This is a genomic window from Streptomyces sp. NPDC014764, from assembly GCF_043082785.1.
GTDB classification, from domain to species: Bacteria; Actinomycetota; Actinomycetes; order Streptomycetales; family Streptomycetaceae; genus Streptomyces; species Streptomyces althioticus.
Window position 1 is genome coordinate 115,035 of the sequence record NZ_JBIBXY010000002.1, and the last position, 721,296, is coordinate 836,330.

615 protein-coding genes, 11 pseudogenes and 2 riboswitches (1 of these 628 cut by a window edge) are annotated in these 721,296 nt (G+C 72.8%); of the genes and pseudogenes, 297 read left to right on the forward strand and 329 right to left on the reverse strand.

Annotated elements, in window-relative coordinates; translation table 11 throughout:
* The 4 genes in view from ACF1AG_RS05605 to fdhD are tightly spaced (at most 17 nt apart) and all read left to right on the forward strand, a layout consistent with a single transcriptional unit that may run on beyond the window.
* A protein-coding gene (locus ACF1AG_RS05605) for a molybdopterin-dependent oxidoreductase (RefSeq protein WP_359602555.1) crosses the window boundary here: on the forward strand, positions 1 to 189 show its 3' portion. Its footprint begins 1,737 nt before the window's first position; the window shows 189 of its 1,926 coding nt (coding positions 1,738-1,926); its start codon lies off the left edge, out of view; its stop codon occupies positions 187 to 189.
* Positions 190 to 195: 6 nt separating this feature from the next.
* Positions 196 to 2,049 carry an NAD(P)H-dependent oxidoreductase subunit E gene (locus ACF1AG_RS05610; RefSeq protein ID WP_359602554.1) on the forward strand — a complete coding sequence of 618 codons (1,854 nt, stop codon included), beginning with the start codon at positions 196 to 198 and terminating at the stop codon, positions 2,047 to 2,049.
* On the forward strand, positions 2,046 to 2,906 hold the full coding sequence (locus tag ACF1AG_RS05615; protein WP_163089556.1) for a 2Fe-2S iron-sulfur cluster-binding protein: 861 nt from the start codon (positions 2,046 to 2,048) through the stop codon (positions 2,904 to 2,906). The genes ACF1AG_RS05610 and ACF1AG_RS05615 overlap by 4 nt, the downstream gene beginning before the upstream one ends.
* 17 nt (positions 2,907 to 2,923) lie before the next feature.
* Positions 2,924 to 3,772 carry a formate dehydrogenase accessory sulfurtransferase FdhD gene (gene fdhD / locus ACF1AG_RS05620; protein WP_391809357.1) on the forward strand — a complete coding sequence of 283 codons (849 nt, stop codon included), beginning with the start codon at positions 2,924 to 2,926 and terminating at the stop codon, positions 3,770 to 3,772.
* A gap of 275 nt (positions 3,773 to 4,047) precedes the next feature.
* Here the strand turns inward: fdhD and ACF1AG_RS05625 are convergent, their stop codons facing one another.
* Positions 4,048 to 5,088 carry a bile acid:sodium symporter family protein gene (locus ACF1AG_RS05625; protein WP_387797349.1) on the reverse strand — a complete coding sequence of 347 codons (1,041 nt, stop codon included), beginning with the start codon at positions 5,086 to 5,088 and terminating at the stop codon, positions 4,048 to 4,050.
* Between the two features lie 178 nt (positions 5,089 to 5,266).
* On the opposite strand from ACF1AG_RS05625, the gene ACF1AG_RS05630 reads away from it, so the two are divergent.
* The 3 genes from ACF1AG_RS05630 to ACF1AG_RS05640 all read left to right on the forward strand — a co-directional run bounded on the left by ACF1AG_RS05630 (position 5,267) and on the right by ACF1AG_RS05640 (position 9,211).
* Complete coding sequence (locus ACF1AG_RS05630) at positions 5,267 to 6,148, forward strand: LysR family transcriptional regulator (protein ID WP_019521725.1); 882 nt, start codon at positions 5,267 to 5,269, stop codon at positions 6,146 to 6,148.
* A gap of 319 nt (positions 6,149 to 6,467) precedes the next feature.
* Entirely contained in the window at positions 6,468 to 8,294 is a 1,827-nt protein-coding gene (locus ACF1AG_RS05635; RefSeq protein ID WP_359602550.1) for an AMP-dependent synthetase/ligase, read from the forward strand.
* A 125-nt stretch (positions 8,295 to 8,419) separates the two neighbouring features.
* The gene (locus tag ACF1AG_RS05640; protein WP_391809521.1) at positions 8,420 to 9,211 is read left to right on the forward strand and encodes an aldo/keto reductase; all 792 of its coding nucleotides are present in this window, start codon (positions 8,420 to 8,422) and stop codon (positions 9,209 to 9,211) included.
* A 66-nt stretch (positions 9,212 to 9,277) separates the two neighbouring features.
* On the opposite strand, the gene ACF1AG_RS05645 is transcribed toward ACF1AG_RS05640, so the two are convergent.
* The 3 genes from ACF1AG_RS05645 to ACF1AG_RS05655 all read right to left on the reverse strand — a co-directional run bounded on the left by ACF1AG_RS05645 (position 9,278) and on the right by ACF1AG_RS05655 (position 12,846).
* Positions 9,278 to 9,982: an SDR family oxidoreductase gene (locus ACF1AG_RS05645; RefSeq protein WP_391809358.1), complete on the reverse strand. Its 705-nt coding sequence runs from the start codon at positions 9,980 to 9,982 to the stop codon at positions 9,278 to 9,280.
* 69 nt (positions 9,983 to 10,051) lie between these two features.
* Positions 10,052 to 10,963 carry a class I SAM-dependent methyltransferase gene (locus ACF1AG_RS05650; protein ID WP_391809359.1) on the reverse strand — a complete coding sequence of 304 codons (912 nt, stop codon included), beginning with the start codon at positions 10,961 to 10,963 and terminating at the stop codon, positions 10,052 to 10,054.
* 146 nt (positions 10,964 to 11,109) lie between these two features.
* Entirely contained in the window at positions 11,110 to 12,846 is a 1,737-nt protein-coding gene (locus ACF1AG_RS05655) for a glycoside hydrolase family 6 protein (RefSeq protein ID WP_391809360.1), read from the reverse strand.
* A 492-nt stretch (positions 12,847 to 13,338) separates the two neighbouring features.
* Between ACF1AG_RS05655 and ACF1AG_RS05660 the strand changes: the two genes are divergently transcribed.
* The 4 genes and pseudogenes from ACF1AG_RS05660 to ACF1AG_RS05675 all read left to right on the forward strand — a co-directional run.
* Positions 13,339 to 16,254: a glycoside hydrolase family 48 protein gene (locus tag ACF1AG_RS05660; protein ID WP_391809361.1), complete on the forward strand. Its 2,916-nt coding sequence runs from the start codon at positions 13,339 to 13,341 to the stop codon at positions 16,252 to 16,254.
* Positions 16,255 to 16,395: 141 nt separating this feature from the next.
* Entirely contained in the window at positions 16,396 to 19,050 is a 2,655-nt protein-coding gene (locus tag ACF1AG_RS05665) for a cellulose binding domain-containing protein (protein ID WP_391809362.1), read from the forward strand.
* A 61-nt stretch (positions 19,051 to 19,111) separates the two neighbouring features.
* Positions 19,112 to 19,669 carry a chloramphenicol phosphotransferase CPT family protein gene (locus ACF1AG_RS05670; RefSeq protein WP_391809363.1) on the forward strand — a complete coding sequence of 186 codons (558 nt, stop codon included), beginning with the start codon at positions 19,112 to 19,114 and terminating at the stop codon, positions 19,667 to 19,669.
* Positions 19,576 to 19,791, forward strand: a pseudogene (locus tag ACF1AG_RS05675) (peptidase E); the annotation flags it as partial. The gene ACF1AG_RS05670 and the pseudogene ACF1AG_RS05675, both read left to right, overlap by 94 nt.
* Positions 19,792 to 19,841: 50 nt before the next feature.
* Here the strand turns inward: ACF1AG_RS05675 and ACF1AG_RS05680 are convergent.
* Complete coding sequence (locus tag ACF1AG_RS05680; protein WP_391809364.1) at positions 19,842 to 20,585, reverse strand: class I SAM-dependent methyltransferase; 744 nt, start codon at positions 20,583 to 20,585, stop codon at positions 19,842 to 19,844.
* Between the two features lie 5 nt (positions 20,586 to 20,590).
* Positions 20,591 to 20,896 (reverse strand): 4a-hydroxytetrahydrobiopterin dehydratase, encoded by a 306-nt coding sequence (locus ACF1AG_RS05685; protein WP_137209192.1) that lies wholly within the window; start codon positions 20,894 to 20,896, stop codon positions 20,591 to 20,593.
* Between the two features lie 126 nt (positions 20,897 to 21,022).
* Here ACF1AG_RS05685 and ACF1AG_RS05690 point away from each other — a divergent pair, with 126 nt between their 5' ends.
* Positions 21,023 to 21,841 (forward strand): helix-turn-helix domain-containing protein, encoded by an 819-nt coding sequence (locus ACF1AG_RS05690; protein WP_391809365.1) that lies wholly within the window; start codon positions 21,023 to 21,025, stop codon positions 21,839 to 21,841.
* On the opposite strand, the gene ACF1AG_RS05695 is transcribed toward ACF1AG_RS05690, so the two are convergent.
* Positions 21,823 to 22,239: a hypothetical protein gene (locus tag ACF1AG_RS05695; RefSeq protein ID WP_359600687.1), complete on the reverse strand. Its 417-nt coding sequence runs from the start codon at positions 22,237 to 22,239 to the stop codon at positions 21,823 to 21,825. The two genes, ACF1AG_RS05690 and ACF1AG_RS05695, sit on opposite strands and share 19 nt — an antisense overlap.
* 192 nt (positions 22,240 to 22,431) lie before the next feature.
* On the opposite strand from ACF1AG_RS05695, the gene ACF1AG_RS05700 reads away from it, so the two are divergent.
* Positions 22,432 to 23,295 carry a helix-turn-helix transcriptional regulator gene (locus tag ACF1AG_RS05700; protein WP_359600688.1) on the forward strand — a complete coding sequence of 288 codons (864 nt, stop codon included), beginning with the start codon at positions 22,432 to 22,434 and terminating at the stop codon, positions 23,293 to 23,295.
* 13 nt (positions 23,296 to 23,308) lie between these two features.
* Here the strand turns inward: ACF1AG_RS05700 and dnaK are convergent, their stop codons facing one another.
* The 7 genes from dnaK to ACF1AG_RS05735 all read right to left on the reverse strand — a co-directional run bounded on the left by dnaK (position 23,309) and on the right by ACF1AG_RS05735 (position 32,260).
* A complete protein-coding gene (gene dnaK, locus ACF1AG_RS05705) occupies positions 23,309 to 25,207 on the reverse strand; it encodes a molecular chaperone DnaK (RefSeq protein WP_359600689.1) in 1,899 nt (632 codons plus the stop codon).
* Between the two features lie 97 nt (positions 25,208 to 25,304).
* Entirely contained in the window at positions 25,305 to 26,051 is a 747-nt protein-coding gene (locus tag ACF1AG_RS05710; RefSeq protein ID WP_359752012.1) for a glycerophosphodiester phosphodiesterase family protein, read from the reverse strand.
* 83 nt (positions 26,052 to 26,134) lie between these two features.
* Entirely contained in the window at positions 26,135 to 26,563 is a 429-nt protein-coding gene (locus tag ACF1AG_RS05715) for an OsmC family protein (protein WP_033273722.1), read from the reverse strand.
* 99 nt (positions 26,564 to 26,662) lie between these two features.
* The gene (locus tag ACF1AG_RS05720) at positions 26,663 to 28,483 is read right to left on the reverse strand and encodes a hypothetical protein (RefSeq protein ID WP_391809366.1); all 1,821 of its coding nucleotides are present in this window, start codon (positions 28,481 to 28,483) and stop codon (positions 26,663 to 26,665) included.
* Positions 28,480 to 29,541, reverse strand: a complete 1,062-nt coding sequence (locus ACF1AG_RS05725) for an ATP-binding protein (RefSeq protein WP_193455768.1) — start codon at positions 29,539 to 29,541, stop codon at positions 28,480 to 28,482. Before ACF1AG_RS05725 ends, ACF1AG_RS05720 begins: the two co-directional genes overlap by 4 nt.
* 129 nt (positions 29,542 to 29,670) lie before the next feature.
* Positions 29,671 to 31,689 (reverse strand): phage holin family protein, encoded by a 2,019-nt coding sequence (locus ACF1AG_RS05730; RefSeq protein WP_387797534.1) that lies wholly within the window; start codon positions 31,687 to 31,689, stop codon positions 29,671 to 29,673.
* 169 nt (positions 31,690 to 31,858) lie between these two features.
* A complete protein-coding gene (locus ACF1AG_RS05735) occupies positions 31,859 to 32,260 on the reverse strand; it encodes a hypothetical protein (RefSeq protein ID WP_359752020.1) in 402 nt (133 codons plus the stop codon).
* A 95-nt stretch (positions 32,261 to 32,355) separates the two neighbouring features.
* On the opposite strand from ACF1AG_RS05735, the gene ACF1AG_RS05740 reads away from it, so the two are divergent.
* Both ACF1AG_RS05740 and ACF1AG_RS05745 read left to right on the forward strand, forming a co-directional pair.
* A complete protein-coding gene (locus ACF1AG_RS05740) occupies positions 32,356 to 33,129 on the forward strand; it encodes an MBL fold metallo-hydrolase (protein WP_359752022.1) in 774 nt (257 codons plus the stop codon).
* Between the two features lie 17 nt (positions 33,130 to 33,146).
* Positions 33,147 to 33,779: a VTT domain-containing protein gene (locus tag ACF1AG_RS05745; RefSeq protein ID WP_359600727.1), complete on the forward strand. Its 633-nt coding sequence runs from the start codon at positions 33,147 to 33,149 to the stop codon at positions 33,777 to 33,779.
* 6 nt (positions 33,780 to 33,785) lie between these two features.
* Here ACF1AG_RS05745 and ACF1AG_RS05750 read toward each other — a convergent pair whose 3' ends face one another.
* From ACF1AG_RS05750 to ACF1AG_RS05770, 5 genes are all read right to left on the reverse strand, one after another.
* Positions 33,786 to 34,826: an MBL fold metallo-hydrolase gene (locus tag ACF1AG_RS05750; RefSeq protein WP_359600696.1), complete on the reverse strand. Its 1,041-nt coding sequence runs from the start codon at positions 34,824 to 34,826 to the stop codon at positions 33,786 to 33,788.
* The gene (locus ACF1AG_RS05755) at positions 34,823 to 36,067 is read right to left on the reverse strand and encodes an aminotransferase class I/II-fold pyridoxal phosphate-dependent enzyme (RefSeq protein ID WP_359600697.1); all 1,245 of its coding nucleotides are present in this window, start codon (positions 36,065 to 36,067) and stop codon (positions 34,823 to 34,825) included. The genes ACF1AG_RS05750 and ACF1AG_RS05755 overlap by 4 nt, the downstream gene beginning before the upstream one ends.
* A gap of 152 nt (positions 36,068 to 36,219) precedes the next feature.
* Positions 36,220 to 37,095, reverse strand: coding sequence for a hypothetical protein (locus ACF1AG_RS05760; RefSeq protein WP_391809367.1), 876 nt, complete (start codon positions 37,093 to 37,095; stop codon positions 36,220 to 36,222).
* Between the two features lie 153 nt (positions 37,096 to 37,248).
* Positions 37,249 to 38,049: an RNA polymerase sigma factor SigF gene (locus ACF1AG_RS05765; RefSeq protein ID WP_391809368.1), complete on the reverse strand. Its 801-nt coding sequence runs from the start codon at positions 38,047 to 38,049 to the stop codon at positions 37,249 to 37,251.
* Between the two features lie 148 nt (positions 38,050 to 38,197).
* Positions 38,198 to 38,338, reverse strand: coding sequence for a hypothetical protein (locus tag ACF1AG_RS05770; protein WP_359600700.1), 141 nt, complete (start codon positions 38,336 to 38,338; stop codon positions 38,198 to 38,200).
* Positions 38,339 to 38,518: 180 nt separating this feature from the next.
* On the opposite strand from ACF1AG_RS05770, the gene ACF1AG_RS05775 reads away from it, so the two are divergent.
* From ACF1AG_RS05775 to ACF1AG_RS05785, 3 genes are all read left to right on the forward strand, one after another.
* Positions 38,519 to 38,911, forward strand: a complete 393-nt coding sequence (locus tag ACF1AG_RS05775; RefSeq protein ID WP_359600701.1) for a DUF2795 domain-containing protein — start codon at positions 38,519 to 38,521, stop codon at positions 38,909 to 38,911.
* A 21-nt stretch (positions 38,912 to 38,932) separates the two neighbouring features.
* Positions 38,933 to 39,358: a CBS domain-containing protein gene (locus ACF1AG_RS05780; protein ID WP_359600702.1), complete on the forward strand. Its 426-nt coding sequence runs from the start codon at positions 38,933 to 38,935 to the stop codon at positions 39,356 to 39,358.
* Between the two features lie 136 nt (positions 39,359 to 39,494).
* Positions 39,495 to 40,040 (forward strand): type 1 glutamine amidotransferase domain-containing protein, encoded by a 546-nt coding sequence (locus ACF1AG_RS05785; RefSeq protein ID WP_359600703.1) that lies wholly within the window; start codon positions 39,495 to 39,497, stop codon positions 40,038 to 40,040.
* Between the two features lie 54 nt (positions 40,041 to 40,094).
* Here the strand turns inward: ACF1AG_RS05785 and ACF1AG_RS05790 are convergent, their stop codons facing one another.
* Positions 40,095 to 40,382, reverse strand: a complete 288-nt coding sequence (locus tag ACF1AG_RS05790; protein ID WP_359600704.1) for a DUF6158 family protein — start codon at positions 40,380 to 40,382, stop codon at positions 40,095 to 40,097.
* A 39-nt stretch (positions 40,383 to 40,421) separates the two neighbouring features.
* Positions 40,422 to 42,074 (reverse strand): ABC-F family ATP-binding cassette domain-containing protein, encoded by a 1,653-nt coding sequence (locus ACF1AG_RS05795; protein ID WP_391809369.1) that lies wholly within the window; start codon positions 42,072 to 42,074, stop codon positions 40,422 to 40,424.
* A gap of 170 nt (positions 42,075 to 42,244) precedes the next feature.
* Here ACF1AG_RS05795 and ACF1AG_RS05800 point away from each other — a divergent pair, with 170 nt between their 5' ends.
* Positions 42,245 to 43,066: a methyltransferase domain-containing protein gene (locus ACF1AG_RS05800; RefSeq protein WP_391809370.1), complete on the forward strand. Its 822-nt coding sequence runs from the start codon at positions 42,245 to 42,247 to the stop codon at positions 43,064 to 43,066.
* 44 nt (positions 43,067 to 43,110) lie between these two features.
* Here the strand turns inward: ACF1AG_RS05800 and ACF1AG_RS05805 are convergent, their stop codons facing one another.
* From ACF1AG_RS05805 to ACF1AG_RS05870, 14 genes are all read right to left on the reverse strand, one after another.
* Complete coding sequence (locus ACF1AG_RS05805; protein ID WP_026243351.1) at positions 43,111 to 43,368, reverse strand: gas vesicle protein K; 258 nt, start codon at positions 43,366 to 43,368, stop codon at positions 43,111 to 43,113.
* Positions 43,369 to 43,538: 170 nt separating this feature from the next.
* Positions 43,539 to 43,727 (reverse strand): gas vesicle protein, encoded by a 189-nt coding sequence (locus tag ACF1AG_RS05810; protein ID WP_033273737.1) that lies wholly within the window; start codon positions 43,725 to 43,727, stop codon positions 43,539 to 43,541.
* Positions 43,724 to 44,566, reverse strand: coding sequence for a GvpL/GvpF family gas vesicle protein (locus ACF1AG_RS05815; RefSeq protein ID WP_359600708.1), 843 nt, complete (start codon positions 44,564 to 44,566; stop codon positions 43,724 to 43,726). Before ACF1AG_RS05815 ends, ACF1AG_RS05810 begins: the two co-directional genes overlap by 4 nt.
* Entirely contained in the window at positions 44,563 to 44,898 is a 336-nt protein-coding gene (locus ACF1AG_RS05820; protein ID WP_033273739.1) for a gas vesicle protein, read from the reverse strand. Before ACF1AG_RS05820 ends, ACF1AG_RS05815 begins: the two co-directional genes overlap by 4 nt.
* Complete coding sequence (locus ACF1AG_RS05825; RefSeq protein WP_359600709.1) at positions 44,895 to 46,199, reverse strand: SRPBCC family protein; 1,305 nt, start codon at positions 46,197 to 46,199, stop codon at positions 44,895 to 44,897. The genes ACF1AG_RS05820 and ACF1AG_RS05825 overlap by 4 nt, the downstream gene beginning before the upstream one ends.
* Entirely contained in the window at positions 46,199 to 46,867 is a 669-nt protein-coding gene (locus ACF1AG_RS05830; RefSeq protein WP_359600710.1) for a DNA primase, read from the reverse strand. The genes ACF1AG_RS05825 and ACF1AG_RS05830 overlap by 1 nt, the downstream gene beginning before the upstream one ends.
* The gene (locus ACF1AG_RS05835) at positions 46,864 to 47,130 is read right to left on the reverse strand and encodes a gas vesicle protein GvpG (protein WP_359600711.1); all 267 of its coding nucleotides are present in this window, start codon (positions 47,128 to 47,130) and stop codon (positions 46,864 to 46,866) included. The genes ACF1AG_RS05830 and ACF1AG_RS05835 overlap by 4 nt, the downstream gene beginning before the upstream one ends.
* Positions 47,131 to 47,134: 4 nt before the next feature.
* Positions 47,135 to 47,908, reverse strand: coding sequence for a GvpL/GvpF family gas vesicle protein (locus tag ACF1AG_RS05840; protein WP_359600712.1), 774 nt, complete (start codon positions 47,906 to 47,908; stop codon positions 47,135 to 47,137).
* The gene (locus ACF1AG_RS05845) at positions 47,905 to 48,324 is read right to left on the reverse strand and encodes a gas vesicle structural protein GvpA (protein ID WP_033273744.1); all 420 of its coding nucleotides are present in this window, start codon (positions 48,322 to 48,324) and stop codon (positions 47,905 to 47,907) included. Before ACF1AG_RS05845 ends, ACF1AG_RS05840 begins: the two co-directional genes overlap by 4 nt.
* 64 nt (positions 48,325 to 48,388) lie before the next feature.
* Complete coding sequence (locus ACF1AG_RS05850) at positions 48,389 to 48,832, reverse strand: gas vesicle protein (RefSeq protein WP_359600713.1); 444 nt, start codon at positions 48,830 to 48,832, stop codon at positions 48,389 to 48,391.
* A gap of 121 nt (positions 48,833 to 48,953) precedes the next feature.
* The gene (ligD, locus tag ACF1AG_RS05855) at positions 48,954 to 49,880 is read right to left on the reverse strand and encodes a non-homologous end-joining DNA ligase (RefSeq protein ID WP_359600714.1); all 927 of its coding nucleotides are present in this window, start codon (positions 49,878 to 49,880) and stop codon (positions 48,954 to 48,956) included.
* On the reverse strand, positions 49,877 to 51,724 hold the full coding sequence (locus ACF1AG_RS05860) for a transketolase (RefSeq protein ID WP_359600715.1): 1,848 nt from the start codon (positions 51,722 to 51,724) through the stop codon (positions 49,877 to 49,879). Before ACF1AG_RS05860 ends, ligD begins: the two co-directional genes overlap by 4 nt.
* Positions 51,721 to 53,172 carry an NAD(P)/FAD-dependent oxidoreductase gene (locus ACF1AG_RS05865; protein WP_359600716.1) on the reverse strand — a complete coding sequence of 484 codons (1,452 nt, stop codon included), beginning with the start codon at positions 53,170 to 53,172 and terminating at the stop codon, positions 51,721 to 51,723. The genes ACF1AG_RS05860 and ACF1AG_RS05865 overlap by 4 nt, the downstream gene beginning before the upstream one ends.
* A gap of 144 nt (positions 53,173 to 53,316) precedes the next feature.
* Positions 53,317 to 53,721 (reverse strand): phage holin family protein, encoded by a 405-nt coding sequence (locus tag ACF1AG_RS05870; protein WP_359600717.1) that lies wholly within the window; start codon positions 53,719 to 53,721, stop codon positions 53,317 to 53,319.
* A gap of 182 nt (positions 53,722 to 53,903) precedes the next feature.
* On the opposite strand from ACF1AG_RS05870, the gene ACF1AG_RS05875 reads away from it, so the two are divergent.
* Positions 53,904 to 54,254, forward strand: coding sequence for a VOC family protein (locus ACF1AG_RS05875; protein ID WP_359600718.1), 351 nt, complete (start codon positions 53,904 to 53,906; stop codon positions 54,252 to 54,254).
* A 143-nt stretch (positions 54,255 to 54,397) separates the two neighbouring features.
* On the opposite strand, the gene ACF1AG_RS05880 is transcribed toward ACF1AG_RS05875, so the two are convergent.
* From ACF1AG_RS05880 to ACF1AG_RS05890, 3 genes are all read right to left on the reverse strand, one after another.
* Entirely contained in the window at positions 54,398 to 55,018 is a 621-nt protein-coding gene (locus ACF1AG_RS05880) for a helix-turn-helix domain-containing protein (RefSeq protein WP_359600719.1), read from the reverse strand.
* A 351-nt stretch (positions 55,019 to 55,369) separates the two neighbouring features.
* The gene (locus ACF1AG_RS05885) at positions 55,370 to 56,071 is read right to left on the reverse strand and encodes a TetR/AcrR family transcriptional regulator (protein WP_359600720.1); all 702 of its coding nucleotides are present in this window, start codon (positions 56,069 to 56,071) and stop codon (positions 55,370 to 55,372) included.
* A gap of 470 nt (positions 56,072 to 56,541) precedes the next feature.
* Complete coding sequence (locus tag ACF1AG_RS05890) at positions 56,542 to 57,303, reverse strand: SDR family oxidoreductase (protein ID WP_359600721.1); 762 nt, start codon at positions 57,301 to 57,303, stop codon at positions 56,542 to 56,544.
* Between the two features lie 562 nt (positions 57,304 to 57,865).
* Between ACF1AG_RS05890 and ACF1AG_RS05895 the strand changes: the two genes are divergently transcribed.
* From ACF1AG_RS05895 to ACF1AG_RS05905, 3 genes are all read left to right on the forward strand, one after another.
* Positions 57,866 to 58,276: an ester cyclase gene (locus tag ACF1AG_RS05895; protein WP_359600722.1), complete on the forward strand. Its 411-nt coding sequence runs from the start codon at positions 57,866 to 57,868 to the stop codon at positions 58,274 to 58,276.
* 234 nt (positions 58,277 to 58,510) lie between these two features.
* Positions 58,511 to 61,429, forward strand: coding sequence for a BTAD domain-containing putative transcriptional regulator (locus ACF1AG_RS05900; RefSeq protein WP_391809371.1), 2,919 nt, complete (start codon positions 58,511 to 58,513; stop codon positions 61,427 to 61,429).
* Positions 61,430 to 61,582: 153 nt separating this feature from the next.
* The gene (locus ACF1AG_RS05905) at positions 61,583 to 62,116 is read left to right on the forward strand and encodes a sigma-70 family RNA polymerase sigma factor (protein ID WP_359600724.1); all 534 of its coding nucleotides are present in this window, start codon (positions 61,583 to 61,585) and stop codon (positions 62,114 to 62,116) included.
* 24 nt (positions 62,117 to 62,140) lie between these two features.
* Here the strand turns inward: ACF1AG_RS05905 and ACF1AG_RS05910 are convergent, their stop codons facing one another.
* The gene (locus ACF1AG_RS05910) at positions 62,141 to 63,532 is read right to left on the reverse strand and encodes a hypothetical protein (RefSeq protein WP_391809372.1); all 1,392 of its coding nucleotides are present in this window, start codon (positions 63,530 to 63,532) and stop codon (positions 62,141 to 62,143) included.
* 258 nt (positions 63,533 to 63,790) lie between these two features.
* Here ACF1AG_RS05910 and ACF1AG_RS05915 point away from each other — a divergent pair, with 258 nt between their 5' ends.
* Positions 63,791 to 68,194, forward strand: coding sequence for an FtsK/SpoIIIE domain-containing protein (locus ACF1AG_RS05915; RefSeq protein WP_391809522.1), 4,404 nt, complete (start codon positions 63,791 to 63,793; stop codon positions 68,192 to 68,194).
* Between the two features lie 128 nt (positions 68,195 to 68,322).
* Here ACF1AG_RS05915 and ACF1AG_RS05920 read toward each other — a convergent pair whose 3' ends face one another.
* Together ACF1AG_RS05920 and ACF1AG_RS05925 are read right to left on the reverse strand one after the other, a co-directional pair.
* Complete coding sequence (locus tag ACF1AG_RS05920; protein WP_359607437.1) at positions 68,323 to 68,622, reverse strand: contact-dependent growth inhibition system immunity protein; 300 nt, start codon at positions 68,620 to 68,622, stop codon at positions 68,323 to 68,325.
* Entirely contained in the window at positions 68,619 to 70,763 is a 2,145-nt protein-coding gene (locus tag ACF1AG_RS05925) for an RNase A-like domain-containing protein (RefSeq protein WP_391809373.1), read from the reverse strand. Before ACF1AG_RS05925 ends, ACF1AG_RS05920 begins: the two co-directional genes overlap by 4 nt.
* Between ACF1AG_RS05925 and ACF1AG_RS05930 the strand changes: the two genes are divergently transcribed.
* Together ACF1AG_RS05930 and ACF1AG_RS05935 are read left to right on the forward strand one after the other, a co-directional pair.
* A complete protein-coding gene (locus ACF1AG_RS05930; RefSeq protein WP_391809374.1) occupies positions 70,746 to 70,988 on the forward strand; it encodes a hypothetical protein in 243 nt (80 codons plus the stop codon). The genes ACF1AG_RS05925 and ACF1AG_RS05930 overlap by 18 nt on opposite strands.
* Positions 70,985 to 71,614, forward strand: coding sequence for a hypothetical protein (locus ACF1AG_RS05935; RefSeq protein ID WP_359607432.1), 630 nt, complete (start codon positions 70,985 to 70,987; stop codon positions 71,612 to 71,614). The genes ACF1AG_RS05930 and ACF1AG_RS05935 overlap by 4 nt, the downstream gene beginning before the upstream one ends.
* Positions 71,615 to 71,684: 70 nt before the next feature.
* Here the strand turns inward: ACF1AG_RS05935 and ACF1AG_RS05940 are convergent, their stop codons facing one another.
* A complete protein-coding gene (locus ACF1AG_RS05940; RefSeq protein WP_359607430.1) occupies positions 71,685 to 71,978 on the reverse strand; it encodes a WXG100 family type VII secretion target in 294 nt (97 codons plus the stop codon).
* 293 nt (positions 71,979 to 72,271) lie between these two features.
* On the opposite strand from ACF1AG_RS05940, the gene ACF1AG_RS05945 reads away from it, so the two are divergent.
* A complete protein-coding gene (locus ACF1AG_RS05945) occupies positions 72,272 to 72,949 on the forward strand; it encodes a hypothetical protein (protein ID WP_359607429.1) in 678 nt (225 codons plus the stop codon).
* A gap of 160 nt (positions 72,950 to 73,109) precedes the next feature.
* Here ACF1AG_RS05945 and ACF1AG_RS05950 read toward each other — a convergent pair whose 3' ends face one another.
* From ACF1AG_RS05950 to ACF1AG_RS05970, 5 genes are all read right to left on the reverse strand, one after another.
* On the reverse strand, positions 73,110 to 73,664 hold the full coding sequence (locus ACF1AG_RS05950; RefSeq protein ID WP_391809375.1) for a GNAT family N-acetyltransferase: 555 nt from the start codon (positions 73,662 to 73,664) through the stop codon (positions 73,110 to 73,112).
* 66 nt (positions 73,665 to 73,730) lie between these two features.
* Positions 73,731 to 74,654, reverse strand: a complete 924-nt coding sequence (locus tag ACF1AG_RS05955; protein WP_391809523.1) for an LD-carboxypeptidase — start codon at positions 74,652 to 74,654, stop codon at positions 73,731 to 73,733.
* Between the two features lie 14 nt (positions 74,655 to 74,668).
* A complete protein-coding gene (locus tag ACF1AG_RS05960) occupies positions 74,669 to 76,621 on the reverse strand; it encodes an LpqB family beta-propeller domain-containing protein (RefSeq protein WP_391809376.1) in 1,953 nt (650 codons plus the stop codon).
* A gap of 17 nt (positions 76,622 to 76,638) precedes the next feature.
* Entirely contained in the window at positions 76,639 to 77,943 is a 1,305-nt protein-coding gene (locus ACF1AG_RS05965) for a M20/M25/M40 family metallo-hydrolase (RefSeq protein ID WP_359606101.1), read from the reverse strand.
* Entirely contained in the window at positions 77,936 to 78,769 is an 834-nt protein-coding gene (locus ACF1AG_RS05970; protein ID WP_391809377.1) for a M55 family metallopeptidase, read from the reverse strand. Before ACF1AG_RS05970 ends, ACF1AG_RS05965 begins: the two co-directional genes overlap by 8 nt.
* A 174-nt stretch (positions 78,770 to 78,943) precedes the next feature.
* On the opposite strand from ACF1AG_RS05970, the gene ACF1AG_RS05975 reads away from it, so the two are divergent.
* The 7 genes from ACF1AG_RS05975 to ACF1AG_RS06005 all read left to right on the forward strand — a co-directional run bounded on the left by ACF1AG_RS05975 (position 78,944) and on the right by ACF1AG_RS06005 (position 85,588).
* Complete coding sequence (locus tag ACF1AG_RS05975; RefSeq protein WP_359752754.1) at positions 78,944 to 79,837, forward strand: SDR family oxidoreductase; 894 nt, start codon at positions 78,944 to 78,946, stop codon at positions 79,835 to 79,837.
* A 209-nt stretch (positions 79,838 to 80,046) separates the two neighbouring features.
* Positions 80,047 to 81,231: a substrate-binding domain-containing protein gene (locus tag ACF1AG_RS05980; RefSeq protein ID WP_387797311.1), complete on the forward strand. Its 1,185-nt coding sequence runs from the start codon at positions 80,047 to 80,049 to the stop codon at positions 81,229 to 81,231.
* Between the two features lie 2 nt (positions 81,232 to 81,233).
* Complete coding sequence (locus ACF1AG_RS05985) at positions 81,234 to 81,974, forward strand: ABC transporter ATP-binding protein (RefSeq protein ID WP_359606108.1); 741 nt, start codon at positions 81,234 to 81,236, stop codon at positions 81,972 to 81,974.
* Positions 81,971 to 82,711 (forward strand): ABC transporter ATP-binding protein, encoded by a 741-nt coding sequence (locus ACF1AG_RS05990; protein ID WP_391809378.1) that lies wholly within the window; start codon positions 81,971 to 81,973, stop codon positions 82,709 to 82,711. Before ACF1AG_RS05985 ends, ACF1AG_RS05990 begins: the two co-directional genes overlap by 4 nt.
* Positions 82,711 to 83,637, forward strand: a complete 927-nt coding sequence (locus tag ACF1AG_RS05995; RefSeq protein WP_359752762.1) for a branched-chain amino acid ABC transporter permease — start codon at positions 82,711 to 82,713, stop codon at positions 83,635 to 83,637. Before ACF1AG_RS05990 ends, ACF1AG_RS05995 begins: the two co-directional genes overlap by 1 nt.
* A complete protein-coding gene (locus ACF1AG_RS06000) occupies positions 83,634 to 84,701 on the forward strand; it encodes a branched-chain amino acid ABC transporter permease (protein ID WP_391809379.1) in 1,068 nt (355 codons plus the stop codon). The genes ACF1AG_RS05995 and ACF1AG_RS06000 overlap by 4 nt, the downstream gene beginning before the upstream one ends.
* Positions 84,698 to 85,588: an alpha/beta hydrolase gene (locus ACF1AG_RS06005; protein WP_359606116.1), complete on the forward strand. Its 891-nt coding sequence runs from the start codon at positions 84,698 to 84,700 to the stop codon at positions 85,586 to 85,588. The genes ACF1AG_RS06000 and ACF1AG_RS06005 overlap by 4 nt, the downstream gene beginning before the upstream one ends.
* Positions 85,589 to 85,645: 57 nt before the next feature.
* Here ACF1AG_RS06005 and ACF1AG_RS06010 read toward each other — a convergent pair whose 3' ends face one another.
* Entirely contained in the window at positions 85,646 to 88,078 is a 2,433-nt protein-coding gene (locus ACF1AG_RS06010; protein WP_391809380.1) for an MFS transporter, read from the reverse strand.
* Between the two features lie 173 nt (positions 88,079 to 88,251).
* Positions 88,252 to 88,698, reverse strand: coding sequence for an SRPBCC family protein (locus ACF1AG_RS06015; RefSeq protein WP_359606120.1), 447 nt, complete (start codon positions 88,696 to 88,698; stop codon positions 88,252 to 88,254).
* 159 nt (positions 88,699 to 88,857) lie between these two features.
* On the opposite strand from ACF1AG_RS06015, the gene ACF1AG_RS06020 reads away from it, so the two are divergent.
* The 3 genes from ACF1AG_RS06020 (at position 88,858) to ACF1AG_RS06030 (ending at position 92,222) form a co-directional block, all read left to right on the forward strand.
* On the forward strand, positions 88,858 to 89,895 hold the full coding sequence (locus ACF1AG_RS06020) for an Rv2578c family radical SAM protein (RefSeq protein ID WP_387797302.1): 1,038 nt from the start codon (positions 88,858 to 88,860) through the stop codon (positions 89,893 to 89,895).
* Between the two features lie 132 nt (positions 89,896 to 90,027).
* The gene (locus tag ACF1AG_RS06025; protein ID WP_387797300.1) at positions 90,028 to 91,614 is read left to right on the forward strand and encodes an alpha/beta hydrolase; all 1,587 of its coding nucleotides are present in this window, start codon (positions 90,028 to 90,030) and stop codon (positions 91,612 to 91,614) included.
* 53 nt (positions 91,615 to 91,667) lie between these two features.
* Complete coding sequence (locus ACF1AG_RS06030; protein ID WP_387797299.1) at positions 91,668 to 92,222, forward strand: GNAT family N-acetyltransferase; 555 nt, start codon at positions 91,668 to 91,670, stop codon at positions 92,220 to 92,222.
* A gap of 157 nt (positions 92,223 to 92,379) precedes the next feature.
* Here ACF1AG_RS06030 and ACF1AG_RS06035 read toward each other — a convergent pair whose 3' ends face one another.
* On the reverse strand, positions 92,380 to 92,985 hold the full coding sequence (locus ACF1AG_RS06035) for an adenylosuccinate lyase (protein WP_359606698.1): 606 nt from the start codon (positions 92,983 to 92,985) through the stop codon (positions 92,380 to 92,382).
* Between the two features lie 352 nt (positions 92,986 to 93,337).
* Here ACF1AG_RS06035 and ACF1AG_RS06040 point away from each other — a divergent pair, with 352 nt between their 5' ends.
* The 9 genes from ACF1AG_RS06040 (at position 93,338) to pssA (ending at position 104,256) form a co-directional block, all read left to right on the forward strand.
* Positions 93,338 to 95,143: a 3-hydroxybutyryl-CoA dehydrogenase gene (locus ACF1AG_RS06040; protein WP_359606696.1), complete on the forward strand. Its 1,806-nt coding sequence runs from the start codon at positions 93,338 to 93,340 to the stop codon at positions 95,141 to 95,143.
* Positions 95,144 to 95,306: 163 nt separating this feature from the next.
* On the forward strand, positions 95,307 to 96,122 hold the full coding sequence (locus tag ACF1AG_RS06045; protein ID WP_033274134.1) for a TetR family transcriptional regulator: 816 nt from the start codon (positions 95,307 to 95,309) through the stop codon (positions 96,120 to 96,122).
* A 379-nt stretch (positions 96,123 to 96,501) separates the two neighbouring features.
* Entirely contained in the window at positions 96,502 to 97,845 is a 1,344-nt protein-coding gene (ccrA, locus tag ACF1AG_RS06050) for a crotonyl-CoA carboxylase/reductase (protein ID WP_359606694.1), read from the forward strand.
* A 14-nt stretch (positions 97,846 to 97,859) separates the two neighbouring features.
* Positions 97,860 to 99,887: a protein meaA gene (locus ACF1AG_RS06055; RefSeq protein WP_359752782.1), complete on the forward strand. Its 2,028-nt coding sequence runs from the start codon at positions 97,860 to 97,862 to the stop codon at positions 99,885 to 99,887.
* Positions 99,884 to 100,846 carry a CoA ester lyase gene (locus ACF1AG_RS06060; RefSeq protein WP_359606690.1) on the forward strand — a complete coding sequence of 321 codons (963 nt, stop codon included), beginning with the start codon at positions 99,884 to 99,886 and terminating at the stop codon, positions 100,844 to 100,846. Before ACF1AG_RS06055 ends, ACF1AG_RS06060 begins: the two co-directional genes overlap by 4 nt.
* Positions 100,847 to 100,851: 5 nt before the next feature.
* Positions 100,852 to 101,364 carry a MaoC family dehydratase gene (locus ACF1AG_RS06065; protein ID WP_387797295.1) on the forward strand — a complete coding sequence of 171 codons (513 nt, stop codon included), beginning with the start codon at positions 100,852 to 100,854 and terminating at the stop codon, positions 101,362 to 101,364.
* A gap of 2 nt (positions 101,365 to 101,366) precedes the next feature.
* Positions 101,367 to 102,581 carry an acyl-CoA dehydrogenase family protein gene (locus ACF1AG_RS06070; RefSeq protein ID WP_391809381.1) on the forward strand — a complete coding sequence of 405 codons (1,215 nt, stop codon included), beginning with the start codon at positions 101,367 to 101,369 and terminating at the stop codon, positions 102,579 to 102,581.
* Between the two features lie 180 nt (positions 102,582 to 102,761).
* Positions 102,762 to 103,418 carry a phosphatidylserine decarboxylase gene (locus tag ACF1AG_RS06075; RefSeq protein WP_026243357.1) on the forward strand — a complete coding sequence of 219 codons (657 nt, stop codon included), beginning with the start codon at positions 102,762 to 102,764 and terminating at the stop codon, positions 103,416 to 103,418.
* Between the two features lie 22 nt (positions 103,419 to 103,440).
* A complete protein-coding gene (gene pssA, locus ACF1AG_RS06080; protein WP_033273773.1) occupies positions 103,441 to 104,256 on the forward strand; it encodes a CDP-diacylglycerol--serine O-phosphatidyltransferase in 816 nt (271 codons plus the stop codon).
* 234 nt (positions 104,257 to 104,490) lie between these two features.
* On the opposite strand, the gene ACF1AG_RS06085 is transcribed toward pssA, so the two are convergent.
* Entirely contained in the window at positions 104,491 to 105,591 is a 1,101-nt protein-coding gene (locus ACF1AG_RS06085; protein WP_359604383.1) for a glycerate kinase, read from the reverse strand.
* Positions 105,592 to 105,788: 197 nt separating this feature from the next.
* Here ACF1AG_RS06085 and ACF1AG_RS06090 point away from each other — a divergent pair, with 197 nt between their 5' ends.
* From ACF1AG_RS06090 to ACF1AG_RS06100, 3 genes are all read left to right on the forward strand, one after another.
* Complete coding sequence (locus ACF1AG_RS06090; RefSeq protein ID WP_359604379.1) at positions 105,789 to 106,871, forward strand: ADP-ribosylglycohydrolase family protein; 1,083 nt, start codon at positions 105,789 to 105,791, stop codon at positions 106,869 to 106,871.
* A gap of 136 nt (positions 106,872 to 107,007) precedes the next feature.
* Complete coding sequence (locus tag ACF1AG_RS06095; protein ID WP_359604377.1) at positions 107,008 to 107,511, forward strand: NUDIX hydrolase; 504 nt, start codon at positions 107,008 to 107,010, stop codon at positions 107,509 to 107,511.
* A 52-nt stretch (positions 107,512 to 107,563) separates the two neighbouring features.
* Entirely contained in the window at positions 107,564 to 108,289 is a 726-nt protein-coding gene (locus ACF1AG_RS06100; protein WP_359604375.1) for an NAD-dependent deacylase, read from the forward strand.
* Positions 108,290 to 108,356: 67 nt separating this feature from the next.
* Here the strand turns inward: ACF1AG_RS06100 and ACF1AG_RS06105 are convergent, their stop codons facing one another.
* The 5 genes from ACF1AG_RS06105 to ACF1AG_RS06125 all read right to left on the reverse strand — a co-directional run bounded on the left by ACF1AG_RS06105 (position 108,357) and on the right by ACF1AG_RS06125 (position 117,079).
* On the reverse strand, positions 108,357 to 108,845 hold the full coding sequence (locus ACF1AG_RS06105; RefSeq protein ID WP_359604373.1) for a methylated-DNA--[protein]-cysteine S-methyltransferase: 489 nt from the start codon (positions 108,843 to 108,845) through the stop codon (positions 108,357 to 108,359).
* A gap of 18 nt (positions 108,846 to 108,863) precedes the next feature.
* On the reverse strand, positions 108,864 to 110,333 hold the full coding sequence (locus ACF1AG_RS06110; RefSeq protein WP_359604381.1) for an AlkA N-terminal domain-containing protein: 1,470 nt from the start codon (positions 110,331 to 110,333) through the stop codon (positions 108,864 to 108,866).
* Positions 110,334 to 110,489: 156 nt separating this feature from the next.
* Entirely contained in the window at positions 110,490 to 111,362 is an 873-nt protein-coding gene (locus tag ACF1AG_RS06115; RefSeq protein ID WP_391809382.1) for a DUF72 domain-containing protein, read from the reverse strand.
* Positions 111,363 to 111,401: 39 nt separating this feature from the next.
* The gene (locus ACF1AG_RS06120) at positions 111,402 to 115,313 is read right to left on the reverse strand and encodes a glycoside hydrolase family 2 TIM barrel-domain containing protein (RefSeq protein ID WP_391809383.1); all 3,912 of its coding nucleotides are present in this window, start codon (positions 115,311 to 115,313) and stop codon (positions 111,402 to 111,404) included.
* Positions 115,314 to 115,555: 242 nt separating this feature from the next.
* Positions 115,556 to 117,079 carry a potassium/proton antiporter gene (locus ACF1AG_RS06125; protein ID WP_359604367.1) on the reverse strand — a complete coding sequence of 508 codons (1,524 nt, stop codon included), beginning with the start codon at positions 117,077 to 117,079 and terminating at the stop codon, positions 115,556 to 115,558.
* 363 nt (positions 117,080 to 117,442) lie between these two features.
* Between ACF1AG_RS06125 and ACF1AG_RS06130 the strand changes: the two genes are divergently transcribed.
* Positions 117,443 to 117,874 (forward strand): NfeD family protein, encoded by a 432-nt coding sequence (locus ACF1AG_RS06130; protein WP_359604365.1) that lies wholly within the window; start codon positions 117,443 to 117,445, stop codon positions 117,872 to 117,874.
* Between the two features lie 4 nt (positions 117,875 to 117,878).
* A complete protein-coding gene (locus ACF1AG_RS06135; RefSeq protein ID WP_359604363.1) occupies positions 117,879 to 118,901 on the forward strand; it encodes an SPFH domain-containing protein in 1,023 nt (340 codons plus the stop codon).
* A 213-nt stretch (positions 118,902 to 119,114) separates the two neighbouring features.
* On the opposite strand, the gene ACF1AG_RS06140 is transcribed toward ACF1AG_RS06135, so the two are convergent.
* Positions 119,115 to 120,158 carry a saccharopine dehydrogenase family protein gene (locus ACF1AG_RS06140; protein WP_391809384.1) on the reverse strand — a complete coding sequence of 348 codons (1,044 nt, stop codon included), beginning with the start codon at positions 120,156 to 120,158 and terminating at the stop codon, positions 119,115 to 119,117.
* Positions 120,159 to 120,285: 127 nt separating this feature from the next.
* Between ACF1AG_RS06140 and ACF1AG_RS06145 the strand changes: the two genes are divergently transcribed.
* Positions 120,286 to 121,221: a helix-turn-helix domain-containing protein gene (locus ACF1AG_RS06145; protein ID WP_359604359.1), complete on the forward strand. Its 936-nt coding sequence runs from the start codon at positions 120,286 to 120,288 to the stop codon at positions 121,219 to 121,221.
* Between the two features lie 104 nt (positions 121,222 to 121,325).
* On the opposite strand, the gene ACF1AG_RS06150 is transcribed toward ACF1AG_RS06145, so the two are convergent.
* The 4 genes from ACF1AG_RS06150 to ACF1AG_RS06165 form a co-directional block, all read right to left on the reverse strand.
* Positions 121,326 to 121,841, reverse strand: a complete 516-nt coding sequence (locus ACF1AG_RS06150) for an O-acetyl-ADP-ribose deacetylase (protein ID WP_359604357.1) — start codon at positions 121,839 to 121,841, stop codon at positions 121,326 to 121,328.
* Positions 121,838 to 123,247 carry an NAD(P)/FAD-dependent oxidoreductase gene (locus ACF1AG_RS06155; protein ID WP_359604355.1) on the reverse strand — a complete coding sequence of 470 codons (1,410 nt, stop codon included), beginning with the start codon at positions 123,245 to 123,247 and terminating at the stop codon, positions 121,838 to 121,840. Before ACF1AG_RS06155 ends, ACF1AG_RS06150 begins: the two co-directional genes overlap by 4 nt.
* Before the next feature lie 121 nt (positions 123,248 to 123,368).
* The gene (locus tag ACF1AG_RS06160) at positions 123,369 to 124,214 is read right to left on the reverse strand and encodes an inositol monophosphatase family protein (protein WP_359604354.1); all 846 of its coding nucleotides are present in this window, start codon (positions 124,212 to 124,214) and stop codon (positions 123,369 to 123,371) included.
* A 102-nt stretch (positions 124,215 to 124,316) separates the two neighbouring features.
* On the reverse strand, positions 124,317 to 126,146 hold the full coding sequence (locus tag ACF1AG_RS06165) for a gamma-glutamyltransferase (protein WP_359604352.1): 1,830 nt from the start codon (positions 126,144 to 126,146) through the stop codon (positions 124,317 to 124,319).
* Between the two features lie 284 nt (positions 126,147 to 126,430).
* On the opposite strand from ACF1AG_RS06165, the pseudogene ACF1AG_RS06170 reads away from it, so the two are divergent.
* Positions 126,431 to 128,377, forward strand: a pseudogene (locus ACF1AG_RS06170) (beta-N-acetylglucosaminidase domain-containing protein); the annotation flags it as partial.
* A gap of 66 nt (positions 128,378 to 128,443) precedes the next feature.
* The gene (locus tag ACF1AG_RS06175) at positions 128,444 to 128,809 is read left to right on the forward strand and encodes a discoidin domain-containing protein (protein WP_387797530.1); all 366 of its coding nucleotides are present in this window, start codon (positions 128,444 to 128,446) and stop codon (positions 128,807 to 128,809) included.
* A gap of 65 nt (positions 128,810 to 128,874) precedes the next feature.
* On the opposite strand, the gene ACF1AG_RS06180 is transcribed toward ACF1AG_RS06175, so the two are convergent.
* The 6 genes from ACF1AG_RS06180 to ACF1AG_RS06205 all read right to left on the reverse strand — a co-directional run bounded on the left by ACF1AG_RS06180 (position 128,875) and on the right by ACF1AG_RS06205 (position 135,095).
* Positions 128,875 to 129,552 carry a putative N-acetylmannosamine-6-phosphate 2-epimerase gene (locus ACF1AG_RS06180; RefSeq protein WP_359607806.1) on the reverse strand — a complete coding sequence of 226 codons (678 nt, stop codon included), beginning with the start codon at positions 129,550 to 129,552 and terminating at the stop codon, positions 128,875 to 128,877.
* Positions 129,549 to 130,514, reverse strand: a complete 966-nt coding sequence (locus tag ACF1AG_RS06185) for an ROK family protein (RefSeq protein ID WP_359607808.1) — start codon at positions 130,512 to 130,514, stop codon at positions 129,549 to 129,551. The genes ACF1AG_RS06180 and ACF1AG_RS06185 overlap by 4 nt, the downstream gene beginning before the upstream one ends.
* Entirely contained in the window at positions 130,511 to 131,470 is a 960-nt protein-coding gene (locus ACF1AG_RS06190; RefSeq protein ID WP_359607810.1) for a dihydrodipicolinate synthase family protein, read from the reverse strand. Before ACF1AG_RS06190 ends, ACF1AG_RS06185 begins: the two co-directional genes overlap by 4 nt.
* 89 nt (positions 131,471 to 131,559) lie before the next feature.
* A complete protein-coding gene (locus ACF1AG_RS06195; RefSeq protein WP_391809385.1) occupies positions 131,560 to 133,044 on the reverse strand; it encodes an exo-alpha-sialidase in 1,485 nt (494 codons plus the stop codon).
* Between the two features lie 25 nt (positions 133,045 to 133,069).
* The gene (locus ACF1AG_RS06200; RefSeq protein ID WP_359607814.1) at positions 133,070 to 134,092 is read right to left on the reverse strand and encodes an acetylxylan esterase; all 1,023 of its coding nucleotides are present in this window, start codon (positions 134,090 to 134,092) and stop codon (positions 133,070 to 133,072) included.
* A 250-nt stretch (positions 134,093 to 134,342) separates the two neighbouring features.
* The gene (locus ACF1AG_RS06205; RefSeq protein ID WP_387797275.1) at positions 134,343 to 135,095 is read right to left on the reverse strand and encodes a FadR/GntR family transcriptional regulator; all 753 of its coding nucleotides are present in this window, start codon (positions 135,093 to 135,095) and stop codon (positions 134,343 to 134,345) included.
* A 201-nt stretch (positions 135,096 to 135,296) separates the two neighbouring features.
* On the opposite strand from ACF1AG_RS06205, the gene ACF1AG_RS06210 reads away from it, so the two are divergent.
* The 7 genes from ACF1AG_RS06210 (at position 135,297) to ACF1AG_RS06240 (ending at position 144,343) form a co-directional block, all read left to right on the forward strand.
* Positions 135,297 to 136,850: an ABC transporter substrate-binding protein gene (locus ACF1AG_RS06210; protein WP_391809524.1), complete on the forward strand. Its 1,554-nt coding sequence runs from the start codon at positions 135,297 to 135,299 to the stop codon at positions 136,848 to 136,850.
* A 75-nt stretch (positions 136,851 to 136,925) separates the two neighbouring features.
* The gene (locus ACF1AG_RS06215) at positions 136,926 to 137,876 is read left to right on the forward strand and encodes an ABC transporter permease (protein ID WP_359607713.1); all 951 of its coding nucleotides are present in this window, start codon (positions 136,926 to 136,928) and stop codon (positions 137,874 to 137,876) included.
* Positions 137,876 to 139,849 carry a dipeptide/oligopeptide/nickel ABC transporter permease/ATP-binding protein gene (locus ACF1AG_RS06220; RefSeq protein WP_359607715.1) on the forward strand — a complete coding sequence of 658 codons (1,974 nt, stop codon included), beginning with the start codon at positions 137,876 to 137,878 and terminating at the stop codon, positions 139,847 to 139,849. Before ACF1AG_RS06215 ends, ACF1AG_RS06220 begins: the two co-directional genes overlap by 1 nt.
* Positions 139,846 to 140,871 carry an oligopeptide/dipeptide ABC transporter ATP-binding protein gene (locus tag ACF1AG_RS06225; protein ID WP_387797271.1) on the forward strand — a complete coding sequence of 342 codons (1,026 nt, stop codon included), beginning with the start codon at positions 139,846 to 139,848 and terminating at the stop codon, positions 140,869 to 140,871. The genes ACF1AG_RS06220 and ACF1AG_RS06225 overlap by 4 nt, the downstream gene beginning before the upstream one ends.
* Positions 140,872 to 141,204: 333 nt before the next feature.
* Positions 141,205 to 142,269, forward strand: a complete 1,065-nt coding sequence (locus ACF1AG_RS06230; protein ID WP_391809386.1) for a biotin/lipoate A/B protein ligase family protein — start codon at positions 141,205 to 141,207, stop codon at positions 142,267 to 142,269.
* Positions 142,270 to 142,448: 179 nt separating this feature from the next.
* A complete protein-coding gene (locus ACF1AG_RS06235) occupies positions 142,449 to 143,117 on the forward strand; it encodes a hypothetical protein (RefSeq protein ID WP_359752650.1) in 669 nt (222 codons plus the stop codon).
* Between the two features lie 371 nt (positions 143,118 to 143,488).
* The gene (locus ACF1AG_RS06240) at positions 143,489 to 144,343 is read left to right on the forward strand and encodes a CAP domain-containing protein (RefSeq protein ID WP_359599652.1); all 855 of its coding nucleotides are present in this window, start codon (positions 143,489 to 143,491) and stop codon (positions 144,341 to 144,343) included.
* Between the two features lie 39 nt (positions 144,344 to 144,382).
* On the opposite strand, the gene ACF1AG_RS06245 is transcribed toward ACF1AG_RS06240, so the two are convergent.
* From ACF1AG_RS06245 to ACF1AG_RS06290, 10 genes are all read right to left on the reverse strand, one after another.
* Entirely contained in the window at positions 144,383 to 145,906 is a 1,524-nt protein-coding gene (locus ACF1AG_RS06245) for an NCS1 family nucleobase:cation symporter-1 (protein WP_359599651.1), read from the reverse strand.
* A gap of 27 nt (positions 145,907 to 145,933) precedes the next feature.
* Complete coding sequence (locus tag ACF1AG_RS06250; protein WP_359599650.1) at positions 145,934 to 146,935, reverse strand: TIGR03842 family LLM class F420-dependent oxidoreductase; 1,002 nt, start codon at positions 146,933 to 146,935, stop codon at positions 145,934 to 145,936.
* 11 nt (positions 146,936 to 146,946) lie between these two features.
* Complete coding sequence (gene hydA / locus ACF1AG_RS06255) at positions 146,947 to 148,350, reverse strand: dihydropyrimidinase (RefSeq protein ID WP_359599649.1); 1,404 nt, start codon at positions 148,348 to 148,350, stop codon at positions 146,947 to 146,949.
* 88 nt (positions 148,351 to 148,438) lie between these two features.
* Positions 148,439 to 149,281, reverse strand: a complete 843-nt coding sequence (locus ACF1AG_RS06260) for a nitrilase-related carbon-nitrogen hydrolase (protein WP_359599647.1) — start codon at positions 149,279 to 149,281, stop codon at positions 148,439 to 148,441.
* A gap of 155 nt (positions 149,282 to 149,436) precedes the next feature.
* Positions 149,437 to 150,996, reverse strand: a complete 1,560-nt coding sequence (locus tag ACF1AG_RS06265; protein ID WP_359599646.1) for a PucR family transcriptional regulator — start codon at positions 150,994 to 150,996, stop codon at positions 149,437 to 149,439.
* Positions 150,997 to 151,022: 26 nt separating this feature from the next.
* Positions 151,023 to 152,309, reverse strand: a complete 1,287-nt coding sequence (locus ACF1AG_RS06270) for an aspartate aminotransferase family protein (protein WP_359599644.1) — start codon at positions 152,307 to 152,309, stop codon at positions 151,023 to 151,025.
* Positions 152,306 to 153,148, reverse strand: a complete 843-nt coding sequence (locus ACF1AG_RS06275) for a nitrilase-related carbon-nitrogen hydrolase (protein ID WP_359599643.1) — start codon at positions 153,146 to 153,148, stop codon at positions 152,306 to 152,308. Before ACF1AG_RS06275 ends, ACF1AG_RS06270 begins: the two co-directional genes overlap by 4 nt.
* Positions 153,149 to 153,320: 172 nt before the next feature.
* A complete protein-coding gene (locus tag ACF1AG_RS06280) occupies positions 153,321 to 153,824 on the reverse strand; it encodes a hypothetical protein (RefSeq protein WP_391809387.1) in 504 nt (167 codons plus the stop codon).
* Complete coding sequence (locus ACF1AG_RS06285; protein WP_391809388.1) at positions 153,812 to 154,975, reverse strand: hypothetical protein; 1,164 nt, start codon at positions 154,973 to 154,975, stop codon at positions 153,812 to 153,814. Before ACF1AG_RS06285 ends, ACF1AG_RS06280 begins: the two co-directional genes overlap by 13 nt.
* Before the next feature lie 121 nt (positions 154,976 to 155,096).
* Positions 155,097 to 155,384 (reverse strand): helix-turn-helix transcriptional regulator, encoded by a 288-nt coding sequence (locus ACF1AG_RS06290; RefSeq protein ID WP_359599641.1) that lies wholly within the window; start codon positions 155,382 to 155,384, stop codon positions 155,097 to 155,099.
* A gap of 33 nt (positions 155,385 to 155,417) precedes the next feature.
* Here ACF1AG_RS06290 and map point away from each other — a divergent pair, with 33 nt between their 5' ends.
* Both map and ACF1AG_RS06300 read left to right on the forward strand, forming a co-directional pair.
* Positions 155,418 to 156,188, forward strand: coding sequence for a type I methionyl aminopeptidase (map, locus tag ACF1AG_RS06295; RefSeq protein ID WP_359599640.1), 771 nt, complete (start codon positions 155,418 to 155,420; stop codon positions 156,186 to 156,188).
* Between the two features lie 140 nt (positions 156,189 to 156,328).
* Positions 156,329 to 158,869, forward strand: coding sequence for an ATP-dependent Clp protease ATP-binding subunit (locus ACF1AG_RS06300; protein WP_359599639.1), 2,541 nt, complete (start codon positions 156,329 to 156,331; stop codon positions 158,867 to 158,869).
* Between the two features lie 67 nt (positions 158,870 to 158,936).
* Here the strand turns inward: ACF1AG_RS06300 and ggt are convergent, their stop codons facing one another.
* Entirely contained in the window at positions 158,937 to 160,754 is a 1,818-nt protein-coding gene (ggt, locus tag ACF1AG_RS06305; RefSeq protein WP_359599637.1) for a gamma-glutamyltransferase, read from the reverse strand.
* Between the two features lie 154 nt (positions 160,755 to 160,908).
* Between ggt and ACF1AG_RS06310 the strand changes: the two genes are divergently transcribed.
* A complete protein-coding gene (locus ACF1AG_RS06310; RefSeq protein WP_359599635.1) occupies positions 160,909 to 161,685 on the forward strand; it encodes a hypothetical protein in 777 nt (258 codons plus the stop codon).
* 495 nt (positions 161,686 to 162,180) lie between these two features.
* Here the strand turns inward: ACF1AG_RS06310 and ACF1AG_RS06315 are convergent, their stop codons facing one another.
* The 4 genes from ACF1AG_RS06315 to pcaC form a co-directional block, all read right to left on the reverse strand.
* Entirely contained in the window at positions 162,181 to 162,588 is a 408-nt protein-coding gene (locus ACF1AG_RS06315; RefSeq protein WP_359599633.1) for a DUF6278 family protein, read from the reverse strand.
* Between the two features lie 74 nt (positions 162,589 to 162,662).
* Positions 162,663 to 163,442, reverse strand: coding sequence for an exodeoxyribonuclease III (locus tag ACF1AG_RS06320; RefSeq protein WP_359599631.1), 780 nt, complete (start codon positions 163,440 to 163,442; stop codon positions 162,663 to 162,665).
* 85 nt (positions 163,443 to 163,527) lie between these two features.
* Positions 163,528 to 164,163 carry an MBL fold metallo-hydrolase gene (locus ACF1AG_RS06325; RefSeq protein ID WP_359599630.1) on the reverse strand — a complete coding sequence of 212 codons (636 nt, stop codon included), beginning with the start codon at positions 164,161 to 164,163 and terminating at the stop codon, positions 163,528 to 163,530.
* Positions 164,164 to 164,196: 33 nt separating this feature from the next.
* Positions 164,197 to 165,501 (reverse strand): 4-carboxymuconolactone decarboxylase, encoded by a 1,305-nt coding sequence (gene pcaC, locus ACF1AG_RS06330; protein ID WP_359599629.1) that lies wholly within the window; start codon positions 165,499 to 165,501, stop codon positions 164,197 to 164,199.
* Between the two features lie 512 nt (positions 165,502 to 166,013).
* Between pcaC and ACF1AG_RS06335 the strand changes: the two genes are divergently transcribed.
* Complete coding sequence (locus ACF1AG_RS06335) at positions 166,014 to 166,640, forward strand: hypothetical protein (RefSeq protein WP_359599628.1); 627 nt, start codon at positions 166,014 to 166,016, stop codon at positions 166,638 to 166,640.
* Positions 166,641 to 166,642: 2 nt separating this feature from the next.
* Here ACF1AG_RS06335 and ACF1AG_RS06340 read toward each other — a convergent pair whose 3' ends face one another.
* Positions 166,643 to 166,855 (reverse strand): hypothetical protein, encoded by a 213-nt coding sequence (locus ACF1AG_RS06340; RefSeq protein WP_387795316.1) that lies wholly within the window; start codon positions 166,853 to 166,855, stop codon positions 166,643 to 166,645.
* A gap of 163 nt (positions 166,856 to 167,018) precedes the next feature.
* Entirely contained in the window at positions 167,019 to 168,611 is a 1,593-nt protein-coding gene (locus tag ACF1AG_RS06345) for a glycoside hydrolase family 27 protein (RefSeq protein ID WP_387795698.1), read from the reverse strand.
* 344 nt (positions 168,612 to 168,955) lie between these two features.
* On the opposite strand from ACF1AG_RS06345, the gene ACF1AG_RS06350 reads away from it, so the two are divergent.
* Positions 168,956 to 169,921 (forward strand): glycoside hydrolase family 6 protein, encoded by a 966-nt coding sequence (locus ACF1AG_RS06350; RefSeq protein WP_359599626.1) that lies wholly within the window; start codon positions 168,956 to 168,958, stop codon positions 169,919 to 169,921.
* 48 nt (positions 169,922 to 169,969) lie between these two features.
* Here the strand turns inward: ACF1AG_RS06350 and ACF1AG_RS06355 are convergent, their stop codons facing one another.
* Positions 169,970 to 170,962, reverse strand: a complete 993-nt coding sequence (locus ACF1AG_RS06355) for a MerR family transcriptional regulator (protein ID WP_359599625.1) — start codon at positions 170,960 to 170,962, stop codon at positions 169,970 to 169,972.
* Between the two features lie 118 nt (positions 170,963 to 171,080).
* Between ACF1AG_RS06355 and ACF1AG_RS06360 the strand changes: the two genes are divergently transcribed.
* The 4 genes from ACF1AG_RS06360 to ACF1AG_RS06375 all read left to right on the forward strand — a co-directional run bounded on the left by ACF1AG_RS06360 (position 171,081) and on the right by ACF1AG_RS06375 (position 173,760).
* On the forward strand, positions 171,081 to 171,917 hold the full coding sequence (locus tag ACF1AG_RS06360; RefSeq protein ID WP_387795318.1) for a DUF4397 domain-containing protein: 837 nt from the start codon (positions 171,081 to 171,083) through the stop codon (positions 171,915 to 171,917).
* Positions 171,910 to 172,593 (forward strand): class F sortase, encoded by a 684-nt coding sequence (locus ACF1AG_RS06365; protein ID WP_359599623.1) that lies wholly within the window; start codon positions 171,910 to 171,912, stop codon positions 172,591 to 172,593. The genes ACF1AG_RS06360 and ACF1AG_RS06365 overlap by 8 nt, the downstream gene beginning before the upstream one ends.
* Positions 172,594 to 172,816: 223 nt before the next feature.
* Positions 172,817 to 173,191, forward strand: a complete 375-nt coding sequence (locus tag ACF1AG_RS06370) for a hypothetical protein (protein ID WP_359599622.1) — start codon at positions 172,817 to 172,819, stop codon at positions 173,189 to 173,191.
* Positions 173,192 to 173,394: 203 nt separating this feature from the next.
* A complete protein-coding gene (locus ACF1AG_RS06375) occupies positions 173,395 to 173,760 on the forward strand; it encodes a helix-turn-helix transcriptional regulator (RefSeq protein ID WP_033273823.1) in 366 nt (121 codons plus the stop codon).
* 29 nt (positions 173,761 to 173,789) lie between these two features.
* On the opposite strand, the gene ACF1AG_RS06380 is transcribed toward ACF1AG_RS06375, so the two are convergent.
* Positions 173,790 to 174,209 carry an isomerase gene (locus ACF1AG_RS06380; protein ID WP_359599621.1) on the reverse strand — a complete coding sequence of 140 codons (420 nt, stop codon included), beginning with the start codon at positions 174,207 to 174,209 and terminating at the stop codon, positions 173,790 to 173,792.
* Positions 174,210 to 174,346: 137 nt separating this feature from the next.
* Between ACF1AG_RS06380 and ACF1AG_RS06385 the strand changes: the two genes are divergently transcribed.
* Entirely contained in the window at positions 174,347 to 175,138 is a 792-nt protein-coding gene (locus ACF1AG_RS06385; protein ID WP_359599620.1) for a helix-turn-helix transcriptional regulator, read from the forward strand.
* A 42-nt stretch (positions 175,139 to 175,180) separates the two neighbouring features.
* Here the strand turns inward: ACF1AG_RS06385 and ACF1AG_RS06390 are convergent, their stop codons facing one another.
* The 5 genes from ACF1AG_RS06390 to ACF1AG_RS06410 form a co-directional block, all read right to left on the reverse strand.
* The gene (locus ACF1AG_RS06390) at positions 175,181 to 177,181 is read right to left on the reverse strand and encodes an SWIM zinc finger family protein (protein WP_391809525.1); all 2,001 of its coding nucleotides are present in this window, start codon (positions 177,179 to 177,181) and stop codon (positions 175,181 to 175,183) included.
* 761 nt (positions 177,182 to 177,942) lie between these two features.
* Positions 177,943 to 180,801 (reverse strand): DEAD/DEAH box helicase, encoded by a 2,859-nt coding sequence (locus ACF1AG_RS06395; protein WP_359599616.1) that lies wholly within the window; start codon positions 180,799 to 180,801, stop codon positions 177,943 to 177,945.
* Positions 180,802 to 180,899: 98 nt separating this feature from the next.
* A complete protein-coding gene (locus tag ACF1AG_RS06400) occupies positions 180,900 to 181,496 on the reverse strand; it encodes a sugar kinase (RefSeq protein ID WP_359599615.1) in 597 nt (198 codons plus the stop codon).
* On the reverse strand, positions 181,493 to 182,641 hold the full coding sequence (locus ACF1AG_RS06405) for an ROK family glucokinase (RefSeq protein ID WP_359599613.1): 1,149 nt from the start codon (positions 182,639 to 182,641) through the stop codon (positions 181,493 to 181,495). Before ACF1AG_RS06405 ends, ACF1AG_RS06400 begins: the two co-directional genes overlap by 4 nt.
* Positions 182,642 to 182,853: 212 nt before the next feature.
* The gene (locus tag ACF1AG_RS06410) at positions 182,854 to 183,591 is read right to left on the reverse strand and encodes a GntR family transcriptional regulator (protein WP_359599661.1); all 738 of its coding nucleotides are present in this window, start codon (positions 183,589 to 183,591) and stop codon (positions 182,854 to 182,856) included.
* Between the two features lie 128 nt (positions 183,592 to 183,719).
* Here ACF1AG_RS06410 and ACF1AG_RS06415 point away from each other — a divergent pair, with 128 nt between their 5' ends.
* Complete coding sequence (locus ACF1AG_RS06415; protein ID WP_359599612.1) at positions 183,720 to 184,742, forward strand: Gfo/Idh/MocA family oxidoreductase; 1,023 nt, start codon at positions 183,720 to 183,722, stop codon at positions 184,740 to 184,742.
* Positions 184,743 to 184,780: 38 nt separating this feature from the next.
* Here the strand turns inward: ACF1AG_RS06415 and ACF1AG_RS06420 are convergent, their stop codons facing one another.
* The 3 genes from ACF1AG_RS06420 to ACF1AG_RS06430 all read right to left on the reverse strand — a co-directional run bounded on the left by ACF1AG_RS06420 (position 184,781) and on the right by ACF1AG_RS06430 (position 187,573).
* A complete protein-coding gene (locus ACF1AG_RS06420) occupies positions 184,781 to 185,239 on the reverse strand; it encodes a PaaI family thioesterase (RefSeq protein WP_391809389.1) in 459 nt (152 codons plus the stop codon).
* Positions 185,236 to 185,916: a response regulator transcription factor gene (locus ACF1AG_RS06425; RefSeq protein ID WP_359599609.1), complete on the reverse strand. Its 681-nt coding sequence runs from the start codon at positions 185,914 to 185,916 to the stop codon at positions 185,236 to 185,238. The genes ACF1AG_RS06420 and ACF1AG_RS06425 overlap by 4 nt, the downstream gene beginning before the upstream one ends.
* A 409-nt stretch (positions 185,917 to 186,325) precedes the next feature.
* The gene (locus ACF1AG_RS06430) at positions 186,326 to 187,573 is read right to left on the reverse strand and encodes a histidine kinase (RefSeq protein ID WP_359599607.1); all 1,248 of its coding nucleotides are present in this window, start codon (positions 187,571 to 187,573) and stop codon (positions 186,326 to 186,328) included.
* A gap of 179 nt (positions 187,574 to 187,752) precedes the next feature.
* On the opposite strand from ACF1AG_RS06430, the gene ACF1AG_RS06435 reads away from it, so the two are divergent.
* A complete protein-coding gene (locus ACF1AG_RS06435; RefSeq protein ID WP_359599605.1) occupies positions 187,753 to 187,956 on the forward strand; it encodes a hypothetical protein in 204 nt (67 codons plus the stop codon).
* A 66-nt stretch (positions 187,957 to 188,022) separates the two neighbouring features.
* On the opposite strand, the gene ACF1AG_RS06440 is transcribed toward ACF1AG_RS06435, so the two are convergent.
* On the reverse strand, positions 188,023 to 188,460 hold the full coding sequence (locus ACF1AG_RS06440; protein WP_359599603.1) for a ribonuclease domain-containing protein: 438 nt from the start codon (positions 188,458 to 188,460) through the stop codon (positions 188,023 to 188,025).
* 175 nt (positions 188,461 to 188,635) lie between these two features.
* Between ACF1AG_RS06440 and ACF1AG_RS06445 the strand changes: the two genes are divergently transcribed.
* Complete coding sequence (locus tag ACF1AG_RS06445) at positions 188,636 to 189,388, forward strand: SDR family oxidoreductase (protein ID WP_359599602.1); 753 nt, start codon at positions 188,636 to 188,638, stop codon at positions 189,386 to 189,388.
* 72 nt (positions 189,389 to 189,460) lie between these two features.
* Here the strand turns inward: ACF1AG_RS06445 and alc are convergent, their stop codons facing one another.
* Together alc and allB are read right to left on the reverse strand one after the other, a co-directional pair.
* Complete coding sequence (gene alc, locus ACF1AG_RS06450; protein WP_359599601.1) at positions 189,461 to 190,576, reverse strand: allantoicase; 1,116 nt, start codon at positions 190,574 to 190,576, stop codon at positions 189,461 to 189,463.
* A gap of 30 nt (positions 190,577 to 190,606) precedes the next feature.
* Positions 190,607 to 191,944 carry an allantoinase AllB gene (gene allB, locus ACF1AG_RS06455; protein WP_359599600.1) on the reverse strand — a complete coding sequence of 446 codons (1,338 nt, stop codon included), beginning with the start codon at positions 191,942 to 191,944 and terminating at the stop codon, positions 190,607 to 190,609.
* A 237-nt stretch (positions 191,945 to 192,181) separates the two neighbouring features.
* Here allB and ACF1AG_RS06460 point away from each other — a divergent pair, with 237 nt between their 5' ends.
* The gene (locus ACF1AG_RS06460) at positions 192,182 to 192,985 is read left to right on the forward strand and encodes an IclR family transcriptional regulator (RefSeq protein ID WP_359599599.1); all 804 of its coding nucleotides are present in this window, start codon (positions 192,182 to 192,184) and stop codon (positions 192,983 to 192,985) included.
* A 185-nt stretch (positions 192,986 to 193,170) separates the two neighbouring features.
* Here ACF1AG_RS06460 and ACF1AG_RS06465 read toward each other — a convergent pair whose 3' ends face one another.
* The gene (locus ACF1AG_RS06465) at positions 193,171 to 193,431 is read right to left on the reverse strand and encodes a DUF5955 family protein (RefSeq protein ID WP_387795324.1); all 261 of its coding nucleotides are present in this window, start codon (positions 193,429 to 193,431) and stop codon (positions 193,171 to 193,173) included.
* 260 nt (positions 193,432 to 193,691) lie between these two features.
* On the opposite strand from ACF1AG_RS06465, the gene ACF1AG_RS06470 reads away from it, so the two are divergent.
* Both ACF1AG_RS06470 and aceB read left to right on the forward strand, forming a co-directional pair.
* Positions 193,692 to 194,291, forward strand: coding sequence for a nucleotidyltransferase family protein (locus ACF1AG_RS06470; RefSeq protein WP_359599595.1), 600 nt, complete (start codon positions 193,692 to 193,694; stop codon positions 194,289 to 194,291).
* A gap of 153 nt (positions 194,292 to 194,444) precedes the next feature.
* Positions 194,445 to 196,070, forward strand: coding sequence for a malate synthase A (aceB, locus tag ACF1AG_RS06475; RefSeq protein ID WP_359599593.1), 1,626 nt, complete (start codon positions 194,445 to 194,447; stop codon positions 196,068 to 196,070).
* 25 nt (positions 196,071 to 196,095) lie between these two features.
* Here aceB and ACF1AG_RS06480 read toward each other — a convergent pair.
* The 5 genes and pseudogenes from ACF1AG_RS06480 to ACF1AG_RS06500 all read right to left on the reverse strand — a co-directional run.
* Positions 196,096 to 196,356 (reverse strand): annotated as a pseudogene (locus ACF1AG_RS06480) (SelT/SelW/SelH family protein); the annotation flags it as partial.
* Complete coding sequence (locus tag ACF1AG_RS06485) at positions 196,353 to 197,267, reverse strand: HipA family kinase (protein ID WP_359599592.1); 915 nt, start codon at positions 197,265 to 197,267, stop codon at positions 196,353 to 196,355. The pseudogene ACF1AG_RS06480 and the gene ACF1AG_RS06485, both read right to left, overlap by 4 nt.
* A gap of 76 nt (positions 197,268 to 197,343) precedes the next feature.
* Complete coding sequence (locus tag ACF1AG_RS06490; protein WP_359599591.1) at positions 197,344 to 197,601, reverse strand: hypothetical protein; 258 nt, start codon at positions 197,599 to 197,601, stop codon at positions 197,344 to 197,346.
* A gap of 20 nt (positions 197,602 to 197,621) precedes the next feature.
* Positions 197,622 to 198,575, reverse strand: a complete 954-nt coding sequence (locus tag ACF1AG_RS06495; RefSeq protein ID WP_359599590.1) for a TerC family protein — start codon at positions 198,573 to 198,575, stop codon at positions 197,622 to 197,624.
* Between the two features lie 230 nt (positions 198,576 to 198,805).
* Positions 198,806 to 200,365: an IucA/IucC family protein gene (locus tag ACF1AG_RS06500; protein ID WP_359599659.1), complete on the reverse strand. Its 1,560-nt coding sequence runs from the start codon at positions 200,363 to 200,365 to the stop codon at positions 198,806 to 198,808.
* 108 nt (positions 200,366 to 200,473) lie between these two features.
* Here ACF1AG_RS06500 and ACF1AG_RS06505 point away from each other — a divergent pair, with 108 nt between their 5' ends.
* From ACF1AG_RS06505 to ACF1AG_RS06515, 3 genes are read left to right on the forward strand one after another with little or no spacing between them, the layout of a single operon-like run.
* Entirely contained in the window at positions 200,474 to 202,036 is a 1,563-nt protein-coding gene (locus ACF1AG_RS06505; protein ID WP_359599588.1) for an IucA/IucC family siderophore biosynthesis protein, read from the forward strand.
* Positions 202,037 to 202,081: 45 nt separating this feature from the next.
* Complete coding sequence (locus ACF1AG_RS06510; RefSeq protein WP_359599586.1) at positions 202,082 to 203,356, forward strand: VWA domain-containing protein; 1,275 nt, start codon at positions 202,082 to 202,084, stop codon at positions 203,354 to 203,356.
* Positions 203,356 to 204,156: a hypothetical protein gene (locus ACF1AG_RS06515; protein ID WP_359599584.1), complete on the forward strand. Its 801-nt coding sequence runs from the start codon at positions 203,356 to 203,358 to the stop codon at positions 204,154 to 204,156. The genes ACF1AG_RS06510 and ACF1AG_RS06515 overlap by 1 nt, the downstream gene beginning before the upstream one ends.
* A gap of 136 nt (positions 204,157 to 204,292) precedes the next feature.
* Here the strand turns inward: ACF1AG_RS06515 and ACF1AG_RS06520 are convergent, their stop codons facing one another.
* The gene (locus ACF1AG_RS06520; protein WP_359599582.1) at positions 204,293 to 204,919 is read right to left on the reverse strand and encodes a winged helix-turn-helix transcriptional regulator; all 627 of its coding nucleotides are present in this window, start codon (positions 204,917 to 204,919) and stop codon (positions 204,293 to 204,295) included.
* A gap of 81 nt (positions 204,920 to 205,000) precedes the next feature.
* On the opposite strand from ACF1AG_RS06520, the gene ACF1AG_RS06525 reads away from it, so the two are divergent.
* Together ACF1AG_RS06525 and ACF1AG_RS06530 are read left to right on the forward strand one after the other, a co-directional pair.
* On the forward strand, positions 205,001 to 206,209 hold the full coding sequence (locus tag ACF1AG_RS06525) for a pyridoxal phosphate-dependent aminotransferase (RefSeq protein WP_359599580.1): 1,209 nt from the start codon (positions 205,001 to 205,003) through the stop codon (positions 206,207 to 206,209).
* Between the two features lie 86 nt (positions 206,210 to 206,295).
* On the forward strand, positions 206,296 to 206,622 hold the full coding sequence (locus ACF1AG_RS06530; protein ID WP_359599579.1) for a hypothetical protein: 327 nt from the start codon (positions 206,296 to 206,298) through the stop codon (positions 206,620 to 206,622).
* A 22-nt stretch (positions 206,623 to 206,644) separates the two neighbouring features.
* Here the strand turns inward: ACF1AG_RS06530 and ACF1AG_RS06535 are convergent, their stop codons facing one another.
* The 3 genes from ACF1AG_RS06535 to ACF1AG_RS06545 form a co-directional block, all read right to left on the reverse strand.
* Complete coding sequence (locus ACF1AG_RS06535) at positions 206,645 to 207,445, reverse strand: GNAT family N-acetyltransferase (RefSeq protein WP_359599578.1); 801 nt, start codon at positions 207,443 to 207,445, stop codon at positions 206,645 to 206,647.
* Between the two features lie 277 nt (positions 207,446 to 207,722).
* Positions 207,723 to 208,631 carry a GNAT family N-acetyltransferase gene (locus tag ACF1AG_RS06540; protein ID WP_359599577.1) on the reverse strand — a complete coding sequence of 303 codons (909 nt, stop codon included), beginning with the start codon at positions 208,629 to 208,631 and terminating at the stop codon, positions 207,723 to 207,725.
* A 145-nt stretch (positions 208,632 to 208,776) separates the two neighbouring features.
* A complete protein-coding gene (locus ACF1AG_RS06545; protein ID WP_359599576.1) occupies positions 208,777 to 209,676 on the reverse strand; it encodes a helix-turn-helix transcriptional regulator in 900 nt (299 codons plus the stop codon).
* Between the two features lie 168 nt (positions 209,677 to 209,844).
* Here ACF1AG_RS06545 and ACF1AG_RS06550 point away from each other — a divergent pair, with 168 nt between their 5' ends.
* The gene (locus ACF1AG_RS06550) at positions 209,845 to 210,777 is read left to right on the forward strand and encodes an MBL fold metallo-hydrolase (protein ID WP_359599575.1); all 933 of its coding nucleotides are present in this window, start codon (positions 209,845 to 209,847) and stop codon (positions 210,775 to 210,777) included.
* Between the two features lie 28 nt (positions 210,778 to 210,805).
* On the opposite strand, the gene ACF1AG_RS06555 is transcribed toward ACF1AG_RS06550, so the two are convergent.
* Both ACF1AG_RS06555 and ACF1AG_RS06560 read right to left on the reverse strand, forming a co-directional pair.
* On the reverse strand, positions 210,806 to 211,537 hold the full coding sequence (locus ACF1AG_RS06555) for a hypothetical protein (RefSeq protein ID WP_359599574.1): 732 nt from the start codon (positions 211,535 to 211,537) through the stop codon (positions 210,806 to 210,808).
* A gap of 31 nt (positions 211,538 to 211,568) precedes the next feature.
* Positions 211,569 to 216,245: an RHS repeat-associated core domain-containing protein gene (locus ACF1AG_RS06560; protein ID WP_359599573.1), complete on the reverse strand. Its 4,677-nt coding sequence runs from the start codon at positions 216,243 to 216,245 to the stop codon at positions 211,569 to 211,571.
* 144 nt (positions 216,246 to 216,389) lie between these two features.
* On the opposite strand from ACF1AG_RS06560, the gene ACF1AG_RS06565 reads away from it, so the two are divergent.
* On the forward strand, positions 216,390 to 216,731 hold the full coding sequence (locus ACF1AG_RS06565; protein ID WP_359599572.1) for a hypothetical protein: 342 nt from the start codon (positions 216,390 to 216,392) through the stop codon (positions 216,729 to 216,731).
* Here ACF1AG_RS06565 and ACF1AG_RS06570 read toward each other — a convergent pair.
* The gene (locus tag ACF1AG_RS06570; RefSeq protein WP_359599570.1) at positions 216,690 to 217,424 is read right to left on the reverse strand and encodes an inositol monophosphatase family protein; all 735 of its coding nucleotides are present in this window, start codon (positions 217,422 to 217,424) and stop codon (positions 216,690 to 216,692) included. The genes ACF1AG_RS06565 and ACF1AG_RS06570 overlap by 42 nt on opposite strands.
* Positions 217,425 to 217,668: 244 nt before the next feature.
* Between ACF1AG_RS06570 and ACF1AG_RS06575 the strand changes: the two genes are divergently transcribed.
* The 4 genes from ACF1AG_RS06575 (at position 217,669) to ACF1AG_RS06590 (ending at position 221,117) form a co-directional block, all read left to right on the forward strand.
* On the forward strand, positions 217,669 to 218,634 hold the full coding sequence (locus ACF1AG_RS06575; RefSeq protein ID WP_359599569.1) for an ABC transporter substrate-binding protein: 966 nt from the start codon (positions 217,669 to 217,671) through the stop codon (positions 218,632 to 218,634).
* 65 nt (positions 218,635 to 218,699) lie between these two features.
* A complete protein-coding gene (locus ACF1AG_RS06580; protein WP_359599657.1) occupies positions 218,700 to 219,455 on the forward strand; it encodes an ABC transporter permease in 756 nt (251 codons plus the stop codon).
* Positions 219,456 to 219,481: 26 nt separating this feature from the next.
* Complete coding sequence (locus ACF1AG_RS06585) at positions 219,482 to 220,258, forward strand: ABC transporter permease subunit (RefSeq protein WP_359599656.1); 777 nt, start codon at positions 219,482 to 219,484, stop codon at positions 220,256 to 220,258.
* Positions 220,259 to 220,295: 37 nt separating this feature from the next.
* On the forward strand, positions 220,296 to 221,117 hold the full coding sequence (locus ACF1AG_RS06590; protein WP_391809390.1) for an ABC transporter ATP-binding protein: 822 nt from the start codon (positions 220,296 to 220,298) through the stop codon (positions 221,115 to 221,117).
* Between the two features lie 11 nt (positions 221,118 to 221,128).
* Here ACF1AG_RS06590 and ACF1AG_RS06595 read toward each other — a convergent pair whose 3' ends face one another.
* From ACF1AG_RS06595 to ACF1AG_RS06605, 3 genes are all read right to left on the reverse strand, one after another.
* The gene (locus ACF1AG_RS06595; RefSeq protein ID WP_359599565.1) at positions 221,129 to 221,500 is read right to left on the reverse strand and encodes a MazG-like family protein; all 372 of its coding nucleotides are present in this window, start codon (positions 221,498 to 221,500) and stop codon (positions 221,129 to 221,131) included.
* A gap of 171 nt (positions 221,501 to 221,671) precedes the next feature.
* Positions 221,672 to 221,872, reverse strand: a complete 201-nt coding sequence (locus tag ACF1AG_RS06600; protein ID WP_387795340.1) for a hypothetical protein — start codon at positions 221,870 to 221,872, stop codon at positions 221,672 to 221,674.
* Positions 221,873 to 222,154: 282 nt separating this feature from the next.
* Positions 222,155 to 222,619: an ATP-binding protein gene (locus tag ACF1AG_RS06605; protein WP_391809391.1), complete on the reverse strand. Its 465-nt coding sequence runs from the start codon at positions 222,617 to 222,619 to the stop codon at positions 222,155 to 222,157.
* Positions 222,620 to 222,768: 149 nt separating this feature from the next.
* On the opposite strand from ACF1AG_RS06605, the gene ACF1AG_RS06610 reads away from it, so the two are divergent.
* The 6 genes from ACF1AG_RS06610 to ACF1AG_RS06635 all read left to right on the forward strand — a co-directional run bounded on the left by ACF1AG_RS06610 (position 222,769) and on the right by ACF1AG_RS06635 (position 226,837).
* A complete protein-coding gene (locus ACF1AG_RS06610; protein WP_391809392.1) occupies positions 222,769 to 223,596 on the forward strand; it encodes a helix-turn-helix domain-containing protein in 828 nt (275 codons plus the stop codon).
* On the forward strand, positions 223,593 to 223,790 hold the full coding sequence (locus ACF1AG_RS06615; protein ID WP_391809393.1) for a DUF397 domain-containing protein: 198 nt from the start codon (positions 223,593 to 223,595) through the stop codon (positions 223,788 to 223,790). The genes ACF1AG_RS06610 and ACF1AG_RS06615 overlap by 4 nt, the downstream gene beginning before the upstream one ends.
* Positions 223,787 to 224,425, forward strand: a complete 639-nt coding sequence (locus ACF1AG_RS06620) for a hypothetical protein (RefSeq protein WP_359599560.1) — start codon at positions 223,787 to 223,789, stop codon at positions 224,423 to 224,425. The genes ACF1AG_RS06615 and ACF1AG_RS06620 overlap by 4 nt, the downstream gene beginning before the upstream one ends.
* 58 nt (positions 224,426 to 224,483) lie before the next feature.
* Positions 224,484 to 224,906 carry an acyl-CoA thioesterase gene (locus ACF1AG_RS06625; protein WP_359599559.1) on the forward strand — a complete coding sequence of 141 codons (423 nt, stop codon included), beginning with the start codon at positions 224,484 to 224,486 and terminating at the stop codon, positions 224,904 to 224,906.
* A gap of 286 nt (positions 224,907 to 225,192) precedes the next feature.
* Positions 225,193 to 226,077 carry a lysozyme gene (locus ACF1AG_RS06630; protein ID WP_391809394.1) on the forward strand — a complete coding sequence of 295 codons (885 nt, stop codon included), beginning with the start codon at positions 225,193 to 225,195 and terminating at the stop codon, positions 226,075 to 226,077.
* Between the two features lie 106 nt (positions 226,078 to 226,183).
* Positions 226,184 to 226,837, forward strand: a complete 654-nt coding sequence (locus ACF1AG_RS06635) for a peptidoglycan recognition family protein (RefSeq protein WP_359599557.1) — start codon at positions 226,184 to 226,186, stop codon at positions 226,835 to 226,837.
* A gap of 16 nt (positions 226,838 to 226,853) precedes the next feature.
* On the opposite strand, the gene ACF1AG_RS06640 is transcribed toward ACF1AG_RS06635, so the two are convergent.
* The 7 genes from ACF1AG_RS06640 to ACF1AG_RS06670 form a co-directional block, all read right to left on the reverse strand.
* The gene (locus tag ACF1AG_RS06640) at positions 226,854 to 228,245 is read right to left on the reverse strand and encodes a nucleobase:cation symporter-2 family protein (RefSeq protein ID WP_359599556.1); all 1,392 of its coding nucleotides are present in this window, start codon (positions 228,243 to 228,245) and stop codon (positions 226,854 to 226,856) included.
* A gap of 249 nt (positions 228,246 to 228,494) precedes the next feature.
* On the reverse strand, positions 228,495 to 229,874 hold the full coding sequence (locus tag ACF1AG_RS06645) for an 8-oxoguanine deaminase (protein ID WP_387795349.1): 1,380 nt from the start codon (positions 229,872 to 229,874) through the stop codon (positions 228,495 to 228,497).
* A gap of 118 nt (positions 229,875 to 229,992) precedes the next feature.
* On the reverse strand, positions 229,993 to 230,898 hold the full coding sequence (gene pucL, locus ACF1AG_RS06650; RefSeq protein WP_387795351.1) for a factor-independent urate hydroxylase: 906 nt from the start codon (positions 230,896 to 230,898) through the stop codon (positions 229,993 to 229,995).
* A 5-nt stretch (positions 230,899 to 230,903) separates the two neighbouring features.
* Positions 230,904 to 231,293: a hydroxyisourate hydrolase gene (uraH, locus tag ACF1AG_RS06655; protein ID WP_359607792.1), complete on the reverse strand. Its 390-nt coding sequence runs from the start codon at positions 231,291 to 231,293 to the stop codon at positions 230,904 to 230,906.
* Between the two features lie 6 nt (positions 231,294 to 231,299).
* Positions 231,300 to 231,809, reverse strand: a complete 510-nt coding sequence (gene uraD / locus ACF1AG_RS06660) for a 2-oxo-4-hydroxy-4-carboxy-5-ureidoimidazoline decarboxylase (protein ID WP_359607790.1) — start codon at positions 231,807 to 231,809, stop codon at positions 231,300 to 231,302.
* A gap of 150 nt (positions 231,810 to 231,959) precedes the next feature.
* Positions 231,960 to 232,328 carry a helix-turn-helix domain-containing protein gene (locus ACF1AG_RS06665; RefSeq protein ID WP_359607788.1) on the reverse strand — a complete coding sequence of 123 codons (369 nt, stop codon included), beginning with the start codon at positions 232,326 to 232,328 and terminating at the stop codon, positions 231,960 to 231,962.
* Entirely contained in the window at positions 232,325 to 232,576 is a 252-nt protein-coding gene (locus tag ACF1AG_RS06670; RefSeq protein WP_359607786.1) for a thiamine-binding protein, read from the reverse strand. The genes ACF1AG_RS06665 and ACF1AG_RS06670 overlap by 4 nt, the downstream gene beginning before the upstream one ends.
* Positions 232,577 to 232,689: 113 nt before the next feature.
* Here ACF1AG_RS06670 and ACF1AG_RS06675 point away from each other — a divergent pair, with 113 nt between their 5' ends.
* The 4 genes from ACF1AG_RS06675 to ACF1AG_RS06690 all read left to right on the forward strand — a co-directional run bounded on the left by ACF1AG_RS06675 (position 232,690) and on the right by ACF1AG_RS06690 (position 235,920).
* Positions 232,690 to 233,520 carry a TIM barrel protein gene (locus ACF1AG_RS06675; protein ID WP_391809395.1) on the forward strand — a complete coding sequence of 277 codons (831 nt, stop codon included), beginning with the start codon at positions 232,690 to 232,692 and terminating at the stop codon, positions 233,518 to 233,520.
* A 47-nt stretch (positions 233,521 to 233,567) separates the two neighbouring features.
* Positions 233,568 to 234,458: a 2-hydroxy-3-oxopropionate reductase gene (locus ACF1AG_RS06680; protein ID WP_391809396.1), complete on the forward strand. Its 891-nt coding sequence runs from the start codon at positions 233,568 to 233,570 to the stop codon at positions 234,456 to 234,458.
* 319 nt (positions 234,459 to 234,777) lie between these two features.
* On the forward strand, positions 234,778 to 235,014 hold the full coding sequence (locus ACF1AG_RS06685) for a hypothetical protein (protein WP_163077696.1): 237 nt from the start codon (positions 234,778 to 234,780) through the stop codon (positions 235,012 to 235,014).
* A 192-nt stretch (positions 235,015 to 235,206) separates the two neighbouring features.
* Complete coding sequence (locus tag ACF1AG_RS06690; protein ID WP_391809397.1) at positions 235,207 to 235,920, forward strand: TIGR04222 domain-containing membrane protein; 714 nt, start codon at positions 235,207 to 235,209, stop codon at positions 235,918 to 235,920.
* Between the two features lie 169 nt (positions 235,921 to 236,089).
* Here the strand turns inward: ACF1AG_RS06690 and gcl are convergent, their stop codons facing one another.
* Complete coding sequence (gcl, locus tag ACF1AG_RS06695) at positions 236,090 to 237,874, reverse strand: glyoxylate carboligase (protein WP_391809398.1); 1,785 nt, start codon at positions 237,872 to 237,874, stop codon at positions 236,090 to 236,092.
* A 211-nt stretch (positions 237,875 to 238,085) separates the two neighbouring features.
* Here gcl and ACF1AG_RS06700 point away from each other — a divergent pair, with 211 nt between their 5' ends.
* From ACF1AG_RS06700 to ACF1AG_RS06710, 3 genes are read left to right on the forward strand one after another with little or no spacing between them, the layout of a single operon-like run.
* The gene (locus tag ACF1AG_RS06700) at positions 238,086 to 238,760 is read left to right on the forward strand and encodes a hypothetical protein (protein WP_391809399.1); all 675 of its coding nucleotides are present in this window, start codon (positions 238,086 to 238,088) and stop codon (positions 238,758 to 238,760) included.
* 43 nt (positions 238,761 to 238,803) lie between these two features.
* The gene (locus ACF1AG_RS06705; protein ID WP_387795358.1) at positions 238,804 to 239,349 is read left to right on the forward strand and encodes a GNAT family N-acetyltransferase; all 546 of its coding nucleotides are present in this window, start codon (positions 238,804 to 238,806) and stop codon (positions 239,347 to 239,349) included.
* Positions 239,346 to 239,813 (forward strand): GNAT family N-acetyltransferase, encoded by a 468-nt coding sequence (locus ACF1AG_RS06710; RefSeq protein ID WP_387795359.1) that lies wholly within the window; start codon positions 239,346 to 239,348, stop codon positions 239,811 to 239,813. The genes ACF1AG_RS06705 and ACF1AG_RS06710 overlap by 4 nt, the downstream gene beginning before the upstream one ends.
* A gap of 51 nt (positions 239,814 to 239,864) precedes the next feature.
* Here the strand turns inward: ACF1AG_RS06710 and ACF1AG_RS06715 are convergent, their stop codons facing one another.
* The 4 genes from ACF1AG_RS06715 to ACF1AG_RS06730 form a co-directional block, all read right to left on the reverse strand.
* Entirely contained in the window at positions 239,865 to 240,587 is a 723-nt protein-coding gene (locus ACF1AG_RS06715) for an SDR family oxidoreductase (protein WP_359602365.1), read from the reverse strand.
* A gap of 4 nt (positions 240,588 to 240,591) precedes the next feature.
* On the reverse strand, positions 240,592 to 241,509 hold the full coding sequence (locus ACF1AG_RS06720; RefSeq protein WP_391809400.1) for a LysR family transcriptional regulator: 918 nt from the start codon (positions 241,507 to 241,509) through the stop codon (positions 240,592 to 240,594).
* 103 nt (positions 241,510 to 241,612) lie between these two features.
* Complete coding sequence (locus ACF1AG_RS06725; protein ID WP_391809401.1) at positions 241,613 to 243,205, reverse strand: AMP-binding protein; 1,593 nt, start codon at positions 243,203 to 243,205, stop codon at positions 241,613 to 241,615.
* Positions 243,202 to 244,875 carry an AMP-binding protein gene (locus tag ACF1AG_RS06730; protein WP_387795365.1) on the reverse strand — a complete coding sequence of 558 codons (1,674 nt, stop codon included), beginning with the start codon at positions 244,873 to 244,875 and terminating at the stop codon, positions 243,202 to 243,204. Before ACF1AG_RS06730 ends, ACF1AG_RS06725 begins: the two co-directional genes overlap by 4 nt.
* Positions 244,876 to 244,999: 124 nt before the next feature.
* On the opposite strand from ACF1AG_RS06730, the gene ACF1AG_RS06735 reads away from it, so the two are divergent.
* Together ACF1AG_RS06735 and ACF1AG_RS06740 are read left to right on the forward strand one after the other, a co-directional pair.
* A complete protein-coding gene (locus tag ACF1AG_RS06735) occupies positions 245,000 to 245,863 on the forward strand; it encodes a LuxR C-terminal-related transcriptional regulator (RefSeq protein ID WP_387795367.1) in 864 nt (287 codons plus the stop codon).
* Positions 245,864 to 246,016: 153 nt separating this feature from the next.
* Positions 246,017 to 248,827 carry an AAA family ATPase gene (locus ACF1AG_RS06740; protein ID WP_359602357.1) on the forward strand — a complete coding sequence of 937 codons (2,811 nt, stop codon included), beginning with the start codon at positions 246,017 to 246,019 and terminating at the stop codon, positions 248,825 to 248,827.
* A gap of 559 nt (positions 248,828 to 249,386) precedes the next feature.
* Here ACF1AG_RS06740 and ACF1AG_RS06745 read toward each other — a convergent pair.
* Complete coding sequence (locus ACF1AG_RS06745) at positions 249,387 to 250,511, reverse strand: winged helix DNA-binding domain-containing protein (protein WP_359602355.1); 1,125 nt, start codon at positions 250,509 to 250,511, stop codon at positions 249,387 to 249,389.
* A 176-nt stretch (positions 250,512 to 250,687) separates the two neighbouring features.
* Here ACF1AG_RS06745 and ACF1AG_RS06750 point away from each other — a divergent pair, with 176 nt between their 5' ends.
* From ACF1AG_RS06750 to ACF1AG_RS06760, 3 genes are all read left to right on the forward strand, one after another.
* Positions 250,688 to 251,317, forward strand: a complete 630-nt coding sequence (locus tag ACF1AG_RS06750) for a hypothetical protein (RefSeq protein ID WP_391809402.1) — start codon at positions 250,688 to 250,690, stop codon at positions 251,315 to 251,317.
* A 63-nt stretch (positions 251,318 to 251,380) separates the two neighbouring features.
* Positions 251,381 to 252,310 carry a polysaccharide pyruvyl transferase family protein gene (locus tag ACF1AG_RS06755; protein WP_359602351.1) on the forward strand — a complete coding sequence of 310 codons (930 nt, stop codon included), beginning with the start codon at positions 251,381 to 251,383 and terminating at the stop codon, positions 252,308 to 252,310.
* 61 nt (positions 252,311 to 252,371) lie between these two features.
* Positions 252,372 to 252,713 (forward strand): DUF3040 domain-containing protein, encoded by a 342-nt coding sequence (locus ACF1AG_RS06760; RefSeq protein ID WP_359602349.1) that lies wholly within the window; start codon positions 252,372 to 252,374, stop codon positions 252,711 to 252,713.
* A gap of 87 nt (positions 252,714 to 252,800) precedes the next feature.
* Here the strand turns inward: ACF1AG_RS06760 and ACF1AG_RS06765 are convergent, their stop codons facing one another.
* The 7 genes from ACF1AG_RS06765 to ACF1AG_RS06795 are packed head-to-tail and all read right to left on the reverse strand — an operon-like array spanning position 252,801 to position 259,115.
* Positions 252,801 to 253,697, reverse strand: coding sequence for a glycosyltransferase (locus ACF1AG_RS06765; RefSeq protein WP_359602347.1), 897 nt, complete (start codon positions 253,695 to 253,697; stop codon positions 252,801 to 252,803).
* A complete protein-coding gene (locus tag ACF1AG_RS06770; protein WP_359602345.1) occupies positions 253,694 to 254,569 on the reverse strand; it encodes a glycosyltransferase in 876 nt (291 codons plus the stop codon). The genes ACF1AG_RS06765 and ACF1AG_RS06770 overlap by 4 nt, the downstream gene beginning before the upstream one ends.
* Complete coding sequence (locus tag ACF1AG_RS06775; RefSeq protein ID WP_359602343.1) at positions 254,566 to 255,525, reverse strand: glycosyltransferase family 9 protein; 960 nt, start codon at positions 255,523 to 255,525, stop codon at positions 254,566 to 254,568. The genes ACF1AG_RS06770 and ACF1AG_RS06775 overlap by 4 nt, the downstream gene beginning before the upstream one ends.
* Positions 255,522 to 256,472, reverse strand: a complete 951-nt coding sequence (locus tag ACF1AG_RS06780) for a glycosyltransferase (RefSeq protein WP_359602341.1) — start codon at positions 256,470 to 256,472, stop codon at positions 255,522 to 255,524. Before ACF1AG_RS06780 ends, ACF1AG_RS06775 begins: the two co-directional genes overlap by 4 nt.
* Positions 256,469 to 257,458 (reverse strand): glycosyltransferase family 9 protein, encoded by a 990-nt coding sequence (locus tag ACF1AG_RS06785; RefSeq protein ID WP_359602339.1) that lies wholly within the window; start codon positions 257,456 to 257,458, stop codon positions 256,469 to 256,471. Before ACF1AG_RS06785 ends, ACF1AG_RS06780 begins: the two co-directional genes overlap by 4 nt.
* The gene (locus ACF1AG_RS06790) at positions 257,455 to 258,111 is read right to left on the reverse strand and encodes a D-glycero-alpha-D-manno-heptose-1,7-bisphosphate 7-phosphatase (protein WP_391809403.1); all 657 of its coding nucleotides are present in this window, start codon (positions 258,109 to 258,111) and stop codon (positions 257,455 to 257,457) included. The genes ACF1AG_RS06785 and ACF1AG_RS06790 overlap by 4 nt, the downstream gene beginning before the upstream one ends.
* Positions 258,108 to 259,115, reverse strand: a complete 1,008-nt coding sequence (locus tag ACF1AG_RS06795) for a glycosyltransferase (RefSeq protein WP_359602335.1) — start codon at positions 259,113 to 259,115, stop codon at positions 258,108 to 258,110. The genes ACF1AG_RS06790 and ACF1AG_RS06795 overlap by 4 nt, the downstream gene beginning before the upstream one ends.
* Positions 259,116 to 259,786: 671 nt before the next feature.
* Between ACF1AG_RS06795 and ACF1AG_RS06800 the strand changes: the two genes are divergently transcribed.
* Positions 259,787 to 260,227 (forward strand): SRPBCC family protein, encoded by a 441-nt coding sequence (locus tag ACF1AG_RS06800; protein WP_359602333.1) that lies wholly within the window; start codon positions 259,787 to 259,789, stop codon positions 260,225 to 260,227.
* Positions 260,228 to 260,343: 116 nt separating this feature from the next.
* The gene (locus ACF1AG_RS06805) at positions 260,344 to 261,066 is read left to right on the forward strand and encodes a DinB family protein (RefSeq protein ID WP_359602331.1); all 723 of its coding nucleotides are present in this window, start codon (positions 260,344 to 260,346) and stop codon (positions 261,064 to 261,066) included.
* A 453-nt stretch (positions 261,067 to 261,519) separates the two neighbouring features.
* On the opposite strand, the gene ACF1AG_RS06810 is transcribed toward ACF1AG_RS06805, so the two are convergent.
* From ACF1AG_RS06810 to ACF1AG_RS06830, 5 genes are all read right to left on the reverse strand, one after another.
* Positions 261,520 to 262,668, reverse strand: coding sequence for an XdhC family protein (locus ACF1AG_RS06810; protein ID WP_391809404.1), 1,149 nt, complete (start codon positions 262,666 to 262,668; stop codon positions 261,520 to 261,522).
* Positions 262,669 to 262,715: 47 nt separating this feature from the next.
* Positions 262,716 to 264,173: an NCS2 family permease gene (locus ACF1AG_RS06815; RefSeq protein WP_359602328.1), complete on the reverse strand. Its 1,458-nt coding sequence runs from the start codon at positions 264,171 to 264,173 to the stop codon at positions 262,716 to 262,718.
* A gap of 371 nt (positions 264,174 to 264,544) precedes the next feature.
* Positions 264,545 to 266,929: a xanthine dehydrogenase family protein molybdopterin-binding subunit gene (locus ACF1AG_RS06820; RefSeq protein ID WP_391809405.1), complete on the reverse strand. Its 2,385-nt coding sequence runs from the start codon at positions 266,927 to 266,929 to the stop codon at positions 264,545 to 264,547.
* A 2-nt stretch (positions 266,930 to 266,931) separates the two neighbouring features.
* A complete protein-coding gene (locus tag ACF1AG_RS06825; protein ID WP_391809406.1) occupies positions 266,932 to 267,516 on the reverse strand; it encodes a (2Fe-2S)-binding protein in 585 nt (194 codons plus the stop codon).
* On the reverse strand, positions 267,516 to 268,406 hold the full coding sequence (locus ACF1AG_RS06830; RefSeq protein ID WP_359749478.1) for a xanthine dehydrogenase family protein subunit M: 891 nt from the start codon (positions 268,404 to 268,406) through the stop codon (positions 267,516 to 267,518). Before ACF1AG_RS06830 ends, ACF1AG_RS06825 begins: the two co-directional genes overlap by 1 nt.
* A gap of 341 nt (positions 268,407 to 268,747) precedes the next feature.
* Between ACF1AG_RS06830 and ACF1AG_RS06835 the strand changes: the two genes are divergently transcribed.
* A complete protein-coding gene (locus tag ACF1AG_RS06835) occupies positions 268,748 to 270,442 on the forward strand; it encodes a PucR family transcriptional regulator ligand-binding domain-containing protein (RefSeq protein WP_359602321.1) in 1,695 nt (564 codons plus the stop codon).
* A 273-nt stretch (positions 270,443 to 270,715) separates the two neighbouring features.
* Entirely contained in the window at positions 270,716 to 271,483 is a 768-nt protein-coding gene (locus ACF1AG_RS06840) for a hypothetical protein (RefSeq protein WP_359602375.1), read from the forward strand.
* Positions 271,484 to 271,935: 452 nt separating this feature from the next.
* Here the strand turns inward: ACF1AG_RS06840 and ACF1AG_RS06845 are convergent, their stop codons facing one another.
* On the reverse strand, positions 271,936 to 272,772 hold the full coding sequence (locus ACF1AG_RS06845; protein ID WP_391809407.1) for a GntR family transcriptional regulator: 837 nt from the start codon (positions 272,770 to 272,772) through the stop codon (positions 271,936 to 271,938).
* Between the two features lie 167 nt (positions 272,773 to 272,939).
* Here ACF1AG_RS06845 and ACF1AG_RS06850 point away from each other — a divergent pair, with 167 nt between their 5' ends.
* Together ACF1AG_RS06850 and ACF1AG_RS06855 are read left to right on the forward strand one after the other, a co-directional pair.
* On the forward strand, positions 272,940 to 273,812 hold the full coding sequence (locus ACF1AG_RS06850) for a (2Fe-2S)-binding protein (protein WP_391809408.1): 873 nt from the start codon (positions 272,940 to 272,942) through the stop codon (positions 273,810 to 273,812).
* Between the two features lie 337 nt (positions 273,813 to 274,149).
* A complete protein-coding gene (locus tag ACF1AG_RS06855) occupies positions 274,150 to 275,193 on the forward strand; it encodes a DUF2637 domain-containing protein (protein WP_359749471.1) in 1,044 nt (347 codons plus the stop codon).
* A 72-nt stretch (positions 275,194 to 275,265) separates the two neighbouring features.
* Here ACF1AG_RS06855 and ACF1AG_RS06860 read toward each other — a convergent pair whose 3' ends face one another.
* Together ACF1AG_RS06860 and ACF1AG_RS06865 are read right to left on the reverse strand one after the other, a co-directional pair.
* Complete coding sequence (locus ACF1AG_RS06860) at positions 275,266 to 275,691, reverse strand: ATP-binding protein (RefSeq protein WP_391809409.1); 426 nt, start codon at positions 275,689 to 275,691, stop codon at positions 275,266 to 275,268.
* A gap of 218 nt (positions 275,692 to 275,909) precedes the next feature.
* Positions 275,910 to 276,575 carry a hypothetical protein gene (locus ACF1AG_RS06865; RefSeq protein WP_359607394.1) on the reverse strand — a complete coding sequence of 222 codons (666 nt, stop codon included), beginning with the start codon at positions 276,573 to 276,575 and terminating at the stop codon, positions 275,910 to 275,912.
* Between the two features lie 258 nt (positions 276,576 to 276,833).
* Here ACF1AG_RS06865 and ACF1AG_RS06870 point away from each other — a divergent pair, with 258 nt between their 5' ends.
* Entirely contained in the window at positions 276,834 to 278,747 is a 1,914-nt protein-coding gene (locus tag ACF1AG_RS06870) for a helix-turn-helix domain-containing protein (RefSeq protein ID WP_391809410.1), read from the forward strand.
* Between the two features lie 6 nt (positions 278,748 to 278,753).
* Here the strand turns inward: ACF1AG_RS06870 and ACF1AG_RS06875 are convergent, their stop codons facing one another.
* Complete coding sequence (locus ACF1AG_RS06875) at positions 278,754 to 280,499, reverse strand: pyruvate dehydrogenase (RefSeq protein ID WP_359607391.1); 1,746 nt, start codon at positions 280,497 to 280,499, stop codon at positions 278,754 to 278,756.
* Between the two features lie 66 nt (positions 280,500 to 280,565).
* Positions 280,566 to 281,564: a protein phosphatase 2C domain-containing protein gene (locus ACF1AG_RS06880; RefSeq protein ID WP_387795386.1), complete on the reverse strand. Its 999-nt coding sequence runs from the start codon at positions 281,562 to 281,564 to the stop codon at positions 280,566 to 280,568.
* Positions 281,565 to 282,624: 1,060 nt separating this feature from the next.
* On the opposite strand from ACF1AG_RS06880, the gene ACF1AG_RS06885 reads away from it, so the two are divergent.
* Positions 282,625 to 283,107, forward strand: coding sequence for a DUF456 domain-containing protein (locus tag ACF1AG_RS06885; RefSeq protein WP_175446692.1), 483 nt, complete (start codon positions 282,625 to 282,627; stop codon positions 283,105 to 283,107).
* A gap of 19 nt (positions 283,108 to 283,126) precedes the next feature.
* Here ACF1AG_RS06885 and ACF1AG_RS06890 read toward each other — a convergent pair whose 3' ends face one another.
* Together ACF1AG_RS06890 and ACF1AG_RS06895 are read right to left on the reverse strand one after the other, a co-directional pair.
* Positions 283,127 to 283,621, reverse strand: coding sequence for a methylated-DNA--[protein]-cysteine S-methyltransferase (locus tag ACF1AG_RS06890; RefSeq protein ID WP_391809411.1), 495 nt, complete (start codon positions 283,619 to 283,621; stop codon positions 283,127 to 283,129).
* A 5-nt stretch (positions 283,622 to 283,626) separates the two neighbouring features.
* The gene (locus ACF1AG_RS06895) at positions 283,627 to 285,012 is read right to left on the reverse strand and encodes a bifunctional transcriptional activator/DNA repair enzyme AdaA (RefSeq protein WP_391809412.1); all 1,386 of its coding nucleotides are present in this window, start codon (positions 285,010 to 285,012) and stop codon (positions 283,627 to 283,629) included.
* A gap of 134 nt (positions 285,013 to 285,146) precedes the next feature.
* Between ACF1AG_RS06895 and ACF1AG_RS06900 the strand changes: the two genes are divergently transcribed.
* Positions 285,147 to 285,827 carry a HEAT repeat domain-containing protein gene (locus tag ACF1AG_RS06900; protein WP_359608053.1) on the forward strand — a complete coding sequence of 227 codons (681 nt, stop codon included), beginning with the start codon at positions 285,147 to 285,149 and terminating at the stop codon, positions 285,825 to 285,827.
* Positions 285,828 to 285,834: 7 nt separating this feature from the next.
* Positions 285,835 to 286,839: a HEAT repeat domain-containing protein gene (locus ACF1AG_RS06905; RefSeq protein WP_359749457.1), complete on the forward strand. Its 1,005-nt coding sequence runs from the start codon at positions 285,835 to 285,837 to the stop codon at positions 286,837 to 286,839.
* Positions 286,840 to 286,907: 68 nt separating this feature from the next.
* Here ACF1AG_RS06905 and rsgA read toward each other — a convergent pair whose 3' ends face one another.
* Positions 286,908 to 287,909 carry a ribosome small subunit-dependent GTPase A gene (rsgA, locus tag ACF1AG_RS06910; protein WP_391809526.1) on the reverse strand — a complete coding sequence of 334 codons (1,002 nt, stop codon included), beginning with the start codon at positions 287,907 to 287,909 and terminating at the stop codon, positions 286,908 to 286,910.
* A gap of 767 nt (positions 287,910 to 288,676) precedes the next feature.
* Here rsgA and ACF1AG_RS06915 point away from each other — a divergent pair.
* Genes ACF1AG_RS06915 through ACF1AG_RS06925 form a run of 3 tightly spaced genes read left to right on the forward strand, consistent with a single transcriptional unit; the run spans position 288,677 to position 290,420 of the window.
* Entirely contained in the window at positions 288,677 to 288,811 is a 135-nt protein-coding gene (locus ACF1AG_RS06915; protein WP_359601359.1) for a hypothetical protein, read from the forward strand.
* Positions 288,808 to 289,482, forward strand: a complete 675-nt coding sequence (locus tag ACF1AG_RS06920) for a restriction endonuclease (RefSeq protein ID WP_391809413.1) — start codon at positions 288,808 to 288,810, stop codon at positions 289,480 to 289,482. The genes ACF1AG_RS06915 and ACF1AG_RS06920 overlap by 4 nt, the downstream gene beginning before the upstream one ends.
* Positions 289,482 to 290,420: an NUDIX domain-containing protein gene (locus ACF1AG_RS06925; RefSeq protein WP_391809414.1), complete on the forward strand. Its 939-nt coding sequence runs from the start codon at positions 289,482 to 289,484 to the stop codon at positions 290,418 to 290,420. Before ACF1AG_RS06920 ends, ACF1AG_RS06925 begins: the two co-directional genes overlap by 1 nt.
* Before the next feature lie 42 nt (positions 290,421 to 290,462).
* Here the strand turns inward: ACF1AG_RS06925 and ACF1AG_RS06930 are convergent, their stop codons facing one another.
* Positions 290,463 to 290,609 (reverse strand): hypothetical protein, encoded by a 147-nt coding sequence (locus ACF1AG_RS06930; RefSeq protein ID WP_391809415.1) that lies wholly within the window; start codon positions 290,607 to 290,609, stop codon positions 290,463 to 290,465.
* A 7-nt stretch (positions 290,610 to 290,616) separates the two neighbouring features.
* Complete coding sequence (locus ACF1AG_RS06935; protein WP_359601355.1) at positions 290,617 to 291,069, reverse strand: DUF1772 domain-containing protein; 453 nt, start codon at positions 291,067 to 291,069, stop codon at positions 290,617 to 290,619.
* An 88-nt stretch (positions 291,070 to 291,157) separates the two neighbouring features.
* On the opposite strand from ACF1AG_RS06935, the gene ACF1AG_RS06940 reads away from it, so the two are divergent.
* A complete protein-coding gene (locus tag ACF1AG_RS06940; protein ID WP_391809416.1) occupies positions 291,158 to 291,736 on the forward strand; it encodes a TetR/AcrR family transcriptional regulator in 579 nt (192 codons plus the stop codon).
* A 226-nt stretch (positions 291,737 to 291,962) separates the two neighbouring features.
* On the opposite strand, the gene ACF1AG_RS06945 is transcribed toward ACF1AG_RS06940, so the two are convergent.
* Both ACF1AG_RS06945 and ACF1AG_RS06950 read right to left on the reverse strand, forming a co-directional pair.
* Positions 291,963 to 293,474: a cellulose binding domain-containing protein gene (locus ACF1AG_RS06945; protein WP_391809417.1), complete on the reverse strand. Its 1,512-nt coding sequence runs from the start codon at positions 293,472 to 293,474 to the stop codon at positions 291,963 to 291,965.
* A gap of 239 nt (positions 293,475 to 293,713) precedes the next feature.
* On the reverse strand, positions 293,714 to 295,036 hold the full coding sequence (locus ACF1AG_RS06950) for a radical SAM protein (RefSeq protein ID WP_359601352.1): 1,323 nt from the start codon (positions 295,034 to 295,036) through the stop codon (positions 293,714 to 293,716).
* Positions 295,037 to 295,191: 155 nt separating this feature from the next.
* Between ACF1AG_RS06950 and ACF1AG_RS06955 the strand changes: the two genes are divergently transcribed.
* Positions 295,192 to 296,496: an FAD-binding protein gene (locus tag ACF1AG_RS06955; protein WP_359601351.1), complete on the forward strand. Its 1,305-nt coding sequence runs from the start codon at positions 295,192 to 295,194 to the stop codon at positions 296,494 to 296,496.
* A gap of 58 nt (positions 296,497 to 296,554) precedes the next feature.
* Here the strand turns inward: ACF1AG_RS06955 and ACF1AG_RS06960 are convergent, their stop codons facing one another.
* The gene (locus ACF1AG_RS06960; RefSeq protein ID WP_391809418.1) at positions 296,555 to 298,285 is read right to left on the reverse strand and encodes a PHP domain-containing protein; all 1,731 of its coding nucleotides are present in this window, start codon (positions 298,283 to 298,285) and stop codon (positions 296,555 to 296,557) included.
* Between the two features lie 264 nt (positions 298,286 to 298,549).
* Here ACF1AG_RS06960 and ACF1AG_RS06965 point away from each other — a divergent pair, with 264 nt between their 5' ends.
* Positions 298,550 to 299,128 carry a TetR/AcrR family transcriptional regulator gene (locus ACF1AG_RS06965; protein WP_391809527.1) on the forward strand — a complete coding sequence of 193 codons (579 nt, stop codon included), beginning with the start codon at positions 298,550 to 298,552 and terminating at the stop codon, positions 299,126 to 299,128.
* A gap of 14 nt (positions 299,129 to 299,142) precedes the next feature.
* Here ACF1AG_RS06965 and ACF1AG_RS06970 read toward each other — a convergent pair whose 3' ends face one another.
* The 4 genes from ACF1AG_RS06970 to ACF1AG_RS06985 all read right to left on the reverse strand — a co-directional run bounded on the left by ACF1AG_RS06970 (position 299,143) and on the right by ACF1AG_RS06985 (position 301,884).
* Positions 299,143 to 299,925, reverse strand: coding sequence for an isocitrate lyase/phosphoenolpyruvate mutase family protein (locus ACF1AG_RS06970; RefSeq protein WP_391809419.1), 783 nt, complete (start codon positions 299,923 to 299,925; stop codon positions 299,143 to 299,145).
* 53 nt (positions 299,926 to 299,978) lie between these two features.
* Complete coding sequence (locus tag ACF1AG_RS06975) at positions 299,979 to 300,806, reverse strand: class II glutamine amidotransferase (RefSeq protein ID WP_359601348.1); 828 nt, start codon at positions 300,804 to 300,806, stop codon at positions 299,979 to 299,981.
* A gap of 130 nt (positions 300,807 to 300,936) precedes the next feature.
* Positions 300,937 to 301,359 carry a hypothetical protein gene (locus ACF1AG_RS06980; protein ID WP_359601347.1) on the reverse strand — a complete coding sequence of 141 codons (423 nt, stop codon included), beginning with the start codon at positions 301,357 to 301,359 and terminating at the stop codon, positions 300,937 to 300,939.
* Positions 301,360 to 301,446: 87 nt separating this feature from the next.
* Entirely contained in the window at positions 301,447 to 301,884 is a 438-nt protein-coding gene (locus tag ACF1AG_RS06985) for an SHOCT domain-containing protein (RefSeq protein ID WP_359601346.1), read from the reverse strand.
* Between the two features lie 179 nt (positions 301,885 to 302,063).
* Here ACF1AG_RS06985 and ACF1AG_RS06990 point away from each other — a divergent pair, with 179 nt between their 5' ends.
* Positions 302,064 to 303,476, forward strand: coding sequence for a DUF2252 domain-containing protein (locus ACF1AG_RS06990; RefSeq protein ID WP_359601345.1), 1,413 nt, complete (start codon positions 302,064 to 302,066; stop codon positions 303,474 to 303,476).
* Positions 303,477 to 303,498: 22 nt separating this feature from the next.
* Here the strand turns inward: ACF1AG_RS06990 and ACF1AG_RS06995 are convergent, their stop codons facing one another.
* The 3 genes from ACF1AG_RS06995 to ACF1AG_RS07005 all read right to left on the reverse strand — a co-directional run bounded on the left by ACF1AG_RS06995 (position 303,499) and on the right by ACF1AG_RS07005 (position 307,074).
* Positions 303,499 to 303,696, reverse strand: coding sequence for a hypothetical protein (locus ACF1AG_RS06995; protein WP_391809420.1), 198 nt, complete (start codon positions 303,694 to 303,696; stop codon positions 303,499 to 303,501).
* Positions 303,697 to 303,817: 121 nt separating this feature from the next.
* A complete protein-coding gene (locus ACF1AG_RS07000; protein WP_359601344.1) occupies positions 303,818 to 304,249 on the reverse strand; it encodes a hypothetical protein in 432 nt (143 codons plus the stop codon).
* 134 nt (positions 304,250 to 304,383) lie between these two features.
* Complete coding sequence (locus tag ACF1AG_RS07005; protein ID WP_391809421.1) at positions 304,384 to 307,074, reverse strand: LuxR C-terminal-related transcriptional regulator; 2,691 nt, start codon at positions 307,072 to 307,074, stop codon at positions 304,384 to 304,386.
* Between the two features lie 133 nt (positions 307,075 to 307,207).
* Here ACF1AG_RS07005 and mmuM point away from each other — a divergent pair, with 133 nt between their 5' ends.
* Complete coding sequence (gene mmuM / locus ACF1AG_RS07010; RefSeq protein WP_359601343.1) at positions 307,208 to 308,122, forward strand: homocysteine S-methyltransferase; 915 nt, start codon at positions 307,208 to 307,210, stop codon at positions 308,120 to 308,122.
* Positions 308,123 to 308,423: 301 nt separating this feature from the next.
* A complete protein-coding gene (gene rho, locus ACF1AG_RS07015; RefSeq protein ID WP_391809422.1) occupies positions 308,424 to 309,581 on the forward strand; it encodes a transcription termination factor Rho in 1,158 nt (385 codons plus the stop codon).
* Positions 309,582 to 309,596: 15 nt separating this feature from the next.
* Here rho and ACF1AG_RS07020 read toward each other — a convergent pair whose 3' ends face one another.
* Together ACF1AG_RS07020 and ACF1AG_RS07025 are read right to left on the reverse strand one after the other, a co-directional pair.
* Positions 309,597 to 310,127, reverse strand: coding sequence for a hypothetical protein (locus ACF1AG_RS07020; RefSeq protein WP_391809423.1), 531 nt, complete (start codon positions 310,125 to 310,127; stop codon positions 309,597 to 309,599).
* A gap of 229 nt (positions 310,128 to 310,356) precedes the next feature.
* A complete protein-coding gene (locus tag ACF1AG_RS07025) occupies positions 310,357 to 310,890 on the reverse strand; it encodes a 2'-5' RNA ligase family protein (RefSeq protein WP_359601340.1) in 534 nt (177 codons plus the stop codon).
* Positions 310,891 to 310,998: 108 nt separating this feature from the next.
* On the opposite strand from ACF1AG_RS07025, the gene ACF1AG_RS07030 reads away from it, so the two are divergent.
* Both ACF1AG_RS07030 and ACF1AG_RS07035 read left to right on the forward strand, forming a co-directional pair.
* Positions 310,999 to 311,490, forward strand: a complete 492-nt coding sequence (locus ACF1AG_RS07030; protein ID WP_359601339.1) for a hypothetical protein — start codon at positions 310,999 to 311,001, stop codon at positions 311,488 to 311,490.
* A 229-nt stretch (positions 311,491 to 311,719) separates the two neighbouring features.
* Positions 311,720 to 313,141, forward strand: coding sequence for a PP2C family protein-serine/threonine phosphatase (locus tag ACF1AG_RS07035; protein ID WP_387795393.1), 1,422 nt, complete (start codon positions 311,720 to 311,722; stop codon positions 313,139 to 313,141).
* 13 nt (positions 313,142 to 313,154) lie between these two features.
* Here ACF1AG_RS07035 and ACF1AG_RS07040 read toward each other — a convergent pair whose 3' ends face one another.
* Together ACF1AG_RS07040 and ACF1AG_RS07045 are read right to left on the reverse strand one after the other, a co-directional pair.
* On the reverse strand, positions 313,155 to 314,711 hold the full coding sequence (locus ACF1AG_RS07040; RefSeq protein WP_391809424.1) for a carboxylesterase/lipase family protein: 1,557 nt from the start codon (positions 314,709 to 314,711) through the stop codon (positions 313,155 to 313,157).
* Positions 314,712 to 315,041: 330 nt separating this feature from the next.
* Positions 315,042 to 315,689 carry a ThuA domain-containing protein gene (locus ACF1AG_RS07045; protein WP_391809425.1) on the reverse strand — a complete coding sequence of 216 codons (648 nt, stop codon included), beginning with the start codon at positions 315,687 to 315,689 and terminating at the stop codon, positions 315,042 to 315,044.
* Positions 315,690 to 315,985: 296 nt separating this feature from the next.
* On the opposite strand from ACF1AG_RS07045, the gene ACF1AG_RS07050 reads away from it, so the two are divergent.
* On the forward strand, positions 315,986 to 316,387 hold the full coding sequence (locus ACF1AG_RS07050) for a VOC family protein (RefSeq protein WP_391809426.1): 402 nt from the start codon (positions 315,986 to 315,988) through the stop codon (positions 316,385 to 316,387).
* A gap of 13 nt (positions 316,388 to 316,400) precedes the next feature.
* On the opposite strand, the gene ACF1AG_RS07055 is transcribed toward ACF1AG_RS07050, so the two are convergent.
* On the reverse strand, positions 316,401 to 317,102 hold the full coding sequence (locus ACF1AG_RS07055; protein ID WP_359601336.1) for a helix-turn-helix transcriptional regulator: 702 nt from the start codon (positions 317,100 to 317,102) through the stop codon (positions 316,401 to 316,403).
* Between the two features lie 9 nt (positions 317,103 to 317,111).
* Positions 317,112 to 318,050 (reverse strand): AraC family transcriptional regulator, encoded by a 939-nt coding sequence (locus ACF1AG_RS07060; protein WP_359749418.1) that lies wholly within the window; start codon positions 318,048 to 318,050, stop codon positions 317,112 to 317,114.
* An 81-nt stretch (positions 318,051 to 318,131) separates the two neighbouring features.
* On the opposite strand from ACF1AG_RS07060, the gene ACF1AG_RS07065 reads away from it, so the two are divergent.
* On the forward strand, positions 318,132 to 318,971 hold the full coding sequence (locus tag ACF1AG_RS07065) for an NAD(P)H-binding protein (RefSeq protein ID WP_359601334.1): 840 nt from the start codon (positions 318,132 to 318,134) through the stop codon (positions 318,969 to 318,971).
* A gap of 21 nt (positions 318,972 to 318,992) precedes the next feature.
* Here ACF1AG_RS07065 and ACF1AG_RS07070 read toward each other — a convergent pair whose 3' ends face one another.
* The gene (locus tag ACF1AG_RS07070; RefSeq protein WP_359601333.1) at positions 318,993 to 320,141 is read right to left on the reverse strand and encodes a YihY/virulence factor BrkB family protein; all 1,149 of its coding nucleotides are present in this window, start codon (positions 320,139 to 320,141) and stop codon (positions 318,993 to 318,995) included.
* An 89-nt stretch (positions 320,142 to 320,230) separates the two neighbouring features.
* Here ACF1AG_RS07070 and ACF1AG_RS07075 point away from each other — a divergent pair, with 89 nt between their 5' ends.
* The 15 genes from ACF1AG_RS07075 (at position 320,231) to ACF1AG_RS07145 (ending at position 335,411) form a co-directional block, all read left to right on the forward strand.
* Complete coding sequence (locus tag ACF1AG_RS07075) at positions 320,231 to 321,865, forward strand: acyl-CoA dehydrogenase family protein (protein ID WP_391809427.1); 1,635 nt, start codon at positions 320,231 to 320,233, stop codon at positions 321,863 to 321,865.
* Between the two features lie 562 nt (positions 321,866 to 322,427).
* Positions 322,428 to 323,702: a GAF domain-containing protein gene (locus tag ACF1AG_RS07080; RefSeq protein ID WP_391809428.1), complete on the forward strand. Its 1,275-nt coding sequence runs from the start codon at positions 322,428 to 322,430 to the stop codon at positions 323,700 to 323,702.
* A gap of 199 nt (positions 323,703 to 323,901) precedes the next feature.
* Positions 323,902 to 325,176, forward strand: a complete 1,275-nt coding sequence (locus ACF1AG_RS07085) for a hypothetical protein (protein WP_387795401.1) — start codon at positions 323,902 to 323,904, stop codon at positions 325,174 to 325,176.
* A 71-nt stretch (positions 325,177 to 325,247) separates the two neighbouring features.
* Complete coding sequence (locus tag ACF1AG_RS07090) at positions 325,248 to 325,820, forward strand: GNAT family N-acetyltransferase (RefSeq protein ID WP_391809429.1); 573 nt, start codon at positions 325,248 to 325,250, stop codon at positions 325,818 to 325,820.
* Positions 325,821 to 325,947: 127 nt separating this feature from the next.
* Complete coding sequence (locus ACF1AG_RS07095) at positions 325,948 to 326,031, forward strand: putative leader peptide (RefSeq protein ID WP_310887545.1); 84 nt, start codon at positions 325,948 to 325,950, stop codon at positions 326,029 to 326,031.
* A gap of 159 nt (positions 326,032 to 326,190) precedes the next feature.
* Positions 326,191 to 327,906, forward strand: coding sequence for a nitrite/sulfite reductase (locus tag ACF1AG_RS07100; protein WP_391809430.1), 1,716 nt, complete (start codon positions 326,191 to 326,193; stop codon positions 327,904 to 327,906).
* Positions 327,903 to 328,082 (forward strand): hypothetical protein, encoded by a 180-nt coding sequence (locus ACF1AG_RS07105; protein WP_359601328.1) that lies wholly within the window; start codon positions 327,903 to 327,905, stop codon positions 328,080 to 328,082. The genes ACF1AG_RS07100 and ACF1AG_RS07105 overlap by 4 nt, the downstream gene beginning before the upstream one ends.
* Positions 328,079 to 328,789, forward strand: a complete 711-nt coding sequence (locus tag ACF1AG_RS07110; RefSeq protein ID WP_391809431.1) for a phosphoadenylyl-sulfate reductase — start codon at positions 328,079 to 328,081, stop codon at positions 328,787 to 328,789. The genes ACF1AG_RS07105 and ACF1AG_RS07110 overlap by 4 nt, the downstream gene beginning before the upstream one ends.
* Before the next feature lie 5 nt (positions 328,790 to 328,794).
* Positions 328,795 to 329,364: an adenylyl-sulfate kinase gene (gene cysC / locus ACF1AG_RS07115; protein WP_387795405.1), complete on the forward strand. Its 570-nt coding sequence runs from the start codon at positions 328,795 to 328,797 to the stop codon at positions 329,362 to 329,364.
* Positions 329,365 to 329,482: 118 nt separating this feature from the next.
* On the forward strand, positions 329,483 to 330,418 hold the full coding sequence (gene cysD / locus ACF1AG_RS07120) for a sulfate adenylyltransferase subunit CysD (RefSeq protein ID WP_359601325.1): 936 nt from the start codon (positions 329,483 to 329,485) through the stop codon (positions 330,416 to 330,418).
* A gap of 2 nt (positions 330,419 to 330,420) precedes the next feature.
* Positions 330,421 to 331,755: a GTP-binding protein gene (locus ACF1AG_RS07125; RefSeq protein WP_359601324.1), complete on the forward strand. Its 1,335-nt coding sequence runs from the start codon at positions 330,421 to 330,423 to the stop codon at positions 331,753 to 331,755.
* A 106-nt stretch (positions 331,756 to 331,861) separates the two neighbouring features.
* The gene (locus ACF1AG_RS07130) at positions 331,862 to 332,962 is read left to right on the forward strand and encodes an ABC transporter substrate-binding protein (RefSeq protein ID WP_387795408.1); all 1,101 of its coding nucleotides are present in this window, start codon (positions 331,862 to 331,864) and stop codon (positions 332,960 to 332,962) included.
* Between the two features lie 35 nt (positions 332,963 to 332,997).
* Positions 332,998 to 333,786, forward strand: a complete 789-nt coding sequence (locus ACF1AG_RS07135) for an ABC transporter ATP-binding protein (protein ID WP_359601322.1) — start codon at positions 332,998 to 333,000, stop codon at positions 333,784 to 333,786.
* Positions 333,773 to 334,663, forward strand: a complete 891-nt coding sequence (locus tag ACF1AG_RS07140) for an ABC transporter permease (RefSeq protein ID WP_359601321.1) — start codon at positions 333,773 to 333,775, stop codon at positions 334,661 to 334,663. The genes ACF1AG_RS07135 and ACF1AG_RS07140 overlap by 14 nt, the downstream gene beginning before the upstream one ends.
* A gap of 10 nt (positions 334,664 to 334,673) precedes the next feature.
* Complete coding sequence (locus ACF1AG_RS07145) at positions 334,674 to 335,411, forward strand: sirohydrochlorin chelatase (RefSeq protein WP_391809432.1); 738 nt, start codon at positions 334,674 to 334,676, stop codon at positions 335,409 to 335,411.
* A 3-nt stretch (positions 335,412 to 335,414) separates the two neighbouring features.
* Here ACF1AG_RS07145 and ACF1AG_RS07150 read toward each other — a convergent pair whose 3' ends face one another.
* On the reverse strand, positions 335,415 to 335,963 hold the full coding sequence (locus ACF1AG_RS07150; RefSeq protein ID WP_391809433.1) for a DUF1697 domain-containing protein: 549 nt from the start codon (positions 335,961 to 335,963) through the stop codon (positions 335,415 to 335,417).
* 383 nt (positions 335,964 to 336,346) lie between these two features.
* Here ACF1AG_RS07150 and ACF1AG_RS07155 point away from each other — a divergent pair, with 383 nt between their 5' ends.
* Positions 336,347 to 338,590 (forward strand): MMPL family transporter, encoded by a 2,244-nt coding sequence (locus tag ACF1AG_RS07155; protein WP_391809434.1) that lies wholly within the window; start codon positions 336,347 to 336,349, stop codon positions 338,588 to 338,590.
* A 254-nt stretch (positions 338,591 to 338,844) separates the two neighbouring features.
* Here the strand turns inward: ACF1AG_RS07155 and mgt are convergent, their stop codons facing one another.
* Genes mgt through ACF1AG_RS07175 form a run of 4 tightly spaced genes read right to left on the reverse strand, consistent with a single transcriptional unit; the run spans position 338,845 to position 343,161 of the window.
* On the reverse strand, positions 338,845 to 340,044 hold the full coding sequence (gene mgt, locus ACF1AG_RS07160; protein ID WP_359604317.1) for a macrolide-inactivating glycosyltransferase: 1,200 nt from the start codon (positions 340,042 to 340,044) through the stop codon (positions 338,845 to 338,847).
* 56 nt (positions 340,045 to 340,100) lie between these two features.
* Positions 340,101 to 341,384: an ABC transporter substrate-binding protein gene (locus ACF1AG_RS07165; RefSeq protein ID WP_391809435.1), complete on the reverse strand. Its 1,284-nt coding sequence runs from the start codon at positions 341,382 to 341,384 to the stop codon at positions 340,101 to 340,103.
* Between the two features lie 8 nt (positions 341,385 to 341,392).
* Positions 341,393 to 342,226 carry a carbohydrate ABC transporter permease gene (locus ACF1AG_RS07170; protein ID WP_387795416.1) on the reverse strand — a complete coding sequence of 278 codons (834 nt, stop codon included), beginning with the start codon at positions 342,224 to 342,226 and terminating at the stop codon, positions 341,393 to 341,395.
* Entirely contained in the window at positions 342,223 to 343,161 is a 939-nt protein-coding gene (locus tag ACF1AG_RS07175) for a carbohydrate ABC transporter permease (RefSeq protein WP_387795418.1), read from the reverse strand. The genes ACF1AG_RS07170 and ACF1AG_RS07175 overlap by 4 nt, the downstream gene beginning before the upstream one ends.
* Positions 343,162 to 343,331: 170 nt before the next feature.
* Here ACF1AG_RS07175 and ACF1AG_RS07180 point away from each other — a divergent pair, with 170 nt between their 5' ends.
* Entirely contained in the window at positions 343,332 to 344,195 is an 864-nt protein-coding gene (locus tag ACF1AG_RS07180; RefSeq protein ID WP_359604325.1) for an aminoglycoside phosphotransferase family protein, read from the forward strand.
* 325 nt (positions 344,196 to 344,520) lie between these two features.
* Here ACF1AG_RS07180 and ACF1AG_RS07185 read toward each other — a convergent pair whose 3' ends face one another.
* Both ACF1AG_RS07185 and ACF1AG_RS07190 read right to left on the reverse strand, forming a co-directional pair.
* Positions 344,521 to 345,243, reverse strand: a complete 723-nt coding sequence (locus ACF1AG_RS07185) for a 3'-5' exonuclease (protein ID WP_359604327.1) — start codon at positions 345,241 to 345,243, stop codon at positions 344,521 to 344,523.
* A gap of 132 nt (positions 345,244 to 345,375) precedes the next feature.
* Positions 345,376 to 346,617 (reverse strand): SAV2148 family HEPN domain-containing protein, encoded by a 1,242-nt coding sequence (locus ACF1AG_RS07190; protein ID WP_369159475.1) that lies wholly within the window; start codon positions 346,615 to 346,617, stop codon positions 345,376 to 345,378.
* A 311-nt stretch (positions 346,618 to 346,928) separates the two neighbouring features.
* Here ACF1AG_RS07190 and glgX point away from each other — a divergent pair, with 311 nt between their 5' ends.
* The 3 genes from glgX to ACF1AG_RS07205 all read left to right on the forward strand — a co-directional run bounded on the left by glgX (position 346,929) and on the right by ACF1AG_RS07205 (position 353,073).
* On the forward strand, positions 346,929 to 349,100 hold the full coding sequence (glgX, locus tag ACF1AG_RS07195; RefSeq protein ID WP_391809436.1) for a glycogen debranching protein GlgX: 2,172 nt from the start codon (positions 346,929 to 346,931) through the stop codon (positions 349,098 to 349,100).
* Between the two features lie 139 nt (positions 349,101 to 349,239).
* A complete protein-coding gene (gene treY, locus ACF1AG_RS07200; protein WP_391809437.1) occupies positions 349,240 to 351,597 on the forward strand; it encodes a malto-oligosyltrehalose synthase in 2,358 nt (785 codons plus the stop codon).
* 219 nt (positions 351,598 to 351,816) lie between these two features.
* A complete protein-coding gene (locus ACF1AG_RS07205; RefSeq protein ID WP_359604333.1) occupies positions 351,817 to 353,073 on the forward strand; it encodes a M14 family zinc carboxypeptidase in 1,257 nt (418 codons plus the stop codon).
* A 679-nt stretch (positions 353,074 to 353,752) separates the two neighbouring features.
* Here the strand turns inward: ACF1AG_RS07205 and ACF1AG_RS07210 are convergent.
* The 3 genes from ACF1AG_RS07210 to ACF1AG_RS07220 all read right to left on the reverse strand — a co-directional run bounded on the left by ACF1AG_RS07210 (position 353,753) and on the right by ACF1AG_RS07220 (position 356,243).
* Complete coding sequence (locus tag ACF1AG_RS07210; protein WP_391809528.1) at positions 353,753 to 354,163, reverse strand: SSI family serine proteinase inhibitor; 411 nt, start codon at positions 354,161 to 354,163, stop codon at positions 353,753 to 353,755.
* An 11-nt stretch (positions 354,164 to 354,174) separates the two neighbouring features.
* Positions 354,175 to 355,560 carry a M14 family zinc carboxypeptidase gene (locus tag ACF1AG_RS07215; protein WP_391809438.1) on the reverse strand — a complete coding sequence of 462 codons (1,386 nt, stop codon included), beginning with the start codon at positions 355,558 to 355,560 and terminating at the stop codon, positions 354,175 to 354,177.
* A gap of 131 nt (positions 355,561 to 355,691) precedes the next feature.
* The gene (locus ACF1AG_RS07220; RefSeq protein ID WP_359604337.1) at positions 355,692 to 356,243 is read right to left on the reverse strand and encodes a DUF1707 and FHA domain-containing protein; all 552 of its coding nucleotides are present in this window, start codon (positions 356,241 to 356,243) and stop codon (positions 355,692 to 355,694) included.
* 220 nt (positions 356,244 to 356,463) lie between these two features.
* On the opposite strand from ACF1AG_RS07220, the gene treZ reads away from it, so the two are divergent.
* On the forward strand, positions 356,464 to 358,209 hold the full coding sequence (gene treZ, locus ACF1AG_RS07225) for a malto-oligosyltrehalose trehalohydrolase (protein WP_391809439.1): 1,746 nt from the start codon (positions 356,464 to 356,466) through the stop codon (positions 358,207 to 358,209).
* Positions 358,210 to 358,267: 58 nt separating this feature from the next.
* Here the strand turns inward: treZ and ACF1AG_RS07230 are convergent, their stop codons facing one another.
* From ACF1AG_RS07230 to ACF1AG_RS07255, 6 genes are all read right to left on the reverse strand, one after another.
* Positions 358,268 to 359,218: an aminoglycoside phosphotransferase family protein gene (locus ACF1AG_RS07230; protein WP_359604340.1), complete on the reverse strand. Its 951-nt coding sequence runs from the start codon at positions 359,216 to 359,218 to the stop codon at positions 358,268 to 358,270.
* Between the two features lie 64 nt (positions 359,219 to 359,282).
* Positions 359,283 to 360,410, reverse strand: coding sequence for an aminopeptidase P family protein (locus ACF1AG_RS07235; RefSeq protein WP_387795426.1), 1,128 nt, complete (start codon positions 360,408 to 360,410; stop codon positions 359,283 to 359,285).
* Positions 360,411 to 360,606: 196 nt separating this feature from the next.
* Positions 360,607 to 361,053 carry a PDZ domain-containing protein gene (locus tag ACF1AG_RS07240; protein ID WP_387795427.1) on the reverse strand — a complete coding sequence of 149 codons (447 nt, stop codon included), beginning with the start codon at positions 361,051 to 361,053 and terminating at the stop codon, positions 360,607 to 360,609.
* Positions 361,054 to 361,095: 42 nt separating this feature from the next.
* A complete protein-coding gene (gene cyc2 / locus ACF1AG_RS07245; protein WP_391809440.1) occupies positions 361,096 to 363,252 on the reverse strand; it encodes a germacradienol/geosmin synthase Cyc2 in 2,157 nt (718 codons plus the stop codon).
* Positions 363,253 to 363,347: 95 nt separating this feature from the next.
* On the reverse strand, positions 363,348 to 364,526 hold the full coding sequence (locus tag ACF1AG_RS07250) for a damage-control phosphatase ARMT1 family protein (protein WP_391809441.1): 1,179 nt from the start codon (positions 364,524 to 364,526) through the stop codon (positions 363,348 to 363,350).
* Positions 364,527 to 364,566: 40 nt separating this feature from the next.
* Entirely contained in the window at positions 364,567 to 365,214 is a 648-nt protein-coding gene (locus ACF1AG_RS07255) for a ScbR family autoregulator-binding transcription factor (RefSeq protein ID WP_391809442.1), read from the reverse strand.
* Between the two features lie 415 nt (positions 365,215 to 365,629).
* Between ACF1AG_RS07255 and ACF1AG_RS07260 the strand changes: the two genes are divergently transcribed.
* The 5 genes from ACF1AG_RS07260 to ACF1AG_RS07280 are packed head-to-tail and all read left to right on the forward strand — an operon-like array spanning position 365,630 to position 370,726.
* On the forward strand, positions 365,630 to 366,634 hold the full coding sequence (locus ACF1AG_RS07260; protein ID WP_391809443.1) for a substrate-binding domain-containing protein: 1,005 nt from the start codon (positions 365,630 to 365,632) through the stop codon (positions 366,632 to 366,634).
* A gap of 48 nt (positions 366,635 to 366,682) precedes the next feature.
* Positions 366,683 to 369,331: a nitrate- and nitrite sensing domain-containing protein gene (locus tag ACF1AG_RS07265; protein WP_391809444.1), complete on the forward strand. Its 2,649-nt coding sequence runs from the start codon at positions 366,683 to 366,685 to the stop codon at positions 369,329 to 369,331.
* A gap of 22 nt (positions 369,332 to 369,353) precedes the next feature.
* Entirely contained in the window at positions 369,354 to 369,785 is a 432-nt protein-coding gene (locus ACF1AG_RS07270) for a roadblock/LC7 domain-containing protein (RefSeq protein ID WP_359605917.1), read from the forward strand.
* Position 369,786: 1 nt separating this feature from the next.
* On the forward strand, positions 369,787 to 370,140 hold the full coding sequence (locus tag ACF1AG_RS07275; protein ID WP_359605915.1) for a DUF742 domain-containing protein: 354 nt from the start codon (positions 369,787 to 369,789) through the stop codon (positions 370,138 to 370,140).
* Entirely contained in the window at positions 370,127 to 370,726 is a 600-nt protein-coding gene (locus ACF1AG_RS07280) for an ATP/GTP-binding protein (RefSeq protein ID WP_359605913.1), read from the forward strand. Before ACF1AG_RS07275 ends, ACF1AG_RS07280 begins: the two co-directional genes overlap by 14 nt.
* A gap of 46 nt (positions 370,727 to 370,772) precedes the next feature.
* On the opposite strand, the gene ACF1AG_RS07285 is transcribed toward ACF1AG_RS07280, so the two are convergent.
* From ACF1AG_RS07285 to ACF1AG_RS07300, 4 genes are all read right to left on the reverse strand, one after another.
* The gene (locus tag ACF1AG_RS07285; RefSeq protein WP_359605911.1) at positions 370,773 to 371,729 is read right to left on the reverse strand and encodes an ABC transporter substrate-binding protein; all 957 of its coding nucleotides are present in this window, start codon (positions 371,727 to 371,729) and stop codon (positions 370,773 to 370,775) included.
* Positions 371,730 to 371,804: 75 nt separating this feature from the next.
* Positions 371,805 to 372,470 carry an ABC transporter permease gene (locus ACF1AG_RS07290; protein ID WP_387795434.1) on the reverse strand — a complete coding sequence of 222 codons (666 nt, stop codon included), beginning with the start codon at positions 372,468 to 372,470 and terminating at the stop codon, positions 371,805 to 371,807.
* A complete protein-coding gene (locus ACF1AG_RS07295; RefSeq protein ID WP_391809445.1) occupies positions 372,467 to 373,165 on the reverse strand; it encodes an ABC transporter permease in 699 nt (232 codons plus the stop codon). Before ACF1AG_RS07295 ends, ACF1AG_RS07290 begins: the two co-directional genes overlap by 4 nt.
* Positions 373,162 to 374,295 (reverse strand): ABC transporter ATP-binding protein, encoded by a 1,134-nt coding sequence (locus tag ACF1AG_RS07300; RefSeq protein ID WP_391809446.1) that lies wholly within the window; start codon positions 374,293 to 374,295, stop codon positions 373,162 to 373,164. Before ACF1AG_RS07300 ends, ACF1AG_RS07295 begins: the two co-directional genes overlap by 4 nt.
* A 293-nt stretch (positions 374,296 to 374,588) precedes the next feature.
* On the opposite strand from ACF1AG_RS07300, the gene ACF1AG_RS07305 reads away from it, so the two are divergent.
* The 3 genes from ACF1AG_RS07305 to ACF1AG_RS07315 are packed head-to-tail and all read left to right on the forward strand — an operon-like array spanning position 374,589 to position 377,771.
* Positions 374,589 to 375,278: a response regulator transcription factor gene (locus tag ACF1AG_RS07305; RefSeq protein ID WP_359605903.1), complete on the forward strand. Its 690-nt coding sequence runs from the start codon at positions 374,589 to 374,591 to the stop codon at positions 375,276 to 375,278.
* 38 nt (positions 375,279 to 375,316) lie between these two features.
* On the forward strand, positions 375,317 to 376,729 hold the full coding sequence (locus ACF1AG_RS07310) for a HAMP domain-containing sensor histidine kinase (RefSeq protein ID WP_359605929.1): 1,413 nt from the start codon (positions 375,317 to 375,319) through the stop codon (positions 376,727 to 376,729).
* Positions 376,730 to 376,781: 52 nt separating this feature from the next.
* A complete protein-coding gene (locus ACF1AG_RS07315; protein ID WP_359605901.1) occupies positions 376,782 to 377,771 on the forward strand; it encodes an NAD-dependent epimerase/dehydratase family protein in 990 nt (329 codons plus the stop codon).
* 150 nt (positions 377,772 to 377,921) lie between these two features.
* On the opposite strand, the gene ACF1AG_RS07320 is transcribed toward ACF1AG_RS07315, so the two are convergent.
* Together ACF1AG_RS07320 and ACF1AG_RS07325 are read right to left on the reverse strand one after the other, a co-directional pair.
* A complete protein-coding gene (locus tag ACF1AG_RS07320) occupies positions 377,922 to 379,031 on the reverse strand; it encodes a sensor histidine kinase (RefSeq protein ID WP_391809447.1) in 1,110 nt (369 codons plus the stop codon).
* Positions 379,032 to 379,038: 7 nt separating this feature from the next.
* Positions 379,039 to 379,779, reverse strand: a complete 741-nt coding sequence (locus ACF1AG_RS07325; protein WP_359751322.1) for a response regulator transcription factor — start codon at positions 379,777 to 379,779, stop codon at positions 379,039 to 379,041.
* 105 nt (positions 379,780 to 379,884) lie between these two features.
* Here ACF1AG_RS07325 and ACF1AG_RS07330 point away from each other — a divergent pair, with 105 nt between their 5' ends.
* The 3 genes from ACF1AG_RS07330 to ACF1AG_RS07340 are packed head-to-tail and all read left to right on the forward strand — an operon-like array spanning position 379,885 to position 381,964.
* Positions 379,885 to 380,619 carry a glycosyltransferase family 2 protein gene (locus ACF1AG_RS07330; RefSeq protein WP_391809448.1) on the forward strand — a complete coding sequence of 245 codons (735 nt, stop codon included), beginning with the start codon at positions 379,885 to 379,887 and terminating at the stop codon, positions 380,617 to 380,619.
* Positions 380,616 to 381,236: a DUF2064 domain-containing protein gene (locus tag ACF1AG_RS07335; protein ID WP_359607956.1), complete on the forward strand. Its 621-nt coding sequence runs from the start codon at positions 380,616 to 380,618 to the stop codon at positions 381,234 to 381,236. Before ACF1AG_RS07330 ends, ACF1AG_RS07335 begins: the two co-directional genes overlap by 4 nt.
* Entirely contained in the window at positions 381,233 to 381,964 is a 732-nt protein-coding gene (locus tag ACF1AG_RS07340; RefSeq protein WP_391809449.1) for a class I SAM-dependent methyltransferase, read from the forward strand. The genes ACF1AG_RS07335 and ACF1AG_RS07340 overlap by 4 nt, the downstream gene beginning before the upstream one ends.
* Positions 381,965 to 382,161: 197 nt before the next feature.
* Here the strand turns inward: ACF1AG_RS07340 and ACF1AG_RS07345 are convergent, their stop codons facing one another.
* Together ACF1AG_RS07345 and ACF1AG_RS07350 are read right to left on the reverse strand one after the other, a co-directional pair.
* Positions 382,162 to 382,614 (reverse strand): hypothetical protein, encoded by a 453-nt coding sequence (locus ACF1AG_RS07345; RefSeq protein WP_359606899.1) that lies wholly within the window; start codon positions 382,612 to 382,614, stop codon positions 382,162 to 382,164.
* 11 nt (positions 382,615 to 382,625) lie between these two features.
* The gene (locus tag ACF1AG_RS07350; protein ID WP_387795443.1) at positions 382,626 to 383,888 is read right to left on the reverse strand and encodes a molybdopterin-dependent oxidoreductase; all 1,263 of its coding nucleotides are present in this window, start codon (positions 383,886 to 383,888) and stop codon (positions 382,626 to 382,628) included.
* A 115-nt stretch (positions 383,889 to 384,003) separates the two neighbouring features.
* Here ACF1AG_RS07350 and ACF1AG_RS07355 point away from each other — a divergent pair, with 115 nt between their 5' ends.
* Positions 384,004 to 385,380, forward strand: coding sequence for a hypothetical protein (locus ACF1AG_RS07355; protein WP_391809450.1), 1,377 nt, complete (start codon positions 384,004 to 384,006; stop codon positions 385,378 to 385,380).
* Between the two features lie 21 nt (positions 385,381 to 385,401).
* On the opposite strand, the gene msrB is transcribed toward ACF1AG_RS07355, so the two are convergent.
* The 4 genes from msrB to ACF1AG_RS07375 all read right to left on the reverse strand — a co-directional run bounded on the left by msrB (position 385,402) and on the right by ACF1AG_RS07375 (position 388,792).
* Positions 385,402 to 385,809: a peptide-methionine (R)-S-oxide reductase MsrB gene (gene msrB / locus ACF1AG_RS07360; RefSeq protein ID WP_359606905.1), complete on the reverse strand. Its 408-nt coding sequence runs from the start codon at positions 385,807 to 385,809 to the stop codon at positions 385,402 to 385,404.
* Between the two features lie 14 nt (positions 385,810 to 385,823).
* Positions 385,824 to 387,212, reverse strand: a complete 1,389-nt coding sequence (gene murC / locus ACF1AG_RS07365; RefSeq protein WP_359751311.1) for a UDP-N-acetylmuramate--L-alanine ligase — start codon at positions 387,210 to 387,212, stop codon at positions 385,824 to 385,826.
* 81 nt (positions 387,213 to 387,293) lie between these two features.
* A complete protein-coding gene (locus tag ACF1AG_RS07370; RefSeq protein WP_048455565.1) occupies positions 387,294 to 387,749 on the reverse strand; it encodes a hypothetical protein in 456 nt (151 codons plus the stop codon).
* Positions 387,750 to 387,997: 248 nt separating this feature from the next.
* The gene (locus tag ACF1AG_RS07375; RefSeq protein WP_391809451.1) at positions 387,998 to 388,792 is read right to left on the reverse strand and encodes a pyrimidine reductase family protein; all 795 of its coding nucleotides are present in this window, start codon (positions 388,790 to 388,792) and stop codon (positions 387,998 to 388,000) included.
* Between ACF1AG_RS07375 and zapE the strand changes: the two genes are divergently transcribed.
* The 6 genes from zapE to ACF1AG_RS07405 all read left to right on the forward strand — a co-directional run bounded on the left by zapE (position 388,791) and on the right by ACF1AG_RS07405 (position 396,368).
* Positions 388,791 to 389,930, forward strand: a complete 1,140-nt coding sequence (gene zapE, locus ACF1AG_RS07380) for a cell division protein ZapE (RefSeq protein WP_391809452.1) — start codon at positions 388,791 to 388,793, stop codon at positions 389,928 to 389,930. The genes ACF1AG_RS07375 and zapE overlap by 2 nt on opposite strands.
* 572 nt (positions 389,931 to 390,502) lie before the next feature.
* Positions 390,503 to 391,957, forward strand: coding sequence for a SulP family inorganic anion transporter (locus tag ACF1AG_RS07385; protein ID WP_391809453.1), 1,455 nt, complete (start codon positions 390,503 to 390,505; stop codon positions 391,955 to 391,957).
* 189 nt (positions 391,958 to 392,146) lie between these two features.
* Positions 392,147 to 393,544 (forward strand): PhoX family protein, encoded by a 1,398-nt coding sequence (locus ACF1AG_RS07390; protein ID WP_391809454.1) that lies wholly within the window; start codon positions 392,147 to 392,149, stop codon positions 393,542 to 393,544.
* Between the two features lie 105 nt (positions 393,545 to 393,649).
* Positions 393,650 to 395,176 carry an FAD-dependent oxidoreductase gene (locus tag ACF1AG_RS07395; protein ID WP_391809455.1) on the forward strand — a complete coding sequence of 509 codons (1,527 nt, stop codon included), beginning with the start codon at positions 393,650 to 393,652 and terminating at the stop codon, positions 395,174 to 395,176.
* 139 nt (positions 395,177 to 395,315) lie between these two features.
* Entirely contained in the window at positions 395,316 to 396,158 is an 843-nt protein-coding gene (locus ACF1AG_RS07400) for a polysaccharide deacetylase family protein (RefSeq protein ID WP_387795452.1), read from the forward strand.
* Positions 396,159 to 396,176: 18 nt separating this feature from the next.
* On the forward strand, positions 396,177 to 396,368 hold the full coding sequence (locus ACF1AG_RS07405) for a hypothetical protein (protein WP_387795454.1): 192 nt from the start codon (positions 396,177 to 396,179) through the stop codon (positions 396,366 to 396,368).
* Positions 396,369 to 396,442: 74 nt separating this feature from the next.
* On the opposite strand, the gene gvpJ is transcribed toward ACF1AG_RS07405, so the two are convergent.
* Positions 396,443 to 396,808, reverse strand: a complete 366-nt coding sequence (gvpJ, locus tag ACF1AG_RS07410; RefSeq protein WP_359606495.1) for a gas vesicle protein GvpJ — start codon at positions 396,806 to 396,808, stop codon at positions 396,443 to 396,445.
* A gap of 101 nt (positions 396,809 to 396,909) precedes the next feature.
* On the opposite strand from gvpJ, the gene ACF1AG_RS07415 reads away from it, so the two are divergent.
* The 6 genes from ACF1AG_RS07415 (at position 396,910) to ACF1AG_RS07440 (ending at position 405,688) form a co-directional block, all read left to right on the forward strand.
* Entirely contained in the window at positions 396,910 to 397,629 is a 720-nt protein-coding gene (locus ACF1AG_RS07415) for a peptidyl-tRNA hydrolase (RefSeq protein WP_387795456.1), read from the forward strand.
* A gap of 67 nt (positions 397,630 to 397,696) precedes the next feature.
* Entirely contained in the window at positions 397,697 to 399,292 is a 1,596-nt protein-coding gene (locus tag ACF1AG_RS07420; protein WP_387795458.1) for an alpha/beta hydrolase, read from the forward strand.
* 185 nt (positions 399,293 to 399,477) lie between these two features.
* Positions 399,478 to 401,541: a neutral/alkaline ceramidase gene (locus ACF1AG_RS07425; protein ID WP_391809456.1), complete on the forward strand. Its 2,064-nt coding sequence runs from the start codon at positions 399,478 to 399,480 to the stop codon at positions 401,539 to 401,541.
* Positions 401,542 to 401,782: 241 nt separating this feature from the next.
* The gene (locus tag ACF1AG_RS07430) at positions 401,783 to 403,093 is read left to right on the forward strand and encodes a DUF692 domain-containing protein (RefSeq protein WP_359606487.1); all 1,311 of its coding nucleotides are present in this window, start codon (positions 401,783 to 401,785) and stop codon (positions 403,091 to 403,093) included.
* Between the two features lie 124 nt (positions 403,094 to 403,217).
* Complete coding sequence (locus ACF1AG_RS07435) at positions 403,218 to 404,000, forward strand: TIGR04222 domain-containing membrane protein (RefSeq protein WP_391809457.1); 783 nt, start codon at positions 403,218 to 403,220, stop codon at positions 403,998 to 404,000.
* Positions 404,001 to 404,110: 110 nt separating this feature from the next.
* Positions 404,111 to 405,688, forward strand: coding sequence for an alpha/beta hydrolase (locus ACF1AG_RS07440; RefSeq protein ID WP_391809458.1), 1,578 nt, complete (start codon positions 404,111 to 404,113; stop codon positions 405,686 to 405,688).
* Between the two features lie 4 nt (positions 405,689 to 405,692).
* Here the strand turns inward: ACF1AG_RS07440 and hemQ are convergent, their stop codons facing one another.
* The gene (gene hemQ / locus ACF1AG_RS07445) at positions 405,693 to 406,424 is read right to left on the reverse strand and encodes a hydrogen peroxide-dependent heme synthase (RefSeq protein ID WP_163091563.1); all 732 of its coding nucleotides are present in this window, start codon (positions 406,422 to 406,424) and stop codon (positions 405,693 to 405,695) included.
* Between the two features lie 5 nt (positions 406,425 to 406,429).
* Positions 406,430 to 407,887, reverse strand: a complete 1,458-nt coding sequence (gene hemG / locus ACF1AG_RS07450; protein ID WP_391809459.1) for a protoporphyrinogen oxidase — start codon at positions 407,885 to 407,887, stop codon at positions 406,430 to 406,432.
* Positions 407,888 to 408,044: 157 nt separating this feature from the next.
* Between hemG and ACF1AG_RS07455 the strand changes: the two genes are divergently transcribed.
* Both ACF1AG_RS07455 and ACF1AG_RS07460 read left to right on the forward strand, forming a co-directional pair.
* Complete coding sequence (locus ACF1AG_RS07455; RefSeq protein ID WP_359608156.1) at positions 408,045 to 409,043, forward strand: DUF4349 domain-containing protein; 999 nt, start codon at positions 408,045 to 408,047, stop codon at positions 409,041 to 409,043.
* Between the two features lie 37 nt (positions 409,044 to 409,080).
* The gene (locus tag ACF1AG_RS07460; RefSeq protein WP_391809460.1) at positions 409,081 to 410,478 is read left to right on the forward strand and encodes an FAD-dependent oxidoreductase; all 1,398 of its coding nucleotides are present in this window, start codon (positions 409,081 to 409,083) and stop codon (positions 410,476 to 410,478) included.
* Between the two features lie 30 nt (positions 410,479 to 410,508).
* On the opposite strand, the gene ACF1AG_RS07465 is transcribed toward ACF1AG_RS07460, so the two are convergent.
* Positions 410,509 to 410,859 (reverse strand): hypothetical protein, encoded by a 351-nt coding sequence (locus ACF1AG_RS07465; protein WP_359601395.1) that lies wholly within the window; start codon positions 410,857 to 410,859, stop codon positions 410,509 to 410,511.
* 132 nt (positions 410,860 to 410,991) lie between these two features.
* Here ACF1AG_RS07465 and ACF1AG_RS07470 point away from each other — a divergent pair, with 132 nt between their 5' ends.
* The 3 genes from ACF1AG_RS07470 (at position 410,992) to ACF1AG_RS07480 (ending at position 414,517) form a co-directional block, all read left to right on the forward strand.
* A complete protein-coding gene (locus ACF1AG_RS07470) occupies positions 410,992 to 411,816 on the forward strand; it encodes a rhomboid family intramembrane serine protease (RefSeq protein WP_359601394.1) in 825 nt (274 codons plus the stop codon).
* A 69-nt stretch (positions 411,817 to 411,885) separates the two neighbouring features.
* A complete protein-coding gene (locus ACF1AG_RS07475) occupies positions 411,886 to 413,421 on the forward strand; it encodes a glycoside hydrolase family 43 protein (protein ID WP_359601393.1) in 1,536 nt (511 codons plus the stop codon).
* Positions 413,422 to 413,473: 52 nt separating this feature from the next.
* Complete coding sequence (locus ACF1AG_RS07480; RefSeq protein WP_359601392.1) at positions 413,474 to 414,517, forward strand: LacI family DNA-binding transcriptional regulator; 1,044 nt, start codon at positions 413,474 to 413,476, stop codon at positions 414,515 to 414,517.
* Here the strand turns inward: ACF1AG_RS07480 and ACF1AG_RS07485 are convergent.
* The 5 genes from ACF1AG_RS07485 to hemE form a co-directional block, all read right to left on the reverse strand.
* A complete protein-coding gene (locus tag ACF1AG_RS07485) occupies positions 414,506 to 416,242 on the reverse strand; it encodes a CocE/NonD family hydrolase (protein WP_359601391.1) in 1,737 nt (578 codons plus the stop codon). The two genes, ACF1AG_RS07480 and ACF1AG_RS07485, sit on opposite strands and share 12 nt — an antisense overlap.
* Before the next feature lie 16 nt (positions 416,243 to 416,258).
* Positions 416,259 to 417,110: a carbohydrate ABC transporter permease gene (locus ACF1AG_RS07490; protein ID WP_359601390.1), complete on the reverse strand. Its 852-nt coding sequence runs from the start codon at positions 417,108 to 417,110 to the stop codon at positions 416,259 to 416,261.
* Positions 417,110 to 418,051, reverse strand: coding sequence for a sugar ABC transporter permease (locus ACF1AG_RS07495; RefSeq protein ID WP_359601389.1), 942 nt, complete (start codon positions 418,049 to 418,051; stop codon positions 417,110 to 417,112). The genes ACF1AG_RS07490 and ACF1AG_RS07495 overlap by 1 nt, the downstream gene beginning before the upstream one ends.
* Positions 418,052 to 418,061: 10 nt before the next feature.
* Entirely contained in the window at positions 418,062 to 419,351 is a 1,290-nt protein-coding gene (locus ACF1AG_RS07500; protein WP_359601388.1) for an extracellular solute-binding protein, read from the reverse strand.
* Between the two features lie 304 nt (positions 419,352 to 419,655).
* A complete protein-coding gene (gene hemE / locus ACF1AG_RS07505) occupies positions 419,656 to 420,723 on the reverse strand; it encodes a uroporphyrinogen decarboxylase (RefSeq protein ID WP_359601387.1) in 1,068 nt (355 codons plus the stop codon).
* Positions 420,724 to 420,884: 161 nt separating this feature from the next.
* On the opposite strand from hemE, the gene ACF1AG_RS07510 reads away from it, so the two are divergent.
* The 8 genes from ACF1AG_RS07510 (at position 420,885) to ACF1AG_RS07545 (ending at position 432,840) form a co-directional block, all read left to right on the forward strand.
* A complete protein-coding gene (locus ACF1AG_RS07510; RefSeq protein ID WP_359601386.1) occupies positions 420,885 to 421,559 on the forward strand; it encodes a DUF3000 domain-containing protein in 675 nt (224 codons plus the stop codon).
* A 314-nt stretch (positions 421,560 to 421,873) separates the two neighbouring features.
* The gene (locus ACF1AG_RS07515) at positions 421,874 to 422,536 is read left to right on the forward strand and encodes a response regulator transcription factor (protein WP_006130493.1); all 663 of its coding nucleotides are present in this window, start codon (positions 421,874 to 421,876) and stop codon (positions 422,534 to 422,536) included.
* Between the two features lie 227 nt (positions 422,537 to 422,763).
* A complete protein-coding gene (locus ACF1AG_RS07520) occupies positions 422,764 to 424,044 on the forward strand; it encodes a ribonuclease D (RefSeq protein ID WP_359601385.1) in 1,281 nt (426 codons plus the stop codon).
* Positions 424,045 to 424,342: 298 nt separating this feature from the next.
* Complete coding sequence (gene trkA, locus ACF1AG_RS07525) at positions 424,343 to 425,656, forward strand: Trk system potassium transporter TrkA (protein ID WP_391809461.1); 1,314 nt, start codon at positions 424,343 to 424,345, stop codon at positions 425,654 to 425,656.
* Positions 425,657 to 425,670: 14 nt separating this feature from the next.
* Positions 425,671 to 427,200 carry a TrkH family potassium uptake protein gene (locus ACF1AG_RS07530; RefSeq protein ID WP_359601383.1) on the forward strand — a complete coding sequence of 510 codons (1,530 nt, stop codon included), beginning with the start codon at positions 425,671 to 425,673 and terminating at the stop codon, positions 427,198 to 427,200.
* 284 nt (positions 427,201 to 427,484) lie between these two features.
* Positions 427,485 to 429,308 (forward strand): hypothetical protein, encoded by a 1,824-nt coding sequence (locus ACF1AG_RS07535; RefSeq protein ID WP_391809462.1) that lies wholly within the window; start codon positions 427,485 to 427,487, stop codon positions 429,306 to 429,308.
* A gap of 155 nt (positions 429,309 to 429,463) precedes the next feature.
* On the forward strand, positions 429,464 to 430,681 hold the full coding sequence (locus tag ACF1AG_RS07540; RefSeq protein WP_359601381.1) for an acetyl-CoA C-acyltransferase: 1,218 nt from the start codon (positions 429,464 to 429,466) through the stop codon (positions 430,679 to 430,681).
* On the forward strand, positions 430,678 to 432,840 hold the full coding sequence (locus ACF1AG_RS07545; RefSeq protein ID WP_359601380.1) for a 3-hydroxyacyl-CoA dehydrogenase NAD-binding domain-containing protein: 2,163 nt from the start codon (positions 430,678 to 430,680) through the stop codon (positions 432,838 to 432,840). Before ACF1AG_RS07540 ends, ACF1AG_RS07545 begins: the two co-directional genes overlap by 4 nt.
* 62 nt (positions 432,841 to 432,902) lie before the next feature.
* On the opposite strand, the gene ACF1AG_RS07550 is transcribed toward ACF1AG_RS07545, so the two are convergent.
* Together ACF1AG_RS07550 and ACF1AG_RS07555 are read right to left on the reverse strand one after the other, a co-directional pair.
* Positions 432,903 to 433,271, reverse strand: coding sequence for a hypothetical protein (locus tag ACF1AG_RS07550; protein WP_391809463.1), 369 nt, complete (start codon positions 433,269 to 433,271; stop codon positions 432,903 to 432,905).
* 120 nt (positions 433,272 to 433,391) lie between these two features.
* Positions 433,392 to 434,411 carry a hypothetical protein gene (locus ACF1AG_RS07555; RefSeq protein ID WP_391809464.1) on the reverse strand — a complete coding sequence of 340 codons (1,020 nt, stop codon included), beginning with the start codon at positions 434,409 to 434,411 and terminating at the stop codon, positions 433,392 to 433,394.
* Between the two features lie 102 nt (positions 434,412 to 434,513).
* Between ACF1AG_RS07555 and ACF1AG_RS07560 the strand changes: the two genes are divergently transcribed.
* Complete coding sequence (locus tag ACF1AG_RS07560) at positions 434,514 to 434,885, forward strand: NTP pyrophosphohydrolase (protein WP_359601377.1); 372 nt, start codon at positions 434,514 to 434,516, stop codon at positions 434,883 to 434,885.
* A 59-nt stretch (positions 434,886 to 434,944) separates the two neighbouring features.
* On the opposite strand, the gene ACF1AG_RS07565 is transcribed toward ACF1AG_RS07560, so the two are convergent.
* A complete protein-coding gene (locus ACF1AG_RS07565; protein ID WP_391809465.1) occupies positions 434,945 to 442,357 on the reverse strand; it encodes an SDR family NAD(P)-dependent oxidoreductase in 7,413 nt (2,470 codons plus the stop codon).
* A gap of 151 nt (positions 442,358 to 442,508) precedes the next feature.
* On the opposite strand from ACF1AG_RS07565, the gene ACF1AG_RS07570 reads away from it, so the two are divergent.
* From ACF1AG_RS07570 to ACF1AG_RS07595, 6 genes are read left to right on the forward strand one after another with little or no spacing between them, the layout of a single operon-like run.
* Positions 442,509 to 443,531 (forward strand): 3-oxoacyl-[acyl-carrier-protein] synthase III C-terminal domain-containing protein, encoded by a 1,023-nt coding sequence (locus tag ACF1AG_RS07570; protein WP_359601375.1) that lies wholly within the window; start codon positions 442,509 to 442,511, stop codon positions 443,529 to 443,531.
* Positions 443,528 to 444,463, forward strand: a complete 936-nt coding sequence (locus ACF1AG_RS07575) for an alpha/beta fold hydrolase (RefSeq protein WP_359601374.1) — start codon at positions 443,528 to 443,530, stop codon at positions 444,461 to 444,463. Before ACF1AG_RS07570 ends, ACF1AG_RS07575 begins: the two co-directional genes overlap by 4 nt.
* Positions 444,460 to 446,058, forward strand: coding sequence for an AMP-binding protein (locus tag ACF1AG_RS07580; protein WP_359601373.1), 1,599 nt, complete (start codon positions 444,460 to 444,462; stop codon positions 446,056 to 446,058). Before ACF1AG_RS07575 ends, ACF1AG_RS07580 begins: the two co-directional genes overlap by 4 nt.
* Positions 446,055 to 447,092 carry an NAD-dependent epimerase/dehydratase family protein gene (locus ACF1AG_RS07585; RefSeq protein ID WP_387795489.1) on the forward strand — a complete coding sequence of 346 codons (1,038 nt, stop codon included), beginning with the start codon at positions 446,055 to 446,057 and terminating at the stop codon, positions 447,090 to 447,092. The genes ACF1AG_RS07580 and ACF1AG_RS07585 overlap by 4 nt, the downstream gene beginning before the upstream one ends.
* Positions 447,056 to 447,316: an acyl carrier protein gene (locus ACF1AG_RS07590; RefSeq protein WP_359601371.1), complete on the forward strand. Its 261-nt coding sequence runs from the start codon at positions 447,056 to 447,058 to the stop codon at positions 447,314 to 447,316. The genes ACF1AG_RS07585 and ACF1AG_RS07590 overlap by 37 nt, the downstream gene beginning before the upstream one ends.
* A complete protein-coding gene (locus ACF1AG_RS07595) occupies positions 447,313 to 448,527 on the forward strand; it encodes a beta-ketoacyl-[acyl-carrier-protein] synthase family protein (RefSeq protein ID WP_391809466.1) in 1,215 nt (404 codons plus the stop codon). Before ACF1AG_RS07590 ends, ACF1AG_RS07595 begins: the two co-directional genes overlap by 4 nt.
* Positions 448,528 to 449,170: 643 nt before the next feature.
* Here ACF1AG_RS07595 and ACF1AG_RS07600 read toward each other — a convergent pair.
* The 9 genes from ACF1AG_RS07600 to ngcE form a co-directional block, all read right to left on the reverse strand.
* Positions 449,171 to 450,679, reverse strand: a complete 1,509-nt coding sequence (locus ACF1AG_RS07600; RefSeq protein WP_359601369.1) for an amino acid permease — start codon at positions 450,677 to 450,679, stop codon at positions 449,171 to 449,173.
* Positions 450,680 to 450,859: 180 nt separating this feature from the next.
* The gene (dxs, locus tag ACF1AG_RS07605; RefSeq protein WP_359601368.1) at positions 450,860 to 452,830 is read right to left on the reverse strand and encodes a 1-deoxy-D-xylulose-5-phosphate synthase; all 1,971 of its coding nucleotides are present in this window, start codon (positions 452,828 to 452,830) and stop codon (positions 450,860 to 450,862) included.
* A 267-nt stretch (positions 452,831 to 453,097) separates the two neighbouring features.
* Entirely contained in the window at positions 453,098 to 454,393 is a 1,296-nt protein-coding gene (locus ACF1AG_RS07610; RefSeq protein ID WP_359601367.1) for a sugar ABC transporter permease, read from the reverse strand.
* On the reverse strand, positions 454,390 to 455,181 hold the full coding sequence (locus ACF1AG_RS07615) for an ATP-binding cassette domain-containing protein (protein WP_359601366.1): 792 nt from the start codon (positions 455,179 to 455,181) through the stop codon (positions 454,390 to 454,392). The genes ACF1AG_RS07610 and ACF1AG_RS07615 overlap by 4 nt, the downstream gene beginning before the upstream one ends.
* A 176-nt stretch (positions 455,182 to 455,357) precedes the next feature.
* Complete coding sequence (locus tag ACF1AG_RS07620) at positions 455,358 to 456,458, reverse strand: sugar ABC transporter substrate-binding protein (protein WP_359601396.1); 1,101 nt, start codon at positions 456,456 to 456,458, stop codon at positions 455,358 to 455,360.
* Positions 456,459 to 456,592: 134 nt separating this feature from the next.
* Complete coding sequence (locus tag ACF1AG_RS07625) at positions 456,593 to 457,804, reverse strand: ROK family transcriptional regulator (protein WP_359601365.1); 1,212 nt, start codon at positions 457,802 to 457,804, stop codon at positions 456,593 to 456,595.
* 227 nt (positions 457,805 to 458,031) lie between these two features.
* The gene (locus ACF1AG_RS07630) at positions 458,032 to 458,940 is read right to left on the reverse strand and encodes a carbohydrate ABC transporter permease (protein ID WP_359605680.1); all 909 of its coding nucleotides are present in this window, start codon (positions 458,938 to 458,940) and stop codon (positions 458,032 to 458,034) included.
* On the reverse strand, positions 458,937 to 459,998 hold the full coding sequence (locus tag ACF1AG_RS07635; RefSeq protein WP_391809467.1) for a carbohydrate ABC transporter permease: 1,062 nt from the start codon (positions 459,996 to 459,998) through the stop codon (positions 458,937 to 458,939). Before ACF1AG_RS07635 ends, ACF1AG_RS07630 begins: the two co-directional genes overlap by 4 nt.
* Before the next feature lie 7 nt (positions 459,999 to 460,005).
* Positions 460,006 to 461,349: an N-acetylglucosamine/diacetylchitobiose ABC transporter substrate-binding protein gene (gene ngcE / locus ACF1AG_RS07640; protein WP_359605682.1), complete on the reverse strand. Its 1,344-nt coding sequence runs from the start codon at positions 461,347 to 461,349 to the stop codon at positions 460,006 to 460,008.
* Positions 461,350 to 462,024: 675 nt separating this feature from the next.
* Between ngcE and ACF1AG_RS07645 the strand changes: the two genes are divergently transcribed.
* Together ACF1AG_RS07645 and ACF1AG_RS07650 are read left to right on the forward strand one after the other, a co-directional pair.
* Positions 462,025 to 465,831, forward strand: coding sequence for a GH92 family glycosyl hydrolase (locus ACF1AG_RS07645; RefSeq protein ID WP_391809468.1), 3,807 nt, complete (start codon positions 462,025 to 462,027; stop codon positions 465,829 to 465,831).
* Between the two features lie 119 nt (positions 465,832 to 465,950).
* Positions 465,951 to 467,909 (forward strand): alpha-glucuronidase, encoded by a 1,959-nt coding sequence (locus ACF1AG_RS07650; protein WP_391809469.1) that lies wholly within the window; start codon positions 465,951 to 465,953, stop codon positions 467,907 to 467,909.
* Positions 467,910 to 467,923: 14 nt separating this feature from the next.
* Here the strand turns inward: ACF1AG_RS07650 and ACF1AG_RS07655 are convergent, their stop codons facing one another.
* From ACF1AG_RS07655 to ACF1AG_RS07675, 5 genes are read right to left on the reverse strand one after another with little or no spacing between them, the layout of a single operon-like run.
* A complete protein-coding gene (locus ACF1AG_RS07655; RefSeq protein ID WP_391809470.1) occupies positions 467,924 to 468,607 on the reverse strand; it encodes a hypothetical protein in 684 nt (227 codons plus the stop codon).
* Positions 468,604 to 470,121, reverse strand: a complete 1,518-nt coding sequence (locus ACF1AG_RS07660) for a xylan 1,4-beta-xylosidase (protein ID WP_387795499.1) — start codon at positions 470,119 to 470,121, stop codon at positions 468,604 to 468,606. The genes ACF1AG_RS07655 and ACF1AG_RS07660 overlap by 4 nt, the downstream gene beginning before the upstream one ends.
* On the reverse strand, positions 470,118 to 471,773 hold the full coding sequence (locus ACF1AG_RS07665; RefSeq protein WP_359605670.1) for an extracellular solute-binding protein: 1,656 nt from the start codon (positions 471,771 to 471,773) through the stop codon (positions 470,118 to 470,120). Before ACF1AG_RS07665 ends, ACF1AG_RS07660 begins: the two co-directional genes overlap by 4 nt.
* A gap of 52 nt (positions 471,774 to 471,825) precedes the next feature.
* A complete protein-coding gene (locus ACF1AG_RS07670) occupies positions 471,826 to 472,707 on the reverse strand; it encodes a carbohydrate ABC transporter permease (protein WP_359605669.1) in 882 nt (293 codons plus the stop codon).
* Positions 472,701 to 473,693 (reverse strand): ABC transporter permease subunit, encoded by a 993-nt coding sequence (locus ACF1AG_RS07675; RefSeq protein WP_359605667.1) that lies wholly within the window; start codon positions 473,691 to 473,693, stop codon positions 472,701 to 472,703. The genes ACF1AG_RS07670 and ACF1AG_RS07675 overlap by 7 nt, the downstream gene beginning before the upstream one ends.
* A gap of 253 nt (positions 473,694 to 473,946) precedes the next feature.
* Here ACF1AG_RS07675 and ACF1AG_RS07680 point away from each other — a divergent pair, with 253 nt between their 5' ends.
* Positions 473,947 to 474,939 carry an acetylxylan esterase gene (locus ACF1AG_RS07680; RefSeq protein ID WP_359605665.1) on the forward strand — a complete coding sequence of 331 codons (993 nt, stop codon included), beginning with the start codon at positions 473,947 to 473,949 and terminating at the stop codon, positions 474,937 to 474,939.
* Between the two features lie 35 nt (positions 474,940 to 474,974).
* Here the strand turns inward: ACF1AG_RS07680 and ACF1AG_RS07685 are convergent, their stop codons facing one another.
* Both ACF1AG_RS07685 and acnA read right to left on the reverse strand, forming a co-directional pair.
* A complete protein-coding gene (locus ACF1AG_RS07685) occupies positions 474,975 to 475,304 on the reverse strand; it encodes a hypothetical protein (RefSeq protein WP_391809471.1) in 330 nt (109 codons plus the stop codon).
* Positions 475,305 to 475,557: 253 nt separating this feature from the next.
* Complete coding sequence (acnA, locus tag ACF1AG_RS07690; RefSeq protein ID WP_359600396.1) at positions 475,558 to 478,281, reverse strand: aconitate hydratase AcnA; 2,724 nt, start codon at positions 478,279 to 478,281, stop codon at positions 475,558 to 475,560.
* Positions 478,282 to 478,676: 395 nt separating this feature from the next.
* Here acnA and ACF1AG_RS07695 point away from each other — a divergent pair, with 395 nt between their 5' ends.
* Together ACF1AG_RS07695 and ACF1AG_RS07700 are read left to right on the forward strand one after the other, a co-directional pair.
* Positions 478,677 to 478,880, forward strand: a complete 204-nt coding sequence (locus ACF1AG_RS07695; protein ID WP_387795502.1) for a DUF4236 domain-containing protein — start codon at positions 478,677 to 478,679, stop codon at positions 478,878 to 478,880.
* Between the two features lie 89 nt (positions 478,881 to 478,969).
* Positions 478,970 to 480,499, forward strand: coding sequence for a UDP-N-acetylglucosamine 1-carboxyvinyltransferase (locus ACF1AG_RS07700; RefSeq protein ID WP_033274070.1), 1,530 nt, complete (start codon positions 478,970 to 478,972; stop codon positions 480,497 to 480,499).
* Positions 480,500 to 480,777: 278 nt separating this feature from the next.
* Here the strand turns inward: ACF1AG_RS07700 and ACF1AG_RS07705 are convergent, their stop codons facing one another.
* The gene (locus ACF1AG_RS07705; protein ID WP_359600399.1) at positions 480,778 to 481,632 is read right to left on the reverse strand and encodes a helix-turn-helix transcriptional regulator; all 855 of its coding nucleotides are present in this window, start codon (positions 481,630 to 481,632) and stop codon (positions 480,778 to 480,780) included.
* Positions 481,633 to 481,805: 173 nt separating this feature from the next.
* Between ACF1AG_RS07705 and ACF1AG_RS07710 the strand changes: the two genes are divergently transcribed.
* The 6 genes and pseudogenes from ACF1AG_RS07710 to ACF1AG_RS07735 all read left to right on the forward strand — a co-directional run bounded on the left by ACF1AG_RS07710 (position 481,806) and on the right by ACF1AG_RS07735 (position 489,224).
* Positions 481,806 to 482,750, forward strand: coding sequence for an NmrA family NAD(P)-binding protein (locus ACF1AG_RS07710; RefSeq protein WP_359746227.1), 945 nt, complete (start codon positions 481,806 to 481,808; stop codon positions 482,748 to 482,750).
* 296 nt (positions 482,751 to 483,046) lie between these two features.
* Entirely contained in the window at positions 483,047 to 483,943 is an 897-nt protein-coding gene (locus ACF1AG_RS07715; RefSeq protein ID WP_391809472.1) for an MBL fold metallo-hydrolase, read from the forward strand.
* Positions 483,944 to 484,176: 233 nt separating this feature from the next.
* Positions 484,177 to 484,716, forward strand: a pseudogene (locus ACF1AG_RS07720) (ATP-binding protein); the annotation flags it as partial.
* 1,294 nt (positions 484,717 to 486,010) lie between these two features.
* The gene (locus tag ACF1AG_RS07725) at positions 486,011 to 486,844 is read left to right on the forward strand and encodes a S8 family serine peptidase (RefSeq protein WP_391809473.1); all 834 of its coding nucleotides are present in this window, start codon (positions 486,011 to 486,013) and stop codon (positions 486,842 to 486,844) included.
* Between the two features lie 2 nt (positions 486,845 to 486,846).
* A complete protein-coding gene (locus ACF1AG_RS07730) occupies positions 486,847 to 488,583 on the forward strand; it encodes a PA domain-containing protein (protein WP_391809529.1) in 1,737 nt (578 codons plus the stop codon).
* Positions 488,583 to 489,224 carry a hypothetical protein gene (locus tag ACF1AG_RS07735; protein ID WP_391809474.1) on the forward strand — a complete coding sequence of 214 codons (642 nt, stop codon included), beginning with the start codon at positions 488,583 to 488,585 and terminating at the stop codon, positions 489,222 to 489,224. Before ACF1AG_RS07730 ends, ACF1AG_RS07735 begins: the two co-directional genes overlap by 1 nt.
* A gap of 255 nt (positions 489,225 to 489,479) precedes the next feature.
* Here ACF1AG_RS07735 and ACF1AG_RS07740 read toward each other — a convergent pair.
* Positions 489,480 to 490,160: pseudogene (locus tag ACF1AG_RS07740) on the reverse strand (LysR substrate-binding domain-containing protein); the annotation flags it as partial.
* 50 nt (positions 490,161 to 490,210) lie between these two features.
* On the opposite strand from ACF1AG_RS07740, the pseudogene ACF1AG_RS07745 reads away from it, so the two are divergent.
* A pseudogene (locus ACF1AG_RS07745) lies at positions 490,211 to 491,422 on the forward strand (MFS transporter); the annotation flags it as partial.
* Positions 491,423 to 491,551: 129 nt separating this feature from the next.
* Here ACF1AG_RS07745 and ACF1AG_RS07750 read toward each other — a convergent pair.
* Positions 491,552 to 492,328: a polysaccharide lyase family 7 protein gene (locus ACF1AG_RS07750; RefSeq protein ID WP_387795509.1), complete on the reverse strand. Its 777-nt coding sequence runs from the start codon at positions 492,326 to 492,328 to the stop codon at positions 491,552 to 491,554.
* A 492-nt stretch (positions 492,329 to 492,820) separates the two neighbouring features.
* Between ACF1AG_RS07750 and ACF1AG_RS07755 the strand changes: the two genes are divergently transcribed.
* The 3 genes from ACF1AG_RS07755 to ACF1AG_RS07765 all read left to right on the forward strand — a co-directional run bounded on the left by ACF1AG_RS07755 (position 492,821) and on the right by ACF1AG_RS07765 (position 496,892).
* Positions 492,821 to 494,350, forward strand: a complete 1,530-nt coding sequence (locus ACF1AG_RS07755) for a GMC family oxidoreductase (RefSeq protein ID WP_391809475.1) — start codon at positions 492,821 to 492,823, stop codon at positions 494,348 to 494,350.
* A 148-nt stretch (positions 494,351 to 494,498) separates the two neighbouring features.
* Positions 494,499 to 495,779, forward strand: coding sequence for an alginate lyase family protein (locus tag ACF1AG_RS07760; protein WP_391809530.1), 1,281 nt, complete (start codon positions 494,499 to 494,501; stop codon positions 495,777 to 495,779).
* A 177-nt stretch (positions 495,780 to 495,956) separates the two neighbouring features.
* Complete coding sequence (locus tag ACF1AG_RS07765; protein WP_391809476.1) at positions 495,957 to 496,892, forward strand: LysR family transcriptional regulator; 936 nt, start codon at positions 495,957 to 495,959, stop codon at positions 496,890 to 496,892.
* Positions 496,893 to 497,098: 206 nt separating this feature from the next.
* On the opposite strand, the gene ACF1AG_RS07770 is transcribed toward ACF1AG_RS07765, so the two are convergent.
* The 4 genes and pseudogenes from ACF1AG_RS07770 to ACF1AG_RS07785 all read right to left on the reverse strand — a co-directional run bounded on the left by ACF1AG_RS07770 (position 497,099) and on the right by ACF1AG_RS07785 (position 500,990).
* Entirely contained in the window at positions 497,099 to 497,356 is a 258-nt protein-coding gene (locus ACF1AG_RS07770; RefSeq protein WP_359600411.1) for a hypothetical protein, read from the reverse strand.
* Between the two features lie 64 nt (positions 497,357 to 497,420).
* Positions 497,421 to 498,393, reverse strand: a pseudogene (locus tag ACF1AG_RS07775) (2-hydroxyacid dehydrogenase).
* A gap of 577 nt (positions 498,394 to 498,970) precedes the next feature.
* Positions 498,971 to 499,600: a TetR/AcrR family transcriptional regulator C-terminal ligand-binding domain-containing protein gene (locus tag ACF1AG_RS07780; protein WP_359600414.1), complete on the reverse strand. Its 630-nt coding sequence runs from the start codon at positions 499,598 to 499,600 to the stop codon at positions 498,971 to 498,973.
* 88 nt (positions 499,601 to 499,688) lie between these two features.
* Entirely contained in the window at positions 499,689 to 500,990 is a 1,302-nt protein-coding gene (locus tag ACF1AG_RS07785; RefSeq protein ID WP_391809477.1) for an MFS transporter, read from the reverse strand.
* Positions 500,991 to 501,063: 73 nt separating this feature from the next.
* On the opposite strand from ACF1AG_RS07785, the gene ACF1AG_RS07790 reads away from it, so the two are divergent.
* The 6 genes and pseudogenes from ACF1AG_RS07790 to ACF1AG_RS07815 all read left to right on the forward strand — a co-directional run bounded on the left by ACF1AG_RS07790 (position 501,064) and on the right by ACF1AG_RS07815 (position 506,134).
* Complete coding sequence (locus tag ACF1AG_RS07790) at positions 501,064 to 501,558, forward strand: helix-turn-helix domain-containing protein (RefSeq protein WP_359600417.1); 495 nt, start codon at positions 501,064 to 501,066, stop codon at positions 501,556 to 501,558.
* A 362-nt stretch (positions 501,559 to 501,920) separates the two neighbouring features.
* Complete coding sequence (locus tag ACF1AG_RS07795) at positions 501,921 to 503,114, forward strand: Ig-like domain-containing protein (RefSeq protein WP_359600465.1); 1,194 nt, start codon at positions 501,921 to 501,923, stop codon at positions 503,112 to 503,114.
* A 122-nt stretch (positions 503,115 to 503,236) separates the two neighbouring features.
* Positions 503,237 to 503,785: a tellurite resistance TerB family protein gene (locus ACF1AG_RS07800; protein ID WP_391809478.1), complete on the forward strand. Its 549-nt coding sequence runs from the start codon at positions 503,237 to 503,239 to the stop codon at positions 503,783 to 503,785.
* 146 nt (positions 503,786 to 503,931) lie between these two features.
* A pseudogene (locus ACF1AG_RS07805) lies at positions 503,932 to 504,594 on the forward strand (hypothetical protein); the annotation flags it as partial.
* Positions 504,594 to 504,788 (forward strand): annotated as a pseudogene (locus ACF1AG_RS07810) (transposase); the annotation flags it as partial. The pseudogenes ACF1AG_RS07805 and ACF1AG_RS07810, both read left to right, overlap by 1 nt.
* Positions 504,789 to 505,021: 233 nt before the next feature.
* The gene (locus ACF1AG_RS07815) at positions 505,022 to 506,134 is read left to right on the forward strand and encodes an ABC transporter substrate-binding protein (protein WP_359600422.1); all 1,113 of its coding nucleotides are present in this window, start codon (positions 505,022 to 505,024) and stop codon (positions 506,132 to 506,134) included.
* Positions 506,135 to 506,346: 212 nt separating this feature from the next.
* Here the strand turns inward: ACF1AG_RS07815 and ACF1AG_RS07820 are convergent, their stop codons facing one another.
* Together ACF1AG_RS07820 and ACF1AG_RS07825 are read right to left on the reverse strand one after the other, a co-directional pair.
* Positions 506,347 to 507,201: an NAD(P)H-binding protein gene (locus ACF1AG_RS07820; protein WP_359600423.1), complete on the reverse strand. Its 855-nt coding sequence runs from the start codon at positions 507,199 to 507,201 to the stop codon at positions 506,347 to 506,349.
* Positions 507,202 to 507,480: 279 nt separating this feature from the next.
* Positions 507,481 to 507,897, reverse strand: coding sequence for a nuclear transport factor 2 family protein (locus tag ACF1AG_RS07825; protein ID WP_359600425.1), 417 nt, complete (start codon positions 507,895 to 507,897; stop codon positions 507,481 to 507,483).
* 403 nt (positions 507,898 to 508,300) lie between these two features.
* On the opposite strand from ACF1AG_RS07825, the gene ACF1AG_RS07830 reads away from it, so the two are divergent.
* From ACF1AG_RS07830 to ACF1AG_RS07850, 5 genes are all read left to right on the forward strand, one after another.
* Positions 508,301 to 508,789: a helix-turn-helix domain-containing protein gene (locus ACF1AG_RS07830; protein ID WP_359600426.1), complete on the forward strand. Its 489-nt coding sequence runs from the start codon at positions 508,301 to 508,303 to the stop codon at positions 508,787 to 508,789.
* A 161-nt stretch (positions 508,790 to 508,950) separates the two neighbouring features.
* Positions 508,951 to 510,090, forward strand: coding sequence for an XdhC family protein (locus ACF1AG_RS07835; RefSeq protein ID WP_391809479.1), 1,140 nt, complete (start codon positions 508,951 to 508,953; stop codon positions 510,088 to 510,090).
* A gap of 386 nt (positions 510,091 to 510,476) precedes the next feature.
* On the forward strand, positions 510,477 to 510,761 hold the full coding sequence (locus ACF1AG_RS07840) for a hypothetical protein (RefSeq protein ID WP_359600428.1): 285 nt from the start codon (positions 510,477 to 510,479) through the stop codon (positions 510,759 to 510,761).
* Entirely contained in the window at positions 510,758 to 512,341 is a 1,584-nt protein-coding gene (locus ACF1AG_RS07845) for a transporter (protein WP_391809480.1), read from the forward strand. Before ACF1AG_RS07840 ends, ACF1AG_RS07845 begins: the two co-directional genes overlap by 4 nt.
* Positions 512,342 to 512,399: 58 nt before the next feature.
* On the forward strand, positions 512,400 to 513,008 hold the full coding sequence (locus ACF1AG_RS07850) for a dihydrofolate reductase family protein (protein ID WP_391809481.1): 609 nt from the start codon (positions 512,400 to 512,402) through the stop codon (positions 513,006 to 513,008).
* 22 nt (positions 513,009 to 513,030) lie between these two features.
* On the opposite strand, the gene ACF1AG_RS07855 is transcribed toward ACF1AG_RS07850, so the two are convergent.
* Both ACF1AG_RS07855 and ACF1AG_RS07860 read right to left on the reverse strand, forming a co-directional pair.
* Positions 513,031 to 513,171, reverse strand: coding sequence for a hypothetical protein (locus ACF1AG_RS07855; RefSeq protein ID WP_391809482.1), 141 nt, complete (start codon positions 513,169 to 513,171; stop codon positions 513,031 to 513,033).
* Between the two features lie 61 nt (positions 513,172 to 513,232).
* Positions 513,233 to 513,682 carry a DUF418 domain-containing protein gene (locus ACF1AG_RS07860; protein ID WP_391809483.1) on the reverse strand — a complete coding sequence of 150 codons (450 nt, stop codon included), beginning with the start codon at positions 513,680 to 513,682 and terminating at the stop codon, positions 513,233 to 513,235.
* Between the two features lie 139 nt (positions 513,683 to 513,821).
* Here ACF1AG_RS07860 and ACF1AG_RS07865 point away from each other — a divergent pair, with 139 nt between their 5' ends.
* Positions 513,822 to 515,738, forward strand: a complete 1,917-nt coding sequence (locus ACF1AG_RS07865; protein WP_391809484.1) for an SMI1/KNR4 family protein — start codon at positions 513,822 to 513,824, stop codon at positions 515,736 to 515,738.
* A gap of 43 nt (positions 515,739 to 515,781) precedes the next feature.
* Here the strand turns inward: ACF1AG_RS07865 and ACF1AG_RS07870 are convergent, their stop codons facing one another.
* Positions 515,782 to 516,291 carry a hypothetical protein gene (locus tag ACF1AG_RS07870; protein WP_359600438.1) on the reverse strand — a complete coding sequence of 170 codons (510 nt, stop codon included), beginning with the start codon at positions 516,289 to 516,291 and terminating at the stop codon, positions 515,782 to 515,784.
* 200 nt (positions 516,292 to 516,491) lie between these two features.
* Between ACF1AG_RS07870 and ACF1AG_RS07875 the strand changes: the two genes are divergently transcribed.
* Positions 516,492 to 517,556, forward strand: a complete 1,065-nt coding sequence (locus ACF1AG_RS07875) for a hypothetical protein (RefSeq protein WP_391809531.1) — start codon at positions 516,492 to 516,494, stop codon at positions 517,554 to 517,556.
* 37 nt (positions 517,557 to 517,593) lie between these two features.
* Here ACF1AG_RS07875 and ACF1AG_RS07880 read toward each other — a convergent pair whose 3' ends face one another.
* From ACF1AG_RS07880 to ACF1AG_RS07900, 5 genes are read right to left on the reverse strand one after another with little or no spacing between them, the layout of a single operon-like run.
* On the reverse strand, positions 517,594 to 518,253 hold the full coding sequence (locus ACF1AG_RS07880) for an ATP-binding cassette domain-containing protein (protein WP_359600439.1): 660 nt from the start codon (positions 518,251 to 518,253) through the stop codon (positions 517,594 to 517,596).
* Complete coding sequence (locus tag ACF1AG_RS07885; RefSeq protein ID WP_359600440.1) at positions 518,246 to 519,238, reverse strand: ABC transporter ATP-binding protein; 993 nt, start codon at positions 519,236 to 519,238, stop codon at positions 518,246 to 518,248. The genes ACF1AG_RS07880 and ACF1AG_RS07885 overlap by 8 nt, the downstream gene beginning before the upstream one ends.
* Positions 519,235 to 520,125 (reverse strand): ABC transporter permease, encoded by an 891-nt coding sequence (locus ACF1AG_RS07890; RefSeq protein ID WP_359600442.1) that lies wholly within the window; start codon positions 520,123 to 520,125, stop codon positions 519,235 to 519,237. The genes ACF1AG_RS07885 and ACF1AG_RS07890 overlap by 4 nt, the downstream gene beginning before the upstream one ends.
* Positions 520,122 to 521,090: an ABC transporter permease gene (locus ACF1AG_RS07895; RefSeq protein WP_359600444.1), complete on the reverse strand. Its 969-nt coding sequence runs from the start codon at positions 521,088 to 521,090 to the stop codon at positions 520,122 to 520,124. Before ACF1AG_RS07895 ends, ACF1AG_RS07890 begins: the two co-directional genes overlap by 4 nt.
* A gap of 44 nt (positions 521,091 to 521,134) precedes the next feature.
* On the reverse strand, positions 521,135 to 522,727 hold the full coding sequence (locus ACF1AG_RS07900; RefSeq protein WP_359600446.1) for an ABC transporter substrate-binding protein: 1,593 nt from the start codon (positions 522,725 to 522,727) through the stop codon (positions 521,135 to 521,137).
* A gap of 191 nt (positions 522,728 to 522,918) precedes the next feature.
* Positions 522,919 to 523,102, forward strand: a riboswitch (cobalamin riboswitch).
* Positions 523,103 to 523,131: 29 nt separating this feature from the next.
* Here ACF1AG_RS07900 and ACF1AG_RS07905 point away from each other — a divergent pair.
* The 5 genes from ACF1AG_RS07905 to ACF1AG_RS07925 all read left to right on the forward strand — a co-directional run bounded on the left by ACF1AG_RS07905 (position 523,132) and on the right by ACF1AG_RS07925 (position 527,157).
* On the forward strand, positions 523,132 to 523,842 hold the full coding sequence (locus ACF1AG_RS07905) for an energy-coupling factor ABC transporter permease (RefSeq protein WP_359600448.1): 711 nt from the start codon (positions 523,132 to 523,134) through the stop codon (positions 523,840 to 523,842).
* The gene (locus ACF1AG_RS07910; protein ID WP_359600449.1) at positions 523,839 to 524,210 is read left to right on the forward strand and encodes an energy-coupling factor ABC transporter substrate-binding protein; all 372 of its coding nucleotides are present in this window, start codon (positions 523,839 to 523,841) and stop codon (positions 524,208 to 524,210) included. Before ACF1AG_RS07905 ends, ACF1AG_RS07910 begins: the two co-directional genes overlap by 4 nt.
* A 6-nt stretch (positions 524,211 to 524,216) precedes the next feature.
* Positions 524,217 to 524,966, forward strand: coding sequence for a cobalt ECF transporter T component CbiQ (cbiQ, locus tag ACF1AG_RS07915; protein ID WP_359600451.1), 750 nt, complete (start codon positions 524,217 to 524,219; stop codon positions 524,964 to 524,966).
* Positions 524,963 to 525,823 (forward strand): ATP-binding cassette domain-containing protein, encoded by an 861-nt coding sequence (locus ACF1AG_RS07920; RefSeq protein ID WP_359600452.1) that lies wholly within the window; start codon positions 524,963 to 524,965, stop codon positions 525,821 to 525,823. The genes cbiQ and ACF1AG_RS07920 overlap by 4 nt, the downstream gene beginning before the upstream one ends.
* A 107-nt stretch (positions 525,824 to 525,930) precedes the next feature.
* Positions 525,931 to 527,157, forward strand: coding sequence for an MFS transporter (locus ACF1AG_RS07925; protein ID WP_391809485.1), 1,227 nt, complete (start codon positions 525,931 to 525,933; stop codon positions 527,155 to 527,157).
* 102 nt (positions 527,158 to 527,259) lie between these two features.
* On the opposite strand, the gene ACF1AG_RS07930 is transcribed toward ACF1AG_RS07925, so the two are convergent.
* The 4 genes from ACF1AG_RS07930 to ACF1AG_RS07945 all read right to left on the reverse strand — a co-directional run bounded on the left by ACF1AG_RS07930 (position 527,260) and on the right by ACF1AG_RS07945 (position 536,057).
* Entirely contained in the window at positions 527,260 to 527,775 is a 516-nt protein-coding gene (locus ACF1AG_RS07930) for a hypothetical protein (RefSeq protein WP_359600456.1), read from the reverse strand.
* A gap of 142 nt (positions 527,776 to 527,917) precedes the next feature.
* Positions 527,918 to 528,718 (reverse strand): SGNH/GDSL hydrolase family protein, encoded by an 801-nt coding sequence (locus tag ACF1AG_RS07935; protein WP_387795585.1) that lies wholly within the window; start codon positions 528,716 to 528,718, stop codon positions 527,918 to 527,920.
* A 258-nt stretch (positions 528,719 to 528,976) separates the two neighbouring features.
* A complete protein-coding gene (locus ACF1AG_RS07940) occupies positions 528,977 to 533,941 on the reverse strand; it encodes a DNA repair ATPase (RefSeq protein WP_359600458.1) in 4,965 nt (1,654 codons plus the stop codon).
* Positions 533,942 to 534,011: 70 nt separating this feature from the next.
* The gene (locus ACF1AG_RS07945) at positions 534,012 to 536,057 is read right to left on the reverse strand and encodes an SPFH domain-containing protein (RefSeq protein WP_359608136.1); all 2,046 of its coding nucleotides are present in this window, start codon (positions 536,055 to 536,057) and stop codon (positions 534,012 to 534,014) included.
* Positions 536,058 to 536,637: 580 nt separating this feature from the next.
* Between ACF1AG_RS07945 and ACF1AG_RS07950 the strand changes: the two genes are divergently transcribed.
* Entirely contained in the window at positions 536,638 to 537,702 is a 1,065-nt protein-coding gene (locus ACF1AG_RS07950; protein ID WP_359606184.1) for a helix-turn-helix domain-containing protein, read from the forward strand.
* A gap of 29 nt (positions 537,703 to 537,731) precedes the next feature.
* Here the strand turns inward: ACF1AG_RS07950 and ACF1AG_RS07955 are convergent, their stop codons facing one another.
* From ACF1AG_RS07955 to ACF1AG_RS07975, 5 genes are all read right to left on the reverse strand, one after another.
* Positions 537,732 to 538,601: a hypothetical protein gene (locus ACF1AG_RS07955; protein ID WP_387795589.1), complete on the reverse strand. Its 870-nt coding sequence runs from the start codon at positions 538,599 to 538,601 to the stop codon at positions 537,732 to 537,734.
* A 98-nt stretch (positions 538,602 to 538,699) separates the two neighbouring features.
* Entirely contained in the window at positions 538,700 to 539,131 is a 432-nt protein-coding gene (locus ACF1AG_RS07960; protein WP_359606188.1) for a DUF6299 family protein, read from the reverse strand.
* Between the two features lie 246 nt (positions 539,132 to 539,377).
* Positions 539,378 to 540,202 (reverse strand): alpha/beta hydrolase, encoded by an 825-nt coding sequence (locus ACF1AG_RS07965; RefSeq protein WP_359606190.1) that lies wholly within the window; start codon positions 540,200 to 540,202, stop codon positions 539,378 to 539,380.
* Positions 540,203 to 540,243: 41 nt separating this feature from the next.
* A complete protein-coding gene (locus tag ACF1AG_RS07970; protein ID WP_048456080.1) occupies positions 540,244 to 540,642 on the reverse strand; it encodes a RidA family protein in 399 nt (132 codons plus the stop codon).
* Complete coding sequence (locus ACF1AG_RS07975; protein WP_359606192.1) at positions 540,639 to 541,766, reverse strand: acyl-CoA dehydrogenase family protein; 1,128 nt, start codon at positions 541,764 to 541,766, stop codon at positions 540,639 to 540,641. The genes ACF1AG_RS07970 and ACF1AG_RS07975 overlap by 4 nt, the downstream gene beginning before the upstream one ends.
* A gap of 117 nt (positions 541,767 to 541,883) precedes the next feature.
* Here ACF1AG_RS07975 and ACF1AG_RS07980 point away from each other — a divergent pair, with 117 nt between their 5' ends.
* On the forward strand, positions 541,884 to 543,488 hold the full coding sequence (locus tag ACF1AG_RS07980) for an AMP-binding protein (RefSeq protein WP_359606194.1): 1,605 nt from the start codon (positions 541,884 to 541,886) through the stop codon (positions 543,486 to 543,488).
* A gap of 34 nt (positions 543,489 to 543,522) precedes the next feature.
* Positions 543,523 to 544,356: a PaaX family transcriptional regulator C-terminal domain-containing protein gene (locus ACF1AG_RS07985; protein ID WP_359606195.1), complete on the forward strand. Its 834-nt coding sequence runs from the start codon at positions 543,523 to 543,525 to the stop codon at positions 544,354 to 544,356.
* Between the two features lie 16 nt (positions 544,357 to 544,372).
* On the opposite strand, the gene ACF1AG_RS07990 is transcribed toward ACF1AG_RS07985, so the two are convergent.
* Together ACF1AG_RS07990 and ACF1AG_RS07995 are read right to left on the reverse strand one after the other, a co-directional pair.
* A complete protein-coding gene (locus tag ACF1AG_RS07990; RefSeq protein ID WP_391809486.1) occupies positions 544,373 to 546,751 on the reverse strand; it encodes a bifunctional salicylyl-CoA 5-hydroxylase/oxidoreductase in 2,379 nt (792 codons plus the stop codon).
* Between the two features lie 5 nt (positions 546,752 to 546,756).
* The gene (locus ACF1AG_RS07995) at positions 546,757 to 547,584 is read right to left on the reverse strand and encodes an enoyl-CoA hydratase family protein (protein ID WP_391809487.1); all 828 of its coding nucleotides are present in this window, start codon (positions 547,582 to 547,584) and stop codon (positions 546,757 to 546,759) included.
* A gap of 318 nt (positions 547,585 to 547,902) precedes the next feature.
* Here ACF1AG_RS07995 and ACF1AG_RS08000 point away from each other — a divergent pair, with 318 nt between their 5' ends.
* A complete protein-coding gene (locus tag ACF1AG_RS08000) occupies positions 547,903 to 548,346 on the forward strand; it encodes an ATP-binding protein (protein ID WP_359606201.1) in 444 nt (147 codons plus the stop codon).
* 31 nt (positions 548,347 to 548,377) lie between these two features.
* On the opposite strand, the gene argF is transcribed toward ACF1AG_RS08000, so the two are convergent.
* The 5 genes from argF to ACF1AG_RS08025 all read right to left on the reverse strand — a co-directional run bounded on the left by argF (position 548,378) and on the right by ACF1AG_RS08025 (position 555,906).
* Positions 548,378 to 549,385: an ornithine carbamoyltransferase gene (gene argF / locus ACF1AG_RS08005; protein ID WP_391809488.1), complete on the reverse strand. Its 1,008-nt coding sequence runs from the start codon at positions 549,383 to 549,385 to the stop codon at positions 548,378 to 548,380.
* A gap of 86 nt (positions 549,386 to 549,471) precedes the next feature.
* Complete coding sequence (locus ACF1AG_RS08010; protein WP_359606204.1) at positions 549,472 to 550,695, reverse strand: arginine deiminase; 1,224 nt, start codon at positions 550,693 to 550,695, stop codon at positions 549,472 to 549,474.
* A 112-nt stretch (positions 550,696 to 550,807) separates the two neighbouring features.
* Entirely contained in the window at positions 550,808 to 553,366 is a 2,559-nt protein-coding gene (locus ACF1AG_RS08015) for a polynucleotide kinase-phosphatase (RefSeq protein ID WP_391809489.1), read from the reverse strand.
* Entirely contained in the window at positions 553,363 to 554,826 is a 1,464-nt protein-coding gene (locus ACF1AG_RS08020; protein ID WP_391809490.1) for a 3' terminal RNA ribose 2'-O-methyltransferase Hen1, read from the reverse strand. Before ACF1AG_RS08020 ends, ACF1AG_RS08015 begins: the two co-directional genes overlap by 4 nt.
* Before the next feature lie 156 nt (positions 554,827 to 554,982).
* Complete coding sequence (locus ACF1AG_RS08025; RefSeq protein ID WP_391809491.1) at positions 554,983 to 555,906, reverse strand: LLM class F420-dependent oxidoreductase; 924 nt, start codon at positions 555,904 to 555,906, stop codon at positions 554,983 to 554,985.
* A 211-nt stretch (positions 555,907 to 556,117) separates the two neighbouring features.
* Here ACF1AG_RS08025 and ACF1AG_RS08030 point away from each other — a divergent pair, with 211 nt between their 5' ends.
* Together ACF1AG_RS08030 and ACF1AG_RS08035 are read left to right on the forward strand one after the other, a co-directional pair.
* Positions 556,118 to 556,360: a hypothetical protein gene (locus ACF1AG_RS08030; RefSeq protein WP_391809492.1), complete on the forward strand. Its 243-nt coding sequence runs from the start codon at positions 556,118 to 556,120 to the stop codon at positions 556,358 to 556,360.
* Between the two features lie 993 nt (positions 556,361 to 557,353).
* Entirely contained in the window at positions 557,354 to 557,548 is a 195-nt protein-coding gene (locus tag ACF1AG_RS08035; protein WP_359607875.1) for a hypothetical protein, read from the forward strand.
* 36 nt (positions 557,549 to 557,584) lie between these two features.
* On the opposite strand, the gene ACF1AG_RS08040 is transcribed toward ACF1AG_RS08035, so the two are convergent.
* The 4 genes from ACF1AG_RS08040 to ACF1AG_RS08055 form a co-directional block, all read right to left on the reverse strand.
* Positions 557,585 to 558,055, reverse strand: a complete 471-nt coding sequence (locus tag ACF1AG_RS08040) for a DUF6099 family protein (protein WP_359607877.1) — start codon at positions 558,053 to 558,055, stop codon at positions 557,585 to 557,587.
* A 180-nt stretch (positions 558,056 to 558,235) separates the two neighbouring features.
* Positions 558,236 to 558,616, reverse strand: a complete 381-nt coding sequence (locus ACF1AG_RS08045; protein ID WP_391809493.1) for a nucleotide pyrophosphohydrolase — start codon at positions 558,614 to 558,616, stop codon at positions 558,236 to 558,238.
* Positions 558,609 to 559,853, reverse strand: coding sequence for an ATP-binding protein (locus ACF1AG_RS08050; protein ID WP_359607880.1), 1,245 nt, complete (start codon positions 559,851 to 559,853; stop codon positions 558,609 to 558,611). The genes ACF1AG_RS08045 and ACF1AG_RS08050 overlap by 8 nt, the downstream gene beginning before the upstream one ends.
* 104 nt (positions 559,854 to 559,957) lie before the next feature.
* Positions 559,958 to 560,353, reverse strand: a complete 396-nt coding sequence (locus tag ACF1AG_RS08055; protein WP_359607882.1) for a cell division protein SepF — start codon at positions 560,351 to 560,353, stop codon at positions 559,958 to 559,960.
* A 158-nt stretch (positions 560,354 to 560,511) separates the two neighbouring features.
* On the opposite strand from ACF1AG_RS08055, the gene ACF1AG_RS08060 reads away from it, so the two are divergent.
* Positions 560,512 to 561,105, forward strand: coding sequence for a YdeI/OmpD-associated family protein (locus ACF1AG_RS08060; RefSeq protein ID WP_359607884.1), 594 nt, complete (start codon positions 560,512 to 560,514; stop codon positions 561,103 to 561,105).
* 107 nt (positions 561,106 to 561,212) lie between these two features.
* Here ACF1AG_RS08060 and ACF1AG_RS08065 read toward each other — a convergent pair whose 3' ends face one another.
* The 4 genes from ACF1AG_RS08065 to ACF1AG_RS08080 all read right to left on the reverse strand — a co-directional run bounded on the left by ACF1AG_RS08065 (position 561,213) and on the right by ACF1AG_RS08080 (position 565,895).
* Entirely contained in the window at positions 561,213 to 562,703 is a 1,491-nt protein-coding gene (locus tag ACF1AG_RS08065; RefSeq protein WP_387795605.1) for a glycoside hydrolase family 3 protein, read from the reverse strand.
* Positions 562,704 to 562,712: 9 nt separating this feature from the next.
* The gene (locus tag ACF1AG_RS08070) at positions 562,713 to 563,546 is read right to left on the reverse strand and encodes a carbohydrate ABC transporter permease (RefSeq protein ID WP_359599320.1); all 834 of its coding nucleotides are present in this window, start codon (positions 563,544 to 563,546) and stop codon (positions 562,713 to 562,715) included.
* Complete coding sequence (locus ACF1AG_RS08075; protein WP_033274113.1) at positions 563,543 to 564,529, reverse strand: carbohydrate ABC transporter permease; 987 nt, start codon at positions 564,527 to 564,529, stop codon at positions 563,543 to 563,545. The genes ACF1AG_RS08070 and ACF1AG_RS08075 overlap by 4 nt, the downstream gene beginning before the upstream one ends.
* 88 nt (positions 564,530 to 564,617) lie before the next feature.
* Positions 564,618 to 565,895 (reverse strand): extracellular solute-binding protein, encoded by a 1,278-nt coding sequence (locus ACF1AG_RS08080; protein WP_359599321.1) that lies wholly within the window; start codon positions 565,893 to 565,895, stop codon positions 564,618 to 564,620.
* 374 nt (positions 565,896 to 566,269) lie between these two features.
* Between ACF1AG_RS08080 and ACF1AG_RS08085 the strand changes: the two genes are divergently transcribed.
* Positions 566,270 to 567,034, forward strand: a complete 765-nt coding sequence (locus ACF1AG_RS08085; protein ID WP_359599323.1) for a GntR family transcriptional regulator — start codon at positions 566,270 to 566,272, stop codon at positions 567,032 to 567,034.
* Here the strand turns inward: ACF1AG_RS08085 and ACF1AG_RS08090 are convergent.
* Both ACF1AG_RS08090 and ACF1AG_RS08095 read right to left on the reverse strand, forming a co-directional pair.
* Positions 567,003 to 567,899 (reverse strand): annotated as a pseudogene (locus ACF1AG_RS08090) (DUF6183 family protein). The gene ACF1AG_RS08085 and the pseudogene ACF1AG_RS08090 overlap by 32 nt on opposite strands.
* Before the next feature lie 17 nt (positions 567,900 to 567,916).
* Positions 567,917 to 568,411, reverse strand: a complete 495-nt coding sequence (locus ACF1AG_RS08095; RefSeq protein ID WP_359599324.1) for a cupin domain-containing protein — start codon at positions 568,409 to 568,411, stop codon at positions 567,917 to 567,919.
* 138 nt (positions 568,412 to 568,549) lie between these two features.
* Between ACF1AG_RS08095 and ACF1AG_RS08100 the strand changes: the two genes are divergently transcribed.
* The 31 genes from ACF1AG_RS08100 to ACF1AG_RS08250 all read left to right on the forward strand — a co-directional run bounded on the left by ACF1AG_RS08100 (position 568,550) and on the right by ACF1AG_RS08250 (position 606,933).
* Positions 568,550 to 568,984 (forward strand): Rrf2 family transcriptional regulator, encoded by a 435-nt coding sequence (locus ACF1AG_RS08100; RefSeq protein ID WP_359599325.1) that lies wholly within the window; start codon positions 568,550 to 568,552, stop codon positions 568,982 to 568,984.
* On the forward strand, positions 568,981 to 569,904 hold the full coding sequence (locus ACF1AG_RS08105; RefSeq protein WP_359599326.1) for a DsbA family protein: 924 nt from the start codon (positions 568,981 to 568,983) through the stop codon (positions 569,902 to 569,904). Before ACF1AG_RS08100 ends, ACF1AG_RS08105 begins: the two co-directional genes overlap by 4 nt.
* 476 nt (positions 569,905 to 570,380) lie before the next feature.
* Positions 570,381 to 571,937 carry an ABC transporter substrate-binding protein gene (locus ACF1AG_RS08110; RefSeq protein ID WP_359599328.1) on the forward strand — a complete coding sequence of 519 codons (1,557 nt, stop codon included), beginning with the start codon at positions 570,381 to 570,383 and terminating at the stop codon, positions 571,935 to 571,937.
* Positions 571,938 to 571,980: 43 nt separating this feature from the next.
* A complete protein-coding gene (locus tag ACF1AG_RS08115) occupies positions 571,981 to 573,009 on the forward strand; it encodes an ABC transporter permease (RefSeq protein ID WP_359599329.1) in 1,029 nt (342 codons plus the stop codon).
* Between the two features lie 3 nt (positions 573,010 to 573,012).
* Positions 573,013 to 573,903, forward strand: coding sequence for an ABC transporter permease (locus ACF1AG_RS08120; RefSeq protein ID WP_359599330.1), 891 nt, complete (start codon positions 573,013 to 573,015; stop codon positions 573,901 to 573,903).
* A complete protein-coding gene (locus tag ACF1AG_RS08125) occupies positions 573,900 to 574,841 on the forward strand; it encodes an ABC transporter ATP-binding protein (protein ID WP_391809494.1) in 942 nt (313 codons plus the stop codon). The genes ACF1AG_RS08120 and ACF1AG_RS08125 overlap by 4 nt, the downstream gene beginning before the upstream one ends.
* The gene (locus ACF1AG_RS08130; protein ID WP_391809495.1) at positions 574,838 to 575,692 is read left to right on the forward strand and encodes an ABC transporter ATP-binding protein; all 855 of its coding nucleotides are present in this window, start codon (positions 574,838 to 574,840) and stop codon (positions 575,690 to 575,692) included. Before ACF1AG_RS08125 ends, ACF1AG_RS08130 begins: the two co-directional genes overlap by 4 nt.
* 55 nt (positions 575,693 to 575,747) lie before the next feature.
* Positions 575,748 to 577,082, forward strand: a complete 1,335-nt coding sequence (locus ACF1AG_RS08135; RefSeq protein WP_387795615.1) for an LLM class flavin-dependent oxidoreductase — start codon at positions 575,748 to 575,750, stop codon at positions 577,080 to 577,082.
* A 76-nt stretch (positions 577,083 to 577,158) separates the two neighbouring features.
* Positions 577,159 to 577,968: an alpha/beta hydrolase gene (locus ACF1AG_RS08140; RefSeq protein WP_387795617.1), complete on the forward strand. Its 810-nt coding sequence runs from the start codon at positions 577,159 to 577,161 to the stop codon at positions 577,966 to 577,968.
* A gap of 49 nt (positions 577,969 to 578,017) precedes the next feature.
* Entirely contained in the window at positions 578,018 to 578,575 is a 558-nt protein-coding gene (ssuE, locus tag ACF1AG_RS08145; RefSeq protein WP_359599337.1) for an NADPH-dependent FMN reductase, read from the forward strand.
* A gap of 809 nt (positions 578,576 to 579,384) precedes the next feature.
* The gene (locus ACF1AG_RS08150; protein WP_359599338.1) at positions 579,385 to 580,863 is read left to right on the forward strand and encodes a sugar transferase; all 1,479 of its coding nucleotides are present in this window, start codon (positions 579,385 to 579,387) and stop codon (positions 580,861 to 580,863) included.
* A gap of 73 nt (positions 580,864 to 580,936) precedes the next feature.
* Positions 580,937 to 582,253, forward strand: coding sequence for a nucleotide sugar dehydrogenase (locus ACF1AG_RS08155; RefSeq protein ID WP_387795622.1), 1,317 nt, complete (start codon positions 580,937 to 580,939; stop codon positions 582,251 to 582,253).
* The gene (locus ACF1AG_RS08160) at positions 582,243 to 583,499 is read left to right on the forward strand and encodes a glycosyltransferase family 4 protein (RefSeq protein WP_359599341.1); all 1,257 of its coding nucleotides are present in this window, start codon (positions 582,243 to 582,245) and stop codon (positions 583,497 to 583,499) included. Before ACF1AG_RS08155 ends, ACF1AG_RS08160 begins: the two co-directional genes overlap by 11 nt.
* Positions 583,489 to 584,856 carry a polysaccharide biosynthesis protein gene (locus ACF1AG_RS08165; RefSeq protein ID WP_359599343.1) on the forward strand — a complete coding sequence of 456 codons (1,368 nt, stop codon included), beginning with the start codon at positions 583,489 to 583,491 and terminating at the stop codon, positions 584,854 to 584,856. The genes ACF1AG_RS08160 and ACF1AG_RS08165 overlap by 11 nt, the downstream gene beginning before the upstream one ends.
* A complete protein-coding gene (locus tag ACF1AG_RS08170; protein WP_359599344.1) occupies positions 584,853 to 586,412 on the forward strand; it encodes a Wzz/FepE/Etk N-terminal domain-containing protein in 1,560 nt (519 codons plus the stop codon). The genes ACF1AG_RS08165 and ACF1AG_RS08170 overlap by 4 nt, the downstream gene beginning before the upstream one ends.
* 3 nt (positions 586,413 to 586,415) lie before the next feature.
* Positions 586,416 to 588,353, forward strand: a complete 1,938-nt coding sequence (gene asnB / locus ACF1AG_RS08175; RefSeq protein ID WP_359599345.1) for an asparagine synthase (glutamine-hydrolyzing) — start codon at positions 586,416 to 586,418, stop codon at positions 588,351 to 588,353.
* A gap of 16 nt (positions 588,354 to 588,369) precedes the next feature.
* Entirely contained in the window at positions 588,370 to 590,568 is a 2,199-nt protein-coding gene (locus ACF1AG_RS08180; protein WP_359599346.1) for a bi-domain-containing oxidoreductase, read from the forward strand.
* Positions 590,565 to 592,508, forward strand: a complete 1,944-nt coding sequence (locus ACF1AG_RS08185; RefSeq protein WP_359599347.1) for an alginate lyase family protein — start codon at positions 590,565 to 590,567, stop codon at positions 592,506 to 592,508. Before ACF1AG_RS08180 ends, ACF1AG_RS08185 begins: the two co-directional genes overlap by 4 nt.
* 9 nt (positions 592,509 to 592,517) lie before the next feature.
* Positions 592,518 to 594,098: a right-handed parallel beta-helix repeat-containing protein gene (locus ACF1AG_RS08190; protein ID WP_359599348.1), complete on the forward strand. Its 1,581-nt coding sequence runs from the start codon at positions 592,518 to 592,520 to the stop codon at positions 594,096 to 594,098.
* Positions 594,091 to 595,344: an O-antigen ligase domain-containing protein gene (locus ACF1AG_RS08195; RefSeq protein WP_387795632.1), complete on the forward strand. Its 1,254-nt coding sequence runs from the start codon at positions 594,091 to 594,093 to the stop codon at positions 595,342 to 595,344. Before ACF1AG_RS08190 ends, ACF1AG_RS08195 begins: the two co-directional genes overlap by 8 nt.
* Positions 595,345 to 596,610, forward strand: coding sequence for a glycosyltransferase (locus ACF1AG_RS08200; protein ID WP_359599350.1), 1,266 nt, complete (start codon positions 595,345 to 595,347; stop codon positions 596,608 to 596,610).
* Positions 596,607 to 597,842: a class I SAM-dependent methyltransferase gene (locus tag ACF1AG_RS08205; RefSeq protein ID WP_359599351.1), complete on the forward strand. Its 1,236-nt coding sequence runs from the start codon at positions 596,607 to 596,609 to the stop codon at positions 597,840 to 597,842. The genes ACF1AG_RS08200 and ACF1AG_RS08205 overlap by 4 nt, the downstream gene beginning before the upstream one ends.
* Positions 597,839 to 598,639 carry a glucose-1-phosphate cytidylyltransferase gene (locus ACF1AG_RS08210; RefSeq protein WP_359599352.1) on the forward strand — a complete coding sequence of 267 codons (801 nt, stop codon included), beginning with the start codon at positions 597,839 to 597,841 and terminating at the stop codon, positions 598,637 to 598,639. The genes ACF1AG_RS08205 and ACF1AG_RS08210 overlap by 4 nt, the downstream gene beginning before the upstream one ends.
* Complete coding sequence (locus ACF1AG_RS08215) at positions 598,636 to 599,283, forward strand: PIG-L deacetylase family protein (protein WP_391809496.1); 648 nt, start codon at positions 598,636 to 598,638, stop codon at positions 599,281 to 599,283. The genes ACF1AG_RS08210 and ACF1AG_RS08215 overlap by 4 nt, the downstream gene beginning before the upstream one ends.
* A 4-nt stretch (positions 599,284 to 599,287) precedes the next feature.
* Positions 599,288 to 600,313 carry an NAD-dependent epimerase/dehydratase family protein gene (locus ACF1AG_RS08220; protein WP_391809497.1) on the forward strand — a complete coding sequence of 342 codons (1,026 nt, stop codon included), beginning with the start codon at positions 599,288 to 599,290 and terminating at the stop codon, positions 600,311 to 600,313.
* Complete coding sequence (locus ACF1AG_RS08225; RefSeq protein WP_391809498.1) at positions 600,301 to 601,584, forward strand: DUF4910 domain-containing protein; 1,284 nt, start codon at positions 600,301 to 600,303, stop codon at positions 601,582 to 601,584. Before ACF1AG_RS08220 ends, ACF1AG_RS08225 begins: the two co-directional genes overlap by 13 nt.
* Before the next feature lie 5 nt (positions 601,585 to 601,589).
* On the forward strand, positions 601,590 to 602,882 hold the full coding sequence (locus tag ACF1AG_RS08230) for a hypothetical protein (RefSeq protein WP_391809499.1): 1,293 nt from the start codon (positions 601,590 to 601,592) through the stop codon (positions 602,880 to 602,882).
* 7 nt (positions 602,883 to 602,889) lie between these two features.
* Positions 602,890 to 603,837 carry a glycosyltransferase family 2 protein gene (locus tag ACF1AG_RS08235; RefSeq protein WP_391809500.1) on the forward strand — a complete coding sequence of 316 codons (948 nt, stop codon included), beginning with the start codon at positions 602,890 to 602,892 and terminating at the stop codon, positions 603,835 to 603,837.
* An 11-nt stretch (positions 603,838 to 603,848) separates the two neighbouring features.
* Positions 603,849 to 605,054 carry a polysaccharide pyruvyl transferase family protein gene (locus ACF1AG_RS08240; protein WP_391809532.1) on the forward strand — a complete coding sequence of 402 codons (1,206 nt, stop codon included), beginning with the start codon at positions 603,849 to 603,851 and terminating at the stop codon, positions 605,052 to 605,054.
* Positions 605,051 to 605,611, forward strand: coding sequence for a dTDP-4-dehydrorhamnose 3,5-epimerase (rfbC, locus tag ACF1AG_RS08245; protein ID WP_359599362.1), 561 nt, complete (start codon positions 605,051 to 605,053; stop codon positions 605,609 to 605,611). Before ACF1AG_RS08240 ends, rfbC begins: the two co-directional genes overlap by 4 nt.
* Complete coding sequence (locus tag ACF1AG_RS08250) at positions 605,608 to 606,933, forward strand: glutamate-1-semialdehyde 2,1-aminomutase (protein WP_359599364.1); 1,326 nt, start codon at positions 605,608 to 605,610, stop codon at positions 606,931 to 606,933. Before rfbC ends, ACF1AG_RS08250 begins: the two co-directional genes overlap by 4 nt.
* 24 nt (positions 606,934 to 606,957) lie before the next feature.
* Here ACF1AG_RS08250 and ACF1AG_RS08255 read toward each other — a convergent pair whose 3' ends face one another.
* The 5 genes from ACF1AG_RS08255 to ACF1AG_RS08275 form a co-directional block, all read right to left on the reverse strand.
* Entirely contained in the window at positions 606,958 to 607,629 is a 672-nt protein-coding gene (locus tag ACF1AG_RS08255; RefSeq protein WP_359599365.1) for a phosphatase PAP2 family protein, read from the reverse strand.
* A 78-nt stretch (positions 607,630 to 607,707) separates the two neighbouring features.
* Positions 607,708 to 608,511 (reverse strand): GNAT family N-acetyltransferase, encoded by an 804-nt coding sequence (locus tag ACF1AG_RS08260; RefSeq protein ID WP_391809501.1) that lies wholly within the window; start codon positions 608,509 to 608,511, stop codon positions 607,708 to 607,710.
* Positions 608,512 to 608,534: 23 nt separating this feature from the next.
* On the reverse strand, positions 608,535 to 609,374 hold the full coding sequence (locus ACF1AG_RS08265) for a GNAT family N-acetyltransferase (RefSeq protein WP_359599367.1): 840 nt from the start codon (positions 609,372 to 609,374) through the stop codon (positions 608,535 to 608,537).
* 255 nt (positions 609,375 to 609,629) lie between these two features.
* The gene (locus ACF1AG_RS08270; RefSeq protein WP_006133547.1) at positions 609,630 to 609,824 is read right to left on the reverse strand and encodes a hypothetical protein; all 195 of its coding nucleotides are present in this window, start codon (positions 609,822 to 609,824) and stop codon (positions 609,630 to 609,632) included.
* Positions 609,825 to 609,915: 91 nt separating this feature from the next.
* Entirely contained in the window at positions 609,916 to 610,716 is an 801-nt protein-coding gene (locus ACF1AG_RS08275; RefSeq protein WP_391809502.1) for an SDR family NAD(P)-dependent oxidoreductase, read from the reverse strand.
* A 136-nt stretch (positions 610,717 to 610,852) separates the two neighbouring features.
* Here ACF1AG_RS08275 and ACF1AG_RS08280 point away from each other — a divergent pair, with 136 nt between their 5' ends.
* Complete coding sequence (locus tag ACF1AG_RS08280; RefSeq protein ID WP_391809503.1) at positions 610,853 to 612,229, forward strand: cryptochrome/photolyase family protein; 1,377 nt, start codon at positions 610,853 to 610,855, stop codon at positions 612,227 to 612,229.
* Positions 612,230 to 612,319: 90 nt separating this feature from the next.
* Complete coding sequence (locus ACF1AG_RS08285) at positions 612,320 to 612,838, forward strand: TspO/MBR family protein (RefSeq protein WP_359599373.1); 519 nt, start codon at positions 612,320 to 612,322, stop codon at positions 612,836 to 612,838.
* Between the two features lie 4 nt (positions 612,839 to 612,842).
* On the opposite strand, the gene urtE is transcribed toward ACF1AG_RS08285, so the two are convergent.
* The 5 genes from urtE to urtA all read right to left on the reverse strand — a co-directional run bounded on the left by urtE (position 612,843) and on the right by urtA (position 617,669).
* Positions 612,843 to 613,535 carry an urea ABC transporter ATP-binding subunit UrtE gene (gene urtE, locus ACF1AG_RS08290; RefSeq protein ID WP_391809504.1) on the reverse strand — a complete coding sequence of 231 codons (693 nt, stop codon included), beginning with the start codon at positions 613,533 to 613,535 and terminating at the stop codon, positions 612,843 to 612,845.
* A 5-nt stretch (positions 613,536 to 613,540) separates the two neighbouring features.
* On the reverse strand, positions 613,541 to 614,314 hold the full coding sequence (gene urtD / locus ACF1AG_RS08295) for an urea ABC transporter ATP-binding protein UrtD (RefSeq protein ID WP_359599376.1): 774 nt from the start codon (positions 614,312 to 614,314) through the stop codon (positions 613,541 to 613,543).
* Positions 614,311 to 615,447: an urea ABC transporter permease subunit UrtC gene (gene urtC / locus ACF1AG_RS08300; RefSeq protein WP_391809505.1), complete on the reverse strand. Its 1,137-nt coding sequence runs from the start codon at positions 615,445 to 615,447 to the stop codon at positions 614,311 to 614,313. Before urtC ends, urtD begins: the two co-directional genes overlap by 4 nt.
* Positions 615,444 to 616,328: an urea ABC transporter permease subunit UrtB gene (urtB, locus tag ACF1AG_RS08305; RefSeq protein WP_391809506.1), complete on the reverse strand. Its 885-nt coding sequence runs from the start codon at positions 616,326 to 616,328 to the stop codon at positions 615,444 to 615,446. The genes urtC and urtB overlap by 4 nt, the downstream gene beginning before the upstream one ends.
* 87 nt (positions 616,329 to 616,415) lie before the next feature.
* The gene (gene urtA / locus ACF1AG_RS08310; protein ID WP_359746074.1) at positions 616,416 to 617,669 is read right to left on the reverse strand and encodes an urea ABC transporter substrate-binding protein; all 1,254 of its coding nucleotides are present in this window, start codon (positions 617,667 to 617,669) and stop codon (positions 616,416 to 616,418) included.
* A gap of 285 nt (positions 617,670 to 617,954) precedes the next feature.
* Here urtA and ACF1AG_RS08315 point away from each other — a divergent pair, with 285 nt between their 5' ends.
* Positions 617,955 to 618,440 carry a MarR family winged helix-turn-helix transcriptional regulator gene (locus tag ACF1AG_RS08315; protein ID WP_387795642.1) on the forward strand — a complete coding sequence of 162 codons (486 nt, stop codon included), beginning with the start codon at positions 617,955 to 617,957 and terminating at the stop codon, positions 618,438 to 618,440.
* Here ACF1AG_RS08315 and ACF1AG_RS08320 read toward each other — a convergent pair.
* Positions 618,397 to 619,515 (reverse strand): substrate-binding domain-containing protein, encoded by a 1,119-nt coding sequence (locus ACF1AG_RS08320; RefSeq protein WP_391809507.1) that lies wholly within the window; start codon positions 619,513 to 619,515, stop codon positions 618,397 to 618,399. The two genes, ACF1AG_RS08315 and ACF1AG_RS08320, sit on opposite strands and share 44 nt — an antisense overlap.
* Positions 619,516 to 619,603: 88 nt before the next feature.
* A complete protein-coding gene (locus ACF1AG_RS08325) occupies positions 619,604 to 620,332 on the reverse strand; it encodes a glycoside hydrolase family 11 protein (RefSeq protein WP_359599385.1) in 729 nt (242 codons plus the stop codon).
* A gap of 758 nt (positions 620,333 to 621,090) precedes the next feature.
* Here ACF1AG_RS08325 and ACF1AG_RS08330 point away from each other — a divergent pair.
* A complete protein-coding gene (locus ACF1AG_RS08330) occupies positions 621,091 to 621,474 on the forward strand; it encodes an ALF repeat-containing protein (protein WP_391809508.1) in 384 nt (127 codons plus the stop codon).
* 196 nt (positions 621,475 to 621,670) lie between these two features.
* Here ACF1AG_RS08330 and ACF1AG_RS08335 read toward each other — a convergent pair whose 3' ends face one another.
* Both ACF1AG_RS08335 and ACF1AG_RS08340 read right to left on the reverse strand, forming a co-directional pair.
* The gene (locus tag ACF1AG_RS08335; RefSeq protein WP_391809533.1) at positions 621,671 to 622,954 is read right to left on the reverse strand and encodes a PP2C family protein-serine/threonine phosphatase; all 1,284 of its coding nucleotides are present in this window, start codon (positions 622,952 to 622,954) and stop codon (positions 621,671 to 621,673) included.
* A complete protein-coding gene (locus ACF1AG_RS08340) occupies positions 622,888 to 624,531 on the reverse strand; it encodes a DUF3556 domain-containing protein (RefSeq protein ID WP_391809509.1) in 1,644 nt (547 codons plus the stop codon). Before ACF1AG_RS08340 ends, ACF1AG_RS08335 begins: the two co-directional genes overlap by 67 nt.
* 267 nt (positions 624,532 to 624,798) lie before the next feature.
* Here ACF1AG_RS08340 and ACF1AG_RS08345 point away from each other — a divergent pair, with 267 nt between their 5' ends.
* Both ACF1AG_RS08345 and ACF1AG_RS08350 read left to right on the forward strand, forming a co-directional pair.
* Positions 624,799 to 626,085, forward strand: coding sequence for a helix-turn-helix domain-containing protein (locus ACF1AG_RS08345; protein ID WP_359599397.1), 1,287 nt, complete (start codon positions 624,799 to 624,801; stop codon positions 626,083 to 626,085).
* A gap of 346 nt (positions 626,086 to 626,431) precedes the next feature.
* The gene (locus ACF1AG_RS08350) at positions 626,432 to 627,373 is read left to right on the forward strand and encodes an alpha/beta hydrolase (protein WP_387795651.1); all 942 of its coding nucleotides are present in this window, start codon (positions 626,432 to 626,434) and stop codon (positions 627,371 to 627,373) included.
* Between the two features lie 326 nt (positions 627,374 to 627,699).
* Here ACF1AG_RS08350 and ACF1AG_RS08355 read toward each other — a convergent pair whose 3' ends face one another.
* Together ACF1AG_RS08355 and ACF1AG_RS08360 are read right to left on the reverse strand one after the other, a co-directional pair.
* Positions 627,700 to 629,028 carry a class I SAM-dependent RNA methyltransferase gene (locus ACF1AG_RS08355; RefSeq protein WP_359599400.1) on the reverse strand — a complete coding sequence of 443 codons (1,329 nt, stop codon included), beginning with the start codon at positions 629,026 to 629,028 and terminating at the stop codon, positions 627,700 to 627,702.
* A gap of 69 nt (positions 629,029 to 629,097) precedes the next feature.
* Entirely contained in the window at positions 629,098 to 631,143 is a 2,046-nt protein-coding gene (locus ACF1AG_RS08360; RefSeq protein ID WP_359599402.1) for an APC family permease, read from the reverse strand.
* A gap of 604 nt (positions 631,144 to 631,747) precedes the next feature.
* On the opposite strand from ACF1AG_RS08360, the gene ACF1AG_RS08365 reads away from it, so the two are divergent.
* On the forward strand, positions 631,748 to 632,419 hold the full coding sequence (locus ACF1AG_RS08365; RefSeq protein WP_359599404.1) for a TrkA family potassium uptake protein: 672 nt from the start codon (positions 631,748 to 631,750) through the stop codon (positions 632,417 to 632,419).
* Positions 632,419 to 633,087, forward strand: a complete 669-nt coding sequence (locus tag ACF1AG_RS08370) for a TrkA family potassium uptake protein (RefSeq protein ID WP_033278031.1) — start codon at positions 632,419 to 632,421, stop codon at positions 633,085 to 633,087. Before ACF1AG_RS08365 ends, ACF1AG_RS08370 begins: the two co-directional genes overlap by 1 nt.
* 60 nt (positions 633,088 to 633,147) lie before the next feature.
* Here the strand turns inward: ACF1AG_RS08370 and ACF1AG_RS08375 are convergent, their stop codons facing one another.
* The 9 genes from ACF1AG_RS08375 to ACF1AG_RS08415 form a co-directional block, all read right to left on the reverse strand.
* Positions 633,148 to 633,921 carry a DUF3159 domain-containing protein gene (locus ACF1AG_RS08375; RefSeq protein ID WP_359599406.1) on the reverse strand — a complete coding sequence of 258 codons (774 nt, stop codon included), beginning with the start codon at positions 633,919 to 633,921 and terminating at the stop codon, positions 633,148 to 633,150.
* A gap of 3 nt (positions 633,922 to 633,924) precedes the next feature.
* Positions 633,925 to 634,323: an OB-fold nucleic acid binding domain-containing protein gene (locus tag ACF1AG_RS08380; protein ID WP_086703654.1), complete on the reverse strand. Its 399-nt coding sequence runs from the start codon at positions 634,321 to 634,323 to the stop codon at positions 633,925 to 633,927.
* A 68-nt stretch (positions 634,324 to 634,391) separates the two neighbouring features.
* Complete coding sequence (locus tag ACF1AG_RS08385; protein ID WP_163089301.1) at positions 634,392 to 635,069, reverse strand: response regulator; 678 nt, start codon at positions 635,067 to 635,069, stop codon at positions 634,392 to 634,394.
* Positions 635,066 to 637,627 carry an ATP-binding protein gene (locus ACF1AG_RS08390; protein WP_359599408.1) on the reverse strand — a complete coding sequence of 854 codons (2,562 nt, stop codon included), beginning with the start codon at positions 637,625 to 637,627 and terminating at the stop codon, positions 635,066 to 635,068. The genes ACF1AG_RS08385 and ACF1AG_RS08390 overlap by 4 nt, the downstream gene beginning before the upstream one ends.
* A 129-nt stretch (positions 637,628 to 637,756) precedes the next feature.
* Positions 637,757 to 638,449 (reverse strand): ABC transporter ATP-binding protein, encoded by a 693-nt coding sequence (locus ACF1AG_RS08395; protein WP_359599409.1) that lies wholly within the window; start codon positions 638,447 to 638,449, stop codon positions 637,757 to 637,759.
* A 66-nt stretch (positions 638,450 to 638,515) separates the two neighbouring features.
* Entirely contained in the window at positions 638,516 to 639,733 is a 1,218-nt protein-coding gene (locus ACF1AG_RS08400; protein WP_359599411.1) for an alginate lyase family protein, read from the reverse strand.
* 199 nt (positions 639,734 to 639,932) lie between these two features.
* Positions 639,933 to 640,685 (reverse strand): DUF3710 domain-containing protein, encoded by a 753-nt coding sequence (locus tag ACF1AG_RS08405; RefSeq protein WP_359599413.1) that lies wholly within the window; start codon positions 640,683 to 640,685, stop codon positions 639,933 to 639,935.
* 1 nt (position 640,686) lies between these two features.
* The gene (gene dut / locus ACF1AG_RS08410; protein WP_359599415.1) at positions 640,687 to 641,244 is read right to left on the reverse strand and encodes a dUTP diphosphatase; all 558 of its coding nucleotides are present in this window, start codon (positions 641,242 to 641,244) and stop codon (positions 640,687 to 640,689) included.
* Positions 641,241 to 641,825 (reverse strand): PaaI family thioesterase, encoded by a 585-nt coding sequence (locus ACF1AG_RS08415; protein ID WP_359599417.1) that lies wholly within the window; start codon positions 641,823 to 641,825, stop codon positions 641,241 to 641,243. The genes dut and ACF1AG_RS08415 overlap by 4 nt, the downstream gene beginning before the upstream one ends.
* A gap of 92 nt (positions 641,826 to 641,917) precedes the next feature.
* On the opposite strand from ACF1AG_RS08415, the gene ACF1AG_RS08420 reads away from it, so the two are divergent.
* Complete coding sequence (locus ACF1AG_RS08420; RefSeq protein WP_359599418.1) at positions 641,918 to 642,388, forward strand: DUF3093 domain-containing protein; 471 nt, start codon at positions 641,918 to 641,920, stop codon at positions 642,386 to 642,388.
* A 27-nt stretch (positions 642,389 to 642,415) separates the two neighbouring features.
* Here the strand turns inward: ACF1AG_RS08420 and ACF1AG_RS08425 are convergent, their stop codons facing one another.
* The 4 genes from ACF1AG_RS08425 to ACF1AG_RS08440 all read right to left on the reverse strand — a co-directional run bounded on the left by ACF1AG_RS08425 (position 642,416) and on the right by ACF1AG_RS08440 (position 645,970).
* Complete coding sequence (locus ACF1AG_RS08425; RefSeq protein WP_359599419.1) at positions 642,416 to 643,360, reverse strand: hypothetical protein; 945 nt, start codon at positions 643,358 to 643,360, stop codon at positions 642,416 to 642,418.
* 13 nt (positions 643,361 to 643,373) lie between these two features.
* Entirely contained in the window at positions 643,374 to 643,670 is a 297-nt protein-coding gene (locus ACF1AG_RS08430; RefSeq protein ID WP_003993510.1) for a DUF4193 domain-containing protein, read from the reverse strand.
* A gap of 392 nt (positions 643,671 to 644,062) precedes the next feature.
* Positions 644,063 to 645,307: a HAMP domain-containing sensor histidine kinase gene (locus ACF1AG_RS08435; RefSeq protein WP_033278020.1), complete on the reverse strand. Its 1,245-nt coding sequence runs from the start codon at positions 645,305 to 645,307 to the stop codon at positions 644,063 to 644,065.
* 9 nt (positions 645,308 to 645,316) lie between these two features.
* Positions 645,317 to 645,970 carry a response regulator transcription factor gene (locus ACF1AG_RS08440; protein WP_003993508.1) on the reverse strand — a complete coding sequence of 218 codons (654 nt, stop codon included), beginning with the start codon at positions 645,968 to 645,970 and terminating at the stop codon, positions 645,317 to 645,319.
* 439 nt (positions 645,971 to 646,409) lie between these two features.
* Here ACF1AG_RS08440 and ACF1AG_RS08445 point away from each other — a divergent pair, with 439 nt between their 5' ends.
* Positions 646,410 to 646,583 (forward strand): hypothetical protein, encoded by a 174-nt coding sequence (locus tag ACF1AG_RS08445; RefSeq protein WP_199785258.1) that lies wholly within the window; start codon positions 646,410 to 646,412, stop codon positions 646,581 to 646,583.
* Positions 646,584 to 647,374: 791 nt separating this feature from the next.
* Here the strand turns inward: ACF1AG_RS08445 and ACF1AG_RS08450 are convergent.
* The gene (locus ACF1AG_RS08450) at positions 647,375 to 648,184 is read right to left on the reverse strand and encodes an inositol monophosphatase family protein (protein ID WP_359604189.1); all 810 of its coding nucleotides are present in this window, start codon (positions 648,182 to 648,184) and stop codon (positions 647,375 to 647,377) included.
* Positions 648,185 to 648,192: 8 nt separating this feature from the next.
* The gene (locus ACF1AG_RS08455; protein ID WP_359604187.1) at positions 648,193 to 649,320 is read right to left on the reverse strand and encodes a ferrochelatase; all 1,128 of its coding nucleotides are present in this window, start codon (positions 649,318 to 649,320) and stop codon (positions 648,193 to 648,195) included.
* Between the two features lie 151 nt (positions 649,321 to 649,471).
* Here ACF1AG_RS08455 and ACF1AG_RS08460 point away from each other — a divergent pair, with 151 nt between their 5' ends.
* The 3 genes from ACF1AG_RS08460 (at position 649,472) to sepH (ending at position 653,492) form a co-directional block, all read left to right on the forward strand.
* Positions 649,472 to 650,710, forward strand: a complete 1,239-nt coding sequence (locus ACF1AG_RS08460; protein ID WP_359604185.1) for an MFS transporter — start codon at positions 649,472 to 649,474, stop codon at positions 650,708 to 650,710.
* The gene (locus ACF1AG_RS08465; RefSeq protein WP_387795661.1) at positions 650,670 to 651,989 is read left to right on the forward strand and encodes a D-arabinono-1,4-lactone oxidase; all 1,320 of its coding nucleotides are present in this window, start codon (positions 650,670 to 650,672) and stop codon (positions 651,987 to 651,989) included. Before ACF1AG_RS08460 ends, ACF1AG_RS08465 begins: the two co-directional genes overlap by 41 nt.
* Before the next feature lie 456 nt (positions 651,990 to 652,445).
* The gene (gene sepH / locus ACF1AG_RS08470; RefSeq protein ID WP_387795662.1) at positions 652,446 to 653,492 is read left to right on the forward strand and encodes a septation protein SepH; all 1,047 of its coding nucleotides are present in this window, start codon (positions 652,446 to 652,448) and stop codon (positions 653,490 to 653,492) included.
* Between the two features lie 316 nt (positions 653,493 to 653,808).
* Here sepH and ACF1AG_RS08475 read toward each other — a convergent pair whose 3' ends face one another.
* Positions 653,809 to 654,657, reverse strand: coding sequence for a sulfurtransferase (locus tag ACF1AG_RS08475; protein WP_391809510.1), 849 nt, complete (start codon positions 654,655 to 654,657; stop codon positions 653,809 to 653,811).
* Between the two features lie 209 nt (positions 654,658 to 654,866).
* Here ACF1AG_RS08475 and ACF1AG_RS08480 point away from each other — a divergent pair, with 209 nt between their 5' ends.
* Entirely contained in the window at positions 654,867 to 655,670 is an 804-nt protein-coding gene (locus ACF1AG_RS08480; protein ID WP_359604177.1) for a VOC family protein, read from the forward strand.
* A gap of 81 nt (positions 655,671 to 655,751) precedes the next feature.
* On the opposite strand, the gene ACF1AG_RS08485 is transcribed toward ACF1AG_RS08480, so the two are convergent.
* Positions 655,752 to 657,176 (reverse strand): MFS transporter, encoded by a 1,425-nt coding sequence (locus ACF1AG_RS08485; RefSeq protein WP_359604175.1) that lies wholly within the window; start codon positions 657,174 to 657,176, stop codon positions 655,752 to 655,754.
* A gap of 55 nt (positions 657,177 to 657,231) precedes the next feature.
* On the opposite strand from ACF1AG_RS08485, the gene ACF1AG_RS08490 reads away from it, so the two are divergent.
* Together ACF1AG_RS08490 and ACF1AG_RS08495 are read left to right on the forward strand one after the other, a co-directional pair.
* On the forward strand, positions 657,232 to 657,984 hold the full coding sequence (locus ACF1AG_RS08490) for a TetR/AcrR family transcriptional regulator (RefSeq protein WP_359604173.1): 753 nt from the start codon (positions 657,232 to 657,234) through the stop codon (positions 657,982 to 657,984).
* A 92-nt stretch (positions 657,985 to 658,076) separates the two neighbouring features.
* The gene (locus ACF1AG_RS08495) at positions 658,077 to 660,209 is read left to right on the forward strand and encodes an SDR family NAD(P)-dependent oxidoreductase (protein WP_359604171.1); all 2,133 of its coding nucleotides are present in this window, start codon (positions 658,077 to 658,079) and stop codon (positions 660,207 to 660,209) included.
* Positions 660,210 to 660,349: 140 nt separating this feature from the next.
* On the opposite strand, the gene ACF1AG_RS08500 is transcribed toward ACF1AG_RS08495, so the two are convergent.
* From ACF1AG_RS08500 to ACF1AG_RS08540, 9 genes and pseudogenes are all read right to left on the reverse strand, one after another.
* The gene (locus tag ACF1AG_RS08500; RefSeq protein ID WP_359604169.1) at positions 660,350 to 661,543 is read right to left on the reverse strand and encodes a VWA-like domain-containing protein; all 1,194 of its coding nucleotides are present in this window, start codon (positions 661,541 to 661,543) and stop codon (positions 660,350 to 660,352) included.
* A gap of 11 nt (positions 661,544 to 661,554) precedes the next feature.
* Complete coding sequence (locus tag ACF1AG_RS08505) at positions 661,555 to 662,748, reverse strand: AAA family ATPase (protein ID WP_359604167.1); 1,194 nt, start codon at positions 662,746 to 662,748, stop codon at positions 661,555 to 661,557.
* Positions 662,749 to 662,835: 87 nt separating this feature from the next.
* Complete coding sequence (locus ACF1AG_RS08510; protein ID WP_359604165.1) at positions 662,836 to 664,605, reverse strand: ankyrin repeat domain-containing protein; 1,770 nt, start codon at positions 664,603 to 664,605, stop codon at positions 662,836 to 662,838.
* Positions 664,602 to 665,738, reverse strand: a complete 1,137-nt coding sequence (locus ACF1AG_RS08515; RefSeq protein ID WP_359604163.1) for a gala protein — start codon at positions 665,736 to 665,738, stop codon at positions 664,602 to 664,604. The genes ACF1AG_RS08510 and ACF1AG_RS08515 overlap by 4 nt, the downstream gene beginning before the upstream one ends.
* 108 nt (positions 665,739 to 665,846) lie before the next feature.
* A pseudogene (locus tag ACF1AG_RS08520) lies at positions 665,847 to 665,919 on the reverse strand.
* Positions 665,920 to 666,006: 87 nt separating this feature from the next.
* Entirely contained in the window at positions 666,007 to 666,657 is a 651-nt protein-coding gene (locus ACF1AG_RS08525; protein WP_359604161.1) for a thymidine kinase, read from the reverse strand.
* A gap of 46 nt (positions 666,658 to 666,703) precedes the next feature.
* Complete coding sequence (locus tag ACF1AG_RS08530; protein ID WP_359604159.1) at positions 666,704 to 667,933, reverse strand: nucleotide pyrophosphatase/phosphodiesterase family protein; 1,230 nt, start codon at positions 667,931 to 667,933, stop codon at positions 666,704 to 666,706.
* Complete coding sequence (locus tag ACF1AG_RS08535; protein WP_359604157.1) at positions 667,933 to 668,517, reverse strand: DUF5998 family protein; 585 nt, start codon at positions 668,515 to 668,517, stop codon at positions 667,933 to 667,935. The genes ACF1AG_RS08530 and ACF1AG_RS08535 overlap by 1 nt, the downstream gene beginning before the upstream one ends.
* 51 nt (positions 668,518 to 668,568) lie before the next feature.
* Complete coding sequence (locus ACF1AG_RS08540) at positions 668,569 to 671,454, reverse strand: GNAT family N-acetyltransferase (RefSeq protein ID WP_359604155.1); 2,886 nt, start codon at positions 671,452 to 671,454, stop codon at positions 668,569 to 668,571.
* A 176-nt stretch (positions 671,455 to 671,630) separates the two neighbouring features.
* Between ACF1AG_RS08540 and ACF1AG_RS08545 the strand changes: the two genes are divergently transcribed.
* Positions 671,631 to 671,912: an HPr family phosphocarrier protein gene (locus tag ACF1AG_RS08545; RefSeq protein WP_006136411.1), complete on the forward strand. Its 282-nt coding sequence runs from the start codon at positions 671,631 to 671,633 to the stop codon at positions 671,910 to 671,912.
* Positions 671,913 to 672,048: 136 nt separating this feature from the next.
* On the opposite strand, the gene ACF1AG_RS08550 is transcribed toward ACF1AG_RS08545, so the two are convergent.
* The 4 genes from ACF1AG_RS08550 to ACF1AG_RS08565 form a co-directional block, all read right to left on the reverse strand.
* Positions 672,049 to 672,753, reverse strand: a complete 705-nt coding sequence (locus tag ACF1AG_RS08550) for a GntR family transcriptional regulator (protein ID WP_359604849.1) — start codon at positions 672,751 to 672,753, stop codon at positions 672,049 to 672,051.
* A 200-nt stretch (positions 672,754 to 672,953) separates the two neighbouring features.
* Positions 672,954 to 673,727 carry a M23 family metallopeptidase gene (locus ACF1AG_RS08555; protein ID WP_359604847.1) on the reverse strand — a complete coding sequence of 258 codons (774 nt, stop codon included), beginning with the start codon at positions 673,725 to 673,727 and terminating at the stop codon, positions 672,954 to 672,956.
* Positions 673,728 to 673,739: 12 nt separating this feature from the next.
* A riboswitch (cyclic di-AMP (ydaO/yuaA leader) is annotated at positions 673,740 to 673,905 on the reverse strand.
* Between the two features lie 201 nt (positions 673,906 to 674,106).
* Positions 674,107 to 675,495, reverse strand: coding sequence for a pitrilysin family protein (locus ACF1AG_RS08560; protein ID WP_359604845.1), 1,389 nt, complete (start codon positions 675,493 to 675,495; stop codon positions 674,107 to 674,109).
* Entirely contained in the window at positions 675,492 to 676,874 is a 1,383-nt protein-coding gene (locus ACF1AG_RS08565; protein WP_359604850.1) for a pitrilysin family protein, read from the reverse strand. The genes ACF1AG_RS08560 and ACF1AG_RS08565 overlap by 4 nt, the downstream gene beginning before the upstream one ends.
* A 555-nt stretch (positions 676,875 to 677,429) precedes the next feature.
* Between ACF1AG_RS08565 and ACF1AG_RS08570 the strand changes: the two genes are divergently transcribed.
* Positions 677,430 to 679,883: a DNA topoisomerase IV subunit A gene (locus tag ACF1AG_RS08570; RefSeq protein ID WP_359604844.1), complete on the forward strand. Its 2,454-nt coding sequence runs from the start codon at positions 677,430 to 677,432 to the stop codon at positions 679,881 to 679,883.
* Here ACF1AG_RS08570 and ACF1AG_RS08575 read toward each other — a convergent pair.
* On the reverse strand, positions 679,880 to 680,947 hold the full coding sequence (locus ACF1AG_RS08575; protein ID WP_391809511.1) for a CobW family GTP-binding protein: 1,068 nt from the start codon (positions 680,945 to 680,947) through the stop codon (positions 679,880 to 679,882). The genes ACF1AG_RS08570 and ACF1AG_RS08575 overlap by 4 nt on opposite strands.
* Before the next feature lie 319 nt (positions 680,948 to 681,266).
* Between ACF1AG_RS08575 and ACF1AG_RS08580 the strand changes: the two genes are divergently transcribed.
* From ACF1AG_RS08580 to ACF1AG_RS08600, 5 genes are all read left to right on the forward strand, one after another.
* Positions 681,267 to 681,782, forward strand: coding sequence for a DUF6082 family protein (locus ACF1AG_RS08580; RefSeq protein WP_387795672.1), 516 nt, complete (start codon positions 681,267 to 681,269; stop codon positions 681,780 to 681,782).
* A 259-nt stretch (positions 681,783 to 682,041) separates the two neighbouring features.
* Positions 682,042 to 682,278, forward strand: coding sequence for a hypothetical protein (locus ACF1AG_RS08585; protein WP_387795673.1), 237 nt, complete (start codon positions 682,042 to 682,044; stop codon positions 682,276 to 682,278).
* Positions 682,279 to 682,487: 209 nt separating this feature from the next.
* On the forward strand, positions 682,488 to 683,429 hold the full coding sequence (locus ACF1AG_RS08590) for a sucrase ferredoxin (RefSeq protein WP_391809512.1): 942 nt from the start codon (positions 682,488 to 682,490) through the stop codon (positions 683,427 to 683,429).
* Between the two features lie 63 nt (positions 683,430 to 683,492).
* On the forward strand, positions 683,493 to 685,166 hold the full coding sequence (locus ACF1AG_RS08595; protein WP_391809513.1) for an ATP-binding protein: 1,674 nt from the start codon (positions 683,493 to 683,495) through the stop codon (positions 685,164 to 685,166).
* Complete coding sequence (locus tag ACF1AG_RS08600; protein ID WP_359604833.1) at positions 685,163 to 685,843, forward strand: response regulator; 681 nt, start codon at positions 685,163 to 685,165, stop codon at positions 685,841 to 685,843. The genes ACF1AG_RS08595 and ACF1AG_RS08600 overlap by 4 nt, the downstream gene beginning before the upstream one ends.
* An 85-nt stretch (positions 685,844 to 685,928) precedes the next feature.
* On the opposite strand, the gene ACF1AG_RS08605 is transcribed toward ACF1AG_RS08600, so the two are convergent.
* The 3 genes from ACF1AG_RS08605 to ACF1AG_RS08615 all read right to left on the reverse strand — a co-directional run bounded on the left by ACF1AG_RS08605 (position 685,929) and on the right by ACF1AG_RS08615 (position 690,254).
* The gene (locus tag ACF1AG_RS08605) at positions 685,929 to 687,521 is read right to left on the reverse strand and encodes a cation acetate symporter (RefSeq protein WP_359604832.1); all 1,593 of its coding nucleotides are present in this window, start codon (positions 687,519 to 687,521) and stop codon (positions 685,929 to 685,931) included.
* Positions 687,518 to 687,982, reverse strand: coding sequence for a DUF485 domain-containing protein (locus ACF1AG_RS08610; protein WP_387795675.1), 465 nt, complete (start codon positions 687,980 to 687,982; stop codon positions 687,518 to 687,520). The genes ACF1AG_RS08605 and ACF1AG_RS08610 overlap by 4 nt, the downstream gene beginning before the upstream one ends.
* Before the next feature lie 145 nt (positions 687,983 to 688,127).
* The gene (locus ACF1AG_RS08615; RefSeq protein WP_359604828.1) at positions 688,128 to 690,254 is read right to left on the reverse strand and encodes a DNA topoisomerase IV subunit B; all 2,127 of its coding nucleotides are present in this window, start codon (positions 690,252 to 690,254) and stop codon (positions 688,128 to 688,130) included.
* 439 nt (positions 690,255 to 690,693) lie between these two features.
* On the opposite strand from ACF1AG_RS08615, the gene ACF1AG_RS08620 reads away from it, so the two are divergent.
* Positions 690,694 to 690,921, forward strand: a complete 228-nt coding sequence (locus ACF1AG_RS08620; RefSeq protein ID WP_048456232.1) for a hypothetical protein — start codon at positions 690,694 to 690,696, stop codon at positions 690,919 to 690,921.
* A 606-nt stretch (positions 690,922 to 691,527) separates the two neighbouring features.
* On the opposite strand, the gene ACF1AG_RS08625 is transcribed toward ACF1AG_RS08620, so the two are convergent.
* The 6 genes from ACF1AG_RS08625 to ACF1AG_RS08650 all read right to left on the reverse strand — a co-directional run bounded on the left by ACF1AG_RS08625 (position 691,528) and on the right by ACF1AG_RS08650 (position 700,098).
* Positions 691,528 to 692,370, reverse strand: a complete 843-nt coding sequence (locus ACF1AG_RS08625) for a serine protease (protein ID WP_359604826.1) — start codon at positions 692,368 to 692,370, stop codon at positions 691,528 to 691,530.
* A gap of 158 nt (positions 692,371 to 692,528) precedes the next feature.
* Positions 692,529 to 694,058 carry an RNA polymerase sigma factor gene (locus ACF1AG_RS08630; RefSeq protein ID WP_359604824.1) on the reverse strand — a complete coding sequence of 510 codons (1,530 nt, stop codon included), beginning with the start codon at positions 694,056 to 694,058 and terminating at the stop codon, positions 692,529 to 692,531.
* A 427-nt stretch (positions 694,059 to 694,485) separates the two neighbouring features.
* Complete coding sequence (locus ACF1AG_RS08635; protein WP_359606571.1) at positions 694,486 to 695,367, reverse strand: FadR/GntR family transcriptional regulator; 882 nt, start codon at positions 695,365 to 695,367, stop codon at positions 694,486 to 694,488.
* A 183-nt stretch (positions 695,368 to 695,550) separates the two neighbouring features.
* Positions 695,551 to 697,494 (reverse strand): ATP-binding cassette domain-containing protein, encoded by a 1,944-nt coding sequence (locus ACF1AG_RS08640; RefSeq protein ID WP_391809514.1) that lies wholly within the window; start codon positions 697,492 to 697,494, stop codon positions 695,551 to 695,553.
* 105 nt (positions 697,495 to 697,599) lie between these two features.
* Positions 697,600 to 698,358 carry an NUDIX domain-containing protein gene (locus ACF1AG_RS08645; protein WP_387795681.1) on the reverse strand — a complete coding sequence of 253 codons (759 nt, stop codon included), beginning with the start codon at positions 698,356 to 698,358 and terminating at the stop codon, positions 697,600 to 697,602.
* Between the two features lie 111 nt (positions 698,359 to 698,469).
* Complete coding sequence (locus ACF1AG_RS08650; protein ID WP_391809515.1) at positions 698,470 to 700,098, reverse strand: DUF4192 domain-containing protein; 1,629 nt, start codon at positions 700,096 to 700,098, stop codon at positions 698,470 to 698,472.
* A gap of 141 nt (positions 700,099 to 700,239) precedes the next feature.
* Here ACF1AG_RS08650 and ACF1AG_RS08655 point away from each other — a divergent pair, with 141 nt between their 5' ends.
* Together ACF1AG_RS08655 and ACF1AG_RS08660 are read left to right on the forward strand one after the other, a co-directional pair.
* On the forward strand, positions 700,240 to 702,405 hold the full coding sequence (locus ACF1AG_RS08655; RefSeq protein WP_391809516.1) for a RecQ family ATP-dependent DNA helicase: 2,166 nt from the start codon (positions 700,240 to 700,242) through the stop codon (positions 702,403 to 702,405).
* A 213-nt stretch (positions 702,406 to 702,618) separates the two neighbouring features.
* On the forward strand, positions 702,619 to 703,233 hold the full coding sequence (locus ACF1AG_RS08660; protein ID WP_391809517.1) for a hypothetical protein: 615 nt from the start codon (positions 702,619 to 702,621) through the stop codon (positions 703,231 to 703,233).
* A 449-nt stretch (positions 703,234 to 703,682) separates the two neighbouring features.
* Here the strand turns inward: ACF1AG_RS08660 and ACF1AG_RS08665 are convergent, their stop codons facing one another.
* From ACF1AG_RS08665 to ACF1AG_RS08675, 3 genes are all read right to left on the reverse strand, one after another.
* Entirely contained in the window at positions 703,683 to 704,309 is a 627-nt protein-coding gene (locus tag ACF1AG_RS08665) for a hypothetical protein (RefSeq protein WP_387795687.1), read from the reverse strand.
* A 13-nt stretch (positions 704,310 to 704,322) separates the two neighbouring features.
* Positions 704,323 to 705,078, reverse strand: a complete 756-nt coding sequence (locus ACF1AG_RS08670) for a ribonuclease HII (RefSeq protein ID WP_359606557.1) — start codon at positions 705,076 to 705,078, stop codon at positions 704,323 to 704,325.
* A gap of 81 nt (positions 705,079 to 705,159) precedes the next feature.
* A complete protein-coding gene (locus tag ACF1AG_RS08675) occupies positions 705,160 to 705,783 on the reverse strand; it encodes a TetR/AcrR family transcriptional regulator (protein WP_387795689.1) in 624 nt (207 codons plus the stop codon).
* Between the two features lie 185 nt (positions 705,784 to 705,968).
* Between ACF1AG_RS08675 and ACF1AG_RS08680 the strand changes: the two genes are divergently transcribed.
* Positions 705,969 to 707,516, forward strand: coding sequence for an MFS transporter (locus ACF1AG_RS08680; protein ID WP_387795691.1), 1,548 nt, complete (start codon positions 705,969 to 705,971; stop codon positions 707,514 to 707,516).
* Positions 707,517 to 707,846: 330 nt separating this feature from the next.
* On the opposite strand, the gene ACF1AG_RS08685 is transcribed toward ACF1AG_RS08680, so the two are convergent.
* From ACF1AG_RS08685 to ACF1AG_RS08695, 3 genes are all read right to left on the reverse strand, one after another.
* Positions 707,847 to 708,761, reverse strand: a complete 915-nt coding sequence (locus ACF1AG_RS08685) for an ADP-ribosylglycohydrolase family protein (protein WP_359608016.1) — start codon at positions 708,759 to 708,761, stop codon at positions 707,847 to 707,849.
* Positions 708,762 to 708,810: 49 nt separating this feature from the next.
* On the reverse strand, positions 708,811 to 709,470 hold the full coding sequence (locus ACF1AG_RS08690) for a histidine phosphatase family protein (protein ID WP_359608018.1): 660 nt from the start codon (positions 709,468 to 709,470) through the stop codon (positions 708,811 to 708,813).
* 99 nt (positions 709,471 to 709,569) lie between these two features.
* On the reverse strand, positions 709,570 to 710,175 hold the full coding sequence (locus ACF1AG_RS08695) for a YdbC family protein (RefSeq protein ID WP_359608019.1): 606 nt from the start codon (positions 710,173 to 710,175) through the stop codon (positions 709,570 to 709,572).
* A gap of 157 nt (positions 710,176 to 710,332) precedes the next feature.
* On the opposite strand from ACF1AG_RS08695, the gene ACF1AG_RS08700 reads away from it, so the two are divergent.
* Positions 710,333 to 710,866 (forward strand): TerD family protein, encoded by a 534-nt coding sequence (locus tag ACF1AG_RS08700; protein ID WP_359608021.1) that lies wholly within the window; start codon positions 710,333 to 710,335, stop codon positions 710,864 to 710,866.
* 114 nt (positions 710,867 to 710,980) lie between these two features.
* On the opposite strand, the gene ACF1AG_RS08705 is transcribed toward ACF1AG_RS08700, so the two are convergent.
* Both ACF1AG_RS08705 and nrdR read right to left on the reverse strand, forming a co-directional pair.
* Positions 710,981 to 713,875: a vitamin B12-dependent ribonucleotide reductase gene (locus ACF1AG_RS08705; RefSeq protein ID WP_391809518.1), complete on the reverse strand. Its 2,895-nt coding sequence runs from the start codon at positions 713,873 to 713,875 to the stop codon at positions 710,981 to 710,983.
* A 165-nt stretch (positions 713,876 to 714,040) separates the two neighbouring features.
* Complete coding sequence (gene nrdR / locus ACF1AG_RS08710; RefSeq protein WP_391809519.1) at positions 714,041 to 714,598, reverse strand: transcriptional regulator NrdR; 558 nt, start codon at positions 714,596 to 714,598, stop codon at positions 714,041 to 714,043.
* 588 nt (positions 714,599 to 715,186) lie between these two features.
* Between nrdR and lexA the strand changes: the two genes are divergently transcribed.
* The gene (gene lexA, locus ACF1AG_RS08715; RefSeq protein ID WP_024885652.1) at positions 715,187 to 715,966 is read left to right on the forward strand and encodes a transcriptional repressor LexA; all 780 of its coding nucleotides are present in this window, start codon (positions 715,187 to 715,189) and stop codon (positions 715,964 to 715,966) included.
* Between the two features lie 316 nt (positions 715,967 to 716,282).
* Here the strand turns inward: lexA and ACF1AG_RS08720 are convergent, their stop codons facing one another.
* Positions 716,283 to 718,277 carry an ATP-dependent DNA helicase gene (locus ACF1AG_RS08720; RefSeq protein ID WP_359607359.1) on the reverse strand — a complete coding sequence of 665 codons (1,995 nt, stop codon included), beginning with the start codon at positions 718,275 to 718,277 and terminating at the stop codon, positions 716,283 to 716,285.
* A 352-nt stretch (positions 718,278 to 718,629) separates the two neighbouring features.
* Here ACF1AG_RS08720 and ACF1AG_RS08725 point away from each other — a divergent pair, with 352 nt between their 5' ends.
* Together ACF1AG_RS08725 and ACF1AG_RS08730 are read left to right on the forward strand one after the other, a co-directional pair.
* Positions 718,630 to 719,853, forward strand: coding sequence for a hypothetical protein (locus tag ACF1AG_RS08725; RefSeq protein ID WP_359607357.1), 1,224 nt, complete (start codon positions 718,630 to 718,632; stop codon positions 719,851 to 719,853).
* Between the two features lie 101 nt (positions 719,854 to 719,954).
* Positions 719,955 to 721,163, forward strand: a complete 1,209-nt coding sequence (locus tag ACF1AG_RS08730) for a hypothetical protein (RefSeq protein WP_359608186.1) — start codon at positions 719,955 to 719,957, stop codon at positions 721,161 to 721,163.
* Positions 721,164 to 721,296: the final 133 nt, after the last annotated feature.

A 721,296-nucleotide genomic window follows, 5' to 3' on the forward strand; every position in this document is an offset into this window, starting at 1 on the left:
GTGCGGGCGCCGGTGTGGGTGGACCCCGCGCTGCGGCCGGGGCTCGCGTTCATGACGTTCCACTTTCCCGACGAGGTGGACACCAACCAGCTGACGATCGAGGCGAACTGCCCGATCGCGGGGACGGCGGAGTTCAAGGCGTCGGCGATCCGGATCGAGAAGCTCCCGGCCCCGACACACGTGAGGTGAGCAAGCGTGGACCTGCGTTTCGGCGACAGCAAACCGACGGACGAGGAGCGTGCCGCCGTCGACGCCCTGCTCGGGCCGCCCGAGTCGTCCTGGGAGGGCGCCGACCGCTCCGACGCGGACCTGAGGTGGGCGCGCGGCGGACGGGCCGCGCGTGACCGCCGCGACCTGCTGCTGCCGGGGCTGCACGCGCTCAACGACCGGGTCGGCTGGATCAGCGAGGGCGGCCTGGACTACCTGTGCCGCCGGCTGACGGTCCCGCCGTCCGAGGCGTACGGGGTGGCGACGTTCTACGCCATGTTCTCGGTCCGTCCGCGCCCGGCCACCGTGCTGCACGTGTGCACGGACCTGGCCTGCGCGGCGGCGGGCGCGCCGAAGCTGTGCGAGGCGGTGCAGGCGCGCCTGGGGCCGGAGTCGGGGGTGAGGGTGGAGCGCAGTCCGTGTCTGGGGCTGTGCGAGCGGGCCCCGGCGGCGCTGGTGGTGCGGGCCGGGGAGGACGCGGACGGTGCGACGGCCGGCGGGGTGGCACGGGCGTCCGCGGTGTCCGCCCCCGCCACCCCCGACACCGTGGTCCACGCGGCGCTCACCCCGGAGAACGCCCCCGAGGAGCCCCCGGCCGCCCTCGCGGTTCCCCAGGCGCCCGGCCCCGGGCTGCTCCTGCTGGGCCGCGTCGGCACGGTGGACCCCGCCGATCTGGACGACTACCGGGCGCACGGCGGGTACACGGCGCTGCGCCGGGCCTTCGCGCTCGGGCCCGCCGGGGTGATCCGGGAGGTGACCGACTCCGGACTGCTGGGCCGTGGCGGCGCGGCCTTCCCCACCGGCCGCAAGTGGCAGGCCACCGCCTCCCAGCCGGACCACCCGCACTACCTGGTGTGCAACGCCGACGAGTCCGAGCCGGGCACGTTCAAGGACCGCGTGCTGATGGAGGGCGACCCGTACGCGCTGGTCGAGGCCATGACGATCGCCGCGTACGCGACCGGCGCCCGGCACGGGTACCTGTATCTGCGCGGCGAGTACCCGCGCGCTCTGGTCCGCATGGAGCACGCGATCGGACAGGCCCGCGCCCGTGGTCTGCTCGGCGACGACATCCTGGGCCAGGGGTTCTCCTTCGACATCGAGATACGGCGCGGCGCGGGCGCCTACATCTGCGGTGAGGAGACGGCCCTGTTCAACTCGATCGAGGGGTTCCGGGGCGAGCCGCGTTCCAAGCCGCCGTTCCCGGTGGAGAAGGGCCTCTTCGGCAAGCCGACCGTCGCGAACAACGTGGAGACGCTGGTCAACGTCCTGCCCGTCCTCACGCTGGGCGCGCAGGCGTACGCGGCGATCGGCACCGGCGCGTCCACCGGCCCCAAGCTGTTCTGCGTCTCGGGGAGTGTCGACCGCCCGGGCATCTACGAGCTGCCGTTCGGCGCCACGCTCGGCGAGCTGCTCACGCTCGCCGGCGTACGGGACGGTCTGCGGGCGGTGCTGCTGGGCGGGGCCGCCGGCGGATTCGTACGCCCCGACGAGCTGGACATCCCGCTCACCTTCGAAGGCACCCGGGAAGCCGGCACCACCCTGGGCTCCGGAGTCGTCATGGCCTTCGACGACACCGTTCCGCTCCCCCGCCTGCTGCTGCGCATCGCCGAGTTCTTCCGTGACGAGTCCTGCGGGCAGTGCGTGCCCTGCCGGGTCGGCACGGTCCGCCAGGAGGAGGCGCTGCACCGGATCGCGGAGCGGACCGGCGCGGACGCCGCCGCCGACATCACCCTGCTGCGCGAGGTCGGGCGCGCGATGCGGGACGCCTCGATCTGCGGTCTCGGCCAGACCGCGTGGAACGCCGTGGAATCCGCCATCGACCGTCTGGGGGCGTACGAATGACCGTGACACCGCTGGGGATCCCCCGCCGTCTGCTGGAGTTCACCCTGGACGGGGAGCCGGTGCGGGCGCCCGAGGGGTCGACGATCCTCGACGCCTGCCGGGCCGCGGGGAAGGACATCCCGACGCTGTGCGAGGGCGACACGCTCACACCGAAGAACGCCTGCCGCGTCTGCGTGGTGGAGGTCGAGGGCGCGCGTACGCTGGTCCCGGCCTGCTCGCGGAAGGCCGAGGCGGGCATGGAGGTGCGCACCGGCACCGAACGGGCCCGGCACAGCCGCAAGGTCGTCCTGGAGCTCCTCGCCTCCTCGGTCGACCTGTCGACGACGCCCCGGGTCGCCGAATGGCTGAAGGAGTACGAGGCGAAACCGGACCGCTTCGGCCCGGACGCGGCCCGGGTGAACGAGGAGCCGCGCGTCGACAACGACCTCTACGTGCGCGACTACGGCAAATGCATCCTCTGCTACAAGTGCGTCGACGCCTGCGGCGACCAGTGGCAGAACACCTTCGCGATCTCCGTCGCCGGGCGCGGCTTCGACGCCCGTATCGCGGTCGAGCACGACGCCCCGCTGACCGACTCGGCCTGCGTGTACTGCGGCAACTGCATCGAGGTCTGCCCGACGGGGGCGCTGTCGTTCAAGTCGGAGTTCGACATGCGGGAGGCGGGTACGTGGGACGAGTCGCGGCAGACGCGCACGACGACCGTGTGCGCCTACTGCGGCGTGGGCTGCAACCTGACGCTCCATGTGCAGGACAATGAGATCGTGAAGGTCACGTCGCCGCACGACAACCCGGTGACCCACGGCAACCTGTGCATCAAGGGCCGGTTCGGCTACCAGCACGTGCAGAACCGGGACTGAACGGAACGGACAGGGACATGGGACGAGTCACGGAACGACGCAAGGTGATCCGCATCCGGGACGGGGCGGTGTCCACCCGCCCGGACACGCTCGTCGCCGAGGAGCCCCTGGAGATCCGGCTGAACGGCAGGCCCCTGGCCATCACCATGCGCACCCCGGGGGACGACTTCGCGCTGGCGGTGGGCTTCCTGGTCAGCGAGGGCGTGCTGGCGACCGCGTCGGACCTGCGGAACATCGTCTACTGCGCCGGGGCCACCGCCGACGGGTCGAACACCTACAACGTCGTCGACGTGACGACCGCGCCCGGGGTGGAGATCCCGGACATCACGCTGGAGCGGAACGTCTACACCACGTCCTCCTGCGGTCTGTGCGGCAAGGCCAGCCTGGACGCGGTGCGCACCACGACCCGTCACCCGATCGCGGACACCCCGCCGCTGCGGGTGACGCCGGAGCTGCTGTCCGAGCTGCCGGACCGGCTGCGGGCGGCCCAGCGGGTCTTCGACCGCACCGGCGGGCTGCACGCGGCGGCGCTGTTCGACGAGCACGGCGAGCTGCTGGACGTACGGGAGGACGTGGGCAGGCACAACGCGGTCGACAAGCTGGTCGGCCGCGCCCTGCAGAGCGGGGACCTGCCGCTGTCGCGGACGGTCCTCATGGTGTCCGGGCGGGCCTCGTTCGAGCTGGCGCAGAAGGCGGTCATGGCCGGCATCCCAGTGCTGGCGGCGGTCTCGGCGCCGTCCTCGCTGGCCGTCGACCTGGCGGCGGAGACCGGCATGACCCTGGTGGGCTTCCTGCGGGGCAGTTCCATGAACGTGTACGCGGGTGAGGAGCGGATCGCCCTGCGGGCCGCGGGCGTCAGGGCCTGACCGCACCCCCTCGCTGCACGGCGGCGGGGCCCCACCGGCGGGGAGCGCCCCCTGCGCCGCGGGGCCCCGCCTCGGTCGAGGCCCCGTGGACCGGCGCGCCCGCTGACATCACCCGGCGTGCCCGGCGACACGCGAGGACGGCGACGGATCGGTCCCGGGCGCGCCCGGCACCCCCGCCTGCCACCCGCAGGCGTACCCCGGGCCGAGCCGGGACGGGCGACCGGTGCCGAGCCACGACGTGAACTGGCTGGAGACGTCCGCGACGGCGGCGGTGGTCAGCCGGAACGTGTCGCCGTACCGGCCTCGGTCCGTGACGGTGCGGCTCGGTCCTCCGCAGTGACCTCCGGGACGGGGTCCTTGGAACGGCGCTTGGCGATGACCGCGCACACCATGAGCTGCATCTGGTGGAACAGCATGAGCGGCAGGACGGCCAGCGAGGCGTGCGCCCCGAACAGCACGCTCGCCATGGGCAGTCCGGCGGCCAGCGACTTCTTCGACCCGGCGAACTGGATGGCGATGCGGTCCTCCCGGCCGAAGCCGAGGCCCTTGGCGCCGTACCAGGTGAGCGCCAGCATCACGGCGAGCAGGACGGCCTCGACGACGAGCAGTCCGCCGAGCCGGCCGGGGCTGACCTGGCTCCAGACGCCCTGCACCATGCCCTCGCTGAACGCGGTGTAGACGACGAGCAGGATGGAGCCGCGGTCCACGAGCCCCAGCACCTTGCGGTGACGGGCGACGAAGCCGCCGATCCAGCGGCGGGTGAACTGCCCGGCGAGGAACGGCACCAGCAGCTGGAGCACGATCTTCACCACCGAGTCGCCGGAGAAGCCGCCCGCGCCGCCGCCGAGCAGCGCCGCGGCGAGCAGCGGGGTGACGACGATGCCGGCCAGCGAGGAGAAGGAGCCGGCGCAGATCGCGGCGGGTACGTTGCCGCGGGCGATCGAGGTGAACGCGATCGACGACTGGATGGTGGACGGGACCAGGGTGCAGAACAGCAGCCCCTGGTACAGCGGGTCGTCGAGGAACACCGGGACGAGTCCGCGGGAGGCCAGGCCCAGCAGCGGGAAGACGACGAACGTGCAGGCCAGGACGGTGACGTGGAGCCGCCAGTGCTTGAGGCCGTCGAGCGCCTCACGGGTGGAGAGGCGGGCGCCGTAGAGGAAGAAGAGGAACGCGATCGCGGCGGTGGAGGCGCCGGAGGCGACGTCCGCGCCGGCGCCCCGGGCGGGCAGGAGCGCGGCCACACCCACCGTGCCGAGCAGGAGCGTGATGTACGGGTCTATCGGCATCCAACGCGGCCAGTGCAGGCGTTTCACGGTGCTCCACGTGCTCGGGTGTGTGTGCTCGGCGGTGCGGTTCCCCGGAGCGGGTGCCCCGGGCGGCCGGGGACAAGGGGTCCCCGCTCCATCCTGCTCCTCCGTCCCGTGATCGGGAATCCCGTACACCGCTCTCACTGTGATCGCTCCGCGTGATGACCGGGGTAGGCTGCCGGGCATGTACGAGCCGACCCACCTGCGGACCTTCCTTTCCGTGGCGCAGACGCTGAGCTTCACTCAGGCGGCGCGGCGGCTGGGCCTGCGCCAGTCCACGGTGAGCCAGCACGTGCGGCGGCTGGAGGAGGCCACCGGGCGGCAGCTGTTCACCCGGGACACCCACTCCGTGGAGCTGACCGAGGACGGCGAGGCGATGCTCGGTTTCGCGCGCCGCATCCTCGACGTGCACGAGCAGGCGGCGCAGTTCTTCACCGGCACCCGGCTGCGCGGACGGCTGCGGTTCGGGGCGTCCGAGGACTTCGTGCTGACCCGGCTGCCGGAGATCCTCGAACGGTTCCGGCACGAGCACCCTGAGGTCGACCTGGAGCTGACGGTGGAGCTGTCGGGCACCCTGCACGAGCAGCTCGCGGCGGGCAGGCTGGACCTGGTGCTGGCCAAGCGGCGGCCGGAGGACCCGCGTCCGGACCCGCACCGGCTGGTGTGGCAGGACGAGCTGGTGTGGATCGGCGCGCCGGGCCTGCGGCTCGACCCGCACCGCCCGGTCCCGCTGATCGTCTACCCGCCGCCAGGGATCACCCGGGACCTGGCGCTGCGGGCGCTGGAGCGGGAAGGCCGGCAGTGGCGGATCGTGTGCAGCAGCGGCAGCCTCAACGGGCTGCTCGCGGCGGCGCGGGCGGGGCTCGGTGTGATGGTGCACGCGCGCGGGCTGATCCCGCCGGGGCTGGTGCGGATGCCGGAGCGGGCGGGACTGCCGGAGCCGGGCTCGGTGGACTTCGTGGTGGTGCACGGCCGACGGCGGCCCTCGGCGCAGGGCGCGGCGGACGCGCTCGCGGCGGCGATCCTTGCGGGAGGCGACCGGCTGCACCGCGGCGGGCAGGGGTGACAGTGACGTCCGCGGAAGGGTGACGGTCCGGGCGGCCCGTGCGCTGAGCTGGGTGGAGGCCGTCACGCCGCCCATGGGCCGGTCATGGGGACGTACAGATTCCGTGGAGATTGCGGCACCGAAACTTACTCCGCCGTCAGGAATGTGCCCGGACCCTACCCGCTTGCGAGGTTTCTCCTTCACCGGTCGGCGGTGTCGCGCCCTATACGCGGTTTTCGACCCCCTCCCGCCCCCGGAACCCGTGGGGTAGCTTTCACCGCGCTGTGCGGGACGACGGTGTTGCCGCACCGGTCCGAGCGCCAGGAAGCGGGGAGCGGGATTGCGCGAGTTCACCAACCCTCCGTTGTCACAGGCGCCCGCGGTGGGCGGTCTGGCCGACGTGGTGTTCCAGTACGCCGAGGAGGAGCCGCTGAGGGCGGCGCTCGGCCGCAAGGACGACGACGGCCACTGGCGCGACGTGACCTCCGCCGAGTTCCGTGACGAGGTGCTCGCCCTGGCGAAGGGCCTGCTGGCGAGCGGGATCCGGTTCGGCGACCGCGTCGCGATCATGTCCCGTACCCGGTACGAGTGGACCCTCTTCGACTTCGCGCTGTGGTCGGTCGGCGCGCAGGTCGTCCCCGTCTACCCGACGTCGTCGGCCGAGCAGTGCTCGTGGATGCTGCACGACGCGGAGGTGTCGGCGGCGATCGTGGAGCACGAGGACCACGCGATGACCATCGCCACGGTCATCGACCGGCTGCCGCGGATGCGCCGGCTGTGGCAGCTCGACGCGGGCGCGGTGCAGGAGCTGTACGACGCGGGCGCGCACATCGAGGACGACGTGGTGCACCGCCACCGCAGGGCGGTCACCCCCGAGTCGGTGGCGACGATCATCTACACCTCGGGCACCACCGGCCGCCCCAAGGGCTGCGTCCTCTCGCACGGCAACTTCATGTACGAGGCGGACACCGTCATCGAGCGCTGGGAGCCGGTGTTCCACTCCAGGCGGGGCGACGAGGCGTCGACGCTGCTGTTCCTGCCGCTGGCGCACGTCTTCGGGCGGATGGTGGAGGTCGCGGCGATCCGCGGCAAGGTGAAGTTCGGCCACCAGCCGCAGCTCAACGCGGCCGCGCTGATGCCCGACCTGGCCGCGTTCCGGCCGACGTTCATCCTGGCCGTGCCGTACATCTTCGAGAAGGTGTTCAACGCGGCGCGGCGCAAGGCCGAGCGGGAGGGGCGCGCGGGCCCGTTCGAGAAGGCGGTCGACGTGGCCGTCCGGTACGCCGACGCGATGGAGGCGAGAGCCTGGGGCACCGGTCCCGGCCCGTCCGCGGGACTGCGGATGCAGCACCAGCTGTTCGACAAGCTGGTGTACTCCAAGATCCGTACCGCGATGGGCGGCAGGATCCGGCACGCCATGTCGGGCGGCTCGGCGATGGACCGGCGCCTCGGCCTGTTCTTCGCGGGCGCCGGCGTGCACATCTACGAGGGGTACGGGCTGACGGAGTCGACCGCCGCGGCCACCGCCAACCCGCCGGAACGCACCCGCTACGGCACGGTCGGGCAGCCGATCCCCGGTGTGAGCGTGCACATCGCGGACGACGGCGAGATCTGGCTGCACGGCGAGAACGTCTTCCAGGGGTACCTCAACAACCCGAAGGCCACCGACGAGACGCTGCACGACGGCTGGCTCGCCACCGGCGACCTGGGCTCCGTGGACGAGGACGGTTATCTGACCATCACCGGGCGCAAGAAGGAGATCCTGGTGACGTCCGGCGGCAAGAGCGTCTCACCGGGCGTGCTGGAGGAGCGGGTGCGCGACCATCCGCTGGTCAACCAGTGCCTCCTCGTCGGCAACGACCGTCCGTACGTCGCCGCGCTGGTCACCCTGGACCAGGAGGCGGTGGACCACTGGCTGGCCATGCGCGGCAAGCCGCGGCTCTCCCCGGCCGAACTGGTGCGCGACCCGGATCTGGAGACGGAGGTGCGGCGCGCGGTGGTGGCGGCCAACACCCTGGTCTCGCAGGCCGAGTCGATCCGCACCTTCCGCATCCTGGCGCAGCCGTTCACCGAGGAGCACGGGCTGCTCACCCCGTCGCTGAAGCTGAAGCGCAAGGCCATCGAGAAGGCGTACACCGAAGAGGTCGAGGCGCTGTACCGGGCGTGAATTCCGCGGTCAGGAATGCGGCGCGGACCGTGATCGTTGACGATGGGGGTATCACCTGACCACAACCTAAGGATCGAGAGCTCGTGAGCAAGGTCCCCCCGATCACCCTGAACAACGGCGTCGAGATGCCCCAGCTCGGGTTCGGCGTCTGGCAGGTAGCGGACGCGGAGGCCGAGACGGCCGTGGCGACGGCGCTGGAGGCCGGCTACCGCAGCATCGACACGGCCGCGATCTACGGCAACGAGGAGGGCACCGGCAAGGCCGTCGCGCGGTCGGGCGTCCCCCGTGAGGACATCTTCGTCACCACCAAGGTGTGGAACAGCGACCACGGGTACGACTCCACCCTGAAGGCCTTCGACACCTCGCTGTCGAAGCTCGGCCTCGACTACGTCGACCTGTACCTCATCCACTGGCCCACCCCGGCCCGCGACCTGTACGTCGACACCTACAAGGCGTTCGAGAAGCTGCTGTCGGACGGACGGGTGCGCGCGATCGGCGTGTCCAACTTCCTGCCGGAGCACCTGGAGCGGCTGATCGGGGAGACGTCGGTCGTCCCGGCGGTCAACCAGATCGAGCTGCACCCGCACCTCCAGCAGGCCGCCTCCCGGGAGTACCACGCGGAGCAGGGCATCGCCACCGAGGCCTGGTCCCCGCTCGGCTCCGGCAAGGGCATCCTGGAGATCCCGGCTCTCGTGGCCATCGCGCAGAAGCACGGCCGCACGCCCGCCCAGGTGGTGCTGCGCTGGCACCTCCAGCTGGGCAACGTCGTCATCCCCAAGTCGGTGACGCCGTCCCGTATCAAGGAGAACATCGACGTCTTCGGGTTCACCCTGGACGACGAGGACCTGGCGGCGATCAGCGCGCTGAACGAGGACCGGCGGACCGGTCTGCACCCCGCCGAGTTCAACCAGGCCTGACGGCCCGCACGCCGGTGGCCGGCCCCCGCGGTGACGGGTGGCCGGCCACCGGCGTTCGTGCACCGGTCAGTTGGGCTGCCCCAGAGGCCGGACGACCACGGTGTTCACGTCCACCCCTGCCGGCTGGCCGAGCGCCCACACCACCGACCCGGCGATCTGGTCGGCGGTGAGCATGCGCCCCAGTGACGTCACGTCCTGCTCGGCCCAGAACGGCGTCTCCACCCGGCCCGGCGCGACCAGCGTCACCCCGATCCCCCAGTCGGTGACCTGTCGCCGCGTGTTCTCGGCGAGCCCGGTCACCGCGTACTTGGTGGCGCCGTACAGATTGCCGGGCGTGGGCACGAACCCGGCGACGCTGCCCACCAGCACGATCCGCCCGCCGCTGCGCCGGAGCGCGTCGACGGAGGCCCGGATCAGCAGGGCGGGGCCCAGCACGTTGGTGAGCACCATGTCGGTCCACCCGGCGGGGTCGCCGTCGGCGACGGTGTCGTGCGTGGCGTACCCGGCGTTGGCGACGACGGCGTCCAGCCGCCCGAACCGTGCCAGCACGGTGTCGACGGCGCCGCTCACGTCGGCGTAGTCGGCCGCGTTCCCGGGGAGCGTCAACAGCCGCTCGGGCTCCCCGAGTTCCTTGGCGAACGCGTGCAGCCGCTCCTCCCGCCGGCCGGTGACGGCGACCGCCTCCCCCGCCTCCAGCAGCCGCCGCGCCACGGCGGCGCCGATGCCGGTGCCGCCTCCGGTGACGAGCGTGACCCGCGTGTCCTCGGTCATGGGAACTCCCCTGTCGTCTCGTGGTGTGCCGGGGAGTCCATCACTTGGAGCGCTGTCGAGGTCAAGGGGTCACACCGGCCGTACCCCCGAATGGACCGTGTGGGCCGCCAGGACGAAGACGTCCGGGCGGTGGTGGACGCTCGCCGGGTCGTCCGGGTCGACGAGGCGGTCCAGGGTGGCGCGGTCGTCGGCTTCCAGGTACTCGCCGAGCAGGTCGCGGGTGCGGGTGAGGGAGTCGACGACGTAGGCGCGGGCGCGGTCCGGAACGGGGGCCGGGAGGTCGAGGAGGAAGGTGCGCGAGCGGGTGTGGTGCAGGCCGGCCGCGGTGAGCAGGGCGGGCCAGTCCTCCGCCTGGGCCACCGAGCCGGGCAGGTCCTCCCGCATACGGCTGAACCGGTCCTCCTCCACGGCGTCGATGCGGGCCTGGAGGCCGGGGCGGCCGAAGCCGATGTCGCGGGGCAGGAAGCGGGAGGGCAGTCCGCCCTCCATCACGGCGAGCGTGCCGCCGGGCGCGAGCCGCTCGACACAGGCCGCGAGCGCGGCGCCCTGGTCGCCGAGGTGGTGGATGCTGCGGCTGGCCCACAGCAGGTCGGCCGGGTAGTCCAGCTCGGCCAGCACGCCCGGCATGTCGCCGGTCAGGGTGGCGAAGCGGTCGCCGGCGCCGAGGCGTTCGGCCCGTGCGCGGGCCCGGTCCAGCAGCGGTTCGGAGCCGTCGACGGCCACGATCCGGGCGCCCGGGAACGTCTCGGCGAACAGGCCGGAGATCACGCCGGGTCCGCTGCCGGCGTCCACGATCAGCCCCGGTTCGGTGACTTCCTTGGCCAGCCAGGCCAGGGCGTGCTCGTACAGCGGGGTGAACAGTTCCGCCTGGTTCTCCAGCAGGGGCGCCAGTTCGGCCCAGTCGAGGTGCTCGTGGTCGTGCCCGTGCGTGTTCTCGGGCCGGTGCTCGTCGTGCGCGGGTGCGTGGTGGTGGTGCGCCATGGTGGTCAGCCTCTCCGCTCGGATGCGGTCAGCGTGCGACGACGCACCGGGAAGGGGCAAACCATGTTGCCGGTACAGCAAAACAGCGGTGGTCCGCCGGACCCGGGCCCCGTGAGGTCCGGGTCCGGCGGACGCGGGTCAGCCGGTCACGACACCGGCGGGTAGGCGTTCTTCAGCAGCTCCTGGAACTGGGCGGAGAACCAGTGCCCGGAGACCGGGGCGTCCGGAAGGGCGCCCGACATGTTGTTGTCGTTGCGCGGGTTGCCCTGGTAGGTGGGATCGCACATCCGGTCGAAGCCCTTGCCCTCGTCGTTGTCGATCTCCTCGCTCGCACCGTCGGACTCACCCGGGGGCTTCATCCAGACGTAGGCGTCGATACCGGGTGCCGGGGACGCCTGGGGCCGCTCGCCCAGACCGGCTCCGGCCTGGTTGCACCAGTTGCCCGTGTTGTACCGGCGGTCGTAGCGACCGCCGTCGACATAGGTGTCCACGTCGGTGGTGGCGCCGGGACCGGTGGGCCGGTTCGCGCCGCCCCAGCCGTTGCGGGACGTGTCGATCAGCATGCCGATGTTCGAGTCGAAGCCGAGCGAGACCAGCTCCTGGCGCAGCGCCTGGGCGTACGACAGCTCGTCGACGTAGCGGTTCCAGCTCACCCACTTCGACTCGCGCACGGACTTGCCGCCCACGGTGTCGCCGATGGAGAAGTTGTCCTCCTCCAGAGCGCTGTAGTTGGCCGTGTTGGCGATGAAGCCGTGCACGTCGGCCACGGTCGCGCCCTCGGCGGTCGCGGCCTGCTTGAACAACTCGGCGGAGGGGCCGAAGTTGTCGTCCCAGCCCAGCCAGCCGTGGTGGCCGGCGTCCACGTAGTTGTAGACGTTGGGCGCGTCGCCCAGCTTGTTCAGGGCGTAGCCGACGCCCTTGACGTAGTTGCCGTTGGCCTTCATCGTGTCGCAGTTCTCGGTGGCGGTGGCCCGCGGCGACACGTTGGTGACCAGGTTGGGCAGCGAGTCGATCTCGACCGTGGTGACGATCCGCAGCGAGGCGTACTTCGGGTCGGAGAGGATCTCCGCGATCGGGTCGATGTACTCGGTCTTGTAGCGGTCGATCTCCGTCGGGCCCAGTTCGCCGTTGGAGGCGAGGGCGGCGCAGTCACGGCCCGGAAGGTTGTAGATGACCACCTGGAAGACGAGCTCGTCGGAGCCCTGCTGGCGCAGCGCCTCGTCGAGGTGCTCGCGCAGGCCCATCTTGCCGTTCGCCCCGTCGATGGCGGCGATGCGGTCCATCCAGACACCGGTCGGCTGGTCGGCGATGGCGTCGCCGCCCGGCTCGGCGGCGGCGTTCGCGGACCACTGCGGGTTCACGTACACCTTGGCGCCGTCGTACGGGTTGTCCACCCGGTCGCCCTGGGTGGGCGGGTCCTCCGGGTCGGTCGGGTCCGTCGGGTCCGTCGGGTCCGTCCCGCCGTCGTCGACGTTGCAGGTCACGCCGTCGAGGGTGAAGGTGCTGGGCACGGCGTTGGTGCCGGTGTAGCTGCCCTGGAAGCCGAACGTGGCGGAGCCTCCGCTGGCGAGCGTGGCGTTGTACGACTCGTTGGCCGCCGTGACGTTCGCGCCGGACTGGGTGACCCTGGCGTTCCAGCCGCTGGTCACCCTCTGGTTCCCGGCGTACGTCCAGTTCACGGCCCACGACGACTTCGCGGCGCCGTGGTTGGTGACCGTCACGGACGCGGTGAAGCCGGTGTCCCACTGGTTCTGCACGGTGTAGTCCACGGTGCAGGGGACTGCGGCCGCGCCGGCGTCGCCCGGGACGGCAGCGATCGCCGACCCGGTGGCGCCGGCGACCAGCGCCATGGCGGCGAGGAGCGCGGTTCTGGTGCGACTCATTGTGCGGGTTTCCTTATCCGTAGGGGGCGTTCCTTGCGGGCGCGCGCAGGCGTTCGCGCGGCCTGGTGCCTTACGGGGTGGGGGATGCCGTCCCGGAACCGCACGGGCGGGTCCGTGTTGCCGGCCGGACGTCTCCGGGCAGCACGACGGCACAGGGATCCCACGGTGACGAGCGCCCCCGCGTCAGGTGCTCCACACGTGCACGGGGGTGGCTAAAAGTACTGAACGCGGGGGGTGGCTCATCGAGCGACTCCTTGCAGCTCGGACGCGCCGTGACCGACGCGTCGACTGATGGAACCGCTCCCACTGGTGCACATGAAGCTAGCGCCAAGTGACGATGAAAACAGAGGGTGTGCGGACTTTGGCTTTTCTCGGCGCGTCGAATGTTTTCGATTCGCACCAAGGGTTGACCGGTCTCCACCCCGTCCCCACTATGGGAGCGCTCCCACTGGTTCAAGCCTTGACATGTCGAGTCGCAGGAAGGACCAGCACATGCATCCCCCACCTCGCAGACGCGGTGGCGTGCGCCGTCTCTTAGCGGTCGCCGTGACCGCTCTCGCACTGCCGCTGACGATGCTGTCGACGGGTACCACCCCCGCCCGGGCGGCGGCCGTCCAGTGCAGCGTGGACTACAGGACGAACGACTGGGGGTCGGGCTTCACCGCCGACCTGACCGTCACCAACCGCGGTTCGGACCTCATCGACGGCTGGACCCTGACGTACGACTACGCGGGCAACCAGCGCCTGGTGAACGGCTGGAACGGCAGCTGGTCGCAGTCCGGCTCCACCGTCACCGTGAAGAACGCCGGGCACAACGGCCGGATCGCCGCCGGCGCCGCCGTCACCACCGGCGCCCAGTTCTCCTACAGCGGCACCAACACCGCGCCCACCTCCTTCTCGGTCAACGGCACCGCCTGCGTGGGCGCCCACCAGCCGCCCATCGCCGTGCTGACCAGCCCGGAGGCCGGCTCGGTCTACTCGCAGGGCGAGACCGTGCCGCTCGAGGCCACGGCCGCCGCGGCCGACCGGGCCACCATCACCAAGGTGGAGTTCTACGACGACACCGAACTGCTCGGGACGGACACCTCCGCGCCGTTCACGCTGTCGGTCGGCGGCCTCGCCGTCGGCGCCCACTCGCTGGTCGCGAAGGCGTACGACAGCCTGGGCGCCTCCGCCTCCTCCACCCCGGTCGGCATCACGGTCGCCTCGGGTCCCGCCGTGGTCGCGAGCCCGTCCCAACTGGGCGTCCGTCAGGGTGAGTCGGGCACGTTCGAGGTGAAGCTGTCCAAGCAGCCGAGCGAGAACGTCACCGTCACGACGGCGCGGGCGAGCGGCAACACGGGTCTGTCGGTGTCCTCCGGCGCCACCCTCACCTTCACGCCGTCCGACTGGAGCACCGCGCAGCAGGTGACCGTGGCCGCCGACGGCTCCGGCACCGGCTCGGCGGTCTTCGAGTCCACGGCGCCCGGCCACGCCAAGGCCGCGGTGACCGTGACCCAGCTGGGCGCGACCAAGTCGTACGAGGCCCGCTTCCTGGAGCTGTACGACAAGATCACCGACCCGGCGAACGGCTACTTCTCCCCCGAGGGCATCCCGTACCACTCGGTCGAGACGCTGATCGTCGAGGCGCCCGACCACGGTCACGAGACCACCTCGGAGGCGTACAGCTACCTGCTGTGGCTGCAGGCCATGTACGGCAGGATCACCGGGGACTGGACGCGGTTCAACGACGCCTGGGAGACGATGGAGCAGTACGCCATCCCGACCGCCGCGGACCAGCCGACCACCTCCTTCTACGACCCCTCGAAGCCGGCGACGTACGCGCCCGAGCACGACACCCCGGACGAGTACCCCTCGCAGCTCGACTCGAATGTCTCCGTCGGCCGTGACCCGATCGCGGCGGAGCTGAAGTCGGCGTACGGCACCGACAACGTGTACGGCATGCACTGGATCCAGGACGTGGACAACGTCTACGGCTACGGCAACTCGCCCGGGAAGTGCGAGGCCGGACCGTCCGACACCGGCCCGTCCTACATCAACACCTTCCAGCGCGGACCGCAGGAGTCGGTGTGGGAGACCGTCACGCAGCCCACCTGTGACGCCTTCAAGTACGGCGGCACCAACGGCTACCTGGACCTGTTCACCAAGGACGCGTCCTACGCCAAGCAGTGGAAGTTCACCAACGCCCCCGACGCCGACGCGCGCGCGGTACAGGCGGCGTACTGGGCCGACCTGTGGGCGAAGGAGCAGGGCAAGGGCGGCGAGGTCGCCGGGACCGTCGCCAAGGCCGCCAAGATGGGCGACTACCTGCGCTACGCGATGTACGACAAGTACTTCAAGAAGGTCGGCAACTGCACCAGCACGTCCTGCCCGGCCGGCACCGGCAAGGACGCCTCGCACTACCTGCTCTCCTGGTACTACGCCTGGGGCGGCGCCACCGACACCTCGGCGGGCTGGTCCTGGCGCATCGGTTCCAGCCACGCGCACGGCGGGTACCAGAACCCGCTCGCCGCGTACGCGCTGGCCAACCACGCGCCGCTGAAGCCGAAGTCGGCGACGGGCGCGGAGGACTGGGCCAAGTCCTTCCAGCGCCAGCTGGAGTTCTACCGCTGGCTGCAGTCCGACGAGGGCGGTATCGCGGGCGGCGCGACCAACAGCTGGGCGGGCCGTTACACCACCCCGCCGTCCGGCACACCGACCTTCTACGGCATGTGGTACGACGAGAAGCCGGTGTACCACGACCCGCCGTCGAACCAGTGGTTCGGCTTCCAGGCGTGGTCGCTGGAGCGGGTGGCCGAGGTGTACCACCAGACGGGCAACGCGCTCGCCAAGTCGGTCCTCGACAAGTGGGTCGACTGGGCGCTGTCCGAGACCACGGTCAACCCGGACGGGTCGTTCCTCTTCCCGTCCACTCTGAAGTGGTCCGGAAAGCCCGACACCTGGAACGCGTCCTCGCCGGGCGCCAACAGCGGGCTGCACGTCGAGGTCGTCGACTACACCAACGACGTCGGTGTGGCCGGCGCCTACGCCAAGATCCTGACGTACTACGCCGCCCGCTCCGGTGACACCGAGGCGGCGGACACGGCGAAGGCGCTGCTGGACGGCATGTGGGAGAACCACCAGGACGACCTCGGCATCGCCGTCCCGGAGACCCGCACCGACTACGAGCGCTTCGACGACCCGGTGTACGTCCCGTCCGGCTGGACCGGCACCATGCCGAACGGCGACCGGATCGACTCCTCGTCGACGTTCCTCTCGATCCGCTCCTTCTACAAGGACGACCCGGCCTGGTCGAAGATCGAGAGCTATCTGGAGGGCGGCGCCGCGCCGGTCTTCACGTACCACCGGTTCTGGGCCCAGGCGGACATCGCCACGGCCATGGGCGCGTACGCGGAGCTTCTCGAATAGTCCCCGCCGACGCTCCGTGTACCGGCCCCGGCACCTGACGCCGGGGCCCCGCGGGCCGGGCGGTCCCCTCGCGCACGGGGGGCCGCCCGGTCCTCGCACGCTCCCGTTTCTTCTCCCCCCACGAGGAAGGACACCCCCACCGTGCGAAGAACCCGCGTCCTGACGGCCGTGCTCGCCCTGGCGGCCGGACTGCTCGCCGGCGGGCCGCCCGCCCTGGCCGCCGACGCACCCTCCCCGGCCCCCGCCTCCGTCTCGCAGGCCGCCGGCACCTACACCTGGCGCAACGCGCGCATCGACGGCGGCGGTTTCGTCCCGGGCATCGTCTTCAACCGCGGCGAAGCCGACCTGGCGTACGCCCGCACCGACATCGGGGGCGCCTACCGCTGGCAGGACTCGACCGGGAGCTGGATCCCGCTGCTGGACTCGGTCGGCTGGGACGACTGGGGCCACACGGGCGTGGTCAGCATCGCCTCGGACGCCGTCGACCCCGACCGGGTGTACGCGGCGGTCGGCACGTACACCAACGACTGGGACCCCGGGAACGGCGCGGTGATGCGCTCCGCCGACCGGGGCGCGAGCTGGCGGAAGACCGCGCTGCCGTTCAAGCTCGGCGGCAACATGCCCGGCCGGGGCATGGGCGAACGGCTGGCGGTCGACCCGCACGACAACGACGTGCTGTACCTGGGCGCGCCCAGCGGCCACGGCCTCTGGCGGTCGACGGACGCGGGCGTCACCTGGGCGGAGGTGACGTCCTTCCCCAACCCCGGGAACTACGCGGAGGATCCGGACGACGAGAGCGGGTACGCCTCGGACAACCAGGGTGTCGTCTGGGTGACGTTCGACGAGTCGACGGGAACTCCGGGCTCACCGACGCGGACCGTGTACGTCGGGGTCGCCGACAAGGAGAACGCCGTGTACCGCTCGGCGGACGCGGGCGCGACCTGGGAACGGCTGGCCGGCCAGCCCACGGGGTACCTCGCGCACAAGGGTGTCCTCGACGCGGAGAACGGCCGTCTCTACCTCGCCTACAGCGACACGGGCGGTCCTTACGACGGCGGCGGCGGGCGGCTGTACCGGTACGCCACGGCGACCGGAACCTGGACGGACATCAGCCCGGCGGCGGAGGCGGACACCTACTTCGGCTTCAGCGGGCTGACGGTGGACCGGCAGAACCCGGGCACGGTGATGGCGACCGCGTACAGCTCCTGGTGGCCCGACACGCAGATCTTCCGGTCCACGGACAGCGGCGCGACCTGGACCCAGGCGTGGCGCTACACCGCGTACCCGGAGCGCGAGAACCGGTACGTCATGGACGTCTCCTCGTCGCCGTGGCTGACCTGGGGCGCGAACCCGGCGCCGCCCGAGCAGACGCCGAAGCTGGGGTGGATGACGGAGGCGCTGGAGATCGACCCGTTCGACCCGGACCGGATGATGTACGGCACGGGCGCGACGATCTACGGCACGGAGGAGCTGACGAACTGGGACGACGACGCCTCGTTCACCATCAGGCCGATGGTGCGCGGCCTGGAGGAGACGGCGGTCCTGGACCTGGCCTCTCCCCCGTCGGGAGCTCCGCTGCTCAGCGCGCTCGGCGACGTCGGCGGGTTCCGGCACACGAATCTGGACGAGGTGCCGTCGATGATGTTCACCGGACCGAACTTCACGTCGACGACGAGCCTGGACTTCGCTGAGTCGGATCCGGACACGGTGGTCCGCGTGGGCCATGTCGACTCCGGTCCGCACGTGGCGTTCTCCACCGACAACGGCGACGACTGGAGCGCGGGGACGGACCCTGCGGGGGTCAGCGGCGGCGGGACGGTCGCCGCGTCGGCGGACGGCGGCCGCTTCGTGTGGAGCCCGGAGGGCGCGGGCGTACACCACACCACCGGGCCGGGCGCCTCGTGGTCGGCGTCGGAGGGCATTCCGGCCGGGGCGGTCGTGGAGTCGGACCGGGAGGACCCGGGGGCCTTCTACGGCTTCAAGTCCGGGCGTTTCTACGTCAGCAGGGACGGCGGGGCGACGTTCGAGGCGTCGCCGGCGACCGGGCTGCCGGCCGGTGACAGCGTGCGGTTCAAGGCGCTGCCGGGCACGGCGGGCGAGATCTGGCTGGCGGGCGGGGCGGCCGACGGACCGTACGGGCTGTGGCACTCCACCGACTTCGGGGAGACGTTCACCAAGGTGCCGGGCGTCGACGAGGCGGACACCGTCGGCTTCGGCAAGGCGGCGCCGGGCTCCTCGTACCGGACGCTGTTCACCAGCGCGCGGATCGACGGGGTGCGCGGCATCTACCGCTCCACGGACGCGGGTGCGAGCTGGGTGCGCGTCAACGACGACGCGCACCAGTGGGGTTGGACGGGCGCAGCCATCACCGGCGACCCGCGGGTCTTCGGCCGGGTGTACGTGGCGACGAACGGCCGGGGCGTGATCTACGGCGACCCGGCGGACCCGGGCGGCGGCACCGGTCCGGACCCGTCGGGAGCGTGCGAGGTGACGTACCGGACGGCCAACGCCTGGGGCGACGGCTTCCAGGCGGAGGTCCGCCTGACCAACACGGGCACGACGGCGTGGGACGGCTGGTCGCTGACCTGGACCTTCCCGGACGGCCGGCGGATCACGCACCTGTGGAACGGTACGCACACGCAGTCCGGGACGTCGGTGACGGTCCGCGACGCCGGCTGGAACGGCGCGGTGGCGCCCGGCGCGTCGGTAGCCCTCGGCTTCACGGCGAGCGGCCCGGCCGCGGAGGCGACGCCGTCGGCGTTCGCCCGGGACGGGAGGACATGTACGGTGCGCTGAAGATCGCCGGCGGGCATGATGGCCTCGCCCCGCCCGCCGGCGACCTGAAGGAGCCGCCTCGATGCACGGACGGATCATCTTCCTCAACGGCACGTCCAGTTCGGGCAAGTCCAGTATCGCCCGGGAGCTGCTGGGCGTGCTGGAGGAGCCGTACTTCCACATGCCGGTGGACGCCTTTCACCGGATGCGGACGAGCCGGGAGGTCGGGGCCGGCCGGCTGCCCGACGTGCTGCACCGGACGTGGCGCGGGTACCACCGCGCGGTCGCGGGGATGGCCGCTGCGGGGAACAACGTGGTGGTCGACCATGTGCTGAGCGAGGAATGGCGGCTGGCCGACTGTCTCGAGCTGTTCGACCCGCGGGAGGTCGTCCTGGTGGGCGTGCGGTGCTCGCTGGAGGAGACCGAGCGGCGTGAGCGGGAGCGGGGCGACCGCCCGGCGGGCCTCGCCGCCCGGCAGTACGCGCAGGTGCACGCGCACGGCGTGTACGACGTCGAGTGCGACACGACCACGACGAGCCCGGCGGACTGTGCCCGCGCCATCGTCGCCTTCCTGCCCGACCGCCCCTCCCCCACCGCCTTCGAACGGCTCCGCGCCACGGCGGGGGTGAGCGGACGGTGAGCCGGATCGCGCTGCTCGGGGGCGGGTTCTCCACGGACGAGGACGGGGTGCTCGACGACTGGGTGCTGCGGCATGCGCGTGCCTCACGGCCCAAGGTGTGCTTCGTGCCCACGGACGGCGGGGCGGGGACCGTCGAGGAGGCGGTGCCCTGTCGTCCGCTGGGCGGGTGACCCTACGCCGTCCTGCGGAACGCCCTCAGCGTGAAGACCGGGTCCGGGCGGGGGCGGTCCTGGTCGGGGAGGGCCGAGAGGCGGGCGGCGAACTCGTCGACGAGAGGGTGACCGGGCGGGAGGGTCACGAACCAGCCGCGGCGCAGGTCGTCCACCGTGCGGCGGGGGCTGCGGCCCTGGCCGTGGCCCCGGAAGCGGGCCTCCCCCGCCGGGACCAGTCCGTGCCCGGCCGCGCAGGCCGCGACCGTCGCGGGGTCGTCGGGCACGGGGCTCGGCGGGCGCTCGGCGAGCACGGCGTCGATGTCGCTGCCCACGTTGTGCGACAGCCCCTTGTGCACCGTGGTGACGTACACCCCGCCGGGCCGCAGCACCCGCGCGCACTCGGCGACGACGGCGCGCACGTCGGCGGGGTCGGTCAGCAGGTGCAGCAGCCACACGCTGACCACCGCGTCGAAGCTCGCGTCCCGGAAGGGCAGCCGGCGGCTGTCGGCGCGCACCACGGCTCCCGGGAGACGTGCGGCGGCGCGTCGCGTCATCGACGTCGACAGGTCCACCCCGGTGACCCGCGGTCCGGGGCCGGACGCGGGGAACAGCCGGGTCACGATGCCGGTGCCGCAGGCCACGTCCAGCAGGCGTCGCGCCCGGCGCGGGACGAGGCTCATGACGGCCTCGGCGGCGGCCGCCGCGCGGGGTTCACCGCCGCGCAGGGCGTCGTAGCGCTCCGCTTCCTCGTCGTAGTCCAGCACGCGCCTCAGTGTGCCCCGTGGGCGGGCGCCAGGTCCTCCACCCTGCGGGCGAGCTCGAGGTCCTTCCCGGTGACGGCGCCGCCCGCGCTGTGGGTGTGCACGGACAGGGACACCGTGTTGTAGCCGAGGGTGAGGTCCGAGTGGTGGTCCAGCTCGTCCTGCACCCGGGCGACGTGCACGACCATGGCCGCCGCCGCGATGTGCGAGTCCAGCCGGTAGGCGCGGGTGAGACGGTCGCCGTCGAGCGTCCAGCCCGGCAGCTCGGCGAGCCGGGACTCGATCTCCGTCCGGGACAGCGGTTCGACGGGCATGCGCGGTGCTCCTTCGCCGGGTCGGCTCTCGTGGCGCGTCCAGGCTGCCACAGAAGCTCCCCTCGTGCCTTGGGGCGGGCGGCGGCCGGCTCCCCCGCGCGGCCGCTCCTCGGCTACCGTCCTGCCATGACCGCTGCCCCCTCCGAAACCGTCTCCCGCACCGAGGGCGTGGGTCCGCTGCTGCGCGCCTGGAGGCAGCGGCGGCGGGTCAGCCAGCTCGAGCTGGCCCTGCGCGCCGACTCCTCCGCCCGGCACATCAGCTTCGTCGAGACGGGCCGGTCCCGGCCCAGCGAGGAGATGGTGCTGCGGCTGGCCGAGCACCTGGACGTGCCGATGCGGGAGCGCAACGCGCTTCTCCTGGCGGCCGGTTACGCGCCGCGGTACCCGGAGACCCCGCTGGACGACCCGGCGCTGGAGGTCGTCCGCACCGGCATCGATCGGCTGATCGGCGGGTTCGAGCCGTACCCGGCGCTGGTGGTGGACGCGGCGTACGACGTGGTGGCGGCCAACCGTGGGGTGCTCGCACTGTTCGAGGGCGTCCCGGAGAGCCTGCTGACGCCGCCGCTGAACGCGGTGCGGCTCACCCTGCACCCGCGGGGGCTGGCGCCGCGGATCCGGAACCTGCGGGAGTGGCGCGGGCACCTGCTGGAGCAGATGCGGCGGAACATCGCCCTGCGACGCTCGGACCGGCTGCGGGCGCTGTACGACGAGGTGGCGGCGTACCCGGCGCCGGTCGCCGCCGGACACGCGGAGGAGCCGGCGGAGCCGGTGGCGTACTTCGCGCTGCCGATGGTGATCGAGCACCGGGGGCGGACGCTGTCGTTCGTGTCGTCCATCGCCACGTTCAACACCCCGATGGACGTGACCGTCGCCGAGCTGGCCGTGGAGACGCTGCTCCCGGCGGACCCGGCGACGGCCGCGTACCTTCAGACCTGGCTGGACTGACGTGCTTTCAGCGCCTGGTGCTGCACCAGGGCGAGGCCGCCCACGACGAGCGCCTGGAGCACGACCCACACCGCGCCCGCGGTGGTGGGCGAGAGCCACAGCACCAGTGCGAGGAAACTCGCCGCCGTCCAGGCCAGGTTGACCTCGACGACACCGCGCACCCCGGCCGTCGGCGGATGCGGCCGGGCGGCCAGCAGGCCCACGCCTGCCGCGTACAGGGCGAGGAACGCGCCCAGCGCGAGCAGCAGCCCGGAGCCGATGCCGAGGAACCGGCCGAGCGGTCCGGACAGGGCGAGGTAGGCGAGGGCGTTGGCGCCGGTCACCAGGGCGTCGAGGGCCAGCAGGCGGCGCAGGGGGGCTTCGGTCAGGGCGGGCACGGTCGGCGGGGTCGTGGACATGGGGTGTCATCCTCCGTCGGGAGCGGTGCGGGACTCGGTGCGTCCACGATCCCGTGCGTCCGCGGCCGGGTCGATTACGTCCGGAGTAATGCGGCGGGCGGCGGGAGAAGGGCGTTCACCTGCGGCTCGTGAGAGTCTCGGAGGGACATGACAGGATGAGCGCATGCCCGAGCACGTTGGGGAGGCGTGGCGTTGAGTGAGCGGCGGGCCGCACCCACGGTGGGCCAGGTGGTCCTGGGACGGCGGCTGTACGAGTTGCGGGAGGCCGCGGGCCTCTCACGGGAGGAAGCGGCCCGCATACTGCGGGTGGCGCCGGCCACCGTCCGCCGGATGGAGACCGCCGAGGTCGCCCTGAAGATCCCGTACGTCCAGATGCTGCTGACCGCCTACGGGGTGCCCGACGGTGAGGCGGACACGTTCGTCACGCTCGCCGAGGACGCCAACCGGCCCGGCTGGTGGCAGCGGTACCACGACGTGCTGCCCGAGTGGTTCAGTTTGTACGTCAGCCTGGAGGGCGCCGCCGGCATCATCCGCTCCTACGAGCCGCACTTCGTCCCCGGACTGCTCCAGACGGAGGACTACGCGCGCGCCGTGCTGGAGGCCGGCACGATCGGCACGGCGGGCCCGGAGACGGTCGAGCGGCACGTGGCGCTGCGCATGGAGCGGCAGAAGCTGCTGGAGCGTCCCGACCCGCCGCACCTGTGGGTGCTGATGGAGGAGACGGTGCTGCGGCGCCCGGTGAGCGGGGACAGCCGGGTGATGCGCGACCAGCTCGACAAGCTGCTGGAGTACGCGGAGCGGGACCGGATCACCCTGCAGATCGCCGAGTTCGCCGACGGGCCGCACCCGGGGACGTACGCGCCGTTCTCGCTGTTCCGGTTCGCCGAGCCGGAGCTGCCGGACATGGTGTTCACGGAGTACCTGACCGGCGCGCTGTACCTGGACTCCCGCAAGGAGGTCTCGGTGCACCTGGAGGTGCTGGACCACATGACGGCCCGTGCGGCCTCGGCCCGGCGCACCGAGAAGCTGCTGCGGGAGTGCCGCGAGCGCCTGTGAGGCGCCCGCGGGCTCAGGCCGCGCCCTCCTGGCGTCCGCCGGTGTCCTTGTCGTCGTCGACGATCTCCGCGTCCACCACGTCGTCGTCCCCCTGGGAACCCTGGGACGTCCCGCCGCCGTCCGCGGGGCCGGGCCCGGCCGCTGCGCCGCTGGCGGCGCCGGTCTGCTCGTACATCGCCTGGCCCATGCGCTGGCTGACCGTGGCGACCTTCTCCACGGCGGTGCGCAGCTCGGCGGTGTCGGGCGACTCCTGCTCCAGCAGCCGTTTGACGTCGGCGACGGCGGACTCCACCTCCGACCTGGTGTCGCCGGGCACCTTGTCGCCGTTCTCGGTGAGGAACCTCTCGGTCTGGTAGACGAGTTGCTCGGCCTGGTTGCGGGTCTCGGCGGCCTCCCGGCGCCTGCGGTCCTCCTCGGCGTACTGCTCTGCCTCCCGCATCATGCGGTCGATGTCGTCCTTCGGGAGGGCCGAGCCGCCGGTGACGGTCATCTTCTGTTCCTTGCCGGTGCCCAGGTCCTTCGCGGAGACGTGCATGATGCCGTTGGCGTCGATGTCGAACGCCACCTCGATCTGCGGCACCCCGCGCGGCGCCGGCGGCAGGCCGGTCAGGTCGAACGTGCCGAGTTTCTTGTTGTACGCGGCGATCTCGCGTTCGCCCTGGTAGACCTGGATGCCGACCGAGGGCTGGTTGTCGGCGGCGGTGGTGAAGATCTCCGAACGCCGGGTGGGAATGGTGGTGTTGCGCTCGATCAGCTTGGTCATGATGCCGCCCTTGGTCTCGATGCCGAGGGACAGCGGGGTGACGTCGAGCAGCAGCACGTCCTTGACGTCGCCGCGGATGACACCGGCCTGGAGGGCGGCGCCGAGGGCGACCACCTCGTCGGGGTTGACGCCCTTGTGCGGTTCCTTGCCGGTGAGTTCGCGGACCAGGTCGGTCACGGCGGGCATCCGGGTGGAGCCGCCGACGAGGATGACGTGGTCGATGTCGGACAGCCGCACCCCGGCGTCCTCGACCGCCTGGTGGAAGGGCTTCTTGCAGCGGTCGAGCAGGTCCTCGGTGAGCTCCTGGAACTGGGCCCGGGTGAGCTTCTCGTCCAGGTGCAGCGGGCCCTCCGAGGAGGCGGTGATGTACGGCAGGTTGATGGTGGTCTCGCTGGACGACGACAGCTCGATCTTCGCCTTCTCGGCGGCCTCGCGCAGCCGCTGGACGGCCATCTTGTCCTGCGCCAGGTCGACGCCGTACTGGCCCTTGAAACGCTTCGCGAGCCAGTCCACGATCCTCTGGTCCCAGTCGTCGCCGCCGAGGCGGGTGTCGCCGTTGGTGGCCTTCACCTCGATGACGCCCTCGCCCATCTCCAGCAGCGAAACGTCGAAGGTACCGCCACCGAGGTCGAACACCAGCACGGTCTGGTCGTTCTCCTTGTCCAGCCCGTAGGCGAGCGCCGCGGCCGTGGGCTCGTTGATGATGCGCAGCACGTTGAGCCCGGCGATCTCGCCGGCCTCCTTGGTGGCCTGCCGCTGGGTGTCGTCGAAGTACGCCGGCACGGTGACGACGGCGTCGGTGACGTCCTCGCCGAGGTAGGACTCGGCGTCCCGGCGCAGTTTCTGCAGCACGCGGGAGGAGAGTTCCTGCGCCCGGTAGCGGGTGCCGTCGACGGAGCCCTGCTCGGGGAACCGCCACTGGGCGTCGCCCATGTGCCGTTTGACCGAGCGGGCGGTGCGGTCGACGTTGGTGACGGCCTGCCGCTTGGCGACCTCCCCGACGAGCACCTCGCCGTTCTTGGCGAAGGCCACGACCGAGGGGGTGGTGCGGGCGCCTTCCGCGTTGGCGATGACGGTGGGTTCACCGCCTTCGAGCACGGCGACCACGGAGTTCGTGGTTCCCAGATCGATTCCGACGGCACGTCCCATCGTTGTCATCCCTTCCGTCAGGGCTGCGCTCCGGTCTTCCCACACTTCCAGCACAAAACTTGAGCGGCCCCTTGTCAAGCGTGCGGGCGGAGAGGGGTCAGCGGGCGTCGCCGCCGTCGGGGTGGTCCCGCAGTGTCACCGCGCGGCGGGGACGGTCGGTGACCAGGACGTCCACGCGCGGGTCGTCGAGGAAGGCGCGCAGAGCGGTGTCGTCGTTGACCGTCCACACCATCGTGAACAGTCCGCCGCGGGCGGCCTCGCGCAGCACGGTGGCGCGGGCCAGCCGCTGGTGCACGGCGACGCCGTGGGCGCCGCAGGCGCGGACGCGGCGCAGCGGCAGCAGTTCGCTGATCCGGGTGCGCACCAGGCGACGCCTTCCCAGGTCCCGGCCGTCGCGGCCCAGGGAGAGCAGGGTGCGCACGCGCGGGCGGGCGGCGGTGAGGGCGGCGACGGAGCGGTCCTCCAGGGTGGTGGCGACGAAGCCGTCCTCGCCGAGCAGGGCGACCGCCCGGTCCAGCAGCTCCCGCTCGTAGCCGGTCTCCTTCAGGTCCAGATGGGCGACGAGCTTCCCCGCGATCAGCTGCATCACGTCCTCGACGACCGGCACCGGGTGTCCGGCGCGGGCGTCCAGCTCGGCGCGGGTGAGCGTGGACAGCAGGGGCCCGGTGCCGCCCACGCGGGCGTCGTGGTGGACGACGAGGACGCCGTCCGCGGTGCGCCGCACGTCGAACTCGACGTACTCGGCGCCGGAGGCGAGCGCGTCCTGGTACGCCTCCCAGGTGGCAGGGGCGGCGCGCTCGGCGCCTCCACGGTGGGCGGACACGGCGGGGCGGTGCGAGGTCATGGCGGTGGCTTCCGTCGGCGGACGCGGCGCAGGCCGCCCCGGCGACGGGGGCGGCCTGCGATGGCCCTGCGGGGACGGACGGTTCAGGCGAGCTTCGCCGTCAGGGTGATCTCGGTGCCCTTGAGCGCCTGGCTGACCGGGCAGTTCACCTTGGCGTCCTCGGCGGCGGCGACGAAACCGGCCTCGTCCAGGCCGGGGACCGTGCCCTCGACCGTGAGGTGGATGCCGGTGATGCCCTGGCCCGGCACGAAGGTGACCTCGGCGTTGGTGGTCAGCCTGGTGGGCGGGGTGCCCGCCTTGTCGAGGCCGTTGGACAGGGCCATCGAGAAGCAGCTGGAGTGCGCGGCGGCGATCAGCTCCTCGGGGCTGGTCTTCCCGTTCGCGTCCTCGGCGCGCGAGGCCCAGGTGACCGGCTGCTCGGGGATGGCGCCCGAGGAGTCGAAGGCGACGACCCCGCTGCCCTTGAAGAGGCTGCCTTCCCAGACGGTGTGTGCGGCGCGCGTGGTTGCCATGACGCAGTCCTTTCGAGAAAAGTCCGGCCGGGTGTCCGGCGGTGCTCGGTCCGGACGCCCGGAGCGCGGGCGTCCTGTCCCATCCGATCACATCACGGCTCAACTCACCCGGAAGACGGGCCCTCTCGGGGTGAAGGGGAGGGTCCCGCCCTGCGGGATCAGGTAGGCGTGCTCGCGCCGCACCCGCAGCACGTCGCACCAGCCGTCGGTGATGACCAGCACCGGCGCACCGCGCGGGAAGTCGTCGGCGCGCTCCAGCAGGTCGACGCCCGGCTGGAGGACGGTGCCGCCCCGGCCGCGCACCCGCACCCTCCCGGCGATCTCGGTGACCGGCAGGTAACCCGCGTCGTGCGGGGCCGCGTCGCAGAACACCACGCGCGCGGCCGGCACGTCACGCGACCCGGCGTAGGAGGCGATGGCGCCGAGGGCCTTGCCGAGCAGGATCCGGTTCATGGAGCCGGAGGTGTCGAGGACGACGCCGAAGGTGCAGCGGGCCACCTCCTCGGGCGGGTACCAGCGGCCCGCGCGAGGGATGTCCGGGGTGGACGCCTGACGCCGGGAGGGCCGGGCGAACGACCGCAGCGGCTCGGGGCGGGGTACGAACTCGTCGAACCAGCGGGCGAGCCGGGCGTCCCAGGGCAGCGGCGGATGACTGAGGGCGCGGATCTCCTCGACCAGGCCGGCCGGGAGCAGACCGCGCTCCTGACGGTCGTGCAGGTCGAGGCCCTGGGCGAGGCCCCGGCGGTAGAAGCCGTCGAGGTCGACGCAGTCGCGGGGCGGGCCGAGCGGGGCGCCGAGGACGTCCCCCAGGCCCTTGCCGCGCGGGGTCGCCAGGCGGCGGGAGCGGCGCTCGCCGGCGACGCGGTCGTAGACCTCCTCGGCGGACAGTCCGGCGAAATCCTTGTCGTACAGCAGGCCCGCGGGCATCGTGCCGATCTCCATCTCGACGAGCCAGCCGTTGATGACGAAGTCGCAGGCGACGTTGAACAGGAACGGGTCGCGGGGGCCGCAGCGGTCACCGTGGCGCAGGGCGGCGTGCAGCATCTCGTGCGCCAGCACGAACCGCCACTCCTCGTCCTCCAGGACCCGCAGCGGGTTGACGTAGATCTCGCCGGCCTCGGCGTTGACGGCGGCGACGGAGATGCCGTGGGCGCGGGCCAGTTCGGCGTCGGCGACCAGGGTCATGCCGGAGGCGATGCCGCCGAGCAGCGGGTAGGAGGAGACGAACCAGCTCAGCGCCTTGTGCCAGGGGCGGCGCGGGGCGGGAGCGCCGTCCAGGCTGTCCCGGCGGCCGCCCGCGACGTCCATCGCGGCGGCCACGGTGCGGGTGAGGGCGGAGGCGAACGCCAGCTGGTGGTCGGGCGGCTGCCCGTACCAACCGTCCCAGCCGGTCAGGTGCAGGTCGGGTTCGCCGCCCGCCGTGCCGCAGCGCCGGTAGGGCTCGGGGACGCCGGTGCGCCGCCAGGCGGCGGCGAGGCGCTCCTCGTCGCCGTCGGGGTAGGCGGCGGGCAGCTCCGCGGGCGGCCGCCCGACGGGCGAGCCGAGCAGGAAGCGGTCGACGACGACGCAGCGGGCGGCCAGCTCGCACGCGTCCGGCTGGGTGCGGGGCCCCGAGGCGGCGGGGACGTGGCCGAAGCCGAGGTGCAGGACGGCGTGCGCGAGGGCCCACGCCCAGGTCTCCGGGTCGGCCGTGCGGTCGGGGTGGACGTGCAGCACGGCGTCCGAGTCGACGCGCACCAGACCGTCGCGGGGCGACAGTTCGCAGTCCTCGCGGCGGCACACGTCGGCCTCCACGGCGGCCAGCGCGGGGTTGGCCTTCATGATCCGCAGTCCCGCGGTGAACGCCTCCTCCGCGAGGTCGCGCTTGCGGCGCTGCTTGTCGCCCTGGGCGTGCGGGCCCTTGCCGCGGGGACGGCTCACCGGCGCGCCTCCACCAGCCGGGGCATGTCACGGGCCGCCTCGACGAGGAACCACGACGGCAGCACCGGGTTGCCGTCGGCGTCCGGGGCGATGACCGTCTGCGCGACCTCGACGGAAATCTCCGCGAGCTGCACCAGCAGCGACTTGGCGCGGTACGCGATCTGCCGGCCGGCCGCGGACATGTGCTCCTTGGACGCGGGCAGCTCCTTGACCAGCCGGCCGCGGAAGGACTCGGCGAGGTAGTAGAGCAGGTCGCGGTCCTCGGGGCGGTGCGGCCAGCGGGCGTCGCCCTTGAGCACGGCGTCGATGCCGAAACGGCTGCGCACGATCTTGACGTAGCCGCAGAAGGCGGAGGCGTGCGCGGGGGTGAGCGTGCCGTGGGCGAGGACCTTCAGGGTGTCCTCGTCGAGGTCGCGGCCGAAGGAGTGCAGCGCGTCGGAGAGCATGTGCCAGGAGCGGGGGGTGGAGAACGGCTCCTCGGTCTTGGGCGGCTTGGACCACAGGTGGCCGGGGCGGTCGGTGAGGTGGTCGGTGATCCACGGGTGGATGCCGTTGTCCGCCGCCCACACCAGCCAGTCCTTCGGGGACGCCTCCAGGTGGACGTGGGCGAGGCGGTTGACCAGCGCGGAGGCGAGCGGACGGGCGAGCGCGTTGTCGGTGGCGCGGTTGCCGGCGCCGATGACGACGGAGCCCTTGGGCAGCTCGTAGTCGCCGATGCGGCGGTCCAGGATCAGCGAGTAGAACGCCTTCTGCACGTCCGGGGTGGCCGCGTTCAGCTCGTCGAGGAACAGGCAGTACGGCTCGTCCCGGGCGATCGACGCGGGCGGGCAGAACACCGAGCGGCCGTCCCGGATCTGCGGCACGCCGATCAGGTCCTCGGGGGCGAGCTGGGTGCCCAGCAGACTCACGCACTCCAGCCCGAGGCTCTCGGCGAACTCACGGACCAGGGAGGACTTCCCGATGCCGGGCGCTCCCCAGAGGAACACGGGCCGCACGGTCGCCAGCCCGAGCAGCAGCTCCGGAACACGGGCGGGGGTGACGGTGACGGCTGCCTGCACGCGGAAGCTCCCTCTCCGCGCCTCGGCGGGCGCGGGCGACACGGGGGTGGACGACTCGCGGTCGAGGTTCTCAACCGGAGGGCGTGTCCGTCACGCGAATATCCGCCCGCGACGCCCCCGTTGCCGCGTTCAGGCCGCGCGCTCGCGGTGGTCCGGGAGGGGGCGGGTGCCTGACTCGTCGGCCTCGGTGAGCCAACGGCGCAGGACGTGGTGGACCTGTTCGGCGCCGGCCAGCTCCGTGCCCTCGGGGACCGGCGCGGACAGGACGAGCGGGGAGAGCAGGAAGGGCCTGGACTGGGCGCCGCCGAGGCCCCCGTGGGAGCCGATCTGCTCCTCGAAGGCGAGGACCTCGCCGTCCGCCGGGTCGTGGAAGGAGTTGACCATGATGTCGGCGGTGTGCGGGAAGGTGTGGGTGCGGCGCACGACGTCCGCGGCGCCCGGTCCGAACGGGGCCAGCGGGCCCGGGTTGTCGTCGAGGTCGTCCAGCGGGATCTCCGCGCCGTACGCGCCGAGGACGACCCCGCCGTGGCGTTCGCTGCGGACCAGCAGGAAGCCGATGCCGGGGTGGTTGGCGAGGGTCGGCAGCAGCGCGGGGTGCCGGGCGTCGATCTCCTCCTTGGTCATGCGGTGCGGCACGTCCGGGAAGGACACCAGGCCGAGGTTGCCGGAGGCGAGCACGACCGGCTCGGAGCCGCGGGTGGGCCGGTAGTGCTCGGCGCCCTCCTCGACGGGCCGGCGCAGCGCGGCGCGCACCGCCGCGCGGGCCTCGGCGCCGCTGTGGGTGCGGCGGGCGCGGCGCGGGACGGGCAGCCCGCAGCCGGCCCGCACCAGGTCGGCGAGGGTGAGTCCGTAGCGGGAGCGGAACGTCTCGCCGGGGCTCTGCCCGTGGTCGGACAGCACGACGATCCGGTACGGACGGGGCGCGTGCTCGGCGACGTTCTCGATGAGGGCGAGGGCGCGGTCGAGGCGGCGCAGCACCTGCTCGGTGTCGCGGCTCGTCGGACCGGAGTGGTGGGCGACCTCGTCGTAGGCGACCAGGTCGGCGTAGACGGCGCTGCGCCCGGCCAGCACGTCGCCCATCACGGCGGCCGTGACGACGTCCCGCTCGACGACGGTGGCGAAGGCGCGGACCAGCGGGTACAGCCCGCCGCGGGAGACGCGGGGGCGCTGTGCGCGTATCCGGGCGCGCACGGACTGGCCGATCTCCCGGCCCACCTCGGCGCCGAAGGACAGGGCGGTGCGCACGGCGTTGGCCGGGTCGGAGAAGTACGCGAAGTAGCCGGCGCGGGAGCGGGCGGCCGGGCCCCTGCGGCGGGCGGCGATGGACAGCACCAGCGCCTGCTCGTCGGCGCCGCCGCCGAAGAGGTTGCCCCGGCTGGCGCCGTCCTTGGCGAGCAGTCCCGCGTGGCCGGAGTGCTCGATGGCGCGGGCCTGGAGTTCGGCGGCGCTGGTGGGCCGGTTGCAGACCATCACCTCGCGGCGGGCCTTCTCGTACCAGCGGAAGGCGGGGACGTCGAAGTTGCTGCCGTGCAGGATGCCGAGCTGGCTGGCGCCGGTCTGGCTGGACCAGTCGGTGCGCCAGGGGGTGAGGCGATGCGTGGGGCGGTCGCCGCCGGTGCCGAGCCAGCGGGCGACGGTGGGCATGAGGCCCTTGTCGACGGCGGCCAGCAGGATGTCGTGGCCGACGCCGTCGAGCTGGACGAAGACCGTGCCGGGGGTGGCCGGGCAGGGCGGGTCGGAGCGGCGTCTTCGGTCCGCGAGCCGGTACAACCGCCTCCGGTAGGCGTCGTCGTCTCGGACGGCGAGGGCCCCTCCGGTGGCGGAGGCGACGGCGGACATCACGGCGGCGACCACCACGGCCGTCTCGGGGGCCGCCGAGCCGCGCTCGACGGGGTTGAGGCGCAGCGCCACCCACAGCAGGGCGCCGTTGAGGAAGAAGACCAGCACGCCGAGGACGAGCGCCGGGACGAGCAGCAGGAGCCGCACCAGGAGCGGCCAGACCAGGGCGGACAGCAGGCCGAAGGCGCCCGCGCCGAGGGCGGCGGTGACCGCGATGTCGGTGGCGCTGCTGCCGTCGGCCGACCGCAGCCGGAAGTCGGGCAGGATGCCCGCGAGGACCAGCATGGTGAGCGTGGAGACCGCCCACACGGTGACACTCCGCCCGATCTGACTGGCGACCTTCCGCCATCGCCCGTCACCCACGCCGCGCCCACCTCACGTCCGTCTCCGACCCGCCTCCACCCTGTCACAACGTCCTGACGAGCCTTTTCGTCCCCCCTGGTCCGCCGCCTCGTCCCCGCTGGTCCGCCGGGGGCGCTCAGCGGCCGTCGTAGCCGGCGGTCGGCATGGACAGCCTGCGGTGCACCCGTGCCTTCATCGCCGCGTCGTACGCCGGCTCCGCGTGGCCCACCGTCTCCACCCGCACCCCGCGCCGCGCGCACTCCGCGGTGAACTCGGCCACGGACGAAAGGGCCCGCTCCAGCACCCTCCGGCTGGGCGCGACGAACAGGTCGGCGCCGGGGCGCACCCCGTCCCAGAGCAGCGCGTGGTCGGGACGCAGCCCGCGCACCAGCAGTTCACGGGCCACCACGTACCCGTGCTCGGCGGCCCAGCGCGCGCACATCGCGTGCTGGCCTCGGGAGTCCACCAGGAACGGATCGGCGTCCAGCTCCTCCAGCGGCGTCAGGCTCGCGATCGTCGTCACCCGCACCGGCGCCATGGCGTCCCCCTCACCTCGGGCCCACCTCGGGTTTTCGCCGACGACCCTACTCCTGCGCGTAGGCTTCGGGGAGTCGCGCGAAGGAGGCGAAGAAGGTGCCGGTGGAGGTCACGTGGTGGGGGCACGCCACCTGCACGCTGGAGGACTCGCACACGCGCGTCCTCACCGACCCCCTGTTCGCACGACGGCTGGCGCATCTGCGGCGCAGGCGTGGCGAGGTGCCGCCGCCGGAGGCGCTGCGCGCGGACGTCGCGGTGGTCTCCCATCTGCACGCCGACCACCTCCATCTGCCGTCGCTGGCCCGGCTCGCCCCGGGCACCCGGCTCCTCGTGCCGTGCGGCGCGCTGCGCGCCGTGCCGGGCCTGCGCAAGCTGACCGGGCTCGACGTCACGGAGATGGCGCCCGGTGACGTGACGTCCGTCGGCGCCCTCGCGGTGCGGGCGGTGCCCGCGCTGCACGACGGGCGGCGGCTGCCCGTCGGCCGGCGCCACGCGCCCGCCCTCGGCTACGTGGTGGAGGGCGAGGCGCGCACCTACTTCGCCGGGGACACCGGCCTGTTCGAGGACATGGCCAAGGAGGTCGGCCCGGTCGACACGGCGCTGCTGCCGGTGGGCGGCTGGGGACCGTACCTGGGCGACGGGCACCTGGACGCGGGGCGCGCGGCGCAGGCGCTGGCGCTGCTGGGCGCGGCGAGCGCGGTGCCGGTGCACTACGGCACGTACTGGCCGATCGGGATGGACGCCGTGCGCCCCCACGAGTTCCACGCGCCGGGGCACGAGTTCGAGCGGCTGGCGGCACGGCACGCTCCGGAGGCGGTGGTGCACCGGCTCGACCACGGCGGAAGCGTGCGCCTGGGGGGCGCGCGGTGATATCCCCCGCCGCCCTCGTGCAGGCGTCCGGCGGTCTGGTGCCGCCGGCGGCCGTGGCGCCCGACTCCACCCAGCAGGCCATCGGGTACCCGTCGCTGTTCCTGCTGGTGCTGATCGGGGCGCTCGTGCCGGTGGTGCCGACCGGCGCGCTGGTCAGCGCGGCGGCCGTGGTCGCCTTCCACCGAACCGCGCCGTTCTCGATGGTCCTGGTGTTCGCGACGGCGTCGCTGGCCGCCTTCCTGGGTGACGTGGCGCTGTACTGGCTGGGGCGGCGCGGGATGGCGTCGAAGAACGGCTCGCGCTGGCTGGAGGCGATCCGGCAGCGCGCCCCCGAGGAGCGGCTGGCGCAGGCCCAGGAGAAGCTCACCGACCACGGGGTGGCGGTGCTGGTGCTGTCCCGGCTGATCCCGGCCGGCCGGCTCCCGGTGATGCTGGCCTGCCTGGTCGCGAAGTGGCCGCTGCGGCGCTTCGTCCGCGGCAACCTGCCGGCCTGTCTGGCCTGGGCGGCCACCTACCAGCTCATCGGTGTCCTCGGCGGCTCGCTGTTCCCCGAGCCGTGGGAGGGCGTGCTCGCGGCGATCGTGCTGACCGTGCTGATCAGCGTGGCGCCCGGCCTGTGGCGGCGGGTGCGCCGCACGCCCGCCGGCTGACGCCGGTCACGCGAGCACCCGCGACCCGCCGACCGGCAGGTCCCACAGCCGGTCCCGGGGCAGCCCCGCCGCCTCCCAGGCGGCGCGCACCCGGGTGAGCGGCTCGAGGACCGGCTCCGCGGACAGCACGAACGTGCCCCAGTGCATCGGCGCCATGTGCCGCGCCCCCAGGTCCTGGGCGGCGCGCACCGCCTCCTCCGGGTCGCAGTGCACGTCGGCCAGCCACCAGCGCGGGTCGTACGCGCCGATCGGCATCAGCGTGAGGTCGATGCCCGGGTAGCGGCGGCCGATGCGGGAGAACCAGTGGCCGTAACCCGTGTCGCCGGCGAAGTGAACGCGGTGGCCGTCGGGCGCGGTGAGCACCCAGCCGCCCCACAGCGAGCGGCAGGTGTCGGTCAGGGTGCGCTTGGACCAGTGGTGGGACGGCACGAAGTCGAAGCGGACGCCGTCCAGTTCGGCCGCCTCCCACCAGTCCAGCTCGGTGACCCGGGTGAACCGGCGGCGGTGGAACCAGCGGCCCAGGCCGGCCGGCACGAACATCGGTGTGTCGCGCGGCAGCCGCCGCAGGGTGGGGGCGTCCAGATGGTCGTAGTGGTTGTGGCTGATGACGACCGCGTCCACGCGGGGCAGCGCCTCCCAGGCCACGCCGACGGGCGTGACGCGCGCGGGCGTGCCGAGGATGCGCCGGGACCACACCGGGTCGGTGAGCACGGTGAGTCCACCGATCCGCACCACCCAGCTGGCGTGGCCCGCCCAGGTCACGGCGAGCGTGCGGGCATCGACGTCGGGCACGGGACCCGGCGCGTACGGCAGGCGGGGGACGTCGGCGAGGCCCTCGGGACCGGGCCGCACCGCGCCCTCGCGAGCGAAGCGCGCGAAGGCCTTGAGGCCGGGCAACGGGGCGGTCAGACGGTCGTGGAAGGCGCGGGGCCACACCCGGCGCTCGGCGAGCGGACGCGGTTCGGCGAGCGGGGGGTGGGGGCGGTCGTCGGGGCCGGCGTGCGGTGCCGTGGCCGTCCTTCTGGTCGACTCGTGCCGCTGCGTCATCGAGAGGACTCCCATCGCCGAGCGTCGTCACGGAGGTCGTCGAAGACCGATGTCACATGGTTCAACGCGCGTCCCACCCGTGGCAGTTCCGCCGGTTCGTCCGCATCCAGGCAGGCGGCGCGCTCCTCGGGCGTCTCCCCCAGCAGGGGCGCGGTGCACAGCCGTACGCGCGGGGTCTCCAGTCCGTCGCCGAACCGGTGGCCGCCCGCCGCGGGCATGCCCAGCCGGCCGGTGAGGAAGTCCTCCAGCTCCTGGGCGTCGCCGACGCCGTGCGCGGCCAGTGCGGGCGCCAGCGGGGTGAGGTCCACGTACAGGTGCCGCCCGCACTGCGGGGGCCGTGCCAGGGCGCCCGCCGCGACGACGGCCCGGTGCGCGGCGGCGGCCACCCGCGCGTGCGTCCGCACGGACGCTGCGAGGCGGGCGGTGACCGGCTCCGGTTCGGCCAGCGCGTACCCGGCGGCAGCGGCGACGGGGGCCGCCACGCGCGCGTCGAGTGCGGTGAGTACGTCGAGGACTCGCGCGTGCAGCGCGGAGCCCTCCTCGCCCGCCGGGAAGCGGGCGACGGCGGCGGGCCAGCCGGGCGGGAGCAGGGAGCCGGCGAGGTCGGTGACGACGGTGACCCGGTCGGGCAGCATCTCGGCGGGGCTGAGCAGCACCGTGCCGTGCGGGTCGTGCAGCGTGTCACGCCACGTCTCGTCGCTGACCAGGTGCAGGCCCTCCCCGGCCGCGGCCTCCAGCGTCTCGTGCAGCAGTTCGGGCGCGGCGACCGTCGCGGTGGGGTCGTCGGCCACGGACAGCACCAGCAGCCGCGGGTCGCGGCCCTCGGCGCGCATCCGGCGCACGGTCTCCAGCAGGGCGTACGGGTCCGGGACACCGCCGCTCTCGGCGGGTGTCGGGACGTGGAAGACGGGCCTGCCGAGCAGCCGCGCGTACGGCGCCCACCAGGCGGCGCACGGCCTCGGCACCAGGACGTCGCCGTCGATGGCGGCGGTCAGGGCGGTGAGCAGGGCGGGCGCGCCGGGGCCGAGGATCGTGCGGTCGGGGGCGGCGGGCAGTCCGCGCCGCTCGCCGTGGCCGCAGGCCACGTCGATCAGGGCGGGGCTCCCGCCGACCGGTTCGGGGCCGGCGCGCGAGGCGGCCGCCGCGAGCATCCCGGCCAGCTCGGGCAGCACCGGCAGCCCGTCCTCGGGGAGCGGCGGCCCGAAGCGGACCGGGCCGTGGCCTTCCGGATACGTCCGCATCGCCACCTCCGCGCAGTTGCCAGTGCCCGTCGCCGTGTCCCGGCGTCCGTCGTGCCGCCCTCGGCGAAGTCAGTACCCCGAGACCGGCCCGTCATGAGCACGGTGCCGGATCGGGTGCGCCGCCGCACCGGCACGCCCGTCCGGCGGGAGCGTCAGAGGCGCGTCCGGCCGGTGCGGCGGCGGAGCAGCCGGTGCGCGCCGGCGCCGAGCGCTCCCGCCATCAGCAGACCGCCCGCCACCTGGGCGGGCACGGAGTCGGTGAAGGCGCCGCCGCCGCCCGCCTGGACGCCCTGGTGCACGCTCGGCGAGGGGCAGGGCGTCGACGTCGGCCTGTGGGTGGGGGTCGGCTTGTGCGTGGGGGTGTGGGAGCCGGTCGGCGAGGTCGTGGGCGTGGGCGGGGCGCTCCAGAGCGGGGCTGCCTCGGGGCCGCCCGCCCCTGGTTCGCTCGCGGGGCCGGTGCCGGGGTCGGCCGCCGTGCGGGGCGGGGCCTTGTCGTCCACGGCCCCGGGGTCCGCGGCGTACGGGTCGGCGGCGTAGGGGTCGGCCGCACCGGGGTCCGTGCCGTACGGGTCGGCCGGTCCGGGGGCCTGCGCCGTGCCCTCCGGGCCCGGGACCCCGGCGCGCTCCTCGGCGCCCGCGTCGGGGATCAGCTCCTCGAGCCCCGCGGGCGGCTCCTCCGCCAGGTCGGGCGCGAGCGGGTCGGTCTCCGCCGGTTCCTCGGGAGCGAGGCCCTCGGCGGTGCCGAGGGACGTGGCGCCGTAGAGGTCGGCCTCGGTGAACTCCTCCACCAGCGTCTCCGACGTGTACTCCTCGGCCTCGTGCGCCCCCGGCGCCGCCGGGGTCGGCGTCGCGCTTCGGGAGGTGTGCCCCTGCCACCCGTGTCCGGCGGTCGGGGACGGGCACGGGGAGGGGGACGCCCATGCGCCGACGCCGGCGGGGGCCGTCCAGGCGGACGCGGCGGGTGCGAGCGCGCCGAGGACGGTGCCGGCGACGGCGGCGACGGACAGGGCACGGGCGGTGCGGCGCATGGTGCGGGCTCCTTCGCGACGGCTGGGGCGCGGCGGTCGCCCCGGTGCCATCACAGCCCGCCCGTCCCGGCCTCGCGCGCGGCCGGACACCATTCGCGGGACCGGACGCACCCGTGCGGGTGAGAAGCCCTCTACTCGCGCCGGTGTCGTCCGTCACTCGCCGTCGGTGTCGCCCATCACCTGCTCGCGGACCCGCCCGCAACTGCGGCTGATCAGCCGGGAGACGTGCATCTGCGACAGGCCCAGCTCCTGAGCGATGCTGTTCTGCGTCATGTCGTCGAAGAAGCGCATGTAGAGGATGGCCCGCTCGCGCTCGGGCAGCTCGGCCAGCCGGTCCTTGACCGCCTCGCGGTCGACCACGGTGTCCAGCGCCGGATCGGGGCCGCCCAGGGCGTCGCCCAGGGACCAGCCGTCGCCGCTGCCGGGCATCTCGGCGTCCAGCGACAGCGCACTGAAGCTCTCCGCCGCCGACTGGCCGGTGCGCACCTCGTCCTCGGTCAGTCCGGCGCACTCGGCGATCTCGGCGACGGTGGGGCTGCGGCCCTGGACGGTCGGGGAAAGGTCCTGGGAGGCGCGCCGGACGCGGTTGCGCAGTTCCTGGACCCGGCGCGGGACGTGCAGGGTCCACATGTGGTCACGGAAGTGCCGCTTGATCTCGCCGGTGACCGTCGGCACGGCGTAGCTCTCGAAGGCGCTGCCGAGGTCCGGGTCGTACCGGTCCACGGCCTTGACCAGCCCAAGGGCGGCGACCTGGCACAGGTCGTCGTAGCTCTCGCCCCGGCTGCGGAACCGTCCGGCGAGGCGGTGGGCCATGGGGAGCCAGACCCGTACGAGTTCGTCGCGCAGCGCGTCCCGCTCTGGTCCTTCGGGCAGGGCGGCGAGCCTGCGGAAGGCCTCCGCGGTGTCGGGTGCGTCGTGATGGGGATGCGTCTTGGCGCCTGTTCTGCTCGGCATGGTGCGTCGCAACTCCCTAGGAGGTGCTCGGGGACGGACGGTCACCGTGGCGGACGCACCCGCCGGGGACAGGGACGCCCGGGGGCGGTCGACCGCCGCCACGGACGTGCCTCCTGTCCGAAGCACTTCCCGACCGCGTTCCCCGGTGTCAGCCGCGCAAACCTTCAACGGACCGGTCACCCGGTTCCGGTTCCGCCTCTCGGGGTGGCAGGACGTAGTCCTCGTAGCGGCCCAGCATCAGGATCACGCCGAGCATGAGGAACGGGACGAACAGGGCGAGCACCGCCATGGCCGGTCCTTCCGGAAGCCGCGTGGGGGGCGTGCGGTCCGGGTCTCCCCCGGTCCCGGGGTCAAACCACGGCGGCATGGACACGCCCTCCGGATGCGTCCGGATCGCCGCGCGTGAGCCGGTGTCGGCCCGCGCTCCTCGGGTACGCGGCACGCACCCCCGAACGACCTGGAGGGAGACATGCAGCGAGGCAGCGACCGGCTCAGCGTCCACCGTGACGACGAAATGAAGCACGAACTGCAGGGCCTGCTGCGGTCCGGACACCCCACCCGCACCGAGGAGTGGCACGACCCGGAGCCGTTCGCCGACGACGACCCCGAGGTGGCCCACGGACCGGTGACGCCGGGCCGGGACCCGTCGTCGCTGGAGACGGTACGACTGGAACTGGCCCGGACCCTGGGCCGCGGGGACTTTCCCGCGGGCCCCCGTGAACTCATGCGTGCCCTGGACCGGCGGCACGCCCCCGACGCGCTCGTGGAGGCGCTGGAGCGGCTGCCTCGCAAGGACCGCTACCACAGCCTGCAGGAGCTGGCCCGGGCGCTGGCCGGGGTCCGGGAGACGAGGACGGCTTGACCGAAGGGAGGCCCGCCGGCCATGGCCGAGTTCGTGAAGGACGTCATGACCCCCGGCGTGGTCGCGGTCCGTCCGGACGCCTCCGTCGTCGAGGCCGCGCGGCTGATGCGCGGCCAGAACATCGGCGACGTGGTGGTGGCGGACGGACAGCACGTCGTGGGGGTGGTCACCGACCGGGACATCACCGTGCGGGCGGTGGCCGAGGGCCGCGACCCGTACGCGGTGAGCGTCGGGTCGGTGTGCACGCCCGACCCGCTGACGCTGGCCCCGGACGACCCGGTGGATTCGGCCGTCGCCCTGATGCGGGAGCGCGCGGTACGGCGCATCCCCGTGGTGGAGGGCGGGCTGCCCGTCGGTCTGGTGACTCTCGGCGACCTGGCCGAGGCCCGGGACCCGGGGTCGGCCCTCGCCGACATCAGCCGCGCGGACCCCGACGACACAGGCTGACGCGGAGGGGCACGACGGACCGACAACGGTGACGGACCGACGCGACGACGGACCGGCACGAGACCGGCACGACGACGGACCGAAGCAGACGACACATCGACGAATCGACGAATCAATGAAGGGACGTAGCGCCATCATGCGCATCGCATTTCTGACCGCACCCGAGGGCGTCGAGCAGGTGGAGCTGACCGAGCCCTGGAAGGCGGCCGAGCAGGCGGGCCACGAGCCCGTGCTGGTGTCCACGCAGTCCGGTGAGGTCCAGGGGTTCAACCACCTCGACAAGGCGGACACCTTCCCCGTGCAGGAGGTCGTCGGGGACACCTCGGCGGACTCCTTCGACGGGCTGGTACTGCCCGGCGGGGTCGCCAATCCGGACTTCCTGCGGATGGACGACAAGGCCGTCGCGTTCGTCCGGGACTTCTTCGAGCAGGGCCGGCCGGTGGCCGCGATCTGTCACGCGCCGTGGACCCTGGTCGAGGCGGACGTCGTGCGCGGCCGGGTCCTGACCAGCTGGCCGAGCCTGCGGACGGACCTGCGCAACGCGGGGGCCGAGTGGGTGGACGAGCAGGTCAAGGTCTGCGACCACGGCTCGAACAAGCTGGTCACCAGCCGTAAGCCGGACGACCTCAAGGCGTTCTGCGAGACCTTCCTGGAGGTGTTCGCGGCGGAGCGCGCCTCATGACCACGCGGACGTGACGGACGGGAGTCCCGCTGAAGCGGGGCTCCCGTCCGTCGTTCACGTGCCCGAGGCGGTCGGCGTCGCGGAGTCCGAGGCGGTCCGCTCCCGGGCGCCCTCTCGGGTGCGGCCGGGCGCGACGGGACGGCGCGGGTTGCGCCGCAGGTACTCGCCCTCCAGCTGCGCCATGCGCTCGTTGTGGGCCCGCAGCGCGTCGTCGGACCCGTACAGCAGCGTGTCGTGGCGCGTGCGGTGGATGGTCTCCAGCTCCTTCATGAGCTGCTGGTCGTCCAGGCGGTTCGGGTCGACTCCGGTCATCGTGGTGCCCCGCTCGTCGTGTGCGTTCATGCGTCCCGGGTACCCGCGCCGCGCCCGGGCCACCACGGGTCAGCGGGCGCGTTCCACCCGGCGCTCGTCCCAGACCGGCTCCGGGGTCTCACGGACCCGTCCGTCGCCGCCGAAGACCAGGAACCGGTCGAAGGAGCGGGCGAACCAGCGGTCGTGCGTGACGGCGAGGACGGTGCCCTCGAAGCTCTCCAGCCCTTCCTGGAGGGCCTCCGCCGATTCCAGGTCGAGGTTGTCGGTGGGCTCGTCCAGCAGCAGGGCCGTGACGCCCTGGAGCTCCAGCAGCAGGATCTGGAAGCGGGCCTGCTGCCCGCCGGAGAGCCGGTCGAAGGTCCGCTCCGCCTGCTGGGTCAGCTCGTAGCGGCGCAGCCGGGACATGGCGGCGCCCCGGTCCTGGGCGTGTTCGGTCCACAGGATGTCGAGCAGGGTGCGGCCGATCAGCTCGGGGTGGGCGTGGGTCTGCGCGAAGTGTCCCGGCACCACGCGCGCGCCGAGCCGCCAGGCACCGGCGTGCGCGACGTCCTCGCCTGCGAGGAGCCGCAGGAAGTGCGACTTCCCGGAGCCGTTGGAGCCGAGCACCGCGACCCGCTCGCCGTAGAACACCTCCAGGTCGAAGGGCTTCATCAGGCCGGTCAGCTCGAGCTGCTCGCAGGTGACGGCGCGGACGCCGGTCCGGCCGCCCTTGAGGCGCATCCGGATGTCCTGCTCACGCGGCGGCTCGGGCGGGGGCCCCGCCTCCTCGAACTTGCGCAGCCTGGTCTGGGCGGCACGGTAGCGGGACGCCATGTCGGGGCTGTTCTCGGCGGCCTGCCGCAGGGTCAGCACCAGCTTCTTCAGCTGGGCGTGCTTCTCGTCCCAGCGGCGGCGCAGCTCCTCGAAGCGGGCGAAGCGCTCGCGCCGGGCCTCGTGGAAGGTGCGGAACCCGCCGCCGTGCACCCAGGCGTCGGCGCCCGCCGGGCCGGGTTCGAGCGAGACGATCTTCTCGGCGGCGCGGGCGAGGAGTTCCCGGTCGTGGGAGACGAACAGGACCGTCTTGCGGGTCTCCGCGAGGCGCTCCTCCAGCCAGCGTTTGCCGGGCACGTCCAGGTAGTTGTCGGGCTCGTCGAGCAGCAGCACCTCGTCGGGGCCGCGCAGCAGCGCCTCCAGCACCAGCCGTTTCTGCTCGCCGCCGGAGAGGGTGCTCACCTGCCGCCACTGGGCCTTCTCGTAGGGGACGCCCATCGCGGCCGTGGTGCAGATGTCCCACAGCGTCTCGGCCTCGTAGCCCTGTGCCTCGGCCCAGTCGGAGAGGGCCTGCGCGTAGCGCATCTGGGCGGCCTCGTCGGATGGGGGTACCTCCCAGGCCCTTGAGGCACTGGGGGAGGTCATGATGGCGTGCTCGGCGGCGTCCACCGCGCGGGCGGCCTCCCGGACACGGGGCGGCGCCACGGACACCAGCAGGTCGCGCACGGTGGTGTCGTCCCGTACGGAGCCGACGAACTGGCGCATCACGCCGAGGCCGCCGGTGACGGCGACGCTTCCGCCGTGCGGGGCGAGCTCGCCGGAGAGGATGCGCAGGAGGGTCGTCTTGCCGGCGCCGTTGGGTCCCACGAGGGCCATGACGGCCCCCTCCCTCACCCGGAACGACACGTCTCCCAGGAGTGTCCTCCCGTCGGGGACGTGGTACTCGAGGTGCGCGGCTTCCAGATGTCCCATGGGCGCGATTGTGCGGGGCGCCGGGAATGCCTGGCAAACGGGTTTTCCGGCGCCCGTTCCGCGCGGCGGCGGTCGACAGCGTTCCCACGATGTGAAACAGGGATCTCATCAAGCGGACGTCGCGAGTAACGTGGCCGCTCCGACGACGAGTTGAAAGGGGTGGCCCCGCCATGCCGCACGCACGGGAGACCGCCGTCTACACGCACGGGCACCACGAGTCGGTGCTGCGGTCGCACACCTGGCGCACCGCGGAGAACTCGGCCGCGTACCTGCTGGGGACGCTGAGGCCCCACATGCGAGTCCTGGACATCGGCTGCGGGCCCGGCACCATCACCGCCGACCTGGCCGCCCTGGTGCCGGACGGACACGTCACGGGCCTCGACCGGGAGCCGGGCATCCTGGAGCGGGCGCGCGCGGTGGCCGAGGAGCGGGGTCTGACGAACGCGGACTTCGTGACCGGGGACGTGCACGCGCTGGACTTCCCCGACGACACCTTCTGCGTGGTCCACGCCCACCAGGTGCTCCAGCACGTGGGCGACCCGGTGGCCGCGCTGCGCGAGATGCGGCGGGTGACGAGGCCGGGAGGGTACGTCGCCGTCCGGGACGCGGACTACGCGGCGATGACCTGGCATCCGCGGTCGGCGGGCCTCGACGACTGGCTGGACCTGTACCGTCGCGTGGCGCGGGCCAACGGGGGTGAGCCTGACGCGGGACGGCGGCTGAAGGCCTGGGCCCTGGAGGCGGGGTTCACCGACGTCACCGCCACGACCGGCACGTGGACCTACTCGACGGCCGAGGAACGCTCCTGGTGGAGCGGGCTGTGGGCGGACCGCACGGTGGCGTCGGCGTACGCGGAGCGAGCCGTGGCCGGCGGGCACGCCACCCGCGCCGGGCTGGAGGCCGTGGCCGGGGCGTGGCGGGAATGGGGCGCCCGGGAGGACGGCTGGTTCGCCGTGCTGCACGGCGAGATCCTCTGCCGCGAGGACGCCTGAGGGACGCCCGACGGACGGCTGGAGGGGGCCGGCGCCCCGGGATCTCAGTCCCGGGGCAGCAGCGGCCCGAGCGGGCCGAGGTCCAGGTTGAGGTCCTCGGGGCGCAGCCCGTAGCGGTTGCGCAGTTCGGCCATGCGGTCCTCCAGCAGCATGAGCGTCAACCCGACCCGCTCCTCCTGCTCCTCGGTGAGGTCGCCCTCGTCGAAGCGGCGCACCGCCTGGCGCTCCATGAGCTGGCGGAGCAGTTCCACGACGGTCAGCACCAGCTTCACCAGGTCGCGTTCGACCGTGTCCGGCTCCAGGTCGAGGCGCCTGCGGGGCTTGGGGCGAGGCTCGGCGGGGCGGACGGCGGTCTCCGGGCGGGCGTCGTCGGACGCCTCCGGATCCAGGGGCGACCGGCCCTCGAAGAGGTCGACGTCGGTCACCGTGATGGGTTCCGGCGCATCGGGCGCGCGGTCCCGCGGGTCGTTCGTCACGGGGACTCCTCGAAGGGGGAGGGAACGTTCCGGTTCACGGAGCTGATCAGCGCGTTGAGGTCGATGCGGACCAGGTCGACATCGGCGATGCGCAGGGTGAGGTCGCCCGTGATCACCACACCGCCGGCCAGCAGCCGGTCGAGCAGGTCCACCAGGGCGATCTCACGCCGTTCGACGACGGTCACGTGCTCCCCTCCCCGGCGGTCCTCCCACCGGCGGGCCCCTCGCCCGCGGTCTCCTCGCCCACGCTCTCCTCGCCGGCCGCCTCCTCGCCCGCGAACGAGTAGGCCGCCCAGGGCCCGGTGAGCTCCACCCGCAGCCCCGGGGAGTCGTCCTTCGTCCTCTCCACCTGCTCCACGAACGCCTCCGACCGGCTTCGCGGCACCAGATAGGCCGCGTTGAGCACGTTGCGGCCGCGGTGGCCGGACAGGGTGGGGTTCTGCGGCGCGTGCAGCCGGGAGTCCTCGGCGAGACCGACGAGGGTCTCGTGCAACCGGGTCGCGAAGGTCTCGGCCCGCTGCCACTGGTCCTCCCGCGACCGCGTCTGCTCCCGGCGGCGGCGCAGATAGTCCCGTCCGGACATCGCCGCGGGCTGCGGCGCCGGCTGTTCGGGGGCCTGCTCCGGCTCGGACTCCAGGAACACCTTGACGCCCCACTCGACCCGGCCCTCCAGCCGGTCCAGCCGGCGCAGGAAGTTCTCCTCGCGTGCCTCGATCATCGACCGTACACCGCTGTCGTCGCGGAAGACGGTGCCGAGGCGCAGCGGCAGCGGGGTCGTGACGGTGGTGAGCGCGTCGATCACCCCCTGGTGGGCCCGCGCGACCGCGGTCAGCCAGTCCAGGTCCTCCAGATGTGCCCGCAGCGACTCCTCCGCGAAGTCCGCCTCGGGCACATGACTGACCACGGCCACCAGGTCGCCGTGCGGCACCAGCCGCGGCGGGTCGCCGCCCACCCCCGTCAGCTGGGCCTGGAGCGGTGTGCCGAAGGGACGGCAGACCGCGTAGACGTAGCGCAGTCCCGTCACGGGGTCTCCTCCTCGGCGCGGCGCGGCTCCAGCTCCTCGAGCCGGGCCAGTCGCTCGCGCAACTCGGCGTTCTCTCGGGCAAGTTCGTCACGCCGGGCGCGTGAGGACAGCGCCGGGTCGGACTCCCACCAGTCGATCCCCATCTCCTTGGCCTTGTCCACGGAGGCGACGACGAGGCGCAGCTTGATGGTGAGCAGCTCGATGTCCAGCAGGTTGATCTTGATGTCACCCGCGATCACCACGCCCTTGTCCAGCACCCTTTCCAGGATGTCGGCGAGGTTGGCGCTGCTGCCCTGCCCGTACGGATCAGGGAGTCGGCTGGGGGTGGTCATCGGCGGCTCCGGCCCTCGGATTCCTCAGGAGCGGCCTCGTCGGCCGGCTCGTCGTCCTCGTCGTCGGCGGCTTCCTCGTCGTCCTCGTACTCCTCCTCCGGAGGGACGCCCTCCTCGTACTCGTCGTCGTCCTCGTCGTCGGCGGCTTCCTCGTCCTCGTCCTCGTACGGGTCGTCGGGCTCGGCGCCTCCGGCCTCGTCCTCGTGCGCGTCCTCCGGACCGGCGCCTTCCTCGTCCTCGTACTCCTCGTCCTCGTACTCCTCGTCCTCGTCGTACGCGTCATCGGGGCCGTCGTCGGTCTCGCCCTCGGCGGCTTCCTCGTCGTACTCCTCGTCCTCGGAGCCTTCGTCCTCGGAGCCCTCCGGGCCCTCGGCGTCCTCGTTCTCTCCCTCGGGGCCGCCTTGCTGCTCCTCTTCCTCCTCCACGGCGTCCTCGTGGCTCTTGACGACCTCGCCCTCGCGGATCTCGCCGCGCCAGCTGTCCTCGGCCTCGCCCTTGATCGTGATGAAGCGGGCGAAGTTCTTCAGGTCGAGCCGGGCACGGCGGCCCTGGGCGCGCCAGATGTTGCCGGTCTTCTCGAAGAAGCCCGAGGGGTAGTACTCGATCACCATCAGGACCCTGGTCAGGTTCTCGGCGATCTTGTGGAAGGAGACGACGCCCTTCATCGTGCCCTTGGCGCCCTCCGTCGACCACGCGATGCGATCGTCGGGGATCTGCTCGTTGGTCGTCGCCTTCCAGCTGCGGTTGGACCACCAGATCTTCGCCTGCCAGTCCGACGTGGTGTCGTCGGACTTGTTGGCGCTCTTCACGCCCTTGGCGAAGGTGCTGAAGTCCTGGTACTGCGTCCACTGGTCGTACGCCGTGCGCAGCGGCACACCGACGTCGATGTACTCCATGATGACGGTCGGCTTGTTGCCCGAGGACTTCTTGCGCTTGCCGCCGCCACCGCCGCCGAGGTTCTTCAGGGCGCCCTTGACGTTGTCCTTGGCGCGCGTGGCGCCGAGCTCCACGGCGGTGCGCAGGGGGCCCTTGCCCTCGGCGAGCTTCTTGCCGCCGTCGGTGGCGAGCTTGGCGAAGCCGGGGCTGTTGCCCTCGGCGATGTCGTTGAGCTTGCCCGTGGTCTCGCCCAGCTTCTGGCCGACGCCGGTCAGCAGCCGGGTGGCCTGGGCGGCGAGGTAGTCCTGCAGTTCGGTCTTGAGCCGGTCGGCGGCCTCGCTGTGGGCGAGGTCGGACAGCGGGTTCTTGGCGCCGTCAGCGCCGTCACGTGCGGCGGACGTGGCCCGCCCGACGGTCTCGGTCATCACTCACCGCCTCCCTTCGAGGGACGGGAGCGGGCGCCGCGCGAGGCGGACGCGGTCTTCTTCGCGGCCGTCTTCTTGGCGGCCGTCTTCTTCGCCGGGCCGCCGGCGGCGCGCTTGGCCGGGGCGGCCTTCTTCGCCGCGGCGCCCTTCTTGGCCGGGGCCTTCTTGGCGGCCTTCTTCGCCGTCCGGCCGGCGTCGGGCCCGCTCCCGCGCCCGCCGTCGTCCCGGTCCTCATCGGCGCCGTCCGACTCGCGGTCGTCCGACTCGCGGTCGTCCGACTCGCGGTCGTCCGTCTCCTCGTCGTACGGCTCCTCACCGGCGGACTCGTCCGTCCCGTCCCGGTCCTCGCCGCCGCCGTCCAGCCGGCCGCGCACCTCCGCGGTGCGGCCGTGCAGCCGGTCGGCGAGCGAGCTGATCTGCCGCTCGACCAGTGCCCCGGAGGCGGCCTTCCCGGCGCCCCGCAGATCACCGCGGAGCTGGTCGCCCAGCTCCTTGAACTGCGGGTTGTCGCGAAGCTGCTGCGACACCAGGTCGGCCACGGCCCGCGGGCTGAGGTTGAGCTTCTTGCCCGCGACCAGTCCGCCGACGGCCAGCGCCATCTTCAGCTTCTTGGTCCGCCCGAGGAGATATCCGGCCCCTATGGCGAGGCCCAGTCCCGTTCGATTCATCGTTGTGCCGTCCCGTCCCCTTGACCCGCGCCCGTGCGCGTCGCTATCTCCAACCGGTCCAGGAGTGCGTCCTCCTGTTCGTCGAACTCCTCCTCGGTGATCTCCCCTGCCTCCAGCAGCTCCTCCAGCCGGGCCAGCTCGGCACGGATGGTCGCGGGGTCGTAGTAGATGCGTTCCGCTTCCTGAAGGACCTGCCGGACGGCCCAGGCGCCGCCGCGCGCCGGGGCGAGCGGCAGCAGCAGCACTTCCGAGATCAGGCCCATGTCGTCACTCCGTTCCGGTGTCCGCCCCCGCGGCCGTGATGCCCGCCGGCTCGGCGGGGCCGGGCTCGACGAAGCTGTACGGCGGCAGCGGGCCGTTCAGTCGTATCTCGAGGTGGGGCATGTCCGTGCGGGCCTGCTCCACCGCGGCCAGGAACTCCTCCGCCGTCGCGCGCTTCACCAGGTACGAGACGTTGGCGAGCCAGCCGGTGGACTCGGGGCCCACGCTCTCGGCGTCGGCGATGCCGCGCAGCGTGTTCTCCAGCGCGGCGCCGTCCTCGGCCTCCCGGGCCTTGACGGCCTCGGCGACCATCTCGCCGAGGCGGATCTTGTCGTCGTAACTGCCGCCGCCGGACTGGCGGTTGGCCTCCGCCAGGGCGCGGATCTCCGGGTTGAGGGCCATCACGTGGTGCAGGACGGCCTCTTCCACGTGATTGGCCTTGACGTTGTACTCGACGCGGGCGTCGAGGGCGCGCAGCCGCTCCAGGTAGTGGTCGGCGCGCTCGGCGAGGACGGAGGTGACCGCGTCGTCGTCGGGGGCGACGCTGCCGAACCGCATGGGCAGGACGCAGCCGCCCGCGCCGATCTCGCTGAGCACGTTCTGGTGGGCGAGCAGCTCACGCCGCTTGGGGCGCAGGCCCTCGGGGGCGTCGCTGACGACGGCCGCCAGGTCCCCCTGGGTCAGCACGCGCAGCGGGCGCGCCGGGTCGCCGACGCCTCCCATGCCCTCGGGCAGGGACGGGTGCGAGGCGGCCGTGATGCCGTAGACGTACGTGCTCACTCCTGCTCCTCCTTACGCCGCGACGTGCTCTTACGGGCCCGGGGGCGCGACTCGGTCTCGCCCTCGCGCCCCTGCTTGAAGGCGTCCGAGATGGTCTCGGCGGCGCCGGAGAGGGCTCCCTTGGACTTGCCGCGGGCGCCGGACTCGGTCACCTCGCCGACGATCTCGGGGAGGCCGGGGCTCTTCTTCGGCCCGGACTCGAGGTCGAGCCGGTTGCACGCCTCCGCGAAGCGGAGGTAGGTGTCGACGCTCGCGACGACGACACGGACGTCGATCTTGAGGATCTCGATGCCGACCAGGGACACGCGCACGAATGCGTCGATGACGAGCCCCCTGTCCAGAACAAGCTCAAGCACGTCGTAGAGGCCGCTGCTGCCGCCTCCACCGCCGGACTGCTGTGCCGGTACTACTGTCATGCCGGCCCTTCCTCCTTGTTGTCGGTGGGTGTGGTCTCTGTACGTGTGATCGCGCGAGGGCGGCCTAGCCGCCGGACCTGCGCGTGTCGGCGCGTCCGCGCTCGTAGCGGCGGACCCTCCGGTACCCGGTGAGGTCCCCGTCGGGGTCCAGCTCCACCTGGTAGCTCGCCATCAGGCTCATCGTGTCGGGCACCCGCTCCAGCTCCAGGACCTCGACCTCCAGCGCCCAGCCCTCCGAGGTCTGCTCGAAGGACGACACGGACTCGGCCTCCATGCCGGTGAGCTCGGCGAGCTGCTCGCGCGCCTGGCGCAGCACCTGCATGGGCTTCGGCTTCTTCCGTTCCGTGGTGCTCTCGGTCGTGTCGCTGTCGTTCTCGGGCCGCTTGCGGGGTGCGGTTCGTTTACGGGGTGTGCGTGAGGTCCGGGCCCGCTCGGAGTCCTGGCCCTCACGGGAGTCCTGAGATCCCTGTGAATCTTGTGACTCTTCGGTGTTCTTCGTGTTCGACATGGCCACCTCCCCCTCCGTGTGGCCGCAAGTGTGTTCGCCAAACCTCCGAGGACTCACCCGTTCGCCACGTCCGGCTGTCGCCGCTGGTCGCAGGGGGGTACGCGGCGACGGCTGCAACGATCTAGCCGCGCAGCGCGGCCAGCCTCCGTCGGGCCGGGGCGAGGGAACGGCCCTTGCGGGACGCGCCCGCCCACGGGTTCGTGGCGGCCTGCTCGACGGCGTTCTCCACCGTCCAGCGGCGGGCGTGCAGCTCCGGATCGTCGAGCTGGTCCCAGGTGATCGGGGTGGCGACGGGCGCTCCCGGCAGGGCGCGGACCGTCCAGGGGGCGACCGCGGTCTGTGCGTACGCGTTGCGTCCCACGTCGAGGTAGAGCCGGTCGCCGCGGTCCTTTTTGCGGGCCGCGGTGGTGAGCCGGTCCGGGTGGGCTTCGGCCAGCGTCTCGGCGACCTCGCGGGCGAACTCCCTCACCGTGTCGAAGTCCTGGGCGCCGTCGAGCGGCACGATCACGTGCAGCCCTCGCGATCCGGTGGTCATCAGGGCCGAAGGCAGCGTCAGTTCGTCCAGCAGCTCCCGGAGCCACCGGGCGGCCTCCCGCACCGCCTCGAAGTCTTCGCCGGACGGGTCCAGGTCGAAGACCAGCCGGTCCGGGCGGTCCGCGTCGTCGGCACGGGACAGCCAGCGGTGCAGAGTGATGCTCGCCTGGTCGACCAGGTACAGGAGGGTCGCGGTGTCGTCGCACACGGTGTGCGTGACCGTGCCGCCCTCCTTGCCGACCTCCACCCGGGTGATCCAGTCCGGGTAGCTGTCGGGGGTGTTCTTCTGCATGAAGGCCGGGCCGTCGAGGCCGTCGGGCCGCCGGTCCAGCATCAGCGGCCGGCCCCGCAGATGCGGCAGCATCCGGCGGGCGACGGCCCGGTGATAGTCGACGAGGTCGCCCTTGGTGTACTCCCGGGCGGCGTCGCCGCCCGGGAGGAGCACCTTGTCCGGGCGGCGGATCTCCACCCGGCGGCGGCCGGCCCGTACGGTGCGCGAGCCGCCGTCGCTCACGACACGATCGCCTCCCCCACCAGCAGCCTGCCGGCCGCGGCGATCGACTCGGCGTCGATCCCGGCGGCGTGCAGCTGTTCCTCGGGGGCGGCCGAACCCGGCATGTTCCGCACGGCGAGCCGCACCAGCCGAGGGACGGGACGACCGTCGCCGAACGCCTCGGCCACCGCGTCGCCGAGCCCGCCCTCGGGGTGGTGGTCCTCGACCGTCATCAGACAGCCGGTCTCCTCGGCGGCCGTGCGCAGCGTCTCCACGTCGACGGGCTTCACCGAGTACAGGTCGACGACCCGCACGGCGATGCCCTCCTCGGCCAGAGCGTCGGCCGCGGCCAGCGCCTCGGGCACGGTGACCCCCGCGGCGACCAGGGTGAGCCGGTCCCGGCCGGAGGAGCGCAGCACCTTGCTGCCACCGACGGGAAACTCCTCGTCGGGGCCGTAGATCACGGAGCTCTTGCCGCGGGAGGTGCGCAGGTAGCGGATGCCCTCCAGGCCGGCCATGGCGGCGACCAGGCGGGCGGTCTGGTTGGCGTCGCACGGGTACAGCACGGTGGAGCCGTGCACCGCCCGCATCATCGCCAGGTCCTCAAGACCCATCTGGCTGGGGCCGTCCTGGCCGATGGCGACGCCCGCGTGCGATCCGACGAGGTTCAGGCCCGAGCCGCTGATCGCGGCCATCCGGACGAAGTCGTGGGCGCGGGTGAGGAACGCCGCGAAGGTGGAGGCGAACGGCATCCAGCCGCGTGCGGCGACGCCCACGGCGTCGGCGACCATCTGCTGCTCGGCGATGTAGCACTCGACGTAGCGCTCGGGGTGCACCTTGGCGAAGTACTCCAGGCGGGTGGAGTCGCCGACCTCGCCGTCCAGGGCGACGACGTCGGCGCGCGCGGAGCCGAGAGCGGCCAGCGCCTCGCCGAAGGCGTCGCGGGTGGCCATGTCCTCGCCGAGGTCCCAGCGGGGCAGCTCGGGCGTGGTGATCCGCCGGGCGGGAGCCTCGCCGCCGGCGGGCGGCGCCTGGACGGTGATGCGCAGGTCGCGGGGCCCGCCCAGTTCGGCGATCGCGTCCTCCGCCTCGGGCAGCGGCTTGCCGTGCAGCCCTTCCCGGTCCTGCACGGACTCCACTCCCTTGCCCTTCAGGGTGCGGGAGATGATCGCGGTCGGCTGACCGTGGGTGGACAGCGCCTCGCCGTAGGCGCGGTCCACCGCGTCCACGTCATGACCGTCCACCTCGACGGTGTGCCAGCCGAACGCCTGGAAGCGGCGGGCGTAGGCGTCGAGGTCGTGACCGTGCCGGGTGGGGCCGCGCTGGCCCAGCCGGTTGACGTCCACGATCGCGGTCAGGTTGTCCAGGTTCTCGTACGCGGCCTGCTCGGCCGCCTCCCACACCGAGCCCTCGGCCAGCTCGCTGTCGCCGCACAGCACCCACACGCGGTGGTCGGTGCGGTCCAGCCGCTTCCCGGCGAGCGCGAGTCCGACGCCGACGGGCAGGCCCTGCCCGAGGGAGCCGGTCGCGGTCTCCACCCAGGGGAGCTTGCGCGGCGTGGGGTGGCCCTCCAGACGGCTGCCGTTCGCCCGGAAGGTGAGCAGTTCCTCGTCGCCGATGACGCCGGCCGCCTTGTAGGTGGCGTACATCAGCGGGGAGGCGTGGCCCTTGGAGAGGACGAAGCGGTCGTTGGCGGGGTGGTCGGGGCGCTCGAAGTCGTAGCGCAGGTGGTTCGCGAAGAGGACGGCCATCAGGTCCGCCGCGGACATCGACGAGGTGGGGTGTCCGGAGCCGGCGGCGGCCGCCGCCCGGACACTGTCCACCCGCAGCTGTTGTCCGAGCTCGACGAGTTCACCGGTGTTCATGCGTCTCCTTCGCTGGGTCGGTCGGTACGGCGGACGGGGCCGGGCGCCACGTCCGGGCCGGGCTCCGGCCTGCCGGACGGCGGAGCGACGTCGGTGGCGGGCGGGGTGTCGCCGCCGGGCCCGGCCCCCCGGCCGTCGCGGGGGCTCCCGGGGACGCGCGCGACCTCGGGGGACGCGGTGTCCAGCGGCACGGACCAGGACCGTACGAGGCCCAACTGGACGGCCTGGCGCGGCAGTACGGCGTCCAGCAGCCAGTCGGCGGCCACCCGCACCCGGTTGCCGGGCATCGCGGCGAGGTGGTAACCACGGGTCACCGCGCCGGCCGCCACCCCGGAGAGGTTGACGCCGAGCGGGTTGGCGGCGGCCTTGACACCGCCGAGATCCACCACGAAGCCCAGGTCCTTGTGGCGGTACGCCTGCCGCTCGCCGTCGCCGAAGGACGCGGCGATGTTGCGCGCGCAGACCTTGCCCTGCCGCCAGGCGTGCTGGGCGGTCATCGGGGTGTACGAGCCGGGGTTCTCCAGGTCCGGCACGGCCGCCGCGTCACCGCAGGCGAATACCTCGGGACGGCCCGGCACCTGCAGGTGCGGGTCGACCAGCAGCCGGCCGCGTTCCATGGGCAGCCCGAGGGACTCGGCGAGCGGGTCGGGGCGCACGCCGACACACCACACGAGGGTGCGTGTGTCGACGAACTCCCCGTCGGTGAGCAGCACGCCGTCGGAGGTGGCCTCCTTCACGGAGGTGCCCATCCGCACGTCCACACCTCGCTCCCGCAGCACCGTGTCGGCGGTGCGGGAGAGCCGTTCGTCCAGCTCGGGCAGGACCCGGTCGGCGATGTCCAGCAGGATCCAGCGGGGCCGCATGCCGGTGCGCAGCGGCTGCTTGGCCACCTGCGCGTCGGTGAAGAGCTGGCCGTGCGCGGCGACCTCGGTGCCGGTGTAGCCGGCTCCCACGACGACGAAGGTGCACCGGGTGGAACAGCGCTTCGGGTCGTCCGTGGCGGCGGCCAGCTCCACCTGGCGGGTGACGTGGTCGCGCAGGTACAGCGCCTCGGGCAGGCCGCGGAAGCCGTGCGCGTGCTCGGCGACGCCGGGGATGGGCAGCAGTTTGTTGACGCTGCCGGCGGCGAGCACGAGACGGTCGTAGGTGAGGGTGCCGCCCTCGCCCTCAGGGCCGGTGTAGTGCACCTGGCGTCCGTCGAGGTCGATCCGGTCGGCCTCGCCCAGCACCAGTCTGGCCTCCGGGAGCGTCCCGGAGAGGGACACGGTGACCCGGCGGGGTTCGAGGATCCCGGCCGCGACCTGGGGCAGCAGGGGCAGGTACAGGAAGTAGTCGGTCGGGTTGAGCAGGACGATCTCGGCCCGGCCCCTGGCCGTGCGGGACAGGATCTGGGCCGTGCGGTAACCGGCGAAGCCGGCTCCGACGATCACAATGCGGGGTCGACTCACGGTTCGCCTCCGGCGCGGTCGCGTACGTCGGGAGACTTCCGCGTCCCCCTGTGCGGGACCGCCAAACGTCCGGCCGGCTCCCGGCGGGGCGTCGGGTGCGGCTGCGTCCTTTCAGCTGTGCCGCACGAAGGTGCCGCCTCGGCCTCAGCCGTTGCCCGGTGCGCGGTCGGCGCCGACCGTGGGCGGCGTGGACGGCACCGGGGGCACGGAGGCGGAGCCCGCCGCCCGCGTCCCGGCGGCCGCGGCGGAGCCCGGTGCGGCCGGGCGGGCCGCCGTGCGCAAGGCGTAGGCCGTTGCGGCCAGGATCACCGCCGTGATCAGTGCCGCCGCCCAGCCCGGGAGGACCAGGTCGAGGGCGAGGCCCACGGCGAGTGCGACCGCCGCGCCCGCGTACAGCGCGGCGGCGCCGGATCCGGCGTAGAGGGCCGCCTTCCGGCGCTGCCCCCGCGTCTGCTCCCGCAGTTCGGCCCGCACGGACTCCCGGGCCACGTGGGCCAGTTCGTCCACCAGGTGCTTGTCGAGGTGCTGCATGTGCTCCAAGCGCTGCATGGCACCCGGGTACCCGTGCCCGGGGCCCGGTAACTCGGACGCGCCCGGGCCCGGTGACTCGGACGTGCCCGGGGCCGCCAACTCGGCGCGGCCGTACCGCGGGTGAGGACCGTGTGGAGATCGCCGTGTGGAGATCGTCCGCGCCCGCCCGCCGCCCGGACCGGCCAACTAGGCTCGGACGCATGGAGATTCTGGGTGCCACACTGCGCGTCTGCGTCGACGACATCGAGACCGCCATCCCCTTCTACGAGCGGCTGGCGGGCGGGACCGCCATGCGGTTCGAACGGGAGGGCGTCCAGGTCGCCGCCGTGGGCTGCTTCCTGCTGATGAGCGGTCCCGAGGCCCAACTGGACGTGCTGCGCAAGGTCGCCGCGACCATCGCGGTCAAGGACGTCGACGAGACCCGCCAGGTGCTCGAGGAGATGGGCGCGGCCGTCCTCGCGGGGCCGCTGCCCACTCCGGTCGGCCGCAACCTGATCGCGCGGCACCCGGACGGGGCGGTATACGAGTACGCGGACCGCCGCCGCACCTGACCTGCCGGCGACGGCACGGCCTTCGCCGGCCATTCGGGAGTTCGGGTGCGGGTGGTCCGGTCCCGCCCGACGAGCCCTCACCCGGCCGTCGGCGGGCTCGAGGCCCACGTCACGAAAGCCGCTGTCGCCGCCGCTGTCGTGCGTCACGCCGTCCACGCTTTCAGGTCGGCGCGTATCGTGGCGGCCACCCGCTCCAACGGCCGTTTGAGCGACTCCAGTTCATCCTCCTTCGGCCGCGCGAGGGACAGCACGGCGATGCCTCCCCCGGAGACGGGGAAGGGCACCGCGATGCAGTTGCACTCGGGCCGGACCTCGCCGTACTCGGCCGAGAGCCGCCCGCTTCCCAGCGCCCGCCAGAGGGCGGAAGCCGGGTGCCTCGCGGCCATGTCCTGCTCGCCGGCCGTCACGTGGTGCGTCACCCGCACTCCGGAAGCGTGGCACACCGTCTCCAGTGTCCGGCGGGAGTAGCGGTGCAGGAACAGAGTCGCGCCGGTGGCCTTGGAGAGGGCCTCGAGCCGGTGCCGCGCCGCGGCGCCGAGCCCTGCGGACGGGGCGCCGGACAGGCCGCGGCGTGCCAGGTCGTACACGCCCGGACCGAGCCGCCACTTGCGGTCGCGCCGCTCCACGACGCCTTCGGCCGCCATCTGCTCCAGCAGGCAGTGCGCCGTCGTCTTGGGTATCCCTACCGCGGACGCCAGCGCCGTGACGCCGAGAGGTTCAGGGGCCTGCCCGAGAGCGCGGAGCAGTGCGAAGGCGCCGGCCACGACTCCCACGGGTTCGGACCGCGGTCGCGACTGCGGGGGCAAGGGCTTCGGGGCACCGGGAGGCATCGTCCCGGCCTGGAGCCTTATGTCCGCCTCGAGTTGCTCTGTCATCGGGTACCTCTCAGGGCTGTCGTGCCGGCCGGATCAGGATCCGGGTGCGGGTGCGGGTGCGGGTGCGGACGTCGGGCGCACCGCGTGTGCCGGGTGACCGGTCACCGGTCGGTGCACCGTTCGTTCTCCGACGCGGCCCGTGGAGTCCGCCCCGCACCGGGGCGACGAGTCCGGCGAGGTGGGCGGAACGGGCCTGGGCCGCCTCACGGTGAAAGGATCGGGTGACGACCGGAGGCACCATCAGGACGAGGCCTCCTGGGCGAGTTTCGTGAGCCACTCGGCCAGCAGCGCCTGCTCGGCGTCGGTGAACGAGGGCGAGGGCGCCGCACGGAGCAGGGCCGCCAGCGTGGTGGCCGCGCGTGCCGTGGTCACCGTCTCGCCCGGAGACGGGTCGCCGTCGTCGCGCGTCAGTACCCCGGCGAGCACGATCTCCCGCATGTGGTCGGACAGTTCGGTGTCAGGGTCGGCCTCGGACCGGGCAAGCAGCGTGAGAGCGACGCCGGTGTTGGCGGACATCACGATTTCGGCGGCACGTTCCGGTGTGATTGCCAGCCGGCCCGCCTGGGCGACGCGTTCGAGGACGGCGCGCAGGAGCCTGCGCATCTCCCCGAGGGCCTGCGGCGCGGAGTGGATGCCCGGCCCCGCCATGAGCCGGTAGACGTTGGGATGCTCCAGAGCGAACTGGGTGTGCTGGTCCCAGCCACGCTTCAGGTCGGCGACGGGGTCACCGGTGGCTTCCATGGCACGCTTGGCCGCCAGGTACTGGCCCAGTCCGTGGTCCACGACGGCCGCCAGCAAACTGTCCTTGTCACCGAAGATCCGGTAGATCACCGGCTGTTGGACGCCGGCCCGCTCCGCGACGCTCCGAGTGGAGACATCCGCGTTGGCCGAGGCTTCCAGCAGCTCCGTAGCGGCCTGAAGAATACGTGATCTATTATCCATGTTATCAACGATACTCCCGTGGGTGGACGTGCTCCTGACTGCCGCCACCGTGAGCGGGTGGTGCGCGCTCCCCCGCACTCACGGGCGCTGCCTGCCCACCAGGTCCCTGTGTCACCGACGTCCCGGGACAGCACGCCTGGCGCCTCACGGCGAGGAAATCGCCGAGGCCGGCCCGGCCGAGAACTCGCGGCGGATGCATCGCGGCCCTGGCACGTCGGAGGCCACGCGTCCAGTTCGATCGGCCGGAGGCCCACACCGCCGCCCCGCGCGTACTCGGCGGCCTCCCGCGCGCGGGGCGTTGCGTCCCGTCGCCTCACACCTGCCGGCGTAGACCGTGTGACCCGCGCCGGCCAGGGCCCGCGCCGTCGGAGCGCCAAAACCGCTGGACGCTGCGGCGATGACGACGTTGCCCTTCTCCCTGCGGGCCTCCTGGAGGCCCGGTGCCGTGAGGCCGCCGGGACGGGTGACGGTCAGGCGAGTCCGCCGTTGGTGTAGAGCACCTGACCGTTGACCCAGCGGGCGGGGCCGGCGAGGAAGGCGACCGATTCGGCGACGTCCTCGGGGCGGCCCAGTCGCTCGAGCGGGGGGACCTTGGCGAAGTTGGCGATCGTCGCCTCGTCCTTGCCCTCGAGGAACAGTGACGTGGCAACGGGGCCGGGTGCGACGGTGTTGACGGTGATGTCCCGGCCGCGCAGTTCCCGGGCGAGGATGAGCGTGATGCTCTCCACGGCGGCCTTGCTGGCGACGTAGGCGCCGTAGGTGGGCAGCTGGGTGCGGGTGACGGAGGTGGAGACGTTGATCAGGGCGCCTCCGTTCCGCAGCCGCCGGGCGGCCTGCTGGGACACGACGAAGGTGCCGCGGATGTTGATGCGGTGCATCCGGTCCAGATCGTCCAGGTCCAGTTCGGAGACCGGGGAGAGGATCATGATCCCGGCGGTGTTGACGACGACGTCGATCCCGCCGAACGCGGCCTCCACGGCATCGAACACGGCCTGCATGTCGTTCTCGTCGGCCACGTCGCCGCCCACGGCGATGGCGGTGGCCCCGCGAGCGGTGAGCTCGGCGACGAAGGCCTCGGCCTTCTCCTTGTTGCCGGCGTAGTGGACGGCGACGGTGAACCCGTCGGCCACCAGGCGGTCGACGACCACGTGGCCGATGCCGCCGGTACCGCCGGTGACGAGCGCGACCCGCCGGGTGGCGGGACGGGACTGGGGGGAGGTCTGGGAAGGCATGGTGGTCTTCCTTCTGTGGTCGAGCGGGAACAGGACGGTGATCGGGGACGAGGAGGACGACCCGGCGTTTCACTGAATCGCTCCTCGCTGAATCAACGATAACAAGGATGCGAATCGATGGCAACACTCTCGTGTTTTCGTCGATTCAAACCTCGGGTCCCACCCCAGCGCGCGCCTCTCGGTCCACGGCACGCAGGGAGGCCTGCCGAGCGCGAAGATCGCCGGCCGGAGCAGTCGCGCGAGCCCTGAGCGACGCTGCCCGCCCGGTCGGAGTTCCGGTGAGCGGAACGGCCGAGCCGCCTCGTCTTGCGGCCCCCTGCCACGGCCCACGCTCGTTCACATGGGAAAAGTGGAGGACGCTCCTCGTACCGGCACCGCGTTCCCCCTGTTCCGAGGCCTCCGGCGCCCTCCCGCTGACCTACGCTGCCGCACGACCACATCCCGGCGGAGCCGCTTCGGTCCCGCGAGACACCAGGTCTCGGACGGACCGAGCGTCCGCCGTTCCGCCGCCCACCGCACCGGCCGGCCCGAGCGGCAGCCCACTCCACAGCAAGGAACCATCATGAACACTGCCCTGGATCCCGGCGCCCTCGCCGGTGCCGTCCTCGAGGTGTACGAGAGCGGCGACCTCTCCCGCGTGGACGAGCTCATCTCCCCCGACCTGGTCGACCACAACCAGCCGGCCGGCACGGAGTCCGGCATCGACGCCGTCCGGGTGCTCGTCAGAGCGGTGAAGGAGGGATTCAGCGAAACTCGCATCGAGGAGATCTTCCGGAGCCTCACGACGGACGGCTGGGTGGTCAGCCAGTGGCGGATGACCGGCGTTCACACCGGCGACTGGTTCGGCACTCCCGCGACGGGGAGGCGGGTGAGCTTCACCGGCATCGATCTGTGGCGTGCCGAGCACGGCAGGATGGTCGAAGTACGTCACGCGGAGGACCTGTTCCAGCTCCAGGCGCAGCTCACCGCCTGATCCCCCGCCCGGCTCGGCCGGCACCGGGCACTGCCACGCGGCGGCACCCGGTGTCGGCGGCCGGCCGCCGCGTGCCTCCGACCGCGACGCCACGGTGTGCGTCCGGTCCGCCGCGTCCCATCGCGCGGGGCTCCGTCCGGCCGTGGGTCAGGAAGGGTTCCTCGGCCTTCTCACCAGCCCCGCAGGCCTCCCAGCGGCCCCGTGGATCAGCGCGGGGTCGGTACGATATGTGGCGTGTGCATATATTTCTCCGTACTGGGGCCGGTCAGGGCATGGCGTGGTGACCACGAGGTCGAACTCGGATCACCCAAGCAGCGCGCGCTCTTCGCCCTCCTCCTGGTCCGGGCGGGAGAGCCGGTCACCACACACGAGATCGTCGACGTCCTGTGGGGGCAGGACCCTCCGGCCAGCGCCGTCAACGTGGTGCAACGCCACATCGGCGCCCTGCGGCGCGTACTCGAACCCGGCCTCCCGGTTCGTGGCGTTTCCCAGCGGCTGGCGCTCCACGCGGGCGGTTACCGCCTGGACGCGGACGCCGGGACCCTCGACCTGCTGCGTTTCCGGGAGTTGCGCCAGGAAGCGGAACAGCTCTCCGGGCGCGGCGACGCAGTCGGGGCAACCGAACTGCTCCTGCGGGCCCTGGCCCTGTGGCGGGGGCCCGTCGGGTCCGGGATCACCCCCTCGATCCGGGCCCATCCCGTCTTCGGGGCCGTGGACAACGAATACCTGGCCACGGTGAGGGAAGCGGCCGAGCAGTCGCTCGCGGCGGGTCCCGCCTGGGGCGCCCGGATCCTGGTCGTGCTGCGGCGGGCCGCCGCCCAGCACCCGCTGGACGAAACCCTCCAAGCCGCGTTGATGCTGGTGCTTGCGGCCGCCGGCCACCAGGCGGAGGCCCTGGACGTCTACCGAAGTGTGCACAGACGTCTCACGGAAGAGCTGGGGGTCGATCCCGGCGCAGAGATGCGCGCCGCACATCAGCGCGTGCTGGAGCAGGCCCTGCCCGGCGGCACGGCCTTCCCCGGTCCCTTGCCCCTGGAAGCCGGCGCCGACGGCACCGACGGCGTGGCGGCACACGTGCCCGCGGACAGCCGGGGCGGAAGCGTCGCGGACGCACCCGTCCGGCCGGCGCAGCTTCCCCCCGGTCTCCCCGTCTTCACCGGCCGCCAAGCGGAACTGGAAGGGCTCGACGCGCTGTCGGCGGACAGCGGGGACCGGACGGCCGTGGTGGTGATCGGCGGTATGGCGGGGGTGGGCAAGACCACACTGGCCGTGCACTGGGCCCACCGCGTCGCTCACCGGTTCACCGACGGACAGCTCTATGTGGACCTCCGGGGCTTCCACCCCAGCGGCTCCTCGATGAGTGCGGCCGAAGCCGTGCGCTTCTTCCTCGAAGCCCTGGGCGTTCCCGCCCAGCAACTGCCCGCCGGAGTGGATGCACAAGCCGCGCTGTACCGCAGTCTGCTCGCCGGCCGACGGATGCTGGTCTTCCTGGACAACGCCCACAGCACCGAACAGGTCCGGCCTCTGCTGCCGGCGGCACCCGGTTGTCTGGTGATCATCACCAGCCGCAACCGGCTGTACGGTCTGGTCTCCGGCGAGGGTGCGCACGCCGTCACGCTGGGCGTGATGCGGGAGGAGGACTCCCTGGACCTGCTGCGCCGACGGCTCGGCGACGACCGTGTCGCACAGGAGCCCGCGGCGGTCGCGGACATCGTCGCGGCGTGCGGTCACCTGCCCCTGGCCCTGGCCGTCGTCAGCGCGCGGAGCGCCATGAACCCGGCCTTCCCGCTGGCATCCGTCGCGGTGGAGCTGAATGAGAGCCGGGGCAGTCTCGACGCGTTCGACGTGGAACCTCCCGTCGCGGACGCGAGAAGCGCGTTCTCGTGGTCGTACCGCCTCCTGTCGGCGGAGGCCGCGCGCACGTTCCGGTTGCTGGCCCTGTACCCCGGGCCCGACTGTTCCGTGGAAGCCGTGGCGAGCCTGACCGGGCTGCCGCCCTCCCAGATCCGTCCGCTCCTCGCGGAACTGGTGCGCACCCACCTGCTCTTCGAATCCACACCGGGCCGGTACCGTGCGCACGAGTTGCTGCGCGCCTATGCTGCGGAGCTCGTCCACGCCTCGGACGACACCGACGGGGCCCGGCGCAGGCTCTTCGATCACTATCTGCACGGCGCGCACGCTGCGGAGTCGGTGCTCGCGCCGGTACGGGACCGGCCTCAGCCCCCTCCGCCGGCGGCCGGAGTGGCAGTGCCGCCTCTCGCCGACCAGTCGCACGCCGCGCGTTGGCTGGACACCAACCGCTCCGTGCTGCTGGCCGCGATCGAGCACAGCGCCGGGCAGGGCTACGACGGGCACAGCTGGCGCCTGGCCGTGGCCGTCGAGCGGTACCTGGACCGAGGCGGACGGTGGCAGGAACAGATCGCGGTGCAGTCCACGGCGGCTGCGGCCGCACGGCGCCTGAACGACCTCACCGGGCAGGCATACGCCTACCGGGCGCTGGGTTTCGCCCACGGACGGCTGGGCCGATGGGCCACGGCCGCGAGGCATCTGTCGTACGCGCTGGAACTGTTCGACACGCTCGACGCCCCGGTCGGGCAGGCAAGGGTGCACCGTTACGCCGCCTTTCTGGCCAACTCGCGGGAGCGTTACGAGGAGGCGCTCGACCGGTACGGACGGGCGCGCGACCTGTACGCCCGGGCCGGCTGCCTCGCCGGGGCGGCGAGCGTCGCCAACGAGATCGGCTGGACGTACATCCTCAAGGGGGAGCACCACAGGGCCGTGGAGGAGTGCGGCCGGGCCCTCGCACTGCACCAGGGGGTGGGTGACCGCAACGGTGAGGCCGCTGCGTGGGACAGCCTGGGTTACGCCCACCACCACATGGGCAACCACGACGAGGCACTGATCTGCTACGAGCAGGCCCTGAACCTGTACCGGGCGGTCCGCGACCGGTACCTGGAGGCCGACACGCTCATACACATCGGCGACACCCATCACGCGGCCTCCCGGGAGGCCGCGGCCACATCGGCCTGGCGGCAGGGCCTCGGCATCCTCGACACGATCGGGCATCCGGACGCCGAATCCGTACGGAGGAAGCTGGCGGAGCTGCTGGGCGTGGAGGTGCCGCCGGCCGCCGCTGCCTGCCCAGCTCGTTGAGTGCCCCGCTGTCCTCGTGACCACGTCAGTGGATTGCCAGTCGTCCGGAAGTGCGCGCTGCCTACCCTCACCGCGCGTGCTCCCGACCGGGCCCCGCTGTGCGGTGACACCCGTCGAGGTCCACGGCACGCATCTGCCCTCCAGGACTGGAAGATGGACACCGCACTCACCACACCCATGCCCCATGGCCCGCTCCCCGGACAGCCGCTGCACCAGCTGATGACCGACCACGGCAAGGCCCTCCTCGCCTACGCCGAGAAGCTCCTGAACGACCACCACCTGGCGCAGGACATCGTCCAGGAGACCTGGATCCGCGCATGGCCGCACACGGACCGGCTCTTCCGCACGGAGGGTTCCGTACGGGGCTGGCTCCTGACCGTCACCCGCAACCTGATCATCGACCGGCAGCGCACGTCCGCCGCGCGCCGCGAAACGGTGGGCACCGACGACCGCGACCTGCCGCTCGTCGACCACTCCGACGCCGTCCTCACCTCGGTGGAGACGGCGACCCTGCTGCGCCGGCTCTCCCCGGAGCACCGGGAGGTGCTGCTGCACACCTACCTGTACGACCGGACCGTGGAGCAGACGGCCCGTATCCTCGGCATACCGGCGGGAACCGTCAAATCCCGTCGCCACTACGCCCTCGCCGGTCTGCGGACGCTGGCCGCGGCCGGCCGCCGCGAGTGAGGTCCGGCGCCGGCCTCGTGCCCTTCATGCCGGAACGGTGAGCCGGAGGCCCAACAGCGGGACATCCACCCGCCCTTCGGCGTCGGCGTACCACCGCCAGTGCGCCGCGGCCACCTCGCCGCACACCAGTCCGGTCCAGCCGGCCCCACCGGTTCCGCACAGCGCGGCGAGCTGCGCGGCCTCGTGGTCGGTGGGCGGCGTGGCCAGCACGACCAGTCCCTGAACGGGGCGCCGGGCCGCGGCGATTCTCCTGGTCCCGGACGGGAGCGGCGGCGCCACCGGCGCAGGAGTGAGGGGCGGGACCTCCCGCAGTCCCGGCGGCACGACGGGCACGAGCGGCCCGGTCCTGTCACCCAGCACGGTCACCGGCGTGCCGGGCCTGCCGCGGGCCACTTCCTCCAGCACGTTCCGCACCGCGTCCCGCGCCGTGGCGGCGTCGCCGACGACGCTCAGCACTCCGTCGAGGCGGCTCAGGTCGACGAAGACCGCCACGCCCTCGGTGTCGGTCCCTGCGCGTACCGGGCAGGCCGCCTCGTCCGCGACCGGTTCGCCGTCCGCCCGCCGGTCTTCCGTCGCGGACAGGCTCCATCGCGTGGAGTCGATCCGCTTCCAGGGTTCCGGGGCTGCGGAGGTGGACGGCAGCCATACGGTGGCACCGACGGCGTCGATGCGCACGGCGTGCACCGGCGCCCCGGACGCTCCCTCGGCGGCGCGGAACCGGTTCAGCACGAGACGGGCCCGCCGCGGGGCGTCGGTGTCGGCGGCGAATCGGCGGCCCAGCGCACGCCGTGCGGCAAGGCGCCGACGCGCTCTGAAGGGCTCTCCCAGCCGGCGGAGCAGGCGTACGAGTGCGGACCATGCCGTTCGCAGTCTGCGGCGGGCGACGATGCCCGCCGTCACCGGCGCCATCACGACGGCGCCGAGCACCGCGACGACCGTCCCCAGGGGCACGGCGAACACGGTGGTCGTGCCGGTACCCGCCGCGGGGCCGGGGGAAGGCTCCTGTCCGCCGTTGTCCCGGGCCAGCTGGACGCCGTCTCCGGTGGCGTCCTGCGGGAGGCGCAGGATCCAGCCGGGGTGCAGCTGCTCGTCCGGGCTGGTCAGCGCGGTTCCGTCGGGTTGGGTCAGTTCCCGGTTGAGGTCGAAGATCTCCGGGGAACGCGACGCGTCCCCCAAGGTGCCGGCGGCGACGTCCGGGAGAGTCACGGTCCTCCCGCCCGACGCCGACGGATCCGGTACCACGAAGACCTTGACCAGGTCGTCCCCGTCCGCGGCGTCCGCCGGCTCCGCGGCGCCGGACCAGACGAGGCAGGCCAGCAGCAGAGCCATAAGGGCCCGGCGAAGGTGACGTCCCGCGCCGCGTGCGGTGACGTGCCGCGCCCCGTGTCCGGGTGCGGCACCGGGTGCTTCGTTCATCTGGGGTCTCCCCATGTCCTCTGGCGTGTCCTACGGATCGTCGGACGCGGTCGGGGCCGCCGGAAGGCGGGGCCTTCCCGGCGCGCTCCCCCCGTACACGGGGACGCCCGGCGTAAACGTTCGACGTCCGCTGAACCCCGTACGGCCCGGTCCCCGTGTGTATGGCGTCGGGGCAGACGGCCGCGACTCCCGCCGGACACGAAGTGCACGCCGGGCCCCGCCCGCGTCCGCTCCAGAGAAAGACGATGCATCGTGCGACTGACCGTCAGTGTTCGCGATCCACGGACCGGTGACGCCCCGGCCACCGTCGTCGTCGAGACCGAACCCACCGTGCGGGTCGGCCGTCTCGCGGCGGAGCTGGCCCGCGCCGTGGGCGCAGCGGCCCCCGGCCCCCAAGACGCCGAGGAGGGCGCGGAACCCGCGCTCTACCTCGGCAGTGACCCCGCCGACCCGCAGCAGACCCTGCGGGCGGCGGGTGTCCGGGACGGCATGGACGTCTCGCTCGGCGCTCCCCTGCGGAAGGCACCCGAGCAGCGGGGCACCACCGAAGTCAGGGTGGTGTCGGGACCGGGTGCCGGCACGGTCTTCCATCTGGTGCCGGGTGACTACGACATCGGCAGCGACCCCGGCTGCCGCATCCGGCTGTCGGAGAGTGCCCCGCCGCTGGCCGCCCGCGTCCGGGTGAAACTCGACGGCAGCGCCGAGCTGCTGGTGATGAACGAGGCGCTGCTCGACGGCAACGAGGCGGACGCTCCCTCGGCGTGGCTGCCGGGCAGCCAGCTGGCGGTGCGGGACACGCTGCTGGAACTGACCTCGGAGCGGACCGCCCGCGCGCCGCTGACCCCCTCGGCGGACGGGCTGGGACTGGAGTTCAACCGGCCGCCCCGGTTCGTCCCGCCGCGGGTGCGGGCGAAGTTCCGGCTGCCGGCGCCGCCCGTACGGCCCGACAAGCGGCCCATCCCCCTGCTTCCGATCCTGCTGCTTCCTGCGGGCAGTGCCGCCATCGCCATCTTCGTCACCCACAACTGGGTGTTCGTCTTCATCGCGGTGCTCTCACCGATCGCGGCGCTCATCACCCAGTTCGGCGGGCGCAAGCAGGGCATGCTCAAGTACCTGGAGAAGAAGAAGGAATACGAGCAGACCCTGGCCCGGGTCCGTGCCGACGTGGACGCCGCCGTACTGGAGGAGCAGCGCAACCTGCGGCTGTCGCTGCCCGATCCCGCCGCGTTGTCACAGATGGCCGCCCAGCCCTCGGAGCGGCTGTGGGAGCGGCGCTACGAGGACGCGGACTTCCTGACCGTCCGGGTCGGCGCGACCGACCTGCCCTCCTCACTGACCGTCGACGACCCCACGCAGGACGAGCACCGTCGCAACACCGTGCCCCGGCTCGACCAGGTGCCCGTCGCGCTGTCCCTGCGCAAGGCCGGCGTCGCAGGTGTCGCGGGTCCCCGTGCGGCGAGCCTGGCCCGCTGGATGACGGCCCAGGCAGCCGCCCTGCAGAGCCCGGCCGACCTGTCCGTCGTCGTTCTCGGCGGACCCGACGGCGGCCCGGACTGGGCGTGGACGCGCTGGCTGCCGCACACGCAGGCACAAGGCGAGGACGCCTACAACCTGGTGGGCAGCACCGTCGACTCACTGGCCCGGCGCATCGGGGAACTGGGGCGGACCATCGCCGCCCGGATCGCGGCGGGCCCCGACCGGCCCCGGGGCGGCGCCATGGGGAGCCCCGACATCCTGGTCGTCCTCGCCGAAGCACGCCGGGCCCGTTCGCTTCCCGGCGTCATCACCCTGCTGCGGGACGGGCCGGCCGTCGGCGTCCACACCATCTGCGTGGAGCGGGAGGAGCGGCTGCTGCCGGAGGAGTGCGGTGCCGTGGTCGTCACGGGTTCCGCGCCCTCCACCACTTCGACGGTACGGGTCGGCGGCGAGGCCGCGCTGGAGGACGTACGGACCGACTTCCCCGAGCCGGACTGGTACGAGGACTTCGCACGGGCGCTGGCCCCCCTGCGGGCCGTGGGTGACGGCGACGACTCCACGCTGCCCGGCTCCGTACGTCTGCTGGACGTGCTGGACCTCGAGCCCCCGACGGCCGAGGCGGTACGGGCCGGCTGGGCGCTGGGCGGCCGCAGCACCAAGGCGGTGCTCGGCTCCGGCTACAACGGGGAGTTCGCCGTCGACCTGGTGCGGGACGGCCCGCACGCCCTCATCGCCGGCACCACGGGCTCGGGCAAGTCCGAACTGCTCCAGACCCTGGTGGCCACGCTGGCGGTCGTCAACCGGCCCGACGAGATGACGTTCGTGCTCGTCGACTACAAGGGCGGCAGCGCCTTCGCCGAGTGTGCCGACCTGCCGCACACGGTGGGCCTGGTCACCGACCTCGACACCCAGCTCGTCGAACGGGCACTGGTGAGCCTGGGCGCCGAACTGCGGCGCAGGGAAACCCAGCTGGCGGAGGCCGGGGCCAAGGACATCGAGGACTACCTCGACAAGCGGTCCCGTGGCGGGGACCGTCTTCCGCCGCTGCCCCGGCTGCTGCTGGTCGTCGACGAGTTCGCGTCCATGGTGCGCGAACTGCCGGACTTCATCTCCGGCCTGGTCAACATCGCCCAGCGAGGCCGGTCGCTGGGCATCCACATGGTGCTCGCGACGCAGCGCCCCGGAGGCGCGGTCACGCCCGACATCCGGGCCAACACCAACCTGCGGATAGCCCTCCGCACGACGGACACGACCGAGAGCCGGGACATCATCGACGCCCCCGACGCGGGTGAGCTCTCCCCCGTCACCCCCGGCCGTGCCTTCGCCCGGCTCGGCCCCTCGGCCCTGCTCCCGTTCCAGTCGGGACGGGTCGGTGGCCGACGCCCCGGCGGCCGTCCCGGCGACGGGGCCGAGCCCTCCGTCCGGGCCGAGACAGTGGCCTGGCAGGACCTCGGCGGTCCGTTGCCCGGCCGACCGGGCGGGGCGTCCACCGTCGGCACGACCGAGGCGGTCACCGACCTCGCGGTGCTCACCGCCTCCGTCGCCGAGGCCGCGGAGCTGGAAGGCATACGGCGCCGGCCCAGTCCGTGGCTGCCGCCGCTGCCCGCCTCCCTCACCTGGACGGCGCCGCCCGCGCCCCGGCCGTCGGCCGAACGTGATGCCGCTCTGCCCGCCGTCGAGTTCGGCGTCGTCGACCTGCCCGCGCAGCAGAGCCGGGTCCCCCTGCTCTTCGATCTGGACCGTTCCGGTCACCTGCACATCATCGGTTCACCCCGCGCCGGGCGTTCGCAGGCGCTGCGCACCCTGGCCGCGGCGCTCTGTCAGGCACACGGTGCCGACGACGTCCACCTCTACGGCCTCGACTGCGGCAACGGAGCGCTCAACGCGCTGACGGCACTGCCCCATTGCGGCGCGGTCGTCGACCGCGGTCAGACCGAGCGCCTCGGCCGCCTGCTCGACCGTCTCAACGCCGAACTCACCGTGCGGCAAGCGGCCCTCGGTGCTCGTGGCACCGCCGACCTCGCCGAACTGCGCGCCGCCCAGGCACCCGGTGAACGCCTCCCGCACATCGTGCTCATGGTGGACCGGTTCGAGGCCTTCGACCGGGAGTTCACCTCGTACGACAACGGCAGCTACATGGAGCGCATGCTCCGGCTCCTGCGGGACGGTGCCGGGGTCGGTATCCACCTCGTCCTGGCGGGCGACCGGGTACTGGGCGGCGGCCGGTTCTCCGGTACCACCGAGGACAAGATCGTTCTGAGGCTCAACGACCGGCAGGACTACTCCGGTGTCGGTGTCCCGACCCGGTCCGCGCCCTCCGATCCGCCCCCCGGCCGTGGTATCCGCACCCAGGATCTGAGTGAGGTGCAGATCGCGGTACTCACCGAGGACCTGGTGGGCGCCGCACAGGCGCAGGCGCTGATCCGGCTCGGCGGCGAACTCACGGCCCGCGAGTCGGCGGTCCCCGCCGAGCGGCGGGCCCCCGGGCTGGTCGTCCTCCCGGACCGGATCACCTATGCCGACGCACTCCCACTGCACGGCGCGGCCGGGCCCATGCGTCCGCTGGTGTCGGTGGGCGGTGACGTCCTCACCTCTCTCGGCCCCGACCTGTCGGACGTTCCGACCTTCGTCGTCGCCGGACCGCCGCGCACCGGCCGCAGCACCGCCCTGCTCACCGCGGCGCACTCGCTGCTCGCGGCCGGGACCGGACTGGTCGTCCTCGCCCCGCGCCGCTCGCCCCTGCGCGGGCTGGCGGAACGGCCCGGCGTCGCCGCCGTCATCGACGATCCCGAGGTGTCCGTGCAGGAGTTCCGGCAGATCCTGGGCGACATCCCCGAGGAGAACGCCGTGATCGTCGTCGACGACGCGGAGCTGCTCATGGGAGCCGAGATCGACTCCGATCTCGCCCTGCTCGCCCGGGGTGGAGCAGGACCGGGCTGGGGCCTGCTGGTGGCGGGCAACGCCGAGTCCCTGTCGCTCAGCCTGGCCGGCTGGATGGGACAGGTGAAGCGCAACAGGACCGGCATGCTGCTGTCTCCCCAGAGCCTGGGCGACGGTGAGGTCATCGGGGTGAAGCTCACCCGGGGCGTGGTGGGCCGGGCTCCCCAGCCCGGCCGGGGTCTGCTGCACCTGGGTGACGGAACGCTCCGGTCGGTGCAGGTGCCGTTCGGCGAACCGGAGCTGTGAGACCAAGGGCGCCTCGACCCCCCGGCGAGGGCGCCCCTTCCCCGCGTGGGGCCGGCCGTCCGGCCGGCCCCACGCCCGCTTCTTTTCCGAGGTGACGGCCGGTTCCTGCCGGCCGTCACCGACGTGCTTCAGCCGGCGCCCAGTTCCGCGGCGACCTGCCGCAGCCACTCCCGTGGCGTGACGCCGTCGAGGCGGGGATCGTAGAACGCGCCGGCCTGCTCCAGCCAGACCTGCGCGACATCGCCGTCGTCTGCGACGGTGAACAGGAGCGAGGCGATCTCGTCCCGCAGTTCTCCTGCCTTCTCCGGGCCGACGGCGCGGCGGAAGAGGGCGACGACCTCGAGCGGGGTGTCGGCCTCCAGATCGTAGTCCTGGTGGAAGTACGCCTGCGCGAGCTCACGCAACGTCGGGTACCTGTTCATCATCATGCCTCCGGGAAATGGGTGATGATCTTGAATCCGAACTTGTTGCCCGGGCTCACGTCCCGCTCGATCACGGTCTTGGCCTGGGTGACCGGCCGCTCGACCAACTCCCCCTTTCTGTTACGGACGAAGACGGTGCCCTCGTCCGAGGAGATGGGAGCGTCCAGAGTCTCCCGTGAGCCGCCCGGCCGCTTGAGGAGATCGAGGATCTTGCCCTGGTTGCCCTTGAGAGTCTTCGCTGCCGCCCTCTCGGCCGCTGCCTGGTCCTTGAACGTGGAGGCCGCGGTGAGGTGCGGGTTATCGGTCAGCCGGCCTCTGAGTTCGTCGTCCGTCTTGCCGTTGTGCCGGGCAAGCCCGTGAGAGCCGGGCATCTTCTCGAAGCGCGAGAGGTCAAGGCTGCTCTTGTCTCTGTTCAGCGCGTCCTCGAGCGCCGCGAACCTCTGTTTTGTGGCGGCTGAGGCATTCCCGGGCTTGAAGACGTTGTTGCCGCCGCCCGGCCGGAACACCGGAGGCTGCACCGTCTTGGCGGGAGGTTTCGACCCCTTGGCCTTCTTCTTGGCCCCGGCGGCGGCTGCCCCAGTGACGGCTGCCCCAGTGACGGCCGGGGCGTTGTCCGGACCTGTGGAGGCGGGGACCTGCTCGGGAGTGTCCGGATTCCGTGTCGCCGGCGCCGCGTCCGGGGTGGCGGACGTCGTGGCCGTGGGGGCGGACCCCGGCGCCGGGGAGGAATCACCGGGAGCGTCCGGGGCCGATCGGGTGGCGGTACCGCCCGTGGAGCTGGTGCCCGAGCCCGCCCCCTTACGGGGAAAGGGGAGGTTTCTCGCCGCCACGCCGAAGGCGGTGCCCGCCGCACCTGCCGCACCCGCGCCCAGGATGGCACCGGCGTCGAATCCTTCTCCCTCGACGGCCTGGTCCACCGCCTCCGAACCGGCGTCGTGCGCGAAGTCACGTCCGATCTCCTTCACCGCCTCGCCGCGCGGGCCGTTCAGGAACCCGCCGACCGGCTTGGTGTGGTTGACGGAGGCCGCCACCGAGTCGATCGGGCCGTGAACCGCTCTGCTGCCCCTCACGGCGGAGCCGGCCGAGGCCGTGACGCCCCTGACTCCGGCGCCCGCCGCCCTGAGCAGGCTGCCGCCCGGAACCAGCGCGATCAGCCCGAGGGCGAAGTCGCCCAGACTGAAATGGTCGGTGGCTATCGCGGTGATCGTCTCCAGGGCGAACAACGCGCCGCCCAACAGGGCTCCCGCCACAGGGAAGAACACCGCGACGATCGCGAGCAGCGCACCCAGAAGAATCTTGACGAACGGGAAATCCCTGAAGAAGTCCGCGATGCGCTGGAAGATGTTGCGTTCGGGGATCGCCTCGCTCGCGGCACGGTCCAGCACCTCCTCGAATCCGCGCTGCGCGCTTTCCCTCATCTCCCGCGCCTGCTGGGCCAGACTCTTCGCCGCGTTCAGCGACTCCTGCCCGGCGGCGACGGCGTCCTTCTGCTTGTTCACCTCCGCCTTCTCCTCGTCCGAGGGGTCCTCGCCCAGTGCAGGCACTGTCTGGTTCGCCTGGGGCGCGGCGGTCGCTGCCTGGTCCACGGCACGGTCGAGGGTCTCCTGGGCCTCACGGAGCCGGGGTGCGTAGTCCGCGTAGGCCTGCGCGGCGTCGTGGTACGAGGTGGCGGTCTTCCGCAGTTTGTCCGGTAGATCGTCTCCGATCTTCTTCTGAAGAGCCGCGATCGTCTCTCCCCGTCCCCGGGAGATGCTGCCGTCGCGCTTCAGGATGTTCAGTGCTTTCTCCGCGGCGTCGCCGATGTCCCGGTAACGCGTGGTGATCTCCAGAATCAGGTCGGGATCCCCCGGGGTCGGATCGGAGCTCATTCCGACGAGCTGGAAATCCTGTGGAGTGCTGTGCCGACGTGCCATGCGGTGCCTTTCAACGTCGTTGACTCTGGGCACACGAAGCCGGAACCTGCGGGGTTCACCCTGCGCATCCGCGGCTGTGACGGCCTGCCGAGCAGTTGAACGTTCCGGTCTCGTGGACCCGTGTCCGAGGTGAGGTCCGGTGTCGCACAGCAGGAGGAGATGCGCATGGCGCAGGACATAGTGATTCCGGGGGACGAACTGCGGGAGGCGCAGAACATGCTGGGCTTCGTCCACGACTTCATCGACATCGACCGCAACCGGTTCGACTTCGACGCGGCGCTCGGACGGGACCTCTCCAGGGGCCCGGGCAACCATTTCGAGAAAAAGTGGAACGACGGCAGGAAGCAGTTGAAGAAGCAGGTGAAGGAGATCCAGGACGCCATCACCAGCATCCTCGACTCCTTCGAGAAGACGGATCAGGACGCTGTGGCACACCTGGACGCGGGGGACGCACGGTGAGCGCCGCCGCACAGCGTTTCCTGCTGGACGTACCCGACCTGTGGGACACCTTCGACCTGAACGGGGAGGATCTCGCCCGCAGTCGTACCAAGGCGCTTGCCGGCACCGACGACCCCCGTCGGAAGGCCCGCATCAACGACTGGTTCCGGCAGGGCCGGGAGGTGTTCCGGTCCGCCCGTCGCAGTGGGGCCCTGCTCGCCACCGGCACCGCCACGTCCTACGACGACGGCCTGTTCATGGCCTACTGCATGGTGTTCGCCGTCAACACGCCCGAGGGCTCCGAGCTGACTCTGCCGGTCCTCTCCCGGTCCCTGGGTGTCGCCTCGCCCGGTGCGGCGGCGTCCAACGACCGGGTGATCAGCTCCGTGCGGATACCGCACGTCGGCGCGGCCGCACGCGTCACCGGCACCGAGGTCACCCGGCTCACCGGGGACATCGACGTCAAGCTGCTGGTGATGCACACGATGATGCCGGTGCCGGGCACGGAGCGCGACTACCTCGTCGTCACTCTCGCCAGCCCCAACCTGCCGTTGAAGGACGAGGTGTACGACCTCTTCGACGCCATCACCGGCACCTTCCGCTTCCTGGCCGAGGACGGCACACCGCTCGACGCGGCGGCGGACTGACGGAACCCTCCCCCGGCCATGAGCCCGCCCCCAGGATCCGCGTCGGGTCCTGGGGGCGGGCGCTTGTGTGTCAGCCCAGGTTGGAGCCGAGCTGGTCATCGGTCTGGGTGAAGGCGTCACCGACGGACTTCACATACTGGCCGATGCCCTGCAGACCCTGGTTCACCTGGTCGAAGCCCTTCGCGAACTCGTCGAAGAACGGAGAGAACTTCTGCTGCGCCGCAGGGGTGCTGTAGCCGTTCGCGAGCAGGTTGGAGATCTTGCCCTTGACCTCGCTCAGCTTGTCCTGAAGCTGGGAGAAGTCGCTGAGCAGCGCCTGCGAGGTGGAGGCGGTCTCGTCGGAGTTGACCTTGTAATCGGGCATGTCTGTGCTCTTTTCGCCGGTACGTGGTGGATGACATGAACTGCGCGGCTGGACGGAATCGTCCACAGTCACGCACCAGGTACACGGGCCGTCGGGCGGGATGCGTTCACCCCAGCCGGCCGGGATCGTTCAGCCGAGCCGGCCGGGCTGCGGTGCGTTCGGCCAAGCCGGCCGGGATGCGTCAGCCAGGCCGACCGGAACGCCTGACACCCACGCCGGGAGGGTCCGGGCCCGGCCGCTCCCGCCGGACACGCCCGCTGAACCATTACCGCCGCGGAGCTCGTGTGCCCGGCATGATCTCCCTTCTCAACGGCCGTTCCTCCTCGTCCTCCGCCGCACGCCGTGGACGTCGTGCCCTCGTCGCCTCCGCCGTCGTCCTGTGCGGTGCGGCCGGACTGTCGGGCTGCGGCAAGACCATCCAGATCGGTGACGACCCCGCGTCACCGCCTTCGTCCGCCGCCCCGCAGACTCCCCAGGCTTCCGCGCCGGCTCCGGGGCCGGGGAACTCGGCACTGCAGGTGGTCGATTCCACCGCACAGGACGCGGGTCTCAGCGGCAACGGCGGCACCGTGATCGGAGCAGCCGTGCAGGAGGCACCCCCGAAGTGGGTGCAGCTGTCGGCCGTGAACTCGCCGTCGCTCGCCTCCCCCAACCTGATCAACATCAATCAGGCAGCGCTCTACCGCTTCGACAAGGACACGGCAGACCCGTCGAAGTCCAACTGCAACGACGCGTGCGCCGCCAAGTGGCCCCCCGTCACCATCCAGGAGGGCGGCAACGTCTACCTCGCCGGTGTGGACCCGCAGCAGATCGGCGCCATCCGGCGTGACGACGGGCAGGTCCAGGTCACCGTGGGCGGCTGGCCCGTGTACCGCTTCGCCGGCGACACCCGGCCCGGTGACCTCAACGGGCAGGGCGTGGACGGCGTCTGGTTCGCGGTGGGCCCCGACGGCGCGAAGGCCGCCCAGTAGCCGAGCCCACGGTCCCCCACCCGGTCCCGCGCGGCAGATCAGGCCCGCGGGACACCGGGGTGCGGGGCAGGGGCAGGGCAGTGCGGCAGGGCAGTGCGGCAAGCGCCCGAAGGGCGGCTCACCGCGCGCAGATGTCCCTTCCCTGCTGAGGGCTCGCCGTTCAGCGAACGGCGAGCATCTCGCTGGTGAGCGCCCAGCGTTCGTGGTCACGCCAGGCGCCGTCGATGTACAGCATCTTCGGGGAGAAGCCCTCCTTGCGGAAGCGGCAGGTGCGGGCGAGGGCGATGGAGGCGGCGTTGCCCGGCTGCACGTTGATCTCCAGCCGGTGCAGCCGCATCGGCCCGAAGGCGTACCGCACGACGAGGTCCAGCGCCTCGCGCATCATCCCGCGTCCGGCCGCGTGGGCGAAGGCGCCGTAGCCGAGGGCGCCGCAGAGGAAGCCGCCCTCGACGATGTTGTTGATATTGACGAAGCCGGCGAGGGCGCCGTCCGCCTCCTTCTCGCAGACCAGGAAACCCGCCTTGGCGGGGTCCTCGATCAGCCGCTGCGCGTAGGCGGCGTAGGCGGACGGGGTGTCCGGCGGGAACAGCCAGGGGTGGTGCAGGTCCTTGCTCTCCCGGGCCCGTGCGGTGAATTCGGCGCCGTCCTCGTAGGTGAAGTGGCGCAGGCCGACGCGGCGGCCTTCGGTGAGGTAACGGGAAGCGGTGTGCGGCACCTTGTCACCCTACGACGCCTGCGCGCACCGGGGAGGACGCCCCGGCCCTGCCCAGAACCGCGGTTCTCAGCTCAGCGCCGGTTCCCCCAGCGTCAGCGTCCCGGCGTCCGCGTCCAGTTCGGCCGCGACCCCGAACGGCAGCGTGAGCGCGTCGTCGCAGTGCCCGAACCCGAACTGCTCGGCCACCGGCACCCCGAGCCCGCCGAGCCGGTCCACGAGCAGCGTCCTGACGCTCTCGTACGGGTCGCACTCCGCCCAGGAGCCCAGCAGCAGCCCGGCGACGCCGTCGAGCATCCCGGCGCGCAGCAGCTGGGTGAGGTAGCGGTCGAGACGGTAGGTCTCCTCCCCCACGTCCTCCAGGCACAGCAGTCCGCCGCGCGCGGAGTCGCGGGTGTGCGGGGTGCCGATGCCGCCGGCGATCAGGGAGAGGCAGCCGCCGAGCGTGACCCCGCGGGCGCGTCCCGGGACCAGCGCGGTGCCGTCGGAGCGGATCGTGCGCACCGACTCGGGGTCGAACAGGGTGGCCCGCAGGTGCTCCTGGGCCCGCGCGCTCTTGACGAAGTCCACGCCCGCGGCCATCGGCCCGTGCAGGGTGACCAGGCCGAGCCGCACCGCGAACGCCTCGTGCAGCGTGGTGATGTCGCTGAACCCGACGAACGCCTTCGGCCCCGCCGCCCGCATCGCCTCCCAGTCGAGGGCATCGACCATGCGCTGCGCGCCGTAGCCGCCGCGGGCGCAGATCACCGCGTCGACGGCCGGGTCGCACCAGGCGTTCTGCAGATCGGCGGCACGGTCGGCGTCGCTTCCGGCGAGGTAGCCCAGTGCGCCGTCCCGGTCGAGGACGTGCGGGGCGGCCACGGGGTCGAGGCCCCAGCCGCGCAGCACGTCGAACCCGGCGGCGAGACGCTCCTCGGGAATGGGGCCGCTGGGCGCGACCACGGCCACCCGGGCGCCGGGGGCGAGGCGGGGCGGGCGCCGCAGCGGCGTCAGCGAGGTCGGCGTGCTCACGGCGTCAGCTCCAGGGCGGGGATGCCGGTCGCCTTCAGCCCGAACACCTGCGCGTACAGGGACAGTTCGGCCTCCAGGGCGCGCACCATGGTGTCCGCGCGCCGGAAGCCGTGGCCCTCGCCCTCGAAGGTGATGTAGGCGTGCGGGACGCCCCGGCCGGCCAGCCGGGCGAGGAACCGCTCGCACTGCACGGGCGGGCAGATCACGTCGTCCAGCCCTTGGAGCAGGAGGAACGGCGCGCTCAGCCGGTCGGCGTGGGTGACGGGCGAGCGCTCCTCGTACCGCTCGGGCACCTCGGCGCGCGGCCCGATCAGCGTCTCCAGGTACTGCGATTCAAAGTCGTGCGTCTCCCCGGTGCCCCAGCCGGTGAGGTCGAGCACCGGGTAGATGATCGTGCCGCAGGCGTAGACGTCGGTGGTGGTGAGGGAGGCGGCGGTGGTCCAGCCGCCGGCGCTGCCGCCGCGGACGGCCAGCCGCGCCGGGTCGGCGAGGCCCTCCTCGGCGAGGGCCCGGGCGACGGCCGCGCAGTCCTCGACGTCGACAACGCCCCACTCGCCGCGCAGCCGGTTGCGGTACTCGCGGCCGTACCCGGTGGAGCCGCCGTAGTTGACCTCTGCGACGCCGATGCCGCGCGAGGTGAAGTAGGCGATCTCCAGGTCGAGGACCAGCGGGAAGCGGCCGGTGGGGCCGCCGTGCGCCCAGATCACGTACGGGGGCAGCTCGCCGTCAGGACCGGTGCGGTCGGGGTTGCGCGGCGGGTACACCTGGGCGTGGATCTCCCGGCCGTCGGGGCCGGTGAAGGTGCGGACCTCGGGCTCGGGGCAGTAGGCGGGGTCCACGGCGTCGCCGTGGGCGGCGCCGATCACGCGGGCCCGGCCGGTGCGGGTGTCCAGCTCCACGACCTCATAGGAGCTGTGCGGGCTCGCCCCGACGGCGACGACCCGCTCGCCGAGCGCGGCGAGGGTGGGGCCGAACTCGCTCCACGGCCCCGCGGCGTCGACGAGCTCGCAGGTCTCCGGGTCGAGCACGGCGAGCCGCTGGGCGCCCTTGCCGTGCAGGACGGCGATCAGTCCGCCGTCCAGCGGGGCGAACCAGCGCTGGCCGAGCTTCCACAGCGGCCCGGCGAACTCCTCGGGGCGCGGGCAGACGGGCTCGCCGTCCCGGTAGAGGTTCCACCAGCCGGTGCGGTCGCTGGCGTACAGCAGGCGGTTGTCGTGGGTCCAGTCGGCCTGCGGGACGGACTCCTCGGGCCCGCCGGCGACGGTGCGGGCGCCGGTCAGGGTGCCGTCCGCGGCGACGTCGGCGACGATCAGCTCGGTGCCGTCCCACGGCATGCGGGGGTGGTCCCAGCCGATCCAGGCGGTGCGCGTCCCGTCGGGCGAGAGCCGCGGTCCGGTGACGAACCGGTGCCGCTCCCCGGTCAGCTCCCGGACGGCGTCCCGGTCCTCGGCGGCGGACCCGTCGAGGGGGACGGCGGCGAGCACCCGGCGCACGTCGCTCGGGCCGTCGCCGGTGAACTCCTCCAGGACGCACCACACCTCGCCGCGCTCCGGGAGCACGACGGGCTCGGCCCAGCGCAGCCCGAGACCGACCGGTGACACCGGGGTGAGCGGGGCCGGCTCGGCGCCCGGCTCCCAGCGGTAGAGGCGCTGGTCGGGGAAGTGCGCGAAGACCACGAGCGGCGCGCCGTCGTGCACGGCGCCGGCCCAGGGGTGGCCGCCGTACTCGATGACGCGGCTGCGGACGTTCCACGGCGCGGGCAGGACGGACTCCTCGGTGCCGTCCGCGTGCCGCCGCACGAGGGTGCGGCGGCCCGCCTCGGCGGGCCGGGGCTCGGTCCACCACACCTCGTCCCCGACGAAGCCCACGTACTCGGGGCTGCCGTCGTGTGCCGCGGCCGTGGCCGCGTCGACGGGCGAGGGCCACTCGCCGTACGCCTGGGTCTGCACTGTCTCCCTCACTCGCTTCACGCCGACCGCAGGAACCGGTCGAGCACCTGGACACCGAACTGGAGCGCCTCGACCGGCACGCGCTCGTCGACGCCGTGGAAAAGGGCCTGGTAGTCGAAGCCCTCGGGCAGCTTCAGCGGCGCGAAGCCGTACCCGGTGATGCCGAGCCGGGCGAACTGCTTGGCGTCCGTACCGCCGGACATGCAGTACGGCACGGTGTACGCCTCGGGCGCGAACGCCTGGACGGCCTCCCGCATGCGGGCGAACGTCGGCGAGTCCACCGGCGCCTGGAGGGCTATCTCGTGGTGGGAGAACGTCCAGTCGACGTCGGGGCCGGTGAGCCGGTCCATGGTGGCCCGGAACTCCTCCTCGGTGTCGGGGAGGAACCGCCCGTCGACGTGCGCCACGGCCTCGCCGGGGATGACGTTGACCTTGTAGCCGGCGTCGAGCATCGTCGGGTTGCTGCTGTTGCGGACGGTGGCCTCGACCAGCTTCGCCGCCCCGCCGAGCTTCTCCAGCAGGGCGTCCACGTCGGACAGGTCGGTCTCGATGCCGTACGCGGCGGCGATCTCGGTCAGCGCGGCGCGCACCGTCGGGGTGAGCCGCAGCGGCCACTCGTGCTCGCCGATGCGGGTGAGGGCGGCGGCGAGGCGGGTGACCGCGTTCTCCCGGTTGACCTTGGAGCCGTGGCCGGCGCGGCCGCGGGCGGTGAGGCGCATCCAGCCGGTGCCGCGCTCGCCGGCCCCGATCGGGTAGAACTGCCGGCCCAGCCCGTCGTGGAAGGTGTACGCGCCGGACTCGCTGACGCCCTCGGTGCAGCCCTCGAAGAGGTGCGGGTGCCGGTCGGCGAGGAAGCCCGCTCCGTCCGCGGCGCTGTCCTCCTCGTCCGCGGTGAACGCGATGACGACGTCCCGGCGTGGCCGCACGCCCTCGCGCGCCCACGAGCGCACCACGGACAGGATCATCGCGTCCATGTTCTTCATGTCGACCGCGCCGCGTCCCCAGACGACGCCGTCGCGGATCTCCCCGGAGAAGGGGTGCACGCTCCAGTCGGCGGGCTCCGCCGGGACGACGTCCAGGTGGCCGTGGACCAGCAGCGCGTCGGCCGACGGGTCGGTGCCCTCCAGCCGCGCCACGACGTTGGTCCGGCCCGGGGTGCGCTCCAGCATGACCGGCTCCAGGCCGGCCTCGGCGAGCCGCGCCGCCGCGTACTCGGCGGCGGGGCGCTCCTGGCAGTCGCCCCCGCCCCGGTTCGTCGTGTCCATCCTGATGAGGTCGGACGTGAAGGTCACGACCTCGTCCAGGGCGAGCTGGTCAGCCATACTGCTCCTCCACCGCGGCCGAGGCGATCGTGGTGACCGCCTTGAAGGTGCGGATTGCGTTGTACATGGTCTCGCTGGTGTAGACCACCTTGCGCTCGCCGCCCCGGGTCACGCCCGGCACGACGGTGACGGCGCCGGCCAGGTGCTCGGCGTCGAACTCCACCGCCACGGTGAAGGGCCCGCCGCGGACCGGCTCTTGGCGCACCGCGAGGGCGGCCGCCTCCTTGGCCGCCGCCCGGATGTCCGCGGCCGTCCGGGACGGCGTGCGGCACACCGCGGCGTACCGCGACACGTGGTCCTTCACCGCGACCTTCCGCGCCTCGGGCGCGTAGCCCAGGGCGTCCTCGCAGGCCACGTCGTCGCCGGTGACGAGGATCACCGGGACTCCGTACTCGGCGGCCACGTGGGCGTTGAGCAGGCCCTCGCTGGCGCGCACGTCGTTGAGCCACACGCCCGTGACGGAGTTGGCGAGGAAGGTGTGCGCGAGGACGCCCTCCATGCCGGCGCCCGCGTGGTACCCGACGAAGGCGATGCCGTCGACGTCGCCCCGCTGCACGCCCTCCACCATGGACAGGTCCTTGTGCCGGCCGGTGAGCATCTCGGCGCGCTCGTCGAGCCGCTCCAGCAGCAGGTTGCGCATGGTCCAGTGGGCCTCGTTGATCAGCACCTCGTCGGCGCCGCCGTCGAAGAAGCCGCGCACGGCGGCGTCCACGTCGGAGGTGAACATGGACCGGCACCGCTCCCACTGGGGCGTCCCCGGCAGGACGTCGGCCGGCCAGGTGACACCGGTGGCGCCCTCCATGTCGGCGCTGATGAGGATCTTCATGGCGCACACGCTACGTCGTCCTGCATCGCTCGGGCCACCCTGTGGATAACTCTCATCGGTCCAGACCATTGGCGCCTACATGCGTCTCGGCCCGCACTGCCCGACCTGCGCGGATGCCCGGCCGGACCTACGGTGAACGGAACGAGCGCCCGCCAAGGAGCACAGGAGCGTCGCATGCCGCGGACCCGGAACCCGCTGGACGGAAGGACCGCCGTCGTCACCGGCGCGGCCCGCGGCCTGGGCGCGGCCATGGCCCGCGAGCTGTCCTCGCGCGGCATGAAGGTCGCGCTGCTCGGGCGGGAGGAGCGGACGCTGCGGCAGGTGCACGACGAGCTGCCCGGCGAGGGCGGCTGCTGGGAGGTCGACGTCACGGACGACGAAGGCCTCGCGGAGACCGCCGCGGACATCCGGGCGCGCCTCGGGCCGCCGTCGGTCGTGGTCGCCAACGCGGGGGTCGCCGAGGGCGGGCCGTTCGCCGAGTCCGACCCGGCGGTGTGGCGCCGGGTGATCGAGGTGAACCTGATCGGCAGTGCGGCCACCGCCCGTACGTTCATCGGTGATCTCACCGCCACCGGCGGCTGCTTCCTCCAGGTGGCGTCGCTGGCGTCGATCGGCTCGGCGCCGATGATGAGCGCGTACTGCGCGTCGAAGGCGGGCGTCGAGTCGTTCGCGCACTCCCTGCGGGCGGAGATGGCGCACCGTCATGTGGCCGTGTCCATCGCGTACATCAACTGGACGGACACCGACATGATCCGCGGTGTGGACGAGCACGCGGTGCTGCGCGAGCTGCGCGGTCACATGCCGGCGCCCGCGCGGAAGGTGTACCCGGTGGAGCATGTGGCGCGGCGGCTGGCGGACGCGGTGGAGCGGCGCCGTCCGTCGGTGTACGTGCCCGGTTGGCTGCGCGCGACGCAGCTGGTGCGGGGGGCGATGCCGCCGGTGGTGACGGCGCTGTCCCGGCGTGAACTGCCCCGGCTGGCGGCCGCCGAGCCGTTCGAGGCGACCGGTCTGCTGGGCGCCGGCGGTCTCGCGGACCAGGCCGCCGCCCGGAGCCGTCGGACCTCCTGACCGTCTCGCGTCTCCGCGCCCTTTCTCCTCCTCGCACCGCAACGACGTGTGTAGACACCACGGTTGACCGATGTCACGTGTGTGCGGGCCACATTGTGGCTGGATCTGAGCGGGATCAAACTGCCGGGTACCGCTCAGCGCACAGTGATCACCCGTGACGGATCGTGCCGCTGGCGTCGTCCGCCGTCGCACCGAGGAGCCGTTCGGTCATGCGTAGACCCCTTTTCCTTTCCGCCGCCGTGGCCCTGCTCGCCACCGCCTTCACCGCCGGCTGCTCCAGCCCCGGCAGCAGCACCGCCTCCGGCGCCGAGGAGGTGAAGGTCGCCCTCATCACCTCCACCAGCGGGCCGCTGGCCTCGTACGGCGAGCAGTACCTGCGCGGTTTCGAGGCCGGCCTCGACCACGCGACCGACGGCACCGGCGCCGTCGACGGCGTGAAGATCGCCGTGCTCAAGGACGACGACGGCGGCGACCCGGCCAAGGGCGTCTCCCTGGCCAAGAAGCGCATCGGACAGGGCGTGCCGATCATCGCGGGCTCCGCCGTCTCCGGCGTGGCCACGCAGATCGCGCCCGTCGCGGCGCAGAACAAGACCCTCTACATCAGCGGGCCCGCCGCCACCGACGCGCTGACCGGCGTCAACCGCTACACCTTCCGGTCCGGCCGCCAGACCTACCAGGACGTGCTGACCGCGAAGAGCATCCTGGGCGGCTCGAAGGGCAAGAAGGTCGTGGTGCTGGCCCAGGACAACGCCTTCGGCCAGGCCAACGCCGCCGCGGTGAAGTCCGTGCTCGGCACCGGCGGCACCACGGTGAGCGAGGTGCTGGCGCCGCCCGCCGCCACCGATCTGACCCCGGTGGCGAGCAAGGTGAAGGCGGCCCGGCCGGACATGGTGTTCGTCGCCTGGGCCGGGGACACCGCCCAGTCGATGTGGTCCACGCTCGACCAGCAGGGCGTCCTCGACGCCGCCACCGTCGTCACCGGGCTGGACAGCAGGGCGAGTTACCCGGTCTTCGGAAAGGCGCGGGAGAAGGTCACGCTGCTCGCGCATTACGTGCCGGACGCCGCGGACACCCCGGAGGCGCAGGCGATGCGGACGTACTTCAAGGCGAAGAAGTGGGAGGAGGACCTGTTCACCCCGGACGGGTTCAACGCGGCGCAGATGGTCGTCGAGGCGGTCCGCGCGGGCGGCGCGAAGGGCGACACGGACGCCATGGTGAAGGCGCTGGAGGGCTTCTCGTTCTCCGGTGTGAAGGGGCCGAACACCGTGCGGGCCGCCGACCACGCGCTGCTCCAGCCCACGTTCCAGGCGCAGTTCACCGGCGAGGGAACGCCGCGGGTGGCGCGGACCTTCCCCGCCGAGCAGGTCGCCCCCGCCGAGACGAGGATCGGCTGAGCATGACGTCCGTACTGCAACTGGACCGGCTGTGCTGGTCGGTCGGGGGCGCCGACATCATCGACGGGGTGTCGCTCGCCGTGCGCGAGGGCGAACTCCTCGCCGTGATCGGGCCCAACGGGGCGGGCAAGACCTCCCTGTTCAACCTGATCACCGGACTGACCCGGCCGACCGGCGGCGCCGTCCTGCTCGACGGCCACGACATCACCGCGCTGCCCCCGCACCGCCGGGTGCGCCGGGGCATCGGGCGGACCTTCCAGTCGTCCTCGGTGTTCCCGACGATGACGGTCGCCGAGCACGTCGACCTGGCCGCCCGGTCCGCCGGGGTGCGCCGGGTCGGCGCGGCGGACGTCACCGGGGTGCTGGAGCGGGTGCGGCTGGCGCACCGCGCGGGCGATCTCGCGGCAGGCCTCTCGCACGGCGACAAGCGCAAGCTGGAGCTGGCGATGCTGCTCGCGCCCACCCTCGGCGCGGGCACGGCCGGGGCCCGGCTGATGCTGCTGGACGAGCCGATGGCCGGGGTGGCCTCGGAGGAGACCGCCGAACTCACCGACCTGATCAGGTCGTTGCACCGTGACGAGGGCCGCACGGTGCTGCTGGTCGAACACCACATGGACGTGGTACTCGGCCTCGCCGACCGGGTCGCCGTCATGCACCACGGGCGGCTGCTCGCCGCCGCGAGCCCCGCCGAGGTGATGGCGGACGCCACCGTCCAGCAGGCCTATCTGGGAGACGAGCTGTGAACGCGCCACCGATCCTGCGCGTCGAGGGCCTCGACGTGGACATCACCGGGTCCCGCATCCTCACCGGCGTCACCTTCGAGGTGCCCGCCTCCGGTGTGACCGCGCTGCTGGGCCGCAACGGCGTCGGCAAGACCACGACCATCCGCGCGGTGCTGGGGCTGCTGCCGGACGGCGGCCGGATCACCGCGGGCCGCGTCACCTTCGGCGGCGAGGACATCACCCACGAGCCCACCCACCGCACCGTGCGCCGCGGCATCGGCTACGCGCCGGAGGACCGCGGGGTGTTCGCCGGGCTCACCGTCGCCGAGAACCTCGCTCTGGCCGAACGGCCGGGCCACGAGCACCGCTACGACCTGGTGCACGACCTGTTCCCGGAGCTGGCCGCCCGCCGCGACCAGTGCGCCGGCACCCTCTCCGGCGGCCAGCAGCAGATGGTCGCCCTCGCCCGGACCCTGCTCAACGACAACACGCTCGTCGTCGCTGACGAACCCACCAAGGGCCTCGCGCCCCGGGTGGTCACCGAGGCCGCCGAGGTGCTCGAACGGGCCGCCGAGCGCGTGCCGTTGCTGCTGGTCGAGCAGAACCTCGCCGTGGTGCGCCGGCTGGCCCGCAGCGCGGTGGTGCTGGACGCCGGCCGCGTCGTGCACACCGGCGACGCCCGCGACCTGCTCGCCGACACCGCCCGTACGACCGCGCTGCTGGGTGTCGGCAGCCGCCCCGACCACGGAGCCGCCTGATGGACACCCTCGTCCTGCTCACCCTGACCGGACTGGGCCTGGGAGCCCTGTACTTCCTCATCGCCTCCGGACTGGCTCTGATCTTCGGGCTGATGGACGTGCTGAACTTCGCGCACGGCGCGTTCCTCACCGTCTCCGTCTACACCGCCTGGCGCACGGCCGAGACGGTCGGCGGGATGCCGGGGCTGCTGCTCGCCGCCGTGGTGGGCACCCTCACCGGGCTGCTGCTGGCGGCCGTGGTCGAACTGGTCCTGATCCGGCGGCTGTACGGCCGGGTCAAGGAGCAGATCCTGGTGACCGTCGGCCTGTCGCTCGCCGTCCCCGCGCTGGTGCAGACCGTGTGGGGCGCCGACGCCCGGCCGTTCCCGGTGCCCGACGCGCTGTCCGGCACGGTCGGGATCCTCGGGGCGCGCGTGCCGGTGAACCGGTTCCTGCTGATCGCTGTGGCCCTGCTGGTCCTCGCCGGCATCCACCTGTTCCTGTCCCGCACCCGCTACGGGCTGATCGTCCGCGCCGGGGTGGAGGACCGCGCGATGGTCACGGCGCTCGGCATCGACGTCACCCGCGCCTTCACCCTGGTCTTCGCGCTCGGCGGCGCCCTCGCGGGCCTCGCCGGCGTGCTCGGCGGCCTCTACTTCGGCTCGCTCTCCCCGCACCAGGGGACGTCGCTGCTGGTGTTCGCGTTCGTCGTGGTGATCATCGGCGGTCTCGTCTCGATCACCAGCGTCGCGCTGTCCGCGCTCACCGTGGGCCTGGTGCAGCAGTACGCCAACTACTACGCGGGCGGCTACGGCGACCTGGCCGTCGTGGTGCTGCTGGCCGCGGTGGTGCTGTCCCGGCCGGCCGCCGGGACCGGATCACCCCTGACGCGGCTGCGCCGCGCCCTCACCGCACCCCGTACCCGATCCGCAGGAGGCACGGCATGACCGCCACCCGCACCCCGCGGGCCACTCCCGCCGCCCCGGCGCCGGCCGTGAAGGACACGGCGGGCGCCCAGGACGGGCTGCTGCGGCGGCTGCGTCCGGCGACCGTCCCGGTGGCGGTGCTGCTGGTCCTCGCGCTGCTGCCGTACTCGGCGCTGGACATCCCCGTGCTGCTCGACGGACCGGTCAACTCCCCCGGCTCGCTGCAGCTGTTCGCGCTGTGCCTGGTCTTCGGCGCGCTCGCGCTCGGCTACGACCTGATGTTCGGCCGAACCGGGCTGCTGTCCTTCGGACACGCCCTCTACATCGCGGGAGGCAGCTACGGCACCCAGCTCGCCATGACCGAGCTGGGCCTGGGCCTGCTGCCGGCCACGCTGCTCACCCTGGTGCTCGGGGCGCTGGCCGCCCTCGTCCTGGGCGCGGTGTCGCTGCGCACCCTGGCCCTCGGCAGCGTCGGCTTCGCGATGGTCACCCTGGCCTTCGCGCAGGCGGGCTCCATCTACGTGGAGCGCAACCCGGGCGGCCTCACCGGCGGCGAGGAGGGCCTGCCGCTGTACGTCGACGGGGTGCCGGACGCCCTGGTCGGGGTGCAGAACACCGCCAACGTGTACTGGCTGGCGCTCGCCTATCTGGTCCTGGTGGCGGGCGTGGTGTGGACGGTGACCGCGCGTCCGGCCGGCCGGGTCTGGCAGGCGATCCGGGACAACGAGCAGCGGGTGGCGGTGCTCGGCCGCAGCCCCTTCACGCACAAGCTGGGCGCGTTCGTGCTGGCGTCGTCCCTCGCCGTGCTCGGCGGGGTGCTGCACCTCCTGGTCACCGCGGGCGCCACCCCGCACACCTCCACGCCCGAGTTCACCCTCACCCTGCTGGTGATGGTGGTCCTCGGCGGCAGCGGCACGCGCTGGGGACCGGTCGTGGGCGGGGTGCTGTTCACCTATCTCGACCAGCGGCTCGGCGGCTGGGACCTGGGGGTGGAACCGATGCTCGTCCTGGGCAGTCTCTTCGTCCTGGCCGTCTATCTGGCCCCCGGCGGCATCACCGCCCTCGGCCGAAGGAGAAGCCCATGACCACGTCCGGGTCCGCCCTCGCGCGGGACCTCACCGCCCCCGTCCGGGGCGGCCGGCTCGCCGTCACCCACTGGCCGGGCGAAGGACCGCCCGTCGTCGCCCTGCACGGCATCACCGCAAACTCCCTCGCCTTCGCCGCCCTGGCCGACGCCCTGCCCGGCGTCGACCTCTACGCCCCCGACCTGCGGGGCCGCGCCGGGAGCGCGGAGCTGCCGGGACCGTACGGACTGGGCGCGCACGTCGACGACACGGTGGCGCTGCTCGACCATCTGGGGGTGGAAAGAGCGGTGCTGGCGGGCCACTCGATGGGGGCGTTCGTCGCCGCGCTGGCCGCGGCCCGGCACCCGGACCGCTTCCCTCACGTGGTGCTGGTCGACGGCGGGCTGGGCTTCCCGCCGCCCGAGGGCACGGACATCGACGCGCTGCTGAAGGCGGTGATCGGCCCGGCGATGGACCGGCTGTCGATGACGTTCGCGAGCGCGGAGGACTATCTGGCGTTCTTCCGCGCCCACCCGGCGCTCGGCCCGCACTGGGGCCCGCATGTGGCCGGCTATGTGACACGCGACCTGACGGGCCGGGCGCCCGGGCTGCGCAGCAGCTGCGTGCTGGACGCGGTGCGGACGGACGGCGCGGACGTGCTGGGTGACGCGGAGACGCTGGCCGCGGTGCACCAGCCGGAGGTGCGCGGCGAACTGCTGTGGGCGGAGCGGGGGTTGCTCGACGAGCCGCAGGCGTTGTACGACGCCGGCCGGGTCGCCGCGGCGGCCCTGGACCCGGCGCGGATGCCGGCCCGGCGGATCGACGGCACCAACCACTACTCGATCCTGTTCCCGCCGGCCGTGGAGGAGGTGGCCGCCGCAGTACGGGGCGCCCTGGCCGGGGGGTGACCGGGGCGGTGGCCGGAGCCGCGGAGGGGAGCGGCTCCGGCCACCGGTCGGGGGCGGTCAGTCCTCGTGCCCGAGCTGGAGGTCGCGTTCGGTGCGGCCCCCGCCGGCCACCTGGAGCACGGTGGCGACCGGCGGGTAGCCGGCGGCGATGACGGTGTACTCGCCGGAGGACAGGTCGACGAACCGGAAGGTGCCGTCGGGGCCGGTGGTGAGGGTGTCGACGACGTTGCCCGCCGCGTCGAGCAGCGTGACCCGCGCGTCCTCCACCGGCCGTCCGCCGCCGGCCCGCACGGTGCCGCGGAGCACGGCGCCGCCCGCCAGCTCGACGTCCTGGCGCGTCTCGCGCGCGGCCTGCACGGTGACCGGCAGGGCCGCGGGGCGGAACGCGGGGGCGCTGGCGGCGAGGGTGTACTCGCCCGCGACGAGTTCGGTGATGACGTAGCCGCCCTCGCGGCCGCTGCGGGTGCCGGCGACGACCTCGCCGTGGACGTTGGTGAGGGTGACGGCGGCGTCCCGTACGGGCGTGCCGTCGGCGGTGACGACGCTGCCCGCGAGCCGGCCCGCGCCGCCGAGGACGACGTCGAGCTCGACGGGCCGCTCGCCGACGGTCACGGAGACCGCCTGCGGCTGGTGGCCGCCCGCGGCGGCGATCAGCACGTACGAGCCCGGTCCGGGGGTGGCCAGTGCGTACCGCCCGTCGGCGCCGCTCGCGCCGCGTCCGGTCTGCTGCCCCTGGACGTCGATGAGGGTGAGCGCCGCGCGCGGTACGGCCGTGCCGTCGGGGTGCTGGACGGTGCCGCAGACGGGGATGCCGCCGCTCTGCGCACCGCGCGCCTGGGGCACGCGCGCCTCGAAGTGCGGTGCTTCCCGGGCCGGGTCGGCGGTGGGGGTGTGGTGGGACACCAGTGGTTTCTCCTTGAGGAAGAAGGCGATGAGCAGGCCGAGGACGAGCACCGGCACGAGGTAGAGGAAGATGCGCGGCATGGCGTCCGCGTAGGCCTGGACGTAGGCGTCGCGCAGCTCGGGCGGCAGGGCGTGCACGAGTTCGGGGGTGATCGACTCGGCGTCGGCAGGCGCGCCGGCGGTGCCGGCGGGGAGCCGCTCGGCGAGCGCGTCGGTGAGCCGGCCGGCGAACAGGGTGCCGAAGACGGCGGCGCCGACGCTGCCGCCGATCTGCCGGAAGTAGTTGTTGGCGCTGGTGGCGGTGCCGAGGTCCTCGGGGCGCACGGAGTTCTGCACGGCGAGGATGAGAACCGGCATCACCATGCCGATGCCGGCGCCGAGGACGAACATCCAGACGCTGTAGTGCAGCCGGGGCGTGCCGGTCTCCAGGCGGGACAGCAGCCACATGCCGACGACGGACAGGGCGGCGCCGACGACGGGGTGGCTGCGGTAGCGGCCGGTGCGGCTGATCATCTGCCCGGAGACGATGGACGTGCCGACGATGCCGCCCATCATGGGCAGCATCAGCAGCCCGGACTCGGTCGCGGAGGCCCCGTCGACCATCTGGAGGTAGGTGGGGAGATAGCTGGCGGCGCCGAACAGGGCGACGCCGATGACGAGGCCCACCAGGCCGGTGACGTTGAAGACGGAGTCGCGGAACAGCCGCAGCGGGATGAGCGGTTCGACGGCGAACCGCTCGACGACCAGGAAGGCGGCGGTGGCCGCCAGGGCGCCCGCCCCGAGGCCGAGCACGACCCGGGAGTCCCAGGCGTACTCGGTGCCGCCCCAGCTGGTGAGCAGGACCAGGCAGGTGGAGGCGGCGGTCAGCAGCAGCGTGCCGAGGACGTCGAAGCGGCGCCTGGCCGTCGGCCTGGGCAGCTTCAGCACCAGGGCGACGACGACCATGGTGGCCAGGCCGAAGGGCACGTTGATGTAGAAGCACCAGCGCCAGGTCAGATGGTCGGTGAAGTAGCCGCCGAGCAGCGGTCCGGCGACCGACGCGAGTCCGAAGGCGGCGCCGATCAGGCCCATGAAGCGGCCGCGCTGCCGGGGCGGCACGATGTCCGCGATGATCGCCTGCACGCCGATCATCAGGCCGCCCGCGCCGACGCCCTGGACCGCGCGGTAGGCGATGAGCTGGTCCATCGTCGTGGCGCGGCCGGCCAGCGCGGAGCCGACGACGAAGACGAGGATGGCGAACTGGAAGACGCCCTTGCGGCCGAGCTGGTCGCCGAGCTTTCCGTACACCGGCAGTCCGACGGTGGCGGTGAGCAGGTAGGCGGTGATCGCCCAGGACATCTTGTCCAGGCCGTGCAGCTCGCCGACGATCCTCGGCAGCGCCGTGGCGACGATCATCTGCTCGAGCGCGGCGAGCAGCAGTGCCAGCATGAGCGCGAGGAAGACGAGCCGGACCCGGGCGGGGCTCAGGGCGGGCCCGCTCTCCGGGACCGGGGACGGAGGGTCCCCGGCCGGTGGCACGGGGGGCGGCGGCCCCCCGGCCGATCGAGCCGTGACCGGCTCGTCCTGCGTCAGAGTGATCCCGCCCACGTGCCGCTCCCCTCGTCGCACTGCCGGACAATTCCCGCGTAAAAGCGACAACTACGAGCAAGCGCGACGAGTTACGGCACGGAGTCGGTCCGCCGAGTAATCACCCGAACCGGTGACGGAAGCGCCAACTCCATTTCAGGCGAACGGAGTTGTACGACGACAAGCGGTCGGGACTACTGCTTCCCGACCTCGGCGTCCAGCCGGGCCAGCACGGCGTCGTGGATACGGGCGAGGCCCTTGGGGGCGAAGGTGCGCTCGAAGAAGCCGCCGATGCCGCCCGCGCCGTTCCACACGGAGGTCACGACGACCCGGGCGCGGCCCTCGCCGGCGGGGGTGACCCGCCAGGTGGTGACCATGGAGGAGTTGCGGTCCTTCTCGACCAGCTCGCCGTCGGTGGGCTCGGTGACCTCCAGGAGGCAGTCGCGCACCCGCTTGCTGGTCGCCTGGAGCTTCCAGTGCACGAGGGTGCCCTCGCCGTCGCCGCCTTCGCGGACCTCGTACTCGCTGAACTGCTCGGGCAGCAGCTTGGCGCGGGTGCCGCTGTAGTCGGCGAGGGCGTCGAACACCGTGTCCGCGTCCGCCGCGACGATCCGCTCCGTAGTGGCCTCGACCTGCGCCATCGCATTCCTCCAGGGCTGGGTTCTCCAGGGTCGGGGCACAGCCAACCACCCTCGCGCCCGCCGCCCAAATCGAGGTTCCGGAACTGACCGAAGATGTCGCTCGCACGATCAAGGGAACATGTGTTCTATTCTGTGCGGCAGCGACACCGAGGAGGCGTCATGCGCTGGGAGAACCTCTCACCGGACTCCGAACACAGCCGTGCCGACACCGCGCTGTTCGGCGCGGAGGCGGTCACGACCCGCACCTTCGACACGCCCGAATTCCGCGGGATCACCTTCCACGAGATCCGGGCCCGCTCCATCGTCAACCGGGTGCCGGGCGCCTCCCGCATGCCGTTCGAATGGACGGTGAACCCCTACCGGGGCTGCTCCCACGCCTGCGTCTACTGCTTCGCCCGCAAGACCCACAGCTACCTCGACCTCGACACCGGGCTGGGCTTCGACAGCCAGATCGTGGTCAAGGTGAACGCGCCCGAGCTGCTGCGCCACCGGCTCGCCTCCCGCTCCTGGCACGGCGAGCACATAGCCATGGGCACCAACGTCGACTGCTACCAGCGCGCGGAAGGCCGCTACCGGCTGATGCCCGGCATCATCGAGGCGCTCCGGGACCACGCGAACCCCTTCTCGATCCTGACCAAGGGCACGCTGATCCTGCGCGACCTGCCCCTGCTGCGGCAGGCCGCCGAGGTGGCCGACGTCGGCGTCTCGGTCTCGGTGGGCTTCACCGACGAGGAGCTCTGGCGCACGGTCGAGCCGGGCACACCGGCGCCCGAACGGCGGCTGGACGTGGCGCGCGCCTTCACCGACGCCGGGATCGGCTGCGGGGTGCTGATGGCGCCGGTGATCCCGTTCCTGGGCGACCGGCCCGAGCAGCTGCGGGCGACGGTGCGGGCCATCGCCGCCTCGGGCGCCACCTCGGTCACCCCGCTGGTGCTGCATCTACGGCCCGGCGCCCGCGAGTGGTTCATGTCCTGGCTGGCCGAGCACCACCCGCACCTGGTCCCCCGCTACCGGCGGCTGTACGCGGAGGGCGCCTACGCGCCCCGCTGGTACCAGCGCCGGATCACGCGTCAGGTGCACGACCTGGCCCGGGAGTACGGCATCGGCCCGGCGCGTGCGGGTACCCCGCGCCGCATCCCTGCCCCGGCGCCGGACGAGCCGGAGGCGGGGCTGCCGACCCAGCTGACGCTGCTCTGAAGGCATCCGGGCGCATCAGGCGGCCCGATTGGGTCAAGAACTGACGGAACACGTTCAGGTGGGGCGCCACATCGGGACGATGCCGCGTGAGCCGTGAGTGTCGCGGTCCGCAGCACCTCGCCTGGGAGAACCATGAGAAAACGCGCAGCCGTGCTGTGCGGCGCCGCCGCCGTCGTCGTCGCCTCGGGCCTCACGGCCGTGCCCGCCGAGGCCGGCGCCCCGCACGCCCCGGACACGTTCCGCGCCGCCGCCCCGGCCTGGAAGAAGTGCGCCACCGACGACTACCCGACGCTGCAGTGCGCGTCCGTCGAGGTGCCGCTGGACCACGCCGACCCCTCCGGGCGCACGATCACGCTGGCGCTGTCACGCGTCCCGCACACCGCGAAGAAGTACCAGGGCCCCCTGCTGGTGAACCCGGGCGGTCCGGGCGGCAGCGGACTGACGCTCGCCGGGTTCGTCGCCGCGTCCCTGCCGAAGAAGGTCGCCGCCGAGTACGACGTCGTCGGGTTCGACCCACGCGGCGTGGGCGAGAGCCGCCCTGCCCTGGACTGCGTGCCGGGCCACTTCGACGCCGTGCGCCCCGACTCGGTGCCCACCTCTCCCGAAGTGGAGCAGGCCAACCTGGACCGCGCGAAGGGCTTCGCCGAGGCGTGCGGGCGCAAGTACGGCGACCTGCTGCCGCACATGACCACGACGGCCGCCGCGCGCGACCTGGACGTGATCCGGCAGGCGCTGGGCGCGGAGCGCGTCAACTACTTCGGCTACTCCTACGGCACCTATCTCGGCACCGTGTACGCCAAGCTGTACCCGCAGCGCGTGCGGCGACTGGTGCTGGACTCCGTGGTCGACCCGACGGGCGTCTGGTACGACTCCAACCTCGACCAGAACCAGGCGTTCAACGCCCGCCACCGCGCCTTCATGGACTGGGTCGCCAAGCACGACGCGACGTACCGCCTCGGCACCGACGCGGAGAAGATCGAGGCCGCCTGGTACGCGATGCGGTCCGCGCTCAAGGAGGACCCGGCCGGCGGGAAGGTCGGCCCGGCGGAGGTTGAGGACACCTACCTCCCGGGCGGCTACTACAACGGCTACTGGCCCTACCTGGCCGAGGCGTTCGCCGCCTACGTCAACGAGAAGGACGGCGGGCCGCTGGTCGAGGCGTACGAGAACTTCGGCGCGACCGACGTCGCCGGGGACAACGGCTACAGCGTCTACACGGCGGTGGAGTGCCGGGACGCGGTCTGGCCGCGGGACTGGGCGCAGTGGCGCAAGGACAACTGGGAGATGTACGAACGGGCTCCCTTCATGTCCTGGAACAACGCCTGGTACAACGCGCCGTGCGCGTACTGGCCGGTCGAGTCGGCGCGGCCGGAGCGGATCAACACCACGAGCCAGGTGCCGCCCGCGCTGCTGTTCCAGGCCACGGACGACGCGGCCACCCCGTACCAGGGCGCCGTCACGGTGCACCGCCGGCTGGAGCGGTCGAGCCTCGTGGTCGAGTCGGGCGGCGGCAACCACGGCATCACGCTCAGCGGGAACGCCTGTCTTGACCGGCACCTGGCCGCCTATCTGGCCGACGGCACGCTGCCGCGCGGCAGCCACGGGGACGCCGACGCGGTGTGCGCGGCCCTGCCCGACCCCAAGCCGCTGACGTCGAAGGCGGCCCCCGGCACGGCCCGCGGCTCGGTCCTCCACGGTCTCCTCGGCTCCCGCATCTGACCCGGCGGAAACTCGGGGGCGGACGCGCGACGCGGTGGGTCATGATGGCGCTCATGACCCACCTGGCCCGCGCGTCCGCCCCCGCCCTCGTCCGTATCCGCCCCATGACCGCCGACGACAGCGACGAGGTCGCCGCGGTGCGGGTGCGGGGGTGGCGGCACGCGTACCGCGGGATGATCCCGCAGGCGTATCTGGACGCGATGGACGTCGCGGCGGAGGCCGGGAAGCAGCGTGAGCGGCTCGAGGCCGGGGACGGCAGTGTGGTGAACCTGGTCGCCGAGGCGGCGGACGGCACGCTCGCCGGCTGGGCCGCGTACGGGCCGTACCGGGACGGCGGGGTGCGCACCGGCGACGGCGAGCTGTACGCGCTGTACCTGCCGCCCGAGCGGATCGGACAGGCGGTGGGACGCGCCCTGCTGACCGAGGTGACCGACCGCTGCGCCGCGGCCGGCCTTCCACGGGTGTTCCTGTGGGTCCTGGAACGGAACGCGCGCGCCCGCCGCTTCTACGAGGCGGCCGGCTTCACGGCGGACGGCGCGCAGGAGCCGTTCGAAGTGGCAGGCGTCGAGGTCCCGGAGGTCCGTTACGTGCGGGACCTCACCGGCTGACGCCTGCGGTCCTTCGAACCTGGTCACCGGACAGGCGCCCCGCCCGCCCGGCGACCGGTTCGGTCGGCGGCGGGCGACGGGAGCTGCCGGCGGGCTGGGCCGGCGACGGATACGGCCGACGGCGTGTTCGGTCGGCCGGGTGACGGACCGTCGCCTCTCAGCGTTGGCCCGGGATCCGCCCCCGGGCGCTCCCCTGGTGCGGAATGCGGGCCAGGGCGTGCACCGCTGCCTCCGCCAGGCCCGGGTGCGCGAGCGCCTCGTTCAGCACGGACTCCGCGCGCGGGTCGGCGAGTTCGCCCAGCCCCTCCACGCAGGCGAGCGCGACCCGGCGGTAGGGGTCGTGCGGGCTCAGCCGGCGACGGAGGGTGGTGATCAGGGCCGGGACCGCCTCGGGGGCGCGCAGCTCGGCGAGGAGGCGGACGGGGTGCAGGGCGTAGGCGACGCGGAGTTCGTTGGTGGCGAGGGCCGCGGCGGCGCGGGCGGTGCGCGGGTCACCGAGGCGGGCCAGGGCGTGCGCGGCTGCGGCGCAGCGGGGCGGGTCGCGGTGGTTGAGGAGGAGCACCAGCGCCTCGAAGGCACGCCGGTCGCCGGCCGTCCCGAGCCGGAACGCGGCCAGTTCACGCGCCCACAGCGGCTGCCCGGGGGCGGTGAGGACGCCGGCCAGGAGGTCGTGGTCGCCCGTGGCGGCCAGCCGTTCGAACGCGGCCGTGCCGCCGGACTCGGCCCGTAAGCGCTCCGTGAGCGTTCGCAACTCTTCGTCCATGGCGACGAGGTTAGGCGGATCACACCCGGCGCGGGACCCACCTCACAAATCCGGGGGCTGGCGCGCTCGTTACCGGCGAGTTAATCTCAGACGAGCGAGTTACCCACTCGCACCCTCCTCACGGCGGTCTGGTGACGCGGCCGCAGTGAGTCGCAGTCGGTTCGGTACCCCGTGTACCGCAGTACGGCTCGGCCCCGGGACAGGGCCGGTCGGATCCACCGCCGGGTTTCCGGCGGCCCGGGCGTGTGCGCTCGCAGCCCGGCCAACACCCGCATTCACGCACGCACCCGGTGCGCCTTCAGGCGCACCCGGGCGCTGCTTCCGTCGTCACCCTCATTCCTGGAGTCCCGCGATGGCCACTCCCCAGTCCGACACCCCTCTGTCCCCGCTCCGGACCGTCGCCGTGGTCGGCCTCGGCACGATGGGCACCGGCATCGCCGAGGTCCTGGCCGCCGCCGGCCGCGACGTGATCGGCATCGACGTCAGTGAGGCCCAGGCCGCGAAGTGCGTCGCCGCCCTGGAGGCCTCCACCGCCCGCGCCGTCGAGCGCGGCCGGCTGACCGCTCAGCAGCGCGCGGAGCTCCTCGCCCGCGTCACCACCGGCACCGACCTCTCGGCCGCCGGCGGCGCCGACCTGGTGATCGAGGTCGCCCCGGAGTCGTACGAGATCAAGCAGCAGATCTTCCGGGAGCTGGACGGCATCGTGCGGCCGGAGACCGTGCTGGCGACCGGCACCAACGCGCTGTCGGTCACCCGGCTCGCCGCCGACTCCGCCCACCCGGAGCGCGTGCTGGGCATGCACTTCTTCAACCCGGCGCCCGCGATGAAGCTGGTCGAGGTGGTCTCCAGCGTGCTGACCGCGCCCGCCGCCGTCACCGCCGTCACCGACCTCGCCCTGGACCTGGGCAAGGAGCCGGTGGCGGTCGGCGACCGGCCCGGGTTCGTCGCCGACGGGCTGCTGTTCGGGTACCTCAACCAGGCCGCCGCGATGTACGAGGCCCGCTACGCCTCCCGTGAGGACATCGACGCCGCGATGCGGCTGGGCTGCGGCCTGCCGATGGGCCCGCTGGCGCTGCTCGACCTGATCGGCATCGACACCGCCCGCACGGTCCTGGACGCCATGTACGCGGCCTCCCGCGACCGGCTGCACGCCCCCGCGCCCATCCTGAAGCAGCTCAGCGAGGCGGGCCTGACCGGCCGCAAGGCGGGCCGGGGCTTCTACTCGTACGAGGCGCCCGGCAGCGGCACGGTCGTGGAGGACGCCCTCACCCCGCGCGAGGACGGCCCGTCGGCCGCCGGCCGCCCGGTGCGCTCGGTGGGCGTGGCCGGTTCGGGCACGATGGCGTCCGGCATCGCCGAGGTCTTCGCCAAGGCGGGGTTCGAGGTCGTGCTGGCCGCCCGCAGCGAGGAGAAGGCGCAGGCGGCGAAGGCTCGTATCGGCAAGTCGCTGTCCCGGTCGGTCGACAAGGGCCGGATGACCGCCGAGGCCGCCGCGAGCACCCTGGACCTGATCCGCGCGACGGGCACCTACGACGACTTCGCCGACGTGGACCTCGCGGTCGAGGCGGTCGCCGAGGACCTGGAGGTCAAGCGGCAGCTGTTCGCGACGCTGGACAAGGTCTGCAAGCCGGGCGCGGTGCTCGCCACCACCACCTCCTCCCTCCCGGTCGTCGCCTGCGCCCGCGCCACCTCGCGCCCGCAGGACGTGATCGGCATGCACTTCTTCAACCCGGCGCCGGCGATGAAGCTGGTCGAGGTGGTGCGCACGGTCCTGACCGGTGACGACGTCCACGCCACCGTGCGCGAGGTGTGCGCGAGGATCCGCAAGCACGCCGTGGACTGCGGGGACCGGGCCGGGTTCATCGTGAACGCACTGCTGTTCCCGTACCTCAACAACGCGATCAAGATGGTGCAGGAGCACTACGCCACCCTCGACGACATCGACGCCGCGATGAAGCTGGGCGGCGGCTACCCGATGGGGCCGTTCGAACTGCTGGACGTCGTGGGGCTGGACGTGTCGCTGGCCATCGAGAAGGTGCTGCACCGCGAGTTCCGCGACCCGGGTCTGGCCCCGGCGCCGCTGCTGGAGCATCTGGTGGCCGCGGGCTGCCTCGGCCGCAAGACCGGCCGTGGCTTCCGCGAATATGCCAAGCGCTGAGCGGTACCCCGGCGAGCCGCTCCCGGGCGGCGCCGAGTGGGGCGGGCTGCTGGATCCCGACCGGTTCCCGCCGCCCGCCCGCACCGCCCCTTCCCCGCCCGCCGAGGGCGGGGGAAGCCCCGGTCACGCGCACCGTGCCGCGCGCATGCAGTACGTTCAGGGCATGTCCCAGCCCGCCAAGTCCGTACGTACGCCAGCCACGACCGAGCCGCCGGAGTCCACCGCCGGCTCGCGTGCCGCCGCCCAGCGGCTGAAAATGCGCCGGGAGCTCGCGGCCGCCGCGATGGAGCTGTTCGCGACCAAGGGGTACGAGGCGACCACCGTCGACGAGATCGCGGCCGCCGCCGGGGTGGCCCGCCGCACGTTCTTCCGTCACTTCCGTTCCAAGGAAGAGGCGATCTTCCCCGACCACGACGACACCCTGGTGCGCGCCGAGGCGGTGCTCAACGCCGCCCCCGCGCACGAGCACCCGCTCGACACGGTGTGCCGGGGCATCAAAGAGGTCATGAAGATGTACGCGGCGCGGCCGGACATCTCGGTGGCCCGCTACAAGCTGACCCGCGAGGTCCCCACGCTGCGGGAGGCGGAGATCGCCTCGGTGGCCCGTTACGAGCGGCTGTTCACCCGCTATCTGCTGGGCCACTTCGACGAGCACGCGCACGACGACGACGCCAACGACGACCCGCTGCTGGCGGAGGTCGCCGCGTCCGCGGTCGTCACGGCGCACAACCACGTGCTGCGGCGCTGGCTGCGGGCGGGCGGCCAGGGGGACGTGGAGGCGCAGCTGGACCACGCCTTCGCGATCGTGCGGAAGACGTTCGGCACGGGGATCATGGCGGGCCGGCGCACGGCCGCCCCGCAGCGGCCACCGGCGGCCACGGCCTCCGCGCACGGCGAGGTGCTGGTGACGGTCGCCCGCACCGACGCCCCGCTGGAGGAGGTCATGGAGGCCATCGAGCGGGCCCTCAAGGAGCGCTGACCCGCCTTCCGACGTTGTGATGACGGCCACCCTTCGGGGTGGCCGTTTTGGCATGTCAGGAGCGCTTTTCGCCCGCGTTTCCGAGGCGCTTCGATCGATCATCGCTCATCTGAGGCGAAAAGATTTCACCTGAGAGCAAGTTCTGGCACGCAGTGCCTTGCCGACTGACACGGCGTGCCATACGTTGAAGAAGTCCGGGCGAGTCCCGGCGGGTCCACCACCCGCACGTCCGGCGCCTGCGTCACAGGCAACCTCCCGCGCAACCACGCGCTGCCGAAGCACCACCCGCCGAACCGACGGCACCCCTCGACCCTCAGCAGCACACCGACGTAACCCTCAGCGCCCCTCCCTCAGGGCGCCCATCGCCGGAGGCAACACCGTGACCGTCAAGGACATCCTGGCCGCGATCCAGTCGCCCGACTCCACGTCGGAGGACTTCGCCGCCCTGCCGCTTCCCGAGTCGTACCGCGCGATCACCGTGCACAAGGACGAGACGGAGATGTTCGCGGGCCTCGCCACCCGCGACAAGGACCCCCGCAAGTCGATCCACCTGGACGACGTGCCGCTGCCCGAGCTGGGCCCCGGCGAGGCCCTGGTCGCCGTGATGGCCTCCTCGGTCAACTACAACTCGGTGTGGACCTCGATCTTCGAGCCGCTGTCCACCTTCGGCTTCCTCGAGCGCTACGGCCGCACCAGCGAGCTGGCCAGGCGACACGACCTGCCGTACCACATCATCGGCTCCGACCTCGCGGGCGTCGTGCTGCGCACCGGTCCCGGCGTGAACTCCTGGAAGCCCGGCGACGAGGTCGTCGCGCACTGTCTGTCCGTCGAGCTGGAGTCCTCCGACGGCCACAACGACACGATGCTCGACCCCGAGCAGCGCATCTGGGGCTTCGAGACCAACTTCGGCGGCCTCGCCGAGATCGCGCTGGTGAAGTCCAACCAGCTGATGCCCAAGCCGGACCACCTCAGCTGGGAGGAGGCCGCCGCCCCCGGCCTGGTCAACTCCACCGCCTACCGCCAGCTGGTCTCCCGCAACGGCGCCGGCATGAAGCAGGGCGACAACGTGCTCATCTGGGGCGCGAGCGGCGGCCTCGGCTCGTACGCCACCCAGTTCGCGCTGGCCGGCGGCGCCAACCCGATCTGCGTCGTCTCCAGCGACCAGAAGGCGGAGATCTGCCGGAAGATGGGCGCCGAGGCGATCATCGACCGCAACGCCGAGGGCTACAGGTTCTGGAAGGACGAGAACACCCAGGACCCCAAGGAGTGGAAGCGCTTCGGCAAGCGCATCCGCGAGCTCACCGGCGGCGAGGACATCGACATCGTCTTCGAGCACCCCGGCCGCGAGACCTTCGGCGCCTCGGTCTTCGTCACCCGCAAGGGCGGCACCATCACCACCTGCGCCTCGACCTCGGGCTACATGCACCAGTACGACAACCGCTACCTGTGGATGTCCCTGAAGCGCATCATCGGCTCCCACTTCGCCAACTACCGCGAGGCCTGGGAGGCCAACCGCCTCATCGCCAAGGGCAAGATCCACCCCACGCTCTCGAAGACGTACTCCCTGGAGGACACCGGCCAGGCCGCGTACGACGTGCACCGCAACCTGCACCAGGGCAAGGTCGGCGTGCTGTGCCTGGCGCCCGAGGAGGGTCTCGGCGTGCGCGACCACGAGAAGCGCGCGAAGCACATCGACGCCATCAACCGCTTCCGCAACGTCTGAGGGCGGGAAGGACCATGACAGAGCGTCAGAAGGACCGGCCGTGGCTCATGCGGACGTACGCCGGCCACTCGACCGCCGAGGCGTCCAACGAGCTGTACCGGCGCAACCTCGCCAAGGGGCAGACGGGGCTGTCGGTAGCCTTCGACCTGCCGACCCAGACCGGCTACGACTCCGACCACGTCCTCGCCCGCGGCGAGGTCGGCCGGGTCGGCGTGCCGGTCGCGCACCTCGGTGACATGCGCCGGCTGTTCCAGGACATCCCCCTGGAGCAGATGAACACCTCGATGACGATCAACGCCACCGCCATGTGGCTGCTGGCGCTCTACCAGGTCGTCGCCGAGGAGCAGGGCGCGGACGTCACCAAGCTCCAGGGCACGACCCAGAACGACATCGTCAAGGAGTACCTGTCCCGCGGCACCCATGTGTTCCCGCCGGGGCCGTCGCTCCGCCTGACGACCGACATGATCGCGTACACGGTCTCCCACATCCCCAAGTGGAACCCGATCAACATCTGCAGCTACCACCTGCAGGAGGCCGGGGCCACACCGGTGCAGGAGATCGCGTACGCGATGTCCACCGCGATCGCCGTGCTCGACGCGGTGCGTGACAGCGGCCAGGTGCCGCAGGAGCGCATGGGCGACGTGGTCGGCCGTATCTCCTTCTTCGTGAACGCGGGCGTCCGCTTCGTCGAGGAGATGTGCAAGATGCGCGCCTTCGGCCGCATCTGGGACACCGTCACCCGCGAGCGGTACGGCATCGAGAACCCCAAGCACCGGCGCTTCCGCTACGGCGTCCAGGTCAACTCCCTCGGACTGACCGAGGCGCAGCCGGAGAACAACGTCCAGCGCATCGTGCTGGAGATGCTGGCCGTCACCCTCTCCAAGGACGCACGCGCGCGTGCCGTGCAGCTGCCCGCCTGGAACGAGGCCCTCGGCCTGCCCCGCCCCTGGGACCAGCAGTGGTCCCTGCGCATCCAGCAGGTCCTCGCCTACGAGAGCGACCTGCTGGAGTACGACGACATCTTCGAGGGCTCGAAGGTGATCGAGGCGAAGGTCGAGGAGCTGGTCACCGAGGCGACCGCGGAGATCGGGCGGATCCAGGAGATGGGCGGCGCGATGGCCGCCGTGGAGTCGGGCTACCTCAAGTCCCAGCTCGTCTCCTCGCACGCCGCGCGCCGCGCCCGGATCGAGTCCGGCGAGGAGAAGATCATCGGGGTCAACGCCTTCGAGTCCACCGAGCCCAACCCGCTCACCGCCGACCTGGACACCGCCATCCAGACCGTCGACCCCGCGGTGGAGGCGCGGGTGATCGCCTCGCTGCAGCACTGGCGCGACACCCGCTACCAGCCGCCCTTCAACCACCCGCGCCCCTGCAAGGCGCTGGAGAAGCTGAAGGAGGCCGCGCGCGGCACCGACAACCTGATGGAAGCCACCCTGGAGTGCGCCCGGGCCGGCGTGACCACCGGCGAGTGGGCCGGCGCGCTGCGCGAGGTGTTCGGCGAGTTCCGGGCGCCGACCGGGGTCTCCTCGGCCCCCGTCGCGGTCACCGCCGAGGAGGGCTCCGCCCTGTCGGAGGTCCGCCGGAAGGTGGAACTCACGGCGAAGGACCTGGGCGTGGGAAAGCTGCGCTTCCTGGTCGGCAAGCCGGGGCTCGACGGCCACTCCAACGGCGCCGAGCAGATCGCCGTGCGGGCCCGCGACGCCGGGTTCGAGGTGGTCTACCAGGGCATCCGGCTCACCCCGGAGCAGATCGTGGACGCCGCGCTGGCGGAGGACGTCCACGCGGTCGGCCTGTCGATCCTGTCCGGATCGCACGCCCAGCTGGTGCCGGACGTGCTCGAACGGCTCCGTGTGGCCGGCGCCACGGACATTCCCGTGATCGCCGGTGGCATCATCCCCAGCGGTGACGCCGAACAGCTGCGGGCCGCGGGAGTCGCCGCGGTCTTCACCCCGAAGGACTTCGACATCACCGGGATCATCGGCCGCATCGTCGACGAGATCCGCACCGCGAACAAGCTCGACCCCCTGGAGGTCCCCGCATGACCACGGTCAACCGCCTTCGCCCTCGGCGTTCCTGCCTGGCGGTACCCGGCTCGAACCCGCGCTTCCTGGAGAAGGCCCAGGGCCTCCCGGCGGACCAGGTCTTCCTGGACCTCGAGGACGCCTGCGCCCCGCTCGCCAAGCCCGAGGCGCGCCACACCATCGTCAAGTTCCTCAACGAGGGCGACTGGACGGGCAAGACCCGCGTCGTGCGCGTCAACGACTGGACGACGGAGTGGACGTACCGGGACGTCGTGACGGTCGTCGAGGGCGCGGGCCCGAACCTCGACTGCATCATGCTGCCGAAGGTCCAGGACGCCCAGCAGATCGTCGCCCTGGACCTGCTGCTCACGCAGATCGAGAAGACCATGGGCTTCGAGGTCGGCCGGATCGGCATCGAGGCGCAGATCGAGAACGCGCAGGGCCTGAACAACGTCAACGAGATCGCGCAGGCCTCCCCGCGCATCGAGACCATCATCTTCGGCCCGGCCGACTTCATGGCGTCCATCAACATGAAGTCGCTGGTCGTGGGCGAGCAGCCGCCCGGCTACCCGGCGGACGCCTACCACTACATCCTGATGAAGATCCTGATGGCCGCCCGTGCCAACGACCTCCAGGCGATCGACGGCCCCTACCTGCAGATCCGCAACGTCGACGGCTTCCGCGAGGTGGCCGACCGCGCCGCCGCGCTCGGCTTCGACGGCAAGTGGGTGCTGCACCCCGGCCAGGTCGACGCCGCCAACGAGGTCTTCTCCCCCTCGCAGGAGGACTACGACCACGCCGAGCTGATCCTGGACGCGTACGACTACTACACGTCCGAGGCGGGCGGCAAGAAGGGCTCCGCGATGCTCGGCGACGAGATGATCGACGAGGCCAGCCGCAAGATGGCCCTGGTCATCTCGGGCAAGGGCCGCGCCGCCGGCATGCAGCGCACGTCGAAGTTCGAGATCCCGGAGGCCTGACCGTCATGCAGTTCGGACGCACCTACGAGGAGTTCGAGGTCGGGGCGACGTACAAGCACTGGCCGGGCAAGACGGTCACCGAGTACGACGACCACCTGTTCTGTCTCCTCACCATGAACCACCACCCGCTCCACATGGACGTGAACTATGCGGAGAAGACGACGGACTTCGGCAGGAACGTCGTGGTCGGCAACTACATCTACTCGCTGCTGCTCGGCATGAGCGTGCCGGACATCTCCGGCAAGGCGATCGCCAACCTGGAGATCGAGTCGCTCAAGCACGTGGCGCCGACCTTCCACGGCGACACTGTCTACGGGCAGACGACCGTCCTGGACAAGTGGCCGTCGAAGTCGAAGAACGACCGCGGCATCGTGTACGTCGAGACCAGGGGCTACAAGCAGGACGGCACGCTGGTCTGCGTGTTCCGCCGCAAGGTGATGGTGCCCACCGAGACGTACATCAAGGAGCGCGGCGGCGAGCAGCCGGGCCGCCCGGAACTGAAGCAGCAGGAGAAGTAGCCATGGCGCGACTCGCCCAGACCGCCGGTCTGACCGACGTCCAGCAGGAGATCCTGTCCACCGTCCGGGACTTCGTGGACAAGGAGATCATCCCGGTAGCCACCGAGCTGGAGCACCGCGACGAGTATCCGCAGCAGATCGTCGACGGGCTGAAGGAACTGGGTCTCTTCGGCCTGATGATCCCCGAGGAGTACGGCGGCCTGGGCGAGTCCCTCCTCACGTACGCGCTGTGCGTGGAGGAGATCGCCCGCGGCTGGATGTCGGTGTCCGGCATCATCAACACGCACTTCATCGTGGCGTACATGCTCAAGCAGCACGGCACGCCGGAACAGAAGGAGCACTTCCTTCCGCGGATGGCGGCCGGCGACATCCGCGGCGCCTTCTCGATGTCGGAGCCGGGCCTCGGCTCGGACGTGTCGGCCATCACGTCGAAGGCGGTCAAGGACGGCGACGAGTACGTCCTCAACGGCCAGAAGATGTGGCTGACGAACGGTGGAACGTCGTCGCTGGTGGCCGTTCTGGTGCGAAGTGACGAAGGACACTCCTCTGAAGAGGCAGCCGCCAAGCCGCACAAGTCGATGACCACCTTCCTGGTGGAGAAGGAGCCGGGCTTCGGCGAGGTCCGTCCGGGCCTGACCATCCCCGGCAAGATCGACAAGATGGGCTACAAGGGCGTCGACACGACCGAGCTCATCATGGACGGCCTGCGCGTTCCCGCCGATCGGGTGCTCGGCGGCGTCACCGGCCGAGGTTTTTACCAAATGATGGACGGCGTCGAGGTCGGCCGTGTGAACGTCGCGGCGCGTGGCTGCGGCGTCGCGCAGCGTGCCTTCGAGCTGGGCGTCCAGTACGCCCAGCAGCGTCACACTTTCGGTAAGCCGATCGCCCAGCACCAGGCCATCCAGTTCAAGCTGGCCGAGATGGCTACCAAGGTGGAGGCCGCGCATGCCATGATGGTCAACGCAGCGCGCAAAAAGGACTCCGGGGAGCGAAACGACCTCGAGGCAGGGATGGCGAAGTACCTCGCCTCCGAGTACTGCAAAGAGGTCGTGGAGGACGCCTTCCGGATCCACGGCGGCTACGGCTTCTCGAAGGAGTACGAGATCGAGCGCCTCTACCGGGAGGCCCCGATGCTGCTGATCGGTGAGGGCACCGCCGAGATCCAGAAAATGATCATCGGCCGTCGACTGCTCGAAGAGTATCGATTCCAGGGCTGAGCAGGGTCAGATGTCTGGATACGGGGTGTTTTCTTGAGGAAGAGGATCACACCCCGTATGCGTTCTTCGGCCGCCGACTTGGTTGCCTGGCTTACCCAGTTGCGGCCGGGAGCCGCTACGATCGCCGGAAAGCCGCCGTCCCCCGCAGTTGCGCGGCATCATCCGCTACGAAGGTCATCCATGCCCCACAGCCAAACCTCTGCACACCGCGACAGCCTCGCCGGCGTACGCCTCGCGCGCGGAGCATCGCCGTGGCTTCTGCCGACCGTCGCCACCGCAGCCGTGAGTCTGCTCCGTGCCCGCCGCTCGGGTGCCGCCAAGGCCGTCGCCGTCCCCGCCACCGCTCTGGCGGCGGGGATGCTGTGGTTCTTCCGCGACCCCGAGCGCGAGATCGCCCAGGGCCGGGTCATCTCGCCCGCCGACGGTGTGGTGCAGAGCATCATGCCCTGGAAGGACGGACGCACCCGCGTCGCGATCTTCATGAGCCCGCTCAACGTCCACGTGAACCGCGCCCCCCTGGCCGGCACCGTGACGTCGGTCGAGCACATCCCCGGTGGCTTCGTTCCCGCCTTCAACAAGGAGAGCGAGAACAACGAGCGCGTGGTGTGGCACTTCGACACCGAGCTCGGTGACATCGAGATGGTCCAGATCGCCGGCGCGGTGGCCCGTCGCATCGTCCCCTACGTGCCCCAGGGCACCAAGGTCGAGCAGGGCGAGCGCATCGGCCTCATCCGCTTCGGCTCGCGCGTCGACATCTACCTGCCCGAGGGTGTTGAGGTCGATGTCGAAGTCGGCCAGAAGACCGTGGCTGGGGTGACTCGCATTGACCGTGGTTGATCCAGAGACCCAGGCCGGCTGGGTGCCGGAGGCCGACGAGGACGACGACGAGGAGATGCCTCTGTCGCTGCGCCTGTCGATAGCGGACACCCTCACGCTGGGCAACGCCACGTGCGGCTTCATGGCGGTGTACTTCACCACCACCGGCATCCTGATCCCGCACCTGCAGGGCAGCCAGGAGACCGGCATGGCCCGCCACAGCGCGGCCACGGCGGTCATCCTGATGCTGTGCGCGGCGGTCTTCGACCTGTTCGACGGCCTGGTGGCGCGCAAGCTGCGCTCCTCGCCGATGGGCGCCGAGCTGGACAACCTCTCGGACCTGATCAGCTTCGGCCTGGCACCGGCGTACTTCGTCCTCGTCTACGGCATGGTCGCGGACGACGCGCACCAGAGGGTGGCCGCGGTCGGGGCGATCGTGGTGCTGCTGGCGGTGGTGCTGAGACTGGCGCGGTTCTCCTGCGTCACGGTGAAGGACGGCACCTTCCAGGGCATGCCGTCGCCCTTCGGGGCCCTGACGGTCGTGTCGATCGTGCTGCTGGAGCTGCCGTTCGTGGCGACGCTGCTGGCGATCATCGGGACGGCGTGGCTGATGGTGAGCCGTGTCGAGTACCCGAAGCCGCGGGGGCGCCTCGCCGTGGCGATGCTGTCGTGGATCGTGCTGTCGATGGGGCTGCTGGCGGCATGGGCCTTCGACGCGCCGAGCGGTCAGCTGCTGCTGCAGACGGGGTGTGCGCTGCAGCTGGTGATGGGGGCGGTGATTCCGCTGTTCGCCACGGCGCGGCGGGTGAACAACTTCCGCGACAACCGTCGCGAGGCGCGGGCGGCGCAAGTGCCGTAGCGCACGGCGCGCGTGTTTTTCCGGGGTCCGGACCCAGCTGTGGGTCCGGACCCCGGTTCTTTTTTGCCCACCCGCCCACCCGACTCGGGTGTCCCCAGGCACCGCCCGTTACGGGTGCCACATCCAGCCCGTCCGGCGTTTGAGGACGAGGCCCGTCAGGGCCGACAAGGGGGTCTGGGGCACAGCCCCGGGGTCGGGACGGGAAGGGGCGGCGGGGGCGAAGAACCCCGTCGGTCAGGACAGGTAGTCCTGGGCGATCCGCTCCGCCGTCCGTTCCAGGATCGGCCCCGCATCGGCGATGCACTTCGCCACGTCCGGCTCCACGTCCGTCAGGGCGTACGCCCGCCGAATACCGGCCCGCCCCAGCACCTCCGGCGCCAGCGCCAGCCGCCCGCACACCGCGATCACGTCCTTCCCTGCCGCCCGAGCCGCCGCGGCGACCCCCGCAGGGGCCTTCCCGTGCAGCGTCTGCTGGTCCAGCGACCCCTCCCCCGTGATCACCAGATCCGCCCGCTCCAGCGCGGGGGCGAAGCCCAGGACGTCCAGCATCACCTCGATACCGGGACGGAACCGCGCCCCCACGAGCAGCGCCCCGAACCCGATACCGCCCGCGGCCCCCGCCCCCGGCGACGCCGCCACCGTCCCGGCGTCCAGCACCTTCGCGAAGTGCCCCAGCGCCGCGTCCAGCCGCTCGACCTCCTCCGACGAGGCGCCCTTCTGCGGCCCGTACACGGCGGCGGCGCCCTTCGGCCCGGTCAGCGGGTTGTCGACGTCGCTGGCGAGCACGAACTCCACCGACCGCAGACGCGGGTCGAGACCGGAAAGGTCCGCGGTCGCCACCTCGGCCAGCGCGGCGCCGCCCGGCCCGGCCGGCTCGCCCGACGCCGTCAGGAACCGCGCGCCCAGCGCGGCGAGCATCCCCGCCCCGCCGTCGGTCGTCGCGCTGCCTCCGACGCCGAACACGATGCTCCGCGCGCCCGCGTCCAGCGCGGCCCGCAGCAGCTCCCCGGAACCGTAGGTGGACGCCGTGAGCGGCGCGAAGACGCCCTCCGGCAGCCGCTGCAACCCGCTGGCCTCCGCCATCTCCACGACGGCGGTGCCGTCCCGCAGCGCGTACGCGGCGGTCACCGGGTCACCGAGCGGTCCGGAGACCCGTACCTCGTGCCGTTCGAACCCGGCCGCGACGGCCGCCGCGACGGTGCCGTCGCCGCCGTCGGCCACCGGCAGCGCCTCGACCTCGACGTCCGCCCGGACCCTTCGCAGCCCCGCCGTCACCCGCTCGGCGACCTCCACGGCCGTCAGCGACCCCTTGAACTTGTCCGCGGCGACCAGCACCCGCTGTGCCGACGGCGTCCTACGCGTACCGCTTCCTGCAGCGTCCGCCACTTGCCTTCCCCTCGCTCATCGGGCCCCGCGCGCGTGCCGGGGCCTGTCGCGCCGCTGCGACCCTAACCGCCGGGCCGCGGTCCCGTCATGCGCCGACCGGCACGTGGACGGGTACGGAACCGCCGGGAAACGGGTAGACCGGTCCCATGACCGCCACGACCGCAGTGACCACCGTGACCGGGCTCGCCGACCGTGTCCTCGGCGGCTGGCTGGGCCGGATCGCCGGCAACATGCTCGGCAAGCCGGTGGAGCAGGGCGAGGTGTGGACGCGGGACCGCATCGACCGCTACCTGCGGGCGGCGGACGCGCTGCCGCTGACCGACTACCTGCCGGAACCTCCGACGGCGGAGGAGGAGCGGGCGCTGCGCCCGGAGTGGCGGTACTGCGTCCGGGGCAGGGTGCACGGCAGCTGCCGGGACGACGACGTCGACTACGCGATCCTCGGCCTGCACCTGCTGGAGACGCACGGCTTCGGCTTCAGCACCGAGCAGGTGGGCGACCTGTGGCTGCTGCGGCTGCCGTACCTCCAGACGTTCACCGCCGAGCGGGCGGCGTACCGGAACCTCGCGAACGGCCTGCGGCCGCCGCTGACGGCGACGTTCGACAACCCTTACCAGGAGTGGATCGGCGCGCTGATCCGCGCCGACGTGCACGGCTGGGTCTCGCCGGGCGCCCCGCGCCGGGCCGCCACGCTGGCCCGCAAGGACGCGGTGCTGTCGCACACGGGCAACGGGGTGTACGGCGCGATGTGGGCGGCGGCGCTGGTCGCTGCGGCGTTCACGGCGGCGACGGCGCGGGAGGCGGTGGACGAGGCGCTGACGGTGGTCCCGGCGAGCAGCAGACTGGCGCGGACCGTGCGGCGGGTGACGTCGCTGCACGAGAGCGGGCTGTCCTGGGAGGACACACTCACCACGCTGGAGGAGGAGACGGCGGGCCTCGGCTGGATCCACACGGTCCCGAACGCCGCCGTCATCACCGCCGGTCTGCTGTACGGCGACGGCGACTTCTCCCGGACCGTGGCGCTGACGGTGCGGGGCGGTCTGGACACCGACTCCAACGGCGCGACGGCCGGTTCGGTGGCCGGCGTGATGTGCGGCGCGGCGGCCGTGCCGGAGCGGTGGAAGGAGCCGCTGGAGGACACCGTGCGCAGCGCGGTGTTCGGGTTCGACGGGGTGCGGATCAGCGAGCTGGCGGAGCGGACGCTGCGGCTGGCGCAGGCGGAGGTCTGACCGCGCGGCCCCGTCGGCCGTGCTCCGGCGTGTGCGCCCGCCGTGTCGATCATGGGACGGCGTGTGCTGCCGTGCGCCTGGCGGGCGGGGTCGCGACGGCCCCGGCGGGGCGCCCGGCCGCCGTTACCCTTCCCGCATGACCACCACGCAGGAGACTCAGGACTTCGCCGGCTACATCGCCTCCCTCCCCCGTGTCCTCGCCGGGGCCGCCGCCCTCTTCCGGGACGCGGCGGGACGGGTGCTGCTCGTCGAGCCGAACTACCGGGAGGGGTGGGCGCTGCCCGGCGGCACGATCGAGTCGGACGACGGGGAGAGCCCGCGGGACGGGGCGCGGCGGGAGACGGCCGAGGAGATCGGCCTGGACCGGCCGCTGGGCCGGCTCCTCGCGGTGGACTGGGTGCGGACGCCCGGCGTGCCGCCGCTGGTGGCGTACCTGTACGACGGCGGGGTGCTCGGTGACGACGAGCTGGGGGCGATCCGGCTCCAGGAGGAGGAGCTGCTGTCGTGGCGGCTGGTGGAGCGCGAGGAGATCACCGCGCATCTGCCGGGCTCCCTGGGCCGCCGGGTGCTGGCCGCGCTGGACGTGCTGGCGGACGGCTCGGGCACGGCGGAGCTGGAGGACGGCCGCCGGGTGCACTGACCGGCGCGATATCCGCTCGCCGGGCGGACCCCGCCCGCCCTACCCTCGCCGCATGAGCAAGCCCCTCGTCGCCCTGCTGACCGGCGCCGGCGTCAGCACGGACTCCGGCATCCCCGACTACCGCGGGCCCGCCGGGCTGTGGCGTCGCGACCCGGACGCCGAGAAGCTCGTGACGTACGAGTACTACATGGCCGACCCCGAGATCCGGCGCCGGTCGTGGCGGATGCGGCAGGAGACCTTCGCCGCCCTGCCCGAGCCGAACGCCGCCCACCGCGCGGTGGCCGAGCTGGAGCGGTCCGGGACGGCGGTGCGGGTGATCACGCAGAACGTGGACGGTCTGCACCAGCTCGGCGGCATGCCGGACCGCAAGGTGCTGGAGCTCCACGGCACGGCACGCACGGTCGTGTGCGCGAAGTGCCACGCGCGGACCCCGATGGAGGACGCCCTGGCCCGTCTGACGGCCGGCGAGGACGACCCGCCCTGCGTCGCCTGCGGCGGCATCCTCAAGCCGGCGACGGTGATGTTCGGCGAGGCGCTGGACCCGACGGTGCTCGGTGAGGCGGTGGCGATCACGAAGGCGTGCACGCTCTTCATAGCCGCCGGCACCAGCCTCCAGGTCCACCCCGCGGCGGGCCTCGCCCAGGTCGCCGCCGACCACGGCGCCCGCCTGGTCGTCGTCAACGCGGAACCGACGCCGTACGACGACCTGGCGGACGAGGTCGTCCGCGAACCGATCGGCACGTCGCTGCCGGCGCTGCTGCGGCGGATCACCGCCTAGCCAGGGTCTTCCGTTTCGATCAGGCCGGACCCCGCAAGCCCGGCGTGATCCGGACGAGAGGCCCTGGTCACGCCTGGAAGAGGGCCGCTCCGCGTTCGAAGTCCAGCAGGCGCTGCTTGCGGGGCAGGCCGCCGCCGTAGCCGGTGAGGCTGCCGGTGGAGCCGATGACGCGGTGGCAGGGGACGATGACGCCGACCGGGTTGCGGCCGTTGGCGAGTCCGACGGCGCGGGACGCCTTGGGGTTGCCCAGGAGATCGGCGAGCTGCCCGTAGGTGCGGGTCTCGCCGTAGGGGATGCGCCGGAGCTGGTCCCACACGCGGAGCTGGAACGGGGTGCCGTGCAGGCGCAGGGGAACGGTGAACTCCGTCAGGTCGCCGGCGAAGTAGGCGGCCAGTTGTTCCTTCGTCTCCGTGAACGGGCCGTCGTCGGGGGCGCCGAAGGTCTCCTGCGGCGGGCGGTGGCGCTGACCCTCCATGTAGAGGCCGCAGAGGACGCCGTCGTCGGCGACGAGGGTCAGGGGGCCGTAGGGGCTGTCGGTCACGGTGTGCTGTCTCATCGGGTCCTCCGCTGCCGGTCAGGACGGCAGGACGTTGATCGGGTGGCTGTCGGTCGCCCAGAGGTACTGCACGGCGTAGGCGCGCCATGGGCGCCAGGCGGCGGCCCGGGTGGTGAGGGCGGAGGGGGTGGAGGGGAGGCCCATGGCCCGGGCGGCGCGGCGGACGCCGAGGTCGGTGGGGAGGAAAGCGTCGGGGTCGCCGAGCGCGCGCATGGCGATGACGTCGGCGGTCCAGGGACCGAAGCCGGGGAGGGCGAGGAGCGCGGCGCGGGTCTCCGGCCAGTCGCTGTCGGCGCCCAGACGGAGGTCGCCGTCCGCGAGCCTGCGGACCAGGGTGGTCAGGGTGGTGCGGCGCGTGCGCGGCATGGCGAGGGCGTCCGGGTCGAGTGCGGCCAGGTGTTCCGGTGTCGGGAAGAGGTGGGTGAGACCGCCTTCGGGGTCGTCGACGGGGGTGCCGTGCGCGGTGACCAGGCGGGCCGCGTGGGTGCGGGCGGCGGCCGTGGACACCTGCTGTCCGAGGACCGCGCGGACGGCGAACTCCGCCTCGTCGACCGTGCGCGGCACCCGGCGGCCGGGCGCCTTGTCGACCAGCGGCGCGAGCGCGACGTCCGAGCGCAGTTGCTCGTCCACCGCGACCGGGTCCGCGTCGAGGTCGAGCAGGCGGCGGCAGCGGCTGATGGCGACGGTCAGGTCCCGCGGGTCGCTCAGGGCGAGCCGGCAGGCGATGTGGTCGGGGCGCGGCACCAGGGCGACGATTCCGTGGCCGTACGGGAGGCGGAGGGTGCGGCGGTAGGCGCCGTCCCTCCACTCCTCCACTCCGGGCACGGCGGTGGCGGCAAGGTGGCCGAAGAGGTTGTCGGGGTGGAGCGGGGCGCGGAACGGCAGGCGCAGCGTGATCACGCCGGGTGTGGCGGCGGCCGCGTGCTCCGGTGCCCGGGTGCGCAGCTCGCTCGGGGAGAGCGCGAACACCTCGCGCACGGTGTCGTTGAAGGTGCGCACGGAGGAGAAGCCGGCCGCGAAGGCGACGTCCGCCATCGGCAGGCCGGTCGTCTCGACGAGCAGCCGCGCCGTCTGCGCCCGCTGGGCGCGGGCCAGGGCGAGGGGGCCCGCGCCCAGCTCGGCGAGCAGCTGGCGTTCGATCTGCCGGGTGCTGTAGCCGAGGCGGTCGGCGAGCCCGGTGACGCCCTCTCGGTCCACCACGCCGTCGGCGATGAGCCGCACGGCGCGGGCGACGAGGTCGGCGCGCGCGTTCCATTCGGGGGAGCCGGGGCTGGTGTCGGGGCGGCAGCGCTTGCACGCCCGGAACCCGGCCTGCTGGCAGGCGGCGGCGCTCGGGTGGAACACCATGTGCGCCGGCTTGGGCGGAACCGCCGGACAGCTGGGCCGGCAGTAGATGCCGGTGGTGAGGACGGCGGTGTAGAACCAGCCGTCGAACCGCGCGTCCTTCGACTGCACGGCGCGCACGCAGCGCTCGGTGTCGGTGTGCATCCCCTGGTGCATGTCTCAAGGATCCGGCACGGGGGCGGCCGGGTCTGGCGGGAATCCGACATCCACGTCCGGTGTCCTGCGGTTCCGCGGATCACCGCCTCCGGCCGGGGCGGTTCCACGGATCACCCGCCTCTCCGGCCGGGCCGGTTCCGCGGATCACCGTCTCTCCGGCCGGGCCAGCAGGTCGCGCATCGTCTCCGCCGCCCGTACCGCCGCGTCGCCGCAGCAGTTGTTGAACAGGACGTGCAGCTCGTCCGCCTGCCGTGCCGCCCGGCGCAGGCGGGGCGCCCACGCGGCGAGCTCGGTGACGTCGTAGTCGTGGCGGAAGCGGTCCTCCTTGCTGCCCCTCCCCCACGCCGCGTTGCGGCCGTGGAACCGTACGACGGCCAGGGCGGGCCGTGTCACGGGGACCAGGGGCGGCAGGGAGGCGGTGAGGCCCTGCGCCATGTCGGTGCCGACCGCCGTCACGTCCAGGGAGGTCAGCAACTCGCGTGTCTCGTCGACGCGTTCGGCGTCCCACCAGGCCGGGTGACGGAACTCCACGGCGAGCGGCCAGCCCTTGGTGCGTTCCGCGCACTCCTCCAGGAAGCGTTCGGCCGGGGCGCCGGGGGCGAACCACGGCGGGAACTGGAACAGCACGGTGCCCAGCCGCCCGGCCGCGCTCAGGGGGTCGACGGCCTCCGCGAAGCGGCCCCACACCTCGTCGAGCAGGGCCGGGCCGGCGGGAGGGCGCGCGGGCACCCGGTCGCGCAGATCGGCCGGAAGCGCCTCGGGGCGGGTGGGGTGACCCGTGAGCAGGGAGAACGCCTTGACGTCGAAGCGGAAGCCGTCCGGGGTGCGTTCCACCCACAGCTCGCTGTTGCGGCGGCGCGGCAACGCGTAGTAGCCGGAGTCCGCTTCGACGACCGGCAGCCGCTCCGCGTAGTGCCGCAGCCGTCCTTCCGCGTCGCGCCGCCCGCGCGGATACCAGCCGCCGGCCACGAGTTGGCGGTCCGTCCAGGAGCAGGCGCCGACCAGGATGTCACCCATGGGAGCCCGGTTACCCCGGGCTCCCTTGAGTGTGCCGCGCTATTCGACGGCGGTCGGCCGGCGGGACAGGGCGTGTGCCCGGTCCGGAGCGGTGAGCGGGCGCAGCCGGTAGGTGTAGGCGTAGTCGCGGTCCGCGAAGAGCTTGAACTCGTCGTGGGTGTGCGCGCCCCAGCTGTCGTCGCCGCCCACGCCCGTCTGCCGGTGGTTGACGCGCAGGACGACCGCGTCGCGCGGGGTGAGCTGGTAGTCGTGCCGGACGCCCGCGGACAGGTCCTCCGGGGTGAAGTGCGAGGCGTTGATCTCGACGAGGGGTTCGCCCGTCACCAGCAGCCCCCGCCCCGTCCGGTCGGTGAGCGCGGCCCAGCGGACGTCGGTCTTGTTGCCGTTCTCCTGCGGGCGGATGTACGGCGTCCACTGCTCGGCCACGGTCGAGGACCAACGGCCCACATCCGTGCCGGTGTTGCGGTCCCAGTGGTTCTCCTCGGGGCCGCGCCCGTACCAGTGCAGCCGGTCCAGGCGGCGGGGCAGGAACAGCAGGGAGCCGACCTCGGGGAGGTACGGCAGGTTGGCGGCGCCCGGGTGGAGGGTGTGGTCCACCTTGATCTCGCCGTTGCCGAAGACCGTGTACGTCGTGGAGTAGGCGGACTCGACCGTGGTGGGGAGGGTGCCGGTGACGCGGACCTCGACGGCGCGGTCGCCGAGTGGCCGTACGGTGACGTCGGTGACCGTGCGGCGGGCGCCCGCGTCGCGCCAGGTCTGGTTGCGGAGGTGCTGGCCGTTGCCGCGGTCGTTGTCCGTGGGCGCCCGCCAGAAGTTGGGCGCCGGCCCGGAGGTGAGGAGGCGGGTGCCGTCGGCCTCGTAGTCGGTGAGGAGGCCGGTGCGGCGGTCGACGGTGACCGAGAAGCCCTTGCCGGTGATGCGGACGTCCTGGTCACGGGTCTCGTGCCGCAGCGCCGGGACACGGGACAGGGGCACGGGCACGACCGCCGGGGCGTCCGCGCCGAGCGGGAGCTGGTGCCGGGCCACCTCGAAGCCGGGCTCGGCCCAGGGGGTGTGCTCCCGCGTGGTGAAGGACAGCTGGAGGAAGAACTCGGTGCCCGGGGCCGGGTCACGGGGCAGGCGCACAGGCAGGTCGACGCGCTTCTCGGACAGCGGCGCCAGGTCGAGCTGGTCCCGGGTGAGGCGTCCGCGGCCGATCACCTCGCCGTCCGCGGAGAGCTCCCAACGTCCGTCGAAGTCGCGGAGGTTGGTGAAGAGGTACTCGTTGGTGAGGGTGACCGCGCCCGGTCCGCCGCCCGGGGTGCGAACGGCGCCGACGGCCTGATGGACGCGTTTGATCTCGGCCGCCTTGCCGCCGAGCGAGCGGTCGGCGGTGACGATGCCGTCCGCGACGAACGCGCCGTCGTTGGGGTTGTCGCCCCAGTCCCCGCCGTACGCGAGGAAGGTCTTGGCCTCGGGGCGTTTCCGCTCCGTCCGCACGGTGGCGGCGTCGAACCAGAAGCGCACGCCGTCGTCGCCGGGCGCCCGGTCGTCGGAGCCCAGTTCTGCGGTGGTGAGGGCGCGGGCGTAGACGCGGGCGCGGCGGATCGTGCCGTCGAGCTCCCGGGTCTGGTTGTCGGCGTCGGAGGCGAGGGACAGCGGGGCGGTGTTGCTGGTGGGCCGGCGGTCGGTGGTGCGGGTGGCTCGGACCGCGCCGTCGACGTACAGGCCGAGGACGCCGGTGTCGGCGTCGAAGACGCCCGCGACATGGTGTTCCTTGCCGCTCCAGTCGTCCGGCACCGTCCAGTTGACGGCGATCCACTGGCCGTCGGAGTGGATGAAGAACTCCATCCTGCGGTCGGTCTGTTTGAGCGCGTACTGGGTGTCGCCCTTGGCGATGACCGGCTGGTGGTAGCCGGGCACGCTCGGGGTGAACCATGCCTCCAGGGTGAGGGAGCCGGTGAGGTCGAGGCTGTCGTGCCGTTCGAAGAGGGTGATGCCGGACAGTCCCTCGTCCCGGTCGAGGCGGCCTCGGGTGGCGAGGATCTCGCCGCGCAGCGCGGCCGGCCCCGACTCGGTGAGCAGGACCCGTTCGGGGACCGGTGTGCGGAGGGACTGGTCGGCGAAGTCCCAGATCCAGCCGCCCTGGAGCACGTCGTGCCGGCGCACGACGTCCCAGTACTTCTTGAAGTTGCCGTTGGAGTTCCCCATCGCGTGGGAGTACTCGATCATCACGTACGGCCGGGTGTCGGCGGTGTCGAGGGCGCGCTGCTCGACGCGGGCGGGGCTCTCGTACATGCGGGAGCGGATGTCGCTGATGCCGGGCCGGTCGTCGCCCTCGTACTGGATGACACGCGTGGTGTCGTAGGAGCGGATCCAGTCGTGCATGGCGGTGAAGGTGGAGCCGCCGCCGGCCTCGTTGCCGAGCGACCAGACGACCACCGAGGGGTGGTTCTTGTCGCGGTGGACCATGTTCTGCGCGCGGGCGACGCAGGCGGCGGTCCAGTCGGGGTGGTCGCCTGGGTAGCGGTCGCGGATGCCGTGGGTCTCGAGGTTGGTCTCGTCCACGAGGTAGAGGCCGTACTCGTCGGCCAGTTCGTACCAGAGCGGATTGTCCGGGTAGTGCGAGGTGCGGACGGAGTTCATGTTGAGCCGTTTGACGATCGTGATGTCCCGGACCATGTCCTCGCGGGTGAGGGCGGTGCCGCGGGCCGGGTGCATCTCGTGGCGGTTGGTGCCGCGGAAGGAGACGGGGCGGCCGTTGATCCGCATCAGCCCGTCCTTCAGCGCGAACTCGCGGATGCCGACGCGGTGGGAGAGGGTCTCCACGACCGTGCCGGACGGGTCGCGGAGCCGGAGGACGGCCGTGTAGAGGTACGGGTCCTCCGCCGACCACAGCCGCGGCTCGGGCACCGCCCGTGACGCCCGTACGGTGACGTCCCGGCCGGCCTGCACGGAACCCGGGTCGGCGGTCTGCCGCAGCGGCCGGGACCACACGGCGTGCCCGCGCGCGTCGTAGAGCTGCGTCTCGACGGTGTACCGGCCGCCGCCCGCGCCGTCGCCGTACGCCCGCACATGCGCGGTGACGTCCAGCTCGGCGGCGGTGTACGTGTCGTTCAGCGGCGTCTCCAGCTTGAAGTCGCGCAGGCGCACGGGCGGGGTGGAGTACAGGAAGACCGAGCGGAAGATGCCGCTCAGCCGGATCATGTCCTGGTCCTCCAGCCAGTCGCCGTCGGAGTAGCGGTAGACCTCGACCGCGATCTGGTTGGTGCCTGGGCGGAGGTGGTCGGTGACGTCGTACTCGGACGGTGTGTAGGAGTCCTCGTCGTAGCCGACGAGTTCTCCGTTGATCCACACGTAGTGCGCGGACTTGACGCCCTCGAAGTGCAGGAAGACGCGGCGGTCGCGCCAGTCGCGCGGGACGGTGAAGGTGCGGCGGTACTGGCCCACCGGGTTGTAGCGGATGGGCGCGGCGGGCGGCTGGGGTTCCTCGCCGCGGCCGTTGGGGCCCCAGTAGGGGTAGGTGATGTTCAGGTAGATCGGGAAGTCGTGGCCGTGCAGCTGCCACACCGACGGGACCGGGATCGTGTCCCAGCCGCTGTCGTCGGTGTCGGTGCGGTGGAAGTCGGGGTCGCGGTCCTCGGGCCGGTCCGCGTAGGCGAACCTCCAGACGCCGTCGAGGTCCAGCCGGTACGGCGAGCGGGTGCGGTCGGCGGCCACCGCCTGCGGCACGTCGGCGTACGGCATGAGCGTGGTGTGCGGGGGTTCGGTGCCCAGGCGGAAGACGCCGAGGTCGTTCCACTCCGGTGGGGCGTCGTCGGCCCGTGGGCGCGGACCGGCCGCGTGCGCGGCGCCGGAGGGGGCGGCGAGCGCGAGGGCGCCGAGCACGGCGGCGCCGGACTCCAGGAGACGGCGGCGGCTGACGACGGGGCGGGCGGGACCTGCGGCGGGAGACACGTGCGGGTGCGGCATGACCGTGGCCTTCCTCGGTGCGACAGGGCACTGCACGGACTGAGGGCACGCCGGATCCCCCGGCGGCGCGGCGTCACGGCGACGACGTCACGCCGGAGGAGAACCACGACGGGTGGTGACGGTGCGACTACTGAGCCCGCCACACACTAGGACTCGCACACAAACGAAGCAATGATGCCGTCGGACTCTGTGCGGTCGTGGTGGTTCCGCGCTCTTCTCCCTGCATCACGGCGGTCGGCCGGTCAGCCGCTCGTGACGGAGCCTTCCGGGTCCGGCGTGCCGTGTTCGCCGAGCCAGCGGGCGAGCTTGCCGCGCCGGCCGATGGCCCGCAGCCGGCGTTCGGTGTCCTCGCGGGTCTCCGGGGTGGCGATGAGCAGGAGCTCGTCCCCGGCGCGCAGCACGGTCTCGCGGTCCGGCACCAGCGTGGTGTCCTCACGGACGATCAGGGTGACGACGGTCGGGTGCGGCAGCCGCAGCTCGAAGACGGCGACCCCGTGCAGCTGGGAGCCCTGCGGGATGGACACGGTGAGCAGGTCGGCGTCCAGGACGTCGAGGGGCGCGGCCTCCACCTGGATCTCGCGCAGCGCGTCCGTGCGCACCAGGCCGAGGCGGCGGGCGACGGCGGGCAGCGTGGGCCCCTGGAGCAGGGTGAACAGGGCCACCAGCACGAACACGATGTTGAGGATCTCGCGGGCGTGCGGCACGTCCTCCACCACGGGGAAGGTGGTGAGCACGATGGGGACCGCGCCGCGCAGCCCTGCCCAGGAGATGAACGCCTGCTGACGGAGCGGGATGCGGAACGGCAGCAGGCACAGCAGCACCGAGACGGGCCGCGCGACGAGCAGCAGCACCAGGCCGACGACGAGGGCAGGCAGGACCGCCTGGGACAGCTCGCTGGGATCGACGAGCAGGCCGAGCATCACGAACAGGCCGATCTGGGCGAGCCATCCGGCGCCCTCGGCGAAGGACCGGGTCGCGGCGCGGTGCGGCAGTTTGGAGTTGCCGAGGACCAGCCCCGACAGATAGGCGGCGATGATGCCGCTCGCGCCTACCGCGCCGGCGGCGGCGAAGGCGGTGATGCCGAAGCCGACCGTGGCCAGCGGGTAGAGGCCGGTGGCGGGCAGCGCGATGTGGCGCAGGGCGACGGCGCCCAGGAGACCGATCAGCACGCCGAGCGTGCCGCCGGCCGCCAGCTGGAACAGCAGGTTGCCGAAGAGGGGGCCGATCGCCGGGAGGTCGGAGGTGGCGGTGGAGAAGACCAGGACGAGGATGATGGTGGGGGCGTCGTTGAAGCCGGACTCCGCCTCCACGAGTCCGGTCAGCTTCCGGGGCAGGGGCAGCGCCCGCAGCACGGAGAAGACGGCGGCCGAGTCCGTCGAGGAGACGATCGCGCCGAGCAGCAGCGCCACGTTCCAGTCGAGCCCCAGCAGGAAGTGGGCGCCCGAGGCGGTGACCAGCACGGACAGGAACACGCCCACGGTGGCCAGCACGCCCGCGGGCGCCACCAGTCTGCGGACGTCGCTCCACTGGGTGGTCAGACCACCTTCCACGAGGATCACGGCCAGGGCCGCGGTGCCGAGCGCCTGCGCGAGCTGGACGTCGTCGAAGGCCAGGCCGAGCCCGTCCTCGCCGGCCACGATCCCCACCGCGAGGAACAGCAGCAGACTGGGCAGACCCACCCGGTGCGCGGTGCGGGCGGCGGCGATGCTGGCCAGCAGCACCGTCCCCGCGATGAGCAGCGTCACGTACAGCTCGGGCAGGGTCATCAATCAGTTCCTCGTACCGTCCTCGGCCGTCCGTCGGTCGCCGGCATCCCGGTCCCGTCCACGACGCTGTGCATCACGATCACACCGGGCAGGGCGAGACAGGCGCACATACACGCCCGGCGGGCACCGGCGTCGAAGGGATCAAGGGGGCCGTTCGAACCCTCACCCGAGAAGGTGGGTCAGCGCCATAAGGGTCATCACCCAATTGGAGGCGTGCCGGACATGTACGGCGGGAATGCTGGGTGCACGGACCTCGGCACCCGGGCCGCGACTGGGTAAAGTGGTGGCAAAGGTGCCGGCTCCCCCTCGCGTGCCGGCCGGCGCCGGCCGAAGCCCTCCACCCCGGGTGAGAAGAGGCGCGACATGGACCCTTGGCTGATCTGGCTGATCGTCGCGGCCGTCCTGGCCGTGGCGGAGATCTTCACCCTCACCGCCGCCCTCGGCATGCTGAGCGCGGCCGCGCTGGTCACGGCGGGTGTCGCGGCGGTGGGTCTGCCGCTGTGGGTCCAGCTGGTCGCGTACGCCGCCCTCGCCGCGGTCACGCTGCTGTTCGTCCGGCCGCTCGCCCTCGGGCACCTCCGGCGCCCGCCGCGTACGCGCTTCGGTGTGGACGCGCTCGTGGGCAAGCCCGCGCAGGTGCTGACGGCCGTGTCGGGCACCGACGGCAGGGTCCGCATCGACGGCGAGGAGTGGACGGCCCGCAGTTACGACGAAACGCTGGTGATCTCGCCCGGCACTACCGTCGACGTCATCGAGATCAGTGGCGCCACCGCGATCGTCTACCCACGGGACTGAAGCCATGGACATCTCCGCCCCCCTCGTCGCCGGGCTGCTGGTGGCGCTGCTCGCGATCTTCACGGTGATCCGGGCGGTGCGCATCGTGCCCCAGGCGCGCGCCCGCAACGTGGAGCGGCTGGGCCGCTACCACAAGACCCTGACCCCCGGCCTCAACCTCGTCATCCCGTACATCGACCGGGTGCACCCGCAGATCGACCTGCGCGAGCAGGTCGTCTCCTTCAAGCCGCAGCCGGTCATCACCGAGGACAACCTGGTCGTCGAGATCGACACCGTGCTGTACTTCCAGGTCACCGACCCGCGCGCGGCCTTCTACGAGATCGCGAGCTTCCTCCAGGCGGTGGAGCAGCTGACCGTCACCACCCTGCGCAACGTGGTCGGCTCCATGGACCTCGAGAAGACGCTCACCTCGCGGGACACCATCAACAGCCAGCTGCGCGGGGTGCTCGACGAGGCGACCGGCAAGTGGGGGCTTCGGGTCAACCGCGTGGAGATCAAGGCCATCGACCCGCCGCAGTCCATCAAGGAGGCCATGCAGAAGCAGATGCGGGCCGAGCGGGACAAGCGGGCGGCGATCCTGGGCGCCGAGGGCCAGCGCCAGTCGCAGATCCTCACGGCGGAGGGCGACAAGCAGGCGGCCGTGCTGCGCGCGGAGGGCAACCGGACCGCCGCGATCCTGGAGGCCGAGGGCCAGTCGCGCGCCATCGACGAGGTCTTCCAGGCGATCCACCGCAACGACCCCGACCCGAAACTGCTCGCCTACCAGTACCTCCAGGCGCTCCCCCAGCTCGCGCAGGGACAGGGCAACAACTTCTGGGTGATCCCCAGCGAGATCACGACGGCGCTGCAGGGCGTGTCGAAGGCGTTCAGCGAGTCGCTGCCGCCGTCACCGGCGACCCGGGCGAAGCCCGCCGCGGACGACGAGGCCGCGGCCAGGGCAGCCGACGACACGGCGGAGGCGGCACAGGCCGCCGCCGAGGCGGTGGCGGACGCGGCGGAGGCGGACCGCCGCCCGCCGCGGGCCTGAACGCACGCGGCGGGCACCGGGGGCCCGGCCGTACGCGGCCGTGCGGCCCACCGTGCAGGGGCCGTGGCCGCCACGCGGGGACGTCCCGGCCGGCCCCGGAAGCCCCGTCGGCCCTACGCCGCGTACGCAGCCGCGCCGCGCGTGTGCGGAACGGCCGCCCGGGAGCGTGAGGCTCAGTACGGACTCACGTCGGGTAAGGCGGTCGGGCTCGGGTCAGGCGTTCTGCTTCTGCGGGTGCAGGTCGAGCGTGATGTGCGGGTCGAGCGCCTGCAGGAAGTCGGGGGCGTCGAAGATCTCTCCGGCGGAGGCGACGCCGACGGTCTTGGTGCGGCCGGTCAGGACGCGCGCGAGAGCCTCGGTGACGAGGGGCGCGGTGACGGCGTAGATGTCCTGGCCACCGGCCGTGGCCCGGCGTTCGGCTCCGCCGGAGCGGACGACCACGTCGACGAGGAAGGTCTGGTTCGAGCGCCCGCGCTCGTCGATGGCGGTGGGGGCCGGCGTGTGAGGGGCGGCGACGTCTCGGGCCGCCTCGGCGCTCATGTAGGTGGTCACCTCGGGGATGCAGAGGTGCTGGGGGACGGTGACGACGTCCGCCATCGTGAACTCCCCGATCACCGGCCGGGGTCCCATCGGTTCCGGGAAGGTCCACTCCAGGGTGGGCGCGGCGTCGGTGCGGCGCTCCCACTGTCCGCCGGTCCAGCGCAGGCGGTGGGCGCCGCGCCGCTCGCGGGAGACCGCGCCCGAGAGCCGGGTGCCGGCGGTGGGGTGCCAGTCGCTGAGGGCGTAGGCGATGTGCGCCTCGTCGGCCTCGGTCCAGTCGCCCATCGCCGTGGTGGTCAGCAGGTCGCCGAGGCCGCCGAAGAAGGCCATGGCCGGGACGATCACCGCTCCCGCGTCCCGGGCCCGCTCCCGGTAGCGGGCGAAGGTGTCGAGGTTGGCCTCGAGCTCTGCGGCCACGTCCAGGTAGGGGATCCCCGCCCGGAGCGCGGCCTCGACGACAGGGCCGGTGGTCGATGCGAAGGGGCCGGCGCAGTTGATGACCGCCGCCGTGCCGGCCAAGGCCCGATCCAGCGAGGCCGGGTCCTCGGCCGACGCCACCCGGGCCTCCTGCCCGTGCTCGCGGGCCATCTCCTCCAGGGTCCGCACGTTGCGCCCGGACAGCACCGGGACGAACCCGCGGGCGGCCAGCTCCGCGACCACGAACCGCCCGGTGTGACCGTAGGCGCCGAACACCGTCACCAGCTGACCTGACCCCATGGAACTCTCCCGTGTGCTCGAACGCCCGCTGCGAGGTCGATCCGCTGCGGCCTGACACCCCCATCCTGTCCCTCCGGCAGCACCCCGCAGGAGCGTCGGAAACGACATGTCACGTACAGTTCCGGACATGCCCGCCGTCGCGCTGGCCGTCACCGACGGCATGCTCCACTACGAACTGTCCGTGGCTCTGGAGGTCTTCGGGACCGACCTGACCCACGTCGTGGACCCCTGGTACGACTTCTCCCTCTGCGGGAGCGGTCCGGTGTCCGTGGACCGCTTCCGACTGGAACCCGACCGAGGACTCGACCACCTCGCGGACGTGGACACAGTGATCGTCCCCGGCTGGGCCGACACCGACCGCGACCCGCCCGCCGAACTGGTCGAGGCGGTACGCGCGGCGCACACGGCGGGTGCCCGCGTGGCCTCACTGTGCACGGGCGCCTTCATCCTGGGCGCGGCCGGACTGCTCGACGGCAGGCGCGCCACCACGCACTGGGCCCACACGCGGGAACTGGCCCGGCGCCACCCGGCGGTCACCGTCGACCCGGACGTCCTCTACGTCGACAACGGCGACGTCCTCACCTCCGCGGGCAAATCCGCCGCCATGGACCTGTGCCTGCACCTGGTCCGCCTCGACCACGGCGCGGCCAACGCCAACAGGATCGCCCGACGCCTGGTCACCCCGCCCCACCGGGACGGCGGCCAGGCCCAGTTCATCACCACCCCCCTCCCCGCCGTGGCGAACCACCCCCTGGGCGAGCTCTTCCCCTGGGCGCTGGAGCGGCTGGACCAGCCGCTGACCGTGGAGGACCTGGCCCGTCAGGCCGGCATGAGCTCACGTCACCTCGGCCGCCACTTCAGGCGGCTCACCGGGACCACGCCACTGCAATGGCTCCACGCCCAGCGCATTCGCCACGCCCAGGAGCTGCTGGAGACCACCGACGCCACCGTGGACAGCATCGCCGCGGCCACCGGCATGGGGACCGCCACCACCCTGCGCCGCCACTTCCACCGCAGCGTCGGCGTCCCGCCCGACGCCTACCGGCGCACCTTCCGTCCGTGAGGAGGGCCAGGGCCTTCCGTCCGTGAGGAGGGCCAGGCCCTGACGGCGGGGACGACAGTCACCGGACAGGTGCCGGAACCGCGGGACGGGCTCGGGCGCGTCGGTCAGGTCGTACGGGCGGTGAAGGCCTGGTGGGCCCGGTCGTCGAAGAGGACGAAGGTCACTTCCTCGACGGCCGTGTCCGTCGCGCGGACCGTCTCCACGGCGATGCGGGCCGCGTCGTCCAGCGGCCAGCGGTAGACGCCCGTGGAGATCGCGGGGAAGGCGACCGTGCGGGCGCCCAGTTCGTCGGCGACGCGCAGGGACTCGCGGTAGCAGGAGGCGAGGAGCCCGGAGCGGTCCTCCGTCGCGCTGTGCACCGGGCCGACCGTGTGGATCACCCAGCGCGCGTCCAGCCGGCCCGCGGTGGTGGCCACCGCCTGCCCCGTCGGGAGCCCTCTGCCGTAGTGGGAGGCGCGCAGGGCGCGGCACTCGGCGAGGATCTCCGGGCCGCCACGCCGGTGGATCGCGCCGTCGACACCGCCTCCGCCGAGCAGGGACGAGTTGGCCGCGTTGACGATCGCGTCGGCGCTCTGCCGGGTGATGTCGCCCTGGACCAGGGCGATCCTGGGGGCCGTCATGTCTGGCGGAGCCTCCTCCACACCGCCTTGGCGGCGTTGTGCCCGGGCATGCCGTGCACGCCGGGACCCGGCGGGGTGGCCTGCGAGCAGATGAACACGGCCGGGTGCGGTGTCGTGTACGGGGACAGGGACAGCTTGGGGCGCAGCAGCGTCTGGAGCCCGGAGACGGCCCCGGTGGCGATGTCACCGCCGACGTAGTTGGCGTTGCGTGCGGCCAGTTGGGGCGGGCCTGCGGTGGCGCGGGCCAGGACGCGGTCGCGGAAGCCGGGGGCGAACCGCTCCAGCTGGCGTTCGATCGCGTCGGTGAGGTCGCCGTCCCAGCCGTGCGGGACGTGCCCGTAGGCCCAGAAGACGTGCTTGCCGTCCGGGGCGCGGGTGGGGTCGACGACGGAGGGCTGCACGGTGATGAGGAACGGCGCGTCGGGGGTCCGCCTCTCCCGGGAGGCGGCGCGCAGGGCGGCGCCGATCTCCGCGCTGTCCGCGCCGATCTGCACGGTCCCGGCCCTGCGTGCCTCGGGGGCGGTCCACGGGACGGGCCCGTCCAGCGCGTAGTCGATCTTGAAGACGCCGGGGCCGTAGCGGTAGCGGGCGTAGTGGTCGCCGAAGCCGGCGATACGGGCCAGCGCGGTGGGCGAGGTGTCGAAGACGTACGCCCGTGCCGGGGGCAGGTCGTCGAGCCGCTTGACCTCGTAGTCGGTGTGCACGCTGCCGCCCAGTTCGCGCAGGTACCCGGCGAGGGCGTCGGAGATGGCCTGGGAGCCGCCGCGGGCGACGGGCCAGCCACGGGTGTGGGCGGCGAGGGCGAAGACCAGGCCTATGGCCGAGGTGGCGAAGCCGCTGAGCGGGGCCATCACGTGGGCGACGAGGCCGGCGAAGAGGGTGCGGGCGCGCTCGTCGCGGAAGCGGCGGGCCAGCCAGGTCGACGGGGGCAGGCCGACGAGGCCGAACCGGGCGAGGGTGACCGGGTCGCGGGGCAGCGCGGTGAGCGGCAGCGACATGAAGTCGCGTACCAGGGTGTCCCAGCGGTGCAGGAAGGGCGTCACGAGCCGCCGGTACGCGCCGGCGTCGCGCGGCCCGAAGGAGGCGGCCGTCTCGCCGACCGAGCGGGACAGCACGGCCGCGGTGCCGTCCGGGAACGGGTGGGCCATGGGCAGCTCGGGATGCAGCCACTCCAGCCCGTACCGCTCCAGCGGCAGGCCGCGGAAGGCGGGCGAGCTGACGGCGAGGGGGTGGGCGGCGGAGCAGGGGTCGTGCCGGAAGCCGGGGAGGGTCAGCTCCTCGGTGCGGGCGCCGCCGCCGACGGTCCCCTTGGCCTCGAAGAGGGCCACCGAGAAGCCGCGCCTGGCCAGTTCCACGGCGGCGGTCAGCCCGTTCGGCCCCGCCCCCACCACGACCGCATCGAGCATCGACGGCACCTTCGGACTCCTTCGTCAGCCGACGGCCACAGAGGATCAGGATATGCCCGGCGGCGCGCGGGACCGGACGGCGTCCGGTCACCCGCACCGCGCCGCCCGGCCTCCCGCACGGTCAGACGGCCGCGGACAGCAGCTCCACCGTCCGTCGCGCGGTGGCCTCGTCCCGCGCCGCGGTGAACGGCAGCGTGTTGCCGCCGCGGATGTCGAAGGGCCTGCCCGCGCGGGTGAGGTGGGTACCGCCCGCCTCCTCCACCAGCAGCAGGCCGGCCGCGTGGTCCCAGGCCAGCTCCCAGCTGAACGCGGTGGCGTCAAGCTCGCCCCGGGCCACCGCCAGGTACTCGAGACCGGCCGAGCCGCAGGGGCGCGGGGTCACGCCGTCGGTGCGCAGGCCGAGGAGGGCGCGCTTCTGCTCGGCGGTGGTGAAGTCCGGGTGGGAGGTGGCGACGCGGAGGTCCCGGCCGGGCTCCGGGGAGCCGGTGCGCAGCGGCTCGCCGTCGAGGCGGGCACCCTGTCCGCGCACGGCGGTGGCCAGCAGGCCGAGGGCCGGGGCGTACGTCCAGGAGGCCTGCACCACGCCGTGCAGGGCGAGGGCGACCAGCGTGCAGTAGCCGGTCTCGCCGCGCACGAACTGGCGCGTGCCGTCGACGGGGTCGACGATCCACACCGGCGCGTCCCCGCGTATCGCCTCGTACGACGACGGGTCGGCGTGCACCCCCTCCTCGCCGACCACCACGGAGCCGGGCAGCAGGCGGGGCAGCTCCGCCGTGAGGCGCCGCTCGGCCTCGCGGTCGGCGTCGGTCACCACGTCGTGCGGCCCGCTCTTGTGGTCCACCTCGTGGGCGGCGAGACGGCGCCAGCGCGGCACGATCTCCCGCGCGGCGGCATCACGGACCGCGGCCTCCACGTCCTGGGTGTGCCGGGTGAGGAACTGGTCGATGGTCGCGTGGGTCTCGATCACCCGTCCATGAGAGCACGCCGCACCGACAGCCCCGGCCCGCCCGGGGACGATCTCGGGTGCGGGCGGCGCGGAAATGGGCTGCCCGCACCCGGTGGCATGGGCTCAGCGGCCCACCGCGTACCCCTGCTGCCCGCGCGGGTTGGCGGCCGCCGAGAGGACACCGGTGTCCGGGTCGCGGGCCACCGCGCACAGCCGGCCCTCGGACCAGGCGTCGCCGACGGTGACGTCGTGGCCGCGGCGGCGCAGCTCCTCGACGGCCTCCGGGTCGGTGCGGGACTCCACGGTGACGCTGCCGGGCCGCATGCCGCGAGGGTAGAACGAGCCGGGGAAGCTGTCGTTGTGCCAGTTCGGGGCGTCGACGGCGCCCTGGAGGTCGAGTCCGCCGCGCACCTTCGCGCGCAGGGCGACGGCGAGGAAGAAGTGCAGCTGCCACTGGTCCTGCTGGTCGCCGCCGGGCGTGCCGAACGCCATGACCGGCACGCCGTCGCGCAGGGCGAGGGACGGGGTGAGCGTGGTGCGGGGACGGCGGCCCGGGGTGAGGCTGTTGGGCAGGCCCTCCTCCAGCCAGGTCATCTGGAGCCGGGTGCCGAGCGGGAAGCCCAGCTCGGGCACGACGGGGTTGGACTGGAGCCAGCCGCCGCTGGGTGTGGCGGAGATCATGTTGCCCCAGCGGTCGACGATGTCGAGGTGGCAGGTGTCCCCGCGGGTGGCGCCGTCGGCGGAGACCTCCGGTTCGCCGGGCACGGGCGAGGTGGGGCTCTTGGCGACTGTCGGCTCGCCGACGCCCATGGGGACGGAGCCGGGATCGTCGGTGGCGACGACGCGCGCGTGGGCGGCGAGCCGGGGCGTGCGGCCGCCGGGGCTGCCGGGGCGCAGCTCGTGAGAGGCGCGCGGGCCGACCAGGGTGCGCCGCTCGGCGTTGTACGCGGCGGACAGCAGGTCGTCGAGCGGCACGTCTGCGGCGTCGCCGTACCAGGCCTCGCGGTCGGCCATGGCGAGCTTGCAGTTCTCGATCAGGAGGTGCATGTAGGCCGCTGAGCCGTGGGGCGGCAACTCGTCGGGGAGCAGGGCGAGTTGCTGGAGGAGTGCCGGGCCCTGGCTCCAGGGGCCCGCCTTGCACACGGTCCAGCCGTCGAAGTCGTACGTGACCGGGTCCTCGTAGCCGGCCGACCAGGCGGCGAGGTCGTCGGCGGTGAGGGTGCCGGTGTGGCGCTTCCCGCTGGTGTCGAGGGTGGGCCGGGCGGCCTGCCGGACCAGGGCCTCGGCGACGAAGCCGGTGCGCCACACGTCGCGGGCGGCCTCGATCTGCGCCTCCCGGTCGCCCGCTCCCGCGACCTCGGCGAGGAGCCGCTTCCAGGTGGCGGCGAGGGCGGGGTTGCGGAAGAGCTCGCCGGGGCGCGGCGGGCGCCCGCCGGGCAGGTAGACCTCGGCGGAGGTGGTCCACTCCGTCTCGAACAGCTCGCGCACGGTCTCCAAGGTCTCGCCGACCCGCTCCACGGGCGGGTGGCCGTCCTCGGCGTAGCCGACGGCGTACTTGAGGACGTCGGCGAGGGACTTGGTGCCGTGGTCGCGCAGCAGGAGCATCCAGGCGTCGAAGGCGCCGGGCACGGCGGCGGCGAGGGGTCCGGTGCCGGGGACGAGGTCGAGACCGAGCCCCTTGTAGTGGGCGACGGTCGCGCCGGCCGGGGCGACGCCCTGCCCGCACAGCACCCGTACGTCCCCGCCGGCCGGGGCGAGGATCATCGGCACCTCGCCGGCCGGGCCGTTGAGGTGGGGTTCGACGACGTGCAGCACGAAGGCGCCGGCGACGGCGGCGTCGTAGGCGTTGCCGCCGTCCTCGAGGACGGCCATGGCGGACTGGGAGGCCAGCCAGTGGGTGGAGGACACCATGCCGAAGGTGCCCTGGAGGGTCGGTCGGGTGGTGAACTGCATCCCCTGCCCCAGGTGTTCGCGTCGTCCGGCCCTCGCACCACCCGCTCCGGGCCGGTGGCCTCAGCCATTGCCGCACGCAGGGTAAGCGCGTGCTGCCTGGGTACGCCACCCCCGGGGCCGTACGGGCCGTCGCGTTGGCCGGAGTGAAGCCGGGCAGGGAAGAGGTCTAGACCCCATACGTCTTACGTCCTACCGTCGGTGGGCGGCAACATCCTCGCGCACAAGCCGATTTCCCGGTCCGTACCAATGCTGGAGGTCTCGTGGAAAAACGCACGACAACACTGATGGTGCTCGGCGCGTGCTTCGCGCTCGCAAGCACCCTGACGGCCGGGGCTCCCTCGGCCGGAGCCGCGCCGCCGGCGGGTCCGCGCGCGGCCGCCCCGCTGCCGCCGGTCACCCCCGTCCCGCAGTCGATGTCCCGCGCCGGTGACGACGTCCCCGTCACCGGACGCGTGATCGTCGTCGCGGACGCGGACACCGACGTCGCCGCCCGCACCCGTCTCGTCGCGGAGCTGAAGCGGCACGGCGCCGACCGGGTCGACGTCGTCCCGCCCGGGGAGGTCCCCCGCGCCGCGGCCGGTCTGCTGACCGTGCGGCTCGGCCCGGCGGCCCGCCCCGACCTGGCGGAGGAACTCGGCGACACGGCCGTACCCGAGCAGGCGGAGGGCTACGCCGTGCGCGTCGCACGGTCCGGGCGGGGCGCGGAGGTCACCCTGGGCGGCGCGGACGAGGCCGGCCAGTACTACGCCGTGCAGACGCTGCGTCAGCTCCTCGTCCGCTCCGGGAGCGGCTGGAAGGTGGCCGGCGCCCAGGTGGCCGACCACCCGTCGATGCCGCTGCGCGGCACGATCGAGGGGTTCTACGGGCATCCCTGGACCCACGCCGAGCGCCTCGACCAGATGGACTTCTACGGCGACGTCAAGGCCAACACCTACATCTACGCGCCCAAGGACGACCCGTACCACCGCGACAAGTGGCGCGATCCCTACCCGGCGGAGAAGCTGGCGGAGCTGGGCGAGCTGGTGGACCGGGCCACGGCGAACCACGTGCGCTTCACCTTCGCGGTCTCGCCGGGCGGGTCGATCTGCTACTCCGACCCGGCCGACCGCAAGGCGCTCAAGGCCAAGCTCCAGGCGCTGTACGAGCTGGGCACCCGCGCCTTCTCCGTCCCCCTCGACGACATCGACCACAGCCGCTGGAACTGCGAGGCCGACCGGGCCGCGTACGGCGAACCGGGCACCGGGGCGGCCGGGAAGGCGCAGGCCGATCTGCTGAACGACGTGCAGCGGGACTTCGTGGCCACCCACGACGGCGTGTGGCCGCTCCAAATGGTGCCGACGGAGTACTACAACCACACGGAGTCCGCGTACAAGCGGGCCCTGCGCGAGACCCTCGACCCCGAGGTCGAGGTGATGTGGACCGGGGTGGGCGTGGTGCCCGACGGGATCACGAACGAGGACGCCGAACAGGCCGCGAAGGTCTTCGGCCGCAAGGTGTTCGTCTGGGACAACTATCCGGTCAACGACTTCGGCAACACGAGCGGACGGCTGCTGCTCGCCCCCTACGACAAGCGCGAGGCGGGCCTCTCCGACCACCTCTCCGGCGTCGTCGCCAACCCCATGAACCAGCCGTACGCCAGCAAGGTCGCCGTCTTCGGCACCGCGGACTTCGCCTGGAACGACCGCGCGTACGACGCGGACCGCAACTGGCGGCAGGCCCTGTCCTACCTGGCAGGCGGCGATCCGGAGGCCACCGAGGCCCTGCTGGTCTTCGCCGACCTGGAGCACCTGGCCCCGACCTTCGGCGACACCCCCTGGCAGCCTCAGGCCCCCGGACTCGCCCAGCGCGTCGGTGCGTTCTGGACGGAGTGGGACGACGGCGACCGTGCCGGCGCGGTCCGGGCGCTGCGCCCGTACGCGGCCGCGGTCGAACGCGCCCCGGCCACCATCCGCTCCGGCGCCGTGCAGGAGGGCTTCACCGTCGACGCGGCGCCCTGGCTGGACGCCACCGAGCTGTGGGGCCGGGCCGCGGTCCGGATGATCGACGCGCTCGCGGCGCGGCAGGAGGGCGACGAGGAGGCGTCCGACCGGCTGCTGGCCGAGTCCGCCGCCCTGCAGGAGCAGGCGCGCGCCGTACGGACGGACCCGCCGCGCAACGCGTGGGGCGCGGTGCAGCCCAAGGTCGGCGACGGCGTGCTCGACGCCTTCCTCACCCAGGCCGAACTGCGGCTGCGGCTCTGGGACTCCGCGGGCGGCGCGCGGAACCTCGCTCCCGAGGGGACGGCGTCCGCGTCCGGTGTGGAGCAGGACCTCGACCGTCTGGCCGCCCGGCACGTCAACGACGGGCGGCTGGACACCCGTTGGGCCTCCGGGTACGCGGACGACGCGTGGGTGCAGGTGGAACTGGCCGAACCGACGAAGGTCGCCGCGGTGACCCTGGCCTGGGAGAACGCCTGCGCGACGGAGTACGCCGTGCAGACCTCGGTGGACGGGACGACATGGCGGACCGTGTCCACGCAGCGTCCGCAGTCGTGCGCCACCGACGTCGTCCGGCTCCCCGGCGACGAGGCGGTGCGGTACGTCCGGATGCAGGGCGTGGAGCGCCGGACCACATGGGGCTACTCGCTGTACGAGCTGGGCGTGTACGGAACGCCCGCCGCCTGATCCCGTGACAGAGGGCTGCCGCCCGGAGGTGTCTCCGGGCGGCAGCCCTCTTCACCTGCCCACGTTCACCCGGCCGTGAGCCCGGCCGCGAACGCCGCCGTCAGCGCGGTCGGCGCGGTGATGGCGGTGCCGACGACGACGCTGTGCGCGCCCGCCGCCAGCGCCTCGGCGGCCTGGGCGGGGGTGGCGATGCGGCCCTCGGCGATCACCGGGACGCTGAGCGCGGCGGCCAGGCCGGCGACGAGGGCCAGGTCCGGCGCGGTCTGCACGGGCGAGCCGGGCACGTAGCCCGAAAGGGTCGTCCCGACGAGGTCGGCGCCCTGTCCGGCGGCCTCACGGCCCTCGTCGAAGGTGGACACGTCGGCCATGACCAGGGCGCCCGCCTCGTGGACGGCCTCCACGAGGTCGGCGAACGTGCTGCCGTCGGGGCGGGGCCGGGCGGTGGCGTCCGCGGCGACGACGGCGGCGCCGGCGTCCACCAGCGCGAGCGCGTGCCGCACGGTCGGCGTGATGAAGACGCCGCTGTCGCCGTCCTTCCACAGGCCGATCACCGGGATGTCGACCGCCGCGACGGTGGCGGCGACGACCTCCGGGTCGTTGACGCGTACGGCCGCGGCTCCGCCGGCCCGGGCGGCGAGTGTCATCCGGACGAGCGTGTCGGTGTGCCGCATGGGGTCGCCGGGCGGGGCCTGGCAGGAGACGATCAGACGGCCCTTGAGGGCGTCGGCGAGGGGCAGGGTCATCGCGGTGCTCCGGTGGCGGTACGGGAGGTACGGGGGTGGTGGAGGGGCAGGGCGCGGGTCAGTGCGGCCGCGCCGAGGACCGCGGCGTCGGGGCCGCCGCGCGGCGGTACGGGACGCAAGCCTCGCAGCGGGGCCATGAGTTCGGCGGCGAACGCCGCGTTGAGGGCGTCCAGGTACAGAGCGCCGATCCGGGGCACTCCGCCGCCCACGACCACGCGGTCGGCGCCCAGCGCGTTGGCGAGCCCGCCCAGCGCGCGGCCGGTGGCCCGGGCGCCGAGCACGACGGCCCCGACGGCGTGCGGATCGCCCTCGGCCGCCCGGACGGCGACCCTCTCCAGGCGGTCGGCGGGAAGGCCGCTCGTCCTCGTGTACTGGGCGGTGATCGCGGGGCCCGAGGCGATCGCCTCGAGGTGCCCGGTCGTGCCGCACGTGCAGGGCAGGCCCTCCGCCTCGGGGCTGGGGATGTGCCCGAGATGCCCTGCGACACCGGCCGCCCCGTGCAGCATGCGGCCGTCCACGGCGACGGCGCCGCCGACGCCGGTGCCGACGGCGGCGTAGATCATCGTGGTGCCCTGCTCGGAGGAGCCGGACAGTTCCGTCGCCGCTGCCGCGCGCACGTCGTTGTCGCAGGCGACCGGCAGGCCGGTGCGGGCGGCGAGACCGGCGGCCAGGGCGGTGCCGGCCCAGCCGTGGATCGTGTCGGTCGCGCTGGTGACGGTCCCGGACCCGGGGTCGATGACTCCGGCTGCGGCGACGCCGATCGCCGACACTCCCGGCGCCCACACCGCACGGACCTCCTTGGCCAGCGCGTCGAGCACCGCCTCCGCGCCGAGGGTCGCCGGTGTGGGCAGGGTGTGCCGGGCCAGGACGCTTCCGTCGGCCGCGACCAGGGCGGCCGCGATCTTCGTGCCGCCCAGGTCGAGTCCGATGACCGGGACGCCGCCCGTACGTCGTGCCGTCATCGGACCGGGTACAGGCCGGCGCCGCGCAGCCGCTCCTCGACGAAGGCGACCGACGCGTCGCCCAGTTGCACCTGCGGGGCGGCGGTGGTTCCCTCGGCGAACACCCCGAGCAGGCGCAGGGCGTGCTTGAAGGCGCCGATCGCGGAGGAGTTGCGGCCCATCTCGCTCTCGGGGCCCGCGTCGACCATGCCGAACAGCTCGACGAGCCGCTCCTGCTCCTTCACGGCGCCGTCGAAGTCACCGGCGCGCACCGCGTCGTAGAGGCGTACGTAACCGGCGGGGTCCACGTTACCCAGGCCCGGCACGACGCCGTCGGCGCCGGCCAGCAGGGCGGCGTCCACGGTGAGTTCGGAGCCGGTGAGGATGCTGAAGCCGGGCGCGGCGCCGTCGGCGCGGCCGTGGCGTCCGCCGAGCGCGACGAGCAGTCGGCGCAGGCCGCCCTCGTCGCCGCTGCTGTCCTTGAGACCGGCCAGGGTGCCGTCCTCGGCGAGCTCGCGGACCAGGGCGACGGAGAGCTTGCTGTGCACGGAGACCGGGAGGTCGTAGGCGTACAGCGGCAGGTCGACGCGGGAGCGCAGGGTGCGGAAGTGGTCCGCGATCTCGACGGGGTGGGTGCGTGCGTAGAAGGGCGCGGTCGCCACCAGGGCGTCGGCGCCGGCCTCGCGGGCGGCCTCCGCGTGGACGAGGACGCGGGGGGTGGTCATGTCGATGACACCGGCGAGCACGGGGACGCGTCCGGCGACGGCCTCGACGACCGTGCGCAGGACCGTCTCCCGCTGCCGGTCGGTGAGGAAGGCGACCTCGCTGCTGGAGCCCAGGGCGAACAGCCCGTGCACTCCCCCGCTCACGAGGTGCTCCACGTGACGGGTGAGGGAGGCGGTGTCGATCTCGCCCGACGCGTCCAGGGGGGTGCAGACGGGCGGTACGACGCCGCGGAGGGGCTGGGACGGGGACATGAGTGTTCTCCTGGGCTTGCTGGTGGTGGAACGGTGGTGACGGGCCGCCGGGCGCCGGGGTGTCCGGCGCCGGGCGGCCCGTGGCCGTGTTACGGCGCGGTGACGGTGAACGTCGTGTCGCCGTAGGAGTGCTGCCGGTCGCGGACGGTGTACTTGGCGGTGGCCTTCACACTGCCGGCGGTGGCGCCGGCGGGAACGGTGACGGGAATCTGCATGTTGGCGCCCTGGCCCGGGTTGAGGGCGGGCACGGGGACCTCGGGGGCGCTCCAGCCGGCCGGGAGGGTCAGGGAGACCTTTCCGCCGGGGAGGGTGACGTCGTTCTGGCTGACGACGCGCACGGTGACGGTCGTGGTACGCCCGGCGGGCAGGGAGGCGGGCGGGGTGACGGTGACCGGGGCGCAGACGCCGCCGAGCCACTGGAGGTCGAAGGACGAGTAGGTGATGTGCTGGTAGTTGGCTCGCTCCCAGAGCATGCCGACCCGGGGGTTGGCGGAGGTGCCGTCGCTGAGCGGGGTGAGCGTGGAGTAGGCGGCCGAGCCGGCCTCGGCGGTCTTGCGCACCGGCCAGGTCCGGCCGTCGTCGCAGGAGAGGCGGACGGTGAGGTTGCTGCGGCTGTTGGTGGTCGCCGTGTTGCTGAACATCAGCCACTTCGCCCGCGGGTGGGAGGCGCTCACGCCCGGTGCGAAGCGCGCGACGGAGCCGTTGTTGGCGGGGTCGGGAAGCTCGGTGTCCTGCTGGAAGGGGGTGTAGGTGACGCCGCCGTCGCTGGAGTAGGCCACCTTGCGGTAGGGCGCGGAGCGGCTGTTGAGCATGACGCGGCCGTCGGAGAGCTCGACGGTCTTGTTCTCGTCGGCGCCGGGTCCGAGGAGTTGGCCCGCCTTCCAGGTGGCGCCGTGGTCGTCGCTGTAGACGCTGAGGGCGTAGTTGCCGCCGTTGTACCGGACGGCGTACTGCTGGATGAGGCGGCCGGCGTACTGTCCGTGGCGGAGCTGGATGCCCTCGCCGGAGGCCGCGAACATGCCGGCCCAGGCCGGGTTCTTGATCTCGGCGGTGATCCGCTCGTGCTTCCAGGTCAGACCGTCGTCGTCGGAGTAGCTGTAGTCGGCCTGCTGGACGTTGGGGTCGTTCTCGTCGTTGCCGGTCGCCGAGCCGAAGTAGCCCTGGTTCACGGTCGAGGAGTAGAAGGCGAAGATCCGCCCGGTCTCCCGGTCGACGAGGAGGCTGGGGTCGCCGTTGCCCTTGGGCGCGGCCTCCTTGCGCACGACCTGCTGGGCCTGCCAGGTGGCGCCGTTGTCGGTGCTGCGCCGGATCACGACGCCGATATTGCTGGGCAGGTCACCGAGGGTGGGGCGGGCGTCGTAGGCCGCGATCAGGGTGCCCTTGGTGGTCCGGGTCAGGGCGGGGATGCGGTAGTAGGGGGAGCCGGTGCCTGCGGTGGCGATGTCCTGCGAGGCGAGGGTGCCGGGAGTGTGGGCGGCCTGCTGGTCGGCGGTGTGCGCGGCGGGCGTGCCGGCGGCCAGGAGGGCCAGGGCGGCGGTCGTGGTGGCGGCGGCCAGGGTGACTCTACGCTGCATGGACGGACCTCTTCTCGGGGCGGGGTCAGGCGAGTTGGGGATCGTGCAGGGTGGAGAGGGCTGGGTCGCCGAGGGCGTGCGGAGGGGTGAGCAGGTCCCGGACCCAGGCGAGCTGCTCGCGGCGGTGGTGGCCGCCGCCGCCCTCGTGGCCGTTGAACTCGTAGACCCGCAGGTCCTTGGCGCCGCCGTAGCGGTGGTACGCGGCGAAGCACGTGGAGGGCGGGCAGATGTCGTCCATCATCGCGATGGAGAACAGCGTCGGGGCGGTGGCGCGGGAGGCCAGCACGGCCGCGTCGACGTAGGACAGCGTGGTGAAGACGGTCGCGGTGCGGTCGCGGTGGAGCCCGAGGTATTCCGCGATCTCGGTGTAGGGCGGTGCGCCGGCGACCGACGCGCCCCTGCGGATGTCGCACAGGAACGGGGTGTCGGGCATGACGCCCGCCAGGCCCGGGACGAGTGCCGCGACGGCGAGGGAGACGCCGCCGCCCTGGCTGTGGCCGGTCACGACCACCCGGTCCGGGTCGACGGCGGGGTGGGCGCGGGCGGCCTCGGTGAAGAGGACGGCGTCGGTGTACACGCGCCGGTAGTAGTGGTTGTCCGGGCTGTCCACGCCGCGGGTGAGGAATCCGGGCACGTCGCCGTGGGAGGAGACCGTGTCGGGGGTGTCGCCGCCGGCGGTGGACCAGCCCTGGCCGCGGGTGTCCATGATGAAGTGCGCGTAACCGGCGGTCGCCCAGAGGACCTGCTCGTGCGCCAGGCCGCGGCCGCGTCCGTAGCCGAGGAACTCCACCACGCAGCCGAGCGGACCGTCCGCCCCGGCGGGCAGGTGCAGCCAACCGCGCACGGGTTCGCCCGCGAAGCCGGGCACGGCCACGTCGTACGTCGTGACCTGGGTGAGGCCGGTGTCGACGGGCGTGAAGCTCGGGGTGCCACCGGCCTCGCGGGCCGTCCGAAGGGTCCGGTCCCAGAACGCGTCGAGGTCGGCGGGCTCGTCGAGGTCGGGGCGGAGTGCGAGGCACTCGGCAAGGGTCAGGTCCGTGAGTGGCATGGAGGGGGCCCCGGTGGGTGAGGCGTGCGCGCGGCGCAGCGCGGTGACGAGAACTAAGAGCAGACGTCTGATGTCTGTTGTCCTGGGACCCTAAAGACCGCGGCGGGCGACCGTCAAGTACCCCGCCCGGCGGGCCCGCTCCTCGCCCGGGCGGCCCGCGGCCCGGCATCACGTGACGGACGCACTCCCGGTACGACGTGGCGGAGGCAGCCCCGTCGGCGGGGCTGCCTCCGCCACGGAAGGACCGGGGTCAGCGACGCGCCCGGGCCTCCGCGATGCGCTGCCGGACCGGCTCGTAGTGCTCGCTCAGGGCCGCCGCGAACTCGGCGGGGTCGCGGTCGCGCACCGCGTCCACGATCCGCTGGTGGTTGGCGATGGTGGCCGCCTCGTGTTCGTGCGTGAAGACGTCCAGGTGCGGCGCGACGATGACGTAGACGTCCCAGAACGCCGTGGACAGCTGCCCGATGAGGGCGTTCCCGAGGGGAGCCAGGAGCAGCGTGTGGAAGGCGCGGTCCGCCTCGACGAAGCCGTGCCCCTCGCCGGCGCCGGCCCGGCGCATCTCGTCGACGAGCCCTTCCAGGCGGTCGATCTGTTCCTCGCTGAGCGCCTCGACGAGCTGTTCCGCCATCCCCCGCTCGAACAGCTCGCGGACCTCGATGAGATCGCTCATCACCTGGAAGTCGTCGTCAGGGCTGAGCAGACCGCGGAAGGTGAGGCTCTCCACCAGGGCGGACAGGCTCAGCCGGCCCACATAGGTGCCGTGACCGTGCCGCACCTCGACGATGTCGAGGGCGGTGAGGATCCTGATGGCCTCCCGCACGCTGGAACGGCTGGCGCCGAGGGCCTCGCACAGGGCGGGCTCGGTCGGCAGGGGGTCACCCGGGCGCAGCTCGTTGCGCAGAATGTACGCCTTGATGCCGTCCACCACCTCCTGCCGCAATGGTTGTCGTGCCGCTTTGGGCTCCGGATCGGTCTTCCGAATCACCCTTTGTCCCACCGCCACCTCTTGACCCCTTCCCTTTGCCCGGCTACGTTCCCACGCTATCAAGCATCGGACATCAGACGTCTGATGCTCACGCGACAGGGTGGGTAGAAACCGGCCCGTCGTGCAAAATCAGCCATTCCGCTTCTCCCACCGTGACTCCCCCGCCAGGAGGGTTCCTTGTCCCCGCGCAGCTCAGCCGGCGTCGACCGCCGCACGTTCATGAGATACACCGGCGCCATCGGTGTGGCGACCGCGATCACCGCAGGTCTCTCCGCCTGCGGTGGGCCTGGCAGCACCGGTGACGAGTCCGGCGGCTCGGGCGGCAGCACCGACACCATCGAGGCAGGTCTGTCGTACCCCCTGTCCACGGGTTTCGACCCGATGATCACCTCCGGCGCCACGCCGTACGCGGCCAACATGCACATCTTCGAGGGTCTCGTGGACCTCGACCCGGTCACCCTGGTCGCCCGTCCGACGCTGGCCACCCAGATGCCGCAGAAGATCAACGCGACCACCTACCGGGCGACCCTCCGCAAGGGCGCCACGTTCCACGACGGCTCGCCGGTCACCGCCGAGGACGTGGTCTTCAGCTTCGAGCGGGTCCTGGACCCCGAGAACGCCTCACTCATGGCGCAGTTCGTGCCCTTCATCGACCAGGTGACCGCGGTCGACACGGCGACGGTCGAGTTCAAGCTGAAGTACGCCTTCGCGCTCTTCCCCTCTCGCATATCCGTGGTACGGATCGTGCCGAAGAAGATCGCCGGCGCCGACGCCAAGGCCTTCGACGCCAAGCCGGTCGGCTCGGGCCCCTACCGCTTCGTGTCGGCGGTCCGCGAGGACAAGATCGTCATGGAGGCGTACGACAAGTACAACGGCCCGCACCCCGCCAAGGCCAAGAAGATGGTCTGGCACCTGATCGCCGACCCGTCGGCCCGCGTCAGCGCGCTCAAGTCCGGGCGCGTGCAGGCGATCGAGGACGTGCCCTACATCGACATCACGGGCATCAGCGGCAAGGACAAGGCCGAGTCCGTCCAGTCGTTCGGCCTGATGTTCCTGATGTTCAACACCAAGGACAAGCGCTTCGCCGACAAGCGGGTGCGCCAGGCGCTGCACTACGCCCTCGACACGGAGAAGATCATCTCCACGGCCCTGCTGGGCAACGCCGAGGCCGCATCCGGGTACGTGCCGGCTACGCACCCCGACTACCACAAGGCCGCAACCGTCTACAGCCACGACCCGGCCAAGGCCAAGAAGCTGCTCGCCGAGGCGGGCGTGGGCAAGCTCTCCTTCACACTGCTGCTCACCGACAACGGCTGGATCAAGGACATCGCGCCGCTGATCAAGGAGAGCTGGGCCGCCGTCGGCGTCGACGCCAAGCTCGACATCCAGCAGTCGGCCGCGCAGTACGCCAAGATCGACCAGGGCAGCTTCGACGCCCTGGCCGCCCCCGGCGACCCGTCCGTCTTCGGCAACGACGCCGACCTGCTGCTGCGCTGGTTCTACTACGGATTCTGGCCGGAGAACCGTTACGGCTGGACGGGCAGCGACGCCTACAGGAAGGTCAAGTCGCTGCTGGACAAGGCCGCGGCGGAGCCGGACGAGGCCAAGCGCAAGGACCTGTGGGGCCAGGTCACCGACACGGTCGCCGACGAGGCCGCCCTGTACCCGGTGCTGCACCGCAAGCTGCCCACCGCCTGGCGTGAGGGCGCGCTCACCGGGTTCAAGCCGCTTCCCACCACCGGGCTGTCCTTCATCGACGTCGGCCGCGCCTGACCCGCACGACCACGACGACGGGCCGCCGCGCCGTGACGGGCGGCGGCCCCCGCCCCAATCGCTAGGAAACCCACGATGGTTGCTTTTCTCCGGCTCGCGCTGCGCCGCGTCGCGATGATGCCGGTGATGATCCTCGGCATCGCCGCGCTGGTCTTCGTCGTCCTGCAGTTCTCGCCGGCCGACCCCGCGTACAACGCCCTCGGCGACAGCGCGAGTCCCGAGGCCCGTGCCGCGTTCGCCGAGGCGAACGGCCTGAACGACCCGCTGCCCGTCCGGTACTTCGCCTTCCTCGGTGATCTGGTCCAAGGTGACCTCGGCGTCACCATGGCCCCCAGCCAGCCCGTCACCGACCGGATCGCCACCGCGTTCCCGCTCACCCTCCAGCTGACGCTTCTCGGCCTCACGCTGGCCATCGTGCTGGCCCTGGTCTTCGGCGTCCTCAGCGCCGTCTACCGCGACCGCTGGCCCGACCAGGTCTTCCGGGTGCTGTCGATGGTCGGCATCGCGCTGCCCTCGTTCTGGCTCGGTGTCCTGCTCATCCAGCAGTTCGCGCTGAACATCCCCGTCTTCCCGACCGGCGGTTACGTCAATCCGGCCGACTCCTTCTCCGGCTGGCTGGAGAGCCTCGCGCTGCCCGCCCTGGCCCTCGCCCTGCCGGTCGCCTCCTCGCTGGCCCGGCTGATCCGCACCTCTATGGTCGCCGAGCTCGACCGGGACTACGTGCGCACCGCCCGCGGCAGCGGTCTGCCGCCGTTCATGATCATCCGGTCGGTGCTGCGCAACTCCCTCATCACCCCGCTGACCGTGCTCGGCGTCAAGGTCGGCTACATGCTCAGCGGCGCCGTCGTCATCGAGGCCATCTTCGACCTGCCCGGCATGGGCAAGCTGATTCTCGAAGGCGTCAACGGAGGCGACGTCGGACTGGTCCAGGGCACCGTCCTCACGATCGCGATCGCCTTCCTCGTGGTCAACGTCGTCGTCGACCTGCTCTACCTGCTCGTCAACCCGCGTATCAGGACGGTGTGATGTTCGCCCCACGCTCTCTCGCCGAGCGGCTCCGGCCCGGTACCCGCCTGCGCCGGCTGCCCCTCCCCTCGCGCATCGCGTTCGGCGTCCTGCTGGTGGTCGTCCTCGGCGCGCTCTTCGCGCCCGTGCTCACCCAGGACCCGCTCGCCACGGGCGTCCCGGCCCAGCCGCCGGGCGCCGACCACTGGTTCGGCACCGACCGGGCCGGCCGCGACGTGTTCGCCCGCGTGGTGCACGGCGCCCGCTACTCCCTCGTCATCGGCTTCGGCGCGACCCTCCTCGCGCTGGCCATCGGCTCGGTGCTGGGTGCCCTGGCGGCCACCTCGCGCAAGTTCGCCGACGAGTCGGTGATGCGCACGCTGGACGTCGTCATGTCCTTCCCGCCGATCGCCCTGGCCGCCGTGCTGGTCGCCGTGTTCGGCCCCAGTCTCCCGGTCATCATCTTCACCATCGCCTTCGTCTACTCGCCCTCGCTGGCACGCGTCGTCCGGGCCAACGTGCTGGAGCAGTACGGCGAGGACTACGTCGCCGCGGAGCAGGTCATCGGCGCCCGCCGCCACTACATCGTGGCCCGGCACGTCGCCGTCAACTGCGCCGCGCCGGTGCTGGTGTTCGCGACCGTCATGGTGGCCGACTCGATCATCTTCGAGGCGAGCCTGTCCTTCATCGGCGCCGGTGTGCAGGACCCCGACCCCAGCTGGGGCAGCGTGCTGGCCTACGGCCGGCAGATCCTGCTGTCCGGCGGCTGGTGGGCCACCCTGTTCCCGGGCCTGTGCCTGCTGATCACGGTGCTCGCGCTGAACGTCCTGTCCGAGGGCATGACGGACGCCGCCGCCTCCCCGGACAAGGCCCGCGCCGACGGCGGCGACACCGTCGAGAAGATCGCCGCCGCAGAGCCGGCCGCCGGCCGAGCCGCCGCCGACGCCGCCCTCGCCGAGCTCGCCACCCGGATCGAGGCCACCGAGCCCGCCGTCCGGCCGCTGCCCGACGACGCCCCCGACCTGCTCGTCGTACGCGACCTGTCGATCCGCTTCCCGGACCGCTACGGCGACATCCGCGTCGTCGACGGCATCTCGTTCACCGTCCGCGAGGGCGAGACCATGGGACTCGTCGGCGAGTCGGGCTGCGGCAAGTCGATCACCAGTCTGGCCGTCATGGGCCTGCTGGCCCGCAACGCCGAGGCGTCGGGCGAGATCCTCTACCGGGGCCGCGACCTGCTGAAGCTGTCGCCGAAGGAGCGCCGGGCGCTGATGGGCCCGGAGATCGCGATGGTCTACCAGGACGCCATGTCGTCGCTGAACCCGTCGGTGCTGATCGGCACCCAGCTCAAGCGGCTCACCTCCCGGGGCGGCACCCGCACCCCGGCCGAACTGCTCGAACTGGTCGGCCTGTCCCCCGAACGCACCCTGCGCAGCTACCCGCACGAGCTCTCCGGCGGCCAGCGGCAGCGCGTGCTCATCGCGATGGCGCTCTCCCGCAGCCCGCGGCTGCTGATCGCCGACGAGCCGACCACCGCGCTCGACGTGACCGTGCAGGCCCAGGTGGTCGAACTGCTGGTGAGGCTGCGCGACGAGCTCGGCTTCGCCATGGTGCTCGTCTCGCACGACCTGGCCCTGGTCGGCGACCTCGCACACCGGGTCGCGGTCATGTACGCCGGACAGGTCGCCGAGGCCGGCGACACCCGCGCCCTGCTGACCGACCCGGCGCACCACTACAGCAGGGGCCTGCTGGGCTCCGTCGTCTCGCTGGAGGCGGGCGCCGACCGGCTGCACCAGATCCGCGGTGTGGTGCCCGCGCCCAAGTCCTTCGGGGCCGGCTGCCGCTTCGCCTCGCGCTGCGCCGCCGCCACCGAGTTGTGCGCCACCACCCCGCCGCCCGCCGCCGACCGCGGCGACGGCCCCGACCACCTGTTCGCCTGCCACCACCCGGCGCCCGTGCGCCCGTCGGCCAAGTCGCTGGAGGGTGCCCGATGACCGCCCCCGAGGAAACCATGACGGACCCGCTGGTGCGGCTCGACGGCATCCACGTCCGCCACAGGGCGCGCAGCGGCGGCATCCTGCGCCGGGACGCCGTGCACGCCCTGACCGACGCCTCGCTGGAGGTGCGGCGCGGTGAGATCCTCGGCCTGGTCGGCGAGTCCGGCTGCGGCAAGTCCACCCTGGCCCGGGTGGTCACCGGGCTCCAGCGCCCGACCGAGGGCACGGTGCACTTCAAGGGCCAGGACCTGTGGCAGATGCCGGCCGCGGAGCGCCGCAGCCGCTTCGGGGCGAGCGTCGGCGTGGTCTTCCAGGACCCGTCCACCGCCCTGAACCCGCGCCTGCCCGTGCGCCGGATCCTGCGCGACCCGCTGGACGTGCACGCCCGGGGCACCCGCGCCGAGCGCGAGACACGCGTCGAGGAGCTGCTGGACCTGGTGGGCCTGCCCGGACACACGCTGGAGGCCCTGCCCGGGCAGCTGTCCGGCGGGCAGCGCCAGCGCGTGGCGATCGCCCGCGCCCTGGCGCTGGAACCGGAGCTGATCGTCGCCGACGAGCCGACCAGCGCGCTGGACGTGTCGGTACGCGCGCAGATCCTCAACCTCCTGGTGGACCTGCGTGCCCGGCTCGGCCTGGCGATGGTCTTCATCTCCCACGACGTGCAGACCGTGCGCTACCTGGCCGACCGGATCGCGGTGCTGTACCTCGGCCGGGTGGTGGAGGAGGGCCGGTCGGGGCAGGTCACGGGCGACTCCCGGCACCCGTACACCGAGGCGCTGCTGTCGGCCACGCCCAGTCTGCTGGAGCGTCCCGAGCGGATCGTGCTGCACGGCCCGGTGCCGTCGGCGACCAACCCGCCGTCCGGCTGCCCGTTCCGCACCCGCTGCTGGAAGGCGGACGACGCCTGCGCCGCCGCGTTCCCGGCCGCCTCCACGGCCCCTGACGGCCACCGCTGGCACTGCGTGCACCCGCAGCCGGCCGCCGAGGGGACCGCAATTCCGGCTGCCGGCGCCGTCTGACGCGCTCGGCCGGCGGGGGACGGCTTGCGTCCGTCCCCCGCCGGCCGCGCACCCGCCGCACCCCTGTGCCGGCACACCCGCCGCACCCCTGTGCCGGCACGGGTCCGCCGGTGTGCCGGCACACCGCGTGGAGGCTCCCCCCGGCCCAGGCCGCGCGCGGGCTCCGGCCCGAAGGCGGGGGCCGCTCCCTGCCCGGCGCGACCGTCCCGAACCCGCACGGCTCCCTCCCGCTCCGCCTCTCCCGGTCCGGAAAGCGTGCCCGGCGCGGCCGGGCACGGGAACATTCCGGACAGCCCCGTTGTTGGCAGTCGCGGTCGGACGAAAGGCGGAGTCGTGCACGGTGAGTACAAGGTTCCCGGCGGCAAGCTCGTCGTGGTGGACGTGGACGTGAAGGACGGGGTGCTGCGGCACGCGCGCGTGGCGGGCGACTTCTTCCTGGAACCGGACGAGGCGCTGGACGCCGTGAACGCCGCCCTGGAGGGCGCCCCGGCCGACACCGACGCCGCCGGTCTCGCCGCGCGGATCGAGGCCGCCCTGCCGGCGGGGACCGTGATGTACGGGCTCACGGCGGAAGGCGTCGGCATCGCAGTGCGCCGCGCGCTGGCGCACGCCACGGACTGGACCGACTACGACTGGCAGCTGGTGCACGAGGGCCCGCAGCCGCCCGCGCTGCACATGGCGCTGGACGAGGTGCTGACCGCCGAGGTGGCCGCCGGGCGGCGCCCGCCGACGCTGCGGGTGTGGGAGTGGGCCTCCCCCGCCGTGATCATCGGCAGTTTCCAGTCGCTGAGCAACGAGGTGGACCCCGAGGGCGCCCGCCGGCACGGTGTCGACGTGGTGCGCCGAATCTCCGGCGGCGGCGCGATGTTCGTGGAGCCGGGCAACACCATCACGTACTCGCTGTCGGTGCCGGAGGCGCTGGTGCAGGGCCTGTCCTTCCAGGACAGCTACGCCTACCTCGACGACTGGGTGCTCGGCGCGCTCGGCGACATGGGGATCCGCGCCTGGTACCAGCCGCTGAACGACATCGCCACCGACCAGGGCAAGATCGCGGGCGCGGCGCAGAAGCGGATCGTGGGCCCGGACGGCGCGCCCGGCGCGGTGCTGCACCACGTGACGATGGCGTACGACATCGACGCGGACAAGATGCTCGAGGTGCTGCGCATCGGCAAGGAGAAGCTGTCGGACAAGGGCACGAAGAGCGCGAAGAAGCGGGTGGACCCGCTGCGCCGGCAGACGGGGCTGCCGCGCGAGGCGGTCATCGGGCGGATGGTCGACTCCTTCCGCGCCCGCTACGGACTGACGCAGGGCAAGGTGACGGACGCGGAACTGGCGCGCGCTCAGGAACTGGCGCGGACGAAGTTCACCGCGCCGGAATGGGTCGCGCGGGTGCCCTGACGCTCAAATCCCCCTATTCGCAGAGGAACTGCGGCAAGCGGCCGCTGATGCGGAACCGCGCCGTCACTGCGTGCCTACGGAGCGAGTTGAGCTCTTCCGCACCTTGACGAAGCGTGTGACACTGGCGTCCCGTCCGCAGTGCGGACCCTCTCCGCACCGTCCCCCACGAGAAGTGCGCCGTGCGTTCCTTTCCTCTGCCGATCGCCCTGACCGCCCGTCTGTCGCCGGTGGTCGTCCTCGCCGCGGCCGGATGGGCGCTGTCCTCCGGCCCGCTGGCCACGCCCGAGGCCTCCGAAGAGAAGCCGACCGGGAAGACCGCCTCGGAGCAGTCGCCCACCGCCCCGTCCGAGACGCAGGCGGTGAAGACGTACGCCGCGGCGCCCGAGCCGTGCGCCGCGCTGTCCGCGAAGACGGTCAAGTCCCTCGTGCCGGGCGCGAAGACGGCCGGCAAGGAGATACCGTCCACGGACTCCGACCTGCGCCGCACCTGCTCGTGGAACGCGCTCAAGGGGTACGACTACCGCTGGCTCGACGTGTCCTTCGAGGTGCTGGCCTCCGACGAGGCCGCGGAGAAGTCGTACGACGGGCGGCTGGCGGAGAAGAGCGGCGGGGGTGCCGTCCCGGGGGTCGGGGACGCGGCGTACTCGGTCGTGAACATCACCACCGAGGACAAGCAGGACACGCGTGAGGGTGTCGTGGTGGCGCGGGCCGCCAACGCGCTGGTGATCGTCACGTACAACGGCAGCGACTTCGAGTCGAAGAAGGCGCCGAGCACGGAAGAGATCAACAAGGGCGCGATCAAGGCCGCCAAGGAAGCGGTGGCCGCCCTGCAGAAGACGCAGGGCTGACCCGGAAGCCGATCCGGAACCAATGGTTCCGTGACATCAGTCACAGCCCGTTCCCGATCTGACCGGGTCGCTTAGTAGACGGGGCCACGGCGACATGGGGGACTTGTCCGTCTTGACGGGAACGCGGACCGGGCCCGCACAGGTGGCGGGCCGGCCGGTATCCGGATGCCCGTGCTTCGTCGCCGCACGGCACTTTCTGACGTGACGGCAGACGCTCCCGGCACCCTCCCGGCGGCCGGTCGGCATGCTCTCCCGCCCGTCGCAAGGGTCCGGACGGCCTACGAAGCCGAGTAGTACGTCAGCCCTTTGCGCCCCGCGCCGGGCCGTCCGAAGAATGACCAGCCTCCGCACACCCAGGGGTGAGGTCACGCATGGGAATCCATCGCCAGCAGAAGAAGTACCGGCGGACGGTCGTCACCGCGGTCGCCGTCGGCGTCATCGGCATACCCTCGGTCGCCATGGCCTGTACCGACTGGCCGGGCGGCGGACAGCGGGAGGACCGTGCCACCTCGGTGCCGTCCGTCGGGGAGGACCGCTGGGACGGTCCCGGCTGGTACAGCCGCTGGCGCAGCCAGCACGAGGGCGACCCGTCGCCGGTGGCCTCGGGCTCCCCCGGCGCCTCCGCGAGCCCTTCCGAGGAGGCCCGCAAGCACCACGGCGGCAAGCCCTCGCAGAAGCCGAAGAGGAAGGCCACCAAGCCGGCCTCCGCGGCCCCCTCCACCACCACGGCGGCCCCGAAGCCCACCACCGCGGCTCCCGAGCCCTCCACGGCCGCTCCGGCGCCTTCCACCACCGCGCCGAAGCCGACGACCGCGGCCCCGGAACCGACCGCCTCCGCTCCGAAGCCGACCGCCTCTGGCGCCGTCGCCCAGGTCGTCGAGCTGGTCAACCAGGAGCGCGCCGAGGCCGGCTGTGCCCCGGTGACCGCGAACTCCACGCTGAACACGGCCGCCCAGCGGCACAGCGAGGACATGGCGTCGACCGGCACCATGTCCCACACCGGCTCCGACGGTTCCGACCCCGGTGAGCGCATCACCCGCGCCGGATACGCCTGGAGCACCTACGGCGAGAACGTCGCCTACGGCTACTCCACGCCCGAGCAGGTGATGCAGGGCTGGATGACCAGCCCCGGCCACAAGGCGAACATCCTCAACTGCTCGTTCGAGGAGATCGGCGTCGGCCTGTCCGGCACCTACTGGACGCAGGACTTCGGCACGGCCCGCTGAGGGGGCGCCGAGGGACCGCGGGGACGCGGCGCCGGGTCCTCACACCCGCCGCCGGGTCCCCGCCATCAGCGCGACGTACACGACGAGCGAGGCCGCGAGGCCGACCGCCCAGCCGTAGTCCGCGAGGGGCTTCAGGAACGGGATCAGCCCGTCCTCGGGGAAGGGCCCCTTGCCGGGCGCCGAGTGGGAGCCGCCCACCGCCAGCACCCCGCCGGTCACGAAGGCGAGGACGGCGTGGACGTTCCAGCCGGACGTGTACCAGTAGCGTCCGCCCGGGGTGTACAGGTCGGTCAGGTCCAGCCGGGTGCGGCGCACGATCCAGTAGTCGGCGATGAGGATGCCGGCGACCGTGCCGAGCAGCCCGCCGACCAGCCCGAGCCAGGTGAAGATGTACAGCTCCGGCGTCTCGGTCAGCTTCCACGGCATGATGACCACGCCGACCACCCCGGTGATCAGCGCCCCCGTGCGGAAGGTGATGAACTTCGGCGCCAGGTTGGCCAGGTCGTACGCCGGTGACACCACGTTCGCCGCGATGTTCACGGAGATGGTCGCGACGAGCACGGTGATCAGCGCGAAGAGCAGCCCGAAGACGTTGTCGGTCTTGGCGGCCAGCTCCACCGGGTCCCAGATAGCCGCCCCGTAGACGGCCTGCGACCCGGAGGTGACGAACACCGACAGCAGCGCGAACAGGGTCATGGTGGTGGGCAGTCCGAGCGTCTGCCCCCACACCTGGGCGCGCTGTCCCGCGCCGAAGCGCGTGAAGTCGGGGATGTTGAGGCTGAGCGTCGACCAGAAGGCGATCATGGCCATCAGGGACGGGAAGAACACGGGCCAGAAGTCGGCGCCCCAGCCCAGCTTCGAGGGCTGGTCCAGCAGCGGACCGAGACCGCCCGCCTTGTTCGCGACCCACGCCAGCAGCACCAGCGCGCCGACGATGACGAACGGCGCCGCCCAGTTCTCGAACCGGCGCAGCGCCTCCATCCCCCGGTAGATGATGGCCAGTTCTAGCGCCCAGAAGAGCACGAAGCAGACCCACAGGGTCCACGGCTGGCCACCCACCTCGGACGCCTCGGCCCAGCCGCCGAACAGCTTGCCCAGCAGCACGAAGATGCCCTGGCCGCCGATCCAGGTCTGGATGCCGAACCAGGCGCAGGCGACCGCGGCGCGGATCATGGCGGGCAGGTTGGCGCCGCGCAGCCCGAAGGAGGCACGGGCCAGCACCGGGAACGGGATGCCGTACTTGGGACCGGCGTGCCCGGTCAGCAGCATCGGCGCGAGCACGATGACGTTGGCGAGCGCGATGGTGAAGACGGCCTGCTTCCAGTCCATGCCGAGCGCGACCAGTCCGGACGCGAGCAGCCAGGAGGGGATGTTGTGCGCCATCCCCACCCACAGGGCGGTGAAGTTGTACGTGGTCCAGCGGCGGCGGGCCAGCGGGACCGGCAGCAGGTCGTCGTTGACGAAGCGGGCGTCGTCGAGGACGGCGCCCGGCGGGAGCTCGACGCGTCCCGCCGGGTCGGGTATCGGGTTCTCTGAAGGCGCGGGCGGGACGGTCGCGGTCATGGGCGTGCCTTTCGCAGTGGTACCGGTTCAGTCGCCGAGTGCCGGGATGATCTCCGCGCCGTACGCGTCGATCGTCGTTTCCTGCGCGTCGTGCATGTCGTACACCGCGAACTGGTCGACCCCGAGGTCGCGCAGCGCGCGGAGCTTCTCGATGTGCGCCTCGGGCGGGCCGAGCAGGCAGAAGCGGTCCACGATCTCGTCGGGCACGAAGTCCGTGGACGGGTTGCCGGCGCGTCCGTGGTGGCTGTAGTCGTAGCCCTCGCGGCCCTTGATGTACTCGGTGAGCGCCTCGGGGACCATGCCGGAGTGCTCGCCGTAGCGGGAGACCAGGTCGGCGACGTGGTTGCCGACCATGCCGCCGAACCAGCGGCACTGCTCGCGGGCGTGCGCCAGGTCGTCACCGACGTAGGCGGGAGCGGCGACGCAGATGGTGACGGAGTCCGGGTCACGGCCGGCCTCGGCGGCGGCGGCCCGCACGGCCTTCACCATCCACTCGGTGAGGAAGGGGTCGGCCAGCTGGAGGATGAAGCCGTCGGCCTTCCGGCCGGTGAGGGCGAGTGCCTTGGGGCCGTAGGCGGCCATCCAGACCGGCAGTTCCCCGTCCCGCACCCACGGCAGCCGCAACGGCTTTCCGTCCACCTCGGCCTCGCGTCCCTCGGCGAGGTCGCGGATCACCTCGATCGCCTCGCCGAGCCGGGCGAGGGTGTTGGGTCTGCGTCCGGCGACGCGCATCGCCGAGTCGCCGCGGCCGATGCCGCACACGGTGCGGTTGCCGAACATGTCGTTGAGGGTGGCGAAGGTGGAGGCGGTCACCTCCCAGGTGCGGGTGCCCGGGTTGGTGACCATCGGGCCGACCTTGAGGCTCGTGGTGTTCGCCAGGATCTGGCTGTAGATGACGAAGGGTTCCTGCCACAGCACGGCCGAGTCGAAGGTCCACCCGTGGGTGAAGCCGTTGCGCTCGGCGCGTTTCATCAGACTGATCACCCGCGACGCCGGCGGGTCGGTCTGCAGGACGAGGCCGAAGTCCATGCGCTCCGCTCCTAGTTGAGGTACTGACAGGTGGACCGCGGGGTGTAGACGCCGTGTCCGGCGTGCCCGGTGTACTCCCGGTCGGTGACGACCGGGACCCCGCGCGAGAACACGGTCTCGACGCGGCCGGTGACCCGCTTGCCCTCGTACGCCGAGTAGTCGACGTTCATGTGGTGGGTGTCGGCGGAGACGACCTGCTCGGCCGCCGGGTCGTAGATGACGACGTCGGCGTCGGCGCCCGGCGCGATGGTGCCCTTCTTCGGGTACAGGCCGAACATCCGCGCCGGGGTGGCGCAGGCGATCTCGATCCAGCGGCGGCGGCTGATGTGTCCGTCGAGGACGGCCTGGTGGAGGAGGTCCATACGGTTCTCCACGCCCGGCAGCCCGTTGGGGATCTTGGAGAAGTCGCCGCGGCCGAGTTCCTTCTGGCCGCTGAAGCAGAAGGGGCAGTGGTCGGTGGAGACCACCTGGAGGTCGTTGGTGCGCAGCCCCCGCCAGAGCGCCGACTGGTGCTCCTTGGGGCGCAGGGGCGTGCTGCACACGTACTTGGCGCCCTCGAAGTCCGGCTCGGCGAGGTTGTCGGTGGACAGGAACAGATACTGGGGGCAGGTCTCGCCGAAGACGGGCAGCCCGTCGTCACGGGCGCGGGCGAGTTCGGCGACCGCCTCGGTGGCGGAGACGTGCACGACGTACAGCGGGGCGCCCGCGACCTGGGCGAGCCGGATGGCGCGGTGGGTGGCCTCCGCCTCCAGCAGGGCCTTGCGGACCTCGCCGTGGAAGCGGGGGTTGGTCTCGCCGCGGGCGAGGGCCTGCTCGACGAGGACGTCGATGGCGATGCCGTTCTCGGCGTGCATCATGATCAGGCCGCCGTTGTCGGCGGAGCGTTGCATGGCGCGGAGGATCTGTCCGTCGTCGGAGTAGAAGACGCCTGGGTACGCCATGAACTGCTTGAAGGAGGTGACACCCTCTTCCACGAGGAGGTCCATCTCCTTCAGGGTCTCCTGGTTCACGTCCGAGACGATCATGTGGAACGCGTAGTCGATCGCGCAGTTGCCCTCCGCCTTCGCGTGCCAGGCGTCCAGGCCCTCGCGCAGGGTGTGCCCGACGCTCTGCACGGCGAAGTCGACGATCGTGGTGGTGCCGCCCCAGGCGGCGGCCCGGGTGCCTGTCTCGAAGGTGTCGGAGGCGAAGGTGCCGCCGAAGGGCAGCTCCATGTGGGTGTGCGCGTCGACCCCGCCCGGGATGACGTACCTGCCGGTGGCGTCGACGGTCCGCTCGGCGGTGAGGGCCTCGGCGGCGGGGGTGCCGGAGGCTGCCAAGGCCGCGATGCGGCCGTCCTCCATGAGGACGTCCGCGTGTACTTCGTCGGAGGCGGTGATGACCAGGCCGCCGCGGATGAGTGTGCGGGTGCTCATGTCCGGTCTCTCCTCGATCTGGGTCCGGTGCGGGTTGTCTGTGGCTGATCGCGCAGTTCCCCGCGCCCCTGAAGGGTCGTCCTGAACCTCAGGGAGTTGTCAGGGGGCCGTAGGCTCCGGGGTTCCTGTCGCGGTAGAACTGCCAGCGGTCCCGGACCTCTCGGAGTTTCGCCAGGTCCAGGTCGCGGACGACCAGTTCCGTCTCCTTGTCGCTCCCGACCTCGCCGACGAAGCGGGCCTCCGGGTCGACGAAGTAGCTCGTGCCGTAGAAGTCGTTGTCGCCGTACTCCTCGACGCCCACCCGGTTGATGGCGCCCACGAAGTACTCGTTGGCGACGGCCGCCGCCGGCTGTTCCAGCTGCCAGAGGTAGCCGGACAGGCCGCGTGAGGTGGCCGACGGGTTGAACACGACCTCCGCGCCGGCCAGTCCGAGCGCGCGCCAGCCCTCGGGGAAGTGGCGGTCGTAGCAGATGTAGACGCCGATCCGGCCGGCCTGTGTGTCGAAGACGGGCCAGCCGCTGTTGCCCGGGCGGAAGTAGAACTTCTCCCAGAACCCCTTGACCTGCGGGATGTGCGTCTTGCGGTACTTGCCGAGGTAGCTGCCGTCCGCGTCGATCACGGCGGCCGTGTTGTAGAGGACGCCGGGCTGCTCCTCCTCGTACATCGGCAGCACCAGGACGAGGTTCAGCTCCCGGGCGAGGCGCTGGAACCGCTCGACGACCGGGCCGTCCGGGATGCGTTCGGCGTACTCGTAGAAGGCGGGGTCCTGCACCTGGCAGAAGTACGGTCCGTAGAACAGCTCCTGGAAGCACAGCACGTGAGCGCCCTGCGCGGCCGCGTCGCGGGCGGCCTGCTCGTGGACCTGGATCATCGATTCCTTGTCGCCCGTCCAGGCGGTCTGGAAGACGGCGGCTCGGATCACTCGGCTCATCGGGACCTCCGGTCGCTCGGTGTGCAGTGAGCCTAGGAAGCGGACGAGCGCGCTTTGAGTGGCAGCGTGTCACGTCTGACGGGGTGCGGCGTGTCACCGTGTCATCCGCGGACGGTCCCATGTGTCACCGCCGTTGCCGCAGGTGGTCGCTCGTTTCAGTGGTGTTGCGCGTCGTGCGCGAGGAGTGCGATGTGCAGGGAGGCGGCCTGTTCGAAGTCGTCCAGGTCCACCCCCAGCCGTATCTGTATCGCCTCCAGGCGGCGGTACAGCGCGGGCCGGGAGACGTGGTGCAGCTGCGCGGTACGGGACTTGTTGCGGCCGGTCGCCAGGTACGTGCGCAGCACCGGCAGGAGGTCCTCGCCGGGGTCGCACAGCAGTCCCGCCAGCTCCCGCTCGGCGAACGACTGCACCTGCGGCTCGTCCCGCAACAGACGGATCAGGCCCCGCAGATGGACGTCGCGCAGCCGCACCACGGGCGGCAGGTCCAGGGCGGCCGCGTCGTCCGCGACGGCGTCGGCGACGTGCCGGGCCTCGCGCAGCCCGGCGGGCACGTCGTCGAAGGAGGTGCGGGCGGCGGCTGCCGCCACCACGACGTGCTCGTCGGCCGGTTCGGCGCGCAGCCGGGCCGCGAAGTGCGCGGTCAGCGCCTCGGCGTCCTGGTCACGGGCGAGGCTGAGCAGCACGGCGGTCGCGGTGGCGGACGTCTCGCCCGCGATGCCGGGCAGGCCGAGCAGCCGCAGCGTCCGGTCCAGCGGGGCGGCCCGGCGTCCGCGCACCACGAGCGGCACGAAGGTGCGCCGGTTGACGGGGAGTCCGGCGGCGCGGGCGCGGGGCAGCAGGTGGCGGGCCGGTACGGCGCCGCCGACCAGGTCGGTGAGCAGGCTGCGTGCGGACTGCTCCTCCCAGGAGCAGCCGGCGCCGCCGAGCATGCGGTGCAGGACGAGCGCCTCGGCGGCCCGGTCGGCGATCAGACGCCCGGTCTCGGTGTCGCCCCGGTAGCCGCACAGCACCAGCCGGCCCCAGGGCTCGCCCCGCCCGCCCAGTTCCGCGCGGATCCAGCCGTCGCCGTCGCTGCGGCCGGCCTGCCGGGCGATGCGTTCCCAGTCCCGCAGCACGTCGTCGACGGCGGACCGCTCCCCCGCGGTGCCGAGGACGCGGTGGGCGAGGTTGGTGACGACGACGGGGCAGCCGCTGTGCCGGGCGATCTCGTCGAGCAGCCGTTGCAGCGGGGCGCCGCCGGTGATCAGTGCGGTGAGTTCGGTGCGGACCGCCTCGGAGAGGCTGACGGCGGCGAACTTCCGCCGCACCAGCCGGGACTGCACCTCCTCGGTCAACTGGGCGAAGGGGAAGGGGCGGTGGAGCACGACGAGGGGCAGCTGGCAGCGCTCCGCCGCGCGCCGCATGGCCTCCGGCGGCGACGGGAACGCCCGGCCGAGGCCGAGGACCACGGCGGACGCCTCGGCGCGGTGCAGGGAGCGGACGTACTCGGTCTGCTTGTGCTCGTCACCGGTGAGCAGCACACCGGTGGTGAGCACCATCTCGCCGCCGCTGAGCATGACGCCGACGTCGGCCGCCTCGGCGACGTGCACCCAGCGCACCGGCCGGTCCAGCCGGCCGGCGCCGGCCACCACCTCGGGCTCCCCGGCGAGGACCCGCTCCAGGGCGAGGACCTGCCGGACCGAGAGGGCCGGCACCTGTGGCTCCCAGGTGGTCATGGCGGCGTCCTCCGGTGGGTGTCGGGCTACTGGATGCTCCTCAGGGCGTCCTCGAGGATCGCGGCGCCCTCCTCTGCCTCGGCGACGTTGAGGGAGAGCGGCGGCGCGACGCGCAGGGCGCTGGTGTCGTGGCCGCCGCCCTTGCCGATGAGCAGACCGCCGGCGCGGGCGGCCTCCAGGACGGCGGACGCGGCGGCGGGGTCGGCCTCGTCGGTGCCGGGCTTCGTCAGTTCGATGCCGATCATCAGGCCGCGTCCGCGTACCTCCCGTACGGCGGGGACGTGGGCGGCGGCGGCCCGCAGCCGTTCGATGAGCAGACCGCCGACGCGGCGCGCGTTGCCCTGGAGGTCGTGCTCCAGCAGGTAGTTGAGGTTGGCGAGGCCCGCCGCCATGGTGATCTGGGTGCCGCCGAACGTGGAGATGCTGTTGGCGTCCAGGCAGTTCATGATCTCGGCGCGGGCGACGACGCCGCCGATGGACATGCCGTTGCCGATGCCCTTGGCGAAGGTCAGCATGTCGGGCGGGCCGCTGCGGGCGTGCGCCTGCCAGCCCCAGAAGTGCTCGCCGGTGCGGCCCCAGCCGGTCTGCACCTCGTCGGAGATCCACAGCACGCCCCGCTCGTGCAGCACCTCGCGGAACGCGGCGTAGAGGCCGTCGGGCGGTGAGGTGAAGCCGCCGACGCCCTGGATCGGCTCGGCGATCAGCGCGGCGGGCGGGCGGGTGTGCCCGAGGAGGTCCTTCAGGTCGTCGACGCAGGCGGCGACGTAGTCGTAGTCGTCGAGGCCGGCGAACGGGCCCCGGCCGCGGACCCCGCCGTGCACGTACAGCGTCTGCAGCGGGGAGAGCGAGGTCGGGGACCAGCCGCGGTTGCCGGTGACGCCGACGGCGCTGAAGGAGCGGCCGTGATAGCTGTTGCGCATCGCCATGACCGTGTTGCTGCGCCGGTAGGTGGTGGCGAGCAGCAGGGCGGTGTCGTTGGCCTCCGTGCCGGAGGTGGTGAAGAAGACGCGGGCGTCGGGGATGCCGCTGAGCTGGGCGATCCGTTCGGCGAGGTCCACCATCGGCCGGTTGAGGTAGAGGGTGGAGGAGTGGATGATCCGCCCGGCCTGCTCGGTGACCGCCTTGGTGACCTCGGGCAGCGCGTGGGCGGTCGTGGTGGTGAGGATGCCGCCGAAGAAGTCCAGGTAGCGGTTGCCCCGGGAGTCCCAGACGTGGCGTCCCTCGCCGTGGGTGATCTCGAGGGGCTCGTCGTAGTAGAGGGCCAGCCAGTCGGGGAGGACGGCGCGGTGGCGGCCGAGCAGGTCGTCGTTCACGGGCGCACCAGCCCTTCGTAGGCCTCGGGGCGGCGGTCGCGGTAGAAGGCCCACTGCTGCCGCACCTCGTCGACGAGGTCGAAGTCCAGGTCCCGCACCACCAGTTCCTCCTTGCTGTCGCTGGCGAGGCCGCCGACGAACTGACCGCGCGGGTCGACGAAGTAGCTCGTGCCGTAGAAGTCGTTGTCCCCGTACTCCTCCACGCCCACGCGGTTGATGGCGGCGACGAAGTACTCGTTGGCCACGGCGGCCGCGGGCTGTTCCAGCTGCCACAAGTGGGCCGACAGACCGCGGTGCGTGGCTGACGGGTTGTAGACCAGCTGGGCGCCGTTGATGCCGAGTTGCCGCCACCCCTCGGGGAAGTGGCGGTCGTAGCAGATGTAGACGCCGACCTTGCCGACGGCCGTGTCGAAGACGGGCCAGCCGAGGTTGCCCGGGCGGAAGTAGAACTTCTCCCAGAAGCCCTTCACCTGCGGGATGTGGTGCTTGCGGTACTTGCCGAGGTAGGTGCCGTCGGCGTCGATCACGGCGGCGGTGTTGTAGTAGTGGCCGGACTGCTCGATCTCGAAGACGGGGGCGACGGTCACCATGCCGGTCTCGCGGGCCAGCTCCCGCATCCGGCGCACGGTGGGGCCGTCGGGGACCTCCTCGGCCCAGCGGTAGTGCTCGGCCTCCTGGACCTGGCAGAAGTAGGGGGCGTTGAACACCTCCTGGAACCCGATGACCTTCGCGCCCCGCCGGGCCGCCTCGCGGGCGTGCTCCTCGTGTTTCGCCAGCATGGACTCGGTGTCGCCGGTCCAGGTGGCCTGGACCAGGGCGGCGGTTACGACGTTGGGCATGAGCTGCTGCTCCTTCGACGCGACGTCAGCGCCTCTACGCCCGTAGAGACGGTCGTAGAGGGACGAACGTAAGCCTCTCGGACGGCCTTGCCAAGACCATCGTCGTGCGGCCGGTGGAGTCGATCGTGATTGACACCCCTGTGGGTGAGTGGGCCCGCGCCGCGGCCCCCGGTCAGGCGGCCAGTCCCGCGACGCGCAGGGCGTGCAGGACGTCCCAGTGCCGTTCCTCGGACACGCCGCGGGCGGCCGACAGCAGCAGCGGCACCAGCCGGCCCGGGTCCGGCGCGGCCGTGCGGGCGGCGTCCTGCGGGGTGCGCATCCGGACGCAGGCGTCGAGCAGGGCGCGCAGCTCGCGGTGGCGGGTGCCCTCGGCGAGGGCGAGGGCGGCGTGCCCGATCTCGGCGGCCGGGCGGACGACGCCCTGCCGCAGGATCTGCTCGCCGTCCTCGGCACGGCCCCCCGCGGTGAGCGCGTCGGCTGCGGCGACGAGACGCTCGGCGGGCAGGGTCGCCGCCGCCTCCCAGAGTAAGGTCGCCCAGTCGGCGGCGAGCCCGGCCCGCTCCATCTCGCCCGCGAGCAGCGGGAACCGTACGGCGGGCCAGTACGCGGCCTCGTTCAGCAGGACGTGCGCGTCGCCGCTGCGGCCCTCGCGGCGCAGGCGGGTCAGGGTCCGCACGAGGTGGGCGACCTCGTGGAGGTCCTCCGCGTCGGTCCGCCCCTCCTGGGGCCGCTCCTCGGTCTCCGTCTCCGCGGCGGCCCCCGCGAACCGCGCGCCGCGGGCGGCGGTGGCGGCGGGAAGCTCGGGCACGGCGGCGGGCGGAGCGACGACGGCTGCCACCCCGTCGTCCTCCACCCCGGCGAACCGGGCGCCACCGCGACGCCGCTTGCGGGGCGGTGCGGGGCGTGCCCCCTCGGCGGGCGCGGGCGGGGGTACGTGCTGCTGCGCCGCGCGCAGTTCGGGCGGGACGGGGTCGGCGGGTGCGGGGTGTCCGTGGTGCCGGGGGGTGGGTCCCTGCCGGGGGCGTGCGGGGAGGGCTGCGCCTCGGCAGGCGCGGTCGTGCGGTGGTCGGCGGCCTGCGGAGCGGGGCGGGGGCGCGGTGAGCCGTGGGCCGGGGCGGACGGCGACGGGCCCAGGCCGCCGTCGGCCAGGGCGGGGCCTTGAGCGGGGGCGGACGGCGACGGGTTCCGGCTCGGACGGGCCGACGGACGGCCCAGGTCGGCCGGGGTCGGCCGGGCGCCCCAGAGCTTGGGAGACCCGGCGTCCGGTGTCCGGCGGGTGGCGAAGCGGCCCTGGGTGTGGGCCGGGCTCGCTGCCCGCGCCTGGTCGTCGAGGGCGGTCGTCCGGGCCGTGAGCTCCGCGCAGCGGGCCGTCGCACGGCGGTGGTCGTCCTCGGCCCAGGCGAGGTCGTTGCCGAGGGCCTCCGCCTCCTCGCGGTTCGCCGCGGCGGCGAGCCGGCGCGTCAGGTCCGCGCGGCGGTCCGCCGCGTACCGCTGTTCGCGCAGCATCACGTCGAGGCGGTCGCTCAGCGTCTGCCGGGCGCCCGGCCGCGCGTCGAACGCGGCCGTCGCCTGGGCGTGCAGTGAACGGGCCCGCGGCAGCTCGGCCTCGGCGGCCTCGGGGCCGTGCACGACGGCGAGGTCCTGGAGCAGTGACTCCACCACGTCCCACGGCGGCGGTTCCCGCCCTTCGAGGCACGCCCGCATGCCCTCGGGGTCACGCTGCCAGAACACCAGGCACCAGCCCGCGTACCGGTCCAGACGCGCCAGCAGACCCCGTAGGTGGTCCGTGAACTCCCGGACACCGTCCGGGAGTTGCTCCGCAGCCATAGCCAACTCCCGCCATTCCCGGAGTACTCGACTCCGTAGATAACACCCGGCGTGTTACGCCGAGGCTACGGAGAGTTTTCCGACGGGGTGCGGGAGCCGCGCGCGGCGCGGTGCCGTCGCCCTAGGCGGCGATCGGCGCGTCCGGGGTGCCCGGCACGTCCGGCGTCCCGGGCGCGCAGCGTCCGATCAGCTCGTCCATGGACAGGCCCAGCGCCCCGGCCAGCGCGGCCACGGTGAAGAACGCGGGGGTCGGCGCCCGCCCCGTCTCGATCTTGCGGAGGGTCTCCGCGGAGATGCCGGCGCTCGCGGCGACGTCGGTCATGCTGCGGGCTCCGCGCGCCTCGCGCAGCAGCCTGCCGAGCCGCTCGCCGCGTTCGCGCTCTTCGGGGGTCAAGGGGGTGCGCACCATGGCGCCCATTCTAATACCGGTATAGTAATTGGCATGGTGGAGCTGAAGACCGACGCATCGATCGATGCCATGTACGAGACGGGCCAGGTCGTGGCCCAGGCGCTGACGGCCGTGCGGAAGGCCGCCGACGTGGGCGTCTCCCTGCTGGAGCTGGACGAGGTGGCGAGGGAGGTGCTGGAGACGGCCGGCGCGACGTCGCCGTTCCTGGGGTACCGGCCCACCTTCGCGCCGACCCCGTTCCCGGCCGTGATCTGCGCGTCGGTGAACGACGCGATCGTGCACGGCATCCCGTCCCGGTACCGGCTGCGCGACGGCGACCTCGTGTCCGTCGACTGCGGCGCACAGCGGGGCGGCTGGGCGGGCGACTCGGCGATCAGCTTCGTCGTGGGCTCGGCACGCCCGGCGGACACACGGCTGGTCGAGACGGCCGAGCGGGCGCTCGCGGCGGGCATCGAGGCGGCCGTGGTCGGCAACCGCATGGGCGACATCGCGCACGCCATCGGCACGGTCTGCCGCGGGGCGGGCTACGGGATCATGGAGGACTACGGGGGCCACGGCATCGGCCGCCGCATGCACGAGGACCCGCCGGTGCCGAACGAGGGCCGTCCGGGACGGGGGATGCCGCTGCGGCACGGCATGGTCCTGGCGATCGAGCCGATGCTGATCGCCGGCGGCGGGGACGCCTACCGCACCGACCCGGACGGCTGGACCCTGCGCACCTCGGACGGCTCCCGCGCGGCCCACACGGAACACACGGTCGCCATCACCGAGGCGGGGCCGCGGGTGCTGACGGCGCGGGACTGAGCAGCGGCGTGGGCGGGCACGCCCCGGTGTCGCGAACCTGGACATGCCCGCCCAGACCGAACGTGTCATCGTGGGCATGAGCGCGCCTCGACCGGGTTACCCGGGCCCGGCACGTCGACCCAGCGAAGGAACGGATGACGATGACGAATGGTTTCGTCGGCCCGGAGGGTGACCCGTTCGCAGAATTCCTCGCCCGCTTCTTCGGCGGGCAGCGCCCCCGCCAGATCGACATCGGCAGGCTTCTGAGCCAGCCCGCCCGTGAACTCGTGCGCGGCGCCGCCCAGTACGCGGCCGAGCACGGCAGCCGTGACCTGGACACCCAGCACCTGCTGCGTGCCGCGCTGTCCGCCGAGCCGACCCGGAGCCTGCTCACCCGCGCGGGCGCGGACCCGGACTCGCTGGCGTCGCAGATCGACGACCGGTCGGGGCCCGTGCAGCACCCGCCGGGCGAGGTGCCCCCGCCGACGTCGCTGTCCCTGACGCCCGCCGTGAAACGGGCGCTGCTGGACGCGCACGAGATGGCCCGGGCGAGCGGCGCCGGCTACATCGGCCCGGAGCACGTGCTCAGCGCCCTCGCCGCGAACCCGGACTCGGCGGCGGGGCACATCCTGAACGCGGCGAGGTTCGCCCCGTCCGGCCCGTCCGAGGCCCCGGAGGCCCAGCAGCCGCGCCAGGAGCGTCCCCGGCCGTCGACGGGCACCCCCACCCTGGACAAGTACGGCCGTGATCTGACCGCGCTGGCCCGCGAGGGCCGGATCGACCCGGTGATCGGGCGGGACACGGAGATCGAGCAGACCGTCGAGGTGCTGTCCCGCCGCGGCAAGAACAACCCCGTGCTGATCGGCGACGCGGGCGTCGGCAAGACCGCCGTGGTGGAGGGGCTGGCGCAGCGGATCGCCGAGGGCGACGTGCCCGACATCCTGCTCGGCCGCCGCGTGGTCGCCCTGGACCTGACCGGCGTCGTCGCGGGCACCCGCTACCGGGGTGACTTCGAGGAGCGGATGAACAACCTCGTCGACGAGATCCGCGCCCACTCCGACCAGCTGATCGTGTTCATCGACGAGCTGCACACGGTCGTCGGCGCGGGAGGCGGCGGCGAGGGCGGCTCCATGGACGCGGGCAACATCCTCAAGCCGGCCCTGGCGCGCGGCGAGCTGAACATCGTCGGCGCGACGACCCTGGAGGAGTACCGGCGGATCGAGAAGGACGCGGCGCTGGCCCGCCGCTTCCAGCCGATCATGGTGCCGGAGCCGACCCCCGCGGACGCGATCGAGATCCTGCGCGGTCTGCGTGACCGCTACGAGGCGCACCACCAGGTCCGCTACACCGACGAGGCGCTCGTGGCGGCCGTGGAGCTGTCCGACCGCTACCTGAGCGACCGCAGGCTGCCGGACAAGGCGATCGACCTGATCGACCAGGCGGGCGCCCGGGTGCGGCTGCGGGCGCGCACCAAGGGCACCGACGTCCGCGCGATGGAGCGCGAGGTGGAGCAGCTGACCTGCGACAAGGACCAGGCGGTCGCGGACGAGCAGTACGAGCAGGCCATGCAGCTGCGCGACCGCATCCAGGAGCTGAAGGAACGCATCGCGCGGGCCGGCGGCGAGGGCGAGGTCGACGAGGGCCAGAGCCTGTGGGTGGACGGCGAGGCGATCGCCGAGGTGGTGGCCCGGCAGACGGGCATCCCGGTCAGCCGGCTCACCGAGGAGGAGAAGGACCGCCTGCTGGGCCTGGAGCAGCATCTGCACCAGCGGGTGGTGGGCCAGGAGGAGGCCGTCCGCGTCGTGTCGGACGCCGTGCTGCGCTCCCGCGCGGGCCTCTCCAGTCCTGACCGGCCGATCGGCAGCTTCCTGTTCCTCGGTCCGACGGGCGTCGGCAAGACGGAGCTGGCGCGGGCGCTCGCCGAGGCGCTGTTCGGCAGCGAGGACCGGATGGTGCGCCTCGACATGAGCGAGTACCAGGAACGGCACACGGTGAGCCGTCTGGTGGGCGCCCCGCCCGGCTACGTGGGCCACGAGGAGGCCGGGCAGCTGACCGAGGTGGTGCGCCGGCACCCGTACTCGCTGCTGCTGCTCGACGAGGTGGAGAAGGCCCACCCGGACGTCTTCAACATCCTGCTGCAGGTGCTGGACGACGGCCGGCTGACCGACTCGCAGGGCCGCACGGTGGACTTCACCAACAGCGTGATCGTGATGACCAGCAACCTCGGTTCCGACGTCATCAACCGGCGCGGCGCGACACTGGGCTTCGCCACGGGCGGCGCGGAGGCCGACGAGGAGGCGCGGCGGGAGCAGATCCTGCGGCCGCTGCGGGAGCACTTCCGGCCCGAGTTCCTCAACCGGATCGACGAGATCGTGGTGTTCCGCCAGCTCACCCCCGAGGAGCTGCGGCAGATCACCGACCTGCTGCTGGAGAGCACCCGTCGCCGGCTGAAGGGGCAGGGCATCACCGCCGACGTCACCGACGCGGCCGTGGACTGGCTCGCCGAGCGGGGCTACGAACCGGAGTACGGCGCGCGGCCGTTGCGCCGCACCATCCAGCGGGAGGTCGACAACCAGCTGTCCCGGCTGCTGCTGGACGGCCGCGTGCGGGAGGGCGGCCGGGTGACGGTGGACGCGCAGGACGGCCGCCTGGTCTTCCGTACGCAGGAGACGCCCGCGCCGGAGTCGCCGCCGGAACAGTGACGTCCCGTACGGCGGTCGGCCCGGCATCCCCTCGCGGGGGACGCCGGGCCGACGGCTGTGAGGGGTGCTATCGCCTCGGGTGGACGACCATCGCCGAGCCGCCGCCCCGGCGGACCTTCTCGGCCGCCGCGAGCCAGGCGCCGCCCGGCAGCCGCTGCACGGCGGTGGTCGCGCCGATCTCCGGGTTCTCCCGGAAGGAGTGTCCGATCGCCTCGAGCCGCTGCCTCAGCCCGCTGTCGTACAGGCCGGGTTCGAGTTCGGTCTGCGCGGCGTTGCGCTGGCTGGCGCGGGGTGCGGCGATCGCGTCGACGAGGGGCAGGCCGCGGTCGAGGAAGTTGGTCAGGGTCTGCAGCACGGTGGTGATGATGGTCGCGCCGCCGGGCGAGCCGAGTGCCACGACCGGGCGGTCGTGCCGGTCGAGCACGATCGTCGGCGCCATGGACGAGCGGGGCCGCTTGCCGGGACCGGGCAGGTTCGGGTCGTGGACGGCCGGGGCGGCCGGGGCGAAGGAGAAGTCCGTCAGCTCGTTGTTGAGCAGGAAGCCGCGTCCGGGCACGGTGATGCCGCTGCCGCCGGTCTGCTCGATGGTGAGCGTGTAGGAGACGACGTTGCCCCACCGGTCTGCGGTGGTGAGATGCGTGGTGCTCTCACCCTCGTACGTCGTCGGCGCGGCCGTGCCGCCCGTGGCGCACGGCGCCGGACGGCGAGGGTCGCCGGGGGCGAGGGGGCTGGTGAGGACGGCGTCGTCCTTGATCAGGCAGGCGCGGGAGTCCGCGAACCGCTGTGACAGCAGCTCCTTCGTCGGTACGTCCTCGAAGGCGGGGTCGCCGACCCAGCGGCCCCGGTCGGCGAACGCGATCCGGCTCGCCTCGATGAAGCGGTGCAGATGACGCATGTCGGTCGCCTTCGACAAGTCGGTGCGCTCCAGGATGTTGAGAGCCTCCCCGACCGTCGTGCCGCCGGAGGACGAGGGCGCCATGGAGTAGACGTCGAGACCGCGGTAGGAGGCCTTCGACGGCGCCTGGAGCTTCGTGCGGTAGGTCGCGAGGTCGCGCCGGGTCAGGTCGCCGGGGCGCGCGTTCCAGCCGGACGCCGGGTCCACGGGCGGCCTGTTCACCGTGTTCACGATGTCGCGGGCGATGTCACCCCGGTAGAGGGCGTCGACGCCCTTGCGGCTCAGCTCGCGGTAGGTGCGGGCCAGGTCGGGGTTCTTGAAGGTGGAGCCGACGGCGGGGAGTTCTCCGCCCGGCAGGAACAGCTCGGCGGTGTCGGGGAAGTACCGGAAGCGGGTCTCGTTGGCGGCGGTCTGCGCGCGGAAGGTCTCGTCGACGGTGAAGCCGTCGCGGGCGAGGCGTTCGGCGGGCTGCAGGACCGTGCCCAGGCTCTTCTTGCCCCACTTGTCGAGTGCGCGCTGCCAGGTGGCGGGGGTGCCGGGCGTGCCGACGGACAGTCCGCTGCTGACCGCCTCGGCGAAGGGGATCGGCGCGCCGTTCTCGAGGAAGAGGCCTGAGTCGGCGGCGAGCGGTGCGGTCTCGCGGCCGTCGAGGGTGTGCACGGTGCGGGACCGGGCGTCGTAGTGGACGAAGTAACCGCCTCCGCCGATTCCGGCCGAGTAGGGCTCGGTGACGCCGAGCGCGGCGGCGGTGGCCACGGCGGCGTCGACGGCGTTGCCGCCCTTGCGCAGCACCTCGATGCCGGCGGCGCTGGCGTCGGGGTCGACGCTGGAGACGGCTCCGCCGTGGCCGGCGGCCACCGGTGTCTTGGGCGCCGGGCGGGTGTGGGGGGCTTTCTCGCCGTGGGGGGCGGGTGGCGCGGCCGCTCCCACCGAGACGACGGCGGTGGTGACCGCGAGGACCGCGAATTTCCGTGCGACGGGGCGACGCATCCGCACCTCCAGTAAAGGGCCGTCCGGGCAGCTTAGTTCGTCGCCATGCCCGCGTCAGGGAGGCAGTACCGGGCGTGCCGTGCCGAGCCGTCCGGGGTGTTACGCACCCGGACGTCGAACACGGGTTTGCTCGGGACCGCTAGCATGCGCGCCCATGAATGAGGACGTGCGCAACATCGTGCTGGGCCTGGTGGCGGCGGGCATCGGCGCCAGCCTGGGCTGGATCGCCCGTACTTACCTCTGGAAGCGCAAGCTCCGGCGCAAGCAGGCCTTCTTCGGACTTCCCGACAACTCCGAGTCGTTGCTCGTGGTCAACCGCGACCCGGCGACGGCGGAACCGGCGGTGCACCGCTTCGACGTGTTCGCGCTGCTCGAACTGTCCGCGCTGGTCAAGGACTGCGGGGCGCACGTCCAGGTGGTCACTCAGGACGCGGCGCACCAGGGATTCGGCGAGCGGACCGAGTTCTGCGTGGGCGGACCGGGGTCGAACCGGCGGATGGTCGCCCACATGGCGGCCATGCTGCCCGGCGTGCGGGTCAACATCGACCCGGAACCGGGTCCGGACCGCGGCGCCTTCCGCATAGGCGCCGACCTGTACCGCATGGAGCCGGGCATCACCGAGTACGTACTGCTGGCACGGCTGACGGCGGGCGAACGGCGGGAGACCCGGCCGGTGTTCCTGTTCTGCGGACAGCGGGCGATCACCAACCAGGCGGCGACGCGTTACCTCGCCCGCAACCATGAGCGGCTGGCCCGCAAGTACGGGTCGGGATCGTTCGTACTGCTGCTGAAGGTCGTCAACTCACAGGCGTACGGCCCGGACGTGGTGGAACTGGTCGCGGATGTCACCAAGCCGGCCCAGAGCCCGCTGCCCACACCGTCGGAGCCGACGCCGCCGAAGACGCAGAAGAAGTCGCACCGGGCGGACTGAGGCGGTTCGGGAGCTGCCCCGCAGGCGGGCTGACAGCCCGTGGGCGGATGCGGTCCGGCACCCGAGGAGCTCACGTCTGCGTATCCGCACACGCGCCTCCGGAACAGGAGCGCCTCCCGCAGGGAGTAAGGCGGCACCACCCGTCCGGCGCGCAGCTGACCTTCTCCTCACCTGCGGGCGACCGTGGCTCGGTCGCTGCCGCCGGGAGCAGTGATCTCCGGCTGCCGCCGGACGGGACCGGCCTGTGTGATCCGCCGCCCCGGCTGGGCGGGCGGTCCCCTCCCGGCGGCGGCGTCCCCGCTTACGCCGCGAAGTCTCCTCCCCCACCGGGACGGAGGAGACATCGTAGTCGAGGTCCGGGCGGACGGGTTTCCGTACGTCATGGTGACCGCCGCAACGTATCCGGGCAAGATCGCCAGGACGACGCGACACGCACTTTCCGGGCATAAGCCGTATTTACGGCGGGTGATGGGGCGCGCCGGGGGGGCGCGTACGTCACCCTTCCGCGACCTCGGCGTACCACTGCGACAGTTCGGGCGCCCCGTCGGCCGCCCACCGGTGTCCCGCGTCGACGACGTCGAACTCCCGTCCCCCGGCGAGCCGTACGACAGGCTGTCCGTCGGGACGGAGGCCCCAGGCTGCGCCCTCCACGGTGCGGACGATCACGGTGCCCAGGTACAACCCGGCGTCGTTCCCCAGCCATTCGGAGGTGTCCTCGTCGTCCCGCCAGCGCGGAACGAGCTGGTCGAGGGCCTCCAGCGAGGCCGGTCCGTCGTCCAGCCGGACCCCTTCCCGCGCCGCCTGGGAGCGCAACAGCGCGCACTCGGCGAGGAGTTCCGCTAGCCCTTCCGGGCCGGGGAGTTCGTCCTTCCGGCGCCGCTTGCCCAGGAACGGGATCCTCATACTGCCAGCCTGTCATTCGAACCGCCCCGCGCACCACAGGCGCGCGGGGTCCGCCGACGCCGGGCCGGCCCCTGTCACACGTCCAGGTCGACGACGACCGGGGCGTGGTCCGAGGCGCCCTTGCCCTTGCGCTCCTCACGGTCGACGTAGGAGTCGGTGACGGCCTTGGCGAACGGCTCGTTGCCGTAGACCAGGTCGATGCGCATGCCGCGGTTCTTGGGGAAGCCGAGCTGACGGTAGTCCCAGTACGTGAACGGGTGGTCGTACTTGAGGGGGCGCGGGACCACGTCGGTCAGGCCGGTCTCGCGCAGGGAGGCGAGGGCGGCGCGCTCGGCCGGGGTGACGTGCGTGGAGCCCTCGAAGACGGCGCGGTCCCACACGTCGTCGTCGGTCGGCGCGATGTTGTAGTCGCCGAGGACGGCGAACGGGCGGTCACCCGCCGCGTCGCCCGCGACGGCCGCCTTCAGGGCCTCCAGCCACTGGAGCTTGTACGCGTAGTGCGGGTGCTCCACCTCGCGGCCGTTCGGCACGTAGACCGACCAGACGCGCACCGGGCCGCAGGTCGCGGAGACCGCGCGGGGCTCCTCGGAGCCCTCGTACCCCGGGTCGCCCGGGAGGCCCTTGACGACGTCCTCCAGGCCGACGCGGGAGAGCACCGCCACGCCGTTCCACCGGCCGGTGGCGTGGACCGCCGCCTCGTAGCCCAGCTCACGCAGCTGCTCCACCGGGAACTGCGCCTCGGCGACCTTGGCCTCCTGGAGGCACAGCACGTCCGTGCCGCTGCTCTCCAGCCAGGCAAGGAGCCTCGGCAGGCGGGCGGTGATCGAGTTCACGTTCCAGGTCGCGATGCGCATGCCTCACAACCTACCCGCCGCCTGTGACAACGCACGGCCTGCGCCCGTGGCCCGCGGACGGGCGCCTGCTGCCGCCGCCCGCGGCTCAGAGCCGGACCGCTTCCCCGGGGGCGAGACGCAGGTGCTCGGAGCCGCCGAGGGCGCCGATCTGACGGTCGTAGACCGGGCGGGCGAGGTCGGTGAGCAGGGCGTCATGAACGTCGTAGGCGCGCTGCGGGCGGACCTCACGGACGTAGTCGATCACTTCGGAGATCTTGTTCCAGGGCGCCATGACGGGCAGCATCAGCGTCTCGACCGGCTGGTCGGGGACGGTGAGCGCGTCGCCCGGGTGGAACAGCTTGCCGCCGTCGACGAGGTAGCCGACGTTGGTGATGCGGGGGATGTCCGGGTGGATCACCGCGTGCAGCTCGCCGTGCGCCTGGACGTCGAAGCCTGCGGCGGTGAAGGTGTCGCCGTGGCCGACGGTGTGCACGCGGCCCGGGAACGCGGCGGAGATCTGGTCGGCGACCGCCTTCAGCGTCCAGATCTCGGTGCCCGGGCCGGCCTCCATGGCGGTGCGCAGCCGGCCCTCGTCGAAGTGGTCCGGGTGCTCGTGGGTGATCAGCACGGCGTCCGCGCCGACGGCGGCGCCCTCCTCGCTGAACCCTCCGGGGTCGACGACGAGGACGCGTCCGTCCTTCTCCAGCCGGACGCAGGAGTGCGACATCTTGGTCAGCTTCATGGCTCCATCCTGCATCCGGGGTGCGGGGCGGGCTCACTCAGGCGGGGTGGTCTCCTCGCGGATGACCTGCTGCGCCACGCGGAAGGCGCCGCTGGCGGCGGGGACGCCGCAGTAGACGGCCGCCTGGAGCAGCACCTCCTTGATCTCGTCCGGGGTGAGCCCGTTGCGCAGGGCGGCCCGGGTGTGCACGGCGAGTTCGTCGAGGTGGCCGCCCGCGACGAGGGCGGTGAGGGTGACGCAGCTGCGGGTGCGGCGGTCGAGGCCGGGGCGGTCCCAGACCTCGCCCCAGGCGTACCGGGTGACGAGCTGCTGGAAGTCCTCCGAGAAGGCGTCGGTCCGCTCCAGGATCCGGTCGACGTGCGCGTCGCCCAGCACCTCCCGGCGCACTTTGATGCCGGTGTCGTACGTGTCCGGGGCGCCCTGCACCTCCGGGGGCACGGCGGCCGGGGCGATCTCGGCGACGGGCGCGGGCTGCGGCGGGGCGACGGCCGCCGCCAGCGGCGGCCGGGGCGCGGCGGCGGGCAGCACGACGTGGCCGGTGGTGGTCTCGGGGATGGGCTGCCAGGCCGTGGAGAAGTGCCGGACCAGCAGGTCGGTGACGGCAGCGGGCTGCTCCACCGGCACGAGGTGGCTGGCGCCGGGCACGACGGCGAGGCGGGCGTCGGGGATGCCCGCGACCAGGGTGCGGGCCTCGGCGGGCCCGGTGACCTGGTCCTCGGAACCGACGAGCACGAGGGTGGGCACGCCGACGCTGCCGAGGCCCGCCCGGACGTCGAAGGAGGCGAGGGCCTCGCAGGCGGCGATGTAGCAGCCGGGGTCGGTGGTGCGCACCATCTGCACGGCCCACTCGGTGATCGCGGGCTGGGCGGCGGCGAAACCGCCGGTGAACCAGCGTTCGGGCGCCGAGCGGGCGATGGGGTCGAGGCCGTTGGTGCGCACGATCACGCCGCGCTGGCGGAACTCGTCGGCGGTGCCGAAGCGGGGCGAGGCGGCGATCAGCGCGAGGGACGCGAGGCGCTCGGGGTGGCGCAGCGCCAGCTCGATGCCGACGGCGCCGCCGAGCGCGCAGCCGGCGTACCCGAAGCGGTGGACGCCGAGGCCTTCGAGGGTGGCGAGCAGCCGCGTGGCGAGGTCGCCGACGGAGGCCGCGGGGTGGGCGGGGGCGCCGCCGTGACCCGGGAGGTCGAAGCGGAACACCCGCCACTGCTTCGTCAGCTCGGGGATCTGCCGGTCCCACATGTGCCAAGTGGTGCCGAGGGACGGTCCGAGGATCAGAACCGGAGCGTCTTCCGGCCCGTCGAAGCGGTATTGCAGGGTGTTCGGTGGTGTCTCGCTCACCCGTCAGTCCCTCTCACGTCGTACGAAATCTCCGAGGCCGGGGGAAGAGCCGAGGGCCCCCACCTGCACGCAACACCACGTCCGGCACTGCGGAACCCTAATGGATCCGGGCGGGGCGCACCCGGCGCACGCTTCATCCCGCGGCTACCGATACGACCGAAACACGTGTGTTCGACACGCGTTTCGGCGCGTTGAACCCGGTGTGCGGTCATCACACATTCACGGAGCCTGCACGATCCGCCCTCACCGGGCGGCGGTCCCATGACGTCGACGCCTTCAGCAGAGGCCAGGAGCGCTTCGGCCGGTTCAAGCCCACTGCACGCTCAACGCGACGGGGTCATGGCGAACCCTGGGCAACCCCCAAGCGGGTGCCGACGTTCACCAGGACCCCGGTCCTCGACGCCCGCGCCGCCGGCCGGCGGCGGCACCGGCCTCGCGGAGAGCGGGAGGCCGGGCCACCAACCGCTCGCCCACCGCCCGCCGGTGGAGGGCGTGGCACTAGGATCTTCGGCATGGCCAAGGGCAAGGTGCGGCGGCGGGCACGGAAGATCCTGGGTGAGGAACCCGTGGCCTTCGTCTGGTGCGAGATCCACAAACCCATCCCCGCACCGCCCAAGGACGTTCACCGTGCCGCAGGCAAGGGACGTCTCACGTCGCGTCACCACTGGCTGGTGTACGCCGGGGCCGTGGTGTTCTTCTTCGTGGTCGTACCGGTGATCGTGATCGGCAGTCTCGGCCGTAAGGACACACCGCGTTCCGGCCGTGGCCGCTCTCGCGAGAGGGATCGCGGGCAGAACCCGGTCGACGGGGTCTTCGACGGGGACTGGAACCTGACCGCGGGCCAGCTGCTGCTGCGTTGGTACGGACACTCACCCAGCCCCAAGCGCCTGGTCATGCTGACCCGCGACCGCATCTGCGTGGCGGCGTCCCCTCGCCGTCGGCTGTCGCCGACCAGGGCCGACGATTTCCGGACCGTCACGGAGTTCACCCTCGACGAAGCCCGGATCGAGGGCGAGGCGGGCCAGCCACGCGGGTACGCCACCTTCCGGCTCGCGTTCGCCGACGGTTCCTGGCTGGAGATGGGCCGACTGGGCGAGCCGGAGGACGCCGATCACTTTCTGCGCACGGTCAGCCGCTGAGGTCAGCTGGTGACGTACCGCTCGCGGTACTCCGCCGTGGGGGCGATGGCGGCCCGCGGGAACCGTCGGTGGCTGTGGTCGAGGAGGGCGAGCTCGCACCCGGGATCTCCCGGCCGGCGCGGGCTGACGTACCGATGGGCCTCGAACGTCGCCTCGAACCCGAGCAGCCGGGTGCAGAAGTCGCGGGACTCCCGCAGCTGCGCCGTGCCGGTCACGGCACCACCGCCCCGCCGCGGCCTCGGCGGGCCGGTGCCATCACCTCGTCGAGCGCGATGACTCACGAAGATCGGGGCGACGCGACCAGGGGCCGCCCTTCGTCGCGAGCTTCGCCCGTGCGTTCGTCGGCCCCGCTTCGCGCCGGACGCGGGGCCGTGTCGCTCACACGCGGGACCACTTCTGGTTGGCCTGGCCGTTGCAGGTCCACAGCACCAGCGGGGTCCCGTTGGCGGTGCCGGCTCCGCTGGCGTCGAGGCACAGTCCGGAGCGGGCGTTGCGGATCGAACCGTCGGAGCCGACCGTCCACTTCTGGTTGTCCTGGCCGTTGCAGGGCCAGGTGATGACACGGGTGCCGTTGGCGGTGCCCTGCTCGTAGGCGTCCAGGCACTTGTCGCCGTAGACACGGATCTCGCCGCCCGCCCATGCGGTCCACAGCTGGTTGGCGGCCGTGTGGCAGTCCCACAGCAGAGTCGCCGCACCGGCGGCCGTGGAGGCGTTGTCCACGTCCACGCAGCGGCCGGAGCCGTCGCCGCGCAGGCGTGAGGTGGTGGACGCGAGCGGGCTGCCGCCGCTCACCCGGTACACGGCGACACCGTGCGCGGGGACGGTGGCCGAGATCTGCCCGGACGTGCTCGACGTGCCGCCGGTCCACAGGTCGGTCAGGGTGAACGGTCCTCCGGTCAGGCCGGTCCGGGCGGCCGTCGTCGTGACCGTCGTGGCGCTTCCGCCCCGGTTGAACAGCGCCACCGCGACCGATCCGTCCGCCAGGGGCTTGGCGAACACCTCGGTGTTCCCGTCGTCGCGCACCCTGCGTCCGCCCGCACCGAGGGGGTCCTGGTTCACCGCCAGCAGGCGCGGGTTGCGCAGGATCGCGCTGACGTCGGCGGACATCGTCCGGATGTCGTTGCCGGCCATCAGCGGGGCGCTCATCAGGGCCCACAGGGCGAAGTGGGAGCGGGACTCGGTCAGCGACAGGCCGGGGCGGCCGACGACCAGCATGTCGGGGTCGTTCCAGTGTCCCGGGCCGGACTGCGCGGCCAGCGGCGCGTTGACGTCCAGGACGTTGCCGACGCCCATCGGGTAGCTGTTGGTGTTGCCGTTCTGCCAGATGTCCAGCAGGTCCTCGGTCGTCCGCCACAGGTCGGCGACCTCGCCCCAGTTGTAGGTGGACCCGGTGATGGCGTGGAAGCTGTTGGGGTTGATGCTGTAGACGATCGGCCGGCCGGTCGCGCGCAGGGCGTCCCGCATCAGCGTGAACCGCGCGACCTGCTCGTCGCGGGTGCCGCTCGAGGAACACCAGTCGTACTTCAGGTAGTCGACCCCCCACGAGGCGAACGTGGCGGCGTCCTGGGCCTCGTGGCCCCTGCTGCCCGTGGCGCCCGGGTACGTGCCCACGGTCTGCGCGCAGGTGCGCTCGCCGGGTACCTGGTAGATGCCGAACTTGAGGCCCTTGCTGTGGATGTAGTCCCCCAGGGCCTTCATCCCGCTCGGGAACTTCGTCGGGTTGGCCCGCAGGTTGCCCTGCGCATCACGCTGCGGGTCGAACCAGCAGTCGTCGACCACCACGTAGCGGTACCCGGCGTCCCGCATGCCCGAGGACACCATCGCGTCGGCGGCCTGACGGACCTGGGTCTCGGTGACCCCGCACCCGAAGCTGTTCCAGCTGTTCCACCCCAGCGGCGGGGTGAGTGCCGGACTGCCCGGCGCGGCCGTGGCGGCGGTCTGCGTCGAGGCCGTCACGGACGCGGTCACCATCAGTGCGGCGGCCGCGAGGAAGCGGAGCAGTCGTCCGCCTGAGCGTCTGGGCACCGGGAACTCCTTCGGCTGGGATGCAGAGAAGAGAGGAGCGTGTTCGATATTTCGATCGACGTTCGGTGACGCAGGGTGCCCAACGGATACTAGAGTCGGGAGCGGACATGTCAACACCTCGCAGGCCCGCCGCGGCGAAGGCCGTCCGGACCGTGAATCCGGCCGCATCCACTGTGAACACCCCCTGTCGCACCGGCTATTGACACCCCGTCCACCACACCTCGACGATGGAAACCGCTTCCAGTGGGAGCGCTCCCAAAGCACACCTCCTCCGAGACCGAGGTACTGTTTTGAGCCGCAGACTCCGCACCTTGATGGCAGCACTCTGTGCTCTGCCGCTGGCGTTCGCCGCCGCGCCCCCGGCCCAGGCGGCCGACCCCACCACCATGACCAACGGCTTCTACGTGGACCCCGACTCGAGCGCGAAACGCTGGGCGGCCGACAACCCCGGCGACGGCCGAGCCGCCGCGATCAACGCCTCCATCGCCAACACGCCGATGGCCCGCTGGTTCGGCTCCTGGAGCGGCACCATCGGCACCGCGACGGGTGCCTACGTCGGAGCGGCGGACCGACAGGACAAGCTGCCCATCCTCGTCGCCTACAACATCTACAACCGCGACTACTGCGGCGGGCACTCCGCGGGCGGAGCCTCCTCGCCGTCCGCGTACGCCAACTGGATCGCCCAGTTCGCCGGAGGCATCGCGGCCCGCCCGGCCGTCGTCATCCTCGAACCGGACTCCCTCGGGGACTACGGCTGCATGACGCAGGCCCAGATCGACGAGCGTGAGGCCATGCTCAGCGGCGCACTCACCGAGTTCAGCCGCCAGGCTCCCAACACCTGGGTCTACATGGACGCCGGCAACCCGCGCTGGGCCGACGCGGCGACCATGGCCCGGCGCCTCCACGAAGCCGGCGTCCGACAGGCCCACGGCTTCTCGCTCAACGTGTCCAACTACATCACCACCGCCGAGAACACCGCCTACGGCAACGCCGTCAACAACGAACTGGCCAGCCGCTACGGCTACACCAAGCCGTTCGTCGTCGACACCAGCCGGAACGGCAACGGCTCCAACGGCGAGTGGTGCAACCCTGCCGGACGCCGCATCGGCACGCCCACCCGGACGGGCGGAGGCGCCGAGATGCTCCTGTGGATCAAGACCCCGGGCGAGTCCGACGGCAACTGCGGCGTCGGGAACGGCTCCACGGCCGGCCAGTTCCTCCCCGAGGCCGCCTACAAGATGATCTACGGCTACTGAGCCGGACACCCGGCACCCGCTCGTCGGCGCGGCCGATCCCGCCGGTGGTCAGCGGGACGCCAGGCCCTCCAGGGCCCGCACCGTGTCCGCCAGGCCGTACGGTCGGGCCGCCCCCGGGACGGGGCGGCCCGACCAGCCGGGGCCGAGGGTGAGGACCAGAGGGCTGCGGCGGGCGCCTCGGACGCCCCATTCCATCGCCGCCACGTGCTGGGCCAGGGGGCGGCTCGCCGTCGTGCGGGACTGGGCCCACAGGGCGACCGCCGCGGGACCCGTTCTGCGGACCGCCGCGATCAGGGACTCCACCGGGAGCGCGCCGCCGAACATCCGCACGGGGATGCCGCGTTCGGCCAGTGCAGCGGCCAGCACCTCCAGGGCGAGCGTGTGGTTCTCCCCCGGCACGCAGGCCAGGACCGTCGTCGCGCCCGGGCGGTCGGGGACCGTGTCCGGCGCGGCACGGCGGAGCGCTCCGGAGACGTGCCAGGACAGGAAGTGCTCCACCTCGACGTACCGCTCCCCCGACGACTCCCACTTGCGTCCCACGGCCTGCAGCGTCGGCACGATCACCTCCGCCCACGCGGCGACCAGGCCGTGTTCCCGTATCGCGTCGAGCAGCAGGCGGTCGAGGGCGGCCGCGTCGAGGCGGAGGGCGGCGCGGGCGATGCCCTTGCACTCCTGGCGGGCGTCTTCCAGACGGAGTCCGCTGCCCGCGCGGGAGGCGGGCGCGGCCTCCGGAGCGGGTGTGCGGCGCGGCGCGGCGGACGGCGCCGGGTCGGCCGCGGGTGCGGGAGCCGGCGCCTCGCGGGCCAGCCGTGCCGCCTCCGCCGGGGGGAGCCCCGTCGCCGTCAGCGCGCACATCCGCTCCAGGCGTGCCACGTCCGCCGGGGTCCAGCGGCGGTGCCGGCCGCCGGTGTGGCGGTCGGGGCCGAGCCCGTAGCGGTGGTCCCAGGTGCGGACCGTGGTGGGGGCGACGCCCAGGCGGCGCGCCACCTCACCGGTGGTGAGCCCACCCTCGGGCCCGGCGGATTCCGTGGTGTCGCTCATTCCCCCACCGTACGTCTTGCGACGCACAAACGACGCATGTTGTCTGCGTCGATTTGCCGGACCAACACTGGGGTCCAGTTCCGCAGTGAGCGGTACTCCTTCGAAAGGGATGGTCCCCATGCGCTCCCGTTTCCCCGTCGTCATCGCCGCCTCCACCGGCGCCTGCGCCCTCGCGCTCGGTGTCACCGCACCCGCCATGGCCGCCCCCTCCGCCGAGCAGGACACGGCGATGGTCTCCGTCGTGCACGGCATCCCCGACCTGACGGTCGACGTCTACGCCAACGGCGACGAACTGCTCTCCGGCTTCGAGCCCGGCACGGTGACCGAGCCGCAGTCCCTCCCGGCCGGCAGCTACGACATCCAGATCTTCGAGGCGGGCCAGGGCCCCGACGGCAAGCCCGCCCTGGAGAAGAAGGTCGAGGTCGGCGAGGGTGACACCGCCACGATCGCCGCCCATCTCGGCGCCGACGGCACGCCGCAGCTGACCGCGTTCGCCGATGACGTCTCCAAGGTCGACGCGGGCAAGGGCCGGCTGACCGTGCGCCACATCGCGGCCGCTCCCGCCGTGGACGTGCGCGCCGGCGGCGAACCCGTCTTCACCGATCTGACGAACCCGAACGAGGACTCCGCCGTGGTCGACGCGGGCACAGTCGACGCCGACGTGGTCCTCGCCGGCACCGACACCGTGGCCGTCGGTCCTGCCGAGGTGAACGTGGCCGAGGGTGCCGGCACCGTCGTCTACGCCTGGGGCAGCGCCGAGGACAAGAACCTCGCCCTGGCCACCCAGAAGTTCAGCGGTATGGACTCCATGCCGCAGGCCGTGCACGCGGGCGGCGACGGCACCGCCGTGTCCGCCAACTCCACCGACTGGACGCCGGGCTGGGCCGCCGCCGGCGGTGTGGTCGCCGTGGCCGGTGTGCTGGGCGCCCGCCGCTTCGCGGGCAAGCGTGACTGACACCTCGCGGCGGCGCGGGACCCTGGCCGTGGCGGTCGCGGTACTGGCGGCCGTCACGGCGGTGGTCCTCTGTGTGCTGTGGTCGGCGCAGGGGCGCCAGCAGGCCGGCCCGCCCGCCGGCTTCGGCGCCGCACCGACGGCGGCCGCCGGTGACACCGACAGGCCGTCCGGCGCCGCGCCGCCGCCGTCCGTGGCCGAGCCGGCGGCCGTACGGCAGGCCCCGCCCGAACGCGTTCTCGTACCCGCTGTCGGGCTCGACGCCCGGATCGAGGACGTCGGCGTGACACCGCGCGGGGACATGACCGTGCCGGACGACCCGGCCGTGGCCGGCTGGTACCGCTACGGACCCGGGCCCGGCAGCGCCGAGGGGTCGGCCGTGCTGGTGGGGCACCTCGACAGCGAGACGGGTGACCTGGGCGAGTTCGCCGCCCTGAGGGACGTACGGGCCGGGGACACCGTGGAGGTGCGGCGGGCGGGGGCCGAACCCGTCGCCTATCGCGTCACCGCGCGTGCCACCGTCCCGAAGGACGAGCTGCCGCCGTCCGCCTTCCGCCGCTCCGGGCCGCCGGTCCTCACGCTCATCACCTGCGCACCGCCGTTCGAGCCGGAGCACGGCGGTTACACCGCCAACCTCGTCGTGACGGCGGAGCCGGTGGACGCCCGGCAGGACCCCTGACTCACCTGATCGTGTCTGTCGTTGTCCGTTCGTTCGGCGTCGTTTCGAACCGACCGCGACCAAACAGACGTTCTCTGGCGCAAGCATTCGATCATCACAGATCATCCACGAAAACCCCCACACTCCGACACGTTCCGCCCGCCTACCGTTCCAGCGCGGCCAGGGCGGCAGGACTGCCCCTGCAACCGCCGCGACCACTCAACGACCGGAGAGGGAGACACCCGTGGCAAGTGTGGAAGTGTCGCTGAAGGACATCATGACCAGCGTCGAGGGGGCACTGGGCGCGGCCGTCGTCGACTACTCGAGCGGCATGGCGCTGGGCACGCTGGGCGGGGGGAAGGACCTGGACCTGACCGTCGCGGCGGCCGGCAACACCGACGTGATCCGCGCCAAGGTGCGCACGATGGAACTGCTGGGTCTCTCCGGGCAGATCGAGGACATCCTCATCACCCTCGAGTCCCAGAACCACCTGATCCGGCTGGTCACCGGCCGCAGCGGCAACGGGCTGTTCCTGTACCTCGTGCTGGACAAGTCCCGCTCGAACCTGGCGATGGCCCGCCACCAGCTCAAGCGGGTCGAGGAACAGCTGGAAGTGTGATCCGCCCCGGGGCACGGCCGACGCGCGCCCACGATGTGAAGACTTCTTCAAGTCTCCACATGAACATGGCCCCAAGCCGTGGGCGCGTGTCATGCCGAGCCAGAAGGATCGGCGGCGAAGGACGGCACATCGTGCGGCGGCGCCCCCTCGGGGCGCCGCCGCGTACCGGAGAACATCCCCGACGCGGCAGGGAGCGCGCACCCATGCAAGTCCCCCTCTACCAGGCCAAGGCAGAGTTCTTCCGGATGCTGGGCCACCCGGTGCGCATCCGGGTGCTGGAGCTGCTGCAGCACGGGCCGGTGCCGGTGCGGGACCTGCTGGCCGACATCGACATCGAACCGTCCAGCCTCTCCCAGCAGTTAGCGGTGCTGCGCCGGTCCGGCATCGTCGTCTCCGTACGGGAGGGCTCCACCGTGACGTACGCCCTCGCCGGCGGCGACGTCGCCGAACTGCTCCGCGCGGCCCGGCGGATCCTCACGGAACTGCTGGCCGGGCAGAGCGAACTCCTCGCCGAGCTGCGGCAGGTGGACGTACCGGTGCCGTCGGCGCCCGGGGGCGGGGAGGAGTAGGGGCGCGAAGGTTCGGCCGGCGGGCCCTGTCAGTCGTGTGCCGTGGGGTCGAAGCCCTCCGGCGCCCGGTCGAGGAAGGCTGCGACCGCGCTGATACGGCCGTCCTCGGCGAACTCGATCACATCGGTGCCGGTGGCGAAGGACGTCCCGTCGGCGGTGACGATCTCCCAGCGCAGGCGGGCCCTCCCGTGGTGGACCTCGGGCTCCTCACGGCGGCGGACCGTCGCGGGGCCCGCGTGGGACACGAACTGGTCCCGGAAGTCCGCGAGGGCCGCCGCGCCGCGGAGGAGGCCGACGAGGGCGCGGTACTCGACCCCGTCGGTGAAGACCGTGGCGGCCAGGCGGTCCCGGTCGCCGTCGGGCCCGGTGTTCCAGAAGCGGGTGTAGCGCTCCAGCTGGGCGAGCGGGGGTGTCGTCCCGGTCATGGAGTCGGTCATGGAGTCGGTCATGGCAGGTTCCTTTCCCTTCGCGCGGCGCCGTGCGGCGGGCCGCGCTCCTGTCCCCGACTGTGCGCGGGCGAGGGGCGCGGAGTCGATGACCTGCGAGGTCATTGCCGTCGCGCACCCCGCGCGGCAGCCTGGGCCTCATGACAACGACCACCGCACCACCGGTCGGAGTGCTGCTGCGGCGATGGCGTGAGCGCCGCCGCCGCTCCCAGCTCGACGTGGCGCTCGCGGCCGAGCTGTCCACCCGCCACCTGAGCTGCGTCGAGACCGGACGCGCCAATCCCAGCCGAGACCTCGTCCGGCGGCTGTGCGACGAGCTGGACGTGCCGCTGCGGGAGCGCAACCCGATCTACCTCGCCGCGGGCTTCGCCCCCGTGCACCGGGAGCGTCCCTTCGACGACCTGGGAGCGGCGCGGGCCGCCGTGGAGGCGGTGCTGACCGGGCACGAGCCGAACCCGGCCCTCGCGGTGAATGTGCGCTGGGAACTGCTGGCTGCGAACCGTGCCATGGAGCTGTTCCTCGGCGACGTGCGGCGGGGGCCGTCGGACCCGCCGTTCAACGTGCTGAAGGCGACGCTGGGGCCCGACGGCATGGCGGGGCGTGTCCTCAATCACGCGCAGTGGCGCGCGCACGTCCTGCGCCGGGTCCGCCGTCAGCTGGAACGGACGGCCGACGCCGGTCTCGCGGAGCTGCTCGCCGAGCTGGAGAGCTACCCGGTGCCGGAGGGGGCGGACGCGCCCGGCCCGGGCGGGGAGGCGCAGGACCTGGTGGTTCCGCTGCGCCTGGCGTCCGAGTACGGGGAACTGTCGCTGCTGTACACGACGACCGTCTTCGGATCACCGCGGGACGTCACGCTCGACGAGATCGCCATCGAGACGTTCTTCCCGGCGGACGGGCGCACGGCGGAACTGGTGCGGGGGCTGGCCGGCTGAGGCCGGGGTACGCCCTGTCCGGATGGGACCGCGTGCCTCGTGTCAGGCGTCGCCGAGGGTGTCCAGGCCGGTGAGGGCTCCGACCGGGTCGGGGTCGGGGGTGCCGCGCGGCCACCAGTCGTCCTGGTCCGGCTCCGACTCGTACGCGTACCAGAGGTGGTCCCGGCCCAGGCGGAGCTGGACGTGGCCCCGGGGGTGGGTGAGACGGTTGCGCCACGGCCGGAAGGCGGGGAGGTCCGCCGCGAGCAGCAGCGGGCGGGCGCGGTCGAAGCGGCCTGCCGGCGGGTCCCACGACTCCTCCAGTACGGCCAGTCCGGTCGGGCCGCCCTGCCGCCACGCGGCGACCGCGCGCGCCAGGTCGCCGGGCGTACGGCCGGCCGCGCGCGCCAGTGACGCGTACAGCGCGCGGGTGCCCGCGGTCAGCCCCGAGCCGGGGCGGGCTGCGGCCAGACGCACCGCGTCGTGCCACAGGGACAGCGGGCCGACCGGGTCACGGCCGGTGGAGAGCAGAGCGTGGGCGCGGGCCGCCGCGTCGGTGGCGAGCTGGTCCAGCGCGAACGGGTCCGGGCCGCCCGGGGACGCCGGGTAGACGGGCGGCTGCTCCGGGTGCGACGGCGTCGGCAACGGCGCCGGCAGTGGCGGGAGTTCGGGGCCTCGGCGGGACACGGCGTCGGTGGCGCGCATGCCCGGCAGCGGCTCCGGCTCCCGTCCCTGGGCCGCCCGCGCGGCGCGGGCCGCGCTGAGGCGGGACAGCGCGTCGATCACCTCGCGCTCGCCGCGCCCGCGCAGCAGGAGCAGCACGAACGGGTCGGCGTCCAGGAGACGGGCGGTCTGGTAGCAGAGGGCGGCCGCGTGCTTGCACGGGTGACCCGAGTCGGGGCAGCTGCAGTGGGGGGCGAGGTCGCCCTGGCCGGGCAGCAGGGGGACACCGCAGTCCGCCAGGGACTGCGGCATCTCCTTGTCCAGCAGGGCCGCGATGTGACCCGGGCGGTCGGCCGCGGCGTCCAGGAAGCGGTCCCACGCGGCTTCGTCGAACGTCCGCAGGCGTACCTGTACGCGGTACGGGCGCGGACGGCTGCCCTGCACGTACGCCAGGACCAGTCCCGGCGTGACGGTGATGGCGTCCACGTGTCCCTGCTCGGCGTAGCCGCGTCCGCGGGCGAGGCGGGCGCGGTCCAGCGCGCCGTCCTCCAGCGCCGTCACCCATGCCCTCCCCCACCAGGTCGCGGCGAAGGGTTCGCCATCACCGGAGGAGCGGGGAGGGAACGGCGGGAAGGTACGGCGGTGGTCACCGTCGCGGGCGGGGGCGGCCATGGAACGGGGGGTGGCCGGGTTCGCCGGCGGGGTGGCGGTCGTGGGGCGGGCGGGGGCGTCCCGGCGGTCGCGGGGGACGGGGGCCGATGCCGGTGCCCGGTGGTCGGGGGCGGAGGCCGCTCCTCGGCCGTGTGCGGCAGCCGGTCCCTCACCCGGGACACCGGCCGGTCCGGCAGCGGGGTCGGGTGCGGGACCCCGGCCGTGGTCGGGACCGGGCCCCTCTTCGGAGGTACGGGCCGGCCTCGCGCCCGGGTCGGCACCCACGCCCTGACCGGTGGGGAGATCCCGTGTCGTGTCAGGAGCGGAAGCCGATGCGGCGGAAGTGAGGGTGTCCGGCGGCTCAGCGGCGGGATCACGCCTCGAGCCGTCCGCGGCGGCGGAATGCGCCTCGACGCCGGGCGCCGGGTCGTCGGCCATGTCGGGCATGCGGAACGCGTCGGCGAAGGTCTCGCGGATCTCGCGCACGCGGCGGTCGGCGGCGCGGTCACCTCGCGTGGTGCGGGGGACGCGCGGCGCGGGATCACGACGGGGTCGCTTCGCCTCGTCCACCTGCTCGCGGGCCAGGGCTCGCGCCCGTTCCTCACGGGCGGCGCGCAGCGCCTCCCGGGCGATGTCGCCGGGGCGAGACGCGTCATGCGCGTACCCGCCTTGCCCGGCGGAGTCGGGCGCGGCGGCTCCGCCGGGGGCGGCCGCGTCCTCACCGTCACGAGTGGCACCCTCCGTGCGGATGGGGTCCTCCCCCGCGCGCGGACGTGCCGTACCGGGCGCATCTCCCGCGGCGGCCGGGGGTGCCGCGTCACCTTCCGCGTCCTGGGAAGACACCTCCCCCGCCTGTGCCGCCCCGACCGACGGCGCACGTTCCGCGTGCGACGCGGCGCCCGCTTCCGAGGCTCCGCGCGCATCACCGGCCGACGCTCCGCGCCGCGCCCGCCGGGCGCGGTGCAACGCCTCCCGCGCCGCATCGGACGGGCGGGGCGCCCGATCGGCCGACGACGACCCACCGCCCTGCGCGGGTCCCTCCGCCGAAGCCGCCGCACGGCGCAAGGCCTCCCGCGCCTCGTCAGCGGGGCGGGACTCCCGGCCGGGCGGGACCGACGGGACGACCTGTCCGGACTCCCCGGCCGAGACCGCCGCACGGCCCCACACCTCCCGCACCCCGTCAGCCGGGCGCGACTCCTGGTCAGCCGGGACCGACGGGTCACCCGAGACGGACCCCTCCCCCACAACGGCCGCACCGCGCAACGCCTCCCGCACCCCGTCAGCCGGGCGCGACTCCCGGCCGATCGGGCCGGACGCGTCGCCCTCCACGGGCTCCTCCCCCGGAGCCGGCGCAGGGTGCGGCGGCTTCTCCGCCTGGGGCTCCGAGCCGATCGGCGCGGCCCCCTCGACCGGAGAGGTCGGCTCCTCCGCAGAGCTCGCGTCACCGGACCCGGCACCCCTTTCGCGCGCCGCGCGCAGCGCCTCCCTCGCCCTGTCCGACGGTCGCGGCGTCATGTCGTCCTCCGCAGGGACACCAGGTCGGACAGCTCACGGTCGGAGAGCTCCGTCAGGGCGGACTCGCCCGAGCCGAGGATCGCGTCGGCGAGGGCGCGCTTGGACTGGAGCATCTCGGCGATGCGGTCCTCCACCGTGCCCTCGGTGACGAGCCGGTGGACCTGGACGGGCTGGGTCTGGCCGATGCGGTACGCGCGGTCGGTGGCCTGTTCCTCCACCGCCGGGTTCCACCAGCGGTCGAAGTGGACGACGTGTCCCGCGCGGGTCAGGTTCAGTCCCGTGCCCGCCGCTTTCAGGGACAGGACGAGCACCGGGACCGCGCCGCTCTGGAAGCGGTCGACCATCCGCTCCCGCTCGGGCACCGGCGTCCCGCCGTGCAGCAGGTCGACGGGGACGGCGCGCTCGGCGAGGTGGCGGGTGATCAGGCGGGCCATGCCGACGTACTGGGTGAAGACGAGGGCGGAGCCGTCCTCCGCGAGCACCGTGTCCAGCAGTTCGTCGAGCAGGGCGAGTTTGCCGGAGCGGGCGGCGAGGCGGTCGCCGGCCGGGGCGTGTTCCTCCTTGAGGTACAGCGCGGGGTGGTCGCAGATCTGCTTGAGCGAGGTCAGCAGCTTCAGCACCAGTCCGCGCCGCCCGATCCCCTGCGCGGTCTCGATGGCGATCATCGACTCCCGCACCACCGCCTCGTACAGCGCGGCCTGTTCGCGGGTGAGCGGCACCGGGTGGTCCGTTTCCGTCTTGGGCGGCAGCTCGGGGACGATGCCCGGGTCGGACTTCTTGCGCCGCAGCAGGAAGGGGCGGACCAGGCGGGCCAGCCGCTCGACCGCCTGCTCGTCCTCGCCGGTCTCCACCGCGCGCGCGTGCCGGGCGCGGAAGGACTTGAGCGGGCCGAGGAGGCCGGGGGTGGTCCAGTCCAGGAGGGCCCACAGCTCGGAGAGGTTGTTCTCCACGGGCGTGCCGGTGAGGGCCACCCGGGCGGGTGCCGGGATCGTGCGCAGGGCCTTGGCGGTCGCCGAGTGCGGGTTCTTGACGTGCTGTGCCTCGTCGGCGACGACCATGCCCCACCGCTGTTCCGCGAGGGTGGGGGCGGCGGAGCGCATGGTGCCGTAGGTGGTCAGGACGAAGCCGCCGTCGAGGTCGTCGAGGGTGCGGTCGGGGCCGTGGAAGCGGCGTACGGGCACTCCGGGCGCGAACCGGGTGATCTCCCGCTGCCAGTTGCCGAGGAGGGACGCCGGGCACACCACGAGGGTGGGTTCCGAGCGGGCCCGCTTCAGGTGCAGGGCGATGAGGGTGACGGTCTTGCCGAGACCCATGTCGTCGGCGAGGCAGCCGCCCAGGCCGAGGGAGGTCATGAGGTCCAGCCAGGCCAGGCCGCGGAGCTGGTAGTCGCGGAGGGTGGCGTCGAGGCCGGGCGGGGGTTCGGCGGGCCGCACGCCCGCGGTCAGGCGGTCGCGGAGGGCGGCCAGCGTCCCGGCGGGCACCGCTTCCACCGTCTCGCCGTCGACCTCCGCCTCGCCGGTGAGGGCGACGGACAGCGCGTCGACGGGGTCGAGCAGCCCCAGGTCACGTTTGCGGGCCTTGCGGACGAGGGCGGGGTCGACCAGCACCCACTGGTCGCGGAGCCGGACGACCGGACGGTGCGCCTCGGCCAGGGCGTCCATCTCGGCCTCGCTGAGCGGGTCGCCGCCCAGGGCGATCTGCCAGCCGAAGCGCAGCAGGTCCTCGCTCTCGAAGAAGCCGGTGCCGTCGGTCGCGGAGCCGGGCGCGGAGCGGACGACGGCCGTGGCCGTGAGGTCCTGGGCCAGATCTCGCGGCCAGTGCACGGCGACCCCGGCCGCCGCGAGCCGGGTGGCCGCCACGCCGAGCAGGTCGCTCAACTCGTCCTCGGACAGGGCGAGGACGTCCGGCACGTCCTGGTCGGTGAGCCGGTCCAGCGGGGGCCAGACGCGGGCCGCGCGGCGCACCGCGAGGGCGGCGTCCACGCGCGCGCGGGGGCCGAAGCCGTGGTCGGCCTCGCCGGACCAGAGCGCCGCCGCGTCGGCCACCAGCGTCGGGTCGGAGAGGCTGTGCACCTGCACGATCGCCGCTCCCGCGCCGCGCGCGCCGTTGCCGCCCGCGGTTCCGTTGGCGTCGAAGAGGTCGTGCGCGGACAGGTCCAGGCGGAGCGAGATCCGTACGCCCGCGTCCATGCCGGCGGCGACCTCCGCGGCCCAGTCCCGGGCGTCGGGCAGCCGCTGGGGCCGCCGCGCGGCGAACGGCGGTCCGGAGGCGTAGGGGGCGGCGGGCGTGCGGGGCAGGACGTCGGCGACGGCGTCGAGGAAGGCGCGGACCAGCGCCTCCGGCCGGGGCAGGCGCAGAGGGCCCGGGCCGGGCAGGGGCACCGCGTGGCCCTCGTAGGGGAGGGCGGCGGCGACGGCGCGCAGGTGGGTCACGTCGTCCGGTTCGAGCGGGCCGGCGCGCCAGGCGTCGTACCCGTCGGCGGTGAGGCCGGGCAGCAGGCGGCCCCGGGCGGTGAGGCGCAGGGCGTGCAGGGCGGCGGCGCCCCAGCAGACGGTGGCCGGGTGGGCCGCCGGATCGTGCCGGGCGCGGACCAGCAGAGGCAGGGCCTCGTCCACGGGCAGGGCCAGCGCGGGGACGGTACGGCGGCGCACACTCGAGCCGTGCGGGCGTACGACGGTGAGGTCGGTGCGCCGGGCGTCCCCGGCCTCCGGGGGCAGGTCCGCGCCCTCGGGGTCGTAGAAGGCGATCCGTCCGTCACGCGGGAGGGGCGCGGGCAGGAACACGGCCGGCAGCGACGACGCGCCGAGCCCGTCGGCCGTCACGACGCCTTGGGCCGTCACCGTCGCCTCGTCCATACGCCTTGTCACCTCCCCGCCCGTCCGTCGGACCAGTCGTCTTCGACTCTACGGGCGGGGTCCGACAATCGGCTCCGGCGGCCGGGCCGGGCGACGGGTTACGGCACGGTGCGCGCCACGACGTACACGCGCGGGTAGCCGGGTTTGTCGTGGTTGACGACGACGTCGTGCGTGGGCGCGGGGTTCTTCTGCTTGTGCACCAGCCCGGACCAGGTGCCGGGGCCGTCGAAGGTCCAGCCGGTGACGTTGCGGTCGCGCTCACCGATGGGGAGGTGGTCCTTCTCCAGGTCCTTCTCCGACATGCCCATGCTGGTGAGGAACGCGGTCAGACCCACGTCGCTGGTCTCGAACTCGACGTAGAGGCGGCTGGTCTTCCAGTTGTTCGTCTCGTACGAGGCGACCCACCAGGCCGGGTGCGGCACGGGCACCTGGTAGATGCGGCGCTGGAGCTTGGACGGCCAGCCCTCGGTGAGGCCGGTCGCGGAGTACTTCGCCTCCTTGTCCTTGCCGCTGGCCCGGCTCTGGTTGGCGGAGATCACCAGGTAGCCGGCCGGGACGCCGATGAGCAGGACGATGATCAGCAGGGTGAGGGCGCGGCGCCGGATCATGTGCCGCCGGTCCTCACCCGGGTGGGCCCCGCCCTGTCCCTCGGGGCGGCCGGGGTCGTTCGCCGGCGGAGGGATCACGCCCGTCACAGCGACTCCGAGGTGGTACGGCGGGCCTCGGCGAACTTCTCGTAGCGCTCGTAGCGCTCGACCCGGCGGCGCTTGGCGCGGCGGAAGCGGCGGGCGACCAGACGGGCCAGGTCGGCGGCGCCGACCATGCCGGCCTCGGGGCCGAGCTGGGCGCGCACGACGCGGGCCTCGGGGCGGTAGCCGCGCCCGGTGAGGTGCCGCTTGAAGGCGTCCCGGGCGGGGCCGATGAGCAAGTCGTCGGCCGCGGAGACGCCGCCGCCGATGACGAAGCAGGACGGGTCGAGGGCGGCGGCCAGGTTGGCGATGCCGACGCCGAGCCACTGGCCGATGTCCTGGAGCAGCTCGATGCACATGGCGTCGCCCTCGCGGGCCAGCTCGGTGATCATCGGGCCGCTGATGTCGCCGATGTTGCCCTTGACGTGCTCGATGATGCCGTAGGCGACCGGGGAGTCGGCGGCGGCCAGCTCGCGCGCCTCGCGCACCAGGGCGTTGCCGGAGCTGTACTGCTCCCAGCAGCCTCGGTTGCCGCAGGGGCAGCGGTGTCCGCCGGGGACCACCTGCATGTGGCCGAACTCGCCGGCGACGCCGTACTTGCCGCGCTTGACCTTGCCGTCCTCGAGGATGGCGCCGCCGATGCCGGTGCCGAGGGTGATCATGACGAGGTTGTCCTCGCCGCGTCCGGCGCCGAAGCGCCACTCGGCCCAGGCGGCGGAGTTCGCGTCGTTGTCGACGAGGACCGGGACGGCGAGGCGGCCCGCGAGGCGGTCGCGCAGTGGTTCGTTGCGCCAGGACAGGTGGGGGGCGAAGAGCACCCGGTTGCGGTCGGCGTCGACCCAGCCGGCCGCGCCGATGCCGACGGCGTGCACGTCGTGCCGGTCGGAGAGGTCCAGGACGAGCTCCACGATGGTGTCCTCGACGACCTTCGGGCTCTTGGACTTGTCGGGGGTCTCGGTGCGGAGCTTCTCCAGGATGTTGCCGTCGGCGTCCACGACGCCCGCCATCACTTTGGTGCCGCCGATGTCGATGCCCACGGTGGGCACCCGGGGCGCCGACAGGTGCGAGCGGCGCTCCCGCGTACCGACCGTTCTCAGGACGGTGGCGCGCCGGGAGCCGATGGGGGCCGTGAAGTCGCGGTAGGTGCTCATCGGGTGCGATTGTGCCGCACGGGGGCCCCGATCGCGGTACCGGGCAGGTGACGGGGTCCGTCGGATCCGGCACCGGAAGCGGGTGGGGACGGGGTGGAGGCGGGCCCTCCGCCGTTCGCGTCCGCACCGGTCGGCGCGCTCCCGCCGTACGCCTGTGGATCGCGTCACATTGTCCGGACAATGCGACGACCGGGGCCGCCCGGAGGCCCGGCTCAGTTCCGTACGAGCAGCTGGAACTCGAAGGAGTACCGCGAGGGCCGGTAGGTGTGCGTGCCGTACTCCACCGCGCGTCCGGTGTCGTCGAAGGTGACCCGCTGCATGGTGAGCAGCGGGGCGCCGGGCTGTTCGCGCAGCCGCTCGGCCTCGACGGCGGTGGCGGCCCGCGCGCCGATGGTCTGGCGGGCGCTGTGCAGGGTGATCCCCGCGGCCCGCATCAGCCGGTACAGACCGGTGGCCTCGAGCTGGCCGGTGTCCAGGTCGAGCAGGCCCGTCGGAAGGTAGTTGCACAGGTGCGCGATGGGCTCGCCGTGCGCGGAGCGCAGCCGCTCGACGCGGTGCACCTCGCCGCCCTCGGTGACCCCGAGCGCGGCGGCGACCTCGGCGTCCGCGGCGACCATGGTGTTGACCAGCACCGTGGTGGTGGGACGCTGCCCCGCCGACTCCAGGTCGTCGTAGAGGCTGCTCAGCTCCAGCGGGCGTCTCACCTTGCTGTGCACGACCTGGGTGCCGACGCCGCGGCGGCGCACCAGCAGGCCCTTGTCGACGAGCGACTGGATGGCCTGGCGGACGGTGGGCCGGGACAGGCCGAGGCGCGCGGCCAGCTCGATCTCGTTGCCCAGCAGGGTGCCGGGGGTGAGGGTGCCGTGCTCGATGGCGGACTCCAACTGCTGGGCCAGCTGGAAGTACAACGGCACGGGGGAGCCGCGGTCCACGCTCAGCTCCAGCTGCACGGTCGGGTCCACTTCTGGTTTCGGCACGGAGCGAGCGTATCGGCGTGGGCTGTTGACGGGAAGTCGTGTAGTTCGGTTGTCCGGACATACGCATTGACAGGGAGCGGCGCGAGCCCCACTTTGTTTCCATGCGCATCGGGGTCATCGGTACGGGCCGTATCGGCACCATTCACGCCCACACACTCAGCAGGCACCGCGAGGTCGGGTCCCTCATTCTCACGGACGTCGATCCAGCGCGGGCCCAGGCCCTCGCCCACCGGCTCGGTGAGACGGCGGCGCCGGGGGTGGACGAGATCTACACCTGGGGGGTCGACGCCGTGGTGATCACCACGGCCACCTCCGCCCACGCGGACCTGATCGCGCGGGCGGCGCGCGCGGGTCTGCCGGTCTTCTGCGAGAAGCCCATCGCCCTGGACATCGCGGGCACGTTACAGGCGATCACGGAGGTGGAGACCGCCGGGACGGTGCTCCAGATGGGCTTCCAGCGGCGATTCGACCGCGGGTACACGGGCGCCCGCGAGGCGGTACGGACGGGCAGGCTGGGGCGGCTGCACACGGTACGCGCGATGACCAGTGACGCCGAGCCCCCGGCCCCCTCCCACCTGGCGCAGTCGGGAGGGCTGTACCGGGACACGCTCATCCACGACTTCGACATGCTGCGCTGGGTGACCGGCCGGGAGGTCGTCGACGTGTACGCCACCGGGTCGGACGCGGGGCCGCAGGCGTTCCGCGAGGCGGGCGACGTCGACACCGGCGCGGTGCTGCTCACCCTCGACGACGGCGCCCTCGCCACGGTCACCGGGACCCGGATGAACGGCGCCGGCTACGACGTGCGCATGGAGCTCGCCGGGGAGCGCGACCAGATCGTCGTCGGCCTCGACGACCGTACGCCCATCGCGTCCACCGAGCCGACGGGACCGCCCGCCGCGGACAAGCCGTGGACCGGCTTCCTGGAGCGGTTCGGACCCGCCTACGAGGCCGAACTGGTCGCGTTCGTCGAGGTGGTGCGGGGCGAGCGGCCCAACCCGTGCGACGGCCGCGAGGCCCTGCGGGCGCTGCTGATCGCGGAGGCGTGCGAGCGGTCGCGGCGGGAGCGCAGACCGGTGCGGCCGGCCGAGCTGTTGAGCAGCGCGCAGGAGGCGCTGACGTGAGACGTGGGGGTGTCGGTGACACCCCCTTCTTCATTGCTTCATGACGAGCGGGTCGTCACCGGGAGGACGGTCCCCTGCGCCACCGCGCACAGGGTCTCCTCGTCGTCCTCCGTCACCGTGAGGAGGTCGCAGCGGGTGACCGCCTGGCGTCTGCCCGCGTGGACGACGGTGGCGCGGGCGCGGAGGGTGCGGCCGGTGGCGGGACGCAGGTACTGGACGGAGAAGCCCCCGGTCAGCACGGACGGGCCGAGGACCGCGCCGGCGGCGAAGGTGAGCGCGTTGTCGGCGGCGTAGGCGAGGACGCCGCCGTGCAGGAAGCCGTTCTGCTGGTGCAGGTCCTCCCGGATGTCGATCTCCAGGGTGGCCCCGCCGTCGCCGAAGGCGGTGACACGGGCGCCGAGGAGCCTGCTGAACGGCTGGGCCTCCAGCAGCCGTTGCGCGGCGGCGAGATCGAGTTCGGGCCTGGGCCCGGGCTGCGGGGTCGTGGTGGGCGTCACGGGGTGTCGGTTTCCTCCAGCAGGCCCGCGTCGTGGGCGAGCAGCGCGATCTGGACACGGTTGTTCAGGCCGAGCTTGGCCAGGATGCGCGAGACGTGCGTCTTGACGGTGGCCACGCTCATGTACAGCTCGGCGGCGATCTCCGCGTTGGCGAGGCCCCGGCCGACGGCCACGGCGACCTCCCGTTCGCGGTCGTTGAGGGCGGCGACGCGGTCGCGGGAGCGGGAGCGCCGGGTGTCGCCCGGTCCCGGGTCGCCGGCGGCGTGGGCCATCAGCTGCCGGGTGACCGCGGGCGACAGCACCGGGTCGCCGGCCGCGACGCGGCGTACCGCGGCGACGATCTCGGCGGGCGGGGTGTCCTTCAGCACGAAGCCGGCCGCGCCCGCGCGGAGCGCGCGCAGGACCTGGTCGTCGGCGTGGAAGGTGGTGAGCACGACGACCTGCGGGGCGTCGTCGCGGGCGCGCAGCGTCTCGGTGGCGGTGAGGCCGTCGACGGAGGGCATGCGGATGTCCATGAGGACGACGTCCGGGCGGGTGCGGTCGACGAGTGCGGTGACCTCCGCGCCGTCGGCGGCCTCCCCGACGATCTCGATGTCGTCGGCGCCGCCCAGCATGAAGGAGAGGCCGGCGCGGACGAGGGGGTCGTCGTCCACGAGGAGCACTTTGATGGCGGTCATGGACCGTACGTAATCATGGTGGCGGGGTGGAGGAGGACACGCGGTGGGGGTGCCGTACGGCCCGCAGTTCGCAACGGCATTGGTGCGGGCCGGGGGGTGTCCGCGCTGCTCGGCGCTCGCGAGGTGCCGCCGCGCCCACCCGTGCCGCCCCTGGCGGCACGACTGCCCGCGGTCGGTGAGCGCCGGGCCGCCGCGCCCGCACCCCCGAGAAAGCCGCGCGTGCCCGCGGTAGGCGAGGGCTGGGCCGCCGCGCCCCGACTGCCGGGGCGGCCGCGCGTGCCCGCGGTAGGCGAGAGCTGGGCCGCCGCGCCCGCACCCCCGAGGAAGCCGCGCGTGCCCGCGGTAGGCGAGGGCTGGGCCGCCGCGCCCGGACTGCCGGGGCGGCCGCGCGTGCCCGCGGCTCTGGTTGCTAGCGCCATGGCAGGCACGCCTGCACTTCGAAGCCGCCGTCCGGCGTCGGGCCGTGTTTCAAGGTGCCGCCTGCCAGCGTCGCTCGCTCCGTCAGGCCGATCAGGCCCTGGCCCGCGCCGGGGACGGGCGGGACCTCGCCTTCCGGGGCGGGGTTGTGGACCGTGACCGTGAGGTCCTCGCCCGGGCCGCCGGCCACGGAGACGGTGACCTCCGTGCCGGGGGCGTGTTTGCGGGCGTTGGTCAGGCCCTCCTGGGCGATGCGGTAGGCGGTGCGGCCGACGGAGGCCGGGACGGAGGCGGCGTCGGTGACACGCTGGTCCAGGGTGACCTTCATGCCCGCCTGACGCGACTCGGCGACAAGGGTGTCCAGCGCCGCCAGCGTCGGCTGCGGACGCCCCGCGTCCTCGCTGTCGCCGGTCCGCAGCACCCCGATGATCTCCCGTAGATCCTGGAGTGCCTCGTGGGCGCTCTCCCGGATCACGCCGGCCGCCCGCGCGACCTCGTCGCGCGGGGCGTCGGGCCGGAACTCCAGAGCGCCCGCGTGCACGCTGAGCAGCGTCAGCCGGTGCGCCAGCACGTCGTGCATCTCCCGCGCAATGGCCTCGCGGGCGAGCCGCTGCGCCTGTTCGGCCCGCAGCCGCGCCTCCCTCTCGGCACGCCGGGCCCGGTCCCGCAGGCTGAGCATGAGCTGCCGCTTGGACCGGACGAACATGCCCCAGCCGACGACGGCGACCGTCAGCACGACGAAGAGGACGACCACGGCGGCGTACGGCAGGTCGGGGTCGGGGCGCCACCAGAAGTACAGCGGCACCAGTGCCAACTGCGCTCCGGCCACCCAGGCCACGTACCGGAAGGGCCGGTGCACGGCGAGGGTGAACAGGGCGATGACCGCGACCCCGCCGGAGGTCTCGGAGACGAAGCTGACCGGCACCATGGCGGCGGCCAGGGCGAACGGCCACCGGCGGCGCAGCCAGAGCGCGGCGCAGGACAGCGCGCCGAGCATCTGGTCGGCGGCGCTCAGCGCCCGCGGGAGATCGGCATTCTGCAGCGTCTCGGCGCCGAGCAGTCCGATCAGCACGGCGAGCAGGAAGCAGGCGAAGTCGACGACCCAGTCGCGGGCGGTGCGCCTTGGGCGGCGGCCGGAGCGGCTCGCGTCGGGGTCCAGCTCGTGGATGAGTGCGGACGGGAAGAACCACCTGGGCCCCGTGTACACGGGTGCGGTCCTCGCCGCCTTGTCATCGGTCACGGTCGACAAATCTATGCAGGGGTGCCCGGGTGCGGCCCCTCCAGGGCGGAATCGTCGACGAAAGTCGGAGGACCTCAGACTTTCGGCGTCCCGGATGCCGGAGGCCGTCCCCCTCGGTCGTAAAGGCCTCGCCCCGCGGCCGATGTGGGTGGGGGGTCCGCGGGGCGAGAGTCGGGGGCATGAAGAAGCTGCTGGAGATCGTGGGGTTCGTGGCCGTGCTGCAGGGCGTGGCCGGTCTGGTGACGGAGTTCACCGACTGGAACTGGGGCCTGGTGCGGCGGACCGGGTTCCTCGACGGGTACGAGATCTACGCGAGCGTCGCCCTGCTGGTGACGGGCATCGCCCTGTTCGCCGTCGCGGAGACCCGGAAGCCCGGCGGCTGAGCCGCCGTCCGGCCGGGAACCGACGGTCGGTCAGGAACCTACGACCGGCCAGGAACCGACGACCGGTCAGCAGGAGTGGTCGACCAGGTCGAACGAGGCGTAGTGGTCGGCGGTGTAGTAGTCCTCCTGGTACTCCTCACCTGTCACGATCCGGCGGGCGCCACGGGTGGGGGAACCGGGCGTGATCACCGTGTACTCGTGGTAGTAACCGGTGCTCCGGCCGGGGAGGATGCCCTCCCTGTTCTGGAAGACCGTGCCGTCCTGCTCGAACGGGAACGGGCCGCCCTGTTCGATCAGGTCGAGGGTGTCGTGCGCCTCGGACGGCAGGTCGCCGTAGCAGATGTCGCCGACCGCCAGGACGGACGGCGCGGCGGGCGCGGCGGCAGGGAGGGCGGGGGCGGCGTGGGCCGCCGGGGCGGAGAACGCTCCGCCGCCGCCCAGCAGAAGGACGGACAGAAGGGCTGCTGCGGCCCCGGACCGGGCCGCTCGTGGGGGGAATCGCATACCCCATGATGACGCGCGTAGACACTGGCATGTCAATGTCAAGTACATGGATTTTTCGGTGTGGTCCGATGAGTTTCCCGTGACGTGAACGCGGAGGCGCGACCGGGTGACGGCGTGACGGGTCGACGTCCGATCGCCGCCAGCGCGCTGCCGTGCCGGCCGCTGAGATGGACGTATGACCACAGAGATCACGGAAAAGACCATGCTCGGCCGGGTGGCGCTGGTGACCGGCGGCAGCCGCGGCATCGGCGCCGCGACGGCGCTGCGGCTCGCCCGGGAGGGCGCGGACGTCGCGGTGACGTACGTGAGCGGCAAGGAGGCGGCGGGGGAGGTCGTACGGTCCGTCGAGGCGCTGGGGCGCCGCGCGGTGGCCCTGCGCGCCGACGCCGGCGACCCGCAGGAGGCGGCCTCGGCGGTGACCGCGGCCGTGCGGGAACTGGGCCGGCTTGACGTGCTGGTGAACAACGCGGGCATCGGCCTGCTCGGCCCGCTGGAGTCCCTCTCCCCCGCCGATGTCGACCGGGTGCTCGCGGTGAACGTGCGCGGTGTCTTCCTCACCTCGCGCGCGGCGGCCGCGGTGCTACCGCCGGGGGGCCGGATCGTCACCGTCGGCTCGTGCATGACGCAGCGGGTGCCGGGCCCAGGCGGGACCCTCTACGCGATGAGCAAGGCGGCGCTGGTGGGGCTCACCAAGGCGCTGGCGCGGGAGCTGGGCGAGCGCGGGATCACCGCGAACATCGTCCATCCGGGGCCGACCGACACGGAGATGAATCCGGCCGACGGCCCCTACGCGGCCGGCCAGGCGGCGGACACCGCGCTGGGCAGGTTCGGTACGGCGAAGGAGGTGGCGGAGACCATCGTCCACCTCGCGGGCGCCGCGTACGTGACAGGCGCGGGGGTGGCGGTGGACGGCGGTCACGCGGCCTGACCGGACCCTGGGGCGCCCCGCTTCCGGACGGCGGGCGCCCGCCGTCCCGACGACGGGCGCCCGGCGCGGGGTTCAGCCCCCGAGTTCCTGCCTCCGAGCCTCCAGCGCCGCCGTCCCCCGGTCCGTCAGGGTGCCGAGGAGGCGCAGGCGGGAGATGCCGCCGTCGGGGTGGATGTCCACGCGCGCGTGGGTGCCCACCGCCGGGTCCGGGAGGACGAAGCGGTGGTTGGTGTCGGGCTGGAGGCGGGTGCGGGGCAGGATCTCCCGCCAGTCGCCGTCCTCCCCGTCCCGCACGGACACCGACGCCCAGCCGGCCGCGTTGCCCTTGAGGTAGGCCGTGTCGATCTCCAGGGCGCGGACCTGCGACTGGGCGACCAGGCGGTACGTGATCCAGTCGTGGCCGTAGTCGCGGCGCCGCCGGGTCTCCCAGCCGTCGTCCATCTTCCGGGAGCGGCCGGGCCGGATGGTGTTGGCGGCGGGCGAGTAGAAGCGGTCGGAGGCGTCCTCGACGCGGCCGCCGTTCTCCAGGGCGACGACGTCGAAGGTACCGAGCGCGGTGAGCCAGGCCAGGTCGGGGACGACTTCGCCGTGGACGCGCAGGCGCGCGATGCCGCCGTCGGGGTGCTGGTTGAGGCGCAGGTGGGTGAAGCGCTGTTCGGCGGTGACGTCGAAGCCGTTGGCCGCGTGGCCGCCGATCCGGGTGCGCGGCACCAGCGTCGTCCACTTCACGTCGTCGGAGAGCAGCTCCTCGGGCGCCGGGGAGCCGTCCACGGCGGTGCCCTCGACCGACACCGCCTGCGGGTAGTTGCCGCGGAAGTGGGCGGTGTCGACGACGATGCCGCGGACGACTCCGGGCGTGCCGAGACGGATCAGCGCCCAGTCGTGGTCGTCGTCGGCGGGCCAGGGGTGGCCGGCCGAGACGCCGCGCCGCCGCCGGGTCTCCCAGCCGTCCATGATCTTGCCCTTGTGGCCGAAGCGTTCGGGGTCGAAGACGGGGCGGCCGGGCAGCAGGAGGTTCTCGCGCTGGGCGAAGAACTCGTCGTTGGCGGCGATGACACCGGCGCCGAGCCGGCGGTCGGCGAGGTCGGCGAGGTGGGTGAAGGGGAAGTCGGCGGTGCGGTAGTCCGCGTACGGGTCGCCGCCGCCGTAGGGGCTGGCGTCGCCGGTGAAGGTCTCGATCGCCGTCACGGTGATGTGGTCCTGCCTTTCGGTGTCGGTTCAGGGCCGGGTGAGCAGGCGGCCCTTCGGTGCGGTGAACTTCCCGTCGGCCATGACGCGTTCGCCGCGCAGCCAGGTGGACCTGACGACGCCGTGGAGGGTGCGTCCGGCGTAGGCGGTCACGCGGTTGCGGTGCTGGAGGGCGGCCGGGTCGACGGTGAAGGTCTCGTCGGGGGCGAGGACGGCGAAGTCGGCGTCGTGGCCGGGCGCGATGGCGCCCTTGCGTGCCTCGAGGCCGGCCAGCCGGGCCGTGCGCGTCGCCGTCCAGCGGACCACGTCCTCCAGGGTGTGGCCGCGCCTGCGGGCCTCGGTCCAGACGGCCGGGAGGCTGAGCTGGAGGCCGGAGATGCCGCCCCAGGCGGTCGCGAAGTCGTCCGTCTTCAGGTCGGCGGTGGACGGGGAGTGGTCGGTGACGACGCAGTCGACGGTGCCGTCGGCCAGGGCCTGCCACAGCAGGTCCTGGTTGGCGGCCTCGCGGATGGGCGGGCAGCACTTGAACTCGCTCGCGCCGTCCGGTACTTCCTCCGCCGTGAGGGTGAGGTAGTGGGGGCAGGTCTCGACGGTGACGCGGACGCCGTCCGCCTTGGCCTCGGCGAGCAGCGGCAGCGCGTCGGCGGAGGAGAGGTGGAGGACGTGCACGCGGGCGTCGAACCGCCGGGCCTGTCCGAGGAGTCGCGCGATGGCGGAGTCCTCGGCGCGGCGAGGCCTGGAGGCGAGGAAGTCCGCGTAGCGGGGGCCACCGCGCTGCGGGGCGCCTGCGAGTTGGTGCGGGTCCTCGGCGTGCACGATCAGCAGGCCGTCGAAGGAGGCGATCTCCCGCAGTGCGCGCGCGAGGTGGTCGTCGTCGAGGTGGGGGAACTCGTCGACGCCGGACGGCGACAGGAACGCCTTGAAGCCGAAGACCCCCGCCTCGTGCAGCGGGCGCAGGTCGGACACGTTGCCGGGGAGGGCTCCGCCCCAGAAGCCGACGTCGATGTGCGCCTTGTCGGCGGCCGTCTTCCGTTTGACGCGCAGGTGGTCGACCGTCGTGGTGGGCGGGAGGGAGTTGAGCGGCATGTCGACCAGCGTGGTGATGCCGCCGGCGGCGGCCGCGCGGGTGGCGGTCCAGAAGCCCTCCCACTCGGTGCGGCCGGGGTCGTTGACGTGCACGTGGGTGTCGACGAGGCCGGGCAGCAGGACGTCGTCGCCGAGGTCCTCCGGGCGGGCGCCGTCGGGGACGGGCGCGTCGTGGGGCAGGACGGCCGTGACGGTGCCGTCGGCCACGGCGACGGACGCGGCGCGCATCCCCTCGGGGGTGACGACGCGGGTCGAGCGAAGCACCAGTTGGACGTCGGGCACCCGGAGCCTCCTGCAGGTCCGCCGGAAAATTCAACGTTCTGTTGAAGGAGTGTTGCCCTCGGGCCTCACCGCGTCAAGGGTGCTCCGGTCGGCACGGCGACGCGAGCGCGATCTCTGGACGTTTCCACAAAGCGAAATTACAATTCCGTCACACAGAACGTAGCTCCGCACAAGCGGATCGCCGACCGGCCGCCGGGTAGGCTTCTGACCTCCTGCCAGCCCCGAAAGGAACGCGCCGTGCCGACGTCCAGCGCCAGCACCACCGACTCCGCCCGGCCCGCCGCCAGTGGCGGCGTGCAGTCCCTCGAGCGCGCCTTCGACCTGCTGGAGCGGATGGCGGACGCGGGCGGCGAGGTCGGCCTGAGCGAGCTGTCCGCCAGCAGCGGTCTGCCGCTGCCGACGATCCACCGCCTGATGCGCACGCTGGTCGCCTGCGGCTACGTGCGCCAGCAGCCCAACCGGCGGTACGCGCTCGGGCCGCGCCTGATCCGCCTCGGCGAGTCGGCGTCCCGGCTGCTGGGCACCTGGGCGCGGCCGTATCTGGCGCGGCTGGTGGAGGAGACCGGCGAGACGGCGAACATGGCCCTGCTGGACGGGGACGAGATCGTGTACGTGGCGCAGGTGCCGTCGAAGCACTCGATGCGGATGTTCACCGAGGTCGGCCGGCGCGTGCTGCCGCACTCCACGGGCGTCGGCAAGGCGCTGCTGGCCGGGTTCCCGCCGGAGGAGGTGCGGGCACTGCTGGGCCGCACCGGCATGCCCGCGGCCACGGAGAAGACCATCACCACGCCCGAGGGCTTCCTCGCCGCGCTGGAGGAGGTGCGCCGGCAGGGGTACGCCGTCGACGACAACGAGCAGGAGATCGGCGTGCGCTGCCTGGCGGTCCCCGTGCCGGACGCGCCCACGGCGGCGGCCGTCTCCATCTCGGGCCCGGCGGGCCGCGTCACGGAGCCGGCGACGGAGCGGATCGTGCCGGTGCTCCAGGAGATCGCGCGCGAACTGTCGGAGGCACTGGCGAATCCGGGAGGTCCGGCGGCCTGAGGGCGTGCCGCCGCGGGTCGCGCCGAGCGCGTCGCGGCTGCGCCGGGTGCGGACACGCCACGACCGCCTCGAGGCCGGGGCACCCGCACCGCCCACACCCGGCCCGTGGGCATGCCGCGCTCACCCTGCGTCAGAGGCGCGCCGCACGAATCACCCGCCGGGCCCACGCCCCGAACACCTGTACGTCACGCCCGAGGTGACGTCCCGAAGAGGTCGACCGCCTCGCGGAGTTGACGCAGCCCGTCCCCCAGCGCGCTCACCGAACCGATGGCACCGGCGACGAGCAGCAGGGACCGGCGCAGCATCGGGATGTCGGGACGGTCGGCGGCGGCCAGTCCGGCCAGCGTGGCGAGTGCCTCCTCCGCGATGGTCCGGTCCCGGAACTCTGCACGGTGTGCGGCCAGTTGGCGGCGTAACCGGGCCACGGCGGAGCGCAGCTCCGCCACACGCGGATCCACCTGACTGCCGGGCACACACCTCTGGTCCACGCCTCGCAACACGGTCCTCCCCCTGGCAGGTCGTCGTGCGCCTCCCCTGACCGGCCCGACGCGCCCCCGCGGACCGGTGCGCGCCAGTAAACGCCACCCCGGGGCCTTTGCGCCAGTCCGCTGCGTCATCGACTTGTTCCACAGCGTGACACCGTGGCCCGAGGCACCTTTCCGCCGGGCGTCCGGACGGGCGGCTTCGAGTGGGGTATGCAGGACGCATGACGGACGACGAGAACCGGGTGGCCGGCCTGTTGCTGGCGGCCGGCGGCGGGCGCCGGCTCGGCGGGCGCCCCAAGGCCCTGCTCCCCCACCGGGGGCGGCTCCTCGTGGAGCACGCCGCGGAGGTGCTGCGCGCGGGCGGATGCGCGAGCGTGCACGTGGTGCTGGGGGCCCGTGCCGAGGAGGTGCGCGCCCGCGCCGCGCTGCGGGACTGCGTGCTCGTGGACAACCCGGACTGGGAGCACGGCATGGGCACGTCCCTGCGGGCCGGTCTCGACGCGCTCGCCGGCACGGGCGCGCCGGCGGCACTGGTGCTGCTGGTGGACCAGCCGGGGATCGGCCCGGAGGCGGTGGACCGGGTGCGGCGCGCTCACCGGTCGCCGCGCTCGCTGGTCTCGGCGGCGTACGACGGCGTCCGCGGCCATCCGGTGCTGTTCGGCTCCGGACACTGGGCGGGAATCGCCGCGACCGCCACCGGCGACCGGGGGGCACGCGCCTATCTCAAGGAGCACGCGGAGGCCGTGGAACTGGTCGAGTGCGGCGACGTCGCGGAGGCGTACGACATCGACACGGAGGCGGATCTGGCGCACCTTGAATGAGGACTCTCGACATCAACAAATCATTGAACTTCCACTATGAGGAAACTACTATCCACTGATCAGAAGCCCTGTGCCCGGCGCAGGGGCCTCTCCCGCCCTACCCGGGTCGCCCGGCACCCGGTGCCCCCCGCACGCCGAAGGAAGTGACAGCTGATGTCCGCACCAGCGCCGTCCCCGCTGGCCATCGTCGACGCCGAGCCCCTGCCGCGGCAGGACGAGGTCCTCTCCGAGACGGCCCTCGCCTTCCTGGCGGAGCTGCACCGGCGGTTCACGCCCCGGCGTGACGAGCTGCTCGCGCGGCGCGCGGAGCGCCGCGCCGGGATCGCCCGCACCTCCACCCTCGACTTCCTCCCGGAGACGGCAGCGATCCGCGCCGACGACTCCTGGAAGGTCGCCCCGGCCCCGCCGGCCCTGGAGGACCGCCGCGTCGAGATCACCGGCCCGACCGACCGCAAGATGACCATCAACGCGCTCAACTCCGGTGCGAAGGTGTGGCTCGCGGACTTCGAGGACGCGTCCGCGCCCACCTGGGAGAACGTGGTCACCGGCCAGCTCAACCTGATCGACGCGTACACCCGCAGCATCGACTTCACCGACGAGCGCACCGGCAAGACGTACGCCCTGCGTCCGGACGAGGAGCTGGCGACGGTCGTCATGCGCCCGCGCGGCTGGCACCTGGACGAGCGTCACCTGACCGGCCCGGACGGCACCCCGGTGCCCGGCGCGCTGGTCGACTTCGGCCTGTACTTCTTCCACAACGCCAAGCGGCTGCTCGACCTCGGCAAGGGACCGTACTTCTACCTGCCGAAGACGGAGTCGCACCTCGAGGCGCGGCTGTGGAACGACGTGTTCGTGTTCGCGCAGGACCACCTGGGCATCCCGCGGGGCACCGTCCGCGCCACGGTCCTCATCGAGACGATCACGGCCGCGTACGAGATGGAGGAGATCCTCTACGAGCTGCGCGACCACGCCTCCGGGCTGAACGCGGGCCGCTGGGACTACCTGTTCTCCATCGTCAAGAACTTCCGTGACGGCGGGGCCGAGTTCGTGCTGCCGGACCGCAACGCGGTGACGATGACCGCCCCGTTCATGCGGGCGTACACCGAACTCCTCGTCCGCACCTGCCACAAGCGCGGCGCGCACGCGATCGGCGGCATGGCGGCGTTCATCCCGTCGCGCCGGGACGAGGAGGTCAACAAGGTCGCCTTCGAGAAGGTGAAGGCGGACAAGGACCGCGAGGCGGACGACGGTTTCGACGGCTCCTGGGTCGCCCACCCGGACCTGGTGCCGATCGCGATGGAGTCCTTCGACCGGGTGCTCGGCGACAGGCCGCACCAGAAGGACCGGCTGCGCGAGGACGTCGACGTCAAGGCCGAGGACCTGATCGCGATCGGCTCGCTCGACGCGAAGCCCACCTACGCGGGACTGGTCAACGCCGTGCAGGTCGGCATCCGTTACATCGAGGCGTGGCTGCGCGGCCTGGGCGCGGTGGCGATCTTCAACCTGATGGAGGACGCGGCCACCGCGGAGATCTCCCGCTCCCAGATCTGGCAGTGGATCAACGCGGGCGTGGTGCTCGACAACGGCGAGCGGGTCACCGCCGAGCTGGCCCGCAAGGTCGCCGCCGAGGAACTGGCAGACATCCGCGCGGAGATCGGCGACGAGGCGTTCACGGCGGGCAACTGGCAGCAGGCGCACGACCTGCTGCTGAAGGTCGCCCTCGACGAGGACTACGCGGACTTCCTGACGCTGCCGGCGTACGAGCAGCTGAAGGGCTGAGGCAGCCCGTCCTGGCGGTTCGCACCTCCGAGTGGCCCAGGGGTCTTCCCTGGGCCACTCGGTCGCGCACGGCCTGCTTCACCGCCGTGGGCTCCGGGAAGCCCCGCTCGCGCCGGTCCCGGACGACCTCGCCCCCATCCTCACCACGAACACGCCGCCGGTGCCCGGCTTGAGCGCCGGCTCGGTCAGTTCCCGCTCGGGGTGGTCAGCGGCTCCTGCGCCGGCCAGGCAGCCGGCGGCACCGGGTGCAGTACTCGATCTCCACGCGCCGCGCTCCGGCCGTCATCGCAGGTGCACCGTCCCGTCCTGCTCCACCGCCGGCCGGCCGTGCAGGTCGGGCACCTGCTTGAGCCAGGCCGGGCGGCCCTGCTGCGTCCGTGCCGCGCGGAGGGCGTTCTCCGCGGCGATCTGGTCGGCCGTGGGGAAGTCGAGAGGCAGCCACGCGCCGGACGCCCGTACCCGCGCGTGCAGGTGGTCCACGTACGCCGCACGGACCGCCTCGGGCGAGCCGAACCCCGGCTCGCCGTCCAGCCATGCGTCGGGCACCTCGTCCACGATCGACCGCAGCAGATCCTCCGTCACCCGGGGCGCGAGCTCCGCGTCGGCGGCGCGCACGTCGGGCCCGTACCGGCCGAGGGCGTGGTGGCGGAAGTCGTACGCCTTCGTCGGGTCGCCGGCGTCCCAGCGGTGGTGGAAGACGAGTGCCGCGCCGTGGTCGATCAGCCACAGCCGGGGCGGGGCGACGCCGAGGGTCGGCCACAGGAGCAGGTTGGAGCTGTGCACGGTGCGGTCGACGTTCGCGGTGAGCGCGTCGAGCCACACGATCCGCCCGGCCTCCAGCGGGCCGACGGCGAAGGTCTCGGCCGCCTCGGGGGTGAGGTCGCGCGCTCCCGGCAGGTGGTCCATGCCGAGGTTGATCCCGGCGCTGGAGGCGTGCAGCTCGCGCACCTCCTGGTGGGGCTCTTCCGCGGCGATCGCCGGGTCGAAGCGCACCAGCACCAGCTCCGGGAAGCGCAGCCCGAGCGCCCGCGCCAGCTCGCCGACGATCACCTCGGCGACCAGCGCCTTGCGGCCCTGCGCCGAGCCGGTGAACTTGACGACGTACGTGCCCAGGTCGTCCGCCTCGACGACGCCCGGCACGGAGCCCCCGGAGTGCAGGGGCTCGACGTAACGGGTGGCGGTGACCTGCTTCAGCATGCTCCGGGCCACCCCATCCTCGTACGACGTCGGACAGGAATCCTAACCGCGCGCGGATGGGCGGCGGCGGGGACGGTCAGGCGGACGGACCTGCCTCCTTACGGCGTTCCTCCGCCCGCCGCTCCCCCTGCTCGTGACGGCGGAGGGTGTCCGCCGGGACCATCTCGGGGACGTAATCGGCGCAGTCGGGGTTGCGGCAGGGGCCGGCCCGCCACTGCGGGACGTTGATGCCGAAGGTCTTGTGCCGGGTGACAACGGTCTCCACCGGCCTGCCGCACGAAGCGCACAACAGTTCGGTGGGCCGGGTTCCGTCGCGCTTGCGGTCGCTACTCATACGTCCACTTTACGCCCGCTTTACCCAGTTTCATCCTTCTCGACCGGTGGCCGCAGCACGCTCACCGCGATCGACACGGCCAGGACGACGACGATGACGGCCAGGCTGACCAGGGACGGGATCTCGGGAACGGCGGTGCTGACGGTCTCGTGGGTCGCCTGGAGGACGAGCTTGACGCCGATGAAGCCGAGGATCAGCGCGAGGCCGACGCTCAGGTAGTGGAAGCGGTCGAGCAGTCCGGCCAGCATGAAGTACAGGGCGCGCAGGCCGAGGATGGCGAAGGCGTTGCTGGTGTAGACGATGAAGACGTCGCTGCTGACGGCGAGGACGGCGGGCACGCTGTCGACGGCGAAGACCAGGTCGGCGGCCTCGATGGCGGCGACGACCGCGAGCAGCGGGGTCGCCACCCGTTTGCCCGCCTCCTTCACGAAGAAGTGCGGGCCCGCGTACTCGTCCCGGACGGGGACGACCTTGCGCAGCAGCCGGACGGCGACGCTTTTCCCCGGGTCGAAGCTCTCGTCCTCCCCCTTGAGGATCTTGTAAGTGCTCCAGAAGAGGATCGCGGCGAAGACGTACAGCACGGCGGTGAAGCGGCTGACCACGGCCACACCGGCGGCGAGGAACAGGCCGCGGAAGACCAGGGCGCCCAGGACGCCGAGGAACAGCACGCGGTGCTGGTAGGCGCGCGGCACCTGGAAGTAGCTGAAGATCAGGGCGAAGACGAAGAGGTTGTCGACGGACAGGCTCTTCTCCAGCAGCCAGGCGGTGGTGTACTCCACGCCCGCGTCGGTGCCGACGACGAGGAAGACCACCCCGCCGAAGAGGATGGCCAGACCGATCCACCCGGCGCTCCAGGCCGCCGCCTCCCGGAATTCGATGACATGCGCCGAGCGGTGTGCGAACAGGTCGACCGCGAGGGACGCGACGACGATGACGACGAACACGATCCACAGCCAGAACGGCACGTCATGCACGGGCCGGCCTCCTCCGGGCACGGTCGGACGGCGGTCCGCCCGGGGGCCTTGCGCCCCTGTGCCGAGTCTGGGACATCCGGGCGGCCGTCGCCTCCTGTCGTGCCCCGTCCGGGAGACGCTCACCGTCCGGGAGACGCTCACCGTCCGGGAGCGCGCACAGCGTCCGGGCGGCGCTCACCGCCCGGGAGGGCGCACACCGTCCGGGAGACGCTCACCGGCCGGAGGGGACCTCACCGGTCGTGCGGCGGGCCGGACAGCGGGTTGGGCAGCGGCCGGTAGCGGGCGTCGGCGCCGTCGGCCGCGGTCCAGCGCAGGAGGAGGTTGGTCTTGGCGGGCAGGGAGGGCGCGGTCAGCAGGGCGGGGATCTCGGGCAGGTCGTGGCGCGCCAGTTCGCGGCGGACCGCGGGCCAGGGGTCGAGGCCGGGGTGGCGGTCGGCGAGGGCGGCGGCGATCTCCGCGAGGTGGTTGACGACCAGGCAGTACACCAGCCGCTCCCACCCGGCCTCCCGTGTCACCGTGGGCGGGCCGTCGGGGCGGTGCGGGGACGCGAGCAGTTTCACGCCCTCCGCGTCGCGGTAGAGGGCCTGCACCGGCATGCCGTCGGCGTCGACGGCGATCAGCGTGTTCTGCAGGTGTGCCTCCAGGACGACGCCGTGCCGGTGGAAGGCGGCGAGCGCCGGGGGCACCACCCGGGCCAGGTACGCCTCCCACCAGGCGGCGGGACGGCCGGTGGCGGCGAGCGGGTCACCGTCGAAGCCCTCCACCAGGGCGGCGGCCAGGCAGGGGGTGGCGCCCGGGACCAGCCGGTCGCGGAACCCGTCGCGGACGACCACGGCGAGCTGCTCCACGGCGAAGTCCGCGGTGCGGTGCCCCCGGTCGCTCAGCCAGACGCCGCCCGCCGGGCCGTCCTCGAAGGCGTCCCGTACGGCGGTGTCGGTGACGCGCAGGCGTGCCAGGTCGTGCCGCCACAGGCGGCGGATGTCGTTGGTGATGCGCACGTCGAGGCTGAACTTGAGGAAGAGGTCCTCGGCCGGCGCGTAAACGGTGCGGACGGCGGCCGTGGGCCACACCGGCCAGGGCGTCTCGCCGAGCCGCAGCAGACGGCCGTCGGCGAACGCGGGGGCGAGGTCGTCGGCGGCCAGGTCGAGCTGCCAGGGGTGGGCGGGCAGCAGCCGGTAGCCGGGAGGGGCGGCGCCGAGACGGTCCAGGGCGGCGGTGTCGCCCTCGTCCACCAAGGCGTCCTCGCGCACACCCAGCAGGACCAGCGGGAAGCGGGCGTAGGCCTCGGGCGCGTACGGCAGCCAGGCGGCCGCGGGGCCGCCGCCGCGGGCCTTGGGGGCAGGGTGGTGGGTGTGGCCGGTGAGCAGGGACTGCTCGGAGCGCAGGTAGAGGTCGTCGGGCGGGTCGGCGCGGTCGCGGGCGGCGAGCAGCGCGGCGACGGCGTCGCGGCTGTCGAGCATCTCGGCGGGCAGCTCGTGGTTGGACCGGCCGGTGTGCCGGCGGAGTTCCTCAGCGACGAGTTTCACCAGCTCCGTGTGGGTGAGGCGGCGCCAGGAGCCGGCGGTGTGCACCTCGGGCGCGGTGGGACGGCGGGCGCCGCGTACGCGCAGCAGCCGCCGACTGTGGGGCAGCCGGTAGGTGCGCGGGCCGCCGTCCGGGTGGGCGGGCCCGGGCAGGGGCTCGGCCACTTCGCGCAGCAGGCAGTTCAGCAGCGGCACGGCCGCGTGGGCGTCGGCGCGCCCTGCCAGGTCCTCGCGGCTCGCCGCGTCGTCGTCTGCGGGCGGGGGCATGAGGTCCACGCGTTCTGGTTCCCTACGTCTGTCCGGCGGAGACGATCAGTATGTCTGGCATCGTCCCCTCGTACGTCCCACCTTTCCGCCGATCCGAGGAGTGTGCCCGTGCCGCGTCCCTCCACCGCCGAGGCCGAGATCGCCGAGGAGCTGGCCGTCGTGCGGCCCGCTCTCCTCACGGCGTACACGGAGGAGCTGCCCGGCGCGCGGGCGGCCGTGCTGACCCGGCTGTGGCGGGGGCTGACCCATGACCCGCTGCCGTGGATCACCGGACGGGAGGTCACCAGGTCGGGGGTGGTGCTGCGGCTGGCGGACGGGCGGCGGCTGGAGGGTCCGGCGTCGGACCCGTACGCGACGGACGCCCGCGTGACCGCCGTACGGCTGGACGGGACGGAGTACGACGGTCCGGCGCGGCTGATGGCGGACCTCGCGGTGCCGCACTCGGATTCGTTCGCCGCCGAACTGGGGCACTCCACGGCCTCGTTGGCCCTGTCGCGGGCGGGGCAGCGGGGCTTCGGGGGCCCCGGGGGCGCGGCGCCGGTGCGGGACTGGGAGTGGGAGCAGCGGGTGGTCGACGGGCACCCCTTCCATCCGAACTGCCGTTCGCGTCCCGGCTTCTCGGTGGCCGAACAGCTCGCGTACGGCCCCGAGCACCGGCCGGTCGTGGAGCTGGCGCTGGTTCCGGTGCCGGCCGGGGAGTGTCTGCTGTCGGGGGCGTGGCCGGCCCGATTGCGGGACGGGGACCGGGTGCTGGTGCCGGTGCATCCGTGGCAGGCGTCGCACGTGCTGAAGCGGGCGGGCGAGGGGACCGCTCCGGTCGGGGGCGAGGGGACGGCTCGGGTCGGCGGCGAGGGGGCGCTGGCGGCGCATCCGCTGATGGCGCTGCGCACCCTCGCGCTGCCGGACGGGCCGCACGTCAAGACGGCGGTGAGCGCCCGGCTGACGTCCTCGGTGCGGGACATCTCCCTGGGGTCGGTCGCCGCGTCGGCGGTCCTGTCCGACTTCGGGCAGGCGGTGGCGGAGCGCACGGGCGGGCTGCTGCGGATCACCCGCACGCCGGCCGCGGTGGCGGCCGGTACACCCGACCTCACGGCGCTGCTGCGCGAGTCTCCGGAGCAGTACGCGGGCCCCGGGGAGCGGGTGGTGCCGGTGGCGGCGCTGGCGGCCACGGACCTGACCCGCTCCCCCGCGCGGCTGGCCCGTCTCGTCCGGCTGGCGCTCACCGTCGGGCTGCGGCTGCTGGACCTGGGGGTGGCACTGGAGGCACACGGTCAGAACCTGCTCGTGGTGCTGTCGCCGGACGGGGAGCCGGTACGGCTGGTGTACCGGGACCTGGCCGATCTGCGCCTCTCGCCGGCGCGCCTGGCCCGGCACGGCATCCCGGTGCCGGACGTGCCGGCCCGCATGGTCACGGACGACCCCCTGGCGTTGCGCCGCAAGCTGTTCGGCGCACTGGTGGCGGGCGCGCTGGCCGGGGCGGCTGGGTCGGGTCCGGCCCTGCGGGCGGCGCTGGAGAAGGCCGCGCCGGATCTGCCGCGCACCGGCGACCTCTCGTCGCTGCTCGGCGGACCACTGCCGGCGAAGGCGCTGACGCTGATGCGGCTGTCGCCGGGCACGGGGGGTGACCAGTGGGCGGAACTGCCCAATCCCTTTCGTTTCGGGTCCAGCTGACGGGCCGTTTTGATGTGCGGCGTTCCTGATCAATAGGATCCGCCGATGATCAGAAGAACACGGCCGGTGGCGGGCGCCATAGCCCTGCTCGCCGCCCTGACGGCCGGGGTCGCCTTCCCGTCCGCGGCGGCAGCCGGAGAACCCACGGGCCAGAACGCGCCAAAGGTCGACCTCGTCCTCGACGTGAGTGGCTCGATGCGCGCCAAGGATATCGACGGCCAGTCCCGGATGGCGGCGGCGAAGCAGGCGTTCAACGAGGTGCTGGACGCGACGCCGGAGGAGGTGCAGCTCGGCATCCGCACCCTCGGCGCCGACTACCCCGGCGACGACCGCAAGGAGGGCTGCAAGGACACCGCGCAGCTCTACCCGGTCGGTCCGCTGGACCGCACCGAGGCGAAGACGGCGGTGGCGACCCTCGTCCCGACCGGCTGGACCCCGATCGGCCCGGCGCTGCTCGAGGCGGCCGACGACCTCGACGGGGGCGACGGCTCGAAGCGGATCGTGCTGATCAGCGACGGCGAGGACACCTGCGCCCCGCTCGACCCGTGCGAGGTGGCCCGCGAGATCGCGGCCAAGGGCATCGGCCTGACCATCGACACGCTGGGCCTGGTGCCGAACGCCAAGCTGAGCCGGCAGCTCAGCTGCATCGCCGAGGCAACGGGCGGCACGTACACCTCCATCGAGCACCAGGACGAACTCACCGACCGCGTGAACGAGTTGGTGGACCGGGCGGCCGAGCCGGTGGTGACGCCGGTGGCCGTCGAGGGCGCCGGCTCCTGCGACACGGCGCCCGAGCTGCAGTCCGGTCTCTACACCGACCGCGAGGAGTTCGGCCAGCAGCGCTGGTACCGCGTGGACCTGCCCGCCGGGCAGGAGCTGCGCGCCTCGGTGAGCGTCGCCGCCGACCGCGCGGTGCGCCCCGACTACGGGATCCTGATGCGCGCGGTCACCGTGCACGGCCGGGAGATCGTGCGCGGTGAGGCCACGGGCAACGGCCGTACGGACGTGGTGTCCACGGGCCTGCGTTACCCCGCGCCGGAGCGTGACGACGACGACAGCGACAAGCCCGCGGCGGAGACGGTGTGCCTCGGAGTGACCACCTCCTTCTCGGCGGATGCCGGGGTGAAGACCACTCCCGGTCTGCCGCTGGAGCTGACGGTCGACGTCGTCGACGGCCCGGACAACGCGTCCGACGTCGCCTCCTACGGCCTCGGCCGGGGCTGGTGGCTGCTCGGCGCGCTGGTCGTGACCGGCTTCCTCGCCGGTCTCGTCTGGGGCTGGCTGTCTCGCTGGCGGGTCGCCGTCTGGAGGACCAACTGATGCGCGCCGTACGAGTACTGACTGCCGCCCTGCTGTTGCTGGGCCTGGCCGCCGCGCCCGCCGCGGCCGATTCCTCCCCGTCCCCGGAGGCTTCCGGCGACAGCGACGGGCCCACCCGCGCGGGGACGTCGTTCCGCACCGCGACGGAGGTCGAGCAGGGGCAGACCGCCACGGCGCGCGCCTCCACGGGTGACTACCTGTACTGGTCGTACCCCGCGGACGCCGGTCAGCGGCCCACCGTCCGCGCGACGGTGAAGCTGCCGGAGGACCACGCCGCCCAGACGTGGCAGATCGACGTGTACGACGGACTGCGCCGCCGGCAGGCCTGCCAGTACGGCGCGCAGACCCGCACCGCCGTGGCGGGCGCGGCGAGCGTGGAACTGGCGTGCGTGCTGCGCACGGTCCGCGCCTGGTCGGAGCCGTGGGCCAACGATCCGCTGCCCGGCACGTACTACGTGCGCCTGACGGCGCTGAAGCTGTCGGCGGACGACCTGGGCAAGCCGGTCGACGCCGAACTGCGCGTCGAGTCCAAGGACATGGGCGGCGCCGTGGCGGTCGACGGCTCGCTGTCCGAGCCGCTGGTGCCGGGTATCGGGTCCTGGGAGAAGGCGAAGGCCGTCGACGGCCCGGGGACCGTGCTGGCCGAACTGGAGCCGGAGGACGGCTGGACGTCGGGCTGGTGGTCGGACCGCTGGATCTGGACGGCGATCGGCGGCGCGCTGGCGGCCCTGTCGGGCGTCCTCGGCTACCGCCTGACGCGGGGACCGGGGCGTCCGCGGCACGTCCCGCCGGGGGCGTAGGCATCACTTCGGCATCTGTCCGGAAGGCCCGCCCGGTGCGGGCCTTCCGCGCGTCCAGGCCGCGTGCGTGCGCTTGGAGCGGGCGTCGGCCTGGCGTGCTTCTCCCGCGGTGAACAGCATGTACGGGGCCTGCCCCTCACGGCTCCCTGAGCTGCTTGGCGAGTGGACTGTCGCCGGTGACCTCGACGCGGCCTTCCCGGATCGCCTCCGGGAGGGACAGGTCGCCCCGGCTGAGGCCGATGCACGTCGGGGTGTCGAGGGTGAGGACCGCGTCCGGGTCGGCGGGGGCGGGGCCGTCGCCGTAGACCGGGCTGCCGGCCGCGCCCGCGTGGACGTGGAAGCAGCCTTCGTCCAGGCGCACTTCGACCAGTCCGTCGCCCTCCAGCTCACGCAGCAGCGGCAGGGCGAACCAGTGGGCGCGGACCGCGTCGGTCGGCCGGCGTTCGCCGAGATCCGGCTGCCCCCACGCCCCGAGCGCCTGGAGTACCGGCAGCAACTCACTTCCTCGGGGCGTGAGTTCGTAGACGTAGGCCGCGCCGGGAGGCGGAAGGCGGCGGCGGGTGGTGAGGCCGTCGCGTTCCATGTCCTTCAGCCGTGAGGCCAGTACGTCCGTGCTGACGCCCGGCAGGTCCGCGTGCAGGTCCGTGTAGCGGCGCGGCCCGGCCAGCAGTTCCCGGACGATCAGCAGGGTCCAGCGGTCACCGACGACGTCGAGCGCGCGAGCGGCGGAGCAGTACTGGTCGTAGCTTCGGCGAGGTGGCATGCCTCGCAGTCTAGACATGTCGTTGGACTTTCCAAGCAGCCACTTGGTAAAACCAAGTAACACCAGAAACCGGAGGGGCCCATGGAGTTCCGGCAGTCGAGCAAGCTCAGCGAGGTCTGTTACGAGATCCGCGGCCCGGTGATCGAGCACGCCAACGCGCTGGAGGAGGCGGGGCACAGCGTGCTGCGCCTGAACACCGGCAACCCGGCCCTGTTCGGTTTCGAGGCGCCCGAGGAGATCCTCCAGGACATGATCCGGATGCTCCCCCGGGCGCACGGCTACACCGACTCGCGCGGCATCCTCTCCGCCCGCCGCGCGGTGGCCCAGCGCTACCAGACGCTCGGCCTGGAGGTCGACGTCGACGACGTCTTCCTCGGCAACGGCGTCTCCGAGCTGGTGTCCATGGCGGTGCAGGCGCTGCTGGAGGACGGCGACGAAGTCCTCGTTCCCGCTCCGGACTTCCCCCTGTGGACCGCGGTGACCAACCTCGCGGGCGGCAAGGCGGTGCACTACCTGTGCGACGAGCGGTCCGACTGGTACCCGGACCTCGACGACATGGCCGCGAAGATCACCGACCGCACCAAGGCGGTCGTCATCATCAACCCCAACAACCCGACGGGCGCGGTGTATCCGAAGGAGGTCGTCGAGGGCATCCTCGACCTGGCCCGCCGCCACGGTCTGATGGTCCTCGCGGACGAGATCTACGACCAGATCCTGTACGACGACGCCGTGCACCACTCGGCCGCCGCGCTCGCCCCCGACCTGGTCGTGCTGACCTTCTGCGGCCTGTCCAAGACGTACCGCGTGGCGGGCTTCCGCTCGGGCTGGCTGGTGGTCACCGGACCGAAGCAGCACGCGAAGGACTACCTCGAGGGTCTGACCATGCTGGCGTCGATGCGGCTGTGCGCCAACGCGCCCGCGCAGTACGCCATCCAGGCCGCGCTGGGCGGCCGGCAGTCCATCCGGGACCTCACCGCCCCGGGCGGCAGGCTGCGCGAACAGCGGGACGTGGCCTGGGAGAAGCTGAACGACATCCCCGGCGTGAGCTGCGTGAAGCCGAAGGGCGCGCTGTACGCGTTCCCGCGCCTGGACCCGAAGGTGCACAAGATCCACGACGACGAGAAGTTCGTCCTGGACCTGCTGCTCAGGGAGAAGATCCAGGTGGTCCAGGGCACCGGCTTCAACTGGCCCTCCCCCGACCACTTCCGCATCCTCACCCTCCCCCACGCGGAGGACCTGGAGGCGGCGATCGGCCGCATCGGCCGCTTCCTGAGCGGGTACCGGCAGTAGGCGACCCCGTCCGGGAGAATCCACGGAAGAACGCCGCGTACGGGTGCCGAGGAACCGCCCGCGCGGTGATCGCGTCGGATCAGGGCATGAAGGAACACACACGCGGCTGCTCCGGCCTGCTCCTGGCGTTCGTGGGGGCCGTCACCGCCGTGCTGGCCTGGGCGCCGAGGGCAAGGGTCAGCGTCCATGGCGGGTTCGAGGGCCTGCACCGCGACCTCAGCGTCCTCTACGTGGACCTGCCCCTCATCGCCGCCGGAGGTGCGCTCCTGCCCACGGCGGTCTGGCTCCTCGCCCTCCGTGTGCTGGGTCGCCCCTGGCTCGCGGTCGTGCCGGCGGTGGCCGCCCTCGCCTTCGGTGTATGGGGCTTGCTGAGCTGGTGGACGCCGTACCAGCCGCCGGAGGTCGTGTACTAGCGGCCACTGCCGGCCCGCCGGATCACGACACCGAAGTGAAGAACCGCATCGGGGAGTTGGGCCGGAAGCCGATGCGGGGGTAGACGGGCGCCCCGGCGGCGGTCGCGTGCAGGGTGGCGCGGGTCGCTCCCGTGGCGCGGGCGCCCTCGTACAGTGCCTTGCGCGTCACGGCCTCGCCGTAGCCCCGGCGCTGGTGCTCCGGGTCGGTGGCGACGAGCAGGACGAAGAGACGGCCCTGCGTCTCCACGGTGGCGGCGCAGGCCACGGCGGTGCCGTCCCGCAGGCCCAGGTAGGCGTGGATGCCGTCCTTCCACAGCGTGGAGCCGGTGAGGCCGTCGCGGCCGTCGTCGAGCGGGAAGCCGTAGGCGCGGGAGTTGACGTCCGCGTAGGCCCGCAGCTGCTCCTCGGTGGTCACGCGCTCGAACGTCAGGTCGGGATGGTGCGGTTCGGGGAGCGGCAGCAGGTCGCCGGCCATGCCGGTGCCGGGGAAGGCGTAGGCGAGGCCGGCCTTTTCGGCGGCCGAGTCCAGGGCGGCGCGCGCGTCGTCGTCGAGGAGGTCCTCGAAGAGCCACAGGAAGCCGGGCCGGCTCTTCGCCCGCATGATCTCCGCGGCCTCCTTGAGGCGCCGCTCCAGGAGATCGGGTCCGGCTCCGACGTCGGTCAGGGTGACGCAGTTCCAGAAGGCGAACCGGCTGTCGGCCCACCGGACGGCGATGCCGGGCAGGTCACGGACGTCGGCGTCCGGGTCACGGTCGAGCACGACGGTCCGCCAGGCGGCGGCGAGTTGTTCCATCGACTCGACGGAGTCGGCGAGATCGTGCACAGGGGTTCCTCTCGGGCGGGGGCGGGCAAGGCCCTCCTGCGGTACGAGTTGTACACGGGTCATGCCCTCCGGAGGGCCCTCTCTCCCACTCGGGAAGCCGTTTCGCTCCTTCTCGGCGTCGCTCCCGGCAGAGGCCGGCAAACTGCGTGAACTCCTCGACGACTACCTCAGCGAATACGGCCAGTACCTCGCTGTGCCTCGCCGCATCCGTTACAGGAGTGCCGACTCGTCGCTCCGCGGTGGGTGCCGGCCCTCGGGCCCTCACCCACTGCGGTGCTCAGCCGGCCGGGTCCAACGCCGTCGCCGGGTGGAGGTTGACGCGTTCCCTGACGACCGGGAAGCCCGCCTTCGCGAAGCACGCGGCCATCGGGGTGTTGCCGCGGTCCGTCGCCGCGCTGATGTGTTCCGCTCCCTGTTCCACCAGGTGACGGGCGCATTCCACGAGCAGGTCGTAGGCGTAGCCGTGGCCGCGGTGTTCCGGGAGGACGCCGATGAAGGCGATCGTCGGGCCCGAGGGGTTGTGGGCCGGGATGTGGATTCCGGCCAGGGCGCCGTCCGAGGTGTGCGCGGTCTGCCACCACTCGCGCGGGGACGGGCACCAGTGGAAGAAGTCGAGCTCCTCCTGGGCCGCCCGGTCGAGACCGCCCTCCTCGACGGCCTTGAGCGCGTGTGCGTCCAGAGTCGCGGAGTGGATGCGGCGCAGCGCGTCGAGGAAGACGGTGTCGTCGGGTTCGGCGCGGAAGGTCAGGCGGCCCGGGCGGCCGGGGAGGCCCCGGTCAGGGGTCCAGCGGTACAGGAAGCGCTCCACCAGGAGTTCGTAGCCGGCGGCGCGTGCGGCGGTGAAGCGCGTCTCGGCGGCCGCGTGCAGGGCGGGGTCGTCACGCCAGCCGCCGGGCAGGTTGATCTCGAGCTCGACCTGTCGCGGCGCGGAGCGCAGCAGTTCGGCTCCGGCCTCCTCCTCGCCCTCGGCCACGTCGAACCAGTTGATGTTCACGGGCTCCGGGTCGTCGGGCCCGCCCCACCACGCCCCGCGTGCCACGACCTCGCCGTCGCGCAGGGCGACGCGCTTCCAGTCGGGGCGGAAACGGGTGCGCCGGTGGGCCTCGCGGGCGCCGAGCGGGTCGGGAAGCTCGTCGAACAGGTGGGCGTCGCTCACCGTGAGCGTGCGGATGACCAGGTCGGTCATGGAATCCTCCGGGATGCCGCATGCGGGGTCGCATGCCGCTGCTTGAAGCGCTCCCGGTTCAGAACTCGTCGTGCACGCCGGGACAGTGGAGAGGGGAACGCTGGAAAGGTGTGAACCGCACGGCACTCGCCTCCTTCCGTCCGCGTCAGGGCGTGGAGGCATACGGTACGGGGGCGTCCACGGGCCGTCCACGGGATTTCAGGGCCTCCAGGGCTGCCGCCGAGGGCGAGCCGGGCTCCGCCGTGAAGGTGACCAGGGACTGATGCGGTTCCTTCGGGATGTCGAACGTCTGCTGGATGACCGTCAGTTCGCCGACGACCGGGTGGGCGAGGGTGTGTGCGTCGCGGCCGCAGGGGTCGACGGTGTGGGCGTCCCAGATGGTCACGAATTCCGCGCTCCGTGCCGTCAGTTCGGTGATCAGCGCGGCGAGGTGGGTGTCTCCCGGGTTGCGCGCGGCCAGGATGCGCAGGTTGCCGACCACCGCGCGGGCCTTCGCGGGCCAGTCGCGGTACAGGGCGCGGGTGGGGGCGTCCAGGAAGACCAGGCGGGACAGGTTGGGCCGGGTGCCGGGATCGTCGGGCGCGGCGACGTCCAGGTGGGGGGCGAGGAGCGCGTGACCGGTGCCGTTCCACGCCAGGACGTCGTTGCGGCGGCCGACGACCAGGGCCGGCACGTGGGCGGCCATGGTGGTGAGGAGCGTGCGCAGATCGGCGGAGGCCGTCTCCGCGCCGCCCGGTGCGGTCGGGCGGCGGGTGCGGTGGCCGGCCGTCGAGGAGAGGTCGAGCAGGTGGTCCCGTTCGGGCGGGGACAGGCGCAACGCCCGTGCCAGCGCGTCGAGTACCTCCGGTGAGGCGTTGGCCTGTTGCCCCTGTTCGAGCCGGGTGTAGTAGCCGGCGCTGACGCCCGCGAGCAGCGCGACCTCCTCGCGTCGGAGGCCGGGGACGCGCCGTCGGTCCCCGTACCGGGGCAGGCCGACGTCGTCGGGGCTCAGCCGCGCCCGCCGCGCCTTCAGGAACGCGCCGAGCGGTGATGTGCGGTCGTCCATGCGGCCAGTATGCGCGGGGGCGGTGGGCGGGAGCCTGTACCTGCCAGGGGTAGGCAGGGGCGGGGCTGGTGGCGGGCGGGGCGGGGCCCGCAGAGTCGGTCGTACGGCCGCGCCGCCCGCTGCGGAAGCGGCACGCCACCTCTGCCCCCACCCTGTAGGAGGAGACCCATGCCCACCGCCCGCACCGCACAGCCCCAGGTCACCACGCTCCGCCTGGGGGAGGTCGAGATCTCCCGCGTCATCGAGTTCTCCGAGACCTCCCCCATGACGACCGGCGTCTTCTTCCCCGGCAGCACGCCGGAGGAGTGGCAGCGGCACGCCGAGCTGCTGGACCCGGACCACTGGGACCCCCGTACCGACCTGACCCGCGTCGCCACCCAGTCGTGGGTGGTGCGCAGCGAGGGCCGGGTGATCGTGATCGACACGGGGGCGGGGAACGGCAAGTACCGTCCGCTTCAGCCGATCTGGTCGTACCTGGACACCGGCTACCTGGCCAACCTGGCCGCCGCCGGCATCCGCCCCGAGGACGTGGACCTCGTCGTCAACACCCATCTGCACGACGACCACGTCGGCTGGAACACGTACCTCGAGGGCCGCGACTGGGTGCCCACCTTCCCCAACGCCACGTACCTCATGCCGGCGATCGACGTGGCGTACTGGCATCCGGACAACCTGCACCGCACGCGGTTCGGGCGGGGCAACCAGAACGTGTACGAGGACAGCGTCCAGCCCGTGATCGACGCGGGGCTCGTCACGACATGGGAGGACTCCTACGTCATCGACGGCAACCTCCGGCTGGAACCGGCGCCCGGCCACACCCCGGGTTCGGCGGTCGTCCATCTGGAGTCCGGGGGTGAGCGGGCGGTGTTCGCCGGGGACCTGCTGCACGGGGCGGTCCAGATCCACGAGCCGCATCTGAACAGCTGCTTCGAGGAGGACGAGGAGGGCGCACGCGCCAGCCGCGCACGGATGTTCGCGTACGCGGCCGACCATCGCGCGTTGGTGTTCCCCGCTCATCTGCCGGGGCAGGGGGCCTTCGAGATCCGGCGGGAGGGCGGCGGGTTCGGGCTGGCCCGGTGGGCGCCGTTCCCACAGACCTGACCGTAGATCGGTTGCCGCTCGCAGCGGCTCACTGAACGCTGGTGCGGGCCACGGCCTCCAGTTGTCCGGGGTTCACCGTTTCCTGCGTCGCGTCGTGCGTCAGCGTGAGGCCGGTGCCCGTACTGTCCGCCCGCCGGACGTCACCGTGCCGGTTCTCCCACTCGACGAAGCTGCCGGGAGCGCCGTCGAGCAGCCCCAGTTCCCGCACCAGCGTGTCCAGGGGCGCGAAGCCGCGGGCGTCGCCCTTGCTCATGCTCTGGGTGCGGGTGTTGTGGTAGCGCATCTTGACGAAGGGCACCTCGATGCGGTCGAGCTTGTTCGGCTGCAGCATCTTCCGGAACCTGCCCCACGCCTCCTCCTCGTTCTCCCTGCCCGAGATCTCACTGGTGTAGGCGGGGAAGACGGCGTAGGTGACGGCGGACAGCTCGGGGTTCTCGGTGGCGTGGTAGCCGTGCACCTCGGCTGCCGCCACCCCCACGGTGTCGAACCGTGTCCCGTCGTGGTGGAAGCCGCCGATGGACACCAGGGGCCGCCCCTGTCGCACGAAGGTGCCGTCATGGGCGCGGGCGTGGGCGAGCAGCGCGGTGACGAGCGCCTCGTCGTAGGGGCCACGTACGTTGACCTGCAGATTGTGCCTGCCGTCGGTGGAGAGTGCGGCGGTGAAGGTGAACATCGGGTTCGGTGACCACCGCCACGCGCTACCCAGGCCCGGAACGGGAGCGGCGCCGGGCATGGCGGACAGGACGGATTCAAGGTTCATGAGGGTGGCTCCTGTGCTCGGGATGGGGGCCCTAGCTGCATGAGTAGAGGGTGGGGTGGACATCCTGGCGGTAGGTGGCGTCCATGAGCGCGCCACCACGGGAGTTTTCGCTTCTCGTCATGGGCTCCATGTTGTCGGGATCGTTGTAGAAGTCGTTGCGGGTGGCCCGGTCGGAACGGTAGCCCGTCTGGTTCCAGTGATCGACCACTGGTGTGAGGTGCTCGTACGTGAGCTGGTTGGACGGGATGATTTCGCCTGCGGCGTTGCGCCAGGTCAGCTCGGACCTGGGGATGCGTTCCATGATCTGACGGCCTTGAGGGTCGAGCTGTCCGGTGGGACGCATCGGTGTGCCGCCCTGGGCGATGCCCTCGTCGGTCCACGTGGCGGCCATGGCGTCATGGGTGGACTGGCGATAGCTGCCAGGGTACTCGGTGTCGCGGTTGTGGGTCTGTACGGGCGAGTTCGGGTCCCTCTCCCACCGGCCGCGCTGGCCGCGGACGCGGATGAGACCCAGCGGGTCGAGGAGCAGGAGCGGGTTGGTGACGTAGGCATAGTCGTTCGGGTCCGGGGCCAGGCCCAGCGGATCAGCGCTGAGGTAGCGCGCGGTCTCCGGGTCGTAGTAACGGAAGTAGTTGTAGTTCCAGCCGGTCTCAGCGTCCGCGTACTGCCCGGGGAAGCGCAGCGGGCACTCGGCTTCCGAGTCCGTGTGTGGTGCACCGGTCGGTTGCCCCCAGGCCGTGAATCTGCGGTGCCAGACTATTCGGCCGTCCGCCGAGACGAGTTCGGTCGGCGTTCCGACGAGGTCAGTGACGATGGCGTAGAAGCGGGCGTCGATGTCGCTCGGGTCGCCTCCGCCTCGACCCGCCGCCGGGCGTTCGCGGCTACCGCTCACCGTCTGGGCGACGGGCCGGTAGGAACCCGGCGCGTAGTCCCACGTGGTGACGGTGCCGTCGGTCTCGATCTGTTCGGCGAGGCGTGTTCCGTCCCAGCTGAACGTCGTCTCCTCCAGGACGTCCCCGTCTGTGCCGAGGCGCTGTTTGCCGACACGTCGGCCGTCCGGATCGTACGTGTAGCGCCACTCAGTTCCGTCCGGTGTGACGGTCCGGACCAGGCGGTCCTCCGGGCTCCACCCGAAGTGGGAGGTGACGCGCCCGCCGCTGAGGAGACGGACCGTCTTGCGGATCAGGCGTCCTTGGCCGTCATAGGCGTAGGTGGTGCGTCCGGCGCGACGCAGTCTCGTACCGTCAAATTCGCGGGGCTGCGGTTCCGCTGTGCCACCGTGCGAGGAGGTGCTGATGAGGTTACCCGCGCGGTCATACCCGTAACTCTCCTCACGGTCGGCGGTCCTGACGGCGGTCAGCCGGCCGACCGGATCCACGTCGAACCGGCGGCTCTCGCCGAGCAGCTCGTCGATCTCCCTGAGCGCTCCGTCAAGGTCGTACTCGTAGGTGCGATGCTGGAGCAGCTCACCGCCCGCGTCGTCACTGCCGTGGCTCGGAGTGGTCACCGATTGCCTGGTCAATCGGCCGGAGCCGTCCCAGCTCTGGTGGAGCACCGCCTCCGTGCCGATGGTCCTGCGGATCTCACGGTGCGCGGTGTCGTAACCGAAGCGCAGTTGGCTGCCGGTGCCGGTCAAGGTGTGTGGGTGGCCCGTCGCCTCGTAGGTCCAGGTCGAGGTTATGCCCGAGGGCGTACGTCGGCTGATGCGGCGACCGAGGGCGTCGTAGGTGTAAGTAGTGGTCCGGCCGTTGACCGTTTCGGTCAAGGTGCGGCCCATGGGGTCATAGGTGCGTTCGACCGTGGTGTCGCGGTTCGCCGCCCGGAGCAGTGAGCCGGCGCTGTCGTACTCGTAGGTGGTGACCTCGTCCGCCGTGCGGTACTGGCGTGGCCGGCCGAGCAGGTCCACGGTCACGTCGGTGGTCTGTCCTGCGCCGTTGGTCCACGAGGTTCGCTGCCCGGCCGCGTCGTGTGTGTAGGCGAGCGTGCGGCCGTTGAAGTCCGTCTCCTGAATCAGGCGGTTGGCCTCGTCGTACGCGTACTGCCAGGTACGGCCGTCCGCGTTGTGAACACCGGTCAGGTTCAGTTCGGTGTCGTAGGCGAACGTGTAGCGGCGGCCGTCCGGTGTGATGCGGGAGGTGGGCTGGTGGAAGTGGGTGAACTCGTACGAGGTGACCGCACCGTTGCGGGCCGTGTGGGAGACGAGGTTGCCTTCACCGTCCCAGCTCCACGCCTCCGTCGCGCCGTCCGGGAAGGAGCGCCACGAGGCCAGTCCTTCGACGGTCCAGCCGAATCGGTCGGTGGCACCGGAGGGGTCGGTCACCGCGGTCACGCGTCCGAAGGAGTCGCGCCGCGCTCGGGTCGTCCGGCCCTCCGGGTCGGTGAAGGCCACTGGCAGGCCGGCCGGGTCGGTCTGGATGTGCCGGGTGTGACCGAGCGCGTCGGTGACCGAGACGGGCCGCCCCATGGCGTCGTAGCCGTAGCGGGTGGTTGCGCCGGACGGGTCGGTGACGGTCAGGCGATTTCCTTGCCCGTCATAGGTGTAGCTCCAGAACGAACCGTCGGGTTCCGTGAGCCGGAGGGTGCGGCCTGCGTCGTCGTACTCGGCCCGGAACGAGCTGAGGTCGGGCCTGACCACCTCGGTCAGGTGACCGGCCGTGTCGAAGACCTGACGGGTCGTGCGGCCCAGCGGGTCGGTCCAGGAGACCAGACGTCCGTTCCGGTCCCACTCCCGGTGGGTCGACGCTCCCAGGGGGTCGGTGACCTGGACGAGTTGCAGACGCTCGTCGAACCGGTACGCAGTGACCCGGCCAAGGGAGTTCAGGTACCTGTTGACGCGTGCCGCGTCGTCGTAGATGAGGGAGCAGTCCAGAAAGCCGTCCGCTCCCCTGCCGGCCGTAACCCTGTGCCGCTCGTCATAGGTGTAGCGGTACCAGCCACCGTTGCGGTCGGTCCAGCTCGTGATGCGGGACTCGGCGTCGTAGGTGAACTGGAAGCTCCGGCCCTGCCCGTCGGAGACGGCGCAGAGGTTGCCCTCCGCGTCGTAGCGGTAACGTCGCACCGCCGCCCACGGTACGTGGGCTTCCGCGCCGTAGCCGTCTTCCGGGGAGCTGCGAACGCTCAATGACGTGACCCGGCCGTGTTCCGTGGCGACGGCCACCCGGTAGCCGCCCGAGTGGCGCAGCTCGGCGAGGTCGCCCGCCTCGTCGTAGAGGAAGTCGATGCGGTGCCCATTGCGATCGGTGATCGCGGCGAGGGGCAGGATGTAGGCGGCAGTGTCACCGTCGCGCCGTGCGCCGGGGGCGAAGTGATGCGCTCGTCCGGTCTCGTCGTCGTGCACGGTGATCGTGCCTCCGCCGTCACCGTTCCACGTCAACGGCCGTCGAGGCCCTTCAAGAGGCAGGGTCGCGGTGCCGGGCGCGGGAATCGGATAGGCCAGGAGCATGCCGTCCTCACTGGCGAACACCACTCCCTGGTCGTCGATCTCCAGGCGTTGGTCCAGCGTCGATGCCCAACTGCGCCCGAAGTAGCGTCCCCAGCGGTAGGTGGAGACATGAGTACGCCGGACGATCAGCGGCAGGAGCCCGCCGAGTTCCAGGTCCACCTGCTCCATGAGCATCTCGCCGGACACCATGTCGATCGGGTCGCCGCCCCGGCACCGGCCCTTGTAGGGCTTGGCTTTCGCGAGAAGGTCCTTGGCGCCGGAGCGCAACGTCTTCAGGCCGCCCCGGACGGCGGCGGCCATCCCCTTCATTCCTTTGGCGATCGCTCCGAGGGATGTGAGGCCCTTGACTCCGGGTATGCAGTCCAGGGCTGCCAGCCCCACGTCCCACAGCGACACCTGTCCTTTGCGATATTTGTTGAGAGTGTCGGCGAGGACGACAAGAGCGGCCACGACGACGATCGCGGCGAGGATCGGCCCCCCGATGATCATCGCGACGATGCCGACGACCGCGACGACGACCTTGCAGACCGCGACGATCGAGTCCCAGTTGTCGGTGAACCAGTCCCCGATGTCCTCCCACCACGACCGGTTCTGGATGCCGGCGTCCGACGCCTCGTCGATTTTCGACTTGGCCTCGCGGGCCGCGTCCTCACGCATCTTGCGCGCGTCCTCGGCCATCTTCTTCGCCGCGTCCAGCGCGCTCTGCGCGTCATCCACGGCCGACTGGGCGTTGGTCTGCGCGGTCTGGGCCTGCTGGACGTCCCGGGTGGCCGCGCGGACCTTTGCCTCGTCCGGTTTGTCGGCGTCCGACTTGCTGCCGGTCGGGTCGTCCTTGTACTTGTCGGCCTCCTTCGACGCCCGCGTCACCCACGACTCAGCCGAGGCGAGCTTCGACTGCGCCGAGGACAGGTTCTCCCGTGCCTCCCGCGCCTGACGCAGCGCCTTGTCCGCCAGAGCCTGCGCCCGCTCCAGCTTCGGCCAGAAGTCGGCGAGCGCGTCACCGCACATGCCGTAGGACTTCTCGAGCTTCTTCAGGTTCTTCGGTACGCCGGAGAACTCCTCCTTGAAGACGGTGGCCGACTTTCCCGCCCACTCCGCGAGCGTGCTCTCCCCCGCCATGCCCCTCACCAGACGCAACGCCTCGGACACGTCGTCGGCGAAGTCGTGCAGCGTCTTGGCGAGCGTGCGCACCCGCTGCGGATCCCCGGGGGTCGGGTCCTTGGCCAGGTCCAGAACATGCCAGTCACTCGGCCTGTGGCCCACCATCACGCAACCCCCCGTCGGCACCTGCTGGTGCATCATCAACCCATATGCGCACGTGAACTTACTTGGCACAGTGATTCGAGGAGAAGGGGCTCCTTGGCTGTTGGAGGAAGGCGTGCCGACGGATCAGGCCAGTGCAGGTGTGGCATGCAGTGGTCGCTTCGGGGCCACAGAGGGGAACCGAGCGGCGGCCCGGCGGAGGTGCGCCGCGGCCTGCAGTCCGCCGGCCTGAACGCGGCGACCATCGTGACCGTCCTGCCCTGCCTGGGCGACGACGGTGAGCGGCTGGTGCCGACGTGCCCCGGCCTTCTCGCCAACCCGGCCCGGGAGCGGCAGCGAATCACCCGGGCGATCACCGATCTGCAGAGTGCGCGGGCGGCGCTCGACGCGGTGATCTCGGCGGCACCCGCCGATGTCGCGGAGCGGGCGGCCGCCCTCGACTGGGCCTCAGCGGCTGGCGGGGGTTTTCTGACGCAGCATCGCCAGTAGCAGACCGTGGGTCTCCTCGTCGGCGGCGGCCACCAGCCCGCGGCCGGTCGGGCCGAGCGGGGCGCCATCGATGCCGGTGACGACGCAGCCGGCGGCGCGGCACAGGGCGATGCCTGCCCCGAAGTGCACGCTGCCGGTCAGGTCGCCGCCGTCGGTGACGTACGCGGCGCGTTTGCCCGCCGCCACCCAGGCGAGGGCGAGCGAGGTGGAGCCGACGCGGGGTCGGAAGGTCGCGGTGAAGGCCGGGTTGGTCAGAAGCTGCACGGCCCGGAGGGCGGGCGCGCTCGGGAACGGCGGGTCGAGGTTGAGGTCGACCAGACCGGTGTCGGGGGTGGGGGTGAGCGGGATGCCGTCCGTCCCGTGCTGCCCTCGCACATGGGCGGTTCGCCCGTCGGTGAGGAACACCTCGCCGCTGAAGGGGTCTGCCACAGCCGCAGGGCCGTCCCGCAGGGCCACGTCGACGGCGACCAGCATGGTGCCGACGGCGTAGTTGAGCGTGCCGCACAGGGGGTCGACGAGCCATTGGCGTGCGGCGTCGGTGGCGCCCTGCTGCCCGCCCTCCTCCCCGAGGAATGCGTCGTCGGGCCGCGCGGCACGGATGACGTCGAGGATGGCCTTTTCGGCGGCGATGTCGGCTTCCGTTGCGAAGTCCCCGGCGTCCTTGTCCATCCGCCCGAGCCGCCGTCCGTACATTCCCCGCACGACATCCGCCCCAGCACGCGCGGCCGCGAGGGCGACATCGGCGTCAGCCGTACTCCTGCATACGTCGGTCACACACGCACGCTACCGGCGTCCTGTCGCGCGGCGCTGCCCCGCTGGGGTTGTTGAAGACTGTCGTACCGATGGGTTGACCCTCCGTAGAGCCTGGCCCTAGGTTCCCCCGCAGCAACGTTCGTCGGCCTGCGCACACTCACACCGTGACTCACCAGGAGGCCCTGTGCGTCGTCTGCCAGCCGGACTTGTCGCCGTCGCGTTGCTCGCCGTCACAGTCACGGCCTGCGGGTGGTCCTCGTCCGGGGCCTCCGGCACGTCGTCGGACGGCGTCACCACCGTGAAGGTCGGTGTGATCCCGATCGTCGACGTGGCCCCCGTCTACCTGGGAGTGAAGCAGGGCTTCTACAAGAAGCGCGGCCTCGACCTCACGCTGGAGACCAGCCAGGGCGGCGCCGCGATCGTACCGGGCGTGGTCAGCGGCCAGTTCGAGTTCGGGTTCAGCAACACGACCTCGCTGATGGTGGCCCGTAGCCGCAGCGTGCCGGTACGGGCCGTAGCCAACGGTGTGGCCTCCACCGGGAAGGCGGGCGCGGACTTCGGCGGTGTCGTCGTCAAGGGGGACAGCCCGGTCAAGTCGCCGAAGGACCTGGCCGGGAAGAAGGTCGCGGTCAACACGCTGAAGAACATCGGCGACACCTCCGTACGGGAATCCGTGCGCAAGGCCGGCGGCGACCCCAAGAGCGTGCAGTTCGTGGAGCTGCCCTTCGATCAGATGCCCGCCGCCCTGGACGCCGGGCAGGTCGACGCCGCCTGGGTCGTCGAACCCTCCCTCTCGGTCGCCAAGGAGCAGGGCGCACGGGTGGTCGCCTCCAACTTCGTCGACGTCTCGCCCGAGCTCACCATCGCCCTCTACTTCACCTCCGACAAACTGGCGCAGCAGGACCCCGAGTTGGTGAAGAAGTTCGCCGAGGCGACCCGTGAGTCCCTCGCCTACGCCGCCGGTCACCCCGACGAGGTCCGGGAGATCCTCGCCACCTACACCAAGATCCCCGAGCAGACGCTGCGGGCCCTGACGCTCCCCCGCTGGCCCGAGGAGCCGGACCGCGCGTCCTTGGAGCGGCTGGGTGAACTCGGCCGCCAGGACGGGCTGTTCGACGAGGCTCCCGATCTGGATTCGCTGCTGCCGTGACCCGGGCAGCGGAGAACGGCGGTCCCTCGGACGTCCGCCGACGCGGGGCCGGGCCGGGCAACGCCCTGCTCGGCCTCGCCGGGCTCTGCGGCTTCCTCGCCCTGGTCGAGGCGCTGCCCCGGCTCGGGTTCGTCTCCCCCGGCCATCTTCCGCCCACCAGCGACATCGCCACCGCGCTGATGGGCGAGCTGTCCGACGCCGCCTTCTGGACGGCACTCGGCGACACCCTGACCGGCTGGGCCCTCGGCCTCTTCATCGCCACCGCCGCTGGCATCACCGCCGGCATGGTGATCAGCATCGTCCCGTATCTGCGGCAGGCGACGGCCAGTACCGTCGAGTTCCTGCGGCCCATCCCCTCGGTGGCCCTGATCCCCCTCGCCGTCCTGCTGTTCGGCACCGATCTGCGCTCCACCCTGCTGCTGGTCGTCTACGCCGCCTTCTGGCAGGTCCTCGTCCAGGTCCTCTACGGGGTCCAGGACACCGACCCCGTGGCGGAGGAGACCGCACGCTCCTACGGCCTGGGGACCTGGGCCCGGATCCGTCATGTGCTGTGGCCGACCGCCCTGCCCTACGTGATGACCGGCGTACGGCTCGCCGCGGCCGTGGCCCTCGTCCTCGCGATCACCGCTGAACTCGTGATCGGCGCACCTGGGTTGGGCTCCCGTATCGCCGTTGCGCAGACGTCCCACGCCGTCCCCGACATGTACGCGCTGGTCGCCGTCACCGGACTCGTCGGTGTCCTGATCAACGCGAGCGCCCGTGCGGTGGAGCGCCGCTCGCTGGCCTGGCACCAGTCCGTGCGGGGCGAGGTGACCCCGTGAGACGCGCGAGCACCGGTCGTCCTCACCTGCGCACCGCCCTGCTGCGACTGCTGCTCGCCCTCGGCCTGCCCGTCCTCCTCGCGGCCGTCTGGTGGTTCGCCTCCGCCGGCAGCACCGACGTCTACTGGCCGCCCTTGCGCACCATTCTGGAGACCGGGCGCGAGGTGTGGACGGCCGAGCGGATCACCGCCGACGTGGTGCCCAGTGTCACGCGGCTGTTCCTCGGTTTCACCGCGGCGGGCGTCCTCGGTGTGGCGCTCGGCGTCGTCATCGGCACGTTCCCGCGGGCGCGGGCCGTTATGGAACCGGTGCTCGAGTTCCTGCGCGCCGTGCCGCCGCCCGTCCTGGTGCCCGTCATCATGCTCTTCGCGGGGATCGGCGACACCATGAAGGTCGTCGTCATCGTCTCCGGGTGTGTGTGGCCGGTGCTGCTGAACACGGTCGAGGGCGTGCGGGCGGTCGACGGTGTGCTGGCCGAGACCGCCCGCTCCTACGGCGTGGGGGGCCTCGCGCGTCTGCGTCACCTGGTCCTGCCGTCCGCGTCCCCGCAGATCTTCGCGGGACTCCGGCAGGCACTGTCCATCGGCGTCATCCTGATGGTCATCAGCGAGATGTTCGCGGCCAGCAACGGACTGGGCTTCGCCGTCGTCCAGTTCCAGCGGAGCTTCGCGATCCCTGAGATGTGGAGCGGCATCCTGCTGCTCGGTCTGCTCGGCGTCCTCCTCGCCCTGGTGTTCCGGGCCGTGGAACGCCGTGCCCTGGCCTGGTACCACGGCCTGCGCCGGTCCCGGAGGGCGTCATGACGGGCAACGGCCGCGCGCACCCACGAAAGGACGGCACATGCTCGACGTGAGGGCCCTGCGGAAGGTCTACGAGGGACACGGCCGGAACGTCGAGGCGGTGCGCGACCTCACCTTCTCCCTGGACGCCGGTGAACTGGTCTGCGTCGTCGGCCCGTCCGGGTGCGGCAAGACGACGCTGCTGAAATGCGTCGCCGGTCTGCTCGAACCCACCTCCGGCGAGGTCGTGCTGCGGGGGCGACGGGTCACCGGGCCGCCGCCCGGGATGGCGGTGGTGTTCCAGGAGTACGGGCGCAGTCTCTTCCCCTGGATGCGGGTGCGGGACAACGTCGAACTGCCGCTGCGCCAGAAGAAGCACCTGACGAAGGCCCGGCGCCGGGAGCTGGTCGAGCACGCCCTGCACGCCGTCGGCCTCGACGACACGGCGGGCGCCTACCCGTGGCAGTTGTCCGGCGGTATGCAGCAGCGTGTCGCCATCGCGCGGGCGGTGGCGTACGAGCCGGAAGTGCTGCTGATGGACGAGCCGTTCGCGGCGGTCGACGCGCAGACCCGCGCGGATCTGGAGGACCTGGTCCGCCGGCTGTGGCAGAAACTCGGCGTGACCGTCCTGTTCATCACGCACGACATCGACGAGGCCGTCTACCTGGGGGAACGGGTCGTCATCCTGTCGTCGTCCCCGACCGTGGTCCAGGAACAGCTCACGGTCGGCCTCCCCGCCCGCCGCGACCAGCTCCACACCCGGGCGGACCCGCGCTTCACGGAACTGCGGACGCGGGTGTACGAGGAGATCCAGGCGGCGAAGCGGGGTGCGGGGCCGGGGGCCGGCGACGCTCCGTCACGGCCGCTGGACAAGATGCCCTGAGCCAGGTCGGCTCAGACCTCGGTGGCATCCGGCCTACGCGACCCGAGGGAACGGCGGGTGACGCCCTCCAGATGCCGGGCGAACACCTCGGGGGCGGCCGGGGTGAGCGTGCGCAGCGCCACCAGCGCGGTGACGGCGACGTCGCACAACTCCGACCGCACGTCGTCCCAGGTGTGCGTGGTGCCCTTACGGGGGTTCTGCCCGGTGGCCCCGACCACGGCCTGGGCGACCTCGCCGACCTCCTCCGACAGCTTCAGGATGCGCAGCAACAGCCCGTCGGGACCGTCGACCGGCCGGTTGGCGTCGAGCCAGGCACACAGGTCGTCGATGGACTCCCACAGGCCGGGCGGCGGCGTGACGGGAGACGTCGGATGATCGCTCATAGGGCGAGCGTGGCACAGGGCGCCGACAACGGGCGCGGTGCGGGCGGCACCGGCACCGCCGGGTGCACCGATGGTCAGTGGCGGTCACTACGGTGCCCGCGTGACTGAACTTGAGGCGGTCGCTCGCGGGACGGTCCGTGGGGCGCGTGCTGTCGAGCGGTTGGTGTGCCCTCAACGGTGTGTCGGGCCGCCCTGCCGCAGCACGGTGTGTCGCCGGCTCACCAGATCGACGCACTCATGCAGACTCGGCCTCGGCGGACCGACACGGTCACGCATCACGGCAATGGCCTGCACGGTGCGCCCGGCGGAGACGAGCCTGTCCACCTCCGACCGCGCCTCGACCGAGAGCCGACCCCACAGCGCGCTTTCCATACGTCCATCGAACCCCTTCGCCCCCGCGGCGCCGAAGGCGTTCACCGAGGTCGTGTCGGCGCTTCCCGCGAAGTGACGCCTCCTGCCCGGCTCCCCGTCGTCGACGCCCCTCCTGCCGATCGTCGACGCCGGCGCCGCGTCGAAGTCCCGCTCCCGCAGCGCACGGAGTGACGCGTGCAGGACGCGTGAGATGCGTGGCCCCCGGACGGTCCACCGCCTCACCCCGGCGGACCACCTCCCCCGCGTTCGCCATGCCGCCGGTAAGTTCCTCGTTCTCCGCCGTCATGTGCGGCACGTCAGCGGGACCTCGCACCACACCGTCTTCGTGTACGGGTCCCCCGCCGTCGCGCCCCAGTGCGTCGACAGGGACTCGACCAGGAGCAGGCCCCGCCCCGACTCCCCCGCCGGATCGGCCGGGGTGAGAGTGCCCGGGAGCGGCGGGCTGCGGTCCGGGCGGGCGTCCGTCACCTCGATACGGAGCGTGGCGTCCTCCGCGTACAGGGTCAGTCGGAGCGCGAAGTCGCGGCCCCGTGCCCGTCCGTGGCGTACGGCGTTGGCGGCCAGCTCGGCCACCAGCAGGGAGGCCGTGCGGTTGCCCTCGGAGTCGTACGGCCAGCCCCACGACGTCAGTTGCTCCGCCGCGAGGTGCCGGGCCAGCCGGGCTCCCCTCGCCGTCGCCGACAGGCGGATACGGAAGTGACGCGAAGGGCCGGTGTGTTCGTCCACCGGGGCGATCTCGACGTTCATGTCACTCAGCGTGGTCAGCCGGCTCCGCCGTGAACAGCCCCGGCGGCCGGACCTGCACGCCGTGTACGGAAGCCGTCCGGGCCTGTCCGGGTCGCGACGCGTGACATCCGGCGCCCGGCGTGAGTTGAGCACCCCGGAGGTGTGGCGACATGAGCGTGGAGCCTTACGGGGCGGACGAGGAGTCGGCAGCCGTCCTGCGGACCGTCGGCCGCGTCATCAAGATGTGCCGCGAGCGGGCGGGGCTGACCCAGGCCGCCCTCGGCGCGCAGATCGGGTACAGCGAGGAGCAGGTCTCCTCCGTCGAGCGGGGGCGGCGGGCGCCGATGGAGGAGTTCCTCGACGCCGCGGACCGGGCCCTTGAGGCCAACGGCCTCATCGGCGCCCTGAAGGGGGACGTGGAGAAGGCCCGCTTCCCGAAGAAGGTGCGGGATCTGGCGCAGTTGGAGGGGCAGGCGGTCGAACTGTGCGCCTACGCCAACCATGTCGTGCATGGCCTGTTGCAGACGCCTGAGTACGCGCGGGCGCTGTACAGGATGCGGCGGCCGCCCTACACCGACGAGCAGGTCGACGAACTCGTCGAGGCTCGCCTGGCACGCCAGCGCGTCTTCGCCGACCAGCCGGCTCCGATGTTCAACTTCGTCCAGGAAGAGGTCACGCTGCGCAGGCCTCTCGGGGGCAAAATGGTCATGCGCAAGCAGCTCGAACATCTGTTGGAGGTTGGTCGGCGGCGGAACGTGGAGATTCAGGTGTTGCCCACGGACCGAGAGGACCACGCGGGTCTGGCAGGGGCGCTCCAGCTGCTGCGGCTCAAGGAGGGGCTCACCGTGGGACACGTCGAGGTTCAGCTGCTTAACCGGCTGATCTCCGACCCGAAGGAGATCCAGATCCTGGAGATCCGCTATGGCATCATCCGGGCGCAGGCCCTCACACCCCGTGAGTCGCTGGCCTTCATCGAGAAAGTGCTGGGAGAGACATGACCGCGAAGTCCCGCACGGAACTGACCTGGTTCAAGAGCAGCTACAGCACGAACGACGGCCCCGAGTGCGTGGAGGTCGCCCATGCCCCCGCCGCCGTCCACGTACGCGACTCGAAGCGGATACCGGGCCCCCACCTCACCTTCTCCCCCACCCCATGGGCCGCCTTCCTCCCCTACGCGTCCGGGCGCCGATGACCCGACCGCTCACCGCCGCCCAGCGCCGGCTGATCGAGGCCGCCGATCCGGAGACCGGGCGTCTCAAGGGGACGGAGGCCCAGCTCACCGCGTTGGTGAAGCGCGGCCTCGCCTTCCGGCACCCCCGGCCCCCGCACGACCACTTCCTCACCCCCGCCGGGCACCGGGCACGCGAGGCCGCGAACGAGCCCAACGAGCCTCAGGCACCCACCCCCACCGGAGGCGGCGGCGTCTTCACCGCCCGCGTGGGCGGCGAGCCCGCACCCCCCGCCGAGGGCCCCTCCCGCACGCGGGAAGTCAGAAGCGCGTGGCAGGGCATGCTCGAACTGCGCCGCATGACCAACCCCGACGCGTCGACGGACCGCCCGTGTGCCTGGGAGCGCACGCACCTCGTGCAGGCCGCCGCGCTGGCGCTGGAGGCGGCCGGGCACCGGCCGGCGGGGGCGGCGGAGGGCGAGGACGGCTACCGGGTGCGGGACACCCCGCAGCCGGACGCCGTCGCCGTGTACGCGCCTGACGCCTCCGCGCTGCGGGGCTGTGCGGAGACGCTGGAGGGGGCGGGCTGGCAGGCCGGGGAGTACACGGAGCCGAGGACGCGGAGGCGTTACGTCCTGGCCTCTCCGCGCCGCGTCTGAGGGGCGTGCCAAGATCGGTGGATCGGGCGACGAACCGAACCGGCGTGAAGGGGACGCAGTGAGCAAGCCGTATTCCGTCCGCGTGACCGTGCGCGGATACGAGACCGACGTGCAGGGTCATCTGAACCAGGCCGTGTATCTGAACTACGCGGAGCACGCGCGCTGGTCGCTGCTCCAGGAGGCCGGGATCACGCAGTCGCGTCTTCAGGCGCACGGGGTGGGCCCGGTCGCGCTGGAGACCACGATCCGCTACAAGCGGGAGCTGCTCGCCGGGGACGAGGTGGACGTGAGCTGCGTCTTCCACTGGGGCGGGGGCAAGACGTTCACCATCGAGCAGACCGTCACGAAGACGGACGGGACGGTCGCGGCGGAGGTCAGCGCCGTCGGCGGGCTGCTGGACCTGGAGAAGCGCAAACTGGTGCCGAGCCCGCAGGACGTGTTCCGCGAGCTGACGAAGGACACCGCCCTGTTCGGGCTGTAAGGCTCTGTCGCACCGTCAGAGGGGTTCACCCGACCGGGTTCCGGGACACCGGAGCCCGGTTTCCTGCTTTCATCCGATGAAAGTTTCCTCCGTTCGGCTCCCAAGTTTCCTGGCCATCCGCTCCTACAGTGGACCAGACCACCAGAGAAGCAAGGAGACTCTTTACAGTTCGTCAATCTACGTGCGTAACTAATGACGCGCGCACGTCAAGAAGTACGGAACTGCCCAGGTGGCAGCGGCCGACGTCACCTCCTTCTCATCCCCACATGTGTCAGGAGGCAAGTCCATGCAGGTACTCCCCCACGTCTCCCGCCTCGGCAGACGCACGGCCACCGCGCTCGGCGTCCTCGGCGCCGCCCTCGCGCTCACGGCCACGTCCGCCACCGGTGCGAACTCCGCACCGCAGCCCGATCCTCAGCCCCTCACCATCAAGCCCGGCCAGGCGTACATGGGCGTCGGCGCCCGCATCCACGAGGGCAACCCCGCCGCCGAGGAGCCTTCGCGCGGGCTGCTGGCCCCCACCGACGGCGTCCAGGGCATCGACGTCTCGCACTGGCAGGGCAGCATCAACTGGACCTCCGTGCGCAACGCCGGCATCCAGTTCGCCTGGATGAAGGCGACCGAGGGCACCGGCTACAAGGACCCCCGCTTCAACACCAACTACCCGGCCGCGCACTCCGCGGGCGTGATCCGCGGGGCGTACCACTTCGCCCTGCCCAACGCCTCCAACGGGGCCAACCAGGCGACCTACTTCGCCAGCAACGGCGGTGCCTGGTCGCGCGACAACCTGACGCTGCCGGGCGTGCTGGACATCGAGCACAACCCGTACGGGGCGATGTGCTACGGCCTGTCCACCACGCAGATGCGCACGTGGATCAACGACTTCTACACCACCTACAAGGCCCGGACGGGCCGCGACGTCGTCATCTACACGACGGCGAGCTGGTGGAACACCTGCACCGGCAGCTGGACGGGCATGTCGTCCAAGAGCCCGCTGTGGGTGGCGCACTGGACCTCCGCGTCGTCGCCCACCATCCCCGCCGGCTTCCCCACCTGGACGGTGTGGCAGTACACCTCGACCGGGTCGGTCTCCGGCGTCTCGGGCAACGTCGACCGCAACCAGTTCAACGGTTCCCGCGACCGGCTCCTGGCCCTCGCCAACAACACGTGACGGACTGACAGGTCCGTACGCACGCGGCCACACGGAGGGGCCGGACGTCCTCGGACGCCGGCCCCTCTCCGCTTTCGCCCCACACCCCTTCTCCCGAGGAGTGATCGTGCATCCCAGCAACCTCTTCCGGCGCCGTCTCCTGCTCGCCGGCGCGGCCGGGCTCGCCGCCGGCGCCGTGTCCGGTGTCGCGCACGCGCGCGGCGGCGCGGCCGTGCAGCCGGACATCGACGGCACGAAGGTCTGGGGCGCCCGGTCCCCGCAGGGGACCGTCAGCGTCCTGCAGTACCGTCCCAGCCGGATCGTGGTCCACCACACCGTGTCCGCCAACTCCGCCGACTACTCCCGTGCCCGGGCGCACGTCCACGCCCACTGGGTGCAGGACCTGCACATGGACGACAACGGGTGGGTGGACACCGGCTACAACTTCCTGGTGAGCCGGGGCGGCTGGATCACCGAGGGCCGCACCGGCAGCCTCCCGGCGCTCACCGGCGGACGGACGTTCGTGCTCGGCGCCCACACCTCCGGCCAGAACACGCAGGCCATCGGCATCGCCTGCGAGGGCCAGTACCACGCGGGCGCGCAGCCGCCGCAGGCACAATGGGACGTCCTCGTGGCGCTGTGCGCGTACGCCTGCGACCAGTACGGGATCGCGTCCACGCAGATCTTCGGGCACAAGGACTACGGCACGACCGAGTGCCCGGGCGTCTACCACGACATGCTGCCGCAGCTGCGCGCGGAGGTGGCGGCGGCCCGGGCCTGACCGGGCCGCCGGGCCGTCAGGAGGCCGCCGGCGCCTTGCCCGTGGAGGCGGCGAGGTCCTCGCCCGTCTCCATCGGGTGGGTGACGTCGGCGGCCTCACGGCCGCCCCGGCCCAGGTGGTTGAAGACGAGGTTGAGCAGGACCGCGACGACGCAGCCGGTGGAGATGCCGGAGTCCAGGACGATGCGGGCCGTCTCCGGGAACGCGTGGTAGAACTCGGGCGCGCTGATCGGGATGACGCCGACGGCGAGGGACACGGCGACGACGAGGACGTTGTTGTCCTTGTCCAGGCCCGCCTTGGCGAGGGTCTGGATGCCGCTGGCGGCGACCGACCCGAAGAGGACCACCCCGGCGCCGCCGAGCACCGGGCGCGGTACGACGGCGATGAGCGAGGCTGCGACCGGACACAGGCCCATGAGGACGAGGAAGCCGCCGCCGGTGGCGACGACGAACCGGCTGCGGATCCGCGTCATCGCGACGAGGCCGATGTTCTGGGCGAACGCGCTGCACATGAAGCCGTTGAACAGCGGGGCGAGCGCCGACCCGAGCGTGTCGGCGCGCAGCCCGGCCGCGATGGTCCTCTCGTCCGCGGGGCGCTCGACGATCTCGCCGAGGGCCAGCATGTCGGCGGTCGACTCGGTCATCGACACGACCATCACCACGCACAGCGAGATGATCGCGGCGAGCTGGAACTGCGGGGCGCCGAAGTGGAACGGCGTGGGGAAGCCGACCAGGTCCGCCTCGGCGACCGGGGAGAAGTCGGTGACACCGAACGGGACGGCGATCAGGGTGCCGGCGACCATGCCGAGCAGTACGGCGATCTGCTTGACGAAGCCGCGGGTGAAGCGGCGCAGCAGCAGCACGATGAGGAGGGTGATCGCGGCGAGGCCCAGATTGACGGCCGAGCCGTAGTCGTCCGCGTCGGGGCTCGCTCCCTGTGCCCAGCCGAAGGCGACGGGCAGCAGGGAGACGCCTATCAGGGTGATCACGGTGCCGGTGACCACGGGCGGGAAGAAGCGGACGGCCTTGCTGAAGAAGGGCGCGGCGAGGAAGCCGAGCAGTCCGGCGACGATGACCGCACCGAAGATGATCGGCAGGGCGTCCTTCTTGTCGTCGGTGGAGGCGACGATCGCGGTCATGGGGGCGACGCCGGCGAAGGTGACGCCGTTGACGAACGGCAGCCGGGCGCCGATCTTCCAGACGCCGACGGTCTGGAGGAACGTGGCGAGGCCCGCGGTGAACAGGCAGGCGCCGGTGAGGAAGGTCAGTTCGGCGGGGGTGAGACCGACGGCCGCGCCGACGATCAGGGGCGGGGCGACGACGCCCGCGTACATGGCGGCCACGTGCTGCAGGCCGGACGTCGCCATCTTCGGCGCGGGGAGCTTCTCGTCTACGGGATGGTCGGCCACTGCGGTGTTCCTCCGGTCGGTTGCACGCCGGGGCCGGCGTGGTTGTCAGGGAGGTGCGGGCGGGCGTGGGTACCTCCCGCTCGAGTGCGGCCGAGCGTGGGGAGGGACGGTGACGTCCGGTGGAGCGGGGGTGTGCGCCGTTCCCGGGGCGCGCCTGGGCACGCCCCGGAGACGGCCTCCGCGGATCCCGTACGGGTCCGCGGTCTCCGGGCCGGGAGCCGTCCCTCCCGGCCCGGAGACGTACGGGGGTCAGGCGTGCCCGGCGATGCGGGCGAGGCGCCGCGCCTCGGCGCGGGTGGTGCGGGCGACGGCGTCCTCGTCGGCGGTGAGGAGCCGGTTGTTCTCGACGATCTGACGGCCGTTCACGAAGGACGCGGTGACCGGGGCGGCGGCGCCGAACACCAGGGCGGTGACCGGGTCGGCGACGGAGGCGTGGGCGAGGGTGTCCATGCGCCAGAGCACCAGGTCGGCGAGCTTGCCCGGCTCCAGGGAGCCGATCTCGTCCGCCCTGCCCAGCACGCGTGCCCCGCCGTGGGTGCCGAGACGGAGCGCCTGGCGTGCGGTGAGGGCCTTCTCGCGGTGGGCGCCGAGGCGGTTGATCAGCAGGGCGTTGCGCAGCTCGGTGTGGAGCTCCCCGGACTCGTTGGACGCGGTGCCGTCCACGCCGAGGCCGACAGGGACGCCGGCCGTGAGCATGTCGGGGACGCGGGCGATGCCGGCGGCGAGGCGGGCGTTGGAGGACGGGCAGTGGGCGACGCCGGTGCCGGTACGGGCGAACGCGGCGATGTCCGAGTCGTTCATGTGGACGCAGTGGGCCATCCACACGTCGTCGCCGAGCCAGCCGGTGGACTCGAAGTAGTCGGTGGGGCCCATGCCGAACAGCTCGTGGCAGAACTTCTCCTCCTCCACGGTCTCCGAGCCGTGGGTGTGCAGCCGTACACCGAGGCGGCGGGCCAGTTCGGCGCCCTGGCGCATGAGTTCGGTGGAGACGGAGAACGGGGAGCAGGGGGCGACGGCGACCTGGGTCATCGCGCCGGGCGAGGTGTCGTGGTGGCGGCGTACCGTCTCCTCGGTGGCGGCGAGCGCGTCGTCGAGGGTCTCCACCGCGAAGTCCGGGGGCAGTCCGCCGTCCGACTCGCCGCGGTCCATGGAGCCCCGGGCGAGGGTGAAGCGGACGCCCATGTCGCGGGCTGCGGTGATGATCGCCTCGGACAGGTCGCCGGAGCCGCGCGGGAAGACGTAGTGGTGGTCCATGGCGGTGGTGACTCCGCCGCGCGCCATCATCGCGAGGGACCCCTGGGCCGCCGCGTGGACCATCGTCTCGTCGATGCGCGCCCAGGTCGGGTAGAGGGCGACGAGCCAGTCGAAGAGGTTGTGGTCGGTGGCCAGGCCCCGGGTGAGCCACTGGTAGAAGTGGTGGTGGGTGTTGACCAGGCCGGGGGTCGCGAGATGGCCGGTGGCGTCGATCCGGCGGGCGACGTCCGCCAGGCCGTCGGGGGCCGGGCCGGGGCCGAGCGACTCGATGCGGTCGCCGGCGAGGACGAGGTGTCCGGTGGCGTGCTCGGTGTCGTTCGCGTCGACGGTGGCGATCGCGCAGTTCTCGATGACGGTGCGCCGGTCTGCTGCCATGGTGCGTCCTTTTCGCGTACGGGGAGAGGGCACGGCAGGACCCTGGGGTTTTGAGTGCCGTGGCCGGGCGGGTGCGGGGCGCGGGTACCCGGCCACGGGTGCCGATGTGGGGGTGCGGTCAGAGGTTGGTGGAGTCCACCGGGATCCGCGGCTCGCAGCCGTCCCTGAGGACCGTGGCCTCGATCAGGCCGTAGGGGCGGTCGGAGGCGAAGTACACCGCTCCGTCGGGGGTGTCGTTCTTCAGGCCGAACGGCTCCAGGTCGACCAGGAAGTGGTGGCTGTTGGGGAGGGAGAAGCGGATCTCGTCGACCTCGGCGCACTCCTCGACGACGCGGGAACCCATCTGGTACAGCGTCTGCTGGAGCGAGAGGGAGTACGTCTCGGCGAAGGCCCGCAGCATGTGCTGCTTGACCCGGGCGTACGAGGCGTCCCAGTCGGGCATCTCCTGCGCGTCGTCGGTCCAGTTGAACCGCCAGCGGGCGGAGACCGAGGTGGCGAGGATCCGGTCGTAGGCCTCCTTGAGGGTGGTGTAGCGGTCCTTGACGTAGCCCCAGAACTCGGAGTCGGTGGAGTTCATGACCGTGAGGTCCTTCAGGCCGGAGACGACCTCCCAGCTCGCGCCGTCGTAGGTGACCTGGGTGAGGCGGGTCTCCTGGCCCTTGCGGACGAAGGAGTGCCTGGCCTCGCCGGAGGCCTCGATGCGCTCCCAGGAGTACTCCTCGATGCGGATGCGCGCCCGGTGGATGGGCTCCTGCGAGGTGACGAAGTGGCGGGCGAGGTGGACGCCGAACTGCTCGGCCGACTCGATGCCGTGTTCCTTGGCGAACGCGTACACCGTGTTCTTGGTGGTGTCGGTCGGCAGGACGTTGGCGTTGGAGCCGTTGTAGTGGACGTCGTCCATGTCGCCGGAGAGGGCGACGGAGACGTTGAGGTCCTTGATGTGGTGGGTGGCGCCGTCCCGCGTGATCTTGACGACTCGGTTCTCGGCCTTGCCGTACTGGTTCTGTCCCAGGATCGTGGGCATGGGTGCTAGCTCCCTCGGTAAACGGAGTAGCCGAACGGGTTGAGCAGCAGCGGTACGTGGTAGTGCTCGCCGGCCGTGACGGCGAAGGTGATCGCCACCTCGGGGAAGAACACGGCACCGCTGTCCCGATGCGCGGGGGCGTCCTGCTGAGCCTCGGCCTTCTTCTCGAAGTACGGCTCCACCTCGAAGTCGAGCCGTACATGGGTGGTTCCCTCCGGCAGGGCCGGCAGGTCCTTGCACCGCCCGTCCGCGTCGGTCGCGGACCCTCCGAGCTCCCGCCAGGCGGCCTGCCGGCCGGGGCGGGCGGAGAGGCGTACGGCGACGCCCCCGGCGGGGCGGCCCACGCTGGTGTCCAGGATGTGCGTGGACACGGAGGCGGTGGTGTCGGTGCTCATGCGACGTCAGTCCTCTTCGACGAGTCGGGTCAGCCGGATGCGGTTGATCTTCCCCAGTTCGGTGCGGACGATCTCGTGTTCCCTCTCCGGCGGGTTGCCGAGGCGGTCGCGCACGGCGTCCCGCATCTCCTCGGCGGTGCGGCCGGTCGCGCAGATCAGGAACACGTGGCCGAACTTCTCCTGGTAGGCGAGGTTCAGCTCCAGCATCTCGGCCCGGAGCTCGTCCGTGGCCCCGGCCATGCCGCGCTGTTCACGCGCCGAGGTGGGGTCCCCGGGCTCGGGACGGCCTATCGGCGGGTGCCCGGCCATCGCCTCGGCCAGGTCGGCCTCGGTGAGCGCGGCCGTCGCGGCGTCGCTCTCCGCGTACAGGGCCTCGGGGTCTGCGTACGGGCGGGCGGCGAGCAGCCGCCGGGTCCAGCCACCGGAGGCGCAGACCTCGAGGAGTGCGGTGTGCGCCGCCTGCTCCTCCAGGGCGTTGAACCGGGCCAGGCCCGGGGGCGTTGCTGTCGACGTCACGGGAGCCTCCGTGGCCGCGAACGGCCGTGTGCTGCGAACGGGCGTGCCGACAGTGAACGCCGTCACGCACCGGGCGTCAACAGTTTGTTGAAAAATCCGTGTGACGTTTGAGTGAGGCGTCCGGGCCGGGCTCCGTGAGGGCGCCTCACCTCAGGCGTCCTTCTCGCGGTTGAGGTAGTTGTAGACGGTGAAGCGGCTGACACCGAGCGCGCTCGCCACCGTCTCCACCCCGTGCCGCACGGCGAACGCCCCGCGCGCCTCCAGGCTGCGCACGATCTCCTGCTTCGCCTTGCGGTCCAGCTCCGCCAGCGGGACACCTCTGCGGCGTTCCAGCGCGGCCAGGATGTGGTCGAGGGAGTCCGCGAGCTGCGGCAGCCGTACGGCGACGGCGGCGGCGCCCTCCCAGGAGAGCACCACGTCGTCGGGGCCGGCCTCGTCCGGCGGGATCATCTCCCCGCCCATCGCGTCGACCAGTGGCTTCACGGCCGCGATGAAGGCGCCCTGACCGGTCCCGCTCACCGGCCGCCCTCCTCGACCACGTTGATCTGGAGGGAGACGCGGGTGGCACCGGCGGTCAGGGTGCGGCGCAGCATGGCGTCCACGGCGGCCAGCACCGCGTCGGCGCCGCCCTCGGCGGTGTTGCCGAACGGCCCGACGTCCACCTCGTCCAGGTCGGCCGTCTCGATGACCTCGCGCGCCACGACGGCGTGCTCGGGCGCCTCGTCGAGGTCGAAGGGCTCGGTCGTGAACTCCACTCGCAATCGCACGGGGCCAACCTACCGACCTCTTGACAGCCCTTCACCCGCACGGGCAATCTTCCAGTAAGCAGAAAGCTTATTCCGTCATACGGAAAACACGATTGCGAAGGGAGCGCGGCCCGATGGGATTCGCCGACCAGCGCTTCACCGTCAACCTGTCGATCCTCTTCACCGAGCGCCCGCTCCTCGACCGCCCGGCGGCCGCCGCCGAGGCCGGTTTCGGCTCGGTCGAGCTGTGGTGGCCGTGGGTCGACTCGCCCGTGCCGCCGCGGTCCGAGCTGGACGCGCTGCGCAGGGCGATCGAGGACGCGGGGGTACGGCTCACCGGCCTCAACTTCTACGCCGGGCGACTGCCGGGACCCGACCGGGGCGCCCTGTCCGTGCCGGGCGAGGAATCGGACCGGTTCCGGGCGAACGTCGAGGTCGCGGCCGGTTTCGCCGAGTCGCTCGGCTGCCGCGCGCTGAACGCGCTGTACGGCAACCGGGTGGACGGCGTGGACCCGGCCGAGCAGGACGCGCTCGCCCTGGAGAACCTCGTCCTCGCCGCGCGGGCCGCCGACCGGATCGGCGCCGTGCTGCTGATCGAGGCGCTGAACCGGCCCGAGTCGCCGCACTACCCGCTGGTGTCGGCGCCGGCCGCCGTCGGCGTCGCCGACCGGGTCAACGCGGCCACGGGACTGGACAACGCGCGCTTCCTGATGGACCTGTACCACCTGGCCATGAACGGCGAGGACCTGCCGGCGGTCATCGACCGGTACGCCGACCGGACCGGGCACGTGCAGATCGCCGACAGCCCCGGACGCGGGGCGCCCGGCACCGGGTCGCTCCCGCTGGAGGAGCTGCTGGACCGGCTGCGCAAGGCCGGTTACGACGGCCGGGTCGGCCTGGAGTACAAGCCGGGCGACGGCCCGAGCGCGGAGGCCTTCGACTGGCTGCCGCGCGAGGCCCGCTGACGCACTGACGTATCTGCACGTACCGAGTCGTACCGAGAGGCACCCTCATGAGCACCCTTCCCAAGGTCGCCTGGATCGGTCTCGGCATCATGGGCTCCCCCATGTCCGAGAACCTGGTCAAGGCGGGCTACGACGTCACCGGCTACACCCTGGAGCGGGACAAGCTGGACCGGCTGGCCGCCGCCGGCGGCACCGCGGCCTCCTCCGTCGCCGAGGCGGTGCGGGACGCCGACGTGATCGTCACGATGGTCCCCGCCTCCCCGCAGGTCGAGGCCGTCGCGTACGGCCCCGACGGCATCCTGGAGAACGCCCGGCGCGGCGCCCTGCTGATCGACATGTCCTCGATCACCCCGCAGACCTCCGTCGACCTGGCCGCCGCCGCGAAGGACAAGGGCGTCCGGGTGCTCGACGCGCCCGTGTCCGGCGGTGAGGCCGGGGCGGTCGAGGCGGTGCTGTCCATCATGGTGGGCGGCGACCAGGCCGACTTCGACGAGGCGAAACCGCTGTTCGAGGCGCTGGGGAAGACGATCGTGAGGTGCGGTCCGCACGGCTCCGGGCAGACGGTGAAGGCCGCCAACCAGCTGATCGTGGCCGTGAACATCCAGGCCTGTGCGGAGGCCGTGGTCTTCCTGGAGAAGTCCGGCGTCGACCTCGCGGCCGCGCTCGACGTCCTGGGCGGCGGGCTGGCCGGCTCGACCGTGCTGGCCCGCAAGAAGGACAACTTCCTGGGCCGGGACTTCAAGCCGGGCTTCCGCGTCGACCTGCACCACAAGGACATGGGCATCGTCACCGACGCCGCCCGCACCGTGGGCGCCGCGCTGCCCGTCGGCGCCGTGGTCGCCCAGCTGGTGGCGAGCCTGCGCGCCCAGGGCGACGGCGGGCTCGACCACTCCGCGCTGTTGCGGGCCGTCGAGCGGCTGTCCGGCGCGCAGGTCTGATCCCTGCCGCATCCCTGAGACCCCGGGCGGCGCCAGCGCCGACATCAGTCCCGTCGCGCCCAAGGCGGCGGCGCCGCCCGGAACCCACGGCCCGCACCGCGACGCCGTACGGCCCGGATGAGGGGTGGCCGTACGGCGTCCGCGGGATGCGGGCGGGGCGAGGGCGCCGCGGCGGCGTGCGAGCCAGTGCGGTGGTGAACGCCGCGGTCCGTCTCCTACGACCTGAGGGGAGACGCCCGCGGCCGTCGCCGCCGCCGCGGCCCCTGGCCCACCGTCCTCCCGGCGTGCGGATCCGCCCGGACCGCAGCAGCCTGGGGGCATGGCACATCCGACGGAGCATCCGCACATCGTGGTCCACGCGCCCGCCCTGGACGGCTCCCGGCGGGTCACCTCCGACGACGCGACGCTGGGCGTCGCCACGCACACCGACGACGTGGGTGAGATCCTGCGCCTGGCCGACCTGTACGTCACCGACGTCGAGGACGCCGACTTCATCGAGTGGCAGGGCGGCGGCCCGGACGACTGGCCGGGACTGCACGAACACCACGAGGCGTGAGACGCGGGCGTACCGCAACGTCGGCAGGCGGCGCCGTACGGCAATGTCCGTAGGGCGGCTACGGCACCCTCAGATGAACCTCTGAACACGGCCTACCGAGGCTTCGGCGGGCCCCGCGCGCGGAACCATCCCCGCACACGGGGCCCGTCGGCACCGGGGCGGCGGGCCCCTGTTCCGAGGGGGTGTCCTGTCATGGCCGACGCCGAACGCGTACGGGAAGCGCCGCACGAACTCGCCCTGCTGGCCGCGGGCCCGCGCGCCGCCGTCGTGGTGGCCGTCGTCGCCCTGCACCTGCGCGGCGCGGTCGAGCCGGCCTCACGGGGCAGGCTCGTGGCCGTCGACAACGAGGCGGGGCGCGCGCTGCCGCCGCTGCCGCCACCGGACGAAGACCTCGACGTCCAGGCTGAGCTGCGGGTGCCTTACCTGGAGAGCGCTGTGCACCAACGGCTGCACCGGCCGTGCGAAGTACGGGAGTTGCTGCGCGACCCGGACGTCCGGTGGGCGGTGGACACGCTGAAGGCCGGGATGGCCGACACGGGCCTCGTGAGTCCGCCGCCGCTGCTGGGTACGACGCGGGCGGCACGCCGGCGCCTGCACGTGCTGCGCGCCGCGTATCCCGTCCCGTCGAGCCGGGACGGCCTCTCCGACGAGGTCGCGCTGCTGGCCGTAGCCCTGCACGGCCGGGCGGCCCTCCGCGCCGCCGTCCCCCGCTTCGCCGTCCGCGCGGGCCTCACCCCCCGCATCCGCCTCCGCCACAAGCGCGCCCTGCGCCACTTCATCCCGGCTTCCGGCGGCTCCAGCGGCGCCTACACAGGGCCCCACTACTGCGGCGGCGGGTTCTGCGGGGGTGGGAGTGGCGGTGGTTGCGGGGGCGGAGGGGGTTGTGGAGGCGGAGGGGGGAACTGAGCCCGGCCCCCTCGAAGACTTCTGCGCGGCCTCCGGTCCGATCCTGGCGCCCGGCGCGGCGGTGAGCCGACGCGACGGGGTGGTGGCAGGGGCGGCGGTGAGCTGACGCGGACGCGACGGGGCGGCAGGGGCGGGGTGCCCCGCCACCCCGCCCCTGCCACCGCTGTGGTCACACCTTCAGCGGCCGGACCGCCGTCGGTGCGTGGCCCGGTTCCGTCGCGACCGGTTCGAACTCGACCACGTTGCTGATGTCGTTCGTCGTCGACATCGCGATGTTCGTGACGCGTTCCAGGATCGCCTCCACGATCACCGGGACGCGGTGTTCCGCCGCGAGCTTCTTCGCCTGCTCGAAGGCCGCGCCCAGTTCACCTGGGTCGGTGACGCGGATCGCCTTGCAGCCCAGGCCTTCCGCGACCTTGACGTGGTCGACGCCGTAGACGCCCAGTTCGGGCGTGTTGATGTTCTCGAACTCCAGGTTGACCTGGAAGTCGATCTCGAAGGCGCGCTGGGCCTGGCGGATCAGGCCCAGGTAGGCGTTGTTGACGAGGACGTGGACGTACGGGATGCGGTGCTGTGCGCCGACGGCCAGCTCCTCGATCATGAACTGGAAGTCGTAGTCGCCGGAGAGGGCGACGACCTGGGCCTCCGGGTCGGCCTTGGCCACGCCCAGCGCCGCCGGGACGGTCCAGCCGAGGGGGCCCGCCTGGCCGCAGTTGATCCAGTGGCGCGGCCGGTAGACGTGCAGCATCTGCGCGCCCGCGATCTGGGAGAGGCCGATGGTGGTGACGTACCGCGTCTCGGGTCCGAACGCCTTGTTCATCTCCTCGTAGACCCGCTGCGGTTTCATCGGCACGTCGTCGAAGTGCGTACGGCGCTGCAACGTGGCGCGCCGTTCCTGCGCGGAGGCCGCCCAGGCCGTGCGGTCGGGGAGGCGGCCCTCCGCCCGCATCTCCTCGGCGACCTCGACGAACAGCTCCAGCGCGGCGCGCGCGTCGGAGGCGATGCCGTAGTCGGGGGCGAAGATGCGGCCGATCTGGGTCGGTTCGACGTCGACGTGCACGAAGGTGCGGCCTGCGGTGTAGACGTCGAGGCGCCCGGTGTGGCGGTTGGCCCAGCGGTTGCCGATGCCGAGGACGAAGTCGGACTCCAGGAACGTGGCGTTGCCGTAGCGGTGCGAGGTCTGCAACCCGACCATGCCGGCGTTGAGTTCGTGGTCGTCGGGGATGACGCCCCAGCCCATCAGCGTCGGCACGACGGGCGTGCCGGTCAGCTCCGCGAACCGCACCAGCAGGGCGGCCGCGTCGGCGTTGACGACTCCGCCGCCCGCGACGATCAGCGGCCGCTCGGCGGCGTTCAGCATGCCGAGCGCCTTCTCGATCTGCGCGCGGGTCGCGGCGGGCTTGAAGACGGGCAGCGGCTCGTACGTGTCGGGGTCGAACTCGATCTCCGTCAGCTGCACGTCGATCGGCAGGTCGATCAGCACGGGCCCGGGACGGCCGGAGCGCATCAGGTGGAACGCCTGCTGGAAGACACCGGGCACCTGAGCCGCCTCCAGCACGGTCACCGCCATCTTGGTGACCGGCCGGGCGATGGCCGCGATGTCGACGGCCTGGAAGTCCTCCTTGTGGATCACCGCGGTCGGCGCCTGCCCGGTGATGCAGAGGATCGGGATGGAGTCGCCGGACGCCGAGTACAGGCCGGTGATCATGTCGGTGCCGGCCGGACCGGACGTGCCGACGCACACGCCGATGTTGCCGGGGTGGGTGCGGGTGTAGCCCTCGGCCATGTGGGAGGCGCCCTCGACATGGCGGGCGAGGGTGTGGCTGATGCCGCCGGACGCCTTGAGCGCCGCGTAGAACGGGTTGATCGCCGCGCCGGGGACACCGAACGCGACGCCGACGCCCTCACGCTTGAGGATCTCGACCGCCGCGCGGGCAGCCGTCATTCGAGCCATGGAGTACTCCTGCTTCGGCTTCTCGGATTCGCACGCCCGTCGCGCCCCGCGGTGAGCCGCTTCCGTTATTCCGTATTGCGGAAAACTGTTTCTGCTATCTGGAATGAATGTAGAAGCGGCGGGCGGAGGCCGTCAAGAGAGCCGCAAGTACGGGACACCGGCGGGCAGGAGGAGGACGATGGACCCGCCTCGAGAACAACGGAGTCGCTTCATGTCCGAGAGCCTCCCGGTGCGTTGTCCCGCCTGTCGGCGCTCGCACCGCTACACGGCCCCGGCGTACCCGTGCGCCTGCGGTGCGCCCGTCGCCGCACCGCTGGACCCGGACAGGGTGCCGGCCGCCGTCGGGGAGCGCTCCTGGCGCGAGGAATGGGTGACCGTGCGCTGCGGCAGCTGCGGCACGCGCGGCGAGTGGCCGCACCCCGAACTGGGCTGCCCCTGCGGGACGGTGCTGCGCATCCCGGTCACGGGGGAGCGGCCCCAGGCGCCGGCCGCCGGAGGGCCGTCGCGGCCCGCCGCCCCCACCGTGCCGATCCGCACGGCGCGCGACGCGGTCACGGCCGCCGTGCTGTATCTGCGCCGCCTCGGCCACGACGACATCCGGCGCGCCGACCAGCGGCCGACGTCCGGCATCGGACTGGCCGGCCGGGGTGTGCTGGCCCAGCTCGACCCGTCGGCGCGGCGGGCGACCCCGCGGGACGTGGAGTGCCTGTGGCTGACCGCCATGACGGAGTCCGCGGCCTGCCTGTACTTCTCCCTCTCCGGCTACAGCGCCGAGGCCCGCGCCCGCGCCGACGCCCTGGACGTCCCGCTGTTCGTCCTCGAACCGTCGGGCGCCGCCCGCCCCGAGAACGCCCCGGCGATGGCGCTGGACGCGGACGCGTCCTGAAACTCCGGCGACGCGCGCACCGGGTGGGCCCGATACTCGTCGGATGCGCATCCGTCCCGCCGCCCCCGCCGAACTGCCCGCGCTCCAGGACCTCGAACGGGCGGCCGGCGCGCCGTTCCGCGACCTGGGCATGGCGGAGATCGCCGACGACGAGCCGCCCGCCCTGGAGGTGCTGGAGCGCTACCGGACGTCCGGCCGCTGCTGGGTCGCGGCGGGCGAAGGACACGGCCGGCCCCTCGCATATCTGATCGCCGAGCCGGTGGACGGCGCGCTGCACGTGGAGCAGGTGTCCGTCCACCCGGACGCTGCCCGCCGCGGCATGGGCCGCACCCTGCTCGCCCACGCCGCGCACCGGGCCCGCGAGGAGGGCCTGCCCGCCCTCACCCTGACGACCTTCACCGAGGTTCCGTGGAACGCCCCGTACTACGCACGCCTGGGCTTCCGCACCCTGAGCGAACCCGAGCTCACCCCGGGGCTGCGGCGGATCCGCGCCGAGGAGACCGCCCACGGCCTCGACCGGTGGCCGCGCGTGTGCATGCGGCTCGAGCTGCCGCGCGGCGAGACGACGTCCGGAGGCCCGTCCCGATGACGATCAGGCCGGCACGCGCGCACGACCTTCCCGGATTCCTCGGCCTGGCGGCGCAGGTGGAGCAGTGGTTCGGGCCCATGGTCGACGAGCCCGGTTTCCACGACGCGGTGCGTGAGCACATCGCCGCGTCCAGGGCGCTGGTCGCCCCCTCCTCGGGGCCGGGACTCCTCGGCGGGCTGCTCTTCGGGGCCGAGGCGCCGACGTACCACGTGCACTGGCTCGTCGTCTCCCACCGGGCCCGCGGCACGGGCGTCGGACGCGCGCTGATGGAGGAGGCGGTACGCCGCTGGGTGCGCGGCCCCGGCGAGCTCGAGGTGGTCACCTTCGGGCCGGACCACCCCGGTGCCGAGGTCAGCGGCGCCCGCGTCTTCTACGAACGGCTCGGCTTCACCCCCGCCGAACCCGCCGCTCCGGGGCCGGAGGGCGGCTCCCGGCAGGTCTTCCGCCGGACGGTGGGCTCCTGATCGCCGCATGCCCGGCACCCGGGAGGGAGTCGTCCCGGACGTCGTCCGGTCTCAGGCGGCGAGGGTGCCGCCGTCGACGACCGACACCGTGCCGGTCACGTAGTCCTGGTCCATGAGGGCGAGGAACGCCTTGGCCGCGTCGTCCGGCTCGGCCACACGGCCCAGCGGCAGGGACGCGGCGAGACCGGCGTACATGTGCTCCCGGTCCGCCTCGCTCATCCCGGACCACAGCGGCGAGCGCACGACCCCCGGCGCCACGGCGTTCACCCGCACCGGCGCCAGTTCCACGGCGAGACTGCGGGCGGCGGACACCACCGCGCCGCAGACCGCGGCCCCAAGGGTCCATCCGGGGCCGCCCTTGAAGGCCGCCGTGCCGCTGGTGAGGGTGACGGACCCGCCCGGTGCGAGATGCGGTACGGCCAGCCGGACGGCCTCGAGGGCGTGGAACAGGCGAAGGGCGAAGAACGCGCTCGCCCGGTCGACCGTGTAGTCGGTGAGCGGAAGGCCGGTGAGATTCTCGCCGGCCGTGTAGGCGAGGTGGTCGAACGTGCCGATCTCGTCGAAGAGGGCCGCGACCGCGTCGCCGGAGCTCGCGTCCACGGCCCGCCCCACGACACCGGCGGGAAGCTGCGCGAGGGCGCGCTCGACGGACGCGGCCCGGCTCGACGCGATGGTCACCGTCGCTCCGGCTTCGGCGGCGCGCCGGGCGACGGCGAGGCCGATGCCGCTGGTTCCACCGAGGACGACGATGCGGGAGGAAGAGTTGATGGTCATGCGTTCAGGGTCCGTCCGGGACCGCCGCCGCGTCCAAGACCCTTTCCGTCGTCAGTGATGCCCGCAGGGTATGAGCGAGCGCGATCGCGCGGTTCAGTGCGGCCGAGTCGCGCCCGGCGGTCCAGGCCACGCCGACAGCGCTCGGCGCCAGCCCCGCCACCGGACGGGCGACGACGTCGGTCCGGGTGTAGAACCGGGCCGTCGACACCGGGAGGAACGCCACCCCGGACGAAGCGGCCACCCGCTCCAGCTTGATCTCCACCTCATGCGGGTGGTCGCCCCCGGCCGGCACCGGCAGACCGCGTGCGAGCCGGGCCTCACGCCACTCGGGAGCCGCGTCCGGGGACTGGAGGAGGTCGTACTCGGCCAGGTCGTACAGGCTCGGATCCTCGGCGGCGGCGAGGGGATGCGAGGCGGACAGGACGACGATCCGCTCCTCCTGGAACAGCGGCTCGACCTGGAGACCCCGGTGCGGAACGGGAAGGCGCACCAGACCGAGGTCTACACGGCCGTCGAGGATCGTCTCCACCTGGTCGTGCCAGCCCGTGCGGACGAGGTCGATCCGGATGCCGGCGCGCCACTGCCGCAGACCCTGCACGATGGGCGTGACCAGCAAGCCCGGCATGAAACCGATGGCCAGCCGCTCGGTCCCCTGGGCGGCCTGACGGGCACGTCGTTCCAGGGCACCGGCCGACCGCAGCAGTTGCCGTCCGTCCTCCGCGATGGACCGGCCCGCGTGGGTCAGGTCGGTGCCCCGCGTCGAGCGGTCGAACAGGACCACACCGAGCTCTCGTTCGAGCAGCGCGATCTGCCGGCTGAGCACGGGCTGGGCAATGTGCAGCTCCTGCGCCGCCCGGCTGAAACTGAGCGTGTCGGCGACGGCCACGAAGTAGCGCAGACGCCGCAGATTGAGCTCCGACATGCACAAATCCTACGGCGCGAGGAGCGGCACCGGCGCGAGGAGCGGCACCGGCGCGAGGAGCGGGAGCACGGTGCGAGGAGCGGGAGCACGGTGCGAGCGGGGCTCAGCCGGTCGCGTACCTCTCGCGCAGCTCGATCTTGCGCACCTTCCCCGAGACAGTCATCGGGAAGTTCTCCAGGAGTTCCAGGCGGCTCGGGATCTTGTAGTGGGCCAGGCGGCCGTCGCAGTACGCCTTCAGCTCGGCCAGGGTGAGCGGGTCGGCCGGGTCGCGGGGGATGACGCAGGCCAGGACCTCCTCGCCGTAGCGTTCGTGCGGGACGCCGACGACCTGGACGTCCGCGACCTTCGGGTGGGCGTGGAGGAACTCCTCGATCTCACGCGGGTAGATGTTCTCGCCGCCTCGGATGATCATGTCCTTGATGCGGCCGACGATCTCCACGTAGCCGTCGTCCCGCATCATCGCCAGGTCACCGGTGTGCATCCAGCGGCCCCGGTCGATCGCCTCGGCGGTCTTCTCCGGCTCGCCCCAGTAGCCGAGCATCACGCTGTAGCCCCGGGTGCACAGCTCGCCGGACGTGCCGCGCGGGACGGTGACGCCGGTGGCCGGGTCGACGATCTTCACCTCGATGTGCGGCAGGACCCGTCCGACGGTGCCGGTGCGGTGCTCCAGGTCGTCCTCCATGCGGGTCTGGAGGGACACCGGGGAGGTCTCCGTCATGCCGTAGCAGATGGAGACCTGCTCCATGTGCATCTCGGCGACCACCCGCTTCATCACCTCCACCGGGCACGGCGAGCCGGCCATGATGCCGGTGCGCAGCGAGGTGAGGTCGTAGGACGCGAAGTCGGGCAGGTTCAGCTCGGCGATGAACATCGTCGGCACCCCGTACAGCGAGGTGCAGCGCTCCTGCTGGACCGCGCGCAGGGTGGCAGCCGGGTCGAAGGAAGGGGCGGGGATGACCATGCAGGCGCCGTGCGAGGTGGCCGCGAGGTTGCCCATGACCATGCCGAAGCAGTGGTAGAACGGCACCGGGATGCACACCCGGTCCTGCTCGCTGTAGGCGATCAGCTCCCCCACGAAGTAGCCGTTGTTGAGGATGTTGTGGTGGGAGAGGGTGGCGCCCTTGGGGAAGCCGGTGGTGCCCGAGGTGTACTGGATGTTGACGGGGTCGTCGCAGGACAGCTCCGGCCACACCGGGTCCGGGGTGGCACGGGCGGTCAGGGCGTCCCAGCTCGGGTCGCCGATGTACACGACCTCCCGCAGCTCGGGGCACCTCCCGCGGACCTCCTCCGCCATGGCCCGGTAGTCGCTGGTCCGGTGGCCGAGGGAGGCGATGAGCAGCCGGATGCCGGACTGCCTGAGGACGTACTCCACCTCGTGGGTGCGGTAGGCCGGGTTGATGTTCACCATGACGGCGCCGATGCGGGCGGTGGCGTACTGCGTGAACACCCACTCGGGGCAGTTGACCGCCCAGATGCCCACCCGGTCGCCCTTCGTCACGCCGGAGTTGAGCAACGCGGACGCCAACTCGTCGACGCGCTCGGCGAATTCGGTGTAGGTCCAGCGTCGGCCCGACTCCACGTCGACCAGGGCCTCGCGGTCCGGCCAGGCGGCGACGGCACGGTCCAGGTTGGCGCCGACGGTGTCGCCGAGCAGGGGCGTCGAGCCGGTGCCGTGGCTGTAGGAGAGTGCGGTCACCGGAAGTCCTCCTCGCGGTACTCGGCGTTCGAGCCGGCCGCCGTCGCCTCGCGCAGTTCGATGCGGCGGATCTTGCCGGAGACGGTCTTGGGCAGCTCACCGAACTCCAGGCGGCGGATGCGCTTGTAGGGGGCGAGCACCTCGCGGGAGTGCTCGAAGAGGACCTTCGCCGTGTCGGGGCCGGGCTCCCAGCCGTCGGCCAGCACGACGTACGCCTTCGGCACGGCCAGCCGCAGCTCGTCCGGCGCGGGCACCACGGCCGCCTCGGCGACCGCCTCGTGCTCCAGCAGCGCGCTCTCCAGCTCGAACGGGGAGATCTTGTAGTCGGACGCCTTGAACACGTCGTCCGCGCGCCCGACGTAGGTGATGTAGCCGTCCTCGTCCCGGGAGCCGATGTCGCCGGTGCGGTAGTAGCCGCCGGCCATCGCCTCCGCCGTGCGCTCCGGGTCGCCGTGGTAGCCGGTCATCAGGCCGACGGGCCGCTCGGACAGGTCGAGCGCGATCTCGCCCTCGGCGGCGCCGGGCGCGCCGGAGACCGGGTCGAGGAGCTCGACGCGGTAGCCGGGGCTGGGGCGGCCCATGGAACCGGTCTTGAGGACCTGGCCGGGGCTGTTGGACACCTGCACGGCGGTCTCGGTCTGCCCGAAGCCGTCCCGGATGGTGACGCCCCAGACGCGTCGCACCTGTTCGATGACCTCCGGGTTGAGGGGCTCGCCCGCGGCGACGACCTCGCGGGGCGGGGTGCGCAGCCGGCCCAGGTCGGACTGGATGAGCATGCGCCACACGGTCGGCGGGGCGCAGAAGGTGGTGACGCCCGCCTTGTCCATCTCGGCCAGCAGGCGGGGCGCGTCGAAGCGGGTGTAGTTGTGCAGGAAGACGGTCGCCTCGGCGTTCCACGGGGCGAAGAGGTTGGACCAGGCGTGCTTGGCCCAGCCGGGCGAGGAGATGTTGAGGTGCACGTCGCCGGGGCGCAGGCCGATCCAGTACATGGTCGCCAGGTGCCCGACCGGGTACGAGGTGTGGGTGTGCTCGACCAGCTTGGGGCGTGCGGTGGTGCCCGAGGTGAAGTACAGCATCAGCGGGTCGTCGGCGAGGGTCGGCCCGTCGGGGGTGAACCGGTCGGGTGCGGCGTACGCGTCGGCGTACGGCAGCCAGTCCCCGCCGGGCTCCTCCCCCACCGCGATGCGCGTGTAGGCCCCGGGCACCTCGTCGAACTTCGCGGCGTCGGCGGAGCGGGCGACCACATGGCGGACCCGGCCCCGGTCGACGCGGTCGCGCAGGTCGGCGGGGCCGAGCAGCGGTGTGGCGGGGATGACCACGGCGCGCAGCTTCATCGCGGCCAGGGCGGTCTCCCACAGTTCGGCCTGGTTGCCGAGCATCACCAGCACCCGGTCCTCGGCGCCCACACCCCGGCCGCGCAGCCAGTTCGCGACCCGGTCGGAGCGGCGGGCCAGCTCGGCGAAGGACAGGCGTGTCTCTCCGCCGTCCTCCTCGACCAGGTGCAGGGCCGTGCGGTCGTTGCCGTCGGCGATCGCGTCGAACCAGTCGAGGGCCCAGTTGAAGCGCTCGGGCCGGGGCCAGACGAAGTCCCGGTAGGCGGTGGCGTAGTCCTCACGGTGTTCCAGCAGGAAGTCCCGGGCCCTGCGGAACTGCTCCGTCGCCGTCGTCATGCGTCCTCCTCGGTGCCGGACCTTGCCGGGCGGCTCACCGCCATCGTGTAATCCGTGATGCAGGTCTCACTACCCCCGAACGGGGGTGTGCGCCCGCAACGGGCCGCGGTGAAGGGGCGAACAGGTGACGGCAGACCCGACGAGGACGGGCGAGGCGGTGGAGATCCGGGGCGCGCTGGCCCGGCTGCGGCGCGCGACGGGACTGCCGGTCGCGTTCGGCGGGCTGGTGGAGCCGGGACGCCGGCACGTGCGGATCAGCGAGCTGAGCGGCACCGCCACCCCGGCGCTCAGCTCGCTCGCGGTGACCCCGGGCAACGGCCTCGGCGGCAAGGCCGTGGCGCTCGCCCGGCCGTGCGCGGTGACGGACTACTCCGTCTCCCGGCAAATCAGCCACGAGTACGACGCCCCGGTCGCCGCCGAGGGCCTGCGCTCCGTGGTGGCCGTGCCGGTCGTCGTACGGCGGCGGGTGCGGGCGGTGCTGTACGGGGCGCTGCGCACCGCACGGCCGCTCGGCGACCGCACGCTCGGGGAGGCGGTGCAGGTGGCGCGGGACGTGGAGCAGGCGCTGCTGGTGCGGGAGGAGGCGGCGGAGCTGCTGGCGGTGACCGACCCGGCGCCGGAGCCGGGCGCGGACTCGTGGCGGGAGCCCGGTGCGGGCGCCGAGCGGGAGCGGGTGCGGGAGGCGCACGCGGCGCTGCGGGCGCTGGCCCCGCGCATCGCCGACCCGGCGCTGCGGGCGCAGCTGCTGGACGCGTGCGCCCTGCTCACCGCGCGGGAGGCGCCGTCCGGCGCGGTGCGGCTCGCGCCCCGGGAGGTGGACGTGCTGGCCTGGGTCGCGGCGGGGGCGACGAACGGTGCGGCGGCCGCACGGCTGGGGCTGACGGCCGAAACGGTCAAGGCGTATCTGCGGTCCGCGATGCGGAAGCTGGGGGCCCGGACCCGGGGCGAGGCGGTGGTCGCCGCCCGCAGGGCCGGGTGGTTGCCGTAGATTTGCGGTGTTCTCCCACGGACGCCAATAGCACGAGTACACCATTGATTAGCAGTTGATCGGAACGTTGTCATTCACCTCACTACACCGTCCGCCGGAATTGAGGACCCTGTTGCCTAATATTGGCCAGGACACGCCACACGGAGGGGAGCGGTGACCGTGCGACGGGACGACAAGGAGCCTGCCAGGTACCGCCCCGACCTGGTCATCGGCCGGGAGGAGCTGTTCGCCGACGCCAGGGCGCAGCTCGCGCGCGGCGGCAGCGTGCTCCTGCACGGCCCCGCCGGAATAGGTAAATCGACCGTGCTTCGGGCACTTGCGGCGGAAAACGCCGCGGCGACCTCGCGTGTGTTGCGCTGCTCGGCCACGGAGTCCGAATCCCATCTTCCGTTCCTCGCGCTGGCCGACCTGTTCGGTCTGGTGCTGGACGAGGTGGCCCCCCGGCTGCCCGCCGCCCAGCGCACCGCCCTGGAGTCGGCGCTCACCGGCCGCGGCGAGTCCACCCTCCAGCGGGACGGCCTGGCGCTGCGGCTGGCGGTGCTGTCCACGCTGCGCGCGCTGTCCGCCGAGGGCCCCGTCCTCGTCGTCGCCGACGACCTCCAGTGGCTCGACCCGGCCAGCGCGGAACTGCTCGGCTTCGCCGCCCGCCGCCTGGGCGACAGCCCGGTGCGCATGCTGTGCGCGGTGCGCACGGAGGGCGAGGAGTACGACCGTCATCTGCGCGCCTGCCCGCCGGACACGCTGGCCGTGCGGCTGGGCCCGTTCACCCGCACCGAGGTGTCCGCGCTGCTCGACCACCGCGGCTACACCTCCCTGTCCCGCTCGACCGTCCGTGACATTCATCGCACCAGCGGCGGCAACCCGCTGTTCGCCCTGGAGCTCGGCCGCGCCCTCGCGGAGAGCCCCACCCGGCCCCGGCCCGGCGAGCCGCTGCCGGTGCCGACCTCGCTGCGGGCGCTGGTCCTCAGCCGCCTGGAGATGCTGTCCGACGAGGCCCGCCGCACCCTGCTGGTGGCCAGCGCCGGCGCCCGCCCCACCCTGGCCCTGCTGCACGCGGCCGGACGGGACAACGCGGAGGCCGAGACCGCCCAGGCGACCTCCCTCGGACTGCTCATCACCGACCCCGAGGACCCGGCGCTGCGCTTCACGCACCCGCTGATCTCCGCCGCCCTCTATGCGGAGGCCCCCGCCCAGGAGCGGCGCGCCGCCCACACCGCGCTGTCCACCGCGGCCTCCGACCCGATCGAACGCGCCCGGCACCTGGCGCTCGCCGCCACCGGACCCGACCCCGAGGTCGCGGCCCGGCTGGCCGAGGCCGCCGCGATGGCCCGCGACCGGGGCGCGCCGTCGGTCGCCGCGTCCCTCGGACTGCTCGCCGCCCGGCACACCCCCGCCGACTCCACACCGGCCCCCGACGAGCGGCGGCTCCAGGCCGCGGAGGACGCCATCACCGCCGGCGAGGTCGACCTGGCGCGCGACATCGCCCGCGAGGTGCTGACCCGGGCGACCGTGCCGGCCGAGCGGGTGCGGGCGTGGATGGTGGTCATCGAGGCGGCCGGGCAGGCGCTCGGCGAGGTCGACGCCGTCTTCCCGCAGGTGCTGGCCGACGCCGGCGACGACCCCCGGCTGCTCGCCCTGGTCCACTACCAGCTCGCCTGGCGGGAGGTCGTCGTCAACGGCGACTTCGCGAAGTCCCGCCAGGAGGCCGCGCACGCCGCCGCGCTGGCCGCCCGCGGCGGGGACCGGCGTACCGAGCTGATGGCGCTCGCCTTCCAGTCGTCCACCGAGACCCTCATGGGCCACCCGGACGCCCCCGCCACCATCCGGCGTGCGCTCCAGGAGCCCCAGGACCCCGACGTCGCCAGCCACCACAACGGCGCGGCGATGGCCCGGTTCCGCTGGCTGCTGATGAGCGACCAGCTCCCCGAGGCCCGTACGGCCATCACGGCGCTGCTGCGGGAGGCGCGGCGGCGCGGCATGGTCGAGAGCGAGGTGCACTTCTCCCGGCTGCTCGCCGACACGGAGCTGCGCTTCGGGCACTGCGGGCGCGCCCTCGACCTGGCCGGGGAGAGCCTGCGCCTCGCCCGGGACTCCGGCATCGGGGAGAGCGCGTCCGCGATGCTCGCCTCCGTCGCGGAGGCGTCCGGCGGGGACGTGGACCGGGCGCTCGCCCTGGCCCGCGAGTCCGCCGACCACGCCGAGGTGGACGGCGACCAGCTCTACCTGTCCCTCGCCCTGGCGGCCCTGGGGTACGCCCAGCTGGTGTCCGGGGACGCGCAGGCCGCCGTGCACTCGCTGCGCCGGGTGCGCGAGCTGGAGCAGGGCATGGGCATCATCGACCCGGCGCGCGGCCGCTGGCAGGGCGACCTCGCCGAGGCGCTGGTGCGGATCGGCGAGCCCGGCGAGGCGCAGGAGCTGATCAACGTCACCCGGGTGCACGCGCTGCGGCTGAACCGCGCGAGCGTGCTGGCGGTGCTCGACCGCGCGGAGGCGCTGGTGCGCGCGGCGCGCGGCGAGCACCAGGCCGCGCTGGCCCAGCTGACGTCGGCGCAGGAACGCCTGGCCAAGCTGGGCTACGGCCTGGAGGAGGCGCGGGCCGCCTTCGCGCGAGCCCGGCTGCGCTCCCGGGGCCCGGGGCCCGCCGGGTACGACGAGGCGGCGCGGCTGTTCCGGCGGTGCCGTGCGCTGCCGTGGCTGCGACAGGTCGACGAGGCCGTGGCGGCGGGGCCGGCGGAGGCCGACCCGGCGCCCCCGGCGACACCGGCCGCGCTGGACGGTCTGGCCTCGATGGAGCGTCAGGTCGCGGCGCTGGTCATGGAGGGTGCCACCAACCGGGAGATAGCCGGGCGTCTGTTCATCAGCGTCAAGACCGTCGAGGCGACGCTCACCCGGGTCTACCGCAAACTGGGCATACGCTCCCGCGTGGACATCGTGCGGCTCGCGGCGGGGCGCCGGGGGCCGTAGGTACCCGGGTCACGGGTGGTCGTGACGCGTGCCACGACGGACGCCGCGCAGCCGCCGTGCCTCCGCCGCAACGGGTGCCGTGCCTCTGCCCCGACGGGCTCGTGACACCCTTCCGAGGGCGCCGCTATCGGCCGACGTGACCGGAAACCGGCTGGTCCGGCCCCCGGCGACCGAGGGTTTTCCCTGTCCAACTCCCCCTAGGGGGTTCCCTCATTGGGACGGTCCCGGGGCCGGTCCTAGCGTGTGACACGTGCCGATCGCTCGGGCACATCGGGGCTCGCCCCCGATGCCCGAACCCACCCGTGCGACCCCCCACCGGCAACTGGAGGAGACCCATGCGAGGGCTCAGCCGCACCAGACGGTCCGCCCCCGGACGCGCCATCGCCGCCGCGACCGCCGCCGTCTCCTTCCTTTCCCTCCCTGTTCGCCCCGCCGTCGTCCGGGGCTGATCCCATGATTTCCTGAGCAACCCTCAGGTCACGACCAGGGGGCGTTGCGGGCTTCCACGAGCAGCCCGCAGCGCCCCCTATCCAATGCCTCCGGCGTCTTCCGGCGGACGTCACCCCCGTACCGTCCCCGAGCGGATGTCGTACGCCGTCCCCGGGTGCAGGACGCCGAGCATCCGCTCCGCCTCCGCCGTCACCTCCGCCCAGCGAGCCCGGTCCAGGCGCCCGAAGAGCTCGATCACGAGGGCGTCGTCGTCCAGGCGCCACAGCCCCGCCAGCGTGCCGTCCACCAGCAAGGTGCGGTAGGCGATGTTCCCCTGCCAGTGCCGGCCCTTCAGCTCGGGCGGCACCACGCGGGTGCGGTCGGCGTGGGAGAGCAGCAGGTTGTCGAACTCGGGCAGGAAGCGGGGCGGAGCCGGGATGTCCGGGTCCGGGCGGGGCGCGTCGGGGAGGTCGAAGAGTTCGGTGCCGTTCTCGTCCCGGAAGGTGACGAGCCGGGGCCGCAGTCGCTCGAAGGCGTCGCGGAGCCGGGTGAGTCCGGCCCAGGTCTGCATGTCCTTCACGGAGGCGGGGCCGAAAGCGGCCAGGTAGCGCAGCACGGTCGCGTCCGGCGCCGGCGCGGGTTCAGCGGTCCGGCCCAGCCAGTGCTCGGCGGTGGTCAGCCGGACCTGGCCGCTGCGGCCCCACAGCCCGCGCGGGGTGACCTGCACCAGCGGCAGCTTGCAGCGGGCGGCGACGGAGAGGGCCTGCGGGTCGGCGTCGGGCCAGTCCTCCAGGAGGGCCTCGCGCAGCTCCTTCATGGTGCGCGGCTCCTCCTCGACGAGCGCGCGCGCCGTGGCGGCGAGGCGGTCCAGGTCGACACCGGCGAGCCCGGCGCGGAAGTGCTGCAGCTCCCGGTCGCGGGCGGCCTGCACCAAGGGCCGCAGGGTGAGGCTGTCGTCGGCGGTGTGGGTGTGGATGGTCGAGCGCATGGTGACGATGCGGACCGCCTCGCGGTCGGCCATGGGCCGTGACAGCGCCTCCGGGGTGAAGCCGTCGAGGCGGGCGGCGAGGGCGTAGTAGGGCGGTTTGACGTTCTGCGCCTGGAGGCCGACCAGGTGCCCGACGGCGGCCGTCGCGGACATCGGGGAGCGGCTCAGCAGGAGCTGCCGGGCCAGGGTCGCCCGGTTCAGCGCGCGGGGGCCGAGGACGGGCGGCGACGGCGGGGCGGCGGCGGTGGTCCGCTTCGACTTCGTCATGCGGTCACGCTAGCGAGGATGTAGGCCGCATTCCGTCCTCTTTCCTGTTCAGGACAGCTTTCTCTTTCCTGGGCAAAACGCTGCGGAGTGTAACGCCGTGACCGTCCGGCGGCGCTGAACATCTGGGGCCGGACTCCGGCCCCGGTGCACGACATCCCCCCACGAAGGAAAGACCCATGACTTCCTCCGCCCCCTCCCCCGACGACCTCCCGGTCTACGACAGACTCGTGCGCGAGCGCGGTGACGTCGTGGCCGAGGTCCGCGAGGTGGCCGAGCGGACCCAGTTCGAGGTCCGCCAGGCGCTGGCGGGCACCGTCCGTCCCCGTCCGCCGCAGAACGGCCCGCGCCAGCAGCAGGGGCCCGGTGGCCCCCGCCACCCCCAGAGCGGCCCGCGCCAGCCGCAGGGCGGACCCCGGCAGCAGCAGGGGCCGGGACTGCCGCAGGGGCAGGGGCAGGGTCCGGGTGTGCCGCAGGGCCAGGGTCAGGGTCCGGGAATGCCGCAGGGGCCTGGGCAGCCCCAGGGGCACGGGCAGGGGCCTGAGCAGGCGCAGGGTGGCCGGCGGCCGCCGCAGGAGTCCGGACTGCCCCGCAGGCCCGGGCAACCGCAGGTTCCCGGGTCTCAGGGAGGCGGCCCGCAGGGAGGCGGCCCTCAGGGGCCCGGTCCTCAGGGCCCCGGCCCTCGGGGAGGCGGCCCGCAGGGCTCCGGCCCGCGTCCGTTCGAGGACGGTTCCCGGCAGGACGGCGGCGGCCCGCAGGAGGGCGGCGGCCGGCGCCACGAGGAGCCGCAGCACCCCGACGCCGGCTGACCCCCTGACCCCGATCTCGCGCGTGCCGATTGCCCTCCGGTCGGGAGGGGCACTCGGTGCGCCGTGCACAAGCAAAGCCGAACAGCACCGCGCAAGGTCCTGCTGACCGGGTGGTTCAGCTTCCGCGACGGGGAGGCGACCGCCGGGGACGTCCTGGCCCTGCACCGGGTCGAGACGGTCCTGCGCGGTTCGGGCACTCCGTACGACACCGCCTGGAGCCCCGGCTTCCGGCCGGACGCGCTGCACCTCGACGACGCACCGCCCCACGACTACTCGCACCTCGTGTTCGTGTGCGGGCCGCTGCACGGGCCGCAGGTGGAGGAGCTGCACCGGCGGTTCGCGCACTGTGTGCGGATCGCCGTGGGGACGTCGGTGCTCGACCCGGACGAGCCGGCGGTCACCGGGTTCCACCGGGTACTGGCCCGGGACGCGCCCGGCCGTGCGCCCACCGAGGACCTGGCGGCCCGCGCGCCCGCCGTGCCGCCGCGGCCGGTGGTCGGGGTGATCCTCACCCACGGGCAGCACGAGTACGGGGCGCAGCGGCGGCACGCGGAGGTCGCCGAGCGGGTGACGCACTGGCTGGCCGGCAAGGACTGCGCGCGGCTGGAGCTGGAGACGCGGCTCGACACCCGGGACTGGCACCTGAACGCGACACCGGCGCAGGTGCAGTCGGTGCTGGCGCGGCTCGACCTGGTCGTCACCGACCGGCTGCACGGGCTGGTGCTCGCCCTGCGGGTCGGCACGCCGGTGCTGGCGATCGACCCGGTGGCGGGCGGCGCGAAGGTGACGGCGCAGGCGCGGGCCTGCGGGTGGCCGGCGCTGCTCCCGGCGGAACAGGTGGACGGGCGGCGGCTCGACCGGTGGTGGGACTGGTGTCTGACCTCGGGCCGGGTGGCGGCGCGGCAGGCCCGCGAGACGTTCCGCGAAGGGCGGCTGCCGGACGGCGCGGACCGTCTGCTGGAGGCGCTGACGTCCCACGCCGGCGCCGGTTAGGGCGCGGATCCGCCGGGCACCCGCACTCCACGTCCACCCTGGCGGTCGTTGGAGGAAGACGGTGTCCCTCGGTCGGCTCCCTGAACATGAGCAGCACATCCTCGACGAGATCGAGCGGTCGCTGCGCCGTGACCGTCACCTCAACCGGTTGCTGACGGGCCGCCGGGCCCGTCGCGGCCCCGATCCGAAACGGTTCGCGGCCCGCGTGGCCCGCTGCGACCCACGCGGCCGGACAGTCGCCCTCCTGGCCGTGTTCTCGGTGGCCCTGATGGTGACGGGCCTCGTCACGTCGGCGCCGTGGGCGATCTGGACGTTCGCCGCGGTGTGGCCGGTGGTGGTGTTCCTGGGCTTCCGCCTGCTGTCCAGGTGGTCGGGCGACGGCGGACCGCCCGAGGGGAGCTGAAGGGCCGCCGCTGGGGCCGGCGCAAGCGCCCCCGGATGCGCCCTCCCACGTGGGCCGGGCCTGAGGCCCGTCACGCAGAACGCGGCGTCAGCCCGTGTAACGGCGGGCCTTCGAGGCGCGCTGGGCGGGTTCCAGGAGGCGGAGGCGGGTCTCGACCTCCTGGGGGAGCACGCGGCGTTCGCGGAGGATCCACGGGAGGGCGGCCGCCGCCTCCGTGAAGGCGAGGAGCGACGTCGTGTCGCGCGGGACCGTGCGGGCCAGGTCGAGGGTACGGCGCAGGGCGGGGACGACCGGGCGGCGGAGCCAGGTGAACCACAGGGTGTTGCGGATGCCGTGGCGGCGGCGCAGGGTCGCGTCACGGGCCTCGGAGGCGTGGTGGTGGATCGTCAGGTCGTCGGCGTAGACGAGCCACCAGCCGTCGGCGGCGAGGTCGACGGCGAGCAGTTCCTCCTCCCCGCCGAGCCACAGCTTCGGGTGGAAGCCGCCCGCCTTCCGGAAGGCGTCCGTGCGCAGCACGGTCGCGGCGGCGAGGAAGGAGCCGAGGGCGGGTCCGGGCAGCCACGGCGGCCCCGGCACGGGCGATTCGCGCAGCTCGCGGACTATGGGGTCCTCGGTGCCGTGCGGCTCGACGACGATGCGGGCGGTCACGGAGACGACGCCGGGGTGCCGGTCGAGCAGGTCGGCGGCGCCGGTCAGGGAGCCGGGCGCCCACCAGGAGTCGTCGTCGCAGAAGGCGACGTACGGGGTGGTGACCTCGCGGACCGCCAGGTTGCGGCCGACCGCGCCGAGGTTGCGGTCCGGGCACAGCAGCCGGACCTCCGGGTGGTGGCGGGCGACGGCGTCGGCGGTGCCGTCGGCGGAGGCGTTGTCGGTGACGATCACCTCGGGCCGTTCGGGGAGCCCGGCGAGCCGGTCGAGGGTCCGCAGCAGTTCCCGGCGGCGGTTGTGGGTGATGACGACGACGGTGGTGCGCGGGTCGGTCATGCGGTCGCCCCTTCCAGCTCCAGCCGGCGGGCGGCGCGTTCCACGTGCGGCGGCAGCGGCCGGCGGGCGCGCAGGGCGGCGGGCAGCAGGGCGAACGTCTGGCGCAGGGCGTGCCGGGCCGTGGTGTCGGCGCGGGCCTCGGCGGCGAGGGCGCCGGTGCGGGCGAGGGCGTGCCGGACGGGGCGGCGCAGCCACGCGGTGAGCACCTCGTTGCGGCGCTGCTGGGCGGGCCGGCCGGGGCGTCCCGAGGTGGCCGGGTGGTGATGGGCGACGACGTCGGGGCAGTGGGAGACGCCCCAGCCGCGGGCGGCGAGGTCGTAGGCGAGGCAGGTCTCCTCACCGCCGAAGAACAGCACCCGGTGGAAGCCGCCCGCGTCGAGATAGGCGGTGCGGCGGACGACGGAGGCGCAGGCGAGGAAGCCGAGCACCTGCACACCGGGGAGATCGGCGGCGGGGCCGAGCGGGGAGCGGGCGAGGAGCTCGTTGAGCGGGTCCTCGGCATTCTCGGGGCCGACGAGGGTGCGGGCAGCGATCAGTCCGAGCCGGGGGTGTGCGTCGAACAGGCCGGCGGCGCGGTCGAGCGCGCCGGGCGCCCACCAGGAGTCGTCGTCGGCGAACGCGACGTACGGGGTGTCCAGTGCGCGGGCGCCGTGGTTGCGGGCGAGGGCGCCCTGGTTACGGGTGAGGGCGAGGACCCGCACACGGGGGAAGTCGCGGGCGACCATGACGCGGGTGTCGTCGGTGGAGGCGTTGTCGGCGACGAGGATCCCCGGCCGTTCGGCCAGGTCGGTGAGGTGCCGCAGGGTGACCGCGAGGCGTTCGCTGCGGTTCCGGGTGGCGATGACGACGCCGACGCGGGGGTGGCGGGTCATGGGGCGGGCTCCTCGGGTGGGGGCAGGCGGTGCACGGCGTCGAGCACTTCGTCGGGGGTGATCCGCAGCAGCGCCGGATCGGGGCGGCGGGCGTGCGGGTCGCCCTCGGGGCCGTGCCACAGGGCGGTGTGCCGGGGGTGCGGGGGCGGGCCCCAGCGGCTCGGCGGGACGGGGCCGAACAGGGTGACGGTGGGCGTGGCGTGGGCGACCGCGAGGTGGGCGATCCCGGTGTCGCCGCTGACGACCGCGCGGGCGCCTGCGACGAGGGCGGACAGCCGGGGGAAGGGCAGGCCGCCGGAGAAGACGTCGGTGTCGGGCAGCCGGGCCTCCTTGGCGAGCCGGGCCACGAGGTCGGACTCGTCCGCTCCCCCGGTGACCACGACCCGCAGCCCGCGCGTCCGCAGGGCGGCGGCGACGGCCGCGTACCGCTCGACGGGCCAGCAGCGCGCGGGCGCGCCGGCGCCGGGATGCAGGACGACCGCGCCGGGGGCGGGCGCGGGGGCCTCCGGCTGGGGCAGCCGCAGGTCGGCCGGGTCGGCGTCGACGCCGTAGAAGTCCAGCAGACGGCACCAGCGGGCCCGTTCGTGTTCGTCGCGGTGCCAGGGCGGGCCCTCGACGCCGGGGGTGTCCGGGTTCGCGAAGGCGAACAGCCGCGCGGGGCGCAGGTCCTGGAGCAGGCGGTGGCTGGGCGGGCCGTTGCCGTGGAGGTCGACGGCTACGTCCGGGGGCGGTCCTGTCCAGTCGAGCGTGCGGGGGACGGCCCGGCCGGGCGCGGAGGCGGGCAGCAGCCGGTCGACGGCCCCGGTCGCCTCGGCGACGGGGGCGAGTTCGGCGGGCGCGGCCAGCACGATGTCGTGGCCGGGGAAGCCCCGCCGCAGCGCCCGCAGCGCGGGCACCCCGGCGAGCAGGTCCCCGAGCCCAAGCGCCCGCAGTACGAGCACCCTGGGGGATGTCATCGCGTGACCTCTTTGAGCAGGCGTTCCCAGTCGTCGAGGAAGCGGGGCAGGCCGTAGCGGGCGAGGGCGGCGGCGCGGGCGAGTTCGCCGGTGCGGCGGGCGCTCAGCGGGTCGGCGACGAGCTCCCGTACGGCGTCGGTGAGGACGTCGAGGCGGTTGGAGACGACGCCCGCGCCGGGCGGCACCGCCTCGGTGACCTCGGTGGTGGCGAGGGCGACGACGGGCATGCCGAGGTGCATGGCCTCCAGCAGGGACAGGCCGAGGGAGGTCCAGCGCACCGGGTGGACGTAGACGCGGCGGCGGGCCATCTCGGCGTGCAGGCGGGCCTGGGTCAGCTCGTGGGAGCGGCACCGGTCGGCGGGCAGGCCGAGGTGCCCGGCGAGGCCTTCGGTGCCCATGCCGAACACGTCGAGCGGCGCGGCGGCGGCGAACTCCGGCAGCAGGTCGGTGCCGGTGGTACGGCCGCGCCGCACCGGTTCGTTGACGACGACGGCGGCGTGCGGCAGTTCGCCCGTCCACAGCGGGCCGGGGTCGACGATGCCGTGCTCGATCACCGTCGTGGGGGTGGAACCGGCGTCCCACATCAGCCGGTTGAAGTGGGTGACGTGCACGAGGGTCACGCCGGGGATGTCCGCCGCGGGATGCCGGGTGTCGGGCACGTCGCCGTGCGGGGCGTTGTGCTCCAGGTAGACCAGCGGCGGGCGGCGGCGCAGCCAGCGGTCCACCAGGCCGATCTCGTGCGGGCGTTGCAGCACGACGACGTCGACGTCCTGCTCCGACAGGCGCTCCGGCGGCACCTCGACGACCGTGTCGGGCCAGTCGAAGGTGCGGGCGCGGCCGAGCCCGTCGGGCCCGCGGTCCGGGGTGACGGGGACGACGTAGGTGTGCGGTCCCTGCACGAAGGCCGTGGTCCACGACCCGTGCACATGCCACAGCAGGATCCTCATGCCGCCTCCACTAGCTTGTCGACCGCGGTGACGACGTCGAGCGCGGTCACGGTGTCCAGACAGGGATGGCCCGGTACGGGGCAGCGCCGCGCGCGGCTTCCGGCGCACGGGGCGTCCTGGTCGCCGAGCAGCAGGTGGGGCACGCCGTAGGGGCGCCACCGCTCGGCGGGGACGACCGGCGCGAACAGCGACACCACGGGGGTGCCGACGGCGGCGGCGAGATGGGCGGGGCCGGTGTTGCCCGCGACAACGCAGTCGGCCCCGGCGAGGACGCCGGCGAGCCGCGCGGCGTCGGTTCGGCCGCCCAGGTCGAGGGCGCGGCCTCCGGCGACGTACGCGGTGAGGTCGCGCTCCCCCGCGCCTCCGGTGACGACGACGCGCCGTCCGGCGGCGGTGAGTTCCCGCACCGCCTGGGCGCAGCGTCCGGGGCTCCAGGCGCGGGCGGGCACGCTGGCGCCGGGGTGGACCACGACGTACGGTCCGTCGCCGGTCAGCGCATCGGCGGCGGGCGGCGGGAGGACCTGCAGGCGGCCGTCGTCGACGCGGGGGAAGCCGGCCGCCTCGGCGAGGTCTAGGGCGGCCTCGGCCTCGTGGGCGTGCGGGGCGCGGTGGTGGCGTACGTCGAGGAGGCTGCCCGGGTGGTCCTCGCTGTCGGCGGCGACGAAGGGCACGCCTGCCAGCCGCAGCAGCAGCGCGGTGGGCAGCGGCGACTGGTGGAACGAGGTGAGGACGAGCGCGGCGTCGGCGTCGAGGGACGCGACGAGCTTGTCGATGTCGTCCCGGTCCACGGGCGGCGGCCGGAACCCGGTCCACGGGGACTCCCAGACGAGCACCTCGTCCACCCCGGGCAGCAGCCGGGCCGCGGGCGCCCCTTGCGGTCCGCACAGCAGGGTGACGTGGTCGGCGCGGGCGGCGACGGCCCGTACGGCGGGCCCGGCGAGCAGCACGTCGCCGAAGCTGTCGAGCCGGGTGACGAGGGCTCTCACGGGTACCTCCGGGTCCGGGGCGGCGACGGGTCCGGGCCGCCCGGCAGGCGCCGGGCAGACCCGCACGCCACCCGCGCGTGTTCGGCGTCGGCGTACAGCCCGAGCGCCGGGGCGCCGTCCGGGGCCGCCCACGGCGGGCCGTCGAGGATCATCCCTACGGCCGCGGGCAGGTCGCGTGCCACGTGCGGGGCGGCGGCGGTCTCCTCGTCGCGTGTGACGGGTGTGGGGACGAGGACGGACCGCGCGCCCGCCCGGCAGGCGGCCTCGACGTCGGAGCCGATGTCGCCGACGACGACGCAGTCGGCGGGGTCGACGCCCAGCCTCCCGGCGGCGTCGAGGATCATGCCGGGCCTTGGCTTGCGGCAGGGGCAGCCGTCGTCGGGCCCGTGCGGGCAGAAGACCCGGACGTCGAACGGCCCGAGGAGTTCCTCGACGCGTGCGTTGACGCGCCGGACGTCGGCCTCGGTGAGCAGCCCGCGGGCCACGCCGGACTGGTTGGTGACGATGCCGAGGCGGATGGAACGGGCGCGCAGCGCGTCGAGCGCCTCGCGCGCCCCTTCGACGGGGCGCACGCGCTCCGGGGCGGCGTTGTAGGGGACGTCGTGCACCAGGGTGCCGTCGCGGTCGAACAGGACCGCCCGTACGGGGCTCATCGGGCCAGCTCCCGCCAGGCGGGGGCGTGCCGGTGGCGCCAGGCGCCGGCCAGGCGGTGCCAGGTGGCGGCGGGCGGGATGACCACGCTGGTGGCGAGCACGATCGCCACCTCCTCGGGAGTGCGCGGCCCGGGCGCGATGCGGGCGCGGGCGAACTCGGCGGTGCCGGCCGCCCATCCCGCCGCGCAGGCCGCGGCGGCTCTGCGGTGTCCGGTCACGGCGAGCGCGCACGCGGCGGCGCCGGCCGCGGTGATCGCGGCGTGCCGGCGGATGCGTCCACGCGGCGCGACGGCCCTCTCCCACCAGCCGGGGCCGTGCAGCCGCCGCATCAGGGCGTCGTCGGCGTGGCCGCGCTGCTTGCGCACCGACGCCCATCGGGAGGCGGGGCGCACGGGGTGCAGGGTGGTGCGGCAGCCTCGGCGGATGCGCCAGCCGGCGTCGAGGAGCCGCAGCGCGAGGTCGGCGTCCTCGCGGTGCGCGCGGGGGAAGCGTTCGTCGAAGCCTCCCGCCCTGCGGAGGATCTCGGTGCGGTAGGCCATGTCGGCGCTGATCCAGCGGGCGCGGGCCAGTCCCGCGGTGCCGCGTTCCCAGTCGGTGGGGCGGCGTCCGCCGGGCAGCGGCACGGTGATGACGCCCGGAACGCCCGCGGTGTCGGGCGTCGCCTCGTCGAGGTCCTGGTCGAGCTGGGCGCACCAGTGCGGCCCGACCTGGACGTCGTCGTCGACGAAGACCACCCAGGGTTCGGTGACGGCGCGCAGTCCGGTGTTGCGGGCGGCGGCGGGGCCGCGCGCCTCTCCGAGCAGCACGGTGGTGCGGGCGCGCAGGTCGCCGAGGACGCTCAGCGCGTGCTCCAGGGGCCCCGGGTCGGGGACGGGCGTGGCGGGACGGTCGTCGACGAGGACGATGCGCTCGGGGCGTGGTCCGTGTGCGGCGGCGAGCGCGGCGAGACAGTCGGCGAGGCTCTCGCGGACCAGGGTGGGGATCACGACGGCGTACGGCGTCATCGCGGTGCCCCCCTCCCGTGCCCGGCGCACGGCGGGCACGGGCGCCGGCCCGCGAGGGCGGGGCGGCGCGCGGGGACGGGGCGGCGCGCGGGGACGGGGCGGCGCGCGGGGAACGAGGCGCGGTCACCGGGGTCGTGCATGGGGAGTCGGCTCCGTCCCTGGGTCGGGCGAGTACTGCGGGGAGCGGGTGCCGCACGTGACCTGCGTCAAACCGTTCGGCATGGCGTGTCCCGCTTCGTGTGGATGTGCAGTGCTCCGCACCAGCGTGCACCGAGAAGGAGGTCCGCGCAGGTCGGAGGGCGGGACGGGCCGGGCGGCCGCCCGAGGGTCCGGTACCGGCTCCCCAGGGTGCGATCACCCGTACGGAGGCACGCGACAGCGGGCCACGCGACCGGGCGTACGGACCGTTCGTGCGGTCCGCGCACGCCTTCTCCCCCAGGACGGCGACGACAGCGGGGCCGCGCCGACGCCGGCGCTGACCGGGTGCACGCGCGTGGGGTCGACCCGCGCCCGGCACCGCCCGCGCGGCCGGCGTACAGGCCCGTTCGGCACCGTGGACTGCCGCGGGGCGAGCGGACCGTGGGCGTGGCGAACGGGGGTGCCCACTTCGGAGGACCGTCGCACCCATATCGCTGAGGGCGGGAGCGGCAAGGGGCTCCTAGGATCGGGACGTGGCCACCTTCGAGCTCCAGCGCACCGTGTCCCTGCCCCCTGCCGAGGCCTGGCGGCGGGTCACGACATGGCCCCGGCACGGCGAGGTGGTCCCGCTGACCCGGATCACGGTCACCACTCCCCCGCCCACCGGCGAGGGCACCCTGTTCGTCGCCCGCACAGGCGCGGGTCCGCTCGGCTTCGACGACCCGATGGAGGTCACCGCGTGGCGGCCCCCGGCGGGCGGCTCCCCCGGCTTCTGCCGGCTGGAGAAGCACGGGCGGACGGTCCTGGGGTGGGCGGAGATCGAGGTGCACGCGCGTCCCGGCGGACGGAGCCGGGTGGTGTGGCGGGAGGACGTCCGTGTGCGTTTCCTCCCCGCCGCGTGCGACGGGCTGCTCGCGCGGGCGGGACGCGTGATGTTCGGGCGGGCGACGGACCGGCTGCTGCGGCGGGGCTGAGATCCGCGGGGCCCGTCCCGGCTCCGGATTCCGTGCGCCGGAAAAGCAGTCGCGTCCCGCGGCACGGGGACACTACCTTCCGGGTTGCATCTGCCCCGACCACGGGAAGGCCTGGCATGGGCACCGAGGGCGCACGGACCGACCGCTTGAGCATTCTGCTGGAGCAGTTCGACAAGGCGACGGACATGGCCCGTGCGCGACTGTCGGGACTGGGCGACGAGGAGTACCTCTGGGAGCCGGTCCCCGGCTGCTGGTCGATCCGGCGGCGCGGCGAGGCGGTGACACCCAGGGCCTTCGGGCCCGGCGAGTGGGTGCTCGACCTGGGAGACCCGGACATCCCGGCGGGCGAGTACGCGGAAGTGGCCCGGCAGGCGGCCTCCGGGATGAGCGTCGAGAAGATCGCCGAGGACTGGAGCGTGAGCTTGGCGCGGGTCGAGGAGGTCCTCGCCCACACCGGGGAACCGGAGCCGGACGACACGCCGCTCACGACCATCGCGTGGCGGCTGAACCACTTGCACTACGAGTTCGCGGGCGGCTGGGAGTGGGCCTTCGGCGAGCGGCGGCAGGACCCGAAGCAGATGGTCGACTTCACGCCCTGTGCCGCCGTCGCGGTGGCGCGGTTCTGGGAGACCGTCGACCGGTGGCGGGCCGCCGTGGGCGCCGTCACCGAGGAGCAGCTCGACACGATCGGCTTCTCGCAGTACCCCTACGGTTCCGACCCCGACGAGCCGTTCGTCCGCGTGATCGCGGGAGCCGGCCTGGAGTTCGTGCACCACATGGCCGAGATCGCGCTCCTGCGGGACCTGTGGCGGGTCCGGCACGCGTGGTCGGGGCGGTGACCTGACCGGGGGCCACGGGCCCGCGCGGCGATCGCGGCACCGTGTGGTGGACGGAAGCCGCTCAGGACACCGGCGCGACGCCGGCGGGCCGGCAGATCCCACAGCCTGATGGACGGGCGCGCCAGCCCTTTCCACGCCCCGGGGGACGGATCCGCCGGCCGACACCCGGACGGTGACGGCCCGGCTGCTCCGAACACCGGCGCGATGCCTGTGGGCCGGCCGATCCCACGGCCTGGTGACGGGCGTACGGATCACGCCCCTCCACGCCCCGGGACGGATCCGCCGGCCGACGTCCGGACGGTGACGGCACCGCCGTTCAGAACACCGGTGCGGCCCGGAAGGTGACCGGCCGGGGGCCGCCGAGCCACCGGGCTGATGCGGCGGGCGGGTGACCGGCGGGGGGCCGCCGAGCCACCGGGCTGATGCGGTGGGCCGGTGACCGGCGGGGGCCGTTCAGGCGACCGAGCCGATGGTGCCGGTCGGGGGCCGGGTGTCGTGGTGGATGGGGGTGTGCGCGCCCGTGAGGGCGGCGCCCGTGCCGCCCCGGCGGTCGGCGACGATCTCCGCCGCGATGGACAGGGCCGTCTCCTCCGGGGTGCGGGCGCCCAGGTCGAGACCGATCGGGGACCTGAGCCGGGCCAGCTCCAGCTCGGAGACGCCGGCCTCACGGAGGCGCGCGTTGCGGTCCAGGTGGGTGCGGCGCGAGCCCATCGCGCCGACGTAGGCGACCGGCAGACGCAGCGCCAGCTTCAGCAGCGGCACGTCGAACTTGGCGTCGTGGGTGAGCACGCACAGCACCGTGCGGGCGTCGACGTCCGTGCGGGCCAGATACTCGTGCGGCCACTCCACGACGATCTCGTCCGCCTCCGGGAAGCGCGCCCGGGTCGCGAACACCGGCCGCGCGTCGCACACCGTGACGTGGTGGCCGAGGAACTTGCCGACCCGTACCAGCGCCGCCGCGAAGTCGATCGCGCCGAACACGATCATCCGGGGCGGCGGCACCGACGTCTCGACCAGCACGGCGACCGGCGCCCCGCAGCGCGAGCCCTCCTCCCCGATCTCCACGGTGCCGGTGCGGCCCGCGTCCAGGAAGGCACCCGCCTCGGCGACGACCGTGCGGTCCAGCTCCGGATGCGCACCGAACCCACCCTCGTACGAGCCGTCGGGGCGGACCGTGAGCGCGCGGCCGCGCAGGTGGCCGGGGCCTTCGACGACCCGCGCGAGCGCCGTCGCCCGCCCGCCTGCCGCCGCGGCGAGCGCGGAGGCCAGCACGGGGCGGGCGGGGTCCGAGGACCGAACCGGGGTGACCATGACGTCGATGATCCCGCCGCAGGTGAGACCGACGGCGAAGGCGTCCTCGTCGCTGTAACCGAACCGCTCGAGGACGGTCACGCCGTCCTCGAGCGCCCGGACGCACAGCTCGTACACCGCGCCCTCCACACACCCGCCGGAGACCGAGCCGACCGCCGTGCCGTCGGCGTCGACCGCGAGCGCGGCGCCGGCCCCGCGGGGCGCGCTGCCGCCGACGGCCACCACGGTGGCGACGGCGAAGTCACGGCCCTCGGCGACCCACCGGTCCAGCTCCTCGGCGATGTCCAGCATGTCTCGCTCTCCTCAACTGCGGTGACGTGAAATGCAAGGTGGATCGCTCAGCGCACCCCGAGCCAGCTCTCGATCGGGGCGAGGGCGAAGAAGACCAGGAAGACGAGGGTCAGTCCCCACATGAACGGTCCGACCTCCCGCGCCCGGCCCTGGCCGGTCCTGATCGCGACGTACGAGACGACGCCGGCGGCCACACCCGCGGTGATCGAGTAGGTGAACGGCATGACCACCACGGTCAGGAACACCGGGATCGCGGTGGCGCGGTCGGCCCAGTCGACATGGCGGGCGTTCGACATCATCATCGCGCCGATGACCACCAGGGCCGCGGCGGCGACCTCGCCCGGCACGATCGCCGTCAGCGGGGTGAAGAACAGGCACGCGGCGAAGAACAGGCCGGTGACGACGGAGGACAGGCCGGTACGGGCGCCCTCGCCGACGCCGGTCGCGGACTCGACGAACACCGTCTGGCCGGACGCACCCGAGACACCGCCGATCGCGCCGCCGGCCCCGTCGATGAACAGCGCCTTCGACAGGCCCGGCATCCGGCCCTTGTCGTCGGCGAGCTTCGCCTCCGTGCCGACGCCGATGATGGTCGCCATGGCGTCGAAGAACCCGGCCAGGACGAGGGTGAAGACGATCATCCCGACGGTCATCGCGCCGACCTCGCCCCAGCCGCCGAACTCGACGTGGCCGAAGAGGGAGAAGTCCGGCATCGACACCGCGCCGCCCTTCAGCTCGGGCGGGCCGCTCGCCCACTGCTTCGGGTCGATCACGCCGAACGCGTTGAGCAGGACGGCGAGCACGGTGCCGCCGACGATGCCGATGAGGATGGCGCCGGGCACCCCCCGGGCCTGCAGCACGAAGACGGCGAGCAGGGTGACCGCGAACAACAGCACCGGCCATCCTGCGAGTTCGCCCGACGGGCCGAGACTGACCGGGGTGGACTCGCCCTGGTGGACGAAGCCCGCCTTGTAGAAGCCGATCAGGGCGATGAACAGCCCGATGCCCATGGTGATGGCGTGCTTCAGGGCGAGCGGGATGGCGTTCATGATCATCTCGCGGAGGCCGGTGACGACCAGCAGCATGATGACCACGCCGTACATCACGCACATGCCCATCGCCTGCGGCCAGGTCATCTCCGGGGCGACCTGGGAGGCGAGGACGCCAGACACGGAGAGGCCGGCGGCCAGGGCGAGGGGGACCTTGCCGAAGAAGCCCATGAGAAGCGTGGAGAGGGCGGCGGCGAAGGCGGTCGCGGTGATGAGGGCGGTGGGGGCGAGGGTGTTCCCGGCGGCGTCCTCGCCGGACAGGATCAGGGGGTTGAGCAGGAGGATGTACGCCATCGCCATGAAGGTGGTGGTGCCGCCGCGGAGTTCGCGGGCGAGGGTCGATCCTCTGTGGGTGATGTGGAAGTAGCGGTCGAGCCAGGACCGTCCGGCCGGGACGCGGGATCCTGGTCCCGCGTCCTCGGCGGTGGTCGTCGGTTCGAGTGACTGTTGGGTCATGTGGGCCTGCTCCCAAGGTTCATAGGGGCACCCGGGCCCCACCGTGGATGGCGGGGACGGGATTTGGGGAGGTGCACGACCCGGGGGACGGCCCGAGACGAACGTGGTACGCCTGAACGGCGTTGGTGTGCCCTGCGGCGACCGGGGCTGAAGCGCCCTCAGGCGGATGCGGGCCCTTGCAGCGGGCGTGACGGCAACGCGCCTTGAGGGGCGCGGGGAACTGCGCGACCAGCCACGGAGAACCCGCACCCGGCGTTGGCGGGGTGCCGCTGCGCCCACTCGTGCCGCCCTGGGGGTCCCCCCAGGCCCTTCAAGGCACTGGGGGAGGCACGAATGCCCGCAGCTGGGGGGCAGCCGGCCCGCACCCCGCGTTACGACGTGCCCGTGAGGTGTTCCGGACGGACCGGTGTTCTGTTCAGCTCCAGACCCGTCGCCGTCCGGATCGCCGCCAACACCGCCGGCGTGGACGACAACGTGGGCGCCTCGCCGATTCCCCGGAGGCCGTAAGGGGCGTGGTCGTCGGCGAGTTCGAGGACGTCGACCGGGATGGTCGGGGTGTCGAGGATCGTCGGGATGAGGTAGTCCGTGAAGGACGGATTCCGCACCTTCGCCGTCTGCGGGTCGACCAGGATCTCCTCCATGACCGCCACGCCCAGTCCCTGGGTGGTCCCACCCTGGATCTGGCCCACGACGGACAGCGGGTTCAGCGCCTTGCCGACGTCCTGCGCGCAGGCCAGCTCGATCACCTTCACCAGGCCGAGTTCGGTGTCGACCTCGACCACCGCGCGGTGTGCGGCGAAGGAGTACTGGACGTGGCCGTTGCCCTGGCCGGTGCGCAGGTCGAAGGGCTCGGTGGGACGGTGGCGCCACTCCTCCTCGACCTCGACGGCCTCGTCGCCGAGGACGTCCACGAGGTCGGCGAGGACCTCGCCGCCGTCGGTGACGACCTTGCCGCCCTCCAGCAGGAGTTCGGCGTGCGCCCAGGCGGGGTGGTAGGAGCCCAGCTTGCGCCGGCCCAGTTCGAGAACCTTCTCGCGCACCAGCTCGCAGGCGTTCTTGACCGCGCCGCCGGTGACGTACGTCTGGCGGGACGCGGACGTCGAACCGGCCGAGCCGACACGGGTGTCGGCCGGGTGGATCGTCACCTGGGTGACGCCCAGCTCCGTGCGGGCGATCTGCGCGTGTACGGTGACGCCGCCCTGGCCGACCTCGGCCATCGCGGTGTGCACGGTGGCGACCGGTTCGCCGCCGACCACCTCCATGCGGACGCGTGCGGTGGAGTAGTCGTCGAAGCCCTCGGAGAAGCCGACGTTCTTGATGCCGACCGCGTAGCCGACGCCCCGGACGACGCCCTCGCCGTGCGTGGTGTTGGACAGGCCGCCGGGGAGCTGGCGCACGTCCGCGCCCTCGCTGGACTCCCACTGGCGCTCCGGCGGCATGGGCATCGCCTTGACGCGGCGCAGGAGTTCGGCGACCGGGGCCGGCGAGTCGACGGGCTGGCCGGTGGGCAGCAGCGTGCCCTGCTCCATGGCGTTGCGCTGCCGCAGCTCCACCGGGTCGATGCCGAGCTCGGACGCCAGCTTGTCCATCTGCGCCTCGTAGGCGAAGCACGCCTGGACCGCGCCGAAGCCGCGCATCGCGCCGCAGGGCGGGTTGTTGGTGTAGAGGGCGATGGCCTCGATGTCGACGTCGTCGACGGCGTACGGCCCGACGCCGAGGGAGGAGGCGTTGCCGACCACGGCCGGGGAGGCGGAGGCGTACGCGCCGCCGTCGAGGACGATGCGCGCCTTGACGTGGGTCAGCTTGCCGTCGGCGGTGGCGCCGTGCTCGTAGTACAGCTTGGCGGGGTGGCGGTGGACGTGGCCGAAGAAGGACTCGAAGCGGTTGTAGACGATTTTGACGGGCTTGCCGGTGCGCAGGGCGAGCAGGCAGGCGTGGATCTGCATGGACAGGTCCTCGCGCCCGCCGAACGCGCCGCCGACGCCGGCCAGGGTCATCCGCACCTTGTCCTCGGGCAAGCCCAGCACGGGTGCGATCTGGCGCAGGTCGGAGTGGAGCCACTGGGTGGCGATGTAGAGGTGGACGCCGCCGTCCTCCTCGGGCACGGCGAGGCCGGACTCGGGGCCGAGGAAGGCCTGGTCCTGCATGCCGAAGGTGTACTCGCCCTCGACGATGACGTGGGCGCGCCCGCGGGCTGCCTCCACGTCGCCGCGCACGATGGGCTGGCGGTGCACGATGTTGGGGTGGGGGACGTGCCCGACGTGGTGGTCGTCGCGGTCCTCGTGGACGAGGACGGCGTCGGGGGCGGTCGCCGAGGCCTCGTCGGTGATCACCGGCAGTTCGCGGTACTGCACCTGGATCTTGGCGGCGGCGCGGCGGGCCGTCTCGGGGTGGTCGGCGGCGACGATCGCGACGGGCTCGCCGTGGTGGCGGACCTTGCCGTGGGCGAGGACGGGGGTGTCCTGGATCTCCAGACCGTAGTGCTTCACCTCGGTGGGCAGGTCGTCGTACGTCATGACGGCGTACACGCCCGGGGTGGCGAGGGCTTCGGAGGTGTCGATGGAGACGATCTCGGCGTGGGCGACGGTGGAGCGCAGGATCTGCCCCCAGAGCATGTCCTCGTGCCACATGTCGGACGAGTACGCGAACTCGCCGGTGACCTTGAGGGTGCCGTCCGGTCGGAGCGTGGACTCGCCGATGCCGCCCTTGGTGCCCGAGCCTTGTGTGATCTTCGTGGGAACACCGTTCGTGGGCATGCTCAGACCCCCTCGGACTGGCGGGCGGCCGCGAGGCGGACCGCGTCCATGATCTTCTCGTAGCCGGTGCAGCGGCACAGGTTGCCGGAGAGCGCCTCGCGGATGTCCGCGTCGGACGGGTTGGGGTTGTGCTCCAGCATCTCGTCGGCGGCGACCAGCAGACCGGGCGTGCAGAAGCCGCACTGGACGGCGCCGGCGTCGATGAACGCCCGCTGCACGGGCGAGAGTTCCATGCCCTCGCCGGTCTGCGAGTCGGCGCCGCCGGCCTTCCAGCCCTTGGCCTCGTCGAGGGAGGTGCCACAGGCGCCCCCGGTCCCGCCGGCGCCGCAGGCGCGCTGCCGGGCGTGGTCGGCGAGACCCTCCACGGTGACGACCTCGCGGCCCTCGGCCTGTCCGGCGGCGACCAGACAGGAACACACGGGCACGCCGTCGAGCCGTACCGTGCAGGAGCCGCACTCGCCCTGTTCGCAGGCGTTCTTGGAGCCGGGCAGGCCGAGGCGCTCGCGCAGGACGTAGAGGAGGGACTCGCCCTCCCAGACGTCGTCGGCTTCCTGGGGGCGTCCGTTGACGGTGAAGTTGAGGCGCATTACGCGGCTCCCTCCGTGGTGCGGTGGGCGCCGCGGTACGACTCCCAGGTCCAGGTCAGGGTGCGGCGGGCCATCACGCCGACCGCGTGACGGCGGTAGCTCGCGGTGCCGCGCACGTCGTCGATGGGGTTGCAGGCGGCGGCGCACAGGTCGGCGAACTGCTTCGCCACGGACGGGGTGATGATCTTCCCGTTGTCCCAGAAGCCGCCCTCGTCCAGGGCCGCGTCGAGGAACTCCTCGGCGGCCTTCGCCCGGATGGGCGTCGGGGCGGCGGAGCCGATTCCGGTGCGGACCGTGCGGGTTTCCGGGTGCAGGGCGAGACCGAAGGCGCAGACGGCGATCACCATGGCGTTGCGGGTGCCGACCTTGGAGTACTGCTGCGGTCCGTCGGCCTTGTCGATGTGGACGGCGCGGATCAGCTCGTCGGGCGCGAGCGCGTTGCGCTTCACGCCGGTGTAGAAGTCGTCGATCGGGATGCGGCGGGACCCGCGTACGGACTCCGCCTCGACCTCGGCGCCGGCCGCGAGCAGGGCGGGGTGGGCGTCGCCGGCCGGGGAGGCGGTGCCGAGGTTGCCGCCGACGCCGCCGCGGTTGCGGATCTGCGGGGAGGCGACCGTGTGGGAGGCCAGGGCGAGCCCCGGCAGCTCGGGGCGCAGATGCTCCATGATCTTCGCGTAGGGCACGGAGGCGCCGAGCCGTACGGTGTCGTCGCCCACCTCCCATTCGTAGAGATCACCGATGCGGGTGAGGTCCATCAGGTACTCGGGACGGCGGTGGTCGAAGTTGATCTCGACCATCACGTCGGTGCCGCCCGCGATCGGCACAGCGGTGGGGTGCTCGGCCTTCGCGGCGAGCGCCTCCTCCCAGCTGGCGGGGCGAAGGAAGTCCATGACCGGCTCTCTTCTTCGTCTCGTGGGGCGTACAGATTGAGCCAATCCGTGTGCGGCGGGCCCGGCTCGTTCCTGCGGTGTTCACGTGGAGTGCGCCCAGTACACCGCCGCGTACTCCGCCCGGGTCAGTCACGGAAACCATGAAGGAGTTGGCTGGCCAACGCGGGCATCTTGTAGATTCGTATGAACGGAGAGTCCAAGTAACCTTCCGGTCTTCCTCCAGCAACGCGGGAGGCGACCGGGAGCCGGCGGAGCATGTCCGCAGGCCAGTCCCCCGGACCCCTCCCGACCACCCTTCACCCTCCCCACGGGTAACGAGACAAGGAACGGCGGCGACGAGAATGCGGCTGCGCGCACTGCTGGACACCGACGCGCTGGGCCTGAAGCTGCTCGGCGGGGAGGACGAGCTGGACCGCGGGGTGCGCGGGGTGATGACCACCGACCTGCGCGACCCCAGCCGCTACCTGTCCGGCGGCGAGCTGGTGCTCACCGGGCTCGCCTGGCGCCGCGACGCCGCCGACTCCGAGCCGTTCGTACGAATCCTGGTGCAGGCCGGGGTGGCGGCGCTCGCCGCGGGCGAGGCGGAGCTGGGGGACGTGCCGGAGGACCTGGTCGTGGCGTGCGCGCGGCACCGGCTGCCGCTGTTCGCGGTGCACGAGTCGGTGGCGTTCGCCACCATCACCGAGCACGTGGTGCGGCAGGTGTCCGGCGAGCGCGCCGGGGACCTGGCGGCCGTCGTCGACCGGCACCGGCGGATGATGACCTCCGGCCCGGCCGGCGGCGGCCCCGACGTGGTGCTCGACCTGCTCGGCTCCGACCTGGACCTGCGCGCGTGGGTGCTCTCGCCCACCGGCCGGCTGATCGCGGCGCCCAAGGAGATTGCGGGGGCGCGCGGCGGCGTGCCCGCGCTGGACGCCGAGGCGTGCGCGCGGCTCGCGGCGGAGCATCTGGCGGCCGTGCGGACCGGGCGGCGCGGCCCGCACCGGGTGGTGCTGGACCGGACGACGTACAGCCTCTTCCCGGTTCGGGGCAGCGGACACGGTCCGTCCGCCGAGCCCGGCGACCCGCGCGAGACGATGCTGGCGGACTGGCTGCTGGCGGTCGAGGCGGACGCGGGCGACTGGGCCGAGGAGCGGCTGGACCTGCTCCAGGGCGTCACCCAGCTGATCGCCGTCGAGCGTGACCGGCGGGACGCGGCGCGCACGGTGCGGCGGCGGCTCGCCCAGGAGGTGCTGGAGCTGGTGCAGACGGGCGCCGCGCCCGCGGAGATCGCCGCGCGTCTGCGGGTCGCCGCGCCGGTGCTGCTGCCCGGTCTCGGCACCGCTCCGCACTGGCAGGTCGTGGTCGCCCGGGTCGAGTGGGAGGACGGGCGCGGCGACGCCGGGCCGGTCACCCAGGCGCTGCTCGAGGAGATCCTCGTCGATCCGGCGTCGACCGGACCCGAGCCGTCCGACCGGATCGCGGTGGCGCACACCGGCGACGAGGCGATCGCGCTGGTCCCGCTGCCCTCCGTGGCCGACGAGCACGACGAGGCCGGGCCCGGTGTGCCGGCCGACGCGCTGCTGGAGTCCGTGCGGGGTCCGCTGGCGGCGGGCCTCGACGGCGACGGACGGCTCACCGTCGGCGTGTCCGCCGCGGTGCACTCGGCCGAGGGGCTGCGCGGCGCGCTGGAGGAGGCCCGGCACGCGCGCCGGGTCGCCGCGGCACGCCCCGGCCGGGTGTGCGCGGCCGGACACCAGGAGCTGGCCTCGCACGTGCTGCTGCTGCCGTTCGTCCCCGACGACGTGCGGCGCGCGTTCACCGCCCGGCTGCTGGACCCGCTGCGCGAGTACGACCGCCGGCACCGCGCCGAGCTGATCCCCACCCTGGAGGCGTTCCTCGACTCCGACGGCTCCTGGACCCGCTGCGCCACCCGCCTCCACCTGCACGTCAACACGCTGCGCTACCGCGTCGGCCGCATCGAGCAGTTGACGGGGCGTGACCTGTCACGCCTGGAGGACAAGCTGGACTTCTTCCTGGCCCTGCGCATGAGCTGAACACCGCAGGTGCAACCCCCTGGGGGCGCGAGGAACTGCGCGACCAGCCACAACCAACCCGCAACCCCCCTCACGACGGATCCAGCCACGACGGGACGCCGCTCTCCCCCGACCCGGCCACACGCCGGACTGCCGGCTTCCGCCCCGCTCCCCATGACTTTGTGAAATCCTTCACCCGCCCTCTTGGCCGGGCCCGGTGGTTCGTGCTGAGATGCGGCCACCACTCAACAGCTCGATGGCGTGCTCGGGGAGGGCAACGTGGCGCATACCGCCATGTCCGGTGACGGAACGACCGCCGAAGACGATCCCCTCCAGACGGCGGTGTGGCGGCTTCGCTCCCGCGCCTGCTGGGTGGACGCGGCCGCACTGCTCACCCCCGCCACCCCTCAATCAGCCCTCCAGCGGGCGTCGCTGCTGGTGGAGCGGTGCCTCTACACCGAGGCGGGGTGGGAGGACGCGGAGGACGCGCTGCGCACGGCGGAGGCGCTGACGCACACCGACGACGAACGGGGCGCGGCCGCTTGTGAACGCGGGTACTTGGCCTACGCCGCCACGCTGTTCCAGGTCCGGGACCGGGCCGACGAGGCGCGCGCCGCGCTGGGCCGGGCGGCCGCGCTGATCGCGCCGGGCGCGCCGGGGCGGCCGCTGCTGGACTTCCGGCGCGGGCTGATCGCGGAGAACCTCACCCGCTCCCCGCAGGCCGCCCGCGCGGCGTACCGGCGGGCCCACGCGGGCGCCACCGCCCACGCCGACCCGCTGCTGCTGTCCGCCACCTGGCGTCATCTCGCCGGACTCGCCCTGCGTGAGGGCGAGCTGACGGAGGCCCGGCACGGGTTCGCGGAGTCGCTGCGGATCCGGGAGGAGCTGGGGTACCTGGTCGGCACGGCGCCGGCCCTGGTGTCCCTGGCGGACACGGAGACGGAGCCGGAGGCCGCCCGCCTCCGCGAGGAGGCCCGCCGCCTGTTCCGCCTCCTGGGGGGAGTCCCCACCTGGCTCGCCCACCGCCTCGCCCCTCCGGAAGAGGACGCGGCGACGGCGTGAGGCGCGTTACGGGGGTCTCGTTCGGGTGAAGCCGGGGTTCGAGGCGCTTTCGGCAGCCGGGACCTCGGCGCCCTGGGGCGCGCGCCCCAGGAACCGGGGTGAGGCAGTCGTGAGGCGCGCGTCCAGGCCTCGAAGCACCCGAGAGACGTTCCGACGTCGGCACCCGCCGCACGGAAGCACGACGCCCCCGCGCGGAAGCACGACACCCCGCGCTCGATGCGCCCCGAGGCGCGGGGCACCCGGGGCCGAGGCACCCGCGGCCGAGGCACCCGCGGCCGAGGCACCCGAAAGTCCGTTCCGTGATTCGGCGCCGGCACGCGGGGAGCGGGGTTCGCCGCCCCGGGGGCGAGGGGCTCGGGGCGCTCGGGCGCGTCCGACGGTCCGGGGAGGCCGGCAGGTCCGCTCCAGGTCCGGCACGTGAGGCGGCCGGGGCGCCGGAGGGGTCGCCCCTCCTACTCCGCCCCGTTGAAGTGCTCGCCCACCAGTGCCCGCACCACATCCAGGTCGCCGGCGATCAGCGCGTCCAGCAGGGCCGTGTGCTCGTGGGCGTCGGCGATGAGTTCGGCGCGGGTGCCGCCGCCGGGGGCGCCGTCACCCATCAGGGGCCACTGGGCGCGGCGGTGCAACTCCTCTGCCACACCGACCAGTTGCTGGTTGCCGGCGAGGGCGAGGACCGCGCTGTGGAAGGCGCGGTCGGCCTCGGCGTACGTGGCGCGGCAGCCGGAGGACGCGGCGCGGACGGTGGCCTCGGCGAGCGGACGCAGTCCGGCCCACCGCTCGGGTCGCACCGTACGGGCCAGCCGCAGCATCACCGGCACCTCGAGCAGCGCGCGCACCTCCGCCAGCTCGGCCAGCTCCCGCGGACTGCGCTCGACGACCCGGAAGCCCCGGTTGGGCACGACCTCGACCGCTCCCTCCTGGGCGAGCTGCTGCATGGCCTCGCGGACGGGCGTGGCGGAGACGCCGAAGCGCTCGGCCAGCACCGGCCCCGAGTAGACCTCGCCGGGCCGCAGATCGCCGGTGACCAGCGCGGTGCGCAGGGCGGCGAGGACCTGGCCGCGCACGGACGACCGCTGGACGGCGGGCCGGGGCCGGGGAAGGACGGGCTCGCCGTGGGTGTGCTCGCCGCGCGCGGACCCCTCCCCGGCGCCGTCGGCGTCGCGGCGCCGGCCCCCCTCGCCGGCGCCCGGCTGGGCGGGCACCCGGCACCGGCTCCGCGCGGTCCCGGCGGCGGCCTCGGCGGCCTCGGCCGTCGTCCTCCCGGCGGAGCCCTGCGTGCCCTGCTTCACAAGGTCCTCCTGCGGACGTGTCGGTACTTGGGGTCATTACGGCGGGTTGGCACCTGTGCGTCAAGCACCATAAGCGCATCGGACGCCAGTTCACATCTCCGCGATGTTGGGTAAGGTGAGGCTTACCTTTTATTGCCCGGCTCCACGAGACGTGAAGGGGTGGCCCCATGGCCGTGCCCGATTCGGCCGTAGCGGACGCGTACGCCCGCCTGGCGGAGGCCTTCCCGGCCCTCGCCGTCACCGAACTCGGCGCGGCCGAGGCGGCCCCCCGGGGCGGCGGCTGGGTCGCCGCCGCCGACCTCGCCGCAGGCGAGGAGGCCCTGGACGCCTTCCTCGCCTGGGACGACACGCAGGTGCGGCGGGACTACGGACAGCAGGGCCGTCCCGACGTCATCGCCAGCTTCGGTCTGCACCGGTACGCCTGGCCGGCCTGCCTGCTGATCACCGTGCCGTGGTTCCTGCACCGCCGGGTCCCGCGCTACCCCGTGACACACGTCTCGTTCGACCGCACCGCCGCCGGACTCGCCGTCGGCCGCATGGCCGTACGCCCCGCCGGTTTCGCCTGCCTGCCGGACGACCCGGCCGCCGCCCTGCCCGGCGCGCGTGTCGTGGAGGACGAGGAGGCGCTGCGGGCGGAGGTGCGCACGGCGGTCGCCGAACACCTGGAGCCCGTGCTGGCCGGATTCGGCCCCCGGATGCGCCGGCGTGGCCGGGCGCTGTGGGGCATGGCGACCGACGAGATCGTCGAGAGCCTCTGGTACGTCGCCGGGCTGCTCGGCGAGGAGGAGCGGGCCCTGCGCGAGCTGGAGCTGCTCCTGCCGGGCGCGACGAAGCCCTACGTCGGCGCGGTGACGTTCCGCAGGCCGTCCGGGCCCGGCGGGGAAGCGGCCGTCGCCACCCGGGAGCGGGTGAGCTGCTGCATGTTCTACACCCTGCGCCCGGCGGACGTCTGCGCCACCTGCCCGCGCACCTGCGCCGGCGAGCGGACCGCGGTACGCGCCCCCGAGCAGGAGAAAGAGCTGGTCGGGCAGGCCGGTTGACGTGACGTAGGACAAGGCGGGGCGGCCGGACGGCGTAAGATCGTCCGGCCGCCCCGCCGTCGTGTCCACCGCCGGCGCGCGCGGACCGGAGCCGCGAGGTCACGAGCACTTCACGATTTCCTCACCACCCGCAGGAACCCTCCACGGAACCATCCGTACGGGTAGTCTTGTTCGAACTCAACTCCCGCCCCTCATACGGCAGTTCGAGCACAAGGCCGCCCAGGGCACCCCCCTCGCACTTCGTTGGCGGCCTCTTGCCCCGAAACCCCCTGAGGGACGCCGGGATTGGGCCACCATGGCGGGCGTTACGCCCTATCCCAATGCAAGGGACCCCTAGATGAGACTGACCGACATATCGCTGAACTGGCTGCTTCCGGGCGCCGTGCTGCTCCTGGGCATGCTGGCGGCGGTGGCGGTGCTGGCGCGCGGCAAGCGCTCCTCGGTCAAGGACACGAGCGCCGACGACTCGTGGGAGCGCAGCGAGGAGCGCCGCAGGCGCAAGGAGGCCCTCTACGGCACCGTCTCCTACGTGCTGCTGTTCTGCTGTGCGGCGGTGGCCGCCGCCCTGTCCTTCCACGGCCTGGTCGGCTTCGGTGAGCAGAACCTCGGCCTGTCCGGCGGGTGGCAGTACCTCGTCCCCTTCGGCCTGGACGGCGCGGCGATGTTCTGCTCGGTGCTCGCCGTGCGGGAGGCCAGCCACGGTGACGCGGCCCTCGGCTCGCGGATACTCGTGTGGACGTTCGCCCTCGCCGCGGCCTGGTTCAACTGGGTCCACGCGCCGCGCGGCATCGGCCACGCGGGCGCCCCGCACTTCTTCGCGGGCATGTCCCTGTCCGCCGCGGTCCTCTTCGACCGCGCGCTGAAGCAGACCCGCCGCGCGGCGCTACGGGAACAGGGCCTGGTGCCGCGGCCGTTGCCGCAGATCCGCATCGTCCGCTGGCTGCGCGCCCCCCGCGAGACCTACCGCGCCTGGTCGCTCATGCTGCTGGAGGGCGTGCGCAGCCTCGAGGAGGCGGTCGAGGAGGTCCGCGAGGACAAGCTCCGCAAGGAGCAGGAGAAGCGGCGCCGGCGGGAGCAGGAGCGCATGGAGCGGGCCCGTCTGAAGGCGATCAGCCGCGGTCACCGGGGGTTCGGCGGCCGGGGCGGGCGCGAGCTGGAGGCCACGGTGGAGCGCGAGTCCGACATGGTCGCCGCGGAGCCTGCCATAGCGGCGCCGGAGGCCCTGCCCGCACCCGCCCAGCGTCCCTCCCTGCAGCCGGTCCGCCACTCCGGCGGTGAGGCGCGGAGGGTCGACCTCACGGCCGAGGACGACACCCAGGCGCTGCCGCGTCTGGACAGCCTGGAGCGCAAGCTCAAGGACCTGGAACAGCAGTTCGGCTGACGGCCCGTACGACTCGGCCGGCGCCGTAGACGGCGCGACGCGGCGTGAGGGACGCGGTGGGAACCGCGTCCCTCACGCCGCGTCGGCGTCCGTCCCCGTTTCCCTCTCCGGTCCGAGCGCGAACCAGACGGACTTGCCCACGCCGTGCCGTCTGACGCCCCAGGCGTCGGCGAGGGACTCCACGAGCACCAGGCCCCGCCCGTTCGTGGTGTCGTTGCCCGTCCTCGGGCGCGGCCGGGGCTCGCGGGCGGTGAAGTCACGCACCTCCACGCGCAGCCCCCACGGGCCTGCGTCCGCGGTGAGAACCGCGTCGCGGTCGGTGTGGACGAGGGCGTTGGTCACCAGTTCGCTGGTGAGCAGTTCCGCGACCGCGGACCGCTCCGGATCGCACCGGTGACGTAACAGCTCACGCAGGGCGTGGCGGGACTCGGCCACCGCCCGCAGATCCGCACGCCCCAGTGTGCGCCTCAGCCGATCCGCCGAAGCCTGACCTCTCATGACCCCCGCCCGCGTGCCGACGCCGATTCCCCCACCTGCTCGAACACCTACACGGGAATGCTTGCCCGGTCGTTCACACGGCAGTCATACGGAGCGGCGGTGAGCCGTTGTTGTCCGAAGTGCAACGGCCACACAACCGTGTGCGGGGCCGTCCTCCCGACCCCCGTGGCGAGAGGACGACCCCGGCTCTCACACGGTGGTCGCGGAACTGAGGAACCTCAGTAGAGCTTGGTGACCGCCTTCTTCGCGGTCTTCCTGAACGCGGCGAGCGGGGCGTCGTCGAAGTCGCCCATCTGGCCCCAGCCGACGACGGTCACGGTACGGCCGTCACGCCCCACGGACAGCAGGTTGACGTCCGTGGCGCCGTACGACGTCTCGGTGTGCAGGCCGTGCACCGTCGCCCCCTCCTCGACGGGCAGCGTGCCGAAGAACCGGCCCTCGGCCTCGATCTCCGGGTACAGCCGCTCCAGCCGGGCGGCGCAGGTGCGGATCTCCTTGTTCAGCCGGTCCGCCAGTGCCTTGCCCTTCGCCGCGGACCCGGTCACGACGGTGACCTGCACGGCGCTGGTGTCCAGCTCGGTGTGGAACAGGCGATGCCGGTAGTCGTACGCCGGCACGCCCTCACCCAGGCAGTACGCGAGCTGCTCGGGGAAGCCGTCGGTGACCGGACCGGCGGTCCAGCCGGTCGGGTGCGGTGGCAGCTCGGACGCCGCGAGGAACCTGGGGGCGGCGGCCTTCTTCTGCGCGGACGCGCTGTTCGCCGCCGCGTTCTTCTGTACGGTCCCGCCGGGCGCGGCGCCGGCCTGTGCGGTGGCGGCCGCGCCCACGGCGAGCGCGGTGGCGGTGAGCGCGGCGAGTGCCGCGACACGGGTGCGGACGGACATGGGTGACCCCCGTGGGATGTGCGTGGTGGAATGACGACACGTGCGCCGCGGCGGCCGGGATGGTCCGTCCGGGCCGTCGGGGCGGTTCGCCGTGGTCAGAGCATCCGCCGTCGCGGACGACCGGCGCAAGCGTCGCCGCCCGATTGCCCGGCATGGAACCATCCCAGCCCGTCCGACGTGCAGTGATACAGGGTGCCTGGGATGCCCTGGGACGCCCGGTGGAGGCGGACGCGGACGAGTGACGGGGAGACGGGGCCGGTGTCGGCACAGGACGAGGTGACGGAGTTCGCGGCGCTGCTGCGGGAGCTGAAGGGACGCACGGACCGCAGCTACGGCCAGCTGGCCCGCCGCCTCGGGATGAACACCTCGACCCTGCACCGCTACTGCGCCGGCGACGCGGTCCCGGTCGACTTCGCCCCGGTCGAACGCTTCGCCGCGCTGTGCGGCGCGACGGACGCGGAACGTCTCGACCTCCACCGCCTGTGGCTCCGCGCCGCGGAGGCACGGAGGCGGCCGCGGGGCGGGGCGACTTCGACGGCGACCCCGGGGCAGGACGGGTCGGCTTCGGAGCCCGCCGGCGGGGACGCGGACAGGACGCCGGACGGCGTGGGCGGGCGGGGTGGCCCGGGCTCACCCGAAGGCCCCGCCAGGGACGGGCGACGGCCGGAAGCCACGGGCCACTGCCCCGAGTCCGACGCCACGCCTGCCGGCACGGACGCGGACGGGACGCGTGAGGGCGAGCGCGGGCCGGGCTCGCCCGAGGAACCCGCCACAGATCGGAAGCGGCCGGACACCGCAGAGCACGGCTCGGCGTCGGGCGTCGGGGCGGACGCTCCGCCCGGCGGTGGGCACGGGCCCGGGACCGCAGGGCCGGGCTCAGGGCCGGGTGACACGCCCGGCACGGGGGCGGACTCGGTGTCGAGCGCTGCGCGGCGCGACGGTGCGTCCCGCCGCTCGTACGCGCCGCGCCGGGCGGAGCCCGGCCACGTGCGGCCGGGTGCTCTGCCGCCGCACGGCGGGCAGGCGGGTGCCGCGGACGACGACCCGTCAGCCACCGATGTCGCGACGGCCGGTGCCCGGCCGTCGCGCGGCAGTACCGCGGGCACCGGGCCGGACGGTGAACCGGGCGCCGTGGAGGCGAACGATTCCGGCCACGCCGAGGGACCGGGCGGGGACGACACCCATGTCGTGAGCGGGCCCGTGAGTCCCGGTCACGGACCCGCGCGGCGTTGGCGGCGCAAGCGTCTCGCCGTCGCCGTCGCCGCCATGTGTGCCGTGCTCGCCACCGTCGGGAGCCTGTCGTTCCTGCCGGACGACCGGAAGACGTCCGGGAGCGGAGCCGTCGGGGCGGCGGAGGAAGGCCGGGAGAGCGGCGCCGGGGACGGCGCCGGCCCCGCCCGGTCGGTCGCGCCCACCGGCTCCCCCTCGGTCCCGGTGTCGTCCTCGCCGTCCCCCTCCGTCTCCCCCTCCGCCCGTCACGGCGGGAACGGCACCGTGTCCAAGGCGCCGAGCCCCGCCGGCTCCTCGACCGCGCCGGAGGACGCGCCCGCAGGACCGCCCCTCACCTGGTCGGTGAACGACCACGCCTGGGCGCACGGCTGCGGGCACGACTACGTGGTGGCGAAGCCGCCCGCCCAGGTGCCTCCGCCGCCCGCCCCGCAGGACGCCCGGACCTGGGCGGCCACGCAGGGCGCCGTGCACGGCAAGGAGACGCTGGTGGAGCTGTCGGTGCAGGGGAAGACCGACACGGCCGTCGTCCTCACGGCGCTGCGCGTCCGGGTGACCGGCCGTTCGGCGCCGGTGCCCGGCAACGCGTACGCCATGGACCAGGGCTGCGGCGGCGCGCTGACCCCGCGCTACTTCGACGTGGACCTGGACAAGGACCGGCCGATCGCCCGTGCGGTCGCCGGGAACGACGCGGGCACGCCGATCCCCGCGGTGCGGATGCCGTACCGGGTGTCCGCGACCGACCCCGAGGTGCTGCTGATCACCGCCCGCACCGAGGGCTGCGACTGCCGTTGGTGGCTGGAGCTGGACTGGTCCTCGCAGGGCCGCACCGGCACGGTGCGGATCGACGACCGGGGCCGTCCCTTCCGCACCAGCGCCGTCGGGGGCCTGCCGCACTACGAGTACGACACCCTGAACCGCTCCTGGCGGACCCGGAACAACTGAACGCGCCTACGGGCGCGGCACGTTCCGCAGGTTGGAGCGGGCCATCTGGACCATCCGGCCGACCCCGCCGTCCAGCACGATCTTGGAGGCGGACAGGGCGAACCCGGTCACCATCTCCTTGCTGATCTTCGGCGGGATGGACAGCGCGTTGGGGTCGGTCACGACGTCCACCAGCGCCGGGCCCTTGTGCTTGAACGCCGCCTTCAGCGCGCCCGCGAGCTCCTTCGGCTTCTCCACCCGCACCCCGTACGCCCCGCAGGCCTGCGCCACGGCGGCGAAGTCCGGGTTCTTCATGTCCGTCCCGTACGAGGGGAGTCCGGCGACCAGCATCTCCAGCTCCACCATGCTCAGCGAGGAGTTGTTGAACAGGACCACCTTCACCGGCAGGTCGTACTGCACGAGCGTGAGGAAGTCGCCCATCATCATCGTGAATCCGCCGTCGCCGGACATCGACACGACCTGCCGGTGCCGGTCGGTGAACTGCGCCCCGATCGCCATCGGCAGCGCGTTGGCCATCGAGCCGTGGGAGAACGACCCGATGACCCTGCGGCGGCCGTTGGGCGAGATGTACCGCGCGGCCCACACGTTGCACATTCCGGTGTCGACGGTGAAGACGGCGTCGTCGTCGGCCAGGTCGTCCAGTACGGACGCCACGTACTCGGGGTGGATCGGCACATGCTTCTCCACCTTGCGGGTGTACGCCTTCACCACCCCCTCCAGCGCCTCCGCGTGCTTCTTCAGCATCCGGTCGAGGAACTTGCGGTTGTCCTTGGTTCGCACCCGGGGCGTGAGACAGCGCAGTGTCTCCTTCACGTCGCCCCACACCGCGAGGTCCAGCTTGGACCGCCGCCCGATGATCTCGGGCCGCACGTCCACCTGGACGATCTTCACGTCGTCGCCGGGCAGGAAGGCGTTGTACGGGAAGTCGGTGCCGAGCAGGATCAGCAGGTCGCACTCGTGCGTCGCCTCGTACGCCGCGCCGTAGCCGAGCAGCCCGCTCATCCCGACGTCGTACGGATTGTCGTACTGGATCCACTCCTTGCCGCGCAGGGCGTGTCCCACCGGCGCCTTGATCTTCCCGGCAAACTCCATCACCTCGGCGTGCGCGCCCTTCGTGCCGGCGCCGCAGAACAGGGTGACCTTCTCGGCGCGGTCGATCATGTCGACGAGCTTGTCGATCTCGTCGTCACCGGGGCGGACCGTGGGCCGGGAGGTGACCAGCGCGGTCTCGGGCGCCTGGTCGGGGGCGGGTTCGTCGGCGAGGTCGCCGGGCAGCGAGACGACGCTGACCCCGGACCGGCCGACCGCGTGCTGGATGGCGGTGTCCAGCAGCCGGGGCATCTGCCGGGGGCTGGAGATCAGCTCGCTGTAGTGGCTGCACTCCCGGAACAGCTGGTCCGGGTGGGTCTCCTGGAAGTAGCCGAGGCCGATCTCGCTGGAGGGGATGTGGGAGGCGAGGGCCAGGACGGGCGCCATGGAACGGTGGGCGTCGTACAGGCCGTTGATGAGGTGGAGGTTGCCGGGTCCGCAGGAGCCGGCGCAGGCGGCGAGCCGACCGGTGACCTGCGCCTCCGCGCCGGCCGCGAACGCGGCGGTCTCCTCGTGCCGGACATGGATCCAGTCGATGGCTGAGTTGCGGCGCACGGCGTCCACGACCGGGTTGAGGCTGTCCCCGACCACGCCGTACAGGCGTTTGACTCCCGCGCGGACGAGGATGTCGACGAACTGTTCCGCGATGTTCTGTTTGGCCATGGTTTCCGTCTGCCCCTCGGGTGCCGGAGATGCCTGACGGATTCCATGAATTCACACCGGGCGCGCTCACGCCTCCCAGACGGCCACGGCCGTACGGTCGTCGGCGTACCCCTTCACCCGTACCTGGGTGTCCGCCAGATACGCCGTCAGCCCCGGCGGTTCGGGTGCGGACCACCGGTCGGCGAGGTGGGCGCGCAGTTCGGGTTCGCCGCGCAGCGGTTCGGCGAACCCGGTGCCGCACATCAGCAGCACATCACCCGTGCGGGCTACGGAGGTACGGAACCGGAAGGGCTCGCGGGGCGGTCCGGGGGCCGGCTCGTACGGGCTCGGGGGTGTGGGGATGCCGAGGTCCATGGTGAGGCGGTCGCCGTCCGGCGTCTCGTGCGGCGCCGAGCCGAAGCCGAGCACCGGCTCGCCCTTCACGTCCGCGACCTCCGGCTCGATGTCCTGCCACTCGCCGTCCCGCAGCCGGAACAGCCCTCCGGGGCCCACCCCGAAGAACACCCGGGTGCGGCACCCGGGGTCGCCGGACAGCAGCAGGCAGCGCAGGGTGGCCGCGTAGTCGCCGGGGTCGAGGCCCTGTTCGGTCGCGGCGGCGCGCAGTTTGCCGAGACTGCGGTCGGTGAGGCGGTGCAGACCGGCCTTGAGGTCGGCGCGGCGGGCGGCCCGGATGTCGGCGGTGAGCCGCTCGTGGCTGCGGCCGACCGCCGCGGCGATCCAGCGGCACACCTCGGCGGCGGCCAGATGCGCGCCGGGCGCGGTCCTGGTGCCGGTCGCCAGCGCCACCAGCACGAGGGCCCGCTCTCCCGCCCCGAACCGCGCGGTCAGCAGCGCGTCACGGCGGGGCTCGCCCCGGTACCGGGCGGAGTCCCCGCGCACGGAGACGGCCCGCAGCGTGCAGGCGCCGTAGCGGGCGCCGTCCAGCACGGTGTCGGGGACGAGCGCGTCCAGATCGTCGGGGTCGGCGGCGGGAAGGGCGGTGGGTTCCGCGTCGTAGGTGGGCGGGCGGGCGCCGACGTGGACGCGGGAGGGAAGCGGCGGCGGAAGGGGCCCGAGCCTGGACACGGGACTCGCGTCCTCCGGCCCACCGTCGGACGACGCGGCGGGGGTCCAGTCACCGTAGGCGGGGGCGGCGGTGGGTCCGGAGGGGGGTGACGGGTCGGGGAGGGTGGGGGTGGGGGCGTCGGGTGCGGACGGATTCGCCCCGGGTGACGCGGCGGCCCCGTCACCCGGCCGCCTGGGCTCGGCCCCCGTACGCCGGGTGGGCGACGCTTCCGGGGCGGACGACGGGGCAGCCGGACGGCCCGGCCCCGACGGGGGCGCGGGCGCCGGCCCCGTCGGTGCGGTCGCCGGCCCGGGCGGTGCGGTCGCCGGCCCGGGACCCGGCCCCGGAGGAGACGCGGGCGGCGAGCCCGCCGGGGACGGCCTGCCTCCCGGCGGGTGCGGCGACGGCGCCTGGCCCGGGGGCTGCTCCGGTGGGACGGGAGCACCGTGCCCAGGTGACTGGCCCGGGGGCTGCTCCGGTGGGACGGGAGCACCGTGCCCAGGTGACTGGTCCGGGGCCGGAGGCATCGGGGGCCTCGTGGTCGGCGCCTCATGGGGCGGCCCCGGCCGCGTGGGCGGTGGCTTCGGCGGGGCGGCCGGGACGTCGGGCGGCTCCGTGGCCGGACGGGCGAGGACCGGGCCGGGGCGGGCCGGGGGTGTGGACGTCGGAGGGGTGTCCGTGGAGGGCTCGGGCTCCCACCACGCGCGTGGTGGGGGCGGCGTCCGGCGCTGGCCCGGCAGCACCGGGGGCCCGGGGACCTCCCGTGGGTCCGGGGCCGAGGGGGCGGGCGCCCCGTCTGAGCCCACCGCTCCCGCAGCCGAGGCGAACCGGTCCTCCAGGGAGTCTGCCGCGGGCGCCGGCCCCGTGTCGTCGGAGGCGTCGTCGTACAGCCGACCCCACCAGTCGTCCTCGGGACCGGGACCGGTGGGCCCGCCTGGCCTTCCCCCCTGCTGACTCATGCCCTCAATTGTCCACCGGACGGGCCGGATGAAAACGGGGCATCGGGAAAATCACCACCGCGCGCGGCGGCCCCCATGCTTCCGATCTGCGCCGTTCCGTACCCTCCTGCACCCTGGACAGATGGGAGCGTGGGACCTCCTGCTCACCGGACTGGTGCTCCTGTTCGGTCTGTGCGGAGTGCTGGTGCCCGGGGTGCCCGGGTCCTGGCTGGTGTGGGCCGCGGTCCTGTGGTGGGCGCTGAAGGACCCGCAGGCGGTCGCGTGGTGGGTGCTGGTGGGGGCGACCGTGGTGCTGTTCCTGTCGCAGGTGATCCGCTGGGCGCTGCCGCCCCGCAGACTCCGGGAGGGCGGCGTGGACGCCCGGCTGCTGACGTACGCGGGCGGCGGCTCGTTCGCGGGTTTCGTCGTGCTGCCGGTGATCGGCGCGATCCCCGGCTTCCTCGCCGGGGTGTACGTCCACGAGCGGATCCGCCTCGGCCGCCGCGGGGAGGCGAGGGCGGCGGTGCGCACGGTGATGCGGTCGGGCGGGTGGAGCCTGCTGACGGAGCTGTTCACCTGCCAGCTGATCGCGGCGGCGTGGCTCGGCGCGGTGTTCTTCGGCTGAGTGGCGCACCGCGGAGGGCTCACACGGGCGGCAGCACGCCCTCGTGGGTGAGCAGCCGCACCTTCCGCTCCAGCCCGCCGGCGTACCCCGTGAGGGAGCCGTCGGCGCCGATGACGCGGTGGCAGGGGCGGACGATCAGCAGCGGGTTCGCGCCGATGGCGCCGCCGACTGCGCGGACGGCGGCCCGGGGCGCCCCGACACGCGCGGCGATCTCCCCGTAGGTGGCGGTCCCGCCGTACGGCACGTCGTCGAGGGCGGCCCATACCTTCTCCCGGAAGGGGGTGCCGACGGCCCGCACGGGCAGCCGGAACTCCTTGAGGTCGCCGGCGAAGTACGCGGCGAGCTGTCGTTCCGCCTCGCGGAAGGGCCCGGCGTCCCGCGTCCAGTCGTCCAGGACCACGGTCGCCTTCTTCTGCCCCGGCACGGTGAGCGAGGTCAGCTCGCCGGTCGGGGCGGCGGTGAGCAGCAGCGGCCCGAGCGGGCTCTCCACGTGCGTCCAGTACGTCGTCGTCATGGGGATCACTCCAACTCCCCTGCCGTGCGCAGGTGGTTGAGGGCGTAGGAGCGCCAGGGGCGCCAGCTGTCGGGGGTGTCGATGCCGGGCGGGGCCACGTCGGGGTCGCCGAGCGCACGGGTGCGGATCTCGGCGACCGTACGGTCGTCGAGGCCGGGGACGGCGGCGAGGGCGTCCCGCGCCACGTCCCGGTCGGCGCCGGGCCCGAGCCGTACGGCGCCGTCGGCGAGGGCGCCGGTGAGCGCGCCCAGGGTGCCGCCGGGTTCGGCGCCGGCGAGGACGGCGGCCTCCGGGAAAAGGTGGGTGAGGCCGCCGCAGGGCGCGTCGAGCCGTTTGCCGTAGCGGCGGACCAGTTCGGCGGCCGTGTCGCGGCCCACGAGCGCCCGTACGGCGACCTCGTCGGGGTCGGCGGCGCCGGGCGAGCGCAGTCCGGGGCGGGCCGCGACCAGCGGGGCGAGCCGGGCGTCCGCGCCGAGGCGCTCGTCGACGGCGTAGGGGTCGGCGTCCAGGTCGAACAGCCTGCGCAGCCGCTGCACGGCGGTGGTGAGGTCGCGCAGGTCGGTGAGGTGGACGCGGGCGTCGAGCCAGCCGCCGGGGCGGGCCCCGGTGCCGGTGTGCGGGCGCTCCTCGACGGCGGCGATGCCGGTGCCGTAGGGCAGGCGCAGGGTGCGCCGGTAGGTGCGGGCGCCGGGCGTCCCGGTCATCTCCTCGACGCCGGGGACGGCCTCCCGTTCCAGCAGGTCGAAGACGGGGCGCGCCTGGTAGGGGCCCCGGTGGGCGAGGCGCAGGGGCACGCCCGCGGAGGGGGCGCCGGGGCGGGGGCGCCCTCTGCGGGGCGCGGTGGCGCGCAGTCCGGTGGGCGTGGCGGCGTACACGGCGCGGACGGTGTCGTTGAACTGCCGCACGCTGGCGAAACCGGCGGCCCACGCGACTTCCGTGACCGGCAGGCCGGTGGTCTGGAGCAGCACGCGCGCGGTGTGGGCGCGCTGGGCGCGGGCCAGGGCGACCGGCCCGGCGCCCAGCTCGGCGGTGAGCTGCCGCTGCACCTGGCGGGCGCTGTAGCCGAGGCGCGCGGCGAGTCCGGCGACGCCCTCGCGGTCGACGACGCCGTCGGCGATGAGCCGCATGGCGCGTCCCACGGCGTCGGCCCGTACGTTCCACTCTGCGGAGCCGGGCACGGCGTCGGGGCGGCAGCGTCGGCAGGCGCGGAAGCCCGCGCCCTGGGCCGCGGCGGCGGTCGGGAAGAAGCGCACGTGTGCGCGTTTCGGGGTGACGGCGGGGCAGCTGGGCCGGCAGTAGATGCCGGTGGTCCCGACGGCGAAGAAGAACACGCCGTCGAACCGGGCATCCCGGCTGCGCACCGCCTCGTACCTGCTGTCCTCGTCCGTCATACGGTCAAGTGTCCCTTGGCGGGGAGGGCCGGGCTGGCGGAAATCGGACATGGAACCCCCCGGAGGGCTCGGCGGGGGCGGCTTGACCCTGACACGGTGAGAAGGTCTTCACTGGCGTGCCTGGAGGTGCTCCGATGACCATGCCCAAGGCGGAGACGACGACAACAGCACGGGTGCTCGCGGGACTGCGGCACGACGACTCCTCGGTGCGGCTGCGCGCGGCGCTGGCGGCCGGGTCGGACCCGGACCCGGGGTTCGTGGAGCCGCTGGTGGAGCGGTGCGGGGTGGAGCCCGTGTTCCATGTGCGGGACATGCTGACATGGGCCCTGACCCGGCACCCGGAGACGGTGACGGTGCCGCGGGTCCTGGCCGAGCTGGGGTCGCCGAAGGCACGGGCGCGGAGCCAGGCGCTGCACACCCTGTCGAAGATCGGTGACCGGAGCGTGTGGCCCGCGGTCCCCCGGTCGCTGCTGACCGACCCGGACGACGAGGTGGCGCGGACCGCCTGGCGCACGGCGGTGCTGCTGGCGCCGGAGGACGAGGCGGCGGAGCTGGCGGAGGTGCTGGTGTCGCAGCTCGGGCGGGGCGGGCGGGAGACGCATCTCAGTCTCAGCCGGGCGCTGGTCGAGCTGGGCGAGCCGGCGGTCCCGGCGGTGCGGGCCGCGGCGGACCGTCCGGACCCGCGGGTCCGGGGCCACGCGCTCGCGACGGAGCGGCTGCGGCGCGACCCCGAGGCGGGGTTCGCGTACGCAGTGGAGGAGGCGAAGCGGGCGGTGTCGCTGGGTACGGACGCGGTTCCCGGTCAGGAGGAGTGAGGCAGGCGTGCTGATCGGTGAGGTGGCGCGGCGGTCCGGGGTCAGCCCCCGCATGCTGCGGCACTACGAGTCGCTGGGCCTGGTGCGGCCGACGGGCCGTACGGCGGCCGGGTACCGCGCGTACACGGAGGAGGACATCCGGCGGATCTTCCACGTGGAGAGCCTGCGGTCGCTGGGGTTGTCGCTGCGGGACGTGGGCCGCGCCCTGGACGACCCCGGCTTCACCCCGTCGGGTCTCGTCGCGGACCTGGCGCGGCGGACGCGGGAGCGCATCGCGCGGGAGACGGAGCTGCTGACGCGGCTCCAGCGGATCGACGCGGCGGAACCCGCCGACTGGCAGGAGGTCCTCCAGGTCGTCGCGCTGCTGCGGAATCTGCGGTCGGGGGACGCGGGGATGCGGCAGCGGGCCGCCCTGTCGTCGGTGGACACCGCGCCGGTGCCGGTGGAGGCGCTGGTGGAGGCGGTGCTGAGCGAGACGGACCCCAATGTCGCCGGGGCCCTGCGGTGGGCGCTGGCGCAGGCGGGTGAGCGGGGCCCGGAGCTGCTGGCGGCGGGGCTGGGGTCGGCGCTGCCGGAGGTGCGGGGGCGGGCGGTGCGGTGCCTGGCGGAGATCCCGGGCGAGCGGGCGACGGCGCTGCTGCGGGAGGCGCTCGGGGACGCGGCCCCGTCCGTGCGCCGGACGGCGGCCCTGGAGCTGGGGGCGCGCGGGGTGGCGGAGGCGATGCCGGAACTGGTCGGCATGGTCGTCGAGGAGGCGAACGACGTCGACGCGGCGGACGCGCTGGGGACGCTCGCGGGCGACGCGGCGGTGGCGGAACGCGTCGTGACGGCGCTGTCGGACCGCCTGGCCGACGCCGCCCTGGACCCGTCCGCGCGCCGCCGCGTGACGCAGGCGCTGGCCGAGATCCCGGGTCCGGCGGCCACGGACACGCTGAAGTCCCTGACCGGGGACCGGGACCGGACGGTGGCGCTGACGGCGCGGTACGTGCTGGAGCTGCGGGAGCCGGGCTGAGCCTGAGCCGTCCCGCCGGGTGCCGTCGGGGGCACCCGGCGGGGCGGGGGGCCTGCGCGGCGGGGAGGTCAGCGCATCCGCCCCCGCTTGGCCTCCATGGCGGCCTTGCCGATGGCGCCCTTGCGCTTCCAGTCCTTGCGGATCTCGGCGCGGAGGCGGGCGTCGGTCTTGGCGACGATGTACTGGTTCTCCCGGAGCAGCTTGCGGTAGCTGTCCAGGCGGCGTTGCGGCAGCTGGCCGGTCTCGATGGCGTCGAGGACGGCACAGCCGGGTTCGCTCTCGTGGGCGCAGTCGTGGAACCGGCAGTTCTCCGCGAGATCCTGGATCTCGGAGAACACCTGGCCGACACCGGTGCCGGCGTCCCACAGGCCGACGCCCCGCAGACCGGGGGTGTCGATCAGGACTCCCCCGCCGGGCGTCAGGAGCAGGTTGCGGGTGGTGGTGGTGTGCCGGCCCTTGCCGTCGGCGTCCCGGGTGGCCTGGACGTCCATGACGTCCTCGCCGAGGAGGGCGTTCGCCAGGGTGGACTTGCCGGCGCCGGACTGTCCGAGCAGCACCGAGGTCCCGCCGGACACGATCGCGGCGAGCACGTCGATCCCTTCGCCGTCCTGCGCGCTGACGGTGAGGAGGGGCACGCCGGGCGCGGTCGCCCCGACGTCCTGCACGAGGTACGAGCGGGTCGCCGCGTCCGGTACGAGGTCGGCCTTGGTGAGCACCACGACCGGCTGCGCCCCGGACTCCCACGCCAGCGCGAGGAACCGCTCGATACGGGCGAGGTCCAGCTCGACGGCGAGGGACACGGCGACGACCGCGTGGTCGACGTTCGCGGCGAGGATCTGCCCCTCGGACCGCTTGGAGGAGGTGGACCGCACGAACGCGGTACGGCGGGGCAGCAGCGTCCGCACGTAACGGGGGCGGGCGCCCTCGGGGTCGACGGCGGCCCAGTCGCCCGTGCAGACGACCTTCATGGGGTCGCGGGGGACGACGTACTCGGTGTCGGCGCGGATCACCCCGTCCGGGGTGGCCATGTCGCACAGCCCTCGGTCGACCCGGACCACCCGGCCCGGCACCAGCCCCTGAGCGGCGTACGGAGCGAAAGCCTGCTCCCACTCCTCGTCCCAGCCGTAGGGGGCCAGGGAGTGCGAGGAGGCGGAGTCGGAAGAAGAGGAGAACTTCAAGGGAAACCCTTCGAAGGGCGGCCCCGGCGGCGCGCGTTCACGGACGCGCGAGAAGTTGAGAGGTCAGCCGGAGACCACGGAGGTGAACGAAACGAACGACTGAATGCGGGCACGGCCCATCACGGAGACAGTCATCGGTCACACCTCCCAGGATCCTCGTCACGGACGGCGCCCAAGGGCGCCTTGCCGACGCGGCACACATTAGAGGGCCCGCAGTCGGCCCGCCAACCATTTTTCCGGCCCGCCCCGCGGGGCGCGCCGGTGGCGAACCGGCGCCCACCTTCTGCGCTCGCGCGTACGGGGAGCTCGCGCGCGCTCCTCGACTTCTCGCCAATCACGGCGGAGGCGCGAAGGGCTCCAGACGGACGCGTCTCGGCAGGTGAGGGCCGCGCACCGCACCCGCGGCTCGTCGCTTCCTCCGGGATGCGGGGCAGGGTGCCGTGTCGATGCGGGGCCGGCCCTGCGACCGCCTCTGGCCGGATGACGCCCCGGCCCCGCCCGGAGCCCCCGTTCGGTGTCGGTGCCCGCTGCTACACCCGGAGGTGAGGCGTACACGTTCACTTCGGGAGGGGAAGTCCGTGTCGAAAGCACCTGAGGGACGCGTCCGGGTCCGTGCTCACTACCGCCGCAGGCCCACCGCAAGGAGCAGCGCCAAGCGCATGAGCGGCTGGGCCGTCGCCGGTCTGGTGGCCGGCGTCTGGCTGTGGGGTCAGGTCTTCGGGTTCGGCGACGCCGCCGCCACGCCCCCGCCGTCCGTGCCCGCGCCCGGCGTCTCCGCGGCGGCCGGCCGATGAGGAGGCCTCGGGTGCGTCTGCGCCGCCCCAGGGGGACGGTCGAAGTCGCGTCGGCCTGCGTCGTCGGGGTCGCGGTTATCGTCCTGGCCGTACGCGTGGTGGTCCACGCCGCAGCCGTGCTGCTGGATGCGTGGCCCGTGGTGCCGGCGCTCGCCGTGCTCGCCGGGGCTGCTACCGCCTGGCACACCGCACGCTCGATCGCCGCGGGGCAGGCGGCGGCGGAGAGACTGGCCGTCCTCCGCGTCACCTTGGCGGAGTTGGACGCCGGGGACGACCGGGTCTTCGAAGAAGCGCTGAGGAGTCTGCTGATCCGCGACGGCTGGGGGGCGCGCCGCGTGGGGGGCCGGGGAGACCAGGCGGCCGACGTCATGGGCGAGCACGCGCGGCTCGGACGGCTCGTCGTCCAGGCCAAGCACACCACGGTCGGCGGAAAGGTCGGCGTGCGGGTCATGTACGAGGTGAAGGGCACCGCCGGACCCGCCCACCGGGCCCGCCACGCGGTCGTCGTCACCAACGGGACCTTCACGCGGGACGCGATGGCGTGGGGGGAGCGGCACGGGGTGCACTGGGTGGACAGGGACCGGCTGAGGCGCTGGGCCGAGAACGGCGTGGCTCTGCACGAGCTGCTCGAACTCCCGGCCCGCGCATCCCGCCTGGGCCGGGCCGCCTGATGGGCCCCGCCGAGCCGGCCTCCCGTGTCTGCGCCGACACGGTCGCTGTCCGGGACGAGGAACCAGGAATCGCCTCCGCCCTGATCCACAACGGCGGCGGGGAGTATCTGCTGCACCTGCGGGACGACATCCCCGGAATCCGCGAGCCCGGGTGCTGGTCGCTGCTGGGCGGTGCACGGGAGCCGGGAGACCGGTCCTGGGAGGACACCGTCCGGCGGGAACTGCGGGAGGAGGCGGGGCTGGACCTGCCCGCTCTGGAACCCTTCGCCGTCACCGGAGCGGTCGAGGAGGGCAGCGCGCCCGCGTCGGTGCGGGTCTACGTGGGGCAGTGGGACGGCGACCCCGCGCGGCTGCCGCTCACGGAGGGAGTGATGCTGCGTTGGTTCCGGCCGGACGACATGGACCGGCTCCGCATGCATCCGACCACCCGCGACCTGGTGCGCACACACGCGACCGGCCGGGCCACGGCGCCGAGCGGCGCGGTCCGCCACGGCGCAGGAGCTGTCCGTCACCTCGTGGGGGCGCACCTCTACCTCGAGGACCCGGCCGGTCGCGTGCTGCTCGGTCTGCGGCATCACAGCGCCGTTTTCGCGCCCAACACCTGGCATTTCCTCGCCGGGCACTGTGAGCAGGAGAGCGCCGTGTCCTGTCTGGTGCGCGAGGCCGAGGAAGAGGCCGGGCTCGGTGTCGATCCCCGGGACGTCGAGTTCGTCCACGCACTGCATCAGCTGCCCGGACCGGGCCGGTGGCCGCGGCTCCAGCTGGTTTTCCGGGCCCGCGCCTGGACGGGGGTGCCGGAGGTGAGGGAGCCGGACAAGTGTCTCGGGTGGCGCTGGTTCGACCCGGCCGCCCTTCCCGAGCGGGTCGTTCCGTACACACGTGAGGCCATCGCCCATGTGCGTGCCGGGCGCCCGTACTCGGAGGCGGGGTGGGAGTGACGGCGGCAGCGCACGGGTGACCCGGTGGAGAAGACCCTGTGTTCACCGCCGTTCGGGCCGGATCTCCGTTGCCTGGCGGGTGCCGGTCGTGGGCCGGGCGGCCGCGCCCGCCGCGCGGCCGGAGATGGAGAGACCGTGCTGACCCTGCGGCAGGTCGAGGCGCTCACCGTGGGCTGATTCCGTCGGCACCTCCGTCTCAGCCTCGGGCGGTGGCCAGCAGGGTGAAGGCCGCGGCGATCAGGGCGAGGCGGCCGTAGTGGTAGCGGGCCCAGCGGTCGAGCTGCTCCCTCCAGTCGGCGGGGCGGTTCTCGGGCGTCCACGTCTTGTTGCGGTTGTTGATCGGGACGAGCAGCAGCAGCGACATGATCACGCTGAGGACGAGCAGGGCGGCTGCGGTGACGAGGAGGCCGGTGCCCGGATCGGGGTCGTGCCGCCCCGCGACGGCCCACACGGCGACGAGGACGAGCGAGCCGATGTACCAGACCGGCATCACCGCTCCGAGCATGCGGCCGCCGTGGGCGTGGGCCTGCTGGGCGCTGTCCTCCGGGAGTGCGTCGATGACGCGGTTCATCACGAAGACGACGGAGAACTCCACGCCGACCATCAGGCCGACGATGACGACGGTGGCCACTTCGAGTGTGCCGAGCATGTGATCCCCCTGGATCTAGCATTGCTAGCCGATGGGTCAACGCTAGACCTGTCAATGCTCGGATGTCTAGCGATGCTAGGGTCGACGCATGTCGGTACAGGAACGCAAGCAGCGCGAGCGGGCGGAGCGGGAGCGGCTCATCGTCGCCACGGCGCGGGAACTCGCCGAGGAGCAGGGATGGGACGCGGTCACGACCCGGCGGCTCGCCGAGCGGATCGAGTACAGCCAGCCTGTGCTGTACAGCCACTTCCGGGGGAAGCGGGAGATCATCGGGGCCGTGGCCCTTCAGGGGGCCGCGGAGCTGGCGGCGGAGTTGCGGGCGGCGGCGTCGGCGACGGAGGGGGCGCGGGGGCGGGTCACCGCGCTGGCGCGGGCGTATCTGGACTTCGCCGAGCGGAATCCTGCCGTCTACGACGCGATGTTCCAGTTGGACGGAGGGCTGGCGTTCGCGGCGGACGATACGCCGGAGGCGTTGAAGGACGGGTTCGCGGCGCTGTTGGAGACGTTGAGGGATGTGGCCGGGGAGGGTGTCGAGCCGGGGCTGTTCACCGAGGTGTTCTGGGCGTCGTTGCACGGGTTGGCGACGCTGACGCGGGCGGGGCGGCTGCCGGTCGGCGACGCGGAGGCGCGGGTGGCGTTGCTGGTGGCGCGGCTGGCTGTCGTCTGAGCCCTTGCGGTGGGCCGGGGGGTGTGCGCGCAGCCCGGCGCTGACAGGGTGCCGCCGCGCCCACCCGTGCCGCCCCAAGCGGCACGACTGCCCGCAGCCGGCAGCACCCTCAGGGGCGCGGGGAACTGCGCGACCGGCCCCCGACAGCCCGCACCCGACGTACGACGACGCGAGGCACGGCGCTGCCTCCGGGGCCCGCCGGAAGGTTGCCGTGGAGACCTCGGTCTCACGCCACCTCGCACACCCGCCCGTTCAACGCGAAGTCGTACGCCTGCGTGTCCGTGCCCTGGCGGGCTGTCAGGAAGCCGAAGGACAGTCGGGCGCCCTCCGCGACCCTGGCGTTGTAGTCGGCCGCCGCGGCCGTCACGCGGCCCCCCGTCTGGTGCACCGACGCGTCCCACATGTGGGTGACGCGGTGCCCCTCGGGGACGCTGAAGGCGACGCGCCAGCCGTCCAGGGAATGACGGGTCGTCACGGTGACGGCGGCCTGGTAGCCCTCCGGCCAGTGGTTGAGCACGTCGTAGTCGACCACGCACGCGGCAGGCGAGTCGTCGCCCGGCGTCGCGGGCGCGCCCGAGGACGTGCCCTGTGGTTCGGGGTCGGGCTCGGGGGCCGGGCCCGCCGTGCCGGAGGGCGGGGCGGTGCGGCTCGGCGGGGCACTGGGCGTCGAGGGTTCCGGCGTTTCCGCGCGGGCGGAGCCGGACGGCGCCGTGCCCACCGGCGGCAGGGACGGCGCGGGCGCGGCCACCGGGCCGCCGCGGTCGTTGTCCGCGGCGGGGGTCGCCGGGTCACCGCCGTCCCCGAACGGCATGAGCGACACCGCGAGGGCCAGCAGCGAGACGACGACCGCCGCGGCCATCGGCCCGTGCCGGACGACCCGCGCCTTCCGGCCCCGTCCGCCCGCAGGGTCGTCGTGGTCCGCGTCCGGCCCGTCCGGGTGCCCCCCGCCCAGCCGGGCCTCGGCGGCGCGGCGGCGGCGCTCCAGGTAGGCGAGGCCGCCCCAGCCGATGACACCGCCGGCCAGCGCGCCGGGCAGGGTTCCGGTGTTCAGCCGCAGGCAGGCCGCCGCCTCCGCGCACCGGCGGCAGGTGGCGAGGTGCCGGGACAGGTCCTCGGGAGTCTCCGCGGCGGGCGAGCGGGTGACGGCGTCCAGCAGCCGGGCGTAGCTGCGGCACTCGGCGTCCATCGGGGAGTCGAGGTGGTTGCGGTGGCAGCGGTCCCGGAAGAGGCGGGCGACCTGGGTGAGTTCGTCGGCCGCGGTGGCCGGGTCGAGGCCGAGCCGGCGGGCCACGAGAGGCAGCGGGAGCGCCTCCGCCTCGGCCAGCCACAGCAGTTCGGCGTCGGCCTGCTGGAGGTCGCGCAGCCCCCGCAGCGCGAGAGGGCGTTCGAGGGGCGGCCCGGTGTAGCGGGCGGCCTCGTCCGAGTGGAGCCACAGCCGCAACTCGGGGACGAGCTTGTGGCCCCGCTCCTTCTCCTCCCACGCGGCGGCCGTGGTGCGCACGGCGGTCAGCAGCAGGGGGATGCGGGGCAGCCGGGAGGAGCGGCGGCCGGTCCCGCGCACGCTTCCCGCCTCGGCGGCGCGCAGTTCCCGGATGCCCTCGGCGAAAGCCTCGCGGGCCAGTTCCGCGGCGGCGCTCGAACCCGCCGTGCACAGGTCGGCGTAGGAGAGCACCGCGTCCCAGCATTCGGAGAACAGGGCTGCCTCGGCGGCGTCCTGAGGGCTCGGCAGGTCGGGCATGAGACTCCTGCATCCACGAGCGAGGTCAACTCGCCATACCGGCGGGTGGAGTTGAAGGGAACCTCGCGGCAGTGGACGAGAGCTTTGCACGTCTCCGACACAACTGACAAGCGCTGTCTTCACTTTGTGTGGTGGTGCCGCGACCCCTCGCAGGGACCATACGCACGAAAGGCCGGAACGTCTCGGTTCCGGCCTTTCCCGCTCACTTCTGTCACACCCGGCTCACGCCGGGCGGGCCCTCAGGCCGTCTCCACGGGCTCCGTCGCGGGGAGGCTGTCCATGAAGGAGCTGACGGAGAACACCGCGCGGCCGGGTCCGGGCGGGCCGTAGCCGGGGGGCGAGGCGAGACCGAAGTCCTCCATCGTCTGCCGGTACGCCTGGAGCAGCCGGATGTGGTACTCCAGCGGCGCGCCGTGCGGGTTGGCCTTGCCGAGCGGGGTGGTCGGCTCCGGGCACCAGGTGGTGAAGCGGGGCGTGATCCCCTTCGACATGAAGAAGCGCAGGCCCTCGGTCGTGGAGGCGATCGCCTCGTCGACCGTCTTGAAGCCGAACGGCTCGGCCATCTCCACGCCCGCCACGAAGTTCGGGATCACGTTGCGCGCGCCGAAGATCTCCGCGGAGTCGAGGATGCGGCGGTGCCACTCGTCACGGCCGACGTACCGCTCCTTGCCGGGGCAGTACATCTTGAACAGGTACTCGTCCCACACCTCGTAATTGGGGTGGTAGATCTGCACGCCGTAGTCCTTGAAGCGCTGCACGTCGTCCTTGGGCAGCGCCTGGGCGACGACCTTGCCGATCCAGCGGCCGGGGAAGCGCTCCTCGATGGCCTTGGCGTAGTGGCCGTAGAAGTCGGCCTCGTCGCGGCCGGAGACGGTCTTGGTGATGGCGCCGCCGGTGAGGGTATAGGCGGTGGACGCCTTCGCCGTGTCGTACTTGTCGATGATCTCCAGGGCCTCGAGGACCTCCTCGACGTCCTTCACACCGGTGTAGGGCCGGCCGGCCGCCTTGTGCTGGCGCCAGTTGTGATTGATGTCGCAGTACTGGCACTCCTCCTTGGCGCCGAAGTACTGACAGACGCGGAAGACCGTCAGGTAGATCAGGTAACCCCACTGGATGGTGGGGGCGACCTCCATCACGGACTTCCCGTTGGACAGCTTGTGCCGGTAGTACTCCGGCATCGGCGGCACGCCCACGTCGGAGATCCGCTTGCCGTCCAGGTAGAGGCCGAGCATGCCGTGCTCGTCGGCGGCCACCCGGTACGGGGACGACGGGTTCACCCGGACGGACACGACCGTGCGGCGCAGGTCGTACGGTCCTCCGGTGAGGATGATCTCCTCCGGCGGGCGGCGCAGCGCGGCCTCGCCCAGCTCCGGCAGGGTGCCGTGGTCGAAGGAGAAGATGAAGTACGACTTCGGTTTGACCTCGCCGCTCTCGTTGTCGCTGAGCGCGGAGGGGTCGAAGGCCACACCGCCGCGCAGCAGGTCCTCCTTGAAGACGGCCTCGCGCGGAACGTGCGGGAACCGCTCCATCAGATCCTCGACCAGCGCGGTACGGCTGCCCATCGCGTGTTCTCCTCCCGGTGCCGACGTACGACTCCTCACGGTATGCCCCCGGCCGGACGTCCGGGGCGGCGGGTCCCCCCACATGGCACGGGTCACTCCCGAGGTAGGTTCCGTCGTGGCCCATGTCACGGGTCCGCAGGCGGGAAGGACGAGGGATGACCGAGAGCGTGACCAACTGGGCGGGCAACATCACGTACGCCGCCAAGGAACTGCACCGTCCGCACACGACGGACGCGCTGCGCGCCCTGGTCGCGGACGCCTCGCGGGTACGGGTGCTGGGCAGCGGCCACTCCTTCAACGAGATCGCCGACGCCGGCGAGGACGGCGTCCTCGTGTCCCTGGCCGCCATGCCCCCGCTGACCGAGGTGGACGCCGGGGCGCGCACGGTACGGGTCGGCGGCGGGGTGCGGTACGCGGAGCTGGCCCGCGAGGTGCACCGGCACGGTCTCGCGCTGGCGAACATGGCGTCGCTCCCCCACATCTCGGTGGCAGGGTCGGTCGCCACCGGCACGCACGGCTCGGGCGTCGGCAACGGCCCGCTCGCGTCGTCCGTGCGCGCGGTGGAACTGGTCACGGCGGACGGCTCGGTGCTCACCCTGGAGCGCGGCGACGAGCGGTTCGGCGGCGCGGTCACCGCGCTGGGCGCGCTGGGGGTGGTCACGGCGCTCACCCTGGACCTGGAGCCGGCGTACGAGGTGGAGCAGCGGGTCTTCACCGAGCTGCCGCTCGACGTGCTGGACGCGGGCACGTTCGAGGCGGTGATGTCGGCCGCCTACAGCGTGAGCCTGTTCACCGACTGGCGGGAGCCCGGCTTCCGGCAGGTGTGGGTGAAGCACCGCGCCGACCGGCCGCGCACCGACTTCCCGTGGGCGGCGCCCGCCACGGAGAAGATGCACCCGGTGCCGGGGATGCCCGGGGTGAACTGCACCGAGCAGTTCGGGGCGCCGGGCCCCTGGCACGAGCGGCTGCCGCACTTCCGGGCGGAGTTCACCCCGAGCAGCGGCGCGGAACTCCAGTCGGAGTACCTGCTGCCGCGGGAGGCCGCCGTGGACGCGCTGCGCGCCCTGGACGGCATCCGGGAGACGGTCGCGCCGGTGCTGCAGACCTGCGAGGTGCGCACGGTCGCCGCCGACGACCAGTGGATGAGCCCGTCCTACGGCCGGGACACGGTGGCCCTGCACTTCACCTGGATCGAGGACACCGCCACGGTCCTGCCGGTGGTGCGGCGGGTGGAGGAGGCTCTCGCGCCGTTCGCGCCGCGCCCCCACTGGGGCAAGGTGTTCACCGCCCCGCCGGCCGAACTGCACGCCCGCTACCCGCGCCTCCACGACTTCCGCGCCCTGGTCCACGAGCTGGACCCGGAGGGCGTGTTCGGAAACGCGTTCGTGCGGGAGGTGCTGGGGGACCGACCGGGCGCGGGTCGGGTCACGGCGGGCCCGCGCACACGGAGGTCTCAGTGACCGGCCCGGCGGGGTGCCGGGTACGGCGCGCCCGCGTCCACGGTGAGCACGTGCGCCGTCACGACGGCAGCACCCACACCGGATTCGAGTAGAACCACAGGTCGAGCCACGGATCGGCGTCGCCCATGACGTCCTGGGCGGGGCCCGCCGGGTCGACCTCGGCGCCCATGACGCCGACGGCGGAGCGGTTGCCGTCGGTGCCGCGCAGCCGGACGTACAGCGGGCGGTCGACCGGGCCGAGGTCGTAGGTGAGCCGTACGCCGCCCGTGGACTTCCCGATGTCGTACGACCGGACGACCGCCGCCGTCGGCGCGGTGAACGCGTCCCGGTCGGAGGCCGGGCCGGTGACGTCGCCCTGGATGACGTCCACGCGGGCCAGTCGGGGCCTGAACCCGGCCCAGTTGGCGTCGCCGGCGAGCGCCACGTCGGCGGTCAGCGTGACCTTCGTACCCTTGCGGACGTGCAGGGCGCCGCCGAGGGTGGTCCAGCTGCCGCCGCCGGAGACGCGGACGTCGAGGCCGGAGATGAGCTGCCCGTGGTCGACCCAGATACGGCCGGCGCGGATGCCGTCCATGACGGCCGCGTAGGAGAAGCCGTCGGCGCCGACATGGGTGCGGCTGTACTGGCCGGGCCAGTAGTCGACCGCCTTGGTGTCGATCTTCCCGGCGTACACGGGGTCGCCGTGCCGGCCGTCGGTGGCGAAGTCGCCGGGACCGCGGGCGGTGGTGTCGGCGTACACGTGGTGGGAGTCGGAGTTGGCGGTGATCCACCAGGGGCGGCCCTCGGCGAGGAGGCTGTCCCACAGGCCGCCGACGGTGGCGGTCATCCAGTCGAAGCCGCCCCAGGTGCGGTAGCTCTCCGGCGGGTAGCCGGGAAAGGAGTCCGCGCCGGGGCCGCCGTTGTAGTACCCGCGGTAGAGGCCCGGGCCGAGCGGGGCGGGCAGTCCGGCGGCCTGGTGGCCGGGGGCGCCCTCGAAGCCGACGGCGATCGGCCGGTCGGGTCCGGTGGCGTCGCGCCAGGCGCGGATCTCGTGCGGGGAGTCGATGCCCTTGCGGGAGGGGTGGTGGGCGAGCATCAGCGCGTCGTCCACCGTGCGGCGGCGCACCTGTTCGGCGAGGAACCGGAGGCCGGCGACGGCGAGGGCCTCGTTGGCGGGGCCGGAGCCGCCCGCGCCGTTGACGATGCCGTCGTAGTCGGTCTCGAACTGCTTGAGCACGGCGACCTCGTTGCGTCCGGGGTGGACGAACACGGTGCCGTGGTCGGCGGCCGGGACGTTCCACTCCAGGCCCTGGAAGACGAGCGTGTCCCGGTGGGCGGCGCGCGCCTGTCTGATGTCCGGGTTGACCTTCTCGACGCCGATCCTCGCGTGCGTCGCGCTGCCGTGGTCGGTGATGACCAGCCAGTCCAGGCCGTGCCGGGCGCCCTGCCGGACCTGGTCGACCACGCGGTACTTGCCGTCGCTGCTGTAGTGGGTGTGGATGTGGTGGTCTCCGGCGAGCCACAGGAGGTCGCCGGGGCCTCTGCGGCCGCCCGCTGGGGGTGAGGCCGCGGGGGGTGAGGCCGCGGCCGCGCTGCCGGACAGCACGGTGCCCGCGGCGAGGCCCGCGCCCAGCAGGCCCGCCCTGCGTAACAGGGCGCGGCGGGACGCCTGCGCGGGATCCAGTGCCTCGTCGGGCACGGAGGTGTCGAAGGCGGCGGGCAGGGGCGCCGCCGCGTCGGGCCCGTGGTCGTGGTCGTGGTGGTGCGGTCCGTGTGCGTGCCCGTGCCCGTGCCCGTGCCCGTGCCCCAAGACTGCCTCCTCGTCTCGAACTGCGCCGCAGTGGAGCATTCGGGCGGCGTGTGAACCACGGTCCTCCATGGAGTGACCGGCGCATGCCACCGACACGACGGCTGCGGGCCGGCGAGGGCCGTTCGCGTGGTTCCGCGCGCCCCTCGGGGGCGCGGGGACCCGCGCGAGCAACCACTACCCACCGGCAGGTGCCCTGCAACCCACCCGCCTCGTCGGCTACATTCACCTGTCCGAAACCCGCCCGCCCGACAGCCGGAGGCACACATCCCCCGCGCCGGACTCACCGCCGACCGCCTCGTCGCGGCCGCCGCCGACCTCGCCGACGAGGCCGGGTACGAGAACGTCACCCTGTCCGCGCTGGCCCGGCGTTTCAACGTCAAGGACGCGAGCCTGTACACGCACGTGCGCGGGCTGCGGGACCTGCGCATCCGCATGGCGCTGCTGGCGGGCGGCGAGATGATCGACCGGATCGCGGCGGCGGTCGAGGGCCGCACCGGCAAGGAGGCGCTGGCCGCGTTCGCCGGCGCGTACCGGGACTACGCCCTCACCCACCCCGGGCGGTACGCCGCCACCCAGATCCGTCTGGACGAGGCCGCGGTGACGGACTCCCCCGCGCTGCGCCGCACCGCCGAGGTCACCTACGGGCTGCTCCGCGCGTACGGTCTGGAGGAACCCGATCTCACCCACGCGGTACGGCTGTTGCGCAGTTCCTTCCACGGTTACTGCGCCCTGGAGTCGGCCGGCGCGTTCGGCGCCCCGCGCGACCTGGAGGCGTCGTGGGACCGGATGATCGACGCGCTGCACCTGACCTTGCTGAACTGGCCCCGCAGAGCCGCGTCTTGACCCCACCGGGTGCTTCAGCCGGCGAGTTCCTGCACCTCCCGGTACGACGGCACCGTGCCCTCCCCCGCGTCCCGCCCTTCCCGCACCGCCATCACCGCGTCCAGCGCCGCGCCGAGCGCCCTCCGGTACGGCAGCGAACCGAGACTGACGCGCCGCACGCCGAGGTCGCCGAGCCGGGCGAGGTACGGACCCCCGGGCACGTACAGGACGTTGAGAGGGCACCCCTCCAGGTCACGCACGAGAGCGGCGATCACGCCGGGGTCCGTCAGCCCCGGCACGAAGACCCCGTCCGCACCGGCGTCCCGGTAGGCCCGCGCGCGCCCACTCGTCCCGTCGCCGTCGCCGAGCCAGTAGGTGTCCGTCCGGGCGTTGACGAAGAGACCGGGCGCGGCGGCGCGCACAGCCCGGATCTTCGCCACGTGCCGGTCGACCGGTCCGAGCCCGTCCTCGAGGTTGATCCCGACCGCGCCCCGTGCCTGCAACTCTGCCGCGAAGGCGCCCACTTCGCCGGGATCGTCGCTGAAACCGTCCTCCGCGTCGACGGAGAGCAGGCAGGGCAGTGCGCCCAGGGTGGCGGCGAGTTGCAGGGTCTCCTCGCGGGCGGCCCGGACCCCGTCGGACAGACCGGCCGCCGCGGCGACGCCCAGGCTGGTCGTGCCGACGGCAGGAAAGCCGTGGGTGTGGAGAAGGGCCGCCGACGCGTGGTCCCAGGCGTTGGGCAGCAGCAGGGGTCGGTCCTGGCGGTGGAGCGCGGCGAAGGTCTCGGCGGAGCCGGCGGCGGCGTGAATTCCGGTCATGCGGGCCACGCTAGGCCCGGGACGCTTCGGCTCCCGCCGAACGATCCCGGGACTCACTCCGGCGCGAACGTGTGCATCTCGTCCCCCTCCGGCTGGACCACCCCGTACGAGCTCTCCGGGACAGCGTTCCAGGCGCCGGGCAGGTCCCCGAGGGGTTCGGAGACGATGAGGCGGGCGTCGTCCGCTATGTCCCGCAGGAACGCCACGTCCGGGTGGAGGGACTTCAGCGTCTCGACGCGGGTGCTGTAGAAGAGGGACCGTGACCGGCGCTCGGTGGAGTAGCGGAAGGACCACAGCCGTACGCCGTCGGTGACCGCGACGGTCATCTGCATCGGATGCTCGACGCCGTGCTCGCGGCCGGTGCGCTCGACCAGGCCGGCCATGCGGGCGACGGCGCCGCGCGGGTCGTCCTCCAGGCCGAAGGTGAGCGCCAGGTAGAACATCATCTCGGAGTCCGTGGACCCCTCGAGGTACGGGAAGAGGTCCGGGCGGACGGCCAGGGCGAGGTCACGCCGCAGCAGGGGGAAGCCGTCGATGGCCCCGTTGTGCATCCACATCCAGCGGCCGTACCGGAAGGGGTGGCAGTTGGTCTGCTGCACCGCCGTACCGGTGGAGGCGCGGATATGGGCGAAGAACAGCGGGGAGACGACGTGCCCGGCGATCTCCCGCAGGTTGCGGTCGCTCCAGGCGGGGCCGATGTCCCTGACCACGGCGGGGCTGTCCCTGTCCGGCATGTACCAGCCGATGCCGAAGCCGTCGCCGTTGGTGGTCTCCACACCCATCCGGGCGTGCAGGCTCTGGTCGATCAGGGAGTGGACCGGCCGGTAGAGCAGGTTCTCGAGCAGGATCGGCGTGCCCGAATAGGCGAGCCAACGGCACATGTCCACCGCCTTCCCGGTCAGGACGGGAGCCGCGTACGCCCCGGCGGGCGTGAGCCGAAGGGCCGTCGCCCGCCCGGGACACCGCACGCACCACCGGGTACCCATCGCGCCGCGGGGGACGCGTGACGCGTCAGGTGCGGGAGCGGCCGCCCACGCACAGCGCCCAGATGACGAACCCGGAGAAGGCGATCATCACCACGGACCAGACCGGGTAGTACGGCAGGGACAGGAAGTTCGCGATGACGACGAGGCCGGCGATCACCACGCCGGAGATGCGGGCCCACAGGGCGCCGCGGCCCAGTCCGAGGCCGACGAGCACCGCGATCGCGCCGAGCACGAGGTGCGTCCAGCCCCAGGCCGTCAGGTCGAACTTGAAGACGTAGTTCTGTGTCGTCACGAAGACGTCGTCCTCGGCGATGCCCATGATCCCGCGGAAGATGTCCAGCACCCCCACGAGCATCAGCGTGACGGCGGCGAAGACGGTCAGGCCGCCCGCCCACTCGCGCTTCGCCGACGGCGCGGGCGCCCCGTGTGTCGGATGTGTGGCTGTCATCGCTGTGCCTCGGTTCCGTGTCGTATCCGCGCTGAGGCGGACGGTGTCCCTCGTGCCGACGGGCGGCGGTTCCCGGTCCCGTCCCGCTCAGGAGCGGTCCCCGTGACCGCTCAGGACCAGCTCCTTGGCCCTGCGGAACTCGTCCTCCGAGATGTCCCCGCGCGCCTTGATCTCGGAGAGCCTGGCCAGTTCGTCCACGCTGCCGCTCCGCCCCCCGGCCCCCTTGGCCGTCTCCCTGATGTAGCTGTCGAGCGCCTCCTGCTGGGCGCGCGCCTGGGCCAGCTCACGGCTGCCCATGTTCCGACCGCGCGCGATCACGTAGACGAAGACGCCCAGGAACGGCAGGACGATCGTGAAGACCATCCAGCCCGTCTTGGCCCAGCCGCTGAGGGAGTCGTCGCGCACGATGTCGACGATCACCCGGAAGAGCAGGATGAACCACATGATCCACAGGAAGAACACCAGCATCGTCAGCAGTGCGCTGAGCAGCGGGTAGTCGTACGCGAGATACGTCATGCCGGTCATCTCCTCCTGGCTCGCGGGCCCTGTGCGCCCGCCGGTGGCGCTCCGACGCGTCGTGCCGAACTCAGCTTGCTCCGTGCGGCGTCCCGGTCGCCTCACCCGGCGCGGGTGATCCGGCGGACGGGGCGCACGGGGTGGGATGGACGTGTGGAGTCGTGTCCGTGCGCGACGGGAGGACGGCGATGGCGGCACCGGACCTGTTCGACGCGCGGGCGGCCTCCCCCTCCCCGGCCGCGCGGGCCTCGTACGGCAGGCGGGCGCGGGAGCGGGCGCCCCGCTCGTCCCACGCCGGATTCACGCCGGCGCGGGAGCGGCCGGACCCCGTGGACGTACTGGAACGGCAGTCCGCGGCCCGGCTGCCCGAGCTGGTGCCGGTCCGCTACGGGCGGATGCTGGAGTCGCCTTTCCGCTTCTACCGGGGCGCCGCCGCGATCATGGCGGCGGACCTCGCCCCGCTGCCGGACACCGGGCTCACCGTGCAGCTCTGCGGGGACGCGCACCTGCTGAACTTCCGGCTGCTGGCCTCCCCCGAGCGGCACCTCGTCTTCGACATCAACGACTTCGACGAGACGCACACCGGCCCCTTCGAATGGGACGTCAAGCGGCTCGCCGCCAGCTTCGCCGTCGCCGGGCGGGCCAACGGCTTCACCGTCGGGGAGCAGAGCGACACGGTGCGGGCCTGCGTGGCCGCGTACCGGCTGCGCATGCGGGAGTTCGCCGGGATGCGCGCGCTGGACGTCTGGTACGCCCAGGACGACGCGGACCGGCTGCGCGAGCTGGCCTCCGCCCTGAACGCGGAGGCCCGGCGGCGTACCGACGAGGCGGCCCGCAAGGCGCGCAACCGCACCCACCTCCAGGCTTACGCGAAGCTCACCCGGGCCACGCCCGAAGGGCGGCGCATCGAGGCGGACCCGCCGCTGATCACCCCGCTGCGGGACCTGCTGGACGGTTCGTCGGCCGAGGAGCGGGGTCTGAGGGCGGTGCTGGACGGCTACGCGCGGTCGCTGGCGTCGGACCGCCGGCATCTTCTGAGCCGCTACCGCCTGGTCGACGTGGCCCGGAAGGTGGTGGGCGTCGGCAGCGTCGGCACCCGCTGCTGGATCGTGCTGCTGCTCGGCCGGGACGACGACGATCCGCTGCTGCTCCAGGCCAAGGAGGCGCAGGCATCGGTGCTCGCCCCGTACACGGACGCCGAGGAGCCCGACAACCAGGGCCGGCGGGTCGTGGAGGGGCAGCGGCTGATCCAGACGACCAGCGACATCCTGCTCGGCTGGACCCACGCGACCGGCCTCGACGGCCGCCCCCGCGACTTCTACGTACGGCAGCTGCGCGACTGGAAGGGCATCGCCCGGCCCGAGACGATGGACCCCGGTCTGCTGCGCCAGTTCGCGCGCCTGTGCGGGGCGAGCCTGGCACGGGCCCACGCGCGGTCCGGCGACCCGGTCGCCGTCGCCGCCTACCTGGGGCGCGGCGACCGCTTCGACCGGGCGCTGGCGGCGTTCGGGCAGGACTACGCCGACCGCAACGAACGCGACTTCGCGGCGCTGGGCGGGGCGGTGCGGGCCGGCCGGGTGCGGGCCGAGGGCCATCCCTGAGCGTCGGCGTCCCTGCCGGTGCTCACCGGGGCGCCTGGCGCAGCTCGAGGATCCGCAGGCCCAGGGACTGGCAGCGGGCCAGCAGCCCGTAGAGGTGTGCTTCGTCGACCACCTGCCCGAACAGCAGGGTCTGCCCGGACATCGTCACGTGGTCCAGCTCCGGGAACATGCGGACCAGGGGTTCCGAGAGCTGCCCCTCGACGCGGATCTCGTAGCGCATGAGCCGCTCCCCGGGTGGCGCCTGGACCGGGCGACACGCCCGCCCCCCATCCGATGGTCCGTCCCCCGCCACCGACGCGGCTCACCCAGGGCAGGTGAGACGGGACCCGGTGCGGGGGCGCTCAGTGTTTCAGCCACAGCTTGCTCGCCAGGATGACCAGTCCCAGGACGAGGTTGACCAGCGCCGACATCACCAGCAGCCGCCCCGGCGCGCCCGCCTGCCGGGCCGCGGCCACGGACCAGCCCACCTGTCCCGTCACGGCGACGGACAGCGCGAGCCACTGGCCACCCTGCACGTCCAGGCCGAGTACGGGCCCGACGCCCACGGCCACCGCCGGGGGCACCGCGGCCTTGACGATCGTCCATTCCTCCCGGCACACCCGCCGGACGACGGCGAGGTCCGGCGGACGCTGCGCCAGCCGCGCCCCGAACAGGTGGGCGTGCACATGGGCGATCCAGAACACCACGCCGGTGAGCAGGAGCAGGAGCACGAGTTCCAGCCGGGGGAAGGATCCGAAGGTGCCGGCGCCGACGATGACGGAGGCGGCGAGCATGGATCCGTAGACGCCACCGGTGTGGTCGGCGTGCGCACGGGGGGCGGCGGAGGGGTCCTTGGCCGGTGCCGGCGGGGTGCGCGCGGGGTGCGGTGGGTGTGGTTCCTGCGATGCCCTCGCCGGGCTGCGCCGCCTCACAGCAGGCCCGCTTCGCGGGCCCGGCGGACCGCCTCGCTGCGGCGGCCGACCGACAGTTTCCGGTAGGCGTTCTTCAGGTGCGTCTTCACCGTGTTCACCGAGACGTACAGGTCGGCGGCGATCTCCTCCGTGGACATCGCCAGGGCGAGTCTGCGCAGCACGTCCCGTTCGCGGCCGCTCAGTTCCTCGACGGGCGGGGCCGGGCTCCCGGTGGGGCGGGGAGGGGCGGGGCGGTGGCGTGGGCCGGGGGGCAGGTAGGGGCGGATCCAGGAGCCCGCCTCGGCGAGGGCCCGGCGCAGGCCCTCCCGGTGTGCTTCCGTCACCGCGTGCGCGACCAGGCGGCGGGCCGAGGCGGCGTCCCCCGCCCGGTCGGCGGCCCGGGCCCGTACCAGCGCGGCCCGTACGGTCACGGCGGGGCCCGCGTGCTCGTCGACGGCCGCCCGGTCGAGGAGCCGTACGGCCGCCTCGGGCCGTCCGGCGGCCAGCAGCACCCGCGCCGCGCCCACCGCGCAGGCGGGCTGGTCGCGGGGCACCTCGGGCAGCAGCGCGACGGCGTCCTGCGGCCGGCCCTCGGCGAGGTCGACCGCCGCCGCGACCAGGGCCGTCTCGCCCCGGGCCCACGGCGAGACGGTGTCGGCCGGCACCCCGGTCCCGACCGCCTTCCACGCCGCGCCGGGCTCGCCGTTCGCCAGGTGCAGACGTGCGGCGACCAGGGCGCGCCCGGCCTCGAGGACGGGGTCCCGCAGCGCGGGGTGCGACTCCCCCGCCGTGTCGAGCAGCTCCCGCGCCTGCGCCAGTTCCTCGCGTTCCACGGCCACGGCGGCGAGGACGACGCGTTCCACGCCGGAGGACGCGGGCGGGGCGATCCCGGACCGTTCCGTCTCCGCGAGGGCCGCGCGTGCCGTGCGTTCGGCCCGGCCGGGCCGGCCGTGCAGGACGTCGAGGAGGGCGAGCCGTGCCAGCGCGTCCTCACGGGGCAGGGCGGTGGCCGGGGCGCCGGGGCCGGTCGCCGCCGCCCGGGTCAGCGCGGTCCGCGCCCCCGCGAAGTCCCCGGCCCACAGCCGGGCGGACCCCAGGTGGTCCAGCAGCAGGGCGAAGAACTCCGGGTGGCGGTCCAGCAGTTCGGCGGGGAGGAGTTCCCGCAGCGCCTCGGCCTCGCGTACGGCGTCCTCGGCGCGGCCGGGCGCGCCGGACAGCCGGGCGACGAGGGCGTCCAGGAGGGCGCAGCCCATCCGGACGGCCGCCGTGTCCGTCCCGTCCGCCGGGCCGTCGTACCGCCCCGTCCGCTCCCGTGCCCGCCGCAGCCGTACGGCGCCGCCGGCGAGGTCGCCGCGGGAGAGCCGGGCGGCGGCGCGGACGATTTCCGGCGCGGGTCCGTCGCCGCCCCGCGGCCCCATGCGGGAGAACAGCGCGTCGAGGATGTCCGCGCGGGGGCCGGTGAAGAACTGGCCGAGGGCGAGGTCGTCGACCAGCGCGGAGGCGGTGAACTCCCAGTCGTCGGCGGCGGCGCCGTGTCCCAGCGCCGCCGGGAGCGCCCCGGCCGTACGGAGGCAGACGGCGGCCCTCCGGTGCAGCTCGGGCTCCAGTCCCGGGCGGCGCATCCGCAGGTGGGCGCGGAGGATCTCCGCGAACAGGGGGTGCAGCCGGTACACGCCGTGGCCGACGTGCTGGACGAAGGCGTTGCCGCGGTGCAGACGGGCCAGCACGGCCTCGGCGTCGGCGCGGCCCGTGACCGCGTTGGCCAGCCTCGGTCCGAACCGCTCGAGGACGCTGACCCGCAGCAGCAGCTCCTGCGTCCCGTCGTCCTGCCGTTTGAGCACCTCGGCCAGCAGGAAGTCGGCGACGGCGCTGCGGTCGGCCTCGAACTCCTTGAGGCAGAGCTCCGGGTCCGGGGCCTGCTCGGCCGCCAGCGCGCACAGCCGCAGTCCGGCGGCCCACCCCCGGGTCCGCTCCACGACCCCGCGCACCGCGGCCGGGGACAGTCGCAGGCCGTGCGCCTCCATCAGCCGGGCCGTCTCGCCGGGTGTGAAGGCGAGCTCCGCGTCGCGGATCTCGGTCAGTTCGCCCGCGGCCCGGTAGCGGTGCAGGGGCAGCAGCGGCTCGGTGCGGGTGACGAGGACCAGCCGCAGCCCCTGTGCGGAGTGGCGCAGCAGGAAGTCGAGCTGGGCGGCGATCTCCGGGGCGGTGACCCGGTCGAACTCGTCCAGGACCAGGATCACCGGCCGGTCCCGTCCGCCGAGGAGAGCGGCGAGCCGGGTCGGCAGGGCGTCGCCCACCCGGTTCGCGTCGGCCGGGGAGGCGATGTCCCCGGGCAGCGGCACGCCGCAGGTGCGCAGCGCCTGGAGGAGGTACGCCCAGAACATGCCGGCGCCCTGTCCGTCGGTGTCGGTGGTGAGCCAGGCGACGGGCAGTTCGGGGTGGCCGGCCACCCAGTCCGCGACCAGCAGCGTCTTCCCGGCGCCGGCGGAGCCGTTCACCATGGTCAGAGGGGTGCGCAGGGCGCCGTCGAGGTGCCCGGCCAGCCGCTCCCTGCGCAGGAACGTGTCCGGCGGCGCGGGGACGGCGAGGCGGGTGCGCAGGAACGGGTCGCCGTGGGGGTCGTGGGGCCCGGTCTGCGGGTCGTGAGGGCCCGTCTGCGGGTCGTGGGAGCCCGTCTGCGGCTCGTGCGGCCCCGCGTCATGCTCCACGGCCGGGGGGCCGTCGCCTTGATGTGCGGATGTCACGGCACTCACCGCCCTTGTCGCGCCGCGTTCGCTTCCAGCATCCCAGCAGCCGGACCGGGGGGCGCGCCGGGCCCCGGGCCTCGGTTAGCGTCGCCGTATGAGCACCACGGAGTCCCTCGCCGCGGCCCTGGCGGACGGCCCGGTCGTCCTGGACGGCGGCATGTCCAACCAGCTCGCGGCGGACGGTCACGACCTGAGCGACGAGCTGTGGTCGGCGCGGCTCCTCGCGGACGAGCCGGAGGCGGTCACGGCGGCGCACCGCGCGTACTACGAGGCGGGCGCGGACGTGGCGATCACGGCGAGCTACCAGGCCACGTTCGAGGGGTTCGCGCGACGCGGCGTCGGCCGGGAGCGGGCCGCGGAGCTGCTGGCGCTGAGCGTGGAGTGCGCCCGTACGGCTGCCGAGAGCGCTTCGGGTCCACGCCGCCCGCGGTGGGTGGCGGCCTCCGTCGGCCCGTACGGCGCGATGCTCGCGGACGGCTCCGAGTACCGGGGCCGCTACGGGCTGACCGTGGCGGAGCTGGAGCGGTTCCACCGCCCCCGCCTCCAGGTCCTGGCGGCCGCCGCCCCGGACGTCCTCGCGCTGGAGACGATCCCCGACACGGACGAGGCGGAGGCGCTGCTGCGCGCCGTGCACCGGCTGGGGATGCCCGCCTGGCTGTCGTACTCGGCGGCCGGCGGCCGTACGCGGGCGGGGCAGCCGCTGGAGGAGGCGTTCGCGCTCGCCGCGCGGGCGGACGAGGTGATCGCGGTCGGCGTCAACTGCTGCACGCCTCAGGACGCGGACCACGCGGTCGCCGTCGCCGCGCGGGTGACGGACAAGCCGGTGGTGGTGTACCCGAACAGCGGCGAACGATGGGACGCCCGGGCCCGCGCCTGGACCGGCGAGCCCACGTTCTCGGCGTCCCGGGTGACGGGCTGGCTGGACGCGGGGGCGCGGCTGATCGGGGGGTGCTGCCGGGTCGGTCCGGACACGATCACGTCGATCGCGCGGACGCTGCGCGGGTCGTAGACGCCCACGGAACGCTCTTGCCCCGGCGCGGCACCGTGGTACGGTGCCATGAGTGCCGTGCAGCGCCCCGTCGGGCGCCGGGCCTCTCTCCACGCCGACCTCTTCACTTCGGCAGATCTCTTCTCTCAGCCGTCACGTCGGCCTACGCACCGATCCACGTGCGGCTTTCCCACACGGTCGCTGGGCGACCGCCGTGAGGTTCCCACCGCCGCGAGGCATGCACACGCCCTCGCCGAAGTCCGCGGTTCCCCCCTTCTTCGTTACTTGTTCCGCCGTGTCCGTCCTCGAAAGGACTCACCACATGACCACTGCACTCGACCGCCCCGCCCGTCAGTCCGCCGGACGTCAGCAGCGACAGCCGTCCGTCACCGTCACCGGTGTCCTCGACGTCGACGCGACCGGGAAGGGGTACCTGCGCGGCGCCGGCCTCGTGGCCGGGTCGTCCGACCCCGTCGTCTCCTCCGCCCTGGTGCGCCGGCACGGTCTGCGCAAGGGCGACCTGGTGGAGGGCGTCCTCGGCGACCGCAGGGCGCTCACCGACGTCGCCCGCGTCGACGGGCGTACGCCCGGCTCGCTCGCGGGCCGTCCCCACTTCCGTGATCTGACCCCGGTCCACCCCCACCGCCGGCTGCGCCTCGAGCACCGGGCGTCCGGGCTCGCGGGCCGGGTCGTCGACCTGCTGGCGCCGGTGGGCAAGGGGCAGCGCGGACTGCTCGTCGCGCCGCCGAAGACCGGCAAGACGGTGCTCATCCAGCAGCTCGCGGCGGCCGTAGCGGGGAACCACCCCGAGTCCCGGCTGATGGTGGTGCTGCTCGACGAGCGCCCCGAAGAGGTCACCGACATGCGGCGCTCGGTGCACGGCGAGGTGTACTCCTCGACGTTCGACCGCCCCGCCAAGCAGCACATCGCGCTCGCCGAGCTGGTCGTGGAGCGGGCCAAGCGGCTCGCGGAGGCCGGCGAGGACGTGATGATCCTGCTGGACTCGCTGACGCGGCTGTGCAGGGCGTACAACAACGCGGCGGGCCCCGGCGGCCGTACCCTCAGCGGCGGCGTGGACGCCGGTGCGCTCACCGGCCCGAAGCGGTTCTTCGGCGCGGCGCGCGAGACGGAGGAGGGCGGTTCGCTGACGATCCTCGCCTCCGCGCTGGTGGACACCGGTTCGCGTGCGGACGAGTTCTTCTTCGAGGAGCTCAAGGGCACGGGCAACATGGAGCTGCGCCTGCACCGCGAGTCGGCGTCACGACGGCTGTTCCCGGCGGTGGACATCACCACGTCGGGCACACGCCGCGAGGAACTCCTCTTCTCCCCGGAGGAGTTGACGGCCACCCAGGGGCTGCGCCGCGCCCTGACCTCCCGCGACTCGGCGACCGACCTGGAGACGCTGCTGACGCGCCTGCGGGAGACGCCGGACAACGCGACGTTCCTTCGTCAGGTCCGGCCGACGCTGCGCAACGGCTGACGCCGGACGCGGGAGTCACAGCTGCTCCCCCCGCTCGGGCGTGTCCGGCGGATGCACCCCTCCACCGTCCTTGATGTCGTCCTCGCAGGTCCGTCGGTCCTGAGCCGACTGGTCGTTGGGGATCAGCAGGACCTCGGCAACCCGTTCCGGGTGGTCGACCGCGAGGTAGTCGTCGTCGGTGTAGGAGCGTTCGCGGCCGAATTCCATCAGCGAATACACCGTCTGACAGCCCAGCACCACGCGCTTCTCGTCCACCGCGCAAGCGTCGACCGCGGGGTCCCGTCCCTGCCCGCCCCCCTCGAACCGGATGCCGAAGTGGACCTGGTCGCCTTCCTGGGGCACCTGCGGATGCGGCTCCCTGCGCCACCCGGTCACCTCGGCGATGGCACCGACGGGCTGCTCGCCCTCGTCCACGATCTCCACCCGCGCACCCGCCTCCCCGCGCTCCGCTGTCGAGTCGGTGCAGCTCCACAGGAGTCCGCAGCCGGACAGGCTGAGCATGGCCAGCACCGAACCGGCTCCGGCGACTGTCCGTACGACGACCACTCGGTGACCTCCCGTCAGGCGGAACGGGGAGTCTACGCCGCTCGGCGCGGAGCGGGCCCTGCGATACCGTCCCGATGACCGACGTGCCTGCCGCCGCGCTGGGGGCCTGGCACAGCGGCGCCCTGGGTCCGGCCGCCGAGCACCGGCGTCGACGGCCTTGCGGCGGCGTGGCACACGGCTCGCGAACCTTTGCCCCGCTCGACGTCCCCGACGGTGAGCAGGCGTCTCCCTAGCCCCGCGGCGAGAGGATCTCCAGCGTCCCCGTCTCCGTGTCGAAGCTGCGCAGCGTCGTGAGGCGGGCCGTCAGAGGGAGGGGTGGGAGGAGTTCCGGGATGCGGCGGCCGGTGAAGGCGCCGGGGCGGCGGGTGCGGCCGAGGGTGACGTGAGGGCGCCAGTTGTCCGGCGCGTGCAGCGGGTTGAGGGTCTCGGGGCGGTTGTCCGCGGTCACCGCGTCCCACACCTTCCGGTGCAGGCCGGTCAGCGTGGCGTCGAGCTCGAGCGACCAGGCCAGGACGGACGTGGGCCGTTCGAAGCGGATCAGGCCCGCGAAGCGCACCGGCAGGGGCAACGCGGCTGCCGCTTCCGCCAGTTCCCACCGGATCGGGGCCGTCAGCTCCGGGCAGGCGGCCAGGGTGAGGTGCGGGCGGTTGGTCGGTGAGCGGTGCCGTGCCTGACTCGGCAGCCCGGCGTCCGCCAGCCGCCGCCAGGCCTCCTGCACCGCCGACTCCGCCACCTCGTCCAACAACAGTTCCACTGTGCGCACCGCCGAAGCCTACGTGTGCGTCGGTGCGCCCCCTTCCGCTTCGAACAGCGCGTTGCGGGTGGGTCGACGTCCGCGACATCCGTCCCGTCCGCACCTTCAACGGCAGGCATGGTGCGCACATCGACAACCTCCCTCGCCCTCGCCGCCGTTGTCGCGGCCGCGCTCTCCCTCGCCTCCTGTTCGTCCGGTGACGGCGACGACGGGCGTGCGGGCCGGACCGCGGACGGGGGCGACGCCTCCGCGTCCGGTACGCCCACGGCCTCCCCGTCGCCCTCCCCCACCGGCCCCTGCGCCGACGGCTCCTGCGAGGTCACCGTCGGCGCCGGGGACGTCGTCGAGGTTCCCGCGTCGTACGGTCTCGGGCCCCTCGAGGTCACCGCGGTCGGCGGGGACGACGTCGAGATGGTCGCCCCGGTTCAGGGGTCGGGGTACAGCATCGCCGGATGCTCCGGCGGCGGCGGCGTCACGTCGCAGGGCGGCGGGGGTGTGCGGCTGCGGTGCGGCACGGGACCCGCCACGACCCTCGACGACGTCATGCGCCTCACCGTCGTCGAGGTGCGCGGCGAGACCGCCGTGCTCCGTATCGCACCCGCTTCCTGAGCGGGCGGCGGGAACCGTGCCGCGACGAGACCGCCGGCGAGCGGGCCCCGGTCGCCGCGGCGGCATACCGATGGCGCACCAATAGGAGAAATGACCGCTTTGCCCGTGTCATGCTGTGGTTTTGTTCGATCACGGCAGTGTCGGGAGGCCGGGTGTACCCCTCGCGTGGAGGGCTGGACGAGCGGAGCAGCCGTGGCCGGGGCGCGGCTGCCGAGAGAGCGACGCCGAGGTGGATGCGTTGAGCGAGCAGGACGCACGGGACGAGGGGGAGCGGGAAGGCGCCGGTCCGGCCCCGCCGCCGCCCCCGTCTCCCCAGGTCGCCGACCTCCGGTCCCACCTCGACAGGGAGCTGGAACGCATCGGCACCCAGCTGCGGGCCCTGGCCGACGCCAAGGACCGGCTGCAAGGGCTGCTGGACGCCGTACTGTCGATCAGCGGCGAGCTGGACCTATCCGCCGTGCTGCGGCGGATCGTCACCACCGCGATGGACCTGATCGGCGCCCGTTACGGCGCCCTGGGCGTGCTCCACGAGTCCGGTGAGTACCTGAAGGAGTTCATCACCGCCGGGCTGAACGAGGGGGAACGCGCCGCGCTCGCCGGGATCCCCTTCCCGCACGGCCGCGGTGTGCTCGGCCTGCTGATCCAGGACCCCGAGCCGCTGCGCGTCGAGAACATCCCCGGGCATCCCTCCTCCGCCGGGTTCCCGCCCGGCCATCCCCCGATGCGGACGCTCCTCGGCGTGGCCATCAGCGTCCGCGGCGAGATCTACGGCGATCTGTACCTCTCGGAGCGCCACGACGGCCGGCCGTTCGACCGGGAGGACGAGAACGTCGTCGTGGCCCTGGCCGGCGCCGCCGGCATCGCCATCGAGAACGCACGCCTGTTCGGCCAGGTACGGGAGAGCGCCGAGCGTTTCCAGCGGCTGCTGCTGCCCGCCCTGCCGGACCTGAGCCCTTTCGAGGTGGCCACCGTGTACCGGCCGGCCGCGCAGCCCAGCCGGCTCGGCGGCGACTGGTACGACGCGATGGTGCTGCCCGACGACACGGTCGGCGTGGCCATCGGGGACGTCGGCGGACACGACCTGGACGCGGCCGCCGCCATGGCCCGTATCAACAGCATGCTGCGCGCGCTGCTCTACGACCGCCGCACCCCGCCCAGCGAGGTCCTCGTCCAGCTGGACCGCACCCTGCAGGCCACCGCGGACATCCCGGTCACCACGGTCTGCCTGGCCCGGATCGAGCCGCACGGAACCGGCTGGGTGCTGCGCTGGAGCACCGCGGGGCACTTCCCCCCGCTGCTGATCACCCCGGACCTGGAGACGGAGTACCTGGACGCCGAGCCGGGCGTGCCGCTCGCGGTGAGCACCGGCATGGCGCGGCCCGACCACACGCGCGGGCTGCCCGCAGGCTCGATCCTGCTCTTCTTCACCGACGGGCTGGTCGAGCACCACGCGCACTCGATCGACGACGGCCTGACCGCCCTGGCCGACCTCGCCGCCACGCACGCGGAACGGCCGCTGAAGGACTTGGTGCGCGTGCTGGCGGACCACCACCCGAGCGACGGCCAGGACGACATGGCGCTGCTCGCGCTGCGGATCCCGGTCAGTACGCGCTGCCCGGAGCCGGGTCCGCCGGGGGACCCGGCCGCCTGAGCGGCACCCCGCCTCAGGAGCGGCGGAGGGCCCCGTTGCGGCGCAGGCGCCGGATGACCGAGCGGAGTTCCGGCGACTGCGGTGTCCGTGCGGCCCGCTCGGCGCCGGGAGCGGTCCACAGGGCCAGTTCGCGGTCGCGGGGGCCGTGCACGACGTGCGGGTCGCCGTCGCCGTACACCTGGACCGGGTGACGCGGGCCCCACGGCTCCCAGCCGGGGGTGCCGTCGGCGACGAACCGCACCCACGCCCCGTGCATGGCGTCCGCCAGCTCCTGCGGGGCGCCCTCGCCGGCGAGCTTGCGGGCGTCGAGGCTGTCGCCGCTGTCGAAGACGAAGCCCAGCTCCAGGGCGTGGCAGGCGCCCATGCCGGGGCGGTCGGAGGGCCAGGCGAACTCGTAGACGTACGAGGGTTCCGCGCGGCCGTCGGACAGCCGGTGCAGGGGGGCGCGCAGGAGGTGGTCGGTGACCATCTGGCCGACGGTCTCGGCGGTGCCGGCGTCGGGGTGCAGGGCGCGGTAGCCGCGCGGGACCTCGCTGCCGCAGCGGCAGCGGGCCATCGCGCCGGCCAGGGCGACCGGGCCGAGACGGTCGAGGCGTTCCGTCAGACCGCCCGGGACCAGCCAGAGCCGGTACTCGTCGCGCGTCCAGCCGGTCATCAGGGTGACGCCGGGGGCCGCGCCGTCGGTGAGGGCCTCCAGGGGGTCGCGCGGGACGAGGTCTCCGTCGACGACGATGCCGAAGGCGGAACCGCCGAGCAGCGGGCTGCCGAGCCGGCCGACGTCGGCCTGGGTGCGCAGGAGCTGCTGCCGGTCGACGGCGGCGAAGGCCTCGGCGGTGGCGGGCACCTTGAGCCGGGTGGCCATCCGGCGGACCATGCGCCGTACCTTGTCCCGCTCCGTGGACTCGGGCGGTCCGCTCTGCAGGACGGCCCGCCGTATCAGGCCCTGGGACTGCGGTGCGGCGATCAGCGCGCCCGCGCTGATCGCTCCGGCGGACTGGCCGGCCAGGGTGACCCGGCCGGGGTCGCCGCCGAACGCGGCTATGTTCTCGTGCACCCACCGCAGCGCGGCGAGCTGGTCGCGCAGGCCGGGGTTGGCGGGGGCATCGGGGAAGAGGCCGTACCCCTCGACGCCGAGGCGGTAGTTGAGGGACACGAAGACGACGCCGTCGCGGGCGAAGGTGCTGCCGTCGTACACCGGGACCGCGGAGGAGCCCCTGGTCAGCGCGCCGCCGTGCAGCCACACCAGGACGGGCAGCCGGACGCCCGGGGACGGGTCGGGGGTCCAGACGTTCAGGTTGAGACAGTCGTCGCCGTCGATGTCGGGGTCGGAGAGGTACTCGGCGAAGGCGGGGCTGTACGGGGGTTTCGGCGCGGTCGGTCCGAACGCACCGGCGTCCCGCACGCCGTCCCACGGCTCCGGCGGCGCGGGCGGCCGGAAGCGGCGCGGCCCGAACGGGGGCGCGGCGTAGGGGATGCCGCGGAACACCGCGACCGTCTCCTCCCACCGCCCCCGCACGGCCCCGTACACCGTCGTGACCTGGGGCATCGCCCGCTCTCCCGCTGCCGTCATACGCCCACCGCCCTTCGCCCGCACGTACGGGCCCGTGCGTCCGCCGCCGGCCGCGCCGTCATCGGGCACCGCAGCGCCGGGAAGACCTCCACCGGTCTCCGTTCAGAACCCGTCAGTAACAACAGCACCACACCGTCCCCCGCTGTTCCTCCCCGAACGCCCGCGGCCGGGGCCGCACGACCGGGTTCTTCCCGTCACGCTGCCGCGAATGTCCGGCAGGAAGGGCTTTCCATCCGGTGGGAGAGGCGGTGGGCCGTTAGTCCGAACGGGGCGTGCGCGAACGGCGGGCCGGACTGGTGCCGTGCGCGCGCACAGCGCCGCGGCGGGAGGTCAGCGGGCCGCGGCCCAGGTGATCCCGCCGCGCAGATGGGCGCGGAAGAGCGGGTCGTCGTAGGCCTCGGCGGTGTGGCCGAGGGCCGTGTAGAAGACACGGCCCTCGCCCTGCGTACGGCACCAGGCCAGCGGGTGGTCGTCGCCCATGGTGCCGCCGTCGTACGACGACTCGTCGGCGGAGAGCAGGACGCGCGCGGAGGGCCGCGGGTTGGGCCGGAAGTCGTACCACTCGTCGGTCACCTCCCAGACGGGAGGCAGGTGCCGGGTCGCCGGGTGGTCGTGGTCCTCGACGAGGGCGCGGCCGGGCTGGACCGGGGGGTGGCCGGCAAAACGGGCGCCCAGGAGGTCGCCGTAGTAGGGCCAGCCGTACTCCGTGCAGGCCGCCGCGTGCACGCCGACGAAGCCGCCGCCGCCCGCGACGTACGCCGCGAGCCGCTCGCGCCCGGCCGGGGTGAGCACGTCGCCGCTGGTGGAGAGGAACACGACCGCCGCGAACCGGTCGAGCGGCACCTCCAGCGCCGCCGGGTCCTCGTGGGCGTGGACCTCGAAACCCCCGAGGGCGCGCAGGGCTGCGATGCCGGCCGGGATCGAGTCGTGCCGGTAGTCGGTCGTGCGGGTGTAGACGAGGAGCGCGGGATCGGCCATGCGCCGGAGCCTACGCGCGCGTGCACCACCCCCGGCCGTGGGGCCCCGCGCCCACGACGGCGGCCGGCGCACCGCACCGCGCGGAGGGGACGCCGGAGCCGATGAGCCTGCGCCGGTAGGAGTGCGCCCTGGCCGCCGGAGGTCGCCGTGACCACAACCGGCGGGCGCGGCGACCGCGTGGGCCGGCGCCGAGGAGCCGGAGTGAGCGGAGTACGGACGCCGCCTGTGCGCTCCGTCAGGGCCCGTGTCCGATTCGTTCAAGACGCCCTGGCCGTGCCCGCCCTACCGTCGGCCGCATGAGCACACGATTCGATGCCGTCGGAACAGTCGTCTCGGACATGGCCGCCTCCGTCGCCTTCTACCGGCGGCTCGGGGCGGCGTTCCCGGAAGGGGCCGAGGCGGAGGGCCATGTGGAGGCGGAGCTGCCGGGCGGGATGCGGTTGCTGCTGGACACCGAGGAGACGGTCCGGTCGTTCCGCCCGGGGTGGCGGCCGCCGTCGGGAGAGGGCCGGACCTCCCTGGCCGTGCGGTGCGACACCCCTGCGGAGGTCGACGCGCTGTTCGCGGAGCTGGTGGAGTCCGGCGCCCGTGCCGAGCTGAAGCCGTGGGACGCGGTGTGGGGGCAGCGGTACGCCGTCGTGCTCGACCCGGACGGCAACGGGGTGGACCTGTTCGCCCCGCTCCCGACGGACGGCTAGCCTCCCGCCCGCGTCACGAGGCCGCGCCGGGAGGCGGCACCAGCTCCCGCAGCGCGACCCCCGTCAGGCTCCGTACCTCGCGCGACAGATGGGGCTGGTCCGCGTAGCCGGCGCGGATCGCGGTCTCCGCGAAGGGGACGCCCGCACGGGCCAGGGCCAGGGCACGGCGCATACGGAGGATGCGGGCCAGGGTCTTCGGGCCGTAGCCGAAAGCGGTGAGGGAACGGCGGTGCAACTGGCGGGCGCCAAGGCCCAGTTCGTCGGCCGTCCCGGCGACCGTGCGGCCCGCGTCGAGGGCCGCGACCAGACGGGTCAGCAGCGGGTCGGGCGGGTCGGCCGACGCGGCCAGGCGGAGGGCGACGTCCTCCAGGCCGCGCGCCGGATGGTGCGCGGCGTGCACACGGGCGGTCGCGCGCCGCACCTCCGCCGTCGGCCACAGATCGGCCAGTTCCACCCGCCGGTCGCGCAGTTCGTGCGCGGGCACGCCCAGCAGCGTGGGCGCGGTGCCGGGATGGAAGCGGATGCCGGACCAGGGCCCCGCCGCTCCCGCGTCGACGTGGGCGTGCGTGTCGGGGCCCGCGACCAGCAGGCGGCCGTCGTGCCACAGCAGGTCCATGCAGCCGTCCGGCAGCACCCTGCCCGTCCCGTCCTCGCCGGCGGGGACGCTGGTCCACACGGCCGCGCCCGGCAGTCGTGACGCGCGCTCCCTGTACACGGGTCCAGGCTACGCGGCGGCCCGGTTCCGCCACTCCTGCGGACTGACGCCGTAGGCCCGCTTGAAGGCGGTGGAGAGGGCGAAGGCGCTGCTGTAGCCGACCTGGCGGGCGAGGGCGGCGAGGGTGTCGTCGGTGTCGCGCAGCCGGTCGGCGGCGATGGCGAGCCGCCAGCCGGTGAGGTAGGACATCGGGGGTTCGCCGACGAGCCGGGTGAAGCGGCGGGCGAGCGCGGCCCGGGAGACGCCTGCCTTCTCGGCCAGCCCGGCGACGGTCCAGGCGCGGGCCGGGTCGTCCTGGAGGAGCCGCAGCACCGGGCCGACGACCGGGTCGGACAGCGCCTCGTACCAGGCGGGCGGCTCCGCCTCGGGGCGGGCGAACCAGGCGCGCAGGGCGGCGATGACGAGGAGGTCGAGCAGCCGGTCCAGGACGACCTCCTGACCGGGGGCGTCCCGTCCGACCTCCTCCATCAGCAGCGGGGTGAGCGGGCACTCCCACACGTCGGCACCGAGGGAGAGCAGCGGCGGCAGCGCGTCCAGCAGCCGGCCGCCGATCTCACCGCGCATCTGGTAGGTGCCGATGAGCAGCACGGTCCCGCTGTCGGGCCGGTCGCCCCAGGTGCGGACGCCGAGGTCCATCGAGCCGTTGAGGGGCCGTCCGTCGGGGTAGTGGCACCGGCCGCCGGGCAGGATCAACGCCTGCGGGGCGGTGCCGGGGGCGTCGGCGCAGGTGTACGGGTCGGGGCCGCGGGCGACGGCGAGGTCACCGGCGTGCAGCCGGATCCCTCCGCCCCGGTCGGGCAGCAGCCAGGCGTCGCCGCGTACGAGGAGCATCACCGTCAGCGGGGCGCGGTCCTCCACGCGGACCGCCCACGGCGGGTCGAAGCACGCCCGGATCATGAACGCGCCGCGGGCGCGGGGGCCCTCCAGCAGACCGGTGAGTGCGTCCATGGGGTCAGCGTAGACGCGGGCGTATGCGGGCGCGCCGCTCGGCGATGGTTCCGCGCGGGCGACGGCAGTTGACTCGGAGGCATGGACGCAACGACACGTACGAAGGACATGACACTGGTGGTCACCGGAGCTTCCGGGCGGACCGGGAGCCGGGTGGCGCGGGCCGCGGAGGCGGCCGGGATGACGGTGCGGCCCGCGTCGCGGGCGACCGGCTTCGACTGGGCGGACCGCTCGACGTGGGAGGGCGCGCTGCGCGGGGCCGACGCGGCCTATCTGGTGCACCCGGCCGACGTCGGGGCGCCGGGGACGGCCGAGGCGGTCGGCGAGCTGGCGGAGACCGCCCTGGGCGTGGGGGTGCGGCGGCTGGTGCTGCTGTCCGCGCGGGGGGAGGACCAGGCGCTGCCCACGGAGGAGGCGCTGCGGGCGTCCGGCGCGGACTGGACGGTGGTGCGGTCGGCGTGGTTCGCGCAGAACTTCTCCGAGGGGCCGCTGGCCGAGGAGCTGCGGAGCGGGGAGCTGGTGTTCCCGGCGGGCGAGGTGGCGGAGCCGTTCGTCGACGTGCGGGACGTCGCGGAGGTGGTGGTGGCCGCGCTGGCCGGCGGGGAGCGGTACACGGGACGGACGCTGACCGTGACCGGGCCGCGGCCGCTCACCTGGGCGGAGGCGGTGGCGGAGATCGCGGAGGCGACGGGACGGCCGCTGACGTACCGGGCGGTGACGGCGGACTCCTACCGGGGCACGCTGACCGGGTTCGGGGTGCCGGACGAGGAGGCGGCGTTCCTCGTCGAGGTGTTCGCGACGCTGCTCGACGGGCGCAACGCGCGCGTGGAGGACGGGGTGCGCCGGGTGCTGGCCCGGGAGCCGCGGGACTTCTCGGACGTCGTGCGGGAGGCGGCGGCGGACGGGGCGTGGGCGGAGTGAGCCGCGCCGGAACCCGGTGCGTCAGTCGCGGTGCTGGTCGTCGTGGCCCGGGCCGTCCCCGTTGCGCGGCTGGGCGGACTTGGTGTGGGTGCGCAGGCGGGCCGTGACGTCCTCGGGGGGCAGGAAGCGCGACCAGCGTTCGGGGAACTCGGAGGGCATGTCGGGGTCCGCGTCCCCGGACTCGGTGGTGCGGGCGACGTACTCGGCGACCTGCGCCTGACGCTGCCGTTCGTTGGCCTCGCGTGCCGCGGCGGTGGCGGCGGCCGGCCACACGCGGTCGATGGCCGCGTTGACGGCCGCCCCGACGAGCACGGCGAACGCGGACACGCCGATCCACAGCAGCACGGCCACGGGAGCGGCGAGGGACCCGTAGATGGTGGGGCCCTCGACGGTGTTGGTGAGGTAGATGCGCAGAAGGAAGCTGCCGAGCACCCACATGGCGAGGGCGACCAGCGCGCCCGGCACGTCCTCGATCCACGGGGACCGCACGGGCACGGAAACGTGGTAGAGGGTGGTCAGGAAGGCCACGGACAGCAGGATGACGACCGGCCAGTAGAGGATCTGCACGACCGTCGTCGACCACGGCACGATGTCCACCACCGCGTCCGGTCCGGCGACCATCAGGGGCAGCGCGACCGAGCCGATCAGCAGGGCCACGATGAACAGCAGGAAGGCGAGCAGCCGGGTCCTGACGATGCCCCGGACGCCGTCGAGGCCGTACATGACGGTGATGGTGTCGATGAAGACGTTCACCGCGCGGGAGCCCGACCACACGGCGATCAGGAAGCCGAGGGAGATCACGTCGGGCCGGCCGCCTTTGGTGACGTCCCTCAGGATCGGCTCCGCGACCTCGGTGACGCCCCGGTCGGACAGCACCGTGCGGGAGGCGTCGAGGAGGTTGCGCTGCACGCTCTGGATGGTGTCCGCGCCGGTCCACGCGTCGACGTAGCCGAGCAGGCCGACGAGGCTGAGCAGCAGCGGGGGCACCGACAGCAGCGTGAAGAACGCCGCCTCGGCCGCCAGGCCCAGGATGCGGTACTCCATGCACGAGTTGACGGTGTCCTTGAGCAGCAGCCAGGCCGTCCTGCGTTTGGAGACGTTCCGGTACAGGGCGCGGGCACGGTGAAGGCGACCGGACGGCGCGTCTGGGGATTCACTTGCTGGCTGCACGAACCAAAGGTATCCGCCATGCACCGCGCCACTCACCCACAGGCCCGGTCCTCGCGTGATGCGGGGCGGGGGCGGGGTAGGTTCGCCCCATGGCAGGCACCACGCACACCGTGACCAACCAGGTTCCGCCGCTCGTCCAGTACGACGTGTTCGGCGCGGACCGGGCCCTGGTGGAGGCGGTCGAGCGGCACCTGACGCCCGGGGCCCGGGAGGACGGGCTCGCGGAGCTGTCGGCGCTGGGGCACACGTGCGGATCCGCGCAGGTGCAGGAGTGGGGGGCGCAGGCGAACGAGAACCCGCCGCGGCTGCGCACCCACGACCGGTACGGCCGGCGGATCGACGAGGTCGAGTTCCACCCCTCCTGGCACCGGCTGCTCGGCAAGGGCGTCTCGGCGGGGCTGACGGCGGCCTGGGGGCGGCCGGGCGGGCATGTGCGGCGGGCGGCGGCCTTCCTGATGTGGACGCAGGTGGAGGCGGGCAACTGCTGTCCGCTGTCGATGACGCACGCGGCGGTGCCCGCGCTGCGCACCGATCCGGAGCTGGCCGCGGAGTGGGAGCCCCGGCTGACGTCGATGGTCTACGACCGCGCCCTGCGGCCCGCCGGGCAGAAGCCGGGCGCGCTGTTCGGGATGGGGATGACGGAGAAGCAGGGCGGCAGCGACGTCCGGGCGAACACGACGGCCGCGCGGCCACTGGCCGAGGACGGCACGTACGCGCTGACCGGGCACAAGTGGTTCTGCTCGGCGCCGATGTCGGACGCCTTCCTGGTGCTGGCACAGGCGCCCGGCGGGCTGACCTGCTTCCTGGTGCCGCGGGTGCTGGAGGACGGCACCCGCAACGTGTTCGCCCTCCAACGGCTCAAGGACAAGCTGGGCAACCGCTCCAACGCCTCCGCCGAGGTCGAGTTCGACGGGACGTGGGCGCGCCGGGTCGGCGAGGAGGGGTCCGGGGTGCGCACGATCATCGGGATGGTGGCGGCGACGCGGCTGGACTGTGTGCTGGGGTCGGCGGGGCTGATGCGGCAGGCCGTGGCGCAGGCGGTGCACCACTGCGCGCACCGGGAGGCGTTCGGCGGGAAGCTGCTCGACAAGCCGCTGATGCGGAACGTGCTGGCCGACCTGGCGCTGGAGTCGGAGGCGGCGACGACGCTGGCGCTGCGGTTGGCGGCGGCGTACGACGACGGCGGCGAGCAGGAGCGGGCGCTGCTGCGGATCGCCGTGCCGGCGGCGAAGTACTGGGTGACGAAGCGGTGCGCGCCGGTCGCGGTGGAGGCGTCGGAGTGCCTCGGCGGCAACGGCTACGTGGAGGAGTCGGGGATGCCCCGGCTGGTGCGGGAGTCCCCGCTGAACTCGGTCTGGGAGGGCGCGGGCAACGTGCAGGCGCTCGACGTGCTGCGGGCGCTGCGCCGTGACCCGGGGACGCTGGACGCCTATCTGCGGGAGGTCGGGCAGGCGCGCGGGGCCGACCACCGGCTGGACGCCGCGATCAAGGGCGTGCTGACGGATCTGGCGGACCTGGAGGGCGTCGAGGGACGGGCGCGACGGCTGACGGAACGGCTGGCGCTGGTGCTTCAGGGGGCGCTGCTGGTGCGGTACGCGCCGCCGGAGGTGGCGGACGCGTTCTGCGCGGGGCGGCTGGGCGGCGACGCGGGCACAGCCTTCGGCACACTCCCCCACACCCTGGACCTGGCCTCACTGGTGGACCGGGCCCGCCCGACCCCCTAAGGAGCGCGGGGACTGCACGACCAACCCCAACGCACCCACACCCGGATTAGCCAGGGGCGCGGGGAACTGCGCGCCCAGCTACAACGCACCCGCACCCGCCGACACACACCAAACCGCACCCCGGTCAGCCAGGGGCGCGGGGAACTGCGCGACCAACCCCCAACGCACCCACACCCGCCGGCGCACATCAAACCGCACCCGGCGTGGCACACCACCCAGCTGTCACACCCCAGGGGCGCGGGGAACTGCGCGACCAACCCCAACGCACCCGCACCCGCCGACGCACCCCAAGCCGCACCCCGTACCGCGCACACCGCCCAGCTGCCGCAGGCATGCCGCGGGGGTGGTGCTGCGCCGACACGGCACCACCCCCGCCGCCACGGACTCCCGAAGAGCCGTGCACGCCGCTCGAGACGGCGTCGCACAAGTTTCAATCAGTGAGCGTTCGTGTCACCAGAGTTGCAGGGGGTTGCAACTTGCTGTCTCCGTGCCGGTACTGAGCGTCCTCATCCGGGGCAGACGGCAGTATTGGGGTCCGACAGGTTTTCTCCCGGGAGGTCCGGTGGCGCTCTCGCCGATGGACGTGTCGCATCTGGCCGCCGTCGACACCGTGCGCGCGGCGCGCGTGCTCGACGAGGTCCGTTCCGCCGCGCTGTCGGGGCGGCCCGCGCCCTTCCCTCCCCGCCCGGTGATCGGGCAGTCCTGGGAGCGGGTGCTGCGCAGCGGGGTCGACCCCGACCACGGCCGGCGCAGCGGGCTGCTTCCGATGGACGAGGTGCGGCGGCGCCGGGAGGCCTCGCCGCTGCGGCACGTGCTGCCGGTGCTGCGGGAGGGGCTGTTGTCGGTCGCGGACGTCGCCCGCCACATCATGGTGGTGGCCGACGACGAGGGCCGGGTGCTGTGGCGGGAGGGCAGCGCGCCGGTGCTGCGGAAGGCGGACGGGCTGGGCTTCGAGATCGGCGCCGACTGGCGTGAGGACGTCGTCGGGACCAACGGGGTGGGCACGCCCGCGGTGACCGGGCGTCCCGTCCAGGTCTTCGCCTCCGAGCACTTCGTACGGTCGCACGCCACCTGGACCTGTGCGGGCGCGCCCCTGACCGATCCGCGGGACGGGCGGCTGATCGGCGTGGTCGACGTGAGCGGTCCGCTGGAGTCCATGCACCCGGCGACGCTGGCGTGGGTGGACTCGGTGGCGAAACTGGCCGAGGCTCGGCTGCGGGAGATGCACATGCGGTCGCTGGAGCGGCTGCGGGCGGTGGCGGCGCCGGTGCTGTCCCGGGTCGACGGGCGGGCGCTGGTGGTGGACCGGCACGGGTGGACGGCGGCGGTGACCGGGATGCCGTACCTGGAGCGGCTGGCGCTGCCCAAGTCGGTTTCCGCGGGCGAGCGGTGGCTGCCGGCGCTGGGGCGGTGCTCGCTGGAGCCGCTCGCCGGGGGCTGGCTGGTGCGGGCGGCGGACTGGCCGTCGCCGCGTCCCGCCGCGCGGATCGTACTGGACCTGGGCGGGCCGCGCCGGTCGGTGCGGGTGTCCGACGGGGCCGGCGCGTGGTCGCGTGAACTGAGCCCGCGACACGCCGAGTTGCTGTATCTGCTGGCCGTGCACCGGGCGGGCCGCAGCGCTGCTGACCTGGCCCGTGACGTGTTCGGCGACCCGGCCCGCACGGTGACGGTCCGCGCGGAGATGTCCCGCGTACGGCGCTATCTGGGGGCGCTGCTCGAGCACCGGCCGTACCGCTTCACGGAGTCCGCCGAGGTGGAGGTGGTGCTGCCGGACGGTCCCGTGGACCTCTTCCCGCGTGCGGCGTCCTCCTCGGGGCTGGTGCGCGGCGCGCGCTGAGGATCTGGCCGGAAACCGCCGCGCCGACTGGGTACATCTGTACGTGGGCACGTGCCCTCGGGCGGCCCGCGCGTGAAATTGCACGGTCTTCGTCCCGTCCGGCGTCCGGCTGCCGTAGCATCCGGGGACGGGCCGCCCCACCTGCTCCACGGTCAACCCGCGGATCACCGGACGCAGTTGGCTCGCTCGGGAGGACGTCATGAAGCATCGCGGCAGACACCGCCGCCGCCGCAGAGGCAGAGCGCTGCGCGCCACGCTGGCCGGTACGGCCCTGGCGCTCACCGCGGCAGCCACCATGATCAGCACCTCGCAGGCCACCGACGCCGACGACCCCGGCGCGCTGAAGCCGCTCGCCGCGGCCGCCGGCACCGCGGCGCTGCGGCTGACCGAACACCCCGTGCCGGGCGCCGAACTGCACCGTCTCACCGCGTCGATGGGTCCCGCCGTGGGCGTGGGCGCCGTCCTCGCCGACCCGGACGGGGCCCTGGAGGACGCCGACGACTGCACGGACGACGACCGGCGGGCGCTGCCCGTCGAACCGGCCGTGACGACGGCGTACTGCTGGCCGGAGCGGGACACCGACGGCTGGCGGGCCGGCGCGGTCACCACGTCCGGGGACGCCGACGAGGACGGCCGATGGGGCGCACACCGGGTGGTCCTGTCCGGCTGGACGCGCAACTCGGGCACGCCCGCCGAGCAAGGGCTCGCCCGCATCGCCTTCGTGGCCGCCGACGACGACCGGACGCCGCGCTACACCTGGGCGCTGCTCGCGGTGCCGGTGGACGGCGGGCGGGACTTCCGCGGGCTGGGCTCCGACGTGTCCGGCATGGTCTGGTACCAGGACAAGCTGCTCGTCACGGCGGGCCGGGGCGAGCGCGGCGCGCTGTACGTGTACGACCTGGACCTGGTGCAGCGGGCCACCGTGGACGCCGAGACCGTGGGGCGGGTGCCCGGCGGCTGGTCGGCGGCGGGCGCGCGGTACGTGCTCCCGGCGGTCGCCTCCTACGCGACGGCGGGCGCGGACGCGCCGCGGCCCGGTGGGATCGCCCTGGACCGCAGCACCGCGCCCGACAGCCTGGTGGTGCACGAGGCGACGGCCCCGGACGAGGACGGCCCGACCCGGCTGTGGCGGTACGCGTTCGGTCCGCGCCCGGGGTACGGCCCGCTGCTGCGGACGGATCCGGTCGAGGCGTACGAGACGAAGCTGACGCAGGTCCGCGGGGTGCTGACGCACCGGTCCGACTGGTACGTCAGCCGTGCCACGGGTGCGCCGGAGGAGCGCGGCACGCTGTGGCGGCAGGACACGAAGGGCGCCAGCCCGGTGCGCTGCGGGGCGGACGAGACGTACCGCTGCTGGAGCGGCCCCGCGACGTCCCTGTCGTACTGGCAGGCGACCGGGGACGTGTGGTCGCAGTCGGGGCGGATGCTGTTCGCGCTGCCGCTGGCGGCGGTCGACGAGGCGCTGGAGCGGTAGCGGACCCTCCGGTGTCCGGCCTGTGGTCAGGCGTTCGACACGGATGTGCGGCGGATGGTTGTCTTTCGGACATGACGACCCTCTCCGTGACCACCTGGTCCCTGGAGCAGACCGCGCCCACCGATCTCCGTCCGGCCGCCGTGCCGGAGGGGGACGTGCGGGTGGTCCGCTCCGAGGTGCCTTCGCCCGAGTTCAGCCGGTTCCTGTACGCCTCGGTGGGCGGCGACGTCCGCTGGACCGACCGGCTGGGCTGGTCGTACGCGCGGTGGCAGGAGCATCTGGAGCGGCCCGGCGTGGAGACGTGGGTCGCCCACGACCGGGGCACACCGGCCGGCTACGTGGAGCTGGAGGTCCAGGAGGAGGGGGTCGTGGAGATCCTCTACTTCGGTCTGCTGCCCGCCTTCCGCGGCCGGCGCATCGGCGGTCATCTGCTGTCGTACGGGGTGGCGCGCGCCTGGGACCTGGCCGACCGGTGGCCGGGAGTGAAGCCGACCACGCGGGTGTGGCTGCACACCTGCAGCAAGGACGGTGAGCACGCCATGGACAACTATCTGCGGCGGGGTTTCCGGCTGTTCGACACCAAGGTGGAGGACGAGCCGGAGCTGGCCACGCCCGGCCCGTGGCCGGGGGCCTACTCCGCCTGAGCGGCTCCGGCAAGACTGCTTGCGCCGCATGTGACCAAGGACACCCTTGTCTCGCACACTGGGACAAGGGTGTCCACATCTCGGATAACGGTGGACTGCCTCCAGATCGCCGTGCCAGGCTTCCGTCATGCCTGGAACTGGAATCGCCTTGGTGAGTCGGCGGCACGTCGACCTCGGCCGCATGTCCAGCGCCATCTGTCCGGCGCGCTGAGAGCACCCAGCAGCGCCCGACACCCCTCTCCCCTCCTTTGCTGCGCAAGGACGCGCACGACTCTGCCCGCGTGCGCGTATACGCAGGTCAGAGCCGCTCCCCCGGCATGCGCCCCACGCCGAGAGACCATCCACCGCTGTCCCGAAGGACGTATCAACCATGGCCGCCACCCCGCAGAAGCCTGCCGCCGCGCAGAAGCCTGCCTCCGCGACCCCCCGCCGCAAGGCGAGCCGTCACCGCGGAGAGGGACAGTGGGCGGCGGGGCACTTCACCCCGCTCAACGGCAACGAGCAGTTCAAGAAGGACGACGACGGTCTCAATGTGCGGACACGCATTGAGACGATCTACTCCAAGCGGGGTTTCGACTCGATCGACCCCAACGACCTGCGCGGCCGCATGCGGTGGTGGGGCCTCTACACCCAGCGCAAGCCCGGCATCGACGGCGGCAAGACCGCGGTCCTGGAGCCGGAGGAGCTGGACGACGAGTACTTCATGCTGCGGGTGCGCATCGACGGCGGCGCTCTGACGACCCAGCAGCTGCGGGTGGTCGGTGAGATCTCGCAGGAGTTCGCGCGCGGCACCGCGGACATCACGGACCGGCAGAACGTCCAGTACCACTGGATCCGTATCGAGGACGTGCCCGAGATCTGGAACCGCCTGGAGGGCGTGGGCCTGTCCACGGTCACCGCCTGCGGTGACACGCCCCGAGTGATGATCGGCTCCCCCGTCGCGGGCATCGCCGAGGACGAGATCATCGACGGCACTCCGGCGCTGGAGGAGATGAAGCGCCGCGTCCTGGGCAACAAGGCGTACTCGAACCTGCCCCGCAAGTTCAAAACGGCCATCTCCGGCTCGCCGGTGCTCGACGTGGTGCACGAGATCAACGACGTGGCGTTCGTCGGGGTCCACCACCCCGAGCACGGGCCCGGCTTCGACCTCTGGGTCGGCGGCGGCCTGTCCACCAACCCCAAGCTGGGCGTGCGGCTCGGGGCCTGGGTGCCGCTCGAGGACGTGCCCGACGTGTACGAGGGCGTGCTGTCCATCTTCCGCGACCACGGCTACCGCCGGCTGCGCAACCGCGCCCGGCTGAAGTTCCTGGTCGCCGACTGGGGCGCGGAGAAGTTCCGTCGGGTGCTGGAGGACGAGTACCTGAAGCGGAGGCTGACCGACGGTCCGGCGCCCGCCGAGCCGGTGTCGCGCTGGCGCGACCACATCGGGGTGCACCGTCAGAAGGACGGCCGCTTCTACGTCGGCTTCGCGCCGCGCGTCGGCCGGGTCGACGGCACCACCCTCACCAAGATCGCGGACGTCGCGGAGGCGCACGGCTCGGGCCGGGTGCGCACCACCGTCGAACAGAAGATGATCATCCTCGACATCGAGGAGTCCCAGGTCGAGTCCCTGGTGGAGTCCCTGGAGGCGCTGGACCTCAGCGCCCGCCCCTCGCCGTTCCGGCGCGGCACCATGGCCTGCACCGGCATCGAGTTCTGCAAGCTCGCCATCGTCGAGACCAAGGCGCGCGGCGCCTCGCTGATCGACGAACTCGAGCGCCGCATGCCGGAGTTCGACGAGCCGATCACCATCAACCTCAACGGCTGCCCGAACGCCTGCGCCCGTATCCAGGTCGCGGACATCGGCCTCAAGGGCCAGCTCGTGCTGAACGACAGGGGCGAGCAGGTCGAGGGCTACCAGGTCCACCTGGGCGGCGCGCTCGGCCTGGAGGCCGGGTTCGGCCGCAAGGTGCGCGGTCTGAAGGTCACCGCGGACGAGCTCCCGGACTACATCGAGCGGGTGCTCAAGCGTTTCGAAGCGGAGCGCGAGGACGACGAGCGGTTCGCGTCCTGGGTCACCCGCGCCTCCGAGGAGGCCCTGTCGTGAGCGAGCGTGCGGCGCCGTTCCACTGCCCGTACTGCGGCGACGAGGACCTTCGCCCCAACGAGGAGGGGCACGGCGCCTGGGAGTGCGCGGCCTGCAACCGCGCCTTCCGGCTGAAGTTCCTCGGGCTGCTGGCCCGGGGTCTGGACCGATCCGACACGGGAGGGGACCCGGCATGACGGCCGTTCCGGACGAGCGCGACACCGTCGAGTTGCGGGAACTGGCAGAGCAGGCGGGCCGGGACCTCGAGGGAGCCTCCGCGCCGGAGATCCTCCGGTGGGCGGCCGGCACGTTCGGCAAGCGCTTCTGCGTGACCTCCTCCATGGAGGACGCGGTCGTCGCCCACCTCGCCTCCCGGGCGCTGCCCGGGGTGGACGTGGTGTTCCTCGACACCGGCTACCACTTCCCCGAGACCATCGGCACCCGGGACGCCGTGGAGGCCGTGCTGGACGTCAACGTCATCACGCTCACCCCCCGGCAGTCGGTCGCCGAGCAGGACGCCGAGTACGGCCCGAGGCTCCACGACCGCGACCCCGACCTGTGCTGCAGGCTCCGCAAGGTGCGGCCGCTGGAGGAGGGCCTGAAGGACTACCTGGCCTGGGCGACCGGCCTGCGCCGCGACGAGTCCCCGACCCGGGCGAACACCCCGGTCGTCGGCTGGGACGAGAAGCGGCGGAAGGTGAAGATCTCCCCCATCGCCCGGTGGACCCAGGACGACGTGGACGCCTACGTCGCCGAGCACGGCGTCCTCACCAACCCGCTCCTCCAGGACGGTTACGCCTCCGTGGGGTGCGCGCCCTGCACCCGCCGCGTGCTGGAGGGCGAGGACGTCCGCGCCGGCCGCTGGGCGGGCCGCGCAAAGACCGAGTGCGGGCTGCACGGCTGACCGCCATGACAGCGCCTTCGACGAAACAGGAGAACCACGTGACGACCGGAGCCACCGTCTGGCTCACGGGTCTGCCGAGTGCGGGCAAGACCACCATCGCGCACGAACTCGCCGCCCGGCTGCGCGAACAGGGCCGGCCGGCCGAGGTGCTCGACGGCGACGAGATCCGCGAGTTCCTCTCGGCGGGCCTCGGTTTCAGCCGCGAGGACCGGCACACCAACGTGCAGCGCATCGGCTTCGTCGCCGAACTGCTCGCCCGCAACGGCGTGCTGGCGCTCGTCCCGGTGATCGCCCCGTACGCCGACAGCCGCGAGGCCGTCCGTGCCCGCCACGAGGCGAACGGCACTCCGTACGTGGAGGTGCACGTGGCGACGCCGGTGGAGGTGTGCTCCGTCCGTGACGTGAAGGGGCTGTACGCCAAGCAGGCGGCGGGTGAGCTGTCCGGGCTCACCGGCGTCGACGACCCGTACGAGGAGCCCGAGAAACCCGATCTGCGCATCGAGTCGCAGCACCAGACCGTGCAGGAGTCCGCGGCGGCCGTTCACGCCGTGCTCAGCGAAAGGGGACTCCTGTGAGCGACGCATGCGCGGCCACTCAGCCGCAGACGACTACGAAGGCCGCACCTCTGCGCCGCGCAGGCGGAGATGGGGGTGCCCCCGGACGGAGTCTGGGGGAGAACGAAAGGGGCGCAGCATGACGACCGTCGCCACTGTCGAGGAAGGTACGGACAGCCCGTACGCCCTCTCCCACCTGGACGCCCTCGAGTCGGAGGCCGTGCACATCTTCCGTGAGGTGGCGGGTGAGTTCGAGAAGCCGGTGATCCTGTTCTCCGGCGGCAAGGACTCCATCGTGATGCTGCACCTGGCGCTGAAGGCGTTCGCGCCCGCGCCGGTGCCGTTCGCGCTGCTGCACGTGGACACCGGGCACAACTTCCCCGAGGTCCTCGACTACCGCGACCGCACGGTCGCCGAGCACGGGCTGCGGCTGCACGTCGCCTCCGTGCAGGACTACATCGACCGCGGCGTCCTCAAGGAGCGCCCCGACGGCACCCGCAACCCGCTGCAGACGGTCCCCCTCACGGACACCATCCGCGAGGAGCGCTTCGACGCGGTGTTCGGCGGCGGCCGGCGTGACGAGGAGAAGGCCCGCGCCAAGGAGCGGGTGTTCTCGCTGCGCGACGAGTTCTCCCAGTGGGACCCGCGCCGCCAGCGCCCCGAGCTGTGGAACCTGTACAACGGCCGGCACGCCCCCGGCGAGCACGTGCGCGTGTTCCCGCTGTCCAACTGGACCGAGCTGGACGTGTGGCAGTACATCGCCCGCGAGAACATCGAACTGCCCGAGATCTACTACGCGCACGAGCGCGAGGTGTTCAAGCGAAGCGGGATGTGGCTGACCGCGGGCGAGTGGGGCGGTCCCAAGGACGGCGAGACGGTGGAGAAGCGCCTGGTGCGCTACCGCACCGTCGGCGACATGTCCTGCACCGGCGCGGTCGACTCCGACGCCGACACCGTCGAGAAGGTGATCACGGAGATCGCCGCGTCCCGGCTCACCGAACGCGGCGCCACCCGGGCCGACGACAAGATGTCCGAGGCCGCGATGGAAGACCGCAAGCGCGAGGGGTACTTCTAAGCATGAGCACGATCACGACCGAGGAGCTCTCGGCCACCACCCTGCTGCGGTTCGCCACCGCCGGCTCCGTCGACGACGGCAAGTCCACCCTCGTCGGCCGGCTGCTGCACGACTCCAAGTCGGTGCTCGCCGACCAGCTGGAGGCGGTGGAGCGCGCCTCCGCCGGCCGCGGCCAGGAGGCCCCCGACCTCGCGCTGCTCACCGACGGTCTGCGCGCCGAGCGGGAGCAGGGCATCACGATCGACGTGGCGTACCGTTACTTCGCCACGCCCCGGCGGCGTTTCATCCTCGCGGACACCCCCGGCCATGTGCAGTACACGCGGAACATGGTCACCGGCGCCTCCACCGCCGAGCTGACGGTCATCCTGGTCGACGCCCGCAACGGCGTGGTCGAGCAGACCCGCCGGCACGCGGCGATCGCCGCGCTGCTGCGGGTGCCGCACGTGGTGCTCGCCGTGAACAAGATGGACCTGGTCGGCTACGAGGAGCCGGTGTTCGCGCGGATCGCCGAGGAGTTCACCGCCTACGCCACCGAGCTGGGCGTGCCCGAGGTGACCGCGATCCCGATCTCGGCGCTGGTCGGCGACAACGTGGTGGACCCGTCCGCGAACATGGACTGGTACGGCGGCCCCACGGTGCTCGAGCACCTGGAGACCGTGCCGGTCAGCCACGACCTGACCCGCTGCCACGCCCGGCTGCCCGTGCAGTACGTGATCCGGCCGCAGAGCCCCGAGCTCCCCGACTACCGCGGTTACGCCGGGCAGATCGCCGCCGGCACCTTCCGCGTCGGCGACGAGATCACCGTGCTGCCCTCGGGCCGCTCGACCACGATCACCGGCATCGACCTGCTGGGCAAACCGGTCGACGTCGCCTGGACGCCGCAGTCGGTGACGCTGCTCCTCGCCGACGACATCGACATCTCCCGGGGCGACCTGATCGTCCCCGCGAAGGACGCCCCGGCCACCACGCAGGACCTGGAGGCGACCGTCTGCCACGTCGCCGACGAGCCCCTGACGGTCGGCCACCGCGTCCTGATCAAGCACGGCACCCGCACGGTCAAGGCGATCGTCAAGGACATCCCGTCCCGGCTCACCCTGGACGACCTGTCCCTGCACCCGCACCCGGGCCGGCTCACCGCCAACGACATCGGCCGCGTCACCATCCGCACCGCCGAACCGCTGCCCGCCGACACCTACGCCGACTCCCGCCGCACAGGATCGTTCATCCTGGTCGACCCCAACGACGGGACCACGCTGACCGCCGGCATGGTCGGTGAGTCCTTCGCCTCGCCCGACCCGGTCGACGACGGGGCGGACGACGACGGGTGGGACTTCTGACCGTCCGCCGGCCTCCCGCCGCCTCCTCACCGCCCTGAACCCGCCGACGGCCCGGCCGCGAGACCACCGCGCGACCGCCGGACCGCCACCGAGAGGACCGTTCCCCTTGCCTGCCACGACCGCCCTGCGCCGCGCCCTCGCGGTGACGGCCATGCTGCCGTTGACGGCCCTGGCCGCCTGCGGTTACGGGTCGCAGGCCAAGGAAACGGGCACCTCGCAGGTCGCCTCAGGTGCGAAGACCGACGGTCTGGACGCCGTCCGGATCGGCTACTTCGGCAACCTCACCCACGGCACCGCCCTGGTCGGCGCCGAGAAGGGGTTCTTCCAGAAGGAACTCAAGGGCACCGAGGCGAAGTACGCGGTCTTCAACGCGGGTCCGTCGGCGATCGAGGCGCTCAACTCCGGTTCCCTGGACGTCGCCTACCTCGGCCCGTCCCCCGCGGTGAACGGCTGGACCAAGGCGGACGGCAAGAACCTGCGCATCGTGGGCGGCTCGGCGTCCGGCGGGGTGAAGCTGGTCGTGAACCCCGACGAGGTGAAGTCCCTCGCGGACGTCGAAGGGAAGCGGATCGCGACCCCGCAGCTCGGCAACACCCAGGACGTGGCGTTCCTCGACTGGGCCGCCGAGCAGGGCTGGAAGGTCGACCCGCAGAGCGGCAAGGGCGACGTCACCGTCGTCCGCAGCGACAACAAGGTCACCCCGGACGCGTTCAGGTCCGGCTCGGTGGACGGGGCCTGGGTGCCGGAACCGACCGCGTCGCGGCTGGTCGCGCAGGGCGGCAAGGTGCTGCTGGACGAGTCGGCGCTGTGGCCGGACGGCAAGTTCGTGATCACCAACATCGCCGTCCGCCAGGAGTTCCTCGACAAGCACCCCAAGGCCGTGGAAGCCGTGCTGCGGGCGTCCGTCGAGTCCAACCGGTGGATCAACGCCCACCCCGAGGAGGCCAAGGAGGCCGCCAACGCGCGGCTCGCGGCCGACACCGGCAAGCCGCTGCCCGCCGACGTGCTCGACCCGGCCTGGAAGTCGATCACGTTCCTGGACGACCCGCTCGCCGCCACCCTCAGGACCCAGGCCGGCCACGCCGTCGAGGCGGGCCTGCTGGAACAGCCGGACCTGAAGGGCATCTACGACCTGTCCCTGCTCCGCAAGGTCCTCCGGGCGGCCGGCCGGCCCGCCGTCGACGACGCCGGACTCGGCGTCACCTGAACCGGATCACGCACGCTTCCCAGGAGGTGACGACCATGGCAACGACCCTCGCCAAGGCCGCCGACGGCACGCAGTCGGCCACGCACGCGGCCCGTATCGAGCACGTCTCGAAGTCCTTCGCCGGCCCCGCCGGGCAGCAGCTCGTACTGGACGACATCAGCCTCGACGTCGCCCCCGGCGAGTTCGTCACCCTCCTCGGCGCCTCCGGCTGCGGCAAGTCCACCCTGCTCAACCTCGTCGCCGGCCTCGACCGGCCCACCGCCGGCGCCATCACCACCGACGGCCGCCCCGCCCTGATGTTCCAGGAGCACGCCCTGTTCCCCTGGCTCACCGCCGGCAAGAACATCGAACTCGCCCTGAAACTGCGCGGCACCCCGAAGAACGAGCGCCGCGAGCGCGCCGAGCGGCTGCTGGAGCTGGTCCGCCTGGGCGGCGCCCACGGCAAGCGGGTGCACGAGCTGTCCGGCGGCATGCGCCAGCGCGTGGCGCTCGCCCGAGCCCTGGCGCAGGAGAGCCGGCTGCTGCTGATGGACGAGCCGTTCGCCGCGCTCGACGCCATCACCCGCGACGTCCTCCACGACGAACTCACCCGCATCTGGCGCGAGACCGGCCTGTCCGTCCTCTTCGTCACCCACAACGTCCGCGAGGCCGTCCGCCTCGCCCAGCGCGTCGTCCTGCTGTCCTCCCGCCCCGGCCGCATCGCCCGGCAGTGGACCGTGGACATCCCGCACCCGCGTCGTATCGAGGACACGGCCGTGGCCGAGCTGTCCGTCGAGATCACCGAGCAGCTCCGTGGGGAGATCCGCCGACATGGCCAGCACTGACACCACCCTCAAGGACTCCGGGGACCTCGCCGGACTCGAAGCGGGCCTGGACGCGCTGGAGACGGTGCAGACCGTCCGCAAGCCGCTGCGGCACACCTTCACGCAGAAGGTGCTCCCGCCGCTCGTCGCCGTCGCGCTCGTGCTGGCCGTGTGGCAGTCGCTGATCACCTTCAAGGTCGTCGACGACCCCACGAAGCTGCCCGCGCCCGCCGACGTCTGGGCCGTGCTGGAGAAGTCATGGCTCCAGGGCGAACTCCTCGGCTACATCTGGACCTCCGTCTCCCGCGGCCTGTTCGGCTTCTGCCTCGCCCTGCTCATCGCCACGCCCCTCGGCCTCCTCCTTGCCCGCGTCAGGCTGATCCGGGCGGCGATCGGCCCCATCCTGTCCGGCCTGCAGTCCCTGCCCTCGGTCGCCTGGGTCCCGCCCGCCGTCATCTGGCTCGGCCTGAACAACCAGATGATGTACGCGGTCATCCTGCTCGGCGCGGTGCCGTCCATCGCCAACGGACTGCTCTCCGGCGTCGACCAGGTCCCGCCGCTGTTCCAGCGCGCGGGACGCACCCTCGGCGCCACCGGCATCAAGGGCACCTGGCACATCACCCTGCCCGCCGCCCTCCCCGGCTACGTCGCCGGCCTCAAGCAGGGCTGGGCCTTCTCCTGGCGCTCCCTCATGGCCGCCGAGATCATCGCGTCCTTCCCCGACCTCGGCGTCGGCCTCGGTCAGCTCCTGGAGAACGGCCGCAACGCCAGCGACATGGCCATGGTCTTCGAGGCGATCCTGCTGATCCTCACCGTCGGCATCGCCATCGACCTGCTGATCTTCAGCCCTCTCGAACGCCGGGTCCTGCGCACCCGCGGACTCCTGGTGAAGAGCTGAGGTGCCGGTGATGCGTCGTCCCGTCCTGCTCGTCGTCGCCCACGGCAGCCGCGATCCGCGGCACGCCGCGACCGTCCACGACCTGGTGCGCCGGGTGCGTGCGCAGCGGCCCGGGCTGCGGGTGGAGACCGGCTTCCTGGACTTCAACGTGCCGTCCGTCGGCGCGGTGCTCGAGTCCCTGGACGCGGAGGGGGTGCGTGACGTGGTCGCGCTGCCGCTCCTGCTCACCCGGGCCTTCCACGCCAAGGCGGACATCCCCGCGGTGCTGTCCGAGGCGCCCCCGCGGCTGCGGATCCGCCAGGCGGACGTGCTGGGCCCGTCCAAGCTGCTGCTGGCGGCCCTGGAGCGCCGCGTGTACGAGGCGGGCCTGACGCCCGCCGACAAGTCCTCGACCGGGGTCGTGCTGGCCTCGGCGGGGTCCTCCGACCCGGAGGCGATCGCAGTGATCGCAGACGTCGCGCGGGAATGGCGGCACACCGGTTGGTGCGCCGTGCGGCCTGCGTTCGCCTCCGCATCCCTTCCCCGCACCGAGGACGCGGTGCGGGAACTGCGGGAGCTCGGCTGCGCCCGCGTGGCCGTCGCCCCGTACGTCCTGGCCCCGGGCCGCCTCCCGGACCGCATCGTCCGCGGCGCGTCCGGGGCGGACGTCCTGGCCGACGTCCTGGGCGCGGCCCCCGAGGTCGCACAGGTCCTCCTGGACCGCTACGACGCGGCCCGGACACCGCTGCTGACGGCTCTGGGGGCCTGAGCCTCAGCCGGCCGTCATCTCCACCAGCTTGCGCACCGTGTTCCAGTTGCGGCTCGTCGCCACGACGCCCCTGTTCAGGCGGGGCTTCGACAGATGCTCGGCGAGCTTGGAGCGGCCGAGGCCGTCGGGGACGTACAGGTACAGGCAGCGGTCGCCGAACCGGAAGTCCTCCGGGACGTACGTCTCGCGGCCGATCTCCGCGAACCGGTCCTCGGTGACGGGTGCGGAGAAGTAGGTGACGTGGAGCTGCTTCGGCTCCAGGTCGGCGGCCGGGAAGGGGCAGGCGTCGACCACGCCCTTCAGGTAGGCGTGGCCGCGGACGATCACGTCCACGTCGAAGCCGAAGCGGCCGGCGACGGCCCCGGACAGGTCGGCGGCCAGCGACCCCTCGTCGCCGTGGTCCGCGGTGAACGCGGCCTGGCCGCTCTGCAGATAGGTGCGCACGTCCTCGTGGCCGAGGCTCTCGAGCAGGGTGCGCAGCTCGGCCATCGGGACCTTCTTGCCGCCGCCCACGTTGATGCCGCGCAGCAGCGCCGCGTATCTCGTCGCCATGGCCCCGACTGTAGTGCGGCCGTCGTGCCCCGTGGGGGTGGGCACGACGGCCGGGGCCCGCGCGGCGGGCCCCGCAACTCTGACCGACGGGCAGCTCCCGGAGCAACCTGAACACACTGCTGTGACTTATTCAACAAGGTTGCGGAACTGCTGACCGGATCCTGCCCCTCCGCCGCTCGACCCTGATCCGCCGTGCCTGTGTCCCGGACACGTGTAGGGGGCCACGGTCCTCCCCAGTGGGGAGGCGGGCCGCGCCGTCGGGATGAGCCGGAGCCCGCAGGCTTCACCGGGCAGCACGACGAGACGCGCTCACGCCGCCCATACCGTCGAAACGTCAGGTGGCGGCAGGGGGTCGCCGCCGCGGACGAGGGAGCGAACCCGTCATGGGGAACGGAGACGCGCGGGTACGGGGGCTCGCCGCCCGCGCCGGCGGCTGGAGCGCGCGGCACCGCTGGGCGGCCGTCGCCATCTGGGTGCTGTTCGTGGTGGTGGCGATGGGGCTCGGCTCGGCGGCGGGCCGGGTCGACGTCGAGGACAGTGAACAGATCAAGGGGGAGACCAGCACCGCGGCCCGCATCGTCGAGGAGGCCGGAATCGAGGAGCCGGCCTCGGAGACCGTGCTCGTCCAGGCGAAGGACGACGGCCTCACGTCCACGGACGGGGAGTTCCGGTCGGCGGTCGCCGCGGTCATGACGGCCGTGGAGCGGACCGGCGAGGTCACGGACATCACCTCGCCGTACGACAGCGGCACGGTCTCGAAGGACGGGCGCAGCGCGCTGGTCCAGTTCGACGTGCGGGGCGACCCGCAGACGGCCGGTGAGCGGATCGTGCCGGTCCTGGAGGCGGTCGCGGACGTCCAGAAGGAGCACGACGGGCTGCGGATCGAGGAGATCGGCGGCGCCAGCATGATGAAGACGTTCGACGACGCGTTCGGCGACGACTTCAAGAAGGCCGAGTACTCCGCGGTGCCGGTGGCCCTGGGCATCCTGCTGATCGCGTTCGGCGCGCTGGTGGCGGCGCTGCTTCCGGTGGCGCTGGCGATCACCGCGATCGTGGCGACCATGGGCCTGATGGGGCTGGTGAGCCATCTCCAGCCGATGAGCGACACCGCCAACTCGGTGATGCTGCTGGTGGGTCTGGCCGTCGGCGTCGACTACTGCCTGTTCTACCTGCGCCGCGAGCGGGAGGAGCGGGCGGCCGGACGGGACGCGCAGACCGCGCTGCGGATCGCCGCCGCGACCAGCGGCCGGGCGATCGTCGTCTCCGGTGTCACGGTGTGCGTGGCGATGGCGGGCATGCTGTTCACGGGGATCGCCGAGTTCGAGGCGATGGGCCTGGCCTCCCTGATGGTGGTGGCCGTCGCGATGGTCGGCTCCGTGACGGTGCTGCCGGCGCTGCTGTCGCTGCTGGGCGAGCGGGTCGAGAAGGGCAGGGTGCCGTTCCTGCGGCGGCGGACGAGCGGCCGCAACGACAGCCGGTTCTGGTCGGCGGTCCTGAAGCGGGTGCTGGCCCGGCCGGTGCTGTCGGTGGTCGTGGCGACCGGTGCGCTGCTCGCGGTGGCCGCGCCCGCGCTCGGCATGAAGACCGAGAACCTCACGCTGGACCAGGAGTTCGGCGACTCGCTGCCGATCGTGCAGACGTACAACCGGGTCAACGAGGCGTTCCCGGGCGGCTCGGAGCCGGCCGAGGTGGTCGTCAGGGCGGACGACATCAACGCGCCCGAGGTGAAGGCGGCTCTCGCCGACTTCCGTGAGCAGGCGGTCGGTTCGGGCGCCTCGCGCGGCCCGGTCGAGATCAAGCTGCACGACCAGCAGAACCTGGCGTTCGTCTACGTGCCGCTGGTGGGCGGCTCCGACCAGGACGCGGCGGCCGCCAGCCTGGAGAAGCTGCGCGACGAGGTGCGGCCGGCGACGCTCGGCAAGGTCGACGGGGTCGAGGCGCCGATCACCGGCCAGGTGGCGGGCAACAAGGACTTCAACGACCAGCTGGTCGGGTCGGTGGTCCCGGTGTTCGCGTTCGTGGTGGTGTTCGCCTTCCTGCTGATGCTGCTGTCGTTCCGCTCGCTGACGGTCGCGGTCACCTCGATCCTGCTGAACCTGCTGTCGGTGGGCGCCGCGTACGGCATCCTCGTGGCGGTCTTCCAGCACGGCTGGGGCGCGTCCCTGGTGGGCGCGGAGGGCGTGGGCGCCATCATCACCTGGCTGCCGCTGTTCCTCTTCGTGATCCTTTTCGGCCTGTCGATGGACTACCACGTGTTCGTGGTGTCCCGGATCCGTGAGGCGCGGGCGCGGGGCCTGGAGACGCGGGACGCGATCCGGCACGGGGTGGTCACCACGGCCGGCGTGGTCACCAGCGCCGCGGTCATCATGGTCGCCGTGTTCGCGATCTTCGGGACGCTGTCCATGCAGTCCATGAAGCAGATGGGCGTGGGCCTGGCGGCGGCGGTGCTGATCGACGCGACGGTCATCCGGGGCGTGCTGCTCCCGGCGGTGATGGCGCTGCTGGGCGAGCGCAACTGGTACTTCCCGAAGTGGCTGCACCGGCTGCCCGACCTCACGCACGGCGAGGCGCCGGCGGCGGTCACGCCGGGGACGCGGGACGACGAGGACGAAAAGGTGCCGGCCTGACCGGCACGGTCACCACCGACCAGGGCCCGGCGGCTGCCAACGCCGGGCCCTGCCCATGTCGTGATGCCGTGCGGCCGGGACAGTGCGGTCGGGTCAGTGCCGTCGGGACCGTGCTGCCGGGTCCACGACGGCCGACATGAGCCGCCGGGACCGTCCCGGAGGCCAGGCGCCGCCGGATCCGGGCCGTCGCGCCCGGCCTGACAGCCGTGAGCCGCGGACGGCGAGCCGTCGGGCCGCGCCGGCGATCACATGGCTCAGGCGCGGTCCGGCAGTTCCGCCTCGATCAGGTCGGCCGCCCTCCGCGTGCCGCCCTCCTTCGCCATCTCCTCCTGGATGTCCATCAGCCGGCGGGCGACCTCCGGGTCACCGACGAGGGCGAGGGCCTCGGTGCGCAGTGCCTCCGGGGTCGCCTCCTGGGTGGGCAGGTGGCGGGCCACGCCGAGCGACTGGAGCATGTCCGCGTTGCCGAACTGGTCCACGGCCTGCGGCACGGCGATCATCGGGGTGGCCGTGGCCAGGCCCTCCTGGCTGCCGCCCGCACCCGCGTGGGTGACGAACAGGTCGGCCTGCTTGAGGATCGCGAGCTGCGGCACCCAGGACCGCACCTCGACGTTCGGCGGTACGTCGCCGAGCTCGGCCGGGTCGACGTGCCTGCCGATCTGCAGCACCAGGTGCCAGCCGGGCAGGCCGGCGAACGCCTCCACGCACGCCCGGTAGAAGGCCGGCTGCTTGGTGAAGGACGAGCCGAGCGACACCAGGACGACCTTCTCCGCCCCGGCAGGCCGCTGCCAGTCGCCCTCGGCGCCGCGGTCGCCCTGGCAGGCGCCCACGAAGGAGTGCACGCGCTCGTCCACCCGGTCGGCGTTCGGCTGGAGCGCCTTCGGGATCAGCACGATGGAGCGGTCCGGGCGGCCCCCGAAGTCTTCGGGACTCAGGGTGATCCCGTTCTCCTCCAGCCACGCACGGAAGCGGGCCCGGTACGCCTTGCCGCGTTCGGTCCTGTTGGGCTCCTCCCACATCGGCTCGGCGACCTCCTTCTCGTAGCCCTCCCAGGCGACGAGGTTCGGCGACAGGGAGATCGCGGGGACGCCCCAGCGGTGGGCGAGCACGCGGGCCGGGTAGGAGGTGATGTCGTGCAGCACGAGGTCGGGGGTGTCGCCCTCGTACGCCTCGATGAGCTGAGGAAGCGCCTGCACGGCATCCGCCAGGAACGGCTCGACGTTGTCGAGGAGGGTGGTGCCCCAGGCCTCGGGGTCGTCGTCGGGACCGGGCAGGGTGGAGTTCCACAGCTTGGGCTCGGCGCCGGTCGCGGCGACCTTGTCGGCGAAGAGCGGCGGGATCGCGTACGTCACCCGGTGCCCGCGCGCCACCAGCTCCCGGATCACCTCGAGGCTTGGGTTCACGTGCCCGTGGGCGGCGACGGAGAACATGGCGATGTGTGCGGGAGCGGTCATGGGACGACCTTAAACGAGACGAGACGTCTCGTACAACTGAAATCGTCACGCCCCGCTCACCGCTGGTACCGGGCCAGCACCAGGTTGCCGTCCTCCTCCAGTCGCTCCCGCAGCTCACCGAGGCCGATCGCCCCGCTGTAGTACTCCTGGAGCGCCGGGGTGGCGACCTTGTCCTTCCACTCCGGGTAGCCCCGCACGGACTGCGCGGGGGCCGGGCGGAGGTGGGACGCCAGGGCCGTGCCGATGGACCAGCCGTGTTCCGGGGTGCGCAGGGTCGGGTCGGCGAGGGCCTCACGGCCGGTGGGCAGCATCCAGTCCCCGAGCGCCAGACGCACCATGTTCCGCGGCTGGAGCAGGAAGTCCAGGAAGGCGACGGCCTCCTTCTTGTGCGGGCAGTCCTCGGCGACGGACAGCGTCTGCGGGCTGACGCCCTGGGCGAGCCCGCCGGCTCCGGCGGGTGCGGGCAGCACCTGCCACTCGAAGCCCTCCGGCGCCTGCTGGACGATCTGCTGACGGTACGAGAAGCCGAGCGGCACCATCGCGTACTTGCCGGCGAACAGGCCGGGCAGGGTGTCGGAGCCGCCGCTGCCGAGGGTGGTGGACGAGGCGCTGCGGTCGGTGTTCACCTGCTCGTGGATGGTGCGCGGGACGACCTCGTCCCCCTCCTCGAACCGCACGGTGACCTTCCCGTCGGCGTCGCGGTGGAAGAGCCGGCCGCCCGCGGAGAGGGACAGGTTGAGCGTCGCGGACACCGGCTCCCTGAGGGGCCAGGCCACACCGTAGCGGCCGTCGCCGGACAGCTCCTTCGTCACCCGGCGGAACTCGGCCCAGCTCCACGGGTGTTCGGGGGTGGGGACGCGGACGCCGGACTCCCTCAGGCGGGCGGCGTCGGCGATGAGGACGCGCGGCTCCTGGAGGAACGGCACGCCGTAGACGCCGTCGTCGAAGGTGACGGACCGCCAGGACAGTTCCGGGATGTCGGAGGTGAGCCGCTCGGGCAGCAGGTCCGTGAGGTCGGCGAGGTGGCCGCCGTACGCGAAGTCGGCGAGGTCGTCGGAGGCGTCGTGGACGATGTCGGGGGCCTCGCCGCCCTCGAAGGAGGTGAGGAGCTGGTCGTGGACGCTGTCCCAGCTGCCCTGGACGTACTCCACGCGGATGTCGGGGTGGAGGGCGTTCCACTCGTCGACGAGTTCCCTGGTGGCCTCGACCGACTCCTGCTGCCAGGCCAGGGACTGGAAGCGAAGGGTGACCCGGCCGTCGTCGCGGGTGCCGCCGGAGGAGCAGCCCGCGAGGAGCAGACCCAGGGCGATCGCCCCGACGAGCATCCTGACGCGTGTCATGGGGGACATCAGCCCTTCACCGCCCCGGCGAGGAGGGAGCCGGTGATGCGGCGCTGGATGAGCGCGAACACCAGCAGGGACGGAAGCGTGGCGAGGAACGCGGCGGCGGCCAGCGGGCCGAGGTCGGCGACGCCTTCGGCGCCGATGAAGCGGGTGAGGAGCACCGGCAGCGTCTGCTGCTCCGGCGTCTTCAGCAGCACGAGGGCGAAGAAGAACTCGTTCCACGCGGTGACGAACGCGAACAGGGCGGTCGCCGCGATGCCCGGCGCGAGCAGCGGCACGGTCACCGACACCAGGGTGCGCAGCCGTCCCGCGCCGTCCACGGCCGCCGCCTCCTCCAGCTCGGCCGGCACGGCGCGGACGTAGCCGGTGAGCATCCACAGGGCGAAGGGCAGCGACCAGACGACGTAGACCAGTACCAGGCCGGGCAGCGAATCGATCAGCCGCAGGTTCTTCAGCACCAGGAACAGCGGGATGATCAGCAGCACGAACGGGAAGGCCTGGCTGACGACCACCCAGCCGGTCGCCGCCCGCGCCAGGGCGGAGCGGTGGCGGGCCATGACGTACGCCATGGGGGTGGCCACGGCGACCGCGACGAGGGCGGCGGAGGACGCCGTGAGCAGGGAGTTGAGGGCGGCGCGCAGCAGCGGCTGCTCGTCGAAGGCCTGACGGAAGTTGTCGAGGGTCGGGTTCCGCGGGATCCAGGTGGGGTGCAGCCCGGCCAGCTCGGTGGCCGGCTTGAACGCGGTGGACGCCAGCCAGACGAACGGGAAGGCCAGGAAGACCAGGTACGCGAGCAGCGCAGCGTACTGGCCGGCGCGGGCGGCGGGGCGGGTTCTCACCGCTCGTCACCTCCCCTCAGCCGGCCCACGAGGAACACGGCGAGCAGCACCGAGATCACGGCGACCATCACACAGCCCATGGCGGCCGCATAGCCGAACTGTCCGTACCGGAAGGCCTCTTCGTAGGCGAACAGCATGGGCAGGCGGGTGCGTCCGCCGGGGCCGCCGCTGGTGAGCACGTAGACCAGGGCGAAGGAGTTGAAGTTCCAGATGAGGTTGAGCGCCGTGATGGCGAGGGCGACGGGCCGCAGCGCGGGCCAGGTGACCGTGCGGAAGCGGCGCCAGGCGCCGGCGCCGTCCACGGCCGCGGCCTCGTGCAGTTCCCGCGGGGTGTTCTGGAGCCCGGCGAGGAGCGCCACCGTGGTCTGCGGCATGCCCGCCCACACGCCGACGACGATCACCGCGGGCAGGGCGGTGGCGAGTCCGCTCAGCCAGTCCCGGTCGCCGCCGAACCCGAGGTCGCGCAGCGTCTCGTTGAGGATGCCGGCGTCCGGGTTGTAGGTGAGGCGCCACATGATGCCGACAACCACCTCGGGCATCGCCCAGGGCACGATCGCCAGGGCGCGGGCCGCCCAGCGCAGCCGCAGATCCTGGTTGAGCAGCAGGGCGAGGCCGAGCGCCAGCAGTAACTGCGGGACCGTCACGCCGACCGCCCACACCAGCCCGATGCGGAACGACTCCCAGAACAGGGTGTCCTGGAGCAGGTCCTGGAAGTTCAGCGTGCCGATCCAGCGGGTCGGCTCGGTACGGCCGGACTGGGCGTCGGTGAAGGCCAGCAGGATCCCGTGGAGCAGCGGGCCGACGCTGAGCACCAGGATCGGGATCAGCGCGGGCAGCACCAGGAACCACGGGCCGTGATCGACGGCAGGCCGCCCGGGGCGGCCCGGATCGGGCGCGCGGGGCTCGGACCTCCTCGCCTCGGTCACCGACGTCACGGCATCAGCCCCTTTGCACGTGGGGGGTGGGCCCGGTCATGGTCGTGAACGCGACAGCGCACGTCAAGGGGCCGCGCACACCGCCCGACCTGTGCGAATGCGAGACTGACCGGCGAACGGCCGGACGGAGGCGCCCGGCGGGGCCCGGGACGGACACGGAGGCGGAAGCGATGGACGAGGCGCGGGCGCGGGAGGTTCTGGAGGCCGCGGGGGTTCTGCCCGCGGGTGCTGGGGACGTGCGGCTGCTGGCGCTCGGTGAGAACGCGGTGTTCGCCGCCGGGGACCTGGCGGTGAAGGTGGGCCGGGACGCGGAGCTGCTGGAGCGGGCCCGCCGGGAACTGGCCGTCGCCGGATGGCTGGCCGAGCAGGGCGTGCCCGCCGTGCGTCCCGCCGTGTCCGAGGCGCTGCTGGTCGAGGGGCACCCGGTGACCGTGTGGCACCGGCTGCCCGCCCCGGTGCGGCCCACCGAGCCGAGGGACCTGGCCGTGCTGCTGCGGCAGGTGCACGCGCTGCCCCCGCCGTCCTTCGCCCTGCCGCCCCGCGCGCTGCTGGACGGTGTCGAGCGCTGGCTGCGGCTCGCGGGCGACGCGGTCGATCCGGAGGACGCGGCGTATCTGCGCGCACGGCGCGACGGTTTCGCGTCGGCCGCCGCCGCGCTGACGCCCCGGCTGCCGCGCGGGCCGGTCCACGGCGACGCGCTGCCGCGCAACGTGCACGTCGGGCCGGACGGTCCGGTGCTGATCGACCTGGAGACCTTCTCCTCCGACCTGCGCGAGCACGACCTGGTGGTGATGGCCCTCTCCCACGACCGCTACGGCCTTCCCGACGAGGCCTACGCCTCCTTCACCGAGACCTACGGCTGGGACGTGCGCGAGTGGGAGGGGTGTTCGGTGCTGCGCGGTGCGCGGGAGACCGCCAGCTGCGCCTGGGTCGCCCAGCACGCCCCGGGCAACCCCAAGGCGCTGGCCGAGTTCCGCCGCCGGGTGGCGTCCCTGCGGGACGGTGACGAGACGGTGCGCTGGTACCCGTTCTGAGGCGGTCCGGCCACCCTCTGGGCCCTCGCCCGGCTCGTCCCGGCGTCGCGGGGCCCGGCACGCGCTCCCCCACTGTCCGCCGCCCTCCTTCGCCTTCCGGCCGCACGCACCGGACCCCGTCCGGTGCGGCCGAAGACGCATGGCGTTTCGCGGGCGGCCCGATCCTGACGGACGTCGCGCGGCCGGGGCGCGCTTCGCCGCGGCGGCGTGGGCCGGCCGCGAGCCCGGGCGGCGCGCCGCCCGTCCGGGGTGGACAGCCGCCGGCCGACCAGGGCCCGGGGTCATCAGACCACGGTGCCGGCGACCACCCTGGGTGAGCCCGGGGCTAGACCGGCTCCTCCGCCGGCTCGCGCAGCGGCCATGTGCCGTCGACGAGGGCGGCCGGGTCGCCCTTGCGGCGCAGGAAGTCCTGGAAGTCCGCCGCCCAGGCCGCGTACCACTCGATCTGACGGCGGTGCAGCTCCGCCGGGCCGAGGGACGCGACCTTAGGGTGGCGGTCGGCTATCGCGCAGGCCAGGCGGGCGGCGGCGACGGCGTCGGCCGTCGCGTCGTGCGCCGTGTCGAGGCGGACGCCGTACTCCGCGCAGACCGCTTCCAGCGTGCGCTTGCCCCGGCGGTAGCGGTCGACGGCACGGTCGACGGTGTACGGGTCGATCACCGGGCCCGGGTCGGCGCCGCCCAGACGGTCGCGCAGCGACGGCAGTCCGTACCGCCGCAGCTCGGCGGAGAGCAGGCTCAGGTCGAACGAGGCGTTGTAGGCGACGACCGGGACGCCGCTCTGCCAGTAGGCGGCCAGGACGCCGGCAATGGCGTCGGCCACCTGGTCGGCGGGGCGGCCCTCGGCGGCGGCGCGCTCGTCGCTGATGCCGTGGACCGCGACCGCGTCGGCGGGGATCGGCACACCCGGGTCGGCCAGCCACTCCCGGCGTCCCAGCGTCTCCCCCGCGCGGAGCTCGATCACGGCTCCCGTGACGATCCGCGCCTCTCGCGGATCCGTCCCCGTCGTCTCCAGGTCGAAGCCGATCAGCAGCTCCCGGTGCCAGCCCATGGGCTGCCCCCCTTCTGTGCGGTGCGTTCCCCCAGTGGCTTCACCCTCGCACGCGCCACTGACAACCAGAGGATCGCATTCCGTTTCCAGGGCGGGCCGGGCAGCCCCCGGAACGCGAACGGATGCGGCAGTTCAGGACACCGGCCGTGAATCCGCCCACATCTGCTCGAACTCCTCGCGGTAGGTGGGGAAGAGACCGCCCTCCTCGATCTCACCCGGCTTGACCACCTTCGTCCCGTTACGCAGGACCAGCACCGGCGCCTCCATGCCGCGGGTGCGGCGCAGGTGGTTCTGCACCACGGCGATGCCGTCGGAGCCGTCGCCGTCCACCAGATAGGCCGTGCAGCGCGGGGTCTCGTCGTAGACCTGGATCTCGAAGGCCCCCGGGTCGCGCAGCCGGGACCGCACGCGGCGCATGTGGAGGATGTTCATCTCCACCGACCGGCCCAGCTCACCCCGCTTGATGCCCAGTTCGCGCTCGCGCCGCTTGACCGCGCTGGAGGCCGGGTTGAGGAACAGCAGCCGCACCCGGCAGCCGGACTCGGCGAGCCGCACCAGCCGGCGGCCCGAGAAGTTCTGCACGAGCAGGTTCAGGCCGATGCCGATGGCGTCGAGCCGCCGGGCCCCGCCGAACATGTCCTCGGCGGGGAACTGCCGCAGCAGCCGCACCCGGTCCGGGTGCACCGCGACCACGTCGGCGTACCGGTCGCCGACCAGGTCCTCGACCGCGTCCACCGGAAGCCGTCGCGCCGAGGGCACGTCGCCGCCCGCGCCGAGCATTTCCAGCAGCCGCGCGGAGGCCCGCTCCGCCTGGTTCAGCACCGCCTCGGACAGCGCCCGGTTGCGGGAGACCACGTTGCGGGTGACCTCCAGCTCGTCAAGCGCCAGCTCGACGTCCCGGCGGTCGTCGAAGTAGGGCTCGAAGCACGGCCAGTGCTGCACCATCAGCTCGCGCAGCTGCGGCAGGGTGAGGAACGACAGCACGTTGTCGTCGGCCGGATCGAGCAGATAGCCCTTGCGGCGGCTGACCTCGCGCACGGCGACCGCGCGCTGCACCCACTCCTGTCCGGCGGGCCCGGCGGCGGCGACCACCCAGTCGTCGCCGTGCACGGGCTCGTAGATCGGGCGCAGCACGGCGGCGACGACCGCGCGCAGCCGCTGCTCGACCAGGTTCAGCCAGATGTAGGCCCGGCCGGCCCGCTGCGCGCGCGTGCGCACCTCGCGCCACGCGTCCGCGCCCCAGTCCAGCTCCGGTCCGATCGCTCCCGCGTCCATCGGCCGCGCCAGGGACACCGCACCGGGCGGGACGTCCGTGGAGCCGCTCCCCTCGTGACCCTCGTCACCAGGGGGCAGTTCCAGCCCTCCCGAGCCCACCCGCGCACCGCCTTCCAGTCCCCCGAGCACTCCCCGTCCAACGATCAAGGAGAGTACTCCGCATGCGGTGCGGGATGCAGCCCGATGGACAGGGTCGTTTCCCAACTTCCCACGACCACGGGACCGTTCCGCGTCCCGCGGTCCGGCGAGTGAGCAGGTTCATACCGGAAATCCCGGGAGGTGCGGCCGGCGGCGGCCTGGGCATGGGTAAGAGGTGGACCCGCCCTTGATCCCGCCCGTTCGGGGAGACACGGGGACACTCGGAGCCAAGGCGTCCCCACCGGCGCCGTACACCTGAAAGAGTCGTGTCCATGCAGGTCTGGCCTGGCGAGGCGTATCCGCTCGGTGCCACGTACGACGGCGCCGGAACGAATTTCGCGGTCTTCACGGAGGCCGCGGACCGAGTAGAGCTGTGTCTGCTGCACGACGACGGCTCCGAGACCGCGGTCGAACTGCGGGAGAGCGACGCGTTCGTGCGGCACGCGTACCTGCCCGGGGTGATGCCCGGGCAGCGGTACGGCTTCCGTGCGCACGGGCCGTACGCCCCCGAGCGGGGGCTGCGCTGCAACTCCGCGAAACTGCTGCTCGATCCGTACGCGCGTGCGATCAGCGGCTCGATCCAGTGGGGCGAGGAGGTCTACGGCTACCACTTCGACGACCCCGGACGGCGCAACGACCTGGACTCGGCGCCGCACACGATGACGTCGGTCGTGGTCAACCCGTACTTCGACTGGGGGGACGACCGGCGCCCCCGGACGGAGTACCACCACACGGTGATCTACGAGGCCCACGTCAAGGGCCTCACCATGCGCCACCCGGGGCTGCCCGAGGAACTGCGCGGCACGTACGCGGGCCTGGCGCACCCGGCGATCATCGAGCATCTCACCGAACTGGGCGTCACCGCGCTGGAGCTGATGCCGGTCCACCAGTTCGTGAACGACCACCGGCTGGTCGACCTGGGGCTGAACAACTACTGGGGTTACAACACCATCGGCTTCTTCGCCCCCCACAACGCCTACGCGTCCTGGGGCGACCGGGGCCAGCAGGTGCTGGAGTTCAAATCGGCGGTCAAGGCGCTGCACGAGGCCGGGATCGAGGTGATCCTCGACGTGGTCTACAACCACACCGCCGAGGGCAACCACCTGGGCCCCACGCTGTCCCTCAAGGGCCTCGACAACCCCTCGTACTACCGGCTGGCCGAGGACCCCCGGTACTACATGGACACCACGGGCACCGGGAACTCGCTGCTGATGCGGTCCCCGCACGTGCTCCAGATGATCATGGACTCGCTGCGGTACTGGGTCACCGAGATGCACGTCGACGGGTTCCGCTTCGACCTCGCGGCCACCCTGGCCCGGCAGTTCCACGAGGTGGACCGGCTGTCGTCGTTCTTCGACCTGGTGCAGCAGGACCCGGTGGTCTCCCAGGTGAAGCTGATCGCCGAGCCCTGGGACGTCGGCGAGGGCGGTTACCAGGTGGGCAACTTCCCGCCGCTGTGGACCGAGTGGAACGGCAAGTACCGCGACACCGTGCGGGACCTGTGGCGCGGCGAGCCGCGCACGCTCGCCGAGTTCGCGTCCCGGCTGACCGGCTCCTCCGACCTCTACCAGGACGACGGGCGGCGCCCGCTCGCCTCGATCAACTTCGTCACCTGCCACGACGGCTTCACCCTGCACGACCTGGTGTCGTACAACGAGAAGCACAACGAGGCCAACGGGGAGGACAACCGGGACGGCGAGAGCCACAACCGGTCCTGGAACTGCGGGGCCGAGGGCGACACCGACGACCGGGACGTGCTGAGGCTGCGGGCCCGGCAGATGCGGAACTTCATCGCCACGCTGATGCTCTCGCAGGGCGTGCCGATGATCAGCCACGGTGACGAGCTGGCGCGCACCCAGCGCGGCAACAACAACGCCTACTGCCAGGACACCGAACTGGCCTGGCTCGACTGGCCGGCCGCGGAGGACGAGGAGGACGGGGCCGGCGGGGCGGAGGCGGAGGACGGGGCCGAGGGAGGCGACCTGAGGCGGCAGCTGCTGGAGTTCACGCGCGCGATGGTGTGGCTGCGCAAGGACCACCCCGTCTTCCGGCGCCGCCGCTTCTTCCACGGCCGTCCCGTGGAGGGAACCCACGACGACCTCTCCGACATCGCCTGGTTCACGCCCGAGGGCGCGGAGATGACCCAGCGGGACTGGGAGTCGGCGCGGGCGTCGGCGCTGACCGTGTTCCTCAACGGCAACGCCATCTCCGAGCCCGGGCAGCGCGGGGAGCGGATCACCGACGACTCGTTCCTGCTGATGTTCAACGCCTCGCCGAAGCAGCTGGACTTCGTGGTGCCCGTGGACCACGGCGCCCAGTGGCAGGTGGTGGTGGACACCGCCCGCGAGGACGGCGTACCGCCGGGAACGGGGCCGAAGGTGTCGGCGGGGACGCGGCTGACACTGGCGGACCGGAGCCTGACGGTGCTGCAACGGCCCGCGTGAAGGCACTCCCCCCGGGGTGCTGCCCTTGACACCCGGGGCCGGGAACGGGAAGGGGCGGCGGGGGCGAAAGCCCTCCCGCCCTCACCCCGAACGGAGCAGTCGGCGCACGACACGCGCCCACGCGGGTACGTACGTCCCCATGACCTCTGAGCGCCCCGACCCCGCAGTCCCGACGGCCACCTACCGGCTCCAGCTCCAGCCCGCCTTCCCCTTCCAGGCAGCCGCCGAAGCCGTGCCGTACCTGGCCTCGCTCGGCGTGTCCCATCTGCATCTGTCGCCCGTCCTGGAGGCGGTGCCCGGCTCGCAGCACGGCTACGACGTCGTGGACCCCACGCGCGTACGGGAGGAGCTGGGCGGCGAGGAAGGGCTGCGGGAGCTGTCCCGCACCGCGCGGCGGCACGGGCTCGGGCTGGTGGTGGACATCGTCCCGAACCACATGGCGACGTCCCCGCGCCACAACCCGGCCCTGTGGGAGGTGCTGCGCGACGGCCCGTCCGCGCGCCGGGCCCGCTGGTTCGACATCGACTGGGAGGCGCAGGGCGGGCAGGTGCTGCTGCCGGTGCTCGGGGGACCGCTCGGCGAGGAGGCCGGCCGGCTGAAGGTCGACGGGGACGTGCTGCGCTACTACGACCACTCCTTCCCGCTGCGCGAGGGCACGGCCTCCCTGCCCCTGCCGCAGCTGCTGGACGCCCAGTGGTACCGGCCCGTGTGGTGGCGGCTGGCCCGCACCGAGCTGAACTACCGGCGGTTCTTCAGCATCTCCGAGCTGATCGGGGTGCGGGTGGAGGACCCCGAGGTGTTCGAGGCGACGCACGCGAAGATCCTGGAGCTGCTGCACGAGGGCGTGGTCGACGGGCTGCGCGTGGACCACCCGGACGGGCTCGCCGACCCCGGGACGTATCTGCGGCGGCTGCACGAGGCGACGGACGGCCGCTGGACGGTGGTCGAGAAGATCCTCGCCGACGGCGAGGCGCTGCCCTCCTCGTGGCCCGTCGCCGGCACCACCGGCTACGACGCCCTGCGCCACGTCGACGGGGTGTTCCTGGACCCGCGCGGGTTCGGGGAGCTGGTGGGCCGCTACCGGGCCCACGCGGCCCCGCAGACGGACCGGGGCGGCGAATGGGACGCCACGGTGCGGCGGGCCGCGTACAAGGTGCTCACGCACGAGCTGGCCACCGAACTGGACCGGCTCACCCGGGTGGCGGCCCGGCTGTGCGCGACCGCCCCCGAGACCGCGCTGCGGGACCGCGCGCCCTGGGCGCTGCGCACCGCGCTGACCGAGCTGCTGGTGCGTCTCGAGGTGTACCGGCCCTACTCCCCCGAGGACGCGGCCACGGTGGTGACCGCGGAGGCGGCGGCCGAGGCCCGGCGCGCGTTCGCCGTCCCGGAGGAGGCGGGCGCGGTCGACGTCGTACGGGACCTGCTGCTCGGGCGGTACGGGGACGGGTCCGCGTACGTGGAGTTCCGTACGCGGTTCGCGCAGACGGCGTCGGCGCTGCGGGCCAAGTCGGTGGAGGACACGGCGTTCTACCGCTACGTACCGCTGCTGTCGGCGACGGAGGTGGGCGGCGAGCCGGGCGGCCCGGCGGTGGAGCCGGGGCGGTTCCACGCGTACTGCGCGCGCGTGCAGCGCGACTGGCCGGCCACCGGGACGGTGCTGTCCACGCACGACGCCAAGCGCAGCGCGGACGTGCGGGCGGCGCTGCACGTGCTCACCGAGTGCCCGGAACGCTGGGCGGACGTCGTCGCGGAGGTGTCCCGCGCCGGGGAGGCGGTGCCCGACGGGCAGACGGCGTGGGCGGCCTGGCAGACGGTGTTCGGGCTCGGCCCGGCCGAGGAGGAGCGGGTGCAGGCGGCGCTGCTGAAGCATGTGCGTGAGGCGGGCCTGTTCACCAGCTGGACCGAACAGGAGCCGCCGTACGAAGAGGCGGTGGCGCGGTTCGTGACGGCGGGTCCGTGCGGGGTGCCGGGGCGGAAGGTCGCGGAGCTGCGGGAGGCGCTGGAGCCGCACATCCGGGCGAACGTGCTGGGCGCGGCGCTGGTGCACCTGACGATGCCGGGCGTGCCCGACGTCTACCAGGGCACGGAGCGCGAGTACCGGGCGCTGGTGGACCCGGACAACCGGCGGCCCCCGCGGTTCGGCGAGGACGGCGGTGACGGAGAGGCGAAGGAGGCCGTGACCCGGGCGGCGCTGGCGCTGCGGGCGCGGCGGCCGGAGGTCTTCGGCGCGTCGGCGTCGTACGAGCCGCTGGCCGCCGAGGGTCCGGCGGCGGACCACTGCCTGGCGTTCGCCCGCTCCGGCTCGGTGGTCACGGCGGTGACCCGCCTCTCCCTGCGTCTCGCGGAGGCGGGCGGCTGGGGCGACACCCGGCTGCCGCTGCCTCCGGGGCGGTGGACCGATGTCCGGCAATCCGGGCGGGACTTCGAGGGGGCCGTGCGGTTGGCAGAGCTGTTCGCCGCGTCGCCGGTGGCGCTGCTGGAGCGGGCGCCCGAGTGACGGTGGTTCCGACTGTGGGGGCGCTGTGCGGGGTCGGTGCCCGGTCGGCGCACGGCCGTTGCGGACCCGCTGGACGCGCGGCGGGCGCGGGACGGCCGACGTGCGGGAGAGGGCCGCGACGTGCCTCCGAGCGCCCCCTGGCGGCTCCCCCGCACCGCCCTTGACACCGTCTCGCGGCCGTGGGGTACTGCGCAGTGCGAGTGCGGGCGGTGACGGGGGGTGGGTCCGCTGCGGGAGTCGCGCTATCCGACGGTGGCCGAACTGGTCTTCTCCGCCCGGGCGCTGGCGATCCAGTGGCCGGGTCTGTGTGTGCTGCGGCAGGTGGGGGTGTCCCGCGGGGGACGGCCGCTGCACCTGCTGTCCGTGGGACGCGCCCGGCACGCCGTCCTGGTCGTGGCCGGCGCCCACGCCAACGAGCCCGCGGGCAACGGGACGCTGCTGGCCCTGGCCCGGCGGACCCTGCTCGAGCGGGAGCTGCGCGACGGCGTCTCCTGGCACTTCCTGCTGTGCGCGGACCCCGACGGGGCGAGCCTGCACGTCACCCCGGCGCCCCGCAGTCTGTACGACTACCACCTGGGGTTCTTCCGCCCGGCCGGGCCCGAGCAGCCGGAGTGGGCGCCCTCGGTGCTGCCCGCCGACCGGCTGCCCCCGGAGACGCGGGCGCTGACCGGGGTGATCGACGAGCTGCGGCCGTTCCTCCAGGTGTCCCTGCACGGCACGGATCTGGGCGGCAGCTGGGTGCAGTTGACGCGGGACGTGCCCGGACTGGCGGAACCTTTCGCCAAGTCGGCGGCGGAGCTGCACATCCCGGTGGAGACGGGCGCGTCGGACGCCGCGGGCTGGCCCGCGTCGGGTCCCGGCGTGCACGTGATGCCGGCGCCGGAGGCCGCCCCGGCCTATCCGAGCCTGAGCGACGACGCCCGGCACAGCACCTGGTACCACGCTCACCGGTACGGCGGCCTGACGGCGGTGGTCGAGGTGCCGATGTGGGCGAGCGACCTGGTCGACGACCCGGCCCCGCATCCGGCTCCGGACACCGCGATGCACGCGCTCGCGGAACGGCTGCTGCGGGACGCGGACGAGGTGCGGCGCGTGCTGGAGGACGTCCGTCCGGGCCCTCCGCCCGCCGAGGCCCACAGTCCGCTGCTGACGGCGGCCACCTGGGTGCTGGAGCTGGTGCCGGGACTGGCCGCCGACCTGGTCCGTACCCCGCCGGCCGACGGCACCCGCGCCTACGTCGGCAGCGTGGACGCGTTCGCGCGCCGGGTGCCGCTGCGGGCGGCGGCGATGCTGCGACGCGCGCTGCGCGACACCGACGCCCAGGCGGCGGCCCGCCTGGACCGCCTGGTCGCCGACTGGAGCGACGCCTTCGCCACCCGCTTCCGCGCCCGCTGGGTCCCGGTCCGCCATCAGGTGGAACACCAGTCCCGCACGGTGGTCGCGGCTGCGCGGCAGGCGCGGGCGGGGTTGATGTGAGGGGGCCGGGGCGGCACGCCGCCCCGGCCGGGTGGGACGCGGGGCAGCTCCCCTGTGACGGCCGACGGCCCGCGCCGCTGCCCGGCTCGCCGCCCGGCGCGCGCTGAGCGCTCCGGCACGCCTTGCGGGGGTGCCCGACGGAGCCGACGACGCCTGCACGGGGCAGGCGCGTCTCCCGGCCGCCACAGCCCCGTTACCGGGCCCCGCAGGGCAGCGCCCCGCACCGGCGCCCCAACACCCCGGCGCACGCAGTGCCCAACACGGCCTCACCCGCCGTCAAGGGCGGCTCCCAGCCCTGCCGGCGTGCCCGACGGAGCCGACGGCGCCTGCACGGGGCGCGCGCGGCTCCCGGCCGCCACAGCCCCGTTACCGGGCCCGCAGGGCAGCGCCCCGCACCGGCGCCCCAGGACCCCCGACGTCGCGCGACGCCCAACACGGCTCACCCGCCGTCAAGGGCGGCTCCCGGCCCTGCCGGCGTGCCCGACGGAGCCGACGACGCCTGCACGGGGCGCGCGCGGCTCCCGGCCGCCACAGCCCGCTTACCGGGCCCCGCAGGGCAGCGCCCCGCACCGGCGCCCCAGGACCCCGGCGTCGCGCGACGCCCAACACGGCTCACCGCCGTCAAGGGCGGCTCACCTCACCGCGGGGCTACACGCCGGCCGCCCCGGCGCCAGGTGTCTCACGTTTCGTCGAGCGCGAAGAGCGCCCCCGTGCGGGCGCGCAGCGTGCAGGTGTTCGGGAAGGTCTCCGACCAGCTGACCGGGCGGTCGCGCCACATGCCCTGCGCGTGGGCGGTCACCGGGGCGTGGATCATCGGGCAGAGGGTGTCCTCCGCGGGGAGGGCGGTGATGCGGCCGTCCGCGGCCGACAGCTGCGCGCAGGCCTCCTCCGCGTGCGGGTGGCCGCCGCCGGGCGGGTCGCACCGCAGCAGTGTGCCGCCGACCGCACCGGCCGCCGGGGTCTCCCCTTGGCTAACGCCGAGCATCAGCCAGTTCCCGGGTTGCGGCGGGGTGTCCGCGTGGGCGGAGGGCGTCGCGCCGGCGAGCAGGAGGAGGGCGGCGGCGGACAGCCCCGCCCCTACCGTCATCACTGAGGTGTGCGTCATTCCCGGTGCATCGGCACGGCGGGCCCGGGACCCCAGCCCGGCTCACCCGAACGGGAGGCTCCGGGTGTCCTCCGTACGGCCAGGGCGCACACGGCGCGGATCACCCGGGCCTGGTACTCCGCCTGGCGGTCCACGGGGATCCAGCGGGCGCCGAGCGTGTTCCGGAGGTCCGCGCAACGCGCGTCAATCAGCCGGTTCAGCTCGGGCAGCGCGTCGGCCGGGTCACGTCCGGCGCGGGTGACGAGCTGGTGCAGCAGGCCTGCGGTGCGCAGGGCGAGGCGCCTCCCCGCGAGGCGCAGCGCGGCCAGGCGGGCGGTGGTCATGGGCGGCAACGGCCGTGCAGAATCGTTCCGGCAGTCGGGGTCCCAGGCGTCCGCGAGGCCCGGGCAGACCAGGAGGTAGTCCTCGACCGGGGCGAGCAGCCGGTCCGCGTCGGGCACGCCCGCGGCGTACGGGCGGATCCGCTCCGCCAGCTCGCCGAGCAGCCCGGTGTCCCGGCGCAGGGTGCGGCTGACGGACCGCAGCTCCGCGTCCGGGTCGGGGTGCGGGGCGCCGTTCCCGACGGAGGCGACACCCCACATCGGCGCCTCCACGACCGCGGTGACCGTGCCGTACCCGTAGGGGTGGTACCACGTCGACTCCACGGCCGCCTCGGTGATGGCGGCGGCCAGGTCCCGGCGCCGCGGTGGCGGTACGAGGTAGACGGCGGGGCCGAGACCGGGCCAGTACAAGGCGTCGTACGCGCCGAGTTCGCGGGGCACGCCCAGGCGGGCGGCGACGGCGGCGACCCGGCGGTCGAGGCCCGGCAGCTCGTGGGTGAGCTCGACGAAACCGCCGCCGACGTCCACACCGTGCAGGGAGCACTGGAGGAAGGGGCGCAGTTCGTCCTGGAGGGCGAGCAGCGCGCGGGTCTCCGGCAGCGCGGCGGACGCGGCTCCGTCCGGCAGCCACTCGGGCTGTTCCAGGAAGCCGGGGCGGTAGAAGTTCCGGAAGTGGCGGCCGAGGGTGTAAGGGCCGGTCAGCCAGCGCTCGTTGTGACGGAGGCCGTCGGGGTCGAGGCAGAGCAGCAGGTTCCAGGTGACGTCGGCGCCGTCGGTGAAGCGGCGGTCGGCGAGGGCGTGCTCCGCCAGCCGCAGCACGGTGGCGCCGCCCACCGGTTCGTTGGCGTGGGGTCCCGCGACGACGAGGGCCTGGCGGCTGCCGTGGCCGACGATGAGCAGCCACAAGGGGGTGCCCGCGCGGGAGACGCCGACGCGGCGCAGGCGCGCGTCGCGGGGATGGCGGGCGGCGAGGGCGGCGGCCCGCGCACCGAGTTCGTCGACGGTCGGATAGCTCAGGAGGGGCGTCAGGTCACACCTCCACGAAGCGACGCCGTCGTCCACCGGAAGTACAGGCCGTGCGGGGAGTGCGGAGATCGAGCGGGGAGTACGGGGAGTGCAAGGCGCCCCTACAGTCAGTCACGCGGCCGGGGCGGCGTCAACACCGTCACCCACCAACAAAGTGTATATGCCCGTCAGTTGACGGAGAGACGGTAGACGATCCGGCCGAACCCCACCTGGTCCCCCTCGCGGACCACGGCCGCGCCGACCACCCGACGGCCGTTGACCGTCGTGCCGTTGGTGGAGCCGAGGTCGCGCAGCACCCACAGGCCGCCCTGATGGGTGAGTTCGGCGTGCACGCGGGACACCGTCTCGTGGGTGAGCCGCAGCCCGTTGGCCGGATCGCGCCCTATCCGCAGCGGGTGTCCGTGCGTGGGGTGCGGCAGCAGCAGTTTCGGCAGCTTCTCGGCCCGCCAGGCCCCGCGCAGCCGCACGGTGAACCCGGAGACGGCCTCCACCGAGCCGAACACCACGCGAGAGAAACGGCTCTCGCGCGGCAGGTCCGCGGTGAGCGCGGCGAGTTCGTCGGCGCGCCGCGCCACGAGCGCCAGTTCCATGCGCCGGATGAACGTGTCGTGGGAGAGGCGGCCCTTGGCGACGCCGTCCCGCAGCACACTCAGCGCCTTGTCGCGCTCCGCGTCGGAGAGCCGCGCGGGGTACGTGGAGAACTCGAAGGACGACGTCACGCGGTCGATTGTCGGTCAGCCGAGGGTGAGCTGTCCAGAAACCCCGTAAGCGGAGGGAGGGCCCCCGCCTCGGGGGGGGGTACGCCCGCTCCCCCACGGGCCCGGCACGCGCAGCTCGGGCGACACCCGCCGCAAAACGGCGGATCCCCCGGCGAATTGATCTCCGATGCCGCACGATGGAGGCGCTTCATCACGGTGAGCAGACGAAGGGGAACCGTCCGTGCAGTTCGAGGTGTGGGCACCACAGGCCGGCCTAGTGACGCTCCGGTGCGACGACGTCACGCGCGCGTTGGAGCGTGATCCCGAGCGGGAGGGGTGGTGGCGGGGGGAGGCCGAGGCGCACGACGGCTCCCGGTACGGCTTCACCCTGGACGACGGTCCGGTGCTGCCGGACCCCCGGTCGCGCCGCCAGCCCGACGGCCCCGACGGGCTCAGCGCCGTCGTCGACCACGACCGCTTCGAGTGGAGCGCCGAGTGGTCCGGACGCCCGCTGCCCGGCGCGGTGCTGTACGAGATGCACGTCGGCACCTACACCCGCGAGGGCACCTTCGACGCCGCCGCCGAACGGCTCGGCCACCTCGCCGACCTGGGTGTCACCCACGTGGAGTTGATGCCGGTGTGCCCCTTCCCCGGGCGGCACGGCTGGGGGTACGAGGGCGTCTCGCTGTGGGCGGTGCACGAGCCGTACGGCGGGCCCGAAGGGCTGAAACGGTTCGTCGACCGGGCGCACGCGCTGGGGCTCGGCGTCGTCCTGGACGTGGTGCACAACCACCTGGGCCCGTCGGGCAATTACCTGCCGCGGTTCGGTCCGTACTTCACCGACACGCACCACACGCCGTGGGGCGTGGCGGTCAACCTGGACGCGCCCGGCTCGGACGAGGTGCGGGCGTACCTCGTGGAGAGCGCGCTGGCGTGGCTGCGCGACTACCGGATCGACGGACTGCGTCTCGACGCGGTGCACGCGCTGGTGGACACCCGCGCGCGCCACTTCCTGGAGGAGCTGTCGCAGGCCGTGGACGAGCTGGCCGCCGACACCGGCCGGCCGCTGTTCCTGATCGCCGAGTCCGACCTCAACGACCCTCGGGTCATCACCCCGCGCGACCGGGGCGGCTTCGGCATCCACGCCCAGTGGAACGACGACTTCCACCACGCCCTGCACACCGCGCTGACCGGCGAGTCGCAGGGCTACTACGCCGACTTCGCACGCGCCCCGCTGGCGGCCGTCGCCAAGACGCTCACCGGGGGCTTCTTCCACGACGGCACCTACTCCAGCTTCCGCGGCCGGCACCACGGGCGGCCGCTCGACCGCACCCGCGTGGCCGCGCACCGGCTGCTGGGCTACAGCCAGACGCACGACCAGGTGGGCAACAGGGCCCAGGGCGACCGGCTGGCCGCGCTGGTCTCCCCCGGACTGCTGGCCTGCGCGGCGGCGCTGACGCTGACCGCGCCGTTCACGCCGATGCTGTTCATGGGCGAGGAATGGGCGGCGGGCACGCCGTGGCAGTTCTTCACCGACCACACCGACCCGGAGCTCGCGAAGGCGGTCAGCCAGGGGCGGCGGCGGGAGTTCGCGGCGCACGGGTGGGCGGAGCAGGACGTGCCCGACCCGCAGGACCCGGCCACCCGTGACCGCTCCTGCCTCGACTGGTCCGAGCCGGAGCGGGAGCCGCACGCGCGGATGCTGGCCTGGTACCGGCAGCTCCTCGCGCTGCGTCGCGAGCAGCCCGACCTCACCGACCCCGACCTCGCCGACACCAAGGTGGCCTACGACGAGGACCGGCGCTGGCTGGCCTTCCGCCGCGGCGACGTCCGCGTGGCCGTCAACGTGGGCGCCGGACCGGCCGACATCCCGCTGGGCTCCCGGGAGGCCCGTGTCCTGGCGGCGTGGGAGCCGGTGGACGTGCCGGGCGCGGACGGTCTGCTGCGGCTGCCCGGGGAGTCGGCGGTGGTGCTGCTTCAGGAGTGAGGCGGGCGCGGGGCGGGTCCGCCCGCTCCGCGCGTCGGGACGCCCTCGGTGTGCCGCGTCACGGCGCTGCGTCGCTGTCCCGGAGGTCGGTGACGCGTTCCAGCATGATGGGCTCCCAGGCGCGGCGGAGGCGGGTGCGGAGCAGCGGCAGGGACGCCGTGTCGTTGTGGACGAGTGCCTCGGCGAGCTGGATGACGCAGTCGCAGCGGGCCAGCCACAGGCCGCGCAGGCAGGGGCGGGGGCCGTAGCCCGCCAGCGTGGCCGCGCGGACGGCGGCGGGGGCGCCGACGGCACGGGCCAGGCCCGCGATGTCCTCGGCCGGGTCGCCGACCACCGCCGTGTCCCAGCCGAGCACCCCCCGCACCCGGCCGTCCGCGCCGACGACCAGGTTGCCGCCCGTGAGGGCGTGGTGCGCCAGCACCGCCGAACCGGCCTGCGCGGCGAGTTGCACCGTCGCGGCCTGGGTGAACTGGCGCAGCCGCGCCGCCTCGAACTCGTCGGCCTTGTCGAGCAGTTCGACGGCCTCCCCGGCCGCCCGCCGCAGGGTCTCGAGCGAGCGCGGCGGCACGCGGGGCACGCCCAGCGACTCGGCCTGACGTACCGGCACCTGGTGCAGCCCGGTGAGCAGGGCCGCCAGGTCGGTCTCGCCTACGGCCGACACGGTGTTCTCCTCCGCCGTGCCGCCGGGCAGCCGGGTCTCCAGTGTGCACAGCAGGCCGGGCGCCCACTCGCTCTGCGCCACCCCGACGGGCAGCGCCACGGACACGTGCGGGCGCACCACCTCGCGCAGCCGCAGCTCGCGACGCCACCGCACGCAGGTCGCGCGGTCCGGGGCGAGGCGCAGCACGTGCCGGGTGCCGACCAGCCAGGTGGTGGGGTCGGCGCCGTCGCCCGCGGGCCGCACGTCGAGGGCGGCGGCGGACGCGCTCGTGCCGTGCCCGCTGTCCTTGAGCAGGGACCGGGCCAGTCGGCGGACGGTGTCAACGGTGGGTGTCGGTGCCTGGGTCATGGTCGCGCCGTAGCCGTTCGGGAGAGGCAGGGTGGGGACGGGGCGGAGGGCCGGTCGGTGCCGCTCAGTCGACTATCACCATCCCCCGCTCCGTGTCGTTCAGCCGCCGCCCGCCGTCCTCCGTGACGGTCACGATGTCCTCGATCCGCACCCCGAACCGGCCCGGCAGATAGACGCCCGGCTCGACGGAGAAGCACATGCCGGGGACGAGCGGCCGCTCCTCGCCCTCGATCATGTACGGCGGCTCGTGGGTGGTGACGCCGATGCCGTGCCCGGTGCGGTGGATGAAGTACTCGCCGTACCCGGCGTCGGCGATGACCGCGCGGGCCGCCCGGTCGACGTCCTGGCAGGCCGCGCCCGGCCGCACCGCGCGGAAGCCGGCCTCCTGCGCCTCGCGCACCAGGTCGTGCACCCGGCGCTCCTCCTCGGTGGGCTCGCCGACGTGCACCGTGCGGGAGGTGTCCGAGCCGTAGCCGTCCTTCAGGCCGCCGAAGTCGAGGACGACCATGTCACCGCGCCCGATGCGGCGGTCGCCGGCCTCATGGTGCGGGTTGGCGCCGTTGGGGCCGGAGGCGACGATGGTGAAGTCGACCTGGGAGTGGCCGGAGCGGCGCAGCAGCGCGGCGAGGTCGGCGGCCACCTCGGACTCCGGACGGCCGGAGAAGCGGACGTTCCTCATCTCCTCGAACGCGGCGTCGGCGGCGGCGCCGGCCGCGGCGAGCCGCTCCAGCTCCGCGGCGTCCTTCACGGCGCGCAGCATCGGCAGCGCATCGGTGAGGGAGACGTACGAGCTTCCGGGGAGCGCCCGCTGGAGCCCCAGCAGGTGCAGCGCCCACGCGTTGTCGCTGACGCCGAACCGCCCCCGGTCGTCGAGGAGGTCGGCGGTGAGGGCGTAGGGGTCCCTGCCGTCGGTCCAGTCGCGCAGGGCGAGGGCGGGCGCGCCGGTGGCCTTCTCGGCGTCCGGGGCCTCCAGGGTGGGGACGACGAGCACGGGTTCCCGGCCTGCGGCCAGGACCAGCAGGGTGAGCCGCTCGGTGACGGCGGGCGGTGCGTACCCGGTGAGCCACACCAGGTCCGGGCCCGGGGCGACGAGCAGCCCGGCGAGCCCGGCGTCGGCGGCCTGCCGCGCCGCCCGGTCCATACGGGTCCTGTAGTCGTCGGCGGTGAAGGGCACGGGCGCGGTGCCGGTCATCCGGGTGCCTCCCAGGGGCGGACGTCGGGGCTACGGGCAGCATCCTGCCCGCCGAACGGGTACGGCGCGAGCCGGTTGCCGGGGTTGCCCCCGGAGCCGCCCCGTCCGGAGGCGGAATCGCCGGCTCCGTCAGGCGCCGACGCGCCCGTGCGCCCGTGCGTCCCGCTGCGGCCCGTGGCCTTGCGAGACCACCCCCTCACGTGAGGATTCCGGGAACCGCGGTCAGCTGCCGATAGCCCCCGGTGGGGTGCCGGACGGTCAGGCGGACCGGTGTGCCCGGCGGGGTGCGGGAGACCTCGTCGGCCAGGTCCGCCGCCGTGTCGACGCGGGTGGCGCCGACGGCGAGCAGCAGGTCGCCCTCGCGGAGACCGGCCGTGTGGCCGGGGCCGGGGTTCTGCACGCCGACCACCAGGGCGCCCGGCCGACCGTCGTCGGTCACCTCCACCCCGAGCCGGGCGGAGAGGGCCGGCCCGGACGCCGGGGCGGGGCCGGCCCACGCGGTGGCCAGGACGCCCAGGGCGGCCCCGGTCAGCAGCAGGGCCAGTCCCGCCCCGGCCCGCCGGCCCCGCGGGCGCCCGGCGGGCGGCTCCTCGGGGGCGGCGGGAGCGGGGTCCGGCCGGGGACCGGCGTGGTCACCGGGCATCGGCCGGGGACGGAGCGCGGGGGGTTCCACGGCGGCCGGCCGTCAGACGAGGACCGGGGACGCCGGGGGCCGGTGCGGCAGGAAGCCGTGCACGCGCCCGGACAGGTACTCGTCCTTGTACCGGTCCACGCTGCGGTGCCAGTTGAGGATGCCCGCCATCCAGTTCTGCAGGTCGGTCACATAGCCCCGCATGACCGCCCGAGCCTCCTCCGAGAGCCGGAAGTCGTCGTAGACGACGGGCAGTTCGTGCTCGACGACGTGCTCGAACTGCCGCATGCGCTGGTTCATCAGGTCAGCGACGACCGGCAGCGCCGTCGCGTAGTCGATGCCGAAGAAGTTCTGCACGACGAGGACCGCGTTGTGCATCTCCCCCTCGAACTCGATCTCCTTCTGGTACGAGAACACGTCGTTGAGCAGGCAGGCGAAGTCGATCGCCGCGTTCTCCAGGGAGCGGACCGGACCCGTGCGGTACACCTCCGGCGGGACCGCGGGGCCGTGTCCGGCGCGGCACAGGCCGAGCGTGAGGTCGGAACCGAAGGTGGCGCGGCGCATCTCCAGGTAGTCCACGGGGTCCGGGACGCGGTTCTGGATCTGGTTGGACAGCTCCCACACCCACGACTCGGTCATCGTGTCGACGGCCGTCCGCAGCGGGCGGCGCTGCTCGGGCGTCATGCCGGCCGTGGTGCGGGCCCACAGGTCGACCAGGGACCGTTCCATCGCGTTGGCGGGCTCGGGCACCTCCTCGCCGTCCAGCGGCATGCAGGCGGACAGCCGGGCGGTGGTGAGCCGGGCGGCGGCCAGGTCGCGGCGGTGGCCGTAGACCAGCGGGTAGTAGTCGTCGCCGTAGGTGCCGAAGGCCAGCCAGCCGGAGGCGAGGTCGAGCTGCTCCTGCGTGGCGTCCGGGTCCAGGCCCGCCGCGCACAGGGGCAGGTCGCAGCTGGCGAGCTTGTCCTCGTCCCAGACGCCCTCGCCGAGGATTCCCATGCGGTGCGACCACTCGAGAAGATGCCGCCGGGAGCCTTCGAGGGCCGGGCTGAGGGACAGGGGGAACGGCATCCGGATGTCGGGGAGGACCGACGGGCCGACCTTCTGGTACGGCACGTGCCGGTAGGGGCGCAGCCGCTCCGAGGCGGCTCGGGCGAGCAGTGCGCCGACGTCGGCGGCGGACGTGCCGGGGCCGGTCAGGGCCTGCCAGGAGGGGCCTGGACGGGCGTTCTCGTTCATGTAGCGGCTGGAGCGCATGTGCCACTCGTGGCCGCCGGCCTGCCAGTCCTGCAGCCCCTTGGCGTACGCGGCGACGGCGGTGGTCTCCGCCGGGGTGAGCCCCTGTTCCAGGGCGACGGCGGGCACCTCCGTGAACGCGGTGTGCTCGAACTGGTGCAGCCGCGAGGTGAGGACGTCGTTGACCAGGTCGGCGGCCTCCTGCGTGGTGCAGCCGAAGAAGGTCTCCAGGACGAGCACGCCGTTGCTGAGCTCGCCCTCGTCCTCCACCTCCCGCTGGTAGGAGAACAGGTCGTTGCGCAGGTGCACGGCGTCGGAGAACGTCTCCATGAGCACCCGCAGCGGGCGGGTCCCGGCGACGGCGGCCGGCACCTCTGCGGTGGCGTACTCGACGAGACCGGCCGACCAGGGGGCGCCGCCCACCTTGCGGCGCATCTCGATGTACTCGACGGGGTTGGCGATCCGCCCCTCGTTGATGTTGGACAGCTCCCACAGGGACTCGTTGAGGAGGTGCTCGGTGGCGACGGCGAACCGGCGGCGCCAGTCGGCGGACATCGCCGGCACGGTCCGCGCCCACAGGTCGGCGAGGCCGGCCTCGACCGGGTTCTCCGGCTCGGGGACGGCCGTCCCCGGCTCCAGGGGCATGAACAGCGGCAGCCGGTCCAGGTGGGCCTTGCCGCCGACGCGGTCCTGGGTGCGCTTGTACTTCTCCAGGAAGTGGTCGTCGAAGAAGAACACCCACACGTACCAGTCGGTGATCAGGGACAGCGCGGGGCCGTCGCAGTCGGGGTGCGTGTAGGCGCAGAGCAGGCCGTAGTCGTGCGCGTCGAGGTCGGCCTGCTCCCAGACCCCGCTGCCCTCCAGCATGCCCATCTCGCGCGCCCAGGCCGTGGAGTGGGCCCGGGCCTGGTCCACGTGCGGATTGAGGCGCGCGGGGTGCGGCATGTAGAAGTGCGGGAGTTCGAAGGGCTGCGTCATGGCCGGGGGCTACCCGTGCCGCTCCGGCCGCATCCGCGGCCCGCCCAGTGATCACACCTTCGCGTGAAACCTGCCCGGAAAGGGGAGTTGAGAGCTCAGGTCCGTACCTGGATCAGCGCGTGGGTGCCGCTCGTGCGCCAGCGCCCGCCCTCCTCCGCGTCCAGTGCCGCCTCCGTGTCCGGGGCGAGTCCGGTGATCACGTCGGACTTGAGGGTGCGCAGGGCGGCGACCGCGCCCGGGAGCTGAGCGGTGACGTCGGCGAACGGCGTGGTCGGGGGCCAGTACCGGTCGCCCACGAGACGGCGGTAGTTGAGGTCGCCCTTGAAGACGGTGAGGGCGGCCTCCGCGAAGTCGGCGCGCAGGTCGTCCGGCATGTCGGCGTAGGGCAGGGGCGCGCAGGAGAACGGGTGGGCGCGCAGTTCGAGCCGGCCGTCGGTGAGGGCGGCGCGCAGGCGGCGTCCGTACGCCCCGGCCGCGCCCTTGGCGGCGGTGAGGCGGCGTACGGCGTCGAGGACGTCGGCGGTGGTGGCGTCGGAGACGTAGTACGGGTGCGGCTTGACGTGCAGAACGGCGCGGGTGATACGCCCGTGGGCGAGCAGGTGCGCGATCAGCAGCAGGTCGGGGACGAGTTCGCGGCCGGCGTTGTCGGCGACCAGGCAGAGGGTGCCGGCCGGGGAGCCGTCGAGCAGGGACCACAGGCGCTCGCTGTCGTCGGCGACCAGGGCGGGGACGGCGGCGGTCTCCTCGGCGCCCTCGGCGGACATGCGGAAGCCCAGGTCGGCGCGGTTTCCCCAGAGAGAGCCGTGCAGCAGGGCGCGGGCGCGTTCGTCCTCGGGGCGGTCGTCGAGGGCGTCGAGCGCGGCGAGTTCCTCGTCCGTGGCGGGCGCGTCGAGCTCGGCGAGCTTGGCGGGACGGAAGGGGTCGACGCCCTGCCAGGGTCCGGGTTCGAAGTAGCCGACGGCCTCGAGCAGTTGGCGGTAGAACCAGCTCTCGGACCACAGCCAGGGCACGTCGTGCCAGGAGCGGCCCGCGTGGTCGTCCATGCCCCAGGCCGCCCAGCGGTCGCGGTCGTGGGCGCCGGCGGGCAGGGGCGTGACGGCGCCCTCGGTGCAGTTCACCAGCAGGGCGTCGAGCGCGCGGCGCTGCTCCGGGCCGTAGGGGGTGTCCTCGGCGACCTGGCGGAGGATCGCGGGGTGACGCTCGGCCAGCACGCCGTACGGAAAGGTGCCGGGCTCGTCGGCGACGATCACGGGGGCGGCGGGGATGTCGGGCATGCGGCTCACCGTAACCCGCCGGGCGGCCGCGCGCCGGGCGTCACAGCGGGGCGGGCTCGCTTTCCAGCCGGGCGGCGAGGGACAGGTAGCGGGCGCGGCGGGTGACGGGGACCAGGCCGCGGATGAGGAGCTGCCACATCTCGGCGGTGCGGCGGGGCTGGCGGGTGGCGGGTTCGCGGGCGCGGCCGACGACCCGCGTGCCGACGAAGAAGCAGACCAGGGAGTGGGCGACGACGTCGATGTCGGCGTCCGGGTGGACGTCGGCCTCCTCGACGGCGGCGGCCAGCCGGGCCGAGACGATGTCGAGCCACTCGGTGAAGGGGTGGCAGAGCGGCGGGCGCGGCCGGGTGACGCCGGTGGCCAGCCGCAGCCCGGCCCGCAGCACGGGGTCCTCGGCGGACATCCGGGCCATGCAGAAGGTGAGGCGCATCAGCGCCTCCAGCGAGGTGCGGCCGCGGGCGCCGGTGTCGCGGGCGAGCCGGTGGCAGGTCGCGGACTGGAGTTCCAGGATGGCGTGGGCGAGGTCCTCCTTGGCGGCGAAGTGGAAGTACAGTGCCCCTTTTGTGACGCGGGCGTGCTCGACGATGTCGCTGAGACTGGTCGCTTCGTAGCCCTGCCGGTCGAACAGGTCGGCCGCGGCCGTGATGATCGTCGCGCGGGTCTTCTCGGCGCGCACCTGCCTTGCCATCGACTGCACTCCTGTAGCCGGAAAGCGACGGTTCATGCCGTTTGTTTCTAACGCCCTGTACACGATAACTCACCCTGCGCTGACGTTCATCACTCCGGTGGGCGGGCTCAGTTGAACACAACCGGCATACAGGGCGTACGCCGCGAGGTGAAACAGCACGCGGGGTATCCCTGTGCGCGCCCCTCCCTCACACTGTACGGAGCCTGCACTTCCGCTTCTTAGGCTCTCACGGTTCATCACAATGCGGCAGCGGCACCTCACTTCGCGTGGCTGTTCACTTGACGACCAGTGGTTCCACGCGGTTGGCTCCGGCCAGCGAGAGTCACCCGGACGGCCCCACCTCGCGGTGGCCCGGATCCGCCGGTGTCCCTCCACCGCACTTAGCTCTGCCGGCACAGCGAGGTCCACGCTCCTCATGAACACTCGTCCCCCGTCCCGCCGCCTCACCCGACGCCGGACCGCGGTCCTGGCGGCCGCGATCGGTCTGCTGGTGGCGGGCTGCTCCTCCTCCGGCGCGGACGAGGGGGAGGACGGCGCGGGCGCCGTGAGCGGCTCCGGGGACCTGCGGGTCGCGCTGGTCACCCACGGCAGCGAGGGCGACGAGTTCTGGGACCGGGTACGCAAGGGCGCCGAGTCCGCCGCCGCCAAGGACGGCATCGAACTGACCTACCTGAGCGACCCGGACGGGGCCGGACAGGCCGACCTGGTGCGCCGGGCCGTCCGCGACGGTGTCGACGGCATCGCGCTCACCCTGGCCAAGCCGCAGGCCATGAAGGGCCCCGTCAACGAGGCGCGGGCCGCGGACATCCCCGTGGTCGGCCTCAACTCCGGTGTGGACGCCTGGCAGAAGGCCGGACTGCTGACGTTCTTCGGCCAGGACGAGAGCCTGGCGGGCCGCGCGGTCGGCGAGAAGCTGAACCAGCTGAAGGCCGAGCACACGCTGTGCCTGGTGCACGAGCGGGGCAACGTCGGTCTCGAGGCCCGCTGCGCCGGCGTGAAGAAGACGTTCCGCGGCACGAGCGAGAACCTGTACGTGGACGGCACCGACGAGCGGGCCGTCTCCGGCATCCTCACGGCCAAGCTGCGCCAGGACCCCTCCATCGACCAGGTCGTCACCAACGGCGCCGACTTCGCGCTCCTGGCCGTGGACGCGGCGGCCGAGGCGGACAGCGGGGCGGAGGTGGCCACCTTCGACCTGAACGAGGACCTGGTGGACGCCGTGCGCGGCGGCAACGTCCGCTTCGCCGTCGACCAGCAGCCCTACCTCCAGGGCTACCTCGCCGTGGACGCCCTGTGGCTGTACCGGACCAACGGCAACGTCAGCGGCGGCGGGGCCGCGCCCGTCCTCACCGGGCCGGCGTTCGTCACGAAGACGAACGCGGACTCGGTCGCCGGGTTCGCCGCCGCCGGAACCCGCTGACGGCCGCCGTGCGTACCGTTCCCACCACCCGACAGCTCTAGGACCACGATGTCTCGACGGACAGGTGCCCGGCGCCGTCTCGGCTCCATACGCCTCTCGCTGATCCTGCTCGCCCTGGTGCCCTGCGTCACCCTCGCCGCACTGTGGGGCCTGACCACGATCCGCATGTTCTCCGAGGGTCTGGAGCTGCGGTCGCAGACCCAGCTGAGCCGGTCCACCGGCGCGATGGGCACGCACGCCGCGCTCGACCTCCAGCGGGAGCGGGCGCTCACCGCCGACTGGCTGGCCGGGCCGGACGGTTCACGCTCCGCGCTGGTCACCCAGCGGCGCGCCACCGACCGGTCCGTGGCACGGCTCATGGGGCAGGCCGACGCGATCGCCCAGGCGCCGGCGCGCATCTCGGACCGGCTGTACTCGGTGCTCGGCTCGGTGGGCAGCCTGGAGTACTACCGCGGCCAGATCGACGACCCGCGCGACATCACCGCCGAGGAGGCACTGGAGCAGTACACGTCGGTCATCGACGACCAGATCCACGCCTTCCAGGAGCTGTCCCAGGTCGACGACGGCGACCTCACCTCCCAGGCGCAGCCGCTGGTGGCGCTGGCGCACGCGGCGGAACTGGTGTCCCGGGAGGACGCGGTGCTCACCCTCGCCTGGCCGTCCGGGCGTCTGGAGGCCGAGCACCGGCAGGAGTTCGCCGAGCTGGTGCACACCCGGCGCTGGCTGGTCGCCGACCAGATCATGCCGGCGCTCACCGGCGACCTGAAGACGGAGACCGAGCGGATCCTGTCGAGCCCTCAGTGGCGCGCGCTGGAGGCGGTGGAGGACCAGGTGCTGGCCACCCCGGCCGAGGGGAAGGCCCAGGAGGTCGAACTGCCGGATCTGCGCGACCGGTGGGCCGACGCCATGGACAAGGTCGCCCCGCGGTACGACGCCATGATCCGGCAGCAGACCGACGCGCTGCTCACCCGCAGCGCCGACGAGGCGCGGAGCCTGCTGGTGACGGCCGCCTCGCTGAGCGCGGCGGGGCTGCTCGCGCTGCTGCTGTGCGTGACCCTGTCCTGGCGCATCACCCGCTCGCTGTCCCGCCGGCTGCGCGGTCTGCGGCTGGCCACCCTCGGCCTGGCCCAGGAGCGGCTGCCGGACGTGGTGGCCCGGCTGGAGCGCGGCGAGAAGGTCGACCCCGAGTCGGCGACCACGCCCCTCGACTACGGTCACGACGAACTCGGCCAGGTGGCACAGGCGTTCAACACCGCGCAGCGCACCGCCGTGCACACCGCCGTCGAACTCGCCGACACCCGGCGCGGCTTCCAGAAGATCATCCTGGGCATCGCGCGGCAGAGCCAGAACCTGGTCAATCTCCAGCTCAGCAAGCTCGACGCGCTGGAACGCCGGCACACCGACCCCGAGGTCCTCAAGGGCCTGTACGAACTCGACTCCGCCGCCAGCCAGTTGCGCCGGTACGAGGAGAACCTGGTCATCGTCAGCGGGGAGCGCCCCGGCCGCACCTGGAGCGAGCCGGTCGCGCTGATCGACATCCTGCGCAGCGCGGTGGGCGAGGTCGCCGAGTACCAGCGGGTGGAGGTGTTCGCCGACGAGGAGGTGTCGCTCGCTCCGCCCGCGGTGGCCGACGTGATCCATCTGCTCGCCGAGCTGATCGACAACGCGACGGCGTACTCGCCCGCGCCGAGCCCCGTCACGGTGCGGACGTCGATGGTCGCCAAGGGCCTCGCCGTCGAGGTCGAGGACCGGGGGCTCGGCATGTCCGAGGAGGACTACGCCTCCCTCAACGCCCACCTGGCCGAGCCCCCGCAGTTCGACGTGGTGGCCCTCGCCGACGACCTGCGGCTCGGCATGTTCGTGATCTCCCAGCTCGCGCACCGCCACGGCATCACGGTCACCCTGCGTCCGTCGCCGTACGGCGGGACGACGGCGATCGTGCTCGTCCCGCACGAGGTGGTCGTCGTGACCGACGAGCCGTCGGACGCGACGCGCGGGTCGTCCGCGGCCGAGGACGCCCCGGTCGAGAACGCCTCCCCGCAGGACGCCTCGTCCCCCCTGCGTCCCCTCCCGGCCCGGGACCGCTCGGGCGCCGCGCGCAAGACCGCCGCGGACGCCGCCGGGCCGGCGCCGGACGGCTCCGGCGCTGCGGGCGCCACAGAGGCGGCGGAACGGTCCGGCGCGGAGGACGCCCTCACGGACCGGGACGACGCCACGGACGGGTCCGGGGCCGGCGGGAACGACGTGGGTCGCGCGGAGGCCGGTCCCGCAGCCGCGCGAGCCGGCTCCCGTCCCCCGCGGGGCGTTTCCGGCTCGGCACGGGCGGCAGCCGCGCCCGCGGACGGAGACACCGCGGCGCCACGGACCGCCTCCGCGACCCCGCCGCGCGGCGCCGGCACCCCGCACAGGCCCGCCGCGCCCGAACCGAACGGCAGCGGCGTCGCCCGCAAGGGCGGCCTCGCCCCGCTCCCCCGGCGCGTGCCGCAGACCAGCCTCGCCGCCGAGCTGCTCGATGACCCCTCCGCCGAGGAGCCGTGCGACGACGAGTTCACCGCCGAGCACGCCGCCTCCTCCCTGGCCTGCTTCCAGCAGGGCACGTTCCGGGCGCGGGACGCCGTCGGCGACGTGCCCGAGGACGGGCCGCCCCGCGTGCCCGCGCCCGCCTCCGGGCACCCGACCCCGACCGCTGACCGCTGACCGCCGACGAAGGAACACCGCCATGACACGCCCCCTGCCCGCCACCCACACCCAGCTGGACCAGCTGCTGACCGGACTCGTGGAACGGGTCGCCGACGTGAACCAGGCCGTGGTGCTCTCCGAGGACGGCCTGGTGGTCTCCAAGTCCACCGGCTTCCTGCGCGACGACGCCGAGCGTCTGGCCGCGACGGCGTCCGGTCTGATGAGCCTGAGCAAGGGCGTCAGCATGGACTTCCGCGGCGGCCCGGTGCGCCAGGCGCTCATCGAGATGGCGCACAGCTACCTGATCCTCACCTCGGCGGGACCCGGCGCCCATCTGGTGGTGCTGACCGGCCCGAAGGCGGACGTCGGCGTGGTCGCGTACCAGATGAACATGCTGGTGAAGAAGATCGGCGAGCACCTCAGCGCGGCCCCGCGGGACGCCAGCGGCCCCGCCGAAGACCCAGGCGTGTGAGGTGGGCGGGAGCGACCCTTCGGGCCGGCTGGTACGGCCGTTCACCCTGACCGGGGGCCGCACCCGGCCGAGCCGCGCCGACTTCACGCTCATCACGACGGTGACGACGGCCGACCCGCAGCCCGAGACGGCCGCCCGGCCCCAGCCCGAGCACATGCGGATCCTTCGGCTGTGCGCCCGTCCGATGGCGGTCGCCGAGCTGGCCGCGCGGCTCGACCTGCCGGTGAGCGTGGTCGTCATCATGCTCTGCGACCTGCTGGAGGCGGGCCGGATCACCGTCCGTCCCCCGCGTCCCGTCACCACCCCGGATCCGGACCTGCTGCAGAAAGTGAGGGAAGGCCTTGGCCGGCTCTGACACCGACGCCCGGGCGTCCGCCGACGGCGGCGCGCCCGACACGGTCAAGATCCTGATCGCCGGCGGTTTCGGCGTGGGCAAGACGACCATGGTCGGCTCGGTCAGCGAGATCAGGCCGCTGCGCACCGAGGAGCCGCTGACCATGGCGGGCCTGGACGTCGACGACCTGGACGGCGTCGAGGAGAAACGTGTCACCACGGTGGCCATGGACTTCGGCCGGATCACCGTGTCCGACGACCTGGTGCTGTACCTGTTCGGCACGCCGGGGCAGCAGCGGTTCTGGTTCATGTGGAACGACCTGGCCCACGGCGCGCTGGGCGCGGTGGTCCTGGTCGACGTGCGGCGGCCGAAGTCGAGTTTCGCCGCGATCGACTTCTTCGAGCGGCGGGGCATCCCGTTCGTGGTGGCCGTCAACGGCTTCCACGGCGAGCACCCTTACCCGGTGGAGGACATACGGGAGGCGCTGGCGCTGCCGGCGGAGGTGCCGGTGCTGCTGTGCGACGCGCGGGAGCGGGAGTCCTCGCGGGACGTGCTGATCGCGCTGATCGACCTGCTGATCGCGCAGGCGGCGGCCGCCGCCGGATGAGCCCGCGGGGTGCGGCGGACCGATCCGCCGCACCCCGTGACGGGCCTCAGAGGAGACCGGCGGACTTCAGCCAGGCCTTGGCGACGTCCAGCGGGTCCTTCTTCTCCAGCTGCACCTCGGCGTCCAGGTCGAGCAGCGTCTCGGTGTCCAGCTTCGCGGAGACCGCGTTCAGCGCCTCGACGCCCTCCTGCGGCAGCCCGTCCTTGCGCACCAGCGGGGTGACGTTGGCGTACCCGAAGAGGTTCTCCGGGTCCTTCAGGACGACGAACTTCTCCTTGACGATGGTCGGGTCCGTGGTGAACACGTCCGCCGCCTGGACCTCGTTCTGCGCGAGGGCCGCCTGGGTCAGGGGGCCGCCCGCGTCCAGCGCCTTGAAGGACTTGAACTTCAGCCCGTAGACCGCCTCGAGGCCCTTGAGGCCCTGCTGCCGGGTCTGGAACTCGGGCGAGCCGCCGATCACCAGCTCGGGCGCGGCTTCCTTCAGGTCGGCGAGCGTGGACTCGGCGGTGAGGCCGTACTTCTTCGCCGTCGCCGCGTTGAGGGCGACCGAGTCCTTGTCCTCGGCGGGCGAGGACTCCAGCAGGGTGAGCTGCTTGTCCAGCTTCGCCTTGACGGCCTCGTTGACCGCGTCGGCGGAGGTCTGCTCGGCCTTGTCGTCGAGGTAGGCGAGGAGGGAGCCGTTGTACTCCGGAAGAACCGTCACCGAGCCGTTCTTCATCAGGCCGTAGGTGGTCTCACGGCTTCCGATGTTGTGCTTGTAGGAGACCTTGAGGCCCTTGGCGCGCAACGCCTCGCCGTAGATGTCGGCGAGCAGGGTGGACTCGGCGAAGTTGTTCGAGCCGACGACGACCGTGCCCGCCTCGGCCTTGTCACCGTCCAGCGGGTTGTCGGAGGTGTCCCCGGAGGAACATCCGGTGAGCAGCGCCGCCGCGGCGGCGAGCGCGACCGCCGCCGCCCCGTGGTGCCTCGTCCTCGATCTGCTGCTCTTCGCCGTAGAAGTCATTCACCGATCCAATCCAGCCGTCTCACGCCCGGTCAAGAACGTCAGGGTCACATTTGTCGTACAACTGATCGAATGTCAGCGGCGGCGCACTCCGGGCGACACCGCGAACCGCTCCACGGCCCAGAACAGCGCGAGCGTGATCAGCGCGAGCACCGCCACCAGCGTCGCCCCGCCGACGACCTTCTCGTAGTTCCGCTGGAAGAGACCGTCGATCACGTACCGGCCCAGCCCGCCGAGGCTGACGTAGGCGGCGATCGTGGCCGTGGACACGATCTGGACGGCGGCGGACCGCAGGCCGCTGAGGATCAGCGGGAGCGCCACCGGCACCTCGACCCGGAACAGGATCCCGGGCTCGGGCATGCCCATCCCGCGGGCCGCGTCGACGGGGGCGGGATCCACGGTGCGGATCGCCTCGTACGTGGTCACCAGGATGGGCGGCACGGCGAGCACGACCAGCGGGATCATCACCGGCAGCAGGCCGAAGCCGATGAGCAGCACGGAGAGCACCAGCAGGCCGAAACTGGGCAGGGCGCGGGCGGCGTTGGCGACGACCGCGATCGCGTTGCCGCCGCGTCCGGTGTGCCCGGTCAGCAGTCCGACGGGCAGACCGATCGCCGCGGCGACCGCGAGGGCCAGCAGGGTGTACTGGACGTGCTCCAGGAAGCGGGACGGGATGCCGTCGTAGCCGTGCCAGTGCGCGCTGTCGCTGAAGAACGCCTGGACGAAGTTGAGGACGTTCACCGGGCGGCGCCCTTCGTGAGGATTTCCTCGCTCGAGGCGGCGGTCCGTTCCCGTCCGGAGCGGGGCATCCACGGGGTCAGCGCACGGCGCAGGGCGACCAGCGCGGCGTCGCACAGGACCGCCAGGACCGCCGTCGTCAGCACGGCGTTCGCCGCGAGTTCGGGCCGGTCGTACTTCTGCGCGGCGGCCATCAGATTGCCGAGGGCGCCCTGGTTGCCGATCAGGGCGCCGACGCTCACCAGGGAGATGCTGGACGCGGTGGCGACCCGCAGGCCCGCGACGATCGCGGGCGCGGCGATCGGCAACTGCACCTGGAGATACCGCCGTACGGGACCGAAGCCCATCGCGGTGGCGGCGGAGAGGGTCTCGTCCGGCACCGAGCGCACGCCGTCGGCGACCGCCGGCACCAGCACCACCAGGCTGTAGAGGGCCAGCGGGATCATCACGGTCAGCTCGGTCTGGCCCGTGTAGTCGATGAGTACGACGAAGAACGCCAGGGACGGCACCGCGTAGAGCACGGTCGTCACGCCGAGCACGGGCGGGTACAGCCAGCGGAACCGGTTGCACAGCAGCGCCAGCGGCAGGGCGAGCAGCAGGCCCGCGGCCACCGGCAGCAGCGCCTCGCGCAGATGCACCCCGATCAGGCCGGCCCAGCTGTGCTGGAGGTCACTGGGGATGTCGAAGAAGCCGCTCATCCGGCGACCTTCTCGTCCTCGCCGCGCTCCGCGTCCGCGTCCGCGTCCGGCGCAGCCCGCGTGTGCGCGGCGCGGACGGCCTCACCGATGGTCTGCTGGGAGACCACGCCGGTCACCCTGCCGTCCGCGTCGACGGCGACGGCCCAGCCGGTGGGCGAGAGGACCGCGCAGTCCAGCGCGACCCGCAGCGAGTCCCTGCCGGGCCGGAACGGACGCCCGTACGACAGCAGCCGGTCGCCGGCGCTCCCCCGCTCCCGCCAGCCGAGCGGGCGGCCGTCGGCGTCGGTCACCAGCAGGTACGGCGCGTCGGCGGCGGCGAGGCGTTCGGCGGGCGCGTCGGCCGGGACGACCGCGTCGGTGGTCAGCTCCAGCGCGTCCGAGGTGAAGAAGGACAGCCGGCGGATGCCGCGGTCGGCGCCGAGGAAGTCCTCGACGAAGGCGTCGGCGGGGTTCGACAGGAGTTCGGCGGGCGGCGCGTACTGGGCGAGCCGGCCGCCCTCGCGCAGCACGGCGACCATGGTGCCGAGCTTGATGGCCTCGTCGATGTCGTGGGTGACGAAGACGATGGTCTTGCCCAGTTCGTCCTGCAGGCGCAGCAGTTCGTCCTGGAGGCCCTTGCGCACCACCGGGTCGACGGCCGAGAACGGCTCGTCCATCAGCAGCACCGGCGGGTCCGCGGCGAGCGCCCGCGCCACCCCGACGCGCTGCTGCTGGCCGCCGGACAGCTGGTACGGGTACCGGCCGGCCAGGGAGGCGTCGAGCCCCACCCGCTCCATCAGCTCCGCCGCCCGCTCCCGGGCGCGCTGCTTGCCCCAGCCGAGCATGCGGGGCACGGTCGCGATGTTGTCGGCGATGGTGCGGTGCTGGAAGAGGCCCGCGTTCTGGATGACGTAGCCCATGGAGCGGCGCAGGGTCGTGACCGGCTGCCGCTGGACGTCCTCGCCGTCGAGGAGGATCGTGCCCTCGGTGGGCTCGACCATCCGGTTGATCATGCGCAGGGTGGTCGTCTTGCCGCAGCCCGAGGGGCCGACGAGGACGGTGATCGAGCGGTCGGGGATCTCCAGCGACAGCCGGTCGACCGCCACCGTGCCGTCCGGGTACCGCTTTGTGACTGAGTCGATCCGTATCAAGACGCCGCTTGCCCTTCGGGTGGCAGAAGATGGTCGGCCGAGGTCACCCGCGCCGTGTGCCGGTCGAGTGTAGACGTCGGCACCGACGAGGCCCCGGGAAGATTCACGGGACCCCGGCGTCGGGGCGGCCGGGGGCCACGCCGCCACCTGCCCGGATCCCGGCGCGCCAAACCACCCGCCGCGACCTGACGGCATTCCGGACGCCTTCCGCTTTCCTGTCGGTTCGCTGTCGATCAGGTCCCGGTCGTGCAGCGGCCCCGGGCGGGAGGGGTGCGGTGGCGCAGTATGGGCGGGTGGACAGAGTGCGACTGCTCGTGGTGGACGACGACCCTCCGATAGCCGACCTGGTGGCGACGGTCGCCCGGTACGAGGGGTGGGAGGCGGTCACCGCCCACACCGGGGAGGAGGCGCTGCGCCGCGCGGACGCGTTCCGCCCGGACATCGTGGTGCTCGACGTGATGCTGCCGGACGTCGACGGGTTCGGCGTGCTGGACGGGCTGCGCCGCTCCGGACGGATGGTGCCGGTGGTGTTCCTCACCGCGCGGGACGGGGTCGCCGACCGGGTGGCGGGACTGACCCGGGGCGGGGACGACTACCTGGTCAAGCCGTTCGCGGTCGAGGAGCTGATGGCGCGGCTGCGGACGGTGCTGCGGCGCAGCACGGGCCCGGACTTCCCCCGGTCGGTGCTGCGCGTGGGCGATCTGACGATGGACGAGGACACCCGGGAGGTGCGGCGCGGGGAGCATCTGCTGGCGCTCACCCCGACCGAGTACGAGGTGCTGCGCTACCTGATGCGCCGCTCCCCCACCGTGCTGACGAAGGCGCAGATCCTCGACCATGTGTGGGAGTACGGCTTCGGCGGCCGGTCCAACGTGGTGGAGCTGGTGGTCAGCCGGCTGCGGCGCAAGCTGGACGCCACCGGCGCGCCGCTGATCCGCACCGTGCGAGGCTTCGGGTACGTGATCCGGCAGGCGGGCGAGTGAGGGCCGCCGCCCGGCGGCTGCGGGACACCTACCGGCGGATGCGGCTCGGCACCCGCCTGGCGCTGGGCCTCGGGGTGCTGTCGCTCGCGGTGTTCGCGGTCGTCGGCACGGCGCTCACCGCCTACATGCGGGACTACCTGGAGCAGCAGCTCGGCGAGCAGCTGAAGCTCATCCAGACCGTGCAGGCCAAGGACGCGGCGGCGCACGGCACGGTACGGCGCAAGCCGTACTACGGCTGGTACACGGCGGTGTACGACGTCAGCGGCGACTCGGTCTCGCTGCGCCGGCCGGCCGACGTGCCCGACGACACCCGGCCGCTGTCCGAACTCGCGGGGGCGATGGCGCACTCCGACACCGAGCTGATGCGCACCGCGAGGATCGACGGGGAGGGCACCTACCGGCTGCGGGGCTGCGAGGTGGAGCCGGGGGTGGTGCTGGTGAGCGCGGCCCCGGTGGAGGACGTGGAGAAGACCGTCGAACGGCTGGTCACCGTGCAGGTGGTGGTGTTCGCGCTGGCGCTGACGGCGCTGGTGGTGTTCGGGCGGCGGATGCTGCGGCGCGGGCTGAAGCCGCTGAGCGACATGGCGCACACCGCGCACGGCATCACCTCGCACGACCTGACCGAGGCGGCGGCCCGGCTGCCGCTGCGCGCGGACGGACGCGACGGCGGACGCGAAGTGGCGGAGCTGCGCACGGCGTTCAACACGATGCTGGAACACATCGACGACTCCCTCGCGGTCCGCGCGGAGGCGGAGCTGCGGCTGCGCCGCTTCGTCGCGGACGCCTCGCACGAACTGCGCACCCCGCTGATGTCGGTGCGCGGCTACGCGGACCTCTTCCAGTACGCCGCCGCGAACGAACCCGCCGAGCGGGAGAAGCACCTGGCGCGGCTGCGGGCCGAGGCGGCGCGGATGGGCGTCCTGCTGGACGACCTGCTGCTGCTCGCCCGGCTGGACGCGGCCGAGGTGGAGGCGCCGCTGCGGACGGCCGACACCGACCTGACGGAGCTGGTGCAGCAGGCGGCGGACGCGTTCCGCGCGGGCCGCCCCACCCATCCGCTCACGGTGACCACCCGCACCGACGGCCGGCCGGTCCTGCGCCTCGACCCGCAGCGGATACGGCAGGTGCTGGACAACCTGCTCGCCAACGCGGCCGTGCACACCCCGCCCGGCACCGCGGTGTCCGTCGAGCTCGACGCCACCGCCGGCACGGTCCTGGTGCGGGTCGCCGACGCGGGCCCGGGCATACCGGCGGACCACCGGGACCGGGTCTTCGACCGCTTCTACCGCGTCGACAAGGCCCGCACCCGCGACCGCGGCGGCAGCGGGCTCGGTCTGGCGGTCGCCCGCTCCCTGGTCCGCGCCCACGGCGGCGACATCGGCCTGACGAGCCGGCCGGGGGCGACGGTGTTCACCGTCCGCCTGCCGTACCGGGGTCTTACGGAGGTGTGACGTGCCGGTCGCGCGGCCGCTCCAGGCGCGGTCAGGGGCTTAGCGTGACGTCATGCGTGTGCTGGTCACCGGCGGTGCCGGTTTCATCGGATCCCATGTCGTCACGGCGCTGCGGACGCGCGGGCACGAACCCGTCGTCCTCGACGTCCGCACCGACCCGGCGGCGGACGTCCGCGCGCCGGACGCGGTGCGGGCCGCCCTCCACGGCGTGGACGCGGTCTGCCACCAGGCGGCCATGGTCGGCCTCGGCACCGGCTTCGCCGACGCCCCCGAGTACGTCTCCCGCAACGACCTCGGCACGGCCGTCCTGCTGACCGCGATGGCCGACGCGGGCGTACGGCGGCTGGTGCTGGCGGGGTCGATGGTGGTGTACGGCGAGGGCCGCTACGAGTGTCCCGAGCACGGCGTCGTACGGCCGGGCCCGCGCGCCGAGAAGGATCTGGCGGCCGGACGCTTCGAACCCCCGTGCCCGGTGTGCGGGGCCGCCCTCGCCCCGGGACCGGTCGCCGAGGACGCCCCCGCCGACCCGCGCAACGTGTACGCCACGACCAAGCTGGCGCAGGAACACCTGGCCGCGGCGTGGGCGCGCGCGACGGGCGGCTCGGCGGTGTCGCTGCGCTACCACAACGTGTACGGGCCGGGCATGCCCCGGGACACCCCGTACGCCGGGGTCGCGTCCTTCTTCCGCTCCGCCCTGGCCCGCGGCGAGGCTCCGCGCGTCTTCGAGGACGGCAACCAGCGGCGGGACTTCGTCCACGTCCGGGACGTGGCCTCGGCCAACGTGGCAGCCCTGGAGGCGGACCCGCCCGTCGGCGCCCTCACCCCGTACAACACGGGCAGCGGCACACCGCACACGGTCGGCGAGATGGCCCAGGCCCTGGCCGACGCCCACGGCGGCCCGTCCCCCGTCGTCACCGGCGACTACCGTCTGGGCGACGTCCGCCACATCACGGCGGACTCCACCCGCCTGCGGGCGGACCTCGGCTGGAAGCCGGACATCACCTTCGAGGAAGGAATGAGGGAATTCGCAAGCGCCCCGTAGGGGCGCGGGGAACTGCGCACTCAACCCCCACCGGCCCGCGGATAACCCACAACCCCAACCCCCACCCCCCCAGGGGCGCGGGGAACTGCGCACTCAACCCCCACCGACCCGCGGTGAACCACAACCCCGACCCCCCGAAAAAACAACCCCTCACCCCGCCAGAGGCAACGTCACCTCGAACCGACACCCCCCGTCGACATTCCGCACATCCGCCCTCCCCCGATGCGCCTCCACGATCCCCCGCACAATGGCCAGCCCCAACCCCGCCCCCGCCGGAGGCGTCCTCGCATCGCTCCCCCGCCACCCCGTGTCGAACACCCTGGGCAGATCCTCCTCGGGAATCCCCCCGCACCCGTCCGTGACGGACAGCACCACCCCCTCCCCCGCCCGCCGCGCGGACACGGCCACCGTCCCGTCCGCCGGCGTCCGCCGAATCGCGTTCACCAGCAGATTCCCCAGCACCCGGCTCATCTCCCGCCCGTCCACCTCCACCGGCACAGGCTCCACCCCGTCCCCGACGAGCCGAACCCCGTGCTCGCGCGCGAGCGGATCCGCGCCCGCGAGGGCGTCACCGACGAGGTCGTACACACTCATCCGCGCCGGTGACAGCGACAGCGCCCCCGCGTGGATGCGGGACAGCTCGAAGAGGTCCCCGACCATCTCGTTGAGCCGCTCCACCTCCGTGCGGATCTGCCGGAGGTAGCGGTCGGGCTCGGCGGCCACCCCGTCCTCCAGCGCCTCGGCCATGGCGCGCAGCCCGGCGAGCGGGGTCCGCAGGTCGTGCGAGATCCAGGCGACGAGCTCACGCCGCGAGGACTCCAGGGCCCGTTCCCGGTTCCGGGACTCCGCGAGCTTCGCACTCGTGGCCTCCAGCTCCCGGCTCAGTGCGGCGAACTCGGCGGTAGCCGGCCCGTCCGGAGCGGCGAAGTTCCCGCCGTCCCCGAACGACCGGGCGGCCAGGGCGAGTTCACGGCTCCGGGCGACGACCCACCGCCCCAGCAGCAACGCGGTGACGAGCGAGACGACCGCGGCCATGGCCACGACGGTCGTCACCACGCTCAGATCGTGCGGTGACAGGAACATCGCGCGGGCGACGGCCAGCGTCCCCGCCAGCATCGCCGAGACCGCGACGGCGGCGACGACCGCCATGTGCGCGGTCAGCGACCGCCGGCGGATCAGCAGCAGGACGCCCGCGCCGAGCACCCCGGCCGTGGTGGCGCCGAGGAACGCGAACAGGGCGATGAGCAGAGCGTCGCGCACCGGCTCCTCACGCCTCCTCGGTCGTCGTGGGGTCGAAGCGGTAGCCGACGCCCCACACGGTGCGGATGAGCCGGGGCCGCGCCGGGTCGTCCTCGACCTTGCCGCGCAGCCGCCGTACGTGGACGGTCACGGTGGACAGGTCGCCGAAGTCCCAGCCCCACACGTCCCGCATCAGCTCCTCCCGCGCGAACGCCCGCCCGGGGTGGGCGAGGAAGAACGCGAGCAGGTCGAACTCCCGCACGGTCAGAGCAAGTTCCACGCCGTTCTTCACGGCTCTCCGGGCCTCCGGATCAACGGTGAGGCCGGCGGCCCGCAGCACACCGGGGCCGGAGCCGTCGCCGGACGGGTCCGCTGCCGGCCGCACGCGCCGCAGCACCGAGCCCACCCGCAGCACCAGCTCACGCGGGCTGAAGGGCTTGGTGACGTAGTCGTCGGCCCCGACCTCCAGGCCCAGGATCCGGTCGTCCTCGTCACCGCGCGCGGTGAGCATGATGACCGGCACCGGCCCCTGCCCGCGCATCCTGCGGCACACCTCGAGGCCGTCCATGCCGGGCAGCATGAGGTCCAGCACGACCAGGTCGGGCCGGTGGGCGGCGGCGCGGGCGAGGGCGTCGGGGCCGTCGCCGGCCCGGTCGACGACGTACCCGGCACGGTCGAGGTAGCCCGTGACGATCTCGGCGACGGTGGGGTCGTCGTCGACGACGAGGACCCGGGCTCCGGCCCCGCCGCCGGTGGGTGGCTGCTCCATGCGGTCCAGCCTCGCACTCCGCGCGCGCGAACCGGCCGGGGCGGGGGCCGACGTCCGAGTTTCGTAAGAAGCCGATGCCCGGTATGCCCGTTTCGCGTTCGTAGGGTGAGAGCCGTGACCACCTCCCCCTCTTCCCCGGAACCACCGCCGGACGGGCCTGCCCCGTCCGTGGACGTCGTCCTGCCGTGTCTCGACGAGGCCGCGGCGTTGCCGTGGGTGCTGCGCCGGATCCCGCCCGGCTGGCGGGCACTCGTCGTCGACAACGGCTCCACCGACGGCTCCGACCGCGTCGCCCGCGAGCTCGGCGCCACGGTCGTGCGCGAGGCGCGGCGCGGCTTCGGCGCCGCCTGCCACGCCGGTCTGACCGCCGCCACGGCCGAGATCGTCTGCTTCTGCGACTGCGACGCCTCGCTGGACCCGTCGGACCTGGTGCCGTTCGTCGACGAGATCCGCTCGGGCGCCGCCGACCTGGTGCTGGGCCGGCGCCGCCCGCAGGGGCGGGGCGCCTGGCCGCCGCACGCCCGCGCGGGCAACGCGGCCCTCTCCCTGCTGCTGCGCCGCCGTACCGGACTGCGGCTGCGCGACCTGGGCCCGCTGCGGGCGGCCCGGCGCGAGGAACTGTTCGCGCTGGACCTGACCGACCGGCGCAGCGGCTACCCGCTGGAGATGGTGGTGCGCGCCGCCGACGCCGGGTGGCGGATCACCGAGCACGACGTGCCGTACACCCCGCGCACCGGCGCCTCCAAGGTGACCGGCACCTGGCGCGGCACCTACCAGGCCGTACGGGACATGAGCCGGGTGCTCCAGGAGCCGCCCGCGCGCGAGGGGGTGACGCCGTGACGGCGCCGGAGGTGACGCTGCTGGTCATCGCGAAGGAGCCGCGGCCGGGCCGGGTGAAGACCAGGCTGACCCCGCCGTTCACCCCGGAGGAGGCGGCGGCGCTCGCGGAGGCCGCGCTCGCCGACACCCTCGACGCGGTGGCGCGCACGCCCGCGCGACGCCGGGTGCTGGTGCTGGACGGGACGCCGGGGGCGTGGCTGCCGGCCGGTGTCGAGGTCGTGCCGCAGTGCCCGGGCGGCCTCGACGAGCGGCTGGCCGACGCGTTCGCCGGGTGCGACGGGCCCGCCCTGCTCGTCGGCATGGACACCCCGCAGGTGACGCCGGAGCTGCTGACGGTGGACTTCGCGGACTGCGACGCCTGGTTCGGCCCGGCCGCGGACGGCGGCTTCTGGGCGCTGGGCCTGGCCGACCCCGACCCGGACCTGCTGCGCGGGGTGCCCATGTCGACGCCCCACACGGGTGCCGCCCAGCGGCGGCGGCTGGACGGGCTGCGGGTACGGGACCTGCCGCCGCTGCGGGACGTGGACACGGCTCAGGACGCCGCAGCCGTCGCGGACGCGGCGCCTGACGGACGGTTCGCCGCGCGGCTGGCCCTGCTGACGGGGGCCCGCCGGTGAACGGGGCACGCGCGACGGCCACGCCCCCGCTCGGCCCCCAGCGCACCTCCGCCCGTCCGCTCCCGGCCGCCGACCCCGCCTGGTCGGCCGACCCTTACGCCGACGCGCTGCACGCCGGGCGGGGCCCGCTGTTCCTGCGCCGCACCGACGGCTGGCTGCTGCCGCTGGACGTGGAACGCTGGTGCGCGGAGCCGGACCCGGCCGACCTCGACGTGCTGGGGCGTTGCGAGGGCGCGGTGCTGGACGTGGGCTGCGGACCCGGCCGGCTGGTGGCCGCGCTCGGCGCGCAGGGGCGCCGGGCGCTCGGCATCGACGTCAGCGACGCGGCGGTGGCGCACACCGTCCGGCGCGGCGGACGGGCGCTGCGGGCCTCGGTGTTCGAGCCGCTGCCCGGCACCGGACGCTGGGGCACGGCGCTGCTGATGGACGGCAACATCGGCATCGGGGGCGACCCGGCCGCGCTGCTGCACCGGATGGCGGGGGTGCTGACGGCGGGCGGGCTGCTGCTCGCCGAGACGGTCCCGTACCCGGACGTCGACGAACGCGTCACCGTGCGGGTCACCGGCCCCCACGACACCCCCGGCGTCCCCTTCCCCTGGGCCCGCCTCGGCACCCCGGCGCTGCTGCGCTGCGCGCGGGAGTGCGGGTGGCGCGCGGCGGACCGGTGGTCCACGGACGGCCGCACCTTCGTCGCCCTTCGGGCGCCCGCGACAGGTAGCGCCGACTGACCGGCGGTCGGAGGGCGGGCCGTTCACCGCGGCCCGCCCTCCGGCGTACGCGGGACCGCTGGACCCGCCCCGCACGTCGTCCGCACGGGGCGGGGGCGCGGGGCGGGGGCGCGGGGCGGGGGCGCGGGGCGGGGGCGCGGGGCGGGGGCGGGCGGGCCCCACCGTGCCGCCCGCCCCCGCCTGACGCCTCTGTCCCCTCATTCCCCCGTCTCCGGCCGCCGCCTCCCCGCCCGCATCGCGAACAGCACCGCCGAACCGCCGAACAGCGCCGCCGTGATCAGCAGCCAGCGGGCCGCGAAGCCGTCGGCGGAGAGGGCGGTGACGGCCGCGTACCGCTCCGCCACCCGGCCGGAGATCAGCGGGAACCAGACGAGCAGCAGCAGTCCGGAGAGGGCGGCCGGGACGCGGACGTGGTTCACCCAGGCCGCGCGTCCGGCCGTGACGGTGATCAGGGCTCGGTCGGCCGCCGCGTACAGCGGCAGCAGCACCAGGTCGTGGATCAGCGCCGCGCCCACGAACCACACGGTGATCATCAGCCAGTCGCCGTCGAGCAGCCGCACGCCCGCGTACGCGCACAGGGCGAACGAGCACAGCAGCACCAGCAGGTGGAAAGGGCTGCCCGGCACGGGCCGGGGGATCCGCTTGGCCACGGAACCTCTCCTCACAGTTCGCCGAAGGTCAGGCGCGTGACCCACTTGGTGTTGAGCACGCCGGGCGCGGCCGGGACGATGACGCGGGCCGGATAGCCGTGGTCCGGGGTCAGGTCCGCGCCGTTGACGGCCAGGGCCAGCAGGGAACGCCCGTCGGCGACCTGACCGGCGCTCAGCGCGGCGTGCCGCCAGGTGCCGCGCAGCTGCAGCGACTCCACGAACACGTCGGCCGGTTCGTCGTGGCCCACCAGCGCGGCGAGGTCCCGCAGCCGTACGCCCCGCCACGCCTGGTCGGAGGTGGACCAGCCCTCGACGCAGGCGATGGGCAGATCGGCGTCGTGCTGGTCCATGGCGAGCAGGTCGGCCCTGCTCAGCCGTACGGTGCCGGTGCGGCCGGTGACGGTCAGCCGCCAGGCCTCCTCGGTGGTCTCGTCGGGGCGGATCCCGGCGTACTCGGCCGTCTTGTTGACCTGGAAGGCGCCGGGGCCGCTGCCCGGTTCGGGGCCGCCGTGCGGGGTGAGGACGGCGGTCTGGCGCAGCGGCCCGTCGAAGCTGCGACCGGCGGAGGTCGCGACGAGCAGCAGCGAGCCCCCGCCGACCAGGCCGAGCGCCCCCCGCCGGGACACGGTCGGCGGGGCGGGTCGCGCCGCGGTCAGCTCCTCGTCCGGCTCCTCGCCCTCCCCACTCCGCATGCGCCGCAGGTTGCGGAAGGCGGCCGGCGACTTGAGCACCACGTGCGCGAGGAACGCGCCGAAGAACACCCACGCGCCGTAGAAGTGCAGGGGGTAGAACGAGCCCGGGAAGATGTAGTCCAGCTGGATGTTGAGGATGCCGGTGACGAACTGGAACAGCGCGCCGCCGACCAGCAGGATCAGCGAGATCCGTTCCAGGGCGTGGGTGACGGAGCGGGCCGGCGGCAGGGTGAACAGCTTCGGCACGACCGACCACAGCTTGGCCAGCAGCACCGGCACGAGCCCCAGGCCGAGGGTGACGTGGACACCCTGGGTGAGCCGGTAGAGCCACGGCGGGTCGGTGGGCCAGGAGAACAGGTAGAAGCCGAGGATCCCCTTGCCGGGGGTGCGGTCGTTCACCGGCGACAGATCCGGGTTGTACGCCGCGTACGACACCAGGCCCGTCACGAACAGGATCGTGATGCCGGCGAGCAGCACCACGCCGAGCACCGAGGTGAACCACGTGCCGCGCAGCGGACTGCGCCAGAAGTCGGGCGAGAAGGGGCCGCGCGGGAGGCGGCCGGGGAGGGAAGACCGTGCCATGTGCCGACGGTAGGTCGGCGCGGCGCCCGTAAGGGGCCCGCAACCGATGACGAAACGCTGACGTCGCCGCTCGTCAGCCGCTTGCCGCAGGCCGGGGGGCCTAGCGTGTGACGTCGTGAAGCGCACTCCTTCCCGCACCGGTCTCCCCGGCCCGGCCGTCCGCGCCCGCGGGTCGCGGCGCGACGGGTACGCCGTCGCCGTCGCCGCGGCGCTGGTCCTGACCGCCGCCCTGGTCGGCACGCATCTGCAGAACCGCTACGGCACCCTGCGTGTCGGCTGGCCGCCGATCGTGGGCGGCTGGATGCCGCACGTCGGCCCGGGCACCCCGGCCGCGATCGTGGTCGCCGTGACGGTCGTGGCGTACGGTCCTTCGCTCGCCTCCCGGCTGCGTTGGCGGCCGCTGCTGCTCGCCGTGTGGGGCGGGGCGCTCGCCTGGACATGGTCGCTGGCCCTGGTCGACGGCTGGCAGCGGGGCGTCGCCGGACGGCTGACCACCCGCCACGAGTACCTCCAGGTGATCGACCGGTTCCACGACATCCCGGCGACCCTGCGGGACTTCCACGCGCACATCCTCATCGGCGCCCCCGACAACTGGCCGGCGCACGTGGCGGGACACCCGCCGGGCGCCACCCTCACCTTCGTGCTGCTGGACCGGATCGGTCTGGGCGGTGGCGCGTGGGCCGGGGCGTTCGTCGTCACGGCCGGCACCACGGCGGCCGTCGCCGTCCTGGTCACCGTGCGGCGGCTGGCGGGCGAGGACCTCGCCCGCCGGGCGGCGCCCTTCCTCGTCCTCGCCCCCGCCGCGATCTGGGCGGGCACCTCCGCCGACGGCTGGTTCGCGGCGGTCGCCGCGTGGGCGCTCGCCCTGCTGTCCCTCGCCGTCACCGGCCGCCGCCCGGTCTGGACGGGCCTCGGCGCCGGGCTGCTGTTCGGACTGACGGTGTACCTGTCGTACGGGCTCACCCTGATCGCGGTGACCGCCGCCGCCGTCCTGCTGCTGGGCACGCTGCGGCTGCGGCCGCTGCTGTACGCGGCCGCCGGGTTCCTGGTGGCGCCGGTTGTGTTCACGGCGCTCGGCTTCGACTGGTGGGAGGCGTACCGGCTGCTGGTGACCCGCTACTACCAGGGCGCGGGCGGTGTCCGCCCGTACGGCTACTGGGTGTGGGCGAACCTGGCGTGCACGGTGCTGATGGTGGGCCCCGCGACGGTGGCGGGGCTGCGCCGGGGCGGCGCGGAGCTGTGGAGAACCGGCCGTGCGGCCGTCCTCCGGGATCCGGCGGCCCGGCTCGCGCTGCTGGTGGGGTCCGCGCTGCTGGCTCTGCTGGTCGCGGACCTGTCCGGGATGAGCAAGGCGGAGACGGAGCGGATCTGGCTGCCGTTCGCCCTGTGGCTGCTGCCGGCCTGTTCCTTTCTGCCCGGTCCGCGCGGCTGGCTCGCCGGGCAGGCGGCCCTGGCCCTGCTCCTCAACCATCTGGTGCTGACCGGGTGGTGAGGAGCGGGCCCCGGCCAGGGGTCAGGACCCGGCGGGACGCAGCTTCAGCGAGATGCTGTTGATGCAGTACCGCTGGTCCGTGGGCGTCGGGTAGCCCTCGCCCTCGAAGACGTGCCCGAGGTGCGAGCCGCAGCGGGCACAGCGCACCTCGGTGCGCACCATGCCGTGCGAGCGGTCGGCGACCAGCTCGACGGCGTCGGTGTCCTTCGGGTCGAAGAACGACGGCCAGCCGCAGTGCGACTCGAACTTGGTGTCGGAGGTGAACAGCTCGGCGCCGCAGGCACGGCAGGCGTAGACGCCCTCGGTCTTGGTGTCGGTGTACTCACCGGTGAAGGCCGGTTCGGTCGCCGCCTGGCGCAGAACCGCGTACTCGGACGGCGACAGCTCCGCGCGCCACTGCTCGTCCGGCTTCTCCACGTCGTACGGCATGAGGTTCCAGCCCCTTAGTTCGACAGACGGTCCAGGATGCGCGGGCCGAGGTCGGTGACGTCGCCCGCTCCCATGGTGAGAACCAGATCGCCGGCCTTCGCCATTCCCGCGACCGCCGCGGGGATCTCCGCCGCGTCGTGGACGGCCGTCACGTCCGCTCCGGCCGAGCGGGCCGCCTCGATGATCAGCTCGCTGGTGACGCCGGGGATCGGGTCCTCACGGGCCGGGTAGATGTCGAGCACCAGCGAGGCGTCGGCGAGGGCGAGGGCCTGGCCCATCTCCTTGCCCAGCTCGCGGGTGCGGGAGAAGAGGTGGGGCTGGAAGACGACGAGGATGCGGGCGTCCCCGGCGGCGGAGCGCATCGCCTCCAGGTCCGCGGTCATCTCGGTGGGGTGGTGCGCGTAGGAGTCGATCACCTGGACGCCGGCCGCCTCGCCCTTGAGCTGCAGGCGGCGCTTGACGCCGGTGTACGCGGCCAGTGCGGGGGCCAGCTCGGCGGCCGGCACGCCCAGCGCGACCCCGGCGGCGAGGGCGGCGACCGCGTTGTGCGCGTAGTGCCTGCCGGGGACCGACACGGTGAAGGTGAGCGGGGCGCCGTCCAGCTCGACGGTCACCTCGCTCTTCAGCCCCTGCGGGACGACCGACAGCACCTTCACGTCGGCGTCCGCGGACTCGCCGTACGTCACGGTCCGCACCGAGCCGTCCAGGCGGCGGGTCAGCTCGCGGGCGCCCTCGTGGTCCGCGGAGATCACCAGGGTGCCGCCGGGGACGATCCGGCCGACGAACGTCTCGAAGGACTCGTGGATCTCCTCCATCGACGCGTAGTTCGCGTGGTGGTCCAGCTCCACGTTGAGGATGATCGCGACCTCGGGCGCGTACTTGTGGAAGCTGCGGTCGGACTCGTCGGCCTCGGCGACGAAGATCTCGCCCGCGCCGTGCAGTGCGTTGGAGCCGGGGGCGTCGAGGTCGCCGCCGATGGCGTACGACGGCTCGCGGCCCAGCTCGGTGAGGGCGACCGCCAGCATGGAGGTGGTGGTGGTCTTGCCGTGGGTCCCGGCCACCGCGATCGGGCGCAGGCCGTCCATCAGGGCGGCGAGGGCGTCGGAGCGGTGCACCACGGGGACGCCCAGCTCGGCGGCGCGCAGCAGCTCGGGGTTGTCCTCGCGGATCGCGGAGGAGACCACCACGCAGCTGGCGTCGTCGGCGAGGTGCCCGGCGGCGTGGCCGATGTGCACGGTGGCGCCCAGGCCGCGCAGCGCCTCGGCGGTGGCCGAGTCCTTGGCGTCGCTCCCGGCCACCGCGGCGCCCCGCTGGGCGAGGATCTTGGCGATGCCCGACATCCCGGCGCCGCCGATGCCGATGAAGTGCGGTCGGTCCATGGCGGTAGGAAGGCCGGGTGCCATGCGTGTTCTCCCAGTGGTGCGACGAGCGGGACGACGGTCTTCGCGCCCTCGCGTGCCGAGCCGGGAGAGCGCGGCCCCAGCCTATGCCTTGCTGTGGGAGAAGAGTTTCAGCACCGGCACCCCCACCTTGTGGCGGGCCCGGGAGGCCCAGTCGCGGTGGAAGAACTCCTCCACGTAGTGCGGGTCGGTCAGGACGATCACCTCGTCCGCGTGCACCTCTTCGACGAGCTTCTTCAGCGCGTCCAGCGGGTGGTCCTCGACGAGACGGCCCTCAGCGGTGTCGCCGGTCGTGCGCAGCGCCTTCAGGGACACCTCGAGCGCGCGCTCCCCCATGCTCCGGGCCTCGTCGCCCTCGGGGGTCTCGCCCTCGCGGACGGCCTCGTCGAGCTCGCCCAGGGCGACGTCGTCGATCGCTCTCAGCAGCCGGTCGGCCTGTTCCCCGCGTGGCTGGAGCAGGACGTGGAAGGCGACCGGCTCGTCCCCGTGCAGGGTGGTGACGAACTCCACGTCGGCGGACGTCAGGGCTTTCTCGATCATCAGTACGCTTGTGAACACCAGGCGCCCCTTACTCCTCGGAGGGCCCGCTGGCCCTCGCTGCTCCGTGGGCCGAGCCAGGCCCCCGCGGAGATCATCCTTCCCCGTGCGGGCGCGAGTACGGCCGGATTCAGTCTCGCCCGTCACCGCGCGGGACGGGCGGACGGTTCCGCCGATCGCCGGACCGGCGGCGGCTTCGGTCGTCGTACCGGTCGTCCTCCCTCCGTCGGTGGCGCCTGCGGCCGGGCCGGTCAGGCCCGCCGGTAGCGCGTGAACAGGAACCCGTCCTCCTCCAACACCGACGACAGCGTGAACCGTCGGGGAAGTGTCACTGAGGGTCCACCGGCGATGCGCTGAGCGTCACCCGCGGTGAGCATCGGCGAGACGGTGAGGCAGAGCTCGTCCAGCACGTCGGCGGCGATCAGCTGACCGAGCAGCCGGGGCCCGCCCTCCGTCAGCAGGCGGGTGTGTCCCAGCTCGGCGAGTGCGGGCACGGCCCGGCCGGGGTCCACCCCGGCGCCCTCCCCGGCGACGACCACGCGGGCGCCCGCCTTCCCGGCGGCGGCCACGCGCTCCGGATCGGCGCCGGCGCCGGTGAGCACCAGGGTGGGCACCAGCGGCGAGGTGAACAGGGGCAGGGAGAAGTCGAGGTCCAGGCTCGCCGAGACCACCGCGATCGCCGGCGCCGGGCCCTGCCCCGCGGCCTCGCGGGCCGCGGCGAACTCGGCGCGGGCGCGGGCCGGGCGGTAGCCCTCCTGCCGTACCGTTTCCGCACCGACCACGACCGCGTCCGCGAGGGCCCGCAGCACGCCGAAGACCCGCATGTCGGCCGGGCAGGAGACGGGCTGCGAGCGGCCCTCGTGCTGGGCGGCGCCGTCGAGGGTGGAGACCATGTTGCCGCGCAGCCAGTGCGCGGGCCCCTCGGGACCGGGCTCCGGGTAGGCGTAGGCGGCGGCCAGCTCGGCCAGGCTCCACTCCCGGCCGGCCGCCCCCTCGGCGGCTGCCGTCTCATCGGTCACGTCGGTCACGGGGAACAGGCGTCGCATGTCAGGCAGTCTTCCACGCCCCGTACGATGGGGGACCGTGTCGTCCTCCGCAGCCTCCCGTCCCGGTCCCATAGCCGACGTGACCCCGTTCTCGCTGTGCTCCCGCGAGCCGCACGTCCCCGCGGACCGGCTCGTCGCCGAGATGGTGCCGCCGCCGCGGTTCGACGCCGTCCGCTTCGGCACCTACATCCCCGACCCGAACCAGCCGAGCCAGACCGAGGCCGTGCGCGTCCTCGAGGGCTTCGCGGCGGGGCTCGGCGGGAAGCCGGGCGGGGACTCGGGCCGGCGCCGGCTGTTCGGTTTCGGCAAGGCGGCGAAGAAGGCCCCGTCCGGGCCGCGCGGGGTCTACCTCGACGGCGGCTACGGCGTCGGCAAGACGCACCTGCTGGCCTCCCTGTGGCACGCCACCCCGGCCGAGCCGGCGCTCAAGGCGTTCGGCACGTTCGTGGAGCTGACCAACCTGGTGGGCGCGCTCGGCTTCCAGCAGACCGTGAAGACGCTCTCCGGGCACCGGCTGCTGTGCATCGACGAGTTCGAGCTGGACGACCCGGGCGACACCGTGCTGGTGTCCACCCTGCTCGGCAAGCTGGTCGAGGCGGGCGTCGCGCTCGCCGCCACCTCCAACACGCTGCCGGGCAAGCTGGGCGAGGGCCGGTTCGCGGCGGCCGACTTCCTGCGCGAGATCCAGGGCCTGTCGGCGCACTTCCGCGCCCTGCGGATCGACGGCGAGGACTACCGGCACCGGGGCCTGCCCGAGGCGCCGCCGCCGTACTCCGACGACCTGGTGACCCGGGTGGCCCACGCCACCGAGGGCGCGTCGCTGGACGCCTTCCCCGACCTGCTGGACCACCTCGCCCGGGTCCACCCCAGCCGCTACGGCGCTCTCACCGACGGCATCGGCGCGGTGTGCCTCACCGGGGTGCGGCCGGTGCCGGACCAGTCGACCGCGCTGCGGCTCGTGGTCCTCGCGGACCGGCTCTACGACCGTGAGGTGCCGGTGCTCGCGTCGGGTCTGCCGTTCGACCAGCTGTTCAGCGAGGAGATGCTGAAGGGCGGCTACCGCAAGAAGTACTTCCGCGCGATCTCCCGCCTCACCGCTCTGGCCAGGGACGCCGAGAAGCTCGCCGACACCGTCTGACCGGGCGGCACCACCCGGCCGCGCGGACGTTCGACACCCGAACGGACCATCGGCGGCCACGGCAGTGATCCCGCCATCCCACGCGTTCTTTTCGGGCTGAGTGCGGCGTGGCCCTCCGATGGGACGGTGCGAACCGCCACGCAGGGTTACCGTGTTCTTGACCAACCGTTGACCTTGCGCGGATCCGCGACACCGGGTGCGAACCACCTTGTCAGGTACGCGTGTTGCGAGGTCGGGCGACCGACGGCCGCACCCCGGGCCTTGCCGTCGCTTTACCTCGGCCACCCCGTCCCGCGCCCCTCACGTCGTATCCGCGTATACGGTCCGTCACAACGCGGGCCAGTGATCAGCGGGACCGGTCCTCGTCGTGCCCGTCCGACGCGTCCCCACACGCGCCAGGAGGAACAGATGCACCGCCCTTCCGACCACCCCCGCTCGTCCGGCCGGCGCCCCGAACCGTCCGCCCGCCGCGCCGGAACACCCTCCGGACTCCACGCCCCCGGCGCCGTACCGCCACCCGCCGTCGCCCAGCGCCACGCCCGCCGCGCGTGCCGGACCCGGTGAGGGCACGCGTGCACCGCTTCCCCCATCTGCGGCAGGACGTCGCCGCCTCGCTCGTCGTCTTCCTCGTCGCCCTCCCGCTCTGCGTCGGCGTCGCCGTCGCCTCCGGGGTCCCCGCCGAACTCGGTCTCGTCACCGGCATCGTGGGCGGTCTGGTCACCGGCCTGCTGCCGGGCAGCAGCCTCCAGGTGTCCGGCCCCGCGGCCGGGCTCACCGTGCTGGTCTACCAGGCCGTGGACTCCTACGGGCTCCCCGCGCTCGGCGTGATCGTGCTCGCCGCCGGGCTGCTCCAGCTCGCCATGGGGGCGCTGCGGCTCGGCCGCTGGTTCCGGGCGATGTCGTTGTCCGTGATCGAGGGCATGCTGGCCGGCATCGGTCTGGTCCTGATCGCCGGCCAGCTCTACGCCGCCGCCGGGCTGGAGGCGCCCGCCGGGGGCGTCGAGAAGCTCCTCGGGCTGCCCGGGGCCGCCGCGGACGCCCTAGCCGGCCGGGAGGCGCTCGCCTCGCTGGCGGTCGGCGCGGGCACGGTCGTGGTGATGGTGCTGTGGCGGCGGCTGCCCGGACCGACCGGGGCCGTGCCGGGCGCGCTCGCCGCGGTGCTGCTCGCGACCGCGGTCACGGCGGCGTTCGCCGTGCCGGTCGCCACGGTCGAGGTGCGGGGGTTGTTCGAGTCCGTCCAGCCTCCCGGCGCCGAGACCCTCGGTGTCCTCACGGACGTGGGCGTGCTCGGCACGATCGTCGCGTTCACCCTCATCGCCTCCGCGGAGAGCCTGTTCAGCGCGGCGGCGGTGGACCGCCTGCACACCGGTCCGCGCACCCGCTACAACCGGGAGCTGATGGCACAGGGCGCGGGCAACACGGTCTGCGGGCTGCTCGGGGCGCTGCCCATGACCGCGGTCATCGTGCGCAGCTCGGCCAACGTCCAGGCGGGCGCGAGGACCAAGGCGTCCCGGGTGCTGCACGGGGTGTGGCTGCTGCTGTTCGCCGCGCTGCTGCCGTCCGCGCTGGCGCTGATCCCGCTGCCCGCGCTGGCGGGCATCCTGATCCACGCCGGCTGGAAGCTGATCCCGTTCCGGGGGCTGGTCACGCTGTGGCGCGGCCAGCGGGGCGAGGCGCTGATCCTCGTCGTCACGGCCGTGTCGATCGTCACGGTGAACATGTTCGAGGGCGTGCTGATCGGGCTGGCCCTGTCGGTGGTGAAGACGGCCTGGGAGTCGTCGAAGGTCAAGCTGGAGGTGACGGACAAGGGCGCGGGCCCCGTTCAGGTGCACCTCTCCGGCAACGCGACGTTCCTCCGCCTGCCGAAGATCCTGGACACCCTGGAGTCCCTCCCCCAGGACCGCCCGGTCGAACTCGACCTCACGGCCCTTCACCACCTTGACCACGCCTGCAGCACGGCACTGAGTCACTGGGCGGAACGCCACAGCGGCACGGACACACCGCCGGTGCGGCTGACCACGCGGTGAGACGCCCCGGGGGGGGCGGGACCTGCCCTGCCCCGGCACCCGGCGGCACCGGGTGCCGGACACCCCGTGGGGCCGTACGGGCGGGCCCGGGTCGCGGGACACGTGCGGCTCGCGTGGTTCACGGGATCGGCGGCAGGTGATAGACACGGCGGGGTCACAGTTCCTGTCCGCCAGCAGGAAGGTTTCCCCATGTCAGAAAACGGGTCCCCCCACGGCTCCACGGCAACCACCCGACGCCAGATGCTCGCCCGTTCCGGCGCCGTCGGTGTCGGCATCGCCTTCACCGGCGCCCTCTCCGAACTGTTCACCGACAGCGCCGCCGCGCAGAACCTCGGCCACTACGGCTACGGCGACCTCGTCCCCGACCCCGACGGAATGCTCGACCTGCCCAGGGGCTTCCGCTACGAAGTGCTCTCCAAGGAGGGCGACCGGCTTCGCTCCGGCGAGGGTCCCGTCCCCTCCAACCACGACGGCATGGCCGCCTTCGCCGGCCGGCAGGGCCGCACCCACCTGGTCCGCAACCACGAGAACCGCAACACCGGCAGAGTCCCGGTCCCGGTGATCGACGGCCTGACGTACGACCCGGAGGGCAAGGGCGGATGTACCGCGCTCACCCTCGACCGGCGCGGCCGCGTGGTCGACGAGCGCGTCGCGATCGCCGGCACGGCCGTCAACTGCGCGGGCGGGCCCACCCCGTGGCACACCTGGCTGACCTGCGAGGAGACCGAGGACAAGGCCGGCACCAACGGCTACACCAAGGACCACGGCTTCATCTTCGAGGTCGACGGCGCCGACCCCCGGCGGACGGGCGCAGTGCCGCTGACCGCGATGGGCCGCTTCCAGCACGAGGCGATCGCGGTGGACCCGAAGCGGGGCGTGGTCTACGAGACGGAGGACGCCTTCGACCACCCCTTCGGCCTGTTCTACCGCTTCCTGCCGAAGAAGCCGCTGGGCGGCACCGGTTCGCTGCGCGCGGGCGGCAGGCTCCAGGCGATGCGGGTGCCCGGCGTGCCGGACCTGTCGTCCATCCAGGAGATCGGCGCCCGTTTCGACGACATCGAGTGGGTCGACGTCCCGGACCCGCTGGCCGTCGAGACCCCGATCCGCTTCCAGGACTTCGGCCGGAAGGGCATCACCCACGCGCAGAAGCTGGAGGGCTGCTACTGGGGCGGCCGTTCCGTCTACTTCGTGTCCTCCTTCGCCCACGCCTCGGAGGGTTCGGCAGCCGACCACTACGGCCAGATCTGGCGCTACGACCCGGACCGGCGCCGCCTCACCCTGGTGATCGTCTTCGGCCCGGACACCGACATCCAGCTGCCCGGCGAGTCCCCGGACAACATCTGCCTCGCGCCCAGCGGCGGTCTGATGGTGTGCGAGGACGGCGGCGGCGCCCAGCACGTCTACGGCGTCACCCGGCGCGGCGAGGTCTACCCGATGGCCCGCAACCGCCAGAACACGGGGACGGCCGAGGAACCGGAGTGGGGCGAGTTCGCGGGCGTCACCTTCTCCCCGGACGGCCGCACGATGTACGTCAACGTCTACGACCCGGGCACGACGTTCGCCGTGACCGGCCCCTGGCGCCGATAGCACCGGAGGTACGGAGGCGGTGAGGGCGGGTGCGGCACACGCCCCGCCCTCACCGCGCCCGCAGACGCCGCCGTGAAGCCCCCGCGGCGGGGTACCCGTCCCCGCATGACGCAGAAGCAGCACTCGGGTGACTCGTACTGGCTGAACACCGCGCCCGGCGGGGAGCGCCGCCCCGCCCTGGCCGACAGCCTCGACGTCGACGTGGCGGTGATCGGCGGCGGCATCGCCGGTCTGTGCACCGCGTGGGAGCTGGCCCGGGCGGGGCGCAGCGTGGCGGTGCTGGAGGCGGACCGGCTCGCGGCGGGCGTCACCGGGCACACCACGGCCAAGGTCACCGCGCTGCACTCGCTGGTCTACGACAAGCTGCGCCGCACCCGCGGCAGCGAGGGCGCACGGCTGTACGCCCGGTCGCAGGCGGAGGCGATCGAGCGGACCGCCGGGGTGGTGGAGGAGCTGGGCGTCGAGTGCGAGTGGGAGCGGCGCGGCTCGTACACGTACGTGACGGAAGCGGACCGGGTGGAGGAGGTGCGCGCGGAGGCGCGGGCCGCGCGGGAGGCGGGTCTGCCCGCGTCGTTCGTGACGGAGACGGGGCTGCCGTTCCCGGTGGCGGGCGCGGTGGAGGTGCCGGGGCAGGCGCAGTTCCATCCGCGCAAGTACCTGCTGGCGCTCGCCGACGACATCGAGGCGCACGGCGGCCGCCTGTACGAGGACACCGCCGTGCTGGGCCTGGAGGAGGGCGAGCCGTGCCGGCTGTCGACGTCGACCGGGGCGTTCGTGACGGCCCGGGACGTCGTGGTCGCCACGCACTACCCGGTGTTCGACCGCGCGCTGCTGTTCACCCGCCTCTCCCCGCGCCGTGAGCTGGTCGTCGCGGGACCGGTGCCGGCGGAGCTGGACCCGGAGGGCATGTACATCACCCCCTACGGCGGCTCCCGCTCGGTGCGCACCGCGCCCTACGGCGACGACGCGTCCCGCCGGCTGCTGGTGGTCACCGGCGAGCACTTCACGCCGGGCACCGGCGACACCCGCGCCCGCTTCGACCGGCTGGCGCAGTGGGCGCGCCGGCACTTCCCCGGTGTGGAGCTGACGCACTTCTGGGCCACGCAGGACAACGACCCCACCGACACGGTGCCGCTGGTCGGGCCGCTGCACCAGGGCGCCGAGCACACCTACGTGGCCACCGGCTTCGGCGGCTGGGGCATGAGCGGCGGCATGATGGCGGGACGGCTGCTCGCCGCGCGGATCACGGGCGGGGAGTGCGCGTGGGCGGGGCTTTACGACCCGCGGCGCCTGGCCTCGGCCGTGCGGGAGGCGCCTGCCTTCCTCAAGCATCAGGCACAGGTCGCCGGGCACTTCGTCGGGGACCGGCTGCGCCCGTCGCCCCCGGTGGAGGCGCTGCCGCCGGGCGAGGGGGCGGTGGTGCGCACGGAGAGCGGACGGCTCGCGGTGTACCGGGACGACGACGGCGCCCTGCACGCGGTGTCCGCCCGCTGCACCCACATGGGGTGCCTGGTCGACTTCAACGCGGCCGAGCGCGCGTGGGAGTGCCCGTGCCACGGGTCCCGTTTCGACACGGAGGGGAACGTCGTGCAAGGGCCGGCGACCAAGCCGCTGGAGCGGCGGGACATCTGAGCCCGCCCCGCGCCGGAGGGGCAGGCCGGGCCGGAGGGGCGGGCCGGGCCGGCACGAGCCCCCTCCGACCGGGTGAGCGTGCCGACGTCCCCGCCCGAGCCGTGACGGCCACCGCCGACCGCCACCCTACTGTCATACGGTGATCACACTTTCACGTCGTGTTATCGCCGTCTCTGTCCTCGCCGCCGCCCTCACCGCCTGCGGCTCCTCCGCAGGTCCCGCCGCGCGCCCTCCCGCCCCCGCACCCTCCCCCGCCGCCCCGTCGGCGCCGCCCACGCTCGCCGCGGGCCCCGCGGGTCTCACCCCGGTCTTCGAACACGGCCCCCGGGACGCCGGACGGACCGTCGCCCTCACCTTCGACGCCGACATGACCGCCGACCAGGGGCCGAGGGCCGCGGCGGGCGAGCGCTTCGACCACCCGCGGCTGATCGGGACGCTCCGGACGCTGAAGGTGCCGGCGACGGTGTTCATGACGGGCCGGTGGGCCGAGGAGTACCCGGACCAGGCCCGCGCCATCGGCCGCGACCCGCTCTTCGAGGTCGCCAACCACTCGTACAGCCACTACGCCTTCACCGGCGACTGCTACGGCCTGCCCACGGTGCCCGGGGAGCGGATGCGGGCCGACGTGGAGCGGGCGTACCAGGCGTTCCGCACGGTGGGCGTGCCCGCTCCGATGCCGTACTTCCGCTTCCCGGGCGGCTGTTACGACCGGCAGGCCCTCAAGGCGCTCACCCCGGCCGGCGTCACGGCCGTGCAGTGGGACGTCGTCGGCGGCGACGCCTTCGCCACCGACCCGGACGCGGTGGCCCGCCAGGTGCTGGACGGGGTGCGGCCCGGCTCGGTGGTGGTCCTGCACTGCACCCGCAGCGCCGCCCCGACGACGGAGGAGGCGGTACGGAAGATCGTCCCGGAGCTGCGCCGCCAGGGCTACCGCTTCGTCAAGGTGTCCGAGCTGATCGGCGCGGTGAACGGACGCGGCTGACCGTCCTACGCTGGAGACATGAGCGACGACGTGACCGACCGCGACTACTGCCTCGTGGGCACGGACCGCCCGCCGAAGGCGGACGGTCCGCCCTACGCGGCGTGCGTCCAGTGCCAGGAGCCCACGGAGTACCCGGAGTCCTGCAAGGGCATCACACTGTGCCCGGTCTGCGAATGGCGCGAGGCGGAGCGCACCTCCTGCTCCGGCTGACCGGCTGACCGGCTGACCGGCTGACCGGGCAGGGTCCGGCTCACGGCAGGAACACGGCCAGGAGGTGCCCTTCGCTACCGCCGCCCGGGTTCCGCACGCGCCGACTGGAACGCCTCGGACAACGTCTCCGCGGCGCCGGCCAGGATCCCCCTGGTCGCGCCCTTGGAGCCGGACTCGCGCATCTTGTCGGGGAGTTCGGTCAGCCCTGCGGGCTTACGCGGACCCGACTCCAGGTCCAGCCGGTTGCACGCCTCGGCGAAACGAAGGTAGGTGTCGACGCTCGCCACCACGATGCGAATGTCGATCTTGAGTATCTCGATCCCGACCAGCGACACCCGCACGAACGCGTCGATCACCAGCCCTCGGTCGAGGATCAGCTCCAGTACGTCGTAGAGACCGCTGGAGCCTCCTCCGCCACGCTGCGGCACCGCCTGAGTCATCGCGCACCATCCCTTCCCCCACCCTGGTGCCCCCTCCACGGCCCTTGATGTCCGCCGGTGCCGTCCGGCACCGCCCCCGTCCCGCTTGGCACACTGGACGGGTGAACAACGACCGGACGACACCCGCCCCCGACAGCCCCTTCCGACCCGACCCGGGCGACCGCGACGCGGCGCCGCAGTTCGTGCTGCCGCTGGTGGTCCGTCTCGAGCGCGGCTCGCCGCCCGCGCGGACGGACGCGCTGGAGACGGCGGCCCGCGCGGTGCTGGTGATGCTGACCGACGAGCGGTCGGTGGGCGAGGGTGAGTGGGCGCGGGCGATCCGCGACTGGCAGGACGCGCGGATCCGCAAGGTGGTGCGGCGGGCGCGCGGCGCGGAGTGGCGGCGCGCGGAGGCGCTCCCCGGGATCACCGTGACCGGGAAGGCGGCCGAGGTGCGGGTCTTCCCGCCGGTGCCGCTGGACGGCTGGCCCAAGGACCTGGCCCGGCTCCAGGTGTCCGGCACCGACCTCGACGACCCGGACCCGGTGCCGCCCGCGGACCCCGGCGTGCCCACGCTCTGGATGAACCCGGAGCTGGAGATGTCCGCCGGCAAGGCGATGGCCCAGGCCGGGCACGGCGCCCAACTAGCCTGGTGGGCACTGCCGGACGCGGCCCGCGAGGCCTGGCACGCGGCCGGCTTCCCGCTCGCCGTGCGCGCGGCCGACCCCGCCGGCTGGCCGGCGCTGACCGGTGCCGGCCTGCCGACGGTGCGCGACGCGGGCTTCACGGAGATCGCCCCCGGCTCGTGCACCGTGGTGGCGGACCACCCCGCGCTGCGCTGACCCGGGGCGTCCCCCGGATGGGTTGTGCGGCCGTGCGGCTGCCGTCGGCCCGCCGGAGGCTGGGCGCATGCCGACACGACGTACGACAGCCGCTGCCCTGCTGTCCGGCGCCGTCCTGCTCTCCGCCTCCCTGGCCGCCTGCGGCCCGGCCGGCGAGGGCGGGGCCGGAGGCGGAGGCGGCGAGGAGGACGACCGCGGACGGATATGGGCGCAGTCCTTGAACTGGAAGGACTGCCCCGCACCGTCCCCCCTGCAAGGCGGCGGCCAGGCGCCCGAGCCGTTGCCGGACGGCACCCGCTGGCAGTGCGCCGCCATGCGGGCGCCCCTGGACTGGGACAGACCCGGCGGTGAGACCGTCGACGTCGCTCTGATCCGGGCGGCGTCCCGCGCGGACACAGCCGACCGCATCGGCTCGCTGCTGTTCAACTTCGGCGGGCCCGGCGAGTCAGGCGTGGCCGCCCTGCCCGCCCTCGCTCCCGACTACGAGCAACTCCGGTCCCGCTACGACCTGGTGAGCTTCGACCCGCGCGGGGTCGGGGCGAGCGCCGGGGTCACCTGCCTGGACGCCGAGGCGGCGCAGGCGATGGCCCAGCAGGACGACACCCCCGACGACGGCGACGACGAGGTGACCGCGCTGCTCCAGGCGCGGCAGCGGTACGCGGACGCCTGCGAACGGGAGTCGGGGCGCGTGCTGCCGCACGTGGGCACCGAGGACGCCGCCCGCGACATGGACCTGCTGCGCCATCTGCTCGGCGACGACAAGCTGCACTACTTCGGGATCTCCTACGGCACCGAACTCGGCGGCGTGTACGCCCACTTGTTCCCCCAGCACGTCGGCCGTGCCGTCCTGGACGGCGTCGTCGACCCGACGCTGGACCAGATGGAGGGGGCGCTCGCACAGGCGGGCGGGTTCCAGCTCGCCTTCGACCACTTCGCCCAGTGGTGCGTGGACACCGGGTGCGCCCTCGGCGACACCCCGGAGGAGATCACGCGGCTCGTCATGGAACTGGAGGAGACCCTGGACGACGAGCCGCTGTCCGTCGACGGGGAGAGGGTGTTCACCGGCTCCCAGCTGATCGACGCCGTCGTGCAGGCGCTCTACCTGGAGACCGCCTGGCCCGCGCTGGAGGTCGGCCTGCAACTCCTCGCCGCCGACGAGGGCGGGACCCTGCTCGGCCTCGCGGACGCCCTCGGCGGCCGTCACGCCGACGGCTGGAGCGACCGGCAGGACGCCCGGACCGCCATCACCTGCGCCGACCGCAGCGACCGCTACACCGTGGACGACGTGCTGGAACGGGCCGCCGCGTTCGAGAAGGCGTCCCCGCTCTTCGGCGACACCATGGTGTGGGGCGCGCTGGAGTGCACCGACTGGCCGGTGCGGGGCAAGGCCGCGCACCCGGACGTGAGCGCGCCGGGAGCGCCGCCGATCCTGCTCGTCGGCAACACCGGCGACCCCGCGACGCCGTACGAGGGCGCCGCCCGGATGGCGGAGCGGCTCGGCAAGGGCGTCGGGGTGGAACTCACCTACGAGGGCGAGGGCCACGGCGCGTACGACTCGGGCAGCACCTGTGTGCGCAAGGCCGTGAACGCGTACCTGCTGGACGGCACGGTGCCGGCGGCGGGGACCGTGTGCGAGCGGGAGCCGCTCCGGGGCAAGGGGTGACGCCGCCGCCCTGAGGCGGGAGCCGGCCCGGTGGATCCGTGGGGACACGGATCCACCGGGCCGGCCGCGTCATGCGCGCACGACTCTTGCCGTGTCCATGGCGGCCGGTGTACCAATGAGGCGCGGAACTTGAATGTTGTTCATGTTTTGTTCGCCGGGGGCCGACCGACCCTGAGGAGCAGCGTATGACCGCGGAACGTCCTCCCTTGCGCAGCCGCCGGACCGTCCTGAGGGCGGGCGCCGTGACCGGCCTCGGGCTCGCGGGCGCGCACCTGGTCCCACCGGGCGCCGCTGCCGCCGCCACGGGAAGCGGCAGCGGGTATCTCGTCGGCCGGGGCATCTCCGACGCCACCGGCGAGGTCGCCGAGGTGGGCATGATGGGCTACGGCCGCTTCGACCAGCAGGCGGCGGGGCTCCACACCCGGCTGCGGGCGCGGGCGTTCGTCGTGGCCGAGCAGGCGACGGGGCGCCGCGTGCTGCTGATCGTCGCCGACTCCCCCATGATCTTCGAGAGCGTGCACCGGGCGGTGCTGCAACGGCTGCGGCAGGCCTACGGCGATACGTACACCGCGCGCAACGTCCTCATCACCGCCACCCACACGCACGCGGGCCCCGGTGGCTACTCGCACCATCTCCTCTACAACACCACGACGTTCGGCTTCCACAAGGCGACCTTCGAAGCGGTGGCGGACGGCCTGTTCGAGGCGGCGCGCAACGCGCACGAGGACCTCGCCCCATCCGAACTGGTGCTCAGCCACTCCGCGTTGACCGGCGCCAGCGTCAACCGCTCGAAGACCGCCTTCGACCGCAACCCGAAGGCCGACCGCGACCACTTCCCGGACGGCGTCGACACCCTGACCACACTGCTGCGGGTGGAGCGGGAGGGCCGCACGGTCGGCGCGGTCAACTGGTTCCCGGTGCACGGCACCAGCATGTCCGGCGACAACCGCCTGATCAGCGCCGACAACAAGGGCTACGCCGCCTACCACTGGGAGCGCGAGGTCCACGGCGTGGACTATCTCGCCGACGGCGCACCGGAGTTCGTGTCGGCGTTCGCCCAGACCAACAGCGGCGACATGTCACCCAACCTGGACCTGGTGCCGCCCACCACACCCGCCGACTTCGAAGCCACCCGCACCAGCGGGCTGCGGCAGTACGAGGCGGCCGCGGCGCAGGCGGACGCGCCGGGCGTGCGACTGTCCGGGCCGGTCGACTCACGGCTGGTGTACGTGGACCTCTCCGACGTCACCGTGCGCCCGGAGTTCACGGGCGACGGGAAGACCCACCGCACCTCCAAGCCGTGCGTCGGCGCGGCGATGGCGGCGGGCAGCCTCGAGGACGGGCCCGCCTTCCCCGGCTTCGACGAGGGTGACAACCCCTTCTGGGACGCGATCTCGAACTCGCTCGTCTACACGGTGTCCCCCGAACTGAAGCAGGCGCAGGCGCCGAAGGGCGTCTTCGTGCCGATCGGGGAGATGAACCGGATCTACCCGTGGGTGCAGGAGCGGGTGCCGGTGATGCTGGTCCGCATCGGCGGCCTGTACCTCATCGGCATCCCCGGCGAGGTCACCGTCTGCGCGGGCCTGCGGCTGCGGCGCACGGTCGCCGGGATCGTCGGCGCGGACCTCGACGACGTCCTGGTCGCCGGGTACAGCAACTCCTACTTCCACTACGTGACCACGCCGGAGGAGTACGACGCCCAGCAGTACGAGGGCGGCAGCACCCTGTTCGGGCGCTGGCAGCTCCCCGCGCTCCAGCAGACCGCGGCCGAGCTGGCGGTCTCCCTGCGCGACGGCACGGACCTGCCGCTCGGGCCGGAGCCGCCGGACCTGACCGGCAAGGCGCTCTCGCTCCAGCCCGGCGTGGTGCTGGACGCGCCGCCCCTCTTCCGGAAGTTCGGCGACGTACTGGTGCCGCCCCGGGAGAACTACCGGACGGGGGAACGCGTCGAGGTCGTCTTCGCCGGCGCCCATCCAAGCAACGACCTGCACCGGGGCGACACGTATCTGCGGATCGAGCGGCGGGACTCCGGCGGCGCTTGGCGCACCGTCGCCGACGACGGCGACTGGGCGACCCGCTTCCACTGGGCCCGCGACGGCATCGCCGCGTCCAAGGTGACCGTCACCTGGGACATCCCCCAGGGCACACCCTCGGGCACCTACCGCGTCGTCTACCGCGGCGACGCGAAGAGCCTGGGCGGGAAGATCTCGTCGGTCGAGGGTGTGTCGACGGCCTTCCAGGTGCGGTGAGCCTGCCTGAGCCGCGGGTGATCACGCGGCTCATGACGCTCGTGCTGCCGCACCCCAGTGACCACGCGTCGGGCGGCGGGCATTCCCCGACGGTCCTCTCCCAACCTCAAATGTTCCTCTGAAGGCGGCCGCAGGGCGGTTCGGGCGCGAAGCCGCGGGTCATATCCCCGGCACGTCCGGCACGTCCGTGCGGACGGACCGGGGGCCGGGCGGGAACGCCGGGGTGGAGGAGGGGACGGGGATGACGACGGTGCGGCTGGGGACCGGGATCGGGTGGCGTCCGGAGATCGCGGACGCGGTGGAGGCGATGCCGGGCATCGACTGGGTCGAGGTGGTGGCGGAGAACGTCTGCCCCGGCCATCCGCCCGCGTCGCTGCTGAGGCTGCGCGAGCGTGGCGTGACCGTCGTGCCGCACGGCGTCTCCCTGGGGCTCGGCGGCGCCGAACGCCCCGACGAAGGGCGGCTCACCGCGCTCGCCGAGCGGGCCGTGGCGCTGGGCTCGCCCCTGGTCACCGAGCACATCGCGTTCGTGCGGGCGGGCGGCCCGCTGACCGCGTCCCCCGGCATCGAGGCCGGGCACCTGCTGCCGGTGCCGCGCACCCGCGACGCCCTCGACGTCTTGTGCGAGAACGTCCGCATCGCCCAGGACGCGCTCCCGGTGCCGCTCGCGGTGGAGAACATCGCCGCGCTGTTCTCCTGGCCCGGCGAGGAGATGACCGAGGGACAGTTCCTGTACGAGCTGGCCGACCGCACCGGCGTGCGGCTGCTCATCGACGTCGCCAACCTGCACACCAACCACGTCAACCGCGGCGAGGACCCGGCCGAGGCGCTCGCCGTACTCCCCCTGGAGGCCATCGCGTACGTCCATGTCGCGGGCGGGTTCGAGCGGGACGGCGTGTGGCACGACAGCCACGCCCACCCGGTACCGCAGCCGGTCCTCGACGTCCTCACGGACCTCGCCTCCCGCGTCTCGCCGCCGGGCCTGCTGCTGGAGCGGGACGAGAACTTCCCGCCCGCTGCGGAGCTGGAGCGCGAACTGGAGGCGATCCGCGGGGCGGTGGCGGCGGGCGACCTGGTCCGCGGGGATGCGGCGCCGGAGCGCGTGCGGGAGCCGGCCGCCGTCGAGCCCGTCGCCGGGGCCGCCCGGGAGCGGCTGGCGCTGGCCCAGACGGCGGTGCTGTCCTCGCTGGTCGCGGGGACGCCGGTGCCCGAAGGGTTCGACCGGACGCGGATGCGGGTGCAGGCGCGGGCGCTGGCCGCCAAGCGGGCGGACGTCGTCGCGAAGGTGGCCCCGGAGCTGCCGGAGCTCCTCGGCGACGGCTACCGGCCGGCCTTCCTCGCGTACGCGCAGACCCGCCCCATGACGGGCGGCTACCGGCACGACGCGATGGCCTTCGTGGAACACCTCCTGCGTCCCGGCCGCCTCGACGGCCCCCGGACGCGCCGCGCCCTGCGCGAGTGGCACCGCGACCGCTCGGGCCCCCGCCCCCGCTCCCACCGCCCGACGATCCGCCTCGCCCGCGCCACCCGCCGGGCACTGCTGCGCCGCTGACGCCCTCCGGGTCACCCACCGGGACGCCGTCGGCCCGGACCGGAACGTCACATACCCGCAACGCCGTGTCCGGATCGTGAACAAGGCATGGTGTTCTCGCGACCATGTCCCTTACAAACAACTCATGTTCTGGGTACCTCTCCTGCTGCTGGCCTGGGCGATCGCCGGGGTCGTCGGGTTGCGGCTGTGTCGGGCCGCGGTGCGTGAGGCGGCGGCTGCCGGTGACGGTGCGGGAGAGCGGCGGGGGCTGACGCTGTACGAGGCGGCGTTCCTGTCCGGCGGACCCGCGCGGGTCGCCGATCTGACGCTCGTCGCGATGGCCCGTCAGCGGCGGCTGCTGCTGGCGCACACCGGCTGGGCCACCGTCGTCGATCCGCACGGGCGGGACGACATGGAACGCACGGTGATAGGGGCGATCGGGCCGGACGGGCAGTCGCGGATAGCGCCGGTGCGGAAGGCCGCGGCGACCGCGGAGGCGGTGCGGACGCTGGCGGAACGGCTGGTGCGTGCCGGGCTCGCGGTGCCCGAGGGCGACGGGCGGACCGTGGCGCAGGCGCTGCGCCGGCTGCGGCTCGCCGTGCCGGCGGTCGTCGGTCTCGCCGCCGTCGCGCTGCTCATGCCGGTGCCGTCACCCATGCCGCGCCTGCTGGTCGCCCTGTGGTTCGCGCTGCCCCTGGCGTTCACACTGGGCTGTCTCGCCATCGCGCGCTTCGAGCTGAGTCCCGCCTCGGCCTGGGCGTCCCCGGCGGGTCAGCGTCTGCTCACCTCCGTGCGGCGGGCGGCGGCCGACGACACCGACGACGACCGCGCGTACCTGACCACCGTCGCCGTGCGCGGGGTGCACGCCGCGGGCGAGCCCCAGGTCCGGGCTGCCTTCACGCACCGGGAGCCGGACCCCCGGTGGTGACCGGGCCGTGAACCGGTCGCCGACACCCGGCGGGCGGTCCTTGCCCGGCACCGCACACGCCGAAAACATCCCTTTTGTCGCCACCGTGCACCGAAGGGATCACCTCACCGATGAGAACCGCCGCCGCCCTCGTGGCCGCCGGGTCCTTGCTCCTCACCACCCCGGCCGCCGCCCGGCCCCCCGCAGCGGCCCCCGGGTCCCCGGCCATGTCCGAGGCGCGCGGCACCGAGGTCACCGCCGCGCGGGCGGCCTCCGAGGGCATCGACTTCGGCCCGTGCACCGAGGAGCAGGAGCTGCCGCCCACCGTGGAGTGCGGCACGCTGAGCGTCCCGCTCGACTACGCCCGCCCTGGCGGCGAGCACATCCGGCTCACCGTGAGCCGCTCCCGGGCCACCGGGAAGGACCCCGCGACCGGACGCGCGGTGCCGCGCCAGGGCTCCCTGGTGAACAACCCGGGCGGGCCGGGCGTCAGCGGGATGTACTTCCCGGTGCTCGGCGTGGTCCCGGGCTGGAAGCGGCTGGCGGCGGCGTACGACCTGGTCGGCTACGCGCCGCGCGGGGTGGGCCGTTCCGCCCCGGTGTCGTGCGTCGACCCGGGCATTTTCCACCAGGGTCCCGCACCCGCGCCCCGGTACCCGGCGGCGACGGTCAAACGGGAGCGCGCGGCCCGCGCGGCGGCGTACGCGCGTGGGTGCGCCGAGCGGTCCGGCGACGCGCTGCGGCACTACACCTCGCTGAACAACGCCCGCGACCTGGACGTGCTGCGCGCCGCGCTGGGCGAGACCCGGCTGACGTTCCTCGGCTCGTCGTACGGCACGTACATCGGGGCACTGTTCGCGACGCTGTTCCCCTCGCACGTACGGCGGATGGTGTTCGACTCGGCGGTGAATCCGGCGCCGGAGCGGGTCTGGTACCGCAACAGCCTCGCCCAGTCGGCCGCGTTCGAGGACCGCTGGGCGGACTTCCGGGCGTGGGCCGCCCGCCACCACGACGTGTACGGGCTGGGCGACACCGCGCGGAAGGTGGGCGACAGCTACGACGTCGTGCGGGAGCGGCTGGCGCGGAAGCCGGCGGGCGGGAAGGTCGGCCCGGCGCAGCTGCACTCGGCGATGCTGAAGGCCGCGTACTACGACGACCACTGGCCGCAGCGCGCGCACGCACTGTCGGCGTACCTGAAGGGCGACCCCGCTCCGCTGGTGGAGCAGGCGGAGGAGCAGCCCGAGGCGGAGGCGGAGGCGGAGAACACACGCGCGGTCCACCTGGCAGTGCGGTGCAACGACGCGCCCTGGCCGACGGACTTCGCGGTGTGGGACCGGGACAACACGCGGCTGGCGCGCCGGGCGCCGTTCGCGACGTGGGACAACGTGTGGACCGACCTGCCCTGCGCCTACTGGCCGGGGCCCCGGCAGCGGCCGCTGGACGTGCGCGCCGGGCAGGACGCCCTGCCGCCCACGCTGATCCTGGCGGCCGAACGGGACGCGGCCACCCCGTACGACGGCGCCCTGGAGCTGCACCGGCGGCTGGCCGGGTCGGCGCTGGTGACGGAGCGGGACGCCGGCAGCCACGGCCTCGCGGGCGGCGCCAACGCGTGCGTGAACGCGCACCTGACGGCGTATCTGCTGGAGGGCCGGGTGCCGGGCCGGCGCGCGTCCTGCGCACCGCACCCGGCGCCCGCTCCCAGAACCTGAGAGGTCAGGCCAGACCGGCGACCAGGTCCGCGACGTCCTTGCGGCGGCCCGTGAAGAACGGGACCTCCTCGCGGACGTGCATACGGGCCTCCGAGGCGCGCAGGTGACGCATCAGGTCGACGATGCGGTACAGCTCGTCCGCCTCGAAGGCGAGGATCCACTCGTAGTCGCCGAGGGAGAACGACGCGACCGTGTTGGCGCGCACGTCCGGGTAGCCGCGGGCCATCTTGCCGTGGTCCGCGAGCATCCGGCGGCGGTCCTCGTCCGGCAGCAGGTACCAGTCGTAGGAGCGCACGAACGGGTAGACGCTCACGTAGTCGCGGGGGGTCTCGTCGGCGAGGAACGCCGGGATGTGCGAGCGGTTGAACTCGGCGGGGCGGTGCAGCGCCATGTTCGACCAGACCGGCTCCAGCGCGCGGCCCAGCCTGGTGCGGCGGAAGAGGTTGTAGGCCTCCTGGAGCTGGTCGGCGGTCTCCGCGTGCCACCAGATCATGAGGTCGGCGTCCGCGCGCAGGCCCGACACGTCGTAGGTGCCGCGGACCGTGACGTCCTTGGCCGCGAGCTGGTCGAACAGCTCCTGGACCTCGTCGGCGTAACCGGCGCGGTCCTCCGGCAGGACGTCCTTCAGCTTGAACACGGACCACAGGGTGTAGCGGATGACCTCGTTGAGGTCCTTGGCCAGCTTGCCCTTGTTCGGGATCCGGTCGGGCGCAGGGGTGGTGGCGTCGTCACTCATGTCCCTCATTCTCCCGCTCCTCCGTACAGGCTCTGCACCGGGTGGGCGGTGAGCTCCTGCACAGCGTGCAGGTCACCGCTGATCCGGTCGGCGGCGGCGTACGCGCTCGCGATGCACGCGGGGACGCCGACGCCGTCGTACGCGGCGCCGCACACGGCCAGCCCGGACAGGCCGGCGAGATGGGCGCGGACGCGGGCGACGCGCGCGTGGTGGCCGACCGGGTACTGGGGCAGGCCGTCGTCCCAGCGGGTCACGCGGGTGGCGACCGGGGCGGCGTCCAGGCCGGTGGCCGCCTTCAGGTCGTGCCGGGACAGCTCGACCAGTTCGTCGTCGTCGCGGTGCAGGATCTCCGTCTCGCCGTGGCGGCCCACGGAGGTGCGGACGACGGCCAGGTCCGGGGTCTCCTCGGCGATCCAGCCCCATTTGCGGGAGGCGAACGTGGATGCCTTGATGCTGCGGCCCTCGACGGGCGGCACCAGGAATCCGCTGCCCTCGGGCAGCCGCGCCTCGTCGCGCCGGTAGGCGAGGGTGATCAGCGCCATCGAGGCGTACTCGACGGCGGACAGCTCGGCGGCGGCGCCCGGCGCCTCGGCGCGCAGCAGGCCCGCGGCGGCCGGGGCGGGCACGGCGACGACGACCGCGTCGGCGTGCAGCACCTCGCCGCCGGCGACGAGCCGCCAGCCGTCGCCGGGTTCGCGGCGCAGTTCGGTGACCGGGGCGCCGGTGAGGATGCGGACGCCCCGGGAGCGCAGGGAGTCGGCGACCGCGAGCGGCAGGGTGCCCACGCCGCCCGCGACGCCCGTGAAGACGGGGCCGGTCTGCTGAGCGGCGGCGGTCCTCGCCTGCACGGCGCGGACCGCCTCGCCCAGGGTGGCGTGCGCTCGGGCGGCCTCGAAGAGGCCCGGGACGGCCGAGCGCATCGAGATGCGGTACGCGTCCCCCGCGTACACCCCGCCGAGCAGGGGCTCCACGAGCCGGTCGACGACCTCGCGGCCGAACCGCTCGGCGACGTACTCACCGATGGCGACGTCGTCGCCGATCTCGGTGGGCGGCAGCTCGGCGTCCCGCCCGATCCGGGCGAGGCCTTCGTCGGACAGCACGCCGGCGAGGGCGGCGGCGGTGCCGGGGACGCCCATGACGTGCCCCTTCGGCATGGGGCGCAGGGCGCCGCGGGTCCACAGCGCGGCGGAGGCGGTGGCGGGTGGCTGGAGCCGGTCGGCGAGGCCCACCGCGCGGGCGAGTCCGACCGCCTCGGGCCGGCGGGCCAGCAGCGACTCCGCGCCGAGGTCGACGCGGGCGCCCGCGATCTCGCCGGGCAGCAGCTTGCCGCCGACCCGTTCCGAGGCCTCCAGCACGGTGACCCGCGCCCCGTGCTCCAGCAGCCGGTGCGCGGCGGCCAGTCCGGCGATGCCCGCTCCGACGACGACGGCGTGCCGCCCGCCGCCCGTGTGTGATCCGCTCATGCCCTCCACCTTCTCAGACGCCGCGCGCCGGTCCGCCAGGGCCGTGTGGCCCCGTCGAGTCCCGACCGTGACCCCATCGCGACCGTCCGGCCCGAACCCCCGTCCCGTCTGCGGCGTCTGAGGATCGTCAGTGTCACCACGGCAGGGGGAGTCCCGCATGCGCACACGTCGATCCGTACGATCCGCCCACGCCCTGGCGGGGGTGCTGCTGGCGGCGGCCCTCGCGGTCACCGGGTGCAGCGCGTCCGGCGACGAAGGCGCGAGCAAGGCCGGAGGCGGGCAGGGGGTGGCGGCGGACGAGAAGGGGGCCGTGGACGCGGCGCCCGAGTCCGGGAAGCAGGGCGCGCCGGGCGGCACGGCGGACCGGTCCGCCCCGTCGGCGCCCCGGCTCGCGACGGAGCACATCATCCGCACGGCTTCCCTGACGGTGCGGGTGAAGGACGTGCCGACGGCGCTCGACGAGGCGCGCACCGCGACCACCAACGCGGGCGGTTACGTCGGCGACGAGAGCACCCGCCGGGACGCCGTGGGCCACGAGCGCACGCGGGTGGTGCTGCGCGTGCCCGTGGACGCGTACGACAAGGTGCTGGCCGCGCTGGAGGGCACGGGCACCCTGGTCGAGCGCAACGCGAACGCGGAGGACGTCACCGACCAGGTGGTCGACGTGGAGAGCCGTGTCCGGTCGCAGCGGGCGAGCGTGGCGCGGATCCGCGAGCTGATGGACCGGGCGACGCGGCTCAGCGACGTGGTGACCCTGGAGGGCGAGCTGAGCACCCGCCAGGCCGACCTGGAGTCGCTGCTCGCCCAGCAGGCCGCCCTGAAGGACCGCACGAGCCTCGCCACCATCACGCTCACGCTGTCCGAGACGCCGGTGAAGGAGGCGAAGGAGGACGAGGAGCCCGGTTTCCTGGACGCGCTCGCGGGCGGCTGGGACGTCTTCCTGACCCTGCTGCGCTGGCTGTTGCTGGCGCTCGGCGCGGTCCTGCCGTTCGCGGCGGTGGCGGCGCTGGTCGTGCTGGTGTGGAGCAAGCTGATCAGCCCCCGGATGGCGCGCCGCCCGCGTCCCGGGCCCGCGGCGGACGGCGGCACGGGCTCGCTGCCCGTCGCCCCGCCGGTCCCGGCGCGTGCCCCGGACACCGGGAACGGCGACGCCTGACGGACCGTGCCCGCCCCTCCCCCGTAGCGTGGGCGGCATGAACACGAGCGCTGCGCACGGGGCGAGGGAACGGCTGGTCGTGATCGGCGGCGACGCCGCGGGCATGTCCGCGGCGTCGCAGGCCCGGCGGATGAGGGGCCCGGACGAGCTGGAGATCGTGGTGTTCGAACGAGGCCACTTCACCTCCTACTCCGCCTGCGGCATCCCCTACTGGGTGGGCGGCGACGTCGAGGACCGGGACGAGCTGATCGCCCGCACCCCCGAGGAGCACCGCGCGCGTCACATCGACGTGCGGCTGCGCACCGAGGTCACGGAGATCGACGTGGACCGGGGTCGGGTGCGCGCCCGTGACCTGGAGTCCGGCGCCGAGTCGTGGGCGTCGTACGACAAGCTGGTGATCGCGACGGGTGCCCGGCCGGTCCGCCCGGACCTGCCGGGGATCGATGCGGCAGGGGTGCACGGGGTGCAGACCCTGGACGACGGGCAGGCGCTGCTGGACACGCTGGCCCGTACGGAAGGGCGCCGGGCGGTGGTCGTGGGGGCGGGCTACATCGGTGTGGAGATGGCCGAGGCTCTGATCAACCGCGGCTACGAGGTGACGGTCGTCAACCGGGGCCGGGAGCCGATGGCGACCCTCGACCCCGACATGGGCCGGCTGGTGCGCGAGGCCATGACCGGGCTGGGCATCACCATGGTGGACGACGCCGAGGTGACCGCGCTGCCCACCGGCGCGGACGGCCGGGTGCGGGCGGTCGCCACCGCGGACGCCGAGTACCCCGCCGACGTCGTCGTCCTGGGCATCGGCGTACGGCCCGGGACCACTCTCGCGCGGGACGCCGGGCTGCCCCTCGGCGACCACGGCGGGCTGCTCACCGACCGGTCGATGCGGGTGCGCGGGCTGGAGAACGTGTGGGCGGGCGGCGACTGCGTGGAGGTGCTCGACCTGGTCTCCGGGCAGCTGCGGCACATCCCGCTCGGCACCCACGCCAACAAGCAGGGCCAGATCATCGGCACGAACGCCGGCGGCGGCTACGCGACCTTCCCCGGCGTGGTCGGCACGGCGGTCAGCAAGGTCTGCGACCTGGAGATCGCGCGCACCGGTCTGCGCGAGAAGGACGCCCACCGGGTGGGCCTGCGCTTCGAGACGGTGACGATCGAGTCGACCAGCCGCGCGGGCTACTACCCGAACGCCGCGCCCATGACGGTGAAGATGCTGGCGGAACTGGGCACGGGCCGCCTCCTCGGCGTGCAGATCGTCGGCCGCGAGGGCGCGGGCAAACGCGTGGACATCGCGGCGGTCGCCCTCACGGCGGGCATGACGGTCCACCAGGTGGCAGCGCTGGATCTTGGCTACGCCCCGCCGTTCTCCCCGGTCTGGGACCCGATCCAGGTGGCGGCCCGGAAGGCGGCGGCGAAGGTGAGGGGGACGGGGTGATCGTCCCCGGCGGTCACCGCCCTCCGCGCGTCATGCCGTCCCGTTGATGCGTTCTATCGCCTGGCGGGCCTGCTCGCCCGGAGGGCGGGACGGGAGGGAGGAGACCGAGCCGGTCGCCGAGGCGGCGGAGGCGGTGGCCGGGGGGACGGCCGGGGGCTGTTCGCCGGCCGTCGGACGGGCGTGGGCGGCGGTGGCGCGGGCGGAGCGGAGGCGGTGGCCGACCGCCTCGTCCAGCGTCACCGGCCGCTGCATCTGCGCGGCGAGCCGCCCCGCCTCCTGGCCGAGCCGGGCGACGTCCTCCCAGGGGAGGCGGACCACGAGCGTCAGCTCGGCCTCGCCGTCGGGCAGCGCGTGCACGGGGACGGTCACTCGGTCGTTCATCGCCTGTGTCCTCACGTCGGCCCCGCGGCGCCTTTCCCGCGCCGCGGGCGGTTGGGGAGACATACGCACGGCGGACGGGCGGCGTTCAGGGGCCCGTTGATTCACCGGCGGCCGTCCGGGCACTAGTGGAACGTGGTCATCCCCGTCCATGACGTGAACCCCGCGCGCCGCACCCCCTGGGTGACGTACGCGCTGATCATCGCCAACATCGTCGTCTTCGTGGCGCTCACGCCCGGTGTCGTCGGCTCCCTGACCGGGGGCGGCGGCAGCCTGGCGGATCTGTGCCACCTCCAGGCGTTCCTGGAGCGGTGGGCGGTGGTGCCCAGGGAGCTGGTCCACCACCAGCTGCCGAACCTGGTGCCGACCGGCGCCACCGGCGTGGGCCCGCAGGGCGCCGGCTGCGTGATCGGCCCGCCCCGCTACGACAAGTCGCCCGAACTGAGCGTGCTGACGGCGATGTTCCTGCACGGCGGCTGGCTGCACCTGCTGGGCAACATGCTGTTCCTCTGGATCTTCGGCAACAATATCGAGGACCGCATGGGGCACGTCCGCTTCCTGCTGTTCTACCTGGTCTGCGGCTACGCGGCCGCGTACGGCTTCGCGCTGCTGAACGCCGGCTCGGGTGAGCCGCTGATCGGGGCGTCGGGCGCCGTCGCGGGCGTCCTGGGCGCGTACCTGGTCCTCTATCCGAAGGCGCGCGTCTGGGTGCTGGTGCCGTTCCTGATCTTCCTGCCGCTGCGGCTGCCCGCGTGGATCGTGCTGGGCCTGTGGTTCGGGCTCCAGGCGGTGTACTCGGCCGGCCAGGGCGTCACGGACGCGGGCACGGTGGCGTACGCGGCGCACGTCGTCGGTTTCGTCGTCGGCATGCTGCTGGCGTGGCCGCTGAAGCGGGGCACTCCCCCGCCGCCCGAGCCGCGCGGCATCCTCTTCGGCCGGCGGGCCCGGCCCGGCTGGTAGAACGACCGCCCGCTCGATCGACTCCGGCCCTAGACTCCCCCCAGCGGCCGCTGTTCGATGGGGAGGACCATGTTCGACCACACGTACGAGAATCCGGTGATCAGCGGTTTCCACCCCGACCCGAGCGTGTGCCGGGTCGGCGACGACTACTACCTGGTGTGCTCCAGCTTCGAGTACTTCCCCGGGCTGCCCCTCTTCCACAGCCGGGACCTGGTGCACTGGCAGCAGATCGGCAACGTGCTCGACCGCCCCGCACAGCTGCCGCTGCCGCTCCCCGGCTCGAAGGCGTCCGGCGGTCTCTACGCCCCCACGATCCGGCACCACGACGGCCGCTTCTGGGTCGTCAACACCAACGTCGACGGCGGCGGCAACTTCGTCGTCACGGCCGAGCGCCCCGAGGGTCCGTGGAGCGACCCCGTGTGGATCGACCTGGAGGGCATCGACCCCGACCTGGCGTGGGAGGAGGACGGCACCTGCTGGTGCGCCTTCTCCGGACCCGCGGGCGGGGTCAACCTGGCGCGGATCGACCCGGTCACGGGCGCGGTGCTGGAGGGCCCCTCCCCCACCTGGTCCGGCAGCGGCCTCAAGTACCCGGAGGCGCCGCACCTCTACCGCATCGGCGACTGGTGGTACCTGCTGATCGCCGAGGGCGGCACGGAACGCGGCCACGCCGTGTCGGTGGCCCGTGCCCGCTCCCCGCGCGGCCCCTGGGAGGGCGCCCCCGGCAACCCGCTCCTCTCGCACAGCGGCACCGGTCGCCCGATCCAGAACACCGGCCACGCCGACCTGGTGCAGGCGCCCGACGGCAGCTGGTGGATGGTGCTGCTCGGCGTCCGCCCGCGCGGGTTCACGCCCGACGTGCACGTCCTGGGCCGGGAGACGTTCCTGACACCGGTGGAGTGGGACGAGGACGGCTGGCCGGTCGTCGCGCCCGTGCCGGAGCGTCATCCGGCGCCGGGCGGCGCCTGGCGTCCCGTGCAGGACCCGCCCGCCCGCGACGACTTCGACGGGACGGCCCTCGCCCCGCACTGGATCTCGCCGTTCACCCGCCCGGAGGGCTCCTGGTCGCTCACGGAGCGCCCCGGATCGCTGGTGCTGCACGCCACCGGCCCCACCCTGGACACCCCCGGCTACACGTTCGTCGGCCGTCGCCAGCAGCACCACGACTGCCGCGTCACCGCCCTGGTGGACCCGGGCGCCGGACGCGGCGGGATCTGCGTACGGCTGGACGAGGCGCACCACTACGAGGTGGAGGCGGGCGACGGGGAGGTGCGTGTCGTGGCGCGGATCGGGCCGCTGAGCGAGACCGTGGCCCAGCGGTCCGCCCCGCCCGGGCCGCTGCTCCTCGGCGTGACCGTCCGCACCGCGGACCTGGTGCCCGCGTCGCCCCTGCTCACCGGAGGTCACACCATCGGCCCCGACACCCTCGCCTTCTGGCTGGGCGACCCCGACTCCCCGGGTGCCCACCCGCTCGCCGAACTGGACGGGCGCTACCTGTCCACCGAGGTCGCCGCCGGCTTCACCGGCCGCGTCATCGGCATGTACGCCACGGAGGGTTCGGTCGCCTTCGACTGGTTCGAGTACGTCCCGGCGCCCGCCGTGTAAGAGCGGCCCGTGGCCGCAGGGCCCGTGCACCGGTTCGGCTAATCTGTCCCCCATGCCACCCCGACCAGCCGGAACGCGTCCCACTCTGTCCCTGGTCGCCGAGACCGCCGGTACGAGCGTGCCGACCGTGTCGAAGGTGCTGCGCGGCGGGACCGACGTCTCGGCGGAAACCCGCGCACGGGTCATGGAGGCCGTACGGGCCGTCGGCTACACCCGCAGGGCCGGGGGCAGGAGCGAGAGCGCGCGGGACGAGAAGGGCCGGTCCCAGGTCCTCGACCTGGTGGTCACCCACTTCGAGGGGTCGTGGGCGAACCTCCTCGTCGCCGGGGTCGGCCGCGAGGCCGCCGCGGCGGGGCTCGACGTCGTGCTGACGCTCGCCGAGCCGCAGGGCGACTGGGTGTCGCGAGTGCTGCGCAGGCGGACCCTCGGCGTCGTCGGCACGCTGGTCGACCCGGCGTCGCCGCAGTTCGGCGCGCTCTTCGCGGCAGGCGTTCCGGTGGTGCTGATCGACCCGATGACCACACCGCCCGCGGGCGTGACGAGCGTCGGGGTGGCGAACTGGGAGGGCGGCCGCATGGCCGCCGAGCATCTGCTGTCCCTGGGGCACGAGCGGCTGGGCGTGGTCGCCGGTCACGCCCGCCACCTGTTCAGCCGGGCCCGCGTGGACGGCTTCCGCGGGGCGGCCGACACCGAGACCGGCGGGCGGGCCACCGTGACGGTGACATACGGGGGCTGGAACCGCGCGAAGGCGGCGGCCGCCACCCACACCCTCCTCGACGAGGATCCGGAGATCACGGCGGTCTTCGCCTGCGCCGACTCGATGGCGCTCGGCGTCTACGACGCGCTGGGCGAGCGGGGCCTGCGCGTCCCCGACGACATCAGCGTCATCGGCTTCGACGACCTGCCGGAGGCGCAGTACATCACCCCGGGTCTGACGACCGTCCGCCAGCCCAGCACCGAACTGGGCGCGGCGGCGGTCAAACTGCTGCTGGACCTTTCCCGGGGTGAGGACGGCGCGGCCCGGCCCCCGGCCCGGATGAAGCTGGCGACGGAACTGGTCGTGCGCGCCTCGACCGGCCCCGTGTCACACCGGTGACGCGACCACGTCGAGGACGAGCCGGCTCGGCCGGCCGGCGCCCTGGAGAATCGTGTGCTCGGCGGTGGCGGGGAGCGCCGACTCCCCTGCCGCCGCGTAGGTGTTGGTGCCGATCTCCCAGCGCGGTGACGAGCTGGGGGCGATGTCGACGCGTATCCGGTGGCCCGGCAGGAAGGTGTGCGCGGTCGACCAGAGGTCCACGGTGATCTCGTACGCCCGGCCCGGCTCCAGCGGCCCTCTCCCGCCCCGGCCGGTCACCGGGTCGACGGACCGCGCCGATCCCCGCCGCACGCCGTCGGCGACGACTCGGCTGGTGCCGTCGGGGCGTTCGTCGCACAGCCGGACCACCACGTCCGCGTCCGTCCCCGTGGTGACGAGATGGACGACGGCGCGGACCGCGCCCATCACCGTGAGGGGCTCCTGCAGCGGCCCGGTGCGCCAGGAGACGACGTCCGGCCGTGCCTCGACCGCCGTCTGGTCGGCGGGGCCCGCCCCGAACGGCGCGAAGAGCAGGACGGCCCCGCCGCACGTCGGCACCGGGGACGCCGGGTCGCTGACGAGCCGCCGCCCGCCGCTCCCGGACGGCTCGGGTGCGAGCGCGCCCTCCGGGGTGAGGTACAGCTCGAGCGGCCGGGCGTCACGCGGCGGGAACTCGGCCGTCTCCACCCACCGGTCGGCGCCCATCAGGAACACCCGTACCGGCGGGAGGCCGAGCGCTCCCCCGCGCAGCACCGCGTCGAACCAGCGAAGGTGGAGCGCGGTGAGGTCCACGGCGTCCGCGGACGCGTCCGGACCGAAGTCGAGGCCCGCCGCCCGGCCGGAGAAGTCGTCGTGCGTCCACGGGCCCACGACCAGCCGGGGCGCCGGCCGGCCCGTGTCCTCCGCGCGGCGCCGCAGCCGCCGGTACAGCTTCAGGGTCGGGCCGAGGAACACGTCGAACCAGCCACCGGTCAGGAGCACCGGCACGTCGACCGCGTCGGTCCGGTCGACGATCTTCCCGGCCCGGTGGCGCGGCGAGTCCAGCGGCTCCCGCAGCCGGTCCAGGCCCCACCGGACGATGCCCTCGGCGTCCCGTCGCTCGTGCAGGGCCCCGGCGCGGTACGCCTCGCCCGTCGCGATCGCGTGCCCGGTCGCCTCGTGGCGCCGGCGCTCGGCCTCCCGTTCGCGGGCGGAGGGAAGACGGGTGATCGCGTCCGGCGCGACGGCGTGGTGCGTCCACGCGAGGGTGCTGCCGAGCTCCGGCACGCCGCCGCGGAAGCGGAAGCCGTCGAGTGCCGACAGCGCGGGCGTCATGGCCGGGGCCAGCGCCCGCAGCGCCGGGGCGCCGCCGAGCAGCGCGGCGAACTGGGTGTCGGAGGCGTAGGACGCGCCCCACATGCCCACGGTGCCGTCGCACTCGGGCCGGGCCGCGAGCCAGGCCACGGCGTCGGCGCCGTCCGCCTCCTCCTGGGCGCAGGGGTCGAAGACGCCCTCGGAGCCGAAGCGGCCCCGCACGTCCTGGAGCGCGACCAGGTAGCCGGCGGCGACCAGGCGGCGGACGTCCAGGTACCCGTCGTCCTCCTCGCGGGTCACGTCGTAGGGGTGGCGGGTGAGAAGGGCCGGCCGGGGTCCGGTGCCGTGCGGGAGGAGCAGGAGGGTCCGCAGCCGTGTTCCGTCGCGTGACGGGCAGGTCACCTCCCGGCGTTCGGCGACCGGGTCCGGTGTCGGCCGGGAGGTGACGGTCACGGCAGCGTCCCTTCTCTCAGCCCTTCACCGCGCCGGTGAGGCCGCCGACGATGCGCTTCTCGAAGACCGAGAAGAACACCAGGGCGGGCAGCATGGCGAGCGAGGTGAAGGCGAGCACTTTCGCGGTGTCCGTGGAGTACTGCGAGGAGAACACCTGCACGCCCAGCGGCAGGGTGAAGTTGGCCTGCGAGTTGAGGACGTACAGGGGCAGCAGGTAGTTGTTCCAGCTGCCGACGAAGGCGAGGATGCCGACGGTCACCACGCCGGGCAGCGACAGCGGGATCACCATGCGGAAGAAGAACCCGAGCCGGCTCATCCCGTCGAGCGCGGCGGCCTCCTCGATCTCGTTCGGGATGGCCCGCAGGAACGGCACCAGGATGATGACGGTCGTCGGCAGGCCGAAGGCGATCTGCGGGACGATCACGCCGAGCAGGTTGTCGACGAGGCCCAGGTCCTTGATCACCAGGTACAGCGGGGTGATCGCAATGACCATCGGGAACATCAGGCCCGCCGCGAACAGCGAGTACATGGCGCCCTTGAACCGGAAGTCGTAGCGGGCGATGACGAAGCTGACCATCAGCCCGAGCGCGACGATGCCGGCCGTGCTGGCGAGCGCGACGATCAGGGAGTTGGCGAACTCGCCCCAGAAGACGGACGACTTGAGGACGGCCATGTAGTTGACGCCGACCCAGGGGTCGGGCAGCGCGGCCGGGTCGGTGGTGATCTGGGCGTTGGTGCGGAAGCCCCCGAGCACGATGTACACCACCGGCGCGACGCAGACGCCGACGAGGAGCAGCGCGACGAAGTAGGTGACCGGGCCGCCGTCGCGCCCGGTGGGCTTCCGGGAGATGGTGGTGGTCGCGCTCATCACACGGTCCCTTCCGTGACGGCGCCCCTGAGGTCGCGGCGCAGGACGAAGCGCTGGTAGATCAGCGCGACGACCAGCGAGATCACGAACATCACGACGGCGACGGCGCTTCCGTAGCCGTAGTTGCCCGCGTTGCGGCCCTGGGCGAGCATGTAGATCGCCATGGTGGAGGTCCCGGCGGTGCCCGAGACGTACTGGCCCCAGATGATGTAGACGAGGTCGAACAGCTGCAGCGAGCCGATGATCGACAGGAACGCCCAGATGCGGATCGTCGGTCCCAGCAGCGGCAGGGTGATCCGGCGCTGGATCTGCCAGTAGGAGGCGCCGTCGATCTGCGCGGCCTCGAAGATCTCGTCGGGGATCGACTGCAGGCCGGCCAGCATCAGGATCACCGCGAAGCCGAGGTACTTCCAGGTGATGACGCCCATCAGCGTCCAGATGGCCAGATCCGGGTCGGATATCCAGTCGGCCTCCAGCGAGCCGAGGCCGATCGCTCGCAGCAGGCCGTTGACGGCGCCTTCGCTCTGCAGCATCAGGCTCCAGCCGGTGCCGACGATCACCTCGGAGATGATGTACGGCACGAAGACCAGGACGCGGATCGTGGAGCGGCCGCGTATCCGCCGGTTGAGCAGCAGGGCGAGACCGATGGCCAGCGGTCCCTGGACGACCAGGGACAGCACCAGGATCAGGCCGTTGTGCCACAGGACGTCGTGGAACGCGGGGTCGGTGAGGATCAGCCGGTAGTTGTTCAGGCCGACCCAGTCGGTGGGTTCTCCGTAGCCCTTCCACCGGTAGAACCCGTAGTAGGCGGCGAGCACGACCGGGAAGATCACGAACGCCAGGAACACGATGACCGCCGGTGCGGACAGGACGGCGATCTCCAGTCGCGTCCTGCCCCGGCGGCGTGCGGCCGCGCGCCGCGGGGCGAGGGTGTCGCTCATGTCTGTCCGGTCAGCCCTTCTCCGCCGCGGCCTTGACGTCCTTGACGATGTCGGCCGCGGAGCCCTTGCCGGCCAGCAGGTTCACCACGGCGATGTTCATGGCGTTGCCGACGTTCTGGCCGTACACGGTGTCGAGGAACTGCATGGAGTAGGCGGCCTTGTTGAAGGCCTGCAGCGCCGAGATGTTGTACGGCTCGGTGACGACGTCCTGGGCCGCCTTGTTCACCGGGATGGTGTCGAACGCCTCCGCGTAGGCCACCTGCTGCTCCTTGGTCACCGCGAACTGGAGGAAGCCGAGGGCCGCTTCGGGCGCGTTCTTGGACAGGGAGTAGCCGCCGGCGCCGCCCATGATGGCGGTGGGGTCGCCCTTGCCTCCGGGGACGGCCGGGAAGGCGAACCAGCCGAGGTCGGGGAGCGGCTTCTTGTCCGGGGTCAGGTCGGCGATGACGCCCGGGTTCCAGTTGCCCATGAGCTCCATGCCGGCCCTGTGGTTGGCGATCAGGCCCGCGGACGATCCGGCGCCCTGCTGCGAGGTGGCCGTGAGGAAGCCCTTCTGGAAGGGGTCGGCGCCCAGGAGTTCCGCGAGGTCGTCGCCCGCCTTCGTCCAGCAGGGGTCGTCGAACGTGAGCGACTTGGCCGACTCCTGCATGGTCTCCTGGCTGCACTCGCGCAGGGCGAAGTTGTAGTACCAGTGCGCGGCCGGCCAGGCGTCCTTGGCCCCGACCGCGATGGGCGCGACCTTGATCGCCTTCAGTTTGGCGACGGCGTCCTTCAGCTCGTCCAGGGTCGTCGGCGGCGCGGTGATGCCGGCCTTCTTGAAGAGGTCCTTGCTGTAGTAGATGCCCTCGGGCTGGGTGTCGAGCGGCATCGCGTAGACCTTGCCGTCGATGGAGGCGCCCTCGAGGGCCGCCTCGCCCACGTTGGCCCGGTCGGTGTCGGTGAGCTCCAGCTCCTTGATCTGGCCGGCGTCGACCATGGCCTGCATCTTGCCGCCGCCGCGCTGGAGGAAGACGTCCGGCGCCGAGCCCGAGTTGAGGGCGTTCTGCAGCTTGCCGTCGAGGTCCTCGTTCTGCACGGTCTGGATCTTGATCGTGACGTCGGGGTGCAGCTTGCGGTACTCCTTCGCGGCGTTCTGCCAGAACACCAGGCCGCGTCCCTCCATCGCGTTCGTCCAGACGGTCACCGTGGCCTCGCCGCCGACCGCGCCGTCGTCGCCGCCACCGGCACATCCGGCGGCGGCGAGTGCGAGGCAGCACAGGCCTATCGCGGCAGCCGTCGCGCTGCGGGTCTTCCTCGTCATCGGGCGCTCCTGATCTGTTGACACAAGTGATCCAAACGGTGATTAGTTTGCGCAAACTAACGAGCCATCCGCGAAGTTGGGCAAGGTCTACCGCCGAAAATGTCGGTGGAGCAACAGAAAGTTTTCGCAAGTTGCCCAATCGTTACCGACATAACGACCGCCGTTCGGAGTGCCGAACAAGACGAGGAGAGGCAGGTGCCGTGGGTGCCCGGGAACGCGAAAGGCCGGCACCGCACGCGGGGGCGCGCGGCACCGGCCTCACCGGCGGCCCGAAGGCCGGCCGACGACGGTCAGCCGTATACGGTCAGCGGGCGGAAGCCGTGTGGACGTAGTCCACCAGCCGTGTCAGGGCGTCGGGGTCGGTGGACGGCATGACGCCGTGGCCGAGGTTGAAGACGTGCCCCTCCAGGCCGGCGGCCGAGTCCAGGACCTCCTGGGCCTTGGCCTCGACGGCCTCGCGCCCGGCGAACAGCACGGTCGGGTCCAGGTTGCCCTGGAGCGCCTTGCCGGGGCCGACGCGGCGGACGGCCTCGTCCAGCGGGACGCGCCAGTCGACGCCCACGACGTCCGCGCCGGCCTCGCCCATCAGCCCGAGCAGCTCACCGGTGCCCACGCCGAAGTGGATACGCGGCACCCCGTACCCGGCTACCGCGTCGAACACCTTCGCCGACGCGGGCAGCACCGAGCGGCGGTAGTCGGCGGGGGCCAGGGCGCCGGCCCAGGAGTCGAAGAGCTGCACGGCCGAGACGCCGGCCTCGATCTGCACCTTCAGGAAGGCGGCGGTGATCTCCGCGAGCCGGTCCAGCAGGTCGGCCCACAGCTCGGGATCGCCGTACATCATCGCCTTGGCGTTCTCGTACGTGCGGGACGGGCCGCCCTCGACGAGGTAGCTCGCGAGGGTGAAGGGGGCGCCCGCGAAACCGATCAGCGGGGTGGCGCCCAGCTCCCGCGTCAGCATCCCGATCGCCTCGGTGACGTACGGGACGTCCTCGGGGGCCAGGTCGCGCAGCCGGTCGAGGTCGGCGCGGGTGCGCACCGGCTGCTCGACGACCGGGCCGACGCCCGGCTTGATGTCGAGGTCGATGCCGATGGCCTTGAGGGGCACGACGATGTCGCTGAAGTAGATGGCCGCGTCGACCTGGTGGCGGCGCACCGGCTGGAGCGTGATCTCGGTGACCAGGTCGGGGCGCATGCAGGAGTCGAGCATGCCGATGCCCTCGCGCACCTTGCGGTACTCCGGCAGGGAGCGCCCGGCCTGCCGCATGAACCACACCGGGGTGTGCGGCACCGGCTCACGCCGGCACGCCTTGAGGAAGGCACTGTCGTACGTCGAGGTCGGCTGGCTGCCCGTCGGGCTCACGTTGGCGCTCACACCGGCCAGTCTCGCATGTCACCGGAAGCGTCCCGGCCGCCGGGATGCCGGGTCCCGGGGAGCGGGGGCGCGCGGCGGTGGTGCGGCGTGATCCGGACACCCCCGGACGGCACGGGTGTCCCTCCCTGCACCGACGGCCCGTTCCGCTTAATCTTCCCCGCATGGCTGCGGCTCAGGGACGACTGTCGGACGGCGCTGGCGGAATGGACGAACCGAAGGAGGCAGGGGGCACCACCGGACCCGGGGATACGCCCCCGCTGCCCTTCCGGGCCGCTGTCGACGCGCTGCGCGGCGCGCGGCTGCGACCGCAGATCGAGGTCGATCCCACCCCCGCACCCAAACGCCTCGCGCCGTTCGCGTACGCGCTGGAGGCGGCGGTCGTCGACGGCGAGGACGACCTCGCCGACGGCCGGCTGGTGCTGCTGCACGACCCGGCCGGACACGACGCCTGGCGCGGCACCTTCAGGCTGGTGACCCTGGTCCGCGCGGAGCTGGAGCCGGAGATGGCGGCGGACCCGCTGCTGCCGGACGTGTGCTGGTCGTGGCTGACGGGGGCGCTCACCGCGCGCGGGCTGGCGTTCGGCGAGCCGAGCGGGACGGTGACGCGGGCGAGCTCCCACTACTTCGGCGGGCTGTCCGAGCGGCCGGCCGCCTCGCAGATCGAGATCCGCGCCTCGTGGACCCCGCGGGAGGGACTGGGCGGGGTGCCGGACACCGCGACCCACCTGGTCGCCTGGTGCGATCTGCTCGCGCAGGTGGCGGGCCTGCCGCCGACCGCGCCGGGGGACGCCTCGGTGGTGACGCTGCCTCAGCGTCGGGGGCCGCAGTCGCGCTGAGGTCCGCCGGGTGGTCGAGTTTCGGCCAGTCCCCGCTGTCGCTCTTCGGACGTCCTGCTCGCACCATGGATGCCTTCTCGGCCGTCTCTTTGTCGATACGGCCACATTCGGAAGCGTTTCGCCGCAGACCGAAACCGTTCGATCTTCGAATGATCGATCGTGCGTCCGAATTGCCCGGATTGTTACTCACCAGATCGTGATCATTTCCTAAAGGACATCAGGTTTGCTGCCGAAGACGACTGTGACCTTGAAAGCACGGTTCGTCCCGGCTTCACCCCCACGAGCCGGCCCCGTCCCGCACCCCAGGAGGCCTGGTGTCCGTTCTCCTCGAGCAGCCCTCAAGCCTGGTCGCCTACCGCCCGAACAAGCCGACCGCCATGGTGGTCGTGGCCGACCCCCGCGTCCGTTCCACCGTCACCCGCCATCTGTGGGCGCTCGGTGTGCGCGATGTGATCGAGGCCTCGTCCGTCGCGGAGGCTCGTCCCCGCATCGGCAACCCCCGCGACATCTGCGTCGCCGAAGTCCACCTGCCGGATGGTTCCGGCCTCACCCTCCTCTCCGAGACCCGCGCCGCGGGCTGGCCCAACGGCCTCGCCCTCTCGGCCGCCGACGACATCGGCGCCGTGCGCAACGCCCTCGCCGGCGGCGTGAAGGGCTACGTCGTCACCGGCACCCGCACCAACCTCGGGCTCCCCACCCGTCCCGGTGCGGCCCCCATCGGCGCGGCGGCCGCCCGCCTGCACCGTCGTCCCCCGGGTGCCCCGAGCCACCCGGGTGGCTACCGCGAGCTGTCCGGCCGTGAGGTCGAGGTGCTGCGGCTGGTTGCGGAGGGCCAGTCGAACAAGGCGATCGGCGTCTCGATGGGCCTGTCCGCCCTGACCGTGAAGAGTCACCTCGCCCGCATCGCCCGCAAGCTCGGCACGGGCGACCGCGCCGGGATGGTGGCGGTGGCCCTGCGCACCGGCATCATCCACTGACCCCCTCCCCCTGCCGAACCGTCCCCCTCACCTGCCCCGGCCGTCCTTCCACCCGTCCCGACCGCCCGCTGCCCGCGCCCGCCGATGCCCCCGCGTCGGCGGGCGCCCTCGCGCGCACGTCCGCGCGAAGACGCGCGGCAGCCGGCGGCGGCCTGTTCTCGCTGGTCGGCGCGGTCACCGGGCGGAGGGGAAGGCCGGGTACCGGCCCGTACGGATACTCTTGACAGGTGACCGACGCCCACGACACCGCAGCAGACAGTTCACTGCGCACCACCGGAGGCGCCCCTCCGGACGACGGCGGATCCTCTGCTGAACAGGCGCCGATCCCCCTGCTGGAGCCCCGCGAGGGCATCCCGCCCGTGGTGGCCGACGAGGCCGCACTCGCCGAGGTGGTCGCCGCCTTCGCCGCGGGCCGCGGACCCGTCGCCGTGGACGCCGAGCGCGCTTCGGGCTACCGCTACGGACAGCGCGCCTACCTCGTCCAGCTCCGGCGCGAGGGCGCGGGCACGGCGCTGATCGACCCGGTCGCCTGTCCCGATCTGTCCGCCCTGCACGAGGCGCTGTCCGGTGTGGAGTGGGTGCTGCACGCCGCCACCCAGGACCTGCCCTGCCTGCGCGAAATAGGCATGGCGCCGACGCGGCTCTTCGACACCGAGCTGGCGGGCCGGCTGGCCGGGTTCCCCCGGGTCGGCCTCGGCGCGATGGTGGAGAACGTGCTCGGCTTCCTGCTGGAGAAGGGCCACTCCGCCGTCGACTGGTCCACGCGCCCGCTGCCCGAGCCCTGGCTGCGGTACGCCGCTCTCGACGTGGAGCTGCTGGTGGACCTGAGGGACGCACTGGAGAAGGAGCTGGACCGGCAGGGCAAGCTGGACTGGGCGCGGCAGGAGTTCGACGCGATCGCCTCGGCGCCGCCGCCCGAGCCCCGCAAGGACCCGTGGCGCCGTACGTCCGGCATGCACAAGGTCCGCCGCCGCCGGCAGCTCGCCGTCGTACGGGAGCTGTGGCAGACCCGGGACCGGATCGCCCGGCGGCGTGACGTCTCCCCCGGCAAGGTGCTGCCCGACGCGGCGATCGTCGAGGCCGCCCTCGCCATGCCGTCCAACCCCCATGCCCTGGCCGCGCTGAACGGCTTCGGCCAGCGGGTGGGCCGCCGCCAGCTCGAGCAGTGGCAGGCGGCCGTCGACCGGGCGAAGGCGCTGAGCGAGGACCGGCTGCCACAGCCGGGCCAGCCGGTGACCGGTCCCCCGCCGCCGCGCGCCTGGGCCGACAAGGACCCGGCGGCCGCGGTCCGGCTGTCGGCCGCGCGGGCGGGCGTGACCGCCCTCGCGGAGCGGCTGAACATGCCCGCGGAGAACCTGATCACGCCGGACACCGTGCGCCGGGTCTGCTGGGAGCCGCCGGCCCCGGCCACCTCCGAGACGGTCGCCGCGGCCCTGACGTCCCACGGCGCCCGCGCCTGGCAGGTGGAACAGGTCACCCCGGTCCTGGTGGAGGCCCTGACGGGCTGAGCCCGCCGTCGCGCTCGGCAGACGGTGCGGAGAGCCCTCCGGGCCCCGGCCGGGGCGAGACACGAGGCCCGCAGTGACGTCAGGCGCCGAACGCCCGGTGCCGTGTCACGCCCTCTCCCGGCCGGGCCTCCGTGCCCGTCGCCGTGCGCCGCGAGCCGTGCGTGGGCCGGGCCTCCCTCGCGGCGGGCGCGGTCGCCGGTGTGTCCCGCCCACGCCCCGCCCCCGGCCGTGAGACCGGACGTCCCACCCCCGGCGCGCGTGCCGGGCGGCCGCTTCGCCCCCGTGCCACGATGCAGGCATGCGGGTCGTCGTGGTCGGGGCCGGGCAGGTGGGCGGGACCGTGGTCAAGTCGCTGGCCGAGGCGCACGAGTGCACGGTGATCGATGTCGACCGGACGCGGCTGGAGGCCGTGTCGCACGCGTACGACGTACGGATCGTGCACGGCAGCGGGACCCGGCGGGAGACGCTGCTCGACGGGGGTGTCGCCGACGCCGATCTGGTGATGGCGTGCACCTCACGGGACGAGGTCAATCTCGTCACCGCCATGCTCGCGCGCCGGCTGTCCTCGGCGCGGACGGTCGTGCGGGCCACCGGGACGGACTATCTGGGGGCCTGGCGGGCGGGTGACCTGGACGTGGACCTGCTGGTGTCGACGGCGTTCGAGACGGCGAGCGCGGTCGAACGCGTGCTGCAGGTGCCGGGCGCCCGGCACGTGGACTTCTTCGCCAACGGCGAGGTGGTCGTCCTCGGCGTCGACGTCCGGGGTGCTGCGGCCACGCGGCTCGCCGGCCGGCCGCTGCGCGACGCGGGGCTGCCCGCCGCGTCCCGGGTGGTCGCCGTCGTGCGCGACGGGGACTGGACCGTGCCGGACGCGGACGACGTCGTGCGGGAGGACGACTGGATCATCGCGATGGCGTCCCCCACGGCGGCCCGCGCCTGGAGCCGGGTGGTCACGGGCGCCGATCCCGTCGACGACGTGGTGATCTACGGCGCGGGACGGATGGGCACGGCGGTGGCACGGGTGCTGCTGCACCGCGGCGTCCGGGTGCGGATGGTCGAACCGGAAGCGGAGGTCGCGCACGCGGCGGCCGCCGCTCTGGACCGGGCGCGGGTGTTCCACGCGCGGGGCCTGGACCCGGCGTTCCTGCACCGCGAGCGCATCGGCACCGCGGGCGCGGCGGTGCTGGCGGCGAAGGACGACTCCCGCAATCTGCACGCGGCGGTGCTGACGAAGCTGCACGGGGTGCGGCTGACCCTGACGGTCCTCGACGACCCCGCCGCCGCCGAGGTGTTCGAGGCGGCCGGCACGGACGTGACGATCGACCCGGGTGACGAGACCGCCGAGAAGATGGCCCGCTTCACGTTCGGGGAGCGCACCCACCAGATGGCGATCCTGGGCGACGACCGCTTCGAGGTGCTGGACGTGACCGTGCGGCCGGGCAGCCGGTTCGCGCACCGCCCCGCCGGCACGCTGCCCGGTGCCGCCGTGGGCGCGGTCGTGCGGGACGGCACGGTGCTCTTCCCCGGCGCGGAGGACGAACTGCGGCCCGGCGACCGGGTCGTCGTCCTCACGGAGCCCGACCGCGTCCCCGCGATCGAGCACGACCTGTGAGGCCGCCGCGTCCGGTGCCGCACCGCCGCCGGTGGCTGCCGCGCGGCCGCACCGACGTCGACGTGCGGACCGCGCTGGGAGTGGTCGGCACGCTCCTCGCCTGGTTCGCGCTCGCGTTCCTGCCGCCGGCGGCGGTGGCGCTCGCGGCCGGCGAGCCGCCGTGGCCGTTCCTCGCCGCCGGGGCCGCCGTGGCGCTGACCGGGCTGGTGCTGAGACGGCTGACGGGCCCGCGCCCGCCGCTGGGCGTGCGGGAGGGCTTCCTCGTCGTCGTCGCGGTGTGGCTGCTCGCGCCCGCGTTCGGCGCGGTGCCGTTCCTGCTCGGCGACGTCCCCCAGCTCGACCGTCCGGCCGACGCCTGGTTCGAGGCGATGTCGGGGTTCACCGCGACGGGCGCGACCGTCGTGACGGATCTCGACGCGCTCGGCCCGGACATGCTGTTCTGGCGTCAGCTCTCCCACTGGCTGGGCGGCGCCGGCATCATCGTGCTGGCGCTCGCGGTGCTGCCGCGGCTGCGCATCGGCGGCCGTGAGCTGCTGCGTTCGGAGCTGCCGGGGCCGGTGGAGATCGAGACGCTCGGCGAGACCGTCCGGGGCACGGCCCGGCGGCTGTGGAAGGTGTACCTGGCGGTGACGGCGGCCGGCGTCCTGGCGCTGGCCGCGCTGGGGTGGGCCGGTCTCGACCGGCGGATGGGTCTCTTCGACGCGTTCTCCTACGCGACGTCGGCCGTGTCCCTCGGCGGGTTCGCCCCGCACGACGACTCGGCGCGGGGTCTCGCGCCGGTGACGCAGTGGGTGCTGTGCGGGCTGATGGCGGTGGCGGGGGTGAACCTGCTGCAGCTGTACCGGCTCGCCGCGCTGGGTCAGGTCCGGGCCGCCGCACGGGACGAGGAGCTGAGGCTGTACGCCGTTCTCCTCGTCGTCGCCTCCGGCGTCGTGGCGGTGGAGCTGTGGGCCGCCGGGGACGCGGGCGGGGCCGGCGCCCTGCGGCACGGGGCGTTCCAGGCGGTGTCGGTGATGACCACCACCGGTTTCGCCACGGTCGACTGGGCGGTCTGGGGCACGGTCGCCACGCTGACCCTGCTGACGCTGATGTTCGTCGGGGCGTGCGCCGGGTCGGCGAGCGGTTCGGTCAAGGTCGTCCGCCATCTCGTCGTCCTCCGCTTCACCCGGCGCGAGCTGGAGCAGGTGGTGCACCCGGACGCGGTCCTGCCGGTGCGGGTGAGCGGCCGGGTGATCGGGCCGCAGGTGCTCCGCTCGGTGCTGCTGTTCGCGCTGCTCTATCTGCTCGCCCTGGCGGTCGGCACGTTCTGTCTGGCTCTGGACGCGGGGGCGGAGGCGGGCGGCGCCGGTGTGTTCGCCGCGCTGGGCGCCGCCGCGGCCTGCCTCGGCAATGTCGGCCCCGCCTTCGGCGAGCTGGGCCCGTCCGGCTCGTACGCGCCGTTCGGCGGGGCGTCCAAGGTGGTCCTCGGCGCGCTGATGCTGCTCGGCCGGATCGAGATCGTGCCGCTGGCGGTGCTGCTCCGTCGCGGCTACTGGCGCGCGTGAGCACGCCCCACCGGGTCGCACCCGGCCGTCGCCCCGTGAAGTGAGCTGTTACCGGGGTCACTTGACCTGAATTCCGGCGCACTGTCCGCATGCGTCGCCAGTGATGGGGAATACGCGGAACGGGGCACAGGTCCGCCTCTCGCTCCACGGCGGGGACATGGGTTAGCCTCGTCCCGGCTGCTCTTCCTGCGAAAACGCCCGTACCCCACGTCGGAGGAAGTTTCCTGCGGAGCGGCCTGAACTCCGAACGGAAAATCTCTGACAGGAACAAGGGGCACCATTTCATGGAACCCACCCAGGTCCGCCCGGCCAACCCGCAGCATTCGGACACACTCCCCCACACGTCCGAAAACTACAGGACAGCGACGATCCGCACGCCCGCGATACGTGTGGAGAAATACGGCAACTGGGAAATCGAGTACGAGTTCACACCCGCTGCGGGTGACCACGGCAACCTGCTCGTCGTGTTTTCCTCGGTGGGCTCCAAGTACGGATTCGGCGCCGCCCTTTCGGGCGTCCAGTGCAACGTGCTGAGAATCCGCGACCGGTTCGACGGAGGTCCGTCGTACTACGTGGCGCGGGCCATGGACTTCTCCGTTTCGGACGCGGTCGAGGAACTGATTACCCACTACCGGGAAAAGCTGGGCCTGGCGCGGGAGACGGTGGTTCTCGCCGGTTCCTCGAAGGGCGGCAGCGCCGCCATTTTCTACGCGCTGAAGTACGGCTACCGGCACATCGTCGCCTCCACGCCGCAGTACTTCATCGGCAGCTACTCGCAGGGGCACGGCGTGCTCGGCGAGTGGGTGCTCGGCGAGGGGCAGCCGCAGGAGAACGTGGACCGGCTGGACTCGGTGCTCCCGGAGATGCTGGCCGAGACCACCGACCTGGACCGGAACATCTACCTGTTCTCCTCGACGAAGGACTACCAGTACGAGGAACACGTCGTCCACTTCCTCCCGGCTCTGCGGAAGTACTCCAACTTCAACTTCTTCATGGTGGAATCGCCCGCCCTGGTGAAGCACGCCGAGGTGACGCGGCAGGGCCTCTCGGTGATCCTCAGCGTCATCTACGCGCTGACCGAGGGGACCGTGCCGCGATTCGGCGAGGTGCAGGTCGGCTCCAACGAGGTGGACGGGGACGCCGCCACCGAGCATCTGTCGGACCTGCGGGCGCGGGACACCGCGGCGGGCGTGCTGACGGCCGCGCAGCTCACACCCGAGCAGGCCACGCTGTCCGGGCACGCCTTCCTGCCCGGTGTCTCCGCCGAGCAGGGCGAGGAGGCCGGCGCGCGGGAGACCAAGCAGCTGGTGCTGGTCCGCGACGAGCAGGCGTGGGTGGCGGACGCGAAGACCGTGCCGGTGGACCAGCTGTACCTGAAGTACTTCGACACGCACTTCGCGTCCTACAAGGACGGCGGTTTCACCTGCGAGGCGCGGGAGCTGTTCGACACGCTTCCCGACGGCGTGTACGACGTGTTCGCCCGGGTGACCAGCGAGAGCGAGGACATCGACCGCAGGGTGCCGCTGGTCGCCTTCCGGGCGATCGACCGTCGCGCCGCCTCCGGGGGGCGCGAGGTGGTCCTCAGGGGCGACGCGAAGAGCGTCCGGGTGATCAAGCGCGACCTCACGGCGGCCGGACCCGGCGGGTCGGTGTTCGCGCTGAAGCGGTTCGCGATGGAGGGCTCGAGGCTCCGGGTGTACGGCGTCCTCTTCCTCCCCGGACGGAACGCCGACCGCGCCACCCACTCGACGTACTACCTGACGCTGCGAAGCGCGGACAGCACGCACACCGTCGCGCTCAAGGCGGTGAAGCGGGAGGACAAGGTGCGCCCGCACATGGCGCCGGGCGACTTCGGGTCGTACTCCTTCGGGTACTTCACCTCGGTGGACAAGGAGGGCGTGGACCTCTCCGACGTGCCGCCCGGGACGTACACGGCGGAGATCGCGATGAGCACCGGCGGCGGGCTGTTCGCGCACCAGGCCGGTGAGCTGGAGGTACGGGAGAACCGGGCCTCCTCCGTGGCCCGCCGGATCTCCGGCCGGAACGAGCGGGTCAGCACGCGGGCGCGGCTGCGCCGGGGCCTGCGACGGCGGCTCTGGCGGTCGTAGCACCGCCGTGGACCTCACACGACCGGCTCCCGTCCGCGGGGGCCGGTCGTGTGATGTTCGCCGCTCCGGCCGACGGGGGTGTGCAGTGACGTTACCCGCAAGTAGCATGGGCCGTAAGCAAGCGCTCAGCATCCCGTACCTGGAGGAGAGCCATCGTGCCTCGTACCGTCAGGGACGTCGTCTTCGTCGACGGCGTCCGTACCCCGTTCGGCAAGGCGGGCCCGAAGGGCATCTACCACGAGACCCGCGCCGACGACCTGGTCGTCAAGGCGATCCGGGAGCTGCTGCGCCGCAACCCGGGTCTCGACCCGAAGAAGATCGACGAGGTCGCTGTCGCCGCGACCACGCAGATCGGCGACCAGGGCCTGACCATCGGCCGTACGGCGGGCATTCTCGCCGGCCTGCCCACCTCGGTCCCGGGCTACTCCATCGACCGCATGTGCGCCGGCGCGCTGACCGCCGTCACCACGGTGGCCGGCTCCGTCGCCTTCGGCGCGTACGACGTCGCCATCGCGGGCGGCGTCGAGCACATGGGCCGCCACCCGATGGGCGAGGGTGTGGACCCGAACCCGCGGTTCGTCTCCGAGAAGCTGGTCGACGAGTCCGCCCTGTTCATGGGCATGACCGCGGAGAACCTGCACGACCGCTACCCGAGCATCACCAAGCAGCGCGCCGACGAGTACGCGGTGCGCTCCCAGGAGAAGGCCGCCAAGGCGTACGCCGACGGCAAGATCCAGGCCGACCTGGTGCCGATCTCGGTGCGCCGCACCAACGAAGAGGCCGGCGAGACGGGCTGGGGCCTGGTCACCGCCGACGAGCCGATGCGTCCGGGCACCACTCTGGAGAACCTGGCCGGTCTGAAGACGCCGTTCCGCGTGCACGGCCGGGTCACCGCGGGCAACGCGGCCGGTCTGAACGACGGCGCCACCGCCTCGGTCATCGCCTCCGAGGACTTCGCCCGCGAGAACAACCTCCCGGTGAAGATGCGCCTGGTCTCCTACTCCTTCGCCGGCGTGGAGCCCGAGGTCATGGGCTACGGCCCGATCCCGGCCACGGAGAAGGCCCTCGCGCAGGCGGGCCTGTCCATCGACGACATCGGCCTGTTCGAGATCAACGAGGCCTTCGCCGTCCAGGTCCTCGCGTTCCTGGAGCACTACGGCATCGCCGACGACGACGCCCGCGTCAACCAGTACGGCGGCGCCATCGCGTTCGGCCACCCGCTGGCCTCCTCCGGCGTCCGTCTGATGACGCAGCTGGCCCGCCAGTTCGAGGAGCAGCCGCACGTCCGCTACGGCCTGACCACCATGTGCGTCGGCTTCGGCATGGGCGCGACGGTCATCTGGGAGAACCCGCACTTCGAGGGGGACAAGTGAGCACCACCGCAGAGCTTCTGAAGGGTGCGGCCGAGCTGTTCCCGGGCGAGGTCGTCACGCAGGCGCACGTGCGCCACTTCGACCTGCCGCTGACCGGGTCCGACAGCGGCTCCGCCGCGGGCGGGCGCTTCGCCCTGATCACCCTGGACAACGGCCACGACCACACCAAGCCGACCACCCTCGGCCCGCAGTCGCTGGCGAACATCGACGCCGCGATCGACCAGGTCGAGAAGGAGGCCGCGGACGGCGAGATCGTCGGCGTCGGCGTCACCGGCAAGCCGTTCATCTTCGCGGTCGGCGCCGACCTCAAGGGCGTCGAGCTGCTGAAGCGCCACGAGGACGCGCTGGCCATCGGCAAGGGCGGCCACGACGTCTTCAAGCGGCTGTCGAAGCTGGCCGTGCCGACCTTCGCCTACTACAACGGCGCCTCCATGGGCGGCGGCGTCGAGGTCGGCCTGCACTGCACCTACCGCACGGTGTCCGCGGCGCTGCCCGCGTTCTCCCTGCCCGAGGTCTTCCTCGGCCTGGTGCCCGGCTGGGGCGGCTGCACCCTGCTGCCGAACCTGATCGGCGCGGAGAAGGCCGTCTCGGTGATCATCGAGAACAGCCTCAACCAGAACCGGCAGCTCAAGGGCAAGCAGGTCTACGAACTCGGCATCGCGGACGCGCTGTTCGAGGGCGCGGACTTCCTGGAGCAGTCGCTGATCTGGACCGCGTCCGTCCTCAAGGGCGAGATCACGGTCGAGCGTCCGGCGATCGACCGCGGCGAGGCCTGGGACCAGGCCGTAGCCAAGGGCCGCTTCATCGCCGACTCCAAGGTGCACGGCGCGGCCCCGGCCGCCTACCGCGCCCTGGACATCATCGCCGGGGCCAAGGACGGCGACCTGCAGAAGGGGTACGACGCCGAGGACCAGGCGCTCGCCGACCTGATCATGGGCGGTGAACTGCGTTCCGGCATCTACGCGTTCAACCTGGTGCAGAAGCGGGGCAAGCGTCCCGCGGGCGCCCCGGACAAGAACCTGGCGCGCCCGGTCACCAAGGTCGGCGTCGTCGGCGCCGGTCTGATGGCCTCCCAGCTCGCGCTGCTGTTCCTGCGCCGCCTCGAGGTGCCGGTCGTCCTCACGGACATCGACCAGGAGCGCATCGACAAGGGCGTCGGCTACGTCCACGCCGAGATCGACAAGCTGCTCGGCAAGGGCCGGATCAACCAGGACAAGGCCAACCGCCTCAAGGCCCTGGTCACCGGTGTGCTGGACAAGGCCGAGGGCTTCGCGGACGCCGACTTCATCATCGAGGCCGTCTTCGAGGAGATGGGCGTCAAGCAGCAGGTGTTCGCGGAGGTCGAGGCGGTCGCCCCGGCGCACGCGGTCCTCGCCACCAACACCTCCTCGCTGTCCGTGTCGGAGATGGCGTCGAAGCTGAAGCACCCCGAGCGGGTCGTCGGCTTCCACTTCTTCAACCCGGTCGCCGTGCTGCCGCTCCTGGAGATCGTGCGCGGCGAGCAGACCGACGACGCCTCGCTCGCCACGGCGTTCGGTGTCGCCAAGAAGCTGAAGAAGACCGCGGTGCTGGTGAAGGACGCCCCGGCGTTCGTCGTCAACCGCATCCTGACCCGCTTCATGGGCGAGATCCAGAACGTCATCGACGAGGGCACCCCGGTCGAGGTCGCCGAGAAGGCCGTCGAGCCGCTCGGTCTGCCGATGTCGCCGCTGGTGCTGCTGGAGCTGGTCGGTCCGGCGATCGGCCTGCACGTCTCCGAGACCCTCAACCGGGCGTTCCCGGAGCGGTTCACCGTCTCCCCGAACCTCAAGGCGGTCGTCGAGGCGGGCAAGCGCGGCTTCTACGTCTACTCCGCCGAGAACCCCGCCAAGCCGGAGCTGGACCCGGAGGTCGCCGCGCTGCTGAAGCAGGGCGACACCGTCCTCACGGAGGAGCAGGTCCGCGACCGCGTGCTCGACGCGGTGGCCCAGGAGATCGGGCTGATGCTCGACGAGGGCGTCGTCGCCGAGGCCCAGGACATCGACCTGTGCCTGATCACGGGCGCCGGCTGGCCCTTCCACCTGGGCGGCATCACGCCGTACCTGGACCGCGAGGGCGTCTCCGAGCGGGTGAACGGCAAGCGGTTCCTGGAGCCGGGAGTGGCTTCGGTTCCCGCGTGACGCGGGTGTGACGCGTGAAGGGGGCCTCCGCCTCGGGCGGAGGCCCCCTTCGCTCCCGTCCGTCAGTCGCCGGTGAACGGACGGTGTTCGCACACGTCGCCGCACGCGTGACGCGAGGCGCCGAAGGAGCGGATGGGGCTGTCCTCCGGGATGCCGACGACCGTGAACGTCGTGGAGGCCGGCGCGGACTCCGTGGCCCCGAAGAGGGCAATCGCTTCGACGGTGTGGGTTCCGGGACGCCATGGGTGTCCGTGTTTGAACCACCACTCGCCCTTCTCGTCGACGCCCGTCGCCCCGATGAGCAGGCCGCGCTCCATCAGCACGATCTTCGTGGTTCCGGGCTGGGCCTTGCCGGAGAAACGGACCCGCGGCCCGCTGAGGGTGCCGTCGGACGGCACCGAGACGACGGGCGGAGGCACCTCCGTCCGCACGGTGAACCGCTGTTCCAGGACAGGGGTGCACCCGTCGCTGAGCGCAGACCATCATAGATCGAACATTTGACGACCCTGATGTGACTATCACTTCACGACCCGCCTCTGGTCAGAGCGCGCTCAGACCTCCCGCCACCCCTCCAACGCCAACCCCGCCTCCTCCTTGCGCCGGGTGACACGGAGGGTGGCCGTCGTGGGGTCGAGGGTGGCCGCTACCAGGGTGCCCTGGGCGTCGACCGCCAGGGCGACCTCGGCCGTGGACGGGAGGGGCGGGCCGGACTCGGTCCACCAGGCGCCCGCCTGTTCCTGCTCCGTCGGGTATGCCGCGAACGCCACCCGGCCGCTCGCCGAGCGTTGCGCCACCACCGTGCAGTCGTGCCCGTCTATCACGCAGCGCACCGCCGCGACCGGACCCGGGCCCGCCGCCGGGAGCAGCGGCACCGGCTTGCCTCCGGGGCGCCAGGCGCACAACTCCCCGTCCTGGTCGGTGAAGAAGAGGGTGGTCCGCTCGGCGGACGTGCGCAGCACGCGCAGGGTGCCGGGGCGGGCGGCGACCTCCGCCGTCTCGTCCCGCGTGGGCGTCCTGCCGGGCTCCTCCTGACGCCAGTGCAGGATCCGGTCCGGCGTCGACGCGTAGGCCTCGACCAGGCCCGACTCCCGGCTCGCGGCCACGAGTTGTTCATGGACGCCGGAGCCCTTCAGGTCCCGCCAGGGGTACCAGCCGCCCCGCTCCTTCTGCACCAGCAGGCTGACCCCGCCGCCCGCGTTGCGCACGAAGACGTACGCGCGCCTGCGGTCGTCCACGGCCACGGCGGGCGTGCCCGTGCGGTCTCCCTTGCCGTTGGGGTGGCCGACCGGGGACCAGTCGAGCGGGGCGAGCAGCGGGCGGAAGTGCGTGCAGTGCACCAGCCGGGACTCCCCCGGCCCTGCCTGCCGCCACGCGGCCAGATGCGCGTACCCGTCCACGCCCTGTCCCACGGCCGCGGGTCCCTGCTGGAGCCCCAGGTCGCCGCCGGCCCGGCGCAAGGACTCCCAAGGGCCGCCGGGCGCTGTTTCCGCGCGGCACAGGACGGCGTCGTCCGATTTCAGATAGACGGTGAGGCGGCCGTCGCGGCCGCGGAGAAGCCAGTCGCCGTTCACCTGTTCACCTTACGCACTGCGGTCCGTGCCGTGGGCGCGGGGATCCCGTCGTACGGCCTCCCCCAGGGGGGATTGCCCGGTCTTGCGTGGGACCCTGACCGTATGGAAGAGGCCGGTTCCCTGCTCGTGATCGTCGACGCCGCGAACGTCGTGGGGTCGGTGCCCGACGGGTGGTGGCGGGACCGCCGGGGCGCCGCCGAGCGGCTGCGGGACCGGCTGGCCGCCGGCGGGCTGCCCCACCTGACGGGCCCGGTGGAGATCGTCCTCGTGGTGGAGGGCGCCGCCCGGGGCGTTGAGTCCGTGCCCGGCGTACGGGTCGACCCGGCCACCGGCAGCGGGGACGACCGGATGGTGGACCTGGTGGCGGAGGCGGGCGGGCGGCCGGTCCTGGTGGTGACGGCCGACCGGGAGCTGCGGCGCAGGGTGACGGAACTGGGGGCGGAGGTCGCGGGGCCGCGCTCGGTGCCCCGGTGAGACGCGCGTGCTCCGTCCGCAGTGCCGGGTGAGGCACTGCGGACGGAGCAGCTGTCCCGCTACTCCTCGCCGAGACCGAGGCGCTGGTGCACCAGGCGGGCGAAGTGCGCGAGGGTACGGCCGGTGGCCAGGTCGGCCGGGGCGAGACGGACGTCGAACAGGTCCCTCGCCTGTACCAGGAACTGCATGCCGAGCAGGGAGTCCAGGCCGTAGTCGGTGACGTTGTGCGCCGGGTCCAGGCCCGACGGGTCGGTCTGGAGGACCGTCGCGAGGAGCTGGGTCAGCGTCTCGGTGATCTTCTCCACGGCCTCGCCGCCGGACAGCCCGGCGAGGGTGCGCAGCAGCTCGTCGCGGGCGTCCGGGGAGGCCACGCCGGCGTCCGGGGCCAGCGGTGCGAACCGCGGGGTGGCCAGCGCGGGCAGCAGATGGCGTGCGGCGCCCCAGCGGTAGCGGCCCACCCCGGCGACGTCGGCGCCCGCGGCCAGCAGGCGGCCCGCCGCGTCCAGGGCCTCACCGGGGCTGAGGAGTTCCAGACCGCGTTCGGTCATCGCGGACTCCAGGCCGGTGCGGGCGACGTAGCCGGTGCCGCCGATCGGTCCCAAGGCCAGGGCCGTGCCCGGCCGGCCGGCGGCGCGGCGGGCCCGGGCGAGGGCCTCCAGACAGGCGTTGGCCGCCGCGTAGGCGGCCTGGCCCGGGTTGCCGATGGCGGCGGACACGGACGAGTGGGCGAGGAACAGGTCCAGGTCACGGTCCGCGGTGAGCCGGTCGAGGAGGGCGGCGCCGCCCGCCTTGGGTGCCAGCACGGCGGCGAACCGCTCGTCGGTGAGATCGGCGAGCGCCGCGTCGTCCATGTGCATGGCCGCGTGCACGACACCGCGCAGGGGGTGCCCGCCGGCGTCCACGGCGTCGATGATCCGGCGCAGGGCGCTCTCGTCGGTGACGTCGGCGGCGTGGACGGTGGCCCGTACGCCCCGCTCGGCGAGGTCCCGGAGCAGGGCGGGGGCCTCGGGCGCGTCCCGGCCCCGGCGGGACACCAGGGCCAGGTGCCGTGCGCCCAGGCCGGCGAGCCGGCGGGCGGTGGCCGCGCCGAAGCCGCTCGTCCCGCCGGTGACCAGGTAGGTGCCGTCGCCGTCGAGCCGGAAGGGGCGGGGTGCGGGCTCCACCGGGACGGGTTCGTCGAGCGGGTCGAAGGTGACCACGACCTTCCCGGTGTGCCGGGAGTGCTGGAGCAGGTGGAAGGCCTCGTCGACGCGGGCGGCGGGGTGGGCCGTGTGGGGCAGCGGCCGGTAGGCGCCGGAGTCGACCAGGGCGCCGAAGTCCTCGACCAGCCGGGAGCGCAGCGCCGGGGCGTCGATGACGGCGTCGAGGTTGAAGCCGATGAAGGTGAGGCTGCGGTCGAACGGGCGCAGGGTGAGCGGGTTGTTGAGGAAGATGTCCCGCTTCCCCAGCTCGACGAAGCGGCCGTTGGGGCGGAGCAGGTCGAGTCCCCGGGCGATGGCCTCGCCGCTGAGCGAGTTCACCACGACGTCCACGCCCTGCCCGCCGGTGAGATCGCGCACCTGAGGGACGAAGTCCAGACTGCGGGAGTCGAGGACGTGGTCGGCCCCCAGGGTGCGCAGCAGGTCCCGCTTGATCTCCGTGCCGGCGGTGGCGATGACGCGGGCGCCCTGCCGGCGGGCGCACTGCAGGACGGCGAGGCCGACCGCTCCGGCGCCGCCGTGCACGAGCACGGTCTCCCCTGCCGTGAGGCGGGCCTGGTGGACCAGGCTGTGGTGGACGGTGAGGAAGGCCACGGGGAAGGTGGCGGCCTCCGCGAAGCTCATCGCGTCGGGGATGCGCACGACGGCGGCCGCGGGGGTCGCCGTGTGGGAGGCGAGGGCGGCCGGCATGAGGCCGGTGACCCGGTCGCCGGGCCGCAGGCCGCCTACGCCGGGTCCCACGGCGTGCACGATGCCCGCACCGTCGGTGCCGAGCCCTCGTGCGAGAGGGCTGTTCTCCACCGCCTCGGCGGGCAGCAGGCCGTTGGCGCGCATGGGGTCGCGGTAGTTCAGGGCGACGGCCCGCAGTTCGACGGTCACCTCGCCGGGGCCCGGCTCGGGCAGTTCCGTCTCGCGCCAGACCAGCCTCCGGTGCAGGCCGGGGTCGCGGACCTCGAGGACGTACGGCGTGCGGGCCGGGGCGGGCGGGGTCTCGCCCGCCGGGTGCTGCGTCTGCCGGGGGACGAACCGGCCCCGCCCGGTCAGCACGACCTCGTCCTCGCGGGCGGCGGGGTCGCCGTCGGCGGTGGCGCGAAGTTCGTCCGCGAGGCGGCGGGCGTCGGTGGCGGGGTCGCCGGTGCGGTGGCAGGACAGGCGCCGCAGGTCCAGGTCGGGCCGCTCGTTGGCGAGGGTGCGGCAGGCCGCCCAGACGGCCGCGTCACCCGGGTGGGCGGGCTGCTCGGGTGCGGGGAACAGACCGGTGGGCCGGGTCACCAGCCACACCTGGGGCCGCGCGCGGCCCTCGGCGGACTCGCAGGCGGCGGCCAGGGAGCGCAGCAGGGCGGCGCGGCGCACGGTGCGCGGGACGGTGTCGTCCGGACCCGGCTCCGCGAGCAGCAGGACGACGCGCGGGGCGGCGCCGGCGGGCAGTGCCGCGCGCCAGGCGGCTGGGGTGTCGGGTGCGGTGACGACGGCGGCCTCGCCGAGGAGGGCGGCCAGGCCGATTGCCGCGTCCGCCTCGGTGCCGTCCTCCACGGCGATCACCCACGGGGCGGCGTCCGGAGCGTGCCGGGGGGCTTCGGCCTGCGGAGCGTCCGTCACCGTCCGCGATCCTTCGGTGTCCGCACCGGCGGCCGCGCCCTCGTGGGGCGCGGCGGCGAGGAGCACGCTGCGGTCCTCCGGGCCGTGCTGGACGACCCCGGTGTAACCGCACTCCTCCAGCAGCGGCGCCCACCGGTCGCGGGGCAGGACGCGGCAGACGGGGCGCAGGGCGCGGTCGTCGCGCTCCCAGAAGTCGTTGAGCATGCCGGACCGCAGCGCCAGGAGCACCGCGTGGTGCGGTTCGGCGGCCAGCAGCCGGCCGCCGGGGGCGAGCACGGTGCGCAGGCGGCGCAAAGTCGCGGCGACGTCGGTGGTGACGTGCAGGGCGTCGGCGGCGAGGACGAGGTCGAAGCCGCCGCGGGGCAGTCCCTGGGCGACGAGGTCGCCGTCCGGGTCCAGGGTGCGGTACTCGGTGAAGTCGTGGCGTGCGAAGCGGCGTTCGGCGCGGGCGAAGCCGTGGCCGGCGGGGGCCGTGCAGACGTACCGCGTGCGGTCGGCCGGCAGCACGGGCAGGGCCGCGGCGGTCAGGGCGCCGGTGGTGGCGCCGATCTCCAGGACGCGCAACGGGCGGTCCGCGGGCCAGCGTTCGACGAGGGCCCGGAGCACGGCCTGGACGGCGCGCTGGGTGTAGCGGTGGGCGGGGCCGGTCTCGTGGAGCTGGTCGACGGTACCGTCACCGGCCGGCAGCAGCCCGTCGGCGTCGGTGACGCCGCGCACCACCTCGGGCAGACGGCACAGCTGCCGGTTGAGGAGCAGGGTTTCGGCGCCGTGACCGGGGTGGTCCTCCACCAGTGCCCTCAGCACGGCCTCGGGCGCCTCGCCCTCGCCGGTGAGCAGCCAGTGGTCGCCCTCCTGCCGGGCGAGGCCGTGTGCGGCCAGCAGCGGCAGCATCAGGCGGGCGGCCCGCCGGTGCCGGGGCTGCATGCCGCCCGTCACCAGGTCGGCGACGGTGAAGGGGGCGCTCGCGTCGGTGAGCAGGCCGCGCAGGGCGGCGGCCCAGCAGTGGGCGCCGGCGCGTTCGGCGGCGGCGACGAAGTGCCGGTGTCCGGTCTCGTCCAGGGCTGCCCGTGCGGCGTCGAGGCGGGGCGCGGCGGCGCGGGCCAGCTCGGCGGGGGCGGGCAGCGGGCAGGGGTCCGCGGGGGTGTCCGGGTGCGGGGCGGCCCGGAGCACGGTGCGCTGGACGGTGAGGGGGGTGTGTTCGGTCATGTGGCCGCGGCGGGTGCGGCAGCCGTCGATCTCGGCGGTGACCGTGCCGTCCGGGTCGGCGTAGGTGATGTCCCAGCACATCTCGTTGGCGCTGCGGGAGCGGCGGCGCAGGTGCACGAGTCCGCGGGGCGAGGGGGTGCGCCAGACACGGACGGCGCCGAAGACGGTGGGCAGGAACGCGGCGGACTCCGCGGTCGGACCGGCGAGGGCGACGGTGGCCTGGAGCGGGGCGTCGAGCAGCACGGGGTGGGCGGTGTGGGCCGATGCGTCGTGCCGCAGGCGGTAGGAGACCAGCACCTCGCCGTCACCGGCGTCGATGCGGTCGACGACCTGGAAGTCGGGTCCGCAGTTCAGGCCGATGGCGTGGCACATGCGGTAGAACGCGTCGGCGTCCAGGGCGCGTGCGCAGCGGGCGCGCAGCGCGTCGACGTCGAGCGGGCCGGGTGCGGTGCCGAGCAGGGTGCGGACCTGGGCGCGGACGACGGGCCGGCATGCGCCGTCGTGTTCCTCGCGGACGCTGATGGTGAGTGCGCCGTCGTCGGGGGTGACGGCGGTCTGGAGGGCGACCGGGGTGGGGTCGGGCCATGGCACGGACAGGGGCCGGCCGATCTCCAGGTGCCGCACCTCGACGGGCCGGTCCAGGGCGCGGCGGCCCGCGCTGAGCGCCATGTCGACGTAGGCGGCGGCGGGCATGAGGACGTCGTCGCCGATCCGGTGGTCGCCGAGCCAGGGCACCAGCTGGGGTTCGACGGTGCCGTGCCACACCGGGTGCGGGGCGGGCATCCGTTCGCCCACGAGCGGGTGGTCGAGCAGGCCGTTGCCGCTGGTGCGGCTGATCAGGTCCTGCGGGGTGCCGTGCCAGTACCGCTCGCGCTGCCACGGGTAGGCGGGCAGGTCGGCGACGCGGCCCTGCCGGGGGAAGTGCGCGCCGAGGTCGGTGCCGGGGACGGCGGCGAGGACGGCGGCGACCGCTGCGGCCGTCTCGCGCGGGCCGTCGCCGTCGCGGTGCAGGGTGGGGACGCAGGTGGCGCCCGTGCGGCGCAGGTAGGGGCGGAGCACGGGGTGCGGGCCGATCTCCACGAGGGTGCCGGCGTGGCCTTCGGTGAGCAGGGCGGCGGCCTCGGCGAACCTGACCGGTTCGCGCACGTTGCGCCACCAGTAGCCGGCGTCCAGTTCGGGTCCGTCCAGTCGGGTGCCGGTGACGGTGGAGACGAACGGGATGCGGGCGGGGGCCGGGGCGAGCCCGTCCAGGGCGGTGAGCAGCGGTTCGCGGATGGGGTCCATGGCCCGGCTGTGGAAGGCGTAGTCGAGGCCGATGTCGCGGAAGAAGACGCCGCGTGCGGTGAGTTCGGCGCCCCAGGCGGCGAGCGCGTCCGCGTTCCCGGCGACGGTCACGTCGCGGTCGCTGTTGACGCCCGCGATCTCCAGGGCGCCGTCGTACCCGGCGAGTTCCTCGCGGGCCCGTTCCTCGGGCAGGCCGACGGCGGCCATGCGGCCCCGGCCGGCGGTGGTGCCCTGGGTGCGGCTGCGCTCCGCGATCACCAGGGCGGCCTGCTCCAGGGTGAGGACGCCGGCGGCGTGGGCGGCGGCGACCTCGCCGACGCTGTGCCCGGCCACCGCCGCGGGCCGCACCCCGTACGAGGCGAGCAGCGCGGTGAGGCCGACCTGCACGGCGAACAGGGCGGGCTGCGCGACCTCGGTGCGCTGCCAGGTGCGGGGCGCCGGGTGGGCGAGTTCCTTCATCACGGACCGGCCGAGGTACGGGGCGAGGGCCGCGTCGGCCTCCTCGACGGCCCGGCGGAAGACCGGCTCGGCGTCGAGCAGGCCGGCGCCCATGCCGGGCCACTGGGAGGCGTTGCCGGAGTAGACGAACGCCGCGCCCGCCCGCTCGCTCACCCGGACCACGGCCCCGCGGGCGGGCTCGCCGGCCGCCAGGAGGTCCAGCTGGCGGGCGGCGTCCGTCGGACCGGCGGCCAGGACCGCGGCCCGGTGCGGGTGCGCGGTGCGCCGTACGGTGCTGGTGCGGGCCAGGTCGTAGAACTCCGCCGGCTGCGCTGCCCGCAGCCGTTCGGCCGTGCGCCCGGCCAGTTCCTTGAGCGCCGCGCCGGAGCGTGCGGACACGATCAGGGGCAGCGGGCGCCCGGTCCCGTCGGGTTCCGGCTCGGGTTCGGGCGCGGCGGGCGGCGGGACGACGACGGCGTGGGCGTTGGCCCCGCCGAAGCCGAAGGCGCTCACGCCCACGGCGGCCCGTTCGTCGTCGGGTACGGGGACGGGTTCGACGGCGGGAGCGAGGTTCAGGCCGTCGAAGTCGATGCGGGGGTTGAGCGGGAGGGCGTGCAGGGACGCCGGGACGAGCCGGTGGCGCAGCACCAGGATCGCCTTGAGCAGGCCCGCCATGCCGGAGGCCGGCTCCAGGTGGCCGATGTTGGTCTTCACCGACCCGATCGGCAGCGGGCCGCGGCTGCGGCGCCGGCCGAGGGCGCGGCCGATGGCCTCCGCCTCGGCGGGGTCGCCGGCCTGGGTGCCGGTGCCGTGCGCCTCGACGTACAGCAGGTCGTCGGGGCCGACGCCGGCCCGCGCGTACACCTCGTGCAGCAGCGCCTCCTGCGTCTCGGCGCTGGGCACGATCATGCCGGTGCTGCGGCCGTCGGTGTTGTTGCCGGTGGCGGCGAGCACGGCGTGGATCCGGTCGCCGTCCGCGACCGCGTCGGCGAGGCGCTTGAGGACGAGGACGGCGCCGCCCTCGGCGCGGACGAAGCCGTCGGCGTCGGCGGAGAAGGCCGCGCAGCGCCCGCGCCGGGACAGCATGCCCGCGTACGAGAACCCGGCGAACGAGTAGGGGCTGGTCAGGACGTTGACGCCGGCGGCGAGGGCGACGCGGCCGGTGCCCTCGTGCAGGGTGCGGCAGGCGCGGTCCAGGGCGACCAGCGCGGAGGAGCAGGCGGTGTCGACGGCCATGCTGGGGCCGCGCAGGTCGAAGGCGTACGACAGGCGGTTGGCGGTGATGGAGAGGGTGGCGCCGGGCATGGTGTGCGGGCTGGTGTGGTTCTGCGCCATCGACAGTCCGACGCCGTACGCCGGGTCGGAGACGCCGACGTACACGCTGGTGTCCGACCCGGCCAGCGACTCGGCGGGGAGGCCGGCGTCGTCGAGGGCCTCGGCGGCCATCTCCATCAGGAGCCGCTGCTGCGGGTCGACGTGCCGGGCCTCGGCGGGCGACATTCCGAAGTAGGCGGCGTCGAAGGAGGCCACGTCCGGCAGGAAGCCGCCGGCTGCGGTGTAGCTGCGGCCCGGGCGGACCGCTCCGGGGTCGACCGTCCGGTCCCTGGGGAAGCGGTCGGCGGGCATCTCGGTGACCATGTCGCGCCCCTCGCGCAACACGGACCACAGCCCGTCCAGACCGGTGATGCCCCCGGGGAGCCGGCAGCCGATCCCCACGACCGCCACCGCTCGTTCGTACTCCTGCATCGCCAAGTTCCCGCCCTCTCGCGCCGATTGCCAGCTTTGTCAGCGGAGTAGAGAACATCCCGGTTCGAAAAGGCCAGCGGCGCCCACTCGTTGGAGTGAAGGTGATCGTCCGCAAGGCGTTTGCGCAGGCTGCCGCCGTTACGGTGACGCGGTGCCCGAAGCCCTGCGTGCCCGCATCGCGGCCGTCACCGCTCATCTGCCGTCCCGTTACCGGACCATGGAGGAGATCCGTGCCCGGATCGCCGCGACCGGCGGTTACGCGCCGCCGCCAGGCCTGCTGGAGGACCTCACGGGCGTGCGCGGCGTCCATGTGCACGAGGACGGCGAGAACGCCTCCGACCTCGCCGTGGCCGCCGCCCGCCAGGCGCTCGACGAGGCGGGGCTGAAGATCGGCGACGTCGACCTGCTGCTGTTCGCGTCCACCTCGCAGGACCTGATCGAGCCCGCCACCTCCCACCTCGTCGCCGCCAAACTGGACGCCGCCTGCCCGGTGTTCGACGTGAAGAACGCCTGCAACAGCGTCCTCAACGCGATGGAGGTGGCGACGGCGTTCATCGAGGCGGGCCGCTACCGCACGGTGCTGATCGCCTGCGGCGAGCCCGCGACCCTGGCGACCCGGTGGCACGCCCCCGACCGGCAGGCCCTGCTGCGGGCCCTGCCGGGATACACCGCGTCCGACGCGGGCGCGGCGATGGTCCTCACCGCGGGGCCGGCGGGCGAGGACGACCCCGGTGTGCTGTCGCTGCGGTTCGTCAGCAACTCCGCCGCCTGGGAGGCGTGCACGGTGGCCGGCGGAGGCAGCATGCACCACCTGTCGGTGCACGACGACCACACCACGCTGCGGCTCAACGGCGACCTGCGGCAGGGCGCGCTCGACGCGCTGCCCCGCATCCTGGAGACGGCCTCGGAGGAACTGCGCGCGGTGTCGTCCTGCGCCTTCGTCGCCTTCCACCAGATCGCGATGCCCCAGTACCGGGAGACGCTCGAGATGTTCGGTCTGCCCGAGGACCGGTGCATGGCGGCGGTGGCCGAGCACGGCAACTGCGCGGCCGCCTCGCTGCCGTTGCAGCTGACGAAGGCGGTGCGCGCCGACCGGATCGAGCGCGGGGACCTGGTGGCGATGATCGGCCTGGCGAGCGGTTTCAGCTTCGGCCTGGCGCTGGTCCGGTGGTGACCGCCGTGCCGGCGGTCCGCGCCCCGGCCCCCGGCGTGCTGGAACGGCTCATGCCGGGCTACCCGGACCCCCGGCACTGGCGGCGCGCGCCGGTGACCGGTCAGCACTACCTCGACCTCGGCAGCGGAAGCCCGGTGCTGTTCCTGCACGGCAACCCGGCCTGGAGCTACGTCTGGCGCAAGCTGCTGCACCGGCTGGCGCCGCACGCCCGCTGCCTGGCGCCCGACCTGCCGGGGTTCGGCCTGTCCCGGCACCTGCGGCCGGCCGGCGGGGTGCCCGACCCGTACGAGGCCCAACTGGAGGGCCTGGACGCCCTGCACCGCCATCTGGTGAACGACCGGGGGCTGCCCGAGCGGGGCTGGACGTTCGTGCTGCACGACTGGGGCGGTCCTCTCGGCGTCGCCTGGGCGCTGCGCAACCCGGGCGTGGTGGAGCGGCTCGTCGTCTGCAACACCGTGACCTTCCCCTTCCCCGACGGGTTCCGGCTGCCGTTCTACCTGCGCTGGATCCGCGACCACCGGCCGGTCTCCGGGCTGGTCCACCGGACCAACGGCTTCGCGCGGACCGCCGTGCGCGCCGGGGTGCACCGCCCGCTGTCCCCCGCCGAGCGCCGCGCGTTCCTCAGGCCGTACGCCCGCCGCGCCGAACGCGGGGCGCTGACCGACGCGGTGCGGGCGATCCCCCGGGACCCGGCCGACCCGGTCTGGCGGCTCCTCGAACCGCCCGCCGGCGGGACGGGGCTGACGGACCTGCCGGTGCTCGTCGGCTGGGGCATGCGCGATCCCGTCTTCACCCCGGACCTGGCGGCCGAGTGGGAACGCCGCTTCCCCCGGGCCGCCGTCCACCGCTTCCCGGACGCCGGCCATTACGTGATGGAGGACGCGGCACCGGAACTGGCCGACCTGATCAGAGACTTCCTGGGGGAACGATGACCGCGACCGTTTCCGGGCTCGCCGAGCGGCTGGAGGGCCGGTCCGACGGCCTCGCGCTGGTGACGTGCCGCGGGGGCGCGTCCCGCACGGTCGCCCGGGGCGAGCTGCTTCGCGGCTGCCACCGGATCGCCCGCGACCTGCACGACGCCGGGGTACGCCCCGGCGACAAGGCCGTCGTGATGACGCGCGACGCCTACGACCTGACGGCCGTCACCTACGCCCTCGGCGTGCTCGGCGCCGTTCCCGTGCTGATCGAGCCGCGCGCCGAGGTGAGCCGCTGTCTGGCGGACGTCGCCCCGGACGTCTTCGTCGGGGAGGCCCTGGCCCACCTCGGGCGCCGCGCCCTGCGCTGGGGCCGGCCGCACGTGCGCATCCCCCTGGTCACGGGCCCGGTCCCGGTGCCGGGGGTGCGGCGGCTGGTCACCGCGCCGCCGGGCTCCGGCCCCCTCGACCCGCCGGACCTCCACGAGCCCCACGGCGACGACACCGCCCTGATCGCCTTCACCTCGGGTTCCACGGGGCGGCCCAAGGGAGCCGAGTACCGCCTGTCCACGGTGGCCGGACAGCTCGACGCGCTGACCGCACTGATCGGACCGCGCCACGACGACGTCCTCCTTGCCGGGTTCCTTCCCGTCGCCCTGCTCGGTCCGCTGCTGGGCCCGGTCACCGTCGTCCCGGCGGTGAACCACCTGGCCCCGGCCCGCACCCGGCCGCAGGAGGTGGTGGCCCCCGTCCTGGAGCACCGGGCCACCGTCGTCCTGGCGTCGCCCGCCGTGCTCACCCTGCTCGCCCGGCACTGCGTCCGCCACGGCGTCCGGCTGCCCTCGGTGCGCCAGGTGCTGTCCTTCGGCGCGCCCCTGCGCGTCGGCCTCGCCGAGGCGCTGCGGGCCGTGGTGCCGGACGACGCGGACGTGCGCAGCGTCTACGGCGCCACGGAATGCCTGCCCGTCTCGTCGATCGGCGACCACGAGCTGCGCGACACCCGCACGGTCCCGCCCGCCGGGCACGCCGGCACCTGCCTGGGCCGCCCGCTGCCCGGCATCAGGGCCCGGATCCTGGACGCCGACGCCACCGGGGCGGGTGAGATCGCGGTGGGCGGTCCCACCGTCAGCCCCGCCTACCACGGCCGCCCGGACGCCGACACCGCCACCAAGAGCGACACCGGCGAGGGCCTGCTGCACCGCACGGGCGACCTCGGCCGGGTCGACGACGAGGGGCGGCTGTGGTTCCTCGGCCGCAAGGCCCACCTGATCCACGGTGTCGACACGGACACCGGCGCCCCCTTCACGCTCGCCCCCGAGGACCTGGAGGCCACGGCGGACACCACGCCGGGCGTGCGCCGCACCGCCCTTGTCGGCATCGGCACCGCGCGCCGTGAACTGCCCGTCCTGTGTGTCGAGTTGCTGCCCGCCGTGGCCCGCTCCGGAGCGCTGGCGGCCGTGCGGGAGGTGGTGCGCAAGCATCCGGACGGCCACCGGGTGGGCGCCTTCCTGCTGCACCCCGGCTTCCCCACCGACCCCCGGCACAACTCCAAGACCGACCGGGGCCGGCTGGCCGGCTGGGCCGCCCGGCGGCTGCGCGGGAGGCTGTCGTGAAGGTCCTCGTCACCGGAGGGAGCGGCTTCCTCGGCCTGGAGCTCTGCCGCCGCCTGCGCGCCCGCGGGGACACCGTGGCCTCCCTGAACCGGCGGTACAGCACTCACCTGGACCGGCTGGGCGTCCGTCAGCATCTCGGCGACCTCGCCGACACCGCCGCGGTCTCCCGCGCGGTCGCCGGGCAGGACGCCGTCGTGCACAACGCCGCCCTGGCCGGGGTCAGCGGCCCGCCCCGGCCGTACTGGACCACCAACGTCCTCGGCACCCGGCACGTCGTCGCGCAGTGCCGTGCCCACGGGGTGCGCACGCTGGTGTACACCTCGACCGCCAGTGTCGTCTTCCGGCCCGGCGGCCTGGAGGGCGTCGACGAGAGCCTGCCGTACGCGCTCCGTCATCTCGCCCCGTACCCGGCGAGCAAGGCGCGCGCGGAGGCGCTGGTGCTCGCCGCGCACGGCCCGGACCTGGCGACGGTGTCGCTGCGCCCGCACATCGTCTGGGGGCCGGGCGACCCGCACTTCGCGCCCGCCCTCGCGCGCGCCGTACGGGCCGGACTGCTGCCGATGCCGGGGCGCGGCGCCAACCTCGTCGACACCACCCATGTGCGCACCGCCGCCCACGCCCACCTGCTCGCCCTGGACCGGCTGCGGCGGACGCCCGAGGCGGGCGGCCGGGCCTACTTCGTCGGCCAGGGCGACCCGCGGACCTTGCGGGAGATCACCGGGCACTTCCTTCGGGCCGCCGGGATCCGCGCCCGCTGGTGCGCCGTGCCGCCCCCGCTGGCGGCCGCGGGGGCGACGGCGGCCGACGCCCTGCTGCGGCTGGCCGGCAGCACCCGCACCCACGCCCTGAGCCGGTTCCTCGTCGAGGAGCTGCTGCACCCGCACCACTTCGACCTCACCGCGGCGCGCCGCGACCTCGGTTTCGTGCCGCCCGTCTCCTTCGACGAGGGCGTCGCGGAGCTTGCCCCGTCCCTCCCCCACCCCAGCGAGGAAGAACCGTGCCGGACTCCTACGACGTCCTCCGATCCGTCCTGACCAGCTCGTTCCGTGTCCCCGAGGAGGAGATCGAGCCGGAGCGCACCTTCGCGCAGCTGGACCTCGACTCGCTGGCCCTGACCGAGCTGGTGCTCGTCCTCCACGAGCGCCTCGGTGTGCGGGTGAGCGCCGAGGCCGCCGTCGGCACGTCCACTCTGGAGGAGGTCGCACGGCAGCTCGACGCCCTGCGGGCGGAGGGCGCGCGCCCGGTGGGGCCCTCATGACCGTCGCCGTCACGGGACTCGGCCTGGTCACCCCGGCCGGGGCGGGCGTCGACGCCGCCTGGGACGCGGTGTGCCGCGGCGAGGGCACGGCCGCCCGCGATCCGGCGCTGGCGGGGCTGCCCGTCGACTTCTCCTGCCGCGTTCCCCTGCCACGTGAGGAACTGGACCGGCGTGTGGGACGCGCCTCGTGGCGCACGGCGCGCAACGCCGTGCTGTCCGTGCTGGCCGCCCGCGAAGCCGTCCACGACGCGGGCCTGGACCCGGTCACCTGGGACGGCGGGCGGGTCGCCGTCGTGCTCGGCTGCGGCCTCGGCGCGGACGAGGTGCGCGAGCAGCAGGCCAGGCGACTGGAACAGCGGGGCGCCGACCTGGTGTCCGCGCTGACCATCCCCCACATCCTGCCGAACACGGCGGCCGGGGAGGTCTCCATCGACCTCAGGGCGCGCGGTCCCGCCCTCGCACCGGCCACGGCGTGCGCGTCCGGCGCCACCGCCGTCGCCGTCGCACGCGACCTGCTGACGGCCGGCCGCTGCGACATCGCCGTGGCGGGCGGCACCGAGGCGGCCGTCATGCCGCTTGCCGCCGCCGGGTTCTGGCGCATGGGCGCGCTGTCCGGGCGCACGGACGCGCCGGCCACCGCGTCACGGCCGTTCGCCGAGGACCGGGACGGCTTCGTCCTCGCGGAGGGCGCGGGAGTCCTCGTACTGGAGCGCGCCAGAGACGCGGAGGCACGCGGAGCATGCGTGCGGGCCCGGCTCGTGGGCTGCGGCAGCACCTCGGACGCGCACCACCCGACCGCGCCCGCCCCGGACGGCCGGGGCGCGGAAGAGGCACTGCGCGGCGCCCTCGCGGACGCCGGCCTGGTCCCGGGGGACGTCGACCACGTCAACGCGCACGGGACCTCGACGCCGCTGAACGACGCGGCGGAGGCGGCCCTGATCTCACGGGTGCTGCCGCACCGGCCGAGCGTGACCGCGCCGAAGGGCGTGCTGGGGCACAGCCTGGGAGCGGCGGGCGCCGTCGAGGCGGCACTGACCGTCCTGACCCTCCAGCACCGCACGGTGCCGCCGGTCGGGAACCTGCTGGCGCCCGCGGCGGCCTTCGGCATCGACTGCGTCACCAAGGCGCCGCGCCGGCAGGACGTGCGGGTGGCGGTCAGTCACTCGTTCGGCTTCGGCGGCCACAACGTCGTTCTGGCCTTCGCCTCCTGACGCTCCGAAGCCCTGGTCGTGCGCGGGCGGCCGGGCCCACCGGACCGGACGCGGGGGCACCTCTGCCGCCGAACACCGGGCCGCGGCCACCTCACGCTCCCGTACGCCGAGCGCGGGTCGCAGGCCGGGCGCGTCCGTGCACGGACCGGGCGCGCGCCCGCGAGCCGTCCCCGGGCCCGAGCCCGCGGGGCCCGCACCGCTCACCCCACTCACCCGCCGCCTTGCCGCCCGGTGCCTCACCACGCCCGGCCGGGGCGCCGGCCCGTACGGACGGAGAGCGAGGCCCGCGGGCCTCCCGCGCACTGGCCGAACCCGCACTGCCCGCAGCGGCCTTCCGTCTCCTCGCACCCTCGTGCCTCGGCCGCACCCCGAAGAACCGAGAGCACGCCCGCAAGCCGTCCCCGGACCCGGACCACCCGCCCGCCGCCTGGCGCACCGTGCCTCACGAGGCCCGGTCGCGCGCCTTACGCCGACCGGTACGGGGCTGGGAGCACGGGCCCGGCCCCTGCCTCGCCGCCCCGGCTACGGGGAGCCTCCGCCGATCCGGGAACCGCCTCCCGCGAAGCACCCCGCTCACGCCCCGGCCCCGTCTCCCGGACGTATCCGGTGACGGGGCCGCGGGGCGTCGACGCACGGTGTCGCGTCAGGACCGCTTCGGCGGAGCCGCGGTGTCCGCCTCCTCGCGCCGCGCCAGCCGGCTGTGGCTGCGGCTGTACAGGAAGTACACGACGACGCCGATCGCCATCCAGATGCCGAACCGGACCCAGGTCTCGGCGGGCAGGTTGAGCATCAGCCACAGCGAGGCGGCCACCGACACGATCGGCAGCACCGGCACCCACGGGGTGCGGAACGCGCGGGGCAGGTCGGGCCGGGTGCGGCGCAGGATGAGCACGCTGATCGCGACGATGACGAAGGCGAACAGCGTGCCGATGTTCACCAGCGCGGCCAGTTCGTTCAGCGGGGTGAAGCCGGCCAGGATCGCGATGAGGACACCGAGCAGGATGGTCGGCCGGTGCGGGGTCTTGAACCGGGGGTGGACCCGGGAGAAGAACCGGGGCAGCAGTCCGTCGCGGCTCATCGCGAAGAAGACCCGGGTCTGGCCGAGCAGCAGGATCATGCAGACGGTCGTCAGGCCGACGGCGGCGCCGAAGCTGATGAAGCCGGCGTACCAGGGGTGTCCGGTGGCCTTGAAGGCGTCCGCGAGCGGGGCGTCCACGGACAGTTCGGTGTAGTGCTGCATACCGGTGACGACGAGCGACACCAGGACGTACAGCAGGGTGCAGATGAACAGCGAGCCGAGGATGCCGCGGGGCATGTCGCGCTGCGGGTTCTTGGTCTCCTCGGCGGCCGTGGCGACGATGTCGAAGCCGATGAAGGCGAAGAACACCACGGACGCGGCGGTGAAGATGCCCATCACGCCGAAGTTGGCCGGGGCCCAGCCGAACATCAGCTGGATGAGCGGGGAGTCGAGACTGTCCCCGGCGGGCACGGGCTTGGAGTCCGGGATGAACGGGTCGTAGTTGTCGGCGGTGATGAAGAAGGCACCGGCGATGATGACGACCAGGACGACGGTCACCTTGATGGCGACGACGACCGTGGTGACCCGGGCGGACAGCTTCATGCCGAGGACCAGGATGCCGGTGAGGACCAGCACCAGGGCGGCGGCGAGGATGTCGAAGCCGAACACGTCGGAGCCCTCGCGGCTGCCGAGGGCGGCGGGCATCTCCCAGCCCGCGTTGTCCAAGAGCGACTGGATGTAACCCGACCAGCCGACGGCCACCACCGCGGTGCCGAGCGCGAACTCCAGAACGAGGTCCCAGCCGATGATCCAGGCCGGCAGCTCGCCCAGGGAGGCGTACGAGAAGGTGTACGCCGAGCCCGCCACGGGGACGGTGGAGGCGAACTCGGCGTAGCAGAGCGCGGCGAGGGCGCAGACGACACCGGCCACCACGAAGGCCAGGGCGGTGGCCGGACCGGCGTTGTCCTTGGCGACGGTGCCGGTGAGGACGAAGATGCCGGTGCCGATGATGACACCGACACCGAAGACGGTCAGATCCAGCGCGGACAGGGACTTCTTGAGGGCGTGCTCGGGCTCCTCCGTGTCGCGGATGGACTGCTCTACCTTCTTCGTCCGAAAGAGGGGGCTTGTCACGGGTACCTCCCACGCTTGTCGTCCTCGACATGATCGAGAGGGGGCGTGGTTCGTCTGCCCCGGCGCGGGCCCCTTCACGCGAACGGGCCGCGCGCGCCACACTTCACGGTGGCACGCGCGGCCCGTTCGGACCACGTGCGCGCGGCCGGACCGGTGACGGCGGGTCGCGCGGACGGCGGGTCAGTCCCTGGCGGGTTCCACCGAGTCGACGGCGTCCGCGGAGGAGCGCTCGGTGGGGGTCCCCCCGCTCGAGCGGAGCCGAGAGTGGGGGAGGCCGTCCAGCTTGGCCACCAGGCCGGTGACCTGACGGGCGACGTCCGGGGCGGTCAGCCCGATCTCCGCCATGACCTCGGCGCGCGAGGCGTGGTCGAGGAAGCGCGGCGGGATGCCGAAGTCGCGCAGCGGCATGTCCACCCCGGCGTCGCGCAGGGCCTGGGCGATCGCGGAGCCGACACCGCCGACGCGCGAGTTGTCCTCGACGGTGACGACGACGCGGTGCTTCGCGGCGAGCGGGGCCATGGCCTCGTCGACGGGCTTGACCCAGCGCGGGTCGACGACGGTGGCGGAGATGCCCTGCCGGTCCAGCAGGGAGGCGATCTCCAGGCACATCGGCGCGAGCGCTCCCACGGAGACGAGCAGCACGTCGGGCGTGTCGGTGCCGGGCTCGCGCAGCACGTCCATGCCGCCGACGCGGCCCACGGCGGGCACGGCGGGGCCGACGGCGCCCTTGGAGAAGCGCACCACGGTGGGGGCGTCCTCGACGGAGACGGCCTCGCGGAGCTGGGCGCGGACCTGGTCGGCGTCGCGCGGGGCGGCGAGCCGCAGGCCGGGCACGACCTGGAGGAGCGACATGTCCCACATGCCGTTGTGGGAGGCGCCGTCGGTGCCGGTGATGCCGGCCCGGTCGAGCACGAACGTCACACCGCACTTGTGCAGGGCCACGTCCATGAGCACCTGGTCGAAGGCGCGGTTCAGGAAGGTGGCGTACACGGCGAAGACGGGGTGCACGCCCGCGTGGGCGAGGCCGGCCGCGGAGACGGCGCCGTGCTGCTCGGCGATGCCGACGTCGTAGACGCGGTCGGGGAAGCGCTTGGCGAACTTGTCGAGGCCGACCGGTTGGAGCATGGCGGCCGTGATGGCGACGACGTCCTCGCGCTCCTCGCCGAGCTTGACCATCTCCTCGCCGAAGACGGACGTCCAGTCGGCGCCGGAGGTGGCGATCGGCAGGCCCGTGTCGGGGTGGATCTTGCCGACGGCGTGGAAGCGGTCCGCCTCGTCCTGGAGGGCGGGCTGGTAGCCGCGGCCCTTCTCGGTGATGCAGTGGACGATGACCGGGCCGTTGAACCGCTTGGCACGGGCCAGCGCGGACTCCAGGGCCTCGATGTCGTGGCCGTCGATGGGGCCGACGTACTTCAGGCCGAGGTCCTCGAACATGCCCTGCGGGGCGATGAAGTCCTTGAGGCCCTTCTTCGCGCCGTGCAGGGTGTCGTAGAGGGCCTGGCCGACGACCGGGGTGCGCTCCAGGAGGTCCTTGGTGCGGGTCAGGAAGCGCTCGTAGCCGTCGGTGGTGCGCAGGGTCGCCAGGTGGTTCGCCAGGCCGCCGATGGTGGGCGAGTAGGAGCGCTCGTTGTCGTTGACGACGATGACCAGCGGGCGGTCCTTGGCGTCGGCGATGTTGTTGAGCGCCTCCCAGGCCATGCCGCCGGTGAGGGCGCCGTCGCCGATGACCGCGACGACGTGGCTGTCGTCCCGCTTCATGAGCTGGTTGGCCTTGGCGATGCCGTCGGCCCAGCCGAGCACCGTGGAGGCGTGGCTGTTCTCGATGACGTCGTGCTCGGACTCCGCCTGCGAGGGGTAGCCGGAGAGGCCGCCCTTCATCTTCAGCTTGGAGAAGTCCTGCCGGCCGGTCAGCAGCTTGTGCACGTAGGACTGGTGGCCGGTGTCCCAGAGGACCTTGTCCTTCGGCGACTCGAACACCCGGTGCAGGGCGATGGTGAGCTCCACCACACCGAGGTTGGGGCCGAGGTGGCCGCCTGTCTTCGAGACCGCGTCGACGAGGAAGGTCCGGATCTCCCCGGCCAGCTGGTCGAGCTCCTCCAGGGTGAGCCGGTCCAGATCGCGCGGTCCCCTGATGCGGGTCAGCAGCGGCACCCGTGCCTCCTTGCAGTAGAGCTGATCGAGCTGTTGCCGGGCGGGTCGAGTCTAATCTTCCGCTCAACCGATCGTTCCCAGGGCGGTGCGTCGTACATCACCCGTTCGGGCAGTACCCCGGTGGGACGCCCCTACGACACGACTGTGCCCGGCACCTGTGAAGGCACCGGGCACAGCCATGACCCAAGGGGCACGGGACCGTATCGACGGGGGCTCCGCCGCGTGGGCGCGGCCGGCCGGAACCGGCCCGCGGCCGAACGACTAGGCCTAGGCGCGTCCCGCGGTCTTCTGCGTCTTCCGGGTGACGGCGTCGATGACGACCGTCGCCAGCAGCACGCCACCGGTGATCATGTACTGCACCGGGGAGGCGATGCCCTCCAGCGCCAGCCCGTACTGGATGGACACGATGACCATCACACCGAGCAGCGCGTTCCAGGTGCGGCCACGACCGCCGAAGAGCGACGTGCCACCGATCACCGCGGCGGCGATGACGTTCATCAGGAACTCACCGGTACCGGCGCCCTGGTTGGCGGAGGCGATCTTCGAGGCGACGAACAGACCGCCCATCGCGGCGAAGGTGCCGGCGATCGCGAAGACCGAGATCCGGACCATCTCCACGTTGATGCCCGCACGGCGGGACGCCTCGACGCTGCCGCCGAGCGCGAACACCTTGCGGCCGTAGGCGGTGCGGCGCAGCACGAAGTCCGTGAGGACCAGGAAGGCCAGGAAGATCACCACGGCCAGCGGCAGGCCCTTGTACTGGTTGAACACGATCGCGACGGCGAAGGCCAGGACCGCGAGCAGCGCCGTACGGACGATGATCTCGTTCAGCGGACGGGAGGGCACCCCGGCGGCCTCGCGGCGGCGGTTGTCGAAGAACGCGGTGAGGAAGTACGCCACGGTCGCGAACAGCGCCAGACCGTACGCGGCGGCCACGTCGGTGAAGTAGTAGCTGGTCAGCTTGACGACCAGGCCGTCGGAGTCCAGGTTGATGGTGCCGTTGTCACCGAGGACCTGGAGCATGAAGCCCTGCCAGAACAGCAGGCCGGCCAGGGTGACGGCGAAGGCGGGGACGCCGATCTTGGCGAAGAAGAAGCCGTGGATCGCGCCGGCGACCGTGCCGGTGAGGATCGCCAGCACGAGCGCGAGTATCTCGTTCATGCCGTGCGTGATGTTCAGCACGGCGAACGTGGCGCCCGCGACACCGCTGACGGAACCGACCGACAGGTCGATCTCGCCGAGCAGCAGGACGAAGACGATGCCGACGGCGATCATGCCGGTGCCGACCATGGCGACGGACATGTCGGAGAAGTTGCCGGCGGTGAGGAAGTTGCCGTTCAGGCTGGTGAAGATGGCCCAGATGACCAGCAGGCCGACCACCACGGGGATGGAGCCGAGGTCACCCGCCTTCATCTTCCGCTTGAACTCGTTCAGGTAGCCGGCCAGGCCCTGCTCGCGCACCAGCAGCCGGGGGTCGACCGCGGTGACGGCCTTGGCGGCCGCGTCGGGGTTCGCCGCGGAGTGGTCCTCGGCGGTGGGGGTGGAGGTCTTCTCGGTGCTCACTTCTTGATCTCCCCATTGGTGCGCGCCGCACGACGGGTCACGGCGTTGTCCGTGGCGCCCGTGATGGCGGAGATGATTTCTTCCTGCGAGGTCGACTTGACCTCGAAGACGCCGTTGTTGCGCCCGAGGCGCAGGACGGCGACCTTGTCCGCCACGGCCTTCACGTCGGCCATGTTGTGGCTGATGAGGATGACCGCGTGGCCGCGCTCGCGCAGCCGCTCGACCAGGTCGAGGACCTGCGCGGTCTGCTCGACGCCGAGGGCGGCGGTGGGCTCGTCCAGGATGACCAGCTTGGGCTCGCCGAGCATGGACCGGGCGATGGCGACCACCTGGCGCTGACCACCGGACAGCGAGGCGATCGGGATGCGGACGCTGGGGATGCGGATCGACAGGGTGTCGAGGAGCTCGCGGGAGCGGCGCTCCATCTCCACCTCGTCCAGGATGCCGCGCCTGCGCAGCTCCCGGCCCAGGTAGAGGTTGCCGACGACGTCGATGTTGTCGCAGAGCGCGAGGTCCTGGTACACCGTCGCGATGCCCAGGCTCTGGGCGTCGTGCGGCTTGTTGATCTGGACCGGCTTGCCGTCCCACTCGATGACGCCTTCATCGATGGGGTGCACGCCGGCGATCGTCTTGACCAGCGTGGACTTTCCGGCTCCGTTGTCGCCCACCAGGGCGACCACTTCACCGGCGTGGACCTCAAGCTCGACGTCGGTGAGCGCCTGGACGGCACCGAACCGCTTGGAGACCCCGCGCAACGCCAGCACGGGCGTAGCGGACACGTGAACCATCTCCTTCGCCGCCTGACCCGGCGGGAGGTTGTGCAAGGGATTGGGGGGTGTTCCGTCCGGCGCCCCGCGTAGCTTGCGGGGCTGGTGTGTGCGGGGCGCCGGCGGAAGCGCTGGGCAGTCGTCCCGTCGGGGAGTCCGGGTCTACGGACTCCCCTGGTCACGGGGTGCGGGACTGCTTACTTGAGGCCGATCGCGTCGCAGGCGGCCTTGTACTTGTCCGTGCAGATCTCCTGGACGGTGTAGATGCCGTCCTTGATCACGGTGTCGTTGATGTTGTCCTTGGTCAGCGAGACGACCGGGACGATCACCGACGGGATGCCCTTGTCGGTGGGGCTGTCGACCTTGTCCTTGGCGATGGAGTCCAGCGACTTGCCCTGGGCCAGCGCGACGGCCATCTCCGCGGCGACGTTCGCCTCCTGCGGGTACGGCTTGTAGACGCTCATGTACTGCTCGCCGGTCACGATGCGCTGCACGCCCGCGAGCTCGGCGTCCTGGCCGGTGACCGGGATGTTCTTCAGGCCGGCGGCCTTGAGGGCGGTGATGATGCCGCCCGCCATGCCGTCGTTGGCGGAGTAGACGCCGACGATCTTGTCCTTGCCGAGGGCGGAGATGGCGCCCTCCATGTTGGCGTTGGCGTTCTCGGGCTTCCACTCCTTGGTGTCGTACTCGCGCCCGATCTTGACCTTGCCGTCGAGGACGGAGTGCGCGCCCTCCTTGAACATGGCCGCGTTCGGGTCGGTGGAGGAGCCGTTCATCATGACGATCTGGCCGCTCTTGGCCTTGCCGCCCAGCGCCTTGAGCAGGGCCTCGCCCTGCGTCTTGCCGACGGTCACGTTGTCGAACGACGTGTAGGCGTCGATCGGACCCTCGGCGAGGCGGTCGTAGGCCACGACGGGGATGCCCGCGTCCTTGGCCTTCTTCACGGAGCCGGCGATGGCCTTGGAGTCCACCGCGTCCACGATGAGGACGTCGACCTTGTTGGTCACCATCGTGTCGACCTGCTGGTTCTGCAGGCTGGCGTCCTGCTTGGCGTTGGCGTAGACGACCTCGCCCTTGTTGTTCGTGAGCTCCTTGACCTTCTTCTCGATCAAGGGCTTGTCGAGCTTCTCGTACCGCGCGGTCTGGTTCTCCGGCAGGAGCAGACCGACCTTGATGTTGTCGCCCTTGGCGGCGGAGTCGCCCGAGTCGCTCTTGTCGCCGGACTCGGCGGCGCTGCCACAGGCGGCGAGCGAGACGGCCATCGCACCCGCGGCGATGGCGAAGGCGGCACGACGCATACGCGTGTTCACTTCTACAAACCTCCCTGACGAGGCCGCGTCGTTGCGGCCGAGGTGGCTGGAAGTCAACTCGGCCGCACGTGCGACGTCAAGAAGTAAATCCTTAACGAGATGGCAACGGTGCCATCCGTTCTCTAAGTGAAGGCAGGAGTGGAGGCGGCGAGGGACCCCGTCGCAGTTCCGTCCAGAAGGGTCGAATCACCCATCTCGCCCAGCGCCAGCGCGAGGGCGCCGAGCACCTCGGCGCGCCCCCCAAGTGCCCCTGGAAGCACGGACAGTTGGCGCGCGGCACTGGGGATGGCGTAGCGTCCCACGGACTCCCTTATGGGGCCCAGGACCAGCTCCCCGGCCTCCGCGAGATCACCGCCGAGCACGACCCTGCTCGGGTTCAGGAGGTTGCACAGATTGGCCACACCGCTGCCGATGTGGCGGCCCACGTCGGCGATCACCCGACGGCATCCCGGGTCGCCGTCCCTGGCCATCCTCACGACGCCTTCCATGGTCAAGTCCGTGCCGTGGCTGGGCTGGAGCAGCGGCAGCACGTAGCGCGCGGCCGTGAAGGTCTCCAGGCAGCCGCGGTTGCCGCAGCGGCAGACCGGGCCGGACTCGTCCAGGGTGATGTGTCCGATCTCCCCCGCCGTGCCGCCCGGGCCTCGGTAGATCTTCCCACTGATCACCAGGCCGGCGCCGACACCGCTGGCGACCTTGATGTACGCCAGGTCGCGCACACCCCGGCCGCTCCCCCAGACCATCTCGCCGAGGGCGCCCAGGTTGGCGTCGTTGTCCACGTGCACCGGCACGCCGAGCCGCCCCCGCAGCTCCTCGGCGGGACGGGTCCCGGACCAGCCGGGCAGGATCGCGGTGGACCCGAGCGTGCCGGACTCCACGTCGATCGGTCCCGGCACGCCGAGACCGACGCCCGCGACCTTGGACCGGTCCACGCCGGTGGCCTCGATCAGCCGGTTGACCAGCTGTTCCGCCCGGTCGAAGCCCTGCGAGGAGGAGGCGTCCACGTCCAGCGGCTCCGCCTCCTCCGCGAGGACCTGGTGGGCCAGGTTGCCCACGGCGACGCGCAGGTGGGTGTGGCCGAAGTCGACCCCGATGACGATGCCGGCGTCCCCGCTCAGCGATACGCTGCGGGCCCGGCGTCCCCCCGAGGAGGTGGGGGTGACCTCGACCGTCCCGTGCTCCTTCAGTTCCCGGACGATGTTGGAGACCGTGGCCGCGGACAGGCCGGTCGTCCTCGCGATCTCCGCCTGGGTCAGGGAACCCGCCAGACGTACTGCTCGGACGACCCGCTCCAGGTTGGCCCGGTGCAGCGACGACTGCGACCCCGGAGTCTCCATTGACTCTCACCCTCATCCCTGGCCCGCGTCACCCGGGGGTGACGAGGCCTTGTACAAGTTATGAAGTCCAAGCTCCGCTGAATCGCCCAGTGCCGTCAAGACCTTGACAGAAATCGGTTCCAGGCCGTGTCCGGCCGACTACGCGGTGCGCCACAGGGGTCCGGCCCCGGAGGACTGTCCCTCCGGGGCCGGACCCCTGTGCACGACGGGTGGAGCGGCGGTGGGCGTCAGCGGAAGGTCCCCTGCGACACCGAACCGGCGATCCGCCGCTGGAAGACGCAGTACACGATCAGTACGGGCACCACCGTGATCACGATCGCCGCGAACAGGGCGCCGTAGTCGATGTCGTAGACCTGCGAGGACGCGTACGCGGCCATGCCCTGGGTGAGGACCCACATGTCCTGGTCGGTGTTGAGCGCCACCGGCAGCAGGAACTGGTTCCACAGCCCCAGGAAATTGAAGATCGCCACCGCCGCCATTCCCGGACTGGCCATCGGCAGCATCACCTGGAAGAACGCCCGCCAGTCCCCGGCACCGTCGATCAGCGCGGCCTCGTACACGTCGTGGGGCAGCGACCGGAAGAACGAATAGAGGAAGAACATCGTGAACGGCAGCGCGAACGCGACATAGGTGAGAATCAGCCCTGGACGCGTGTTCAGCAGCCCGAAGTTCTGCAACTGGAAGAAAAGCGGAACGATCGCCAGAAAGACCGGAAAAGTCAGGCCGGCGAGCATGACGTAGTAGATCAGCCGGCGGCCGGGGAACTCGAACCGGGCGAGAATGTAGGCGCACATCGCGCCGAGCAGCATCACCAGGATCAGTGCCGAGACCACGACGATCGCGGAATTCAGGAAATACCTTCCGATGTTCGCGTCGGTCCACGCGTTCGCGTAGTTCTCGATCCGCCAGTGATCCGGCAGCGAGAACGGCGACGAAAGGATCTCACCGGTCGATTTGAACGACGACATCAGCACCCACAGCATGGGCACGATCACGATCACGGACCACAGGACCAGCAGGGCGTGCGAGATCGCCGCGAATCTGCGGTCGCTGCTCACGGCGACGCGCGTCAGCTTCCGGTCTCTCGCCGGTTCACGGTCACCGACCGGCTTCCGGTCGGCGGCGACGACGCTCACCCGGCACCTCCCTCGGCTGCGGCACCCCGAGCTCTGGACCCAGGTGCTTTCCTCTTGCTCTCACCCTCGCCGCCACCCGTGAGGCGGCTGACGAGGAACACCAGCGCCGCGAACACCAGGGTGACGACGGCGAGGACGACGCCCATCGCGGTGGCGTAGCCGAACTGCTGCTTGGCGAAGGCGACGTTGAACAGACGCTGGCTGATCGTCAGGGTCGAGTTGTCCGGGCCGCCGTTCGGCACCATCGCCTGGACGTAGACGAACGCGTCGAGGGCGGCGATGCCCAGGTAGATGTATGCCGTCTGCACACTGTCCCGGATCGCCGGCAGGGTGATCGAGACCGTGGTGCGCAGCCGGCCGGCCCCGTCGATCCGCGCCGCCTCGTACAGCTCGGCGGGAACGCCCTTGATCGCGGCGATGAAGAGCACCGCGTAGAACCCGACGAGCCCCCAGATGATGACGAACATCACCGCCGGCATCGCCGTCGTCTTCTCGCCCAGCCACGCGAACGTGTCGAACCGGTCGAGGCCGAGGCCCGTGAGGACGCCGTTGAGCAGCCCGGCGTTCGGGTCGTACATCTGCGCCCAGATCAGACCGACGATGATCGCCGGCACGACGTAGGGGAAGAACGAGACGATCCGGTAGAACGACGCTCCCCGGATCCCTCGGACGGGGCCCTTGCCCGGCCCTCCCAGGGTGATGGCCACGGCGACCCCGAGGGCGAGCGTCAGCGTCACCAGCGGCACGAAGGCCGCGAGGAGTGCGACGTTGCGCAACGCCTTCAGGAAGATGTCGTCCTGGAACATCTTCGTGAAGTTGTCGAAGCCGACGAAGTTGTAGTCCGGGCTGAAGCCGCGCCAGTCGGTCATCGCCCAGAAGATCGCCTGGCCGAACGGGATCAGGACGAAGATCACGAAGATGGCCAGCGGGACACCGAGGAACGCGAGGAAGAACGTCACCCGGTCGAACGTGAGCTTGCGGCGCCGTGGCCGCCCGCCGCGAGCGGCCGACTCGGGCCGGCGGCTCGCGGTCTCGGCAGTGGGGATGGTGTCCTTCATCGCGGTGCTAGCTGACCTTGACCTTGTCGACGGAGTCGTCCTCCCGGACCTTGTCGGAGATCTTCTGCAGGGCCGAGGTCAGTCCCTTGGCGTCGAGGTCACCGGCGAGGAACGAGTTCCACGGCACCAACTGGTCGGTGTTCATCCCGTAGGTCTCGACGAACATGTAGTTGAAGATGTTGGTGCCCGCGGCCTCCAGCATCGTCGTCTGGGAGACGAGGGCCGTCGATCCGTAACCGTCGGCGGGCACGGTGCCCTTGACGATCGTCGGGGCCAGCTTCGTCTTCGAGAAGTTGGCGGCCGCCTTCTCCGACAGCATCGCCCGCAGCACTTCCTTGGCGCCGGCGGGGTTCTTGCCCTGCCTGGGCACGATGAACGGCTCACCGGCGGCCGCGCGGAGCGACTCGTAGGGCAGCGCCGGCTTGTCGGTGAGCGTCATCGACGGGAAGCCGGTCATCTGGAAGTCGGCCTTCGTGGCCTTCTTCATCTCGTTCTCGATCCAGCCGCCGGACGGGTAGAGCAGCGCCTTCTGGTCGTTGCTCCAGATCGCCTGCGCCTTCTGGAACTGGGTGCCGGAGCCGCCGGGGACGAACATCTTCTGCCTGACCATGGTCTCCATGACCTTGATGACGCCCTGGACGGCCGGGTGCGACCAGCAGCCCTTCTCCAGGTTCTCCAGGGCGAGCCGGACCTCGTCGCCGCCCTCCTTGATCGCCGAGTCGATGAGGAGCGTGCGGTAGTAGGTGGCCGCCTCCTTGCCGTGGACGAAGAGGTACTTGCCCTTCTTCTTCGCCTGCTGCCCGAGGTCGAGCGCCTCGTCCCAGGTCTTCGGCGGGGTCCAGCCGTTCTCCTCGAACAGCGTCTTCGAGTACCAGACGCCGTACACGGTCATCACGTAGTTGAGCGCGACGAACTTGTCCCTGAACGTGCCGGGGGCCTTGACGCCGGGATAGACGATGTCGGCGATCTTCTTGCCCTCGTAGGTGTCGGCCTCGAAGAGGTCGTCCAGTTCCTCCAGTTGGTCGAGGATGCCCAGGAAGCCGATCTGGTCCTCACCGGAGTTGTCGATGAGGTCCGGCGGGTTGCCGCCGACGAAGCGCGGCTGGAGCTGGGGGGCGATGTCGACGACCGGCTTGACCTGGACCTTGAGGCCCTTGACCTGGCTGCCGAGCACCTGGTTGGTGTAGTCGACGTAGTCGGTGCCGTAGCCGCCGTCGAAGATGGCCGCCTCGACCGTGGAGTTCGCGGCGACACCGAACGGGTTCGTGGCGCTCTTCTCGCCCTTCGGGCCGCTGCCGCCGCCGCTGTCCTTGCTGGAGGGAGAGCTGCACGCAACCGCGAACGATCCCACCGCCGCGGTGGCGATGGCCCCGCGCAGGAGCGTCCGCCTGTCAAGAGAGCCGGCACGAATGGTCATCTCTGCATCCTCACTGATCGATTGGCTCGGTACGGGTGTGCTGCGTGTGCGCCCGCCGTGGCCGGACCGGTCCTGTACCGGCCGCACGTGGGGCGTTGTCGCCGTCGTCTCGGAGCCGCGGTGCGGCGCCGGTGATCAGCTGAGCGATGCCGGCCCGGAAGCCGCCGGGGCCGGAGCGGTGGTCGCACTCCGCCTGATCAGATCGCAATGGCCTACGCCGGAAGTGGATCCCATGCTCAAGTCCTCGCCTTCTCCAGGACTCAGGCGGTGAACCGGATCCTTCCCGGCACCGCGTTCGGGTCAAGCTGGGTCGTGCAGGAAGTGCGGCTGGTACTGGTCGGGTGCGGTGAAGATTGCCCCGGAGTGCCGACAGGTATAGTCCACTTCACGCCGACGGAGCAAGATCGAATGCAAGGTTCCCCGTACGTCTTTTCCGAGTTGAGACCTCGCGGAAATAAGAGCCTCGGGCACCTTACGCAACGGAAAAGTCCGCGCCATCGCCTGCGAATGCCACAATCAACCCCTTGACATCACAGTCCACTTGACCCACTACTGGTCCTTGCGCACTGCAATTGACAACGTTGTCCAGCGCAGGGAGGGTGCTCGCGCATGCAACAGAGGGTTCGGCACAGATGGGGAACGGCGGTCGTCGCGACGACCGCCTTCGCTTTGGCCGCGGGCTCACAGGGCGTCGCCGTGGCGCTGCCCGAGGCGCCGCCGAAAACCGACCGGGAGTTCTCCTCGTCGTTCGAGTCCGGGGACCCGGCCCCGGACTGGCTGAACACCGTGGAGACCACGCGGGGCGGCGAGAAGCGCGCCTCGGGCGTGGACGGCGGCTACAGCTCGGGCATCCCGGGCAACGTCACCGACCATGTCACGGGCGTCCGCGCCAGCGCGGAGAACACCGGCGGCGGGGAGGTGAAGGAGAACCTCGTCGACGGCGAACCCGGCAGCAAGTGGCTGGCGTTCGAGTCCACCGGCTGGGTGGAGTTCGACCTGGACGCCCCCGTGAAGGTGCTCCGTTACGCCCTCACGTCCGCCAACGACGCCGCCGAGCGCGACCCGAGGGACTGGACCCTCAAGGGCTCCACCGACGGCGAGGACTGGCAGACCCTCGACACCCGCTCGGGCGAGACGTTCGCGGAACGCTTCCAGACCAGGATCTACGACATCGACCCCTCCGCGGTCGCCGAGTACCAGCACTTCCGGCTGGAGATCACCAAGAACGGCAGCGGCGGCATAGTCCAGCTCGCCGACGTCCAGTTCTCCACGGGTGACGACGAGGCGCCGATACCGCAGGACATGCTGTCGCTGGTCGACCGTGGCCCCACCGGCTCGCCGACGGCCAAGGCGGGCGCCGGGTTCACCGGCAAGCGCGCCCTGCGCTACGCCGGCCGGCACACCGGCGACGGGCGGGCGTACTCGTACAACAAGGTGTTCGACGTCAACACGAAGGTCGAGCGGAACACCGAACTGTCGTACCGTATCTTCCCGTCGATGGCGGACGGCGACCTCGACTACGACTCCACCAACGTCTCCGTCGACCTCGCCTTCACCGACGGCACCTATCTGAGCGACCTGCGCGCCACCGACCAGCACGGATTCCCGCTCACCCCGCAGGGCCAGGGCGCGTCGAAGATCCTCTACGTCAACCAGTGGAACAACGTCGTCTCCCGGATCGGCTCGGTGGCCGCCGGCAAGACCGTCGACCGGATCCTGGTGGCGTACGACTCCCCCAAGGGCGAGACCAAGTTCCGCGGCTGGCTCGACGACGTGTCGCTGAAGCCGGTCAAGCCCGAGCGGCCGAAGGCCCATCTCTCCGACTACGCGGTGACGACCCGGGGCACCAACTCCAGCGGCAGCTTCTCGCGTGGCAACAACTTCCCCGCGACGGCCGTGCCGCACGGGTTCAACTTCTGGACCCCGGTCACCAACGCCGGCTCGCTGAGCTGGCTGTACGACTACGCGCGCGGCAACAACGCGGACAACCTGCCGACGATCCAGGCGTTCAGCGCGAGCCACGAGCCGAGCCCCTGGATGGGCGACCGGCAGACCTTCCAGGTGATGCCGTCGGCCGCCTCCGGCACCCCGGACCTGGGCCGTGAGGAGCGCGAACTGGCGTTCCGGCACGAGAACGAGACCGCTCGGCCGTACTACTACGGGGTGCGGTTCGAGAACGGCCTGAAGGCCGAGATCGCACCGACCGACCACGCGGCGGTGATGCGCTTCACCTTCCCCGGCGACGATGCGAGCGTGCTCTTCGACAACGTCACCGACCAGGCCGGCCTGACCCTCGACGAGGAGAACGGCACCTTCACGGGCTACTCGGACGTCAAGTCCGGGCTGTCCACGGGCGCTACCCGGCTGTTCGTCCACGGCGAGTTCGACAAGAAGGTCGTCGAGGGCGACGCGAGCGGCGTCAAGGGATATCTGCGCTTCGACCCCGGCAAGGACCGCACGGTCACCCTGCGGCTGGCCACCTCGCTGATCAGCGTGGACCAGGCGAAGGACAACCTGCGCCAGGAGATCGGGCGCAAGACCTCCTTCGAGAAGGTCAAGCGGGACGCGCAGCGCCAGTGGGACCGCATCCTCGGCAAGGTCGAGGTCGAGGGCGCCACGCCGGACCAGCTGACCACGCTCTACTCCAGCCTCTACCGGCTGTACCTGTACCCGAACTCGGGCTTCGAGAAGGTCGACGGAAAGTACAAGTACGCCTCGCCGTTCTCGAAGATGCCGGAGCAGGACACGCCGACCCACACGGGCGCGAAGATCGTGGACGGCAAGGTGTACGTCAACAACGGCTTCTGGGACACCTACCGGACGACCTGGCCCGCGTACTCCTTCCTCACCCCGTCCAAGGCCGGTGAGCTGGTCGACGGCTTCGTGCAGCACTACAAGGACGGCGGCTGGACCTCCCGCTGGTCCTCCCCCGGCTACGCGGACCTGATGACCGGCACCTCCTCGGACGTCGCCTTCGCGGACGCCTACGTCAAGGGCGTCGACAGCTTCGACGCGAAGGCCGCGTACGACGCGGCGGTGAAGAACGCCACCGTGGTGCCCCCGTCGTCCGGTGTGGGCCGCAAGGGCATGGCGACCTCGCCCTTCCTCGGCTACACCAGCACCGAGACCCACGAGGGCCTGTCGTGGGCCCTGGAGGGCTACCTCAACGACTACGGCATCGCCAAGATGGGCGAGGCGCTGTACGAGGAGACCGGTGACAGGCGCTACAAGGAGGAGTCGGCGTACTTCCTGAACCGGGCGCAGGACTACGTCAACCTGTTCGACTCCGAGGCCGGCTTCTTCCAGGGCCGTGACCTCAAGGGCGACTGGCGGGTGAAATCCGCCGAGTACGACCCGCGCGTGTGGGGCTACGACTACACGGAGACCAACGGCTGGGGCTACGCGTTCACCGCCGCCCAGGACAGCCGGGGCCTCGCCAACCTGTACGGCGGGCGCAAGGGCCTCGCCGACAAGCTCGACGAGTACCTCTCCACGCCCGAGACGGCCTCCCCGGACCTCAAGGGCTCCTACGGCGGCGTCATCCACGAGATGATCGAGGCGCGCGACGTCCGCATGGGCATGTACGGCCACTCCAACCAGGTGGCCCACCACGCCCTGTACATGTACGACGCGGCCGGGCAGCCCTGGAAGACGCAGAAGAACGTGCGCGAGGTGCTGTCCCGCCTCTACACCGGCAGCGAGATCGGGCAGGGCTACCACGGCGACGAGGACAACGGCGAGCAGTCCGCCTGGTACCTGTTCTCCTCGCTCGGCTTCTACCCGCTGGTGATGGGCAGCGGCGAGTACGCCATCGGCTCCCCGCTGTTCACCAAGGTCACCGTGCACCTGGAGAACGGCCGCGAGCTGGTCGTCAAGGCGCCGAAGAACAGCGCGAAGAACGTGTACGTGCAGGGCCTGAAGGTCAACGGCAAGCGGTGGAACTCCACGGCGCTGCCGCACTCGGCGATCGCCAAGGGCGGCGTGCTCGAGTTCGACATGGGCCCGCGCCCGTCGGCGTGGGGCACCGGCGAGCAGGCCGCGCCGGTGTCGATCACCCAGGACGACGAGGTGCCCGCCCCGCGCGAGGACGCGGTGAAGGGCGAGGGTCCGCTGTTCGACAACACGTCGGAGACCGCCGCCGCGGTGACCGAGGCCGAACTGCCCGTGGAGAAGGCCGCCACGGCGGTGCAGTACACGCTGACCTCCTCCAAGGCCGCCGAGGCGCCCACCGGCTGGGTGCTCCAGGGCTCCGCGGACGGGAAGACGTGGCAGGACCTGGACCGGCGGACGGACGAGTCCTTCCGCTGGGACCGGCAGACCCGCGTCTTCTCGGTGGCGAAGCCGAAGCCGTACGAGCACTACCGGCTGGTGCTGACCGGTGAGGCGACGCTGGCGGAGGTGGAGCTGCTGAGCTGACCCGCGCTCCCCTGGCGGGTCCGGACCTGGTCCGGGCCCGCCTTTTCCTTGCCGTCTCCGCCCGGCTTTCGATCACCGACGGGTACCTCCGGAGCACTCCGGTGGACCAGAATGGAGCCATGACGGACCCGGGGGACTTCGACGCCGCCTGGCTGCCCGACGCCGCGTTCCGCGCGGTCGGCGCCCGCCGTTCACTCGTCCGGAGCGGCCCGGATCCGCTGGCGGACACGGTGCGCGGTGAACTCGCCGGTGCGTGCGCCCGGTTCGGCGGTGCGGTGGTCCGGGACGGCGACGCGGCCGAGTTGGTCCTGGACGTGACCGGCGGCAGCCCGGCCGACGAGAGCTACGCACTGCAACGCACGGACGGGGTCACGACGCTGACCGCGCCGAGCGGGCGCGGACTGCTGTACGGGCTGTTCCACGTCGTGCGGCTCGGTGAGGACGCCTTCGCCGGGGACCTGGCGCCGCGCACGCACCGGCCCGCCCTCGCCACCCGCATGCTGGACCACTGGGACAACGTGGCCGTGCACCCGGTGATGGGGCAGGTCGAACGCGGTTACGCGGGCGGCTCCCTGTTCTGGGCGGACGGCGAGGCGCGCGGCGGCCTCGGCCGGGTGCGGGCGTACGGCAGGCTGCTGGCCGCGTGCGGGATCAACGCCGTCGCCGTCAACAACGTCAACGTGCACGCCACGGAGGCGCGGCTGCTGACCGACCGGACCGGCGACGTGGCCGCGATCGCCGGTGCACTGCGCCCGTACGGCATCCGCACGCACCTCTCCGTCAGTTTCGCCGCGCCGATGCTGCTGGGCGGGCCGGACACCGCGGACCCGCTGGATCCGGCCGTGCGCGACTGGTGGGCGGCGGCGACCGCCCGCGTGTACGAGGAGATCCCGGACTTCGGCGGGTACGTCGTGAAGGCCGACTCCGAGGGCCAGCCGGGCCCCTTCGCCTACGGCCGCTCGCACGCCGACGGCGCGAACATGCTGGCCGCGGCACTGGAGCCGCACGGCGGCACGGTGCACTGGCGGGCCTTCGTCTACGACCATCGCCAGGACTGGCGGGACCGCTCGACCGACCGGGCGAGGGCGGCCTACGACCACTTCACCCCGCTGGACGGGGAGTTCGCGGACAACGCGGTGCTCCAGGTGAAGCACGGGCCGGTGGACTTCCAGGTGCGTGAGCCGGTCTCGCCGCTGATCGGCGCGATGCCGGGCACCCGGCTCGCGGTGGAGCTCCAGGTCACCCAGGAGTACACCGGGCAGCAGAAGCACGTGTGCTGGCTGGGACCGATGTGGAGCGAAGTGCTGCGGTTCCGCCCGGACGGCGAGGTGCCCGCCGGGCGGCTCGCGCACGAGCTGGTCGCGGTGTCCAACGCGGGCGACGACCGGTTCTGGACCGGCCATCCGCTCGCCCAGGCCAACCTGTACACGTTCGGGCGGCTGGCGTGGGACCCGGCGGCGGACCCGCGGGCCGTGCTCGACGAGTGGATCGCGCTGACCCACCCGGGCGCCCCGGACCGGCTGGCCGAAGGGCTGCACGCGATCCTGGACGGCTCCTGGGCGACGTACGAGAAGTACACGGCGCCGCTCGGCGTGGGTTTCATGGTGCAGCCGGGCCACCACTACGGGCCGAGCGTGGACGGTTACGAGTACAGCCCCTGGGGCACCTACCACTTCGCCGACCGTGACGGCATCGGTGTCGACCGCTCCATGGCGACCGGCACCGGCTTCGCCGGGCAGTACGCGGAACCGTGGGCGAAGCTCTACGAGTCCCCTGGCACCTGCCCCGACGAGCTGCTGCTGTTCTTCCACCACGTCCCGTACGGCCATGTGCTGCACAGCGGTAAGACGGTGATCCAGCACATCTACGACACCCACTTCGAGGGCGTGGAGGAGGCCGAGGAGGCCCGCCGGGTGTGGGCGGGCCTCGCGGACCTGGTGGAGCCGGAGCGGCACGCGCGGGCGGCGGTGCGGTTCGAGGAGCAGCTGCGCAGCGCCCGGGAGTGGCGGGACCAGATCAACAGCTACTTCCTGCGCAAGTCCGGGGTGCCGGACGCGCACGGGCGCACGATCCACTGAGCGCCCGTGCGGCCTCAGGCCGTGAAGTGCTCCCGGGTCTCCTCGATCACCGGGCGGGCGGCGTGCAGCAGCGACAGGAGCAGCGGTGCGGCGAGCAGTGCGGGCAGCGCCTCGGTGAGCAGGGCGGTGCCCGCGGCCGTGAGGATCAGCAGGGACAGGGCGCCCAGGGTGGCGCGTGGGTGCTTCGGCAGGAAGTACGCGGCGAGGCGGGCGGTGTCACGGGCGCGGAAGACGAACAGGGCGGTCAGCACCAGCGCGTGGGCGCCCCACAGCAGGCTGCCCATGCCGATCACGGCGAGCAGGATCGCCCACCAGCCGGGCAGCCCCGTGGCCGGGAAGTGGGTGAGGGTGAACGCGATGACCGTCAGCCAGGCGAGCAGCGGCGCCCACAGCTTCAGCGCGGGGACGGCGCCCAGCCGCCAGCCGCGCAGGAAGGCGCGGGACGGGCGGAGTTCGGTGAGGTCGCCGCTGCGGTGGTGCAGGGCGTGGAGTGCCGCGGCGGCGGACGGGCCGAGCGGCAGCAGGCAGAGGGCGGCCAGCGGCAGGTTGGCGGGGTCGGGGGCGAGCAGGAAGAGGCCGGCGAGGCCCGGCGCCGCGGTGAGCAGCAGCAGGGCCTCGACGGTGACGAGCGTGTGGATCAGGGCGGCGGCCCGGGACAGCGGGCCGGTGCCGAAGCCGTCGGCGCGTACGGTGCTCACGCCGGGTCCCCGCCGAGCAGCCGCCGCTCGTCCCACCAGGGCGGCGTCTCGTCGTCCACCGGGGTCAGCTCGACGAGGGTGATCTCGTGGCGGGCAAGGGTGACGGTGAGGTCGGTCCGGCCGTTCTCGACGGGCAGCCGGGAGTGGCTGCGGGCGGGCTCGGAAGCCTCGTGCAGCATGTCGAGCTGCGCGGGGCGCGGGGAGCGGGGGGAACCCGTGTGCCGCCATGCGGTGTAGGCGTTGCCGCGCTCCTCGTCGACGGAGGAGCGGCGCACGAACATCTCGCCGCGCCCGTCGCCGGCCACGGGGAGGGACAGGCGCAGGGTGTGCCGGTCCGGGCCGGGAGTCCCTCCCGTGGGGTCGACGGGGGCCCAGGCGAGGACGGTGATCCGGCCGTCCGCGTGGCGGGTGACCAAATGGTCGTCCCCGCGTGCCAGTTGCTCCTCCCCCATGCGCGCCATGAACGCGTACAGGTGGTAGGTCGGCTTGCGGATCTGGCGGTGGGTGAGCAGGCCGAAGCCGCCGTGGAACAGGGCGGTGGGGATGCCGGTCTCCTCGAAGACGTCGCTGAACGTCCAGTAGGAGAAGGAGTCGGCGTGGTCGCCGCCCGCCGCCACCACGGGTGCGAGGTAGGCGGCGTGGAACGCCGTGTCGTGGATCAGGTTGTCCGGCCGGTAGGAGGAGTTGAACTCGGTGATGTGGACGGGCAGTCCGGCCAGGCGGGTGCCCGCGAGCGCCGTGTGCGGCTGGGCGAACTGGTCGAGCAGGGTGCTCGCCGGGGCGAGGGTCTGGTGGGTGCCGAACGGGACGTTCTGCGCGGGACCGGAGGCGTAGGCGTGCCGCGACACGAAGTCCACCGGCACGTCGCGGTGTTCGGCGAACTCGGCGAACCTCTCCAGCCAGCCGTCGGCGGCCGGGGACAGCGCGGGTCCGCCGACCGCCAGTTCCGCGTCCACCTCCTTCACGGAGTGCGCCGTCGCCTCGTACAGCCGGTGGTAGGCCGCCTCGTCGGCGTCCTGCCAGAACGGGGGCAGGTCGGGCTCGTTCCACACCTCGACGGGCCACGTGCGCACCTCGTCGAGGCCGTAGCGGTCGATCAGGTGGGTGAGGACCTCGCGCACCAGGCGGGTCCACTCCTTCTCGTCGGCGGGCGGGGTGACGTTCCCCTCCCACCAGAACACCGTCTGCGTGCCGGACGCCATCTCCCGCGGCATGAAACCGAGTTCGAGGAAGGGTCGGATGCCGGTGGCGAGGAGGGCGTCGAAGACCTGGTCGAGGTAGGTGAACGAGTGGTGGGTGCGGCGGGAGCCCTGCCACTCGTAGGGGCGGTGGACGCCCATGCCGTCACTGAGCAGGCCGTGGCCGCGCAGACGGCGGAAGCCGATGTCGCGCTGGAGCAGGGCGAGGGAGTCCTGGTAGTCCCGGCGCAGGGCGAGGTCGAGCCGGCCGGTGCCGACGCAGGCGCGCCAGGCGTCGGACAGCCGGCCGGCCGGCTCGGCGGGCACGTGGATCACGCGTTCTCCTTCTGGAAGCGCTCGTACGCCTGGTTGTGCAGCTCGATGAAGCGGTCCATGTTCTTCGCCTTCAGCTCCTTGACGTAGTCGTCCCACTCGGAGAGGGGACGCTTGCCGAGGACGAAGCGCAGGGCGTTCTGGGTGACGTGGTCCTTCAGCGGGGTGTCCCAGAGGGTGGCCTGCTCCTGCTCCTCGGCGCGCAGCGGGTGCGGCGGGTCGGTGGGCAGCTCCTTGCGGGCGGCCATCGCGTCGGTGAACTTCTTCTCGTCGGGGCTGAACGAAGAGGACACCAGCGCCCAGCTGCCGCCGTAGGTGAACACGCCGTTGAAGAAGCCGAAGTCCTTCTGCAGGTCCTTCGGGGCGTCCGGGTCGGAGCCCATGAGCGAGATGCCCGGCTCGAGCCGGTATCCCGCGCCGCCGGAGCGGGTGAACGTGGTGTTCTCCACGCCCCACTTGCAGAACTCCTGGCCGGCGTCGGAGTACCAGAGCCAGTCCACGAACTGCATCAGGGCGACGAAGTCGTCCCGCTCCAAGGCCTCGCTGGAGATCATCAAGCCGTTCTCCAGGCGTCCGCCGCCCATGACGACCTCGCCCGCCGGGCCGAGCGGCACCGGGATCATCTCGATGGTCGCGCCCTTGACCTGCCGCTGGAGGTTGTAGCGGTAGTTCTGCACCAGCTCCTGCGCGTTGGCGCTGATCGCGAAGGACTTCTCCCCCAGCAGCTTCTTCACCGCCTCCTCGTCGGTCTGGGTGAAGCTCTCAGGGTCCATCAGCTTCTCGGCGACCAGCTTGCGCAGGTACTCCACGACCTGGCGGAAGGCGTCCGTGGCGCCGGTGAAGACGAATTTCTCCGCCTCGGCGTCCCAGGTGGTGTTGAGGTAGGACCAGCCGGCGCGGACGCCGTGCGCCTGCCCGAGGTACTGGAACAACGCGCCTGCCGGGAAGGGGGTGTTGGTGCTCCAGCGGTCGGTGAAGGGGAAGCGGTCCGGGTACTCCTCACGCAGCGCCTTCAGCGTCGTGTACACCTCGTCCCAGGTGGTGGGCAGGGCGAGACCGTGCCTGTCCAGGACGTCCGTGCGGAAGGACAGCGAGTACTGCTGGCGCACCTTCTCGTGCAGGCCGGGGAGCAGGTAGTAGCGGCCGTCGGACTGGCGCAGCGAGTCGACCTCCGGCTGGAGGTTCCATCTCCTGACCTTCTCCCGGAAGTTGGGCATCAGGTCCGTGTACTCGCTGACCGGCAGGATCGCTCCGGAGGAGACGAAGGCGGTCTCCGCACCCGGGTAGGTCTTGGGGATGAGCAGCGGGGCGTCGCCCGCGCCGATGAGGAGGCTGCGCTTCTTCTCGTAGTCGCTCAGCGGGACCGGGTTGGCGTCCAGGGTGACGCCGGTGCGGCGGGACAGCTCCTTCCAGAACAGCCAGCTCTTCTTCATCGGGTAGACCGGGTTGTCGTTGTGCAGGACGGTGAAGGTGAGCGGTTCGGTGGCCTTGAACTGCTGTCCCGCGCGGTAGTTCTTCATGGCGCCCGTGCGCTTCTTCGACAGGTCCTTGGTGTCCTCGCCGCCGCCGCTGCCGCAGCCGGTGAGGGTGGCGAGGCCGATGAAGCCCGCTGCGGCGAGTATCTGGCGCCGGGAGAGCTGTCCGTCGTTCTTCACGGGAACTCCTGTGACGTGGGGGGGACTGGGGGGGGTGGGGTGGCTGCGGCCGTCAGCCCTTGACCGCGCCGAGCATCACGCCGGAGACGAAGTAGCGCTGCACGAACGGGTACACGCAGAAGATCGGCAGCGAGGTGAGCACGATCGTGACCGCCTGGATGTTGGCGTTGACCTGGGTGAGGTTCTCGGTCCCCGCGCCGGCTGCGGTGCCTCCGGTGGCGCCGGCGAGGAGGTTGCGCAGATACACCGTGACCGGCATCAGCTCGGTGCGGTCCATGTAGAGGAACGCCGAGAACCAGGAGTTCCAGAAGGACACCGAGTAGAACAGCACCATGGTCGCGACGACCGCCTTGGACAGCGGCAGCACGATCCGCAGCAGGGTGCCGTAGGTGCTGAGGCCGTCGATCTGCGCGGCCTCCTCCAGCTCCGACGGCAGGCTCTCGAAGAAGGCCTTCATCACCAGCAGATTGAAGACGCTGATCGCGTTCGGCAGGGCGACGGCCCAGACGCTGTTCTTCAGCCCGAGGCTGGTGATCAGGACGTAGTTGGGGATGAGGCCGCCGGTGAAGAACATGGTGAACACGGCGATCCCGACGAGCGCGCCGCGGCCCTTGAGGTGGTGCTTGGACAGGACATACGCGTAGCAGGTGGTCAGCACCATGGCGACGGCGGTGGCGACGACCGTGTAGAGGACGGTGTTGCCGTAGTTCCGCCAGAACATCGAGTCGGAGAAGACGATCTCGTAGGTGGTGAGGTTGAAGCCCTTGGGCCACAGCGTCACGTCACCGGCGCGGATCTCCTTCTCACCGCTGAACGAGCGGGCGACGATGTTGACGAAGGGGTACAGCGTGACCAGCACGACCAGGGTGAGGATCACGCCGTTGACGCCCTGGAAGACGCGGTATCCCCGGGAGGGGCGGATCGTGCTCACCACAGGCTCGTCCCCACCGTGCGGCGCGACAGCTGGTTGGCCGAGGTGATCAGCACCAGGCCGATGACCGCCTCGAACAGGCCGATGGCGGCGGCGTAGCTGAAGCTGTTGGACTCCACACCCGTGCGGTAGAGGTACGTGGAGATCACGTCGGCGGTGGGATACGTCAGCGGGTTGTACAGCAACAGGACCTTCTCGAAGCCGACGGCCAGGAACGTGCCGATGTTGAGGATCAGCAGCGTGATCATGGTGGGGCGGATGCCGGGCAGGGTGACGTGCCAGATCTGCCGCCAGCGGTTCGCGCCGTCGATCCGGGCGGCCTCGTACAGGTCCTCGTCGATGGTGGTGAGCGCGGCGAGGTAGAGGATCGTGCCCCAGCCGGCGGTCTGCCAGATCTCGGAGCCGACGTAGATGGTGCGGAACCAGTCGGGCTCCTGGATGAACCGGACCGGGTCGTGCCCGAACCAGCCGAGGACGTGGTTGACCGGGCCGTCCGTGGCGAGCATCTGCAGTGCGATGCCGGCGACGATCACGATGGACAGGAAGTGCGGCAGGTACGACACCGACTGCACGAATCGTTTCAACGACCTGCGGCGGACCTCGTTGAGCAGCAGGGCGAGCACGATGGGGATCGGGAAGCAGAAGACGAGCGTCAGCCCGCCGATCCACAGGGTGTTGCGGAAGACCTGCCAGAACGTCGGGTCGGACAGGAACATCTCGACGTAGCGCAGGCCCACCCAGTACTCGCCGAGGATCGACCCGCCCGGCTCGAAACGGCGGAACGCGATCACGTTGCCGATCATCGGCAGGTAGCGGAACACCAGGAAGAACAGCAGCGGCAGCACGGCCAGCGAGTAGAGCTGCCAGTCCTTGCGCAGCGCGCGCCGCCAGCCGGTGGGCGAGGGCGACCGGATGCGTCGGCGAGGCGAGGGCGCGGGCGGCGGATCCTGGGTGCCCGGAGGCGGAGCCGACGTGGTGGAGCTGCTCATTGCCCGGGCCTCCCGTGCCTGACACAGAACCGAAACTTTCGAGCGCCTACCGGTAACTTGCGGCAACTTATGAGTCGTAGTAAGCGGTGTCAATGGGTGGTGCGCAGGCGACTTCTGGTACGTCGCGGCCGTACGGAAGTCCAGAACAGACCGGTGTGGAACCCGGTCGTGATCTGTTACCGTCCACCGAAATTTCCCGCGGCCTGCCCGCAACGATCGGTGGCGCCGCCCGTCCCAGCCTGCGAGGTGCCGCGTGCCCGCGTTCGACCTGCCCCCGGCCGACCTCGAACGTCATCGTCCGGACGTCGCCGAACCCGCGGACTTCGACGCGTTCTGGAAGCGCACGCTGGGCGAGGCGGCCGGCGCGGGCGGCGTTCTGGTCTCCGCCGAGCCGGTGGACAACGGACTGCGGCTGACCGAGACCTGGGACGTGACGTTCCGCGGCTTCGCGGGCGACCCGGTGCGGGGGTGGTTCAGCCGCCCCGCCGGCGTGGGTGAACCCCTCCCGGCGGTGGTGGAGTTCGCCGGGTACGGACGCGGACGGGGCCTCCCCCACGAGCGGCTCACCTGGGTCAACGCCGGGTACGCGCACCTGCTCATGGACAACCGGGGCCAGGGCGACCAGTACGGGTGCGGTGGGGACACCCCCGATCCGCACGCCGGCGCACCCGGCGGTCCCGGACCGGTCACGCGAGGGCTGCTCGACCCGCACGACCTCCATCACCGCCGGCTGATCACCGACGCGGTGCGCGCGGTGGACGCCGTCCGCGCCCTGCCCGGCGTGGACGCCTCCCGGGTCGCGGCGGTGGGCAACAGCCAGGGCGGGGGCGTCGCGCTGGCGGTCGCGGGGCTGGTCCCGGACCTGGCGGCGGTCCTGGTCACCGCGCCCTTCCTGTGCGGGATCCGCCGTGCGCTGGACCTCACGGACGCCTCTCCCTACGGCGAGATCAGCGCGTACCTCGCCGTGCACCGGGGCGCGGAGGAGACGGTCCACCGCACCCTGTCCTACGTCGAGGGCGTCTCCTTCGCCCGCCGCGCCCAGGCGCCCGCCCACTTCGGCGTGGGCCTCCGCGACACGGTGTGCCCGCCGAGCGGGGCGTACGCGGCGTTCAACCGGTACGCGGAGCTGACGGGCGGCCAGGAGGAGAAGGTCCTGCACGCCTACCCGTTCAACGGGCATGAGGGCGGGGACGCGGTGCATGTCCGACGGCAACTGGGGTGGTTGCGGGAGGTGTTGGGGACGTGAGGGCTCGGCCGCGTGCCGCACGGCGGTGGCCGGGGTCAGCCGGCCCGGCACGACAGGGCGGTTCCGGCGGGGGCGGCTCGCCGGGAGGCGAGGGCGGCTGCCCGGAGGTCGCAGGCCGCGGGCATCACGCGCCCGGGGCCGTCCGGGGCGCCGAGGGCGGTCGTCGTGCCCTCGCGGCAGAGGAGGCCGCGCAGCTCGGGTCGCGGCAGCGTGTCGGGGCGGGTGTGGGTGACGGCGCCCGAGGTCAGGGCCAGGCCGACCGCCGGTACCGCGGCCAGGACACAGACGAGCACCACGAACAGGATTCTGTCGCCGTTGCGCCGGGCCGTACCCGCGCCGACGCGGTCGCTTGGTGGCGTGATCATGACACTCCCGTCCGCGACTGTGGGGGCGGACGAGGCGGTGGCGCCCCGGCGACGGGTTCCGGTCCGCACGCTCATCAGTGGGAGCGCTCCCACCTCGTCCGTGGAAGGGACGGTAGCGCCGTGGCGCGGGGATGTAAACGGTTACCGCGCGTATCGGCCGCGGAGGCGACGCGGGGCGGAGAAGCGACCCGGGGACCGCGAGGGCCGCATCCCCGTGCGGGGATGCGGCCCTCGGTCACGCCCTGTCTGCCGCTTACTTGCGGATCAGGCTGCGCAGCACGTACTGCAGGATGCCGCCGTTGCGGTAGTAGTCGGCCTCACCGGGGGTGTCGATGCGGACGACCGCGTCGAACTCGACACCGGTGTCGGTGGTGACCTTCACCGTGCGGGGCGTGGTGCCCTCGTTGAGCTCGGTGACGCCGGAGACGGAGAAGGTCTCCTCGCCGGTCAGGCCGAGGGACTCGGCGGTGTGGCCCTCGGGGAACTGCAGCGGCAGGACGCCCATGCCGATGAGGTTCGAGCGGTGGATGCGCTCGTACGACTCGGCGATGACGGCCTTGACGCCCAGGAGCGCGGTGCCCTTGGCCGCCCAGTCACGGGACGATCCGGAGCCGTACTCCTTGCCGGCCAGGACGACCAGCGGGATGCCGGCGGCCTGGTAGTTCTGCGAGGCGTCGTAGATGAAGGAGACGGGGCCGCCGTCCTGCGTGAAGTCGCGGGTGTAGCCGCCCTCGGTGCCCGGCGCGATCTGGTTGCGCAGGCGGATGTTGGCGAACGTACCGCGGATCATGACCTCGTGGTTGCCGCGGCGCGAGCCGTAGCTGTTGAAGTCGCGGCGCTCGATGCCGTGCTCCGTGAGGTACTTGCCGGCCGGGGTGTCGGCCTTGATGGCGCCGGCCGGGGAGATGTGGTCGGTGGTGACCGAGTCGCCCAGCTTGGCCAGCACGCGGGCGCCGGCGATGTCCTCGACCGGGGCCGGCTCCATCTGCATGCCCTCGAAGTACGGGGGCTTGCGGACGTAGGTGGACTCGCCGTCCCACTCGAAGGTGTCGCCGGTCGGGATGGGCAGCGCCTGCCACTGGGCGTCGCCGGCGAAGACGTCGGAGTAGGACTTGGAGAACATGTCCTCGCCGATGGCGTTCGCCACGACGTCGTTGACCTCGGCCTCGGAGGGCCAGATGTCCTTCAGGAAGACCGGGTTGTTGTCCTGGTCGTAGCCGAGGGCCTCGCGGGTGATGTCCACCTTCATGGAGCCGGCGAGCGCGTAGGCGACGACCAGCGGCGGGGACGCCAGGTAGTTCATCTTGACGTCGGGGTTGATCCGGCCCTCGAAGTTGCGGTTGCCGGACAGCACCGAGGTGACGGCCAGGTCGTGCTCGTTGACGGCCTTGGAGACCTCCTCCGGCAGCGGGCCGGAGTTGCCGATGCAGGTGGTGCAGCCGTAGCCGACCAGGTTGAAGCCGACCTTGTCGAGGTAGGGGGTCAGGCCCGCCTTCTCGAAGTAGTCGGTGACGACCTTGGAGCCCGGGGCGAGGGTGGTCTTGACCCACGGCTTGCGGGTCAGGCCCTTCTCCACCGCCTTCTTGGCCACCAGCGCGGCGGCGACCATGACGTACGGGTTGGAGGTGTTGGTGCAGGAGGTGATCGCCGCGACCGTCACCGCGCCGTGGTCCAGGGTGTAGGTGGTGCCGTCGGGGGCGGTCACCTCGACCGGGTGGGAGGGCGCGCCGTTGGAGATGGCCGGGGCGTCGGAGGCCGGGAACGACTCCTTGCTGGCCTCGTCGACGTCGCCGCCGTCCTTGACGTAGTTGCGCACGTCCTGGGCGAACTGGGCCTTGGCGTCGGCGAGGACGATGCGGTCCTGCGGGCGCTTCGGGCCGGCGATGGACGGGACGACCGTGGCCAGGTCCAGCTCGAGCTTCTCGGAGAAGTCCGGCTCGGCCTTCGGGTCCAGCCAGAGGCCCTGCTCCTTGGCGTACGCCTCGACCAGCGCGACCTGCTGCTCGGAGCGGCCGGTCAGGCGCATGTAGCTCAGCGTCTCGTCGTCGATCGGGAAGATCGCGGCGGTGGAGCCGAACTCCGGCGACATGTTGCCGATGGTCGCGCGGTTGGCGAGGCTCGTGGCGGCGACGCCCTCGCCGTAGAACTCGACGAACTTGCCGACGACGCCGTGCTTGCGCAGCATCTCGGTGATCGTGAGCACCAGGTCGGTGGCGGTGGTGCCGGGCTGAAGCTCACCGGTGAGCTTGAAGCCGACGACACGCGGGATCAGCATGGAGACCGGCTGGCCGAGCATGGCGGCCTCGGCCTCGATGCCGCCGACGCCCCAGCCGAGGACGCCCAGGCCGTTGACCATCGTGGTGTGCGAGTCGGTGCCGACCAGGGTGTCGGGGTACGCCTTGCCGTCGCGGATCATGACGACGCGGGCCAGGTGCTCGATGTTCACCTGGTGGACGATGCCGGTGCCGGGCGGGACGACCTTGAACTCGTCGAACGCGGTCTGGCCCCAGCGCAGGAACTGGTAGCGCTCCTTGTTGCGGCCGTACTCCAGGTCGACGTTCTGCTTGAACGCGTCGTTGGTGCCGAACTTGTCGGCGATGACGGAGTGGTCGATGACCAGCTCGGCCGGCGCCAGCGGGTTGATCTTGGCCGGGTCGCCGCCGAGCTCCTTCACGGCCTCACGCATCGTGGCGAGGTCGACGACACAGGGCACGCCGGTGAAGTCCTGCATGATCACGCGGGCCGGCGTGAACTGGATCTCCTGCGACGGCTGCGCCTGGGAGTCCCAGCCGCCCAGGGCGCGGATGTGGTCGGCGGTGATGTTCGCGCCGTCCTCGGTGCGGAGGAGGTTCTCCAGCAGCACCTTCAGGCTGTAGGGAAGGCGCGCGGAGCCCTCGACCTTGTCCAGCCGGAAGATCTCGTACGACTCGTCGCCCACCTGCAGCGTGCTGCGGGCGTCGAAGCTGTTCGCCGACACGACAGTCTCCTTCATTGATGTGCGCGTACCACCGTCAATCGTGCCGCCACGCCGGCTTGGCCGTTCCGGTGAGGTCAGGCTAAGTTAGGCAGGCCTAACTCGAGTGGCGACCGCGGTGCGCCTCGGCAGATATCTCGATGTCGAGATAACTCTAGTACACGGGCGCGGAATGGTCATGCCCGGGTTCCGGTGCGCCCTTCCCGTGCCCTCGCGGGCACGCCGTCACCCTTTCTCCCTTCGCCTTCTTCCTTTGCCTCCTCCACCCTCCCGCCGCGGAGGGCCCGGCGCCACGGCTGACACGGCCGGCGGCTGCCATGACGGCCGCGGACCGGGGTATCCGACTGAGACACAGTCAGTCACGGCAGGCCCGATCGGGCTCGATCAGGGAGGCGAGGATGCCCCTCACGTTCCGTAAGAGTTTCCGGATCCTTCCGGGGGTGCGGCTGAACATCAACAAGAAGTCGTGGTCCATCACCACGGGCGGGAGGAACGGCCCCCGGTACACGCGGAGCAGCACCGGACGTCATACGACATCGATGGATTTGCCCGGACCTTTCGGGTGGCGGCGCACCTCCCGCAGCCGTCGGACCGGCGGATAGCCGGGGCGCCTTGACGTCACATCACCCGACTGTCACCCGAATGGACCCCCCAGAAGGTGCCATCTCATATCTGAGATAGCCTCAACCTCATGGCAGACGACTACCTCGTACGCATCGGTAAGCTCATCCGTGACGCCAGGCAGCACCGCGGCTGGACGCAGACCCAGCTCGCGGAGGCACTCGGCACCAGTCAGAGCGCCGTCAACCGGATCGAGCGCGGCAACCAGAACATCAGCCTTGAGATGATCGCCCGCATCGGCGAGGCGCTGGACAGTGAGATCGTCTCCCTCGGCTACGCCGGCCCGATGCATCTGCGGGTGGTGGGCGGCCGCCACCTCTCCGGCTCCATCGACGTCAAGACGAGCAAGAACGCGTGCGTGGCACTGCTGTGCGCCTCGCTGCTCAACAGCGGGCGCACCGTGCTGCGTCGCGTGGCCCGGATCGAGGAGGTGTACCGCCTCCTGGAGGTGCTGAACTCCATCGGCGTGCGCACCCGTTGGATCAACGACGGCGTCGACCTGGAGATCGTGCCGCCGGCCGAGCTGGACCTCGCCGCGATCGACGCGGAGGCGGCCCGCCGTACCCGCTCCATCATCATGTTCCTCGGCCCGCTGCTGCACCGCCTGGACCGCTTCATGCTGCCGTACGCCGGCGGCTGCGACCTCGGCACGCGCACGGTGGAGCCGCACATGATCGCGCTGCGCCGCTTCGGCCTGGACATCGCGGCGACGGAGGGCCAGTACCACGCGGTGGTCGACCGCGCCGTCGCCCCGGACCGCCCGATCGTGCTGACCGAGCGCGGGGACACGGTCACCGAGAACGCGCTGCTGGCCGCCGCGCGGCACGACGGCACGACCGTCATCCGCAACGCGTCCTCCAACTACATGGTCCAGGACCTGTGCTTCTTCCTGGAGGCGCTGGGCGTCAAGGTCGACGGCATCGGCACGACGACGCTGACCGTGCACGGTGTGCCGAAGATCGACGTGGACGTCGACTACTCCCCCTCCGAGGACCCGGTCGAGGCGATGAGCCTCGTGGCAGCCGCGGTGGTGACGGAGTCGGAGCTGACGGTCCGCCGGGTGCCGATCGAGTTCCTGGAGATCGAGCTGGCGGTCCTGGAGGAGATGGGCCTCGACCACGACCGCACGCCGGAGTACTTCGCGGACAACGGCCGTACGCGGCTGGTGGACCTCACCGTCCGGCCCTCCAAGCTGGAGGCGCCGATCGACAAGATCCACCCGATGCCGTTCCCGGGCCTGAACATCGACAACGTGCCGTTCTTCGCGGCGATCGCGGCGGTCGCCCAGGGCCAGACCCTCATCCACGACTGGGTCTACGACAACCGCGCCATCTACCTGACCGACCTCAACCGCCTCGGCGGACGCCTGCAGTTGCTGGACCCGCACCGCGTCCTGGTCGAGGGCCCGACCCGGTGGCGCGCGGCCGAGATGATGTGCCCGCCGGCCCTCCGCCCGGCCGTCGTCGTCCTGCTCGCCATGATGGCGGCGGAGGGCACGTCGGTACTGCGCAACGTGTACGTCATCAACCGCGGTTACGAGGACCTGGCGGAGCGGCTGAACTCGATCGGGGCGCAGATCGAGATCTTCCGGGACATCTGACGGACGGGATCCCCTACGGCACGAAGGTGGTGTTTCGTCCCGTAGGGGATCCCGTCACCTCATCCCGAAGCTTCCTGGGGTGTGCGCAGTTGACGCTCGCGCCGTGACGGGGGCGGATGCGGCGGTGGGTTCGTCGGTCATGGGGTTGATCATGACGTCGGACCGGTCCGGGTGTGCTCGCAGTCACGCGGGTCAGGCGCCGGGACAGGGCCTCGTCCCATGTTCCGGACCGTGCACACCGTCGGTCCGAGACAACCGCCGCCGCATCAGGTGGAGCCTCAGGCCAGCGTGGCCAGGAGGCGCAGCCGCTCGGCCGATGCCGTGTTCTCATCCGCTCCGCTGAAGATGACGCGCACCCCAGGCGTGTCGGTCAGCCGCAGCACTTCCTCGTTCAGGAGCATCGTGCCGACTTGGGGATGACGGTACTCGCGCTTCGAATGCAGGCAGTCACTCACCGGATGGGCGGACCAGATCCGCACGAAATCCGCGCTGCGCACGCTCAGCTCACCGATCAGCGCGTGCAGCGCCCGGTCGCCGGGGTGATGAGCGGCTGCGTGTCGCAGATACGCGGTGATGTCCCGCGCCTGCGCCTCCCAGTCCACCAGCAGGTCACGGGTCGAGAGATCGAGGAACGTGATGCGGGCGATGTTCGGCCCTGGCTCGCTCGCGGCTGCATCCCTCGCGGGCAGCCCCCACAGGCTGAAGCCGAGTCGGTTCCCACCCAGGACATCGGCGCGTCGGCCTACGACGAGTGCCGCTTGGCTGGTGGTGGCGTCCACAAGCGCCTGTACCGCGGGACGCAGCTGTTCCGGTTCGCTCACGCCCTTCCACTCCCTGTTCGGCTGACTCGGCCTCGCCAGGCGGGCGAGGTAGACGCGCTCATCAGGAGTGAGTTTCAGGACGTTCGCCAGTGAGCTGAGGACCGAGTCGGACACCTGGTGGCTCTCTCCCCGCTCCAGGCGCGTGTAGTAGGTGACGCTGATACCGGCGAGCTGTGCCAGCTCTTCTCGTCTCAGCCCCGGCACCCTGCGCTGCCCGTAGGAAGACATACCGGCCTCCCCGGGCGCAAGGGCCGCACGTCGGCTGCGCAGGAAAGCCCCGAGTTCCGAAGACGATGACCAGGTGTCGCTCATGCCTCGAGTGTCTCAACCGAAGTGTTGTCGTGACTGTCCACCTCATGGTCCCCCACGCGGTCTTCCGCCGGAGGGACCGCGTGATTAACGGGTGCAGGCGAGCGTCCCCCTCAGCCCTTGGGTGTCCATGGCATGGTCTGGCTGATCGCTTGAGCCTGTCCGACCCTGGAGACATGCACGAGAACCACACCTCTCCAGGCACCCCTGCCCAGTCCGACGAGACGGCACCGGACCTCTTCGTCGTGAGCGCGGCCACCAGCGACACCGGTTCCGCCGTGGTCCAGGCGCTGGCGAACAGCGGATCAGCAGTCGTAGCGGTCGGACGCAGCCGCGAGCGGCTTCAGAAGTACGCCGGACTCGGCGCCCGCATTCATGTCAGCCCGCTCGACGATGTGAACGGTCTGGCTGCCGCCCTGGAAGGCGCTTCCGGCGCGTTCCTCATGATGGCCCCGGGCCTCATCCCGGACAGCCTGGACTTCCCGGCCTATCAGAAGGCTGTGACAGCGGCCCAGGCGGAGGCCGTGGAGGCCGCGTACCGACGCGGTACGTTGCGTCGTGTGGTGACCCTCAGCGGTTGGGCGGCGAACTACCCCGGCGCCCGAGGTCCGGTGCGGGCGTTGAAGCCGTTCGAAGATGCCATCGACGCCACGGGTGTTCCGGCGGTCCATCTGCGAGCTGGATCGTTCATGGAGAACCTTCGCGCCGACATCGCGTCCGTCAAGGCGACCGGTGTCACGGGTGGCCTCGTCGCTCCTGACCTTCCCCTGCCGATGATCGCCACCGTGGACATCGGACGGGTCGCGGCGGAGTTCCTGCGTGGCGAGCGCGCCTTCACTCCCGGTCCCGTGGAGGTTGTCGGCCCGGCCTTCCGGACTCTCGACGAGGCCACTCGACTGATCGGCGCCGCGGTCGGGGCCCCGGACGCCCGGTACGTCCAGCAGTCCCCCGAAGCTGTGCGCGCCGCGCTGATCGATGCGGGATTCAGCACCCACATGGCTGATGAAACCGTCGCCATGACGTCGGATGTCGCGGAGGGTCGCATCAGGGTGCTGGGTACGGGTCGCACGATCACCACCTCGACCACTCTCGAGGAGTTTCTCGCGAGTGCCACCGCGTGATCAGCGGCTCACCGGGTGCGCGAGAGCTCTCCGGCAACCGCGCTCCGTAACCTGCTCGCCCCGGACAGTGAGCAGGGCGTGAAGCTCGCCCGGCCCCGATCCGCACGAGAAGCCCGTGCACTGCCACGCCCACTGTGCTGCGTCTCGGCCCGCCGGCCCGATCCGCAGGTCCACGGGTATCGCCCCGGCCGGGTACCGCCCAGCGGCACAGCCGTTGGAGGAGTGCGCCGGCATGCCGCGCCACGCACCTGTCGCCCGCGCATCAATTCATCCGTACGTTCAAGAGAAGGCCCCGCATGTTCGCCACGTCCCCCAGCCAGGTCCCCGGCTTCCAGAGGTTCCGCCTCGGGAGCCTTCTGATCACCGCCCTCTACGACGGATTCGTGCCCATCCTCACCGAGGATCTGCACGGCGAGCCGCAGCACGAGATGCGCCGTCGCCTTTCCGATGCCTATCTGCCGGAGGAGGGGGACCCCTACACGGCGGTCATCGGCTTCCTGGTCGAGTACGACGGTCAGCGAGTCCTCGTGGACGCCGGCAGTGGTAACACGCTCGGTCCGGACACCGGCCACCTCCTGGAGGCGCTGGGTGCCGCCGGTGTCGCGGCGGAAGAGATCGACCACGTCCTCATCACTCATCTCCATCCCGACCACTGCGGCGGTCTGGTCACCGAGAGCGGTGAGGCCACGTACCCCCGGGCCGTCGTCCATGTCGCACGCGCGGAAGTCGACCACTGGCTCGACGAAAAGCTGACTGCGGCGGCCGAAGGTGTCCAGAGGGTGATTCACGACGGCGCCGCCACCGCGCTGGAGCCGTACCGAAGCACGGGTCGGCTCGACGCGTTCGACACTCTCGACACCGTGCCCGGGGTACGTGCCTTCGATCAGCAGGGGCACACCGCCGGCCACAGTGGATACCTCTTCGGGGAGGCCGACCAGCCGGTCCTCTTCTGGGGCGACACCGTTCACAGCCACACCGTGCAGCTTCCCTGCCCCCACGTGTCGATCGCCATTGACAGCGACGAGTCCCGTGCGGTCGAAGCCCGCGCAAGGGTTCTGGAAACGGTCACGACGAACGGATGGTGGGTCGCCGCGTCGCATCTGCCGTTCCCCGGCCTGGGCCACCTGCGACGCGGCGATGGCGGTTACACGTGGACTCCGATCCACTTCAAGCCGCTCGACGTGGCGGGCTGAGGGTCCCGTAGTACTTCGTCCCCGGGACCGGTCGTGCCGCCGACGGCGTAGAGCCGACCGGTCCGGGGAGCCGGCACGAGCAGCCTTCGCGGACGCCTCGGCCGACGTGCGGCTCGGGCGCGCTCCGTCCCGTACGACCGCGAGACAGCGGGACTTGTTCGCGTCGGCCGGTTGATCGTCCAGGGTTAAGGTCAGCACCTGCACATGGAGAGAATCTGCTGAGGGAGCGGACGGTGGTTGGACGAGCGCGTGCCGGTGCCGGTCAGCACCAGGCGCTCCCTCCGCCGCGGTTCGTCGGCCGCGCCCGCGAGCTCGCCGCCCTGGACGACGCGCTCGGCTCGGCTCCCGCTGTCGTGCTGCTCGACGGTGAGGCGGGCATCGGCAAGACCCGGCTGCTGCGCGAAGCCCTGCGATTGCAGGCGAAGAAGGGGCGGCGTGCCCTTGTCGGTGCCTGCCCGGAGCTGCGGGTGCCGTACACGCTCGGCGCGGTCGTGGACGCGGTGCGTGACGGTGCGGACAACGTTGCCGCCCTGCGGCTGAGCGGGTTGGGCGGTGCACTGCGGCCCCTGTTTCCCGAGTGGGCCGACGATCTGCCTCCGGCTCCCGAGCCGCTGCACGATGCGACCGCCGCCCGGCATCGGCTGTTCCGCGCGTTCGTCGAGCTTCTCGGCCGACTCGACGTCGCTGTGCTGGCGATCGAGGACGTGCACTGGGCGGACGAGGCAACGCTGGAGTTCCTGCTGTTCCTGGTCTCTCGCCGCCCTCAGGCGGGCAGCGTGGTGCTGACCTACCGCCGGGACGAAGTACCCCCGGATTCGCTGCTGTTGCGACTGACATCGCGGCCACCCGCCGACGCACACCTGGTGAGGCTCACCCTGCAGCCGTTGGACGTCGGCGAGACCGCCTCCCTGGTCTCGTCGATGCTGACGGGTCACCACGTCTCGCACGAGTTCGCGGCCTTCCTGCACGCCCGCACCGAGGGCGTGCCGCTGGCCGTGGAGGAGTCCGTGCGGCTGATGCACGACCGAGCCGACCTCGTTCGCCAGGACGGGGGCTGGGCACGCCGCAGGCTGGAACGCATCGACGTCCCGCCCACGATCCGCGACGCCGTCCTGCACCGCGTGGGGCGGGTGGGGCCCGACACCCGCACCGTCCTGTACGCGGCGGCGGTGCTGTCCGGCCCGGCCGACGACGCGACACTGCGCGCGGTCACCGGCCTGCCGGACGACGGGTTCGCCGCGCCGGCGGCCGAAGCGCTGGGCGGCGGCTTGCTGCGGGAGCTCAAACCCAGGCAGTGGTCGTTCCGCCACTCACTGGCGAGCCACGCCGTGTACGAGGCCATCCCGGCGGAGGAACGACGTGCCATGCACCTGCGCGCAGGTCACGCCCTGGAGCAGTGGCCGCAGCCGCCCGTGGCGCAGCTGGCCCGGCACTTCCGGCTGGCCGGTGACGTCGAGGCGGCGTGCCGCTACACCGAAGAGGCGGCCGACCTGTGTCTGCAGTCCGGCGACGTGGTGACCGCTGCCCTGCTGATGCACAGCCTGGTGGCCACCATGGCGGTCCCGGTGGAGTCGCTGGTGCGCCTGGTGACGGAGATCCAGTTCCAGGCACTGCCTGGTTCCGATCCGTTCTCAGAGATCATCGAATCGCTCCGCTCCGCACTCGACGCACAGGCGTTGACGCCGGAGCAGCAGGCGTCGGTCCGCTTCCAGATCGGCCGGCTGCTCATGGCCGCGGGCAGGATGGAGGCCGGCCGCGCCGAGATCCTCACGGCAGAACCTCACCTCCGGCCGGACTCGCCGGAGGCGGCACGCGCCCGCATCCTGCTCGCTCTGCCCCTTGGAGACGCACGCCCGGTCACGGAACATCTTCAGTGGCTGAGGGAAGCGCCGCCGACGGCGAAGCCCATGACTTCCCTCGACCGTCTGCAGGTTTCGGTCGAGCGCGCCTTCGCGCTGCTGATGCTCGGCGAGGAGACCGGCTGGGAAGAGGCCCGGCACATCCCGGACGTCGTTCCCGACCCGCGGGACGCGTCCATAGTCACCATAGGCCACGCCAACGTGGGCGATGAGCCAAGCGCTCAACGAGCTGAGCCGCAGCACCGGAACCCTGTTCGTGGTGGCCGCCGGGAACTCCGGCCTCATCCCCCAGAAGGTCGTCACCCCGGGCTCCGCCGACGACGCCCTGACCGTGGCGGCCGTCGACGGGAACGGCGACATGGCCGAATTCTCCAACCGCGGACCGCGGGTCGGTGACGGCGCCGCCAAACCCGACATCGCGGCTCCGGGCGTGGGCATCGTCGCGGCGCGGGCCGCGGGCACCGCCATGGGTGCGCCGGTGGACGAGTACTACACCGCTTCGGACGGGACCTCGATGGCCACGCCCCACGTGGCCGGCGCCGCAGCGATCATCGCCCAGCAGCATCCGGAGTTCTCCGGTGAGCAGATCAAGGCGCTGCTGATGGACACCGCCGACGACCTCGGGCACGACCTGTACGCCCAGGGCACCGGCCAGGTGGACCTGGCGACCGCGACCGATCCACGGATCGTGACCAGGGGCAACCTGAACTTCGGCCGCGCGACATACCCGCACTCGCCGACCACGAAGAAGATCACCTACAGCAACCGCGGTGACCGGGCGACCACTTTGCATCTCGCACTGTCGGCTGCCTTCGCCGACGGCCGGCCCGCCGCATCCGGCCTGTTCACGCTCAGCACGGACAAGGTGGTCGTCCCCGCGGGCGGCTCCGCCGAGGTGGCGGTGACGCTCGACGGCGGCGTGCTGGGCTCTGACGGGGCCTTCGGCGGGTACAGCGGGCTGCTCAGCGCCCGGGACGACTCGGGCGCGATACGGCTGAGTTCGAGTGTGCACACCTTCTCGAGGCCCAGAAGTTCCCGTTGACCATGAAGGTCGTCCCGCCCGCGGGCGCCACCGACGTCCGTTACGGCAGCGCGACCTTCATGCCGGTCGACGACAAGATTCACCTGCACCCGGGCCTGCTGGACGTCGTGCCCGGCGCCGAGACCGTGACCGAGCAGCTCTTCCGCGGCACCTACGCACCTCAGATCACGGTCAGCTGGCGCAACGCGGACGGAGAGTGGCAGCAGGCCCAGCCGATCGCGCCGGAGGTGCCGCTCACCAGGGCGACCACGGTCACGCTGGATCTGCGCAAGGCCAAGCCCTTGCGGGTGCAGTACCCGGAGCGCACCGAGACCTACAGCGCGTCGGCCTCCGCCAGCCGGGTCTCGGCGACCGGCGCGTGGGTGAAGTCCACGACGCTCCAGGCCGACTACAAGGCCGGTGAGCCGAACTGGTGGGTCCTGCCCACCGGCAAGATCAGCATGGGTGCCTTCACCCACGACTTCTACAGTGCTCGGACGACTCCCGTCGTCACGCTGCGGGCCACCGGCGGCGGCGCGCCCATCAGCCTGTCCGCCCGCTACGTGACCCCGAACACGTCGTTGGACGAGACACAGATGTGGCTGAGGGCCAACGGGGACCCGAGTTTCCGTGAGGCGGCGATCCCGGTTCCCCGACTGCCCGTCAAGGGACATCTGCCCGTCAAGGGACATCTGCCCGTGGTCTACGCGGGGCGTGGGTCGGCCGCCGAGCTGGCCGACGTCGACGCGCGCGGCAAGCTCGTGCTCCTGACACCGTCCGACATCTGCGCGGGTGTCTGCGACTTCGCCAAGCTGCGTGACGAGCGGGTGGCGGCGGCCGCCGCGGCCGGAGCCGTCGGTGTGCTGGTCTCGGCTCCGGACCTCACCTCGCTGGGCCGTCCCTCGGAACTCGACCAGTGCCCGGACGGACCGCAGAGCTGTCCGCCGGTCCAGACCTACGGTGCCCTGCCGGTCGTGAGCGTGCCGTACACCGAAGCCGGGGACCTGATCGAGCGGCTCACGTCCGACCGGTCGAAGGTGAAGATCGATCTTGGCGGAAGCGACGTGCCGAACGTGTACGTCGCCCGGTACCACGACGAGGGACGGATCCGGCCGGACGACTACCGGGTCGAGAAGGGCGACCTCGACCAGGTCGACCTCTTCTTCCACGCGGCACGACCCGGAGTGGTCCATCAGCTCAGTTGGATGCAGCATCTCCGGGCCACGCCCATCACCTCCCAGGTCTCCATGCCCCAGCCGTCCACGCAGCAGCGCATGAGTGTCTTCGTCAAGCGGCAGGACGACGCGATCAGCCGGTTCACCGCCTCGTGGGCCGACCTCGGAGCGGACTCCTTCCTGGAGCACAACCGCCAGGAGGTGAACGACCTGGTCCTCACCGGCAAGGACGAGGTCCACTACAACGCCGGGCCCGCCGTGCCGGGAGCGATCCCACAGACACGGACCGAGTCCGGCTTCTCCGTCGCGGCAGGACCGTGCTCGGGCTGCCGGCAGGGCGACACGTTCTACCCCACCGTCTATCTGACGGGCAGCGGTACGGGCGGCCGCCAGGCAGTGATGGGCATCGAGGACAGCGAGTTGATCAGCAACTCGTTCACCGAAGTCCCCGCCTGCGGGCCGGCCCCCTCAGTCACGTTGCCGAACCTCGACTTCACCTGCGACGTCAAGTTGCTGAACGCCTCCGGTGACGAGGTCGAGCGCCGTACGGAGCACCTCCCCGACTTCGACTACACGCTCCAGTGATGGCACCCGAATCCGCGAAGGAGACCGACACGATGACCATCTGTGCGCCGGCGGCACGGCGCCGCGGAGGAGCCCTCGCAGTGCTCGCAGCGGCGGCGGTGCTGGCACTCTCCGGCTGCAAGGGAGGCGACCTCGTCTCCTACGACCTGCCGTCGAAGTCGGCCCGGTACACGTTCGAGGCGCAGACCGACACGGTCAGGACGGTGTGGGAGTACAACTCCGCCAGGGCGACCAAGGACGACGCACCGGAACTCAGCCCGTGCATGGGTGATGCGGTCGGCGGCAACGGGGCGGCGTGCCGCCCGGAGCCGCTCATCTTCCTGCGCTACGACTTCGGTCTGGACCTCGACAACACCGTCAGGGCCGGGCGGAAACACGAGGTCGGCATCGTTGCCTACTACCAGGAACGTCTCACCACGCCGCCCACGGTGACGTCGCTCAAGGCGGAGGTCAGCTTCGACGGTGGCAGGACATGGCGCCCGACGGCCACCAAGGCCGCAGGGAAGAACACCTTCACCGCGACGATCGACAATCCTCGGCAGGACCAGGCCGCCAAGGGGGTCGGGTTGAGGATCAGTGCCACCGACGGCCAAAGCAACACCGTGAGGCAGACGATCCCGGTGGCGTACACGCTGCGCTGACGAACGCGGTGTGAGCGCCGGACAGGGCGGGAAGCGAGGCCGAACCTCGTTTCCCGCCCTGTGCTTGTCTGATCGAAGGCGGACCGACCGGTTACCGGCGAGCATCGGTTCGGCCACCCGCCGAGCCGGCCGGGGTGCCGCCCGGCATGCTCCGGCACGACGTCCAGGAGACCTTCGTCCGCCTCGACCCGATGCGACGGAAGAGGGCCCGGGCCGGCACACCGTCCTGGGCTCCCACGGGCCGGCCTCCGGCCATCAGGCTCCCGGGGCCGGGAAGGTCCCCTGCCAATGGACCGAGGGCCACCGGCCGTCCCCGGCCGCGGCGCGCAGCAACGCGACGAGAGTCCGCGCCACCGCTTCGGTCGCCGCCGACCGCCGCCGTGAACGAGGCATGGCGAGCACGAGCTGGCGCAGCGCCTCGGGGTCGTCGAGTCCGGCCATCGACAACGACCGGGACGAGACCTCGTCGGCCACGCAGATGGCCGGGAGGACGGCCCAGCCGTGGCCCTTCGCCACGAGTTGTTTCTGCACCCGCGCCGAGTTGGTCTCCAGGGCGACGTGCACGGTCGTCCCGGCGCGTGCGGCCGCTTCTTCGAGGAGGGTGCGAAGTCCGTTGCCTCGGGCAGGAGCGATGACCGGGTGGCGTGCGACCTCATTGAAGGACACCGGCCGGTCGGGGCTCAGTCCCGCATCCGGCGGCGCGACGGCCCACAGCGCCTCGGTGGCCAGCGGGGTGACCGAGATGGCGGAGGGGTCGGTCACGCCGAACAGCAGCGCCACGTCGAGGGCACCGTCGTAGAGCCACTGTCTGAGGTGACCGGCGAAGGCCGTGTAGAGGCGCAACTCGACTTGCGGGCACGTGCGTGCGAGGCGGGTGACGAGCGGCTCGGCGACAAGGTCGCTGACGCTTTCGAGCAGCCCGACCGCGACGATGCCACGCGGAGAGCCGGCGTCCTGACGAAGCTCGGCCTCCGTCCTACCTCGACCGCATCGCCTTCTCGGTCTCGGCGAGCCCGATGATGGAGGCCCTGCACGTCACACCTGTGCAGTTCGGGTTCGTGACGACGCTGTTCAACATCGGGTACTTCCTGGCCCAGATACCCGGCGGGCTTCTCATCCAGCGGGCAGGGCCCCGGCGCGCGATGGCCGTCGCTCTCCTCGCCTGGTCGCTGTGCACCGGGCTCACCGGTGTCGCCGGCACGGTGCTCGTGCTGGGAGTCGTCCGCTTCGCCTTCGGTGTCGGCGAGGCGCCGGTCTTCACCGCGGGCAACGCCTTCTTCGCCAACTGGTTCCCGAAACGGGAGCACGGCCGTGCGAACGCGATGATGAACGCTGGCGCCTTCCTCGGCCCGGCCGTCGGTCCCGTGCTGCTGGTGCCGTTCATCCAGCACTTCGGGTGGCGGGCCGCGTTCTACCTCTGCGCCACGCTCGGTGCGGCCACGACGGTCCTGTGGCTGCTCTCCGTGCGTGACCGCCCGCAGCGACACCACCGCGTCAACAAGGCGGAGGTACGGCTGATCACCGAGGGATCCGACGAAGCCCCGGCCCCCGGGCCCGTGCCGTGGTCGGCCTTCCTGCGTCAGCGATCCTTCTGGGCGATCGCCTTCGCCTACTTCGGCACGCTGTGGACCGTCCAGTTCTTCATCTACTGGCTGCCCTACTACCTGCAGAAGGCCCTCGACGTCCCCTTCGGCGACGTGGGCACGTACACGGGAGTCGCCTTCGCGTGCATCACGGTCAGCGTGCTGGTCGCGGGCGTCGTGAGTGACTGGCTCCTGCGGTCCGGGCGGTCCCACTACCAGGCCCGGAATCTGGTCGCCGTGGCCGGTCTCGCTGTCGCCTGCGGCGGTTTGGTGATGAGCCAGACGACCCACGACGTGACGACGAGTGTCGTCTGGCTCAGCATCGCGCTCGGCGGGGCCGGCTTCGGTCAGACCCTCGCCTGGGCGATCGCCACGGAGATCGGCCGGTCCCACACCTTCGCCGTCGGCAGTTGGATGAACGCGTGGGGGTTCGTCGCCGCCGCCATCGTGCCCACGCTCGCCCCCGTGATCGCCGACCACTTCAGCTGGTCCAGCGTCATAGCCGTGAACGCGGTCGTGACCGTCTTCGGAATCATCGCCTTCCTTCTGACCGACACGAACAAGGCGCTTCACGGCAGCACCGAAGTCCCCGCCCGGGTGCAGACGTTGGCATGACGTCCACGTCGCCCGGTGCCCGGCCCCACCACTGGGCAGGCACCGGGCGAGGCGGCCACCACCAGGACCGGGCCGTCCCGGTGGCTCCTGGCCTCGCGCCCGCCCTCTCGGGCGGTACGTCCTCGCAGCTCAGCCGTGTGACACGTTCAAGCCGTAGAACGCCACGCGAGCGCCCTTGGACGTGCTGTTCGAGGAGGACTGGTTGTACGACCCCGCCTTGAAGTACTGCTTGTAGCGGAAGAAGGACGACGGGATCGCGTAGTGGGTGGTGCTGCCGTTGACGGTCAGGTCAATGGTGTCGCCGCCCGATACGGCGATGGTGTAGGTCCACGTTTTGCCGACGGGGACGTGCCCCACCGTGTGCAGCGTCTGACCGCCCTCGGGTGAGTTCTCCGTGCCGACGACGATGTCGCCGCTCGCCCGGTAGTACAACTCGACGAGGGGCTTGGTCGACGGGCCTCCGGAGCCCAGGTGGATCTGCCCGACGCACACGTTGGAGGTCACGGACACGACGCGCAGGGTCGCGTTCAGCCGGTGACTACCGCTCAGGGACCAGTCGGCGGCGCCGCCGCCGCGGTTCATCTCACGCAGCTCGGAACGGGCGTACTTGGAGTTGGGGGTGGTCACGCCCTTCTCCGGCGCCCAGAAGGTCATCGCACCGTCGCGGGAGTCGGTGTAGAAGTAGGCGTCCTGGAAGCCACCTGCACCCTGGAGCCGGGAGGACGGCACCGTGGTCGGCTTTCCGGGGGATCCGACGGGCTCCTGCAACTGCCACACGGACAGATCGAAGTTGCCCCCGGGCGCCACGCGGGGGTCGGCCGCGACGGCGTTCGGACTTCCGCAGAGGACGGCTACACCCCATGTCGCCGTGACGGTCGCCGCGGCCAGGAACTTGGAACGGATCATGACGGAGTCCTTGTGAAGTGGGGGGGATCGCACAGAGCACCCGACCGCGTTCTCATACATGAACCTTGGATACTCATGTGAATAGCGCTGGCGTGGGGAACTTATGGGCCCGAGAGGCCGCCGTCAAGGGGACGGCCGAGCGGGCCTCCCCCGGAGGCGGGCAACGAGACCGGCGGCGCCCACCGCGCCGGCCAGGGCGTCCCGCACCCGCCGGGCCGCATGAACCGGCAGGCAGGCCGGCCGGTCGGCCGAGGCTGCACGACGCCCGGCCCCCACCACACCCTCACGTGCCGACGCATTCCGCTCACCGGAACTCTGCTTGCTCCGGCCGCGGCGGCGAGGTGTCCTGGTGCGCAAAGCAGGACGACTTCGATTGTCGGCGGCAGAAAGCTGCCCGGCCCCGAGGCAGAGGTGTGCGTCACCCCCAGGCCTCCGCGTCAGTCGACAACAGCACGAAGGCCCTGAAAGGGCGACCGGAAGGCCACATCTGCCATGCAAGCAACCCGTGCTCGATACGACTTCATAGTTGTCGGCGTTGGAACGGCCGGCAGCGTCATTGCCGCGCGGCTGTCAGAAGACGAGAACACAAGCGTCCTGCTGCTGGAGGCCGGTGCAGCCGGCACCCCGCCGGTCGGCGCCGTACCACCGGCCTGGCCCGCACTGCTGGAGACCCCCGCCAACTGGGGTGACACCACCGTCGTCCAGGCCGCCACGGGCACCTCCGTGCTCCTGGCGCGCGGACGCGTGCTCGGCGGCGGTTCGGCGATCAACGCCATGGCGTTCGTTCGCGGCCACCGCTCGAGTTACGACGCGTGGCCGGAAGCGGGGGCCGAGGGCTGGGGATTCGACGACCTGCTCCCGTACTTCAAGCGCAGCGAGAACACCGCCGGCCGGGACCCCCGGCTACGCGGTGTCGGCGGTCCCCTCACAGTGGGACCCGCCAGTCCGCCGAACCCGGTGGTGGCCGCCCTCCTTGAAGGCGCCGAGCAGGCGGGCCACCGTCGGGCCGCCGACATCAGCGGCGGCGCCGAGGAGGGTTTCGGCTGGAGCGACCTCAACATCGTCGACGGGCGACGGCAGAACGCGGCCGACGCCTACCTCAGGCCCGTACTGCACCGCCCCAACCTCACGGTGACCACCGACGCCCTGGTGCACCGCCTGCACCTCAGCAACGGTCGCTGCACCGGCGTGGAGTACAGCACGGGCGACAGCCACAGCACCGTCCTGGCGGACAGTTCGACGGAGGTCGTACTGGCCGCCGGAGCGATCGGGTCGGCGCAGCTGCTCATGCTCTCCGGCATCGGTCCGCAGGCACACCTGAGCGAGCTGGGCATCGATGTCACGCTGGACCTTCCGGGGGTGGGGACCGGTCTTCACGACCACCCCATCGGTTACGTCATCCACCACTCCGCCCAGCCGGTTCCGGCGGGAGCCAACAACCACGGCGAGGCCCACGGGCTGCTGCGCGCCGATGCCGCTGCCGACGGGCCGGACCTCCAGATGTTCTTCGTGGACATCCCGATCCCGATCCCCTCGGCCGAGGTGCCGGAGATGGGCCACGGGTACGCCATAGGCGTGTCCCCGATGCGGCCGCACAGCCGTGGGACGGTTCGCCTGGCGAGCGCCGAGCCCGGCGCTCTTCCCCGAGTGGACCCGAACTACTTCGGTGACGACCGCGATCTCGCCACCATGGTCCACGGCCTGCGCATGGCCAGAGAGGTGGGGCGGGCGCCCGCTCTCGCCGCCTGGCGCGGAAAGGAGGCCCAGCCGACGTCGCAGATCAGCAGTGACGACGAGCTGCGCGCCTATGCCCGCAGGACGGTCACCTCCTACATGCACCCCGTCGGAACCTGCCGGCTGGGCGACGACGCCATGGCCGTCGTCGACGGCGAACTGCGCGTGCACGGGATCGCCGGGCTCCGGATCGCAGATGCCTCTGTCTTCCCGTCGATCCCCTCGGCCAACACCAACGCCACCGTCTGTGCGGTCGCCGAGCGCGCCGCCGACATGATCAAGGGCTGACACTGCGGGGCCGGCGCTCCCGCTCCGCCCGCCGGACGGGAGCGCCCCCCGCCCCCCTCATGCACGACCTCTTGCCCGCGAGGTCGTGGAAGCCTACCGTGACCAGTCGTACACATAAACTCAGTTCATGTACATGAATGGGCGTGTGATGGTCGGTAGATTTCACAGGCGCGTGCTCTTCATCCTCGTCCTGGCGTTGCAGGTCACACTCGTCGGCGCCGCTGCCCCGACGGCACCCGCCGAAGCGGCAGGACCGGGCGCGCCGGCGACATCGGTTCTCGACGGCACCCGGATGCGTCAGGCGCTGAACCTGCTGCGCCGAGGCGACCCAGAGGTCCGCCAGGCCGTGGCGAACCTGACCCGTCGGGCCGACGGCTGGCTGGACCAGGGCCCCTGGACCGTCACGGACAAGCCGCGCCCGGCGCCGAGCGGCGATGTCCACGACTACCTCAGCCAGGCTCCCTACTGGTGGCCCACTCAGACCCCCACCGCCGACAACCCCTGGGGCTGTCCCTACGTCCAGCGCGACGGACAGCGAAACCCGGAAGTGGACAGCGGAACCGACCGGCAGGACGTCGAGAAGGTCTTCCGGTCGACCTACACCCTGGCGCTGGCTTGGTACTACACCGGGCGCCCGGAGTACGCACGGAAGGCCGGGCAGGTGCTGCGCACCTGGTTCCTGGACCCGGCGACGCGGATGAACCCCCGCCTCGACCATGCCCAGTTCATCCCGTGCAAGTACGACGGGCGGGCCATCGGGATCATCGATTTCTCCCAGTCGTACACGAGCGTCATCGACGCCGTCGCCATTCTCGAAACCGGCGCGCCCGGCTGGACGAGACTCGACGCCACCGCCATGCGACGCTGGAACGGCGACCTGCTGTCCTGGCTGACGAACAGCGAGTTCGGCCGCGAGGAGGCCGCGGCGACCAACAACCACGGGACCTTCTACGACCTCTTGGTCGCCGCCCTCGCCTCCTCGGTCGGCGACAGACAGCTGGCTCGCGCGACCGTGCGGGAATCGGCGACGAAACGCATCAACGACCAGATCTCGGCCGATGGCAGCCAGCCCCAGGAACTCGAACGCACCAGGAGCTGGCACTACTCCACGTTCGACCTCGTCGCCTACACGCGACTCGCCGCGATCGGCCGCCACGTCGGCGTGGACCTGTGGGCCCACCGGGGACCCGAGGGCCAGAGTCTGTTCAATGCCGTGCGGTATCTCTTGCCCGCCGCGACCGGCAGCGCCGACTGGCCCCACCCCGAGACGGATTTTCACCGATACGCCGCCGTCGATGTCGTTCGGGCGGCAGCGGATGCCGGCGACTCCGCGGCGAAGAAGGCGGTCCCGTTGCTGGAGACGCCGCCTGGAGGAGATCTGTGGCCGGTGCGGCCCGCCGCCGAACAACTCGATTCGATAGTGGGCTGAGGCCCTGCCCATGTGGGCAAGACCGCCGACGATTGTTCCACCCACCGGAACAAGTGGGCCGCACTATCGCATCGAACACAGTCGCAAGCGCCGTTGCAGGTATCGTGTCGGTCCATGTCAAGGCCTCGGCAGTCGGGCAAATGATTGGTGGGTTCGTCGAGTATGCCTGCACCGAAAATGGAACGACTGGACCTGAATCTACTCCCACCGCTGGCCGTCCTGTTGGAGGAAAAGCACGTTCCTCGAGCAGCCCATCGCTTCCATCTGAGCCAGCCCGCAATGAGTCGCATACTCCAGCGACTTCGGGACACCTTTGATGACGAGTTGCTGGTACGCACTCCGACCGGCTACCAATTGACACCCGTGGCCGAGCGGCTCCAGCGTCATCTCACCGCTCTCCTGCCACAGATCTCGAACCTCTTCAGTCCCCAGGACTTCGCCCCGCAGTTCGCATCGGAAGAGTTCGTCCTGGCCGGGACCGACTATGCGGCGTCGACTATCGGACAACGATTGATGCGGACGGTTCTGCGCGAGTCACCGAACTCGAGGCTGGATTACCAGACCTGGCACGAGGGAGTTTTCGAGGATCTCGAAAGAGGTACGATCCATCTGGCGTTCTATGGGGCCACTCCGCCGTCTTCCCTGAGTTCTGAACATCTTTTTGATGAGACCTTCGTGTGCGTGGTCGACCGAGATCACCCGCTGGCAGGCAGGAACTCCTTGGATCTCGAGACCTATCTGAGTGCCCTGCACGTGGTGGTCGATGTATTCCGTGGGAGGCAAGGCATCGTCGACACGAATCTGCACCAGGCCGGGGCCGAACGCAGCATCGGCCTGGCGGTTCCCTATCATCACGCGGCCCTGCACGCCATAGTCGGTACCACGTTCATCGCGACTCTCCCCTTACGCATTCTGGGAGGAACGCTGAACACAAACGGCGCCCTTCGGATCATTGCCGCACCCGACGTCATCAGACCCATGTCCTACCTGATGGTCTGGCACCCGCGACTCGACGACGACCCGGCGCAACGATGGATCCGGGAACAAGCCCGCGCGGCAGCCGTTCACCCGGAAGCGTCTCCCTCGCCCCGGGAGGACCGCGCTGTGCACTGACGGTTGTCGCAGACGCCTGGACAGTGACGACGCCGGCGGGCCGGGTTCCCCTGGTCGCCGCCCACTGCGTCCGGGCTCTTCGACACCGGGCGCCGATCACCTCGCGCCGACCGCCGTTCCCCGTGTAGAGACATCAGCCGACCGGTCGACGGCGCACAGTCACACGCACGCGGGGGGCCGGAGTCCGGCCCCCCGCTGCGTCAGTGTCAGTCCAGCTCAACGACGCGGTAACTGACGATCGGTGACGTCGACCTGGTCACTGTCCGCAGATCGTCCAGGTGAATTCCCGTACCCTGGCAGCCGGCTTCGTAGTAGTAGACGATCCCCTTTCTGGACGCATTCATGTTGATCACCGAGTTGGCGGGCTCAGAAAGCTCCTGGCACCCGTTGAGACTCAGGTCCACCTGCAACTCCGCGCCCTTGAAGTCAGGCTGGGTGTAGAAAGACGAAACGAACGGCGACACCGACCTGCCCAACATCGCTGCCGCACGCCGGGGATGGAGGGGTGCGGTAGTTCGACGCGCGTGCCTAGGCAGCTTCCTCACCGCACCCCGGCCCGGCCGTCGTGAGGACGACGTTGTCCAGATTCTGGCCTCGCGCGTAACGGTGCAGCTGCTGCCGCAGGAAATCGGAACTCCGGGACACGAAGGCGTCGGTGAACGCCGCGACATGCGGGGTGATCAGCACTCCCGACGATCTCCACAGCGGATGGCCCGGAGGCAGGGGCTCGGGGTCGGTCACGTCGAGAGCCGCCCGGATTCGGCCACGCGTGACCTCACGGACGAGGGCTTCCGTGTCCACCAGTTCCCCGCGTGCGACGTTGACCAGCGACGCTCCGTCCTTCATGAGCGCCAGTGCGTCGGCGTCGATCATGCCTCGCGTCTGCTCGGTCAGGGGTGCGCACAGCACCACCGCGTCGACGGTGGGCAGCAGAGCGGGCAGCTCGAATGTCCCGTGCACCATGCCCCCCCGGGGCCGGTCGCGCGGTGCGGGCGACCGGCACGACCTCACAGCGGAAGGCGCTCAGGCGCGCGGCCACGGCTTCGCCCACGGCGCCATGACCGACCACCAGGACCCGCTTGCCCGACAGTGTGGCCCGGACTTCCGGACGCCACCGGCCTTCGGCCTGGCCGCCGACGAACCTGTCGATCCCCCTCACCATGGCGAGCAGCAGAGCGACGGCGAGTTCGGCGGTGGCCTCCCCGTGCACCCCTCGCGCCGTCGCGAGTCTCACCCCGGGAGGCATCGCGGGCAGCAGCGGCCTCACGTGGTCGTAGCCGGAGCTGAGGAGCTGGAGCACTTCCAGATGCTTCATCCGCGGCAGAACGTCGGCGAGCAGTCGCTCCGACCCCATTATCGGGGGTGCGACCAGGAAACGAACGTCGCCCGGGTCACCAGGAAGCGAAGGCGAGCCATCCCAGTGGCCGTAGGAGAGTCCGGTCGGCAGGCCGGACAGGTGTTCCCGTCCGTAGGGCAGCCACACGGTTGTGCCGTCTTGCATGAACATCAGCTTCTTCTGTGTCGTGCGATGCGGGGGGGTTGGGCGGAGTGCGCCCATACGGTGCCGGAGACGCGCGAGCCACCCGTCCGACGGGGCAGCCATGGGACCGGCATCCGACGATTGCGGTATGCACACGAGCGCACCGAAAGGTCGGGTTCACGTGAGTACTGTCACAAGCCCGGACCACTGCCGGGAATCAGGGATAACAGCCCTACGCTATCGACGAAACACACGCTATCGGCGCACTATTCCCGCAGGTGAGGGCGTGCGGAGCGGCCGGGGCGGGCGGGGCGGGCGGGCGCCGGGAAGCTCACGAAGGCCCGCGAAAGCAGGACCGAGGGCGCAAGGGTGTGACCCTCGTTCGTCTCGTCGAGTCAGGCGCAGACCGGCGGCGCCTGCTCGTACCGGCCGTTCGTGAGCAACGCCCGCGACGACGGAGCCCCGTGTCCGAGCTTCTTCCTCGAGTCGCTTGAGGCGGCGCGTACGCAGGGCGCGGTTGCGCCACAGCCCTCCCGGACTCCTCGTCCTCCCGGTCCGCCGCCGGGAACCGGTGCGGTCCGAGCCGGGGCTCGGCCTGTCACACGTCAGCTCTGCGCGGAGCGATGCCGTCGATCAGGTTGGACACGAGCGCGACGACGAAATCATCCGTCACCGGTTCGTCCGGCACGAGCATCCGGTGGTAGACGGCACCCCACAGCTGGTCCACGAGGACCTGCACGTCGACGTCGGCTCGAATCTGGCCATCCTTCTTCGCCCGTTCAAGGCGCTCCGCGGCCAACCGCCTCCGTTCGGACGAGTACAGACTCCGGAAGGCCGCGGCAAGCTCGGGGTCGGCCTGGGACTGGCCGATCAGTTCGGTGACGACCCGCCCGGCAGGCGTCCGGGTCATGAGGTGGGTGAAGGCACGCAGTTGGGCTGTGAGAGCGGAGCGGATGTCACTCGCGTCGTTGAAGGTGAGCGACTCCTCAACCGCATGGAAGTAGCCGTCCAGCGCGAGAGCTCCCTTCGACGGCCACCACTTGTACAGCGTGGTCTTGCTGACGCCGGACAGCCGGGCCACTCGCTCGAAGGTCAGATCAGCGATTCCTTCATTCAGGAGCAGTTCTCCCACGACGCGGAAGACATCCGCGCGTACCTCGTCGACCGGGCGGCGTCCGCGTCCACGCGCCGGACGGTCACCGGCGTCCGGCGTCTGCCGCTCCGTCACGATGCCTCTCCCTCACTCGGCCCTGTCGTGCAAGTCTAGGACGCGTCCTCCTCGCGCCGAGGGCGCGTGCACAGGGCCGGGCGGCTGCTCATCCGGTCAGACTTCGACCTCGACGGTACTCGGGAGTTCGGGCTCGGAAGACGCCGCGGCCCGGACGGAGGCGCTCGGCCCGGTGCAGGGGAGCGAGTACGGTGAGTCCGCCGATGATCGCGGTGAGGAAGAAGGCGCCGAACACGATCGCTCCGGTCACCAGTCCCGGCATCAGCCCGTGTGCGGTCACGACGGCTCCGAGTGCGGGCGCTCCGATCCCCTGGGCAAGATAGCCGACCAGGTAGCCGCCGGAGACCATGCCGGCCCTGTGGTGCGAGGGCGCGTAGCGGTTGAACACCGTCAGGCCGCCGGCGAAGTCGAAGGCGTACGCGGCGCCCGCGACCGCTGAGGCGAGGAAGAACAACCCCAGCGAGTGCACGGCGCCCGTGATGACGAAGAGCCAGACCGCGGCGATCGATCCCGCGGCGCCGAGCACCACGAGCAGCCATACGTGTATGCGCCGGGCGGCGAGCGCGAAAAGCGTGATGCACGCTGCGAAGACCGACAGCAGCACACCCGTGACCAGGGCGTTGACGGACCCCGCGAGCTGTTGCGCGATCTTCGCACCGAGCGGCAGCACGATCGCCCCGAGCAGGAACGAGGAGGCGAAGGCGAGCGAGCCGGCCAGGAAGACCAGTCGCCTGCCCCGGGGAATGACGATCGCCCGGACGCGCCACGGTTCCTTGGCCTCGTCCCGGGTGTGCCGCGGCATGCGTGCCACGAGGAAGCCCACCACCGCGATCACCGCTGCGAGCAGGAAGAAGTTCAGGTGCAGGGGGAAAGGCGCGTACTCGGTCAGAGCACCTCCCACCACCATGGCCAGAGCGATGCCGAGTGCGGATACGGCCGTGCTTGCGGCGCCGGCACGCTTCTCCTGACCGGGCGCGCTGTACTCCACCATCGCCACGCTGGCGGGGCTGATGGACAGGCCCACTCCGAGACCCATGAAGGCTCGGCCCAGCAGGAGCCACCCGACGTCGTTCGCGAGCGCGAAAAGCAGGACGCCGACGAGCTCCGCGGCAAGACCGAGCAGGATCGAGGCCCGCCTGCCGATGTGATCCGAGAGGTTCCCGAAGAGGATCAGCACGGGTATGAGCGCAATCGGGTAAGCGGCGAAGATCCAGGTGATCGTCGTCGTCGAGACCCCCCACTCACTTTGGTACAGCGGGTACGCCATGGTCGGGCACGCACTGGTCCACAGCGCGAGTGCCACCACTGCGCCGGCGGTCCAGAAGCTGCCACGGGTTCCTAGGGACGGCACGAGGCCTCCAAGAGTGTCTACGGGCGGCAAGACCGTCACCAGCCCATCTAAGTTCTAAAAAGGAAGTTAGACCCCTGTGTTCAGTTTTGCAACTCAGCGCTAGACTGGGCACATGGCCAAGGCGCTCGGCAAGGACTCGACCTGCTCCATCGCGCGGAGCCTTGAAGTGCTGGGTGACAGCTGGACCCTGCTGATCGTCCGCGAGGCGGTGGTGGCCCGGGCCACCCGGTTCCAGGAATTCCGGGACGCACTCGGCGTCGCGCCGAACATCCTGACCAAGCGCCTGACCATGCTGGTGGAGCAGGGGCTCATGGAACGTCGGACCTACCGCGAACCCGGGGAACGGGCCCGCGAGGAGTACATCCTGACCGAGTCAGGGCGCGACCTGAGCCTGATCATCGCCGCCCTGGCCTCCTGGGGCCGCAACCACCGCCCCCGGCCCGACGGGACGTCGCCCCTCTTCGCACTGGAGGACTCGGGAACGGTCGCCCGGCTGGCCTTCGTGACCTCCGACGGAGCGGCGGTGCCCCCGCACGCCCTCACAGCGCGGCGGACCGAGGACGCCGTCCTCGACGACACCACCGACGCCACACCGAGGCGGCGCTGAGACCTGGGGCACACGCCCTGGGCCAGGACCGTTCGAAGCGGCAGAGGCCCGCCCTCCCCCGGCGATCACCTCACGCGGCACTCGGGCGCGTGGCGCCGGCAGAACTCACGGCCGGGGCCCGGATGTCACCGGCCACAGCACCTGGATCCATTTGGCAAACCCACCCCGTCGGCGTATGTTCGAGCTACAGGCCGCCCCCCGACTGACAGTCATGCATCTGTGAGGTCGAGGAGAGGCGCCGCTTTCCTGTGCCTACCCCGAACAGCGCGTGAGGCAAGGCGCTTTGTGCGATCAGTGCCTGTTTCTGTGATGGGAGAAGGAATTTGCAGCAGAATTTCGCGCGACACCCTGTTCGCGCCCTGATGAGGCTCCTCGGACTCGCGGCGGCAGCTGCTGTGCTGGCTGCATGTCAGAACTCGGGGAACGCCCCCACGTCCTCCCTCCCCACACCGAGCGCGGACCGCGCACAACCAGGCGCTGTTCTGATCGATCCCGGAGCAGGTAGTGACCGTGTGCCCGTCGACACCAAGGTGCGAGTGTCTGCACCCCGAGGCGGCGAACTGACCTCGGTGCACGTGAGCTCCCTCGGCCCGGGGAGGGTAAGCGGCACTCTGTCGCAGGACCGGGAACGCTGGACGGCCACCACGCCCCTGGCTCCTGGAGCGAGATACACCGTGTCAGTTCGAAGCACGGACGCTGCGGGCAAGACGCTCACCAAGACGGCCACGTTCACCACCGAGCCTGCTGAACGTACCTTTGTGGGTGAGTATCACCCGGACAAGGGAACCACCGTCGGTGTGGGAATGCCGATTTCCATAGTCTTCAACCACACCGTCGCCGACCGTGCCGCCATAGAGCGGAACCTCTCCGTATCGTCCTCGCCGGCAGTCGAAGGCGCCTGGAGCTGGATGAAGGACCGGGACGGCAACGATCGGATCGACTACCGCCCTCACCGGTACTGGCGCCCGAACACCCAGGTCACCCTTCGCATGCACCTGGCCGGCGTGGACGCCGGCGACGGGGTCTACGGCACGCAGGAGCGGACCGTGCACTTCAGGGTGGGCCAGTCGGTGGTTACCACTGTCGACGCGGCCGACAAGACGATGACCGTCGTCAAGAACGGGACCACGCTTCGCACGTTGCGGGTTTCCGCCGGTAAAGAAGGTTTCGAGACATGGAACGGGACCATGCTCGTACTCAGCAAGGTCCCCACGATACGCATGGACTCTTCGACCGTCGGCATCTTCGGACAAGAGGCGTACGACCTGGGTGAAGTCAAATGGGATGTTCAGCTCACCCCGTCCGGAACATATGTGCACGCGGCCCCGTGGAACGCAGGCAAGTTCGGTCTCGTGAACAGCAGTCACGGTTGCATCGGGCTCAGCACCGAAGACGCCAGATGGTTCTACGAGCAAGTCAACCCGGGCGACCCGGTCACGGTCATTCACTCTGCCGACACCGTTGCCGTGAACAACGGATACGGTGACTGGAACGTCGACTGGTCGACCTGGACGTCAGGGAGCGCTCTGACTGAGCCTTTTCCATCATCGGCCTGAGCTGACCAGATACAGGGTCAGGACGGGTTTTGCGGAACCTTTGCCCGGGGTTGGGCGTTGGGCCAGTGAGCGCGCGGGAGCGGGTTCGCGAGATGACTTCCGACGATTACCGAGGTGACCCAATGGCAGTCTGGGACAAGCTCAAGGATCAGGCCAAGGCTCTCCAGCAGAATCAGGGCGGGCGTGGCGCCACCGGTGGGCAGAGCGTGGGGACGAGGTCCGGCGGTGGCAGCAAGGCCCAGCTGATCGGTGTGCTGAAGACGCAGCTCGGCTCGCTGAAGACCGAGTTGAAGAGCGGTGCCTACCGGGACGCGAGCATGGCGGTGTGCGCGCTGGTCGCGGCGGCCGACGGGCAGGTGGATCCGGCCGAACGGCAGCAGGTCGAGTCGATGATCCTCAGCAACGATGTGCTCCAGAACTTCCCGCCGGAGCAGCTGCGGCAGCGTTTCAACAAGCATGTCGACCAGCTCACGATGAACTTCCAGCACGGCAAGGCCGAGGCCATGCAGGAGATCGCCAAGGCCGCCAAGAAGCCCACCGAGGCCCGGGCCGTTATCCAGACCGGCATGGTCATCGCCGGTACCGACGGTCACTTCTCCCAGGCAGAGGCGACGGTCCTGCGCGAGGCCTGCGTGACGCTGGGGCTGTCCCCGGCCGAATTCCAACTCTGAGTCCGGCTGCGATTCGACCCCTGGTTCCGCTCTGATCAGCGATCCGGCTAGGCCGCTTCTCTCTGATCACCGGATCGTTGATTTGGGTGCGTCGTTGACTGACGCCCAGTGGGCCCGCCCTGCTCGCCCACACCGACACCGAAGGCGACCTGAACGGGGCCGTCGCAGTCGACTCCACGACCGTGCGTGCGCACCAGCACGCTGCCGGGACCCGTCAAAGGGGGCCCCTCCCGGCGAGCCGGACGACCATGCCCTCGGACGCTCCCGCGGTGGCCTGGCCACGAAGGGCGCGAGCACCCGCCGACCGATCGAAGCGGCCCTGGCTTCCGGGACCCGCACCGCACGTTTGGTCCCTGGCGTGGACACCACAGTCTTTCGCCCCGGCCTGGACGGCGGCCCGATGCGGGCCCTACGGCCTGGGCCGGCGGCCGGTGATCCACCCCCACCACACGCTCCCCTCCTTCTACGCCGCGGGTGACGCCTTCGCCATGCCCTGCCGACACCGTGGACGCGGCCTGGGGGTGGAGGGCCCGGGCATCGTCTACCTGGAGACCGCCGCGTCCGGACTCCCCGCCCTTGCGGGTGGCAGCGGCGGCGCCCCCGACGCGGTACGCGATGGTGAGACCGGCTATGTCGTCGACGGCGATCCGGTGGCAGCGGCGGCGGACAGGGTGACCAGATTCCTCCGCAAGCCCGAACTCGCCCACACCGCAGGAGAAAAGGGTCGTCACCGGGTCCAGACGAAGTGGACCTGGGACCGCTCCTACGCGACTCTGACCAGGCCGCTTCGCTCTGAGGGAGCGGCAGGGTGAGTGAGCGCAAGCCATACCCCAGCGACCTCTCCGACGAACGGTGGACACTGCTCGAACCGGTGATCATGGCCTGGAAACAGAACCGGTTGGGCCGGTCGGCGACCGGCGACCCCGGCTCCTGCGATCTCCGGGAGATCGTGAACGCGATCTTCCATTGGAACCGGACGGGATGTCAGTGGCGCTATCTGCCCTAACGCCCTTTGAGGTGCAGGCCCTCGTGCGTTGGCGCCGATGACGATGAAGCCTGGCAGCTCGGTGAGCAGATAATCGGTTGCCTATTGGCGATGGTGGTGTATCCAATGACCGGCATGATCACCCGGTAGCGCCCGCCGCGACGAGACGTGATGAGCGCGAACCGCCGGCCCCGGCCGGCGCACGATCCGGGCGGACTGCGACCGCACCGTCACAGGGGAGAAGTCACCCGATGAGCACGCCATCATCGCCGTCCGGAGCGGAGCACACAGACGGGTCGTCCGTCCGCCTGGGTGCTCTCGTACCGCTGACGCGCCCCGGCTGGGTGGAGGCGGGCCGACACCTGCTCGCAGGACTCGACCTGGCCGTTCGTGACGTCAACGATGCCGGCGGGATCGACGGCAGACCACTGGAGTTGGTGGTCCGGGACACCGCGGCCGATCCGGAGCGGGCCTCGGCGGCCGTGGACGAACTGGCCGGCCTGGGCGTGGCCGCCGTGGCGGGCGAGTACCACAGCGTCGTCGCCCGCGCAGCCGCCGCCCGGGCCGACGCCCTCGGCGTGCCGTTCCTCTGCTCGTCCGCGGTGCTCGACCCACTCACCGAGGAGCCGATGGAGTGGGTCGCGCGCCTGGCCCCGGCCCAGTCCCACGGCTGGGCGGTCTACGCGGACTTTCTCCTCGGCGCGGGCCGACGTCGGATCGCCGTGGCGACCCAGCCGAGCGTCTACTGGGCGTCCGGGACCCGTGTCCTTCGGGACCACCTCGCTCCGCGCGGCGGTACCGTCGTCGAACTCGACGCGAACGCGCTCAGCCCCGAGGCCCTGTGCGACGCGCTCGTCGACCACGGCGCGACGGCGCTCCTCCTGCTGGTCGGCAATCCGGAGCCGGCGGTGCCGATCGTCAGAGCCGTCCGTGGCGACCGGCGGCTCGCGGAGATCCTGATCGGCGCTCCGGCCGGGCAACCGGAGTTCGCCGAATGGGCCGAGGTGCTGGGCGAGGACGGCACCGGGATCCCGTTCCTGCGCTACCTGCCCGAGCGCCTCGGTCCGCTCGGCGAACGCGTCGGGAAGGAGCTCCGCGAGCGGCTGGGCGAAGCGCCCTCCTTCGTCGCCTTCGAAGGCTGGGACACCGTGACCGTCCTCGCCGACATGATGCGTTCCCACGGCACGGACCGGGCGGCCATCGCCGAGTCATGGCCGCGCGTGGCGGTCGAGGGCACCCGCGGGCCGATCCGGTTTTCCCGCACGCCGGGCATCAACGTTTGGCAATCGGCTTGGACACCGATCCAAGTCGTTGATCGGGACCCGGCGGAGCCCGATCGCTTTCGGATCCTCCACGCTGGCTGAGAGAATACGGAGGCCCAATTGCCCAGATGTGGCCGAGTTTGAGGCTTTCTATCTGTCCACAAGCCTGTTCACGTGACAACTACCGTGCCCGGGTTCACCAACTGACGTGCTGAACCGTCAGGCTGCAAAGGGCTTACTGGCTGATCGTTACGGCGCCCGGCCAGGCCACCTCAACGAGTGCGACGCGCCCTGCGACGAGGCTTTCAAGAACCTCAGGGCCGTTTCCCGTTCCAGCAGCCCGTCGCAGCGGTTGCCGACACGTAGTCCTCGAATGCCCTGGGAGGCCGTCCCAGGGCACGGACCACGCCGTCCGCGACCGCCCCCGACCCGTCTCGGCCTTCGCCGATGGCGACGTGAAGCACTGTACGCGCGTTCGCGACACGAGCAGGCAGGCCCTCATTCAGCAAGCGCTCGGTGTAGGCCTGCTGGTGCGTTTCGACGTAGCGGATCGTTCGCCCGGTCGCCCGGCCTATCAGGTCGCCCACCTCCGCGAATCCGATCGCCCGGGGGCCCGTCAAGTCGTACACCTGGCCGGCGTGACCCTGCTGTGTGAGTGCCGCCACGGCCACATCGGCGATGTCCTCGGCATCGATGAACGACACCTCCCCCTTGCCGACCGGTAGACGGAGGGCGCCGGCCAGAACGTCGGACAGCCAGTACGACTCACTGAAGTTCTGTGAGAACCATGTCGGTCGGAGCACGGTCCACTCGACGCCCGCTGCGCGCAGTTCCCGCTCGGCGATTTTCAGGGGGAAGTCCTCATCTGCCACTCGCACCCCGATTCCGGACAGGAGCACCACACGTCGAACACCTGCGGAAGCCGCCGTGGAAAGGAACTCACCGAGTATTCCCTGGGTCGCCAGGTGCGCTTGCGTGCTCGGCACCATCAGGTATACGGCTGATATGTCGCGGAGTGCGGGAGCCCAAGTGGTGCGGTCGGCCAGATCCATGGGGAATGAGACGTTGGAGGGTGAGGCTGCCCGAACAGGCCAGCCCATGTGCTCCAGGCGCAGAACAACCCGACGGCCGGTTTTTCCCGTACCACCCACGACCAGGATCCGATGCACGCCGTTCTCCGATCAGACGAGGCAAGCGCCCCACATTCCGCACGTGCGAGCCACAGGGTCGGTTCGCTTGTGCACTAGCCGCATCACTTACATCACGGCATGCGCAAATCCGGCAAGTCTTGTTCCGCTCGTCGAAACAACCGCCTGCGTCACGGCGTGTCCATCGTTCGCCTCGCGCCGCACCGGCACCCGCGGGCCGGAGCAGCGCTCACCGCACACGGCTCCGGCCCGCGGGGCGTGCACGCGTAGCTTCCGACGTTCACTGCCCGGCTGAGCGGCTTACCGTGCGGTGAGTTTCTGGTGAACCTCGTAGGCATTGCGCTCGACCCGGTTGGAAAGAAGCTTGCCGTCCCCCCGGATCTCCCAGACTGCCGTGCCGCACATCTCTATCGGCTGGCCGTCGGGCCGCGTACCGAACGCTCCGTTGTTCCTGCCGGTGATCCGCCACAGCGAGGCGACGCGGGAGCCGTCGTGGTTCTCGAAGGACTCCACCACCGTGAACTCGAAGTCATGGATGGCGGCTCCGAACGCCCGCGCCCACTCCTTGAAAGCGGAGCGGGACTCGATCCGCTTGCCCCCGGAGACGAGGACGAAGTCCTCCACCACGAGGTCGTCGATGGCGTCGTAGTTCTGCGGCGACTGCCAGACGTGTTCCCAGAAGTTGTGCACCACGTCGACGCCCGAGCGTTTCGTCATCGTCGAATCCCCTTCAGCGGTACGGCGTCCGGCTCTCGGCGGCACGCACGTCACGGCGCCACCAGGAACCTGCCCTGTCGGCCTCGGCACACCCCGTGGCTGCACGGGCGACGACGGAGGGCTGACTTTGATAATCAAACGTAGCATGATCTTCCCCTGTCCGACGGATCGCCCCTTCACCGAGGGATCCTGGAGACGAAGCCGGGAACCGGCCGAAGGACGTCGATTAGCCCAGGTCGAGTCGGAGGAGGATGGTCCAGGGCCACGGATCGGCCCCGTGGCACGACGCGGCAACCGGCGCGCGGCAGGGTTCCCCGAGGGGTGTTCCGCGGCCACCGGACCGCCCGCGGCCGAGACGTGGATTTGGTTGCCGGACTCACGTCGAGCGTCATACCGTGGTCATATGAGGGCAGAAGTGGCGCCGCAAGACCAGGTGTGTTCAATTCAAAGCAGCCTTGAAGTCCTCGGCCAGAAGTGGGTGTTCTTGATCGTCCGAAATGCGCTGCGCGGCACAAGGAAGTTCTCCGATTTCCGCCGCGAACTGCGCATGCCCAGCGACGTTCTGAGCGCGCGCCTGACGGCCCTGGTGGATGCCGGGATCTTCACGCGTCAGTCGTACCAGGAGGCGGGATCGCGGATGCGGTGGGAGTACAAGCTCACCCCGCGGGGCCAGGAACTCAAGGTGGTCCTCGCCGCGCTGCAGCAGTGGGGCGAGCACAACAGGCCGAGCACAGGCGTACCCGCCACGTACGTCCGGGACCGTAGCGGCGGCAACGTCCGAGTGGCACTGCTCGACGAGGACGGGAGGGTGCTGAACACCGACGACGTTCACCTGGTGTCCGCCGTCGTCGCCCACCGGATCAACGGAAGCAGTCCGAGCACCCCCGAGTAGGGCCGTACCCGAGTGACCGTCTTCGATGTCGCCTCTTCGGGGTGAGGACGGCGGGATCGCCGCGGCGATCAGGGCGGTGGCAGGCCGGCCGGCGGTGCGGGAGCAGCGGAGCGGAGGGCACACCGGGCTCGCCTCGTACTCGTTGCGGAAGGATGCACCCCATGCTGGAGATCGCCGAGCAGCTCCACCGGTGGGCCGGGCAGGGCCGCGTGTTCGCCGTGGCCACCGTGGTCGCCGTCGGCGGCAGCGCCCCCCGGCAGCCGGGTGCCGCCCTCGCCGTCGACAGCGAGGGCACGGCCGTCGGGTCGGTCTCCGGCGGATGCGTCGAGGGCGCGGTGTACGAGCTGTGCCGGCAGGCGATCGAGGACGGCACCACCGTGCGTGAGCGCTTCGGCTACAGCGACGACGACGCCTTCGCGGTGGGCCTGACCTGCGGCGGCGTCATCGACGTGCTGGTCACCCCGGTGCGCGCCGACGACCCCTCGCGCGCGGTGTACGCGGCGGCCTTCGCCGCTGCCGCCCAAGGCCGGGCTGCGGCGGTGGCCCGCGTCACCGAGGGCCCCGCCGAGCTGCTCGGCGCTCCTCTGCTCGTCCACCCGGACGGCTCGTACGACGGTGCGCTCGGCGGGCACCCCGAACTGGACCGTACGGCCGCCGCCGAGGCCCGCGCGATGCTCGACGCGGGCCGCACCGGAGAGCTCGTCATCGGGGCCGAGGGCTCCCGCTGCGGCAGCCCTCTCAGGTTGCTCGTCGAGTCCAGCGTGCCGCGGCCCCGGATGATCGTCTTCGGGGCTGTCGACTTCGCCGCGGCCCTGGTGCGCGCGGGCCGCTTCCTCGGCTACCACGTGACCGTCTGCGACGCCCGCCCCGTATTCGCCACCGCGGCCCGCTTCCCCGACGCCGACGAGATCGTCGTCGAGTGGCCGCACCGCTATCTGGCCACCACCGAGGTGGACACGCGTACGGTGCTCTGCGTGCTCACGCACGACGCGAAGTTCGACATCCCGCTGCTAAAACTGGCGTTGCGACTCCCGGTCGCCTACGTCGGCGCGATGGGCTCGCACCGCACCCACAGGACGCGCGACGAGCAGCTGCGCGAGGCCGGAGTCCCCGAGCACAGACTGGCCGCGCTGCACTCGCCGATCGGTCTCGACCTCGGTGCCCGGACACCGGAGGAGACGGCCCTGTCGATCGCCGCCGAGATCGTCGCGGTGCGGCGCGGCGGCAGTGGCGTGTCGCTGAAGGGCGCCCACACCCCGATCCACCACGAGAGCGGAGCGCCGCTGGTCCCCGTGGGGTGATCCGGCCACCCACGGGTGACCGCTGCGCGCGACAGCCGCCACGGCGGTTTCACGCCAGGGACGAAGCGGTCCCGTCCGTGGGCCACATCGACGTGTTGCCGCAGAAGGTGGAAGGCAGGACTCCGCACACGACGACTCCTGGGCCGGGCCACGCCCAGGGGTCGACCGTTCAGCGCGGGCCGCTCGGTGCAGTGCTCGTTCACCGCCCCCGAAGCTTTTGATTGGGCGTGGGAACAGTCCCGCTCCACGCCGCATCCGCATCTGGTTGACTCCGCGGCCACCCCCACATCCGTGCCGGCACCCCACTGTGGGGCGTCGGGTCGTCGTGCGTGAGCGGAGTCGTCTTGGAGTTCTACGGAGAGCAGCCGTACCGGCAGGGGCCGCCGATGCCTGATGACCACGCCCTGTCCGCCCACGTCCCGGCGGAGGCCGCGCGGTTGACGGTCGGGCTGCGGATCGGTCTGCGGACCGGCCTCGTGTGGGTGCTGTACGTGATGGCCGCCGCGCTCGTGCCGGGCGTGTACGGCACTCCGGTCGCCGGGGCCGTGAGTCTCGGGGCCGTGCTGGCAGTCGTGCCGCTCGGGGTCGGGGTGCACGGCCTGGTCGTGTACGGGCGGCGGGTCGACCAGGTCATGGCGGCGTCCGAGGCGGACGACCGGAGGTGGGCGTGACCGCGTTGCTCGACTCCTCCTCACGGTCGCTCGTGTTCGCCGTGTTCTGCGTGTTCGTCGTCATCTGCCTGATGCTGTGCGTCATCACCGGCGCCGACGAGGACGACCGCGCCCTGGTGCGGTCCGACAGCCGGCGGCTGCACTCCTGGCAGCAGGGCATCGCGATGGGCGGCGACACCACGACCGTCGCGACCGTCACCGTGCTGGTGGGCATGGTCGCCACGACCGGGTTCGACGGACTCGGCGTCATGCTGGGCAGCCTCGTCGGTGTGCTCCTCTTCCTCGTGCTGGTCATCGAGCCGTTGCGGGCGCACGCCTCGCTGACCGCGCCGGATCTGCTGGACACGCGTGGCAGCGGCGGGCCCGCCGTGCGGGTGGCGTGGGGTGTGGTGACGCTGCTCGTCTGTTTCCCCCTGCTGGTCGTGCAGTTGGTGGTGGTCGGGAACGTCGCCGCCGCCCTGCTCGGACAGCCGGGAGCGCGGACCGGGTGCATCGTCGTCATCGGGTGCGTGATGACCGCGCTGGCCGTCAGCGGCGGCATCCGGGGCACGGGGGTGGTGATGATCACCAAGTCGGTGATCGCGCTGCCCGTGCTGGTGGTCGCCGCCGCGCTCGTCCTGCACCGCTTCGGCGGGGACCTCGGGCGGCTGCTCGACGCGGCCGCGCTCGGGTCGGGGACGGGAGAGACCTTCCTGCGGCCGGGCGGCTACACCGGTGACGGGTGGGTCGGGGCGGTCAACCGTGTCGGGCAGATCTTCGGCATGACCATGGCCACGCTCGCCATGCCCGCCGTGCTGATGCGGGCCATCGCGACCAAGAGCCCGCGCGGGGCGCGGACCGTCGGCCGCTGGATGCTCGGTGAGCTGGTGCTGCTGTACGGGGCTCTCGCCGTCGTCGGGGTCGGGGCGGCGGCACTCGTCGGCGGGGTGCTGCGGGAGGCCGGACCGTCGGCGCAGGTGTTCACGCCGCTGCTGCTGGGGCGGGCACTGGACGACGGCGGCCTCCTGGTGGCGGCCCTCGCCTGCGTCCTCTTCCTCACCGCGCTGGCCGCCGTCGTGGACGTCACCCTGGCCGCCGGGATCACCCTGGGCCGGGACGTGCTGGCCGCCTCCGGTGACCGGCCGGCCGGGCGGCTCGACGGCACCGCGTCGCGTTGGTCGGCCGCGCTGACCGGGCTGGCCGCCGCGGCCGTGGCCGTCGTCTGCGCCGACTGGAACCTCGTCGTGGTCTCCACGCTCTGGCTGGCCCTCTGCGGCGCCGCCCTCGCCCCGGTCCTGCTGTACGCCCTGTACTGGCCGGGGTTCACCGCCCGCGGCGCCCTGTGGTGCCTGTGGGGCGCGACGGTGGTGTGCGTCGTCGCGCTGGCGGTGTCGCCGTACGCGTCGGGCACGCCCACGTCGATCGTGCCGGGGCACGACTTCCGGCTGTGGGACGTGACGATCCCGGGGTTGGTGACGATCCCGGCCGGGTTCTTTCTGGGCTGGCTGGGCAGTGTCACGGACCGGCGGCGCCGGACGGGCGGGGCGGAGCGGCCGTCCGGAGTTATCCGCTCGCGTGCCTCGCGTGCCGTCCGGCGATGAGTTCCGGAGCCTGCCACGGTCGTAACCGGTACACGGACCGACAGCACAGGAGGACCCCATGTCCCGCAAGATCGTGGCCAGCGTGTTCATCTCGCTCGACGGCGTCGTCGAGGCCCCCGACCAGTGGCACTTCCCGTACTTCAACGACGAGATGGGCACGGCCGTGGGCGCGGGCCTCAGCAACGCCGACACCATGCTCTTCGGCCGCGTGACGTACGACAGCTTCGCCGGCGCCTGGCCGGAACGGGAGGCCGCGGGCGGGGAGGACGCGGGCTTCGCCAAGCAGCTCGGCGACATGCGGAAGATCGTGTTCTCGCGCAGCCCCCTCGACTTCCAGTGGCGCAACTCCGAGCAGGCGCAGGGCGACGTCGCCGAGGTGGCCGCCGCGCTGAAGCGGGAGCCGGGCGGTGACATCGGGCTGAGCGGCTCGATCTCGGTCATCCGGCAGCTGCTGGCGGCCGGGCTGCTGGACGAACTGCAGCTCCTCGTGCACCCGATCGCCGTGCGCAAGGGGATGCGCCTGTTCGACGAGGGGGAGCCCTCCATCCCGCTGAAGCTGCTGAAGTCGGAGACGTTCGGCACGGGCGTGCTGAACCTGGTGTACGGGCCGGACACGGCTCCGCCCACGGGGGGTTACGAAGAGGCGGTGGCTTCGCTCGGGGAGTAGGGGCGGCGCGGCGGGCGTCCTCTCAGTGGAGGGCCAGCCATCCGACGCCCAGCGCGCAGGTGAGGCCGGCGGCGGCCACGGCGGCGGGCCGGTTGCGGTGCAGTGCGAACCAGAACAGCGCCGCGGTCACCGCCACGGCGCCCGTGCCTATCGACGCGCGCAACGGCCCGTCGCTGTATCCGAACTCATCGGCGTGGCGCAGTCGGCGATGTGGACGCTGGTCTTCACGCCGTTCCTGCTGGACCGTCCTTCCAGCGGACCGTCCACGCCCCCAGGAACAGCAGGACGCCGTACGCGGCCAGGATGTCGCCGGCGTAGAGCAGCAGGCCGTGCAGCGAGCCGATGACGACCAGCGCCAGGCTGCGCCGCCACAGCAGCCGCCGTACCGAGCGTGGGGCGGCGTCGGACCGGCGGCGCGCCATGTGGGCGACGCCGTAGCCGAAGAGGAGGCCGAACATCGGGAAGGCGCGGCCGTCCACGAAGGTCGCGATCAGCCAGGTGACGGCCGAGTCGAGGGGCGATCCGTCCTGCGGGTAACCGCCGAGCACCGGGCGGCCGGACAGGAAGTAGTGGCTGTTGGCCAGCGCGATGAAGAGGAGCATGAGGCCTCGCGCCAGGTCGGGGGCGAGGGCACGGGCGGTGACGGCGGTCGGCTCGGGTGTCCGGGTCGGCATGCGTCCAGTTCATCGGCGTGCCGGCGGGTGAGGGATCGGGCGGAGGTCGACGGCCGTGCGACTTTCGTCCACGTCCGGTCTCGCGGGACGGGACGAAGGAGGCGGCGGCGTTGTCAGTGGGGGGTGCCACCATCGGCGCATGAACGACAACGGGTCCGACTGGGGGACGTTCCTGCGGCGTTGGCAGGACGAGTGGGTGCCGAGCGAGGACGAGGCCGTGGAGCTGGCGGAGGGGGACACGACCCTCGCCGGTCTGGCAGCGCTCGGCGCTCCGCCGGCGTCCGAGGCCGACGTGGCCGACGCCGAGCGACGGCTTGGGACCCGACTGCCTCCCTCGTACCGGGAGTTCCTTCTGGCGAGCAACGGCTGGAGCCTGCGCGACGACTCGATCCACCAGCTCGGAGCGGCGCACGAGATCGGCTGGTTCGGGGATCCGTTCGGCATGACGCCGATGTACCGGGAGAGCCTCGGCGAGCGGCCGGCCGAACAGCAGGTGCTGCTCGCCGGCATGTGGGAGCGCGCGCTGCAGCTGGAGACCGACTCCGACATGTCCTACGCGCTGCTCGACCCGGGCGACACCGGCGAGGACGGCGAGTGGGCGCTGTACATCTACAAGGGCTGGAGCGGCGAGTACCCGACCCGGTATCCGTCGTTCCGTGCCTACATGCAGCGCCGTTACGAGTCCTTCCACGCCGAACGGGCTCAGCTGCCGGAGTTCGTCAACGACACCACCCGCGCCCGGGACGCGGACGTCACGCGGGCGCGGGAGGAGGCGCTGAGCGGACGGTGGGAGGCCGCCCGGGAGCTGCTCGACGTCGCGAAGAGGTACGGACGGCCGGGGGCCTGGGGCATGCTGGGGCAGCTCGACGTCCTGGCGCAGGGCCTCGGGCACGGGCGTACCTATTTCGGCGGGCTCGTCGCCGATCCCCGCTGCACCGACGAACTGGTGCCCGTGATGGCCCTCGCCCACGTGCGGGACAGCCTCCCCGGCCGGCCCGAGCGGCCGTTCGTGCTCGGCGTCGAGACCGACGACCGCATCCGGGCGGCCGCCGACGCGATACACGCCCGCGTGGGCGACGGCTCCTGTCGTTACGCACCGGACGGCGACTTCGGGCGGGCCGTGGCCGAGGCGCGGAAGATCGCTGGGTGGGGTGACACGGACGGCGCGTGGCGGATGCTCCGTACCGCGCTGCCCTCCTGGTCACCGCCCGCACCGGACGTGCTGGCGCCGCTCGGGCTGCTGGCCGACCCGGTGCTGGGGCCGGTGGTGACGCGGGAGCGAGGGCGGGAACTGTTGGCCACGCCCCGGGCCGGGCGGACGGGCGCGGTGCCCGAGCCGGTGCCGGACCTGGATCCGCCAGGGCTGAGCTGGCTGGCGGAGTCCGGGCGGTGGAACGCCCCGTACGGCTCCTACCGGTGCGTGTGGGTGGAGGGCGTGGAGCCGGAGGCGCTGCCCGGCCTCGTCGGGGAGGACGGGGGTGCGGGGCTGACCGCCGCACCCGTCCGTCCCGCCGGGTGGTTCCCCCACGACGTCAGGTGGGGGCAGCGGGACGACTCGGCGCCTTGGGAGGACCGGGCCGTGGTGGCGGTGGGCCGGACGAGGTCAGGATGGGCGTTCGGCTTCGACCCGGCCGCTCGGACCTCGGGGCCCGGGACCTTTTTCGTCTCCCCGGCCGCCGCCGCCTCGTCCGGCGGACGCGCCGTGGTGTTGTGGGTGCGCCGCGGCCGCGACAACACCCCTGCGGTGTTCCACCTCTCGGCGGCAGAGAGGGGTGAGGAGCGGTACGCGATCACGCTGCGCGGCACGGATGTCGAGCGCTCGGGGCAGGTGCCCACGGCCCTCGACCCGGACCTTGTCCTGCGCGGCGTCGAAGACGCGGACCGGGAGCGGCGCCTGCTGGCCGCCGTGCAGGACGAGTTCGGCCTGTCACTCCCCCGGCACGCCCTGACCGAAGGCATCCTGCCGCAACTGGCCACCCGGTCCTGGAACCGCGCGCCGCGGGAGGGAGAGGCATTCTCCTACGCCACGATCACCGTCGGGAGACCGCGGCCGTGACCCCGGGACGAGCGCCCGGGGGTCACACGCGCCACGAGCTCCCTCACGCCGCCTCGTGGATCACCAGCTTGAACTCCGCCAGCACGATCTCGCGGGCCACGCTGTCGTCGTGGGTGGCCCGCACCGCGAGGGGGACCGACGGGTTGACGAAGATGCCCCAGCTCTTGGTCCAGCACTGCATGCCGGGGCTGGGCGGGCGGTGTTCCGTGGCCGTGGTGTCGTTGGGGTTGGGGGTGAGGCCGAGGGGGTCGCGGACGAACTGGTCGCGGAGTTCGTCGTAGTTGCCGGCCTCCCACTGGATCATCGCGTAGAGGGTGCCCCATCCGGCCACGCTGGGCCATATCAGGCCGGAGCGGGGGTCGGAGTCCCAGTTGGTGATCACATGGCCGTCGGGCTGGTTGACCTGATGCATGGCGAAGGCGTCGCTGGACTCGGCGGATCCGAAGGGGAACCGGATGACCGTGTAGGGGCTGTTCGCCGGGATCGTCTGCGGGGTGTCCCGTTTGAGGGAGCAGACCTGGACTCCTCCGGCGGCCGTGGTGTGAGTGGACATGGTCCGGTTCTTCCCTGTGTGCGGGCCGGTGAGTCGGGGGGCGGGCCGCATCCGTGCGCTTTTCCACCAATGAACTTGCTTTTGCCATACAACCGTTCGACTCGTTCGGTCGTCCGACCTGACGACCGGACCGGTTGCTTGACAAGGAGATCGTCATTTTCGCCCTGCGCAAGACCCTGACCACCACCGCCGTAGCCGGCATGGTCCTCGCCGGCACCGCCGCCTGCGGCACCGTGGAGAACCTGTCCGCCGGACAGAAGCTGGACAACGCCTTCGAGAAGCTCGGCGAGGAGCGTTCGATCGCCTTCGAGCTGGACCTCGACACCGACGCGAAGTCACTGATGGCGCTGGACGCCGAGCAGTCGGAGCCGGGCGAGGAGATGCCCGCGGAGATCGCCGAGCTGCTCAGCGAGGGGACGATCAGCGTCTCGATGCACTCGAAGAAGCCGATCGAGGAGTCCGAGGAGAAGGACTTCACGGCGATGGCGATGAAGCTCAGCGGTCCGGACGGCGCCCTCCTCGAGTACCGGCTGGTCGGGGACTGGTTCTACGCCCGTGTCGACGCGGCGACGCTCGGCGAGATGTCGGGCAACCCCATGCCTCCGGCCGACGAACTGCCGCCGGAGGCCGGGGCGTTCAAGAAGCTCCTCGCAGGTGAGTGGGTCAAGCTCTCCAAGAAGGAGATGGAGGAGACCGGCAAGAACATGTCCGGCGCGGAAGGCCTCGGCGAGTCGTCGTCCGCCGAGCCCAGCCTCGACGCCAAGACGCAGAAGAAGCTGACGGACGCGCTGAAGAAGGCCGTCGCGCAGAACGTCGACTTCGCCACCTCCGGCGGTTCGGACGGCACCGAGCACATCAAGGCGACCGCGCCGTTCCGCACGCTGGTGACCGAGCTGCTCGGGGCGCTGAAGCCGCTGCAGAACGACCTGCCGATCGGGGACGAGCTGCCCACCGCCAAGGACTTCGCGGACGCCCCGAACACGAAGGTCAGCGCCGACTTCACGCTGAAGAACGGCGAGCTGACCGAGGTGTCCGTCGATCTCGCCGAGCTGGCGGAGTCGGCGAAGGTCAAGAAGTTCGCGCTGGTACTGCGCGTGAGCGAGGGTGAGAAGCCCGAGGCGCCCGCCGGGGCGACCGAGCTGGACATCGAGGAACTGATGACCATCATGCTCACCGGCGCCTTCGGCGGAGCCGTCTCCGACGAGGAGTTCGGCGACGTCCCGCTCGAGGAGGGGGACCTCGCGGGCGACACCCAGATGTGGTGACCCGTTCCCCGGGAGGCGGGTCCCGGCCGTCCGGGCCTCAGCCCGCGGCCACCGCCTCCCAGGGCAGCGTACGGTCGCACCAGCGGTTCAGCAGGGTTCGGTCGTGGCCGACCGACAGCAGGCCCGCGCCCGTCGACGCGCGGTAGTCCTCCACGACCCGCACCAACGCGGCCGTGGTCGACGCGTCGAGCATCGCCGTCATCTCGTCGCACACCAGCCAGCGGGGCTCCAGGCACAACGCCCGCGCCAGGCAGGCACGTTGCAGCTGGCCGTCGCTCACCTCGTGCGGGCGGCGGCCGAGCAGGTCAGGGGTGAGTCCCACGGTGTCGGCCAGTTCCCGCACGCGGTCGGCGGCCGAGGCGCGCCGGCCCGTCGCCCGCAGGGGTTCCGCGATCAGGTCGGCGAGGTGCATCCGGGGGTCGGCGGCGAGGCGGGGCTGCTGGAAGACCACGCCGATCGCGGTGCGCTGTGCGCGGGGCGCACGGTGCCGGAAACCGAGGACCGGCGTGCCGTCGAGGACGACCTCCCCGGCGTCAGGCCGGTGGAGCAGCGCGGCGACCCGGGCGAGGGTCGACTTCCCGCAGCCGCTCGGGCCGAGCAGGCCCACCGCCTCGCCCCGGGCGACGGTGAGGTGCGCGTCGCGGACGACGGGGGCGCGGCGGTCGTAGCCGGCGGTGACGGCGCGCAGCTCAAGCACGGGTGTCCTCCGGGGTACGGGTCGCGTGAGGGATGGCGGCGGGGGCCGGCGCCGGGTGGTGGCAGGCGACGGTGTTCTCCAGGAGCGGGAGCGCGCCGCAGGTGTCCGTCGCGCGGTCGCAGCGGGGGGCGAAGGCGCAGCCCTCCGGGAGACTGCCCAGTTCCGGGGGCAGGCCGGGGACGGGGGTGAAGGACCGCTCGGGGAGCGCCTCCAGCAGACCGCGGCTGTAGGGGTGGCGCGGGCCAGGGGTGCCGAAGAAGGTGTCCGCGTGGGTCAGTTCGACGATGCGGCCCGCGTACATGACCGCGACGCGGTCGGCGATGCGCGCGGCGGCGGCCAGGTCGTGCGTGATCATCAGCAGGGCGTGGCCGTCGTCCACGTGGCGGCGCAGTTCGTCGACCGTGCGGTCCACCAGGTCGCGGTCCAGGCCGGTGGTCGGTTCGTCGGCGAGGAGCAGTGGCGCGTCGCCGATCAGTGCGAGCGCTGTCGCGGCGCGCTGGGCCAGCCCGCCGGACAGTTCGTGCGGGTGCCGGTCGAGGTGGTCCAGGGGGAACTCGGCGCGCAGCGAGGCCTGTTCGGCCGCCTTGCGGCGGGCGGTACGGCCGCGGACGCCGGTGAGGCGGGCGACCGTCTCCTCGATGTGCGAACGGATTGTGCGCACGGGGGTGAGGTGGGCCGCCGGTGACTGCGGGACCAGGCCGACACGGCGGCCGCGTACGGTGCGCGCGAGGGTTGATTCGTCCGCCGTGAGCAGGTCGAGGTCGCCCAGGTGGGCATGGCCGGCGGTGCGGGCGTTGCCCGGGAGCAGGCCGAGCAGTGCGGACGCCAGCACGGACTTGCCGCACCCGCTCTCCCCGATGAGCGCGAGGCACTCCCCCGGCGCGACGTCGAACGACGCGTCGGACACGGCGTCGACGCGGCGCCCTCCGGGGAGCAGGAAGCGGACGGACAGGTCGTGTACCGAGAGCAGGGGCGCGGGCGTCACAGCATCAGCTCCGATCGGCGGCGGGGATTGATCCGTTCTCGCCAGACGCCCGCCAGGCCGGCGATCGCCAGGGTGGGGAGGATCAGGAACAGGCCGGGGAAGAGGGTGGGCCACCACTGGCCGGCGAGGAGTGAGCCCCGGGCGCCCTGGATCAGCGTGCCGAGGCTCGCGGTGTGGGTGGGCAGGCCGAGGCCGAGGAAGGACAGGGCCGACTCGTGCCACATGGCGTGCGGGACCATCAGCACGGCGGCGAGACCGGCCTGCGGCAGCACACCCGGCAGCAGGTGGCGTACGGTCACCCGCCACCTGCTCGCCCCGCCGGAGACGGCCGCGTCGACGAACGGCCGGGACCGCAGCGACAGCACCTCCGCGCGCACGATGCGCGCGGTGGACAGCCAGTGCGTGAGGGCGACGGAGATCACCACCGGCCAGACGCCCGGACGGAACATGGCCACGATGAAGATGCCGAGCAGCAGATGCGGCACGGAGGACAGGGTGTCGACCAGTCGCATCACCAGACGGTCGGCCCAGCCGCCGAGGGCGCCTGCGGCGGCTCCCACGGCCGTGCCGATCACCGTGGCGGTGAGCGCGGCGACCACGCCCACCAGCAAGGACACGCGCAGCCCGTAGACGCAGCGCAGCAGCAGGTCGCGGCCCACGTCGTCGGTGCCGAACGGGTGCGCCCAGCTGGGCGGTTGCAGCTTGGCGGCCAGGTCGACGGCCTGCTGGTCGAGCTGGACCAGCGGCGGGACCAGCAAGACGGCCAGCACGGTCACGGCGACCAGGGCGGCGGAGACACGCAGGCGCAGGACGTGTGTGGAGCGGCGGGCGGTGCCGTGCGCGCGCCAGGCCGGCTTCGCGTCCGCCACGTCGACGTCGGTCGTCACATCTCCTCCAGCTTCACCCTCGGGTCGATCAGCCCGTAGAGCAGGTCGGCGAGCAGGTTGCCGGCGAGGACGGCGGCCGTGGCGAGCGTGGTCAGCGCGGCGAGCAGCGGGAAGTCGACAGCCGTGGCCGCCTCCACGGTGGCCGAGGCGATGCCGGGCCAGCTGAAGACCGTCTCCACCAGCAGCGCGCCGGTGATGAGTTCCGGCACGCGGGAGCCGATGAGGGTGAGCACCGGCAGCAGCCCGGAGCGCAGGGCGTGGCCCAGCAGCACTGTGCGTTCGCTCAGGCCGCGCGCCCTCGCCCCGCGCACGGGATCCTCCGCGAGGGCGTCGCCGACGCCCTGACGGACGTAGAGCGTGAACCAGGGCAGCTGGGAGACGGCGAGGACGCCGGCGGGGAGGACCAGATGCTCGGTGAGGCTGCCGAAGGTGACCCGGTCGCTGCCGGTGTCGGTGAGGCCGCCCGCCGGGAGGACGTCCAGTTGGAGGGCGAACAGCCACACCGCGAGCAGCGCGATCCAGAAGACCGGGGCGGCCTCCAGCACATAGGCGGCGGAGGTGACCGCGCGGTCCACGAGGGAGCCGGGGCGGCGGGCCGCGAGTACTCCGAGGACCGTGCCGAGCAGTACGGCGGCGGCGAACGCGACGGCGCACAACAGGGTGGACCACAGCAGTCGTTCCCCGATGACCTCGGCCACCGGCTGGCGCATCACCGCGGACTGTCCGAAGTCGCCGCCGAGGGCGGAGGTCAGCCAGTCCCACCAGCGCGCGGTGAACGGCCGGTCCGCGCCGAGGTTCTCCCGCAGCCGGTCCAGGGTCTCCTGGTCGGCGCCGAGCGCGGCCGTGCCCGCGTACGCCTTCACCGGGTCGAACGGGGACGCCGCGGCGACGGCGAACACGCCGAACGTGACGACGAGGAGCACCGGCACGGCGTACAGCGCGCGGCGCGCCGTGAGCCGTGCCATCGGGCGCCAGGGGGCGCGGGTCGTGGCTCGCCGGGGGGCGTGGGTCATGCCGCGGGCTGCCAGTCCTCGACGTTCCACCAGGGTCCGGCGGCGAACCCGTGCTCGTGCGGTTCGGTCTGGGTGGTGAGGCCCTTCCAGCGGTCGGCGAGCACGTACAGGTGGTCGATGTGGGTGAGGAAGGTGTAGCCGGGGTCCTTCACGAGGGCGCGCTGGAGGGCGTCGTAGGCGGCCCTGCGGGTCTCGGGGTCCTGGGCGCGGCGGCCGGTCTCCAGGGCGCGGTCGACGGCCGGGTTGTCGTAGTGGGCCATGTTGTTGAAGCCGTCTCCGGCGAGGGAGGAGTGCAGCATCGTGTAGAGCCCGAAGTCGGGGTCGCCGGTGCTGCCGAAGCCCGCGAGGACGGCGTCCCGGTGCATGCGGGGCTCGATGACCTCCCAGGTGGCGCTCTCCACCCGGACGTCGATGCCGGCCTTCTTGGCGTCGGAGGCGTAGGCGAGGGCGTGGTCCTGGCGGACCTTGTCGCCGGAGGGGTAGTACAGCGTGAAGCGGGCGGGGCGGCCGTCCTTGGCGCGGATGCCGTCCTCACCCTTCGTCCAGCCGGCGGCGTCGAGGATGCGGCCGGCCGCGGCGAGGTCGCGCGGGCGCTCGGTGTCCTCGGCGAACCACGGGTCGTCGACGGGCAGCGGGCCGTAGGCGGGGCGGCCGGCGCCGTCGAGGATCTTGTCCACCATGGCCTGCCGGTCGACGGCGAGGTCGAGGGCGCGGCGGATCGCGGAGTCGCCGGTGACGGGGTTGCCGCTGGGGAGGGTGACGACGCGGACGTCGTAGGAGGTGGCCCGGTAGGTCTTCTTGTCGTCGTCGCTCTTGAAGGTGGCGGCGAGGTTGGGCGGGAGGACCGCGCCGTCGAGGTCGCCGGAGCGGAGCCGGGTGGCGCGGACGTCGTCGTCGCCGACGATCGCCATGGTGAGCTTCTTCACCTTCGGGGCGCCGCCCCAGTGGTGCGGGTTGGCCTTGAAGGTGAGCTTCTCACCCTTGCGCCAGTCGACGAGGACGTACGGTCCGGTGCCGACGGGCTTCGTGTTGAAGGGGCCGGTGTTGGGGTCCTGTTTCCCGGCGACGTGCTCGGGGACGATCGGCAGGACCGTGCGGGCGGCGAACGGCGCGTAGGGGTGGTGGAGGGTGAAGACGACCGTGTCGTCGCCCACCGCCCGGACGTCCTTGACGGCCGCGAGTTCGCTCCTGGCGGTGTTGTTGGTGCCGTCGTCGAGGACCGTGCGGTACGTGAAGACGACGTCCCGTGCGGTCAGCGGCTTGCCGTCGCTGAACTTCACGCCTTTGCGCAGGGTGTACGTGTAGGTGCGTCCGCCGTCCGTGATCCGCGGGAGTGCCGTGGCCAGCGCGGGTTCCAGGGTCATGTCGGCCTTGCGGGCGAGGAGGCCGTCGAACAGCTTGGAGTTGCCGTCCTTGCCGTAGCCGAGGAGCGGGCTGAGGGTGTCGGGCTCGGTGGAGACGCCGATCACCACAGACTCGCCGGCCGCCGCGTCGTCCGCGGTTCCGGAGCCCGGCGCCGAGCAGGCGGAGACCGCCGCGGCCGTCGCCAGCACGGCGGCGGCGCCCCGTATGCGTCGTCGGGTCGTCATCGAACCTCACATCCCTCTTGCTGGAAAATCGCTCTTGCATATTAGTTGCAGGTAGACCCTGCCCAGGACGGCGGCCCTCCAGTCACCTCGGCTGCCGGGCTGCCCGAACGCGCAGGTGTGCGCCGGGGTCCGAGCCGCCGGGCGCCCTCCGCGCGCCCCCGTCGCCGCTTGTCACCGGGCCGCGACGGGGACTACTGTCACCACGCCTTGGTGACGGGAAATCGGTGCGATACCGGTGCGGCCCTCGCCACTGTGATCGGGAAGTCCGGCTCCGGCCCTCAGGGGCAGCCACTGGGTCCTTCGGGACCCGGGAAGGCGGAGCACGGGCGGTGGTACCCGTCAGCCAGGAGACCGGCCAAGGCGCGTCAACCATCCACGAGGTGCTGGAGAGGGTCTGCTGAGCCATGCACATTGCCGAGGGTTTCCTGCCTCCGGCGCACGCGGTCGCCTGGGGCGTCGCGTCGGCGCCGTTCGTCGTCCACGGGGCCCGGTCGCTCGTCCGTGACGTGAGAGAACATCCCGAGAGCACGCTGCTGCTGGGCGCGTCGGGAGCGTTCACGTTCGTCCTGTCAGCGCTCAAACTGCCTTCGGTGACCGGGAGTTGCTCCCACCCCACCGGCACGGGGCTGGGCGCGATCCTGTTCCGGCCGCCGGTCATGGCGGTGCTCGGGACCATCACTTTGCTGTTCCAGGCGCTGCTGCTCGCCCACGGCGGGCTCACCACGCTCGGCGCCAACGTCTTCTCCATGGCGGTCGTCGGCCCCTGGGCCGGGTACGGCGTCTACCGTCTGCTGCGCCGGTACGACGTGCCGCTGATGGGCGCGGTGTTCTGCGGCGCGTTCGTCGCCGACCTGTCGACGTACTGCGTGACCAGCGTCCAGCTCGCGCTGGCGTTCCCCGACCCGGGCAGCGGATTCCTGGGCGCGCTGGGGAAGTTCGGCTCCATCTTCGCCGTCACGCAGATCCCGCTCGCGGTCAGCGAGGGGCTGCTGACCGTGCTGGTGATGCGTCTGCTGGTGCAGTCCAGCAAGGGCGAGCTGACCCGGCTCGGGGTGCTGGTCACCTCGGTCGCCGGAGGCAAGCGCGCCGAGTCGGCCGGGGCGGTGGCCCGATGAGCCGCAACGCGAGGATCAACACCCTGCTCCTGCTGCTCGTCGCCGTCCTCGCCGTGATCCCGCTGGCGCTCGGGCTCGGCGACCACAAGGAGGAGCCGTTCGCCGGGGCGGACGGCGAGGCGGAGACCGCGATCACCGAGATCGACCCGGACTACGAGCCGTGGTTCTCACCGCTGTACGAACCGCCGTCCGGGGAGATCGAGTCGGCGCTGTTCGCCCTCCAGGCCGCACTCGGCGCGGGCGTCCTGGCGTACTACTTCGGGCTGCGGCGCGGACGTCGGCAGGGCGAGGCGCGGGCGCGAGAGCGGGCCGGCGCACAGGGTCCGGACGCGGAGGTACGCACCGGCGCCGACGGCGGACGGGACTGACAGGCCTTGCTGCCGATCGACGCGGCGGCGCACAGCAGCCGCTGGCGCCGCCGCCATCCCGTGGACAAGGCCGTCCTCGGTCTGGGCCTCACCGCCCTCGCGGTCTCACTGCCCCCGTGGCCGGGCGCCCCGCTGGTGCTGGTCACCGCGTTGGTGCTGCTGCTCGGCCCGGCGGGGGTGCCGGCCGGGCGGCTGTGGCGGGCGTACCGGGTGCCGCTGGGGTTCTGCGTCACCGGGGCGCTGACCCTGCTGGTGCGGGTGGGCGGGCCGGGTGGCCTGGTGTCGCCCGCCCCCGACGGGCCCCTGCGCGCCGGGGAGTTGCTGCTGCGCACCTCGGCGGCTTCGCTGGGCGTGCTGCTGTTCGCGTTCACCACGCCGATGTCGGACCTGCTGCCCCGGCTGGTGCGCGCCGGGGTGCCGGCGCCGCTGGTGGACGTGGCTCTGGTGACGTACCGGATGAGTTTTCTGCTGCTGGACTCGGTGCGCCGGGTGCACGCGGCGCAGGCGGCCCGGCTCGGGCACACCACCCGGGCGGCGACCTGGCGTTCGCTCGGCGGGCTCGGCGCGACCGCGTTCGTGCGGTCCTTCGACCGTGCGGCGCGGCTGCAGACCGGGCTCGCGGGCCGCGGCTACGACGGCACCCTGCGCGTGCTGGTGCCGGAGGCCCGGGTGTCCGCCCGCTTCACGGCCGCGAGCGCGGCGCTCCTGGCGGCGCTGGCCGTCCTCACCTGTGTACTGGAAGGGCCCCTGTCGTGAGCGAGTCGGTGCCGGTGGCCCTGCGGGGCGTGTCGTTCGCGTACGAGGAGGGGCCGCCGGTGTTCACCGGGCTGGACTTCGAGGTGCGTGAGGGCCGGGCGCTGGCCCTGCTGGGGCGCAACGGAAGCGGCAAGACCACCCTGATGCGGCTGCTGAGCGGCGGACTGCGGCCGCATGGCGGGGAGTTGCTGCTGTCGGGCCGTGCGGTGCGCCACGACCGGAAAGGGCTGACCGCGCTGCGCACCACCGTGCAGCTGGTGGTGCAGGACCCGGACGACCAACTGTTCGCCGCCTCCGTGGGGCAGGACGTGTCGTTCGGGCCGCTGAACCTCGGGCTGCCGCACGCGGAGGTGCGCGCGCGGGTCGCGGAGGCGCTGGAGGCGCTGGACATCGCCGCTCTCGCCGACCGGCCCACGCACCTGCTGTCGTACGGGCAGCGGAAACGGACGGCGATCGCGGGCGCGGTCGCGATGCGGCCGCGGGTGCTGATCCTGGACGAGCCGACGGCGGGCCTCGACCCCGACGGTCAGGAGCGGCTGCTGGCCACCCTGGACGGTCTGCGGGCGGGCGGTACGACGGTGGTGATGGCCACGCACGACGTGGACCTCGCCCTGCGCTGGGCCGACGACGCGGCCCTGCTGACCCCGTCGGGCGCCCACACCGGCCCGGCCGCGGAGACGCTGTCCCGGCGGGACCTCCTCACGGCGGCGGGGCTCAGGCTGCCCTGGGGCGTGGCGGCCGGACTGTTCCTGCGGGCGCGGGGGCCGGCCGGCGCCGCGGACGCCGGTCCCCGCACCCCGGAGGAGCTGGCGGCGCTGGCCGCCCTGCCGGAGTACGGGGGCGGGCGGCCGGGCTAGGTCAAAGGCGCCGACGGTCCGATGTGTACATTTGTTCCTACTCGGTGGGTGAGCGGGATCATCGCCTGCCTGCCCCTCGTTCTCACCAGCCCCGGCGGAGCCCCACCTTGACCGACCTTGCCGTACGCCGGCGCCGCCGGGCGCTGTACCTCTTCTTCTTCCTCAACGGCATCGCCATGTCCTCGTGGATCACGCGCACCCCGGACGTCCGTGACCGTCTGGGTGTGTCCACGGGGGAGATGGGGCTGGTGCTGTTCGGGCTGTCCGTCGGCTCGATGGTCGGCATCCTGTGCTCCGGCCGGTTCGTGTCCCGGTTCGGGACCAGGCCCGTGACGGCGCTCGGCACGCTGTTCGTCGTCGCGAGTGTGGTCGTCGTGGGCGCGGGCACCGCACTCGCCTCCGCGGCCCTGGTCACCGCGGGCCTGTGCCTGTTCGGCCTCGGGGTCGGGGCGGGCGAGGTGGCGATCAACGTGGACGGCGCCGACGTCGAGCGGATCACCGGCAGGCCGGTCCTGCCCACGCTGCACGGATGCTTCAGTCTGGGCACCGTCGTCGGCGGCCTGGCCGGCATGGCGGCCACCGCGGCGGCGTTTCCCGCCCACTGGCATCTTCTGGCGGTGGCCGCGGTGACGGCCGCGATGTTCGGGTACGCCATCGGCGGCGTCCCCGCCGGAATCGGGGTCCGTGCCGCGGCGCCCGCTTCGGGCTCCGCACGGCCGGCGGGCCCGCGGGTGTGGAAGGACCGGCGGCTGCTGATGATCGGGGCCATCGTCCTGGCCATGGCTCTCGCCGAGGGCGCCGCCAACGACTGGCTGCCGCTGCTGATGGTCGACGGCCACGGTCTCGACGCCGCGCTCGGCTCGCTCGTCTTCGTGGGGTTCGCCGCCGCGATGACCCTGGGCCGCTTCGGCGGCGCCTTCTTCCTCGCCCGTTACAGCCGGGCGACCGTGGTACGGGCCAGCGCGGTCTCCGGAGCCGTCGGTCTGTGCCTGGTCATCTTCTCCGACAACGCCGTCGTGGCGGCGGCCGCCGTCCTGTTCTGGGGACTTGGCGCGTCCCTGGGCTTTCCGGTGGCTCTGTCGGCGGCCGGTGACTCGGGGCCCGACGAGACCGCCCGGGTCGGCCTCGTGGCGACGATCGGCTACGTCGCGTTCCTGGTGGGGCCGCCCACCCTCGGCTTCCTCGGCGACCACTACGGACTGCGCCCGGCGATGGTCGTGGTCCTGGCGTTCGTCGCCGCGGCTGTCTTCGTGGCCCCTGCCGCCGGTACGCGGGGGTCCCGTCACCGGGAGGCCGAGGCCAGTGCCGGCGCCTCCGGCGGACTTGCCGTGTGAGAAGGCTCGGCGTCCTGTCCTGCCGTTCGCGCGGTTCCCCGCGCCCCTGGGGTGTTGGGGCGCGGGGAACCGCGTAGACGTAAGCGTCCGGGACGGGACCTGTCAGCAGCCGCCGCAGTTGTAGTACGTGACGTCCCAGTGGTTGCCCTCGTCGGCGTAGACGTTGCCCGAGCCGGACTGCCACTGCTGGGCCCCGTCGCCGCGCACGCCGATGTAGGTGAACGTGTTCTTGATGTAGTTCCCGACGCAGGTCGTCTTGGAGAAGTCGAGCTTGTAGCCGTTCCAGTGCGAGTACGTGCCGGAGGCGTGCCCGGTCTCGGTGCCGCCGGTGATGTTCAGTGCGCAGCCGCTGGCCCGCTTCAGGGTCTGGGCGCCCTGGGCGGTGGCCAGGTTGAGCTGGTCGAAGGACGTGCAGGTGGACACGTTGCGGTTGGAGCAGCCTCCGGACGACGACCACGTGATGCCGACCTGGCTGAACATGGAGGTCGCGGTCGCGTGGCTGATCTTGGTGGCGGCGGAGGCCTCACCCGCGGTGCCGACGACGGCCGCGCCCGGGGCGACGACGAGGGCGAGGGCGGTGAGGACCGAGCGGAGCTTCGGGGCCTTGAGGGTCTTCATGGGGGGTCCTTCCTGCTGGGGGCCAGGGTGGGGGTGAGGGACGGCTGTGCAGGCGGAGCAGACAGATGATGCCCGGGGTCTACGCGCGTCCGCCAGAGGACAAAACGGAATGCTGCCGCCTGCGCGTGCCGCTGATGTGCCGTCAGGCCGCCGAGCGGAAGGCGGGGAGGTAGCCGGAGGACTGGCCGACGGCCTTCGGGTGGTAGGAGTTGCCGATCGGGATGGTGACGCTGTGCAGCCAGGCGTCGCCCGAGCAGATCTCGTGGCCGGTGAACTCGTCGACCACGCTTGACCAGGCGAACCCGGCGTTGGCCGCACGCTTCGCGATGACCGAGTTGAGCGTGTCGCCCGCGCTGTTGATGGCGCCGCGCTCGGTCTCGCTGAGGCCGGCGATGCAGCTGCCGGACAGCTTGTAGAAGCGGGGGTAGCCGAGGACGACGACGCGGGCCTGGGGGGCGCGGGAGCGGATGGCGGAGTACAGCGAGTCGAGCTTGCCCGGCAGGGAGTTCTGCATCTGCGAGACGGCGCTGTTCACGGCGGATACGCAGGTGGCCTCGCTCTGCAGGACGCAGGTCTGCATGACGTTGGCGAAGCCGATGTCGTTGCCGCCGGCGGTGACGCTGACGAGGGTGGTGGTGGAGGACAGCGCGCCCAGCTGCGTGGAGGCCACGCTCGTGGTGGTCGCGCCCGAGCAGGCGACGAACCTGAACGACGCGGGGGCGTTGGCGTTGCTCCACAGCTGCGGGTAGGCGACGGTGCTGCGTTTGCAGTCGCCGCTCTCGGAGGTGTAGCTCCCGGCGCCCACTCCGGAGGAGTAGGAGTCGCCGAGCGCCACGTAGTGATGGCCGGCGGCCGCGGCAGGGTGTGCCAGGCCGAGGACGGTCGCCACACCGAGGATGAAGGTGGCGAGAGTTGTTCCCAGTGAACGCGTTGACACGTGCATCCGCCTCTCACGACGAAACTCGCGACGGTAGTTGAGGGAGCAACTGGTGTTGTAGCAGGGAGGAATACCGCGCGGTAACTACCGGTCGGAAAGTCATCCGCTATGACCCGGATACTGATGTGACCGATCGCGCTCCGCGCGTAGATAAACCTCGGATGCGCCATGTTCACGCCAATCTTGTGGCGGAAAAGGGTGCCGGGCCGCCCCCCGCGCGGCCCGGCACCGGTCTCGTCGAACGTCCCTTTCGACGGCCCTCGTTCAGCCCTCCCCGTCCTGCCGCGACGGGGTCGCCAAGAGGCGCCGGGGGTCGGCCGCGCGCGTGATCGCCGACTCCACCGCCGCGATGCGGTCGCCGAGCAGGGCGAGGGCGGACACCGCGCGGGCGAGGGCGTCGTCGTCGGGGCCGCCCAGGGTGAGTGTGCGGACGTGGGCCGCCTTCACCTCCGCCCAGCGGTCGGCCTGTCCGGGCGTGAGCGTGCCGCGCAGTTCGGCGAGCTTCAGCAGGTTCGCCTCGGCGCCGCTGGTGAGGGTCTGGGCCTCGGCCGTGTAGTGGTCCTCGATCACGGCGGACAGCTCGGCGTCGTTCATCACGGGCTGGATCCGCTGGGCGATCTTGTTCATGTTGCGGTACGAGCCCTGGAGCAGGAACGGCGGCTCGGTGCGGGCGTCGTCGGAGCGGGCCGCGGACGCGATGTAGGCCGCGTTGACCGCGAGCACCGTGCGGCGGGCGGTGACCAGATGACGCAGCACCGCGAGCACCCGGTCGAGTTCGGTCGGCGCGTACGGGTGGAGCAGACGGTCCGGGCGGGCCGTCGGGTCGTCGGACGCGAGCCGGATCAGCAGGTCCAGGTCGGCACGGTCGCGGCCGGCGAGCGGCGCGAGGACCGGGTTCGCAGTGAGGGCGTTCTCGACGAAGCTGAGCGCGAAGACGTCCTCCTTGCCGGTCAGGACGTCGCCCAGGTTCCACACGTCGGCCCGGTTGGCCAGCATGTCGGGCACCCGGAAGACCTCGCCGGACTCGGTGTAGGGGTTGCCGGCCATGCACACCGCGAACCGCTTGCCGCGCAGGTCGTAGGTGCGCGGCTCGCCCTGCCACACACCCTCCACCCGGCGGGTGGCGTCGCACAGCGGGATGAACTTCTGGAGCAGTTCGGGCGACGTGTGCTGGATGTCGTCCAGGTACAGCAGGGTGTTGCTGCCCGCCGCCAGCGCGAAGTTGATCTTCTCGATCTCCTGGCGGGCGGTGGCGTTCGGGGCCTCCGCCGGGTCGAGCGAGGTGACGCCGTGGCCGAGCGCGGGGCCGCTGATCCGCACCAGGACCAGTCCGAGGCGGTGGGCGACGTACTCCATCAGGGTCGTCTTGCCGTAGCCCGGCGGGGACAGCAGGAGCAGCAGTCCGCCGGCGCCGGTGCGGGCGGACTCGCCCGTGGTGCCGAGCTGCTTGGCGAGGCTGTCGCCGATCAACGGCAGGTACACCTCGTCCACCAGCCGGTTGCGGACGAACGACGCCATCACGCGCGGCCGGTGGTCGTCCAGGCGCAGCCGGGCCCGCTCGGCCGTGACGAGGGCGGCGCGGCGGCGCTGGAAGGCACGGAAGGCGGGCACCTCGCGGGTCCGGAAGGCGTCGGTGCGGGCGAGGAACTCGTCGAGACGGAGCGTGAGACGGCGGTCGGTGATGCGCGGGTGGGTGGAGACCAGGCCCTCGACGGTGGCGGTGAGGGGTGCGTCCGACTCGTGGCGGGGCACGTCCGGGCACAGCTCGGCGGCCACGGCCTCCGCGAGGTCCCCGGCGTCCGCCTCCTCACCGGACGCCCGCGTGTACGCGGTGAGCCACGCCTCGACGAGCTGACGGCGCGCGCGCAGGTCACCGAGGGCGATGAGGTCCTCGTCGTAGGCCTCGCCGGCGACGGTGCGGCGGAACTTGTCGAGCAGGGTGCGGGCGCGGGCGCTGATCACGAACCCCTCGGGCCCGGTGGTGAGTTCGTCGAAGAGGTACGCCGCGCACGCCTCCGGGCCGACCGGGGCGTCCGGGTCCCACTCCCCCACCGCGCGCGCGAGTTCGTCCCGCAGCGCGTCCAGCGCGGGAGGCGCCCCGAAGGCGTCCCGGACCCGGGCCAGCGAGCGGGCGCGGCGGGTCCAGTCGGCGCGCTCCGGTTCCGTGGTGCCGTGTGCCCAGAACAGCAGGGCGTGGGCGCGGGCGGCGGAGGCGTGACGCAGGGTGCCGGCGCCGTCGAACAGGGGCAGCAGGGCGGTGAGGAGCGCGGTGGCGTCATGGTCGTGCACGCCCCGCTCGTAGCCCTCGTCGTACGCCTCCTCGGCGGCCGTGCGGACCAGCGCGGGGAGGTCGTCGGCGGCGGCGAGCGCGTCCGGGCCGTGTTCGCGCAGCAGCCGTGCGGCGAGGTGTTCGGCGCGGCCGACCCGTGGCGACTCGGACGGCAGGTGCCGGTCCCACAGGGGGCGGTCGGCGAGCAGGGCCGGGTCGGTGACGGGGACGCGGTAGTCGGTGCCGGTGAGGGCGAGTGCGAGACCGTCGTCGTGCGGGACGACGGTGAGGTCGAAGGGCTGGGTGGAGACTGCGAAGCGGTGGGCGCCGAGGCGGATGGTGCGGCCGCCGTCGGCGTAGAGGTCGGTGCGGTCGCGCAGGGCGCGGGCGGCCTCCTCGCGGGCGGAGCGCAGCTTGCCGTCGAGTTCCTCGGCGCGCACCCGGTCGCCGAGTGCGCGCAGTTCGCCGGCGCTGCGGCGGACCTTGGCGACCAGCGGGTCGGAGGCGAAGTAGGTGCTCACCGCGTCGGCGTCGGCGAGCGCGGTGCTGCGGCGGGCGATCGTCTCCAGCACCCGCTCCGCGGCGGAGGCGAGCTGTCCGGCGCGCCGGGCGCGGGCGTCGGTGAGGCTCTGCTTGCGGGCGGAGAACGCCTCGTAGATCTCGGTCCGCCGGTCGGCGAGTTCACCGAGGACGTCGTCGAACTCGGCGAAGCGCGACTCCAGTTCCTCGAGCTGGGCGAGGACCCGGGCCATCTGGTCGTCGCAGGTGTCCGGGTCGTCGGCGGCGGCGAGGGCTCCGGTGACGGTCTGGCCGAGCAGGGTCAGCTCGGCGGCGAACCCGGCGCGCGCCTCCCGGTCGAGCAGGGCCCGGCGGTGGGTGTCGAGGGTGGCGCGGGCGCGGTTGACTGCGCCCATGGCGTCGGCGACACGTTCCAGGACGCCGGTGCGGACGGTGGCGTCGGCGATGTCGAGACCGGCGACCACTTCGGTGACCGTGCGCAGTCCGTCGGCGAGTTCGTCGAGGCGTGCGGCGAGCGGGGCGGCCTGCGCGGTGGTGGTGACGGCCTCGATGTCGGCGTGCAGTCGCTCCAGGTCGGTGTGGTGGGCGGCGAAGGCGTCCTCGCGGGCGAGGAACGCGACGGCGCGCTGTCCGAACGAACCGAGGTCGTCCTCGGCCTCGGCGGCGAGCTCGTGGATGCGCTCGTGGTCCGCGTACCGCATCTCCTTGAGGGTCAGCAGGTGGCCCTGGGCCTGGCGGAGTTCGGTGAGGCCGCGCACCCAGGCGGCGGCCTCGCGGGGCTGTTCGCCGCGCAGCCGGCGCACCACGGCGGCGATGCGCCCGGCGGCCTCGTCGAGCGCATCGGCGGCCCGGCGGGTGAGGTCGGTGACCGTCTCGAACTCGGCGAGCACCTGCTCGGCGGTGGCACGCACCTCCTCCAGCGGGGTGCGCAGGTCGCCGACCTCGGGGTCGCCCAGCCAGTGGTGGGTGTCCAGGGCGCGCACGCAGGCGGTGGCGAGGGTCGCGTAGATCTCGGCGGTGGGGGTGGTCTCGGCGGCGGCGCGGGCCAGCGACAGGCAGTCGGAGATGCCGCGCACGAGGTCGGCGTTGCCCACCCGGGCCAGCGGCCCCTCCCCCACCGGCTGTGCGGCGGCGCGGGCGTCGGACAGGTACGGCGTGTCCCACAGCTGCACGGGGTGCACGCGGGCGGGTTCGTCGCCCTCGGGGCGCAGCAGGGTGAGGTGCCCGTCGTCGAAGAGGGCCCAGCCGTGGCAGGCCATGGGGGTGGCGACGGCCTCGCGGATCTGGTTGTAGGAGAGCAGCAGGGCGCGTCCGCGCGCGGGGGCGTGAAAGGCGTAGAGCACGTCCTCGCCGTACGGGGAGCGCATCTCCCGCTCGAACTCCATGCCTTCGGTGTCGAGTTCGTAGGTCTTGTGGCTGCCGGCGGCGAGGCAGTGGCCGCCGGGGAAGACGATGCCCTGGTCCTCGGGCAGCCGGCGGACGCCCTGTCCGATGCCGTCGAGGCGGACGACGGTGCGGGTGAGGGTGTTGAAGACCAGGTGGCGGTGGGCGGTCTCCTTGTACGGGAGGACGCGCAGCAGGATCAGCGGGCCGACGCGGGCGTGGGTGATGTCGGCGTCGGCGAGGGACTGAAGGGGCTCGTCGACGGGCTCGCTGTGGATGCCTTCGGGCGTGCCGGTGTCGTTCTCCGCCTTGACGGTGAGGGTGCCGCCGAGGGTGTCGACGAACACCTCGCCCCGCACGGAGACGTGCGGGTGGCGGCCCAGGACGTGGTCCTCGCGGGTGGCGGAGGTCCACTCGACGTCGGCGGGCGGGACGCGTGCGTGGTCGCGGTCGCCGCGGGCGTCGAGGAACGCCGCGTGGCCGTCCTCGGAGACCGTCCAGCGCAGGACGCGGATGTCGCCGGGCTTCTCGCCGGTCTGGAAGACGGCGAGCAGCTTGCCCTCGACGCGGCGCAGCCGCAGCAGGCGGGCCTGCCGGTAGTAGCGGTGCAGGGCGGCGAACTCCCGCTGGAAGGCGGGGTCGTCGAGCAGGCCGGGCACGGCGTCGTCGGGCAGCCGGTTCAGGTCGCGGTCGTGTGCGGCGAAGACGTCGCCGACGGTGGTGTCCCGCTCCGGGCGGGGCCGGGTCTCGTAGCCGAAGAGCAGCACGTCGCCGACGGCGACGACGTCCCGGGGCACGGCTGTGCGCTCGGTGCGCAGCCGCTCGGTGCCGGTGAGGCGCAGCTCGGGCGCGCCGAACTCCTCGGCCCGGCGCCGGTTCAGCGCCTCGGCGCGGCGCGCGAGTACGGAGGCGCGGTCGGTGAGGCGGTCGCGCAGCACCTGGTACGCGCCGCCGTCGACCGCCGTACCGGGCCGCTGCAGGGCCGTAGCGGCGGTCGTCTCCGGGGCGGCGCCGGAACGGGCGCTGTCGTGGTCGGTCTCGTGGGTGCCGGTGGTCATGGCTGCCTCTCGGGAGGGTGCCGGCCGGGAGCCGCCGTCCCCTGTGCGGCGGCTCCCGGCCGGGTGGTGGTCAGGCCCTGGTGTGGCCGTTCAGCACGGCCAGCGGAGTGTCCGCCAGACCCAACTCACCCGCCTTGTCGAGCAGTTGCTTGAACTGCCCGGTGTTGTCGCCGCCCTGCTTCATCAGCTTCATCAGCAGGGCGGACACCGTGAGGTTCTGCACGTCGGAGGTGGAGACGGAGCCGAGCATGCGGCTCAGGTCGTCGGGGAAGCTCGCGGAGCCGTCCAGCCAGGGCCCGGCGAGGGCCTGCGCGGTCTCGGAGTTCTTGACGAACCCGTCCACGCTCTTGCCGAGGGAGATGGACGAGACCAGGCGGTCGAAGAAGACCGAGTCGCCGCCGACGATGTTGATGTCCGCGTTCTCCAGGCCGGTGGCGAGCACGGTGGCCTGGGCCTCCGCGACCTGCCGCTGCACGTCGAGACCGGCGAGCCGGACGTCCTTCTCGGCCTCGAGGCGCAGGCGGTACTCCTCGTGACCGCGGGACGCCTCGTCGAGCGCGGCCATCGCCGCGGCCTTCTCGGTGAGGCCGGCGGCCTCTGCCCGCAGCTTGCTGCCGACGGCCTCCGCCTCGGCGACCGCCTTGGCGCGGGCGCCCTCGGCCTCCGCGCGCAGCCGGGCCTCGGTGGCCTCGGCCTCGGCGCGGCCCGCCTTCTCGATGACCTCGGCCTCCTTGTCGCGCACCTGGAGGGCGGCGAGACCCTCGGCGGCGGACTCCGCCTGGACGCCCTCCGCGAGCCGCAGCTTGGCCTTGGCGTCCAGGTCGGCCGTCTTCAGGCGGGCTTCGGCGAGGGTGAGTTCCTCGGCGGCGCGGTGCGCGGCGGCCTGCTCCGCGGCCTCGGCGGCCTTGATGTCCTTGACCAGCTTCTCCTGCGCCTCGGCCTCCGCAGCGATGATCACGGCCTGGCGCTGCCGCTCCGCCTCCTCGACGGCCCGCAGCTTCTTGATGGACTCCTCCTGCTCGGCGACCGTGCGGTCCACCGCGACCCGCTCGCGGATGACCTCGGCGATCTCCCGCTTCTCCGCCTCGACCTCCTTGTCGGCGGCGATCCTGGTCAGCGAGGTCTCCCGCTCACGGGCGATGACCTCCAGCATGCGGTCCTTCTCGATGCGCTCGCTCTCCACGGCGATGACCCGCTCGCGGTTCTTCGCGGCGACGGCGACCTCGCGGGCCTGGTTCTCCCGCTGCACGCCGAGCTGTTCCTCGGTCTTCAGGAACGCGCTCTGCGCCCGCAGCCGCTCCTCCTCGACCACCCGCGCGGTCTCCGCCTCCTCGCGGGCGCGCACGGTCTCGATCTCCCGCTTCTGTTTGATCTCGGCGTCCGTCTGCCGGCGCTGGAGCTCCAGGATCGCCTCGCGCGCGTCGACGTCCTGCCGGGTGATCTCCTTCTCCTCGTTGCGCTGCGCCTCGTTGGTGCGGACGTGTTCGACGGCGGTCAGCTCGGTGATCTTGCGGATGCCCTGCGCGTCGAGGACGTTGCCCGGGTCGAGCTGGGTGAGCGGGGTCTGCTCCAGGTAGTCGATCGCGGCGTCCTCGAGGTGGTAGCCGTTCAGGTCGACGCCGATGACCTCGATGATGCGGTACCGCAGCTCCTCACGCTTGGTGTAGAGGTCGGTGAAGTCCATCTGCTTGCCGACGGTCTTCAGCGCCTCGGAGAACTTCGCGTGGAACAGCTCCTGGAGCGTGTTGCGGTCGCTGGCGCGGGCGGTGCCGACGGCCTGGGCGACCTTGATGACGTCCTCGACGGTCTTGTTGACCTTGACGAAGAACGTGATGCGGATGTCCGCGCGGATGTTGTCCCGGCAGATCAGTCCTTCCTTGCCGGCGCGGGTGATCTCGATGGTCTTCACCGAGATGTCCATCACCTCGGCCTTGTGCAGCACGGGCAGCACGACCGAGCCGGTGAAGGTCACGTCGACCTTGCGGAGTTTGGAGACGATCAGCGCCTTGCCCTGTTCCACCTTGCGGAACAGTTTGGTGACGAGCAGCAGGCCGATGAGCACGAGCAACAGGGCGGCGCCGACGAGTACGGCGATGCCCACGGTGGCGGCATCCATGGGACACGTCCTTCTGGGCTGGCTTACGGGCAGAAGTCGGATGTGTGCGGCGCCTCGCGTGCGAGGGCCTCAAGGGTGTGGGGCCTCGCTCCGGGGCGAGGCGGTGACGTCCGGTGGTGGTGGAGACGGCTCAGCCGTCGACGCGGTTTCGCGCCGGGCGCGGAGGGTTGCCCTCCGCGCGGAGGCGTGCCGCACCGTCCCGGTCCGCGCCGCGCGTGCGCGGGGACCGGGACGGCCAGGGTTCGTCGGGGGCGCTGCGGTGCAGCGGTCCCGTGCGACGGGAGGCGGCCGGGCCGCGGGTGCGGTTCACGTAGGTCCGCATGGGCCCGCCCCCTCTCCGTCTTTCCGTCCGTGCGTTCAACGGTCGATGTCATCGGGCAGCACTGCTCCCCTCCGGGCCCCGGGCACGGACACCTGCCGGTGTCCGGCACCGGAACCTCCGCAGTGCTCCCCGCGAGCTATGCTGCCCGGCCCGGCCCGTTTCGCGCATTGCCGGTTTCCGGCAAAGTTCACTAGGGTCTGCATGCCGGTGTGCCGCCACGAACGCATCAGGACGGCGTCAGGAACGTGAGGGGACGATGTGTCGGAACGAGAGATTCCGGAGCAGTACCTGGAGGGATACGCCGAGATACTGACGGAGGTCGCGGCCACGGGCCGGCGCCTCACCCGCGACGAACTCGCCTCCCGCCGCGCCCTCGGGGAACAGGCCGCGGAGGCCGGCTACGGGCTGCGCTCCCTCGTCATCGCGCATCTCGAAGCCGCGCGCGGCGCCTGGCCGGCCCGCGGCACCGACGCGGCCGACGGTGCACTCGCCGCCGTGCAGCAGGCGGTGGACGCGTTCGCCGAAGGGTACGAGCGGGCGCAGAGGCTGGCGGTCCGTCAAGAGGAGGCGGCACGACGGGAGTTCATCGACGACCTGCTGTACGGCCGCAGCGACCTGGGCCGACTGGCCGAGCGTGCCGAACGGTTCGGGCTGCGGCTGTCCCAGGAGCACGCGGTCGCCGTCGCCCGGGGCCCCGTCGCCTACGAGGAGGGCGACCCGGTGCCCCGTCAGGTGGAGCGCGCCCTGATCACCCGATTCGGCAACCGCAGCATCCTGCTCACCACCAAGGACGGGCGGCTGCTGTGCATCGCGCCCGGCCACCAGCAGGAGGTGCTCATCCACTTCGCCAAGCAGGCGCACGCCGCCACCGACGGCGGCCAGGTCGCCCTCGGACGCCCGCAGCCGGGACCGGGCGGCGTGGTCCAGTCGTACGAGGAGGCGTTGAACGCGCTGGAGATCGCCGAGCGGCTGGGCATGGACGACCCGGTGCTGCGCGCCTCCGACCTGCTGGTGTACCCGGTGCTTGCCCGTGACCGGCAGGCCATGGCCGACCTGGTGCACAACACCCTGGGCCCGCTGACCGAGGCGCGCGGCGGGGCCGGGCCGCTGCTGGACACGCTCACCGCCTACTTCGACTCCGGCTGTGTCGCCGCGGAGGCCGCCCGGCGGCTGTCGCTGAGCGTGCGGGCACTGACGTACCGGCTGGAGCGGATCCACCGGCTGACCGGCGCCGACCCGGGTGACCCGGCGCACCGTTACATGCTGCAGACGGCGGTCATCGGAGCGCGGCTGCTGGACTGGCCGGACTCGGCGGTGGCGTAGGGACCTACCCCACCGCCGGGGTAGGGGGCCTACGGCTCGGGGAGGAACTCGCGGCCCAGTTCCTCGCGGCCCAGGACCGTCAAGCGCGGAACCCCGGTGTTCCAGTCGCGGGCGGCGTCGTCCACGGCCCCGGCGACCGCGCGGGCGAGGGGGCGGCGGGCCAGGACCAGGCCGAGCGACACGAGGGGGCGGAGCAGGCCTCGGCCACGCACGCGCACGGTGACCGTGACCTCCCAGTCGTCGTGGTCGCGTCCCGGACTCGGGACCGCCGTCAGTTCGGCGCGGGCCACACCGCACGTCAGCCGCGCCCGCAGCGGCGGCCCACAGGCGCTGCCGCCCCGGTCCGCCGCCTGCCACCAAGCCTCGCACCGCAGTTCGGCGTCGGCGTCGAACCGGGACAGCGGTGACCGGACGCCCTTGAGCGCCGCGCGGCCGGACAGCTCCACACGGTCCGGCCGGTCGGGCCCGATCAGCGCGGCCCGCCCGGTGAGGTCGCCGCCGGGCCCGGACCCGGAGAAGACGACCCGCAGGGCGTGGGTACGGCGCCACTCCTCGACGGTGATCCGTACCGTGTCGGCGCCCGTGCCCGTGCCTGCGCCTGTGCCGGCTTCGCCCTTGTGGGCGTCGGCGAGGCTCTTGCCGGCGTCGGCTTCGCCCTCGAGGGCGTCGGCTCCCCCCTTGCCCGCGTCGGTGTCCTCGGTGGTCTCGTACACCGCGCCCGGCCGCAGATGGCGTCCCTCGGCCAGCAGCAGCTCCGGGACCTGTCGGCCGTCGGGCAGCAGGACACGCCCGTCCTCCGCCGTCGTGCTCTCGGCGAGGTCGGTCAGGGCTCCGAGGGCGTCGACGAGCCAGGGGCGCGGGACGGGCGCGAGGGCCACGGTGCGGGCGATGCGGACCATGCGGACACGGTGACGCCCGGGAGGTGCTCAGGTCCATGCCCGCGCCCGGCAGCACGTCGGCGGAGGTGCTTCCGGCGCCCGGCAGCGGTGACGCGCGGTCAGCTCTCGACGAGGGTGACGTCGTGGTGGCTGACGGCGTGCGGGACGGGAATGATCAGGATGCCGCTGCCGCGCAGCTCCAGCAGGGTCGCTTCCACCTTGGCCGGGCCCGCCTTCAGGGCGTTCTGCGGGGCCTTGCCGCTGTTCTGCCAGCTGTGCTCCGCACCGTCGCACACCGCGACGGAGCCGCCGATGCCGTAGTTGACGTTGGGCGTGCTCTGGTTGACCGAGGAGCTGATGTAGACCCGTCCGGTGCCGGCGACACAGCGGTAGGTGCCGGTGAGGGTGACGGTTCCGTCGGCGGCGATCCGGCCTTCGGGGTCGACGGTGACGTACTCCGCGGGGGCGGACGGCGCGGCCGCCGCCGAGGGGGCCGCGGCGGCGGCGCCGAGCAGCAGCAGCGCGGCGCCGAGGAGGGAGCGTACGGGCATGAGGGGGGACCTCCGAAGTGAGCGGAAGGGGACCCTCCAGCAGTACCCGTCGCACGGGGGCGCGGCCACTTGTCCTCACCCTTCCGGATCCACACCCCACGCCGCGGTGACCGTTCGCGCAGTTCCCCGCGCTCCTGTGAGGGCTCGGGGAACTGCGCGATCAGCCCCACCGGCCCGCGGGCGCTGGTCGGCGCGCATCCTCCACGCGGGTGGTGCGCCCAGCTCCTGGCGCGCCGAGCGAACCGCTCACCCGTCCGCCACGAACCACCGCAGCAGCGACGCCAACCGCTGCGGACGGTCAAGAGCGATCAGCGTCCGCGTGTTCCTCAGCTCCACCAGCCGCCCTTGCGGCAGCAACTCCGCCAGCATGCGACCGTGCTCGCGCGGCATCATCAGATCCTCCGTCGCCCAGACGACGAGAGCAGGGCGCTGAAAGCGCCGCAACCCCTGCGCAGCCTCCAGGAGTTCCGTCCGCCGCACATGCGTGTTGTAGTGCCGGAAGTCCCGTCGGATCGCCGGATCCGTCCGCAGCGGCCGGAGCCACCGCTCCACCATCTCATCGGGCACCGGCCTCTTCGTCAGCGCGCCGAAGCCGGCCGGAAGCCGGCGCAACGGCTTGCGGCCCAGCACACGGACCATCAGCGGAACACCTCCGGGAACCCGGCAGGCGAGCCCGATCATCTTGCCGGGAAGCCCCGGCGGGTAGTTGTCGAAGGCCTCGCAGGAGATCAGCACCAGCCGGGCCAGCCGCTCGGGGTGCCGGGCCGCGACCGTCTGGGCACGTCCGCAGTCGCTCTCGACGAGCGTGACGTCCCGCAGGCCGAGCCGTTCGAGGAACTCGGCGATCAGCTCGTTGACCAGGTCCGGCGTGGGAGGCCGGCGCATCGGCCGGCGGTGGGCCCCGTACGGCAGGGTCGGCGCGATCAGGCGGTGGTCGGAGCGCAGTTCGGCGACGACATGACGCCAGACGGAGGCGTCGTGCAGCAGGCCGTGCAGGAGCACGACCACCGGTCCCCCGCCGCCCGTGTCCTCGTAGGCGACGGTGCCCGCGCTCAGCTCGATCTCCGGCATCGTTCCAGGCTAGGAGGCGCGGGCGGGCCGCGCCCGGCGGCTCACGGGAGGACGGCGAACCCGTCGAGCTCGACCATCGCCTCCTCGTCCCACAGCCGGACCACCTCCACCACCGCCATCGCCGGGTAGTCGCGTCCCGCCACGTCCCGCCAGATGCGCCCGAGTTCGCGCGCGTGCTCGCGGTACGCGGCGACGTCGGTGGCGTAGACGGTGACGCGAGCCAGGTCGGCGGGGGCGCCGCCGGCGGCGCGGAGGGCGGTGAGGAGGTTGGTGAGGGCGCGGGTGAACTGCTCGGGGAGCGTGTCGCCGACGACCTTCCCGTCGCCGTCGAGGGCGGTCTGCCCGGCCAGGAACACCACGCGGGAGCCGGTGGTGACGACGGCGTGGGAGAAGCCGGCGGGCGGGGACAGGTCGGGCGGGTTGACGCGCTCGGCGGTCACCGGGCCTCCAGGGTCTTGTACAGCTCCTTGGCGATGATGCCGCGCTGGACCTCGCTCGCGCCCTCGTAGATGCGGGGCGCGCGGACCTCGCGGTAGAGGTGTTCGAGCAGATGGCCCCGGCACAGGGCGCGTGCTCCGTGCAGCTGGACGGCGGTGTCGACGACGAACTGGGCGGTCTCGGTGGCCAGCAGCTTCGCCATCGCGGAGCGCCGTGGCACGTCGTCCGCGCCCTCGTCGTACGCGGTGGCCGCCGCGTAGACCATCAGGCGGGCGGCCTCCGTGCGGACGGACATCTCGGCGACCTGGTGGGCGACCGCCTGGAGGTCCTTGAGCCGGCCGCCGAACGCGTCCCGCGCGGCGGTGTGGGCCACGGTCGCGTCGAGGGCGGCCTGCGCCATGCCGACGGCGAACGCGCCGACGCTGGGCCGGAACAGGTTGAGGGTGTCCATGGCGACGCGGAAGCCGGCGTCGGGCTCGCCGAGGACGTCGGCGGCGGTGACCGGCACGCCGTCGAAGCGCAGGGTCCCGAGGGCGTGCGGGGCGATCATGTCGAGGCGGCTGCCGGTGAGGCCGGGCCGGTCGGCGGGTACCAGGAAGGCGGTCACGCCACGGGCGCCGGCGCCGGGGGTGGTGCGGGCGAAGACGGTGTAGAGGTCGGCGTCGGGGGCGTTGGAGATCCAGCACTTCTCGCCGGTCAGCCGCCACCCGTCGGGGCCGTCGCGCTCCGCGCCCAGGGACAGGGCGGCCGCGTCGGAGCCGGCGCCCGGCTCGGACAGCGCGAAGGCCGCGACCGCCGTGCCGTCACTCACCCGGGGGAGCCACCGCTCCCTCTGCTGCGGGGTGCCGTGGGCGTGCACGGGATGGGCGCCGAGGCCCTGGAGGGCGAGGGCGGTCTCCGCCTCGGTGCACGCCTGGGCGAGCGACTCCCGCATCAGGCACAGGTCCAGCGCGCCGGAGGTGAACAGCCGGGAGAGCAGTCCGAGCGCGCCCAACTCGACGACCAGCGCGCGGTTCACGCGGCCCGGCTCCCCCTTCTCCGCAAGTGGCCGGAGCCGTTCGGCGGCCAGGCGGCGCAGCTCCGCACACCGGGCGAGTCGTGCCGGTTCGAGCGAGAATGCGGTCATCGCCGGTCCCTTCCCTCACCACTGGGCCACTGCCGAGGTTATCGCGGACCGTTGACTGCCGTCACCAACGCGATACGCTCCTGATGCGAGCCCACCACGCCGAGGGGGCGGATCGACATGGATCCACGGTCCACCGCGCACGTCGACACCTTCGCCCGCGACCATCTCCCGCCACCGGACGAGTGGCCCGAGCTCCGCTTCGACCTGCCGGAGCTGCGCCACCCCGAGCGGCTGAACTGCGCCGTCGAGCTGCTCCGGGGCCAGCCCGACGGCCGCCCGGCGTTCCGCACGCCCGACGGCGGCGTCTGGACGTACGGGGAGCTGCGCGCGCGGGTGGACCGGCTGGCGCATCTGCTCACCACGGACCTCGGGGTGGTGCCCGGCAACCGGGTGCTGCTGCGCGGGCCCACCACGCCCTGGCTGGCCGCCTGCTGGCTGGCGGTGCTGAAGGCGGGCGGGGTCGCCGTCACCGTGCTGGCCCAACAGCGGCCGCACGAGCTGTCCACCATCTGCGCGCTCGCCGAGGTGCGGCACGCCCTGTGCGACGTGCGCTCCGTCGACGACCTCGTCAAGGCGGAGGTCGGGGGCCTGCGCATCGCCGTGTTCGGCGGCGACTCCCGCGACGACCTGCTGCACCGCCCGGCCCCCGACGGCCCGTTCGACGCGGTGCCGACGGCCGCCGACGACGTCGCCCTGATCGCCTTCACCTCCGGCACGACCGGGAAGCCCAAGGGCTGTACGCATTTCCACCGGGACGTGATGGCCGTCGCGGACACCTTCTCCCGGCACGTCCTCAGGCCGGTCGCCGACGACGTGTTCGCGGGCAGCCCTCCGCTGGGCTTCACCTTCGGCCTCGGCGGTCTGGTGGTGTTCCCCCTGCGCGCGGGTGCGAGCTCCCTGCTGCTCGAACAGGCGCATCCCTCGCAGCTGTTGGCGGCGATCGAGCAGCACCGGGTGTCGGTGCTGTTCACCGCGCCCACCGCCTACCGGGCGATGCTGGCCGAGGCGGACGGGCACGACCTGTCCAGCCTGCGCCGCTGCGTGTCGGCGGGCGAGAACCTGCCGGCCGCGACCTGGCAGGCCTGGCACGACCGCACCGGGCTGCGCATCATCAACGGCATCGGCGCCACCGAGCTGCTGCACATCTTCATCTCCGCCGCCGACGACGACATCCGCCCCGGCACCACCGGTGTGGCGGTGCCCGGATGGCAGGCGCGCGTGCAGGACGCGGACGGCGTCCCGGTGCCCGACGGAGAACCGGGGCTGCTCGCGGTGCGCGGGCCCGTCGGCTGCCGCTACCTGGCCGACCCGCGCCAGCGGGACTACGTGCGGGACGGCTGGAACGTCACCGGCGACACCTACGTCCGCGACCCCGACGGCTACTTCCGGTACGTGGCCCGCGCCGACGACATGATCATCTCCGCCGGGTACAACATCGCCGGTCCCGAGGTCGAGGACGCTCTGCTGCGCCACCCGGACGTGGTGGAGGCGGCCGTCGTCGGGCGTCCCGACGAGGCGCGCGGCCAGGTCGTGGTGGCCTACACGGTCCTCAAGGAGGGCGCCGGGCGGGACGCGGAGGCGCTGCGGGCGTTCGTGAAGGAGGAGCTGGCGCCGTACAAGTGCCCTCGGGAGATCGTCTTCCTGGACACGCTGCCGCGCACGGCCACCGGCAAGCTCCAGCGGTTCCGGCTGCGCACCGGCGCCGGGGACGACCAGGGCTGATGCCGGGGAGAAGGGCCCGCGGGCACGACCTAAGATGATCAACGTGTCCGACCAGCATGCTCCACGGTCTCTCATCGTCACGTTCTACGGCGCCTACGGCCGGTTCGTGCCGGGCCCGGTGCCCGTCGCGGAGCTGATCCGGCTGCTGGCCGCCGTCGGCGTGGACGCTCCGTCCGTGCGTTCCTCCGTCTCCCGGCTCAAGCGCCGCGGACTGCTGCTCCCGGCGCGCACCGGCCGTGGCGCGGCCGGTTACGAACTGTCCTACGAGGCACGCCAGTTGCTGGAGGACGGCGACCGGCGCATCTACGTCACCGCGCCGCCCGGCGACGAGGGCTGGGTGCTCGCGGTGTTCTCGGTGCCGGAGTCGGAGCGGCAGAAGCGGCACGTGCTGCGCTCCCGGCTGGCCGGTCTCGGCTTCGGCACGGCGGCGCCGGGCGTGTGGATCGCCCCGGCCCGGCTGTACGAGGAGACCCGGCACACCCTGGAGCGGCTGCGGCTGGACGGGTACGTCGACCTGTTCCGGGGGGAACACCTCGGGTTCGCTGCCACGGCGGAGGCGGTGGCCCGCTGGTGGGACCTGAAGGCGATCGCGGACGAGCACGAGTCGTTCCTGGCGCAGCACGCGCCCGTGCTGCGCGCCTGGGAGCGGCGTACGGACACCCCGCCGGAGGAGGCGTACCGGGACTACCTCCTCGCCCTGGACTCCTGGCGTCACCTCCCCTACGTCGACCCGGGTCTGCCCGCAGCTCTGCTGCCGGCGGACTGGCCGGGCACCCGGTCGGCGTCCGTCTTCCGGGCGCTGCACGAACGGCTGCGGGACGCGGGCGCGGAGTTCGCCAACCCGGCCTCGGGTCCCGAGGCCGGCTGAGGCGCACCCTCCGGGGTCACGCGCCCGTCGCCTCCGCGAGCGGCAGGTCGGACAGGGTGAGCCGGGGCCTGGGTGCGTCGGTGCGGCCGGTGCGGGGCGGGCGGCTGCCCGCACGGTACTGCGGCGGCCAGACCACGCCCGGACCCTCGTACCCCTGCTCGGCGGCCGCGTGCAGCGTCCAGTTCGGGTCGTACAGATGCGGGCGGGCCAGGGCACACAGATCCGTACGTCCGGCCAGGATGAGGGAGTTGACGTCGTCCCAGGACGAGATCGCGCCGACGGCGATCACCGGGACGCGGGCTTCGTTGCGCACCCGGTCGGCGAACGGCGTCTGGTACGAGCGGCCGAACTCCGGCTCCTCGTCGGCGACGACCTGCCCGGTGGACACGTCGATCGCGTCGGCACCGTGGTCGGCGAAGGCGCGGGCGACGGCGACCGCGTCCTCCGCCGTGGTGCCGCCCTCCGCCCAGTCCGTCGCGGAGATCCGCACGGTCATCGGCCGGTCCTCCGGCCACACCGCCCGCACCGCGTCGAACACCTCGAGCGGGAAACGCAGCCGCTTCTCCAGTGTCCCGCCGTAGGCGTCGGTGCGCCGGTTGGTCAGCGGGGAGAGGAAGCCCGAGAGCAGATAGCCGTGCGCGCAGTGCAGTTCGAGCAGGTCGAACCCGGCCCGCGCTGCCCGCACCGCCGCGGCCGTGAACTGCTCACGCAGATCGGTCAGTTGAGCCCGGGACAGCTCGCGGGGTGTCTGGCTCCCCGGCTTGTACGGCAGCGGGGACGGGGCGACCAGGGGCCAGTTGCCCTCGTCGAGCGGCTCGTCCATGCCCTCCCACATCAGCCTGGTCGAGCCCTTGCGGCCGCTGTGGCCGAGCTGCACGCCGATGGCGGCCCCCGGGGCGCTGGTGTGCACGAAGTCGGTGATCCGCCGCCACGCCTCCGCCTGCCGGCCGCTCCAGAGCCCGGCACACCCGGGGGTGATCCGGCCCTCCGGGCTGACGCACACCATCTCCGTCATCACCAGACCGGCGCCACCCAGCGCGCGGGCGCCGAGGTGGACGAGGTGGAAGTCGCCGGTCAGCCCGTCGGCCGCCGAGTACATGTCCATGGGCGAGACGACGACCCGGTTGCGCAGGGTGAGTCCGCGCAGCCGGAAGGGGGTGAACATCGGCGGCGTGCCGGGCGGGCATCCGAACCCGCGCTCCACCGCCTCGGTGAAGTGCGCGTCGCGGAGCCGCAGGTTGTCGTGGGTGACGCGGCGGCTGCGGGTGAGCAGGTTGAACGCGAACTGGCGCGGCGGCTGGCGCAGATACAGGGCGAGGTTCTCGAACCACTCCAGGCTTGCGCGGGCCGCGCGCTGGGTGGAGGCGACCACGGGCCGCCGTTCCGCCTCGTAGGCTTCGAGGGCGTCGGCGAGCGCAGGCTGCTCGCTCAGGCAGGCGGCGAGGGCGAGGGCGTCCTCCACGGCGAGCTTGGTGCCGGAGCCGATGGAGAAGTGGGCGGTGTGGGCGGCATCGCCGAGCAGCACGACGTTGCCGTGCGACCAGCGCTCGTTGACGACCGTACGGAAGGTCGTCCACGCCGAGCTGTTCGAGCGGAGGGGGCGGCCGCCGAGGGCGTCCGCGAAGATCTTGGCGCAGCGTTCGACGGACTCGGTCCGGTCGAGCTCGTCGAACCCGGCCGCCCGCCACACCTCTTCGCGCATCTCCACGATCACGGTGGAGGCGTCGGCGGAGAACGGGTAGCCGTGCAACTGCATCACGCCGTGCTCGGTCTCGGCGATCTCGAAGCGGAAGGCGTCGAAGGGGAAGTCTGCGGCCAGCCAGATGTAACGGCAGCGGTGCGCGGTGACGTGCGGGCGGAACACGTCCGCGAAAGCGGTGCGGGTGGTGCTGTGGACTCCGTCGGCGGCGATCACCAGGTCGTGGGTCTCCGCGAGGCGGGCGGGGTCGGGGGCCTCCTCGCGGAAGCGGAGTTCCACGCCCAGGGAGCGGCAGCGGTGGTGGAGGATCTCCAGGAGGCGGCGGCGGCCGAGGGCTGCGAAGCCGTGTCCTCCGGAGGTGTGGCGGGTGCCTCGGTGGACGATGTCGATGTCGTCCCAGCGGACGAATTCCGCCTGGAGGGCGGCATAGACCTCCGGGTCCGCGTGTTCGATGCCGCCGAGGGTTTCGTCGGAGAGGACCACACCGAAGCCGAAGGTGTCGTGGGGGGTGTTGCGTTCCCACACGGTGATGTTCCTGGACGGGTCGAGGCGTTTGAGGAGGGCGGCCGCGTAGAGGCCGCCGGGGCCTCCGCCGACGACCGCCACGCGCAGGAGGGCGTTCGCCTGGGCCGGCGGGTGCGGGTTCGTCGTGGCTTGTCGCGCAGTTCCCCGCGCCCCTGGGGGGGTCGGTGGCATCGGGTTCACCTCCCCCGCCATTTCGGGGCTCGCTTCTCCGTGAAGGCCGCGTGGAACTCGGCGTAGTCCTCGCCGGTCATCAGGAGGGCCTGGGTGGAGGCGTCCAGTTCGATCGAGGGGGCCAGCGGCATGTCGAGTTCCGACGTCAGCAGGGCCTTCGTCTGGGCGTGGGCGAGGGCGGGGCCGTCGGCGAGGCGGCGGGCCAGTTCGCGGGCCGCCGTGTCCGCGCCGCCCTCGTCGGCGAGCGCGCTGATCAGGCCGATCCGCTCGGCCTCCGGGGCGTGCACCGGCTCGCCCAGCATCAGGAGGCGGGTGGCGTGGCCCAGGCCGACGACCCGGGGAAGCAGGTAGGCGGCGCCCATGTCACCGCCGGAGAGGCCGACCCGGGTGAAGAGGAAGGCGAAGCGGGCGGTGGGGTCGGCGACGCGGAAGTCCGCGGCCAGCGCGAGGACCGCGCCGGCGCCCGCGGCCACCCCGTGGACCGCGGCGACGACGGGGAAGGGGCACTCCCGCACCGCACGGACGACCTGGCCGGTCATGCGGTTGAAGTCGAGGAGCTGCGCGGTGTCCATGGAGAGGGTGGCGCCGATGATCTCGTCGACGTCTCCGCCGGAGCAGAAGCCCCGCCCCTCGCCGCCCAGCACCAGGGCCCGGACGGCCCGCTCCCGGGACAGCTCGGCGAGGAGGTCGCGCAGGTCGGCGTAGGCGCCGAAGGTGAGGGCGTTCAGCTTGTCGGGGCGGGTGAGGGTGACGTGGGCGACGCCGTCGGCGACCTCGACGCGCAGATGCTCCCAGCGCGCGGTGCGGGCGGCGGAGCCGGTGAAAGGACTCATGAGGGCGGCCTCCTCGGGCGGGCACTGCGCGGCTCAGTGAGGTCTGCCACTCGAAGCTATCACTGCTTGGTGACTGTCGTCACGAGTGCGCGATAAGCCGTTCGGGCACGGTCACACGCGTCACGGAACATCGACGCCCGGGTAACGGTGCGGGCGGGCGTGCGAGGCGGGGCCGCCGGGCGGGTAGGCCGCGGATGCCGGGGCGCAGCGCCCCGGGCGGCGCACCCCGTCAGGGCTCCGGCCGCTCCCCCGTCCCGGGAGCGGTACCGGTCGAGGCGCGCCGTACCATGGGCACTCGAACACGGGAGCGCCCGCTCCATGAACGGAACCACTGTGTACGAACCTCCCGCCCTTCCCACCTCCTGGCGCGTCGCGCTGCCGCACACGACCGCGGCCGTGCCCGTCGCGCGTGCCCTGGTGCGCACGGCGCTCGCCGAGCGGGAGCACTCCGCCGACTGCGACACGGCGGAGCTGCTGACGGCGGAGCTGGTGGCGAACGCCGTGGAGCACACCTCGGGCCCCGCCCCGATAGAGCTGGTCGTACGGCTGCTGCCGACCGGTTTCCAGGTGGAGGTGCACGACGGCGACCCGGAGCCGCCCCGTGACCTCACCCGGCCCGACCCCGACCTGCCCGACCCGTGGCAGGAGCACGGCCGCGGGCTGCTGCTGATCCGCTCGCTCAGCTCGTCGTGCGGGCACCGACCCACCGAGTCCGGCAAGGCGGTGTGGTTCCGGCTGCCGGGCCAGCGGCGCCCGGTGTGAGCTCCGGGGCCGCCGGACCGGTGCCGGCGGCTCAGCCGAGGGTGGCGACCAGGACCGCCTTGATGGTGTGCATGCGGTTCTCGGCCTCGTCGAAGACCAGCGAGTGCGCCGACTCGAACACCTCGTCGGTGACCTCCAGCGACTCCAGGCCGTGCGCCTCGTACACGTCACGGCCGACCGCGGTGCCCAGGTCGTGGAAGGCCGGCAGGCAGTGCAGGAAGCCGACGTCCGGGTTGCCGGTGGCGCGCAGGACGTCCATGGTCACCGCGTAGGGCGCGAGGGCGGCGATCCGCTCGCCCCAGACCTCCTTGGGCTCCCCCATGGACACCCAGACGTCGGTGGCGACGAAGTCGGCGCCCGCGACGCCTTCGGCGATCTCCTCGGTGAGGGTGATGCGGGCCCCGCTCGCCGCGGCGAGCTCGCGGGCGCGGTCGACGACCTCCTGCGCCGGCCAGTACGTCTTCGGTGCGACGATCCGCACGTCCATGCCGAGCAGGGCCGCGGTGACCAGGTAGGAGTTGCCCATGTTGAAGCGGGCGTCACCGAGGTAGGCGAAGGCGATCTCCGGGAGCGGCTTGTCGCTGTGCTCGGTCATGGTGAGCACGTCGGCGAGCATCTGGGTGGGGTGCCAGTCGTCGGTGAGCCCGTTGAAGATGGGTACGCCCGCGTACGCGGCCAGCTCCTCGACCTTGGCCTGGCTGTCGCCCCGGTACTCGATCCCGTCGTACATACGGCCCAGCACGCGGGCGGTGTCCTTCACGGACTCCTTGTGGCCCATCTGTGAGCCGGAGGGGTCGAGGTACGTCGTGGAGGCGCCCTGGTCGGCGGCGGCGACCTCGAAGGCGCAGCGGGTGCGCGTCGAGGTCTTCTCGAAGATCAGCGCGATGTTCTTCCCGCGCAGGTACGGCGTCTCGGCCCCGGCCCGCTTGGCGGCCTTCAGCTCCGCGGCCAGCTCCAGCAGGCCGCGGAACTCCTCCGCGGTGAAGTCGGCCTCCTTGAGGAAGTGGCGGCCGGCGAGGGGGGTCGGGACTGTCGCCATGGGGGCGCTCCAGGACTGGGGGACACGAACCATGGAAGTCTATACGATGACCTGCAATTCTATACAGAGCCTGTCCCCGCCCGTGCCTACACGGCGTCCCGTTCGACCGGGCAGCTCATGCAGCGCGGCCCGCCCCGGCCCCGGCCCAGCTCGCTGCCGGGGATCTCTATCACCTCGATGCCCTGTTTCCGCAGGTGCGTGTTGGTGGTGGCGTTGCGCTCGTAGGCGACGACCACGCCCGGTTCGACGGCCAGGACGTTGCAGCCGTCGTCCCACTGCTCCCGCTCGGCCGCGTGCACGTCCTGGGTGGCGGTCAGCACCCGGATCTCGCTCAGGCCGAGCGCGGCGGCGATCGCCCGGTGCATGTGCTCCGGCGGATGGTCCGTGACCTTCAGCTCCTTGTCGTCGGCGCCCGGCTCGATGGTGTACGAGCGGAGCATGCCGAGGCCCGCGTACTGGGTGAAGGTGTCGCCGTCGACCATGGTCATCACGGTGTCGAGATGCATCAGGGCGCGTCGCTTCGGCATGTCGAGGGCGACGATGGTGCGGGCCGAGCCGGCCGCGAACAGCTTGTGCGCGAGCATCTCCACGGCCTGCGGGGTGGTGCGCTCGCTCATCCCGATCAGCACCGCGCCGTTGCCGATCACCAGCACGTCCCCGCCCTCGATGGTGGACGGGTAGTCGGCCTGCCCCTCGGACCAGAGGTGGAAGGACTCCTCGCGGAACATCGGGTGGTGCCGGTAGATCGCCTCGAAGTGCACGGTCTCGCGCTGCCGGGCCGGCCACCGCATCGCGTTGATGGCGACGCCGTCGTAGATCCAGGCGGAGGTGTCGCGGGTGAAGAGGTGGTTGGGCAGCGGGCGGAGCAGGAAGTCGTCCAGCTCCATCGCGTGGAAGCGCACGGAGACCGGCTCGGGGTGGGAGTCGAGGAACTCCCGCTTGGTCATGCCGCCGATCAGCGCCTCGGCCAGCTCCGGCGCCGGCAGCGTCTCGAACGCGGCGCGCAGGTGGTCGGTGGCCAGCGGGCCGTACTCCTTCTCGTCGAAGACCCGGTCGAGCACGAGCGCGCGCGCACCTGGCAGCTCCAGCGTCTCGGTGAGCAGGTCGCCGAAGAGGTGGACGGTGACGCCCCGGTCGCGCAGCACGTCCGCGAAGCCGTCGTGCTCCGCGCGCGCCCGGCGCACCCAGAGCACGTCGTCGAACAGCAGCGCGTCCTTGTTGCTCGGGGTGAGCCTTTTGAGCTCGAGATCGGGCCGGTGCAGGATGACGCGGCGCAGCCGCCCGGCCTCGGAGTCGACGTGGTAGGTCATGCCTCCATCCTGACCGCCCGGACCCGGGTTCACCCCTGCCCCTGCCGAATCCCGTCCGCCACACGCGGAACGGCGGCGGGGCGGAGGGCGACGGCCCTCCGCCCCGCCCGCCTCACAGGCGCGGGTCCACCGGCTCGGACTCCAGGGCGAGCACCGCGAACACCGGCTCGTGGACGCGCCACAGCGGCTCCCCGTCGGCGAGCCGGTCCAGGGCCTCCAGGCCGAGGGCGTGCTCGCGCAGGGCGAGCGACTGCTTGTGGCCGAGGAAGCGGGACCGCAGCCGGGCCAGGTTCTCCGGGCGGGTGTACTCGGGACCGTAGATGATCCGCAGGTACTCCCGGCCGCGGCACTTGATGCCGGGCTGCACCAGCCGTCCGGCGCCGTCGCGGGCCAGGGCGTCGACCGGCTTGACGACCATGCCCTCGCCGCCGCGTCCGGTCATCTCCAGCCACCAGTCGACGCCCGCCCGCACCGACTCGGGGTCTGCGGGGTCGACGTAGAGCCGGCGGGTGGTCTGCAGCAGGCCCGTGGCGTCGTGCTCGACCATGCGGTCGATCAGGGCGAGCTGCCCGTCGTGCGGCAGCCCGGCCAGGCTGCGGCCCTGGACGGCGAGGATCTGGAACGGCGCGAGACGCACGCCCTCCAGCCCGTCGGTGGTCCAGCAGTAGCGGCGGTAGGCGTCGGTGAACCCGGCCGCCGCACCGGCGCGCTCGCGCTGGCGGGTCAGCAGCTCACCGACGTCGACCCCGCGGGTTGCGGCGCCCTCCAGGGCCGCGAGGGCGGAGGGGAAGACCGCGCCGGCCGCGGCGCCGACCGCCGCGTACTGGGTGCGCAGCAGCCCGGACGCCTTCAGCGACCACGGCATCAGCTCGGCGTCCAGCAGCAGCCAGTCCGTCTCCAGCTCGTCCCACAGCCCGGCCTCGCCGGCCGCCGTGCGCAGCCGGCCGAGGATCTCCTCGGTGACGTCCGCGTCGTCGAAGAACGGCCGGCCGGTACGGGTGTACAGCGAGCCCGTCCCGCCCCCGGCCACGCCGAACCGGCGGGCCGCCGTCTCCGCGTCACGGCACACCAGGGCGACCGCGCGCGAGCCCATGTGCTTCTCCTCGCACACCACCCGGGCCACGCCGTCCTGCTCGTACCGCGCGAACGCCTCCGCCGGGTGCTCCAGGTAGCCGTCGAGCTGCGAGGTGGCGGTGGGCGCCATGGTCGGCGGCAGGTACGGCAGCAGCCGCGGGTCGAGCGCGAACCGGCTCATCACCTCCAGCGCGGCGGCGGCGTTCTCCTCCCGTACGGCCACCCGGCCCATGTGCCGGGTCTCCACGACCCGCCGGCCGTGCACGTCCGCCAGGTCCAGCGGGCGCCCCTCGTGCCCGCCGGGCGCCTCGGTGCGCAGCGGCCGCACCGGCTCGTACCAGACCTGCTCGGCCGGTACGTCGACGAGTTCGCGCTCCGGCCAGCGCAGCGCGGTGAGCTTGCCGCCGAACACCGCGCCGGTGTCCAGGCAGATGGTGTTGTTGAGCCAGGTCGCCTCGGGGACGGGCGTGTGCCCGTAGACGACGGCGGCCCGGCCGCGGTAGTCCTCCGCCCACGGGTAGCGCACGGGCAGCCCGAACTCGTCCGTCTCGCCGGTGGTGTCGCCGTAGAGGGCGTGGCTGCGGACCCGGCCCGAGGTGCGGCCGTGGTACTTCTCGGGCAGGCCGGCGTGGCACACCACGAGCGTGCCGCCGTCGAGGACGTAGTGGCTGACCAGTCCCTCGACGAACTCCCGCACCTCGGCGCGGAACTCCTCGCTCTCGCCCTCCATCTGCGCGACGGTCTCGGCGAGTCCGTGGGTGAGCTGGACCCTGCGGCCCTTGAGGTGGCGGCCGAACTTGTTCTCGTGGTTGCCGGGCACGCACAGGGCGTTGCCCGACTTGACCATCGCCATCACGCGCCGCAGCACGCCGGGGCTGTCGGGGCCGCGGTCGACGAGGTCGCCGACGAACACGGCGGTGCGGCCCTCCGGGTGGACGCCGTCGACGTAGCCCAGCTTGCCGAGCAGCGCCTCCAGTTCGGAGGAGCAGCCGTGGATGTCGCCGACGACGTCGAACGGGCCGGTGAGGTGGGTGAGGTCGTTGAACCGCTTCTCCGTGACGACGGTGGCGTGCTCGACCTCCTCCACGCCGCGCAGCACGTGCACCTTGCGGAACCCCTCGCGCTCCAGGTGGCGCAGGCTGCGCCGGAGTTCGCGGGTGTGGCGGCGGATGACCCGGCGGGGCATGTCGGCGCGGTCGGTGCGGGCCGCGTTGCGCTCGGCGCACACCTCCTCGGGCACGTCGAGCACGATGGCGATGGGCAGCACGTCGTGCTGCCTGGCCAGGTCGATCAGCTGACGCCGCGCGTCCTGCTGCACGCTGGTGGCGTCGACGACGGTGCGGCGGCCGGCCGCGAGGCGCTTGCCCGCGATGTAGTGGAGCACGTCGAAGGCGTCACGGGACGCGCTCTGGTCGTTCTCGTCGTCGGCGACCAGACCCCGGCAGAAGTCGGAGGAGATGACCTCCGTCGGCCTGAAGTGCCGGCGCGCGAACGTGGACTTGCCCGAGCCGGAGGCTCCGATCAGCACGACCAGGGACAGGTCGGTGACCGGCAGGGTACGGCCGCGTGCGGCGGCGGTGGTGCCGGTGGTGGTCATGCGGCCTTCGCCTCCTTCGGGGTGTCGAGCCGGAACACGGCCATCTGGGTGGGCGGTCCGACCTCGGGGTCGTCCGGCCCGACGGGCAGGAACTCCACGGCGTAGCCGTGCCGTTCGGCGACGGTGCGGGCCCAGTCGCGGAACTCCTCGCGGGTCCACTCGAAGCGGTGGTCGCCGTGCCGGACGTGCCCGGCCGGCAGGCTCTCCCAGCGCACGTTGTACTCGACGTTCGGGGTGGTGACGCACACCGTGCGGGGGCGGGCGGCGCCGAACACCGCGTACTCCAGGGCGGGCAGCCGCGGCAGGTCGAGGTGCTCGATCACCTCGCTGAGCACGGCCGCGTCGTAGCCCTTGAGGCGCTTGTCCGTGTAGGCGAGGGAGCCCTGGAGGAGGGTGACGCGGGAGGACTGCCGCTCGCCCATGCGGTCCAGCTTCAGGCGGCGGGAGGCGATGGTGAGCGCCCGCATCGACACGTCCACGCCGACGATCTCGGTGAACGCCGGGTCCTTCAGCAGCGCCTGCACCAACTGGCCCTGCCCGCAGCCCAGGTCGAGCACCCGGGCGGCGCCGGACGCGCGCAGCACCCCGAGGATCGCCTCGCGGCGCTGCACGGCGAGCGGCGTCGGCTTCTCCTCGTCCTCGGCCTCCGGTTCCACGGCGTTGTCGAGGTCCTCGACCTCGCTGTCGTCCGCCTCGGCCAGCCGCACCAGCTCCAGCCGCTCCTTCGCCTGCCGGGTCAGCGACCAGCGGTGGGAGAGGTAACGGCGGGTGATCAGCTCCCGCTCCGGGTGGCCGGCCAGCCAGCCGTCGCCGAAGCGCAGCAGCTTGTCGACCTCGTCCGGGGAGACCCAGTAGTGCTTGGCGTCGTCCAGGACGGGGAGCAGCACGTAGAGGTGGCGCAGCGCCTCGGCGAGGGTGAGGTCGGCGGCCCTGAGGGTCAGACGTATGTAGCGGGAGTCACCCCACTGCGGGAACTCGGTGTCCAGTGGAACCGGTTCGGCGGTGACCGTCCAGCCGAGCGGCTCGAAGAGGCGGCGCACCAGGTCGGCGCCGCCGCGCGCGGGCAGAGCGGGCACCTCGATGCGCAACGGCCGCGGGGTGCCCGGCAGCTCCGGGCGGGCCGTGCACACGCCGCGCATGGCGCTGGAGAAAACCGAGCCGAGGGCGACGGCGAGCAGTGAAGAGGCCGCGTACGGGCGGTCGTTGACGTACTGGGCGAGGGCGGCGTCGGGAGCGCCGCCACGTCCCTTGCCCTTGCCCCGCCGGACCAGTGCCACCGCGTCCACCTCCAGCAGCAGCGCCGCCGTGCAGCGTTCGGCGTCCGCCTCGGGGTAGAGGACGTGCGCCGTGCCGTACGACGTGGAGAACGCCTGCGCCTTCTCGGGATGCTTGTGCAGCAGATGGCCGAGGTCGGTCGCCGGGCGCTGCGCGGAGCCGGTGGTACTGATCGTCAGGAACACGGAATCACACCTCGAGACACCTTCTGAGCTGGGGGTACACACCGGGATTCCGGTGTCGGCCCAACGTACAGGGAAGGCGTCGCGGGGGGCCGCGCATTTTCCGCACGCGCACCGGGCGGGGCCGCCCCGGTGGGACGGCCCCGCCCGGTGCCCGGGTCAGGACAGCTGGGACTGGACCTGGGAGGAGATCAGCTCCAGGTGGTCCAGGTCGGACAGGTCGAGCACCTGGAGGTAGACGCGCTGGGAGCCGGCCTCGGCGTAGCGGCCGATCTTGTCGACCACCTCGGCCGGGGAGCCCGCCAGACCGTTCTCCTTCAGCTCGTCGGCCTCGCGGCCGATCGCGGCGGCGCGGCGCGCCACCTCCTGGTCGTCGCGGCCGACGCAGACGACGAGGGCGTTGGAGTAGACGAGGTCGCCGGGGTCGCGGCCGGCCTCACGGGCGGCGTCGCGGACCCGCTGGAACTGGGTCGCGGAGTCCTCGACCGACGCGAACGGGATGTTGAACTCGTCCGCGTACCGGGCCGCGAGGCGCGGGGTCCGCCTGGCGCCGTGGCCGCCGATCAGCACGGGCACCTTGGGCTGGGCCGGCTTGGGCAGCGCGGGCGACTTGGTGAGGTCGTAGTAGGTGCCGTGGAAGTCGTAGGTCTTGCCGACCTCGGTGGCCCACAGGCCGGTGACGATCTCCAGCTGCTCCTCGAGGCGGGCGAACTTCTCCTTGGGGAAGGGGATGCCGTACGCCTTGTGCTCCTCCTCGAACCAGCCTGCGCCCAGGCCGAGTTCGACGCGTCCGCCGGACATCTGGTCGACCTGCGCGACCTGGATGGCGAGCACGCCGGGCAGGCGGAAGGTGCCGGCCGTCATCAGCGTGCCGAGACGGATCCGCTTGGTCTCGCGGGCGAGTCCGGCGAGGGTGATCCAGGCGTCGGTGGGACCGGGCAGGCCGTCCCCGGAGCCCATGCTCAGGTAGTGGTCGGAGCGGAAGAAGGCGTCGAAGCCGAGGTCTTCCGTGGCCTTGGCGACGGTGAGCAAGGTGTCGTAGGTGGCCCCCTGCTGGGGCTCGGTGAAGATGCGAAGATCCATGCCTCTTATCCTGCACGTTCCCCGGGGCGGGGGCGCGCGAGGGCCGTCGGCGTGCCTCGTCGCACGCCGGTGGTACGGCCGGTCGTGACCGGGGGTGGGGAAGATCGTTGGCTCGTTCGGAGCCGGAGCGTCCGGCGCCCGCGCCGGCCCTGTGACGCCGGGGTGTCACCGTGTCGGCCCCCGGGCGGGGCCATGGGCCGAGGGGGCCGTCATGTCGGAGGAGCAGAACAGTGTGCCGCAGCGGGGCGGGGCGGCGGCCGGAGGGCCGCAGGGGGGTCTGCTCGCGCAGATGGACCTGCTGATGGCGGCGCTGAACGCGGACCTGTCCGCGCTGGACGCGGAGCTTCAGGGGGCCGGCGGGAGGGGTGGGGCGCCGGGGACCCCTGGCGGGGGGTGCGCGGGGGAGGTCCGGGCGTCCGCGGCGGAGGGCTCGGGGAGCCGCCCGGGAGTCTGAGCGGGGCTACGCGCCTCGGCGCCCGGCCGGCCGGGCGCCTGACAACGCCCTACGCCCCTGGGCGCCCGAGGAGCCCCTTCGCGGCGGGAGCCCGGGACGGGCCCCCGCCCGGTCGGCCGGGCGCTCGAAAAGGCCCGGTGCATCCGCGCGCCCGAGGCGAGGACTGCGCGGCCCGGCGTCCGAGAGCGCTGCGCCGCCCAGGTGCACCGGGCGACCGCTGCCAAGGACCCGGGCGACCGCCGGAGCGTCCGAGACTGGCCCGCGCGGCAGGCGGCTGAGGCGGACTCGGTGGCCGCCCAAGAACGCGGCGCGCGGCCGAGGTCCAGACGTCCACCACTGAGGACCCGGGCGACCGCCGGAGCGTCCGAGAGGGCCCACGCGGCAGGCGGCTGAGGCGGACTCGGTGGCCGCCCAAGAACGCGGCGCGCGGCCGAGGTCCAGACGTCCACCACTGAGGACCCGGGCGACCGCCGGAGCGTCCGAGAGGGCCCACGCGGCGGGCGACTGAGGCGGACTCGGTGGCCGCCCAAGACCGCGGCGCGCGGCCGAGGTCCGGACGTCCAACAACTGAGGACCCGGGCGACCGCCGGAGCGTCCGAGACTGGCCCGCGCCCGGCCGGCCGGGCGTTCGAGGCGGGCCTCGTGCCGTCGATCCGCCGATCGGAGCAACCGGCGGTCCGGCCGGTGGAGGGCGCTCCCCGCCCCGCCTACGTTCGCAGACATGACGAACGCTTCGACCGACCGCGCGTCCACGCCCAGTCGCCGCGCCGCGCTGACCGGCCTGATAGGCGGGGCCGGGGCGGCGGTCCTGGCCGGCTGCGCCGCTCCGGAGGGCGTGAGACCCGCCCGCGCGCCCGGAGGAGGCGGCACGGCGCGGCCGACCGCCCCCGACGGCACCCCGACCCCCGGGGCCATGACCCTCTCACCGATTTCTGGACGCCGGCCCGCCTGATCGCGTCGCTGGACATCACCGACGTCGTCCCGCGCATCTCCGTGCCGACACTCGTCCTGGACTACGACGACGAGCAGTTCTACCCGGGCCAGCCCCGGCAGATGTACGAGGCGATGCGCGGGCCCAAGGACTACCTGAAGCTCACCGCGGCCGAGGGCGCCCAGCTCCACTGCTCCCCGATGGCGCCGCAGCTGCACTGCGAGGTCGTGTTCGACTGGCTTCAGCAGGTGCTCTGACCGGTGCGCGGGAGGCGGCGTCGCCCGGGCCGGCGGTCAGCCTGCCTCCCGCCGGGGTAACACCGCCTCCCGGTCGGCCAGTTTCCGGAGCATGTCGCGGACGCGGTCCCGGGCCTCGTCCGCCGCGTCGATGGCCTCGACACAGCTCCAGTACGTCGCCTCGTCGGCGGCGGCGCAGGCGATGCCGACGAGCGCGATGCCGACATCGCCGAGCAGGCCGCCCAGGTGCATCAGGCACGCGCGGGTGTCGCCCAGCTCGGTGAGCCGGGCCGCGCGCGGCTCACCGGAACCGGGCGGCGGGCGGTCGAGGACGCCGATGCCACGGTCGGCAAGATCGGCCAATCCCGTTGCCTCGTCACGTAGACGGGGCGGGCCCACGAGGGCCAGCCGGCTCCCTATCGCCTGGGCCAGGGCCTGCGCCTGCCACACCTCGGTCAGCAGGTCCGGAACCCCGCCACCGGCGGCCAGGGCCCTCCTGCTCGTCACGATGAGCCGCACAGCGTCCATGCGCTGCCCCCGTCTGTCCGACGCGCTGCCCACGCGTCCGCATCCGTTGAACTCCCTTGTTCACTACCCAGAGTGAAGCTCTGTGAGACAAGAAGCCAGAGGAAGTCCGAAATCTGTGGACAGCCATCGGCGTGGGGTCGAATGTTCGACCACGGAGCGTGAGAGCGGAAGGGGTGGCTCCTAGGCGTGGCGCTGAGTGCCGGACCGCTCCGGGTCCGGTACGGGGAACCTGTACTCGTTCCGGTCGATCTTCTCGGTCAGGGCGGCCAGCGGGTCGACGCCGAGGACCTCGCAGAACTGCAGGAGGTAGGCGAGCACGTCGGCCACCTCGTCGGTGACGCGGTGCGCGGTGTCCGGGTCGTCCATCACGCGGGCGGACTCCTCAGGTGTCAGCCACTGGAAGATTTCCTGAAGTTCGGCGGCCTCCACGCCGAGCGCGGCGACCAGGTTCTTGGGCGTGTGGAACGACTGCCAGTTCCGCGCGGCGGCGAAGTCGGCGAGGCGGCGCTGGAGCGCGGGCAGGCCGGCGGGCCGGGACGCGTCGTCGTGCGGATCAGTCACGCCTCAGGTGTACCACGGTCGCCCCGGGCACCCCGGCGGCCCAGGTCGCGTCGCTCACCGCGCCGACCAGGCGGATGTGTCCCCTCTCGCACATCCGCGCCGCGAGCGCCAGCAGTGCGGCGCGCTGGGCCGGATCCTGCGCCCGGTCCAGGCCGTCGGCGAGGACGGTGAGGCACTGCAGGGCGGCGGGGACCTCGCCGGGCACGTCAGCCTCCAGCACACCGGGCCCGGTGAGCAGCACCAGCGCGAGGGCGGTGTAGCGCAGTTCGCCGTCTCCGAGCCGCCTCAGCACGGTGCGGACGCCGTTGCCGCGGTCCAGCACGGCGCGCACCAGGCGGCCTCCGGCACACGGCTCGGCGAGCAGGTCGGCCACGGGTCCGGCACAGCCGACACGCACCGCGTCCACGAGCAGGGCGTGGCGGCGGGTGCACTCGGAGCGGGTGCGCCACAGCACGTCGGCGAGGTTCTCGCAGCCCGGGAGCAGCCGTCCGGTGCCCGCCGGGACGGGGTCCCGCATCCGCTCGGGGCGGGGGTCGCAGGGGAAGACGGAGCGAAGGGCCACCAGCATCTGCTCGGCCGCGGCCAGCACCCGGAGCTGTCCCTCGGTCGTGCCGGCCACACGCAGCGGCAGCAGCGCGGTGCCGAGACGGTCGTCGGGAAGGGGCGCGCGGGTGACGGCGGTGGCGCCCGCCGTGTGCCAGGCCGCCTGCACGGAGCGCCGGCTCGGGTCGCGCAGCGCGGTCTCCAGCAGAACCGTGCCGCCGGCGGACAACCTCTCCCCCACGATGCGCAGTTCGGGTTCCGCCTGGACGGCTACCTCCAGGCGGACCGGGCCTTCGGGGCCATCGGCGGTGCAGCCGATGCGGAAGCCGCGGCGGCGCTGGGCGTCGGGCCGGGCCCGCTCCGGGACGCAGGCCGACGGGTCCGGAAACACCTCGTCCAGTCCGGCCCCGCCGCCGAGCCGGGCGAGCGCCTCGTACGCGCGCAGCGCGGTGGTCTTGCCCGTGCCGCTGGGGCCGGCGAGCAGGGTCAGGTCGCCCAGGCGGAACGTGGTGCCGCGGTGCCCGGCGAAGGCGGACAGCAGCAGCTCGGTGACCCGCGGCAGCGTGGGGCGCCGGGCCCGCCCGGTATCGACTCGGGCGGGCGTGGGGGGCGCGGCGGGCGGCGGGGGCGTCGTCGCGACCGGCTGGGGCGGGGGCGGCGTCGCGACCGGCTGGGGCGGGGGCGGCGGGGTCATGCGCCGGACGCTAAACGCTTCCGCCGCCGCCGAACCGTTCCCTCAGGAGGCCGTTCCTACGAACGGACGGCGCGCCGATCCGTGCGCGCGGGGCGCGTGGACCGTCACGCGCCGGGCGCCCCCACGCCTTCCATCAGTCCGGTGACCTCCATGCCCTCCGGTGTCAGCAGGAAGACGTTGCGGTCCACGCGGTGCATTCCGCTGGCGAGGCCGAAGACGACGCCCGTGCTGAAGTCGAGGACGCGCTTGGCGACGTCCGGTTCCGCGCCCGTCAGATCGAGGAGGACCGGTATGCCGGACATGAGGGTCTCGGCGACCTCGCGGGCGTCCGCGAAGACGTTCACCCGGAGGACGACGAAGCGGCGCCGAGCCTCCGTGGGGGCCTCGGGCACGGTGCGGTGGCCGACCGAGGACGGCCATGCGTCGCGGCCCCGCAGCGGCACGACCTGGGCGAGCCCCTCCCACTGTTCGTCGGTGACATCGTGGCTGCTCACCGGCATGCTCCGTCCCCTGTCGCGCTGGCTGTCTGCATCGGCCAATTCTTACCCATGGTCACCCGTTCGGCCCAATAACGACACGCTCCGCCATCGTTCCTCCCGCAACACCCCGGCGTCGGACGGCCGTTGACCCGGCCGCCGAACCCCGCTTGCATGGGCGCATGGCAGGTGGGACGGGTGGGACGACAGGACCGGTGCTGGGTTTCGAGACCCAGGAGGACTTCGAGGCGTGGCTGGAGGAGCATCAGGGGGACACCGAAGGCCTGTGGCTGAGGATCCCTCGCAAGGGGTCCGGACTGAAGGGCGTCGACTACGCCACCGCGCTGGAGTCCGCGCTGTGCTTCGGCTGGATCGACGGGCACAAGAGGAGCCTGGACGAGACGCACTGGGTGCAGCGGTTCACCCCGCGCCGTGCGCGGAGCCGGTGGTCCGCGGTCAACCGGCAGAAGGCGATCGAACTGATCGAGCGGGGACGTATGCGGCCGGCCGGACTGCGGGAGGTGGAGAGGGCGAAGGCCGACGGACGGTGGGAGGCCGCGTACGCGAGTCAGCGGACGGCCACCGTGCCGGACGATCTGCGGGCGGCGCTGGACGCCGCGCCTGCGGAGGCGCGGGAGTTCTTCGACTCTCTGGACAGCCGGAACCGGTATGCGATTCTGCACCGGATCGAGGAGGCGAAGCGGGCGGGGACGCGGGCGGCGCGGATCGAGAAGTTCGTGGCGATGCTGGCGAAGGGCGAGAAGCTGTACCCGTGACCCGGGGGGCGCCCCCTCCGCCCCTCCCCTTCCCGACCCCGGGGCTCCGTCCCGGACCCCGCTCCGAACGCCGGAGGGGCTGATTTCCAGCCCCCTCCGGCGTTCGGTCAGCCCGCCAGGACCGCCTCCGCCGCGGCCACGCCGCACACCCTCGCCGCGCCGTGCGTGGCGATGTGCACCGCGCCGCGGGGCGTGGACTGGGGGATGCCCATTTCCACGACCACCGTGTCCGGGCCCGCCGCGAGCAGCGTGTCCAGGGCCTCCCCCATCCACGGGTGGCGGTGTTCGTCGCGGACGACCGCGACGACCCGGCGCCCGCCGGCCGCGCGCAGCGCCTCCGGGCCGGCGTCGGGGCCCGTGAAGTGGCCGGTGGCGGTGCCCGGGAGGAGCCGTTCCAGCTCCGTGCCGACGCCCCACGGCGTCTCGTCGCCGACGGCGATGTTCGGGGCGGGGCTGAACGTGGCGACGTACACGGGGTCCGTGACCGGCGCGGGACCGGCCGCGCGGGTGACGGTGACCGCGCGGCGGGCGGCGGTCAGGCCGATCTCCGGCGCGGGGTCGTCCGCGGCGGACGGCGAGCGCCGCATGCCCGTCGTCCACGCGGCCAGCGACCTGACCCGGGCGGCGGCGTCGGCGAGCCGCTCCTCGGGCAGTTCGCCCGAGCGCACGGCGGTGACGAGGGCGTCCTGGAGCCGCAGCACCGTGTCCTCGTCGGCGAGTCCGCCGCCCACGCAGATCGCGTCGGCGCCGGCCGCGATGGCCAGCACGACCCCGTGTTCGAGGCCGTAGGTGCCGGCGACGGCGCCCATCTCCATGCCGTCGGTGACGATGAGGCCGTCGTAGCCGAGCTCGTCGCGCAACAGGCCGGTGAGGATGCGCGGGGAGAGGGTGGCGGGGCGGTCGGGGTCGAGCACGGGCACCCGGATGTGGGCGGTCATGACGGCGCGGGTGCCGGCCTCGATGGCGGCGCGGAACGGGCGCAGTTCCCGCTCGTGCAGCGTGGTGGCGTCCAGCTCGATCTGTGGCAGCGCGTGGTGCGAGTCGACGCTGGTGTCGCCGTGGCCGGGGAAGTGCTTGGTGCAGGCGGCGACGCCGTTGGACTGCAGGCCCTCGACGTAGGCGGCGGTGTGCCGGGCGACGAGGGCGGGGTCGTGGCCGAAGGAGCGTACGCCGATCACCGGGTTGTCGGGGTTGGCGTTGACGTCGGCCGAGGGCGCCCAGTTGAGGTTGACGCCGCAGGCGGCGAGCCGGCGGCCCAGTTCGCGGGCCACCCGCCGGGTCAGGGCGGGGTCGTCGACGGCGCCGAGGGCGTGGTTGCCGGGGAACGAGGAGCCGGTGCGGACCTCGAGGCGGGTGACGTCGCCGGCCTCCTCGTCGATGGCCACCAGGAGGTCGTCCCGTTCGGCGCGCAGCTGCGAGGTGAGGGCGGTGACCTGCTCGGGGTCGGCGACGTTGCGGCCGAACAGGGCGACGGAGACCAGGCCCTCGGCCAGTCTGCGCCGCACCCAGTCGGGTGCGGTGGTGCCGGTGAACCCCGGCTGCAGCACGGCGAGCGCGTCCCGGGTGAGGGTGTCGGCGCCGGTGGTGAATGTCGTCATCGGGTGGCGTTATCCCTTCACGGCGCCTGCGGTGAGGCCGCTGACGGCCCGGCGCTGCAGGAAGACGAAGAGGATCAGGATCGGCACGGCGAACAGGGAGGAGGCGGCCATGGTGGCGCCCCAGTCGTCGCCGAACTGGGTCTGGAAGCTGGACAGCCACAGCGGCAGGGTCTGCGCGCCGCCGGACTCCTTGCTGAGCACCAGGACGAGGGGGAACTCGTTCCAGGCGGTGATGAAGCCGAACATGGAGGTGGACATCAGGCCGGGCGCGAGCAGCGGCAGGATGACCCGGCGGAACGCCTGGACGCGGGTGCAGCCGTCGACCATCGCGGACTCCTCCAGCTCCTTCGGCACGGCGGCGACGAAGCCGCGCAGCGTCAGGATGGTGAAGGGCAGGATCATCATCATGTAGAAGGCCGTCAGCGGCACCAGGCTGTTCAGCATGGAGGCGTCGCGCACGATCATGTAGATCGCGATGACCATGACCTCCCAGGGCGCCATCTGGGCCAGCATGAACCCGATGACGAAGCCACGCCGTCCCCTGAACCGCATGCGGGCCAGGGCGAAGGAGCCGGCCAGCGCGATGACCAGGGAGAAGAGGACGGCCAGGCAGGTGACGGTGAGCGAGTTTCGGACGAACGTCCAGAAGTGCTCGGCGTCCGTCGCGGTGCCGAAGTGCTCGAACGTGATGTCCGTGGGGAACCAGACCGGGTTCTCCGCGATGATGTCGCCGGTCGGCTTCAGCGCCGTGGCGAACATCCAGTACACGGGGAAGATGCAGGCGGCGAAGACGACGAGGGCGGTGGCGTTGGGCCAGACACGGCCGAAGAGCGAGCGCTTCACAGCTCGTCCTCCTCTTGCTTGAGCACGATCCTGAGGTAGTACGCGGTCAGGCCGAGCATGATCAGGATGGTCAGCACCGCGATCGCCGCGCCCATGCCGTAGTGCTGGTTGCCGACGCCCTCGATGTAGGCGTAGACGGGCAGGATCTCGGTGAGCCGGTCGGGGCCGCCGCCGTTGAAGGTGAAGACCTGGACGAACGCCTTGAAGATCCAGATGATCTCCAGGAACGTCGTGGCGTAGAGGAACGGCCGCAGGAACGGCAGGGTGACGGTGGTGAAGCTGCGCCAGGCGCCGGCGCCGTCGAGCGCGGCCGCCTCGTACAGCTCGCCGGGGATGGTGGTGGTCGCCGCGTAGAGGTTGATCGCGACGAACGGCACGGACATCCAGACGATGAGCAGGGTGACGACGAAGAACGTCGACATCTGGCTGCTGGTCCAGCTGTAGTCGGCCATGGAGTGCCAGCCGAGCTTGTCGAGGACCCAGTTGACGACGCCGAAGCGCTGCGCGAACAGCCACTGGTAGACGGTGGTGGCGGCGACCACGGGCATCGCCCAGGCCAGCACCAGGCCGATCATCAGGGTGAACCGCATCCGCTTGCCGAGGCGGGCGAGCAGCAGACCGACGAGGGCGCCCAGCAACATGGTGAGGACGACGTTGACGGCCGTGAACAGGATGGAGCGGAGGGTGACCCGCCAGAAGTCCTCCCCGGTGAGGACCTCCTTGTAGTTGTCGATGCCGTTCCACTCGGTGACGTGCTGGATCAGCTGCGCCATGTTGAGGTTCTGGAACGACAGCAGCAGGTCCTTCAGCAGCGGCCAGCCCAGCAGCAGCACGGTGGCCGCGCAGGCGGGCAGCAGCAGGAGGTACGGGGCGAGCGCGCCGGCCCGCGACGCGGCTCTGGGTCGGGGCCCGGCGGGCGCGGGGTCGTCCGACTTGCGGACGTCCGCCGGTCCGGAGGGCGGCCGTTCGGTCTGCACGGTCATGCTCGCGATCTCTCTTCTCGGCGTGCTCAACGGGGGGCGGGGACCGTCCCGTCGGCCGGTCCCCGCTCCGGTCGGAGCGCGTGCGCTGTTACTGCTGCTGCGCCAGGCGCTTGTTGAACTCGCCCTCGACCTGCTTCGCGGCGGCGGCCGGGGACTTGCCGTTCAGAACGGCGGTCAGGTACGTCTTGATCGGGTTGGGGTCGTTCTCGACGGCGGCCCACTCGGGGATCAGCGGGGTGGTGCCGCCGACGGCGGCGGCGGGCGCGGCGGCCTCGGCGGGCGCGTTGCCCTTGAGGTTGCCCTGCAGCGACTCCTTGTTGGGGATGACGCCGTTCTCCTTGGCGAGCTGGCCCTCGAACTTGTCGGAGAGGGCGAGCTTCAGGAACTCCTTGGCGAGCTCCTGCTTCTGGCTGCCCGCGGCGACGGCGAGGTTGGAGCCGCCGAGGAAGACGCCCTCGGGCTTGTCGGCCGTGGCACCCGGGATGGTGAAGTAGCCGATCTCCTTCTCGATGGCCGGGTTGGCCTCGATCGCGATGCCGGCCTCCCAGCCCATGCCGATGAAGGCGCCGACGTTGCCCTTGGCGAAGACCTCGCCCTGCTGCGGGGTGGCCTCGTCCTTGTCCTTGGGGGCCTTGGACAGGGCCTGGAACTTCTTGTAGGTCTCGGTGGCCGCGGCGACCTTCGGGTCGTCGAGGTTGGAGACGTACTTGTCGCCGTCCTTCTTGACGAGTTCGGCGCCCTCGCCGATGACCAGGCCGACGAAGTGGTACCAGTTCTGGCCGGGGAGGTAGATCGGCTCGGCGTCGGTCTTCTCACCGATGGTCTTGAGCGCGGCGTAGAACTCGTCGCGGGTCTTGGGCGTGTCCTTGAGGCCGGCGTCGGCCCAGACCTTCTTGTTGTAGAGGACGACGCGGTTGGCGAAGTACCAGGGGGCGGCGTACTGCTTGCCATCGAAGACGGAGGACTCGTTGAGGGACTCGGTCCAGTCGGCGCCGATCTCCTCCTTGAGGTCCGCGAGGTCGGCGAGGCCGCCGGTCTTGGCGTAGGCGGGGGTCTGGGTGTTGCCGATCTCGAAGACGTCCGGGGGGTTCTCCTCGGACAGGGCGGTGGTCAGCTTCTGCTGGATGCCGTTCCACTGCTGGACCTCGAACTTGACCTTCGCCTTGGTCTTCTTCTCGAACTCGGCGGCGAGGTCCTTCTGCCACTGGTCCGGTGAGGAGCCGTCCATGACCCAGACGGTGAGCGTCTGCCCGGCGTAACCGTCCGCGCCGGCCTTCTTGCCGTCACCGCCGTCGTCGCCGCCGCACGCAGCGACCGAGAACAACATGCCCGCGACCCCGATCGCGGCTATCAGCTTGCGCTTCACGCGCCACCCCTCCTCAGGAATGCCTTGCACACCCACGCCCTCGCGGTGACCCTGACAACGGCGCAACAGCTCGGCGGGCTGGGACCCGGCTTCCGCTAAATGGTTTAGACCAGCAAGGGGGAGCTTGGCCTAGACCTATGGTCATGTCAAGGGTTGCCCAACTCACGGCTGGGTAACGGCAACGGTCCGCGTACGGGATGGAGATGTCCACCCAAAGAGGGACGGGATGCAGGGTTGGACTAGACCAAAGCGAGAGCACGCCGTTATAACGGGATCGCCGAGCGTGCGGCGCCGATCCCCTGGCGGTCCGCCGACGTGCACCGCGGCCGGCCCCTGCCGTCCGCGCGCCGGACACCGCAGCCGGAAGGCAGGACATGAGCACGGACGTCAGCAGCGCCCAGCCCGGCACGGGGGCCCCGGGCCGCCGGGACCGCGTGCCGAAGTACTACCGCATCAAGCAGCGCCTGCTGCAGATGACGGACGAGCGTGCCCCGGGCTCCCCGATGCCGGCCGAGCGGCTGCTCGCCGTCGAGTTCGGCACGTCCCGTACGACGGTGCGCAAGGCGCTGCTGGAGCTGGTGAGCGAGGGGCGGCTGGACCGCATCCAGGGCAAGGGCACGTTCGTGGCCCGTCCGAAGGTGTACCGGACGCTTCAACTCACCTCCTACACGGAGGACATGAGGGCGCAGGGCCTCAACCCCGCCTCCCGGGTGCTGGACATCGGCTACGTCGCCGCCGACGAGGAGCTGGCGGCGCTGCTGGAGGTCGAGCCGGAGGACAAGGTGCTGCGCATCGAGCGGCTGCGGCTGGCGGGCGGCGAACCGATGGCGATCGAGGCGACCCACCTCTCCGCCCGCCGCTTCCCAGGCCTGCGCCGCAACCTCACCCGCTACACGTCCCTCTACACCACGCTCGCCGAGGTGTACGGGGTCCGGCCGGCGGAGGCCGACGAAACCATCGAGACCTCCCCGGCGACCCCCCGCGAGGCAGGCCTCCTGGGCACGGACGTGGGGCTGCCGATGCTGCTGCTGTCCCGCCACTCACGCGACGGGAACGGGACGCCGGTGGAGTGGGTGAGGTCGGTGTACCGGGGCTCCCGCTACAAGTTCACGGCCGTGCTGACCCGTCCGGCGCCGTGACATCGGTGTCGGTGGCCGCGAGCACCGCGACACGGGTACGCGAAGGGTCGAGTACGGCGAGGCCCAGGTCGGCGGTGTCGTGGTGGAACCACGGGGTGGAAGCGAGGAAGCGCACCCATCGGTGATCGGGGGCGGTCCGCACGGCGTCGAGGAACGGCACGTCGGCGGGTAGCCCCATGAGGGCGTACAGACTCTCCCAGGCGTGGAGCCGCGCATACGCCCCGCCTTGTCCGTGCCCGCCGACGCCGCCGTGATAGGCGGCGGAGAACAGCTCGTCGAGCACGTCGTCGGGCGTGGTGACACAGGCGACCGCGGTCCCGTCGCCCTCGAGACAGCCGAGGCGGAGCTGCTGGAGAAAGGCCATCCCGAAGTCACCGGGGTGGAGCGGCGCAGGCAGCGCGAAGAATCACACCTCCGGAGTACGCGCCCACCCACCGGCGACGAAGGGCCGCGCGGGCGCCCGTGCCCGCGCACCGTCGGGCACCTCGACGGCCAGCCGCCCGGCGTCCGCACCGACCTCACTCGACGGCGCCTCCGGAAACCGTGCCCGAAGCTGCCGCAGGGTCTTGACCGACCCGCGGCCCCGGACCCGCACCAAGAACCGGTGCTCGATGCCGAGCCGGCTCCCGGGCAGCCAGGCCGGCGGATGCCCGAGCGCGCGCAGCCTCTCGGCATAGGCGTCCACACGAGGCCGCCCCGCCCCGGCGCCGAGCAACGCGAGCTCCCCGAGCAGACAGGCCCGTGTCTCGACACCCGGGGCACGCGGATCGTCGGGCAACTCGACGAAGAGGGACTCCAGTTCCGGCGCCGGCTGCGTCTTCGCCAGCCTCGCGGCCACCGCACGCGCCTCGGGAGGCGGCGGCACATCGCCGACAGCGACCGTCAAGAGTCCTCCACCGGAAGCGCGTACAGCTTGGGGAGGTTGACCACGATCGCCTCCTGCGTGCTGCGGGCGATCACCACCACCGCTTCCTCCGACGGGTCGGGGTTCTCCTCGCGGTGCGGGACGTAGGGCGGGACGAAGATGTAGTCGCCGGGGGAGGTGCGCAGGCGTACCTCTTCCTCGCCGTCCAGGAAGACGAACTCCGGGTGGCCGCTCACCACGTGGATCGCGGTCTCGGACTCGCCGTGGTGGTGGTCGGAGGAGGAGGTGGCGGGGGCGACGTGGGTCTGGCCCATCCACAGCTTCTCCGAGCCCACCGTCTTTCCGCTGATCGCGGCGAAGCGGCGCATGCCGCCCGTCTGCGCGGTGTCACCGTCGAGGCCGCCCGCGCGGACGTGGTGCAGGCGGTTGCGCAGGGGCCCCGTCGCGGGGGCGGTGGTGTCGTGGAGGTGCGGGTGGAAGCCCTCGCCGGGGGTGGTCAGCGGCTCGCTCATGGCGGCGACGCTAGAGCCGCGCCGAAAAGGATGTCAACAGGTGTCCATTACCGTTCACCTGCGGCAATGTTCCCGCAATGTTGTCACGGGCGTGCGAACGGACCTTCGTCCGCGGGGCCGTTCGGGCATGATGGCCGCATGCATATCTCCGCGAAGGCGGACTACGCCGCACGGGCGCTTCTCGAGCTGGCCTGCGAACCCTCCCGCCCGCTCACCTGCGAGGCCATCGCCACCTCCCAGGGCATCCCGTTCCGTTTCCTGAAGTCGGTGGTCGGCGATCTGCGCAGGGCCGGACTCGTGCGCAGCCAGCGCGGCTGCGAGGGCGGTTACTGGCTCGGCAGACCCGCCGACGAGATCACCCTGCTCGACGTGTCCCGCGCCGTCGACGGTGAGCTGATCACCCTGCGCGGCTCCGTGCCGGACGAACTGGACTACCCCGGCGTCGCCACCGCCCTGCCCGGCGTGTACCGGCACATCGAGGCCGGCATCGCCGCGCTGCTCGGCGGGACCACCGTCGCGGCGCTGCTGACCGACGGCGCACGGGAACGGCCGGCCCACCAGGGCGCCGCGTGACGTCCGCGCCGCAGCACCCCCCGGTGCTCGAAGTCGTCGAGTACACCGACCCGTTGTGCCCGTGGTCCTGGGGGGCCGAGCCCGTCCTGCGCCTGCTGCGCACCACCCTGGACGGCCGCGTCCACTGGCGGCGCGTGTACTGCGTGCTGTTCGACGAGGACGACGACCCCGCGCCCGACCCGGCGGCGGAGACCGCCTGGTACGCGCGGTACGTCGAGGACATCTCCGCCCACACCCGCGCCCCGCGCGCCCCGCGTCTCAGCCGGGTCGCCGCGTCCTCGTGGCCGTCCTCCCTGGTGGCCGCCGCGGCCGAACTGCAGGGCGCCACGGTCGCCGACCGCGTGCTGCGGCGGCTGCGCGAGACCGTGTTCGTGCGGGGCGAGCCCGCCGACACACCGGAACTCGCGCTGGCCGCGGCGCGGGGCGTGCCCGGCCTCGACGAGCAGCGGCTGGCCGCCGACGCGGCCTCCGCGGCCGTACGGGAGCGGGTCCGCGCCGACCGGGCCGAGGCTCGCCGGCCGGTCCCCGAGGTGCGGTCCGTGGAGGGCGGTTCACCGCATCCGGGCGCGGCCAAGGAGACCCCGGACGGCGCGTACCGGTACGCGCTGCCGACGCTGCTGCTGCGCTCGCCCGGCGGCGCGTACCGGGTCGTGCCCGGCTGGCGTCCGTACGACGCGTACGCGGAGGCCGTCCGTCTGCTGTGTCCCGGGCTGCCGGCCGGCCCCGTGACGCTGCCCGCGGACCGCGCACTGGTGCTTCACCGCAGCCTCAGCGACCCGGAACGTGAGCTGCTCACGCACGGTCCCTGGCCGCCGGCCGGAGCGGTCCGCGTGGAGACCGGCAACGGGCCGCTGTGGCTGCATCCCGAGGAGGCCGGGACCGGTCCCGGAGACCTCCGCAGCACGTCGACAAGCCTCTGACCAGCAGTCAACTACCCGTCCACCGAATGAGACACCTTTTGGTGTCCATTGACAGTCGCTCGCCCGTACGGTCAGGATGTGCCCCATGCTCACGACGCACCCCGGCGTGGTGTGCCGCTACGTGGACCTGCGGCGCACCTGTAGCGCTCTCTGTCGCTGACCCTCTCCGCCGTCCCGGTCCCCCGCGCCGCCCGTCCCCGTGGCCGCGCACGCCGCTCGCCGTCCGGCTGAGCGGCGGCCGGAATCCGGCACCCTCCTCCCAGGCCTCGCGCCTTCCTGTCCCGTAGCACGGTCCGGCCCCACCGGCCCGCGGGCGTCCCCTGCCCCCGGACCGGCCCGTCCGCCTCCCGCACCCGAGTGCCTTCGGCATGCCCGCGTCCCGGGCTGCCCGGGTCCCGTGCGCGGGCGGGGCCGGCCGCCCCTCCCCCGTTCCCGTCGTGCCGTTCACGCACCGGGGTCACCGAAGGAAGAACGACATGTCCGGACACCTCACGTCCCGCCGCCCCGGAAGATCCGCCGCCCGCCGGCTGCGCACCGCCGCCCTGGGCGCCGCGCTCGCCGCCGTGCTCGTCCCCGCCCTCAGCGGCTGCGGCGGCGGCACCTCCGCCGCCGCGGGCAACGCGGCCCTGAAGTGGACCTCCTCCTACTTCCCGGCCCACTGGGACCCGGTGGTCAGCGGCAGCGGCGCCCAGTTTCGTGAACTGGCGCTGGTGTATGCCTCGTTGACCCGCACCGACGAGAGCGGCAAGGCCGTGCCGGACCTCGCGGAGAGCTGGAAGTACAACGCGAAGGGCGACCAGGTCACCTTCCGTCTGCGGCCCGGCCTGAAGTTCAGCGACGGCGAGCCCGTCGACGCCAAGGCGGTCAAGGCCGCGATCGAGCGGGCCAAGAAGCAGAAGAACTCCGCCCTGTTCGGCGACCTGACGTCCATCGAGTCCGTCGAGGCCAAGGGCCTGGACGCGGTCGTCCACCTCAACCAGGTCGACCACCAGATCCCCCAGCTGCTCGGCTCGCGCGTGCTCCAGATCGCCAGCCCCAAGGCGGCCGCCTCCCCCGAGAAGCTCGACCAGAACCCTGTCGGCGCGGGCCCGTTCGTCGTCACACAGCTGATCCCGGGCACCAAGGCGGTGTTCAAGAAGAACCCCGACTACTGGGACGCGAAGAACATCCACATCGACGCCGTCGAACTCACCTCCGCGCCCGACGCCTCCACCGTCGTCAACGGACTGCGCACCGGCGTCTACAACTTCGCCGACATCGAACCCAGCCAGGCGGAGGCCGCGAAGAAGGCGGGTCTGGACGTCTTCGTGCAGCCCGGGTTCAACGCCGCCAACATCAGCCTCAACGTGAACAAGGCGCCGTTCGACAACCCCAAGGTCGTCGACGCCGTACGGCACGCCGTCAACCGCAAGGAGTTCGTCGACAAGCTCACCTTCGGCTACGGCGAGGAGACCGACCAGCCCTTCCCGAAGGACTACGTCGCCTACGACCCGGAATCGGAGAACGCCTACCCGTACGACCCGGCGAAGTCCAAGAAGCTGCTCGCGCAGGCCGGTTACCGACCCCACCAGCTGAAGCTGAACCTGGTCATCCCCTCCGAGGACCCGCAGGCGGAGATCGTGCAGTCGCAGCTGGCCGCGGTCGGCATCGACGTCACCATCAAGATCGACAAGAACTGGGCCACCCCGTTCTTCGCCAAGGACCTCACCTTCTCCCTCTACAGCACCACCGGCCGCGACTCCGCGCTCCAGACGCTCACCGCCCACTTCGGCCCGAACGGCCCGCTGAACCTCAGCTCGCCCTACCAGCCCGCCGGCTTCGAGGCCGCCGCGGCCAAGGTGCGCCGCACCCCGCTGGACTCCCCCGAGTACCCGGAGGTCCTCCAGGCGGCGACGCGGGCCGGTCTGGGGAGCAGGGCGCTGGTCTTCACGTTCTCGCAGCCCAACCTGATCGCCAAGAGCCCGTCGATCTCCGGCCTGCCGAAGGTCCCGGCCCACATCACGTGGACCGGCGTGACCATCGACGGCCGCTGACGGTCCCACCACCACACACAGAGAGAAGAGAGGGGGCACCCCCATGTCGACGACACCGCAGGCGGCCACGCCTGCCCGCCGTCGAGGGGTCGCCGCGGCCAGGACCCGGCACGCACTGCTCCGCGTCCTGGCCGTCCTCACCCGCTCGGTGCTGATCTTCGTACCGGTGTTCGTGGTCGCGACGTTCGTGACGTTCGCACTGCGCTCACTCAGCGGGCTCAGCCCGGCGCGGATCCAGTTGGGCGAGGAGGCGACACCCGAGGCCATCGCCCGCGTCGAGGCCGAGTGGGGCCTGGACCGGCCCTTCCTGGTCCAGTACGCGGACTGGTTCGGCGGCGTGCTGCACGGCCGGCTCGGCACGAGCTGGACCAACGGCGCCGACATCTCCACCCTGATCGGCCTCGGACTCGGCGTCAGCCTGTCCGTCGCCACGTTCGCCCTGGTCATCGGGGTTCTCGTCGGGTTCCTGCTCGGCACGGTCGCCGCGCTGCGGCGCACCACCTGGATCGACCGGACGATCACCGGCTTCGTCACGCTCGTGTCCGTGATGCCCGCGTTCGTCGTCGGCATCGTGCTGGTGGCGGTGTTCGCAGTGGGGCTCGACCTGTTCCCGGCCGCGGGCTACGTCCCGGCGGCGGAGGGCATCGGCCCCTGGCTCACCCACATCACCCTGCCGGCCGTGGCGCTGAGCTTCGACGTGATCGCCGACGTCGCCCGGCAGCTGCGCGGCGGTCTGATCGCCGCCTACCGGGAGAACTACGTGACCGGCGCGGTGGTACGAGGGCTGAGCCCGCGGCGGATCTTCTTCGGGCATGTGCTGCGCAACGGCCTCGGCCCCGCGCTCGCCACGCTCGGCCTGAAGTTCCCCTCGCTGGTGGGCGCGTCCGTCGTCACCGAGTGGATCTTCGGCCTCCAGGGCTTCGGCCGGTTCGCCAACGACTCCGCCCAGTCCGGCGACGTGCCCGCCGTCCAGGGGGTGCTGGTGGTGTCGATCGCCCTGGTCGTCGCCTTCAACCTGATCGTCAATCTGGTGCTGGCGCGGGTCACCCCGGCCTCCCAGCGGGGGGTGTGAAGCATGGTACGCCGCGTTCTCTCCCTCACCTCGGGCCGGATCGCCGTCGGCGTCCTCGCCGTCATCGCCCTGCTCGCGCTGGCCGGGCCGTGGCTGGCGCCGCAGGACCCGCTGGCCACGAGCGACGACACCCTGGCCGCCGCGTCCGCCGCGCACTGGCTGGGCACCGACTACCTCGGCCGTGACGTGTTCAGCCGGCTGCTGGACGGCTCACGGATCAGTGTCCTCGGCTCCCTCGAGGTCGCCGTCGTGGCCCTGGCCGTCGGCGCGGTCCCGGGCATCCTGTCGGTCTATCTGGGCCGGGTCTTCGAATGGCTCAGCCTGCGGCTGACGGACACCCTGGTGGCGCTGCCGTTCCTGCTGTTCGCGGTCGCGGTGATCGCGCTGCTGGGCAACGGGATCACCCAGGCGATGCTGGTCACCGGCACGCTGGTGTCGCCGCTGTTCTACCGGGTGGCCCGCGCCGCCACGCTGACCGTGGCGCGCTCCCCGTACGTGGAGGCGGCGATCGTCTCGGGCGCCTCCGTCGGCTGGATCGTCCGCCGGCACGTGTGGGCCAAGGTGCTCCCGCCGCTCGCGGTGGCGCTGGCGCAGACCATCGGCGTCGGCTTCGTGATCGTGTCCAGCCTGACCTTCCTCGGCATCGGCGTGCAGCCGCCTGCACCCACCTGGGGCGGTCTGCTTGCCTCCGACCTCGGCTATCTCGACTACCGGCCCTGGGCGCCGCTCGCCCCGGCCGTGCTGATCTCGGCCACGGTCTGGGCGTGCAACCTTCTCGCGGACGCGATCCGCGACGTGTCCGGAGAAGCGGGACGCGCCCTGCTCGACCGGCACAAGGCCCGCGCCCACCGCACCGGCACGCCCGACACCGTTCCCACCGGAGGTGCCCGATGACCACCCTCTCCAAGGACGCCACGCGGCCCGCCGAGGCCGCTGGACAGACCGCCGAACGGACCGCCCGCGAGCCGGTGCTCGCCGTCCGGGACCTGCGCATCCACGACCGGGCCGGCGACCGGGAGATCGTCCACGGCGTCTCCTTCGAGCTCACCCCGGGCAGGGTCGTCGGCATCGTCGGCGAGTCGGGAAGCGGCAAGACCCTCACCTGCCGGGCCGCCCTCGGCATCCTGCCGGAGCACTTCGAGATCTCCGCCGGGTCCGTGACCATCGACGGCACGGACATCGCGATGCTGACGCCCCGGCAGTGGACGCGGCTGCGCGGCTCCACCATCAGCGCCGTCTTCCAGGACCCGGCGTCCTACCTCAACCCGTCGCTGCGGGTCGGCGCGCAGATCGCCGAGGTGCTGCGGGTCAAGACCGGGCTCAAGCGCCGCGAGGCCCGCCGGCGCGCGCTGGAACTGCTCGAGGCGGTGCGGCTGCGCGACCCGGAACTCGTCTACGGGCAGTACACGTTCGAGCTGTCCGGCGGCATGCTCCAGCGCGTCCTGATCGCCGCGGCCATCGCGGCCGGACCGCGCATCCTCATCGCCGACGAGGCGACCACCGCACTCGACGTCACCGTGCAGGCCGAGATCCTCGACCTGCTGGCAGACCTGCGGGAGTCGACCGGGCTCGCCCTCGTGGTCGTCTCCCACGACCTGGCCGTCGTTGCCCAGTTGTGCGACGAGGTGCTGGTGATGCGGCAGGGCGAGGTCGTGGAGCAGGGGCCCACGCGTGCTGTGCTGGACGCGCCCCGGCACGCGTACACGCGGCTGCTCGTCGACGAGCACGAGAGCTACGGCCTCGACCGGTTTCTGACGCCGAAGACCCCGGAGGCCGCGAACGCCACGAAGCCCACGAAGACTTCCAAGACTCCTGAGGAGAAGGCGGCATGAGCACCGTACGGCCGCACGCGAACGCCGCCCCCGCGCCGGTCCTGGAGGTGACAGGACTGGACGTCCACTACGGCAGGCGCCGCGCCCGCCGCCGGGCGCTGCACGACGTCACCCTGACCGTCGCGCCCGGCGAGACCCTGGGTGTCATCGGCGAGACCGGCTCCGGCAAGTCCACCCTCGCCCGCACGGTCCTCGGTCTGGTGCGCGCCTCGGCGGGGTCGGTCGTCGTCGACGGCGAGGACGTCACCGGGTACGGACCGCGCCAGTGGCGCGCGCTGCGCCGCCGGGGCGTCGCGCAGTACGTCTTCCAGGACCCGCTGCGCAGCCTCGACCCCGACCTCACCATCGAGGACTCGCTGACCGAACCGCTGCTGGTCCAGGGCGTCACCCGCGCCGAGGCCGCCCGGCGGGCCCACGCCCTGCTGGCGCGGGTGCGGCTGCCGAAGGACCTGCTCGGCCGGCTGCCCGGGGAGCTGTCCGGCGGGCAGCGCCAGCGGGTCGCCGTCGCCCGCGCCCTCATCACGGAGCCGCGGCTGCTGATCCTCGACGAGCCGGCCAGCGCCCTCGACTCCGCCAACCGCGTGCAGATCCTGGACATCCTCAAGGAGCTGCGCGCCGACGGCGTCGCCCTCGTCCTCATCTCCCACGACCTCGGCTCCGTCGTTGGCGTCGCCGACCGGATCGCCGTCCTCTACCAGGGGCGGCTAGTCGAGACCGGCCCCGCCGCGGAGGTCGTCGGCCGGCCCCGGCACGTGTACACCCGGCTGCTCGTCGGCTCCGCGCCCACGCTGCGCACGGGAGCGGCCGACTGGTCAGAACGCGAAGCCCTGCGGGCCCTGTTGAGCGCCTGACCGCAACGGCGGCACACCTCACGAGCGCCCGACCTCACGACAGACAGGAACAGCCATGACCCGTCAGATCCATTTCGCACTGCACCCCTACGGCGTCGGCGGCCCCGGCCAGCACGGCCTGTGGAAGGACCCGCGCGTCGCCAAGAACGCCAGCATCGACGTCAACTACTACATACGGCAGGCGCAGGCTGCCGAACACGCGCTGTTCGACGCGCTGTTCATCGTCGACAGCCAGTTCATCAACGCCACGTACCCGCACCACTACCTCAACCGTCTGGAGCCGCTGACGCTGCTGTCGGCGGTGGCCACCCACACCCGGCACATCGGCCTGGTCGGCACCGCCAGCTCGACGTACAACTCACCCTTCAACCTGGCCCGCCGGTTCGCCTCGCTCGACCTCATCAGCGGCGGACGGGCCGGCTGGAACGTGGTCACCAGCTTCGACACCGGCACCGCGCGGAACTTCGGCCTCGACGAGCACCTGGACTACGCCTCCCGCTACGGGCGCGCCCTGGAGTTCGTGGAGGTCGCCCGGGGGCTGTGGGACTCCTACGAGGACGACGCGTTCCCGGCCGACGTCGAGCGGAACGTCTTCCTCGACCCGTCCAAGCTGCACGCGCTGAACCACGAGGGCGAGCATTTCAAGGTCGCCGGGCCGCTGAACATCTCCCGCTCGCCGCAAGGGCAGCCGGTGATCTTCCAGGCCGGGGTGTCCGAGGAGGGCCGCGACCTCGCCGCGCGGGCCGCCGAGGGCATCTACGCGCCGGGCGGCTCCCTGGAGCAGGCGCAGGAGTACTACGCCGACATCAAGCGGCGCACCGCCGCGTACGGCCGCGACCCCGAGCACATCAAGATCTTCATCCACGGCGGTCCGGTGGTCGCCGCGACCGACGAGGCCGCCCGGCGCCGCGAACGGGAGATCTTCGAGGAGGACAACGACTTCGACCGCAACCTCGCCCTGCTGGGCCGGTCCTTCGGCGCCCACGACTTCAGCGTGCACGACCTGGACGCGCCCTTCCCGGACGTGGCGCACCTCGCGGAGAAGGGCGGGCGGACCAGCGCGACGCAGATCATCGCGCGGGCGAAGGAGCAGAACCTCACGCTGCGCGAGGTGGCCAACTCGGTGAATGAGTTCCGCCGTTCGCCGTTCGTCGGCACTCCGCGGACGGTCGCCGGCACCATCGAGCAGTGGTTCGAGGCGGGCACCTTCGACGGCATCAACCTCGCCTTCCGCACCGACGACGAGCTGGAGCTGTTCGTCGACGGCGTGGTGCCGCTGCTGCAGAAGCGCGGGCTGTTCCGCACCGCGTACGAGGCGGACACCCTGCGCGGCAACCTCGGCCTGCCCGTCCCGGCCAACCGGTACACCCGCGAAGCCGCCTCGGCGTGAGCGTCCCGGCCGCACCGCACACCTCCCCCGTTCCCCCCGCGGCCCCGGCCGCCCCCGTACCCGCAGGAGCCTGACCATGCCCGAACAGTCCGACCGGTCCGGCCGGCCCGATCAGTCCGACCACACCGACCACTTCGGCCCCGAGGGCCTGCGCACCCGCGGCACCGTCGTCGTGGTGCCGGGCCGCGGGGAGACCCGGGCCACCTACGACCGGTTCGGCAGCCGGCTGGCCGCCGACGCGTACCGCGTGCGGGTCGTCGACGCGCCCGCCCTGGACGCCGGCGACCTGCCCGGCACTCTCTCCCGCTTCGCGGCGCGGCTCACGGCGGCGGTCGACGGCGCCCGCGGCGTGGACGGCACCGTCCGTCCCGTCGTCGTGGTGGGCAGCGACACCGGGGCGGCGCTCGTCGCCGCGCTGTACGGGACGGCGGGCGCGTCGGTGGCCGGCGTCCCGGAGGCGGAGGCGGTCGTCCTGGCGGGCCTCCCCGGCCGGGCGCCCGCCGCCGCGGGCACCTGGGACGGCGAACTCGACGTCCGCACCTCGTGCCCGGCCCACCGGCGCGTCCTCACCGACGACGCCGGGGTGCGCCGGGGCGCGCTGAACGACGCCGTGCCCGAGGAACTGCTCGCCGCGGCCCATGACGGGGGCACGGCGCTGCCCGCGCTGATCCTCGCCGGTGACGCGGACCCGCTCGCCGACCGCGACGAGCTGCACCGCACCGCCAAGTCCTCCGCCCGGGCCCGGCTCTCGGTGGTGCGGGGCGCCCGCCACGACGTCCTCAACGACCTCCAGCACCGCTCGGTCGCCGCCGAGGTGGTCACCTTCCTGGAGACGCTCCGGGAGGACCTGGTGCCGCTGGTCACGGTGGAGACCAGCGCCTGGTGAGCCGCTGAGGCCCCTTCGTCCGACGGCCGCCCCTACCTGGAAGGTCCCCATGGCCACGATCCTCTCCGTCTCCGGAAGCCCCTCCGCCACCTCCCGCACCGCCCGGCTGCTGCGCCACCTCGACGACCGTCTGCGCGGTCACGGTCACGACGTCGTGCCGCTGGACGTCCGCACGCTGCCCGCGGAGCCGCTGCTGAACGCCGACTTCGGCCACCCGGCCGTCGTCGAGGCGGCCGAACTGTTCGCGCGGGCGGACGGCGTGGTGGTCGGCACCCCCGTCTACAAGGCGGCGTACTCAGGTCTGCTGAAGGCGCTGCTCGACCTGCTCCCGCAGTACGCGCTGACCGGCAAGGTCGTCCTGCCGCTCGCCACGGGCGGCAGCACCGCCCACGTGCTGGCCATCGACTACGCCCTGCGCCCGGTCCTCAACTCGATGGGCCCGGCCCACATCGTCCCGGGCTGGTTCACCCTCGACAAGGACATCACCGTGGCGGAGGACGGCTCCGTCACCGTCGCCCCGGTCGCCGCCGAGGCCCTGGCCCGCGTCACCGACCAGTTCTCCGCCTCCCTGCACGCCCACCACGCGTCCCTGGCCCTCACGGGCTGAGCCGGCGGCCGACGGCCGGCGGAGGCCCGCGCGACACCCTCGCGGCGGGCCCCGCCGGCTCTGCGGAACGTTTCCCTCAGTGGGTGGATCTCGGACATCCGTGGAAGGTGCACGAAATCGTTCGAACAGGGTGCGGCGGGTGGAATTCCGGTCCCGGGAGCCCGCATCACGAGGCGCTCGGGGTCCGGCGGGGGCAGAGGGCTCATGTGTACGTCATGTGTGCCCGGACCTCGGCAGTCGCCGTCCCGACGAGTGCGCGGGGCGGCCGGCGAGACGCCGTCGGCGCGGGTCGTAAGTGTCATCACGCAGTCGTACGACGGGAGTTGAGACGCGGTGCGAGGGTCACGCGGACGGGATCCGGACGGCCCATTCGGCCACCACACCCGGACACAATTTCCTTACACCCTCTCTTCTTACCGGCCCCGATGGTCTAGATTGACCCTGCTTCGGCCGTTCGGGCACGAGGCGACCGATTGAATGATCTTTAAGTCCGGCGCCACGGGAGGGGTTCGTCCACGGCGCCAGACGTGGGGGTGATCACACCGCTGAGCCCCGGGGGGGGTTCGGGTGCGGGGGCGCACCCGAGGGACCGGTCAGGTCCGCTCGGCTCGATGTAACGGCGCGGCCGTATGCCGCTGCCGCCGCGACAAGTTGTTCACGTTGTTCTGACTTCGTCCGTAGCCGGCGTACCGGCGCGGAAGGCGGGGGCCTTCCGCGGCGAGGAAGAGCGCGGTTCGGGGGGTGGGGTCCCCCCGACGAGAAACAGTGTCAGGCGCACACGTCGCATCACCGGGGACCTGGGGGGTTCTGTGCGGCAAGGGGGATTGGTCAGCCCGTTCCCGTCGGAGCGGGATCAGCTGGCGAACGGGGTGTACCACCGGGGGACGGCCGACTGGGAGCACCGGTACCGCCGTACCGTCATCACGAGCGACACCGTCGCCACCGCCGTCGTCGTCGCGGGGATCGGCAACTTCTTCGGCGTCCGCGACGCCGCCGACTGGCACGAGAAGTGGGGCATCCTCGCCTTCGGCACCTGGTTGCTGGTGCTGGGCGCGCTCGCGGTGAGCCGGTCGTGGTCGCCGACCGTGCTCGGCCAGGGCGCCGAGGAGTTCCGCCGGCTGGGCCGCTCGCTGTTCATGGCGACCGTCGTGCTCGCGCTCGGCGGGATCGCCCTGACCTCGCGCAACATCAAGCTCTGGATCTTCGTCGCGGTCCCCGCGATCGCGCTCGTCACGATGACGATGCGCTACCTGCTGCGCCTGCGGCTGCACCGGCAGCGCAAGGAGGGCCGCTGTCTGCGGCCGGTGCTCGCCGCCGGCAGCCCCGACACGGTGCGCGACCTGATCGCCCGCACCCGCAAGTACCCGCACCTCGGCTGGCGCGTGGACGCCGTGTGCACCACCGACGGCCCCGGACTCGACGCCGGCCGGCTGGACGGCGTACCGGTGGTGGGACGGCTGGCGGACGTCGCCGACCACGTCCGACACGACGGCTACCGCGTCGTCGCCGTCACCCCCGACCCGCACTGGTCGCCGGAGCGGCTGCAGCGGCTGTCGTGGAACCTGGAGGGCTCCGACGCCGAAATGGTCGTCGCGCCGGTGCTGATGGAGGTGGCCGGACCGCGGCTGCACGTCGACGCGGTCCTCGGCATCCCGCTGCTGCGGGTCAGCATGCCGGCGTTCACCGGCGGCCGCCGCGCCATCAAGGGCGTCGTCGACCGGCTCGGCGCGCTGATCCTGCTGGTGGTGCTCGCGCCGCTGATGCTGCTGGTCGCGCTGCTCGTGGCGACGGACGGCCGGGGCGGGGTGTTCTACCGGCAGCGCAGGGTCGGCAAGGACGGCCGCGAGTTCACCATCCTGAAGTTCCGCACGATGATCCCCGACGCCGACCGCGTGCGCGCCGCGCTGGCCGACCGCAACGAGGGCGCCGGGCCGCTGTTCAAGATGCGCCGCGACCCGCGGGTGACCCGGATCGGGGCGGTGCTGCGCCGCTACTCGCTCGACGAGCTGCCGCAGTTGTTCAACGTGCTCACCGGGTCGATGTCGCTGGTCGGCCCCCGGCCCCCGCTGCCGGAGGAGTGCGCCGCCTACGGCCCGGACATCCGGCGCCGGCTGAAGGTGAAGCCCGGGCTCACCGGGCTGTGGCAGATCAGCGGCCGCAGCGACCTTTCGTGGGAGGAGGCGGTCCGCCTGGACCTGCGGTACGTGGAGGACTGGTCCCTCGCCCTGGACACGGTGATCTTGTGGAAGACGCTGCGCGCCGTGGTGCAGGGACAGGGGGCCTACTGATGCGCGGCGGCCGTGGGGCGGCCGGGCTGCGGACCGCAGGCCGGGAGGGCCTGCCCGGGGGGAGGAACGGGTCATGAGAGTCAGCGTGTTCGGGCTCGGCTACGTGGGCTGCGTGTCGGCCGCGTGCCTGGCGAGCATGGGTCACGAGGTCATCGGGGTGGACGTCAACCCGGTGAAGGTGGACCTGGTCAACGACGGGAAGGCGCCCGTCGTCGAGGAACGGATCGGCGAGCTGATCGCCGAGGTGGTGGGCAGCGGGGCGCTGCGCGCGACCACCGACGTGCGCGAGGCGATCGAGGGCAGCGAGGTGTCCCTCGTCTGCGTGGGCACCCCGTCGGAGCCCAACGGCAGCCTGTGCACGGCGTATCTGGAGCGGGTCACCGAGGAGATCGGCGCGGCGCTGGCCGCGCGGGGCGGTCGGCACACGGTGGTGTTCCGCAGCACCATGCTGCCGGGCACCTGCCTGGGGCTGCTGGTGCCGATCCTGGAGAAGCGGGTCGGCGGCACCGCGGGCGTCGAGATCGGCGTCGCGGTCAACCCGGAGTTCCTGCGCGAAGGCACCAGCGTGCGGGACTTCTTCGACCCGCCGAAGACCGTCATCGGCGAACTCGACACGGCGAGCGGCGACGTCGTCGCGGCGCTGTATCAGGACCTGCCCGGCGAGGTGTTCCGGGTGCCGGTGCCGACGGCCGAGGCCATCAAGTACGCGGACAACGCCTTCCACGGGCTGAAGATCGGCTTCGCCAACGAACTGGGCGCGGTGTGCCGGGCGCTCGGGGTGGACTCGCACCAGGTGATGGACGTCTTCCTCGCCGACCGCAAGCTCAACATCAGTCCCGCCTATCTGCGTCCCGGCTTCGCCTTCGGCGGCTCCTGCCTGCCGAAGGACCTGCGCAGCCTGGTGCACGCGGCCCACCGGGCCGACGTGTCGGTGCCGATCCTCGCCCACGTCCTGCCCTCCAACGAGGAGCATCTGCAGCGGGCGGTGGAGCTGGTGGAGCGCACCGGGAAGCGCAAGGTCGGCCTGTTCGGGCTGTCGTTCAAGCCCGGCACCGACGACCTGCGCGAGAGCCCGCTGGTCGAGCTGGCCGAGCGGCTCTTCGGCAAGGGGTACGACCTGCGGATCCACGACGCCAACGTCAGCCTGTCCCGGCTGCTCGGCGCGAACCGCGAGTACATCGAGACCCGGCTGCCGCACCTGGCGCAGCTGCTCGCCGACTCCGTCGAGGACGTGCTGGACCACGCCGAGGTCGTCCTGGTCGGCACGAAGGACGCGGCGGTGCTGTCGGCGCTGCCGCACGGCGACGACCCCGTGATCATCGACCTCGTCCGCCTCCCCGACGCCGACGCGCGCCGGACCGAACCCGGGTACGTGGGCCTTGCTTGGTGAGCCGAAGGGCGCGCGGGGCCGCCGCGCGCTGATCCTGGTGGAGAACCTGTCGGTGCCGTTCGACCGGCGGGTGTGGCAGGAGTGCCGGACGCTCCGCGACGCGGGCTGGGAGGTCGACGTCATCTGCCCGCAGGGCACCAAGCGGGACACCGAGCCGGAGGCCGTGATCGACGGGGTGCGGATCCACCGCTACCCGCTGCGCGCGGCCACCGGGGGACCGGCGGGCTACCTCAAGGAGTACGGCACCGCGCTGTGGCACACCGCCCGCCTGGCCCGCAAGGTCGGCCCGGTGGACGTGGTGCACGCCTGCAATCCGCCGGACCTGCTGTTCCTGCCCGCGCTGCGGCTGAAGCGGCGGGGCGCGAAGTTCGTCTTCGACCAGCACGACCTGGTGCCCGAGCTGTACCTGTCCCGGTTCGGCCGGGGCAAGGACCTGCTCTACCGGGGCGTGTGCGCGCTGGAGCGGGCGACGTACCGGGCGGCGGACGTGGTGCTCGCCACCAACGAGAGCTACAAGGACGTCGCCGTGCGCCGCGGCGGGCGGCGGCCCGAGGACGTGTTCGTGGTGCGCAGCGCGCCCGACACCGAGCGGTTCCACCCGGTGGACCCGGAGCCGGACCTGAAGCGCGGCAAGCCCCACCTGCTGTGCTACCTGGGCGTGATGGGCCCACAGGACGGCGTCGACTACGCGTTGCGGGCGCTGGCGAAGCTCCGCGACGAAGTGGGCCGCACCGACTGGCACGCGGTGTTCGTCGGGGCGGGCGACACCTTCGAGGCGATGGTGGAGCTGTCCCGGGAGCTGGGGCTCGACGGCCAGGTGGAGTTCACGGGACGCGTGCCGGACGCCGACCTGGTGCGCTGGCTGTCCACCGCGGACGTGTGTCTCTCCCCCGACCCGTGCAACCCGCTCAACGACGTGTCGACCATGAACAAGGTCCTCGAGTACATGGTGATGGGCCGGCCGATCGTCTCCTTCGACCTGAAGGAGGCACGGGTCTCCGCCGGCGAGGCCGCCGTGTACGCGAAGGGCGACGACGAGGGCGCGTTCGCCGCGCTCATCGCCCGTCTGCTGGACGACCCCGAACAGCGTTCCCGCATGGGGAAGTCCGGGCAGGAAAGGATCAACGGCCCGCTGGCCTGGCGCAACTCGCAGGCGGCGCTGCTGGCCGCCTACGAGGCCGCCGTCGGGGGCGGCGCGGCGGCGGCCCGGAGCGGGCGGGAAAGAGGCACGTCCCTTGAGCGATGACGCGATACGCCTGGTCACCATCGGGCGGATGCTCCGCAGGCGCGGCAGACTGCTGACGGTCCTCGTCGTGCTGGGGGCGCTGACCGGCTTCGGCGCCTCCCTGGTGTTCCCGCCGCGCTACACCACGTCGGCGTCGGTGCTGCTGCCGGGCGCCTGGGAGGAGCGCGTACTGCTGACCCAGGCGGAGATCGCCACCAGCACGGTGGTGACCGACCGCACGGCCGAGGAGCTGGGCTGGGCCGGGGTCGACGGCGAGGAGCTGCGCAAGCGGGTGCGCGCCGAGGTCACCGACGGCAACATCATCAAGATCTCCGGTACCGCCGGGAGCCCGGCGAAGGCGCAGCGGCTCTCCGACGAACTGGCCCGGCAGTTCGTGACGTTCTCCGCGCGGATCGTCGACGGGACCGCGGACCCGACGGCGGCGGCCGGACCCGACCAGCTGCGGCAGATGGTGCTCACCACCAGCCGGCGCATCACCGAGCTGGCCGACGCGGCCGACCCCGGCCGGACCGTGGAGAGCGTGCAGACCCGCACCGAGCTGGCGAAGCTGCGCACCGCGCTCCAGGAGGCGGTCGGCAAACTGAGCCAGGCCGACTCGAACGGGGCCGGCTCCCGGCTGGTCGTGATGGGGCCGGCGGCCAGGCCGACCGGTGAGACGCCGCCGTCCCGGGTGCAGCTGATCGCCGCGGGGGCGGCGCTGTTCTTCCTGCTGGCGGTGGCCGGGCATCTCACCGCGGCCCGGGTGAACCGCAGGCTGCGCTCCGAGCGGGAGATCGCCGCCGCGCTCGGCTCCGGGCTGCTGGGCGGCGTCGAGGTGTCCGCGCGGCGGGGCGCGCACCGTCCGGAGGGCGGCGGCGCCCGGCACCGGGTCCGCCGGCTGCTCGGTCTGGACACCCCGTGGAACGCGCCCGCGCCGCCGGCCGCCGGGGACGAGGCGAGCCTGGGGATCCGCTACCGGCGGGTGTGCGGCCGGATCCGCGACCTGGCGCCAGGCGCGCGGCGGCTGCTGCTGGTGGTGCCCGACGACGACGGCATCGCCCTGCGGGCCGCCGGGCGGCTGGCGGAGGAGGCCGGGGGCGACCCCCTGCTGCGGCTGACGGAGGTCTCCGCCGAGGCGCCGCTGGTGCCCGACCGCGAGGAGGAGTCGGGCGTCCTGGTCGTGCTGAGCGCTGGCACCCGCACCGCCGCCGAGCTGGCCGGTGTCGCCGAGGCGTGCGCGGACGCCGGCCACGACGTGGTCGGCATCGTCCTGGCCGACGCGGTCCGGACCCGTCCGGCGCGGCCCGCCGGCCCGCCGCGGGAGGCCGCCGCTCCGGCGCTCGCCCTCGGCGACGGCGCGCGGGGAGGTGCGCGATGACGAGTACGACAGCGGAGCCGACGGCCGCCGCTCCCCTGCTGGACCTTCAGTCCCTGGTGGTGTCGGTGCGCAGACGCCGACGCCTGTGGGGCTCCCTGGCGCTGCTGGGGCTGCTGCTGGGGGCGGCGGTGGCGGTGCTGCTGCCCCTGCCGCCGACCGCCGTGACGAAGGTGCTGGTCGCCCACCAGGACGACCAGCCGAACGACCCCGGCACGCTGATCCTCACCGACGTGGCTCTGCTGCACACCACGCGGATCGCCGACGCGGCCCTGAAGTCCCTCGACTCCTCGATGAGCGCGGAGGACTTCATGGAGGAGTACGAGGGCGCAGGCCTGACCAACAACTTGATGGAGATCAAGGCGACGGGTGAGACCGGCGAGGAGGCGGTGGCCCGCGCCGAGGCGGTCGCCGAGGCGTTCGTCGCGGACCATGTACGGCGTATCAGGCAGGCCGCGGCGGCCGACGCCTCGACGCTGCTCGCGCAGCGGGACCGCCTGCAGAAGGAACTCGACCAGGTGAACGAGACGATCGGCGACGGGCCGCCGGAGGGCAGCCCGGAGGAGTCGGCGAACCTGGAGACACTGTTCGCCCGCCGCGCCGAACTCAGTTCCCGCATCGGTGACTTCTCGCAGCGGGCGGCGGAGGCCCGGGTGGGCACGCCCCGGCTGATCGCGGGCACGCAGATCGTCGACGCCCCGCACACCGTGAAGCACTCGCTGCCGCTCGCCCTCGCCACCAACGGCGGTATCGGGCTGGTCCTCGGCCTGGTGCTGGGCCTGGTGATCGCCGCGGTCGCCTCCGTGGTGGGCGACCGGCCGGTGCTGCGCCGGGACGTCGCGCGCCACCTGGGCGCCTCCGTCACCGCCGAGCTGTCCCGGTCCGCGCTGCGGCCGCGCCTGATGTGGCGGCGCAGGCGCAGGCGTGCGGCGCGGACCCGGCTCACCTCGTCGCTGGCCCGAACGGTGCGCGGCTCCTCGGAGCCGCTGGCGCTGCTGGAGCTGGGCTGTCCGCGCGGGGCGGGCGTGATCGCCCTGGACCTGGCGCGGACGCTGGCGGCGGACGAGCCGGTGGTCGTGGTCGACGCCCTGCCCAGGCACGGTCTCGCCGGCCGGCGGCGGAAGCCGGGCGACCCGGAGGTGGTCGGCGTGGAGCGGGCCGCGGCCCTGCCGTCCGACCGGCGCCGGATCGGTGTGGCGTCGGTGGCGCCCGGCGCGGCCTGGTCCGACCTCGTCGACCTGGCGGGCCGGGCCGTGCTGGTCGTCCGGGCGGGACACGGGACGACCGCGTGGCTGCACACCGTGGCGCGGCAGCTCGCCGACCGCCGCGTGGAGGTGGCCGGCGTGGTGCTGCTCGACCCGGATCCGCGGGACCGGACGGACGGGACGCTGTGGGACGGGCCGTTCCCGGTGCCGCGCGTCCGCGAGGGGCGGCCGGCCCGGCAGAACGGCACGGGGTCCAACCCCACCGTGCAGGCGGTGACGGACGGTCCGCGGCGCACGGAACGGCTGCCGATGTGGGCGGCGCGGGTCCCGGACAGCGACCAGGAGGCGCGGTAGCTCATGTGCGGCATCGCAGGCACGTACCGGTGGCCGGACGGCAAGGCGGTCACCGACCGGCTCACCGAGACCCTCGCCCACCGCGGCCCGGACGGGTCCGGGACGTACGCCCACGCGGTGGGCGACGGCGAGGTGCACCTCGGGCACCGCAGGTTGGCCATCCTCGACCTGTCCGGCACCGGCGCCCAGCCGATGGTGTCGGAGGGTCTGGCCCTGACGTACAACGGCGAGCTGTACAACGCGCCTCAGCTGCGGGCCGAACTGGAGGGCGCCGGGGTGCGGTTCCGCGGCACCTCCGACACCGAGGTGCTGCTGGAGGCGTGGCGGCGCTGGGGCACGGACTGTCTGCCCCGGCTGCGCGGCATGTTCGCGTTCGCCGTGTTCGACGAGCGCACCGGTGAGCTGGTGCTGGCCCGCGACCAGCTCGGCATCAAGCCGCTGTTCCTGCTGCGGCGCGGCGAAGGGCTGCTGTTCGCCTCGGAGCTGAAGGCGCTGGCGGCGGTGACGGGCGGTTCGCTGGAGGTGGATCCGGCGGCGCTGGTGGCGTCGCTGCTGTACTACTGGGTGCCGGACTCGCGGTGCGCGTTCCGCGGGGCGGAGAAGCTGCCGCCGGGGACCTGGCTGCGCTGCCGGCCCGACGGCTCGGTGCAGCGCGGGCGGTTCTGGGATCTGCGGGAGGTCGCCGCCGAGGGGCAGGAGCGGGCCAGGTCCGGTGATCTGCCGGACCTGGCGGCCGTGGTGGAGGAGTCGACGCGGCTCCATCTGCTGTCCGACGTCCCCGTGGCGACGTTCCTGTCCGGAGGCCTGGACTCCAGCTATCTGACCGCGCTGGCGGCCCGTGACCGGCCGGGCATCCCCGCGTACACGATCGGGTTCCGGGCGGAGGACGCGCGGTTCGAGGCGATGCCGGACGACCTGCGCTACGCCCGGCAGGTGGCGGAGCGGTTCGGGGTGGACCTGCGGGAGATCGAGATCGCCCCGGACGTGCAGGACCTGCTGCCGCGGATGACCTACCACCTGGACGAGCCGGTCGGCGACCCGGCCGCGATCAACACCTTCCTGATCTGCTCGGCCGCCCGGGAGGCCGGGGTGAAGGTGATGCTGTCGGGGATGGGCGCCGACGAGCTGTTCGCCGGCTACCGCAAGCACCTGGCGAACCTGATCGGGGTGCGCTATCGGCGGGTGCCGGGGCCGGTGCGGCGCGGGGTGGCCGCCGGCGTGGACCGGCTGCCGGTCGCCACCCGCCGGCGCGGCCTGCGGTCGGTGCGGTTCGCCAAGCGGTTCCTGTCGTTCGCGGGCCTGCCGGAGGAGACCGCGTTCCGCCGCAGCTACACCCTGTACGACCGGGAGGAGCTGATCGGGCTGCTCGACCCGGACCTGGCCCCGGCGGTCGACGACGTGCTGACCGAGCACGCCGACGTCTACCGGGACAACGCCCTCGACGACTTCGTGAACCGCATGTGCCTGACGGACGCGCGGATGTTCCTGCCGGGCCTCAACCTCGCCTACACCGACCGGTCGAGCATGGCCGCGTCGACCGAGGTGCGGGTGCCGTACGTGGACGTCGAGGTGGTGAGGGCCGCGTTCGCGGTCCCCGGCGCGCGCAAGATCGCGGGGCGGCAGGGCAAGGCGGTGCTCAAGGAGGCGGCCACGACGGTGCTGCCCCGGGAGATCGTGTACCGGCCCAAGGGCCTGTTCAGCGCCCCGCTGCGGGCCTGGATGAGCCGGGACCTCGCACCGCTGGTGCAGGAGGTGGTGCACGACGGTCTGCTGGTCCGCTCCGGCTTCCTGCGCCGGGACGCGCTGGCGCGCATGGTCGCCGAGGACGCCGCCGGGCAGCGGGACTTCTCCAAGCACCTCTGGCATGTGCTGACCCTCGAGCACTGGTACCGCGACGCGACCTCCAAGGCCGGCCACGACTCCCCCGCCTCGACGGCGTAGAGACAAGAGGAACTCCGTGAAACAGGTAGTGCAGAACTACAAGAGCGGCGAGCTGGCGCTGCTCGACGTGCCGGCGCCGGGCTGCAAGCCGGGCGGGGTGCTGGTGCGCAGCACCTTCTCGCTGATCTCCACCGGCACCGAGATGATGAAGGTGTCCGAGGCCGGCATGTCGATGCTGGGCAAGGCGCGGTCGCGGCCGGACCAGGTGGCGAAGGTCGTGCAGAGCGTCGCCGCCAACGGGGTGCCGGCGACGTACCGCAAGGTGATGGGCAAGCTCGACTCGTACACGCCGCTCGGGTATTCGCTGTGCGGGGTGGTCGAGCAGGTCGGTGAGGGGATCGACGACGTCAAGGTCGGCGATGTCGTGGCGTGCGCGGGCAACGAGCACGCGCTGCACGCCGAGCTGAACTGGGTGCCGAAGAACCTGTACGTCCCCGTCCCGGACGGGGTCGCGCCGCGGCACGCGGCGTTCGGCACGGTCGGGTCGATCGCGTTGCAGGGCGTGCGGCAGGGCGAGTCGCGGCTCGGGGAGGTGGCGCTGGTCATCGGTCTCGGGCTGATCGGGCAGCTGGTGGTGCAGCTGCTGAACGCCTCCGGGGTGCGGGTGGTCGGCGTGGACCCCGACCCGGCGCGCTGCGAGCTGGCCGAGCGGCTGGGCGCGGCGGCGTGCGGCGACCCGGGTTCGGCGAGCGTGGAGAGCGCGGTCGCCGAACTCACCGGCGGCATGGGCGTGGACCAGGTGTATCTGGCGGCCGGCGGGAGCAGCAACCAGCCGGTGGAGCTGGCCGCGCGGCTGTGCCGGGACCGCGGCCGGGTGATCGACATCGGCAAGTGCCGGCTCGACCTGCCGTGGAACGCGTACTACGAGAAGGAACTCGACGTCCGCTTCTCCCGCAGCTACGGGCCAGGGCGCTACGACCCGGAGTACGAACTCCAGGGCCGTGACTACCCGATCGGCTACGTCCGCTGGACCGAGCGCCGCAACCTGGGGTGCTTCCTCGACCTGATCGCGCGGGGAAGCGTGGACGTGGAGCCGCTGGTGTCGCAGGTCGCGGACTTCGAGGACGCCGTGGAGACGTACCGGCGGCTCGAGGAGGGCGAAGTCAAGGCGGTGGCCGTGCTGTTCCGGTACGCGTCGGCCGGGGACGCGCTCGCCGTCGAGGCGCCGGAGGTGACGGTTCCCAAGGTGCCCGAGGTGTCGCGGCCGTCCGGCCGGACGGCGCCCGAGCGGCGGTCCGGTCCCGTGCGGCTGGCGTTCGTGGGGGCGGGGAACTACGCGTCGTCGATGCTGCTGCCGCATCTGACGGGACGCGACGGCGTGGAGCTGTCCACGGTCGTCACCACCACTGCGCTGTCCGCGGCCAACGCCCGGCGGAAGTTCGGCTTCGGGAAGGCCACCACCGATCTGGACGCGGTGCTGGGCGACCCGGCCGTGGACGCGGTGTTCGTGGTGACCCGGCACAGCTCGCACGCCGAGCTGACGCGGCGGGCGCTGCTGGCGGGCAAGGCGGTGTTCGTGGAGAAGCCGCTGGCGCTCACCGAGGAGGAGCTGGCCGGAGTGCTGGCGGCGGTGGAGGAGTCCGGCAACGACCGGATCCAGGTGGGCTTCAACCGCCGGTTCGCCCCGCTGCTGCGGGACGCCCGGGAGCTGTTCGGCTCCCGCACCGGCCCGGCGAGCCTGCGTTACCTGGTCAACGCGGGCCGTCTCGACCACGGCAGCTGGTACCTGCGGCAGGACACCGAGGGGTCCCGGTTCGCCGGGGAGGGCGGGCACTTCGTCGACACCGCGAGCTGGCTGCTGGACGCCGACCCGGTGTCGGTGTACGCGGCCGCCCCGGCCGGCAACGAGGACCTGCAGATCGTGCTGGGCTACCCGGACGGGTCCACGGCGACGATCAGCTACGTCACCTCCGGTCCTTCGTCCTTCCCGAAGGAGACGCTGGACCTCGTCGCGGACGGCAAGGTGCTGCGGCTGGACGACTTCACGCGGGCCGCCGTGTACGACGGGCGGCGCCGGCAGCGGGTCGGCTCGCGGCTGCCGAAGGCCCGCGACAAGGGGCAGAACGCGGAGCTGGCGGCGTTCGTGAAGGCGGTGCGGACCGGCGGGCCGATGCCGGTGCCGCTGGAGTCGCTGGCCGCCACCACCACGGCCACACTCGCCGTGCGCACGGCCCTGGCGAGCGGTGTCCCGGTCACCCTGGCGGGGGCGCGATGAGCATGAGCGCGGGCTGGTACCTGCGGCGGCTGTCCCGGATGGGGCCGCAGGAGGCCGCCGGCCGGGCGGCCGACGCGGTGCGCCGGCGGCGCTGGCGTTCGGGGCTGCCCGAGCGGCCTCCGGTCACGGGCGTCCGGTTCACGGCCGTCCTGCCCGAGGGCGCGATCGCCGCGGTGGACCCGGACGCGGTGAAGCGTCTGGTCGCCGAGGCGGACCGGCTGATGGCGGGGCGCGCCGAGTTCTTCGGGGTGGTCCGCGAGGACATGACGGACCCGGACTGGCGGTCCGACCCGAAGACCGGGCGCCGCGCCCCGCTGGAGCACGCCTTCGACGTGCCGTACCGGGACGAGGAGACGGTCGGCGACATCAAGCAGATCTGGGAGCCGTCCCGGCACCAGTACCTGACCGTGCTGGCCGCCGCGTACGCGCTGACCGGGAACGACCGGTACGCGGAGCGGGTGGCCGCGCATCTGCGGTCGTGGTGGGAGGCCAACCCGCCGCTGCGGGGCGCGCACTGGGTCAGCGGCATCGAGCTGGGCATCCGGCTGCTGTCGTGGGTGTGGATCCGGCGGCTGCTGGACGGCTGGGCGGGCGCGCCCGCGCTGTTCGAGGAGAACCCGGTCGCGCTGGACCAGATCTGGCACCACCAGGGCTGGCTGGCCGCGTTCCCCAGCCGGGGCTCGTCGGCGAACAACCACGCGGTCGCCGAGGCGGCCGGGCAGCTCGCCGCGTCCTGTGCGTTCGGCTGGTTCCCGTACTCGCCGAGGTGGCGGGCGGACGCGCTGCGCGACCTGGACCGGCATCTGCGCGCCAACACCTTCCTGTCCGGGATCAACCGGGAGCTGGCGAGCGAGTACCACGGGCTGGTGCTGGAGCTGGGCCTGGCCGCGCTGGCCGAGGCGGACGCCGCGGGCATGACCGTGCCCGCGACGACACGGCTGGTGCTGCTGCGGATGACGGACGCGCTCGCGGCCGTCGTCGACGACCGGCTGCGCCCGCCCCGGCAGGGCGACGCGGACGACGGGCACGGGCTGGTGCTCGACGGCCCGGACACCGACCGGTGGGGGTCCCTGCTGGCCACGGGCGAGGCGGTGTTCGGCCGGCTCGGCTGGTGGCCGGAGGTGCCCGGCGCCGACGTCCGCACCCCGCTGCTGGCCTCGCTGACCGAGCCGTACGGCGAGGGCGTGGCGCGTCCGGAGAGCCGGCCGGCGCACTTCGCGGACGCGGGGCTGACGGTGCTGCGGGGACCCGGCGGGATCTGGTGCCGCTGCGACGGCGGGCCGCACGGCTTCCTGTCGATCGCCGCGCACGCCCACGCGGACGCGCTGTCCGTGGAGGTGCGGCACGACGGGGTCGACGTGCTGGCCGACCCGGGCACCTACTGCTACCACGGTCAGCCCGTGTGGCGGAGCTACTTCCGCTCCACGCTGGGCCACAACACGCTCGAGGCGGGCGGCCGGGACCAGTCGGTGTCGGGCGGTCCTTTCCTGTGGACGCGGCATGCCGCGACGCGGGTCCTGACGGTGGACGCCGACGGGGAGAAGGCGGCGCGCTGGTGCGCCGAGCACGACGGTTACCGTCCGCTGCTCCACCGGCGGCAGGTGGAGGTGACGTACGCGAGGCGCGAGGTGCGGGTGGTCGACACGGTGAGCGGCGACCGCCGGGAGGTGCGTCTGGCGTTCCACCTCGGCCCGGACGTCACGGCCGAGCTGGAGGGGAGCCGGGCGCGGCTCACCTGGACGCGGGACGGCGAGGACCGCTCGGCCGTGCTGGACCTGCCGGCCGGGCTCACCTGGCGCGCGCACCGGGGCGAGAGCGGACCGCCGCTCGGCTGGTACTCCCCCGGGTTCGGGCGCAAGGTGCCGAGCACCACGCTGGTCGGCAGCGGATCCGTCGACGGGACGGCCGAGTTCACCACCGTTCTCGGGTTCGACGGCTAGGGGGCTGCGATGGGTCCGCGTGGAGGAGGAGGCGTGCGCCGGTGGCCGCGCTGGGTGTCGGCGGCGGGGCTGGCGTTCGCGCTGGTGGCTACGGCCGGCTGCGAGAGCGAACCCGACCCGGCGTCGAAGCCGGACGGGCGGTCCCGGGCGGACGCCCGCACCCAGCCGGAGGACGCCGGCGGGGCGCCCGGGACCGTGGCCCGGGTGTGCGAGAAGCCGAAGCCGGGACCGGCGAAGGCCCCGTCCGGCGCGGTGACCGTGGACCCCTCGGTGCCCGGCGACCTCTCCGCGAAGACGAACGCCAACCCGGCCGGCACCACGTTCTGGCTGCGGCCCGGCAGGCACCGTCTCGCCGACGACCGGTACGCACAGGTGGAGCCCAAGAAGGGCAACACCTACCTCGGCGCGCCCGGCGCGGTGCTCGACGGCCGGAGGATCAACCAGTACGCCTTCGGCGGCGGCGCGCCCGACGTCACCCTCCGGCACCTGACCGTGCAGGGCTTCGTCGCGCCGCACGACGAGGGCGTGGTCAACCACGACTCGGCCGACGGCTGGGTGATCGAGCACTCCCGGATCCAGTTCAACTCCGGCGCCGCACTCATGGCCGGGTCCGGGCAGCGGGTCCGGTACAACTGTCTGCGCGGCAACGGCCAGTACGGCATGAACGCGTACAAGGGGTCGGGTCCGTTGCGCGATCTCGTGCTGGAGGGCAACGAGATCACCAACAACAACCGGCACGACTGGGAGACGAAGCGGCCCGGCTGCGGCTGCACCGGCGGTGTGAAGTTCTGGGCCGTCGACGGCGCGGACGTGCGCGGCAACTGGGTGCACGGCAACCGCGGCACCGGCCTGTGGGCGGACACCAACAACAACGACTTCCTGATCGAGGGCAACGTCCTGGAGGACAACCAGGGCGCCGCCCTGATGTACGAGACCAGTTACAACGCGGTGATCAGGGACAACACCATCCGGCGGAACAACTGGGTGGAGGGCAGGCGGTCCGCGGAGCGCGGCGACACCTTCCCGTTCGCCACCGTCTACATCTCGGAGTCCGGCGGCGAGCCCCGCGTGAAGGCCCGCACCGACGAGCTGGAGATCTCCGGGAACCTCTTCGAGGACAACTGGAACGCCATCACCCTGTGGGAGAACGCCGACCGGTTCTGCAACAGCCCCGCCAACACGTCCTCGGCCGACTGCACCCTGCTCGTCGAGGACATCGACCGCTGCGCGCGGCCGGGCATCGCCAAGGCGCCGCTCTACACGGACTGCCGGTGGCGGACCCAGCGGGTGGACGTCCACCACAACCGGTTCCTGCTGGACAGGTCGGCGGTGGACTGCACGTCCATGTGCGACCGGATGGCGGTGCTCGCCAACTACGGCACCTATCCGGAGTGGTCGCCGTACATGGGCGAGAAGGTGGCCGACGCCGTCACGCTGAAGCAGCACAACCGCTGGCGGAACAACGTCTACGAGGGGTCGTGGACGTTCGTCGCGCACGACCCGAGCGGCGAGCTGGGCTTCCGGGAGTGGCAGGGCGCGCCGTACCGGCAGGACGCGGGGAGCACCTACCGCGGCGGGGACGGTGGTTGACGTGCGGGTGGAGCACACGCCGAGGACGGTCGGGGTCGTGTGGGGGCTGCTGGTCCTCAACACCCTCGGCTCCACGGGCGCGGAGACGATCGTGCCGCTGCCGCGGTCGCTGATCCAGATGGTCACGATGGGTGCCCTGGTCGCCGCGTTCGCGCTGGCGCTGGCCATGAACCTGCGGCTGCGGGTGCGTTCCAGCGCGTTCCTGCTGCTGCTCAGCCTGCTGCTGGTGCCGAGCCTGATCTCCAGCGTGGACCTGAGCGCCGGGTTCGGGGCGCTGTTCCGGTGCGGGCGGTTCGCGGTGTTCGTGGCCACGCTGTGGCTGCTCTCCCGCTGGTGGGACGGCTCCACCGCGTTCGTGCGGTACCACATCCGCTGGTACTTCCTGGTGCTGTGCTCGGTCGCCGCCGGCCTGCTGCTGTCGCCGGGCGCCGCCCTGCCCGACCTCTACGGCGGCCGGCTGGTGGGCGCGCTGTGGCCGCTGACGCCGCCGCAGATCGGACAGTACGCGGCGGTGGTCGTCGGGCTCGCCGTGCTGCTGGTGCTGGGCCGCCGCACCGACCGGCGGAGCGCCGCGCTGGTGATCGTGCCGTCGCTGGCGCTGCTCGCCCTCACGCACACCCGGACGGCGACGATCGGGCTGCTCGCCGGTCTGGTGGTGGCGATCGGCTCGATGGTGCTGACCAGCGCCGCCGCCCGCCGCTGGTTCGGCTGGGCGCTCGCGTGCGCCGCGGTGGCCGCCGTCGCGTTCGGGTCGCTGCTCCAGGCGTGGTTCCTGCGCGGGCAGACCGAGGAGAACTTCACCACCCTCACCGGCCGCGCCAAGGTGTGGGAGGCGCTGCTGGACGCGCCCCGGTCGGGCTCGGAGCAGCTGTTCGGGGTGGGGCTCGGCGACAAGTCGTTCGGGGGGCTGCCCATCGACAACAGCTGGCTCGCCGTCTACCACGAGCAGGGGCTGCTGGGCGTGGCGCTGGTGGCGGGGTTCGTGCTGGTGCTGGGCACGGTGGCGCTGCTGCGGCCCCCGTCGCTGGCCCGGGCCTGCGCGCTGTTCCTGATCACCTACTGCGGGCTCGCCTCGTACACCGAGGCGGGTCTGGGCGACGCCTCGCCGTACCTGCTGCACCTGGCGGTGGCGGCCTCGCTGCTGGTGTCGCCCGCCGCCCGGCCGGCGACCGCGGCCGGACCGCCGCCGCCGGAACCCGTCCGGCGGCCCGTCGCGCGGCCGGTCCGCGGCAAGGAGGTGGCGTGAATGCACGTCATGGTGGTGCACAACCGCTACGCGTCGGCGCAGCCGAGCGGGGAGAACAAGGTCGTCGACCAGGAGGTGGCGCTGCTGCGGGAGGCCGGCCACCGGGTCGGGGTGTTCGAGCGGCGCAGTGACGACATCGCCGCCCGCTCGCTGCCCGCCAAGGCGGCGATCCCGCTGCTGGTGCCCTGGAACCCGGCGGTGCGCACCCGGCTGGCGGAGGGGCTGCGCGCCGAGCGGCCGGACGTGGTGCACGTCCACAACGTCTTCCCGCTGCTGTCGCCCGCGGTGATCGCCGCCTGCGCGGACGCGGGGGTGCCGGCCGTCGCCACGCTGCACAACTACACGCAGGTGTGCCCTCCGGGGACCTTGCACCGGGACGGCTCGCCGTGCACGGCGTGCGTGGGCCGGGCGCCCCTTCCCGCCGTCCGGCACGGCTGCTACCGCGACTCCCGGCTGGCGACGGTGCCGCTGGCGGTGAGCCTGTCGGTGAACCGGCGGCGCTGGTGGTCGGGCGTGGAGCGGTTCTTCTGCATCTCGGCGGCGCAGCGTGAGGTGCTGGTGGGCGCGGGGATGCCGGCCGGACGGCTCGTGGTGAAGCACAACTTCGTGCCGGAAACGCCCGTGCGGCGCACCGGCCGGGGCGAGCACCTGCTGTACCTGGGGCGGCTCGCGGAGGTGAAGGGCGTGCGGCTGCTGATGGCCGCGTGGGAGGCGCTCGCCGCCGCCGGTGGGGTGGGCGTGCCGCTGGTGATCGCCGGCACGGGCCCGCTGGAGGCGGAGGTGGCGGCCTGGGCGGCGGGCCGGGACGACGTGCGCTACGTCGGCCTGTACGACCGGGTGCGGTGCCGTGAGGCCGTCGCGGGGGCGGTGGCCGTGGTGGCCCCGTCGACCTGGAAGGAGGCCTTCGGGCTGGTGGTCGTGGAGGCGATGGCGGCGGGGGTGCCGGCCGTCGCCGCCGGGCACGGCGCCTTCACCGAGCTGGTCGAGGACGGGGTGACCGGGCTGCTGCACCGGCCGGACGACGCCGCGTCGCTGGCGTCCGCGCTGCGCCGGGTCACCGCGGACGGCGACGGCAACCGGGAGATGGGCCGGGCGGCCCGGCTCCGGTACGAGCGGGGCTTCAGCCCCGAGGTGGGGCTGGCGCGCCTGGAGGAGGGGTACCGCGCGGCGATCGCGGGACACGGCGGGGCGGACCCGTCACGAGGGGACACGCACACGGGCTCGCGCCGGGGGGACCTGCGCGAGCGGGATGGGGGAAGCAGATGACACGTTGCCGACTGTGCGGTTCGACGGCGCTGGAGAGCGTCGTCGACCTGGGGGCGACCCCGCCGTGCGAGAGCTTTCTCGCCGCGGAGCAACTGGACGCGCCGGAGCCGACGTACCCGCTGCACCTGAGGGTGTGCACGGACTGCTGGCTGGCGCAGATCCCGCCGCTGATCACGCCGGAGGAGACGTTCAGCGAGTACGCGTACTTCTCGTCGTACTCCTCCTCCTGGGTCGAGCACGCGCGGGAATTCGTCGAGGACGCGGCGGCGCGGCTGGGCCTGGGCGAGGACTCCTTCGTGGTGGAGGTGGCGAGCAACGACGGCTACCTGCTGCGGCACGTGGTGGAGCGGGGCGTGCGCTGCCTGGGCGTCGAGCCGTCGGTGAACGTCGGCGCGGCGGCGCGGGAGGCGGGCGTGCCCACGCACACCGCGTTCCTCAGCCCCGGGACGGGCGCGGCGGTGCGCGCCGAGCACGGGCCGGCCGACCTGGTGGTCGCCAACAACGTGTACGCGCACATCCCGGACGTCATCGGCTTCACCAAAGGGCTGCGGGCGCTGGTCGCGGACGACGGCTGGGTGTCGATCGAGGTGCAGCACCTGCTGACCCTCATCGAGGAGAACCAGTACGACACGATCTACCACGAGCACTTCCAGTACTACACGGTCGCGTCCGCGATCCGGGCGCTGGCGAGCGGCGGGCTGACGCTGGTGGACGTGGAGCTGCTGCCCACGCACGGCGGTTCGCTGCGGCTGTGGGCGCGGCCCGAGGAGGCGGCCGGGGAGCCCAGCCGGCGGGTTGCGGACGTGCTGGCCCGGGAGAAGGCCGCCGGGCTGCAGGAGCTGTCCGGGTACACCGAGTTCTCCGCCCGGGTGGCGAAGGTGCGCCGGGACCTGCTGCGGTTCCTGGTCGAGGCGGCCGAGGAAGGGAGGACGGTCGTCGGGTACGGCGCCCCCGGCAAGGGCAACACGCTGCTCAACCACTGCGGGATCCGGCCCGACCTGCTGCCGTACACGGTGGACCGCAACCCGTACAAGCACGGCCGGTACACCCCGGGCACGCGCGTCCCGATCCTGCCGCCGGAGCGCATCGCCGCCGACCGGCCGGACTACGTGCTGGTGCTGCCCTGGAACCTGCGCGCCGAGCTGGTCGAGCAGCTGGCGTACGTGCACGAGTGGGGCGGCCGGCTGGTCTTCCCCATCCCGGAACTGAGCATTGTCGAGGTCGAGCGATGAAGGTCGTACTGTTCTGCGGCGGTTACGGGATGCGCATGCGCGCCGGGGCGAACGACGACATCCCCAAGCCCATGGCGATGGTCGGACCGCGCCCGCTGATCTGGCACGTGATGCGCTACTACGCGCACTTCGGGCACAAGGAGTTCATCCTGTGCCTGGGCTACGGCGCCCACCACATCAAGAACTTCTTCCTCAACTACGAGGAGACCGTCTCCAACGACTTCGTGCTGCGCGGCGGCCGCACCGAGCTGCTGTCCACCGACATCGCGGACTGGACCATCACGTTCGCGCAGACCGGCATCGAATCGCCCATCGGGGAGCGGCTGCGCCGGGTGCGGGACCACCTGGACGGCGACGAGATGTTCCTCGCCAACTACGCGGACGTGCTCACCGACGCCCCGCTGCCGGAGATGATCGACCGGTTCTCCCGCCGGGACGCGGGCGCCTCGATGATGGTGGTGCCGCCGCAGTCGTCGTTCCACTGCGTGGAGCTGGGCCAGGACGGCCTGGTGGGCGGCATCACCCCGGTGAGCGAGCTGCCGCTGTGGGAGAACGGCGGCTACTTCGTGCTGCGCCGGGAGATCTTCGACCACATCCCCGAGAACGGAGATCTCGTCGCCGACGGGTGTGCCCAACTGGCCAAGCGGGGAAGGCTCGTTGCGCATCAGCACCGCGGCTTCTGGCAGCCGACCGACACCGTGAAGGAGCGCACGGCGCTGGACGAGGCCTACGCCCGGGGGGACCGGCCGTGGGCCGTGTGGGAGCGGGAGCGTACGGGGACGGGGGTGAGCGCGTGATCCGGCTGGGAACCGGGCGTCTGGAGCGGGTCGTCGCGGTGGGCGCGCACTGCGACGACATCGCCATCGGCGCCGGCGGCACCCTGCTGACCCTGTGCCGGGCCCACCCGGGCCTCAGGGTCGACGCGCTGGTGCTGTCCGGCGCCGGCACGGAGCGTGAGCAGGAGGAGGCGGAGGCGCTCGCCGCGTTCTGCCCGGGCGCCGACCTCAGGCTGACCGTGGACAAGCTGCCCGACGGCCGGCTGCCCGCGCACTGGGCGGAGGCGAAGGCCGCGGTCGAGGAGCTGCGCGCCCGCACCGAGCCCGACCTGGTGCTCGCGCCGCGCACCGAGGACGCGCACCAGGACCACCGCGGTCTGGCGAAGCTGATGACCACCGCGTTCCGCGACCATCTCGTGCTGGGCTACGAGATCGTCAAGTGGGACGGGGACCTGGGCCGCCCGGTGGTGTACCAGCCGCTGGCGCCGGAGACGGCCGAGGACAAGGTGCGGCTGCTGCAGGAGCACTACCCCTCGCAGCGGCACCGGCCCTGGTACGACCGGGAGGCCTTCCTGGGGCTGGCCCGGATCCGGGGCATCGAAAGCAACGCGCGCTACGCCGAGGCGTTCGCCGTCACCAAACTCACTGTCGACCTGGGGGGTTGAAACCTTGCGCGTACTGCTCACCGGACACCAGGGCTATCTGGGCACCGTGATGGCCCCGGTGCTCACGGCCGCCGGACACGAGGTCGTCGGGCTGGACGCCGGCCTGTTCGCCGACTGCGTGCTGGGGCCGAAGCCCGCGGACCCTCCGGGGACGCGGGTGGACCTCCGGGACGTCACGGCCGGCCATGTGGCCGGGGTGGACGCCGTGATCCACCTGGCCGCCCTGTCCAACGACCCGCTGGGGGCGCTGGCGCCGGAACTCACCTACGACATCAACCACCGCGCGTCCGTGCGGCTGGCGAAGCTGGCCCGTGACGCGGGGGTGCGGCGCTTCCTGTACGCCTCGACCTGCTCGGTCTACGGCGCGGCGGGCGGCGGCGAACTGGTGGCCGAGGACGCCCCGCTGCGCCCGGTGACGCCGTACGCCGAGTCCAAGGTGCGGGTGGAGGACGACCTGCACGAACTGGCCGACGGCGACTTCAGCCCGGTCTACATGCGCAACGCGACCGCCTTCGGGTACTCGCCGCGGCTGCGCGCCGACATCGTGCTGAACAACCTCGTCGGGCACGCCCTGCTGTCCGGTGAGGTGCTGGTGCTGTCCGACGGCACGCCGTGGCGTCCGCTGGTGCACGCCGCGGACATCGCCCGTGCGTTCACGGCCGCGCTGGAGGCGCCGCGGGAGGCGGTGCACGACCGGGCGTTCAACATCGGCAGCGAGGTCAACAACGTCACGGTGGCGGAGATCGCCCAGCAGGTCGCGGACGCGGTGGACGGCTCCAAGGTGGTCATCACCGGGGAGACGGGCGCCGACCCGCGCTCGTACCGGGTGGACTTCTCCCGGTTCCGTCAGGCGATCCCCGGCTTCGACTGCGAATGGACCGTGAAGCGGGGCGCGCTGGAACTCGCCGACGCCTACCGGACGCACCGGCTGACCCGGGAGGCGTTCGAGCAGCGGTTCACCCGGCTCGCCGTGCTGCGCGCCGCGTCCGACGCGGGCACGGTCGACGACACCCTGCGGTGGCGGTCGTGACCACGCCGGGCGAGGAGATGCACGCCCTGGTGGAGCGGATGTATCCGCTCTGCCGGAGCATCACCGGGGACGGGGTGCGCGCCACCCTGGACATCGTCGGGGAGCACCTGCCGCTGGAGGTGCACGAGGTGCCCACCGGCACGCAGGTGCTGGACTGGACGGTTCCGCAGGAGTGGAACGTCCGGGAGGCGTGGATCGCCGACCCGTCCGGGCGGCGGGTCGTCGACCTCGCCGACTCCAGCCTGCACGTGCTCGGGTACAGCGTTCCCGTGTCTGCGCGGATGCCCCTGTCCGAGCTGCGCGCGCATCTGCACACCCTGCCCGAGCACCCCACGTGGGTTCCGTACCGCACCAGTTACTACAAGCCCGACTGGGGCTTCTGTCTCGCGCAGGAGACCCTGGACGCGCTGCCGGACGGCGAGTACGAGGTGCGGATCGACTCCACCCTCGCGGACGGGCACCTCACCTACGCCGAGCACGTGGTGCCGGGTCAGGTGCCCGACGAGGTGATCGTCTCCAGTCACGTGTGCCACCCGTCGCTGGCCAACGACAACCTGGCCGGCATCGCGGTGGCCACGTTCCTCGCCCGGTCGCTGGCCGAGGCCACGCCGTACCACACGTACCGGTTCCTGTTCGCGCCCGGCACCATCGGGGCGATCACCTGGCTGGCCCGCAACGCCGGCCGGGTGGAGCGGGTGAAGCACGGGCTGGTGCTGGCCTGCGCGGGCGACCGCGGCTCGCTGACCTACAAGCGCAGCAGGCGCGGGTACGCGGAGATCGACCGGGTGACGCGGTACGTGCTGGAGACCTCAGGACGCCCGCACGAGATAAGGGAGTTCACCCCGTACGGCTACGACGAGCGGCAGTTCTGCTCGCCGGGCTTCGACCTCGGGGTCGGGTCGCTCAGCCGGACCCCGTACGCCGGCTACCCGGAGTACCACACCTCGGCGGACGACCTGGACTTCGTGACGCCGGAGGCGATGGAGGACACCCTCGCCGTCTGCCGGGAGGTGTTCGCCGTGCTCGACCGCAACCGGCGGTACGTCAACCTCAGCCCTTACGGGGAGCCGCAGTTGGGGCGGCGCGGGCTCTACGGGGCGCTCGGCGGCCGCAGCGACGCGCAGGAGGCCCAGATGGCGATGCTGTGGGTGCTCAGCCTCTCCGACGGCGAGCACGCTCTGCTGGACGTGGCGGAGCGGGCCGGTCTTCCGTTCGACACCGTCGTCGCGGCGGCCGACGCCCTGCACGGCGCCGGGCTGGTCAAGGCGTGAGGCCGATGGCCGCCGAGGAGGACAGGACGACGACGGCGCCGGAGCGGCCGGCCCGCACCGTGACGCGGGCCGTCGCGGGGCGGCTGTCGTGGGGACTGGCCGACCAGGCGGCCTCCAGCCTGTCCAACTTCGCCGTGGGCGTGTACGTGGCTCGCTCCCTGGGGCTGACCGCGTTCGGCGTGTTCAGCCTGGCCTGGGTGACCTACGGCGTGGTGCTCAGCGTCTCCCGAGGCCTGGCCACCGACCCGCTCGTGGTGCGGTTCAGCGGAGTGTCCGAGGCGTCCTGGCGGCAGGCGGTGTCCCGCTCCACGGGCACCTCGCTGGGCGTCGGCGCGGTCATCGGCGCGCTGTGCGTGGCCTTCTGGCCGCTGCTCGGCGGCAGCGTGGGCGCCGCGTTCGCCTGCCTGGGCGTGGTGCTGCCCGGGCTGCTGCTCCAGGACGCGTGGCGGTACTCGTTCTTCGCGGCCGGCGTCGGCCGGAAGGCGTTCGTCAACGACGTGGTGTGGGGCGTGGCGCTGATCCCCGCCATGGTCGTGGCGGCGCAGGCGGGCACGGTGCCCGCGTTCGTGCTCGCCTGGGGCGGCTCGGCCGCGGTGGCGGGGGTGTACGGCTGGGCGCAGTCCGGCATCCGGCCGCGGCTCACCGGGGCCCGGGTGTGGATCCGCGACCACCGTGACCTCGGCTACCGCTACCTGGTCGAGAACACCTGCGTGAGCGGCGCGGGCCAGCTCCGCGCGTACGGGCTCGGCGCCATCGTCGGCGTCGGCGCGGTCGGCGTCGTCCGGGGCGCCGAACTGCTGCAGGGCCCGTTCCTGGCGGTGCTGATGGGCCTGACGCTGGTCACCGTGGCCGAGGCGGCGCGGATGCTGCGGCAGGCCCCGCACCGGCTCGGCCGGTTCTGTCTGTTCCTGGGCGGCGGCCAGGCGGTCGCCGCCCTGCTGTGGGGCGGCGTGCTGCTGCTGCTGCCGGACCGGGCGGGGGACCTGGTTCTCGGCGACGTCTGGCCCGCCGCCAAGGAGCTCATCGTTCCGGCCACCCTCAGTGTCGCGGGGGCCGGTGTCGGTACCGGAGCAGCCGCCGGGCTGCGCGCGCTCGGCGCGGCCCGGCTCAGTCTCCGGTGCCAGATCTTCGCCTCCGTGTGCTACGTGGGCCTCGGTATCGGCGGTGCGGCCCTCGGCGGCACCGTCGGCTCGGCCTGGGGCGCGGCCGTCGCGTCCGTGTGCGGTTCGGCCGCGTGGTGGCTGCATCTGAGGATCGCCCTGCGCGAGCACCACCGAGATCTCTCATCCGTGAAGTGAGGACGTCATGACCGCGCAACCCCGGCTGAGCATCGGCCTACCCGTGTACAACGGCGAGGAGTACCTCGCCGAGTCGCTGGAGGCCCTGCTCGGCCAGACGTACGAGGACTTCGAGTTGGTCATCACCGACAACGCGTCGACCGACGGGACCGAGGACGTCTGCCGCCGCTACGCCGAGCAGGACTCCCGGATCCGGTACATCCGGCTGTCCCGGAACATCGGCGCCGCGCCGAACCACAACTACGTCTTCACCCAGTGCCGCGGCGAGCTGTTCAAGTGGGCCTCGCACGACGACCTGTACGCCCGTGACCTGCTGAAGCGCTGCGTGGAGGCGCTGGACGAGCACCCGGACGTGATCCTCGCCCACAGCGACCAGGCCGTCATCGACGAGGACGGCAAGGTCAAGGTGCCGTACGCGTACACACTGAACACCTCCTCGCCGCACGCCCCGGAGCGGTTCCGCAGCCTGCTGTTCGAGCCCGGCGGCGACGACTTCTACGGCGTGATGCGCGCCGACGTGCTGCGCCGGGTCAGACCGCACGACAGCTACCACCACGCGGACCGCACGTTCGTCGCCGAGATCACCCTGCACGGCCGCTTCCACCAGGTGCCGGAGCTGCTGTACTTCCGACGCGACCACCCCACCCGCGCCGAGCGGGCCAACCCCTCCAAGCGCGCCCGCTGCGTCAACCTGGACCCACGCCGCGCGGGACCGCTGCACCCGACGCCCCGCCTCCTCGCCGAGTACGTGTGGGGATTCGTCTCGGCGGTGAAACGGGCGCCGCTGTCCCCCGCCGACCGGCGCGCCTGCTACCGGCATCTGGCCTCGTGGGCGACCAGCAGGGTCCGCCCGGGCGCCGGGGAGCGGGTCGAGGACCGGGCCCCGGTGGACCCGGCCGCGCTGGACATCTCCGTCGACGCCCTGGTCGCCGGCCGCGAGAGGGGTGCCGCGTGACGTCTCCGCGAGTGGGCCTCTTCGGTCTGTTCGGCTCCGGGAACGTCGGCAACGACGGCTCGCTGGTGGCGGTGCTGGACCATCTGCGCGCGGCTCGTCCGGACGCGGCGGTGGACGCCCTGTGCGGCGGCCCCGAGACCGTGACGGCCCGGTACGGCATACCCGCGGCACGGCTCCACTGGTTCCGCGGCGAGTACCGCACCGCGGCGCGCCCGGACGACGTCGTGGGCAAGGGCGTGGGCAAGCTGGTGGACGCCTTCCGCATCGCGGCCTGGGTGCGCCGGCACGACGTGGTGCTCGTCCCCGGCACCGGCATCCTGGAGAGCACGCTGCCGCTGCGGCCGTGGGGCATGCCGTACTCGCTGTTCCTGGTGTGCGCGGCGGGCCGGTTGCTGGGCACGCCGGTCGCGCTGGTCGGGGTCGGGGCGTCCGAGACCGGCAGCCGGCCGGTGCGGGCGCTGACCCGGTGGGCGGCGCGGCTGGCCGCCTACCGGTCCTACCGGGACACGCTGTCGCGGGACGCGATACGGGCGATGGGCGTGGACACCCGGCACGACGAGGTGTACGCGGACCTGGTGTTCGCCCTGCCGACTCCCCCGCCCGGCGACTCCTCGGGGCCGCCCGGACCGGTGTGCGTGGGCGTCATGGACTTCGGCGGCAGCAACGACGAGCGGGACAGGGCGGACGAACTGCGCCGCCGCTACCTGGACGGCATGACGCGGTTCGTGCGCGCGCTGGCCGCGGAGGGCAGGCCGGTGCGGCTGCTCACCGGCGACGACGTGGACCGGCCGGTGACCGAGGCGATCCTCGAGGCGGTCGACTCGCCGCTGGTCACCGCCGCCGCGACGGCGTCGCTGGGCGATCTGATGAAGGAGATGGCGGTCGCGGACACGGTGGTGGCGACCCGCTACCACAACCTGGTGTGCGCGCTGAAGGTCGGCACCCCTGCGCTGGCCGTCAGCTACGCGTCGAAGAGCGACCGGCTGATGGCCGACATGGGGCTGGGCGAGCACTGCCACCCGGCGCGGGACATCGACGCCGGCCGGCTGCTGGAGCAGTTCCGCGAGCTGGAGCGGAACCGGGCGGAGGTCAGGCGGACCCTCGCCGAGGGCAGCCCGGTGCCGGCCGGGCGGGTCCGCCGGCAGTTCGAGGCGCTGAACGCGCTCTTACCGGCGTCCGGCGCCGCACCCGACCCTGCACGACAGGAGACCCCATGAAGGTGACCGAGGTCCCGGCGATCGCCGGGGCATTTCTGTTCGAGCCGACTCCGTTCACCGATGAACGAGGCTTCTTCTGCCGCACGTTCGACGCGGACCTGGCGCGTTCCGTGGGCATCGACCCGGACGCCTTCGTCCAGGACAGCCTGTCCCGTTCGGTGCGGGGCGTGGTGCGCGGCATGCATCTGCGGTCCGGGAAGGGCGAGGCCAAGCTGGTGCGCTGCTCCTACGGCCGGATCTTCGACGTGGTGGTGGACCTGCGCCCCGGCTCGCCGACATATCTGCGCCGGGCCACGTTCGAGCTGTCCGGCGACACGCAGGCCACGCTGTACGTGCCGGCGGGCTGCGCGCACGGCTTCCAGGCGCTGACGGAGACCGCCGACACGTCGTACCGGATCGACCGCGAGCACGACCCCTCGGAGGACGTGACGATCGCCTTCGACGACCCCGGACTGGCCGTCCCCTGGCCGCTGCCGGTCACGGTGGCGTCCGAACGCGACCGCAAGGCGCCTGGGCTGGCCGAGGTGCTGAGAACGCTGGAGGTGAAGGTGCCATGAGCGGCGAGGAGTTGAGCCTGTCCCGGTCGCGGGCGGTGAACGAGCGGCTGCACGCGGCGGTTCCGGGCGGGTCGCACACGTACGCCAAGGGCGACGACCAGTACCCGCATGACCTGGCCCCGGTCATCGACCACGGCCGCGGCGCGCACGTGTGGGACGTCGACGGCAACGAGTACGTCGAGTACGGCTCGGGGCTGCGCTCGGTGAGCCTCGGGCACGCCCATCCGCGGGTGCTGGAGGCGGTGCGGCGGGAGCTGGACCGGGGCAGCAACTTCGTGCGCCCGTCGGTGGTGGAGGCGGAAGCGGCGGAGCGGTTCCTCGCGACGGTGCCCACCGCCGAGATGGTGAAGTTCGCGAAGAACGGCTCCGACGCGACGACGGCGGCGGTGCGGCTCGCGCGCGCCGTCACCGGGCGCGCGCGGGTGGCGCTCTGCGCGGACCACCCGTTCTTCTCGGTGGACGACTGGTTCATCGGCACCACGCCCATGTCGGCGGGCATCCCGTCGGACACCACGGACCTGACGGTGACGTTCCCCTACGGCGATCTCGCCGCCGTGGAGGCGCTGTTCGACCGGTACCCGGACGAGATCGCCTGCCTGATCCTGGAGCCGGCCACCCAGGCCGAGCCGCCGCCGGGTTACCTCGAAGGGCTGCGTGACCTCGCGCACCGCCACGGCAGCGTTCTGGTCTTCGACGAGATGATCACCGGCTTCCGCTGGTCGGAGGCGGGCGCGCAGGGCCTGTACGGGGTGACTCCGGACCTCTCCACCTTCGGCAAGGCGCTGGGCAACGGCTTCGCGGTGTCCGCGCTGGCCGGGCGCCGCGAGCTGATGGAGTGGGGCGGACTGCGGCACGACGGCGACCGGGTGTTCCTGCTGTCCACCACGCACGGCGCGGAGACGCACGCCCTGGCGGCGGCGATGGCCGTGCAGACGACCTACGTCGAGGAGGGCGTCACCGCCCGGCTGCACGCGCTCGGCGAGCGGCTGGCCGCGGGCGTCCGGGACGCGGCGGCCGCGATGGGCGTCGCCGACCATGTCGTGGTCCGGGGTCGCGCCAGCAACCTGGTCTTCGCGACGCTGGACGCGCGGGGGCGGCCGTCGCAGGAGTACCGGACGCTGTTCCTGCGGCGCCTGCTGACGGGCGGCGTGCTGGCCCCGTCGTTCGTGGTGAGCAGCGCGCTGGAGGAGGCCGACATCGACCGCACGGTGGACGTGGTCGGCCAGGCGTGCGCGGTGTACCGCAAGGCGCTGGACGCCGGCGATCCGACGCCGTGGCTGGGGGGACGGCCGGTGCGGCCGGTGTTCCGGCGGAGGGTGTGAGGCGCCGGGTCGTGCGAGGTCCCGTCAGCCGGTCCGGTGGCGGAGGGCGTCGGCCGTCCGGTCGACCGCCCACGCCACCACCGGCACCACCGCGAGCGCGGTGCCCCAGCCGCCGACGGTATCGGTCGGGTAGTGCGCTCCGGTGGCGACCTGCGCCCATCCCATGGCGGCTCCGGCGGCCGAGGCGGCGCCCAGTACGAGCGCCGTCCCGGCCGCGGGCCCGAGGCCGAGCCGGCCCGTCGCGAGCAGCGCGACGGTGAGGGCGAACGCGGTGAGGAAGGCGGTGTGGCCGCTCGGGAAGGCGAGGTTGTCGTCGCCGTTGATGGTGCGGGCGGCCAGCGGCTTCAGCAGTTTCGTCATGCCGACGGCGGCACCGCTGCCGGCGACGAGCAGCACGGCAGCGCGCTGCCACCGCAGCAGCAGGCAGCCCGTCACTCCGGTCACGAGCAGAAGCAGGGCGCCCGCGGGATCGCCGAGGAAGTCCGTCGCGGAGGCGATGTGCCACCACGGGGCGCCGACCCCGTACGCCGCCTCGCCGATCCGGGCGTCCGTCCGGCCGGGACCGGCGTCACCGGCGTAACGCATGCCGAGCACGAGGACCACCAGCGCGGCCAGCGCGGCCACGGCCGCGAGCCGTCCGCTGAGCGCCGCCGGAACCACCGGCGGCACGACCGCCCTGCCGTCCGTCACCGTCACCGTGCCGCCCACCCCCGTGAAACGTCCCTCGTCAGCCTAACCGACGGTTCCATGCCGGGAGTTGGCGCACAGGCGGCGTCAGGGGGCGGCGGGCGGCGCGAACAGGTGGTACTCGGACACCGTGGTGAACTCCAGGCGCCGGTACAGCGGTTCGCCCGCGGGACTGGCGACGAGGGCCGCGTGGCGCATGCCGCGGTCGCGCCCGGCGCGCAGGGCCGCCTCGGTCAGGGCCGCGCCGATCCCGCGGCGGCGGTACTCCTCGGCGACATGGACGAGGAAGATCCCCGCCACGTCGTACGCCGAGATGACCGTGGCGGTCCCGATCACGCGCCCTTCGTCGAGCGCGGCCAGCCGGTCGATGACCCCGTTGTCGGCGCGCCGGGCCTCGATGCGCGTCAGGTCGGGCTCGATACCGGGGACGGCGCCCATCGACCTGCTGTAGACGCGTACCACCTCCGCGAGCAGGCCGGGCCCGGTCTCCGGGACGATCCGTACGCCCTCCGGTGTGCGCGGTGCGGGGCCTAGCCGGTCGAGGGAACGCACCATCACCGGGAGGGACCCCAGTTCGGTCATGCCGTGCCGGGTGAGCGCCTCCCGCGTGCCCACGGGGCTGTCCTGCCCCACCCACCACCACCAGGGCACCCCCGCGAGGGCCTCGCCGGCGGCGGTGACCGCTTCCCCCGCCTCCGCCGGCCGTCGCAGCCGGACCACTCCGTTGAACTGCGGCTGGGCGAGACCGCTGCGGAAGTGGTCGGTGATGCCCGTCGCCCGCACCTGTTCTCCCCAGCCTGTGAGGTACTGGCGGAAGTTGGCGTACACCCGGTCCAGGAGTCCGGCGTGCCGGGTGTCCGGTCCTGCGTCCGTGCGCACGGTGTCGGTCATGCTCGTCGTCCTTCCGTCGGCGCCTACGGCGTCACGATGCGGTAGTCCGCCACCGGCCGGTAACCGATGCGCAGATAGAGGCGGTTGCTCACCGGGTTGGACAGGTCGGTGAACAGCAGTACGTGCTCCGCGCCCGCGTCGCGCGCGGCGCGGGACACGGCGGCGGTGACCGCCGCGCCGTACCCGCGCCCCCGGTGCGGGGGCGGCACGTAGACCGGGGTGATGCGGGCGGTGGCGGCCACGACGGTGGTCATGGCGGCCACCGCGACGGGCTCGCCGTCGACCGACCAGACGCGCCAGCCACCCTCGGCGATCCGCTCGTCGACGAACCGGTCCAGGTCCGCGCCGAGTGATCCCGCCTCGGCGACGAAGCGGTCGCACCAGGCGCGCAGGAGGGGGCGGTCGTCCTCGGTCGCCACCCGTGCCACCCCGGGCGGTGCGCCGACGGGCGGGACGAGCCGGTCCAGTCGGTGCAGGCGCAGGCGGGGCCCGGCGCCCGGGGCCGCGCCCGTCTCCTTCTCCCAGGCCGCCCCGAAGGCGCGCACGGACGCCTCGTCGCTCATCAGCCCGGCGTACGGTTGGGCGTCCGTGAGGAGCGACCGGGCCAGGCCGCGCGCGGCGTCCGGCGGGAGGGCGGTGGCGACCGTGAGGTGCGGCGTTCCGACGAACGCGGCCGTCACGGGGGCGTCGGACGCCTCACGCCACCAGCCCAGGCGGGCGGCCGTCCCGGCGCCGGCGAGCGGGGCGCGTTCGAGCGAGTCGAGCGCGGTCAGCAGCATCGTGTGCCGGTCGGGCTGCGCGGAGACGAAGGCGCCGGCCTCCCGCCGGAACAGTCCGGGACTGCCGGTGACGGTCCAGGCCATCGTCGCGCTCTCCTGCTGTTCGGTGCCGGGGTGCGGCGGTCGCCCCCGTGAAGGGTGCGCTGCACGCCGTGCGCGTGTGCACGGCGTGCGGCGACCGCCTCATCCTGCCTCCGGCATGCGCGCCCCGTCCATGTGATAGATGTCTCAGATAATCTATCCAGCCCCCCGGCAACCAGCGCCCGGCACTCCGGCACACGCAGACGCGCGAGGGGCGCCCCGTTTCCCACGGCGCGCCCCCCGTCGGTCGGCGACTCCTCAGGCCGGATGGTCCGGCTGCTGCTCCGGGGGCTTGCCGCCGCCCCGGCCGCCGCCCTTGTTGCCGCGGTCGGTGCCGTGGGCGTGGCCACCGGCGCCCCGGCCGGGCTGGGACGCCTTCCGGGCCTCGCTGTCCTGCGGTGTGGCCCCGCCCTTGTCGCTGCGCCGCAGCTCGGGCTGTTGCGGGTTCGACATCGGCTCCTCCTTGCGTCGCCTGCGCCTCGATGCGCGCCTGCCGCTCTCCGGGTGTCTCGTGCACGCGGGACGAAACGCGCTGTCGATCAGGTCAGTCCCGTGAGCCGTCCCCCGTCCCCGGCTCGGCCAGGCGCCGGTGGGCCGCCGCCTTCACGCCGTCGGGCAGCACCTTCCCGGCCAGCCCCTGCGCCTTGGTCATCAGCGACCCGGTGACGGCCTTCTTCTCGCCCTTCACGATCGCCTCGAACGCCTGCCCGGCCACCTGCTCCGGCGGGTCCTTCTTCATGGAGCCCATGCGGGTGTCGTCACTCATGTCGGCCCGGTCGAAGAACTCGGTCTCCGTCGGCCCCGGCATGAAGGACGTGACGGTCACCCCGGTGTCCTTCACCTCCTCAGCCAGCGCCTGCGCGAAGCTCTGCACGAACGACTTGGACGCGTTGTAGACCGGCTGGAAGGAGCCGGGCATCTGCGAGGCGACGGACGAGGTGAACGCGAGCCGCCCTTCGCCGCGCGCCGCCATCGCCCGCAGCAGCGGCTTCGCCAGCCGTACGGTCGCGGTGACGTTGAGGTCGATGACCTCCTGGTCGTCGGTGAGGTCGGTGTCGACGAAGGCGCCGCCCCGGCCGACCCCGGCGTTGAGGACGGCGACGTCGACGGTCAGGCCGTCGAGCGCGTCGAGGAGCAGGAAGCGCCCCTCGCCGGTCCGCAGGTCGGCGCGGACCGCGCGCACCTCCCCGCCCGCCTCCCGCAGCCGCTCGGCGGCGGACTCCAGCTCCTCGTCCTCGGCGTTCACGACGAGGTCGTACCCGTGCGAAGCGAACTGCCGGGCGAGCTCGAGGCCGATGCCGCTGGACGCGCCGGTGATCAGTGCGAGTGGCCGTGTCTCAGTCATGCCGGACGGGTAACCCCGCCCGCCCGGGTCACGCACCGTGCCCGCAGCCGGCGACGTTTCCCGTGCCGCCCCGGCGGTTACTCGCGGCGGTGCTGCACGAGTGTGCCTCCCGCCGCCCGACCTCCGGAGTGACACCGTGACCGTCTCCGTGGTCCTCTTCACCGCCGACCTGCGTCTGCGCGACCACCCCCCGCTGCACGCGGCGCTGCGGTCCGCGGACGAGGTGGTGCCGCTGTTCGTGCGGGACCCCGGCATCCACGCGGCCGGTTTCGACGCGCCCAACCGGCGGGCCTTCCTCGCCGACTGCCTGCACGACCTCGACGCCTCGCTGCGGCGCCGCGGCGGCCGGCTCGTGGTCCGCTCGGGGCCGGCCGTCCGGGAGGTCTGCGCGGTGGCCGCCGCGTGCGGGGCGGCCGAGGTGCACATGGCGGCGGGCGTGACGGCGTACGCCCACCGCCGTGAGGAGCGGCTGCGCAAGGAGCTCGGCGCCGCCGGTGTGGCGCTGCGCGTGCACGAGGCGGTGATCACCGCGCTCGCCCCCGGGGCGGTGACCCCGTCCGGCTCGGACCACTACGGCGTGTTCACCCCCTACCTCCGCCGCTGGTCGCGGGAGACCCTGCGCACGCCGCTCGCGGCGCCCCGCGCCGTCCGCGTCCCCGACGGGGTGCGCGGTGAGCCGCTGCCCGGCCGCGCGGACGTGTCCGGCACCTCCCCCGGTCTCCCGCCCGGAGGGGAGACGGCCGGCCGGGACCGGCTCGCGCGGTGGTCGCGCTCCGGCGGCATGGCAGCCTACGAGGACCGGCACGACGACCTCGCGGGCGACGCCACGTCGCGGCTGTCGCCGTACCTCCACTTCGGGACGCTCTCCGCGGCGGAGGCCGTCCACCGGGCACGCGAGCGGGGAGGTCCGGGCGCGGAGGCGTTCGTGCGTCAGCTGTGCTGGCGGGACTTCCACCACCAGGTGCTGGCGGCGCGCCCCGAGGCGTCCTGGCGGGACTACCGCACCCGCGACGACCGCTGGCGCGGCGAGGACGACGCCGCCGAGGACATCGCCGCCTGGCGGGACGGCCGCACCGGCTACCCGATCGTCGACGCGGCCATGCGGCAGCTGCGGCACGAGGGCTGGATGCACAACCGGGCGCGCCTGCTGACCGCGAGCTTCCTGACCAAGACCCTGTACGTCGACTGGCGGATCGGCGCCCGGCACTTCCTGGACCTGCTGGTCGACGGTGACGTCGTCAACAACCAGCTCAACTGGCAGTGGGCCGCCGGCACGGGCACCGACACCCGCCCGCACCGCGTCCTCAACCCCACGGTCCAGGCCAAGCGCTTCGACCCGGACGGCGCGTACGTGCGCCGCTGGGTCCCGGAGCTCGCGGACGTCGACGCCGGGCGGATCCACGAGCCGTGGCGTCTGACGGAGGACCGCCGCCGGGCGCTCGCCTACCCCGCTCCGATCGTCGACCTGGCCGACGCCCTCACCCGTTTCCGCCACGCCCGGGGCCGCGACTGAGGAGGCGGCCTTCCCGCCCTCCCCTGCCGCCCGCCCGTGTAGAGGCACCGCAGCGGGGCACCCAGCCCCGGCGACCGATCGGAGGACCCCATGGCCGACCTGCTGAGCGAGGAGACCCGCCGGCCGACCGCCCGCAGCCGCCCGGGATGGCCGACGCTGCTGCTCCTGCTCGCGGTGTGCTACGCGGTGGCCGCGCTGGGGAGCCTGGCCGCCGCCGACTCGGGCGACACCTACCAGGCGCTCGACCGGCCTTCCTGGGCCCCGCCCGGCTGGCTCTTCGGCCCCGTGTGGACCGTGCTCTACGGCACCATCGCCGTCGCCGCCTGGCTCGCCCTGCGCGGCAGCGACGAGAGGATCGGGCGCAGGCCCGCCATGATCCTCTGGTCCGTCCAGCTCGCGCTCAACCTGGCCTGGACGCCCCTCTTCTTCGCCGCCGACGCCTACGGCTGGGCGTTCGCGGAGATCTGCCTGCTGTGGCTCGCGCTCGTCGCCACCGTCGTGGCGTTCGCGCGCAGGCGCCGGGCCGCCGCCGTGCTGCTCCTTCCGTACACGGCCTGGGTGACCTACGCCGCCTCCCTCAACCTGGCCATCTGGCTGCTCAACACCTGACGCGTCACACGCTGAGCGCCGCCCGTACCGTCCCCTCCGTCTCCGCTCCTCCGTCCCCCGACGAGGTGACCCGTCCGGCCTCCAGGACGTAGTACCGCTGGGCGGCGCGCATGGCGAAACCGACGTGCTGTTCGACGAGGAGGACGGACAGGCCGCCGCGCCGGGTCAGGGCGAGAACCGTCTCCTCGATCCCGGCGACGACGGACGGCTGGATGCCCTCGGTCGGCTCGTCCAGGAGCAGCAGCCGGGGGCGGGTGATGAGGGCGCGGGCGATGGCGAGCTGCTGGCGCTGACCGCCGGAGAGCAGACCGGCCCGGCGTCCGGACAGTTCGCGCAGGACGGGGAAGAGGTCCAGCGCCTCGGCGACGGCCTCCTTGCCGTCCGGGCGGCCGTCGGCGACGAGCCGGAGGTTCTCCGCGGTGGTGAGGTGCGGGAAGGACTGCTGTCCCTGCGGCACGTACGCCACCCCGCGGGCGACCCTCCGGTGCGGGGCGAGGCGGGTGATGTCCTCGCCGTCCAGCAGGACCGTGCCTGCGGACGCCGGGACGAGTCCCATCACCGTGCGCAGCAGGGTGCTCTTGCCGGCGCCGTTGTGCCCGAGGACGGCCGCGACACCGTCCTCGGGCACCTCGACGGTCACACCGTGCAGCACGGTGGTGCGGTCGTACCCGGCCCGCACGGACTGGATCTGCAGCATGGGCGTCACGCCTCCTCGGCGACGGGTACGGCGGTGGGCTCCGGCTCGGAGGCGCGGCCCAGGTAGACCTCCTGGACGCGGGCGTCGGCCTGCACCTCGGTGACCGAGCCCTCGCTCAGCACCTTGCCGGCGTGCAGGACGCTGACGCTGCGCGCGAAGGACCTCATGAAGTCCATGTCGTGCTCGATGACGACGACCGTGCGGTCCCCGCCGATCCGCTGCAGCAGCCGCCCGGTGGCCTCGCGTTCGTCGTGGCTCATGCCGGCGACGGGCTCGTCGAGCAGCAGCAGCCGTACGTCCTTCACCAGCAGCATGCCGATCTCCAGCCACTGCTTCTGGCCGTGCGCGAGCACGCCCGCCGGGCGGTCCCGCAGGGCGGTGAGGCCGGTGGTCTCCAGCGCGCGGGTCACCTCCTCGGGGACGCCTTTGCGGCGTCGCAGCATGGTCAGCGGGCCGCGCCCGGCCCCGGCCGCGATGTCGAGGTTCTGGAGGACGGTCAGCTCCTCGAAGACCGTCGCGGTCTGGAAGGTGCGGCCGATCCCGAGGCGCGCGATGCGGTGCACGGGCCGCCCCAGCAGTTCCTCACCGCCGAAGCGGACCGACCCGCTCGCCCTGACGAGACCGGTGACCGCGTCGACGAGGGTGGTCTTGCCGGCGCCGTTGGGTCCGATGAGGAAGCGCAGGTCGCCGGGGAGGATGTCCAGGTCGACGCCGTCGACGGCCGTGAACCCGTCGAACGTCACCCGCAGGCCCCGTACGGTCAGTGCCTCGCCGCTCATGCCGCTCCTTCCGTCGCGGGGTTGTGGGTACGCCGTCTCCGCCGCAGTACGGTCACCAGGGAGGCGAGTCCGCCGGGAAGGAAGCCGACCGCCACCACGAACAGCAGCCCCTGGACGTACGTCCACGCGGCGGGGTAGGCGTCCGACAGCGTGGACTGGGTCCAGGCGACGGTGATCGCGCCGACGACCGCGCCCGGCAGACTGGCCCGCCCGCCGACGGCCGCGCCGATGACGAAGCCGATGGACGGCACGATGCCGATCAGCGCCGGGGAGATGATCCCGACGGCGGGCACGAAGAGCGCGCCGGCCAGGCCCGCCATGCCGGCCGCGACGACGTAGGCCACCAGCTTCACGTTGGCGGGGTTGTAGCCGAGGAAGCGCACGCGTTCCTCCGAGTCCCGTACAGCCACGAGGAGTTCGCCGTATCGGCTGACGAACAGCTGCCGCGCGGCGGCCATCAGCAGCAGGAGCACGGCCGCGACGATCACGTACACCGTCCGCTGGTTGACCGGGTCGCCCAGGTCGTAGCCGAAGAAGCCCTGGATGTCGGTGAGGCCGTTGGTGCCGCCCGTGGTGGCCTGCTGGCCGACGAGCCAGATGGCGAACGCGGCGGCCAGTGCCTGGCTGAGGATCGCGAAGTACGCGCCCTTGACCCGGCGGCGGAACACGAAGAAGCCGAGCAGCGCGGCCACCGCCATCGGCAGCAGCACGGTCATGGCGAGGGCGAAGACCGGGTTCGCGAACGGCTGCCACCACCACGGCAGCGCGTCGCCGGTGCCGTACAGCTGCATGAAGTCGGGAAGGGTCTCACCGGTGACGGCGGCGTCGGCGAGCTTGAGGTGCATCGCCATGGCGTAACCGCCGAGCCCGAAGAAGACGCCCTGGCCGAGGACCAGCAGTCCGCCGCGGCCCCAGGCGAGGCTGACGCCGACGGCGACGATGGCGTAACACAGGTACTTGGCCAGCAGGTTGAGCCGGAAGTCGGAGAGGACGAGCGGGGCGATCCCGAGCAGGAGCAGGGCGCCGAGGAGGAAGGCGCCGGGGACGCGGAAGCGTTCCAGGAGCGGCGCGGGAGGTTCGGTGACCGGTGGCTTCGTGGCCGTCTTCCCGGCCGGGGGTGTCGTTGTGGTCATGCGAGGCTCCGGGTGCGCAGTGTGTACAGGCCCTGGGGTCGCCACTGGAGGAAGACGACGATCGCGACGAGCACGACGACCTTGGCGACGCTGACGGTGGTGGAGTACTCCAGCACCGACTGGAGCACGCCGAGCGCGAAGGCCGTGATGACGGCGCCCTTGAGCTGGGCGATGCCGCCGACGACCACGACGAGGAAGGCGTCGACGATGTAGTTGGTGCCCATCGTCGGCCCGATCGGGCCGACCAGGGTGAGCGCGACGCCGGCCACGCCCGCGAGCCCTGAGCCGATGAAGAAGGTGGTGCGGTCGACGCGCCCGGTGGCGATGCCGGACACCTCGGCCAGGTCGCGGTTCTGCACGACGGCCCGGATGCGCCGCCCGAGCGGGGTGAGCCGCAGGATCAGCGTGAGGGCGAGGACGCACAGCAGGGCGAGGCCGAGGATGAACAGCCGGCTGTCGGCGAGGGTGACACCGCCCACGGTGATGTGTCCGGTGAGCAGGCCGGGGGCGGTGGTCTGCACGTTGGGGGCGCCGAAGACGTCCCGGGCGAGCTGCTGGAGCATCAGGGAGACGCCCCAGGTGACCAGCAGGGTGTCCAGCGGGCGGGTGTAGAGGCGCCGGATGAGCAGCGACTCCAGGAGGGCGCCCATCGCTCCGGCGACGAGGAAGGCGAGCGGCAGGGCGACGAGCAGGGAGACGCCCGCGCTGCTGACCGCCTGCTGGAGCACGTAGGTGGTGTAGGCGCCGGCCATGATGAACTCGCCGTGCGCCATGTTGATGACGCCCATCTGCCCGAAGGTGAGGGTGAGTCCGAGGGCGATGAGCAGCAGCACGGCACCGATGCTGATGCCGGTGAAGGACTGGTTGAGGACGACCGTCATGAGGCGGCTCCGGATCGGGGACGGAGGGTGCGGGCGCGGGGCGGCCCCGGCCTGCGGGAGGCCGGGGCGGCGCCTTGGGGGGCGGTCTCAGGAGAGGCCGGAGGCCCAGTCGTAGCCCTTCAGGTACGGGTCCGGCTTGATCGGAGCGCCCGAGTTCCACACCTCGGTGATCAGGCCGTCCGCGCCGACCTTGCCGATGCGCGCCGTCTTGTGGACGTGCTGGGTGGCGCCGTCGACGGTGACCTTGCCCTCGGGGGCGTCGAAGGTGATGCCGTCGGCGGCGGCCTTCACGTCGTCCACGTCGAAGGAGCCGGCCTTCTCGACCATCGCCGCCCACAGGTGCACGGAGGTGTAGGCGGCCTCCATCGGGTCCGACGTCGGCTTGTCCTTGCCGTAGGCCGCCTGGTACGCCTTCACGAACTCGGCGTTCGCCGCGCCGGGGGTGGTCTGGTAGTAGTTCCAGGCGGTGAGCTGGCCCTCCAGGTACTGGGTGCCGATGGACTTGACCTCCTCCTCGGCGATCGACACCGACAGCACCGGCAGGCTCTTCGCGGTGAGCCCGGCGGACTTGTACTCCTTGAAGAAGGCCACGTTGCTGTCACCGTTGAGGGTGTTGAACACGGCGTCCGCGCCGGCGCCCTTCACCTTGTTCACGATGGTGCTGAACTCGGTGGAGCCGAGCGGCGCGTAGTCCTCGCCGACCACCTCCATGCCGTTGGCCTTCGCGTACGCCCGGATCTCCTTGTTGGCGGTGCGCGGGAAGACGTAGTCGCTGCCGACCAGGTAGAGCCGGGTGAGCCCTTGCTTCTTGAGGTAGTCGAGCGCGGGGACGATCTGCTGGTTGGTGGTGGCGCCGACGTAGAAGATGTACGGGGACTGCTCCAGGCCCTCGTACTGCACCGGGTAGAACAGCAGCGACTTGTTGCGCTCGAAGACCGGCTTGACGGCCTTGCGGCTGGCGGACGTCCAGCAGCCGAAGGTGGCGACCACCTTGTCCTCGGTGATCAGGGTCTGCGCCTTCTCGGCGAAGGTGGGCCAGTCGGAGGCGCCGTCCTGGCTGACCGGCTTCAGTTTCTTGCCGAGGACTCCGCCGGCGGCGTTGATCTCCTTGACGGCGAGGAGAAGGGCGTTGTGCACGGTCACCTCGCTGATGGCCATGGTGCCGGACAGCGAATTCAACAGGCCCACTTTCACGGTGTCGCCGGAGGTGTCGGCTTTCGCGCCGGAAGCGGAGGCCGTGTCGCTTCCGGTCTTGGCGCCGCACGCGCCGAGAGCGGCGGAGGTGCCGAGAACGGAAAGACCGGTCAGCAGGCCGCGCCTGCTGATGCTGAGGCCGGGCATGCGGAACCTCCTTGCCCCGAAGGGCTGTTGAGGAAAGTAGGGACGGAGTGGGTGGGCCCTCCGGGCCGGTCGCCGAAGTGCGTCCACAGCCTGGGGCGGAACTGTTTCCCCGGCGTTTCCACGCAATTGACGGACCGTATCCAACGGCCTTTGCCCGCCCCTTTATCGCTTCCACGGGAAAGGATCAGTTCGCGTCAATGCCCTGTAATGCGGGTGCGGTTGGCAGGTACGCTCGACGTGTCCCCAGGGCGGGGACGTACCCCCGGACGCATGCTGAGGAGTGCGATGGCGAGGCGGCCCCGGCGGCCCGAGGAACTGCTTCATCTGCTGACGCGGGCCGAGCGCCTCTCGGTGGAGCGGATCCGGTCCGCGCTCGACGAGTTCGGATGTTCCGTGGAGGCGTGGCGGGTGCTCGACCTGCTCTCCGACGGCGCGGGGCACAACATGACCGCCGTCGCCGACCACGCGTTCCTGCCGGCGCCGACGCTGACGAAGCTCGTCGACCAGCTCGTCGACGACAACCTGGTGTTCCGCCGCGCCGACCCCGCGGACCGGCGCCGGGTCCTGGCGCAGCTCACCCCGCGGGGCCTGGAGCGCTGGCAGCAGGTGTCGCGGGCGGTGCGGGCGCAGTGGGCTGCCGCGGAGCCCCTGGCTGCGGAGGACGAGGACGCGCTGCGGGCCCTGCTGGCCCGGCTCGGCGACGCGTGGGAGGAGGCTCCGGCGGGGGTCACAGGAGCTGGTGCGGGGCGCGCAGCTGGGCGAGGACGGTGAAGTCCAGTCCGTCCGCCTGCGCGAGATAGATGCGCTGGCGCACATGCCGTCCGTCGAGGCCGAGCAGCCCGCGCGGCCCTTCGTAGCGGACGTCGCCGGCGGCCGCGCCGATGGCGGACACGTCGAGGGTGCGGGCCCGTTCGACGAGCGCGGCGAGCAGCAGCACGCCCTCGTAGCAGAACTCGCCGAGGCTGCCGGGCACGGGCGCGTCGACGCCGAAGCGGGCGGCGTACCGTCCGTGGAAGTCGAGGGTGTCGGGGTCGGCGAGGGAGGCGAAGTACCCGGCCGTGCTGAAGAGGTCGACGGTGGCCTCGGGGCCGCTGGCGAGGAGCATGTTCTCGTCCATGAGCGTGGACAGCCGCAGACAGCGCCGGTCCAGTCCGGAGGCGGCGAACGCTCGGTTGAAGCGGACGGCGTCACTGCCCACGAGGAGGACGATCACCCCGTCGGCGTCGGCGTGCTCGATGCGCCGCAGCAGTCCGGCGAACTCGTCGGTGCCGAGCGGGAGATACGCCTCGCCGCAGACGCGCCCCCGGCTTTCGCGGGCGTAGCGCCGGGCGGCGCGGGCGGTGCGCCTGGGCCACACGTAGTCGTTGCCGACGACGAACCAACGGCGCACGCCCCGCTCCTCGGCGAGCAGCCGCATCGCGGGGAGCAGCTGCCAGGAGGGCGTCTCGCCGGCGAGGTAGACGCCGTCGGTGCGCTCGCCGCCCTCGTACAGGGCGGTGTAGACGTACGGCACCCGGTGCGCGACGCGCGGGGCGACGGCCTGCCGTACGGAGGAGATGTGCCAGCCGGTGACCCCGTGCACGGCGCCGGTGGCGACGAGGGCCTCGACCTCGTCGGCGACCTGCCGGGGATCGGCGCCGCCGTCGACCTCCAGCAGCCGCAACTCCCTGCCGAGCACGCCGCCGGCCCGGTTGACCTCCTCGGCGGCGAGTCGTGCGCAGGACTCGCAGGTGGGTCCGAAGATGCCCGCCGGCCCCCGCATCGGATACACGAGGGCGACGTTCAGGACGGACCCGTCGGCCGTGAACCACTCGGGGGCGTGGAGACGGGGCGGCGGCCTGTGCATGGCCCACATGATGGCGGCCGAGGTGGAGCTCCCCAACCGGCGGTTCGCAGGGTGAGACCGCCGGCCGGGGAGGGCGTGGTGTCCGGGGTCAGCCGGAGACGGTGATGTTGGAGCTGCCGCTGCTCTGGAAGCCCTCGGTCGCCATGATCATGTAGTACCGGAACTCACCGAGGTTCATCCCGGCGCGCGCCCAGGCGTCGAAGTGGTTGCCGGTGGTGATGGTGCCCGAGCCGCTGGTCACCTTCTGCTGCCGGACGCTCCAGTACTGGTCGAAGGTGCGGGTGCCCTCGACGGAGGGGGCGTTGTACCGGGTCGTCTTGTAGATGTCGTACGTGCCGCCGTCGCTGTAGACGGTGCCCCGGAACTCGCCCGTGGGCCGGTAGCTGCCCCAGTTGTCGACGATGTAGTACTCGACGAGCGGGTTGGAGGTCCAGCCGTAGAGGCAGCCGTAGCCGTTGCCCGACGGGTTGAAGTAGCCGTTGTAGCGGACCGTCCGGCGTCCGCCGTTGCCCCAGCCCTTGCCGGCCACGAAGTTGCCGCAGTTGGTCCACTGGGTGCTGTAGCTGCCGCCGCCGTTGAGCGTCATGGAGACGGAGCCGCCGCCGTCGGTCCAGAACGAGTAGTACATGCCGTCGTACCCGGTCTGGTTGGTGGTGATGGTGGTGGCGGCATGCGCGGTGCCGGGCAGCAGCAGCCCGGACCCGGCGACGGCCGCGGCGGCGCCCGCGCCGGTGCCGACGAGGAAGCCCCGTCGGCTCAGGCCGCTGAAGGGGGGCGGGTTCTGCTCGGACTCGTACCGCTTGCCGTCCTGGTTCATGCGTCCTCCCGATGAAGGCTGGTGGGGGGGCCGGGCGGCTGCTGCCACCCGCTGCCTTGCAGGGCCGACCACCGTGAAACCCAAGTAGCGTCTGGGGCACGGGGGTTGGCCGTCGTGCGGTGGCCACAGTGTTCGTAGAGCGACATGAGCGTGTCAACAGTTTCGGCAATCTTTCGGAAACTTCCTCGTCATGCTTCCGAGTTCCAGTGCGTCATATGTGCAGGTCAGACGGCATGGCAGCTGTATACGTTCCTACCGATGCAGGCACCGTCGAGCGATCAGCACGCAAGCAGCTGCGGGCCATTCGAAAGTTTCGTCGAACCCGGGCGAGATCCCGGACCCGCCCCCGTACCCCGAGGGCCGGCCCGTCGTCCCGAGATAACGAAGTCCGCACCGCCATCCGCGAAAACCGGCCAGCGGCACGTCCTCGTCACGCCGCGCGCCGAGGCGCCGCAAGGCGTCAGTCATCGGGTTCCAGCCAATTCGAGGACTGACACCCTTCGTTACCGAGAGCGCTACAACCGTTTCTCACCGTGACGCGCATCACTCGGTCCAACTGTGGGTTGACCCTGCTTCCACCCGTTTTCTGGTGTTGGACGGGCCGTCAAGATCCGGTTTCCACGGGGTCCTTGAACCGCGGGGGGGCGGCGGGATGTCCCCTCGGAGCCGAGAAGGGGGTCCCGACGCCAGGCGCACGGGAGATGTTCAGCAGACGGCAGTCATTGGCCATTCTGGGCGGGATCGCGGCAGGGACCGCGGTGCCCCTGGGAGTGTTCGGATCCGGCCCCGCGTACGCGGCGGATACGGTGCCGGCCGACGGCGGCGCCAGGCTGCCCGACACCGACCGCGCCAAGGTCGTGCGGGCGTACCGGACGGGCGGCCGCTCGGTGCGCACGGCCGCGGTGGCGGCGCTCGTGGGCAACGCGGACGAGGTGGCCACGTTTCTCGGCGAGCGGCTGCCGGCCGCCGTGGCCGAGGACAACCGGTTCACCCTCACCCAAGCCCTCGTCAGCGCGGGCAGGGCGACGCGGACCGGGATCGGGGAGGCGCTGACCGGCGGGAACGCGGCCGTCGCCGCCTACCAGCCGGGCCAGGGCGGACTCCCCGCCCACGGCGAGTACTTCGGCTACGCGGTGCGGTAACGGCCGTCACCACGCCGCACACCAGGCCCCGCCGGGCTGCGTCCCGGCGGGGCCGCGTGCTGTCCTGCTGCCTCAGGGGATCAGGCCGAGCAGTTCGCCGGGCGATGACCGTGCGCGTCGGACGGCCGGGCGGCACCGGATCCGGCGTGAGGGAACCCGACCGGGGAGCGGACCGGGCCCGGGAGGTGCCCCGGCCTCATCGCCCGCGTGGCGACGGCTCCCCCGCCGTCACCACCAGCGCCGCCTGGTCGTCGTCGACCGTCCGCCCGTTCGTGAACGCCCGGATGTCCTCCGTCAGCCTCCGCACGATGTCCGTGGCGGTCGGGTGGGCCGGGGTCGAGGCCAGGGCCTTGAGCAGGCGTGCGTCCCCGTACTGTTCCGTGCCCGCGGCCCGGCACTCGGTGATGCCGTCGGTGTACAGCACGAGGCTCTCCGTGGGACGCAGCGTGAAGCGGACGGCTTCGAGCCGCGGCGGGATGCCGATGCCGATCAGGCCGCCGTGGGCCTCGACCGGGGTCACCGTGTGACCGGCGTCCAGCAGGAGGGGCAGGGTGTGGCCCGCCCGGACGAGCTCGACGGCGAGGCCGTCCTCGACCGGCGTGAGATGACCGTGCACGAGGGTCACGAAGCCGTTGTTCTGCTGGGAGATGCGGTCGTTCAGGGCCCTGTCGACGGCCTCGACGACGGCGACCGGGTCGTCGAGGAGCGGGGCGACCGCACGGGCGGTGTGCCGGACCAGGGCCGTCGTGGTGGCGGCCCTGGCGCCGCGCCCGCAGACGTCCCCCAGGACGAAGGACCAGCTGCCGTCCCCGCGGGGGAACACGTCGTAGAAGTCGCCGCCGATGTCGAGCCCCTGGCCCGCCGGGTGGTAGAAGGCCGCCACCTGCGCGCCGGGGACCTCGGGCAGGTCCGGCAGCAGCAGGCCCGTCTGGAGGTCGCGGGCGAGGGCGGCGCGCTGCGTGTACTGGCGCGCGTTGTGCGCGGCCGAGGCGGCGCGGCGGGCCACCTCCTCCGCCAGCGCGATCCGGTGGCCGTCGAGCGCCGTGTCGTCCGTGCCGTAGAGGCTCAGCACGCCGAACGGCCGCTCGCGGTCCATGAGCGGCACGCACAGGTACGCGGTCACGCCCAGCTCCTCCCACGGTCCGGGGCCGGCCGGGGTGCGTCGGGCCACTTCGGTGAGGCCGGTGGCCAGGACCCGCGCGACGGCGTCGTCCTCGGTCTCGCGGACGGCGCTGTGGGAGGCGAGCAGTTCCCGGGCGCGTCCGCTCGTGGCGGCGGACGCCACCCGGCGCACCCGTCCGGCCTCCACCACGTGCACCGCGGCGAGCGGGGCCAGCGCCGGGACGGCCAGTTCGGCCAGGCGCCGCAGCGTCTGCCCCTCGTCGAGCGGTCCCGCCAGCGCGGTGCTGACGGTCAGCAGGTAGGAGAGGTCGTCGCGGGCCGCCTTCTCCCGGGCGTCGGCGGTCCGCCGGGCCTGCAGCGCTTCTGCACGGCCGCGACGAGGCGGGCGTCATGCATGTGGCCGTCGCCGAAGTTGAACCCGAGGATGGTGTTGCACACGAACTCCCCCTCGCGGACGGTGCGTGTCTCGATGTCGGCGAGGTGCGCGTACAGGAGCGAGAACAGGCCGCGCCCCTGGCTGTGCATCGAGCGCCAGGCGAGTGCCTTCTGCAACGTCATCTCGGCGTCGTCACGCTCGTACGGAGTCGGAATCATGCGCTGCAGTTGGTCGATCTGGTTCTCCACCCCGGGCAGCTCGTTGAGCCGCTCCTCCACGCCGGGCTTCATCGCCCACACGGACGAGGCCCAGTTCCCGGCGTACTGGCGCATGGAGGGCAGGAAGGAGACGAGGTCGGGACGCAGGTTGCCCAGGACAGGCCCGAACATCAGCAGCGCGAGGACCGGGACGAGCAGGAGTGGCTGCGAGAAGTTCCAGACGCTGTACGTGCCGGGATCGAACCCGACCCACAGGACGATCGTGATGAACCCGAAGAAGACGTTCCACTCCAATGGGACGGCGAGCGGGAAGGTCGAGGTGATGAGGATGTGGAAGGCCAGCATGCAGAGCGCGCCGATCAGGGCCACCGGCGCGCTCGTCGTGAGCAGCAGGGTGACGGGGACGACGATCTCGACGGTGGTGCCGCCGGCGTGCGCCATGAACCAGGCGACGCGGGAGGGGCGCAGATCGTCCGGGGCGTCCCGGTAGTGCAGACGTTTGAGGGCTCGTCCTGGCATGGCCGGGCTGTTGGAGACCATGGGCGGCACGACGTTCTCGAAGTGGGCACCGAACTTGGACACGCCGGCCCCGATCCACACGACGCAGATCACGATCTTGAACACCACGACGAGGTCGATGAAGTCCGCGGTGCTGCCGATGCTCCCCATCAGCGCGGAGAACAGCATGATCGGCAGGTACTGCTCGGACCGGCCGGCCAGGAAGACGACCTTGTCACGCAGACCCATCAGGGGCATGAGGACGAGCACCGGGAGGAAGCAGTGCGGCGCGATGAGCTCCTGCGTGCCGGTGCCCGCCGGAAGGAACGCGCTCGGCACGGGCTCGGCCGACGCGGCCAGCGGGTAGACGAGGCCGGCGAGCACGCCGACGAAGAGCGCCACATCGAACCAGGTGCGCTCGTCGCCGCCGGTCAGCGGCACGCGGCTGCCCCAGGGCGCCATGCGGATGGTGCCGGGTCGGATCCAGTACCGGATGTTGCCGATCATCGGGCGGAAGTGGCCGCACAAGGGGCCGAACGCACCGCCGAGTCCGATCACCTCCAGCAGCATCAGCCACACGGCGAGCTTCTGGTACACGACGATGTTGTGGTACCAGCTGCCGATGTCGGTGAACTCGATCCCGGACGTCGCCGACGCGATCCAGATGCCGACGCCGAAGTAGAGGCCGAGCATCTTGACGATGTACACGATGTGCAGCACGCGCGGTGTGCCGAAGCCGTCGTCGACCCAGTGGGTGCTGAGGATGCGAACGCGTTCGCGCAGGGGAAGCCTCAGGAAGACCGTCGGCTCGACCGGCTGCGGAGACGGTCTGATGAATCCCAATGGGTGCTCCTCATCGTGGTGGTCCGGGCGCATCGGTGACCACCCGCCAGGGATGGCACGCCGTCGGCTTCCGAGGTCGCGTCACGCGATCCGGACGCACGGACTTTAGGAAGACGGGGAGACCTGGGACACTGTGCGCGCGAACCGAAAGAGCGGGTGGGGATTGGTCTCCGTGCCTCCCGCTCCTGGCCACCGTTCCGGCAGTGACGGCCCGAGTGCCCACCACACACCTGTGCCCGGGGACCAACACCGGAGGGAGGGTCGACCATGGATCCCTGGGCGGACCGCGAGGAGATCGCCCGCCGTGCGGCCGCCCGCGTCGCCGACATCGCCGCGGCCTCGAGCGCGCAGCTCGACGAGGTGGCACGCCTGCTGCAGACCGAGCTCGCCGGGTCGATCTCGGAGCTTCGGGGGGACCAGCTGATGCTCGACCTCCTCCACGCGAGTGTGGAGAGCAACGTGAAGACGTTCTTCCACATCGCGCGGTACGGAGTCCCGGTCGACACGGTGGAGGCACCCTGGCCGGCCGTCGAGTACGCGCGACGCCTAGCGCAGCGCGAGATCTCCTCGAACGCCCTGCTGCGGGCGTACCGCCTCGGTCACCGGCGCGCCCTTGAGTGGGTGGCCGGGGAGCTGGCCGTCGTCGAGCCGGACGGCAGGATCTCCTTCGCCGCGTTGCAGATGCTCCAGGACGCCGCCTTCGCCTACATCGACCGGGTTTCCGAGCAGGTCGTCGCGGAGTACGAGACCGAGCGGGAGCGGTGGCTGGCCAATCGCAGCACGATCCGCACGGCCACGCTGAGCGCGCTCCTCGCCGGAGAGGAGGTGGACGTGGCCGCGGCGGAGCAGGTACTCGGCTATCGGCTCCGCCAGGAACACCTCGGACTCGTCCTCTGGTCGGACGAACGTATGGCCTCGACGGGACCGCTGGCGCGTCTTGGGCAACTGACCGGCGAGATGGCCCAGGAAATTGGTTCGGAGGCATCGCCGCTGTTCGTCCCGCAGGACCGCTCGCTCGGCTGGGGCTGGGTGCCGCTGCCCGCAGGGGCGAGCATCGACCTCGACCGCTTGGCCCGATGCCTCGGTGGGGCAGGGGACGAGGTGAAGGCGGCGATCGGCGCGGTCGGGACGGGACCGGCGGGCTTCCGTGCGACACATCGTCAGGCATTGCAAGCTCACCAGGTCGCCGTCGCCGGAGCTGATCGGGCCCACCGGATCACCTCGTTCACCGCCCCCGGCCTCCGGGCGGCCGCGATCCTCGCAGGCGACCTCACCACCGCCCGAGACCTCGTCACATCGATGCTCGGGGGGCTGGCGCAGGACGACGAAGGTGTCGAGCGGCTGCGTGAGACACTCACCGTCTTCCTCCAGGAGAACCAGAGCTTCGTCGCAACCGCCGCGAAGGTTCACCTTCACAAGAACACGGTCAAGTACCGGGTGGACAAAGCGGTGCGGCTGCGGGGGCGGCCGCTCGACGAGGACCGGTTCGACCTCGAGCTCGCGCTCGCCGCGTGCCGCTGGCTCGGACCTGCCGTGCTCCCCCGATCTCCGTGATCCCCACCGGATCCCCGCACGGATGAGAACGGATTGGTCCACGACCACGGAGCGAGCCGCTCTTTTTGGTGTGTCCGGCCGAGGACTTCTTCGTCCGCACGGGCGATTCTGGGCCTCTCGCCGGGGCAGAGGCGACGCCGTGAGCACTGCGCGGATCACCAGCACGGGCGTGCTTCGCGAGGCTCCCGGCTCTTCCGGGGCGATCGTCGCGACGTCCATGACGCCGTGGTGGCCCGGCGACTGCCGAAGTGGCGCGCCCTAGCGGCGTGGACCGGCGTCCGCCGGTCGAGAACCGCCCGTCGCCTTGGACATCGTCAAGACGACGCAGTCAGATGAGGAGTGCACCATGGCCGAGTCGCACGACGGCACGTACACGACGTCGGAGGAGTGGTTCGACTCCGGCGGCACCCGCTGCGCCGCACGCGTCTACCGGCCCACCACCGCAGATCAACCGCCGCCCGTCGTCGTGATGGCGCACGGTTTCGGCGCGGTGCGTGCGCTGCGGCTCTACGCCTACGCCGAGCGCTTCGCCGCCGCCGGATACGCCGTCGTGGTCTTCGACTACCGGAATTTCGGGGAGAGCGAGGGTGCGCCGCGCCAGGTCCTGGACATCGCGATGCAGCACGCGGACTGGCGCGCCGCCCTCCGCTACGCTAGGTCACTTGAGGGCATCGACCCCGCACGAGTCGTGGCGTGGGGTACCTCGTTCGCCGGCGGCCACGTCATCACCATCGCCGGCCAAGGAGAGCCCCTCGCCGCCGTCATCGCTCAGGTCCCGCACGTCAGCGGCCCGGCAGCGGTGAGGTCGACCGGCCTGCGGGCCGCTCTCCGGGTCGGCGTGCCGGGGATGCGTGACGCGATCGCCTCCCGGCTCGGTCGTGAACCTGTTTACGTCCAGAGCGTCGGCCTTCCCGGCCGCACCGCGATGATGACCTCGCCGGACGCCTATCCAGGCATGCACACGCTCCTCCGCGAGTCGGGGCTGAAGGAGGACGCCTACCCCCACACCGTGGCGGCCCGCATCGCGCTGAAGATCGGCCTCTACTCACCCCGGCGTTGGGCCGGCGACATCGTGTGCCCGGTCCTGGTCCAGATCGTCGCGCAGGACGCGATCACCCCCCGGCGCGTCGCCGAACGCGCAGCGGGCAAGATGCGGCACTCCACCGTCCGCGTCTACGAGGGCGGCCACTTCGATCCCTACGTCGAGCCCCTGTTCGACACCGTCATCGCAGACCAGATCACGTTCCTGCACCGACACGTCCCCTCTGTGCCAAGGAGGCACGCATGAATCCCGCCCCGAACCGCTCTCGTCACCAGATCACCTCCGGGGCGGAAGCCGTCGCCGTCGGCGGGGCTCCTCAGCCCCTCGTACAGGGCACCGTTCTTGGCGGGTGACGGCTCCGGCGTCAGAGCCGCCGGCAATCCAGTCCGGCCGTCGTATCGAGCGTCAGATGTGCGTCAAGTTTCCTGGTGTTTCGGCAGGCGACCTCTCGCGTGCGCGTCCCGGCAGCGGAAAACCGCAGGTGGGGCGGATGTACCCCGCCCCACCTGTTGTGCCCATGGAAACACGTGGGCGCGACCCACCCGAAACTGGACAATCAGCAAACTAGCAGGTCAGCGGCCCTTCTCAGCAGGCTCAAGGATCGCCACGCACTCCACATGCGCAGTCATCGGGAACAGGTCGAAGACGCGCAGCGTCCGCACCTTGTAGCCGCCGTCGCGGAAGTACGCCAGGTCGCGGGCCAGGGCGGCCGGGTCGCAGGCGACGTAGGCGATGCGGCGGGCGCCCAGGGAGGAGAGGTGCTCGACCGTCTTGCGGCCGGCGCCCGCACGGGGCGGGTCGAGGACGATCAGGTCGACCTCGGTGATGCCGGTGCGGGGCAGCACCGACTCGACCTTGCCCTGCTCGATCCGCACGCGCGGGAAGTCGGCCAGGTTGTGCCGGGCGTCCTCCACCGCGCGCTTGCCGGACTCGATGCCGAGCACCGCGCCCTGCTCGCCGACCCGGTCGGCCAGTGCGCCCGCGAACAGGCCCACGCCGCAGTACAGGTCGAGCGCCATGTCGCCCTTGCGCGGCAGCAGGCCCTGCATGACCGCGGTGACGAGGGTGTCGGCGGCCTTCGGGTGGACCTGCCAGAAGCCGCCGTTGCCGACCCGGTGGGTGCGGCCGTCGGCGCGCTCGCGGACGAAGGGGCGGCCGTGCACCCGGTGCACCTGCCCGTTGCGCTCGTCGATGCGCAACACCGAGACGGGGCGGTCCAGTTCGACCAGCGGGAGACGGGCGCCGGGCTTGGGCGTCAGGACGACCTGGCGGTCCTGGGAACCGGTCGCGGCGATCGCCTCCACCGAGTCCATGCCGGTCCAGTCCCGCTTCTCGATCCCCAGCTCGCTGACGCCCTCCGCGGCGATCATGCAGTGGTCGATCGGCTCGACCTCGTGCGAGCGGTGCCGGCGCAGACCCGCGCGGCCGTCGGCGGTGACCGCGTACTGCACGCGCGTGCGCCACGACGGGACCTGGCCGGCCGGGACCTTGTCGCCCTCGGCGGGCATCACCGTGCCGTCCCAGCCGGCCTCCTCGGGCGTCAGCCCGGCCAGCCGCTGGAGCTGCTCGGCGACCACCTCGCCCTTGAGCCGCCGCTGCGCGCCCGGCTTGGCGTGCTGCCAGTCGCAGCCGCCGCAGCGGCCGGGGCCGGCGAACGGGCAGGGCGCGTCGATGCGGTCCTTGGACGCCTCCAGCACCGTCACCGCGTCCGCGCGCAGGAAGCGCGCGCCCTCCTCGCCCTCGGTGACCCGGGCGACGACCCGCTCGCCGGGCAGCGCGTGCCGGACGAAGAGGACCTGCCCCTCCGACGTACGGGCGATGCAGTGGCCGCCGTGGGCGACGGGGCCGATCTCGACCTCGTACTCCTCCCCCACCAGTGACTTCTTCGGTTCTGCCTGCATGGCGGGGTGACTCCACAACATCGGGTACGGGCGGCCGGGCCTCGCGGCCCGGGACAACAGCCCACCAGTCTACGTGCGCCGGGAGGTGTCCTTCGTCCGCTCCGCCGGCCCCCGCCGCGCCGAGCCGGGCGCGGACCAGTTCTGCCGCCTGCGCGCCCGCAGTTTCGCGGCCTCGGAGGACTCCAGCTGGTACGGCACCGAGGTGACCATCACACCGGGCGTGAACAGCAGCCGGCCCTTCAGCCGCAGCGCGCTCTGGTTGTGCAGGAAGTGCTCGTACCAGTGGCCGACCACGTACTCGGGGATGATCACGGACACCACGTCGCGCGGCGACTGCGCGCGCAGGCTCTTGACGTACTCGATCACCGGGCGGGTGACCTCCCGGTACGGGGAGTCGAGCACCTTCAGGGGGACGTCGATGCCGCGCCGCTCCCACTCCTCGCGCAGCGCCCTGGTCTCCTCGGCGTCCACGTTGACGCTGAGGGCCTCCAGGGTGTCGGAGCGCATCAGCTTGGCGTACGCGAGCGCGCGCAGGGCGGGGCGGTGCACCTTGGAGACCAGGACGACGGAGTGGACGCGGGACGGCCGCACGGTGTCCTCGCCCGGGGCGTCCGACGCGGCGATCTCCTCGGCGACCCGGTCGTAGTGGCGGCGGATCGCCGTCATGGTCGCGTAGAAGATGCACATGCCGAGCAGCGCGACCCAGGCGCCGTGGGTGAACTTGGTGAGCAGCACCACGACCAGCACCAGGCCGGTGAAGAAGGCGCCGAAGGCGTTGATGGCCCGGGATCGGACCATGTGCCGGCGTGTGGCCTGGTCCTTCTCGGTGGCCAGCAGGCGGTTCCAGTGCCGCACCATGCCGGTCTGGCTGAGCGTGAAGGACACGAACACGCCGACGATGTACAGCTGGATCAGCCGGGTGGAGTCGGCGCCGTAGACCCACACCAGCAGTCCGGCGGCGCCGGCGAGCAGCAGGATGCCGTTGGAGAAGGCGAGGCGGTCGCCGCGGGTGTGCAGCTGGCGGGGCAGGTAGCGGTCCTGGGCGAGGATCGAGCCGAGCAGCGGGAAGCCGTTGTAGGCGGTGTTCGCGGCGAGGAACAGCACCAGGGCGGTGGCACCGGCGAGGACGACGAACAGGAAGGTGCCGTTGCCGAAGACGGCCTCGGCGACCTGGGAGATCACCGGGTCCTGGACGTAGCCGGGGCCGAGCGGGACGCCGTTGTGGACCAGGTCCTTGCCCGGGTTCTCGGCCATTCGCACGTCGGTGGCGGAGGCCAGCGCGATGATGCCGCAGAACATGGTGACGGCGAGCAGGCCCATCAGGGCGAGGGTGGTCGCCGCGTTGCGCGACTTGGGCTTGCGGAAGCCGGGCACGCCGTTGGAGATCGCCTCGACGCCGGTGAGGGCGGCGCAGCCGGAGGAGAAGGCGCGCAGCAGCAGGAAGACGAGGGCGAAGCCGGCGAGGCCGGGGTGCTCGGGTTTGATCTCGAAGTCGGCGGTCGGCGCCCGCATGTCGTCGCCGAGGACGACCGCGCGGAACGCGCCCCACGCGATCATCAGGAAGACGCCCGCGACGAAGACGTACGTGGGGATCGCGAAGAGTGTGCCCGACTCCCGGACCCCGCGCAGGTTCATCACCGTCAGCAGCACGATCACGCCGATCGCGCAGGGCACCTTGTTCTCGACGACGAAGGGCACGGCGGAGCCGAGGTTCTCGATGCCGGAGGAGATCGACACGGCGACGGTGAGCACGTAGTCGACGAGCAGGGCGCTCGCCACGGTCAGGCCTGCCTTCGGGCCGAGGTTGGTGGTGGCCACCTCGTAGTCGCCGCCGCCGCTGGGGTAGGCGTGCACGTTCTGCCGGTAGGAGGCGACCACGGTGAACATCAGCACGACGACCGCGACGGCGATCCAGGGGCTGAAGTGGTACGCCGACAGGCCCGCGATGGACAGGACCAGCAGCACCTCGCCGGGCGCGTACGCCACGGAGGACAGCGGGTCGGAGGCGAAGACGGGGAGTGCGACGCGCTTCGGCAGGAGCGTCTCGCCCAGCCGGTCGCTGCGTAGTGCGCGCCCGATGAGGATGCGCTTGGGCACGTCGGTCAGTTTGGACACAAGTGTGGATCGTAAGCCGTCCGGCGGCGTGTGACGCGCCCGCCACCCCCGATCCATACGGCATCCATACGGCCGCTGCCCTCCGGGTGAAAAGTCGGGGCGTCGGGGTGCGGATTGGGCGGATCGGGGGAGTCCCATGCCTGTATGACCACATGCCCGGCCGTTGTCGCCACGTCTCGTGGAGGGTCCCATGCACACGACCGCAGAACTGATCGGCGCAGCGGCCGGCCTCGTCGTCCTCGGCGTTCTCGCTGTCGCGAGCGTGCGCAGTATCACGCGTCGGTAGGTCTTGGTTCCCTTCGAGTGCGGGCCGTCGTGGGTCACTCGCGCAGTTCCCACCGCCCCTGAAGGCGCCCCGAAAGGGCGCGGGGAACTGCGCGACCAGCCCCCACCGCGCCGCGGACGGCATGGCCACCCAAGCCCGTACCGTCGGTTACGGCGGGCAGAGAGGCCCCCGAGGGGCGTCACCGCCCGCCGGCCCCGGCATGATGTTGCCCGGCGGCCGCCAATCAGGCCGCGACGTGTTGCCTGGCGAGCCGAAAGAGAGACATGAGCACGAAGGTCATGAAGGTCGCACGGCCTGCAGGAAGCGCGGTGTAACGCGATGCATATCGTCATCATGGGCTGCGGCAGGGTCGGTTCCGCCCTGGCCCAGGCCCTGGAGGAACAAGGGCACACGATCGCCGTGGTCGACCAGGACCCCACCGCGTTCCGCCGGCTGGGCTCCTCGTTCGGCGGCCGCCGGGTCACCGGCGTCGGCTTCGACCAGGACACCCTGCGCGAGGCCGGCATCGAGGACGCCGGCGCCTTCGCCGCGGTGTCCAGCGGCGACAACTCCAACATCATCGCCGCCCGGGTGGCCCGCGAGATGTTCGGCATCGAGAACGTCGCCGCCCGCATCTACGATCCCCGGCGCGCGGAGGTCTACCAACGGCTCGGCATCCCGACGGTCGCCACGGTCCGGTGGACCGCCGACCAGATGCTGCGTCGGCTGCTCCCCTCGGGCGCCGAGCCGCTGTGGCGCGACCCCACCGGCGGGGTGCAGCTCGCCGAGGTGCACACGTCCACGGCGTGGGTGGGGCACCGCATCTCCCGGCTCCAGGACGAGACGGGCGTGCGGGTCGCGTTCCTCACCCGGCTCGGGGAGGCCATCCTGCCCAGCTCGCAGACGGTGTTGCAGGAGGGCGACCTGGTGCACGTGATGATGCGCACGGACGAGATCGACCGGGTCGAGGCGGCCTTCGCCAAGGGACCCGACGAGGAGGGCGGTCGCTGATGAGGGTCGCCATTGCCGGAGCCGGCGCCGTCGGCCGCTCGATCGCGGGCGAGCTGCTGGAGAACGGCCACGAGGTCCTGCTGATCGACAAGGCGCCGACCGCGATCTCGGTGGAACGCGTCCCGCAGGCGGAGTGGCTGCTCGCCGACGCCTGCGAGATCACGTCCCTGGACGAGGCGGCGCTCCAGCGCTGCAACGTCGTCATCGCCGCGACCGGCGACGACAAGGTCAACCTGGTCGTTTCGCTGCTGGCGAAGACCGAGTACGGCGTGCCCCGCGTCGTCGCCCGGGTGAACAACCCGAAGAACGAGTGGCTGTTCAACGAGTCGTGGGGCGTCGACGTCGCCGTCTCCACCCCGCGTCTGATGTCGGCGCTGGTGGAGGAGGCGGTCAGCGTCGGCGACCTGGTCCGGCTGCTGCGCTTCAGCCACGGCGACGCCAACCTGGTGGAGCTGACCCTGCCGGAGGAGTCCGCGCTGGCCGGCACGCAGGTCGGGGACGTGGAGTGGCCGCAGGACACCTCGCTGGTCACGATCATCCGCGGCACGCGGGTGCTGACGCCGACCCGCGAGGACTCCCTGGAGGCCGGCGACGAGCTGCTCTTCGTGGCCGCGCAGGCCCGTGAGGAGCAGCTGGAGGACCTGCTCTCGGTGCGCAAGCAGTCGTAACGAGGCGAGAAGTGAGGGGCGCCTGGACGGATCCGGGCGCCCCTCACACGTACAGCGGACTCAAGACTGGCGGCGGTGACGCCCGGCCGGCGCCTCTTCGCCCTCGTCCGCGGCGGCGGCCTTCCGCTCCTCCTCCGCGCGCTCCTCCGCCTCCATCTCGGCGAAGACGTCGATCGGCGGCGGGGCCTTCGCCAGGAACACCCAGGTCAGGTAGACGGCGAGCAGGAACGGCGGGATCTTCAGCGCGACCAGCACCCAGCCGAGCTGGGTGGTGTCCGCCCACCAGTACAGCGGGAAGAGGATGGCGCACTTGGCCAGCAGGATCAGGCCCCAGGCCCAGCTGGCCTTGGTGTACGCCTTCTTGCGGCCCGGGTTCCTGGTGCGCCAGGAGAGGTTCTCCTTGAACACCGGGCCCAGCATCAGGCCGATCAGGGGGACGCCCGCCATCGCCGTGACGATGTACGCCAGCGCCAGGCCCAGCGTGTACAGCATGCCCGGCAGGTAGAAGTCCTTGGCGTTGCCGGTCATCATCGCGAAGACCACGCCGAAGCCGACGCCGAAGACACCGCTGAACGCGTGCTTCACGGTGTCCCTGCGGACCAGCCGGACCACGACCATGACGAGCGCCACGCCGAGCGCCGCGAGCGCCGACATGTGCAGGTTCTTGTTGACCGTGTAGATGCTGACGAAGAGCAGCCCCGGCAGCACCGTCTCGACCATGCCCCGGACACCGCCGAACGCCTCGAACAGGGCGGCCTCCGTCACCGCCCGGGCGTCGTCCGCGGACGTGTCCGCGGAGGTCTCTTCGGTTGTCGGCTTGTCGAGCGACGTCACCGGCTACTCCCGTCCGAGGGGTCTCAGTTCGTATTTCGGATTGAACAGCACCCGGCGACCACGGCTCATGGCGATCCGGCCCGATGCGATCAGCTTGCGCCCCGGCTCTATCCCCGTGATGGAGCGCCTGCCGAGCCACACCACGTCCAGCGCGGCGGAGCCGTCGAACAGCTCGGCCTCCAGAGCCGGCACTCCCGCGCGCGGCCGCTGCGTGACCGTGCGCAAGGTACCAGTAACCGTGACGATCTCGCGGTCCTGGCAGTCACCTATTCGCGTGCAGCCGGCCGTCGCGGCGTCCTCGCGCAGCTCCTCCGACTCCAGGTCCTCCTGGGAGGACGAGAGGCGGTCGAGCATGCGGCGGAATCGGCCTGCCGGCTTCTCGGACCGAGGAACAGCACTCATATCTGAAGCGTACCGGGGTGCACTGACGGTTACGTACCCCCTGCTCGCCCGGTCCGAACGGCCCGCCGTCACTTCTCGAAGCGGTAGCCCATGCCGGGCTCGGTGATGAGGTGTCTGGGCCGCGAGGGGTCCGCCTCCAGCTTGCGGCGGAGCTGCGCCATGTAGACCCGCAGGTAGTTGGTCTCCGTCCCGTACGACGGTCCCCACACCTCCCGCAGCAGCTGCCGCTGCCCCACCAGCCGGCCCCCGGCGCGCACCAGCGCCTCCAGCAGATGCCACTCGGTGGGCGTGAGCCGTACGTCACGTCCGTCGCGGTGGACCTTCTTGGCGGCGAGGTCGACGGTGAACGTCCCGGTCTCCACGACCACGTCTCCCCCGTCGGCGGGTTCCGCGCGCCGTACGGCGGCCCGCAGCCGCGCGAGCAGTTCGTCCATGCCGAAGGGCTTGGTGACGTAGTCGTCGGCGCCGGCGTCCAGCGCCTGGACCTTCTCGCCCGAGGCGTGCCGCGCGGACAGCACCAGGATCGGCACCCGGCTCCACTCGCGCAGCCGCCGGATGACGTCGACGCCGTCCGTGTCGGGCAGGCCCAGGTCGAGGACCACCACGTCCGGGTGGCGGGCGGCGGCCGCGCGCAGGGCGCCCGCCCCGTCCTCGGCGGAGTCCACCTCGTACTGCCGGGCCCTGAGGTTGATCACCAGGGCCCGCACGATGGCCGGGTCGTCGTCGACCACCAGCACGCGGGTCATGAGGCTCGCCTTTCGTCCTGGGCGGTCACGGGGCCGCGCCCGTGCGGGCCGTTTTCCGGCCGGGAGTCCGCCGCCTGCAGAGTGAGGGTCATGGTGAGGCCGCCGCCGGGGGTGTCGTCGGCGTTCAGGGTGCCGCCCATGGCCTCGGTGAAGCCGCGGGCGACGGCCAGGCCCAGACCGACGCCGGAGCCGCGCGGGGCGTCCCCGTGCCGCTGGAACGGCGCGAAGATGCGCTCCTTGGCCTCGTCGGGTACGCCGGGGCCGCGGTCGACGACCCGCACCTCGACCCGGCCGGCGAGGGCGCTGGCGGCGACCAGCACCTTCTCCCCCGGCGGGCTGTACTTCACGGCGTTCTCGATCACGTTGGCCATCGCCCGCTCCAGCAGTCCGGGGTCGGCGTCGACCATGGGCAGGGTCTCGGGGACGTCCAGGGCGACGCTGTGCTCGGGCACTCCTCCGAGGGCGCGCGGCACCACCTCGTCCAGGTCGGTGCCGCGCATCAGCGGGGTGACGGTGCCGGTGTGCAGGCGGGACATGTCGAGCAGGTTGCCCACCAGGTGGTCCAGGCGGTCCGCGCCGTCCTCGATGCCCTCCAGCAGCTCTGCGCGGTCCTCCTCGGACCATTCGACGTCCTCGGAGCGCAGGGAGGAGACGGCCGCCTTGATCCCGGCCAGCGGGGTGCGCAGGTCGTGGCTGACGGCGGCGAGGAGCGCGGTGCGGATGCGGTTGCCCTCGGCGAGGGCGAGGGCGCGGTCGGCCTGTTCGCGCAGCCGCCGGCGGTCCAGGACGACGGCGGCCTGCGCGGCGAAGGCGGCCAGCACCCTGCGGTCCTCGGCGGGCGGCACCCGGCCGGTCAGCGCCAGCGCCATGTGGTCGCCGACGGGCACCTCCACGTCGGCGTCCTCGGGCCGTCCGACCGGGCGGCCGCGGCCGACACGGCCCGCGCAGGTCCACGGCTCGACGTCCCCGGCGCGTTCCAGCAGCGCGGCGGACTCCATGCCGAAGGTCTCGCGGACCCGCTCCAGAAGGTCCTCCAGGCCGGTCTCGCCGCGCAGCACGTTGCCCGCGAGGAACGACAGGATCTCCGACTCGGCGCGCAGCCGGGCCGCCTGCTGGGTGCGCCGGGCCGCGAGGTCGACGACGGACGCCACCGAGGCGCCGACCGCGACGAAGACCACGATGGCGACGATGTTCCGCGGGTCGGAGACGCTCCAGGTGTGCAGGGGCGGGGTGTAGAGGAAGTTGAGCAGCAGGGAGCCGACGGCCGCGGAGGCGAGGGCCGGCCACAGCCCGCCGAGGAGTGCCGCGGCGACCGTCACCGCCAGGAACATCAGCATGTCGATGGCGAGGCCGGGGTCGACGGCGCTGAGCAGCACCGCCAGGAGGACGGGCCCGGCCGTGCCGACCGCCCACCCCCAGGCGAGCCGCAGCCGCCCCAGCGGCGCGCCCCGGGCGACGGGCAGTCCGCGGCCCTTGGCGGCCTCCTCGTGGGTGACGATGTGCACGTCCAGGTCGGGTCCGCAGTCGCGGGCGACGGTCGCGCCGACGCCGGGACCGAAGACGTACTGCCAGGTACGGCGGCGGGAGGAGCCGAGGACGATCTGGGTGGCGTTGGCGCCGCGCGCGAAGTCGAGCAGCGCGGCGGGTATGTCGTCGCCGACGACGTGGTGGAAGCTGCCGCCGAGGTCCTCCACGAGGGTGCGCTGGGCGGCCAGCTCGCCGGGCGAGGCCGAGGTGAGACCGTCGCTGCGGGATATGTACACGGCGAGCAGCTGCCCGCCCGCGCCCTTCTCGGCGAGCCGCGCGGCCCGCCGGATGAGGGTGCGGCCCTCGGGACCGCCGGTCAGTCCGACCACGATCCGCTCGCGCGAGCCCCAGATCGCCGAGACGGCGTGCTCGCTGCGGTAGCGCTGGAGGTGGGCGTCGACCCGGTCGGCGACCCACAGCAGGGCGAGTTCGCGCAGGGCGGCGAGGTTGCCGGGGCGGAAGTAGCTGGAGAGCGCCGCGTCCACCTGGTCGGGCTGGTGGATGTTGCCGTGCGCCATGCGCCGGCGCAGCGCCTCGGGCGTCATGTCGACGAGTTCGACCTGGTCGGCGCGGCGCACCACCTCGTCCGGCACGGTCTCCGGCTCGCGTACGCCGGTGATGGACTCGACGGTGTCGCCCAGCGACTCCAGGTGCTGGATGCCGACGGTGGACAGCACGTCGATCCCGGCGGCCAGCAGTTCCTCGACGTCCTGCCAGCGCTTGGCGTTGCGGGAGCCGGGCGCGTTGGTGTGGGCGAGCTCGTCGACCAGGGCGACGCGGGGGCGGCGGGCGAGGACGGCGTCGAGGTCCATCTCGGCCACGGTCACGCCGCCGTGCTCCAGCCGCCGGTGCGGGACCTGCTCCAGGCCGGTCAGCAGGGCATCGGTGCGGGGTCTGCCGTGCGTCTCGGCGAAGGCGACGACGCAGTCGGTGCCCCGTTCGACGCGGCGGTGCGCCTCGGCGAGCATCGCGTAGGTCTTGCCCACCCCCGGCGCCGCGCCGAGGTGGATCCGAAGCTTGCCGCGTCCCATGGCCCCATTGTCTTCCGGTCGTGCTCCTGGCGGAGTCGACCTTAGGCCGCCGTGCGCGGCGGCCGGACGGCCGGCGGGGGCGCGGGGTCCGACCTTGACGCAACCCTGACGCGCCTGCCGGGGGCCGGGTCAGTGCTCGACGATGTGCCCGTCGCTCAGTTCGAGGACCCGGTCGGCCAGGTCGAGCAGGGTGGTGTCGTGGGTGGCGACGAGCGCGGTGACATTCTCGCTGCGGACGACCGCGCGCAGCAGTTCCATCACGGCGTGCCCGGTCTCGGCGTCGAGCTGGCCGGTGGGCTCGTCGGCGATGAGCAGCGAGGGGTTGTTGGCGAGGGCGCGGGCGATGGCGACCCGCTGCTGCTGGCCGCCGGACAGCTCGCCGGGCCGCTGGGCGGCGTGGTCGGCGAGGCCGACGAGGGACAGCAGCAGTTCGACGCGCTCCTCGCGCTCGCGGGGGTCCGCGCCGCGCAGCCGCAGCGGGACGCCGACGTTCTCGGCGGCACTGAGGATGGGGATGAGGCCGAAGGACTGGAAGACGAAGCCGACGCGGTCCCGGCGCAGGGCGAGCAGTCCCTCCTCGTCGAGGCCGGCGAGGTCCCGGCCCTCGACGTCGACCCGTCCCCGGTCAGGGGTGTCGAGCCCGCCGACGATGTTCAGCAGGGTGGTCTTGCCCGATCCCGAGCGCCCCTTGAGGGCGACGAGTTCGCCGCGCGGGACCTCGAAGGAGACGCCTCGCAGCGCGTGCACGGCGGCGGCGCCGCTGCCGTACGACTTGTGCACGTCCTCGACGCGCACCATGGCGTCGGTGATCGTCTGCCCCATTGTGGATGCCCTCCCCCGTGAACCGGGCGCCAGTATCGCTGTCCGGCGCCCGGCAGATCAACAGGGTCAGGCGGGGTTGTCCCCGTGGGTGAGGGTCTCCCAGGCGACGAACAGGTTGTTGGTGCCGGAGGGCCGGGTGCGTTCGGTCAGCGCCTGGGTGTTGGTCATGGCGAAGCCGAGGCGGTTGTGCATCGCGTTGTAGCCGACCTCGGTGACCGGGCCGAGGCCGAGGTGCAGGGTGCCGCCGCACAGCCAGCCGGGCACGGGTTCGCCCTGTTCGTACTTCGCCTGGAAGCCGAGCGCGTGCCGCAGCCGTTCGCCGACGTCGGTGCCGTAGAGGTCCTGGCCCTGGATGCGGCTGGTCTCGGCGACGTGCGAGATGGAGGAGATGCCGTAGCCGGTGTGCGTGAGGTCGCGGCAGGTCTCCTGGGTGAGGCCGGTGACGAAGGTGGACTGGTTCTGCCAGTACCGGACGATCTTGTCGCGGGTGTCGAGGTTCTGGCCCGGGACCGTCTTCGGCAGGGGCCCGTCGGAGGCCAGGTAGACGTAGGCGGCGGTACGGGTGCGGAACTTCGCCATGGCCTTGTCGTACGAGGCGCGGTCCTCCAGGAAGACGGAGATGCCGACGGCCGCCTCCATCATCGTCAGTTCCCAGTTCCCGTTGGAGTGGGAGCCGTTGATGATCTCGGGCAGGTAGACGTCGCGCAGCACGGTGGCGAAGCGGCCCTGGTTGGCCCAGCCGCCGGTGTAGGTGTGCTTGACGATCTCGGCGGCCTTGGCCCAGGAGGAGCCGGCCCAGCCGGTCTGCAGGGGCGCGTTGCTGTTGGTGTGGTCGCGGATCACGGCGGACCAGGCGTCCATGAGCTGGATGGCCTTGGTGGCGTGGCGTGCGTCGCGGGTGACGTACCACATGAGGGCCTGGGTGTACGCGGCGATCGCGTCCTCGCGCTCGTCGGTGCAGCCGAGGTTGGGGTTGGAGTACGAGCCGCACTCCACGACGGCGCGGGGCCTGGGTGTGCGGTTCAGGTCGGCGTACCTGCTCGCCGCCATGCGGTCGTAGGCGCCTTTCCAGGGCTGGGCGCCTGCCAGCACCTTGTTGCGGGCGAAGTCGAGCTGCCCCTTGGAGACGGTGACGCCGGGGTGCGTGAAGGTTGCCGGGGCGGCTTCGGCGGCTTCGGCGGGCGGGGCGTCGGGGTGGAGGGTGAGGGTGGCGGCGAGGGCCGTGGTCAGGAGGGCGAACAGGGTGGCGCGGAGGGGGCGGAGTCGTGGTCGTGAAGCGGACATGTGGGGGCCATCCGTTCCCGTACATGAACAGTGGGTGTCCCTTTGAACACCCGACTGATCCGGGACGGTAGGTCCGGACCAATGCGCCGTCAAGAGTCGCGGCACCAGAAGGCCGCCCCCTGCCCCCCCCGGGAACGACAGCGGCCCGCGGCAACCGGCCCCGAACGACCGGCCCCGCGGGCCACGACAGAGAACTGCGCTACCGCACTTCGGTGATCTCAGGTCCTCGCTGCAGCCGGCTCATCCCGCCCGCGAACCGCGACCCTTCCTCCTGCTGCACGCTCTCCGGCACCATCTGCGCATCGTTCGGCAGCTTCAGGACGATCGGATCGCGCGGGGCCATGGGCCCGTCCCCCCGCACCACGACCGTGTCCCGGAAGATCTGCTCCAGCAGACCCGCCGCCTGCGGCTGCACCGCGCCCTGACCGGAGATCACTCCGCGCAGGAACCAGCGGGGGCCGTCCACGCCGACGAACCGCACGACCTGGAAGCCGCCGGTGCCGTCCGGCAGCTGCACCGGCACCTGGGCGCGCAGCTCCCAGCCCAGCGGACCCTCGACCTCGTCGATGATGCCGCCCTGCTGGGTGATGCCGGACGCGATCTCCTCGCGCACCTCGCCCCAGATGCCCTCACGCTTGGGCGCGGCGAAGGCCTGCAGCTGGACGGCGCTGTCCTGCAGCACGACGGTGGCCGCGACGATCGCGTCGCCCGCGACCTCGACGCGCAGTTCCATGCCGTCCACACCGGGCACGAACAACCCGCCCAGATCGACCCGGCCCTCGCCGGGCTCGCGGACCTCGGAGCTGTCCCAGGGCCCGTCGGGCCGGGGCGCGGGCTCGAGCCTCAGGCGCCGGCCCTCCTCGTCCGCCTCCGCGTCGACACCGTCGACGACCTGCTCGGCCTCGCCGGCCGCACCGTCGGCGGCATCCGTCTTCTTGCGACGTCCGAACACGTCACTGTCCTTCCCGGTCGGATACGACCGAAGCGTATCGATTCCCACCCGCTGCACCGCCCATGGCGGCCTGAACGCTTGTGCCGCTCTTACCTTCCACCGCGGCGTGGCCGCCGGTGGATCCGAAGCCCCCCTCGGCCCGGGCCGATTCGGGCAGCTGCGCGACCGACACGAAGCGCACCCTCTCGACCTGCTGGACGACCAGTTGGGCAATCCGGTCGAAGCGCTCGAACCGCACGGACTCGCGCGGGTCGAGATTCACCACGATCACCTTGATCTCCCCACGGTACCCGGCATCAATCGTCCCCGGGGCATTCACCAGGGCGACGCCACAGCGGGCGGCAAGGCCGGATCGCGGGTGCACGAAGGCCGCGTACCCCTCCGGCAGCGCGACAGACACCCCGGTGGGCAGCACGGCCCGCTCCCCCGGGGCCAGCTCGCACGCCTCGGTGGTGCGCAGGTCGGCCCCCGCGTCGCCGGGGTGCTCGTACGCCGGAAGCGGTACGTCCGGGTCGACGCGCCGGATGAGCACCTCGAGCGCTCCGCGGCCGGCGCTCACGGGTTCACCTCGAAGGCGCGGGCCCGGCGGACCTGGTCGGGGTCCTCCATGGCGGCCTGGATCTCCTCCTGGCGGCCGTGGTCGATGAAGTGGTCCACCTTGACCTCGATGAAGAGCGCGTCCGCGCGGACGGCGACCGGTCCGTCGGGGCCGCCGATGTGTCCGGTGGCGGTGCAGTAGATCTTCCGTCCCGCCACGGCGGTCACCTCGGCCTTGAGGTGCAGCACGGTGCCCACGGGCACCGGCTGGACGAAGTCGGTCTCCAGCCGTCCGGTGACCGCGATGGTGCGGAGCAGCCAGTTCAGCGAGCCGAGCGTCTCGTCGAGGGCGGTGGCCAGCACGCCGCCGTGGGCGAGTCCGGGAGCGCCCTGGTGCGCGGGCTGCACGGTGAACTCGGCGGTGATCGACACGCCTTCACCGGCGCGCGCCTGGAGGTGCAGCCCGTGGGGCTGTTCCTCTCCGCATCCGAAGCACTGCCCGTAGTGGGCGCCCAGAAACTCGCCCGGTGCGGGGGCGTCGGGGTGGCGCACTGGCGGCACGGCGTCGGCGGGGGGCTGAAGAGCTGCGGAATTACCACTCACAGCCGCAGACCTTACCCGCCCGCCGGGAGGCGGCTGAGCACGCGTCCGCCCTGGCGCGGGACCCCCGTGGGAAGCGTGCCAAGCTTGGCTTCATGCAGCTTTCCGCCGCCCCGTACGAAGAACGCCTCACCGCTCCGCGCTCCTGGTGGCTCCTGTGCCTCCTGACCGGGCTCTCCTTCGCGCTGATCATGCTGCCGTTCGGCACCCTGCCGATGCTGGCCGGGCTGGCCGGCGGGACCGCGGCGGCGGCGGTCGTGGTGAGCTCGTACGGCTCGGTGCGGATCCGGGTCGTGAACGGTCATCTGATCGCGGGCGAGGCGAAGATCCCGGCGTCGGCGCTGGGTGACGCGGAGGTGCTGGACGCGGAGGAGGCGCGCGCCTGGCGCGGCCCGAAGGCCGACCCGCGCGCGTTCATGCTGCTGCGCGCGTACGTCCCCGGTGCGCTGCGGGTGACCGTCACGGACCCGCAGGACCCCACCCCGTACGTCTTCCTGTCCACCCGTGAGCCCGAGCGGCTGGCGCAGGCGCTCCGGGCGGCGAGGGACGGGGCGGACGCCTCTTAAGGGCCCGTCGGCGGGCCGCCGGGCAGGTCACCGGGGGTCGTCGTCCTTCCGGGGGCGGCCGGCGTCCATGTCGAGTTCCAGCGCGTGCTCGGGGAGGGCGTCGGCGGGGCGCTCCAGTGCCGGGAGCGCGGACAACTCGTCCCAGGGGACCTGGACCTTGCGCAGGTCGTCCCTGATGCGCGCGGCGAGCTTTCTGGTGTCGCGCCGGTTCATCACGGCGCCCACGGCCGCCCCCACGAGGAACGGCATCAGGTTCGGCAGGTTGCGCACCGTGCGCTTCATGATCCGCTGGCGCAGTTCGCGCTTCATGCGGCTGTTCAGCGCGGCGCTCACGGTGGAGGGCTTGGTCGCCTCGATGCCGCGCTCCTGGGACCAGGAGTTGAGGTAGACGGTGCTGCGCTGGGCGAGGGTGCCGGCGGGCCGTACGCCGTAGACCTCGTGGAGTTCGGCGATCAGTTTGAGTTCGATCGCGGCGACGCCGGTGACCTCGGCGGCCAGCTCCGTCGGCATCGCGGGCGGTACGGGCATCATGGCGGCCGCCCCGACGCCGGCCCCGACCGTCGCGGTGGCCTTCGCGGCACCCGCCACGAGCTTGTCGGCGATCTCCTCGGGACCGAGCCCGGGGAACTGCTCCCGCAGGGTCGCGAGGTCCCGTACGGGCACACGCGGGGCGATGTCGATGATCCGGTCGGCGAGGTGCGCCAGACCCGCGCGGGCGCGTGCGCCGCCCTTGCGGACGCCCTCCAGCGCCTTCTCCCGGACGACGGCGGTGCGCCTGCGCGCCATGGGCGCGGTGACCTCCACGGGCACCGGGAGGTCACCCCGGCCGGCCGGCGTCTCGAGCGAGGCCGCCCCGTCTCCGGTCCAGCCTCGCTCGGGTTCACGCGTGTCGTGCTGTGGGTCCTCGGTGGACCCTTGGTCCGCTCCCTTCGAGAAGAAGCGGCGCTTCCGCGGTGGGGTCGAGCCAGTCACGGCCGACCCCGCCTCAGTCGCAGTCGCGGCAGATCGGCTGGCCGTTCTTCTCACGGGCCAGCTGGCTGCGGTGGTGCACCAGGAAGCAGCTCATGCAGGTGAACTCGTCCTGCTGCTTGGGCAGCACCCGGACGGCCAGCTCCTCGTTCGAGAGGTCCGCACCGGGCAGCTCGAGGCCCTCGGCGGCCTCGAACTCGTCGACGTCCACGGCCGAGGCCGACTTGTCGTTCCGCCGGGCCTTCAGCTCTTCCAAGCTGTCCGAGTCGACGTCGTCGTCGGTCTTGCGTGGAGTGTCGTAATCGGTAGCCATGTCGCTCTCCCCCTCTGGGTGTATGCGGTGTCTCCAGCGCACGTAACGCGTGAGAGGCCGGACTTGTGCCCGACCTGAGGCGGAGATTTTGCCTCACATCAAGGTCTGTTACTCAATCGACACCCAACCGGACTCCTCACGAGTGATCGGCTTGGATGGCGATGGGGACCGTACACGGTCCCGATGCCGCACTACAAAGGCACCTCACCGTGTACTTCCCGTGAACGGGACCCTTGAAAACCGGGACTTTTCCGGCCTTCCGACGGGGTTCATGATCACGGAGAGTAGACGGCCGAATCGACGCACCTGTGATCGATCACACATGAATTCGATTGCGGTGGTGCTCAGGAATTCCGCCCGCAGCGAACACGGATCGCGGGCGGGGCATGATGTCAGATCGGAAGGGTGACACGCATCACGAGTCCTCCGCCCTCCCTCGGCTGCGCGTAGATGTGCCCGCCGTGCGCCCGGGCGACCGACCGCACGATGGACAGCCCCAGTCCCACTCCCTTGTCGCTGCCCGTCCGCTCGGTGCGCAGCCTGCGGAACGGCTCGAAGAGGTTCTCGACCTCGTACGCGGGGACGACCGGGCCGGTGTTGGACACCACGAGGACCGCCTGACCGTGCTGGACGTCCGTGGTGACCTCCACCCAGCCGTCCTCCGGGACGTTGTACCGGACGGCGTTCTGGACCAGGTTCAGGGCGATCCGCTCCAGCAGCACGCCGTTGCCCTTGACCACGGCGGGGCGGCGCGTGCCGCGGATGGTCACGTGCCGGGACTCGGCCTCGGAGGCGACCTGGTCGATGGCCTGGCCCGCCACCTCCGCGAGGTCGACGGGCCCCCGCTCCACGATCTGGTTGTCACTGCGGGCGAGCAGCAGCAGGCCCTCCACGAGCTGCTCGCTGCGCTCGTTGGTGGCCAGCAGCGTCTTGCCGAGCTGCTGGAGCTCCACCGGCGCGTTCGGGTCGGAGAGGTGCACCTCGAGCAGCGTGCGGTTGATCGCCAGCGGGGTGCGCAGCTCGTGCGAGGCGTTCCCCACGAAGCGCTGCTGGGCGGTGAACGCGCGCTGGAGCCGCTCCAGCATGTCGTCGAAGGTGTCGGCCAGCTCCTTCAGCTCGTCGTCCGGACCGTCCAGCTCGATCCGCCGGGACAGGTCCGAGCCCGCCACCGCGCGGGCGGTGCGGGTGATGCGGCCCAGCGGCGACAGCACGCGCCCGGCCATCGCGTAGCCGAAGGCGAACGCGATGACGGCGAGGCCGAGCAGGGCCAGCAGGGAGCGGCTGAGCAGGTTGTCCAGGGCGACCTGGCGCTGGTCGTCGATGCACTCGCTGATCGCGTTGTTGAACTCGGTCAGGGAGAGGTTGCCGTCGGCGATGCCCGGACAGTCGTTGCTGGAGACCTTCAGGCCGTCGAAGTCGACGATCTTGAACAGCGGCTGGCTGCCGGTGCGCAGGGCCTGCGCGGCGAGCAGGTAGATGATCGACAGCAGCAGGATGCCGGCGATCAGGAACATGCCGCCGTACAGCAGCGTGAGCCGTATGCGGATGGTGGGGCGCAGCCACGGCATCGGCGTGGGCGACCGGGGGTCCCAGGTGGGCTTGGGGGGCGCGGTGGGGGGCGCGGGAGTGGCAGCCATGGTCGGTGATCAGATCCGGTATCCGGAGCCGGGCACGGTCACGATGACCGGCGGCTCGCCCAGCTTGCGGCGCAGGGTCATGACGGTCACGCGCACCACGTTGGTGAACGGGTCGGTGTTCTCGTCCCAGGCCTTCTCCAGCAGCTGCTCCGCCGAGACCACGGCGCCCTCGCTGCGCATGAGGACCTCCAGCACGGCGAACTCCTTCGGCGCGAGCTGGACCTCCTTGCCGTCGCGGAAGACCTCGCGGCGGTTGGGGTCCAGCTTGATCCCGGCCCGCTCCAGGACGGGCGGCAGGGGCACGCTGGTCCGCCGGCCGAGCGCACGCACGCGTGCGATGAGCTCGCTGAAGGCGAACGGCTTGGGCAGGTAGTCGTCGGCGCCGATCTCGAGTCCCTCGACGCGGTCGCTGACGTCGCCGGACGCCGTGAGCATCAGCACGCGCGTGGGCATGCCGAGCTCGACGATCTTGCGGCAGACGTCGTCGCCGTGGACGAGGGGGAGGTCGCGGTCGAGGACGACCACGTCGTAGTCGTTGACGCCGATGCGCTCGAGGGCGGCCGCACCGTCGTACACGACGTCGACGGCCATGGCCTCCCGGCGCAGTCCGGTGGCCACCGCATCGGCGAGCAGCTGCTCGTCCTCGACGACGAGTACGCGCACGTCGCTTGTCCTTCCTCATGACCCGCCCGGCGGGCCGCGAGGGCGCGCACGCGGGCAGGGGTACGGGTGGGTGTGTTGCCTCCATCCTGCCCTTTTCGGCCGTAAGTCGGCTGTAAGGCGGCCGGTGCAGGGGATCACCGGCGGCCCCGCGACCGGGGAACGTGCGGACGAACGGCGCGGGAATACGAGAATTTCTCGCGAGGTTAGGTTTCCGCGGAAGGGAGCTTGGGGAGGACGGGTTTACATCCCGCGATCACGCTCTGCTTGCACCGCACCACCATGCGGTGCACACGGTCCGCTTCCGCAGAGCGGGCGTGGATGTCCGGTACCGTCGCCGCCCGGCCGAGCGGCGCCGGGCATCTGCCACGGACGTGATCGTCCCTTCCGACGGCACACCCCCGTGCCACCGACCCACCGACCCAGGACGAGGGGGCGCAGCATGGACGCATTCACCGCAGGACTTCTGCAGCGCATAAAGGCGACCGAGTCCGACCTGTCGCGGGCCCGCGACGAGGGCGACGACTTCCTCGTCGAAGTGGAGCAGGGCGAACTCGACGACCTGCGCCGCCTCGCGGCCGAGCACGGCGTGGAAGTCGGCGCCTACAGCGTCTGACCGACCGGCACGGAAGCGCCCGGCGGGCTCCGGTGGAGTGATCCACCGGAGCCCGCCGTCGTTCCTCAGGGGCACGCCCACGACAGCCCTCGGCGCGATGGGCCGACCGGCGGCCCGCCCGCACTCGGGTTCGCCGGGGGGCACCCGGCACCCGGGCCGAGGCGTGGATCTCGCCGACGCCTCGCCCTCCCGGACGCGGCGCGCCGCCTCTGCCTGGCTCGGCGAGCCGTAACCCGGGCTCCGTCGACGCCCGAACTGACGCACGGTCGCCAAATCGACGGCGTCGGCCCCGCTGCCACCGGCCGGTGCCCGCCGGCCGTTGCCGCCCGCCGGCCGTTGCCGCCCGCCGGCCGTTGCCGCCCGCGGGCCATTGCCGCACGACCGGGGCCGGCCGGCATCACCGCCGGCACGGTCCGGCCGAGGAGTCGGGCCTCCACAGGCAACCGCCGTCAACCGCGTCGGTCCGGCCGACGCGGCCGTCCGGTGTCGCCCGGCCCTGCAAGCCGCAGCCAAGTCGGCCGGGGCCGGCCGCACTCTCCACAGCAACGGCCCGGCCGAGCCGGGGATCTGCCCCGCAGACACCCCAGGTCAACCCCGTCGGCCCCGCTGAACCCGCCCGGCCGACGCTAGCCGTCCGCTGTCACCCGGCCCTGCGGGCCGTTCCCGCGGCGGCCCGGGGCCGGCCGGCTGCACCACGGAAGCGGTTCCCGCGACCGGGGAGGCGGCCGCTCAGGTGGGCGGCCGGCGGGATCGTGGGCCCGTCCCGGAGAGTCGGCGGCGTCAGCCGCCTTCTATGCCCCGAACTCCTCCAGCAGCGCCAGCAGCGGCTTCAGCACGCCCGGGGAGGCAGCCACCGTGAGGTCGGCCGACGGCCGGCTGTCCGGGTGAAGGCCGGTCGTCAGGGCGCCGGACTCACGGGCTATCAAGGCGCCCGCCGCCACGTCCCACGGGTGGAGGCCGCGTTCGTAGTAGCCGTCCAGGCGGCCCGCCGCCACGTCGCACAGGTCGATCGCCGCCGAGCCGCCGCGGCGGATGTCCCGCACCAGCGGGATCAGCCGGCGGGCGACCTCGGCCTGCTGTTCCCGGACGTCGGCGACGTAGTTGAAGCCGGTGGAGACCAGCGCCTGCTCCAGCGGCGGCGACGGCCGGCAGGCCAGGCGCCGCTCCCCCTCCCAAGCGCCCGTGGCCCACGCCCCGCCGCCCAGCACCGCGTGGTACTCCTCGCCGCGCATCGGGGCGAACACCGCGCCGGCCACGGCGACGCCGTCCTGCTCGGCCGCCACGGAGACGGCCCAGGTGGGCAGGCCGTACAGGTAGTTCACGGTGCCGTCGAGAGGGTCGACGACCCAGCGGACGCCGCTGCTGCCGGCCGTGGAGGCGCCCTCCTCGCCGAGGACGCCGTCCTCCGGGCGTCGCTCGGCGATCAGCCCGGTGATCAGCTTCTCCGCCGCGAGGTCCATCTCGGTGACGACGTCGACCGAGCTGGACTTGGTGGCGGCGACCGCGAGGTCGGCCGGGCGGCCGTCGCGCAGCAGCTCACCCGCGCGCCGGGCGGCCTCCCTGGCCAGTTCCAGCAGTTCCGCGTGCAGGGGGTCGGTCACGGGGCTCCTCAGGCGTAGGGGCTGTCGGCGCCCGCGGCGGCGGGACGCGGGGCGCGGGCGGGGCAGCAGCCCACCGGGCACAGGTCGTGGCTGGGGCCGAGCGCGCCGAGGGCACACCGGGTGACGTCCCGCCCGCTCTCGGCGGCGGCGCGCTCCACCACCAGCTCGCGGACGGCGGCGGCGAACCGCGGGTCGTCGCCGACGGTCGCCGAGCGGCGCACCGGCAGGCCCAGCTCCTCCGCCTTCGCGGTGGCCTCGGTGTCGAGGTCGTACAGGACCTCCATGTGGTCCGAGACGAAGCCGATCGGGGCCATGACGACCGCCGGGGCGCCGGCGGCCTTCCGCTCCTCGAGGTGGTCGCAGATGTCGGGCTCCAGCCACGGGATGTGCGGGGCGCCGGAGCGGGACTGGTAGACGAGCTGCCAGGGGTGGTCGACGCCGGTGCGCTCGCGGACGGCGTCGGCGATCAGCCGGGCCACGTCCAGGTGCTGCGCGACGTACGCGCCGCCGTCGCCGTGGGCCTCGACGGGGCCGGAGGTGTCCGCGGCGGCGGTGGGGATGGAGTGGGTGCAGAAGGCGATGTGCGCGCCGTCCCTGACGTCCTCGGGGAGGTCGGCGAGCGACCGGATCACGCCGTCGACCATGGGCTCGACGAAGCCGGGGTGGTTGAAGTAGTGCCGCAGCTTGTCGATCTTCGGCAGCTCCAGCCCTTCCTTCTCCAGCGTGGCGAGCGCGTCGGCGAGGTTCTCGCGGTACTGGCGGCAGCCGGAGTAGGAGGCGTAGGCGCTGGTGGCGAGGGTCAGGATGCGGCGGCGGCCGTCGCGGACCATGTCCCGGAGGGTGTCGGTGAGGTAGGGCGCCCAGTTGCGGTTGCCCCAGTAGACCGGCAGGTCCAGGCCGTGCTCGGCGAAGTCCTTGCGCAGGGCGTCCAGCAGGGCACGGTTCTGGTCGTTGATGGGGCTGACCCCGCCGAACTGGAAGTAGTGCTGCCCGACTTCCTTGAGGCGTTCCGTGGGGATGCCCCGCCCGCGCGTCACGTTCTCCAGGAACGGGACGACGTCGTCCGGGCCTTCCGGGCCGCCGAAGGAGAGCAGGAGCAGGGCGTCGTAGGGGCTGGCATCGAGCACGTCAGACATGTCTCGATCCTCCCACCCGGCACCGACAACGGGGACAGGGGCCGGGGGTGTCGGGGGAAGAAGGTGCCGTACATCACCGGCGCCTGCGGGCGATGCCGCCGGTAATCTGTATCGACTGCGGTAGCACCTTACTGATCTTGCGGAGAACCCAGTGCCCAGCCCCTATCGCGCCCTGTTCGCCGCCCCCGGCAGCAAGGCCTTCTCCGCCGCGGGGTTCCTCGGCCGGATGCCGCTGTCGATGACGGGCATCGGCGTCGTCACGATGATCTCCCAGGTGACCGGCAGGTACGGGCTGGCGGGCGCCCTCTCGGCGACCATCGCGCTGTCCGCCGCGCTGCTGGGCCCTCAGGTCTCACGCCTCGTGGACCAGCACGGACAGCGCCGGGTGCTGCGCCCGGCCGCGGTGTTGTCGCTGTCCTCCGGGACGGTGCTGCTGCTCGCCGTGCACCTGTCCTGGCCGGAGTGGGTGCTGTTCGTCGCCTGCGCGGGGATCGGCTGCGTGCCGAGCCTCGGCGCGATGGTCAGGGCCCGCTGGGCGGCGCTGTACCGCGGCACCCCGAGTCTGCACACCGCCTACTCGTTCGAGTCGGTGGTCGACGAGGTGTGCTTCATCATCGGTCCGATCGTCTCCATCGGGCTGTCCACGGCGTGGTTCCCGGAGGCCGGCCCGCTGCTGGCGGGCGGCTTCCTGGCGGTGGGCGTCTTCTGGCTGACCGCGCAGCGTGCCACCGAGCCGGAGCCGCACCCGCGTGAGCGCAAGGGCGGCGGCTCGGCCCTGCGGTCGCGCGGACTGAGGGTGCTGGTGGCGACGTTCGTGGCGACCGGCACGATCTTCGGCGCGGTGGACGTGGTGACGGTCGCCTTCGCCGAGGAGGAGGGACACAAGGCCGCGGCCAGCGTGGTGCTCGCGGTGTACGCCCTGGGTTCGTGCGTGGCGGGCCTGGTGTTCGGGCTGCTGCACTTCGCGGGACCGCCGGAACGCCGGTGGCTGCTCGGCGTTTGCGCCATGGCCGTGAGTATGATCCCACTCCTACTGGTCGGGAACTTGCCGTTTCTGGCCGTGGCGCTGTTCGTTGCGGGTCTGTCCATCGCTCCCACGATGATCACGACCATGTCCCTCATCGAAGAGCACGTACCTCGCGCGCAGCTCACCGAGGGGATGACCTGGGTGAGCACCGGGCTCGCGGTCGGCATCGCCCTCGGCTCCTCCGCCGGCGGCTGGGTGATCGACGCGGCCGGGGCACGCGCCGGGTACGGGGTTCCGGCGGCCGCCGGGGCCGTCGCGGTCGCGGTCGGTTTCCTCGGGTACCGCCGGCTCAAGCGACCGGCGCCGGGTCGGGGAGGCTTCGTTGGTCAGCACGACGAGCGCGAGGAACGGCACGTGGCGTAACTGGGGAGGCACCGTCTCCGTCCGGCCGGCCCGGGAGGTCACGCCGGCCTCGGTCGACGAACTGGCCGACGCCGTACGCCGGGCCGCCGAGGACGGGCTGCCGGTGAAGGCGGTGGGAGCCGGTCACTCCTTCACCTCCATAGCCGCCACCGAGGGCCTGCTGGTCCGCCCTCAGCTGCTGACGGGGATTCGGAGGATCGACCGCGAGGCGGGCACCGTCACCGTCGAGGCGGGCACCCCGCTGAAGCGGCTCAACGCCGCCCTCGCGCGCGAGGGTCTGTCGCTGACCAACATGGGCGACATCATGGAGCAGACGGTGTCCGGAGCCACCAGCACCGGCACCCACGGCACCGGCCGCGAGTCCGCCTCCATCGCCGCCCAGATCAAGGGCCTCGAACTGGTCACCGCCGACGGCTCGGTGCTCACCTGCTCCGAGAAGGAGAACCCGGACGTCTTCGCCGCCGCCCGGATCGGCCTCGGCGCCCTCGGCATCGTCACCGCCATCACCTTCGCCGTGGAGCCGCTCTTCCTCCTCACCGCGCGCGAGGAGCCCATGACGTTCGACCGGGTGTGCGCCGAGTTCGACGCGCTGCACGCCGAGAACGAGCACTTCGAGTTCTACTGGTTCCCGCACACCGGCAACACCAACACCAAGCGCAACAACCGCAGCGCGGGCCCCGAACGTCCTGTGCCGCCGCTGCGCGGCTGGTTCGAGGACGAGTTCCTCTCCAACGGGGTGTTCCAGGTCGTCAACTGGGTGGGCCGCGCCGCACCAGTGACGATCCCGGCCATCGCGCAGATCTCCAGCCGGGCGCTGTCCGCGCGGACGTACACCGACATCCCCTACAAGGTGTTCACCTCCCCGCGCCGGGTGCGCTTCGTGGAGATGGAGTACGCCGTGCCGCGCGAGGCGCTCGTGGACACGCTGCGGGAGTTGAAGGCGATGGTGGACCGGTCCCCGTTGCGGGTGAGCTTCCCGGTCGAGGTGCGCACCGCGCCGGCCGACGACATCACCCTGTCCACGGCGTCCGGCCGGGAGAGCGCCTACGTGGCGGTCCACATGTTCAAGGGGACGCCGTACCAGCGGTACTTCACCGCCGCCGAGCGCATTTTCACCGCACACGAGGGACGACCCCATTGGGGGAAGATCCACACCCGTGACGCCGAGTACCTCTCACGGGTGTATCCGCGTTTCGGCGAGTTCGTCGGGCTCCGGGACCGGCTGGATCCGGAACGCCGGTTCCGCAACGACTACTTGCGGCGGGTCCTGGGCGCGTAGTCCGCGCACGCGGCGGTAACCGGGCGCACGCCCCGGCGCCGCAGACATTGCCTCCGTTTCTGGCGATTGCGTGAAGTTCCCCACAAGTCCCCCACGTCCAGGGGTGGATGAGTGGGGCAACGGCGGCCAAGTCCCACCTCTTGCGTGAACTCGCACGGCGTGCCAATCCACGCACGTGGCCCAAATGGAGTACTGTTGCGAGCCCTGGGTCCGGACTCCCGTCAGGGTGCCCGGGTCCTCGGAGGACCGCCGGGAGGGGGCTAGTTGCACAGGGTGACGCATTTGGTCACTTAGCGTTGCGAATAGGTAACCGTGCCATAACGGCGATCCAGGGCCCGCGCCCGACACGCCGGGCAACTCGGCAAGGTTGTGGCAGGCTGCACCCGGGCAGGCCACACTCGACTAGCGGAAGCAGCGACGCACGTGACGTCGGCAGGCACCACCCGGGAGGTCCCCATGCCCGAACTGCGTGTCGTGGCCGTCTCGAATGACGGCACACGGCTGGTGCTGAAGGCTGCGGACAGCACGGAGTACACGCTTCCGATCGACGAACGGCTCCGCGCCGCCGTGCGCGGCGACCGTCCCCGCCTCGGCCAGATCGAGATCGAGGTGGAGAGCCACCTCCGCCCCCGCGACATCCAGGCGCGTATAAGAGCCGGTGCGACCGCGGAAGAGGTCGCCCAGATGGCCGGCATCCCCGTGGACCGGGTGCGGCGCTTCGAGGGCCCCGTCCTCGCCGAGCGCGCCTTCATGGCCGAGCGCGCCCGCAAGACGCCGGTCCGCCGCCCCGGTGAGAACTCCGGCCCCCCGCTGGGCGAGGCCGTGCAGGAGCGGCTGCTGCTGCGCGGCGCCGAGAAGGACACCGTGCAGTGGGACTCCTGGCGCCGCGACGACGGCACCTGGGAGGTCCTGCTGGTCTACCGGGTCGCGGGCGAGCCGCACTCGGCGAGCTGGACGTACGACCCGCCCCGGCGGCTCGTCCAGGCCGTCGACGACGAGGCGCGGTCGCTGATCGGCGAGTCCGACGATCTCGCCGCGCCCGAGCCCAGCTTCCCGTTCGTGCCGCGCATCGCCCGGCTGCCGCGGGACCGCCCGCTGGACCGTCCCGCCGACCGCGAGCGGCCCAGCCTGCCCGCGCAGGCGTCCGAGCCGGCCGAGGAGGCCACGGCGGCCACTGCCTCCGGCGAGCGCGACTCGCTGACCAGTCTGCTGGAGGCCGTGCCGAGCTTCCGCGGCGACCTGGTGGTGCCCGAGCGCCCCGAACCGGCCGCCGAGGAGCCTGAGTCCGAACCCGAGGCGGAGGAGCCTCCGGCGCCGGCCGCGTCCGCGGGCTCCGCGTACGCGGACGTTCTGATGCCCCGTTCGGTGGGCGGCCACCGCGATCGCCTCGTCGGCTCGACCGACCGCCAGGCCGAGGCGGACGGCGTCCGCCCGGGCCGCCGCGCGGCGGTCCCGAGCTGGGACGAGATCGTGTTCGGGACGCGACGCAAGAAACAGGAGTAGGCCGGCTTGCCGGCCCATAGCTCTTAGGGCGACGCCTCCCTACGCATCTCCGCGAGGACGGGTCGCCGCCCTGTCGGCCCTGCCGGGCCTCGTCCTCGAACGCCGGACGGGTTGAATCAGCCCCTCGGGCACCTGAGGAAAGGGCTGGGGGCCGGCGCCCCGACCATCCAGCCCCATCCGGTGTTTGAGAAGCGGGGCCCGGGGCTGAGCCCGGCTCAGCCCCTCCCGCGTTGGAGAACGAGACCCGGGGCGCGGCACCACCATCCAGCCCTTCCGGCGTTCGAGAAGCAGGGCCCGGGGCGGAGCCCCGGAGCGGCTACTGCGGTTCCGGTCCCACCGCCACCGGCCGCTCCGGGTCCGAGGACCACTCCGACCAGGAGCCGACGTACAGAGCCGCCGGGACACCGGCGACCTCCAGTGCCAGCACCTCGTGCGCCGCCGACACGCCCGAGCCGCAGTACACCCCCACCGGGACGTCCCGCGTCGCGCCCAGCTCGCCGAAGCGGGCGCGCAGTTCGGCGGCGGGCCGGAAGCGGCCGTCCTCGTCCACGTTGTCCGACGTCGGCGCGGACAACGCGCCCGGGATGTGGCCGCCGACGGGGTCGATCGGCTCCACCTCGCCCCGGTACCGCTCCGCCGCACGTGCGTCCAGCAGCACCCCCGACCGCGCCAGCGCCGCAGCGCCGTCCGCGTCCAGCACGGCGCCCTCCGCCGGCTTCGGCACGAAGTCGCCCTCGGCCGGCGTCGGCGCCTCCGTCTCCAACGGGCCGCTCCAGGCGGGCAGCCCGCCGTCCAGGACCCGTACGTCCGGGTGGCCGGTCCACCGCAGCAGCCACCAGGCGCGGGCCGCGGCCCACCCGATGCCGCCGTCGTACGCGACCACGGGCGTCCCGGCGGACACGCCCGCGCGCCGCATCGCCGCACCGAACACGTCGAGGTCCGGAAGCGGATGGCGTCCATGCGGGCCCGGTGCGGACGCCAGTTCGCGGTCCAGGTCGACGAAGACGGCGCCGGGGACGTGGCCGGACGCGTACGCGGCCCGGCCGTCGAACGGCTGACCGCTCGCGGCGGCCGTGCTGAGCTGCCAGCGGACGTCGAGCAGGACCGGAGGACGCTCCGACCGCAGCGCGTCCGCGAGTTCGGATGCGGAGATGATGGCGTTCATGGTCACCATCCTCGCGCACGGGGTGGCCGACTCGTCCCGGTCCGGCTACTCTGCTCGGCCGGGCACATCCGGTCACCGGGCGTACGGGATCGGGCACATACGGTGTCGGCTGCGGTGCGGGAACGATCCGCCGGGCCGGACACGGGACGGCCCCCTTGCAGGGGCGAGCGGACACGGCCGACGTACGGGCGGCCGAGAAGAGAGTGACGATGACCGACGCACGGGGGAACGCCCGCCCGAACAGCGACGGGTCCGCCCGGCAGACGCCCGGCACACCCTGCTGGGTGAGCCTGATGGCGCGCGGACTCGACGCGACCGAGCAGTTCTACGGGGCGCTGTTCGGCTGGGAGTTCCGGCCCGGCCCGCGGCCGCTGGGCCCGTACGTGCGTGCCGTGCTCGACGGCCACGCGGTGGCAGGGATCGGGGTGCTGCCCCCGGACCGGCGGCTGCCCGTGGCGTGGACGCCGTACTTCGCCTCGGACGACGTGGATCTGACGGCCGAAGCGGTGCGGTCCTGCGGCGGGACCGTGGGCGTGGGGCCGCTGGACGCCGACGACGCGGGGCGGCTGGCGCTCGCCTCGGACCCGAGCGGCGCGGTCTTCGGCATCTGGCAGGCGGCCGACGGCGCCGTCGCGGGCGCCACCGGCCGGCCCGGCACCCCGGCGTGGAACGAATTGACCACCTTCGAGACCACGAACGTGGCCAAGTTCTACGAGACCGTGTTCGGCTACGACGAGGATCCGGTCGTCTCCGCCGACCTGGACTACGTGACGCTGCACCTGGACGGCCGTCCGGTGGCCGGCGTCCACGGCCTCGGCAACGCGCTGCCCCGGGACCGGGGACCGTACTGGACGACGTACTTCACGGTGACGGACACCGACGACGCGGTGGACCAGGTGCTGCATCTCGGCGGCCAGGTGCTCGGCGGCCCCCGGGACACCGAACACGGCCGGGTCGCCACGGTGGCCGACCCGGAGGGGGCGCGGTTCGCGCTGGTGCGGAAGGCGGGCTGACGCCTCTCGGTAAGGTGCCTCCCAGCGGGACGCCTCACCAGGGGACGCCTCACCACAGGACGCCTCCCAGCGGGACGCCTCTCAGCGGGGCGCCGTGAACCGGGCGTCGAGGCGGTAGCGGGACTGGACCGCCAGGGCCGCCGCCATGAGGAGGGCGGGCAGGAGCGTGAAGCCGAGCAGGATGGCCGTGTGCGCGCCGCCCGTCTGGGTGACTTCCTCGCCGGCCCGCGCGGCCGCGTAGCCGCCGAGGGCGAGGGCCGCCGAGTAGAGGTAGGGGCCGACCGCGGCGCCCGTCGCCTCCGTCGCGGTCCACACGCCGGTGTAGGCACCGGTGCGTCCGGTCTCGTCGCCGTCGGCCGCGCGGACCGTGTCGGGGACCATCGAGAACGGGAAGAGCTGAAGCCCCGCGAAGCACACGCCGAGGACGAGCGTGCACAGCACGGGGACGAGGAGTCCGGCCGCCTTGCCCGCCGCCAGGCCGAGCGCCCCGGCGACGAAGAAGCCCTGGCACAGCAGCAGGCAGCGCTGCTTGCCCCAGCTTCGGGAGAGACGGAACCACAGGGGCGTGGTGAGCAGGGCGGGCGCGACGAACGCGGCCATGAGGACGGTGGTGAAGCCGGGGCGGCCCAGCTCGTGCCGGGCGTAGTACGGCAGTCCGGCGAGGACCAGGTGGGTCGTGGTGGAGACCAGGAGGTAGCAGGAGACCAGCACCCGGAAGGGACGGTTGCCGCGCAGGACGTCCCGTACCTGGGCGAGGGCGGGGCCGTGCCGGTCCCCCGTCCTCCGGGCGGGGCCGGGCGCGGGCAGCAGGTCGCGGACGCCGCCGACGCCGACGTACTGGAAGACCACGGTGAAGGCGCCGAGGGCGAGGGCCATGACGACGTACCGGCCGACCGAGTCGCCCTCCCCCGCGAGCAGCGGGGCCAGCGCGCCGCCTACGAGGATGCCGACGGTGAGGACCACCATCCGGAAGGACAGCACCCGGGTGCGGCCGTGGTAGCCGATCTCCATGTCGGTGGGGGTGGCGAGATAGGGCACCTGGTACACGGCGAACAGGGCGTTGGCGACGACGAACCAGGCGGCGACCCACAGGGCGGCGGCCCACGGCCGGTCGGCCACCGGACCGGGGACGGCGAACAGCGCGACGAACGCGGGGGCGAGGGCGCAGCCCGCCGTCAGCAGCCGCAGTCTGTTCCCGCGGCGGGCGCGTTCCCGGTCGGAGAGGGAGCCGACGAACGGGTGCAGGACGATGTCCGCGGCCTTCGGGAGGAGCAGCGCCAGGCCGGCCAGCCAGGGAGTGACTCCGAGGGTGTCGGTGAGGAAGTACAGGAGCAGCAGGCCGGGGACGGTGACGTAGACGCCCATGCCGGCCGAGCCGAGCGCGTAGCGCACGAGCGCGGGGCGGGGCACCTCCGCGCCGTCGCCGGCGTCGGTCGCCAGATCCGTCCGTGCGGCGCGGGCTCTGTCGTCGGGGAGAGGGGCTTCGGATCCTGTGGCGGCGTTCATGAATCCCTCAGGTGTTGGATTGCGAGGTCTGCGGATCCTAGCCAGACTGTGCCGGATGAGGAAGAGCAGCGAGACACCCTCCGCCGCGCGGCCCGCCCGGCGCGGACCCGGCCGGCCCCGCCGGGCGGAGCGGGACGGGCCGTCCACCCGCGAACTGATCCTGCGGGAGGCGACGGAACTGTTCGCCGCGCGCGGCCCCGAGGGGACGTCGCTGCGCGACATCGCGGCGCGGGTCGGCATCGACGTGTCGAGCCTGCACCACCACTTCCCCGCGAAGGAGGAGCTGTACGACGCCTGTTTCGAGCGGGTGCACGCGGCGGAGCGGGAGGCGCTGGCCCCGCTGGTGGCGGGCCTCCGGGAGGCCGCGACGGCCGGCGGGGAGCCGCTGGCGGCGGCGCTGCGGGCGCTCGCGGACGGCTTCGTGGACTTCCTGGAGGAGCATCCGCACACCACGTTCCTGTGGCTGCGCCGCTGGCTGGACCCGGCGCGCGGCACGGGGCTGGACCGGGCGTACGCGCTGCCGCTGTACGGCGAGGTGGAGCAGGCACTGCTGGAGGCGGCGCAGGCGGGCACGGTCCGGGAGACCACGCCGCACGTCACGGTGCGCAGCCTGGTGTGGGCGGCGCACGGCCATGTCACCGCGCTGGCCGCCGCCTCCCCCGCCGACCGGGAGCGGGAGCGCTACGAGTTCCGGCTGTGGGTGCGCCGCTTCCTCGACGCCCTGTACGGGCCGGGGCCCGCACAGGCGCCGTCGGGGTCTGGTGCCGGTGACGGGACTGACGTAATAATCCATCACACGTTGGAATAACTCCACGGAGCGGCCGCACGCGGCGGCCGCGCGGCTCGGGGAAGGGCACGGACGCGATGGGCGCAGGGCGGGGCACGGGGGGACCGGGGCGGGTGGCCGTCGTCGGCGGCGGCACAGCGGGGATCGCGGCCGTGAAGGCGCTGCTCCAGGCGGGCGTCGAGGTGTTCGGCGTCGAACGCGCTCAGGAGCTGGGCGGGTTGTGGCGGCTCTCCCAGGACACCGCCGCGTACGAAGGGCTGCGGCTCAACACGTCCAAGCGGCGCACCGAGTTCGCCGACCATCCGATGCCGGCGGAGTGGCCGGACTACCCGACGCGCGCCCAGCTCCTCGCCTACGTGCAGGACTACGCCGAACGCGTCGACGTCCCCCGGCACTTCCGCACCGGCACGGAACTGACCGCGGCGCGGCGCACCGAGGACGGCTGGCGGCTCGAACTGACCGGCCCCGACGGCGCGTACGAGGAGACGGTCGCGCATCTCGTGGTGGCCAACGGGCACAACCACACGCCACGCCTGCCCGAACCGCCGTACCCCGGCGCGTTCGAGGGCAGCACCTCGCACGCGCACGCCTACCGCGAGCCGTCCGAGTTCGCCGGGCGGCGGGTGCTGGTCGTCGGCACGGGCAACTCGGCCATGGACATCGCGACGGAGCTGGCCGGGCAGGCGGACGAGGTGCTGATCTCCGCCCGGCGCGGGGTGTGGGTGCTGCCGAAGACGCTGTTCGGCCGCCCGACCGACCAGTGGAACGGCGCGCTGGCGGCCGTGCTGCCGTGGCGGCTGCGCCAGCGGATCTCGCAGACGATGCTGCGGCTGGCCGCCCGGGGCACGGAGGGGCCGGGGCTTCCGCCGTCGCCCGAGGGCGTGCTCCAGGACCACCCGACGCTGAGCGACACGGTCCCCGGTCTTGTGCGCGCCGGGAAGATCGGCGTCCGGGCGGGCATCGAGCGCTTCGAGGGGCGCCGGGTGCGCTTCACCGACGGGCGGGAGGACGAGGTGGACCATGTGCTGTGGTGCACCGGGTACCGGGCGACCGTGCCGTTCCTCGACCCCGCCCTGGTGCCGGACCCGGCCCGGCTGCCGCTGTACCGGCATGTGTTCCCGCTGGACGACGACGCCCTGTCCTTCGTGGGGCTGATGCAGTCGACGGGGTCGGCGCTGCCGGTGGTGGAGGCGCAGAGCCGGCTGCTCGCCGCGTACGTGACCGGGCGGCTCCGCAGGCCGTCGCGGGACCGGATGCTGGCGTCGGTCACCGCCGAACTGCACGCGGCACGGGAACGCTGGGGCGACAAGCGGCCGCACATGCGGATCGACGTGGACCAGTACCTGCGCCAGGTGGCGCGGGACCTGGAGGGCGTACGGAGGGCGACGCCGCTCGCCGGGCGGCGGGTGATCGTGACGGGCGCGGCGGGGACGTTCGGGCGGGCGCTGGGTGAGCGCTTCACCGAACTCGGCGCGCGGGTCGTCGGGTTGGACCTGCACGCCGACGCGTCGGCGCCGGTGCCGGTGGTGGGCTGCGACCTGACCGACCCCGAGTCGGTGACGAAGGGCGTCGAGGAGGCCGTACGGCTGCTCGGCGGGGGCGTGGACGTGCTGGTGAACAACGCCGGCCGGGGCGGGCCGGCGCCGGCGGAGCTGCGGCCGTCGACGGAGGTCCACGCCCAGCTCGATCTCAACCTGCTGGGCGCGTGGGAGGTGACCGGCGCGGCCCTCCCCCATCTCGAACGGGCGCGTGGCCGGGTGGTGTTCATCGCCTCGCGGATGGCGGTCCTGCCGCTGCCGCTGGCCGCCGCGTACGGGGTGTCCAAGCGGGCGCTCGCCGCGTACGCGGACACGCTGCGGCTGGAGGTCGGCACGCACGTCGGTGTGACGACCGTCTATCCGAGCATGGTGCGCAGCCCGATCCACGACAGCACGCGCGAGGCGGGCCTCTCCCTGGACGGGGTGTCGCGGCCGGAGCCGCTGGAGGGCGTGGTGTCGGCGGTGGTCGCCGCGGTGACCGCGCGGCGGGCCCCGCGTGACGTGGCGACGACACGGCGCGGCCGGGCGGAGATGGCGCTGGCCCGCCACGCCCCGGCCCTGGCCGACCGCATCGTGCGCCGCACGGTCGCGGCACGGGTGGCGGCGGGCGCCTTCGCGAAGGCCCCGCTGGCGGAAGGGCTGCGGAGGCGGTACGGGCGGGCCGACCAGGAGGGCGTCGGCGTAGCCGTCCCGGACCGGGAGTCGTAGGCGTCCCGGCCGGTGTGGATGCTGTCCTGGTTGCTGAGGGACCACTGCGGCAGGGGTGCGGTGGCCTCGCACAGGGTGGGGCACGACTGCATGATCACGATGTCGGTCGAACTGAGTGAACTGCTGCTCGACGTGGCCTGTCAGACGGGGGCGGCCGGGACGCGCACCGTCTCCACCCAGTGCGGCGGCTCGGGCGCGTCCTCGCCGATCAGGGCCGCGATCAGACGGCAGGACGGCGTTTCGGCGGGCCAGGGGGTGAACCCGTCGGTGAGGACGATCACGACCGACGGGCGTTCCGGGGAGGCGAGCGCGGCGTCGATGCCGACGCGCATGTCCGTGCCGCCCCCGCCGCCGAGCGTGACCTGCTCGGTCGACGTCACCCTCGACACGGCGTGCACATCGGCGTCGCAGGCGAGGACGGTGACGCGGTTGCCGCGCACGCCGACTTCGCGCAGGACGCCGGTGATCTCGCCCAGCGCCGCCGCGAGTTCCGCGTCGCCCATCGAGCCCGAGGTGTCGACGACGACGGCCACCCGGGGCAGCGGACGGCGCAGGCTCGGCAGGACCACACCGCGCAGTGCCGGGGTGCGGCGCGAAGGGCGGCGGTAGGTGTAGTCGACGGCGCCGCCCGCCCAGGCGGCGGCCTCCCGTACCGCGCCGGTCAGGGCCTGCCGCCAGTCGACCGTGGGTTCCAGGACCTCCTCGGCCCAGCGCTGCCAGCCGCCGGGCAGGGTGCCACGGGAGCGCAGGTGGGCGCGCATCGCCTCGGCGGTGTGCCGCCGCAGTGCCTGCGCCTCGGCCTCACCGACCCCGTCGGGGCCGTCGGTCTGCGGGAGTTCCCACGGTGCGGAGGTGCCGTGGGCGCCCGAACCGCAGTCGTGCTCCCGGACGTGCGGGGGCAGTATCGGCAGGTACTCCTCGAACAGCCGGCCGTCGGGCAGGCCGTAGAGACGGGGTTCCACGCGTCCGGCGGGCAGGCGCAGGCCGTCGGCGAGGAGGTCGTCGTTGATCTCGCAGTCCTGGGCGACGTTGACGCGGTAGTGGTCGCGCTGGTCGGCGGCGGGGAGCCGTCCGGCGCGGCCGTGGTGATCGCGCAGCAGATGGGCCACCTCGTGGATCCACACGCCCGCCAGCTCCTCGACGGGCGTCGCATCGACGAACGCGGGCGAGACGTAGCAGCGCCAGTGCCGGTCCACGCCCATCGTCGGCACCGCGCTGCTCGCCACGATGCCGAGTGCGTACAGCGCCGACGCCAGGTAGGGGCGGTCGTGTGCCGCGCGGTAGCGGGCGGCGAGGAGTTTGGTGCGGTCCAGGCCGCCGCGGGGGTCCGTCATGCCCGCTCGTCTCAACGGCCGCCGGGCAGGGCCCCGGACAGCCGCAGCAGGTCCAGGAACGCGTCGATGCCGGGCGGTACGGGCCAGTCCAGCCGGCGCATCGCCGCGAGGTCGGTGGCGGCACGGGCCGCCACGTCCGGCACGCCCGCGTCCACCGCCTTGGCCAGCACGGCCCAGGCGGCTTCCCAGCGGGGCCGCGTGAGGTCGCTCTGCACGGCGGCGACGATCGCGATGAGGAAGGCCAGCTGCCGGTCGCCGCGGTCCGGCAGCGCGAACGCGCCGGGGTCGGCGAGGACCCGCTCGGGGTCGGGCAGGTCCAGGTGCTCCAGGTACGACAGCAGTTCGATGCCCGCGCCGTCCCCGACGGCCCCGGTGAGCGCGGCGGCCGTCGCCTCACGGCCCGCGCCGGTCGCGTACGCCGTGGCCAGCAGCCGCAGCGCCATCTCCCAGGTGCGGGGGGACGGCCAGGAGCGGCCCCGGGCTTCCGCGTCGCCGGGGAGCTGGTGGACCAGGCCGGGGCGGGCGGTGAGGAATCCGGAGACGGCGCCGCGCGCCCGCGCCACGGCGCCGGGCACCTTGGCGGGGTCGACGACCGGGACCGTCGCCTCCGGCCAGGTTCCGGCCATGCCTCGTGCCACCGTGGCCGGGTCGTGGGTCCAGTGGAGATGGACGAAGCGGTTGGCGAGCGGCGGGCTGAGGTGCCAGCCGTCCGCCGCGCTCGACGGCGGGTTGGCGGCGGCGACGATCCGCACCGCGTCGGGCAGGACCAGGCTGCCGATCCGGCGTTCCAGCACCACCCGCAGCAGTGCCGCCTGCACCGCCGGGGGCGCGGAGGACAACTCGTCGAAGAAAAGCAGGCCGTGCCCGGCGTCCCGGAGACGGACCGCCCAGTCGGGCGGGGCCATGGGCACGCCGGTCGCCGCCGGGTCCTCGCCGACGATCGGCAGCCCGGCGAAGTCCGAGGGCTCGTGGACGCTCGCGATGACCGTCTCCAGCGGGAGGCCGAGTCCGGCCGCGAGCTGTTCCAGTCCGGCCGACTTGCCGATGCCGGGTTCGCCCCACAGCAGGACGGGCTGGTTGGCCGTCACCGCGAGGGAGAGCGCCTCCAGTTGGGGGCTGCCGGCGGGTTCCGTGCGGCGCGCGCGCAGCCGGGTGACGAGGGCGTCGGCGCCGACCAGCGGGTCGGGGGCGGGGGTGGTGGTCACGGCTGGGTTCCTCGGTTACTCGCTGTGCTGGGCGGGCTCCCGCCGGGCGGGGACGGGTGCGGGTCGGTGGCTGTCGCGCCGGGCGCGTCAGTCGTCGTCCTCGTCGTCACGGAACAGATGGTCGTCCCACCAGTCGGCGCCGACGTCCGGATGTTCCTCCCTCACGCGCTTCTCCAGGAAGGCCAGGTCGGAGCGGCGGTAACGGCGGACGACGTGCGCCAGCGACAGCTCCATGCGGTCCTCGACGTCGATCCGGGCGCCCGCCTCGAGCAGCGCCTCCACGAGAGCCCTGGAGCCTCCCTCGGCGACCGCCGTGAACAGTGGGGTTCGGGCCTGCGCGTCCCGCGCCTCCAGGTCGAGCCCCGCCGCGAGCAGCCGGGGCAGCAGCTGCTCGTGGTCGACGAGGTTGAGGATGTGGAGCAGCGAGCGTCCGGCGGCGTCCCGGACGCGGCAGTCCATGCCCAGGTCGAGGAGGCGGAGCACGCCGTCGATGTCGCCGTGCTGGGCGCGGAGGAACAGGTCGCTGCGCTGGGCGCGGAGTGCTTTCGGCAGCCGGCCGTCGCCCGACGCCCAGGTCTGCTCCACGGCGAAGCACCCGGCGACGGCACCGCCGAAGGCGCGCAGGGCCCGCTCGCGCTGCTGTTCCTCGTCGCTGTGCGGCATCCGGAGCAGGGCGCCCGGCCGGAAGCCGACCTCGTGCCACTCGCCCCGGCAGCGCACCCGGACGGGCGGAGGGGCCTCGGGGCCCGGTGGTCCGCCGATTCCGCCGTCGATTCCGCCGTCGGGGCGGACGCCGGGGAACAGAGCCTCGCCGACCAGCGGATGCAGGTGTTCCGGCTCGATCCCGCCCACCCGGAGCAGATCGAGGTCGGGGAGCCTGCGCCAGAGCGTCCCGGGAAGGAAGGGGAGGTCCTGTACCTCCTCGCTGTCCACGACCCTCAGCGTGAGACCGGTGGCCGTCGGTTCCAGCAGAAGACGCGTGCGCCAGTCGGCGGGGAGCAGGAAGCGGTCGCCGACGCCCTCGCCCCGCAGCCGGCCGACCTCCCGCGCCAGGCGGGTGTGGTCGAACGCGAGGCTGTCGACGAGCGCCGTCGAATTGACCCGGTACCAGCGGGGGACGGTGCCCGGCACCGACAGGTCGGCGTCGATCCCGGCGGCGGCGAAGGCCTCCTGGGTCTCCCCCTTCTCGTGCAGCAGCGTCGCCCACTCGGCCCGTGCGGCCGGGTCGCCGTCACCGGGGTCGGAGGAGGGCAGCGCGTCCGGGGCGAGCAGTCCGCCCTCCGCGTCGAAGAACGGGAGCCGTCCAGGACCGCCCGCATGCTCGCGCAGGGCCACGGTGTGCCGGGCGTCCCAGAGGTGCCGGGCGTATCGCCAGTCCTCCGTCATGCCGTCGAAGACGCCGACCGGCCCCTCGGCCGCGAGCGTGCCGAAGCTGAGGGTGACCCGCTGCGGTCCCTGCCGCATCTTGGGCGTGGTGAGGTGCAGGTACGGCGTGGCGCGCGGGCCTTCGTTCGCGCCGACCGGCCGGTACCGGGCGAGGACCACGGTGCGGTCGGTGGCCAGGGTGGTCCAGCCGTCGAGCGTCCGGGGCAGGTGCCAGCGCACCAGGTCGGGGACCAGGTGCCGCAGGTCGTCCTCCAGCGCGGCGGCGACGTCGTGGCCGCAGTGCTCGGCGATCTCCGCCAGGTCGATGTCGGCGTCGAACCGGGCCTCCGCGCAGGCGCCCCGCCAGTCACCCGCGTGACGGCGTTCGGTCGCGCGCTCGATCATGGTGCCGGGTACGGCGTAGCGGCGGATCCGGCGCCAGCTCGACGCCGTCGCCGGCGAGTAGCACGCGGGTGCGGTGCGGCGGCTCACCGGTAGACGCTCCCTATCGCGCGCAGGTCGGGGTGGGCGGCGGTCGTGGGCCGCAGACGCCGGGTGAAGGAGCGCTTCACCTTGCGGGGCAGCCCGGGGCCCAGGCCGACGTACTCCAGCGGGGAGTCGTCCGGGACGGCCGCCAGGAGGGACTTGGCGCCGCGTCCGGTGAGGCCGGTGTGGCGCAGCTCCAGCCGGCGCAGGGGGCTGCCGGGGAGCGCGGAGGCCAGGGCGTGGGCGCCTTCGTCGCCGGTGGCGTTGGCGGGTGCGCCGAGGCTGCGTTCCGACATGGGCCGCCCGAGGTCGAGCGTCTCGATGCCGCCCAGGGCGTCGGCGAGGGCGCGTGCTCCGGCGGGACCGATGCCGTTGCCGCCCAGGCCGAGCCGTACGCGGTGTGCGGAGTCGACGGCGGCGGCCGCGAGCACGGCGGCGCCCCGGTCGCCGAGGTGGTTGGTGGGCAGGTACAGCTCGCGCACCCCCGCGTCCCGGACGAGCGCCGCGAGCAGTCCCGCGGAGTCGGCGGTCAGGCCGTTTCCGCCGAGGAAGAGGCGTTCCACGGGGTGGGGGCGGCTGGTGAGGGCGTCGAGCAGGAGGCGCAGACTGGCTGTCGTGACGCCGGTGTTGACGAGGTCGAGGGTCCGTAGTGCGGTGTTGCGGCGGAGCATCGCGGCGAGGGCCGTGACACCGTCGTCGCCGACGGGGTTGCGCTTGAGCCACAGGGCGCGGACGGTGTCGTCGGCGGAGAGCGCGTCGGCGAGGGCGGTGACGCCGTCGGGGCCGATGCGGTTGCAGCCCAGGTAGAGGGTGCGTAGACCGTGGCCGTCGGCGAGGGCGCGGGCGACCGCCGATGCCCCTTCGTCGCCTATGGCGTTGGTGCCGAGCAGGACGTGCCGGGCGTGCGGGGAGCCCGCCACGGCGGGCATCAGCCGGGCGGCGCCCGCCGCTCCGAGTCCCTGCTTGCACAGGTCGGCCCGGCCGTTCGCGCGAAGGGTGCCGAGCGGGAAGGTCTCGTCGTCCTCGACCGCCCGGTCCGAGCCGAGCCTCGCGAGCAGCGGGTCCAGGCCCGCGGGATCGGCGGCCGGGACGTCCGGGTGCTCGATCGCCGGGCAGCGCACGGGGGTCGGCTGCGTCATCACCACTCCACCGGTCCGTCGCCGGTGTCCGGTCCGCCGGGGGCGGTACGGCCCCCGCCCGCCCGTGACGGACCGACGTCTGTCGACGTTTCTCCACGACTAGGGCGGCAAGACCGGTCGGATTCGAACCGACGTCCTCCAGCTTGATGCGTGGGCGCGACGACCTCTGCGCTACGGCCTTGCCAGTCGACGATCATAGTCGAACCAGCCGCAGAATTCGATCACTTGTACGGAAAAAGCGCGCTGACCCGTGGTCCTGGCGGCGCCCTCAGCCCGACGACACCGGCAGCACGTCCGGGGCCAGCGCCGCCGCCCGCGCCGTCGCCGCCGTCATCCGGCGGCGGTGGTGGCGCCGGCACAGCACCTCGTAGCCGATCTCGTCCGTGGACCCGGTCACGTCGCCGACGACGACCTGGGCGCCCTCGACGACCATGACCCCGCCGACCGTGCGGGCGTTGTGCGTGGCGCGGGCGCCGCACCAGCACAGGGCCTCGACCTGGAGCACCTCGACGCGGTCGGCGAGTTCGACCAGGCGCTGGGAGCCGGGGAACAGCTTGGAGCGGAAGTCTGTGGTGATGCCGAACGCGTAGACGTCGAGGTCCAGGTCGTCCACCACGCGCGCGAGCTGGTCGATCTGCTCCGGGTCGAGGAACTGCGCCTCGTCGGCGATCACGTAGTCCGCGCGCCGGCCCTGCGAAAGATGGTCGACGAGGTGGGCGTACAGGTCGGCGCCGTCGCCGACCTCCACCGCGTCGGTGACCAGGCCCAGGCGGGAGGAGAGCTTGCCCTCGCCGGCCCGGTCGTTGCGCGTGAAGATCATGCCGACCAGGCCGCGTGCCGAGCGGTTGTGCTCGATCTGCAGAGCGAGGGTCGACTTCCCGCAGTCCATCGTTCCGCAGAAGAACACCAGCTCGGACATCAGGGGTCGGCAACCTTTCGGCAGGAATCAGGGAGGGCGGAACGCTTCAGGAGCGTACTTCGAGCAGGGGGACCAACTGCTCGGCAGGGGTCATGGAGCCGTGGTTGCCGACCATCGCCGACTCCCTGGGCTCCCGCTCCGAGGCGATGAGCAGGACGTCGTCCCTGGCGGCGGCGATGACGTCGCCGATCCGGTGGTACACCCGGTCGTCGACCTCCGGCCCGAACCACCCCGCCGCGACCGCCTCGGCGCGGGAGGCGACCCAGAACTGCTCGCCGAGCACCTCGCGCCAGCACGCCAGCACGTCGCCCGCGGCGCCCGGCACCGCGTACACATGGCGCGCGCGGCCCTCGCCGCCGAGCAGGGCGACGCCCGCCTTCAGTTCCCAGTCCTCGTCGAAGTCGATGCGGTGCGTCTCGTCGAAGGGGATGTCGACCATGCCGTGGTCGGCCGTGACGTACAGGGCGCTGCGCGGCGGGAGTTGCTCGGCGAGGCGCTGCACCAGGCGGTCGACGTACATGAGCTGGCCGCGCCAGGTGTCGGAGTCGACGCCGAAGCGATGACCGGCGCCGTCGACCTCCGCGTAGTACGTGTAGACCAGCGAGCGGTCGGCGGCGGCCAGTTGCTCGGCGGCGGCGTCCATGCGGTCCTCGCCGGACAGCCGCCCCTGGAAGGTTCCGCCGCTCAGCGCGACCTTCGTCAGCGGGGTGTTGGCGAAGGTCGGGGAGGACACCTGCGCGGCGTGCACGCCCGCGCGGTGCGCCAGCTCGAACACCGTCGGGTACGGCTGCCAGGCGCCCGGCGGGGTCCAGGGCTGCCAGCGCAGCTGGTTCATCAGCTCGCCGGTGTCCGGGTCGCGCACGGTGTATCCGGGCAGTCCGTGGGCGCCCGGGGGCAGGCCGGTGCCGACGGAGGCGAGGGAGGTCGCGGTGGTCGCCGGGTAGCCGGCGGTGATCGGGCGTCCGGTGCCGCCGCGCGAGGCGGACAGCAGGGACGTCATGAACGGCGCCTCCTCCGGGTGGGCCTTGAGCTGCTCCCAGCCGAGGCCGTCGATGAGGAAGACGCAGTTGCGGTCGGCGGGGGTGAGCTCGCCGATGCCCGCGGTCATGCCCGGGACGCCGAGGCCGGCGGCGAGGGTGGGCAGCAGGTCGGCCAGGGAGCCGGTGCCGTAGGCCGGGACGGGCGCGGAGCCGACGGGGAGGGGCTCCGGGTGGGTGTCCCAGACACCGGGCGTCAGGTGTCCGCGGTCGTGGGCGGCGGGCGGGGGGTGAGCCATCAGCGCAGGTCCGCGGTCGCCTCGGACAGGGCCTGGGCGAAGGCGAGCGCCTGGCGCACGGTCTCCGGACCGTCGCCCGCCTCGCTGACGCGCAGGCTCAGGTCGTCGGCCGTCGAGCTGCCCGTGTAGCCGTGGTCGGCCTCGCAGTCGGGGTCGCCGCAGGCGGCCGGCTCCAGGTCGATGCGGGAGACCGCGCCCCAGCCGATGGTGAGCACGATCTCGCGCGGCAGCGTGCCCGGCTTGTACGACTCCGGGTTGGCGACCACGCGGCTGACCACGATCGACGAGATCCGGCCGAGCTTGACCGACTCGGTGGACGTGGTGGCGTAGGGGGTCGGGGAGGTGCTGTCCGCGGCCTGCTCGTCGGTGTGGCTGACGATGAAGCGGTTGGCGGTGAGGACGAGCACGGTCACGTGCCGCCGCACCTCGTTCTGGTCGAACGTCGTCTCCTGGTGGACCAGATACGACCGGATGGGCTCGCCGCCCACGGCGGCCTCCACCGCCTCGGCCACGAGGGCCGGGTAGTAGCCGCTGCGCTCGATCGCCGCCCGCAGCCCCTGGGTCGTCGTACTGGTCTTGGCCATGTGGCCCATCCTACGGGTGGCCACTGACTGCGAGGCACCGCTCGCCGCCGGTCAGTACGCGGGGAGGGTCCGGGGCCCGTGGTCGTCGCGGGCGGGCGGCGGCGCGAGACGTACGGAGGCGCCGAGGACGCTGATGCCGTGCGGGGCGACGACGACCGGCTCCAGGGTGACCGCGACGACCTCGGGGTGGTCGTGGACCAGGCGCGACACCCGCAGCATCAGTTCCTCCAGCGCGGGGGTGTCGACGGGCGCCGAGCCGCGCCAGCCGAACAGCAGCGGGGCCGTGCGGATCGACCGGACCAGGGAGGTGGCGTCCCGGTCGGTGACGGGGATCAGGCGGTGCGCCATGTCGCCGAGCAGCTGGGATGCGGCCCCGGCGAGCCCGAACGACAGCACGGCGCCGGCCGCGGGGTCGATGACGGCGCGGACCACCGTGTCCACCCCGCGGGGGGCCATGCGCTGCACCACGGGGCGCAGCTCCTCCGGGCTGCCGAACAGCTCGGTGAGCTCGGCGTACGCCCGGCGCAGCTGCTCCTCGTCGGCGAGGTCGAGCCGGACGCCGCCCAGGTCGGCGCGGTGCCTGAGGTGCGGGGCGGTCGCCTTGAGGGCGACCGGGTAGCCGAGGGCGCCGGCGGCCTCGACGGCGGCTCCGGGGGTGAGTGCGGGCAGCGCGCGGTGGACGTGGACACCGTAGGCGGCGAGCAGTTCGCAGGTGGCGTCGGTGGTGAGGGTGAGGCCCTGGCCGCGGGCGAGCAGCCCCTCGATCAGGGTGGCGGCGCCCCGCTCGTCGATGTCCTCGTACTCGGGCACCTTGCCGGGTTCGGCCGCGTCCCGCCGCCACTGCCCGTACGCCACGGCCTGCGCGAGCGCCCGGACGGCGCGCTCGGCCGCCGGATAGGCGGGAATGGGGTGCGTGCCCTCGCGGGGTGCGTCCTCGGCGGGCGGTGCGAGGGCGGCTGCGCCCTTGTCGTCCGTCCGTGCGCCCTCGTCCGCCGCCGTGCGGCCTTCCACGCGCTCCTCCGTGCGGTGGGCCGGGTCGGGGCCGGAGGCAGCGCCCGGCTGGGGCGCCGTGCTCGTCGCGGCGGACAGGGCCTCCGCGAGGCCGCCCAGTTCGACGTGGACCACGAGGACCGGCTTGGTGGGCTGCTCGGCGGCGGCCGAGCGCAGCGCTTCCGCCAGGGCGGCGTCACCGACCGATCCCTCGCCCACCGAGGGGATGGCGGTGACGACGACGGCGTCGGAGGAGTCGTCGGCCAGCGCGCGGGAGAGCGCGGCGTGGAAGTCGGCCGCGGAGGCGGCGGTGGTGAGGTCCTGCGGCGGGTGCGGGCGCAGCCCTTCGGCGAGGCAGGCGTCGTAGGTGAGCAGGCCCAGGGACTCGGAGTTGCCGAGGATCGCCACCCGGGGTCCGGCGGGGAGGGGCTGGCGGGCGAGCAGCAGGCCGGCGTCGACCAGGTCGGTGATGGTGTCCACGCGGATCACCCCGGCCTGGCGCAGCAGGGCGGAGACCGTGGCGTGCGGCAGCTGGGTCGCGCGGACGGCGTGCCCGCGCGGTCCCGCCCCGTGGCGCGCGCCCTGCACCACGACCAGAGGCTTGGCGGCGGCGGTGCGGCGTGCGAGGCGGGTGAACTTGCGGGGGTTGCCGATGGACTCCAGGTACATCAGGGCGACGTCGGTGTCGGCGTCCTCGTACCAGTACTGCAGGACGTCGTTGCCGGAGACGTCGGCGCGGTTGCCGGAGGAGACGAACGTGGACAGGCCGGTGACTCCGGTGACGCCGCCGCCGCGCCGGTGCAGGCGGGACAACAGCGCGACGCCGATGGCGCCGGACTGGGCGAACAGGCCGATGCGACCTGCGCGGGGCATGTCGGGTGCGAGCGAGGCGTTCAGCCGCACCTCGGGCGAGGTGTTGATGACGCCGAAGGAGTTCGGTCCGATGATCCGCATGCCGTAGCTGCGGGCCTGCCGGACCAGGGCGCGCTGGCGCTCCCTGCCCTCGGGGCCGGACTCGGCGTAGCCGGCGGAGACCACGACGAGGCCCTGGACGTCGTGCTCGCCGCACTCGGCGACGACCTCGGGGACGCGGTCGGCGGGCACCGCGACGACCGCGAGGTCCACGGGCCCGTCGATGTCGCGCACGGAGCGGAAGGCGGGGACGCCGTCGAGCTCCTTCTGCCCCTCCGGCAGCGCGCCGTTCACGGCGTAGAGGCGGCCGGTGAAGTCTCCGTCGCGGATGTTGCCGAGGATGCTGCGTCCCACGCCGCCGGGGGTGCGGCCGGTGCCGATGACGGCGACCGCGCCGGGCGCGAGGAGCCGCTGCACGGAGCGGGCCTCCGCACGCTGTTCGCGCGCGTGCTGCACGGCCAGGGAGCGGTCGGTGGGTTCGAGGCCGAACTCCAGGCGGACGACGCCGTCCTCGAAGCTGCGCTTCTGGGTGTACCCGGCGTCGGTGAACACCTTGATCATCTTGGTGTTGGCGGGCAGCACCTCGGCGGCGAACCGGCGGATGCCGCGCTCACGCGCGACCGCGGCGATGTGTTCCAGGAGGGCGGAGGCGACGCCCCGGCCCTGGTGGGCGTCCTGCACCAGGAAGGCGACCTCGGCCTCGTCGGCCTCCGCGCCGGTGGCGGGCCGCCCGCCGGCGCCGATGCGGTCGTAGCGCACGGTGCCGATGAAGTCGTCCCCGACGGTCGCCGCGAGCCCGACCCGGTCGACGAAGTCGTGGTGGGTGAAGCGGTGCACGTCCTTGGCCGACAGCCGCGGGTAGGGCGCGAAGAAGCGGTAGTACTTCGACTCGTCGGACACCTGCTCGTAGAAGCTGACCAGGCGCTCCGCGTCGTCGGCGGTGATGGGGCGGATGCGCGCGGTGCCGCCGTCGCGCAGCACCACGTCGGCCTCCCAGTGGGCGGGGTACTCGTGGCGGTCCGACGAGGTCTGCATGGGCCCCAGAGTACGGCTCGCGTCCGGCGGCGGCGCGAGGCAGTCTGTGGTGGACGACCGCCGGGCCGAGGCCGCGGCCCGGCAGTCGTGGAGGCCGTCCCGGACGCCGCTCCGGGCACGCGCCACGATATGGAAGACTGGTCTAGACAACCCTGAACAGCGAAGGGCAGCAACACATGGCTGAGCGCCGCGTCAACGTCGGCTGGGCCGAGGGTCTCCACGCCCGCCCCGCCTCCATCTTCGTCCGAGCCGCCACGGCCGCAGGCGTCCCCGTGACGATCGCCAAGGCCGGGGGCACCCCCGTCAACGCGGCCTCGATGCTGGCCGTCCTGGGCCTGGGCGCCCAGGGCGGTGAAGAGATCGTCCTCGCCTCCGACGCCGAGGGTGCGGACGCCGCCCTCGACCGTCTGGCGAAGCTGGTCGCCGAGGGTCTCGAGGAACTCCCCGAGACCGTCTGAACCAGAATTCCGCACGCGAAGGCCGTGCGACACGGAAAGGCCCGCCCGGATCACCGGGCGGGCCTTTCCCATTCCCATTTCGGGGCAGCAGAAATAGCCCCCGCCATTTACGCCCTCTTTGTATACGGGACCCGTGTTAATGGCGCAGGCTCGGCATGTTTACGGGATGTTGCGAGTTCCTCACACGGTCCGTGCGGACGGCTCGCTCGGCGCCGGAGCCGAACCGCAGCCGGTGTCCGGCCTTCGCCTGCTCGGTGTGCAGCGCCGTGAGCGACCGCGCCCGCTCGCCGTCGCCGCGCGCCACGGCGTCCACGATCGCGCCGTGCTCCGCCCAGTACGCGACCGGGTCGGGCGGTCCGTCGACCGCGTACATCCAGGCGATCTTGTGCCTGACCTGGGTCAGCATCGACGTCAGCGCCGGGCTGCCTGAGGCCTGGGCGAGCGTCTCGTGGAACCAGCCGCCCAGGGAGCGCAGGTCGTCGCTGTTGCCCTGACGTGCGCGTTCCTGTCCCAGCCTGACCAGGCCGCGCAGCACCTTGAGATGGGCGTCGGTGCGCCTCTGGGCCGCCCGGGAGGCGCCCAGGGGCTCAAGGAGCTGGCGCATCTCCAGCAGGTCGGCGGCCTCCTGCTCGGTGGGCTCGGCCACGCACGCGCCCGCGTGCCGCCGGGTCACCACGAACCCCTCGGCCTCCAGGGTGCGCAGCGCCTCCCGGACCGGAACGCGGGAGACCCCGTAGCGGCGGGCGAGCAGTTCCTCGGTGAGCCGGGCCCCGCGCTCGTAGACACCGGCGACGATGTCGTCCCGGATCGCCGTGCACACCGAGTGCGCGGGAATACGCATGACCGACCTCCGGCTTAATCCCCGTGAAACGTCGACGATTGACGTCCGTTCGTGACTCTATTGCAATCGACGACAATTTCCGACGGGGGACCGGAATCCATACATAATTTTTGGACAGGCGGCGCCCGCGCGGAAGGGTTCGAAAACGGCGAAAGCCCCGGCTCGTGGGAGCCGGGGCCCGGAAGGCGGGAGGGTGCGCCTCAGATGTTCACGCCGTGCGACCGGAGGTAGGAGACCGGGTCGAGGTCGGAGCCGTACTCGGCGGACATGCGCGCCTCGAAGTGCAGGTGGGCGCCGGTGACGTTCCCGGTGGCGCCGGACAGGCCGATCTGCTGGCCGGCGGTGACCTCCTGCCCCGCCGACACGGAGACGGACGACAGGTGCGCGTACTGGGTGTACGTGCCGTCGTGCATCTTGATGACGACCTGGTTGCCGTACGCGCCGCCCCAGCCGGCCTCGACGACCGTGCCGACGCCGACGGACTGGACGGGGGTGCCGCCGGCCGCATGGAAGTCGATCCCGGTGTGGCTGCCGGACGACCAGATGGCGCCGCCGCTCTGGTACGCGGTCGACACGTACGAGCCGGGGATCGGGGAGACGAAGGTGTTGAGACGCTTGCGCTCCGCCTCACGCGCGGCGCGCTCCTTCTCGGCGCGGGCCTTCTGGGCCTCCTCGACGGCGCGCTCGCGGGCCGCCTCCTCGGCGGCCTTGCGCGCGGCCTCCTGGGCCGCCACGCGGGCGGCCTCGTGCTGGGCGGCGGCCTGGGCGTCGACGCGGTCGGCGACCACGTCGCCGAGGGTGACGACAGGGGTGAGACCGGTCTGCGCCGCGGCCGGTTCGGCGGCGAGCGCGGGGGCCGCGAGGGAGCCGACGACGCCGGTGCCCGCGAGGGCCGCGACGCCCGCGGCGCGGGCGGTGCCGCGCTGGACGCGGCTGGGACGACGGTGCTTCCCGGTGGCGCGGGTGAACGCCATGTACAAGCTGGTCCTTTCCTTCCCTCTCGCCTACCGGGTTAGCTGACGGGTTCGGAGCAGGAAGGTCTCCTACGGACCCCCTCGCGACACGCGCGGGCGTCCGATTCACCCCAGGGACTTCGTGTGGGTCCCCGGCTCCCCTGGCTCGCGCCGTACGGGGACTCGGCGATGGCTGTCCGGTGCCGCGGATGCGGCGCACTGCCCGACGAACAGCCCGCACGAAACTAAGCGGGACATCTCGCAATCCTCAAACGAATCCCGGGTTTTGTAGCGCATCCCACAGGGCAGACGGGCAACCTCCGCCCCAATTCGGGCATAAGGGAGCCCCGGTGACGTACCCGTCACCGGGGCTCCCCCGCGCGTGCGTCCCGCCGCGGTTCTACTCGGCCGTGACGACGGTGACTTCGCCGATCCCGAGCGCCTCCACGGGCGCCTTGATCTGCGCCGCGTCACCCACGAGCACGGTCACCAGACGGTCCACCGGGAAGGCGTTCACGACGGCCGCCGTGGCCTCCACGGTGCCGGTCGCGGCCAACTGCCGGTACAGGTCGGCCTGGTAGTGGTCCGGCAGGTGCTGCTCGACCTGGTCGGCCAGGGTGCTCGCGACGGCAGCGGCGGTCTCGTACTTGAGGGGCGCCACGCCCACCAGGTTCTGCACGGCGACGTCGCGCTCCTCGTCGGTGAGGCCCTCGGCGGCCAGCCTGCGCAGCACGGTCCACAGGTCGTCCAGCGCGGGGCCGGTGTTGGGGGTGTCGACCGAGCCGCTGATGGCCAGCATCGACGCGCCCGTGCCGTCGGGGGCCGAGCGCAGTACCTGGCCGAACGCCCGTACGCCGTAGGTGTATCCCTTCTCCTCACGCAGGACACGGTCCAGACGGGAGGTCAGGGTGCCGCCGAGGCAGTACGTGCCGAGCACCTGGGCGGGCCACACGCGGTCATGGCGGTCCGGGCCGGTGCGGCCGAGCAGCAACTGCGTCTGCACGGCGCCGGGCCGGTCCACGACGACCACGCGGCCGGTGTCGTCCGCGACCACGGGCGGGACGGGCCGCGGCTGCGCCTGGGAGCCGGTCCAGGCGCCCAGGGTGTCGGCGAGCAGCGCGTCCAGGTCGACGCCGGTGAGGTCGCCGACCACCACGGCGGTCGCCGTGGCCGGGCGGACGTGCTTCTCGTAGAAGCCGCGCACGGCCGCGGAGTCGATGCGCGCGACGGTCTCCTCGGTGCCCTGGCGGGGGCGGGACATGCGCGCGCTCGCCGGGAACAGCTCCTTGGCGAGCTCCTTCGCGGCGCGGCGCGACGGGTTCGCCAGCTCGTGCGGGATCTCGTCGAGGCGGTTGCGGACCAGCCGCTCGATCTCGCTGTCGGCGAAGGCGGGGGCGCGCAGGGCGTCGGCGACCAGCCCGAGCCCCTTGGCGAGCCGCGAGGCGGGCACCTCCAGGCTGAGGCGGACGCCGGGGTGGTCGGCGTGCGCGTCGAGGGTGGCGCCGCAGCGCTCCAGCTCGGCGGCGAACTCCTCGGCGGAATGCTTGTCGGTGCCCTCGGAGAAGGCGCGCGCCATGATCGTGGCGACGCCGTCCAGGTCCTCCGGCTCCGCGTCCAGGGGGGCGCCGAGGACCACCTCGACGGCGACGACCTGCTGGCCGGGGCGGTGGCAGCGCAGCACCGTCAGGCCGTTGTCGAGGGCGCCGCGCTCGGGGGCCGGGAAGGCCCAGGGCCTGGCCTCGCCCGCCTGCGGCCGGGGGTGGAACTCCATCGTGGCGAGCTCGGTCACTTCGCCGCCTCCTCGTTCTCGTCGGTGCCGGCTGCGGCGGCTTCGTCGGCTGCGTCGGCTTCGTCACCGGCCGCCGGGGCGACGGGCTCGTAGACGAGCACGGCGCGGTTGTCCGGCCGCAGGCGCGCCTTGGCGACCTCCTGGACCTCCTCGGCCGTCACCTCCAGGACCCGGCTCACGGCGGTCAGGGCGAGCTGCGGGTCGCCGAACAGCACGGCGTAGCGGCACAGTTCGTCGGCGCGGCCGGCGACCGTGCCGAGCCGGTCGAGCCACTCGCGCTCCAGCTGGGCCTGGGCGCGCTCCATCTCCTCGGCGGTGGGGCCCTCCTCGGCGAACCGGGCGAGCTCCTCGTCGATGGCGGCCTCGATCACGGGCACCTCGACGTCGCCGGACGTCTTGACGTCCAGCCAGCCGAGGGACGGCGCCCCGGCCAGCCGCAGCAGGCCGAACCCGGCCGCGACGGCCGTGCGGTCACGTCGCACCAGGCGGTTGTAGATGCGCGAGGACTCGCCGCCGCCGAGGACGGTGAGCGCCAGGTCGGCCGCGTCGGCCGCGCGCGTGCCGTCCTCCGGGAGCCGGTAGGCGGCCATCAGCGCCCGCGCCGGGACCTCCTCCTCGACGACCTCGCGCAGCTCCCCGCCCATGACGTCCGGCAGCGAGCCGTCGCGCGGAGCGGGCTTGCCGTCGTGGGACGGGATGGAGCCGAAGTACTTCTCGATCCAGGCGAGCGTCTGCTCGGGGTCGATGTCGCCGACCACGGACAGCACCGCGTTGTTCGGCGCGTAATAGGTGCGGAAGAACTGACGGGCGTCCTCCAGGGTCGCCGCGTCCAGGTCCGCCATCGACCCGATCGGGGTGTGGTGGTAGGGGTGGCCCTCCGGGTAGGCGAGGGCGGTGAGCTTCTCGAAAGCCGTGCCGTAGGGGACGTTGTCGTAGCGCTGACGGCGCTCGTTCTTCACGACGTCCCGCTGGTTCTCCATGGACTCCTCGTCCAGGGCGGTCAGCAGGGAGCCCATGCGGTCGGCCTCCAGCCAGAGGGCGAGCTCCAGCTGGTGCGCGGGCATGGTCTCGAAGTAGTTGGTCCGCTCGAAGCTGGTGGTGCCGTTGAGCGAGCCGCCGGCGCCCTGCACCAGCTCGAAGTGACCGTTGCCCTTCACCTGGGCGGACCCCTGGAACATCAGGTGCTCGAAAAGGTGAGCCAGGCCGGTACGGCCCTTGACCTCGTGCCGTGAGCCCACGTCGTACCAGAGGCACACCGCCGCGACCGGGGTCAGGTGGTCCTCGGAGAGCACCACGCGCAGGCCGTTGGCCAGGCGGTGCTCGGTCGCTGTCAGGCCCCCGGAGCCTGCCTGGGCTGTGGCCGTGTGACCCATGGGCATGTACGTCCCTTCGATCGCGGAGGCGGTCGTCGTCGACACCGCCGTTTCTGCCGGTCCTGCCACTGTATGCAAGCGTGCGGACAGCCGGTGGAGTTCCCGGACCGGGCCGCTACGCCGAGAGCGAGAACCTGGTGGGGCCGGTGGTGCGGGGCGTGCGAGGAGTGAGAGAAGCGCACGGCGCGTGACGGGGGTGTGCGCCGGGTCGCTTCCTGGGATGCGCCGTCGTGCGCCTTCGGGGTGCGGGCGGGTGGGGGTGTGCGCCGGGGCGGACCGAAGGCGGGCGGGTCGCACTCACCCGGGGCCGTGCCGGCCACGGGGGCGCCGCCTCCCCCGAGGGGTCGGTGCGGTCCGCGGGCGGCCCCGCCGAGGTGTCGGTGCGGTCCTCGGGGCGACCCCGCGGAGTGACCGGCGACGGAGCCGCGTAGCCTGCTCGCGCCGCCGTACCGCGCCGAACCGGGCGGCAGGACCCGGGTCCTGGTCCCGCCCTGTCAGTGCGAAGGTCCACAATGGTCCGCGTCAGATCCCGTCCCACGCTTCAGCAAGGAGCCGGCAGCGATGGCCCGCCGCAGCACGAAGACCCCGCCGCCCGACGACCCGTACGAGGAGAAGATCCTCGACATCGACGTCGTCGACGAGATGCAGGGCTCCTTCCTCGAGTACGCGTACTCGGTCATCTACTCCCGCGCCCTGCCCGACGCGCGTGACGGTCTCAAGCCGGTGCACCGCCGCATCGTCTACCAGATGAACGAGATGGGCCTGCGCCCCGAGCGCGGCTACGTCAAGTGCGCGCGCGTGGTGGGCGAGGTGATGGGAAAGCTGCACCCGCACGGCGACGCGTCGATCTACGACGCCCTCGTCCGCATGGCGCAGCCGTTCTCCATGCGCCTGCCCCTGGTGGACGGCCACGGCAACTTCGGCTCGCTGGGCAACGACGACCCGCCGGCCGCGATGCGGTACACCGAGTGCCGCATGGCCGAGGCCACGAGCCTGATGACCGAGTCCATCGACGAGGACACGGTCGACTTCGCGCCCAACTACGACGGCCAGGAGCAGGAACCGGTCGCCCTGCCCGCCGCGTTCCCCAACCTCCTGGTGAACGGCGCCTCGGGCATCGCCGTCGGCATGGCCACCAACATGCCGCCGCACAACCTGCGTGAGGTCGTCGCCGCCGCACGGCACCTGATCCGGCACCCGAACGCCGACCTCGACGCCCTGATGAAGCACGTCCCGGGCCCCGACCTGCCCACGGGCGGCCGGATCGTCGGCCTCAACGGCGTCCGGGACGCGTACGAGACCGGCCGCGGCACGTTCAAGATCCGCGCCACGGTGACCGTCGAGGACGTGACGGCGCGCCGCAAGGGCCTCGTCGTCACCGAGCTGCCGTTCACGGTCGGCCCGGAGAAGGTGATCGCCAAAATCAAGGACCTGGTGGGCTCCAAGAAGCTCCAGGGGATCGCCGACGTCAAGGACCTCACCGACCGCGAGCACGGCCTGCGCCTCGTCATCGAGATCAAGAACGGTTTCGTGCCGGAGGCCGTGCTGGAGCAGCTGTACAAGCTGACGCCGATGGAGGAGTCCTTCGGCATCAACAACGTGGCGCTGGTGGACGGCCAGCCCCTCACCCTCGGCCTCAAGGAGCTGCTCGAGGTCTACCTCGACCACCGCTTCACCGTGGTGCGCCGCCGCTCGGAGTTCCGCCGCAGCAAGAAGCGCGACCGGCTGCACCTGGTCGAGGGCCTGCTCACGGCGCTGCTCGACATCGACGAGGTCATCCGCCTGATCCGCTCCAGCGAGAACTCGGCGCAGGCCAAGCAGCGGCTCATCGAGCACTTCTCGCTGAGCGACGTCCAGACGCAGTACATCCTGGACACCCCGCTGCGCCGCCTCACCAAGTACGACCGGATCGAGCTGGAGGCCGAGAAGGACCGGCTGAACGCGGAGATCGAGGAGCTGACCCGGATCCTCGACTCGGACGCGGAGCTGCGCAAGCTGGTCTCGTCCGAACTGGCAGCGGTGGCGAAGAAGTTCGGCAACGACCGGCGCACGATGCTGCTGGAGTCGGCCGGCGCCCCGGCCGCGGTGCCGCTTCAGGTGGCGGACACCCCGTGCCGCGTGCTCCTGTCGTCCACGGGACTGCTGGCACGCACCGCCGACGACCGGCCGCTCGCCGACACCTCCGGCGGCAAGCGCGTCAAGCACGACGTGATCCTCTCGGCCGTCCCGGCTACCGCGCGCGGCGAGATCGGCGTGATCACCTCGGCGGGCCGGCTGCTCCGGGTCAATGTGATCGACCTGCCCCAGCTGCCCGAGTCGATGCCGGTGCCGAACCTGTCGGGCGGTGCGCCGCTGGCGGAGTTCGTGTCCCTGGAGGACGACGAGCAGGTGGTGTGCCTGACCACGCTCGACGAGTCCTCGCCGGGCCTGGCAATCGGCACCCAGCAGGGTGTGGTCAAGCGTGTGGTGCCCGACTACCCCTCCAACAAGGAGGAGCTGGAGGTCATCACCCTCAAGGAGGGCGACCGGATCGTCGGCGCGACCGAACTGCGCACGGGTGAGGAGGACCTCGTCTTCATCACCGACGACGCGCAGTTGCTGCGCTTCCCGGCCTCCATCGTGCGTCCGCAGGGACGTCCGGCGGGCGGCATGACGGGCATCAAGCTCGGCGAGGACGCGAAGGTCATCAGCTTCACGGCGGTCGACCCGGCGGCGGACGCCGTGGTGTTCACCGTCGCGGGCTCGCGCGGCACGCTGGACGACTCCGTCCAGACGACGGCCAAGCTGACCCCGTTCGACCAGTACCCACGCAAGGGCCGGGCCACCGGCGGCGTGCGCTGCCAGCGGTTCCTGAAGGGCGAGGACTGCCTGTCCCTGGCCTGGGCGGGCCCCGTCCCGGCGCGCGCGGCGCAGAAGAACGGCACGGCGGTGGACCTCCCGGAGATCGACCCGCGCCGCGACGGTTCGGGCGTGTCCCTGGGCAGGACGGTCGCCGTCGTGGCGGGGCCGGTCTAGGCCCCGGGGTCCTCGGTCTCCTGGACGTAGCGCAGGACGCCCCACATGCCGGCCTCGTCGTCGGTGTGCGGGGCGCCGTCGCTCACACAGCCCTCCAGCTCGGCGCGCAGGGCGGCGGTGTCGAAACCGGTCCCGATCAGCACGAGCTGCGTCGCCCGCGCGGCGCCGGCCGGCCACGGTTCCGGGTAGAAGCGCAGGAAGCGGCCGACGGAGTGCACGGCGTACCGGTTGCGCACGTCGTAGGGGCCGAAGTCGACGTATCCCTTGATGCGGTACAGCCCGGCGGGCCTGCTGTCGAGGAAGGCGACGAGGCGCCGGGGGTCGAGCGGACGCTCGGACACGAAGGAGAGCGTGTCGTAACCGGCGTGCAGATGGGGGTGGGCTTCGTGCTCCCGGCCGTCCCGGTAGAGGTCGTCGAAGGACAGCTGCCCGATGCGCTCCTCGCTCGGCCGGCAGTCGAAGAGGAACTCGGGGTCGACCCGGCCGTGCGTGGCGGGCACCACGGCCGCGCGGTCGACGAGGTCCCTGACCGTCTTCAGCACGGGCTCCGGGTCGTCCACCCGGTCGATCTTGTTCACGACCGCTAGGTCGGCGAGCGCCAGATGCCGGTCGATGCCGGGGTGCGCGGCCCGGGTCTCGTCGAACTCGGCGGCGTCGACGACCTCGACGAGGCCGCCGTACACGATGTTCGGCAACTCGCTGGCGAGCACCATGCGAACGAGCTCCTGCGGTTCGGCCAGGCCGCTCGCCTCGATGACGACGACGTCGATACCGGCGGAGGGGCGGGCGAGCCGCTCGAGGTACTCGTCGAGCTCACTGGCGTCGACGGCACAGCAGAGGCATCCGTTGCCGAGCGAGACGGTCGAGTCCCCCAGGGCGCCCGCGACCGCCATGGCGTCGATCTCGACGGCCCCGAAGTCGTTCACGACCGCGCCGATACGGCTGCCGCCGCTGCGGTGGAGGAGGTGGTTGAGCAGGGTGGTCTTTCCCGAGCCGAGGAATCCGGCCAGCACGACCACCGGAATCTGCCGCCCGCCGCCCGGCCCGCTGCTCCGCTCCGACACACGACCCCTCTCACACCTGTGCGCACACCGGCTCGCTGACGGCGTGCGCACGCACGAACGACTGACAGTCCAGGATACGAGTACCCGCAACGACCCCGAAGTGAACGATTGTTAGCAGCATTCGCGGGGCAGACGTCTGGCAAGGCGCCGGATCGTGCGACCCTCGCTTCCCTCCGTGCGCCTCCTCTCCGCCTTCCCGCCGATCAGAGCCGCTCGGCACCCTGGAAGGCGGCAAGCGCCGCCCACCGCTCGCCGGTTCCCTGAAGTCGACCCACCACCCGACGACCGGCGGACGGCGGCCTGATCGGGGGTATTTGACATGGGCACACAGACGCCTGGCCTGCGCCGGCTCGGCTCCGCCGCTTGGTCCCACCTCGCGCTCACCGCGAGCTCGGTAGCGCAGCGAGGCGCGCGGCAGCGCAAGCGCGCCGCCCTCGCCGAACAGCACCGGCTGCATTTCCAACTGCTGTGCAAGGCCATGTCCGATCCAGAGCTGGCCGCCGTCCTGGACACCTACGAGACGGACGTACCGCCCCAGAAGCAGCGGCAGTTCCTCTTCGCCAACGCCATGTACATCAACGCCCTGTACTACCACCGGATCGGGGCGATGACCCTCTCCGAACTGCACGGACACGTACGCGTGATGTCCCGCAACAGGATCTTCCGGGAGTACTGGGTCGCCACACGCCACCACCGGGAGAGCATCGCCTCGTCCGACGAGGCCTCGCTCGGGGCGGTGATGGACGCGCTCGTCACGGAGATGGACGCCTTCCTGGAGGATGCCGACGACGGTGAGTCCTGGTGGGTCGTCGGCGGGGGAACGCCGGACGAGTGACCTGCCCCCTGGGGTGGCACAACCCGACTGCGCAAGCCGGTAACCTTCCCGTGCCACCGCTGTGGAAACATCTTCGTGCGGACGGCAACTCATCACTGCGTGGGGCTGCCGTCCTTACAGGGGTCAGCGGCCTCTCATGAGCATCAGTGGGCCCACTCATGAGTTTCGCTGAACGCAAGTCCAGGCCATCAGCCGGAACGGCGCGCGGCGCACACGGCGGCCCGTCCCTCGCTCCACCCAGGAACGGATAGGAACGGACTTGAAGATCGTGCGTCGGATCGGGGCTTCTCCCCGAGAGCGCGGCAGTGCCAGCGGGCAGACCTGCCCCGACATCTTCGAACTCAGCGATGGCGATTTCGCCGTCATCGGCACGGACGTCACTGCGGATCTGGACGGCGAACTCCCGCCGGACGCCGCACGCGCCGACTACGAGCGCATCGTGGTCATCTCCCGCGAGACGCTTCTGCGAGCTAAGGCCGACATCCCGGACGCTTGAGCCGAGGAGGTCCGGGCAGCGAGCCCACCCTCGGCTTCGCATCACCACCCCGCGCACGCCATCGCCGGTGCGGGGGCAGCCCCGATGGAGCAGGTGACATCCCCCTGCTCGGCCGACGTTCGTCCGGCCCGGCACGAAAGCGGTGCCGGGCCGCGGACACCGAAGGGACGACAGGACACTCCTGGGAAACTCAGGTTAGGCTCACCTGTGTGAGTAGCACGTGCTCTACCGTCTCCCGCGAGCTTCACGAGCCCGTCGCGGGGACCGCGGCCACCGCGCGGACCTGGCTTCTGCTGGAGCAGCCCGGCCCGTGGGGGGCCAAGGCGCTCACGTCCAGCCACCTCGACCCCGGCCTGGGCCGCGCCCTGGAGGCCGCCGCCAAGGACACCGGCGTACGCATCGCCCTCGTCCGACGTCCCGGACGCCATGCGGACAGCCGTATGCCCGCCGCGCGCCGCGTGTACGTGGCCCACACCGTTCCTGGCAACGTCTGGCTGCACTCCGCGACCACCGCCGATCCCGCCCGCCTGCTCGACCTCGACTTCGCCGCACTCGGCCGCGGCGAGGCCGCCGGCTTCGACGCGGTGCTGGGCGGCGCGCCCCACACCGGCGACCCCCTCGCCCTCGTCTGCACCAACGGCAAGCGCGACCGCTGCTGCGCGCTGCTCGGCAGACCCCTCGCGGCCGAGCTGGCCTCTTCCGGTGTCGAAGGCGTCTGGGAGGTCACCCACCTCGGCGGTCACCGCTTCTCCCCCACCGTGCTGGTGCTGCCGTACGGCTACGCGTACGGGCGGGCGGAGGCGCACGCGGTCAAGGAGGTGCTGCACGGCGTGCAGGAGGGCCGCATCGTCACGGAGGGCTGCCGGGGCGGCTCCGCGTGGGAGCGGCCCGGCCAGGCGGCCGAGCTGGCCGTGCGGCGCGCCGTGCGCGAAGACGCCGCACAGGTGCTGAGCGTGGTACGGACCGAGGGCGAGGCACCCCACTGGACGGTGACGGTCGCCCACGTGGACGGGCGACGGTGGCGCGTAGAGGTCGCCCAGGGCGCGTCCCGGCCGCCCCGCCCCGAGAGCTGCGGCTCGGCGCTCGGCTCGCCCGCGAGGATGGACGTGCTCGACGTCCGTGCCCTCACCCCCGCGGCCTTGGCCGGCTGACTCTCACGAGAAGCCCGTCACACCCCCTACGGCGTCCCCGCCTCCCCCACGTACCGTCGGGGCATGACCCCCACGACCCCCGCTCGCCGTCTGCGCCTCGGCCTGCCGCGGCGGGTGTTCTCCCAGGTCCTGCTGATGCAGGTGGCGATCGCGGCGGGCGTCGCCGTCCTGGCGACCGGACTGTTTCTCGCGCCGCTCGGCGAGCAGCTCGACGACCAGGCGATGCGCCGCGCCCTGGCGATCGCGCAGACCACCGCGCAGCAGCCACAGGTCGCCGAGGACCTGCGCGCCACGGACCCCACGCCCGACGGGCCGGTGCAGCGGGAGGCGGAGCGGATCCGGCGGGCCACCGGCGCAGAGTACGTGGTGGTGCTGGACGACAGGGGCGTGCGCTGGTCGCACACCGACCCCGAGCGGGTCGGCGGCCTGGTGTCCACCGACCCCAGTGAGGCGCTGGCGGGCCGCGAGGTCATGGAGATCGACGAGGGCACCCTGGGGCGTTCCGCGCGCGGCAAGGTCCCGCTGCGGGACGCCGACGGCGAGGTGATCGGCGCGGTCTCCGTCGGCATCGCGTACGACAGCGTCCGCGCGCGGCTGATACACGCCATCCCGGGGCTGCTCGCCTACGCGGGCGGCGCCCTGGCGGTGGGTGCGCTCGCGGCCTGGCTGATCTCCCGGAGGGTCCAGCGGCAGACCCGTGACCTGGCCTTCTCCGACATCGCCGCGCTGCTCGCGGAGCGCGAGGCGATGCTGCACGGCATCCGGGAGGGCGTCGTGGCCCTGGACCGGGACGGGCGTGTCCGTCTGCTGAACGACGAGGCGCAGCGGCTGCTGGGCATCGGCGAGGAGGCCGTCGGCAGCCCGCCGGACGAGGCACTTGGCGCGGGCCGCACGGCCGACGTGCTGGCGGGGCGGGTGACCGGAACCGATCTGCTCACGGTCCGCGGGCAGCGGGTGCTGGTCGCGAACCGCATGCCGACCGACGACGGCGGCGCCGTGGCCACCCTGCGCGACCGGACCGAGCTGGACCAGCTGGGCCGGGAGCTCGACTCCACACGCGGGCTGATCGACGCGCTGCGCGCCCAGGACCACGAGCACGCGAACCGCATGCACACCCTGCTGGGCCTGCTGGAGCTGGAGATGTACGAGGACGCGGTGGAGTTCGTCGGCGAGGTGGTGGGCGACCACCGGGCCACGTCGGAACAGGTCACGGAGAGGATCCGGGATCCACTGCTGGCGGCGCTGCTGGTGGGCAAGGCGACGGTGGCGGCCGAGCGCGGGGCGGTGCTGCGCCTGTCGGACCGGTCCCGCCTGCCGGACCGGCTGGTCGACCCGCGCGGGCTGGTGACCGTCGTGGGCAACCTGGTGGACAACGCGCTGGACGCCGTCGCCGGCACGCCCGACGCGCGCGTGGAGGTCGAGTTGCGCGCGGAGGGCCGTACGGCGGTGCTCGTGGTGCGGGACACCGGGCCCGGCGTGCCGCCCGAGCGGCGCGAGCTGATCTTCACGGAGGGATGGTCCACCAAGGAGCCGCCCGGCCACCGCGAGCGGGGCATAGGACTGCCGCTGGTGCGCCGTCTCGCGCACCGGCACGGGGGTGACGCGCGCGTCGGCGAGGCGCCGGGCGGGGGCGCCGAGTTCACGGTCGTCCTCCCGGAGGCGCTGAGCGAGCCGGAACCGCCGGCCGCCCTCACCACAGCTTCGGCGCGGTCCGCCGGACCCGAGGAGACACGGTGATCGAGGTCCTGGTCGTGGACGACGACGTCCGGGTGGCGCGGGTCAACGCGGCCTACGTCGACAAGGTGCCCGGCTTCCACGCCGTACCCCCGGCGCACAGCGCGGCGGAGGCGCTGGAGCGGGTGGAGGCGCTGCCCCTGGTGGATCTCGTCCTCATGGACCACTACCTGCCCGACGAGACGGGTCTGGACGTCGTCCGGGAGATGCGGCGGCGCGGCCACCAGGCCGACGTGATCATGGTGACGGCGGCCCGGGACGTGGCGACGGTGCAGGCGGCTATGCGGCACGGCGCGCTGCAGTACCTGGTCAAGCCGTTCGCCTTCGCCGGGCTCCGCGGCAAGCTGGAGGCGTACGCGCGGCTGCGCCGCACGCTGGACGGCGGTGGCGAGGCGGAGCAGGCTGAGGTGGACCGCATCTTCGGCGCGCTGTCGGAGGCGACCGAGCCGCAGCTGCCCAAGGGGCACTCCCCCACCACGGCGGGCCTCGTACGGCGGGCGCTGACGACGGCCGAAGGGCCGCTGTCGGCCCAGGAGATCGCCGAACGCACCGGAGTGAGCCGCCAGACCGCCCAGCGTTATCTGAAGCTCCTGGAGCGCACGGGACGGGCCACGCTGACCCTGCGGTACGGGGACGCGGGCCGCCCGGAACACCGTTACGTGTGGGCGACCCGCGCCTGAGGCACGGCCCATGGGGGCGGGGGAAGGGAACCGTGCCCTCCTCCCGTACGGATGCCGGCGCCGTACGTCTCCGCGTCGCCGTCCGTCAGGCCGCGCCCGCGCCCGTCAGCGAGCGCACCTCGGTCTCGGCGTGGCGGGCCTCGTCGGGCACCTCGGTGGAGGTGGCCGTTCCCAGCCAGCCGGCGAGGAAGCCCAGCGGGATGGAGACCAGTCCGGGGTTCTGCAGCGGGAAGAGCTGGAAGTCGACGTCGGGGAACAGGGAGTCGGGGCTGCCGGACACCACCGGGGACAGCAGTACCAGCACCACCGCCGGGATCAGACCGCCGTAGACGGACCACACGGCGCCGCGGGTGGTGAAGCCGCGCCAGAACAGCGAGTAGAGCAGCACGGGCAGGTTCGCGGAGGCGGCGACGGCGAAGGCCAGGCCCACCAGGAAGGCGACGTTGAGGTCGCGGGCCAGCAGGCCGAGGGCGATGGCGACGACTCCGATGCCGACGGCGGCGACGCGCGCGACGGCCACCTCGCTGCGGGGCTTGCCGCCGCGGCGGCGCAGTGAGGCGTACAGGTCGTGGGCGACGGACGCCGAGGAGGCGAGCGTGATGCCGGCGACCACGGCGAGGATCGTGGCGAAGGCGACCGCGGCGACGACCGCGAAGAGGACCGTGCCGCCGGTGGTGCCGGCGCCGCCGCCCAGGTCGAGCGCGAGCAGCGGCACCGCCGTGTTGCCCGACGCGTGCGAGGCGCGCACGGCGTCGGGGCCGATGAGGGCGGCGGCCCCGAAGCCGAGCACGATGGTCATCAGGTAGAAACCGCCGATGAGTCCGATCGCCCAGACCACGGAACGCCGGGCGGCGCGCGCGGTGGGGACGGTGTAGAAGCGGGACAGGATGTGCGGCAGGCCCGCCGTGCCGAGCACCAGGGCGAGGCCGAGGCTGATGAAGTCGAAGCGGGCGGTCCAGTCGCCGCCGTAGGCGAGGCCGGGGGCGAGGAACGCGTCGCCGTGGCCGCTGCGTTCTGCGGCGGTGTGCAGCAGGCGGTTGACGTCCCCGTGGAAGCGCAGCAGGACGAGGACGGTGAGGGTGATCGTGCCGCCGAGCAGCAGGACCGCCTTGACGATCTGGATCCAGGTGGTGGCGCGCATGCCGCCGAGCGACACGTAGATCACCATGAGGGCGCCGACGCCGACCACGGTCCAGGCCTGCACGGCCTCCCCGGTGCCGCCGAGGAGCAGCGCGACGAGGCTCCCCGCGCCGACCATCTGCGCCACCAGGTACAGCACGGACACGGCGACGGAGGAGGTGCCGGCGGCGATGCGCACCGGCCGCTCCCGCATCCGTGCGGCGACCACGTCGGCGAGTGTGAACCGGCCGCAGTTGCGGACCAGTTCGGCGACCAGGAAGAGCACCACCAGCCAGGCCACGAGGAAGCCCACCGAGTAGAGCATGCCGTCGTAGCCGACGAGGGCGATGAGTCCGGAGATGCCGAGGAAGGAGGCGGCGGACATGTAGTCGCCGGCGATGGCAAAACCGTTTTCCAGCGGCGAGAAGAGACGGCCGCCCGCGTAGAACTCCTCGGCGGATCCCTGACGGTGGCGGCTCACCCAGGTGGTGATGATCAGGGTGACGGCGACGAACGCGCTGAACAGCAGCAGGGCGGTGGTGCGGTGGTCGGTCGTCATGACGCGCCGCCTCTGCCTCGCGTCAGCTCCTGGGTGTCCCAGCGCAGTTCGAGCGCCGCTCGGTCGCGTCGCAGCCGGGCGTGGCGGGCGTAGGCCCAGGTGAGCAGGAAGGTGGTGAGGAACTGGCCGAGCCCGGCGACCATCCCGACGTTCACCGCGCCCGCGACGGGGCGCGCCATCAGTGCGGGGACGGTGGTGGCGGTGACGACGTAGGCGACGTACCAGAGGAGGAAGGCGACGGCTCCGGGGACCACGAACCGCCGGTAGCGGCGGCGCACTTCCTGGAAGGCCGCGCTGCGCTGCACCTCGAGGTAGATGTCGGCCGCCGCCGAAGGCGCGGCCTCCGGTTCGGACCGGGCCGGTGGCGGGGCCACGGCCGCGGCCGATTCACCCCAGCCCGAGGCCAGGGCGTCGTACCAGGGATCGTCGTAGGTCACGTCCCCCGCATTGCTTCGCTGCATGCCCAAGGATGGACAGAACGGGAAGTTCCCTGACTCTTCTTCCCGTGCTGCTTCACCCCATCAGGTGACCGGGGCGTGCGGAGGCACGGGAGACGGCTAAGGGCGCCGTCCCGGTCCGGACGGCGCCCCTCGTCGCTCGGGACTCCTACGCGTCGATGCGGGAGCGGTCCAGCGTGGCCGCGGAGCTGGAGATGAACTCCTTGCGCGGCGCGACGTCGTTGCCCATGAGGAGGTCGAAGACCTGCTCGGCGGCCTCGAGGTCGGTGAGGTTGATCCGGCGCAGGGTGCGGTGGCGCGGGTCCATCGTGGTCTCGGCCAGCTGGTCGGCGTCCATCTCGCCGAGACCCTTGTAGCGCTGGATCGAGTCCTTGTAGCGGATGCCCTTGCTCTGCAGCTCCATGAGCTTGTCCCGCAGCTCCCGGTCCGAGTACGTGTACACGTACTTGTCCTGGCCCTTCTTGGGCTGGACGATCTCGATCCGGTGCAGCGGGGGCACCGCGGCGAAGACCCGGCCGGCCTCGACCATGGGCCGCATGTAGCGGTGGAACAGGGTCAGGAGCAGCGTGCGGATGTGGGAGCCGTCCACATCGGCGTCGGTCATCATGATGATCTTGCCGTAGCGCGCCGCGTCGATGTCGAAGGTCCGGCCGGACCCGGCTCCTATGACCTGGATGATCGCACCGCACTCGGCGTTCTTGAGCATGTCCGTGACGGACGACTTCTGCACGTTGAGGATCTTGCCGCGGATCGGCAGCAGCGCCTGGAACTCGGAGTTCCGGGCGAGCTTCGCCGTGCCGAGCGCGGAGTCTCCCTCGACGATGAACAGCTCGCTGCGGTCGACGTCGTCGCTGCGGCAGTCGGCGAGCTTGGCGGGCAGCGAGGAGGACTCCAGGGCAGTCTTGCGGCGCTGCGCGTCCTTGTGCTGACGGGCCGCGATGCGCGTACGGGCCGCGGCGACGACCTTCTCCATGACCACGCGGGCCTGCTGGGCGGCGTCCCGCTTGGTGGAGGTCAGGAACGCCTTGAGCTCCTTGGAGATCACGTTGTTCACGATGCGGCGGGCCGCGGAGGTGCCGAGCACCTCCTTGGTCTGACCTTCGAACTGAGGTTCGGCGAGGCGGACCGTGACCACCGCGGTGAGACCCTCGAGGGTGTCGTCCTTCACGACGTCGTCCTCGGCCACGCGCAGCATCTTCTTGGTGCGCAGGACCTCGTTCATCGTCTTGGCGACGGCCTGCTCGAAGCCCGCGACGTGGGTGCCGCCCTTGGGGGTGGCGATGATGTTGACGAACGACTTGACGGTCGTCTCGTAGCCGGTGCCCCAGCGCAGCGCCACGTCGACGCCGAGCTCACGGGTGACCTCGGTGGGCGTCATCTGGCCGTGCTCGTCGAGGACCGGGACCGTCTCCTTGAAGGAGCCCTGCCCGGTGAAGCGGAGCGTGTCGCAGATGGGCCGGTCGGAGGCGAGGAACTCGCAGAACTCGGAGATGCCGCCGTCGAAGCGGAAGGATTCCTCACCCTTGCTGCCGCCGTCGCCCAGCCCGTACTCGTCGCGGACGACGATGGTCAGGCCGGGCACCAGGAAGGCGGTCTGCCGGGCACGCGCGTGCAGGGTGTCCAGGTTGAGCTTGGCGTCCTTGAGGAAGATCTGGCGGTCGGCCCAGTAGCGCACGCGGGTGCCGTTACGGGTCTTCGGGATCTTCTTGGCCTTGCGCAGGCCGCTCTTCGCCTCGAACTTCGCATCCGGGCCGAGGGCGGAGAAGGCGCCGGGGACACCGCGGCGGAAGCTGATCGCGTGGGTGTGGCCACCGCGGTCGACCTCCACGTCGAGGCGCGCGGAGAGCGCGTTCACCACGGAGGCGCCGACACCGTGCAGACCGCCGGAGGCGGCGTAGGAGCCGCCTCCGAACTTGCCGCCGGCGTGCAGCTTCGTCATGACGACCTCGACACCGGAGAGGCCGGTCTTGGGCTCGACGTCGACCGGGATGCCGCGGCCGTTGTCCTTGACCTCCACCGAGCCGTCGTCATGGAGGACGACCTCGATGCGGTCGCAGTAGCCGCCGAGGGCCTCGTCCACGGCGTTGTCGATGATCTCCCAGAGGCAGTGCATCAGGCCACGGCTGTCCGTGGACCCGATGTACATACCGGGGCGCTTGCGCACGGCCTCGAGCCCCTCGAGGACGAGCAGGTGCCGCGCGGTGTAGTTGGAACCGTCCCGGTCTGCTCCTGCCAGCAGCGCTGTGGACGACGGCACGGACGTCTCGGCGGTCACGCGGTTCGCTCCTCGCTGAATTTCAGATGGGGCCCTGGTGGGTAAGGGCGCGGCTTGGTTCACCGGTGAGAGGGTACCGAGGCCTGGTAGAGCCGTTGTAACGCCACCCTCGTCTCGGTCCCACCCTAGTCGAGCGTCGCATGGGTGTTCGATCCCTCGATGGAGTGAAGCACACATCACGTTCCCATCGAGGCATGAACCATTTAGGCTCCGGGCACGTCCTCATGAACAACCGGCAACCCAGCCGGGAGGGCCGACCACCGATACGACGCGAATCCGTACGACACAGAGACACGCACTACGGCACATTCGCCGCCAACCGGCAGCAGCCGGCCGCCTCGGAGATTTTTTTCGAGGAATAGCCTCGAGCGGGAACGTTTTGGGGCTGGTTGGATGTTGACCCTGGTACGACAGCTCGTCGAGCTAGAGAAGAGGCGACGTGACTACTGTTCTGACCCCCGCGAGCCCGCTGACGGCCGCCGATCGCTGCGACCGCTGCGGCGCCCAGGCATACCTGCGCGTCGTCCTGCTGAGCGGTGGAGAACTGCTCTTCTGCGCCCACCACGGTCGCAAGTTCGAGCCGGAACTCAAGAAGATCGCCGCTGAGATACAGGACGAGACGGAGCGGCTGACCGCTCCGAAGGCCACTCCTGACGAGGAGCGCTGACACTTCGCGTCCGACGACGAGCAGCCAGCCCGGCACAGGCCGGCGAACGGGCGGCGTCCTCCCCCACGGAGGACGCCGCCCGTCTGCGTTTGCGCTGCCTGCCGCTGAGGTAGGGCGTGGGGGCGCTACACGCCCCGGGCGGGCGAGCGGTCGGGCGTGCATGTGGTGGGAGCACGCCTCTGAGCCCGCGGGCTACGCGATGCCCCGCGCGTGGTGGGAGCGCGCTTCTGAGCCCGCGCGCTACGCGACGCCCACCCGCGTGGTGGGAGCACGCCCCTGAGCCGGAGGGCTCTGCGATGCCAGCCCGCGCATGGTGGGAGCGGGAGCGCGCTTCTGAGCCCGCGCGCTACGCGACGCCCACCCGCGTGGTTGCCTGCGTGGCTGCCCCTCGACGCCTGATCCGCTGTGTCGCCCGCGGTAGGCGCCAGTAGCATGCCGTACGTTGCCGTACGTCATCGGGGCCCTCGGTCTGACCGGGGGCCCCTCTGGCGGCGGGGAGGGCTCTCCGAGTGCCGCAGATGCTGCTCACAGGCCTCGAGCCGTGCCCGCCGGGATCCCGGAGGGGCGACGCCGCCCAGGCCCCACAGCGGCCGTCGGCACCCCCTCTCAGCCCTGCGCCGTCGCAGGCCACCCCAGCGTGTCCAGGACATCCGAGATGCGGGTGTAGACCCCTGGACTGCCCGCCCAGCCGCAGCCCGCTCCCCAGGAGACCAGGCCTATGAGCCGCCCCTGGGCGACCAGCGGTCCTCCGCTGTCGCCCTGGCACGCGTCCCGGCCCCCGGCGACCTCACCCGCGCACAGCATCGTCTCGGCGCGGTAGGTGCCGTCGGAGCCCCCGGAGTACGCCTTCTCGCACAGGGCGTCGGGCTGCACCCGTACGCGCGCCCCGTGCAGGCTGCCGGCGTAGCTGCCGGAGCCTGTGGTGTCCCCCCAGCCGTAGACCGTGGCGGGCGTGCCCGCGCGGTACGCCGCGTCACCCGACCCGGCCATGCCTATGACCGAGGCTGCGGGGAGCGGCTCGGCCAGGCTGAGCACGGCGAAGTCGCCGGAGTTGGTGTCGGCGTCGTAGTCCGGGTTCACCCAGACCTTGCGTACGGCGACCTCCTGCCCGCTCTCCGAGAGCAGCTCGGTCCGCCCGGCTATGACCTTGAGGTCGCGCACCCGCTCCGGGGAGGCGCCGAGCACCTCCCGGTCCATGCAGTGGGCGGCGGTGAGCACGGTGGTCCGTCCGACCGCCACGCCCCCGCAGAACTGCCCCGCCCGCGTACCGCCGAACCGGTCACGGCTGGAGAGCGCCACGGTGTACGGGCTCTGTGACACATCGACGGGGAAGCCGCCGACGACGATGCTGTCGGCGGCCACCGGAGCGGCCGAGGCCAGCGGTATGACGGTCCCCGCGGCCACGAGGGTCAGCGGCCGGGCCAGGGCCCTGGCAAGTCGACGTCGCATGCACGCTCCTCACACTGGGGTGAACCTTGGACACCCACAGTGAAGGACGTGGTCATCACACGCACCCGCGCGACAGAGTGAAGGCCCGGCCCCTCGGAGGGGGCCGGGCCTTCACGGACGAGCGGCGCGCGACAGGCCGTCGCGGCGGGGGCGGCGTCCTAGTCGAGGTAGTCGCGCAGCACCTGCGAACGCGACGGGTGACGCAGCTTCGACATGGTCTTCGACTCGATCTGACGGATCCGCTCACGCGTGACGCCGTACACCTTGCCGATCTCGTCGAGGGTCTTCGGCTGACCGTCGGTGAGACCGAACCGCATCGAGACGACGCCCGCCTCGCGCTCCGACAGGGTGTCGAGCACGGAGTGCAGCTGCTCCTGCAGCAGCGTGAAGCTGACGGCGTCGGCCGGGACGACGGCCTCGGAGTCCTCGATGAGGTCACCGAACTCGCTGTCGCCGTCCTCGCCCAGCGGAGTGTGCAGGGAGATGGGCTCGCGGCCGTACTTCTGGACCTCGATGACCTTCTCCGGGGTCATGTCGAGCTCCTTGGCCAACTCCTCCGGGGTGGGCTCGCGGCCCAGGTCCTGGAGCATCTGGCGCTGGACGCGGGCGAGCTTGTTGATGACCTCGACCATGTGCACCGGGATACGGATGGTGCGGGCCTGGTCGGCCATGGCTCGGGTGATCGCCTGACGGATCCACCAGGTGGCGTACGTGGAGAACTTGTAGCCCTTGGTGTAGTCGAACTTCTCGACCGCGCGGATCAGACCGAGGTTGCCCTCCTGGATGAGGTCCAGGAACAGCATGCCGCGGCCGGTGTAGCGCTTGGCCAGGGAGACCACCAGTCGGAGGTTGGCCTCCAGCAGGTGGTTCTTGGCGCGGCGGCCGTCCTCCGCGATGATCTCCAGCTCGCGCTTCAGCTTCGGCGCCAGCTTGTCGGCGTTCGCCAGCTTGTCCTCGGCGAACAGGCCCGCCTCGATGCGCTTGGCGAGCTCGACCTCCTGCTCGGCGTTGAGCAGGGGGACCTTGCCGATCTGCTTGAGGTAGTCCTTGACCGGGTCGGCGGTGGCGCCCGCGGCGGCGACCTGCTGGGCCGGCGCGTCGTCCTCGTCCTCGTCGGACAGCACGAAGCCGGCGTTCTCGGTGCCCTCGGGCTCGTCCGCGGCCTTGGGCTCCTCGAGGGCCTCCTCGTCGACCAGCTCGGCGTCGTCCTTCTTGGCCGTGGTCTTCTTCGCGGCGGTCTTCTTGGCCGTGGTCTTCTTCGCCGCCGTCTTCTTGGCGGTGGTCTTCTTGGCGGCCGCCTTCTTCGCGGGCGCCGCCTCCTCCTCGGCGGCCGCGTCGGCGGCCGGGGCCTCGGACGCGGCGGCGGTGGCCTTCCGGGGGGTCGCCGTCTTGGCCGCTACGGTCTTGGTGGCGGTGCGCTTGGCGGGACTCTTCGCTGCGACGCTCTTTCGGGTGCGCTTGGGCTCTGCGGCACTGACCATCAGCGTCACACCCTCTTCCTCGAGGATCTGGTTGAGGCTGCGCAGTACGTTCTTCCACTGAGTGGCCGGAATCTGGTCAGCTTCGAAGGCCCGACGCACGTCATCGCCGGCGATCTGCCCCTCAGCCTTTCCCCGCTCGATGAGCGCCATGACAGAGACGGACTCGGCGATCTCCGGCGGGAGCGTACGGGATGTGCTGGCCGACACGAACAACCTCTCGGAACGTTGGAAAACGGCTTCCGGCCCCGTCCACAGTGGACAGGGGCCGACCGCCGGCTTGGGGATGGGCCGACGGCGCGGGCGGAGGCCGGGAAGATGCACAGCGCCATGAACGGCGTCCGTATTCCCTCCGCGGCTGTCACCTCTTAGGTCATCGCGTTCTCCCCAGGAGCGTTACGCCCATTCCGCGTGGCCCGAGTCACACCCCACAACCGGTCAAAACCTGACAGATGGCGACAGAAGTGTGCACCACGGGTGAGGCGGTCGCCGCCTCAGGGCCGGAGTAGGCCTTTCGTACCGTCGGACCCTGCGGAACCGTCGAGGCTCCGCAGGGTCCGACGGGGGACGGCTCACGGATGCGACTCTGCCACAGGAGGGGGGTGGCAGGCCGGACCGCGCCGTCGGGGAAATGCGGTCAGTGCTCGCGCGGTGCGGGCACCACGCGCTCGACCTCGGGGTGGACGGTGAGAAGCTGCCGCATGGCCGCCTCGGCGGCGGAGCCGTCGCCGCCGGCGAGGGCGTCGACGATCCGCGCGTGGTGGGCCAGCGAGGTCTCGTTCGGCCGCTCACATCCGGTGACCGGTCCGCCGGACACATGGAGCGCGGCGGACACGATCCCGGACAGGTGCTCCAGCATGCGGTTGCCGGCGACCTGGATGAGCAGGGAGTGGAACTCGTTGTCGGCCCGGGCGAAGGTCAGCGCGTCGCCCTGGCCGAGGGCGTGCCCCATGATCTCCACCATGTCGGTCAGCCGCTGCTGGACGTCCTCCCGGCCATGCCCGGCCGCCAGCCGCGCGGCGAGCGGCTCGATCGTCCAGCGCAGCTCGCTCAGCTCCCGGCGCTGGTCGTCCCGCTGCGGCCCGTAGGCCCGCCACTCGATGATGTCCGGGTCGAGGAGGTTCCAGTCGCTGACCGGACGCACCCGCGTACCCACGTTAGGCCGGGCACTGACCAGGCCCTTGGCCTCGAGGACGCGGAGCGACTCGCGGACGACGGTACGGGACACCTCGAAACGCTGGCCGATCTCCTCGGGCACCAGCGGGCGGTCCGCGCCCAGGTCACCGGAAACGATCATCTGTCCCAGCTGCTGGACGAGTTGTCCGTGCAGCCCGCGTCCGCGGCTGCCCGCGGTCCGCCGGCCCACGCGGCCCAGATCCGGCTCCGCCGTGTCCCATCCGGTGCCCCGGTCGATGCCGGGCGCCTCCGCGAAGGGGTAGCGGTCGAGTTCGCCCGGGGTCGCGAGGCCGGAGTCGGCGGAGCGGGCGGCGGTCATCATGGTGTGCGCAAGGGTACTCACGCATCCTTTGTCGGCGTCGGTTCCAACTCCCTTGAGGTCTTTGGTGAAAAGCACACGAAAGGGTGATCGCTCACCTCGCCGCAATTGACGCCTTATCGGAGAGAAATGAGCTTTTCACGGGGAGTTGCGATCAGAGAAAGCCCGACAAGCGCAAATGCGGTCACCATCGGACGTCATCGGGCGTCATCGGACTCGGCTTCGCAGACCCGTGAACGCGTACGCACACAGGAGCGCCAGCACCGACAACGCCATGGCGCCGCCCACGGGTTGAGCCAGCAACCGCAGCAACGCCTCCAGATGCCGCTCGCCCCCGAAGGGCCAGCTCAGCGGCAGCCCGTCCCCCAACCCCCCTGCGAACGGCGCCGGACCGCGCGTCGAAGGCCCCGCCGTGAGCTTGTGCACGGCGGGTACGACGAGGAGCGGCACGGCGACGACCGCGGCGAGGCCGGCGGTGGTGGACCGGAAGACGCCCGCGGCCAGCACCCCCGCCCACGCGCAGCCCGTGACGAGGGCCAGCCACCCGGCGGTGAGAGCGGGCCAGTCCGCCGGGAGCGCGACGAACTCGCTTCCGTAGACGAGGTACAGCACTTCTGCGGTGCAGCCGACCGTCAGCACGGCCAGGGCGAGGGCGGTCAGCGAGGCGACGAAGAGCTTCGCGGTCAGCAGGCCGAGCCTTCGGGGGACGGTGCCCCGGTCCACCGCGAGCGCGGGGTGACGGAATTCGTCGCCGAACGCCAGCGCGCCGAGCAGCCCCGCCCCGAGCGCGGCGGGCGGCAACGGCAACTCCACGGGCCAGGCGGCCAGCAGCCGCGGTTGCGGGGTGTGGCCGATGCGGGCCAGCAGCACGGCGGTGAGCGCGGACACGGCGAGGACACAGCCCCCGACGATGTACCCCGTGGCCACCCCGGCGGCCCGCCGGAGCTCGTAGCGGACCGGCCGCAGAGGGCTGGGCGCGGGACGGACGAAGACGGGGGGCGGGAGGGTGACGGCACTGGGGCGGGGGCGGGGCGCGGTGGGCCGTTGTGGGGAGGCTGCCGAAGGGGTGCCGTCGTCGGGCGCCCCCTGGGGTGGCTCGGGTTGGGTCGACACGGCGGTGGCGACCGTGGGTGCGGGTGCGGGGAGTGAGGGTTCCGGCTTGGGGCCGGGGGCGGGGGCGGAGGGTTCCGGCTCGGGACCGGAGAGCGCGTCAATCTCAGCCGACGACGGCTGGTACTCCGGCACCGGCGACCCTTCCGTCCCCGTAGTGGCCCCCGGCCCCATGTCTCCGACCTCGTCCGCCAGTTGATGAACGACGATCCCGTGCCGGAAGGCCGTTTCACCCACCTCGGCACAGGTACTGCCGTAGACGCAGAGGCGGTTGCCGCCTTCCCGTACGACCTCCACGGAGCGCTGCGTCGAGCGGGCCCGCTGGGCGAGCAGGACGGAGAGGCGGGCGGCGTGCGGGCTACGGACGACGACGCGCGGGCGCAGCCGCGTGCGGGCGAAGTCGGCGGCTCGCTGGTCGGCCACAACCCGGCCGCCGTCCAAGGTGACCACGTGGTCGGCGAACCGTGCCGCCTCCTTGGGATCGGCCGTGCTGCACAGCACCGTCCCGCCCTGCGCAGCGTGTTCCCGCAGCATGTCGTACAGCCAGCGCCTCTCCCCCATCGCGAGCCCTCGCGCCGGGTCGTCGAGCACGAGAGTGTGCGGGTCCGGCAGGAGGGCACAGGCCAGGCCCAGGCGGCGGTCCGCACCGCGCGACAGGGTGCCGAGGCGCTCGTCGCGCAGGCTCACCAGGCCCACCGCTTCGAGTACTTCGTCGGCGCGCCGGGCCGGGGCCCCCGAGGCCGCGCACAGCATGCGGAGGTGTCCGCGGACCGAGCGGGCAGGGTGCCCCGGCACGTCTCCCAGCAGCACACCGACCTCGTGCGCGGGGTGTGGGATGCGGTGCAGGGGGCGGCCTCTGAAGTAGGTGATCCCACGCCCGCGTTGAAGCTCGAGCATCAGCCTCAACGCCGCCGTCTTGCCTGCGCCCGGTACTCCGAGCAACGCGGTGACGCGGCCCGCGTGCGCCTCGAAGGAGACGTTGTCGACGGCGGGCGGCTGCTCTTTGCGGGGGATGCTGGTCAGTCCGATGGCCTCGATCACCCGATGCAAGATAGCGCGCCATATCGGGTTTTTCGGGCACCGCAGGGCCCGTTGCACGGTAGGAGAACGGTCCGGGAACGGCTCCGGAGCCGGCTCTCTCCCGTGTCAGACCTCGGGGCGCAGCATGGGCGGGTTGAGCAGGGTGGCGCCGCCGGCCCGGAAGAGCTGGGCGGGACGGCCGCCCTGCCGGGTGGTGGTGCCACCGGTGGGCACCAGGAAGCCCGGGGTGCCTGTCACCTTGCGATGGAAGTTGCGCGGGTCGAGGGCCACGCCCCAGACCGCCTCGTAGACCCGGCGCAGCTCACCGACGGTGAACTCCGGTGGGCAGAACGCCGTCGCCAGCGAGGAGTACTCGATCTTCGAGCGGGCGCGCTCCACCCCGTCCGAGAGGATCTGCGCGTGATCGAAGGCGAGCGGCGCCACCGGCTCGCCGTCCCTGCCGTAACCGCCTTGCTCCAGCAGCTCGTCCACCGGCGCCCAGCGCGCGTTGCTGGCGTCGCCCCCCGCCCGGGGCGCCGGCAGGTCCGGGGCGAGGGCGAGGTGCGCGACGCTGACCACCCGCATGCGCGGGTCTCGCTTGGGGTCCCCGTAGGTGGCCAGCTGCTCGAGATGGGCACCGTGGTCCTGGGCGGGAATGGCCGGATCATGAACCCGCAGTCCCGTCTCCTCGGCCAGCTCCCGCTCCGCCGCCTGCGCCAGATCCTCGTCGGCCCGCACGAACCCTCCGGGGAGTGCCCAGCGCCCCTGGAACGGGGACTCTCCCCTGCGCACCGCCAATGCACACAGGGCGTGACGTCGCACGGTGAGCACGACCAGGTCCACGGTGACGGCGAAAGGCGGAAAGGCTGACGGGTCGTAGGACATGCGGCGATCATAGTCGTCTGCCTGACGATAAACACTCCCTTCACCGGCTCGATCGTCGGCCGATCCGCTCTGTCCAGACGTGTCCCCTACTCCTCTGTCCAGGCAGGTCGCCTACTCTCCAGCCTCCTCCCTGCGTGACGTCGAGCCCGCACCCTTCTGACGGCGCCCGTGCCGGCTCGCCGCGCCGGGGTGCGCGCCGCCCTTGGGCCGGGCCTCGCCCGGTGACATGCGAGGGCGTGGCACCCGCCCGGTCGCTGCGCTTCCCCGGGGAGCGAACCGCCCCACACGTCCGGCCGCCCGCATCCGGCGCTTCCGGGCCGCGGCTCCCGCATCGAGCCTGGGAGCCTGGCAGGCGTCCCCTCCCGATGCCTCGCCCGCACCATGACCCGGCGCCTCGCTCGCACCATGACCGGGTGCCTCGCTCGCCTCGGACGGGCCGCCGCCCTCGCCCTCCTCCTCTGCCTCGCCCCGCAGGCAGCGGCGGATCGACTCCGGGTCGAGCCCTTCGTTGCACGCCTGGTGCAGCAGACGCGCGAAGAGATAGTCCGGGTCGGCCCCGAGGGCCATGGCGAGTGCTTCCCGGGCCTCCAGTTCGTCGCCGGAGGACCACGCGACCCATCCGGCGAGGGTGAGGGGCGCCGCGGCGTACTCCCCGTAGGGGCCGACGCAGCGGCGTGCCAAGGTGCGCCACAGGCGGAGGGCAGGGGCCGCTTCGTCGCCCTCCATCCACGCGGCGGCGCGGTCGCGGGTGGTGCGGTCCTGGAGGCCGTGGAGCACCATGGCCGCCTCGTCGTACCCGACCAGTTCGTCGTCGCGCAGGTCCGCCGGGAGTGTGCCGGAGACGGCCGGTGCGCCGGCGAGGCGGCGCATGAGGCGCTCGGCCATTTCCATCGTCTCGTCGGCGACGGCCTTCCGGTCCTCCGCTTCGACGATCCGGGGCAGCAGCTTCAGTGCGGCCTCGTCCAGTGCGCGGCGCTGGTCGTGGGCGGCGGAGGTCTCCCAGGGCTGGAGCCGGGTGTGCAGTTCGCGGAGGGAGCCTCGGACCTGGAGCCCGGCGTAGGCGGCCGCGGCGGCCAGTACGGACGTGCCGGGCAGGCCCATCGGCGTCCCTTCGGCCGGGCAGCAGGAACGGTCGTCGCAGCAGTACGACCAGAAGCGGCCGTCGGAGACGCAGAGGGCCTCGACCACGGGCACGTCCAGTGCTCCGCACTCCACCCGCAGGGTGTGGGCCAGCGGCCCCAGCCGCTCCTTGACCTGCCGGCCGGTCTCACCCTGTCCTGGCTCCTGGCACAGGAAGACGACCATCTGCTCGGGCCGGGAGCCCCGGCGCTCGCAGCCGGTCACGAGGCCCTGGGCGAGCTGGCGGGCGGCCGAGGGCCAGTCACCCTGGTCGGCGGGGATGCCGAGCCGGGCCCGGCCGCCGAACCTACCTCGCCCTCCGGTGTCGTGCAGGGAGACGAGGACCATGCTGTCCTCCGGGCGGTAGCCGAGGAGGTAGGGCACGGCGTCGGCGAGCTCGGCCGGGGTGCGCAGCGTCACCTGCTGCGGGTCGCCGTGGCTCTCGTACGCGGTGCAGGTCACGTCCGGCGGGAGCGGAGGGCGGTCGCTCCGGCCCACCGGCGCGGTCGTTCCGGGGTCGGCCGCGGTGGTATCCGGGCTCGGCGCCGCCGCGTCGCGCCCGCCCTGGATCGGGATGTCACTGTTCTCGGAGGGACCGGTCGTCCCGTTGTGGTTCGTCATGCCGCGACCTTCTCGCAGATTGCGACATTCCGGTTTCCCTGTGGACAACTTGGATCAGGTCCATGTCACCCCTGTCGCCGCAGGCCGACCTTTGTCCACAGCCCTGAGCCGATGTCGGCGCCGTCCTGTTGTATGGGACCCATGGAGCACACGAGCAACACGGATCTCCGGACGGCCGCCGACGAGGTGCTCGCCCGTCTCGTCGGCGACGACACGGGCACAGCACGGCTGCGCGACGACCAGTGGCGGGCGATCGAGGCGCTGGTCGCCGAGAAGCGCCGCGCCCTGGTCGTCCAGCGCACGGGCTGGGGCAAATCCGCGGTGTACTTCGTGGCGACCGCGCTGCTGCGGGCCCAGGGCAGCGGGCCGACCGTCATCGTCTCCCCGCTCCTCGCGCTGATGCGCAACCAGGTCGAGGCCGCGGCCCGCGCCGGTGTCCGCGCCCGGACCATCAACTCCTCCAACAGCGAGGAGTGGGACGCCATCCGGGCGGAGATCGAGGCCGGGGACGTGGACGTGTTGCTGGTCAGTCCGGAGCGGCTGAACAACCCGGACTTCCGCGACCAGGTGCTGCCCCGGCTGGCCGCCGCGACCGGCTTGCTCGTGGTCGACGAGGCGCACTGCATCTCCGACTGGGGCCACGACTTCCGCCCGGACTACCGGCGGCTGCGCACGATGCTGAGCGACCTGCCGGAGGGGGTGCCCGTCCTCGCCACCACCGCCACGGCCAACGCCCGCGTGACTGCCGACGTCGCCGAGCAGCTCGGCACGGGCGGTTCCTCGGACGCGCTCGTGCTGCGGGGTCCGCTGGACCGGGAGAGCCTCAGCCTGAGCGTGCTGCGCCTGCCGGACGCAGCTCACCGCATGGCCTGGCTCTCCGACCACCTGGACCAGCTCCCTGGATCGGGGATCATCTACACGCTGACGGTGGCCGTGGCCGAGGAGGTCACCGCGTTCCTGCGCCGGCGCGGGCATGTGGTCGCCTCGTACACGGGGCGGACGGAGAACGCGGACCGGCAGCAGGCCGAGGAGGACCTGCTCGCCAACAAGGTGAAGGCACTCGTCGCCACCTCCGCCCTCGGCATGGGGTTCGACAAGCCCGACCTGGGCTTCGTGGTCCACCTGGGGTCGCCGTCGTCGCCCATCTCCTACTACCAACAGGTCGGCCGCGCGGGCCGCGGCGTCCGGCACGCGGAGGTGCTGCTCCTGCCGGGCAAGGAGGACGAGGCGATCTGGGAGTACTTCGCCTCCCTCGCCTTCCCCCCGGAGGAGACGGTGCGCCGCACGCTCGACGTGCTCGCCCGCGCCGAACGGCCGCTGTCCCTCCCCGCGCTCGAACCGCTCGTGGAGCTGCGCCGCTCCCGCCTGGAGACCATGCTGAAGGTGCTCGACGTCGACGGGGCGGTGCAGCGGGTCAAGGGCGGCTGGATCGCGACCGGCCGGCCCTGGTCGTACGACGCCGAGCGGTACGCGTGGGTGGCGCGTCAGCGCGCGGCCGAGCAGCAGGCGATGCGCGACTACGTTTCGACGACGGACTGCCGGATGGAGTTCCTGCAGCGGCAGTTGGACGACGAGGGCGCCAAGCCCTGCGGCCGCTGCGACAACTGCGCGGGCGCCCGCTACAAGGCCGACGCCTCCGCCGTGGCGCTCGACGCTGCCCGCGCCGATCTCGGCCGGGCCGGTGTCGAGGTGGAGCCGCGTCGCATGTGGCCCACCGGGCTCCCCGCGATCGGCGTGGAGCTGAAGGGCCGTATCCCGGCCGGTGAGCAGGCCGGTCAGGGGCGGGCCCTCGGCAGGCTCTCGGACATCGGCTGGGGCAACCGGCTGCGTCCGCTGCTCGCACCGCAGGCGCCGGACGGGCCCGTGCCCGACGATGTCGCCCGGGCCGCGGTGGGCGTGCTCGCCGACTGGGCCAAAGGGCCGGGCGGCTGGGCGCCGGGGGTGGACGACGCGCAGCCCCGGCCGGTCGGGGTGGTGACCGTCGCCTCGCGCACGCGACCGCAGCTCGTCCGGACGCTGGGGGCGCATATCGCGGAGACGGGGAGGCTGCCGCTGCTCGGGACGGTGGAGACCACGGGCGAGCAGCATCAGCTTCCCCGCAGCAACAGCGCGCAACGGCTCAAGGCGCTCGCCGGTGCGCTGACCGTCCCGCCCGAGCTCGCGGAGGCACTCGCGCGGGCCGGGGGACCGGTGCTTCTGGTGGACGATTACACCGAGACGGGCTGGACACTCGCCGTCGCGGCACGGCTGTTGCGGCGTGCGGGTGCGCAGGGAGTGCTGCCGCTGGTACTGGCCGTACAAGGCTGAGCGGAAGCCCGCTCTCGGCGGGTGGGGATATTAGCCGCGGATCATCCGATAACGGTCCCCTGCCCCAATTGCTCGTTGCCGCATCCAAGTTCGACAGGAAGAATTGAAGAACGCACCCGCACGGCTTGCCCGCCGACCAGGTAGGGCTCAGTTGCGTGCGCGCTCCCCCGAATCCGACCCGCCCGCAGTGTGGGCGTAGCCGAAGGGAGGACCGTGACCTTCGGATTCGCTCCGTCCTCGGCGGCTTCGCTGTCGACGTCCGCCGCATCCGCCAACCGTGTGCTCGAGCCTGCGGAGTGGGCGGCCGCGGGCATCCCGCTGCTGCGCAGTCCGCGCGAGGTCGTCAGCGGACTGCACGCCCGGCACCGCCCCGGCCCGGCGACCGCGATCGTGGCCGTGCTCGATCCGGACGAACGCCTGCGGGCGAGCGCGTCGTTCACGCGGCGCTCCGCCTCCGCCGACGGCTGGATGTACCGCAACGCGCTGCTAACCCAGCTTCGCCGGGTCATCCCGCACGACCTGCGGCGCCGGACCCCGGTGCGCACCGCCGTCCTGCTTTACTGCCGTGAGGGCGACGCCCGCTGGACGGAGGAGGACGGAGCCTGGATGTGGGGGCTGCGGGACGCCTGCACCCTGCACGGACTGCGTTGCGGGGCGTACATCACGCTGACCCGTGACGGCTGGCAGGTCCTGGGTGAGGGCCGTGGCGGCCGCCATCCCAGCGCCGGTTCGGAGCCGGAGCCGGTCGCCATGTCCGAGGCGCCGCCGCGGATCCCGCGCACCGGCGGGGCCGCGTCGGAGGTGCTGCGGCGCGCAGCGGCCCGCTGACGTCGGGCCCGGTCCGCCCGTCCGCCCACCGGCGACGGCCGCGCGCGCTCGCGCGTGCGGGTGGCGTCGGCATGCCCCGGTGCGGCGCCACGGGGTGCCGGACCGGGCCACTGCGGTGGCGGCGTCAGTGGACGGCGCGGCCCTCGCGATTCAACCCGGCCTCTCACGAACCCCGAGGAGCCGTGGAGCCGCGGAGCCGAGACGCCGTGGAGCCTTCCCCGAGGGATCCGGGAAAGCCGCCACCCAGAACCCGCGGGCCGCGCCCAAGGCCAGCCGCAAGCCACAAGCCGCACCGAAGTACGAAGCGTCCCACCCGGCCCCGGACACACGACCGCCCCCGGGCACACCGACCGGCCGGCGGCACGGAAGTGCGGAAGGCACCGCGGCCGCCGGCGTTCACGCGAGCACGCTGTCCCCGACCGGGTGGCCGACGACGCCGTGGCGTCGGCTCAGACCCCGGCGCCCAGCACGGAGTTGATGCGCTGCGGGTCCCCGCAGACGATCAGCAGTGCGCCGGCCCGGGCGTGAGCCGCCTTCAGGGCGGTGGCGGTCACGGGCTCGGGGCCGCCGTTGACGGCGACCACCACGACGGGACGCTCCTTGGCACGGTCCGCCACCTGGGCATCCGTGTAGAAGACGTCGTCGCCGGCGTCGTGCTGCGCCCAGTAGGACGCTTCGCCGAAGGACAGTTCGTGGGTGGCCCACGGGTGCTGTTCACCGGTGGTGATCACCAGCACGTCCCCGGGGGCGCGGCCCGAGTCCAGAAGCAGGTCGACGGCTTCCTCGGCGGCGTCGAGCGCCCCTTCGACGGAGGCCGGGATCAGCTGGATCTGCGGGCCGTCGGCGGCGACTGGCGCTGCCGAGGGGCCAGGCTTGGCCGCGACGGCCGCGTCACGCGAGGTGCGCTGGGCCGGAGGCGCCGGCCGCGGCGGGCCGGGACGACCGGGACGCGACGGAGCCGCGGGGCGGGGACCGGGTACGGGGCGGGGGGTCGGCGCGGTGCGGCCACTGGCCGGCGTGGCGCGGGGACCCTGGGCACTCTCGTGAATCTGAGGCTCCTCGGGAATGAGAGGCATGAGCTGATTTTTATCAAACGGTGGCACGGCCGGCGTCACCGGGTGGCACATCAGTGCGAGCTTCCGGGTAGAAATCGAAGCCGAGTTGGCCTTCGATCTCCGGGACGCGCGTTTCCGCCCAGGCGCGGGCCTTCTTGAGGTGCCGCCACTGGGGCAGCGCATCAAGATACGCCCACGACAGCCGGTGGAACGGGGTGGGCCCCCGGACCTCCAGCGCGGCCCGGTGCACGGGGGACGGATACCCGGCGTTGTCCGCGAAACCGAAGTCTGCATGGTCGGCGCCCAGTTCGGCCATCATTTTGTCGCGCTGGACCTTGGCGATGACCGACGCCGCCGCCACGGCCACGCACGACTGGTCGCCCTTGATGACCGTCCGGACCCGCCAGGGCGAGCCGAGGTAGTCGTGCTTGCCGTCGAGGATGACCGCGTCGGGCCGGACGGGCAGGCCCTCCAGGGCGCGGACGGCCGCCAGCCGCAGCGCGGCGGTCATCCCCAGGTCGTCGATCTCCTCGGGCGAAGCGTGCCCCAAGGCGTACGACGTCACCCAGCTCCGCAGCGTCTCGGCGAGCTCGGTACGGCGTTTGACTGTGAGGAGCTTGGAGTCGGTGAGTCCCTCTGGGGGCCGGCGCAGTCCGGTGATCGCGGCGCAGACGGTGACCGGGCCGGCCCACGCACCACGCCCCACCTCGTCGACACCTGCAACGATCTTCGCTCCGGTCGTGGCGCGGAGTGAGCGCTCGACGGTGTGAGTAGGTGGTTCGTACGGCATGGCGCCCTTAGCGTACGCCGCCCGGTCCGGCGTCCGACACCCCGGTTCCGGACTGTGGTCACCACCGTCACCACCTTGTGATCAGAAGGCGTGCGGGCGCAGCAGCGGGACCATCAACTGGTCGATCATCTGCTCCAGATCGACGTCCGACCATTCACTGCCGCACATCTTGGAGCGGTACATCATCATCGCCGGGATGGCGTCGAAGACGTATCCGTTGGCCGCGTCGGGCCGCACCTCTCCCCGCTCGATACCACGCTCGACCACCTCGCGAAGCATCGTGAGGGTCGGCTCCACGACCCCGTTGAAGATCACCGACTGGAAGCGTTCCGCCTCGGTGCTGTCGCACTCGTGAATGACCGCGCGCAGGGCGAATCCCGGCTTGGAGAACATGGCCTCCCGGGCCCTGCGGCACAGCTCCAACAGGTCCTCGCGCACGCTTCCCAGGTCCGGCGCCTCGTGGAAGTCGGGCAGCGCGGCGCGCAGGGCGTCGGCGACGAGGTCCTCCTTGGAGGGCCAGCGCCGGTAGACGGCCGCCTTACCCGTCTGGGCGCCCGCGGCGACGCCCTCCATCGTCAGACCGTTCCAGCCGACCGTGCTGAGCTGTTCCAGCGCGGCCTCGAGGATCGCGCGTTCCAGCACGGCGCCGCGGCGGCGGGATGCGGCCGTATGAGCCCGGGCGTCGGCCCAGCTCGAAGTAACCATCTGACTCTCTCCAACGAGCAGAGGAAGCGGGCATTCGGGGATGAAGCACCCGCCGTGCGGCGCCGAAGGGGGACACGCCGACACGACGGCCATCAAGTGAACGCTTGCGTTCACTGTCGGAGGCTCCTACCGTTGACGCGACAGTGAACGCTCTCGTTCACTAACTCTTCCGTGGGGGACCCATTGTGACCACCTCTCCTTTGCTCCAGGATCCGAAGCCGGGTGCGGCTCGCCGGCCAGGGCGTCCCGGCATCGCCCTGGCCGTCATCGCGGCCTGTCAACTCATGGTCGTACTCGACGCGACGATTGTGAACATCGCGCTCCCGCACATCCAGAATGCCCTGCAGTTCAGCACCACCGATCTCACCTGGGTGGTCAGCGCCTACACGCTGACCTTCGGCGGTCTGCTGCTCCTCGGCGGCCGGGCCGGCGACATCCTGGGCCGGCGCCGCGTCTTCATGACCGGCATCCTGCTGTTCACCGCGGCCTCCCTGCTCGGCGGGTTCGCCCAGGAACCGTGGCAGCTGCTCGCGGCGCGTGTCCTGCAGGGCGTGGGCGGCGCGATCGCCTCGCCGACGTCGCTGGCGCTCATCACCACCACGTTCCCGGAAGGCCCCGAACGCAACCGCGCCTTCGGCGTCTTCGCCGCGGTCTCGGCGGGCGGCGGCGCCATCGGACTGCTCGCGGGCGGCATGCTCACCGAATGGCTCGACTGGCGGTGGGTGCTCTTCGTCAACGTGCCCATCGGTCTGCTGATCGCCGTCCTCACGCCGATGTACATCAACGAGTCCGAACGACACACCGGACGCTTCGACATCGCGGGTGCGGTGACCTCCACGGCCGGTATGGCCACGCTCGTCTACGGCTTCATCCGCGCGGCCGAGGAGGGCTGGAGCGACAGCGTCACCATCGGCTCCTTCGTCGCCTCGGCGATCCTGCTGGCGGGCTTCGCGCTGATCGAGTCGCGCGCCAAGGAACCGATCACGCCCCTGCGGATGTTCGCCGACCGCAACCGCTCCGGCACGTATGTGATCATGCTCAGCCTCGCCGCGGCGATGTTCGGCATGTTCTTCTACATCGTTCTCTTCGTGCAGAACGTCCTCGGCTACACCCCGATCGAGGCCGGTCTCGCCTTCCTGCCGGTGACGGTCGTGATCGCCGCCGGGGCAGGGGTCTCGCAGCGGTTCCTGCCGGTGTTCGGCCCCAAGCCCTTCATGATCATCGGTTCGACACTGGCCGCACTGGGACTGGCCTGGCAGACGCTGATCGACTCCGACAGCTCCTACGTCAGCGGCATCCTCGGGCCGATGCTGGTCTTCGGCTTCGGCATGGGCCTGAACTTCGTGACGCTGACGCTCACCGCGGTCTCGGGGGTGGCCCAGCACGAGGCCGGTGCGGCCTCCGGCCTGCTCAACGCGACCCAGCAGGTGGGCGGATCGGTGGGCCTGGCGCTGCTCACCACGGTGTTCGGAACGGCCAGCCGGAACGAGGCGGAGAAGCAGGTGCCCGCCTTCCTCGCGGACGGGACGGCGGAGCAGAAGGCGGAGTTCGCCCGGACACAGCAGCTTCCGGCGCCGTGGGGGCACGAGGTGCTCGCGCAGGGCATCTCCTCGGCCTTCGTCCCGGCCGCCGTGATGGCGGTGCTGGCCCTGGCCGTCGCCTGGTTCGTCATCCGGGTCCGCAAGAGCGACCTGGAGGCGCTGTCCGGCACGGCGGGACCCGGCATCGGCTGAAGGGAACACCACGCGCGCCCGGCCCGGCGACGCACCGGCCGACTTCACGGGGGTCGGCCGGGCGACGCCGGGCCGACGGCGCGCGTACGACCGCAGCACGGTGCACAGCACGAGCAGCACTCCCGCCCACACGGCCATCCCGCGCCCCTCCCCCGCAGCTCCCGCCCCACGCCGACACGTGTCAGCCCTCGCGGGACCGCAGAAGACCCACAGCACCCCGCACGAACCGCAGCCGACACACCGACAACGACCAGCCGGTCACACAGAGTTCCCACCGGGCACGGAGAGTTCCGAAACGGACTCACCATGGCTCGGACCGGTGCGGGCGCCTCAGGCCGCGACCGACCGCGTCACCCACTCCGGCAACGACTCCACACGCCCCGCCCACGCCTCCGGCGGCGCCCCCGCCGGCCCCGCCGCGACGACCCCGCCCACGATGGCGCAGGTGGTGTCGACATCCCCGCCCACCTGCGCGGTCGTCCAGAAGGCGTGCTCGTAGTCGCCCAAGGAGCGGGCGGCGGACCAGAGCGCGAAGGGCACGGTGTCGTGCGCGGTCGTACGCCGTCCGCAGCCGAGGACGGCAGCGACGGTGGCCGCGTCACCGTAGTCGAGCATGTCGCGCGCCCGGCGCAGCCCGGCGCCGACCGCACTGCGTGCGGGGATCAGCGCGATGACCCCGTCGAGGAGGTCCTCGGCACCGGGCGGCCCGTCCGGCGCGGCGGCGATGGCGGCCGCCGCGGCCACGGCCATGGCGCCGACCACGGCCTCGCGATGCTGGTGCGTGGGGTAGGCGGAAATCTCCGCCTGGTGGGTGGCCTGCTCGGGATCGTCGGCGTACCAGGCGCCCAGAGGCGCGATGCGCATGGCGGCGCCGTTGCCCCACGAGCCTTGGCCGTCGAAGAGCGCGGCAGCCAGTTCGCGCCAGTCGCCGCCCTCGCGGACCAGACGCAGCAGCCGGTTGACGGCGGGGCCGTACCCCCGGTCGAAGTCGTGGCGGTGGGCGAAAGAGTGGGCCAGGGCGTCCTGGTCGATGCGGTGATGCGTGGCCAGGACAGTGACGACGGAGCACGCCATCTCGGTGTCGTCCGTCCACTGCCAAGGGCTCTCGGGCAGTTCGCGGCGCTTGAGCAGCGGGTAGTTCACCGGCACGAAGAACTGCGAGCCGAGCGCATCCCCCACCGACAGGCCGCGCAGGCTCGCCAGCGCGCGCCCCAGCCGCGCCTCCGGGGAACGGTCAATGGTCATCGCCTCGCAACTCTCCCATCCGGCTCTCGCCGACTCCAGTGCATTCCGTCTATCCGGTGATCGGGTAGCGCTCCGGCTCGCGCCAGCGTTCGAATGGCTTGTCCAGCGCGTACTTCCCGTTCTCGCCCAGAACGAGCATCCTCACCTCGGCGTTCCCCGGGTTGGACAGCGACTCGAATTCCGCCACGGTCCAGTGGAACCACCGCATGCAGAACAGCCGCATGGCCAGCCCGTGGGTGACGATGAGGACGTTCGGCGGGTGGTCCGGGGCCTCGAAACTGCGGAACAGGCTCTCCAGGAAGCCGCCGACGCGGTCGTAGACGTCTGCGCCGGACTCGCCCTGGGCGAAGCGGTAGAAGAAGTGGCCGTAGGTGTCCCGGTAGGCCTTCTGGAGACGGACGTCCTCGCGGTCCTGCCAGTTGCCCCAGTCCTGTTCGCGCAGGCGGGGTTCCTCGCGGACGCGTATCAGGCCCGGGTCGAGGTGGAAGGCGTGGAGGGTCTCGAGCGTCCGTCGGTACGGGGACACGTAGACGCTGACCCGCTCCTGGCCGAAGATGTCGCGGAGCCGCTCGCCCGTCGCCTCGGCCTGCTTCCTGCCCCGCTCGGTGAGGCCGAGGGCGTGGTCGGGTTCGCGCTCATAGACGGTGTCGTCAACATTGCCCGTTGATTCACCGTGCCGGACAAGGACGATGCGCCGTGGTCGTGCCATGCCAAAACCCTAGATCGGGTGAGGGCGCTTCGGGCACTCGTGCGGGTTCCGTACGGCATTTGTCACACATCTTCGCCGCGCCGGGGCAAGGAAGCGTGCTCACACCGTCCAGGCGGACTCCATGTCGACGATGTCGCCCGCGAGGGCCGCGACGTCCGCCTCGGTCTGCGCCCGCAGCGCCAGTCGCTCCACGCGTTCGGTCCGGTACTTACCGTGTTCGGCGGCGGACCGCCACATCGAGAGGACGAGGTACTCGTTGCCCGGTGCCTCCCCGAACAGCCCCCGCACCATGCCGGGCGAACCGGCCATGGCCGGGTTCCACACCTTTTCCTGCATCAGCACGAAGTGCTCGGCGCGCTCCTCGTGGACCCGGCACAGCGCCACCCGGATCAGGTCGGCGTCGGTGAAGCGCGGCTCGAACCCGGTCTTCACTTCGAAGCGGTGGTCGAACAGTCTGACCTGGGCGTTCTTGAAGGTGCCGGCCTGGGAGGAGGCCAGCCGGTCGTGGGACCGGGCCATGAAGGAGTCGTAGAAGGCGCGGCTCTCCCAGAAGGAGAAGATGTGCGCCACGTCCTGCCGCCCCCGGCTCCAGCCTCCACCCTGCGCGCGAAACCCCGGCTCCCCCAGAAGCCCCGCCCACTTCCGCTGTCCCCGCTCGAACCCCCGACGGTCCACCACGGTGCAGCGAATCCACTTGACCAGCACCGCGCCATCGTAAGGCCAGGGAGCACGGCCCCGGTCGCCCTCGCGAGGACTGCGTACCGGCGCCCGGGAGCGCATGCGTGGCAGGATGGACAAACTGCCGCGGTTTCGCGGTAGTTGGGGTGCGCCGGCAGGACGGTCACGAGGAAGGGGACAACGGGTGAACGGCCTCAGCAAGGGGATCCGCAAGGTCGAGATCGCGCTGCGGTGGGATCCGAGTCCGCCGGGAGAGCCCTCCACCGACCTCGATCTGGTCGCAGCGCCTTATCTGGCGGACGCCCCGCACGGGGACCCCGCCTACGTGGTGCACTTCGACAGCCGCTCCCCCGACGGCACCATCACGCTCGACCGGGACAGCCAGGACGGAAAGGGCTTCGGGTACGACGAGGTCATGACGCTGGAGCTGGACCGCCTGGACCCGCGCTACGCGCGCGTGGTGGTCGGGGTCGTCATCCAGCAACAGCAGGCGCCGCGGACGTTCTCCGGGGTGCGCAACGCGGGGCTGCGCATCCGTGAGGGCTACGACGTGCTGGCGGAGGACGACTTCGGCGGGGTGCCTGGGGCGACGGCGGCCACGGTCGCGGAGTTCGTCCGTGAGGGCTCGGGCCCCTGGGAGTTCCGTGCGGGCGTGCACGGCTTCGACGGCGACCCGGTGGACTTCACGCGCGCGATGGGCGCGGCCCGCCGGGCCTGACCCGGAGGACGGCCCACGGAGAGGGGCGTGCAACGCCCGAGGGCGGTGGTACCGGTTTCCCGGTACCACCGCCCTCACCGTTTCACCGCCGGGCAGAGCCCGGACGGGTCGGCGTCAGCTGCAGCCGCTGGTCGAGCCGCAGCCCTCGCAGATGTAGCAGGAGCCGGCGCGCTGCATCTTCGTACCGCAGGAGAAGCACAGCGGGGCGTCGGCCTGGATGCCCAGCTGCATCTCCACCAGCTCGGCGCTGGTGTGGGCCTGCTTCGGGGCGGGCTTGGCCGCCTCGGTCTCGGCCTTCGGCGCGGCGACCGCCTTCAGCTCCTGGGCACGCGGGGCCGACTGGGCCAGGCCCTCGACGTCGACCTCGTCGTCGGTCGGCTCGTAGGAGCCGGTCTCCAGGTGGCGCTGACGCTCCTCGGCGGAGTGGATGCCGAGCGCGGAGCGCGTCTCGAAGGGCAGGAAGTCCAGCGCCAGGCGGCGGAAGATGTAGTCGACGATCGACTGCGCCATCCGCACGTCCGGGTCGTCCGTCATGCCGGCCGGCTCGAAGCGCATGTTGGTGAACTTCGAGACGTACGTCTCCAGCGGCACGCCGTACTGGAGGCCCACCGAGACGGCGATGGAGAAGGCGTCCATCATGCCGGCGAGCGTCGAGCCCTGCTTGGACATCTTCAGGAAGACCTCGCCGAGACCGTCGTCCGGGTAGGAGTTGGCGGTCATGTAGCCCTCGGCGCCGCCCACCGTGAAGGAGGTGGTGATGCCGGGGCGGCCCTTCGGGAGGCGCTTGCGGACCGGGCGGTACTCGACGACCTTCTCGACCGCGGCGCGGATCGTCTCCTCGGCCTTCTCCGTGACCTCGGCCTTCTCCTTCTCCTTGGTCTTCGCGGAGAGGGGCTGGCCGACCTTGCAGTTGTCCCGGTAGATGGCGAGCGCCTTGACGCCCAGCTTCCAGGCCTCGAAGTAGATCTCCTCGACCTCCTCGACGGTCGCCGACTCCGGCATGTTGACCGTCTTGGAGATGGCGCCGGAGATCCACGGCTGGATCGCGGCCATCATGCGGACGTGGCCCATCGGGGAGATGGCGCGCTCGCCCATGGCGCAGTCGAACACCTCGTAGTGCTCGGGCTTGAGACCGGGGGCGTCGATCACGTTGCCGTTCTCGGCGATGTGGGCGACGATCGCCTCGATCTGCTCCTCCTGGTAGCCCAGGCGGCGCAGGGCCTGCGGGACGGTGCCGTTGACGATCTGCATCGAGCCGCCGCCGACCAGCTTCTTGAACTTGACCAGGGCGAGGTCGGGCTCGACACCGGTGGTGTCGCAGGACATCGCCAGGCCGATGGTGCCGGTCGGGGCGAGCACCGACGCCTGGGCGTTGCGGAAGCCGTTCTTCTCGCCGAGGCGCAGGACGTCCTGCCAGGCCTCGGTGGCGGCGGCCCACACCGGGGTGTCCAGGTCGTCCATGCGCGTGGCGGTGCCGTTGGCGTCGGCGTGCTGCTTCATGACGCGCCTGTGGGCGTCGGCGTTGCGGGCGTAGCCGTCGTACGGGCCGACGATCGCGGCGAGCTCGGCGGAGCGGCGGTAGGCGGTGCCGGTCATCAGGGAGGTGATGGACCCGGCGAGGGCGCGGCCGCCGTCGGAGTCGTAGGCGTGGCCGGTGGCCATCAGCAGGGCGCCGAGGTTGGCGTAGCCGATGCCGAGCTGGCGGAAGGCGCGGGTGTTCTCGCCGATCTTCTCGGTCGGGAAGTCCGCGAAGCAGATCGAGATGTCCATCGCGGTGATGACCAGCTCGACGACCTTCTGGAAGCGCTCGGTCTGGAACGACTGGTTGCCCTTGCCGTCATCCTTGAGGAACTTCATCAGGTTCAGCGAGGCCAGGTTGCAGGACGTGTTGTCCAGGTGCATGTACTCGCTGCACGGGTTCGACGCGGTGATCCGGCCGGACTCGGGGCAGGTGTGCCAGTGGTTGATGACGCCGTCGTACTGGATGCCCGGGTCGGCACAGGCCCACGCGGCCTCGGCGATCTTGCGGAAGAGCGCCTTGGCGTCGACCTCCTCGATGACCTCGCCGGTCATGCGGGCACGCAGGCCGAACTTGCCGCCCTTCTCGACGGCCTCCATGAACTCGTCGTTGACGCGCACGGAGTTGTTGGCGTTCTGGTACTGGACGGAGGCGATGTCGTCGCCGCCCAGGTCCATGTCGAAGCCCGCGTCGCGCAGGACGCGGATCTTCTCCTCCTCCTTCACCTTGGTCTCGACGAAGTCCTCGATGTCGGGGTGGTCGACGTCGAGCACGACCATCTTCGCCGCGCGGCGGGTGGCGCCGCCGGACTTGATGGTGCCGGCGGAGGCGTCGGCGCCGCGCATGAAGGAGACGGGACCGGAGGCGTTGCCGCCGGAGGAGAGCAGCTCCTTGGAGGAGCGGATGCGGGAGAGGTTCAGGCCGGCGCCGGAGCCGCCCTTGAAGATCATGCCCTCTTCCTTGTACCAGTCGAGGATCGACTCCATGGAGTCGTCGACGGACAGGATGAAGCAGGCGCTTACCTGCTGCGGCTGGGGCGTGCCCACGTTGAACCACACGGGGCTGTTGAAGCTGAAGATCTGGTGCAGGAGGGCGTAGGCCAGCTCGTGCTCGAAGATCTCGGCGTCGGCGGGCGAGGCGAAGTACTTGTTGTCCTCGCCGGCCTTCCGGTACGTCTTCACGATGCGGTCGATCAGCTGCTTGAGGCTGGTCTCGCGCTGCGGGGTGCCGACGGCGCCCCGGAAGTACTTGCTGGTGACGATGTTGACCGCGTTCACCGACCAGAAGTCGGGGAACTCCACGCCGCGCTGCTCGAAGTTGACCGAGCCGTCGCGCCAGTTGGTCATGACGACGTCACGGCGCTCCCAGGCCACCTCGTCGTACGGGTGGACCCCCGGGGTGGTGTGAATGCGCTCGACCCGCAGTCCCTTGCCGGCCTTGCTCGCCTTGGCTCGGGAACTACGTGCCGGACCGCTCGCCGTCTCTGTCATGCCGCCTCCCTGATACGGGCGAAAACGCCCTGAAGTGCCCCGATGTTCCCGTGGCACGGTGTTCTGTCTGATGCTGCGGGCACCCACACGCCTGCCCGCAGCAGGTCTTCTTCGTCGCCGGCCGAACCGGTCCCCGGACCCTCGCGTCCGGGGCCGGACCGCCGCTCAGCCGGCGGCGGGGGCGGGCGCGGGGACCTGCACGGCCCCCTCCTGCCCGCTGTCGTCTTCCTGGCTCCCGGGGGCGGCTCCGTCGCCGTCCCCGTCGCCCTCGGCGGGCCGCTCCGCCCGCCGGAGTTCCGCGATCGCGGCCTCGAAGTCCTCGAGCGAGTCGAACGCCCGGTAGACGGACGCGAAGCGCAGGTAGGCCACGAGGTCGAGTTCCTGCAACGGGCCGAGTATGGCCAGCCCCACGTCGTGGGTGGTCAGCTCGGCGCTTCCGGTGGCCCGCACCGCTTCCTCGACCCGCTGGCCGAGCTGGGCGAGGGCGTCCTCGGTGACGGGCCGTCCCTGGCACGCCTTGCGCACACCGTTGATGATCTTGGTGCGGCTGAACGGCTCGGTGACGCCCGACCGCTTGACCACCATGAGCGAACACGTCTCCACGGTCGTGAAACGACGGGAGCAGTCCGGGCACTGACGGCGCCTGCGGATCGACGTGCCGTCGTCGGTCGTACGGCTGTCGACGACACGGCTGTCGGAATGCCTGCAGAAGGGGCAGTGCATGGATCCCAACCCTCCTCACAGCAGACTCAATGGCCTCGCCAGGCCTCAGGGGCCTCACGAAGCAGCACCAGCATAGGCGATCGCGGAGCCCTCGGAGACCGGGGGGACCACAACTTCTGGGCTGCTGTCGCAATCCAACCACTACATGTGGGGATTGGCTCATACATCGAGGCCCGCACGCGTGTCGCGCGCCCGAGCGGGAAGACGGCCCTGGAGCCATGCCCACAGCAGGGCCGGCGGGCCGCGCACGGGTGAACTCCGGAGGGCTCCGCCCGTTGGGGAGAAGGCGTGCCGGAGACGGGGAGGGGGCGTGCCGCTCGGGAAGAGGGCGGGGCCGCTTCACACGCGCGGGGGCCCACGATGGCAGACTGGGTCCGCGCGCCGCGAGGCCGCCACCCCGGCGGAGACCTCGGCGGTGAAGAGTACAACAAATGGCCCGTTTGTCCGGCAGGAAGTGCGGCGACCAATACACCTCGACGAAAGAACGCGTGCCGCAATTCGCGATTTTTCACTCGAACGTGTGTTTGGCGCAACCTTTCGAAAGCATCTACCGTTGTGCTGCAGGGAGACCATCGAGAGGGGCCGACCGTGACCACCACCGCAGACAGTGCCGCCATCACTGCCCAGGACCGCTCCCAGGGCCGCATCGAGCCGGTGCATGCGATGAACGAAGCCACGAATCCCGAGGCGCACAAGCGCTCCCTGCCGGGCCGACCTCCCGGCATCCGGGCGGACAGCTCCGGACTCACCGACCGCCAGCGCCGGGTCATCGAGGTCATCAGGGACTCGGTGCAGCGCCGCGGGTACCCGCCGTCGATGCGGGAGATCGGCCAGGCGGTCGGGCTCTCCAGCACCTCCTCCGTCGCGCACCAGCTCATGGCGCTGGAGCGCAAGGGTTTCCTGCGCCGTGACCCGCACCGTCCGCGCGCGTACGAGGTGCGGGGGTCCGACCAGGCCGCGTCCGTGCAGCCGACGGACACCGCCGGCAAGCCCGCCGCGTCCTACGTACCACTGGTCGGCCGGATCGCCGCCGGTGGCCCGATCCTCGCGGAAGAGTCCGTCGAGGACGTCTTCCCGCTGCCCCGGCAGCTCGTGGGCGACGGTGAGCTGTTCGTGCTCAAGGTCGTGGGTGACTCCATGATCGAGGCCGCGATCTGCGACGGCGACTGGGTCACGGTCCGCCGCCAGCCGGTCGCCGAGAACGGCGACATCGTGGCCGCGATGCTCGACGGCGAGGCGACCGTGAAGCGGTTCAAGCGGGAGGACGGCCATGTGTGGCTGCTCCCGCACAACGCGGCCTACGAACCGATCCCCGGTGACGACGCGACGATCCTCGGCAAGGTGGTGGCCGTCCTCCGCCGCGTCTGACCCCGGCGGGATGCCAGGCCACTCCCTTGGCCCTCCCCGCCCCCTGACCGGACCCCGGAACCCCTGCGCCGGTTCCGGGGTCCTGCGTGTCTCCGGACGCCGCGCAGGGCGCTCTGGGGGCCTTCAGCGGACGCGATGGCCGCGTGGCGCACCGGAGAGCCTCAGGACATCCCCCGAGAGCCTCCGGACATCGCTACGAAGGCCTCCTGCGGTGCCTCCACTTGCCCACGCGGCGTGCGCCCGCCCTTCCCCGGCCTCGAGCGGCGTGCGCCCGCCCCTCCCCCGCCTCGGGGGACACCGAGCCCCAGGCCCGGTCCTAGTCCGTCTGCTTCGCCGCCGCGTCGATCGCCGCCAAGGACTTCCGCACCTGGTTCCGGTCCGTCGTGTACCAGAAGTCCGGCATCGACGCCTTCAGATAGCTGCCGTAGCGCGCCGTCGCCAAGCGGGGGTCCAGGACCGCCACCACTCCGCGGTCGCCCGAGGCGCGGACCAGGCGGCCCGCTCCCTGGGCCATCAGCAGCGCCGCGTGCGTCGCGGCGACCGCCATGAAGCCGTTGCCGCCGGCCTCCTCCACGGCCTTCTGCCGCGCGCTCATCAGCGGGTCGTCGGGACGCGGGAACGGGATCTTGTCCATGACCACCAGCTGGCAGCTCGGCCCGGGGACGTCCACGCCCTGCCACAGCGACAGCGTGCCGAAGAGGCACGTCTGCGGATCCGCCGCGAAGTTCTTGATCAGCTCGCCGAGCGTCTCCTCGCCCTGGAGGAGGATCGGGAACTCCGGGATGCGCGACCGCAGCTCCTCCGCGGCGAGCTGGGCGCCCCGCATCGACGAGAACAGCCCCAGGGTGCGCCCGCCGGCCGCCTGGATCAGCTCCGTGAGCTCGTCCAGCATGTCCTTGCGGTCTCCGTCCCGGGCCGGGCGGGCCAGGTGCTTGGCGACGTACAGGATGCCCTGCCTGGGGTAGTCGAACGGCGAGCCGACGTCCACGCCCTTCCACTGCGGCAGGTCGTCGCCCTCCGCGCCCTCGGGGCCGAGCCCGAGCGACGCCCCCACGCCGTTGAAGTCGCCGCCCAGCTTCAGCGTCGCGGACGTCAGCACGACCGAGCGGTCGGTGAACAGCTTCTCGCGCAGCAGCCCCGAGACCGACATGGGCGCGACCCGCAGCGAGGCCCCACTGTGCCGATATGCGGCTCCGCCGCGGGGCTCGTGCCGCTCGTACCAGACGACGTCCCACTCGGAGCCGTGGGTGATCCGCTCCGCCACGTCGTGGACGCTCTCCACCGAGGCCAGCGCCTGCTTGCGCACCGCGTCCTCGTCCTGGACCGACTTGTCGCGGGTGGAGCCGATCGCGGAGATCACCGTGCGGCACGCGTCGCGCAGCGCCATCAGCGCGTACCCCAGGTCCTCCGGGATCTCCTCCAGCCGGCCGGGCAGGGCCAGCTCCATCAGCCGCTCGAAACCCTCGGCGGCCGTCTGCAGCTGGTCGGCCGCCTTCTCGTTCACCAGCTTCGCCGCACGCCGCACCGCGCGGTTCACCTGCCCAGGGGTGAGCTCGCCGGTGGCCACCCCGGTCACCCGGGAGACCAGCTCGTGCGCCTCGTCCACGATCAGCACCTCGTGCTGCGGCAGCACCGGCGCGCCCTCGATGGCGTCGATGGCGAGCAGCGCGTGGTTGGTGACGATCACCTCGGCGAGCTTGGCGCGCTCGCGGGCCGCCTCGGCGAAGCACTCCGCGCCGTACGCGCACTTCGTGGCACCCAGGCACTCCCGCGAGGACACCGACACCTGGGACCAGGCCCGGTCGGACACGCCGGGTGTGAGGTCGTCGCGGTCGCCGGTCTCCGTCTCGTCCGACCAGTCGCGCAGCCGGAGCAGGTCCTGGCCCAGCTTGCTGGTGGGCGCGGCCGCCTCGAACTGGTCGAAGAGGCCCTCTTCCTCGTCCTGCGGGACGCCCTCGTGCAGCCGGTGCAGGCACAGGTAGTTCGACCGGCCCTTGAGCATGGCGAACTCCGGGCGGCGGCGCAGCTGCGGATGCAGCGCCTCCACCGTGCGCGGCAGGTCCCGCTCCACCAGCTGCCGCTGGAGCGCCAGGGTCGCCGTCGCGACGACGACCCGCTCTCCGTGCGCGAGCGCGGGCACCAGGTAGCCCAGGGACTTACCGGTGCCGGTGCCGGCCTGGACGAGCAGATGGGCGCCGTCGTCGATCGCCTCGGCGACGGCTTCGGCCATGGCCACCTGACCGGGGCGCTCCGTGCCGCCGACGGCAGTGACGGCAGCATGCAGGAGTTCGGGAAGTGAGGGCTGAGTCATAGCCCGACCAACCCTACGGCCCCCCACCGACAAACGTGCGCGCACACGGAGGGCGGCCGAGATGGCCGAGGCCCCGCGCCCGAAGCACCGCCCCCGCGCGCGGCGCGCGGAAGGACCGCCGCCGCTACCACGCCCCGCGCCCCAACGCCCCCGCTCCACGAGATCCGCACACGACCGGCCAGGTCAGACGCCTTGTAGCCGAACCGTTGCCGTTCCGTCGGACGGCCCCCATGGCGAACGCCTAGTGTGTGGTGCCGTTGTCCCAAGCCGTCGGAGCAGCGGCCGACTCGTCCGGTCGGATGCGAAGACGGGCGTCGTACCATCATCGTTCGTTCAACGGGGAGTTCAGATCATGCGATCCATACGGCCGTCGTCCACCGCACGCCGCGAGAGGAGGCGGTCGCACAAAACCTCCCCCGTGCTGGCGGCAGTTGCTCTCGCCTCCGCACTCGCACTGACCACGACCGCGTGCGAGTCGGGCGACACCGACGTGAGCGCGGACGCCTCCGCGACGGCCGCCGCCGACGACGGCAAGCTCAAGATCCCGGACGACCTCGCGGACCGGCTCAAGGAGCACGGGATCGACCTGGACAAGTGGCGGGACGGCGCCTGGAAGAACTGGGACAAGGACAAGTGGCTGCGTGAGGCGCAGGACTTCGTCAACCCGATCATCGAGGACCTGTGGGACCCGGACCGCATGCGGGACGCGGACGAGCCCGACCAGCCGGAGGTCGATGAGAACGACATCTCCGGCGACCAGGGCGTCACCGACCCGACGCCGGATCCGGTGCAGGCGAAGGCCGTGCCGACGTCGTACCACGAGAACGCGCCGACCGCGGGGAAGGTCTTCTTCGACTCGCCCGAGGGCACGATGGTCTGCTCCGCGACGGTGGTCGAGGACCCGGCCAACCCCGGCAAGTCCAACATGGTGTGGACGGCGGGCCACTGCGTGCACGCGGGCAAGAAGGGCGGCTGGTACCGCAACATCGCCTTCGTGCCGTCGTACAACGACTCGGGCATGCCGGCGAAGGAGATCGGCGCGGCCCCCAAGGAGGAGGTCGCTCCGTACGGCGTCTGGTGGGGCGACTGGGCGCAGACCTCGGACCAGTGGATCGAGCAGGGCGGCGCGACCGGCGGTGACGGCGCCTCGTACGACTTCGCCGTCATCCATGTGACGCCGGAGAAGGGCAGCGGCGGCAAGTCGCTGGAGGAGACGGTCGGTGCGGCCGTGCCGGTCGACTTCGACGCGCCCGCCGTGCCGAAGATCGAGAAGATGACGGCGATCGGCTACCCGGCCGCGCCGCCGTACGACGGGCAGTCCCTGTACACCTGCGAGGACAAGCCGGGCCGGCTGTCGCTGAGCGCGTCCGACCCGACGATGTACCGCATCGGGTGCAGCATGACCGCCGGTTCCTCCGGCGGCGGCTGGCTCGCGGCCGGCCAGGACGGGAAGCCGACGCTGGTCTCCAACACCTCCATCGGCCCGGTGACGACCGGCTGGCTGGCCGGGCCGCGGCTCGGCAAGGAGGCCAAGGGCGTCTACGACGCGGTCAGTGAGAAGTTCGCCGGTCAGTGACCGGACCGTCCGTCCCGGGTGGCGCCGCGCACCCGGGACGGACGACGCGGCACCGCAGCGGCGGCACACGATCTTTGAGCAGTGACGGGGGTCACCACAGTATGCGTTCCTTCTCCATGTCCGTCCCGCGCCGGCGCGGACGGCGGACCGTTCTCGCCGCGAGCGCGCTGCTCGCCGCCGTGGCGCTCACCGCGACCGCCTGCGGAGGGTCCGCGGAGGACAAGGCGGCCGACCGGCCCGACGCCGGGGCGAGCCGCGCCGCGGACGACGCGGGCGGCGGCGTCCGCGTCCCGGCCGACCTCGCCGACCGTCTGAAGGACCACGGGATCGACGTGGACCGCTGGCGTGAGGGCGGCTGGAAGGACTGGGACGAGGACGAGTGGCTGCGCGAGGCGAAGGACTTCGTCAACCCGGTCATCGAGGGCCTCTGGATGCCGGAGCGGATGCGGTCCGCCGAGGAGGCCGAGAAGACGGTCACCACGAAGGACGCCTCCGCGGCCCAGGGGCTGAGCGACCCGGAGCCGGCACCGGTGACGGCGCAGGCGGAGAGGACGCCGTACCACGAGAACGCGGCCCCGGTCGGCAAGGTGTTCTTCGACTCCCCCGAGGGCCCGGCCGTCTGCTCCGGCACGGTCGTCAAGGACGTCAACCACCCGGGGAAGTCCAACCTCGTGTGGACCGCCGGGCACTGTGTGCACGCGGGCGGGAACGGCGGCTGGTACCGCAACATCGTCTTCGTCCCGGCCTACAACGACTACGGCCGCTCGGAGGCGGAGCTGAGCCGGGCGGGCACCTCCGAGATCGCCCCGTACGGCAACTGGTGGGCGGACTGGGCGTCGACGTCGAACGGCTGGATCCAGGGCGGCTCCAAGAGCGGCGGCGACGGGGCGGCGTACGACTACGCCGTGCTGCACGTGCAGCCGGAGCGGGGCTCGAAGTCCCTGGAGGAGACCGTCGGCGCCGCGCTGGACGTGGACTTCTCCGGCCCGGCCGCCGCCGAGGCGGGCACGATGGGCGCCTGGGGCTACCCGGCGGCGCCGCCGTACAACGGGCTGCGGATGTTCAAGTGCCTGGACACTCCGGGCCGCTTCTCGCTCGCCCCGAACCTGCCGGACATGTACCGCATCGGCTGCACGATGACCGGCGGCTCTTCCGGCGGCGGCTGGTTCCGGGTTGCGGACGGCGAGACGGTGCTGGTGTCGAACACCTCGATCGGCCCGCTGGACCACACCTGGCTCGCGGGCCCGCGCCTCGGCGCGGACGCCGAGGCGCTGTACCAGAACATGAGCAGGACCTACGGCGGCCGCTGAGCCTCACACGACGAGGGCCCGCCCCCTGCACTCGGCAGCTTGGGTTCTAACGGTCCTCGCAACACCCGCGATCTGTGGGAGTTGCGAGGACCGTGGCCGTTGGACGCGATGATCTTGCGGGGATGCGGGAGCG

Bases quoted from the DNA above. Each gene is read 5' to 3' on its own strand.
- ACF1AG_RS05655 (WP_391809360.1), bottom strand. From the start codon at position 12,846: ATGAGTCGCACCAGAACCGCGCTCCTCGCCGCCATGGCGCTGGTCGCC.
- uraH (WP_359607792.1), bottom strand. From the start codon at position 231,293: ATGAGCACCGACACCACCGCCTCCGTGTCCACGCACATCCTGGACACC.
- ACF1AG_RS06215 (WP_359607713.1), top strand. From the start codon at position 136,926: ATGGTTGCTTTTCTCCGGCTCGCGCTGCGCCGCGTCGCGATGATGCCG.
- ACF1AG_RS06840 (WP_359602375.1), top strand. From the start codon at position 270,716: ATGTCCGGTGACGGAACGACCGCCGAAGACGATCCCCTCCAGACGGCG.
- ACF1AG_RS07350 (WP_387795443.1), bottom strand. From the start codon at position 383,888: ATGGCACGGTCTTCCCTCCCCGGCCGCCTCCCGCGCGGCCCCTTCTCG.
- ACF1AG_RS07125 (WP_359601324.1), top strand. From the start codon at position 330,421: ATGAGCACGATCACGACCGAGGAGCTCTCGGCCACCACCCTGCTGCGG.
- ACF1AG_RS05670 (WP_391809363.1), top strand. From the start codon at position 19,112: ATGCACGGACGGATCATCTTCCTCAACGGCACGTCCAGTTCGGGCAAG.
- ACF1AG_RS08380 (WP_086703654.1), bottom strand. From the start codon at position 634,323: ATGAGTGCTGTTCCTCGGTCCGAGAAGCCGGCAGGCCGATTCCGCCGC.
- ACF1AG_RS07235 (WP_387795426.1), bottom strand. From the start codon at position 360,410: ATGACCGGCACCGCGCCCGTGCCCTTCACCGCCGACGACTACAGGACC.
- ACF1AG_RS06995 (WP_391809420.1), bottom strand. From the start codon at position 303,696: ATGCGCTACGAGATCCGCGTCGAGGGGCAGCTCTCGGAACCCCTGGTC.
- ACF1AG_RS07715 (WP_391809472.1), top strand. From the start codon at position 483,047: ATGTTCGCCACGTCCCCCAGCCAGGTCCCCGGCTTCCAGAGGTTCCGC.
- ACF1AG_RS06530 (WP_359599579.1), top strand. From the start codon at position 206,296: ATGAAGGAACACACACGCGGCTGCTCCGGCCTGCTCCTGGCGTTCGTG.
- ACF1AG_RS06150 (WP_359604357.1), bottom strand. From the start codon at position 121,841: ATGACGGCCCCCAGGATCGCCCTGGTCCAGGGCGACATCACCCGGCAG.
- ACF1AG_RS06900 (WP_359608053.1), top strand. From the start codon at position 285,147: ATGACCATGCCCAAGGCGGAGACGACGACAACAGCACGGGTGCTCGCG.
- ACF1AG_RS06200 (WP_359607814.1), bottom strand. From the start codon at position 134,092: ATGCCACTCACGGACCTGACCCTTGCCGAGTGCCTCGCACTCCGCCCC.
- ACF1AG_RS07595 (WP_391809466.1), top strand. From the start codon at position 447,313: ATGACCGTCGCCGTCACGGGACTCGGCCTGGTCACCCCGGCCGGGGCG.
- ACF1AG_RS08420 (WP_359599418.1), top strand. From the start codon at position 641,918: ATGCAGCTTTCCGCCGCCCCGTACGAAGAACGCCTCACCGCTCCGCGC.
- ACF1AG_RS06415 (WP_359599612.1), top strand. From the start codon at position 183,720: ATGCGCATCGGGGTCATCGGTACGGGCCGTATCGGCACCATTCACGCC.
- ACF1AG_RS06120 (WP_391809383.1), bottom strand. From the start codon at position 115,313: ATGCCGCACCCGCACGTGTCTCCCGCCGCAGGTCCCGCCCGCCCCGTC.
- ACF1AG_RS07850 (WP_391809481.1), top strand. From the start codon at position 512,400: ATGTCCCGCAAGATCGTGGCCAGCGTGTTCATCTCGCTCGACGGCGTC.
- ACF1AG_RS07620 (WP_359601396.1), bottom strand. From the start codon at position 456,458: ATGCGTCGTGCCGCCTTCGCCATCGCCGCGGGTGCGATGGCCGTCTCG.
- ACF1AG_RS07395 (WP_391809455.1), top strand. From the start codon at position 393,650: ATGACGCAGAAGCAGCACTCGGGTGACTCGTACTGGCTGAACACCGCG.
- trkA (WP_391809461.1), top strand. From the start codon at position 424,343: ATGCGGGTCGTCGTGGTCGGGGCCGGGCAGGTGGGCGGGACCGTGGTC.
- ACF1AG_RS05910 (WP_391809372.1), bottom strand. From the start codon at position 63,532: ATGAACGAAGCACCCGGTGCCGCACCCGGACACGGGGCGCGGCACGTC.
- ACF1AG_RS05885 (WP_359600720.1), bottom strand. From the start codon at position 56,071: ATGGATAATAGATCACGTATTCTTCAGGCCGCTACGGAGCTGCTGGAA.
- ACF1AG_RS07960 (WP_359606188.1), bottom strand. From the start codon at position 539,131: ATGCCCGTACGCTCCCTCCTCGGCGCCGCGCTGCTGCTGCTCGGCGCC.
- ACF1AG_RS05650 (WP_391809359.1), bottom strand. From the start codon at position 10,963: ATGGCGCACCACCACCACGCACCCGCGCACGACGAGCACCGGCCCGAG.
- ACF1AG_RS06105 (WP_359604373.1), bottom strand. From the start codon at position 108,845: ATGAGACAGCACACCGTGACCGACAGCCCCTACGGCCCCCTGACCCTC.
- ACF1AG_RS06780 (WP_359602341.1), bottom strand. From the start codon at position 256,472: ATGAGGATCCTGCTGTGGCATGTGCACGGGTCGTGGACCACGGCCTTC.
- ACF1AG_RS08540 (WP_359604155.1), bottom strand. From the start codon at position 671,454: ATGCAGACCTCGTCGGACCGCCACGAGTACCCCGCCCACTGGGAGGCC.
- ACF1AG_RS06610 (WP_391809392.1), top strand. From the start codon at position 222,769: ATGAGCGTGGAGCCTTACGGGGCGGACGAGGAGTCGGCAGCCGTCCTG.
- ACF1AG_RS08000 (WP_359606201.1), top strand. From the start codon at position 547,903: ATGAACGGAACCACTGTGTACGAACCTCCCGCCCTTCCCACCTCCTGG.
- ACF1AG_RS06030 (WP_387797299.1), top strand. From the start codon at position 91,668: ATGACCCACCTGGCCCGCGCGTCCGCCCCCGCCCTCGTCCGTATCCGC.
- ACF1AG_RS08690 (WP_359608018.1), bottom strand. From the start codon at position 709,470: ATGGCACGACCACGGCGCATCGTCCTTGTCCGGCACGGTGAATCAACG.
- ACF1AG_RS07835 (WP_391809479.1), top strand. From the start codon at position 508,951: ATGCTGGAGATCGCCGAGCAGCTCCACCGGTGGGCCGGGCAGGGCCGC.
- ACF1AG_RS06630 (WP_391809394.1), top strand. From the start codon at position 225,193: ATGCAGGTACTCCCCCACGTCTCCCGCCTCGGCAGACGCACGGCCACC.
- ACF1AG_RS08545 (WP_006136411.1), top strand. From the start codon at position 671,631: ATGGCTGAGCGCCGCGTCAACGTCGGCTGGGCCGAGGGTCTCCACGCC.
- glgX (WP_391809436.1), top strand. From the start codon at position 346,929: ATGCAGGTCTGGCCTGGCGAGGCGTATCCGCTCGGTGCCACGTACGAC.
- urtD (WP_359599376.1), bottom strand. From the start codon at position 614,314: ATGAGCGGCGAGGCACTGACCGTACGGGGCCTGCGGGTGACGTTCGAC.
- ACF1AG_RS07000 (WP_359601344.1), bottom strand. From the start codon at position 304,249: ATGCTCGCCGCCTCCGTCATCGTCGGCGCCGGCACCTTCGGATCCTTC.
- ACF1AG_RS06615 (WP_391809393.1), top strand. From the start codon at position 223,593: ATGACCGCGAAGTCCCGCACGGAACTGACCTGGTTCAAGAGCAGCTAC.
- ACF1AG_RS06375 (WP_033273823.1), top strand. From the start codon at position 173,395: ATGCAAGTCCCCCTCTACCAGGCCAAGGCAGAGTTCTTCCGGATGCTG.
- ACF1AG_RS06100 (WP_359604375.1), top strand. From the start codon at position 107,564: ATGAGCAAGCCCCTCGTCGCCCTGCTGACCGGCGCCGGCGTCAGCACG.
- mmuM (WP_359601343.1), top strand. From the start codon at position 307,208: ATGAGCACCACGGAGTCCCTCGCCGCGGCCCTGGCGGACGGCCCGGTC.
- asnB (WP_359599345.1), top strand. From the start codon at position 586,416: ATGTGCGGCATCGCAGGCACGTACCGGTGGCCGGACGGCAAGGCGGTC.
- ACF1AG_RS06680 (WP_391809396.1), top strand. From the start codon at position 233,568: ATGAGCACCCTTCCCAAGGTCGCCTGGATCGGTCTCGGCATCATGGGC.
- ACF1AG_RS08580 (WP_387795672.1), top strand. From the start codon at position 681,267: ATGGGCACACAGACGCCTGGCCTGCGCCGGCTCGGCTCCGCCGCTTGG.
- ACF1AG_RS05715 (WP_033273722.1), bottom strand. From the start codon at position 26,563: ATGGCAACCACGCGCGCCGCACACACCGTCTGGGAAGGCAGCCTCTTC.
- ACF1AG_RS07860 (WP_391809483.1), bottom strand. From the start codon at position 513,682: ATGCCGACCCGGACACCCGAGCCGACCGCCGTCACCGCCCGTGCCCTC.
- hemQ (WP_163091563.1), bottom strand. From the start codon at position 406,424: ATGAGTGACGACGCCACCACCCCTGCGCCCGACCGGATCCCGAACAAG.
- ACF1AG_RS08050 (WP_359607880.1), bottom strand. From the start codon at position 559,853: ATGACCCCGCCGCCCCCGCCCCAGCCGGTCGCGACGCCGCCCCCGCCC.
- ACF1AG_RS06345 (WP_387795698.1), bottom strand. From the start codon at position 168,611: ATGGTGACCGCGTCCGTGACGGCCTCGACGCAGACCGCCGCCACGGCC.
- ACF1AG_RS08455 (WP_359604187.1), bottom strand. From the start codon at position 649,320: ATGTCTGACGTGCTCGATGCCAGCCCCTACGACGCCCTGCTCCTGCTC.
- ACF1AG_RS06715 (WP_359602365.1), bottom strand. From the start codon at position 240,587: ATGACCATCAACTCTTCCTCCCGCATCGTCGTCCTCGGTGGAACCAGC.
- ACF1AG_RS06605 (WP_391809391.1), bottom strand. From the start codon at position 222,619: ATGAACGTCGAGATCGCCCCGGTGGACGAACACACCGGCCCTTCGCGT.
- ACF1AG_RS08565 (WP_359604850.1), bottom strand. From the start codon at position 676,874: ATGCCCATGGGTCACACGGCCACAGCCCAGGCAGGCTCCGGGGGCCTG.
- ACF1AG_RS06090 (WP_359604379.1), top strand. From the start codon at position 105,789: ATGACCGCCACGACCGCAGTGACCACCGTGACCGGGCTCGCCGACCGT.
- map (WP_359599640.1), top strand. From the start codon at position 155,418: ATGGTGGAGCTGAAGACCGACGCATCGATCGATGCCATGTACGAGACG.
- ACF1AG_RS08480 (WP_359604177.1), top strand. From the start codon at position 654,867: ATGACCGACGCACGGGGGAACGCCCGCCCGAACAGCGACGGGTCCGCC.
- dnaK (WP_359600689.1), bottom strand. From the start codon at position 25,207: ATGGGACGTGCCGTCGGAATCGATCTGGGAACCACGAACTCCGTGGTC.
- zapE (WP_391809452.1), top strand. From the start codon at position 388,791: ATGTCAGGCAGTCTTCCACGCCCCGTACGATGGGGGACCGTGTCGTCC.
- ACF1AG_RS05860 (WP_359600715.1), bottom strand. From the start codon at position 51,724: ATGAACACCGGTGAACTCGTCGAGCTCGGACAACAGCTGCGGGTGGAC.
- ACF1AG_RS07830 (WP_359600426.1), top strand. From the start codon at position 508,301: ATGAGGGCAGAAGTGGCGCCGCAAGACCAGGTGTGTTCAATTCAAAGC.
- ACF1AG_RS06555 (WP_359599574.1), bottom strand. From the start codon at position 211,537: ATGAACCTTGAATCCGTCCTGTCCGCCATGCCCGGCGCCGCTCCCGTT.
- ACF1AG_RS08120 (WP_359599330.1), top strand. From the start codon at position 573,013: ATGGTACGCCGCGTTCTCTCCCTCACCTCGGGCCGGATCGCCGTCGGC.
- ACF1AG_RS07580 (WP_359601373.1), top strand. From the start codon at position 444,460: ATGACCGCGACCGTTTCCGGGCTCGCCGAGCGGCTGGAGGGCCGGTCC.
- ACF1AG_RS08185 (WP_359599347.1), top strand. From the start codon at position 590,565: ATGAGCATGAGCGCGGGCTGGTACCTGCGGCGGCTGTCCCGGATGGGG.
- ACF1AG_RS08645 (WP_387795681.1), bottom strand. From the start codon at position 698,358: ATGTCCTACGACCCGTCAGCCTTTCCGCCTTTCGCCGTCACCGTGGAC.
- ACF1AG_RS06645 (WP_387795349.1), bottom strand. From the start codon at position 229,874: ATGGCAGCAGACCGGCGCACCGTCATCGAGAACTGCGCGATCGCCACC.
- ACF1AG_RS06515 (WP_359599584.1), top strand. From the start codon at position 203,356: ATGCGCGCCGTACGAGTACTGACTGCCGCCCTGCTGTTGCTGGGCCTG.
- ACF1AG_RS06810 (WP_391809404.1), bottom strand. From the start codon at position 262,668: ATGCTGGACATCGCCGAGGAGCTGGACCGGTGGGTCGCCGAGGGCCGT.
- ACF1AG_RS06600 (WP_387795340.1), bottom strand. From the start codon at position 221,872: ATGGAAAGCGCGCTGTGGGGTCGGCTCTCGGTCGAGGCGCGGTCGGAG.
- ACF1AG_RS06135 (WP_359604363.1), top strand. From the start codon at position 117,879: ATGGACATCTCCGCCCCCCTCGTCGCCGGGCTGCTGGTGGCGCTGCTC.
- ACF1AG_RS05905 (WP_359600724.1), top strand. From the start codon at position 61,583: ATGGACACCGCACTCACCACACCCATGCCCCATGGCCCGCTCCCCGGA.
- ACF1AG_RS08170 (WP_359599344.1), top strand. From the start codon at position 584,853: ATGACGAGTACGACAGCGGAGCCGACGGCCGCCGCTCCCCTGCTGGAC.
- ACF1AG_RS07995 (WP_391809487.1), bottom strand. From the start codon at position 547,584: ATGAGTCCTTTCACCGGCTCCGCCGCCCGCACCGCGCGCTGGGAGCAT.
- ACF1AG_RS08320 (WP_391809507.1), bottom strand. From the start codon at position 619,515: ATGCACAGGCCGCCGCCCCGTCTCCACGCCCCCGAGTGGTTCACGGCC.
- ACF1AG_RS08350 (WP_387795651.1), top strand. From the start codon at position 626,432: ATGGCCGAGTCGCACGACGGCACGTACACGACGTCGGAGGAGTGGTTC.
- ACF1AG_RS08605 (WP_359604832.1), bottom strand. From the start codon at position 687,521: ATGACGACCGACCACCGCACCACCGCCCTGCTGCTGTTCAGCGCGTTC.
- ACF1AG_RS05895 (WP_359600722.1), top strand. From the start codon at position 57,866: ATGAACACTGCCCTGGATCCCGGCGCCCTCGCCGGTGCCGTCCTCGAG.
- ACF1AG_RS08705 (WP_391809518.1), bottom strand. From the start codon at position 713,875: ATGACAGAGACGGCGAGCGGTCCGGCACGTAGTTCCCGAGCCAAGGCG.
- ACF1AG_RS06310 (WP_359599635.1), top strand. From the start codon at position 160,909: ATGAATGAGGACGTGCGCAACATCGTGCTGGGCCTGGTGGCGGCGGGC.
- ACF1AG_RS07155 (WP_391809434.1), top strand. From the start codon at position 336,347: ATGGGGAACGGAGACGCGCGGGTACGGGGGCTCGCCGCCCGCGCCGGC.
- ACF1AG_RS06525 (WP_359599580.1), top strand. From the start codon at position 205,001: ATGGAGTTCCGGCAGTCGAGCAAGCTCAGCGAGGTCTGTTACGAGATC.
- ACF1AG_RS06180 (WP_359607806.1), bottom strand. From the start codon at position 129,552: ATGACCCTGCCCCTCGCCGACGCCCTCAAGGGCCGTCTGATCGTCTCC.
- ACF1AG_RS08500 (WP_359604169.1), bottom strand. From the start codon at position 661,543: ATGACGGACCCCCGCGGCGGCCTGGACCGCACCAAACTCCTCGCCGCC.
- ACF1AG_RS07240 (WP_387795427.1), bottom strand. From the start codon at position 361,053: ATGCCCGGTGACCACGCCGGTCCCCGGCCGGACCCCGCTCCCGCCGCC.
- ACF1AG_RS07760 (WP_391809530.1), top strand. From the start codon at position 494,499: ATGGTCGGTAGATTTCACAGGCGCGTGCTCTTCATCCTCGTCCTGGCG.
- ACF1AG_RS07455 (WP_359608156.1), top strand. From the start codon at position 408,045: ATGCGCACACGTCGATCCGTACGATCCGCCCACGCCCTGGCGGGGGTG.
- ACF1AG_RS07285 (WP_359605911.1), bottom strand. From the start codon at position 371,729: ATGACTTCTACGGCGAAGAGCAGCAGATCGAGGACGAGGCACCACGGG.
- ACF1AG_RS07255 (WP_391809442.1), bottom strand. From the start codon at position 365,214: ATGGCAAGGCAGGTGCGCGCCGAGAAGACCCGCGCGACGATCATCACG.
- ACF1AG_RS07695 (WP_387795502.1), top strand. From the start codon at position 478,677: ATGCCCCTCACGTTCCGTAAGAGTTTCCGGATCCTTCCGGGGGTGCGG.
- ACF1AG_RS07430 (WP_359606487.1), top strand. From the start codon at position 401,783: ATGACGACGGTGCGGCTGGGGACCGGGATCGGGTGGCGTCCGGAGATC.
- ACF1AG_RS08370 (WP_033278031.1), top strand. From the start codon at position 632,419: ATGAGGGTCGCCATTGCCGGAGCCGGCGCCGTCGGCCGCTCGATCGCG.
- ACF1AG_RS06560 (WP_359599573.1), bottom strand. From the start codon at position 216,245: ATGGTGGGCCACAGGCCGAGTGACTGGCATGTTCTGGACCTGGCCAAG.
- ACF1AG_RS07935 (WP_387795585.1), bottom strand. From the start codon at position 528,718: ATGCACGTGTCAACGCGTTCACTGGGAACAACTCTCGCCACCTTCATC.
- ACF1AG_RS06990 (WP_359601345.1), top strand. From the start codon at position 302,064: ATGGCGGCACCGGACCTGTTCGACGCGCGGGCGGCCTCCCCCTCCCCG.
- ACF1AG_RS08650 (WP_391809515.1), bottom strand. From the start codon at position 700,098: ATGACGAACCACAACGGGACGACCGGTCCCTCCGAGAACAGTGACATC.
- ACF1AG_RS07440 (WP_391809458.1), top strand. From the start codon at position 404,111: ATGAGAACCGCCGCCGCCCTCGTGGCCGCCGGGTCCTTGCTCCTCACC.
- ACF1AG_RS08475 (WP_391809510.1), bottom strand. From the start codon at position 654,657: ATGAACGCCATCATCTCCGCATCCGAACTCGCGGACGCGCTGCGGTCG.
- treY (WP_391809437.1), top strand. From the start codon at position 349,240: ATGACCTCTGAGCGCCCCGACCCCGCAGTCCCGACGGCCACCTACCGG.
- ACF1AG_RS05875 (WP_359600718.1), top strand. From the start codon at position 53,904: ATGGAGATTCTGGGTGCCACACTGCGCGTCTGCGTCGACGACATCGAG.
- ACF1AG_RS08345 (WP_359599397.1), top strand. From the start codon at position 624,799: ATGGATCCCTGGGCGGACCGCGAGGAGATCGCCCGCCGTGCGGCCGCC.
- sepH (WP_387795662.1), top strand. From the start codon at position 652,446: ATGCCCGAACTGCGTGTCGTGGCCGTCTCGAATGACGGCACACGGCTG.
- ACF1AG_RS06595 (WP_359599565.1), bottom strand. From the start codon at position 221,500: ATGAGCGATCATCCGACGTCTCCCGTCACGCCGCCGCCCGGCCTGTGG.
- ACF1AG_RS06970 (WP_391809419.1), bottom strand. From the start codon at position 299,925: ATGACCGGAATTCACGCCGCCGCCGGCTCCGCCGAGACCTTCGCCGCG.
- ACF1AG_RS08400 (WP_359599411.1), bottom strand. From the start codon at position 639,733: ATGTCCGCTTCACGACCACGACTCCGCCCCCTCCGCGCCACCCTGTTC.
- ACF1AG_RS06875 (WP_359607391.1), bottom strand. From the start codon at position 280,499: ATGGCCAAACAGAACATCGCGGAACAGTTCGTCGACATCCTCGTCCGC.
- ACF1AG_RS08110 (WP_359599328.1), top strand. From the start codon at position 570,381: ATGTCCGGACACCTCACGTCCCGCCGCCCCGGAAGATCCGCCGCCCGC.
- ACF1AG_RS06920 (WP_391809413.1), top strand. From the start codon at position 288,808: ATGAGGAGGCCTCGGGTGCGTCTGCGCCGCCCCAGGGGGACGGTCGAA.
- ACF1AG_RS06070 (WP_391809381.1), top strand. From the start codon at position 101,367: ATGGCGCGACTCGCCCAGACCGCCGGTCTGACCGACGTCCAGCAGGAG.
- ACF1AG_RS06955 (WP_359601351.1), top strand. From the start codon at position 295,192: ATGACCGAGAGCGTGACCAACTGGGCGGGCAACATCACGTACGCCGCC.
- ACF1AG_RS06110 (WP_359604381.1), bottom strand. From the start codon at position 110,333: ATGCACACCGACACCGAGCGCTGCGTGCGCGCCGTGCAGTCGAAGGAC.
- ACF1AG_RS07100 (WP_391809430.1), top strand. From the start codon at position 326,191: ATGGCCGCCACCCCGCAGAAGCCTGCCGCCGCGCAGAAGCCTGCCTCC.
- ACF1AG_RS07635 (WP_391809467.1), bottom strand. From the start codon at position 459,998: ATGAAGGACACCATCCCCACTGCCGAGACCGCGAGCCGCCGGCCCGAG.
- ACF1AG_RS07700 (WP_033274070.1), top strand. From the start codon at position 478,970: ATGGCAGACGACTACCTCGTACGCATCGGTAAGCTCATCCGTGACGCC.
- ACF1AG_RS07965 (WP_359606190.1), bottom strand. From the start codon at position 540,202: ATGCCGGAGATCGAGCTGAGCGCGGGCACCGTCGCCTACGAGGACACG.
- ACF1AG_RS05820 (WP_033273739.1), bottom strand. From the start codon at position 44,898: ATGACCACCCCCAGCCGACTCCCTGATCCGTACGGGCAGGGCAGCAGC.
- ACF1AG_RS07750 (WP_387795509.1), bottom strand. From the start codon at position 492,328: ATGATCCGTTCCAAGTTCCTGGCCGCGGCGACCGTCACGGCGACATGG.
- ACF1AG_RS06015 (WP_359606120.1), bottom strand. From the start codon at position 88,698: ATGGCGCAGGTCGAGGCCACTACGGAGCGGATCGTCGCGGCGGACGCG.
- ACF1AG_RS06570 (WP_359599570.1), bottom strand. From the start codon at position 217,424: ATGTACGGACGGCGGCTCGGGCGGATGGACAAGGACGCCGGGGACTTC.
- ACF1AG_RS06440 (WP_359599603.1), bottom strand. From the start codon at position 188,460: ATGCGATTCCCCCCACGAGCGGCCCGGTCCGGGGCCGCAGCAGCCCTT.
- ACF1AG_RS05770 (WP_359600700.1), bottom strand. From the start codon at position 38,338: ATGGCGGTGCTCGCCCTGTTCGTCCCGTTCCTCATGCTCGGCGTGATC.
- ACF1AG_RS06710 (WP_387795359.1), top strand. From the start codon at position 239,346: ATGACGATCAGGCCGGCACGCGCGCACGACCTTCCCGGATTCCTCGGC.
- ACF1AG_RS07790 (WP_359600417.1), top strand. From the start codon at position 501,064: ATGGCCAAGGCGCTCGGCAAGGACTCGACCTGCTCCATCGCGCGGAGC.
- ACF1AG_RS06805 (WP_359602331.1), top strand. From the start codon at position 260,344: ATGGGCACCGAGGGCGCACGGACCGACCGCTTGAGCATTCTGCTGGAG.
- ACF1AG_RS06095 (WP_359604377.1), top strand. From the start codon at position 107,008: ATGACCACCACGCAGGAGACTCAGGACTTCGCCGGCTACATCGCCTCC.
- ACF1AG_RS05930 (WP_391809374.1), top strand. From the start codon at position 70,746: ATGCTGGGCTTCGTCCACGACTTCATCGACATCGACCGCAACCGGTTC.
- ACF1AG_RS06140 (WP_391809384.1), bottom strand. From the start codon at position 120,158: ATGGGGTCAGGTCAGCTGGTGACGGTGTTCGGCGCCTACGGTCACACC.
- ACF1AG_RS06300 (WP_359599639.1), top strand. From the start codon at position 156,329: ATGACGAATGGTTTCGTCGGCCCGGAGGGTGACCCGTTCGCAGAATTC.
- pucL (WP_387795351.1), bottom strand. From the start codon at position 230,898: ATGCCCACGATCCTGGGACAGAACCAGTACGGCAAGGCCGAGAACCGA.
- ACF1AG_RS05995 (WP_359752762.1), top strand. From the start codon at position 82,711: ATGGACACCCTCGTCCTGCTCACCCTGACCGGACTGGGCCTGGGAGCC.
- ACF1AG_RS07390 (WP_391809454.1), top strand. From the start codon at position 392,147: ATGTCAGAAAACGGGTCCCCCCACGGCTCCACGGCAACCACCCGACGC.
- urtE (WP_391809504.1), bottom strand. From the start codon at position 613,535: ATGCTGCAGATCCAGTCCGTGCGGGCCGGGTACGACCGCACCACCGTG.
- ACF1AG_RS05845 (WP_033273744.1), bottom strand. From the start codon at position 48,324: ATGACAGTAGTACCGGCACAGCAGTCCGGCGGTGGAGGCGGCAGCAGC.
- ACF1AG_RS05890 (WP_359600721.1), bottom strand. From the start codon at position 57,303: ATGCCTTCCCAGACCTCCCCCCAGTCCCGTCCCGCCACCCGGCGGGTC.
- ACF1AG_RS06020 (WP_387797302.1), top strand. From the start codon at position 88,858: ATGCGCTGGGAGAACCTCTCACCGGACTCCGAACACAGCCGTGCCGAC.
- ACF1AG_RS07460 (WP_391809460.1), top strand. From the start codon at position 409,081: ATGAACACGAGCGCTGCGCACGGGGCGAGGGAACGGCTGGTCGTGATC.
- ACF1AG_RS07295 (WP_391809445.1), bottom strand. From the start codon at position 373,165: ATGAGCGGCTTCTTCGACATCCCCAGTGACCTCCAGCACAGCTGGGCC.
- ACF1AG_RS06925 (WP_391809414.1), top strand. From the start codon at position 289,482: ATGGGCCCCGCCGAGCCGGCCTCCCGTGTCTGCGCCGACACGGTCGCT.
- cysD (WP_359601325.1), top strand. From the start codon at position 329,483: ATGACGACCGTCGCCACTGTCGAGGAAGGTACGGACAGCCCGTACGCC.
- ACF1AG_RS06435 (WP_359599605.1), top strand. From the start codon at position 187,753: ATGAAGAAGCTGCTGGAGATCGTGGGGTTCGTGGCCGTGCTGCAGGGC.
- ACF1AG_RS08655 (WP_391809516.1), top strand. From the start codon at position 700,240: ATGGAGCACACGAGCAACACGGATCTCCGGACGGCCGCCGACGAGGTG.
- ACF1AG_RS05690 (WP_391809365.1), top strand. From the start codon at position 21,023: ATGACCGCTGCCCCCTCCGAAACCGTCTCCCGCACCGAGGGCGTGGGT.
- ACF1AG_RS08115 (WP_359599329.1), top strand. From the start codon at position 571,981: ATGTCGACGACACCGCAGGCGGCCACGCCTGCCCGCCGTCGAGGGGTC.
- ACF1AG_RS05735 (WP_359752020.1), bottom strand. From the start codon at position 32,260: ATGGCGCCGGTGCGGGTGACGACGATCGCGAGCCTGACGCCGCTGGAG.
- ACF1AG_RS08315 (WP_387795642.1), top strand. From the start codon at position 617,955: ATGGCGAGGCGGCCCCGGCGGCCCGAGGAACTGCTTCATCTGCTGACG.
- ACF1AG_RS07490 (WP_359601390.1), bottom strand. From the start codon at position 417,110: ATGAGCGCGACCACCACCATCTCCCGGAAGCCCACCGGGCGCGACGGC.
- ACF1AG_RS05685 (WP_137209192.1), bottom strand. From the start codon at position 20,896: ATGCCCGTCGAACCGCTGTCCCGGACGGAGATCGAGTCCCGGCTCGCC.
- ACF1AG_RS06385 (WP_359599620.1), top strand. From the start codon at position 174,347: ATGACAACGACCACCGCACCACCGGTCGGAGTGCTGCTGCGGCGATGG.
- ACF1AG_RS08055 (WP_359607882.1), bottom strand. From the start codon at position 560,353: ATGCCGGTGAGCAGCCACGATGTCACCGACGAACAGTGGGAGGGGCTC.
- ACF1AG_RS07975 (WP_359606192.1), bottom strand. From the start codon at position 541,766: ATGACCGCATTCTCGCTCGAACCGGCACGACTCGCCCGGTGTGCGGAG.
- ssuE (WP_359599337.1), top strand. From the start codon at position 578,018: ATGGCCACGATCCTCTCCGTCTCCGGAAGCCCCTCCGCCACCTCCCGC.
- ACF1AG_RS07475 (WP_359601393.1), top strand. From the start codon at position 411,886: ATGTTCGACCACACGTACGAGAATCCGGTGATCAGCGGTTTCCACCCC.
- ACF1AG_RS08085 (WP_359599323.1), top strand. From the start codon at position 566,270: ATGAGCACGGACGTCAGCAGCGCCCAGCCCGGCACGGGGGCCCCGGGC.
- ACF1AG_RS05795 (WP_391809369.1), bottom strand. From the start codon at position 42,074: ATGGGACATCTGGAAGCCGCGCACCTCGAGTACCACGTCCCCGACGGG.
- ACF1AG_RS05640 (WP_391809521.1), top strand. From the start codon at position 8,420: ATGCCCCAGCTCGGGTTCGGCGTCTGGCAGGTAGCGGACGCGGAGGCC.
- ACF1AG_RS06815 (WP_359602328.1), bottom strand. From the start codon at position 264,173: ATGACCCAACAGTCACTCGAACCGACGACCACCGCCGAGGACGCGGGA.
- ACF1AG_RS06245 (WP_359599651.1), bottom strand. From the start codon at position 145,906: ATGACCGCGACCGTCCCGCCCGCGCCTTCAGAGAACCCGATACCCGAC.
- ACF1AG_RS06125 (WP_359604367.1), bottom strand. From the start codon at position 117,079: ATGACCCTGCCCGAGCTGTACGTGACGCTGCTCATCGCGGGGACGGTG.
- ACF1AG_RS06265 (WP_359599646.1), bottom strand. From the start codon at position 150,996: ATGACCACCTGGGAGCCACAGGTGCCGGCCCTCTCGGTCCGGCAGGTC.
- ACF1AG_RS07260 (WP_391809443.1), top strand. From the start codon at position 365,630: ATGAACACTCGTCCCCCGTCCCGCCGCCTCACCCGACGCCGGACCGCG.
- ACF1AG_RS06275 (WP_359599643.1), bottom strand. From the start codon at position 153,148: ATGCCCAACGTCGTAACCGCCGCCCTGGTCCAGGCCACCTGGACCGGC.
- ACF1AG_RS07645 (WP_391809468.1), top strand. From the start codon at position 462,025: ATGCAACAGAGGGTTCGGCACAGATGGGGAACGGCGGTCGTCGCGACG.
- msrB (WP_359606905.1), bottom strand. From the start codon at position 385,809: ATGCCGTACGACGTGGAGAAGCCGGACGAGCAGTGGCGCGCGGAGCTG.
- ACF1AG_RS05630 (WP_019521725.1), top strand. From the start codon at position 5,267: ATGTACGAGCCGACCCACCTGCGGACCTTCCTTTCCGTGGCGCAGACG.
- ACF1AG_RS07985 (WP_359606195.1), top strand. From the start codon at position 543,523: ATGATCAACGTGTCCGACCAGCATGCTCCACGGTCTCTCATCGTCACG.
- ACF1AG_RS06360 (WP_387795318.1), top strand. From the start codon at position 171,081: ATGCGCTCCCGTTTCCCCGTCGTCATCGCCGCCTCCACCGGCGCCTGC.
- ACF1AG_RS07755 (WP_391809475.1), top strand. From the start codon at position 492,821: ATGCAAGCAACCCGTGCTCGATACGACTTCATAGTTGTCGGCGTTGGA.
- ACF1AG_RS06405 (WP_359599613.1), bottom strand. From the start codon at position 182,641: ATGAGCACCTACCGCGACTTCACGGCCCCCATCGGCTCCCGGCGCGCC.
- ACF1AG_RS08665 (WP_387795687.1), bottom strand. From the start codon at position 704,309: ATGCCTCTCATTCCCGAGGAGCCTCAGATTCACGAGAGTGCCCAGGGT.
- ACF1AG_RS06890 (WP_391809411.1), bottom strand. From the start codon at position 283,621: ATGACGACGACGTACTGGACGCACGTGGAGAGCCCGCTCGGGCCGCTG.
- ACF1AG_RS07735 (WP_391809474.1), top strand. From the start codon at position 488,583: ATGGCACCCGAATCCGCGAAGGAGACCGACACGATGACCATCTGTGCG.
- rho (WP_391809422.1), top strand. From the start codon at position 308,424: ATGACCACTGCACTCGACCGCCCCGCCCGTCAGTCCGCCGGACGTCAG.
- ACF1AG_RS08135 (WP_387795615.1), top strand. From the start codon at position 575,748: ATGACCCGTCAGATCCATTTCGCACTGCACCCCTACGGCGTCGGCGGC.
- ACF1AG_RS07910 (WP_359600449.1), top strand. From the start codon at position 523,839: ATGAGCCGCAACGCGAGGATCAACACCCTGCTCCTGCTGCTCGTCGCC.
- ACF1AG_RS07140 (WP_359601321.1), top strand. From the start codon at position 333,773: ATGGCCAGCACTGACACCACCCTCAAGGACTCCGGGGACCTCGCCGGA.
- ACF1AG_RS08075 (WP_033274113.1), bottom strand. From the start codon at position 564,529: ATGACCGTGCAGACCGAACGGCCGCCCTCCGGACCGGCGGACGTCCGC.
- ACF1AG_RS06355 (WP_359599625.1), bottom strand. From the start codon at position 170,962: ATGAGCGACACCACGGAATCCGCCGGGCCCGAGGGTGGGCTCACCACC.
- rfbC (WP_359599362.1), top strand. From the start codon at position 605,051: ATGAAGGTGACCGAGGTCCCGGCGATCGCCGGGGCATTTCTGTTCGAG.
- ACF1AG_RS06860 (WP_391809409.1), bottom strand. From the start codon at position 275,691: ATGAGAGGTCAGGCTTCGGCGGATCGGCTGAGGCGCACACTGGGGCGT.
- ACF1AG_RS05800 (WP_391809370.1), top strand. From the start codon at position 42,245: ATGCCGCACGCACGGGAGACCGCCGTCTACACGCACGGGCACCACGAG.
- ACF1AG_RS07185 (WP_359604327.1), bottom strand. From the start codon at position 345,243: ATGGGCTGGCACCGGGAGCTGCTGATCGGCTTCGACCTGGAGACGACG.
- ACF1AG_RS07370 (WP_048455565.1), bottom strand. From the start codon at position 387,749: ATGATCGAGAAAGCCCTGACGTCCGCCGACGTGGAGTTCGTCACCACC.
- ACF1AG_RS06895 (WP_391809412.1), bottom strand. From the start codon at position 285,012: ATGACGGACGAGGACAGCAGGTACGAGGCGGTGCGCAGCCGGGATGCC.
- ACF1AG_RS07405 (WP_387795454.1), top strand. From the start codon at position 396,177: ATGAGCGACGACGTGACCGACCGCGACTACTGCCTCGTGGGCACGGAC.
- ACF1AG_RS05825 (WP_359600709.1), bottom strand. From the start codon at position 46,199: ATGACCGAGACCGTCGGGCGGGCCACGTCCGCCGCACGTGACGGCGCT.
- ACF1AG_RS07865 (WP_391809484.1), top strand. From the start codon at position 513,822: ATGAACGACAACGGGTCCGACTGGGGGACGTTCCTGCGGCGTTGGCAG.
- ACF1AG_RS07310 (WP_359605929.1), top strand. From the start codon at position 375,317: ATGCGGCTCGGCACCCGCCTGGCGCTGGGCCTCGGGGTGCTGTCGCTC.
- ACF1AG_RS08100 (WP_359599325.1), top strand. From the start codon at position 568,550: ATGCATATCTCCGCGAAGGCGGACTACGCCGCACGGGCGCTTCTCGAG.
- ACF1AG_RS06130 (WP_359604365.1), top strand. From the start codon at position 117,443: ATGGACCCTTGGCTGATCTGGCTGATCGTCGCGGCCGTCCTGGCCGTG.
- ACF1AG_RS07905 (WP_359600448.1), top strand. From the start codon at position 523,132: ATGCACATTGCCGAGGGTTTCCTGCCTCCGGCGCACGCGGTCGCCTGG.
- ACF1AG_RS06825 (WP_391809406.1), bottom strand. From the start codon at position 267,516: ATGCGCCTCAACTTCACCGTCAACGGACGCCCCCAGGAAGCCGACGAC.
- ACF1AG_RS07145 (WP_391809432.1), top strand. From the start codon at position 334,674: ATGCGTCGTCCCGTCCTGCTCGTCGTCGCCCACGGCAGCCGCGATCCG.
- ACF1AG_RS05710 (WP_359752012.1), bottom strand. From the start codon at position 26,051: ATGACCTCGCACCGCCCCGCCGTGTCCGCCCACCGTGGAGGCGCCGAG.
- ACF1AG_RS06220 (WP_359607715.1), top strand. From the start codon at position 137,876: ATGTTCGCCCCACGCTCTCTCGCCGAGCGGCTCCGGCCCGGTACCCGC.
- ACF1AG_RS06885 (WP_175446692.1), top strand. From the start codon at position 282,625: ATGGGAGCGTGGGACCTCCTGCTCACCGGACTGGTGCTCCTGTTCGGT.
- nrdR (WP_391809519.1), bottom strand. From the start codon at position 714,598: ATGCACTGCCCCTTCTGCAGGCATTCCGACAGCCGTGTCGTCGACAGC.
- ACF1AG_RS07045 (WP_391809425.1), bottom strand. From the start codon at position 315,689: ATGGCCGATCCCGCGCTCCTCGTCTACACCCGCACGACCGACTACCGG.
- ACF1AG_RS06210 (WP_391809524.1), top strand. From the start codon at position 135,297: ATGAGATACACCGGCGCCATCGGTGTGGCGACCGCGATCACCGCAGGT.
- ACF1AG_RS07315 (WP_359605901.1), top strand. From the start codon at position 376,782: ATGCGTGTGCTGGTCACCGGCGGTGCCGGTTTCATCGGATCCCATGTC.
- ACF1AG_RS07765 (WP_391809476.1), top strand. From the start codon at position 495,957: ATGGAACGACTGGACCTGAATCTACTCCCACCGCTGGCCGTCCTGTTG.
- ACF1AG_RS05850 (WP_359600713.1), bottom strand. From the start codon at position 48,832: ATGTCGAACACGAAGAACACCGAAGAGTCACAAGATTCACAGGGATCT.
- ACF1AG_RS08445 (WP_199785258.1), top strand. From the start codon at position 646,410: ATGGACGCATTCACCGCAGGACTTCTGCAGCGCATAAAGGCGACCGAG.
- ACF1AG_RS07095 (WP_310887545.1), top strand. From the start codon at position 325,948: ATGCCTGGAACTGGAATCGCCTTGGTGAGTCGGCGGCACGTCGACCTC.
- ACF1AG_RS08670 (WP_359606557.1), bottom strand. From the start codon at position 705,078: ATGCCGTACGAACCACCTACTCACACCGTCGAGCGCTCACTCCGCGCC.
- ACF1AG_RS05790 (WP_359600704.1), bottom strand. From the start codon at position 40,382: ATGAACGCACACGACGAGCGGGGCACCACGATGACCGGAGTCGACCCG.
- ACF1AG_RS06690 (WP_391809397.1), top strand. From the start codon at position 235,207: ATGGCCGACGCCGAACGCGTACGGGAAGCGCCGCACGAACTCGCCCTG.
- ACF1AG_RS08385 (WP_163089301.1), bottom strand. From the start codon at position 635,069: ATGACCCGCGTGCTGGTGGTCGACGACGACCCGGCCATCGTGCGGGCC.
- ACF1AG_RS05645 (WP_391809358.1), bottom strand. From the start codon at position 9,982: ATGACCGAGGACACGCGGGTCACGCTCGTCACCGGAGGCGGCACCGGC.
- ACF1AG_RS06950 (WP_359601352.1), bottom strand. From the start codon at position 295,036: ATGGGCAGCCGTACCGCGCTGGTCGAGGATCTGATGGAGCGGTTCCCG.
- ACF1AG_RS06185 (WP_359607808.1), bottom strand. From the start codon at position 130,514: ATGACGGCACGACGTACGGGCGGCGTCCCGGTCATCGGACTCGACCTG.
- ACF1AG_RS07500 (WP_359601388.1), bottom strand. From the start codon at position 419,351: ATGACGAGGAAGACCCGCAGCGCGACGGCTGCCGCGATAGGCCTGTGC.
- ACF1AG_RS08490 (WP_359604173.1), top strand. From the start codon at position 657,232: ATGAGGAAGAGCAGCGAGACACCCTCCGCCGCGCGGCCCGCCCGGCGC.
- ACF1AG_RS07375 (WP_391809451.1), bottom strand. From the start codon at position 388,792: ATGCGACGCCTGTTCCCCGTGACCGACGTGACCGATGAGACGGCAGCC.
- ACF1AG_RS08390 (WP_359599408.1), bottom strand. From the start codon at position 637,627: ATGGGACGCGGCAAGCTTCGGATCCACCTCGGCGCGGCGCCGGGGGTG.
- ACF1AG_RS07265 (WP_391809444.1), top strand. From the start codon at position 366,683: ATGTCTCGACGGACAGGTGCCCGGCGCCGTCTCGGCTCCATACGCCTC.
- ACF1AG_RS06790 (WP_391809403.1), bottom strand. From the start codon at position 258,111: ATGAGCCCCGTACGGGCGGTCCTGTTCGACCGCGACGGCACCCTGGTG.
- ACF1AG_RS05760 (WP_391809367.1), bottom strand. From the start codon at position 37,095: ATGCGCCGCACCGCCCGTGCCCTGTCCGTCGCCGCCGTCGCCGGCACC.
- argF (WP_391809488.1), bottom strand. From the start codon at position 549,385: ATGGCGACAGTCCCGACCCCCCTCGCCGGCCGCCACTTCCTCAAGGAG.
- ACF1AG_RS05835 (WP_359600711.1), bottom strand. From the start codon at position 47,130: ATGGGCCTGATCTCGGAAGTGCTGCTGCTGCCGCTCGCCCCGGCGCGC.
- ACF1AG_RS06065 (WP_387797295.1), top strand. From the start codon at position 100,852: ATGCAGTTCGGACGCACCTACGAGGAGTTCGAGGTCGGGGCGACGTAC.
- ACF1AG_RS05780 (WP_359600702.1), top strand. From the start codon at position 38,933: ATGGCCGAGTTCGTGAAGGACGTCATGACCCCCGGCGTGGTCGCGGTC.
- ACF1AG_RS08260 (WP_391809501.1), bottom strand. From the start codon at position 608,511: ATGACCGACACCGTGCGCACGGACGCAGGACCGGACACCCGGCACGCC.
- ACF1AG_RS08155 (WP_387795622.1), top strand. From the start codon at position 580,937: ATGAGAGTCAGCGTGTTCGGGCTCGGCTACGTGGGCTGCGTGTCGGCC.
- ACF1AG_RS08235 (WP_391809500.1), top strand. From the start codon at position 602,890: ATGACCGCGCAACCCCGGCTGAGCATCGGCCTACCCGTGTACAACGGC.
- ACF1AG_RS06470 (WP_359599595.1), top strand. From the start codon at position 193,692: ATGACGGACGACGAGAACCGGGTGGCCGGCCTGTTGCTGGCGGCCGGC.
- ACF1AG_RS08725 (WP_359607357.1), top strand. From the start codon at position 718,630: ATGCGATCCATACGGCCGTCGTCCACCGCACGCCGCGAGAGGAGGCGG.
- urtB (WP_391809506.1), bottom strand. From the start codon at position 616,328: ATGACGGTCGTCCTCAACCAGTCCTTCACCGGCATCAGCATCGGTGCC.
- ACF1AG_RS07875 (WP_391809531.1), top strand. From the start codon at position 516,492: ATGGTCCTCGCCGGCACCGCCGCCTGCGGCACCGTGGAGAACCTGTCC.
- ggt (WP_359599637.1), bottom strand. From the start codon at position 160,754: ATGCGTCGCCCCGTCGCACGGAAATTCGCGGTCCTCGCGGTCACCACC.
- ACF1AG_RS08285 (WP_359599373.1), top strand. From the start codon at position 612,320: ATGGCCGACCTGCTGAGCGAGGAGACCCGCCGGCCGACCGCCCGCAGC.
- ACF1AG_RS07510 (WP_359601386.1), top strand. From the start codon at position 420,885: ATGGCTGCGGCTCAGGGACGACTGTCGGACGGCGCTGGCGGAATGGAC.
- ACF1AG_RS07270 (WP_359605917.1), top strand. From the start codon at position 369,354: ATGACACGCCCCCTGCCCGCCACCCACACCCAGCTGGACCAGCTGCTG.
- ACF1AG_RS08365 (WP_359599404.1), top strand. From the start codon at position 631,748: ATGCATATCGTCATCATGGGCTGCGGCAGGGTCGGTTCCGCCCTGGCC.
- ACF1AG_RS07110 (WP_391809431.1), top strand. From the start codon at position 328,079: ATGACGGCCGTTCCGGACGAGCGCGACACCGTCGAGTTGCGGGAACTG.
- ACF1AG_RS08625 (WP_359604826.1), bottom strand. From the start codon at position 692,370: ATGCGACGTCGACTTGCCAGGGCCCTGGCCCGGCCGCTGACCCTCGTG.
- ACF1AG_RS06025 (WP_387797300.1), top strand. From the start codon at position 90,028: ATGAGAAAACGCGCAGCCGTGCTGTGCGGCGCCGCCGCCGTCGTCGTC.
- ACF1AG_RS06745 (WP_359602355.1), bottom strand. From the start codon at position 250,511: ATGACGAAGTCGAAGCGGACCACCGCCGCCGCCCCGCCGTCGCCGCCC.
- ACF1AG_RS08010 (WP_359606204.1), bottom strand. From the start codon at position 550,695: ATGACCTACCACGTCGACTCCGAGGCCGGGCGGCTGCGCCGCGTCATC.
- ACF1AG_RS06565 (WP_359599572.1), top strand. From the start codon at position 216,390: ATGCAGTGGTCGCTTCGGGGCCACAGAGGGGAACCGAGCGGCGGCCCG.
- ACF1AG_RS08275 (WP_391809502.1), bottom strand. From the start codon at position 610,716: ATGACTGAGACACGGCCACTCGCACTGATCACCGGCGCGTCCAGCGGC.
- ACF1AG_RS06520 (WP_359599582.1), bottom strand. From the start codon at position 204,919: ATGCCACCTCGCCGAAGCTACGACCAGTACTGCTCCGCCGCTCGCGCG.
- ACF1AG_RS08685 (WP_359608016.1), bottom strand. From the start codon at position 708,761: ATGACCATTGACCGTTCCCCGGAGGCGCGGCTGGGGCGCGCGCTGGCG.
- fdhD (WP_391809357.1), top strand. From the start codon at position 2,924: ATGGGACGAGTCACGGAACGACGCAAGGTGATCCGCATCCGGGACGGG.
- ACF1AG_RS07840 (WP_359600428.1), top strand. From the start codon at position 510,477: ATGCCTGATGACCACGCCCTGTCCGCCCACGTCCCGGCGGAGGCCGCG.
- ACF1AG_RS07535 (WP_391809462.1), top strand. From the start codon at position 427,485: ATGGAACCCACCCAGGTCCGCCCGGCCAACCCGCAGCATTCGGACACA.
- cyc2 (WP_391809440.1), bottom strand. From the start codon at position 363,252: ATGACGCAGCCCTTCGAACTCCCGCACTTCTACATGCCGCACCCCGCG.
- ACF1AG_RS06975 (WP_359601348.1), bottom strand. From the start codon at position 300,806: ATGTGCCGTTGGCTCGCCTATTCGGGCACGCCGATCCTGCTCGAGAAC.
- ACF1AG_RS05940 (WP_359607430.1), bottom strand. From the start codon at position 71,978: ATGCCCGATTACAAGGTCAACTCCGACGAGACCGCCTCCACCTCGCAG.
- ACF1AG_RS06835 (WP_359602321.1), top strand. From the start codon at position 268,748: ATGCGGCTGCGCGCACTGCTGGACACCGACGCGCTGGGCCTGAAGCTG.
- ACF1AG_RS06260 (WP_359599647.1), bottom strand. From the start codon at position 149,281: ATGAGCCGAGTGATCCGAGCCGCCGTCTTCCAGACCGCCTGGACGGGC.
- ACF1AG_RS06115 (WP_391809382.1), bottom strand. From the start codon at position 111,362: ATGGGTGACATCCTGGTCGGCGCCTGCTCCTGGACGGACCGCCAACTC.
- ACF1AG_RS05870 (WP_359600717.1), bottom strand. From the start codon at position 53,721: ATGCAGCGCTTGGAGCACATGCAGCACCTCGACAAGCACCTGGTGGAC.
- ACF1AG_RS07710 (WP_359746227.1), top strand. From the start codon at position 481,806: ATGCACGAGAACCACACCTCTCCAGGCACCCCTGCCCAGTCCGACGAG.
- ACF1AG_RS06620 (WP_359599560.1), top strand. From the start codon at position 223,787: ATGACCCGACCGCTCACCGCCGCCCAGCGCCGGCTGATCGAGGCCGCC.
- ACF1AG_RS08200 (WP_359599350.1), top strand. From the start codon at position 595,345: ATGCACGTCATGGTGGTGCACAACCGCTACGCGTCGGCGCAGCCGAGC.
- murC (WP_359751311.1), bottom strand. From the start codon at position 387,212: ATGGCACCCGGCCTTCCTACCGCCATGGACCGACCGCACTTCATCGGC.
- ACF1AG_RS07675 (WP_359605667.1), bottom strand. From the start codon at position 473,693: ATGAGCAGCTCCACCACGTCGGCTCCGCCTCCGGGCACCCAGGATCCG.
- ACF1AG_RS06795 (WP_359602335.1), bottom strand. From the start codon at position 259,115: ATGACGCCGTACGCCGTCGTGATCCCCACCCTGGTCCGCGAGAGCCTC.
- ACF1AG_RS08205 (WP_359599351.1), top strand. From the start codon at position 596,607: ATGACACGTTGCCGACTGTGCGGTTCGACGGCGCTGGAGAGCGTCGTC.
- ACF1AG_RS08525 (WP_359604161.1), bottom strand. From the start codon at position 666,657: ATGTCCGAGCTGGTGTTCTTCTGCGGAACGATGGACTGCGGGAAGTCG.
- ACF1AG_RS06040 (WP_359606696.1), top strand. From the start codon at position 93,338: ATGGCCACTCCCCAGTCCGACACCCCTCTGTCCCCGCTCCGGACCGTC.
- ACF1AG_RS06500 (WP_359599659.1), bottom strand. From the start codon at position 200,365: ATGCCCCCGCCCGCAGACGACGACGCGGCGAGCCGCGAGGACCTGGCA.
- ACF1AG_RS07085 (WP_387795401.1), top strand. From the start codon at position 323,902: ATGAAGCATCGCGGCAGACACCGCCGCCGCCGCAGAGGCAGAGCGCTG.
- ACF1AG_RS08730 (WP_359608186.1), top strand. From the start codon at position 719,955: ATGCGTTCCTTCTCCATGTCCGTCCCGCGCCGGCGCGGACGGCGGACC.
- gvpJ (WP_359606495.1), bottom strand. From the start codon at position 396,808: ATGACTCAGGCGGTGCCGCAGCGTGGCGGAGGAGGCTCCAGCGGTCTC.
- ACF1AG_RS06315 (WP_359599633.1), bottom strand. From the start codon at position 162,588: ATGAGGATCCCGTTCCTGGGCAAGCGGCGCCGGAAGGACGAACTCCCC.
- ACF1AG_RS07625 (WP_359601365.1), bottom strand. From the start codon at position 457,804: ATGGAGACTCCGGGGTCGCAGTCGTCGCTGCACCGGGCCAACCTGGAG.
- ACF1AG_RS08550 (WP_359604849.1), bottom strand. From the start codon at position 672,753: ATGCGTATTCCCGCGCACTCGGTGTGCACGGCGATCCGGGACGACATC.
- ACF1AG_RS07930 (WP_359600456.1), bottom strand. From the start codon at position 527,775: ATGAAGACCCTCAAGGCCCCGAAGCTCCGCTCGGTCCTCACCGCCCTC.
- ACF1AG_RS08570 (WP_359604844.1), top strand. From the start codon at position 677,430: ATGGCCCGCCGCAGCACGAAGACCCCGCCGCCCGACGACCCGTACGAG.
- ACF1AG_RS07435 (WP_391809457.1), top strand. From the start codon at position 403,218: ATGTTCTGGGTACCTCTCCTGCTGCTGGCCTGGGCGATCGCCGGGGTC.
- ACF1AG_RS08015 (WP_391809489.1), bottom strand. From the start codon at position 553,366: ATGACCACCACCGGCACCACCGCCGCCGCACGCGGCCGTACCCTGCCG.
- ACF1AG_RS08325 (WP_359599385.1), bottom strand. From the start codon at position 620,332: ATGAACCAGGACGGCAAGCGGTACGAGTCCGAGCAGAACCCGCCCCCC.
- ACF1AG_RS07040 (WP_391809424.1), bottom strand. From the start codon at position 314,711: ATGACGGCAGCGGGAGAGCGGGCGATGCCCCAGGTCACGACGGTGTAC.
- ACF1AG_RS06865 (WP_359607394.1), bottom strand. From the start codon at position 276,575: ATGTCCGTCCGCACCCGTGTCGCGGCACTCGCCGCGCTCACCGCCACC.
- urtC (WP_391809505.1), bottom strand. From the start codon at position 615,447: ATGACCACAACGACACCCCCGGCCGGGAAGACGGCCACGAAGCCACCG.
- ACF1AG_RS05755 (WP_359600697.1), bottom strand. From the start codon at position 36,067: ATGCGGACGTATCCGGAAGGCCACGGCCCGGTCCGCTTCGGGCCGCCG.
- ACF1AG_RS07180 (WP_359604325.1), top strand. From the start codon at position 343,332: ATGGACGAGGCGCGGGCGCGGGAGGTTCTGGAGGCCGCGGGGGTTCTG.
- ACF1AG_RS07425 (WP_391809456.1), top strand. From the start codon at position 399,478: ATGACCGCGGAACGTCCTCCCTTGCGCAGCCGCCGGACCGTCCTGAGG.
- ACF1AG_RS07990 (WP_391809486.1), bottom strand. From the start codon at position 546,751: ATGCCACCGACCCCCCCAGGGGCGCGGGGAACTGCGCGACAAGCCACG.
- ACF1AG_RS07900 (WP_359600446.1), bottom strand. From the start codon at position 522,727: ATGACGACCCGACGACGCATACGGGGCGCCGCCGCCGTGCTGGCGACG.
- ACF1AG_RS06915 (WP_359601359.1), top strand. From the start codon at position 288,677: ATGAGCGGCTGGGCCGTCGCCGGTCTGGTGGCCGGCGTCTGGCTGTGG.
- ACF1AG_RS05695 (WP_359600687.1), bottom strand. From the start codon at position 22,239: ATGTCCACGACCCCGCCGACCGTGCCCGCCCTGACCGAAGCCCCCCTG.
- ACF1AG_RS07615 (WP_359601366.1), bottom strand. From the start codon at position 455,181: ATGGTTCACGTGTCCGCTACGCCCGTGCTGGCGTTGCGCGGGGTCTCC.
- ACF1AG_RS05775 (WP_359600701.1), top strand. From the start codon at position 38,519: ATGCAGCGAGGCAGCGACCGGCTCAGCGTCCACCGTGACGACGAAATG.
- ACF1AG_RS06380 (WP_359599621.1), bottom strand. From the start codon at position 174,209: ATGACCGACTCCATGACCGACTCCATGACCGGGACGACACCCCCGCTC.
- ACF1AG_RS06190 (WP_359607810.1), bottom strand. From the start codon at position 131,470: ATGTCCCCGTCCCAGCCCCTCCGCGGCGTCGTACCGCCCGTCTGCACC.
- ACF1AG_RS08030 (WP_391809492.1), top strand. From the start codon at position 556,118: ATGTCGGAGGAGCAGAACAGTGTGCCGCAGCGGGGCGGGGCGGCGGCC.
- ACF1AG_RS06775 (WP_359602343.1), bottom strand. From the start codon at position 255,525: ATGACATCCCCCAGGGTGCTCGTACTGCGGGCGCTTGGGCTCGGGGAC.
- ACF1AG_RS08720 (WP_359607359.1), bottom strand. From the start codon at position 718,277: ATGACTCAGCCCTCACTTCCCGAACTCCTGCATGCTGCCGTCACTGCC.
- ACF1AG_RS06055 (WP_359752782.1), top strand. From the start codon at position 97,860: ATGACAGAGCGTCAGAAGGACCGGCCGTGGCTCATGCGGACGTACGCC.
- cysC (WP_387795405.1), top strand. From the start codon at position 328,795: ATGACAGCGCCTTCGACGAAACAGGAGAACCACGTGACGACCGGAGCC.
- ACF1AG_RS05785 (WP_359600703.1), top strand. From the start codon at position 39,495: ATGCGCATCGCATTTCTGACCGCACCCGAGGGCGTCGAGCAGGTGGAG.
- ACF1AG_RS07165 (WP_391809435.1), bottom strand. From the start codon at position 341,384: ATGACACGCGTCAGGATGCTCGTCGGGGCGATCGCCCTGGGTCTGCTC.
- aceB (WP_359599593.1), top strand. From the start codon at position 194,445: ATGTCCGCACCAGCGCCGTCCCCGCTGGCCATCGTCGACGCCGAGCCC.
- ACF1AG_RS07795 (WP_359600465.1), top strand. From the start codon at position 501,921: ATGAGGCTCCTCGGACTCGCGGCGGCAGCTGCTGTGCTGGCTGCATGT.
- ACF1AG_RS06325 (WP_359599630.1), bottom strand. From the start codon at position 164,163: ATGAAGCTGACCAAGATGTCGCACTCCTGCGTCCGGCTGGAGAAGGAC.
- ACF1AG_RS08210 (WP_359599352.1), top strand. From the start codon at position 597,839: ATGAAGGTCGTACTGTTCTGCGGCGGTTACGGGATGCGCATGCGCGCC.
- ACF1AG_RS05985 (WP_359606108.1), top strand. From the start codon at position 81,234: ATGACGTCCGTACTGCAACTGGACCGGCTGTGCTGGTCGGTCGGGGGC.
- ACF1AG_RS08140 (WP_387795617.1), top strand. From the start codon at position 577,159: ATGCCCGAACAGTCCGACCGGTCCGGCCGGCCCGATCAGTCCGACCAC.
- ACF1AG_RS07650 (WP_391809469.1), top strand. From the start codon at position 465,951: ATGACGGACCCGGGGGACTTCGACGCCGCCTGGCTGCCCGACGCCGCG.
- ACF1AG_RS06165 (WP_359604352.1), bottom strand. From the start codon at position 126,146: ATGCAGTTCACCACCCGACCGACCCTCCAGGGCACCTTCGGCATGGTG.
- ACF1AG_RS06510 (WP_359599586.1), top strand. From the start codon at position 202,082: ATGATCAGAAGAACACGGCCGGTGGCGGGCGCCATAGCCCTGCTCGCC.
- ACF1AG_RS06395 (WP_359599616.1), bottom strand. From the start codon at position 180,801: ATGGACGAGGCGACGGTGACGGCCCAAGGCGTCGTGACGGCCGACGGG.
- ACF1AG_RS07060 (WP_359749418.1), bottom strand. From the start codon at position 318,050: ATGGACGCACTCACCGGTCTGCTGGAGGGCCCCCGCGCCCGCGGCGCG.
- ACF1AG_RS06005 (WP_359606116.1), top strand. From the start codon at position 84,698: ATGACCACGTCCGGGTCCGCCCTCGCGCGGGACCTCACCGCCCCCGTC.
- ACF1AG_RS05765 (WP_391809368.1), bottom strand. From the start codon at position 38,049: ATGCCGAGCAGAACAGGCGCCAAGACGCATCCCCATCACGACGCACCC.
- ACF1AG_RS08060 (WP_359607884.1), top strand. From the start codon at position 560,512: ATGGCAGGTGGGACGGGTGGGACGACAGGACCGGTGCTGGGTTTCGAG.
- ACF1AG_RS05975 (WP_359752754.1), top strand. From the start codon at position 78,944: ATGCCGCGGACCCGGAACCCGCTGGACGGAAGGACCGCCGTCGTCACC.
- ACF1AG_RS07075 (WP_391809427.1), top strand. From the start codon at position 320,231: ATGGCAGGCACCACGCACACCGTGACCAACCAGGTTCCGCCGCTCGTC.
- ACF1AG_RS06000 (WP_391809379.1), top strand. From the start codon at position 83,634: ATGACCGCCACCCGCACCCCGCGGGCCACTCCCGCCGCCCCGGCGCCG.
- ACF1AG_RS07135 (WP_359601322.1), top strand. From the start codon at position 332,998: ATGGCAACGACCCTCGCCAAGGCCGCCGACGGCACGCAGTCGGCCACG.
- ACF1AG_RS08610 (WP_387795675.1), bottom strand. From the start codon at position 687,982: ATGCAGCGAAGCAATGCGGGGGACGTGACCTACGACGATCCCTGGTAC.
- ACF1AG_RS07815 (WP_359600422.1), top strand. From the start codon at position 505,022: ATGAGCACGCCATCATCGCCGTCCGGAGCGGAGCACACAGACGGGTCG.
- ACF1AG_RS08095 (WP_359599324.1), bottom strand. From the start codon at position 568,411: ATGAGCGAGCCGCTGACCACCCCCGGCGAGGGCTTCCACCCGCACCTC.
- ACF1AG_RS06545 (WP_359599576.1), bottom strand. From the start codon at position 209,676: ATGGACGACCGCACATCACCGCTCGGCGCGTTCCTGAAGGCGCGGCGG.
- ACF1AG_RS06425 (WP_359599609.1), bottom strand. From the start codon at position 185,916: ATGACCGCCATCAAAGTGCTCCTCGTGGACGACGACCCCCTCGTCCGC.
- ACF1AG_RS06485 (WP_359599592.1), bottom strand. From the start codon at position 197,267: ATGCTGAAGCAGGTCACCGCCACCCGTTACGTCGAGCCCCTGCACTCC.
- ACF1AG_RS07705 (WP_359600399.1), bottom strand. From the start codon at position 481,632: ATGAGCGACACCTGGTCATCGTCTTCGGAACTCGGGGCTTTCCTGCGC.
- ACF1AG_RS08025 (WP_391809491.1), bottom strand. From the start codon at position 555,906: ATGGATCTTCGCATCTTCACCGAGCCCCAGCAGGGGGCCACCTACGAC.
- ACF1AG_RS07560 (WP_359601377.1), top strand. From the start codon at position 434,514: ATGGAAGAGGCCGGTTCCCTGCTCGTGATCGTCGACGCCGCGAACGTC.
- ACF1AG_RS08530 (WP_359604159.1), bottom strand. From the start codon at position 667,933: ATGGCTCACCCCCCGCCCGCCGCCCACGACCGCGGACACCTGACGCCC.
- ACF1AG_RS07565 (WP_391809465.1), bottom strand. From the start codon at position 442,357: ATGCAGGAGTACGAACGAGCGGTGGCGGTCGTGGGGATCGGCTGCCGG.
- ACF1AG_RS06195 (WP_391809385.1), bottom strand. From the start codon at position 133,044: ATGCAGCGTAGAGTCACCCTGGCCGCCGCCACCACGACCGCCGCCCTG.
- ACF1AG_RS05945 (WP_359607429.1), top strand. From the start codon at position 72,272: ATGATCTCCCTTCTCAACGGCCGTTCCTCCTCGTCCTCCGCCGCACGC.
- ACF1AG_RS08355 (WP_359599400.1), bottom strand. From the start codon at position 629,028: ATGCAGGCAGAACCGAAGAAGTCACTGGTGGGGGAGGAGTACGAGGTC.
- ACF1AG_RS06935 (WP_359601355.1), bottom strand. From the start codon at position 291,069: ATGCTCGGCACACTCGAAGTGGCCACCGTCGTCATCGTCGGCCTGATG.
- ACF1AG_RS05615 (WP_163089556.1), top strand. From the start codon at position 2,046: ATGACCGTGACACCGCTGGGGATCCCCCGCCGTCTGCTGGAGTTCACC.
- ACF1AG_RS07465 (WP_359601395.1), bottom strand. From the start codon at position 410,859: ATGAACGACCGAGTGACCGTCCCCGTGCACGCGCTGCCCGACGGCGAG.
- ACF1AG_RS07945 (WP_359608136.1), bottom strand. From the start codon at position 536,057: ATGGATGCCGCCACCGTGGGCATCGCCGTACTCGTCGGCGCCGCCCTG.
- ACF1AG_RS06250 (WP_359599650.1), bottom strand. From the start codon at position 146,935: ATGGACTTCGGCCTCGTCCTGCAGACCGACCCGCCGGCGTCGCGGGTG.
- ACF1AG_RS06730 (WP_387795365.1), bottom strand. From the start codon at position 244,875: ATGACGACGGCGACGGAGCAGTTCCGCAGGGCCCGGGACTTCCTGCTG.
- ACF1AG_RS05920 (WP_359607437.1), bottom strand. From the start codon at position 68,622: ATGATGATGAACAGGTACCCGACGTTGCGTGAGCTCGCGCAGGCGTAC.
- ACF1AG_RS07800 (WP_391809478.1), top strand. From the start codon at position 503,237: ATGGCAGTCTGGGACAAGCTCAAGGATCAGGCCAAGGCTCTCCAGCAG.
- ACF1AG_RS07030 (WP_359601339.1), top strand. From the start codon at position 310,999: ATGGTGCGCACATCGACAACCTCCCTCGCCCTCGCCGCCGTTGTCGCG.
- ACF1AG_RS07495 (WP_359601389.1), bottom strand. From the start codon at position 418,051: ATGAGCGACACCCTCGCCCCGCGGCGCGCGGCCGCACGCCGCCGGGGC.
- ACF1AG_RS07895 (WP_359600444.1), bottom strand. From the start codon at position 521,090: ATGGCACGGCTCACGGCGCGCCGCGCGCTGTACGCCGTGCCGGTGCTC.
- ACF1AG_RS07090 (WP_391809429.1), top strand. From the start codon at position 325,248: ATGACGACCCTCTCCGTGACCACCTGGTCCCTGGAGCAGACCGCGCCC.
- ACF1AG_RS08270 (WP_006133547.1), bottom strand. From the start codon at position 609,824: ATGTCGAACCCGCAACAGCCCGAGCTGCGGCGCAGCGACAAGGGCGGG.
- ACF1AG_RS05965 (WP_359606101.1), bottom strand. From the start codon at position 77,943: ATGGCTGACCAGCTCGCCCTGGACGAGGTCGTGACCTTCACGTCCGAC.
- ACF1AG_RS06945 (WP_391809417.1), bottom strand. From the start codon at position 293,474: ATGCCCGACCTGCCGAGCCCTCAGGACGCCGCCGAGGCAGCCCTGTTC.
- ACF1AG_RS08190 (WP_359599348.1), top strand. From the start codon at position 592,518: ATGGGTCCGCGTGGAGGAGGAGGCGTGCGCCGGTGGCCGCGCTGGGTG.
- ACF1AG_RS05830 (WP_359600710.1), bottom strand. From the start codon at position 46,867: ATGAATCGAACGGGACTGGGCCTCGCCATAGGGGCCGGATATCTCCTC.
- ACF1AG_RS06985 (WP_359601346.1), bottom strand. From the start codon at position 301,884: ATGACCGGCATGACGTATCTCGCGTACGACTACCCGCTGCTCAGCGCA.
- ACF1AG_RS06765 (WP_359602347.1), bottom strand. From the start codon at position 253,697: ATGACCGACCCGCGCACCACCGTCGTCGTCATCACCCACAACCGCCGC.
- ACF1AG_RS05970 (WP_391809377.1), bottom strand. From the start codon at position 78,769: ATGAAGATCCTCATCAGCGCCGACATGGAGGGCGCCACCGGTGTCACC.
- ACF1AG_RS07250 (WP_391809441.1), bottom strand. From the start codon at position 364,526: ATGCCCGACATCCCCGCCGCCCCCGTGATCGTCGCCGACGAGCCCGGC.
- ACF1AG_RS07480 (WP_359601392.1), top strand. From the start codon at position 413,474: ATGCCACCCCGACCAGCCGGAACGCGTCCCACTCTGTCCCTGGTCGCC.
- ACF1AG_RS07955 (WP_387795589.1), bottom strand. From the start codon at position 538,601: ATGGTCCGCATCGCCCGCACCGTGGCCCTCGCGCCCGTCCCGCGCCCC.
- ACF1AG_RS06035 (WP_359606698.1), bottom strand. From the start codon at position 92,985: ATGGACGAAGAGTTGCGAACGCTCACGGAGCGCTTACGGGCCGAGTCC.
- ACF1AG_RS07980 (WP_359606194.1), top strand. From the start codon at position 541,884: ATGGATCCACGGTCCACCGCGCACGTCGACACCTTCGCCCGCGACCAT.
- ACF1AG_RS07050 (WP_391809426.1), top strand. From the start codon at position 315,986: ATGAGCACACGATTCGATGCCGTCGGAACAGTCGTCTCGGACATGGCC.
- ACF1AG_RS06225 (WP_387797271.1), top strand. From the start codon at position 139,846: ATGACCGCCCCCGAGGAAACCATGACGGACCCGCTGGTGCGGCTCGAC.
- hemG (WP_391809459.1), bottom strand. From the start codon at position 407,887: ATGAGCGGATCACACACGGGCGGCGGGCGGCACGCCGTCGTCGTCGGA.
- ACF1AG_RS08250 (WP_359599364.1), top strand. From the start codon at position 605,608: ATGAGCGGCGAGGAGTTGAGCCTGTCCCGGTCGCGGGCGGTGAACGAG.
- ACF1AG_RS08515 (WP_359604163.1), bottom strand. From the start codon at position 665,738: ATGACGCAGCCGACCCCCGTGCGCTGCCCGGCGATCGAGCACCCGGAC.
- ACF1AG_RS06720 (WP_391809400.1), bottom strand. From the start codon at position 241,509: ATGTCGGAGCTCAATCTGCGGCGTCTGCGCTACTTCGTGGCCGTCGCC.
- ACF1AG_RS08040 (WP_359607877.1), bottom strand. From the start codon at position 558,055: ATGGACGCTGTGCGGCTCATCGTGACGAGCAGGAGGGCCCTGGCCGCC.
- ACF1AG_RS08065 (WP_387795605.1), bottom strand. From the start codon at position 562,703: ATGACGACATTCACCACCGGCGCCGACACCCTCACCCGGGACGCGCTC.
- ACF1AG_RS07725 (WP_391809473.1), top strand. From the start codon at position 486,011: ATGAGCCAAGCGCTCAACGAGCTGAGCCGCAGCACCGGAACCCTGTTC.
- ACF1AG_RS06145 (WP_359604359.1), top strand. From the start codon at position 120,286: ATGCCCGCCGTCGCGCTGGCCGTCACCGACGGCATGCTCCACTACGAA.
- ACF1AG_RS06685 (WP_163077696.1), top strand. From the start codon at position 234,778: ATGGCACATCCGACGGAGCATCCGCACATCGTGGTCCACGCGCCCGCC.
- ACF1AG_RS06290 (WP_359599641.1), bottom strand. From the start codon at position 155,384: ATGGTGCGCACCCCCTTGACCCCCGAAGAGCGCGAACGCGGCGAGCGG.
- ACF1AG_RS06320 (WP_359599631.1), bottom strand. From the start codon at position 163,442: ATGCGCATCGCGACCTGGAACGTGAACTCGATCACCGCCCGCCTGCCG.
- gcl (WP_391809398.1), bottom strand. From the start codon at position 237,874: ATGGCTCGAATGACGGCTGCCCGCGCGGCGGTCGAGATCCTCAAGCGT.
- ACF1AG_RS06550 (WP_359599575.1), top strand. From the start codon at position 209,845: ATGCCCACCGCCCGCACCGCACAGCCCCAGGTCACCACGCTCCGCCTG.
- ACF1AG_RS05660 (WP_391809361.1), top strand. From the start codon at position 13,339: ATGCATCCCCCACCTCGCAGACGCGGTGGCGTGCGCCGTCTCTTAGCG.
- ACF1AG_RS07870 (WP_359600438.1), bottom strand. From the start codon at position 516,291: ATGTCCACTCACACCACGGCCGCCGGAGGAGTCCAGGTCTGCTCCCTC.
- ACF1AG_RS05980 (WP_387797311.1), top strand. From the start codon at position 80,047: ATGCGTAGACCCCTTTTCCTTTCCGCCGCCGTGGCCCTGCTCGCCACC.
- ACF1AG_RS06940 (WP_391809416.1), top strand. From the start codon at position 291,158: ATGTCGGTACAGGAACGCAAGCAGCGCGAGCGGGCGGAGCGGGAGCGG.
- ACF1AG_RS06830 (WP_359749478.1), bottom strand. From the start codon at position 268,406: ATGGACTTCCTTCGCCCCGCCAGCTGGGAGGAGGCGCTCGCCGCGAAG.
- ACF1AG_RS06700 (WP_391809399.1), top strand. From the start codon at position 238,086: ATGTCCGAGAGCCTCCCGGTGCGTTGTCCCGCCTGTCGGCGCTCGCAC.
- ACF1AG_RS06855 (WP_359749471.1), top strand. From the start codon at position 274,150: ATGAGACTGACCGACATATCGCTGAACTGGCTGCTTCCGGGCGCCGTG.
- mgt (WP_359604317.1), bottom strand. From the start codon at position 340,044: ATGACCGCTCCCGCACACATCGCCATGTTCTCCGTCGCCGCCCACGGG.
- ACF1AG_RS06750 (WP_391809402.1), top strand. From the start codon at position 250,688: ATGACTTCCTCCGCCCCCTCCCCCGACGACCTCCCGGTCTACGACAGA.
- ACF1AG_RS06850 (WP_391809408.1), top strand. From the start codon at position 272,940: ATGGCCGTGCCCGATTCGGCCGTAGCGGACGCGTACGCCCGCCTGGCG.
- ACF1AG_RS08675 (WP_387795689.1), bottom strand. From the start codon at position 705,783: ATGGTTACTTCGAGCTGGGCCGACGCCCGGGCTCATACGGCCGCATCC.
- ACF1AG_RS08555 (WP_359604847.1), bottom strand. From the start codon at position 673,727: ATGGCGTTCACCCGCGCCACCGGGAAGCACCGTCGTCCCAGCCGCGTC.
- ACF1AG_RS07940 (WP_359600458.1), bottom strand. From the start codon at position 533,941: ATGACCACCGGCACCCACGAGACCGACCACGACAGCGCCCGTTCCGGC.
- ACF1AG_RS06060 (WP_359606690.1), top strand. From the start codon at position 99,884: ATGACCACGGTCAACCGCCTTCGCCCTCGGCGTTCCTGCCTGGCGGTA.
- urtA (WP_359746074.1), bottom strand. From the start codon at position 617,669: ATGCCCGGCCTCAGCATCAGCAGGCGCGGCCTGCTGACCGGTCTTTCC.
- ACF1AG_RS06445 (WP_359599602.1), top strand. From the start codon at position 188,636: ATGACCACAGAGATCACGGAAAAGACCATGCTCGGCCGGGTGGCGCTG.
- ACF1AG_RS06980 (WP_359601347.1), bottom strand. From the start codon at position 301,359: ATGACAGCCACACATCCGACACACGGGGCGCCCGCGCCGTCGGCGAAG.
- ACF1AG_RS07325 (WP_359751322.1), bottom strand. From the start codon at position 379,779: ATGGAGCAGCCACCCACCGGCGGCGGGGCCGGAGCCCGGGTCCTCGTC.
- ACF1AG_RS06770 (WP_359602345.1), bottom strand. From the start codon at position 254,569: ATGACCCGCCACCCCCGCGTCGGCGTCGTCATCGCCACCCGGAACCGC.
- ACF1AG_RS06335 (WP_359599628.1), top strand. From the start codon at position 166,014: ATGGCCAAGGGCAAGGTGCGGCGGCGGGCACGGAAGATCCTGGGTGAG.
- ACF1AG_RS06490 (WP_359599591.1), bottom strand. From the start codon at position 197,601: ATGAGTAGCGACCGCAAGCGCGACGGAACCCGGCCCACCGAACTGTTG.
- ACF1AG_RS08230 (WP_391809499.1), top strand. From the start codon at position 601,590: ATGGCCGCCGAGGAGGACAGGACGACGACGGCGCCGGAGCGGCCGGCC.
- ACF1AG_RS06045 (WP_033274134.1), top strand. From the start codon at position 95,307: ATGTCCCAGCCCGCCAAGTCCGTACGTACGCCAGCCACGACCGAGCCG.
- ACF1AG_RS08430 (WP_003993510.1), bottom strand. From the start codon at position 643,670: ATGGCTACCGATTACGACACTCCACGCAAGACCGACGACGACGTCGAC.
- ACF1AG_RS06820 (WP_391809405.1), bottom strand. From the start codon at position 266,929: ATGCCCACGAACGGTGTTCCCACGAAGATCACACAAGGCTCGGGCACC.
- ACF1AG_RS08130 (WP_391809495.1), top strand. From the start codon at position 574,838: ATGAGCACCGTACGGCCGCACGCGAACGCCGCCCCCGCGCCGGTCCTG.
- ACF1AG_RS07150 (WP_391809433.1), bottom strand. From the start codon at position 335,963: ATGGCGACGAGATACGCGGCGCTGCTGCGCGGCATCAACGTGGGCGGC.
- ACF1AG_RS05750 (WP_359600696.1), bottom strand. From the start codon at position 34,826: ATGACGCAGCGGCACGAGTCGACCAGAAGGACGGCCACGGCACCGCAC.
- ACF1AG_RS06285 (WP_391809388.1), bottom strand. From the start codon at position 154,975: ATGGCTGCGGAGCAACTCCCGGACGGTGTCCGGGAGTTCACGGACCAC.
- ACF1AG_RS08435 (WP_033278020.1), bottom strand. From the start codon at position 645,307: ATGGCTGCCACTCCCGCGCCCCCCACCGCGCCCCCCAAGCCCACCTGG.
- ACF1AG_RS08595 (WP_391809513.1), top strand. From the start codon at position 683,493: ATGACCCCCACGACCCCCGCTCGCCGTCTGCGCCTCGGCCTGCCGCGG.
- ACF1AG_RS08485 (WP_359604175.1), bottom strand. From the start codon at position 657,176: ATGAACGCCGCCACAGGATCCGAAGCCCCTCTCCCCGACGACAGAGCC.
- ACF1AG_RS08265 (WP_359599367.1), bottom strand. From the start codon at position 609,374: ATGGCCTGGACCGTCACCGGCAGTCCCGGACTGTTCCGGCGGGAGGCC.
- ACF1AG_RS07230 (WP_359604340.1), bottom strand. From the start codon at position 359,218: ATGACCCAGGCACCGACACCCACCGTTGACACCGTCCGCCGACTGGCC.
- ACF1AG_RS07420 (WP_387795458.1), top strand. From the start codon at position 397,697: ATGCCGACACGACGTACGACAGCCGCTGCCCTGCTGTCCGGCGCCGTC.
- ACF1AG_RS06705 (WP_387795358.1), top strand. From the start codon at position 238,804: ATGCGCATCCGTCCCGCCGCCCCCGCCGAACTGCCCGCGCTCCAGGAC.
- ACF1AG_RS06240 (WP_359599652.1), top strand. From the start codon at position 143,489: ATGGGAATCCATCGCCAGCAGAAGAAGTACCGGCGGACGGTCGTCACC.
- ACF1AG_RS07685 (WP_391809471.1), bottom strand. From the start codon at position 475,304: ATGATCACGCCACCAAGCGACCGCGTCGGCGCGGGTACGGCCCGGCGC.
- hydA (WP_359599649.1), bottom strand. From the start codon at position 148,350: ATGAGCACCCGCACACTCATCCGCGGCGGCCTGGTCATCACCGCCTCC.
- ACF1AG_RS07065 (WP_359601334.1), top strand. From the start codon at position 318,132: ATGGACGCAACGACACGTACGAAGGACATGACACTGGTGGTCACCGGA.
- ACF1AG_RS08125 (WP_391809494.1), top strand. From the start codon at position 573,900: ATGACCACCCTCTCCAAGGACGCCACGCGGCCCGCCGAGGCCGCTGGA.
- ACF1AG_RS06075 (WP_026243357.1), top strand. From the start codon at position 102,762: ATGCCCCACAGCCAAACCTCTGCACACCGCGACAGCCTCGCCGGCGTA.
- ACF1AG_RS06590 (WP_391809390.1), top strand. From the start codon at position 220,296: ATGCTCGACGTGAGGGCCCTGCGGAAGGTCTACGAGGGACACGGCCGG.
- ACF1AG_RS07730 (WP_391809529.1), top strand. From the start codon at position 486,847: ATGAAGGTCGTCCCGCCCGCGGGCGCCACCGACGTCCGTTACGGCAGC.
- ACF1AG_RS07825 (WP_359600425.1), bottom strand. From the start codon at position 507,897: ATGACGAAACGCTCGGGCGTCGACGTGGTGCACAACTTCTGGGAACAC.
- ACF1AG_RS06155 (WP_359604355.1), bottom strand. From the start codon at position 123,247: ATGCTCGATGCGGTCGTGGTGGGGGCGGGGCCGAACGGGCTGACCGCC.
- ACF1AG_RS08395 (WP_359599409.1), bottom strand. From the start codon at position 638,449: ATGGGGCAGACGATCACCGACGCCATGGTGCGCGTCGAGGACGTGCAC.
- ACF1AG_RS06540 (WP_359599577.1), bottom strand. From the start codon at position 208,631: ATGACCGACCTGGTCATCCGCACGCTCACGGTGAGCGACGCCCACCTG.
- ACF1AG_RS06675 (WP_391809395.1), top strand. From the start codon at position 232,690: ATGGGATTCGCCGACCAGCGCTTCACCGTCAACCTGTCGATCCTCTTC.
- ACF1AG_RS08535 (WP_359604157.1), bottom strand. From the start codon at position 668,517: ATGGCCAAGACCAGTACGACGACCCAGGGGCTGCGGGCGGCGATCGAG.